This is a genomic window from Rheinheimera sp., assembly GCF_965283995.1.
Lineage (GTDB): Bacteria > Pseudomonadota > Gammaproteobacteria > Enterobacterales > Alteromonadaceae > Pararheinheimera.
In genome coordinates this window covers 1-922,746 of record NZ_CBDIQG010000001.1, presented here as the reverse complement: position 1 = coordinate 922,746, position 922,746 = coordinate 1, and the positions used below count along the sequence as shown (strand labels likewise).

Annotated in this window: 845 protein-coding genes, 9 tRNA genes, 1 other RNA gene and 2 riboswitches (1 of these 857 only partly in view); of the genes, 359 read left to right on the top strand and 496 right to left on the bottom strand. The window is 51.4% G+C overall.

Features of this window, described 5'->3' with window-relative positions; genetic code table 11:
* Positions 1–147 carry the 3' end of a DMT family transporter gene (locus tag ACQ66Q_RS04275; RefSeq protein ID WP_430455660.1) on the top strand. It extends 795 nt beyond the left edge of the window, so 147 of the gene's 942 nt are visible here — the last part of the coding sequence; its start codon lies off the left edge, out of view; the stop codon is at positions 145–147.
* A 99-nt stretch (positions 148–246) separates the two neighbouring features.
* Here the strand turns inward: ACQ66Q_RS04275 and pyk are convergent, their stop codons facing one another.
* Together pyk and ACQ66Q_RS04265 are read right to left on the bottom strand one after the other, a co-directional pair.
* A complete protein-coding gene (gene pyk, locus ACQ66Q_RS04270) occupies positions 247–1,683 on the bottom strand; it encodes a pyruvate kinase (RefSeq protein ID WP_430455659.1) in 1,437 nt (478 codons plus the stop codon).
* A gap of 136 nt (positions 1,684–1,819) precedes the next feature.
* Entirely contained in the window at positions 1,820–2,677 is an 858-nt protein-coding gene (locus ACQ66Q_RS04265) for a MurR/RpiR family transcriptional regulator (protein WP_208931402.1), read from the bottom strand.
* Between the two features lie 263 nt (positions 2,678–2,940).
* Here ACQ66Q_RS04265 and zwf point away from each other — a divergent pair, with 263 nt between their 5' ends.
* The 5 genes from zwf to ACQ66Q_RS04240 are packed head-to-tail and all read left to right on the top strand — an operon-like array spanning position 2,941 to position 8,562.
* On the top strand, positions 2,941–4,413 hold the full coding sequence (gene zwf / locus ACQ66Q_RS04260; protein ID WP_430455658.1) for a glucose-6-phosphate dehydrogenase: 1,473 nt from the start codon (positions 2,941–2,943) through the stop codon (positions 4,411–4,413).
* A complete protein-coding gene (gene pgl, locus ACQ66Q_RS04255) occupies positions 4,406–5,104 on the top strand; it encodes a 6-phosphogluconolactonase (protein ID WP_430455657.1) in 699 nt (232 codons plus the stop codon). The genes zwf and pgl overlap by 8 nt, the downstream gene beginning before the upstream one ends.
* 8 nt (positions 5,105–5,112) lie before the next feature.
* Positions 5,113–6,945: a phosphogluconate dehydratase gene (gene edd / locus ACQ66Q_RS04250; protein ID WP_430455656.1), complete on the top strand. Its 1,833-nt coding sequence runs from the start codon at positions 5,113–5,115 to the stop codon at positions 6,943–6,945.
* Entirely contained in the window at positions 6,938–7,912 is a 975-nt protein-coding gene (gene glk, locus ACQ66Q_RS04245; protein WP_430455655.1) for a glucokinase, read from the top strand. Before edd ends, glk begins: the two co-directional genes overlap by 8 nt.
* A gap of 2 nt (positions 7,913–7,914) precedes the next feature.
* A complete protein-coding gene (locus ACQ66Q_RS04240; protein ID WP_377242801.1) occupies positions 7,915–8,562 on the top strand; it encodes a bifunctional 4-hydroxy-2-oxoglutarate aldolase/2-dehydro-3-deoxy-phosphogluconate aldolase in 648 nt (215 codons plus the stop codon).
* 46 nt (positions 8,563–8,608) lie between these two features.
* Here the strand turns inward: ACQ66Q_RS04240 and ACQ66Q_RS04235 are convergent, their stop codons facing one another.
* Positions 8,609–10,039: a PLP-dependent aminotransferase family protein gene (locus tag ACQ66Q_RS04235; RefSeq protein WP_430455654.1), complete on the bottom strand. Its 1,431-nt coding sequence runs from the start codon at positions 10,037–10,039 to the stop codon at positions 8,609–8,611.
* Positions 10,040–10,182: 143 nt separating this feature from the next.
* Between ACQ66Q_RS04235 and ACQ66Q_RS04230 the strand changes: the two genes are divergently transcribed.
* From ACQ66Q_RS04230 to ACQ66Q_RS04215, 4 genes are all read left to right on the top strand, one after another.
* Positions 10,183–11,094, top strand: a complete 912-nt coding sequence (locus tag ACQ66Q_RS04230) for a DMT family transporter (RefSeq protein ID WP_430455653.1) — start codon at positions 10,183–10,185, stop codon at positions 11,092–11,094.
* A 155-nt stretch (positions 11,095–11,249) separates the two neighbouring features.
* Positions 11,250–12,854, top strand: coding sequence for an ABC-F family ATPase (locus ACQ66Q_RS04225; RefSeq protein WP_430455652.1), 1,605 nt, complete (start codon positions 11,250–11,252; stop codon positions 12,852–12,854).
* A 163-nt stretch (positions 12,855–13,017) separates the two neighbouring features.
* A complete protein-coding gene (locus ACQ66Q_RS04220) occupies positions 13,018–14,100 on the top strand; it encodes a methyl-accepting chemotaxis protein (RefSeq protein ID WP_430455651.1) in 1,083 nt (360 codons plus the stop codon).
* Positions 14,101–14,342: 242 nt separating this feature from the next.
* Positions 14,343–15,428, top strand: coding sequence for a methyl-accepting chemotaxis protein (locus ACQ66Q_RS04215; RefSeq protein WP_430455650.1), 1,086 nt, complete (start codon positions 14,343–14,345; stop codon positions 15,426–15,428).
* Positions 15,429–15,458: 30 nt separating this feature from the next.
* Here the strand turns inward: ACQ66Q_RS04215 and ACQ66Q_RS04210 are convergent, their stop codons facing one another.
* Positions 15,459–17,690 carry a methyl-accepting chemotaxis protein gene (locus ACQ66Q_RS04210; protein ID WP_430455649.1) on the bottom strand — a complete coding sequence of 744 codons (2,232 nt, stop codon included), beginning with the start codon at positions 17,688–17,690 and terminating at the stop codon, positions 15,459–15,461.
* Positions 17,691–17,934: 244 nt separating this feature from the next.
* Here ACQ66Q_RS04210 and ACQ66Q_RS04205 point away from each other — a divergent pair, with 244 nt between their 5' ends.
* The 3 genes from ACQ66Q_RS04205 (at position 17,935) to ACQ66Q_RS04195 (ending at position 19,917) form a co-directional block, all read left to right on the top strand.
* Positions 17,935–18,801: an MBL fold metallo-hydrolase gene (locus ACQ66Q_RS04205; protein ID WP_430455648.1), complete on the top strand. Its 867-nt coding sequence runs from the start codon at positions 17,935–17,937 to the stop codon at positions 18,799–18,801.
* A gap of 13 nt (positions 18,802–18,814) precedes the next feature.
* Positions 18,815–19,399: a hypothetical protein gene (locus ACQ66Q_RS04200; RefSeq protein ID WP_430455647.1), complete on the top strand. Its 585-nt coding sequence runs from the start codon at positions 18,815–18,817 to the stop codon at positions 19,397–19,399.
* Between the two features lie 62 nt (positions 19,400–19,461).
* Positions 19,462–19,917, top strand: coding sequence for a GNAT family N-acetyltransferase (locus ACQ66Q_RS04195; protein ID WP_430455646.1), 456 nt, complete (start codon positions 19,462–19,464; stop codon positions 19,915–19,917).
* A gap of 155 nt (positions 19,918–20,072) precedes the next feature.
* On the opposite strand, the gene ACQ66Q_RS04190 is transcribed toward ACQ66Q_RS04195, so the two are convergent.
* The 4 genes from ACQ66Q_RS04190 to ACQ66Q_RS04175 form a co-directional block, all read right to left on the bottom strand.
* Positions 20,073–20,876: a DUF1338 domain-containing protein gene (locus tag ACQ66Q_RS04190; RefSeq protein ID WP_430455645.1), complete on the bottom strand. Its 804-nt coding sequence runs from the start codon at positions 20,874–20,876 to the stop codon at positions 20,073–20,075.
* Between the two features lie 125 nt (positions 20,877–21,001).
* Positions 21,002–22,489 (bottom strand): succinylglutamate-semialdehyde dehydrogenase, encoded by a 1,488-nt coding sequence (astD, locus tag ACQ66Q_RS04185; RefSeq protein WP_430455644.1) that lies wholly within the window; start codon positions 22,487–22,489, stop codon positions 21,002–21,004.
* Positions 22,486–23,514, bottom strand: coding sequence for an arginine N-succinyltransferase (astA, locus tag ACQ66Q_RS04180; RefSeq protein WP_430455643.1), 1,029 nt, complete (start codon positions 23,512–23,514; stop codon positions 22,486–22,488). The genes astD and astA overlap by 4 nt, the downstream gene beginning before the upstream one ends.
* A gap of 53 nt (positions 23,515–23,567) precedes the next feature.
* The gene (locus tag ACQ66Q_RS04175) at positions 23,568–24,779 is read right to left on the bottom strand and encodes an aspartate aminotransferase family protein (RefSeq protein ID WP_430455642.1); all 1,212 of its coding nucleotides are present in this window, start codon (positions 24,777–24,779) and stop codon (positions 23,568–23,570) included.
* Between the two features lie 203 nt (positions 24,780–24,982).
* On the opposite strand from ACQ66Q_RS04175, the gene ACQ66Q_RS04170 reads away from it, so the two are divergent.
* The 7 genes from ACQ66Q_RS04170 (at position 24,983) to ACQ66Q_RS04140 (ending at position 32,095) form a co-directional block, all read left to right on the top strand.
* Entirely contained in the window at positions 24,983–25,411 is a 429-nt protein-coding gene (locus ACQ66Q_RS04170) for an Lrp/AsnC family transcriptional regulator (RefSeq protein ID WP_377242775.1), read from the top strand.
* A 159-nt stretch (positions 25,412–25,570) separates the two neighbouring features.
* Positions 25,571–27,262 (top strand): NAD-dependent malic enzyme, encoded by a 1,692-nt coding sequence (locus ACQ66Q_RS04165; protein WP_430455641.1) that lies wholly within the window; start codon positions 25,571–25,573, stop codon positions 27,260–27,262.
* Positions 27,263–27,418: 156 nt separating this feature from the next.
* Positions 27,419–28,021 carry a hypothetical protein gene (locus ACQ66Q_RS04160; protein ID WP_430455640.1) on the top strand — a complete coding sequence of 201 codons (603 nt, stop codon included), beginning with the start codon at positions 27,419–27,421 and terminating at the stop codon, positions 28,019–28,021.
* Positions 28,022–28,104: 83 nt separating this feature from the next.
* Positions 28,105–28,596 (top strand): DUF1543 domain-containing protein, encoded by a 492-nt coding sequence (locus tag ACQ66Q_RS04155; RefSeq protein ID WP_430455639.1) that lies wholly within the window; start codon positions 28,105–28,107, stop codon positions 28,594–28,596.
* Positions 28,597–28,721: 125 nt separating this feature from the next.
* Positions 28,722–30,806: a TonB-dependent copper receptor gene (locus ACQ66Q_RS04150; RefSeq protein ID WP_430455638.1), complete on the top strand. Its 2,085-nt coding sequence runs from the start codon at positions 28,722–28,724 to the stop codon at positions 30,804–30,806.
* Positions 30,806–31,273 (top strand): copper uptake system-associated protein, encoded by a 468-nt coding sequence (locus ACQ66Q_RS04145; protein WP_430455637.1) that lies wholly within the window; start codon positions 30,806–30,808, stop codon positions 31,271–31,273. The genes ACQ66Q_RS04150 and ACQ66Q_RS04145 overlap by 1 nt, the downstream gene beginning before the upstream one ends.
* 96 nt (positions 31,274–31,369) lie before the next feature.
* Positions 31,370–32,095, top strand: a complete 726-nt coding sequence (locus tag ACQ66Q_RS04140) for an SOS response-associated peptidase (RefSeq protein WP_430455636.1) — start codon at positions 31,370–31,372, stop codon at positions 32,093–32,095.
* Between the two features lie 1,339 nt (positions 32,096–33,434).
* Here the strand turns inward: ACQ66Q_RS04140 and ACQ66Q_RS04135 are convergent.
* The 10 genes from ACQ66Q_RS04135 to ACQ66Q_RS04090 form a co-directional block, all read right to left on the bottom strand.
* On the bottom strand, positions 33,435–33,890 hold the full coding sequence (locus tag ACQ66Q_RS04135) for a hypothetical protein (RefSeq protein WP_430455635.1): 456 nt from the start codon (positions 33,888–33,890) through the stop codon (positions 33,435–33,437).
* 292 nt (positions 33,891–34,182) lie between these two features.
* Positions 34,183–34,557: a hypothetical protein gene (locus ACQ66Q_RS04130; RefSeq protein WP_430455634.1), complete on the bottom strand. Its 375-nt coding sequence runs from the start codon at positions 34,555–34,557 to the stop codon at positions 34,183–34,185.
* A 179-nt stretch (positions 34,558–34,736) separates the two neighbouring features.
* Positions 34,737–35,852 carry a zonular occludens toxin family protein gene (locus tag ACQ66Q_RS04125; protein ID WP_430455633.1) on the bottom strand — a complete coding sequence of 372 codons (1,116 nt, stop codon included), beginning with the start codon at positions 35,850–35,852 and terminating at the stop codon, positions 34,737–34,739.
* Complete coding sequence (locus ACQ66Q_RS04120) at positions 35,853–36,167, bottom strand: DUF2523 family protein (RefSeq protein WP_430455632.1); 315 nt, start codon at positions 36,165–36,167, stop codon at positions 35,853–35,855.
* A 9-nt stretch (positions 36,168–36,176) separates the two neighbouring features.
* Entirely contained in the window at positions 36,177–37,811 is a 1,635-nt protein-coding gene (locus ACQ66Q_RS04115) for a hypothetical protein (RefSeq protein ID WP_430455631.1), read from the bottom strand.
* A gap of 102 nt (positions 37,812–37,913) precedes the next feature.
* A complete protein-coding gene (locus ACQ66Q_RS04110) occupies positions 37,914–38,108 on the bottom strand; it encodes a hypothetical protein (RefSeq protein ID WP_430455630.1) in 195 nt (64 codons plus the stop codon).
* The gene (locus ACQ66Q_RS04105) at positions 38,108–38,368 is read right to left on the bottom strand and encodes a hypothetical protein (RefSeq protein WP_430455629.1); all 261 of its coding nucleotides are present in this window, start codon (positions 38,366–38,368) and stop codon (positions 38,108–38,110) included. Before ACQ66Q_RS04105 ends, ACQ66Q_RS04110 begins: the two co-directional genes overlap by 1 nt.
* Positions 38,369–38,370: 2 nt before the next feature.
* Positions 38,371–38,718 carry a hypothetical protein gene (locus tag ACQ66Q_RS04100; RefSeq protein WP_430455628.1) on the bottom strand — a complete coding sequence of 116 codons (348 nt, stop codon included), beginning with the start codon at positions 38,716–38,718 and terminating at the stop codon, positions 38,371–38,373.
* Between the two features lie 9 nt (positions 38,719–38,727).
* Positions 38,728–39,900: a phage/plasmid replication domain-containing protein gene (locus tag ACQ66Q_RS04095; protein WP_430455627.1), complete on the bottom strand. Its 1,173-nt coding sequence runs from the start codon at positions 39,898–39,900 to the stop codon at positions 38,728–38,730.
* Positions 39,901–39,910: 10 nt separating this feature from the next.
* Complete coding sequence (locus ACQ66Q_RS04090; protein WP_430455626.1) at positions 39,911–40,276, bottom strand: hypothetical protein; 366 nt, start codon at positions 40,274–40,276, stop codon at positions 39,911–39,913.
* A gap of 134 nt (positions 40,277–40,410) precedes the next feature.
* On the opposite strand from ACQ66Q_RS04090, the gene ACQ66Q_RS04085 reads away from it, so the two are divergent.
* Complete coding sequence (locus ACQ66Q_RS04085; RefSeq protein ID WP_430455625.1) at positions 40,411–40,758, top strand: DUF3693 domain-containing protein; 348 nt, start codon at positions 40,411–40,413, stop codon at positions 40,756–40,758.
* Positions 40,759–40,833: 75 nt separating this feature from the next.
* Here ACQ66Q_RS04085 and ACQ66Q_RS04080 read toward each other — a convergent pair whose 3' ends face one another.
* Entirely contained in the window at positions 40,834–41,142 is a 309-nt protein-coding gene (locus ACQ66Q_RS04080; RefSeq protein WP_430455624.1) for a helix-turn-helix domain-containing protein, read from the bottom strand.
* A gap of 269 nt (positions 41,143–41,411) precedes the next feature.
* Between ACQ66Q_RS04080 and ACQ66Q_RS04075 the strand changes: the two genes are divergently transcribed.
* From ACQ66Q_RS04075 to ACQ66Q_RS03960, 24 genes are all read left to right on the top strand, one after another.
* Positions 41,412–41,672: a hypothetical protein gene (locus tag ACQ66Q_RS04075; RefSeq protein WP_430455623.1), complete on the top strand. Its 261-nt coding sequence runs from the start codon at positions 41,412–41,414 to the stop codon at positions 41,670–41,672.
* A complete protein-coding gene (locus tag ACQ66Q_RS04070; RefSeq protein WP_430455622.1) occupies positions 41,669–41,851 on the top strand; it encodes a hypothetical protein in 183 nt (60 codons plus the stop codon). Before ACQ66Q_RS04075 ends, ACQ66Q_RS04070 begins: the two co-directional genes overlap by 4 nt.
* Entirely contained in the window at positions 41,848–42,129 is a 282-nt protein-coding gene (locus tag ACQ66Q_RS04065) for a hypothetical protein (protein ID WP_430455621.1), read from the top strand. The genes ACQ66Q_RS04070 and ACQ66Q_RS04065 overlap by 4 nt, the downstream gene beginning before the upstream one ends.
* On the top strand, positions 42,126–42,407 hold the full coding sequence (locus ACQ66Q_RS04060; RefSeq protein WP_430455620.1) for a hypothetical protein: 282 nt from the start codon (positions 42,126–42,128) through the stop codon (positions 42,405–42,407). Before ACQ66Q_RS04065 ends, ACQ66Q_RS04060 begins: the two co-directional genes overlap by 4 nt.
* Complete coding sequence (locus ACQ66Q_RS04055) at positions 42,392–42,733, top strand: hypothetical protein (RefSeq protein ID WP_430455619.1); 342 nt, start codon at positions 42,392–42,394, stop codon at positions 42,731–42,733. Before ACQ66Q_RS04060 ends, ACQ66Q_RS04055 begins: the two co-directional genes overlap by 16 nt.
* A gap of 10 nt (positions 42,734–42,743) precedes the next feature.
* Complete coding sequence (locus ACQ66Q_RS04050) at positions 42,744–44,696, top strand: replication endonuclease (protein ID WP_430455618.1); 1,953 nt, start codon at positions 42,744–42,746, stop codon at positions 44,694–44,696.
* A complete protein-coding gene (locus ACQ66Q_RS04045; protein ID WP_430455617.1) occupies positions 44,687–44,950 on the top strand; it encodes a hypothetical protein in 264 nt (87 codons plus the stop codon). The genes ACQ66Q_RS04050 and ACQ66Q_RS04045 overlap by 10 nt, the downstream gene beginning before the upstream one ends.
* A gap of 100 nt (positions 44,951–45,050) precedes the next feature.
* Complete coding sequence (locus ACQ66Q_RS04040; RefSeq protein ID WP_430455616.1) at positions 45,051–45,449, top strand: hypothetical protein; 399 nt, start codon at positions 45,051–45,053, stop codon at positions 45,447–45,449.
* Positions 45,446–45,931: a hypothetical protein gene (locus tag ACQ66Q_RS04035; protein WP_430455615.1), complete on the top strand. Its 486-nt coding sequence runs from the start codon at positions 45,446–45,448 to the stop codon at positions 45,929–45,931. The genes ACQ66Q_RS04040 and ACQ66Q_RS04035 overlap by 4 nt, the downstream gene beginning before the upstream one ends.
* Positions 45,915–46,628 carry a hypothetical protein gene (locus ACQ66Q_RS04030; protein WP_430455614.1) on the top strand — a complete coding sequence of 238 codons (714 nt, stop codon included), beginning with the start codon at positions 45,915–45,917 and terminating at the stop codon, positions 46,626–46,628. Before ACQ66Q_RS04035 ends, ACQ66Q_RS04030 begins: the two co-directional genes overlap by 17 nt.
* Positions 46,629–46,737: 109 nt before the next feature.
* Positions 46,738–46,863, top strand: coding sequence for a hypothetical protein (locus ACQ66Q_RS04025; protein WP_430455613.1), 126 nt, complete (start codon positions 46,738–46,740; stop codon positions 46,861–46,863).
* A gap of 10 nt (positions 46,864–46,873) precedes the next feature.
* Complete coding sequence (locus ACQ66Q_RS04020; RefSeq protein WP_430455612.1) at positions 46,874–47,710, top strand: major capsid protein P2; 837 nt, start codon at positions 46,874–46,876, stop codon at positions 47,708–47,710.
* A gap of 81 nt (positions 47,711–47,791) precedes the next feature.
* Positions 47,792–48,178, top strand: a complete 387-nt coding sequence (locus ACQ66Q_RS04015; protein WP_430455611.1) for a hypothetical protein — start codon at positions 47,792–47,794, stop codon at positions 48,176–48,178.
* 11 nt (positions 48,179–48,189) lie between these two features.
* Positions 48,190–48,471 carry a hypothetical protein gene (locus ACQ66Q_RS04010; protein ID WP_430455610.1) on the top strand — a complete coding sequence of 94 codons (282 nt, stop codon included), beginning with the start codon at positions 48,190–48,192 and terminating at the stop codon, positions 48,469–48,471.
* Between the two features lie 2 nt (positions 48,472–48,473).
* Entirely contained in the window at positions 48,474–48,689 is a 216-nt protein-coding gene (locus ACQ66Q_RS04005) for an LPXTG cell wall anchor domain-containing protein (protein WP_430455609.1), read from the top strand.
* A 9-nt stretch (positions 48,690–48,698) separates the two neighbouring features.
* Positions 48,699–49,466, top strand: coding sequence for a hypothetical protein (locus ACQ66Q_RS04000; protein ID WP_430455608.1), 768 nt, complete (start codon positions 48,699–48,701; stop codon positions 49,464–49,466).
* Positions 49,466–50,113, top strand: a complete 648-nt coding sequence (locus ACQ66Q_RS03995; RefSeq protein WP_430455607.1) for a hypothetical protein — start codon at positions 49,466–49,468, stop codon at positions 50,111–50,113. Before ACQ66Q_RS04000 ends, ACQ66Q_RS03995 begins: the two co-directional genes overlap by 1 nt.
* Positions 50,114–50,133: 20 nt before the next feature.
* Positions 50,134–50,637 (top strand): hypothetical protein, encoded by a 504-nt coding sequence (locus tag ACQ66Q_RS03990; RefSeq protein WP_430455606.1) that lies wholly within the window; start codon positions 50,134–50,136, stop codon positions 50,635–50,637.
* Entirely contained in the window at positions 50,637–51,284 is a 648-nt protein-coding gene (locus ACQ66Q_RS03985; protein ID WP_430455605.1) for a hypothetical protein, read from the top strand. The genes ACQ66Q_RS03990 and ACQ66Q_RS03985 overlap by 1 nt, the downstream gene beginning before the upstream one ends.
* A complete protein-coding gene (locus ACQ66Q_RS03980; RefSeq protein WP_430455604.1) occupies positions 51,277–51,453 on the top strand; it encodes a hypothetical protein in 177 nt (58 codons plus the stop codon). The genes ACQ66Q_RS03985 and ACQ66Q_RS03980 overlap by 8 nt, the downstream gene beginning before the upstream one ends.
* 3 nt (positions 51,454–51,456) lie before the next feature.
* Positions 51,457–52,044 carry a hypothetical protein gene (locus tag ACQ66Q_RS03975; protein ID WP_430455603.1) on the top strand — a complete coding sequence of 196 codons (588 nt, stop codon included), beginning with the start codon at positions 51,457–51,459 and terminating at the stop codon, positions 52,042–52,044.
* A gap of 88 nt (positions 52,045–52,132) precedes the next feature.
* A complete protein-coding gene (locus tag ACQ66Q_RS03970; protein WP_430455602.1) occupies positions 52,133–52,711 on the top strand; it encodes a hypothetical protein in 579 nt (192 codons plus the stop codon).
* A complete protein-coding gene (locus ACQ66Q_RS03965; RefSeq protein ID WP_430455601.1) occupies positions 52,704–52,868 on the top strand; it encodes a hypothetical protein in 165 nt (54 codons plus the stop codon). The genes ACQ66Q_RS03970 and ACQ66Q_RS03965 overlap by 8 nt, the downstream gene beginning before the upstream one ends.
* Positions 52,868–53,014, top strand: coding sequence for a hypothetical protein (locus tag ACQ66Q_RS03960; RefSeq protein WP_430455600.1), 147 nt, complete (start codon positions 52,868–52,870; stop codon positions 53,012–53,014). The genes ACQ66Q_RS03965 and ACQ66Q_RS03960 overlap by 1 nt, the downstream gene beginning before the upstream one ends.
* Positions 53,015–53,024: 10 nt before the next feature.
* Here the strand turns inward: ACQ66Q_RS03960 and ACQ66Q_RS03955 are convergent, their stop codons facing one another.
* Together ACQ66Q_RS03955 and ACQ66Q_RS03950 are read right to left on the bottom strand one after the other, a co-directional pair.
* Positions 53,025–53,363 carry a hypothetical protein gene (locus tag ACQ66Q_RS03955; protein ID WP_430455599.1) on the bottom strand — a complete coding sequence of 113 codons (339 nt, stop codon included), beginning with the start codon at positions 53,361–53,363 and terminating at the stop codon, positions 53,025–53,027.
* A 9-nt stretch (positions 53,364–53,372) separates the two neighbouring features.
* The gene (locus tag ACQ66Q_RS03950; protein ID WP_430455598.1) at positions 53,373–53,759 is read right to left on the bottom strand and encodes a hypothetical protein; all 387 of its coding nucleotides are present in this window, start codon (positions 53,757–53,759) and stop codon (positions 53,373–53,375) included.
* A 486-nt stretch (positions 53,760–54,245) separates the two neighbouring features.
* On the opposite strand from ACQ66Q_RS03950, the gene ACQ66Q_RS03945 reads away from it, so the two are divergent.
* Positions 54,246–54,752 (top strand): DUF2726 domain-containing protein, encoded by a 507-nt coding sequence (locus tag ACQ66Q_RS03945; protein ID WP_430455597.1) that lies wholly within the window; start codon positions 54,246–54,248, stop codon positions 54,750–54,752.
* A 106-nt stretch (positions 54,753–54,858) separates the two neighbouring features.
* Positions 54,859–55,239, top strand: a complete 381-nt coding sequence (locus ACQ66Q_RS03940; protein WP_430455596.1) for a hypothetical protein — start codon at positions 54,859–54,861, stop codon at positions 55,237–55,239.
* A 135-nt stretch (positions 55,240–55,374) separates the two neighbouring features.
* Here ACQ66Q_RS03940 and ACQ66Q_RS03935 read toward each other — a convergent pair whose 3' ends face one another.
* From ACQ66Q_RS03935 to gyrA, 11 genes are all read right to left on the bottom strand, one after another.
* A complete protein-coding gene (locus ACQ66Q_RS03935; RefSeq protein WP_430455595.1) occupies positions 55,375–56,241 on the bottom strand; it encodes a hypothetical protein in 867 nt (288 codons plus the stop codon).
* A 299-nt stretch (positions 56,242–56,540) separates the two neighbouring features.
* Positions 56,541–58,259 carry a potassium/proton antiporter gene (locus ACQ66Q_RS03930; RefSeq protein WP_430455594.1) on the bottom strand — a complete coding sequence of 573 codons (1,719 nt, stop codon included), beginning with the start codon at positions 58,257–58,259 and terminating at the stop codon, positions 56,541–56,543.
* A gap of 23 nt (positions 58,260–58,282) precedes the next feature.
* Complete coding sequence (pyrF, locus tag ACQ66Q_RS03925; protein ID WP_430455593.1) at positions 58,283–58,984, bottom strand: orotidine-5'-phosphate decarboxylase; 702 nt, start codon at positions 58,982–58,984, stop codon at positions 58,283–58,285.
* Between the two features lie 33 nt (positions 58,985–59,017).
* Positions 59,018–60,148 carry an N-acetylglucosaminyl transferase gene (locus ACQ66Q_RS03920; protein WP_430455592.1) on the bottom strand — a complete coding sequence of 377 codons (1,131 nt, stop codon included), beginning with the start codon at positions 60,146–60,148 and terminating at the stop codon, positions 59,018–59,020.
* Between the two features lie 4 nt (positions 60,149–60,152).
* Positions 60,153–60,395, bottom strand: coding sequence for a lipopolysaccharide assembly protein LapA domain-containing protein (locus ACQ66Q_RS03915; RefSeq protein WP_031564423.1), 243 nt, complete (start codon positions 60,393–60,395; stop codon positions 60,153–60,155).
* Between the two features lie 44 nt (positions 60,396–60,439).
* Positions 60,440–60,724, bottom strand: a complete 285-nt coding sequence (gene ihfB, locus ACQ66Q_RS03910; RefSeq protein WP_208931368.1) for an integration host factor subunit beta — start codon at positions 60,722–60,724, stop codon at positions 60,440–60,442.
* 72 nt (positions 60,725–60,796) lie between these two features.
* A complete protein-coding gene (gene rpsA / locus ACQ66Q_RS03905; RefSeq protein ID WP_377242732.1) occupies positions 60,797–62,470 on the bottom strand; it encodes a 30S ribosomal protein S1 in 1,674 nt (557 codons plus the stop codon).
* Between the two features lie 100 nt (positions 62,471–62,570).
* Positions 62,571–63,254: a (d)CMP kinase gene (cmk, locus tag ACQ66Q_RS03900; protein WP_430455591.1), complete on the bottom strand. Its 684-nt coding sequence runs from the start codon at positions 63,252–63,254 to the stop codon at positions 62,571–62,573.
* A gap of 121 nt (positions 63,255–63,375) precedes the next feature.
* A complete protein-coding gene (aroA, locus tag ACQ66Q_RS03895) occupies positions 63,376–64,653 on the bottom strand; it encodes a 3-phosphoshikimate 1-carboxyvinyltransferase (RefSeq protein WP_430455590.1) in 1,278 nt (425 codons plus the stop codon).
* On the bottom strand, positions 64,653–65,735 hold the full coding sequence (serC, locus tag ACQ66Q_RS03890; RefSeq protein WP_430455589.1) for a 3-phosphoserine/phosphohydroxythreonine transaminase: 1,083 nt from the start codon (positions 65,733–65,735) through the stop codon (positions 64,653–64,655). Before serC ends, aroA begins: the two co-directional genes overlap by 1 nt.
* A gap of 287 nt (positions 65,736–66,022) precedes the next feature.
* Entirely contained in the window at positions 66,023–68,659 is a 2,637-nt protein-coding gene (gene gyrA, locus ACQ66Q_RS03885) for a DNA topoisomerase (ATP-hydrolyzing) subunit A (protein WP_430455587.1), read from the bottom strand.
* Positions 68,660–68,860: 201 nt separating this feature from the next.
* Between gyrA and ubiG the strand changes: the two genes are divergently transcribed.
* The 5 genes from ubiG to yfaE all read left to right on the top strand — a co-directional run bounded on the left by ubiG (position 68,861) and on the right by yfaE (position 74,539).
* Positions 68,861–69,601 carry a bifunctional 2-polyprenyl-6-hydroxyphenol methylase/3-demethylubiquinol 3-O-methyltransferase UbiG gene (gene ubiG / locus ACQ66Q_RS03880; RefSeq protein WP_430455586.1) on the top strand — a complete coding sequence of 247 codons (741 nt, stop codon included), beginning with the start codon at positions 68,861–68,863 and terminating at the stop codon, positions 69,599–69,601.
* Positions 69,595–70,287 carry an HAD family hydrolase gene (locus tag ACQ66Q_RS03875; RefSeq protein ID WP_430455585.1) on the top strand — a complete coding sequence of 231 codons (693 nt, stop codon included), beginning with the start codon at positions 69,595–69,597 and terminating at the stop codon, positions 70,285–70,287. Before ubiG ends, ACQ66Q_RS03875 begins: the two co-directional genes overlap by 7 nt.
* 477 nt (positions 70,288–70,764) lie before the next feature.
* Positions 70,765–73,053: a class 1a ribonucleoside-diphosphate reductase subunit alpha gene (gene nrdA / locus ACQ66Q_RS03870; protein WP_430455584.1), complete on the top strand. Its 2,289-nt coding sequence runs from the start codon at positions 70,765–70,767 to the stop codon at positions 73,051–73,053.
* Positions 73,054–73,154: 101 nt separating this feature from the next.
* Positions 73,155–74,285 (top strand): class Ia ribonucleoside-diphosphate reductase subunit beta, encoded by a 1,131-nt coding sequence (nrdB, locus tag ACQ66Q_RS03865; protein WP_430455583.1) that lies wholly within the window; start codon positions 73,155–73,157, stop codon positions 74,283–74,285.
* Positions 74,285–74,539, top strand: coding sequence for a class I ribonucleotide reductase maintenance protein YfaE (gene yfaE / locus ACQ66Q_RS03860; RefSeq protein WP_208931359.1), 255 nt, complete (start codon positions 74,285–74,287; stop codon positions 74,537–74,539). The genes nrdB and yfaE overlap by 1 nt, the downstream gene beginning before the upstream one ends.
* Positions 74,540–74,608: 69 nt before the next feature.
* On the opposite strand, the gene ACQ66Q_RS03855 is transcribed toward yfaE, so the two are convergent.
* Complete coding sequence (locus ACQ66Q_RS03855; protein ID WP_430455582.1) at positions 74,609–75,178, bottom strand: YceI family protein; 570 nt, start codon at positions 75,176–75,178, stop codon at positions 74,609–74,611.
* Complete coding sequence (locus ACQ66Q_RS03850; RefSeq protein WP_430455581.1) at positions 75,179–75,751, bottom strand: cytochrome b; 573 nt, start codon at positions 75,749–75,751, stop codon at positions 75,179–75,181.
* Between the two features lie 327 nt (positions 75,752–76,078).
* Between ACQ66Q_RS03850 and ACQ66Q_RS03845 the strand changes: the two genes are divergently transcribed.
* The 3 genes from ACQ66Q_RS03845 to ACQ66Q_RS03835 all read left to right on the top strand — a co-directional run bounded on the left by ACQ66Q_RS03845 (position 76,079) and on the right by ACQ66Q_RS03835 (position 79,395).
* Positions 76,079–76,516 carry a BlaI/MecI/CopY family transcriptional regulator gene (locus ACQ66Q_RS03845; RefSeq protein ID WP_430455580.1) on the top strand — a complete coding sequence of 146 codons (438 nt, stop codon included), beginning with the start codon at positions 76,079–76,081 and terminating at the stop codon, positions 76,514–76,516.
* A gap of 4 nt (positions 76,517–76,520) precedes the next feature.
* The gene (locus ACQ66Q_RS03840; protein ID WP_430455579.1) at positions 76,521–78,059 is read left to right on the top strand and encodes a M56 family metallopeptidase; all 1,539 of its coding nucleotides are present in this window, start codon (positions 76,521–76,523) and stop codon (positions 78,057–78,059) included.
* A 97-nt stretch (positions 78,060–78,156) separates the two neighbouring features.
* Complete coding sequence (locus ACQ66Q_RS03835; protein ID WP_430455578.1) at positions 78,157–79,395, top strand: serine hydrolase domain-containing protein; 1,239 nt, start codon at positions 78,157–78,159, stop codon at positions 79,393–79,395.
* A gap of 56 nt (positions 79,396–79,451) precedes the next feature.
* Here ACQ66Q_RS03835 and ACQ66Q_RS03830 read toward each other — a convergent pair whose 3' ends face one another.
* The gene (locus tag ACQ66Q_RS03830) at positions 79,452–80,369 is read right to left on the bottom strand and encodes a rhodanese-related sulfurtransferase (protein ID WP_430455577.1); all 918 of its coding nucleotides are present in this window, start codon (positions 80,367–80,369) and stop codon (positions 79,452–79,454) included.
* Positions 80,370–80,455: 86 nt separating this feature from the next.
* A complete protein-coding gene (locus tag ACQ66Q_RS03825) occupies positions 80,456–80,977 on the bottom strand; it encodes a YaeQ family protein (RefSeq protein ID WP_430455576.1) in 522 nt (173 codons plus the stop codon).
* Positions 80,978–81,201: 224 nt separating this feature from the next.
* On the opposite strand from ACQ66Q_RS03825, the gene ACQ66Q_RS03820 reads away from it, so the two are divergent.
* Positions 81,202–83,547, top strand: a complete 2,346-nt coding sequence (locus ACQ66Q_RS03820; RefSeq protein ID WP_430455575.1) for a TonB-dependent receptor domain-containing protein — start codon at positions 81,202–81,204, stop codon at positions 83,545–83,547.
* Between the two features lie 100 nt (positions 83,548–83,647).
* Here ACQ66Q_RS03820 and ACQ66Q_RS03815 read toward each other — a convergent pair whose 3' ends face one another.
* The 3 genes from ACQ66Q_RS03815 to ACQ66Q_RS03805 form a co-directional block, all read right to left on the bottom strand.
* Positions 83,648–84,025, bottom strand: a complete 378-nt coding sequence (locus tag ACQ66Q_RS03815; RefSeq protein ID WP_430455574.1) for a VOC family protein — start codon at positions 84,023–84,025, stop codon at positions 83,648–83,650.
* Between the two features lie 123 nt (positions 84,026–84,148).
* Positions 84,149–87,187 carry a D-2-hydroxyglutarate dehydrogenase YdiJ gene (gene ydiJ / locus ACQ66Q_RS03810; protein WP_430455573.1) on the bottom strand — a complete coding sequence of 1,013 codons (3,039 nt, stop codon included), beginning with the start codon at positions 87,185–87,187 and terminating at the stop codon, positions 84,149–84,151.
* Positions 87,188–87,272: 85 nt separating this feature from the next.
* Positions 87,273–87,629 (bottom strand): hypothetical protein, encoded by a 357-nt coding sequence (locus ACQ66Q_RS03805; RefSeq protein ID WP_430455572.1) that lies wholly within the window; start codon positions 87,627–87,629, stop codon positions 87,273–87,275.
* A 177-nt stretch (positions 87,630–87,806) separates the two neighbouring features.
* Here ACQ66Q_RS03805 and ACQ66Q_RS03800 point away from each other — a divergent pair, with 177 nt between their 5' ends.
* Positions 87,807–88,547 (top strand): substrate-binding periplasmic protein, encoded by a 741-nt coding sequence (locus ACQ66Q_RS03800; protein ID WP_430455571.1) that lies wholly within the window; start codon positions 87,807–87,809, stop codon positions 88,545–88,547.
* A 69-nt stretch (positions 88,548–88,616) separates the two neighbouring features.
* On the opposite strand, the gene ACQ66Q_RS03795 is transcribed toward ACQ66Q_RS03800, so the two are convergent.
* The 3 genes from ACQ66Q_RS03795 to seqA form a co-directional block, all read right to left on the bottom strand.
* Positions 88,617–91,115: a glycogen/starch/alpha-glucan phosphorylase gene (locus ACQ66Q_RS03795; protein ID WP_430455570.1), complete on the bottom strand. Its 2,499-nt coding sequence runs from the start codon at positions 91,113–91,115 to the stop codon at positions 88,617–88,619.
* Between the two features lie 197 nt (positions 91,116–91,312).
* Positions 91,313–92,956: a phosphoglucomutase (alpha-D-glucose-1,6-bisphosphate-dependent) gene (gene pgm, locus ACQ66Q_RS03790; RefSeq protein WP_430455569.1), complete on the bottom strand. Its 1,644-nt coding sequence runs from the start codon at positions 92,954–92,956 to the stop codon at positions 91,313–91,315.
* 99 nt (positions 92,957–93,055) lie between these two features.
* Complete coding sequence (seqA, locus tag ACQ66Q_RS03785; RefSeq protein WP_430455568.1) at positions 93,056–93,559, bottom strand: replication initiation negative regulator SeqA; 504 nt, start codon at positions 93,557–93,559, stop codon at positions 93,056–93,058.
* A 98-nt stretch (positions 93,560–93,657) separates the two neighbouring features.
* Between seqA and ACQ66Q_RS03780 the strand changes: the two genes are divergently transcribed.
* The 4 genes from ACQ66Q_RS03780 to fldA all read left to right on the top strand — a co-directional run bounded on the left by ACQ66Q_RS03780 (position 93,658) and on the right by fldA (position 95,532).
* Positions 93,658–94,419 carry an alpha/beta fold hydrolase gene (locus ACQ66Q_RS03780; RefSeq protein WP_430455567.1) on the top strand — a complete coding sequence of 254 codons (762 nt, stop codon included), beginning with the start codon at positions 93,658–93,660 and terminating at the stop codon, positions 94,417–94,419.
* 61 nt (positions 94,420–94,480) lie between these two features.
* Positions 94,481–94,702: a DUF2788 domain-containing protein gene (locus ACQ66Q_RS03775; RefSeq protein WP_244151320.1), complete on the top strand. Its 222-nt coding sequence runs from the start codon at positions 94,481–94,483 to the stop codon at positions 94,700–94,702.
* Positions 94,702–94,989 (top strand): LexA regulated protein, encoded by a 288-nt coding sequence (gene ybfE, locus ACQ66Q_RS03770; RefSeq protein WP_430455566.1) that lies wholly within the window; start codon positions 94,702–94,704, stop codon positions 94,987–94,989. Before ACQ66Q_RS03775 ends, ybfE begins: the two co-directional genes overlap by 1 nt.
* A gap of 12 nt (positions 94,990–95,001) precedes the next feature.
* Positions 95,002–95,532: a flavodoxin FldA gene (gene fldA / locus ACQ66Q_RS03765; protein WP_208931341.1), complete on the top strand. Its 531-nt coding sequence runs from the start codon at positions 95,002–95,004 to the stop codon at positions 95,530–95,532.
* A 74-nt stretch (positions 95,533–95,606) separates the two neighbouring features.
* Here the strand turns inward: fldA and ACQ66Q_RS03760 are convergent, their stop codons facing one another.
* Together ACQ66Q_RS03760 and ACQ66Q_RS03755 are read right to left on the bottom strand one after the other, a co-directional pair.
* Complete coding sequence (locus ACQ66Q_RS03760; RefSeq protein ID WP_430455565.1) at positions 95,607–95,969, bottom strand: VOC family protein; 363 nt, start codon at positions 95,967–95,969, stop codon at positions 95,607–95,609.
* Positions 95,970–95,984: 15 nt separating this feature from the next.
* Complete coding sequence (locus tag ACQ66Q_RS03755; RefSeq protein ID WP_430455564.1) at positions 95,985–96,452, bottom strand: DUF4442 domain-containing protein; 468 nt, start codon at positions 96,450–96,452, stop codon at positions 95,985–95,987.
* 149 nt (positions 96,453–96,601) lie between these two features.
* On the opposite strand from ACQ66Q_RS03755, the gene fur reads away from it, so the two are divergent.
* The gene (fur, locus tag ACQ66Q_RS03750) at positions 96,602–97,048 is read left to right on the top strand and encodes a ferric iron uptake transcriptional regulator (protein ID WP_430455563.1); all 447 of its coding nucleotides are present in this window, start codon (positions 96,602–96,604) and stop codon (positions 97,046–97,048) included.
* A 68-nt stretch (positions 97,049–97,116) separates the two neighbouring features.
* Here the strand turns inward: fur and ACQ66Q_RS03745 are convergent, their stop codons facing one another.
* From ACQ66Q_RS03745 to ACQ66Q_RS03715, 7 genes are all read right to left on the bottom strand, one after another.
* Positions 97,117–97,539 carry a hypothetical protein gene (locus ACQ66Q_RS03745; protein WP_430455562.1) on the bottom strand — a complete coding sequence of 141 codons (423 nt, stop codon included), beginning with the start codon at positions 97,537–97,539 and terminating at the stop codon, positions 97,117–97,119.
* A 184-nt stretch (positions 97,540–97,723) separates the two neighbouring features.
* Entirely contained in the window at positions 97,724–99,082 is a 1,359-nt protein-coding gene (locus tag ACQ66Q_RS03740) for a YjiH family protein (protein ID WP_430455561.1), read from the bottom strand.
* Positions 99,083–99,210: 128 nt separating this feature from the next.
* On the bottom strand, positions 99,211–99,510 hold the full coding sequence (locus ACQ66Q_RS03735) for a PilZ domain-containing protein (protein ID WP_377242668.1): 300 nt from the start codon (positions 99,508–99,510) through the stop codon (positions 99,211–99,213).
* Between the two features lie 68 nt (positions 99,511–99,578).
* Positions 99,579–99,974 carry a response regulator gene (locus ACQ66Q_RS03730; protein WP_430455560.1) on the bottom strand — a complete coding sequence of 132 codons (396 nt, stop codon included), beginning with the start codon at positions 99,972–99,974 and terminating at the stop codon, positions 99,579–99,581.
* A 67-nt stretch (positions 99,975–100,041) separates the two neighbouring features.
* A complete protein-coding gene (gene hrpA / locus ACQ66Q_RS03725) occupies positions 100,042–103,827 on the bottom strand; it encodes an ATP-dependent RNA helicase HrpA (protein ID WP_430458531.1) in 3,786 nt (1,261 codons plus the stop codon).
* Between the two features lie 196 nt (positions 103,828–104,023).
* Positions 104,024–104,443 carry a CBS domain-containing protein gene (locus tag ACQ66Q_RS03720; RefSeq protein WP_430455559.1) on the bottom strand — a complete coding sequence of 140 codons (420 nt, stop codon included), beginning with the start codon at positions 104,441–104,443 and terminating at the stop codon, positions 104,024–104,026.
* Between the two features lie 96 nt (positions 104,444–104,539).
* The gene (locus tag ACQ66Q_RS03715) at positions 104,540–105,556 is read right to left on the bottom strand and encodes an isoaspartyl peptidase/L-asparaginase family protein (RefSeq protein ID WP_430455558.1); all 1,017 of its coding nucleotides are present in this window, start codon (positions 105,554–105,556) and stop codon (positions 104,540–104,542) included.
* A 162-nt stretch (positions 105,557–105,718) separates the two neighbouring features.
* Here ACQ66Q_RS03715 and ACQ66Q_RS03710 point away from each other — a divergent pair, with 162 nt between their 5' ends.
* The gene (locus tag ACQ66Q_RS03710) at positions 105,719–105,958 is read left to right on the top strand and encodes a YdcH family protein (RefSeq protein ID WP_430455557.1); all 240 of its coding nucleotides are present in this window, start codon (positions 105,719–105,721) and stop codon (positions 105,956–105,958) included.
* 29 nt (positions 105,959–105,987) lie between these two features.
* On the opposite strand, the gene ACQ66Q_RS03705 is transcribed toward ACQ66Q_RS03710, so the two are convergent.
* On the bottom strand, positions 105,988–106,908 hold the full coding sequence (locus ACQ66Q_RS03705) for an endonuclease (RefSeq protein WP_430455556.1): 921 nt from the start codon (positions 106,906–106,908) through the stop codon (positions 105,988–105,990).
* A 165-nt stretch (positions 106,909–107,073) separates the two neighbouring features.
* On the opposite strand from ACQ66Q_RS03705, the gene sbcB reads away from it, so the two are divergent.
* The 5 genes from sbcB to ACQ66Q_RS03680 all read left to right on the top strand — a co-directional run bounded on the left by sbcB (position 107,074) and on the right by ACQ66Q_RS03680 (position 112,989).
* Complete coding sequence (gene sbcB / locus ACQ66Q_RS03700; RefSeq protein WP_430455555.1) at positions 107,074–108,507, top strand: exodeoxyribonuclease I; 1,434 nt, start codon at positions 107,074–107,076, stop codon at positions 108,505–108,507.
* A 212-nt stretch (positions 108,508–108,719) separates the two neighbouring features.
* Positions 108,720–109,571: a hypothetical protein gene (locus ACQ66Q_RS03695; RefSeq protein WP_430455554.1), complete on the top strand. Its 852-nt coding sequence runs from the start codon at positions 108,720–108,722 to the stop codon at positions 109,569–109,571.
* A 187-nt stretch (positions 109,572–109,758) separates the two neighbouring features.
* Positions 109,759–110,622 carry an HprK-related kinase A gene (locus tag ACQ66Q_RS03690; protein ID WP_430455553.1) on the top strand — a complete coding sequence of 288 codons (864 nt, stop codon included), beginning with the start codon at positions 109,759–109,761 and terminating at the stop codon, positions 110,620–110,622.
* Entirely contained in the window at positions 110,612–111,718 is a 1,107-nt protein-coding gene (locus ACQ66Q_RS03685) for a nucleotidyltransferase family protein (RefSeq protein ID WP_430455552.1), read from the top strand. Before ACQ66Q_RS03690 ends, ACQ66Q_RS03685 begins: the two co-directional genes overlap by 11 nt.
* Positions 111,715–112,989 (top strand): hypothetical protein, encoded by a 1,275-nt coding sequence (locus tag ACQ66Q_RS03680; RefSeq protein ID WP_430455551.1) that lies wholly within the window; start codon positions 111,715–111,717, stop codon positions 112,987–112,989. Before ACQ66Q_RS03685 ends, ACQ66Q_RS03680 begins: the two co-directional genes overlap by 4 nt.
* 10 nt (positions 112,990–112,999) lie before the next feature.
* Here the strand turns inward: ACQ66Q_RS03680 and ACQ66Q_RS03675 are convergent, their stop codons facing one another.
* Complete coding sequence (locus ACQ66Q_RS03675; protein WP_430455550.1) at positions 113,000–113,338, bottom strand: YebG family protein; 339 nt, start codon at positions 113,336–113,338, stop codon at positions 113,000–113,002.
* Between the two features lie 136 nt (positions 113,339–113,474).
* On the opposite strand from ACQ66Q_RS03675, the gene ACQ66Q_RS03670 reads away from it, so the two are divergent.
* The 3 genes from ACQ66Q_RS03670 to ACQ66Q_RS03660 all read left to right on the top strand — a co-directional run bounded on the left by ACQ66Q_RS03670 (position 113,475) and on the right by ACQ66Q_RS03660 (position 118,187).
* Positions 113,475–114,722, top strand: coding sequence for an anti-phage deoxyguanosine triphosphatase (locus tag ACQ66Q_RS03670; protein ID WP_430455549.1), 1,248 nt, complete (start codon positions 113,475–113,477; stop codon positions 114,720–114,722).
* Positions 114,719–115,765 (top strand): patatin-like phospholipase family protein, encoded by a 1,047-nt coding sequence (locus ACQ66Q_RS03665; protein WP_430455548.1) that lies wholly within the window; start codon positions 114,719–114,721, stop codon positions 115,763–115,765. The genes ACQ66Q_RS03670 and ACQ66Q_RS03665 overlap by 4 nt, the downstream gene beginning before the upstream one ends.
* Before the next feature lie 121 nt (positions 115,766–115,886).
* A complete protein-coding gene (locus tag ACQ66Q_RS03660; protein ID WP_430455547.1) occupies positions 115,887–118,187 on the top strand; it encodes a TonB-dependent receptor domain-containing protein in 2,301 nt (766 codons plus the stop codon).
* An 87-nt stretch (positions 118,188–118,274) separates the two neighbouring features.
* Here the strand turns inward: ACQ66Q_RS03660 and ACQ66Q_RS03655 are convergent, their stop codons facing one another.
* From ACQ66Q_RS03655 to yceD, 24 genes are all read right to left on the bottom strand, one after another.
* Positions 118,275–121,403 carry an efflux RND transporter permease subunit gene (locus ACQ66Q_RS03655; protein WP_430455546.1) on the bottom strand — a complete coding sequence of 1,043 codons (3,129 nt, stop codon included), beginning with the start codon at positions 121,401–121,403 and terminating at the stop codon, positions 118,275–118,277.
* A gap of 2 nt (positions 121,404–121,405) precedes the next feature.
* Positions 121,406–122,551, bottom strand: a complete 1,146-nt coding sequence (locus ACQ66Q_RS03650) for an efflux RND transporter periplasmic adaptor subunit (protein ID WP_430455545.1) — start codon at positions 122,549–122,551, stop codon at positions 121,406–121,408.
* A 94-nt stretch (positions 122,552–122,645) separates the two neighbouring features.
* Positions 122,646–123,812 (bottom strand): glycerophosphodiester phosphodiesterase family protein, encoded by a 1,167-nt coding sequence (locus ACQ66Q_RS03645; protein WP_430455544.1) that lies wholly within the window; start codon positions 123,810–123,812, stop codon positions 122,646–122,648.
* Between the two features lie 70 nt (positions 123,813–123,882).
* Positions 123,883–124,383 carry a GNAT family N-acetyltransferase gene (locus ACQ66Q_RS03640; protein ID WP_430455543.1) on the bottom strand — a complete coding sequence of 167 codons (501 nt, stop codon included), beginning with the start codon at positions 124,381–124,383 and terminating at the stop codon, positions 123,883–123,885.
* 46 nt (positions 124,384–124,429) lie between these two features.
* Positions 124,430–124,813, bottom strand: a complete 384-nt coding sequence (locus ACQ66Q_RS03635) for a hypothetical protein (RefSeq protein ID WP_430455542.1) — start codon at positions 124,811–124,813, stop codon at positions 124,430–124,432.
* Between the two features lie 117 nt (positions 124,814–124,930).
* Positions 124,931–126,124 carry a 2-methylaconitate cis-trans isomerase PrpF gene (prpF, locus tag ACQ66Q_RS03630; RefSeq protein ID WP_430455541.1) on the bottom strand — a complete coding sequence of 398 codons (1,194 nt, stop codon included), beginning with the start codon at positions 126,122–126,124 and terminating at the stop codon, positions 124,931–124,933.
* Positions 126,125–126,179: 55 nt separating this feature from the next.
* Complete coding sequence (gene acnD / locus ACQ66Q_RS03625) at positions 126,180–128,768, bottom strand: Fe/S-dependent 2-methylisocitrate dehydratase AcnD (protein WP_430455540.1); 2,589 nt, start codon at positions 128,766–128,768, stop codon at positions 126,180–126,182.
* Positions 128,769–128,845: 77 nt separating this feature from the next.
* Positions 128,846–129,976 (bottom strand): bifunctional 2-methylcitrate synthase/citrate synthase, encoded by a 1,131-nt coding sequence (gene prpC, locus ACQ66Q_RS03620; protein ID WP_430455539.1) that lies wholly within the window; start codon positions 129,974–129,976, stop codon positions 128,846–128,848.
* A 32-nt stretch (positions 129,977–130,008) separates the two neighbouring features.
* Positions 130,009–130,893 (bottom strand): methylisocitrate lyase, encoded by an 885-nt coding sequence (gene prpB, locus ACQ66Q_RS03615; RefSeq protein ID WP_430455538.1) that lies wholly within the window; start codon positions 130,891–130,893, stop codon positions 130,009–130,011.
* Positions 130,894–130,895: 2 nt separating this feature from the next.
* On the bottom strand, positions 130,896–131,558 hold the full coding sequence (locus tag ACQ66Q_RS03610; protein ID WP_430455537.1) for a GntR family transcriptional regulator: 663 nt from the start codon (positions 131,556–131,558) through the stop codon (positions 130,896–130,898).
* Between the two features lie 602 nt (positions 131,559–132,160).
* Complete coding sequence (locus tag ACQ66Q_RS03605; RefSeq protein ID WP_430455536.1) at positions 132,161–132,937, bottom strand: TatD family hydrolase; 777 nt, start codon at positions 132,935–132,937, stop codon at positions 132,161–132,163.
* 99 nt (positions 132,938–133,036) lie between these two features.
* Entirely contained in the window at positions 133,037–133,363 is a 327-nt protein-coding gene (locus tag ACQ66Q_RS03600; RefSeq protein ID WP_208931310.1) for a PilZ domain-containing protein, read from the bottom strand.
* A 7-nt stretch (positions 133,364–133,370) separates the two neighbouring features.
* A complete protein-coding gene (holB, locus tag ACQ66Q_RS03595) occupies positions 133,371–134,264 on the bottom strand; it encodes a DNA polymerase III subunit delta' (RefSeq protein ID WP_430455535.1) in 894 nt (297 codons plus the stop codon).
* A complete protein-coding gene (tmk, locus tag ACQ66Q_RS03590; RefSeq protein WP_430455534.1) occupies positions 134,261–134,881 on the bottom strand; it encodes a dTMP kinase in 621 nt (206 codons plus the stop codon). Before tmk ends, holB begins: the two co-directional genes overlap by 4 nt.
* Positions 134,878–135,888, bottom strand: coding sequence for an endolytic transglycosylase MltG (gene mltG, locus ACQ66Q_RS03585; protein WP_430455533.1), 1,011 nt, complete (start codon positions 135,886–135,888; stop codon positions 134,878–134,880). The genes tmk and mltG overlap by 4 nt, the downstream gene beginning before the upstream one ends.
* A complete protein-coding gene (gene pabC, locus ACQ66Q_RS03580) occupies positions 135,889–136,656 on the bottom strand; it encodes an aminodeoxychorismate lyase (RefSeq protein ID WP_430455532.1) in 768 nt (255 codons plus the stop codon). It abuts the gene before it with no gap.
* A 135-nt stretch (positions 136,657–136,791) separates the two neighbouring features.
* Complete coding sequence (fabF, locus tag ACQ66Q_RS03575; protein ID WP_377242604.1) at positions 136,792–138,030, bottom strand: beta-ketoacyl-ACP synthase II; 1,239 nt, start codon at positions 138,028–138,030, stop codon at positions 136,792–136,794.
* 116 nt (positions 138,031–138,146) lie between these two features.
* Positions 138,147–138,383 carry an acyl carrier protein gene (gene acpP, locus ACQ66Q_RS03570; RefSeq protein ID WP_031564929.1) on the bottom strand — a complete coding sequence of 79 codons (237 nt, stop codon included), beginning with the start codon at positions 138,381–138,383 and terminating at the stop codon, positions 138,147–138,149.
* Between the two features lie 126 nt (positions 138,384–138,509).
* The gene (fabG, locus tag ACQ66Q_RS03565; RefSeq protein WP_430455531.1) at positions 138,510–139,253 is read right to left on the bottom strand and encodes a 3-oxoacyl-ACP reductase FabG; all 744 of its coding nucleotides are present in this window, start codon (positions 139,251–139,253) and stop codon (positions 138,510–138,512) included.
* A gap of 8 nt (positions 139,254–139,261) precedes the next feature.
* The gene (gene fabD / locus ACQ66Q_RS03560) at positions 139,262–140,200 is read right to left on the bottom strand and encodes an ACP S-malonyltransferase (RefSeq protein ID WP_430455530.1); all 939 of its coding nucleotides are present in this window, start codon (positions 140,198–140,200) and stop codon (positions 139,262–139,264) included.
* 28 nt (positions 140,201–140,228) lie between these two features.
* Positions 140,229–141,188, bottom strand: a complete 960-nt coding sequence (locus ACQ66Q_RS03555; protein ID WP_430455529.1) for a beta-ketoacyl-ACP synthase III — start codon at positions 141,186–141,188, stop codon at positions 140,229–140,231.
* Between the two features lie 6 nt (positions 141,189–141,194).
* A complete protein-coding gene (gene plsX / locus ACQ66Q_RS03550) occupies positions 141,195–142,235 on the bottom strand; it encodes a phosphate acyltransferase PlsX (protein ID WP_430455528.1) in 1,041 nt (346 codons plus the stop codon).
* A 6-nt stretch (positions 142,236–142,241) separates the two neighbouring features.
* Complete coding sequence (gene rpmF, locus ACQ66Q_RS03545; protein WP_031564938.1) at positions 142,242–142,406, bottom strand: 50S ribosomal protein L32; 165 nt, start codon at positions 142,404–142,406, stop codon at positions 142,242–142,244.
* Positions 142,407–142,424: 18 nt separating this feature from the next.
* Positions 142,425–142,949, bottom strand: coding sequence for a 23S rRNA accumulation protein YceD (gene yceD, locus ACQ66Q_RS03540; RefSeq protein WP_430455527.1), 525 nt, complete (start codon positions 142,947–142,949; stop codon positions 142,425–142,427).
* A gap of 142 nt (positions 142,950–143,091) precedes the next feature.
* Between yceD and ACQ66Q_RS03535 the strand changes: the two genes are divergently transcribed.
* The gene (locus ACQ66Q_RS03535; protein ID WP_430455526.1) at positions 143,092–143,697 is read left to right on the top strand and encodes a Maf family protein; all 606 of its coding nucleotides are present in this window, start codon (positions 143,092–143,094) and stop codon (positions 143,695–143,697) included.
* 20 nt (positions 143,698–143,717) lie between these two features.
* On the opposite strand, the gene ACQ66Q_RS03530 is transcribed toward ACQ66Q_RS03535, so the two are convergent.
* Both ACQ66Q_RS03530 and rluC read right to left on the bottom strand, forming a co-directional pair.
* Entirely contained in the window at positions 143,718–144,365 is a 648-nt protein-coding gene (locus ACQ66Q_RS03530) for an HAD-IA family hydrolase (protein WP_430455525.1), read from the bottom strand.
* Positions 144,366–144,390: 25 nt separating this feature from the next.
* Entirely contained in the window at positions 144,391–145,344 is a 954-nt protein-coding gene (rluC, locus tag ACQ66Q_RS03525; protein ID WP_430455524.1) for a 23S rRNA pseudouridine(955/2504/2580) synthase RluC, read from the bottom strand.
* Positions 145,345–145,840: 496 nt separating this feature from the next.
* Here rluC and rne point away from each other — a divergent pair, with 496 nt between their 5' ends.
* The gene (rne, locus tag ACQ66Q_RS03520; protein ID WP_430455523.1) at positions 145,841–149,029 is read left to right on the top strand and encodes a ribonuclease E; all 3,189 of its coding nucleotides are present in this window, start codon (positions 145,841–145,843) and stop codon (positions 149,027–149,029) included.
* 92 nt (positions 149,030–149,121) lie between these two features.
* On the opposite strand, the gene ACQ66Q_RS03515 is transcribed toward rne, so the two are convergent.
* The 5 genes from ACQ66Q_RS03515 to ACQ66Q_RS03495 all read right to left on the bottom strand — a co-directional run bounded on the left by ACQ66Q_RS03515 (position 149,122) and on the right by ACQ66Q_RS03495 (position 152,779).
* Positions 149,122–150,144, bottom strand: coding sequence for an alpha/beta fold hydrolase (locus ACQ66Q_RS03515; RefSeq protein ID WP_430455522.1), 1,023 nt, complete (start codon positions 150,142–150,144; stop codon positions 149,122–149,124).
* A gap of 11 nt (positions 150,145–150,155) precedes the next feature.
* On the bottom strand, positions 150,156–150,704 hold the full coding sequence (locus ACQ66Q_RS03510; RefSeq protein ID WP_430455521.1) for an NADPH-dependent FMN reductase: 549 nt from the start codon (positions 150,702–150,704) through the stop codon (positions 150,156–150,158).
* Positions 150,701–151,147, bottom strand: a complete 447-nt coding sequence (locus tag ACQ66Q_RS03505; RefSeq protein WP_430455520.1) for a hypothetical protein — start codon at positions 151,145–151,147, stop codon at positions 150,701–150,703. The genes ACQ66Q_RS03510 and ACQ66Q_RS03505 overlap by 4 nt, the downstream gene beginning before the upstream one ends.
* A gap of 162 nt (positions 151,148–151,309) precedes the next feature.
* Positions 151,310–152,083 carry a kinase gene (locus ACQ66Q_RS03500; RefSeq protein ID WP_430455519.1) on the bottom strand — a complete coding sequence of 258 codons (774 nt, stop codon included), beginning with the start codon at positions 152,081–152,083 and terminating at the stop codon, positions 151,310–151,312.
* A gap of 9 nt (positions 152,084–152,092) precedes the next feature.
* Positions 152,093–152,779, bottom strand: a complete 687-nt coding sequence (locus tag ACQ66Q_RS03495) for a class I SAM-dependent methyltransferase (RefSeq protein WP_430455518.1) — start codon at positions 152,777–152,779, stop codon at positions 152,093–152,095.
* 137 nt (positions 152,780–152,916) lie between these two features.
* Here ACQ66Q_RS03495 and ACQ66Q_RS03490 point away from each other — a divergent pair, with 137 nt between their 5' ends.
* Positions 152,917–154,020, top strand: a complete 1,104-nt coding sequence (locus ACQ66Q_RS03490; RefSeq protein ID WP_430455517.1) for a phosphoribosylaminoimidazolesuccinocarboxamide synthase — start codon at positions 152,917–152,919, stop codon at positions 154,018–154,020.
* A 67-nt stretch (positions 154,021–154,087) separates the two neighbouring features.
* Here ACQ66Q_RS03490 and ACQ66Q_RS03485 read toward each other — a convergent pair whose 3' ends face one another.
* From ACQ66Q_RS03485 to ACQ66Q_RS03455, 7 genes are all read right to left on the bottom strand, one after another.
* Positions 154,088–154,849, bottom strand: a complete 762-nt coding sequence (locus tag ACQ66Q_RS03485) for an SDR family oxidoreductase (protein WP_430455516.1) — start codon at positions 154,847–154,849, stop codon at positions 154,088–154,090.
* 26 nt (positions 154,850–154,875) lie between these two features.
* The gene (gene mmsB, locus ACQ66Q_RS03480; RefSeq protein ID WP_430455515.1) at positions 154,876–155,754 is read right to left on the bottom strand and encodes a 3-hydroxyisobutyrate dehydrogenase; all 879 of its coding nucleotides are present in this window, start codon (positions 155,752–155,754) and stop codon (positions 154,876–154,878) included.
* A gap of 45 nt (positions 155,755–155,799) precedes the next feature.
* Complete coding sequence (locus ACQ66Q_RS03475; RefSeq protein WP_430455514.1) at positions 155,800–156,954, bottom strand: enoyl-CoA hydratase/isomerase family protein; 1,155 nt, start codon at positions 156,952–156,954, stop codon at positions 155,800–155,802.
* A gap of 10 nt (positions 156,955–156,964) precedes the next feature.
* Entirely contained in the window at positions 156,965–157,738 is a 774-nt protein-coding gene (locus tag ACQ66Q_RS03470; protein WP_430455513.1) for an enoyl-CoA hydratase, read from the bottom strand.
* 78 nt (positions 157,739–157,816) lie between these two features.
* Positions 157,817–158,974, bottom strand: a complete 1,158-nt coding sequence (locus tag ACQ66Q_RS03465) for an acyl-CoA dehydrogenase family protein (protein WP_430455512.1) — start codon at positions 158,972–158,974, stop codon at positions 157,817–157,819.
* A gap of 111 nt (positions 158,975–159,085) precedes the next feature.
* Positions 159,086–160,582, bottom strand: a complete 1,497-nt coding sequence (locus ACQ66Q_RS03460; protein ID WP_430455511.1) for a CoA-acylating methylmalonate-semialdehyde dehydrogenase — start codon at positions 160,580–160,582, stop codon at positions 159,086–159,088.
* 224 nt (positions 160,583–160,806) lie between these two features.
* On the bottom strand, positions 160,807–161,985 hold the full coding sequence (locus ACQ66Q_RS03455) for an acetyl-CoA C-acyltransferase (RefSeq protein ID WP_430455510.1): 1,179 nt from the start codon (positions 161,983–161,985) through the stop codon (positions 160,807–160,809).
* A 355-nt stretch (positions 161,986–162,340) separates the two neighbouring features.
* Between ACQ66Q_RS03455 and ACQ66Q_RS03450 the strand changes: the two genes are divergently transcribed.
* From ACQ66Q_RS03450 to ACQ66Q_RS03415, 8 genes are all read left to right on the top strand, one after another.
* Positions 162,341–162,772 carry a MerR family transcriptional regulator gene (locus ACQ66Q_RS03450; protein WP_430455509.1) on the top strand — a complete coding sequence of 144 codons (432 nt, stop codon included), beginning with the start codon at positions 162,341–162,343 and terminating at the stop codon, positions 162,770–162,772.
* 50 nt (positions 162,773–162,822) lie between these two features.
* Complete coding sequence (locus ACQ66Q_RS03445) at positions 162,823–163,992, top strand: isovaleryl-CoA dehydrogenase (protein WP_430455508.1); 1,170 nt, start codon at positions 162,823–162,825, stop codon at positions 163,990–163,992.
* A 73-nt stretch (positions 163,993–164,065) separates the two neighbouring features.
* Positions 164,066–165,673: a carboxyl transferase domain-containing protein gene (locus ACQ66Q_RS03440; protein ID WP_430455507.1), complete on the top strand. Its 1,608-nt coding sequence runs from the start codon at positions 164,066–164,068 to the stop codon at positions 165,671–165,673.
* Between the two features lie 11 nt (positions 165,674–165,684).
* Positions 165,685–166,524, top strand: coding sequence for an enoyl-CoA hydratase-related protein (locus ACQ66Q_RS03435; protein WP_430455506.1), 840 nt, complete (start codon positions 165,685–165,687; stop codon positions 166,522–166,524).
* A 14-nt stretch (positions 166,525–166,538) separates the two neighbouring features.
* Positions 166,539–168,551 (top strand): acetyl-CoA carboxylase biotin carboxylase subunit, encoded by a 2,013-nt coding sequence (locus ACQ66Q_RS03430; RefSeq protein WP_430455505.1) that lies wholly within the window; start codon positions 166,539–166,541, stop codon positions 168,549–168,551.
* Positions 168,548–169,498: a hydroxymethylglutaryl-CoA lyase gene (locus tag ACQ66Q_RS03425; RefSeq protein ID WP_430455504.1), complete on the top strand. Its 951-nt coding sequence runs from the start codon at positions 168,548–168,550 to the stop codon at positions 169,496–169,498. Before ACQ66Q_RS03430 ends, ACQ66Q_RS03425 begins: the two co-directional genes overlap by 4 nt.
* 122 nt (positions 169,499–169,620) lie before the next feature.
* On the top strand, positions 169,621–170,322 hold the full coding sequence (locus ACQ66Q_RS03420; protein WP_430455503.1) for a CoA transferase subunit A: 702 nt from the start codon (positions 169,621–169,623) through the stop codon (positions 170,320–170,322).
* A gap of 10 nt (positions 170,323–170,332) precedes the next feature.
* The gene (locus ACQ66Q_RS03415; RefSeq protein WP_430455502.1) at positions 170,333–170,992 is read left to right on the top strand and encodes a CoA transferase subunit B; all 660 of its coding nucleotides are present in this window, start codon (positions 170,333–170,335) and stop codon (positions 170,990–170,992) included.
* Positions 170,993–171,140: 148 nt separating this feature from the next.
* On the opposite strand, the gene ACQ66Q_RS03410 is transcribed toward ACQ66Q_RS03415, so the two are convergent.
* Entirely contained in the window at positions 171,141–171,644 is a 504-nt protein-coding gene (locus tag ACQ66Q_RS03410) for a hypothetical protein (RefSeq protein ID WP_430455501.1), read from the bottom strand.
* Positions 171,645–171,760: 116 nt separating this feature from the next.
* Positions 171,761–172,741 carry a GlxA family transcriptional regulator gene (locus ACQ66Q_RS03405; RefSeq protein WP_430455500.1) on the bottom strand — a complete coding sequence of 327 codons (981 nt, stop codon included), beginning with the start codon at positions 172,739–172,741 and terminating at the stop codon, positions 171,761–171,763.
* 92 nt (positions 172,742–172,833) lie between these two features.
* Here ACQ66Q_RS03405 and ACQ66Q_RS03400 point away from each other — a divergent pair, with 92 nt between their 5' ends.
* On the top strand, positions 172,834–173,004 hold the full coding sequence (locus tag ACQ66Q_RS03400; protein WP_430455499.1) for a hypothetical protein: 171 nt from the start codon (positions 172,834–172,836) through the stop codon (positions 173,002–173,004).
* Positions 173,005–173,007: 3 nt separating this feature from the next.
* Here the strand turns inward: ACQ66Q_RS03400 and ACQ66Q_RS03395 are convergent, their stop codons facing one another.
* On the bottom strand, positions 173,008–173,925 hold the full coding sequence (locus ACQ66Q_RS03395; protein WP_430455498.1) for an NAD(P)-dependent oxidoreductase: 918 nt from the start codon (positions 173,923–173,925) through the stop codon (positions 173,008–173,010).
* A 141-nt stretch (positions 173,926–174,066) separates the two neighbouring features.
* Between ACQ66Q_RS03395 and ACQ66Q_RS03390 the strand changes: the two genes are divergently transcribed.
* The gene (locus tag ACQ66Q_RS03390) at positions 174,067–174,564 is read left to right on the top strand and encodes a glutathione peroxidase (protein ID WP_430455497.1); all 498 of its coding nucleotides are present in this window, start codon (positions 174,067–174,069) and stop codon (positions 174,562–174,564) included.
* 34 nt (positions 174,565–174,598) lie between these two features.
* Positions 174,599–175,597 carry a 2-hydroxyacid dehydrogenase gene (locus ACQ66Q_RS03385; RefSeq protein WP_430455496.1) on the top strand — a complete coding sequence of 333 codons (999 nt, stop codon included), beginning with the start codon at positions 174,599–174,601 and terminating at the stop codon, positions 175,595–175,597.
* 76 nt (positions 175,598–175,673) lie between these two features.
* Here the strand turns inward: ACQ66Q_RS03385 and ACQ66Q_RS03380 are convergent, their stop codons facing one another.
* Positions 175,674–177,893 (bottom strand): S9 family peptidase, encoded by a 2,220-nt coding sequence (locus ACQ66Q_RS03380; RefSeq protein WP_430455495.1) that lies wholly within the window; start codon positions 177,891–177,893, stop codon positions 175,674–175,676.
* 295 nt (positions 177,894–178,188) lie between these two features.
* Here ACQ66Q_RS03380 and ACQ66Q_RS03375 point away from each other — a divergent pair, with 295 nt between their 5' ends.
* The 3 genes from ACQ66Q_RS03375 to ACQ66Q_RS03365 all read left to right on the top strand — a co-directional run bounded on the left by ACQ66Q_RS03375 (position 178,189) and on the right by ACQ66Q_RS03365 (position 182,966).
* A complete protein-coding gene (locus tag ACQ66Q_RS03375; RefSeq protein ID WP_430455494.1) occupies positions 178,189–180,765 on the top strand; it encodes a TonB-dependent receptor plug domain-containing protein in 2,577 nt (858 codons plus the stop codon).
* 120 nt (positions 180,766–180,885) lie between these two features.
* Positions 180,886–181,773, top strand: a complete 888-nt coding sequence (locus ACQ66Q_RS03370; RefSeq protein WP_430455493.1) for an alpha/beta hydrolase — start codon at positions 180,886–180,888, stop codon at positions 181,771–181,773.
* Between the two features lie 92 nt (positions 181,774–181,865).
* Complete coding sequence (locus ACQ66Q_RS03365) at positions 181,866–182,966, top strand: META domain-containing protein (protein ID WP_430455492.1); 1,101 nt, start codon at positions 181,866–181,868, stop codon at positions 182,964–182,966.
* Positions 182,967–183,102: 136 nt separating this feature from the next.
* Here ACQ66Q_RS03365 and rplT read toward each other — a convergent pair whose 3' ends face one another.
* The 4 genes from rplT to thrS all read right to left on the bottom strand — a co-directional run bounded on the left by rplT (position 183,103) and on the right by thrS (position 186,259).
* Complete coding sequence (gene rplT / locus ACQ66Q_RS03360; RefSeq protein WP_031565008.1) at positions 183,103–183,462, bottom strand: 50S ribosomal protein L20; 360 nt, start codon at positions 183,460–183,462, stop codon at positions 183,103–183,105.
* Positions 183,463–183,476: 14 nt separating this feature from the next.
* Entirely contained in the window at positions 183,477–183,674 is a 198-nt protein-coding gene (rpmI, locus tag ACQ66Q_RS03355; protein WP_208931265.1) for a 50S ribosomal protein L35, read from the bottom strand.
* Between the two features lie 103 nt (positions 183,675–183,777).
* On the bottom strand, positions 183,778–184,320 hold the full coding sequence (infC, locus tag ACQ66Q_RS03350; RefSeq protein WP_208933498.1) for a translation initiation factor IF-3: 543 nt from the start codon (positions 184,318–184,320) through the stop codon (positions 183,778–183,780).
* Between the two features lie 28 nt (positions 184,321–184,348).
* Positions 184,349–186,259 carry a threonine--tRNA ligase gene (gene thrS / locus ACQ66Q_RS03345; protein ID WP_430455491.1) on the bottom strand — a complete coding sequence of 637 codons (1,911 nt, stop codon included), beginning with the start codon at positions 186,257–186,259 and terminating at the stop codon, positions 184,349–184,351.
* 284 nt (positions 186,260–186,543) lie between these two features.
* On the opposite strand from thrS, the gene ACQ66Q_RS03340 reads away from it, so the two are divergent.
* The 3 genes from ACQ66Q_RS03340 (at position 186,544) to ACQ66Q_RS03330 (ending at position 188,406) form a co-directional block, all read left to right on the top strand.
* A complete protein-coding gene (locus ACQ66Q_RS03340; RefSeq protein ID WP_430455490.1) occupies positions 186,544–187,404 on the top strand; it encodes a fructosamine kinase family protein in 861 nt (286 codons plus the stop codon).
* Positions 187,405–187,419: 15 nt separating this feature from the next.
* On the top strand, positions 187,420–188,073 hold the full coding sequence (gene hxpB, locus ACQ66Q_RS03335) for a hexitol phosphatase HxpB (protein ID WP_430455489.1): 654 nt from the start codon (positions 187,420–187,422) through the stop codon (positions 188,071–188,073).
* A gap of 132 nt (positions 188,074–188,205) precedes the next feature.
* Positions 188,206–188,406 carry a CPXCG motif-containing cysteine-rich protein gene (locus ACQ66Q_RS03330; RefSeq protein ID WP_430455488.1) on the top strand — a complete coding sequence of 67 codons (201 nt, stop codon included), beginning with the start codon at positions 188,206–188,208 and terminating at the stop codon, positions 188,404–188,406.
* Between the two features lie 2 nt (positions 188,407–188,408).
* Here ACQ66Q_RS03330 and ACQ66Q_RS03325 read toward each other — a convergent pair whose 3' ends face one another.
* Positions 188,409–190,133 (bottom strand): riboflavin synthase subunit alpha, encoded by a 1,725-nt coding sequence (locus ACQ66Q_RS03325; RefSeq protein ID WP_430455487.1) that lies wholly within the window; start codon positions 190,131–190,133, stop codon positions 188,409–188,411.
* A 66-nt stretch (positions 190,134–190,199) separates the two neighbouring features.
* Between ACQ66Q_RS03325 and ACQ66Q_RS03320 the strand changes: the two genes are divergently transcribed.
* The 7 genes from ACQ66Q_RS03320 to ACQ66Q_RS03290 all read left to right on the top strand — a co-directional run bounded on the left by ACQ66Q_RS03320 (position 190,200) and on the right by ACQ66Q_RS03290 (position 196,887).
* Positions 190,200–191,594, top strand: a complete 1,395-nt coding sequence (locus tag ACQ66Q_RS03320) for an MATE family efflux transporter (RefSeq protein ID WP_430455486.1) — start codon at positions 190,200–190,202, stop codon at positions 191,592–191,594.
* A complete protein-coding gene (locus ACQ66Q_RS03315; protein WP_430455485.1) occupies positions 191,545–192,600 on the top strand; it encodes a DUF3080 family protein in 1,056 nt (351 codons plus the stop codon). Before ACQ66Q_RS03320 ends, ACQ66Q_RS03315 begins: the two co-directional genes overlap by 50 nt.
* Before the next feature lie 117 nt (positions 192,601–192,717).
* Positions 192,718–192,794: transfer RNA gene (locus ACQ66Q_RS03310), tRNA-Val, on the top strand.
* A gap of 24 nt (positions 192,795–192,818) precedes the next feature.
* Positions 192,819–192,895, top strand: a tRNA-Val gene (locus ACQ66Q_RS03305).
* A 220-nt stretch (positions 192,896–193,115) separates the two neighbouring features.
* On the top strand, positions 193,116–195,047 hold the full coding sequence (locus tag ACQ66Q_RS03300; protein ID WP_430455484.1) for a Cache 3/Cache 2 fusion domain-containing protein: 1,932 nt from the start codon (positions 193,116–193,118) through the stop codon (positions 195,045–195,047).
* Between the two features lie 85 nt (positions 195,048–195,132).
* On the top strand, positions 195,133–196,332 hold the full coding sequence (locus ACQ66Q_RS03295; protein ID WP_430455483.1) for an acetyl-CoA C-acyltransferase: 1,200 nt from the start codon (positions 195,133–195,135) through the stop codon (positions 196,330–196,332).
* A 195-nt stretch (positions 196,333–196,527) separates the two neighbouring features.
* Positions 196,528–196,887, top strand: a complete 360-nt coding sequence (locus tag ACQ66Q_RS03290; RefSeq protein ID WP_430455482.1) for a BON domain-containing protein — start codon at positions 196,528–196,530, stop codon at positions 196,885–196,887.
* A gap of 198 nt (positions 196,888–197,085) precedes the next feature.
* Here the strand turns inward: ACQ66Q_RS03290 and ACQ66Q_RS03285 are convergent, their stop codons facing one another.
* From ACQ66Q_RS03285 to manD, 3 genes are all read right to left on the bottom strand, one after another.
* Positions 197,086–199,785: a TonB-dependent receptor gene (locus ACQ66Q_RS03285; RefSeq protein ID WP_430455481.1), complete on the bottom strand. Its 2,700-nt coding sequence runs from the start codon at positions 199,783–199,785 to the stop codon at positions 197,086–197,088.
* 261 nt (positions 199,786–200,046) lie between these two features.
* Entirely contained in the window at positions 200,047–201,267 is a 1,221-nt protein-coding gene (locus ACQ66Q_RS03280) for an AGE family epimerase/isomerase (protein WP_430455480.1), read from the bottom strand.
* Positions 201,268–201,346: 79 nt separating this feature from the next.
* Entirely contained in the window at positions 201,347–202,555 is a 1,209-nt protein-coding gene (gene manD, locus ACQ66Q_RS03275; RefSeq protein WP_430455479.1) for a D-mannonate dehydratase ManD, read from the bottom strand.
* Between the two features lie 295 nt (positions 202,556–202,850).
* On the opposite strand from manD, the gene ACQ66Q_RS03270 reads away from it, so the two are divergent.
* The 3 genes from ACQ66Q_RS03270 to ACQ66Q_RS03260 all read left to right on the top strand — a co-directional run bounded on the left by ACQ66Q_RS03270 (position 202,851) and on the right by ACQ66Q_RS03260 (position 206,781).
* A complete protein-coding gene (locus ACQ66Q_RS03270; RefSeq protein WP_430455478.1) occupies positions 202,851–203,585 on the top strand; it encodes a FadR/GntR family transcriptional regulator in 735 nt (244 codons plus the stop codon).
* Between the two features lie 140 nt (positions 203,586–203,725).
* The gene (locus tag ACQ66Q_RS03265; RefSeq protein ID WP_430455477.1) at positions 203,726–206,134 is read left to right on the top strand and encodes a GH92 family glycosyl hydrolase; all 2,409 of its coding nucleotides are present in this window, start codon (positions 203,726–203,728) and stop codon (positions 206,132–206,134) included.
* A complete protein-coding gene (locus tag ACQ66Q_RS03260; RefSeq protein WP_430455476.1) occupies positions 206,131–206,781 on the top strand; it encodes an HAD-IA family hydrolase in 651 nt (216 codons plus the stop codon). The genes ACQ66Q_RS03265 and ACQ66Q_RS03260 overlap by 4 nt, the downstream gene beginning before the upstream one ends.
* A 42-nt stretch (positions 206,782–206,823) precedes the next feature.
* On the opposite strand, the gene ACQ66Q_RS03255 is transcribed toward ACQ66Q_RS03260, so the two are convergent.
* From ACQ66Q_RS03255 to ACQ66Q_RS03240, 4 genes are read right to left on the bottom strand one after another with little or no spacing between them, the layout of a single operon-like run.
* Positions 206,824–207,936 carry an ABC transporter ATP-binding protein gene (locus ACQ66Q_RS03255; RefSeq protein WP_430455475.1) on the bottom strand — a complete coding sequence of 371 codons (1,113 nt, stop codon included), beginning with the start codon at positions 207,934–207,936 and terminating at the stop codon, positions 206,824–206,826.
* Positions 207,937–207,945: 9 nt separating this feature from the next.
* Positions 207,946–208,848 carry a carbohydrate ABC transporter permease gene (locus ACQ66Q_RS03250; RefSeq protein WP_430455474.1) on the bottom strand — a complete coding sequence of 301 codons (903 nt, stop codon included), beginning with the start codon at positions 208,846–208,848 and terminating at the stop codon, positions 207,946–207,948.
* A 40-nt stretch (positions 208,849–208,888) separates the two neighbouring features.
* Positions 208,889–209,776 (bottom strand): carbohydrate ABC transporter permease, encoded by an 888-nt coding sequence (locus ACQ66Q_RS03245; RefSeq protein WP_430455473.1) that lies wholly within the window; start codon positions 209,774–209,776, stop codon positions 208,889–208,891.
* Entirely contained in the window at positions 209,769–211,196 is a 1,428-nt protein-coding gene (locus ACQ66Q_RS03240) for an ABC transporter substrate-binding protein (RefSeq protein ID WP_430455472.1), read from the bottom strand. The genes ACQ66Q_RS03245 and ACQ66Q_RS03240 overlap by 8 nt, the downstream gene beginning before the upstream one ends.
* A 395-nt stretch (positions 211,197–211,591) precedes the next feature.
* Here ACQ66Q_RS03240 and ACQ66Q_RS03235 point away from each other — a divergent pair, with 395 nt between their 5' ends.
* Positions 211,592–212,581: a Gfo/Idh/MocA family protein gene (locus ACQ66Q_RS03235; protein WP_430455471.1), complete on the top strand. Its 990-nt coding sequence runs from the start codon at positions 211,592–211,594 to the stop codon at positions 212,579–212,581.
* 91 nt (positions 212,582–212,672) lie between these two features.
* Here the strand turns inward: ACQ66Q_RS03235 and ACQ66Q_RS03230 are convergent, their stop codons facing one another.
* The 4 genes from ACQ66Q_RS03230 to ACQ66Q_RS03215 all read right to left on the bottom strand — a co-directional run bounded on the left by ACQ66Q_RS03230 (position 212,673) and on the right by ACQ66Q_RS03215 (position 216,850).
* Positions 212,673–213,410, bottom strand: a complete 738-nt coding sequence (locus ACQ66Q_RS03230; RefSeq protein WP_430455470.1) for a substrate-binding periplasmic protein — start codon at positions 213,408–213,410, stop codon at positions 212,673–212,675.
* 59 nt (positions 213,411–213,469) lie between these two features.
* Positions 213,470–214,159 (bottom strand): hypothetical protein, encoded by a 690-nt coding sequence (locus ACQ66Q_RS03225; protein ID WP_430455469.1) that lies wholly within the window; start codon positions 214,157–214,159, stop codon positions 213,470–213,472.
* 325 nt (positions 214,160–214,484) lie between these two features.
* Positions 214,485–215,285: a ThuA domain-containing protein gene (locus ACQ66Q_RS03220; protein WP_430455468.1), complete on the bottom strand. Its 801-nt coding sequence runs from the start codon at positions 215,283–215,285 to the stop codon at positions 214,485–214,487.
* Positions 215,282–216,850, bottom strand: a complete 1,569-nt coding sequence (locus ACQ66Q_RS03215; protein ID WP_430455467.1) for a mannitol dehydrogenase family protein — start codon at positions 216,848–216,850, stop codon at positions 215,282–215,284. The genes ACQ66Q_RS03220 and ACQ66Q_RS03215 overlap by 4 nt, the downstream gene beginning before the upstream one ends.
* Positions 216,851–217,368: 518 nt before the next feature.
* On the opposite strand from ACQ66Q_RS03215, the gene ACQ66Q_RS03210 reads away from it, so the two are divergent.
* The gene (locus ACQ66Q_RS03210) at positions 217,369–218,400 is read left to right on the top strand and encodes a LacI family DNA-binding transcriptional regulator (RefSeq protein WP_430455466.1); all 1,032 of its coding nucleotides are present in this window, start codon (positions 217,369–217,371) and stop codon (positions 218,398–218,400) included.
* A 44-nt stretch (positions 218,401–218,444) separates the two neighbouring features.
* On the opposite strand, the gene iolB is transcribed toward ACQ66Q_RS03210, so the two are convergent.
* Complete coding sequence (iolB, locus tag ACQ66Q_RS03205; protein ID WP_430455465.1) at positions 218,445–219,260, bottom strand: 5-deoxy-glucuronate isomerase; 816 nt, start codon at positions 219,258–219,260, stop codon at positions 218,445–218,447.
* A gap of 14 nt (positions 219,261–219,274) precedes the next feature.
* Positions 219,275–220,141: a MurR/RpiR family transcriptional regulator gene (locus tag ACQ66Q_RS03200; protein ID WP_430455464.1), complete on the bottom strand. Its 867-nt coding sequence runs from the start codon at positions 220,139–220,141 to the stop codon at positions 219,275–219,277.
* 185 nt (positions 220,142–220,326) lie between these two features.
* On the opposite strand from ACQ66Q_RS03200, the gene ACQ66Q_RS03195 reads away from it, so the two are divergent.
* The 4 genes from ACQ66Q_RS03195 to ACQ66Q_RS03180 all read left to right on the top strand — a co-directional run bounded on the left by ACQ66Q_RS03195 (position 220,327) and on the right by ACQ66Q_RS03180 (position 227,952).
* Positions 220,327–222,339 carry a bifunctional 5-dehydro-2-deoxygluconokinase/5-dehydro-2-deoxyphosphogluconate aldolase gene (locus tag ACQ66Q_RS03195; protein WP_430455463.1) on the top strand — a complete coding sequence of 671 codons (2,013 nt, stop codon included), beginning with the start codon at positions 220,327–220,329 and terminating at the stop codon, positions 222,337–222,339.
* A complete protein-coding gene (gene iolD / locus ACQ66Q_RS03190) occupies positions 222,336–224,279 on the top strand; it encodes a 3D-(3,5/4)-trihydroxycyclohexane-1,2-dione acylhydrolase (decyclizing) (RefSeq protein WP_430455462.1) in 1,944 nt (647 codons plus the stop codon). The genes ACQ66Q_RS03195 and iolD overlap by 4 nt, the downstream gene beginning before the upstream one ends.
* A 49-nt stretch (positions 224,280–224,328) precedes the next feature.
* Positions 224,329–225,828 (top strand): CoA-acylating methylmalonate-semialdehyde dehydrogenase, encoded by a 1,500-nt coding sequence (locus ACQ66Q_RS03185; RefSeq protein WP_430455461.1) that lies wholly within the window; start codon positions 224,329–224,331, stop codon positions 225,826–225,828.
* Positions 225,829–227,148: 1,320 nt separating this feature from the next.
* Positions 227,149–227,952 carry a DUF5677 domain-containing protein gene (locus ACQ66Q_RS03180; RefSeq protein WP_430455460.1) on the top strand — a complete coding sequence of 268 codons (804 nt, stop codon included), beginning with the start codon at positions 227,149–227,151 and terminating at the stop codon, positions 227,950–227,952.
* 478 nt (positions 227,953–228,430) lie between these two features.
* On the opposite strand, the gene ACQ66Q_RS03175 is transcribed toward ACQ66Q_RS03180, so the two are convergent.
* Complete coding sequence (locus ACQ66Q_RS03175) at positions 228,431–228,928, bottom strand: nuclear transport factor 2 family protein (protein ID WP_430455459.1); 498 nt, start codon at positions 228,926–228,928, stop codon at positions 228,431–228,433.
* 159 nt (positions 228,929–229,087) lie between these two features.
* Between ACQ66Q_RS03175 and ACQ66Q_RS03170 the strand changes: the two genes are divergently transcribed.
* The gene (locus tag ACQ66Q_RS03170; RefSeq protein ID WP_430455458.1) at positions 229,088–229,996 is read left to right on the top strand and encodes a LysR family transcriptional regulator; all 909 of its coding nucleotides are present in this window, start codon (positions 229,088–229,090) and stop codon (positions 229,994–229,996) included.
* On the opposite strand, the gene ACQ66Q_RS03165 is transcribed toward ACQ66Q_RS03170, so the two are convergent.
* Complete coding sequence (locus ACQ66Q_RS03165) at positions 229,974–230,915, bottom strand: CPBP family intramembrane glutamic endopeptidase (RefSeq protein WP_430455457.1); 942 nt, start codon at positions 230,913–230,915, stop codon at positions 229,974–229,976. The two genes, ACQ66Q_RS03170 and ACQ66Q_RS03165, sit on opposite strands and share 23 nt — an antisense overlap.
* 354 nt (positions 230,916–231,269) lie before the next feature.
* Between ACQ66Q_RS03165 and ACQ66Q_RS03160 the strand changes: the two genes are divergently transcribed.
* Positions 231,270–231,734, top strand: coding sequence for a glycine zipper 2TM domain-containing protein (locus ACQ66Q_RS03160; protein WP_430455456.1), 465 nt, complete (start codon positions 231,270–231,272; stop codon positions 231,732–231,734).
* On the opposite strand, the gene ACQ66Q_RS03155 is transcribed toward ACQ66Q_RS03160, so the two are convergent.
* The 6 genes from ACQ66Q_RS03155 to ACQ66Q_RS03130 form a co-directional block, all read right to left on the bottom strand.
* Entirely contained in the window at positions 231,731–233,251 is a 1,521-nt protein-coding gene (locus tag ACQ66Q_RS03155; protein ID WP_430455455.1) for a phosphoesterase, read from the bottom strand. The genes ACQ66Q_RS03160 and ACQ66Q_RS03155 overlap by 4 nt on opposite strands.
* On the bottom strand, positions 233,248–235,032 hold the full coding sequence (locus tag ACQ66Q_RS03150; RefSeq protein ID WP_430455454.1) for a glycoside hydrolase family 28 protein: 1,785 nt from the start codon (positions 235,030–235,032) through the stop codon (positions 233,248–233,250). The genes ACQ66Q_RS03155 and ACQ66Q_RS03150 overlap by 4 nt, the downstream gene beginning before the upstream one ends.
* Entirely contained in the window at positions 235,029–237,329 is a 2,301-nt protein-coding gene (locus ACQ66Q_RS03145; protein ID WP_430455453.1) for an alpha-N-acetylglucosaminidase TIM-barrel domain-containing protein, read from the bottom strand. Before ACQ66Q_RS03145 ends, ACQ66Q_RS03150 begins: the two co-directional genes overlap by 4 nt.
* A 12-nt stretch (positions 237,330–237,341) precedes the next feature.
* Positions 237,342–238,562, bottom strand: a complete 1,221-nt coding sequence (locus ACQ66Q_RS03140) for an acyltransferase family protein (RefSeq protein WP_430455452.1) — start codon at positions 238,560–238,562, stop codon at positions 237,342–237,344.
* Between the two features lie 212 nt (positions 238,563–238,774).
* On the bottom strand, positions 238,775–239,920 hold the full coding sequence (locus tag ACQ66Q_RS03135; RefSeq protein ID WP_430455451.1) for a Ca2+-dependent phosphoinositide-specific phospholipase C: 1,146 nt from the start codon (positions 239,918–239,920) through the stop codon (positions 238,775–238,777).
* The gene (locus ACQ66Q_RS03130) at positions 239,914–241,005 is read right to left on the bottom strand and encodes an alpha/beta hydrolase (RefSeq protein WP_430455450.1); all 1,092 of its coding nucleotides are present in this window, start codon (positions 241,003–241,005) and stop codon (positions 239,914–239,916) included. The genes ACQ66Q_RS03135 and ACQ66Q_RS03130 overlap by 7 nt, the downstream gene beginning before the upstream one ends.
* 334 nt (positions 241,006–241,339) lie before the next feature.
* On the opposite strand from ACQ66Q_RS03130, the gene ACQ66Q_RS03125 reads away from it, so the two are divergent.
* The 4 genes from ACQ66Q_RS03125 (at position 241,340) to yghU (ending at position 245,510) form a co-directional block, all read left to right on the top strand.
* Positions 241,340–242,029, top strand: a complete 690-nt coding sequence (locus tag ACQ66Q_RS03125) for a 3-keto-disaccharide hydrolase (protein ID WP_430458530.1) — start codon at positions 241,340–241,342, stop codon at positions 242,027–242,029.
* Positions 242,029–243,708, top strand: a complete 1,680-nt coding sequence (locus ACQ66Q_RS03120) for a GMC family oxidoreductase (RefSeq protein ID WP_430455449.1) — start codon at positions 242,029–242,031, stop codon at positions 243,706–243,708. The genes ACQ66Q_RS03125 and ACQ66Q_RS03120 overlap by 1 nt, the downstream gene beginning before the upstream one ends.
* Positions 243,709–244,509 (top strand): gluconate 2-dehydrogenase subunit 3 family protein, encoded by an 801-nt coding sequence (locus ACQ66Q_RS03115; protein WP_430455448.1) that lies wholly within the window; start codon positions 243,709–243,711, stop codon positions 244,507–244,509.
* A gap of 158 nt (positions 244,510–244,667) precedes the next feature.
* Entirely contained in the window at positions 244,668–245,510 is an 843-nt protein-coding gene (gene yghU, locus ACQ66Q_RS03110) for a glutathione-dependent disulfide-bond oxidoreductase (protein WP_430455447.1), read from the top strand.
* A gap of 142 nt (positions 245,511–245,652) precedes the next feature.
* Here yghU and ACQ66Q_RS03105 read toward each other — a convergent pair whose 3' ends face one another.
* The 4 genes from ACQ66Q_RS03105 to ACQ66Q_RS03090 form a co-directional block, all read right to left on the bottom strand.
* The gene (locus ACQ66Q_RS03105; RefSeq protein WP_430455446.1) at positions 245,653–246,876 is read right to left on the bottom strand and encodes a DUF5009 domain-containing protein; all 1,224 of its coding nucleotides are present in this window, start codon (positions 246,874–246,876) and stop codon (positions 245,653–245,655) included.
* A gap of 210 nt (positions 246,877–247,086) precedes the next feature.
* Positions 247,087–248,220: an HDOD domain-containing protein gene (locus tag ACQ66Q_RS03100; RefSeq protein ID WP_430455445.1), complete on the bottom strand. Its 1,134-nt coding sequence runs from the start codon at positions 248,218–248,220 to the stop codon at positions 247,087–247,089.
* 2 nt (positions 248,221–248,222) lie between these two features.
* On the bottom strand, positions 248,223–250,208 hold the full coding sequence (locus tag ACQ66Q_RS03095; RefSeq protein WP_430455444.1) for an EAL domain-containing response regulator: 1,986 nt from the start codon (positions 250,206–250,208) through the stop codon (positions 248,223–248,225).
* Complete coding sequence (locus ACQ66Q_RS03090; RefSeq protein WP_430455443.1) at positions 250,198–250,806, bottom strand: response regulator; 609 nt, start codon at positions 250,804–250,806, stop codon at positions 250,198–250,200. The genes ACQ66Q_RS03095 and ACQ66Q_RS03090 overlap by 11 nt, the downstream gene beginning before the upstream one ends.
* Before the next feature lie 86 nt (positions 250,807–250,892).
* On the opposite strand from ACQ66Q_RS03090, the gene ACQ66Q_RS03085 reads away from it, so the two are divergent.
* From ACQ66Q_RS03085 to ACQ66Q_RS03065, 5 genes are all read left to right on the top strand, one after another.
* Complete coding sequence (locus tag ACQ66Q_RS03085) at positions 250,893–251,231, top strand: response regulator (protein WP_430455442.1); 339 nt, start codon at positions 250,893–250,895, stop codon at positions 251,229–251,231.
* A gap of 84 nt (positions 251,232–251,315) precedes the next feature.
* Entirely contained in the window at positions 251,316–252,230 is a 915-nt protein-coding gene (locus ACQ66Q_RS03080; protein WP_430455441.1) for an HD-GYP domain-containing protein, read from the top strand.
* Between the two features lie 5 nt (positions 252,231–252,235).
* Positions 252,236–253,417, top strand: a complete 1,182-nt coding sequence (locus ACQ66Q_RS03075) for an FIST signal transduction protein (RefSeq protein ID WP_430455440.1) — start codon at positions 252,236–252,238, stop codon at positions 253,415–253,417.
* Positions 253,418–253,427: 10 nt separating this feature from the next.
* On the top strand, positions 253,428–254,783 hold the full coding sequence (locus tag ACQ66Q_RS03070) for a sensor histidine kinase (protein WP_430455439.1): 1,356 nt from the start codon (positions 253,428–253,430) through the stop codon (positions 254,781–254,783).
* Entirely contained in the window at positions 254,783–257,857 is a 3,075-nt protein-coding gene (locus ACQ66Q_RS03065; protein ID WP_430455438.1) for an ATP-binding protein, read from the top strand. The genes ACQ66Q_RS03070 and ACQ66Q_RS03065 overlap by 1 nt, the downstream gene beginning before the upstream one ends.
* A gap of 19 nt (positions 257,858–257,876) precedes the next feature.
* Here the strand turns inward: ACQ66Q_RS03065 and ACQ66Q_RS03060 are convergent, their stop codons facing one another.
* The 4 genes from ACQ66Q_RS03060 to ACQ66Q_RS03045 form a co-directional block, all read right to left on the bottom strand.
* Entirely contained in the window at positions 257,877–259,190 is a 1,314-nt protein-coding gene (locus ACQ66Q_RS03060) for an ATP-binding protein (RefSeq protein ID WP_430455437.1), read from the bottom strand.
* 3 nt (positions 259,191–259,193) lie between these two features.
* Positions 259,194–259,772 carry a chemotaxis protein CheC gene (locus ACQ66Q_RS03055; protein WP_430455436.1) on the bottom strand — a complete coding sequence of 193 codons (579 nt, stop codon included), beginning with the start codon at positions 259,770–259,772 and terminating at the stop codon, positions 259,194–259,196.
* Positions 259,769–260,137 (bottom strand): response regulator, encoded by a 369-nt coding sequence (locus tag ACQ66Q_RS03050; protein ID WP_430455435.1) that lies wholly within the window; start codon positions 260,135–260,137, stop codon positions 259,769–259,771. Before ACQ66Q_RS03050 ends, ACQ66Q_RS03055 begins: the two co-directional genes overlap by 4 nt.
* Positions 260,138–260,227: 90 nt before the next feature.
* On the bottom strand, positions 260,228–261,256 hold the full coding sequence (locus ACQ66Q_RS03045; RefSeq protein ID WP_430455434.1) for an acyltransferase family protein: 1,029 nt from the start codon (positions 261,254–261,256) through the stop codon (positions 260,228–260,230).
* Positions 261,257–261,492: 236 nt separating this feature from the next.
* Here ACQ66Q_RS03045 and ACQ66Q_RS03040 point away from each other — a divergent pair, with 236 nt between their 5' ends.
* Positions 261,493–262,500, top strand: coding sequence for an extracellular catalytic domain type 2 short-chain-length polyhydroxyalkanoate depolymerase (locus ACQ66Q_RS03040; protein ID WP_430455433.1), 1,008 nt, complete (start codon positions 261,493–261,495; stop codon positions 262,498–262,500).
* 107 nt (positions 262,501–262,607) lie between these two features.
* Here the strand turns inward: ACQ66Q_RS03040 and ACQ66Q_RS03035 are convergent, their stop codons facing one another.
* From ACQ66Q_RS03035 to ACQ66Q_RS03010, 6 genes are all read right to left on the bottom strand, one after another.
* Positions 262,608–263,114: an N-acetyltransferase family protein gene (locus tag ACQ66Q_RS03035; RefSeq protein ID WP_430455432.1), complete on the bottom strand. Its 507-nt coding sequence runs from the start codon at positions 263,112–263,114 to the stop codon at positions 262,608–262,610.
* An 11-nt stretch (positions 263,115–263,125) separates the two neighbouring features.
* Positions 263,126–264,193: a beta-N-acetylhexosaminidase gene (gene nagZ, locus ACQ66Q_RS03030; RefSeq protein WP_430455431.1), complete on the bottom strand. Its 1,068-nt coding sequence runs from the start codon at positions 264,191–264,193 to the stop codon at positions 263,126–263,128.
* Between the two features lie 152 nt (positions 264,194–264,345).
* Positions 264,346–266,649, bottom strand: coding sequence for an acyl-CoA dehydrogenase (locus ACQ66Q_RS03025; protein WP_430455430.1), 2,304 nt, complete (start codon positions 266,647–266,649; stop codon positions 264,346–264,348).
* Between the two features lie 62 nt (positions 266,650–266,711).
* Entirely contained in the window at positions 266,712–267,350 is a 639-nt protein-coding gene (locus tag ACQ66Q_RS03020; RefSeq protein ID WP_377242363.1) for a TetR/AcrR family transcriptional regulator, read from the bottom strand.
* A 228-nt stretch (positions 267,351–267,578) separates the two neighbouring features.
* Positions 267,579–270,677, bottom strand: coding sequence for a S8 family serine peptidase (locus ACQ66Q_RS03015; RefSeq protein ID WP_430455429.1), 3,099 nt, complete (start codon positions 270,675–270,677; stop codon positions 267,579–267,581).
* A 281-nt stretch (positions 270,678–270,958) separates the two neighbouring features.
* Positions 270,959–271,504, bottom strand: a complete 546-nt coding sequence (locus ACQ66Q_RS03010) for a hypothetical protein (protein ID WP_430455428.1) — start codon at positions 271,502–271,504, stop codon at positions 270,959–270,961.
* A gap of 253 nt (positions 271,505–271,757) precedes the next feature.
* Between ACQ66Q_RS03010 and rimO the strand changes: the two genes are divergently transcribed.
* Positions 271,758–273,071 carry a 30S ribosomal protein S12 methylthiotransferase RimO gene (gene rimO / locus ACQ66Q_RS03005; RefSeq protein ID WP_430455427.1) on the top strand — a complete coding sequence of 438 codons (1,314 nt, stop codon included), beginning with the start codon at positions 271,758–271,760 and terminating at the stop codon, positions 273,069–273,071.
* 97 nt (positions 273,072–273,168) lie between these two features.
* Here the strand turns inward: rimO and ACQ66Q_RS03000 are convergent, their stop codons facing one another.
* The 5 genes from ACQ66Q_RS03000 to ACQ66Q_RS02980 form a co-directional block, all read right to left on the bottom strand.
* On the bottom strand, positions 273,169–273,357 hold the full coding sequence (locus ACQ66Q_RS03000) for a hypothetical protein (protein WP_208931155.1): 189 nt from the start codon (positions 273,355–273,357) through the stop codon (positions 273,169–273,171).
* A gap of 111 nt (positions 273,358–273,468) precedes the next feature.
* Positions 273,469–274,218 carry an NUDIX domain-containing protein gene (locus ACQ66Q_RS02995; protein WP_430455426.1) on the bottom strand — a complete coding sequence of 250 codons (750 nt, stop codon included), beginning with the start codon at positions 274,216–274,218 and terminating at the stop codon, positions 273,469–273,471.
* An 8-nt stretch (positions 274,219–274,226) separates the two neighbouring features.
* Positions 274,227–275,429, bottom strand: coding sequence for an ABC transporter permease (locus ACQ66Q_RS02990; RefSeq protein WP_430455425.1), 1,203 nt, complete (start codon positions 275,427–275,429; stop codon positions 274,227–274,229).
* Complete coding sequence (locus tag ACQ66Q_RS02985; RefSeq protein WP_430455424.1) at positions 275,429–276,214, bottom strand: ATP-binding cassette domain-containing protein; 786 nt, start codon at positions 276,212–276,214, stop codon at positions 275,429–275,431. The genes ACQ66Q_RS02990 and ACQ66Q_RS02985 overlap by 1 nt, the downstream gene beginning before the upstream one ends.
* A gap of 31 nt (positions 276,215–276,245) precedes the next feature.
* Entirely contained in the window at positions 276,246–277,094 is an 849-nt protein-coding gene (locus tag ACQ66Q_RS02980; RefSeq protein ID WP_430455423.1) for a DUF3025 domain-containing protein, read from the bottom strand.
* A gap of 168 nt (positions 277,095–277,262) precedes the next feature.
* Between ACQ66Q_RS02980 and asnB the strand changes: the two genes are divergently transcribed.
* The 3 genes from asnB (at position 277,263) to ACQ66Q_RS02965 (ending at position 281,431) form a co-directional block, all read left to right on the top strand.
* Positions 277,263–278,927, top strand: a complete 1,665-nt coding sequence (gene asnB / locus ACQ66Q_RS02975; protein WP_430455422.1) for an asparagine synthase B — start codon at positions 277,263–277,265, stop codon at positions 278,925–278,927.
* Between the two features lie 195 nt (positions 278,928–279,122).
* Positions 279,123–281,189 carry a hypothetical protein gene (locus ACQ66Q_RS02970; protein ID WP_430455421.1) on the top strand — a complete coding sequence of 689 codons (2,067 nt, stop codon included), beginning with the start codon at positions 279,123–279,125 and terminating at the stop codon, positions 281,187–281,189.
* Positions 281,189–281,431: a VF530 family DNA-binding protein gene (locus ACQ66Q_RS02965; protein ID WP_430455420.1), complete on the top strand. Its 243-nt coding sequence runs from the start codon at positions 281,189–281,191 to the stop codon at positions 281,429–281,431. The genes ACQ66Q_RS02970 and ACQ66Q_RS02965 overlap by 1 nt, the downstream gene beginning before the upstream one ends.
* Here the strand turns inward: ACQ66Q_RS02965 and ACQ66Q_RS02960 are convergent, their stop codons facing one another.
* The 4 genes from ACQ66Q_RS02960 to ACQ66Q_RS02945 all read right to left on the bottom strand — a co-directional run bounded on the left by ACQ66Q_RS02960 (position 281,432) and on the right by ACQ66Q_RS02945 (position 287,590).
* A complete protein-coding gene (locus ACQ66Q_RS02960; RefSeq protein WP_430455419.1) occupies positions 281,432–281,827 on the bottom strand; it encodes an MmcQ/YjbR family DNA-binding protein in 396 nt (131 codons plus the stop codon). It lies immediately after the preceding gene.
* Positions 281,808–283,760, bottom strand: coding sequence for a methyl-accepting chemotaxis protein (locus ACQ66Q_RS02955; RefSeq protein WP_430455418.1), 1,953 nt, complete (start codon positions 283,758–283,760; stop codon positions 281,808–281,810). The genes ACQ66Q_RS02960 and ACQ66Q_RS02955 overlap by 20 nt, the downstream gene beginning before the upstream one ends.
* A gap of 188 nt (positions 283,761–283,948) precedes the next feature.
* The gene (locus ACQ66Q_RS02950) at positions 283,949–285,973 is read right to left on the bottom strand and encodes a prolyl oligopeptidase family serine peptidase (protein ID WP_430455417.1); all 2,025 of its coding nucleotides are present in this window, start codon (positions 285,971–285,973) and stop codon (positions 283,949–283,951) included.
* A 96-nt stretch (positions 285,974–286,069) separates the two neighbouring features.
* Positions 286,070–287,590 (bottom strand): fumarate hydratase, encoded by a 1,521-nt coding sequence (locus tag ACQ66Q_RS02945; RefSeq protein WP_430455416.1) that lies wholly within the window; start codon positions 287,588–287,590, stop codon positions 286,070–286,072.
* Positions 287,591–287,829: 239 nt separating this feature from the next.
* On the opposite strand from ACQ66Q_RS02945, the gene pabB reads away from it, so the two are divergent.
* The 4 genes from pabB (at position 287,830) to ACQ66Q_RS02925 (ending at position 291,967) form a co-directional block, all read left to right on the top strand.
* Positions 287,830–289,242, top strand: coding sequence for an aminodeoxychorismate synthase component I (gene pabB / locus ACQ66Q_RS02940; protein ID WP_430455415.1), 1,413 nt, complete (start codon positions 287,830–287,832; stop codon positions 289,240–289,242).
* On the top strand, positions 289,239–289,814 hold the full coding sequence (locus ACQ66Q_RS02935) for a CoA pyrophosphatase (protein WP_430455414.1): 576 nt from the start codon (positions 289,239–289,241) through the stop codon (positions 289,812–289,814). Before pabB ends, ACQ66Q_RS02935 begins: the two co-directional genes overlap by 4 nt.
* Positions 289,815–289,967: 153 nt before the next feature.
* Positions 289,968–291,350, top strand: a complete 1,383-nt coding sequence (locus ACQ66Q_RS02930) for an L-serine ammonia-lyase (RefSeq protein WP_430455413.1) — start codon at positions 289,968–289,970, stop codon at positions 291,348–291,350.
* Positions 291,351–291,664: 314 nt separating this feature from the next.
* Positions 291,665–291,967, top strand: coding sequence for an isoamylase early set domain-containing protein (locus ACQ66Q_RS02925; protein ID WP_430455412.1), 303 nt, complete (start codon positions 291,665–291,667; stop codon positions 291,965–291,967).
* Between the two features lie 91 nt (positions 291,968–292,058).
* Here ACQ66Q_RS02925 and ACQ66Q_RS02920 read toward each other — a convergent pair whose 3' ends face one another.
* From ACQ66Q_RS02920 to ACQ66Q_RS02905, 4 genes are all read right to left on the bottom strand, one after another.
* Positions 292,059–293,180: a beta-ketoacyl-ACP synthase III gene (locus ACQ66Q_RS02920; RefSeq protein WP_430455411.1), complete on the bottom strand. Its 1,122-nt coding sequence runs from the start codon at positions 293,178–293,180 to the stop codon at positions 292,059–292,061.
* A 124-nt stretch (positions 293,181–293,304) separates the two neighbouring features.
* Positions 293,305–294,342: an RDD family protein gene (locus ACQ66Q_RS02915; protein WP_430455410.1), complete on the bottom strand. Its 1,038-nt coding sequence runs from the start codon at positions 294,340–294,342 to the stop codon at positions 293,305–293,307.
* A 64-nt stretch (positions 294,343–294,406) separates the two neighbouring features.
* Entirely contained in the window at positions 294,407–295,585 is a 1,179-nt protein-coding gene (locus ACQ66Q_RS02910) for a vWA domain-containing protein (protein WP_430455409.1), read from the bottom strand.
* Complete coding sequence (locus ACQ66Q_RS02905) at positions 295,585–296,427, bottom strand: AAA family ATPase (protein WP_430455408.1); 843 nt, start codon at positions 296,425–296,427, stop codon at positions 295,585–295,587. The genes ACQ66Q_RS02910 and ACQ66Q_RS02905 overlap by 1 nt, the downstream gene beginning before the upstream one ends.
* A gap of 125 nt (positions 296,428–296,552) precedes the next feature.
* Between ACQ66Q_RS02905 and cysK the strand changes: the two genes are divergently transcribed.
* Positions 296,553–297,521, top strand: coding sequence for a cysteine synthase A (cysK, locus tag ACQ66Q_RS02900; RefSeq protein WP_430455407.1), 969 nt, complete (start codon positions 296,553–296,555; stop codon positions 297,519–297,521).
* A gap of 131 nt (positions 297,522–297,652) precedes the next feature.
* A complete protein-coding gene (locus ACQ66Q_RS02895) occupies positions 297,653–298,135 on the top strand; it encodes a hypothetical protein (protein ID WP_430455406.1) in 483 nt (160 codons plus the stop codon).
* A 54-nt stretch (positions 298,136–298,189) separates the two neighbouring features.
* Here ACQ66Q_RS02895 and ACQ66Q_RS02890 read toward each other — a convergent pair whose 3' ends face one another.
* Together ACQ66Q_RS02890 and ggt are read right to left on the bottom strand one after the other, a co-directional pair.
* On the bottom strand, positions 298,190–298,927 hold the full coding sequence (locus tag ACQ66Q_RS02890; RefSeq protein ID WP_430455405.1) for an enoyl-CoA hydratase-related protein: 738 nt from the start codon (positions 298,925–298,927) through the stop codon (positions 298,190–298,192).
* A gap of 44 nt (positions 298,928–298,971) precedes the next feature.
* Positions 298,972–300,672 carry a gamma-glutamyltransferase gene (gene ggt, locus ACQ66Q_RS02885; protein ID WP_430455404.1) on the bottom strand — a complete coding sequence of 567 codons (1,701 nt, stop codon included), beginning with the start codon at positions 300,670–300,672 and terminating at the stop codon, positions 298,972–298,974.
* 233 nt (positions 300,673–300,905) lie between these two features.
* On the opposite strand from ggt, the gene rrtA reads away from it, so the two are divergent.
* Positions 300,906–301,496 (top strand): rhombosortase, encoded by a 591-nt coding sequence (gene rrtA / locus ACQ66Q_RS02880; RefSeq protein WP_430455403.1) that lies wholly within the window; start codon positions 300,906–300,908, stop codon positions 301,494–301,496.
* Here rrtA and ACQ66Q_RS02875 read toward each other — a convergent pair.
* Positions 301,493–302,161: an RluA family pseudouridine synthase gene (locus tag ACQ66Q_RS02875; protein ID WP_430455402.1), complete on the bottom strand. Its 669-nt coding sequence runs from the start codon at positions 302,159–302,161 to the stop codon at positions 301,493–301,495. The two genes, rrtA and ACQ66Q_RS02875, sit on opposite strands and share 4 nt — an antisense overlap.
* A gap of 102 nt (positions 302,162–302,263) precedes the next feature.
* Between ACQ66Q_RS02875 and ACQ66Q_RS02870 the strand changes: the two genes are divergently transcribed.
* Positions 302,264–303,019, top strand: a complete 756-nt coding sequence (locus tag ACQ66Q_RS02870) for an RluA family pseudouridine synthase (protein WP_430455401.1) — start codon at positions 302,264–302,266, stop codon at positions 303,017–303,019.
* Positions 303,020–303,120: 101 nt separating this feature from the next.
* On the top strand, positions 303,121–304,062 hold the full coding sequence (locus tag ACQ66Q_RS02865) for a Gfo/Idh/MocA family protein (RefSeq protein WP_430455400.1): 942 nt from the start codon (positions 303,121–303,123) through the stop codon (positions 304,060–304,062).
* A gap of 57 nt (positions 304,063–304,119) precedes the next feature.
* Here ACQ66Q_RS02865 and ACQ66Q_RS02860 read toward each other — a convergent pair whose 3' ends face one another.
* Together ACQ66Q_RS02860 and ACQ66Q_RS02855 are read right to left on the bottom strand one after the other, a co-directional pair.
* Positions 304,120–306,576: a prolyl oligopeptidase family serine peptidase gene (locus tag ACQ66Q_RS02860; protein WP_430455399.1), complete on the bottom strand. Its 2,457-nt coding sequence runs from the start codon at positions 306,574–306,576 to the stop codon at positions 304,120–304,122.
* Between the two features lie 143 nt (positions 306,577–306,719).
* Complete coding sequence (locus ACQ66Q_RS02855; RefSeq protein WP_430455398.1) at positions 306,720–307,325, bottom strand: FMN-dependent NADH-azoreductase; 606 nt, start codon at positions 307,323–307,325, stop codon at positions 306,720–306,722.
* 197 nt (positions 307,326–307,522) lie between these two features.
* Here ACQ66Q_RS02855 and ACQ66Q_RS02850 point away from each other — a divergent pair, with 197 nt between their 5' ends.
* Complete coding sequence (locus ACQ66Q_RS02850) at positions 307,523–308,191, top strand: sigma-70 family RNA polymerase sigma factor (RefSeq protein ID WP_430455397.1); 669 nt, start codon at positions 307,523–307,525, stop codon at positions 308,189–308,191.
* A complete protein-coding gene (locus tag ACQ66Q_RS02845) occupies positions 308,175–308,861 on the top strand; it encodes a ChrR family anti-sigma-E factor (protein WP_430455396.1) in 687 nt (228 codons plus the stop codon). Before ACQ66Q_RS02850 ends, ACQ66Q_RS02845 begins: the two co-directional genes overlap by 17 nt.
* A gap of 67 nt (positions 308,862–308,928) precedes the next feature.
* On the opposite strand, the gene ACQ66Q_RS02840 is transcribed toward ACQ66Q_RS02845, so the two are convergent.
* Entirely contained in the window at positions 308,929–311,184 is a 2,256-nt protein-coding gene (locus ACQ66Q_RS02840) for an aminotransferase class V-fold PLP-dependent enzyme (RefSeq protein ID WP_430455395.1), read from the bottom strand.
* A 418-nt stretch (positions 311,185–311,602) separates the two neighbouring features.
* Positions 311,603–312,319: a fatty acid metabolism transcriptional regulator FadR gene (gene fadR, locus ACQ66Q_RS02835; RefSeq protein WP_208931122.1), complete on the bottom strand. Its 717-nt coding sequence runs from the start codon at positions 312,317–312,319 to the stop codon at positions 311,603–311,605.
* A 183-nt stretch (positions 312,320–312,502) separates the two neighbouring features.
* Between fadR and dsbB the strand changes: the two genes are divergently transcribed.
* A complete protein-coding gene (gene dsbB, locus ACQ66Q_RS02830; RefSeq protein WP_430455394.1) occupies positions 312,503–313,036 on the top strand; it encodes a disulfide bond formation protein DsbB in 534 nt (177 codons plus the stop codon).
* A gap of 60 nt (positions 313,037–313,096) precedes the next feature.
* On the opposite strand, the gene ACQ66Q_RS02825 is transcribed toward dsbB, so the two are convergent.
* The 3 genes from ACQ66Q_RS02825 to ACQ66Q_RS02815 all read right to left on the bottom strand — a co-directional run bounded on the left by ACQ66Q_RS02825 (position 313,097) and on the right by ACQ66Q_RS02815 (position 315,233).
* Positions 313,097–313,711 carry an FKBP-type peptidyl-prolyl cis-trans isomerase gene (locus ACQ66Q_RS02825; RefSeq protein ID WP_430455393.1) on the bottom strand — a complete coding sequence of 205 codons (615 nt, stop codon included), beginning with the start codon at positions 313,709–313,711 and terminating at the stop codon, positions 313,097–313,099.
* 119 nt (positions 313,712–313,830) lie between these two features.
* The gene (locus ACQ66Q_RS02820; RefSeq protein ID WP_430455392.1) at positions 313,831–314,103 is read right to left on the bottom strand and encodes a YfcL family protein; all 273 of its coding nucleotides are present in this window, start codon (positions 314,101–314,103) and stop codon (positions 313,831–313,833) included.
* The gene (locus tag ACQ66Q_RS02815) at positions 314,103–315,233 is read right to left on the bottom strand and encodes an ATP-NAD kinase family protein (protein WP_430455391.1); all 1,131 of its coding nucleotides are present in this window, start codon (positions 315,231–315,233) and stop codon (positions 314,103–314,105) included. The genes ACQ66Q_RS02820 and ACQ66Q_RS02815 overlap by 1 nt, the downstream gene beginning before the upstream one ends.
* Positions 315,234–315,366: 133 nt before the next feature.
* On the opposite strand from ACQ66Q_RS02815, the gene ACQ66Q_RS02810 reads away from it, so the two are divergent.
* Entirely contained in the window at positions 315,367–316,827 is a 1,461-nt protein-coding gene (locus ACQ66Q_RS02810) for a coniferyl aldehyde dehydrogenase (RefSeq protein WP_430455390.1), read from the top strand.
* Here the strand turns inward: ACQ66Q_RS02810 and ACQ66Q_RS02805 are convergent.
* The 3 genes from ACQ66Q_RS02805 to prmB all read right to left on the bottom strand — a co-directional run bounded on the left by ACQ66Q_RS02805 (position 316,753) and on the right by prmB (position 320,061).
* A complete protein-coding gene (locus tag ACQ66Q_RS02805) occupies positions 316,753–317,922 on the bottom strand; it encodes an MFS transporter (protein ID WP_430455389.1) in 1,170 nt (389 codons plus the stop codon). The genes ACQ66Q_RS02810 and ACQ66Q_RS02805 overlap by 75 nt on opposite strands.
* Before the next feature lie 72 nt (positions 317,923–317,994).
* On the bottom strand, positions 317,995–319,107 hold the full coding sequence (aroC, locus tag ACQ66Q_RS02800; RefSeq protein WP_430455388.1) for a chorismate synthase: 1,113 nt from the start codon (positions 319,105–319,107) through the stop codon (positions 317,995–317,997).
* Positions 319,108–319,110: 3 nt separating this feature from the next.
* Positions 319,111–320,061: a 50S ribosomal protein L3 N(5)-glutamine methyltransferase gene (gene prmB, locus ACQ66Q_RS02795; protein ID WP_430455387.1), complete on the bottom strand. Its 951-nt coding sequence runs from the start codon at positions 320,059–320,061 to the stop codon at positions 319,111–319,113.
* Between the two features lie 34 nt (positions 320,062–320,095).
* On the opposite strand from prmB, the gene smrB reads away from it, so the two are divergent.
* The gene (gene smrB / locus ACQ66Q_RS02790) at positions 320,096–320,626 is read left to right on the top strand and encodes an endonuclease SmrB (protein WP_430455386.1); all 531 of its coding nucleotides are present in this window, start codon (positions 320,096–320,098) and stop codon (positions 320,624–320,626) included.
* Between the two features lie 22 nt (positions 320,627–320,648).
* On the opposite strand, the gene sixA is transcribed toward smrB, so the two are convergent.
* Positions 320,649–321,137: a phosphohistidine phosphatase SixA gene (sixA, locus tag ACQ66Q_RS02785; RefSeq protein WP_430455385.1), complete on the bottom strand. Its 489-nt coding sequence runs from the start codon at positions 321,135–321,137 to the stop codon at positions 320,649–320,651.
* Positions 321,138–321,309: 172 nt separating this feature from the next.
* Between sixA and ACQ66Q_RS02780 the strand changes: the two genes are divergently transcribed.
* Both ACQ66Q_RS02780 and ACQ66Q_RS02775 read left to right on the top strand, forming a co-directional pair.
* Positions 321,310–324,084, top strand: a complete 2,775-nt coding sequence (locus ACQ66Q_RS02780; RefSeq protein ID WP_430455384.1) for an insulinase family protein — start codon at positions 321,310–321,312, stop codon at positions 324,082–324,084.
* 55 nt (positions 324,085–324,139) lie between these two features.
* Positions 324,140–326,383: a putative bifunctional diguanylate cyclase/phosphodiesterase gene (locus ACQ66Q_RS02775; RefSeq protein ID WP_430455383.1), complete on the top strand. Its 2,244-nt coding sequence runs from the start codon at positions 324,140–324,142 to the stop codon at positions 326,381–326,383.
* Between the two features lie 88 nt (positions 326,384–326,471).
* Here ACQ66Q_RS02775 and ACQ66Q_RS02770 read toward each other — a convergent pair whose 3' ends face one another.
* On the bottom strand, positions 326,472–326,630 hold the full coding sequence (locus ACQ66Q_RS02770) for a hypothetical protein (protein WP_430455382.1): 159 nt from the start codon (positions 326,628–326,630) through the stop codon (positions 326,472–326,474).
* Between the two features lie 39 nt (positions 326,631–326,669).
* Positions 326,670–327,017, bottom strand: a complete 348-nt coding sequence (gene maoP / locus ACQ66Q_RS02765) for a DUF413 domain-containing protein (RefSeq protein WP_208931109.1) — start codon at positions 327,015–327,017, stop codon at positions 326,670–326,672.
* A gap of 129 nt (positions 327,018–327,146) precedes the next feature.
* On the opposite strand from maoP, the gene ACQ66Q_RS02760 reads away from it, so the two are divergent.
* On the top strand, positions 327,147–328,226 hold the full coding sequence (locus tag ACQ66Q_RS02760) for a LysR family transcriptional regulator (RefSeq protein ID WP_430455381.1): 1,080 nt from the start codon (positions 327,147–327,149) through the stop codon (positions 328,224–328,226).
* Here ACQ66Q_RS02760 and fadJ read toward each other — a convergent pair.
* Positions 328,220–330,346, bottom strand: coding sequence for a fatty acid oxidation complex subunit alpha FadJ (gene fadJ / locus ACQ66Q_RS02755; protein ID WP_430455380.1), 2,127 nt, complete (start codon positions 330,344–330,346; stop codon positions 328,220–328,222). The two genes, ACQ66Q_RS02760 and fadJ, sit on opposite strands and share 7 nt — an antisense overlap.
* Positions 330,346–331,656 carry an acetyl-CoA C-acyltransferase FadI gene (gene fadI / locus ACQ66Q_RS02750; RefSeq protein WP_430455379.1) on the bottom strand — a complete coding sequence of 437 codons (1,311 nt, stop codon included), beginning with the start codon at positions 331,654–331,656 and terminating at the stop codon, positions 330,346–330,348. The genes fadJ and fadI overlap by 1 nt, the downstream gene beginning before the upstream one ends.
* Positions 331,657–331,865: 209 nt before the next feature.
* On the opposite strand from fadI, the gene ACQ66Q_RS02745 reads away from it, so the two are divergent.
* The 10 genes from ACQ66Q_RS02745 to ACQ66Q_RS02700 all read left to right on the top strand — a co-directional run bounded on the left by ACQ66Q_RS02745 (position 331,866) and on the right by ACQ66Q_RS02700 (position 343,065).
* Complete coding sequence (locus ACQ66Q_RS02745; RefSeq protein WP_430455378.1) at positions 331,866–332,822, top strand: AAA family ATPase; 957 nt, start codon at positions 331,866–331,868, stop codon at positions 332,820–332,822.
* Positions 332,823–332,833: 11 nt separating this feature from the next.
* Positions 332,834–333,835: a DUF58 domain-containing protein gene (locus ACQ66Q_RS02740; RefSeq protein ID WP_430455377.1), complete on the top strand. Its 1,002-nt coding sequence runs from the start codon at positions 332,834–332,836 to the stop codon at positions 333,833–333,835.
* Positions 333,825–334,304, top strand: coding sequence for a DUF4381 domain-containing protein (locus tag ACQ66Q_RS02735; RefSeq protein ID WP_430455376.1), 480 nt, complete (start codon positions 333,825–333,827; stop codon positions 334,302–334,304). The genes ACQ66Q_RS02740 and ACQ66Q_RS02735 overlap by 11 nt, the downstream gene beginning before the upstream one ends.
* Positions 334,297–335,271: a vWA domain-containing protein gene (locus ACQ66Q_RS02730; protein ID WP_430455375.1), complete on the top strand. Its 975-nt coding sequence runs from the start codon at positions 334,297–334,299 to the stop codon at positions 335,269–335,271. The genes ACQ66Q_RS02735 and ACQ66Q_RS02730 overlap by 8 nt, the downstream gene beginning before the upstream one ends.
* Positions 335,261–337,096, top strand: a complete 1,836-nt coding sequence (locus ACQ66Q_RS02725) for a vWA domain-containing protein (protein ID WP_430455374.1) — start codon at positions 335,261–335,263, stop codon at positions 337,094–337,096. The genes ACQ66Q_RS02730 and ACQ66Q_RS02725 overlap by 11 nt, the downstream gene beginning before the upstream one ends.
* 5 nt (positions 337,097–337,101) lie before the next feature.
* Positions 337,102–338,781 (top strand): BatD family protein, encoded by a 1,680-nt coding sequence (locus ACQ66Q_RS02720; protein WP_430455373.1) that lies wholly within the window; start codon positions 337,102–337,104, stop codon positions 338,779–338,781.
* 89 nt (positions 338,782–338,870) lie between these two features.
* Positions 338,871–339,386, top strand: coding sequence for a sigma-70 family RNA polymerase sigma factor (locus ACQ66Q_RS02715; RefSeq protein WP_430455372.1), 516 nt, complete (start codon positions 338,871–338,873; stop codon positions 339,384–339,386).
* Entirely contained in the window at positions 339,379–340,074 is a 696-nt protein-coding gene (locus tag ACQ66Q_RS02710) for a DUF3379 family protein (protein WP_430455371.1), read from the top strand. The genes ACQ66Q_RS02715 and ACQ66Q_RS02710 overlap by 8 nt, the downstream gene beginning before the upstream one ends.
* Positions 340,075–340,220: 146 nt before the next feature.
* Positions 340,221–341,711: a sodium/proline symporter PutP gene (gene putP, locus ACQ66Q_RS02705; RefSeq protein WP_430455370.1), complete on the top strand. Its 1,491-nt coding sequence runs from the start codon at positions 340,221–340,223 to the stop codon at positions 341,709–341,711.
* Between the two features lie 109 nt (positions 341,712–341,820).
* Positions 341,821–343,065: an EAL and HDOD domain-containing protein gene (locus ACQ66Q_RS02700; RefSeq protein ID WP_430455369.1), complete on the top strand. Its 1,245-nt coding sequence runs from the start codon at positions 341,821–341,823 to the stop codon at positions 343,063–343,065.
* A 125-nt stretch (positions 343,066–343,190) separates the two neighbouring features.
* Here ACQ66Q_RS02700 and ACQ66Q_RS02695 read toward each other — a convergent pair whose 3' ends face one another.
* The gene (locus tag ACQ66Q_RS02695) at positions 343,191–343,511 is read right to left on the bottom strand and encodes a ComEA family DNA-binding protein (RefSeq protein ID WP_377242232.1); all 321 of its coding nucleotides are present in this window, start codon (positions 343,509–343,511) and stop codon (positions 343,191–343,193) included.
* Between the two features lie 218 nt (positions 343,512–343,729).
* On the opposite strand from ACQ66Q_RS02695, the gene ACQ66Q_RS02690 reads away from it, so the two are divergent.
* The 4 genes from ACQ66Q_RS02690 (at position 343,730) to ACQ66Q_RS02675 (ending at position 347,355) form a co-directional block, all read left to right on the top strand.
* Positions 343,730–344,230: a glycine zipper 2TM domain-containing protein gene (locus ACQ66Q_RS02690; protein ID WP_430455368.1), complete on the top strand. Its 501-nt coding sequence runs from the start codon at positions 343,730–343,732 to the stop codon at positions 344,228–344,230.
* 78 nt (positions 344,231–344,308) lie between these two features.
* Positions 344,309–344,989, top strand: coding sequence for a response regulator transcription factor (locus ACQ66Q_RS02685; RefSeq protein WP_430455367.1), 681 nt, complete (start codon positions 344,309–344,311; stop codon positions 344,987–344,989).
* On the top strand, positions 344,986–346,305 hold the full coding sequence (locus ACQ66Q_RS02680; RefSeq protein ID WP_430455366.1) for an ATP-binding protein: 1,320 nt from the start codon (positions 344,986–344,988) through the stop codon (positions 346,303–346,305). The genes ACQ66Q_RS02685 and ACQ66Q_RS02680 overlap by 4 nt, the downstream gene beginning before the upstream one ends.
* Positions 346,306–346,461: 156 nt before the next feature.
* On the top strand, positions 346,462–347,355 hold the full coding sequence (locus tag ACQ66Q_RS02675) for a TIGR01777 family oxidoreductase (RefSeq protein WP_430455365.1): 894 nt from the start codon (positions 346,462–346,464) through the stop codon (positions 347,353–347,355).
* Between the two features lie 13 nt (positions 347,356–347,368).
* On the opposite strand, the gene ACQ66Q_RS02670 is transcribed toward ACQ66Q_RS02675, so the two are convergent.
* Together ACQ66Q_RS02670 and ACQ66Q_RS02665 are read right to left on the bottom strand one after the other, a co-directional pair.
* Positions 347,369–349,894 (bottom strand): ABC transporter permease, encoded by a 2,526-nt coding sequence (locus ACQ66Q_RS02670; protein ID WP_430455364.1) that lies wholly within the window; start codon positions 349,892–349,894, stop codon positions 347,369–347,371.
* The gene (locus ACQ66Q_RS02665) at positions 349,884–350,606 is read right to left on the bottom strand and encodes an ABC transporter ATP-binding protein (protein ID WP_430455363.1); all 723 of its coding nucleotides are present in this window, start codon (positions 350,604–350,606) and stop codon (positions 349,884–349,886) included. Before ACQ66Q_RS02665 ends, ACQ66Q_RS02670 begins: the two co-directional genes overlap by 11 nt.
* Here ACQ66Q_RS02665 and ACQ66Q_RS02660 point away from each other — a divergent pair.
* Positions 350,605–351,216 (top strand): arylesterase, encoded by a 612-nt coding sequence (locus tag ACQ66Q_RS02660; protein ID WP_430455362.1) that lies wholly within the window; start codon positions 350,605–350,607, stop codon positions 351,214–351,216. The genes ACQ66Q_RS02665 and ACQ66Q_RS02660 overlap by 2 nt on opposite strands.
* 129 nt (positions 351,217–351,345) lie before the next feature.
* Here ACQ66Q_RS02660 and ACQ66Q_RS02655 read toward each other — a convergent pair.
* The 6 genes from ACQ66Q_RS02655 to ACQ66Q_RS02630 all read right to left on the bottom strand — a co-directional run bounded on the left by ACQ66Q_RS02655 (position 351,346) and on the right by ACQ66Q_RS02630 (position 351,918).
* Positions 351,346–351,421: transfer RNA gene (locus ACQ66Q_RS02655), tRNA-Ala, on the bottom strand.
* Between the two features lie 25 nt (positions 351,422–351,446).
* Positions 351,447–351,522 (bottom strand) — tRNA-Glu (locus ACQ66Q_RS02650).
* A gap of 25 nt (positions 351,523–351,547) precedes the next feature.
* Positions 351,548–351,623 (bottom strand) — tRNA-Glu (locus ACQ66Q_RS02645).
* Between the two features lie 24 nt (positions 351,624–351,647).
* Positions 351,648–351,723, bottom strand: a tRNA-Glu gene (locus ACQ66Q_RS02640).
* 29 nt (positions 351,724–351,752) lie between these two features.
* Positions 351,753–351,828, bottom strand: a tRNA-Glu gene (locus ACQ66Q_RS02635).
* Positions 351,829–351,842: 14 nt separating this feature from the next.
* Positions 351,843–351,918 (bottom strand) — tRNA-Ala (locus ACQ66Q_RS02630).
* 291 nt (positions 351,919–352,209) lie between these two features.
* Here ACQ66Q_RS02630 and ACQ66Q_RS02625 point away from each other — a divergent pair.
* Entirely contained in the window at positions 352,210–353,274 is a 1,065-nt protein-coding gene (locus ACQ66Q_RS02625) for an XrtA/PEP-CTERM system-associated ATPase (RefSeq protein ID WP_430455361.1), read from the top strand.
* A 38-nt stretch (positions 353,275–353,312) separates the two neighbouring features.
* On the opposite strand, the gene ACQ66Q_RS02620 is transcribed toward ACQ66Q_RS02625, so the two are convergent.
* Genes ACQ66Q_RS02620 through ACQ66Q_RS02605 form a run of 4 tightly spaced genes read right to left on the bottom strand, consistent with a single transcriptional unit; the run spans position 353,313 to position 358,033 of the window.
* A complete protein-coding gene (locus ACQ66Q_RS02620) occupies positions 353,313–354,944 on the bottom strand; it encodes a hypothetical protein (protein WP_430455360.1) in 1,632 nt (543 codons plus the stop codon).
* Positions 354,934–355,797: an XrtA-associated tyrosine autokinase gene (locus ACQ66Q_RS02615; RefSeq protein WP_430455359.1), complete on the bottom strand. Its 864-nt coding sequence runs from the start codon at positions 355,795–355,797 to the stop codon at positions 354,934–354,936. Before ACQ66Q_RS02615 ends, ACQ66Q_RS02620 begins: the two co-directional genes overlap by 11 nt.
* Positions 355,794–357,380: an XrtA system polysaccharide chain length determinant gene (locus tag ACQ66Q_RS02610; protein WP_430455358.1), complete on the bottom strand. Its 1,587-nt coding sequence runs from the start codon at positions 357,378–357,380 to the stop codon at positions 355,794–355,796. Before ACQ66Q_RS02610 ends, ACQ66Q_RS02615 begins: the two co-directional genes overlap by 4 nt.
* Positions 357,381–357,403: 23 nt before the next feature.
* Entirely contained in the window at positions 357,404–358,033 is a 630-nt protein-coding gene (locus ACQ66Q_RS02605; RefSeq protein WP_208931076.1) for an XrtA/PEP-CTERM system exopolysaccharide export protein, read from the bottom strand.
* Between the two features lie 189 nt (positions 358,034–358,222).
* Here ACQ66Q_RS02605 and ACQ66Q_RS02600 point away from each other — a divergent pair, with 189 nt between their 5' ends.
* From ACQ66Q_RS02600 to ACQ66Q_RS02535, 14 genes are all read left to right on the top strand, one after another.
* Complete coding sequence (locus ACQ66Q_RS02600) at positions 358,223–359,629, top strand: TIGR03013 family XrtA/PEP-CTERM system glycosyltransferase (protein ID WP_430455357.1); 1,407 nt, start codon at positions 358,223–358,225, stop codon at positions 359,627–359,629.
* Between the two features lie 5 nt (positions 359,630–359,634).
* Positions 359,635–360,492: an XrtA system polysaccharide deacetylase gene (locus tag ACQ66Q_RS02595; protein WP_430455356.1), complete on the top strand. Its 858-nt coding sequence runs from the start codon at positions 359,635–359,637 to the stop codon at positions 360,490–360,492.
* Positions 360,493–360,646: 154 nt separating this feature from the next.
* Positions 360,647–361,858, top strand: coding sequence for a TIGR03087 family PEP-CTERM/XrtA system glycosyltransferase (locus ACQ66Q_RS02590; protein ID WP_430455355.1), 1,212 nt, complete (start codon positions 360,647–360,649; stop codon positions 361,856–361,858).
* The gene (gene xrtA, locus ACQ66Q_RS02585; RefSeq protein WP_430455354.1) at positions 361,845–363,269 is read left to right on the top strand and encodes an exosortase A; all 1,425 of its coding nucleotides are present in this window, start codon (positions 361,845–361,847) and stop codon (positions 363,267–363,269) included. The genes ACQ66Q_RS02590 and xrtA overlap by 14 nt, the downstream gene beginning before the upstream one ends.
* Entirely contained in the window at positions 363,269–364,363 is a 1,095-nt protein-coding gene (locus tag ACQ66Q_RS02580; protein ID WP_430455353.1) for a TIGR03088 family PEP-CTERM/XrtA system glycosyltransferase, read from the top strand. Before xrtA ends, ACQ66Q_RS02580 begins: the two co-directional genes overlap by 1 nt.
* 9 nt (positions 364,364–364,372) lie before the next feature.
* Positions 364,373–366,259 (top strand): XrtA/PEP-CTERM system amidotransferase, encoded by a 1,887-nt coding sequence (locus ACQ66Q_RS02575; protein WP_430455352.1) that lies wholly within the window; start codon positions 364,373–364,375, stop codon positions 366,257–366,259.
* Between the two features lie 12 nt (positions 366,260–366,271).
* A complete protein-coding gene (locus tag ACQ66Q_RS02570) occupies positions 366,272–367,474 on the top strand; it encodes a TIGR04063 family PEP-CTERM/XrtA system glycosyltransferase (protein WP_430455351.1) in 1,203 nt (400 codons plus the stop codon).
* Entirely contained in the window at positions 367,471–368,664 is a 1,194-nt protein-coding gene (locus tag ACQ66Q_RS02565; RefSeq protein WP_430455350.1) for a glycosyltransferase family 4 protein, read from the top strand. Before ACQ66Q_RS02570 ends, ACQ66Q_RS02565 begins: the two co-directional genes overlap by 4 nt.
* A 73-nt stretch (positions 368,665–368,737) precedes the next feature.
* Positions 368,738–370,075 (top strand): putative O-glycosylation ligase, exosortase A system-associated, encoded by a 1,338-nt coding sequence (locus ACQ66Q_RS02560; protein ID WP_430455349.1) that lies wholly within the window; start codon positions 368,738–368,740, stop codon positions 370,073–370,075.
* A gap of 6 nt (positions 370,076–370,081) precedes the next feature.
* On the top strand, positions 370,082–371,083 hold the full coding sequence (locus ACQ66Q_RS02555) for a polysaccharide deacetylase family protein (protein ID WP_430458529.1): 1,002 nt from the start codon (positions 370,082–370,084) through the stop codon (positions 371,081–371,083).
* Positions 371,073–372,323: a hypothetical protein gene (locus tag ACQ66Q_RS02550; protein ID WP_430455348.1), complete on the top strand. Its 1,251-nt coding sequence runs from the start codon at positions 371,073–371,075 to the stop codon at positions 372,321–372,323. Before ACQ66Q_RS02555 ends, ACQ66Q_RS02550 begins: the two co-directional genes overlap by 11 nt.
* On the top strand, positions 372,302–373,315 hold the full coding sequence (locus ACQ66Q_RS02545; protein ID WP_430455347.1) for a polysaccharide deacetylase family protein: 1,014 nt from the start codon (positions 372,302–372,304) through the stop codon (positions 373,313–373,315). Before ACQ66Q_RS02550 ends, ACQ66Q_RS02545 begins: the two co-directional genes overlap by 22 nt.
* Complete coding sequence (locus tag ACQ66Q_RS02540) at positions 373,315–374,532, top strand: glycosyltransferase (protein ID WP_430455346.1); 1,218 nt, start codon at positions 373,315–373,317, stop codon at positions 374,530–374,532. The genes ACQ66Q_RS02545 and ACQ66Q_RS02540 overlap by 1 nt, the downstream gene beginning before the upstream one ends.
* A gap of 1 nt (position 374,533) precedes the next feature.
* The gene (locus tag ACQ66Q_RS02535; protein WP_430455345.1) at positions 374,534–376,033 is read left to right on the top strand and encodes a lipopolysaccharide biosynthesis protein; all 1,500 of its coding nucleotides are present in this window, start codon (positions 374,534–374,536) and stop codon (positions 376,031–376,033) included.
* Between the two features lie 38 nt (positions 376,034–376,071).
* On the opposite strand, the gene ACQ66Q_RS02530 is transcribed toward ACQ66Q_RS02535, so the two are convergent.
* On the bottom strand, positions 376,072–377,157 hold the full coding sequence (locus ACQ66Q_RS02530) for a hypothetical protein (RefSeq protein ID WP_430455344.1): 1,086 nt from the start codon (positions 377,155–377,157) through the stop codon (positions 376,072–376,074).
* A gap of 23 nt (positions 377,158–377,180) precedes the next feature.
* Positions 377,181–378,194 carry a GNAT family N-acetyltransferase gene (locus ACQ66Q_RS02525; RefSeq protein WP_430455343.1) on the bottom strand — a complete coding sequence of 338 codons (1,014 nt, stop codon included), beginning with the start codon at positions 378,192–378,194 and terminating at the stop codon, positions 377,181–377,183.
* A gap of 166 nt (positions 378,195–378,360) precedes the next feature.
* Here ACQ66Q_RS02525 and ACQ66Q_RS02520 point away from each other — a divergent pair, with 166 nt between their 5' ends.
* Positions 378,361–379,284 carry an AAC(3) family N-acetyltransferase gene (locus ACQ66Q_RS02520; protein ID WP_430455342.1) on the top strand — a complete coding sequence of 308 codons (924 nt, stop codon included), beginning with the start codon at positions 378,361–378,363 and terminating at the stop codon, positions 379,282–379,284.
* A 90-nt stretch (positions 379,285–379,374) separates the two neighbouring features.
* Here the strand turns inward: ACQ66Q_RS02520 and phbB are convergent, their stop codons facing one another.
* Both phbB and ACQ66Q_RS02510 read right to left on the bottom strand, forming a co-directional pair.
* Positions 379,375–380,100, bottom strand: coding sequence for an acetoacetyl-CoA reductase (gene phbB / locus ACQ66Q_RS02515; RefSeq protein WP_430455341.1), 726 nt, complete (start codon positions 380,098–380,100; stop codon positions 379,375–379,377).
* A gap of 112 nt (positions 380,101–380,212) precedes the next feature.
* Entirely contained in the window at positions 380,213–383,176 is a 2,964-nt protein-coding gene (locus ACQ66Q_RS02510; protein WP_430455340.1) for an InlB B-repeat-containing protein, read from the bottom strand.
* Positions 383,177–383,397: 221 nt separating this feature from the next.
* On the opposite strand from ACQ66Q_RS02510, the gene ACQ66Q_RS02505 reads away from it, so the two are divergent.
* The 4 genes from ACQ66Q_RS02505 to ACQ66Q_RS02490 are packed head-to-tail and all read left to right on the top strand — an operon-like array spanning position 383,398 to position 387,294.
* On the top strand, positions 383,398–384,474 hold the full coding sequence (locus ACQ66Q_RS02505; protein ID WP_430455339.1) for a sugar-transfer associated ATP-grasp domain-containing protein: 1,077 nt from the start codon (positions 383,398–383,400) through the stop codon (positions 384,472–384,474).
* 1 nt (position 384,475) lies between these two features.
* Positions 384,476–385,543: a GNAT family N-acetyltransferase gene (locus tag ACQ66Q_RS02500; RefSeq protein WP_430455338.1), complete on the top strand. Its 1,068-nt coding sequence runs from the start codon at positions 384,476–384,478 to the stop codon at positions 385,541–385,543.
* 15 nt (positions 385,544–385,558) lie between these two features.
* The gene (locus ACQ66Q_RS02495) at positions 385,559–386,368 is read left to right on the top strand and encodes a serine aminopeptidase domain-containing protein (protein WP_430455337.1); all 810 of its coding nucleotides are present in this window, start codon (positions 385,559–385,561) and stop codon (positions 386,366–386,368) included.
* Positions 386,356–387,294 carry a hydrolase 1, exosortase A system-associated gene (locus ACQ66Q_RS02490; protein ID WP_430455336.1) on the top strand — a complete coding sequence of 313 codons (939 nt, stop codon included), beginning with the start codon at positions 386,356–386,358 and terminating at the stop codon, positions 387,292–387,294. Before ACQ66Q_RS02495 ends, ACQ66Q_RS02490 begins: the two co-directional genes overlap by 13 nt.
* On the opposite strand, the gene ACQ66Q_RS02485 is transcribed toward ACQ66Q_RS02490, so the two are convergent.
* Genes ACQ66Q_RS02485 through ACQ66Q_RS02475 form a run of 3 tightly spaced genes read right to left on the bottom strand, consistent with a single transcriptional unit; the run spans position 387,284 to position 391,547 of the window.
* Entirely contained in the window at positions 387,284–388,720 is a 1,437-nt protein-coding gene (locus tag ACQ66Q_RS02485) for a NosD domain-containing protein (protein WP_430455335.1), read from the bottom strand. The two genes, ACQ66Q_RS02490 and ACQ66Q_RS02485, sit on opposite strands and share 11 nt — an antisense overlap.
* A gap of 30 nt (positions 388,721–388,750) precedes the next feature.
* Complete coding sequence (locus ACQ66Q_RS02480; protein WP_430455334.1) at positions 388,751–390,016, bottom strand: pyridoxal-dependent decarboxylase, exosortase A system-associated; 1,266 nt, start codon at positions 390,014–390,016, stop codon at positions 388,751–388,753.
* A complete protein-coding gene (locus tag ACQ66Q_RS02475) occupies positions 389,994–391,547 on the bottom strand; it encodes an AMP-binding protein (RefSeq protein ID WP_430455333.1) in 1,554 nt (517 codons plus the stop codon). Before ACQ66Q_RS02475 ends, ACQ66Q_RS02480 begins: the two co-directional genes overlap by 23 nt.
* A 145-nt stretch (positions 391,548–391,692) precedes the next feature.
* On the opposite strand from ACQ66Q_RS02475, the gene ACQ66Q_RS02470 reads away from it, so the two are divergent.
* Both ACQ66Q_RS02470 and prsT read left to right on the top strand, forming a co-directional pair.
* Positions 391,693–391,956, top strand: coding sequence for a phosphopantetheine-binding protein (locus ACQ66Q_RS02470; protein WP_430455332.1), 264 nt, complete (start codon positions 391,693–391,695; stop codon positions 391,954–391,956).
* Positions 391,957–392,032: 76 nt separating this feature from the next.
* On the top strand, positions 392,033–394,789 hold the full coding sequence (gene prsT / locus ACQ66Q_RS02465; protein ID WP_430455331.1) for an XrtA/PEP-CTERM system TPR-repeat protein PrsT: 2,757 nt from the start codon (positions 392,033–392,035) through the stop codon (positions 394,787–394,789).
* Positions 394,790–395,172: 383 nt separating this feature from the next.
* Here prsT and ACQ66Q_RS02460 read toward each other — a convergent pair whose 3' ends face one another.
* The 4 genes from ACQ66Q_RS02460 to ACQ66Q_RS02445 form a co-directional block, all read right to left on the bottom strand.
* Positions 395,173–395,982 carry a THxN family PEP-CTERM protein gene (locus tag ACQ66Q_RS02460; protein ID WP_430455330.1) on the bottom strand — a complete coding sequence of 270 codons (810 nt, stop codon included), beginning with the start codon at positions 395,980–395,982 and terminating at the stop codon, positions 395,173–395,175.
* 132 nt (positions 395,983–396,114) lie between these two features.
* On the bottom strand, positions 396,115–397,785 hold the full coding sequence (locus tag ACQ66Q_RS02455) for an FAD-binding oxidoreductase (protein ID WP_430455329.1): 1,671 nt from the start codon (positions 397,783–397,785) through the stop codon (positions 396,115–396,117).
* Between the two features lie 69 nt (positions 397,786–397,854).
* Positions 397,855–398,733 (bottom strand): PEP-CTERM/exosortase system-associated acyltransferase, encoded by an 879-nt coding sequence (locus ACQ66Q_RS02450; protein ID WP_430455328.1) that lies wholly within the window; start codon positions 398,731–398,733, stop codon positions 397,855–397,857.
* Between the two features lie 157 nt (positions 398,734–398,890).
* Positions 398,891–399,772 carry a patatin-like phospholipase family protein gene (locus ACQ66Q_RS02445; RefSeq protein ID WP_430455327.1) on the bottom strand — a complete coding sequence of 294 codons (882 nt, stop codon included), beginning with the start codon at positions 399,770–399,772 and terminating at the stop codon, positions 398,891–398,893.
* Positions 399,773–399,968: 196 nt separating this feature from the next.
* Between ACQ66Q_RS02445 and ACQ66Q_RS02440 the strand changes: the two genes are divergently transcribed.
* The 3 genes from ACQ66Q_RS02440 to prsR are packed head-to-tail and all read left to right on the top strand — an operon-like array spanning position 399,969 to position 404,105.
* Positions 399,969–400,670 (top strand): S1 family peptidase, encoded by a 702-nt coding sequence (locus ACQ66Q_RS02440; protein WP_430455326.1) that lies wholly within the window; start codon positions 399,969–399,971, stop codon positions 400,668–400,670.
* Positions 400,667–402,691: an XrtA/PEP-CTERM system histidine kinase PrsK gene (gene prsK / locus ACQ66Q_RS02435; protein ID WP_430455325.1), complete on the top strand. Its 2,025-nt coding sequence runs from the start codon at positions 400,667–400,669 to the stop codon at positions 402,689–402,691. The genes ACQ66Q_RS02440 and prsK overlap by 4 nt, the downstream gene beginning before the upstream one ends.
* 28 nt (positions 402,692–402,719) lie before the next feature.
* Positions 402,720–404,105, top strand: coding sequence for a PEP-CTERM-box response regulator transcription factor (gene prsR, locus ACQ66Q_RS02430; RefSeq protein ID WP_430455324.1), 1,386 nt, complete (start codon positions 402,720–402,722; stop codon positions 404,103–404,105).
* A gap of 118 nt (positions 404,106–404,223) precedes the next feature.
* On the opposite strand, the gene ACQ66Q_RS02425 is transcribed toward prsR, so the two are convergent.
* The 10 genes from ACQ66Q_RS02425 to tkt form a co-directional block, all read right to left on the bottom strand.
* Entirely contained in the window at positions 404,224–405,480 is a 1,257-nt protein-coding gene (locus tag ACQ66Q_RS02425) for a tetratricopeptide repeat protein (protein ID WP_430455323.1), read from the bottom strand.
* Positions 405,481–405,482: 2 nt separating this feature from the next.
* Positions 405,483–406,103, bottom strand: coding sequence for an energy transducer TonB (locus ACQ66Q_RS02420; RefSeq protein ID WP_377242132.1), 621 nt, complete (start codon positions 406,101–406,103; stop codon positions 405,483–405,485).
* A 1-nt stretch (position 406,104) separates the two neighbouring features.
* The gene (locus ACQ66Q_RS02415; RefSeq protein WP_348732614.1) at positions 406,105–406,506 is read right to left on the bottom strand and encodes an ExbD/TolR family protein; all 402 of its coding nucleotides are present in this window, start codon (positions 406,504–406,506) and stop codon (positions 406,105–406,107) included.
* A 13-nt stretch (positions 406,507–406,519) separates the two neighbouring features.
* A complete protein-coding gene (locus ACQ66Q_RS02410) occupies positions 406,520–407,044 on the bottom strand; it encodes a MotA/TolQ/ExbB proton channel family protein (protein ID WP_430455322.1) in 525 nt (174 codons plus the stop codon).
* A complete protein-coding gene (locus tag ACQ66Q_RS02405; protein WP_430455321.1) occupies positions 407,044–408,408 on the bottom strand; it encodes a MotA/TolQ/ExbB proton channel family protein in 1,365 nt (454 codons plus the stop codon). The genes ACQ66Q_RS02410 and ACQ66Q_RS02405 overlap by 1 nt, the downstream gene beginning before the upstream one ends.
* Positions 408,409–408,414: 6 nt before the next feature.
* Positions 408,415–409,185 (bottom strand): DUF3450 domain-containing protein, encoded by a 771-nt coding sequence (locus ACQ66Q_RS02400; protein WP_430455320.1) that lies wholly within the window; start codon positions 409,183–409,185, stop codon positions 408,415–408,417.
* Between the two features lie 240 nt (positions 409,186–409,425).
* The gene (fba, locus tag ACQ66Q_RS02395) at positions 409,426–410,490 is read right to left on the bottom strand and encodes a class II fructose-bisphosphate aldolase (RefSeq protein ID WP_430455319.1); all 1,065 of its coding nucleotides are present in this window, start codon (positions 410,488–410,490) and stop codon (positions 409,426–409,428) included.
* A gap of 131 nt (positions 410,491–410,621) precedes the next feature.
* Positions 410,622–411,803 carry a phosphoglycerate kinase gene (locus ACQ66Q_RS02390; RefSeq protein ID WP_430455318.1) on the bottom strand — a complete coding sequence of 394 codons (1,182 nt, stop codon included), beginning with the start codon at positions 411,801–411,803 and terminating at the stop codon, positions 410,622–410,624.
* Positions 411,804–411,853: 50 nt separating this feature from the next.
* Positions 411,854–412,864, bottom strand: a complete 1,011-nt coding sequence (gene epd / locus ACQ66Q_RS02385; protein ID WP_430455317.1) for an erythrose-4-phosphate dehydrogenase — start codon at positions 412,862–412,864, stop codon at positions 411,854–411,856.
* A gap of 77 nt (positions 412,865–412,941) precedes the next feature.
* Complete coding sequence (gene tkt, locus ACQ66Q_RS02380; protein ID WP_430455316.1) at positions 412,942–414,939, bottom strand: transketolase; 1,998 nt, start codon at positions 414,937–414,939, stop codon at positions 412,942–412,944.
* Between the two features lie 352 nt (positions 414,940–415,291).
* Between tkt and metK the strand changes: the two genes are divergently transcribed.
* Both metK and ACQ66Q_RS02370 read left to right on the top strand, forming a co-directional pair.
* Positions 415,292–416,443: a methionine adenosyltransferase gene (metK, locus tag ACQ66Q_RS02375; RefSeq protein WP_208931033.1), complete on the top strand. Its 1,152-nt coding sequence runs from the start codon at positions 415,292–415,294 to the stop codon at positions 416,441–416,443.
* A 168-nt stretch (positions 416,444–416,611) separates the two neighbouring features.
* On the top strand, positions 416,612–418,168 hold the full coding sequence (locus ACQ66Q_RS02370; protein WP_430455315.1) for an AbgT family transporter: 1,557 nt from the start codon (positions 416,612–416,614) through the stop codon (positions 418,166–418,168).
* 65 nt (positions 418,169–418,233) lie between these two features.
* Here the strand turns inward: ACQ66Q_RS02370 and ACQ66Q_RS02365 are convergent, their stop codons facing one another.
* The gene (locus ACQ66Q_RS02365) at positions 418,234–419,259 is read right to left on the bottom strand and encodes an ABC transporter permease (protein WP_430455314.1); all 1,026 of its coding nucleotides are present in this window, start codon (positions 419,257–419,259) and stop codon (positions 418,234–418,236) included.
* Positions 419,256–420,182: an ABC transporter ATP-binding protein gene (locus ACQ66Q_RS02360; RefSeq protein WP_430455313.1), complete on the bottom strand. Its 927-nt coding sequence runs from the start codon at positions 420,180–420,182 to the stop codon at positions 419,256–419,258. The genes ACQ66Q_RS02365 and ACQ66Q_RS02360 overlap by 4 nt, the downstream gene beginning before the upstream one ends.
* 78 nt (positions 420,183–420,260) lie before the next feature.
* On the opposite strand from ACQ66Q_RS02360, the gene rsmE reads away from it, so the two are divergent.
* Genes rsmE through ACQ66Q_RS02335 form a run of 5 tightly spaced genes read left to right on the top strand, consistent with a single transcriptional unit; the run spans position 420,261 to position 423,256 of the window.
* A complete protein-coding gene (gene rsmE, locus ACQ66Q_RS02355) occupies positions 420,261–420,989 on the top strand; it encodes a 16S rRNA (uracil(1498)-N(3))-methyltransferase (protein WP_430455312.1) in 729 nt (242 codons plus the stop codon).
* 12 nt (positions 420,990–421,001) lie between these two features.
* Positions 421,002–421,961 (top strand): glutathione synthase, encoded by a 960-nt coding sequence (gshB, locus tag ACQ66Q_RS02350; RefSeq protein ID WP_430458528.1) that lies wholly within the window; start codon positions 421,002–421,004, stop codon positions 421,959–421,961.
* A gap of 10 nt (positions 421,962–421,971) precedes the next feature.
* Positions 421,972–422,529: a YqgE/AlgH family protein gene (locus tag ACQ66Q_RS02345; protein ID WP_430455311.1), complete on the top strand. Its 558-nt coding sequence runs from the start codon at positions 421,972–421,974 to the stop codon at positions 422,527–422,529.
* 27 nt (positions 422,530–422,556) lie between these two features.
* The gene (gene ruvX / locus ACQ66Q_RS02340) at positions 422,557–422,973 is read left to right on the top strand and encodes a Holliday junction resolvase RuvX (RefSeq protein WP_430455310.1); all 417 of its coding nucleotides are present in this window, start codon (positions 422,557–422,559) and stop codon (positions 422,971–422,973) included.
* A complete protein-coding gene (locus ACQ66Q_RS02335; protein ID WP_430455309.1) occupies positions 422,954–423,256 on the top strand; it encodes a DUF1653 domain-containing protein in 303 nt (100 codons plus the stop codon). Before ruvX ends, ACQ66Q_RS02335 begins: the two co-directional genes overlap by 20 nt.
* A 48-nt stretch (positions 423,257–423,304) precedes the next feature.
* On the opposite strand, the gene ACQ66Q_RS02330 is transcribed toward ACQ66Q_RS02335, so the two are convergent.
* Positions 423,305–424,429 carry a PilT/PilU family type 4a pilus ATPase gene (locus ACQ66Q_RS02330; RefSeq protein WP_430455308.1) on the bottom strand — a complete coding sequence of 375 codons (1,125 nt, stop codon included), beginning with the start codon at positions 424,427–424,429 and terminating at the stop codon, positions 423,305–423,307.
* Between the two features lie 11 nt (positions 424,430–424,440).
* Positions 424,441–425,493: a type IV pilus twitching motility protein PilT gene (locus ACQ66Q_RS02325; RefSeq protein WP_208931027.1), complete on the bottom strand. Its 1,053-nt coding sequence runs from the start codon at positions 425,491–425,493 to the stop codon at positions 424,441–424,443.
* A gap of 43 nt (positions 425,494–425,536) precedes the next feature.
* Here ACQ66Q_RS02325 and ACQ66Q_RS02320 point away from each other — a divergent pair, with 43 nt between their 5' ends.
* The 12 genes from ACQ66Q_RS02320 to ACQ66Q_RS02265 all read left to right on the top strand — a co-directional run bounded on the left by ACQ66Q_RS02320 (position 425,537) and on the right by ACQ66Q_RS02265 (position 436,839).
* Positions 425,537–426,214 (top strand): YggS family pyridoxal phosphate-dependent enzyme, encoded by a 678-nt coding sequence (locus ACQ66Q_RS02320; RefSeq protein WP_430455307.1) that lies wholly within the window; start codon positions 425,537–425,539, stop codon positions 426,212–426,214.
* A gap of 21 nt (positions 426,215–426,235) precedes the next feature.
* Positions 426,236–427,060, top strand: coding sequence for a pyrroline-5-carboxylate reductase (gene proC / locus ACQ66Q_RS02315; RefSeq protein ID WP_430458527.1), 825 nt, complete (start codon positions 426,236–426,238; stop codon positions 427,058–427,060).
* Positions 427,061–427,107: 47 nt separating this feature from the next.
* Positions 427,108–427,653: a YggT family protein gene (locus tag ACQ66Q_RS02310; RefSeq protein WP_430455306.1), complete on the top strand. Its 546-nt coding sequence runs from the start codon at positions 427,108–427,110 to the stop codon at positions 427,651–427,653.
* A 1-nt stretch (position 427,654) separates the two neighbouring features.
* Complete coding sequence (locus ACQ66Q_RS02305; protein ID WP_430455305.1) at positions 427,655–427,966, top strand: DUF167 family protein; 312 nt, start codon at positions 427,655–427,657, stop codon at positions 427,964–427,966.
* Positions 427,967–427,985: 19 nt separating this feature from the next.
* Positions 427,986–428,420 (top strand): DUF4426 domain-containing protein, encoded by a 435-nt coding sequence (locus tag ACQ66Q_RS02300; RefSeq protein ID WP_430455304.1) that lies wholly within the window; start codon positions 427,986–427,988, stop codon positions 428,418–428,420.
* A 12-nt stretch (positions 428,421–428,432) separates the two neighbouring features.
* Complete coding sequence (rdgB, locus tag ACQ66Q_RS02295) at positions 428,433–429,041, top strand: RdgB/HAM1 family non-canonical purine NTP pyrophosphatase (RefSeq protein ID WP_430455303.1); 609 nt, start codon at positions 428,433–428,435, stop codon at positions 429,039–429,041.
* Between the two features lie 2 nt (positions 429,042–429,043).
* Complete coding sequence (hemW, locus tag ACQ66Q_RS02290; RefSeq protein WP_430455302.1) at positions 429,044–430,207, top strand: radical SAM family heme chaperone HemW; 1,164 nt, start codon at positions 429,044–429,046, stop codon at positions 430,205–430,207.
* Between the two features lie 56 nt (positions 430,208–430,263).
* On the top strand, positions 430,264–432,120 hold the full coding sequence (locus ACQ66Q_RS02285) for a DUF885 domain-containing protein (RefSeq protein WP_430455301.1): 1,857 nt from the start codon (positions 430,264–430,266) through the stop codon (positions 432,118–432,120).
* 140 nt (positions 432,121–432,260) lie between these two features.
* The gene (locus ACQ66Q_RS02280) at positions 432,261–433,229 is read left to right on the top strand and encodes a magnesium transporter CorA family protein (RefSeq protein ID WP_377242084.1); all 969 of its coding nucleotides are present in this window, start codon (positions 432,261–432,263) and stop codon (positions 433,227–433,229) included.
* A 131-nt stretch (positions 433,230–433,360) separates the two neighbouring features.
* The gene (locus tag ACQ66Q_RS02275) at positions 433,361–434,710 is read left to right on the top strand and encodes a magnesium transporter (RefSeq protein ID WP_377242082.1); all 1,350 of its coding nucleotides are present in this window, start codon (positions 433,361–433,363) and stop codon (positions 434,708–434,710) included.
* 93 nt (positions 434,711–434,803) lie between these two features.
* Positions 434,804–435,694: a 30S ribosomal protein S6--L-glutamate ligase gene (rimK, locus tag ACQ66Q_RS02270; protein WP_430455300.1), complete on the top strand. Its 891-nt coding sequence runs from the start codon at positions 434,804–434,806 to the stop codon at positions 435,692–435,694.
* A 152-nt stretch (positions 435,695–435,846) separates the two neighbouring features.
* A complete protein-coding gene (locus ACQ66Q_RS02265; protein WP_430458526.1) occupies positions 435,847–436,839 on the top strand; it encodes a succinylglutamate desuccinylase/aspartoacylase family protein in 993 nt (330 codons plus the stop codon).
* A gap of 19 nt (positions 436,840–436,858) precedes the next feature.
* On the opposite strand, the gene ACQ66Q_RS02260 is transcribed toward ACQ66Q_RS02265, so the two are convergent.
* The 4 genes from ACQ66Q_RS02260 to ACQ66Q_RS02245 form a co-directional block, all read right to left on the bottom strand.
* The gene (locus ACQ66Q_RS02260) at positions 436,859–437,551 is read right to left on the bottom strand and encodes a DUF2884 family protein (RefSeq protein WP_430455299.1); all 693 of its coding nucleotides are present in this window, start codon (positions 437,549–437,551) and stop codon (positions 436,859–436,861) included.
* 187 nt (positions 437,552–437,738) lie between these two features.
* On the bottom strand, positions 437,739–439,418 hold the full coding sequence (locus ACQ66Q_RS02255) for a DUF342 domain-containing protein (protein WP_430455298.1): 1,680 nt from the start codon (positions 439,416–439,418) through the stop codon (positions 437,739–437,741).
* Between the two features lie 96 nt (positions 439,419–439,514).
* Positions 439,515–439,850, bottom strand: a complete 336-nt coding sequence (locus ACQ66Q_RS02250; RefSeq protein ID WP_377242074.1) for a hypothetical protein — start codon at positions 439,848–439,850, stop codon at positions 439,515–439,517.
* A 62-nt stretch (positions 439,851–439,912) separates the two neighbouring features.
* Positions 439,913–440,665, bottom strand: a complete 753-nt coding sequence (locus ACQ66Q_RS02245) for a DUF2982 domain-containing protein (protein ID WP_430455297.1) — start codon at positions 440,663–440,665, stop codon at positions 439,913–439,915.
* Positions 440,666–440,864: 199 nt separating this feature from the next.
* Here ACQ66Q_RS02245 and ACQ66Q_RS02240 point away from each other — a divergent pair, with 199 nt between their 5' ends.
* From ACQ66Q_RS02240 to ACQ66Q_RS02215, 6 genes are all read left to right on the top strand, one after another.
* Entirely contained in the window at positions 440,865–441,863 is a 999-nt protein-coding gene (locus ACQ66Q_RS02240) for an efflux RND transporter periplasmic adaptor subunit (RefSeq protein ID WP_430458525.1), read from the top strand.
* 3 nt (positions 441,864–441,866) lie between these two features.
* Positions 441,867–444,968 (top strand): efflux RND transporter permease subunit, encoded by a 3,102-nt coding sequence (locus tag ACQ66Q_RS02235; RefSeq protein ID WP_430455296.1) that lies wholly within the window; start codon positions 441,867–441,869, stop codon positions 444,966–444,968.
* 122 nt (positions 444,969–445,090) lie between these two features.
* The gene (locus ACQ66Q_RS02230) at positions 445,091–445,873 is read left to right on the top strand and encodes an ABC transporter ATP-binding protein (protein WP_430455295.1); all 783 of its coding nucleotides are present in this window, start codon (positions 445,091–445,093) and stop codon (positions 445,871–445,873) included.
* On the top strand, positions 445,870–446,865 hold the full coding sequence (locus ACQ66Q_RS02225) for a FecCD family ABC transporter permease (protein ID WP_430455294.1): 996 nt from the start codon (positions 445,870–445,872) through the stop codon (positions 446,863–446,865). The genes ACQ66Q_RS02230 and ACQ66Q_RS02225 overlap by 4 nt, the downstream gene beginning before the upstream one ends.
* Positions 446,858–447,472 (top strand): cob(I)yrinic acid a,c-diamide adenosyltransferase, encoded by a 615-nt coding sequence (cobO, locus tag ACQ66Q_RS02220; RefSeq protein ID WP_430455293.1) that lies wholly within the window; start codon positions 446,858–446,860, stop codon positions 447,470–447,472. The genes ACQ66Q_RS02225 and cobO overlap by 8 nt, the downstream gene beginning before the upstream one ends.
* On the top strand, positions 447,472–448,341 hold the full coding sequence (locus tag ACQ66Q_RS02215) for a cobalamin-binding protein (protein WP_430458524.1): 870 nt from the start codon (positions 447,472–447,474) through the stop codon (positions 448,339–448,341). Before cobO ends, ACQ66Q_RS02215 begins: the two co-directional genes overlap by 1 nt.
* A 12-nt stretch (positions 448,342–448,353) precedes the next feature.
* On the opposite strand, the gene ACQ66Q_RS02210 is transcribed toward ACQ66Q_RS02215, so the two are convergent.
* Together ACQ66Q_RS02210 and ACQ66Q_RS02205 are read right to left on the bottom strand one after the other, a co-directional pair.
* Positions 448,354–448,731 (bottom strand): PH domain-containing protein, encoded by a 378-nt coding sequence (locus ACQ66Q_RS02210; protein WP_430455292.1) that lies wholly within the window; start codon positions 448,729–448,731, stop codon positions 448,354–448,356.
* Between the two features lie 31 nt (positions 448,732–448,762).
* On the bottom strand, positions 448,763–449,836 hold the full coding sequence (locus ACQ66Q_RS02205; RefSeq protein WP_430455291.1) for an NAD(P)/FAD-dependent oxidoreductase: 1,074 nt from the start codon (positions 449,834–449,836) through the stop codon (positions 448,763–448,765).
* Positions 449,837–449,925: 89 nt separating this feature from the next.
* Between ACQ66Q_RS02205 and msrA the strand changes: the two genes are divergently transcribed.
* A complete protein-coding gene (gene msrA / locus ACQ66Q_RS02200) occupies positions 449,926–450,465 on the top strand; it encodes a peptide-methionine (S)-S-oxide reductase MsrA (RefSeq protein ID WP_430455290.1) in 540 nt (179 codons plus the stop codon).
* A gap of 74 nt (positions 450,466–450,539) precedes the next feature.
* On the opposite strand, the gene ACQ66Q_RS02195 is transcribed toward msrA, so the two are convergent.
* Together ACQ66Q_RS02195 and ACQ66Q_RS02190 are read right to left on the bottom strand one after the other, a co-directional pair.
* Positions 450,540–452,318 (bottom strand): TonB-dependent receptor domain-containing protein, encoded by a 1,779-nt coding sequence (locus ACQ66Q_RS02195; RefSeq protein ID WP_430455289.1) that lies wholly within the window; start codon positions 452,316–452,318, stop codon positions 450,540–450,542.
* A gap of 35 nt (positions 452,319–452,353) precedes the next feature.
* A riboswitch (cobalamin riboswitch) is annotated at positions 452,354–452,592 on the bottom strand.
* Between the two features lie 112 nt (positions 452,593–452,704).
* Positions 452,705–453,187 (bottom strand): YajQ family cyclic di-GMP-binding protein, encoded by a 483-nt coding sequence (locus ACQ66Q_RS02190; RefSeq protein ID WP_208931005.1) that lies wholly within the window; start codon positions 453,185–453,187, stop codon positions 452,705–452,707.
* A gap of 95 nt (positions 453,188–453,282) precedes the next feature.
* Between ACQ66Q_RS02190 and ACQ66Q_RS02185 the strand changes: the two genes are divergently transcribed.
* Together ACQ66Q_RS02185 and ACQ66Q_RS02180 are read left to right on the top strand one after the other, a co-directional pair.
* Positions 453,283–453,645 (top strand): VanZ family protein, encoded by a 363-nt coding sequence (locus ACQ66Q_RS02185; RefSeq protein ID WP_430455288.1) that lies wholly within the window; start codon positions 453,283–453,285, stop codon positions 453,643–453,645.
* 2 nt (positions 453,646–453,647) lie between these two features.
* Positions 453,648–454,550 (top strand): ketopantoate reductase family protein, encoded by a 903-nt coding sequence (locus tag ACQ66Q_RS02180; RefSeq protein ID WP_430455287.1) that lies wholly within the window; start codon positions 453,648–453,650, stop codon positions 454,548–454,550.
* Between the two features lie 19 nt (positions 454,551–454,569).
* Here the strand turns inward: ACQ66Q_RS02180 and thiI are convergent, their stop codons facing one another.
* The 3 genes from thiI to pomA all read right to left on the bottom strand — a co-directional run bounded on the left by thiI (position 454,570) and on the right by pomA (position 457,830).
* Positions 454,570–456,030 (bottom strand): tRNA uracil 4-sulfurtransferase ThiI, encoded by a 1,461-nt coding sequence (gene thiI / locus ACQ66Q_RS02175; protein WP_430455286.1) that lies wholly within the window; start codon positions 456,028–456,030, stop codon positions 454,570–454,572.
* Between the two features lie 67 nt (positions 456,031–456,097).
* Entirely contained in the window at positions 456,098–457,051 is a 954-nt protein-coding gene (locus tag ACQ66Q_RS02170) for a flagellar motor protein MotB (RefSeq protein ID WP_377242043.1), read from the bottom strand.
* Between the two features lie 8 nt (positions 457,052–457,059).
* On the bottom strand, positions 457,060–457,830 hold the full coding sequence (gene pomA / locus ACQ66Q_RS02165; RefSeq protein ID WP_430455285.1) for a flagellar motor protein PomA: 771 nt from the start codon (positions 457,828–457,830) through the stop codon (positions 457,060–457,062).
* A 190-nt stretch (positions 457,831–458,020) separates the two neighbouring features.
* Here pomA and ACQ66Q_RS02160 point away from each other — a divergent pair, with 190 nt between their 5' ends.
* Genes ACQ66Q_RS02160 through dxs form a run of 3 tightly spaced genes read left to right on the top strand, consistent with a single transcriptional unit; the run spans position 458,021 to position 461,032 of the window.
* A complete protein-coding gene (locus ACQ66Q_RS02160) occupies positions 458,021–458,266 on the top strand; it encodes an exodeoxyribonuclease VII small subunit (RefSeq protein WP_430455284.1) in 246 nt (81 codons plus the stop codon).
* A 4-nt stretch (positions 458,267–458,270) separates the two neighbouring features.
* Positions 458,271–459,155 (top strand): (2E,6E)-farnesyl diphosphate synthase, encoded by an 885-nt coding sequence (gene ispA, locus ACQ66Q_RS02155; protein ID WP_430455283.1) that lies wholly within the window; start codon positions 458,271–458,273, stop codon positions 459,153–459,155.
* Between the two features lie 14 nt (positions 459,156–459,169).
* The gene (dxs, locus tag ACQ66Q_RS02150; protein ID WP_430455282.1) at positions 459,170–461,032 is read left to right on the top strand and encodes a 1-deoxy-D-xylulose-5-phosphate synthase; all 1,863 of its coding nucleotides are present in this window, start codon (positions 459,170–459,172) and stop codon (positions 461,030–461,032) included.
* Between the two features lie 67 nt (positions 461,033–461,099).
* Here dxs and ACQ66Q_RS02145 read toward each other — a convergent pair whose 3' ends face one another.
* The 10 genes from ACQ66Q_RS02145 to glyA form a co-directional block, all read right to left on the bottom strand.
* The gene (locus tag ACQ66Q_RS02145; protein WP_430455281.1) at positions 461,100–464,168 is read right to left on the bottom strand and encodes a diguanylate cyclase; all 3,069 of its coding nucleotides are present in this window, start codon (positions 464,166–464,168) and stop codon (positions 461,100–461,102) included.
* Between the two features lie 28 nt (positions 464,169–464,196).
* A complete protein-coding gene (locus ACQ66Q_RS02140) occupies positions 464,197–464,667 on the bottom strand; it encodes a phosphatidylglycerophosphatase A family protein (RefSeq protein ID WP_430455280.1) in 471 nt (156 codons plus the stop codon).
* On the bottom strand, positions 464,667–465,626 hold the full coding sequence (gene thiL, locus ACQ66Q_RS02135; protein ID WP_430455279.1) for a thiamine-phosphate kinase: 960 nt from the start codon (positions 465,624–465,626) through the stop codon (positions 464,667–464,669). The genes ACQ66Q_RS02140 and thiL overlap by 1 nt, the downstream gene beginning before the upstream one ends.
* A gap of 28 nt (positions 465,627–465,654) precedes the next feature.
* Positions 465,655–466,068 carry a transcription antitermination factor NusB gene (gene nusB / locus ACQ66Q_RS02130; protein WP_031565515.1) on the bottom strand — a complete coding sequence of 138 codons (414 nt, stop codon included), beginning with the start codon at positions 466,066–466,068 and terminating at the stop codon, positions 465,655–465,657.
* Between the two features lie 9 nt (positions 466,069–466,077).
* Positions 466,078–466,542 carry a 6,7-dimethyl-8-ribityllumazine synthase gene (gene ribH, locus ACQ66Q_RS02125; RefSeq protein WP_031565517.1) on the bottom strand — a complete coding sequence of 155 codons (465 nt, stop codon included), beginning with the start codon at positions 466,540–466,542 and terminating at the stop codon, positions 466,078–466,080.
* Positions 466,543–466,629: 87 nt separating this feature from the next.
* Positions 466,630–467,739 (bottom strand): bifunctional 3,4-dihydroxy-2-butanone-4-phosphate synthase/GTP cyclohydrolase II, encoded by a 1,110-nt coding sequence (gene ribBA, locus ACQ66Q_RS02120; RefSeq protein ID WP_430455278.1) that lies wholly within the window; start codon positions 467,737–467,739, stop codon positions 466,630–466,632.
* A gap of 47 nt (positions 467,740–467,786) precedes the next feature.
* Positions 467,787–468,440, bottom strand: coding sequence for a riboflavin synthase (locus ACQ66Q_RS02115; RefSeq protein ID WP_430455277.1), 654 nt, complete (start codon positions 468,438–468,440; stop codon positions 467,787–467,789).
* Positions 468,441–468,449: 9 nt separating this feature from the next.
* The gene (ribD, locus tag ACQ66Q_RS02110; RefSeq protein ID WP_430455276.1) at positions 468,450–469,613 is read right to left on the bottom strand and encodes a bifunctional diaminohydroxyphosphoribosylaminopyrimidine deaminase/5-amino-6-(5-phosphoribosylamino)uracil reductase RibD; all 1,164 of its coding nucleotides are present in this window, start codon (positions 469,611–469,613) and stop codon (positions 468,450–468,452) included.
* Positions 469,610–470,068: a transcriptional regulator NrdR gene (gene nrdR, locus ACQ66Q_RS02105; RefSeq protein ID WP_430455275.1), complete on the bottom strand. Its 459-nt coding sequence runs from the start codon at positions 470,066–470,068 to the stop codon at positions 469,610–469,612. Before nrdR ends, ribD begins: the two co-directional genes overlap by 4 nt.
* Positions 470,069–470,155: 87 nt before the next feature.
* Positions 470,156–471,409, bottom strand: a complete 1,254-nt coding sequence (gene glyA / locus ACQ66Q_RS02100; protein ID WP_377242017.1) for a serine hydroxymethyltransferase — start codon at positions 471,407–471,409, stop codon at positions 470,156–470,158.
* A gap of 254 nt (positions 471,410–471,663) precedes the next feature.
* On the opposite strand from glyA, the gene dinB reads away from it, so the two are divergent.
* Entirely contained in the window at positions 471,664–472,722 is a 1,059-nt protein-coding gene (gene dinB / locus ACQ66Q_RS02095; protein WP_430455274.1) for a DNA polymerase IV, read from the top strand.
* Positions 472,723–473,018: 296 nt separating this feature from the next.
* Here dinB and ACQ66Q_RS02090 read toward each other — a convergent pair whose 3' ends face one another.
* Positions 473,019–473,231 carry a cold-shock protein gene (locus tag ACQ66Q_RS02090; protein ID WP_031565533.1) on the bottom strand — a complete coding sequence of 71 codons (213 nt, stop codon included), beginning with the start codon at positions 473,229–473,231 and terminating at the stop codon, positions 473,019–473,021.
* A gap of 286 nt (positions 473,232–473,517) precedes the next feature.
* Positions 473,518–474,846: a DEAD/DEAH box helicase gene (locus tag ACQ66Q_RS02085; protein WP_430455273.1), complete on the bottom strand. Its 1,329-nt coding sequence runs from the start codon at positions 474,844–474,846 to the stop codon at positions 473,518–473,520.
* Between the two features lie 131 nt (positions 474,847–474,977).
* On the opposite strand from ACQ66Q_RS02085, the gene ACQ66Q_RS02080 reads away from it, so the two are divergent.
* Genes ACQ66Q_RS02080 through ACQ66Q_RS02065 form a run of 4 tightly spaced genes read left to right on the top strand, consistent with a single transcriptional unit; the run spans position 474,978 to position 476,780 of the window.
* On the top strand, positions 474,978–475,511 hold the full coding sequence (locus ACQ66Q_RS02080) for a DUF2058 domain-containing protein (protein ID WP_430455272.1): 534 nt from the start codon (positions 474,978–474,980) through the stop codon (positions 475,509–475,511).
* A gap of 23 nt (positions 475,512–475,534) precedes the next feature.
* The gene (locus ACQ66Q_RS02075) at positions 475,535–475,804 is read left to right on the top strand and encodes a hypothetical protein (protein WP_430455271.1); all 270 of its coding nucleotides are present in this window, start codon (positions 475,535–475,537) and stop codon (positions 475,802–475,804) included.
* Entirely contained in the window at positions 475,804–476,322 is a 519-nt protein-coding gene (locus ACQ66Q_RS02070) for a GNAT family N-acetyltransferase (RefSeq protein WP_430455270.1), read from the top strand. Before ACQ66Q_RS02075 ends, ACQ66Q_RS02070 begins: the two co-directional genes overlap by 1 nt.
* The gene (locus ACQ66Q_RS02065; RefSeq protein ID WP_430455269.1) at positions 476,322–476,780 is read left to right on the top strand and encodes a YaiI/YqxD family protein; all 459 of its coding nucleotides are present in this window, start codon (positions 476,322–476,324) and stop codon (positions 476,778–476,780) included. The genes ACQ66Q_RS02070 and ACQ66Q_RS02065 overlap by 1 nt, the downstream gene beginning before the upstream one ends.
* A 20-nt stretch (positions 476,781–476,800) precedes the next feature.
* Here the strand turns inward: ACQ66Q_RS02065 and ACQ66Q_RS02060 are convergent, their stop codons facing one another.
* Positions 476,801–477,541, bottom strand: coding sequence for a class I SAM-dependent methyltransferase (locus ACQ66Q_RS02060; protein ID WP_430455268.1), 741 nt, complete (start codon positions 477,539–477,541; stop codon positions 476,801–476,803).
* Positions 477,542–477,642: 101 nt separating this feature from the next.
* Here ACQ66Q_RS02060 and gloB point away from each other — a divergent pair, with 101 nt between their 5' ends.
* The 3 genes from gloB (at position 477,643) to ACQ66Q_RS02045 (ending at position 480,566) form a co-directional block, all read left to right on the top strand.
* Positions 477,643–478,410, top strand: a complete 768-nt coding sequence (gene gloB, locus ACQ66Q_RS02055; RefSeq protein ID WP_430455267.1) for a hydroxyacylglutathione hydrolase — start codon at positions 477,643–477,645, stop codon at positions 478,408–478,410.
* Positions 478,411–478,488: 78 nt separating this feature from the next.
* Complete coding sequence (locus ACQ66Q_RS02050; RefSeq protein WP_430455266.1) at positions 478,489–480,060, top strand: LysM peptidoglycan-binding domain-containing protein; 1,572 nt, start codon at positions 478,489–478,491, stop codon at positions 480,058–480,060.
* A gap of 17 nt (positions 480,061–480,077) precedes the next feature.
* Positions 480,078–480,566 carry a hypothetical protein gene (locus ACQ66Q_RS02045; protein ID WP_430455265.1) on the top strand — a complete coding sequence of 163 codons (489 nt, stop codon included), beginning with the start codon at positions 480,078–480,080 and terminating at the stop codon, positions 480,564–480,566.
* A gap of 29 nt (positions 480,567–480,595) precedes the next feature.
* On the opposite strand, the gene ACQ66Q_RS02040 is transcribed toward ACQ66Q_RS02045, so the two are convergent.
* The 3 genes from ACQ66Q_RS02040 to ACQ66Q_RS02030 are packed head-to-tail and all read right to left on the bottom strand — an operon-like array spanning position 480,596 to position 484,006.
* Positions 480,596–480,835, bottom strand: coding sequence for a hypothetical protein (locus ACQ66Q_RS02040; RefSeq protein ID WP_430455264.1), 240 nt, complete (start codon positions 480,833–480,835; stop codon positions 480,596–480,598).
* Between the two features lie 11 nt (positions 480,836–480,846).
* A complete protein-coding gene (locus ACQ66Q_RS02035; protein WP_430455263.1) occupies positions 480,847–482,013 on the bottom strand; it encodes an HDOD domain-containing protein in 1,167 nt (388 codons plus the stop codon).
* Positions 482,006–484,006, bottom strand: a complete 2,001-nt coding sequence (locus ACQ66Q_RS02030) for a putative bifunctional diguanylate cyclase/phosphodiesterase (protein ID WP_430455262.1) — start codon at positions 484,004–484,006, stop codon at positions 482,006–482,008. The genes ACQ66Q_RS02035 and ACQ66Q_RS02030 overlap by 8 nt, the downstream gene beginning before the upstream one ends.
* 153 nt (positions 484,007–484,159) lie before the next feature.
* Here ACQ66Q_RS02030 and ACQ66Q_RS02025 point away from each other — a divergent pair, with 153 nt between their 5' ends.
* Positions 484,160–485,014 (top strand): sensor histidine kinase, encoded by an 855-nt coding sequence (locus ACQ66Q_RS02025; RefSeq protein WP_430455261.1) that lies wholly within the window; start codon positions 484,160–484,162, stop codon positions 485,012–485,014.
* Here ACQ66Q_RS02025 and maiA read toward each other — a convergent pair.
* The 13 genes from maiA to pspA all read right to left on the bottom strand — a co-directional run bounded on the left by maiA (position 485,011) and on the right by pspA (position 497,345).
* Positions 485,011–485,655, bottom strand: coding sequence for a maleylacetoacetate isomerase (gene maiA, locus ACQ66Q_RS02020; RefSeq protein ID WP_430455260.1), 645 nt, complete (start codon positions 485,653–485,655; stop codon positions 485,011–485,013). The genes ACQ66Q_RS02025 and maiA overlap by 4 nt on opposite strands.
* 81 nt (positions 485,656–485,736) lie before the next feature.
* Positions 485,737–486,756, bottom strand: coding sequence for a fumarylacetoacetate hydrolase family protein (locus ACQ66Q_RS02015; RefSeq protein WP_430455259.1), 1,020 nt, complete (start codon positions 486,754–486,756; stop codon positions 485,737–485,739).
* 21 nt (positions 486,757–486,777) lie between these two features.
* The gene (locus tag ACQ66Q_RS02010) at positions 486,778–487,923 is read right to left on the bottom strand and encodes a homogentisate 1,2-dioxygenase (RefSeq protein WP_430455258.1); all 1,146 of its coding nucleotides are present in this window, start codon (positions 487,921–487,923) and stop codon (positions 486,778–486,780) included.
* Positions 487,916–488,989: a 4-hydroxyphenylpyruvate dioxygenase gene (hppD, locus tag ACQ66Q_RS02005; RefSeq protein WP_430455257.1), complete on the bottom strand. Its 1,074-nt coding sequence runs from the start codon at positions 488,987–488,989 to the stop codon at positions 487,916–487,918. Before hppD ends, ACQ66Q_RS02010 begins: the two co-directional genes overlap by 8 nt.
* A 217-nt stretch (positions 488,990–489,206) precedes the next feature.
* Positions 489,207–490,769, bottom strand: coding sequence for a transcriptional regulator TyrR (tyrR, locus tag ACQ66Q_RS02000; protein ID WP_430455256.1), 1,563 nt, complete (start codon positions 490,767–490,769; stop codon positions 489,207–489,209).
* A gap of 165 nt (positions 490,770–490,934) precedes the next feature.
* A complete protein-coding gene (locus ACQ66Q_RS01995) occupies positions 490,935–491,279 on the bottom strand; it encodes a 4a-hydroxytetrahydrobiopterin dehydratase (protein WP_430455255.1) in 345 nt (114 codons plus the stop codon).
* Between the two features lie 23 nt (positions 491,280–491,302).
* Entirely contained in the window at positions 491,303–492,094 is a 792-nt protein-coding gene (phhA, locus tag ACQ66Q_RS01990; protein ID WP_430455254.1) for a phenylalanine 4-monooxygenase, read from the bottom strand.
* Between the two features lie 172 nt (positions 492,095–492,266).
* Positions 492,267–493,466 (bottom strand): trans-sulfuration enzyme family protein, encoded by a 1,200-nt coding sequence (locus ACQ66Q_RS01985; protein ID WP_430455253.1) that lies wholly within the window; start codon positions 493,464–493,466, stop codon positions 492,267–492,269.
* A gap of 132 nt (positions 493,467–493,598) precedes the next feature.
* Positions 493,599–494,603: a TIGR01620 family protein gene (locus ACQ66Q_RS01980; protein ID WP_430455252.1), complete on the bottom strand. Its 1,005-nt coding sequence runs from the start codon at positions 494,601–494,603 to the stop codon at positions 493,599–493,601.
* On the bottom strand, positions 494,600–495,967 hold the full coding sequence (locus tag ACQ66Q_RS01975; RefSeq protein ID WP_430455251.1) for a YcjX family protein: 1,368 nt from the start codon (positions 495,965–495,967) through the stop codon (positions 494,600–494,602). The genes ACQ66Q_RS01980 and ACQ66Q_RS01975 overlap by 4 nt, the downstream gene beginning before the upstream one ends.
* Positions 495,968–496,011: 44 nt before the next feature.
* Positions 496,012–496,422 carry an envelope stress response membrane protein PspC gene (pspC, locus tag ACQ66Q_RS01970; protein ID WP_208930965.1) on the bottom strand — a complete coding sequence of 137 codons (411 nt, stop codon included), beginning with the start codon at positions 496,420–496,422 and terminating at the stop codon, positions 496,012–496,014.
* A complete protein-coding gene (gene pspB / locus ACQ66Q_RS01965) occupies positions 496,415–496,651 on the bottom strand; it encodes an envelope stress response membrane protein PspB (RefSeq protein WP_377241965.1) in 237 nt (78 codons plus the stop codon). Before pspB ends, pspC begins: the two co-directional genes overlap by 8 nt.
* Before the next feature lie 25 nt (positions 496,652–496,676).
* Positions 496,677–497,345, bottom strand: coding sequence for a phage shock protein PspA (gene pspA / locus ACQ66Q_RS01960; RefSeq protein WP_377241963.1), 669 nt, complete (start codon positions 497,343–497,345; stop codon positions 496,677–496,679).
* A 183-nt stretch (positions 497,346–497,528) separates the two neighbouring features.
* Here pspA and pspF point away from each other — a divergent pair, with 183 nt between their 5' ends.
* The 6 genes from pspF to ACQ66Q_RS01930 are packed head-to-tail and all read left to right on the top strand — an operon-like array spanning position 497,529 to position 503,897.
* A complete protein-coding gene (gene pspF, locus ACQ66Q_RS01955; protein WP_430455250.1) occupies positions 497,529–498,620 on the top strand; it encodes a phage shock protein operon transcriptional activator in 1,092 nt (363 codons plus the stop codon).
* The gene (locus ACQ66Q_RS01950; RefSeq protein WP_430455249.1) at positions 498,617–500,227 is read left to right on the top strand and encodes an ABC transporter substrate-binding protein; all 1,611 of its coding nucleotides are present in this window, start codon (positions 498,617–498,619) and stop codon (positions 500,225–500,227) included. The genes pspF and ACQ66Q_RS01950 overlap by 4 nt, the downstream gene beginning before the upstream one ends.
* Positions 500,224–501,243: an ABC transporter permease gene (locus tag ACQ66Q_RS01945; protein ID WP_430455248.1), complete on the top strand. Its 1,020-nt coding sequence runs from the start codon at positions 500,224–500,226 to the stop codon at positions 501,241–501,243. The genes ACQ66Q_RS01950 and ACQ66Q_RS01945 overlap by 4 nt, the downstream gene beginning before the upstream one ends.
* Complete coding sequence (locus ACQ66Q_RS01940) at positions 501,243–502,136, top strand: ABC transporter permease subunit (RefSeq protein WP_430455247.1); 894 nt, start codon at positions 501,243–501,245, stop codon at positions 502,134–502,136. The genes ACQ66Q_RS01945 and ACQ66Q_RS01940 overlap by 1 nt, the downstream gene beginning before the upstream one ends.
* Positions 502,136–503,137, top strand: a complete 1,002-nt coding sequence (locus ACQ66Q_RS01935; protein ID WP_430455246.1) for an oligopeptide/dipeptide ABC transporter ATP-binding protein — start codon at positions 502,136–502,138, stop codon at positions 503,135–503,137. Before ACQ66Q_RS01940 ends, ACQ66Q_RS01935 begins: the two co-directional genes overlap by 1 nt.
* Positions 503,130–503,897, top strand: coding sequence for an ATP-binding cassette domain-containing protein (locus tag ACQ66Q_RS01930; protein WP_430455245.1), 768 nt, complete (start codon positions 503,130–503,132; stop codon positions 503,895–503,897). The genes ACQ66Q_RS01935 and ACQ66Q_RS01930 overlap by 8 nt, the downstream gene beginning before the upstream one ends.
* 129 nt (positions 503,898–504,026) lie before the next feature.
* Here the strand turns inward: ACQ66Q_RS01930 and ACQ66Q_RS01925 are convergent, their stop codons facing one another.
* From ACQ66Q_RS01925 to ACQ66Q_RS01895, 7 genes are all read right to left on the bottom strand, one after another.
* Positions 504,027–505,949: a SurA N-terminal domain-containing protein gene (locus tag ACQ66Q_RS01925; protein ID WP_430455244.1), complete on the bottom strand. Its 1,923-nt coding sequence runs from the start codon at positions 505,947–505,949 to the stop codon at positions 504,027–504,029.
* A 190-nt stretch (positions 505,950–506,139) separates the two neighbouring features.
* The gene (gene hupB / locus ACQ66Q_RS01920; protein ID WP_031565609.1) at positions 506,140–506,412 is read right to left on the bottom strand and encodes a nucleoid-associated protein HU-beta; all 273 of its coding nucleotides are present in this window, start codon (positions 506,410–506,412) and stop codon (positions 506,140–506,142) included.
* A gap of 210 nt (positions 506,413–506,622) precedes the next feature.
* Positions 506,623–509,019 (bottom strand): endopeptidase La, encoded by a 2,397-nt coding sequence (gene lon, locus ACQ66Q_RS01915; RefSeq protein WP_430455243.1) that lies wholly within the window; start codon positions 509,017–509,019, stop codon positions 506,623–506,625.
* Between the two features lie 226 nt (positions 509,020–509,245).
* Complete coding sequence (gene clpX, locus ACQ66Q_RS01910; RefSeq protein ID WP_430455242.1) at positions 509,246–510,526, bottom strand: ATP-dependent protease ATP-binding subunit ClpX; 1,281 nt, start codon at positions 510,524–510,526, stop codon at positions 509,246–509,248.
* A gap of 70 nt (positions 510,527–510,596) precedes the next feature.
* Positions 510,597–511,202: an ATP-dependent Clp endopeptidase proteolytic subunit ClpP gene (gene clpP, locus ACQ66Q_RS01905; RefSeq protein ID WP_037045517.1), complete on the bottom strand. Its 606-nt coding sequence runs from the start codon at positions 511,200–511,202 to the stop codon at positions 510,597–510,599.
* Positions 511,203–511,312: 110 nt separating this feature from the next.
* Complete coding sequence (gene tig / locus ACQ66Q_RS01900) at positions 511,313–512,623, bottom strand: trigger factor (RefSeq protein ID WP_430455241.1); 1,311 nt, start codon at positions 512,621–512,623, stop codon at positions 511,313–511,315.
* 207 nt (positions 512,624–512,830) lie between these two features.
* Complete coding sequence (locus tag ACQ66Q_RS01895) at positions 512,831–513,316, bottom strand: GNAT family N-acetyltransferase (RefSeq protein WP_430455240.1); 486 nt, start codon at positions 513,314–513,316, stop codon at positions 512,831–512,833.
* A gap of 147 nt (positions 513,317–513,463) precedes the next feature.
* On the opposite strand from ACQ66Q_RS01895, the gene pxpA reads away from it, so the two are divergent.
* From pxpA to pcp, 4 genes are read left to right on the top strand one after another with little or no spacing between them, the layout of a single operon-like run.
* Positions 513,464–514,216, top strand: coding sequence for a 5-oxoprolinase subunit PxpA (gene pxpA / locus ACQ66Q_RS01890; protein ID WP_430455239.1), 753 nt, complete (start codon positions 513,464–513,466; stop codon positions 514,214–514,216).
* Positions 514,213–514,926, top strand: coding sequence for a DUF969 domain-containing protein (locus ACQ66Q_RS01885; RefSeq protein ID WP_430455238.1), 714 nt, complete (start codon positions 514,213–514,215; stop codon positions 514,924–514,926). The genes pxpA and ACQ66Q_RS01885 overlap by 4 nt, the downstream gene beginning before the upstream one ends.
* The gene (locus tag ACQ66Q_RS01880) at positions 514,926–515,873 is read left to right on the top strand and encodes a DUF979 domain-containing protein (protein ID WP_430455237.1); all 948 of its coding nucleotides are present in this window, start codon (positions 514,926–514,928) and stop codon (positions 515,871–515,873) included. Before ACQ66Q_RS01885 ends, ACQ66Q_RS01880 begins: the two co-directional genes overlap by 1 nt.
* A gap of 13 nt (positions 515,874–515,886) precedes the next feature.
* Positions 515,887–516,531 (top strand): pyroglutamyl-peptidase I, encoded by a 645-nt coding sequence (gene pcp, locus ACQ66Q_RS01875; RefSeq protein ID WP_430455236.1) that lies wholly within the window; start codon positions 515,887–515,889, stop codon positions 516,529–516,531.
* A gap of 158 nt (positions 516,532–516,689) precedes the next feature.
* On the opposite strand, the gene ACQ66Q_RS01870 is transcribed toward pcp, so the two are convergent.
* The 3 genes from ACQ66Q_RS01870 to ACQ66Q_RS01860 form a co-directional block, all read right to left on the bottom strand.
* Positions 516,690–517,412, bottom strand: a complete 723-nt coding sequence (locus ACQ66Q_RS01870) for a polysaccharide deacetylase family protein (protein ID WP_430455235.1) — start codon at positions 517,410–517,412, stop codon at positions 516,690–516,692.
* Positions 517,413–517,631: 219 nt separating this feature from the next.
* Positions 517,632–519,179 (bottom strand): cation:proton antiporter, encoded by a 1,548-nt coding sequence (locus ACQ66Q_RS01865; RefSeq protein WP_430455234.1) that lies wholly within the window; start codon positions 519,177–519,179, stop codon positions 517,632–517,634.
* Positions 519,180–519,256: 77 nt separating this feature from the next.
* Positions 519,257–519,508 (bottom strand): DUF1289 domain-containing protein, encoded by a 252-nt coding sequence (locus tag ACQ66Q_RS01860; protein ID WP_430455233.1) that lies wholly within the window; start codon positions 519,506–519,508, stop codon positions 519,257–519,259.
* A gap of 250 nt (positions 519,509–519,758) precedes the next feature.
* Between ACQ66Q_RS01860 and ACQ66Q_RS01855 the strand changes: the two genes are divergently transcribed.
* Together ACQ66Q_RS01855 and ygiD are read left to right on the top strand one after the other, a co-directional pair.
* Positions 519,759–522,944: an amidohydrolase family protein gene (locus ACQ66Q_RS01855; RefSeq protein ID WP_430455232.1), complete on the top strand. Its 3,186-nt coding sequence runs from the start codon at positions 519,759–519,761 to the stop codon at positions 522,942–522,944.
* A 146-nt stretch (positions 522,945–523,090) separates the two neighbouring features.
* Complete coding sequence (gene ygiD / locus ACQ66Q_RS01850) at positions 523,091–523,873, top strand: 4,5-DOPA dioxygenase extradiol (protein ID WP_430455231.1); 783 nt, start codon at positions 523,091–523,093, stop codon at positions 523,871–523,873.
* Positions 523,874–523,876: 3 nt separating this feature from the next.
* Here the strand turns inward: ygiD and ACQ66Q_RS01845 are convergent, their stop codons facing one another.
* From ACQ66Q_RS01845 to ACQ66Q_RS01830, 4 genes are read right to left on the bottom strand one after another with little or no spacing between them, the layout of a single operon-like run.
* Complete coding sequence (locus ACQ66Q_RS01845) at positions 523,877–524,107, bottom strand: hypothetical protein (RefSeq protein WP_430455230.1); 231 nt, start codon at positions 524,105–524,107, stop codon at positions 523,877–523,879.
* The gene (locus tag ACQ66Q_RS01840; protein ID WP_430455229.1) at positions 524,074–524,727 is read right to left on the bottom strand and encodes a hypothetical protein; all 654 of its coding nucleotides are present in this window, start codon (positions 524,725–524,727) and stop codon (positions 524,074–524,076) included. The genes ACQ66Q_RS01845 and ACQ66Q_RS01840 overlap by 34 nt, the downstream gene beginning before the upstream one ends.
* Positions 524,728–525,309, bottom strand: coding sequence for a GNAT family N-acetyltransferase (locus ACQ66Q_RS01835; RefSeq protein WP_430455228.1), 582 nt, complete (start codon positions 525,307–525,309; stop codon positions 524,728–524,730).
* 23 nt (positions 525,310–525,332) lie between these two features.
* Positions 525,333–527,534, bottom strand: a complete 2,202-nt coding sequence (locus ACQ66Q_RS01830) for a YgiQ family radical SAM protein (RefSeq protein WP_430458523.1) — start codon at positions 527,532–527,534, stop codon at positions 525,333–525,335.
* Between the two features lie 282 nt (positions 527,535–527,816).
* Between ACQ66Q_RS01830 and ACQ66Q_RS01825 the strand changes: the two genes are divergently transcribed.
* The gene (locus tag ACQ66Q_RS01825) at positions 527,817–528,425 is read left to right on the top strand and encodes an outer membrane beta-barrel protein (protein WP_430455227.1); all 609 of its coding nucleotides are present in this window, start codon (positions 527,817–527,819) and stop codon (positions 528,423–528,425) included.
* Here ACQ66Q_RS01825 and ACQ66Q_RS01820 read toward each other — a convergent pair.
* From ACQ66Q_RS01820 to ACQ66Q_RS01805, 4 genes are all read right to left on the bottom strand, one after another.
* The gene (locus ACQ66Q_RS01820; RefSeq protein WP_430455226.1) at positions 528,422–528,991 is read right to left on the bottom strand and encodes a TMEM165/GDT1 family protein; all 570 of its coding nucleotides are present in this window, start codon (positions 528,989–528,991) and stop codon (positions 528,422–528,424) included. The two genes, ACQ66Q_RS01825 and ACQ66Q_RS01820, sit on opposite strands and share 4 nt — an antisense overlap.
* A 2-nt stretch (positions 528,992–528,993) precedes the next feature.
* Positions 528,994–529,178: riboswitch (yybP-ykoY riboswitch) on the bottom strand.
* Positions 529,179–529,275: 97 nt separating this feature from the next.
* The gene (locus ACQ66Q_RS01815; RefSeq protein ID WP_430455225.1) at positions 529,276–532,356 is read right to left on the bottom strand and encodes an efflux RND transporter permease subunit; all 3,081 of its coding nucleotides are present in this window, start codon (positions 532,354–532,356) and stop codon (positions 529,276–529,278) included.
* A 13-nt stretch (positions 532,357–532,369) separates the two neighbouring features.
* Positions 532,370–535,591 (bottom strand): efflux RND transporter permease subunit, encoded by a 3,222-nt coding sequence (locus tag ACQ66Q_RS01810; RefSeq protein WP_430455224.1) that lies wholly within the window; start codon positions 535,589–535,591, stop codon positions 532,370–532,372.
* A 68-nt stretch (positions 535,592–535,659) separates the two neighbouring features.
* A complete protein-coding gene (locus tag ACQ66Q_RS01805; protein ID WP_430455223.1) occupies positions 535,660–536,727 on the bottom strand; it encodes an efflux RND transporter periplasmic adaptor subunit in 1,068 nt (355 codons plus the stop codon).
* 323 nt (positions 536,728–537,050) lie between these two features.
* On the opposite strand from ACQ66Q_RS01805, the gene ACQ66Q_RS01800 reads away from it, so the two are divergent.
* Positions 537,051–538,514 carry an OmpP1/FadL family transporter gene (locus ACQ66Q_RS01800; protein WP_430455222.1) on the top strand — a complete coding sequence of 488 codons (1,464 nt, stop codon included), beginning with the start codon at positions 537,051–537,053 and terminating at the stop codon, positions 538,512–538,514.
* Between the two features lie 81 nt (positions 538,515–538,595).
* Here ACQ66Q_RS01800 and ACQ66Q_RS01795 read toward each other — a convergent pair whose 3' ends face one another.
* The 7 genes from ACQ66Q_RS01795 to rppH form a co-directional block, all read right to left on the bottom strand.
* Positions 538,596–539,567, bottom strand: coding sequence for a DUF4097 family beta strand repeat-containing protein (locus ACQ66Q_RS01795; protein ID WP_430455221.1), 972 nt, complete (start codon positions 539,565–539,567; stop codon positions 538,596–538,598).
* Between the two features lie 10 nt (positions 539,568–539,577).
* Positions 539,578–540,075, bottom strand: coding sequence for a hypothetical protein (locus tag ACQ66Q_RS01790; protein ID WP_430455220.1), 498 nt, complete (start codon positions 540,073–540,075; stop codon positions 539,578–539,580).
* Positions 540,065–540,577: an RNA polymerase sigma factor gene (locus ACQ66Q_RS01785; RefSeq protein WP_377241899.1), complete on the bottom strand. Its 513-nt coding sequence runs from the start codon at positions 540,575–540,577 to the stop codon at positions 540,065–540,067. Before ACQ66Q_RS01785 ends, ACQ66Q_RS01790 begins: the two co-directional genes overlap by 11 nt.
* A gap of 205 nt (positions 540,578–540,782) precedes the next feature.
* A complete protein-coding gene (locus ACQ66Q_RS01780) occupies positions 540,783–541,616 on the bottom strand; it encodes a thymidylate synthase (RefSeq protein WP_430455219.1) in 834 nt (277 codons plus the stop codon).
* Positions 541,613–542,413, bottom strand: coding sequence for a prolipoprotein diacylglyceryl transferase (gene lgt / locus ACQ66Q_RS01775; protein ID WP_430455218.1), 801 nt, complete (start codon positions 542,411–542,413; stop codon positions 541,613–541,615). The genes ACQ66Q_RS01780 and lgt overlap by 4 nt, the downstream gene beginning before the upstream one ends.
* A gap of 97 nt (positions 542,414–542,510) precedes the next feature.
* Positions 542,511–544,772, bottom strand: a complete 2,262-nt coding sequence (ptsP, locus tag ACQ66Q_RS01770) for a phosphoenolpyruvate--protein phosphotransferase (RefSeq protein WP_430455217.1) — start codon at positions 544,770–544,772, stop codon at positions 542,511–542,513.
* A 47-nt stretch (positions 544,773–544,819) separates the two neighbouring features.
* Positions 544,820–545,320 carry an RNA pyrophosphohydrolase gene (rppH, locus tag ACQ66Q_RS01765; protein ID WP_208930928.1) on the bottom strand — a complete coding sequence of 167 codons (501 nt, stop codon included), beginning with the start codon at positions 545,318–545,320 and terminating at the stop codon, positions 544,820–544,822.
* Positions 545,321–545,696: 376 nt separating this feature from the next.
* Here rppH and mutH point away from each other — a divergent pair, with 376 nt between their 5' ends.
* The gene (mutH, locus tag ACQ66Q_RS01760) at positions 545,697–546,371 is read left to right on the top strand and encodes a DNA mismatch repair endonuclease MutH (protein ID WP_430455216.1); all 675 of its coding nucleotides are present in this window, start codon (positions 545,697–545,699) and stop codon (positions 546,369–546,371) included.
* On the opposite strand, the gene ACQ66Q_RS01755 is transcribed toward mutH, so the two are convergent.
* The 7 genes from ACQ66Q_RS01755 to ACQ66Q_RS01725 form a co-directional block, all read right to left on the bottom strand.
* Entirely contained in the window at positions 546,368–547,168 is an 801-nt protein-coding gene (locus ACQ66Q_RS01755; protein WP_430455215.1) for a substrate-binding periplasmic protein, read from the bottom strand. The two genes, mutH and ACQ66Q_RS01755, sit on opposite strands and share 4 nt — an antisense overlap.
* 228 nt (positions 547,169–547,396) lie before the next feature.
* Positions 547,397–547,843, bottom strand: coding sequence for a hypothetical protein (locus ACQ66Q_RS01750; RefSeq protein ID WP_430455214.1), 447 nt, complete (start codon positions 547,841–547,843; stop codon positions 547,397–547,399).
* 98 nt (positions 547,844–547,941) lie between these two features.
* Positions 547,942–548,325, bottom strand: coding sequence for a VOC family protein (locus ACQ66Q_RS01745; RefSeq protein ID WP_430455213.1), 384 nt, complete (start codon positions 548,323–548,325; stop codon positions 547,942–547,944).
* 63 nt (positions 548,326–548,388) lie between these two features.
* Entirely contained in the window at positions 548,389–549,465 is a 1,077-nt protein-coding gene (locus ACQ66Q_RS01740; RefSeq protein WP_430455212.1) for a fatty acid desaturase family protein, read from the bottom strand.
* On the bottom strand, positions 549,465–550,550 hold the full coding sequence (locus tag ACQ66Q_RS01735) for a flavin reductase family protein (protein WP_430455211.1): 1,086 nt from the start codon (positions 550,548–550,550) through the stop codon (positions 549,465–549,467). The genes ACQ66Q_RS01740 and ACQ66Q_RS01735 overlap by 1 nt, the downstream gene beginning before the upstream one ends.
* Positions 550,551–550,785: 235 nt before the next feature.
* Positions 550,786–551,283: a thiol peroxidase gene (tpx, locus tag ACQ66Q_RS01730; protein ID WP_430455210.1), complete on the bottom strand. Its 498-nt coding sequence runs from the start codon at positions 551,281–551,283 to the stop codon at positions 550,786–550,788.
* 30 nt (positions 551,284–551,313) lie between these two features.
* The gene (locus ACQ66Q_RS01725; protein ID WP_430455209.1) at positions 551,314–551,946 is read right to left on the bottom strand and encodes a methylamine utilization protein; all 633 of its coding nucleotides are present in this window, start codon (positions 551,944–551,946) and stop codon (positions 551,314–551,316) included.
* A gap of 179 nt (positions 551,947–552,125) precedes the next feature.
* Here ACQ66Q_RS01725 and ACQ66Q_RS01720 point away from each other — a divergent pair, with 179 nt between their 5' ends.
* Positions 552,126–553,391, top strand: coding sequence for a hypothetical protein (locus ACQ66Q_RS01720; protein ID WP_430455208.1), 1,266 nt, complete (start codon positions 552,126–552,128; stop codon positions 553,389–553,391).
* A 33-nt stretch (positions 553,392–553,424) separates the two neighbouring features.
* Here ACQ66Q_RS01720 and ACQ66Q_RS01715 read toward each other — a convergent pair whose 3' ends face one another.
* Both ACQ66Q_RS01715 and ACQ66Q_RS01710 read right to left on the bottom strand, forming a co-directional pair.
* The gene (locus ACQ66Q_RS01715) at positions 553,425–554,045 is read right to left on the bottom strand and encodes a LysE family translocator (protein WP_430455207.1); all 621 of its coding nucleotides are present in this window, start codon (positions 554,043–554,045) and stop codon (positions 553,425–553,427) included.
* Complete coding sequence (locus ACQ66Q_RS01710) at positions 554,042–554,887, bottom strand: sterol desaturase family protein (RefSeq protein ID WP_430458522.1); 846 nt, start codon at positions 554,885–554,887, stop codon at positions 554,042–554,044. Before ACQ66Q_RS01710 ends, ACQ66Q_RS01715 begins: the two co-directional genes overlap by 4 nt.
* A 250-nt stretch (positions 554,888–555,137) precedes the next feature.
* Between ACQ66Q_RS01710 and ACQ66Q_RS01705 the strand changes: the two genes are divergently transcribed.
* On the top strand, positions 555,138–556,397 hold the full coding sequence (locus tag ACQ66Q_RS01705) for a DUF3422 family protein (protein ID WP_430455206.1): 1,260 nt from the start codon (positions 555,138–555,140) through the stop codon (positions 556,395–556,397).
* Positions 556,398–556,422: 25 nt separating this feature from the next.
* On the opposite strand, the gene upp is transcribed toward ACQ66Q_RS01705, so the two are convergent.
* Positions 556,423–557,076 (bottom strand): uracil phosphoribosyltransferase, encoded by a 654-nt coding sequence (upp, locus tag ACQ66Q_RS01700; protein WP_430455205.1) that lies wholly within the window; start codon positions 557,074–557,076, stop codon positions 556,423–556,425.
* Positions 557,077–557,188: 112 nt separating this feature from the next.
* Between upp and ACQ66Q_RS01695 the strand changes: the two genes are divergently transcribed.
* The 5 genes from ACQ66Q_RS01695 to ACQ66Q_RS01675 all read left to right on the top strand — a co-directional run bounded on the left by ACQ66Q_RS01695 (position 557,189) and on the right by ACQ66Q_RS01675 (position 563,285).
* Complete coding sequence (locus tag ACQ66Q_RS01695) at positions 557,189–558,085, top strand: zinc-dependent peptidase (protein ID WP_430455204.1); 897 nt, start codon at positions 557,189–557,191, stop codon at positions 558,083–558,085.
* Positions 558,086–558,177: 92 nt separating this feature from the next.
* Positions 558,178–558,525 carry a hypothetical protein gene (locus ACQ66Q_RS01690; protein WP_430455203.1) on the top strand — a complete coding sequence of 116 codons (348 nt, stop codon included), beginning with the start codon at positions 558,178–558,180 and terminating at the stop codon, positions 558,523–558,525.
* A 75-nt stretch (positions 558,526–558,600) separates the two neighbouring features.
* The gene (locus ACQ66Q_RS01685) at positions 558,601–559,083 is read left to right on the top strand and encodes an FKBP-type peptidyl-prolyl cis-trans isomerase (RefSeq protein WP_430455202.1); all 483 of its coding nucleotides are present in this window, start codon (positions 558,601–558,603) and stop codon (positions 559,081–559,083) included.
* Positions 559,084–559,161: 78 nt separating this feature from the next.
* A complete protein-coding gene (locus ACQ66Q_RS01680) occupies positions 559,162–560,115 on the top strand; it encodes a hypothetical protein (RefSeq protein WP_430455201.1) in 954 nt (317 codons plus the stop codon).
* A gap of 86 nt (positions 560,116–560,201) precedes the next feature.
* The gene (locus ACQ66Q_RS01675; protein ID WP_430455200.1) at positions 560,202–563,285 is read left to right on the top strand and encodes a transglycosylase domain-containing protein; all 3,084 of its coding nucleotides are present in this window, start codon (positions 560,202–560,204) and stop codon (positions 563,283–563,285) included.
* A gap of 9 nt (positions 563,286–563,294) precedes the next feature.
* Here the strand turns inward: ACQ66Q_RS01675 and ACQ66Q_RS01670 are convergent, their stop codons facing one another.
* Both ACQ66Q_RS01670 and ACQ66Q_RS01665 read right to left on the bottom strand, forming a co-directional pair.
* Positions 563,295–563,792, bottom strand: a complete 498-nt coding sequence (locus ACQ66Q_RS01670) for a GNAT family N-acetyltransferase (protein ID WP_430455199.1) — start codon at positions 563,790–563,792, stop codon at positions 563,295–563,297.
* Positions 563,792–564,577 carry an SAM-dependent methyltransferase gene (locus ACQ66Q_RS01665; protein ID WP_430455198.1) on the bottom strand — a complete coding sequence of 262 codons (786 nt, stop codon included), beginning with the start codon at positions 564,575–564,577 and terminating at the stop codon, positions 563,792–563,794. The genes ACQ66Q_RS01670 and ACQ66Q_RS01665 overlap by 1 nt, the downstream gene beginning before the upstream one ends.
* Positions 564,578–564,737: 160 nt before the next feature.
* Here ACQ66Q_RS01665 and ACQ66Q_RS01660 point away from each other — a divergent pair, with 160 nt between their 5' ends.
* The 3 genes from ACQ66Q_RS01660 to ACQ66Q_RS01650 all read left to right on the top strand — a co-directional run bounded on the left by ACQ66Q_RS01660 (position 564,738) and on the right by ACQ66Q_RS01650 (position 567,134).
* A complete protein-coding gene (locus ACQ66Q_RS01660) occupies positions 564,738–565,001 on the top strand; it encodes a hypothetical protein (protein ID WP_430455197.1) in 264 nt (87 codons plus the stop codon).
* Between the two features lie 69 nt (positions 565,002–565,070).
* On the top strand, positions 565,071–565,337 hold the full coding sequence (locus ACQ66Q_RS01655) for a hypothetical protein (protein WP_430455196.1): 267 nt from the start codon (positions 565,071–565,073) through the stop codon (positions 565,335–565,337).
* A 111-nt stretch (positions 565,338–565,448) separates the two neighbouring features.
* Complete coding sequence (locus ACQ66Q_RS01650) at positions 565,449–567,134, top strand: diguanylate cyclase domain-containing protein (protein ID WP_430455195.1); 1,686 nt, start codon at positions 565,449–565,451, stop codon at positions 567,132–567,134.
* 24 nt (positions 567,135–567,158) lie between these two features.
* On the opposite strand, the gene ACQ66Q_RS01645 is transcribed toward ACQ66Q_RS01650, so the two are convergent.
* The 4 genes from ACQ66Q_RS01645 to ACQ66Q_RS01630 form a co-directional block, all read right to left on the bottom strand.
* Positions 567,159–569,582, bottom strand: coding sequence for a putative bifunctional diguanylate cyclase/phosphodiesterase (locus tag ACQ66Q_RS01645; protein WP_430455194.1), 2,424 nt, complete (start codon positions 569,580–569,582; stop codon positions 567,159–567,161).
* A 4-nt stretch (positions 569,583–569,586) separates the two neighbouring features.
* Complete coding sequence (locus ACQ66Q_RS01640; protein WP_430455193.1) at positions 569,587–570,774, bottom strand: hypothetical protein; 1,188 nt, start codon at positions 570,772–570,774, stop codon at positions 569,587–569,589.
* Positions 570,746–571,177, bottom strand: coding sequence for a hypothetical protein (locus ACQ66Q_RS01635; protein ID WP_430455192.1), 432 nt, complete (start codon positions 571,175–571,177; stop codon positions 570,746–570,748). The genes ACQ66Q_RS01640 and ACQ66Q_RS01635 overlap by 29 nt, the downstream gene beginning before the upstream one ends.
* Before the next feature lie 208 nt (positions 571,178–571,385).
* Entirely contained in the window at positions 571,386–573,167 is a 1,782-nt protein-coding gene (locus ACQ66Q_RS01630; RefSeq protein WP_430455191.1) for a choice-of-anchor I family protein, read from the bottom strand.
* A 217-nt stretch (positions 573,168–573,384) separates the two neighbouring features.
* On the opposite strand from ACQ66Q_RS01630, the gene ACQ66Q_RS01625 reads away from it, so the two are divergent.
* The gene (locus ACQ66Q_RS01625) at positions 573,385–574,230 is read left to right on the top strand and encodes an HDOD domain-containing protein (RefSeq protein ID WP_430455190.1); all 846 of its coding nucleotides are present in this window, start codon (positions 573,385–573,387) and stop codon (positions 574,228–574,230) included.
* Positions 574,231–574,289: 59 nt separating this feature from the next.
* Here the strand turns inward: ACQ66Q_RS01625 and ACQ66Q_RS01620 are convergent, their stop codons facing one another.
* The 7 genes from ACQ66Q_RS01620 to ACQ66Q_RS01590 all read right to left on the bottom strand — a co-directional run bounded on the left by ACQ66Q_RS01620 (position 574,290) and on the right by ACQ66Q_RS01590 (position 584,184).
* Positions 574,290–576,476 (bottom strand): S46 family peptidase, encoded by a 2,187-nt coding sequence (locus ACQ66Q_RS01620; RefSeq protein WP_430455189.1) that lies wholly within the window; start codon positions 576,474–576,476, stop codon positions 574,290–574,292.
* Positions 576,477–576,596: 120 nt separating this feature from the next.
* A complete protein-coding gene (locus ACQ66Q_RS01615) occupies positions 576,597–578,606 on the bottom strand; it encodes a methyl-accepting chemotaxis protein (RefSeq protein ID WP_430455188.1) in 2,010 nt (669 codons plus the stop codon).
* Between the two features lie 12 nt (positions 578,607–578,618).
* Positions 578,619–579,617 carry a carbohydrate porin gene (locus tag ACQ66Q_RS01610; RefSeq protein ID WP_430455187.1) on the bottom strand — a complete coding sequence of 333 codons (999 nt, stop codon included), beginning with the start codon at positions 579,615–579,617 and terminating at the stop codon, positions 578,619–578,621.
* Between the two features lie 166 nt (positions 579,618–579,783).
* Positions 579,784–580,785, bottom strand: coding sequence for a hypothetical protein (locus tag ACQ66Q_RS01605; RefSeq protein ID WP_430455186.1), 1,002 nt, complete (start codon positions 580,783–580,785; stop codon positions 579,784–579,786).
* 4 nt (positions 580,786–580,789) lie between these two features.
* Positions 580,790–582,394 (bottom strand): peptide MFS transporter, encoded by a 1,605-nt coding sequence (locus ACQ66Q_RS01600; RefSeq protein ID WP_430455185.1) that lies wholly within the window; start codon positions 582,392–582,394, stop codon positions 580,790–580,792.
* A gap of 343 nt (positions 582,395–582,737) precedes the next feature.
* The gene (locus ACQ66Q_RS01595; RefSeq protein WP_430455184.1) at positions 582,738–583,925 is read right to left on the bottom strand and encodes a GGDEF domain-containing protein; all 1,188 of its coding nucleotides are present in this window, start codon (positions 583,923–583,925) and stop codon (positions 582,738–582,740) included.
* Between the two features lie 82 nt (positions 583,926–584,007).
* Positions 584,008–584,184: an oxidoreductase-like domain-containing protein gene (locus ACQ66Q_RS01590; protein WP_430455183.1), complete on the bottom strand. Its 177-nt coding sequence runs from the start codon at positions 584,182–584,184 to the stop codon at positions 584,008–584,010.
* A gap of 35 nt (positions 584,185–584,219) precedes the next feature.
* Here ACQ66Q_RS01590 and ACQ66Q_RS01585 point away from each other — a divergent pair, with 35 nt between their 5' ends.
* Entirely contained in the window at positions 584,220–584,549 is a 330-nt protein-coding gene (locus ACQ66Q_RS01585) for an MGMT family protein (protein ID WP_430455182.1), read from the top strand.
* A 2-nt stretch (positions 584,550–584,551) separates the two neighbouring features.
* Here the strand turns inward: ACQ66Q_RS01585 and ACQ66Q_RS01580 are convergent, their stop codons facing one another.
* The 4 genes from ACQ66Q_RS01580 to ACQ66Q_RS01565 form a co-directional block, all read right to left on the bottom strand.
* Positions 584,552–585,448, bottom strand: coding sequence for a DMT family transporter (locus ACQ66Q_RS01580; protein WP_430455181.1), 897 nt, complete (start codon positions 585,446–585,448; stop codon positions 584,552–584,554).
* A 111-nt stretch (positions 585,449–585,559) separates the two neighbouring features.
* Entirely contained in the window at positions 585,560–586,843 is a 1,284-nt protein-coding gene (locus ACQ66Q_RS01575; RefSeq protein ID WP_430455180.1) for an HD-GYP domain-containing protein, read from the bottom strand.
* A 135-nt stretch (positions 586,844–586,978) separates the two neighbouring features.
* On the bottom strand, positions 586,979–587,590 hold the full coding sequence (locus ACQ66Q_RS01570; RefSeq protein WP_430455179.1) for an HAD family hydrolase: 612 nt from the start codon (positions 587,588–587,590) through the stop codon (positions 586,979–586,981).
* Positions 587,577–588,527: a LysR family transcriptional regulator gene (locus ACQ66Q_RS01565; protein ID WP_430455178.1), complete on the bottom strand. Its 951-nt coding sequence runs from the start codon at positions 588,525–588,527 to the stop codon at positions 587,577–587,579. The genes ACQ66Q_RS01570 and ACQ66Q_RS01565 overlap by 14 nt, the downstream gene beginning before the upstream one ends.
* Positions 588,528–588,708: 181 nt before the next feature.
* On the opposite strand from ACQ66Q_RS01565, the gene ACQ66Q_RS01560 reads away from it, so the two are divergent.
* Together ACQ66Q_RS01560 and ACQ66Q_RS01555 are read left to right on the top strand one after the other, a co-directional pair.
* Positions 588,709–589,164, top strand: coding sequence for a DoxX family protein (locus ACQ66Q_RS01560; protein WP_377241807.1), 456 nt, complete (start codon positions 588,709–588,711; stop codon positions 589,162–589,164).
* 86 nt (positions 589,165–589,250) lie between these two features.
* Positions 589,251–589,955 (top strand): pirin family protein, encoded by a 705-nt coding sequence (locus tag ACQ66Q_RS01555; RefSeq protein ID WP_430455177.1) that lies wholly within the window; start codon positions 589,251–589,253, stop codon positions 589,953–589,955.
* 64 nt (positions 589,956–590,019) lie between these two features.
* On the opposite strand, the gene ACQ66Q_RS01550 is transcribed toward ACQ66Q_RS01555, so the two are convergent.
* Complete coding sequence (locus ACQ66Q_RS01550) at positions 590,020–590,364, bottom strand: DUF3718 domain-containing protein (protein WP_430455176.1); 345 nt, start codon at positions 590,362–590,364, stop codon at positions 590,020–590,022.
* A gap of 292 nt (positions 590,365–590,656) precedes the next feature.
* Between ACQ66Q_RS01550 and imuA the strand changes: the two genes are divergently transcribed.
* The 10 genes from imuA (at position 590,657) to ACQ66Q_RS01500 (ending at position 603,474) form a co-directional block, all read left to right on the top strand.
* Complete coding sequence (gene imuA / locus ACQ66Q_RS01545; protein ID WP_430455175.1) at positions 590,657–591,349, top strand: translesion DNA synthesis-associated protein ImuA; 693 nt, start codon at positions 590,657–590,659, stop codon at positions 591,347–591,349.
* Positions 591,350–591,430: 81 nt separating this feature from the next.
* Positions 591,431–592,987, top strand: a complete 1,557-nt coding sequence (locus tag ACQ66Q_RS01540) for a hypothetical protein (protein WP_430455174.1) — start codon at positions 591,431–591,433, stop codon at positions 592,985–592,987.
* Complete coding sequence (locus ACQ66Q_RS01535) at positions 592,987–596,157, top strand: error-prone DNA polymerase (RefSeq protein ID WP_430455173.1); 3,171 nt, start codon at positions 592,987–592,989, stop codon at positions 596,155–596,157. Before ACQ66Q_RS01540 ends, ACQ66Q_RS01535 begins: the two co-directional genes overlap by 1 nt.
* 65 nt (positions 596,158–596,222) lie before the next feature.
* Entirely contained in the window at positions 596,223–596,681 is a 459-nt protein-coding gene (locus ACQ66Q_RS01530) for a hypothetical protein (protein WP_430455172.1), read from the top strand.
* Between the two features lie 141 nt (positions 596,682–596,822).
* Positions 596,823–599,528 carry a hypothetical protein gene (locus ACQ66Q_RS01525; protein WP_430455171.1) on the top strand — a complete coding sequence of 902 codons (2,706 nt, stop codon included), beginning with the start codon at positions 596,823–596,825 and terminating at the stop codon, positions 599,526–599,528.
* Between the two features lie 69 nt (positions 599,529–599,597).
* Complete coding sequence (locus ACQ66Q_RS01520; RefSeq protein WP_430455170.1) at positions 599,598–600,488, top strand: DMT family transporter; 891 nt, start codon at positions 599,598–599,600, stop codon at positions 600,486–600,488.
* Positions 600,485–601,099, top strand: a complete 615-nt coding sequence (locus tag ACQ66Q_RS01515; RefSeq protein WP_430455169.1) for an ACP phosphodiesterase — start codon at positions 600,485–600,487, stop codon at positions 601,097–601,099. Before ACQ66Q_RS01520 ends, ACQ66Q_RS01515 begins: the two co-directional genes overlap by 4 nt.
* Positions 601,100–601,170: 71 nt before the next feature.
* Complete coding sequence (locus ACQ66Q_RS01510) at positions 601,171–601,569, top strand: ribonuclease E inhibitor RraB (protein WP_430455168.1); 399 nt, start codon at positions 601,171–601,173, stop codon at positions 601,567–601,569.
* Entirely contained in the window at positions 601,569–603,023 is a 1,455-nt protein-coding gene (locus ACQ66Q_RS01505; protein ID WP_430455167.1) for a protein adenylyltransferase SelO, read from the top strand. Before ACQ66Q_RS01510 ends, ACQ66Q_RS01505 begins: the two co-directional genes overlap by 1 nt.
* Before the next feature lie 148 nt (positions 603,024–603,171).
* The gene (locus ACQ66Q_RS01500; RefSeq protein ID WP_430455166.1) at positions 603,172–603,474 is read left to right on the top strand and encodes a hypothetical protein; all 303 of its coding nucleotides are present in this window, start codon (positions 603,172–603,174) and stop codon (positions 603,472–603,474) included.
* Between the two features lie 63 nt (positions 603,475–603,537).
* On the opposite strand, the gene ACQ66Q_RS01495 is transcribed toward ACQ66Q_RS01500, so the two are convergent.
* The 14 genes from ACQ66Q_RS01495 to ACQ66Q_RS01430 form a co-directional block, all read right to left on the bottom strand.
* Positions 603,538–604,707, bottom strand: a complete 1,170-nt coding sequence (locus ACQ66Q_RS01495) for a DUF547 domain-containing protein (RefSeq protein ID WP_430455165.1) — start codon at positions 604,705–604,707, stop codon at positions 603,538–603,540.
* 194 nt (positions 604,708–604,901) lie between these two features.
* Positions 604,902–605,759, bottom strand: coding sequence for an MBL fold metallo-hydrolase (locus ACQ66Q_RS01490; RefSeq protein WP_430455164.1), 858 nt, complete (start codon positions 605,757–605,759; stop codon positions 604,902–604,904).
* A gap of 123 nt (positions 605,760–605,882) precedes the next feature.
* The gene (locus tag ACQ66Q_RS01485; RefSeq protein ID WP_430455163.1) at positions 605,883–607,877 is read right to left on the bottom strand and encodes an LTA synthase family protein; all 1,995 of its coding nucleotides are present in this window, start codon (positions 607,875–607,877) and stop codon (positions 605,883–605,885) included.
* Between the two features lie 162 nt (positions 607,878–608,039).
* Entirely contained in the window at positions 608,040–608,762 is a 723-nt protein-coding gene (locus ACQ66Q_RS01480) for a hypothetical protein (protein ID WP_377241774.1), read from the bottom strand.
* Entirely contained in the window at positions 608,759–609,490 is a 732-nt protein-coding gene (locus ACQ66Q_RS01475) for a hypothetical protein (protein ID WP_430455162.1), read from the bottom strand. The genes ACQ66Q_RS01480 and ACQ66Q_RS01475 overlap by 4 nt, the downstream gene beginning before the upstream one ends.
* A complete protein-coding gene (locus ACQ66Q_RS01470; protein ID WP_430455161.1) occupies positions 609,487–609,876 on the bottom strand; it encodes a cupredoxin domain-containing protein in 390 nt (129 codons plus the stop codon). Before ACQ66Q_RS01470 ends, ACQ66Q_RS01475 begins: the two co-directional genes overlap by 4 nt.
* 20 nt (positions 609,877–609,896) lie before the next feature.
* Positions 609,897–611,225 carry a sensor histidine kinase gene (locus tag ACQ66Q_RS01465; RefSeq protein WP_430455160.1) on the bottom strand — a complete coding sequence of 443 codons (1,329 nt, stop codon included), beginning with the start codon at positions 611,223–611,225 and terminating at the stop codon, positions 609,897–609,899.
* On the bottom strand, positions 611,222–611,881 hold the full coding sequence (locus ACQ66Q_RS01460; RefSeq protein ID WP_430455159.1) for a response regulator: 660 nt from the start codon (positions 611,879–611,881) through the stop codon (positions 611,222–611,224). Before ACQ66Q_RS01460 ends, ACQ66Q_RS01465 begins: the two co-directional genes overlap by 4 nt.
* Before the next feature lie 54 nt (positions 611,882–611,935).
* Positions 611,936–612,583, bottom strand: a complete 648-nt coding sequence (locus tag ACQ66Q_RS01455; RefSeq protein ID WP_430455158.1) for a tetratricopeptide repeat protein — start codon at positions 612,581–612,583, stop codon at positions 611,936–611,938.
* Positions 612,584–612,594: 11 nt separating this feature from the next.
* On the bottom strand, positions 612,595–613,392 hold the full coding sequence (locus ACQ66Q_RS01450) for an SDR family oxidoreductase (RefSeq protein ID WP_430458521.1): 798 nt from the start codon (positions 613,390–613,392) through the stop codon (positions 612,595–612,597).
* Positions 613,392–614,096 carry a TenA family transcriptional regulator gene (locus ACQ66Q_RS01445; protein ID WP_430455157.1) on the bottom strand — a complete coding sequence of 235 codons (705 nt, stop codon included), beginning with the start codon at positions 614,094–614,096 and terminating at the stop codon, positions 613,392–613,394. The genes ACQ66Q_RS01450 and ACQ66Q_RS01445 overlap by 1 nt, the downstream gene beginning before the upstream one ends.
* A gap of 49 nt (positions 614,097–614,145) precedes the next feature.
* Positions 614,146–615,633 (bottom strand): AMP-binding protein, encoded by a 1,488-nt coding sequence (locus ACQ66Q_RS01440; RefSeq protein ID WP_430455156.1) that lies wholly within the window; start codon positions 615,631–615,633, stop codon positions 614,146–614,148.
* Between the two features lie 7 nt (positions 615,634–615,640).
* Positions 615,641–616,366, bottom strand: a complete 726-nt coding sequence (locus tag ACQ66Q_RS01435) for a thermostable hemolysin (protein ID WP_430455155.1) — start codon at positions 616,364–616,366, stop codon at positions 615,641–615,643.
* 160 nt (positions 616,367–616,526) lie between these two features.
* Entirely contained in the window at positions 616,527–616,967 is a 441-nt protein-coding gene (locus ACQ66Q_RS01430) for a cytochrome b562 (protein ID WP_430455154.1), read from the bottom strand.
* A gap of 121 nt (positions 616,968–617,088) precedes the next feature.
* Between ACQ66Q_RS01430 and ACQ66Q_RS01425 the strand changes: the two genes are divergently transcribed.
* The 6 genes from ACQ66Q_RS01425 (at position 617,089) to arsJ (ending at position 622,255) form a co-directional block, all read left to right on the top strand.
* Positions 617,089–617,799, top strand: coding sequence for a YebC/PmpR family DNA-binding transcriptional regulator (locus ACQ66Q_RS01425; RefSeq protein ID WP_430455153.1), 711 nt, complete (start codon positions 617,089–617,091; stop codon positions 617,797–617,799).
* A gap of 179 nt (positions 617,800–617,978) precedes the next feature.
* Positions 617,979–618,326: a metalloregulator ArsR/SmtB family transcription factor gene (locus ACQ66Q_RS01420; RefSeq protein WP_430455152.1), complete on the top strand. Its 348-nt coding sequence runs from the start codon at positions 617,979–617,981 to the stop codon at positions 618,324–618,326.
* Positions 618,327–618,440: 114 nt separating this feature from the next.
* Positions 618,441–619,457 carry an ACR3 family arsenite efflux transporter gene (gene arsB / locus ACQ66Q_RS01415; RefSeq protein ID WP_430455151.1) on the top strand — a complete coding sequence of 339 codons (1,017 nt, stop codon included), beginning with the start codon at positions 618,441–618,443 and terminating at the stop codon, positions 619,455–619,457.
* Positions 619,458–619,481: 24 nt separating this feature from the next.
* Positions 619,482–619,979 (top strand): tyrosine-protein phosphatase, encoded by a 498-nt coding sequence (locus ACQ66Q_RS01410; RefSeq protein WP_430455150.1) that lies wholly within the window; start codon positions 619,482–619,484, stop codon positions 619,977–619,979.
* A gap of 22 nt (positions 619,980–620,001) precedes the next feature.
* Positions 620,002–621,003 (top strand): ArsJ-associated glyceraldehyde-3-phosphate dehydrogenase, encoded by a 1,002-nt coding sequence (locus tag ACQ66Q_RS01405; RefSeq protein ID WP_430455149.1) that lies wholly within the window; start codon positions 620,002–620,004, stop codon positions 621,001–621,003.
* A 10-nt stretch (positions 621,004–621,013) separates the two neighbouring features.
* The gene (gene arsJ / locus ACQ66Q_RS01400) at positions 621,014–622,255 is read left to right on the top strand and encodes an organoarsenical effux MFS transporter ArsJ (protein ID WP_430455148.1); all 1,242 of its coding nucleotides are present in this window, start codon (positions 621,014–621,016) and stop codon (positions 622,253–622,255) included.
* Here the strand turns inward: arsJ and ACQ66Q_RS01395 are convergent.
* On the bottom strand, positions 622,252–622,671 hold the full coding sequence (locus tag ACQ66Q_RS01395; protein ID WP_430455147.1) for a DoxX family protein: 420 nt from the start codon (positions 622,669–622,671) through the stop codon (positions 622,252–622,254). The two genes, arsJ and ACQ66Q_RS01395, sit on opposite strands and share 4 nt — an antisense overlap.
* Before the next feature lie 66 nt (positions 622,672–622,737).
* The gene (locus tag ACQ66Q_RS01390) at positions 622,738–623,412 is read right to left on the bottom strand and encodes a nitroreductase family protein (protein WP_430455146.1); all 675 of its coding nucleotides are present in this window, start codon (positions 623,410–623,412) and stop codon (positions 622,738–622,740) included.
* A gap of 149 nt (positions 623,413–623,561) precedes the next feature.
* Here ACQ66Q_RS01390 and yjjX point away from each other — a divergent pair, with 149 nt between their 5' ends.
* The 5 genes from yjjX to ACQ66Q_RS01365 all read left to right on the top strand — a co-directional run bounded on the left by yjjX (position 623,562) and on the right by ACQ66Q_RS01365 (position 627,770).
* Positions 623,562–624,086 carry an inosine/xanthosine triphosphatase gene (gene yjjX, locus ACQ66Q_RS01385; RefSeq protein ID WP_430455145.1) on the top strand — a complete coding sequence of 175 codons (525 nt, stop codon included), beginning with the start codon at positions 623,562–623,564 and terminating at the stop codon, positions 624,084–624,086.
* Between the two features lie 155 nt (positions 624,087–624,241).
* On the top strand, positions 624,242–624,655 hold the full coding sequence (locus ACQ66Q_RS01380) for a VOC family protein (protein ID WP_430455144.1): 414 nt from the start codon (positions 624,242–624,244) through the stop codon (positions 624,653–624,655).
* 163 nt (positions 624,656–624,818) lie between these two features.
* On the top strand, positions 624,819–625,376 hold the full coding sequence (locus ACQ66Q_RS01375) for a phosphoribosyl-AMP cyclohydrolase (protein ID WP_430455143.1): 558 nt from the start codon (positions 624,819–624,821) through the stop codon (positions 625,374–625,376).
* A gap of 97 nt (positions 625,377–625,473) precedes the next feature.
* Complete coding sequence (locus ACQ66Q_RS01370) at positions 625,474–627,096, top strand: ATP-binding protein (protein WP_430455142.1); 1,623 nt, start codon at positions 625,474–625,476, stop codon at positions 627,094–627,096.
* Entirely contained in the window at positions 627,096–627,770 is a 675-nt protein-coding gene (locus ACQ66Q_RS01365; protein ID WP_377241730.1) for a response regulator transcription factor, read from the top strand. Before ACQ66Q_RS01370 ends, ACQ66Q_RS01365 begins: the two co-directional genes overlap by 1 nt.
* A gap of 73 nt (positions 627,771–627,843) precedes the next feature.
* Here the strand turns inward: ACQ66Q_RS01365 and ACQ66Q_RS01360 are convergent, their stop codons facing one another.
* The 7 genes from ACQ66Q_RS01360 to ACQ66Q_RS01330 form a co-directional block, all read right to left on the bottom strand.
* The gene (locus ACQ66Q_RS01360) at positions 627,844–628,629 is read right to left on the bottom strand and encodes a 3-keto-disaccharide hydrolase (protein ID WP_430455141.1); all 786 of its coding nucleotides are present in this window, start codon (positions 628,627–628,629) and stop codon (positions 627,844–627,846) included.
* An 89-nt stretch (positions 628,630–628,718) separates the two neighbouring features.
* Complete coding sequence (locus ACQ66Q_RS01355) at positions 628,719–629,342, bottom strand: gluconate 2-dehydrogenase subunit 3 family protein (protein ID WP_430455140.1); 624 nt, start codon at positions 629,340–629,342, stop codon at positions 628,719–628,721.
* 1 nt (position 629,343) lies between these two features.
* Positions 629,344–631,035: a GMC oxidoreductase gene (locus ACQ66Q_RS01350; RefSeq protein ID WP_430455139.1), complete on the bottom strand. Its 1,692-nt coding sequence runs from the start codon at positions 631,033–631,035 to the stop codon at positions 629,344–629,346.
* Between the two features lie 118 nt (positions 631,036–631,153).
* Entirely contained in the window at positions 631,154–632,131 is a 978-nt protein-coding gene (locus ACQ66Q_RS01345) for a hydroxypyruvate isomerase family protein (RefSeq protein WP_430455138.1), read from the bottom strand.
* Positions 632,124–633,368, bottom strand: a complete 1,245-nt coding sequence (locus ACQ66Q_RS01340) for a nucleoside permease (RefSeq protein ID WP_430455137.1) — start codon at positions 633,366–633,368, stop codon at positions 632,124–632,126. The genes ACQ66Q_RS01345 and ACQ66Q_RS01340 overlap by 8 nt, the downstream gene beginning before the upstream one ends.
* Positions 633,369–633,490: 122 nt before the next feature.
* Positions 633,491–634,546 (bottom strand): sugar phosphate isomerase/epimerase family protein, encoded by a 1,056-nt coding sequence (locus ACQ66Q_RS01335; RefSeq protein ID WP_377241717.1) that lies wholly within the window; start codon positions 634,544–634,546, stop codon positions 633,491–633,493.
* 60 nt (positions 634,547–634,606) lie between these two features.
* Positions 634,607–635,776 carry a Gfo/Idh/MocA family protein gene (locus ACQ66Q_RS01330; RefSeq protein ID WP_430455136.1) on the bottom strand — a complete coding sequence of 390 codons (1,170 nt, stop codon included), beginning with the start codon at positions 635,774–635,776 and terminating at the stop codon, positions 634,607–634,609.
* Between the two features lie 339 nt (positions 635,777–636,115).
* On the opposite strand from ACQ66Q_RS01330, the gene ACQ66Q_RS01325 reads away from it, so the two are divergent.
* A complete protein-coding gene (locus ACQ66Q_RS01325) occupies positions 636,116–637,138 on the top strand; it encodes a LacI family DNA-binding transcriptional regulator (protein WP_377241713.1) in 1,023 nt (340 codons plus the stop codon).
* A gap of 74 nt (positions 637,139–637,212) precedes the next feature.
* Positions 637,213–638,094 carry a sugar phosphate isomerase/epimerase family protein gene (locus tag ACQ66Q_RS01320; RefSeq protein ID WP_430455135.1) on the top strand — a complete coding sequence of 294 codons (882 nt, stop codon included), beginning with the start codon at positions 637,213–637,215 and terminating at the stop codon, positions 638,092–638,094.
* Between the two features lie 159 nt (positions 638,095–638,253).
* Here ACQ66Q_RS01320 and ACQ66Q_RS01315 read toward each other — a convergent pair whose 3' ends face one another.
* From ACQ66Q_RS01315 to ACQ66Q_RS01295, 5 genes are all read right to left on the bottom strand, one after another.
* Complete coding sequence (locus ACQ66Q_RS01315; protein ID WP_430455134.1) at positions 638,254–638,772, bottom strand: GNAT family N-acetyltransferase; 519 nt, start codon at positions 638,770–638,772, stop codon at positions 638,254–638,256.
* 167 nt (positions 638,773–638,939) lie between these two features.
* Positions 638,940–639,353, bottom strand: coding sequence for a VOC family protein (locus tag ACQ66Q_RS01310; RefSeq protein WP_430455133.1), 414 nt, complete (start codon positions 639,351–639,353; stop codon positions 638,940–638,942).
* A 281-nt stretch (positions 639,354–639,634) separates the two neighbouring features.
* Positions 639,635–640,318, bottom strand: coding sequence for an Ig-like domain-containing protein (locus ACQ66Q_RS01305; protein WP_430455132.1), 684 nt, complete (start codon positions 640,316–640,318; stop codon positions 639,635–639,637).
* 470 nt (positions 640,319–640,788) lie between these two features.
* Positions 640,789–641,178, bottom strand: a complete 390-nt coding sequence (locus ACQ66Q_RS01300) for a hypothetical protein (RefSeq protein ID WP_377241703.1) — start codon at positions 641,176–641,178, stop codon at positions 640,789–640,791.
* Positions 641,179–641,291: 113 nt separating this feature from the next.
* A complete protein-coding gene (locus tag ACQ66Q_RS01295; RefSeq protein ID WP_430455131.1) occupies positions 641,292–642,134 on the bottom strand; it encodes a hypothetical protein in 843 nt (280 codons plus the stop codon).
* 376 nt (positions 642,135–642,510) lie between these two features.
* On the opposite strand from ACQ66Q_RS01295, the gene ACQ66Q_RS01290 reads away from it, so the two are divergent.
* Together ACQ66Q_RS01290 and ACQ66Q_RS01285 are read left to right on the top strand one after the other, a co-directional pair.
* Positions 642,511–644,430: an alpha-amylase family glycosyl hydrolase gene (locus ACQ66Q_RS01290; RefSeq protein ID WP_430455130.1), complete on the top strand. Its 1,920-nt coding sequence runs from the start codon at positions 642,511–642,513 to the stop codon at positions 644,428–644,430.
* A gap of 138 nt (positions 644,431–644,568) precedes the next feature.
* Complete coding sequence (locus ACQ66Q_RS01285; protein WP_430455129.1) at positions 644,569–645,693, top strand: Gfo/Idh/MocA family oxidoreductase; 1,125 nt, start codon at positions 644,569–644,571, stop codon at positions 645,691–645,693.
* A gap of 8 nt (positions 645,694–645,701) precedes the next feature.
* On the opposite strand, the gene ACQ66Q_RS01280 is transcribed toward ACQ66Q_RS01285, so the two are convergent.
* The 8 genes from ACQ66Q_RS01280 to ACQ66Q_RS01245 all read right to left on the bottom strand — a co-directional run bounded on the left by ACQ66Q_RS01280 (position 645,702) and on the right by ACQ66Q_RS01245 (position 657,809).
* Positions 645,702–647,789 (bottom strand): glycoside hydrolase family 97 protein, encoded by a 2,088-nt coding sequence (locus ACQ66Q_RS01280; RefSeq protein WP_430455128.1) that lies wholly within the window; start codon positions 647,787–647,789, stop codon positions 645,702–645,704.
* Positions 647,790–647,807: 18 nt separating this feature from the next.
* On the bottom strand, positions 647,808–649,364 hold the full coding sequence (locus ACQ66Q_RS01275) for a tryptophan halogenase family protein (RefSeq protein ID WP_430455127.1): 1,557 nt from the start codon (positions 649,362–649,364) through the stop codon (positions 647,808–647,810).
* 3 nt (positions 649,365–649,367) lie between these two features.
* Entirely contained in the window at positions 649,368–650,885 is a 1,518-nt protein-coding gene (locus tag ACQ66Q_RS01270; protein ID WP_430455126.1) for a tryptophan halogenase family protein, read from the bottom strand.
* Positions 650,886–651,045: 160 nt separating this feature from the next.
* Positions 651,046–653,967 (bottom strand): TonB-dependent receptor, encoded by a 2,922-nt coding sequence (locus tag ACQ66Q_RS01265; protein ID WP_430455125.1) that lies wholly within the window; start codon positions 653,965–653,967, stop codon positions 651,046–651,048.
* A gap of 383 nt (positions 653,968–654,350) precedes the next feature.
* Entirely contained in the window at positions 654,351–655,133 is a 783-nt protein-coding gene (locus ACQ66Q_RS01260; protein ID WP_430455124.1) for a hypothetical protein, read from the bottom strand.
* A 12-nt stretch (positions 655,134–655,145) separates the two neighbouring features.
* A complete protein-coding gene (locus ACQ66Q_RS01255) occupies positions 655,146–655,550 on the bottom strand; it encodes an acyl-CoA thioesterase (protein WP_430455123.1) in 405 nt (134 codons plus the stop codon).
* Positions 655,551–655,601: 51 nt separating this feature from the next.
* Positions 655,602–656,816: a class I SAM-dependent methyltransferase gene (locus ACQ66Q_RS01250; RefSeq protein WP_430455122.1), complete on the bottom strand. Its 1,215-nt coding sequence runs from the start codon at positions 656,814–656,816 to the stop codon at positions 655,602–655,604.
* 93 nt (positions 656,817–656,909) lie between these two features.
* Complete coding sequence (locus ACQ66Q_RS01245; protein WP_430455121.1) at positions 656,910–657,809, bottom strand: hypothetical protein; 900 nt, start codon at positions 657,807–657,809, stop codon at positions 656,910–656,912.
* Between the two features lie 172 nt (positions 657,810–657,981).
* Here ACQ66Q_RS01245 and ACQ66Q_RS01240 point away from each other — a divergent pair, with 172 nt between their 5' ends.
* Complete coding sequence (locus ACQ66Q_RS01240) at positions 657,982–658,581, top strand: DUF2799 domain-containing protein (protein WP_430455120.1); 600 nt, start codon at positions 657,982–657,984, stop codon at positions 658,579–658,581.
* A 24-nt stretch (positions 658,582–658,605) separates the two neighbouring features.
* Here the strand turns inward: ACQ66Q_RS01240 and ACQ66Q_RS01235 are convergent, their stop codons facing one another.
* The 16 genes from ACQ66Q_RS01235 to ACQ66Q_RS01160 all read right to left on the bottom strand — a co-directional run bounded on the left by ACQ66Q_RS01235 (position 658,606) and on the right by ACQ66Q_RS01160 (position 675,074).
* The gene (locus ACQ66Q_RS01235; protein ID WP_430455119.1) at positions 658,606–660,582 is read right to left on the bottom strand and encodes a sulfatase-like hydrolase/transferase; all 1,977 of its coding nucleotides are present in this window, start codon (positions 660,580–660,582) and stop codon (positions 658,606–658,608) included.
* Between the two features lie 82 nt (positions 660,583–660,664).
* Positions 660,665–662,002, bottom strand: coding sequence for a hypothetical protein (locus ACQ66Q_RS01230; protein ID WP_430455118.1), 1,338 nt, complete (start codon positions 662,000–662,002; stop codon positions 660,665–660,667).
* 118 nt (positions 662,003–662,120) lie between these two features.
* Positions 662,121–662,729 carry a DUF2238 domain-containing protein gene (locus tag ACQ66Q_RS01225; protein ID WP_430455117.1) on the bottom strand — a complete coding sequence of 203 codons (609 nt, stop codon included), beginning with the start codon at positions 662,727–662,729 and terminating at the stop codon, positions 662,121–662,123.
* A gap of 201 nt (positions 662,730–662,930) precedes the next feature.
* On the bottom strand, positions 662,931–663,863 hold the full coding sequence (locus ACQ66Q_RS01220; RefSeq protein WP_430455116.1) for a pseudouridine synthase: 933 nt from the start codon (positions 663,861–663,863) through the stop codon (positions 662,931–662,933).
* A 65-nt stretch (positions 663,864–663,928) separates the two neighbouring features.
* On the bottom strand, positions 663,929–665,194 hold the full coding sequence (locus ACQ66Q_RS01215) for an MgtC/SapB family protein (RefSeq protein ID WP_430455115.1): 1,266 nt from the start codon (positions 665,192–665,194) through the stop codon (positions 663,929–663,931).
* A 141-nt stretch (positions 665,195–665,335) separates the two neighbouring features.
* Complete coding sequence (locus ACQ66Q_RS01210) at positions 665,336–667,435, bottom strand: S9 family peptidase (RefSeq protein WP_430455114.1); 2,100 nt, start codon at positions 667,433–667,435, stop codon at positions 665,336–665,338.
* A 124-nt stretch (positions 667,436–667,559) separates the two neighbouring features.
* Entirely contained in the window at positions 667,560–667,862 is a 303-nt protein-coding gene (locus tag ACQ66Q_RS01205; protein WP_430455113.1) for a hypothetical protein, read from the bottom strand.
* A gap of 256 nt (positions 667,863–668,118) precedes the next feature.
* Complete coding sequence (locus ACQ66Q_RS01200; RefSeq protein WP_208930820.1) at positions 668,119–668,328, bottom strand: cold-shock protein; 210 nt, start codon at positions 668,326–668,328, stop codon at positions 668,119–668,121.
* Positions 668,329–668,821: 493 nt separating this feature from the next.
* Positions 668,822–670,708 (bottom strand): DUF885 domain-containing protein, encoded by a 1,887-nt coding sequence (locus ACQ66Q_RS01195; RefSeq protein WP_430455112.1) that lies wholly within the window; start codon positions 670,706–670,708, stop codon positions 668,822–668,824.
* A gap of 80 nt (positions 670,709–670,788) precedes the next feature.
* Positions 670,789–671,316: a GNAT family N-acetyltransferase gene (locus ACQ66Q_RS01190; protein ID WP_430455111.1), complete on the bottom strand. Its 528-nt coding sequence runs from the start codon at positions 671,314–671,316 to the stop codon at positions 670,789–670,791.
* Positions 671,317–671,493: 177 nt separating this feature from the next.
* Positions 671,494–672,300 (bottom strand): lysozyme inhibitor LprI family protein, encoded by an 807-nt coding sequence (locus ACQ66Q_RS01185; RefSeq protein WP_430455110.1) that lies wholly within the window; start codon positions 672,298–672,300, stop codon positions 671,494–671,496.
* 18 nt (positions 672,301–672,318) lie between these two features.
* Positions 672,319–672,819, bottom strand: coding sequence for an LURP-one-related/scramblase family protein (locus ACQ66Q_RS01180; protein ID WP_430455109.1), 501 nt, complete (start codon positions 672,817–672,819; stop codon positions 672,319–672,321).
* A gap of 124 nt (positions 672,820–672,943) precedes the next feature.
* The gene (locus ACQ66Q_RS01175; RefSeq protein WP_430455108.1) at positions 672,944–673,534 is read right to left on the bottom strand and encodes an HD domain-containing protein; all 591 of its coding nucleotides are present in this window, start codon (positions 673,532–673,534) and stop codon (positions 672,944–672,946) included.
* A gap of 82 nt (positions 673,535–673,616) precedes the next feature.
* Positions 673,617–674,045 (bottom strand): hypothetical protein, encoded by a 429-nt coding sequence (locus ACQ66Q_RS01170; protein ID WP_430455107.1) that lies wholly within the window; start codon positions 674,043–674,045, stop codon positions 673,617–673,619.
* Between the two features lie 97 nt (positions 674,046–674,142).
* On the bottom strand, positions 674,143–674,634 hold the full coding sequence (locus tag ACQ66Q_RS01165; RefSeq protein ID WP_430455106.1) for a GNAT family N-acetyltransferase: 492 nt from the start codon (positions 674,632–674,634) through the stop codon (positions 674,143–674,145).
* Positions 674,635–674,705: 71 nt separating this feature from the next.
* On the bottom strand, positions 674,706–675,074 hold the full coding sequence (locus ACQ66Q_RS01160; RefSeq protein ID WP_430455105.1) for a GFA family protein: 369 nt from the start codon (positions 675,072–675,074) through the stop codon (positions 674,706–674,708).
* Between the two features lie 141 nt (positions 675,075–675,215).
* Here ACQ66Q_RS01160 and ACQ66Q_RS01155 point away from each other — a divergent pair, with 141 nt between their 5' ends.
* Positions 675,216–676,463, top strand: coding sequence for an MFS transporter (locus ACQ66Q_RS01155; protein ID WP_430455104.1), 1,248 nt, complete (start codon positions 675,216–675,218; stop codon positions 676,461–676,463).
* A 48-nt stretch (positions 676,464–676,511) separates the two neighbouring features.
* Here the strand turns inward: ACQ66Q_RS01155 and ACQ66Q_RS01150 are convergent, their stop codons facing one another.
* Positions 676,512–677,657, bottom strand: coding sequence for an alpha/beta fold hydrolase (locus ACQ66Q_RS01150; RefSeq protein WP_430455103.1), 1,146 nt, complete (start codon positions 677,655–677,657; stop codon positions 676,512–676,514).
* A gap of 197 nt (positions 677,658–677,854) precedes the next feature.
* Here ACQ66Q_RS01150 and ACQ66Q_RS01145 point away from each other — a divergent pair, with 197 nt between their 5' ends.
* The gene (locus tag ACQ66Q_RS01145) at positions 677,855–679,009 is read left to right on the top strand and encodes a helix-turn-helix domain-containing protein (RefSeq protein WP_430455102.1); all 1,155 of its coding nucleotides are present in this window, start codon (positions 677,855–677,857) and stop codon (positions 679,007–679,009) included.
* 13 nt (positions 679,010–679,022) lie between these two features.
* On the opposite strand, the gene ACQ66Q_RS01140 is transcribed toward ACQ66Q_RS01145, so the two are convergent.
* The 4 genes from ACQ66Q_RS01140 to ACQ66Q_RS01125 all read right to left on the bottom strand — a co-directional run bounded on the left by ACQ66Q_RS01140 (position 679,023) and on the right by ACQ66Q_RS01125 (position 681,509).
* Positions 679,023–679,463 (bottom strand): cupin domain-containing protein, encoded by a 441-nt coding sequence (locus ACQ66Q_RS01140; protein WP_430455101.1) that lies wholly within the window; start codon positions 679,461–679,463, stop codon positions 679,023–679,025.
* Positions 679,464–679,491: 28 nt separating this feature from the next.
* The gene (locus ACQ66Q_RS01135; RefSeq protein ID WP_430455100.1) at positions 679,492–680,244 is read right to left on the bottom strand and encodes an SDR family oxidoreductase; all 753 of its coding nucleotides are present in this window, start codon (positions 680,242–680,244) and stop codon (positions 679,492–679,494) included.
* A 107-nt stretch (positions 680,245–680,351) separates the two neighbouring features.
* Positions 680,352–681,242 (bottom strand): 3-keto-disaccharide hydrolase, encoded by an 891-nt coding sequence (locus tag ACQ66Q_RS01130; RefSeq protein WP_430455099.1) that lies wholly within the window; start codon positions 681,240–681,242, stop codon positions 680,352–680,354.
* 90 nt (positions 681,243–681,332) lie between these two features.
* On the bottom strand, positions 681,333–681,509 hold the full coding sequence (locus tag ACQ66Q_RS01125; protein ID WP_430455098.1) for a hypothetical protein: 177 nt from the start codon (positions 681,507–681,509) through the stop codon (positions 681,333–681,335).
* A 157-nt stretch (positions 681,510–681,666) separates the two neighbouring features.
* On the opposite strand from ACQ66Q_RS01125, the gene ACQ66Q_RS01120 reads away from it, so the two are divergent.
* The 4 genes from ACQ66Q_RS01120 to ACQ66Q_RS01105 all read left to right on the top strand — a co-directional run bounded on the left by ACQ66Q_RS01120 (position 681,667) and on the right by ACQ66Q_RS01105 (position 686,515).
* Complete coding sequence (locus ACQ66Q_RS01120) at positions 681,667–682,410, top strand: class I SAM-dependent DNA methyltransferase (RefSeq protein WP_430455097.1); 744 nt, start codon at positions 681,667–681,669, stop codon at positions 682,408–682,410.
* A 128-nt stretch (positions 682,411–682,538) separates the two neighbouring features.
* Positions 682,539–682,898, top strand: coding sequence for a hypothetical protein (locus ACQ66Q_RS01115; RefSeq protein ID WP_430455096.1), 360 nt, complete (start codon positions 682,539–682,541; stop codon positions 682,896–682,898).
* A gap of 20 nt (positions 682,899–682,918) precedes the next feature.
* Complete coding sequence (locus tag ACQ66Q_RS01110) at positions 682,919–684,694, top strand: DUF4105 domain-containing protein (RefSeq protein WP_430455095.1); 1,776 nt, start codon at positions 682,919–682,921, stop codon at positions 684,692–684,694.
* Positions 684,695–684,871: 177 nt separating this feature from the next.
* Positions 684,872–686,515, top strand: a complete 1,644-nt coding sequence (locus ACQ66Q_RS01105) for a M28 family metallopeptidase (protein WP_430455094.1) — start codon at positions 684,872–684,874, stop codon at positions 686,513–686,515.
* A gap of 38 nt (positions 686,516–686,553) precedes the next feature.
* Here ACQ66Q_RS01105 and ACQ66Q_RS01100 read toward each other — a convergent pair whose 3' ends face one another.
* A complete protein-coding gene (locus ACQ66Q_RS01100; RefSeq protein ID WP_430455093.1) occupies positions 686,554–686,847 on the bottom strand; it encodes a helix-hairpin-helix domain-containing protein in 294 nt (97 codons plus the stop codon).
* A 265-nt stretch (positions 686,848–687,112) separates the two neighbouring features.
* Between ACQ66Q_RS01100 and ACQ66Q_RS01095 the strand changes: the two genes are divergently transcribed.
* The 6 genes from ACQ66Q_RS01095 (at position 687,113) to ACQ66Q_RS01070 (ending at position 697,314) form a co-directional block, all read left to right on the top strand.
* The gene (locus ACQ66Q_RS01095) at positions 687,113–688,711 is read left to right on the top strand and encodes an amidohydrolase family protein (protein ID WP_430455092.1); all 1,599 of its coding nucleotides are present in this window, start codon (positions 687,113–687,115) and stop codon (positions 688,709–688,711) included.
* Between the two features lie 196 nt (positions 688,712–688,907).
* Entirely contained in the window at positions 688,908–690,071 is a 1,164-nt protein-coding gene (locus ACQ66Q_RS01090; protein WP_430455091.1) for a metallophosphoesterase, read from the top strand.
* A 177-nt stretch (positions 690,072–690,248) separates the two neighbouring features.
* Positions 690,249–692,966: a TonB-dependent receptor domain-containing protein gene (locus tag ACQ66Q_RS01085; protein WP_430455090.1), complete on the top strand. Its 2,718-nt coding sequence runs from the start codon at positions 690,249–690,251 to the stop codon at positions 692,964–692,966.
* Between the two features lie 120 nt (positions 692,967–693,086).
* The gene (locus ACQ66Q_RS01080) at positions 693,087–695,174 is read left to right on the top strand and encodes a winged helix-turn-helix domain-containing protein (protein WP_430455089.1); all 2,088 of its coding nucleotides are present in this window, start codon (positions 693,087–693,089) and stop codon (positions 695,172–695,174) included.
* A 138-nt stretch (positions 695,175–695,312) separates the two neighbouring features.
* Positions 695,313–696,248 (top strand): hypothetical protein, encoded by a 936-nt coding sequence (locus ACQ66Q_RS01075; RefSeq protein ID WP_430455088.1) that lies wholly within the window; start codon positions 695,313–695,315, stop codon positions 696,246–696,248.
* Positions 696,249–696,468: 220 nt separating this feature from the next.
* On the top strand, positions 696,469–697,314 hold the full coding sequence (locus ACQ66Q_RS01070) for an EamA family transporter (protein WP_430455087.1): 846 nt from the start codon (positions 696,469–696,471) through the stop codon (positions 697,312–697,314).
* Positions 697,315–697,623: 309 nt separating this feature from the next.
* Here the strand turns inward: ACQ66Q_RS01070 and katG are convergent, their stop codons facing one another.
* On the bottom strand, positions 697,624–699,810 hold the full coding sequence (gene katG, locus ACQ66Q_RS01065; RefSeq protein ID WP_430455086.1) for a catalase/peroxidase HPI: 2,187 nt from the start codon (positions 699,808–699,810) through the stop codon (positions 697,624–697,626).
* Positions 699,811–700,747: 937 nt separating this feature from the next.
* Here katG and ACQ66Q_RS01060 point away from each other — a divergent pair.
* Positions 700,748–701,665, top strand: a complete 918-nt coding sequence (locus tag ACQ66Q_RS01060; RefSeq protein WP_430455085.1) for an O-antigen ligase family protein — start codon at positions 700,748–700,750, stop codon at positions 701,663–701,665.
* A gap of 161 nt (positions 701,666–701,826) precedes the next feature.
* Here the strand turns inward: ACQ66Q_RS01060 and ACQ66Q_RS01055 are convergent, their stop codons facing one another.
* The 23 genes from ACQ66Q_RS01055 to ACQ66Q_RS00945 form a co-directional block, all read right to left on the bottom strand.
* On the bottom strand, positions 701,827–702,018 hold the full coding sequence (locus ACQ66Q_RS01055; RefSeq protein WP_430455084.1) for a hypothetical protein: 192 nt from the start codon (positions 702,016–702,018) through the stop codon (positions 701,827–701,829).
* Positions 702,019–702,141: 123 nt separating this feature from the next.
* On the bottom strand, positions 702,142–702,555 hold the full coding sequence (locus ACQ66Q_RS01050; protein WP_430455083.1) for a GFA family protein: 414 nt from the start codon (positions 702,553–702,555) through the stop codon (positions 702,142–702,144).
* A 90-nt stretch (positions 702,556–702,645) separates the two neighbouring features.
* Positions 702,646–703,089: a hypothetical protein gene (locus ACQ66Q_RS01045; RefSeq protein ID WP_430455082.1), complete on the bottom strand. Its 444-nt coding sequence runs from the start codon at positions 703,087–703,089 to the stop codon at positions 702,646–702,648.
* An 84-nt stretch (positions 703,090–703,173) separates the two neighbouring features.
* A complete protein-coding gene (locus ACQ66Q_RS01040) occupies positions 703,174–703,566 on the bottom strand; it encodes a hypothetical protein (protein WP_430455081.1) in 393 nt (130 codons plus the stop codon).
* Positions 703,567–703,592: 26 nt separating this feature from the next.
* Complete coding sequence (locus tag ACQ66Q_RS01035) at positions 703,593–705,158, bottom strand: M20/M25/M40 family metallo-hydrolase (protein ID WP_430455080.1); 1,566 nt, start codon at positions 705,156–705,158, stop codon at positions 703,593–703,595.
* A gap of 58 nt (positions 705,159–705,216) precedes the next feature.
* Entirely contained in the window at positions 705,217–705,519 is a 303-nt protein-coding gene (locus ACQ66Q_RS01030) for a YciI family protein (protein ID WP_430455079.1), read from the bottom strand.
* A gap of 91 nt (positions 705,520–705,610) precedes the next feature.
* On the bottom strand, positions 705,611–705,886 hold the full coding sequence (locus ACQ66Q_RS01025) for a hypothetical protein (RefSeq protein ID WP_430455078.1): 276 nt from the start codon (positions 705,884–705,886) through the stop codon (positions 705,611–705,613).
* 124 nt (positions 705,887–706,010) lie between these two features.
* Complete coding sequence (locus ACQ66Q_RS01020; RefSeq protein ID WP_430455077.1) at positions 706,011–706,391, bottom strand: hypothetical protein; 381 nt, start codon at positions 706,389–706,391, stop codon at positions 706,011–706,013.
* A 386-nt stretch (positions 706,392–706,777) separates the two neighbouring features.
* Positions 706,778–707,302, bottom strand: coding sequence for a GNAT family N-acetyltransferase (locus ACQ66Q_RS01015; RefSeq protein WP_430455076.1), 525 nt, complete (start codon positions 707,300–707,302; stop codon positions 706,778–706,780).
* 145 nt (positions 707,303–707,447) lie between these two features.
* Positions 707,448–708,617: a serine hydrolase domain-containing protein gene (locus tag ACQ66Q_RS01010; protein WP_430455075.1), complete on the bottom strand. Its 1,170-nt coding sequence runs from the start codon at positions 708,615–708,617 to the stop codon at positions 707,448–707,450.
* A gap of 116 nt (positions 708,618–708,733) precedes the next feature.
* Positions 708,734–709,876 (bottom strand): alpha/beta hydrolase, encoded by a 1,143-nt coding sequence (locus ACQ66Q_RS01005; RefSeq protein ID WP_430455074.1) that lies wholly within the window; start codon positions 709,874–709,876, stop codon positions 708,734–708,736.
* 729 nt (positions 709,877–710,605) lie between these two features.
* Positions 710,606–710,908: a hypothetical protein gene (locus tag ACQ66Q_RS01000; protein ID WP_430455073.1), complete on the bottom strand. Its 303-nt coding sequence runs from the start codon at positions 710,906–710,908 to the stop codon at positions 710,606–710,608.
* 100 nt (positions 710,909–711,008) lie between these two features.
* Positions 711,009–711,542, bottom strand: coding sequence for a hypothetical protein (locus tag ACQ66Q_RS00995; RefSeq protein ID WP_430455072.1), 534 nt, complete (start codon positions 711,540–711,542; stop codon positions 711,009–711,011).
* A 508-nt stretch (positions 711,543–712,050) separates the two neighbouring features.
* Positions 712,051–712,785, bottom strand: coding sequence for a DUF4386 family protein (locus tag ACQ66Q_RS00990; protein WP_430455071.1), 735 nt, complete (start codon positions 712,783–712,785; stop codon positions 712,051–712,053).
* 460 nt (positions 712,786–713,245) lie between these two features.
* Positions 713,246–713,530, bottom strand: a complete 285-nt coding sequence (locus tag ACQ66Q_RS00985; RefSeq protein ID WP_430455070.1) for a hypothetical protein — start codon at positions 713,528–713,530, stop codon at positions 713,246–713,248.
* 123 nt (positions 713,531–713,653) lie between these two features.
* Positions 713,654–714,181: a hypothetical protein gene (locus tag ACQ66Q_RS00980; RefSeq protein WP_430455069.1), complete on the bottom strand. Its 528-nt coding sequence runs from the start codon at positions 714,179–714,181 to the stop codon at positions 713,654–713,656.
* Between the two features lie 500 nt (positions 714,182–714,681).
* On the bottom strand, positions 714,682–715,275 hold the full coding sequence (locus tag ACQ66Q_RS00975) for a hypothetical protein (protein WP_430455068.1): 594 nt from the start codon (positions 715,273–715,275) through the stop codon (positions 714,682–714,684).
* 161 nt (positions 715,276–715,436) lie between these two features.
* Positions 715,437–715,721: a hypothetical protein gene (locus tag ACQ66Q_RS00970; protein ID WP_430455067.1), complete on the bottom strand. Its 285-nt coding sequence runs from the start codon at positions 715,719–715,721 to the stop codon at positions 715,437–715,439.
* Positions 715,722–715,852: 131 nt separating this feature from the next.
* Positions 715,853–716,173 (bottom strand): hypothetical protein, encoded by a 321-nt coding sequence (locus ACQ66Q_RS00965; RefSeq protein ID WP_430455066.1) that lies wholly within the window; start codon positions 716,171–716,173, stop codon positions 715,853–715,855.
* An 804-nt stretch (positions 716,174–716,977) separates the two neighbouring features.
* Positions 716,978–717,283, bottom strand: coding sequence for a hypothetical protein (locus ACQ66Q_RS00960; protein WP_430455065.1), 306 nt, complete (start codon positions 717,281–717,283; stop codon positions 716,978–716,980).
* 456 nt (positions 717,284–717,739) lie between these two features.
* Complete coding sequence (locus ACQ66Q_RS00955) at positions 717,740–717,985, bottom strand: DUF3144 domain-containing protein (RefSeq protein WP_430455064.1); 246 nt, start codon at positions 717,983–717,985, stop codon at positions 717,740–717,742.
* 334 nt (positions 717,986–718,319) lie between these two features.
* Positions 718,320–718,796 (bottom strand): RES family NAD+ phosphorylase, encoded by a 477-nt coding sequence (locus ACQ66Q_RS00950; RefSeq protein WP_430455063.1) that lies wholly within the window; start codon positions 718,794–718,796, stop codon positions 718,320–718,322.
* Positions 718,796–719,293: an antitoxin Xre/MbcA/ParS toxin-binding domain-containing protein gene (locus tag ACQ66Q_RS00945; RefSeq protein WP_430455062.1), complete on the bottom strand. Its 498-nt coding sequence runs from the start codon at positions 719,291–719,293 to the stop codon at positions 718,796–718,798. The genes ACQ66Q_RS00950 and ACQ66Q_RS00945 overlap by 1 nt, the downstream gene beginning before the upstream one ends.
* A gap of 295 nt (positions 719,294–719,588) precedes the next feature.
* Here ACQ66Q_RS00945 and ACQ66Q_RS00940 point away from each other — a divergent pair, with 295 nt between their 5' ends.
* Positions 719,589–720,416, top strand: coding sequence for a MipA/OmpV family protein (locus ACQ66Q_RS00940; RefSeq protein ID WP_430455061.1), 828 nt, complete (start codon positions 719,589–719,591; stop codon positions 720,414–720,416).
* A gap of 71 nt (positions 720,417–720,487) precedes the next feature.
* Here ACQ66Q_RS00940 and ACQ66Q_RS00935 read toward each other — a convergent pair whose 3' ends face one another.
* The 4 genes from ACQ66Q_RS00935 to ACQ66Q_RS00920 all read right to left on the bottom strand — a co-directional run bounded on the left by ACQ66Q_RS00935 (position 720,488) and on the right by ACQ66Q_RS00920 (position 726,506).
* Complete coding sequence (locus ACQ66Q_RS00935) at positions 720,488–721,762, bottom strand: sensor histidine kinase (protein WP_430455060.1); 1,275 nt, start codon at positions 721,760–721,762, stop codon at positions 720,488–720,490.
* A 2-nt stretch (positions 721,763–721,764) separates the two neighbouring features.
* Positions 721,765–722,466: a response regulator transcription factor gene (locus tag ACQ66Q_RS00930; protein ID WP_430455059.1), complete on the bottom strand. Its 702-nt coding sequence runs from the start codon at positions 722,464–722,466 to the stop codon at positions 721,765–721,767.
* Positions 722,467–722,493: 27 nt separating this feature from the next.
* Positions 722,494–724,881 (bottom strand): TonB-dependent receptor, encoded by a 2,388-nt coding sequence (locus ACQ66Q_RS00925; protein ID WP_430455058.1) that lies wholly within the window; start codon positions 724,879–724,881, stop codon positions 722,494–722,496.
* Between the two features lie 731 nt (positions 724,882–725,612).
* The gene (locus ACQ66Q_RS00920) at positions 725,613–726,506 is read right to left on the bottom strand and encodes a hypothetical protein (RefSeq protein WP_430455057.1); all 894 of its coding nucleotides are present in this window, start codon (positions 726,504–726,506) and stop codon (positions 725,613–725,615) included.
* Positions 726,507–726,890: 384 nt separating this feature from the next.
* On the opposite strand from ACQ66Q_RS00920, the gene ACQ66Q_RS00915 reads away from it, so the two are divergent.
* From ACQ66Q_RS00915 to ACQ66Q_RS00905, 3 genes are all read left to right on the top strand, one after another.
* A complete protein-coding gene (locus ACQ66Q_RS00915; protein WP_430455056.1) occupies positions 726,891–729,209 on the top strand; it encodes a winged helix-turn-helix domain-containing protein in 2,319 nt (772 codons plus the stop codon).
* 345 nt (positions 729,210–729,554) lie between these two features.
* The gene (locus ACQ66Q_RS00910) at positions 729,555–729,833 is read left to right on the top strand and encodes a hypothetical protein (protein ID WP_430455055.1); all 279 of its coding nucleotides are present in this window, start codon (positions 729,555–729,557) and stop codon (positions 729,831–729,833) included.
* Positions 729,820–730,428 (top strand): FRG domain-containing protein, encoded by a 609-nt coding sequence (locus tag ACQ66Q_RS00905; RefSeq protein WP_430455054.1) that lies wholly within the window; start codon positions 729,820–729,822, stop codon positions 730,426–730,428. The genes ACQ66Q_RS00910 and ACQ66Q_RS00905 overlap by 14 nt, the downstream gene beginning before the upstream one ends.
* An 873-nt stretch (positions 730,429–731,301) precedes the next feature.
* On the opposite strand, the gene ACQ66Q_RS00900 is transcribed toward ACQ66Q_RS00905, so the two are convergent.
* The 11 genes from ACQ66Q_RS00900 to ACQ66Q_RS00850 all read right to left on the bottom strand — a co-directional run bounded on the left by ACQ66Q_RS00900 (position 731,302) and on the right by ACQ66Q_RS00850 (position 742,199).
* Positions 731,302–732,048, bottom strand: a complete 747-nt coding sequence (locus ACQ66Q_RS00900; protein WP_430455053.1) for a hypothetical protein — start codon at positions 732,046–732,048, stop codon at positions 731,302–731,304.
* A gap of 105 nt (positions 732,049–732,153) precedes the next feature.
* Positions 732,154–732,801, bottom strand: coding sequence for a hypothetical protein (locus ACQ66Q_RS00895; RefSeq protein WP_430455052.1), 648 nt, complete (start codon positions 732,799–732,801; stop codon positions 732,154–732,156).
* 115 nt (positions 732,802–732,916) lie between these two features.
* Positions 732,917–734,035 carry a hypothetical protein gene (locus ACQ66Q_RS00890; RefSeq protein ID WP_430455051.1) on the bottom strand — a complete coding sequence of 373 codons (1,119 nt, stop codon included), beginning with the start codon at positions 734,033–734,035 and terminating at the stop codon, positions 732,917–732,919.
* Positions 734,036–734,050: 15 nt separating this feature from the next.
* Positions 734,051–735,121, bottom strand: a complete 1,071-nt coding sequence (locus ACQ66Q_RS00885) for a hypothetical protein (RefSeq protein ID WP_430455050.1) — start codon at positions 735,119–735,121, stop codon at positions 734,051–734,053.
* Between the two features lie 123 nt (positions 735,122–735,244).
* The gene (locus tag ACQ66Q_RS00880) at positions 735,245–735,895 is read right to left on the bottom strand and encodes a hypothetical protein (protein ID WP_430455049.1); all 651 of its coding nucleotides are present in this window, start codon (positions 735,893–735,895) and stop codon (positions 735,245–735,247) included.
* A gap of 5 nt (positions 735,896–735,900) precedes the next feature.
* Complete coding sequence (locus ACQ66Q_RS00875) at positions 735,901–736,698, bottom strand: DNA/RNA non-specific endonuclease (RefSeq protein ID WP_430455048.1); 798 nt, start codon at positions 736,696–736,698, stop codon at positions 735,901–735,903.
* A 221-nt stretch (positions 736,699–736,919) separates the two neighbouring features.
* Positions 736,920–737,786, bottom strand: coding sequence for a hypothetical protein (locus tag ACQ66Q_RS00870; RefSeq protein ID WP_430455047.1), 867 nt, complete (start codon positions 737,784–737,786; stop codon positions 736,920–736,922).
* A 68-nt stretch (positions 737,787–737,854) separates the two neighbouring features.
* Positions 737,855–738,388 carry a hypothetical protein gene (locus ACQ66Q_RS00865; protein WP_430455046.1) on the bottom strand — a complete coding sequence of 178 codons (534 nt, stop codon included), beginning with the start codon at positions 738,386–738,388 and terminating at the stop codon, positions 737,855–737,857.
* A 655-nt stretch (positions 738,389–739,043) separates the two neighbouring features.
* Entirely contained in the window at positions 739,044–739,901 is an 858-nt protein-coding gene (locus ACQ66Q_RS00860; protein ID WP_430455045.1) for a hypothetical protein, read from the bottom strand.
* A gap of 367 nt (positions 739,902–740,268) precedes the next feature.
* Positions 740,269–740,919: a TnsD family Tn7-like transposition protein gene (locus ACQ66Q_RS00855; protein ID WP_430455044.1), complete on the bottom strand. Its 651-nt coding sequence runs from the start codon at positions 740,917–740,919 to the stop codon at positions 740,269–740,271.
* Positions 740,920–741,096: 177 nt separating this feature from the next.
* A protein-coding gene (locus ACQ66Q_RS00850; RefSeq protein ID WP_430455043.1) for an IS3 family transposase occupies positions 741,097–742,199 on the bottom strand; the annotation gives its coding sequence in 2 pieces (ribosomal slippage) (positions 741,097–741,953 and positions 741,953–742,199; 1,104 coding nt in all).
* Between the two features lie 87 nt (positions 742,200–742,286).
* Between ACQ66Q_RS00850 and ACQ66Q_RS00845 the strand changes: the two genes are divergently transcribed.
* Positions 742,287–742,778 carry a hypothetical protein gene (locus tag ACQ66Q_RS00845; protein ID WP_430455042.1) on the top strand — a complete coding sequence of 164 codons (492 nt, stop codon included), beginning with the start codon at positions 742,287–742,289 and terminating at the stop codon, positions 742,776–742,778.
* Positions 742,779–742,965: 187 nt separating this feature from the next.
* Here the strand turns inward: ACQ66Q_RS00845 and gcvP are convergent, their stop codons facing one another.
* The 7 genes from gcvP to ACQ66Q_RS00810 all read right to left on the bottom strand — a co-directional run bounded on the left by gcvP (position 742,966) and on the right by ACQ66Q_RS00810 (position 752,400).
* Entirely contained in the window at positions 742,966–745,857 is a 2,892-nt protein-coding gene (gcvP, locus tag ACQ66Q_RS00840) for an aminomethyl-transferring glycine dehydrogenase (protein ID WP_430455041.1), read from the bottom strand.
* Between the two features lie 171 nt (positions 745,858–746,028).
* On the bottom strand, positions 746,029–746,418 hold the full coding sequence (gcvH, locus tag ACQ66Q_RS00835; protein WP_430455040.1) for a glycine cleavage system protein GcvH: 390 nt from the start codon (positions 746,416–746,418) through the stop codon (positions 746,029–746,031).
* Between the two features lie 71 nt (positions 746,419–746,489).
* A complete protein-coding gene (gene gcvT, locus ACQ66Q_RS00830) occupies positions 746,490–747,569 on the bottom strand; it encodes a glycine cleavage system aminomethyltransferase GcvT (RefSeq protein ID WP_430455039.1) in 1,080 nt (359 codons plus the stop codon).
* Positions 747,570–747,787: 218 nt separating this feature from the next.
* On the bottom strand, positions 747,788–749,032 hold the full coding sequence (locus ACQ66Q_RS00825; protein ID WP_430455038.1) for an FAD-dependent monooxygenase: 1,245 nt from the start codon (positions 749,030–749,032) through the stop codon (positions 747,788–747,790).
* On the bottom strand, positions 749,026–750,366 hold the full coding sequence (ubiH, locus tag ACQ66Q_RS00820; protein WP_430455037.1) for a 2-octaprenyl-6-methoxyphenyl hydroxylase: 1,341 nt from the start codon (positions 750,364–750,366) through the stop codon (positions 749,026–749,028). The genes ACQ66Q_RS00825 and ubiH overlap by 7 nt, the downstream gene beginning before the upstream one ends.
* Before the next feature lie 58 nt (positions 750,367–750,424).
* Positions 750,425–751,759, bottom strand: a complete 1,335-nt coding sequence (gene pepP / locus ACQ66Q_RS00815; protein WP_430455036.1) for a Xaa-Pro aminopeptidase — start codon at positions 751,757–751,759, stop codon at positions 750,425–750,427.
* Positions 751,760–751,818: 59 nt separating this feature from the next.
* Complete coding sequence (locus ACQ66Q_RS00810) at positions 751,819–752,400, bottom strand: UPF0149 family protein (protein WP_430455035.1); 582 nt, start codon at positions 752,398–752,400, stop codon at positions 751,819–751,821.
* 137 nt (positions 752,401–752,537) lie between these two features.
* Between ACQ66Q_RS00810 and ACQ66Q_RS00805 the strand changes: the two genes are divergently transcribed.
* The 5 genes from ACQ66Q_RS00805 to ACQ66Q_RS00785 all read left to right on the top strand — a co-directional run bounded on the left by ACQ66Q_RS00805 (position 752,538) and on the right by ACQ66Q_RS00785 (position 756,992).
* Positions 752,538–752,795, top strand: coding sequence for a cell division protein ZapA (locus tag ACQ66Q_RS00805; RefSeq protein WP_430455034.1), 258 nt, complete (start codon positions 752,538–752,540; stop codon positions 752,793–752,795).
* 36 nt (positions 752,796–752,831) lie between these two features.
* A non-coding RNA gene (gene ssrS, locus ACQ66Q_RS00800) (6S RNA) lies at positions 752,832–753,014 on the top strand.
* Between the two features lies 1 nt (position 753,015).
* Entirely contained in the window at positions 753,016–753,657 is a 642-nt protein-coding gene (locus tag ACQ66Q_RS00795) for a 5-formyltetrahydrofolate cyclo-ligase (protein WP_430455033.1), read from the top strand.
* A 118-nt stretch (positions 753,658–753,775) separates the two neighbouring features.
* Complete coding sequence (locus tag ACQ66Q_RS00790; RefSeq protein ID WP_430455032.1) at positions 753,776–755,101, top strand: hemolysin family protein; 1,326 nt, start codon at positions 753,776–753,778, stop codon at positions 755,099–755,101.
* A gap of 190 nt (positions 755,102–755,291) precedes the next feature.
* Positions 755,292–756,992 (top strand): M28 family metallopeptidase, encoded by a 1,701-nt coding sequence (locus ACQ66Q_RS00785; protein WP_430455031.1) that lies wholly within the window; start codon positions 755,292–755,294, stop codon positions 756,990–756,992.
* An 853-nt stretch (positions 756,993–757,845) separates the two neighbouring features.
* On the opposite strand, the gene ACQ66Q_RS00780 is transcribed toward ACQ66Q_RS00785, so the two are convergent.
* Positions 757,846–760,965, bottom strand: a complete 3,120-nt coding sequence (locus ACQ66Q_RS00780) for a methyl-accepting chemotaxis protein (RefSeq protein ID WP_430455030.1) — start codon at positions 760,963–760,965, stop codon at positions 757,846–757,848.
* Positions 760,966–761,449: 484 nt separating this feature from the next.
* Between ACQ66Q_RS00780 and ACQ66Q_RS00775 the strand changes: the two genes are divergently transcribed.
* Entirely contained in the window at positions 761,450–762,457 is a 1,008-nt protein-coding gene (locus ACQ66Q_RS00775; RefSeq protein ID WP_430455029.1) for a DUF481 domain-containing protein, read from the top strand.
* Positions 762,458–762,545: 88 nt separating this feature from the next.
* On the opposite strand, the gene ACQ66Q_RS00770 is transcribed toward ACQ66Q_RS00775, so the two are convergent.
* From ACQ66Q_RS00770 to mutY, 9 genes are all read right to left on the bottom strand, one after another.
* Positions 762,546–763,115 carry a hypothetical protein gene (locus ACQ66Q_RS00770; protein WP_430455028.1) on the bottom strand — a complete coding sequence of 190 codons (570 nt, stop codon included), beginning with the start codon at positions 763,113–763,115 and terminating at the stop codon, positions 762,546–762,548.
* Between the two features lie 23 nt (positions 763,116–763,138).
* On the bottom strand, positions 763,139–767,143 hold the full coding sequence (locus ACQ66Q_RS00765) for an RHS repeat domain-containing protein (protein WP_430455027.1): 4,005 nt from the start codon (positions 767,141–767,143) through the stop codon (positions 763,139–763,141).
* Positions 767,144–767,286: 143 nt separating this feature from the next.
* Complete coding sequence (locus ACQ66Q_RS00760) at positions 767,287–770,580, bottom strand: chitobiase/beta-hexosaminidase C-terminal domain-containing protein (protein WP_430455026.1); 3,294 nt, start codon at positions 770,578–770,580, stop codon at positions 767,287–767,289.
* 381 nt (positions 770,581–770,961) lie between these two features.
* Positions 770,962–772,032, bottom strand: coding sequence for a 23S rRNA (cytidine(2498)-2'-O)-methyltransferase RlmM (gene rlmM, locus ACQ66Q_RS00755; RefSeq protein ID WP_208930737.1), 1,071 nt, complete (start codon positions 772,030–772,032; stop codon positions 770,962–770,964).
* Positions 772,032–772,448, bottom strand: a complete 417-nt coding sequence (locus tag ACQ66Q_RS00750; protein WP_430455025.1) for a hypothetical protein — start codon at positions 772,446–772,448, stop codon at positions 772,032–772,034. The genes rlmM and ACQ66Q_RS00750 overlap by 1 nt, the downstream gene beginning before the upstream one ends.
* Before the next feature lie 28 nt (positions 772,449–772,476).
* On the bottom strand, positions 772,477–773,214 hold the full coding sequence (locus tag ACQ66Q_RS00745; RefSeq protein ID WP_430455024.1) for an alpha/beta family hydrolase: 738 nt from the start codon (positions 773,212–773,214) through the stop codon (positions 772,477–772,479).
* Positions 773,215–773,217: 3 nt separating this feature from the next.
* Positions 773,218–774,159 (bottom strand): transcriptional regulator GcvA, encoded by a 942-nt coding sequence (locus ACQ66Q_RS00740; RefSeq protein ID WP_208930734.1) that lies wholly within the window; start codon positions 774,157–774,159, stop codon positions 773,218–773,220.
* A 14-nt stretch (positions 774,160–774,173) separates the two neighbouring features.
* A complete protein-coding gene (locus ACQ66Q_RS00735) occupies positions 774,174–774,449 on the bottom strand; it encodes an oxidative damage protection protein (RefSeq protein ID WP_208930733.1) in 276 nt (91 codons plus the stop codon).
* A gap of 85 nt (positions 774,450–774,534) precedes the next feature.
* Positions 774,535–775,581: an A/G-specific adenine glycosylase gene (mutY, locus tag ACQ66Q_RS00730; RefSeq protein WP_430455023.1), complete on the bottom strand. Its 1,047-nt coding sequence runs from the start codon at positions 775,579–775,581 to the stop codon at positions 774,535–774,537.
* A 130-nt stretch (positions 775,582–775,711) separates the two neighbouring features.
* Between mutY and trmB the strand changes: the two genes are divergently transcribed.
* Positions 775,712–776,470 carry a tRNA (guanosine(46)-N7)-methyltransferase TrmB gene (trmB, locus tag ACQ66Q_RS00725; RefSeq protein WP_430455022.1) on the top strand — a complete coding sequence of 253 codons (759 nt, stop codon included), beginning with the start codon at positions 775,712–775,714 and terminating at the stop codon, positions 776,468–776,470.
* Positions 776,470–777,495: a methyltransferase gene (locus ACQ66Q_RS00720; RefSeq protein WP_430455021.1), complete on the top strand. Its 1,026-nt coding sequence runs from the start codon at positions 776,470–776,472 to the stop codon at positions 777,493–777,495. Before trmB ends, ACQ66Q_RS00720 begins: the two co-directional genes overlap by 1 nt.
* Positions 777,496–777,548: 53 nt before the next feature.
* On the opposite strand, the gene ACQ66Q_RS00715 is transcribed toward ACQ66Q_RS00720, so the two are convergent.
* On the bottom strand, positions 777,549–777,947 hold the full coding sequence (locus ACQ66Q_RS00715) for a DUF3293 domain-containing protein (protein WP_377241497.1): 399 nt from the start codon (positions 777,945–777,947) through the stop codon (positions 777,549–777,551).
* A gap of 195 nt (positions 777,948–778,142) precedes the next feature.
* On the opposite strand from ACQ66Q_RS00715, the gene ACQ66Q_RS00710 reads away from it, so the two are divergent.
* Positions 778,143–779,780, top strand: coding sequence for a HAMP domain-containing sensor histidine kinase (locus ACQ66Q_RS00710; RefSeq protein WP_430455020.1), 1,638 nt, complete (start codon positions 778,143–778,145; stop codon positions 779,778–779,780).
* Between the two features lie 196 nt (positions 779,781–779,976).
* Entirely contained in the window at positions 779,977–780,684 is a 708-nt protein-coding gene (gene arcA, locus ACQ66Q_RS00705; protein WP_208930728.1) for a two-component system response regulator ArcA, read from the top strand.
* 167 nt (positions 780,685–780,851) lie between these two features.
* Here arcA and ACQ66Q_RS00700 read toward each other — a convergent pair whose 3' ends face one another.
* The 3 genes from ACQ66Q_RS00700 to ACQ66Q_RS00690 form a co-directional block, all read right to left on the bottom strand.
* On the bottom strand, positions 780,852–782,042 hold the full coding sequence (locus ACQ66Q_RS00700) for an alpha/beta hydrolase-fold protein (protein ID WP_430455019.1): 1,191 nt from the start codon (positions 782,040–782,042) through the stop codon (positions 780,852–780,854).
* Positions 782,043–782,288: 246 nt separating this feature from the next.
* The gene (locus ACQ66Q_RS00695) at positions 782,289–784,589 is read right to left on the bottom strand and encodes an ATP-binding protein (RefSeq protein ID WP_430455018.1); all 2,301 of its coding nucleotides are present in this window, start codon (positions 784,587–784,589) and stop codon (positions 782,289–782,291) included.
* 93 nt (positions 784,590–784,682) lie between these two features.
* Positions 784,683–785,018, bottom strand: coding sequence for a hypothetical protein (locus ACQ66Q_RS00690; RefSeq protein WP_430455017.1), 336 nt, complete (start codon positions 785,016–785,018; stop codon positions 784,683–784,685).
* Positions 785,019–785,107: 89 nt separating this feature from the next.
* Here ACQ66Q_RS00690 and folE2 point away from each other — a divergent pair, with 89 nt between their 5' ends.
* The 3 genes from folE2 to ACQ66Q_RS00675 all read left to right on the top strand — a co-directional run bounded on the left by folE2 (position 785,108) and on the right by ACQ66Q_RS00675 (position 792,347).
* Entirely contained in the window at positions 785,108–786,034 is a 927-nt protein-coding gene (folE2, locus tag ACQ66Q_RS00685) for a GTP cyclohydrolase FolE2 (protein WP_430455016.1), read from the top strand.
* Between the two features lie 414 nt (positions 786,035–786,448).
* The gene (gltB, locus tag ACQ66Q_RS00680; RefSeq protein ID WP_430455015.1) at positions 786,449–790,924 is read left to right on the top strand and encodes a glutamate synthase large subunit; all 4,476 of its coding nucleotides are present in this window, start codon (positions 786,449–786,451) and stop codon (positions 790,922–790,924) included.
* Between the two features lie 10 nt (positions 790,925–790,934).
* Entirely contained in the window at positions 790,935–792,347 is a 1,413-nt protein-coding gene (locus ACQ66Q_RS00675) for an FAD-dependent oxidoreductase (RefSeq protein WP_430455014.1), read from the top strand.
* Positions 792,348–792,537: 190 nt separating this feature from the next.
* On the opposite strand, the gene ACQ66Q_RS00670 is transcribed toward ACQ66Q_RS00675, so the two are convergent.
* Positions 792,538–793,257 (bottom strand): hypothetical protein, encoded by a 720-nt coding sequence (locus tag ACQ66Q_RS00670; protein ID WP_430455013.1) that lies wholly within the window; start codon positions 793,255–793,257, stop codon positions 792,538–792,540.
* Between the two features lie 309 nt (positions 793,258–793,566).
* On the opposite strand from ACQ66Q_RS00670, the gene ACQ66Q_RS00665 reads away from it, so the two are divergent.
* Positions 793,567–795,096 carry an amidase gene (locus ACQ66Q_RS00665; protein ID WP_430455012.1) on the top strand — a complete coding sequence of 510 codons (1,530 nt, stop codon included), beginning with the start codon at positions 793,567–793,569 and terminating at the stop codon, positions 795,094–795,096.
* Positions 795,097–795,154: 58 nt separating this feature from the next.
* Here the strand turns inward: ACQ66Q_RS00665 and ACQ66Q_RS00660 are convergent, their stop codons facing one another.
* A complete protein-coding gene (locus ACQ66Q_RS00660; RefSeq protein ID WP_430455011.1) occupies positions 795,155–795,448 on the bottom strand; it encodes a DUF1840 domain-containing protein in 294 nt (97 codons plus the stop codon).
* A gap of 198 nt (positions 795,449–795,646) precedes the next feature.
* Here ACQ66Q_RS00660 and aceK point away from each other — a divergent pair, with 198 nt between their 5' ends.
* Together aceK and ACQ66Q_RS00650 are read left to right on the top strand one after the other, a co-directional pair.
* Positions 795,647–797,395: a bifunctional isocitrate dehydrogenase kinase/phosphatase gene (aceK, locus tag ACQ66Q_RS00655; protein ID WP_430455010.1), complete on the top strand. Its 1,749-nt coding sequence runs from the start codon at positions 795,647–795,649 to the stop codon at positions 797,393–797,395.
* 61 nt (positions 797,396–797,456) lie between these two features.
* Positions 797,457–798,143, top strand: coding sequence for a tRNA-uridine aminocarboxypropyltransferase (locus ACQ66Q_RS00650; protein ID WP_430455009.1), 687 nt, complete (start codon positions 797,457–797,459; stop codon positions 798,141–798,143).
* Here the strand turns inward: ACQ66Q_RS00650 and ACQ66Q_RS00645 are convergent.
* On the bottom strand, positions 798,140–798,877 hold the full coding sequence (locus ACQ66Q_RS00645) for an alpha/beta fold hydrolase (RefSeq protein WP_430455008.1): 738 nt from the start codon (positions 798,875–798,877) through the stop codon (positions 798,140–798,142). The genes ACQ66Q_RS00650 and ACQ66Q_RS00645 overlap by 4 nt on opposite strands.
* Positions 798,862–799,866 carry a M14 family zinc carboxypeptidase gene (locus ACQ66Q_RS00640; RefSeq protein ID WP_430455007.1) on the bottom strand — a complete coding sequence of 335 codons (1,005 nt, stop codon included), beginning with the start codon at positions 799,864–799,866 and terminating at the stop codon, positions 798,862–798,864. The genes ACQ66Q_RS00645 and ACQ66Q_RS00640 overlap by 16 nt, the downstream gene beginning before the upstream one ends.
* 156 nt (positions 799,867–800,022) lie before the next feature.
* Between ACQ66Q_RS00640 and ACQ66Q_RS00635 the strand changes: the two genes are divergently transcribed.
* Positions 800,023–800,271 carry a hypothetical protein gene (locus tag ACQ66Q_RS00635; RefSeq protein ID WP_430455006.1) on the top strand — a complete coding sequence of 83 codons (249 nt, stop codon included), beginning with the start codon at positions 800,023–800,025 and terminating at the stop codon, positions 800,269–800,271.
* On the opposite strand, the gene ACQ66Q_RS00630 is transcribed toward ACQ66Q_RS00635, so the two are convergent.
* The 5 genes from ACQ66Q_RS00630 to ACQ66Q_RS00610 all read right to left on the bottom strand — a co-directional run bounded on the left by ACQ66Q_RS00630 (position 800,253) and on the right by ACQ66Q_RS00610 (position 805,543).
* The gene (locus ACQ66Q_RS00630) at positions 800,253–800,768 is read right to left on the bottom strand and encodes a GNAT family N-acetyltransferase (protein ID WP_430455005.1); all 516 of its coding nucleotides are present in this window, start codon (positions 800,766–800,768) and stop codon (positions 800,253–800,255) included. The two genes, ACQ66Q_RS00635 and ACQ66Q_RS00630, sit on opposite strands and share 19 nt — an antisense overlap.
* Before the next feature lie 76 nt (positions 800,769–800,844).
* On the bottom strand, positions 800,845–802,335 hold the full coding sequence (locus tag ACQ66Q_RS00625) for an alanine/glycine:cation symporter family protein (protein WP_430455004.1): 1,491 nt from the start codon (positions 802,333–802,335) through the stop codon (positions 800,845–800,847).
* Positions 802,336–802,545: 210 nt separating this feature from the next.
* Positions 802,546–803,271, bottom strand: a complete 726-nt coding sequence (gene mtgA, locus ACQ66Q_RS00620) for a monofunctional biosynthetic peptidoglycan transglycosylase (RefSeq protein WP_430455003.1) — start codon at positions 803,269–803,271, stop codon at positions 802,546–802,548.
* Between the two features lie 56 nt (positions 803,272–803,327).
* A complete protein-coding gene (gene tyrA / locus ACQ66Q_RS00615) occupies positions 803,328–804,476 on the bottom strand; it encodes a bifunctional chorismate mutase/prephenate dehydrogenase (RefSeq protein ID WP_430455002.1) in 1,149 nt (382 codons plus the stop codon).
* An 8-nt stretch (positions 804,477–804,484) separates the two neighbouring features.
* Positions 804,485–805,543, bottom strand: coding sequence for a 3-deoxy-7-phosphoheptulonate synthase (locus ACQ66Q_RS00610; protein WP_377241457.1), 1,059 nt, complete (start codon positions 805,541–805,543; stop codon positions 804,485–804,487).
* Positions 805,544–805,907: 364 nt separating this feature from the next.
* Between ACQ66Q_RS00610 and ACQ66Q_RS00605 the strand changes: the two genes are divergently transcribed.
* Positions 805,908–806,666: a substrate-binding periplasmic protein gene (locus tag ACQ66Q_RS00605; RefSeq protein WP_430455001.1), complete on the top strand. Its 759-nt coding sequence runs from the start codon at positions 805,908–805,910 to the stop codon at positions 806,664–806,666.
* A gap of 34 nt (positions 806,667–806,700) precedes the next feature.
* On the opposite strand, the gene ACQ66Q_RS00600 is transcribed toward ACQ66Q_RS00605, so the two are convergent.
* The 6 genes from ACQ66Q_RS00600 to ffh all read right to left on the bottom strand — a co-directional run bounded on the left by ACQ66Q_RS00600 (position 806,701) and on the right by ffh (position 811,837).
* Positions 806,701–807,927: a threonine/serine ThrE exporter family protein gene (locus ACQ66Q_RS00600; protein ID WP_430455000.1), complete on the bottom strand. Its 1,227-nt coding sequence runs from the start codon at positions 807,925–807,927 to the stop codon at positions 806,701–806,703.
* A 248-nt stretch (positions 807,928–808,175) separates the two neighbouring features.
* Positions 808,176–808,535 (bottom strand): 50S ribosomal protein L19, encoded by a 360-nt coding sequence (gene rplS / locus ACQ66Q_RS00595; protein ID WP_208930711.1) that lies wholly within the window; start codon positions 808,533–808,535, stop codon positions 808,176–808,178.
* Between the two features lie 25 nt (positions 808,536–808,560).
* The gene (trmD, locus tag ACQ66Q_RS00590; RefSeq protein ID WP_430454999.1) at positions 808,561–809,313 is read right to left on the bottom strand and encodes a tRNA (guanosine(37)-N1)-methyltransferase TrmD; all 753 of its coding nucleotides are present in this window, start codon (positions 809,311–809,313) and stop codon (positions 808,561–808,563) included.
* 17 nt (positions 809,314–809,330) lie between these two features.
* The gene (gene rimM, locus ACQ66Q_RS00585) at positions 809,331–809,855 is read right to left on the bottom strand and encodes a ribosome maturation factor RimM (protein WP_430454998.1); all 525 of its coding nucleotides are present in this window, start codon (positions 809,853–809,855) and stop codon (positions 809,331–809,333) included.
* 28 nt (positions 809,856–809,883) lie between these two features.
* A complete protein-coding gene (gene rpsP / locus ACQ66Q_RS00580) occupies positions 809,884–810,135 on the bottom strand; it encodes a 30S ribosomal protein S16 (protein ID WP_208930708.1) in 252 nt (83 codons plus the stop codon).
* A 331-nt stretch (positions 810,136–810,466) separates the two neighbouring features.
* The gene (gene ffh, locus ACQ66Q_RS00575) at positions 810,467–811,837 is read right to left on the bottom strand and encodes a signal recognition particle protein (RefSeq protein WP_208930707.1); all 1,371 of its coding nucleotides are present in this window, start codon (positions 811,835–811,837) and stop codon (positions 810,467–810,469) included.
* Between the two features lie 135 nt (positions 811,838–811,972).
* Here ffh and ACQ66Q_RS00570 point away from each other — a divergent pair, with 135 nt between their 5' ends.
* Positions 811,973–812,770, top strand: coding sequence for a cytochrome C assembly family protein (locus ACQ66Q_RS00570; protein WP_430454997.1), 798 nt, complete (start codon positions 811,973–811,975; stop codon positions 812,768–812,770).
* A gap of 69 nt (positions 812,771–812,839) precedes the next feature.
* Positions 812,840–814,108 carry an HlyC/CorC family transporter gene (locus tag ACQ66Q_RS00565; protein ID WP_430454996.1) on the top strand — a complete coding sequence of 423 codons (1,269 nt, stop codon included), beginning with the start codon at positions 812,840–812,842 and terminating at the stop codon, positions 814,106–814,108.
* A gap of 276 nt (positions 814,109–814,384) precedes the next feature.
* Here ACQ66Q_RS00565 and gshA read toward each other — a convergent pair whose 3' ends face one another.
* Positions 814,385–815,980, bottom strand: coding sequence for a glutamate--cysteine ligase (gene gshA, locus ACQ66Q_RS00560; RefSeq protein ID WP_430454995.1), 1,596 nt, complete (start codon positions 815,978–815,980; stop codon positions 814,385–814,387).
* 114 nt (positions 815,981–816,094) lie between these two features.
* Positions 816,095–816,538 carry a CBS domain-containing protein gene (locus ACQ66Q_RS00555; RefSeq protein ID WP_430454994.1) on the bottom strand — a complete coding sequence of 148 codons (444 nt, stop codon included), beginning with the start codon at positions 816,536–816,538 and terminating at the stop codon, positions 816,095–816,097.
* A 156-nt stretch (positions 816,539–816,694) separates the two neighbouring features.
* On the opposite strand from ACQ66Q_RS00555, the gene ACQ66Q_RS00550 reads away from it, so the two are divergent.
* Positions 816,695–817,162 carry a DUF4124 domain-containing protein gene (locus ACQ66Q_RS00550; RefSeq protein ID WP_430454993.1) on the top strand — a complete coding sequence of 156 codons (468 nt, stop codon included), beginning with the start codon at positions 816,695–816,697 and terminating at the stop codon, positions 817,160–817,162.
* A gap of 54 nt (positions 817,163–817,216) precedes the next feature.
* Here the strand turns inward: ACQ66Q_RS00550 and clpB are convergent, their stop codons facing one another.
* The 3 genes from clpB to rluD form a co-directional block, all read right to left on the bottom strand.
* Entirely contained in the window at positions 817,217–819,802 is a 2,586-nt protein-coding gene (clpB, locus tag ACQ66Q_RS00545) for an ATP-dependent chaperone ClpB (protein WP_430454992.1), read from the bottom strand.
* A 114-nt stretch (positions 819,803–819,916) separates the two neighbouring features.
* The gene (gene pgeF / locus ACQ66Q_RS00540; RefSeq protein ID WP_430454991.1) at positions 819,917–820,693 is read right to left on the bottom strand and encodes a peptidoglycan editing factor PgeF; all 777 of its coding nucleotides are present in this window, start codon (positions 820,691–820,693) and stop codon (positions 819,917–819,919) included.
* The gene (gene rluD / locus ACQ66Q_RS00535) at positions 820,693–821,667 is read right to left on the bottom strand and encodes a 23S rRNA pseudouridine(1911/1915/1917) synthase RluD (protein WP_208930699.1); all 975 of its coding nucleotides are present in this window, start codon (positions 821,665–821,667) and stop codon (positions 820,693–820,695) included. Before rluD ends, pgeF begins: the two co-directional genes overlap by 1 nt.
* A 125-nt stretch (positions 821,668–821,792) precedes the next feature.
* On the opposite strand from rluD, the gene ACQ66Q_RS00530 reads away from it, so the two are divergent.
* Positions 821,793–822,542: an outer membrane protein assembly factor BamD gene (locus tag ACQ66Q_RS00530; RefSeq protein WP_430454990.1), complete on the top strand. Its 750-nt coding sequence runs from the start codon at positions 821,793–821,795 to the stop codon at positions 822,540–822,542.
* A gap of 66 nt (positions 822,543–822,608) precedes the next feature.
* Here the strand turns inward: ACQ66Q_RS00530 and radA are convergent, their stop codons facing one another.
* Entirely contained in the window at positions 822,609–823,973 is a 1,365-nt protein-coding gene (gene radA, locus ACQ66Q_RS00525) for a DNA repair protein RadA (protein ID WP_208930697.1), read from the bottom strand.
* Between the two features lie 94 nt (positions 823,974–824,067).
* On the opposite strand from radA, the gene ACQ66Q_RS00520 reads away from it, so the two are divergent.
* Positions 824,068–826,605: a PilZ domain-containing protein gene (locus ACQ66Q_RS00520; RefSeq protein ID WP_430454989.1), complete on the top strand. Its 2,538-nt coding sequence runs from the start codon at positions 824,068–824,070 to the stop codon at positions 826,603–826,605.
* Positions 826,606–826,633: 28 nt separating this feature from the next.
* Here ACQ66Q_RS00520 and ACQ66Q_RS00515 read toward each other — a convergent pair whose 3' ends face one another.
* Together ACQ66Q_RS00515 and serB are read right to left on the bottom strand one after the other, a co-directional pair.
* On the bottom strand, positions 826,634–827,530 hold the full coding sequence (locus tag ACQ66Q_RS00515; protein WP_430454988.1) for an alpha/beta fold hydrolase: 897 nt from the start codon (positions 827,528–827,530) through the stop codon (positions 826,634–826,636).
* On the bottom strand, positions 827,527–828,558 hold the full coding sequence (gene serB / locus ACQ66Q_RS00510) for a phosphoserine phosphatase SerB (RefSeq protein WP_430454987.1): 1,032 nt from the start codon (positions 828,556–828,558) through the stop codon (positions 827,527–827,529). Before serB ends, ACQ66Q_RS00515 begins: the two co-directional genes overlap by 4 nt.
* Before the next feature lie 28 nt (positions 828,559–828,586).
* Between serB and ACQ66Q_RS00505 the strand changes: the two genes are divergently transcribed.
* Complete coding sequence (locus ACQ66Q_RS00505; protein ID WP_430454986.1) at positions 828,587–829,276, top strand: AhpA/YtjB family protein; 690 nt, start codon at positions 828,587–828,589, stop codon at positions 829,274–829,276.
* Between the two features lie 2 nt (positions 829,277–829,278).
* Here ACQ66Q_RS00505 and ACQ66Q_RS00500 read toward each other — a convergent pair whose 3' ends face one another.
* From ACQ66Q_RS00500 to prfC, 6 genes are all read right to left on the bottom strand, one after another.
* Positions 829,279–830,118 carry a TatD family hydrolase gene (locus ACQ66Q_RS00500; RefSeq protein ID WP_430454985.1) on the bottom strand — a complete coding sequence of 280 codons (840 nt, stop codon included), beginning with the start codon at positions 830,116–830,118 and terminating at the stop codon, positions 829,279–829,281.
* A 107-nt stretch (positions 830,119–830,225) separates the two neighbouring features.
* On the bottom strand, positions 830,226–831,914 hold the full coding sequence (locus ACQ66Q_RS00495; protein WP_430454984.1) for a M20/M25/M40 family metallo-hydrolase: 1,689 nt from the start codon (positions 831,912–831,914) through the stop codon (positions 830,226–830,228).
* A gap of 275 nt (positions 831,915–832,189) precedes the next feature.
* Complete coding sequence (locus ACQ66Q_RS00490; protein WP_430454983.1) at positions 832,190–832,726, bottom strand: GNAT family N-acetyltransferase; 537 nt, start codon at positions 832,724–832,726, stop codon at positions 832,190–832,192.
* 116 nt (positions 832,727–832,842) lie between these two features.
* Positions 832,843–833,481 (bottom strand): pyridoxamine 5'-phosphate oxidase, encoded by a 639-nt coding sequence (pdxH, locus tag ACQ66Q_RS00485; RefSeq protein ID WP_430458520.1) that lies wholly within the window; start codon positions 833,479–833,481, stop codon positions 832,843–832,845.
* A 92-nt stretch (positions 833,482–833,573) separates the two neighbouring features.
* On the bottom strand, positions 833,574–835,313 hold the full coding sequence (gene argS / locus ACQ66Q_RS00480) for an arginine--tRNA ligase (protein WP_430454982.1): 1,740 nt from the start codon (positions 835,311–835,313) through the stop codon (positions 833,574–833,576).
* Positions 835,314–835,357: 44 nt separating this feature from the next.
* Entirely contained in the window at positions 835,358–836,956 is a 1,599-nt protein-coding gene (gene prfC / locus ACQ66Q_RS00475) for a peptide chain release factor 3 (protein ID WP_377241412.1), read from the bottom strand.
* Between the two features lie 196 nt (positions 836,957–837,152).
* Here prfC and ACQ66Q_RS00470 point away from each other — a divergent pair, with 196 nt between their 5' ends.
* On the top strand, positions 837,153–837,377 hold the full coding sequence (locus ACQ66Q_RS00470; RefSeq protein WP_430454981.1) for a hypothetical protein: 225 nt from the start codon (positions 837,153–837,155) through the stop codon (positions 837,375–837,377).
* On the opposite strand, the gene ACQ66Q_RS00465 is transcribed toward ACQ66Q_RS00470, so the two are convergent.
* From ACQ66Q_RS00465 to ACQ66Q_RS00335, 27 genes are all read right to left on the bottom strand, one after another.
* Positions 837,351–837,566 carry a hypothetical protein gene (locus tag ACQ66Q_RS00465; RefSeq protein ID WP_430454980.1) on the bottom strand — a complete coding sequence of 72 codons (216 nt, stop codon included), beginning with the start codon at positions 837,564–837,566 and terminating at the stop codon, positions 837,351–837,353. The genes ACQ66Q_RS00470 and ACQ66Q_RS00465 overlap by 27 nt on opposite strands.
* Before the next feature lie 170 nt (positions 837,567–837,736).
* Entirely contained in the window at positions 837,737–843,904 is a 6,168-nt protein-coding gene (locus ACQ66Q_RS00460; RefSeq protein ID WP_430454979.1) for an LPD38 domain-containing protein, read from the bottom strand.
* 87 nt (positions 843,905–843,991) lie between these two features.
* A complete protein-coding gene (locus tag ACQ66Q_RS00455) occupies positions 843,992–844,717 on the bottom strand; it encodes a hypothetical protein (protein WP_430454978.1) in 726 nt (241 codons plus the stop codon).
* Positions 844,717–844,977: a hypothetical protein gene (locus ACQ66Q_RS00450; protein ID WP_430454977.1), complete on the bottom strand. Its 261-nt coding sequence runs from the start codon at positions 844,975–844,977 to the stop codon at positions 844,717–844,719. The genes ACQ66Q_RS00455 and ACQ66Q_RS00450 overlap by 1 nt, the downstream gene beginning before the upstream one ends.
* A gap of 266 nt (positions 844,978–845,243) precedes the next feature.
* The gene (locus tag ACQ66Q_RS00445) at positions 845,244–846,221 is read right to left on the bottom strand and encodes a hypothetical protein (RefSeq protein WP_430454976.1); all 978 of its coding nucleotides are present in this window, start codon (positions 846,219–846,221) and stop codon (positions 845,244–845,246) included.
* A gap of 5 nt (positions 846,222–846,226) precedes the next feature.
* Complete coding sequence (locus ACQ66Q_RS00440; RefSeq protein ID WP_430454975.1) at positions 846,227–846,727, bottom strand: hypothetical protein; 501 nt, start codon at positions 846,725–846,727, stop codon at positions 846,227–846,229.
* Between the two features lie 3 nt (positions 846,728–846,730).
* The gene (locus tag ACQ66Q_RS00435) at positions 846,731–847,510 is read right to left on the bottom strand and encodes a hypothetical protein (RefSeq protein ID WP_430454974.1); all 780 of its coding nucleotides are present in this window, start codon (positions 847,508–847,510) and stop codon (positions 846,731–846,733) included.
* Positions 847,507–847,965 carry an N-acetyltransferase family protein gene (locus ACQ66Q_RS00430; protein ID WP_430454973.1) on the bottom strand — a complete coding sequence of 153 codons (459 nt, stop codon included), beginning with the start codon at positions 847,963–847,965 and terminating at the stop codon, positions 847,507–847,509. The genes ACQ66Q_RS00435 and ACQ66Q_RS00430 overlap by 4 nt, the downstream gene beginning before the upstream one ends.
* Positions 847,962–849,467, bottom strand: a complete 1,506-nt coding sequence (locus tag ACQ66Q_RS00425) for a hypothetical protein (RefSeq protein ID WP_430454972.1) — start codon at positions 849,465–849,467, stop codon at positions 847,962–847,964. Before ACQ66Q_RS00425 ends, ACQ66Q_RS00430 begins: the two co-directional genes overlap by 4 nt.
* Before the next feature lie 107 nt (positions 849,468–849,574).
* Positions 849,575–851,497, bottom strand: a complete 1,923-nt coding sequence (locus ACQ66Q_RS00420; RefSeq protein ID WP_430454971.1) for a sialate O-acetylesterase — start codon at positions 851,495–851,497, stop codon at positions 849,575–849,577.
* A 10-nt stretch (positions 851,498–851,507) separates the two neighbouring features.
* Positions 851,508–851,927 carry a hypothetical protein gene (locus ACQ66Q_RS00415; RefSeq protein WP_430454970.1) on the bottom strand — a complete coding sequence of 140 codons (420 nt, stop codon included), beginning with the start codon at positions 851,925–851,927 and terminating at the stop codon, positions 851,508–851,510.
* A gap of 11 nt (positions 851,928–851,938) precedes the next feature.
* Complete coding sequence (locus ACQ66Q_RS00410; protein WP_430454969.1) at positions 851,939–852,400, bottom strand: hypothetical protein; 462 nt, start codon at positions 852,398–852,400, stop codon at positions 851,939–851,941.
* The gene (locus ACQ66Q_RS00405; RefSeq protein ID WP_430454968.1) at positions 852,397–852,840 is read right to left on the bottom strand and encodes a hypothetical protein; all 444 of its coding nucleotides are present in this window, start codon (positions 852,838–852,840) and stop codon (positions 852,397–852,399) included. The genes ACQ66Q_RS00410 and ACQ66Q_RS00405 overlap by 4 nt, the downstream gene beginning before the upstream one ends.
* Positions 852,837–854,627 carry a hypothetical protein gene (locus tag ACQ66Q_RS00400; RefSeq protein WP_430454967.1) on the bottom strand — a complete coding sequence of 597 codons (1,791 nt, stop codon included), beginning with the start codon at positions 854,625–854,627 and terminating at the stop codon, positions 852,837–852,839. Before ACQ66Q_RS00400 ends, ACQ66Q_RS00405 begins: the two co-directional genes overlap by 4 nt.
* A gap of 155 nt (positions 854,628–854,782) precedes the next feature.
* Positions 854,783–855,472 (bottom strand): hypothetical protein, encoded by a 690-nt coding sequence (locus ACQ66Q_RS00395; RefSeq protein WP_430454966.1) that lies wholly within the window; start codon positions 855,470–855,472, stop codon positions 854,783–854,785.
* A 4-nt stretch (positions 855,473–855,476) separates the two neighbouring features.
* Positions 855,477–857,084: a hypothetical protein gene (locus ACQ66Q_RS00390; RefSeq protein WP_430454965.1), complete on the bottom strand. Its 1,608-nt coding sequence runs from the start codon at positions 857,082–857,084 to the stop codon at positions 855,477–855,479.
* Positions 857,084–857,725, bottom strand: a complete 642-nt coding sequence (locus tag ACQ66Q_RS00385; protein ID WP_430454964.1) for a hypothetical protein — start codon at positions 857,723–857,725, stop codon at positions 857,084–857,086. The genes ACQ66Q_RS00390 and ACQ66Q_RS00385 overlap by 1 nt, the downstream gene beginning before the upstream one ends.
* A gap of 15 nt (positions 857,726–857,740) precedes the next feature.
* Positions 857,741–858,244: a hypothetical protein gene (locus ACQ66Q_RS00380; protein WP_430454963.1), complete on the bottom strand. Its 504-nt coding sequence runs from the start codon at positions 858,242–858,244 to the stop codon at positions 857,741–857,743.
* A gap of 65 nt (positions 858,245–858,309) precedes the next feature.
* A complete protein-coding gene (locus tag ACQ66Q_RS00375) occupies positions 858,310–859,329 on the bottom strand; it encodes a N4-gp56 family major capsid protein (RefSeq protein ID WP_430454962.1) in 1,020 nt (339 codons plus the stop codon).
* A gap of 8 nt (positions 859,330–859,337) precedes the next feature.
* On the bottom strand, positions 859,338–860,231 hold the full coding sequence (locus ACQ66Q_RS00370) for a hypothetical protein (RefSeq protein ID WP_430454961.1): 894 nt from the start codon (positions 860,229–860,231) through the stop codon (positions 859,338–859,340).
* Positions 860,232–860,315: 84 nt separating this feature from the next.
* Positions 860,316–860,513 (bottom strand): hypothetical protein, encoded by a 198-nt coding sequence (locus ACQ66Q_RS00365; protein ID WP_377241373.1) that lies wholly within the window; start codon positions 860,511–860,513, stop codon positions 860,316–860,318.
* Complete coding sequence (locus ACQ66Q_RS00360; protein ID WP_430454960.1) at positions 860,510–862,711, bottom strand: portal protein; 2,202 nt, start codon at positions 862,709–862,711, stop codon at positions 860,510–860,512. Before ACQ66Q_RS00360 ends, ACQ66Q_RS00365 begins: the two co-directional genes overlap by 4 nt.
* Positions 862,712–864,202: a hypothetical protein gene (locus ACQ66Q_RS00355; protein WP_430454959.1), complete on the bottom strand. Its 1,491-nt coding sequence runs from the start codon at positions 864,200–864,202 to the stop codon at positions 862,712–862,714.
* A 1-nt stretch (position 864,203) separates the two neighbouring features.
* Entirely contained in the window at positions 864,204–864,773 is a 570-nt protein-coding gene (locus ACQ66Q_RS00350; RefSeq protein WP_430454958.1) for a terminase small subunit, read from the bottom strand.
* Positions 864,773–864,988 (bottom strand): HP1 family phage holin, encoded by a 216-nt coding sequence (locus ACQ66Q_RS00345; protein ID WP_430454957.1) that lies wholly within the window; start codon positions 864,986–864,988, stop codon positions 864,773–864,775. Before ACQ66Q_RS00345 ends, ACQ66Q_RS00350 begins: the two co-directional genes overlap by 1 nt.
* Positions 864,973–865,239, bottom strand: coding sequence for an Rz1-like lysis system protein LysC (lysC, locus tag ACQ66Q_RS00340; protein WP_430458519.1), 267 nt, complete (start codon positions 865,237–865,239; stop codon positions 864,973–864,975). Before lysC ends, ACQ66Q_RS00345 begins: the two co-directional genes overlap by 16 nt.
* 366 nt (positions 865,240–865,605) lie before the next feature.
* Entirely contained in the window at positions 865,606–866,079 is a 474-nt protein-coding gene (locus ACQ66Q_RS00335) for a lysozyme (protein ID WP_430454956.1), read from the bottom strand.
* Between the two features lie 47 nt (positions 866,080–866,126).
* Here ACQ66Q_RS00335 and ACQ66Q_RS00330 point away from each other — a divergent pair, with 47 nt between their 5' ends.
* Positions 866,127–866,504, top strand: a complete 378-nt coding sequence (locus ACQ66Q_RS00330) for a hypothetical protein (RefSeq protein WP_430454955.1) — start codon at positions 866,127–866,129, stop codon at positions 866,502–866,504.
* 137 nt (positions 866,505–866,641) lie between these two features.
* On the opposite strand, the gene ACQ66Q_RS00325 is transcribed toward ACQ66Q_RS00330, so the two are convergent.
* Both ACQ66Q_RS00325 and ACQ66Q_RS00320 read right to left on the bottom strand, forming a co-directional pair.
* Complete coding sequence (locus ACQ66Q_RS00325) at positions 866,642–867,706, bottom strand: hypothetical protein (protein ID WP_430454954.1); 1,065 nt, start codon at positions 867,704–867,706, stop codon at positions 866,642–866,644.
* A gap of 156 nt (positions 867,707–867,862) precedes the next feature.
* Positions 867,863–869,035, bottom strand: a complete 1,173-nt coding sequence (locus ACQ66Q_RS00320; RefSeq protein WP_430454953.1) for a hypothetical protein — start codon at positions 869,033–869,035, stop codon at positions 867,863–867,865.
* A 1,234-nt stretch (positions 869,036–870,269) separates the two neighbouring features.
* Here ACQ66Q_RS00320 and ACQ66Q_RS00315 point away from each other — a divergent pair.
* Positions 870,270–871,703, top strand: a complete 1,434-nt coding sequence (locus ACQ66Q_RS00315) for a hypothetical protein (RefSeq protein ID WP_430454952.1) — start codon at positions 870,270–870,272, stop codon at positions 871,701–871,703.
* A gap of 81 nt (positions 871,704–871,784) precedes the next feature.
* Here the strand turns inward: ACQ66Q_RS00315 and ACQ66Q_RS00310 are convergent, their stop codons facing one another.
* The 5 genes from ACQ66Q_RS00310 to ACQ66Q_RS00290 form a co-directional block, all read right to left on the bottom strand.
* A complete protein-coding gene (locus ACQ66Q_RS00310) occupies positions 871,785–872,363 on the bottom strand; it encodes a hypothetical protein (RefSeq protein ID WP_430454951.1) in 579 nt (192 codons plus the stop codon).
* The gene (locus tag ACQ66Q_RS00305; RefSeq protein WP_430454950.1) at positions 872,364–872,774 is read right to left on the bottom strand and encodes a RusA family crossover junction endodeoxyribonuclease; all 411 of its coding nucleotides are present in this window, start codon (positions 872,772–872,774) and stop codon (positions 872,364–872,366) included. It abuts the gene before it with no gap.
* Complete coding sequence (locus tag ACQ66Q_RS00300; RefSeq protein ID WP_430454949.1) at positions 872,771–872,944, bottom strand: hypothetical protein; 174 nt, start codon at positions 872,942–872,944, stop codon at positions 872,771–872,773. Before ACQ66Q_RS00300 ends, ACQ66Q_RS00305 begins: the two co-directional genes overlap by 4 nt.
* 172 nt (positions 872,945–873,116) lie before the next feature.
* Positions 873,117–873,728, bottom strand: coding sequence for a replication protein P (locus ACQ66Q_RS00295; RefSeq protein WP_430454948.1), 612 nt, complete (start codon positions 873,726–873,728; stop codon positions 873,117–873,119).
* A 7-nt stretch (positions 873,729–873,735) separates the two neighbouring features.
* Positions 873,736–874,659: a hypothetical protein gene (locus ACQ66Q_RS00290; protein WP_430454947.1), complete on the bottom strand. Its 924-nt coding sequence runs from the start codon at positions 874,657–874,659 to the stop codon at positions 873,736–873,738.
* 65 nt (positions 874,660–874,724) lie between these two features.
* Here ACQ66Q_RS00290 and ACQ66Q_RS00285 point away from each other — a divergent pair, with 65 nt between their 5' ends.
* Positions 874,725–875,078: a hypothetical protein gene (locus tag ACQ66Q_RS00285; protein WP_430454946.1), complete on the top strand. Its 354-nt coding sequence runs from the start codon at positions 874,725–874,727 to the stop codon at positions 875,076–875,078.
* Positions 875,079–875,084: 6 nt separating this feature from the next.
* On the opposite strand, the gene ACQ66Q_RS00280 is transcribed toward ACQ66Q_RS00285, so the two are convergent.
* The 3 genes from ACQ66Q_RS00280 to ACQ66Q_RS00270 all read right to left on the bottom strand — a co-directional run bounded on the left by ACQ66Q_RS00280 (position 875,085) and on the right by ACQ66Q_RS00270 (position 875,987).
* Entirely contained in the window at positions 875,085–875,285 is a 201-nt protein-coding gene (locus tag ACQ66Q_RS00280) for a hypothetical protein (protein ID WP_430454945.1), read from the bottom strand.
* Entirely contained in the window at positions 875,278–875,724 is a 447-nt protein-coding gene (locus tag ACQ66Q_RS00275; protein WP_430454944.1) for a phage regulatory CII family protein, read from the bottom strand. The genes ACQ66Q_RS00280 and ACQ66Q_RS00275 overlap by 8 nt, the downstream gene beginning before the upstream one ends.
* Positions 875,725–875,795: 71 nt before the next feature.
* Entirely contained in the window at positions 875,796–875,987 is a 192-nt protein-coding gene (locus ACQ66Q_RS00270) for a Cro/CI family transcriptional regulator (protein WP_430454943.1), read from the bottom strand.
* Between the two features lie 48 nt (positions 875,988–876,035).
* Here ACQ66Q_RS00270 and ACQ66Q_RS00265 point away from each other — a divergent pair, with 48 nt between their 5' ends.
* The 22 genes from ACQ66Q_RS00265 (at position 876,036) to ACQ66Q_RS00160 (ending at position 889,242) form a co-directional block, all read left to right on the top strand.
* Complete coding sequence (locus ACQ66Q_RS00265; protein ID WP_430454942.1) at positions 876,036–876,740, top strand: LexA family protein; 705 nt, start codon at positions 876,036–876,038, stop codon at positions 876,738–876,740.
* Between the two features lie 9 nt (positions 876,741–876,749).
* Complete coding sequence (locus ACQ66Q_RS00260; RefSeq protein WP_430454941.1) at positions 876,750–877,247, top strand: hypothetical protein; 498 nt, start codon at positions 876,750–876,752, stop codon at positions 877,245–877,247.
* A gap of 176 nt (positions 877,248–877,423) precedes the next feature.
* On the top strand, positions 877,424–877,759 hold the full coding sequence (locus ACQ66Q_RS00255) for a hypothetical protein (RefSeq protein ID WP_430454940.1): 336 nt from the start codon (positions 877,424–877,426) through the stop codon (positions 877,757–877,759).
* Positions 877,756–878,013, top strand: coding sequence for a hypothetical protein (locus ACQ66Q_RS00250; RefSeq protein ID WP_430454939.1), 258 nt, complete (start codon positions 877,756–877,758; stop codon positions 878,011–878,013). Before ACQ66Q_RS00255 ends, ACQ66Q_RS00250 begins: the two co-directional genes overlap by 4 nt.
* A 2-nt stretch (positions 878,014–878,015) precedes the next feature.
* Positions 878,016–878,936: a PD-(D/E)XK nuclease-like domain-containing protein gene (locus tag ACQ66Q_RS00245; protein ID WP_430454938.1), complete on the top strand. Its 921-nt coding sequence runs from the start codon at positions 878,016–878,018 to the stop codon at positions 878,934–878,936.
* A 25-nt stretch (positions 878,937–878,961) separates the two neighbouring features.
* A complete protein-coding gene (locus ACQ66Q_RS00240) occupies positions 878,962–879,891 on the top strand; it encodes a RecT family recombinase (protein WP_430454937.1) in 930 nt (309 codons plus the stop codon).
* Positions 879,892–879,902: 11 nt separating this feature from the next.
* Positions 879,903–881,018, top strand: a complete 1,116-nt coding sequence (locus tag ACQ66Q_RS00235) for a DUF1351 domain-containing protein (RefSeq protein WP_430454936.1) — start codon at positions 879,903–879,905, stop codon at positions 881,016–881,018.
* 2 nt (positions 881,019–881,020) lie between these two features.
* A complete protein-coding gene (locus tag ACQ66Q_RS00230) occupies positions 881,021–881,203 on the top strand; it encodes a hypothetical protein (RefSeq protein ID WP_430454935.1) in 183 nt (60 codons plus the stop codon).
* Positions 881,200–881,499 (top strand): hypothetical protein, encoded by a 300-nt coding sequence (locus tag ACQ66Q_RS00225; RefSeq protein ID WP_430454934.1) that lies wholly within the window; start codon positions 881,200–881,202, stop codon positions 881,497–881,499. Before ACQ66Q_RS00230 ends, ACQ66Q_RS00225 begins: the two co-directional genes overlap by 4 nt.
* Positions 881,496–882,413 carry a DNA cytosine methyltransferase gene (locus ACQ66Q_RS00220; RefSeq protein ID WP_430454933.1) on the top strand — a complete coding sequence of 306 codons (918 nt, stop codon included), beginning with the start codon at positions 881,496–881,498 and terminating at the stop codon, positions 882,411–882,413. The genes ACQ66Q_RS00225 and ACQ66Q_RS00220 overlap by 4 nt, the downstream gene beginning before the upstream one ends.
* A complete protein-coding gene (locus ACQ66Q_RS00215; RefSeq protein ID WP_430454932.1) occupies positions 882,410–882,556 on the top strand; it encodes a hypothetical protein in 147 nt (48 codons plus the stop codon). Before ACQ66Q_RS00220 ends, ACQ66Q_RS00215 begins: the two co-directional genes overlap by 4 nt.
* Positions 882,557–882,559: 3 nt before the next feature.
* Positions 882,560–882,745 carry a hypothetical protein gene (locus tag ACQ66Q_RS00210; RefSeq protein WP_430454931.1) on the top strand — a complete coding sequence of 62 codons (186 nt, stop codon included), beginning with the start codon at positions 882,560–882,562 and terminating at the stop codon, positions 882,743–882,745.
* The gene (locus tag ACQ66Q_RS00205) at positions 882,742–882,954 is read left to right on the top strand and encodes a hypothetical protein (protein ID WP_430454930.1); all 213 of its coding nucleotides are present in this window, start codon (positions 882,742–882,744) and stop codon (positions 882,952–882,954) included. The genes ACQ66Q_RS00210 and ACQ66Q_RS00205 overlap by 4 nt, the downstream gene beginning before the upstream one ends.
* Before the next feature lie 124 nt (positions 882,955–883,078).
* Positions 883,079–883,435 (top strand): helix-turn-helix domain-containing protein, encoded by a 357-nt coding sequence (locus ACQ66Q_RS00200; RefSeq protein WP_430454929.1) that lies wholly within the window; start codon positions 883,079–883,081, stop codon positions 883,433–883,435.
* 12 nt (positions 883,436–883,447) lie between these two features.
* Positions 883,448–884,008: an ImmA/IrrE family metallo-endopeptidase gene (locus ACQ66Q_RS00195; RefSeq protein WP_430454928.1), complete on the top strand. Its 561-nt coding sequence runs from the start codon at positions 883,448–883,450 to the stop codon at positions 884,006–884,008.
* Positions 884,009–884,495: 487 nt separating this feature from the next.
* Complete coding sequence (locus ACQ66Q_RS00190) at positions 884,496–884,861, top strand: hypothetical protein (protein ID WP_430454927.1); 366 nt, start codon at positions 884,496–884,498, stop codon at positions 884,859–884,861.
* Between the two features lie 146 nt (positions 884,862–885,007).
* The gene (locus tag ACQ66Q_RS00185; RefSeq protein ID WP_430454926.1) at positions 885,008–885,817 is read left to right on the top strand and encodes an endonuclease; all 810 of its coding nucleotides are present in this window, start codon (positions 885,008–885,010) and stop codon (positions 885,815–885,817) included.
* 89 nt (positions 885,818–885,906) lie between these two features.
* Positions 885,907–886,089, top strand: a complete 183-nt coding sequence (locus ACQ66Q_RS00180; RefSeq protein WP_430454925.1) for a hypothetical protein — start codon at positions 885,907–885,909, stop codon at positions 886,087–886,089.
* A 2-nt stretch (positions 886,090–886,091) separates the two neighbouring features.
* The gene (locus ACQ66Q_RS00175) at positions 886,092–887,012 is read left to right on the top strand and encodes a DUF1353 domain-containing protein (protein WP_430454924.1); all 921 of its coding nucleotides are present in this window, start codon (positions 886,092–886,094) and stop codon (positions 887,010–887,012) included.
* A gap of 636 nt (positions 887,013–887,648) precedes the next feature.
* The gene (locus tag ACQ66Q_RS00170; RefSeq protein WP_430454923.1) at positions 887,649–887,981 is read left to right on the top strand and encodes a hypothetical protein; all 333 of its coding nucleotides are present in this window, start codon (positions 887,649–887,651) and stop codon (positions 887,979–887,981) included.
* Between the two features lie 267 nt (positions 887,982–888,248).
* Positions 888,249–888,449, top strand: coding sequence for a single-stranded DNA-binding protein (gene ssb, locus ACQ66Q_RS00165; protein WP_430454922.1), 201 nt, complete (start codon positions 888,249–888,251; stop codon positions 888,447–888,449).
* A 508-nt stretch (positions 888,450–888,957) separates the two neighbouring features.
* Entirely contained in the window at positions 888,958–889,242 is a 285-nt protein-coding gene (locus ACQ66Q_RS00160; RefSeq protein WP_430454921.1) for a hypothetical protein, read from the top strand.
* 84 nt (positions 889,243–889,326) lie between these two features.
* Here ACQ66Q_RS00160 and ACQ66Q_RS00155 read toward each other — a convergent pair whose 3' ends face one another.
* The 7 genes from ACQ66Q_RS00155 to ACQ66Q_RS00125 form a co-directional block, all read right to left on the bottom strand.
* Entirely contained in the window at positions 889,327–890,274 is a 948-nt protein-coding gene (locus tag ACQ66Q_RS00155; RefSeq protein ID WP_430454920.1) for a DUF4760 domain-containing protein, read from the bottom strand.
* Positions 890,275–890,794: 520 nt separating this feature from the next.
* A complete protein-coding gene (locus tag ACQ66Q_RS00150) occupies positions 890,795–891,070 on the bottom strand; it encodes a hypothetical protein (protein WP_430454919.1) in 276 nt (91 codons plus the stop codon).
* A gap of 137 nt (positions 891,071–891,207) precedes the next feature.
* Positions 891,208–892,473, bottom strand: coding sequence for a tyrosine-type recombinase/integrase (locus ACQ66Q_RS00145; protein ID WP_430454918.1), 1,266 nt, complete (start codon positions 892,471–892,473; stop codon positions 891,208–891,210).
* Positions 892,474–892,912: 439 nt separating this feature from the next.
* Positions 892,913–894,091 carry a serine hydrolase domain-containing protein gene (locus ACQ66Q_RS00140; RefSeq protein WP_430454917.1) on the bottom strand — a complete coding sequence of 393 codons (1,179 nt, stop codon included), beginning with the start codon at positions 894,089–894,091 and terminating at the stop codon, positions 892,913–892,915.
* Between the two features lie 28 nt (positions 894,092–894,119).
* Positions 894,120–894,575 (bottom strand): ribosomal protein S18-alanine N-acetyltransferase, encoded by a 456-nt coding sequence (rimI, locus tag ACQ66Q_RS00135; RefSeq protein WP_430454916.1) that lies wholly within the window; start codon positions 894,573–894,575, stop codon positions 894,120–894,122.
* A complete protein-coding gene (locus ACQ66Q_RS00130; protein ID WP_430454915.1) occupies positions 894,572–895,048 on the bottom strand; it encodes a hypothetical protein in 477 nt (158 codons plus the stop codon). The genes rimI and ACQ66Q_RS00130 overlap by 4 nt, the downstream gene beginning before the upstream one ends.
* A 33-nt stretch (positions 895,049–895,081) precedes the next feature.
* Positions 895,082–895,158, bottom strand: a tRNA-Trp gene (locus ACQ66Q_RS00125).
* A 274-nt stretch (positions 895,159–895,432) separates the two neighbouring features.
* On the opposite strand from ACQ66Q_RS00125, the gene ACQ66Q_RS00120 reads away from it, so the two are divergent.
* Positions 895,433–895,819: a response regulator gene (locus tag ACQ66Q_RS00120; protein ID WP_430454914.1), complete on the top strand. Its 387-nt coding sequence runs from the start codon at positions 895,433–895,435 to the stop codon at positions 895,817–895,819.
* Positions 895,820–895,845: 26 nt separating this feature from the next.
* On the opposite strand, the gene ACQ66Q_RS00115 is transcribed toward ACQ66Q_RS00120, so the two are convergent.
* Entirely contained in the window at positions 895,846–896,190 is a 345-nt protein-coding gene (locus ACQ66Q_RS00115; protein ID WP_430454913.1) for a HopJ type III effector protein, read from the bottom strand.
* A 74-nt stretch (positions 896,191–896,264) separates the two neighbouring features.
* Here ACQ66Q_RS00115 and ACQ66Q_RS00110 point away from each other — a divergent pair, with 74 nt between their 5' ends.
* From ACQ66Q_RS00110 to ACQ66Q_RS00075, 8 genes are all read left to right on the top strand, one after another.
* Entirely contained in the window at positions 896,265–897,242 is a 978-nt protein-coding gene (locus ACQ66Q_RS00110; RefSeq protein ID WP_430454912.1) for a hypothetical protein, read from the top strand.
* A gap of 80 nt (positions 897,243–897,322) precedes the next feature.
* Positions 897,323–898,768, top strand: coding sequence for a DNA-3-methyladenine glycosylase 2 family protein (locus tag ACQ66Q_RS00105; protein WP_430454911.1), 1,446 nt, complete (start codon positions 897,323–897,325; stop codon positions 898,766–898,768).
* A gap of 1 nt (position 898,769) precedes the next feature.
* Complete coding sequence (locus ACQ66Q_RS00100) at positions 898,770–899,342, top strand: methylated-DNA--[protein]-cysteine S-methyltransferase (RefSeq protein ID WP_430454910.1); 573 nt, start codon at positions 898,770–898,772, stop codon at positions 899,340–899,342.
* 85 nt (positions 899,343–899,427) lie between these two features.
* Positions 899,428–900,315, top strand: a complete 888-nt coding sequence (locus ACQ66Q_RS00095; RefSeq protein ID WP_430454909.1) for a pirin family protein — start codon at positions 899,428–899,430, stop codon at positions 900,313–900,315.
* 121 nt (positions 900,316–900,436) lie between these two features.
* Entirely contained in the window at positions 900,437–901,144 is a 708-nt protein-coding gene (gene mtnN, locus ACQ66Q_RS00090) for a 5'-methylthioadenosine/S-adenosylhomocysteine nucleosidase (RefSeq protein ID WP_430454908.1), read from the top strand.
* A gap of 6 nt (positions 901,145–901,150) precedes the next feature.
* Entirely contained in the window at positions 901,151–902,143 is a 993-nt protein-coding gene (locus tag ACQ66Q_RS00085) for a cobalamin biosynthesis protein (protein ID WP_430454907.1), read from the top strand.
* Between the two features lie 20 nt (positions 902,144–902,163).
* Entirely contained in the window at positions 902,164–906,765 is a 4,602-nt protein-coding gene (locus ACQ66Q_RS00080) for an EAL domain-containing protein (protein WP_430454906.1), read from the top strand.
* 5 nt (positions 906,766–906,770) lie between these two features.
* The gene (locus ACQ66Q_RS00075) at positions 906,771–907,625 is read left to right on the top strand and encodes a DMT family transporter (protein WP_430458518.1); all 855 of its coding nucleotides are present in this window, start codon (positions 906,771–906,773) and stop codon (positions 907,623–907,625) included.
* A 16-nt stretch (positions 907,626–907,641) separates the two neighbouring features.
* Here ACQ66Q_RS00075 and ACQ66Q_RS00070 read toward each other — a convergent pair whose 3' ends face one another.
* Together ACQ66Q_RS00070 and ACQ66Q_RS00065 are read right to left on the bottom strand one after the other, a co-directional pair.
* Entirely contained in the window at positions 907,642–908,787 is a 1,146-nt protein-coding gene (locus ACQ66Q_RS00070) for a hypothetical protein (protein ID WP_430454905.1), read from the bottom strand.
* A 40-nt stretch (positions 908,788–908,827) separates the two neighbouring features.
* Positions 908,828–909,235, bottom strand: a complete 408-nt coding sequence (locus ACQ66Q_RS00065) for a phosphate ABC transporter substrate-binding protein (RefSeq protein WP_377241261.1) — start codon at positions 909,233–909,235, stop codon at positions 908,828–908,830.
* A gap of 204 nt (positions 909,236–909,439) precedes the next feature.
* Between ACQ66Q_RS00065 and miaB the strand changes: the two genes are divergently transcribed.
* The 6 genes from miaB (at position 909,440) to ACQ66Q_RS00035 (ending at position 915,811) form a co-directional block, all read left to right on the top strand.
* A complete protein-coding gene (gene miaB, locus ACQ66Q_RS00060; RefSeq protein WP_430454904.1) occupies positions 909,440–910,876 on the top strand; it encodes a tRNA (N6-isopentenyl adenosine(37)-C2)-methylthiotransferase MiaB in 1,437 nt (478 codons plus the stop codon).
* A gap of 93 nt (positions 910,877–910,969) precedes the next feature.
* Positions 910,970–912,082, top strand: a complete 1,113-nt coding sequence (locus tag ACQ66Q_RS00055) for a PhoH family protein (protein WP_430454903.1) — start codon at positions 910,970–910,972, stop codon at positions 912,080–912,082.
* On the top strand, positions 912,083–912,538 hold the full coding sequence (gene ybeY / locus ACQ66Q_RS00050) for an rRNA maturation RNase YbeY (protein WP_430454902.1): 456 nt from the start codon (positions 912,083–912,085) through the stop codon (positions 912,536–912,538).
* 21 nt (positions 912,539–912,559) lie between these two features.
* Positions 912,560–913,426, top strand: a complete 867-nt coding sequence (locus ACQ66Q_RS00045; protein WP_430454901.1) for an HlyC/CorC family transporter — start codon at positions 912,560–912,562, stop codon at positions 913,424–913,426.
* A 23-nt stretch (positions 913,427–913,449) separates the two neighbouring features.
* The gene (gene lnt / locus ACQ66Q_RS00040; protein WP_430454900.1) at positions 913,450–915,126 is read left to right on the top strand and encodes an apolipoprotein N-acyltransferase; all 1,677 of its coding nucleotides are present in this window, start codon (positions 913,450–913,452) and stop codon (positions 915,124–915,126) included.
* A gap of 136 nt (positions 915,127–915,262) precedes the next feature.
* Positions 915,263–915,811: a glycine zipper 2TM domain-containing protein gene (locus ACQ66Q_RS00035; RefSeq protein ID WP_430454899.1), complete on the top strand. Its 549-nt coding sequence runs from the start codon at positions 915,263–915,265 to the stop codon at positions 915,809–915,811.
* Positions 915,812–915,886: 75 nt separating this feature from the next.
* Here ACQ66Q_RS00035 and ACQ66Q_RS00030 read toward each other — a convergent pair whose 3' ends face one another.
* The 5 genes from ACQ66Q_RS00030 to ACQ66Q_RS00010 all read right to left on the bottom strand — a co-directional run bounded on the left by ACQ66Q_RS00030 (position 915,887) and on the right by ACQ66Q_RS00010 (position 920,499).
* Positions 915,887–916,417, bottom strand: coding sequence for a cytochrome b (locus ACQ66Q_RS00030; RefSeq protein ID WP_430454898.1), 531 nt, complete (start codon positions 916,415–916,417; stop codon positions 915,887–915,889).
* A 108-nt stretch (positions 916,418–916,525) separates the two neighbouring features.
* The gene (locus ACQ66Q_RS00025; protein WP_377241245.1) at positions 916,526–916,849 is read right to left on the bottom strand and encodes a hypothetical protein; all 324 of its coding nucleotides are present in this window, start codon (positions 916,847–916,849) and stop codon (positions 916,526–916,528) included.
* Between the two features lie 18 nt (positions 916,850–916,867).
* Positions 916,868–917,509 (bottom strand): DUF2959 domain-containing protein, encoded by a 642-nt coding sequence (locus ACQ66Q_RS00020; protein WP_430454897.1) that lies wholly within the window; start codon positions 917,507–917,509, stop codon positions 916,868–916,870.
* A complete protein-coding gene (locus ACQ66Q_RS00015) occupies positions 917,510–919,930 on the bottom strand; it encodes a Lon protease family protein (protein ID WP_430454896.1) in 2,421 nt (806 codons plus the stop codon).
* A 107-nt stretch (positions 919,931–920,037) separates the two neighbouring features.
* A complete protein-coding gene (locus tag ACQ66Q_RS00010) occupies positions 920,038–920,499 on the bottom strand; it encodes a zinc ribbon-containing protein (RefSeq protein WP_430454895.1) in 462 nt (153 codons plus the stop codon).
* 254 nt (positions 920,500–920,753) lie between these two features.
* Here ACQ66Q_RS00010 and leuS point away from each other — a divergent pair.
* Positions 920,754–922,746, top strand: a 1,993-nt coding sequence (gene leuS / locus ACQ66Q_RS00005) for a leucine--tRNA ligase (protein WP_430454894.1), incomplete at its 3' end; no start/stop codon positions are given.

Sequence of the window (922,746 nt, the reverse complement as noted above, 5' to 3'; positions counted from 1 at the left end):
AATATGGTGAGCTGGCTGTTTCCGGATGCAGCACCAGCCCAAGCGCTGAATATCTGGTCGGTCGCTGGTGCCTTATTGGTGGTCGCCGGTTCTGCGATCACTGCGTTATCGCCACTGTTAAAACAACATCTTGCTGACCGGGCTTAGTCGCAAATAACTTGCTACCCTTTGTCGCTGTGCTGTGACCATGCTGCTGAAGCATAAAAAAAACCGCCATCGGCGGTTTTTTTATGCAGTGCGACTGACTTATTTGACTGTCACAATCTTACAGGTGTTTGAAGCACCGACAGTTTCCATCACATCGCCGTGCGTCAGGATCACCAGATCACCGCTTTGCAGACCGGCTGCTTTTTTCACCGCAGCAACGGCTTCATCGGCAATATGGTCGTTGCTGATACCATGGCTGTCAAACGCCACTGGATACACACCGCGATATAACGCCATCTTGTTCAATGTTTTCACATGACGCGACAGGGCATAAATCGGGTGAGACGAGGTGATACGGGACATCAGTTTGGCGGTATAACCCGATTCGGTCAGGGCGATAATCGCTTTGATGCCGGCCAGGTGATTCGCTGCGTACATCGCAGACAATGCAATCGTTTCGCTGATCTCAGTGAAAGTCACATCCATCCGGTGTTTTGACGACAACACTTTTGGATGCTTTTCGGCGCCGTCACACACCCGGCCCATCGCTTTGACGGTTTCGGTCGGATATTTGCCGGCGGCCGTTTCTGCAGACAGCATCACGGCATCTGTGCCATCGAGCACTGCGTTCGCGACGTCCATCACTTCAGCGCGGGTTGGCATTGGGCTTTCGATCATGCTTTCCATCATTTGCGTCGCCGTGATCACCACACGGTTCAGCTGACGGGAGCGGGCGATAATACGTTTTTGCTGACCGACCAGCTCGGCGTCACCGATCTCAACACCTAAGTCACCACGGGCGACCATCACAGCATCTGAAGCCCGGATAATATCATCCAGCGTTTCATCATCAGCAACGGCTTCTGCGCGCTCAACTTTCGATACGATCAGCGCTTCAGAACCAGCAGCACGGGCCAGCTGACGCGCCAGACGCAGGTCATCACCGGTACGCGGGAAGGAGACCGCCAGATAATCCACGTCGATATCCGCCGCTAACGCGATATCGTTTTTATCTTTATCAGTCAGTGCCGGAGCAGACAAACCACCCCCCTGACGGTTGATGCCTTTATTGTTGCTGAGTTTGCCGCCGACAGTGACTTTGGTCACGATGCGGCTGCCTTCAACATGCGAGACCACTAGTTGGATCCGGCCATCATCTAACAGCAATAAATCGCCCGGGAAAACATCGCCCGGCAACTCTTTGTAATCAATACCAACTTGAGTCTCGTCGCCCATACCTTTACCAAGGGCAGCGTCGAGCACATAGTCCTGACCTTCGGACAGTTCTACGCTGGAATTTTTGAAAGTAGAAACCCGGATTTTCGGGCCTTGCAGATCACCTAAGATAGCGACATGTGCACCACATGCGGCTGCGGCAGCGCGGACCATCGCTGCACGTTGAATGTGGTCGTCGGCACTGCCGTGGGAAAAGTTAAAACGAAATACTGAAGCACCAGCCTGGATCAGTTTCTCAATGGCGGCTTGTGTATTCGTAGCGGGACCCAGAGTGGCGACTATTTTGGTTCTTCTTGGCATTGGCAACTCCTGCCTGTTGATTGGCAAAAACCGGGCGGATGCCCGGTTCGAACTGGATTAGTTTAATGTAATTAAATTACAGAATATAGCGAGCATCTGAAAAAAAACTACAATTTTAGCCGTTCAACTGCTCCGATCAGCTGTGAAAATCCTTTTTATCGAAGCGTGAGCCACGCAAACTGTCTTTTACTTTCTTCAGATTTTCACGGAATTTAGTGCCGCGACGCAGCGTAAAACCGGTGGCAAGAATATCAATCAGCACTAACTGCGCAACGCGTGACGCCATCGGCATATACATATCAGTATCTTCCGGCACATCCAGTGATAACACCAGCGTGCATTCTTTCGCCAATGGGCTGTCATAGGCGGTAATACCAATCACTGTTGCATCGTTTTCGCGGGCAATAGTGGCGATATCACAGAGGTTTTTTGTGCGGCCAGTGTGAGAAATACAGACCACTACATCGCCTTCAGCACTATTAATAGCGCTCATCCGTTGCATGACGATGTCATCAAAACAAACAACCGGCACGTTAAAGCGGAAAAACTTGTTTTGTGCATCATGCGCCACAGACGCCGAAGCGCCCAGGCCAAAAAACGAAATCTTTTTTGCCTGAGTCAGTACATCAACCGCGCGGTTAATCGTTGGAATATCAACATTTTGCCGAGCGGCATCCAATGCAGCCATCGTTGATTCGAATATCTTGGCGGTATAAGCTTCCGGGCCGTCGTCTTCTTCAACGTGGCGGTTTACATAAGGCGTGCCATTTGCCAGACTTTGCGCCAGGTGCAGCTTAAAATCCGGAAAGCCTTTAGTATCGAGGCGACGACAAAAGCGGTTCACAGTCGGTTCTGACACATCAGCCATTTTCGCCAGCGCAGCAATACTGCTGTGAATGGTCGTTTGCGGGTTGGCCAGGATCACATCTGCCACTTTTCGCTCTGACTTACTAAAGCTGTTGACACTGTTGACGATTTTTTCCAGCACATTCATCCGCGGTTACCTGCTTGTTATGAGACCTGCGGGGGCAGGTTTATGTAATATTATTTGTAGTCTGACAAGGACGGCTACATCAAAAGTGATAAATTTACCACACTATTGATGATAGTTGTCAAAGACTGCGTGCAGCCATCGGCTCGTCAATTTCTTTAGTTAATGTGTAATTTAATTACATCTTATTAGGTTTACAAGCGCTTTTCAGTCGGCTAGTATGCGGCTAAGTGTTGTAAAATTACATCTATTCAAGGGTCATTTGCATGACAGCAACAGCACAATCAAACAAAGCCTGTGATTTAATTCTGTTTGGCACCAAAGGCGATCTCGCGCGCCGCAAACTGCTCCCTGCCTTATACCAACTGGAACGTGCAGCCTTGCTGCATGCCGATTCGCGCATTATTGGCGTGGCACGGGACGCATTGACGCAGGCCGACTATGTCGAGCTTGTTGAAACCAACTTACACAAATTCATTAAAGAGCCAATCGATGCCGACGTCTGGCAACGACTGAAAGGCAAACTGTTATATGTACAGGTTGACCTGACCAAAGAAGCGGATTATCTGCAGTTAAAAGACGTGACCAATCCAGCGAAACGCATTCCGGTCAGTTATTTCGCCACAGCGCCGTCGTTGTTTGGCAATATCTGTAAAGGACTGGACGCGGCTGGTTTGTCAGCAGAACCATCACGTGTGGTGCTGGAAAAACCAATTGGTCATTGCCTGGAATCGTCCAAAGTCATCAACGACGAAGTCGCACGTTATTTTAAAGAATCGCAGATTTACCGCATTGACCACTATTTAGGTAAAGAAACAGTACTGAACCTATTAGCGCTGCGTTTTGCCAATGCGATTTTCGCTTCGAACTGGGATCACAACGCGATTGACCACGTGCAAATCTCCGTCGCCGAAGAAGTCGGTGTCGAAGGGCGCTGGGGTTATTACGATGATGCCGGTCAAATGCGCGACATGGTGCAAAACCACTTATTACAGGTGTTGTCGCTGATCGCGATGGAACCGCCGGCGCGCCTTGATGCAGACAGCATCCGTGACGAGAAGTTAAAAGTATTAAAGGCACTGCGGCCGATTAACCTGCAAAACGTGCAGGAAAAGACCGTGCGCGGTCAATACGCCAGCGGTTTTGTTGCTGGCAAAGCCGTACCAGGTTATCTGGAAGAAGAAGACGCCCGGCCGAACAGCAAAACCGAAACTTTTGTCGCGATCAAAATTGATATCGATAACTGGCGCTGGGCCGGCGTGCCGTTTTATTTGCGCACTGGTAAACGCATGCCAAATAAAGTCAGCGAAGTGGTGATTTGCTTTAAGCCACAACCACACAATATTTTCCACGAAACTTATAAACAGTTGCCTGCAAACAAGCTGATCATCCGCTTACAGCCAGACGAAGGCGTTGAGATCCAGATCATGAACAAGATCCCGGGACTTGGCGAAACGATGCAGTTGCAGCAAAGCAAACTGGATTTAAGTTTTGACGAAACCTTCCAATCCCAACGCATTGCGGATGCTTACGAACGTTTGTTGTTAGAAGCGATGTTAGGCAACCAATATTTGTTCGTTCGTCGCGACGAAGTCGAACAGGCCTGGACCTGGGTTGACGGTATTCTGGATGCATGGCGTATCAACAACGAGCCGCCAAAAGCTTATCAGGCTGGTACCTGGGGCCCAGTCGCCGCCATTTCACTGCTGGCGCGTGACGATCGGAACTGGGATGAATAACATGCAATTGCAGCAATTTCCGGATTCACAAACGCTTAATGCCGCTTTTGCCGAGCAAATTAGTGCTCAGTTACAAGATGCGATCACCGCGCGCGGTGAAGCTGTGCTCGTCGTCTCCGGCGGCCGCACACCGTTGCCATTGTTCCAAACTTTAGCCAACACCGATCTGGACTGGTCTAAAGTCACCATCACGCTGGCTGACGACCGGTATTTGCCAGATGATGCGCCCGACAGCAATGAGCGGCTGGTCAAGTCTGCGTTATTACAGCACAAAGCCGCAGCAGCGCGTTTTGTCAGTCTATATGCCAAAGCGGACAACGCCGAAGCTGCTGTACCTGAGCTGCTGAGCCGGATTCATGGTTTGCCACGTTTTGACGTCGTCATCCTCGGGATGGGCGAAGACGGACATACCGCATCATTGTTCCCATGTAGCAAAGAATTGGCAGCAGGCCTTGCTGACGATGCAGCTGACTTGTTGGCGACGAATCCAACAACAGCGCCTTATCAGCGCATCAGTTTCAGTAAAAAACGCCTCGCGGCAGGGCGGGCCATTTATCTGCATCTAGTTGGCAGTAAAAAATTGCAGGTGCTCGAGCAGGCGGCTGCCGGCACTGATGTGGCAGCGATGCCAATCCGAGCTTTTATTCAACTGACAACTCCTGAGTTATCAGTTATGTACGCAGATCAATAGAGGTTTATATGCACCCGGTCATACTACAGGTTACAGAACGGATTTTGGCTCGCAGCGAAAAAAGTCGCGCCATTTATCTGCAACGGATGGAAAAAGCCCGGCGCAAAGGCCCGCATCGCGGTGCTCTGGCATGTGGCAATCTGGCGCACGGTTTTGCTGCGTGCACGGCGCAGGAAAAAACTGACCTGCGTAGTCTGACCAAAGCCAACATCGGCATTATCTCCAGCTACAACGATATGTTGTCGGCGCATCAGCCGTACGAGACTTATCCGGCCATGATTAAACAGGCCTGTGCTGAAGTAGGCAGCGTGGCACAATTCGCTGGTGGTGTACCGGCGATGTGTGACGGTGTCACACAGGGCCAACCTGGTATGGAACTGAGTCTGCTCAGCCGCGATATTATCGCGATGTCTGCCGCAGTTGGTCTGTCTCACAACATGTTTGACGGCGCCATGATGCTCGGGATCTGTGACAAGATCGTGCCGGGTTTACTGATGGCAGCGTTGAGTTTCGGCCATCTGCCATTTGTTTTTGTTCCGGCAGGTCCAATGCCTTCCGGTATACCGAACAAAGAAAAAGCCCGCGTGCGTCAGCTGTATGCTGAAGGCAAAGTTGGCAAAGAAGAGCTACTCGATTCTGAAGCCAAGTCTTATCACGCGGCCGGCACCTGTACCTTTTATGGCACAGCGAATTCGAATCAGCTGGTAGTTGAAATGATGGGCCTGCATTTGCCTGGATCATCTTTTGTCAATCCGGGCACTGAATTACGCGACGCACTGACCAAAGCCGCCGCGCGGCAGGTTACCCGTCTGACCGATTTAGGTGCGAACTACACGCCAATCGGCCAAATCGTTGATGTCAAAGCGGTGGTGAACGGTATCGTTGGCTTGCTGGCAACCGGCGGTTCGACCAACCACACTATGCACTTAGTGGCAGTGGCACGCAGTGCTGGCTTTATCGTCAATTGGGACGATTTCGAAGATTTATCCAAAGCGACGCCATTGCTGGCCAAAATCTATCCGAACGGCGAAGCAGACGTGAACCACTTCCATCAGGCTGGTGGTATGTCGGTACTGATCCGTGAACTGTTAGATGCTGGTTTAGTGCATGAAGACGTTCACACTGTGGCGGGTTATGGCCTGCGTCGTTACACCCAGGTGCCAGCGCTGCAAGACGGTGAACTGGTGTGGGTCGATGGCCCGGCTAAATCACTGGATGACAAAGTGATTGCTTCAGTTGCTGCACCTTTCAAAACGAGCGGCGGTGTACACGTGTTATCCGGCAATATTGGCCGTGGCGTGATTAAAACGTCATCGCTGCGTGCTGGCACTGACATCGTTGAGGCTCCAGCAGTTGTATTTAGTGATCAGCATGAGCTCGATGCTGCGTTCCAGGCTGGCAAGTTAGATAAAGACTGTGTGGTTGTAGTGCGTTTCCAAGGCCCGAAAGCCTGTGGCATGCCGGAGCTGCATAAATTGACGCCGCCACTTGGCGTGTTACAAGACCGTGGTTTTAAAGTGGCATTAGTCACCGACGGACGGATGTCTGGCGCTTCAGGCAAAGTTCCGGCAGCTATCCATGTCACACCTGAAGCTTTCGAAGGCGGTGCGATTGCGCGTATTCAAGATGGCGATCTGGTGCGTGTAAACGCGCAAACGGGTGAATTGCAAGTGCTGGTTGATGCCGCTGAGTTTAACGCCCGCCCACTGGCAACTTATGATTTGTCGGAAAGCCACTATGGTATGGGCCGCGAAATGTTTGGTGGTTTGCGCACAGTGCTGACGGGTGCTGAACAAGGGGCCTGCAGTCTGTTTACCACTGAGGAGCACCTCAATGGCTAATGCACAGATCCGCTTCGCAATCGTCGCGGATATTGGCGGCACCAACGCCCGGTTCAGCCGGGTGGATTTGGACACGCTAGTGCTAGATAAAGTTGTGGTGTATCCGTGCGCGGATTTTGCCACGCTGGCACTGGCGTTGCAGTATTACAGAGAACAGCAGGAACTGACCGACATCGTGCACGTTGCTGTTGCCATTGCCTGTCCGGTGACTGGCGATTACGTCAAAATGACCAATTTCCATTGGGAATTTTCCATCGCGAAAATTAAAGCCGAGCTGAGCCTCGCTGAATTTGTTGTGCTGAATGATTTCACTGCGGTGGCGATGTCATTGCCAGCTATTCGCGATGCAGAATTGGTGAAAACCGGGGCTGGTGATCGCGATCTGTCCAAGCCAATGGCGGTGCTTGGTGCAGGGACCGGTCTCGGTGTTGCCCATTTAATTCCAACTGTACAGGGTTATATCCCATTGCCGGGCGAGGGCGGTCACACCGACTGGACGGCGCAGAATGAGCAGGAATGGTTCATTCAGCGTTATCTGGCAGCGCATTATGGCCATGTGTCGCCGGAACGCTTGTTGTCCGGCCCTGGTCTGGAAAGTCTGTATCTTGCCTTGGCTGCTTATCAGCAACTGGATGTACCGGCTAAAACCGCTGCAGAGATTGGCCAACAGGCTCTGGATGGCAGCTGCGCGTTGAGCCAGGCCGTTGTTGCGCAGTTTTTTGCCTCGCTGGGTAGTCTGGCCGGCGATTTAGCGCTGACCTTAAGCACTTTTGGTGGTGTTTATGTCGCAGGCGGCATCACGCCTAAATTGCTGCCGTTGCTGGAACAAAGTGAGTTTCGCAGCAGATTCGAAGCCAAAGGACGCTTTGCCGCGTTCAACCGGCAAATCGCAACTTATATCGTCACTGCAGAGCAACCGGGTTTACTCGGCTGTGCAGTTTATTTAAAACAAAAATTGGCGGGCTGATTATGTCGTTTTCAAACTGGCAGTTACAACCAGACACCTTATTTGCACAGGGCCCAGTGGTTCCCGTGATCGTGATTAAAGATCTGGCGACCGCGGTGCCGATGGCGAAAGCCTTATTGGCCGGTGGTATCAAGGTGTTGGAAGTGACTTTGCGCACTCCGGTTGCACTGGAAGCCATTGCGTTGTTATCCAAAGAAGTGCCGGATGCCATTGTTGGCGCAGGTACTGTCACTACGGCAGATCAGCTGCAAAAAGTGGTGGAAGCGGGTGCGAAGTTTGCCATCAGCCCGGGTCTGACCCGTGAACTGCTGGTTGCCGGTAAAGAAGCACCTATTCCATTAATTCCGGGCATCGCATCGATTTCGGAACTGATGGAAGGGACAGGCTTAGGCTACACCCACTTCAAATTTTTCCCGGCGGAAGCGGCGGGTGGCGTGAAAACGCTGAAGTCTATCCACGGTCCGTTCTCTGATATCCGCTTCTGTCCAACCGGCGGTATCAACGAGAAGAATTTCCTTGAGTACCTGGCGCTACCCAACGTGCGCTGTGTTGGTGGTAGCTGGATTGTACCGGATGATGCCATCGTCGCCGGTGACTGGGACCGCATCACGCAACTTTGCAAAGACGCAGTGGCAAAAGCAAAAGGCTAACGCTGTGACTTTGCAGAAAAAAACCGGCTAGCGCCGGTTTTTTTGTTTAGCCCCGCAATGTGTTGCCCAGCGACGCCAGAGCGTCATCCAGTACTTGCCAAAGCTTGGGATCGGCACATTGAGTGATGTTGACCCGCATAAACTGATCGGCATCCGGCCATTGGCTGAAGTTCGGGCCAGGTGCCAGCACGACTTGTTTAGCGGCCGCGTAAGCTGTCAACGCTCGGCTACTGATCCCCGCAGGCAGACGTAACCACAATGCAAAACCAGCTTCGGGCAGATACCATGGCTGGATACCGCGCATAGCAAACTGAGCCACGACGTCGCGACGCAAGCCATCAAGGCGCTGCTGGAGCTGTTTAAGATGGCGGCGGTAGCTACCGCTGGTCAATACCTGATACACCACACGCTCGACAGTCGCAGGCGTCGAGGTGCTTGTGATGAGCTTCAAATCAGTCAGCGATGCGACCAGTGCCGGCGACGCTGCTATATAGCCAACGCGTAGGTCAGCCGAAATAGTTTTCGACAAGCTGCCCAGATAGATACCTTCCTGCAGACCGGTCAGACTGGCATAACGTAGCGCCGGTTGCGCTTCAAAATCTGCGTAAATATCATCTTCAATCAGCAATACCTGATGTTGTTTCAGCAAAGACAGTATCTGCACTGCTTTGGGTGGACTGACGCAAGTTCCAACCGGATTCGACAACACCGAATTGGTCAGATAGGCCCGCACCTTATGGTTGTCCAGCAAGGCGTTTAATATCTGCAGATCCGGACCGTCAGCAGTGCGGGGCAGATACAGCAGTTCCAGCTGATGCAGCCGCAACATCGCTTGGAAATTATAGAAGCCCGGATCGTCGACAATAATTCTATCACCGGGTTTGAGCAGTAGACGTAGCACCAAATCCAGCGCATGAGTGGCGCTGTGCGTGAGCAACAATTGCTGCGGTGCCAACTGGATGCGCAATTCCGCCAGCCGATTTACCAGATATTGTCGCAGCGGCAGATAACCCTGTGCCGGGCCATAGTCTGTCAACGCCTGTTCCTGCCTCGCGACTTCTTTCAGTGCGGTGCGGATCTCCTGCTGAGGCAGATAGTCCGGGGTCAGCCAACCAGCGGCCGGCTTCAGCCAATGCGGCTCACGTTGCAAGGTCTGGCGCATTAAAGCAACTTCATCGGCCAGCTCACTCGGACTGTTGTTCTCCTGTAGCTGCAGTGCCGGATGGCGTCGAGCGACAAATACACCACTGCCGGGCCGGCTTAGCACCAAACCTTCGGCATTCAGCCGCTCATAAACATCCGCTACGGTAAATTTACTTATGCCCAGATGCGACGCCAGCGCACGGACCGAGGGCAGGCGGGCGCCCGCCGGCCAGCTACCTTGCTGCACTTGCTGGCGTGACTGCTGCAACAGTTGTGTGGTTAAGCCATCTGCAGATGCTAAATCCAGCTGAAAATCTTTTAATGCTACTTGCATTGGTCACTCCCGGTACCAGTGCGGCTGTACCGGTCAGATAACCTGTACAGTATGAAATTATGAATAGCCACTGTCCTGAGTGTACAGGTGTTTTTGCGCTACTGTCAGGCACTGCAACACATTTTTTAATCACAGGAGTTTTTATGTCGGAGCAGGTTTTGCCCAGGACCACAGTTGTCACTAAACCGTCTTCAGTGCTGACAGAGGCCTATGCTTACGGTCTGGCTGGTGTGTTGATGTTTTCCGGCGGCATCGTTGCAACCCGGATGGCAGTGTTGGAATTGCCACCCGTCTTTGTTGGCGCGGGGCGTGCGGCTGTGGCCGGTCTGTTGAGCCTGTTATTGTTGTGGGCCATGCAACAAAAAGTCCCAGCCAGACGTTTTTGGCCTGGTCTTTTTATTGTCGCTTTTGGTGCAGCATTTGCTTTTCCGGTATTCACGGCGTTGGCCCTGCAATGGACAGATGCCGGTTATGCCACACTGGTCACGACGCTGATGCCGTTATTTACCGCGATATTTGGCGCCTGGTTTAGCCGGCAAGTCCCGCGGATCGGATTTTGGCTGTTTGCTTGTTGCGGTGCGGCGCTCGTGCTTGGTTACAGCCTGACGCATCATCAGGTCAGTGCACTGGCATTAGGTGACGGCCTGCTATTGCTGGCGTGCCTGTTCTGCGGCCTCGCTTATGCCAAAGGCGCCATGCTGGCCAAAGATCTGGGTAGCTGGCAGGTGATTTGCTGGGCGCTGGTACTGGCACTGCCGGTGCTGCTGCCCTGGACTTTATGGCAAATCCCGGCCATCGAGATCGGCACAGTATCAGTATCGGCCTGGCTGGGTTTTGCCTACTTGTCAGTCTTTTCGATGTTTCTTGGTTTTTTCGCCTGGTATCGCGGCTTGTCATTGGGCGGCGTGGCGCAAATCAGTCAGCTCCAGCAACTCAGTCCATTTCTTGGATTAGGCTGGGCGGCTTTGTGTCTCGGTGAACACATCAGCGGTGTGCAGCTGATTATCGCCGCACTGGTGATGATCTGTATCGTACTGGGTCGTCGCTTTGGTTAATCTTTGATGAACTGCAAAGTTTAGCCGTACGCCGGCATAGCAAAAACATGGAGCTGTCGCTATAATAGCGCGCTTTTTGGCCCGGCAATGTGCCGGGTCTTTTTTGTGCTTCCACTTGTTAACTGTGCCTGATCGGCCAACAGGAACCCCTGACTGTGATCTCTACTGCCAATATTACGATGCAATTCGGTGCCAAGCCGCTGTTTGAAAACATTTCGGTCAAATTCGGTCAAGGTAACCGTTATGGTCTGATCGGTGCCAACGGCTGTGGTAAATCCACTTTTATGAAGATCCTGAGTCGTGAATTGGATCCGTCTGGCGGTATCGTGATGGTGGAGCCGAATATGCGCGTCGCCAAGCTGCATCAGGATCAGTTCGCGTTTGAACAATACAGCGTGATTGACACCGTGATCATGGGCCACGCCGAACTGTGGCAGGTCAAAGCCGAGCGTGATCGCATTTATGCTATCGCCGACATGTCAGAAGAAGACGGTATGAAAGTCGCTGATCTCGAAGTGGCTTTTGGCGAGATGGACGGTTATACCGCAGAATCTCGCGCCGGCGAATTGTTGTTAGGTGTCGGTATTCCGGTCGACCAGCATTATGGCCCAATGTCAGCAGTAGCGCCGGGCTGGAAGTTACGGGTGTTACTGGCACAAGTCCTGTTCGCTGATCCAGAAATCATGTTACTGGACGAACCAACCAACAACTTGGATATCAATACCATCCGTTGGTTAGAAGACACGCTGGCTGAACGTAACAGCACCATGATTATCATTTCGCACGACCGTCACTTCTTAAACAGCGTTTGTACCCACATGGCTGACCTTGATTACGGTGAATTGCGCTTGTATCCGGGCAATTACGACGAATATATGTTTGCGGCGACTCAGGCCCGTGAGCGTCTGATGTCAGATAACGCGAAGAAAAAAGCCCAAATTGATGATTTAAAAGCCTTCGTGGCGCGTTTCTCGGCGAATGCGTCTAAAGCCCGTCAGGCGACATCACGCGCTAAACAAATGGACAAGATAAAACTGGAAGAAGTGAAAGCGTCCAGCCGCGTCAATCCATTTATCCGCTTTGAACAGCAGAAACAACTGTACCGTTTAGCACTGGAAGTGGATGATTTGAAGAAAGGTTTTGACGGCGTTCCAGTGCTGAAAAAGGTCAATCTGATGATCGAAGTCGGCGAAAAAGTTGCGATCCTGGGCGCCAACGGTATCGGTAAAACCACCTTGTTAAAATGTCTGGTTGGCGAATATCCGGTCGACGGTGGCCTGCTGAAGTGGTCAGAAAACGTCAATATCGGCTATTACGCGCAGGATCACGAATATGAATTCGCCGGCGACATGAAAGAAATGACGTTGTTTGACTGGATGTCGTACTGGAAACAGCCATCCGATGATGAACAGGCGATCCGCGGCATTCTCGGACGTCTTTTGTTCAGCCAGGATGACATCAAGAAAAAAGTCAAAGTGCTGTCTGGTGGTGAAAAAGGCCGGATGTTATTCGGCAAGCTGATGCTGCAACGGCCAAATATCCTGATTATGGACGAACCAACCAACCACCTCGATATGGAATCCATTGAGTCGCTGAACATGGCGCTGGAACTGTATAAAGGTACTTTGTTGTTCGTCAGTCATGACCGCGAATTCGTTTCGTCGCTGGCCACACGCATCATTGAGATCACCGAAAATGACGTGCGTAATTTCGTCGGTAGCTATGACGATTACCTGGCGCAGCAACTCGCTCTGGCCTGATAGTCCGTATCATTTCGTGTTGAATCATAAAGCGCCTGTGGGCGCTTTATTTTTATCTGTCGCTTTTCTGTAGTTTTCTTAATCCTTTTACCTTTAAAAGGCTTTTCAGCGCCAATGCCATGACTTAGGATGGAAATTCAATAATAAGAATTCGGGGAACCTCATGTTTTTTAATAGTGCGCTCAAAGAAGAAAACCAAACACTCAGAGAACAACTGAAAGAAGCACAGCGTCAGGCCAGAGACAGCACTCAACAGTTAGAGCAACAATTAGCTCAGCTGGAACAACAGGTTCAGCAATATGCAGCGTTGCAAAATCAGAGTCATTGGCAGGAACAGCAACTACTGGGTGGCCCGGTACTGGACGCAGTGCGCGGCAGCATCAGCCGTCATGCTGATGATTTAATTGCTGAACGTACCGCATTGGCGAGGCTCGAAGATATTTTCGGACAAACACAAAGTGCCATTCGCACGCTGGAAGATCGGGCAATTCAAATTACCGAACATGCCAATCAAAGTGCTGCAACAGCCGCTGTTTTAGATGGCACCGCCAGCTCAATTAATCAGTTGATTTCCAGTATTCAGGAAATATCCGATCAAACAAATCTGCTGGCATTAAATGCCGCGATTGAAGCAGCCCGTGCCGGTGAAGCAGGCCGGGGTTTTGCGGTAGTGGCTGATGAAGTGCGCACGTTAGCTGGTAAAGCCAACGAGGCCAGTAAACAAATCGAAAGTTTAATCCGCAAGGTGATTGAGCAAACGACCAACATCAAAACCATGGTGTCGCAGAGTCAGCAAAGTGCGGCGGATGTATCTCAATCGTCGAAGCAAATTGACTCAGTCGTGACTGAAGTCATCAACCGCTCTGAAGCGATGAAAAAATTGATCCGCAGTACGACCACGCAAACCTATCTGGATGGGTTGAAAATGGATTACATCAGCTGGAAAGCTACTGTGTATCAGTCGATTGCCCAACAGCGCGATTTAACAGCGTCATTGGCCGAACAAAAGTATCAACAGTGGTGTGGTGCCGGCGGTTATGGTGCCAAACATTATGGCCAGCTCAGTAGTTTCCGTGCAATCGAAGCGCCACACCGTGGGCTGCACCAAGCTGCCAGAGAGGCAGTTCAAGCTGGCCGTAACGGTGATACCAGTGCATTGGCGCGGGCTTTGGGTCAGATGGAAGATGCGGCACAACAAGTCGTCGCAGCCCTTGAACGCTTGCAACAGGATGCGCGCGCTCAATAAATTGCACGTAGGTTTGACCTGAGACAATAGTCGAACTGTTGTCTTTGTTTATGTTATGTCAGGATAGACTTTTTTCCGGGTGCAGAAGCTGACAAGGTTCGTCAGCGCTGCGGCCGGCTAGTCTTAGTGGTGCGCCTTTGGATGTACCATGTTTAATCGCCTGCAAACACGCCATGGACAGTTGTGTTATGCCCTGGTATCCAGCGTTCAGAATCCCCCCTGACGACACCGGAGCTTCAATTATGTTTTTTAATTCAGCACTGAAACAACGAATTGCCGAACTCGAGCAACAACTTAAGCGACAGCAAGAGCTGCATCGAACCGAACTCGAGCAGCTGCAGCAGCAGTTCCGGCAGCAGACTGAACAAGCCGAAGAGGCACGTCGTCAGGATGCGCATCAACAATCAGTCTGTGCGACCATGTTATTAGGTGGTGCGATGCTGGGGCAAATTCGCGAGGAACTGGCGAAAAATGCCGGCCAGCTCGAGCAGGAGCATCAAGCGCTGAGCGCATTGGATGAAATCTTCGGGCAGACGCATCAGGCATTGGCCAATCTTGAACATCGGGCCGGTCAAATCAGTAAAGATGCCCAGCAAAGCGCCTCGGTGACAGCCGTATTGGACGGCACAGCCAACGCGATCAATCAGCTGATCTCCAGCATTCAGGAAATTTCCGACCAAACCAATTTGTTGGCATTAAACGCTGCGATTGAAGCGGCCAGGGCCGGCGAAGCTGGGCGGGGCTTTGCGGTGGTCGCCGACGAAGTGCGGCAATTAGCCGGCAAAGCGCATCAGGCCAGCAATCAGATTGAACAACTGGTGCGGCAAATCATCGACCAGACCGGACAGATCCGTGGCATGGTTGACCAAAGTCAACATAGTGCGTCCGATGTCGCTGCATCCAGTGGTCAGATTGAGGCCGTAGTGGCAAAAGTTATCACGACGTCCAGTCATATGCAGAAAGTGATTAGCCAAAGTTCAACCATGGCGTTTCTGAATACAGTCAAGCTCGATCATGCGGTATGGAAGCATCACGTCTACAAACTGATCCAGGAACAGCGCTTTGGCGACGTGGTGAATGCCCACACCGAATGCCGGCTGGGCAAATGGTATTTCGAAGGCGAGGGCAAAAAGCGTTACAGCGATAGACGCAGTTTTCAACAGCTAGATACACCGCACAAAGCTGTGCACCAGTCAGGCCGTGATGCTTTGAGCGCAGGTCAGCGTGGTGATTTTGCCGGTATGCAGCAGGCCTTATTGCAGATGGAGCAGGCCAGCCAGCAGGTGACAGACCTCATCAGTCATTTGCAAAACGAGATCTGGTCGTAACAATAACGCGGGGCCAGTTGGCCCCGTTTTTTATACCTTCAACTGAGTTGCTTGTGCCAACAATTCGCTGCTGACTTGTTGTTGCAGTGTGGCTTGGTCGGCGAGCACAGTCATGGCACTGTCTGTTTCGACCGCAGACTGGTGAATTTGCGCCAGTGCAGCGCTGATTTGCTGACTGCGGGCACATTCGTTACGGCTCAGCAGATTAATGTCAGCAGAGATCTGACGGATCCGGCCGGCAGCGTGGCGGATCTCCAGCAACACCTGTTCGGCGTGACCGGCGCTTTGCAAACAGTGCTCCGCAGTTTGTTGTTCCTGTTCTAATCCTTGCCGCGTTTGTGTGACAGATCCGGTCAGTCGGTTCAGCATATTTTGAATTTCAGCAGTGGCTTTGGCGGTATTGGCCGACAAGCGCCGCACTTCGTCGGCAACGACCGCGAAACCGCGACCATGCTCGCCGGCCCGGGCGGCTTCGATGGCTGCGTTTAACGCCAGCAAGTTGGTCTGCTCAGCCACACCCCGGATGGTCTCCAGCACCTGCATAATATCGGTTGCGGCCTGATCAAGCGTCAGCATGCTGTCGACCGAATGACCAACCTGTTCTGCCAGTTGGCGGATCTGCGAATTCAATGCGCTGACACTGTCCTCGCCGGATAAAGCTTGCTGGTGAGTCAGTTCTGCGTCGTTGTTGGCCTGCGTGATTTGCAGCTGCAATTGTTGCAATGCGGTCGCAGCTTCGGCAGCTTCCACGTCCAGCTGCGTCAAGGCGGCTTTTTGCTGATACACCGCAGTTTTGCTGCGCATACTGATTTGCAGGTTTTGCGCCGCCAGTTCCTGACTTTGCTGACCGGCATGCTGCACGCCACGCAGCAGTGTCGATAGCCGGCTGAACAGCTGCTGCAGCGCGGTCGTGGTCTGATCCAGTTCGGTGTCACGCTGCGGGACGAATTGTTGACGCAGATCTTTATGTTCGGCTGCATCAGCCAGCTGTGCCGACAATTGTTCCAGTGGACGCGCAATGCCAATCCCCAGCCGGCGGGTCAGCCAGAACACCGCAATGCCGAGCAGTAACGCGGTCAAAGCACTGCTGTACCACAGCTGTTGGTTCAGTTGCGTCAGTGCTTGATAAAGCTCCGCGCTGCGTTGTTGGGTGACCAGCAACATCGGATGACCGCCTAGATCAACCACTTCGCTGCGCTGCAACCAGTGTTCGCCATCTGCCGCCTGAATTTGGCGGGATTGTTGTTTACCTTGCAACAGCGTGGCAACTTCTGCGGTGTCCGGGATCGGCTGCGCCGAGTTGCGGCTGGTGGTCAGCTGCTGTCCGGTGGCATCGAGTAGGAAGCTGTCACCGGTGTCGCCAAGGCCAATCGCCGGCCAGTTCTTACCGTTTGACATCAGTTGACTGACCGTGGACAGCGGTAATTGCGCCACCAGCACGCCGCTGATTTTTTGGTCTTGCGGGCTGAAAACCGGTGCCGCCATAAACATCGTCAACTGATTAAACTGACCACTGAACGGAGCGGCCGCTGAGACCTGCCAGCCATTGGCCGGATTTTTGATGACCTGACGGACTAATTGCGCCAGTTGCGTACTGGCAAAGGCGCCATCTTGCAATGAGGTGGCAAACACCGGGCTTTTATTCACCGAATACAACACCGCTTTGGATTGGGCGTCGACCAGATACAGTTCGTCGTAGTGCAGCCGGCTGACGATTTCACGAAAACTCTGGTGGAATCGTTTGTGTTGCTGGCCGTAAACGGAGCCATCGGCCCGGTCTACCAATTTTGCCAGCGCTGCGGCGCCGTGTGGATTAGTGGCCAAATAATAACGCTGTAATAACAAGGTCTCGAGCGAAGCTTTGTTCAGCCAGCTGATTACATCAGGCTTCGCCTGCTGTTGAGCCGCGAGTGGCACATATTGTTGCTGATACCATTGCGTCACTTCTGCCCGCACGGCGTCAAGGCCGGGATTTTCTACTTCATACCGGTATGATTGGTACGGATTGCGCAGCGCCTGTAATGCTTCCTGCGTCATCCGGTTGTGCGCCAGACTCTGCAGCATATCGCGCTGCTGGTCCATGTACTGTGCCAATGCCTGACGCCGGCCGGTCGCCACTGCCAGAAAACGCTGGTCGATACTACTACTGAGCGCTGCTTCTGCAGAGCGGCCGGCCATCGAACTGCTGATCCCGACTGCCAGCAACATCGCGCTGATGGTGGTACCACCCATTACCCACATAAGTCTTTGTGCAATTTTCATCGTCAGTGTTCCGTCATTGCGCCGAAGTCCCGGCAAAAACTGCCAAGAGCTTAGGAGTCTTAGATGACAAAAATGTGACAATGAGGCCGTTTAGCCATCTGGATGATGTTAACTGCTTGTTTACTCGGCAAAGTCGTTGTTATATGCAATTTTAGAATAATCATAGTGATTAAAGTTATAGAAGACATTTGGTATAGTTTGCTCGTATCCGGTTTAATGCGCTGCTTCGCGCCAGGACGTCGACATGATCCCGCTGCAATTTTCAGTTTTTTTCGATAAAGACAGTAACACCTTCACCTACCTGGTGTGGGAGCCCAGCACTCAAGCGGCTGTGGTGATAGATCCGGTGCTGAATTTTGAACAGGCTTCAGGACGCACCGCAACCACAGGCGTAGAGCAGGTGGTGGCCGAGATCCAAAGTCGCCAGCTGAACTTAATGTATATTCTGGAAACTCACGTGCATGCTGATCATCTGAGCGCTGCGGCTGCGGTAAAAGCGCTGTGCGGCGGCGGGGCGCAGGTTGGCATTGGTGATCAGATCTGCCGGGTGCAGAAAGTGTTTTCCGCATTGTTTGCATTGCCTTCGCCAGCTGACGGCGCGCCTTTTGACCTTTTATTAGCGGATAACGCCACATTGCCGCTCGGCCGCGCCAGCATCAAGATTATCCATACGCCAGGCCACACGCCGGCCTGCGTGTCTTATTTGATCGAAGATTTATTGTTCGTCGGTGATACCTTATTCATGCCGGATTACGGCACCGCGCGCTGTGATTTCCCGGGCGGCGATGCCGCCACTCTATATCGCTCTATTCAAAAGCTGTTTGCGTTACCGGACGACACCCGTATGTTGATGTGCCATGACTACGGTGCGCCGGGTCGACCGGAAGTGGCCAATGAAACCAGCGTTGGTGCGCAAAAAGCGGCAAATATCCATGTCGGGCAAGGCCGGTCTGAAGCCGATTTTGTCGCACTGCGCACCGCTCGCGATGCAACGCTCAGTATGCCTAAGCTGCTGTTGCCCTCGGTGCAGGTCAACATTCATGCGGGCGAATTGCCTGCCGCAGAAGCCAACGGTATTCGCTATCTGAAACTACCCTTGGATCAATTTTAATACGGATCTATGGATGAACCAGCCACGCCGGTTATTGGTTGCAACGGACATTTTTGGTGCTACTACGGCGTTGCAGCAGGCATTGGCAGCGCTGCAGGCTGACAATCGAAAGTTAGAGATAGAGATCTGCCAGCCGGATAGCTGCCAATCCGTGCCGGTGTTTGCCGATGACCAGCTGGCTTATCAGGCGTTTGTGCAGCAGGGCGGGCTGGAACGCTATCAGTTACAGGTAAAGGCCAGGCTACAGGAACACTCTGCAGACCTACTGCTTGGCTTCAGCGCCGGTGCTGCAGCACTCTGGTGTGTGCTAAACACGGTAACCGCTGGCGCCGGCAAGGCGTTGTTATGTTACGGCGGCCAAATCCGCCAATATGCTGAGCTGGCGCCTCAATGGCCGGTCACTTGTTTGTGGTCGGACGAACCTCATTTTGATGTCCGGGCATTGCAATTAAGGTTACAGCAGCATCCACAGCTACAACAGCAACACTGGACGTGGCCGCATGGTTTTATTAATCCGCATTCGAAGGGTTATCAGCCAGATGCGTCTGCTGAATTCTGGCAACGTTGTCAGCAGTGGCTAACGGCGGAGAATTTTTGACTTGAAATCGGCCACGAGCAACCCAATTAACTTAGCATTCACAGTTAAATCAATTCCATTACATGGCAAATATTCAAGCCGCCGATGTCCATCTGGCGCCGGTAGATAAAGATAACTACGAGGCTGTCTGCGATTTAACGCTGCACCAAACACAGGAAAACTACCTGGCATCGAATTTGTGGTCGCTGGTTGAAGCTGCTTATGAGCCGGGTTGTTTTCCGCGGGCGATTCATCAGCAGGAGCAACTGGTGGGTTTTATCATGTGGGTGCAGGAAACGCCGCAGCGGGTGTCAATCTGGCGTCTGATGGTTGATCGGCAGTTCCAGCAGCAAGGTATTGGTCGTGCGGCGTTACAGCGGGCGATTAACGAAATCAGCCAGATGGCGGGAGTCGAGCAGATTGAGATTTGTTATGTCCCGACCAACCCGGTGGCGAAAGATTTTTACGCTAGTTTAGGGTTTGTCGAAACCGGCTGGGACGAGGCTGGCGAAGAAATGTTGGCGGTAATTAACCTGTGAAAAGCACAAACGGGCCAGAAGGCCCGTTTGCTTTTTCTACAACAACTTCACTTCAATTGACACACTCTTGAGGTGAATTCTGGGGTATTAGATCCGCAAGCGATCTGCCCCCCGGCAAATCAATCCTGCGGTCCGGATGCTCAGAGCCATCAGTCTCAGCGAGCGTTGGTGCTCTCAAAGATTTTGTCAGCAGAAGCTGCAACAAAACCGGTGTAGAGCGAGCCGTCTGCAGTTGGATAACGCAGCGCGAACTCATAGAAGCAGCTTGGTACCGACAACACGCCATCGGTGAAAGCCACTTCAGCTTCATCGGCGAGCGTTGAGGATTGCTCCAGCAACACGTCCGCTGAACCTTTGATCTCGCCGCCAGAAGTATTGAGCGGGAAACCGGCATCTTTTAATGTCTGATTGACACTTTCAAGGGTGGTAAAATTCTGTAGAGCATTGACTGACACGGTGAAATGGTTGGCGCGGAAGCCCCATACGGCCATCCAGGCGGCGTATTCACTTTCTTCCAGCAGCAGACGGTAAGTCGCCTGATCAATCTGCCAATGGCGGCCAGAGTAGATAAAGTTAGTGGCAGTCACGGCGTCAGCCGGGATTTGGTCGACTAACTTCTGCACCGCTTGTTGCAGCATTGGCGAGCATTTTTCTACCAGTAATTCGGAGATAAACACTTTTGGCGCCGTTGGATCCGGATGCTCAAAATGCTTGGCATACAGCTTTTTCGCTTCAAAATGATATTCGCCCGCTTCCTTGTAACCCACAGCAATAAAATGTGCGGCCAGTTTATCGAGGCCGACTTTGTCCAGATTAAAAGTACGCAGCGCGATATGGTCATTGATCACATCGTCTTGCTGGCCTGAACCGAGCAGGGCATGGATCTGCTCTGCAGAAGGAGTCAGTTGCACGTAGTCTTGCCACAGAGCGGCGAATAAATCTTTAAAATTGCTATGCATGGGTTTGCCTGTTATTTACTGCTAAGGCCACAGATTTTAGCGCCTGTGGCCGGAACTACTTTGATCTGAATAAAATTTGTCGTTGAACATTCGTCACTTTACTGTCTGCTCAGCGACTTAGCAGCTCAGAGACTCAGTCCTGGGCTTAAGGTCGCCGGTAGGCTGACTTTGTCGGCTTCAACCGACGCCACCGGGTAAGCACAATAATCTGCTGCGTAATAAGCGCTGGCACGATGGTTGCCACTGGCACCGATGCCGCCAAACGGCGCACTGCTGGATGCGCCAGTGATCGGCTTGTTCCAGTTGACGATGCCGGCACGAATACGGCTGAAAAACAGCTCGTAATCGGCGACATTGTCAGCCAGCAAACCGGCCGATAAACCAAAACTTGTGTTGTTAGCTTCATCAATGGCGCTTTGCAGCTCGCTGTAGCGGTACACCTTCAACAGCGGACCAAAATGTTCTTCATCCGGCAATGCCGCCGCGTGAGTTACATCGATGATGCCAGGCGTAACAAAACCCAGCGCCGGGTCGAGCTGCGTCAAGCGCACTAACGATACGCCACCGAGCGCTTCGATGTCCGCCTGCGCTTTGACCATGCCGGCCGCCGCTTTGCTGCTAATCATCGAGGCATAAAATGGCTGCAGTTCGGCAAAAGGTGCGCCAACCGCTAATTGTTTAGTTGCTGCGATCAAAGCCGCCAAAATGGCATCGCCATTGGCAGATTGTTCGATAAACAGCCGGCGGGCACAGGTACAGCGCTGGCCGCTGGTGATAAAAGCAGACTGAATAATGTCATGGACTGCGGCTTTCACGTCGGCCACATCTTTGACGATCAGCGGATTGTTGCCGCCCATTTCCAGCGCCAGAATTTTACCGGGATGACCGGCAAATTGTTTGTGCAGCAAATGTCCGGTGTTTGAACTACCGGTGAAAAACAAGCCATCGATGCCCGGTAAGTTCGCAATGGCTTTACCGGTAGCGACTTCGCCTTGCAGTAAATTCAGTACACCGGCTGGTAGACCAGCGGCCTGCCACAATTCCAACGTATGCTGCGCCACTAACGGTGTTAATTCTGAAGGCTTAAACAGCACCGTGTTACCGGCAATCAGCGCCGGTACAATGTGGCCATTAGGCAAATGACCCGGGAAGTTGTAAGGGCCAAACACCGCCACCACGCCATGCGGTTTATGCCGGATAAAAGCGCGCGCGCCCGGCATCGGGTTTTCCACAGTGCCGGTACGTTCCTGATGGGCTTTGACTGAAATAGCAATTTTGCCAATCATCGCAGCCACTTCCGTGCGGCTTTCCCACAATGATTTACCGGTATCCAGCGCAATAGTGCGCGCTAAGGCTTCAGTGTTGGCCTTGAGCTGTTCGGCAAAGGCTTCAGCAATCGCGATGCGCTCAGGCAACGGCCGGCTCGACCAGCTGTAAAAAGCACTCCGAGCCGCCTGATAGGCCTGCTGCACTTGCTGTTCATCCGCCGCCTGGCCTTGCCAAATCGGTTGGTTTGTTGCCGGATCAACCGATTGAAACAGCGCGCCAGCGCCTGGTTGCCACTGACCGTTTATAAGCTGTAAACCCTGAGTAATTGTCTGTGGCTGACTCATTTGGCACCTCGGTCCAGATTTAAATAACGAACTTCGTCACCAGCATTGATGTTTAATGCATCGGCAATCGCCTGTGTGATGATCAGCACATCGCCATCCAGCTGTGCCTGATTGCTGATGGTGGCACGAAACGCCGCAACTTGCGGATTAGAGATCGCGAGCGTCGGGCCTTCCACCGGCACGCCAATCGCAACTTTAATCCGGTGACTGCTACGCACCGATTTAATCTGTTTAAGCTGCGCTTCAACAGTCGGGCCTGCATCAAACAAATCGACATAACCGCGGTGGATAAAGCCTTCATTTTCCAGCAGTTTCAGTGCCGGTGCTGTGTTGACATGCACCTGACCGATGACGTCCTGCGCCGATTTTGGCAGCAACGAAACATAAATCGGGTGACGCGGCATCAGATCGGCAATAAACCCCTTGTTGCCGATGCCAATCATATGGTCGGCGGTCGGGAAATCGATGCTGAAGAAATAGGATTGTAGCCACTGCCAAAATGGCGGCAGTGAGTTTTCGTCGGCCATGCCGCGCATTTCGGCAATCACGATTTTAGAGAAGCGTTTTGGGTGGTCCGCCATAAACATAAAGCGGACTTTCGATAAGAAACGACCATACATGCCGCTGCGGTAAGGTTCACGCAGAAACAGCGTACAAATTTCTGATACACCGGTGTAGTCGTTGCACATTGTCAACACTTCAACCGGGTTATACACGTTCAGCTCGTTGCTGTGATGCACCACAGTGCTTTTATGAAAGTGGTACAACGGCGTGGTCAAACCGACCGACGCTTCGATACCAGACGTGCCCAGAATTTCGCCGGTTTCGGTGTCTTCCAGCACAAAGAGGTAACCCTGATTGCCGGGCTGCTCGGTATCGATACCAAAGCTGTGCTCAGAATGGGCGATTTTTTGTTTCAGCTTTTGCTCGTTGACCGGCAGCGACGTGAAACCGGCACCGGATTCGATGGCGATTTGCATCAGCGCCGGATAATCGGCTTGGGTAATAGGGCGGATCAATAACATGAAAAAGTCCTGGCAAAAGCCGGCCTTCATTGCCGGCTTGTTCTTGTTACAGATCAGCCGCGGGTCGCGACCAGTTTGGCAATCGCCGCTTCAAAACGCGCCATGCCGTCCAGAATATCCTGTTCCGGGATCACCAGCGACGGGGCAAAACGTACCACGTTGTAGCCTGCCATCAGCACCAGCAAGCCTTGTTCCGCGGCAGCCAGCATAAAATCACGTGATTTGCCGGCCCATTCGGTATTCAGTGCAGCACCAATCAACAGACCCTGACCGCGCACTTCACTGAATACATGATATTTGGCATTGATGGCATGCAAAGCGTCTTTAAACAGCTTCTCGCGCGCTTTTACGCCGTTCAGCACTTCTGGTGTGTTCACGGTGTCATAGGCCGCCAGCGCGACCGCACAGGCCAGCGGGTTACCGCCGTATGTGCTGCCGTGAGTACCGACGACTAAATGTTTAGCCAGTTCAGTGGTGGTCAGCATCGCGCCAATCGGGAAACCGCCGCCCAGTGCTTTGGCCGTGGTTAATACGTCAGGCGTCACGCCAAGGCCCATATAGGCATAGAGCTCGCCAGTCCGACCGACACCGCTTTGCACTTCATCAAACACCAGCAGTGCGTTGTGCTGGTCACATAGCTCACGCACACCCTGAATAAATTCTTTACTTGGGCTGATGATGCCGCCTTCGCCTTGCAGTGGTTCTAACACCACGGCGCAGGTGCGGTCGGAGATCAGTGCATTTAAGCTATCCAGGTTGTTGTATTCGGCGTGGTCGATATCAGCCGGTTTTGGCCCGAAGCCGTCAGAATAAGCCGGTTGACCACCAACGGTCACAGTAAATAAAGTCCGGCCGTGGAAGCCCATTTTAAAAGCGATGATTTGCGATTTTTCTGCACCGAATTTATTCAGTGCGACGCGGCGGACCAGCTTCAGTGCAGCTTCATTGGCTTCGGCGCCTGAGTTGGCGAAATAAACTTTCTCCGCAAAAGTGGTGTCGACCAGACGTTGTGCCAGCGCTAAGGCCGGTTCGTTGGTCATAGTATTGGATAAATGCCATAACTTATTGGCTTGTTCGGTCAGGGCGTTCACCAGCACCGGATGGCAGTGGCCCAGACAGTTGACGGCGATGCCGCCGGCAAAATCGATAAACTCGCGATCCTGCTGATCCCACAAGCGGGAGCCAAGGCCACGCACCGGAATGATCGGTGACGGGGCGTAGTTGGGGACCATAACTTCATCAAACAGGGCGCGGGTTAATTGCATTGCGAATTCCTCGTCAGTGGTGTCGCCGTCTGTAGCGGCTTTTTGAAGTCCCGACATGACGCGACACGCTGCAGTCATTGTGCAGGCATAGGGCAGTACGGGACGGAATGTCCTTATTATATTGGGCAGGGTCGTCAAACTGCAGTATCATTATCGACAAATGTAGGTTTTGTTTTGACATATTGACGGAGTGATTTAGCAAAATGCTAAGCAAAGAAGATGAAAGACTGTTAGCGCTGCTAAGAACTAACGCCAGATCGAGCGTATCAGACTTGGCGCGACTGCTCGATTTATCCCGCTCTACTGTGCAAACGCGCATCGCCAGGCTCGAGCAAACCGGCGTGATCCGCGGTTACGTACTGGACTATGGGGATAGTTATACTAAATCTTTAGTGTCAGCCCATGTCTCAATTAAGGTAAAACAGAAGCTAACGGTCAAAACCAATAATGAACTGAAGCAAATTCCGCAAATTGCTGAATTGTATGCCATCAGCGGGGAATATGACCTGATTGCCGTGGTTCAGGCACAAAGCACTGAGCAACTTAGTCATTTACTCGATCAAATTGGTGATCTGGATGGCGTAGAACGGACTAATTCCTCGGTGATCCTCGAAACCAAATTTAAACGTTAAGGTCAGAACGCGGCGATTGCTGGTAAGGCAACAACAAATAACGGGTAGCCACCGGTAGCCGCAAATGTCCGACCAGTTGTCTGAAATTTTACTACAGGGTCAGAACAGCGGTAGAATCCGCCCACTTTTCGCCAGATGGCCGCTATTTCCGGGAATATTATGAGTCAAGCAGATAACACCCCTTTATACACCCATTATGCCGGCCCAGCGCTGCTGGAAACCCCTTTGCTGAACAAGGGCAGCGCATTTAGCCGTGAAGAGCGTGCTGCATTTAACCTGACCGGCTTGCTGCCACCACGTTATGAAAGTATTGAAGAGCAAGCGGCACGTGCATATATGCAGTATTCATCGTTTGAAGAGCCGATCAACAAACACATTTATCTGCGCGTCGTACAGGACAATAATGAAACTTTGTTTCACCGTCTACTGCAGAACCACCTCGAAGAAATGCTGCCAATCATCTATACGCCCACGGTCGGCGACGCCTGTGAGCGCTTTTCTGACATTTATCGCAGCGCCCGTGGCCTGTTTATTTCTTACAGCGACCGCGATCAATTAGACGACGTACTGCGTAGCGCCACCAAGAAAAAAGTCAAAGTGATTGTGGTCACCGACGGCGAGCGCGTATTGGGCCTTGGCGATCAGGGCATCGGCGGCATGGGCATCTCGATTGGGAAATTGTCACTGTATACCGCCTGTGGCGGCATCAGCCCGGCCTATACTTTGCCAGTTTGCCTCGATGTCGGTACCAACAACGAAAAGCTGCTGAATGACCCGTTTTATATGGGCAATCGTCACCGTCGTATCAGCGGCGACGAATACTATGAGTTCGTCGACAAATTTATCAAAGCGGTGAAACGGCGCTGGCCGGAAGCGATGGTGCAATTTGAAGACTTCGCGCAGCCCAACGCGATGCCTTTGTTAAAGCGCTACCGTGATCAGATCTGTTGTTTTAATGACGACATTCAGGGCACTGCAGCAGTAACTGTCGGCACCTTGTTGGCCGCCTGTCGTTCAAAAGGGACTAAGTTATCTGATCAAAAAGTGGTGTTTGTCGGCGCAGGTTCTGCCGGCTGCGGTATTGCTGAGCAAGTGATCAGCCAAATGGTCAGCGAAGGTATCGATGACGCGACTGCGCGCGGTCAGGTCTTTATGGTCGACCGTCATGGCCTGTTAACTGAAGGTATGGAAGATTTACGTGACTTCCAACAGGCGCTGGTGCAAACCAAAGCGGCGATCAGTCATTGGTCTTTCAGTGGCGATTACGCGTCGCTGCGTGATGTGATGAACTGCGCCAAACCCGATATTTTAATCGGTGTTTCCGGCGTTGCCGGGCTGTTCACCGAAGCTGTTGTCAAAGCGATGAAGAAAAACTGTGCGCTGCCTATCATTATGCCGCTCAGTAACCCAATCAAACAGATTGAAGCGCGGCCGGAAAAAATCATTGAATGGACCGAAGGTGAAGTCATTATCGCGACCGGCAGCCCGTTTAAACCGGTTGAATACAATGGCAAAACCTATCCGATTGCCCAGTGTAACAACAGCTACATTTTCCCGGGGATCGGGCTGGGTGTGTTGGCCTGTAAAGCCCGGCATATCAGCGATGACATGCTGCGGGTGGCCAGTGAAAAATTGGCGGCGGCGTCACCGCTGGCGAATACAGGCGAGGGCGGCATTCTGCCTCCGTTAACGCAATTATCTGAGTTATCAAAAGAAATTGCGTTTGCAGTCGCCAAAATGGCGATGGCGCAAGGCCATGCGCTGGAAATGGATGACGAGCGTCTGCTACGCAAAATCAACAGCAATTTCTGGAAACCAGAATACCGGTTGTATAAGCGCGTCAGCAGCTAAAGCACAAACCGACCTGTAAAAAGAATAAAAAAACCGGCGAAACACATTCTTGTGCTTTGCCGGTTTTTTTTCTGTGTTTTTTATCTACTGACCAACTTTTTTAAATCAGGCTGCGACCAACCAGCATCATTATTTCATTGATAGCCCGAGGTCCTTATGCCATCCACCAAGCAGCGTTACATTCCAACCTATCATTTTCATCGTTTCACCGTGGCTATGGTGCTGCTGAGCAGCTGCGGACTCGCACTTGCCGCACAACAATCGACTCCAACTGACTACAAACTGCAGGTGCTGAAAGACTGCAAGTTACTGTCTGAACGGCCTTTGACCACGGCAGAGCTCAGCGCCTGGCAAAACCTGAAAAAGGCCGAGCTGAAAATGGACCAGCTGCAGATCCCGTTGGATCAGATGAGTAAAGCGCTGGAACCGCATCAGGACAAGATGGAGCAGCTCAGCGCCGAACTGGAACAACAGACTAAACGTGACCGGATCCCGGATGAAACGCTGCTCGAACAAACCCGCATGACAGCAGAGCGCATCGAAGACATCACGGACAGTTATCAGGGCGATATCGACGCTATCAGCAGCTATGGCGATGAAATCAGCAAAGTGGCCAAAACCTTTGAACAGCAAATTACCGCACAATTGCCGCAAGGCAGTTATGACCAGCTGCGTGTGCTGACGCCTGGAGAGATCCCAGATAAAAACTGTCAGAGCGGGATGTTTTTCAGCAAATCGCTGCGTTTTAACAAAAGTTAATCCTTCAAGGTCTGAGTTGACCTGCGGCCAGTTTTCATTAAGCTTGGCCGCAGATTTAACCGAGACGCTGAAGGATACAAAAGATGTTATTTGTGGTGATGTTGGGTGGCAAACACCCTGCGGCGAAAATCGAAGTGCATGACGTCGTGTTCGCCTTTGGTCAACAGCTCAGCGATTGCTATGCGCAGCTCAAACAGCAATGGTTTGGCGCAGCTAAAGGTCTGCATATTGATTCCTGGTGGCAAGTGCAAGGCGTTGATGGTTATCAGCTGCACTTTAGCGATGTGGCACCGAAAGCCGGCGACCCACGGCTCTATTTCATTAATCTCGGTGGTTATTTGCCTGGCAGTTTTGGCGAGGACCATCAGTATTTGCTGGTCGTGGCGCAAAACCCGGTCGAGGCGAAACAGCTCGGCAAACAGCGCATGCCGCGGCAGTGGGACAAACCGCATACAGATAATCTCTATGACGTCGACGATTGCATCGCGATAGATGCTGTGGCCGGTCGTTATGTCCAGCTGGTGCCCGGTGATTATGCCCCGGCGCTGCAGGGAAATGATTATATCCTGCTCTGAAACGCTACGTTGTTTCAGGCGTAGCACCAACCTGATGTGACAGCTGCTGCGACAATTTGCCACATAGGGGTAGTCGGAACTTTTCCGTAAAATCAGGCACATGCATTTTTGTAAAGGTATGTGCCGTGACTATTCTTCATCCATTTCTCTCTCCATATAAGTTATCCCGCCTGACGCTTGCGCTTTGCCTGAGCTGTCTACCGGCAATCGTTCTGGCGGATACCGCGGTTCTTGCAGATGCAACTAACGCGGAAAAAGATATTGAACGTGTCCAGGTCACTGGAGTAGTTCTGAACGGACCGGGCCAGCTGGTGATGGACCCGAAAGCGCCACGTCAGCCATTGCCGGCGCACGATGGGGCCGATTATCTGAAAACGATTCCAGGGTTCTCCGTCACCCGTAAAGGCGGTGCTGACGGCGACGCCGTATTCCGTGGCATGGCTGGGTCGCGCCTTGGTATTCTGGTTGATGGCGAAAACATTCTTGGCGGCTGTAACTTCCGGATGGACGCACCAACGGCTTATATTTACCCGGAATTACATGATTCAATGACCGTGATCAAAGGCCCGCAATCGGTGATGCATGGTGCCGGCCATTCCGCGGCGGTGATCCTGTTTGACCGTAACGTCGCGCCTTTTGAACAAGCGGGTTTTCGCACACACAGCAGCCTGACCACCGCAAGCTTTGGTCGCCACGACGAACTGGCCGATCTGCAATTCGGTCAGCAAAATGGTTATGTACTGCTAAGTGGTAGTAACTCAGCTTCCGATGATTATCAGGACGGCGACGGTAACGACGTGCATTCGCGTTATCAGCGTTACAGCGGCAATATCGCAGTCGGCTGGACACCGGATGTGGATACCAAAGTTGAACTGTCCGGCGCGCGCAGTGACGGCGAAGCCGCTTATGCCGACCGCGGCATGGATGGCACGCGCTTCCTGCGTGATAGCCTGAATCTGCGTGTTGAGAAAACCAATATCACGCCATGGCTGGAGCAGGTCAAATTTCATTGGTTCGACAACGAGGTCGACCACCTGATGGACGACCAGCAATTACGCATGCCAGGCATGATGGGTTATGCCAATTTACTGCGCGATACCAAAGGCGGGCGCCTCAGTGCGGTCTTTACGCCGTCAATGAATTACAAAGTGACGCTGGGCGCAGATCAGCAGGACAGTGGTCACAGCTCTCGGTCGGCACCGGCTTCGGGTGTTTTCAGCGCACTACTCGATGATGCGGAAATTTCTCAGGTCGGTGTTTTCGCTGAATGGCGCTTTCAGCTAGCCCAATTTGACGCAGTCGCCGCCGGCTACAGGCTGGACCAATGGCAAGCCACAGACGAGCGGCTGAAAATCGCCGGCATGATGAGTTCAATGCCAAATCCAACCGCAGGACAGCGGCGCGATGATGACCTGCACAGCGGTTTTGCCCGTTATGAACATCGATTCAGCTCAATTCCGGCCAGCTGGTATATCGGCGTCGGCAGCACAGCACGATTCCCGGATTATTGGGAATTGATCGCCAAAGAGGGCATCAAATCTAAAAGTGCGTTTTTGGACATAGCGCCGGAACAAACGACGCAGCTCGATACCGGCTATTTGTTTAAAGATGCAGACACTGAATGGTCAATCTCAGCGTTTTACAATGAAATTAGTGACTATATTCTGGTTGACTATAGCAACATGATGAAATCAAACGGTTTTGTCAGAAACATCGACGCCAGCAGTTATGGTGCTGAACTGGGTGTTCAGCAGAAATTTTCCCATCATTGGCAATCCGACGTGACAGTGGCTTATACCCGTGGTGACAACGACACTGATGGCACTGCGCTGCCGCAGATCTCCCCATTGGAAATCAAATTGGGCCTGAGTTACGCACAGGACAACTGGTCGGTGGGTTCGCTGCTGCGCATTGTTGGTGCGCAAAGTTATTTCGACCGCGACAAAGGCAATATCGTGGGTAAAGATCTGGGCTCAACGCCAGGGTTTGCTGTGGTGTCATTCAACGGCAGCTGGCGTCCGGTAGCAAGCTTGCTGCTTACCGCCGGCGTCGACAACCTGCTCGATCGCACTTATGCCGAGTTTGTCAGCCGTGCCGCCGGTAATGGCATGGGTGGCGGCATCCCGGGCTACGTGCAAACGTTACGCGTCAACGAACCTGGCCGGACCGCCTGGTTAAAAGCGCAGTGGAATTGGGATGGCCAGTTCTGATGCGCGCGCTGCAAAGAGTGGTATTGATTTGCGGTTTAGCGCTGTTGATAACGGATGTTGCTGCACAGCAGCATCCGGCAGTCACTCAGGAAAACGCAGGTACAGATCTTGAACAAATTCATGGCTATATGAAAAGAACCTGGCACAGTCATGAGCATCCGTTAACGCTGGGGCCAACCCAAATCGCCGGTGATTTTGCGGTGGCCGACTGGTGGCATCAAGGGAAGGGTGGACGTGCGGTGTTTAAGCGCCACAATCAGCATTGGCAACTGATCCTCTGCGGTGGCGCCGGTATTTTACAAAGCGCGTTGTGGCAACAATTAGGCATGACACCGGCAGCGGCTGCTGATTTTGTCAGGGCATTGCAACACGCCGAGCAAGCTGTCAGCGCAACAGACAAGGCGTTGCTGGATGCGTTTGGTGCAACCGTCAACATGCATGCCGGGGATGCGCCGCAACAGCACTAACATCTGCTTCGGTCTTAACAGCTGCGGATAAGTGTTGTACGCAGACTGAGACCTTTGGTTATAGTGTGTTGATGCTGTTAAAACACGGGAATAGCCATGTGCGGGCGTTTGAATGTCACGGATAATCCGCTACTGATTGAGCTACTTGAGCAGCTCGGCATCCACTTGTATCCGGCGGCTAGCACTCAGACGGAAGAAGCACCGGCACAATTAGCGCTGGATCTGCCAATCAGAACCGGGCGTTTTATCCGAGCGACCAATTTGGTCACGATGGTACTGCAACAAGATGGCCAGCGCCGGCTGCAGGACGCCATTTGGTGGCTGTTGCTGGAACCCACAGAGCAAGGTTTTAAACCAGGCCCATACACCAGTTTTAACACCAGATCGGACAAACTCGATGTATCTGGCAGCGCGGGTTTTCAGGCGTATCGCCAACAACGTTGTATTATTCCAGCCAGCGGTTTTGGCGAAACGGAAATAGTGCAGGGTATCAGTCGCTACACCGATTTCATCGGACAACGCGCCTTGGCATTTGCCGGTCTTTACCGCACCTGGCTGAATAAAAACACCGGCGAACTCACTTATTCCTGTTCAATCATCACGTTAGCGCCACACCCAAAGCTGATGCCATTTCACAGCAAAGCGATGCCGATGATGTTACCGCCAAGCGCTTTTGATCTATGGCTCGCCGAAGACAGTAATATCAATCAGTTCAAACCTTTACTGCAACCAAAGATCTATACAGGGCTACAGGCCATTCCAATCAATAAACCGAGCCTGCATCAGACAATTGCAGAAGTAATTGATATAGAGCCGGATTAGGAGCGCAGTTTGGCGAGTATGGCGCTAAGTGCGGCCTGGTGGCGTAGTGACTGGAATTTACTAGAGTATGGGCCTGTGTTTAGACACTTCCGCATAATCCAATTTAACATAATGGATGTTATAGAAATCAGGGGCTTACGCCCCTTTTCTTTGAACAAACAGATAGCACAAAAAATCAATGAGCTGAGTGTTAAATAAAAAAGACGCAGAAATTTCTGTAACCTGTAGATATGCGGGAAAAGCTGAGTATAATTGGAGCCAAGCAGGAATAGCAAAAAGTGACATCCAACTAGTAGATGCCACATCTTGTGATACCGATAGCAATTTGGCGATTGCTATCTTTTGTATTAACAACGTCGCTTTATCGAACAAGTATGGTGGATAAATAACGTTATGTGTCTGGGTAAGACATTTGCTCAAAACTAGTAGTAGCTTTTAGCAACTGCTAAATAATAAACAGTAGTTGACGTACTTGTCAATCTTTAATGGTTATTAATGGAGTAAGAGCCGATAAACTGATTAGTTAACAGCTTAAAAAGCAAAAAACATGACTAACGCCAGATTTGTGAAGTAAGCGACACATTAAGAGAATTAAACAATGTTTTTCATAAAATCATTGCTTTGCCTCAAGATGGTCGTCATTTCCATGACTAAATTCGTTATCGAGTTCAGAAAATTAATTTCAGAACTTAGGAAGATTATCAGGGACATCGCTATCGTTACCGTCTGGATTTTTCCAGGGGTAATCGACACGCAGGGTTTGTACGAACATCAGAACATTGAACCTCTGTACATTAGTACTAAGCACCTTTCGTAAATTCAAAATAAGTTGCATCTAACCATACCCGGCAATTGTTACTGTCGGGTATTCTTTAGATTCTTGATTAATTTTGCGTAATCGATGTTAAAGAAATCAGGGGCTAAAGTCACTTTTTTGCGTTAATGGGGGTTTTCAATTAGCAAAATTTTGATGTAGACTCTGGGGTGGTTTTTTGCGGAAACGCAAAGAGCCGCAGAACGGCTCTTTAATTGCTGGAATCCTTTAGCTGCCACTTCTGGATTCTTGTGTGACTAGTTAAACCTAAACACACGTCAACTACTGTTATGCGGAATACTACACCACAATAAATATAATTCAAGATGTTTTGCTTTATTTTATGAGTGGATTTCTGCAATAGATGACGCAATACGGGGCCTCATAAGGTTGTTCTTTTAACAAACATGAGGTTATAAAATGCGAGATAAGAAACGTGTGTTCAAGCGGTTAGTGGTTGTAATGCTTTGTGGAGTACTGGTTACTTGCTCAGTTGACATAAAGTTCGAGTTAAGTGGCCAGGGGCTAATCAGTAGTAAGAAGCTCCTTCATTAAACGATTGAGATAGTCAAGGGTATGCAAAGCCATTGTGGCTTTGCTGCCCGTCTGCAAATCAGCAAGTTGCTGCCTATATTTAACTAATTGCAATCGAGTTTGCTCTGCAGACCATTTTCGCCGATGAAGTAAAGCCATATCAGACGGCATGCAGTTACCAAATGGCGTGATCACCATGCCGTCAGCTCTAATACGACAATCTTTCCAGTTGGTGTTATAAGGCAAATAGCCTTTGCAATGAACCTGCAAATAGCGGTGAGCTGTAGGGTGAGGGCGATCATCATGCCAGCGCTGACACTCGGCCACCGGAACACCAAAGAATTCTGATGCCAGTTCATGCTTGCCGTCACCATAGCCGAATGCGTCGTAATAAAGCTCTCTAAAATCGACGAGTTTTTCAGGCCTAATTTTCCGATTTTTTTCCATTTTTAAGTGCGTCCTGTACTGCTTTGGAGATGGAATCCCGTACCGGAACTGGGTAACTGTGTAATTTTTAGAGAATTATTGGAATATTTTATATAAAACAGACATTTAGAGCGAGTTTGGTGCTTCGTAGATGTCCGGAGTAGTCCGGAAGTCCGGACTCAGTTCGAGTGTAACAGAACTCGAACTTCGCGCCTCCCTCAAAACCACCATTGAACAGCAGGGGCTATTCCATCTAATCCCCGGCATTCGCTGGCGCGAATGGCGGGGATTAGATGGTTCAGACTATAGCCCCTTATTGACGACCATAAGCGCGCTTACAAGATGTCTCCATGTGCATTTTATAAATGTCTGAAGGGTCTTCTGCGTAAATCTTCCGCCATGACTTACACAGACGAATATCGTTTTCCTGCGCGCGCCGCTTTTCAATAAGCCGTCTGGTTTCTTCTGGATCTGCCTGTTCTGGCTGATGTGCTGGTGTGATGGCCGGAACAGAGATGGCAGGGCGCGGCATTCCAGCACCGGTTTGTAATGGCGAAAGTGTAGGGCCAAAGGCTTCTAATATGCTGCTCATGCCCATTAAAGCCAGAAACAGCATAAAAAAGTGTGACGTAATGATGGCCAGAAAGACGGCAAAAAAGATGGTCGTGAATAACTTCAATGTCGACATAAATCGTCCTTGTTCAAAGATATAGCGCCTATACCTTATTCGGACGTTTTAATTCTGGCAACGTTTTTACAACAAAGCCCCTAGCGGGGCTGGTTTGGCAGAGGGAAGGCCAAGGCCTTCAGCGGCCGATACATCGGCCTTGAGTTACCGCTTCGCTGCAATAGGGGCCATGCCCCTATTTACCCCTTACTGTCATCAGTCAGCTGCTGCTGCGTCTGCTGCGGCACCGCAGCATATGAATCGTGCACTGGTGCCCAGCGAAACAGCGCAGACCATTTTCCTTTAACAACTTTCAGGCCATAGCTATGGCCTGAAACCTGATAACCCAAATCAACCAGATCTGCTTTGTACAGCTGGTCAACAACCCGGTTATCTGAATCAACCCATACCACCAGTGCATCATAGACAAAACCATTGTATTGACTGAGGTACGTAATTTTTGTCGCATACCGCTGACTGTTCTCCATCACAAAATCCCAGTCTTTAGGCTTCGGCGGTGGCTGGTTTGGTGTTGCTGGCGTTGCGCCTGGCACTTGTTGTTGTGCCACCGGCGCGGGCTTTGTTTGATCCACCGGTACCACCTGAACATCACCGCCAAAAAACTGCAGCAGATACCAAACAGCCAGACAGGCGACAGCAACAACACCGGGCAATCCAAATTTAAATAGACTGCTGTTAAACACATTTAAGCGGCCATCGGCCAGATTGCCTTTGTTTTCGGTATCGGCCTGATGACTGGCATACGCGCCAAAATAGGCCGGATCATAGTTCTTGGTGCCTGAATTAATCTTGGTGAAATCTATTTCGCCGTTTGGCTTCATGGCCCCCTGATATGCAGTCCACTTATAGCGATTTTCCCGACCTAGCATATCGAGCTTTAAAAACTGAATTTTGCGCTGAACGCGACGACGCCAAATGTTATGGCAGTCGGCTAATGACTGACCCATGCAAATGATGTCTAAACCGCGGTGGCCGTGTTCGGTGACAAACTTAGTCATATCGTCGGATAACTTACTGCGACCTGACGGGAAAAAATTTTGCAGTTCATCAATGACAACCAGCGAATCGTTTTCAACCACCTGATAGATGGTATGAACCTGTTCTTCAGTAATTGGAATTAATAATGCTTGGCACTCGTCGAGCGTCAGCTCTGCCAGTTCGGCAAACTTTTGATGGTCGATGCCATTAATCCGGGCAAACACCTTCCGGCGCTTTTTCAGCGCCGGGACAATGTGCTCTTTGGTGGCCTCATAGGACTTGCCAGAGCGGGGCAGTCCTTCATGGAAAATAATCATTTACCACTGGCCCAAAGTGTAGATTTTACGGGCGAGGCGAAACATGATGCCGCTGCCATAAATTGCTAGCCCTTCGGATAAACCGGACTGGCCGAGGAAATAGATGACGCTGGAAGGAATGGCAGAAACCAATGTATTTACGCCGTTCGCCAGAAATTCCGGAGGCGTTATCAGGCCGATGGCAAAAACAACGCCCGTTACCATCAATTCAAAAAGATCTAACGACATATCCTTAATGAGTAACAGCGCTTCTTTCAGCACCTCCAAACACCAGTCCAGATAGTCATTCCATAAATTAACAAACCACTGTTTCATGGTGCCCCCTTAGTCTAAAAACGCCACGCGAAACGCGAGGAACGAAAAAACCAAAATGATAATGGCTCGGATCCCCGGCCAAACCTGATTCATAGTCTCGGAACAAAGCTGGTCAATCGTTATGGTGTAGACATCAACGTCAACAGACCAAGTCGGACAGGAACCACCGAAAGAGGCGTTAAAGTAGCTTTTGATGGACATAAAAATTGGTTTGCCTAATAGCGCTTTGGCTGCGGTATCAATGACGGTGCCGAAGTTCCTTGTCTCAAAGTCGTTATGTTCGAAATCGAGTTCCTTTGGATTAAGCGGAACGTCTTCTTCGTCTTCACCGGGGCCATCCAGCTTTTTGTTTATCTCAGCAACGTTTTTGTCTATCGATGACAAATACATGTTGCTGCGATCCTGACCTGATTTTGTCGGGCCATCGGCTTTTTGGTCTGAAAGCTGTTTGCCTAGATTTTCGATGCTGGTGACGACGTTATCTAAACGGCCCTCAGCGCCTTTCATCACGTCTTTGTAATCCGACTTTTCCATCTCCGGGGTTTTCTTAGTTGGATTGGTTATGGTGTCATCGATTGGCTTCAATGGTGCAAGTGGCGTATTGGTTGGCTGTCCCTCGACACACATAAAAACGTTGTTCACGTAACCGCATGACGCTTCGCAAGTTTGCTTACCGTCTTTGCTGGTGCATTTTTGATTCGGATCCGCACGACAAGCGCGCTGGCCGCTTTGCATTTCCTTGCATTCAACCGGCGGGATAGGGTCTGACACTGGCAGGCCACCAGAGCCGCATTCGTTAGGACTGGTTGTATCAGGCTCAAAAACTCCAGTGGAAACCTTTTTAAATGGGCACAAGTCGCCCTTGTCGTTTTTTACACATACCTTATCGGACGTCGTTACGGTGTCAAAATGACGAATTGGCGCGACCTGAATGTCGCCGACCTTCGGGCAAGACGTCGGTTTTTCCTTTGGCTTAAAGCAATAGGGCGTCGAATCTATCGTTTCTTTCACAGTGAAATGACGGCGTTTTTCGTCTTCATCAGGATTATTGAAAGTGGGCTTTGCGGGACAAGTAACGCTGTTTTCATAGCGTATAACTGAACTGCTGACACTTGCAGCAACTTCGCCACCATCATTGGCACAAAACGCTTGTTTAGTTGAATTATTCACGTGCCAATAGCGTTTCTGGTACATCCATCCACTAGCAATCTGCTTAGTGATGATATGCGGGCATTTGGCGCCTTCATTTAACTTTGCCATCCAAGCGCTTTGATAGCGCTGTGTTGCTTCTTTTGTACAATCAGTGGACGTCTTACGACCAGGAAGTGTGAAGCTCGGATAGGCTGGGTCTGTTGTCGGCAAAGAAGGGTGCCAACCGCGACACACAGTTATTTCATCCTGAGTTGGAAAACGCCAACCGGCGGCATAATCCAAATCAGGGTTAGTGCCAGTAGGGCCAGTCTGAGCGATAGCGCCAAAGCTCATCAAGATGCAGAACATCAGCATCATCAGTGCTATGTACATTTTGAACGCCCACCAGATAAACCCCAATGGATTCTTAATGATGCGTTTTAACAATGCCCAGATATGGGTAAACACCCACAGCGAAAACCTTTTAGCTTTTGAAACCAGCAACAGTTGCATATCCCACCACCATTCCCAACGCGAAAATTAATAAGGCCCAGAACATAAACACCTCCAAATATGAAAAAAGGGGCCGCAGCCCCTTCTTTGTGAACAGCTGGATTAACGGAACCAGCCGATCACCTTGCTGTAACCCCACTTGGCAACACCCGGCAGGATTTTGATGGCAGCAATAGCACCGATTGCGGTAACAATAGTGCCCGCATCAACCGCAGCAGTTAACGCAGACATATCTGGACCAGCAGCCAGAGCAGAACCACTGGCAACAGCCAGCGCAACAACACCTAATTTTTTCATCAGAGATCATCCTTCTCTAAAAAGTTAATGACGGTTTGGAACGCCCAAGCGACCAAATAGGCCAAAACAGGCGTTACAAAACCAAGTTGAAACATCGTTTCGTACTGTTCAGGAGTTACAAACGACGGGTCGAAAATGCGCTCTAGAAACGCAATACTGTCGGTCGGAGTGACCAGCACATAACCCGGGCACTCAGCCATGGAGGGGACTTCAACGGTGTGCAAAGCACCGGCGCTGTCGGGTTGTGCGCAAATAGGCATGATTAAGACGCCTTTTTATTCAGTTCAAGGTGCGGAAACTGGGCGTCTAAAATGGTGAACGTCATCTGTTCAACACCTTTAACTTTGCCAACTTCCCAGACACCTTCGAAATTGACGGTCTGAAGGTACGCGCCGGCTTGTTCAATTTTGCGGGCAAGCTCTACGTTCGGCTTGCCGGTGCTGCGGTCAACGAGTTTCAGTTTTACCGCTGGAGATCCGTATTGAATATTGCCTTTCATGCCGGTGCTTTTTGGATATGGGTTAATGACTTCAACGCCAGCGTATGGCGTGCCGTCTTCCATAAAGCCCGCTGATATGTGCAGCACGATAAATTGGGTTTGCTGGGACATGGTGTTTCCTTAAGCGGCTTTGCCGCAGTTAATCAACTCAAAGGTTGGTCGGGTGGTTGCGTGCCTGTACCAAGGCGGCGTCACGAAGTCGCTTCGCTCAATGGTGCGGCGGTTGTGGATAGTCGGAATGACGTTACGGGTCGGGCAGAACGGCACGGAAATATCAATGCCAAGCGCCAGAAGCCTTGCTTTGTGGACGTAATACTGGCTGGTGTTAGTGCGCTTTTTGTCGGTGTCATGGAATGACATACCGTGCTGCCACTGGTGACAGTATTGGGCGGTCGCATTAGCGGCCTGACGGCTTTTAACGATATTTCGCTGCATGAGCTGGTCTGCAATAGTGATGTAGTCCACTGTGGCGACCTCCAAAGTTTTGATTAACGATTCAAGGGTTGTCATGGTGTGGTGATTAACCAGTTGTTCTAACGTCACGTAGCCGTAATAACAGAGGTCATACCGAGCCAGTTTTTTTGCTTTCCAAGAATGTTCCTCGCGCACGATGCCGCTAAAAGCGCAATGTTCCACCAGTTCCCGGTAGTACTTTTCATCTTCAGGCGTCGCGTTTTTCAGGTTCTTCTTTTCGTGTTCAATCAGCTCGGCGGCTTTGACGTAAATCTTTGTGTAGTCCCAAGAACTACCCCCAGTGCTGCGCGTGGTACTGAAATCGACCGTGCAGCCATTGGGATATAAAAAGGGGTGTTTGCCGTTCGGCAGTGACAGGGTGGCTACGGCGCGTAAAAACGGGCGCTCGTTTTTGTAGCCTACGCAGTGATTTTTGGTGACATCAACGTGTTTGATGATGGCGCCAGAGTAGAATTTCCGTTGTTTTTCGCCGTCTTTACCCTGTAAAAACTCAAAATTGCCAGTGGTAAACGGCGGCAGGCCAAGGCGCAAAAGCACTTGGTTATAGACCGCTACGCAGTCTTCAACAGTGGTCAGGCCGACCAGATTTTCAATACGGCCAAAGCGGCTTGGGTTGCCTTCGACTATTACGGTATGACCGTCACAGCTGACGCGCAGTGATGTTGAATGGCTGGCCTGAACGGTTGTTTTTGATGTACGGACCTCGTTGGAGGTTTCCCCGGTGTGTAAATCGACCGTCATATAGCCTTTGTCACCAATCAGCGGTAAACGCTGATGGTGCGTCTGGCATATGGTGAGGCGGTCGATAAACCAAGTCACAGGCTGTTACTCAGTTATCCACTGAATCTGTGGATAAAACAGGCTTGGCGATCGCGGCAAATTCAGTAATGTGAAGTTCTGACGCGCTGTAATCGCAGGCTAAGTCAAATGCGCCTTGCGGTTCTGCGAATACTCCGTGACAAATGACGATATCGTCATCGCCAGCAGAGAACAGCACGACAGCGCCGGTTTCGGTGTCGCGCAACAAGAACCCAAACGGGTCGGCGTTGATTTCGTTTTCATCGCCTGGCACATCGAGCCAGTCATACAGAAACGCGATTTCGGATGGAGATACAGCAAGGGAGAAATGCGGGAAGAATATTTCTAATTTCTTCAGGGCTTCGGTTTTTTCGTAGTGCGTGACAAGGGAGTTCATAGCAGATCCTTTTACTCCAAAACTGGAGTGATTGTGATCGCCGATTTTTAATTAGTCAACTTCATTTTTGGAGTAATTTTGAAACGGACAGCTAAGCAGGTAGAATTAGCAGAGCTTTTGCAGGGGACAACCTAATGAATTACAGCGGTTATCTAATCGACGAATACAAAAAACTGGATGGCGGAAAATCAGATAAGGTTATCGCTTCTGAGCTGCCAGCAATGACAGTTGGCAACGTTAGCCAAATCCGGACAGGCTTACGCCACCTGACACCAGAACAAGCCATGACGATCGCAGAACGCTGCCAAATGGACATCGGCGAAGTGCTGGTACGTTTAGATATGGAAAAAGCCAAATCACCTGCAGTCAGGGCAGAGTTTGAAAAAGTGCTAAAGAGATTAGCGGGAGTATTTGCGGCCGTCGTGTTGACGATGAGCCTAGCTCTGACACCAAGTCCGAGTGAAGCATCTGCTTCCGCATAATCCAATTTAACATAATATACAGAGTCGGTGCTATCGCAAAGATTATGTACCGTAAATCAATAGGATAGCGCGAAATCATGCCGCAGAGGTGGCGAAAATGGCAGGGTCCAATCCGCCCTGTGTTGCGCAGCCAATCCAAAACTTTACCATCATATCGTTTCCCGCTTTTTGTTCCCGTTCAATATTGACGCAGGCCACAACATACAAGGCGTCGAGGTCTAAAAGCTCGGAGACTTTCACAGCCAAATCATTGTCCATTGCCGTGCGGCCTTTACGGTAGTTGGTAATTGAACACTGAGAAATAGAAAGTTTCTTTGCCAGCTGATAATCAGAAGTCAATAAATATGAGGCTTTGACGGCATCCAGAAAATCACAAGTTTTCATTTTAAAGCTCCGATTGATCAAAAAATCCGCATCAAGTTTAGTCCGATAAGTCAAGGGATTCAATTACTTACAGGGCTTGTGGCATTTAAGCGATTACATTAGTTTCCACTCCGACAGCCTCGGCTGTTCAAAAAATCCCTATGCGGGCGTGTCGGTAGCTCCGGTTCCGACACTAACCCGCGCCGCTGTAGGGGCGGTTTGTAGGGCGGCAATCAAAAGGAGTTTAAGCAATGTATGCATATACAGTAGTTGAATCACCTGAATCATTAATGAACATGAAGCCAGCCTATAACACTGCAAAAGTGTTAAGGGAAAACTGCACCAAAGACCAGACGGCGGCGAAATCGCTGGATCTGTATCTCGAATATCTGGAAGGCATTGAACACGGCGCAAAAAAGCCGGGCCAGCCGCGCAGCGCGGAACAAATGGCGCTCAATGATTCCTACCTAACCAAAATTAAAGCCCGGCTGGCAGAAACAGCACCAAAGCGCACACTGCGCGGCAGCAAATTAAACGGGGTGGCGCAATGATGGCCCCGGTTCTCGCATTACTCGCAACGCTGGGTTTTCTGGCTGCAATGGTGAACCTGTTTCTGGCAAAGCCAAGCAAACAACGCCAAGCGCAAAAGCTGGTGCTGTTCTTTGGTTATACCTCGTTAGCATTTTTGTTTGTGTTGCCGTCTGTGGTCCCGGTAGGCGGTGGCTTATGAACCGGTGCGAGTTTGACGCAAAGCAAGAGGCCGAAAGAATACAAAACGCAATGAAGCAGTGCGCCGTTATTCAGTTTGAAAGCGGCGCATATCTTCGAATCGTTAAAGGCAGTTATGGTAGAGCAATTAGAGATGATTTTATCAAGGTAAACATATTGGCTGATGCCAGCATGTTTGTTATTGGTGGGCCATCTTTGGCAGAGGCGCAAAAGCGGCTGACTATCCGGGGTGAGTATTATCAAGTGGTGATACTGGGCCGCGTGGGGGCGCTGCCATGATTGAAAATTTCCATCAAAAAGCCGGTTTTGTGATTGTCATAGATGGGCGGTTTTTCCGTAGCATCAAAAATGACCGGGTTTGTACTGCATGGTGCATTGCTGGCGCGAAGGTTTATAGCCCGTTCGATCGCAGGGAAGCAGAATCAGACGTTGCAGAGCTAATGCGCAGAAAGAAAAAAGCCGTATTAAGTGAGCTGATGTTTTGTGAAGTCAAAGAGTCAGAGCAGCCAAAAATATCAGAATCATTAGAAGGCGGTGACACATGGTTGCCGTTCTAACAAATTTCCATGTTAACGCAGGTCATGCAGCGGCGCGGCTGCGCCAGAAACTGGAAGGGCTGCAAATTATGGCAGTCGTGGGATATACGCCAGCGGCGGAATTTATCAGCCTTGGTTTAGACAAGGCACCGGAACCGGTGATGATTCCACATTGGCGCACGGGCACTGTTTCGCAATTTCAACCGGACGAAATGTGCCGGGAGATTGTTTTACAGTTCCAGTGGACCGACGAAACAGGCGAGGCTGATACGGGCGTTTTCGAAGACGAAGACATAACGCTGTTATTGGCGCCGGATCAGCTGCACCTGTTAGACCGTTTCAAGTAAGGCCGCGCCAATGCTTCAAAACTGGGCCTTTCAGCACGACCAAGGCAAATTCATTGCCGGGCTAAAAACCACGATTAACCGGATACCGCGCACACTGCGCGGTAATGCCGTTGAACTGATTTACAACGCAGACCGGGAACAGGACTACAACAGCAACATTTCAGCGCTGCGGGCCGTGTCTGGCGCAGCCGTCAAGGCAGCAAAGAAGGGCCAGTATTTAGCCGATTTTAAAATCCCGCAAAAGGTGATCGCCAGCAAGGACCAGACAAAGAAACTTGCCGGGGAACTGGCGCAACAGTGCTTTGCGGATATGTTGGAAATTGCAGATAGCTTGCCACCCGGTACGCCTTATCTGGACAGCTTGACCGCGACTTATGACGGGGTTTGCCGGTTGTCGCTGCAACGAATCCCGCAGGTAACGCCGCCGCTTTACGGTGAGGACCAAGAGCCGGAAGTGATGGAGTGCGCCTTGCTGCGTTTGCAGTGCGCTAAATGGTGGAACCGCAAGCTGCAAAAGCTGCGAAAGCAGCACCTTGAAACACTGGAAATCATGGCCGGGGCCGTGGGCCGCAACGCCAGTCCGTATGCATCGCACCGGGCTATAGCGGAGTTTATCCGGGATAAAGCCGCGCAACGGCGCTGGGCTGAAAGTCTGATTTTAACCAACGAAAACGGCGAACAGCTGGATTTAATCAAGGCTATCGACGCCAGCATAGCGAACCCGGAAAACGCCCGCGCTGAGCTAATGAAGCGGATCAGGGGCTTAGAAGAGTACGCAGAGGAAATAGATTTTAAGGCCGTGTTTATCACGGTGTCCGCGCCTTCGAAATATCATGCAAATTCGAAGAAATGGACCGGGGCAACGCCAACTGAGACCAATGACTATATGGTCAAAACGTGGGGACTAGCCCGCGCCAAACTGAACCGGGCCGATTCAACCTATTTTGGTATCCGGGTAGCTGAACCGCACAAAGACGCAACGCCGCATTGGCATATGCTGTTTTTTGTTCCAGCGGATGAAATCAAATTCCTTTGCCGGGTGATCCGTTACTACTTTTGCCGGGCTGATATTGGCGAACTGATGGCCCGGTTTAAAAACCGCAAGCAGCTGCGCAAAAAATGGCGGCAAGCCCGAAAAATGTGGGGCTTTCAGAAAATGCAGGGGCGCAAAGTTGCAGAGCCGCGCCGGTTCTATATGCCGTTTCAGCCGCGTTTTGATGTAGAAATCATTGACCCGAAAAAGGGCAGCGCCGCTGCGTATATCGCTAAATACGTATCCAAAAACATTAACGGCTTTGAAGTCGCTGACCTGATAGACAAAGAGACCGGTAAAACGCTGGGCGAAGGCGTTATGAACGTTAAAACGTGGGCCAGTACTTGGAATATCCGGCAGTTCCAATTCCAAGGCTGCGATCCGATTACCGCATATCGTGAAATTCGCCGGGTGCGTGAAGCCTTTACAGGTGAGCATCAGCAGGAACTAGAGCAGCTGCGACAGGCGGCTGACAGCAAAGACTTTGTAAACTTTATCCGGGCAATGAAGCAGATAGACACCGCGATCGAATATGAAACTATCCCTTATGGCAACGAATACGGCGAAGCGGTCAGAAAAATCAAAGGCGTGACCGCAGGCAATCAAACCGCTTTTACCCGGCTGCACCAATGGCAGATGCAGCGCCGGGACGCTCTTAAAGTTGGCGCCAGCCAACAATCTTGGACTTGTGGCACTAACTGTACGCAGTCAGGAAAGGGCCAGGTTACAGACCCAAAATTAGAAAAATTGGGCATTGACGCTGAAGCGCTGGCGCTATTGCACCGGGGCTGTACGGTCAATATCGAAGGGGCGCGCTACAAAATCCGGCACGGCGGGCTTGAATTGCTCGGCTATGCAGAAAAACCACCGGCGCAAATCGCGCCAGAACCACCAAAACCACAAAAGAAGGTAGAAATACTATGGCACTGACTGAGCAAGTGTTAGGAATCGTCGCGCAAGCAGACTTGATTGGGGAAATGAATATGTTTCAGCGCCCGGCAGCGTATGAGCAGCTAGTGAAAAATGACATTGTCCCGGTATTGCTGGCTGTTGCAAAGCATATCGACGGCGCAAGCCAGAGCGATGAAACCGCCGCGCAGATTGCAGAGTTAAAACAGGAAATCGCCACGTTAAAAGGCCGCGTAACCAAACTGCAAAAATCTGGCTCAGGGGTGGCGGCATGATAGCGCCGCCATCTGTTAACCGGGCCTTTTACTGGTCCTATCTGGCGCAGTCTATCCGGGCTGCGCTCAAATCTGAAAAACTTTGGCTGGAGCAATAAAAATGGCCGGTGATGCACTCGCAACAATGAATTGCACGGTTTGCGATAAACCGGGCGCAGCTGTAAAGAAAACCAAAAATTCGCCCGCGTTATACCTGCACTGTTCTTGCGGTTGTCACCGGTCGAGCGCCCCGGTTTTTCAGCAAAAACTCAGAAATGCAGTTTCAGGAATTTCTGAACCAGTTACAGAAAACGTTTCTGAAATTTCAGACGGTGATCCGGGACATTGGAAGCCAACAATTCAGACGCAGACCGCAAAAACACTGGAAATTCCAGAAATCAATCAACCACAGCCACAAAGCGCAGTAGCAGCGCCAACCAGCAAAAGCCTTAAGAAAGTCGCGGGCTTTACCTTGTTTGCACTGGGCGCGTTAGGCTTTGCATTAAAGGCTTTACGATGACAGATCAAATTCAGACCGCGCCAGAGCTGGCGCAGGATACCGGGCCAGAGTTAAGCCCGGAATTGTTAGAGATGGGCCAGACCGAAGCGGCAGCGCAGCCAGCACCGCAGGCCGAACTGGCACCACTGGAAAAGCAAGCCACACTGGACCCGGCGCGGATTGCCGCGACTGAACAAGTCGTGAAATCAGCGGCGGGGTTGTTTTTCTATCAGGCGCAAGTGATGACCGGGCGCCAGCTCGGACTGAATGACCGATTGGCCGGGGACTTAGCCAAGGGCGTTGCGCCGTGCCTGGTGAAATACGGCATTGGTGAACCATCCGAACTGTTCGCCCGGTGGGAAGTGGAACTAAAAGCCGCTATGGCTATTGGTTCCGTGGTCTATGCCGTGTGGAAAGCAGAGCGGGAATATAAAATCGAACAGGACAAAGCGCAAAAAATCCAAACAGCGCAGCCGGTGGCCGGGCATGGCAATCAATCCTAACAACGCGCACACCGTCGAACATGCCTGCTATTGCGGGACCAGCGGCGGCGGCAAAACCGTTGCCGTGAAGTTACTGGGGCTTATCCAGGATGGCGATCCGGTGGCGATACTGGATATATACGGCGATTATCTGCCAAACCGGCGGCGCAAGCTGTCCGGACTTGGCGGGCGCAAGGTTTACCACTATACAACGCGGATGACGTTTTACCGGGCCTTTGTCGAGGCGTGGAGCAGCGGCAAGCCGTTTGCCGTGGCGTACCAGCCACAATGCGACAGCAGCGACGATTACAAGGCAGAATCCGCGTGGTTTGCGGACCTAATCTGGAAAGCAGCAGACGGCAAGCGCCGGTTACATGTCGTGTTCGAAGAAATGGCTAAATACATGGATGGCACCGGCAAAGCGTCCAACCGCATCGGGGAAATTGCGACCGGGGGCCGCAAGTTTGGCTTGGTCTGTCACTTTGTTTTTCAGCGTCCGACTGAAGTACCAAAAACGCTGATCACACAAGCCGCCGTATTGGTAGTGGGTGCGCAACAGGCCATGATTGACGCGAAACGCTGGGCGGAGGAACTGGATTGCAAGCTCGATGAAATAAAGGAATTGGGCGACTTAAACCGCAAGCGAAAAGACACAAAATATTACCTTGTAAAGCGCGCCGGTATTGGGAATTACGAGCAAAAAAGCCTGAGTTTCTAAAACGGGTAATTTCAGAAAAGTTTCTGGAATCCGTTTTAACTGGTTCAAAAAATCGGCATAGGCTGCAAACCGCTTATGTCGATTTTTCTTTTAACCAGTGGGGGCAAAAATGCCAGATTTACAAACCAAACAAACTTACAGCCTGATGACACTGATTTTAGTGGCCGCAGGCACCGCCGCAGCCGTTGTTTATGCATCAAACAACATCCGCGCTGCCCGTCAGATCATCGGTTAAGGGGTATCTGATGGATTTACTACAAATCGCAATCAACGGCTTTAAGCCGACACCGGTCGAGCTGAACGCATTTCAGGGCGTTGCACCGGGCGTCCGCGCCAGTTTGCAAATCACGCCGGGCGCAACGTTTTGCTCGATTGAGCTGATCTCAAACATTACCAACATTGCACACATTGAAAAAATCGAAGTCGAGTTGAACGGCCAGACTATCGTCAACGTGACCGGATACGATGTAAAAACGTTGCTCGAAGGCTACACCAAGCGCAGCCGCAGCGCGGGCCGCTATGTGATCAACTTCTTTAACCCGGAAGCAAAAACGCTCAACAGCATGCGCGTTGGTGAGCTGGTAACGCTGCCATCCGATACGCTGACCGTTTATGTCAGTTTTGCCGCCGCAGCGGTATCGCCAACACTGCGCGCCCGTGCTTTGGTAACGCCAGCGCAGCCGGTTCGCCGTTTCCTGCCAAAGATTTATACAATCAACGTAGACCCGGCAGTCATTGGTGAAAACCTGTTTAATTACCCGGTACGCCGTGGTGATCACTTTATCCGCCGTCTGCACTTCAAATCTGTCAACGTGTCAAAACTGCAAGTGTTCCGAGATGACCTGAAAGTGTTTAACGCGAACGCGACCGATAACCGGGAAGACTTAAACGAGGGCGGCGACAACGCAGCAGTTGCCAACGTGTTCCACTTTGATCCGGGCCATATTGGTTTCCAGCTGGAAGGTGCATTTCCAACGATTGCACAAAAGGCGCTCGAGTTCCGCTATGACGTCACAGCACTGGGCGCGGTCCCAATTCTGTGCGAAACGCTGGACCAAGTGTATTTTGACAATCAAGCGTAATCGCCAGGCGGGTAACGCGTAACCAATAAAACAAAAGCCGCGCCCAAAAAACGCGGCTTTTTTAATCGGAGTAAAGAAATTATGAATGCAGTGATGGCAGCGACCACCGCAGCAACGACCACCGCGAATACAGACTGGTGGGGCGGCTTGGTCAATAACTTTGGTCAGATGGGCGGGAAAATATTCGAATCCATCGGCGAAGGTTCAAACCTGTATGTACAGGGCAAGATTGCTGAAAAGCTCGGCTATAACCCGGCGCAGCAGCAAGCCTATCTGGATGCGACCAGCTCGGCAGCGTACCAGCGCCAGCAAGTAACCGGCGTTGGCCGGGACTGGGACGGCGCAACGCTCAATGATGACGTTGTGACCATTGGCGGCATGACCATTGAAAACGGCAGCATCAAAACGGGCGCACTGTTAATCGGCGGTGCAATTCTGGCAGTGCTGGCTTTTAAAGTCCTGAAATAATGGAGGTGATCATGCGTTTACTGCAAAAAGCAAAAAGCCTGTTTTTAACGACCGCGCAAAGTGTGACACCGCAAAGTCAGACCGCTGTACTGTCGCGAACGGATGCGGCAACAGGCGTTAAACAACCAATGTTTGCCCGCGCTGAAGTGGCCCCGGATAACGTGTTGCCGTCTGAGCGATTCGACCCGCGCCAGATGTTCCGGGCGCTCGGCCAATCGGGCCAGACGTCACAAAGCAAGCGGATTTACGAAACACCGCCAACACGGCCCGGCTATAAGTTCGAGGACCGTTAACGATGGGACCACTGATGGCAGCAAGCATTCCGGGGATGCCGGGCGCAGGCGGCGGCGCTAGTTTGAGCGACTCCGGTAGTGCTGTTTCTGGGGATGTGAACGGCAAGAACAACAACGGCGGGGCGATCCACTTCGCCCCGACTTGGCAGGGCCAATTGGTTTGGCTTGGCGTGGCGGCGTTAGGCGTTGGCGCGTTTTACCTGTGGAAAAAGAAATAAGGGGGTTTTGTGGGCTTATTTAGCGGCAGCAAATCCAGCAGTACCAGCAGCACCACCACGAACAACAGCACGACGCTCGGCGTACAGGGTGATTTATCCGGCATTCTGGGCGATGGAAACCTAATCAGTTCGGACAATTCAGACCGTCGAGTCGATAACAGCAATAACAGCCGGTCTGACTGGTGGCAGGACGCAAGCAACAATTCAGATAACCGGGTGGATAATTCCGACAACAGCAGCCGGAATTTTGACGGGCAATTGGCCGGGGCCAATGTGGGTGGCAATGTCACGATGACGGCAGACGGCGCATTTGATTTTGGCCGGGACGTTGCCAACGTTTTAGGCGCAACCATGCAAACCGCGCTCAAAAACGCCACCGAACAAACCTATTTAGCCACCAAAGCAAATGAAGCGGTAACGCGTGACGCGCTGGCGTTTGGCTCGGATAGTTTGCGCAGTGTGGAAAATGCCAGCCGTTATGCGTTGGATACAAACCGGGCGACCAGCAAAGAGGCGATCGAGGGCGTTTTATATGCCACAGAATCCGCCAATAAGGCGAGCGCAGAAGCCGCAAAGCGTCTGGCTGAAACCACTGAAAACAGCACCAAGGCAGCAATTGACGCCAGCAACGCGGCCATGCAGCGTAACGCGGCATTAATCCAAACGACAGCGCTCGGCGGTCAGGATTTAATGATTGAAGGGATGCAGAAATCGCTGATGTACTTGGGCGGTTTTCTGGCACTGGGTTTTGTGTTTATGGCATGGGGGCGTAAATAATGGCCGTAATTAATTTAACACCGGGCCAGAGCGCCAACATTGCGTTATCAGGCCGATTTCTGGTGGCGCGGCGCGTATCCGGGACCGTGTTTTGTGATGATCCGGCAACACAATTGCCGGAGTTCAGTCTGCGCCAGGGCGATAACATCGATTTTTCCGGCATGTCGGTTCGCTCAGTGCGAGTTACTAACAAAGGGACCATTGCAGCGCAAATTGATGTTGAATCAAGCCCGGTTCGGATCATCAGCAGCGACGGCGGAGCCGTAACAGTGACCGGGGGCGAACTACAGCGCATTGTCGAGCCAATCAACGTTACCGCAACGGCGACCGTTGAGGATGGCAATATGACCAGCCTGTCACAAAGCGCGGTGGATGACGCGTTAGATGTGGATATTCCAGCCGGGCAAAAAGTACAGGTGATTGGCGCAAGCGTCGATAAGCGCCGAACCGTGATTTTGCAAAACATCAGCGCGACAGAAACAGAATGTCGAGTCGGCGGGCCTAACGTTGCGGCAGGCCGGGGCGCACTGTTCACCGGTTCCAAAGCGGCCCCGGCCTCACTGGAATTCGACACGGTGGGCGCAGTGCATGTGTTCAACAACAGCGCGCAGGCTGCAAAAATTTCTGTCATGTGGGGTAAGCGCTAATGCCCATTATAGTCAGTAACATGGCTGCAATTCAGGCCATGCTGAACAGCCAAAAGGCCGCGATTGACGTCACTGTCAACGCGGCGCGGGATAACGTAAATGCCAATGTGGATGCAGACGCTGCAGCGCTTGCAGGTGTGGTCAATGCGGCGCGGGATAACGTCAAGGCGGACACAACCGCGCAGCTTGCAACACAAACAACAGCCATCAACAGCAACACGGATACGAAAACCGGCGCAGTAACTACCGCAGTCAATGCTAAGGGCGTTGTGAAGTCAATCCAGCGGGGCATAGCATCGCCAAATGGCGCATCCGGTACGCAAAATACGCTCAATATTGCTATTTCAGCCGTGGACTTTAGCAAGTCACAAGTCATTGTTAGCGGGGTTGTTCTGGGGGCAGGCAATAACCCGGCGCAGCATTCCGCAAGGCTGACCAGCGCAACAAACTTGGAAGTAACAGGGTTTATGACCAGCACCAGCTATACGACCGCTGTTTACTGGCAGGTCATCGAGTTTTTCTGATGATTACCCTAACAGCGCCAATGGTCAAAAAGCTGGACCAACTATTAGCGGGCGGCGGTGGCGGTGGCGGCGGTACTACGGATTTAACGCCGGTCCTTGATGCCATTGCAGCCATTCCGGGCGGTAGCGGTTCAACGGATTTAACGCCGGTCCTCAATGCAATAGCGGCAATCCCAGCGCCAACCGGGGGCAATGTCGATTTAACGCCGGTATTAAATGCCGTGGCGGCAGTGGATAGCAAAGCGGTGGCGCTGCAAAGTAGCGTTGCAGCCATTCCGGGCGGTGGCGGCGGTACAACGGATTTAACGCCGGTATTAAATGCCGTGGCGGCAGTGGATAGCAAAGCGGTGGCGCTGCAAAGTAGCGTTGCAGCTATTCCGACCACCGGGGGCGGCGGTAGTGCTGGCAGTCCTATCAAGTCAATTCAGCGGATGAATATATCAACGTCAGTTGCCGCCAATGCCACAAACCAGTTTGCAATTGCAGCGGTAGACCCGGCAAAAAGCAGCATCAACACGATAGCATCAGCAACGTTTGCTACCGCATCGCTAAACATTGCACTAGATGCAGATAAAGTGCGCATCATCAACACCGGCGCATCATCGGCAAACCCAATAATTAAACTGGAGATTATCGAATATGTATAAATTCGCACAAATTGAAGGGGGGCAGGTTGTTTGCCTGTCCGAACTATCAGCACAGCTCAATTTACCCAATCTGGTGGCGCTGGACGCAGCCGGGCAATTTAACGGGCGGGCGGTGCAATTGGGCGACCTGTGGGACGGCAGCAATTTTGCGCCAGCGCCAGAGGTTTAAGCCATGAATAAAACCAGTCTTTTAATCGGCGGTGGCGTAGGTCTGGCAGCAGTGGCCGGGCTGATGTTCGCCAGCCGCGCCAATGCGTCAGAAACAGGAGCAGTACCAGTGACAACACCAACAGCGGGCGGCAATACCGCGCCAACAACAACGCCAACAACGCAAGAAAAGCCACCGGTAACGGTAGCCGGGCCGGTCCCGCGGGGTATCCGGAATAACAATCCGGGCAACATCAAAAAATCAGCATCGCCGTGGGTGGGTAAAGTCGGTAACGATGGCACGTTCGAGATTTTCGACACCGCGCAAAACGGTATCCGGGCCATGGGCCGGTTGCTGCGCACGTACCGCAACAGCTACGGCCTGAATACTATCCGGGGCATTATCCAGCGCTGGACAGCGGGCGACAGCTCAACCATCCAAAACAACTATGTGAAGCATCTGGTTAATAAAACCGGCATTGGTGAGGGCGATCAGCTGATTAGTGTTAGCCAATATGCCGCCGTGGTGGAAAACATGATTTTCTTCGAAAACGGCCAGCAGCCTTACAGTAAAGCGCTGATTGTGGAGGCGGTACAAAATGGCATGGCATAAACAACTGATTATGAGCGTTGCCGCCTCACTGGTGGCCGCGTACCTGTGGGAACAATTCAAAGCCAGCGATAAGCAGCCGGGGGCGTAAATGGCCGATATGACCGTTAAAGATTACGTAGACGTCACAAAGGCCGGTGTAATCGCTGTATCGGTAGCTGGCTTTGCGTGGTGGGTCTACCGCTCCGGGGTTCTAAATACACTGCTTAAAGCGGCAGGGGTTGCTGAAAATGCTTTTGACGTTGCAGACGTAGTACTGAATACGCAGAAAAAGACGACTGTAGATGCCGCTTTGGCAGTTACGGATAAGTTTTGGAATTCAGAAACAGGCGGCTATATGGGGGCGTGGTCATCGTTTTGGGACCAAGTTTCACAAGGCAAATATCAAGATACAAAGGGGGTTCAGGCAACTACAGCATATGTTGTTATCCGGGCCAGAGACTTTGATTCAAGCTGGAAAATGAAAGATACAGCGTACAAGGCAGCGATCGGGATGCATCCGGGAAACAAGGCGATACTTGAAAAGTACGTTATGGATAAGGCGTCAACGTCTGTTGCTGGCTGGTCTGTGCTGTTACCTAACCCGACATTAAAGCCAGCGCTGCAAAAGCTGGTTAAGACTACGGATTTTGTTGTTGTTTATTCAGACGGGAGTTTTAAAAGTGCGTGAAAAAATTGAATCGGTAAAGGCGTTTTGGCGCAGCTACAAAAAGGCAATTGTTTTGGTGATCGGCTTTACCGGGGCCGCGCCGTTTATCCCGGCCATTGTGCCGGTGCTGGATGCAATCGCAGAAGCGCCAGCAATGGAAGCGGAACAGGTGAAATAATGGAACTGGAGCAGCTGCAACAGGCGTTATCAATGGGTGGGGATAGTGCAACGATCTGTCTGGCTTATTTTCTCTGGAGGCTGGACAGACGGTTGCATAACGTGGAAATTTTCACCGGCATAAAAAAACTGACCGGCCAGGCATAAAAAACGCGGCTCAATTGGGCCGCGTGTTCTTTTCAATTTGCACAAAGCAAAGCGCTTTTTGAGCTTCAATACGGTACTGAATAGAGCGACTAATGCCAATCTGCTTGCCGATATAGACGCCAAGGATAGCGCCAGCAATCGACATTATGACAGTAACGTCAGCTGTGCCACGGCTTGCGCCAAAACTAGCAAACAGAGCCAAGCCGACAACCAAGCCGATTATTGCATAGAGCGCCTCAATGCTATCTGCCTTGCTGTAGAGCTTCTGAGCAAACACTTGAATAATGTCCGGGTTGTAATCGACGCGAGCTTCTTTAACCTCAATGTCCATTTTGTAATCTTTACTCATTGGTTTTCCTTATGTTTCATTTTGCGGAAATGATACATCCGGGGCGGGCCTGTGGACAACAGCAGGCACTTTGGACCAATCGACATGCCGAAGGATAAACGGCAGTAGCCGCAGGTTGTTCAGCGGCAGAAAGTGCCCGTTAAAATGAATGCCATCATGGCAAATTTGAATGCCTTTCCAAGCGGGCGGCAGCATGCGGCCATCCATGACCATAATCAGCTGATTCCGGGCGTAAGCCGGTAATCCGCGCTGGATCCAACGGCGCGCAGTCCGGTCGGTTATATTGAAAAACTTGGCGATTTTGTCAGGCATGGGTTTTGTCTGTTCTGGGGTGCAAAACCCGGTGAGCCATAAAATAGTGCGGTCTGGTAGTAGATTATTTTGATATATAGACATTGAATATAATTCCGTTTAATTCTAAAAAGGTCATTTTTCACTAAATTAGGTAATAGTGAAAAACACTGGTCAGATTGGATTTTTTGAACGGAACGGGCAATACTCGGACTTTTACAATTACAGTTTAAATACACTTCATTTAACATAATATACATTATGGGATATATAGTGTTTGGGCAAACACATACATCTATATAGATATCAATGAATTATCTATTTGCCTAATTTACAAAAAGCTATGGGATTATCCACTGATCTTCTTAGTTACCTGCATTTTTTTTAACTCAAACGAATACCGCTCTGATTTAGCGCTGTGGCATGTCCGCTAATGTATTAGTTATGTGAAATGATTACGCAGCTGTAGCTACGTAACCCAATAAAAGTTAAAGACTATTCTGTGTTTGTCATTTGTGGCAAATTGACTTTGACGCTGTGCTGGATTGCACGCGTGTGTATCTTAAAAATTTCACTGCTATGGAGAGCTTTATGTCAGATTCTATGTTGTTTCTTTTCGGCGCTATTTTGCTGTTTGTCGTGCTGAAACTGTTATTTGGTAAAAACAACGCTGCTGGCCAGCCGTATAGATATGTTCTGAACAAGACGTTGTTTACACCCGCAGAGCGTTCTTTTCTTGGTGTGCTGGATTTAGCGGTTGCAGATCAATACCGGATCTTTGGCAAAGTCCGCATCGCCGTTATTTTGTTACCAGCCAAAGGCCTGAACAAAAGTGACTGGCAAACTGCTTTTAACCAGGTTTCATCCAAACATTTTGATTTTGTGCTGTGTAATAAACAAACGCTTGAAGTCATTGCCGTGATTGAACTAGATGACAAAAGCCATCAAAAAGCCAAAACACAAAACCGCGACTCGTTGATTGTTTCTGCATGCGCTACCGCAGGCTTATCATTGGTCCGTTTTGCCGCACATTCCAGCTACCAAGTGACGGAAATTCAACAGAAAATCAAGGCAGAACTTACAGCAGTAACCGATTGAACACAGTCATTTCTGTGTTGATTCCGGTAAGTATTCTTCTAAAGATAACAGCGCCCTGCTCGTCTTTTTACCTGGTTTTTGGCTACATGAGGCGCAAATAAGAACAATGATTTCGTTGTGCAACGATGCTTACAAGCAGCTATTTGGCAGCTGCGATGCTAAGCCAGTTGCACAGTATGAGTATCATTATCCAAAACCCGAAAATGTCCCCCCTGGGCAAACGGGTGACGGCCCCAAGCCGGAACCCGAAGCCCAGCAGAACCAGATTTATATCGCCGGATATGAGAAGACATCTCGGGGTGTGAACATGGCATTTGTGACCGCAGACGGAGAGCCGTTCTATCCGAAAAGCTATGCGGTTAAAAAGCTCGGGGATTGTACCGCTCTTGTGAGGATTGATAAAAAGATTCTGGACCTGACCTGTATGCCCGATTCGATGGCTTATGCTCAGCCAGACGATTTAAATCCAAGCCCGATTACTGAATAACCGGCAACGACAGAAAGCTAAAAGCCTCGCGCTTTTAGCTTTTGGCGTAATTTAGAAGATAATGATACGTCCTCTTAAGCACGAAATCCGACCAGCAAATTTGAAATGCCCACGCAATTTACTATATTGCAACACTTAAAACTGCAACCCTGTCAGGTCAAACGAGTCGTTGTCTCCAGCACTAAACGTTGATTCTTTTCCGTGCTCATCTTTTACTACTATTGTTGGTATGCCCCGTAGTCCAGCATGATAGATAGCAACAAGGGTGCCCACGGAACTAAAATCGGATTTCCTAAAAACATCGTCACCAAGCTTAGATTTCGTCGTATCACTGAAAAGTACTTCGTTCTGTGCTGTGCTGAAGGCTAAGTGGCTCCGTTTTTGTCGTGAATATTCAAGATTATTCAATCTGTTAGCTATATTTGATACAGCATTAAGAATAACTTGTGTCTCTGCGCTAACTTCCGTCTTCGTAGGGATGCTAGGTGCGTGAACCTGAGCAAGAGCCACTATTGAATTAATACTAGTTCCTGTCGCAGAAAAGGTCTCTTCTAAAGAGTTTGCGATCTTTTCAATGTCATGTTCTACTGAATCTATACGTAGACTTCCATCGTAATCAAAGCACCTAAGTCCTTGAATATCAAAAACTCTTTCTGTCAATTTATCCTTTATCAAAACAACGGGTTTATCAAATGCATGGCGAATTCCAAGTTCATACATAACATTTGGGTTTCGCCCGCTCAAGTCACACAAAACTAAATCCGATTCAATTATTTTTTGGACAATTCCGATTACTATATAGTCAGACTCCAAATGGTCATCAGCTCGTTCAACTTCAAAGCCGCGTGATACCAGAGCAGGTTTTATTAGGTGTTTGTATACCCGTGTGAAATGGTTGGGTTCATAACCATGCATGTCAGCGATAGGCATAATTACAAAACATTTTTTTGGCTTCGTGACATCCTCTGAAGTCTGTTCTTTTACTACTTTTTTTACTGCCATGCCATCTATGTCCTTATTCACATCAGAGCCGAGTATTTATTCTAGTTTTCTACAAGCCAACAGATAAGAGCTATCAGTGGCAGGTCCGGCACAGTAATAGCCGGAGCTTGTTCCATTTTGGAACGATTGTTAACAGAATCCTATAAAAACAGAAAGGCCCGATTTTGTAAACGGGCCTTTTTTAAGTGTATGATATTTAGATTAATGTTTTCATTATGGGACATTTCTGGTGCGTTGTTTTTCGATGAGCAAATGTTACAAACAAGCTTTAAAATGCAGCTTTAAACCTGAAAATACCATCAAGCCGGTTTGATACCAACCTGTAGAATACGGTCTTGTTCGTCGATTTGGCGGACAGTCAGGATTAATTGGTCGAGCTGGACGTCGTCGCCAACCACGACGCGGCGGAAAAACCGGTTACTAATGTAATCTGAAATGGTTTGCGACGGATCTAATTCACCGAATTCTATCGTGTAGAAAGCCCCCAAATCGGCCAAAGTGATTTGACCATTGAGCACGAATTCACCGAAGAAATCTTGTTTGCTTTGGCTGGCTGCTGCAGCGTAACTGGATAACACTTCGCTGATCACAGCGCTGTCTGCCGCTTTGGCCATGACCATCAAGGTGTCGTTGGCTTTAAAGCGTGTACAGTTGAGACATTGGATCCACTCGCCATTGCGCACCAGGCCCAAAAACTGTGCGGATGAAGGTACTGGTAACATCGTCCAGTCGGTATCGAGCACCGGCGAATCGGCGTTGACCTGATACGCCAGCACCTGCAACACGTCGTTACTTTGCACCACCTCTAGTGGCATCACATAATCAGGTCCTGGCTCTTTTGGTACTTCCAGCCGCAACAAGCGCGCAACCGGTGCGATCGACCAGCCCTGAATTAACAGCGAAACAATGACGACGAAAAACGCGACGTTAAAGTACAAATCTTTATTGGGGACACCGGCAAGCCAGGGGATCAAGGCCAGAATAATCGGCACAGCACCACGCAGCCCGACCCAGCTAATAAAAATCTGGTCACGTTTGGGAAAACGAAACGGCAGCAGGCTCAACACCACAGCCAGTGGTCGCGCGACAAAAATCATCACGACGGCTAACAGGAGTGCCGGCACCAGATATTCCAGCAATTTACTTGGCGTAACAAGTAGACCAAGCATCAGGAACATGACGATTTGGCTGAGCCAGGCCAAACCATCCTGTAACCGCAGGATGTGTTGTACTGGCGCCAGCCTGGCATTGCCGACCAGGAAACCCGCCAGATAGACCGCAAGAAAACCGCTGCCACCAACCTGGTTAGTTAGTCCATACACCAGTAACGCGTACGAGATAGCAAACAACGGGAAAAATGCCGGGCTTAATGGTAACTTGCGGCAAAACCAAATAAGCCCCCTGCCGCCCAGCCAGCCAAATATGGCGCCAACGGAGGCCTGTTGGATAAATACCAGCAATGTGCTCCAGCCAAGCTGCGATTCGCCAGCGACCACACTGACCAGTGTGAACGTCAGCATCACCGCCATCGGGTCGTTACTGCCCGACTCTATTTCCAGCGTCGATGCCACCCGTTCTTTGATATTGAGCCCGGCTGACTGAAAAATTGAAAATACTGCTGCGGCATCGGTTGAACTTAAAATAGCGCCAAGCAGCAAGCCTTCAAGCAAAGTCAGCTTGAACAACCACATCGCAGTTAAACCGAGGATCAGACAGGTAATTAACACGCCGACAGTCGCCAGCACCGCTGACGGTGCTAGCACTACTTTGACCCGGTCCGGATGCGTGCGCATCCCGCCGTCGAATAAGATAATGACCAGCGCAACCGAACCAATCAGCAGCGCTAAGTCAGGGTCCGCAAACTGGATACCCAACACCCCGTCTTCACCAGCCAGCATGCCCATTACAAGAAAGATCAGCAACAAAGGCGCCCCGAAGCGCGCCGAGATTAATGTTGCAATGATACTGACCGTGAACAGCGCACCGGCGATCAGAATGTTGAGGTTGACTGCATCCAATAAAACGTCCTTTTGCGGGCGGTTTAAACCGCGTTTAATTCCTGATAAATCGCCTGTAAGGCGGCCAGTGGATCTGCTGCTTTGGTGATTGGGCGACCAATCACCATGTAATCCACGCCAGCTGCAACGGCTTGCGCCGGCGTCATCACACGTTTTTGATCATCAGCTCCAGCAAATGCTGGCCGGATCCCAGGGGTGACTAACTGAAACGCCTGACCAAACTGCTGTTTCAGCGCGCGGGCTTCATGGGCCGAACACACCACACCATCGAGACCGGATTGATGTGTCAGCGCTGCTAGTTTCAACACTTGCTGTTCGGGCGTCAGTGTAATGCCCAGTTCGAGTAAATCAGCCTGCTCCATCGACGTCAACACGGTCACAGCAATCAGCAGTGGCTTTTCAGCGCCAAAGCTTTGCAGTGCTTCGCGAGCGGCTATCATCATCCGGCTACCGCCACTGGCGTGCACATTCACCATCCAAACGCCCAGATCAGCGGCGGCTTTGACGGCTTTGGCGACTGTGTTTGGAATATCATGGAATTTTAAATCGAGGAATACATCAAAATGGCGTTGTTGCAGCTCACGCACAAAATCGGGGCCGAAATGGCTGAACATTTCTTTGCCGACTTTTAATCGGCATAACGCCGGATCCAGCTGGCTGACCAGATTCAATGCTGCGCGCTGATCTTCATAATCCAGCGCAACCACGACAGGGCTTAATTGCATAACGACATTTCCAAAAAACTTAAAGGGACAGGATCAGCGGCCGTCAATGCCGCTTAAGGGTTCAACCGTCTCCCACTGCTGGCAGGACGGACATAACCAGTATTGTTGCCGGGTTTTAAAACCGCAATTCCGGCAGCTATACAGGATTTTGGTATCAAGGTAGGCGCGCACCAGGCCGTCGATGGCCTGCAGTGCTTCCATCTGCGCCGGCTGGTTCAGCTGCCGGATTTGCAGCAAACGCTGGAATAAGCGGATGTTTGGTTGCTGCTGCAGTTTTTCCAGCAGCAGTTGCTCGCCGGCTGCCGGTGAGCCGGTTTGCACCAGCCAGTCACACAGAAACATCGTTGCGGTGATGTTTTTGTTTTTATGCACTAACTGGCTCAGCAGCGGATACCATTCGTCTTCCGGCAGCTGGCAGCGTTGCAATTCCGGCAGAATATCAGCGGCCCATTGCGGTTTTTGTGTCAACACTGATTTAAAAGCGACGGCGGCGTCGGCCAGTGACTGTTCAGCCAGTAGCATTCGTGCCAACTGCAGCCGTGGTCGGATCGCCTGTGGATATTTTTGCGACAGGATCCGCAGTGCCATCACATCCATCGGCTTTTTCTGATCTTCACAGCGCATATTGGCCAACGCGATGCGCAGCGAGCGTGAATCAGTCTTGTCGACCTGTGGCGCGAATTCTACAGCTTTATGCCAATCGTGCGTCACAACAAAAATGGCAAACAATTGTTTTAAGGCGGTTTCCTGCAGCGGATCGCTATCGACCAGTTTACGCAACAGACTCTCGGCACGGTCATACAAACCGGCAGAGAAATAGTCTTTTGCCAGTTCCAGTTGGATCTGCTGCGCCTGTACTTTGGGTAGCTTCAGCTGGTGCAGTTTTTCATGAATACGGATGGCTTTGTCCCAGTCCCCTTTGCGCCGGAATAAATTGGCAAGGGCCAGGTAGGTATCAATAGTCGCGGCTTCAATATCAAGCAGCTGCAACAGCTGTTCGATGGCTTTGTCTTCTTGATCGGTCAGCAGGAAATTTAACCCGGAGGACAGGTTTTTCGCGACGTTGGCTTTGTTCTTCAGCTCTTCCTGCCGCAGACTGTTGCGGCCAAAAAACCAGCCATAAGCGGCGGCAACAGGCAACAACAGAAATAGCAGTTCAAGCATAGGTTCAGGTCTTGCTCATGGCCCGGTTAATCCAGCGTTTGGTACGCAATTTCACCAGAATAGTCAGTGACAGACTCAAACCAATGGCAAAGCCGAGCAGCAAAAATAACAGGGCAATATCGACAACCCGCAGCTCAGCTTTGGCAATAAAATAATTTAATTCAGCGACTTGCTGGTTGATTGAACCGAAAAACAGTCCAATCAGGATGAGCACAGAAAAACACAGGAAAAAAATCAGCTTTCTCAAACTCTGCTCCGTTAGCACCGTCGCTGTATCAGCGCGGACATGACTCAGGTATTTTCTTTCACGCGGTCGCGTAATTCTTTACCTGGTTTAAAATGCGGGACGTATTTACCGTCAAGTTCTACTTTGTCGCCAGTTTTAGGATTGCGACCTACCCGTGGAGCTCTGTAGTGCAGCGAGAAACTACCGAAACCTCTGATTTCAATCCGTTCGTTGACAGCTAGCGAACCTGCCATCTGTTCCAGGATTTCTTTCACAGCAGACTCAACGTCTTTTACCTGGATGTGAGGAAAATCAGTGGCCAACTTTTCGATCAACTCAGATTTGGTCATAAGGACTCCGCTTACACAGTTGCTGGAAAATGCCGGCTGAGGCTAATGCCCCAGCCGACCGACTGGCATCAATTACTCAGATTTCTGAGCTGCTTTGAATGCTTCAGCCATTGCGTTACCACCAAAAGCAGTATCATCCTGCTTGATAGATTCTAACGCTTCTTTCTCTTCAGCTTCGAACTTGGCTTTGATTGACAGGCTGATCACGCGGTTTTTGCGGTCAACACCCATCAGGCGAGCTTCAACTTCTTCACCGACTTTCAGCGCAGTAGTTGCATCTTCGATACGCTCACGAGCGATATCAGAAACGCGAACATAACCTTCTACGCCGCCTTCCAGTAATACTGTTGCGCCTTTCGCGTCAACTGCAGTTACTGCGCCTTTAACGATAGCACCTTTTTTGTTATCAGCAAGATAGCCGTTGAACGGGTCTTCGTCTAATTGCTTGATGCCTAAAGAGATACGCTCGCGCTCTGGGTCAACTTGCAGAACAACGGCAGACACTTCGTCGCCTTTCTTGAATTCACGTACGGCGTCTTCGCCAGTTGAATTCCAGCTGATGTCTGACAGGTGAACCAGGCCGTCGATGCCGCCGTCCAGACCGATGAAGATACCGAAGTCAGTGATTGACTTGATCTTACCGGAAACGCGGTCACCTTTGTTGAAGCCTTTAGCAAACTCTTCCCATGGGTTAGCTTTGCACTGTTTCAGGCCTAAAGAAATACGACGACGTTCTTCGTCGATTTCCAGAACCATAACTTCCACTGAATCACCTAAGTTAACAACTTTAGATGGGTGGATGTTTTTGTTGGTCCAGTCCATTTCTGAAACGTGTACCAGACCTTCAACGCCTTCTTCGATTTCAACGAAGCAGCCGTAATCTGTCAGGTTGGTTACGCGACCAGTGATGCGAGCACCTTCTGGGTAACGAGAAGCGATAGCTGCCCATGGATCTTCGCCCATCTGTTTCAGACCCAGAGAAACACGTTGCTTCTCGCGGTCGAACTTCAGAACTTTTACAGGGATCTCGTCGCCAACATTGACGATTTCGCTTGGGTGCTTAACGCGTTTCCAAGCCATGTCAGTGATGTGCAGTAAGCCGTCTACGCCACCCAGGTCAACGAATGCACCGTAGTCAGTCAGGTTCTTAACGATACCTTTGACTTCCATGCCTTCTTCCAGGTTTTGCAGCAGAGTATCGCGCTCAGCTGAGCTCTCAGATTCGATAACAGCGCGGCGAGAAACCACTACGTTGTTACGCTTCTGATCTAATTTGATAACTTTGAACTCAAGTTCTTTGTGTTCTAAGTGCAGCGTGTCACGTACTGGACGGACATCGACTAATGAACCAGGCAGGAATGCACGGATACCGTCAACTTCGACAGTGAAACCGCCTTTAACTTTGCCAGTGATAACACCGATAACGGTAACTTTATCTTCGCAAGCTTTTTCCAGGCGTACCCAAGATTCGTGGCGTTTGGCTTTTTCGCGAGACAGTAATGTCTCACCGAAACCATCTTCAACTGCATCCAGAGCTACGTCGATGATGTCACCAACGTTCACTTCAATCTCGCCAGCCAGGTTTTTGAATTGTTCAACCGGGATCGCAGCTTCAGATTTCAGACCGGCGTCAACCAGTACTACGTCTTTATGGATTGCTACGATGGTGCCCTTAACGATTGAACCTGGGCGAGTTTCGATAGTCTTGAGGCTTTCCTCAAATAATTGTGCAAAATTTTCAGTCATTTTTCACTGTTTCGGTTAGTTGCTCCACCTTAGATCCGTATTGGGTGGGGTTGCTTAATTTACCGCGAGGCATCCATGTCTGCGGCTGTCCAAAGTACTGTCAGGCCTGGTTCAGTTGCTTCTTCGTGAAGCTCAGGACTTCTGTCAACACTTGTTCAATGGTTTTATTGGTCGAATCAAGCAGGTATGCATCAGCGGCCGGTTTCAGCGGCGCCACAGCACGATTCATATCGCGCTCATCCCTTGCCTGAATTTCGCTCAAAAGGTCGCCGATGTTAACATCATGGCCCTTTTGTTTCAACTCTAAATAACGCCGTCTGGCGCGCTCTTCGGCGGCGGCCGTCAGGAAGATTTTTACTTCAGCACCAGGGAAAACCACAGTGCCCATATCGCGGCCATCAGCGACCAGGCCCGGAGCTTCACGGAAGGCCCGCTGACGGCGTAACAACGCCTCACGTACTCGTGGTAACGAGGCAATTTTCGAAGCGACAGAGCCAACTTCTTCAGTGCGGATAGTATGAGAAACGTTTTCACCTTCGAGCATGATCCGGACATTACCCTGGTCATCGGAAGTGAATTGAACATCGAGATGTGCTGCCAGTGGTTGCAGGGCTTCTTCGTCATCCTCGGCGATATCGTGGTGAATAGCTGCCAAGGCCAATACGCGATATATCGCGCCGCTGTCGAGCAGATGCCAGCCCAGTTTTTGCGCGACCAGACGGCAAATAGTTCCTTTACCGGAACCGCCAGGGCCGTCAATCGTAATGACCGGGATATTCTGCATACTGCCTCCAGTTAACTGGTTAAACCACTAAAGGCCGGCATTATACAGACAAATGTTAAAAAAAGCGCGGTTTCTCTAAGAAAAACCGCGCCTTAGCGTCACTGTAAATTGGTTACGCGTTTTAGGTAGCTAAGCTGCTAAACACTTCAAAATACTGTGGAAATGTTTTGCGCGTGCAATCTGGATCTTCAATAGTCACCCCGCAATCAGCAAAGGCTAACATGGAGAAACACATCGCCATCCGGTGGTCGTTATAGGTGGCGATACTGGCGTGTTTGATCACTGCCGGCGGCGTCACTTTGATGTAATCGTCGCCTTCTTCGACCTCAGCTCCCACTTTGCGTAATTCGGTCGCCATCGCGTGCAGACGGTCTGTTTCTTTCACCCGCCAGTTGTAGACATTGCGGATCAGCGTCGGGCCTTGAGCAAACAAAGCTGTCGTCGCAATGGTCATCGCGGCGTCCGGGATCGCATTGTAGTCACGGTCAATACCATTTAACTGGTTCCGCGTAACCGAAATGTAGTCATCGCCCCATTCGACTGTCGCGCCCATCGCCTCGAGCGCATCAGCAAAACGAATATCGCCCTGGACTGCATGTTTGCCAATGCCTGTCACTTTAATGCTGCCACCGATCGCCGCGGCAGCAAGGAAATAACTGGCGGACGACGCATCACCTTCAACCAGCCAATGGCCAGGTGACTGATATTGTTGCTGACCGCGGATAATAAATTTCTGATATTGCTGGTTGTCGACTGATACGCCAAAACGGCTCATCAGCGCCAACGTGATATCAATGTATGGTTTGGAGACCAAATCACCGACAATATCGATTTCGCTGTCCGCCGGTAATAAAGGTGCAATCATCAGCACTGCCGTCAAAAACTGACTGGAGATGCTGCCGTCGATGCTGATCCGTCCGGCTTGCAGCGCCTTGCCGCGGATATGCAGCGGCGGAAAACCATCCTGTTGCAGATAATCAATATCGGCGCCGAGCTGGCGCAGCGCATCAACTAAATGACCAATTGGCCGCTCGTACATCCGTGGTTCGCCGGTAAGCGTTACATCAACATTGGACGCCGCGAGCGCAGCAGTTAACGGCCGCATTGCCGTGCCGGCATTACCAAGAAACAGCTCAAGCGGTTCAGGGTGTTGAAACAGGCCACCGAGGCCTTGCACCACGCACTGGCTTTTACAGTCCGACAGTTGATATGAAACGCCAAGCGCAGTCAGTGCATTGAGCATGTGCTCGATGTCATCGCTGTGCAGCAGATTACTGATGCGGGTTTCGCCTTGCGCCAGCGCAGCCAGCAACAACACCCGGTTCGAAATGCTTTTTGACCCAGGCAAGTGCACGGTGCCTTGAACACCGTTGATTTTATTCAGCGTTAACGTCTTCATTAGCCGTGTACCCGCTCAAATTCACGCATGAACGTGACCAGTGTCTGTACACCCTCCAGCGGCATGGCATTGTACAGGCTGGCGCGCATGCCACCGACCATACGGTGGCCTTTTAATGCCAATAAGCCATGGGCTTCGGCGTCAGCGACAAACTTGTCATTTAAGCGCTCATCGGCCAATAAAAATGGCACATTCATCCAGGAGCGGTAACGCGTATCCACGTCATTGCGGTAAAAATCGCTTTGGTCGACGTAGTTGTAAAGTGTCTGGGCCTTTAACTGATTCAGTTTCCCCATCGCCTCGACGCCACCCTGACGTTTCAGCCATTGGAATACGAGGCCAGCCAGATACCAGGCATAAGTCGGTGGTGTGTTAAACATCGAGTCGTTTTCAGCGGCCAGACGGTAATCCAGAATCGCTGGAATAGTCGCGCCAGCTGCGGGCAACAGATCTTCGCGCACCAGCACCAGCGTTAAGCCTGACGGACCGATATTCTTCTGCGCTCCAGCGTAAATCAAACCGTAACGGCTGACATCAATTGGACGGGATAAAATAGTTGAGGACAGATCCGCCACTAACGGCGCTGGTGTGTTTGGCAGATCGGTAAATTCAAGGCCATCGACTGTTTCATTCGGGCAAAAATGGACGAAAGCTGATTTCGGATCAAGATGCCAGTCAGCCGCGGCTTTGAGACTGCGCAAGCCATCGTCAGTTTTTTGGGTAATACCCTGTACTGCAATGGTGCCGAATTTATGTGCTTCTTCGGCCGCAGCTTTGGACCAGGCGCCAGAGACGATATAGTCTGCACTGTGACCAGCTTTGAGCAGGTTCAGTGGCACTGCCGAAAACTGGCCGCGCCCGCCACCATGCATAAACAGTACTTTATAATTGGCCGGCACTTGCAATAAATCGCGCAGGTCCTGCTCCGCTTGCGCTGCAACTTTGATAAAGTCTTTGCCACGATGGCTCATTTCCATAATGGAACAACCCCGGCCATGCCAGTTGATCAGCTCTTCCTGTGCTTGCAGCATCACTTCCACCGGTAACATCGCCGGGCCAGCACAAAAGTTATAGGTCGTCATTTTTACCTCATTGCGTCAAAAATAAAATTCGCGGATTAAAGCGGCTTGGGACCTTGCGGCAGAATATGGCGGTTTTATTGTTATCAAAGTACCGGTACTGACGCTATTTTCGCCATCTGGATGGCTCAATTTTCAGATCCACTGTACCGTATTTTTTGCCCCGCATAAACCCGAACTTGCCGCTAAAGTGCTGGAAAATTGCAGTTCAGTCGGAACAGGACAACGGCACGAAGTAGATTTCATCAATGCAGATAAATAAAAAGGCACCCGAAGGTGCCTTGTTCATCTTACTCTTCCGAGTCGTCGGCTTCGTCTGCCTCAACCTCAATGTCCACCCGGTTCTGGGCGTCCAGTTGCTGCACTTCCGCTTCTGCTGCAGCGATTTCCTCGGCGTCCTGGATCTCGTCGATGCGTTGAACACCAACGACCTTCTCGTTTTCCTGAGTCCGGATCAGGATAACACCGGCGGTATTCCGACCGACTTGTGATACTTCTTTGACCCGGGTACGAACCAGTGTGCCTTTGTTCGAAATCAGCATGATTTCGTCCAGCGCATTAACCTGCACTGCGCCGACGACCAGACCGTTACGCTCTGATACTTTGATTGACACGACGCCCTGCGTTGCGCGGCTCTTCGCCGGGTACTCAGCAAGGCCAGTCCGTTTGCCGTAGCCATTTTCAGTGACGGTCAGGATAGCGCCATCTGACTTCGGTACGATCAAGGACACAACAGAACCGTTTTCGCGCAGTTTGATACCGCGTACGCCGGTGGCGCCACGGCCCATCGGGCGGACTTGATCTTCAGTGAAGCGTACTACTTTACCGTCATCCGAGAACAACATGATTTCGCTGCTGCCGTCGGTGATATCGACGCCAATCAGCTGATCGCCTTCGTTCAGGTTAACCGCGATGATGCCGTTGGAACGAGGACGCGAGTATTCGGTCAGCGCAGTTTTCTTCACGGTACCGTTGGCGGTCGCCATAAAGACAAACTTGCCTTCTTCATATTCACGTACTGGCAGAATGGCAGTGATGCGCTCGTTTTCTTCCAGTGGTAACAGGTTCACAATAGGTTTGCCGCGGGCCTGACGCGACGCCAGTGGCAGCTGGTAAACCTTGAGCCAATACAAGCGGCCGCGATCAGAGAAGCACAAAATGGTATCGTGCGTACTGGCCACCAGTAACTGATCGACAAAGTCTTCATCTTTGACTGTGGTAGCCGCTTTACCACGGCCACCACGACGTTGTGCTTCATAGTCGGTCAATGCCTGATATTTGGCATAACCGAGGTGTGACAAGGTCACCACAACGTCTTCTTCGGCGATCAAATCTTCCATATTGATATCCAGTGCATTGTCCTGGATCTCAGTACGCCGCGCGTCGCCATATTGCGCTTTCGCCGCTTCTAATTCTTCACAAATAACTTCCATCAACCGGGTCGAACTCGCGAGGATATGCAGTAATTCAGCGATTAAATCCAACAGCTCTTTGTATTCACCGAGGATCTTTTCATGTTCAAGACCGGTCAGTTTGTGCAGACGCAGGTCGAGGATCGCCTGAGCCTGCTGCTCAGTCAGGTAGTAATAACCTTCGCGGATGCCAAAATGCGCTTCCAGCCATTCCGGCCGTGCGGCACTTTCACCGGCCCGCTCCAGCATTTCTTGCACATTGCCGAGTTTCCAGCCGCGCGCAACCAAGCCGGATTTGGCTTCTGACGGGCTGGCAGAAGTTTTAATCAGCTCGATAATTTCATCGATATTGGTCAGTGCAATCGCCAGACCTTCTAAAATATGCGCACGGTCGCGGGCTTTTTTCAGGTCGTATACGGTGCGGCGTGTAACGACTTCGCGACGGTGCAGGACAAAACATTCCAGAATTTGCTTCAGGCCCAACAACTTCGGCTGGCCCTGATCCAATGCCACCATGTTGATACCAAACACAGTTTGCATCTGCGTTTGCGTGTACAAATGGTTCAGCATGACGTCGGAAGATTCACCGCGCTTGAGTTCAATGACGATACGCATGCCGTCTTTGTCAGACTCATCGCGCAGCGCTGAAATGCCTTCGATGCGTTTTTCTTTGACTAACTCGGCGATTTTTTCGATCAGACGTGCTTTGTTAACCTGGTAAGGAATTTCATCAACGATAATGGTTTCGCGACCGGTCTTATCGTCAGTTTCGATATGGGTTTTGGCGCGGATATACACTTTGCCACGGCCGGTGCGATAGGCTTCTTCAATGCCACGGCGACCGTTGATAATAGCGGCAGTCGGGAAATCCGGGCCCGGAATATATTCCATCAGCTCTGGAATGGTAATGTCCGGATTGGCAATAATGGCCAAGCAAGCATTGATGACTTCACTGATATTGTGTGGCGGAATATTGGTCGCCATACCGACTGCGATACCGCTGGAGCCGTTGATCAGTAAATTTGGAATTTTGGTCGGTAACACCGCCGGGATCATTTCGGTACCGTCATAGTTCGGTACAAAATCAACGGTTTCTTTGTCTAAATCAGCCAGCAATTCGGTGGTGATTTTTGCCATCCGCACTTCGGTGTAACGCATGGCTGCTGCGGAGTCGCCGTCGACGGAGCCGAAGTTGCCCTGACCATCCACGAGCATATAGCGCAGTGAAAATGGCTGTGCCATCCGGACTATGGTGTCGTAAACCGCGGTATCACCGTGTGGGTGATACTTACCGATCACGTCACCGACCACACGGGCTGACTTCTTATAGGCGCGGTTCCATTCGTTGCCGAGTTCTTTCATCGCGAACAAAACACGGCGGTGCACTGGCTTTAAACCATCGCGCACATCCGGCAACGCCCGGCCGACGATCACGCTCATCGCGTAATCCAGATAAGAGTTCTTTAATTCTTCTTCGATATTGATGGGAACAATTTCTTTGGCCAGATTTGTCATAAAAAGCGTTATATCCCTTAAAATCAGTGAGTTGGCTTGCGTGTAGTTGTTATCTCGGCAAACCACGAACCGAGGATTCTAACACAACGGCGCCATGATGCCATGATCAACTGTGGCTACTTTTAACAGTCTCACCCGCCATCGCATTGCGTGTTCAGACTAAGCCTTTATAATGGCCGCAAATTTTTTCCGGACATCACTATGACTGAGTTCATCAGCACCATGCCAGCAACCAATCCGCCGGTAAATGTCGACCAGGCAGAAATCAATAAATTCAACGAACTGGCGTCGCGCTGGTGGGACCCGGCCGGCGAGTTTAAGCCATTACACCAACTGAATCCGACCCGGCTCAGCTATATCAGCGATCTGGTCCAGGGGCTGCACGGCAAAGTGGCCGTTGACGTCGGCTGTGGCGGCGGCATTCTGGCTGAGAGTATGGCCAAGGCCGGCGCTGTGGTGACGGGCATTGATATGGCGCCGGAATCTTTGGCGGTGGCGAAGCTGCATGCGCTGGAATCCGCGGTGAACGTGACTTATCAGCAAAGCACAGCCGAACAATTTGCCGCTGCCCACCCGGCCCGGTTTGAATTGGTCACTTGTATGGAAATGCTCGAGCACGTGCCGCAACCTGCGTCTGTGGTGCAGGCCTGCGCCGATTTAGCCGCGCCTGGCGCTACATTGGTGTTCTCCACTTTGAATAAAACGGCTAAAAGTTATTTGTTTGCCATTGTCGGCGCAGAACATCTGTTAAAGCTGGTACCTAAAGGCACGCACGACTTTACCAAATTCATTCGTCCGTCACAGTTAATGCGTTTTATCGAAGACGCAGGTTTGGAACTGGTCGACTGCATCGGTTTGCATTACAACCCGTTGAACGAGAGTTTCCGCCTCGGTGCTGGCGTCGATGTAAATTATTTTGTGGTAGCCAAAAAGCCATGCTGATCTCGACGACAACCGGTGCACCTCTGTGCCCGCCCAAAGCAGTGCTGTTTGATCTTGACGGTACCTTGGTCGACACCGCTGATGACTTAGGCGCTGCGCTGAATTTTGTCTTGGTCAAGCATGGCCTGCCGGCGATTGCCGCAGATTTGTATCGGCCGATGGCTTCGCATGGCGCCAAAGGATTATTGGAACTCGGCTTTGGCGCTGCACTGAAAGAGTACCCTTTTACGCTGCTGCGAAATGAATTGCTGGATTATTATCAGCAACATCTGACGGTGCACAGTCAGTTATTTGGTGGCGCTGCAGAATTCCTGCCGCTATTAAAAGCGCAAAATATCCGCTGGGGCATCGTGACAAACAAACCCTACAAGCTGGCGGCTGCAATGCTCAGACAGATGAGTGGCATGGAAGATTGCCAGATTCTGCTTGGCGGTGACAGCCTGCATCAGCGTAAACCAAGTCCGGTGCCGTTATGGGTCGCTGCGCATAAGATGGGCGTTGCCGCTGCAGATTGTTGGTACATTGGCGATGCAGAACGCGATATTGAGGCTGCAAACCGGGCCGGCATGACGTCAATCATTGCTGACTATGGTTTTATCTCCGAGTCCGATACACCTGAATTGTGGGGCGCTGATTGTCGGGTCCAACATTTAATGATGCTTGAGGCCTTTCTGGCAGCGCGCTGATGCGATGTGTCAAACCAGCAGACAAACCGTCAATCTGACGGTTTTTTTCTGCCTGTAGCTTGCTGATGCCTGCCTGACTTCGCTGAAAAATAACCATGCTGTACAACTTTCCGGCGGACGTCCAGCCGAGTTTTGTGTGTTTTTAAAACAGTGCATTTTACTTTTTAACCAATCAATTTAATTCTATTTTTTTCGCTGCTATCGCTTGCTTCCTGCGATCCGTTCAAAGGCTCGAAGCTGACAAGTTAGTGACTCCTTACATAGCGAAAATCAAGCCTGTTTTTGCAAAATTTTTAGGGTTGCATTCGAATTTGATCCACCTTATCTTGTGATTCGTTATGCTTTTAGCCCTATATCTAGTGCTTCCGGTTTATTCGTCATCTATTGACCCGGACAGCCCTTATCTTGCGGGCAGGCAGTCTGACAACAGTCAGCGACAACCCTAAAAAACTACAACTAAGACGGAACTCTTTCGCAATGAATCAGCCATTATACGTAACCAAAAGAGACGGTACCCGCGAGCCTCTGGACCTGGATAAAATTCACCGCGTAATAGATTGGGCGGCAGAAGGTCTGCAAAACGTGTCGGTTTCTCAGGTTGAACTGAAATCTCACATTCAGTTTTATGATGGCATCAAAACGGCGGACATCCACGAGACCATTATCAAAGCCGCTGCCGATCTGATCTCGAAGGAAACGCCGGATTATCAATATATGGCTGCCCGTCTTGCGGTATTCCATTTACGGAAAAAAGCCTACGGTCAGTTTGAACCACCAAAACTGTATGATCATGTCGTGCAGATGGTAGAAAGCCATCGCTATGACGCGCACATCCTGTCGGATTATACCAAAGAAGAAATCGATCAGATCGACAGCTTCATTGACCACAATCGCGATATGCATTTCAGCTACGCCGCAGTGAAACAGCTGGAAGGTAAATATCTGGTGCAAAACCGCGTCACCGGCCAGATTTATGAAAGTGCGCAGTTCCTGTACATCCTGGTCGCAGCTTGTCTGTTCGCCAATTATCCTAAGGCGACCCGGTTGGATTATCTGCGCCGCTTTTACGATGCGGTATCTTTATTCAAGATTTCATTACCTACGCCCATCATGTCCGGCGTACGTACCCCAACCCGCCAATTTAGCTCTTGCGTACTGATTGAGTGTGGTGACAGCCTGGATTCAATTAACGCGACTTCAAGCGCTATCGTGAAGTATGTCAGCCAGCGTGCCGGCATCGGTATCAATGCCGGCCGGATCCGTGCGTTAGGCAGCCCAATCCGTAATGGAGAAGCTTTCCACACGGGCTGTATTCCGTTTTATAAACACTTCCAGACGGCGGTAAAAAGCTGCTCACAAGGCGGTGTCCGTGGTGGCGCAGCGACGCTGTTCTACCCACTGTGGCATTTGGAAGTGGAAAGTTTGCTGGTACTGAAAAACAACCGCGGTGTCGAAGAAAACCGTGTGCGCCATCTAGATTACGGTGTGCAGTTTAACCGGCTGATGTACCACCGTCTGATTAAAGACGAAATGATCACGCTGTTTAGCCCGTCTGATGTGCCAGGCTTGTATGATGCATTCTTTGAAGATCAGGATGTATTTGAACAGCTGTACGTGAAGTATGAAAACGACAGTTCTATCCGCAAAAAACGGATGAAAGCACTGGAATTGTTCACGCTGTTTATGCAGGAACGCGCCTCTACCGGCCGGATTTACCTGCAAAACGTTGACCACTGTAATACGCACAGCCCGTTTAATCCGAAGTTCGCGCCGGTACGTCAGAGCAACCTCTGTCTGGAAATCGCCCTGCCAACGAAGCCATTAAACGATGTCAACGATCCAAACGGCGAAATCGCACTCTGCACGCTGTCGGCGTTTAACCTTGGCGCCATCGAAGATTTAAGCGAGCTGGAAGAATTAGCGGAACTGGCGGTACGCGCGCTGGATAGCCTGCTTGGCTATCAGGATTACCCTATCCCAGCTGCATTCCAGGCGTCGATGAATCGCCGCACCTTGGGTGTTGGTGTGATCAACTATGCCTATTATCTGGCGAAAAACGGCGTGAAGTACTCGGACGGTTCGGCCAACGCGCTGACACACCGCACTTTCGAAGCCATTCAGTATTACCTGATGAAAGCATCGAACAAACTGGCACAGGAATTTGGTCCTTGCCCGCTGTTCAATGAAACTACCTATTCCGAAGGTATCATGCCAATTGATACCTACAAAAAAGACCTGGACAAAATCTGCAACGAACCATTGCAACTGGACTGGGAACAACTGCGCAAAGACGTGGTAAAACATGGCCTGCGGAACTCAACCTTGTCAGCGCTGATGCCGTCAGAAACGTCTTCGCAGATCAGTAATGCGACCAATGGTATTGAACCACCTCGCGGCCATATCAGTATTAAAGCCAGTAAAGACGGCATCCTGAAACAGGTAGTGCCGGAATACGACCGACTGAAAAACCAATATGAGTTGTTGTGGGATATGCCAAACAACGACGGTTACATCAGCCTGGTGGCGATTATGCAGAAATTCGTCGATCAGACCATTTCTGCCAACACGAACTACGACCCGGCCAAATTCGATGGTGGCAAGGTGCCAATGAAGGTGTTGCTGAAAGACTTACTGACCGCATACAAACTCGGTGTCAAGACGATGTACTACCATAACACCCGTGACGGTGCATCTGACGTGCAGGAAGATATCAAACCTGCTGCCGCGGAAGATGACGGTTGCGCCGGCGGCGCCTGTAAGATCTGATGTGACATCGACCATGAAAGCGGAGCCAGGTGCTCCGCCTTTTTGTGTCCGGACCTGAAAAACCAAATTTGTATTTTTGTACCATAACAACGAGATAATCCATGACCTATACCACCTTTAACCGGATCAACAACGATCAGCTGAAAGAGCCGATGTTTTTTGGTAATTCGGTAAACGTGTCACGCTATGACCAACAGAAATATGGCATTTTCGAAAAACTGATCGAAAAGCAGCTGAGTTTCTTCTGGCGGCCGGAGGAAGTGGATGTCAGTAAAGATCGGATCGATTTCCAGCACTTGCCGGACCATGAAAAACACATTTTTATCAGCAACCTGAAATATCAGACCCTGCTGGATTCAGTGCAAGGCCGCTCGCCAAACGTCGCGTTGCTGCCAATTGTGTCATTGCCGGAACTGGAAACCTGGATTGAAACCTGGGCGTTCAGCGAAACTATCCACAGCCGCAGTTACACCCACATTGTGCGCAATATCACCACTGAACCGCACAAAGTATTCGACGATATTCTGCTGAATGAAAAAATCATCGAGCGCGCTGACGAAGTCACCCGCTATTACGACGATCTGATTAACTCGATTAATCTGTATCACTTGTGTGGTGAAGGCACGCATCAAATCAATGGTGAAAGCCGTACTATCACGCGCCGCGAACTGAAGCGTAAGCTGTACCTGTGCATTATGTCGGTCAACGTGTTAGAGGCTATCCGCTTCTACGTCAGTTTTGCCTGTAGTTTCGCTTTTGCCGAGCGCGAATTGATGGAAGGTAATGCCAAAATTATCAAACTGATCGCCCGCGACGAAGCGCTGCATCTAACCGGCACCCAGCATATGCTGAACATCATGGCCGCCGGTGAAGACGATCCGGAGATGGGTGAAATCGCCCGTGAATGTGAAGAGCAGGCTTATGCGATTTTCCGCCGCGCTGCTGAGCAGGAAAAAGAATGGGCCGAGTTTTTATTCAAAGATGGCTCGATGATCGGTTTGAACAAAGACATTTTGTGCCAGTACGTCGAATACATCACTAACATCCGGATGGTGGCAATCGGCCTCAAAGCCATTTTCAGCACCACGCAAAACCCAATCCCGTGGATTAACGCCTGGCTGGTGTCTGACAACGTCCAGGTTGCCCCGCAGGAATCGGAGATCAGCTCTTATTTGGTCGGACAGATTGATAACGAGGTCGATGGCGCCGACTTTGGCGACTTTGATCTCTGATGCATCGGATCCGGCTGCAGGATGGCAGCAGTTTTGATTTTGACCCACAAAGTCCGAATTTGCTGACCAGCCTGGAGCAACAGAAATATCAGGTGAATTTTCACTGCCGCGCCGGCTTTTGCGGCGCCTGCCGCTGTAAGTTAGTGTCTGGCCAAATCAGTTATCTGGAAGAACCCTTGGCCTTTGTCCGCAAAGGCGAGTTTTTACCATGTTGTAGCGTGCCAGCTTCAGATCTGGACATCGAAATCCCCTAAGTGGTTGCAGTGACAGTTTTTCTCAATAAAAAAGCCTGCTATTGCAGGCTTTTTTCGCTAGGCAAAAACTTACTTACGCACACCTTCAACGACCAGATCCAGATAGACAGTCTCTGATGCCGGGCCGAGGATATTTTTGATCGCGAAGTCAGTCAGCTTGATGCTGGTCGTGCCGTGGAAACCAGCACGGTAGCCGCCCCATGGATCTTTGCCTTCGCCGGTTTTTGTCGCAGCAATCGTGATTTCTTTGGTAACGCCGTTTAACGTGAAGTTACCCACCAATTCAAACTTACCATCGGCGCCTGGCACTACTTTAGTGCTGACAAAGCTGGCTTTCGGGTGTTTATCAACATTCAGGAAATCACCACTGCGTAAGTGCTTGTCACGCTCAGCGTGGTTTGAATCGACCGATTTGGTGTCGATATCCAGTTTGATTTTTGCTGCTGCCAGATTGGCGCTGTCATAGCTGAAATCGCCGCTAAAAGTGTTAAAACGACCATGTAACCAGCTGTAGCCTAAGTGGCTGACTTTAAACTGGACAAAAGCGTGAGCGCCTTGCGTATCAACTACGTAGTCTGCTGCCTGAGCAACAGAAGTAAAAGATGCAGCAAAAGCAGCAGCAAGCAGTAATTTTTTCATTTAAATCTCCGTTTTATCAAGGGAAGACGCTGCGGCGTTACGACGGCCAAGCATCCGCGTCAGGGTGTTATCTTTGTCTACAAAATGATGTTTCAGTGCTGCTCCAGCGTGCAACACCACCAATACAATTAATGCCCAGGCCAGATAGAAATGTGCGGTGCCGGCAATATCTGCCTGTTCCGGGAAAAATTCACCAAACCCAGGCACTTCAAACAATCCGAACACCGGAATGCCCCGATTGTCGGCGGTTGAAATCAGATAGCCGGACACAATAATTGCCAGCAGTAGCGCGTACAGCAGCGCATGCGCAAGCACTGCGGCCTTTTGCTGCCAGCCGCTACCGAGCGTGGCAGGCTTGCCAAACAGGCGAATCGCAACGAGGCGCGACACCAACAATAAAGCCAGCAAAATGCCAAAACTTTTATGCAGATTCGGCGCGGTTTTATACCAGCTGCTGTAATAGTCGAGCCCGGTCATCCAGAGCCCAACCCCAAACAGCGCAGGGATCATCAGCGCCATCAGCCAATGTAGTGCAATATGCAGCGGATGAAAATGTTGCGTTTGTGTAGTCATAATCCCTCCTGATTGCATTCTGTCCTAATAGCCTATCGAATAAAAGTGGCAAAATTAGGCTTAATTATTCTAATTTATAAAAAGATTATTGCTGTACCCCGGTTCTGGCCGCAATTAAAAAACACATAGTAGCCTGATGTCCGATCCCCACTATCTACTGGCAACCCCGTGACAGCAACACGATGACGAGAATCAGGTGTAGCCATCATGACGCCCGCTCCCGCAGCTTTTATGACGACTGCATTAAAACTAAATAATTAGTTGATCAAAAATATAGCTTTCGGTAGAGTTGAAACTAACAAATTAGTTTTAAATGGAGTCACTGGCATGGCGCGGCCAAAATCGAATGAACTGACGGCAGCAGAACAGAAAATTATGCAGGTGTTGTGGCTGCGTGGCGCTTTAACCGTACGTGATATCGCCGCCGAGCTCAATCAACAGCAACAGGTCGCTTACACCACAGTACAAACGCTGTGCCGCATTTTGTTGGATAAAGGCCATGTCAGCTGTGAAAAACAAGGCAAAGCCTTTTTGTATCAGGCGACGACAGTCCAACAAGAAGCGCGCAGTCAGGCCTTGTTGGCACTGGTAAAGAAGTTTTTTGGTGGCTCAACGGATTTGTTGGCGCAACATCTGATTGCAGATACCGCGTTGTCGGCAGACGTTGCGACACAACTGCAACATAAGATTGATCAGGCTGCGGCGACAACGCAACCGGTGAAGGCAGAGCCGGCATCGTCCCGACCAGCATCCGGTAAAGAGTAAATTCATGATCGAAATCAGCTGGCTGGCATTTTATCTGATCCTGCATTTGTTGCTGGCAATGTTGTTACTGCCGGCTTTATTGCTGGCGGGGCGTAGCCGACTTAAGCATCAACCGGCAACGATGCTGAAACTTTGGCAAATCGCCGCTGCGTTGTTGGTTTTGTTCCCCATTCTACTGCTGCAACCCTGGGCGCTGGATCAACAATTGATGCCATGGTTTCAGTCGAGTGTCAGTCCAGTCCTCGAACAAAGCTCTGCGATACAAGGGTCCGCCAATCTGCCTGTCACCGGTCACGCAGTGCAGCAAGTGCATTGGCCGCTGATGTCGCAGCTTATCTATTTACTGGCACCGGCTTTTTGGCTTTGGCTGATTCTGCCGGCAGGCGTCCTGGTTCGTGCAACCAAATTACTCGCTGGCTATTACCAGGCGCGGCGTTTGCGCCAAGAAGCCAGCTTGGTCTCATCGGGCCACCTAACATCACCAGTGCCGGTGTTACAGCACCCCGCCATCCATAGCGCGATGCTGGTTGGTCTGCGTAAGCCACAGATCTTGCTACCAGCGCGCTATCTGCAGAATTTGTCATCTGAACAGCTCGGCTGTGTGATCGGCCATGAATTGTGTCATCTGCAGCATCAGGATCTGCGTGCTTTTTTACTCCAGCAAGTTGTTGGTTGCCTGTTTTGGTGGAGCCCGGCCTGGCGCTTAATCGCCAACCAATTGGATCTGTGGCGCGAACTACGCTGTGATGCAGAAGCTTCGATTCATCAGGGTGATCCGGTACTCTATGCTCAGACTCTGCTGGACTGCGCAGTCTCTGCAACCCAACAAAGAAGCCCCGTGGCTTTTTTCGCCCAGCATTTTCTGCGTCAGGCCGTTCTCACCACCCGCATAGATGCAGTATTACAACCACGATTGCCGAGCCCGGTTTGGCTTTTCGCAGCGATCAGTGCCGCGTTCCTGTTGTGGTGCATCGCATCATTGATGTTGGTGCAGCAATGGCAACTAGCCGAGTTACCAGCCAAACATGCACAAGTCCGCCTGAGTCAGTTAAAACCTTTGGCCGAACTGCTCGAGGCGGTGCAGGCGAATAATCCGGCTCAAGTTGTTGCGTTGTTGCAGCAAGGTGCACCATTGGATTTGCCGATGCCGGGCGACGGCAATGCATTGATGGTCGCCGTCCGCCGGCAACTGCCGGAGATGGTCCATTTGTTATTAAGTCGCGGCGCAGATCCGAATGTCAGCAGTCGCGGTGACGGTAACGCACTGATTATTGCCAGTCAGCTTGGCAATCTGTCACTCGCCCGGCAGTTGATTGCTGCCGGCGCTGATGTCAACGCCGTGGTGCTCGCTGATGAAACCGCACTGATAAATGCCAGTGCCCGCGGCGACCTTGTCATGCTGCAATTACTATTGTCCCACGGGGCGCTGATTAATTTGCAGGTTGAAACACCGCTGTCGGACGGACCGGAAATACGTTCGGCACTGAATCGCGCTGCGAACGACCAAACCCGCCAATTCTTGCTGACGCGGGGTGCCCGCTGATGTCGCCCTGATTTAACTGCCAACCCTCCACACATCTCATGGTCTGTCAGCCCTTTTTTGGCGCTGCCAGGTTGTTATTGCCAAAAGGAAGAGCCACATGTCGAAATTAAAAATGAAAGGATGGAAATTTTTGCTGCTGTTACCCGTGCTGGTTATTGCCATCCCGGTGCTATGGTACCTGACCATTGGCTGGCAACAGGTCGCCGAAGATGCGCCAGCGACCCAGCACATTTATCAGGCTGAATTCACGAGCGCCGCAGGTGCTGCTTTTGCGGCACTGCAGCAATCCAGAAAACAGCAGCAGATGCCGGCACTCACTGCTGCTGTTGCCTGGCAGGGCAAACTGCTGTGGGCGGGCGCTGCCGGCTACGCCGATATCAGTACCAACCAGGCCGCCAGCACACAAAGTCAGTTTCGCATTGGTAGCACGTCAAAAGCCGTCACTGCCACCGCGATAGCCCGTGCTGTTGCAGCCGGTATTCTTCAGCTCGATGTGCCTATTGGGCAATACAAAACCAACTTACCGAATCCGGCGTGGCAAAACCTGACTTTGCGTCAGCTGTTGTCGCATACCGCGGGGTTGCCTGGCTATGAGCAAAATGACGATTGGCGCGGTGTGGTACAAAGCCTGCTGAAACAGCGCCATTTTCCCAATGTTGACGACGGTCTGCAGATTTTTGATGAAGCGACGTTACAGTACAAGCCTGGCCACGGTTTCTTATACAGCTCTTTTGATGTCAATCTGGCCAGTAGCGTGCTGCAAAGCGCCAGCCGTACGCCCTTTTTGGACTATCTGAAGCAGAGTCTCGGTACGCCACTAAACCTGCAAAGTCTTGGCGCTGCGCATCGTCCTCATCAGCAGCAGGTGACCTTTTATCAATCAAAAAGCGGCGAAGTGAAACCGCACTGGCCGGTCGATCTGAGTCAAAAACTGGCTGGTGGTGGTCTGGCGGCGAGCTCCATCGATTTGGTCACCATTGGATCAGCCTGGTTTGACCCGACGTTTATCCCGCCGCAATTACAACAAGAATTCTGGACGCCGCAGCGACTGGCCGATGGCAGCATCAATCCACAAAATTATGCACTGGGCTTTCGTCACACTGAGCACGGCAACTTGTATTGCGATAAGGACCACCCGTTGAAAAGAAAGATCCGCTATGTGCATCATGGCGGTGTCTCTGATGGCGCGCAGAGCTGGCTGGTCATTTATCCGGATTATCAGTTGGTACTGGCAATGAACACAAACATAGTCAAAGAGGATTATTGTGATTTTGCGCTGCAAGCCGCTGAGATCCTGCGACCATTTTTACAACAAATTGACCCAACTTTGTTCTAGTGATCACAAAACAATAAGGGCACCCGCAGGTGCCCTTTACTAGATCAATTGACTACTTAAAAATCGACTTTGCCGTCACGGATATGCTGTTCACCGCGTTGTTTTGCCAGTTCAATTTGTTTTTGCCGTTCAGCAAACGAGGCTTTTTGCTCTTCGGATAACTGGTCATGGCAATGCGGGCAGCTCATGCCTTGCAGGTATTTGTCAGATTGCATATCAGCTTGCGATAACGGCATCCGGCAAGCATAACATTGGTCATAACTGCCCTGCTCCAGCCCGTGTTTGACCGCGACGCGCTGATCAAATACAAAACACTCACCTTGCCACAAACTGTTGTCTTCCGGCATTTCTTCGAGGTATTTCAGAATGCCGCCATCGAGGTGATAAACCTCTTCGAAGCCCTGCTCTTTTAGATAAGCCGTAGACTTTTCGCAGCGAATACCGCCGGTGCAAAACATCGCTACTTTTTTGTGCTTGGTTTTATCGAGGTTATCAGCCGCCCACTGCGGGAATTCGCGGAAGCTGGTGGTGTTTGGATTTACCGCGTTTTTAAAAGTACCGATAGCTACTTCGTAGTCGTTACGGGTATCAATCAAAATGGTGTCTGGATCTTCAATCAGCCGGTTCCAGTCGTCGCCTTTGACATAAGTGCCGACGATATGTTGTGGATTGACACCCGGCACGCCCATAGTCACGATTTCGGTTTTCAGTTTTACTTTGGTGCGGTAAAACGCCGGTTCATCGGCAAAAGATTCTTTATAAGACAGGCCAGAAAAACGGCCATCCGCGTCTAACCACTGCCTTACTGCGTCGATGCCTTCGCGGGTTCCACAGATAGTGCCGTTGATGCCTTCTTCAGCTAATAACAAAGTACCTTTCACTTTGTTCAGCACCAGGTGCTGGTACAAAGCGTCGCGCAGCGCGACATAATCCGGTAAAGCGACAAATTTATACAACGCAGCAACAACGTACATGATTCACCTTTTTTGCAAGAAACCGGACCGCAAATCCGGAGCAGAAAAACAGCGGCGAATTATACCGGCACCAGCCGAAAGTGCAATCAATGAAGCCCTGTAGCTAGCTTTGGCGTATTAAGTTCCAGCATTTGCTCGCCATCAGTGATCTGCAGTTGCTGCTCGTCCCGCCAGACACTCCATTGCATGCCGGCCTTGAGCATGCTCAGGCACTGCGCAACAGTATCATCCGGGATCTCGCATACCTGCACATTGCTCTGATTGCGGTGATTGTTGAGAAACCGTATAAGGCTTTGCGTATCCAACATCAGCAGTACCTGGTCGCTCTGATGCGTAGCTTTTTGCAGCAGTTTGTCATTGGGGGCATCAACCTGACACCAAAGTTGATAATGTTGATGCTGATCCAGTAGATACAAATCAGGCCCTTTTGCCTGCTGTACCGCCAGTGCCGGCTGTAATTCGTATAAACAAAGCCAGGCTAATAAACGCCGGCTGAAGTGCTCGGCAGTTTCCGCCGGGAATGGAGACAAATAGTACTTATCGTGTTGAAACATCCGCGTGGCGGCACTGTTATAAAACAGCTCAAGTTTGAGGACCTTCAGTTGCATCTGCATCGCGCACCTCTTGCTGACTCTGCCCGTTGCTTCTTTAGTGTAGAAGCTATCTGCAATTGATGCATAACCCATGCACAATCCACAATTCATAGGTTCGTTTTCTTGCCATACCCCCTCGCTGCTGTGAAATGACAAGAACCGCGGTTTAAATAGATTGAGACTTCAAAGGATAAACCGTAAAATGTTATATCATCACAGTCATTCCAGAGAATATGCCTATGTCATTTCGTCTCTCTCCACTGCAACTGGCAATCGCCATCACTTTCCTTTCTGCGTCAGCGCAAGCTGCCGATCTGATGGTTACCGGTAAAATCACTGCTGACAACGGCCAACCGGTCAAAAATGCCAAAGTGCATGTCCATGGCCGCCAACAATATGTCTACACCAATGCTGCCGGTGAATTTCAGTTAAATGCTGCCAATGGGGCTGAGCTGCACATTGCAGCCAAAGGTTTTAACGATCAATTCGTCAAAGTAGAAGCGGCGGATCTGAACGTATCGCTAACCAAAGGTACGATCGAACATTTACGTGTATCCGCTGCAGGCCTGCATCACTACGACTTAGAGATGGCACAACCCGCCTCAGTCCTCAGTGGCGAAGCTCTGACGCGTCGTCAGGAGCCAACCATCGGCGAAACGCTGAAATTCACCCCGGGTGTGCACAGTAATTATTATGGCCCGGTCGCTGCTGCGCCGGTGATCAGGGGCTTAGATGGCCCGCGGGTAAAAGTCCTCAGCAATGGACTCGACAGCGCCGACGTGTCGCGCGTTGGCCCAGACCATGCAATTTCCGCCGACGCCATTACCACAGAACAAATCGAAGTCCTACGTGGCCCCGCCACGCTGTTATACGGTAGCGGCGCTATTGGTGGCGTGGTGAATCTTGTCGACAACCGGATCCCGCGTCAGATGCGCAGCCCACAAACAGTGATTGACACTAAATACAACAGTGTCGCCAATGAAAGAACCGCGGCGCTGGCGCATGATGGCAGTCAGGACGAATATGCCTGGCATTTGGATGGTTACGATCGCCAAACAGATAACTTCGATACGCCGACCTTTACCAACGATGAAGGTGAAACGCTGGACCAAATTGCCAATAGCCAACTCGATAATCAGGGCTTTAACCTTGGCGGCAGCTGGGTGACCAAAGATGGTCTCATCGGTGTGTCTTATGGCCGGATCAACAGCCAGTATGGTATTCCGGGCCACCACCACCACGGTGGAGAGGAAGAATCTGCAGAAGATCATGCTGACGAAGGCGTCTACGCCGACCTGACGCAAAATCGTTACGGCCTGGCCGCTGAATGGTATGCGCCGATCAAAGGCATTGAAACCGTTGCGCTGCAGAGCGCTTACACTGATTATCAACACGCTGAAGTTGAAGGTGGTGTGCCGGGCACCCGCTTTGAAAACGACAGCCTGGAAAACCGCTTGAGCATCGAACATAGCGACTTCCTCGGTTGGCATGGTCTGGTGGGTTTCCATCAGCAACAAAGTGATTTTACCGCGACCGGCGAAGAAGCCTTTACACCAGCCACAGATACCAACAGTAACGCGCTGTTTATCCTCGAAGAAAAATCCTTTGGCGATCTGCAGTGGCAACTTGGCGCACGGCTGGAGCGTGTCAGCCATACCCCGCTTAACAGCGACCTCATTACGCCTCACGATGAAGAAGAGGAAGAACATGAGGAACTGTTGCTGACCAAATACGCAGCGAACGCTGCTAGTGTTTCTTCCGGACTGGTCTGGCAGTTTGTACCAGGCTATCAGTGGTCATTGCAGCTCAGCCATTCAGCGCGGGCACCGGGCGCCAGCGAACTCTTTGCCAACGGCCTGCATATCGCCACTCAGGGCTATGAGCTCGGCTTAGGTTATGAACTTAGTGCAGATGGCGACATTCACTTCCACCCGGATGCTGTTGCCAAAGAAGTCGCCAACAACATAGACCTTGGTTTTGCTAAGACCAAAGGCGACCTGACGTTTAGCTATAACTTCTTCCTGAACCAGGTTGATGATTTTATTTATCAGGCCAATACCGGCCTGACCATGGCGCAACTGCATGCACACGAAGAACACGAAGGTGAAGCTGAAGATGATCATGCGCACGATGACTTCACGGTCTACCAGTACCGCCAGGCCGATGCCAGGCTCTATGGCGCTGAATTTGCTCTGACCTGGCGCTTCGCGCCGGCGCAGCAGCTGGAATTTTTTGCCGACAGCGTACAGGCTGAGCTCAAATCCGGCGGCGACCTGCCGCGCACGCCGCCGATGAAAGCCGGTGTCGGCTATCAGTATCAGGGTGAAAACTGGTCCGGGCAATTTGGCCTGACGCATTACGCCAAACAAGACAAAATTGCGGTCGATGAAACAGTTACCGCTGGTTATACCTTGGTCGATGCAAATGTCAGCTACGACTTTGATTTATCAGCGCTGGATTTAACTGCTTATCTGAAAGCAACCAACCTGACGGATAAACTGGGCTTTGTGCATAGTTCTTTTGTCAAAGAAGACGTGCCATTACCAGGCCGCTCCGTCGCTTTGGGCCTGACCGCCCGCTTCTGATTGGCTTTCAGACAGAAAAACGGCAGCTTTCGCTGCCGTTTTTCTGTCTGAATCTAAGCCCCAAATTCTGGTCCAAATCTTTGGCCAGAAATCTCTGGGCCTAACTCATGCTGTGCAAGCCCAGCTTATTCCCAGCGACGTCGAGGAACATGCCGATAAAGCCGTGTTCGCCAATCGACATTTTCTCCACCAGCACAGTGCCACCAGCGGCAGCGATTTTCTCCAGCTGCGCACTCACTTCAGCGCAGCCAAAATAGATGGTCACGCCGACAGTGGCCGGTTCTGCGTCCGGTCCCTGCACTAAAGCGCCGGCCGAACCTGGTTTACTGTGGTCTGCAGCAAACATCGCCATTTTGTATGGCGGCATATCCAAGGCTTCAAACTCAAAGCCAAAGGCTTGCTGGAAAAACTGCTGATTCTTTTCAAGATCTGGTGATGGGATCTCAAACCAGCCAACCGGATTGTATTCAATACTCATGTCTTGCACTCCTGGCAGAAAAATAGCACCGCTGCTAACACTAGCAGCCGCCATCATTTCTGCCAGCGCGTTCGTCACATCTGGCTAAAGCATTGAATAAAATCAATAAACACAAGGCTTTTACTACATCAGTTGCAACAATGCCTGCAGCGGATGCTTCGGTTTAAAGCCTTCATAACGCTTGACCTGACTGCGGCAAGAAAAGCCGGTGACGAGCAGTAAGTCTGGCGCGGTTTTCCGAACCGGCGCAGCCCAGCTTAAATCAAACAAGGCCCGGCTATTAGCCTGATTTTGCGCTTCGTGGCCGTATGTGCCCGCCATACCGCAACAACCGGTCGCCACCACCTGAATGGACAAACCGGCCTGCTGGAAGATCTGCTGCCAGCTCTTTTCTGTTGCCGGCAACGCGGTTTTTTCGGTGCAGTGTGCCAGCAGCTTAAAGACACCGGAACTGTGCAGCTGAGGCATTGGCCGGCCAACCAGCCATTCATGCAACAACTTCACCTGATAGTCACCACGCTGCTCGCCTAACGCTTTGACATACTCGTCGCGATACACCAATACCAGTGAAGCATCCAGGCCCAGCAGTGGCGCGCCGAGTGTGCTGACCTGCTGCAGGAATTCGCTGGCAGTTTGTGCTGTCGCGGCAAATTCACGTAAGAAGCCTTTGACGTGTTGCGGTTTGCCGTTGGGCAAAAATGGCAGCAGTACCGGGTCAAAACCGAGTTTACGCAACAGCGCCATGGCATCAGCGACCAAATCTGCTTCATAAAAGCTGGTAAATGGGTCTTGTACTAACAGTACTAGCTTGGCTTTGTCTGCAGCTGATAAGCCTTGTAAGGTGGCTAAATCAAAGGCGCGATACTGTTGCACCCGTTGTGTCAGTACCGGTGTGGACAGCAATGGCGTGTCGACATACCCCACAACCTTTTTCAGCAACCAGGCGACTGGGGCCAGTTTCACTACACCATTGACCAGACCCGGTGCTTTGGCCAAGACAGGAGCTGAGCGCTCGATGTTGCCGACAATATAGTCTTTCAGTGGACGCAAATAGCGACTGTGATAGAGCTGAATAAAACGGGCACGGAAAGATGGCACATCAACTTTGATTGGGCACTGACCAGCACAGGCTTTACAGGCCAGACAACCTTCCATCGCTTCCATCACTTCATGCGAGAAATCGGCTTCGCCACGCCATTTACCCACAGTATTTTGTACTTTTTGCAGCAAACCGGCCGGGCCGCTGCTGGCTTGCAACAACTGTTGTTCCTGCGCGAGCACATCGACACCTTGTTTTTGCATCAGCCGTAACCATTCGCGCATCAGACCGGCCCGACCTTTGGGGCTATGGCGCCGGTCTTTGGTGACCTTACTGGACGGACACATTGGCGAGTTTTCTTCATAGTTAAAGCACAGCCCATTGCCGTTACAGCTGGTGGCCGCTTCAAAACTTTGTCGCACGACTGTCGGGATTTGACGGTCGAAATAGGCCCGTTTCTGGCCGTCGACACTGACCAGTTGGTCCTGACTTTGCCACGGCGTACAGATTTTGCCCGGGTTCATCCGGTTCAGCGGGTCAAACACGCCTTTGATTTTACGCAGTTCAGCAAACAGTTCTTCACCAAAAAACGCCGGGCCGTACTCGCTGCGATATCCCTTGCCGTGCTCACCCCACATCAGACCGCCATATTTGGCGGTTAGTGCAACCACCTGATCGGAGATAGTCCGCATCAGCGCTTCCTGACCCGGCTCGCATAAATCCAGCGCCGGGCGCACGTGCAAAACGCCGGCATCGACATGACCGAACATGCCGTAACTCAAGCCATGGCTATCAAGTAAAGCGCGGAATTCCATAATAAAATCGGCCAGATTTTCTGGCGGCACTGCAGTATCTTCGGTGAAAGGCACTGGTTTTTGCGACCCTTTGGCATTCCCCAATAAGCCAACGGCTTTTTTGCGCATGGCATAAATCTGCAGGATCGCCTGCGGGTCATAGGTCAGCTGATAGCCAATGATGCCACTTTCACCACTGTCGAGCGCGGCTTGCAGCCGCTCTTCAAGATGCGCGACTTTTTCTGCCATACCGGCATCGTCTTCATCGTTAAATTCCACCATGTTCAGGCCCAGCATGTCCTGGCCCGGCACGTCTTCAATATAAGTTTTAACCTGATGCCAGATGATGTCCTGACGTGCAAGATTCAGAACCTTACTGTCGACCGTTTCTACCGATGTGGCATTGGCGGCGACTAAAAATGGCGCATTACGCAGTGCACTCTCAAAGCTGTTGTATTTCACGTTGACCAGGCATTTGTGCCGGGCAATAGGCGTGACGTTCAACAATGCTTCAGTGACAAAACCCAGCGAGCCTTCAGAGCCGGTGATCACCCGGCCAAGGTCAAACTCAGTCAGATCGGGGTTAAACACATGCTCGAGGTCGTAGCCAGTCAGAAAGCGATTTAAGCGCGGAAATTTCGCCAGAATTTGGGGCCGGAATTGACGACAGCTGGCTAACACCTGACGGTAAATATGGCCTTCTGCAGTGTCGAGCGCAGCTTTAGCTTCGGCTTCGGCAATCGGCTGCGAAGCAGTTTTTAGCACAGTGCCGTCGGCTAACACAGTGGTCAGTGCTAATACGTGATCACTGGTCTTGCCATACACCAGCGAGCCCTGTCCTGATGCATCGGTATTGATCATACCGCCGATAGTCGCCCGGTTTGATGTCGATAAATCCGGCGCAAAGAAGTAACCAAACGGCGCTAAATAGGCGTTAAGCTGATCTTTAATGACGCCAGCCTGCACCCGGACCTGACGTTTTACCGGGTCAAAATCAAGGATAGTCCGCAGATGGCGCGATAAATCCACCACCAGATGCTCGGTTAAGGCCTGACCATTGGTGCCGGTACCGCCGCCTCTGGGCGCGAATTTCAGTTGCATAAAACGAGGTTCAGTCGCCAACCGGGTGATTAACTCGACATCCTGCTGATGTTTTGGCAGCAAGACCGCTTGCGGTAAAGCCTGATATACACTGTTGTCAGTAGCTACCGCCAACCGGGAAGCATAACTGGTTTCAATCTCACCCTGAAAACCGGCTTGTTGCAGGCTGGCACAATACTGTGCAACCACCGGGGCCAACATCTGTTCTGGATTTAACTTCGGGATCATAACACTGAAAACTGAAGGCAATGGGAGCCTGAGTATATCACCCGGCTCCGGCGGGATTAAGGCTTAATCTGGTTTTTCACCGGCTTTAATCTTCCTGACGTTTTTGCAGCACCTCGCCTTCAATCACCAGTCCCGATGGCGCTGGATGATCAGGCCGGTTTGCTGTGCTTGCACCCGCAGCCCCCATGTCGTTTTGGCTATTTGCCTGACTTTGGCGGAATTGGTCCATTTGCGCTTGCATCTTTTGTACTAGTTTGCGTTTCTTCCACCATAAATATGGCAACAACAAAATCAGTAAAGTGGCCACTATTAATAATAACCAGACCCCAAACACTAATAAGAACAAACCACCTGCTAACAGCAGGATAAGACTAAACCAATTGGCCGGTCGGCCACTTTTCAGCTGAATAAATACCGGACCTTTTTGGCCAAAACCAGACATAACTACCTCGGATCTGCTGCAGATTAATTGTCGTACTCTATACAGGATATGGGGACTCGCCGGACAATCACCAGTGTAAAACTGTAAAAGTTTATCTTTGTACGGCTAACCCCTCTGGCTGACAGTAGAGTCGCCTTCTGCTTTACTGTAGTGATATCCCGGTTGCCGGAGCTGCTGATGCGCTGGATCTTACTGTGTTGTTGTGTGTTGTACGCTTGGCCACGCTTGGCTTTCGCCTGTGAATTACGGGTGCAGGTCAGTGATTTTCCGCCGTATTCCTATCAAAAAGATGGGGAATGGCGTGGTAGCCGGGTAGTGTTGTCGCAGCGGCTGGCGCAGAAACTCAATTGTGGTGTGCGATTTTATGACGTGCCTTGGGCGCGGGCGCTGATTTTACTGCAACAAGGTGATCTGGATCTGATGTTTAACCTGACGCCGACTCCGGCCCGTGAGAGTTTTTTGTGGTTTAGCCGGCCGCATCATCTGGAACGATTGGCATTTGCCACGACGCTGACCGAGCCGCAATGGCAACAATTGCAAGACATGCAAAAACTCGCTGAATTCCCCGGCATTATTGCATTAACCCAAGGTAGCTATATGGGGGAACCAATGATGCAACTATTACAACAGAGCAAATTCCGGCAAAAAACGCTGGAAGTCGCTGAACGCCGTGTTAAAAACGAACTGGTGTTAAAAGACCGGGCGCAAGGGCTGGTGGAAGATTTGGATTACCTGAAGTTTGCCATTGCCAATTTCCCTGAGTACCAGCAGTTGACCATCACGCCGTTACGACTGGCCCAAACCAAAGTTTCGGCCGGTTTCAGTAAACAATCCGTGTTGTTTGCACAAAAACGTCAACTGGAGCAGGCCATTGCTGAGCTGGACGCAGAAGGTCTGTGGTTTTCTGAACTGCCTTGAGCATGCATCTGTAACGTAAAAGCCCCGCAAGCGGGGCTTTTACGTTTAACGAGTGGCTTTCATCTGTGGTTAGGGCTTTACCGCCACAGCACAGCGCTTCAGCTGCCAGACTTTTTCAACATAATCTTCAATTGAGCGGTCGGAGTTAAACTTAGCCACGCTGGCGGTATTGAGCATCGCTTTACGCGCCCAACCATTGCGATCACGATACCATTCATCAATTTTTTGTTGCGCGTCACAGTATGATGCGAAATCAGCCATGACCAGATAGTGATCACCACCCTCCAGTAAACTGCGTTTGATTGCCGCCAGTTCACCCGGTTTGCCTGGCGTGAAATAGTCAGTTTCTAACCAGTCCAGAATCGCCTTCAGCTCCGGATTATTCAGGTAATAATCGCGGCTATTATAGCCGTTTTTGTAAAGTGCTTTCACTTCATCCACGGTCAGACCAAAGATGGCGATGTTGTCGAGTCCGACTTCTTCCGCAATTTCGATATTCGCACCATCCAGCGTACCAACGGTCACAGCGCCGTTTAACGCCAGCTTCATATTGCCGGTCCCTGAGGCTTCTTTGCCTGCAGTCGAAATTTGTTCAGACACGTCGGCTGCCGGGATCATCTTTTCTGCCAGACTAACGCGATAGTTCGGCATAAACACCACTTTGATGCGATTTTTCACCCGTTTGTCGTGGTTGATCTTGTCGGCAATTTTATTAATCGCATAGATAATTTCTTTGGCGAGCTTGTAGCCTGGTGCAGCCTTCGCGCCAAACAGGAATACCCGTGGCACCATGTCGTAATCCGGGTTCTGCAAAATTCGACGGTATAACGCCAGAATATGTAACAGATTCAGGTGCTGGCGCTTATATTCGTGCAGGCGTTTAATCTGCACATCAAACAGAGCGTGCGGGTCGATATCGACCCCCGTCAGTCTTTTCACTTCAGTGGCAAGCTCTGCTTTGTTTTGTTGTTTGATCGCCATAAAGGCATCTTGCATCGCCGGATCATCCGCATATGCTTTTAACTTGGCAAGCTCAGTTAACTGGGTTGGCCAGGTTGTGCCAATGGTATTATCCAATAACTTTGCCAGTCGCGGGTTACAGGCTTTTAACCAGCGACGAGGCGTCACACCGTTGGTAATGTTGGTAAATTTGTCTGGCCACAATGCAACCATTTCCGGGAACAGATCGGATTTCACCAGCTGCGAGTGGATTTCAGCAACACCGTTAACCCGGAACGAACCGACCACGCATAAATGCCCCATCCGGACCATCGGCTCGTGACCTTCTTCAATGATCGACAGTTTGCGTTTTTTCTCAACATCGCCCGGCCAACGCACATCCACCTGTTCAACCAGAAACCGGCGGTTAATTTCGTAGATAATTTCCAAATGCCGTGGCAGTACTTTTTCAAATAACCGCACCGGCCAGCGCTCCAGCGCTTCGGGCAATAAAGTGTGGTTGGTGTAAGCGAACACATGCTGACAGATGTTCCAGGCGTCGTCCCAGGTCATCTCGGCGCGGTCTACTAAAATCCGCATCAATTCCGGAATAGCGACTGTTGGATGCGTGTCGTTTAACTGGATCACAACTTGTTTGGCAAACTGCGACCAGTCATCACCATGCGCACGCTTGTACCGGCGGATAATGTCTTTCAGTGAACTAGAGCAGAAGAAATATTGCTGGATCAGGCGCAGCTCTTTACCCGCTTCGGTTTCATCGTTTGGATACAGTACTTTGGAAATAGTTTCCGCTTCGATGTTCTCGCGGGCCGCGTCGATATAACCACCAGAGTTAAACACGTCCCAGTTAAAGAAATCACTGGCGCGGCTTTCCCATAAGCGCAGCACGTTGACCGAGCTGCCGTTGTAACCAACCACCGGGATATCCCAAGGCACTGCCTTGATGATGCGGCCCGGGTGCCAGACTTTTTTCATCCGGCCTTGCAGGTCGTACACGGTCTCAACGTAACCGTAAACCGAGATTTCCTGCGCCGATTCCGGCCGACAAATTTCCCACGGGTTGCCGTATTCACGCCAGGAATCCGGCCGTTCGATTTGTATGCCGTGCTGGAACTCCTGCTTAAACAGGCCATGTTCGTAGTGGATACCATAGCCAATTGCCGGGTAGTTCAGCGTTGCCAGCGAATCGATAAAACATGCAGCAAGGCGGCCTAAACCACCATTACCAAGCGCCATGTCTTCTTCCTGCTCTTCCAGATCGGCGATATTGATACCGAGTTCCAGCAGTGCCTGTTTTGCTTCTTCATAAAAACCAAGATTGTGCAGGTTGTTACTGAACAACCGCCCCATTAGATACTCCAGGCTGAAATAATGCACAGCGCGGGTATTCTGCTGATAGTGGGTGCGCTGTGTGTTGCGCAGACCATCAAACACATATTCATTGATCGAAGCGCAAGTCGCACGCCACCAGGCTTGTGGACTGGCCTTATTGACGTCTGTACCGAGTGTGCTGTGTAAGTGACGGACAATACGTTCTTTTAATTCAATGGCATTTGGCCGTTGACCAACAGCGGTTGTTTCAGGAGCAGTCGCAACTTTGGCGTTCATAATTTAGTTCCAGCTGATGAGAGTCTGTTGACTCTGTAAAAATTTGCATTCTCTGGATCTTAATCGATTAACCCCGAAAGTCCAGATGAAAATAAACGTGTAACAAAATTACAGAATAGACCGTGATAAAGCAAGAATCTAACGATGTAGCTTTGCATTCTGTAACCTAATTACATACGAATGCAAAGCCTTGACAATCAGTCTGCGCGGCGAAATACCGCAGCAACGAAGTTTTTCGCGTCCTGTTCGAGTAAATCCAGATGTGCCGCATCAACAAAGCTTTCCAGATAAATCTTATAGCTGTTTTCGGTGCCTGAAGGGCGCGCGGCAAACCAACCGTTGGCTGTCACGACTTTTACGCCGCCAATATCTGCCTGATTTCCTGGTGATTTAGTCATTACCGCGAGAATATCATCGCCAGCAAGCGTGGTTTGCGTGACGCTGGACACATCAAGTTTTTTCAGCGCGGCTTTTTGAGCCAGTGAGGCTGGTGCATCCAGTCGACGATAGAGTGGCGCACCGTAAGTGTTGGTCAGACTGATATAGCGTTGGTATGGATCTTGTGCAGTTTTGGCAACAATTTCAGCCGCCAACAGCCCGAGGATAAAACCGTCTTTGTCGGTCGACCACACCGTGCCGTCAAAACGTAAAAAACTGGCACCGGCGCTTTCTTCCCCACCAAAACCCAGGCTGCCGTCAAACAAACCGGGTACAAACCATTTAAATCCGACCGGTACTTCATACAGCTCGCGCTTTTGACCAGCCACGACACGATCGATTAACGCGCTGGAAACCAGCGTCTTACCAATTTTCACGTCAGCAGACCAACCTGGACGATGCGCAAGCAAGTAATCGATGGCGACTGCAAGATAGTGATTCGGATTCATCAGCCCCCCGCTGCGGGTGACGATGCCATGCCGGTCAAAATCGGCGTCGTTGCCGATGCCGATGTCAAAATCATCTTTTAGTTTAATCAGGTTGGCCATCGACCAGGGCGAGCTGCAATCCATGCGGATCTTGCCGTCTTTATCTAATGGCATAAAGGCGAAACTCGGGTCAATCTGGTCATTCACTACGGTAAGATTCAGGCCATAGCGTCTGGCAATCACCGGCCAATATTCCAGACCAGAACCACCGAGTGGATCAACACCAATACTGACGCCGGCAGCCCGAATGGCATCCATATCCACGACGTGCTGCAAATCCTCAACATAAGCACTGATGTAATCATGTGTCTGACACAACACACTGGCCAGCGCGTCACTCAGACTGACACGTTTGACGGCACTGAGGCCCTGCTCTATCAGCAAATTGGCGCGTTGTTCAATCCAGCTGGTCGCATCCGTATCTGCTGGTCCGCCATTCGGCGGATTATATTTAATACCACCATCAGACGGCGGATTGTGTGACGGTGTGATAATCAGGCCATCGGCCAGCGCCTGTGGCTTTTCGCGGTTAAAGGTCAGAATTGCATGTGAGATCACAGGGGTGGGTGTGTACCCCTGCTGTATTTTCACAGTCACGCCATTGGCGATTAGAACTTGCAAAGCAGTCTGAAAGGCTGGTTCGGACAGCGCATGGGTATCTTTGCCGACGAACATTGGCCCATTGATGCCTTGCGCGGCACGGTACTCAGCGACTGCCTGGCACACAGCCAGAATATGTGACTCATTAAAAGAGCCCTGACTTGCCACGCCGCGGTGGCCGGATGTACCAAACAACACTCGCTGCGCTGCATCAGTCAGATCCGGGCTTAGCGTGTAGTAATAACTGCAAAGACGGGGAATATTTTCCAGCATAGAACGCGGCACTTGCTGACCCGCTAATGGATGTAAAGACATGATGCTTCCTTTTAAAATTCACATTCCTGCACATCAACCGGTATTGTGTCCCGGTGCGATTTCGTTACCCGCGGCGTTTCTGTTTTAAATAGCGGCCAATCAAAGAAAATCGCGGATAGTCTCCGCTTCTTCAGCACTGTAGCCTAATTTGAGCGCCGCTTCAGTGAGCATCATTTTTTTACGGGTCGTATTCGAATTTGTGATCACCCAAAACTCGCTGTTCGGAATTTGTTTTGGATTGGTGCTACTGCCCGCTTCCAGTAAATCTGCTTCATTGCGGCCAAAATACACCCGATTACGGCCTTTTATTTCCAGTACCTGGGCGAAATCCTGTTTGTGTGCACGTGATAATGCCGACAGGATAATCAAAAATCGCCCGACGACAGATAATTCAGCCTGCAGGTCCTGTTTGCTCAGGATATCAAAGACTTTCTGTGAGGATTTTGAATTTTCTGCGACAACAGCAGCAGCTGCAGGTTGCTGGGCAACAGATTGCTTATTGAGTAGAATGCGCCGCAAGATGTCATTGGCACTTTCGCCAATGCGTTGGGTCTGACCGGCAATAAAGTGGTAGAGCTCATCATCAATTTCTATTGTGTTCATGTAATTACCTTTATTAGACCCAAAATGACAGTGCCCGCGTGTCCGGTACGGATAATACCCTCATCTGATGGGAGCGCGGCAGAATCAAGAGGAAATCCATGATATTACATACCGACATCACAGGCCAAGGGACTCCGTTGTTATTAATTCATGGACTGTTCGGCAGCTATGAAAATCTTGGCATGATCGCGCGGTTATTGGCCGACCAATTTCGCATCATTAATGTCGATCTGCGTAACCATGGACGTTCCGGCCACAGCAATGAGATGAGCTACGCGCTGATGGCGCAAGATTTAATTGAAACTATGGACGCATTACAGATCCCAACAGCTGCAGTGCTGGGGCATTCGATGGGCGGCAAAGCGGCAATGCAGCTTGCATTGAGTCAACCAGACCGGGTCAGCAAACTGGTGTTGGCCGATATTTCTCCTGTGATTAGTCAGCCGCGTCATCTGGGTATTTTGCAGGCGTTAAACCAAATCAATCTCAGCACACTACAAGACCGCAAACAGGCCGATATCCAATTACAAACCGCTATCGCTGATGCCGGCACCCGTGCTTTTCTGTTAAAAAGCCTGATCAAAGGTGATCATGGGTTTCAGTGGCGTTTTAATTTGGCTGCTTTGACTGCGCAATATGCGCAGGTGTTAGCCGCTCCGGATGCAACCGGCCCTTACACCGGACCAACCTTGTTTATCAAAGGCGGTAACTCTGACTATCTGCTACCGGAACATCAGGCCCATATTCGTCAGTTGTTTCCTGCAGCTAAAGCCAAAATCATCGAAGGCACCGGCCATTGGTTACACGCCGAAAAACCGGCAGCTTTTGCCAAAATTACCGCTGACTTTTTATTAAGTTGACGCAATATTTTCCGCGTACCTTTGTGGTATATTGCGCGGGTTTTTTTTGAAGGTTTCCGTCATGTTAAATCAGTACATGGAACAAATTGAAACGTTTGGCACCTGGTTTGCGCTTGCCGTATTATTTTTTCTCATCGGGATGGCGATCCAGGACGTATTAAAAAAAGGTGATGTGCCGAAATTCGGACGGATTTTTGTCTGGCTGGTATTATTCCTGGGATGTTTTGGTTTTATCGCCAAAGGCATTATCCAGGTGATATATGAGTCACAGGGCATGGGCTGATGGCAAAAATTTCCAGCGACAGAACCACCATCGACCTGTTCGCTCACGAAAAGCGGCCAGGTCGACCTAAGACCAACCCGCTGCCGCGCGACGAGCAACTGAAACTGAATAAACGGAATCAGGTTCGCCGGGATCGCAGTAAAGGGTTAAAACGCATTGAGACCAAGATACCGGAAGACCTGTATCAAAAACTCGACGCAAGAGCACAAGCACTGCAAACTACCCGCAGTGCATTGATCGAACAACTGTTAACTCAGGCGTTAGCAAAGCCAGTGGTAACAAAGTAAGAAGGCTTAATTATGGCTACCGTAGGTATTTTCTTTGGCAGCGACACCGGTAACACCGAGCATGTTGCAAAACAAATCCAAAAAGAACTGGGTAAAAATCTGCTCGAAGTGCATGACATTGCCAAGAGTTCAAAAGAAGACATCGCCGCTTATGATTTGCTGATGTTCGGCATCCCGACCTGGTACTACGGCGAAGCGCAGTGTGACTGGGATGATTTTTTCCCTGAGCTGGAAAACATCGACTTCAATAACAAGCTGGTGGCAATTTTTGGCTGTGGCGATCAGGAAGATTATGCCGAGTACTTCCTCGATGCGATGGGCACTTTACGCGACATTATTGAACCAAAAGGCGCCATTATCGTTGGTCATTGGCCTACCAAAGGCTACAACTTTGTTGCATCTAAAGCGCTGGTTGATAACGACCATTTTGTCGGTTTGGGCATTGACGAAGATCGCCAGCCTGAACTCAGCGACACCCGGATCAAACAGTGGTGTAAACAGATTTATGACGAATTGAGTCTGAAAGACCTCGAAGGTCTTTAATCACAAATCTCTAGCCCATAAAATAACAAAGCCACCTGCAGGTGGCTTTGTCGTTTTTACCATACTGAAACCACTTAGCGAACTTGGGCCGTATCAAACAGCGGATTTTCGATAAAACCGAGAACATTGCCAAATGGGTCAGCCAGACTTGCCACACGGATGCCATCGCCAACATCGGTTACCGGCGCGACAATGTGTGCACCTAGTGTCCGGACCCGTTCCACTTCAGACTCAATATCGCTGGTCCCCCAATACACAACCTGGCCATCACGACTTGGTTGTCCGTCCGGCACCAATCCCAATTCAAAACCACCGATACTAAATCCGACATAAAACGGCTGTTCAAAATAAGGGGCGGTCTGAAAAACCTGCTGGTACCAGGCTGACGCGGCGCTGAGATCTGGCACCGGGTAAATTACTGTACGAAGTCCGAGCATCAATATCCTGCCTGTTTATTCTCTGTGTTGTGGTTTCTTACGAATATAGACGGTACGGTTCACTTCACAAACCACTTCACCAGCTTTGTCTTTCACCAGTACCAGGAACTGTGGGAAATATTTCTGTCCGTCGTCTGTGGCCGCTTTGATTTCGTCGATAGTCGCGTCATGCAGCCAAAACTCGGCAGTTAAAGTGCCGCGTCCAGGCCGGATAAAATCAATATCGGCTTTTTTGTCCCACACCATGTAAGTCTTTCCCATCGCGCCCATCAGCAATAACGGGTAAATCGGATCCGTCATTGCGAACATGGTCCCACCAAACTGGGTTCCATTAATATTGCGCCGCCAGGGTCGGTCGCTCAATTCGACTTTGGCATAACGATAGTCAGTTGCCAGCACTACGACTTTGATACCGTTAAACCAGAATGGCGGCCAAAAATTCAGCAAATGCCGCATCACACCGGGTTTGAACGCCCATTTCATAACTTGTATTTCCTAACTGGTCTGTCCTGTGATTATGCCGCTTTTAATCCCGTCTGACCAGCGAAGCGGTAAGCAAGCCAATTTTCGCTTTTCCTCAAGCGAATAATAGTCTTATAATCGCTTAACCCTTATTTTTTAGTGATGCCCCCATGCCAGACCATAATAGCGAGCTACGCAAAGCAGGTTTAAAAGTCACGCTGCCACGCGTAAAAATCCTTGAGATCCTGCAGGATCCAGCGCACCAACACATCAGCGCTGAAGACGTCTACAAAATCCTGCTGGAGATTGGCGAAGATATCGGGCTCGCCACTGTGTACCGGGTGCTAAACCAATTTGACGATGCTGGTATTGTCACCCGTCATCATTTTGAAGGCGGAAAATCAGTGTTTGAATTGAGCCGGATTGACCACCATGATCATCTGGTTTGTCTGAATTGCGGTAAAGTGATTGAATTTGAAGATGATGAAATCGAACGCAAACAGCTTGAGATCTCAGAAAAAAATGGCATTAAACTAACGCACCACAGTCTGTATCTGTACGGCGAGTGTGTTGATAAAGCTGCCTGTGATCAGTACAAAACTTCTCAACATAAATAGATAATCATCAGATCTAAAAAGGCCGCTGATTTGCGGCCTTTTTTGTTTTTTCAATGCGCACAGCAGTTTCAGCGGTCGGTATTGAGCAGCACGCATTGTTGTTGACGACATGCCGGCAGCGGCGCCACTAATTGCTGGCAAGTACTGCGTTGGCCAAGCCGTTGTTGTTGTTCCTGACGGATTCGGGTGTAACGGTCGTTGGTGATTGTCAGCATTTTTTGGTCAGTCTGTTGGGTGGAAAACAACAGGAACTGTTCAGGCCCGCCGCAAGACCGTGAACCGATACCAAGCACCTGACATTGCTGATCAGTGGTACAGCTTTTGTCCAGCGTCAATTTTTGCATGCGCTGGTATAGCTGGCGGCCATCGACCTGCATTTGTGCGAGCGGTCCATCGAGTTCTGTCAGTAAATTTTGGTTTGATGGAGGTGTCTGACTGCAGGCTGTTAACACCATCGCAGGCAACAACATGAGAACGCGTAACATCGACATCGGAACTTCCCTGGACTCAGGCTAAAAGCCTTGAATGTTAAATCTGTGTAAGATGACCAGATTAACAAGCTGCGCGTGACAGTCAAGCAATGCAAGTGTTTCAAATGTACAAAAATTGTCAGCAAGCATGAATTGCAGCACTAAAGCGCTGCAATTCATCTGCTTACAAACTCATTTCTTGACTTCAGAACATTAGGTGCGCCATGCCGGCGATGACCGGCAAAGTGATCAGAGTGCGCAGAATGAACAACACAAACAAATCTAACAAGGTCACGGGTATTTTACTGCCAAGCAATAAAGCACCAACTTCCGACATGTAAATAAGCTGAGTGACTGATAATGCTGCTATAACAAAACGGGTAAGCTCACTGGGAACTTCGCTGACAAGAATCGAAGGGACAAACATATCGGCAAAACCGACCATTACCGACTTCGCCGCTTGGTCCGGATATGGTATTTGCAACAGCTCTAACAAAGGCACAAATGGCGCGCCAAGGATACTAAACACCGATGTATGCTCGGCAATGATCAGTGCCATGGTACCGACCGCCATAATCACCGGTAAAATGCCGAAAAGCATATCCAGCACCGCTTCCACCCCTTCTCTCAGGGTCGCACGAAACCCACTGGCCTGACTGGCACGATGCAGTCCATGCGCGACGGCACGGCTAAACACAGAAGTTTGACTAAATTGACCTCCTTCTGCACGCATATGATCAACCCCGTCAATGTAAGTGTCGGGTTTGCCGCGCAGCGGTGGCAGATATGGCAGGACAATCGCGGCAACCAGGCCAGCAGAACAAATAGTGGCATAAAACGGCAGGAACATGTGTTCTAGCCGGACTTGGCCCAGCACGACAATACAGAATGTCACCGATACAGCCGAGAACGTGGTCCCTATCACAGCGGCCTCGCGCGCCGTGTAAAACCCTGCTTCATATTGTTTACTTGTGAGTAAAATCCCAACGCTGCCATCGCCTATCCAGGAGGCGATGCAATCGACCGCGGAGCGACCAGGTAAACGAAACACCGGACGCATAATTTTGGTCATTAAAGTGCCGACAAACTCCAGCAAGCCGAAATTTAGCAACAATGGCAGCAACAATCCGGCAAAGACAAAGACGCTTAACAATACTGGCAGCAGGTCATTTAACACTAATGCACCTGTCGCCTGGCTGGTGATAAATGCCGGCCCCTGGCCAGATAACACCATTAGTAATAAAACCGAACCGAGCACACGAACCACAACCCAGCCCCAACCCGGGCTAAACAATTTACCGGCAAAACTACCGGGCGGGATCTTTGCTGGTTTCAGCAGCTTCACGCCCAACGTCAGCACTGCCGACACTGTAACAATAAATGCCAACAAATATGGCATCCAGCTACCCAGCGTCATTTTGAGCTGATTTGCCATCACTGCGACCGGAATTGTCAGGCCTTTTTCGGCAGGGATCGGCGTCATAAACAGAAAAACACCGAGTAACGATGGCAATAGCAAAATGAGCCAGTTGCGTAAGGTTGAATAGTTTTCAGATGCGGGCATGATGGGACATCGGTGTTGATCAGTTCAAGGCGGCACAGCCTAATCAAAACGACCGTTGCTGTCACGCGGCTTTGGTTAGTTCGCCGAAAAATCAGCCATGGCTCAGCATAAATGCTGAGCGGGGACCTTTAGTTCAGCTCAATAAAGGTTAAACCTATTTGATACAAATCCTCTGATTCCTGCGTGCATCGCACTACTTTCGCGTGCGCATCGAGCGGGACAACAGAACTGTTATTGGATTCGAGTCGCAGATGGATCATCGTGCCCATTTCCAGAGGCTCATCAATCTCAACGGCCATGCCGGTGGCGCTTAAATCCCGACAGATACCACTGAGCATCCGGCCTGATTCCGGATCATTGATCATCATCTGGACTTCAGTATTCACCATCATTCGAAAATAGTTACGTTTATCGTTTCTGCTCAGCATGGGTTGTCTCGTCTAAGGCCGACCGCATTTGTTATAAAGCTTTCTGGCAATACTGTAAAGCGCTGCCATCAGCACCAACCTGTCAATTGCTCAATCTGCGATAAAATCCTTTCTGCGGTAAACGGTTTCGGAATAAGGCCTAACGCACCGGCCGCACTGGCTGCCCGTTCCTCTGCGGGCGAATCAAGACCCGAGACCATGATCACCGGGATATCTGCAGTCAGTGGATTATGTTTCAACAAAGTACACAAATCGATGCCCGTGAGTCCTGGCATCAAAATATCCAGCAAAATTAAATCGGGTTTATCCTCGTGGATCAATGTCAATGCTGCCTGGCCCTGGGCTGCATAGCTCAGCGCATATCGTGATGTCGGTAACGCCAACTGTAATAGCGCCAGATTAAACGGCTCGTCATCCACCAGCAGCACTTTCTTTGCCTCAACTCTGTAATCAGCACTTGTCATGGCCATATCCTTATCGTTGCTGCCTGAAAGGTTGTAGCTGAAAATTCTGTCAGCGACAAGCTTACAGCTACTTAAGCTCCTGAACCGCCAATAAAATACGTTTCGACGATATCGGATATGGCGTCCCAAGCTGTTGTGCGAACAATGACACTTTGAGCTCTTCAAGCATCCAGCGAATGTCCCTCACCGGCTCTGGCAGTGGTTTCCCGGCGAACTTGCCCAGTAATTGCTGATAAGCGTCAGCGGCTTTTTCATATTCATGCATCTGTAGCCGATCGCGTTGCGGATCAACCGGCAATTTTTCCAATCGTTTTTGTAGCGCCAACAAATAGCGTTTGACGTCATCAAGCCGAGTTGCACCAAATTCGCTGACAAAACCTTTAAATACCAAGGCATCCAGTTGTTGTTTGATGTCGGCGTTTGCATACGCGAGCGCCAGATCCATCCGCCCGCGCAGTTTTTTACTGATCTCGTGTCCCACGGTCAGGATTTGCTCCACCTGCATGGCTACCGCAAGCACGGTATCCCCGAGTTCGGCCCGCACCTCGTCACGTAGTTGTAAGTACTCCTGCTGATTGTGTGGCCAGGACTGTTGGCCGACCAAATGGTCAATGCCGGCAGCGATACAATCGTCAATCAGTTCCAGCACCTTGCCAAAGGGGTTGAAATAGAGCCCCAACTTGGCTTTGTTCGGCAGATTTTCCTGCAAATATTTTACCGGCGATGGCAGATTCAGTAGCATTAGGCGGCGTAGCCCGAGCCGTGAATGTGCCGCCGCCTGCTCCGGACTATCCAGCAGCTGGATCGCGACACTGTGTTTTTGATCAACTAATGCCGGGAAGGCTTTGATTTCGTACCCTGCCTGCAACCGGACATACTCGCGTGGTAGCTCACCAAAAGACCAGTCTGTCAGCTGTTGTTGTTCAATGCCCTGCTCTGCCACCAGACTTAGGGTTTCCTGTACTTGTCCCTGCAGTTGTTGTTTTAATAAAGCCAGCGAACGGTGCTGCGCAATCACCCCACCTTTGTCATCAGTCACCTTGAAATTCATTTTTAAATGCACAGGCAATTCGCTGAGTTCCCAGGCATCATCAGCGATGGTAATACCACTCATCCGTTTTAAACGTTGCGTAACAGTTGCCAATAAAGGTCCGTCTTCTGGTTTTACTGACTGCAACAAGGCATCGGCATAATTCGGGGCTGGTACAAAATTGCGCCGGTACATTTTCGGCAGACACTTAATCAGCGCCACCAGTAATTCATGGCGCAAACCAGGGATCAACCAGTCAAATCCCTGCTCCTGCACCTGATTGAGTAAGGCAAGTGGAATACATAGACTAACGCCATCATCGGGCGCGCCCGGTGAGAAGTGATATTCAAGCGGCAACCGCAGATTGCCCTGGCGCCAGAACTCCGGATAACTGTCGTCAGTAATGTGCTCGGCGTCATGGCGTTTGAGCATGTCCGGATCAAAGTTCAGAAACTTTGCATCTTGTTGCTTCTGTATTTTCCACCAGTGCTGGAACTCGATGCGATTGTTGGCGTGAACCGGTACTTTTTCCGCATAAAACGCGACCAGCGTTTCTTCGTCGACCAGAATGTCACGCCGACGTGATTTGTCCTCGAGATCAGTTACTTCGTCAATCAGACGGGCATTGTGCGCCAAAAATGGCTCATTCAGCCCCAGCTCCTGGTTGACCAACGCTTCACGGACAAAAATCTTATGACAAAGCTCTGGTTCGATTTTACTGTACTGCACCGCTCGTTTGCCGACGATGATCAGGCCATAGAGGGTCACTTGCTCAAACGCAATCACGGCACCGCGTTTTTTCTCCCAGTGCGGCTCACTATAACTGCGGCTGACCAGATGCTGAGCCAGCGGTTCGACCCATTCAGGTTCAATCTTTGCCACCGTTCTGGCATACAATTTACTGGTTTCAACTAACTCAGCGGTCATCACCCACTTCGGCTTGCGTTTAAACAAATGGCTGCCGGGGAAAACAAAAAACCGGCTTTGCCGCGCACCGATATAATCCGCCTCACTGTCTTTAGACCCGATTTGTCCTAATAAACCCGTCAGGATCGCGGTATGAATGCTTTGGTAGTCTGCATCGCTGCCGTTTTTCTTCAGTGTGAGTTCTTCACAAACCTGTGACAGCTGTGCATACAGATCCTGCCACTCGCGGACACGTAAATAGTTCAGCAGTTCCTGTTTACATAACCGACGGAATTGATTGTTGGTCTGGCTGTCCTGCTGTTCCTGCAAATAACGCCATAGTTTCAACCAGCTGGCAAAATCTGAATCAGGATCAGCAAAACGACCATGTAATTCATCCGCTTTTTGTTTTTTATCCAGTGGCCGCTCGCGTGGGTCCTGAATCGATAACGCGGCTGTGATCACCAACAATTCATCCAGACAGTTGCGCTCGGCACCGGCTAACACCATCCGCGCCAATCTCGGATCTATTGGCAATCGGCTTAGTTGTTTGCCAAGCGGCGTCAGTTGCAGCCCTTGCTTGCGTTCAGACTTCAGCGCGCCGAGTTCATCAAGCAACCGCACGCCGTCGTTGATAAACCGGCTGTCTGGTTTTTGCAGAAACGGGAAATGCTGAATATCACCAAGGCCTAATGCCAACATCTGCATGATCACAGATGCGAGATTGGTGCGCAGGATCTCCGGATCAGTGAATTCGTCCCGGTTATTAAAATCATCTTCGCTGTAGAGGCGGATACAAATACCGGCAGCAACCCGGCCACAACGGCCTTTCCGTTGATTGGCACTGGCCTGACTGATGGCCTCAATCGGCAACTGTTGCACTTTCGAGCGATAGCTATAACGGGAGATGCGCGCAGTACCCGGATCTATCACATAACGGATCCCGGGGACAGTTAACGAGGTTTCGGCCACGTTGGTCGACAGCACGATGCGCCGGCCAGCATGGCTTTGAAAAATTCGGTTTTGCTCGGCAGCGCTTAACCTCGCATACAGCGGCAATACTTCGGTGTGAGGCAGCTTTAGTTTTTCCAGCGCATCGGCGGTATCACGGATCTCGCGCTCACCATTTAAGAAAATCAGGATATCGCCCGGTGGCTCCCGATACAGTTCGTCAACGGCATCAAAGATGGCCTGCAACTGGTCGGCGTCTTTGTCATCCAGCTCAGTCGCGGGCCGGTAACGCACTTCGACCGGATAAGTCCGGCCTGAGACTTCCAGTACCGGCGCATTGGAGAAATGGCGGGAGAAACGCTGTGGATCAATGGTCGCGGAGGTAATAATCAGCTTCAAATCCGGCCGTTTTGGCAGCAACTGTTTAAAGTATCCGAGCAAAAAATCGATGTTCAGACTGCGCTCGTGCGCTTCATCGATGATGATAGTGTCGTATTGATTGAGGAATTTATCCTGCTGAATTTCCGCCAGTAAAATACCGTCGGTCATTAGCTTCACCAGCGTATTGCTGCCGGTGTGGTCGCCAAAGCGCACTTTGTAGCCAACCTGCTGGCCGAGTGGTACTGCAAGCTCGTCCGCCAGACGTTGGCCGACACTGCGTGCAGCGAGGCGTCTTGGCTGCGTATGGCCGATTAAACCGGAAACACCGCGTCCTAACTCCAGGCAGATTTTCGGAATTTGTGTGGTTTTACCGGAGCCTGTCTCGCCGGCAATAATCACTACCTGATGTTTGGCGATGGCGGCTTTAATATCTTCTTTACGGCTACTAACCGGTAACTCAGGCGGATAACTGACCGCGGGCATCGCCTGTGCTCTGCTCTGGCGTGCCTGTTGCGATGACATAATGTCTGCTTGTAATTGCGTATGACGTTTCGGATCTGCAGTCTTCGCCAGATCCCGGCACATCCGCCGCAAACGGAATTGATCTTTGAGCAGACAAAATGCTACAGCATCCGACAAGGCACTGACAGGTAATAGTTCAACAACCGGCGATAACTCAGACAAAACACAGCCCCCGCAAAAATAAGGCGGCTATGCTAGCACAAACTGGCACAAGCCGGCAGCGCCGGCTCACGTGTCAATCGGTAGTAAAGTCAGGGATTCAGCTGACTTTACGGTAGTGAGAGTGCAATTCCTGATCGATAGCACGCAGCACGTCAGTGCGGCTGATCACCCCTTGCAACACGCCATTGTCATCTACAACCGGGTAAATTTTAGGTTTTAATCCGAGCATTAATTGCGCTAATTCGATAATGCCGCTGTTCATATGCACCGTCAGTACATCTTTACGCATTAACTCACGCACATAAGCCAAACCTTCATCGTGGTAAGAGCTCAGTAACATGCGCGCCAGACAATCCTGTTCAGACAAAAAACCAACAACTTTGTGAGCCGCATCGACCACAGGCCCGCCGAGCTGAGCCGCATCAGTCAGACGGTCGACGGCAGCTTCGAGCGTCATATCCTGATTAAACGTCACCGGATGGCGGTTCATGTGATCAGACACTTTTAATAAGTTCATGCATCCCTCCAAATCAAACTGCGGTTGAAACCAAGGGCTTTTGCTCTCCCTTCAGCCCAAGCTTAGTGCAAATTCAGCAGGATGCGGTGATCCAGATCAATCTTTGAAAATGGCAATCTCAGCTTCTTTTCCTTGTTCACGCTTTGCCCGGTACATGCCTTCGGTGTTTAAGTGCCAGCTTAACGCCCCTTGCTGGTCAACAACAATAACGCCACCCAGGCCGCCAACACCTTTTAGTTCCTGCATGACTTCGTCTGCTGCAACTGATGCTTTTTTACCTTGATAGCGCACCCGGGCGCAAATATCTCCCGCCACCTGATAACGGATAAAAAATTCGCCGTGACCGGTAGCGGATACCGCACAGCTGTGATTATCGGCAAAAGTACCAGCGCCAATCAGCGGCGCATCGCCAACCCGGCCAAAACGTTTGGCTGTCATGCCGCCCGTGGATGTTGCGGCAGACAGCAGTCCATCTTTATCGATAGCAACAGCGCCGACAGTGCCAAAGTTCCATTCCAGCGGAAACAATGGACTTAGACGCAGATTTGCCTGATGCGGCGTTTTAGTCAGCGCTTTGAGCGCTTTTTGCAGCGCTTGATAACGAAACTCGGTGTCGAAATAGCGATTGTCGACCAATTCCAGCTGCTGCATTTTGGCGAACTGTTCAGCGCCCGAGCCAGTCAGTAAAACGTGTTCCGAATGCTCCATCACAGCGCGGGCAAGCTTGATTGGATTTTTTACTGTTTTCACCCCAGCGACAGCGCCTGCAGCCCTGTTATCTCCGCGCATAATGGCCGCGTCCAGTTCGTGTGTACCCTCATAGGTATACACGGCTCCCTTTCCGGCATTAAATAACGGTGAATCTTCTAGGATCACCACTGCGGCACTGACAGCATCCAGACTACTGCCGCCCTGCGCTAAAATCTGGAACCCTTGATCAACGGCGTGTTTTAGCGTCGATTCATAGGCTTTTTGCTGAGCTGGCGTCATGCTTTCCCGTGAAATGGTGCCGGCGCCGCCGTGGATCACAATGCCAACAGGTGCCGGCGCCGCCTGCGCCAGCGATAACAACAATAGATTGCCTGCGATAAAGACTGACGCTTGATATTTCATAAATACGTTTCTCCGCTATTAGTTGTCATTACCATACGCCTGCCTGCTCAGACTGTGACCAGGTCTTCGGACCAAATCACCGAAGGTTGCGCCAGATCAAGAGTTTAGAACTTGCCCTAGCCTACACTGCCTGTAGTCTATTAGTTGCAAAAGGAATATGAAATGAGCCTGGAAAAACATGATTTAGTGCACGAATTTCCTGAATATCGGGAAAAGATTCATCAACTGAAAATGACAGATCATCACTTCGCCCGTTTGTTTGCCGAATATCATGATGTCGACCACGAAGTGTTCCGGCTGGAACAAGGTGCCGAAACAGCATCCGGAGAATATCTTGAACTGCGCAAAAAGGTCCGGCTTCAGTTAAAAGACCAGTTATTCAGAAGCCTGCAACAGGCCTGAAGATAAAAACAGCAGCCTGACGGCTGCTGTTATTGTTTACAGTTACCGGCGAGCTGAAAGCCTGCTGCAATCGCCTGAGCTTCAGTTGCAAATGGTTGTTGGTTTTCACGTTTTATTTGCGAATAACCACTGCAATGAGGCAAGTGATATTTCTTACTGTTTTTGTTGCCGACCACTGCTGTTGACTGCGATGTTTGCGGAGCAGCGTCTATCCGGTGAGTGCTCGCCACCGGTTCAGCATCCGACACTTCAGGCTGTGCAGATAAATATCCGGGATACCAACGTTTTTCACCGGTGACAAAATCATTGGAGTGCCCCATCAGTTGTGCGGTTCGCCGCATCAGCGCCATTTCACGCGCACTGACCGGGTCCTCCGTGTGCCAGCGCAAAAATAGTTTTTCTTCAGCTGCGCTTAACGCGAGTTGATATCGATCTGCCATGTAAAAATAAATCCGCGCAATGTCACCACGCACTTCGGCTCTTGGCTCTGCCAGTTGGCGGCTAAAATCTATTCGAATCGGACAGGCACCGTGCTGGGGCTGCACATTGGGTAATTCGGCGAACCTGAAATGAGCACGATCGCCATTGACTTCCCCAAGCGCCGGACGCAGATTAAACAAGTCGGCTTCTATCTGGCGGAATTTCTGGTCCGTGTCGCCGCAATGCTCGCGTCCACCTTTTTTCCAACAGGCACGGGATGCGCCAAATTGTTGTGCCGGCACGACGTGTTCCCACTCAACACGCTGAGCACGCGGACCGCTCTTGCGGATCTGATACCCACAAGATTTCAGGTCAATACGCCCTTTGCCACTATTCCATTGGATCGGACAGTCGCAATAAAAATCAGTGTTTTCATCAGCGTAAATCCGCGCAGCCATGCGTTTTGCTGAATCAAAGTCAGCAGGTGCGGCATGCACCAACCCCGCAGCAAAAAAAGTAACAACCAACATCAAAACAATTCGGAACAACACAAACAACCTCTTTACTTCTGTTTGCAAGGCAACAACTCGCCATGGCGCGCAGCATAACAGAAAGTTACGCCTTTTTAAGCCAGAGCCTTTGACTTATACTGCGGCGTTTTTTGTTGTCGCATATCGGGTGCGAAGGAAGCTGGATTGAGCGCTGAAACGTTTTATTTTTATGATCTGGAAACCTGGGGAGCAGATCCGAAAAAGGACCGCATTTCCCAATTCGCGGGTCTTCGTACTAATCTGGACCTTGAGCCGGTTGGTGCGCCACAAATGGCCTATTGCCAGCTATCGCCGGATTATTTGCCATCGCCGACCGCGACGCTGATCACTGGGATCGCGCCACAAAAATGTCAGCGTGATGGTTTGCCAGAAGTTGAATTTATCCGGCAATTACATGAACAACTGGCAACACCTGGTAGTTGTGTCATCGGCTACAACAACATTCGTTTTGACGATGAAATGGTACGGCATACGCTGTTTCGTAACTTCATCGACCCGTATAGCCGCGAGTGGCAGCACGGCAATAGCCGTTGGGATTTAATCGATGTGGTTCGCGCATGCTTTGCCCTGCGGCCGGATGGCATCCAGTGGCCACTAAAAGAAGACGGGAGCCCGAGCTTTCGTCTTGAAGATCTGACAAAAGCCAATGGCATCAGCCACCAAAATGCGCACGACGCCAGCAGTGACGTTTATGCCACAGTGGCATTGGCTGCTTTAATCAAGCGGACACAACCCAGATTATTCGATTACTTATGGCAGCACCGGCAAAAACAGAAGTTAACCGCACTGATAGACGTCGCTGGCCACACCCCACTGGTCCACGTTTCCTCAAAGTTTCCTGCGCTACAAGGTTGCTGTAGTTGGATAGTGCCGCTGGCATTTCACCCGACCAATAAAAATGCAGTGATTTGTTTTAATTTGCAGCAGGATCCAGCGCTGCTGTTTAGTCTTTCCGCAGATGAAGCCCGGCGACGGCTATATGCCAAATCCAGTGAGCTGGCGGGCAACGAAAGCAGGCCAGCATTAAAACTGGTGCATCTGAACAAATGCCCGATATTGGCTCCAGCCAAAACGTTATCCGCTGAACGGGCCGAACAACTTGGCATAGACCGAACACAATGTCTGCAGCATCTTGAACAATTGCGTCAACAGCGTGAATTGATGTTACGCCTCGTGCACGACATTTATCAGGCAGAGTCAACGTCTGAACCTAGCCAATGTCCGGACTATAGCCTTTATCAGGGATTCATCTCTGATCAAGACCGTCGGTTACTGCCTCAAATCCATCAGTTATCACCTCAGCAGCTGGCTGTGGCACCGCCGGTATTTCAGGATGACAGGCTCAATCACTTGTTGTTTCGCTTTCGTGCCCGTAATTATCCGCATTCACTGGACCATATAGAACTGGCGCAGTGGCAGCGATTCTGTAAAGACCGTCTGCAGTTTGGCGCGGAACAACCTGCCCGAACCTTGGACGATTTCATGCTGGAATTGGAACAATGTGCAGAACAAAAACAAGATGATCCGACGGCTGTAGCACTGTTGAAACAATTATTCAGTTATATTAACAGCATCTGACGCTGATGCTCAGTCGCAAACAACAGTAGCGAGGCAAAATATTGCCGTGTAGAATACATCTTATAACAGATGTAAAAACATCAGTGTCAAATTGCTTTACAATGACAGTTATTTACCGCACACAGTTAGGGTAAATTCGTTTAAAAACAGTGATATATATTTGTGGCAGGCTTTTTGCTTAATGCAATGTAATCGGACAATGAGGTACCAAGATGAATCAGCAAAATGAAGCGCAACAAGGTCAAATGGAACAGCAGCCTGAGCGCAGCGCGCAAAAAGCGTTCTCCCGCCGCAAATTTTTATTACAAGCCAGTGCTGTCAGTGTACCTGTAGTACTGTCACTGAAAAGTGGTAAAGCTTGGGGTTGTGTCGAACTGAACTGTACACCGGGCGAGACCAGCCTCAGTAATTCAGGTTCAGCCGTTGCATCAGCAACCTCCGAGAAAAACCCAAATGCTTACGAACGCCCGCAGTGGTCAAGCATTTCTCAAATTATTTCCGCGTTTAATGTTGATTTCGACGATTGGTTATTGCCGACTTTTAAAGCTGTCTTGTGCACATATGAGACAAAAAGACAATCTGGCAGAAATTATTACCGCTACACGCAACTGTCCTGCGATATGTACAGCTTTAATGCGTGGTGGAATCAGGTTAAAAAAGGTTCAAGTGCCTTAATCGTCACAAACGCACCGACTTCAAAACTTGCCAGCAATAGACAGTGGGTTACTTCAGCTCCGGTTAGTTATAATAAAAACAACTCACGGATGCCTGCTAACTGCAACAATGTGTTAGTAAAAGGTAATACCGACGCGTCAAAATTGTGCCCTGGCATGATTGGCCAGGTTGGCGCAATCCTGAAAGGTGGCGATAGCCCTGAGAAATATGCAATCGCGGCAATTATCGGATCTATTTGGGAACGCCATCCTGAATACACGTTACGGTATGGTTCTGACAAATGCTTCCCTGAGCCACAGGCATTAATTAATGCTTACTGGAATGCAAAAGCAGAAGGCAGGTTAAAAGACCTGCATAGTTTGTTCAAACTGTATATGTCACCACTCTGATCTTGAAATCGTTACCCAACTACTTAGAAGCACTGCTTGGATTCGTTCCTGAATCCGACAGTGCTTTAGTTGTTTTAGATTGTCTGGACAATTCAGATAAAATCATTTTTAATCGCTGGACACATGCCACGGATGTCAACACAGCGTCAGAGGCAATTCAGTCAGGAGAGACAGAGTCCCCGCCTTTATGACCACTTCATTTGCGCTCGACCTTGCTCCATTTAAGTTTCTCATTCAAACCAGCTCCCGAACCCTGTATTCGCAGTTAAGCGAACTCTATGACCCGGATGTTCTAAAAAGCGTTTCTTCGGATTGCATTTACGACTTCGGGGTCAATTATAAACGCCGCTTTTGGCAACCTGGCGGAAGTTTGGCATTTAAACTCGGTAAACAACATTTTCGTTATGCGGAACCTTTCCAAGCAGTACCGATGTTCGAATGGGGATTAAACTGGTGCGTGGCGACTTACCAAAGCCGTTATCTGTGTATTCATGCTGCGGTGTTGGAAAAAAATGGCCTTGCGGTGATCCTGCCGGCACCACCAGGCTCTGGAAAGAGCACCTTGTGCGCGATGATGATGTTGCAAGGCTGGCGACTGTTATCAGATGAACATTGCATGTTGGACCCCGAAACCGGTCAAATCCTGCCTTGCGTGAGACCACTAAGTCTTAAAAACAACTCACTCGCTGTAATTAGTCGCCTGTTTCCTGTAGCAAATCTATACCAGCGCACGGAAGGAACTCATAAAGGCACTATGGCTTACCTTCAGCCCACTCCAGTCAGCTGGACTCAGCGTCATACGCCGGCTACCCCACGTTTGGTCATTTTTCCTAAATATAACGCCAAAGCAGAGGGTCTTTCCGGGTATGCGCTGTCACAGTCTGCACTGTTTATGCAATTAGCGCTCAATAGCTTTAACTACAGTGTGATGGGCGAAAGCGGGTTTCATGCGTTGTATCAAATGAGTGCATCGGTTGAAGGATTTTGCTTTGAATACAATGATGGGCAGCTTGCGATAGATCAGATAGAGGCGCTGCTAGATGAAGAGTGAATGTTTAGCTTTTGTCCACGCACCCGCTGATTATTGTCAGACTGCGACGTTAAAACAGTGGACTGCATTTATCGAGGAAGCTCGCCAGTATGCGCTTTTGGGCAGCTGTTATTTTTTGGCAAAAGACGCCAGCATTTGGCATTTGATCCCAGAGCAGGTAAAGAACCATTTGGTATCTGGTTTTCATTATGCGGAAAAACAAAAAATCACGCTATTAAATGAAATGCTGGAACTCGAGAAGATCTTTGAGGGATCAAATGTACCAGCTGTATTGGTAAAAGGTGTCGCTTATCGCTTAGACGGCTATGCGTTTGCCAGAGGCCGGGTGTTTTCTGACATTGACCTGTTAGTGCCCGACAGTCACTATGCTTTGGCATTGCAGATGCTAAAAGATGCAGGTTATCTTGAATTCACTATGTCCGCGTACGACAGACGTTATTATTTGCGTTGGACGCATCAACATCCGCCGTTAACTCACTTCCTGCGCGGCGCCAATATTGATTTGCACCACCATTTGTTTCCGGTTTCTTCGAATGAAGATATCTTAATTGAACCGCTCGTTCGTCATGCTTCTGCATTACCGGGCAGTGCGTTTTTAACGCCTTCTCCGGCGTACCTTTTTATGCATGCCGCAGTACATCTGTTTTACCAGGATGAAACGCACAAACTGGTTAAAGATTTGGTCGACCTGAATCTGCTTTATCATGAGGTGATGGCAAGACAAAGCTTTACCGATATTTTGCAGGCTGCAGAAAACTCTAATGCTCAAGCAGCTGTTTTTTATGCACTGAACACATTAAATCATCTGTTTGCGATTGAACTTCCAACTGAGATAAAACAACTCGCTCCTGCAGCTAGCCGCTACCGGCTATGGCAAATGCAGTTTTTATTAACGCACCTATTAGATCATGCGAGTTTCTGGCACAGACCTGCTCATTTTTTCTGGTTTGTCCGGGGCCATTTGTTAAAAATGGGCCCTTTGACGCTGATATATCACTCTGTCGCCAAATCGATAGAACAATTTAAAGAACGCAAAATATTAGGCAAAAAACAACGGGAATTAGACGAACAAACCCGCCCCGGAGATGCACATTGACCTACTTATCTATTCGCAGACTTCGCCATTTAAGTTGTGTATTGCTGTGTGTCACTTTATTGACCCAGTGTGTCGCCCCCGCTCTGTTATTAGCGCCCCAAGGCCAGCTGATGTGGGCACTGCTAAAACCAATGGTTGGCCTGGATCCTAAAGAAGCGAATTTATTTAAGCAGCCATTAATACAATCAAGGCTTGAACCGCTATTAGGTAGCCACTATGCGGGCGCAGTACAACTACTTGAAACTGCAGATAAAATCCAACAGGAAGGTCCGCTATTTTACGTGGTGTCTAAGTATACACCGGTGCCTGAATTGGCAGAAAAGGCAGGTTTTGTCTGGAACTCAGAAACAAACCAAATGGCAGTACTATTGGTGAGCGGCGGCGCTCCTCAGGTGTTTGCTGAAAAATTAAATAGCGAAGTCGCAGCGCAGATCCCGGTTTGGCCCAAAGAGCTCAGTGACTACACCGATCCGGCCAAACTCCAGCAACAAGCGATAAGCAAAGCAAAACAACAACTGTCGGATAAAATCCCTGTACCTGCAGCAGTAGCGCCATTAGTTGATAACGCAACAAATCTGAAAGACATAAAAGGCCAGACTAAAAATCTGATAGAAGAGAAAAAGCAATCCTTAGTGGATAAAGCCATATCTCCTTTAATTGATGCGAAACAGCAAGCCGAGCAACAAGTCCAGCAGGCAAAAGAGCAATCGACACAAGCTGTACTGACCCCGATCAACGATGCGAAACATCAAGCCCAGCAACAAGTCGAGCACGTACAAGCTCAAGCGACACAAGCAGTACTGACCCCGATCAACGATGCGAAACATCAAGCCCAGCAACAAGTCGAGCAGGTAAAAGGTCAAGCGGCGCAAGAAGTGTCGACCCCGATCGATGATGCCAAGCAGCAAGTGCAGCAACAAGTCGAGCAAGCGAAACAACAATCGTCATCAGCCTTGGTCGCACCGGCTATAGAGCAGAAGCATCAAGCGCAGCGATCTATTGAACAACTCAAAACAAACATTGCAATACCGCAGACACAAACGGCGCCAGGTTCAGAGCTCGTCGTAGAAGACGATCTCGCTGCTGAGCTGGCAACGGAACAAGAATCCCTAAAAACTGAACAATCGCAGCGCATCAATGCGCTGCAACAACAGATCAAAGCGGCAGAACAACAGTTGAAACAAGCCGCAACGGCCGATGACCGTAAAAAAATCGAGTTGCAGCTTCAACAGCTCAAGACAACGCTAAATCTGCTGAAAGCTACTCACTAATTGGCAAAGGTCAGGCTGCACTGGCAAACGCAGTGACCACTGAGTCTTCCGCTGTCTCATGCGGCTCTGGCGTGCCTGTTTCAGTCAATGCGCCCTCTTCATCTTTATGTTTTTTCACAGCCTTGGCTTTGCCTTGCAAGGCTGCTAACAATTCATCTTTGTTTTGCGCCAGATATAATGACAATAATTCGGTTTGATTGTCATTTAGCATCTGACTGCGCCCTAATAAATCACCCATTAATTCAGCAAGGTCTAACATTTTGTCATAGGCGTCGGCCTGCTGTTTACTGGCAAAAGTCATTTTGGCTTCCCCGTCACGTTCCACGACATATTGAATGATAACTGGCATGATTAGCTCCCTGATTGAGTACTGTGTATTTATACAGTTAAACTGTTTTTATGTCCAGTAGTTGTGAGTGTTTTTTTCATAGTCGCCTGATCTTAATAAATTCAGTAAGATAGCTTGGTACTACAAGGAGCAGGTTATGGATGTCTGGACTGAACGTCACTTATCGCAGCAGGATAATCGCCCCGGCGATCACCGTTCATGCTATCAACGCGACAAAGCAAGAATTTTACACAGTGCAGCTTTTCGCCGGTTGCAGGCTAAAACGCAGATCATGAGTGTTGGCCAAAATGATTTTTACCGCACCCGACTGACCCACTCACTCGAAGCTGCACAAATTGGCACCGCGTTGGTTGCCCAGCTGCGCAATAAAACAGCCGATGCTCAATTGCAACAAATCCTGCCGGATGACGCGCTAATGGAATCTCTGTGTCTGGCGCATGACCTCGGGCATCCACCATTTGGCCATGGCGGCGAAACCGCATTGAATCATAAAATGCTGAACTATGGCGGCTTTGAGGGCAATGGCCAGACTTTTCGGATTGTCGGTAAACTAGAACCCTACACCGAATCAGGCGGGATGGATCTATGTCGGCGTACGTTATTAGGCTTGCTAAAGTACCCAGTATTGCAGCCTATATCTGCGTTACCAGGACAGCATAAACCCACTAAAGCAATTTATCTTGAAGACAGCGCCTTGCTTGATTGGGTGTTAGCGCCGCTGCAGCCCGATGATCGTAAAGAATTTCAGCAAGTTCAGATCGAACACAATAGTCGCAAGTCCCGCTACAAATCGCTCGACGCTTCTATTATGGAACTGGCCGATGATATCGCGTATGGCGTACATGATTTAGAAGACGCCGTAGTCACCGGCACTGTGACAGCCGCGCAGTGGCAGCAAATGTTAGCTGAAGCTAGCCTTGAAGCCACAGAGCGGAAATTTCTTGAACTGGCAGGTCAACATTTATTCCGCCCGGAACACTATATCCGCAAAACAGCTATTGGCACTTTGGTCAACCGGCTGATCACCGCCATCGAATGGTCAGAACCGTTGCCGCAAGCGCACGAGCCATTGATCCACTATAACGCTGGGCTGCCGGAGCCTGAGCAGCGGATCCTACAGTTGCTCAAAGGTTTTATTTACCAACATGTGATTTTGCATCCGGAACTGCAACAAAATGAATTTCGCGGCCAGCGCATCGTGCAGTCCTTATTTGACGCTTTTGCCGCAGAACCAACCCGACTATTGCCTGCAAATACCCAGCAACGCTGGCGGCAGTTGTCAGAGCAAGGCAGTGGCCAGCGCGCGGTCTGTGATTATATTGCCGGCATGACCGATGAATATGCCAGCCGCATGATGCAGCGGCTGTATGGAGTGATGTTGTGAACCAATCGCCTCGTCTGCAATTGTTCGCCGGCCCTGCGGCCTATGCACGTATTCAACGGAATGGCTTGTTAGCCGAAGACGTCAAGATGCTGGTCGGTGCCAGCGGCGGTCCCAAATGGTTTTGCTTGTTTGGCCTTGACCAATATTTGCTGACGACCTTTTTTAAAAACCGCCAGACACCATTAGAATTACTCGGCAGTTCCGCCGGTGCCTGGCGCTTTGCCTGTTTTGCCCAAACCGACGGCGCTGCGGCATCACGCCGGTTTTGTGATGCCTACCGGACTTTGTGTTATCCGGCAAAAGCGCCGATCGGTGAAGTCACTGCGATCTCCAAAACTGTACTGGACGCTGTATTCCCTAATCCTGCGCATATCTCGCAGGTTGTCAGTAATGAAACCTTTCGTCTTAATTTTATTGTGGCACAAAAAAAAGGCCGGCCACTCGCCAGCAGCCGCATCGGCCAATTGGGTCAAATCAGTTCTGCTGCGGCCATTAATTTGCTGCACCGGCCCTGGCTTGGCCGCTATTATCAGCGCCTGCTGTTTTCACAAAAATACAGCCGGCTTGAGGCTCCGGCAGACTTACCGACAACCCGCCACGAACTGACCGCTGCCAATCTGCAGGCTGCATTGCTTGCATCCGGTTCTATCCCGCTGGTACTCGATCCGGTGACGGAAATTGCCGGTATGCAACAAGGACAATTTATCGACGGCGGCCTGACCGATTATCATTTTGCCTGGCCATTTCAGACTGACGGCCTTGTCCTGTTTCCCCATTTTTATTCACACGCTAGTCCCGGCTGGTTTGATAAATCATTGCCATGGCGCCGGGCAAAATCAAAGTTGTTCTCACAGGTCGCGATGTTATGCCCGACACCGCAATGGGTAGCCAGCCTGCCTTTTGGCAAAATTCCGGATCGGACCGACTTTAACAAGATGCCAGACGCGGTGCGCATCGCCTATTGGCAAGAAGTCACCGAACGCGGCTTTGAATTGGCTGAAGATTTGGCAAACAGTCGGTTTCAGTTGGTACCATTCAAATAAATCTCAGCTGATTGTCGTATATCTGTCACCGGAAAGTCGCAGTTTTGTCACTGTGACTTCACACCAACGTCACTGAAACTGCAGAGAATGTCCGCGATTTTATAACAATACGGAGAATATCGTGCAGTTTCGCAAATCACTGATCAGTCTGGCATTGGCCAGCACTTTTGTTGCTTCAAACGGTCTGAGCGCTGCGGTTGAACCAAACGCAGAAGCGAGCATTGAAAAAATCGCGGTGACCGGGCAACGCATTGCTTATGCCAATAACACCACCGATGATGCCATGCTGGATACAGTCTCACCTGCCGGGAACGTGCTTGACGCCATCAAATATCTGCCGGGTGTCAGTGTCGGTCAGGGCGATGCATTTGGCTCTGATGATTGGTCAACGACCATCTCCATGCGTGGTTTCAACGTTAACCTGAACGAACAGCAGCTTGGCATTACCATAGATGGCCTGCCAAATGGCGGATCGGCTTATGGTGGTGGTAGTAAAGCCAACCGCTATATGGATACCGAAAATACCGCGATGGTCGAAGTTGCTCAGGGCACTGCTGACATTGCTTCAGCATCACTGGATGCACTTGGCGGTACATTGAACTTTATCTCCGCTACGCCAGAAGCTGAAGCAGCTGTGCGTGCTGGCATTACCGGCGGTGATCATAACGCCCGTAAATATTTTACCCGTTACGACACAGGCCAGCTGTTTGGCAATACTACCGCCTACATCAGCTTGTCAGATAGTTTCAATAACCGCTGGATTGGTAGCGGCAGTAACGGTTTTTCTGAGCGCACTCACTTTGAAGCCAAGTCCGTCACCGAACTTGAGCACAGCAAAATCACTGCGCGTTTTTCTTATGACGACACCGCGGAAGACAACTACAACACAGTATCTTTAGCCGAGTTTGAACAAAATCCGGCCTGGGATCGTCTGACTAGTCAGTGGACCGGCGACCCGGAAATTGACCAGAATTTTGCTGAAGCCTGGTCAACGTTACGCGAAAACAGTTTCAGTTATGTCAAATGGGAACAGGAACTGGCTGACGACACTGATCTGACCGTCACGCCATATCTGCATTTACAAAGCGGCCGCGGCGACTGGTTACCACCTTACCAGGTCTATGTAACTGATAAAGATGGTAAACGCGTCAACAAAGGTACTGGGAACGGTCAGTTGCAACGTTATACCCACGTCGATGCGCAAGGTCGGCCAATTCTCGACCCGAAAGCAGATTTATCCAAGGCCACCCGCGTATCATCGTTCCGCCATACCCATTATGAAAAAGACCGTGCCGGTCTGACATCAGAACTGAAAGTCCAGTTGGATAACCATCAGCTGCGCGCCGGTGTCTGGTATGAGCAGCAAGACCGCAACGAAACACGTGACTGGCATCAGGTGCTGAATGCCAAGGTTTATCACTATTTTAATGAAACGCCGTACTGGGTCCATTACGACCGTGATTACAGCACTGATACATTAAAACTGTTTGCGCAAGATACGATTGAACTGGGTGATCTGACGCTGACCGCCGGCGTGAAGCAATTCTACGTTGACGTTGAACGTCAGGATAATATCAACACCAACAATGCCGGTGATTTATCCAGTGATTCTGATCCACTGTTTTCAGTCGGTGCTGTGTACCGTATGACCGACAGCGTGGAAGCCTTCGCCGGTTTTAGCCAGAATTTCAAAGCCATTGGCGATGCAATTCTGGAAACCAGTCAGGATTTCAGCAAATTAGAAGCTGAGACCGCTGACAACATCGACTTTGGTCTGCGCTACAACGCCGACAAGCTGTCGTTAAACCTGACGCTGTACAGCACGACGTTTGATAACCGCATCACCTTCTTACAACCTGGTGCCAACCAAGGCGCGCCAGATTATCTGAATGAACTGGATGGCACTTACATCAACGTCGGTGGTATCGATGCCAAAGGCGTAGAAACCAGTCTGAACTGGCAACTTGACGAAATTTGGTCTGTATACGGCGCACTGACTCTCAATGATGCTGTGTACAACCAGACCATCAACGGCACCATCAAAGAAGGCAATCAGATCGTGAAGAATCCACGTGGCATCTTCGAAGATGACCAGGTGGCAGGTTCTCCGGAAACAATTGTCACTTTGTCTGCCCGTTTCACGACCGACAAATACAATGGTGCCCTGACTGCGCGTCATACTGCTGAGTACTACGGTGCTGCGCTGGGTGGAAACAAAGACCAACTGCCGGCATCAACGGTGCTGGACCTGTCTTTGGGCTACCAAAAGACGCTGAGTCAAGATGCGATGTTCCAGTATGTTGATTTGTCTTTCCTGGTGAATAACCTGACAGATGAAGAGTATCTGTCCGGTGGTCAGGAAGGTGCTTATTACATTGGTGCCGGTCGCACTGCCAGTTTTACGGTCAGTCTGGGTTTCTGATGCTATAGCCATCAATTGAAGTGTTTGATAAATAATAAGGGCGCCAACGGCGCCCTTAGTTCATTCTGTATCTGGTCACGATGGATATCAGGACGCCGGCGTTTCAACCGTTGCATGCGACGCTACAGTTTGTTTGCGTTTAAAGCGTGCTTTGATCCGGCGTTTCATTGTTTCCAGACTGTCGTAGAACGTTGGAACTACTAATAAGGTCAGGATTGTCGACGTGATAGTGCCACCGATAACCGCGATGCCGAGTGGCCGATAGAAACCTGAGCCTTCACCAACACCGATTGCGACAGGCAACATACCGGCAACGAGGGCGAAAGTCGTCATCAGAATTGGCCGTAAACGCTCGCGACCTGCCGCTATCAACGATTCTTCCAGTGACATGCCTTCAAGCTGTTCTTTTTTCCGCGCGCAATCGACTAACAAAATGGCATTTTTCGCCACAATGCCCATCAGCATCACGACCCCGATCAGACTCATCAAATTAAGCGTCGAGTTGCCAATCAACAAGGCCAACACAACACCAATTAATGACAAAGGTAATGACATCATGATCGCCACTGGCGCCATAAAACTATGGAACTGCACGACCAGAATCAAATACATCAGCACCACGGCCAAGCCAAGCGCACCGAAGATTTTACCAAACACTTCCTGCTGATCACGGCCTTCACCGCCAACCACCAGATCGTATCCAGGCGGGAAGTCGATTTGTTTCGCCAGCTTCATCGCATCCGCGAATACTTCGCCAAAACTGCGGCCCTGCACGTTGGCTGTCACTGCCATCATGGTTTCGCGGTCTAAATGTTCGATTAGCGCCGGGCCTTTGCCTAAAGTGACTGTGGCGACTTGTTCCAACGGCACCAAAGCACCGGTTTTGCTAGATAGAAGCGGCAATTGTTCCAAATCAGCGACAGTGGCGCGCTCCTCTAGCCGCACCCGCACAAACACGTTGCGGGTTTCACCGGTCGGGTCGACCCAGTCGCCAATTTCAGCACCGGCAAAAGCCAGCCGCATTGCGTTCGCAGCATCGCTCATCGATAAACCGACACTGGCCGCCAGACCACGGTCAAACTCAACCTGCAGCTCTGGTTTTGGATCCTGCGCAGACAAGCCGACGTCCACAGCTCCCGGGACTTTTTTCAGCTTTTCGACGTAGTCCATCACGATACCTTCGAGCACGCGGGTTTCCGGACCGCGGAACTGGATCTGTAATGGTTTCCCATCACCACCGCCGCCGCCACCTAAATCCGCAGACACCGTGAACTCAGCGCCTACCAGCGATTTAATTTTGCCACGTACCTCTTCTGCCACTTCTTTCGCACTGCGATTGCGGTCTTTCTCCGGCACTAGCCGCACAAAAACCTGCGCCCGAGTGATATTGCCCTGCACGCCAATAGTGGTCTGCGTATAGCGATGCTCTGGCAACAGCTGGGTAATTTCCGCAACCTGCGCGGCTTTGACTCTGGTGTAATCAATACTGGCTTCACTTGGCGCACGGATTGAGACAATTAACGCGCCATTGTCGGTGTCCGGCATAAACCCAGAACCACCAAACTTAGCTTGCAGCACCAATGCCCCAAAGAAACTCAAAAACGCCAGCGACCACATTGATTTACGGTGTTTTAAAGCCCAGCTGATCAGGCGTGAGTAACGCTCAGCCTGATGATCAAACCAGATATTAAAGTTCTGAAATACTTTACCAAGACCACGCCGTTTGATGTTTTTGTCATGATCCGGGTCGTGCCAATACGCAGACATCATCGGATCTATGGTGAAAGAGATAAACAAAGACACCAGAACAGAGCACGCGACCGTCAGACCAAATGGCTTAAACCATTGACCGGTGATCCCATCTAAAAAGGCGATCGGAATAAATACCGCAACAATCGACATGGTGGTGGCAATAACGGCCATGCCGATTTCGCGGGTACCATCTCGGGCGGCGGTCATATTGTCCTTGCCCATTTCCATGTGCCGAACAATATTTTCCCGCACCACGATCGCATCATCAATCAACACACCGATTGCCAGCGACAGGCCAAGCAACGACATAAAGTTCAGCGTAAAACCACAGGCCCAAACGGCAATAAAAGAAGCCAGCACCGACGTTGGCAGCGCCAGCGACGTGATCAGCGTTGACCGCCACGAGTTTAAGAACACAAACACCACGACAATAGTCAACAATGCACCCAGACCTAAGGCTTCAGTAACATTACGCATACTGGCCGCAACGTCTTCGCCCTGATCCGACACAATGACCAGCTCGACTTCTTTTGGCAGGGTTTTATTAATTTCTTCGAGTTTGTCTTTGATTTCGTCTGTTACAGAAATAGTTGAAGCTTCGCGCGCTTTGGTAATATCGATCCCAAGCGCTTTTTTGCCATTAAAAAACGATAGGCGCCGCTGTTCTGCGCCACCATCGACAATGTCAGCGACCTGGCCGAGCCGGATCGCCTGATCACCATTTTGTTTAACGACCATCTGTTCGAATTCAGTAACATCTTTCAGACGGCCCTGTAACCTGATGCTTTGCTCTTCCAGACCATTCACAACCCTGCCAACAGGTGCTGCCAGATTCTGCGACCGTAAAGCTGCAACCACTTCCTGCGCCGAGACTTTTGCTTCGCGCATCGCATGGCTGTTCAGGAACACTGTCATTTCGCGTTCCAGTTCACCTTCCAGCTCAACCAACGCGACACCAGGGACTGAACGCAACTGCCGGCCAATCTGGATCTCCGCTAAACGGGATAATTCCAGCGGCGAGAGTACATCGGAAGACAAAGCGAGCGACATGACCGGCTGGGCGTTAGGATCTGCTCTGTTGATAAAAGGTTCTTTCATCTCGGTCGGCAGTTTGTCACGGACCGTCGAAATACTGTCACGTAACTCTTGCGCCGCTGCGGTTAAATCTTTATCAAAATCAAAGAACACCACGATAGTCGCGCTGGATTCCCGCGCATAAGAACGAATGTCGCGGATGCCCTGAATGGTCGACATCGAGTCTTCCACCCGGTTTAGTATTTCCCGCTCTACCGTTTCAGGTGAGGCGCCCGGGTAAGGCACATTCACTACGAGGACTGGCGGCTGGACATCAGGAAACTGGTTAGTTTTTAAATTGGTCAGCGCAAAGTAGCCAAACAGCATCAATGCTATCGTCACCACGACCACGACCAGTGGTCGTTTAATACTGAAATCCGATAAGATCATAATTATTTCCCGATCGCTGGCTGACTGGCGTCAGTGGCTTTACCTGCCACTTCAGTTTTGGTATCAATGGTCACGCTGATGCCATCTTTTAGTGCACCTTGTGGATGGCGCAGGATCTGTTGTCCTACACTCAGACCACTTAACACCTGTACCGTGCCAAAACGCGGATCTTTAGCACCGGTTTCTACTGCAGTCTTCACCAGCTTGTTGTCTTTGAGCACCCAAACAAATTGCAAATCGCCTTCATTAACAAGACTTGACGGTGCCAGCATCATGCTTTGCTGCTGTGCTACGGAAATAAAACCTTCGGCGTATAGGCCCGCAACGAAGGAGGCTTGTTCAGCCAGTTTGACAAACACTTGGACCTGACGGGTTAACTCATTGGCTTGCGGATTAATCCGTTCAATCTCGCCATCAAAACGCTGGCCCGGATAGCCATTCACTTTAAAACTGACTGCAGAGCCGACTTTGACTGCGCCAACCTGATCGGCGGCAATATATCCTTCAAATCGCATACTGCCCGGATTAATCAGCACTAACAAAGATTTGCCAATTTGCGCCGTATCGCCGGATGACACTTTTCGTACTGCGACGACCCCGTCAAATGGCGCACGGACTTCGGTGCGTTCAAGTTGCTGGCGGGCTTCTACAGTCCGGGCCTTGGCCGAAGCGAGATCAGACTGCGTCTGGTTAGCTTTGATCTCAGCAGTTTCCAGCACCTCAGCGGTGACCAGATTCTGCCGGTTTAATTTCTGCATACGCTTTAACTGACGTGTAGCCTGATCTGCGGCAACATGGGCAGAGCGTTCGGCTTCTTGTGCCGACAATAACTTATCTCGAAAGGTGGTTTGGTCCAGTTGTACCAATACTTCGCCGGTTTTCACAACGTCACCGTTGTCCTTTAACACCCGGGTCACAATGCCACCGACTTCCGCGTTCAGTTCCGCTTTGATCACAGGCTGTAAAGTCCCGGAAATCATCGGTCCCTGCGATAACTCACTGGTCGCAATGGTCAGAATGTCCTGCGAGACCAGTTGCAGATTTGAGACGGTTTCTTCTGTAGCATTAGTCTCAGTGGGCTTTGAGCATGCACTTAACGTCAATGTCAGGGCAAGTGCCAATATCGTGAGTTGAGGTAAACCTTTCATAAACCAGCTTCCAGATAAATTAAAGATAATATTCCGAAGCTTAGTCTATAGAAAGACGACGCAAAACCAACCGCTAAAACAGTAACAAGTTATGTCAATCAGGAAGATGATTGGCCTTTGATTTTAAAGCACAAGTTTCAGTCCGCGTTTTTACCGCAATCGCTGTGAAATCTGTAAACACACCGTCAACACCCTGCTGATAGCGCTGCTGCAATTCATCCTTTAATGTTGCAAAAGTCGTGGGTAAAAATTCAGTCTCAGCGCGAAAGGTGTAAGGATGCAGTTGTAACCCATAACTTTTTAACTGTTGCGGCGATGCGGGCGTTTTATCCTTAGCAAACCACTGCTCTTTCCAGGGACCAATGCCATCAACGTATTGACTGAGAAAGGTCAGGCCCGCAGGAGTTATTAAAGCACCATAATGAAAACCCGCCTTGCCGATAAAATCTTGCTGTTGATGCAGCAATGCTTGTGTTGACGCCGGACGGCTCACCAAGTCCCAAGGTTCGGCGAAATTTGATTTGGGATACAAAGCGGTACCACTGATATCCCCAATCAATTGCACCAGCTTCGCATTCACCTGATATTTCTGCAGCCCCTGCTGACGCATCCACCATAAATTGCTGATCTCAAATGACTGGATATACACCGGGTTGTGCTGCGTTTGCTGCCAGACACTCAGTTGCTGCAATAACTGTTCAGAGATATTACGATTGATCTGGTGGCCGTCCAGCAGTCGGCCCTCAGCCAAAAAAAACGTAGGATGTTTGGTTTCCAGATACAAACCGACTTTTCGGCCATGTTGCTGTTCAAAGCGCTGCACCAGTTGCATCACTTCAGCCAGCGTCAAAATACCGTATTGATCATTGTATAGCCGATTTGCTGGCCGAATAAGTGGCTTTGATTCACGCAGCTTAATCTGGCGCAGCTCGGCCAGCGTGAAATCTTCGCTGAACCAGCCTTCAACCATCACACCATCAACCTTTTTACGCGTTTTGCGTTCAGCAAATTGTGGCAACTCAGCGATATTGGTACTTTGGCTTAACTCATTTTCATGCCGGCTGATTAACACGCCGTCTTTCGTCGGCACTAAATCGGCTTCAATAAAATCTGCGCCTTGTAACATCGCTTGCCAATAAGCAATTTCACTATGCTCCGGATAATCGCCACTGGCGCCCCGGTGAGCTATAACGAGCGGCCATGCCGGACATGCTGCTTGTGAACTCAGACTGAAAAGAAGAAAAACGCAGGAAAAACGCATAGATAACACTCCGAAACAGCAAAGTTCCAGAGTGTATGTGGCAAAAATGACGGCTGAATGACAACTAAAACTAGTTCAGAGGACGCGCCAGATAGATGGCATCTTTACCATAACTAGTCAGTGCTATGCTTGCAGGTTCTGACAAGCGATCAACAGCACTAAATTGTTGTTGCTGCCAAAAAGCGGCAGAATTCTGTACGGCAACCAGCGCGGCATAAGGCAAACCAAGAGTACCGGCATACGTCAGCGCTTGTTGCAATAACGCTGTCGCTACGCCTTGACCACGCGCATCCGGACTAACCGCCATATCATGTAAGTACAGGCAATTAGCCTGTTCATACTGGCCAAATTCAGCGCCAAGAGGATTAATCTGGCCTAATCGTGACGGATAACTAAACAGGTAGCCCCATACTTTGTCTTGATAACAAGCCAACCAGCAGGACTGTGGATATAACATAAGTCGTTTAGCAACGACTTGCGGGGATTCGTAAAATTCGTCTGCATAACAGTGGTCCTGTAACCGGACCACTGCACTCAGATCAGCAATTTGCATTAAACGGATGTGAAACATAACTCTTAGGCCTGCGACAGCTGCAACAGGCTTCCACTGCGTGAGATTATTCGATCGCTTTAAGTAGCGTCTTGTCCAGACCGTCTGCAGTTAACAACTTAATGACTGCATGACAATGGTCAATGGTGAAGTCGCCTTCTTTGATCTGCGCATTTAACGCATCGCGGCGTTTTTGTACCACGTTGTTCAACATTCCTGAATCAATACTGCCTTTAGTCTTTGCATCCAGTTTATCCAGCCATGGATACAATGTACTTTCAGCTGCATAGGCATCTTTCCGCACTGACGGATGGAAATCCTGACATGCATTCAGATTGAGCAGATAGAAATTCAGGTAACCTGCGACAGTGACTAACTTGTAATCTTGATCTGCAGCCTGAACCGGCAGCATGCTGCTCAGAAGTAAGCCCGCTAAACACCATTTTTTCATCAGTAGCATCCCGCTTAAGTTGCGTTATCTAATCAATCTAATCAGAAAAATCTTAATTTGCAATCAAGTGTAGAAAAATCAATAAAGAAGGCATCCGAGATCACGGACACCTTCGGATTATTCCAGCGTACTCGCCGGTACCCGCACTTTGCCTTCCATGATGATGCGTGCACTTCGGCTCATAATCGCTTTGGTGACTTGCCACTGACCATCCACCAGACTGGCTGCAGCACCAACCCGCAAAGTACCACTCGGATGACCAAACCGGACTGCAGTGCGCTCACCACCACCGGCAGCGAGATTCACTAAAGTCCCCGGAATAGCGGCAGCCGTACCAATAGCGACAGCGCAGGTGCCCATCATGGCGTGATGGAGTTTGCCCATCGACAACGCGCGCACTGACAGGTCAATCGCATCAGCCGCAACCGTTTTTCCGCTTGATGACAGGTAAGTCGCGGGACCGCTGACAAAAGCGATTTTTGGCGTGTGCTGACGGGCAGCAGCTTCGCTGATATCGCTGATGAGCCCCATTTGCTGTGCGCCATAAGCGCGAATGGTTTCAAACCGGCTTAACGCTTGCACGTCATTGTTGATTGCATCCTGCAGCTCAGTGCCCTGATAACCTAATTCTGCGGCATCGAGGAAAATGGTCGGGATACCGGCATTAATAAAGGTCGCTCGGAAACTGCCAATGCCGGGAACATCCAGTGTATCAACCAGATTGCCGGTCGGAAACATCGCGCCACCGCCCTCGCCCTCGTCGGCGGCCGGATCAAGGAACTCAAGTTCAACTTCGGCGGCCGGAAAAGTCACACCGTCGAGTTCAAAATCGCCATCTTCCTGCACTTGTCCGTTGAGCATTGGCACATGCGCGATAATCGTTTTCTGAATATTGACCTGCCAAATCCGCACTGTCGCCAGGCCGTTTTGCGGCAGCGTGCCTGCATCAATTAAACCCGACTGAATGGCAAAAGAGCCAACTGCCGCAGACAAATTGCCGCAGTTGCCGCTCCAATCAACAAAAGCCTTATCGATCGCCACTTGGCCAAACAAATAATCCACATCATGGCCAGGCTTGCTGGCCGGGCTTAAAATCACTGTTTTACTGGTACTGGACGTTGCGCCGCCCATGCCATCAATTTGTTTGCCATATGGGTCTGGGCTGCCAATCACGCGCAATAACAACGCATCACGTGCCGGACCAGCAACCTGTGCAGTGGGTGGTAAATCACAAAGACGAAAAAATACGCCTTTGCTGGTGCCGCCGCGCATATAGGTTGCGGGCACTTTTATTTGTGGAGCATAAGACATGACTTCACCCTGATATTTATCAAAAGAAGCCGGTGCAAAGGCCGGCTTATATCAATTACAGATTGCCGCCCAGAAAATCTTTGGCGAACCGCTGCAGCACACCGCCGGCATCATAAATCGATACCTCTTCGGCGGTATCAAGGCGACAGGTAACCGGTACCTGCACCACCTCGCCGTTTTGGCGGTGGACGACTAACGTCAGAGTGGCGCGGGGTAAGCGCTCACCGATCACGTCAAAACTTTCTGTGCCATCTAAGCCTAAAGTCAGACGGTTGGTTCCTGCTTTAAACTCGAGCGGTAATACGCCCATACCAACCAGGTTAGTGCGATGGATCCGTTCAAACCCTTCAGCCACAATGGCTTCAACACCAGCCAGACGCACGCCTTTAGCTGCCCAGTCGCGACTGGAGCCTTGGCCATAATCGGCGCCGGCAATGATAATCAGCGGCTGTTTGCGCGCCATGTAAGTTTCAATGGTTTCCCACATCCGCATCACCTTGCCTTCCGGCTCCAGCCGTGCGAGAGACCCCTGCTTCACTTTGCCATCGACCACCGCCATCTCATTGATGAGTTTCGGGTTGGCGAAAGTCGCGCGCTGCGCCGTCAGATGGTCACCGCGGTGCGTGGCGTAGGAGTTAAAATCTTCCTCCGGCAAGCCCATTTTGTGCAGGTATTCACCGGCTGCGCTGTCCATCATGATGGCATTCGACGGCGATAAATGGTCGGTCGTGATGTTGTCGCCGAGCAGCGCCAGTGGCAGCATGCCGGTTAAACTGCGCTCACCGGCCAAAGCACCTTCCCAATAAGGCGGCCGGCGAATGTAAGTGCTTTGTGGGCGCCAGTCATACAGCGGACTGATTTTTTCGCCATAATCGACATCAACAGCAAACATCGGCTCATAGACCTTGCGGTATTGCTCTGGTTTGACGCTGGCTGCAACGACCGCATCAATCTCCGCATCGGTCGGCCAAATATCTTTTAACCGGATTGGATTGCCATCAGCCGTGGTGCCCAGTACGTCTTTTTCGATATCAAACCGAATGGTACCGGCAATCGCGTAAGCTACCACTAAGGCCGGAGAGGCCAAAAATGCCTGTTTCGCGTACGGATGGATGCGACCATCGAAGTTCCGGTTGCCGGATAGCACGGCCGTCGCATACAAATCGCGGTCGATGACTTCTTGCTGGATGGTCAGATCTAAGGCACCGCTCATGCCATTACAGGTGGTACAGGCAAAACCAACAATGCCAAACCCTAAAGTCTCCAGATCCGTCAGCAGATTAGCTTCTTTTAAGTACAGCTCCACCGCTTTCGAGCCTGGCGCCAGTGAACTCTTCACCCAAGGTTTGCGGGTCAGACCGAGCTTATTGGCATTACGCGCCAGAATACCAGCCGCAATCACGTTGCGCGGGTTGCTGGTGTTGGTACAGCTGGTAATGGCAGCGATAATCACAGCGCCATCCGGCATCAATCCAGGTTCATTTTCAACGACACCGCTGATGCCTTTGGCGGCCAAATCTGCGGTGGCCACGCGCGCATGCGGATTTGACGGCCCGGCGATATTGCGCACCACTGTCGACAAATCAAACGATAGAACGCGTGGATATTCGGCAGTTTTTAAGCTGTCTGCCCATAAACCGGCTGTTTTAGCATAGGTTTCAACCAGTTTGACTTGCGCTGCGTCACGACCGGTCAACGTCAGATAGTCTATAGTTTGCTGGTCGATATAAAACATCGCGGCCGTGGCGCCATATTCCGGAGTCATATTGGAAATGGTGGCGCGATCGCCCAAACTCAGACTGTTTGCGCCTTCGCCAAAGAATTCCAGATAACTCGACACCACTTTTTGTTTGCGCAAAAATTCAGTCAATGCCAGCACGATATCCGTCGCCTGAATGCCCGGCTGTGCTTTGCCGGTCAATTCAACGCCGATGATATCGGGTAAACGCATCCAGGACGCGCGGCCCAGCATCACGCTTTCCGCCTCTAAGCCACCAACGCCAATGGCAATGACACCAAGCGCATCGACGTGCGGCGTATGGCTGTCAGTGCCGACCAGAGTATCCGGATAAGCCACGCCGTCTTTGGCATGGATCACCGGAGACATCCGCTCCAGGTTAATCTGGTGCATGATGCCGTTACCCGGCGGGATCACATCGACGTTTTTAAAAGCTTTTTTCGTCCAGTTGATAAAATGGAACCGGTCGTCATTGCGCCGATCTTCTATCGCGCGGTTTTTCTCAAAAGCATCTTTTTCAAAGCCGCCGTGTTCCACGGCCAGGGAATGGTCGACAATCAACTGTGTCGGCACCACCGGATTCACTTTGGCCGGGTCGCCGCCCTGCGCGGCAATCGCATCTCGAAGGCCGGCTAAGTCAACCAGCGCGGTTTGACCAAGGATATCGTGACAGACGACGCGGGCCGGAAACCAAGGAAAATCCAGCTCTTGCTTACGCTCTATCAGTTGCAGTAAGTAAGCGTTTAATTGCGCCGGATCGGCGCGGCGCACCAGGTTTTCGGCATGCACGCGTGAGGTGTAAGGTAAGGTTGCCCAAGCTCCCGGCTGCAAGGCGTCGACTGCAGCGGCGGCATCAAAATAGTCCAGCCCGGTTGCGGCCAGCGGTTTACGAAATAAAGTATTCATTGCCATCTCTTTGAAAATAAATGCCCAGCGTCACGCTGTGATAGCCGGAGACTACAGCGCAGCTCCGGCTGGATTTATCAGCCACGGTTGGCGATTGGCTGCACTTCGCGCGGTTCAACCCCAACATAATCAGCACTTGGCCGGATAATGCGGTTGTCGGCGCGTTGTTCCATCACATGCGCTGCCCAGCCAGTCAGGCGGGAACAGACAAAAATCGGTGTGAATAGCTTGGTCGCAATGCCCATGTAGTTATAGGCCGAGGCATGGAAGAAATCGGCATTACAGAACAGTTTCTTTTCACGCCACATCACGGCTTCGCAGCGCACTGACACGTCGTACAAGCGGGTATCGCCGTTGGCTTTGGCCAGTTGCTCAGACCAGGCTTTGATCACCGCGTTCCGTGGGTCGGATTCAGAGTAAATAGCATGACCAAACCCCATAATTTTGTCTTTACGCGCCAGCATGCCAAGCAAAGTTTCTTCAGCATGTTCCGGGTTTTGCATATGTTCAATCAGTTCCATCGCCGCTTCATTGGCGCCACCGTGTAGTGGACCGCGTAATGAACCAATAGCGCCGGTGATGCAGGAATGCATGTCTGATAACGTTGACGCGCAGACCCTTGCGGTAAAAGTTGAGGCATTAAACTCATGTTCTGCGTACAGGATCAGCGATGCGTGCATGACGGTGACGTGCAATGGCTCTGGTTTTTTGTCATGCAAAGTCCAGAGGAACTGTTCAGCAATCGAATCTGCCGGCGTTTCAACGTCAATGCGCTTGCCGTGGTGGCTGTAGTTGTACCAGTAGTTAATCAGACCAGGGAAAACCGCTAACATACGGTCAGTCGCGTCTTGTTGCTCGGCAAAACTCTGTTCAGTTTCAAGGTTACCCAGCATTGAACAGCCGGTGCGCATCACATCCATCGGGTGCGCGCTGGCCGGAATACGTTCCAGCACTTCTTTTAACGCTTGCGGCAGGCTGCGCAGGGCTTTGAGTTTGGCTTTATAGGCTGCAAGTTCAGCGACTGTTGGTAATTCACCTTTTAAAATCAGGTGGGCAACTTCTTCAAATTCACACTTGGCGGCTAAATCTTTGACGTCATAACCACGGTACGTCAGGCCTGAACCGGTTTTACCGACTGTGGATAATGCGGTTTTACCGGCGATTTGGCCGCGAAGGCCTGCGCCGGTTAATTGTTTAGTTGTCGACATAAGCTGTTCTCCAGGTACAGAGTTAATTCGGGTTATTTGTTTTTGCCTTGGGCAAATAAGGAATCCAGTTTTTCTTCGTAACTGTGATAATTCAGGAAATCGTAAAGCTCCATCCGCGTTTGCATGCTGTCCACCACCGCTTTCTGGTCACCATTGGCCAGTATGGACTGGTAAACATTCAGCGCCGCTTTGTTCATGGCGCGAAACGCAGATAACGGATACAGCACCATTTTGACGCCAACGCCGGCCAGCTCTGCGGTGTTAAACAACGGAGTTTGCCCAAATTCAGTGATATTGGCCAAAACCGGCACCGACAAGGCTTGCGTGAACGCCTGGTACTGCTCGAGCGTGTATACAGCTTCAGCAAAAATAGCATCAGCACCCGCCTCAACACAGGCCTGCGCCCGCTCGATGGCGGCGGCTAAGCCTTGTTGTTGCAGCGCATCAGTCCGGGCCATAATGAAAAAGTTGGCATCAGTCCGGGCATCCACCGCAGCTTTGACGCGATCGACCATCTCTTCCTGTGACACAATTTCTTTGTTCGGTCTGTGGCCACAGCGTTTTTGCATAACCTGATCTTCAATATGAAAACCGGCAGCACCGGCGCGAGTCATCTCACGGACAGTACGGGCAATGTTAAAAGCGCCGCCCCAGCCAGTATCGGCATCGACCAGCAATGGCAGGTCTGTCGCACCGGTGATCCGGCGAATGTCTTCGCAAACATCGTTCAGTGAGGTCATACCTAAATCCGGCAAACCAAAAGATGCGTTGGCGACACCGGCGCCTGACAAATACAACGCTTTATGTCCAACCCGCTCCGCCATCATTGCGGTGTAAGCATTAATAGTACCGACCAGCTGTAATGGTTGATTCGCTGCAATAGCCTGACGAAATTTTAAGCCTGCGCTTTGCGTCATGTTCAGTTCCCCTGTTGTAAATAAAGTTCGATGTTGCGACGGGACGCACTGATGTGCCGACGCATTAATAGTTCAGCCAGTTCACCGTCACGACTGGCAATTGCATTGAGAATAGCTTTATGTTCATCAAACGCCCGCGACACCCGTGGCCCGGCCATGCCCATTTGTACCCGGTACATCCGCACTAAATAATAAAGTTCGTCACATAAAATATTGATCAGATATGGATTTTTACTGGCTTGGATAATGCGGTAGTGAAAATCGACATCACCGGCCTCCTGGTAATAACTCTCACCCTCACGCACGCGCTGCGTCGACAAATGTTGATCCAACAAACTTTGCATCTGCGCGATTTCATCGTCCGACATTTGTTCAGCCGCCAACCGGCAAGCCATGCCCTCGAGATTCTCACGGATTTGATACAAAGAAATTAAGCCTTGTGGGGTCAGCTTTACGACGCGGGCGCCGGCATTCGGGATCCGCTCAATCAGATGGCATCGTTCCAGGCGCGCCAACGCTTCACGTAGCGGCGCCCGGCTTAAATCAAATTGTCGTGCCAGTTCTGGTTCTGAAATTTTACTGCCGGCCGGGATCTCGCCTGCAACAATGGCGCGTTGGATCTCAAGCAGTACACGGTCGGCTGCGGTAATGGGGTCTTTTTGCACAAAAACCTGCAATATGTCGACATAAATACATTAACTGGCATTTTTATGGCCTTTTAAGGCAATGTCAAGTTGGATATTAGTATTATTGTCGACAATCCATGATCTGCTGTGCATTAGCTTGTACTGAATGGTTGTCTTTCTGTTGTAACAAATTTCTTCCATTTCTGCCGAACTGAGGCTGGATATATATTTTTATAGATTATTTAGGAATTATTAAATTTCTTATAGAAACCAAATGAAATGAAAATTTTGTGTGGCAGAGATCGGGAATCAGCTCGCTAACCCTTATATCACGCTTTGCTTGTTGAATAAGACTGGGGATAACTTCTGGATAAGCTGGGTGTAACATGCGGACAATAAACAATTTATTTACTAATTCAACGTATTAATCCCTGACGTCCTTTTGCGCAAAAAAAATGCAGTTGGCTACACTGGAACCATCTGTCGGATGCAGCTTGACGCATCCTTCCCTCTAGCGCACGGCTCAATCTTGAGCCATTCCCCTAAGCCCGGAACAATGCGGATTGGTTCTGGGCTTCTTTTCTTTTAATGACAACAAATGGCGGGATAAAGGCCGGTGCATCGGTCGGGGTTGAGTTTGTTCAGACTTTTGCCAGCGGAAATAGCCGACAAAAATTTTGACTGGTCGCGGCGCCTAGAGCAGGTAAATCGATCCCTTTAAGCTCAGCTATCGCTTTCGCCACTGCCGCGACATAAGCAGGTTGATTAGTTTTGCCACGGTACGGGACCGGTGCCAAATATGGTGAATCCGTTTCTATCAACAGCCGATCCAGCGGCACTTGCCGCACGACGTCGCGCAGCGAGTCAGCATTGCGAAACGTCATAATGCCTGAGAAGGAAATATAAAAACCGAGATCCAATGCCGCTTTTGCCGTGTCCCAGTCCTCGGTAAAACAATGCAACACACCACCACAATCCTGCGCCATCTCACCACGCAGCAGAGCTAAAGTGTCAACACGGGCATCCCGAGTGTGCACAATCAAAGGTTTATTCAGCTGTCGGGCCACCGCGATATGCGCTGCAAAAGCGGCTTGTTGCGTTTGCTTGTTATCCGGACTGTAAAAATAGTCGAGGCCGGTTTCACCGACCGCCACCACCTGCTCCGACTGACACAGTGCCAGTAATTGGTCGGCACTGAATTCGAGTTGTTGATGCAGCGGATGCTCGCCGCAAGACACTGAGATTTGCGGGTATGCACTGACCAGAGCAGCCATGGCCGGATACTCTTGCAAGCTGACACTGACACACAACATGTGATCAACCTGCGCTTGCGCTGCAGCAGTCAACACAGCGGGCAAATCCATACCCAGTTTATCCAGTTCCAGACGGTCAAGATGGCAATGCGAATCAATAAACAAAAGAAGCTCCGGCAGACAGATAGACAAACAAAAACGCCGGCAGTGTACCTGAAGTGACTGCTGCGGTGAAGCCGTTACGATCGCTGCACCACACCCTCTTTAAAGCGTAAAGGTTAGTTCGGCCGACTCCTGCGTACCGCTGAGTAATTTTTCAATTTTGTCGCGCAGATTCAGTTTGTCGTCAATAAATGCCACGCCAATGCCAGCCGGGCTGGTATTTTGCGCCCCTTGTGGCGTCAGCCAGGCAACTTTACCGGAGACCGGGATCGATTCAAGTGCATCGGGCAAGGTGACCTGTAAGGCCAGTGATTGACCCATTTTATAATGTCGGCTGGTGCGGACAAATAGTCCACCTTGCTTAAAAAACGGCATATAAGAACGGTAAAGCTCTTTCAAATCGGCAAAATCTAACGTGAGTTCTTCCATGCCGGCCTCAGCGTAGCTGTTGATGTAAATCTAACAACAAAGTTGTCAGTGCTAATGATTTATTCTGCCCCAAAATCCGTTGTTCGTCACGACACCAACGGGCAACGCGTGCAAATAGCTGCGGCGGCGGTAATTGCTGTTGTTGTAAGGTCCAGTGTCGTACCGTGTAATACAACAACGCAGCAAGTTCGGGTTGGGATTCCAGCTGCTTTTGCAGTGGTGCTAAGCCAGAGCCGCTGTGTAAATAAGCCTGTAAGGCTTTTAATTGCGCTGCCAGCGTCAATGCTTCACCACTCTGTTGCAATGTCAGGGCTTTTAATGGCGCGCCACCGCAAAGTTCGAGCAAAAAATCAGGCACCGGATCAGGACTTTGCTGCGCCAGCCATTGCCGGCTGTTTTCGCCATATTGCGCCGGTAAGTCCCAGCGCTGGCAACGCGATAATATAGTCGGCATCAATTGCTCGGCGAACGCCGTGTACAGGATGAGAAAGCTTCGTTGGCCAGGTTCTTCCAGAGTTTTTAATAAGGCGTTGGCGGCAGACTCTGTCATTTTTTCTGCCTGTGGCACCACTACCACACGGGCACCGCCTTGCTGTGGTGAGTTTTGCATCAATAGGCTGATTTCACGGATTTGCTCGACTGAAATGCTACTGGTCACTTCAAGTTGCAATAAATCGGGATGATGCCCGGCCTTTCCCAGCAAACAACTTTTACACAGTCCGCAAGCGCCATCGGGGAGCGGATCCAGACAGAGCAGTAAATGCGCCAATTGCTTCGCCAGGATATGTTTGCCAATTCCGGCGGGACCGGTCAGCAGAATGGCATGATGCAATTGTTCCTGGCACGCCAGTTTAAATAAACGCTGTTCCGTTTGTTGCAGCCATGGCAATGAAGTTGTCACGCGAGATGTTGCTCCAGTGCGTCCGTTAATCGCTGCTGTACTATGGCCAGAGGCTGGGCTGCGTCAATCACGACAATCTGGGGCTCGGTGGCGGCCACCGCCAGATATTTGGCCCGTGCACGCTGAAAAAAGGCCTGCTGTTCCTGTTCAATCCGATCCAGCGCACCACGGGCACGGGCGCGCTCCAACCCTATTGCCGGATCAATGTCCAGATACAAGGTCAGATCAGGCCGCAGGTCACCGAGCACTAAATTGCGAATTGGGTCCAATACAGCATCCGGAATTTGGCGACCGCCGCCCTGATATGCGCGGGAAGATAAATCATGCCGATCCGCTAACACCCAGTCACCTCTCTGTAACGCAGGATTAATCACATTGTGCAGTAACTGCGAGCGCGCGGCGTACATCAGCAGCAGCTCAGTGACTGGCGACACCTGCTCCTGCTGCACTGACTTCACTAAGGTACGGATCTGTTCAGCCAGCGGAGTGCCGCCAGGCTCACGCGTTTGTACCACATGATGGCCCTGTTGGCTTAACCACTGGAATACAGTTTTGATAGCTGTGGTTTTCCCGGCGCCTTCGAGGCCTTCTATCACGACAAAACGGCCTTTATTCATGATTTTTTCCCAAAAATATACTGTTGTACTGCCTGATTATGCTCTTTCAGACTGGACGAAAACTGATGGGTACCATCACCCCGGGCAACAAAATACAATTTATCTGAAGTGGCTGGTTGTGCCGCAGCCTGCAACGACCCCCAACTGACCAGCGCGATAGGACCGGGCGGTAATCCGGCATACACATAGGTATTATAGGGATGAGGGTCTTTTAAGTGTTCGCGTTTGATATCGCCCTGATAACGTGCGCCTAAACCATAAATCACTGTTGGATCGGTTTGCAGCCGCATCTTCATCTGCAACCGGTTAACGAACACGGACGAAATTAATGGCTTTTCAGGTAAGTGCCCCGTCTCTTTTTCGATGATCGACGCCAATGTCAGCAACTCATAGCGATTCTGCAAGGGCAGCCCGCTTTGCTTTTCACGCCAGGCTGCATCAAGTTTTGCCAGCAACGCCTGATTTGCTCTTTTTAACAGCACAGATAACTTGGTGTTGGCGGTATAAAAATAGGTTTCCGGAAACACCAGCGCTTCGGCGGATACCGGCTGCGGTCCCCAATCTGCTGGCCAGGATAACAATGCCTGCACAGAAGCGAGTTCGGTTACGTCCACTTCAAGGTAAGGCAATGCAGTGAAAGCCTGTAGATTTTGTGCCAAAGTCCAGCCTTCGCGTAGCGTCAGACTGAATTGCGCCACTTTGCCACTGCGGGCCAACTGTAAAAACTGCTGCAATGACATCGGCTGCACAGCATAAACCCCTGCCTTCAGCTGACGAAGTTGGGGCTGCAGCAAGGATTGTAGTTTCAGCAGCTGACAGTCAAGTGCCGACATCTGCTGTGTTTGTTGCCATTGCCGGCACAGTGCCGATAGATTGCTGCCCGCTTTGACTTCATAATAGGCCGCCGGGAATTGCAGCGGAGTTTGCAGCACTTGCTGCAATTCGTTGCGAAGTCCGAAGGCCGCAACGGCCATCACCACCAGACTTTGCAGCAAAAACTTTTTCATTCAACGATCCTGTAATAAAACATCAACTTGTTGTTGTAGTTGTAAGGCCGGCGCCATATTCAGCGGTCGGCCGGCAATAGAATGCGCTGGCACTATACCAGTCAGGGCGTTGCATAAAGCCATCGCCTGCGCTTGTGCCGCATCTGCCAACGGCAGCAGCGTTGTAGTGACTAATCCTGCCTCCAGCAATAACTGACGCATCACGCCCGCAACACCGGCATTGTGCAACTCCGGTGTCCACCATTGTCCGTCCCGCCACAGCAACAGATTGGCTGCAGTCGCTTCAATGAGAAAATCTTGTTGGTCACAGACCAGCAAATCGTCAAACCCGCTTTGTTCCGCTTCCCGTTTTAACAACACTGTTTCGAGGCGGCTGCAATGTTTGATGCCGGCGAGCAGTGGCTGCTGTGCCAGCCGCATCTGCGCCAGCCCTAAACGGACACCGCGTTCGCGGACCTGCTGATAATCCGGCATTGGTGCGGTCCAGCAATACAGCTGCGGTGCGGAAATGCCTAGCGTGCCATAACCGCGTGCGCCCTCACCTCTGCTGATCAATACTTTCAGTACTTGCTCCGGCGCACTGATACTCGCCAGCACTTGCTGCAACACAGTGGTTTCACCAAGCGCAGCAAAGCCGAGCCGTTGCATGGAGTGGCAAAGTCGCTGCCAGTGTAGCGACCAGAGTAGCGGTTGTCCGGCGCGAATACGGACAGTGGAGAATATTGCATCTCCGTACTGAAAACTGCGGTCGGATGATTGGATCTGCATCGGGTCTGAATTTAAAGCGTCAATGGCGCGAGTATGCCTGAAAAATTGCGGCGGATAAATCGTAGGCTGTTACAGAATCAGTTAAAACAAAAGGCTGCAGAGCAGCCTTTTCTGATATCAATGCGCCAAAAGAGGTTAAATCTTTCGAAACAGGATCGAGCCGTTCGTGCCACCAAAGCCAAATGAATTGCACAGCGCATATTCCATTTTTGCTTGACGGGCTTGATGCGGTACATAGTCCAGATCGCAGCCTTCATCCGGGTTGTCGAGGTTAATCGTTGGTGTCACCACCTGATCCTGCAATGACAACACGGTGATAATAGACTCAACTGAGCCTGCTGCACCTAGCAGGTGGCCAAGCATAGACTTGCTCGAACTGACCATCAGGCCTTCTGGCTTAGCACCGAACACGGATTTGATCGCCATCGTTTCTGCGATATCACCGGCGGGAGTCGAAGTACCATGCGCATTGATATATTGCACCTGCGAAGGGTCTACCCCTGCATCGCGCAATGCATTCACCATGGAAGACGCGGCACCGCGACCATTTTCTGGTGGTGAAGTCATATGATATGCATCACCACTCATACCAAAACCAACTAATTCAGCGTATATCTTCGCGCCGCGGGCTTTAGCATGTTCATATTCTTCCAGCATCACCACACCAGCCCCATCACCGAGGACAAAACCATCGCGGTCTTTATCCCAAGGACGGCTAGCTTGTTGTGGCGCATCGTTGCGGGTTGATAATGCACGTGCCGCGCCAAAACCGCCCATACCAAGTGTGGTTGAGGCTTTTTCAGCACCGCCTGCCAGCATCGCGTCGGCATCACCATACGCAATCATCCGGGCGGCATGGCCAATATTGTGCACGCCCGTGGTACAGGCAGTCACAATACTGATATTTGGTCCCTGCAATCCCAGCATGATCGACAGATGACCGGAGATCATATTGATGATGGTCGAAGGCACAAAAAACGGTGACAACTTGCGTGGACCGCTGGCCAACAGTTTCTCGTGATTTTCTTCAATCAGACCAAGACCACCAATACCAGAGCCGATGGCAGCGCCAATCCGGCCGGCATTCTGTTCAGTGATCTCAATGCCGGAGTCGCGGAAGGCCTGAATGCCTGCGGCCACGCCGTACTGAATAAACAAATCCATTTTCCGTGCTTCTTTCGCCGGAAAAAAGTCTTCGACTGCAAAGTTTTTAATTAAACCGGCGAATTTGGTGCTGTACGCTTCAGTGTCAAAATGCGTGATAAAATCAACGCCGCTTTTGCCTTGTTGTAACGCTTGCCAGCTCGATGCCACATCATTGCCAAGCGGCGTCAGCATCCCCATTCCAGTAACAACGACCCGACGTTTAGTCACGTTATCCTCCACAACAACCTTCGGTTGTTTGCAATCCTACGGTTTTTCACCGCCACAAATAAAAACGGGTAGCCTGCGCTACCCGTCTGCATCGCGCCAGGCGATGACCTCACGCCTTATTCAGCGTGGGCTTTGATGTAATCGATAGCAGATTGCACTGTCGTGATTTTTTCTGCTTCTTCATCAGGAATTTCGGTATCGAATTCTTCTTCCAGCGCCATGACCAGTTCAACTGTGTCTAATGAATCAGCGCCCAGATCGTCAACGAAAGAAGCTTCGTGTTTCACGTCTTCTTCTTTAACGCCTAACTGTTCGATGATAATTTTCTTAACGCGTTCTTCGATGTTGCTCATCTTTTCTTCCTTTTTCTCATATAAATCGCAACAGTTCGTGCAATTTTGTGTGGCGGCTAGTTTAGTGGTTCAGTCAGATCGATGCAAGTCATGCGTTTGGCATTTCCTGCTGGTCAAACCTGATATTTAAACCATGTACATGCCGCCGTTTACGTGAATCGTTTCACCGGTAATATACGCGGCCTGGTTCGAAGCCAGGAACGCGACAGTGGCCGCAATTTCTTCAGGTTGTCCCAGACGATTCGCCGGTACCTGACCAAAGATCGCTTGTTTTTGCTCTTCCGTCAGCTCCTTAGTCATATCGGTGTCGATAAAACCAGGCGCAACAGCGTTGACAGTTATACCACGAGACGCCACTTCTTTCGCAAGAGATTTTGTAAAACCAAGTACACCTGCTTTTGCCGCCGCGTAGTTTGTTTGCCCTGCATTGCCCATAGAGCCAACGACTGATCCAATGGTGATAATGCGGCCAAAACGTTTTTTCATCATGGTCCGCATCACTGCTTTGCTCATGCGGAACACCGACGTCAGGTTCGTTTGCATGATATCGAACCATTCTTCATCTTTCATCCGCATTAACAGATTATCGCGGGTGATACCGGCATTATTGACGAGAATATCGATATCACCAAACTGCGCTTTGATGGTTTCAAGGCATTGTTCAATCGATTCAGGACTGGCAACGTCCAGTACCAGCCCTTGCCCGGCGCCAAGATAATCGCTGATTGCCTGCGCACCTTTTTCGCTGGTGGCGGTGCCTATCACTTTGGCGCCCAAGGCCGCCAGTTGTTCAGCAATTGCACGGCCGATACCACGACTGGCACCAGTCACTAACGCAACTTTGCCGTCCAGAGAGATAAAAGCAGTCATAAAATTCCTTATTCTTGGGCTGCAAGCGCAGCCTGAAACGAAGCAACGTCATGGACCGACGTTGTCAGCAACTCTTTGTTGATGCGCTTGATTAAGCCGCTTAATACTTTTCCAGCGCCTAACTCAATCACCTCAGTAACACCTTGAGCGGCCAGAAATTCGATGGTTTCAGTCCAGCGTACCGGACTGAACAGCTGACGGATTAGTGCATCCTGAATGGCCGTAGCCTCAGAGGCAACCGCAACATCGACATTGTTCACGACGGAAATGACAGGGGTATGAAAATGTAGAGCCTGCAGATCTACCGACAATTGCTCTGCAGCGGGACGCATAAGTGCGCAGTGGCTTGGCACACTGACCGGCAAAGGCAAGGCTCGTTTGGCACCAGCCGCTTTACATAATTCATTGGCGCGTTCAACAGCTGCTTTGTGGCCGGCGATGACGACCTGACCCGGCGAGTTATAATTCACCGGAGAGACGATTTCACCTTGCGCGGCTTCCGTACAGGCTTTTGCAATCAGTGCATCGTCCAGGCCAATGATGGCTGACATAGCACCAGTACCTGCCGGCACTGCTGTTTGCATATACTGACCACGTTTTTCGACCAGCTTTACGGCATCCGTAAGGCTCAGCACGCCGGCACAGACCAGTGCTGAGTATTCACCAAGCGAATGACCCGCTAGGTAAGCCGGCGTCGTGCCGTTTTGTTGTTGCCATAACCGCCAGACTGCCACAGAAGCAGTCAGCAACGCAGGTTGGGTGCGGTGCGTTTCGTTCAAATCAGCTTCTGGGCCATTGGCCACTAAAGTCCATAAATCGTAGCCAAGCGCTGTGGATGCTTCAGCGAAAGTCTCACGAACTATCGCATACTCGGCATACAGATCTGCCAGCATACCAACAGACTGTGAACCTTGTCCCGGAAACACTAATGCAATTTTTTTAGTCATTGTTGTTCTCTGAAAATTCTGTCGTTAATTAATAACGAACCAGTGCTGACGCCCAGGCAAAACCGCCGCCAAAAGCTTCCAGTAATAAGGTTTGACCGCGTTGGATCCGGCCATCACGTACCGCTTCGTCTAACGCTGTCGGTACCGTTGCCGCCGAAGTATTGCCATAACGGTCCAGGTTAATCACCACCTGATCCATCGACATATCAAGCTTGCGGGCTACTGCAGAAATGATGCGAAGATTGGCCTGATGCGGCACCAGCCAGTCAATCTGTGATTTATCCAGATTATTTGCAGCCAGTGTTTGCTCTACGACTTCTGACAGTTTAGTCACTGCAACTTTAAACACATCGTTACCTTTCATCGCGCCCCAGCTGTCGTGCACGGATGATTCGACGCCCCGACGCGGGTTATCGACGTAAAGCAATTCAGAATATTTACCATCGGCATGGATATGCGTCGACAGAATGCCAGGTTGTTCAGAAGCTTCTAACACCACTGCACCAGCAGCGTCGCCGAACAAAATGACCATTGAGCGGTCTTCAGGACTGACTAATTGTGACAAACAGTCGGCGCCAATGACTAACACCCGTTTTGCCATTCCGCCTTTGATGTATTGGTCGGCGATGCTGAGCGCATAACAAAAACCGGCACAAGCGGCGGCAATATCAAAAGCCGGGATCCCTGGGATTTCCAGCTCGCGCTGAACCTCACAGGCGGCACTTGGCAGCGCACGTGATGCGCTGGTCGTCGCCAGAATAATCATATCAAGGGAGTTTTTATCAATGCCGGCTGCTTCAATCGCTTTTAATGCAGCTTGGGTACTCATGGTGGCGACAGTTTCGTCTTCACCAATGATCCGGCGTTCACGAATACCGGTGCGTTCGATGATCCATTCGTCGGTGGTTTCCACCATATCTTCCAGATCCGCATTGGTGCGGACTTGCGCCGGAAAATAACTTCCGGTGCCTATAATGCGAGAATACATGCAGACCTACGCTTTATCGATTAATACGTGTTCCAACCGGTCTTTTATTTTTGCGGGCACCTGGCGTTCAACCTCGCGCACCGCCTGCCGGATGGCACTGAGAAATGCTTCTTTTGTCGCATTTCCATGACTTTTCACTACAATTCCACGCAATCCTATCAGACTTGCGCCGTTATAGTGGTCGGGGTTCACGCCGGTGCCGATACTTTTTAGTAACGGTTTAATCATCCAGCCGAATAATTGGGCAGACATGCTGTTTTTCAGTGCCTGTTCGAAGCGTTTGATGATGAGTTTCGCCACACCTTCACAGGTTTTCAGTGCAACATTGCCGACAAAACCATCGCAAACTATGACGTCAGCTTTACCGGAAAAAATGTCGTTGCCCTCGATATAACCGATGTAGTTGATGTCAGAACATTCTGACAACAATAAGGAGGTGCGTTTGATTTGGTCCGAGCCTTTGATTTCTTCTTCACCCATGTTGAGTAAAGCGACTTTTGGCTGGTGAATAGATTCAACTTCTTCTGCCATCACAGCGCCCATCACGGCAAACTGAAACAGCGTATCGGAATCACAGTTCACCGTTGCACCGAGATCCAGCATAAAAACCGGGGTGCCGACCGTTGTTGGCAATGCACTGATTAACGCCGGCCTTTCGATACCGTTGAGCATTTTCAACACGTAATGCGCCATCGCAATCAGCGCACCGGTGTTGCCGGCACTGACACAGGCCTGAACTTTCTGTTGATCTACTAAATCGAGCGCCACCCGCATCGAAGAATCGCGTTTTGTGCGCAAAGCGACAGAGGGCTTATCAGTCATCAGCACTTGCTGAGAAGCGTGTTGGATTTGCAGTTGTGGATGTTCAGAGATGCCAGCATCTGCGAGTGCGTGCTGAATTGCGGCTGAGTCGCCGACAAGGATAAGGTCAAGTTGGGGGTTTTCGCTGACAGCGGTTATTGCTGCAGGAATAGTAGATAGGGGGCCATGATCGCCCCCCATCATATCTAACGCAATTTTAAGTCTGGATGGTTGCACTTGGTGCACCGGGACTTATTTTACTTTGCGGCCTTTGTAAAAACCGTCAGCAGTAATGTGGTGACGACGATGCGTTTCACCAGTTGTTGCGTCTACTGACAGCGTTGGGCCAGTCAGCGCGTCGTGTGAACGACGCATGTCGCGGCGGGCGCGAGATTTTTTGTTCTGTTGTACAGCCATGGTCTTTCTCCTAAAAAATCACTTTTTCTTCAATTCTTGCAGAATTGCAAATGGGTTCGGTTTCTCTGGTTCCGGCTCTATTTCACCCCAGCTCATCTGCAACTTATTCGGGTCGCATTGACCTTCATCGTGCATCGGAAACAGTGGTAAAGCCAGAATTAATTCGTCCTCAACCAATTGCCGCAGGTTCACTTCGCCGTGTTCGTCTGTTTCGATCACGTCGTAGCGTTGTGGAATCTCTTCTTGAGCCGAATCATCCCCTTTCACCGGGGTATATGCAAAACTACTGTTTATGTTCAGCGTCATGTCATCGCCGCAACGCTCGCATCTGACCTGAACAGTACATTGGGCTTCGCCCTCAATATAGACCAGACCTTGTTCATCGTTGCCGCAGTGAACAATCACCGCTACATCACCATCGTTATTAGACAACTGTTCTGACAAACGGGTCAGATTTTGCAGCTGCAGGATCCCGTCAAAGCTACTGCGCTTTTGGGCAGTGCGGTACGGATCGATGGTGACAGGTATTTTTACTTTTTGCATAAGGCGCGCATCATATAGATTGATCCTATTGCTGTCAAAGGGTTGATCAGACTTTTGTTAACTTTTCTGACGCGAAATTTCGTGAAAAATATTATAGTGCCGACCTTATTATAAAACGACATCAAATGCATAAAGGTAGCTCATGACCAAATCATTATGGTTAGCATCAACGTCAGTGTACCGTCAGGCACTGTTACAAAAACTGACCACTAACTTTCAATGCGCGAAACCTGAAGTTGATGAAACTGCGCTAAGCGGAGAAACACCGGAACAGCTGGTACTTAGGCTCTCAGCTGCCAAAGCGCAAGCTGTAGCGAACCGCCTGCAGTCTGACGGGCGCACAGCTCTGGTTATTGGCTCAGATCAGGTTGCCGTATTCAACGGTCAGATCTTGGGTAAGCCTCATACCGAAGAACGCGCTTTTGCCCAATTACGTAGTTTCAGTGGCCAGTCTGTATTGTTTTTAACCGGTTTATCAGTCGCAGATAACGAAAGCGGCCGGACAGAAACAATCCTTGACCGCTTTATTGTAGAGTTTCGGCAACTATCGGACGCAGAAATCAACTGTTATATAAGACGCGAACAACCGCTGAATTGTGCCGGCAGTTTTAAATCTGAAGGGCTCGGCATTACATTGTTCGAGAAGATGACCGGCGATGACCCTAATAGCCTGATCGGCCTGCCATTGATCCGCCTGCATCAGATGCTGAAAAATTTCGGTGTCGATTTGTTACTACAGGGACAGTAAAACTAATTTTAGCTGCCGCCTTAAGCCAAGATATCTAACAATGCTTTCAAATTGTTGACCACTGCATGCGGGTTGAACGGAGCAAACTCGGCGTGACCATGCACACCATGTGTCACGCCAATACGGGGCATCTCAATACTGTGCGCCATCATCAGGTCATAACGGGAATCACCAATCATCACCGCCTGCGCCGGAACAAGCTGCAATTCGCTCAGAATATGTTGCAGCATTTGCGGATGTGGCTTGCTTTGCGCTTCATCAGAACAGCGGCTGGTAACAAAATGATGACCGGTCTTCGTTTCTACAAACATCCGATCTAAACCACGTCTGGCTTTACCCGTTGCGACAGCCAATTGATAGCCGCGCTGGCGTAAGGTAGTGAACACCAGCTCGGCTCCATCAAACAATGGGGTCGGTGTTTTGTCGACGTTGCTGTAGACATCTTTATAGTGTTCAGACAGTAGTTCCCGTTCAGCTGCTGTACTGTCAGGAAACAACGTTTTAAATGCAGGATCCAGCGACAAACCAATAATCTGTTTAGCAGCATGCTCAGTTGGCACCGGTAAGGACAGACGCTCGGCAGCAATCCGCACTGAATTGACGATTTTGCCCACTGAATCCATCACAGTACCATCCCAGTCAAAGATCACGACTTTTACATCTAACATCACTACACCTGTTACTGCTGCGTTGTTATTTCTTGACCAGCTTGGTCAGAATTTGTGCCAGTGCTTTGTCCAGTGGCGCTTCAAATGTCATTCGTTCTGCCGACACTGGATGCTGGAAACTTATCAGCTTGGCATGCAGGAACAGCCGGTTCAGACCGAGTGCATTCATCTGACCGGTGAACTCGTTGTCGCCGTATTTATCGTCACATGCAATCGGATGACCATTGCACGCTGTATGAACACGGATTTGGTGTGTCCGTCCGGTAACAGGAAAAGCTTCCAGCAGCGTACCTTCAACAAAGCGTTGTAATATTTTAAACCGAGTCTCAGATGGTTTCCCGTCACGCTCATCGACCCGGACTATCCGTTCCCCGCTTTGCAAAGTGTTCTTCTTCAGCGGCTCTGTCACTTTCTTAATTTTGCCGTCCCACTGTCCGGCAACTAAAGCCCAATATTTTTTCTCAACGACTTTTAATCGTAACTGCTCATGCAGTGCAGTGAGTATCGAACGCTTTTTTGCAATCAACAGACAACCCGAGGTGTCCCGGTCCAGGCGATGCACCAGTTCCAAAAACTTAGCCTGCGGCCGCAACGCACGTAATGCTTCAATTGCACCAAATTGCAAACCACTACCACCGTGCACGGCCATGCCAGTCGGTTTGTTCAGCACAATTAATTCATTGTCTTCATATAAAATATGACTTTCCAGCGTTTTGACTGCAGTCAGTTTGACTGACACCGGGTCAGATTCCGCCGCCACCGTCATTGGCGGCACCCGGACCTGGTCACCTGCCTGTAGCTTATACTCTGGTTTGATCCGGCCTTTGTTGACCCTCACTTCACCCTTTCGCACGACCCGGTAGATCACACTTTTGGGCACGCCTTTGAGGCGGGCCAACAGAAAATTGTCGATACGTTGACCGGCGAATTCTGCATCTACATCAATAAATTGCACTGGGGTTTTTCTTTCATCAGTCATGCGTTTTTGCTGCTACATTTAGGTTGCTAATGGACTTTAATTAATGGGATAATCGACCCGCTAATTGAGCCAAAATGGCCATTAGGGCGCTCAGAAAGACGTAAGAGAAGCTGTGAGGCACCGGTCGGGACGCAGATCATACCGAATCCGTGGTGAAAACCAACGATTTTATCTTCCCCGCCGACGAATAATGCTATGCGCATCCAGTAATGTGAGTAATTTATTGCTGTTAGACGCGCAACACAGCTGCCAGTTAACTGAGCAACAATTAAAAAAAGTAAAGCTATAACGCAACGCTGACGCGATGTGTGCAGATTCTCAATGAAGATCAGCACGGTCTGACAAACCTGGTGGTGTTCTGTTTTAAAAACAATTGATAATTAAATCGATTTTCAAGCATTCCAGTCGGGAGACTGCATATATATATGTTTGACGTTATCTGACACGCATAGATTGTGCGCGCTGTTGTTGTGGCTGAATGCAAGAGTCAGACACAATGAAAAGAATGCTCATTAATGCGACGCAGGAAGAAGAAATCCGCGTTGCGCTGGTCGATGGCCAGAAACTTTACGATCTGGATATTGAGAGTCCAGGTCACGAACAGAAAAAAGCCAATATTTACAAAGGTAAAATCACCCGGGTTGAGCCTAGCTTGGAAGCAGCTTTCGTCGATTACGGCGCAGAGCGGCATGGTTTTCTGCCATTAAAAGAAATTTCCCGCGAATATTTCCCTGCCAATTACGCCTTTGACGGTCGCCCGAATATTAAAGAAGTCGTGCGCGAAGGTCAGGAAGTTATTATCCAGATTGATAAAGAAGAGCGCGGCCAAAAGGGCGCTGCGCTGACGACTTTTATCAGCCTGGCCGGTTCTTACCTGGTACTGATGCCAAATAATCCTCGTGCAGGTGGAATTTCACGCCGCATTGAAGGTGATGAACGGCAAGAACTGAAAGACTCATTAGGTCAGCTCGAGATGCCGGATGGCATGGGTTTGATTGTCCGCACCGCAGGTGTTGGCAAGTCATATGAAGAGCTGGATTACGATTTAAAAGCGCTGATGAAACACTGGTCAGCCATTACGTCAGAAGCACAAAACCGCCCTGCTCCGTTCCTGATCCATCAGGAAAGTAATGTGGTTTTCCGCGCGATCCGCGACTACCTACGTCGTGATGTTGGTGAGATCCTGATCGACAACCCGCGTATTTTCGAAGAAGCAAAACTGTATATCCAGCAGTTCCGCCCAGACTTCGCCCACCGCGTGAAAATGTATCAGGGCGAAACGCCACTGTTTATGCATTATCAAATCGAAACGCAGATTGAATCAGCGTTCCGTCGTGAAGTTCGTCTGCCGAGCGGTGGCTCGATCGTGATCGATTCTACCGAAGCATTGACCGCTATCGATATCAACTCGTCTAAAGCGACTAAAGGCGGCGATATTGAAGAAACCGCGTTTAACACCAATTTAGAAGCTGCCGACGAAATCGCCCGTCAGCTACGTTTACGCGACTTAGGTGGCCTGATTGTCATCGACTTCATCGATATGACGCCAGTACGTCACCAACGTGAAGTAGAAAACCGTTTAAAAGATGCAGTCAAACAAGACCGTGCTCGGGTTCAAATCGGCCGCATCTCGCGCTTCGGTTTATTAGAAATGTCGCGTCAGCGTCTGCGTCCATCACTGGGTGAATCTGCAACACACGTCTGTCCACGCTGTCATGGTCGCGGCACCATCCGCAGTACTGAATCTTCAGCGTTATCAATCCTGCGATTGATCGAAGAAGAAGCGATCAAAGATAACACCAGCCAAATCCATGCGCAGGTGCCAATCTCTGTTGCGACTTATCTGATGAACGAAAAACGCGAATCCATCCGCCGCATCGAAACGCGCCATGGCATCCGCATTTTTATCATCCCGAATGAGCATTACGAGACGCCACATTACGAAGTGTCGCGGATCCGTCTGGATGAAGAAATTGAAGAGTCCAGCTACAACCTGGTGAAAGCGCCTGCTGTAACTAACACTCTGTACCACCCGGTATCAGACGCAGTGAAAGAAAAGCCAGCTATTGCATCAATTTCGATGGCTGATGCGCCAACGCCTGTTGCGGCACCAGCGCCAAAGGCTGAAGTCGCAGTCGTTGCACCGGCGAGCACTGAAGAAGGTCTGTTCGGTAAAATCAGCGGTTTCTTCAAGTCGCTGTTTGCTGCTCCGGCCCCTGCCGCTGCACCTGAAGTGAAAGCTGAAGCACCACAACGCCGGCAAAACAATCGCGACAGTCGCAATCGTCGTGGCGGTCGTGATGGCGCCCGTGACAACAGAGACGGTCGTACCGATAATCGCAATGAAGCTCGTGACGGACAAAAGCGCCGGCCAGATCAGGACGAGAACACCCGAACTGACAACAGACCACCGCGCCAGGAACGTTCGGATAAACCACGCAATACGCGACCAGAAGTAAAAACTGAGCGCACAGATCGTGCCGAGCGGACCGAGCGTGCTGAGCGCCCAGAACGCACTGAACGTCCGGAACGCACTGAACGCCTCGACAAAAAGCCGCAAGCTGACAAAGCACCACGGCCGGCTCCAGTCGTTGATGCTGATGATGAAATTCCATCATCAAGCAAAGTGGCTGAGCGTCGTCAGCGTCGCAATATGCGCAAGTCGGTCCGTCTGGATAAACAACAACAGGCCGGTCAGTCCACTGATACTGAACTGCTGGCTGTAACAGAACCTGTTGCGGTTGTTATTGCGCCGGTAGAACAAGCAGTCGTTACAGTAACCACTGACGCACCGGCCGCATCGCTGCCAGCAGATATGCCTGCTGAACAACAGATCGACGGCACCGTTGAATCAGCCGATCCTACAACCAGTGAAAACCGCAGTCGCAGTCGCCGATCACCACGTCATTTACGTGCTGCCGGTCAGAAACGGAAAAAAGAGCAACAAAATGGTGAGCAAGATGACGCCGTTGACGCCCGTTATCCGGAAGAAGATCTGGTTGTTGCAGAGCAGCAACTGGACCTGCCGATTGTTGCAGAAGCAACCGACACAGTTGTTGTGGAAGCTGTAACCGCTGAAGTGGTATCTGAGGCAGAAATCGTTGCAGCAGTTGAAGACCAGACACCAGCAGCAGAAACTGCAGCTGAGGAAACTGTACCGGCTAAACCGCGTCGCCAACGTCAGCGTGAACCCAAAGCTGTAGAAGCAAATGCGGTTGCTGACACTGTAGCTGCTGAGCCTGCCGCTGCTGAGGCTGAATCTGCGGCGCCTGTCGCTGTGGTCCCTGCGGTTGAAACTGCTAGCGCACCAGTCGTCGCTGAAACAGTTACTGCAGTCCAGGCACCGGTAGAGGTTGTAGTTGCCGAAGCCGCCGTTGTTACGGCACCGGCAGACATTGCGGTGGTAGCAGCCCCTGTAGAAACGGCACCTGTTGTTACTGCACCTGTTGTTACTGCGCCTGTTGTTACTGCGCCTGTGACAGCCCCTAAAGCCAAAGCGAACCGTTATGGCAATATGGTTGTTGCGACTATGACCAAACCGGTCGCTGTGGTGGAAGACAGCCCAGCTGTCGTGCCACAGGGTGTACAGTACGAAGTCAAAGCTACGGTCGAAGGCACTGCAGGTTCTGCATCTGCCCGTCAGTTGGTTATTGCTCCCATGACTAAACCACCATCAGTGGAATAATTTGCACTGAAAGTAAAAGAGCCAGCAAATGCTGGCTCTTTTTTTTGCTCAATTTATTCGAAGCACACGAATGAATTTTTAGTGCCCTACAGTTACATCTGGTTTAAAAATTTCAGAATTTTCTGTAGCGCCTGGTCGCGATGCTTATCCGATTCAAACAATAATTCATGCTTGGCACCGGGGAAATGTTGTACTTGCCCTTCTGCACAATGTGGCCCCAGTTCCTGGCAGAATTGTTCTTGCGCACTATTGCTGACGGCCTGCTCCGCACCTGATTGCAGCATCAACACCGGTGTTTTAACCTGACGCGCGAAGTCAGGCATTTGCTCGGCGACCTCACAGGCTTGCGACAACCAGGACCAGGTCGGCCCGCCTAACTGCAATTGTGGCTGCTTCTTATACAATTCCCGAAATAATTGATAGCGGGTATTTGAGCTGGTCAGAATATTTTCCGCAAACGCCTGATCATGCGGATACGGCTGTGAAACAAACCCAGCGTAACAATCCGGGCAAGTCCAATCAAAAGCGGCCGCCAGATAACAGCCATCCTGCTCAGAAAACGCCACCTTGGCATTGGGCGCAATCATCGGTGAAGTCAGTACCGCGCGCCGAAACAGTGTTGGTTGCTGTGTCAGTAGCTGCACAGCGATGGCCCCGCCCATTGAATGCGCCAGCAGATCTAATGGCAAATTGGTCTGTGTTTTGACCACTTCCGCGATAAATTGCCGCTGATCCTGGCTATACAGAGTAAAGTCTGTGATATGGCCTTTGTGCGGGTCTTCCAGCTCACGCGGCGACAAGCCCTGACCTCGATGGTCCAGGCTAAACACCGCAACCCCCTGCGCAGCCAAATCATAAAAAAGTTCATGATACTTTTGATAGGCTTCGGTACGGCCCTGAATCAGTAAAAGCGCATACTTAGGCTGCGCCGGCACCACATAAGCGTATGCTAAGGCTGCACCATCCGGTGTTTTCATCAATCCGGTTTTGACCTGTTGCTGCCAAAAGGTCTGGATCTCAGTGGAATACAAAGTCGTTAGCGAGCTTTCCGGCACCGCTGCGGCTTGAATAGCCGCAACGGATAACGCGAATGCAACTAAGGTTTTTCTAAACATACCAGCCCTGACTACTTTTTGCATTGCGTGACTAAGGCCTGCAGTGCAATCAATTGTGCCTGAATGTTGGCGCGGATTTTATCGTCCAGCAGCGCACCATCAGCGGCAAAGACGCCGCTAAATGCGTTGACGAAAACCTCTGGTTTATTAACAAAATGCAGGTCCAGATACACACCGACCTGCCGTAAATGATATTGCGCCCGCGAGGTGCCCATGCCACCACCTGCGCCCATGATCGCCGCTGCTTTGCCGGCTAACAAATGATTATCCGGTTCGCGTGATGCCCAATCCAGTGCATTTTTCAGCGCAGGGGCTATCGAATAGTTGTATTCCGGACAAGCGAACAACAATCCATCGGCCTGGCGGAACGCATCCAACAGCACAACGACTGCGGCCGGTTTACTGGTTAAGTCGGCATTAAAAAATGGCACTTCGGTTAAATCAGCAATTTGCAGAGTCACGCCTTGCGGCAACAGCTGCTGAGCCGTTTTTAACAAGGTCATATTGTGGGAAGCTTTGCGCAGACTGCCACAAATGCCCAATAAGCGGATCTCCGTCATACATTCTCTCCTTCAATAGCCACTGCAGGGTGACCAAAACGTTTTTTAAGAGCCCACCAACAAAACACAGATACCAGCGGGATCATGATTAAACTCAGCACCATCAGCCATAACGGATGTGGCAGCAGGTAAAAATTAGATACAGCGCCTAAAAACACCAAGCTGCCAATCGCCAGCGCAAAGCGGCCACGACAGCGCCCTGCCAGCATAGTGGCAGCGGTCAGGCCGGTAAAAATGCCGAGCAACCAGCCGGCCAGCACCAGTAATAAAGCGCCGGCTGGCAATTGCTTCAGATAGGCCGACACAGCAGAGCTATCCTGCCAATCTAAGCCGGCAGGCGCGCGGTACAAGATGTGCCCGAGTTGTTCTACTGCCGAGATGGTAAAGAAGGTCACTACCACTCCGGCAAGCAGAGCCAAAGTAGTCCGTAACAATGCTGGCATCGCAGGTCTCCTGGTCTGGGGTTGCGCTTGCAACAATAGATTTGTTATCTGGCAACGGCTGATAAATATGCCATTGCAGTATGACGATACTGTGCAGAAATTAGCAAATTTTTGCAGGAAGTTCTGTTACTTAGCTAACCAAGATCGCTGCGTGATCTGTTTTCAATAAAAAACTTGTCGGCTTTCATTCAATTGGACTCGCTGAACTCCGTGGAAAATCTGCCCGCTCAGCATGGCTTCAGTCCAGCGTTGAAATGGCAGCATAAACAGCTGCAAGCTTACCGCATCCATGCCTGTACCGCGTGCTCGCCAAAGCGCCTCTTCTTGTTGCTTACGCCAACGGCAGACCGTCGGCCAATCTGGTGCTTGTAGATACAGCATCTGCTGCATTAACGGCCACAGGGGCTGATACCACTGCGCTAGTTGTTGGTTTTGATAGCCCTGCCAGGTTGCTGCAGCTGGCGTCAAGTCTAACGCATTCACAGGTAGCGCCAGTTGCTCAGCGCTTTGCGCCAAAGCTCCCAGACACCAGCCTTCGACGATTAGCACGTCATAACAGGCAGTAGGCAAATCCTCGATCACATCGTCACTGGCTTTATCGAACCTGGGTAAAGACAAAGCTTTTCCCTCGAGCTGCAACTGAAGATCCTGATATAAGCGCTGGATTTGATGGGTTCCCGGCACACCGCGCATGGCAAATAACGGATGGATTTTACGGGCAAGTATCTGACGGTCACGCTGGCTTAAATAATAATCATCCAGTGATACCACGCCGCAGCGCATGCCACCTTGCTGTAAGATGTGTTGCAAGTTAGCAGCTAAGGTCGTTTTGCCGCTACCCTGCGCACCACTAATGGCGAAGATTTTCAGGCCATTCTGCCTGATCTGTTGCGCACAAACACTGAGCAAAGACGCGTAACTTGCTGCATCATCCATCGTTATGACTTACCCCGGATCCGATGTCGCCATTCGTTGTAAAATCACCACGTCAGGCCCAATGATTTCCACGCTAAATCCATCGCGCTGCGCGAGCCAGTGAAAAGTATCGGCATGGAAAAAACTGACGTGCGTCGGATCATTTTTATAGTGCCATTTGGCAAAGTCAGCCGTGTGCTCAGGTCTTAATCGGGTCATCAGTCCCAGCCAGCCTTCAACTTTTAATAACTTCAGCCAGAGTTGCCATTCAGTCGCTGGGTGATAGAAGTGTTCAATGGCTTCGGTCGAACAAATGAAATCATAAGCTCGCTGCAACAACTGAGCGTGCGGAGCAAAATAAGGGTCGTAGTTACTGACCTGATGTCCGCCTTGCTCCAGCAACAAATACAAAGTCGGCCCGGGACCAGCGCCAAAATCGAGCCCCATCAGTGGCGCTTTGCCAAGACGTTCCAATAGAGGCAGCGCGAGCTTGTTCAGGAACTGGCGATATCCAGCATCCGCCGGATCATTTTGATGTTGTTGGTAAATAGCCAGTTCTGCGTCGTTCGCCAATAAACTCTGACGGCTGGCAAACACCAGCTGACACACCGGACAATGCCAGTACTGGCGTATTTTATCGGTATGATAATGCGTGGTCGCTGTGTTGAGACACAAAGGGCAAGGGTCTGGCAAGACCGGCAAAGTACAGTCTGACATGGAAAACTCCGACATCATGTCATCATTCATGCCGGCTATCATATCAGAGCACAGATAAACTGCCGCCACCGATTCAGTTAAAGCGCCCTTTCTGCTACACTCAGGCCCGCCTTTTTTCAGCGACAGAAGAAGTGATCATGACTCTTGCAACTCAGGTCCTGGCGGTCAACGATGATCTGCCGATCCGCACGAATTTACCTGTACATTCCGGCAAAGTCCGCAGTGTCTATTGGCTGACCGAGCAGGACAGCGCCCGTTTAATCCGCGAAAAAAATTACCCGGTGCCGGCCGATACACCGCTGGCTATTATGGTCATTAGCGACCGCATCTCTGCATTCGATTGTATCTGGCAAGGTGAAAACGGCCTGAACGGCGTGCCAGGTAAAGGCGCGGCGTTAAATGCAATTTCAAATCACTGGTTCTCGCTGTTTAAACAACATGGCCTGGCCGATAGTCACATTCTGGACATCCCGCACCCATTGGTCTGGATTGTACAAAAAGCCCGTCCGGTAAAAATCGAAGCCATTGCCCGGCAATACATCACCGGCTCGATGTGGCGCGCTTACAGCAAAGGTGAGCGCGAATTCTGTGGCATCACCTTGCCGGAAGGCTTGCAAAAAGAGCAGAAACTGCCTGAAATTCTCATTACACCATCAACCAAAGGCATTCTGACCGGCCTTGATGGTGTGCCGGAAGCCGATGACGTCAACATTTCCCGCGCTGACATTGAACGCCATTATCAGGCGTTTGGCTTTGAGCAGCTGTCCGATATCGCTTTATACGAAACACTGCTGAAACAGGGCTTTGCGGTGATCAGCGATGCATTGGCTGCGCTTGATCAGATGTTTGTCGACACCAAGTTTGAGTTTGGTTACGTCAAAGACAGACAAGGCAATAGCAAACTGATTTATATGGATGAAGTTGGCACACCAGACAGTTCACGGATTTGGGACGGCGCGTCATGGCGTGAAGGCCAGATAGTTGAACAATCAAAAGAAGGTTTCCGTCAGTGGTTGCTCAATCATTTCCCGGATCCGGATATTCTGCTGAACAAAGACCGCATGCCAGAGCGGGTTGCATTAGCGCGTGACAACCAGTTACCGACTGAAGTGATGATGGATATTTCCCGCACTTATCTGGGCATTGCCGAAAAAGTCATTGGCCGGCGGATTGAACTCTCTGCCAATCCAAAAGCGGAGATCATCGACGTGTTAAAGCAGCAATATGGTTTAGTCGACTAAGTTTGCTGCTGGAAAAAAGCCCGCTTCCGCGGGCTTTTTTATTGGCGCCAGATCACATGGTGTCAGGTTACATCGAGATGCCGCCATCGATCTCAACAACACGCCCAGTGAAGAAATCATTCTCAAAGATATATTTAGCAGTATGGGCAATTTCTGCCGCTTCGCCCAAACGGCCAACAGGTTTCATTGCCACCAAACGATCGCGGGCTTCCGGTTTCATCGCATCGGTCATTGCGGTCCGGATCACACCTGGCGCAATAGCACCAACCCGAATGCCGTAACGGCCTAGCTCACGGGCCCAAGTTACGGTCATCGCCACGACACCGGCTTTTGATGCCGCATAGTTGGTCTGGCCCATATTGCCGCCACGCGCGACGCTCGACATATTGATGATGACGCCTTTACGGCCGGTCTGCACCATCAATGCCGCAGCTTCGCGACCGCATAAAAACACGCCCGTTAGATTCACGTCGATCACCGACTGGAACTGCTGTAATGGCATTTTGCCGGTCAGCACGCCGTCTTTGTATTTCAGCAGCAAACCATCGCGCAAAATGCCGGCATTGTTAATCAGGCCGTCAATACCACCAAAATCGGCCGCTATAGCCGCAAAGGTTTGTTCCACACTGGCTTCGTCTGACACATTGGCCGCGTAAGTTTCAACCCGCACACCCAAGCCGCGCAGTTCAGCCGCAGCAGCGTCTAGTTGTTCCGCATTCATATCAATCAGCGCCAGCGCTGCGCCATTATCAGCACACATCCGCGCCATTTCCAGGCCAAGACCTTGCGCACCACCTGTGATCACAATTACTTTATCTTTTAAATTCATCGAACAAACCTTTGTGCCACAGGCACTTATTTTTTACTGAAAAAACGGAAAATACTGGAGAAATCCAGTTTGCCATGGCCCTGACGCTGATGCTGCACATATAGATTACGTGCCAGCGCGCCCATCGGCGTCGTCGACTGACTTTGCTGTGCGCATTCGCTGGCAAGGCCCAAGTCTTTCGCCATCAGGTCAACCATAAACCCACCCTGATAGCTGTTGCTGGATGGCACGTTTGGCAGCACATCCGGGCAAGGATTATACAATTCCAAGGTCCAGTTGCGGCCTGAGCTCTTCAGCATAATCTCAGACAGCACTTTTGGATCCAGCCCATTGTCGACGCCCAGTTGCAACGCTTCGCTGGTGCCGACCATCAACACCGACAACAGCATGTTGTTACAGATTTTGGCGATTTGACCGGCACCAACGTCACCAGCGTGAAACAGGTTTTTCCCCATCGCGGACAACACAGTATGTGCGCGCTGGAAATTTTCCGCAGAGCCACCAACGATAAAGGTCAGAGTGCCGGCTTTAGCCCCACCAACACCACCTGAAACCGGCGCGTCAATAAAGGCGATACCGGCATCCGCCAACAAGCTACCCACCTGACGGGCGCTTTGTGCGTCGATCGTCGAACAATCCAAGACTAAAGCACCAGCTTTGATGTCACTGCGCACATCCTGATAAAGACCAATGACATGTTTGCCAGCTGGTAACATCGAAATGACGAAATCAGCGCCTTGCACTGCCGCTTTGGCGGACTCGGCGGCAATAGCTCCGGCCTCTGCCACAATAGCCAGTGCTTCCTTATTCAGGTCAAATGCCTGCACCTGAAAGCCGGCTTTTTGCAGGTTCAGCGCCATTGGGCCGCCCATATTGCCAAGGCCGATAAATGCGACAACTTGCATAGAATTCTCCCCTGTTACCGAAGGCAGTGCCACCGGTGGTTCTTATTATTGTGGATAGATCCGGCCGAGCGTCGCGAGCGGATGCTCCGCAGCCGGCCACGGCGAACTAAACAATTGATCAATCACTGCGACAGGTACGGACGCTACATCCGCGTACAGCCACTGCGGTTGCTGGTCTTTATCAATCAACAGTGCACGGACGCCTTCAGTAAATTCGCCGAGCTTGCCGCACTGCACGCTTAAGCCAAGTTCTAAGCGGAAGCTGTCAGCCAGGATTTTCGACTGACCAAGCTGCAATAAGCGATACACAATATGCGCGGTGATTGGGCTGCCGTACCGCAGCGACGCTTTGGCTTTACTGAGCCAGCTATCTTCATTCGGCATCGCCAGAATAGCCGTCAGCGCAGCTGGTAAATCGGCGGTATCAGCAAGTGCCGCAATAGGCGCCTGATGTAAACGGATCTGGCTGGCCGGTTGCTGATTTAACGTCTGGGTTTCGATACTCATCAGCAAGTCAGATAGTTTCTGATGGTTCAGCACCACGGTATTGCCCCAGCGGATGCTTAACAGCGCATCAAGCACCTGCTGGCGCTTGTCGTGCGGAATATAAAAATCAGCCAGATCGATAAACTTGGCGTCAGCCGCGTTGATCGAAGCGCCGGTCAGGCCCAAAAACAAACCACAACCCGCCGGCATCCGGTTTAAGAACCAGCTGCCGCCGACATCCGGATACAATCCAATCGCCATTTCCGGCATCGCAATGCGACTGGTTGCCGTCACGACACGGTGCGAAGCGCCAGCCATAAGGCCTAAACCACCGCCCATCACGATGCCATTGCCCCACACCAGCACCGGTTTATCAAAAGTGTGAATGAGGTAGTCCAGCGTGTATTCTTTGGTAAAAAACTCAGTCACATAAGGCTGAAAAGTACCGGGATTGGCTTTCATCGTGTGATACAAATCACGGATATCACCACCGGCGCAAAAGGCTTTATCGCCAGCGCCCTGCAGTAACACCATGGCGATATCCGGGTTCTCTTTCCACAACTGCATCTGCGGTAACAGCAGTTCCACCATCGGCAAGCTCAGCGCATTCAGTGATTTTTCACTGTTGAGCGTAGCCACGCCAATCTTTTTGCCGTTTTCTGCCGCCAGTTCGCTAAACAGCACCACGGCGGCGTTTTGTGTTGTTTCTGTCATGCCGGCATCCTTAACCGTTCACCCAATGTGGCGCACGTTTTTGTAAAAAAGCGCTGACCCCTTCGACCTGGTCTTTGGTATCAAACAGGCCAACAAATAGTTCGCGCTCCAGCGGCAGTGCGGCGTGAATGGTGCCACTGCGGCCCTGTTGGATCAGTTTTTTACAGGCGGTAACTGCCGACGGGCTTTGCTCGGCTACTTTTTCAGCGAGCGCCAGAGCAGCTTCTAACGCAGTACCGCTCGCGACCACTTCTTCGACTAAACCTATTTGCAGTGCTTTCTCAGCGGTCAGACGTTCACCACACAGGATCATCCGTTTCGCCCAGCCTTCACCGACCAGCCAGGCCAGATTTTGTGTGCCACCGGCGCAAGGCAATAAACCGACTTTGGCTTCCGGCAGCGCCATCTGTGCCTGCGTTTCGGCAATGCGGATATCACAGGCCAGAGCCACTTCCAGCCCACCGCCCATGGCATAGCCATTAATCGCCGCAATCGACGCACCACGGAACTGGCTCAGCGTTTCAAACGCCTCACCAAAAATCCGCGCCATATCACTGGCCACGGCTTTATCGCCGTCAGCGAACAAATTTAAATCAGCACCGGCAGAAAAAAACTTCTGACCTTCACCAGTGATCACCAGCGCATAGACCGATTTGTTTTGATTTAACTCGCGCACCATATCGCGCAGTGCGGTCAGTGTTTCGCGCGTCCAGGTATTGGCCGGCGGGTTGGACATCGTCACTAACGCGGTGTGACCACGGAATTCAAGTTTTAACTGGGCCATAGGGGTCCCTTTTTCTCATTTGCCATCAGCGGACGGCATCCGGCAGCCCGCCTCTTTGTTCTTATTTTGAAAACAGCGTTACCGAATATCAGAGGCTGCACTGTCGAGTAAGCGCCGGCCAATGATCAGACGCATGATTTCATTGGTGCCTTCCAAAATCTGGTGTACCCGCACATCACGGAAATGCCGCTCCAGCGGATACTCTTTGATGTAGCCGTAACCACCGTGAATTTGTAGTGCCTGATCACAGACCTGAAAGCCGATATCCGTGGCAAAACGTTTTGCCATGGCGCAATAAGCGGTCGCTTCCGGATCTTGCTGATCAAGTTTGAAGGCGGCCAGACGCACCAGCTGACGAGCGGCAACCAATTCAGTTGCCATATCGGCCAATTTAAACTGCAACGCCTGAAACGCCGCCAGTGGTTTGCCGAATTGCTCGCGCTCCAGCATGTAGTTGCGGGCGGTATTCAAAGCCTGTTGAGCTGTACCGATTGAACAGGTCGCAATATTGATCCGGCCGCCATCTAAGCCTTTCATCGCAAAAGTAAAACCCTGACCTTCAGCGCCCAATAAGTTTTCCGCTGGCACGCGGACATTGTCAAAAGTAACCAGGCGGGTCGGCTGCGCGTTCCAGCCCATTTTCTCTTCGGCTTTGCCATAAATCACGCCTTCAGCGTTGGCAGGTACAACAAAAGCTGAAATGCCTTTAGGACCGGCTTCGCCAGTGCGCGCCATCACTACTAAGACTTCAGTGCTGCCAGCACCGGAGATAAACATTTTAGAGCCGTTGATGACATAACTATCGCCGTCTTTTTTCGCGCTGGTACGCAGCGACGCCGCGTCAGAACCTGACCCTGGTTCAGTTAAGCAGTAGGATGCCAGTTGCTCACCGGTCACCAGCGTCGGACACCAGGCCGCTTTAATTGCTGCGGTGCCCCAGGTGGCAATCATCCAGGTCGCCATATTGTGGATGGTCAGCATCGCAGTGGTCGCGGTACAGCCCATCGCAAGTTGTTCAAAAATAATCGACGAATCAAGCCGGGACAAACCTAATCCGCCGGCGTCTTCCGGTGTATACAGGCTGCAAAATCCCAGTTCACCGGCTTTTTGCAGCACGTCTTTTGGAAAATGATGGTCGCGGTCCCACTGGGCGGCAAAAGGTGCCAGCTCAGTATCAGCAAATTGACGCGCGGTATCGGCAAAGGCTTTTTGATCGTCGGTTAAATTAAAATTCATCGTTTGACCTCGGTGTTGATCAGACCAGCCGCTGTTGTTTGAAGTGATGACCGGACTTAATAAAACATATTGGCGAAGCCACCGGTATAGCACCGATGGCTTCGCTGGGTATTAACGCAGATTGATCGACATGTTCGGGCCAGAAACCTGAACTTCGTCATCAAACCAACGCGCTGTAATGGTCTTGGTTTCGGTGTAAAAACGCACAGCTTGTTTGCCATAGGCGTGCTGGTCGCCGTAGAACGACCCTTTCCAACCGGTAAATGAGAAGAATGGCAGTGGTACCGGGATTGGAATATTGATACCGACCTGACCTACTTCAATCTCATGCTGGTATTTACGCGCAGCGTGGCCACTGGCGGTAAAAATTGATGTGCCGTTACCGTATGGACTGGCGTTGACCACACCGATAGCCGCATCCAACGAGTCTACAGTCATCGTGGTCAATACCGGGCCGAAGATCTCTTCTTTATAAATGGTCATATCAGTCGTGACATTGCTGAACACGGTAGGACCGACCCAGTTGCCGTTCGGGTAACCGTCGACCACAATACCGGAGCCGTCCAGTAAACAAGTCGCGCCCTCTTCTTTGCCTTTGGCAATCAGCGACAGCACGCGTGCTCTGGCTTGCGGGCTGATTTGCGGACCATAGGCCGCGTTTGGATCTGTGTACACGCCAGGACGGACTTTACCAATCGCTGCCGCCACTTCCGGGATCCATTCCGCCGCAGCACCAACAAACACCGCAACAGAAATCGCCATACAACGCTGACCGGCCGCGCCGACTGAGGCACCCACCAGCGCGTTTACAACTTGTTGTTTATTGGCATCCGGCATGATCACCATGTGGTTTTTCGCGCCAGCAAAGGCCTGGACGCGTTTCAGATTATCAGTACCGGTTTTGTAGATGTATTGGCCGACGTTGACCGAGCCGACAAATGAAATCGCTTTGATGTCCGGGTGATGCAGTAAGACGTCAACCTGCTCTTTACCGCCGTGCACCACTTGCAACACACCTTTTGGCGCGCCGGCTTCGGCAAAGAGTTCAGCAATACGGTTGACCGTCATCGGGTCTTGCTCAGACGGCTTTAACACAAAAGTATTGCCGCACGCGATAGCCATCGGGAACATCCACAGCGGGATCATCGCCGGGAAGTTAAATGGCGTGATCCCCGCACAAACACCCAGTGGCTGAATGTAGCTGTAGGTATCAATCGAACGTGCGACGTTTTCAACCGTTTCACCCATCATCAACGATGGAATATTGGCCGCTTGCTCAACCACTTCAATACCGCGCCAAACATCGCCTTTGGCATCTTCAACGGTTTTGCCCAGTTCACGGCAAATAATATCGGCGATTTCGGCCTGATGTTCTTTTAACAACACAGCAAAGCGCATCATCAGACGGGCGCGCTCAGACACCGGCGTTTCTTTCCAGCTTTGGAATGCGGTCTTCGCCGAGGCAATGGCCTGCGCCATTTCATCTGCGGTTGCACATGGCACCTGCGCAATCACTTCTTGCGTGGCCGGATTGGTCACCGGGATCAGTTTTTCACTTTTTGAGTGAACAAATTCGCCGTCGATAAACAGCTGAACCTGAGTCGTCATAGCATTTTCCCCGTTGCACGACCTGCCTTCTGAGCGGTCGCTGCGATAGTCTTAAACCGGTGTTCCGGTCGCCTGAATTTTTTGAAATCGCCGCAGCGATCCCGCTGTGCACCCGAAGTCTGTGCTTCTTATCGGCGCGGTTTTACCCTGTTTTTTTTCGTGGTTGCGCCAGTTGTAAAACAACTGGCGCATCGGCTGTTTGCCGGCTTTTTTATTGAGATTTCTTAAGCAACTTCAACGGCCAACGCCACTGCTTCACCGCCACCAATACAGAGGGATGCAATGCCGCGTTTTAAGCCGCGCGCTTTTAACGCATGGATCAGCGTCACCAGAATACGAGCTCCGGAAGCGCCAATCGGATGGCCTAACGCACAAGCGCCACCATTGACGTTCACTTTGGCCTCATCAAGTCCAAGTTCTTTCACTGCGAGCATCGTCACCATGGCAAAAGCTTCGTTGATTTCCCACAGGTCGACGTCATTGACGCCCCAACCCAGTTTGCTCAGCAGTTTTTGCATAGCGCCAACCGGTGCCACTGTGAAAAGTGCCGGTTCCATCGAATGGGTCGTATGACCGACTACCGTCGCCAGCACTTCACAGTTGTGCGCTTTGGCATTGCTTTCACGCATCAGTACCAGAGCGGCGGCGCCGTCAGAAATAGAAGACGAGTTGGCAGCTGTGATAGTGCCGTCTTTAGCAAAGGCTGGTCGCAGGCCTGGGATTTTGTCGATTTTGGCGTTGCCTGGCTGCTCGTCAGTGGCAAAGACAGTCTCGCCTTTACGGCTTTGAATAGTAACTGGTGCAATTTCGGCGATAAATGCGCCTTGCGCAATCGCTTGCTGGGCACGAGTGGTGGATTGAATGGCAAAGCGGTCCATATCTTCGCGGCTAAAACCCTGCTCATTGGCAGTACCCTGGGCAAAACAGCCCATAGCTTTACCGTCATAAGCGTTTTCGAGGCCGTCGAGCATCATGTGGTCTTTCACTTCGCCATGGCCCATCCGCATGCCGGCACGGGCTTTTGGCAGCAGATACGGCGCGTTGGTCATTGATTCCATGCCGCCGGCGATCACAACGTCAGCGCTGCCGGCTTTTAACAAATCATGGGCCAGCATCACAGTCTTTAAGCCAGAGCCACAAACTTTGTTTAATGTGGTCGCGCCTGCTGACAGCGGTAAACCCGCTTTTAATACGGCCTGACGTGCCGGCGCCTGACCCAGACCTGCCGGTAACACACAACCCATCAGCACTTCACTGATTTGTTCGCCAGCAATGCCTGCCTGTTCAACCGCCGCCTTGATCGCAACAGCTCCTAAATCCGGCGCTGTGACTTCGCTCAGGCCACCCATAAAACCACCCATTGCTGTGCGCTTGGCACCGACAATCACGATTTGCTCAGACATGCTTTTCCTCATCCCAATCAGCTTTAACCGAATTGTCGCTGAGCCTACACCAAATTTACGTTTACGCCAACGTCAACCATGCTGCACTTTGGTCTTATCAGTTGATCAGAGTTGTCTGTTTTAGCTGCCAGACCGCGTCTAATTTGGCAGCCAGACTTTACGGATCCGCAGCACGAATCGAACAATATGAAGTTGGAGCCCGCGATCAAACTTTATAAGAATCAAAGGTAAGCTACTGTATTTCATCTTTTTTTAAACATTTGCCAGGCGTTTCTTTCCATACGCCTGCCTGGCCCTAGCTTTACCTTTACGTAAACTTCACTTATAGTGACCAGCGATTCCGATGGTGGCTTTTATGACAGATAAAGATCAGACAACTTACAGCATCAGCGAACTGGCGAAAGAGTTCGATATTACGACGCGCAGCATCCGCTTCTATGAAGATCAGGGCTTGCTGACGCCACAACGCCAGGGCCAGACGCGGATTTACAGCAAACGCGACCGCGTGCGGCTGAAACTGATCTTACGCGGTAAACGCCTCGGCTTTAGCCTGGCTGAAACCGGTCAGTTGTTCGAACTCTACGACGCCGACAAATCCAGCGTGACGCAGCTGACCACCATGCTGAAACTGATTGAACTGAAAAAAACCGAACTCCACCAGCAACTAGACGACATTAAAGTCGTATTGATGGAACTCATTACCGTCGAAAAGCGTTGCCGTGACACGCTGACAGACGCGCGTCATATCGAAATGAAAAGCAGCGAACATAACGCTGCCAAAGAATAACAACTGCCAATTAACAGCCAGCCGCGATACCGGCAAACGGGGATAAACCAATGATTAGCCATTACAAAACACTGAACTTTGACTTAGGCGAAACCGTGGACATGATCCGCGAACAGGTGAACGCCTTTGCCCGCGAAGAGATCGCGCCCCGCGCTGCACAAATCGACCATGACAACGCATTTCCAAACGACCTGTGGCGTAAATTCGGCGATTTAGGCTTGCTCGGCATCACCGTCGACGAGCAATACGGCGGTTCAGGTTTGGGTTACCTTGAGCATGTGGTCGCGATGGAAGAGATCAGCCGCGCGTCTGCATCAGTGGCCCTGTCTTACGGCGCGCATTCGAACCTGTGTGTTAACCAAATTTTCCGTAACGGCACCGAAGCGCAAAAACAAAAGTATCTGCCAAAACTCTGTTCTGGTGAACACATCGGCGCCTTAGCGATGTCAGAGCCGAATGCTGGTTCTGACGTCGTGTCGATGAAACTGCGCGCCGACAAAAAAGGCGACGTCTATGTGCTGAACGGCAACAAGATGTGGATCACCAATGGTCCAGATGCGCACACTTATGTGATTTATGCCAAGACCGACGTGAACGCCGGCAGCAAAGGTATTACGGCCTTTATCGTCGAACGTGGTTTTAAAGGTTTTAGTCAGGCGCAGAAACTCGACAAGCTTGGCATGCGCGGTTCTAACACTTGTGAGCTGGTGTTTGAAGACTGTGAAGTGCCGGCTGAAAACGTGCTGGGTGACATTGGCAGCGGCGTAAAAGTGCTGATGTCCGGCCTCGATTACGAACGTCTGGTACTGGCCGGCGGCCCGCTTGGCATTATGCAGGCTTGTATGGACATCGTCGTACCTTACCTGCACGACCGCAAACAGTTTGGCCAGTCGATTGGCGAATTCCAGCTGGTACAGGGCAAACTGGCCGACATGTACACGCAGATGAACGCAGCAAAAGCTTATGTCTACACCGTCGCCAAAGCTTGTGACCGCCGCGAAACCACCCGCAAAGATGCAGCAGCCGTCATTCTGTACAGTGCGGAGCTTGCCACCAAAATGGCGCTGGATGCGATCCAACTTTTAGGCGGTAACGGTTATATCAATGAATACCCGACAGGCCGTTTACTCCGCGACGCCAAACTGTATGAAATCGGCGCCGGTACTTCGGAAATTCGCCGCATGTTAATTGGCCGCGAGCTGTTTAACGAGACTAAATAAACACTGGAGCGGCAGCCTGGAGCTGCCGTTTTTTTATCCCGTGGCGCGGGATCTGACTGGACAGGTGGATGCTGTGAGCAAAATTACCAGTAAAATCAACACACGAAGCGCTGAATTTCAGCAAAACGCTGCGGCCATGCAGGTGCTGGTCGACGATTTGGCGAGTAAGGTTCAACAAATTAAACTGGGCGGCGGCGAAAGCCTGATCGCCCGTCACACCGCACGCGGCAAGTTGTTCGCACGCGATCGCATTCAGAAATTACTCGACCCGGGCTCCCCTTTTCTTGAAGTCGCACAGTTCGCCGGTTGGGAATGTTATGACGACTATGTGCCGGCAGCCGGTGTAGTCGCCGGCATTGGCCGGGTCAACGGCGTCGAATGTATGGTCGTTGCCAACGATGCCACAGTCAAAGGCGGGACCTATTATCCGTTGACCGTGAAAAAGCATCTGCGCGCACAGGAAATTGCTGAGCGTTGCCACCTGCCTTGTATCTATCTGGTGGACTCCGGTGGTGCCAACCTGCCACGCCAGGACGACGTATTCCCAGACAAACTGCATTTCGGCCGGATATTCTTTAATCAGGCGAATATGTCCGCCAAAGGTATTCCGCAAATCGCCGTGGTGATGGGTCTTTGTACCGCCGGTGGCGCTTATGTGCCGGCGATGGCCGATGAGTCGATTATCGTCAAAGAACAAGGCACGATTTTCCTCGCCGGCCCGCCGCTGGTGAAAGCTGCCACTGGGGAAGAAGTCAGCGCGGAAGATTTAGGGGGGGCTGATGTGCACTGCCGGATCTCCGGCGTGGCGGACCACTATGCCCAAAACGACGACCATGCGCTGCAGCTGGCCCGCAATTCCATTTCGCGCTTAAATCGTGAAGCACCGGTGCTACGCGATGTAAAACCTGCTGAAGAGCCTTTATATGACGCGCAGGAGCTGTACGGCATCGTCGGAACGGACTTGAAAAAGCCGTTTGATGTACGCGAAGTTATTGCTCGAATTGTCGATGGTTCAGATTTTGACGAGTTTAAACAGCTCTATGGCCCGACACTAGTCTGTGGTTTTGCGCGCATTTTCGGCAATCCGATTGGCATCGTTGCCAATAATGGCATCCTCTTTTCCGAGTCGGCGCAAAAAGGCGCGCACTTCATCGAGCTGTGTTGCCAGCGCAAAATCCCGCTGCTGTTCCTGCAGAACATCACGGGTTTTATGGTCGGCCAGAAGTATGAAGCCGAAGGCATCGCCAAACATGGCGCTAAGATGGTCACCGCGGTGTCCTGCGCCAAAGTGCCGAAATTTACCATGTTGATCGGCGGCTCTTATGGCGCCGGCAACTATGGCATGTGTGGCCGCGCGTATGACCCGACGATGATGTGGATGTGGCCAAATGCGCGTATTTCAGTGATGGGTGGCGAACAGGCTGCCGGCGTGATGGCACAGGTCACCAAAGATGGTCTGGCACGTAAAGGCGAAACCTTGACCGCGGAAGCCGAAGCCGCCCTGAAGAAGCCTATTATCACGCAGTACGAACAACAGGGGCATCCATATTACGCCTCTGCCCGCTTGTGGGATGACGGCATTATCGACCCGGCACAAAGCCGGATGGTCGTTGGCCTGGCGTTAGCCGCTGCACTAAACGCACCGATCGAAGAGACACGCTTTGGCGTGTTCCGCATGTAAGGAAAACGATCATGCCACTGACCCAAACCGAATTCCTCGCCTATGGCGCTGAAAGTGATTACGTCGGCGTGCTGCGCCTGAACCGGCCAGAACTGCACAATGCCTTTGGCGATCTGATGATCGCTGAATTAATCAAAGCACTCGACGAGTTAGCCGCCCTGCCCGGTTTACGCGTATTGCTGCTGGAGTCGACCGGCAAAAACTTTTCAGCCGGCGCTGATTTAAACTGGATGCGCGCGATGGCGCAAAAGGATTATCAGCAAAATTTGACCGATGCCGGCGCGCTGGCGCTGTTGATGGAGAAGCTCAACAGCTTTCCTTTACCGGTGATCGCATTGGTGCAAGGTGCGGCCTTTGGTGGCGCTGTTGGCCTGGTGGCCTGCTGCGACATGGCTGTAGCCACGCCAAAAGCCAGTTTTTGTTTAAGTGAAGTCAAAATCGGCCTGATCCCGGCTGTGATCAGCCCCTATGTCGTGCGCGCTATCGGCGAGCGCGCCAGCCGGCGCTATTTCACCACAGCCGAACGCTTTGATGCGGCTACCGCGTTGCAGTTGGGCCTGATTAGTGAAATAGCGGTCAGCGAGATAGCCAGCAACGAAGAGCCCTCTGACCTACGCGCCAAAGCGCAGCCATTGATTGACGCCATTATCGCTAACAGCCCGCAGGCTGTGGTTGCTGCTAAAGCCTTAGTAGCTTATGTCGCCGACCAACCGCTCAGTGCAGATACTATCGCAGAAACGTCACGCCGTATCGCAGCCATTCGGGTGTCTGCCGAAGGACAAGAAGGCTTAACTGCCTTTTTAGATAAACGCACGCCGGCATGGCAACCTTCACTTAGCGAAGGCCAATAACAGGAAAAGCCCAGATGTTTAGCAAAATTCTGATTGCCAATCGCGGTGAAATTGCCTGCCGCGTGATCAAAACCGCCCAAAAACTGGGTATTCGCTGTGTCGCTGTCTATTCCGAAGCCGACGCCAACGCCCGCCATGTGCAAATGGCGGACGAAGCCTTTTTGTTAGGTCCAGCCCCGTCAAAAGACAGTTACTTGCGCGCCGATAAAATTCTGCAAATTGCCATACAAAGCGGCGCCCAGGCCATTCACCCGGGTTATGGCTTTTTAAGCGAAAACGAAGGCTTTGCCGAAACCTGCGCCAAAGCAGGCGTAGTCTTTATTGGTCCGCCAGTGCCAGCGATTGCGGCGATGGGGTCTAAAAGCGCCGCCAAAGAAATTATGAGTAAAGCCAGCGTCCCGCTGGTGCCTGGTTATCACGGTGATAACCAGGATGAGCAGTTCCTGGCTCAAGAAGCCGACCGTATCGGCTATCCGCTGTTGCTCAAAGCCGCATATGGCGGCGGCGGCAAAGGCATGAAAGTGGTCTGGCAAACCTCGGAGTTTCTCGAGCAGCTGCAAAGCGCTAAACGCGAAGCGCTGAATGGTTTTGGCAATGACAAAATCCTGATGGAGCGCTACCTGACCAAGCCACGTCACGTGGAAATTCAGGTGTTTGCTGATAATTTTGGCAATGCGGTCTATTTACACGAGCGCGATTGTTCTATCCAGCGCCGCCATCAGAAAGTGATAGAAGAAGCGCCAGCACCAAATTTCAGCGCAGAGCAGCGTAAAGCGATGGGCGAAGCCGCCGTCACCGCTGCCAAAGCCATCGGCTATGCCGGTGCCGGCACCGTTGAATTCCTGTTTGACGAAGACGGTTCTTTCTATTTTATGGAAATGAACACGCGGTTGCAGGTCGAGCATCCGGTCACCGAGATGATCACCGGCCAGGACTTGGTGAAATGGCAGTTACTGGTCGCAAGCAATCAGCCGTTGCCGCTGACGCAAGCTGAAATTCCGCTGGATGGCCACGCCATTGAAGTGCGGGTTTATGCCGAAGATCCAGACAACAACTTCCTGCCGGCGACCGGTAAACTGACGTACCTGCGCCAGCCGGATGAGCATCGCCATGTTCGGGTCGATACCGGCGTGGTCGAATATGACGAAGTATCGCCATTTTATGACCCAATGATCGCCAAGCTCATCGTCTGGGACGAAAGCCGCGACCTTGCCATCGCGCGGATGCGCCGTGCGCTCGATGACTATCGTATCGCCGGTGTCAAAACCAATTTAGCTTTCCTGAGCCGTCTGGTATCGCACCCGGCTTTTGCCGCTGCCGAACTCGATACGCATTTTATTGAACATCATCAGGCCGAACTGTTCGCGCCGGAGCAATCCGAACCACTGCAAGCCTTATTGCTGGCAGCGCTGTACTTATTGCTGTTGCAACAACCGAAAACCTCCGGCAATTCGCCATGGAGTTGCGGCTACGGTTGGCGCTTAAACGAAGCAGCACAAGTGCGCTTTACGCTGCAACATGGCGAGGTAGCACAACAGGTCCAGATCCAAAGCACGGCAACGGGCCATCAACTCTGTGTTGGTGATTATTGTATCGAAGCCAAAGCCGAACTGAATGCTGACGTGCTGACCGCCACCTTGTCCGGCGCCCAAGGCAGCCAGCACCAGTTCCAGGTGCGCGTCAGCCAGTACCAACAAAATGGCCAGCAAAAGATGGTATCAGTGTTTATCCGCCACCAACGCTTTGATTTTGTTTATCAAACCCAGGTTGAAGTGGCTGCTGCAGATGAGTCCGCCGGTAGCTTAAAAGCGCCGATGAACGGTACTGTGGTTGCTGTGATGGTCAGCGCCGGTCAGCGCGTGCAAAGCGGTGACACCTTGTTGGTGATGGAAGCGATGAAAATGGAATATGCCATCAAAGCGCCAGCCGATGGCGTCGTCAACAGCGTGTTCTATCAAGCCGGCGATCTGGTCAAAGACGGTGCTGAGCTGGTCGACTTTAGCGCAGACGCCGGAGACAAAGTATGAACATGATGCTTTCGGACTCTTGTCAGTTCCCGTCGAGCGTGCGCATTGTCGAAGTTGGCCCGCGGGATGGTTTACAAAACGAAGTCGCGGTGCCACTAGCGGCTAAAATTGCGTTGGTCGAAGCATTGGCAGACGCCGGCCTCACGACCATCGAAACTGGCGCTTTTGTCAGCCCGAAGTGGGTACCGCAAATGGCTGATTCAGGCCAAGTGTTTAGTGGTATCAGCCGTAAAACCGGTGTCACCTACGCGGCACTGACACCCAATCTGCAAGGCTATCAGGCGGCGCGCGCCGCGGGTGCTGATGAAGTCGCGATTTTTGGCGCCGCATCGGAAGCCTTTTCGCAAAAGAATATCAATTGCTCAATTGATGAGAGTCTGGCCCGATTTGCCCCGGTTCTGGCTGCCGCAAAAGCGGACGGTGTGCGGGTGCGGGGTTATGTATCTTGTGTCGTCGGTTGTCCTTATCAGGGCGCAGTCGCGCCAGCCGATGTTGCGCGCGTTGCCAAAGCACTGCTGGACATGGGCTGCTATGAAATATCGCTCGGCGACACCATCGGTGTCGGTACGCCGGCGAATGTGTCTGCGATGCTGGATGCGGTGCTTGCAGTAGTGCCACTGGACAAAATTGCGATACATTTTCATGACACTTACGGTCAGGCGTTAACAAACATTTACGTCGCGCTAAGCCGCGGTATCGCAGTGATTGACAGCGCTGTAGCCGGTCTCGGTGGTTGTCCTTACGCTGCCGGCGCGTCAGGCAATGTTGCCACTGAAGATGTGGTGTATTTGCTGAATGGTCTTGGCATTGGCCATGGCGTTGAGTTACAAAGCCTCGCCCGCGCTGGCTGGGCCATCACAGCGGCGCTCGGCAAGAAACCTAGTTCTAAAGTAGGATTGGCGCTGCAGGCAAAGTGTCAGCAAAATGCGGCGTTATCCGCGGAGTAAACCGGATCAGCACGTCAGCTTCGGCGCCTTATAAATTTCTGACAACGAATTACAAACAACGCATTACAAACAACAACGCCGGTCGCCCCGCTGCGGCCGCCCTACACAACAGAGGAAGAGCAATGGCAGGGTTTAACAAAGTCGTGCACAGCTACGACGAAGCCTTAGCAGGTCTGACCGACGGTATGACGGTGATCGCTGGAGGTTTCGGTTTATGCGGTATCCCGGAAGGCCTGATTAGCCAAATCAAAAAAATGGGCACCCGTGATTTAACCGTGGTCTCCAATAACTGCGGCGTTGACGGTTTTGGCCTCGGCATTTTACTGGAAGACCGCCAGATCAAAAAAATGGTGGCGTCTTATGTTGGCGAAAACGCGCTGTTTGAAAAACAACTGTTATCCGGCGAATTAGAAGTTGAACTGACGCCACAAGGCACACTGGCCGAAAAAATTCGTGCTGGTGGCGCTGGGATCCCAGCCTTCTTCACCGCAACCGGCTACGGCACGCCCGTCGCTGAAGGCAAAGAAACCCGTGAAATCAATGGCCGTAACTATGTGCTGGAGCCATCCATCACCGGTGATTTCGCCATTGTCCGCGCTTGGAAAGCAGACCGGTACGGTAACTTGGTATTTCGCCACACCGCGATGAACTTCAACCCGATGGTCGCCACTGCCGGCAAAATTACCGTGGCTGAAGTGGAAGAAATCGTCGAGCCAGGTGAATTGTCACCGACAGAAATTCATACCCCGGGCATTTATGTACAGCGCGTGATCAAAGGTAACTTTGAAAAACGCATCGAACGTCGCATGGTTCGCAAGGATTAAGGAGAACGTCATGGCTTTATCACGTGAACAAGTGGCGATGCGTGTCGCACAAGAATTAAAAGATGGCTATTACGTCAACCTTGGCATTGGTATTCCAACTCTGGTCGCCAACTACGTGCCGGGCGGTATCGAAGTGATGCTGCAGTCGGAAAACGGTTTACTTGGTATGGGGCCCTATCCGACCGATGCAGAAGTCGACGCTGATATGATTAACGCCGGCAAAGAAACCGTCACAGCAATCAAAGGAGCGGCGATTTTCTCCTCTGCGGAAAGTTTTGCCATGATCCGCGGCGGTCATGTTGATTTGACGGTATTAGGCGCCTTTGAGGTCGACCAGAACGGCAATATCGCCAGCTGGATGATCCCGGGCAAACTGGTCAAAGGCATGGGCGGCGCGATGGACTTAGTTGCAGGTGCACAGAATATTGTTGTCACCATGACCCACGCTGACAAATACGGCAGCTCGAAGCTCCTCGACAACTGCACACTGCCGTTGACCGGTGTCGGCTGTGTGAAAAAGATTGTTACGGATTTAGCCGTGCTGGAAGTGCGCGATGGTGCTTTCTATCTGCTCGAGCGCGCGCCTGGTGTGTCAGTCGAAGAGATCCAGCAGAAAACTGCCGGTCGCTTAATTATTGACGGTGATGTGCCGGAAATGCATTTTGCCTGATGTGATGAAGCAGTGTTGAAAAGGTCGCAAATGCGACCTTTTTTATTCGCTACCATCCCTGGCGCTCACCCTTTGGGCCCATGCCGTGCATTGTTAAAAAGCCTTCCCAACGCTTTTTTATAGCAGGCGGATCCGGTGACCTGCAGACTCATTTAGCAGGCACCATACGACCACCACCACTGAACAAGTTGCCGCCGACAACCGCCGTCATATCACCGGAGCGGACCAGACTTACTTCATCGAGGGAACCGATCAGCATCACAAACGCAAGTTTCCGATTGTGCAACAGATACCAGCCGACCTGATAACCCGGCAGGCGTATACCGTTGACTGCGATCTCCGGCGTATATTCACCGAGTTGATCAAGCGGCATGATGTGGACTGCGCTGCTGGCGAGAGAAATATTGTCGATATGTGCCTGATAAAAACCGGCTTTTAGTGCCAGGTGATTCTCTTCTATCGTAACGCTGTTACTGCTGATAGCCCAGGTCAGACCCATAAACACCGCAGTTGAACCGACTAAAGACCATAAGGCCGGCTTTAACGGCCGCTTTGTCCAATGACACCAGGCCCAGATACTGATGACCGGCACAGCAACGACACAACAGAACAGCAGTAGATACAACTGCCAGCTAATTTCAAACACAGACATATGGATGCAATTAATAGCGAATAATTAACAAAATAGTATCACGTCAGCATTTTTACGCGAGACAATTTAGTTAAATTTACCTTTTCATTGCAGAAAGAATCGCCCCTCGGTAATTTTTATTGAAAAAAGTGGTTGCGATAGGCCTTTGGTGTCATTTGGGTATATTGCTGGAACAATTTTCGAAACGAAGACACATCTTCATAGCCAACCTGTTGCGTCAGTTGTTCCAACGGCATCATCGTGGTCTCCAGCAGGTTTTTCGCTTTATCGATGCGTAATTTTTGTAACCACGCCATCGGGGTATCGCCGGTGGCAGATTTAAAACGCCGGATCAAGGTCCGGCCACTCATGGCAAAACGTTGCGCCAGTTGTTGCAAGTCGAGGGGCTCTGCCAGATGTTTACGCAGATAACTCTGCACCGCTGCAATGCGTTCGTCCTGATGGCTGACCAACTGTTGCACCGACAAAAATGGCGCCTGACTGTGCAACGACGGCTCCACCAGCAGCACTTTGGCCAGCTGGCTGCTAAAGCGCACGCCGTCGAATTCGGTGATCAATTGCAAACAAAGCTGAAGATAAGCCGTCGTCGCACCGGCGGTCAGACAACTGCCGCTGCGGCTGACACTTGCTTCGGCCTTCAACTGAACCTGAGGAAACCGCTGCTGAAAGTACTCAGCCAGAAACCAACACGTCGTCGCTTCACCACCATCTAATAATCCTGTCGCCGCCAGCGCGAAGCTGCCATTACAACCCGCAGCCAGCAAGGTACCTTGTTGCTGCAGATCGGCGAACCACTCCTTGTGGGCGCGGAACAGCGTCATCACCTGCTCCAGTTCAGGTGCCTGATGTGCGTAATTACCAGGGATTAATAAGGCGTCTATCTGCGCCGGCGGCTGCTCAATGCAGGCGATCTGCAACCCATCGGCCTGATAGCTGCTGGCTCCGGACAAATGGTAAAACTGCACCTGATAGCGCGGCTGTAATTTGAGTGGTTCCAAGTATTGCGCCAGTTGATTAGCAAAGCGGAATACTTCAGCCATGCCGGTTAAATGTCCAAGCGCCACTCCGGGATATACCAGTACCAGCAATGTTTTCATTTGTCACTTTCTGCACTTTAAATGTCAATATTGCCACTATAGCGCAAATATCCAGCAAGTTAAACTGAGGCTCAGTCAACAGGAGGTGGATAATGAAAATGACCGTCAAACAACTGAGTTGGGCAATGCTGGTTTTGCAGGGATTGGTGATTCTATGGCTGAACCAGCGCAGTACCTTGGATCCCTTCAGTCAGCTGGTGCTGGTGCCGTTATTGCTGCTGGCAGGTTTCGCGCTACTGACCATTCAGCAACGCGATGAATAGAGCTTAGTCGCGAGCAGGCTTCTTCAGGCGGCGGATCAGGCTGGACGTATCCTGCCGGTTGCCGCCAAGCGCCTGTACCTCACTGTAAAACTGATCGACCAGTGCAGTGACCGGTAATTGTGCACCATTGCGCCGAGCTTCATTGAGAGTAATGCTGAGATCTTTGCGCATCCAGTCGACCGCAAAGCCAAAATCAAACTGCCCATCGACCATGGTATAGCCGCGATTTTCCATCTGCCACGACTGCGCTGCGCCTTTAGAGATCACATCCAGCACGGCTTTCGCATCCAGCCCGGCACAATCTGCAAAATGCAAAGCTTCAGCCAGTCCTTGTACCACACCGGCAATACAAATCTGATTGACCATTTTCGCCAGCTGACCACTACCGGCTGGGCCCAGTAATCGCGCACTTTTGGCATAGTGCTTTAACACTGGTTCTGCCCGCGCAAAATCGGCGGACTCGCCGCCAAGCATAATGGTCAGCGCTCCGTTTTGTGCGCCAGCCTGTCCACCGGATACCGGTGCATCGAGGAAGCCAACTCCTTTTGCTACGCAGGCAGCAGCCAGCTCACGCGCTAAATCCGCTGATGCAGTGGTGTGGTCAATCAGCAAACTGCCGGGCGCCATGCTGTGTAAAACACCAGACTCACCGAAAACCACAGCTCTGACATCGTCGTCATTGCCTACGCACAACATCACCAATTGTGCACCGCTGGCGGCAGCGGCAGGCGTTGAACCACTACAGCCACCATACTGCGTCACCCATTGCTCAGCCTTGGCTGCAGTCCGGTTATACACTGTGACGTTGTGGCCTGCGGCCCGCAGGTGGCCCGCCATTGGAAAACCCATCACGCCCAAACCGATAAAAGCAATGGAGACAGGCACTGAAGATGTTAAAGATGTTGAAGTTATTTCTGACATACAATTGACTTAATTCTGTGACAGGCTAGCCGCCACTGTACAAATTTATGTTACAAATAGCAAAATCATTGGTAGCTAGATCTGTTGTCTGCAAATTTAGTCACGGACCGGCTGCGTCAACGCAGGCTTCAAGAGGAATTTATGGCCAACGTCCATCATTTTAAAGTACGAACGCCGCAAGGTAACCTGCTGGAACTGAGCAAGTATCGCGACAAAGTATTGCTAATCGTCAATACAGCCAGTCGCTGTGGCTTTACACCGCAATATCAGGATTTGGAAAAGCTGCATCAGCAATATCATCACCGGGGTCTGGAGATCCTGGCATTTCCATGCAACCAATTTGGTGGGCAGGAACCAGGCTCTGACAGTGATATTCAGCAGTTTTGTCAGCTTAATTATGGTGTTAGCTTTAGTGTGCTGGCCAAGATTAATGTCAATGGCCCTGAAGCAGATCCATTATTTGAATACCTGAAAGATCAAGCTCGTGGGCTCATGAAAACTCGCGCCATCAAATGGAATTTCACCAAATTTCTGGTGAACAAAGACGGTGTTGTAGTAAAACGTTATGCACCACGGACCAAACCCGGCCAGTTTATCGATGCGATTGAAGCTGAACTGGCATTATTACCAGCGTTATAGCCTTAATCTTTTGTGCAGCGAACAGGACGAAGCAATGGACTCTCAGTTTCAGATCACGGTATTTAGTAATCAGACCTACGATGAGTCGTTCCTGCGGGCGGCCGGACCTGATCTGCAGTGGCGATTTTTGCCGCAGCCGTTGACCATCGATACCGTGCAACTTGCTGCGGGCAGCTGTGCCGTCTGCGTGTTCGTCAACGACACCTTGAGTGCAGCTGTCCTGCAGCAGCTGCACCAGCTCGGTGTGTCAATTGTGGCACTGCGCTGTGCCGGTTTTAACAATGTCGACCTCGCCACAGCAAATCAGCTCGGCATCCGAGTCGCGCGGGTGCCCGCCTACTCGCCTGAAGCTGTCGCCGAACATTGTGTTGCTATGATGTTGTGTCTGAACCGCAAGCTACACAAAGCTTATAACCGGGTGCGGGACGATAATTTCAGTCTGCAGGGGTTATTGGGTTTTAACCTGCATGGTAAAACCGTCGGGCTGATTGGTACCGGCCGCATTGGCCAGGCGACTGCACGTATTCTGCACGGCTTTGGTATGCAATTGCTGTGCTTTGACCCGCAGCCACACCCTGACGCTTTGCCATCCTCTGCGCGCTACGTGGATTTGGCCACACTGTACCGGGACAGCGACGTGATCAGCCTGCATTGCCCGCTCACCCCAGACAGCCATCATCTGATTAATCAGGCAGCGCTCGCGCAAATGAAAAATGGCGTCATGCTGATTAACACAAGTCGTGGCGGGCTGATTGATACCAAAGCGGTGATCGATGCGCTAAAAAGTAAAAAAATCGGCTTGCTGGGCCTGGATGTGTACGAACAGGAAGCCGATCTGTTTTTTAAAGATCTGTCCGAAGAAATGATTGCTGATGAAGTATTCCAGCGCCTATTGACCTTTCCAAATGTGCTGATCACTGGCCATCAGGCTTTTTTCACCCAAGAGGCACTCAGTCAGATCAGTCAGATCACTGTGGCCAACTTACGGGCTTTATTCGCTGGCGATGTTTGTGCTAACGAACTGAAAGTATAAACAAAACGGCGCACGCATTGAGATTTATCAGATCAAAAAAGGTCGCCGCAGCGACCTTTTTAATTTGATTTTTCGCTTATTTCGGCGCTTTTAACGTCCGGTCAAAGAACTCAGTGATCGTCTGGTGCAGATGTGTTTGTACTGGCTGACCAAACATGGCGTGTTTACTGCCCGGGTAGGTCATCATTTCAAACGATTTCCCTTTGCTCTGCAGCACGGAGAACAACTTGGTGCTATGCGTGAATAGCACGTTGTCATCAGCCATACCGTGATATATCAACAACTTGCCTTTCAGACCATCAACATAGGGAAACACAGAACTCGCTTCATAGCCAGCCGCATTTTTCGCCGGATGACCTAAATAGCGTTCGGTATAGTGGCTGTCATACAAAGCCCAATCGGTGACTGGCGCGCCAGATACACCGGCGGCAAAGTAATCGCCTGCCCGCAGCATTGCCATGATCGACATATAACCACCATAGCTGTGGCCATAGATCCCAATCCGGCTTGCATCGACATAGGGCAAAGTTCTCAGATATTCGACGCCGGTTTTTTGATCTTCCAGTTCAACTTCAGCCAGTTTGCCAAAAATTGGATCTTCAAATGCTTTGCCGCGATTTTCCGAACCACGGTTATCGAGCTGAAACACCAGATAGCCCTGCTGTACCAGATATTGGAAATACAGGTCTTTACCACTCCAGCTATTGGTGACACGTTGTGCGCCGGGCCCGCCGTATACACCAACCACAACCGGATATTTCTTCCCGGCAGCCAGTTGTTTTGGCGCGAACAAACGGTAATGCAAAGTCTGACCGTCACTGGCTTTGAGCGTACCAAATACCGGTGTCACCAGTTCCGGTGCGTAGGCTGTTAGCGGATGTTGTGCATCCAACTCGTTCGCTGCCAGCACAGTCACCGCTTTGCCTTGCTGGTCGCGCAGTGTGACGCTGGGTAGCTTGACCACAGCTGAAGCTGTGTCGATAAACCCACTGCCATTTTTTGCTACCACGACCTGGTGATTGCTGCCAGCTTCGGTCAAGCGGACAATCTCGCCGCCCTGCACCGGTACCCGATACAAATGACTTTCCAGTGGCGTATCTTTACGACCGCTGAAATAAATCTGGCCTGCTTTTTCATCAATACTTTCAATGTGATTGACTATCCAGGCTCCGCTCGTCAACTGCTTTGCCGTACCATCTTGCAGCGAATACAGATACAAGTGTTTGTAACCATCGCGCTCCGAGGCCCAGACAAAAGATTTTTTATCTTTGAGGAAATGCAAATCATCATGCAAATTGACCCAGGTTTTGCTGGTTTCAGTCAGCAGGGTCTTTTGTTGACCGGCGGCCAGATCAGCCAGGCGTAATTCCAGACGCTGCTGATCCCGGCTTTGCCATTGATAGCTCAATAAATTCGGATTTTCACTCCACTGCACCCGTGGCAGGTAAATGTCCTGATCTTTGCCAAGATCAACCCAGCTGACCTGTGGGTTGGTAATGCCGACTACACCAAGTTTAATCTGCACGTTGCTTTTGCCGGCGAACGGATACCGCTGGCTGTACAGCTTTATTTCGTCGGCATAAATTTCATTGCGTACCGCTTCAGGCACTATGGCTTCATCAAACTGAGTAAAAGCAATTTTGCTGTCGTCCGGCGCCCACCAGTAACCGGTCATCCGGCCCATTTCTTCCTGGGCAACAAACTCGGCCATGCCATTTCGGACCGTACCTTTGCCATCGGAGGTTAACTGAGTTTCTTTACCTGACTTTAAATCAATCACAAAGATATTTTGATCACGGACGAAAGATACAAAACGACCGGTTGGCGATATTTGAGCGTCAGTTTCAAAGGCTTCGGTTTCCGTCAACTTGCGGGCTTTTTTGCTGCTGAGCTGATAATGATATAAATCCCCGTTCAGTGGGAACAGCAGCGCTTTCCCATCCTTCGACCACTGATAACTGACAATACCGCTGGCAAACAATCGTAAGCGTTCACGCCGGGCCTTTTCTTCATCAGACAGTGTTTCGGTGCCACTGAACAAAGTATCGGAATCGACCAGCACACTGTGTTTCGCTGTGGCCAGTTCGTATTGCCACAGGTCAAGCCGGTTCGCATCTTTCGTCTTGCCCTTGAGATAAGTAATACGCGCCCCATCCGGTGCATACGCCAAAGATTTTGGTGTGGTGCCACTGAGTGCCGGCTCGGCAAATAGCCGCGGTAAGGTCAGATTTTGCGCCTGAACTTGTGGGCTGAGACTGGCGCACAGGATGACGCCGGACAGAATAGTTTTTTTCATCAAAGGTCCGTCTGCTAGATTAATCAGTGTGCATCTAACTGCACCCGCCAGATTTTTTCAAGCCACAAAGCGTTTAGTGACCTTAGCGTCAGACGAGTGCCGAACCATTGCGCCGCCTGTAAACACCCCGTTTCAGGCACAGCTGAACGACGCTCAGCGCAAACATTTTGAGACAGATCAACAATTTCTGCAGTTGGACAAATGAACTTATTTGCAATAAGTTAATCAGGCGTGCCAAAAAATACATAAAGAGCACGCTGATTTATCCAGGATAAACATAATAAAAGGCAACTCCATGAAAATGACTACCTCAATCCAACCACTGGCAGCGTGCATTAAAGCCGCAGTGACCGGTGGTACGCTGATGCTGTTGGCCACCAGCCCATTGGCCCATGCGCAAGACGCCGCTGCTGAGAAAAAAGCGGAACAGGACGTAGAAAAAATTGTCGTTGTAGGTTCACGCGGTGCGCCACGCTCGGTTGGCGATTCGGCAGTGCCGGTCGATGTGATCTCAGCGGACGAATTTAGCAAGAATGGTCCAAGTGACATGATGACGTTGATGAGTGCAGTAGTGCCTTCGTTTAACGTAAACACCCAACCTATCAATGACGCCTCCACTCTGGTGCGTCCGGCTAACTTACGTGGCCTGCCACCAGACAGCACGCTGGTGCTGGTTAACGGCAAACGCCGTCACCGCTCTGCGGTCATCACCTTCCTCGGTGGTGGTTTATCAGACGGCTCACAAGGCCCGGATATTTCCACTATTCCATCAATTGCACTGAAACAAGTTGAGATTCTGCGCGACGGCGCTGCAGCTCAATATGGCTCTGACGCTATCGCTGGTGTGATTAACTTCCGCCTGAAAGACAATAACGAAGGCGGCGCCATCGAAATTAAAACTGGCCAGCATTACGATGGTGACGGTGATTTACGTCAAATCAGCGCAAATATTGGGATGCCTTTTACTGACAACGGCTTCGCCAACTTCAGTACAGAATTCAAACAATCAGACCCTACCAGCCGCAGCGTACAACGCGGCGATGCAGCAGGTTTGGTTGCTGCCGGCAATACCAACATTGCTAATCCGGCACAGGTTTGGGGTTCACCAGAAGTAAAACGTGACTTTAAACTGTTCGGTAATATTGGCCTTGAAGTTGCCAAAGAAAAAGAATTCTACGCCTTTGGTAACTTTGCCCAACGTGACGTAGAAGGTGGATTCTATTTCCGTAACCCACAAAGCCGTGGCGGTGTTTATTCCAACGACAGTGGTAGCACCCTGTTGGTTGGCAATTTAGATACCACCAAAGGCGCTTGTCCGACCGTTGGACTGACCGGTCAGTCTTTTAGCCAAATCTCCAGTAAAGTGAACGCACTCCCTGCACATTGCTTTACGTTCTTTAAATCGCTGCCAGGTGGTTTTACACCGAAGTTTGGCGGTATCGTCACCGATGCATCGCTGGCCGGTGGCCTGAAAGGTACTCTGGCTAACGGCTGGAACTTTGACCTGAGCTCTACCTATGGTCGCAGTGAAGCAGAGTTTTATATTAAAAACACTATTAACGCTTCAATGGGTTCAGCCACACCACGCGATTTCGATGCCGGTAAATATGTGCAGCAAGAACAAGCGGTTAACTACGATATGAATAAGCTCATCGAAGTTGATGCGCTGCCATATCCGTTGGCGGTCGCTGCAGGTCTTGAATACCGTATTGATACCTTCGAAATCTACGCAGGTGATAAAAACTCGTTTGAAGTAGGCCCTCTGGCTTCTCAGGGTTTTGGTATCGGTTCAAACGGTTTCCCAGGCTTCAAGCCTGATGACGCAGGCTCTTTCAACCGTTACAACTATGCGGCTTACACAGAATTTGGTGCTGAGTTTAACGACCACTTCCGTTCTGACTTCGCTCTACGCTTTGAAGACTATGAAGATTTTGGTTCTACTACCAATGCCAAATTGACAGGTCGTTATCAACTGAACGACGAAGTTGCTTTCCGCGCGGCCGCCAGTACTGGCTTCCGTGCACCGACCATTGGTCAATCAACAGTTCGCAACGTAACAACATCATTTACCGCGGGTAAAGGTCTGGTCGATAACGCCACGTTACCACCGACTCACCCAATCTCTGTACTCAAAGGCGGTAAAGCACTAACGCCGGAAGAGTCAGTCAACCTGTCATTCGGTACCGTGGTCGAAATCGATGATTTATATGTCACTTTAGATTTCTTCCAGATCAAAGTGGATGACCGTATCAGCCAATCATCCTCACAGGAACTGACTGCTTCGGACATTCAGAAGTTACTTGCGCTGGGTGTACGGGATGCGAGCAGCTTCACAGGGGTTAAATACTTCACCAACGATTTTGACACTACCACCAAAGGCGCTGACTTTGTTGCTAACTATGGTATTGATCAATTTGGTGGCCGTACAACCTTTGCTTTAGCGGCAAACTGGACTGAAACCACTGTAGATCGCCATTCAGATTACATCTGGGAAGCAAAAATCAAGCAGATTGAAGAGGGTTTACCGAGTGTGCGCGGCAGCTTCACTGTCAGCCATAACCAGGGCTCCTGGAACGGTTATGTCCGTCTGAACCAGTACGGTAGTTACTATGAAGACCATGCTGATTCGGGCGTTGTCTCGGCCGCTGATGGCGGTTTACCGCTGTATTTAGGCGCAGAACTGACCGTAGATGCTGAAGTCACCTACAACTTCAGCGATAGTTACAGCGTCTCTTTAGGCGCATCAAACCTGTTTGATACACTGCCAGATGAAAACGAATGGGCTGACGTGTTAGGTGCAAAATACCCAACTACGGCTGTCATGGGCTTCAACGGCGGCTTCTATTACGCGCGTCTGACCTACAACTTCTAAGTTGCTCGTGTGATAAAAGCCACCTTCGGGTGGCTTTTTTGTTTTGAACCGGGTGTATCCAGCTTGATCAACAACATCAGATTGTGGCAGTTTGATTAGAGTAATTACTTGAGAATCATCATGGATTTGATCCCCTGGCAATATCGCACACCGGCTGGTTTCATGCTGCAAGGCATGCGCAGCCCACCCAGTGGCAGGCCACTCCTGCATATGCTGCATGGCAATGGGTATTGCAGCCAGATGTATGCACCGATGCTGACGCCTTTACTCCAGCACGTAGACCTCTTTTTATCCGATGCGCAAGGTCATGGCCGCAGTGAACACGGCGGACGTTTTATTGGTTGGAACCAAAGTGCAGACTTTGCCAGGCAGGCCCTGGAAGCGCATCAACAGGATTATGGCGCTGTACCTGTCTATGGCGTCGGACACAGTTTTGGCGGTGTGCTGACAGCCCTATTGCACAGCGGACCGCACAGCCCGTTTGACGCAGCCTTGCTACTCGATCCGGTATTATTCACACCAACCATGCTGCGCAGCATGCAGTTGTTAGAATGGACGGGCCTGTACCGACACAATCCACTTGCCCGCCGCGCGGTAAAACGTCGGCGACATTTCACCGATACCGCCACAGCATGGCAATATTTTCACCAACGCGGCATGTTTAAAAACTGGCATCCAGATGCGTTAAGAGCTTATATCGATCATGCACTTATCAATACGACCGATGGCCTGACACTGCGCTGTGCACCGGAACGGGAAGCTGAGATCTTTGCCAGTTTCCCCCGCCGTCTGTGGTCATCGCTGCAACAAACCAGTAAACCCATTCAATTAGTCTATGGCAGCAGCAGCTATCCATTTGTCGCCAAATCCGCAGCATTGTTTCAGCAAAAATGCCCTCAATTACAAGTCGTGAAGGTGGATGGCGGCCATTGCTTTATGCAGGAAGATCCGCAACACAGTGCCAGACTTGTGTTGCAATGGTTGCGGCAACAGCAGCGTTCCAACTGACAAAACGCCTGTATCAAAATCAGATTTTCATTATAATGTCGCAAGTTTCCGATTTCTGATGTCAGAAGTCAGCGTTGTAATGGGTAAAATGAATGAAACGTAGTCTAGTTCTTGCCGCAGTCTTGTTATCAGCCTGTACCAGTTTGCCGCAAAAAGCGGTGAAACCTGACCCGGTGCAACCTGTCCAACCAGCGGCACCTGAGCCGGATCTGGTACCCGGTGAAGTTGTCAGCTCTGATAACACCGAGGCAATGCCGACCGATTTCGGCCTGATTTTTATCGATCGAGATATGTCTTTTCATGGCACTTTGCCATGCAAAAAATGCCCGGGCATCCAATATCAGCTGAATGTGTTACAGGATGGCCGCTTTGAACTGCGCCGTGATTATATCGACCGTAATACGGTCGAGCTATTAACAGGGAACTGGCAACTGGATGACCGCATCCTGCATTTATCCAGTAAACAAGGCAAAGTCCCGTCGTTTCAGTTTGGCAGCAATCAACATCTTATTTTGCTAAATGCTGCAGGCAAGCCAATGGTTTCGAAAGACAATCAGACGCTGACCCGCACCCAGCAGTTCGCCCGCATCGATACCAGAATGCCATTATTAGGGCTGTATCAGCTGAAGAATAATGAAGCCAGTTTTATCGATTGTATGACCGGTGAAAATCACAGTATTGCGATGACACAGCATCACATGCCGATGCTGCGTTCTTATCAGACCGATCCGAAGCTGAGCGGTAAAGCCGTAGTGGCAACGATGACGGCACGCAAGAGTAACGAGCAACAGCAGGCATTGTTAGTTGATAAGTTTGACCAATTCTGGCCTGGTGCAACATGCCCGGACAAAGCGGCGACTGCAAAAGTACAAAATCTGGTCTGGCGCCTGCAAACCGTGTCACAGATCAGCGTGCCGCAAAAATTAAATATTCGGGTGATGTTTGACCAAAATAACCGGATCTTTGGTTTTTCCGGCTGCAATAACTTTAATGCTGGCTACGCGCAAAAAGACAACCAACTCAAAGTGTTACCTATCGTCAGCACCCGCAAGTTCTGCAATGACGCAAATTTCTATGAACAACAGTTTACGAAGCAGCTGCAGGCAGCTGACCGGATCGAAGTCAATCAGCAGAAACTGCAATTGTTCAAAGAGAATAAGGTGATTATGGAGTTTCTGCCCGCGGTCAATTAAAGACAGGACCGAACAGAAAAGGCGCTGCGGCGCCTTTTTTATTGCCTGTTTATCTGGTGTGGTGAAGCAATGAGGCTGGTTATACTTCAGAAACAAAAAAGGCAGCCGAGGCTGCCTTTTCAACTACTTAATCAAATTAAGCAGACAGTGCTTGTTTCGCTTTCGCAACTAAGGCAGCAAATGCGCCTTTGTCGAATACAGCGATGTCAGCCAGAATTTTACGGTCGATTTCAACCGATGCTCTTTTCAGACCATCGATGAAACGGCTGTAAGATAAACCGTTTTGACGTGAAGCAGCGTTGATACGCGCGATCCACAGTTGACGGAATTGACGTTTACGTTGACGACGGTCGCGGTAGGCGTATTGGCCGGCTTTGATAACTGCTTGGAACGCTACACGATAAACACGGCTGCGGGCACCGTAGTAGCCTTTTGCCTGGTTTAATACCTTCTTGTGACGCGCACGTGCGGTCACACCACGTTTTACTCTTGGCATGTCAGTCTCCTAAATTATGCGTATGGCAGGCAACGAGCTACTGAAGCGACGTCAACTTTAGCAACTAAAGTTTTCGGGCCCAGATGGCGCTTACGCTTAGAAGACTTCTTCGTCAGGATGTGGCGAAGATGTGATTGCTTACGTTTAAAACCACCAGAAGCGGTCTTTTTAAAGCGCTTGGCAGCGCCTTTATTGGTCTTCATCTTTGGCATAGTGAGCTCACTCGCAATTGTGATATTACAACGAATAATAAGGCGGAAAACCACGCGCCACTTCGTTACCGCAGTGGCGTATGGATTCACTTGTATGCACTTATTACTTCTTAGTCGGGGCCAGCATCATGATCATCTGACGACCTTCAACCCGGCTTGGGAACGACTCACAAACAGCGATGTCTGCCATGTCGTCTTTAATCCGGTTGAGGACTTCAATACCGATGTCCAAATGCGCCATTTCACGACCACGATACCGCAGCGTTACTTTGGCTTTGTCACCCTCTTCAATGAAGCGACGCAGGTTGCGTAGTTTTACCTGGTAATCGCCTTCATCAGTTCCAGGCCGGAATTTGATTTCCTTGATCTGGATCTGTTTTTGCTTCTTCTTCTGCTCTTTCAGAGCCTTACCTTTCTCAAACAGGAACTTACCGTAGTCCATTAACTTACAAACAGGCGGCTCAGCTGTTGGACTGATTTCGACCAGATCACAACCACCTTCTTCGGCCATACGGATGGCTTCAGCGGTACCTACAACACCTAATTGTTCACCTTCCAGACCCAGCAAGCGCACTTCGCGTACGTTGATTTCTTCGTTAATACGATTCGGTCTGTTCGTTGGTAAAGGTTTCTTTCCTACTTTAATGGTACGTTCCTCCAGAGATTGAAATCGGTCAGACCCGGTTGTTGATTTCTGTTGTTAGTTTTTCAACAAATGCTGCAACAGTCATTTTACCAAGGTCTTCGCCTTTGCGCGTCCGCAGTGCCAAATCGCCGCTTTCGACTTCTTTGTCACCGACCACGACCAGATATGGGACGCGGGCAAGCGTGTGCTCGCGGATTTTAAAGCCTATCTTCTCATTTCTCAAGTCAGAAGTTGCTCTAATACCGTGAGATTTGAAAGTTTTTACCAATTCTTTGGCATAATCGGCCTGATTGTCAGTGATATTCATCACGACGACCTGTGTTGGTGCTAACCAAGCAGGGAAGAAACCGGCATATTCTTCGATCAAAATCCCGATAAAACGTTCCAGCGAGCCTAAGACCGCACGGTGGATCATCACAGGAACCTGACGATCGTTCCCTTCAGCCACATAACTGGCGCCTAAACGGCCCGGTAATGCAAAATCAAGCTGCACAGTACCACACTGCCAGGCCCGGCCTAAGCAGTCATGTAAAGTGAATTCGATTTTTGGACCGTAGAACGCGCCCTCGCCCGGTTGCAGATCAAAGGCAATGCCATTGGCTTCCAGCGCTTCGGCCAGCGCCTGTTCGGCCTTGTGCCACATTTCGTCGGTACCAATCCGTTTTTCCGGCCGTGTCGACAGTTTGACCTGCACTTCTTTAAAGCCAAAAGTGCTGTAGACATCAAAAATCATTTTGATACAGCTCGACACTTCCGTCTGAATTTGTTCTTCAGTACAGAAAATATGCGCATCATCCTGAGTGAAACCACGCACGCGCATCAGACCATGTAAACCACCAGATGGCTCATTGCGGTGGCAGCAACCAAACTCAGCCATCCGCAGCGGTAAATCACGGTAGGACTTCAGGCCCTGATTGAATATTTGCACATGGCCAGGGCAGTTCATCGGCTTGATGGCGTAATCACGGTTTTCTGAACTGGTAACAAACATGTTCTCAGCATATTTTTCCCAGTGACCAGAACGCTCCCACAGCACCTTGTCCATCATGAATGGACCTTTGACTTCCTGGTAATCGTATTCGGCCAGTTTTTCGCGGACAAAAGCTTCCAGCTCACGGAATATGGTCCAGCCGTCGTTGTGCCAGAACACCATGCCCGGTGCTTCTTCCTGCCAATGGAACAGGCCAAGCGCTTTACCGATTTTGCGGTGGTCACGTTTTTCCGCTTCTTCTAATTGCAGTAAATAAGCGGCTAATTGCTTTTTATCTGCCCAGGCCGTGCCGTAAATGCGTTGCAGCATTTTGTTTTTTGCGTCGCCGCGCCAGTAAGCGCCGGCCACTTTCATGATTTTGAAATGCTGGCAGAAACGCATATTCGGCACGTGCGGGCCGCGACACATATCGATGTATTCTTCGTGATGGTACAGACCTGGCTGGTCGTCTTTGGCGACGTTGTCGGTCAGAATTTCCATCTTGTAACTTTCACCACGGGCAGCGAAGGTGTCGTATGCTTCCTGCCAGCTGACTTTTTTCTTCACGACGTCGTATTCAGTCTTCGCCAGTTGCAGCATGCGCTCTTCTAACTGCGCTAAATCGTCGCTGCTGATTGGGCGGTCCAAATCCACGTCGTAGTAAAAACCGTTATCGATCACCGGGCCAATCGCCATTTTGACGTGGGGCCATAATTGCTTGATGGCATGACCGAGCAAATGCGCACAAGAGTGGCGCAGGATCTCTAAACCTTGCTGATCTTTGCTGGTAACAATGCTTAAGCTGCTGTCTTCGGTGATGAGTTCGCACGCATCCACGAGCTGTCCGTTGATTTTGCCAGCGATAGTCGCTTTGGCTAAACCCGGGCCGATGTCTTTAGCAACATCCATCACAGATAATGGGGCTTCGAATACGCGCTGACTGCCGTCAGGCAGAGTAATGACTGGCATGATAAATCCTCACAGTGGTGGCCCGTACCAAGGGTCACATGTTGAATAAGAATAAGTAGTGGGCTTTTTGGTTTTGCCGTACGAGTGGCGAAACAACACAGCGACCGAACGTATCAGCGGCTGGGCACTAAAAAGCGCAGCCATATTACTGGCTGTGCTTGGCCGGAGCAAGTCTGCTGTCTGACTTGTGTTTGTTCCTGATCAATACGCTGGCCAGCGGAACTGGCAAAGTCGACCATAATTCTGAAGCTAGATTTACTTTACTTTCACTGCGGAGCAGCGACATGTGGCAAGCCATTGCGGACCAAATCAGTACTGAACTACAACAAGATTTCCGGATCTCTCATAAACAACAACTCGCCACGCATTCTGACAATCTGCTGTTTCACATCAGTGGTGCCGAACAGCAATACCTGGTCAAACTGAATCGTCGTGACGTGCTCGACAGCTTTGAAGCTGAAGCACTATCGCTGAGGTTTATCCAAAACCGGCATTGTGTCCGGGTCCCGCAAGTGATCTGTGCTGGCCAGACTATCGAAAAATCCTTTCTGGTACTGGAATATCTGCCACTGGCAACCGACCATCCGTATGGCTGGCAAGCGCTTGGCCATCAGTTAGCCTTTTTACATCAGGCCGATGATCAGGCGATGTACGGCTTTGACTGGGATAACTACTTAAGCTCCACGCTGCAGCCTAATCAGTGGGGTAGCAACTGGTCGGTGTTTTTTTCCGAACAACGAATTGGCTGGTTATTGCAGTTACTAGCTGAGCAGCAACAGAGTTATGGCGATATCGACAAAATAGTCGAGCGCGTGCGTCAACGGCTGCATCATCATCAACCCAAGCCCGCATTGGTGCACGGCGAATGCTGGCGCGGCAATGTCGGCTTTTTAGGCGAGGCGCCAGTGCTGTTTGACCCGGCCTGCTATTTTGGTGACCGCGAAGTCGATCTTGCCTTCGCCGGTTTGTTTGACCCGCTGCCCAGTGCATTTTTTTCTGCTTATCAACAGGTGCACGCGTTACCAGAGGGATTTACCGAACGCAAAGACCTCTATAACCTGTACCACTTATTGCATCTGGCATATTTACGCGGCGGCCGCTATAGCTGGCAGGCACAGGAGCTGATCCAGCAGTTATTGAGCTGACGCACAGGAGACATTGTGGTTCAGGCAGTTATTTTTGATATGGATGGCTTGTTGCTCGATTCCGAAGACTTCTGGCAACAGGCTGAATTTGACACCTTCTCCGCCCTCGGCGTACCGCTTACGCTTGCCGATACCGCAAAAACTGTCGGTTGGCGCTGCGATTATGTTGTCGATTACTGGTACCGGCAATCGCCATGGAGTGGACCGACACAAGGCGAAGTGGCTGACCAAATCATTACTCAGGTGATCGAATTAATCCGCCAGCGCGGCGTGTTGTTACCGGGTGCACGACAGGCATTGCAACTCTGTCAGCAGCTCCGGTTACCCGTAGCGCTCGCTACCTCATCCAATCACCACATGATGCTGGCTGCGTTGGAACATTTTGAATTGATGCCCTACTTTCATGCGACCTGCTCCGCGCAATATCTGCCCTACGCCAAGCCACATCCACAAGTTTATCTGAATGCAGCCGCAGCCCTTGGCATTGCGCCTGAACAGTGCCTGGCACTGGAAGATAGTGTCACCGGCGTCATTGCCGCGAAAGCCGCACGGATGCGCTGTTTCGCGGTACCGGAACCGCAGCACCGGCACGACCCCAGATACAGCATTGCCGACAAAGTGTTGGACTCATTGCTGCAGCTTGAGCAAAAAGATTTGTTAAACATCTGAACTGACGCTGCTTTATGACAGCAACTTTACAGCTGTCGTGATCTGCAGCTGAGTTGCGTCTGATGTCCTGCTCGCCGCTTGTGGTGAGCAGTTCTACACTGCACAGAACACTGCAAATCTAAGGAGCTACCGATGCAACTCCTTCATAAAACCATTCTCTGCCCATTTTGTGGCCACCCAACCCACATCACACTGGACATCAGCGGAGACGATCAGGACGACATTGAGGATTGCAGCAATTGCTGCAACCCTATCCACATCGTGATGCACAAAGATGAAGCCAGACATAGTGTGCAGGTGTTTATTGACGCCGAAGACGAGCAGTTTTACTAGGCTCATTGCCTGGCGTTTTGTTGCTCAGGTAAAAACAACGCCAGCAGTTTTCTGCGCAAATATGACCGCAACTTTTCGCAAGGCGCGGTCATTAGCCAGCTAAAGCCTAACGCCAGAATACCAATCAGGACGCCAACTTTTTGCTCGAACAGCCCAACACTCAACGCAGTAAAACAATACAACGCCGGATAATGGAACACATACAACGGAAACGTGGCACCAGATAAGCGGCTAATCATCGCCTGCAGAGTCTGGCGCACCTGGATCTGGCGTAATAGTCCGGCCATACCAACCAGATGCACGGCAAAACCAAGCGCAATGATGTAATCAGTGACAAATGCGCTGGAATGACCGAAGAACTCATGCATTTGCGGTCCAATCCAGTGGGCCACACGCCAGTTGATGTACAAATTCCCGACCTTGCCGATCACCATCAACAGCACAAATGCCGCCCCACCAAGCGCCATCAGCATATTCACCGGACGGCTACGGTCAGTGGCGGCATAGCGGTATACCCAAACCCCGGCGAGCCATGCTGGTAACAGCAACAGGATCTTCGGACCAATCACCAGCGCAGCCAGCGAACACCATAACCAACGATGACGACTAAACATAAACACAGCAAACAACAGGTAATAGGCCGCCTCAAATGACAATGACCATAGCGGGATATTAGAACCGACATGCATGCCACCGACCCAAAACTCGTTGGTAAACAATAAGGAACTATGCAAACTTCCATGCAGAGGTGATGCCGGTTCATATAGTTCAGGGAGCATCAGCCGCCCCACGCTATCGAGCAGGATGGTCGCCAGCACCGCTGGCCACGCCACGGATACCAGCCGGCTCACCCGGCTGATACTGTAAGACATAGCTGTACGTTCTTTGGTCTGCTGGACAAAAGCAATGACAAAACCTGACAAGACAAAAAAGATCACCACTGCATCATGGCCATAACCAGCGAGTGGCGCTATCCAGCTGCCATCAAAACGCTCATAGGCAGCATGGTGGGCGAACACTAACAAAGCCGCGAACAACCGCAGCACGTCGAGATAAACCGACAAAGCCGGCGACAGCACTTTAGACTGGGCCGGCGTCACCACCGGCGCTGCTGCCACTTGCTGCCATGCTGCAGCTGGCATGCTGGGTACACCCACCGGCTGCGCCGTGGCGGGTTCCAAATTGAGCCGATCGCCGACTTGCTTTTGGCCCAACGTGGTGATCGCCAGTGTTTCCGGGATCAGATGCAACCAGAAACTATGGCCTTCGACCGCACCGATTGTGAGGCTGGCACCATCAATCGCTATAAACCCCTTAGGCTGGATATAAGGCGCAAGTTCTGCCGGAAAACTTAGTTGCATGGCGCAATTGTCGTCGCTGCGTTTGATCGTCAGGATCTCCGCAGTCGCGCTGATATGGCCGGAGACAATGTGACCACCAATTTCATCACCAAACTTCAGTGACCGCTCGAAATTGACTTTGGAACCTGGCTGCAACGTACCTAAATTGGTTTTTATCAGCGTTTCGTCGATGACATCAAAAGTGACCCAGCCGGCGGCGCTATCGAATTCTGTGGCCGTCAAACAGGTGCCATTGACCGCAATACTAGCCCCCCTCTGGAGCTGCTGCAGATGCGCCTCGCCAGCATCCAAAGTCAGCCGCAGAAAGCCGTCACGCTTGGTCAGATCCCGCACTTGTACTTGTGCCTGCACTATTCCGGTAAACATGCATTTCCCCGTTGTGTTAACATTTAGGCCTTTGAGCAAGACCGATTGCAGCCTGAAGAGCGCCCAATGTTACCCTTTTCCCGTTTTGAAGCAAAAACCATTCTGAAACTGTCAGGCCCTATTATGGTCGCGCAGCTGACGCAAACCATGATGTATGTCATCGATACGCTGATGGCCGGCAAGGTTGGCGTGACCGATATGGCTGCCGTCGCGATCGGTTCGGCATTGTGGTTACCGATTTTATTGACCTTTCAGGGCCTGTTATTGGCGTTAACGCCAATTATTGCTCAGCATTTTGGCGCCGGCCGCCACAAAGAAATCCTGCCTGCAACTTATCAGGGCGGTTTACTGGCGCTGTTATTGTCTTTTTTGATTTTTGCTGGCATGCAGTTTATCGACATCCCACTGAGCCTGATGCAGATGGATGATGAACTGCGGCAAAAAGCGCTGGCTTATCTCGGCTACATCGCCTGGGGCATTTTTCCCGCCGCCGGCTATATGATCCTGCGCAACTTGTATGAGGGGATTGGATACACCAAAGCGGCGATGTGGATCAGTTTTGTCGGCATTCTGGTGAATATTCCCGCCAACTATGTGTTTATCTACGGCAAATTCGGCATGCCTGCCTTAGGCGGCGCTGGTTGTGGCCTGGCAACCAGTCTGGTGTTTGTCGCGATGTTCCTGACTTTACTCGGTTATGCCGCATTTGGTCGTCGCACCGCTTTTGTCCGTGCCCGCCTGCATTCTTACCGGCCAGACTGGGCGCAAATATGGCAAATCGTCGCTTTAGGCACACCGGTCGCTTTTGCTTTTTTCTTTGAAGTGTCCCTGTTTACCTGTATTCCGCTGATGATCGCGCACTTAGGTCCAACTGTGGTGGCGGCGCACCAAATCGCCAATAATTTCTGTTCAATGGTGTTTATGTTGCCACTGAGTATTGGCCTTGCAACGACTATTCGCGTCGGTCACCTGGCCGGTGCCAGTGACGTCAAAGAGCTGCGCAAAGCCATCGCGACCGCAATCCAGATTGGTCTGCTACTGGCGATAGGGATCGCCTTATTGACGCTGCTGGCAAGGCATTGGGTTGCTGCGCAATACAGCACAGACCCTGCAGTATTAGAACTGGCCGCAGCAATTCTGATTCTGGCCTGTTTTTACCAGCTGTCAGATGCCGTGCAGGTGATTTGTAGTTGCACGTTGCGGGGCCTGAAATACACCAAACCTATTTTTTATATTACTTTAATCGCGTATTGGCCCATCGGTTTTGGCCTTGGCTGCGTATTGGGTTTAACCGACTGGCTGGTGGCGCCGATGGGTGCACAGGGCTTCTGGGTTGGGATCATTATTGGCCTGACTGTCGCAGCAGTCTTACTTGGCCAGTTATTAGTCTGGCAACTGAAACGGATGGAAGATGGCAGCTGGCAACCGGCAGAGCCGCATCAAAGCACTATGCTTCATTAAACGATTGAGCCGGCACCTTGGCACTGTCCTGACGGCGGTCGTGCTGAGTGCCTGCCAGCCACATCCGGAAACGATGCTCAGTGATTATCAGGCGAGACTACAACGGGTAGTGGCAGTGCCGCTGGAACCGGACGCCAGCCAACTCAGTAAAACTGCAGTCACACCGCTGCCAGACATCCGCACGCTCAGTCTTGCCATCCCTGCCGCCACAATCGATTTAACCGATATGCTGGCCCTCGATATCTGTGATTTAGAAACCCTGATTGCAGAGCGCAATAACAGCCTTGGCAAAGTTCAAACCGACGCATCAGTGCTGCAATATGAATTAAAGCTGCTGCTAAAGCTCGGCAACTGTCTGAAATCCCCTGCACTGGTGAACCAGCTAGCGCCTGAATTGCAAACGACACTGCAGCAGATTTACCTGCAAAAACAACAGCAACTGCCAGCGGTGTTTGCCAATCTGCTTAGCCGTGACCAGACCCTGCGCCAGCAACTCGGCGGCAGTCAACGCGGGATCGCCGCAGATCAGAGTGGCCTCGCTGAGAGTCTACAGGCGTTAAAACAACTCAACCTGCTACGACAACATATTGAGAAACAGGATTATTTGGCTGCCAGCCACAGCCAGATCAACAACGCTTTGGGTGCCTTGTACCAAAGCCAGTTAATTGCCGATTTGCAGCATAGTCTGCGGTTGTCTGAACAATTTTTTGCCACATTGAATGCGCTTTTAGTGCAGGTCCCGCAGAAAGACCTGTGCCAGGCCGATAGCTCAGTGCGGGAAAATCTGCTGAGCCAAATCTTTATTGGGCGGGTGCAAGCTGATTTAGCACGCGTGGACGGCATCGCAACTGAGCTCATCGCTGAATTGCTACAACTCTATCAGCAGCATCCTCTGCAACCGGCAATACAACAACGTTTGCAAATACCACAACAACAGCTGCAACAGCAGCTGCGTGAACACGTGGCATTCTGGCAGCGCTGGCGTCAATGTGATGCGCCCCATTAAGTCTGGACAACGCGCAAAATTGCAGCGGTTAAGCCAAGTTACCGAAAAAACGCTTGCAATCACCTGAGGCAAAAAATACTATAGCCGCCGTTGTCAGCACAGCTGATGACACAGGTTGCGTCCTTAGCTCAGTTGGTTAGAGCACCACCTTGACATGGTGGGGGTCGGTGGTTCGAGTCCACTAGGACGCACCAAATTCTCAAACAGCACATCCAAATGCGTCCTTAGCTCAGTTGGTTAGAGCACCACCTTGACATGGTGGGGGTCGGTGGTTCGAGTCCACTAGGACGCACCAATATCTGAAAATTCACAGACATTACATTTTCGTATTCCGGTTACGCGGCGTTTTAGCTTTTGCGGTTTGTCTGCACGTGCAAAATTTTTACTTTTCAGTGAACAACGAGACCCGCCCCCGCGTAGTGACCTTCGGGTAACTTAATCATTCAAGATTTCCCCATAAATGCAACTATTCTCCTATAGTTAGCACTGCTCAAATATCCCGGCCAGGAGCCGCAATGACCATTCAACGTAAATTTACAGTGATGTTATGTACGCTAAGCGCCGTGCTGCTTTTGCTGGCTTTTGCTTATATCTGGAACCGCTCACACGATGAACTACACCAAAGCCTGACAACTCAGGAACAAAATCTGCAACGTGAGTTACTGAATTCATTGCAGTTAACCGATACCTTGTTGTCTCAACAGGTTAAATCAAGCATGCGGGTGTTTCAAAAACAACTGGCAGCTTCGGGTCCTATCACAGCGGGTAGCGTCACAACTGTCGGAGCCGTTCAAGCGCCGGATTTACTGATTGGTGGCAAACCGCAAGCGAATAACTTTGAGTTAGTCGATTCGCACACCACGATGATGGCTGGCACCGCCACTTTGTTCAGCAAATCAGCTGACCAGTTTATCCGGGTGTCCACCAACGTTCAGACCGCTACCGGCCGAGCTATCGGCACCCCACTCGCTCCGGGCGGCATTGCCTATACAACCGTCAGCCAGATCAAAGCCTTTTACGGGCACGTTGATATTTTAGGTAATCCTTTTGTCACGGCTTATGAACCGCTGCTAGACAACAATGGCGAATTGGTTGGTATCGCTTACGTTGGCTACAAAGCCGATTTGGCAGAGCTGACTGAACTGGTCAACAACAGTAAATTATTGGACCAGGGATTTGTCGCTCTCATCGATAAGACCGGTGTGGTCCGGGCGTCTTCGTCCCATATCAAACCTGAAGCACTGAAAAAAGCCCTGGCAGACAGTGACGAATGGACGGTGAAAACACAGCAATTCACGCCCTGGAACTACAGCATTGTTACCGGCGTCAATAATGCCGAAGTCGATACCGTGGTTCGCGGGGAAATTGTCCGTGCCTTCGCCTGGCTTAGTATCGCGGTGTTGTGTTTTATCGCTGCGGTATACGTGCTATTGCAGAGACTGGTGATCAGCCGGATTGAAGCGACCCACGCAGCGATCTCAGCGATCACCAGCGGTGATGGCGATCTGACCAAACGTTTTGCGGTCTACAGTGATGACGAATTCGGGCAGATGGCGCGTCAGTTTGATTTGTTACTCGAGCAACTCCAGCAAATGATGCATCAAATCAGCCAAATCACCGGTGAACTGCAATCCTCGTCGAATCAACTGTCCGGATTTGCCCAGCAAAGTTACCACGCCACGCAGGATGCCGGCGATCGACTGGCACAGGTTACTGATGCGGCAACATTGCTGTCAGATAAAACAGCTGCCGTCACAGACAATGCGATCGTTGCCAGTGACAGCAGTGCCCATATCGCCAGCATTACTCAGGATGCGAGCGTTGCCTTGCAAAGAGCAATTACGCAGTCAAACCGTCAGGTTGACGCCGTTGAGAAATCTGCGCAGGCGATGTCAGGCCTGAACAATGCCAGTGGGCAAATCGGCAGCATTTTAGAAGTGATTAGTGCTATTGCTGAACAAACCAACCTGCTGGCGCTGAATGCAGCGATTGAAGCAGCACGCGCCGGTGAGCAAGGCCGCGGTTTTGCTGTGGTTGCGGATGAGGTCCGGTCACTCGCTAGCCGCACTCAGGCCAGTACCAGTGAGATCAGGCAGAAGATTGATTTGCTGCAACAAGGCGTGATCTTAGTTGAGAATATCAACAACGAATATCGTCAGACCGTGCTGGAATCACAACAACACACCGCTGAAGCTAATCAAGCCCTTGGAAAAGTACTACAAGCCAGTGCAACCATTACGCAGCTGAATCAGCAAATTAGTCGGTTAGCATCAGATCAGGCGACCTTGGCAAGTACCATGCAAAAACAAACGTCAGCTCTGATGCAGACGACAGACCATAGCAGTGTCCAGGCGAAGAATACCGATCAGGCGAGTCAGGCGGTGAAAAAGCTCGCTGAACGTTACCAGCAAGCGTTGGCGAAATATCAGATTAATCACCGTGGCTAGGCTTGTTGCGCGAGGCGGCAGGACTAGCCGCCTCCGCTGAGTTGTGTAACGATGATGGCCTTGTGATTTGTGAGGCACTCTGGCTATGCAATTGTCCGATATTGTTATTCTCAGCGCTGCGCGCACGCCGATTGGTAGTTTTGCCGGCAGCTTGTCGGGTCAAACACCGGCGCAGCTTGGCACTGTTGCTGCGCAGGCGGCGATTGCCCGCGCCGCTGTTCCGGCCAGCGATATCGCCAGCTCAGTGTTTGGTCATATTATTACCACCAGCGCTGCCGATGTTTATCTGGCGCGGCATATTGCTCTCAATTGCGGGATGCCAGTGCACAGTGATGCGTTTCAGGTGAACCGGTTATGCGGCTCTGGCTTGCAGGCGGTGCTCAGTGCCGCGCAACAGCTGATGCTCTCCGGCGATCAGGCGCCGCAACAACTCGCCTTGTGTGGTGGTGCCGAATCGATGTCACAGGGCGCATTTTTACTGCCCGGGGTGCGCAAAGGTCTGCGACTTGGCCACAGCGCTGTGACCGATTTGACGCTGGGCATTCTGACCGACCCTTTTGGCAGCGGCCATATGGGTGTCACCGCTGAGAATATCGCGAAGCACTATCAGTTCAGCCGGACTGAACTTGATCAATTTGCCCTGCAGAGCCAGCAACGGGCGGTCCGGGCACAGCAACAAGGCTACTTTTCCGCGCAAATCGCCCCAGTTACACTCGCCGGCAAACAAGGCGAATTTCTGTTTACCGAAGATGAACATCCACGTGCCGATACAACGCTGGTAAGCCTGGCGCAATTAAAACCAGCTTTTCTGCGCGACGGCATCGTCACCGCCGGCAATGCATCCGGCCTGAATGACGGCGCGGCAGCTCTGGTGCTCGCGACTAAAACATACGCCCGTGCGCATGGACTGCAAAGCAGAGCCCGCTTACATAGCTGTGCTTTTGCCGGCGTAGAACCATCGATGATGGGTTTAGGCCCGATCCCGGCGGTGCAGCGGCTACTGCAACAATCTGGAGTTGGTCTGGCCGATATCGCCGTGATTGAATCGAATGAAGCTTTTGCTGCGCAAGCACTGGCCGTCAGTCGTACTCTTGGACTGGACCCGGCGCGGGTCAATCCGAATGGCGGCGCTATAGCATTGGGACATCCAGTTGGTGCGACCGGTGCGCTGCTGGTGGTGAAAGCTCTGTATGAACTGGAACGTCTTGATGCGCAGTTTGCGCTCATCACCTTGTGTATCGGCGGCGGTCAGGGCATTGCATTGTTACTAGAACGCTGTGGCTGATGCAGAGAAAAATCAGCTGGAAGATAGTGTAACGATCCAACTGTATCAATCTGGCTACTGCTGACAACTCAGCCATCTCCACACCGCAGCAGGATAACAACCACTCATTTCGCTTTGCGTACGTTGGCGAACGGAGATCCTGCATGGTCTCTGTAAAATAAAGGCTTCGACTACCCAGCCAACCCGGAGCATCAGATGAACTTTCAACCGCACATCAGTCACATTTTGCGTCGTAGCTTAATCCCAGTACTGGCAGTTCTGCTGTGTACTGTCCCGCCGGTGTCGGCGCAAACCAAAGACAAAACCAGTGTTGATATCACCCGAGAAGTCGGCGGCACGCCGGCGGTCGATACCGATATAACCAACCGGGTCAAATCTGCCATCGCCATGGACAATGCACTGAGTGGATTTGACATCGGTGTCGTCACCACTAAAGGCGATGTCCATCTGACTGGCACTGTCGATACACAGCTGCAAATTAGTCAGTTAGTTGCCATCACCCGCGATGTGGAAGGCGTAAAAAGTGTCAAAGACGAACTGAAACTAAAACCATAACCTGGCCAGCGCCACAAAGCTCTGGATACCACGTACTGGGTACCACGTACTGGGTACCACGTACTGGGTACCACGTACTGGGTACCACGTACTGGGTACCACGTGCCTGCATTTGCTACTCACAGAGCGAATGGCGTCCATCCCTGGACATAAAAAAGCCCTGCAGTCACCTGCAGGGCTTTTGTTTAATATCAGGCATCAGAACTTGTAGCTGAAACCCGCACTGTAAGTCCGGCCACTGGTGGTAGTGTTGTACGGACGGTCATTCGAGTCACTATATTGTTCTTCGCGCTGGTTCGTCAGGTTAATCCCTTCCACAGTGAATTTCAGGTTTTCTGAGAACTGATAAAACGCGGAGAAATCGACAAAAGTAGTGGCATGGAAACCACGTTCATCCTCGTCGCGTAACCCGCCTTCCACCACGCTGATATAGTCAGCACGGTGCGCCGCTGCGATGCGAGCGCCAAATTTGTCAGTTTCATAATAAAACGTCAGGTTGTAGCTGTTTTTTGACAGCCCTGGGAAACTCTTTTCCTGCGTTTTGCCAGTGCCCTGCACGTTACGATACAACGCTGTACCGTCCACCCAGGTATAGTTGGCGATCACACCCAATTGATTAAATGGCTCCGGCAGGAAATCCAGATCGCGCTGGAAAGCAAGCTCCGCACCTTTAATCGCTGATTTATCTGAGTTTTGCGGTGACGTCACATCAAACAACGAATCAATAGTGGCACCGTTTGGCAGCAACGCTGCTGGTAAACCGGTGTCGCTGTATTTCATCGTAGTGACTTCAGTGACGATAAAGTTTTCGATGTCCTTTTTAAACACCGCAGCAGATAACGAACCGACACCTTCGTAGTACTTCTCTAACGCCAAATCGAAGTTCACCGATTCAAACGGTTGCAGATTAGGGTTACCGACGGTGATTTTACCGACTTCACCGGGTGAGCCGGTCATTTGTGCCACGTTGGCAGACACTGAAATCGCACTTAAAGACGGTCGGGTTAAGTTTTTGCTGGCGCCAAAACGAACCAGTAAATCGTCTTCCAGTTCGTAGACCAGATTTAACGTGGGCAGTACACCGGAATAGTCCCGGCTGATTTCCACTGGCAGACCTTTTGATACACCAATCGAAGTCAGGTCAGTTTTGTAGTAGCGCGCACCGATCATCGCGCGCAGTGGTTTACCGGCGAGCATGCCATCCCAGGCATATTGGCTGTACAAACTGCTGCTTTCTTCTTCGACAGTATAAGAGTTGGTCTGAATAATTTTATCAGTGCCAAGCGCCAGATCATGGATGCCATAGAACTTCTGCAACGCGTCCACATCAGCCTGTAACCAGGCCATATTCGGGTGATTAAACACATTGACGACATCGGCGTTAATGGTTTTCACACCGCTATTCAGTGGTGTTGCCCGGCTTTGCACATAACCGGCATCTTCGCGGTTTTCCCCAACGTTCGAGAACTTTTTATAGTTTGCACCGAAGGTTAACGTGCTGGTGTCGGTCAACGCATAATCAAAGTCGACTTTGGCATTGTCAAAATCGTTGCTGATATAGTCTTCGCGGAAATACAGGTCATTGACAGTCCAGCCAGCGGTCGCTGCCGGGTCAAAGTCATAAGTGTTGATGCCGTAGAAACGGTCCTGAGTAAAATCTGTGGTTAAAGTACCACCGGTCCGCGTCAGGTTGACTTTGTCGACACGTGGTTGTTCATAATCCGATGAGCTGGTGCCTAACTGGAAAACGACGCCGAGTTTATCGGTCGCTTGCCAGTTTGTGCTGAACGTCACCTGGTCAAAGGTGGTGCTATTCAAATCAGAGCGGTTTTCAGTACGGGTCACCACGTTGCTGAAGCGGGCATAAACAGCCTCAATATCACCATTATTATCAATGGTTTTAATCTCTTCCAGTCTACCAAATGCCGTACTGCTGGCGCCACCAGTCGAGATGTGGTGCTCATCACCTTCATTTTCCAGTTTGCCATGCATGATATCGAGCGCAAATTTTAAATCATCACTTGGCCGGTATTGAAAAGCGGCCGTCAGACCCAGCCGTTCCTGCTCGTTATTCCACATTGAGTAGCGGTTGCCGCGGGCAAACCAGACCTGACCAGCTTTTATTTTAGCGGCAGTATCTGCATCAACACCGCTGCCGATGTTACTGTTTGCCACCTGACGCCAGCGGATAGTGTTGTAACCAACTTCCGAGGATTCTTTCTGGCTATACGCGACTGAGGCTAAAGCACCAAATTTGCCCCAGGTGTTTGACACCATGGCCGCCAGACGGGGTTTGGTCGAATCAGAATTGGAATTGCTGCCGACCTGACCTGCTACTGCGCCCTGAAATCCGTCATAGTCAAATGGTTTTGCTGTGCGTAAATTGACGATACCACCGATGCCACCTTCTTCCTGATCGGCCGAGTAGGATTTCTTCACGTCGATCTGATTAAACAGTTCAGACGCAAAGATATTAAAATCAAAAGCTCGCGAACGGCCGACCGCACCGCGGCTGTCCATTGGTGACGATGAAGTCCCCAGCGCTTCCATGCCATTGACCTGGACCCGGGTGAAATCGGGGCCTAAACCACGCAGAGAAATTTGCCGGCCTTCCCCGCCTTCCCGCGTGATGGCAATACCTGGCACCCGCTGCAGCGAGTCTGCCAGGTTCTGATCCGGGAAATCAGCAATGTCTTCAGCCACGATGGAATCTTGTGCCACCATGGCTTCACGTTTTAAATCTTTGGCTTTAATCACTGAATCGCGGAAGCCTTTGACTTCAATCACTTCAGTTTCATCAGCCTTGGTCTGGTTGCTTTGCTGGGCACCTGCGCTGAACGCGGCGCCCAGTGCAGTGATCACGGCAAGCGCGACCGCTGTTTTCTGCTGTTTGTACATATCTACCCCTGTTTGTGTTGTGTTTTTTCTTTCGTCTGTTCAGACCAGTGTCAATTCAGCAGATGAAAAGCTGATGACACCGGTGTCAGAAATGACGTTTTTTTTACCACAGTTTCGACCGGTGACGAATTCCTGCCAAAGACAGCGTCAAACCAGCCTGATTTCATTCCGGTATTTCACCCGTTTCATCGTCAAACTGAGGACCACTAGCTCTCAGCCACACAGGTTGATACCTTGCCGGATCTGTTAACCTTGCGGTCGTCAGAACCCAGTCAGCACATCCAGACAGGCACACAAGGTGTGATAGTCACACTTGGCGCCGGCACTGCTTTTTTCATTCGATAATTTCTGATTCTGTCTGCCCAGCACGCGAAACCAGGCTCCGTGCTGATGGTCGACAAAATGCGCCCAGCAGTAAGCCCACAGCTGGTTATATTGTGCGAGATACTTCGGCTCGGCCGTCGTTTGAAACAACAAAGCGGCGGCGGCCATACTCTCGGCTTGTACCCAGAAGTACTTGTCGTCGTCACACCATTGACCGTTCAGGTCGTAGCCATACACCAAACCACCATGTTCGTGATCCCAGGCCAGCGCAAATGCACGGTCAAATAATTCAGCGGCGCGGCTGACCAGCGCTGGGTCCGGCGCTAACCGGTGTAGTTGCAACAACAACTTCGCCCATTCAGTCTGATGCCCCGGTTGGAAGCCCCAGGGCCGGTATAAATTTTTCGGGTCGTTTTTGTTGTATTCAAGATCCAGCTGAAACTGCGGCGTGTAATGTTCCCACACCTGGCCGCCACTGAGTGCCGCCTGGCGGCCGGTAATATTATGGGCCAGCAACTGCGCACGTTGCAGATAGCGGGATTGACGAGTTGCCTGATAGGCAGCCAGCATCGCTTCACATAAATGCATATTGGCGTTTTGACCGCGGTAGCTACTTAATACGCCGTCGCTACTGAGCTCATCAGCGTAAAGGCCATACTCAGGCTGCCAGAAGCGTTGTTCCAGCAAATCCCAGGTTTGTTGCAACTGACTACTGACATCAGCCACCGCAGCGAGCTGAACATGGGCGTAGGCCAACAGCACAAAAGCATAACCATAAGCCTGCTGCGTATTGGACTGGACCTGATGGCCCTGCAAAGTCCAGGCGTAAGTTTGGCTGTCGCGCTGAAAATGACAGTGTTCAAGGTACTGCAGGCCATGCCTGGCGTAAGCGCGGTATTTTTCTGCAAGCAATGGTTCGGCAAGCAAAGGATCGTCATGGCCGGCCAGTTCACGGCTGGCTCTGGCGTAATTGACAATCAAACGGGTACTGCTGACTAACTGACGAAAGCCCGGCGCAAACAAACTGCCGTCATCATAATAATTCTGGAAATAGCCACCGGCCGGATCTATCACCCGCGGGTCATAAAACCCGAGGATATCGCGGCAATGCTGGCGGATAAATCCAGCTTGATAGAATTCAGTGGTTTGACTTTGCATCAGCAGTCACTTCCCGTTTTTTGTCACCAATCTTGTGTTGTTGCAGCGCCGGCCTGAACCGCCGGCTCTGGCCGCGTCTTTACCAGTTATACATGGTGCCATCTTCTAACCGGTTGACCGGCAGATAAGCGCGTTTGTACGGATATTTGGCCGCCAGTTTTTCGTCGATATCCACGCCATGGCCCGGTTTTTCACCTGCATACAAGTAGCCGTTGGCGAAGTGATAGTCATGCGGGAACACTTCGTCGGTGGCCTCGGTGTGGCGCATATACTCCTGGATACCGAAATTTGGCACCCAGGTATCAAAATGTAGCGCCGCGCCCATCGTGATTGGGCTTAAGTCGGTGGCGCCATGGAAGCCGGTGCGGACGTGATACAGCTCAGCCAGATGCGCAATGCGGCGCAGATGCGTAATACCGCCGCCATGGACAATAGTGGTACGGATATAGTCAATCAGCTGCTCGCTGATTAATTGCTGGCAATCATGGATTGATGCGAAAACTTCCCCCACAGCGATTGGCGTAGTGGTGTGATGACGGAACAAACGGAAACCTTCCTGCAATTCGGCTGGCACCGCATCTTCTAACCAGAATAATTTATACGGTTCCAGCGACTTACCAAGCTGCGCCGCTTCAATCGGTGTCAGGCGGTGGTGCGTATCGTGCAGCAGATGGTGGTCATAACCATAAGTTTCACGCAGTACTTTAAACAGTTCCGGCACACTATTGAGATACTTGCTGGTGGACCAGACGTTTTCAGACGGCAAGTCATTGTCGGCCGGCTCGTAATACATTTTGTCTTTCGACACCCCATAAGTGCTGGCAAGACCCGGCACGCCGGTCTGGGCGCGGATAGCCTTGTAGCCCATGTCAATATAACGGCCCACTTCCGCCACCGTTTCCGCGATAGTGCTGCCGTTGGCGTGGCCATATACCATAATGCCGTCACGGCTACGTCCACCCAGCAACTGATACAGCGGCATATTGGCGGCTTTGGCTTTGATATCCCACAGCGCCACGTCTATAGCGGCAATCGCGGTCATGCCAACCGGACCACGGCGCCAGTAAGCGCCACGATAGAAAAATTGCCAGATATCTTCAATACGGCTGGCGTCACGGCCAATCAGACAAGGGATCAGGTGGTCCTGCAGGTAACTGGCGACCGCCAGCTCGCGGCCGTTTAATGTCGCATCACCGATGCCATACAGCCCCTGATCCGTGGTGATTTTCACCGTGACAAAGTTACGGTCTGGACAGGTAATAATGACTTTCGCATCAATGATTTTCATCTGGATCCTCTGAAATTCCGCCATTGGAACTGCTTTTTACTGCTGGTCTTCGCCCCGCTGCGACATCCGGTGACGCTGCCACCGCTGGCATTCTGTTACCGCTGCCTGCAAAAAAGCCGTACAGCAGCCGGGCACTAAAATTCTATCTGGTCTGACCGCTATCGATGTTTATGCACAGAAGTTGCGTCAACGTCGTCTCACAGCTAAATTGGTCAAGCCTGTTGGATTTAACTTACATCTGGACAGGCCAATTTGCAACAATAAATTTTTGGTCAAACCACTTCTACGGAAACTCATGAACGACAACACCCATCTTTCACTGGCTGGCAGTCGCCAGGCCCAAACATCCAACTCCAGACTTTATCTGCAAATCGCCGATAAACTGGCGCAGCAAATCAATGCCAGCGAGCTTAAACCCGGTATGCGTTTGCCGGCGGAGCGTGATTTAGCCCAGCAATATGATGTCAGCCGTCAGACGGTGCGCGAGGCGCTGATCGCATTGGAAGTGTCAGGTCTGGTCGATATCCGGCCGGGTTCAGGTGTTTATGTGTTGCAGGAAGCCAGCCTGAAAAGTTCGCTGTTAGCAGAAAACGCGCCGGGTCCGCTGGAGATTATGGAAGCGCGTTTATTGTTAGAAGGCGACGCCGCCGCCCTCGCTGCAGAGCGCATCAGCAATGAAGAACTTTTGAAACTCAAAGCTTATCTGACGCAAATGATTAGTTTGGTGGCGCAACAAAGATCGGCCGAGGCTGAGACTTTTGACGGCAAATTCCACCAGCTGATCGCCAGTGCCACCCGCAACAGTGCCTTGCAGTCGATGATCGAATGGCTGTGGGCGCTGCGTGAAAGCTCGGAGCTCAGTCAGTTATTTGCCGAGAAGATCCGCCGCCAGGTTGCAGGCCCCAACATCGAAGCCCATGAAAAAATCTATTTGTGTTTAAGCCGGCGCGATGCCGCAGGTGCCAAGGCAGCGATGCAATCGCATATCGCGCAGGTTACCGAAGCTTATGTGTTGTTGATTGGTGAATAAGGCTGCGGCTCAGCTTTCACTACAACTCAGTGGTCAATGCGGCTACAAGCGGACTTACCTCGCTCCAATTGGACAGACCATATTGCAATTGGACAGGCCAATTGCTATAACCAGCGGATATTCTTTTATGGAGCTGGCACATGCCTGTCCCGAATTATCAAACTGCCCGACTGGTTGTTGGCCGGATCTTCTGCTCGTTACTGTGGTTACAAGCTGCCGCCGTACCCGCAGCGCAAACTGATACAGCGCAAGCTCATACTACGCAAACCGAGCCAACGCTGGCGCCTGCAGTTGCTGAACCGGCAGCGTTGGTCTATCCGTTTTTAGATACGGCGAATAGTCGCTGGTTTTACTTCTCTTCGGCGGCGCGGCCTTTTGGCATGGTCAGTTTATTTCCCGATACGGCGCTGAACGGCGAATGGGGCAGCGGCTATCGTTATGATGAAAGCACCGTCAAAGGTTTTAACCATATTCACGAATGGCAATTGGCAGGTCTGTCGCTGATGCCGGTGTCAGATCGCAGGCCTTTATCCGCACAGCAAGTCGATTATGCCTCGGCTTTTTCCCATGACAATGAAATCGTTCGGCCCGGTTACCATCAACTTCACCTTAAGCGTTACGGCATTGGCGTTGAACTGACAGCCACATCTCGGGTTGGTTTTTCCCGCTACCAATATCAGCCCGGCCAGCCACAACAATTACTGCTGCAGCTCGGCGGCGTGCAAGGACCGTCCAGACTCGGACATGCCGAAGTCTGGCAAATTGACCAGCATCACCTGGCCGGTTTTATTACCAATCAGGGCACTGAACGGCGCGTGAAGCCGGTCAAAGTGTATTTCCATCTGGCCTTTTCGACACCGGTGCAACAGCTCGACGCCTGGCGTGCCGACCAGCAGTTTGCCAACGTCAATGGCATCAGCGGTGATGATGCTGGTTTGCGGGTCAGCTTTAATAGTAGTGACCGCCAGGTATCAGTGAAAGCAGGCTTTTCTTATGTCTCGGCCGACAACGCCAAGCTGAATCTGCAAAGCGAATTAGCCGGTTGGGATTTTGCTAAAACCAGTGCCGACGCTTATGCACAGTGGAACCAGGCGCTGGCGCGCGTTCGCATCACAGGTGGCAGCCTGACCCAGCAACGCCGTTTTTACACCGATCTCTGGCACGCACTGCAAGGCCGGCGTCTGGTCTCAGACGTCAACGGCCAATATATGGATTTATCCGGCCAAAGCGCCAAAGTTCGTCAGCTACCGCTTAACGCACAAGGACAACCGCGCTTTGCCATGCACAACTCCGATTCATTCTGGGGCGCGCAGTGGACTATCGCGACTTTGTGGCCTCTGGTGTACCCGCAAGCCGCGACTGCTCTTGGCGAAAGCCTGATCCAGTACGGCCGCGATTTTGGCTTAATCCCACGCGGCCCGTCCGGCGGTCAGGATACGCTCGTGATGCCAGGCGTACCGATGACGCCGTTTTTAGTCTCGCTGGCACAAAAAGGCTTGCTGCAAACGCCGGCCAGCGAACTGCTACCGATGCTGCAGAAAAATCACAGTGCAGCCGGTCTGATGGCTAAAGCCGGTTACGAACACTATAGCGCCAACGGCGGAGGCTTAGGTTATTACCTTGAACGCGGTTATGTGCCCTACCCGTTGCCGGAAACAGAAAGCAATTACGGCAGCCACCGGCGCGGCGGCGGTCAAACCCTCGAATATGCCTATCAGGATTTTGCCCTCGCGCAGCTGGCGAAAAAGGCTGGTGATCAAAATGTCGCGACCAAGTTCCTACAGCGCAGCCAGAACTGGCGAAATCTGTATGACACCAAAACTGGTTTTATCCGGCCAAAGGAAATCAATGGCAACTGGCGCACGCCGTTTGATCCGCTGGAATACGAAGCCGGTTTTATCGAATCGAACGCCGCACAGGCGACCTGGTTTGTGCCGCATGATATCGATGGGCTGGCTGATGTCATGGGCGGTAAAACGGCGTTGGTAAATCGCCTCGAGCAAGCATTTCAGCAAGCCGCCAAACAGGATTTTACCGCCGGTACCGCGCATGCGCAGGAAGGGCATCCTGAGTATCGCCGCACGCCGATTAACTATGGCAATCAGCCCAGTATCCAGACGGCTTTTATTTTCGCCGCAGCGGGCGCTCCTGAAAAAACCCAATTCTGGTCACGCCGTATCAGCGATACGGTCTACAGCCATTTGACGCCACAACGTGGTTACAATGGTGATGAGGATCAGGGCCTGATGGGCAGCCTCGCTGTGTTATTGAAGCTTGGGTTGTTTCAGCTGAGCGGTGGTCTGGAAGCAGACCCTGTTTATCAGCTGGGTAGCCCATTATTCGATGAAGCTTGCCTGCAACTATCCGCTGAGCGGCGCTTCTGTATTAAAACACTGAATAATGGCGCTGACCGGCCTTACATCAGTCAGATCAAGCTCAATGGCCAGTTGCTCAATCGCACGCATCTGCTGCATAGCGAGATCATGGCCGGTGGCGTGCTCGAGCTACAAATGTCAGCTGAACCCGCCGCACAGCAGCCGTCACAATGACCACGCTGCTGTTTGACAATGACGGCACTCTGGTTGACAGCGAATGGCTGTGCAATCAGGCGCTCGCCACTATGCTGGCGCAGGCTGGCGTTGAGGTGGATGTCGGCTTGTTGGTGCGCGATTATCGCGGCGGCAAGCTGGCAGAGATTTTTGCTCAGCTTTCCAGCCGCTTTGCGGTACAGCTGCCTTTAGACAGTGAAGCGCAATACCGGCGTTTGGTCAGTGATTTATTTGCCGCGCAATTACGCCCGATCGCCGGCGTGGTGGCCGCACTGGACTGGGCTACTGCGGCCGGAATGCAGCTGGCCGTAGTCAGTAACGGGCCACAGGCAAAAATCCGTCAGGCGCTGCAAATCTGCGGCCTGAGCCACTATTTTGCCGACCGGGTGTTCAGCGGTTATGACATCAATTGTTTTAAGCCGGATGGCGGCCTGTACCAATATGCCGCTGCTGCACTGGGTACAGCGCCGCAGCATTGTATTGTGATTGAAGACAGCGTACCCGGCATCAAAGCGGGCCTGGCGGCAGGTTGTCGTACGGTGTTTTTGAACCGTTATCAGGAAGCTAAACCTGACCCCGCGGTGATCGAAGTTACGACGATGGCACAGTTGCCGGCGATACTGCAGGCGCTGGTAACCCGGGGCTAAATTCAAACCCCGGGATTAATCTTCACGACTGACCGGCGCGTTTCAGGCACACAGGCCCGTCGCGCCTGTCGCCGTCTTCGCGCATAACCGCACGCCGTCGGCATCAAACAAATAACACTGCGCTGGGTCAACGCTGATCGCCAACTGGTCATCACGGACCCAGTTACAATCGCCTTCCATCCGGGCAACCAGCACGTCACGCGCCGCGTTATGCAGATGGATAAAACTCTCAACGCCAAGCCGCTCCACCATGTCGACAGTCCAGGCACTTTGCTCCGGTTGTACCGCGCTGAGCTTCAGATGTTCAGGCCGCACGCCAAACTGTAGCCCGTCACGCTCACTGCTGCCGACACTGCTAAGTAAAGTCGGACAGACCGGTAAGCTTTGACCGGATTGCAGCACAAATTGGCCTTTATTCAGCGCACCGCGCAACAGATTCATTTTTGGCACCCCAATAAACTGTGCGACAAAGGTATTATCCGGTTCGCGGTATAAATCCATCGGTTTGCCCATCTGCGCCACATGGCCGTTATGCAACACAATGATCTTTTGCGCCATCGTCATCGCTTCAACCTGATCATGGGTGACATACACAATGGTTGAGCCAAATTCGCGATGCAGCCGCATCAGCTCTGTGCGCATCTGCACCCGCAATTTTGCATCCAGATTCGACAGCGGTTCATCAAACAAAATCACTTTGGGTCTTTTTACGATTGCGCGGCCAATCGCCACACGCTGACGTTGCCCACCAGACAACGCCGCTGGCTTGCGGTCTAATAAATGCTCCAGTTCGAGCATTTTGGCGGCTTCCAGCACGCGTTGCTGAATTTCGGCCTTGTCGACTTTTTTCAGCGCCAGGGCAAAACCGATATTCTCGGCTACCGTCATATGCGGATACAGCGCATAGGACTGAAACACCATGGCAATTTCTCGTTGGTCCGGCGACACATGGTTCATCGTTTTGCCGCCAATCTTCAGCTCACCGCTGCTGATATCCTCGAGTCCGGCGATCATCCGCAGTAACGTCGATTTACCACAACCCGACGGCCCGACGATCACGGCAAACTCGCCTTCGTTAATCGTCACGTCGATACCTTTGACGATCTCAGTACCTAAGTAATTCTTTTTAATGTTGATCAGTTCAATCTGCGACATAACAGGTCCTTATCCTTTGACGCCACCGGAGAAAGTCTGGGTTAAAAACTTTCGGGCAAAGGCAAATGCGATGACCGCTGGCAAGGTGTAAATCACCGCCAGCGCCGTTAAAAATCCATAATCGATAGCATCGACGCGCAGGAAAGCGCGGAACATGCCAAGCGGCAGCGTCTGTAACTCCGGTGATGAGGTGAACATCAGCGGCATCAGGAAATCGCCCCAGGCGTTGATAAACGCAAACAGGCCGGCTGCGGCAAAACCCGGTAACGCCAGTGGAATTAGCACATGGCGCACCGTCTGCCACTGACTGGCACCGTCCAGTGCGGCGGCTTCTTCATAATCTTTCGGGATAGCGTCAAAAAAGGTTTTCATGATCCAAATCGCCAGCGGCAACTGCATCGCACATTGGATCAGAATGAGGCCGAGATAACCGTCGACGAACGAGAACATCCGGCTCAGCATCATTTGCTGCTCGACGTCTGACGTCAGACTGTTAATCAGACCATTGACCCATTCGTTTAAAAACAGCATCACTTTGTACACCGGCACAATCAGCGCCGGCGGTGGCACAATACGCACCAGAATAATGGCGTACAGCAACGGCCGTTTCCACCAGGCCTGAGTCCGTGACAAGGCATAACCGCCAAAACCGGCCAACACCAGACACAACAAGGTGGCAGTGCCAACAATACCGACCGAATTCAGTACCCAGCGCACACCACTTTCATTGGCCAGCAGGTTCCAGAAATGGTCGACGGTGACGCCGGCCGGAATTTGCAAAAACTGACTGGCTTTGGGGTCAAACGCTGCCAGCACCACCCAGAAAAACGGCATCAGGCAAAACAATGAAATCAGGATCAGCGTCAGGTAGGCCCGACGCTGCGCTACAAAAGAAGCCGAATTTTCGGACATGGACATTCCCTCAGAGGTCGGGCGGACTATTGTTAACATGTCAGACCTCAACCTTCAGCGCCTTGACATACACCATGCCAAGCAGCATCGACACCACCAGACTGACCACGGCGACGGACGCACCATATCCCAGCTGAAACGCAGTAAATGACTGATTATAAATATAAATACCCAATATCTCGGTGCTGTTGGCAGGACCGCCACGGCTTAAGGTGTACACCAGGCCAAAGATGGCAAAAGTGGTGACCGTTGAAATAAACATGTAGAGAAAAATGGTTGGCATCATCATCGGCACAGTAATACGCCAGAAGATTTGATTGTCAGTGGCACCATCCACCCGCGCCGCTTCATAAATGTCCTTTGGGATTGAAGCCAGTCCGGACGTTAACAAAATCATCGAAAACGCAATGCCACGCCAGGTATTCACAATGATGATCGACAACAACGGAAAAGTGTACAGCCACTGCTGTGGTTCCACGCCAAACCAGGCCACCAGCCGGTTCAGCGTGCCATATTCACCGCTGGCAAACATCGAGATCCATAAAAAGCCAACCACCATTTCCGGCACTGCATTTGGCAGACAAATAATGGCGTTAAAAATACCTTTGTATTTGACCGGCCGCTGCAACATCAGCGCCGAGGCAAACCCCAGTAAAAACTGGCCAATCACCGCCGAGCCAATGACAAAAATCAGCGTGACTTTTAACGAGTTCCAGAACAGCGGATCACCAAACAGCCGTTCAAAATTTCGCAAGCCAACAAAGGACGACTCCTGTGCAGCAAAGCCAAGTAAGGCGTCGTCGGTCAGACTCAGCGAGAATGCATAAAATGCCGGGAATACAATAAAAGCCGCCATCAGCAACAGCGCCGGCGCCATCATCAGCCGGTAGCCCAGCTGGCGGCGCGCCTCAAACGTCAGTTTAATCATCACTCTCTCCTTTGCTGTTGCGCTCAGCAGCAGCCAGATCCGGCGTTTCGACTTGCGCCGCACCCAGTACATTCACCACATAGTCGTACAGCATTTGCTGGGCTCGCTCGCCATCCGCCCGGCCGGTCAGCACTGCTTCTGACGCCTGCGCCACCCCTGCCATCATCGCGTTAGAACCGACCGTCGTGCGCAGCGCCCGCGCGTCTTTTAATAAAGCATGGTCGGCCATTAAATTACCAAGTGCAGCAAACCCCGGATGCTGTGGTGCATCGAGCCGGGCCGGCACATTCCCCAGTTGTTTGGCGTACGCCAAAGCCACGTCGTTTTCACCGAGCGCCAGCACCAACTGGCGCGCCAGTGGTTGTTGGCGCGATTTGGCATTGACGCCCCAGGCATACACCACGGACGCCAACGCAAAAGGTTGACCGCCATCAGCCGAGGGGAATTTCCAGGTCCGCACTGCATTGGCCACGTCCGCAATGGGATTGCGGCTACCCGGTCCCCAGTCAAACACCGGACACCAGCTGCCACAGGTGGTGATCAACAACTGACCTTTGGGGAACATTTCATATTTGGGGATAACCCAGGGCTCCGGGTTCAGCAGCGGTTGTACCGGCATCAGTTGCTCTGCAACCAGCGTCTGGTAAAAACCAAAGGACTGGCGCACGGCATTGTCATCCAGCACATACTGGTTCTGGCTGTTCAGCAGCTGATAATGCTGAAAACTGGCCAGCAGGTAACGCAGTCCTTCAGTATAAGAACCCATACCCCAGGTCAGGCCGGCCGGGATCAGCAGCGGATATTGCTGCATTTTTTGTTTGATCTCACGGCTGCGCCCGAGCAATTCCTGCCAATTTTGCGGCTGTGCGGTACTGATGCCGGCCGCAGTGAGCAAATCATGCCGATAGTACAGTTGCTCGACGGCGACAATCGACGGGATCACATAGACATGCTCGTTGAAGCTGGCGCGGGTCAGCGTTTTGACCAACTCGGGTAACTGGGCATAACCCGACCATTGCTCTGCGTCTGCGGTCAGATCGGCCAGATAGCCCGCAGCGGCAAGGTCGTCGACCTGCAGATCGCGCGGCACGGTAAACACATCCGGCGCATTGCCGGCACGTAATTCTGTCACCAGTTTGGTGAAGTAATCCTGCGGCGGTGCCGGATACTCAACGATTTTTAGTCGGATCCCTAACCGCGCTTCCAGCTGCGGCTGCAACTGATACAACGCCTGCAAACGGGCAGTGCGATGCTCGGCGATCACCAATAACGGTCGCTTTTCCGCTTCCGTCGCTGCCAGTCGTTGTGCTGCGGTCGGCTCCCCCCGCCCCCAGTACATCGCTGCTATCAAACCAACCGCCAGCGTTACCGCCACCGGTAGCAGCAGATTTGCTCTGCCGCGCTGTTTCGTCCAGATCATCTGTCCAGTCCGTATTTTATTTTCTGTTGCGCACTAGTTGTGCATCTGCCGGTTCTGCCTGATCAAGCTTGCACCCTGTTGGTTCAGTGCCGGCGATTTTTTATGCTTTGTACCCTGTCCTTTCTGATAATACGCATATTGACACCGGTGTCAATATGCGTATTAATGGTGCATACCAATGAAAACACCTGCAAGCAGCGACCGCTGGTGCCGGACCGGATCCACAGGTAACCCGACCGGCAGCAGGCTAGTCTATCTATCTGTATTTTATAGATAAAATAATGACTGCATGGCAAACATAACCGCGGAAAGACCGCAATAAACCACAGAGCAAAAACCTGGTTTTGTGCCGGTGTGCGCTAAAAAATCTGGTCAAGCGGCCAGTGGAGGAAGATGTGCAACTAAAACTCGCCATTATTGGCTGCGGGACCAAAGCAACTCAGTATATCCAGACCTGGATCAGCCGGGACGATATCTCGATCACCGCCATTATGGATCCGAACGGCAAAGCGATGGACAACGTATGTCAAATAGCAGCTGGCGCGAACAGAACCGCCCCGCTTTGCTTTGCCAGCTGGGAGACCTTATTACGCGAACAATGTGGTGCGCTCGATGCAGTGTATATCTGTACCCCGCACGCCAGTCATGCCGCACAAGCCTTATTGGCACTGGAGCTTGGCCTTGATGTACTGCTGGAAAAACCCATGGTGACCACAGTCGCTGAAGCCGAAGCCTTAGTGGCGGCGCAGGAAAAATCCGGCAAGACGCTGGTCGTCGCTTATCAAGGCGGATTATCGCCGTTGGTCAACGAGTTAAAAGCCGCCATCGCCAATCAAACCTACGGCCCGCTGGTCAGCATCAATGCGGCGATTTGGGAAGACTGGGCCGACAAATATCAGGGGCACTGGAAACAAGTGCCGGCGATCTCCGGCGGTGGTTTTATGTTCGACACCGGCGCGCACATGATGAATACCGTGTCTAAGATCACCAGTCAGCCGTTTTCGCGGATCAGTGCCATGATGCAGAATCTGGGGTTTCCGGTCGACGTGGTGACAACAGTCTCTGGCGAATTATCAGACGGTACACTGTTTAACCTGCATGCTTGTGGCCGCGCCATCCGCTGCGTGTCACGCATTGAATGTTATTTCCCGACCGCTATCGTGCGGATCTGCGCCTGGGGCCGCTGGATGGAAATTGAAGATGCGCAAGGCAATGTGGTGCGCAAAGAACAGGAAGCCGCCAACAACCTGATGAACGTGTTTATGCAAACCCGTAACGGAGAAACGGAAAACCCATCCGATGTGCGCCAAGGCCTGCGGATGGCACAGCTGTGGGATGCAGTGAAGTTATCCGCCAGTCAGCACGGCCTGCCGGTGACGTTGTAAAATCTGACAGCCAGCGCTGACAAAACAACAGCAACCCCGGTTGCTGTTGTTTTTTGTCTGGTCGTCGCGCGGTATTCGAGTCAACGTCTGTTCAACGCTCCACCGGATTAACCGGCACGCTGAGCACCGCTTGTTGCTGTATCGCGGTTTTTAACCGCTGGATCAGCGCCGGATCGGTTTGTGGATGCGCCGCCAGATACAACTGGATTTGCCGGACGACCTGACGGGAGGCATAAAACTGGGTTTGCCCCACTTTCGGATCAGCCAGCGCCTTGAAATCCGGTTCAAACGCCAACGTCAGCTGCGCCCGGTTAATCTGCAGCATTTTCCACTGCGCATTGATGTCCTTCACCTGGATGAGATTTTGGTCTGGCACAAAGCCAATTTGTTGCAAGGTACTGTCAATCATACTGCCAGCCACCGCCACGGCGACAAAATCCTGCGGCGATTTGCCCTGCTGGATTTGCTCAATCACGCTACTGTCGGCGGAATAATAGCGATACTCGGCATTGATCAGCGGCGCCAGCCAGATAAACAGATTTTCGCGGGCCGGCAACCGCGCCATTGAATAAATCAACGTATTCGGCTCAGTCCGCGCCAACTCAAACGCTCTGGCCCATGCCAGCACTTCAGTGCGACATGGCAAGCCGGCACTGCGCAGGATCGCTTCAACCTGTAAATACGCCAAGCCGGCTACCACTTGCTGCTGACGCACTACCTGATAAGGCGGTAAATCTTCGGTCAGCACCTGCAAACCACAAGCCTGGGCCGGCAGCAGCGGCCATAACAGCTGCAATACCCACAGCTTTAACCAACGGGTCCCTTTCATCGCAATACCTCCTTGTGCGCCAATGCATCGTTACCAAGCCTCAGTGCCGCCAGACACCGTCACTTCGCTTTCTTCTGTGCCAATGTTGCTGTCAGCGCTGCACTGATCTCAGGCGCCATAAATGCGTATTTTTTATGCAAGACATGATACAGGTCGGATTGAAACAACTTTACATACAGCAAGCCGGTTAGGTCCATTTGAGCCAGCTCCTTCTCAGTCGTTGGGTAGATTGCATAGTCAAATCGCCCATTACGGATAAATTTCGGGATCAGCGCCAGGTCATTGACAATATAAAACTGACTATGGATTTCTCCGGGAAACCCCGCGTCCAAGCCGTTTTTTGAAACCGAGGTACTGACTATCGTCTGCTGCGCATCCGCCAGCACTGCAGGCGTGCACTTCAGCCCCGGCTTACACAGCAGTGTGAAAATGCCGGACACTAACGCCGGTTCCACCGTAATAATGTTCTGATAGCCGGCCAATACAATCCGCATGTAGCCCACATCTCCGTCCACCAGATTTTTATCTACCAATAATAAATTCCGATTCGACGGCTGGGCGACAAATTCGGTTTTGATACCCAGTTGCAGATAAGCGTCGCGGATCAGCGGAACAATGAAGTTAACCATCGCGGGGTGGTCGACATAAGAAAATGTCATGGTCTGCGGTCGTTGTGGTTGTTGTGCTGTGGTTGCCGCTGATAACCATAGGCAGCCTAAAGCTATCAGGAACTTCAAAGAGTTGAACATGGTTATCCCTGCATCAGATGAACTCACTGAGGACAGCAACCCGATCCAGCCGGTAGCGCCCATCCAAGTATTGACGTTGAGTATAGCCATAACTATTGGTCAAGATACCGGTCTACAGTTTTGCAGCGTATAAGATACGGCAGGATGCGCGAGGTCAGCTGATCCAACCCGACACAGCCTGAATTTCGATAGAGTACTGACACAGCTGGCCTGTGACCATGTTCTGTCTTAGCCTGCAGCCACAGTTCAGGTGTTCACACTGAATAATTGGCGAGACACTGATGCAAAGCAGCTTCCGCCGGCACATCACCGGCGGTTCTTGCCGCTATTTCTGCTTTTTTGCCGCCTTTTCAGCCAGCATTAACTTACGTGGTTTTTTGAAGTAAGTCTGTTTCGGCGCGCCTGCTTCCAGCGGCACTGGCCGGCCCCAGTTGCCCATCATCCAGCCGGTGGTATGCGGTTGATGCGCCCACTGGATGGCGTTGGCCAGAATTTGCGTGATATGTGGATTGCGGTAAATCGGGAAGGTCTCATGGCCCGGGGCAAAAAAGAAAATGCGGCCACGACCCCGCGTGAAAGTGCAGCCACTTCTCAGCACTTCTCCGCCCTGATACCAGGAGTTAAAAATCAGCTCATCCGGATCCGGGATATCAAAAGGTTCGCCATACATTTCTGACTGCGGCAGCTCGATTTGCGGCGGAATATTATAAGCAATCGGATGCGCAGGCTTCAGACACCAGACCCGCTCACGTTCACCACCTTCAGCCTCGCGCCAGCTCAGATTACAGCTGGTGCCCATCAGGCGTTTAAACAATTTGGCATGATGACCACTGTGCAGCACAATCAGCCCCATGCCCGCCAGCACCCGTGCCTGGAGCTTGTCGATCAGCGCATCGCTGAGTTCATCGTGATAACGGTGGCCCCACCAAATGGCCACCTCCGTCTCGTCAATCCGCGACTGTGGCCAGCCTTGGTTGGTATCGTCCAGCGTTGCCAGCGTCAGGTCAAAGCCATAAGGCTGCAGCTGATTGACGATACAACCGCCAATCGTCTCCGGATACACTTCCTGCACATCCGCATCTTCTTTTTCGTGCCGGCATTCATTCCACACGGTGACTTTAATCATTTTGCACTCCCGCCCAGCGTGGCCAGTCGCGGCGCTGCGGCATAATCCTGTACTTCAAGTAATAGTGATTGCAAAGCAGTCGGCACGCCGTTGGCGAGAATATAGCTAAGCCAATAAGTCAGCCGCTGCGCAAACTGTGGATACGCCACTAACGCTGGAGCAAACACCTGACTCAGCTTTAAATACTCACCGACCAACTCATCGATGTGATCCCAGTGCACCAGACGGATCTCCAGCAGGCGCGCGGCCAGGGGATCTGCCACTTCCAGCGCATCGCCCTTGGCATCAAAGCCCATGCTAAAGCGCAGCCAGCCCGCCACGGCAAAACAAATCGCATCGACCGACTTTCCGGCTTGCAGGCGCTGCTCGGCCGCGGCCAGCAACCGCTGTGGCAATTTCTGTGAGCCGTCCATCGCGATTTGCATGGTGCGATGCGCCAGCGCCGGATTGGCAAAACGTTGCAGCAGCGCGTCGATATACGCCGGCAGATCCAGCCCGGCCGGCGCCTGGCCGTCCACCAACAGCGTTGGCATTAATTCCTGCGTCATTAAATGCCGCAGGTAGCGCCCAAACAACGGATCGGCCACGACCTGATGCACATAGCTGTAGCCGGCCAAAGTACCAAGGTAAGCGAGTGCGGAGTGCGCACCATTTAGCAGGCGCAGTTTGGCATGTTCAAACGGCGTCACATCTTGTACCAACAAAGCGCCAACCTGTTCCCAGGCCGGTCTTACGCCGGCAAATTTATCTTCAATGACCCACTGCGAAAACTGCTCGGTTTTGACCATCGCCAGATCCATATAACCGGTCTCAGCAGCCAGCACCTCAATATCGGCCTGCGTCGTCGCCGGCACGATACGGTCGACCATACTGGATGGAAACGCCACTTGTGCGCTTATCCACGCGGCCAGTTCGGGGTTGAGCTTTTCGGCAAACTGCGTGACCAGCCGTGACAGCGTCACGCCGTTTTGCGGCAGATTGTCGCAACACAGAATGGTCGGCGCCGGGTAGCCTTTGGCAAACCGCTCTGCCAGACCTGCCACCAGATAACCGATGGCACTGCGCGGTGTCGAAGGATGCGCCAAATCAAACACGATATCCGGGTGCGCGAAATCCAGCTGCCGGCTGACCAAATCAAGGCAATAACCTTTTTCGGTGACCGTCAGCGAAATAATGTCTGTGGTTCGTGCGCCCAGCAGCGCGATCACGGCTGCCGGATCCTGCGGCGCAACCAACACGCCCAGCACCGACTGGATCAGCTGTTGTGACGTGCTGCTGGCGGAACTTTGTTGCAGCGTATACAGACCCTGCTGCGGATTTAACTGCGCCGCAACCTCAGGCGAGCGTAACGACACGCCCATAATGGCCCAGGGCCATGGATCATCACCACCGGCGTGCATCAACGCATCGGTATACCAGGCCAGGTGAGCGCGGTGAAATGCACCGATGCCCAGATGCGCAATACGCGGCGATACCGCATGTTGGCGCTGGCGCCATGGCAACAAAGGCCCGATGCTTAAGTTGGTTTCACTAAAAAGGGCAGCAGATAAACGCGGTAAAGTCACAACCAGATACCTCAGTAGTTAGCGCCCTGTCATCCGCCGGCGGCAGTAACCAAGGCCAGTCAAAACTGTTTTTAAATTTGTCAGCGCGTTTTACCCGTCGATCAGTCAGAGCATCAGCCGGCCCGAACGCGCTTGTTGTCGCGACTTGCTGATCGTGCTGGCGGTGCATCATCCGTTCAGCCAGATAGACCGCAACCCATGGTCGGTCTGCACTAAGGGCTGCATGTGTTCCCCATGTGTTCGCCCTGCCGTTGGCACACTGCCACCGCTAGCACAAAATAAAACTATGGCTAAATATATATCGTCAATTGACACCGGTGTCAATTATGGTTATAGCTAACCTTATCTGTGACTTATTACCACAGACAGCGGCTGACTTTTCTGCCGTTGCCTGATAATGCTAATCTGTCCATGCGCAGCTTCAATCACAAGTTCCGGCACAAAAACCTGTGTGTTGTGAACAAGTTAATCCATCCGTTCTAGCGGAATCTTTCTGCAGCAAAGAGGGAACTCAGTCGATGTCTTCTGTCACCATTAATGATGTCGCCCGACAGGCCGGCGTGTCGAAAAAGACCGTGTCGCGGGTGATTAATAACGAAGCCAATGTCTCGGTGGACACCCGCGATAAAGTGATGGCAGTCATTAATGAACTGGGCTTTAAGCGCAATCCGCTCGGGATGGCACTGGCAAAAAACCGCTCGTTGTTTATTGCTCTGCTGGCGGATAACCCCAGTCCCGGCTATTTGCAAAAGCTGCAAAAAGGCATTTTGCAGTGTTGCAGCGAAGAACATATGGGGCTGTTTTTGTATGACTGCAGCTACCGCTCGCCGACCCTGGTGCATGAAATTGAAGAGTTTATCGATAACACGCTGGCCGATGGCCTGATTTTGGTGCCGCCGCTCAGTGATAAACAAGATTTGCTCGACATGCTGGATCGGAAAAATGTTTGTTATATCCGCATCGGCCCGAAAGATCAGGGCAGCGGCGACAGCGTCGGCTTTAACGGCAGCAAAGCGGCTTTCGAGATGACCAACTATTTGCTGCAGCTGCGCCATACCGACATCGCTTTTGTGCTCGGTCATCCGGACCAACAGTCGAGCCACCGCGTCGAGAAAGGTTTTCGCCAAGCGCTGCAGGACGCCGGTTTGCCGGTGAACGAAGCGCTGGTGGTGCAAGGGTTTTATACCTATGAGTCCGGCGTTGACGCTGCTCGCGTGCTGCTCAGCCGCACGCCACGCCCCACTGCTATTCTGGCGGCCAATGATGAAATGGCCGTTGGCGTGTTGTACGCCGCGCACAGTCTTGGCATCAAAGTGCCGGACGAGTTGTCGATCTGCGGTATTGACGATATCTCGCTCACCACCAAAGTCTGGCCCAATCTGACCTCGATGCGCCAGCCCATTGCCACCATTGGTTATCGCGCGGCCTTGCTGTTGATTAACAAACTGCAGGGTAAAGCCATGCCCGAGCCGCTGACGCCAGAAGACCAAAGCAATATTTACGACTGTGAACTGATCGTACGCGATTCGACCTGCCCGCCGGCCCGTTAAGCCCGCTTGTTCTATCGCCTGCCACAGCGCCCGCATCGCCTGAATCATTTTTGTAAAATCCAGGCATGTTGCGGGTCGTTGTGAAACACCCAGTTGCGGCTTGGTCCGGCCATCACATTGAGGTAATACAAGGTGTAGCCGTGTGGCGCGCCGACCGGATGATAACCTTCCGGCACCAGTACCACGCTGTTGTGTTCTACGCTGATGGTCTCATCGATCCGCCGGTCATCGGTGTAGACGCGCTGGAAAGCAAAACCCTGTGATGGGTCCAGTTTGTGATAATAAGTTTCTTCCAGCGCACTTTCCGCTGGCAACGCATCGGTATCATGTTTATGTGGCGGGTAACTGGACCAATGGCCCGGCGGTGTGATGACTTCGGTGATCAACAGGCGCTGTGCTGGTAAATTACCAAATAGAATATTGCAGACCTGACGAGTATTAGTACCCTGCCCGCGGCTTTCACGCGCACAATCGGCCGGTATGATCAGTCTGGCCGGTAACGGCGTCGCTAGCGCGTCCACCGGCGCGCGGCATAACGCCAGTTCAACGTCGGTCAGTGCCGTGACTGTCAAAGTGTCGCCGGCCGGCAGATACACCGCGTAAGGCGCGATGCCGGCAAACACCGACATGCGCTCACCGATATTGTCGGCCTGTAACGTGGCGGATTTAAAATCTACCCGGCCGGATAACAATACGGCGCAAAGTTCCTGACCGGTACCACTATCAAACTGCCGGCTGTCACCGGCTTTTAACAGCACCACGTCAAAACCGACATAGCGCCAGCCGGCGTTATCAGGCGTGATGTGCTGAATGCGGCCTGAGGCGTCAGGCTGTTGTGGTTTTCGGTGTAAATAGGACATCAGCAACTCCAGCTTTAAGTAGAAGATTCGCAGGCAGCATCGGCATCCGCAGGCTCAGACGCTTGCCCTTCGTCGTGCAGCAGCGCCAACACCAGCGCCTGCACTAAATTCATACTGGCGTTTAAAGAGCGAAACGCATGTAATTCCGCTTCACGCACCAACAGCGCCACGTTGGCTTGCGCCACCAGCGGGCTTAATCTGCTGTCGGTGATGGCAATAATTTTGGCGCCACATTGCCGTGCGCGCTCCAGCACGGCCTGCGTTTCGCTGGCATAAGGCGCATAGCTGATGGCGAGTACCACATCATCGCCAGTCATCAGATTCAGCGCACTGTGCTGCATATAACCGACACCATCCAATACCTGCACGGCGCGACCTGAGTTCCCGAGTAAATAACCGGCGTAGCTGGCAACCGGAAAAGCCCGGCGTGCGCCCTGAATGTGGATGACCCGCGCTTGTTGTAACAGCCGGGTGGCGCTGGCTAATGTCACATTGTCCATCTCAGCACACAGCTGCTGCATCGCCTGCTGATTGGCCTGACTGATTTGCTGCAGATAACTGAAACCGGCCGCATCCGGCGCCACACTGTGGTCTTCACGCACGGCCGCGATGCGGCTTGGATAATCGACGCCACTTTGCACCAGTCGTTGCTGAAACAACTGCTGCATCTGAGAAAACCCACTAAAACCAAAGGCATTGGCAAAGCGCACTAACGCCGATGCATGCACCCCAGCGCCCTGCGCAATGGACGCTGTAGTGCCAAAAGCGACCTGATCCGGTTGGTCGAGCAAATAGCGGCCTATCAGCTGCAAACGATTACTCAGCGTGGCAAAGCGCTGTTCAATCAACTGTTCAAGTTGTTGCTGCGAGTGACAGTTCATGCCGTGCTCCGCCCGGTTGCGATTTGATGTTTGTCAGCCTATCAAAATAAAACATACATTCCAACTATTGATTGCGCAGAATTTATATTCTATTTTAGCGGGGTTCGTCGCCAATTGACACCGGTGTCAAATCTATTGTAAACAGATCTAAGGACCTCAGTCCGCTACCCAGGAGCTTTGCCGCAATGTCAGTCAAACCTTTGGATTTAATTTGCTTAGGCCGCGCCTCGGTCGATCTGTATGGTCAGCAGATCGGCGACCGGTTACAGGATGTGGCATCTTTTGCCAAGTCACTCGGCGGCTCCAGCTGCAATATCGCCTTCGGCGCGGCGCGGCTCGGCCTCAAGTCATCGATGCTGACCCGGGTTGGTGATGAGCAATTTGGCCAGTTTATCCGCGAAGAACTGCAACGCGGCGGCTGTGATGTCAGTCATGTCAAAACCGATCCACAGCGACTGACCGCGCTGGCGATTTTGTCGATTAAAACCAAAGATCAGTTTCCGCTGCTGTTTTACCGCACTGACTGCGCTGATATGGCCGTGGATACCACTGATTTTGATGAAGCTTATATCGCGTCGGCCAAAGCACTGCTGATCACCGGCACGCACTTCTCGACCGCCCACGTTGATGCTTTGGCACGGCACGCCATCAACTTTGCGCGTAACAACAACACCAAAGTGATCCTCGATATCGACTACCGGCCTGTGCTGTGGGGCTTAACCCGCCCTGGTGATGGCGATAATCGTTTTGTCTCTAATCAAAGTGTCACGGAACATTTGCAATCGATTGTGCCGCTGTGTGATTTGATTGTTGGCACCGAAGAAGAATTCCATATTGCCGGTGGCAGCACCGACACCCTCGCTTGTCTTAGAAAAGTGCGCGAACTGTCTGACGCCGTGTTGGTGCTCAAACGCGGCGCCGAAGGTTGTAGTGTGTTTGACGGCGACATCCCGGCTGATTTAAACGCAGCGTTTTTTAGTCAGGGCGTGCGGGTCGAAGTGCTGAACGTGCTGGGCGCCGGCGATGCCTTTATGGCCGGTTTCCTGCGTGGCTGGCTGCGCGACGAGCCTTATAGCCGCTGCTGCGCCTATGCCAATGCCAGCGGTGCGCTGGTGGTATCTCGCCATGGCTGCGCGCCAGCGGTGCCGACGCCGGAAGAGCTGGATTATTACCTGGCGCATCAGCAACAGATCGCAAGACCCGATCTCGACGACGAACTGAATTATCTGCATCGCGTGACGACGCGGTTTCCAACCCTGTGGAGCGAGCTGTGCATTCTGGCGTTTGACCACCGCAAACAGTTTGCCGACATGGCGCAACAAGCCAACGCGCCATTGTCACGTTTGCCGCAACTAAAACAGCTGATATTAGCCGCAGTGCAAGCCGAAGCTGCTGAGCTGCAGAGCGTGCTCAGCTTTCAGCCAGGTGTGCTGATTGACGACACCTATGGTCAGGATGCGCTGAATACGCTGACTGGCAACACAAGCGGCGCAAACACTGCCAGCCAGCACCCCTGGTGGATTGGCCGGCCGGTCGAAGTGCCGGCCTCGCGCCCGCTGGAACTGGAAGGTGGCCGCTCTATTGGCTCGCGTCTTGTTAGCTGGCCACGCCAACATATCGTGAAATGTCTGGTGTTTATGCACCCATCTGACGCCGCGGACTTGTGGCAACAGCAACTACGCCAGCTAAACGAGTTGTATCGCGCTTGTGCGGTCTCGGGCCATGAACTGCTGATTGAAGTGATCCCGCCGGCAGGCTCAGTCGCCAACCAGGCCGAACTCGGTGTCGCGCTGACTGCCTGCCTGAGCCGGATTTATGATCAGCAGATCAGACCCGACTGGTGGAAATTACCAGCACCGGATAAAGCCGGCTGGGCTGCGCTCACTGCGCTGATTAATCAGCGCGCGCCACATTGTCGGGGCGTGATTTTACTCGGCCTCGACGCACCGGCAGAACAACTGATGCAGGCGTTTCGCGACGCCAGTGGCTTTGCGTTGTGTCGTGGTTTTGCCATTGGCCGCACCATTTTTGGTGCGCCGAGCCAGCAGTGGCTGGCAGGTAAGCTGGACGATGACTCGTTTATGCAGCAGATCCGCAGCAACTACTGCGCCTTAGTGTTGGCCTGGCTCAGCCGGCACGACGCTGCCGCCACTCAGCCAGCGCGTAATGACAGATCAGCACAAGGAGTTATCGTATGAACCAGGCAACACCACAAAGCGGCCAACAAAACACTGTTGCAGCAAGCACCATCCGCCTGACCATGTCCCAGGCACTGGTGAAATTTCTCTGCGCCCAGTTTATCAGCCACGATTCAGTTGCTGACAGCAACGCTGGCTCGGCACAGACTGAACCGCTGTTTGCCGGCGTGTTTGCCATTTTTGGCCACGGCAATGTCGCCGGCATTGGTGAAGCGCTGTTTGCGGCACAATCAAAGCTGCCGACTTATCGCGCCCACAATGAACAAGGCATGGCCCATGCCGCTATTGCTTACGCCAAAGCGCAGCAGCGCCGCCGCATCATGGTCTGCACCAGCTCAGTAGGCCCGGGCGCCACCAATATGGTCACCGCCGCCGCACTGGCGCATGCCAACCGCTTACCGCTGTTGTTGTTACCAGGCGACCATTTTGCCAATCGCACACCAGATCCGGTGTTGCAGCAAATTGAACACTTCGGTAATCCAATGATCGCTGCGACCGATTGTTTCCAGCCAGTCAGCCGCTATTTTGACCGCATCAACCGCCCCGAGCAGCTGATCCATTCGTTGCCGGTCGCAGTTCAAACGTTATTGGATCCGGTTAATTGCGGCCCGGTCACACTGGCATTGCCGCAGGACGTACAGGCCGAAGCCTTTGATTATCCGGTGTCGCTGTTTGAACCGCGCATTCATTATATTCGCCGCCCCGCCGCCGAGCCGCGTGAACTGGCCGCCGCGGTTGCACTGCTAAAACAGGCAAAAAAACCATTAATTATTGCCGGCGGTGGCGTCCACTACAGTCAGGCCTGTGCTGCACTCAGCCAGTTTGCCAGCAGCCAGGGCATTCCGGTTGCAGAAACGCAGGCGGGTAAAGGTGCGTTGGCCTGGACTCATCCGTTTGCCGTCGGTGGCATTGGCGTGACCGGCTCAGCCGCTGCCAACTTACTGGCGCAGGAAGCCGATGTGATTTTAGCCATCGGCACCCGGTTGCAGGATTTCACCACGCAGTCGCGCACCGCTTTTGCCGGCGCGCATCAACGGCTGATCCAGCTCAATATCGGTAGCTTCGACGCCGGAAAACATCATGCGCTGCCACTGGTCGGCGACGCCGCCACTGTACTGGCCCAGCTGCAGGATGCATTAGCCGATCGCCAAAGCGATCCGGCATGGTCGGCGCGCGCCGCGTTGCTGGACCATCAGTGGCAACAACAATATGAACGCCTGACCGCGGATCCACTCAGCAGTCTGGCCGAAGCCACCCCAAGCAGCAGCCGCCAGCAACTGCCGAGTGACGCGCAGGTGCTAGGTGCAGTCAAACGCCAATCAGCGGCGACCGATGTGGTGGTTTGTGCCGCCGGCGGCTTACCAGGCGAGCTACATAAACTCTGGCGTGCCGAAGGTCCGGGGACTTACCACGTTGAATACGGTTTCTCTTGCATGGGTTATGAAATTGCCGGTGCGCTCGGTGTAAAAATGGCTAGCCCTTCGCGCGAAGTCTTTGTGGTGGTCGGTGATGGCTCTTATCTGATGCTGAACTCAGAGTTGGCCACCAGCGTGATGCTGGGGCAAAAAATCACTGTAGTACTGCTGGATAACCGTGGGTTTGGCTGTATCAACCGCTTACAACGCGGCACTGGCAATGCCGGCTTTAACAATCTGCTGGAGGATTGCCACGGTGATGCGCCCGATATCGATTTTGCCGCCCACGCTAAAGCGCTTGGCGCTCAAAGTGAACGGGTTGGCAGCATTGCCGCTCTTGAAGCAGCACTGCAACGGGCACGGCAATCCAAACGCAGCTATCTGATTGAAATTAAAACTGACCCGTTAACCAGCACCGACAACGGCAGCTGGTGGGATGTGGCGATCCCGCAGGTTTCCGCTTTGCCTGGCGTACAGGCGGCGCATGCCAGTTATAGCGAGCAGAAAAAACAACAGCCGTATTAATCGCAGTTCACCCGCCGGTGTGCAAACCGGCGTGATAAGGATCTCTTTCATGCAAAAAATCGCGAACTATATCAATGGTCAGGCTGTCGTCAGCCACAGTGGTCGCAGCCAGCCAGTGTTTGACCCTGCCACCGGCGTTGCCCATACCGAAGTGAGTCTGGCCACTGCCGACGAAACCCGCGCGGCCATTAGCGCAGCCGCAACAGCCTTTGCCAGCTGGTCGCAGGTCACGCCATTAAACCGCGCCCGGGTGATGTTTAAATTTAAAGCCCTGCTGGAGCAGCATCGCGATGAACTGGCGGTCCTCATCAGCAAAGAACACGGCAAAGTGTTTTCTGACGCGCAAGGCGAGTTGACGCGCGGTTTGGAAGTGGTCGAGTTTGCCTGTGGTATTCCGCATTTATTAAAAGGCGAGCATTCGATGAATGTCGGCCGCGGTGTCGACAGTTTCAGCCTGATGCAGCCACTGGGTGTTTGTGCCGGTATTACGCCGTTTAACTTCCCGGCGATGGTGCCGTTGTGGATGTTTCCGATCGCCATCGCCTGCGGCAATACTTTTGTGTTAAAGCCGTCGGAAAAAGACCCGACGGTGCCGATGCGCCTCGCGCAGTTACTGACCGAAGCCGGCCTGCCGCCAGGCGTATTTAACGTGATCAATGGCGACAAAACCGCCGTGGATGTATTGCTGACCGACCCCGCGGTGCAGGCTGTCAGCTTTGTTGGCTCAACGCCTATCGCCGAATATGTCTACGCCACAGGCTCAGCGCACGGTAAACGGGTGCAGGCGCTTGGCGGTGCAAAAAACCATATGCTGGTGATGCCGGACGCCGACTTAGATCAGGTCAGCGGCGCGTTAATGGGCGCAGCTTATGGCTCGGCCGGTGAACGTTGTATGGCGATTTCGGTCGTGCTTTGTGTCGGTGATGCCGTCGCCGATGCGTTAGTGGCGAAGTTGCAGAGTGAGATTGCCGTGCTGCAGGTAGGCCCGGGCACCGGCGTCACGCCAGAGCCACAAATGGGCCCGTTGGTAAGCCAACAGCATGCCGCTAAAGTGCGCAGTTATATCGACGCCGGCGTGGCCGAAGGTGCGGTATTAGTCGCTGATGGTCGGCAGGTAGCAGCTGATTCTGCGGGCTTTTTCGTCGGCCCGACCTTGTTTGACCATGTCAGCAGTGCGATGAAAATCTATCGCGAAGAAATTTTTGGCCCGGTGCTGTGTGTGGTGCGGGTACCGTCTTTTGCCGAAGGTCTGGCGCTGATTAACCAACATGAATTCGGTAACGGCACCGCCATTTTTACCGCCAGCGGCGAAGCCGCCCGTGAGTTCGCCGCGCAAGTGCAAGTCGGTATGGTTGGTGTCAACGTACCAATCCCGGTACCAATGGCATTTCACAGCTTCGGCGGTTGGAAACGCAGTGTGTTCGGCCCACTCAATATGCACGGCCCGGATGGTGTGCGGTTTTACACCCGGATGAAAACCATCACCGCCCGCTGGCCCAGCGGCTCAATGCCAACGGGCAATCAGTTCTCGATGCCGACGATGAAATAAGCTCCGCAAAACGTAGGGGCACCCCTAGCGGGTGCCCGCTTGCCGCACAAATATCGCAGTGATATGTCTGTCCATCCCACGCACGCCGTGAATACAATCCCTGTAGGCTCCTCTGCGGCGGTCCGAGGTTTTGACGGTTCATTTGAAAAGTCAACACGTGGCGATTACAGGTAAATTTAAACCTCATGTCCAGCGTGTCACGCCCCGCGGGCTTCGCTTGTGCTCACCCAGTTACAGATTTTGATCTGTAGGTATCGGCTAGTGAAGCCCGCTGGGCGTCACACGCCGTACATCGTTGAATTCCAACCCAAACAGCACGGTAGCCGACAATAAAACTGGGGGTCACAAGCCTGCCGGCAGAGCTCCGAAAATAACAAGCCTTGAGGGCGAACCCGTGGCAAACGGTCGGGGCAACAACAACAACAGACTGGGCGTCACACGCACGCCGTGAATACTTCCATGTAGGCTCCTCTGCGGCGTCCCTGCCGCAGAGGGTCTGCTCAGGTTGTGGCCCGACCGTTTTGCGAGTTCATTTGCATCATCACGGATACCAATAGCGGTCTTTTACGACTGCAGGTCCTCAGAAAAACCCAACCGCCAATGTAAATTTAATGTTTTGAATTAGATCAAAGGCGCTGCGCACGCTTTCGCTTTTTACAAAGCGTGCAGCAATGGCAAAAAGATTGAGATCTGTATCTGTTTTCGGTAGTGTTAACTAATGTTAAAAGCATCAAAGGCACAGCGCAGGGTTTAAAGCGTGCGTTTTGCATTTGATTAATATGTTATACAAACTGAGGTTTTTCGGAATTGTCCACGCAGAAAGTCAAAATAGATATCATGTTGGCAATTTGTTTTGTGATATTTGCAATGGTATACATTTTGTCCATGAGGGTTGATCAGAACGTTGAATCAATCGAATTGACTCACAGTGAACTTGCTTGCGAGAAAGCATATAAGCCCGACAGATTTAGAGGGGTTTATAGGCTTGATGGAAAAGAGTATTTCGCCCATGGAACATATGCTACTTGCAAAGAGTTTTTTAACCTTATGCAAGGTAAGGCCATTACCGGAAAACATGTTAAATCAGAAAATTTGTTAATTGAGCTCCGTGTGGGTGATCGTTTGTATACGGATAACTCTGTAGGGATGAGAATTTTAACTTCTATATTCTTCGGGTTAGTGCTTTTTGCTGTTTTACGTAGTCCGATACATTGGATCTTAAATAGGTTTGTATAACAAACGCCAGCACACCGCGCCTGCGGCGCTGGACTCGCAACAAGTTGCTCGCCTGTGTGGCGGGCGTTAGGTGTCTTTTGAGAGATGAGTAGCCTCCAAGAATTAATTGAAGATTTTGATTTTATAACTGAGATAGCGTATGACCTTTCTCAGCAATTTGATGGTGTGCAAACGGAAGATAGAAAGAAGAAGGTATCAACCTACTATTTAGCGAAAGTTGTTCCAGAATGCATATCACTACTAAGGATGCTCCCTGGTTCGAGGTTTACTGACGCTGAAGATTTATTCGATTTTCCGTCATTTTGTTCTATTTCTAGGAGTCTAATTGAAGCAGCAAACCTGCATTGGTATTACTGCATTGACGGAGTTGATGCGGAAGCATCGAGCTTTAGATTTTATCTTTATGACTTCCATGATAAGAAATCAACGTTGCAGATATCGAAGTTCATCGGCGGCGACGAAGAAGGATTGGATTTTCTGCAAAAACGGTGCGATGAGCTAAAAAATGCAATACAAAGTAATTCCAAATTCAAATCGCTTCTTCCTGAAGTGCAAAGGCAGATTCTGAAAGGACGCAAGTGCTCGGATATGGATCAAACCGAGATATCAAAAAGTCGAGGACTGGAAGTAAGTACGTTTAATGGTATTTATAAAATACTATCTACCAATACTCACTCCACACCATCAGCGATTAGCTCAATAGTACATTCAAGAATTCATGGAAATGAGTTGCACAAGGCATTTGCAGGCCTAGTTCTATTATATGTGGCTTCTTTTGTTGCAGATATGGTCAGAACGATAGGTATTATATGGTGCTTGGAATTTGCTAAAGAGGAATCTCGAGAAATAATAGAGTTGTACTCTGCGGCTTTGACAGACAGCATCTAACAATTTGCTTTACTCGGACCTAACTACACATTGCAAGCTTGTGGTTTGTTGCGCAATCTTTACCACAAGCTTGCTCTGCTCCGTTGGGCCGGTAAGTATGGCGCTAGCATATCCCTCATAGCTGTTGTCCCCAAACTCCGACAACGCCAGCATCGGCAGCCGCGGAGTGAGCGATCAAGAGTGAGCGCGGGAGGCGCGAACGGGCGAACGCAGTGGTGGCGATGTTGGCTTTGCCGCGATAACCCGCCCCCAACCTACACCCCCAATTCAATAAACACCGGATTGCTGCAAAAACACCAATCTCTCCAGGAGTTTTCGCCTTTGGTATCCGGTTTGGGGGAAAGGTCAATCTGCAGTAGGCCCCAAAATAAGCCCAACAATCAGATCCAGTCATGCCACTTGCAGCCGCTGATGCCCGCCGTTCAAGCGGCCGGTCCGCACGGCGAAATCCCAATCTTTTCGCCGCGCCAACTGCCATTTAGCCTTTGCGCATACTGTCCCAATGCTCGGCAATTTTGCCGTCGGCGATGCGGAATAGATCAAAGGCGGTGGTGGTATAAGTCTTACCGGGGTTAGTTTTATCCGGCAACGTCTGCACAAACACCAGCGTCACATAAGGCCCTTCCGCGATGATGTTCACCAGCGGCAGGCTGATCTGACTTTGCACCGGGCTTGGCTTGCTGAACTGGGCAAAATACGCAACAAATGCAGCGCGGCCGTCGGCGATATTTGGATTGTGCTGAATGTAGCCTTCTGTCAGATACGTCGCGGCTTTATCAAGCTGACCCGCGTCTATCACTTCGCGCCAGAAATCAAACACCAGCTTTTTATTCGCCGCCAGCTGCGGATCTGGGCTTTGCAGTAATTGTGACTGCGACGCTGGGGCTATTGCCGTGACCGGCGTACCAGCCAGCACCGGTAGCGCGAATGCACAAAGCAGACCTGACATCGTTAAAATCAACGTTAAATTTTTCATTGGTATTGTCCTTCTTCTAGATGATGAATATTAAATTCACTTAACACTGCCGCCCGGCACGCCGCTGGGCTACCCGACAGTGACAAAGTTCGCTTGACCCGGCGCTAAGTGCCTCTTATTGTCGCTATACACAAATCATCAATAAAATGCCGCATAGCTATGCAAAATCATCGACTCGATGCCAGCCAGTTTAACTGGGTACTGCTACGCAGTTTTCTGGCGATCTATCGGGCTGGCAGCACCGCTGCTGCAGCGCGCGAGCTTGGTATGCAACAGCCTACCCTGAGCCGGCAACTGGCCGAGCTGGAATCACAGCTGGCGGTCACGCTGTTCGAACGCACACCCCGAGGCCTGCACCCGACCGCGGCGGCGGCGCAAATTTATGCTCACGCCAAAGATCTGGAAACTGCTGCGAACCGGCTTTGCCTGTCGCTGCAGGATTTGGGCGCGGAGCTGACCGGCACTGTGCGGATCTACGCCAGTCAGTTGATTGCCATTACCTTAATGCCCGCCCTGCTCGCCACGTTGCTGCGTGAACAACCCGGCCTGCAGCTGGAACTGGTCGCAACGGACGAACTGCCGGATCTACTCAGCCGCGATGCCGACATTGGCTTCTGGCTGGTGGAGCCGACGCAGACTGATACGGTGTGCCGTAAACTTGGCACTGTGCGCATTCAGGCGATGGCGAGTCGCAGTTATCTCGACCATTTTGGCATGCCCTCGTCAGTTGACGATCTGGCAGCCCACCGGCTGATAGGCCATGACCAATTGCCGGTGATGTTGCAGTGGTTTCGCCAGTTTGGCCTGCTGCAGGAAAAATCAGCATTTGCGCTTCGTACCGACGACAAAGCCAGTTATCTGACCGCGCTGCGCGCCGGAGCCGGTATCGGTTTTGCGTCGCATTATGTGCTGGCGCAGGAAACCGAGCTGGTCCAGGTTCTGCCGGATTTACCACTGCCGGAATTTGGTGTTTGGCTCAGCTGTCATCGCGATATTGCCAACAACAAGCTGATCCGTACCGTCTATGACCGGCTCAGCCGCGAGATCAGTCAGTTGTTGCAGTCTTAGTTTCTGCTGATGCGACCGGCTTTGCGTCCGCAGCACGTTGCCAAAACGGTAATACCCAATGTTGCTGGCGTGCCGCCTTCAGCAGCAACACTGTGCAGATCAAGGCACCGCCGGATGCCAGCACCGACGCTTCGATCCCAAAGTCACCGCCGGTCAGCCAGGCCGGGCCTGTCATCGTCGACTGGAAAAAACCTTCCGCTTTAGTGCCGGATACCGGACTGGAGAACAGGCCGCCCTGTGCATAATTCCAGCCCCAGTGCAAACCAATACAGAGCCACAAGCGGCGCGTATATAAAAACGCGGCGATAAACAGCAGGCCAAGCACCAGCAGCTGGAAAGTACTGAGTAAATCGGCATGTGGGTTTAACAAATGTACCGCGCTGAATAACGCCGACGACACCAGGATGGCCAGCAAGGTGCCTAACGATCGTTCCAGCAAGCGGAATAAAATGGCGCGAAAAATCAGTTCTTCCAGCACCGCGACACTGAAAAAACCCACCAACAGATGCAACAGCGAAAAATTCAGCGCGATGCCCTGGACGGTAAAATATCCACCAACCCACAGCAATACCACCGGCACTGCAATTAACAGCGTGGCGAGGCCAAAGCCCTGCAACGTTTCCTTCACTGCACCGGGCAACGCCAGTTCAGTGACGCGGCGCTGCTCAATTTTTTTCACGTAATAACAATAGGCTAAGGTCAGCACCGCCACTTTGAAGGCGTTGCGAAGGTGCAGCCACTGCTCGCCATCGAGCGTCAGTTTGGCCAGCGCATTGGCGATAATAAATGGCACCAGAATGACCACAAATGCCAGCACAAACTGGCCAAGCCCATGATTGGCCATGCGCTGCACCGTCCTTGGCAAAAAGCCTGGCAAAGCAGATGCTGGAGTCGTCGTAGAATGAAGATGATCAGGCATAAAGCCTCCTGTACTGCAAAAAGGTCTGAATTGACTTCCCTGCAGCCTAATGAGGCTATGGTTATACAACAATCCCGCTTTAAGTATGCCCCGCAATGCATTCTTGCATATCTAATAAAAACAACTACTTTGGCAGTGCATCGACAAACCTGCTTACAAAGCTATTAGGTTTGGGCAGGCCGGTTCAATCTGCAATTCAGCGCGTTTATTCAGCGATTCACCGGCAGGTCTGTTTGAGCTTTTTGTCATTCTTTCGGCAGGCAGATAACGGACTCAGGGTGCCCGGCCGCACAGAGCCGCGGCCAAAAAGCGCATAGGCTGGTATTACTCAGTCACCCGTTTAGGAATTTCCTGATGCACCCTGTTCAATTATCTGGTGCTCAAAGCCCGTCACCACGCTATCTGGTTCTGGGTTGTGTGCTGCTTTGTCTTAGCAGCTGTAGCAGCAATCCCGGTTATGGCGTGCAGCAGTCCGTGCATGCGCAACAACAAATTGGCACTGTCGCCAGTATCCAGATCGTGCCGCAATCCTCGATGAATGGTACCGGCGGTGCCTTGCTCGGTGCCGTGCTTGGTGGCGTGGTGGGCAATCAGTTTGGTGGCGGCTCCGGTCGTGCGCTGGCCACAGGTGCCGGCGTGATCGGTGGTGCCATGGCCGGCAACCAGATCGCCAACCAGCAACAAGGCAACCAGATTTATCGGGTGCTGGTGCGCTTAGATAACAGCCGCACCCAGCAGTTTGATTATCAGCAGATTGGCGATTTACGTGTCGGCGATCGGGTCAGTATCGAAGGCAACCAGATTATGCAGCTGCGCTAGTCCGGGCTTAACTGCAGATACACCGGATTGCTGTAAAACCACAAATCATGCCACGGGTTTTCGCCTGGTTGGTCTGGCAGTGGTTCCAGCTCGTCACGCTGATTAGTACCGCGCAGACGCAAATATTGGCTCTGGCTGATGCGACCGAGCGGCCATTCTAACGTGGCAGTGCCGTCCGGCTGGATTTGCCAGTCGCCAGCGTACCAGCGCTGGCTGACCTTGGTGGCCGGCGCTTCGTCGTTGTTGCGATCTGCTGCGCTACCGCGGTCTGCGTTGGTGGCTGTGCTAGTTATCAGGCCACGGATTAGGTCAATCCGCGCCACTTGCGGGTTAAAACCGCCACCATTGGGCGCATCCGGATCGCGAAACGACAGCCGCAGCACCAGTTCATCAGTGGCTTTCACAATCAGGGTTTCGCCAGCACCAACGCCCTGTGCGGCGCCTTTGACTGCCACAGTGACATCCAGCGTCGCAATCAGATCGCCGGTCGTGACAAATACTTTGCCGGCTTTGAGCGCGGCAAAAATGCTGGCGTAGTCCTGCTGTGCCAGCACATAGGTTTTCGCATATTGTCCCGGCCAGAAATCAGTCCAGCCATCGGTATAATGGCCGTGACTGTCCGATACGCCGGTCACCCACCAGCGCCGGCCTTCCGCCAATAAACTATCCCAGACACCGCCAAGCCGCGCCGTCATCTGGTCGTAACCACCGTAAGTCGGATGGTCCGGATATTCCCCACGAATACCGCCGGCTTTGCTGCTGCCATCAGGATTGAGCGTCGCCGCCTGATGGCCCTCGGCACCGCTCATGCCAATCACCACGCCGGGTGCGGTGTCCTGCCAATCTCGGAGTTGCTTTGGCGTGACTTTAAAATACTGCCGTAGCCCCTTAGCCAGGCGGGCCGGATGATTGACCAGCAGCAACGGGGTATCAGGTAATGCCGCCATCGCCTGCAACGCCTTGAGCATAAAACTGTCTTCAGCTTTTTCCGGCCCCGGCGGTACGCCCTGGCGGCCATTAAACCGGCTTTCAATCTGAAAGAGCTGCTGCGCTTCAGTCGGTGTTTTTGGCATGATCAAACTGGCATGCCGGCCGCCCGGACTGTTGCCCGGCACGTCAAACTCCATACCATAGAACTGCAAAATCTGTGGCAGTGCGGCCCGTGAAGCCAACAGCTCCGGATAGGCCTGTTCGAGCGCAAGACGGGCACGATTCGGCCCGCCGTGATCGGTTATCACCATCCAGCGCAGGCCAAAAGCAGCTGCCATGCGGGCATTGTGTTCAATTGAATATTTGGCATCGCCACCCAAAATCGGTTTGGGCGGAAACACCGAGTTATCCCATTTCACACTGTAATGCGTATGCACATGGTGATCGCCGGCCAGCCACTGCGGTTTGACCGCAAGCTCTGCAGCCGGCAACGTTTTTGCGCTCTGCTGCTGACAGCCCGCCAGCGACAGCAGCATCACTACTGCGCGAAATGCCGCAAGCCTTGTGATGCCGGGAGTCGTCATCATGGCTGTCCCTTGACGGCTGTCGCTGTCGCTTTGTCCGGGGCTGCTGTCTTTGCCTCAGCCTTTGATTTAAACGCCACACTGGCATTCGCGCCCGGGCTGCTGCTGATCTCCAGGTAAGGCCGGTCTGTGCTGACGATGGCAATATCGCTGCTCCCCAGCGCCAAGGGATTACCGGCATTGTCCTGCCCGCTGAGGCCCTTGCTGGCTGTCACTTTGACTTTTTGCATCACCAGCTGCGGCCGCTGCGCGCCACCCAAATGTACCTGATCAAGCGTCAGCCCAATGACATCATCGAGCACCAGCGCCGGACGAAAATCAGCTTCGAGGCTCGACAACCGCACGTTTTTCAGGACTAGTCCTCTGACATGGCGGACAAATAATCCGTAGGCTGGCAGTTCGCCAAACATCGAATACTCCGGATAAGCCGCTCGTTCCTGCGGCACCAGAAACAGCTGATGATAAGGCCGGTAGGCCTGGCCCCGGTTCGCGCGGCCCGGATACACCATATCGATATTTTCCAGCACGATGTCACTGGCGCAGGCGTCCGACAGCCCGCTGATCGATGCCGGGATCGGATTATAAAAAGCATTGAGCCCTGGCCCGCGCATTTCATAGCCTTGATCGGCGCGGCCAAAGGCAATTTCCGCACGCAGATTGCGAATGCGCACCTGCTGGAGCCGCCCCGGTGGTGTGTCAGCAGCGACCTGCATGTTGCGCTGACCGAGCCGGATAAACAGCCCGCAACCGACGTTATTAGCCGTAACGCCGTCGACTTCGACGTCCTCTAAAAACGCACCGTCGACCGTTTCCAACGCGATCGCAGCGCGGTAAGTATCAAATACCGTGATGTTACGAATGCGCACGTGGCGAAAACCACCTTGTGATTCGGTACCAAACTTAACGCCATTGGCGCTGGAGCGCAGCACACAGTCGCTGATCTCAATGTCATCATTAAAGTGGCCGGGGCCTGTGGTGGACTTCAGGCAAATCGCATCATCGGCGCTATTGATAAAACAGCCACGTACCCGGACTTTTTTGCAGTCGTTAATATCAATGCCATCGTTATTCCAATAACAGTCACTGTGTACTTTGATATTTTCAATCCGCAGGTCATCACAACCGGCATAATGCTGCACCCAGGACGCGCCATTTTTCACGGTGATATCAACGATTTCTAACTGCTGGCAGTGATGAAACGCGATCACACTGGGTCGACGATTCGAGCGGTTGCGCCAATAGTTAAAATCCGGCTCCACCCGAGCGCCACTATGATGTAAATCGTTGATATTGAGCGACAGTTCGCGGCCGCGGCCATCAATGGTGCCACTGCCACAGAGCCGGATCGCTTTAGCATGCTCGGCATAGAGCAATGCCTGTAAGCTGAGGCTGCCATCCGCGCCTGGGATATAATAATCAGCGATATCGACACTGCCTAATAGCGTCGCGCCGGCAGCCAGTTCCAGCGTGACCGCTGTTTTCAGCTGCACCGCGCCAATCAGGTAAGTGCCGGCCGGAATTAAAATCCGGGCTCCGCCCTTGGCTGCGGCGGCGTCCACTGCGGCCTGTAACGCGGCAGTGTCTTTGCGTACGCCGTCGCCGTGCGGTTGAAAACTACTAAAATCGAGCACAGGTTCAGCGCGTTGCGTCAGCCGCGCCGCTTTGCGCTGTTGGTCATAGCGCTGTTCATAAGCTGCAAGCTGGTGCACAAATGCATCTGCCAGCAGCGGCGTTGCCGCCAGTGCCGCGACAGATCCCTGCATAAACTGACGACGACTAATCATGGTCTGGCTCCCTGATGGGTCGCCAGCGCTTTTTTCGGCAACAGTGCCACGCCAGCGGCTTTGTTTAACTGATCAACGCGTTGCAACAGCGCCGGCAACTGAGTCAGCGGTGCTGCCGGCGCTGCGGCTGGAAATAGATCGGCGGACTGGGTCCATTGCAGTTCGAAATCACGTAAACGCCGGTCCAGTTCAACATCGCTGATCTGAGGTTGTTGTTGCAGGGTCTGGAAAAACAGCTGCCAGCGCGGCAGATAAAACCCGGCATACATGCCCTGCCAGCCTCGTGAGGCATAGTCTTTTAACTGGGTGCCGCCCCAGACGGTCAGCAGCATTTTGGCATTATGCAGGTACTGGCCGGACTCTGCCGGCGTGTCGCCATAAGCCACCGCACTTTGCAGCCACTGACTTAACGACTGCGGCTGCGCGCCCAACAAACTGTCGAGCTGTTGCACCACAGCACTAAATTCCTTCAGCCAGTCATCGGCCTTGGCATATTGCTGTTTTTGATAAGCTCGTACACTTTGTTGCAGTAACAGGTCCAGCTCAATGCTGAGATAATGCCGACTAAATTCCAGTACATCATGTTGAAACAGCGGCGAATCGGCGTACTGCGGCGCCTGCAATAACAAACTGTTTAGCGCCCGGCGCAGTTTGACCTGATCGCCGGCATGAGCGCCAAATTCAGTGAAATTACGCTGCGGCCGCTTGAATAGCAGATAAGCACCGGCCGAGCCTTCCCACCAGCGTGAACCCCAATAACGCGTCTGATATAACGCCTGCTCAAGCAGCTGCCAGCTGTGCAACAGCTCTGGCGTCACTTTGCCGTAGCGGGCCTGCAGGTAGTCTTTAATCCAGTGCTGTACCGCAACCGGCTTGTCGCCGACTTGCCAGGCCTGGTCGTAGATAAAGTCATACACCAGGCTGTTATTTTCGATCCCTTCCGGGAAAGCGCCATAACCGGTCAGTGCACCACGGGCCGGATCGGTGGTCAGCTGCTGGACCTGCTGTTGGTAAAAACTTAAGTCGCCATACAGCGGATTACTGCCGCCATAATTATGGATAAAACCATACACCCACTGCGCGCCGGCATAAGCACTGGTGCTGCGCCAGACATCAAAACGGTCGTTGCCGATGTCATGCACCAGCGTTTTCGCTTTGGGCACTTTGCTTAAAAATGCTTTCACTGCTGACGGCTGCCAGAATTTGGCATGATCACCAAACATCCAGCCCTGTAATACCCAGGTGGCATCGGGTTGCACCTGCGCAATCGACTGGTACAGCGCCTGACCATAATCGGCTAACTGCCGGTCACGGTTGGCGGCGTCAGTGGCATCGCCGCTTAATGGCGGCAACATTTCGTTAAAGGCATCGGCGAGATAATACTGGCCGGCGGTTTTAACCGGATATGTCGCCTGATACAACTCGAGAAAGCGTTTGGCGACAGTGGCAAACAATGGATCCGCCGGGTCGAGCCAATAACTCTCCCGGTCAAAGCCGGACCAAGGCTCCATCCGGTTAATTTTGGCATTCGGGAAACGTTGCTTAAAGGCTTTCGGCACATAACCCGAAAACGCCGGCAACACCGGTTTCATGCCAAGCGCCAGCATCCGCTGCAGGATTTGCAGCTGTAAGTCTTTTTTCTTATTGATCCAGCTTTGTGGCAATGGGCCTAAGTGGTTTTCAATATTGCCCATGCGCTGCCAGGGCGCGACCGTCGGCGCGGAGAAGAATCCGGCCAGCTCAGGGTCGGTTAAACCAAATTCACGCCACAACTGCTGCCAGACATATTCCTGACCTTCCATCGCCAGCGGCTGGTTGATGCCATGCAGCGCCATCCAGTCAATTTCCTGCTGCCAGCGCGACCAGTCCCAAAACGGCGTGCTGTAGCCAAAGGTACAGACATTCATATATGCGCGCAGTGCAAACAACGCATTGCCGCTGAGGCCCTGCTGCCCGGCGCTCTGCTCAAATCGCGCCGGGATATTCACCCGATTGCCTTCCCAGCTGACATGCAGCTGGCCTTGCTGACGCAAATACTGGTAAGCACCATAAGTGGCGGCTACGGCACTGCCGGCGCGGACCTGTAATTTACCGCCACTGGCCTGTACCTGAAAAGATTCAGCAGCGGTCGGCTCAATCGCCAGCTCCAGCTGTGGCAGCGCTTGGCCGGTGACGCGCTGTAACACGGCTTTGGCTTCCTGCGCCGGATCAGCATTGGCAACCTGCTGCCACAGTGCGGCCAATAGCAGCACCGGCATCAGCGCTAAATTTCGGGTTGTCGGATGGTTGCAACGCATACCAGGCGCTCCTTATAACTTAATGAAAATGCGGCGCTGATAAAGCCAGAAGTTTGGCAATATACTCAACGTGATAAAAATCAGCAGATACCAGGCGGTCACGGTGCCGGCAGGCCCGGCGCTCGTTTGCTTCAGCCAGCCGTAAAACGACAAAGCGCGATCCGGCGCCGTACCATTTAAATGCCACCACCAGTTTTGCGTCAGTAAATAATGTAAAACCACGTGCCACAGATACAACACTGTCGCATTCATGCCGAGCACTTTAAGCAAATACACCACCGGCTCTGCCCACAGGCGGCTGCCGGCTTGCTGGTAAAAAACCTGCAACAACACAAAGCCAATAAAACCAAGGCCCGAGGTATACAGCACAAATGAGGAGGTCCAGATTTGTTTAATCAACGGCAACGCGTAACTGCCAAGCCAGCTATCCTGGCTCCAACCGTAGCCGAGCAGCGATAACAGAACACCAGCGGCAAACAGCTGGACCCAGCGCCTGAACGCCTGCGACTGAGTCTGAGCCTGCGCTGGCGGCAATGCCGTGACGCCTTGCAATAGCCAACCGGCCCACAGCCCGGTGATGCCGGTGACAATCGATGGCAAGGTACTGAGCAGCCCTTCCGGATCCCAATGGCCGCGCCACAGTTTGCCCGGCAGGAAATGCTGGTCAAACAAATTCACCACGGTATTGCCCCGGCTCAGATCGCCCACTACTGCGCCCGGAAACTGCACAAAGCTCAGCAGCGCCCAATAGCCAAGCAGCAACACCACACCAAGTGTCAGAATTGCTTGGCGTGACAGGTACATCAGCAACACAGCGCAGCAGAAATAGACGATGGCGATCCGCTGCAGTACACCCAGTACCCGCACCGCACTGAAATCGGTATAAAACAGATTGACCAACAGACCCAACGCAAACAGCTGTAGTGTGCGTTTGGCAATGCCCCACAGCAGCGCACCGTCGCCGAGTAACTGGCGTTGCTGGCGCATTTTCGGCTCATTGACCGCAAGCGACACGCCAACAATCAACAAGAACCACGGAAACACCCAGTCGGCGATAGTCGCGCCGTCCCAATAGGCGTGGTGCCACTGCCCGGTCAGATCAGGACTGTTGACAATCACCATCAGCAAAATGGTCAGGCCGCGAAATAAATCCAGTGCCAACAAACGCCCGCCGCCTGCCGGTAAAGTCGCCTGCTGATGGGCCTGTTGATGGGCCTGTGATGCTGCAGTCATACCCGCTCCCAACTCCGGCGCCGTCTGGGTAAAGACGCCGCTTCTGTAAAAAAATGACTGGTTGTCAGTGACAACCGCTTCTGCTGAATCTAGATATATCAAGCATTGACACCGGTGTCAATCTAGCAAGAACGTTAAACTGCAACCGGTGGCAATCGAGCAGAAAAACACATCCACCACGTGGCGAATCTAAACTATCTATTTGCTTTTAATCAATTTTTTGGAAAATTAGCTTTGTTTGCGCAAACTGAAGTTGCCGTGACTTGCGCCGGTCGATATTGCAATGCGGTAACCCCTTGCGGCGCGCCCTGATAAAAGTCGGTGGAAATGATTTGGGCGCTACTTTGCAGCGCACTGTTAAAGCGTGCTGCGTCGGCGTTTTCTGGCTCATCACTGCGGGTGCGGACAATAAAACCAGCCGCAACGGCAGATTTGATCAGTGCCTGCTGCGCTACTGGCTGGTTCAGCACGAGGATCGCGGCCTGCGGGTCGTCGATGCCGGTGCTGGCAAACAACACCTGTTCGCTTGTCGCCGTTGCTGCCTGATACCTGCGCAGCTGCGTCGCGTCGCCATCAAAGATAAAAATAAACTGCCCTAAAGTACGACTGACAGGAGGCCAGCCATGCTGGCGCACGGACTCACGTAGCGACAAACCAGGCTTTTGCACAGCCGCAGGTCGCAATAGTTTATCTGCGCCCAGCACTTGCAGGATTTGCTGGTCCAACACGCGATAAAGCTCTGCATCCCACTGCGCCGGCTGAAATCCGCCGCCATTTGCACCAAAAGCACCGCGTTCTTTAACATTCATCAGCACAAACACCGGCGAATGCGCCGGGTGTGTGTCGGACCAATGCCGGAGCGCCAACAGACAATCGGCAAACAACGGGCAATGCGAGGCAAAATCGATATCCGGTAAATGCAGCGTTTTTAAGCCTGGTTGTTGGTACTTACTGCGGTCGGCGCGACTGAGCAGCGCTTGGCCAAGCCACTTTTCGGCCAATGGTTCAGCCAATTGTTCAGCCAATGGTTCGGCCAGCCGGTGCTGCTGCCCCGACACACTGTCTGACAGTACATCCAGTTCCAGCTGGCGCAAACCCAGTTCAAGTTGTGTCGCCAACGCCGGATGGCCGTACCGCAGAGCTTTGCTGTCAATGCCCCGCGCTGCCGCAGCCTGATAAACCGCATCCGGCAGACGTTGTTTGTAACTGTTGTGCGAGCCCAGCACTTTGAGTTGATTCAGCCGCAAGCTGCTGCAATCTGGCGCTGCAGTTGCCGGCTCGCCGGCCTGCAAAGCATCTGCTGGGCAAGCCAGTAGCCAGCACAAACCACAAACCAGCGCCGGTAGTCGCCTTAACATGCCGGTTTCGCGTCGCTAGCAGGTACCACCAGCGTCTCGGTCAAAAAACGGATAATGTCATCGAGCGGTGTTTTGGCATCGCGGTCAAAGCAATTACCGAGATATTCGTTACAGTCATTATCAAGAAAGGCGTGGTTCAGCCCCGGATAGATATGTAACTCGCTATGATGCCCGGCCTGATTAACCGCATCGACATATTGCCGCGCCGACTCCGGTGTCGTCAGCGTATCGCGGCTGCCGACATGGACAAACTGTGGTGGCAGTCGCCGCTGATGTGCTTTTGGAATTAAATACAACGGCGATAACGCCCGGTACAACTCCGGATGGCTGTGCACATTAATACCCGCACCAAAAAAGCCCCGCGCACTGGCCTTGCCCATCGCCCAAAAACCATTTTTGGCTGTTTCAAAATCAGCAAAGGCCCGCGCCTGCAAATCAAACACCGCATAACTCAATACCGCGGCTTGCACCTGAATGCCACCGGCGGCGCGGATACTTTCGGCGCTTTCACCATCCGGTAAATAACTGGGCTTAAAGCCCGGCGTGCGACTGGCAAATCCTTGTGACGATAAATTCTGCCCGGCCAATGTCACCATCGCCGCCAAATGGCCGCCGGCGCTATCGCCAGTGACAGCAACACGCGCCGGATCGCCCTGATATTGCTGAATATTGCGCTGCACCCAAAGCGTTGCGCCCAGTGCATCTTCGACTATCTGATTCAGTTTGGTGGTGTTATGGTTACTGCTGAGTAGCCGGTAATCAGCATTGACCACCACGATATCGGCCTTCGCCGCGACATAACCGGCCATCTGCTGCATGATGCTTTTGTCATTAATCAGCCAGCCACCGCCATGAAAAATCAGCAGAACCGGCATCGGCGCCCGAATCCCCGGCCGCACCGGCTGATAGATATCCAGTGCCAGCGGCTGCCCAGCCGGTCTTGCATAAATCAGGTCGCGGTGTAGCTTGACGCCGTCAGCCCCGCCAAGTACCGGCTCTGCTGCAAACAGCAGACTGCTCCAGCTGCTGCTAAGCAAGACCAGCCACAGGCTGAGCCCCGGTAAAAAACGTCTGTAGCCCACCATACATTCTCCTTACTTGTTGCATCTTTAGCCTGCCTGCAGCGCGCTAAATTTTCCAGCATTTTATGTAATCGGTTTCATTTTGCTGTGCCGAACACTGAAGCTTTTTCTCACTTTGTCGGCTACCCGACGGTTTTTGCCTCAAAAAAGTAATTTTTTACTTGCATCAACCTGCCTCCCATTGCTTTTATAGAGCACAAAATAACAGCGGGACCACTGTTACTGTTTCGGACGGATCTGGCAGTAGCGGTTGCGATCACTGCGGTATAGCTGTGTTTTATGCTGCCTGACACCCCGGCAGCAGGCAGCATCAACAGGAGGACAGACTTTGACACCAATGATAAAACTCACGGCATTACTGCTTTGCAGTGGACTTTCACTGAATGCCGTCGCCGCCGACAATCAACTCACAGCGCAAGAACAGACCGATGGCTGGCAATTGCTGTTTGACGGCAAAGATCGCTCGCAGTGGCGAAATTTCAAACAAACCGAAATAAGCGCGCTGTGGCAAATTGAAGATGGCGCCCTGAAGCTGGCCGGCAAAGGCGGCGGTGATATTTTAACCAAAGCGACTTTTGAAAACTTTGAGCTGAAGCTGGACTGGAAAATCGCCGAAAGCGGTAACAGCGGTGTTTTTGTGCGGGTAAATGAAACCGGTAACACTATCTACGCTCAGGCGCCTGAGATCCAAATTCTCGATAACGAACGCCATCCTGACAATAAACTGCCGAGCCACCGCTCCGGTTCGTTATACGACATGATTGCCTCTCCGCCGGCCTCACATAAAATTGCCGGCCAATGGAATCAGCTGACCATCCGCCTGCACCAGGACCAACTGACGGTCTGGCAAAATGGCGTGCAGACCGCAGCCATCAAAATCGGCGACAGCCGCTGGCAACAATTACTGTCGACCAGCAAATTTGCCAGTTGGCCTGGCTTCGCTGCGACGAAAAAAGGCCACATTGGTCTGCAGGATCATGGCGATACCGTCTGGTTTAAAAACATCAAAATTAAAGAGCTGAAATAATGGCGAGCGCAGACATTGAAATTTTAGTCGTCGGCTCTGGTGCCGGTGGCGCCATGGCGGCGTATGAACTGACCCGGCTTGGCCATAAAGTGGTGTTACTGGAAGCAGGCCGTGATTACGACCCGAAAAAAGAAACACCGATGTTTAAGCGCAACGGTGATGCGCCGCTGATGGGCGCAGCCACGCCGGACAAAGACTTTGGTTTTTATGACGCCACCATCGACGGCGGCTGGCAAGTGCCGGATGAGCCCTACACCGCTGCGGAAAATTCTGAATTTATGTGGTGGCGCGCGCGGATGCTCGGTGGCCGCACTAATCACTGGGGACGTTATGCGCTGCGCTTTAGCGAACACGATTTTAAAGGCAAAAGCCGGGATGGCCTCGGTGCCGACTGGCCGTTTGAATATGCCGATATCGCGCCCTGGTACGACAAAACCGAAGCCTTAGTTGGCGTTTGTGGCACCAACACTGGCCTCGATGATATGCCACCGTCACCGGAAGGCGTTTTGCAACCACCGCCGCAGCCACGCGTACCAGAGTTACTGATCGCCGCTGCAGCGAAAAAACTCGGCATCCCGGCGGTGCCGATGCACCGTGCGGTGTTGACCCGGCCGCTGGATAACCGCGCCGCCTGTTTTTATGCCACGCCTTGTGGGCATGGCTGCTCGATTGGTGCCGCTTTCCAGACCACAACCTCGTTGTTGCCGATGGCCAAAGCCACCGGTTTACTTGACCTGCGCACCGATGCAATGGTGAAAATGGTCACCACTGATGACAGCGGCAAAGTCACCGGCGTCAGTTACATCGACAAAAAAACCGGTACTGAACATCAGCTCAAGGCGCGTGTGGTGATCCTCGCCGCCAGTGCCTGTGAGTCAGCCCGGTTATTACTGAATTCAAAATCGGCCAAACATCCGCAGGGCCTCGCCAATTCCAGCGGTCAGGTTGGCAAAAACCTGATGGATTCGACTGGCGCCAATATCGGTGCAATGGTGCCGGCGCTGCAAGGCCGTCCGATCTACAACGAAGATGGTCACACCGCCAACCATCTGTTTATTCCGTGGTGGGGACATAAAGCCCAGGCCGCCAAACAACTGGATTTCCCGCGTGGTTATCATTTTGAACTGGGTGGCCGGTTTGGCGAACCGGGCGCTTATGTGGATACCGCTTTACAAGGCTACGGCAGTCAGCTCAAACAACAGGTTAAGCAAAAATACGGCGCTTATGTGTCCTTTGCACTGCGCGGTGAGATGCTGCCAAATCCGGATTGTTATATGGATATTGACCCAACAGTCACCGACAAATGGGGCATTCCGGTAGCGCGGTTTCACTGGAAATGGTCTGAACATGAGTTAAAACAGGTGGCCCACGGTTTAAACACGGCAAAAGAGATCCTGACTTTGCTCGGTGCCGACGTTGGCGAGTTGCCAAAGCCGGAGCAAGCCATTTTAAAAGGCGGCCAAATCATTCATGAAGTCGGCACTACCCGGATGGGCGCCAGCAAAACCGATTCGGTCACCAATCAATGGGGTCAGAGCTGGGATTGTCCGAATTTATTTGTGATGGACGGCGGTGTGTTTGCCTCCAACCCACATAAAAACTGCACGCTGACCATCATGACGCTGGCGATGCGCAATTCGTCCTGGTTGGCGACGCAGTTAGACAAGGGAGCGTTATAAATGACCAATGACATCAAGCAGCCAGATTTGAGTGCTGACAACGAAACGCCTTACCAGTATCAATCTGGCCTGAGCCGGCGTAAGTCACTGAAACTGCTGGCCGCCCTCGCCGCCAGCACCATGCTGCCGACGCTTAGTGGTTGCGACAGTCCGCCGCCAGCTGCAACGGCGGATACCGCGGGCAAAGCGGCGTCAACCACTGAGCACTGGCCGGAGTTAAACCTCAAACCGATCACCGCCAAAGGCTATGGCACAGATCCAAATATGATCCTGCCGCCAGAATCACCGTGGCCACTGACGATGTCCGCGCCACAGCTGACGCTGCTGGCACTGCTGTCCGACATTTTGATCCCGCGTGAGGGCGACGTGCCGTCGGCGTCTGAAGTCGACGCTCCGGCGATTATCGATGAATGGATCAGTGCGCCTTATCCGCGTCAGCAACAGGACAGACCGGTGATTTTAGCCGCGCTGGCCTGGATTGATGATGAAGCAACGTTAAGGTTTGGCAGCAACTTTGCCAGTTTGAAGCGGCCGCAGCGGTTGGCGATTATCGATGATATTGCCTTTGACAATGCGCAAACCAAACCGCAGTTCCAGCGTATCGCCAAAGCTTTTGCGCTGCTGCGTGGCCTGGTGGTTGCGGCGTTTTTCAGTACGCCACAAGGCACCAAAGATATCGGCTATCTCGGCAATACCGCAATTGGCGGTGATTATCCGGGGCCAACGCCAGAGGCCAAAGCGCATCTGGACAAAACGCTGGCCAATTTAGGCTTAAAAGAGTTCGCCTGGCAGCCGGTATAAGCGAAATCGAATTTGGCCAGCCGTGCGCTGGCCTTTTTTATGGTTTGCCGCACCGTTTCTGTCTGCATGCTGGCATTTTTATCACGGCAGAGCATTGCGTTCCGGCGTGGCGCCCATATGCTGATCTGACCGCTTACCATCGCATCAGGAACCGATCTATGACCCAGCATCAATACACCCCACCTGCCGTCTGGCGCTGGGATACCGACAATGGCGGTGCCTTTGCCGCGATTAACCGGCCAACCGCCGGCGCGCGCAGCGAAACCACCTTGCCTCGCGGGAAACATGCATTACAGCTCTATTCGCTCGCCACTCCCAATGGCATCAAAGTCACAGTGCTATTGGAAGAGTTGCTGGAACTTGGGATCACTGAGGCAGACTATGACGCCTGGTTGATTGATATCCGCAGTGGCGCGCAGTTTGGCTCTGATTTTGTTGCAATCAATCCAAACAGCAAAATTCCGGCGATGTTCGATCACAGCACCACGCCGCCAACCCGCTTGTTTGAATCCGGCGCGATTTTGTTATATCTGGCAGAGAAATTCGGGGTGATGCTTGGCGATAGCGTAGCGGCACGCACTGAGATCCTGAACTGGTTGTTCTGGCAAATGGGCAGTGCGCCTTTTGTCGGCGGCGGCTTTGGTCATTTCTACGTCTACGCGCCGGAAAAATTTGAGTACCCGATCAATCGTTATGCGATGGAGACCAAACGGCAACTGGATGTACTGGAACGCCAATTAAGCCAGCAGCCTTATGTTGCCGGCGAGAGCTACAGTATTGCCGATATCGCCATTTGGCCCTGGTATGGTCAGCTGGTGCTGGGCCGGTTATACAACGCCGCTGAGTTTTTAGCAGTGCATGAGTACCCGCATCTGATAGCCTGGGCAAAGCGCATAAACGAGCGACCAGCAGTTCAGCGCGGCGTGCGGGTCAATCGTAATTGGGGGCCTGAAGAAGAACAGGTTCCTGAGCGGCACAGCAGCGCTGATTTTATTCGTTGATACTGGTGCTGATGTTATTTGCGGATACAGCTGCTAATGCTATTTGCTGCTGTTATCCGCCGATTGTGTTCGTAGCTAGCCCCCGGCAGCATCACCGGGGCGCCACCTCCTCGCCCGGCAACCGCCGGACGAGGCAAAGCTTTCATAGTTTTACTTTCAGCCCCAGCCGGGTCAGCAACGCGGTCAACAGCAGAATAACGGCGGCAAAAGCCAGGCTCCAGATAACCCCGGCGACACCACTGTCAAAAGCTGCGGGACGCAACGTCGCGCCGGCAATAGCGGCGGCGGCTGCCAGCATATAGGGCAAAATGTAAGCCAGTAACGGATTGACCGCAGCAGGTGCAAACAACATGCACCAGCGCTGATAACCTTTCAGATCAACCAGCACAAACACGGCAACAAAAAGCAAGGTGCAGAACCATGCGCTGAACAGTCCCCAGCTCGGCGTCGCCCAGATCTTGGAGATCGGAAACCACTGCCAGCTCAGAAAAGCCAGCGCGCCCAACAGACCTGCAAACACCAGCAGATTGCGTGGTCGTTTAGCCTGAAGCGCCGGGTGATAACACAAAATCGATAACATCACGCCGGCCAGCACAATGGCAGTGTGAGTGTGACTGTTGTTTTCCACCGCCCAGCGCTGGATAAATCCAATCGCCGGCTGGCCGGCACCGGGTGTCTGCCCGTCCAGCAGCGCAAACAAGACTAAAAAGCAACATGCCGCCGCGCCAAGCACCAACAGCTGCAACCGCACATGACTGACGCGGCGGCTGACTAAAAATACCGAACCAGCGAGCAAATAAGCCCAGCCAATCAAACCAAGGATCCCCCACCACTGTGGGCTAATATAACTACCTTCAGGGCCACGGAAACTAACGGCCAGCGCTAGCAGCGTCAGCACGCCGAAGCCTTGCGCCAACTGGCGGAGCAACGCAGAGCCGTGCCGGGGGTATTGCGCCCAGACCAATAACACGGCCAGGTACATCAATAAAGTCCAGACCGGCATCGACAACGCCATCTGCGTTTCAGCAAAACCACCGATAGTACTGACCATCAGTACGCCAATAATCACCAGCCCAAGGCTGCGCAGCAGCAAATGCTTAAATTGCTGTAACGGATTTTCGCCTTTTTTTGCGCGGGCCTGCACGGCAAAAGGCACCGACATCCCGACGATAAACAAAAAGGCCGGGAATACTAAATCGACAAAGGTCATACCGTCGGTGCTGGCCGGGAGATGTTTCATCCACCAGGGAATGTCACTGATACCAGAAAGCTCGTTGACAAACACCATGACAAAAATGGTGATACCGCGGAAAACGTCAATCGACAACACCCGTCCCGCGCTTAAATCCAGATCAGAAATACGCATCAGCACCTCGGACAACTGATTTCATATATATGTTTTGTATCAACATGTTACCCCCCACTTTTTCTGCTGCACCGCAGTCATCCGAAAAATGACAGCGATGTCATTTTTCTCAATAGTGCATGAGAAATGGACATGCCGACAAGTGTTTTTTCGGCAGACCCGGTGGCGTTAATCTAGGAGGAGCAATGACACAAGCTGCACCAGCAGCGATCAGGCTGGCACCGGCAATTGCAACACAGCTTGTTGTAAACCGATATGCTGCAGCAAACGGGCACTGTTCTGCAGGTATTCCTTACTGCAACCGCGTTGATATTCGCTGGCAATAAACAGGATATAAGGCTTTAAATCCGCTGGATCCGGCGTTGCACCATACAAACATTTGTCTTGTTCCAGCTGGCACAGAGCCGCCGGATAACCCCACAGTGTCAGCAGATAAATGGTGATCACACTATCGCTGTTTATGCCGTTGATCGACGCCGGAATAATACTGTTATCTTGCTGCCATTTTAGCTTACTCAATGGCCCCAGCGCGCTGAGTAAGGCACAGACAAACAGCTGGTCCTGCTGCTCCGGGGACAATTGTGCGGCATGTGCCAGCTGACGGGCGATACCGGCCTGCTTAAAAGCCTGCTCGCTGATAGCACGATGACTGCTATCTGTGGCCGTTGCTGATATCGACTGATCGACGGCCATCAGCGTGACAATGGCTTCAACCAGACGCAAGCCCAAGCGCAGCAATGACTCCGCCAATGAATGGGTTGGCCGGCTATATCCGAGAAATGCCGAGTTGGCCAGCTGCAACAATCGAGCGGCGATCACCGGTTCATGCGCCACTAAATCAACCGCCTGAATCAGATCTGCATTTTCAGCCGCCAGCACTTGGCGTAACTGACGGATAATGGCAGGCAACACAGGTAAATTGTCGGCCTGGCCTAATAACTGACGCATATGTAATGGGATTTGCAGGCTACGCAGTCGTTCCACACAACCAAAAAGCTGTTGCAGGTCTTGCTCGCTGAACGGTTTACCCAGCACAAAATGCGCCTGTAAACTGACACTACTAACCACCTCCTCCGTCGTATCCCCGGTCATCAGTACCCGCACAGTTTGCGGATACAAGGCCATCGCCTGAGCCAACACCATATCGCCATTCAGATCCGGCATCAGAAAATCACTGACGATCAGGTCTGGTAACACGCCATCGGGCAGCGCAGAAGGCCAGTGCTGTGGATCATCACACAAGTAGTAAGTCCAGCCCTGCTGCAGCCGCAATGACGCCCGCAGCAGCGCTTTGAGCATAAAACTATCGTCGTCGATAAACAGCACTACAGGCTTGGCTGACATGGTCATACTCCTGATCTGTCTGTTGCGGCCGGACTGGCCTGCAGTTGACGCAAAAATTCATGTTCCGGGACCGGCCTTGCGATCAGAAAGCCTTGTGCCAGATCACATCCCATGCCGCGCAGGATCTGCAGCTGTTCGACATTTTCCACGCCTTCAACCACCACTTCCACGTGCATCGCGTGCGCCATCCGGCAAATATTGCTGACCAAACTTTGTGTATTAATGTTCGATTTCAGATCGACAATCAAAGATCGGTCGATTTTTAACACATCCACAGGTAAACGCGACAAATAAGCCAATGACGAGTAGCCAGTGCCAAAATCATCGATAGCAATCCGTACCCCAAGCGCTTTTAACGACTGCAAAGCCGCGGCACTTTGCGCCAGATCCTGCATCATCCACGACTCGGTTAATTCCAGTTCGATGGTCGCAGCATCAACGCCGGTTTCCTGAAATATCCGCTGAACCTGCTGGATAAAATCGTGTTGCAACAACTGGACGCCGGAAATATTCACCGCGATCCGAGTCAGTGGCACCTGGTCCTGTTGCCAGCGGGTTGCGAGCATACACGCCTTTCGCAATACCCAAAGGCCAATCTCAATGATCTGTCCATCATGTTCGGCAATCGGAATAAACAATGCCGGTGAGACAAACCCCAGTTCCGGGTGGCGCCAACGTAACAATGCTTCACAACTTTGAATACGGTCCTGTTGCAAATCCAGTTTGGCCTGAAAGTACAATTCAAACTGATCGTGCTCTACAGCGCGAAACAAGGCATCACTAATCCGCAATTGCTGACGCTTTTTGTCGGCGTCACCGGCACTGAACCGCATAAAAAACGCATGCGGGCTGTGCAAATGCATCCGGTTGCTGGTCAGTACGTTATTCAGCAGCTGCTTCCCGCTGTCGCCGTCCTCGGGGGCCATACAATAAGTCACGGTAAACAATGGGCGTAAGACCTGAGACTGCTGCATAAACGGTTGCCGCACTTTTTGCAGGATCTCCGTCAGTTGCTGATGCACTTCGACTTCAGTCAGTGCAGCCGGCATGGTCAGAATAAACAATTCGTTCGCCAGATATGCCAAAGCACCATAAGGCCGGCTGACCTGCATCAGGCTCTGACTGATATTTTCAAACAGCTGACCGGCTTCACCAAATCCAAGCATGTCCGCCCAGTCACTAAAATTCTTCAGCCGGATCGCCGCCACGGAAAAAGTGCGTTGTTGTTGCAACAAACTATCCAATTGCTGCAACACCGCATGCTGGTCTAATAATGCCGAGGTATAGATCCCAGCAGGCCCTTCTTGTTGCAAAATGCGTTTGAACCCAACCAGCGTGCATTCTGCATCTTTGTATTGCACATGCAGCTCACAGGCCTCATCCCCCAGGTCACTGACTTCCAGCGACCCATGAATATCCTGCAAAAAGACCTGTTGTTGATTATCACTGAGCTGAAACCACTGACTAAACAGGCTGCGGTACAGGCCTGCTTCGGTTTGCCCTAATAAGTGCTGGGCAGCGCCATTACTGCGCAGGATCACACCTTCCGGCGATAATTCCAGCAAAGCGCCGTTACTGTTGATCATCAACTGGCTGCGGATCCGTACGCTACGGTTATGGCGATACAACCGAAACGCCGCTTCAATTTCCTGCAGCAGTTGTTCGTCTTCCCACGGTTTTTGCAGAAAACGAAATGCGGTGCCGGAGTTCAGCAGCTGCAATACAGACTGAAAGTCGGAATAGCCGCTTAACACCATACAGACAGCTTCAGGGTAGAGTCGCTTCACGTTTGCCAGCAACTCACCGCCTGACATTTCCGGCATGCGAAAATCGGAAATAATCACCTGACACTTATCCTGCTGCAGGCGTAACAGCGCATCGGCACCACTGGTTGCAGTGAACACGCGATAGCCTGAGCGGACCAATAATCGCTCCAGCGAGCGCAGGATAGAAATCTCGTCATCGACCAACAGCACTTTATTCAGCATTGGGAGCTCCCTGCAGCAGTTGCTGTACCAATTCTAATAACTGGTTATTTTCAAACGGCTTGCTTAATGTTGCGTCGGCGCCAAGCGCTTTGGCTAATTCCTGGCTGCCTAATCCGGAGATCACCAGAATACGAACTGACGCGAGTTCCGGCTGCTGGCGGATATATCGGATCACGTCAAAGCCATCCAACCCCGGCATCGACAGATCTAATGTAATCAAATCCGGTTGACGGCCGGCAATTTTGACGCCGGCCTGAAAGCCATCTGCAGCGAAATCCAGCTGGTATCCACTGGAAAATAATACCCGCTTAATCGCTTGCCGATAGGCAGCTTCGTCGTCAATCACCAGGATCCGTCGATCTTGTGCTGCGGTCGGGGCCATTTCCGGCTCAGTTTCGCGCAAGCTGTCGGCCAGCTCTGGTGGCATCGGCATTTTCTGCAATTGCAGGAAACTGATAAAGTCAGTCAGCAGCACCCGATAGTTGCCGCGTCCCGGCAGCTTGTGCCCTTTGAGCTGACCTTGCGAGATCCAGCGACTGACTGTTCGGTGATGCACATCACAATATGCTGCGATCTCACCGGGTTTTAGTGTTTTCATCAATCAAACCTACTTCACTGACTTGACTTCTGCATGGTATAGCATACATTTCAGCTTAAAGATAAATGCGACATACAGGACAGTATATGGTGACAACTCCCGCTCCGTCGATCCCAGTGCTGCTTTGTGTCGATGACGAAGCCGGTATACTCAAATCACTGCAACGGTTGTTTGTCGGCCAACCGGTACGGGTGTTACTGGCGGGTAGTGGCCAACAAGCGTTGCAGCTGATGCAAACCGAAAAAGTCCAGTTGATCATCAGTGATATGCGAATGCCACAAATGAACGGCGCCGAATTTCTCGCTCAGGCCGCACAGTTACAACCTGATTGCTATCGCATTTTGATGACCGGCTACGCCGATTTGGCGTCTACAGTGCAGGCCATTAACATCGGCAAGATCCATCGGTACGTGCAAAAGCCATAGCAAAATCAGGAACTACTGACCCTGGTCGAAGAAGGTCTGCAGCTGTTTCGCCTCGTCAGCGCCAATAAACAACTGACGGCACAAGTGGCCCGGCAAAATGTCGAGTTAAAGGCGTTGAATCACAATCTCGAAGAGATGGTGCAACACCGCACCGGACAGTTGAAGAAAACTTTACATCAACTGAAAGCCTTGGTAGCACAACAGGAACAAAACCATAAAGCGACACTGGAGGTGTTGTACAACATCATCAGCAGCACCCCATCACTATCCGGTGAGTTTGCGCTGAATGTCAGTCAGACCTGTGTCGCTCTGGCCCGCCAACTGAACCTGCCGCGTGAACAGCGGCAACAATTGCGTCAGGCAGGTTTATTTTCTGAGCTCGGCAAGCTTGGCCTGCCCACCCATTTACAATCGCAACCGCTGCATAAACTAAGCCCGGTAGAACGCACTCAGTATTTACAACATCCGCAATATGCCGAAGAAATTCTGGCGCCAGCGCTGCACCTGCAAGCAGTTCGTGACACCATCGCTCAGCAATATGAGCGATTTAACGGCAGTGGCGAACCGCAGCACAAAGTCGGCACCGACATTAGTTTGACAGCCCGGGTGTTAGCTGTTGCGCGTGACTTCTGGCTTTATGTTTTTCAGCGCCTGCATCCGCAACCCCACACGCATGAACAGGCTTTAGAACAAGTTCGCCGGCACCTTGGCACCTGGTATGACCCGGAAGTCGTCATTGCGCTCAGTACCTTGGTACGCAGCGGCTTACGCACCGGCAATGACCATTTTTCTGATGGGATCAGCGTGGCTGAACTGCAGCCAGGCATGCGACTCAAACACAATCTGTACAACAAAAAGCACTTGTTGCTGCTGCCGAAGGGACAACAACTGACCAGTCCGACCATAGACAGTTTGCAGCGTTACGAGATCAAGCACAAAGAAGTGCTGGTGGTACCGGTGGAGATGGTCTCACCACTGGATAACAGCGAAGAGGAGTAAAACCGATGTTCAGGCTGTTGCAAGTCAATGCGACCGACCCACAGACTTTACACCGCGAGCTACAGCAACAGCTGCCAGCTCCTGCCAGCCTGCTGATTGCCACCGGTAATGTTGCCAGTTTACAAGCGCTGGGCGGATTGGACCTGCCACAGCAATTTTCAGCCAATTGGATTGCCTGCAGTTCCTGTATTGGCGCGGCCTCATCGTTCGGCGTAGACACTGCAACAGATCGGCGTTTAACGTTGTTAGCGCTGACAGATCCGGCCGGCAGTTATGGCGTGGCCAGTGTCAAACAAATCAGTGGGCAAATCAGCCAACAGGCAGCTGACACTGTATTGGCCGCAATTGCGATGGCGCAGCGGCCAGCGGAGTTGCCGGGCTTGATTTGGTGTATGCAGGCACCGGGATTTGAAGAGCAAATTATCAGTGGTATCCAACAGGTGGTTGGCGATCAGGTGCCAATCCTTGGCGGCAGCGCTGCTGACGATGATGTCAGTGGGCAATGGTGCCAATATGATGGCAAGACGCTAGGCAGTGATTTGCTAGTCATTGCCGTACTCTATCCAACGGTCCCGGTCAGCAGTTATTTCAGCAGCGGTTACAGCACGGGAAAATTTAGCGGCGTTGTGACGGCCGTCAATGACCGGCAGATCATGCAAATCGACGGTAAACCGGCCTTACAAGTTTACAATCGCTGGCTGCAGCAAGCCGGAGAAGCGCCGCTACAACCTGGCGTCGTCATGAGTCAGAGCACTTTTCATCCGATTGGCCGCCAGCTGTCGGCGCGCGACGTACCATTCTCGTTGCTGAGTTTGCCGACCAATGCCGGTGATGATGGCAGCATCAGGTTGCTGGCAGAGTTACAGTGCGGTGATCAGATATCACTGATGCATGGGTCCAAACAACAGTTGGTGCGTCGGGCCGCGCACGTGGTCCAGGTTGCAGCCAATAACCTGCGGTTACAGCACGATACGGCGCCAGCCGCCGCGCTGATTGTGTATTGTGCCGGTTGTATGCTGGCCGTGCGCGACGAAATACATCAGGTCCAGCAATCGCTGACAGACAGCCTGCCGGATCTGCCCTACCTGGTCGCTTTTACGTACGGCGAACAAGGCTGTTTTGCTGATGGTTTCAACCGTCACGGTAATCTGATGATTTCCGCAGTACTGTTCGGCCAAACCAAATGAGGGATGGGGTATGAAAAATCAGGAACAATTACAGGAAAAAATACTCCAGCTGACGTACGAAAAGCAGCAGCTTGAACAATTCAGACATCTGAACGAACTGCTGAGCCATGGTCTCGATGCTATTTTATCGTCCGAACACCATGAAGAGCTATTTAGTAAACTGTTTGAAGGCATCATTAAAGTGATTGATTATGATGCCATTTGTATTTTGCAGCGGGTAAAAGACAGCGCGCAGTTACAACTGCTAGCCTCACAACCGACATTAAATGCACAACTATTACCTGATGCTGACGCCCTCACCCAGTTATTTCAGCGTGATCTAAATTTGTTTAATTTGCCGATGCTGGACTGGTGGCAACAAGCACTGGCTGGCTTTAGTAACGGTTATTTATCTGCGCTGACTTACCCGTTGCAGACGACGCAGTCTTCATTTGTCTTATTACTGTTGTCGAAAAAGACCGGCGCGTTTTCCGCAAACAGCGCGGGCATGCTGCGTTCATTCAGCAGTTATATCGCCAGTACTTTGTCGCAAATCGAAAAGCGCAAGCTGTTACAGGAACGCGATAACTTGCGCGCGCAACAACATCGGATCGAACAGAGCCTGTTGCGTCAGGAAAAAATGGCAGCCATTGGCCAGCTCGCAGCGGGTGTGGCTCATGAGCTGAACAACCCGCTTGGATTTATCTACTGTAATCTCAATACCTTACGTCATTATCTGCAGCAGTATGATCAGTTTATCGCTCAAAGCACGCAGCTGCACCCAGAGCTGAAAACACTTTATGACAGCCTGCAACTTGGTTATCTGCAGCAGGAAAGCCAGGATCTGATCGATGAATCACTTGAGGGAGCACGACGCTCCCGCGACATCATCAATAATCTGCGCACCTTTTCACATCCGGATGAAAAAACTCAGCATGATCTCGACTTTTGCAGCCTGCTCAAGGACAGCATCCGGATCGCGCAAACGCAGGTCAAACACAATGCGCGGATCCTGTTGCACCTGCCGGCAGAACCAGCCTTATTACGCGGCAATGCCACGCAACTCGGTCAGGTGCTGCTCAATCTGCTGATCAACGCCAATCAGGCAGTCACCGCCGGCAAGGGGCAGATTGATTTGAGCCTGCATGCCGCCAATGGTCAGTGGATACTGGATATACAGGACAATGGCTGTGGCATCGAAGTGAGTGCGCAAGCACATATTTTTGAACCCTTTTTTACCACAAAGCCGGTAGGACAAGGCACCGGACTTGGATTGTCGCTTTCGCGCGCTATTGCCGAACAACATGGTGGTACGCTGGTACTGACTGATACCAGTGCCGCGGGAAGTTGTTTTCAATTGCGCCTGCCGGTGTTGGAGACGCGCTGATGGTTTGGCAACACAAAGCACTGAGCTTAAGACGGATCCGTTACTGGCTGTTGCTGGTCCTGCTCGGCACGCTGGCCAACATGACCATCATCGATTTACCTTTTGTTGTCCCTTTTAGTATTGGCAATGTCGCTTTATTTTTAATCTGGCGTCGTCTCGGACTGTTGTGGCTGGTCCCCGCCGCTGGCTTGATTCTGTTGCCACTGTGGCAAAATATGGCGTTAACCGCCAGTCTGCTGCAATTGCTGGTCCTGCTCTGTTTTAACGACCGCATCCGGCAATACAGCGCTGCGGCTATTGCACTGTATGCCGTGACTTGTACCGGTTTATTCAGTCTGATCGCGCCATTTAAAATCACCAGCGAACCGTTGTACTTGCTGCTGTATGCTGGCCTCAGCACTGCCGTGTTTGCCTTTTGCCTGCGTGCGATGTTAATTCTTGATACGCTGACACCATCAGCCAGCCACGAACAGCAACAGTCACTGACGCAACAATTGTCGCATCGGGTCGCGATGTACAGCAGCATTCCGTCAACATTGTTGATTGCGCTGGTATTGCATGGCGCGACGGCATTAGATGTGTCGCGCTATTTGCAGCGCTACAGCGACGAACAATCGCAGCTTGCCGAACAAATCAGCCGCCAGCTGACCGGCTACCTGACCCAGGTCGTACTGGCAGGCAAGATGTTGGACATTATCGGCCCATCTTCGTTATTGCCGGCATTGACCGCACAACGGCCTGAATTTAGCTCTGCGCTGATCACCGATGCCGAGGGCAGAGTGCAGCATTTTTATAAAGCGGACCTGCCTGAGACAGCAAAACCCGGCAGTAGTGTGGCGGACCGCCGCTATTTCACCGAGCCACGCCGCACCGGTTTACCTTATATCAGCGATACATTTCTTGGCCGTAATCTGGGGCAGGATCAGTTGTTTGCGGTCAGTACGCCGCTGTTTGATACCAACGCTGCATTTAATGGCGTGCTGGAGGTATCGGTGAATTTGTCAGAACTGACGAAAGCAATCTCACCGACCGACTTCGATATTTCACACCGCGTGTTGTTAGATCATCAGCAAAAGAAAATTTGGGGCACGTCGGATGAACGTCCGCTGGGCCAAATCTGGAAGGTGAGTTCCGAGTCAGATCCGGACCAACGCAAGTATCTGCGTTACAACTGGTTCAACAGCTATGGCCCCATCACGTTGACAGAAAATGCTGCGCATTTCCTCCTGTACGATTATGTCACGCCCGGGCAATGGCAGTTAAAGTACTTTATTGACACCGACAGCTTTATCCAGCGCTATCATGTATTTCTGGCCTTAGCGATGGTGGTAGCAATGCTGTTACTTGAAGCCATTACCGCGTTGTCACGGGCATTTGTCAGCCGTTATACCACAGCGCTCGAACAGCTAGCCCACAACGCCTCTGGTTGGCAGCCGGACGACCCGCCACAACCACGGCCATTATTTCAGCAGTCAGCGATTGAAATTGACACACTGGCGGTCACCATCAGTGATATGCAACATCGTGTCAGAGCTTCACGTCGCGGCTTGTATCAGTCAATGCAGCAAATCGTCACACTGAATAACGAGCTGGAACAACGCGTCAGTCACCGTACCGAAGAACTGCGACATGAACGCGACCGGGCAACGCAGCTTGCCGCGATTAAAACCCGTTTTCTTGCCAACATGAGCCATGAAATACGCACGCCGATCACCGTGATTAAAGGATTCTCTGAGCAACTGATGGCGAAAACCAGCGGCGCAGAGGCTGCACTGGTCAGTCGGATCCAGCAAAACACTGAACATCTGCAGCGGCTGGTCGACGACATCCTTGATACGGCAAAAATTGACGAAGGCAAGATGAGCCTGGAGTTACACTCGGTACCCCTCGCGTCATTTATTCAGACGGTGATCGACAATGTCGACACTTTAGCCAGTCAAAAAGGCCTTAGTCTGACCGTACTGAATCAGACGCCGGCTGGATTGCATCTGACGGCGGATCCGTTCCGGCTGCGGCAAATTTTACTGAATCTGCTCAGCAATGCGATTAAGTTCACGGCACAAGGACAAATCCGGCTGGAACTGGTACAACAACCCGGCGGCCAATTAAAGATGTCAGTGCTTGATCAGGGCATTGGCATCAGCCCGACACAATTGCCTCAGCTATTTAAAGCCTTCGCCCAGGCGGACAGCAGTACCAGCCGGCATTTTGGTGGCACCGGGCTTGGCCTGTATATCAGTCAACAATTGGCTGAAGCCATGCAAATGACCATTGAAGTCCACAGCGTCATCGGCGAGGGCTCTGAGTTTTCCCTGTTGATCCCGGCGCATCTGCTCAGTGATGCCCCTACAACCTCTCAGGCTGAACCGGCAGTCAGTGCACCGTCGATTTGCTTACAGCCAGCCCATGTTTTAGTTGTTGATGATGTCGCTGATATCCGTGCCCTGATCGCCTCCTATCTGGAGCAACAACCATTGCAAATCAGTTTCGCTGCGGACGGTCTGGCGGCGGTCACCCAATGTCAGCAACAGGAGTTTGATTTGATCATCATGGACCAACAAATGCCTGAACTGGATGGATTTTCGGCGGCCAAAAAAATCCGCGAGCAAGGCTGTATTTGTCCGATCATATCGCTCAGTGCAGATGTGTTTGAAGATGCGGACAAACAGCTGGCTGCATTGTTTAATCTGACCATGACCAAACCCTTCAGTAAGCAGCAACTGCTGCAGGCGATTGCCAAACTGCAGGCCGGTGCCGGCAATGACGCTGCTGAGACGCAGGCAGATACTGTGCCATCGCCGGAACAGACTGCACCGGCTGAAGATGAATTACTACAGGAATATCGCCAATCCCTGCCCGATTATGTCCCGCGCATCCAGCAGCTGGATGCCGCTAAAGAACATCAGGCCCTGCGGCGGCTGCTGCATCAAATCAAAGGCACAAGCGCCTGTTTTGGCCTGGTGGAGATCAGTGCTTTGGCGCAGCAGGCGGAACAACTGCTGAAAAACAACGACGATGCCAACGACAGCCTCAGTCGTTTGACCGCGGCGTTACAGCAAGCTGGTTTAAATTGAAGCGAGCGGGAACTGTCAGTTAAACAGCGCGGCTTGAGTCTGCTGGGCTTGCGACAGCGGGGCCTGCGATAGGCAGACAAACGACAAAACTCGCGCCCTCGCCTGGTTGCGAATACACCAGAATATCGCCCTGATGTTTTTTCACAATGCTGTAGGACAACGACAAACCGAGCCCGGTGCCGCTCCCCACTGGTTTGGTGGTGAAGAAAGGTTCAAACAAACGACTCATATGTTCAGGCGCAATGCCGGGGCCCGAGTCACGGACTTCTATACGGACTGACTGGTCCTGCTGCCAGGCACGCAGGTACAAATGACCTTTGTGGTCCATAGCCTGCGCAGCATTGACCAACAGGTTCAGTAACACCTGATTGATTTGATTCGGCTGGCAGTAGACTTCAGGTAAATCAGCGGCATAATCCCGATGGATTTCGACGTGATATTTCAACTGGTTGGCGGCGATTTTCAGGGTATTTTCCAAGCCATCGACTAAATTAGCCGGCTGCCACTGGGCATTGTCGACATGAGAGAACGCTTTGAGATTTTTGACAATTTCTGCCACCCGATCGATCCCGTCGATGGATTCAGTTAATAGTTCCGGCAAATCGGTGCGGACAAAATCAAACTGCAGGCGTTGGTATGTATCGCGTTGCAACGCCAGAAATGTTTCATTGCCGGTTTTACTGACAATCTTTTCATAAAACGCCGTCAGTTTCAGCAGCCGCGCCGCATAGTCCTGTAAGGTCTGCAAATTGGAACTGATAAATCCAATCGGATTATTGATTTCATGCGCCACGCCGGCCGCGAGTTGGCCAATTGCAGCCATTTTCTCCGATTGCAGTAACTGACTTTGTGCCATCGACAGCTTTTCGTTCAGCACCTTCAGTTCAGCACTTTCTTGTTCAAGTCGTGCCGATAGCTGTTGCTCTGCCTGAAAATAGCTCGCCAGCTCTGTGACGTCCTGCACGACCAGGCAAACGGTTCGGACCGCGCTGTCGTCGCATTCACCCGGCAGGAATTCGATATTCTGATACATCAGAGTTTCTTCACCGGTAATAGGCCGGCTGGATGAGAATGGAAACACATGCGGCTGATGTTCCCAATATGAAAAACTGGCGTTATTTAATACCAACACGCTATCGATTTTTTTCTTCAGATAACGCGCCTGTTGCGGGAACAATTCCAGCAGGTTTTTGCCTTGCACTTCGGCAAACGGCAAGCCGGTTCGGTCGCTGAAAAAATCATTCCAGTACACCACCTGATAAGCCGCATCCAGCACACAAATTCCCAGCGGCAGCCGGTTGTTTAATTGTAAATGCAGATGCGGCTGGTCCATATCTCAGTCCTCCAGCAGTGTGTTGAGCTTGTTAATCAACACATCGATGGACAGTTGTTCCAGACAAATCACAATCCGTGAATCAAAAGCGGTGCCTTCCAGCTGAAATTCCACTTCCAGCAACAAGGTACTGGACCAACGAAAACTGTCGGCCTGCCGCAGCTCAGCATTAAACATCGTCGGCATACTGAGTTTGGTATGCAGCGCCAGCTGCGTGGAAAAGCCATTGAGGCAGGCTCCTGCCAAAATGTTGGCAAGCTCCAGTAACAACTCTTCTTTACTGCGGTCGTCCAGCGGCAATGGATAATCCATCAGCCCGCCGATGGTTTCCGTGCCGGCGCGGGCTAACAGTGTTAATGCTTCGCCTTTGACACTGCCAAGAAAAGATTGTCGGGTGAACCAATACTGGTCGGTTAAAAACATCTGCTGAAATTCGCTGGCATCGACCACAACAATTTTCGGGATCGATAAGGTGATTTTTGCATCAATTAACCGGGCCAACGCATTCGCGGCCTGGCCCATCGAGATATTCATCAGTTCCTGCAACGCGTCACGTTGCAACTCACTCAGCAGCATGCTCATAACAACCCCAGATCGGCCAAGGTTTGGCGCAGTTGATCCGGTTGCAACGGTTTATGTAAAAAGCGAAAAGCTCCCAAAGATTCGACCAGCTTGCGGGCTTCGGGCTGAATGTCGGCACTGATCACAATGACCACTGTTTTGGCGTGATGGTCATGCAGTTGTCGCAGCACACCAAAGCCATCCAGTTCCGGCATTGTCAGATCAAGAAATAGCACCTCAGCTTTGCCGGCTGCGACAGCAGCCAGCGCTTCTTTGCCATTGCACGCTTCGGTCAGTTCAATATCCCATTCTGGCGGTAAGGCTTTACGTACTGTCTTGCGTGACAACAACGAGTCATCCGCGATAGTTACTGGAATGGCCATCATACACCTCAGTCAAATGTCTCATTTGTCCTCAGTATTGGTGGCAACTGCAGGCCTGTCAATGTTCTCGCGCCAGAAATATTGTGCCGGTGACTAGCCGGTCAGCAATGCTCTGATGTTACGTTTAGTTGCCGGATTCTCGACGTGTGGCAACCAAAAGCGCTGGATCAAACTCACCTGGATCCAAGTGACAACAGCCGAACAGGCAAACACCAGCAGATACTTCTGACCCCAGCCCAGCTCGATGATTTGCAAAAAGAAAATATGCCATAGATAAATCCAGATGCTGTTGCTGCCAGCAAACAGCACGAAACCAATCAACTTGCTGCGGCGTAGCCCTTGTAACACCGGCTCAGCCAGTAGCCAGAGTAAAAAGGCGCACATCAGGGCATAGGCAAGATAATAATGTTGCGGCGGATACTTAAAGGTTTGGGTACGCAGGAAACTGCCTTGTTGCCAAAAAAACCAGCCGGCGAGCAGCACAAATATCGCGCTAAACAAGCTGAAAAACCGCAGTTGTTCCCCCTTTGTCATCGCCGGGATCCGCAAGCCCAAAGCAAACAACAAAGCAAAAGGCACCGCGTCGAACAGCGTATTGCGCAACAGAGTCCTGCTGATGCCGCTAATTTCCGGCAGCACCATATTAACGGCCACTTCATAAGCCAGATACCACAATAGCAGCACACGGAAATACTGGCTGTTTTGCGGCGTGCGCTGATGGAAGCGGTAAATAAAGGGCGCCAATAACGCCACCAGCAAGAACACCCGGATCACCCAGACGTAACCAATACCATCAATCATCGTGTAAGAGCGCAGAATTTTATTGGCATCTGGTAAGGCATGCGGATAGGCAAAGGCCCATTGCACAGCAAAATAAAGCGTCAGGAATAACCAGACCGGAAATACCAAGCGTTTGACCCGGGCCCAGACATACTGACCATAACTTTCTTGTTTGACCGAAGCGCTAAAGGATAATGCCGACACTAATACCATCAGCGGCACATCAAAATTCCGTAGCTGCGCCACCCACATCGGCGGATAGACATGCGCCAGGATCACCATAGCGAGGCCTATAAAGCGCAACAAGTCGATGCGTTCGTCACGTTGCTGTGTTTGTCCCATGCACTACTCCACTCTATTGGCGTGACCCGCAAGGGGAATTGCTGTCAGGCGCGTTGTTCTTTGCAGATAGTCCCACAGTTTTATTTGTGCTGACAAGCAGATAGCAGCATTCGGTGCCGCAACAACCAGACTGTACCAAAGCACTATTGACGAGACCACTGTGGCAAGACAAGCTCCGATCGAGCCCATATGATGTCAACATCATTCACCCTTTTTCACCGAACAGGATTGCCTTTATGCTGACCAGAACCGCAGTTGCCCCGACTCTTTTCACTGCCAGTTGTCTGATGTTGTTTCACACGCTGCCGGCCAACGCCAGCGACCTGCCAGCGCTGCAACTGCAACCCAAACTGTCCGTGTCGGGTCTGTCGTCTGGTGGCTACATGGCCAATCAGTTCCATCTGGCTTTTAGCGATAAAGTCACAGGCGCCGGCATTATCGCGGCGGGCCCATATGGCTGTGCGCAAAACGCCTTACAGGTTGCGCTCGAGCATTGTTTTAATAAAGACAGCAGTGCGCCAGACTTAACCAAAGCGGCGACATTGCTACAACAACAAGCCAGCGCCAGCACTATCGCGCCGTTGAGCAACATTAAAGACAGTCCGGTGTTTTTACTGCACGGTACCGCAGATAAAACTGTGCATAGCAAAGTCAGTGATGCTCTGGCAACGCAGTATCAGCAATTGGGTGCGAAAGTGCAGTATGTCAATGACAAGGCGTTTGGCCACAACTTCCCAACTGCCAACACAGGCGCCGGCTGCGAGCTGTCTGAGGCGCCTTATCTCGGAGCCTGTGGCTATGATGCCGCCGGCGCACTGCTCAAACATCTGTACCCTGAGTTAAAAGCCAAAACAGCTAAAACCACGGGTCAGCTGTTCGCACTGCAACAACAGGATCTGGCGGGTAATACGGCATCGTCTTTGGGCGAGACCGGCTATCTCTATGTGCCGCAAAGCTGCGCCAAAGGCAGTAGCTGTACCTTACACATCAGCTTTCATGGCTGCAAACAATACGCCGGAGCTGTCGGTGATGCTTATGCCAAAGGCACAGGATTGAATGAATGGGCCGATACCAACGACATCGTCGTGTTGTATCCACAGACTGAAAAAAGCGCCATGGTGCCGTTCAACCCCAATGGCTGCTGGGATTGGTGGGGTTATACCGACAGCAACTATGGCAATCAGCAAGGCCCGCAAATCAAAGCCGTGATGGCACTGGCAACATCGATTGGCTTTAAAGGTTAAGTAAGAGGTGGTGTTTTGCATTGCAGGTGGAGTGCTTTGGCACCCACCTGCAATTAGCCAGTCAGGTCCCGCTATCTGAACCTGACATCACAGCGGTTTGACGGGATTTAACCCGGAAACATGTCAGCCATCGCCTGTAACGTCTCGCCGGTCACCCGGTTAACCCGCCAGTCATGCAGCATCTGGGCACCCAATGACTGATAGAAATCAATGGCGGGCTGATTCCAGTCCAGCACTGACCATTCCAGCCGGCCACAATCACGCTCCACCGCTAACGTTGCCAGATAAGTGATCAGCGCCTTGCCTATCCCTAAGCCGCGCAAAGTCGGATCGACAAACAAATCTTCCAGATAGATGCCCGGCTTAGCCAGAAAGGTCGAGTAATTATGGAAAAACAACGCAAAGCCGGCAGGTTTTCCCTGATAATCGGCAATCACGACTTCAGCGTACGCTTTGTCACCAAACAAAGTAGCAGCGAGTTTCGCTTCGTCCGCCACCACCATATCGAGTAACTTTTCATAGTCCGCCAGCTGGCGGATAAAACTTAAAATCTGCGGCACATCATTGGCTGTGGCGAGCCGTAAACTTAAGCCGGCGATCCGGGTTTCAATCATCAAAAGCGTCCTTAAGTTCGTTCGACAATACCAGCAGAGCTGACGCCGCCGGTGAGTTCAACCGCCCGCAGGCGCACCGCCAGTTCCACCGCTTCGCGATACCGCGGGCTTTGCGTCAGCTGTGCTTCTGTGGTGGTGTTGTGATGTTTGAGCCGGCCAAGACGCGCACTGCTGTGCTGCCAGAACGCCTGCGGCAAGGTATCCAGTACTTCAATGGCCCCTTTACGGTCATTGCAGACCAGGATCATGTCACAGCCTGCGGCTAAAGCAGCTTCCGCCCGTTGCTGATAATTTCCGGCCTGATGCGCACCGGCCATGCCCAAATCATCGCTAAAAATCACGCCATCAAACTGCATCTGACCGCGTAACACGGTTTGCAGCCAATAATCAGAGAAACCAGCGGCTTTATCACAAAAGGCCGGATAGACCACATGCGCCGGCATCACGGCATCCAGTGCACCAGCTTTGGCAAGCTCACGGAAAATAAACAGATCCAGCCCTTCAATCGCTTCGCGGCTGCGGTTATCTACCGGCAGTTGCAGATGCGAATCTTCTTTAACAGAACCATGACCCGGGAAATGTTTGCCAGTGGTTTTCATGCCGGCGCCATGCATACCTTTGGCAAAGGCTTGCACCATCGCAATAACTTGTTTGGCATCTGGCGAAAACGCCCGGTTGCGGATCACATCACAAACACCCCAGACATCAGCGACTGGTGCAAATGAAATATCAATGTCCTGCGTTAGCACTTCCATTGCCATCAGCCATGCCATCTCAGTGGCATACTGCTGCGCTTTGGTTAAATCGCCACCAGCGCCTGGTAAAATCTGCCCCATCGCCGGGATCAACGTGAATTCCGGCCGGAACCGCTGCACGCGGCCACCTTCGTGGTCGACCGCCAATAACAATGGGTTGCGGCTGGCGGCGCGGGTGCGGCGCACTAACTCGCGCAGCTGGGCTTTATCCTGATAATTACGGGTAAAATAAATCACCCCGCCGACGGCCGGATGGTCTAACAATTCAATTTCTTCAGCAGTGATTTCCGGACCCTGCAGGTCCAGCATGACAGATCCAAACATGCGGCGTTTTATCTCTTGATGTTATATGCAGAAATGGGCATTTACTTTACCCGATAGGCCGACAGAAGGCTATGGCCTGCGTTTGCTCCTGCATAAACAAAAACCCCAGCATGCTCACGCACACTGGGGTTTTTCTATGGTTTACAGTGGGTTCAGGCTTGCAGTGCGCGACTTTCCAAATCGCCGGGCTTAAAGCTGTCAACACTGATCGCAGCAAAACGTAGTTTGTTCATTTGCTCCAGTTGCATCACTTCTTCAGCACTCAACACACCAGCTTCAGCGGCTTTGTTGATGGTCACGTCCAGAGGCAATTTACGCGCAATCTTGCCGTCTTTTTGCGCCTGGAAGATTTTCTTCATCAGTGGCTGTGCTGCGTGCACGGCCAGGAAGGCTTGTTCCATCGAGCCGGTCGGATCGTTTTCGCCTTCACCTAAATAGCACAGGTGCGTCAGACGGTCACGGATCACGCTTGGTTTTAACAGCGCATCAGAGATCTGCATCGCCATTTCATCATCCGGCAGCTGGTAGTTGATACCAAATGGGAATACCAGACCTTTTAACAGCTTGCCAACCAGGCGGTTCGGGAAGTTGCTGAAGAAACCGGCAAAAGCGCGACCGATTTCGTACAAATTGCGCTGCACGCTGTAATGCACGAACGGCAGATCGGCAACCTGACGGCCATTGTCTTCATAGAATTTCAGCACAGCAGATGCGATATATAAGTGACTCAGCACATCACCTAAACGAGCTGACAGCATCTCTTTGCGTTTTAAATCACCGCCCAGCATCAGCATTGAGAAGTCGGCGCACAGCGCCAGGCCATTACTCATCCGCGTCAGTTGTTTGTAGTACTGTGCAGTTTCACCAGCAACCGGTGACTTGTTAAATGCACCTGCAGTCAGGCCCTGGAATAAGGCACCAAAAGTGTTGCCCAGTGCAAAGCCAACGTGTTTTAACAGCAGCTCGTCAAATTGCTTCAGACCGGCTTCGCTGTCTGGATTGGCCGCAGCTTCCAGCTCTTTTAACACGTACGGATGGCAGCGGGTTGCACCCTGACCGAAGATCATCAGGTTACGGGTCAGAATGTTGGCGCCTTCAACGGTAATAGAGATTGGCACACCCATGTAACCGTGTGCCAGGTAGTTCTTCGGACCACACTGAATGGCACGACCGGCATGGATATCAAATGAATCGTTCAGCAGGGTGCGTGACATTTCTGTCATGTGATACTTAGCAATGGCTGTGACTACTGACGGGCTTAATTTCAGATCGATAGCACCAGCCGTCATCACCCGCATCGCTTCTAAGCTATACGTCAAGCCACCGATGCGGCCCAATGATTCCTGTACGCCCTCAAACTTACCAATCGACAAACCAAACTGCTGACGCACATAGGCATAAGCACCGGTCATCCGTGTGGCCAGATGGCCTGTTGCCGTGCCCAGCGCCGGCAGTGAAATACCACGGCCCGCAGACAGACATTCCACCAGCATGCGCCAGCCGCGACCGACATAAGCCGGACCACCGATCACCCAATCGAGCGGAATAAACACGTCTTTGCCGTATGTAGTCCCGTTCATAAACGCCATGTTCATCGGGAAGTGACGATCACCAATCTGCACGCCTTCATGCGAGGTTGGGATCAGCGCACAAGTGATACCGATGTCTTCTTTATCACCGAGCAGATTCTCCGGGTCATACAGCTTAAACGCCAGACCCAGCACACTGGCAACCGGTGCCAGCGTGATGTAACGCTTATCCCAGTTCAGCCGGATGCCGATGACTTCCTTGCCTTCAAACTGGCCTTTACAGATGACGCCATTGTCCGGAATACCACCAGCATCTGAACCCGCTTCCGGGCCAGTTAAAGCAAAACATGGCACTTCTTTACCGGCAGCCAGACCTGGTAACCAACGGTCTTTTTGTTCCTGCGTACCGTAGTGCATCAGCAGCTCGCCCGGGCCTAACGAGTTTGGCACCATCACGGTCACTGCGGCAGTTAAACTGCGGGTTGCAATACGCGATACGATCGTTGAGTTGGCAATCGCCGAGAACTCACGGCCACCGTAGGCTTTTGGGATAATCATCGCAAAGAAACCGTTGGCTTTGATGTAGTTCCACACGTCTGTCGGCAGGTCACGTTGTTCCTGCACGATTTTGTAGTCGTCCAGCATTTTCAGCAGCGTTTCGACTTCGTTATCAAGGAACGATTGCTCTTCGGCACTTAACTGTGGTTTTGGGATCTGATGCAGTTTCTGCCAGTCTGGTTTGCCTTTAAACAGTTCACCATCCCACCAGACGTCCCCTGCTTCCATCGCTTCGCGCTCTGTGTCCGACAGCGGCGGCAGTATTTTTTTGAAAATGGCGAAAATAGGCTTGGTGATCAGGTTGCGCCGGATATCGGTCACACCCAACACCACTGCCAGGGCAACGATGAGCACAAATAAAATAAACATAACGTGTTCCTCAGATCTGCAGGGTTAAACGGTTATTACTTATCAATCAGGGTCTTAAAAAACTATGCCGCTGACGGCGCGGCTATACCGGCCGCCAGATACGGAATTAAGCGTTGGATCACGCCGTCGATTTCGACGGTTTCATTAAAATCGGCCGCAGCGATATCTTTCAGTGCGACGTTCGATGCCATAGTGAATACGATGGTGCCGAGCGAAAAGTGCAATCGCCAGAAGATTTCACTGGCGGGTAATGCCGGGCAGCTTTGTTGCACCAGCAGTACAAATTTGTCGAGGGTACGGCCATAATGATGGTTAAAGAACCAGCGTAAATGGCCCTGTACGTCGGTATAACCACGGCCTAGCAACTGTAGAAAAGTACTGGTGCCCTGTGGTTGCACCTGGCCAAGTTCAAGCAAAGGTTCGACAAACACCGACAGAACTGTCGTCAGCTGATTGGGCTGCTGTGCTGACAACAGGCGATTAAACTCCTGATCTAAACGCGGCATCAGCACTGCGAGATAACGCTGTAACACCGCCTGAATTAATTCTTTTTTTGAGCCAAAATGGTAATTAACCGATGCGAGGTTCACTTCAGCCAGACTGGTGATCTGACGCAATGAAGTCGCACTGAAGCCGGTTTCAGCAAATAGCTGTTCAGCGGCTTCCAGAATTTTCAGTTGTGTGCTTTGTTTATTGCTCATAAGCAGGCTTCAGATCTCAGCAAAACCATTAACTGGTCTTATCAGTAACGAATTTAAACATCTGTTTGAAATGTACGTTTGAAATAATTTGAAGTCAAGCGACAACCGCGAAATAGCGCTATTTCGCTGAGAATACGGACGATTTCTGCACAAAAAAAATCCCCCGGTTAAGCCGGGGGATTTGCTGTCAGCGTCTGTTGAAAAACGCCGGGTATTTGTTACTCAGTGTTATTTCGCAAACACTTCCAATAAGGTTGAAGTCCGGGCAGTACCTTTTGCGTCATGCAGTGTCACGACACCCATGTAAGGTAATGCGCCAGCCACCAGATTTTTGGTAGAGACTGTGATCACGTTTGGACGACCTTTCACTGCACGGGTGCTGGCAGTTAAAGTACTGGTGGCTGTATTTGCTTTGTCAACAATCCAGTACGCCAGTGTGTAGTTCACTTTGGCTGCGCCTTTTAAGTCACGGGCATGTGCCCAAACGATGTAGACGTCGCCGTTCGCTGCGTTATTTGCAGGCGCCGGATTACGTAACACGATGTCTTCATTAGCTTCTGCATTTTGCGATACCGCAACGCTTGAACAGCTCCACGCTACACAGCGATAGACATACAAGTCCATATCTGGTGCAGGCAGATTGGTCAAACCATTGCGCAGGGTGAAACGAGCAACCTGAGTACCTGCTGGTACTGTCAGAATATGCGTGCCCAGCGTCGCTTCGTTAAAGCCGAAGGTTTTGTCCGGATCCTGCGTTGCCGTTGCTGCTGAACCGAAGGCCTGTGACAGACCAAACAGTTTGCCAGACGTTACACCTGAATAAGCCATGTCAGCGGTGAAAGATACACGGCCTGATGCGGCAGCGACCTGAGTCGTCAACGAACCTGGTGCAATGATCGCATCTGGTTCCATTGGTTTGACGACCAGCGGACTACGGACGTTGTGCACGCCGTCAGTCAGCGTCAGGCTACCAAATGCCCACTTATTCAATACAGCACTGCTGTTCGGCGTTAACGTCAGAGCGTATACCGCCTTGCCATTTGCCGGTACGTCAAGACTGCTGGCTTCAACCAGCTGACCTGCTGCATTTAACGTTTTAAATACCACGTCAACACCGGCTGGCGCTTGGATCACCGGGCGATAGTTAGCATTGCTGCCACCCACGTTGGTGACGACACGGACCACTGTTTTCGCGGCTTTCAGCTGAGATACAGAAATCGACGGGTAGTTCAGCTGAGTCGCATCGGTCGGATAACCAGCAGCAACATAGGCCGCACAGTCATAACCTGAGGCACTTTTTACGAATGCAGTGTTACCGATCCCACACAGGAAGGCGTAGTAATCCAGTGCGCTGGCGTCATACACCAGACCTGGATCCATTGCTTTCACCGGTGCAGCATGGCCGGCACCGAAATCAAACGGGTCAGCCAGTACTGAAGAGCTGGCTTTGGTCACGCTTTGGTGTGCAGTCGTCATTAACGCTGATTTCACCATAGCCGGCGTCCAGTCCGGATGCTGTTCAATCAACAATGCAGCCATACCTGCAATGTGCGGGCTCGACATTGAAGTCCCGGACATAAAGGTAAAGTCATTGCCTTTTGGTTTGGTGAAAGTTGTTGGCGTTGCAGCAGCCAGCACATTGACACCTGGCGCCGTGATATCCGGCTTCAGAATGTCATAAGAGGCTTTGTTTGGACCTTTTGACGAGAAGTCTGCCATCGCGTTAGACAACAGGTTTGGATCCAGCGTGACATTAACCGTTGCGCCGCCGTTTACCGCAGCTGCAATCGAGGCGCCATCGCTCAGGCTCACCATCACACCCGGGATTTTCGGGCCTGACGCTAATGTACCGCCCATCGCGATTGGGTTACCGGCCACACTGTTGTAGGCCAAAATTGCAGATGCGCCCGCATTTTGTGCGTTCAACACTTTGTCTGCGAAACCACAGGTACCACGTTGGATCAATACGACTTTACCAGCAACATCAGCAGCATTGGTCAATGGAGTACAGCCCAGTGCTGGCTGAGCAACCACAACATTACCAGTGACAGCGCCGGTCACACTCAGTGGTTTTGTCACAGTGCCTTCAATGGCGGTCATTTTATTTACGCCAAGGCCACTGTTAACGCCGATAGCATTGACAGAGAAACCTGAAGCAGCAACGCTGACTACCCATGGAGCTGGCGTGCCAACAGTTTCAATTGCGTTGTTACCGCCATCGTTACCGGCAGAAACTGACACTAAAACACCAGCCTGAGTTGCCCGCAGTTTTGCCGCCACGGAAATGGTGGTTAAATCTGTGCGGCTACCACCGATGGAGTAGTTGATGACGTCAACGCCATCTGCCACTGCAGCATCAATTGCTGCCATGGTATCGCCGTAGAAACATCCGCGCTCCTGTGCACCGGCTGGTGACACATAGTCGCTGTTCCAACAGGCTTTATACACAGCAATACGAGCGCGTGGCGCGATACCGGTGATATTGCCATAGCTTTGCCCACCGATACTGGCGGCTACGTTGGCATTACCGGCCGCTGTACTGGCTGTGTGACTGCCGTGACTGTCGGCATCGCGTGGAGAAATAAATTCACCAGGTTGGATCGCGTACACAGACTGGAACGAATCTTTGAAGTAACGCGCACCGATCATTTTATTGTTACAGGCAAAATCTGCATCCTGGCCTTTATCACAGGTACCTTTAAACCGGGCCAGTGGCGCATAGGAACCATCGTCGGCAAAACTTGGATTGGCTGGAGAAATACCAGTATCCACGATACCAACGATAATGTTTTCACCTTTGATACCCAGCGTATGCTGGCCATCAGGACCGGTCAGACCGAGCAACGCAGGTGTGCGTGATGTGGTGACTTGTTCTGGTTTATCTTCCCAAACCCCAACTACGTCTGGGTGCATCCGCAGTTGTGATGCCTGTTCTGCCGTCATGCGCGCAGAAAAACCGTTAAATGTATGGGTGTAAGAATAAATTAAACCGGTGTTGCTGTACTGGCTGGCCAGTTTTTGTTGCAGCTGTTTTAAGCCAGCGTTGTAAGCAACAATTTGCGGATTAGTACTGTCGTACAAGTTCAGCGCTGTGCCTACAGGTGCATTGTTAGGTGTCAGCTGACCTAAATCAGCCGCTTTCTCTACGCCGGATTTACCAACCAGTTGCACGATATAAGTGGCGATTGCCTGAGATTCAGCAGGCGTTGTCAGTTTGTTGGTATCGATTTTTACTTCATAACCAGCAGCTTGAACTGTGGCAGTCTGACAGACGGCAGCGATTGCCAGTGCCAGCACACTGAAACGTGAGCATTGCAGATATTTCATTAACGTTCTCCGGATTTTCCGTCATCAACTGATTTTTTGTCCCACTAGTTGTAATTGTCATTCGGTTGTCATGCGGCGCCTGTATCTTTTCGGCGGCTCTGACGACGTCATTTGACAGTCGCTGTCAATTTTTTCGACACTATTACGCGGCGACTAAATTTCACAATTAATTACATTTGTAGTGTTGACGTAGCTTTGCAGCTTTTTTGTTTACAATTGACTTCGGTTTTATTTTAATTATTTTGTAAATTTTTTTGACAATCAATATAACCAGCGTTGGCTTATGCGGCCTGACGACGACGTAACATCAGTCCAGCAAAACCCAGCATTAACAGGGCGGCGGAAGCAGGTGCGCTGACTGCTGTTGAACCAGGAGTGACGAGTGTATCGTCTGTAAAGATCACAGAAGCTGGATCATCGAATGCTTTGCTCGCATCGCGTAAGTCGAAAAAGCTCAGATCCAATGCAACATCGTTGACGCCGAAGAAATTGTATTGGTTGTTGCTATCGCTAACGTCAAAAGACAGGAAGCTGAAACCTGCGTATAAATTGTCCATATCAAATTCAGCTTCAAACAGCGGGGCTGGTTTCGCAACGTCGGTACCAAACAGTTTGAAACTGCTCCAGCCGTAGGCTTTATAGATGCTGCCAGACCATTGCACGGCCTGAGTTGGGTCAACCACTAACTGACCAAACAGCACCAGGCTATTGTCAGCGTTTTTACCCCAAAAATCCTGTTTGATCACCAGACCTGCATGTGCTGGGGTCAGTGCTGTAGCCGCGGCAATGGCCAGACCAAACATAGTTACTAACATTTTCTTAAACATGGTTACCTCTGAATTTAAGTAAGGATTTTATTTTTTATGCTAGTCATTTTTGACTGTAAAACTTTAAGCATATACGGTGCCATTAATTAACGATTTTCTTGCATTCTGTCTATTCGATTAATTTTTCAACGACCTGCAGGCACTTCCTGCACTTTATTTGGTGGCAATATCGCAACGTTGCTAAATGCAGCTGGTGAGGCGGGGTTAAATTGGTTTAAAATACCGCCCCATTTTCGCCAAGGTATAAAGAAATATGTCGCAACCAAAAGTTGGTTTTGTCAGTCTGGGCTGTCCCAAGAACCTGGTAGATTCTGAGCGGATCCTGACGCAGCTCAAAATCGAAGGCTACAACATAGTCCCAAGCTACGACGACGCAGAACTTGTGATCGTCAATACCTGTGGTTTTATCGACAGTGCCGTGCAGGAGTCTCTGGACACTATCGGCGAAGCGTTGGCAGAAAATGGCAAAGTTATTGTGACCGGCTGTCTCGGTGCCCGTGAAGACGAAATTCGTCAGGTTCATCCGAATGTACTGGGGATCACCGGACCACACGCCTATGAAAATGTGCTGAGCCAGGTACATCAGTTTGTGCCTAAGCCTAAATATGACCCGTTCTTGCAGTTGGTGCCTGATACCGGCGTCAAACTGACGCCAAAACATTACGCTTATTTAAAGATCTCCGAAGGCTGCAACCATCGTTGTACGTTCTGCATTATTCCATCAATGCGCGGTGACTTGGTCAGCCGTCCAATCGGTGAAGTGCTCGATGAAGCGCAGCGTCTGAAAAATGCCGGCGTCAAAGAGTTATTAGTGATCTCTCAGGACACCAGCGCTTATGGCGTCGACGTCAAGCACCGCACCGGTTTCTGGAATGGCGCGCCGGTCAAAACCTCCATGCAGTCGTTGTGTGAAGCGCTGTCTGCGATGGGAATTTGGGTACGGCTGCATTATGTCTATCCATATCCACACGTCGACGATGTGATCCCACTGATGGCCGAAGGTAAACTACTGCCCTACCTCGACATTCCGTTTCAACACGCCAGCCCGCGTATTCTGAAACTGATGAAGCGGCCGGGTCAGGCTGAGCGCACATTAGAGCGCATCAAAAAATGGCGTGAGATCTGCCCTGAGCTGACCATCCGCTCGACGTTCATCGTCGGCTTTCCGGGCGAAACAGAAGAAGAATTCCAGGAATTACTCGATTTCCTCGAACAAGCGCAGCTGGACCGCGTTGGCTGTTTTAAATACAGCCCGGTTGAAGGCGCTAAAGCCAATGAATTGCCAGATCCGGTGCCGGAAGAAATCAAAGAAGAGCGTTATCATCGGTTTATGGCAACCCAGCAAAAGATCAGCGCTGCGCGTCTGCAAGCAAAAATTGGCCGCACTATCGACGTGCTGATTGATGAAGTGGACGACGAAGGCGCGATTGGCCGTAGTTTCGCCGACGCACCGGAAATTGACGGCGCGGTCTATTTAAATGGTGAAACGTCGCTCAAACCCGGTGACGTGGTAAAAGCAGTGGTTGAAGCTGCAGACGAATATGATTTGTGGGCAAACCGGCTGTAAGCTGCTTTGACTGACATAAATTAGAAAACCGCCAGACGGCGGTTTTTTTATTTGGTATCCATGGCGCCAGCTGTGACTGGCCAGCACGGAGTGATGTTTATCTGCGGGCCCGAAATGGTTGTTCTGCCCAGGGTTGCTGTTCTAATGCGTCTAACAGCTCATTGATTTCATCGGCGTCCAGTGCCACTTTGCGAAAATGCGAGATTAACGCGTCCCGGTTATAGCCTTGCGCCTGATAGCGCTGTGCAGTTTCCAAATGGATTTTCTTGACGAACTCAGAGGTCATGGGCCCGCTCCTGTTGGCTGTAGGGGTATCAAATCCTGCCTAAGCGCTGGTCATTTTTCAAGCATAAATCTGCAGAAGTTTATAAGCCTCTGGATCGTAACAGGATCTATTTTAAAAACCCTGAAACAGCTCAAAACCCAAAGGACCAGCCTGATAGGACGGCAATTCCCGCGCGGTCCAGATCGGACTTTCAAGTGCGCCCTGCACTAACAGCTTGTTATAAGGATGCGCCAGCGGATCGGCCAAAAATGCCTGTGGATCAAACCAGGCCGCTTCGGCAATTTCGCGCAGATCTGCACAAACGTCGGTTTGCTGGCTGCTAAGTTTGGCCACCAGATATAGATTTGATGCACCAAACTGGCCTTGATGATGATGTCGCATCGCAAACCAGCCCTGAAAAACTGCGGCGACCCCGGTTTCTTCCAATACTTCCCGCTGTAGCGCCTCGACAAAATGTTCCTGTGTTTCCACCATACCGCCGGGCAATTTAAAATATGCTGGCTTGTTGCCTGGTAATGGCCATTCACGTACCAATAAAATCTGGCCTAGCTGATTAAACACTGCGGCGCCAACGCCAATACTATGCGTGGCTGCCAGTGGCAGATAAGCGTCAGGTTGCAGACGCTTTACCAGTGTGATGTTGGTGCCCTGCACATGGTGATAGCCGAAACCATGTTGCAGCGCCGGTGCTATAAAGGCCGTTTCTGCAGCGTTAAACGTCAGCCAACACAGCTTATAGCTGTCTGCTAGTGCCGGCAATTCGCTCTGTAGCCAGCGCGCAAAAGCGTCGACGCCGATGTCTGCAGCATCGAGACTGCCGCCAGCCAAAACTGCAGCACCATAAGGATTTATTGTCAGCATTGCATTTATCACCGGAATAACACCTTCTCGCGCTGGAACCAACTGACACAAAACGCAATCAATACACCTGCCAGTACCACAGTAGAAGCGATCACCAGCGTTAAAATCCCCATATCGATAGTGCCTTTCACCAGCTCTTTAATACACAAGGAGATATTGGTCATTGGGATCAATGCCGTTTTCCAGTTCAGTTCAACCCCCGGTAACAGTGCCAGCGCCAGCGGTACAAACACCAGAATACTCATCGGACCGATATAATTTTGCGCTTCTTTAAAACTGCGGGCATAAATCGACAGCGACAATAATGCACTGGCGAAAATCATCGTCAGCGGGATCAGCATCGCGAGGATCAGCATCAAATCAGCAAAACCGAGCGCTGACATCGCCTTCGCGACCACATCAACACCCGCCAGCGAGCCAATCAGATAACCCCAGCCACCAAAACTCAACACGGTAATCAATGCCGTGGCCAACCCTGTGGTCAACACCGTCAAAAATTTACCCAGTACCAGGCTGCTGCGGCTGATCGGACAAATCAATAAAGTCTCCAGCGTGCCGCGTTCTTTTTCGCCGGCACCGATATCAATTGCCGGGTACGAGCAGCCCATAAAACATAACGGTACCAACAGATATGCAATCCAGCCGCCCAGTTTTTCACCTAAATTTTCGCGATTTTCCGCGCTGGATACTTTATTGATCTGCACCGGTTCTAATATTGCATCGACCTGTTTACCGGTAACACCTACTGACTCCAGCCGCGCTAACTGCAGCTGCCGGCTATAGTCTTTGACTAAATCTTTCAAATAGTTGCCAATTAAATCCAGCACCGGCGCCGTGTTATAAATCACAGTCCATTGGCTCTGAGATAACTCGGTTGAGTCACCAACAAAATCGGCCGGAATAATGACAGCAAGGTCAAACTGACCGTCACGAATGGCCTGACGCAGCGCTTCTGGCTCAGTCAACTCTGTCGAAACCTGTTTAAAATTCTTGTGATAAAACAGCTGGCCGGCAAATGCCGGCGCTTTGTCGGCATTGATAATGACGTATTTGTGCTCTTCAGCCTGCGCGCTGGCCGTGACGTTGGCCGCCACCAAACCAAGCAAGCCGAAAATCACCGGGAAAATCAGCACCGGTAACAAAATCACAAACATTAAGGTTTTACGATCCCGACTCAGCTCTAATAATTCTTTTAGATACACTTGCCACATCAGACTGACTCCTGCTTGATCACCGACATAAACGCCTGACGTAAATCGCCTTCTGCGCTTAACTGGCGAAATGCCGCCAGACTACCGTTAAAGGCACTGATCCCCTGGTTAATCACCACCACACGGTCACACAGACTGCTGACTTCATCTAAGTGGTGGGTCGAGAAAATCACCGGAGTGCCGGCCATTTTTAACGCCCGGATAAAATCCAGCACCGTTTGTGTGGTCATAATATCGAGACCCGTGGTTGGTTCATCCAGCACCACCAATGCAGGCGAATGCACGACCGCGCGGGCAATGGCAGTTTTTTGCTTCATACCGGAAGACATCAGTTCCGCGCGGCGGCTGGCAAAGCTATGCATATCCAGCAGCGTGAACAACTCGTCGATACGCCGGCGCAAAGCCGCTTCCGTCATGCCATGCAAGCGGGCAAAATATGCGACGTTTTCAAAAGCCGTCAGCCGGCCATACAGCCCGGTACTACTGGATAAAAATCCGATGCGACGGCGCGCCAATAACGGGTCTCGCAGCACATCTTTACCATCCATCAGGATCGCGCCGGCATCTGGTTTTAAAGCAGTGGATAACATCCGCAGCGTGGTGGTCTTGCCGGCGCCATTGGGTCCGAGCAGGCCAATCACCTCCCCGTTCTCGCAATTAAAACTAACATCACGGACTGAACAAAAACTGCGACCGGTATAACGCACATCCTGTAATTCGGCTTCACTGAGCTTCTGGCCTTTCTCGAGCGCAAAAGCTTTTGCCAGTTGACGGATTTCAATCATATTTTTTTAGTTTCCCTGTGCGAGTGCAGCTTTACAAACCATTGGCAGTCGCTTGCCGTTTTGGCCGGAAATAACTGACATCCTGATAAAAAACCGCAGTCTGTAACTCCTGATACCAACCGGGAATGCCCAATAATGGCAAAGGACTCATCTGCTGCCGAAAATCAGTTAACGTGAATTCTGCAATTTGTTTACTTAATGCAGTATCAACGAATTCAAGCTGTTGCTGCAATGACCAAAAACAAAATTCTGCCGGCACCGATAGTGGCCATAATTTCGCAGTCAGACCGATAAAGGGCCGCGTCAGCATTTCATAATTGGCATGACCAAAAATCAACGGCGTCACCCCGTTGCCGTGATGCCAACGATCCCGTTCTGACCAGAAAGCCTGCTGCCATAGATGCGCGCGCAATGCCTGCACCAGATCCTGTTGATCTGGCGGGCATAACAACAAAACACCACATTCATCAAATAACGTCAGCTGGTGGCGTAGCGCTGAACGGTTTTTACTGCCATGCAAAGCGATTTCACTCAGGTGGCGCTGATTCAACGCTTGTTTGCTGTTGGGAAACAACGTCCAGATGCAGGCACCAAATAAATCATGCCAGTTGTCGGTACGGGTTGGCACTTGTTGGGTGTCGGCGATAAACACCTCGTAATAACGCGGATCGTGCTGACAGGTTAGCGCATCGACAAAGCCCACCACACTGTTTAGGTGCAATTGCTGTAGCCAGTCAGTTAGTACTGCCGGTGTTGGAAAACTTGATTGCTCGGACAGCGGCAATGCCGCGCAAAGCCACCGGTAAGCCGGATGATCACAGAGGATTTGAGCATCCCATTGCTCTGGCGCAACAAAACGTTGATTTTTGACAACTATCATTAGATTGACCGCACCACTGAAAGGCTCCAGGCCTGGTTACTTTGCAAAAAGCGGTAAAAAGCGCTTGCAATTTCTGCCCATGCTGGCAGAGTCAGGGAGGTACGTCTAAACGTACATACTGCCAAATGAAATGATTTTTTTCGGATTAACCAATACGGAGTTTTTACCATGTGTTCGATATTTGGGGTGCTTGACATCAAAACGGATGTTAAAGCGTTGCGTCAGCAGGCGCTACAGTTATCTAAGTTATTACGCCACCGCGGTCCTGACTGGTCTGGGGTCTGGAATGATAATAATGCCATCCTCGTACATGAACGTCTGGCGATTGTAGATACTGAGAACGGTGCACAACCGCTGATTAACCCAAATCGAAATCACATTCTGGCAGTGAATGGTGAGATTTATAATCACAAGAATTTAGAGAAGAATTTAACCGTCGACTACAGCTTCCAAACCAAATCGGACTGTGAAGTGATCCTACCGCTTTACTTGGAGCATGGTGCGGAATTTATTGACCAGTTACAGGGTATGTTTGCCTTTATCCTGTATGACGCCGAACAGCAGCGTTATCTGATCGCCCGCGACCATATTGGCATTATTCCGCTGTATTACGGTTATGACGAGCATGGCCAGCTGTATGTCGCGTCGGAATTAAAGGCTTTAGTGCCAGTCTGCAAACAAATGCAGGAATTCCCGCCTGGACATTATTTCGATTCGAAGATCGGTAAGCTGGTGAAATACTATCAGCGCAGCTGGATGAGCTATGACGCCGTCAAAGATAATCCGGCAAACCTCGGCGAACTCAAAGCGGCATTGGAACAGTCAGTGAAAAGTCACCTGATGTCTGACGTGCCATATGGTGTGTTGTTATCAGGTGGTTTGGATTCAAGCCTGATCTCAGCCATTACACAGCAATTTGCCCGTAACCGCGTCGAAGACGATGGTGCTTCTGAAGCCTGGTGGCCACGTTTGCACTCTTTTGCAGTTGGTTTGCCTGGATCGCCGGATTTAAAAGCTGCCCGTACTGTCGCTGACGCTATCGGCACCGTACACCATGAAGTGAACTTCACGGTGCAGGAAGGTATCGATGCACTGCGCGATGTGGTGTATTTCCTCGAAACTTATGACGTCACCACCATCCGCGCCTCGACACCGATGTATCTGATGGCGCGCAAAATTAAGGCGATGGGCATCAAAATGGTGCTGTCTGGTGAAGGTTCAGACGAGATCTTCGGTGGTTATCTGTATTTCCATAAAGCGCCGAATGCCAAAGAGTTCCACGAAGAAACATTACGCAAACTGGACCGGCTGCATATGTTCGACTGCAACCGTGCCAACAAAGCGATGTCGGCCTGGGGTATTGAAGCCCGGGTGCCATTCCTTGACAAACATTTTATGGATGTGGCGATGCAGTTGAACCCACAAGCCAAAATGTGTGGCAACGGCAAAATGGAAAAACACATTCTGCGTGAAGCTTTTGAAGGGCTGCTGCCAAAAGAAATTTTATGGCGGCAAAAAGAGCAGTTCTCCGATGGGGTTGGTTACAGCTGGATTGACAGCTTAAAAGCCTTCGCCGAAAAAGAGGTGTCGGACCAACAAATGGCCACCGCCAGCTTCCGCTTCCCGATTAATACGCCGGATACCAAAGAAGGTTATTTATACCGGACCATCTTTGAGGAACATTTCCCCCATCCGGCTGCGATTGCCTGCGTGCCTGGCGGTAAATCAGTCGCCTGTTCGACTCCAGAAGCCTTAGCCTGGGATGCAAAAATGGCGCAACTGACCGACCCATCGGGCCGCGCAGTGCGTGATGTGCACGAACAAGGTTATTAAATCGATAAAACAGCCCCGGCCCAGTGCCGGGGTTGTTTTTTCTGGCCTTGATCAGTCCGCAAGGGCTGATTTCGTCGCAGTCCTCCATGCACTTCTCTCACTGCTGTATTCCGGCTGGCGAATTTCTGCTAAATTAGCCGCTTTGTTGTCAGAGCCGCCTGCAGTTATTCCAACTGACGCACTGTTGAGAGCACCATGAATCTGTTAGTCAAATCGCTGTATTGTATTGTTTTTATTGCTTTTTATACTCCAGCAGTCAACGCCAGTCAGGCCCTAACCGGGTTATGGATCACGGATTTGCAGGGCCAGAGTCTGACCGATCCGCAAACATCAGGGCTGACCTGGTGGAACGGTGAGCTGCTCAGTCTCGGCGACCAAAGCGCTGCCCCGGATCTGCGGATGAAAATTTTCCGCATTGCCCCTGAAACCGGCCGTTTTATCACGGCACCGATCCCAATTACGTTGTCAGATGAGGTACGCAAAAGCTGTTTTGGCGACTATCTGGCAAATTCTCCCGATTTGGAAGCACTGACCTGGGACCGGATCGATCAGCAGACGTTAATTACCGTGACAGAAGATGCGAGTCGCGCCCAACTGAGCCCGGCTTGTGCGCGCAAGTTTTCGCAAACCAATTCAACCTCCTACCCGACTTTGTTGTTGAAGATCAGTATTGATACTGCGTTAACACGCGCCCAAATCACTGCCGTGCGGCCAGTGCAGTTTCCGGCGGATGCGAATGTTGGCAACTTACCCAATGATGGCATTGAAGGCCTGGCGATAGATGACCATCAGAACTTGTACCTGGGCCTTGAAAAAAACATGGCGGGACTGCCTGCCATTTTTAAAACCCGGCTGACGCCGGATTTCTGGACCCGTGATAATTTTATCAAAGTCATTGATGCCAATTTAACCTTGCCAGATCTGGACGACCGCGGCCATCCGATTAATGACCTCGATTTTATGCCAAGTCCGGTGCCGGGCCATCCGGGTTATTTGATCGCTGCAGCGCGCAATGATGATGAATTGTGGGTATTTGACCTGACCAATCGCGTGCGGCCTTTTGTGCAGCCATTGCAGTTTTTTGTTGGCACCGACAACTCAGGGCTGTGTCCGGTCTACGAACGCGTCGTGCAAACGGCTCTCGAAGGCGTGGCCGTGCATGGTCGGACTTTATATCTGGCCAACGACCCCTGGAAACAACATTACCCGGACAATGTACAATGTGAAGTCAACACGCCGCATTTTCTGAAAATGGCCCCGCTGTTGTTTCAAATGCCACTGGACCCACGCTGGTTCACGCTGAGCCGCTCACAGGCCACACCTTCGCTGCCAGGCATCAGTGGCATGGCGCAAATTGACACGGACCGCTATCTGGTGGTGCAGGATAAGAAAATCTCCAATCCAGGCGAGCGTTTAGGCGTATTGCAGGTTTTTGCTGACCAGGCACCACGTTATCAGCCAATCCCGATCAGCAACTGGCCTGAAGACCAGATGTCGAATGATCTGGAAAGCGCCTGCGCCCTGCCCGGTCGACCAAATGAGTTTTTAATCGCAGAATCAGGTAGTTGGCAAGGCGAGTTTGGCCGGCTGTTCCATATCCAGCTGCTACAGACCAGCTATGCCCGCGTTCTGGCCAGTTATCCGTTGCCGGTATTGTCAGACAATAGTCCGCAACAACAAGGCGACCAGTTTGAAGGGTTGGTCTGCGCACAAAAAGCAGCAAACCGCTATTTGCTGGTGTTAGGTGAGCGCGGCGGCGAACAACGTCGTGGAACCTTAGTGCACGGTGATTTTGATATCGCGGCCGGGCAAATTTTATGGTCGCCACAACGTCTAGCGGTGTTACCGCCACAACCGGATCATAATGAGCCGTTTCAGCGTGATATCGCCGATCTATATCTGGAATCAAATGTACTTTGGGCCAGCTCGGTGCGCGAAGCCGGACCGGCCGGTCCGTTCAGTTCCTTTATCTATCAGGTCGCACTGGTTGACCCGCAGGCCAGCGAGCCAGTGCGGCTGTTAGCTGCCAGCCGGATCTTCTGGCAGTTAGATGGTCTGAAAGTTGAAGGATTAGCTGCACCGAGCCCGTTACTGCCAGGCTCCAGTCTGTCGATTGGCAGCGAAGATGAAAAACTTGGCGGCGTCTGGCGCTCGTTATTTGCACCGGCCGGCCAGCGGCCCCAGATCCCGGTAGTGCCCGCCCATCCGGTCGCTGAGCCGGTCAAACCGATTGAAGCTGCCAAAACCGGAGTGAAACCCTGATGTCTGCACCACAACCAAAAAATCCTTTACATGGTTTTACGCTGCAACAGATCCTTGAATTACTGCTTGAACAGAATGGTGGCTTCGCTGGCCTAGCAAAACAGGTCAAATTGAACTGTTTCAGCAAGGATCCGAGCATCAATTCCAGTCTGAAATTTCTGCGCAAAACACCTTGGGCCCGGACTGAAGTCGAACAACTGTTTATCCGCCAGCGCCTCTATCAAAAGGCCGACCAGGCCTAATCACTCCAGCGTTGGGCCCACGGCGACTTTTCGCCGCCGTTTCGGCTGGATCAGCGCCCACGAATTATCAATTTGCCGCTTGATTTCGTTCACCGGCACTGTCCCGTCCAGCAATACCGTATTCCAGTGTGTTTTGTTCATATGATATCCGGGCGTCACCGCTGCAAACAGCTGGCGTAACATCACCGCTTCGGTCGGATCCGCTTTGAGATTGATCCGCGCCAGCGTGTCTTTTTCTGTCAGGATCGCAAAAATCTTGCTCTGTGATTTGTACACATAGATATCCGGTCCAAACGGAAAATCTTCACAGCTGCCGGGCTGTTCCAGACAATATTCCCGTGCCGCAGTAAAATCAAAACTCATCGGATAACCACCATCATACTTTAAATTGGCCAACGGTCAGACCCAGCTCATTGGCAAGGCCAAGCAGACTCTGAGTGTTGTGCGCCACTTCACTGATCGCCGTGCTATTTTCTTCGGCGGCCGCACTGAGACTGGAAACACTGCGGGCTAAAGTCGCACTGACACTGGTTTGCTCTTCAGCAGCTGTGGCGGTTTGCGCCATTAAGCCCTTCAGCGACTGCAACCGTTCATTAATCTGGCTGACCTGCCCCAACATCTGTTCAGCTTCAGTTTTGGCGCTATGGGCAATGTCGGCACATGCATCACTGCTGCCCGATAAATGGGCGGAGATCTGCAAAATGCCCTGGATCACCTGTGCAATATCGCGCGTTGCTAACTGCACTTTACCGGCGAGCTGTCGAACTTCATCGGCTACAACGGCAAAGCCGCGCCCTTGTTCACCGGCGCGCGCCGCTTCAATCGCCGCATTCAGCGCCAATAAGTTGGTCTGATCTGCGATCGCAGTGATCACCGCAACCACAGATGCAATCTTCTGACTGTCCTGATCAAGCTGACTCACCTGTACACGCATCTGATCAAAGGCACCGATAGTGCGCTCCAGCCCAGAACTAACGTGGCCAATCGTCTGGTTCAGTGCCGTTGCATTGTGCTGGCAACCATTAACCTCGTCAGCCGCTTTCACCGTGTTACTGCCGATTTCGGCGGCGGCATAACTCATCTCTTCCACCGCTGTCGCCAGCATTTCGGTCTCGCGGGCCTGCAGCTGCATACTGCCATCGGCCTGAGTCATCGCTGCAGAGTTCGCCGCGGCCGCCATTTCCAGTGCCTGGCCGACCCCCACCAGTTGACTGACAATTTGCCTCAGCTGCTGCTGCATCCGGCCTAACCAACCCATCAAACTGGACGACGTTTTCGCTTGCAGCGCCATCGTCAAATCCCCATTGGCAATGACACTGGTCAGATGAACCATTTCGGCCGGTTCGCCACCCAACGGATTTAACACAAAACCAGTCACCAGTTTCGCCACTAAGACAGCTGCCACCATGGCTACCACAATCACTAACAAACCAATCCACAACATGCGCTGCGCCGGTGCGGCGATCTCCGCCACATCAACTTCTGCCAGTAAGGCCCACTGCAACCCAAATGCGTCCACAGGAGCAAAAGCCGACACCACCGGATTGCCATTGTAATCATTAATATACAGGAGACCGGCCTGGCCTTGTAATGCGGCGTTGGCGGCTTCGGTGTCAACACCATGTGTACTTACACTGCCTGCAAATGACGCCCGCACCGTGCGATTGCGGCTATCTAAATAGGAATCCGACCGCATGCGTTGATCGGGCCCCACCAGATAGCTCTCGCCAGTCTGGCCCATCCCTTCGCGCACCTGCATCACCGCGTTAATTTTATCGATAGAGAGTTGTACTGCGATGACGTATTGCTGCCTACCAATCTCCAGGCTTTTTGCCATAAATGCGGCAGGCTCCCCTTTAGAGGGCGCATACGGCTGGAAATCTTCCAGTGCGATTTGGTTTGACTGTGCACGAGAGCGCTGAAACACTTTCGCTAAATTGGAGTTGGCATAAGGGCCGTTAATCAAATTGCTCTGAAAATCAGCCTCGCGCGCGGCGCTATATACCACCTGACCATCCGGCGCGATAACGAACACATCATAAAAACCAAGTTCAGTGCCAATCGCCTGTAATGAACCGTGCAGCGCCAACGGCTGTTCCGGCTGAAAACCGGCGGCAACGACTGCTCCGACCGTATTTAAGCCTGCGGCAAAATCCTGAAACATCGCTTCGATCTGACGCTGTTTGATTTCACGTACAGCGGTCAGTTTGGCTTCAGCCTGACTGAACAATTCAGCGCGGGCCAATAGTGTGACAATGAAAGTAGCAATAATTAATGGAAGTAAAGCGGTGACCAGACTAATCAGTCTGATTTTCGTGGTGAAGCGCATATCCACACATCCTTATGGCTGAAGCAAAACCGGTACGCGAAACGCGTTGTTCTTCAAAGATATACAAGGGTTTTGTATTTGCAACCTTTAAGTAGCAGATAGCAACTTTTCACTGATAAACGCACCACCATGGCGCGTGAATAACAAAAAGCCCGCTGATAGCGGGCTTCTTCTGTAAAATAACTTGACTACTTTGCTGTGTGTTGTTTCATCCAGCTGAAGATTTCGTTATACCAACGCTCTGCATTGGCAGGTTTCATGATCCAGTGGTTTTCATCCGGAAAAATCACCAAACGGGACGGGATCGCTTTACGCTGCAGCGTGGTAAATGCGCCAAGACCTTGTGCATAAGGCACCCGGTAGTCTTTCAGGCCATGAATAACCAGCATCGGCGTCTTCCAGTTGTCAACAAAAGCTGCCGGATTAAATTTCTGATAATCCGCCGCTTTATCCCAAACCGGGCCACCCATGTCATGCTCCGGGAACCAGAGTTCTTCAGTGCTGCCATAGAAACTTGGCATATCAAATAAGCCGGCATGGTTTACCAGACATTTAAAGCCATCAGTCCAGTTGCCGGCGATCCAGTTCATCATAAAACCGCCATAAGACGCGCCTAAAGCACAGGCATTGTCTTTATCCAGCCATGGCTGTTGTTCGGTGACAAACGCCAACCCTTTTTTCAGATCTTCCAGCGGTTTACCGCCCCAATCCCGTGCAATCGAATCAGTGAAAGCCTGGCCATAACCGGTCGAGCCATGGAAATCGATCATCACGACACCATAGCCCTGCGCGGCCCACAACTGCGCATTCCAGCGGGTATTAAACATATTGCCAAAACTGCCTTGCGGGCCGCCATGGACAATAAAGGCGATCGGATATTTTTTGCCGGCTTCAAAGTTCCACGGCTTCATCCAGTAGCCATAAACCGTTTCATCGTTGGCGCCCGGGAAACTGAATTGTTCAAATTCGGCGAGCTGAATGTCTTTCAGGGTCAATGCGTTAACCTGCGTCAGCGGGTAAGCTTCGCCACCGCTGTTTTTCAGCTGATAAATGTCAGCCGGCGCATTGAGCTGGTGATTGGTGAAAAACACATTAGTGCCGCGCACTGCGACATCGCCTGCACTGCCGTTGCTATAGACTTTACTAACTTCACCAAAAGCATGGTCGATAGCAAAAATGCCTTTTTGTCCTAAGTCCTGCGCCGTCACATAAACGGTGCGGTTATCCGGCGCAAACACATAGTCGTCAACCGAACGGTCCCATTGCGGCGCCAGTTCTTTGCGCTCGCCAGTCACCAAATCCAGCAGGATCAAGCCAAAACGGTCGGCTTCATACACTGGCTTTTTCATCGCCAGGTAAGCCATATAACGCCCATCGCCGGAGAATTTTGGTTTGGCATCCCAGGCCGGATTGTCTTTGGTCAGATTGATTTTCTGGCCGCCGTTCAACGACACCTGAAAAATATCAAAATTGGTATGCCAGCTTTGATCAACAGCCGGGATTTTGGCACTGAACACCAGGTTCTTACCATCCGGGGTAAACGCAGCTTCGCTGGTACCAGCAACATCAGTGTCCCACTCCGGCATTAAGTCTTTCGCATCTTTGACGGCGGTTTCAGTGATGTCAGCTACGAAGAAATGATTCTTCAGACCATCTTCCCAGGTATCCCAATGTCTAACCATCAAGGAATCATAAGCTGTAGCGCTATCTTTTTTCTCGGTTGTGGTTTTGTTGTGGGCGACGGTGCAGGCCAAGTCTTTACAGCCTGGTTTCACGTCCAGCGTCAGCACTAACTTTTTGTCATCTGCCGACACCATGTAACCCTGCACATCAATTGGCAAATCAGTCACCTGACGGGCTTCGCCGCCGGTCAGTGGCAAGCGCCACAGCTGGCTGGAGCCGGAACGGTCGGCCAGGAAATATAAAGCGGTGCCGTCGGCGTTAAACCGCACATCGTGCTCACGACCGGCGCTTTCGGTCAGACGACGCACTTTGTTGCCATCCTGTACATCGAGTAAATACAGGTCAGCTGTGGTGTCGGCTGGCGCCAGGCCGCCATTTTTCTGGCCATAAACGACATAACGGCCATCCGGAGAGACCTGGACGTCGTAAATTTTATTCAGTTTGTTTAAGTGCTCAATCGTCAGATTGGTTTTCGCCTGTGCCCCTGCTGCCACCAGCAAGGCACTGACCAGAATTCCCCAAGCTTTCATCTGGATACTCCGTTGTCGCAAATTTGGTTGTTTATATAGTTCTTATTGTAAAAACGCGCCTGAAGTTTCCTGCAGACGCGCTGTTTATCGAGCTTATCAGGCTTTTGCGGCCTCGGCGATTTTGACTTTCCAAATCGCCGGCCCCTGGTCGTGCACGTTATTGCCCTGGCTATCGACAGCAACAGTCACCGGCATATCTTCGACATCAAATTCGTAAATCGCTTCCATGCCTAAGTCGGCAAAAGCCACCACACGAGATTTTTTGATTGCTTTGGATACCAGATAGGCAGCGCCACCGACGGCCATCAGATACACCGCTTTGTGCTCTTTAATGCTGGCGACGGTTTTATCACCGCGTTCAGACTTGCCGATCATGCCAAGTAAGCCGGTTTGACCCAGCATCATGTCGGTAAATTTATCCATCCGCGTCGCAGTGGTTGGGCCTGCCGGGCCCACGACTTCATCACCGACTGCATCGACCGGGCCAACGTAATAGATAAAGCGGTTTTTGAAGTCGACGCCATCCGGCAGTGCTTCACCTTTGGCCAGCATATCGGCAATACGTTTATGTGCCGCATCACGGCCAGTTAGCATCTTGCCGGACAACAACACCGTTTCACCGGCTTTCCATTCCAGTACGTCCGCAGGTGTAACTGTATCGAGATTGACCCGACGCACGTTCTGGCCTAATTCCCAGGTCACTTCTGGCCAGTCTTCCAGTTTTGGTACTGGTAAGTGTGCCGGGCCTGAACCATCTAAATGGAAATGCACGTGACGGGTTGCCGCGCAGTTCGGGATCATCACCACAGGTTTTGACGCAGCATGCGTCGGCGCTGATTTGATTTTGACGTCGACCACGGTGGTCAAGCCGCCCAAACCCTGCGCGCCGATCCCGAGTTTATTGACCTTTTCGTACAGCTCAACACGCAGTTTCTCTTCGCCGGTTTGCGCACCTTTTTCCAGCAGGTCCTGCATATCGACGCTTTCCATCAGCGCTTCTTTGGCCAGAACCGCTGCTTTTTCCGCGGTACCACCGATACCGATGCCGAGCATGCCTGGCGGACACCAGCCAGCGCCCATTTTTGGTAAAGTTTCCAGCACCCAATCAACCACAGAATCAGACGGGTTCAACATCACCATTTTGGTTTTGTTTTCGCTGCCACCGCCCTTGGCGGCGATGGCCACTTCGATATGATGGCCGGCGACCAGATTGATATGCACCACAGCAGGCGTGTTGTCTTTGGTGTTTTTACGCGTACCGGCCGGGTCCATCACAATCGAGGCCCGCAGCGGATTTAACGGGTTCATGTAAGCACGACGGGTGCCCTCATCGACCATTTCCTGCACTGTCATGTCGGTTTTGTCCCACTTCACGTCCATACCGATATTGACGAAACAGGTGACGATACCGGTGTCCTGGCAAATAGGCCGGTGGCCCTGAGCGGACATCCGTGAGTTAATCAGAATTTGTGCGATGGCGTCTTTGGCGGCCGGATTTTGTTCTTTGTGGTACGCCTTTTCTAAGGCCTGAATAAAATCCAACGGGTGGTAATAAGAAATGTATTGCAATGCATCTTCGATGCTATCGATAAAATCTTGCTGGCGAATAACCGTCATAGGGTGCCCTTCTGCGTGGTTAGGGGCAGTCAGCGCACCGGCTGCCCTGATCTTTTTTTAATGCTATATGCACATGGTGTTTTTACAGCACCCGACCCTTGCCTGGTCCGGCACTGCTTCTCATTTTAAGCAGGGCTGCTATCATAACGCGCATCCTGTAGAGGCGGCTAGTCAGTTCATGCTGAATTCATCGGTTCTGACCTTCCTGCTGCCGCCGAAAATTGATTGAGTCTGTCGTTATGTCTGTGCAGTTTCTTGTGTCGTCGGCAGTGTCCGATTTAACCGGCTGTTTTCGTAAGGTCGCAGCCGAGCCATTTGCGATGTCGCTCGATTCGGCTGCCCCCGACCACCCCAACAGCCGTTATGACATTCTGGTGTGCCGGCCATTGGCATGCCTGACGGCGACGGGCCGGCATTGTCAGGTGCACTACTTCGACTCGGCGAAGCCGCGTCAACAAGTCAGCGACGCGGACCCTTTTGAACTGCTGAAACAACTGCAACTTGAGCTCTTGCCGCAATTACCGGCGGACGCAACCGGGCTGCCTTTTGTTGGCGGCGCTGTTGGTTTTTTTGGCTATGACCTCGGCCGCGTCACCGAAAAACTGCCAGAGCTGGCGCTGGCTGATATCAAGGTGCCTGACTTGGCTATCGGCATCTACCGCCACGCACTGGTGCTGGACAAACAGCTGAAGCAGCTGTGGTTTGTTGATGCGAAAGGTCAGGCGGAACAGCATTTCCCAGCGTTTCAGACGCTGTTTGCCGACGCGCTGCAGCCTCCCGGCCAACCGTCATCTGCAGCGGGGTTTGCGCTGACATCGCCGTGGCAAGCCAATATGAGCCAGGCGGACTATCTGCAAAAATTCGAGCGTATTCAGCAATATCTGCAAAGCGGCGACTGTTATCAGATTAATCTGGCGCAGCGTTTTACTGCAGGCTTTGAAGGCGACGCCTATAGTGCTTATCTGCAGCTGCGGCACACTAATCAGGCGCCCTTTTCGGCCTTTATCCGTTTGGCTGATGCGGCGGTGCTGTCGATTTCGCCGGAGCGGTTTATCGAGGTGAAAGCAAGGCAGGTGGAGACCAAGCCAATTAAGGGCACGAAACCACGGTTTTCTGATCCCGAGCTGGATGCACAAAGCGCAGAAGCGCTGCGTCAATCGACAAAAGATCGCGCCGAAAATGTGATGATTGTGGATCTGCTACGCAATGACCTTGGTAAGGTTTGCACACCAGGCACAGTTCGCGTTCCCGCGCTGTTTGCTATCGAGTCTTTTCCGGCGGTGCATCATCTGGTCAGCACAGTGACCGGACAACTGGACGCGTTGTATCAGCCTATAGACGCATTGCGCGCAGCTTTTCCCGGCGGCTCTATTACCGGCGCCCCCAAAGTGCGGGCAATGCAAATTATTGAAGAGCTGGAGCCACACCGGCGTAATGTCTATTGTGGCGCCATTGGCTACATCAGTCAGCATGGTCACATGGACACCAATATCGCGATCCGCACGCTGGTGGTAGCGGATCAGCAGATCCATTGCTGGGCCGGCGGCGGCATTGTCGCAGATTCACAAGGCACGGCGGAATATCAGGAAACCTATGACAAAGTCGGCAAAATCCTACCTGTGCTGATGCAAGGTCATGGGCAACAGCAATGAATGTAACCGAGACTGAACTCTGGATCAGCCGGTTTCTGCTACAGCCGTCACCACAGCACAAGGTCGAGCAAACGGAGCCAAACGCCGCAGTATTGCTACCAATATTCCGCCATCATGGCGTCTGGACCCTGTTGATGACGCGACGCGCTTTGCATCTACGCCACCATCCGGGCCAAATCAGTTTTCCCGGTGGCCGGATCGAAGCCGGTGAAACATCGAGTGCCGCAGCGCTGCGCGAGACCTATGAAGAAACCGGTATTGCCACCACGCAGATCCGCTTACTCGGCAAGTTACCGGCCATCAATACGTCAACCGGTTTTATCGTTGAGCCCTGGCTTGGCGTCCTCGACCAACTGCCGGATTTAACGCTGCAACAAACCGAGGTGGATTCGGTACTTTTGCTGCCACTGCATGAAGCGCTGTCGGCAGAGCGCCGGCAAACGGAAATATGGCCACTGCGTGGTCGCCGGCAACAGTTGCATTTTATCCCCTGGCAGCAACAGCTGATTTGGGGTGCCAGTGCCGAAATGTTGTATAAGCTGGCACAGCAAATTGCGCCGCCAGCGCGCTGAATACAGCTTTTCTGCAACCAACAGTAACGTTCACTTGCCGCGAAATGCTCAGAATTGTTGTAAGCAGCACTGACCAGTGACAGCATCAGTTACAGAACCGCAAGACATCCGGTACAATCGTCGTATTCTTATAAGGCAATAAAAGACAACCCTATGATTATCAGTGCTTTTGACATGTTCAGTATCGGCATCGGTCCGTCCAGCTCTCATACCGTCGGCCCAATGCGCGCCGCCAAGTTATTTACCGAGAATCTCGCCGCCAGCGGCCGGTTGGCAGACGTTACCAGTATCAAAACCGAATTGTATGGCTCTTTAGGCCAGACCGGCATTGGTCATGGCACCGGTAAAGCGGTGATCCTCGGCCTGTGTGGTTTTTTGCCGGAAAACTGTGATCCGGATCAGGTGCCAGGCATCCTGAAACAAGTGGATGAGTTGCAACAAATCACTTTAGCATCCGGCCATGTGGTGAATTTCCCGCGCGACGGCGCTATTGTGTTCCACCGCCGTAAAACCCTCAAAGAACACAGCAACGGCATGGAGCTAATTGCTTTTGATGCCAACAAAGAAATTGTGTTCAGTGAAATCTATTTCTCGATCGGTGGCGGTTTTATTGTCAAAGCCGAAGATTTTGCCAATGAAAAAAAGGCCGCCAGTCAGTTTGCTGCCAGCAATCCACCGCCATTTCCGTTTAACAGCGGCGCTGAACTGCTGAAACTGTGTAAAGAAAATGGCCTGTCGATAGCCGCACTGATGATGGAAAACGAAAAAGTGCTGCGCACTGAACAACAGATCCAGGACGAACTGGGCCTCATTTGGCAAACCATGTACAACTGCGTACAACGCGGCATGCGCACTGAAGGCATTCTGCCAGGTGGCCTGAAAGTTAAACGTCGCGCGCCGGCTTTGTATAACCGTTTGTGCGCAGAAAAAAGCTCAGATCCGCTGCAGGTGATGGACTGGGTCAATTTATTTGCGCTGGCAGTCAATGAAGAAAATGCCGCAGGTGGCCGCGTGGTGACAGCGCCAACCAACGGCGCTGCCGGCATTATTCCGTCAGTACTGATGTATTACGACAAATTTATCCAGCCGGTCACACCAGCGATCTACACCCGTTACTTGCTGACCGCCGCTGCGATAGGCATTTTGTATAAGAAAAACGCCTCAATCTCTGGTGCCGAAGTCGGTTGCCAGGGTGAAGTTGGTGTCGCTTGTTCGATGGCCGCTGGTGCGCTGACCGAAATTCTTGGTGGCTCAGTCGACAATGTCGAAAACGCTGCCGAGATTGGTATGGAGCACAACCTTGGCCTGACTTGTGATCCGGTCGGTGGTCTGGTACAGGTGCCTTGCATTGAACGTAATGCGATGGGGGCGGTAAAAGCCATCAACGCGTCGCGTCTGGCCCTGCGTGGCACCGGTGAGCACAAAGTCTCGCTGGATAAAGTGATTAAAACCATGTGGGATACTGGCCGCGACATGCAGAGCAAGTACAAAGAAACTTCCCGCGGCGGTTTGGCTGTCAATATTATCGAGTGTTGATCAACAAGCCGGGAGCAAGCGGTTGCTCCCGGTGTTCATCTACCGTTGGCGCATAGCTGACGGCTGATACTGCCAAATATTTCAGCCACCCTGCTTCAGTCTGCATTTAAAGCTGTTTATGACTGCAAACGCACGAACAACAGGCGTGTCTGCATATATTGTTCACCAATGAGTCCGGAACCGCATACGTTTTCAGTGCGGATCGCCGTGGCGTGTCATGTTGTTGTCAAACAGACTATGCTAGTTTTGCCACATCGCCCAAATCTTAAGGTATGGCCGGGCACTTGGATCTTTTCAGCATAACGGAGTAAATCATGGCAATCAGCAAGCAATACCTGAAAACAAAACCAGCCTGTAAGGTGACATTTGTCGTACCGGCCGAGCAAGCGGCAGCTGCCGAATCTGTGGTTCTGGTCGGTGAGTTTAACGACTGGCAGGACAATGAAATGAAAAAGCAGAAGAATGGCGATTTCAGCCTGACGCTGACCTTGCCGAACGACAGCAGCTTTCAGTTTCGTTACCGCTTAGGCCACAACGACTGGCGCAATGATGAGCAGGCGGACGACTTTGTGCCTTCACCACTGTCCTATGAGCAGAATTCGCTGATCCGGCTATAAACAGCCTGCATCACGCAAAGCAAGACAACATCAGCAACAGGCGGCCTGCAGATCTGCACGAGGCCGCCTTTTTAGCTGATATTAGTGGTATTTAGCGCGCCCGTTTTAGCATCAGGCAGCCAATCGAATAACCGGCACCAAACGAACACAATACACCGTGGTCGCCAATGGCCAGGCCTTGTTTGTTTTGATGGAAAGCAATAATTGAACCGGCCGATGCGGTATTGGCATAAGTGTCGAGCACCAGCGGTGCTTCTCCCGCTTCTGGTTCACGACCCAGAATTTTGCGCACGGCAAAAATATTCATATTGATATTGGCCTGATGCAACCACAGCCGTTTTAAGTCCTGCGCCGTCAAACCACAAGATGCCATTTCACCTTCGATGACATCTGCAACCAACGGCAATAACTCTTTAAATACTTTGCGGCCTTGTTGGCGGAAAAATGGCGTCAACGGATCAGCATCCGGATAACAATGTTCAACATAACTGACGTCACAACGGATATTGTTGGAAAATTCCGTTTTTAACCGCATGCCGATAATTTCATAACTGTTATCAGCAGTTGCCGTTTCGGCCGCTTCGATAATAGTCGCGCTGCAGACATCACCAAAAATAAAATGACTATCACGGCTGGTATAGTTAACCTGCGGCGAGGCAAATTCAGGGTTCACCACCAGGACGACCGAAGCAGTGCCACCGCGAATAGCATTGACCGCATTACTGATGGCAAAAGTGGCGCTGGAACAAGCAACATTCATATCAAAGGCATAACCCTTGGCGCCAAGCTGTTGCTGCAGTTCAATCGATAGTGCCGGATATGGCCTTTGAATATTTGATGCGGCACAGATGATTAAATCAATTTGGTCCGGCGTTTTGCCGGCCTGCGCAATGGCTTCCTTTGCAGCTGCCAAAGCCATTTCAACCATTTCCGGCATTTCATCTTCATTACGGCGACGAAACACCGGCTGCATGACCTGCGGGTCGAGAATGCCGTCTTTATACAGCACGTGGCGCGATTTAATACCCGAGGCTTTTTCGATAAATTCACAGCTGGAATATTCCAGTGCTGCCACTTCGCCCGCTGCAATTGCCGGTGCATTCTCGGTATTAAATAAATCGACATATTGATTAAAGCTGGCGACCAGCTCTTCGTTGCTGACAGTTTCAGTGGGTGTAAAGACACCTGAACCTGTGATCAGAATTGGCTTCATGCGTTCTCCGCTACTCCGCACCATAAACGTTGGATCTGGTCGGATGGGTGATAAAAGTTGCAGTATAACTCAGCAGGAAAGACAAAGGCAGTAGCGTTCTGCGACTGCCGCTGTCGGCAATATCTTAATGCGTCAGGGGGCGTTTGGCTTTGCCAAGCCGGATCACGACGGTTGAAGCGACTTTATCCTGAATGGCCTGCCGGTTCGGATCCCATAAAACTTGCAAAAAGCCTAATAGACCAGTCGCAATACCTGCACCATAACCACCCTGACGGCTGAAAGCACCAAACAGACTCAACTCTTTGCCATCCAGTTGAATCACTTTAATCAGCATCAATTTCTTACCAATGGTCTGGCCATGACACCAGGCAATAGTGGCAGTGAAATAAAACACCGCCCAGCCGACGCCAATGCCTAAATCCGCGAAGATCCCTTTGACCCAAGCCACCACACTATGGGTGTTTTCATCAGGTAAATACCAAGGCAAAGGTGCTGGTGCCGCCTGTGCAGGTTTGGCTTCAGCCTTTACGACCGGCGCGGCTTCGGGCAGGTCTTTTAACAAAGCCTCTCGATAGGTTGGCCATTGCGCAGCCGGAAAATCTGACCCCTGCACTAAACCGTCCAGCATTTCATTGGCGGCCACTTTGTCCACGCCGGCTCTTCGCAACATTTTCGCCACCTTTGCCAGCTCTTTTTCCATGCATTCGAGCTTGCAGCTCTCAGCCTGGATTTTCAGCGCGCTGGTGGCCAGTACCATTGCCTGTTCTGCGCTTAATTCAGTTTCTCCGACGGTTTGCTGTGAATCTTCTTCGACGATAAGTTCAGGCATCCAGGTCGCCGAGGCACACATAAACGCGGTTGCGAACAGCAGCACAAAAACATGATTAAATTTTTTTGCCTGTAGCCGGAACCAGATGAGATAGGTCATCACCGGTAAAATCAGCAGCAAACTGGCTTTGGCGAGGCCTGAGATGATCAGGCCATCAATCCCCATCGCAATAGCTCTGCGCAACGGGTGCGCAGTTGGCATCCCAAGCAGATTCGGACAGACTTCAAAGGCATAGGGTGTGACAATTTCCCGTGTTTCGCGACGGGTTAACGGTGTACCGGTTTCGCCCTGTGGCACCGGCGTGGCCGGTAAATCGTATTTATTCTCAGGCATCAAAGCGACTCCCACTCACGGTTATTACCCGATAGTAACAACCGGTTCACGTTGCGGCAAGGCCTTAGTTTCTATGCTTTAACTGATTGATCGCGCTGGCTAAACCATCGAGAGTGAGACTAAACATCCGGCCCTGACACAACTTATTGATCTGTGCAATCGAGGCATAATGTGGCCACCAGCTTTCCGGTTGCGGATTGAGCCAAACCGCTTGCGGAAATTGCGTCAGTAACCGTTGTAACCAGACTTCACCGGCTTCAGTGTTATAGTGCTCAACACTGCCACCCGGATAGCTGATTTCATAGGGGCCCATCGTCGCATCGCCAACAAAAATCAGTTTGTAATCATGACCATAAGTGTGCAGAAGTTGTGTCGTAGTCACAGCATCCTGCGGCCGGCGTTTTTCATCGCGCCACAGCGTTTCATAAACACAATTGTGGAAATAGAAAAATTCGAGATGTTTAAATTCAGCACGCACGGCACTGAATAACTGTCTGCATTCATGAATGTAATCATCCATCGAGCCGCCGATATCAAACAATAACAACAGTTTAACCGCGTTGTGCCGCTCACGCTGGTAACGTAAATCGAGCAAGCCACCTTGTTTGGACGTGGCGCTGATGGTGTCATTTAAGTCCAGCTCATTTTCTGCGCCACTACGGGCAAAACGCCGTAGCTGGCGTAGCGCCAGTTGCAAACTGCGGTTGTTCAGTACTTCATCACTGCTCAGACTCTGGAACTGGCGCTTGTCCCAGACTTTGACCGCTCGCCTCGCGCCACTGCCTTGCTGGCCAATCCGCATCCCTTCCGGGTGAAACCCGTAAGCGCCAAACGGTGAACTACCACCGGTGCCAATCCATTTATTGCCACCGGCATGCCGGCCTTGCTGCTCTTCCAATCGTTCGCGGAAGGCTTTGAGCAAGGCATCCAGACCACCAAGGCTTTGCAGTGCGGCTTTGTCTTCGTCGGATAACTGCCGGATAAAACCCGGCGTCAGCCAGTCATCGGGAATGGCGCTGAGTAAATCCAGCTGCTCCACCCCATCGAAATACTCACCACAGGCGCGGTCGAACTTGTCATAGTCGGTTTCATTCTTGACCCAACACAGCCGGGCCAACTGATAAAACTGCTCCAAATCGGCAAACACCAGTTGTTGCTGCAGCGCGCGCAACAAATCTAGATATTCAGTGATACTGACTTTGACACCATGACGGCGCACCGTCAGAAAGAAACCGCTCAGCATCAGCGCGCCCGTTTTGCCATAAACAACAGTTTTTCCACCAGTGCAACATCTTGTTCGTTCTTTAACAAAGCACCAAACAATGGCATCAATCCGCCCGTCTCGCGGCTTTGTTTCAGCTGCTCTGGCGTGACCTGCTCGGCCAGCAGTAGTCGCAACCAGTCGATTAATTCGGATGTCGAAGGCTTTTTCTTTAACGCTGGTAGTTCACGCAGGCCAAAGAAACTCTGTAACGCTTCTGTCAGTAGAATTTTTGATAAACCCGGCAAGTGCACGTCAACAATTCGCTCTAAAGCCTCTGCATCCGGGAAACGGATGTAATGGAAGAAGCAGCGGCGTAAAAACGCATCGGGCAACTCCTTTTCATTGTTAGAAGTAATGATCACCACCGGCCGCTGCACCGCGCGAACAGTTTCACCGGTTTCGTAGACATCAAACGCCATCTGATCTAATTCATGCAGTAAGTCATTCGGGAATTCAATGTCCGCTTTGTCGATTTCGTCGATCAGCAACACCGGCCGTTTGGCCGCGGTGAAGGCTTGCCACAATTTGCCGGGTTTAATGTAGTTGGCAATATCATGGACCCGGGCATCGCCGAGTTGGCTGTCACGCAGCCGCGACACAGCATCGTATTCATACAGGCCCTGCTGCGCTTTGGTCGTCGATTTGATATGCCATTGCAGTAAATCAGTGTCGAGCGCAGCAGCTAAGGCTTTGGCCAGTTCAGTTTTACCGGTGCCGGGCTCACCTTTGATTAATAGAGGCTTTTGCAACGTCACTGCTGCATTCACTGCGAGCGCGAGCTCCGCCGTCACTATATATTGTGCATTGCTGTCGAAACGCATCTGAACCTCGGATTTGTTTGAATTGCTTATAACAGTAAGTTGTATAACTTATATCAAAACGCTACTTTCGTTTTTAATACCAGCGGGTATGCTGGGGCAAATTCTCTATATGTCTGGAGCTCTGTATGGCAAACATTTATGAAGACAACTCATTGTCAATCGGCCGCACGCCACTGGTCAAATTAAAACGTGTCACCACCGGTAACGTTTACGCGAAAATCGAAGCCCGTAACCCAAGTTTCAGCGTCAAATGCCGTTTAGGCGCCGCCCTGATTTGGGATGCGGAGAAAAAAGGCTTGTTAGGCCCTGGCAAAGAGCTGATCGAACCCACTTCAGGCAATACCGGTATTGCATTAGCTTTTGTCGCTGCAAGCCGTGGATACCCATTGACGTTGACCATGCCTGCGACGATGAGCTTAGAGCGCCGCAAACTGCTCAAAGCCTTAGGCGCCAATCTGGTGCTGACCGAAGGGCCAAAAGGCATGAAAGGTGCTATTGAAAAAGCCAAAGAAATTCAGGCGTCAGATCCAGACAAATATCTGTTGTTACAGCAGTTTGAAAACCCGGCCAACCCGCAAATTCATTTTGATACTACAGGCCCTGAGATTTGGAATGACACCGACGGTAATGTTGATGTTTTTGTCGCAGGCGTAGGTACCGGCGGGACTATCACAGGTGTGAGTCGTTATATCAAGCTGGAGAAAAAGCATCCACTGATTAGCGTTGCGGTAGAACCAGCCGATTCACCGGTCATTAGCCAAAAGCTGGCTGGTGAAGAAATCAAACCAGGCCCGCACAAAATTCAGGGCATCGGTGCAGGCTTTATCCCGGGCAACCTGGATCTGGAACTGATCGACCGCGTTGAAACTGTCAGCAACGACGACGCGATTGCAATGGCACACCGACTGATGAAAGAAGAAGGCATTTTAGCCGGTATTTCTTCTGGAGCTGCCGTAGTCGCCGCTAAACGTCTGGCCGAATCGCCAGAGTTCGCCGGAAAAAATATCGTGGTGATCCTGCCTTCATCGGCAGAGCGTTATCTGTCCAGCGCCTTGTTTGCCGACGTGTTTACTGAAGCTGAGCTGCAAGCCTGACCTTAATTGGTTAAGTCGCAAAAGGCTGCCTTGTGCAGCCTTTTTTGCTTTACAGCAAGCGTACGGAATCGCACACTGCTGGAAATTTCAGATTTAGTCATGGCGTTCTTTAAATGATAAATTGGCGTTCTATGGGCAGCATCGCTGCTGTTGTCCTGCTCACTGCTTGCGGTGATTCAACTCCGGCAAGTACAACCGCTCAAAGCGAGCCTGCTGTGCAGGCAGCTGCAGGCTCTGCTGCAACTGCTACAGATTCACCTGAACTAACCGCGGTCGACTTTTTTAAAGCCTTGTTGGTAAACAATGATATTAAAGAAGCAAAACGCCATGCGGTCCCATCCCTTAAGCGGGTACTGGATGGGTATGCCTCTGCCAAAGCTGTTGGCCGGACATTACTAAATATGAGTTTTGATCAGGTTGAAATTACCATCGAAGACACGAACAAGAATGTGCGCGAGTTTTATACCGATAAGGCTGATGTGATGCTGATTTTTACCGGCAAAAAGAACGACGAAAAAGTCGTCAATATGCGGATGGTGAAAATGGAGAAACATAACGGCAAGTGGCTGGTCGCCGTGATTAAAGACGACCCGTTTGCCCGCACCAAAATTTAACTGGCCAGATTTCTACACAGCCCGCTCTCCAGCGGGCTTTTTGTTTCACGCCGGTTAACGGCTGAAAAAACGGTTCAGCGCTGCCTTACAATCATCACTATGCAGAAGTTGTTCGAATTCAGCCAATTCTTGATGCAATACATGCTGTACCTGTTGCTGCATCGGTTGTTTCAGCAAACGTTTGGACTGCTGGACCGCCTGCGCCGGCAATGCCGCCAACTGCTGTGCTTTTTGCTGCGCCAGTGCCAGCAAAGTATCCGCAGTCGCCAACTGATTAACCAACCCCATCTGCAGCGCCTGTTCACCGTTAAACGCTTCACCGAGCAATAAATACTGCGCAGCACGCTGGTAACCGATTAGCCTAGGTAATAACAGACTGGATGCTGCTTCGGGACAAAGCCCCAGAGCCGTAAAAGGCAGCTGAAAGCGGGCATCTGCTGTCGCGTAGACCAAATCACAATGCAACAGTGCAGTGGTCCCAATGCCGATCGCCAGTCCCGCCACCGCCGCAACCAGCGGCTTATCAAACTGCGATAGTATGTGCAGAAACTGCACAGTCGGGTGCTCGTGATTAAGACTGCCACCGGCCAGAAAATCAGCCAGATCATTGCCGGCACAAAAACAATTATCACTGCCGGTCAACAACACCACACGAATATTGTCATCGCTGCTCGCCTGCTGCAAAGCTGAACTGAGTTGCTGATACATCGTTGCTGACAATGCATTTTTTTTCTCTGGCCGCGCCAGCGTCAGTGTCAGAACGCCTTGTTCTGCGACCGCAATAACACTCATGTTGGTTGTCCTTTATTTAACGCTCTTTATTTAATGCTGCTTGCTTATTGGCCTTTTGCCACACCTTCACGACGCGGATCCGCGCCCCCCAGCCAGCCAGCTTTATCCCGTTTAATCAGATGCAAACCACTGTTGAGTTCGGTGACGCGCACCTGATAGCCCATTTCCTGCAACGGCAAATGCACCAATGGCGTGCCTTCTTCTACAGCCAGTACATCATTGCGGTGAGTGAACTTTGCCAGATCTGCGGCTTGTTGTGGTCCCATTTGCCAGTCGATCATTGCCACCAGCGATTGCGCCACGTAGTTAATGATCCGACTGCCGCCTGGCGAGCCCGCGATCATTTGCAACTGATTATGTTTGTCAAACACTAACATCGGCGCCATTGATGACCTTGGCCTTTTGCCGGCTTCAACCCGGTTTGCAACCCATAAACCGTTGTCACGCGCCTGCAGAGAGAAATCGGTCAGCTGGTTATTCAGTAAATAGCCATTGACCATCAGGCCAGAGCCAAAGGCATTTTCAATACTGGTTGTCATACTGACAGCATTGCCGTCTTTATCGACTACTGACAAATGACTGGTATTAGCGTATTCCGGCGCTTTGGCCTCACCAAGCGGCACTGCACCTTCCGGCACACCGGCGGTAATTTGCGGGTTATCCGCTTTTGGGTTGATTTGGGCCGCGCGCTGCTTTAAGTAGGCCGGCGCCAATAAACCAGCGACCGGTACCGGGCTGAATGCCGGGTCCGCGGCGTAACGTTCGCGGTCGGCAAATGCCAGTCGGCTGGCCTGACTGATTAAATGCACAGCAGCGATGGACTCAGGCTTCAAGGTTTTTAGTTCAAAATGATTCAGAATACCAAGCATTTGCAGCACCGCGATGCTGCCAGAGCTTGGTGGCGCCATTCCACAGACTTTTACCTCACGGTACGGCGCACATACCGGCTCACGCCACAATGGCTGATAATTCTGCACATCTGCAGCCGTCATTTGACCTGGATTGATTGTTGCCTGATTCACTGCGTTGACAATCGCATTGGCATTGTCGCCCTGATAAAAAGCCCGGGGACCGTCTTTGGCAATATTGCGCAGTAATGCAGCATAAGCCGGGTTTTTACGGACGAAACCGACCGGCAGTGGTTTTCCATCCGGATAAAAATAGTCGCGGCTGTTGGTAAAACGCTGCAGACCCGGATGCCGGCTGCCTGACAGCAACATATGCAGGCGGGGTGACACTTTAAAGCCTTGCTCAGCCAACGCGATCGCCGGTGCGAACAGCTGCTCCCAGCGTAACTTACCAAATTTTTGCTGTGCTTGTGCCAGTGCCGCTATCACGCCCGGCGTACCGACGGCTTTACCGCCAACAAATGCCTGCGGCCAGTCCAGTAGTTTCCCATCCTGCACAAACCAGTCCGGTGTCGCCGCAGCAGGTGCGGTCTCGCGACCGTCCAGCGTATGCAATTGTTTCGTTTTGTCCTGCCACGCCAGCATAAACAAACCACCGCCAATGCCGGAGCTTTGCGGCTCCACCAATCCCAGCACTAATTGCATCGCGACAGCAGCGTCAACCGCACTTCCGCCTAGCTGCAACATCTGATAACCGGCATCGGACGCATAAGGATTTGCGGATACCACCATAAACTGACGCGCACTAACCTGCTGTTTTTGCAAAATGCCGGTTGCCGCCTCCGGATCCTGCTGACCTGCAGCCTGTGCCACAGTAATCAGCCCGAACGACTGCATCAATAAAGCGGATCCCCACAACAGGCGACAACAAAGACGACGATGAAACATAAGCAGACACAACTCTTTCAACTGCAAAAATCCACCATAACGCAGAACCGGCGCGCTCTGCAATGACATCAGCCGGTATAGGCCGGGGTTCTGCCGCACGCTTGGAAAATCAGTGTAAATCAGGTAAAACTAAAGCCACAATTGCGTTACACTGCATGCTGTTACCCAGTTGAGGTTCTGCTTTGAAGTTTTCTGCGTTATTTACCACTTGTTGTGCACCTTTAGCCTTGTTAGGGCTGACCCTGGTACTGGCAGTGTTCAGTACTGAATTGACCCCATTGTTACAGTTTGACCGGCAAGCCGTGTTCGCCGGCGAGTGGTGGCGGTTGTGGACTGGTCATCTGCTGCACACCAACAGCTGGCATCTGGCGATGAATCTGGCTGGACTGATGGTGATCACGATGCTACACGGCAATTATTATCAGCGTTGGCAGTTTTTGTTTTTACTACTCAGTGGTTTTTTACTGATCAGTCTTGGTTTATTGTTCTGGAGCCCGGCGATTGGTTTATATGTCGGTTTATCAGGTTGGTTACATACTTTATTGGTGTATGGCGCCTGTGAAGATGTACGGCGGCACTGGTCCAGTGGCTGGCTGATCTTAGCCGGTGTTGCAGCGAAGGTCGGTTGGGAACAGTGGCATGGCGCCAGTGGTGATTTGGTGTTGTTGATTGAAGCCGACGTCGCCACTGACGCGCATTTGTATGGCGCCATCTGCGGCGTATTACTGTTTGGTGTGTTACACAGCTTCCAGCAGATCCGTCGCCACGGTTAAAATGCCGGCGGCTGACTGAATTCGAGCCACTGACCACTTGTTGGATGATGAAATCCGATAAAACAGGCGTGCAAACAAAGGCGATCCGCCAGCTGCTGTAACGCCGGCGGTGCATAAAATTCATCACCCAAGATCGGGTGACCAAGACTGGCCATATGCAGCCGTAGCTGGTGCGAGCGGCCCGTCAGCGGTTCCAGCGACACCCGACTGATCTGATTGTCCGGCATGAAACTTAATCGCTGGTAATGGGTGACAGACGCTTTGCCCTGTTCGGCACAAATTTTATATAGAGGCCGGCGTGCCATATCTGCCGCGATTGGCAAATCGATTTCGCCTTCGAAGGGTATTTCTCCGGCCACTAGCGCCTGATATTGCTTGTTGACTGTGCGGGCCTGAAACTGCTTACTGAGTTCAGACAGCGCCTTTTTATGCAACGGTAACAACACAATACCCGACGTATCATAATCCAGCCGATGGACGACCTGCGCGGTGGGAAACTCGCACTGGACACGGCTTACCAGACAATCGCGGTTAGCCGGATGCCGGCCTGGCACAGTCAATAGCCGCGTGGGTTTATTGACGATCACTAAATCTTCGTCCTGATACAGTAATTGCCAGCGTTCAGTGGTGGCGGGCAATACCGCAAGGTCAGTCAGATCAGTCATACCAGGGCTCAAACAGGCTGCAAAGGCCGGCATTATAAAAGCAGCTGTTGCCGATCGCCAGAAATTCGCTAGAATCCGTGTTTTTGCTATCGAGCTGCCATTTTGTCTGACGCCTTTGTTTATCAGCCGCCCGGCGCGCCCTGGCCAAAAATCCTTTTTCAGGACAAAGATCTGCTGGTCGTAGAAAAACCATCCGGCCTGTTAAGTAATCCAGGCCGGGCTGACCACTTACAGGATTCAGTGCAACAGCGGCTGGCACAGCAATTTGACCCACTGTATCTGATCCACCGGCTGGACATGGCAACTTCAGGTCTAATGGTGTTTGCGCTGCGCAAAAAAGCTGAAGCTGCGTTAAAACAACAATTCGCCAGCCGACTCGTGGCAAAAACCTATCTGGCCCGTGTCGCCGGCATCCCGCGGGTACCGGACGGTTTCATTGATTTACCGCTGGCAGCGGCCCCGCAGCTCGCCACCGGACTGCCACCACGTCATCAGGTTTGTCTGGAGCATGGCAAGGCAGCGCAAACTTTTTACCGGTTATTGTGGCAGGATCGTTGTTCGGCGTTAGTGCAGTTAAAACCGATCACCGGTCGTTCACATCAGTTGCGAGTGCATCTGGCAAGCCTCGGCCACCCGATCCTTGGCGATACTATTTATGCCACACCTGAACAGCAACAAGCCGCACCACGCTTGTTGCTGCACGCCACTGAACTGAGCTTTAACCAGCCTTATAGCGGTGAGCGGCTGCACTTTGTTTGCCCGCCGCAGCTGCCGTTATTTGGCCCGGCTGAGTTACCAGCGCTGTTTTCCAGCGAGCAGATGTTGTGCCCAACTGACGATATACGGACGAGCGACTGACGGGCTGAACAGCGCCGCCTGCCCGGTCACGGCGCTTGTCACAAAGCTAGCGCTGCTGCACAATCCATATGGTATATCTCACGGATTTTTCGGGAAATTTTATGTTTCGGATCGCATTGGCCGGGCTTGGCGATATCGCGCAAAAAGCCTATTTACCACTGGTCTGCCAACATCCGCAGATCTCGCCGGTGTTATGCAGCCGCAATATCAGCGTGCTGCGTAGTTTAGCTCAGCAATACCGCATCGATGATTGTTACACCGATTTTTCGACCATGCTGGCAAGCCGCCCTGATGCGGTGATGATCCATAGCAGCACCAACAGTCATTTTCAGTTGGCGACGGCGGTGCTCGAAGCAGGCATCCCACTGTTTATCGACAAACCAGTCTGTGACTCACTGGCGCAAACCGAGCAGTTACTGACACTTGCTGCGAAACAAAACCTGCCGTTTGTGGTGGGTTTTAACCGTCGTTTTGCGCCACTTTATCAGGCGCCATTATGCGCCAAACCAGTGGAAGCAGCCTTACAAGCCCTGCATTATCAAAAACACCGGCATTTACACAGTGCACCACCCCGTCAGCTGATTTTTGACGATTTTATTCATCTGATTGATATCTTGGTGGTAGCGGCTGAGCTGACCGATATCACTGACCTCAGCATCCAGCAGCATTTTCTGCGCGATCAGCAACTGCTGCAAAAAGTACGGCTGCAATTTACTCATAGTGGCCGGGATTTTTGCGCTGTGATGGACCGGCGTGCCGGCGCCAGTTTTGAACGGCTCGAGGTTTTCGCCAAAGACCGGTACTGGCAGATTGATAATCTGCGTGGTGGTCAGCACAGTGTCGCCGGCACTTTACAACCACTCGGCTTTGGTGATTGGGTGCCCACCCTGACCCAACGCGGCTTCAACGCCATGCTGGACGACTGGCTGAGCGAACTTGCCGCCGGCAAGACCAATCTGCAGCGCCTGCAACAATACCGGATAAGTCACCAGATCGCAGAACAGCTGACCTTGGCTGCCGAAGCTTTTTTACAGCAGGCTTAAACAGCAAAAAGCCCCGGTTTGCGGGGCTATTGCTGGTGACAAAGCGTAGCCTGCCTGTTACAGCGTGCGGTCAAACAATTTTTCAATCCGGCGATATTCATCCAGCCAACTGCTCGGTTGACGGAAACCATGCGGTTCCACCGGGAAAATAGCCGTTTCAAAACTATTGATTTCATGTTCAATCAGCCGCTGAACTATGCGCACTGAATCCTGGAAAAACACATTGTCATCAACCATCGGCGAGTTAATCAACAGCTGGCCTTTTAAGCCTTCGGTGAAATAAATCGGCGAACTGCGCTCATAGGCAATAGGGTCAACATCGGGTGTATTGAGGATATTTGCCGTATACGGGTGATTGTAATATGCCCAGTCGCCAACCGGCCGCAGCGCCGAACCAGCTTTAAACAGCTCAGGTTGCTTAAACATCGCCATAAAGGTCATAAAGCCGCCGTAGGAGCCGCCATAAGTGCCAATCCGCGCCCGATCAACATGCGCATTATCGACCAGCCAGTTCACACCATCCGCCAGATCTTCAATTTCCGGAGTGCCCATCTGGCGATAAATCGCGGTACGCCAGTCACGGCCATAACCTTTTGATGCCCGGTAATCCATATCCAGCACCACATAACCTTTTTGTGTCAGCAGGTTATGAAAGAAAAACTCGCGGAAATAGCTGGACCAGCCTAAATCACTGTTTTGCAGATAACCGGCACCATGGTTGAAAATGACGGCGCGACGTTTTTCGCCTTGTTTGTAGTCTTTAGGCAAGTACAGCTTGGCATAAACCGGCGCTTTGCCGTGGCTTGAAGGCACTGCGACGACTTGCGGTGCCTGTAGCGCCATATTCTGCAGTTCTTTTGAAACGGTATAAGTCAGGCGTTTTAATGGCGCGCTGGGTTGGTTCTCCATCACATAAAGCTCTTCCGGCAGCAGTGACGTGGAATAACGCACCAGCAGCTTTTGCTCATCTGGCGACAGTTTAAACGTCAGATTGCCGCTGAGCTGGGTCAACGCAGTAGTTTTGCCACTGTCCAGCGCAACTTTATACACATTGTAGATGCCGGGATGCTGCACATTGGCGCGATAATAAACGCTGCGGCGGTCTTTACTCAGTACCGGCTGGCTCACTTCAAAGCTGCCGCTGGTCAGCTTTTTGGCCTCACCTTTGAGCGGTTTCAAATACAAATGCGAGTAGCCACTTTGTTCCGACAGGAAATACAGCTGGTTGTCATAGGCCCAGCCGAAGTTGTTAAAGTCGTAGTTAATCCAGGCTTCGTCATGTAAGCGGTGTTGTTCAACAAAACCGGCTTTTTTAAAATCGACAGTGGTTAGCCAGCGGTCTTTGTTGTCCCAGGCTTTTAGCATCAACGCCACCTGGCTGCCGTCGGCGTTCCAGCGAATCGCAGACTGATCCCAGCTCCAGTCGTTAATCAGCGTGATCGCGCGCGGCTTTTTCTCGGACTTATAGGTTTTGCCATCGCGTTTGGCGTTTTCCGCTTTGACACTGGCTAGCACATCTTCGTCAAAACCGGACAACACGTCTTGCTTCAGTTCTTTCGCTTCTGCTGTTACCAGGTCGACCAGGAAAAATTGCTCTGGTTCTGGTTTTTGATCGTTAACACGCCGGCGTACCGGCTGTGCGGCGATATCACCATTACCGGTGATGTAATTTGGCATGATATCGCGCTCGTCATTCCAGCGGGTTTTAGCACCTAACGCCAACACCAGCTTGCTGCCATCCGGTGACAACGCTGCGTCGGAAATTTGTTTATCTTTGCCAAGATAAACCGGTGCCACTGCCACAGTATTATTGGCTTTGCGCAGTGCTTCCTGCTGCTGGTACAAATCCACTGAGTTTTTATGCTCAAGCGCGACGAATTTAATCAGCTTATGCTGTTCTTCTGCCAGATAGCCTTGCGGGGCTGCCGGTGCAGTTGGCGCGTCTTCCAGTTTCAGACTGGCCAGTTGCACCTGCAAACCGCTATTTAAATCAACCGCATAAAAATCCCAGCCCTGGCGCCAGGCGACACGGCCGTCGTTCAAAAACTGCAGTGCCATTCGATTATCATTGCTACGCGTCAGCTGGCTGATCTTGCCGTCACTGAGGCTTTTGACAAACACATTGCCTTCGAAGATCCAGCCGGCAAATTTACGATCAGCGGAAAATACCTGCTCGGCAGCGCCGACATCGTCCAGATCATTTAACGCCACCTGTGTGCTCTGGCCGTTCTCAATGCGAACCTGATGCCAGTCGCGCAGCTCATTGCCGGCTTGTTTACGCTGATAAATCAGCGACTGGCTATCAGCAGACCAATAGGCCAGCTCCGGTTGGCGGCCGAGCCAATCCTGATGGGCCATCGCCTGTTCGATGGTCATAGCCACAGTGCCGCTCTGGCCCTGAATTTGTTGTGTTTGCAGGTTAAAGCGATCGGCTTCGCGTTCGGCGAATACCGGGGGCGTAGATAAAATGGCAGTTAAGGCGAGTGCAATGGCGCTGTACTGGAGTTTTTTCATGTTGTGTAGCCAGACCTGAGCTGAGATTGTGGACAGAGCCTGTTGTTATACAAAGCAAGTCCGCCAAATTCAATCTTCTGCGCCACAATTGCCAAAGACCGGGACCAAATGCCCGGCCTTAATGGCTGTTTAACTGGTCAGACTCAGGCTGCAAGGTCTGCCGTTAATGACTGGATTTGTGCACTGGCTGCAGACAACGCCTGCGCCGCGCTGTCAGGTCCCATGTTCAGGCCTTCTGCGTAGACGAAATGCAGATCCTTCAGACCAATAAAGTTGAAGAAGCTCTTGAGGAATGGAGTTTGTGAATCGGCGGGCAGGTCTTTGTAGATACCGCCACGAGTGGCAAATATCACCACCGGCTTGTCAGCCAGTAATCCGACCGGACCTTGCTCAGTATATTTAAAGGTAATACCAGCACGGGCCAAACGGTCAAACCAGGCTTTTAACTGGCTCGGCACGCCGAAGTTGTACATCGGTACGCCTAATAAAATGACATCCGCTGCCTGCACTTGGGCAATAGCGTTATCGGACAATGCTGCAAGCGCCGCTTGTTCCGGGCTGCGATTGTCGGCCGGCGTCATCCAGGCGCCGATTTCACCCATCGCCAGATGCGGAAAACTATCACTGACCAAGTCGAGGTCGTCACGACTAAAACCGGCCGGTAAGGCGTTGATAAACTGTTCGATCAGTTGGTTTGACTTGCCTTGCTCACCACTGACAGAACTTTGAACAACCAATACTTTTTTCATTTGCATATTCCTCGATGAATGTTGAAGCGGGTCTCAACGAATAAAACCAGCTTAAATTACATCTAATCGAAGGTATATCGCATTTAACCACACGTATCATTCTATATTTTAGAATGATATTTCTATGATACCGACTGAACCGGCACAACACACCGTGCGTATAAGCTGTACAACTCAGCGACCCGGAAGATTAAATAATGGATTTGATGATGACAGCAAGGCATCATGGCCCCGAACCTTCCACACCAGCACTGGTAACCGACAGGACATTGAATTTGGCGACGACTGAATCGGTAAGCCGTGACTTGGGCCAATGGGAACAAGCACTGGCACTGGTCGCACTGACCCGCGACAAACAGGCCTATCAGGAGCTGTTTGGTTACTTCGCGCCGCGGCTGCGGGCTTTTGGTATTAAAATGTTCGGCAACGAGCAGCAGGCTCTTGAAATGGTACAGGACACACTGCTGAATGTCTGGCAGAAAGCCGCTTTGTTCGACCCGACCCGTGGCTGCGCCTCAACCTGGATTTTTACTATCGCCCGAAATGTACGCTTTGACATGCTGAGAAAAAAGCAAAGTCGCAAGGACGATATTTCGGCTGATGATTTATGGGCGGACGGCGATTATCCGGAAGCAGAAGATCATCAGACGCAAAAGTGGGAACTGTGGCTGATCACAGAAAAGCTCGCGCCACATTTTGCTGCACTGCCGCCTGCGCAGCGAACCGTGATGGAAAAAGTGTATCTCGAAGAGATGTCACATCAGGAAGTATCCGATTTGTTAGGCATTCCGCTGGGTACCGTGAAATCCCGTATCCGTTTGGCATTAGACCGATTAAGAGAGGCGCTGGATGACTCAGAGCGTTAATCATCACCCGAGCATCAGCCTGCTTGAATTGTATTGTGATGGCAGTCTGAACGCAGAAGTAGCCCTGCTGGTGGCAACCCATTTGGACTATTGTCCACATTGTCAGCAGCTGCGGCACGATATTGAAACCGATTTAGGCGCTCAGCTCGCTGCATCTGCACCCGCGTCGCAAGATTTGCATAGCGCAGACTGGCTGGAGATGCTGAACAGTATTGTGGCTACACCGCAATTGCCGGTTGCAGCTGCAGCTCCAGCGCAATCTGTTGAGCAACTGATTCAAATTGGTGGGTACCAGTTTGAGTTGCCGCGTAGTTTGCGCAGAGTTGCATCAAAACGCAGCAAGTGGCTCAGCATGGGCGGTATTGCGACAGCGCGCCTGCCCTCCGGCGAGCCACATCATGCGTCTTTACTCTTTATCGACAAACACACTGATGTGCCGTTGCATACGCATCAGGGTCTGGAGATGACCTTGGTACTGTCCGGGGAAATGGTTGATGAAAACGGCCATTATGTGCCGGGTGATTTAATTATCAACTCACCGGATGACACGCACAAACCGCGCAATATCAGCGATGAACCTTGCTTGTGTTTGTCGGTGCTGAGCGCCCCACTGCAGTTTAAAGAAGGCCTGACCCGCTGGCTGAATCCACTGCAACGCTTTTTTTATTGAGCGCCAGCCAAAGGCCGACAAAAAACCCGCTCAATGCGGGTTTTTTATTGTTCCGGTATTGGTCAGCTTAACTTAACAACGCCACGCCACCCTTAAGATTATAAACCTGCTCAAAGCCAAGCCGGTTCAGGATCTTTGCCGCCAACAAACTCCGGTTCCCTGAGCGGCAAACCAACAACAGCTGCTGCGACGGATGTAGCGCGCCACTCATCAATGCCCATGCCAGTTGCGACAACGGCCAATGTTGTACTGCTGCGCTCGAAGGCAACAATGGCGCCAGTTCACCGGCATTCTGTTCATGTGGCTCGCGCACATCAACAATCTGCAACGTCGGATTACGTAACAACAATGATGCAATTTCGGCCGGTCCAATCAATGCTTTGGCATCAGAATAACTGACTTCGACGATGCCACATTGGTACTGGCTTTGTTGTTGTAACGACAAGGCTTGCTGCTGCAAAGTCTGCTGCCAGGCGTCGGTCAGTGTGCCGCTGTTGACCAAATCAACCAGTCCAGGTACTTCCTGACATACCAGCTGCCAGGTGGTGAAAAACCGCTGCGCGTAATCGTGACTGGATAACAACAGGGTTTCGCCGTGCAGCACGGCTTTTAAACGCTGTAAGCTATGCACAAACTCTTGGCTGTCCGCACCAGCCAGGTCAAGCCGGCCAAAACCGCCGGGTAACAACAGATCACCAACAAAAGCGCCGAGGATCTGCTGCTGCTGATACAACAGATAGCTCTGACCATCCGGACTATGGCCGGGCGTGGCCAGGCGCTGTAAGTGATAGTCACCGATCTGCAGACTGTTCATGGCCAGTGGCCAGCCCAGCAGATCTGAATCTGCTTGCATGTTGGAGTGTCCTAAGGCGTTTAACAGGTCCAGCCGCACCGACGGGTGATCCTGATGCTGATGCGTCTCCAGTACGGCCTTTAAATGCAAACCCTGCCCCTGCACCAAATTTACCAGCCGATTTACCAGCGGTTCAACCGGATCTATGATGACAGCGTCCCGACTTTGCGGGCATACCAACAGATAGCTGCATAAATCTTCGTACTTAAACTGACTTAAACCCGGCAATGGCGCAGAGACAGTCGTTTGCGCATCGCTAAGCACCAGGCAACAGTTGCGTACCACTGGAACCAGCCGGCGAATGGCGGCACAGGCAGCGGCCAGCTCAGCCGAACTCATCGCCGGTCCAAAGGATAGCCGCACCGCCCCTTCACTGCGCCAGGACGCCAGTCCCATCGCATCAAGTACAAAACTGCCGGTGGCTTTAGAACTACAGGCTGATCCGGCACTGACGCGAATACTGCCGGCATCGAACAAGTCCAGAATGTCTTTACTCAAAAACCCAGGCACTGAAAAATTGATCGTCGTCGGCACGATATATGGAACATCACTATTCAACACCAGTTGCGGAAATAATTCCGTCAGTGCGGCAAGCAATTGCTGGCGATACTGCCACAGAAGCGCTTCGCTTTGAAAAACCGAACCCGTTGGCTTTAACAATTCAGTGAAGATGGCATGTAGCGCCGCGATACCGGGCAGGTTTTCAGTACCGGAACGTGCGCCACTTTCCTGACCGCCGCCGGCGATAAATGGCTGGTACGGGGTGTTCTGCCGGACATACAAAAAACCGATTCCTTTAGGTGCATACAACTTGTGACCGCTGAACGGCGCATAGTCAATGCTGGTATTGGCAATATCCAGGCTCATTTTGCCCAGTGCCTGCACACAATCGACCATCCAGCGCACTTGTGGATTCACAGTGCGGATCAGCTGTTCCAGTTTTAACAAGTCTTGCTTGACACCGGTTTCATTGTTGGCCGCCATGGTGCAGACCATCGCTGCTTTGGGCAGCAACAATGCCAAGGCCTGCTCGTCGATGATGCCGTGGCAGTCAACAGGGATCGCTTGCACCGTCGCGCCAAGCTGCAACACCTGATTCCAGTGCTTCAGACTTTCGGGTACGGCTTTGTGTTCGGTCGCACCATATAGTAACAAGGTGTCAGGACCGCTTAGACCACGGCTACGCGCATCCAGCAGCGCCGACACAATGGATGTCTGAATCCCCTCGGTCGCACCAGAGGTAAACACAATCTGCCCGCTACTGGCGCCAATCACCTGACGTGCCAGGTGCCGGGTCAGTTCCAGCTCCACTTTGGCCTTAATACCGGTACTGTGACTACTGCTTGGGTTGCCAAAACAGGTCTGCATATGATGCAACACCGCTTGGGCGGCGCAAGGTAGCACGGCCGTTGTCGCATTGTTATCCAGATAAACTTCCGCCTGACAGCGGCTATCGCGATGTTGCAACATGATGTGACCTATATAACCAGATGGAATATCTTATATTCGATAATGATATGGAGTTCAGCCATGCCTGACAAGACATTATTGGCCCGACAAGTGCGGATTGCTATGCATCGCGCGAAATCATGACAACAGCGACGGTGAAGCGGTGGCAAGCGCTGGATGCGCGGGCTGTGCATCAGCGAAAAACTCTGAGTACCACCTACCAGCATGTTCCTCAGTCATTTGTGGAGCAAATCACATTAAACCATGGATATCAGCGACAAACTCCGGGTACCGCATACCGGCATTTTCCCCAGTCCTTTGCGGAGCAAATGACGTACAACCAGCGATAGGCCAAATTGTTGGCCTATCGAATTCCCGGATTCACTACACCATCCATCACTGGAGATAAAAAAAACGCCGCATTACGCGGCGTTTGGTATTATTCGACCAGATCTTTTGGAATGTCCGGACGCAATGCGGACCAGACTTTGCCGGATTCTTTACCATATTTGCGCACAGCAAATACCACTTCATCATGTTTGCCGGCTTCTGCATACAGTTTCAGCTGATGATAATAGCGCCGCGCCAGTTCACGTGATTCCGGCTGAGAAAAGTAAAAGGTGGCGATACGACGATACAGGCCACGGAAACCATTAAGGATAAGCACATAAATCCGGTTCGCAGAGTGCAGAGCCAGTTCGTGATTGAGGTTGTAATCAAAATCGGCAAATGCTTCCGGCGTATCTTCCAGCTGTTCAGCACCAGCAAAAGCAGCTGCGGCTTCCGCTTGGTGGTTTTTGATCGCGCCACGGATATAAATGGCGCTGATATTGGTGCGGGCAGATAACAATTCATCAACCAGTTCCGGCATCCGATCCTGATCAAGCCGGGCCAGCGTCTCAAGAATATTCAGACCTGAGGTTTCCCAGAAGTTATTCACCCGGGTTGGTTTGCCATGCTGAATCGTCAGCCAGCCATCCCGCGCCAGACGCTGCAACACTTCCCGTAACGTCGTCCGGGTGACGCCGATCAGCTCAGACAGCTCGCGTTCAGCTGGCAAAATGGAACCAGGCGCAAACTTGCCGTTCCAGATCGATTCAACGATATACTCTTCAGCGAAGCCTGCAGGGCTCTGGGCTTTGATCAGATTTGTCATCCGGATTTGTCCGTTATTGTTGTAATGAATGGAAAATTGGCACTGATTGTACCAGAGGCGGTTCAGTTAACAAGCCATGGGCAGAAAATTGCAATCACGGCAAAGGATGCAGAGGTTGTGTTCAAAAGCGATTTGCCTTAGATTGTGCGCTGGAAATAAGTCCTTCTGGATAAAGGAAATCAGATGTTTGCCGCTGTTTCACGCTTGCCTTTTAAAGCCTGGCCCTGGCTACTGATGTCGGCATTAGCCGGCGCCTTGTTGATTACTGCATTGTATTTTCAATACGTGATGGGGCTGGCTCCCTGCATGATGTGTGTTTATCAGCGTTTTGCGATAGTCGGCATTTTACTCAGCGGACTGGTTGGTGCCTTTGGATGCCAATATTCGTTAGTGCGCTGGCTGGCTTACGCCGGTTGGTTGTTCAGTAGTGGTTGGGGTTTAAAAATAGCCCACGATCAGGTGTTGGAAGAGCAATTGGTGTTAAGTGGCGGCTTTTCCAGTTGTGGTATTTTCCCGGATTTTCCAACCTGGTTACCGCTGCATGAGTGGATCCCTGAAGTATTTAAACCAACGGGTATGTGCGGAGAAATCCTCTGGACCTTATTTGGTTATTCGATGCCTTTTTGGATGCGTATCACATTTGCGTTGTTTTTTATCTCCGGCTTAGTCGTGATCGCCAGTCAGTTGAAGAAACACAAATACAACCCATACGACTAGATCATTCAGTATTCGACATAAAAAAACCGCCTGCTGGCGGTTTTTTTATTGCGACAGAACTTACAGAATTTCCAGCAGTTCCACGTCAAAAATCAGCGCGCTGTATGGCTTGATCGCACCACCGGCACCACGTTCACCGTAGGCCAGATTGTGTGGGATATACAGACGGTACTTCGCGCCAACCGGCATCAGTTGCAGCGCTTCGGTCCAACCGGCAATGACGCCTGATACCGGGAACTCTGCTGGCTGACCGCGATTGTAAGAACTGTCAAATACAGTGCCATCGATCAGTGTGCCGTGGTAATGCGTACGGACTTTGTCTGCACGAGTTGGTTTTGCGCCTGAACCGGCGGTCAGCACTTCGTATTGTAAACCTGATTCGGTCACGACGATGCCGGCTTTGGTTGCGTTTTCGGCGAGGAATGCTTCGCCTACTGCGGCGGCAACCTGCGCTTTGGCAGATTCAGCTTCCTGCATCCGGCCACTGATCACCTGGAATGCAGCACGGATCTGATCTTCACTGACTTCCGGCTCATCACCGTAAAATGCCGCAGCAAGACCTGCAGCAACTGCTGCGATATCGAGGCCATCAAACGGATTGTCGGCCAGTTGTTGGCCCATTTGCAGGCCGATGCCATAACTGGCATGTTGTTCTAAAGTGGTCAGATCTGACATAAGGTTCACTTATTGTTAAGGCGGAAGGCCAGTTTGCTGGCGCTTTCCGCAGGGTTCAAGGCAGCTGCTGCCGCCAGAAAAAACGGTATGCTAACGCAATCAATTGCCGTTGTCTTGCCTCAGGCTGACAATTGCCGCCAGATCTTTTGCACCAGTGCAGTATCAGCGTCATTGAGCTCACCTGCGGCAATCGCATTGTGCAGACTTTCCGCGACGGCCAATACAATCTGACTAACGCTAAACGGCTGTTCATCAAGCTGGAGGCGGCCTACAGCTAAATCAAGGTGGCCACGTAAATAGCCTTGGGCAAATAATTCGTCGTCGCTGGCTGTCGCCACGGCGTCATCAAAAAATGCCGCACAGCGGCTGATAAAATCGAGAGTCTGTTGCATTAATCTTCGGCCCCCAGCCGGTACATCACATAATCGTTATATCCACATAACACGCGAACCATGCCACTGAGCTGCTGATCCAGAGCCGCATCGCCGGAGTCACTGATTAGCGGCCGGCCATCGAGCTGCTGAAGTTTATTTTTGGTGGCCAGGAGGCGGATATTATTGCGGCCAACTGCCCGGATCACGGCCGGTGAAAGCTGTTGATTGCCCCGGCCAAATATATGGCCCTGCCCGCCAATCAGCGTGATCACCAGCTGCGCCGGTACATCGCTCACCAGTTCGAGCAGCTGAGCAGCCGTTACATCTGCTGCGATCACAGCACCGTTCTCTACCACATCCACGCCAAGCAAAGTATTAGGTAAACCCAGCTCCTGCATCACTGCCGCAACAGTGGAGCCGGATCCCATCACGTAACGGATGTCCGGTTCCATTTGTGCGACAAAAAATGCGGCCAAATCATCCAGCACCAGCTCTTCGGATTCTTTGCCTGCCATTTTGACACTTTGTACATAACGCAGCGCGGTCGGAATTTGCATTTCGCCGTAACGTTTTGCCCGCACTGTGCCCTGGCGAAACGCGACTTCGTCGATATCCATCACCAATGCATCCTGCACCGACAACAGCTCACCGCGTACCATTTGCGCGACCACTTTACCGGCCGCAGCAGGCGTGATGGCATATACACCAGAGTGAATTTTACAGCCGGCCGGAATGCCAAGTACCGTTGTACTATCGCCAATGGCGTGGCAGATATTCCGTGCCGTGCCATCGCCACCGGCAAACAGCAGCAGATCCACGCCAGATTGTGCTAACAACTGAGCCGCCCGTTCGCTGTCCTGTGCCGTCGAAGGCTCCTGTGCGGCCTGACACAACACTTCAGTGTCAAAACCAAGTGCAAGCGCCACATCTTCGCCCATAGCGCCGGCTACCGTTTTAATTCGGATCTGCGCCTGCCACGGCAATAATTCCTCGAGCGCCAATCTGGCACGTTGCTGTGCCATTGGCACTGCGCCACGCGCTAAAGCTTCAGCAGCCACATCATCACTGCCTTTTAGCGCGACTGCACCGCCCAAACCGGCGTAAGGATTGACGATTAAACCGAGTCGAAAAATCGGTAACCTCTCCATCAGGCTCCCCTCTTCAGCCAGAAAAAATGCGGCATTGTAACTGTGGCTTGTAAGCTTGCCCAGCATCTGATTGAGTTTGTCGCCGCGCTCCAGTAGATTAGACTCTATTCGTTAATTGGCCGGACCAGTCCTGATGTTACTTGAAACCCAATTCGCACAGCTGCGTAAAAATTTTTATCACAATCCAAGCCCTGCTTTTGCCGCACGAAAACTGAGTCTCAAAGCATTACGCACTCAGCTGCTCGCCGCTCAGGCTGAGCTGTATCAGGCAGCGGCAACCGACTTCGGTCAACGTAGCGCATCGGAAACACGCCTGCTCGAAGTAGTGCCCAGCATCAATAGTATCGATTACAGTCTGCGCCGCCTCAAAGGCTGGATGAAACCACAACGCCGGCATGTCAGCATGTTGTTTTGGCCGGCCAGCAACCGCGTGGAATATCAACCTCTGGGCGTCGTTGGCATCATAGTGCCGTGGAATTATCCGGTGTTTCTGGCACTCGGTCCTTTAGTGGCGGCAATCAGTGCCGGCAATAAAGTGATGTTGAAATTGTCTGAGTACACGCCACAGATCAATAAAGTTCTACGGCACATCTGTGAAACGGCATTGGCTGACCAGGTGGTGGTGATTGAAGGTGATGCTGCGGTTGCAGCCGAATTCAGCCAGCTGCCATTTGACCATTTACTCTTTACCGGCTCCACTGCGATTGGCCATCATGTAATGCAGGCTGCCGCCAAACACCTGACGCCGGTCACGCTGGAACTGGGCGGGAAGTCGCCGGTGTTGATCGGGCCGGACATCCATTTTAATGATTATGCCGATCGGGTAATTTTTGGTAAATGTGCCAATGGGGGTCAAACTTGCGTGGCACCGGATTACCTGTTGGTGCCCGCCGGCAAAGAACAACGTGCCGCAGAAAAGTTACGCGCCCATTACCAGCAGATGTATCCACAAGGCTGCCAAAGCACCGACTGGACTTCCGTCATTAATGCGCGTCAATGGCAACGCCTGCAACAAGGTTTGCAAGATGCAGCTGCCGCCGGAGCCCAAATCATTTCCTGTGGGCAGCCGCTCAATCCCAACGACCCGCTGCGCCGGATGGATTTGCACCTGGTGCTCAATGCACCGCTCGACACGCCACTATGGCAGCAAGAGATCTTTGGGCCTGTGCTGCCGATTTACGGCTATCGCAGTACCAAAGAAGCGATCGAATTTATCCGGGCACGGCCACGCCCGCTGGCGTTTTACCTGTTTAGTCAGGACAAAGAACTGCAACAACGTTGCCGCGAACAAATTCATGCCGGTGGGGTTTGTATCAACGATACGCTGGTGCATGTTGGTCAGGACGATTTGCCATTTGGCGGCGTGGGCCCGTCCGGCATTGGACATTATCACGGTAAAGAAGGTTTTCTGACCTTCAGCCATGCTAAAGCCGTGCATCAGAAAGGCCGCTTATCCAGTGGTATTTTTGCTTATCCATCGCTTCGGGCCAAATGGCTCGATAAAGTGCTGGATCTGTGGTTAGGATACCGCATCAGTGGTGCCGAGCGGCCGGATGATACGCGGCAGACCGAGCACCAGCAAAAAAGCCAATAAACAAGCGCCGGCAGCCCAGCCAAAACTGAGCTGACTGCCGGCACCGTCCTGCCACGACCAGCCGGCGATATAAGCGCCAACCGCCCCGCCACCGCCATAAATCAACCCGGCATATAGGGCCTGGCCGCGGCCACGTTGCGCCGGCGGAAAAAATTGCTGAATAAATTGCATAGCGCAGCTGTGCGCCACCGCAAAGCTGAAGGCATGCAACAACATCGAGGCCGCCAGCACATAAGGCAAATGACCAAACCATCCGACCACTGCCCAGCGCAGCGCGGTCAGCAGATAACAAGCGCCGAGCAACAGTGTATAACTGCGCTGTCCTAAAATTTTACCGGCATAAAAAAACGCGACCACTTCAGCCGCTACCGCCAGTGCAATCAGCAAGCCTGAGGCGGTACCGCTATAACCTAAGTCCCGGCAATACAAAGTAAAAAAGCCATAAAACGGCGCAAAGCTGAGCTGTAGCAAAAAGGCCGCTAACATAAACAACACAAAGGGCCGGTGCAGCCACAAGGTGCGGAATTTTATCGCCACCTCGGTGCTGGCTGCCTGCAGCGAAAATGCCGGTAATTGCCACAGCGCCAATAACATCAGCACTAAAAACAACAAGGCGCCGCCAGGTAAAAAGCCTGGGCCCAGTTGTTCCAGTGCCATACCACTGCCAACCACCAGCAAAATGTAGCCGACACTGCCGCTGGAGCGCACTTTGCTATAGCGGCCGGTATCGTTATTCAGGTAGTGAAAAGCAGCGGATTCCAGTTGTGGCAAAATCGCCGTCCAGCACAGACTGTAAAGCGCCAGCCCTAATAGCAGCATGTTATAACCGGCATCGACAAAAGTACTGCACCAACCAAACGCCGCCAGTACCGCGCCAAGGCGCATCACGCCGATCGGATCGCCGCGTTTGGCTGCCAGCAGACTCCACAGATTGGGACCGACAATCCGCATCGCTGTCACAATCGCCAGCAATGTACCGATTTGTTGTGAATTGAGGCCACGATGGTCAAGAAAAATGCCGATGTAAGGCACAAACACGCCCAGCACAGCAAAATATGCTAAGTAGGCCAGACTGAGACTGTGAGTCGGTTGCATACAGATCCTGAAGAGCATCAACAACAACGGCTGACAGAGCAGCCGTTGTATTGACTAAAATACAAGCGGATCTTATTCCGCCTGTTGCCGCGCAATGGCCGCAATGTCCGGCGTACTGACCTGCACCTGATGATTCTGCGCATGATGGCGCAGGAAATGATCCATCAACACAATCGCCAGCATCGCTTCGGCGATAGGCACCGCACGAATACCGACACAAGGGTCATGCCGGCCTTTCGTCACCAGCTCCACCGGCTCACCACTGGTGTTGATACTCTGCCCCGGAATGCTGATGCTCGACGTCGGTTTTAACGCCATACTGACGCGAATATCTTGCCCGGAAGAGATGCCGCCCAGCACACCACCGGCGTGATTAGCAGTAAAGCCTTGTGGCGTCAGCGCATCACGATGCGTCGAGCCTTGTTGTTCCACCACAGCAAAACCGTCACCGATCTCCACGGCTTTCACCGCGTTAATACTCATCATCGCATGGGCGATATCAGCATCGAGCCGGTCAAAAACCGGTTCACCCCAGCCAACCGGCACATTGCTGGCCACAACATTGACCCGGGCACCCACTGAATCGCCGGACTTTTTCAGGTCACGCATAAAGCTGTCGAGTGCTTCGATTTTGTCCGGATCCGGACAGAAAAAATCGTTTTGTTCAACCTGTGCCCAATCGAGTTTTTCCGCTTTGACCGGTCCGAGCTGCGCCAGATAACCACGCACTTCAATACCAAATCGTTGTTTCAGATATTGTTTAGCAATAGCACCTGCTGCGACACGCACTGCAGTTTCCCGCGCTGACGAGCGGCCACCGCCACGGTAGTCACGGATACCGAACTTGTGGTGATACGTGTAATCGGCGTGACCAGGCCGGAATAAGTCTTTGATATTCGAATAGTCCTGCGAGCGCTGGTCGGTGTTTTCAATCAACAGGCCAATCGAGGCTCCAGTCGTTACGCCTTCAAATACACCCGACAGGAACTTCACCACATCATCTTCACGCCGCTGCGTGGTATAACGCGAAGTCCCGGGCTTGCGCCGGTCTAAATCGTGCTGGATAGCATCAAGATCCAGTACCAGCCCTGGCGGACAACCATCGACGATGCCGCCGATCGCCGGACCATGGCTTTCACCAAATGTAGTTAATCGAAACAACTCACCGATACTGTTGCCGGCCATGGCTTACTCCTTAAAAAAAGCCTGATATTGCTGTAACTGTGCTTTGGTCAGCGCAAACACGCCATGCCCGCCGTTGGCAAATTCAATCCAGTCAAACGGCACCTGCGGAAAACGCTCCGCCAGCGCCACCATGCTGTTACCGACTTCACAGATCAGCACGCCATCATCGTTCAGATGCGCAGCGGCATCAGCCAGGATCCGCCGCGTTAACTCCAGACCATCGTCACCAGATGCAAGCCCCAGTTCTGGTTCATGGCGGAACTCATCCGGCAGATCAGCCATATCTTCGGCATCTACATAAGGCGGATTAGTGACAATTAAATCGTAAGTCTGGCCTGGGATGGCATCATAACCATCAGACAGAATTGGATAGACGCGCTGATACAGGCCATGTTGGTCAATATTGATGTCAGCGACTGTTAAAGCGTCTTCGCTGATATCAATCGCATCAACTTCAGCATCCGGCAAATAGTGCGCACAGGCGATGGCGATACAACCGGAGCCGGTACATAAATCAAGGATGCGACTCGGTGGATTGTGCGGGAACCAACGCGAAAATTGCTGCTTGATCAGCTCAGCAATCGGTGAGCGTGGCACCAGGACCCGCTCGTCGACAAAAAATGGCAAGTCGGCAAAATAAGCATGCTGGGTCAGATAAGCCGCCGGCACGCGGCGTTCAATCCGCTGTTGCACTAACAACGCAAACTGACGTTTTTCGGTGCGGGTCAGCCGTGTTGTTAACAACACAGGGTCGGCAATATGGGTCAGATGCAGCGTGAATGCCATCAGCATACCGGCTTCATCCCACGGATTGTCGGTGCCATGACCAAAATACAGATCCGCGGCATTAAACTGGCTGACAGCAAAACGCAGCCAGTCGTGAATACTGTGTAAATCATTGATCGCTTCGTCGATTAATTCCGCGGTCAGTGGTGAAGTTTGTAGTTCAGTCATTTCTTTACGTGTGCTCTTTGGATAGACTTGCGCAATGCGAAAAACACCCTCTTTAACCGATCAGGATATTCAGCTGTTCCGTGATGCGATCTCGGGTGCCCGCCCTATGGCGCAGGACAAGATAACGCTGACCCCGCCACGCAGCAAGAAAAAATCCGCCATCAAGACGTCTGAAAGTCAGCCGGCCGCCAGTTTATTCTATTTTTCTGATGAATACGAAGGTTATCAGTTTGATGGCGGCACCGTCAGTTATGTCCAGCCCGGTGAAGATTTGCATTTGGCAAAGAATTTAAAACGCGGCGAATTTCAGCCCGGCGTGGTGTTAGACCTGCATGGTCTTAGCCAGCATGATGCCAAGCACGAGCTGGCTGGTCTGTTGGACTATTGTCAGCAAGAACATCTGAACTGTGCTTGTGTTGTGCATGGTAAAGGCAGTGGTTTATTAGCTCGGCGCGTGCCGAACTGGCTGATCCAGCATCCAAATGTGCGGGCCTTTCACACCGCGCCGACCCATTGGGGCCGGGACGGCGCTTTACTGGTGTTGCTAAAAACGCCGGATAAATAGCCAAAATGAATGCAGGCGCAGATTATGGCCGCAGCAGACTCAAATCAGCCGGAGCCATTTTCTCCAACAGGGAACCTTGGCCGCCAGCGCTGTATTCGATACAAGCCAACGACGCGGTGTCAAAAATCGGTGTGTTGCCGGATTTAGTGAAGGTTTCAACCAGGAAACTCACCAGTGGCATGTGCGATACCAGTAAGATCCGCGCTTCTGGTTTCTGGCTGAGCAATGCATCAACATACAATTGCACCTGATGACAGTCGCCATCGGGTACCAGCTCGGGTAAAGTCTGCAATTGCGTTGTGTTCCCTTGCTGTGCCAACATCAACTCTGCAGTTTGTTGGGTTCGCACATACGGGCTTGCCAGCACGTAATCAAACTGTGGATAGACTTGAGTCAACCACTGTGCCATCTGACCGACTTCGGCTTCGCCTCTGGCATTGAGTTGCCGTTGACTATCCTGACTGCTTTGCGACACCGCTTCACCGTGTCGCATGATAACCAGATTGACCATTGTATACACCATCAACAACTTCGCGCCCAACGCGAAAAGAGTGCGCTATGATAATGAAAGTTCATTGCGACAGTAACTGATAATAAAGCATAGATTTAAGTCTTTATATTCCTTAATAGTATGATGAGCTGCCGTATGACTCGTCGCATTTAGCCTGACAATGAGGCCTGATTTGAAAAAAACGCAACTCGTACAAAGCCCAGCCGACCATCGCCGTTATCATGCTTTAACTCTGAATAATGGTTTGCGGGTGCTTCTCGTCGAACAGGCGGACGCAGAAAAAAGTGCGGCCGCTATGTCGGTGAATGTGGGCCATTTCGACGATCCAACGGATCGGGAAGGTTTGGCGCATTTCCTCGAGCATCTGGTCTTTCTTGGTTCCCGGCAATTTCCGGAGCCCGGTGACTATGCCCAGTTTATCAGTGCACATGGCGGCAGCCATAACGCCTGGACGGGCACCGAACACAGCTGTTTTTATTTTGATATCGAAGATGATGCTTTTGCCACCGGCCTTGAACGCTTTGCCGATATGCTGGGCGCGCCATTGTTTGCCGAAGCGTCCGTGCACAAGGAACGCCAGGCCATCGAGGCTGAGTTTTCGATGAAGCTGAAGGACGATGGCCGGCGCATCTATCAGGCGCACAAAGAAACGATTAATCCCGACCATCCTTTTGCCAAGTTTTCAGTGGGGAATCTGCAAACGCTGGACGACCGCCCCCACCAAAGCGCGCAGCAAGCTGTGCAACAGTTTTATCAGCAGCAATATAGCGCCAGCCGTATGTGTCTGGTGCTGGTGTCGGCGTTTCCGATCGAGCATCAACAGGCGCTGGCAGAACAGTATTTTCAGCAACTGCCTGCCCATTTACCGGCAAAGGCCGCCTTAACAGCGCCACTCTATCAACGCGAACATTTGGGTATACAACTCAATATCCAGCCACATAAACCGACACAGCGGCTGGTTTTAAGTTTTGCCCTGCCCGACATTCAACCTTGGTACCCATATAAAGTCGTCAGTTTTCTCGCACATCTGATTGGCGATGAAGGCCCTGGTTCGCTGTTAAGCGGCCTGAAACAACAAGGGCTGGTCAATGCGCTCAGCGCTGGTGGCGGTATTGATGGCAGTAATTACAAAGACTTTACGCTGGCGTTTGAACTGACCCATGCCGGCATGGCGCAACGCGACCTGATCTTGCAAACTTGTTTCGCTTTTTTTGCCCTGTTACGTCAGCAACCGTTCCCGCTGCAATTATTTCAGGAACGGCAACGCTTGATCCAATGGAGCTTTACCTATCAGGAACCTCGCGCCAGTCTGCAACTGGCCAGTGATCTGGCAGTGAATCTGCAGCATTATCCGCAACATGATTATATTTTTGGTGATTACCGGATGGAAACGCCATCGGAATCACTATACCGGCAGCTGCTCAGTTATTTCCGTGCCGACAACTTGCGTGTGATGCTGATCGCGCCGGAAGTCAGCGTCAGTCAGCAGGCCCGTTGGTACCATACACCCTATAGTGTTGAGCCGCTGGCAACCGAATTGCTGGCAAATCTGGCTGAGCAACAGCCAATACCGGGTTACCATTTGCCCACCCCCAACCCATATCTGGTCGGACAGCTGCAACTGATTGCGCTAAATGCACATCAGGCGCAACCGGTGCAATTGGTCAATTCGGCCGATTTATCGTTGTGGTTTAAAGCAGATACTGATTTTCATTCGCCAAAAGGCCATATTTTTGTGCAGTTAACCCTGCCAAATACCGTGCAGGATTTAACGCAACTGGCGTTAACTAAACTGTGGTTAGAGCTGTTCCTCGACCGGATCAACGAGCAATTTTATCCGGCGACGACCGCAGGACTCAGTTACAACTTGTATGTGCAGCAACATGGTCTGACATTACACAGTAGCGGCTTATCCGCCAATCAAATTGCTTTATTGCAGGACTTGCTGACCGAGCTTGGCGATCTGAGCTTTGCCGAAGATCGCTTTGTGGAACTGCAATTTCAGTTGGTCCGGCATTGGCGTGGCCAAATCAGTGGCAAGCCAATCAGTCAGCTGTTCAGTCAATTGTCGTCGTTATTACAGCCTTTAAACCCCGAAACGCAACAGCTGGCGCAATTACTGGAACAAAGTAGTTTTGCTCAATTCAATGCTTTTTGTCAGCAGATCATGCAACAGGTGCATGTTGAGGCGTTAATGCTGGGGAATTGGCATGCCGCAGATGCCAGCCTGCTGGAAAAAATGTTGCGCAAGTGGCAACAACAAATTAATTCGCCGGGCGGCCGCTTGCCACGGCAAAGTTACAGTACACAAAATAGTGGTCCGGTCTGGCTGGAACAGCAGCTGCAACATGATGATCAGGCACTGGTGATCTATCTGCCGGCAAAAGATCGCAGTGCGGCATCGATGGCTAAATTTATGCTGGCGAATCACCTGATCTCACCCGAGTACTTTCATGCCCTGCGCACTGAACAGCAGTTGGGTTATCTGGTCGGTACCGGTTATGTACCGATGAACCAAAAACCGGGCATGGCGTTTTATGTGCAATCCCCCAAAACAGCTGCTGCTGATTTGTATTACGCGACGGTGATTTTCTACCGCAAGTTTCTCGAAGAGCTGCCGGAGATCCCGTTATCGGAGTTCGACCAGATTAAAACCAGCCTGATCGCACAAATCCGCGAGCGCGATACCAGTCTGGCGAGCCGGGCAAAGCGGCTATGGCTGGCGATTGGTCAGGGCGATTATCAATGTACGTTGTCACAACGGATCCAGGATGAACTGGCTGCACTGAGTCTCAGCGATTTCTGCGATTTTTGTTACACATTATTAGCGCCGGAATATGATGCCGTCTTTCTGGCGACCGGGCCGGCGCCAGCGCACAGCCTGATGCGCAGCAAGACAGCAGCCGAACTGGCGGGCGAGCTGGAGCTGCGGACAGATTGGCTTTGACAGTACCGGAGATTTTCTATAAGTTACCCAAAATGCCCGAAAGCTGCGTAGATGTGTGAAAAATAATAATAAAAAACTATCTCTGTTGTGTTTGCCGGCCTTTATTGCCATGCCGGCTTGTGCGGTCGATCTGGACCATGCAATGCCTTATGTATTGTCATCGATCCTGTTATTTTCCTTTGGTGCGCTGTTATTAGCGCACTTATCCATTCTGAAAATGCGCCGTTACCAAAGCCGTCTTGAACAAAGTGAAGAACGGCTGCGGTTGTCTTTGTGGGGCAGTGGCGATGAACTGTGGGACTGGAATATTGCTTCCGGTAGTTTGTATCGCTCCAGTTCGTGGCAGCATCCGGTTGAACTAAAACCAGAAACCAACCAGTTTCCACCTAATCGCGAACAAATTCATCCGCGCGATATCGAACGCGTCACTGAACAGCTGTATCAGCATCTTGCCGGCGAAACACCTTATTTTGAAGCCGCGTACCGGCTCAGAGCATCCGACGGTGGCTGGGTGTGGGTGTTAGACCGCGGTAAAGTTGTATCAACTGACGCTGAAGGCGTCGCGACACGGATGACAGGGACGCTGAAGAATATTCAGTTGCTGAAGCAGACTGAAGAACGGCTGGAACTGTTCGCCCGTTGTCTGGAAAATATCTCAGATGCAGTGGTGATTTGTGACACCAATTTTATCGTGTTGGAAGTCAACCATTCTTTTAGCAATATCACCGGCAAAAGCCGCGAACAGGTGATTAAAAAGCCGTTTGATCTGGCGATGTATCCAAGCCGGTTTATTCAGGATATCGGCCACACGCTGCAGACGACCGGTAGCTGGCAGGGCGAAGTACAAGACCAGCGTATCAACGGCGAGGTGTATCAGGCTGAGCTCAATTTTGACATCGTGCGCGACGATCATGGCGTGCTGACCCAGTTTGTTGCGGTGTTCTCTGACATTTCTGAGCGCAAAAAACGCGAAGCCGAGTTAAGCCGGCTGGCGAATTCTGACACCCTGACCGGCCTGCCAAACCGGGCAATGTTTTCGGCCGAACTAGGCCGGCTGGTTGAACGGGAAGTCAAACACGCCCTGCTGGTATTTGACCTTGATAACTTTAAGAAAATCAACGATTCACTCGGTCACCAACTGGGCGACTCGCTATTAATCAAACTGGCAGAACGTCTCAGCCAGATGACGCGGCAAAAAGAACGGCTTTATCGGCTTGGTGGCGATGAATTTGCCATTTTGCTGGAAAATACCAACGACATTCATACCATCACGACGATGGCAAAAGAGCTGATTAAACAAATTAATCAGCCGTTTTTTATCAGTCAGCATGAACTGGCGGTTACCAGCAGTATTGGCATTGTGTTGTATCCCGAAGATGGCCGTGATCCGGAAGCATTGCTGCGAAACGCCGACACAGCGATGTATCATGCCAAAAATGACGGCGCCAACCGCTACCTGTTTTTTAATGACAGCATGAACAAACTGGCTGTTAAACGGTTGCAGCTGGAAAACCTTATCCGCCATGGTCTGAAAGAAGATTTCTTTACCGTCTACTATCAGCCAAAAATGGATATTCTCAGTGGCCAGTTAGTTGGCATGGAAGCGCTGGTGCGGTTTATCACGCCGAAACGCGGTCTGATTAGCCCGGCTTCGTTTATTCCGGTGTCAGAAGAAACCGGCCAAATCGTCGAAATCGGGGAAGTCGTCTTACGCAAAGCCTGCCTGGATGTGAAACGCTGGATTGATCAGGGGCTGTTCCATGGCCGCGTCGCGGTCAACCTGTCAGTCAAACAGTTTATGTTGCCTTATTTGTGTGAACAGATAGACGATGTGCTGCAGCAGACCGAACTGCCCTCTTATCATCTGGAACTGGAAATCACCGAAGGGACTGTCATGCAATCGCCCAAGATGGCGATAGATACGATGAAAAAGCTGCGCGCCCGCGGCATTCACCTGGCGATGGATGACTTTGGTACCGGTTATTCTTCGCTGGCGTATTTAAAGCAGTTCCCGCTCAATACGCTGAAAATAGACAAAGCTTTTATTGACGATATGAATACAGCGCGCGGCCGTAATATGGTGGACACCATCGTCACTATCGCGCACAACCTGAGCCTGACCGTGGTCGCCGAAGGCGTGGAACAAGCCGAACAATTAGCGCAATTGAAGCAGCTACGCTGCGAAATCATTCAAGGCTATTTTTACAGTAAGCCGTTATCCGCCGCCGATTTCACCCAGTTCCTGCTGGACCAGAAACAGAATAAACCGCGCCTTGCGGCGGTACCGGTCTCGATCTGAATCCATTGACCTGGCCATGCCGATTACAAAAACAAAAAAAGAGCCGGAAGGCTCTTTTTTTACGCGATACACAGGTTTCGATGCGACTTCAGTCACGACGTGCGTCGGGATCTATGCCCTGCCGGATTTTCTCCATTCGCTCCTGGTGATTCAGCCACACTTTGAGGCCACCAATCGCGATAGCCGCCAGCGGGATTAAAAACACCAGCACCGCTGGGTTTAATAAACTCTTTAAAAATCCGTCCACACAAAAATCCCTCTGCTGCGACCGGTCACTCCGGCTCTGTTAATCGTTGTCTGTTTCGACGTAAGAAAAATCGTCACTGCCATCAGCAATGCGTTTCTTACCAAACACGGTATGAAACTTACGTTTTTCCTGAATACGTTGCTTGTATTTCAGCCAAGCCTTTTCATAGACAGTTTCTGCTTCGGCTTCACCGCGCATGACCTGTAGAAAGCGTTGCTCTTCTTCGTTCACCGGCTGGCGCTGACCTTCTTCCAGCTCCTGCATCGATGCACCGTGCTTCTCGAGCAGATTGCCCTCTGCTAACGTGAAGCGTCCTGACCGGGTAAACCCTTTCGGGAAGTTGCGGTCATCAAAAAAGCGACGTTTAGCCACAAAACTTTGCTGCATCACTTTTTTCCCCTGATCTCGTTGAATCTAAAGCTATCCCAATTAAACTGTGCGGAGTATGGTAAACAAAATTCCGCACGTAAAACAAATGTTTTTCATCGTGACCATAAAAAATAATAAGGTTAATACTTGGACACCGAACTACTGAAAACCTTCCTGGAAGTACAAAAAACCCGTCATTTTGGCAAAGCCGCTGACAATCTCTATTTAACCCAATCCGCAGTCAGCTTTCGCATCCGGCAGCTGGAACAAAGTCTGGGTGTGGCGTTGTTCAGCCGCCACCGTAATAACATTCAGTTGACCGAAGCCGGCGAGCTGCTGCTACCCCATGCCGAAGCCGTGATCAGCGCACTACAGGCCGCCAGGACGCAATTACAGCAACAAAGTAGCTTGCCGCAACGGTTAACCGTGGCGGTAGAACCAGGTTTGCAATATCTCGCAGCAGAATTATTGGAAGCTTTAGTTGTGAACATTGAGACCGCAGTGCATCTGCAGGTACTTGATGCCGCGACCGCCTGTAATCGGCAGGCCGACGTAGTGCTCTGTGCCAGTCCGGACAGCATCGCCGATCCCGCTTATAAAACAGTGCTGTGGCGCACTATTGTTTTAGCGGCTGTGGGGCCCGCTGGCAGCACAGCGCAGGCTGAAGGCCGGCTGGACTGGGCCGGCTGGACTGGGCCGGCAAATTGCCGCAGCTCAGTAAAGCACCGCTGGCTTTTTGTTGCAGCGATCCGAGGTTATTGCGCCAGTGGCTGGCCCGCAGCAATGGCACGGCGTTTTTGCCACAGATGTTGGCTCAGGATCTGTGTCACACCGGTGTATATCAGCTACTGGCAATGCCAGAGCAACAGATCAGTGTCCAGTTATGGCTGCGTGATGGCGCACCGATCCGCTGGCAGGATTAAACGGAGTTGGGAAAACAAGATTATGGCCGGAACCAAATCAGCTCTGGCCCCATCACACGCCGGCGCGCCATACGCCGGTGATTCAGAAATAACGGCACTGACACAGGTCCGGTCAAAAGCGCCAGCAAGACCCAGGGCCAACTGCGCAACCCTGCTTTTTTTGCTTGCAGGTAACACCACACACTCACCAGTGGATGAAGAAATAACCACAGCACAACGATACTCCGGCAGCAAAAAAAGCGGCATTATACAAAAAACCGCAGCAAGCTGCGGTTTTTTTCAGCACTCGAGCAAGACTCAATAAAAGGTCTTTTCCTGCTCTGCCAGCTCCAATAATAGTTTTGCCGGGGTAAACCGACTGCCAAACTGCGTTTCATAGCGACGCAAATCTGCCACCAGATTGCCAGCACCCAGACTATCGATATAGCGGAACGGGCCACCGAGGAAAGGTGGAAAACCAATACCGAAAATTGCCCCAATATCGCCATCGCGGGCCGAAGCAATAATTCCTTCTTCGAGGCAGCGCACTGCTTCGTTCAGCATTTGAACCATACAACGTTTGCTGATTTGCTCTGTACTCAGGCGACCATTGGGCTGAATACCCAGCAAGCTGTAGACACTGGTGTCGACTTCTTTACGGCCTTTTTTCGCGTTCTTACCATACAGGTAAAAGCCTTTTTCGACTTTTTTCCCTTTGCGGCCATCGGCAATCAACTTGTCAAAAGCGGCCGGCGCTTCGAAACGCTCGCCCAGTTCTTTTTGCAAAATAGGCGAAATTTTCGCACCGACATCGATACCGACTTCATCCAACAATGTGATAGGCCCGACCGGAAAACCAAAACGGGTCAGGGCTTTATCAAGCTTCTCGACCGACTCGCCTTCAAGCAGCAGATTCGCCGCTTCGTTCATGTACAGCGCCAAGATCCGGTTGACGTAAAAACCCGCACCGTCCTTCACTACAATCGGCGTTTTACCTTGTTTGCGGGCAAAAGCGACTGTGGTTGCAATGGTCTCAGCAGAAGTTTTGTCATGGGCAATGACTTCGACCAGCGGCATTTTGTCGACCGGAGAGAAATAGTGCAGACCGATGACGTTTTCCGGCCGCGCCGCTTTCGCTGCGATCTGACCAATCGGCAAAGAACTGGTGTTGGAAGCAAAAACCGTATGTTCAGCACAATGTTGCTCGATATCTGCAACCATCTGCTGTTTTAATGCCAGGTCTTCAAACACCGCTTCAACGACCAGGTCCACATCATGAAAGCCTGAGTAATCGGTGGTGCCGGTCAGCAGTGCCATTTGTTTTTGCAGCTCGGTTTTGCTGATAAAACGTTTTTTATACTTTTTGTTCAGCAAGCTGAAGCTGTATTTCAGCGCATTGCCGATGCCGGTCTGATTGATGTCTTTGATCCGCACCGGAACACCCGCTTTACCGGCCGTGACGTTGGCAATACCACCGCCCATCAGACCGCCACCCAATACGGCAGCTTTTTTCACTTTGCGTGGTTTGGCATCGCCCGCCCCGCTTTCTTTTTTCATCTGCGTGGTCGCGAAAAACAAATTACGCAGATTGGCCGACACCGGCGTCATGCACAGCTCGCCAAAATGTTTTGCTTCGACTTCGAGGCCTTTTTGCATACCGGAATGAACACCGGCTTTGATCGCATCAATAATTTTCAGCGGTGCCGGGTAATGGCCCTGCGTTTTTGCCAGCGTCTGTTTTTCAGCCTGACTGAACAAAATGCCACGCCCAATCGAAGTAAATTCCAGTAACTGGCCAACCAGCGGTAGCTTCACTGGTTTAGAGCGGTCCGGCTTACCAGCCAGCGCCATTTTCACCGCTGCCTCTAATAAAATGCTGCGCGGTACAACCACATCGACCAAACCGGCTTTTTTCGCCTGTACAGCCCGTAACTGTTTGCCAGTCAGCATCATATCCAGTGCTTTTTGCAGGCCGACCAGTCTTGGCAAGCGTTGAGTGCCACCGCTGCCCGGTAACAGACCCAGCTGCACTTCCGGCAGCCCCAATACGGTTTTGTTGTCATCAGTCGCAACGCGGCCATGACAGGCCATCGCCAGTTCCAGCCCCCCTCCTAAACAAGGACCGTGAATGGCTGCGATCAGCGGGATATGTAATTTTTCCAGCTCGTTAAACATGCGCTGGCCCATGCTGGCGATCGCAGTGGCTTCCGCGGCCGTTTTGCATTTATCCAGCATGCTGATATCCGCGCCGGCGATAAACGAATCCGGTTTGCCGCTGATAATGACCAGACCCTTGATGTTTTTATTGGTCCGCACTTCGTCCAGCACCGCCGCGATCTCGTCAGCAAACTCGGCTTTGAGCACATTCATGCTCTCGCCAAGGATATCCATCGTGATCACACCTACGCCGTCATCACGCAGGCTTAAGCTAAAAGTTGGCTGCATTATTCAGTCTCCACAATCATCGCGGCGCCAAGGCCACCAGCCGCGCAGGCTGTCGTCAGGCCGATACCGCCGCCGCGGCGTTTTAATTCGTTTAAGGTTTGAGTGATCAGACGAGTACCTGTCGCAGCAAATGGGTGGCCATAGGCCAGCGATCCGCCGTTGACGTTAAATTTCGCCATATCAATGTCACCAATGGCTTCTGTACGACCCAGTTTTTCTTCGGCAAACTTTTTCGAGCCAAACATTTTCATGTTGGCCAATGCTTGGGCGGCAAAAGCTTCGTGCATCTCAATCAGAGTCAAATCAGACAGTTTCATTCCGGCGCGGTCTAAGGCCAGTGGTGTGGCATACGACGGCCCCATCAACATATCTTCCCAGACGTCGATGGCGGCAAAAGCATAACTACGCACATAACCGAGGATTTCATAGCCCATCGCTTTGGCGCGGCTTTCGGTCATCATCAGCACCGCCGATGCCCCATCGGTTAGTGGCGTTGAAGTTGCAGCCGTCACAGTGCCATAAGTGCGGTCAAAGACGGGTTTTAATTTGGCATAGGATTCCAGCTTGGAATCAAGCCGGACGTTGTTATCGATCTCGAGGAATTTGTTGTAAGGCTCGACGTGCGCTGCCATCACTTCATCTTTCATCAGGCCATTTTGCCAGGCCTGCGCTGCCAATGTGTGTGACCGGTGCGCCATCGCATCTTGATCAGCGCGGCTGATACCGTGGCTTTTCGCCATTTGTTCTGCCGTGTCACCCATTGACAAACCTGTGGTGTACTCAGCAACCGCTGGCGGCACCGGCAATAAATCTTTGAAACCCAAGCGGCGGAAAATCGCCAGTTTCTGGCCAAAAGTTCTGGCTTTGTTAACATCAACCAAAGCCCGCGCCAGATTTTTGCTGACGCCAATTGGCAGCACTGAACTGGAATCGGCACCGCCGGCAATGGCGATCTCGCTGATTCCAGCCATCATACTTTCGGTGACGCTGACCACGGACTGGAAGCTGGTCGCACAGGCGCGGGTCACACTAAATGCATCGGTGTGTACGTTCATACCGGTACCCAATACGATTTCACGGGCGATATTCGGCGCTTCAGGCATCTGCACAACTTGACCATAAACAACCTGATCAATTAACTTGGGGTCCAGCTCACTGCGGATCAGCAGTTCGTTGACGACCAGCTTGCCAAGCTCCAGTGCCGAAACACCGTGAAATTCGGTCGCCTGTTTGGCAAATGGTGTACGTAAACCACGGACAATGGCGATACGGTCGCCCTGCCGGGTTCTGAGTTGAATAGGGTTGGCCATAGAAGTCCTCTTTTGCTGGTCGTTACAGGTCTGACCTGTGATTTTCCCGATTGTAGCGAGACTCCGACAAAATTAAAACACTTGTTTTAATTGTCGCCGCCCCCAGATCCGCGGAGTTGGTCTTAGCCTAGCCGCTTTTCATCGGATACGCATATGAAATCCCCCGTGATTTCATATAAATAACGCACTTAAACCGAAGCCAGAGAGTATTGTTTGTGAACGCATTTAACCGGTTAAAATCCTATCTCGACAGCCAGGTGATCGGGCAGCCGGCCCTGACTGAAGGTATCCTGCTGGCGTTGCTGGCCAATGGTCATTTACTGGTGGAAGGCCCGCCGGGTCTGGCAAAAACCCGGGCAGTCAATGCCCTGGCGCATGGTGTCGAAGGCAGTTTTCATCGCATTCAGTTTACGCCGGATTTATTACCTGCCGATTTAACCGGTACTGATATTTACCGGCCGGAAACCGGTAAATTTGAGTTCCAGAGCGGTCCGTTATTCCACCATATCATTCTGGCCGATGAGATTAACCGCGCGCCGGCTAAAGTGCAGTCTGCGTTGCTGGAAGCGATGGCGGAAAAACAAATCACTGTAGGTCGCCACAGCTATAAATTACCTGAACTGTTTTTAGTCATGGCAACGCAAAACCCGTTGGAGCAGGAAGGCACCTACCCGCTGCCAGAAGCCCAGCTCGACCGCTTCCTGTTGCATTTGAAAGTGGATTACCCAGACGCTGACACTGAACTGAAAATTCTGCGTTTAACCCGCGGCGAAGCGTTAGCCCAGCAGGCGGAAACCCCGGTGCGGATGAGCCAGGCCGATATTTTTGCCGCCCGTCAGACCATTCTGCAGCTGCATATGGCTGAAAGTCTTGAGCAATATATAGTCCAGCTGGTGATGGCGACCCGGCATGCCGGCGAGTATGGCGCCGAGCTTGGCCGTTATATTGCTTATGGTGCCAGCCCGCGCGCGACTATTGCGCTGGAGCGTTGTGCCCGCGCTAAGGCTTGGCTCAGTGGCCGCGATTTCGTCACGCCGGACGATGTGCAGGCCGTGTTCCATAACGTGCTGCGCCACCGGCTGATTTTAAGTTATGAAGCTGAAGCCGAAGGGGTCAGTACCGATCAAGTCCTCAGCGAATTATTAAAACGTGTGCCGATCGCCTGATGAACCCAGCTTTGCAAGTACAAACAGTCGCACAACAACTGGCCGCACTGGGCGCCGACGGTGTCCAGCTGGACTTACCGCAATTGCTGAAATATCAACATCATACTTATGTGTTGGATTTAGCACCGCAGCAAGTGATCCAAAGTAAACTGGCCGGCAGTTATCTGGCGCGTAGTAAAGGCCGTGGCATGGAATTTGACGAAGTCCGGCATTATCAGCTCGGCGATGATGTCCGCACCATCGACTGGCGGGTTACCGCGCGTACCGGCAAGGTGCATACCAAGTTATTTCGTGAAGAAAAAGAACGGCCGGTGTTTGTGTTGACTGACTTAAGTCCGTCAATGCATTTTGGCTCCGTCCTGCTGACCAAAGCGGTTCAGGCGGCACATTTGGCGGCGCTGGTTGGCTGGCACGCGCGTGAACGCGGTGACAAATTTGGCGGCATTTTATTTAATGGTCAGCAGATCAGGGAATTAAAGCCGGCCAGTCGCAGTGTCTCGGTGTTGCGGTATTTGCAGCAACTTATAGAGCTCAACAATAAACCAGTAGCGCCAGAGCAACAGCCAATCAGCTTGGCTGACGCCGTTGGCCAATTGCGCCGACTGGTGCGGCCCGGCAGTCTGGTGTATCTCATTTCTGACTTCAGCGCACTGGACGCCAATGTGCTGCGTCACCTGCAATCGATGCGGATGCACAATGAAATCAGGCTCTGCCAGATTTTTGATCCGTTGGAACTGCAGATCCCGGCCGCCGTGTCAGGTCAGCTGGCGCTGCAGTCGGACGCTGTAGTATTGCAGCTGGATTTAACACCGGCCGCTTTGAAGCAACGTTATGCGCTCCAGCAGCAGCTGCAGCAGACAGAACGCATGCAGTACTGGCGTAGCATGGGCCTGCGCCACATGCAGATCAGCAATGCATCGTCCCTGCGCAGCCAGCTTGCCGCGCAACAACACAACCCGGCTCAAAGCCATTCGACGCCGTTTAATACTCCCGGAACTGTCCATGGCGAATGAACCCACCATCACTGACACGTTAAAAACGGCCCTGGCCGATATTCAGCAGCCCGCGCTGCCGGATGAGTTTTATCTGGCACCTGGCATGCTGTTCATAGCATTGTCCATGCTGCTTACATTGGCCTGGCTGGCGAGAAAATGGTACCGGCGCTATCAACGTGACAGTGCCAGACGCATTGCCTTGCAAGCGCTGAGTCAAATTCAACTGGCACAGCCTGAAGCCGCCAATGCCATTCTGCAATTGCTGAAACAGTACCTGCAGACCAAACGGCCGGGTCATCCGGCTCTGGCAGAAAAAAGCACGGCATTTGTCGCGTTTTTACAGCGCAGTGGCAATTTGTCGGAGCAGCTGCCTGATTTAGATTTGTTGCTGTATAGCCCGACGAAGGATGCGACGCAATTAAAGTCCTGGCAGCAATTTGCCACCCTTTGGCTGCAACAGCATCAGGAGCGCCGTTTAGATGTTTGAATTTGCGTTGCCTTGGCTTTTTGTCCTATTGCCTGTGCCGTGGCTATTGCGTGCCCGTCAGTCCGTCGCCGGACAGCCGCTGTTTTTTCCGCCATTGGCGCGGCTGGCTGCAACAGAGCAAAACAGCGCGCAGCATCAACGCTGGCGCATGCCGGCATTACTGCCCTTGTTATTCTGGGCGTGCCTGGTAACAGCAGCTGCCGGCCCGCGCTGGCTCGGTGAACCTGTGACGCTGCCGCAGCAAGGTCGCGACATGATGCTGGCAGTCGATTTGTCCGGCTCGATGAATATCAATGACATGGTCATTGAAGGCCAGTCCTACAACCGGCTGGACGCAGTCAAACACGTGCTGAGTCAGTTTATCGACAAACGCCAGGGCGATCGGCTGGGGCTCATTTTGTTCGCTGACGCCGCATACCAACAAACGCCGCTCACATTCGACCGCACTACAGTGCAGAAAATGCTCGATGACGCCGTCCTTGGCCTGGTTGGTCAACGCACGGCTATTGGCGAGGCGATTGGCTTGACCGTCAAACGCTTTAATACCTATCAGAGTTCAAACAAAGTCCTGATCCTACTCAGTGACGGCGCCAACACTGCGGGCAACATTCAGCCGCGCGAAGCGCTGGCTTTGGCCACAGCGGCCGGCGTTAAAATTTACGCGGTCGGGGTTGGCGCGGAGCAAATGGTTCAGCAGGGTATTTTTGGCCCGCAAGTCGTAAATCCTTCAGCCGATCTGGATGAAAAATTGCTGACCGAACTTGCCAGTGAAACCGGTGGCCGTTATTTCCGTGCCCGCAACCTGCAGGAACTTAGCGAGATTTATCAGTTACTGGACCAGCTGGAGCCGATTGAACGGGATCAGCTGAATTATCGCCCGCAGCAAAGCCTGCTGCATTGGCCCTTAGCTGGCGCACTGGTGCTGCTTGGGCTCGCATTTTGGCGCCGGAGTCGTTATGCCCGTTGATATCCACTTTTTACGACCTTGGGTATTCGTATTGTTGCCGCTCGTTGCGCTCTGTTGGCTGCTGTTGCGGCGCTTGCCTTCGACTGATGCCTGGCAGCAATTACTGGCCCCGCATTTATACCGCCAGCTGCTGGCACAACAGCCAGCTGTGCGCAAACAACCCTGGTTGTTACCGCTGATTTTATTCATTGGCATTCTGGCCGGTGCCGGTCCAAGCTGGCAAAAGTTGCCACAACCGGCATTCCAGTTAAAACGCGCCACCGTGCTGGTGCTGGATATGTCGATGTCGATGCGCGCGACTGACATCAAACCGAACCGGGTGACACAAGCGCGTTTTAAAGCGCTGGATTTTGCCCGCGAGCAGCTGGAAGGAGAAATGGCCTTATTGGCTTTTGCCGGTGATGCTTATGTGATTTCGCCGCTGACGCCTGATCACAATAATATCAGTTTGTTGTTACCTGATTTAAAACCGGAAATTATGCCGGTGCAGGGATCTGATTTTGCAAGCGCGCTGAAAATGGCTGATCAGCTGTTGACACAGGCCGGTTATGTCAAAGGTGACATCGTATTTTTCACCGACGGTTTTGACAGCCAGCAGTTTATGCAGATCAGGGATCAGCTGAATGGTTTTGCCCATCGCGTGTCAGTACTGGCTTTTGGTAATACCGACGGTGCGCCGGTGCAGCTGGAAAATGGCGAACTACTCAAAGACGCCCGCGGCAGCATTGTGTTGCCGAAAGTGCCGCTGACACAATTAAAAGAGATCAGCAGCCTGACTGGCGGTGTCTTTGCTACCAGCACATTTGACGACAGCGATGTGCAAAAGCTACTGGCGCTGCCTGAATTAAAACTCAACGATGCTGCCGAGCAAACACAGATGCAAGGCGATCAATGGCAAGACGCCGGCATATACCTGTGTTATCTGCTATTGGCACTTGGGCTTTGGTATTTACGCCATCCGCAACTGTTTGTGTTGCCGTTATTGCTGCTGGTGTGGCCACAACCTGTCCCCGCTCTTCAAGCAACTGAGCCGGCAACGTCGGAAGCAGCAGCACCAGCATTTAGCTGGCAGGATCTATGGCAGAGTAAAACGGAACAGGCAAAGCAGGCTTATGACAACGGCGATTATGCCCGGGCGCGCCAACAATTCGCGGATCCGCTGTGGCAAGGCAATGCCGCTTACCGGGCCGGCGATTATGCCGCTGCTGCCGAGCTGTTCAGCAAAGACAGTTCTGCGGCCGGTCAGTTTAACCTCGGCAATAGCCTGGCCCTGCAACAACAATATGAGCAGGCACTCGCCGCCTACCAACAAGCAGAACAGCAACAGCCCGGTTTACCGGGTCTGAAAGAAAATATCGACCTGATGAAAAAAATGCTCGAACAGCAGCAACAGCAATCTGAACAGGATCAGCAGCAGAATGGCGAACCTGATCAGCAAAACAATTCGAAAGACGGCAAAGAGCAGCAGCAGGAGCAACAAAACCAGCAATCGCAGCAGGACTCTCAGCAACAAAACGAACAATCACAAAATGAGCAACAGTCCGCTGACGACGCATCGGCCGATCCGGAACAACAACAGCAGCAACAGGCTCAGCAGCAAGCAAAGCAGGCTGAACTGCAGGACAAAAAATCAGCAGAGGCTGAACAACAAAAAGCGATAGAACAGGCTTGGCCCAACGCCAGCGCTGAGGAAAGCCAGCAATTGGAAAACCTGCTCCGCAAAGTGCAGGATGAGCCCAGTTTATTATTAAAAAACAAAATGTTGCTTGAGTATCAAAAACGTCAGCAACAAGCAATACCACGCGGTGTTCAACAAGAATGGTAAATCAGATGGTTAATCAGATGGTCAAACTAGCCGGCCGCCTGCTGTTGTTAACGCTATGCCTGAGCAGTCAGGTTCAGGCGGCGACCCAGCTCAAGGCCAGTGTCGATAAAAACCCCGCGATGTACGGCGAAGCCATCATGCTGCAATTGCAGCTGGATGAAAAAGTCGATGCCGGTGCCATCGATTTTGCCAGCCTCGAAGCCGATTTTCGGGTAACCGGCCCTTCCGTCAGCCAAAGCATGCAAATTGTTAATGGCCAGTCGAGTCAAAGTACCAGTTGGCAGCTGAGTCTGTATCCGCGTCGCACCGGCACGTTGACCATTCCGGCCTTTCAGATAGGCGCGCTCAGCAGCGACCCGATCAGCCTCGAAGTGCAACCGGCCAGCCAAGCCTCTGGTAAAGGTGCCGAGTTATTTTTACAAAACACGTTTAGCAGCGAGAGCGTGCACGTCCAGCAAATGCTGTACTACGAAATCAAAATTTATTTTAAAGGGGAGCTGCAACGCGGCAATCTGAGTCAGCCGGAACTGGCCGGAGCAGACGTCGAACAAGTCGGCAAAGACATCGAGAACAGCGAAATTGTCAACGGCGAACGCTACCAGACCATCACACGCCGCTATAGCGTGATCCCGCAAAAAAGTGGCACGCTGACTCTCAATCCACCGTTTTTTAATGGTGAAATGATTGACCGTGACAACTCACGGTACGACTATTTTGCCCGCACCAAAGCCGTATCCGCAGAAGGGCAACCTTTGACTCTGCAGGTGAAGCCGATCCCAGACGGCCAGCAACAAAACTGGTTGGCGTCCGAGCTGGTCGCGCTGAGTGAAGAATGGACCCCGGCCGGAGATCAGCTGGTACAAGGCGAACCGGTTACCCGGACTATTACCCTGACAGCGCTGGATCTAGCCGACAATCAGCTGCCAGATCTACAGCTTGGCAGCGTTGCTGGCGCCAAAATCTATCCGGAGCAACCACAAAGCCGCAAGGCTGAACGCAAGGGGCGGATCGTTGCACAGAAAGTGTTCAGCTACGCCATTATCGCCGACAAAGCCGGCAGCCTGACGCTGCCCGAGGTTCGCGTACGCTGGTGGAATACCAAGACTAATCAGCCGGACGAAGCAGTGCTGAGTGCCGTTACACTGCAGGTCGCGGTGAATCCGCAGCAAGTAGAACAAGCCGAGCCGGTAGCGCTCACCACAACGACCTCTGACAGTATCCAAGCGGAGTCAGTCTCCAACTGGCACTTCAGCTATAGCAGCTGGTTGATGCTGGGTTTATGGCTGTTGACACTGGCCGCATGGGGATTGTGGGCCATTGCGGCGCCGCGAACTGCTTCGAATGACAACGCCAGCCTGCCCCACAAGAAAGGCGGTAGCGAACTTCGGTTTAATTCGCGCAAGCTGAAACAAGCCTGCCAGCAAAACGATGCCACGTTGGCCCGGGAGCAATTATTACGCTGGGCGCAGCAACTGATTCATGCAAACATTGAATCACTGGCCGACCTAGTGCAACAGCTGCCGGATGGTGCGTTAAAAACGCAAATTCAGCTGCTGAGTTATCAGGGTTATCAACCCGCCGGCGTGCAATGGCAAGGCCATGCCTTGCTGGAAGCTTGGGCGCATTTTCATCATCAGCCGGCAGCAAACGCCGAAGGCCTTACACCTCTATACCCACGCGGCTAATTTTTTTCGCTTCGCCTGCACATAAAGTGCAGGCTTGCCGGTCTGTACTGATATGTCGACTATTTACAGACAAGGATGGCGGAGTTCAGATGAACAGCGCACAACAACGTTATGAGGCTTTGGTCCGTGCTTACACACCAGACCTCTACCGCTACGCCTATTGGCTGTGCCGGTCAAAAAGTATTGCCGAAGACTTAGTGCAGGACACCTTGCTGCGCGCCTGGAAAAACCTGTCACAGCTACAGGAGGCCGGCGCCGCCAAAGCTTGGTTACTGACAATCCTGCGTCATGAAAATGCGCGGCGTTTTGAACGCAAGCAGTTTGATTACAGTGACGTGGAACAAGACAGTCTGGAAGATACTGCACATGCCTCACCAGAACACTGGGTCGCCACAGACCGGTTACACCGGTTGATGCTGGAATTGCCGCAAGAATACCGCGAGCCATTAGTGATGCAGCTGTTACTTGGCATGACCGGCGATGAAATTGCCACTGTGCTGCAATTAAATCTAAACACTGTGAATACCCGCTTATTTCGCGGCCGGGCACAATTACGTGCACGGCTACAGCCTGACCACTCAGATGGAGTCTCCCAGCATGGATAATCTTTTATTACGCCGGGCACTGTATGAGGATCCGGCCAGCATTTCACCGCAGCAGCTCGAAGATGATGCGCAGTTAATGCAACTGCAGCAAGAGTTATTGCAATTGGATCATCAATTGAAACAACAGCTTGAAATTGATGTACCTCCTCAACTGGCCGAACAGATTTTGTTACGTCAGCAGATGTTGCCAGTTACTCGCCACTGGTGGCAGCGGCCACTGCCCTATGCGACTGCCGCCGCGCTGCTGTTGTCGGTTTGGTTTTATCAGGACTCGGCACCGCAAGTCCACGCTGACTTGGGTCAACATGCCTTGAGTCACGTCTATCATGAACTGGCAGCATTAGGCGCGATCAGTACACTGGACCAACCAAGCCTGCAACCGCTGTTTGCTGAACTTGGCCTCAGCGCCGAGCTGCCCGTGCCGGTCCGTTATGCCCGCTTCTGTGACTTTGAAGGTGTGCGTTCGTTGCATCTGGTACTCGAAGTCGATGGCCAACCGCTGACGGTCTTTGTGGTACCGGATCAGAGCGATTTTCCGCAGGCGAAAACAAACCAGTTTGCCGATACACGATTTTTTGGTCAGAGTCTGAAAACTGCAAGGCATTTGCTGGTCCTAGTGGCGCAACAGCCGCAATTGCTCGCAAAAGCCGGACCACTGCTGGCAAAGTCACTTAAATTTAACATTTAGCTGCGGCTGGTAGCAGCCAGGCCGCAGTTCGTGGAAAACTGCTGGTCCTTGCCAGTGAGTATTGTTAGCATTGCCCCGTCATAGTGGCTGGTCTTCCTGGACCAGCCCCGGCAACATAACTATAACCAACAGGTCGAGGGATCCCAGTGGAAACAGGCACTATTCTGGCGCTTGCGATTTATTTCATCGCAATGCTGGCCATCGGACTTTACGCATACCGACAGTCCAGCAGTAACTTATCTGAATATATGTTAGGTGGGCGCAAACTTGGCCCTGGAATCACCGCACTGTCGGCCGGCGCGTCGGACATGAGTGGCTGGTTACTGATGGGCTTGCCGGGCGCATTGTATACCGCTGGCATTTCGCAAATTTGGCTTGCCGTTGGTTTAATCCTCGGCGCATGGGCCAATTATTTATTTTTAGCCCCCCGCTTTCGCATCTACACCGAAATCGCTAACGATTCGATCACACTGCCCGACTATTTTGAACACCGTTTCGCCGATCGCACCCGTTTACTGCGACTGATTTCGGCTGTGGTAATTGTGGTATTTTTTACCTTATACACGGCCTCAGGTGTTGTTGCAGGTGGCAAACTGTTTGAAAGCGTATTCCAGCTTGATTATATCTACGGCTTGGCGTTAACCGTCTCAGTCGTAATTGCTTATACGTTATTAGGCGGCTTTCTGGCTGTCAGCATGACTGATTTTGTCCAGGGCATTATTATGTTTCTGGCTCTGATCATAGTGCCTTTGGTCGCACTGAATGTCGTCGGAGACCTCGGCACCACGATCAGTATTGTTGAAACATTAAACCCGAATCACCTCGACCTGTTCACCGGAACCAGCGTGCTTGGTATTATTTCCTTGTTGGCCTGGGGTTTAGGCTATTTTGGTCAGCCACATATAATCGTGCGTTTTATGGCGATCCGTTCGGTAAAAGATTTCCCGGTCGCTCGCCGTGTCGGCATGTCCTGGATGATTATTTCTTTGGGTGGCGCTGTAGCGACCGGCTTTATCGGGATCGCTTACGTCCATCAGACTCAACAACCCCTCGCTGATCCCGAAACTATTTTTATCATGTTGTCACAGGTGCTGTTCCATCCGTTTATTACCGGTTTCCTGTTGGCGGCACTGCTAGCGGCAGTCATGAGCACTATTTCCAGCCAATTGCTGGTAACCTCCAGCGCGCTGACCCAGGATTTCTACAAAACTTTTCTGAACCAGAATGCATCGGATAAAACCCAGGTGTTGGTCGGTCGTTTGTCGGTATTGCTGGTAGCGATTATCGCCATCTGGATTGCATTGGATCGGAGCAGCTCTATTCTGGATTTAGTCGGTAACGCTTGGGCTGGCTTCGGTGCGGCTTTTGGGCCGGTGATTCTGATCAGTCTCTACTGGCGCAAAATGACGATGCCGGGTGCACTGGCTGGTATGGTGGTGGGTGCGCTTACTGTGTTGTTCTGGGTATTCACTCCGCTGCAGATCGAGGGCCAGCAATTGAATGACTTCCTCTACGCCATGGTGCCTGGTGTGGCATTAGCTACGCTGGCAATAGTGTTAGTCAGTCTGGTAACCCAAGCGCCGGTAAACGTTGTAAATCAACATTTCGACTTAATGGAAAAACAGCTCAATCCTTAGTTGTACTGGCGCTCGGTCAAGCCTGACTGAGCGCCTATCTCCCTGACAAAAAGCGACAAATTTTATTAGCCACTGCCTGATGTTCTTTGCTACATTGCTGGAAGAGCAAATGCCGAGGACCCTAGCTGTTATGTATTTCTACGCCGCCCGCCAACCTATTTTAGATCGGGAAAAAAACCTGTACGCCTATGAGCTATTGTTCAGAGACGGGCTGGATAACGTCTTCCCTGATATTGACGGCGATGAAGCGACGTCAAAAATGATTGCAGGCAGTCAGTTTAATTTTGGTCTCGATGATTTCCTTGGCGATAAACCGGGCTTTATCAATTTCACCCTCGATACGCTGTTAAAAAAATTTCCCAGTATGCTGCCTAAAGAACAGGTTGTAGTTGAGATCTTAGAAACAGTGCAACCAGGCAAAAAATTGCTGGCTGAGGTACAACAGTTAAAAGATGACGGATATGTCATCGCGTTAGATGACTATATTCATCAGCCGGTCTGGCGACATTTTTATCCCTTTATCGACATTATTAAGATTGATTTTCGCAGCACTGACGCTGCAACAATTGACCAAATCCTATTGGCGGTTGCACCGTTTCCGCATATCAAATTATTGGCCGAAAAAGTAGAAACCAATGCAGAGTTTCAGAACGCACTGGATATGGGTTTTAGTTATTTTCAAGGCTACTTTTTCTCTAAACCGGAAATGCTGCAAAGTAAGGCTTTGTCGCCAGCCCAGATGACACTGGCAGAGTTGTTGTACGAGACTTCAAAGTCTGAAATGGATCTGGCTCAAATCACCAGTATTTTCGAGCGTGACGTTAACTTATCTTATAAATTACTGCGCTATTCAAACAGTGCGGTTTTTAAGCGACGTTCTGAAATCGAAACGATCAAACAAGCGTTGGTTGTGTTAGGTCAGGTCGAACTGAAAAAATTCCTGTCAGTGTTGTTCACAGCCCAAGTGTCCAGCGAAAAACCTGCCGAATTGATGCGTTTAGCGATGACGCGGGCAAAATTTGCCGAAGGGATTGCTTCATTGCATCGTCAAACGGATACAGCCAAAGCATTTTTGACCGGCATGATGTCGCTGATGGATGCGATTTTAGATGAACCTATGTCGTCGGTGCTGACCAAATTGCCGCTGGCTAAAGATATTAAAGATGCGTTGGTGGGTGAACCTGGTTTATTAAGTGAGTATCTGGCACTGGTAAAATATTATGAACGCGCCGAATGGCAAGAGGCTAACTTAGCAATTGCCAAGCTAAAGCTGGATCCAAAAGTATTGCCGGACAAATATCACGAAGCTGTGCAGTGGGCCAACGAGCAGATGCGTGCCCTGGGTGATGCTTAAGCACCAGCCACCTGCCGTCAAAGATGGAACAGCCGCCGCAATTCAGGTGTTGCGGCGCACTGTTTGACAGCAGATACTGCACCGACAGCCCCCCGACTAGTCAGTGCAGTCATACGCCGAAAGCTTTAACCGAAGCTGACGAAACCGGCGATACGATCCGCCATTTTCTCGCCAATACCTTTGACTTCCATCAGTTGCTTTTTGTCCTTGATCGGACCGTTTAATTTGATGTATTCGAGGATCGCCTGCGCCTTTTTTGCGCCAATTCCAGGGATCGCTTCAAGCTGTTGCTGATCTGCTTTATTCAACGACAGTTTGGACTGAGATACCGCGCCGACAGTTTTATTGTCTGCATTACTTGGATTGTTTAAGGCGGCGCTGGCGCTTTGTGCCCCCATACAGGCGATTGTTGCACAGAGCGCAAACCATAGTGCTTTCATGTTCATCGGACTTTCCTTGCTATTCAGAGCATGTTAAAAGGTGCCAACCATCCAGCGGCTGGCGCTTGCTACCTGACTAGTACATTTTTTCATCAGGTTTATTCAAATTAGTTAAAAATTACATTTGTGCAACTTTTTATATATATTTTTGCATTATTTTAATTCAGCCAAAGTTAAGCTCGTAGTTGCTAATGTCGGCTTGAATCAGTTTCGGAGGATCAAAGATGCGTTACATGTTGTTGTTGCTACCATTATTAACCGCCTGTTCCAGCCACTACGGCAAGAAACATTATGTGATGGCCAACGTGACAAAATCCGAACCCGTCTACAAAACCATTGAAATCCATAAACCCAAACGAGTCTGCGAAGAACGGCAGGTCGTCCAACGTGAATCTGATTCAGCCACCCCCACTATCGTTGGCGCTATTATCGGTGGCGCGCTGGGCAATGCCATTGGTCACAACAGCTCGAACAAAAAAGTTGGGATGGCCGCAGGTGCGGTATTAGGTGGTTCCATTGGTCATGATGTCGGCAAACAGAATGGTTCTGACGTCGTGCATCTGCAAACCGTCTGTTATCAGGCTGGCACTGAAGTCGAATACCAAAGTGTGGTGGACGGCTACCGCGTGACCTACCAACTGAATGGCCGCGAATATACCACGATGCTCGATCGTGACCCGGGCTCACAAATGCCGGTCGTCGTTGAACCACCGAGAAATCAATAAGCTAAATGGTCAGGCTTCCCGCCTGACCCCGACTGTTTTACACTCCCCATTGAATGTCGCCACTGAAAAGGAAATACCATGCGCGTGCTGGTTGTTGAAGATGAAACCTTACTCGCCGAACAAGTGAAAAACCACCTGATGCAGCAACAATTCTCAGTGGATTTGTCTCATGATGGCTCCGATGGTTTTTTTAAGATCAGCGAATACCCTTATGATCTCGCCATCGTTGATATTGGTTTGCCAAAGCTGGATGGTTTGTCTCTGATCAGAAAAGCCCGTCAGCAAGATATTAAAACGCCTATTATTCTGCTGACTGCCCGCGGCAGCTGGCAGGAAAAAGTCCAAGGCCTTGATGCCGGTGCCGACGACTACCTGACCAAACCTTTTCATATGGAAGAATTGTTAGCCCGATGCAATGCCCTGATCCGCCGCGCCGCCGGCCAACCGGACCCAACCCTCAGCGCTGGCCCGGTCAGCCTGAACAGCCGCACCCAGCAAGTCTGGTGTCATGGTGCCGAGGTTCCATTGACCGCCTATGAATATAAAGTGCTGGAGTACTTTATGCTCAATCCGACCAAGGTGATCTCCAAAACCGAATTAACCGAACATATTTATGACCAGGATTTTGACCTCGACAGTAACGTTATCGAAGTCTTTGTACTGCGGTTGCGCAAAAAACTCGACCCGGACGGTGAACTCAAACCAATAGAGACATTACGCGGCCGGGGCTACCGCTTTAATCTGGCGGTTGGCGCATGACATTGTCGTTAAAGCTGCGCCAGGCCATTGTTTGCCTGGTGTTGCTGATTTTTATTTTGCCCGCCTCGTTCCTCGCCATTGAACGGGCGTTTTTTGCTCAGTTACTGACCAGTACCGAGCAAAAACTCGAAGTGCATCTGTATTCGTTTTTATCTGAACTCTCCAGCAAAAATGATGTGGTGGAGATTAATAACAGTATTTTACCCGCCGACTTTTTGCGGACTGACTCAGGCACCAGCGCGTATATCGTGTCGGAAGACAAGTTGATCTGGCAATCAGATTCCTCGCTTAATCAGATATTTACGCCACCAGTACATGAAATGCTGCCGGGCAAACATGAGTTCGTGGCACTGGAGCAAGACGGTAAGACCTATTGGGTTTTATCTTTTGCCCTGCTGTTTGACATGGGTGAGCGCAGCATGCCGCTGACTATCCATATTCTGCAGGACGATCGGCTGCTCGAAGCACCGATGCAGAGCTTTCGGCAAACGCTGCTGCGCTGGTTTATCGGCATAGGTCTGGTGCTGGCACTCATCATGCTGTTAGCCTATTACTGGACCACACAGCCGTTGTCAGCACTTGACCATGAGATCCGCGAAGTAGAGAGCGGCCAACAGCAACAACTGACGCAACGCTATCCTGCCGAGCTGCAAACCATCAAAGAAGACCTGAACCTGCTGCTCGACAATCAAAACCGGCAAAAACAACGCTACCGGCATCATCTGAGTGACCTCGCCCACGCATTGAAAACACCGGTTGCAGTCCTGAAAACTTCGGCACTGGCAGAGCAACCCGAACTGCGCGATCAGATTGACCGGATCACCGCGATGATCGAACATCAGCTCAAACGCGCCAGCAGTTCAGGCCAGGATATCTGGCTGAAACAGATCCCAATCAGCCCGGTAGCAGAGCAGTTAAAGAATGCCTTGCAAAAAATCTATCGCGACAAACAAATCCGCTTTGAACTGAACTGCCCGCCTCAGATGATGTTTCGCGGCGATGAAACAGATTTGATGGAAATGCTGGGTAATTTACTCGATAACGCCTGTAAAGCCTGTCAACAACGGGTCAAACTGTCGGTACAGGGTAAACCACTGCAATTGACGGTCGAAGATGATGGCCCGGGTGTACCGATGGATAAAAAAGCGCAGTTGTTGAGCCGTGGTACCCGTCTGGATACCTATACCGATGGCCATGGTGTCGGTTTATCCATCGTCGATGAACTGTGTCAGTCGTATCAGGGACAACTCGAGATTAGCCAAAGCGCCCTGGGCGGCGCCAGCTTTAGTTTAATTTTCACCCAGCATCAGTATTAATGTCCATTTCAGGTAAAACGGCTTGGCAGTGTGGCATGCACCGCACGTTGCCGCATCCGAGGGTTGTACCCGGCCGTTTTACTATTAAGCGCTTGATCTGACAGCAGGCTTACCAACGTACTACACTGTCTAAGCCTTCATTTCAGGAGATCTTCTATGCGGATCCTGCTCACCGGCGCGACCGGTCTTATCGGTCAGGCATTGTGTCAGCGCTGGCAACATCAGCATCAGCTGATCTGTCTAAGCCGTGACATAACAAAAGCACAACGTAAGTCAAACCTGGCCGTACACTGGACTGACAACCTGACCAGTGTTGATTTTAATCAGCTTGACGCTGTGGTGAATTTGGCCGGCGAACCTATCGCAGCCAAACGCTGGACTGAACAACAAAAAAACCGCATCTGCCAGAGTCGGTGGCAACTGACCGAACAAATCGCCGGCGCCATTTTGCAGGCAAACACCCCACCCCAAGTTCTTATCAATGGTTCAGCCATTGGCTTTTATGGTCGCCAGGACAGCGGCAGTATTGACGAGAACTTTCAGACTTTTTATCCGGACTTTAGCCATGATATCTGCGCCCGTTGGGAGAACCTGGCAATGCGGGCTCAGACCGCGAAAACCAGAGTCTGTATTCTGCGCACTGGTGTGGTGTTGTCCGAACAAGGTGGCGCGCTGAGCCGGATGGTGCCAGCTTACCGCCTTGGACTCGGAGGCAAATTGGCTGACGGCCAGCAATATATGTCCTGGATCCACCTGGATGACATGGTCAATATCATTGAATACATGCTGTTACACAGTGAGTGTCACGGGATCTATAACGCGACCGCGCCAATGGCTGTCACCAACCAGCAATTCAGTAAGTTATTGGCAGAACGGCTGAATAAACCTGAACTATTGCCTCTGCCTGCGTTTGCCTTACGCTTGATGTTTGGCGAAATGGCAGACTTGCTGCTGTTTGGTCAGCAAGTCTATCCGAAGCGCCTGTTAGACGCTGGTTTTCAGTTCCAATACAGTCAGTTGCGACCAGCTCTGGCGTCGCTGGCGCTGTAATAGCAGCGCCATGTCAGTTATGTAAGGCCCGGCGGATCAGGCTGGCCGGCGTCGGTTTTAAAATGCCACGCAACAATATAGCGCCGAGTCCGGTCAGTAGCAGTAAGCCGGCAACAGGCCCTAGGCCCCACAAACTATAGTGGGGTGTAAATGGCAGTTGGAACATCCGTAGTTGTACCACCGACAACAGAATTTCAGCCAGTAAGGTAGCAAACACGCCGGCTAACAGCCCAAGCGCGGCAAACTCAAACAATACGGCCTGTTGCAGAAAACGTCCCCGCGCGCCCAGCGTCCGTAATATGGCTAACTCCTGTTCACGTTGTTCGACCGTCGCCTGCACCTGCGCAACCAATACCAACACCGCAGCGGTAAAGACCAGGATCAGGATCAACGTCAGTGCCAGAGATACCTGATCTATAATCTGGCTTACCTGCAGCAATATCGCATCGACCGAAATCACGGAAACCGTTGGATACTGTTTTAACAATGTGCTGAGCACCTGCTGTTTACTGACGGGTAAATGGAACGCCGTCAGATAGGTCGCCGGAAACGCGGCCATCAGATCAGGGCTTAACAACATAAAAAAGTTTGGTTGCAAACTGTTCCAGTCGACTTTGCGAAAACTGGTCACTGTCGCATCAAACTGCTGGCCACCAATGGCAAAGCTCAGTGTATCGCCCAGCTTTAGTTGCAACCGCTGTGCTTGTTGCTGCTCCACCGACACTTCTGCTTTGCCAGAGAACCAGCGTCCTTCCGTCAGTTGGTTATTGGCCGGCAGTTCGTGCAGCCAACTGAGATTCAGTTCACGGCCAAAACCCTCACGCCGCGGTTTTTCTTCGGGCTTTTTGCTGTTGTTCTGCTTTGAATCCTGTGCATTGCTGCTGTCCTGCCCTCCCGCATCCTGTTCAGGTTCCTCCAGCGTTTCACCATTAACTGCCAGCACTCTGCCGGACACCATTGGATAGAATAAACCGGTACTCAAGCCGGACGCTTGTAACTGCGCTGCGATCTGACCTTTTTCTACCGCAGTCATGTTCACCAAGAATTGATTCGGCGCATTTTCCGGAACTTGCTGTTTCCACTGCTCCAACAATTCGGCTCGCAAAAAGTACAGCACCAGCGTCAAAAACAACGCCAGACTAAAGGTCATCAGCTGAAAGCTATTTTGCCACAAACGGCGGCGCAAATTAGCCAGCGCCAGTTTTAACGCGCTGCTTTGCCCTGCCGCCATAGGTTTGGCAAAACGAACCAATAGCGCTGCAAAGCCAAGTAAACACAGACCAAATCCGGCGCAGGCCAAAAACAGCATACCGGATAACCACAGATCACCACTAAACAACCACATCAACAGTAAAACGGCCGCAGAACCACTGGCCAGCTGCCAATAATCCATCTGCCATGAAGCGTTTTGCTGACGCAGTACCTGAATGGCCGGCACAGCCGTCAGGCGCCAGACCGGACGTAACGAAAACAACAACGAACAAATTAATGCTGTGGCTACGCCAAGCCAAAGCGCTTTAGCGCTGAACATCGCCTGATAACCATCAATCCATTGGCTCAGGAATCCTTGCACCGCAAAGTTGGCGGCCAACCCCAATAACAACCCAAGCACGCTGGCAAAACAAGTCACCAGCAACAGATGGCTGAAGTAAATCCGCCTCGCCTGCGCAGAAGTCATGCCGAGCGCTTTAATGACTGCAACCGCCATTTGGTGGCGCTGGCTGTAGCGATTTGCTGCAACTGCTGCTGCGGCGGCCGCCAACACAATCCCTAGTAAGCCTGCCAACAGTAAAAATCGCTCAGCACGGTCCAGGGCACTGCCCACTGCACTTTGCCGATCCAATTGCTGCCAGCGGTCATTAGCAGTCAACAAAGCAGCCGTGTCGTCTACAAGTTGTGTCAGTGCCGAAGCGTTACCAGCAAACATATACCGATACGAAATACGGCTGCCAGGTTGTACCACCTGAGTGGCAGGCACATCAGCCAGGTGCATCAGCACCCGCGGTTGACCGCCAAATAAATTCAGCGGTGCGTCTGGTTCCTCCACAATGAAGCCACCGACCGTTAATGTCGCAGCGCCGACATCCAGCTTAGCGCCGAACTGGATATTGAGTATCTGCGCCAGCCGGGGTTCCAGATACAGCATGCCTTGTTGTAGCTGTGATACTTGCCCGTTGGCAGTATCAAGCAATAACTGGCCGCGTAATGGGTACTCATCTGATACCGCTTTGACATTGACCAGCTGCATATTGTCGCCGGCAAACACCATGGTATTAAACTGGATTTGCTCGGCAGTTTTTAAGCCCAGCGCTTGTGCTTGGCTAAAGATCTCGTTTTGAAAAGGCGCGCTGGAACGTAGCACTTTGTCTGCTGCGGTGAAGTTGCTGCTACGCTGCATCAGCGCACTACGGACGCTGTCAGTAATACCACTGAGGCTGACCACGGTCAGCACTGCCAGCATCAGCGCAAAGGCGACGACCCAAAGTTCGCCGTTTTTCAGCTCGCGCCAGAACAGGCGCCAGGCGATCTTAACCAGCATAACTACGCTCCTGTGTGCGGGCTGCAGTATGCGCTTCGACCAAGCGGCCGGCATCCATATTAAATTGACGTTGGCAACGTGCTGCCAGTTGCGAGTTGTGCGTGACCAGTACCAAGGTGGTTCCCTGGCTCTGATTGAGCTCAAACAGCAAATCCTCGACCTTGCGGCCAGTTGCACTGTCCAGATTTGCTGAAGGCTCGTCCGCAAATAAGATTGCGGGCTGGGTGATAAAAGCCCGTGCGATAGCGACACGTTGCTGCTCGCCGCCGGAGAGCTGGGCCGGGAAAAAATGCATCCGCGCGCTGAGGCCAACCAGTTCCAGCAACTGTTTGCCCCGCTCCACTGCCTGCGGTTGCCCGGCAAGTTCTGCCGGCAAGGTCACATTCTCCAGCGCCGTTAACGCTGGCAGCAGCAAAAATGACTGGAACACAAAACCGACAGATTTGGCGCGTAGTTCTGCCCGCGCATCATCGCTGAGCTGATCAATCCGTTTACCGGCCAGCATAATTTCGCCGCTGCTCGGCACATCCAGTCCAGCCAATAATCCCAGCAACGTTGATTTACCAGAACCTGATGCGCCAACAATAGCTACGCTGTCGCCCTTATTGATTGTCAGATTGATATCCGTCAGGATGTTCAGCGTATTACCCGGCAGCGTGACTTGTTTGCAAAGCGCGCGGGTCTGAATAAACAACTCTGGTGTAACTGACATGCGATTCTACTTCCTTATTTGTGCTCTGTGGATCTCTGCCTATTTGCCGGTATCGGCGAATGCAGCAACAAAAACATTGATGATTGTCGGCGACAGCTTAAGCGCCGGTTATGGCCTGCAACAGCCTCAAAGCTGGCCCGTACTGCTGCAACGCAGCCTCGAACAAAACAACTCAGCCTGGCGAATTCAAAACGCCAGTATCAGCGGAGAAACCAGTGGCGGCGCGCTGGCACGGCTGCCGGCTCTGCTCCAACAACATAAACCCACAGCTGTGTTAATCGAAATCGGCGGCAATGACGGTCTGCGTGGTTTTCCGATCAATCGATTACGGCAGAACCTGCAACAGTTGATTGCACTGAGTAAAGCTGCTGGCGCCACACCTGTGCTGATGCAAATACGTATCCCACCAAATTACGGACCACGCTACACCGAGCAGTTTGTTGCTGTCTATGCCGAACTTGCTGAACAGCATCAGTTAAAACTCTGGCCGTTTTTTATGGACAACATTGCCGTACGGCCGGAATTGATGCAAGCGGATGGGATTCATCCGAACGCGAAAGCACAGCCCATTATCCGGGATTTTATGCTGCCATTCATCGAAGAAATGTAATCAGATATGATGCGCGTTGACAGGAAACTGACAATACAACGCGCTGCACAACGACAGTGAGGATCAATGCAGGTAAAAATCAACACCCAGAGGTCAAAGCGATATTATTAAACAGATGAGGGATAAATTTGGTGGAGCTAAGCGGGATCGAACCGCTGACCTCTTGCATGCCATGCAAGCGCTCTCCCAGCTGAGCTATAGCCCCATCTGCTGAACGGATGTTCAAAGGATGGCGTCCCTTAGGGGATTCGAACCCCTGTTACCGCCGTGAAAGGGCGGTGTCCTAGGCCTCTAGACGAAAGGGACATCTGGAAAAACTGCTGACAATCTGTGGCGTCCCTTAGGGGATTCGAACCCCTGTTACCGCCGTGAAAGGGCGGTGTCCTAGGCCTCTAGACGAAAGGGACACAGTAGACTGTCTTGCATATCATTGGCGTCCCTTAGGGGATTCGAACCCCTGTTACCGCCGTGAAAGGGCGGTGTCCTAGGCCTCTAGACGAAAGGGACGGACTGATATGCATGTTCTGTTTCTGAAGTGGCGTCCCTTAGGGGATTCGAACCCCTGTTACCGCCGTGAAAGGGCGGTGTCCTAGGCCTCTAGACGAAAGGGACACATACAGAAATTTTGGTGGAGCTAAGCGGGATCGAACCGCTGACCTCTTGCATGCCATGCAAGCGCTCTCCCAGCTGAGCTATAGCCCCACATCAACAACGCTGGCTATATAAGCTTTGCGTTACAGAACGAGGCGCATTCTATGGGCCTGCCCTAGGAGTGTCAACAATTTTTTCGGTGCGGAGATCTGATCGGGTAAAAATTAATCTGACCGGGTGAAAACAATACAGATATGCACTAAATATCGAAAAAACAATGTGCTAGCGCGGTGTTTCCGAAGCAGCAGAAATAGTGTTGATATACCCTGAGAGGCCTGGCTGTGCTACCCTAACGGTCCCGGACGGCTGCTGGTTGTCCATTTGCATTCAGGATCAGATGTTATGTACGAAGCATATTATGGATTAAAGGACAGACCCTTTCAGCTTACGCCAAATCCACAATGGTTTTTCGCCAGCAAACTGCATAAACGCGCATTGGCTTACCTGCAATATGGTCTGAGTCAAGGCGAAGGATTTATTGTGATCACCGGCGATGTCGGCACTGGCAAAACAACCATTGCCAATCAGCTACTTGCCAAACTGGACCCGCACCAGATCATCGCCAGACAAATCGTCACGTCAAAACTCAACCCTGATGATTTATTGCGGATGATTTGCTCAGTGTTTCAGCTACAGGTGAAAGAACACAATAAAGCGACTTATCTGGAAGCCATCTCGGCTTATCTACAGGCATTAGCGCAGCAAAAAAAACGCGCCTTATTATTGGTCGATGAAGCGCAGAATCTGCCGTTAGAATCGATTGAAGAATTACGCATGTTGTCTAATTTCCAATTGGCCGGTAAACCGCTGCTGCAAAGCTTCTTACTTGGTCAGAATGAGCTCAATGCGGTGATCCAATCCCCGCACATGGAGCAGTTCCGGCAACGTATTATTGCTTCGTCTAATTTATCGGCTTTGAGTGTAGAAGATTGTCAGGCCTATATTGAGTATCGGATCCAGGCCGCCGGCGGCCCGGCCGCTCTGCTGGACAACGCTTGTTTTGCCATGATCCATCAGTTCAGCTCAGGTATTCCGCGTAAAATTAACAATCTGATGGACCGGGTTTTGTTATACGGCTTTCTGGAAGAAATCAAAACTTTCACTCCGCACGATGTACAACAGGTGATTCAGGAGATCAGTGGTGAAGTTGCTAACCATACTCCGGTGAACAATCAGGTTCCCGTTCCTGCGGCGCAACACGTCGAAGCAAGTGCTATAGCGGAACAGCCTGCAGCAAATCCTTACCATGCCATGCTAACTGAACTGTCTGGTTTGCTCGATAATTCGTTACAACATAAGATTCGGATGGCACAGCAACTGGATGAGTTGCTCACGCAGCAGCAGCAACAAGTCTTGAAACAAAATCAGCATTTGAATCAGGACGACACTGATAACAAAAGCAGCTGAAGCCAATAAAAAAAACCGCGGAATTCGCGGTTTTTTTATCAGAATTTATATTCGATCCCAACCCAGGCCCGATTTTCCTGATAATCCCGGCTGTCAGAGCGATAATCGACATTAATCCGTTTCAGGTTAGCGTTGGCAGACAGGTCTTTGTTAATTTCACGATTAAGGCTTAGACTGACTGACTTGACGAGCCCCGTCATTTCGCCAAAGCTGTCTTTGCCATCGACCTGATAAATCAAATCAGAATAATCCGCTGACAATGTCAGACTGTTGCGCGCATTTAACTGCCAATTCGCTGACGCATTGATAAATTTGTCTTCGCGCACCGCATTCCGCTCGATTAACTGGTCTTTGCGTTGGCCAATTCTGCTGCTTAGTTTTAATCGGTTAAAGTCATAACCAAGCAAATACGAGACATTACGACGGACAACCAGGAATTCGCTGAGATCAGATGCAGGATTCGTCATGTTGTACAAACGCTCACCCTGACCCGGAATGTAAGAGGCTGTTGGTGGCTGGAAGCAACTATCCAGACCCGGCGTCACTCCTGGTGGACAGACAAATAATGAGCTTTCCATATCGCCATCATTAAATCCCAGCAACGAACCGACCGTATCGCTGACACTCAGCTCCATCCGCAAGTGCTTCAGGCTATAACTACCCTTGGCCTGCGCTGTCCGACCGAAAAAACGTTTATCCAGTGAACCGCTGAGTTTTGTCCGACGCGATGGCGCCAGTTCAAACGACGTGCCGATATATTCCTTGGCTTCTTTAGCGTTATTCACCTTGTTATAGGTGATGTTCCACCAGGACCTATCAGTAATTTTCCACTCCAATCCACCACCAACGGAATGGTGATTGCGATATTGGCTGAAAACCGAAGTTGCGCCTTCCACATTACTGTTGCTTTCCACAGACCCGGTGGCAATCATCGAAACCCGCCAGAAAAACGGTACTCCGATAACGCCTTGTGCGCGACGGTTGTATTGCGATTCACGCACATCACGCTCGGTTTTGGTCGCATTCCCTTCAAAACCCCAGAAAAACTTCCGGTTGCGATCCCGTGTTTTCAGGCCAAAATTCCCCGCCAGACTAGTGTTTTCTAAACTAACCTGCTCACCAGATTGTTCATCAAATACTGAAATCGATTGATCTGATTTTGTGCGCACAGCATTCAGGCCAAAGTCCATCATGGCCCAATCAAAGCGGTCATGAGAAAATGACAATGAAGCAAACTGTGATTCAACTTTCGCCAAATCACCGGTGGCACTGATCTCATCCTGATAACGGGCGGTTGAGTCTGAAGCCGTTCTGTTGCTTTGACGGGCACCGAGCTGCAAATCCAGCGCTTCGTTCAGGAAACTGCCGCTCCCAGACCAACGATAACTGAATAGATTTTCGTTATCACGCTGGGCATCATCAAATACTAGGTTCTGGCTTTGCAAATTCAGACTGGTCGTCAACCAACTACCGCGGAATGACAAATCCAACTCTGGTATGACCTCGTACGCCATCCCTTTATCTGCGTCAACTGTTTGATTTTTAATACCATATGCGTAGATAGTACTGGAAAGAGACGGCTTAATATCAATGTCAGCCTGCGCCAGGGCTGGCAGCATCGCCAGCAACAAGGAGGCGAAACGCAGTGTCGGGACTCTATTACTCTGCATAATATCCATATCCGTAACCATAACCCTTGTCTCTGCTGTAATGCGCTTTGTTGATCACAAAACCTGTAGCTAAATCAGGCGGCAACATGCTGATGGCCTTTTCCAGCTCATTCAGTTTGGTTTTGTTCTCTTCAAGCACAATCACAGCCTGACCACACATACCGGCCAAAACCGAAGTTTCGTTGACGCCCAATAATGGCGGCGCGTCAAAAATAACAATCCGGTCCGGGTAGCGTGACGCAAACTCATTTACCAATGCAGCCATCTTGTCACTGGCGAGTAGTTCCGTAGATAAATGATGCGGCTTACCCGCTGCAATAAGTTTGAGCCGTTCGACATTAGTACTGTACATGATGTCTGAAACATCAACGGTATCAGAGCTCAGATAGTCAGTCAGGCCACGCGGCACACTGATCTCCAGGGTACGCGATACGTTTGGCCGTAACACATCGGCATCGACCAATAACACGGTTTTGTCTTGTTCAAGCGCAATACTCAACGCCAGATTAACCGACGTGAAAGTCTTGCCTTCGCCGGGTCTGCTACTAGAAACAAGAATAAGGTTCGGGTTGCGCAAAGTGCTACTCAATGGACCAAAAGCGTTATTGATTAGCTTGCGTTTTATTACCCGGTACTCTTCATATATCAGCTTCCGTTCCGTCGCTTTGGCTACAAAGTTACGTTTGGATAAGCTCTCCAAATCGATATCGATAAACTGGTTGCTAGCTTTTTGGTCAACTGGCTCAGTAATAGATCTGGCAATGGTCGGTACCGGTAGGTCCGCACTTGCAGTCTCCGTGGGCGTTGAATTTGCTTGCCCCAGTTTATCCAGTGCTTTTTCTATCGTGCTCATATCAACCATCCTAAAATCTGTTTCGCTGTAATACCAAATACCAGCTCATTGGTGACCAGCAAGGTATAACAGAGCATCAGTACTCCGGAGAGTGCAAGGAAATACAACAGATGTTTTTTGCTTTGACGCAACAACACATCCTTGGCTGTATGAGAAACCAGACCAAAAACCGGAAAATCCGAGATTGTCTTTAATTGCAGTGCAGACGTAACCACTGGTTGCAACTGACTACGCACTAATGCCATCGCGAGACCGCCTATTACACCTACCAGTAGTACCAAAGTGTAAAACACAATGCGTGGTGGGCCTGACGGTTTCATCGGTACCCGTGGCGGTTCAATTTCGCGGAATTGTACGTCTTGCTGCGACTCGTCGGCTTTCTGACTCAGACTTAAAGCATCACGACGACTTAACAGCTCTTCGTATTTCGATTTTGTCAGCTCATAATCACGATTTAAACCGGCAAACTTCGCTTCAATATCAGGGATGACATTGCGCTGCCGTTCCAGAGTTTCCAGCTTTTCTTCAAAGCTCTTAACCCGGACTTTGGCCGACTCGACATCATTTTCCAGATTTGAAGTAATGATCTTCAGATTCTGGTAAACCTCGTTTTGCGTACCACTGCTGGCGCTTGGATTGCCACGTGCAGCTTGTTGTAATGCTTCAATTTCTTGCTTACGCATGACCTGCAGCGAATCCAGCAGCCGTTTTGTTTCGGCGACATCCGGATGCTGATCAGTGTACCGAATTAATAAAGCATCTAATTGATTTTGAAGAGCTTTGATTCGATCGTCATATTGGGTTGTCAGGCTTGAACTACTCCCCGACTGATCTAAAGCCAAGGGGTCCTCGCCACGTAACTGCCGGCGGGAAGAATCGAGCTTGCTCTGCAATTCCCGCAGCGTTAAACGCGCTTCTTCCAGTCGCTCTTTTTCCCCTTCGATCCGACCATAAAAATTGCTGTCAGACAAAGGCCCCAGTGCGATCTGCTCTTTTTTGAACTCGGATAACCGACGCTCCGCTTCAACTAAGCGGTTTTCATAATCGGTAATTTGCGTATCGAGAAATTCAGAAGCTTTTTTCGAACTCGCGACGGAATCCCCTACCCGGTTTTCAATAAAGGTATTTAAGGTTTCCTGCACGACCTTTAAGGCCATTTTCGGCGAGGCATTTGAATAAGAAATGACGTAGATATTTTCGCGGCCAGAAGACCCGAGTTTGATGTCATTTTTCAGCGCATCAATCAGTCTTTCATAGGCAGCACTATCCGACGCATAAATATCCATGTCGGTCGCTTTGGCGATTTTTTCCAGATTAGGCCGACTTAATAAAGTCCGCGCCATTAACTCGATTTCTTGCTGAGGATTATCCCGTATCGTCAGCCCCTGCAGGACCGGAGCCAGAACAGAACGGGTTTCGACAAATAACTTTGCCTCGGCCTGATAGGTCGGTGGCATGTTAAAAACAAATAACCACCCCAGAGGACAAATCAACCACGCCGTTAAAATAATATAACGGCGTCGAAGCCAGATCCCTTGCAGATAAACCAGCAACATCTCTAGCGCAAGGTTTAATTCCTTCATCTAACTACTCCGCAGACGCGATTTTAAAACCAAGCTTCAGGGATAATGACGATGTCACCAGGTAAAATATCAACGTTTGCAGATATGTCGCCGTCGCGCACCAAGTCGTCAAGGCGAACGTCGTAGGTCATTTGCTTGCCATTTTTAACCCGCACCAGCTTAGCACCGTTGCCGCTGGCAAATTCAGTCAGCCCACCTGAAGCAATCATCAGATCCAGAACTGTCATATATTGGCGATAAGGATAAGACTGTGGTTTTGCTGCTGCGCCGATGACGCGGACTTGTTCGCTGAAAGGACCGACAAAGCCTGAAACGGAAACGGTCACGACAGGGTCACGGATATATTTAGCGAGGATTTTTTCCATATCGCGGGCAAACTGCGTCGGCGTTCTGCCAGCAACCGGAACATCTTCAACCAGCGAAGTGCTGATTTTGCCATCCGGGCGGACAATAAATGAACCTGATAATTCAGGATTCCGCCAGACGAAAATTGTCACTGAATCATTTGGACCGATCAGGTAGCTGTATTGATCAACCGCAGTGGTACGTGCTGGTTGAACGGTAGCGCCAGGTAATTCGTTGGTGCTGCATGCCTGCAACCCAAGCAACATCACAGATCCAACGACCACGGCAATAGCAGAACTTGCTTTCATTTCTTATACGTCCTTTGTTACTGATGCGATTTTAATATAACTGAATTTTACATAGCTGTGACGGCTATCATAAAAATTTAATTCCAGTTTCCAGACCATCGGCGTATACTTCTGCCTCTGCTTAACTATGTCAAGATCACTGTGCGGAAATTTGCACTTAATTCAGAATGTTCCGGGAAGAAGTAATTAATGAATAAGGCTGTTCGTTACGGGGGAAACACGCTTGCAGAGAAACTCTTTCTGCTGGGCGAAATGCTATTACTACTAGCGTCAAGTTTTGCAGCTTCCTTTATTCTATCTTTTTACCAACCGATAGATCAGGAATTGGCTGCTATTAACGCGGTGTTATATACCGGCTGCGTGATGTTATGTGCGCTGTCAGTAGGTCTTTACGACCAGAAACTGCGTGAAGATACAGGTGGTGTACTTAAACGGGTACTCATTACCTTGTTTCTGGCAGGTATCCTGCTCGAAGTATTTATCTTCAGCCTGATCCCCTCGTTACATCTCGGCTTTATCTTTAATCTGGTCTCGTCGCTGATTTCGTTAATCACACTGACGTCATTCCGGATGTTATTCCACTATCACGATATTACTAAAATCAGCCGCCGGCGCGTGTTGGTGCTTGGCTCGGGTGAACGGGCGTCCATCATCGAGCGCCGTATGCGTCGTAATGTTGACCGGAAGAATTTCGAAATCCATGGTTTCGTTAAAATCGACGGCGACCAGGAAGGCCATATCCCGGATTCGAAAGTCATCCAGTTCGATTATAAAACCAGCCTCTATGAATACGCGGTTGAGCACGAAATCGAGCAATTAGTCATCGCCTGTGATGAGCGGCGCAACATGTTGCCGGTTGAGCATCTGTTTAAGTGCAAGACACGCGGTGTTGATGTTATCGAGATCCTCGATTTTATCGAGCAGGAAACCGGACAGATCGCAGTCAATCTGATTTACCCAAGCTGGGTTATCTACTCGAATGGTTTTGAAATGAACCATCGATTTAAAACCAGTCTGGATCACCGCTTAAACGCTGTGTTAGCACTGTTTGTATTAGCCGCAGTGTGGCCACTGATGCTTATCACTGCCCTCGTGATTTATTTTGACGATGGTCGTCGTACAGGCGCCTCGGTCTTTTACCGTCAGATCCGCATTGGCATTGATGGTAAACCGTTTCAAATCCTGAAATTCCGCAGTATGCGGCCTGACGCTGAAGCTGGTGGTGCGCAATGGGCAACATTGAACGATTCACGGGTTACTAAAATTGGTGGATTTATCCGCAAATACCGCATCGACGAACTGCCACAATTGTTTAATATCATCAAAGGCGATATGGGTTTCGTTGGTCCAAGACCAGAACGTCCAGAATTCGTGGAGAAACTGGTCAAAGAAATTCCTTACTACAATCAACGCCATAATGTAAAACCTGGCTTGACCGGCTGGGCTCAACTGAAGTATCCATATGGCTCAACGACTGAAGATGCGCAAGAAAAACTGAAGTTTGACCTGTATTACATCAAACATCGTACCTTGCTGCTGGATTTGGTCATTTTGATCAGAACAGTTGAAATAGTAATCTTTGGCAAGGGCCGTTAATTCTGATGTCAGCTGCTTTAACAAAACTCAATGCGATGACCGTCGATGTGGAAGATTACTTCCACGTTGCGGCGTTTGAAAAACAAATTCAGCCCGCAGACTGGAACGGTCTGGTGCCGCGCGTTGATATCAACACCCGTCGCCTGCTCGATTTATTTGACCAGCATAACGCCAAATCTACTTTTTTCTTTTTGGGTTGGGTGGCAGAGAAATTTCCAGATTTAGTTAAAGAAGTGCAGCGCCGTGGCCACGAAGTTGCCAGTCATGGTTACGCCCACACCAAGGTTCACCAGCAAACACCGGCTGAATTTAAAGCGGATGCATTGCGTGCAAAGGACATGCTGGAACAACTGACCGGACAGGAAGTCGTCGGTTATCGGGCACCAAGTTTCTCTATTAATAAACAAAGTGAGTGGGCTTTTGAGATCCTGAAGGAAATCGGCCACGGTTACAGTTCCAGCACCTACCCGGTCAAGCACGACCTTTATGGCGTTCCTGACTGGCCACAGCAACCTTATCTGCGTCCGGAAGGCTTATTAGAGATCCCGATGCCGACGTTGGTGATGCACGGCAAGCAACTGCCCATTGCTGGTGGTGGCTACTTCCGGTTGATGCCATATTGGTTGAGCAGCCGGCTGATTTCCCGCTTTCTGCAAGAAGACAAAATGCCGTACATGTTTTATTTCCATCCGTGGGAAATAGACCCGGAGCAACCACGGGTGCAAGGTGCACCGTTAAAATCGCGCTTCCGTCACTACGTCAATCTAAACCGGATGGAAAATAAGCTGGCGCAATTGCTGACCCAGTTCAACTGGGGTAGTCTGGATCAGGTCTATCAGAGCGAACTGCAACGATTTAAATAAAAAAATAACAACTAAGGGATTTAGATGTACCACCCATTGCCTGCAACTCATCCGTGCGCTTTTCTGGGTCTATCCGCTGGACCCTCCGATAGCTGTGCGTTAGTACACAATTCAGATTCTTCAACCGGCTTTGCAGGTCAGGCAGGTGCTCAGCATGGCTAAGCCCAAACTGTTATATCTTTGCCATCGAATTCCATACCCGCCGAATAAAGGCGATAAAATTCGCTCTTTCAATTTATTAAAAGATCTATCTGAACACTATGAAGTCTATCTCGGCTGTTTTATTGATGACGAATACGATTTCCAATATATCGATAAGCTTGCTGACTGGTGTGTCGAGTTCAAATGCCGTCGTCAACGCAAACTGGTGTCAAAGATCAAAGGCCTCAGTGCGTTTCTGACCAATAAGCCCATTACACTGCCCTACTTCTATGACGCAGAATTGCAGTACTGGGTTAAACAAACCATTTCGAAACATAAGATTGAAAACGTTTTTGTGTTTTCATCGTCCATGGCGCAATACGTTGACCATCCGGAATTCGCCCACTTGCATCGGGTCATTGATTATATTGATATCGATTCTGAGAAATGGCGTCAGTACGCGGAGCACCAAAGCGGTCTGATGCGATGGATCTATCGTCGTGAACATTCACAGTTGCAGCGATATGAACAGCAGTATTGTGAACGCTTTAATTACAGCTTGTTTGTATCGCCTGATGAAGCAGCCTTGTTCCGTCAATTGATGCCGGCTGCTCTTGGCGACAAAATCCACGCCGTACTCAATGGTGTCGACACCAAGTTTTTTGACCCGGAACAATCGTTTTCAGCTGCAGAATATCCTTTGCATGGTCGCTATATGGTGTTTACCGGCGCCATGGATTATTGGGCGAATGTCGATGCCGTCGCCTGGTTTTGCCGTCATGTCTGGCCGCAGATCAGAGCAACGCAGCCAGATTTACATTTTTATATTGTCGGTGGTAATCCGTCCTCGCAAGTCTTAGCGTTACACGGCAAAGACCAGGTATGGGTAACCGGCAGGGTTGATGATGTCCGACCTTATCTGGCCAATGCAGATGTGGTTGTTGCCCCACTGCGTATCGCCCGTGGGATCCAAAATAAGGTGCTTGAAGCAATGGCGATGAACAAAAAAGTTGTCGCCAGCTGTATGGCAATGGAAGGGATTAACGCGCCATCGTCCAACTGGCTTGCTGCCAGCGATGACGCAAACGAGTTTGCCAGTCTGTGTTTGCAGATGGTGAAACAACCACAGGATGGTTGTACAAACCGCAGTTGGGTCGAGCAGAACTTTACATGGCCCGCCACTTTAGCACCGCTGTCTGGTTATCTTGGCAATGTCGCAGTTTAAGCCGGTCCAATTCTATTTGTTACTGTGTGCTGTGCTGCTCGGCTGGAGTTTTGTGTTCTGGCCGACGCTGCAGAGTATGGAAAAAATCTGGCAGGACTCAGATACCTATACGCATTGTTATTTGATCCCGTTAATCTCAGCCTGGTTATTGTACGACCGAAGGGAGCTGATCACAGCAACGCCCCGGCCGACCTTATTACCATTACTTGCTGTGCTGGCGTTCTGCAGCATCTGGCTCGTTGGTTATATTGCGGATATCAACACCCTGACTCATTTCAGCGCAGTACTTAGCCTGCAGTTACTGCTGCTGTCGTTACTCGGCTGGAAGTTGGGATATCAGGTTGCTTTCCCATTGTTTTATTTAATTTTTATGGTGCCATTTGGCGATGCGCTGAACCCACCGTTGCAGGATATTACCGCCGATGCCAGTGTCATGATGCTGCAGTGGGCGGGTATCCCGGTATTGCGGGAAGGTTTGTATCTGACAACACCAGTGGGTCAGTTTGAAGTAGCAGAAGCCTGTTCAGGCTTGCGTTTTCTGATTGCGTCGCTGGCGATTGGTGCGGTTTATTCATATTTAACCTACCAACGCTGGTGGAAACATCTGCTGTTTATGGTCTCCATAGTGCTTTTTTCCATCATTGCAAATTGCTTCCGTGCCTTTTTCCTGATTTGGATTGGCGAAACCAGCCAGATGCAATATGGCTTTGGCGTTGATCATTTTATCTATGGTTGGTTTTTCTTCGCCTTAGTGATGTTTTTAATGTTCTGGCTCGGTGGTAAATGTGCTGATCCGCAGCCGTCACCTGAGCCTTCCGTTCACTCAGTCCGCCCGGCACCAACACTATTGGTGTTTAGTGCTGGCATGGCCATTTTAATCTTGTCTTTTGGTATGCGTTTCCAAATCAATGTCACGACAACGCCGGATCAACCTGCTGTTGCGCAAGTACCCGCAGGTCTCGTCGTGCAAAGCGGAACTTCGTGGCAGCCAGGCTTCTTCGACGGCTTGCAACGCCTGCAAGCGGTTGACGACTTCGGTGTGCAGTATCTGTTTGCACAATTTGGCCATAAACAGGACAAAGGCGAACTGATCGGCTGGAAAAACAACCTGTACCAGCGCCGGCAATGGCGTGTGATGCAGCAGCAACTCTTGTCGGTACAAGGTAAACCGGTTGCGGTACTGGAGCTGCGCAATAGTAGCGGTGATTTTCAAACGCTGGCATTCTATTATCGTGTCGGTACCAGACAAACGACCTCAGAACCGACCGCAAAATGGTATCAGGTTCAGGCTTTGTTATTGAATGAAAGCAGCTTTTCCGAAGTTCGCGCCGTGCTGTTTACCAGCACACTTGCCGACCTGCCGTCAGCAGATTTGCAACGGGCGCTGGCGCAACTGGAAGTTATTCATTGATGCAAACCGCTCCTATGTTAATCGCGCATCTGATTTATAGTCTGGATACCGGTGGGCTTGAGCGAGTGATGTTGAACTGCATCCGCCAGTTACCCGCAACTCAGTGCCGGCACGTGGTGATCAGCCTGACCGGAGCCACTGAGTTTGCCAAGCAGTTACCTACAGATGTTGCCGTGTATTGCCTGCACAAAAAGCCCGGCAAAGACTTGGGCATTCATTTGAAATTATGGCGTTTGTTACGCGACATCAAGCCCGACATTCTGCATAGTTATAATCTGGCGACACTCGAATATCATCCAATTGCCTGGCTGGCCGGTGTCACCGGGCATTTGCATGCTGAACACGGTCGCGATATCTCCGACCCCAATGGCGAAAATAAGAAGTATCAATGGCTACGCCGGCTGGTCAGTCCGTTTTTACATACCTATGTCGTGGTCAGTGCCGATTTACATCGCTGGATGGATCAGGTCGTCCGGATCCCTGCGCGTAAGAATCAGTTGATTTACAACGGGGTCAATACGGAAAAATTTTGTCCGTCGCCAAACAAAGTCAGTCCCTTTACCTTTATCCATGTAGCCCGGCTCTCCGCTGTCAAAGATCAACAGTCTTTGTTAGAGGCTATGGCGCTGGTGCTGGCGCAAAGCGGGCAGCCATGTCAGCTGTGGCTGGTCGGTGATGGCCCTGAACGCGAACGGTTGCAACAACAGTATCAAAGACTTGGCTTCACACCGCAGCAGGTAAAATTACTGGGCGAGCGTCAAGACATCGCTGAGTTGATGGCACAAAGTCAGGTGTTCGTGTTGTCATCGGTTGCTGAAGGGATCCCGATGACGGTGCTAGAGGCGATGGCAGGCGGACTGCCGGTCATTGCCACGGCTGTGGGTGGCTTGCCTGAGCTACTGGCCGCCGATCGTGGCAGTTTGGTGCCGGTTGCTGATCCAACGGCGCTGGCTCAGATGATGCTGGCCTACCTGCATGACCCGGAGCGGGTGCAGCGTGAAAGTATTAAATGCAGGGAAACCGTTTGCCGGCAGTTCAGTGAACAGGCTATGGTATCGCAATATCTGGCGCTTTATCAGCAAATTAACCGATAGGAAGTTGTTATGTGTGGCATCGTTGGCATGTTTCGGTTACAGGCCGGACGTCCGGTAGACGCAGCCTTAGTGGCTGCGATGAACCAGGCACAATATCATCGCGGCCCTGATGAGGGCGATCAGTACGTAGATGAACAGGTTGGCCTGGGACACCGCCGGCTGTCGATTATCGACCTTGCCAGTGGCCAGCAGCCAATGATCGACGAATCCGGCCGTTATGTACTGATTTTTAATGGCGAAATTTATAACTTCATGGCGCTGCGTGCTGAGCTGGAAACACTGGGCCATGTGTTTAAAACCCATTGTGATACCGAAGTGATCCTGCGTGGCCATATGCAATGGGGCGACGCTTGTGTCGAGCGCTTGCAAGGCATGTTTGCGTATGCGGTCTGGGATAAAACCAAGCAACGACTGCTGCTTGCGCGTGATCGCCTCGGCATTAAGCCGCTGTTTTACACCCTGTTTGACCAGACTTTATATTTTGCATCAGAGCTGAAAAGTCTGAAGTTGATCCCCGGGCTCGATAAGACCATCAATCCCGTCGCCATTGAACAGTATTTTACCCTGGGTTATGTAGCAGAACCTGCGACGATTTATCAGTCGGTCCATAAACTGTGCCCGGCGCAGACGCTCACGCTGTCAGTCACGGCGACGACGCCACAGCTGCAGACTTATTGGCATCTGAGTTACAAAACCCAAATCGAGTTGTCAGATGCGGACTATCAGCAACAGTTGGTCACTGAGCTGAATCAGGCGATCGCCAGCCACCTGGTAACTGAAGTACCGCTTGGATCGTTTTTATCCGGCGGTGTTGATTCCAGCGCCGTCGTGGCATTGATCGCCGGCATGTCGGACCAACCGGTTAAAACCTGTTCTATTGGTTTTGATGTGGCGGCCTACGATGAAACCAGTTATGCCCAGCATATCGCTGATCGCTACCATACGCAGCACGACAGCAAAATCGTCAAATCCGACGACTTTAGCCTGATCCCGCAACTGGCCCATTTTTACGACGAGCCTTATGCCGATTCTTCGGCGCTTGCCACCTACCGGGTCTGTGAACTGGCTCGCAGCAAAGTGACCGTTTGTATGTCCGGCGATGGCGCAGACGAACTGCTGGCCGGTTACCGGCGATACAAGATGTTGATGGCGGAACAGCAGGTCCGCAATAAACTGCCGGAAGCAGTGCGGAAAGCCATCTTTAAACCGCTGGGTAAACTCTATCCGAAGCTGGACTGGGCGCCGCGTTTTCTGCGTGCCAAAACGACCTTTCAGGCATTGGCGATGGATCAGGTCGAAGGGTATCTGCATGCCGTGTCTTTGTTAAAGCAAGAGCAACGCGACCAACTATTCTCAGCCCAGCTGAAGCAACAACTGGCGGGTTACAACACGTTGCAGCTGTTTCGCGAAGTAGCGGCAGATTTTGATGGTCACGATGAGCTGGCGCTGCTGCAGTACATTGACATCCGTACCTATCTGGTTGGAGACATTCTGACCAAAGTCGACCGCGCCAGTATGGCCAACAGCCTCGAAGTACGGGTGCCTTTCCTTGACCATAAGTTCGTTGAATGGACGGCAAAGATCCCGGCACAGCAGAAACTACGTGCAGGCGAAGGGAAATATGTGCTGAAAAAAGCCATGGAACCCTATTTGCCGGCCGACATCCTGTACCGGCCCAAAATGGGCTTTCGGGTACCACTGGCAGAATGGTTTCGTGGCGCATTGCAGCAGCCATTGCGTCAGGCATTACTCAGTGACCTGATGCGCGACTGCGGCTGGTTCCAGATGGATACCATCGAACGCTGGCTGGATCAGCATCAGTCAGGTCAGCGCGACCACAGCACAGCGCTTTGGACCCTGTTAATGTTTGAAAATTTTTTGCGCCAATCGCAATAAAGGAACTGTGACGTGAAGGTTTTGCATATATTTGACCATTCAATCCCGCTGCACAGCGGCTATACATTTCGCAGCCGCTCGATCCTGAATCAGCAACGGGCTTTGGGTATTCAAACCTGCCATGTCACCAGTCCAAAACACGGTAATGCCGTTGCCGGTACTGAAACGGCAGACGATCTGTTGTTTTATCGCTCTGCGCAGCCAACCGGCATCATGACCAGATTGCCAGGATTTAACCAGCTAGCGCTGGTCGGCCCCATGACGGAGCGCATTCTCGAAGTCGTTGCGCTGGAAAAGCCTGACATCCTGCATGCCCATTCGCCAGCATTAAATGGCCTGGCGGCACTGCAAGCCAGTAAAAAATGCGGCTTGCCTGTGGTCTATGAGATCCGGGCTTTTTGGGAAGATGCGGCGGTAGACCACGGTACCTGTAAGGAAGGCGATTTACGCTACACATTGACCCGCCAGCTGGAAAATTACGTGGTCAAACGCGCCGACGCGGTGACGACTATCTGTGAAGGCCTGCGCAAAGATCTGGTCGGACGCGGTTTCGCGGCAAATAAACTGACCGTGATCCCAAACGCGGTCAATGTCGAACACTTTCAGTTATGCGGGCCTAAAAATACCCAACTTGAAGCAGAGCTCGGTCTGACTGGCTGTCAGGTGCTTGGCTTCCTCGGCTCATTTTATGCGTATGAAGGCCTGGATTTAGCCATTGCCGCGCTGGCCAGTATCACGCAGCAAGCACCGGATCTGCGCTTGTTGCTGGTTGGTGGTGGCCCGCAGGAACAACAACTGCGCCAGTTAGCACAAACACTGGGTGTCGCTGACAAGGTGATCTTTACTGGCCGGGTGCCTCACCAGCAAATTGATCACTACTACAGTCTGGTCGATCTATTGGTATATCCACGTAAATCGATGCGCTTAACTGATCTGGTGACGCCACTGAAGCCACTGGAAGCGATGGCGCAAGGCAAACTGGTGCTGGCGTCTGATGTGGGCGGACACCACGAATTGATCACTGATGGTGTCAACGGCTATCTGTTTCAGGCGGATAATGTCAGTGCGATGGCTAATAAGATCGTCAGTTTATTAGCCAATCGCGCGCAGTGGCCTGAAGTGTTGCAACGCGGCCGGCATTATGTCGAATCCGAACGCAATTGGCACAACAGCGTCAGCAACTATCTGCCGTTGTATCAGAGCCTGCTGAAATGAACATTTTGGTGATCACCACGCTGTATCCGAATGACGAACAGTTTCGCCATGGCATCTTTATCGAGACCCGGCTGCGCGAACTGCAACGTTATTACCCGGACTATCAGCTGACCGTGGTGGCACCTATCCCCCGCTATCCATGCATTAATTGGTGGCGGGGTCGTTATCACAACATCCAGGTGCCGGCGCAAAGCCAACGGCATGGTATCACCGTGTACCACCCGACTTATCTGGCGATCCCTTACCTCGGTATGTATCTGAATCCGTTCACTCTGCTGAGTGGACTCAAACGCTTTTTTCGGGCTGGCCCGCTGCAGCTGCAGAATTTCGATTTAATTGATTGCCATTATTTTTATCCGGATGGCTATGCGGTCAGTAAAATTGCCAAAGCCGCAGGACGCCCGCTGGTGATCACGGCGCGGGGCAGCGATATTGAAGTGCTGCCGCAACATCGTCTGCCACGGCTGCTGATCAAGCAGGCGATCCGCCTCAGCAGTTATTGTGGTGCGGTCAGTCAGAAATTAAAGACCGGTCTGATCCGACTCGGTTGTCCTGCAACAAAGGCCGTTGTGCTGCCCAATGGCGTCGACCAACAGCAATTTAAACCGGAGCCACAGTCTCAGCAGGCATTAAAAACCGAGTTGGGGCTTGGCAGCTCCTATACCTTGCTGATGGTCGGTAATCTGGTGCCATTAAAAGGCCATGCGCTCGTGCTGTCGGCATTAGCTGAGATACCCGACGTGAAATTATTAATTGTTGGCAGCGGCCCGGAGCTATCTGCGTTGCAGCAACAAAGCGCAGCGCTTGGATTGACCGATCGGGTGCAGTTTTTTGGCAACAGGCCGCAACATGAATTATGTCGATTTTATTCCACTGCCGATGCCCTGGTGCTGATGTCCAGCAGCGAAGGCTGGCCCAATGTGATCCTCGAAGCGATGTCCTGCGGTGCTGCAGTGATCTCGACACGGGTTGGCTCTGCGCCAGAAATGCTGCACAGTGATGATGTCGGGATGTTGTTACCAGAGCGCAGCAGCGCAGCACTGACCGACGCGGTGAAGCAATGCCAGCAACGTCATTTCGACCGGTTACAGATCCGGGCCCACGCCAGCGGATTTAGCTGGCAACACACGGCAGACCAACTTAATCTGCTTTATCAGCAAACGATGGCGGGAGACCCGGTCCGTGGATAGTCTGTTTTTTCTGATTTCGCTGGTATCGGTGTTGCTCCTTTGCCTGTATGCCCTGAAGCAGGACCAATAAGCCATGCGTGACTTGTTCCTGCTATGTTTTCTGCCGGTCGCTATCTATTTCATTTTCCGCCGCCCTTTTATTGGCGTGGCTTTATCTGCCTGGACCTCTATTTTTGCGCCGCACACCTGGGTATGGGGTTTTGGTACCAGTCTGCGCGTCAATCTGGTGATCACGGCGGTGACTGTATTGTCGTTTATTATCAATAAACGTGAAGGTAAAGGCGCCTTTACCAGTGCCAGTATCTGGATGTTGGTGTTATTTGTCTGGGGCACCCTCGCCACCATGTTTACCGAAGGCATTTCTACGGTGGCCTGGTTCGAATGGGACGTGTTCTGGAAAATCATCTTTTTGTTTTTTATGGTCACTATGGTCATTAACACGCGGCACAGAGTCGAAGTCGTGCTGTGGGCGGTGGCGATTGCCGGCAGTCTGATCGGCTGTAACGAAGGGCTGAAGTACATTATTTCCGGCGCCGGTCATATTATTGTTGGGCCGCCGGGAACCCGAATCGGCGATCGCAATGACTTAGCACTGGCGCTGAATATGCTGTTGCCGGTCTGTTTCTTCCTTTATAACAGCACCAAACATCAGCTACTGAAAAAGATCATGCTCGGCGTTATTATCGCCAACATCGTCTGTATTATCGGGTCATTCTCACGGGGGGGCTTTATCGGGCTTTGTATCGTGGCGTTCTTCTACTTCCTCAAAGGCAAGAACAAAATCCTAATCCTGACCGGAAGTCTTGTTGTGGCAGCTGCCCTGCCATCATTGATGCCGCAAAGCTGGTTTGATCGGATGAACACCATAGAAACGGCCACCGAGGATATGTCGTTTATTGGCCGCGTGCAGGCGTGGAAACAAGCGGTATTGATGGCCAATGATCATCCGGTGTTTGGCGGGGGTTTTAAAGCCGGTCAGAACACCTATTTGTGGCGGTTGTATGAACCCGAATTTGAGAAGTTCGACCACATAGTACAAACATCCCACGTCAGCTTTCCTTTTGCGAAAGCTGCGCACAGTATCTATTTTCAGGTATTGGGCGATTTGGGTTACTGTGGTCTGTTCATCTACCTGATGCTCCTGCTGGCGGCTTATCGTCATCTGGGTTATGCGGCCAGCCATGCCGGCACTGACGAGTGGTTGCGTAACGTCGCCAATAGCCTGAAGGTGTCGATGATCGTCTTTGCGGTCAGCGGCGCGTTACTCAGTCAGCCCTACTTCGATCTAACTTTTGTGATCATTGGTTTGTCAGTAGTGCTGTGCACTATGGCACGACAAAAAGGTTCAGCACCTGCCAACGCCGGCGCTTCTGTTGCGCCGGCATTGCAAACATTGCCAAGGAAGTCATAGGCTGTGATGTTAAATCTCAATAGAGCGCAGCAAGCATGCAATAAACCCGCTGACAGCGGTTGCAGCTTCGCAGTGCTGAATTATCACCGGGTCATGCCGATCCATACCTTCTGGAATGAACAGGTACTGGATGTCGGTGTGTTTGAACAACAATTGCTGCAGTTAAAACGTTTTTTCCGCGTATTGTCGCTGGAACAGGCGTTACAACTGGCATCACAAGGCAAAGTGCCAGCCAATGCTGTCGTCATTACTATCGATGATGGATTTGCCGATTGTTATGACCACATCTTTCCGTTGCTGCAGCGCTATCAGTTACCGGCCACGTTTTTTATCAGCACACAAGGTCTACAACAGGGTTACTTGTGGGAGAACCAAATTGCCAACGCTATTTTGCAGGCCCCCGCTGAAATCAGCACACTTCAGCTGCAGAACCTGACGTTTGCGACCGCCGATAAAACTGAGCGCCATCGCAGTATTGTTGCCATTACTGATCTGATTAAATATCACCCGATGGCACAACGAAACCAACTGATCGCCGATCTCATTGCTCAAACCGGTGTTCCACAAATGCACCACGAATTTGTCACCGCAGAGCAACTCAAGCAAATGGCAGCTGCGGGTATGACAATTGGGGCGCATACCGTGCATCACCCAATCCTGGCGCTCGAATCGGCAGAGACTGCGCGCGCGGAAATTACCCAGAGTAAAGCGATCCTGGAGCAGATATTGGCGCAGCCGGTGCACTATTTTGCGTACCCGAATGGTAAATTTGCCATCGATTTTTCTGACGAGCATGTTGCTCAGGTGCGGGACAGTGGTTTTGCTGCGGCGTTTTGCACGGATTGGGGTCAGGCCCGGCCGACACAGGAGTGTCGTTTCCGGCTGCGGCGTTTTACCCCCTGGGATCGCAATCCATGGTTTTTCAGTTTACGCCTGGCATTACATATAGTGGCTGAGCGCTACAGCATCAGATTTTTAAAGGAATGGGTAGGTACACATGGCAACTAATGCAGACAACAGACAACAGGTCAGCGCTGCAGAGCGGCAGACCTGTGCGATTTTAGTGCCGCAGGCAGATTCATTAGGCGCCGTCGCAGTAGTTCGGTCACTAGGACAACACGGTTATCAGGTGCATGCCGCATCTGCCAAACCCGGTGCATTGGGCTGCTTGTCGGCCTTTGCCAGCTTTCATTATCAATGTCCGGCTTATGAAGATCCGGCCTACCTCAGCTGGCTACGGGCACTGATCAACAGTGCAGATATCCGCGCCATTATTCCCAGTGAAGGATTTCTGCTGGCGGTGCGCGATTGTTTTGCCGAGTTCAGCCCACTGATGGCCATTCCGCAGGATGCAGAGCTGGTGTACGGTTGTTTATCAAAAGTGTTTGTCTTTAATCAGTTTTTACAATCATCTGATGCACAGTTGCATGCGCATATCTCCCGAACTGCCGTACTCGATAATAATACTGACTTTGACGCTGTTGATTTTACCGGTTGGCGTCTGCCTTACTTTGTTAAAGGCGACGGTTATTACGCCCGCAGCGGTGATCAGGCGCTGGTGCGTAAAGTCGGCCAGGCGCAGGACGCTCGCCAGGCGGTCAATGACGCATTTGCTCATTACCACAAAGTATTGCTGCAAGATTGCAGTCAGGGCGTCAAAGCCACTGTCAATCTGCTGATGCAGGATGGCCAAATCCTCGCGGAATCCATGGCAGTGGCCAGCCACGAAAATCCGCACACCGGCGGCCTGACGTCATTACGGGAAAGCTGGTGGTTTGAGCCTATGTATCAGGATGCGGTGCATCGCTTAAAAGCACTGCAATGGAACGGTCCGGCGATGGTCGAATACAAATGGCATCAGCAAAGTCAGACCTTTGATTTTATTGAACTGAACTCACGTTACTGGGCGGCGTTGAATCTGGATATTCATGCCGGTATTCATTTTCCGGCGGTCCAAATGGATTATTTCCTGTTTGGCGTCAAACCTGCGCAGCCGCTGCGGTTAACAACAAAGATCCGGGTTCGCCACGCGTTCCCGGCAGACTTTGGTTATTTACTGTCCAAACTAAAAGACCCGCAAGTGGCTGCGTACCGCAAGCTCAAAAGCCTGCTGGGCTTTTTCCTGTATTTTCTGCACCCGGCGATCAAATCAGATTTAAATTATCCGGGTGACCGACGACTGGCGTTGCTGAACACCAAGTCTTTTCTGATGGAACTGGCACAATCATGTCTAAAAAAATTAAGCTGATATTCTTATGGCTGGCACGGACTTTAGGTGTTTTTGCCCTTTGCCATTACCTATATCGTTTTCACGTACGGGTGTTGTGTTATCACGGTTTTGCCTATCTGGATGAACACCAGTTTCGGCCAAAACTGTTTATGCGACCGGACACTTTTGCCGCGCGGCTGAATTATCTGGCGCGCAGCCAGTACCGGATCGTGTCGCTGTCTGAGGCACTGACCAATCCGCAGCGTGAGCGCCAACTGGTACTGACGATGGACGATGGCTGGTCTGGCACTGCGGAGTTGGTTGGACAGACGTTGCAACAACACCAGTTCCCGCTGATGTTGTATGTCACCAGCTATTATGCCGACAAGCAGATCCCGGTCCTGAATGTCGCAGTGTCGTATTTATTATGGAAAACCCGGCAGAATAGTCTGAGTCTCGCGCTACCGGAGCAACCGGTACTTAACGCGGAATTGCCGGCTGCCCGGCCTGCTGAATTAGTCCGGCAAATCTGTCAGCAACTTGATGCATTGCCCGATGTTGCACAACGCAGCGCCGCTTTATATCAACTGGCCGAACAGCTCGGTGTCAGCCTGGTGCATGATGGCAAAGCGTTGTTCCGACTGCTGAACAACGATGAACTGACGACGTTACAGCGCGCCAACGTTGAACTGCAATTACACACCCATCGCCACTGCAGTCCACTCGACAGCACGGCTTTTGCCGATGAAATCAGCCAGAACCGCAGCTGGTTAGCACAATTCACGCCGCCACAGCAGCTGGTGCATTTCTGTTATCCCAGTGGTGAGTATCAGGCCGAACATTTACCACTGTTGCAAAAAAATGGCCTGCAAACCGCTACCACAACCCACATTGGCTTACATCAGCCGGGCTCAGATCCGCTGCAAATCCGCCGCGTGCTGGATGGCGAAGATGTGCATTGGTTAGAACTGGAAGCGGAGTTGTCCGGTTTTAGTGCTTTATTACGACGTTTGCTCGGAGTCAGTGCCTGATGGCTGCCAATTCTGTCCTGCTGATTGCTTTTGAAATGCCGCCGGCCCGCAGTGCCGGTGTTCAGCGACCCTATCGCTTTGCTGAGTATCTGCTGGAACTGGGCTGGGATCCGTATATTCTGACCGCAACATCAGATGTATATCAGCGCTTTGACCATGATTTGCAGGTGCCGGCCGCGCTGGCTGACCGCATTTACCGGGCAAAGGCCAGCGATATCAGTAAAAAAATTGCCATTGCCGGGCGCTCGCCCGACATCCTCGCGGTACCGGATCGGTTCTGGCCCTGGTATTTTCCGGCCGTCCAGCTTGGCAATCGCCTGATCCGAGAAAAAAATATCCAACTGTTGTGGTCCACTTATCCGGTGATGACCTCGCATCTGATTGGCCGCAAACTCAGCCTGCAGCATCAGCTGCCTTGGGTCGCGGATTTTCGCGATCCGCTGCAATGTCATTACAATCCGGCCTATCAGCACTTTAATGCCATCCAGCGCTATCTGGAACGTAAAGTCATGCTGCAGGCCAGTAAAGTGGTGACGACCTGCGAAGCTGCGGCGCAATTATATCGCCGGATTTACCCACAGCTTTCGGCAGATAAATTCAACGTGATTGAAAACGGCTATGTACCAACGCAATTGCCAGAGTCCACCAGGCCAGATAAGTTTACGCTGCTGTACAGTGGCGCATTATATGGCAATGGCCGTGATGTCAGTCCGCTGTTTCAGGCGATCAGCGATCTGAAGCAACAAAGCGTGATTGGTGGCCATAACTTTGTACTGAAGTTTCGTGGCAGTGCCAAGGCAGAGAAGTTTGCCAGCGAACTGCAACGTTTTGGCATCAGCGAGCTGGTGGAATTTTTACCGGCAGTCCCTTTCGCTGACGCGCAGGCGGAAATGATGAGCTCATCAGCCAACCTGTTGATCCAGGACGAAATCTTTAACTATCAAGTGCCGGGTAAATTATACGACTACGTGCAGTCGGCAAAACCACTGCTGGCGATTTGCCCGCCGGACAGCGCCACTGCGGACGTCTGCCGCCGCGTACCGGATTGTCTGCGGGTTTGGCAAAGCACTGAAATCAAAAGCGCTTTGCAACAATTAATCAGCCGGCCGCCAGCAGACACAACAGCAGTACCTGATAGCTTCAGCCGGTTTCAGGGGGCGGTGCAACTCGCTGCATTACTGACGCAACTGTCATCTCAAACAGCACAACGGAACTGACGTGGACCAGCTAAAAAATAAAACACTGAAAGGCCTGATGTACCTTGGCATGGGCAAAGGTGCGGCAAAGCTGATTTCCTTTGTCAATACGCTGATCCTGGCCCGTTTACTGACCCCGGAAGATTACGGTCTGATGGCTATCGTCATGGTGATCGTCGGCTTTATTGGCTTTTTTAACGAAATTGGCCTAGGGGCTGCGATTAAACACCGCGCCGAGATCAGCGCGCAGGAACTCAATGGTGCTTTTTGTCTGGCAGTATTGATTAGCTCTGCCTTATATGGTGCACTCTATCTGGCCAGTCCCTGGCTTGCTGATTATTTTGGTTATGCTGAACTGGCCGGTATGCTGGCGGTGGTCAGTCTGACCTTCATCATCGGTGCATTGTCGACAGTGCCGGATGCATTGCTGGCACGCGAAATGCGATTTAAAGTCTATGCCGGTATTGAGTTTGCGATGATCCTGCTGCAATGCGTGGTGACGCTGGTGCTGGCCTGGCTTGGATTTAAAGCCTGGTCTCTGGTCTGGGGCTTTATAGCAGCGCAGAGCTTTCGTTCCATTTGTCTGTTTCTCAGCAGTAGCTGGTTACCGAGCCGGATCGGTGACATGCGTGCAGCCATGGGTTTGATGAAATTTGGCGCCGCGGTGACCTATTCCCGCATTACCTGGTATCTGTACAACAGCGCCAAAACACCGATCATTACCAAAGTGCTGGGAGCCAGCGCGATGGGTGTTTATTCGATGGCATCCACCCTGGCAACTTTGCCGACACAATACATCACCAGCCTGGTGATCCAGACATCTGTGCCTTTATTCGCCCGCATGCAAAAAGAGCCGGAACGCTTAGACAATGCCCTGCGCCGGTTAACGTCAGGCATCGCCTTGCTGTCCTTTCCGATTTTTCTCGGCATGGGCCTGTCGGCGGCAGAATTGGTGCCGGTCGTGCTTGGCGACAACTGGCTCGAAGTGGTGCCGATTTTACAGGTACTTTGTGTGATAGGTTTAGTGAAGTCAGTCGACCCGTTGATCACGCAGGCATTTTTCTCGATTGGCAAACCGAGTATTACCGCCAGCTACACCACTCTATGCGCGGTCACTATCCCACTGAGTGTTTACATTGGTGTGGTCAATGGCGGTCTGATGGGTGCTGCCTACGCGCTGCTGATCTCATATCCGCTGTCATCGGTGTATTTGTTTGTACAAGCACGCCGCCATCTGCATTTCTCGTTACGTCGCTACTTTAAAGCGCTGCAAACACCGCTGGAAGCGGCGTTGTTTATGTGTGCGGCGGTCTGGCTGACGGCATGGTTTTGTTACCAGCAGTTGCAACTGACAGCGGTCGCAGTGTTACTGGTCAAAGTCGTCACCGGCGTGTTGAGTTATGGTGTTTACCTGATTTATGTACGCAAGGACGGACTGCGCGATTGCCACGAAGTGTTGCTGGAACTGGGGATTAAAGCGGAAAAACTCAAACGGTGGCCATTCAGCCGGCTCGCTGATTAAACGAGCCGCTGTCGCGAAACGGGCGTCGCCTGTTGTCGTCAAAGTGGCGGCAGGCGGAAGATACCGAACTGGCCACTGTGGCAATTCACTGGCGAAAACAGCAACTGCCCCGCCGGGCTGGTGCCTTGCGCAATATACAACATGCCATATTTGCTGACGCCCGGCATTGCTCTGTACTGATAATCCTGTGCATAGATTTGCTGCCATTCACCTGCCGGGCTGCGATACCATAATGCGCTCTGCTCGGGCGTGTCCTGCAGGCGACCCGGTTCATAGGTCGTGGTCAGCACAGCGCCGCCATTATCCAGTGAACTGACTGCATAGGCCGGATTGCCGATGGTACAGCATTGTGTCCTGCTGGCCGTGGCAAAATCCCAGCGCCAGATATAGTTGACTGCATCCGCCGGCGCATCTTTGCCGGCATCCATACCCCATTCCATGCCGGTTTCATCAAACAATAATCCGGTGGCCCGCCAGGTCTGATCGCCGCCGGCAAATTTGTGGACGCTGGCAAAGCCGTCATCGGTGTAATAAAACGCAGATTCTGCGTCATTATCACCAGTAGTGATCCACAGACGTTGACGAAATGGGTCATACACGATGGCGTGGATATGCTTGATTTGCTGACGGTTGAACTGCCAGCAGACCCGGGCGGTGTTGTGCACAGGGTCAATGCATATAACCCGCACATCACGGCTGTGGTTATTCAGATATTCGCCGAAATACACCAGTCCCGTACTCGGCTCTACGGTCATGCCATTACGCAGCGGCGGCGCAAAACGCCCCAGCTCACTAACCAAAGGCATTGCAGATATGGCCTTCTCAGCCGGCTTGCACAGATAGATCCGGTCATAGACTATAACAATAGTGCCATCCGGCGTCTGCGTCAGATGACTAAGTCCAGGTGCAGGCCGCAAGCGCCGGTACAGGCTACTGCGCGCTATTTTATCTTTCAGCAAGCCAATGAAGCCGGCCTTCGCCGGTGGTAACTGACAGATTTTACGCCAGCGACTGCTGTTATAGTCAAACTGAAACACCGTATGATCACGTGAGCACAAGCAATAATTCGCTGTACTGAAGTGCACCACCATGTCGGATAGAAGTAACTGAGCCTGCAGCGCCATAGTCATTCCTTTGTGAAATGCTGTTACAGATGAATGCGTTTACGCAAAACCGGGCCCAGCTGGTTGACCAACGGCAATGGTAAACGCTGCCAGATTTGGATCACCAACTGCTTCAGCCGGCTATCGGCGATAGTACCCGCGTCAGCTTCGCTGCTGTACCAATGCAGAGGTTCTGGTTCAGCGCCCCACTGTGCCTTGAAGTTATATGTGCCTTCGCCTGGTGTGGAGCGACCAAAGTCAAATTGTTGATAGCCATTGCTAATGGCATATTGCAGCATCTGCCAATACAGCAGCATATTGGGCGCGTGTTTCTGAAAGCGTCGGTCTGAAGAGGCCCATGGATTAACCAGCATACCGCCATAACCAAGGACAAAACCACAAGCAACCGGCTGATGCTCCGGGCTGTACACCACAAACATCTGGCTGCGTAAATCCGGTTGTTGCAACAGTGCGACAAACAACGCTTTGCTGTGTACCGGCGAGCCCAGCTCACGCATGTTATAGGTAAAGACCTGCCAGAAATCGGCCAGCAGTTCGATACCACCTTGTTTGCAGTAGAATTGCTCTTTTTCAGGTTTACGGATCTGCGATCTGAGTTTGGCTTTAAACGCTTGCATCTGCGCTTCGGCATCACTTTGTAAAGCCAATACCATCCGTACTTTTTGTTGCTGCAAATGCAGTCCGTCTGGCTGCGGCGACAACTGTTGCATCTGGCGCAGGATCAGCGGCTGCCCATTCAGATGTTGTCTCAGCGCATCCAACAGCTGCGCTGCAGCAGCTGCATCAACAGCCGCAATACCACCACAGTCGCAAAATGGCAGCGATACCCAGCTCTGACCGAAGCGAAACAGCGTGACCACAGCACTGTAGCGGCTGGCATTGGTCTGATGCAGGGCAAAGCGCTGGGGCTGATAACCATAAGCCGCAGCAATCGCTTCACTAAAACCCCATTGCTGATAAACGCTGACCTGACTGAGTTCAGGTAACGAGGCCTGCCAAAGTTCGGCCGAGATCGACGCAGACTGCAAAAATTCCATTTGTCATTGTTTCTTAAGCTGAAGTCGGTGTAGTTTAACCTTGTATTCGCAGAGTTCAAACAGAATAGCTGCGGATAAAGATGTGCTGGTGGGCGCCATGATGGCCCGACCGCACTATTCTGACCGATGTATATGACTTATTGATGAGCAGGGATCTACCACCATTATGCTGAGTTATCTGAAAAAACAGCTGAAACAGTTGCTGAAGCACTACCAACGTGAACAATCGGCGAAAGAGCTGAAGAGCCAGGCCCCACATGTCAGTCAACAGCAACTGACCCAACAACTGCGGGCACTTGGCGTCCAACCGGGTGATTCGATTTTTCTGCACTCATCATTAAAAAGCTTGGGTTATGTCGAGGGCGGTCCGGCGGCGGTGATTGCAGCCTTGCAAACTGCGGTAGGTCCCGACGGTAATATCCTGTTGCCGACTTATTATTTGCCTGGTGGCACTATCGACAACACCTGCAAGCTGACGGACTATTGTTTTGACCTGAGGATCCACGGCACCCATATGGGCCGTTTACCCGAAGCATTTCTGGCAACAAGCGGCGTGCAGCGCAGTCTGCACCCAACGCATTCGGTCTCGGTCTGGGGTAAAGATGCCCGCTTTCTGACGGAAGCACATCATAAAGCTCCATCGGTGTTTGGCGAAGGCTCACCCTGGCAACGCTTTGCCACGCTGCCACAGGCTAAAGTTCTGGGCTTGGGGATCAGTATGGGGCCGGTTACATTTTATCATCTGTTGGAAGATACAATGGGCGAGCAATTTCCGTTGCCGGTCTGGCAACCTGAATGTCTGCTGCGCTGCATCGATGATCAGGATAAAGTCTGGCAAGTACCGGTACGGCCCTACGACAAGACGTTGGCTACGATGCGGATTGACCACCCTTCCCGCGGCGATTTGCAGCAATATATGAAAGACGAACTGATAGCCTGTGGTTTGTTACAACAAGGTCAGGTCGGCGCCGCATCGTGCTGGCTGATTGGTGCGCAGGATTTTTACCGACAACTGGAAAAACTGGCTGCTGATGGCATCACCATATACGCCACACCGGAGCAACTGCAACAAAGGCCGATCGGACGTTAATTCGACTGGCTTTTCGCTATGTGATGTTGTTGTGCCGGGCAATCGAAACACACGGCACAACAACAGCACTGGCTGTCAGATCAGATCGCGTTAAGCCAGATACTGGCCGCCGTTAACCGACAGCGTAGAGCCTGTGATATAGCCGGCATCTGCTGATGCCAGAAATGCCACACAGCGGGCGATCTCTTCGGGCTGGGCCAGCCGACCCGCCGGAATATTTGGCAGAATTTTCGCACTGACGACGTCCGGTGACATCGCTTTCACCATATCGGTTTCAACATAACCCGGACACACTGCATTGACCGTAATGCCTTTACTGGCATTTTCCAGCGCCAGCGCTTTGGTAAAACCAATATCACCGGCTTTGGCGGCGCTGTAGTTGGTCTGCCCCAACTGACCTTTCTGACCGTTGATTGACGAAATATTGATAATGCGGCCAAAACCGCGTTCACGCATGCCTTCAATCACCGGCCGACACATATTAAACAGTGAGTTCAGATTGGTATTAATCACCGCGTGCCACTGTTCAGGCGTCATTTTATGAAACATGGTGTCGCGGGTAATGCCGGCGTTATTCACCACCACAGCGACAGGCCCGAGATCTGCCGTTACTTGTGCCAGGCCATTGCTGCAGGCCGTAAAATCACTGACATCCCATTTATAGACATGGATGCCGGTTTCATTGCTGAATTGCTCTGCAGCAGCATCATTACTGGCGTAGACAGCTGCCACGGTATATCCCTGTTGTTGCAGCGCAATTGACACTGCCTTTCCAATACCCCGGGTTCCACCCGTTACCACTGCAACATTTTTCATCGATCCCTTCCCCATCGTTCTCAGTAATGCTGATACTGTCCATCTAGAAACATCAGCCGATTGAATTAGTTACTATTAACCCACTGCGCACTTCGCCTGTCAACCAGTCTGGTTAACGTGGTTTCAGTGCCCATTTCGGTGATCTGTCGAGTTCAACCAGATTGCCCCAGCGCTCGGAATAAAACTTATATACATCGGTGCCGCCCGGCAAATCGGTCAGATAGGCTGAGGTTGCAAGCACAATGGCGTTGTAACCAAACTCAGCATCGATAGTGGCCCCAGTCGCATAGCGGGCGATCTCTTCCGCGCGATAAGTCGCCAGATAGGCATCCTGAACCTGCAACCAGTTGCTAAACCAAAGCCCATCCGGTTGGCGGATCGATGGCTGGCGATACGCCGACAATAGTTCCAGTGGAAATCCTTGTGTCGTCGCAGGCCCCGTCAGCATGCGACCAACAAAACCTTTCATCGGTCCTGCCGGATAACCCAGCTCTTCTGCCCGGCCGAGCGCCAGAATGACCAGATGCGCCATCCACGGTGAAGCACCGCCGGCTGCCTTGCTATAGTCATAATAGCCGTCACTGAATGTTGTCGCTTTCTGGTCGCTGTGTCCCCACTGTCCAAGTGGTGACGGCGCCCCCGCTGCATAAGGGAATTCTTTCGGGCCAATTTTACTGCGGGCAAAAGTGCGCAGTTCCGGATACTTAGCGGCAGGGTTCGCCACATCGTACAAGCCTTCCCAGATCTCCAGCGCTTTGACTGTCAACAATTCCAGATATGCCCGTTCCGGCGAATTGTCGGGGGATATCGAGGCCGCATGCACCCGGCTGCGTAAGGCCCAGCCTTGCGCGCGCGCTTCACCGGAATACAATGCCCCTTCACTGCCAGTCGGACCACGACCAAGCGTAGAGCCAGCAGCACCGGCATTGTTGTTCATCGTGGTATAAGCCGCGGAAAACCAGCTTTGCTCGAGGAAATAATAATCACCGCTGAGTAAATATTGCGCCGATGCCAAATCTGGATGGTGTGCGACATCCGGCACCCAGCTGTTTGATGCCAGCGGGGATACCGCTTGAATGCGATCACCGGCAGCCGATTCAGGCCAGGTCAACCGATCAGATCTGAACCATAGCGTCGGCCGGCCCCCTTGGTTAATCGACAGCATCCGGCCAAGCCCTGATACCTGACGCGCTTCATCAAAGGTGCGCCCGCTGCCCCCTTCGCGCAAATGAATGGGCCAGGCACCGCTCAGCTCTGCCTGACGCAGTGCGATTTCTGCCATCCGCCAGTCGCCGGTGTACAGCCAGCGCACTGTCCAGCTTGGATACAAGCCCAAATCCTGGCGGCCGCCTGCTGCCGGCATCGCTTTCTGCCAGAAGCCAATGCTATACAAATCCTTCGCCGCTTTTTGCCAGTTACTGAACTGCGTCGCCATCGTGGTTTCCGGCACTTTGCGTTTTAAGTCAAAATTCGGCAACAAACGGGTCTTACTCAAATAACCTAGCTGGTGATTCAGCGACACGACCGGTACTTGCTGGCCGAGCCAGAACTGGCGCGTCCAGCGCGTCATCGCCAGATGTGGTAACTCAGCTTGCTGATACAGCACTTGCGGTGCTTTGGCGCCACCAAGCAGCGTCAGATCATAGCGCTGATCCTGCAGCGCCTGCGTATTGCTGACTTCACCGACAAAACGCACCTGCACTTTATTCAGCGTTGGCCAAAACGTGGCGTAAAACAACGGCCTGACCGATCTGTGCGTGTCCGCACCAAAATCACCGCTGCGCTCTTCGCTATGATCGGCAATCAACACGGTAGTCGCAATTGGTCCCTGTACCCAGTAACTGAATTTTCCTTTGCTAAGCAACTCCCGTGCGGATCGTTGTTGGGTCTGACTATCAGCAAAGACGGCTTTGATTTGGGCATCAAAATCAAATGACTCAGCCAACATTTGCGTCTGGCTCAGGCCCTTTTGATTCGTGCTTTCCGGCTGATTTACCAATTGCAGTCTGAGGGTGGAATTTGCTGCGATCTCAGGCACCAGCACCGAAATGATGGCATGGCGTACACTGCCATCAGGATGGCGTTGCTTGATGTCGGCCTGAGTTGGCAACAGTTGCTCGGCCAGTTTTAATTGTGGTGCCTGGGTGATTTCCCCAGCGACAAAAGGCCGGGCAAACTGCAGCGGGTAATTGATTAACTTTTGGTCGGTCGGATTCGTCAGCGTGATGAAATTGCCATCTGCCGGCGGTTCGTCGGCGACAAAACCTGCAGTCACAGTGCGCTTAGTATCCATCGTCACAGTGCAGGGAGTGGTCGTGACACAAGGTTCACTAAAACCACTGAAACGCTGACCTGCATCCGCAGAAGCATTCAGTTCAACCTGAGAGCCGGCATTTACTTTATAGGTACAGTCGGTGCGACACGGCGTACTGAGCGCCGGACTGCTGACCTCGCCGGGACCACTGACCAGAATTCTCAGCTCAACCTGCTGCGTGGCAAATTTTGCCACAACATTCGTCTCTTCCCTCGCGACAAATTCACAACGTGGTAATGTTGCCGTCGTGCTACAGATATTCTGCCAGCCAGTAAAATCGCTGTAGGTGCTGGCTTTAGCCTGCAGCACCACAGTAGTGCCGTACGGGGCGGTAATGCTGCAGGCGTTCGTGCAACTGCCGGCCAGAGTGCCGGCGGTATAATCGATGCTACCGCCAGACTGTGACGTCAGACGCAACGACACGTGCCGCGGCACAAAACTGGCGACCACTTTGGCGGTACTCAGTGTCGTCAAATCGAGCCGGCAAGTCCCTGTGCCCGAGCAGTCCTGTTGCCAGCTGTCGAACTGGGTGGCCTCTGCCGCAACCGGTGTCAATTCAATATTGCTGTTACTGACCGTCAGGTTGCAGCTTTGCTGGCACACCTGACCATCGCTGAGTTTGACCTGCCCGGAGCCATTTACCGTTACCTGGACCACTTTACTGGTCACCACCGGCGTGGGCGCAGGCGCTGAACTGTCACCACCACCACTGCCACAACCGATTAACCCGGTGACAAGCAGCAATAACCATAAATTTTTCATCAGAAGCCCCGTTATTGTCAGCAACCGCACAGAATATCCGCCGATCCGTCTCTTTGTGCACTAGTATGCCACAGCGTGGCGTCGGGCGGACAGCACAGCCGCCTGTTCAGACCACAGCTTTACAGGCTTTGGAAAACGCATTAATCTCGTGCGCTGTATCACCTCACGTACTATGGCTGCAAAAGCTGGCATACGTATTAAATCTGCTCTCTGGATCCTTTATGCAAGCATGGAAAGATATTCGACGCTGTTGGCAACAGTTGGACAATCTGCAGATTGTCCAACTGCCAAAATGGCGACAACTCGCGGAAATGACAGCATTGTTTTTGTTGCGGCGCATTGGCCCCGGTTATTATATCCAAGGCAAGTTCTGGCGGCCGGATCTGCCGTTCAGCGACAAATGGCTGCATGTTAACAACACAGAATATAACGCTTTTATTGACCGCTGGAACGCCCGGCCCTATCAGAAGTCGTCGCAACACAAAGTGGTCGAAAAAGCGGTGTTGCAGCTCTTGGCCGTACCAACACCAGAATTTATTGCTTATTTGCATCCACAAGCCGGTGTCAGTGCCGATGGCGCCCCGCTGCGAACATTGGCGCAATTGAAACAACTGTGTGCAGGTCTGGTGGGTCAAAAAATTTGTTTAAAGCTGGTGGAGGGTTTTGGGGGGGCCGGATTCTCTGCGTTTGCCGTGGTACAGCAAGCGGATGACGTGGTGTTTGAACACCCGTTTACCGGTGTACGGGTCAGCATTGACAGCTGGTGGCAACAAGCACAACAAAATCCGGACGGCTACATCATTGAGCGTTATTTACAACAGCATCCGGTTGTCGAAGCGTTGCATCCCAATTCAGTGAACACTCTGCGTATTTGGGTTTATCAACTACCGGGCAAAACTGAAATCGCCGGCGCTTTTTTACGCGTCGGTCAAAAAGGCAGTCTGGTCGATAACACCAGCAGCGGCGGTCTGTATTGCCCGATTGATATTCAGACTGGCAAATTAAAACACGCCTCTTTCTCCCGTGAACCCTGGAGCCAACTGGCGCAGCATCCGGACACCGGGGCTCAGGTCAGCGGTGTGCAATTACCATTTTGGGACGAATGTCAGGCGATTGCCGGCAAAGCGCTGCAAGCATTTCCTCATGTACGGGTCGCTGGTGTTGACGTCGCCATAGCACCCGAAGGCCCGCAAATGATTGAATTGAATGTGCGGCCGGATCAAATTGGTTGTACAAGGATGGATGTACCGTTAAAGCGCATCGATCAAAAACTGAAACAGGCTTATGCCGGACAATGATGTGACGCTGCGGTCAACAGTTGAAGAGTCTGCGCCGCGCCGGATTAAATCGCTGGATGGCCTGTCGCTTCCTGCGGCATTACAGGCTAACCAATCTGCCATGCCTTGGTTTCAGCAGGCCCCCTGGTATCAGCATCTCGCCAGTTTTATGGCGCTGACCGATACACAATGGATGATGTTGCAGCCCGGACAAACGGCAGAAAACTCAGCGCCATGGCAACTGGCGCTGTACTGCAGTGCTAATGGGCAACAGATCAATAGCTTAACTAACTATTACTCTCCGGCGCTGGGGCCGCTTGCCCCTGCTCATCCCGCTGACTGGCAACAGTTTTTTGCGGCGTTGACCCAGACACAACCCGCAGTTCAGCGGCTACAACTACAACCGCTGACGGCAGGGCAACAGCAACAATTACAACAACTGACAGTACCCGGTTGGGGCTTTTATTTCAGTCAATGCAGTGACAATTGGACAGCCCGGGCGGAAAACTACTGGCAACAACGTCCGTCACAACTGCGCAATACCATCCGGCGTAAACGGCAAAAACTCGCAGCAGAAGGCGCCCGGATCGACATCAGTCCACTGGCGACGCCGGAGCTGGTGGCTGCTTATTGGCAAGTTTATCAACACAGCTGGAAACCGGCAGAGCCGAAAACCGACTTTATCGATGCGTTGCTGCACCATGCGTCGCAACAGCAGAGCCTGCGGCTGGGCGTGCTGTGGCTGCAGGGGCGCCCGGTCGCAGCCCAGTGCTGGCTGGTCGCCGCTGGTGTCGCGGCCATCTATAAACTGGCGCAAGACCAGAACTTTGACCACTATTCGCCAGGGACAGTATTAACTGCGGCTCTGCTAGATCATGTGATCGAGGTGGACCAGGTCCAGACGATTGACTTTCTGACCGGCAACGATCAATACAAAGCCCAGTGGATGGATACAAAAACACCGTTATATCAGTTACAGGCCTTTCGGCTTTACCAGCCGGCGGCATTGCTGCAATTTGCGCTGCTCCGGCTGAAGGCCGGCATCCGGCAATTGTGGCAACGTGGTGTCACTCAACGTGGAAACCGCTAGGATGGAAACTCACTGATGCAGCGGCCTGAAATGCCAGAAAAGCCAAATGCCGCAGCGCCACAAGCCACGCTAACCGGCCGTTATATCGATGGCCGCTGGTTACTGACGCAATGGCTGACGCAGTCTGCCCCCGGCCACACCGCACTGCTGATCGTGCCGCCTTTTGCCGAAGAAATGAACTGTTGCCGGCGTTTATTTGCCAAGCTGGCCCGCCAGCTGGCGGGCTTTGGCATCGACAGTTATTTACCTGATTTTGCCGGCACCGGTGACAGTGCTGGGCAGTTCAGTCAGATTTCTTTACAGCAATGGCGAGCAGATCTACTGCAGTTTTTACCTGAGCTGCAACAGTATTCGCAGGTCCAGCTGCTCGGTTGCCGATTTGGCGCGGCACTGCTGCTGGATTGGCTGCCGGCATTACAGGCGCAACTGAACATTAGTCAGATCCTGTTATGGCAACCGCAACTACAAACCGACCGCTTCTGGCAGCAATTGCAGCGCCAACAACTGCTCAGCACAGCTGCCGTGGCAGCATCGGAGCATACCCTTGACGTCGCTGGCTATGCCGTCCCACTGCAGCTGCGCACTGAAATTCAGGCGTTGCAGCCACAGTTACCAGCCAGTTCCACGGCTTTGTTGTGGCTGGAAAGCTCATTAACCGGTGAGATTGGTGCTGCGGCAAAAAAAATACAACAAGCGCATCCTGGCTTGCAGCTGCAAACCATTCAGGCGTCCCCTTACTGGCTAAGCCAGGAGCCGACAGATAGCGGCGATTTATTAGCAATCAGTCTGAAATTTTTAACCGGAGCTGTTGAATGCACCCGCTAAGCGCTGCCTCAGCCGGCGCGGCTGAATTAGTGCCGCTAAACTTTGGCGGCCAGCAAAGTCTCGGTATTTATCAGCCGGCCGCTTCAGAATTTTTGGTGCTGATGGTCAATGGTGGCGCCCAGACCCGCGCAGGCAGCCACCGGATGCAACAACAATTGGCGCTGCACTGGCAACAGGCCGGTTTCGCCAGTTTACGCTTTGATTTTCCGGGATTTGGCGATGCAGATGGCGAGCCGGGCACTTTTGTCGATCACGCCGCTTATCTGACCGAACTCCCCCCCCAACTTGCTCGTTACTTTGGCAAGGTAAGACCCATTGTATTATTTGGTTTATGTGATGGAGCGACAGCTGCCCTGTTGGCGAGCCCATGGTTGCAGCCACAAGCCCTGATCCTGCTGAATCCCTGGTGCCGTACCGCAGAAAACCATGCACGCACTATGTTGAAGTTTTATTATCTGCGCCGTATCGTGTCTGCAGAATTCTGGCGAAAACTGCTCAGCGGTCAATGGCAGGCCAGCAAAAGTATGGCCAGTATCCTGCGCCTGATCCGACCGGCCGCGGCAAAGGGCAATAGTGGCGAGATGCATGCGCCTACCACGCAGCAGCCGGCAGCGGCAGCCACAAACCTCTTAAGCGTCCTTACTACCGACACGGCGATACCGCAGGCATTGCGGCACTGGCAGCAGATTAAAGTACCGGTGCAACTGCTGCTCAGCGGTGCAGATCTGACAGCAGCGGAGTGCCGGCAATTGCTGCAACAACCAGCTTACCGGCAACTGTGGCAACGAGCCGGCGTTATCGATATTCCTGCAGCCAACCACACACTCACCGACGCGAATCACCTAGAACAGCTGATGGCAGCATCCGAGCAGTTTTTACAAAACTGCGCCGCGACAATAGCCAAGCCTTCCGACATCAAGGCTTAGCTTTGATACAGAATTGGTCGCCGGCAAAAGCGCCGAGATAAGGCTGTTGGACCAATCCGCCACAAAAATCAGTGATGGCACCATCTGCCGATTTTTGCGGCGCTGCTGATACCGGATAAGGTTGCTGCCAGCTGAAATTCAGCACATCCGGTGCCACAAATAAATCTTTCAGCCGATCCCGTCCGGTGAAAAAATTCCGCGCCTCCACCCAGTTTGCTTCCAGCTGATGTTGCCCACCGTCACGATTATTAACCCGGCCACTGATCACGTTATTACGCAGTAGCGCTGAACTTTGTGCATAACGCACGTCAACGCCAACCGTGTTATAGACAATATTGTTTTCCAACAAGCTGTCTGTGGCTTTGTTCAGATAGATGCCGGCATCATTCGGGCAATGCATAATGATGTTGTTGCGCATGACCCCGTTACGATGCTCAGTTCCGGCCACGCCATCACGGTTATAAACCAGCCCGGTGCCGCCGCCGCCGAACGACAGACCAATGGCCGTGTGACGGCCGTCTTTTAAATTGGCTTCACACATCACCAAATTGCGCTCAAACACCCCACCACTGGCATTGCCTTTGATAAAAGCGGCATAACTGATTTGATCGCCGGCAGCTTTCTGAATATCGAAAATAAAATTGCCAGCCACCCGCCAGTCGTTAGCAGCAACAATATCTACCGGTGTGGCCGAGCCTTTGGTTTTACGCGCACTGCTGTTATAGATGGTGTTATTTTCCAGCAATCCGCGATCCGGATAATTCCCTTTCAGGCCATTAACCTTTATCGCTGAATTGAAGTCCGCAAAGCTGTTATTGCGGATCACCACATCGCTGGCCTTGCCCGCGATGTGGATCGCATGTTCACAGTGGTCATGCATAGCACAGTTGCCGGCAAAGCTGATATTTTCAAACTGCCAGTGTGGCGCCAGCAACATCAGCCCCTCACCTTTGAGTTCAAACCTGACCTGATGCATCGACCGGCCGGTCAGGCGGATAGGAGCGCCGGCGCTGCCTGCTTGTCGCAATTCAAAAGTCCGGTCAAAGGTATAAGTCCCTGGTTCAACCATGATCTGCTGACCAGGTTTTACTTTAGTTAATGCCTGTTTCAGGCTGTCAATATCCACCACCGTGATCTGATCGGCCGCAGATGCCGGCTGATAGTCCGGGTGTGCGCCTGCTCCATTCCAGTGTGTTGGGTCGACGGTGCGGAAATAATAATTTCTCTGTTCGAAACGGGCGAAAAAATCAAACATTGGCGCGACAAACGCGACACTCGGAAAATTGACGCGTAAATCGGCCGCGACTTTCTGGCTATACAGTGGCAACGGCAAACCATACCAATAAATACTGCGTGCCCAAATCAACAAAATGGCCAGAAAAACAATATTGGCGAGCACACCGCTCCAAAAAAAATACTTACGCATCACGCAATCCTTGTCTGTTGAATATCGGGCTCATAACAGCACCTCAGCGACAGCGCCATGACTTAAAAATCCTTGCGGACTGGCACTGGCACCATAAGCGCCGGACTGCAATACCGCAAACCAGTCGCCAGGCTCCGCTTCAGGTAACGCTACTTTGTCAGCCAGAATATCGAGCGGCGTGCACAAAGGCCCAACAACCTGCACCGGCCCCACCGGTGCCAATGTCAGTTTATTCGCCAACACCACCGGATAATTGCGCCGCACCACCTGACCGAAATTGCCAGAATTAGCCAGATGATGATGCAAGCCACCGTTGGTCACGACAAACTGCTGACCGTGTGAGCTTTTCACATCGATGACCCGACTGAAATAAACCCCGGCATGGGCGACCAGATAACGGCCCAGTTCAAGGATGATTTCCAGCCCTGCCACAGCCGCGGCAAATTCAGCGAATAACTGCTGCATGCCAGCCCCGACCGCTGCTAAGTCCAGTGCTTTGTCGGCAGGAAAATATGGCACACCAAAGCCGCCGCCAAGATTAAAAAACTCCAGTTGCGGACAATGCGGCCGCAACTGTGCCAATAACTGCAGACTCTGCCGCTGACTTTGTAAAATGGCGTCGGCCTGCAAGTTCTGCGAACCACAATACAGATGAAAACCAACCAGCCGCAGCGGACCGGTTTGCAATTCGGCTAACAAATCCCAGATCTGTGCCTGATCGATCCCAAACGCTTTCGCACCACCGGCCATTTTCATACCGGATGCGCGCAGTTCAAATTCAGGATTAATGCGCAGCGCGACGCGGGCCGAAGTCTTAGCCTGTAAACACAATGCCTGCAGCCGGCGCATTTCACCAGCCGATTCCAGATGCACAACACAGCCTGCCGCGATCGCCGCTTTGAGTTCAGCATCGGTTTTACCAGGCCCGGCAAAACTGATCTGCGATGCGTCGACGCCACTTTGTAACGCCAGCACCAATTCACGACGTGATGCTACATCCATCCCATCCACCCTGGATGCTAACCAATGCACCACCGGAAAATATGGATTGGCCTTAACGGCATAATGTAGTTTGACGCGAACAGGCAGTGCGGCGCGCAAGGCCTGAACCCGCGCCGTAATGGCTGCACGGTCATAAGCATAAAAAACATCAACATCCAGCAAAGCCGCGATCTGCGCCGGCGTTTTGCCGCCCACTAACAAATCATTCTGCTGCTGGGCAAACGGCGTCAGCGCAGCAGCAAGTTGAGGCTGCGCAGTGAATAATGCGGGATTAAGCGGAATCAGAGGGTGCACAAAAATAATCCTTATAAGTCACGGACAACTGCTTACGGTCGAGTTTACCATTGGCCGTCTTGGGCAGCAGCGGCAATTGTATCAGGGCTTTGGGACACATATAGGCGGGCAATTGCTGTTTCAGAACCGTCATCAATGCGCTGGTATCCAGCGCTTGCGGTGCACTGAACAGCAATAACACGGCATTATCTGCGGCAACAGTCGGCACCGCGATCGCGGCAACATCGGTCACACCGGCCACCAGTGCATAAAACTGCTGTTCAATTTCAGTCGGACTGATGCGGATGCCGGAACATTTGAGCATTTCATCCAGCCGGCCGAGATAAAACAGATCGCCGTCGGCATCCCGCCATACCTGATCGCCGGACCAAACCGCCGGCGGTCGGTGCACAACGGCCTGCGCTAGTAACGGATCAGGCCGGAATCGCTCCGCGGTTAACTCTGGTTTGCCCCAATAGCCAAGGCTTACCAGCGGTCCGCGATGGACCAGTTCACCGGGCTCCCCGACCGCACATTCAGTGCCATCGGGACGTAACACCCGCACATCAGCAAAAGGGATCGCCTGACCAATCGACTGCGGTTTTTCTGTCAGTTTGTCCGGTGCCAAATAGGTGGACCGAAAGGCTTCGGTCAGACCATACATCAGATAAGGTTTGGCGTTTGGAAAACACTGCTGTAACCGTTTGAGTAATACCGGCGGCATCGCGCCACCTGAGTTAGTCCAAAGTCGCAGCGAAGAAGTACTGTCATCTGGCCAGCGCGCATCGGCCAACGCCGCCCACAGCGGTGGTACCGCAGCCAGTACGGTGACCTGATGCTGCTGAATCTGGCGCACCACATCCTGCGTCAGCAAGTAGTCCAGCAACACGACGCTGGCGCCGGCGCTGAACGCGCTTAACAGCTGATTCAGACCATAGTCAAAACTAAAGGGTAACAGCGCCAGCACCACATCAGCGCTTTGCAAACCGAGATATTGACTGACACTGGCTGCGCCTAACAGCAGGTTCAGCTGTGACAACACCACCCCTTTGGGTAAACCTGTGCTGCCAGAGGTATACAAAATCGCTGCTGGCTGCGCCGACATTCCGACGGTTTGCGCATGGCTTTTATCCTGCTGCGCATCAGCAGGGTAATCGGCACCGTCGAACCACTTGCAACCTGCGGGTAAATTCAACTCGGCAGCCAGTTGCTGACGTCTGGTCGCAGTCATTGACACCAGCCTCGGCGAGCAATCCTGCACAATATATTGTAATTGCTGCGGTTTCAGCGCCTGGTGCACCGGTACCACTAAAGCGCCGAGACTCCAGGCAGCGAATAACTCGATCACCAGTTCGCGTTGCTTCGGTAGCTGCAACATCAAGCGATCGCCAGCCTGTAATCCCGCGGCACGTAACTGCCATTGGCGTTGCCTGACCTGTGTAAACAGCTCAGCATAAGTCAAAGTACCATACGGGTCTTTCAACGCAATTTGCACCGGCCAGCGCGTTGCGCCGAGGTGCAATAATCCTTCCAGTGAGTCGGTCAGCAGCATGCAATTTCCCGTGAGCCAGCTTTCCCGGATATGGCGCCAATTCACTGAAAACAGGCAGCATTTTTCCGGCGGCAAAATGGTTTGCCTGTGATTAATCTGTGTTAGAGTACATTGTGCAAATATCTGATGTCCATTGGAGTTGACTATGAGGGACCAACAACCTCAGACCGGACAGGTGCTCGACCAGATCCTGTTATCGGTATTAGGCCCCCACCACCACCTGACTGATCAAACACCGTTGTTAGGTGCCATCCCCGAATTTGATTCCAGCAGTATTATGACCATTCTGACATTGCTGGAAGACCAATATGATGTCGTATTCGACGACGCAGAACTCAGCGCAGATCTGTTCAGTACAGTCGGCTCTCTACGCCATTTTATGACAGAAAAGCTGGGCAAAACGGCTTAACTATATCAATCAAACCGACGTGATGCTGCGAAACACCGATGGCAGAACGCAAGTGAATGTATAAAGGATTACACAGATGAAAAAAACACTCCTGGTCAGCTGCATTCTGGCCGCATTGGTTACTCAGGGTTGCGGTAAAAAAGATGCCACGCAACACCTGCAGGACGCCCAGACTTTTATCGGTAAGCAAGAATATTCTGCGGCCGTGATCGAACTGAAATCAGCTTTACAGCAAGAACCGGAAAACGCCAAAGTTCGCCTGACGCTGGGCCAGATTTATCTGCAGGTTGGCGACGGATTGTCAGCGACCAAAGAGCTGGAGCGCGCCAGAGAATACGGCGCCGACATCAATGACCTGTCATTACCGTTAGCCCAGGCTTATTTCCTGGCGGGCCAATTCCCAAATCTGGCCGAACTCGCTAAACAAAGCGGGATCTCGGCAACGAATCTTGATTTTGTTCAGCTGTATCAGGCTCTCGCTGCTATCGAAGCGTCAGAAGCTGCAGATGCAAAAGCGGAATTGCAGCGTCTGGCACAAAATAGTGATGCAGGCATCAAAGCGATGGCATCGGCGCAGCTGCAGATTATGGATAAAAAGCACGAAGAAGCTTTAGCTGCACTTGGCGGGATCCAGGCAGATAATCCACTTTACCGTGAAGCGCTGTTGTTACGCGCCAAGTTACAGAACGTACTGGCGCAGTTTGACGCGTCCGTCGCCAGCTTCAATGAATATCTGAAAATTAATCCGTCCGGCCATCAGGCGCGCTTATTACTGGCCCAGACCTATGTCGCTCAGGATAAATTTAAAGAAGCCGGTGTTGAACTTGATAAATTGCTCAAACTGTTTCCGAAACAACCGTTGGCGAACTATCTGAAGGCAGTGATCGCTTTCGAAGCGAAAGATTTCCAAAAAGCCAAAGAACACAGCGAAGTGGCAATCAATTCAGGATTAAGCTCCGTCAGTACCCGCGTACTGGCAGCACTTGCGGCGTCTCAACTGGGGCTTGGTAACCAGGCATTAAACCACCTGCAAGCTGTTCGCGGCGAACTGGACAGTTACCCGCCGGCGCAAAAACTTTATATCGCCCTGCAGTTGCAAAGCGGCAACACGGATGCAGCGCAAGAACAACTGATGAAAAACCAGGCCGCCGCCAGTGATGTCCAACTGGTCAGTGCCACCGCCTTTCAACTGCTGAAACAACGAGCCAACGGCGCCGCAGAAGAACTGATCAATAAATATGAGCAAGGGACTGAAACAAAATCGGAGCAGGACCTGCTGGCGATCGGTGCATTGAAGCTGGGTATCCCAGGTCAGGAAGCGCAAGGCCTGTCGTTGTTGGAACAAGCTGCCAAAATGGCACCAAAAGAACAACAGCCGCAGCTGCTATTAGCTTCTGCATATTTGCAGCAAGGGAAATACAAAGAAGTTGAAGCACTGGCCAAAGAATGGCTAAAAGACGAAAAAATGAAGGTGCAAGGCCTCAACATGCTGGCTTTCTCGGCGTTGCAACAAGGTAATGATGCGGTTGCTTTGCAATACATTCAGGACGCATTAGCCGCTAAAAGCGAATTACCTTTCACCTATCTGTTAAAAGCAGTGTCTGAACAAGCAAAACAAGACAATGCGGCGGCAAAAACCACTTTAGAAACGTTGTTGGATAAACATCCACAATATATGCCTGCGCTAGAGCAACTTTATGCGATGACGCGTACCGAGGCTGGCGGCTCAGCGTTAAAACGCACCGAGGCCCTCTATAACCAAGACGCAGCCAACTACAACGTAGCGGTATTGTATGCCCGGATGCTGGTTGACCAAAAGCAACAGGATAAAGCATTGACAGTGCTGGAAGACAGCAAGCAACCCTTAGCTGAGCGTCATGCCTTACACTGGGCCTTGTTGGTTGAACATGAGCGGACTGTGAAAAAAGATATCAAAGCGTCACTTGCTGTAGCCGCGCAGTGGTATCAGATAAATTCGGCTGATCGTGAGTCGGTCTACACCTATATTCGCGCCCTCATTCTGGATAAACAGATTGAGAAAGCTCTGGCCGTTTCTACCGAAGAATTAAAAAAATCACCGAAAGACAAGGTGTTGTTTGGTACTCAGGTGCAATTGCTGGCAGAAAATGGCAAGAATGACGAAGCACTGAAACTGTTAGCAACTTTGCCAGCCGAAGAAGCCGGCAAAGCTGATGTGCAGTTTATCAAAGGCCGGATCTTGTTGGCTGCAGCCAAACCAAAAGAAGCACTGATTGCACTGACAGAAAGTTATCAGCAAAGCCAGTCAACAATGGCGGCATTAATGATTGCCGATACCTATGAACGTGCCGGCGATCTCGCCAAAGCTCAGCAGTTTGTCGAGCAACATTTCACAACTAAACCCAATGACGGGCCGCTGCAGCTGTTTTACGCAAACCTGATGCTGAAAAGTGATAAGAACAAGTCGATTGAGATGTTTAACCAGCTATTGGCGAAAGAGCCTGACAATGTTGCAGTATTAAACAATCTGGCATGGACTCTGTTAGATTCCAACAAGCTGGCTGAAGCCACTCAGCATATTGAACGTGCAATTAAATTAGCGCCGCGCAATCCGGATGTACTCGATACTTATGGTGCTGTGTTGCTTGCATCGGGTAAAGTCGACGCCGCGATTATGAAGTTCGAAGAGTCGTTAAAAATTAGGCCAGACAATGCAGCGGTGTTATTGAACTACGCAGACGGACTCATCAAAAAGGGCGAGAAAGATAAAGCGAAAGCGATTCTGGATAAAATAGCCGGTGATAAGTCGATATCAGCAGCTCAGGTGAATGCGCTGAAGGCGAAGCTGAACTAAACGTCGGGTACCCTGCTCAGTCAAAATTAAAACGGATGCATAATGCATCCGTTTTTTATTGGCGCTCATTTGCACCGGCTGGTGTCATATTGAATCCGATTTACCGGTTTAACTACCCGCCTGAAAATGCTACTTGTTCAAGACAGCTGTCATACACTGAGCCGCGACATCAATTGCAGTTCAACAACTAGATATGGCGCTGAGTAAGTTGCGGTGTCCACAGTCCAGATTGTTGATGGCTGATGGCTGATGGCTGATGGCATCGATCAACCACGCCTGATGTGCTTCAGTATCGGCAAGAAGTATCAGCCAATAAAAAACCCGGATGTTTCCATCCGGGTTTTTTATTTATGTTGCAACACCAGGTGTTGCAACTCTCACAATTATTTTGCGCGGCGACGCAGGCCCAGCAGAACCAGTGACAGACCTAACATACCTACTGTAGCAGGAGCAGGAACAGACATAGTCAGTTGAGCTAACAGTTCCAGCTGGTTGTTAGTACCTTCACGCGTAACCAGTAAAATAGAACCGTCTGGATTTACTACAGACTGAGTAACACCTGACAATGGGTTCAGCTTGAAAGAAATCTTGTAGTGTTCAGCGCCAACCCAGAAGTTGATCGCTGGCAGGTTCAGTTTGATCAGGAAAGTGTCATCACAACCTGTCGTAGATAACTGTGGACCTGCACATTTTGACAAGTCGCCAAGGTTTGGAGTTTCGTTGAACTGAATACCAACAGTTGCTGAATTCGCGCCCAGTGGTGGGTTAACGATTGCAAACAGAGTTTCCAGGTCCATTTTGTACAATGAACGTGAACCTGTTGGAATTGTTTTGTTTGAGTGAGTGATTAAACCAGTTTGAACCCAAGCACCGTTGGTAACCAGAACGTCAGTTTTAGAAGCGATATTCAGGCTGCTTTTTGCAGTTGTAGAACCCCAAGAAACTGTATCGTAAGCATTTGGCAGACCAGCTGCGCCAGTGAAAGTCAAACCACAACCGTTTGTTGCGTCTGTTGTACCAGCAGCGCAGTCGTAAACTGTGCCATTTGCTTGTTTGCTAGAAGAGTTCACACCGTCAGCTAACCAGCCAGATTGAGTGGCGAATTGCAGAGCTGGGATTACAGCAGCTTGGGCTGAACCAGCGAACATTGCTACTGACAGAGCGCTTACTGATAAAAGAGTTTTAAATTTCATTTTACTACCACCTTGTATTTTTGACTCGCCTACCAGTTACTGCCAGGCTAAAACTATTACTGATAGATATAAAGCAACCGCCGTGCCAACTTTTAATTTCATTTAAATACAACAGCTTATGCAACACATCATTTAATTACTTACTGATGCTGTAAACTTTTCTGACGCTGATGCAATGTATCGTCCCGGAGCAAAAATACCTTGTGGATCTAAGGCATGTTTTAGATCTGCTAAAACCTGCAGATACTGCGGATCTCCGCAGTGCACCATTTCAGCCATTTTGCCGACATCAGTACGATATGGGTAGAATCCATGGGAGAACATTGCTTGGTATAACTTGTCGCGACATTGCAGTGCGAGTTCGTCCCAACTCTTTCCGTCTGGCGCACTGGCTGTGCGGTCAAATGAAATACTGACGACCGCATCGATGCAACGCTCGTTTAACAGTGTCAGGGTCACCGCTGGTTCAAAACCAAATTGTGGCAATACCGTGTCGACAATATCCATCAGCTGTCGTGCATTTTTCGCATCTGCCGGCGCGACAAATGCGCTCCAGATGAGCCCGACGTTGTCCTTGTCCATATCAAAACGACCATCAGGCGCAGTTTTCATTCGCCAATATGAACTAGTCAAAAATTGTGCGCTGGGCTGACCTTTCATCATGTTATGGACCGGTCGCAAAACTTTCAGCATACCCGGAATATCCATCCGGGTGATGAACGCGATGGGCTTCTGAAAAATCTCGATAAAACGTAACAAACTGTCGCTGATAAAATTCAGCCTGGCGCCTTTCACTGTGCGTAAAGCACGCCGGACCTGTTTTCGCGCATTAGCAACCTGTTCTTTAGTGCCATACAAAGCACCGGACACGTTCCAGGTGCCAACCTGCCACTGTCTTTTTAATTGAGACAAAACATCGCCCTGCAGTGGAAATTGCGCGGGATGGTTTGAGAACATTGGCCAAGGATACTGTTGCATCCCACCTAATACACGGTATGCGTTGGCAATATGTGGCAGGCTGGTGATCACGCCACTGCGTTTTAATGGTACTAAGGCCGCTACAATTTGCTCCAGCGCAGATTCATTCGGCGCCGACAAATAAAAGGCGACAAATTGCTCTGGTTTCGGCATCAGCCACAAGGTGATACTCAACACAATACCCAAGTTCGACTGCAAAAATAGCTGGTCAAGCGCGGGACCCAATCCCCATTTGTACATACCGCTGGCTTTTGCCCCATCAAACCGACCAAAACCAGTTTTTATGATCCGACCATCAGCGAGTAACACTTCCATAGCGCCAATGAAATTTGCATGTTCACCATATGGAGTATGGCCAAATCCCCTTTCAACTGTATTACCGACAATGCTGCAATCAGGATGAGAGCCGGTACAATCCATCCAATCCATGCCACCTTGCGCCACCAGAAACTCAGCCAACTGCCGTTGCGTGACTCCGGCCCCAACTGTTACCAAATGGTGCTCCGGATCGTAACCCGAGATTTCGTTTAAACGCCCCAAGTCAAGCAGCACTGAGTCCTTCGTACTTGGCACGCGGGAGCCATAGCCCCAGTTTTTACCTGAGCTAATGGTATACAGCGGAATATTAAATTCCGCCGCGACAGCAACCGCAGCCGCAACCAGATCACGTTCGGGTTTCAAGATTGCTATGACAGTTGCACTTGTGGCGAAAGTTGCGGTCGATGCCAGTTTCAACGGTTCATGGTCAGTGACGACATACTCATCGCCAAGTAACTGACGCCATTTTACAATTGCCAGGGTGGCGGATTGCGGATCTTTGTTCATCCTGAGGTCCTTATCGCAATAAAAACGGCAGCCTGATGTGACTGCCGATGATTATATTTTCCTGTCTACTCAGCGCTGCGGGAGCATACTTTTCGTTGAGTCTCTTTTTGGCTCCAGCGGGCCATCGGTAAAACCGTGCTCTCTGACTGAGTTTGCCAAAGACTTTTCAATTTCGTTTAATAACTTCTTGAAACCCGGAGACAATCCGTCAAACAACATCGGCTTATTAATGTAAAATGGCGCCCGGCGACCATGATAGTCAATCACCGGGCCTATCTGATGGAATTTAATCCCGACAAACGCCAGACTGCGTGCCAGACGAGGCTCCATCATGACAAAAGCGTGTTCTTTCTTGGCATGAAATGCCGTGGATGCAGCGGCAAAATACAAACAAATAGCGATATAAGGAAAACAACGCAACTCTGTTTCGGAATAGGCTTCGACATTGATCGCACCGGTCGCGGCGCCTTTAAACTTATCCACTTCCCGTCGACGAAACTGTTCAAGTACGGCGAGTCGTGAGATTTCACAGATCTTGTTGCGTGGAAAAGCCGCCGGGCTGAATTCATGGTCCGTAATCGAGTGCAGACAATATTTTTCGATCGGTAGCAACTCAGAGTCGTCAGCAGATGTGATTAAGCGAACCGTGCCTGCCATATTGCCACTGGACATGTGGCGAACGAAGCAATGGATCGAATGTGCATCAAAATCATCAAGTTCAATGCGGTCAGGCCGTTCCGGTTCAAATTTTAACTCTTCGCAATAAACCTGATGCCTGACGTTGTAGACCTTTTGTTTTAACTCTTCAGTGAGCGCCAACTGAGGTTGCAGGAACTGTGAAAAATGCTTTGAGATGCTGCTGGCGTTGTTACTGACCATCACACCGATAGCTTTTTTCACCAGAGTTCCAACTATCGGTAGCTCTTGTAGTTTCTTTAAATGCTTCATAAAAACCTGACAGATTCCTCAATGTTCACCGGCAAGCACGACATGACTCAACCGTGGTGCTATCCATCCCTTCGACTCAACTGCAAAATGCCAACATACAAATCGCCTTTAGCAGCTGATATCAGGTCCTGATCCTTTAGTATAGAAAATCGATGTACTATGACAATCCAACTTGACGTTCCCGCGGATTCGCCGTCACTTCAGTACGGATCCAACCAAGCTTATGCGGGATCACTGCCATGGTTGTATCATAGCCCTGACGTAACAGTTCCTCTTTTTTTGCCACTGGCAAGGCAAAATCCACCGACGATACGTCGCCGGTATTAATCAATACCGTGTTGTGCCAATACTGGGCATGCACGTACTCTCTCGACATCGCATTCATAAATGTTTGAATTAACATGAGAATATATGACACCAACGGGAAAAGTCTACGTCGGATGATCGGTTTATCCTCACCTTCGCTTTTTAAGCGGAAGCAGACCACAGGCACGTCACGACCAGACCAGTCCTGATGCAAAGCATCTTCAGCCAGAATCACCCCATCCGCCATCACGTGATTTTCAAAAGTCTTGAATGAAAACAACAACGGAATCGACATCGAATACCGCACCGCTTCTGATACTTTCATTTGTGGAGTTCGTGCTTTGTTAAATACCACTGGACCACCACCATTGATGTCAGTCGCCAGTACATGCAGATCTAACTTCAAATCACAAAAACGAGCCCCGGCAAGTTGATTATCCATCCAGCGCTCAAACGTATCACCACTGGAAAGCCCGCCAGTGCGGATTAGATTCATCAGAGAAAATCCGCGAAACTGTTTAAAATCAGTATGAAGCGCGAGATCACGCATCTGGTCAAAGGTTTTGCCGGCAGCAACCATCGCAGCCACAATGCTGCCGCCAGACACGCCGACCAGACTATGGAAATTTAGCTCAAGGTCTTTTAGCGCTATCAAAATTCCTACATAACAAGGCAATCGGGTACCGCCACCAGAAAAAATTGGTACTATTTCATGCGATTGCAGTTGTGTCATACTGGCCACCAATACATCATGCACCTGCCACTGAACTGAGAGTTTCAGTATGTACCAATTTGCTCAAGATGCGAATTCGATTTTAGTCCAGCCCCGATCGAGCCTGATTACGATGGAACGCCTTATTTACCGACACTTACGGACAATTCTCTGCGTGCTGTGTCTGACAGGGCTGATAAGACCAGTACAGGCAGCGTTGCCCGAACTAATCACTCAGCTGAAACCCTCAGTCGTTGCGTTAGCCATTTATAACCCTGGTGCTTCGCCACGCCTGAAACTGCTGGGGTCTGGTTTTGTCGTCGCTCCCGGTAATCTGATTGTCACCAATCACCATGTGATCGCAACACCGGTCAACAAAGACAAAAACGAAACTTATGTCGTACTGTCAGGACACGGCCAACAACCGCAAGTGCATCAGATCAAAAAGACACGTTTAGATCGGTCACACGACCTTGCCGTGCTGGAAATCGCCGAAACTTTGCCAGCAGTGAAGCTTGCATCATCAGATTACGTTGCCGAAGGCACCCAATTAGCATTTACCGGTTATCCGATCACCGGTGTGCTGGGTCTGTACCCTGCGACTCATGGCGCGCTACTCAGCGCCCTGACGCCAATCGCGATCCCTGCTGACAACAGTCAGGTTATTTCTGCCGCCACTCTGCGCCAGTTGCGTGATCCTTTTATGATTTATCAATTAGATGGCACCGCTTATCCTGGTAACAGTGGCAGCATGTTATACCGTCAGGATACCGGTGAAGTCGTAGGAGTGATTAATATGGTACTGGTAAAAAGCAGTCGCGAGGCAATTTTAAGTGACCCGAGCGGTATTTCTTATGCAATACCGATCAAACACTTGCATCAGTTGTTATCTCAGGATCCAGACAGGAACCAGCCATGAATATTGAAGTCACGCCAGGGCAATTTGGTTTTCTGTTGGCTGCGATCGGCTATTTGTTATTTTGGGCACTTCAACTGACCGTCAGAGTGCACACTGCACAAAAATCATTGTTATCGGCGTATACCCTATGTTCAGTGATATGGGCTGTGCACAACGGCGTGTCACTTCAGCTGGCATTTATTACTGATTTCTCATTTATCATTGAAACAATACAAAAATCACTGCTGTTGCTGTTTTTGTTATCAGCGCTGAGTAAAACAGACATCTCGCTCAGACAATGGCTAGCATTAAAAAAAGTACAACTGACCCTGCTGGTCTTATGCAGTTGGCTAATCGTTGGCTGGTTTATTTTGCACACGGCCGGTTTGCGTCTGATGGGGACACTATTGCTGGTCATTGTGATGCTGGCGATGGTAGAGACTTTATACCGACAATCCGGTGGACAGAAATGGCAATTTAAGCCGCTAATTATTGCTGTTGGTATTTGCTTGTTGCTTGATTTTTATCTGCTTGCAGAAGCCGCGTTATTGAGCAAAATCAATCAACAAACGTGGCAGGCACGAGGGTTTGTGAACCTGTTTATGTTGCCGTTCCTGGTTGTTGCAGTGAAACGGATTAAATCTTGGGGCATCAATGTCTACGTATCGCGGGACATCGTATTACAAAGTTCACTGGTGCTGGCAGCTGGTATTTATCTATGCTTATTAGCCGTTGTTGGTTACTACCTGAGTTACATCGGCGGCAACTGGACCACGCTGCTGCAAGTTGTGTTTGTAGTCGCTGGCACCGCAGTCCTTGGAACTTTGGTTTTTTCCGATGGCCTGCGGCGCAAAGGCCGTGTTTTTATTGAAAAACATTTTTTTGCCAATACTTTTGATTATCGAGAGAAATGGGTCGAACTGACTCGTGAACTGAAGAAAATCGAATTCGCCAACGAGAATACGGCACAGGTATGTCTAAGTGCCTGGTGCCAAGCCATAGGCTACAGCCACGGCGCATTAATTAAACTGCAACAGGAACAATTGCTGTTGCTAGCAACGCAAGGCCAGTTGTTATTCGGCGAAAATGAAGAGCAGGCATTACAACTTGTCATCAAAGAGCAAAAAAACAAACAGTGGCTATTAGATTTTAGTGACAAAAAAGACAGTATGATCAGCCAGTTACGCAGTAAAATGACGCATTCCGGGCCTGCATTCAGTATTTTGATCCCAATCCTGAAAAACAATCAGTTATGGGGCTTTTGCCTGTTGGATAGTCATGTTAATGAAAAACTCAGGCTGAACTGGGAACTGCGGGATTATCTGAATGCAGTCACCGAGCAAATAGCCAGCTATTTGTTTATGGATGAAGCGAGTAAAGCCTTGTCAGAAAATGCGCAGTTTGTTGCTTTCAGCCGAATGTCCGCCTTTGTGGTGCATGATTTGAAAAATGTGAAAGCGCAAATTGATATGTTGCTGAAAAATGCGCAAAAACACCGGCATAACCCTGAATTCGTCGACGACGCTTTTACCACAATTGAAGCAATGCAAAGCCGGTTGCAAAATATGCTGGCGCAGCTCACGAATAAACAATCTGGTCAGGAACAATTGAAAAAAACCGCTGTAGGCACATTACTGCAAACACTGGTTGCAGAGCGCTGCAGTGCCAATCTTCCCCTACCATCGCTGACCTTGTACCATGACTGCCAACTGACTATCGATGCTGAACGCTTTGCCAATGTCCTGTTCCATCTGATCGATAATGCGCAACATGCGACTCCAGATGATGGAGAGGTACAGGTTGTTGTACAACACTGTGAAGGCCAGCTCCGACTGGAGATTATTGATACCGGTTGTGGCATGTCGCAGGAATTTATTCAAACCCGACTTTTTAAGCCCTTTGATACCACAAAAGGCAATGCGGGGATGGGTATTGGCGCGTATGATGCTTTAACGTTTGTCCAGCAACAGCAAGGACAGTTGCTGGTAAGCAGTGAGGTGGGACATGGGACTACCTTTACCATTTTGCTTCCTTTAAACTAACTACCATAACTGATACACGGAATGTTGTATGAAAACATTACTCGCGATTGATGACGATCTTGGCATCCAGAAGCAACTGAAGTGGAGCCTGACAGATTACGAAGTGGTATTTGCTGAGGACCGTCCATCGGCACTGCAGCAACTAAGACGTTTTGAACCTGCTGTCGTGACTTTAGATCTTGGATTGCCGCCAGACCCAACCAATGCGTCTGAAGGTTTGGCATGTCTTACCGAGATCCTGCAACACAATCCCAACACCAAGGTCATTGTGATCACTGGTAGCACCGACACAGAACATGCATTGCAGGCAATATCGCTTGGCGCATATGACTATTATCAAAAACCAATTGATGTCGATGTGCTCAATGTCATAGTCGCAAGGGCTTTCAAACTCAGTGAGATTGAAAATGAAAACCGGGTTCTGAAAGCAACCGCGTATAAACAGCAAGATATTATCGGCAACAGCGAATCCATTCAGAAAGCGTGTCGTATGGTTGAGAAAATAGCGCCGACTGAAATCACCACATTATTGTTAGGTGAATCAGGCACCGGCAAAGAAGTATTTGCCCGCGCTATCCACAAACAAAGCCCACGCGCCGACCGGCCGTTTGTTGCGATTAACTGTGCTTCTATCCCAGATAATCTGCTGGAAAGTGAATTATTTGGCTACGAGAAAGGCGCATTTACCGGCGCGCACAAAACCACGTTAGGTAAAATCGAAACCGCCAATGGCGGCACGCTGATGCTCGACGAGATTGGCGACATGCCACTGGCATTACAGGCTAAAATGCTACGTTTCTTGCAGGAGCGGGTCATTGAGCGCGTCGGCGGCCGTGCTGAGATTGAGGTCGATGTCAGAGTCGTTTGCGCGACGCACCGTAACTTGGCAGAAATGGTCGCTGAGCAAAGCTTCCGTGAAGACTTGTTCTACCGAGTCAGCGAGATAACGCTCAATATCCCACCATTACGCAATCGTGGGCACGATATTGTGATTATCGCTAAGTCTCTTTTACACCGGTTCAATGCCGAGTTTAATACGAATATTCAAGGATTTACCGAGGACGCGATTAACGCGATGCTTGGTCATCGCTGGCCAGGCAATATCCGTGAATTACAGAATAAACTGAAGTCAGCCGTCATTCTGGCCGACACTAAATTCATCAGCGCTGAAGACCTCGGGTTACTGCCATCAAGTCAACCGAACACTTTGCCTACTCTGCGTAAAGTACGGGAACAGGCAGAAACACAAGCAATTCGCCACGCCTATAACGTCGCCAATGGCAATCTGTCCAAGACCGCTGACTTATTAGGTGTGACCCGCCCTACTTTATACTCGTTGATTGACAAGTATAAAATGCTGGATTTGCGGACTCAGGATGCAGAACAGCCAGGATCAGTGACAGAAGATAGTTGAACTAACGCACATAATTACAAAATCAAGCCAGCTTAAAAGCTGGCTTTTTTTTAGATAATTCTGTTATCGATTGAACATAAAAAAACCCGCCATTTGGCGGGTTTTTTACAGCTGGAGTTTAAAGCTTAATGCCTTTTTTCTCAGCACGCTCTTTCACGTAAGGACCCCACGAGTTTGCCATCTTCTCTTGTCCATGCTGGCGTGCCAGCAGAACTTGTTGATAGGCTTCACGCATTTTGCCTTGGTAAAAGTAAGCGCCGATCAAAGATACATGCACTTTACCCTTGTCTTTGGTACCTGCTTCTAACGCTTTTTGTAATGCAGAGGCTGCTTCGGCGTTTTTGTTCGCCATTGCCAGTGCATCACCCTGACGACGATATGCATCGCCGTCATTTTCTTTCGCGCCTAACATACCGTAGAACTTCGCAGCCTTCTCAAATTCACGTGCAGAAGAGTACGAACTTGCGATACTCATCAGGATTGCACGATCATTCTTTAACAGACCTGCGGTCAGGTGTTTTTCCAGTAATGCAGCGGCCTTAAATGGCACGTTGTTATTGTTATACAGGTTAGCGAGTAATTTAATCTCGTTTTCTGTTTTCAATAAACCCTGCTTATAAGCCATATCGATAATCGCTAACGCTTTATCGTACTGCTCATCAACAGAGTAGAACTGTCCTAACATGACCCATGATTGCTTCTCATTCGGGAACAATGGCAGCATCGTCTCCAGAACTTCAATCGCTTTCTTAGTCTGCTTCAGCTCGTAATATGAAGCGAACTTCATTTGGTACGGCTCTTTTTTCGGCGTTTTTGAGTGTTCAATAGCACGGTCCGCTGGAGCGATTACCTTGGCATACTGCTTCATTTCGTAGTATGCGTTGGCAATACGCAGGTCAACGTTCGCGTCCATCTCGCCAGTGAAATCTGCCCACTTGTTATAGTAGGTGATCGCCTGTTCATACTTTTTCGCCATCAGGCTTAAGTCGCCGATATTTCGCAGCAAAGTAGCCTGATCGCTAAAACCAAGAACATCTGGTTGAACCGCTTTAATCATATAACTCATCGATTTAGCTGGATCTTTTTCGATATACAGCTGACCGATGAATTTGTCTAAATAAGCTTTATCAAAAGTGTTTGACGCTTCGATAGGCTCCAACAACGCCAGTGCTTCACCGACTTTGTTCTGGCCATAAAGTTCATAAGCTTTACCGATAGCTTTACCAACTTTTTCGCCTACTGCCTGGGATTTGCGAGCTTTACGCTCAGCAATCTTGGCAGCATCCGGAGCTGCAAAAGCAGAGCTTACTGGCAGCGCGGCAATGCCGACAGCAGCAAACACCATTAATGCAGATGTAAGTTTGTTAAATTTCATACTTAACCTCCGGCATTATCAAGGTTGAAGTCTAACTGCACCATGATCCCGGTCTGCTTTAATGCCTGACCGTTTTCAATCTTAGGTGAGTACTTCCAACGTTTTAATGCACGAATTGCTTCACGGTCAAACACCCGCTTCGGCTCAGCATCAACCACTTCAATTTCGTCTACAGAGCCATCTGGCATAATAGAGAAACGCATTTTTACCCAGCCGTTGATACCGTCGCGAGCAGCCTGTACAGGATACTTCGGTTCGATACGAACGATTGGTGTTGCGTCACCATCACGCATCATGGCGCTAGCCGGGTCACCAATACCGCCGCTTACTCCACCAACATCAACAGTTGGCGCATTGAAACCGATAGTACCTGCATCAGTACTAGAAGCTTCCTGCACAACCTGCTGCTTTGGCGGCTCTGGCGGTGGTGGTGGTGGCGGTGGCGGTACCCGAGTCCGGGTCTGAGCTTTAGACTCAGGCGGCGTCGAGTTAATCTCAATAACGATAGATTCCTTCTTCGCACTGCTGAACGTATCATCTGCATCAACCAGGTACGCCATCAGTACATACAGGAAAAACGTTATTACCGCACCGACTAAGAGTGAAAGTAATAACCTTACCATATTACTTGTTCTCCGCCGCGATTGAGATTTTCTCAATGCCTGCCAGCTTGATTTGGTCCATCACAGAAACGACCACACCGTGCTTCGCTTCTTTGTCGGCCTGAACAATTACAGTATCGGTTGGTGATTCAGCTAACAATTTTTCAATTGTCGCGCCTACACGCTCTACGTCTACTGCACGCTTGTCCAACCAGATTTCACCGTTTGCACGAACAGCAACGAAAATAGTCGCTGAAGGCTTAGACTGAGCTTTGGCCGCTTTTGGACGGTTAACATCAATACCAGCTTCTTTAACGAAAGAAGTGGTTACGATGAAGAAGATCAGCATGATGAATACAACGTCCAGCATTGGCGTCAAGTCAATTGCAGCTTCTTCGGCTTCACGTTTATTTCTACGTGCCATAAATTACTCTCTATCAATGATGCGGTAAGCTATCAGCTAATTCATGGACTGCTGACTTGATCTTACCTTCCAATTTGGACGCAACGAAAACGCCAGATAAACATGCAACCATACCGGCCATCGTCGGGATTGTCGCCATCGAAATACCTGCCGCCATCAGTCTTGGGTTACCAGTGCCTTGCAGAGCCATAATTTCAAACACTGCAATCATCCCGGTTACTGTGCCTAACAAACCTACCATCGGACAAACTGCGATCAATGTATTGATCACGTTCATCCGCTGAGTCAGTTTTGCTGAGGCTTCAGATACCCACGCATCACGGATTTTATGTGCATACCAAGAGGTAGTGTCAGTCCGGGCATTCCACTCAGACACGATTTTGTCGCGTAAGACTGGATAATCCCGGGTCACAAACCAAAAGCGCTCAATGATCAACACCCACATTGCAAAGAGCACGAAGGCGACAATATATAAAACGCTGCCGCCGGTAGCGATAAAATCCCTGACAGATTCCCAAAGCTCTATCAGGCTATGCATTATGCGTTCTCCTTCTCCGCATGAGCAGCAATCAGACCAGTGCTTTGCTCATCGAGGATATGCAGGATTGAATTTGATTTAGACTGTAACAGCGCGTGTACGAACAGCATTGGCAGTGCACATAACAGACCTTGTACCGTAGTAACCAGAGCCATCGCGATTTGGTCAGCCATGATTTTCGGGTCACCAGTACCGTGCAGAGTAATCATCTGGAACGCACCGATCATACCAACTACCGTACCTAACAGACCCAGCAGAGGACCTACTGCAGCGATCAGTTTCAGTAAACCGATACCAGTTTCAATAGCCGGCGTTTCACGCATGATAGCTTCGTCCAGCTTCAGTTCCAGGTTTTCCACGTCAGCTTTTTTGTTGTCATGGTAAACTTTCAGGATACGGCCCAGAGCGTTCTTCTCTGAAGGAGAACCCAGGTTTTTCAGCTGAGAATTGATACCAGCTTGAGCGCTAGACAGGGCGATGTAACGAATCACACCGATGATCAGACCTAAGAACAGTAAGGCAGTGATTACATAACCTACTGAACCACCTTGGTGGAACTGATCTTCCAGAGATGCTTCCTGAGTTTTCAGACGCAGCAGGTTACCACCTGTTGGGTCGATGAACACAGGTTTCACTTCACCGGCAGCAGCGCCTTTAAAAGAAGCAGCATCTGACAGGATATGCGATTCTGGTTGTTTACCCAGAGGTTGCATTTCTTTGGTATCTGCGTTGTAGACCAGGTAACCATTATCAGAAATCAGTACAAAAGAACCAACGCGAACAACGTTTGCCTGAGCAGAAGTACCATCCAGGTTAACAACGTTACCGTCGAACTTAGATACTTTGGCAGACTCAGTCATTTCAGTTTGCAGTGCAATCCACAGTTCTTCCAGCTCAGTGATAGTTGGCAGTTCTTTTGCTACTGATAATTTTTTCAGTAACTCTTCACGGCCTTTGAACTGTGCGCTGATGTTTGAAGTGGCGATAGAACCGATAGTTTCAGTGGCGTTACCACGAACGATACCGAACATTTCACCTAAAGTACCCTGAGCAGTTTGCAGCTCTTGTTCTTTCGCAGCCAGTTTGCCTTCGTTATCAGCGAACTGTTGTGTCAGAGACTTACCACGGGCTTCTTCAGCAGCGAAAGCAGCTTTAGCTTTGCTCAGCAGAGCTTGTTTGTCAGCGCGATCAGACAGGAATTCCTGTTCACGAGCGGCATCCAGTTTGGCATCAGCAGAACGGTTTTTCTTCACTTGTTCCAACAGCTGGTCCAGTTTGGCAGTGTCAGCAGCAGCGTTTAAGCAAACGCCGGCAGACATCGTCACCGCAGCTGCAATCATTAAACCTTTAAACACTTTCTTCATTTATTCTTACTCCGCTGCTAACACTGGAAGTTTTAATAATTCTGGGGCAGCTTGTTTACCCGCAACACGAATCGCTAACTTGGTTGACTCCAGGTACTCAGGACCCAGCTCATCCCATTTTGCGGTGGATTTGTTCCACATCCAGGCGCGTTTGTCATCCAGTGTCTGAGCTAACAGAGCAACACGACCAACGTACACGTAGTTCACAGAAATATCTGTGCCATCAACGGCCAGTTTGTCAGTGTAAGTCACCATTGCTGTACCTAAATCTTTTTCGATTTGGTAGGCTTCGATCACCAGGCGGTACATTTCAGACGTGTTCACGTTTGAATTGCCCAGTACGTCTCGCAGGCGTTGGATACGCTCTAAACGTTTGGTGATATCGATTGGCATGTCGGCTTTGATAAAAGCTTCCAGCGTATCAACCATTTTGTACATTAATGGCACGATACCTTGCTTGGTACCTTCGATAGTACCAATTTGCTTGTCCAGAGATGCCAGCGACGCATTTTGGTCGTTAACCAGAGTGTTTACGTGATCGTTGTAAACTTTCAGGTTTTCAGTCTGCTCTACTAATGACCGGTATTCAGCCAGTAATTCCTGAGACTGATCATAAATGTTGTTGATCTTTTCCTGAGAAGCCGCAGATGCTTTAGCAGCTTGCACACCAGTATTGGTGACTTCTGCGAGAGTCGTTGCGGTTGCAACGCCACCGAACATGAAAGCACCAACGATGGCTGATGCGATCAGGTTTTTACGAATGTTATTGTTAGACATAGTTCCCAACCAATAATTGCTGATTAACGTAACCTGTATTTTGAAAGGTCAAACTTGTAAAAAAGAATGACCTGGTTAGAGGGTAAACCGCCCGCATCATTGCAGCAAAAACAATGGTTGTCAATATAACTACGACAGCCAGCCAGACCTGTTTTACTGCAATATCCGCTTACAGAATTACCCGGAATGCGACTATCAAATTCTTATCTTAAAAATTTAATAGAACATTCATTTTTCTGCTTATTTAATGTTCGGAGTCAGTTTGCCCGAATCATACAGCTTCACCATTTGCTCAAGAGAAATGGCTTTGATTTTCGACCCTTGCCCGGCACAACCGAATGCCTGGTAACGGTCTTTACAGATCTCCATCATGGCTTTGACAGATTCCTGTAAATACTTGCGTGGATCAAACTCTGCCGGATGCTGTGCCATAAAGCGGCGGATGGCACCGGTAGAGGCTAAACGTAAATCAGTATCAATATTGATTTTACGTACGCCGAATTTGATCCCTTGCTGAATTTGTTCCACCGGCACACCGTAAGTCTCCGGAATTTCACCACCATACTGGTTAATGACCGCCAGCCAGTCTTGTGGGACCGAGCTTGAACCGTGCATCACCAGATGAGTATCCGGGATACGGGCATGAATGGCTTTAATCCGATCAATGGCCAGAATATCGTCTGTTGGTGGACGACTGAATTTGTAAGCACCGTGGGATGTGCCACAGGCGATAGCTAATGCATCAACTCCGGTGGCTTTGACAAACTGCGCCGCTTCTTCCGGATCTGTCAGCATCTGGTCATGACTCAGTACACAATCGGCACCGACGCCGTCTTCTTCACCAGCTGCGCCGGTTTCCAATGAACCCAGACAACCTAACTCACCTTCAACCGAAACACCGCAGGCATGCGCCATTTCAACAACACGGCGGGTTACATCGACGTTGTAGTCATAGTCAGCTGGCGTTTTGCCATCGGCGCGTAACGAGCCGTCCATCATGACGGATGAAAACCCGAGCTGGATAGACTGCTGACAAATCGCCGGAGACGTTCCGTGGTCCTGATGCATTACCACCGGAATATGCGGAAACTCTTCGACAGCCGCCAGGATCAGATGACGCAGGAATGGCGCACCGGCATATTTCCGTGCACCTGCAGACGCTTGCACAATAACGGGGCTGTCCGTTGCATCGGCTGCCAGCATAATCGCGCGCATCTGTTCAAGATTGTTGACGTTGAACGCTGGTACGCCGTAACCAAATTCTGCGGCATGATCCAACATCTGACGTAACGAGATAAGAGCCATGAAATCCTCACTTTTTGTAGGGTAAGTTTCAGAGCTGTCACCGAACCCGGCGCTTTTGCGCCGGATGTGCCGGTCAGGATCTGCCGGCTTGGAATAGGTTTCGGCGAACAGACTGTTTTATAACATCATTTTTACGCGCTTTTGCCGCGTTGTTCAAGAATTTCAACTGCTGGCAAGGTTTTTCCCTCTAAGAACTCAAGGAATGCACCGCCACCGGTAGAAATATAGGAGATTTGTTCAGCCACACCATACTTGTCAATGGCGGCCAGCGTGTCACCACCACCGGCAATACTGAACGCATCACTTTGCGCAATCGCTTCAGCAATCGCTTTAGTTCCTGCCTCAAACTGCGCAAATTCAAACACGCCAACCGGTCCGTTCCAAACAATAGTTCCGGCAGTTTTTAAGATTTCAACTAAAGCCGCGGTGCTGTCCGGGCCGATATCAAAAATCATATCGTCGTTGGCAATATCCGCAATTGGTTTGAGACTAGCGGGTGTGTCTTCAGCAAAGGCTTTGCCGGTCACCACGTCTGTTGGTACCGGAATGTTGCCACCATTGGCTTTTGCTGCCGCCATTAAGCGCTGCGCTTCCGGAATTAAATCGGCTTCATACAGCGATTTGCCGACAGTGGCGCCCGAAGCAGCTATAAAAGTATTGGCAATGCCGCCACCAACAACCAGCTGGTCAACAATACTGGACAAAGATTCCAGCACTGTCAGTTTGGTCGAAACTTTAGAGCCACCAACAATTGCCACTAATGGCCGTTTTGGATTTTTCAGTGCAGCAGCTAAGGCTTCCAGTTCAGCGGCCAGCAAAGGGCCAGCACAAGCTACAGGAGCAAATTTAGCCACGCCATGGGTGGTCGCTTGTGCGCGGTGGGCAGTACCAAAGGCATCCATGACAAACACATCGCACAAGGCTGCCAGCTGCTTTGACAAGGTTTCGTCGTTTTTGCCTTCACCTCTATTAAAGCGAACGTTTTCAAACACCACAACTTCACCGGCGGCAACGTCAACGCCTTGCAAATATTCTTTTGCCAGACGTACCGGCGCTTGCAGCGCGTTTTTGAGATAGTCCACGACCGGCTGCATCGAAAATTCTTCGGCATAGACGCCCTCTTCCGGGCGGCCCAGGTGTGAACACACCATGACTTTTGCGCCTTTGCTGAGCGCAAGTTCAATTGTCGGCAGCGCGGCACGTAAGCGCGCATCTGAAGTGACTACGCCATTTTTCACTGGAACATTTAAATCTTCGCGGATTAATACGCGTTTACCCGCTAAATCTAAATCAGCCATCTTAATCACGGACATGACCATCTCCTTTTGTTGATTTGAATACTGTTATTCTGTTTAAGCTGCCGTTACTGACTTCTCATCATGGCACGCGCGGTATCGATCATTCTGTTGGCAAAGCCCCATTCGTTGTCACACCAGACCAGGCATTTCACCAGTCGTTTATGACTGACCCGGGTTTGTGAACCATCAACGATGCACGAATGCGGATCGTGATTAAAATCGACGGAGACCAATGGTTCTTCGGTGTAATCCAGAATTCCCGGTAAAGACAAGCGGGCTTGTTGCAGCGCGGCATTCACTGCTTCAACGGTGACATCCTGATGCAGGGCAACGGACAAATCCATCGCCGTGACATTGATCGTGGGAACCCGCACTGCAATAGCTTCAAAGCGGCCGGCTAAATGCGGCATGATGCGTTCAATCCCCCGCGCCAGCTTAGTATCCACCGGAATAATCGATTGGCTGGCGGCACGGGTACGGCGTAGATCCGGATGATAAGCATCAATGACCTGCTGATCATGCATCGAAGCGTGAATTGTCGTGATAGTGCCGCTTTCAACGCCAAAGGTTTTATCCAGTACGCTGAGCACCGGTACTATACAGTTGGTGGTGCAGGAACCGGCCGAAACCACCCGCATCGTCGCGTTGAGCTGTTGTTCATTGACACCATAAATCACCGTCGCATCAATATCAGCGCCGGCCGGATGGGAAAACAACACTTTACCGGCACCGGCTTCCAGATGCTTCATCGCATCAGCGCGGCTGCCAAATACGCCGGTACATTCTAAAACTAAATCGACGTTCAGTGCTTTCCACGGCAACAAGGCCGGATCTGCCTGATGCAACAACTGAATTTGTTGGGTTCCAACCACTAACATTTCGCCATTAAGCGTCACGGCGGTACCAAAACGGCCATGGCTAGAATCATATTTCAGTAAATGCGCGATGCCACGAGCTTCCGCCAGCTCGTTGATGGCAACGACTTGCACTTCGTCTTGTAACTGTTGTTCAAAAATGGCGCGTACAATGCTGCGGCCAATTCGGCCAAACCCATTGATCGCGATCCGGATTGTCATCAGCGCTGTTACCTGTCTGGACTGTCACGAAGTTAAACAAAAGGGGCACCAAGCCCCTTTTGCATTAAAAGTACCGATTACGCCAGTAGCTGTTCTGCCGCTTCAACAACAGCTGCCGTGGTGATACCGAAGTATTCGAACAGCTGCTCAGCCGGCGCGGACTCACCAAAACCAGTCATCCCGATGATTTTGCCGTTCAGACCGACATATTTATACCAGCTGTCGACAATACAGGCTTCCACGGCAATGCGTTTTGTTACAGCTGCCGGTAACACGGCTTCGCGGTAAGCGGCATCCTGCGCGTCAAACACATCAGTGGATGGCATCGATACAACACGGACCTTGTGACCCGCATCAGTCAGTTTTGCCGCAGCCTGTACCGCCAGCTCTACTTCTGACCCTGTCGCGATAATAATCAAGTCAGGTGTACTTGTGCTGTCTTTCAGCACATAACCACCGCGACGGATCGCAGCAACCTGCTCGTCGGTACGAGCTTGTTGTGCCAGATTCTGCCGGGTGAAAATCAGCGTGGTCGGACCTTCGGTGCGTTCAATCGCCGCCTGCCAGGCCACCGCAGACTCAACCTGGTCACAAGGACGCCAGTTCATCAGATTTGGCGTGACACGCAGCGAGGCCAGTTGCTCAACCGGCTGGTGCGTCGGGCCGTCTTCACCTAAACCGATAGAATCGTGGGTATAAACAAAAATCACCCGTTGTTTCATCAATGCAGCCATACGGACCGCATTACGGGCATATTCCATAAACATCAGGAAGGTCGCACCATAAGGCACGAAACCGCCATGTAAAGCGATACCGTTCATGATGGCCGACATGCCGAATTCACGCACACCGTAATATAAGTAGTTACCGCTAGCGTCGTCTGCACTGATGCCTTTCGAGCCAGACCAAATGGTCAGGTTTGAACCAGCCAAATCGGCCGAACCACCCAGCAGTTCCGGCAATAGCGGACCGTAGGCATTTAAAGCATTTTGCGAAGCTTTGCGGCTGGCGATCGCAGCAGGGGTTGCCTGTAACTTGGCGATATAAGCATCGGAATCTGCTTTCCAGTTGGCAGGTAATTCACCACTTAACCGGCGTTTTAACTCGGCAGCCAGTGCCGGGTGCGCTGCAGCATAAGCCGCGAACTGTTCGTTCCAGCTTTGTTGCTGGACGCCGCCTTTTGGTTTGCCATCCCACGCCGCATAGATATCTGCCGGCACTTCAAATGGCGCATAAGGCCATTGCAGGAATTCACGGGATGCGGCAATTTCAGCATCCCCCAGTGGCGCGCCGTGACAATCATGGCTGCCGGATTTATTCGGTGAACCATAACCGATGATCGTTTTACAGCAAATCAGTGTTGGTTTGGAGGTTTCTGCCTGAGCCGCCTGAATCGCCGCAGCAATGGCTTGCGCGTCGTGACCGTCAACACCGGCAATCACATGCCAGCCGTAGGCTTCAAAACGCGCCGGTGTATTGTCAGTGAACCAGCCTTCGACATGACCGTCGATCGAAATTCCATTGTCATCCCAGAACGCGATCAGTTTGCCAAGACCTAAAGTCCCGGCCAAAGAGCAGGCTTCGTGCGAAATACCTTCCATCAGGCAACCGTCGCCGAGGAATGCATAAGTGTGATGGTCGATGATGGCATGACCTGGCTGGTTAAACTGTGCCGCCAGTGCTTTTTCAGCAATCGCCATACCCACTGCGTTGGTAATACCCTGCCCTAACGGACCTGTGGTGGTTTCCACGCCTGGCGCATAGCCATATTCCGGGTGGCCCGGTGTGCGTGAATGTAATTGACGGAATTGTTTTAAATCGTCGATGGACAGGTCATAACGGGATAAATGCAACAGCGAATACAACAACATTGAACCGTGGCCATTCGACAGAACAAAACGGTCACGGTTAGCCCACTGCGGATCCTGTGGATTGTGCTTTAAAAAATCGCGCCATAATACTTCGGCGATATCGGCCATCCCCATTGGGGCGCCCGGGTGGCCAGATTTGGCCTTTTGCACTGCATCCATACTTAACGCGCGGATGGCGTTGGCGAGTTGTTTGCGGGACAGCATTGTCACTCCTGCTACTAATTATCGGAATCTTATCCAAGTGGTTTTTTATGTTGCCTGTATCGCTTCGGATGGCGTGATACTGTTTTTTGATAAACAGGCAAATTTATTTTACGCGTCGCATCGGTTCCGGGTTATTTTCCCAGACCATGCCCACCTTGGCAACGAATAAAACCGGATCCATGCTGATTGGCTTAAGTTTTGATCCGTTCGTCCGATATCCCGTACTGTTGCAGATAGAAAGACGTCCGGGCGGCAAAAAAATATGGCAAACTACTATTTGTTTCTCTAGAATACGCAGCCCAATTTTCCGGCGCTTGGCGCTTAAACAACCAACCCATTGGAATAAGTTAGAATGGCACAACACATTTTTACCTCTGAGTCAGTTTCCGAAGGACATCCGGATAAAATCGCCGACCAAATCTCTGATGCGGTGTTGGATGCCATCCTGGAACAGGACCCAAAAGCCCGTGTCGCCTGTGAAACCTTCGTCAAAACCGGTATGGTGCTGGTCGGTGGCGAAATCACCACTTCTGCCTGGGTCGATATCGAAGAACTGACCCGCAGCACTATCCGTGAAATCGGTTATGTGCATTCTGATATGGGCTTTGATGCCAATTCTTGCGCGGTGTTAAGTGCCATCGGTAAACAATCACCGGATATCAATCAGGGCGTTGATAAAAAAGACCCGAAAGATCAAGGCGCCGGCGACCAGGGCCTGATGTTCGGTTATGCCAGCAACGAAACTGACGTGCTGATGCCAGCGCCAATCACTTATTCTCACCGCCTGGTACAACAACAGGCGAAAGTGCGCAAAGACGGTACACTGCCATGGTTACGCCCTGATGCGAAATCTCAGCTGTCTTTCATTTACGAGAACGGCAAACCAGTCGGCATCGACGCTGTAGTGTTATCAACGCAGCATTGCGACACCATTTCTACTGAAGACCTGCGCGAAGCGGTGATGGAACACATCATCAAGCCGGTGCTGCCAGCTGAATGGCTGCGTCAAAGCACCAAGTTCTTCATCAACCCAACAGGTCGTTTTGTCATCGGCGGCCCAATGGGCGATTGCGGTCTGACCGGCCGTAAAATCATCGTAGATAGCTACGGCGGCATGGCCCGTCACGGCGGTGGCGCTTTCTCTGGTAAAGACCCATCAAAAGTTGACCGTTCAGCCGCCTACGCTGCGCGTTATGTCGCGAAAAACATTGTCGCGGCAGGCTTAGCTGAGCGCTGCGAGATCCAGGTGTCTTACGCTATCGGCGTGGCAGAACCAACCTCGATCAGCGTTGAGACTTTTGGCACCAGCAAACTGTCAGAAGACCAACTGATTAAACTGATCCGGGCGCACTTCGACCTGCGCCCAGCCGGCCTGATTGCAATGCTTGACCTTGAGCGCCCAATCTACAAAGCGACTGCTGCTTACGGTCACTTTGGCCGCAATGAGTTCCCGTGGGAACAGACAAATAAAGCCGACGCGCTACGTGCTGAAGCCGGTCTGTGATTTCAGACTGAACTAAACAGGGAGCTTCGGCTCCCTTTTTGTTGCGCAGCGTTTCACAACCTGCGACATCAGCACAGCCTTAACCTGATTTGTTCACAGTTTTTTCCTGTTTGCCAGCACAGCCTGATAACTTTTATAACGGCTGACCGACAATAATAAGGAAACTCTATGTCTACCCAAACGACCACGCCCTGGTTGCAGCGCAGTCTCGATGCGATAGAACGCGCGGGCAATAAACTTCCCGATCCCGCCGTGTTATTCGCCCTATTTATGCTGGCAGTCTGGCTCATCTCCTGGGCTCTGTCCGGGGTGCAGTTCAATGAAATTGACCCGCGCACCGGGAAACCTATCGTCATCGTCAATTTGCTGGATGGCGCTGCGCTCACCACTTTTATGAGCAAGATGGTCACGACTTTTGTCAATTTCCCGCCACTGGGTGTAGTTCTGGTCGCCATGCTGGGGTTAGGCGTTGCGGAACATACTGGGTTTATTAATGCCGGCCTGCGCTCGATTTTAAATGTCACGCCGAAAATGCTACTGACACCAGTGCTGATTGCCGTGGGTATCTTAAGTCATGTCGCAGTCGATGCCGGTTATGTGCTGGTGATCCCGCTCGGCGCGGTGATTTTTTACGCAGCGGGCCGTCACCCGCTGGCAGGTATTGCCGCGGCATTTGCTGGTGTATCAGGTGGCTTTTCTGCCAGCCTGTTTGTGCCGTCCAGCTTGGATCCGATGTTAGCAGGTCTAACGCAGGCCGCCGCGCGTCTATCCGCGCACCCTGGCGCTGCAGAAATGACGATTAACCCGCTGAATAATTTCTTTTTCACCACAGCTTCTGCGGGCCTGATTATTCTGGTCGGCTGGTTTCTGACTGATAAAGTGATTGAACCAAGGCTTAAAAATACCCAAGTCGATGGTGACCCGGCCAGTCTGCCAAAACTGGATGCTCTAACAGATGCCGAGCGCAAAGGTCTGCGTTACGCCACCTTGTCGATGTTAGTCTCTGGCTTGTTGCTGATGTGGTCGGCTTCAGGTGCTGATTCAGCATGGCGCGGTACAGACGGCCTGCTGACCAGTGCAACCGCACCGCTGATGCAGTCGATTGTCGGCATTATTTTTGTGTTTTTCTTAATTCCGGGTGTGGTGTATGGCTATACCTCCGGTTCGGCAAAAAATCATCGCGCTATTGTACAAGGCATGAGTAAAGCGATGTCTGGCATGGGGTATTACGTCGTGATGGCGTTTTTCTGTGCGCAGTTTATTTATGCTTTTGGCCAGTCGAATCTGGGCGCCCTATTGGCTATTAAAGGCGCTCTGGCGTTAAAAGAACTGGCGCTACCACTTGGCGTGACCTTAGTTGGCATCGTGTTCCTCACTGCCACAGTCAATCTGTTAGTGGGTTCCGCTTCCGCGAAGTGGGCATTGATTGGTGCCATCATGGTGCCGATGTTGATGGAGCTTGGTGTATCGCCGGATTTAACTCAAGCCGCTTATCGGGTGGGTGACTCTTCTACCAACATCATTACGCCGCTGATGCCGTACTTCCCGCTGATCGTCGTGTTCTGTCAGAAGTACGTGAAATCGACCGGTATTGGTACTTTGATCGCGTTGATGCTGCCATTCTCAGTATGTTTCCTGGTGCTGTGGAGCGCCTTCCTGTTGCTCTATTGGGCGCTGGGCATTCCGCTGGGAATTGGTGCGCATTACACCTTCCCTGCACTTTAAATGAAAAAAACGCCTGAAAAGCAGTCTGAGCTTTTCAGGCGTTTCATTCACCTGGTCGCTGCGGATTAACGGCCGTCACCAGCCCAGCGGAACAACGCAGCTGCTGAGGCTAAAAACACCAGGCTCATCGCTGCCATCACACCAAGTTGCACACTGACATCGGCAAAACCGGCACCATCCAACATCACCGCACGCGCTGCGCTGACCAAATGCGTCAGCGGGAACAACTGCGCAAACCATTGCACCGCTTGCGGAGCGCCTTCCAGGCTGAACCAGACACCGGACAAAATCATCATTGGCCAGCTGGTCATATTGAGCAGTCCGCCGGTCAGTTCTTCACTTTGTAAACGACTGGCAATCAACAAAGCCAGTGCAATCATCGATAATGCCCCCAACGCGGCCACCAACAACAGCAGTGCATAACTACCGAGCATCATCAAACCAAACAGCTGCTGACAACTGACAAACACCACGCCAGCAATCGCCAGCACTATGGCAAGACGCGAGACCACCTGTGCGCCGACAAACTCCAGCGCAGTCAAAGGCGTGGCCTGCAGGCGTTTGAGCACCGAATTTTTCCGGTAGCGCACCAGCACATAACCGACACCGAACAAGCAGGAAAACATCATGTTCATGCCCAAAATGCCGGGCAGTACAAAATCGACGTAACGGATCGCCTGCCCTGTCACTTCCTCTCTGGTTGCCCCCGGCCATTGCTGCAACAGGATTTTTTCCACCAGATAGCCTTTCGCTGAATCCGGATTCACTACATAGCGATTTGTTGTTAAATCAAGCACCAGATCAATCTGATGATGGGCCAGCCGTTGTCTCGCCAAATCTTCTGCCTGATAAGGCACAAATTCGACAAAACGCGTGGTTAATAGCGGATGTTGCGTCGTATCCAGCACAGTACTTTGCTGTAATACGCCCACTTTGTATTCGGCTTTCGGTTCACCAGAAAATACAAAAGCAAAACCAGCGACCAGTAAAAACGGGAACAGTAAATTCCAGCCAAGCGCCGCCCGGTCGCGCCAGAACTCGAGATTGCGCGCTTTAAGCACCGCGATAAAACGTCTGAAACTAAACATCATTCAGCCTCCGTGGTGGCACCGCTTAACGCATGGCCGGTCAGTTTGAGGAACAAATCGTCCAGCGTCGCCGATTTCACCAATAATCCTTGCAGTGGCACTTGCTGCTGCAGCAACGCCTGAATACTCTGCTGCACGTCCGGCGTCTGAATGCAAAGTTGACCGCCCTGAATGGAGGCATGATGACGCTCTGGCAATGGCGGAATAAACCCTGGGTCCGGCAGTTGCAATAATGCACCTTCAAAATGCTGACGCAGCAACGCCTGCGGCGAGCCTTGCGCGATGATTTGGCCTTTGTCGACGATGATCAGGTCATCACAGAGTTGCTCAGCTTCATCCATGTAATGGGTGGTCAAAATAATGGTCCGGCCTTGCTGCTTGATTTGCTGGATCAGCGCCCAGAAGTTGCGTCGGGCATGCGGGTCCAGCCCGGTGGTTGGTTCATCCAGAAACAAAATCTGCGGCTGATTCACCAGCGCCAATGCCAGCAACAACCGCTGACGCTGCCCGCCGGATAACTTTTTATGGTCTTGCGTTAAAAAGTCAGTCAGATCACAGAGCCTGATAAGCTCCTGAATATCCGCCGGCTCTGGATAAAATGCGGCGAACATCCGCAATGTTTCTTCGACAGTGAGAAAATCCTGTAACGCGGTTTGCTGGAACTGCACACCAAGCTGCTGAAAATGCTGCCGTCCGGCCACTTCGCCGTGGTAAAAAATCTGGCCACTATCTGGTTTGATAATGCCTTCGAGCATTTCCATCGTCGTGGTTTTGCCGGCACCGTTGGGGCCAAGTAAACCAAAGCACTGGCCGGCCCGCACGCTGAAACTGAGGTTATTTACCGCCTTCAGCGCGCCATAACTTTTACACAGTTGCGACACGGCCAATACTGCCGGCGCCGTCGATGAGACGTTTTCTACGTCCATACTAGGACTCCTTTGGAGGTACCCTTAGCGTCAAGGGACTGCTACCATAACAGTTTTTCTGCTGCTGAATCAGGCCTCATGCGAACAATACGTTTATATCAGCCCGGCCCATTAAAACCGGGACAATCTGTGGCGCTCTGTGAAGATGCCGCCAATCACGCCGGTAAAGTCTTGCGGATGCAAGCCGGCGAAGCGCTCGAGCTGTTTAATGGTGATGGCAATAATTACGCCGCCGTCATTGTTGAAGTTGGCAAAAAACAGCTGGTTGTCGATATCCAGAGCTCAAACGAGAATCCGGTCGAATCACCGCTGCAACTGCACTTGGGTCAGGGCATCTCCCGCGGTGACCGGATGGATTTTGCCATCCAGAAAGCGGTGGAGCTTGGCGTCAGTGAAATTACGCCGCTGTTTACCGAACGCTGTGGTGTCAAACTTGACGCCGAACGTTTGGAGAAAAAACGTGAACAGTGGCAAAAAATTGTCATCAGTGCCTGTGAACAAAGTGGTCGCTCTGTGGTGCCGCCGGTGCATACGCCCGTCACACTGGAAAAATGGCTCGGTCAGGCGGACAATTGTCTGAAACTGACCTTGGATCCCTGGACCAACGCCACCATTAAGCAATTAGCACCAACGGACCGCCTCAGATTAGTGATAGGTCCGGAAGGCGGCTTCAGTGACCGCGAAATGGCGGCCACAACTTTAGCCGGTTTTCAGCCGGTACGGCTCGGTCCACGGGTGCTGCGCACCGAAACTGCTGCACTGACCGCCATTGCTGCATTGCAATTACAACTGGGCGATCTCGCCTGATTAAGGAGTAAGCTGTTGATCAAACTCGGCATCGTGATGGACCCTATCAGCGCCATCAATATCAAAAAAGATTCCAGTTTCGCCATGTTACTGCAGGCACAGAGCCGCGGTTATCAATTGCATTATATGGAAATGGCCGACTTATACCTGTTAGAAGGCCAGGCCCGCGCCCGCACTCGCTTACTGAGCGTCGAACAAAATCCGGCACGCTGGTATGAATTTCAGGGTGAACAGGATATTGCTTTGGGCGATCTCGACGTGATCCTGATGCGCAAAGATCCGCCGTTTGATACCGAGTTTATCTACGCGACTTATATTCTGGAACGGGCAGAAGATGCCGGTACGCTGATTGTGAACAAACCGCAGAGTCTGCGCGATGCCAATGAAAAGTTGTACACCAGCTGGTTTGCGCAGCATACGCCGAAAACACTGGTCAGCCGCGATGCCGCACGGTTAAAAGCCTTTTATCAGGCCGAAGGCGATGTGATCTTAAAACCGCTGGATGGCATGGGCGGCGCATCTATTTTTCGTTTAAAACCGCAAGATCCAAATGTCAGTGTCATACTGGAGACATTAACCGCGCACGGCACTATGTACGCCATGGCGCAGCGTTTTATCCCAGAAATTGTTGACGGCGATAAACGCGTGTTAGTGGTAAACGGCGAACCGGTGCCTTATTGTCTGGCCCGGATCCCGGCCAGCGGCGAAACCCGTGGCAATCTTGCCGCCGGCGGCCGCGGCGAAGCGCGTCCTCTGACCGAAAGTGACTGGGCCATTGCCCGTGCTGTAGGCCCAACACTGAAAGCCAAAGGGTTGATTTTTGTCGGTCTTGATATCATCGGTGACAAACTGACCGAAATTAATGTCACAAGCCCAACCTGCATCCGCGAAATTGAGGCTGCGTTTCCGGTCTCAGTTACCGGCATGTTGTTTGATCAGATTGAACTGTTATTACAGGCTAAAAAAGCCTGAGGAGTTCGCCGTGGAAAGTTTACAAAACCACTTACTGATTGCAATGCCCAGTTTGGATGACCCTTTATTTGGTCGAAGCGTGACCTATATCTGCGAACATAATGCCGACGGCGCCATGGGAATCGTCATCAATCATCCCCTGTCGGTCGATGTCGCCAATCTATTGGAACAACTGGAAATCGAGTTTGACGGCGGTTCTGACGCGGCCAAAATGAAGATCTGTGCCGGTGGACCGGTGCAAAATGACCGCGGTTTTGTGCTGCATACGCCAAAAGCTGGCTTTAATAGCAGCATGCAACTGAACCAGGATTTGATGATCACCACCTCAAAAGACATTCTGGAACAACTGACCACCGAAGCGGCGCCAGACAAATTTATTCTGGCATTGGGTTATGCCGGCTGGAGTCCGGGTCAGCTGGAGCAGGAATTAGCCGACAACAGCTGGTTGGTGATCCCGGCCGATAACCGGATTATTTTTGATTTGCCACATGGCGAAAAATGGCAAGGCGCGACCGCCAAACTGGGGATCCAGAGCTGGCAGTTAAGCCCACAAGCCGGACACGCCTGACCTCAGGCCAGACAAACAGGAACACAGATGAGTTGTATTCTGGCCTTTGACTATGGCCTTAAAAGCATTGGCGTGGCGGTTGGACAACGTCTGACCGGCACTGCCAGCACCCTAAAAGCATTGAAAGCAGTCGATGGCACACCGGACTGGAGCCAGATTGAAGCGCTGTTAAAAGAATGGCAGCCAGAGTTGGTTGTGGTCGGCCTGCCGCTGAATATGGATGGCACCGAGCAACCTTTTACTGCGCGGGTGCATAAGTTTATCAATCGCTTACATGGCCGTTTTGGCGTCAAAGTGCAGGCGCACGATGAACGGCTAACCACTGTCGAATCACGGGCTGAGTTGTTTTCGCAAGGCGGATTTAAGAAGCTCAGCAAAGATGCAGTCGATTGTTTCTCGGCCAAGTTAATTCTGGAGAGCTGGTTTGAGCAACAACATGGCTGAGTTGCCCTGCCCCGGTTTTTACCGGCATTACAAAGGCCGGTATTACCAGCTTCTGGCTGTGGTTCATCACAGTGAGGAAGACGCGCCTTATGCTTTGTATCGCGCCTTGTATGGCGATTTTGGCCTGTGGGTGCGACCGCTGCCGATGTTCTGCGAGAATGTCAGTATTGACGGCGAACCGGTCGCCCGGTTTAGTTTTGTCGGCACTGAGCCGCCAGCAGGACTTGCACTGCCAGCAGCACTGGACAGTGAACATCTCTGGCCGGGTTTGGCAGTCACCTGAGTAAAAAACGCGGCTAAAGCCGCGTTTTTTCTATTGATTACCGATGACTCAGTGATCGGGTTTTTCCAGACCATCCACTGTGACATTGGCCAAAAAGCCAGCCCCTGCCGTTTCGTTATTACGCAGTTTAATCATCAGGCGTAAGTCATTCGGTGAATCCGCGTGGTGCAGTGCATCGGCATAACTGATTTGATTGCGCTGGTATAGGTCATACAACGCCTGATCAAAGGTCTGCATGCCGAGTTCACGCGATTTCGCCATCACTGCTTTAATCTCGTCAATCTGACCTTTTTTGATCAGGTCTGCCACCAGTGGCGAGTTGGTCAGTACTTCAATCGCCGCCATCCGTTTCGAGCCATCCGCCGTCGCGATCAATTGCTGCGCGACAATGCCCCGTAAATTCAGCGCCAAATCAAACATCAGCTTGGCGTGTTTTTCTTTGGGTACTAAATGCAGGATACGGTCAATCGCCTGGTTGGCATTGTTGGCGTGCAGTGTCGCAATACACAAATGGCCGGTTTCGGCAAAACTCAGCGCATACTCCATTGTATCCTGGCTACGGATCTCACCAATCAGGATCACGTCCGGCGCCTGGCGCAATGAACTTTTCAGCGCGGCTTCAAAGGATTCAGTGTCGATACCAACCTCACGCTGGGTGATCAGACTCTTTGCATGGTCGTGCACGAATTCAATCGGATCTTCGATGGTCAGGATATGTCCACGGGCATTTTTATTACGATAGCCAATTAAAGCTGCCAGCGAGGTGGATTTACCGGTACCGGTACCACCAACAAACAGCAGCAGGCCACGTTTGGACATGATCAATTCTTTCAGAATCGGCGGCAAACCGAGCTCATCAACATCCGGAATTTTGGTGACGATACGGCGCACCACCATGCCGGCCTGATCGCGCTGGAAAAATGCAGAAACCCGAAACCGGCCTGCATCATTGGCAATGGCGAAGTTACATTCTTTATGCGCCAGATATTCGTTTTTCTGCTTGTCGTTCATACAGGCCAGCACAATCGCCAGCGCGTCGTCCGCACTGAGCGGGACTTCTTCAATCGGCAGCAACTCGCCATTGATTTTGGCCGCCACCGGCATACCGGCGGTGACAAACATGTCCGATGCTTTGGCATCGACCATTTTTTGCAGCAGTCTGATTAATTCCATCACTGTCTCCGTTAAATCCGGCCCATCGCACCAAAGGCATTTTTATCCTGCGCTTTGGCTAAGGCGTCCTGCTTGGTGATAAGGCCGCGGTTCACCAGATTGAGCAGGCACTGGTCCATCGTCTGCATGCCATGGGAGGCTCCGGTCTGGATCACCGAATACATCTGGGCAATTTTATCTTCGCGGATCAGGTTTCTGATGGCCGGCACCCCGATCATGATCTCGTGCGCCGCAATACGACCGCCACCGATTTTTTTCAGTAGCGTCTGCGAAATCACTGCACGCAGCGATTCGGATAACATTGACCGCACCATGGCTTTTTCCTCGCCAGGGAACACGTCGATGATCCGGTCAATCGTTTTCGGCGCGGAGGTGGTGTGTAAAGTGCCAAACACCAGGTGACCGGTTTCAGCTGCGGTCATCGCCAGGCGAATAGTTTCCAGATCGCGTAATTCACCGACCAGGATCACGTCCGGATCTTCCCGCAGCGCTGAGCGCAAAGCGTTAGAGAAACTCAAAGTATCGCGGTGCACTTCCCGTTGGTTGACCAGACAAAGTTTATTGTGGTGGACAAATTCGATTGGATCTTCAATGGTCAGAATGTGCTCATGCCGTCCGGTATTGATGTAGTCCACCATCGCCGCCAGTGTGGTCGATTTACCGGAACCTGTTGGTCCGGTCACCAGCACCAGTCCACGCGGGTTTTCGGCGATGGTGCGGAACACATCCGGTGCGCCGAGATCATCCAACGACAAGACTTCACTCGGAATAGTGCGGAACACGGCGGCAGCACCACGGTTTTGCACAAAGGCATTGACCCGGAACCGCGCCAAACCCGGCACTTCAAAGGAAAAATCTGACTCCAGCCGCTCTTCGTATTCTTTGCGCTGCTTATCCGTCATAATGTCGTAGACCAGCGCATGGACGTCTTTGTGCGTCAGCGGTGGAATATTCAAACGACGTACATCGCCATCCACGCGGATCAGCGGCGGCACACCGGCCGACAGGTGCAAGTCTGACGCTTTGTGCTGTACGCTGAACGCCAGTAATTCGGTAATATCCATGACGACATACTCCTGTGTCAGTGAAGAGGCAAATCAGGTTTTGATGCATAACACCATAGCAGAACGCTTACAGACAGCCTACAGGGCTCTTGCAGAAATTCAGCCAGCAGATGGTACGACTGCTCAGTTAATCGCCGTCAGTAAAACTAAGCCAGTCAATGACATACGAGAAGCTTATCTGGCTGGACAACGTCAGTTCGGCGAAAACTATGTGCAGGAACTTGCGACTAAAGCACAGGAACTGACCGATTTAACACAGATCCGCTGGCATTTTATTGGCCCAATCCAGTCCAATAAAACCCGTGATATCGCGGTTTACGCCGATGTGGTGCATAGCATTGACCGGTTGAAAATTGCTGAACGTTTGTCGGCCCAGCGCCCGGTCGGTAAAGCAGCGCTGCAGGTGCTGCTGCAAGTGAATATCAGCCGCGAGGACAGCAAGTCCGGCATTTTGCCGGAAGACCTGTTGCCGCTGGCCCGACAAATAGACAGTCTGCCGAATATGCGGCTGATAGGACTGATGGCGATCCCGGCACCGGCAGTGAGTGGCGACAATCAGCAGGCATTTGCGGCGATGCAGCAGCTTTCAGCAACGCTGCAGGCAGAATTTCCACAAGCAGATCAGTTGTCTATGGGCATGTCAGATGACTGGCAACAAGCCGTTCTTTTTGGGGCAACTATGATAAGATTAGGCTCCGCCATTTTCGGCGCGCGCAGTTAACGCGATAAACTCAGACAACGAATCAAAAGCATGAATGACAACACAGTAGCCTTTATCGGCGCCGGCAATATGGCACGCTGCATCATCGGGGGCATGGTGAATACCGGCTACCCGGCCGCTAATATCATCGCCGCCAATCCAACCCGACCAAAACTCGATGCACTTGCCGCCGATTTTGCCATTGAAGTGACTCAGGATAATCTGCTGGCGGTGCAAAAAGCCGATGTCATTGTGTTGTCAGTCAAGCCACAGCTGATGGGCGAAGTCTGCCATCAACTGATCACCGGCGTACCCGATATCAGTGAAAAACTCTTTGTCACAGTCGCTGCGGGTTTACCGGTCAGCCGCTATGAGGAATGGCTCGGTCCGATCCGGCTGATGCGGACTATGCCCAATACGCCATCTTTAGTTGGACTGGGTGTCACCGGTATTTTTGCCAGCCGCTGTTCCAACTATGAGAAGTCTTTTGTTGATAGCATGTTCAGTGCCATTGGTAAAACCGTCTGGCTCGATCAGGAAAGTCAAATCAACGACATCATTGCGGTGACCGGCAGCGCACCCGCCTACTTTTTCTACTTTATGCAGGCGATGGCGCAAAAAGCGGAGCTGCTCGGTTTTAGCCCGGAAGAGGCCCATCAGATGGTGGTCCAGACCGCGTTAGGTGCTGCGACGATGGCAACGCAATCGTCTCTGAGCTTTGCCGATTTGCGGGCGCAGGTCACTAGCAAAGGCGGTACGACGCATGAAGCGATTGAAACCATGCGCAACGGCGGTCTCGAATTGCTGGTGGCTGATGCAATGCAGGCCGCGATCCGCCGGGCTGAAGAGATGGCCAAAACACTGTAAACTATTCATTGAAATGCCGATTTAACCTGCTCTGACAAGGAAACCGCATGAACAACGCATTTTATTTTCTGCTCGATACTGTTTTTAATCTGTTCCTGATGGTGGTGCTGCTCCGGATCTGGTTGCAGGTCAGCCGCGCTGATTTTTATAATCCACTCAGCCAGTTTGTCGTGAAAGCGACTAATCCGTTGCTGATCCCACTGCGCCGGCTGATCCCAAGCATTGGCAAACTCGATACTGCAGCTGTGGTTTTGGCGTTGTTGGTCAGTGCCGGCAAAATGCTGTTAATTCAGCTGCTGCTGGTCGGCCAGCTGGATATCATCGCGTTATTGTCCGGCGCCGTACTGACGACGGTTAAAGAAGCGTGCAGTCTGCTGTTCTGGGTATTGATTATCCGCGCGATCCTGAGCTGGTTCTCACAAGGCCGCAACCCGATGGAATTAGTGCTGGTGCAACTGACTGAACCTTTGCTAGCGCCGGTGCGTAAAGTGATCCCACCGATGGGGGGCCTCGATTTGTCAGTGCTGATTGTGTTGGTCGCCCTGCAATTTCTGCAGATCCTGTTACAGAGCTTTTTTGTCGGCATGTTCTGACATGTCAGCTGCTGCCAGCGCCTGGCGCTGGGTCGACGGCGATTTAATCCTGCAGATCTATGTGCAGCCAAAAGCCAGCCGCGATCAGGTGGTTGGCTTACATTGTGATGCGATAAAACTAGCGATCACCGCCCCGCCTGTCGACGGCAAAGCCAATGCCCATGTGATTAAATTACTGGCGCAGTGGTTTGACGTGGCTAAAAGCCAGATTGAATTACAACGTGGCGAATTGAACCGGCATAAACAATTGCGGATCCGCCAACCCAACATGATCCCGGCGGCGTTGACGGCGCTGGGATTGCCACCTGCCTAGTTTGTTCAAGGAGCCTGTGATGAAACTTGTAACTGCGCTGATTTACCCACTGTTCGTGCTGTTTTTGCTTGGTAGTTTTCCAAGCCTAGCCGAACAAAAACAACAACTTGGTAAATGGGATGTGCATTACATGCTGATGCCGACCACGATGCTGGACGCAGATGTCGCCAAAAACTACCAGTTAAGCCGCAGCCGCAATTACCAACTGCTGAATATCTCGGTGTTAAATACCGCAGATCAACAGGCGCAAGCGGTTGAACTGAGCGGGAGCGCAACCAATCTGGCCGGGCAACGCCAGCAATTGAGCTTTAAACCGGTCAAGGAAGGCGCAGCTCTGTATTATCTGGCTGGTGTTGAAGCGCGATCTGAGCAAAAAATCACCATTGAACTCTCCATTCGCCAGGGTAACGAACTACAGGTACTAAAGTTCACCCAGGATGTTTACCCGGAATAACAGGAAGCGGTTATGTTTAAACAACTGGTACTGGCGAGCAGTAACGCCGGCAAAGTGGCTGAATTGCAAAGTTTATTGGCCGATTATGGCGTCGAGGTGCTGCCACAAAGCCAGTTTGGCGTGCCAGATGCCGATGAAACCGGCCTTAGTTTTATCGAGAATGCCATTCTAAAAGCGCGGCATGCCTCACGACTGACCGGTCTACCGGCGATCGCTGACGACTCAGGCCTTGCGGTACACGCCCTGGGCGGTGCTCCGGGCATCTATTCTGCGCGTTACGCCGCGATGCATGGCATGGACAATGCGCAAGAAAGCAAAGACGCCGCGAATATCCGCTTGCTACTGCAAAACATGCAACATCATACTGACCGCAGTGCTGAATTTCATTGCGTGCTGGCTTTAGTTCAGCACGCGGACGACCCGGTGCCGCTGATCGCGCATGGCCGTTGGTCTGGCCAAATCAGTCAGCAACAACTCGGCGAAGGCGGTTTTGGTTACGACCCAATCTTCTGGTTACCAGAACTCGGCAAGACGTCAGCACAGCTGGCGAAAGCCGATAAAGCTGCGCTCAGTCATCGCGGACAGGCGCTGCGGTTATTACTGACGCAATTGCGGGGTTAACGGTGTTACAACTGCCCCCGCTGTCGCTGTACATCCATATTCCCTGGTGTGTACAGAAATGCCCATATTGTGACTTTAATTCCCATGCCGTGAAACAAGGCATACCGGAAGCCGAGTATATCGCGCATCTGCTGGCCGATTTAGACCAGGATCTGGCACTGGTCCCCAATCGTGCGCTGCATAGTATTTTTATCGGTGGTGGTACGCCCAGCACGTTTAGCGCGGAAGGCATCGCTGCCATCCTCACAGGTGTGCGCGGCAGAATTGCTTGCGAGCCTAATCTTGAAGTGACGATGGAAGCCAACCCTGGCACCGTCGAAGCCAGCCGCTTTGCCGGTTATGTGGCTGCCGGCGTGACCCGTTTTTCGATTGGTGTACAGAGTTTTCAGGCCGCGCAGTTGCAGGCGCTTGGTCGTATCCATAATCCGGCACAGGCCCGACGTGCCGCCGAACTCGCCACTCAACTGCGCCAGCAAGGCCTGAACAGTTTCAATCTGGATTTAATGCATGGTCTGCCCGGCCAGAACTTAGCGGACGCTTTGGCTGACTTGCAACAAGCCATTGATTTAAACCCGCCGCATTTATCTTGGTATCAGCTGACCATTGAACCCAATACTGCTTTTGCCTCACGACCGCCAGTGCTACCGGAAGATGAAGCGTTGTGGGATATTCAGGAGCAGGGGCATGCGCTGTTGACTGCCGCCGGCTATCAACAATATGAAACGTCGGCCTACAGTAAAACCGGCTATCAATGCGCGCATAATCTGAATTATTGGCGTTTTGGCGATTACCTAGGCATCGGCTGCGGCGCCCATGGCAAGATCACTCGGCCTGGTAACGAAGTGGATGCAGCTGCCACTATTTCCCGTACTGTCAAAATCAAACACCCCAAAGGCTATATGGATTTAAGCCGCGGTTATCTCGACAGCACCACTGTGGTAGAACCCGACGAACTGCCGTTCGAATTTTTTATGAACCGCTTCCGCTTACTGGAACCCTGCCCCAAGGCTGACTTTACCGCATATACCGGGTTGTCTGTCGAAACGGTGGCGCCGGCGCTTGCCCGCGCCGTGCAGTTAGGATTAGTTAGCGACACACCACTGCACTGGCAAATCACGCCGCATGGCGTGCGTTTCCTGAACGAGCTGCTGCAGCTGTTTTTATAACACCAGCGACAAGCTGGTGTTACCCAGCAAAATATCAACAATAACCCGGGGACATCATGACTCTAAAACTCCAACTGCTGACCATTGCAGTCTCAGCGGCCCTACTGGCGGGCTGCAATAAAGCGCCTGAGCAAACAGCGAACCCGACAGCACCGGTTGCGGCGACACAAGCAGCACCGGCAGCAGCACAAACCGAATCCGCCAAAGCCAATGCGTTTTTTGACCAGTATTTCATGGATGCAGCCGCGTTAAGCCCGATGGCATTGACCCAGCTTGGTATCAAACAGGATTACGACAAATGGGACCAATTAACCGACGAGCAAAGTGATAAAGAGCTGGCGCTGACGAAAAAAGCCTTAGCGGACCTTGCGCAGTTTGACGTCGCGAAACTCGATACCCAGACCACACTGAGTTATCAGCTGTTTAAACAGCAACTGGAGCAGGATATCGCCAACGATAAATGGCGTTATTACAACTATCCGGTTAACCAAATGTTTGGCATGCATTCCGGTGTGCCCTCACTGTTGATTAACCAACATCTGATTGACAATGAAGCCGATGCCAAAGCGTATATCGCACGTTTAAACGGCATTCCGCAGCTGTTTAAACAGTTAGAACAGCAACTGAGCAAACGTGCCGAGCTGGGGATTATTCCACCAAAATTTGTGTTTCCACTGGCTATTGCTGCCAGTCAGAACATCATCAAAGGTGCACCATTCAGCGCTGGCGCAGACAGTACTTTACTGGAAGATTTCCGCAATAAAGTCAATAAGCTGACATTGGATGATGCTGCTAAACAATTGCTGATTAAAGAAGCCGAAGTCGCACTGACCAGCAGTGTCAAACCGGCCTATGAAAGCCTGATCGCCTATTTAACTGCTCAGGAAAAACAAGCCGGGACCGATGACGGCGTTTGGCGTTTTAAAGACGGTGAAGCTTTTTACAATATGGCGCTGGAACGCACCACCACGACAAAAATGACCGCTGAAGAAATTCACCAGTTGGGTGTGGCCGAAGTGGCGCGCATTCATGATGAAATGAAAGCCATCATGCAAAAAGTCGGCTTTAAAGGCGATCTGCAGGCGTTTTTTGCCTTTATGCGCGATGATGCCCAGTTCTATTATCCGGATACAGCTGAAGGCAAAGCCGCTTATTTAGCCGAAGCGACGCGTCTGATTGACCATATGAAGTCACAGCTGGACAGCCTGTTTCTGGTCAAGCCCAAAGCAGACCTGATCGTCAAAGCCGTTGAACCATTTCGCGAAGAATCTGCCGGTAAAGCCTTTTACCAGCAGCCATCAATGGATGGCAAAAGACCGGGCACTTACTACGCCAATCTGCATAACATGAAAGATATGCCGAAATATCAAATGGAAGCACTGGCTTACCATGAAGGCATTCCGGGCCACCATATGCAGATTGCCATTGCACAAGAATTAGGTGACATGCCGAAATTCCGTAAGTTTGGCCGTTACACCGCCTATATCGAAGGTTGGGGCCTGTATACCGAATTGCTGCCAAAAGATATTGGCCTGTATCAGGACCCGTACTCAGACTTCGGCCGCTTAGCGATGGAACTGTGGCGTGCCTGTCGACTGGTGGTTGATACCGGTATTCATGCGAAAAAATGGACACGCGAACAGGCTATCCAGTACCTGGCGGACAATACGCCCAACGCACGTACCGAAGCTGAAAACTCCATCGAACGGTATATCGTGATGCCATCCCAGGCCACTGCGTACAAGATTGGTATGATCAAAATTGTTCAGCTGCGTGACAAAGCTAAAACTGCCTTGGGTGACAAATTTGATATCCGCGAATTCCACGATGTAGTGCTGAAAAACGGCGCTGTCCCGCTGGATGTGCTGGAATCACTGGTTGACGCTTATATCAAAGGTAAACAAAGCGTTTAAATTCAACGGTTTTATCCGCTGCTGCTCAGACCCCGGCCTTGTGCCGGGGTTTGTTTTTACTGCAGACCAAACAAAGTTGTACTGGTCCAACGGCGGCGAACTGCTTATGCTGGGGGCAGAACAAGTAAAAAGGATGATGCATGCTAATCTTGCATTTATACAATCCGGAAACCAACGACTGGCAATCCGGTGATCTGAATTTATTACAACTACCGCTGCATGGCGATCAGAAAGCCTGGATCGACATGTCGAGTGCCAGTTATGCCGAGCAACAACAAGTGTTGAATCGGTTTCAAATCCATCCGGTGATTGCCGAAGATTATTTACGCGAACGTCACCCACCAAAACTTGAAGCGTACGATGGTTTTACATTATTGATTTTGCGGGCTTTTGCCGGCGAAAGCTTCCACGAATATCCAGGCCATGCCCAGCTGTCATTGCTGTTTTCCAATCAGGTACTGCTTTATAAATGTCAGCTGCCAGAGGAAGCGGGTCATTACAAAGTCCAGGCATTTGATGTGAACCGACCCGTGACACCGATCAAAGAATGGGTCAAAAGCTACATTCACACCGTGTCAGCCAGCTACCTAGAAAAATTGATCAATTTTGAAGATGAACTGGGCGAATTTGAAGACGCGATGCTCTCGCACGGTGACGACCATAAGATGAGCCGGATCATGCGATTCAGGTCCGTATTCCGCAAACTTGATCGCAACCTCGCTTACCAGAAAGACATGTTTGCCGACTTGCTGACACCGGATGATGGCGGCGCTGGCGTGATGTCTCAGTTTGAACCGGTCGAACTCAGAGATTTTTATGAAAAGTTCGAGCGATTACATTCCATGACTCAGATGTATTACGACCAACTTGGCGATCTGGTCAGCAGTTACATGTCGACTTCTTCTCATCAAATTAACGAACGGATGAAAGTGCTGACAATGATTTCTGCGGTGTTTATTCCGCTCACTTTTATTGTCGGTGTCTATGGGATGAACTTCGATCATATGCCGGAATTGCATATGCCACTTGGATATTACTGGACTTTGGCGGGTATGGCCGTCGTGGCGCTCGGCATGTTACTTGGTTTTAAGATCAAACGTTGGTGGTAAAATATACAGATAGTCGCGACCACCTCGAAAAATGCTGTTGAATTGACTATAAAAATGTTACTCAGCTGCGGTATCATCCGCAGCAAATTACTACCCAAGGACAACACCGTCCTGCCGACAGGGCCCGGATTATGGCTGAAAACCAGCTGCTGGATATCGAAGAGATAGTCCGCGACAGTTTTGACGAGCAGGAATCTGAGCTGCTTGGGGAAAAACTCAGTCAGCTGGAACCGGAAGAAATTGCAGTGGCACTCGAAGCGATGCCACTGGAGCAACGTCTCAGCACCTGGCTGGCGCTGCACCCGGACGAACAGGTCCATGCCTTGGGCTACATGCGGGAAGACGCCCGCGAAAATATCTTTAAACAACTCCCCGATGCTGCGCTGACTGAATTAGTTGCGCGGATGGACGTTGATGATCTGATTGAGCTGCTGGACGAATTACCGGACGCAGTGTATCAAGCCGCTTGCTCTAAGCTCGACGCCAGCGAAAAACTATGGCTGGCAACAGCCCTCGCCTATACCGATGAACAATGTGGCCGCTACGCCGACCATGACGTACTCACTATCCGCAATAACGCCAAGGTGCGCGATGCAGTGCGCATGTTCAAAAAACTCAATGAAGATGCCGAGTATCAGGACTCCCTGATGGTGGTCGACCGCACCGGCCGTTATGTTGGCCAGCTGCATGGCACCCGGTTATTGGGGGCACCATCGCATTTACCGGTCGTTGAATATATCGATGAAGAAGCGCCCGTCGTTGAAGGTGAAATGGATCTCGACACTGGTTCCGATATTGTCGCGCGCTCCGGTTACAGCGCGTTGGCGGTAGTTGATGATGAGAGTAAGTTACTCGGCCGGATCTCGATTGGCGAAGCGCTGGAAAACGTCAGACGCAGCCTCGAAGGTCAGTTTATGCATACCGCAGGCCTCGATGAAAATGAAGACTTATTCGCGCCAGTGATTGCCAGCGCCAAAAGCCGCGCGGTCTGGCTTGGTATCAATTTACTGACCGCTTTCCTCGCGGCCTGGACCATTGGCTTATTTGAAGCCACGCTACAACAGCAAGTGGCCCTGGCGGTGTTAATGCCGATAGTTGCCAGTATGGGCGGTATTGCCGGTAGTCAGACCTTAACGCTGATTATCCGCGGTCTGGCATTAGGCCAAATTACGCCGCAAACCTATTGGACATTGATGCGTAAAGAACTCGGTGTAGGTCTTATCAACGGTGTACTTTGGGCGGTGGTGATTTGCGGCGTCACCTATTTATGGTTTGGGGACTGGATCATTGGTATCGTTATTGCCCTCGCCATTGTCATCAATATTTTTGTCGCCGCCTTCTCTGGGGTCGTGATCCCGGTTTGGTTGGAAAAGGCCCGGATTGATCCGGCATTATCCGGATCCGTGATCCTGACGACAGTGACCGATGTCATTGGTTTTTTTGTCTTCCTGGGCCTTGGTTCTTTGTTGTTGCTGCCATAGATCTGCAAAAAGGCAGGCAACTTTCCCGCTTTTAAAAAAATCCGTCTAGAATCAGGCAATTCCTGATCAGTCTTTGCGAGTGCCGGAGTCCGCATGAAAATTGCTGTGTTATCCCGAAATGCCGAGTTGTATTCCACCCGCCGTCTGGTCGACACTGCGGTGGCACGCGGTCATCAGGTCGAAGTCATAGACCCTACTTTGTGCTATATGAACATCAACCACAATGCGTTATCCATCCACTATCGTGGCGCCGCATTGGAAGGCATTGATGCCGTGATCCCTCGCATTGGCGCATCCATCACGTTTTACGGCAATGCCGTGCTGCGCCAATTTGAAATGATGGGCGTTTATTGCCTGAATACCGCTGATGCGATCAGCCGGGCCCGCGACAAACTGAATTCAATGCAACTGATGGCGCGTGAAGGTATTGGTTTACCAGTCACTGGTTTTGCTGATAAGCCCGGTGACATTCCGGACCTGATTGAAATGGTCGGCGGAGCCCCGCTGGTGATTAAACTGCTCGAAGGAACCCAAGGCATTGGTGTGGTGCTGGCCGAGACCCGCACTGCAGCAGAAAGCGTGATTGAGGCTTTTATGGGCCTCAACGCCAATATTCTGGTGCAGCAATACATCAGTGAAGCCAAAGGCGCAGATATCCGCTGCTTTGTCGTTGGCAATAAAGTTATCGCGGCAATGAAACGCCAGGCCAAAGCTGGCGAATTTCGCTCTAACCTGCATCGCGGCGGCACTGCAACTGCGGTAAAACTCAGCAGTGCGGAGCGAAAAACTGCACTGCAGGCGGCAAAATGTATGGGTCTTGCTGTCGCTGGCGTCGACATCCTGCAATCCAAAGAAGGCCCTGTGGTAATGGAAGTGAATAGTTCACCGGGCCTCGAAGGCATCGAAGCGGCCACAACTGTTGACGTAGCCGGTGCGATTCTGGATTATCTGGAAAGCCAATACCAAAAACATCAGGATCGTTGATGAGTGCACCTGCTGATCTGCCGGATATCGCACCAGAGCTGGGAGCGACCCTAAGCGCTGAACCATCGCCGGAACAGGAATCGCCCTCGCCAGTGACACCGGTACAGGCTGACTTTGTCCTTGGCAACAGCCAGATCGCCCCAGGCCAGCGGATGGTCGTTGACATCCCGTTTGGCAAACTTTATACCCACACCGAGCTCAATATCGGAGCGCATGTCATTCATGGTAAACGACCGGGCCCGGTTTTATTAATTACCGCGGCTTTGCATGGTGACGAAATTAATGGCGTGGAGATCTGCCGCCGTTTGTTGCGCCTGCCGCGGCTGAATAATATTAAAGGCACTTTGATTGTCGTGCCGATCGTCAATACCTATGGATTTGTCCAACAAAGCCGTTACCTGCCCGATCGGCGGGATTTAAACCGCAGCTTTCCGGGTAGCGAAAAAGGTTCGCTTGGCAGCAGGATGGCCTGGCAATTTACCGACCGAATTTTAAAAAAATCGACGCACGTCATTGATTTACACACAGGCGCCATTCACCGCAGTAACTATCCGCAAGTACGCGCTACGTCAAAAGACAAAGTTTCGCTGCGAATGGCTGAGAGTTTTAATGCGCCCATCATCATTAAAGCCGCCAGCCGTGATGGCACGATGCGAGGTACAGCCAATGGGATGGGCATTCCGATTATTTTGTATGAAGCCGGCGAAGCGTTGCGGTTTGACGAACAGGCGATCAACATCGGTGTGCGCGGTATCGTCAATGTGATGCACAGTCTGGGTATGCTGAGAACGCTAAAACGTCAGCAGAAAACCGGCTCGTTGTTTTCGAAGAAAAGTAGTTGGATCCGCGCGGAACATGACGGTATTGCCCGTTATTATCAAGGTTTAGGCCAGATCGTTAACGCCGGCGATACGCTGGCACATATCTATTCACCATACTCTGATTTTGAAGTGGCGGTGCTTGCGCCTTTTAGTGGCATCATTATCGGCCGCAACAACTTACCCCTGGTCAACGAGGGGGAAGCGCTATTTCATATCGCTGAAGTCAGCGAATTGGCTGAAGCAGAAAAGACGCTGGATGCCATTAGTGATGAAGTGGATAACGCGATGCCGGCGTCCCTGGGTGGCGATTATGGGGTGGTTTAAACCACCCGCTGCTGCTTAGCTATTTAGCGATCACAACATCATATGCCGCAAGGCCCGGCACCCGCTGTTGCAGCTCGGTTTCGATTAGATCCAGTTCAACCAGGCGGTTACAGAACAAAGCTGATTTTGCTTCCAGTTCTTCCGCTTTGGCATCCAGACCTAAGTTGATTTTATCTACCAGCTGCTCGACTGGTTGCCAGTCACGGCTGTCATTCAGTTCAAAGTTGTCATCGGTCTGCTGCAATGCATCACGCAGCGCCTGCCAAACGGCGCCTACCGTGTTTTTCGCCAGAGTATTCAGATTTTCTTTCAGTTCACCGTGCAAAAAAGCATCCATTTCGTTCAGGCTTTGCGGCGCCAGATAAAAGTGCTCACCACTGCGCACAAACCGCGACATGATCTGATACGTGGTTTCCCGTACCAGTGCCTGCCACTCTTCCTGCTGAGCTTTGTTGCCAACGCCAACGAGCATACTCTCGATCGCCTGCAAACCAAGCTCCATACTATCTACCGCGATACCAACCACTTGAGGCACAAATTTGCGCATGCCGTGGCTATATTTTTGCAACACGCGAATATCTTCAGCTGATAACTGCTGCAGTTCGCCTTGGATAAACAACTGTTGGTCATTATTAATTTGGTATTGGGTGCGGTCGGCCGTCTGAACGCGGATTTGGTCGGGGGAAATCAGGATACCGTGGCGAAATGCCATCTTGCATTCGCTGGCCTGTGTCCAGAGTGGCAGAAACATCAGGCTTGTTATGCATAACCGCTTTAAATTCACTTCAGATCACAATTCAGCCGGGGTATCAATATATTCACAGCATATCATACCCAGCTGGATCAGGGCGTTTGTCTGGGCAGTGAAGGTCGCAGCCTGCCGGCTATTGGTCGGTTTTTCAGCTGACCCAGGGCTCAATACTCAACCGGGCATCCACTTGATGGATTTTACTGGGACCATATTCCCGCTTCACCGGTAATATCTCGGTACCCAGTTTAAACTCGATACCGGCGAACATCTGTTGCTTCACCAGCACCAGGACTTCAGTCATCTTACTGATGCGATCAACTTCCAGCTGCTTTACATCTTCAATCAGCGCCAAAGCGATGGCTTTTTGCGCTTCAAAATCATCCACCAGATATTTCATCTGCTCCAGAGCGGCTTCCGATCTTTCCTGTTGCTTCATTTGTTCCAGGCTTTGACGGATTTGCTCCATCTCGTGTTTGACCATTGCGATGTTCTGCTTCAACGCCTGCTGCTTTTCCAATACCGGGTCAATACGACGGTTCAGATTAATCTGTAACGCGCTTTCGGAAGGAGCGCCCAGAATACCAGCCTTCAGGCCAAAATCGAGATAAAACCGGCCGCCAACAATTTTGCCATTGAGCTTGTCTTCAGTACCTGAGATCACGCTGCGCGCGTTCACATCACAATGATTAATTTGCTTCGTCGCTTGAAAATCACCATTGCATTCAATTCGGGCATATTGCGCTAATGTACATTGGATATTGCCTGCAGCACGAACGACGGTACTGAAATTTTCCAGACTATTGTCCTGTGCAGAAAACTGATGACCAATAATGGCTCCGCCGATATGCACATCCCCGCCAGATTCAATGAGTGAACCTTCGGCCATGCCTTTGATAAAAATATTGCCACCGGCAATCACTTTCATACTTTCTGTCACATCACCGTTAATAATGACTGAACCTTTAAACTGGACGTGGCCGGTCGACAAATCTACTTTTTGTACCGCATATACTTCATCTACTGCCGCGCCGGCTTCCATCACCCGTGGCATACCATCGCGATTGGCTATCAGCATATCTGGATCCGTTGGGCTGACTTCAGTACCCTCTCCCGGCTGCCATTCGACCTGCTGCCCGGGAGAAGCCAGTGTGATATCACCACGAACCGAAACACCGTCTATGCCTTTTGTGGGTGGCCGGCGCATGATCACCGGGTCTCCGCTACGCACGGAAGGGATCACACCAAAATCCCTTAAGTCGACTTTTGACTCGTTGACCTGAAGCGGTCTATTAGGACGCACAGTCAGGCCTTCCACTAAGGCTTCAAAACTGGCGTTTTGTCCCGGCTGCATCACCCGGCCAACTGCAATAATCTGCTGGAGTTTACTGCCAGGCTCAGCCCGGCTAGCGGTGCCAACCAGCTGTACAATTGCATCCTTTTGAAAACCAAAACTAACGCCTGCTTCCTGCGCCGCTTTCACCAGATCATTTGCCGAAACTGGTGCGCCGCCCCAGGCTGCAACAATTTCCGCGACGGCTGACATCGAATCTGCTGCTATTTGAATCGCCAATACAGCGTTTCGGCGCTCAGCGATTTTTCGCCGGACCACGACACCTTCTTTGAGCTTGTTTAGTTTGATATCGTTTTGCAGTGCCAGATAATCAGCCAATAACTGGTTGATTTGTTCGGTGAGGATAAAACAACGCGCATAACCTGCTTCTTGCAAAGCGTCGCGTATAGCCTGCCCGGTCAGATCATCTAATCCGACGGCGACCTGGACTTCGATGAAGTCTGCATCTTTGCTGAATTGCATTGCGACTTTATTCACGACAACATCACATGAAATAGACTAACTGTGATGTTACTGAAACAAAAAACGGACCTGAAAGCAAGCGATTGTGCATTCAGGTCCTGAGACATGCGTTTAGATATAATTTTCCTGGTGAACACGGATAAATAAATCAGTACCAATTTTGGTGTAGTCGATTTTATATTCTTTGTTGTTCAGCGCCTGCACAAACAATAAAGTTTTGCTTTCACCAAACACATCTGAACTACCGATATCGACCAGTTCCATATAACGTTCTTTTGCTTCCACCCGATTCGCCGGCACTTCTTCTTCAAATTTTTTCACGCCGGTGCGGGACACGATGACGACTGGGTCGGAGTCACCGTTAATAATCACTAAATCGAGTTTTTTCTGTTTGTGGATGATGGTATTGCGGCCACTGACCAGAAAAGGTCTTTCATATGTACTCATCTGTGCATTCACCAAATCTGCAAGGAAGTTTTTTGCATTATGAACCAGCGGTTGGGGTGTGTCTAGCCGTTGTTTTCCTGAGTAAAATTCAACCGTTGCCGATTGATAAAAAGGCAAAATTCACTGACGCTGCAGTTGGCCAGATCGGCAGGGATCAACAAGTCAGCCTGCACAAACTGACGCAGATGCACCATGCGCTGAGCAAACATCGCCTGCACGCCTTTATACAACCGCGTTTTACTGCGAAAGGCAGTCACGTCAGTCAGGTAGTCGCTGGCACAGCGCCCATCCGGACAACCGCTACCGGCGGCCGCTATCAACAGACCCCGTTGCTCTATCAATAACCGCACGGCCAAGCGCAATGATATGGTCGTTAAGATTTGATCGTAGTCCAGCACACGCACGCCGATCCAAGCCATTTCACGGCCCTGCAGCGTCACTTGCTGTACCTGCCCCAACGAACTCCAGGGGATTAGCCAACTGCCGCGCGGGTGGAAATACCGCAGGCCCTCGGTCGTTGTCTCTGCAAGCAATACCGGTGCTCTGAGCTTCATGATGCCGACATAAGCCGCGACCAGAGTCAACAAGAACCAAAGTACCCAGCCTTGAGCCGCCATTAAATCAGCGCGCACTGCCAGCAATAAAATACCGGCCAATAACATTGCTGAAGCCGTCAGAAATAACGTGGCGCCACCTTTTGCCGAAGCGGCGTAAAACTGGCGACTGGTCATAGCGATTGCAGATACCAGTACATTAACAGGCTCATCAGGATGGTCCAGACCAGGTAAAACCGAAACATCCTGCAACGTTCGCATTTTTTATCCACCATTTATTCTCCTGAATATTTCCCACTGATACGACCAATCGACCACCTACTGCGATAACGCCGACATCTAATACAGAACAGATTCCCTACAATACATCAGTTTTTGATGAAATATATGGACCGGAGTTCTGACATTGATTAACCATTCACGCCTGATTTGGATCATTTTTTTATTGCTGGCTGGCTTTATGTTGTATTTATTCTTTCAAACAACAACGCCGCAAGACCAAAACCGACGGGTTGAAAGCAAAATTTATGTCAGCACCAGCAAAGTTCAAAGCGCTGTTTTGACCCGAAAAGTTGACGCTTTGGGTACTGCGTTGGCCTATGATTCTGCCCGAATTGTCAATGCCAGCAGTGATTATCTGATTGAACTGAATATAGAGGAAGGCCAGCCGGTTAAAAAAGGTGATTTGATTGCTCGCTTTAACGACACCGAAGAACGTGCCCGTATTGCCGAACTGAAGGCACTAATGACTGAACAAAATCGTCAGTTAGCCCGGCTGAAAAACTTAACCCGTACTCAGGCCAGCGCACAGTCATTGCTGGACGAACAACAGGCCAAAGTGAATGCCACCCGCGCGCAGCTCGACGCACTTGAAGCCCGCCTCAGTGAACTGGTGATCCACGCGCCGTTTGACGGTGTGCTGGGGTTACGTCAGGTCAGTAATGGCGCCTACCTCGCAACAGGGACTGAGCTGACCACATTGGATGACATCAGTACAATCCGCGTTGAATTTAATATTGCCGAACGTTATCTGGCCGCGCTGCAAAATGACATGGTCATCTCCGCCGACAACATCGCCTATCCAGGTTTTACTTTTCAGGGCAAAGTTAAAGCAATTGACCCACGGATTGATCCGGTGACCCGCTCGGTGAAAGTCCACGCCGTGATCGACAATGCCGATCTGAAACTGCGCCCGGGCATGTTACTGAATGTGCATGTTGAACTGGCCAAAGCGGAAGTGGTGCAAATTGCTGAAAAAGCCGTGATGCCGCTGCAAAGCAAACATTATGTCTTTGTGGTGGAGGCGGAAGATAAAGTCCGTCAGGTTGAAATCATTCCCGGCCAGCGTTTACCCGGACTGGTTGAAGTCATCTCAGGCCTCAAAGCCGGTGATGAAATTGTCACTGAAGGCAGCCAGAAGCTGCGTACCGGCGTGGTGATCACGCGGTCGGAGCCATAAGCCATGTTGCTGTCTGATCTATCTGTTAAACGTCCGGTTTTCGCGACCGTCATTAACCTGGTGCTGGTGATCTTCGGCATCGTCTGTTTCAGTATGCTGCCGCTGCGTGAATATCCGGATATTGATTCGCCGGTGGTCACTATCAGCACAGATTATCCCGGTGCCTCAGCCGAAATTGTTGAATCGAAAATTACTCAGCCGCTGGAAGATTTGATCAGTGGCGTCGAAGGCATCATCAATATCAGTTCCAGCAGCCGTGTCGGCCGCTCGAACGTCATTATCGAGTTTAATGTTAACCGGGACATCGACGCCGCCGCCAACGATGTGCGCGAGCGCGTGTCACGGATGATGGAACGCTTGCCGGATCAGGCCAGACCGCCACAAGTGGTTAAAGCCAATGGTGACGATGACACCATCGCCTGGTTTTTGCTTAACAGCGACACCATGACCAACCTCGAACTCACCGATTACGCTAACCGCTATATCGTCGAACGGTTTTCTGTGGTCGATGGCGTGGCCCGGCTGCAAATCGGTGGCGAGCGCAAATACGCGATGCGCATCTGGCTGAATAAAGACGCGATGGCGTCACGTAATGTCACAGTCGCCGATATTGAAAACGTGCTGCGCAATGAAAACGTCGAATTACCGGCCGGCAATGTCAAGTCCGCCGACCGTGACTTTATCGTCCGGGTGATCCGCACCTATAAAACTCAGGATGATTATCGCCGCCTGGTAGTGAAAAAAGGCGACAACAACTATTTAGTTCGGCTTGGTGAAATTGCTGATGTGACACTGGCTTCAGAAAATGAAGAAAGTGAATTCAGAAGCGACGGCAAGAACGTGCTCGGCATCGGTATTATTAAGCAGTCCAAAGCCAATACGCTGGATGTGGTGCGCAACGTCCGCGCCGAGGTCGACCGAATTGCCGCCAGTCTGCCACAAGGCACCACGATAGTGCCGGGTTATGATTCGTCATTGTTTATTGCCGAATCTATCCATGAAGTCTATGTCACGCTGGGTATTGCGATGGTACTGGTGGTGCTGGTGATTTTTGCCTTTTTAGGCAGCGTCCGCGCGACCTTTATTCCCGCTATTACCGTCCCCGTTGCCCTGATTGCGGCAGTGACGGTGCTGTATGCGCTCGATTTTTCCATTAACCTGCTGACGTTATTGGCGATGGTGCTGGCGATTGGTCTGGTGGTCGACGATTCGATTGTCGTGCTGGAAAATATCTACCGGCGAATTGAACAAGGCCAGCCGCCCCTGCAAGCGGCCTATCATGGCAGCCGCGAAGTCGGTTTTGCGGTGGTCGCAACCACATTGGTGCTGATCGCGGTGTTTGTCCCGCTGGTCTTTATGCAAGGAGATTTGGGCAAGCTATTTACTGAATTTGCGCTGGCGGTTGCTGCTGCAGTGGCATTCTCAGCGATTGCCGCACTGACGCTTTCACCAATGCTATGCAGCAAGATGCTCAAAGTACAAAAGGAGAAACGAGGCTTTAGCCTGTTTATCCACCATGCAATGGAAAAAGTCGAAGCCGCTTATCTGCGTCAGCTGCAAGTCGTCACGCGCGTACGCTGGCCGAGCTGGTTGGTACTCGGCAGCTGTGTGGTGATTAGTGTGTTGCTGCTGAAATTGTTGCCATCCGAGTTGTCGCCGCAGGAAGACCGCGGAACATTTTTTGTCATGATGAGCCCGGCTGAAGGTGCCAGTTACCAGTCCAACCAACAGAATATGCGACTTATTGAAGATATTCTGCTGCCGTACTACGAAAAAGGTGAATTGAACCGTTTGCTGATCCGTGTACCTGGTTTTGGTAACAGCGGCGGCATGGCGATTGTTGGTAGTGAAAACTGGCATAACGGCCAGCGCCGCACACCGGAACTGATGCAGGAGATAGGTCAGAAGCTCAATAACCTGACCGACGTGCGCGCCTTTACCAATATGCGCAGCGGCCTGACCGCCGGACGTGGCGGCGGTGGTGGTGGCCGGCCGGTGCAGTTTGTTATTCAGGGCAATACCTATGAAGAGCTCGCGAAGTGGCGCGATATTGTGCTGGCCAAAGCGCGGGAAAATCCCAATCTGCAGATGCTCGACCATGATTACAAAGAAACAGTGCCGCAAATTTTGGTAGAAATTAACACCGAACGAGCCGCAGACCTGGGCATCTCGGTTGGCGTGGTCGGCCGCGCGCTCGAAGCAATGCTTGGCGGCCGCCGTGTCACCACCTTTCTTGACCGTGGTAAAGAATACGACCTTATTCTGGAAGGCGCCGATTCCGATTTCAGCGACCCAACCAGCATCACCGGGGTTTATGTGCGTTCCACCGGTTCAAACCAGCTGATCCCGCTGGACAATCTGGTGACGTTAAAAGAAGAAGCGACGTCATCGACACTGAATCGCTATAACCGGATGCGCGCTATCACTATCATGGCCAATCTGGCGCCTGGATATAGCCTCGGTGAAGCACTGGAATACCTCGAAGGTGTGGTGCGGACAGAAATCAAAGACGTCGGCGGCATTGACTATAAAGGCGAATCACTGATGTTTAAAAACAGCGGTGAATCAACCATCCTGATTTTTGCCCTGGCGCTTATCATCACTTATCTGGTGATGGCTGCGCAGTTTGAGAGTTTTATTCATCCGTTTGTCATTATGCTGACAGTGCCGCTGGGCATGGCCGGTGCGCTCGGCGGTCTGTATTTAGCTGATATGACGTTGAATATCTATAGCCAAATCGGGCTGGTGATGATCATCGGGCTGGTGGCGAAAAACGGTATTCTGATAGTTGAGTTTGCCAACCAGCTGCGGGATGCCGGTGTCGAATTCACTGCGGCCATTCATCAGGCTGCAGTCCAGCGTCTGCGACCTATCACGATGACGGCCTTTACCACCGTGATGAGCAGTATTCCGCTGATTATCACGTCTGGCCCGGGTTCGGAAAGCCGGATGGTGATTGGGATGGTAATTTGCGCCGGGGTTGGTTTTGCCACACTGCTGACCATCTATATAGTGCCGGTCGCTTATGTCGCGCTGGCTCGTAACACCGGTTCACCACAGGATATCGCCAAAGCGCTGGACGCGCTGGACACACCTAAAGACTGATCCTGTGCATTGCCCTGCACCGCCGCACGCACGGCGGGCTGGGCCTTGCGTTGAATATTTGTTACTATCAGCGCATTATTTTTCCGGCTTTGCCATAGCCCTTCTTTTCGGTGCAGCATTCAATGACTGACACGTCGGTGTTACTGCAATGCCAACAGGTCCAACTGCAACTCCCCGGCGGATTCGTGCTTGGGCCACTGAGTTTTGCTCTGGAAGCCGGCAAAATTTATGGATTACTCGGCGCCAACGGTGCCGGCAAATCGACGTTATTACAAGTGTTGGCCGCACTGAAATCACCCGATCAGGGTCAGGTACTGCTACAGCAACAGCCACTGCAACAACTCGAGCCACGCGCCCGCGCCCGCCAGTTAGCCTATTTAAGTCAGCAGCAACCACCCACAGAGATGTCAGTGCAGCAATTGCTGCAATTGGGCTTAATGCCGCATAAAGCCTTGTGGCAAACAGATAGCCGTGCAGACAAAGCCGCGATGGACGCAGCCCTCAGTCAGGTTGGCCTTGCCGACAAAGCATCGGCATTGCTGCGCCACTTATCCGGTGGTGAACAACAACGTGCCCACCTGGCCCGGGTTCTGGTGCAGCAGGCCAGCGTCTTGTTACTTGATGAGCCGGTCAATCATCTGGACATCCACTATCAACATCAACTGCTGGCGATATTACGCCGCAGTGGTCTGACCGTTCTTGCCAGTTTTCACGACATTAATCTGGCGGCAGCTTATTGTGATGAGTTGCTGGTGTTACAGCACGGACAGCTGCTGGCGGCTGGCACTCCGGCACAGGTGCTGCAACCTCAACTGCTGGAACAGGTATATGGCCGGCCTTGTCTGGTTGATAACAGCCCGTTTGATCAGCACTGCAGAGTAACCTTTGCCCCGGAGCGCCGATGACCCGCCGTCTCTTATTGCAGATGCTACTTTTAGCCGGGGCATTGGCTGTCAGTGTAATGACGGCTCTAAAGATTGGCGTAGTAGATTTGCCGCTCTGGTCTTTGTTAACCGGTCAGGCGACTGACCCGCTGCCGCAGCAAATATTCTGGCAATTGCGCCTGCCCCGCGTATTGCTGGCAGGACTGGCCGGCGCAGCACTGGCGCTTTGTGGCGCTTTACTACAGCTACTTAGCCGCAACGAGCTGGCCGATCCGTATTTATTTGGCGTGGTGTCCGGAGCTGCACTCGGCGCCACCATCAGCAGTTTGTTGTTCCCGGCGCTGGCACTGGCGTTGCCGGCAGCCGCATTTGCCGGTGCGCTGATCGCGATCCTGCTGGTGCTGACACTGGCGCAACGGGCCGCCACTCAGGGCATGCAATCCCTCAGCACTTTGTTGCTGACTGGCCTTGCCGTGTCATTTTGTGCCAGCGCACTGGCCAGTTTATTGCTGTATCAGGCCGACAGTTTCGCCGCCAACCGGATTATGTTCTGGTTAATGGGCAGTCTCAGCCACGCTGACTGGCTGGCCGTACAGTTACTGGCGGTTTCACTGGCCGTGACCTTCGTTGTGTGTAGTCTTGGCCGCCGCCAACTGCTGGCGCTGGCCTGGTCGGACGATATGGCAAAAAGTCTTGGTGTTGCTGTTTCGCGCTGGCGCCTGCTGTTGCTGTTACTTTGTGCCCTATTGACCGCTGTGGTGGTCGCCTATTGTGGCGGCATTGGCTTTGTCGGGCTGATGATCCCACACCTGATCCGGCTTATGTTCGGTGGCCAGATCCTGACATTGTTATTCGGCAGTGCGCTTGGTGGCGCGATTTTTCTGATCTGGGTTGATACCATCGCCCGTAGTGCGCTGGCACCACAAGAATTGCCCATTGGCATTCTGACCGCCTTATGCGGCAGTGCGTTTTTTCTGTTGTTAATTAGCCGACGCCGGAGTCCAAATGAGTAATGAAGTGCCTGTACCGGAAGAGAAAACCGGTCACCAGAAACGCCAGCAAAAGCTGAAAGAACAGGTCGATGCTCGTATCGCCAGTGCAACTATCGATAAAGGCTTGTTGCTGGTGATCACCGGCAATGGCAAGGGCAAGTCGACTGCCGGGTTTGGCGTGGTGGCGCGCGCCACCGGTCATGGTCAGAAGGCCGCCGTCGTGCAGTTTATTAAAGGTGGCTGGGACTGCGGTGAACGTAACCTGCTGCAGCAACATGGCGTGCCGTTTGCGGTAATGGCCACCGGTTTTACCTGGGATACACAAAACCGCGAAACCGACAGCGCTGCGGCGCAACAGGTCTGGCAACAGGCTAAACAGTTTTTGCAGGATCCGGCGCTCAATCTGGTATTGCTCGATGAGCTGACCTATATGGTCGCCTATGACTATATTGCGCTCGATGACGTCTTAGCCGCGTTGCAGAACCGGCCAGCTACCCAACACGTGGTGATCACCGGTCGGGGCTGCCACCGCGCCTTGCTGGAACTGGCCGATACCGTCAGTGAAGTGCAGAATATCAAACATGCATTTGATTCCGGAGTCCGGGCGCAACAGGGAGTGGATTGGTGATGCGCCGCGCGGTCAGCGCACTATTGTTGCTGCTTTGGACATCGCCGTTATTGGCCGCCCAAAGCCCGCGACTCGTGGTGTTGGCGCCTCACCTGGTCGAACAGCTGTACAGTATTGGTGCTGGTGGCATGATTGTCGGCACCGTCGAACATGCTGATTATCCACTTGCGGCCGCTGCGATCCCCCGGGTCGGCAATTATGCCGGCTTGCAACTGGAAAGCATTCTGGCACTAAAACCTGATTTGGTGCTGTTTTGGCAAAGCGGCAGCCCGGCGGCTGAGATCAGTCAGTTACAACGGCTCGGCATCCGCACGGCAGGCTTTGAGCCTAAAACGCTGGATGATATTGCCACAGATCTGGAGCGGCTCGGTAGCCTGACCGGACATCAAGCGCAAGCCAGCCAACAGGCCCGCGCGGTACGGGATCGCCTGGCCGCACTGCGCCAGCAATATCAGCAGAAAAAAACCGTGCGGGTGTTTTACGAATTATGGGACGAGCCGCTGTCGACGATTGGTCCGGCAGCATGGCCTGCACAGGCCTTGCAGCTGTGTGGTGCGGCAAATATCTTTGCTGACGCCACCGCAGCTTATCCGCAGGTCAGTGCTGAAGCGCTATTGCAACGCCAGCCGGATTTGATTGTGCAGCCGGTATCAACGACTGAACCACGCCGCCTGACGGACTACTCCACACGTTTTGCCAGCCTCAAAGCCGTACAGCTGCAACAACGGGCGCAACCGAACGCCGACTTATTGCACCGTGCCACCATCCGCACCCTGGATGGCGTGGCTGAACTTTGCCAGCTGATAGACCACAGCCGGCAGTTTTATGCGACTAAGTCTGGCGCCTCGCCGCAGCCTATGCCGCGATAAAACGCCAACACTTTAGCGACAGGCGTAAGTCGCCAGCGCTTTTTGCACAGCGATAATATTGCCGTCTTTGCTAAAGGTTTTCCGCAGTGGCTCCGTTGTGCTGCTGAGCCAAATCACCAGTTCTGATTCCAGATCAAAGTGGCCTTTGGTTTCAGCACTGAAGCGCACAATCGAGCGGTAAGGTACTGACATATATTCTTTCTTTGAACCGGTAATGCCTTGTTTATCAATCAGGATCAACCGTTTATTGGTAAACACTATCATATCGCGCAGCAGCTTAAATGCTTGCTCTGGCTGTTCGCCGTCAGCCAGCAAGCTGGCCAGCTCGGCTTCAACTTCGGCTACATCAATTGCACCGGCATTCCCCAACAATCCACTGAACAATCCCATCTTAACTCCTTTATCGTCAATGCCTTGCCATTCAGGCGTTGTCCAGCATAGAGTCAATGCCCACGGCTGACAAGTCAGTCACATTTAATGGCGCCGGCAGCAGAAATGCTGCGGCCTGTCGCCCGGCCAAATAAGCATTTTCGACCCGCCCTCCAAGACTCCAGTCACCGGCCAGCACCAACTGTTGGGTTTTGTCCGTTAGCAACCCGGGAGCCGGCTGCGCCGGATTAAAACTGGCATAGAGCCAGCGATGGCAAAGTGACTCGCTAACGCTGACTTTTTGGCCGATGATGCGGCTGAATTCCAGCTGGGCCAACGCCACCAGTTCTTCCGGACTAGCCTCCAGTAATTGCAGACTGGTGGCGGCATTAAAATGCAACAACCATTGTTCGGTGATGCCGGCTCTGCCAGGTTTGGCACTTTGCCGGGCACACCAGCTGAGCGGTCCTTCTTTGACAAAAATGCCATCCGCCGGATGCTCGACCGCGCTCTTCAGCTGCAGTGAAACCGCCCAACACGGCAATAGCAGCGCTGAAGGGATCTGCAAGGCCAGCGGATGTTCCGCCAGCAACTGGCGGCTTTGCTCTGGCGGACAGGTTAGGATCACAGCGTCAAATCCCGGATAGCTGGCCCCTTCCGCCGAGCTTAACGTCCATTCGCCGCCGTGCTGACTGCTAAAGCTGCTTTGACTGAAGCTCAGTTCCGTGATGCGGCAGTTCAGATACAGCGTTGTGTCATCCAGCAGATTCTTCACTAGCTGATGCATTGTTGGCGTGCTGACATAACGGCTCTGGCCGTCAGTAGAAGGCAACAACAAACCATGCTGCCAGACATAAGGATCAAAATCCCAGCGCTGAACCACCCCTTGTGCCAACCAGCCCTGCAATGCCTTTACAAACTGGGGATGGCGGGCGGTAAAATACTGCGCACCAAAATCTAAGGGGTAAAACGGCAGGGCCACATCCATCGACTCCACCCGTTTCGACGTCATGCGCCCACCTGGGCCCCGGGCTTTGTCAAACACCACTACCTCAGCATCATTCTGGCGAAGCTGTTGGGCCGCACTGGCACCGGTCATCCCTGCGCCGATAATCGCAACTCGCATTTTTTTCTCCATCTCTGTCATCTGTTGGCCTGCGGGTACGTATTAGACTACGCTATCGGGCATTCAACAGATTGGTTCGGGGATTAAACATGGCACAACTGGCAACTTTTGCAGGCGGATGTTTCTGGTGTATCGAAGCCGCGCTGGCGCAAGTTCGTGGCGTTTCACAAGTGGTCAGTGGTTATATGGGTGGTACCAGTGCAAACGCCAACTATCGCGCGGTCTGCACCGGCACCACCGGTCATGCCGAAGTGGTTCAGCTGAGCTACGATCCGGCGCAGGTCAGTTTTGAATTGCTGCTCGAGATGTTTTTCCAATTACATGACCCGACTACGTTAAACCGGCAAGGCAATGACGTCGGCACGCAGTACCGCTCCGAGATTTTCGCCCATGATGAAGCGCAGCTTGAGACAGCCCGGCAATTTATCAGCTCAGCACAAGCTGATTTCAACGCGCCTATTGTCACCGCGATCAGCCGTGCCAGCACTTTTTATCCGGCGGAGGCTTACCATCAGGATTATTTCAATCAGAACCCACAACAGTCTTATTGTGCTTATCTGATTGCGCCAAAGCTGGCTAAATTCAGCGAATCATATGCACCCTATCTGAAAACTGCTGCGCGCATTTGACAGCTTTACTCAAACCACTGAAATAAAAAAGCCACCTGACTAAAGGTGGCTTTTGCTGAATAAGCGACTCATCCTCAGAACTGCGCTACCTGAATACCAAACATCAACTCGAGGCCAGCCTGCCGATAGCCATAATCGGTCTGATAGCTGCGATTGAGCAGATTATCTACTTTCAGTTGTAAGCGGATTTGCGAGTCCCACTGATAAGTCGTGCCAACACCAAACAACACGACAGATGCCAAATCCGGGACTTTGGTACCAAAGTTATCACCGGAGAAGGTGCGGGAACGGAAATGCGTATTCAAACCTATCGTCCACCGCTCTATTTGGCGATCGAGCTGTAAATTGGCCTGATGCCGCGGTCGCTTGCTCAGCTGCTGCTTTTTCACAACGTCCCGGCTATTCAGCCAGCTATAGTTAAACGACAGGTCCACGTCAGACAGACGCAAGGTTTGGCTGAATTCTAGGCCTTCAAACTGAGCCAACTCGACATTTTCCAGTACTTGGTTTTTACGCTGGATCAGGTTGGTCAGGTCACGCTTAAACAACACCAGGCTGCTTTGCGCGCTTCCGTCGATATAGTCCAGCCCGATTTCACGCGACAGCGACTCTTCCGGCTTCAGTGCCGGATTACTAAAGCCTGGCCAATACAACTCATTAAATGAAGGGACTTTAAAACCGGTGCCCTGACTGGCACGCAGCTGCAGTGCCTTGGTCAGCTGATAACCGGCACCCAGCTCATAACTGTTTTCGCCGCCATAGCCGCTGACCTGATCGCGCCGGCCGGTGCCGTCCAATAACCAATCGCCAAATTGTGCACTGAGTCCGGCAAAACCACTGCGGTTGGTGCGGCTGTCGCTGACGTATTGGCTACCGCTTTTGCGCACTTCTTCCTGATACCAGTTTCCGCCGACTAAGGCACTGATGTTGTTGGTCAGAGCAAACTGGCTCTGAGCGTCCACTTCGTCACGTTGGGTGCGGAACAAACTTTCCGCCGCTTTGTTGCCGTAGTTCAGGTCATCGTCCAGGTTATGCGCCAGTTTCAGTTGGTGCGTCCCACCAAGACCGCTGCCTTGCCATTGCAGTTGGTGCAGGTCCTGACGCATTTCTGCTTCATCGCCGCCCCAGCTATTGTCATATTCATACACACCATCATTGACCTGTGACTGCCATTGCCATAAACCAAACTGGTTATCCAGTTCAGCACCAGCTTTGACATAAGTTTGTTCGAAACCGTCGCGGTCCGGGTCGCCATTGACTGTGGCATTAAAACCTTCGGCCATCGCAGTGCCGACAGCGCCAAACACTTTAACGTTATCAATCTGTTGGCTACCAGCGAGGTTGGCTTCGGTATGTTTATGACTACCCGCTTTGGCATTGAAGGTCAGATTGTCGCTGCGACGGCTGGAAATGGCGATCACGCCGCCGAGGGCATCTGAACCATAAAGAGCCGCTTTGGGTCCGCGGATAATTTCAATCTTTTCAATTTGCTCCAATGGCAGCATTGCTAAAGACTGGTAACCCAATGTCGCAGCACCGATCCGTACGCCATCCAATAACACCAGCGTATGACCACTTTTACCACCGCGGATAAAAATACTACTGGTTTGACCGCGACCGCCCTGACGTAACACCGTCACGCCTGGCACTTGTTGCAATAAAGCAGGCAAATCGCGCACCTGTGCCGCCTCAATTGCTGCCCGGTCCAATACTGTCACGCTGGTTAATGTCTCACTGACCGGCTTGGCCTGCCGGCTGGCGTAGACAGAGATATGTTCAAGATTAGATTCTGCAGGTTGCGCCAAAGCGCCGGTGCTGGCCACAGCAAGGGCCAGTAAAGAAAATTTCGACATGTTGACTCCACTGCACATGCCCGCCGCATGTGGTTGGTTGATGAAATTTTCAGGCCGGTCTCCGGGCTGATCCTGTTGTCGGGGCCGACAGCGACATGTCCCTTCCCATCCGAAGACAGTGGTGGCGTGACACGGTGTTGCCATTCGCGTATGCACGAAGGCGTTACCACAAAATTTACCGTTGCGGGGGCAGCGCTGGATTGGGTCAGAATGACGGACACCAGCTTCCCGTTTCACTGCGAACTAACGCAGCACCTGAAAATGCGCGCTCAGTTTAGCGATGAGGCGGAGAATGTCAATGAATTCAGCAATCCAGACGGCTGCTGATATTTGGCTGAGGGTAAGCCTGCTTTGCCACGCAAAGCAGGCTGTGACTGCAAAGCGGATTAGTCGCGGAAATTCTGATATTGCAGCGGCTGACCTAAATCAGTTGCGCGCAATAAGGCTATGGCTTCCTGCAGATCGTCGCGTTTTTTACCGGTGATCCGCACTTCGTCGCCTTGAATTGACGCTTGTACTTTCAGTTTGCTGTCTTTAATCAGGTTGACGATTTTTTTCGCCAGCTCTTTTTCAACACCTTGTTTCACGGTGAGCTGTTGGCTACAAGTCTTGCCGGAAAACTCGACCTTTGCCGATTCAAAGGACCGGATGTCCAAACCACGTTTGATGGCTTTATTAAAAAACAGATCTTTCATCTGGGTCAGCTGCGGTTCGGCTTCCGCTTTCATCGTCACTGTTGTTTCTTTGACGCTGAATTCAGCCTGGACACCGCGAAAATCAAAACGGGTAGCCAGTTCCCGGTTGGCGTTGTCCACGGCGTTCAGCACTTCCTGCTGATCCGCTTTAGAAACGATGTCAAATGTTGGCATGTGGCGCTCCTGATAATCCAAATTTTACGGCTGGCGATTATAACGCTGCGCGCCGTATAATCCGAGTATCTTGGTGTCATTTCAGGTGTTTTTCCGTGCTTCCACTGCAAAAACCGCTTGCCGTCTCATTGTTTTTCGCCCTGCTGTCACTGGCCACTTATGGTTTTCTTAAAGATGTCAGTGGTATTCCATCTGGCTGGATGCCGAATGATAAAGTGATGCATGTGTTGGTATTTTTCGCACTGACCCTGAGTTTTAAACAAGCTTTTACCCGATCTTTTCTATACGCCTTTGTGCTGCTCGCAGTTTACGGCGCGTTGATTGAAGTGGCACAGGCGACTTTCACCAGCCGGATGGGTGATCCGCTGGACTGGTTGGCAGACGTCGCCGGTATCCTGCTCGCTGCTGCATTGGTACGATATTTACCGGCACATTGGTTCGTCCGTCAGGCAGCATGAAAATGTCAGAGCAACACCCTGCCATTGGCATTGTCGGCCAAGGTGCTATCGGTCTGTTAGCGGCCAGTCAGCTGGCACTGCGGCACTTACCATGTCACCTGCTGACGCGGGACTCACAGCTGGCAACATTGGTGCTGAATTTCCGTCAACAACAACAGGACCATTCGTTACTGCTGAATTGCCGACAGCCGCTGCAGCCTTTGCCATTGTTGCTGGTGCCTGTAAAAGCATTTTCCGTAGCACAGGCGTTGCAACAATGGTTGCCGAGCTGTGCGCCCGATGCCGATATTGTGCTGTGTCACAATGGTATGGGCACGCTGGAGCTGGCGCAGTCGCAGCTAAAAAGCAGCCAAAAGCTCTGGTTTGCCAGTACCACCCATGGCGCATTAAAATCCGGACCGCATCGGCTGCAGCATACCGGGGTCGGTCGCACCATGCTGGGCCCCATCAATGCATTAGCCTGTCATTCATCACCACCCGAAGCCGTGCTTGCTGCCGCGTTAGGTCCTCTGCAGGTTGTGACCGATATCCTGCCGGCGCTGTGGCAAAAACTGGCGGTTAACGCGGTGATTAATCCGCTGACCGCACTGCTGATGGTCAAAAATGGCGAGCTGACTAAACCGCAATATCGGCGCCAAATCGACTTGTTGATACACGAATTCTGCCTGGTGGCACAGGCCAAAGGCCAGATGTTTGACCCGCAGACGCTGAGTCAGATGGTACTGGACGTCGCGGCAAATACGGCCGGTAATTTTTCGTCCATGCAGCAAGACCGGGCACTACAGCGCCCGGATGAACTGGAATTTATTACGGGTTTTTTATTAAAAACCGCTACAGAAGCTGGAGTCGCGATACCGGCGCATCAGCAGCTCTATCAGCAACTGCGCGCGGTAAAACCGGCCTGATGTTTCAGGCAAGTTTCATTCAGGCTTTTTTATACACACCGACATTCTGGTAGCCCTGCTCTTTGAGCAGCAATGCCTGCAGCCGGCTCATTACACCGCGGTCACAATACAGATAATATTGTTTCGATTGATCCAGCGCGGCAAATTGACTGGCGATACGGAAAAACGGCAGTTCCTGCACGGCATGACTGTCGAGTTGTAACGGATGCAAATCCGTTTCATCCGGCGCGCGCACATCCAAGACAATGGCGTCAGCCGGCAATACAGATTCGGTTGCCACAGTTGTTAGTTGCTGATCAGCCTGGTACTCGACAGTGCGGATATCCAGTACTTTTGCCTCAACACTGACTTTTTCCAGAATGCTGAAATCAAAGTGGTGCTCAGCTGCATGGACATCTGCCAAGACGGCATTGATGGTTGGACTACGCGAGATCACGCCACAGTATTCCGGCATCGTTTTCGCCATATCTTCGACACCAATAGCGCGAGCGATATCAATAATTTCCTGTTTATCCTGATAAATCAGCGGCCGCAGGATCAGTGTCTCAGTGACCCGGTCGATGACATTGAGGTTCACGATAGTCTGGCTGGCAACCTGGCCGATACTTTCGCCAGTGACAACCGCTTTGACGTTGAGGCTTTCAGCCACAGTTGCCGCGGCACGCATCATCATGCGTTTTAACACGACGCCCATCAGGCCTGACGGGATCCGGGCTAATATTTCGTCGACGACAGGGGCAAAATCTACTGATACGAACTTGACCTTGTGCGACAAACTATATTTTTGCCAAATATAAAATGCCATCTGGCGCACACCGGTTTCATGGGCTGCACCACCCAGATTAAAAAAGAGGAAATGGGTACGCAGGCCCTTACGGATCATCAGATAACTAGCCACTGCGGAATCAAAACCACCCGAAATCAATGACAACACATCGCCCTGGCTTGGCAGTGGAAAGCCACCCATGCCCTGATAAATGCGTTTTTTCATTAACAGCTTGTCGCGGCGGATCTCAAGCTGTACTGATACATCCGGGTTCTTCAGCTGGACACGCGCCGTAGGAATATGTTGATTCAGACCGCCGCCTATGTAGCGCTCCGCGTCCAGTGAACTGAATTCATGATCGCCGTTGCGCCGCACCCGCACGACAAAACTTTTACCGGCAAGCTCGTCACGGTATAACGCCAGTACTTGTTCAAAAATATGGTGAAGAGATTCAAATCCTGCCGACTGCATTTCGGCAAATTGCACGATGCCCGGGATACACTGCAGATGCTCCGCCATTTGCTGACGTAAAGTGTCGTCATCTTTGTCCAGCCTCACCGTCAGATGATCATACAAATTCTGCACTTCGACCGCGGGATCAAGCCGCAACAAAATCGTTTTGATGTTTTGTTCCAGCAACATGGTCTGGCGTTTGCGCACCGACTTACTCTTGATGGAGATCTCTGGATGCAGTTTGACAATAAATTCAATCATGGGACTACCGGACAAAAAAACGGGCGCTGATTATACAGCGCCCTTGTCTGAAGTGCGACAGCCGAATTTATGGCTGTTTGACCGGTGTTGGCTGTGCCGGTGGTTGTTTTAACTGGATCGGATCCGATTCTTTCGCCTTCCCTTGCAGAATCGAAATCTCTACCCGACGATTGCGTTTGCGGTTTTGCTCAGTGTCGTTGTCGACCAATGGCCTCGTATCAGCGTGTCCGACCACGACCAAACGGTTTTTATCCATCCCGGTGCCATTCAGCAGTTCAACAGCGACAGATACTGCCCGCTTCGACGATAACTCCCAGTTATTACTATTCAGTTCATCCGATACTTGATCGTTATCGGTATGACCAGATACTGTCACTTCGCCTGGAATATCGCGCAATATAGCGCCAATCTGCTGAATAATTGGTTTAAATCGTGGCTGCAGGAAGGTAGAGCCAGACGGAAATGAACCGTTTTCTTTGATGCGGATAATGATTTGTTGACCTAAAGACTCCAGTTCGATAGCACCATCCTGGATCTGTTCATGCATCATCTCAGCAACTTTTTTTGCCAACTCATTAGTTTGTTGCTGGTCCTGAGCACTGTTTTCACTGGCAGCCGATGACTGGGCATCGGTATTGTCTGATGCGCCACCAGTCTGTTCGCCGCGTTGTTCTTGCACACCACCGGATGAATCTTCCTGGCCCGCCTGAAATTCGATGGTTTGCAACGTCATATCAATGGTTTGTTGTTGAATAGTATCAATAGGCGTCGGCTCAGGCCGGCCTGGTCGAAACTCCATTGCAATCACGCTGGTGCCTTTGGGAATATCTTTTACTTCAATTTTATTCTGCACACCAAAAGCAAAAGCCATCGAACCGGCAATTTGCTTGAATTTCTGCACGTCCATTTCGGAGAACGACAACAGCAAAACGAAAAAGCACATTAGTAGTGACATCAAGTCGGCAAAGGTTCCCATGTACGCGGGTAAACCTGGGGGTGGGCACTTCGGACATTCAGCCATAATCTGTCTCAGGCCTCATCTGTTTTAACGGCGCGTTTTTTCTCTTTGATATAATTGCGAAGCACGCCTTCAATGACTTTCGGGTTCTGACCATCCTGAATCCCCATAATGGCATCCAGAATCAGCTGATTATTGGTTTTTTCCTCGTTGTTACGAACAATCATTTTGTCCGCAATTGGCATACATAAACAGTTAGCCTGCAACGCACCATACAAAGTAGTTAACAAAGCAACGGCCATCGCCGGGCCAATCGATTTTGGATCAGACATATTTGCCAGCATCGCGACCAAACCCACCAGCGTGCCGATCATGCCCATTGCTGGGCCCAGGTCACCCAATTGCTTCCAGACACCGACATACACCTCGTGTCGGGCGTAAGTCTGTTCAATATCTTTTTCAAGGGTATTACGGACCACATCCGCGTCATGGCCGTCCACCAGCATGTTGATGCCTTTTTGCATAAAAGGATTGGTGATTTCAGCTTCTTCTAACGCCAAAAAGCCGCCTTTACGGGCGGTATCAGCAAGTTGAACCGATCTTTCGATCAATTCTTCCGGCGACTGAGATTTAAACATAAAGGCTTTACCGGCTGCGGAAAAACAGGATGCCAGTTGTCCCATGGTGAACTTCATCATTACAACCGTGATACTTCCACCAAACACGATGACGATGGAGATAAAATCGTAATACATCATCAGGTTGCCGGAGGCGCTTAAATACATCGCCCAAATCATCATTCCTGTTGTCGCCAGTAAACCTATGTCGGTTGCTAAATCCACTTCTTATCTCCTGCTGAAACAGAACAAACTGATGTACTCATGCTAGCTTACCGCTATCTATCGACCAAGCCAGTGACAATGTTAAATTTTTTTCTGTCAGCCGGCAAAAATAGCATCCAGAGTGGCCTTTCTGATTGACCAGTTCAGGTGGCTGAGGTAACTTTGCGCACAAATCAAGGTGGGGACCGCTATGAGCAAAAAGCAGGCAGAAACTGCTCAGTTCGAAGACAATGTGCGCGAACTGAGTGAAATCGTCCAGCAATTAGAACAAGGTGAACTGACACTTGAGCAGGCATTGGCCCGCTTCGAGCGCGGCATTACCTTGTCCCGCCTGAGTCAACAACAGTTACAGACGGCAGAGCAAAAAGTTCAGCTGTTATTACAACAGGCACAGGGCGAAGCTTTGGTGCCGTTCCAGACTGACTCCGGAGTCTGAACTGATGTTGCAAAACCTTGCCGCTGACCAGCAACGTGTTGGTCAGCAGATGTCAGCGTTGTTGGCCAATTTGACCGTTACTGATCCACGGCTACTGGATGCGATGCAATATAGCCTGTTATTGGGCGGTAAGCGATTGCGGCCATTTCTGGTTTATAGCGTAGGCCGGATGCTCGGTGCCGAGCTGACGGATCTGGACGGCCCGGCAGCAGCCATCGAGTGTTTGCACACTTACTCGCTGATCCACGATGATTTACCGGCGATGGACGACGATGACCTGCGCCGCGGCAAGCCAACCTGTCACAAAGCGTTTGATGAAGCTACCGCTATACTGGCGGGTGATGCACTACAGACATTGGCGTTTGATATTCTGGCCCACCACCCGTATCAACATGTCGATGCAGCCAGCCAACTACAGCTGCTGCGTGAATTAGCGCGACAGTCTGGTTATCATGGGATGTGTGGCGGTCAGGCGATTGACCTGGCGCATACCAATAAAACCATGACACTGTTGGCGCTGGAACATATGCATCAGCTAAAGACCGGTGCATTAATTCAATGTGCAGTGAAGTTCGGCTGGTTATGCAGTAAAGACCAACAGCCCCAGCATTTAAAAGCCCTGCAAAGTTATGCATCAGCGATCGGGCTGGCGTTTCAGGTGCAGGATGATATTCTGGACATCGAAGGCGATACGGCCACGCTTGGCAAACCACAAGGCTCTGATCTGGAAGCCAACAAAGTGACGTATCCGGCTTTGATGGGGCTGGAACCGGCGCGAAAAAAAGCCGAAGAATTGGTCGCGCAGGCACACCAGGCTCTGCACACCTTACCTTATGACACCACTGAACTGGCTGCATTGGCCAGCTATGTGATTGCCCGCAAATTCTGAGCAAGGTTACATTGATGGCGCCTGACATTTCGAACTATCCTCTGCTGGCTAAAGCCAATTTGCCGGCTGAACTGCGGCAGATCCCGCAGGACCAGCTGCCACGTTTGAGTCACGAACTGCGCGACTATTTGCTGCATTGCGTTAGTCAAAGCAGTGGCCATTTCGCTTCTGGCCTTGGCGCTATTGAACTGACCGTTGCCCTGCACTATGTCTACAATACGCCTTTTGATCGGGTGATTTGGGATGTTGGTCACCAAGCCTATCCACATAAAATCCTGACCGGCCGGCGCGAACGGATGCCAACTATCCGCCAACTGAACGGTTTGCACCCGTTTCCATGTCGGGAAGAAAGCGAATATGACACGCTGACCGTTGGCCACTCGTCGACGTCAATCAGCGCCGCATTGGGTATGGCGATTGCTGCCCGTGCCGAGCAAAAGAACCGCAAAGTCGTTGCAGTCATTGGTGATGGCGCTATTACAGCGGGGATGGCATTTGAAGCATTGAATCACGCCGGCGAAGTGCGTCCGGATATGCTGGTGATTTTAAATGACAACGAAATGTCGATCTCTGAGAATGTCGGTGCGTTAAACCGCTACTTTGCCAGGATCTTGTCGGGTAACTTTTATACCAGCCTGCGGGAAGGCGGTAAAAAGATTTTAAGTGGCGTTCCACCGCTACATGAATTAGCCAGCCGCGCCGAGGAGCATTTTAAAGGCATGGTCACGCCGGGTACTTTTTTTGAAGAGCTCGGCTTTAATTACATTGGCCCTATCGATGGCCATGATGTGCTGAATCTGGTCGACACTATCCGCAATATGCGCCAGCTCAAAGGCCCGCAATTGCTGCATATTGTGACGAAAAAAGGTAAAGGCTACGCACCAGCCGAAAAGGATCCAATTGGCTGGCATGCGGTCAGCAAGTTTGACCCAGCCAGTCAAATGCAGCCGAAAAAAGCCGCCAGCCCAAGTTTTTCTAACATTTTCGGTAGCTGGTTATGTGATATGGCCGCGCAAGACCCACAACTGCACGCCATCACACCCGCAATGCGGGAAGGCTCAGATCTGGTACAGTTTTCCAAGACATATCCGGAACGCTATTACGACGTCGCCATCGCTGAACAACACGCGGTGACGCTGGCTGCGGGGCTCGCTATCGAGGGGTTAAAACCAGTCGTCGCAATTTATTCCAGCTTTCTGCAGCGCGGGTATGACCAGTTAATTCATGACGTTGCCCTGCAAAATCTCGATGTAACTTTTGCTATCGACCGCGCAGGTCTTGTCGGCGCCGACGGTGCAACTCATCAGGGCGCCTTTGATTTAAGTTACCTGCGCTGTGTGCCTAATATGCTGATCATGGCACCATCCGATGAAAATGAATGCCGGCAAATGTTGTACACCGCCTATCAGCACAAAGGCCCGGCAGCTGTGCGTTATCCGCGCGGAGCTGCGACCGGCATTGTCCCTGAGCAAACGATGACTGAATTGGCGCTGGGGAAAGGCCGTATCATCACACAGGGTAAAGATATTGCCATTCTGGCATTCGGCACCCTGCTGCACGCTGCAACCAGTGTGGCTGATAAGCTCGGTGCAACACTGGTGGATATGCGGTTTGTCAAACCACTGGATTTGGCACTGCTGCAACAACTGAGTGCCTCACACAGTCAATTTGTTACGCTGGAAGACAATGCGATTGCCGGTGGTGCCGGTTCCGGTGTCAACGAAGCCGTTGCAGCGTTACAGCTACCGGTACAGCTGCTAAATCTGGGGCTGCCGGATCAGTTCATCCGTCATGGCAGTCAGGAGCAGCTTTATGCAGAACTCGGTCTTGACAGTGCCGGTATAGAACAGTCGATCCGACGGCACTTCGCGCTTTAATTCCGGAATAAAAAAACAAAGCCCGGCGCAATTAACCGGGCTTTTTTACTGCTGAAGCTCCGCGGATTCAGTTAATAATACTGTCTTGTTGGCGACCGCTGTTCAGTTCAAACCAGGCCACACCATCAGCCAGTAGTTTCTCAATCTGCGCTTCGATATGGTCGGAATCTTCAAACTCAAAAGCATCAACCTGTCGGTCAAACTGAATACTGGCGACACCATTACGGCCGTTATGCTTCACGTGATACAGCGCCAATTCCGCCAGTTGCAATGAAATTTCCCAACCGATGAGCTGCCCGCCGAGTAACTCCAGCGGGTAAATCGCATAGCCGACTGAACATTGCACCGACACAGTCCTGCCGTCAGGCAATACAAAGGCTTCACTACTAATCAGTTCATTCAGCCGGCAGGCAAATTCACGCACCATATCCAGTGGAATATCCCGCATGACCAGCATAAATTCTTCACCGGCATAGCGCACAACATAGTCAGATCCGCGGGTTTCCCGGATCAACAATCCACTGACCTGTTGCAAAATACTGTCGCCGGCACTGTTACCGAATTTATCGTTGATTACTTTAAAGTTATCTAAATCCAGCTGCATCAGCGCAATACACTTATTCTGCGCCAACATCGATTCCCGGTTTCGTTGGTAATGCTCAATGTCCTTTGGTAGTTGTTCGAACAAAAACCGCCGATTACGCAGGCCTGTTAAAGCGTCTTTATGTGTTAGTTGCGATAACTGCTCATTCAGCTCATTCAGGCGAATATTCGAGGTTTCAAGTTCCTGAGTACGCAGTTTCACCAGCTTGGTCAGCTCAGCTTCACGCAATTGCACGTTCCGCCGCGCCAACCAAAATAAACCATATAACAGAAATAATCCCAACAGTAACCATAAACCCCGATACAGCACGGTTTCATCAAACCGGCGCGGTATCACCAGTTCCAGCTGGGTCTGGCCGGCTAAATCCCAACTCTGGTTCAGGTTTCTGGCCTGCAGGCGGAACAGATAACGACCCGCTGGTAAGTTGGTATAAATCGCTTCGCGCCGGCTGCCGACCTGATGCCAATCCTCGTCAAACCCAACCAATTGATAACGGAACTCCAGCGCCATCGGTTTTAGAAAATCTATCGCGGTATAGCGCAGCGACACATTGCGTTCGTCAGTTTCCAATACCAACCGATTCTGCTCCGGCAACAGGCTATAGAGTTTCTGCGCTTGTATTTGCTGTACGAGTGGCTGATAGGTCTGGCTACTGCTGGCTTTTAATTTCACCGGCACCGCCACCAACCCTTTGAGCGTTGGATACCAAAGCTGATCTTGCCAAAACACTACCTTGCTGGCACCAGAGCCATTGCAACACCGGCCAGGCGCGGTTCCCAGCTGACGTTCATATGGTGTCAAGACTTCTTCAAACAGATTCTGACCCGGTGGCGAATCGCCGAGTAAATGTGGTTGAAAACGAAAAATTCCTTTGAGGGTGCTAACCCAGACATAATCACTGGCGGCATCGTGAAACAGGCTGACCACAGGTTCAAATGGCAAGCCGTTTGATGTATCAAACTGCAGCCACTTCCCATCAAACAACCGGACAAACAAGCCGTCATCAACGGTACCTACCACCAGGGGGCCTTGCGGTAATTGCAGCATCGTCGTAACAAAAGCATTGTAAAGCGGTGTCCCCAAACCAACCCGCAACAGTTTTTCCTGCTGATACTGATAAGCACCACGCGTAGTACCGACCAGCAGCTTTTCCGGGTTGTCCTGGACAAAGGTAATCACACTGGATTCAAACTCGTGATTCAGTGCAAAAGGTATCAGTTCTTGTTGCCATTGGAACAAACCATCATTGGTACCGAGCCAAAAGCCACCGGCCTGACGTTTTTTGATCGTTTTCGTTTTGATGCCGCGTAATGCGTCTGTTAGTGGAGTCAGCTTCCCATCTTCCAACGTCAGTCGCTTGGGACCATTATCGGTCGCCAGTAACCAAGTGGCGCCATCCGGTTCAAGGTCTTGCACCACATTGAGCGGCGTATCACCGGACAGTTGGATCTCGGTATAGTGCTGTGTTTTATCGAGCAGCCCCAGCCGCTGACTGGATGCAATCAACAAAGCATCGTCGGCGGTACGTACGACACTACGCACCATCACATCACGCTGTGCCTGGCCAATGACCCGCTTGATTTTGCCGCGGCTGACCCGATACAAACCGTCGCCAAAACTGCCCAACCAGACGTTTTGCTGTCGATCTTCAAAGATGTCATTAAACTGAGTGGCACTGCCAAGCTCGTCCCTGCTGATCACTTGCCATTGTTGCTGTTGATGGCGGTAAAACAGTTTGTCATAACTGGATACCCAGTCGCCGCCCTGGCTGTCACTATGTAACTGATAAACCGGAACTCCACGATCCATCGGTAGGTTGGCTGGTTGCACCTGCCCTTGTGAGTCGACCAGATAATAACCTTGCTCACTGGCCAGATACATGACGCCGTTTTGCCATAACAAGTCGTAGACCGGATGTTGCGCCAAATCGGCAGGTAAACTGATTTTGTCGAGCTGACCGTTGCGAGCCAGCTTATATAGATAGCGGCTACTACTGACCCAGACGTGTTCAGGAGTGACTGCAATCTGACTCACTGACTCTTTGATCTCTTCGACACGACTGACCTGCCCGTCCCGGATCCGAAACAGATTGTCTGCAGCAACCCATATTTCGCGCTCGCCGACTTCAGCAATGGCGGTCACTTCGCCCAGCACGTTATACCGATCGAATTTCAGCGTGCGGCTGTTCAGGCCTGACAGGCCGGTCATAGTACCGACCCAGATGTAACCCTGACTGTCGGTATATAACCGGGTGATCACGTTACCAATCAGCTGACGACGGGTATTGTTACTGCTGAAACTTTCAAAATGAGTGCCATCAAAGCGGTTCAACCCTTCCAAAGTACCGACCCACAGATAGCCTTGCTGATCCTGGGTGACGGCACGCACGGAATTGTTCGACAGACCGTCAACTGCGGTCCATTGCTTGATGTCGTAGTCGTAGATAGATTGCATTGCCTGGGCGGATGTCAGACATGACCACAACCCAAGCAAAGAGAAATTCAATAAAAAGCAGAAGTGCTTCAGAGACATAGCAACCTGTATACCGGTGGAACGGACCTTACAGAACTAACGATACACCATGCAGTAAGCAACACGCCAGCAATCCGGCGACTAAGTCATCTGCCATCACCCCTAGCCCGCCGGTGACATGCTGGTCAAAAAACCGTACCGGCCAGGGTTTTACGATATCAAGAAACCGAAACAAGACAAAACCGGCACAGAGCCAGGGCCAGCTCAATGGCAACGCCCACATCGTGATAGCAAAACCGACTACCTCGTCAATAACAATACCACCGTGATCTTCGACACCGATATCGCGGCTGGTACGTTCGCTGACGTAAACGCCCAGAACCATCAACGCGATGATCAAGACTGCCGACCAGGCCAACGGCAGCAGCGCCAGACCAAACACTAACGGTATGGCAAACGCAGTACCGACAGTGCCTGGCGCTTTGGGTGACAAACCGGCACCTAGGCCTATAGCCAGCCAATGTTGCCAACTTTTAAGATTAAATGGCTGTTTTTTCATCAGAAATGCTGATATCCGCTATGGTGATAAACAAAAGGCTGATCCAGATGACGTAGTTCCAGCTTGCCGGCAGCGCCCGTGATACGACCAATACAGGTCACCGGTACTCCGTAAGGTGACAGCAGCACTTCAAGTGAACCACGCTTGTCTTCCGGTACTGTGAACAGTAATTCGTAATCTTCGCCACCGGATAACGCACACTGTAGTGCCTGTTGCCAGTCGCAACTATCCTTTAATGCCTGTGACATCGGGATTTTGGCGACGTCGATGATCGCACCAACACCTGAACGTTTCAGGATATGTGGTAAATCGCCACACAAACCATCCGAGATATCCATACAACTGCTGGCAATTGTCCGTAACGCCTGGCCAATGGCGACGCGAGCTGTCGGATAGTGAAAACGCTGCAGAATATGACCACGATGTTTTTTGCTGATCTCGTTTTGACCTTGTTCAACTTTCAGCCCCAGCGCTGCGTCACCCAAAGTACCTGTGACGTAAACATAATCACCGACTTTAGCACCGGCCCGGCTTAACGCCTTACCACGCGGCACTATACCTTTGGCACACAAAGTCAGTGTCAGAGGGCCGCGTGTCGTATCACCGCCGACTAGCTGGCAATTGTAATAATCTGCCGTTTCACTGAGCCCTTCAGCAAAGGCTCTTAACCAATCATTGTCGACTGCAGGTAATGTTAAACCAAGGGATAACCAACATGGCTCTGCGCCCATTGCCGCCAAATCGCTGACATTCACTGCCACCAGTTTATGGCCGAGCGACCGTGGATCAACATTGGGGAAAAAGTGCACACCCTGCACCATGGTATCTGTGGTGACAACTAAATCAAAACCATCGCGGACCTGGATCACGGCACCATCATCACCCACGCCAATACTGACGTCATTACGGCGATAACCTGAGCGGGCGAAACATTGTTCTATCAGTTCAAACTCGTGCATAAAAAAGCCGACTTTCGCCGGCTCTCCATCAGTTTGGTCGCAGTAGCCTGACTGCTTTATCGAGGATGCCGTTGACAAACTTGTGACTGTCGTCGGCGGCGAAGGCTTTGGCCAGTTCAATCGCTTCATTGATCACCACTTTATATGGTACATCAGGACGGAACTTCAGCTCATAAGCGGAAACGCGCAAAATAGCTTTCTCTACCAGATCGATTTCTTCAAACGGACGTTCGACAAATGGCTTCAGCGCATCATCAAGCACGTTCAGATTAACTACCACGCCGCGCAATAAATCCTGAAAAAATCCGACATCCAGATGTTTGGTGTTTTGTTCCAGCAACAGTTGTTGCTCAATATCACCAATCGGATTTTTGCTGACCTGCCAGCTGTAAATTCCTTGAACAGCCAGTGAACGGGACTGACGACGTACATTCGGTTTCATGCAAAAATCCTAGAGTTGAGCCAGAACGTTGACCATTTCCAGTGCAGAAGACGCCGCTTCTCCACCTTTATTGCCCATTTTGGTACCGGCTCGTTCAATGGCCTGCTCGATACTTTCCACCGTCAGCACGCCAAAAGAAACCGGTAAACCGTATTGCATCATGACCTGAGCAATACCTTTGGTGCATTCACCGGCGACATATTCAAAATGTGGTGTACCACCACGGATCACTGCGCCCAGCGCAATGATGGCGTCATATTGTTTGCTGGCAGCAACTTTTTGCACCGCCAAAGGCAACTCAAAAGCACCTGGGATCCGTACGACCGTGATATCAGCGTCGTCGACATTGCCAACCCGCTTTAAAGTATCTACGGCACCGTCGAGCAGACTTTCGACGATAAAGCTGTTAAAACGCGCCACAACGATGGCAAACTTTTTTCCTTTGGCGGACAAGCCAGCTTCAATCACCTGCATCGGAGATCCTCTTTTATGAAGTACTTTGTGAAAAAGGCCGCATATGATAGCACAAGTCCGGCCTTTTCCATCCTGCTTTTGTTTCGCTTATTCTGAAACGTAATCGACGACTTCCAAACCAAAACCGGACAGCGCATGGTAGCGTTTTGGTTGACTGAGTAAGCGCATTTTTTTCACGCCCAGGCTGGCCAAAATCTGTGAGCCGACGCCGACATTGCGGCTGGTGCCTTTCCATGCCGGAGCTCTGAGTTTCTCTCCACGGTCTTCCGCAGCGAAATACTCAACAGTTTGGATTAAATCTTCGGTGGATTCCTGCTTGCCTAACAGCACCAGCACCCCGCCTTCTTTCTGGATCCGCTCCATGGCGCATTGCAGCGAAAAGCTACGATTCGCGCCGCGGTTTGATAACAACAGATCGCTGAACGTGTCATGCAGATGGACCCGCACCAGCGTCGGTTTATCAGCTTCAATCTGACCTTTCACCAAGGCAAAATGCAATTGATTGTCGATGGTATCGCGGAACGTTACCAGGTCAAAATCACCGGCAGCTGTTGGTAAATGACAACGGGCCACCTGCTCAATGGTGGTTTCATTTAAGTTCCGGTATTCAATTAAATCGGCAATTGTGCCGATTTTGATGCCATGTTTGGCAGAGAATTTTTCTAAATCAGGCCGGCGCGACATGGTGCCGTCTTCATTGAGGATTTCGACAATCATCGCGGCCGGTTCCAGCCCTGCTAACCGGGCCAGATCGCATCCGGCTTCAGTGTGACCGGCACGAACCAATACGCCACCATCTTGTGCCATCAACGGGAATATATGACCTGGCTGCACGATGTCCGCAGGTTTCGCATCACGCGCAACAGCAGCTTTAACCGTGCGCGCGCGGTCCGCCGCTGAAATACCGGTCGTGACGCCTTCTGCCGCTTCAATTGACACGGTAAAAGCAGTAGAAAATGGTGATTTATTTTTATCGACCATTAACTGCAAATCCAATTGCTTACAACGCTGACGTGTCAATGTCAGGCAAATCAGGCCACGACCATGTGTCGCCATGAAGTTGACAGCATCCGGAGTAACATACTCTGCCGCCATCACCAGATCACCTTCGTTCTCACGGTCCTCGTCATCCATCAGAATGACCATTTTGCCGTTGCGGATATCGTCAATAATCTCGGCTGGGGTATTTAATTGCATCTCAAATCCTCGGGTACAGGGTTCAGCATCACCAATCAAGGCCATACTCAGAGAAAACCGCTTTGTTGTAATAAATTCATCGTGACATGAGATGCAGGCGCTACAACCTGTTTCCCTTGCAATAATCGTTCGATGTATCGCGCCAGTAAATCCACTTCTAAATGCACTTTACTGCCGGCCTGCAATGCCTGGATGGTGGTTTCGCGGGCGGTATGCGGCACTATGGTCAGACGAAACCCGTTCGTCGTTAATTCATTGACCGTCAGGCTGATGCCATCAATAGTGACTGAGCCTTTTTCAGCAATATAGCGACTGAGTTCGTCCGGTGATTGCAAATAGATTTGCCAGCTCTGTCCGGTTTTTTCGACTTTACTAACGATAGCAATGCCGTCGACGTGACCGCTGACCAAATGACCACCTAACCGGGTGGTCGGTAACAAAGCTTTTTCCAGATTAATACGCTGACCAGTCTGGTAACTGCCAAACAAGGTACGACTCAAGGTTTCGCCTGAGACATCCGCGGTGAAACTGTGTGCGGCGAGCGAGGTCACTGTCAGACAGACACCATTACTGGCGATACTGTCGCCTAATTTCACGTCAGAAAAATCCAGCGTGTCACTTTGGATTGTTAATTGTGCATCCTGGCCGCTGCGTTTAATCGCCGCAATATGGCCAGTTGCTTCAATAATGCCGGTAAACATGGTAAATCCTCACAACTCTGGTGTGGTGCCTGTTTTCAGTAAAGCGGTCAGGCGCAGGTCCGCCCCAACCTGCCGTACATCTTGCCACTGCCAGCGTGGCGCCTGTGACAGTTGACGCAGTCCGCCGGACTTAAGAAGTGGCATGGCATCGGCTCCGAGCAAAAGTGGCGCCTGATATAACACCATTTCATCAATCAATTGTTGCTGCCAAAATGAAGTGGCAAGCGTGCTGCCCGCTTCAACCCAAAGCAAATTGACCTGCCGGCGCCCTAACAGGGTAAGCAATTCTTTCAGGTCGAGCTGACCCACATCATCAAGCCCGAGCCGCAGTCGCGTCACTTGACGGGATACATTCAGCGGACCAACTACCAGCTCAGGCCATTCATCCTGAGGGCCGGCGTGACATAACAGAATATCGCCGCCCTGCTGAAACAACGGCTCATCACCAGTCAGGCGGCAACGTCTGTCCAGAATCACCCGAAGTGGCTGACGCAGAGCGCCGTTTTCTAAACAAGTGACCGCTGCAGAGCGCACGTTCAGTACTGCTTTGTCTGCTTTTACCGTTTCTGCCGTAGATAATATGGCACAGCTTTGCGCACGTAATAATTGCACGTCTTCCCGGGCTGCGGCACCGGTCAACCATTGACTTTGACCATTGGAAAGCGCGACTTTGCCATCAGTACTACAGGCGAGTTTCAACCGGACATAAGGCAGTTGACTGCGCATTTTGTGCAAAAACCCAGGATTGAGAGCTTCAGCATCCGATGCTAATAATCCAACATCAACCTGGATCCCAGCGGCTCTGAGCCTCTCAACGCCGGTCCCAGCCACACTCGGATTCGGGTCCTGCATCGCCACCACCACCCGACTAAGCCCCGCCGCAACTAATGCATCGGCACAAGGGGGTGTACGGCCAAAATGGCTGCACGGCTCAAGTGTGACGTAGGCAGTTGCGCCGGCAGCAGCGGTGCCAGCCTGGCGTAAGGCAAAAACCTCAGCATGAGGACCACCAGCCTGGCGATGATACCCTTCACCAATAACCTGGTTGTCTTTTACAACAACGCAACCCACATTTGGGTTGGGTGGCGTGGTGTAGCGTCCCAGAGCAGCCAACTCAATTGCTCGCTGCATAAATTGATGATCGGTCGCCGAAAAGTCTGTAACCATGTTCATGACCGATCGTCTCCGAGCCGGGCAATTTCTTCGCCGAATTCACGGATATCTTTAAAGGAACGATAAACAGAGGCAAACCGGACGTAGGCGACTTTATCCAGCAATAACAGTTGTTCCATAATGAGATGACCAATCATTTCACTTTGCACCTCGCGCTCGCCGGTCGCACGCAACTGTGACTCAACTTTCGTGATCAGCGACTCGACATCTTCGGTTGGTACCGGACGTTTTTCCAGTGAGCGTTGTAAGCCGCTGCGCAGTTTGTCTTCATTATAGGGTTCACGCGAACCATCGCGCTTGATGATGCGCGGCATCACCAGTTCAGCGGCTTCAAAAGTAGTAAAGCGTTCGTGGCACGCAGTACATTCACGCCGCCGTCTGACCTGATAACCATCGGCAACCAAACGCGAATCGATGACTTTGGTATCGTCCGCCCGGCAAAAAGGACAAAACACAGGACTTCTCCTGAAAAAACAATGGCCGCGAAAGGCGGCCATCATATCACTTCAGCCTGACAACTGTCAGGCACAGGCACGGTAAACTTATGCGTAGACCGGGAAACCAGCACACAAGGTCGAAACCTGTGCACGAACTTTTTCAATCACTGCGGCATCACCACGGCTATCCAGAACATCACAAATCAGATTGGCAACTGTCTGTGCTTCCGCTTCTTTAAAGCCACGGCGTGTGATCGCAGGTGTGCCGATACGCAGACCTGAAGTCACAAATGGTGAACGCGGGTCATTTGGTACAGAGTTTTTGTTCACAGTGATGTGCGACTGACCTAACCAAGCATCAGCTTCTTTGCCGGTGATTTCTTTGTCGATTAAATCCATCAGGAATAAATGGTTTTGTGTACCGCCAGAAACGATTTTGTAGCCACGAGCTTTCATTGCATCACACATAGCTACCGCGTTTTTCAACACTTGCTGTTGGTAAGTTTTGAATTCAGGCTGTAATGCTTCCAGGAATGCAACCGCTTTGGCAGCGATGACGTGCATCAGAGGACCACCCTGACCGCCTGGGAAAACCGCAGAATTCAGTTTCTTTTCAATCTCTTCGTTTTTACGCGCCAGGATCAGACCACCGCGAGGGCCCGCCAGTGTTTTATGCGTGGTCGTCGTCACCACATCGGCGACTGGAACCGGATTCGGATACAGGCCAGCAGCAACTAAACCAGCAACGTGAGCCATATCAACCATCAGATAGGCACCAACTTTGTCGGCGATATCACGGAAACGTTGCCAGTCGACAATACCAGAATATGCAGAAAAACCCGCGATAATCAGTTTTGGTTTGTGCTCCAATGCCAATGCTTCAGCCTGATCATAATCAATCACACCAGTTTCAGGGTGCAGGCCGTACTGTACAGCTTTGTACAGCTTACCTGATGAACTGACCGTTGCGCCGTGCGTCAGGTGACCACCATGGGCCAGGCTCATGCCCAGGATAGTGTCACCAGCATTTAACAGCGCAAGAAATACTGCTGAGTTTGCCTGTGAGCCTGAATGTGGCTGCACGTTAGCGTAGTCGGCACCAAAAAGCTCTTTTGCGCGTGCGATTGCCAAATCTTCAGCAATATCAACGAATTCGCAACCACCGTAGTAGCGTTTATGCGGGTAACCTTCGGCATATTTGTTGGTCAGCTGTGAACCTTGCGCCTGCAACACGCGTGGGCTGCAGTAGTTCTCAGAAGCGATCAACTCGATGTGATCTTCCTGACGCTGAGTTTCGTCAACAATAGCTTGCCATAATTGTGGATCAAAATCGGCAATCGACATTTCACGCTTTAACATGGTTTCTCCTGCTTTGGCACAGTCGCAAATTAAGATACAAAAACTGCGCGGTATGATACACCGGTTCAAACTGGTGTGCACTGCAAATTTAGACGTCTGAACTTCCAAACAAAGAATTCTATTGCATGCCCGAGCAGTAAAAATGGAGCCCTATACTTTATATCTTTAATTAAATCATAAGGATAGCAATCTATCCTTTACAGCTTAACAATTTCGAATATGATAACTGTATATTTAAACAGTTAGTCTAAATCATGCGCAAAATTATTCATATCGACATGGATTGTTTTTTCGCTGCAGTAGAAATGCGGGACAATCCTGCCTGGCAACATATCCCGTTGGCGATCGGTGGTAGCAGAACTGAACGCGGCGTAATTAGTACCTGCAATTATCCAGCTCGTGCATACGGCGTGCGCTCAGCCATGCCAACTGGCCAAGCATTTAAACTCTGCCCTCAACTGGTGCTGGTACCAGGCAATATGGATAAGTATAAAGCGGTCAGTACCTGCATTCAGGCCATCTTCCACCGCTATACAGATAAAGTTGAACCACTGTCTTTGGACGAAGCTTACCTCGACGTGTCCACCTGTGATTTATTTCAGGGTAGCGCTACACGTATTGCAGAACACATTCGCCAAACCATCTTTCTGGAAACTGGCCTGACCGCATCCGCGGGTGTCGCGCCAAATAAATTTCTGGCAAAAATAGCCAGCGATGAAAATAAGCCAGATGGTCTTTTTGTCATCCCTCCGGATCAGGTTAGCGCTTTTGTTGCGACATTATCTTTGCGAAAAATTCCAGGCGTTGGACAAAAGACCGCAGAAAAACTAGCGAAACTAGGGCTACACCGCTGCAGTGACGTTCTCAAAGCAGATCTGCAGATGCTGGTACGAGAATTTGGTAGTTTTGCAGAAATATTGCTTGAGCGAAGTCAGGGTCTGGATAGTCGTGAAGTGCATAACGAACGGGAGCGCAAATCTGTGGCCGTCGAGCAAACATTCAGTCAGGACCTGATGACGCCCGAGCAAAGCATGCAACCTCTGGCTGAAATGTATCAGAAGCTGGTCAGACGTATTGAACGCTGTGAGGCACAGGAACAAATCCAAAAAATCGGAATCAAGTTAAAATTTCAGGATTTCCGACAAACAACGATTGAACGACAGCACCCCGAATTGTGCTTCCATTTGCTGCAGCAGTTATTGAATCAGGCGTGGTTGCGTGGTCATGGAAAAGCGGTCAGGCTGGTAGGAATCCACGTTGGATTAAAAAGTAACGCAGCACAAGCACAGCTGGATCTAGACTGGATTCATTAGTAACGAACTTAGAGTCAAGCTCCCCCGCAGTTCCCGAATGGTAAAATGCCGTGTTCCAAATATCCGACTGGTACTAAATAGATCCCCGTTTCGTTGATTAGAATTGAGCGTGGATTTTACATTTCAAAAATTTAAGCTTGGCCAGAATGAGGTACATTTTGTGTTTGAACAACTGATGCCCCTTCAAACGGAAGAATTGACGGATTATCTAATGAGGAAAAACTAATACATTTGAGATCTGTAAAAACAAAAAACCGGCATAAGCCGGTTTTTCAAGAAACTTTCTGAGTTTGCTATTAAGCAACTACAGTTACGTTCTCTGCCTGAGGACCTTTTTGGCCTTCAGTTACTTCGAAAGTCACTTTCTGACCTTCTACCAGCGTACGACGGCCAGTACCGTTAATAGCGCGGAAGTGTACGAATACATCTTTGCCGCCTTCGCGCTCAATGAAACCAAAACCTTTATCTTCGTTGAACCACTTAACGGTGCCGGAAATTAATTGTGACATAACATTCTCTTACTTTAACTATATTTGCCTTTATAGGCGACTTAAATATTACCGGCCACGTTCGTGCTAGTACATATTACGATCCCATTATGTGTGAACCACATGGTGGGGTCAATAGGTATTACTGAACAAACGGAAAATAAAATTAACCGTGTATTGACCGTTCCTATTGTTTGTGGATTTTTACCTTTACAAACAACACATTGCCAGTAAAAGTGTTTATTTTACATTCAACTGACTTTCGGAGTTTAGCACTGATTTCTGGATAAAATGTGACCAAAAGCAATTATTTCTGCTTTTTTTTCGGTGGTGCTGCGCCATCATCACCAGATTCAAAAAACTTCGGTTTTTTCTTTGGCAAGGGACTGTCTGCAGAACGAATTTTTGCTTTTGCAGTAGCTGATCGTTGTCCCGTAGCCTTTGACGTTTTTGCAGCAATTCCGACAGGCTTTTTCTTAACTGTGCCATCAAATTTGGCTAGTAACCCTTCCACTTGTGCCATTTCAAGCGGCCGACGTAAAAATTGCTCGATTGCCGAGAATGCTACGATATCTTTTGGACCAACCAGTGAAAATGCGCAGCCCTGCTGTCCGGCACGACCCGTTCGGCCGATCCGATGAACATATTCTTCCGGATGTTTTGGTAGGTCAAAGTTGATTACATGCGATACCTGCAACAAATCCAGGCCCCGTGATGCCACATCTGTCGTGACTAGAACCTGATACTTATTAGCTGCAAACGCCTGCATGACCGCATTTCGCTGCGCTTGCGTCAGTTTCCCATTCAACCCCACTGCAGCAAATCCGGCTTTTTGTACTAATTCCGCCAGCCGGTCCGTATCTTCTCGGGTCGCGGTAAACAGAATCAACTGTCTGACAACTTCTGATTTGAGAAAATGTAATAGCAATGCTTCTTTATGCGTCAGGTTATCGGCAAAAAAACACTTCTGTGTGATGTCTTTATGCGGGTCATAGCCAGCCCCAAGCGCAACGCGATAGGGATCTCTTAAAAGAGATAACGCCAGTTCATTGACTTCGGCATGGTCAAGTGTTGCAGAAAACATCAGCGTCTGGCGTAACCGGTGTGAGGCCTGCTTGTGTATCGCATTGAGTTGCGGCATAAAACCGAGATCTAACATCCGGTCAGCTTCGTCCAGTATCAGCACTTCAAGGCCTTGCAGGAAGAAACTTTTATGTTCCAGATGATCTGCCAATCGACCGGGTGTTGCCACAATGATGTGTGGCTGACGTTTTAGCAGTTTTTCCTGATCATTAAAATTCTCGCCACCAACAATAAACGCCGGCGTGAGACGGGTATTGGCAACAAACAAACGTAGTTGCGCATATATTTGCTGTGCCAGCTCGCGGGTAGGCGCAAGGATCAGTGCGCGTGGATCTTGTGCAGACAAAGGTTTACTTCGCAACAACCGCTGCATCATTGGCAACAAATACGCCAGAGTTTTGCCGGAACCAGTTTTCGACGAAACAATCAGATCCTTGCCCTGCATCACTGCAGGTATTGCCTCTTGTTGGATTTCAGTAGGTTGAGTAAAACCTAAATGTTGAATTGAACGCAACAAACGGGGATCTAACGCGAGTTCCTGAAAAGCAGCCATATATACTCTGAATCAAAAGATAATCACGTAGTGTACTGTAAAACGTCAGCGCCGTCAGCCATGACGCTTGGCAAGTACCTGATAGCCGTGGAACAATATGTAAATTCGATTCAGGCAAACAGGAACTGACCATGAGTAAATCTCTGGCTGAACAATTGTTAAAAGCTGGTCTTGGCGATGCCAAAAAACTGAAAAATATCAAAAAAGAGCAACACAAAGAACGCGTACAGGCAGGAAAGCACGGCGTGGTCGTTAACGAAGCCACTGTTTTAGCAGAACAGGCTCGCCAAGCCCAAATTGCCCGCGATAAAGAACTCAATCAGCAGAAAAAAGCCGAAGCCGACAAAAAAGCGCTTGCGGCACAAGTAAAACAAATCATTGAAATGAATATCATCCGCGATAAAGGCGAACTTGGTTTTAATTTCACCGATGGCAATAAGATCAAAAAGATTTATGTCAGCGAAAAAGTACAGCAACAACTAGTCAAAGGTCTGATTGCGATCGCCCGTTTAGATGAGCATTATCACTTAGTACCGATCCAAATCGCCGAGAAGCTGCTGTTGCGCCAGCCTGACGCCGTCGTTTTGTTAAATCAGCAAGACGAGCAGATGCCTGCCGATGATCCGTACGCCGATTTTAAAATACCTGATGACCTGATGTGGTAATGCCACTAAAAGCTGGAGCTTAGATGTCTGTAAATCAGAGTAAGACTATGGTTGTGAGCTGGTTGCTATTGTCAGTGACCGGCGTTGTCGCCTGTTGGGCAAGTTTACTTAATGGCCAGTTTGAGACCATTTATGGTCTGCCAAGTGTGATCGGCGCAGCAATGCTGATGTGGATCCGCCAGCAACCTGACTTTTATGCGCAACCTTTTTACCGGCTAGCCTGGCAAACCAGCATGATCTTGCTGTGGTTATTGCTGGTCCCCGGTTGTTTCTATCTGGCACAGCAGCTTTGATGCAACTTTTGCGTGCGACTACAGAGCAACAATGGTCACTGGCTGAGCAGTTCAACGATGTGGCGGCATTAACGCAATGGGGCGGTGAAGGCTTTCGTTTTCCACAGCGCCACACTGAATTTTTGCAGCAACTTCAGCTGCCAGATACGCAGAGTTACGTTTTACTCGATGAACGTAAAAATCTGATGGCTTTTGGTCAGATCTGCGATCGCTTCGGCCGGTTACATCTGGCGCGTTTGTTGGTGCTGCCGGACTATCGCGGCCAACGTTTGTCCGGACAACTGATCTGCGCCCTGCTTGCGGCTGGCCTGCAATTGTGGCCCGAACGACAAGCATCACTATACGTATTTCGTAACAATCAGCCAGCGCTACGCAGCTACCTGCGACTTGGTTTTACTGAAACCCGGCAACCCGGCGCCTACCGTGCAGATCTGATGTTTATGACCCTGAGTAATTCAGCCTGTCTTTTGCTCGCAGCGAAGGCGGCATCAGCGGTTACACTTGCAGGAGTGATTTAATGGCCATCTGGATTGATGCTGACGCCTGTCCAAAGGTATGTCGCGATATGTTACTAAGGGCTGGAGAGCGGCTCAAAATAGAACTGAACTTTGTTGCTAACCACGCGCTGCCTCTGCCGCGAGCGGCATGGTGTCGACAGTTCCGCGTCGAAGCCGGATTTGATGTGGCGGATAACCTGATTGCGACTTCGGTGCGTCCCGGTGATTTGGTGATGACGCAGGATATTCCTCTGGCTGCACTCTGTGTCGAGCAAGGGGCCACAGTGCTCACGCCACGTGGCGACAAACTGGACAAAGATAACGTAAAAGCCCGTCTGGCAGTGCGCAATTTTCAGGAAGAACTGCGTGGCGCCGGTATGATCAGCGGTGGTCCACCAGCCATCGACCAACGGGATCGACAAAAATTTGGCAATGCACTAGACCAATACCTGCAGCAGTGGCAACGCACGCAGCAATAGATAACGGATTATTCGCAAAGTTAGACCCCACCTTGTTGGCGCACACTGACGCCTTTAACCGCCGGTTTAAAGCTGTTGGTCAGTTGCCATTTCGGTTTTATCGGCGTTAACGGTAGCGTGCGCTTGCGGGCAACTAACACATAGGCTGCAGCAAAATAGTTCAGATGCTGCTCTGCCCATAACCGGAATGCTGAATTCGCCTGCGATTGTGCCAACATACTGGTACAAAACAAACGTTGTTCGTATAACACTTCAAAACCAAGCAATTGCAGCCAGTCTTTGACCCGCGCCTGTGAAAAAAATCGACCAGACCAAGGCAAACGCCGATGCAGACCTGGCCAGAGTTTTAACAGTCCCATCAGGCTGTAAGGATTAAAGCCGCTCATTAGCAAATAACCATCCGGCATCAACACGCGATGCGCCTCGCGGATCACGTGATGCGGATCTTGCGTGTACTCCAGACAATGGGCTAACAAGACCGCGTCAACGGCATGCTCGATAAAAGGCAGGTCATCCGGATCCGCAATGACCGAAACCTGGTCGCCACTGCCAGCCAGATGTATTTGATGGCGAATACCACAGGCACTGGTGTCAAGCTGACAGCTCAAAGTACCGACTTTTAACAGGTGGTAACCAAAAATACGGGGCCACCACAAATTGAACTGATTTTCTAGCTGATGTGCCAGCACCTCCCCCTGCGCAAAGGCCTGCCAAGACTGTGGTACTTGGCTTAATGCATAACGGCTTAAGGCTGGTTTCATGGTCGGACTCCCTTGTATACTGCGATTGGACTGGCCGCCGGTTATTACTGAAACCGGTTTGCGACAAACTGAAGACTCACTCTGACAACGAGCACCTGCCTATGGATTTTATCCCTGAACCGATCCCGATACTGCAGGATAACTATATCTGGCTGTTGCGCCAAGGACAGCAGGCGATCATTGTTGATCCGGGTCAATGTGACGCGGTCCATCAGTATCTGCTCGCGCACCAGCTAACGCTATGTGCAATTCTGATCACGCATCAGCATTCGGACCATATCGGCGGTTTGGCGCAATTGCGCAATTATTGGCCTGATGCAGCGGTATATGTGCCAGCCCCATCGATACAAGGCGTGCAGCTGGATGGCATTCAGGTGCAGGACGGCCAATATCTACTGCCCGATGGATGGCAAACGCCGATCCAGGTAATGGCCGTACCGGGTCATACATTGAATCACCTCGCATATTTGCAGACAGGCAACCCGCCAGTACTGTTGTGTGGGGATACCTTATTTAGTGCAGGCTGCGGTCGCCTGTTTGAAGGCACCCCGTTGCAGATGTTGGCTTCACTGCAGCGCTTTGCCGCTCTACCTGCAGATACGCTGGTATGCTGTGCGCACGAATATACGCTGGCTAACCTCAAATTTGCGCTTGCTGTGGAACCAGAAAATCAGGCTCTGGTCGAATATCAGCGGTCAGCTGAAAACTTACGCGGCAACGATTTTCCAACACTGCCATCGAATATCGGTCTGGAGTTACAAATCAATCCGTTTCTGCGCTGCACGTTGCCAGAATTGCAGCAACGCTGGCAACAACCTGATCCACTAGCTTTGTTTACTTTTTTACGGCAGTGGAAAAACAATTTTTAGTCTGCTTTGCATTTGGCGCAACGGCCGTTAACATACGGCCCCTTTTGTGCCTGTTGTGGCTGAATGAGAGAAGAGTGCATGTTCAAACCCTGTTATTTGCTGCTGGGATTCTTTGTGTTAGCTGGTTGCGCCCGTCTGGACCAACATCAGGCAGCCCCGCCCAATCCTGAGCCATCCACAGCGGGTGGTCCCGAATCAACAGCAAAAGCCACAACGTCTGCGTTACCGATGTCGCCGTTAGATCCGGTGCTGCAGCATAATGAACTCGAGGCGCTGCCGGACTTGTGGCAACGCATACGCCAGCAAATGCACATCCCAGTACCGGCGCGTGCTGACGTGCAACGCGAACTCGCCTTCTATGCCAGTAAACAGAAGTTTTTTAATGAAGTTTCGGCACGCGCCGAACCCTACTTGTATTTTATTGTCAGCGAACTTGAAAAACGCCGAATGCCACTTGAACTGGCACTGCTACCCATTGTGGAAAGTGCTTATAACCCAGCAGCGCAAGGCAACGGTCCGGCCGGACTTTGGCAAATGGTGCCACAAACAGCGCGAAATTTTGGCCTGACAGTCCAAAGTGGCTATGACGGCCGCAAAGATGCGTTTAGTTCTACCCTGGCGGTTCTTGATTATCTGCAACATTTGCATGACGCCCTTGGCAACGACTGGCTCAATGCTGTAGCCGCTTACAATACCGGTGAGGGGCGAATAATGGCCGCTGTGGAGCGAAATAAAGCCCGCGGTAAGCCAACAGACTACTGGAGCCTGCAAATTCCTGGGCGATTTGTCCAAACCATGCCGAAATGGTTGGCGATGATTCAATTGATTAAAACACCTGAGACATACCAACTGGAACTTCCGGTTATTGCAAATAAACCTGCTGTCGGCATGACGCGGATTGCAGGTGCAGTGCAACTACAACAAGCCGCCGACTTAGCCGGGGTCTCATTAGGCAAACTAAAGTCTCTGAATCCCGGTTTCCGGCTGACAATGACGCCTCAGGGTAAAGACTTCCCTTTGCTATTGCCGCTTTCAGCCGTTGATGACTTTGAACGACAACGACATCTGTTGAAAAAAGTCACTGTAGTGCAAGCGGCTGAGGCTCCGAAAGCAGGGAAACGCAGTTATAAGGTAAAAAGTGGCGACAGCCTGGGTAGCATCGCAGCGAAGGCCAACACTAGCGTGAAGACTTTACGCCAACTCAATCGGCTGAAATCAGATCAACTGAAAGTTGGCCAGAGCTTGCAACTACCGGCAGGTAAATCGCCGGAGCAAACCGTGGCGCGCACTAACCGTAAAGCGCAAACTTATCAGGTCAAAGCGGGTGAAAGTTTGTGGACCATCGCACAAAAGCTTCGGATCGACAGTGAGGAGTTACGGCTATTTAACCAACTGAAATCGGGGGTTCATTTACAGCCAGGCCAATCACTGAAGGTTCCTGCATCCAGTGCCGCCCCCGTGAAGCGCAAAACAGCGGACAGCCAACGAACGCCACAGCACACGGTAAAAAAAGGCGACTCTTTAGATCGGATCGCCCGCAAATACAAAATAAAACTGACTGACTTGCTGCAATGGAATCAACTGCAGGCCGATAGTAAACTTACACCAGGTCAACAGTTGTTGTTGGCACCCAAACGCCGGCAATCCTGACACTACATGAGGTTGATATGACAAAGTTTCTAGTTATTCTGCACCTGTGCGCGCTGTTGCTTAGCCCGTTCAGTCATGCACAATTTGAACTTACCGGCCCAGTCGCACTGACGTTTGCTGATGATAGTAAAAAAAATACCGAATTCGGTTTTGCATTTCTGCAAAATGAAGGTGCCTACCAGTTCAGTGTTGGCCCGCATAAAATGGCGGTCGAAGAAGTGCCTAAACGCTATACATTGGCACTGATGCTGAACAAAGACCAACTGATCTGGGCGCGTGATTTCACCAAAAAGCCATTAAAAGGCTTTGACTGGAAAGTCGGCAAACACTCGTTGCAGTTATTTAAGCAAAAGTTACAACCAGCACGCCCCGGTGATTTCGTATTGATGATCGATGGCATGCGATACCATTTTATTGAAGGTAAACCTGCACAGATCCATTTTCATTTCGATGAGAAGGGTATTACTGAAGTTGAAGTCGAATCAATGGTACAACCCAAACGCTGAGCACAGGCAAAAGATATGACCCCAGTCATTTAACTGATAAATGACGACCTGCGCTGGGCCGGTAACTCGCGCTGTAATTGCAGCGCAGGCACCCCGCCCCACAATATCGATAATCCCGGAGCAACCGCTGTAAACCACCAGCTCATCTGATAGGGGATCTGTTGCCACCAGCAGTAAAGCATCAGTAGCAGGTGACAGCACAGGCCTAACCATCCCGTATAGAACAGCAGTGAGTTAAACCAACGTTTAGGTTGACGTAATTGCCACATGGTATCGCGCCTCAAGAGTCATTCGATGAAGTCAGAAAACTGTCTGTTAGCGCAAAACGCTCCAATGCAGCCAGATCCGGAGTAATTTTTACCCCGGTCGGATCTTGTTGTTGCAACGACAACACGTAACTAGCCAAATGTAAGATCGCCTGCAACCGATCGACCCTTGCCGACCCTTGCAAATTCAGCCGGTACATCGCCGCCGCACAAATATCTGCGGAGAATCCCCATAACGTCATCAGATAGCCGGTCAATATGCAATGATCGGCAACACCATCCTGAAACATATCCTCCTGCGTGAGCTGCTGCGTCGCCATTGGCTGAGTCGCCAGCAACGCCAGAGGACCCAATGCTTGCATCAGTCCGGCAACATAAGCTTTTTCAGCCAGTGTTGCGTCATCGCGGCATTGGCTGCGTGCCAATTGAAAAGCAACTGATGCCAGCGCGACTGCATAGTCCTGTAATTTCTGGTGCAGCTCAGGCCGGATCTTCCCCTGGTACTGTTGGTTCAGTAAAAATGCCTGCATGATGGCTTTGATCATTTCCCGCCCCAACCGGCTGACCACTTCCTGTAGATCCAGCGTTTGGCGCCGAAACCCCAGGTAGGCGGAGTTGGCCATCTGGATTAACCGCCCTGCCAATGGCGCTTCACGCTCCAATGCCCGAGCCAGCTCGCGTTGCGAACTGTCATTATCGTCCAGCAGTGCCAGAATTTGTTGGTACTGTCGCTGCTGGATGGGTAGTGCCTGCAAGGTTCCCAACTGATATCGTGCATGTTCTGAAAAAGGGCCTTCAATAATTTGCTCAGCGCGCTGAAACACGGCCAGCAAATCATGTTCAGTAAAAGGCTTGCCCAACAACATCTGCGCTGATTGCACAGCGGCCAGCATAACCGCATCATCGTTCTCAGCACTCATCAGCACTCTGATGGTTGCCGGCGAATGTGAAGCACAGAACTCCAGCAACTCTTCGCCCCGTAACGATGCATCAAGTCGGTCTGTCAGCATCAATTGCGGAGCCACTGGCTGCTGCAGTAAATATTGTGTCGCACTCACAGCATCAGCGCAGAGCTCTAACTGCCAATGCGGACAAAGCCGTTGTAACAAACGTTTAGTCGCAGCCCGGGCGGCAGTGTCAGGCTCGACAATCAGTGCCAACCAGCGATCAGCTTCAAACATCGAGATACTCCTCCCACTGCTGGCGGACCGGCTGGGCTGTTAAAAAGCGACCAAATTCAAGGGCGTTCAGCGGCTTGCTGAACACGTAGCCCTGAATGTAGTCACATTGCATCTCACGCAGTAACAGCACCTGATTCACCGATTCAATCCCTTCGGCCACGACTTGCATGCCAAGCTCATGCGCCATCCGGATCATATGTCTGATCATACTGGCACATTGCGGCGAGTCCTCAAGGTCCAGCAACAAAGAGCGGTCTAATTTCAGTTTATTCACCGGCAATTTCGCGAGGTATGCCAACGACGAATAACCAGTACCAAAATCATCCATGGCCAGTTGACAGCCCAGCTGATGCAAACTGCTTAATAACCGGCTGCTGGCGTCGATATCGGCCATCAGAAAGGTCTCGGTAACCTCTAATTCCAGCGTGTCTGGTTGTAAACCCAAACTGCTCAGGCAACTGGCGATGCGTTCAGCCAGCCGGTCATCGGTCAATTGCCGGCCTGACAGATTGATCGCAAGATTTGACAACGACAGTCCCTGCGCGCGCCAGCTATGGAGTTGCCGCAAAGCGTGTTGCATGACCCAATCACCGATGGCCTGGATCTGGCCGTCTTGCTCGGCGATTGGAATAAAAACAGCTGGCGAGATCGCGCCGTACGTCGGGTGATGCCAGCGGATCAACGCTTCAGCACTATCACAAAAACCATCGGACAAGCGGATTTTGGGTTGATAACATAACGTGAATTCCTGGCCTTCCAACGCGGCATACAGCGAATTGCTAATTTCAAAATGCTGCCGTTTTTGTGTCACCATCTCTGATTCGAATCGCAGATAAAAACCGGCCGGGTTTGCCAGATTGTGGCGGCAAGCGACATCAGCATGTTGCAGCAGTTGGCGCGCCGTAGTGCCATCTGATGGTGACACCGCATAGCCGACACAAAATGCCAATTGCACGCGGTTAAAGCTCAGGAGCAACGGTTGCCTGAATGGTTGCAGACATTGCTCTATCAACAGTTGTAGTTGGCTTTCCTGCGCTGCGCCGCGCAATACCAACAAGAATTTATCTGCCGCGACGTAGCCCAATAAAGCTTTTGGCGGCATCCGGGTTTTCAGCGCAAGCCCCGTCTGCTCGATCAATTCATCTAATTGTTGTTGGGGCAAAGAATCGCTGTATAACGCAAAATCCGGCAGCATCAGCGCAACAACAGCAAAATCGTTCTGGCCGGATGACAACAGATCTTCAATCTGTGACCGCACATCGTCCGCATTCAACAATTCGTTGACGCCACAAAACACCTGGTCGCTCAGCGGCTGTACCAAGGTGACTTTGAGCAAATAGTGGTGCAAATCCGAGATCCGGTGGCTGAAACTGAAATAGTCACCGTGGATGCCGTGCAATTGAATATCATGATCTTTTTTATGGAAAAAGCCGGCAAGCTCAATCGGATTGATGTCAACAAACAGTGCCGACAACACCTGACCGCGCAGCTCCGACGGTTGCAATCCCAGCACCTGACTGGCTGCGTTGTTAAACCGCAATACCTGACCGGTCGCGGACAACTCCAGTAGCGCCTCATTGCTCGATAGCAACAGATTGGTGCGTTGTTGCTCAGCCTGTCGCCTGTCGCGCTCGTTGAGCGCTGCAGTGATGTCTTTTAATAATTGATTATCTTCCCATGGCTTTTCCATAAAACGCCAGGCGGCGCCGCTGTTCAGGCAGGCCAATAGTGCTTCACGGTCGGCATAAGCGCTGAGAATGAGCCCAATAGTCGAAGGAAACTGCAACCTGACTTGTTGCAGTAATTCGGCGCCATTCATGTCAGGCATGCGAAAATCTGAGATCACCAACGCCACCTGCTCAGTACTCAGCAGACTCAGCGCCTGCACGCCATGTTCGGCGAGCAGGACGCGGTACCCGGCGCGTTGCAACGTGCGTTGCAAGGCTCTGAGGATAGCCGGCTCATCGTCAACCAACAGAATAGTTTTTGCCACGAACACTCCAGCCAAAATAAAAGTAAACAGCAATATATGAACATAAACAGGTGCACGCCGCTGCCGCAAGTTTTTTCCATGCCTCTTGCTCTGCGTCGTGTTGGCCCCCATGATGACATCACTGGTCACACTTCTCAAAACTGGAGTTCATGCATGTCGCAGGATCCGCAATCTCCCCAAACGCCCGCGCATTGGCAACAGACTGACCGTCTGGCGACCATGGGTATTCTGACTGCCGGCGTTGCACATGAGTTGAATAATCCAATTGGCTACATTCTCAGCAACCTGACCAGTTTTCAATTATATCTGCCGGTATTCCAGCAGTATTTTTCGCTATTGCAGCAGATTGCTGACTGTGACGACGCCACTGCTCGGCAGGAACTGCGGCAGCAGTTGGCCGTCCTCCAACAGCAGGAAAATCTGCAACTGCTACTCGAGGACACCCAAAGTTTGCTGGCTGATTCAGTGCAAGGCGCGCTGCGGGTGCGGGATTTAGTGCTGGACCTGCGGCGATTTTCCCATCCGGACCATGCTGAATTTCAGCTGCTGGAATTTAAGCCGTTGCTCAATATGGCGTTGAGATTGACCCGAAATGAACTGAAAACGCATATGACGGTATCGCAAGACACTGGGCCTGACCCACTTTGGCTGCAGGGACAACCGGCAGCGTTAACGCAGTTGCTGGTCAACTTATTGCTCAATGCATCACAAGCGATAGGCCCGACCGCTGGACAGTTGCGGATTAGCACAACCCAACTGGATAACTGGCTGCAGGTTTGTATTGAAGACAGCGGCCCCGGCATCGCCGATGAGGTACTGCCACATATTTTCACACCATTTTTTACCACCAAAGCCGCGGGTACCGGTACGGGCCTGGGTTTATCGATCTGCCAGGCCATAGTACAAAAACATCAGGGCGACATCAGTGTGAGCCGATCCGAGCTCGGTGGTGCCGCTTTTACACTGCGGTTTCCGGCCAGCAATGCACCGCAATGTGAGCGGTGCTAGTTTTGTGCATCCGGCTGTTGCTCCGGCGCTGCTGTGTTAAAAGCCGGTAGCAGCAGACACTGCTGATACACCTTTTGGATCTGCGGATACGGTGTTAAATCAACGGCAAAGCGCAACGCATTGTAGACTTGTGGCACCAGACAGAGGTCTGCCAGCGTGACCTGATCACCAACGCAGTAAAGTCCGGCCGTCAACACCAGCCGTTGTTCAAGCGCAGCAAAGCCCTGCCGCAGCCAATGCTGGATCCAATCGGTTTTTTGCTGTTCCGAGACCCCCAGAGTACCAGTTAAATATTGCAGCACCCGCAGGTTATTCAGCGGGTGAATGTCACAAGCAATATCCAGCGCCAGTGCACGCACCACTGCCGCTGTGGCAGGATCTTCCGGCAGCAGTGGCTGCTGTGGATAGACAGCATCAAGATATTCAATGATCGCCAGCGACTGATTCAGCGTCAGTGAGTCATGCTGCAGCGTCGGTACCAGCTGAGCAGGATTCAAAGCTTTATAAGGTTCAGCACGCTGCTGACCACCATCTTTTAATAAATGCACCGGGATTTGGGTTGCATCCAGCCCTTTCAAAGCCAGCGCAATACGCACCCGATAAGCGGCCGACGACCGCCAGTAGGTATACAAAGTCAACATCAGAAACTCCGTTTAAAAAAGGCCGGCAAATGCCGGCCTTTGATTTTGATTTCACTGCTATTTGATTGAACGGCCAGACGCTCAGCGTGGCTGATACTGTACAACCTGCTGGTCAATAGCACCAAAAATGCTCTGGCCTTGCCCATCCAGTACTTCCAGCCGGATCCGATCACCAAACTTCATGAATGAGGTTTTTGGCGCGCCGTCACGGATAGTTTCAATCATCCGGACTTCAGCGATACAGGAATAACCCAGTCCGCCTTCGTCAATTGAGGTGCCGTAGTCAGTACCTTGTTTGTTTGACACAGTGCCAGAGCCGATGATGGCACCCGCGCCGAGATTGCGGGTCTTGGCGGCATGCGCCACCAACTGACCGAAGTCAAAGGTCATGTCAACGCCAGCATTTGGCTTGCCAAACAGCTTACCGTTCAAGTGCGATACCAGCGGCAGGTGTAATTTCGCGTCCTGCCAATCAGTGCCGAGTTCTTCTGGTGTGACAGCCACCGGGCTGAACGCAGAAGCTGGTTTGGACTGGAAAAAACCGAAACCTTTGGCCAACTCATTTGGGATCAAACCACGTAACGACACGTCGTTGACCAACATCACTAACCGAATCTGCTGACGCGCCTGCTCCGGTGTGGATGCCATCGCGACATCACCGGTGATCACGGCAACTTCGCCTTCAAAATCAATACCGTAGTCTTCGCTGACCACATCGATTTGATCACGAGGACCAATAAAGTCATCCGAGCCGCCCTGGTACATGAGCGGATCAGTCCAGAAACTCGGTGGCATCTCTGAATTGCGCGCACGGCGCACTAATTCAACATGGTTAACATAGGCACTGCCGTCGGCCCACTGGTAAGCGCGCGGCAATGGCGATTCACAGGCCGTTTGGTCAAAGGCAAATTCGCCCTGAACAGTACCGTGATTGAGGCCCTGGTAGACCTCAGCAAGCTGTGGCGCAACCACGGACCAATGATCTAACGCATATTGCATAGTGCCGGCGATATGCGCCACCGCCACTGCTTTGGTTAAATCGCGGCTGACGACGACTAACTGGCCGTCGCGGCTGCTATTTTTCAGACTGGCTAATTTCATTTTATCTTTCCTGTCAGACTGTTACTTCGTTTCAGCTGGTTTAGTTTTCCAGCTGTTGACGTAATCCGGATTCTCAGTGGCCATGGCCGCTGCGCCCATTTCCAGCGCATCACGGGTATCCAGCATCACCGCGACTTCGTCGGTGAACTTTTTGCGATACTCGCGGCCAGCCTGGAAGGCTTTTGGATGTGGTCCATGGGTAAAACCAGCCGGATGGAAGGTCACCATGCCGCGCTCGATGTTGTCACGACTGAAGAAATCACCGGCGTGGTAAAACAGCACTTCATCGTAATCGTCGTTATTGTGGTAAAACGGCACTTTTAATGCACCCGGGTCGCTTTCAATTGGCCGCGGCACAAAGGTACAAACCACAAAACGACTGGCGACAAAAGTGGTATGGGCTGATGGCGGTAAATGATAGCGATGGCTCATCAGTGGCCGGATATCCCGCCAGTTGATCCGCATCACGGCTAAGTCGCCGTGCCAGCCGATGGCATCCAGTGGATTAAATGGATAAGTGATCACCGAGACCTGACCATGACGTTTTACATGGACCTGGGTTTGTTGCTCGCTGTACTGCGCTTTAAAGGCATCATCAATTTTTGGCGTATCCAGCATCGCCGGGTCAAAAATGGCGTGATTGCCAACCAGACCTTTTTCCGGCAGTTGATAAGAATCATTGGTCGCTTCAATCAGCAGCACAAACAGTGGTGCAGAAGTCTCCAGCCGCCAGCAGGTAGAACGTGGGATCACCACATAGTCACCATCGCGCAGGCTCAGATGGCCGTAATCGCAGAACAGTTCAGCGCTGCCTTCGTGGATAAACAGCAGCTCGTCGCCATCGGCGTTGCGGACCAGGAAATCCATCGATTGTTCAAGGCGCCATGTGCGCATTTTACAATGCGCATTGTGCAGCAAATTCGGCACTTGCCACGGCGAATTAGTTTTATCTTCGCCGATATCATTGAAGTTAAATAAGCGCGGTTTTAACGGCCCTTCCCAGTTGCTCCAGCCCGTCGGCGCATGGGTATGATGAAAATGACTGGCCGGGCCAAAAAAACCACTGCGACCGGTTTCACGTTCATAAATCGCCTGTTCCGGGAAATCGGCATGCGCCTGGCGCGAAATATCGCCTTCTTTTAACGGAAATTGCGCCCATTTACGCATCTGCTAATACCCCACGGCGGATTTGATCTTCTTCAATCGATTCGAACAAGGCTTTGAAATTCCCCTCGCCAAAGCCTTCGTTGCCTTTACGCTGGATAATTTCGAAAAACACCGGACCAATCACAGTTTTGGTGAAGATCTGCAGCAGGATCCCGTCTTTTTCCGGCGCGCCATCAATCAGAATACGTAGTTCACGCAGCGCATCCAGATCTTCGGTATGGCCTTCGACCCGTGCATTCACTTTGTTGTAATAAGTATCCGGCGTTGGCATGAAATCCATCCCACGGCTACGTAATGTCCGTACTGTTTCATAAATATCTTCCGTGGTCAGTGCGATATGCTGGATACCCTCGCCTTTGTATTCACGGATAAATTCTTCGATTTGAGATTTGTCGTCTGACGATTCGTTGATTGGAATGCGGATCTTGCCACAAGGCGCGGTCATCGCGCGGGATACCAGACCGGTCAGTTTGCCTTCGATATCAAAATAACGGATCTCGCGGAAGTTACCGATCCGCTCATAAAAACCAGCCCAGACATTCATATTGCCGCGTTTGACGTTGTGCGTCAGGTGGTCCAGCACTTCCAGACCGACGCCATGCGCCGCCATAGTCGTCTGCCAGTTGTCATAAAATTTAAAGTCGATGTCATAGACAGAGCTCTGGCCATAACGGTCGACGAAATACAGCAGGCTTGAACCAATGCCATAGACGCCCGGGATATTCAGTTCCATCGGGCCAATTTGATTTTTGTATTCCTTCGCACCGTTCGCAACTGCATGTTTCAGTGCTGCAGCGGCGTCTTTCACCCGAAAAGCCATGGCACAGACACTCGGACCATGCAGGCGGGCAAATTCTTCGGCCTGTGAATTCGGCTCGGCATTGACGATAAAGTTGATGTCGCCCTGTTTGTATAACCAGGCTTGTTTTGAGCGGTGCTGGGCAACTTCTGAAAAACCAAGTGACTGAAACAGTTCCTTTAACTGACGGATACCATCCGCGTCAGCAGCTGTGTACTCAACAAACTCAAAACCATCAGTACCAAGCGGATTGATTGGGTCAAACATGACAAACTCCGGAAAATAAATACAGGGGGATTCCTGCTATCTTGCCGTTCGCCACAGAAAAAGAAAGCTTGGCTGCTTACATACTGCTAACAGCGCAAAACAGCCGTTTTGTATCGTTTGGCATACGAAAACTGCATTTTGTCGTTTAATCGACAAAAAAGGCCGTTTTGCGGGCAAAACGGCCTTTTTCCAGTAGCGAATGCAGGACAAAGCGTAATTAAATTTTTACACTCTTGCGGTTGATACCATATTCACGCAATTTATTTGCCACTGCGGTATGACTTAAACCGAGTTTTTTCGCCAGTTGACGCGAACTTGGGTAAGCCGGGAATAGTTTTCGCAATAAACTGGCTTCAAAGCGTTTTACTGCTTCATCCAGCGTGCCGTCAAAATCTTTCTCCAGATAACCAAAATCGTTGGTGTAACTTGGCAACTGCAACTGTTCTTTGTCGAGCTCTGCGCCTTCTAGCAGCGTCACCGCGCGATACAATGCGTTCTCCAATTGCCGCACGTTACCTGGCCAGGGATATTGCTGAATGAAACTGGCACAATTTTCGGTAAGTTTTGGCGGTTTACGACCCAAGCGTGCCGCCAGACGAGCCATAAAATGCTCTGCCAGTGGCACTATATCCTGCTTGCGGTCCCTCAGCGGCGGCAGCACTAACGTCAGTACGTTCAGGCGGTAATACAAATCTTCGCGAAAACGCCCTTCCTGCACCATGCCGGGTAAATCTTTTTGTGTGGTACAAATTACCCGCACATCAACCCGCACTTCGTTTTCATCTGCCACACGGCGAAAACTGCCGTCCTGTAAAAAGCGCAACAGTTTGGTTTGGATCTCGCGTGACATTTCGCCAATCTCATCCAAAAACACGGTCCCGCGGTTGGCCTGCTCAAAAATGCCTTTTTTACCTTCGGTTGTGCCCGGAAAGGCGTTCGGGCCATAACCAAACAATTCAGACTCAGCAACATTATCCGGCAATGCAGCACAATTGACGGCAAGAAATGGTTTGCCCGCGCGGCTGCTGGCGCCGTGACATGCCCGCGCCAGCAATTCTTTACCGGTGCCGGTTTCACCGGTAATTAAAATCGGCGCGTCGAGCTGGGCCATTTTTTTCGCTTCCCGCACCACTTTACGCATCAGGTTGCTGCTGGCCTGAATCGAATTGAAGCTTTCCTGGTCGCCTTTTTTAAATGCCACCATTTGCTCACCGAGCCGGCTCTCTGATTTTAATGTGATCACGGCTCCGGCCAGAATTTCATGACCCGCCTCGGCAGGCACCATCACCGGCAGAATATCCGCGATAAATTTCTTACCATGAATTTCAATTTTGCGGGTTTGCGCCAGCACATCATCGCTTTCCAGCCAGCGCTGAAAATTAAATCCTTTGACCAAAGGCGACAGAGGTAAACCGGCAACTTCGTCGCGCTGCAGCGTCAGCGCGTCGAGGGCGGCTTCATTGATCACGGTCACATTGGCTTTGGTGTCGATCGCTATCACACCATCCGGCAGAGTTTTTAGCAGCGTGAACAGCTCATTGTGTTCACGTTCTGATGGCATAAAAGCAGTGGTTTTGACGTCCTCGACGCCTGGAATACGGCGAATTTTCGCCATGAGGTCCTGGAACTTTTCGAAATCGACCGTTGGAAAGGCAACAAACATCCGGCCTAATTCGGGATCAACTTCAATACCGCGCAGATCAATCTGAAATGACACCAGGATGTTTAATACTTCCTGAGCGATACCAACACGGTCCTGACAATGAATTTCTAAGCGCATCTGTATGACAACCTTGCGAGATGACAGGTAGTTTTATCATACGGCAAAGCACAAGCTTCGGACCAGCCCTTTTGTAAACTTTTGTGAACGTGAGCAGGATCTCAAGCTAAATTCAACGCGAAAAAAAAGCTGCCGGGGCAGCTTTTCTCAACGGTACATGCTGGTTTACTCAGTCGCTAGCAGCGCATCCGTTTTGGCAGCACAAATAAAGTCATTTTTATGCAAGCCTTTGATGGAATGTGACCACCAGGTCACGGTCAGTTTGCCCCATTCCAGTAGCAATGCCGGGTGATGGCCTTCTGCTTCGGCCAGTTCCGCCACTTTGTGATGGAAAGCCCAAGCCAGCTTAAAGTTTTTAAACTTGTATTCGCGTTCCAGTTGCAAAATGCCATCCCGGACCACCGGAGTCCAATCCGGAATTTGCCGCATTAGTTGCGGTAATTCTTCATCCGATACTCGTGGTGCATCGGCACGGCACGCTTCACATTTTTGTCTGGCAAGTTCAGTCATTGTTGTACTCATTTTCATTAAAATTAACTGGCTTTTTTCTCTTTCGGCGCAAACATAGGCGCGTGTAGACCCAAGGCCTTGGCTTGTTGCACCAACGTCATCAGGTCCATTTGTGCGATGTCAAACAGCTGACGAATACTCTGAATGCGGAAGTAAATAGGTTGCATAATGTCGATGCGATATGGCGTGCGAAATACGTCCACCACATCCAAAACCTTACGCTGTGGGATGTCAGAATGGATCGCATATTGGGTTTCACCGGGAGACGACAGAATGCCACCACCATAAATGCGCAACCCATCCGGGGTATCAATCAGACCAAATTCAATAGTGAACCAGTACAACCGGGCCAAATACACCCGATCCTGCTTACTGGCCGCCAAGCCAAGCTTGCCGTACATATGAGTGAATTCGGCAAAATCAGGATGAGTCAGCATGGCGCAGTGGCCAAAAATTTCGTGGAACACATCCGGTTCCTGCAGGTAATCAAACTCTTCGCGACTGCGGATAAAAGTGGCGACCGGGAACTGTTTATTCGCCAACAATTCAAAAAAGCGATCGAAACTGATGAGGGCCGGCACTTCGGCACATTGCCAACCAGTGGTAGCCTGTAGAACAGCATTCACTTCATGCAGCTGAGGGATGCGATCTTGTTGCAGATTGAGTCGTTGCAAGCCGGCCATGTATTCATTGCAGGCCTTGCCTTGAATGCAACTGAGCTGGCGCTTGATCAGATCTGACCAAATCTGGTTCTCTTCGTCGGACCAGGCAATAATGCCGTCGGCATCCGATTCACGGGATACGTAAGATGTCATGTTACAACCTGTTAATTCTGCTTGCCTGCCTCGGTTGGGCTGGCTGAATGGCTGGCATCCTAGTGGATTGCATCTGAGCTGTTAACCCAGCGCCACAAACTGACGTCTGCACAACTGTGCAAAAAAATGTACAAGGCATCACACCAGCAACGCAACCAACTGTTTTAAATAATTATTTTTGCTGTAACTGCATCTTTACCAAGGCTTGCTGCAAGTCGGCAATAATATCCTCAACATGCTCGAGTCCCACGGAAATGCGGATGAGCCCATCGCTGATACCAGCCAACCGGCGTTCTTCTGCAGTGTATGGACTATGGGTCATGGATGCCGGATGTTGGATCAGAGACTCAGCATCGCCAAGACTGACTGCCAGACTTAATAACTCACATTGGTTGATAAAATACCGGCCATCTTCCAGACTGCCTTTTAATTCAAACGCCAGCACGCCGCCGGCGGCTTTCATCTGACTCCCGATAAATCGGTGGCCAGGATGACCGGGCAAACCTGGATAATACACAGTGGCAACTGCAGGATGTGCCTGCAAAAATTCAGCTACGCGCTGCGCGTTCTGACAATGACGCTCCATCCGCACTGATAAAGTCTTTAAGCCGCGGATAATCAGCCAGGCATCATGGGGGCTGATAGTCGCGCCCATATCTTTCAGGGTCGTCAGCTTGATGGTCTGGATAGTGTCAGCATCCGACAGAATAATACCGGCGACGACATCGCCGTGACCGTTCAGATATTTGGTCGCGCTATGGATGATGATATCGATACCATACCGCGCCGGCTGCTGCAGCAATGGGGTCAGGAATGTGTTATCGATCACTGATTTGATCTGATGTTGGCGACAAAACTGACCAAGGAATTCCAGATCTAACACCACCAGATTGGGATTAATCGGCGTTTCGGCAAACAGCATGCGGGTATTGGGCCGGCGAGCAGCTTCGACGGCAGCGTGGTCAGTCATGTCGACAAAACTGACTTCGATGCCATAGCGGGCAAACTGGTGATTAAACAGAGCAAAACTACAACCATAAATCGCATGACTGGCGATCAGATGGTCACCTTGCTGCAGGAAAGCCAAAGTCGCAGCAGCCACAGCGCCCATACCGGTAGCAGTTGCTGCGCCGTCCGCCATTCCTTCCAGCGCCGCCACTTTCAGCTCGAGCTCGCGGGTGGTCGGATTGCCAAGCCGGGTATAAATATAACCTTCGGTTTCACCGGCAAAGCGCGCAGCGCCCTGCTCGGCACTATCAAACACAAAAGTGGAAGTTTGGTACAGAGGTGTGGCGAGACTGCCAAACTGCCGGTCATAGGTCTTACCGGCATGGATGCACATCGTTTCTGCGTGTTTACTGCTACTGCTCATAACAACCTGACTGCTTAGATAAAATTATCAAACAATTAAGCAAACAAGTTATAACCACGACAAGGCATGCAGACATCTGTCTGTCTGTTTGCGGCGCAGCCGCCGCAGGTCTGAACTGTAGATTTGTAAATATTATTGTGCAGGCGGTCGTTGCAGCAACCGTTGTAACAGCGACTGTAACAACGGTTGCACCGTTGCTTGTTGCGTCACTAACGGTAAGGGCCGCAATTCCTGTTGGATAAATCGGCCCAGCCGCGCCAACATAAGACCAGCCAGCACGCCCTGACCGGCACGCGCCGACAATTTACTGCTTAGCTCTACCCCAAGAAAATCGCCGCCAATATCAATCGCCAGTTCAGTCGCACCAGTCCAAAACAACAAATTTGCGAATTTTTTAATCAGCGCCAGCCGCTGCAAAGCACCGATTTGCACGCCATACAAAGCTGAAAGTTCGGCCAGCAAACGCCAGGCACGCCAGCTCACTAATGCCATGTCGGCCAGCGCGAATGGACTTAATGCCACCGCCATGCCGGCTTGTTTTGCCGCTGCACTGATGTAGACCGCAGCCTGCTGATCCAACGGTTGTAACACCAGCAAATCAAACAGCTGCAACGTTTCTGCATCGGATAGTTGTGGATTTTGCTGCGCATAAAACGCCTCGGCCGACGCCGGCGTTTGTTTTAACATGCGCTGACATAACGCAGTTGCCTGCCCGTACTGCAGACTATTTTGCATGGCTGCACCTTGCTGCCGCCAGGACTGGCGTTCTGCATGCTGACGCCGGCCGCGCCAGCTACTCCAGCATATTTTAGTCAGCGCCGCCACACCAAAACCGGTCAGAGCCAGTGCCGCAGCGCCTTGTACAACACTGCTATTCAGGCTGTCCTGGACAAATTCGGCCCATTGCAGCAACGCCACCAGCAGCACAAGGCTGAGACCTACCCCAAGCCAGCGCGAGATCCCGGCTTTGTTGATAGCCTTGGGCATATCATTCGCTCTGTCTGATACTTCATTCACGGATACAAATGCATCGGCAGAAAATTGTTGAGGCTGTGCCAGCGGGATCTCAACAGTGGCCGGCTTTACGCTGACAAACTCATCAACATTAAATTGTTCTGCCGATTTTAAGGGTTTCATTGCAAGTGATCTCCAAGCAAAAATTGCAGCGCTTGATCCATTCGCAGTTGCTCAGGAAACAACGAATCAGGACCAATCAGCGGCAGAAACTCAGGAAAAGCGAACTGGTGGTGCTGAAACAATAAGGACGATGGCATGGATAACGGTACTTCGCCCGGGTACAACAGCTGCAATTCGCCGGTCGTGGCCAACCGACCGCGCAGGCATGACTTATTCCCTTCCGGCGTTTTTACCTGGCCCAGTTCTGAACTAACCACTGCCGCGACAGCCAGCGCTTCAGTCTCACAGCGTTGATAACGTCGCTGGTACAGTGGCTGTTGCAGCATCTGCTGTAACAATAACAGCAGGTTACGGTGCTGGTCCGGCGTCAACAAATCAGCCTTGGACGCGACAAATAACACTTTATCAATGCGCGGCTGCCAGATCCGGCGCCACCAGCTGTCGGGGCCGTAAGAAAAATGCTGCATGATTAACATCAACGCCTGTTGCAATTGCTGCATCGCATGATGTCCCCGATTCAGCGCGCCAAGGCAGTCCGCCATAATCACCTGGCGATCCAGCCCGGCGAAATAGTCCCGATAAAATGGCTCAACCACTTTGTGCTTATAATCGTCGAAATTCTGTTTAAGCTGGCGTGTTAAGGTGTTGTCCTGCTTCAACTGAGCAGGCAACAATGGAAATAGTTGTAATAAAGGCGCACCAGCCAGTTCGGCCGGACGTAATAACCGGCCAGGCTGCAGGATCAGACTGAGTTGTTGTTGTTTCAGGGTCTGCAGCAGTTGCTGATACAGATCGGTTAACTGCTGCAGAACCAAAGGCCCACCGGCCGCATCGGCCAGCTGCAGTTGCCGACGGAATGGTTCCGCGAGCGTAGACACACTTTCTGTGTCTAACATCGCCCAGACGTTGTCACACCAGGTGGCGTAGTCCAGGGATAGCATTGGCAAATCGAGCAACCATTCACCAGGATAATCAGTGATCTCCAGCGTCAGTGTTTGCCATTCCAGCAGTTTTTGTTTTAACGGACTCTGCGGTTTATAACGCAGCTGTAGAGTAATTTGACTCAGCGCCGTTGTAGAAGCAGGCCACTGACCTTGTTGTAATTGCTGCAAATTCAACTCAAATGGAAAACGCGCGCGTTGTGCCATCAGGTTCGGCACACACTGCCCGCCCAAATAACGTTGTTGTTGCATGACCTGAAAAAACGGCAGCTGAGGCTGTTGCGTCTTTGTGAGCTGATGGATGAAACTGGTGAGAAATGCAGTTTTACCTGCACCACTGACACCAGTTATCCCCAAACGCAGATGCTGATTCGCCAGACGTTGCCCAAGTTCTCTGGCGCGGCCTGGCAGGTGAAATTCCATCAGTTACGCACTTCCTGCGGTTGTTGAGCGGCTATTGCCGGCTATCAGAGTTTATTAAACTCGCGATGTAACTGAAACTTACTGGACGTGACATAAGATTCCATATCACGCAACCGGTATTCGATGCTGTCAAACTGTTGTTTCAGATGATTCAGGGCACGGGGTGGTGCTTCACCGCGTTGCCAGACCCGGGTTTTTACTTCCACCGGACGCTCTGCAGCAGCCCGAACCGGCTCGCCACTGCGTTGTTCAGCGACCGATTTTTTCTCCAGTACTATCCAGCCAACCAGATACAGGACCGGTAAAATACCGCCGAACCCCAGCAATACTGATGCCAGAACGACCACACGCACCAGCCACAATTCCCAACCGAAGTAATCGGCAATACCGGCACAGACTCCGGCGATTTTGCCGTTGCGGTCATCCCGCAACAGCTCGCGACGTTTGCTACTCATGTTTACGCCTCCAATTTGGTGCGTCTGCATCCAGGATGGCCTCCAGCGTCTTGATCCGGTCCGCCATTCGCTCAGCTTTCACTGATAAATCATTCAGTTGCGCCAGTTCATGCTCGGACAGGCCCTCTGAAATTTTGCGTTTGCTGCGATAGTGCATAATGATCCAGATTGGTGCCACACAAATCATAAAGATGATCATCGGTATCGCAAAAGCTTCGGTAATATCCATGTTCGGCTCCAGAAACGCCTGATAATCAGGCGTTATTCTCTTGGTTCATTTTTGCTTTCAGCGCGGCCAGTTCAGAATCAATTTTGTCCTGAGAAGCCAGCTCTGCGAATTCATCGCGCAGAGTCTTTTTACCTAAGTCGTAAGATTCGACCTGAGCTTCCAGATTGTCGATCTTTTGCTCGTAACGTTCAAACTTATACATCGCATCGTTCAACCGGGTGCTGTCCAGTGATTTTTTCACTTCCAACCGCGATGCTACTGTTTGCTGACGCATCAGCATAGTTTTCTGCCGCGCTTTGGCATCCGCCAGCTTTTCCTGCAACTGCGAAACTTCATCCTGTAACTTACTGATATGTAAATCTAAATTTGCAATGTCAGCATTTACTGATGCGGCCTGATCTGCGGCTTTCTGTTTTTCGATTAATGCTGAGCGGGCTAAATCGTCACGATCTTTGCTCAGCGCCAGTTCGGCTTTACCTTGCCAGTCGGCCACATCTTCTTCCAGTCGGCTGACTACACGCTGCAATTCTTTTTTCTCTGCGATGGTTTTGGCAGAGGTTGAACGCACTTCGACTAATGTATCTTCCATTTCCTGAATGATCAGGCGGACCATTTTTTCCGGATCTTCAGCTTTATCCAACAGTGCGTTGATATTTGAATTCACGATGTCTGAGAAGCGAGAGAAAATACCCATGATGTTTACCTCGTTTGGTGTCTGATTGAGTCAGATAATCTTATTCAGGATCCTTGCCAACTCTACAAACAATTATAAGTCATTGTATTTTATCGACTTATTTATTTTCACTAAATGCTGTTGCCAAAGCTCACTTTCAAATAGACTACTAATTAGCAAATTTAACCACTAAATGGCAGTCTCATGGCACGCGCATTTCAACAAGACAATCTGATAGGCCAATCTAACAGTTTTCTCAACGTATTGGATCAGGTCTCCCAGATTGCCCCATTGAATAAACCAGTACTCATTATCGGCGAACGCGGTACTGGTAAAGAGTTAATCGCAGCGCGGCTGCATTACTTATCGCAACGCTGGGACCAAAATTATCTAACGCTGAACTGTGCTGCATTAAATGAAAATTTGCTGGAAAGTGAGTTATTTGGCCATGAGGCCGGCGCTTTTACCGGTGCCAGCAAACGTCATGAAGGCCGCTTTGAACGCGCTAATTTCGGCACTTTGTTTCTCGACGAGCTGGCCAATACTCCGGGATTGGTGCAGGAAAAATTACTGCGGGTGATTGAATACGGCGAATTTGAACGGGTTGGCGGCAGCAGACCTATCAAAGTAGATGTGCGCTTAGTCTGCGCGACCAATGAAGATTTACCTGGCATGGCCGAACGCGGTGAGTTTCGTGCAGACCTGTTAGACCGATTGGCATTTGATGTGATCACGTTACCGCCGATGCGCGAGCGACAGGAAGATATCATGCAACTGGCTGAGCACTTCGCGATCAATATGGCGCGGGAACTGAACTTCGAGCTGTTCAGTGGTTTTAGCGACAGAGCCAAGCGCCAACTAATGGACTATGACTGGCCGGGCAACGTGCGGGAACTGAAAAATGTGGTCGAGCGCAGTGTGTATCGCACCAACAATCCGTACGTGCCGGTCCACGATATCCTGTTTGACCCATTTGCCTCACCATTTCGCCCGCAGGCTCGGGTCCGGACTGTTGACCGCCAAATCAATGCGCCGATCGCGACACCGGGCGCTAGCCCTGCCCCGCAAGTGGTATCCATGCCAGCACCGACACACGCGACATCGGCATTACAGTTTGATTTTTCCCAAATGCAGGATTTTAAACTGCTGTCTGAAAACTACGAAGTAACCTTGATTAAACAAGCACTGGCTGCCTGCCAGTACAACCAGAAAAAGACTGCGGATGCATTAAATCTCACGTATCATCAACTTCGTGGATATATGAAAAAATACAAACTGTTAGACAGCCAACAATGAATTCAATCCCATGCCGTTTAGGCAGCCTCAGTCTGGTATTGTGGTTAGCTGCCTGCCAGCCGGCCACCTCTACTGATAGCATCAATGGACTGGTCTATTGTGCCGAAGGCTCACCAGAAACATTTAACCCGCAACTGGTCACTTCAGGCACTACCATTGATGCGATTAGCCAACATTTGTATGACCGCTTGCTGGATATTGATCCGGCAAGCGGTGCGTTAAAACCTGCTTTGGCGCACAGCTGGCAAGTCAGTGCTGATGGTTTGTCTTATCGGTTTAAACTTCGTCACGATGTGCAATTCCACCATACTGCATATTTTTCACCGACGCGTACATTGAGCGCTGAGGATGTCACTTTTACCTTCAACCGAATGTTGTTGGTTGACCATCCGTTTTTTCAAACGGCGACTGAGTACCCATACTTTGACAGCATCGAGTGGCGTCAACGCATTCAAAGCGTCACCGCACTTAGCAGTGATGAGGTCGAATTCCGGCTGAATCAGCCAGACAGCTCATTTTTATCAGTACTCGCAACCGACTTTGCTGCGATTCTTTCGGCGGAGTACGGGCATACGCTGGTACAGAGCAACCAAAAAGCCCAACTCGACCTAATGCCGGTCGGTACCGGGCCTTTTATGTTCCGCGAATATCAAAAAGACGTCCTGATACGGTACTACCGGCATCCGGCGTATTGGCGCGAACATGGCTCACTGGCGCAACTGGTGATCGATATTGTGCCGGATAATACCAAACGCCTGGCCAAGTTGTTGACGCAGGAGTGCGATGTTGCACCTATCCCGCGCCTGGCAGAATTACAAATGCTGTCAAATCGCGCCGATTTTCGCGTCGATCAACAAACCAGCATGAACGTTGGCTTCTGGGCCTTTAATACACAAAAAGCACCTTTTAATCAGGTCAAAGTGCGACAGGCGTTAGGCCTGGCAATCAATAAACCCAACATTTTACAGGCGGTTTATTTCGGCCAGGCGGAAGAAGCAACCTCTGTACTGCCGCCCAACTCATGGGCATACCGCAAAGACACTGCCACCGATAGTTTTAACCCGGAAAAAGCCCGCCAGTTATTAAAGGAAGCAGGTTATCCCAATGGCTTTAGCCTCGATATCTGGGCCATGCCTGTGCAGCGTATGTATAATCCGAATGCGCAAAAAATGGCGGAACTGATCCAAGCGGATTTGCGGGTCATTGGCGTACGGGCCCGCATTGTGTCCTACGAATGGAATACTTTTCGCCGTAAACTGGGTCAGGGAGAACATGATTCGGTGCTGATTGGCTGGTCAGCTGATAACGCAGATCCGGACAATTTCCTGCGGCCACTGTTAAGCTGTGCTGCAGCAGTATCCGGTAGCAACCGCGCCAACTGGTGTGATGAACATTTTGACCAGTTTATTGCCAGTGCACTGCAAACGACTGATGTACCGCAGCGTCGCAGTTATTATCTGGCAGCCCAGCAGTATCTGCAGGAACAAATGCCACTGGTGCCAATCGCACACTCAAAACGCTTTCAGGTTAAAAACAGCAGGGTCCAGGGGGTTAGTATCAACCCTTATGGCGGTATCAGTTTTGTTCATGCCGGGAAAACACCATGATCCTGCGCTATCTCGCCCGCCGGTTGTTTTTACTTGGCTTTGTTTTTGTAGCATTGACCATCTTTGTATTTAGCCTGAACTATCTGTTTCCCGGCGATCTGGTCAGTAACCTGACTGGGTTGCGGGATATCACGCCCGAGCAACACCAGCAATTGCAGCACAGCCTTGGGCTGGACCAAAGTCTGTGGCAACAGTATATCGAATACAACCGCAGATTACTGGACGGTAACTGGGGGCTATCGTTTGCCAGTCAGCAAAGTGTGTTACACGAGATTGGCCGTGTGTTGCCGGCAACACTGGAGCTGGCATCTTATGCCCTTTGCCTGAGTCTGCTGGTTGGTATTCCATTAGGACTGTTGGCGGCAGTAAAAAAAGGCAGTGTGCTGGACAAGCTCATATCCGGGCTGGCACTGATTGGCTATTCCATGCCGGTGTTCTGGCTGGCGCTAATCTGTATTATGTTGTTTTCACTTCAACTCGGCTGGTTGCCTACATCAGGCCGGCTCGGCGTTCTGTTTGAGGTGCCTGCCCAGACTGGGTTTGTGTTTATCGATATCCTTCTGACGCCGGCAATTGACCGCAGCGCTGCAGCCTACGATGCGATGTTACATCTGACGTTACCGACCTTGATTCTGGCCAGTTACCCGACCAACGTGATGATCCGCTTTGTGCGTCAGTCCATGCTCGAAGTGCTGGAACAAAATTATATTAAAACCGCCAGAGCTAAAGGGTTGTCGCGCGCGCAGGTGCTGTACCGGCATGGCCTGCGTAATGCCCTGCTGCCGGTCACCCGGCAGGTTGGTCTGCAATTCAGTACGCTGATCACACTCGCGATGCTGACCGAAGTTATTTTCTCCTGGCCGGGGATTGGACAATGGCTGATCGACAGCATTTACCAGCGCAATTATCCGGCGATCCAAGCAGGATTATTGGTTGTTTCGAGTCTGGTGATTTGCGTCAACATGTTGACCGAGATCTTGCATACGCTGTTTAACCCACTGGCGCGGAAGCTCTGATGAAAAAGTTGCGCTTGTATTACGAAGAGTACAATAAAAAGCCTTACCAGCTGCTGTGGCGGCATTTTGTGCCACAGCACTTCGCTTTATTTGGTCTGATTATTTTGTTTGTTCTGGTGCTGTTGGCGGTCATCAGTCCTTTTGCCACTCCACACGACCCCTATTTACAAAATTCTGAGTTATTACTGCTGCCGCCGTCCTGGCAAGGCAATGGCTTGGTTTCTTATCCTTTTGGCACCGACGATTTGGGGCGGGATCTAATGTCCCGCCTGATGTTGGGTGCCAGTTACAGCTTTGGTCTTGCCATACTGGCTGTATTGGGTTCGATGTTGATCGGCCTGTTACTGGGGGTATTGGCCGGTATGACACGTGGCGTCCAATCCAGTATTTTTAACCACCTGCTTGATCTGGCTCTGACCATTCCCAGCCTGCTGTTGGCCATTGTGATCGTCGCAGTGCTCGGCCCCGGTCTGATGAACACAATCTGGGCCATTATGCTGGCGTTATTGCCGCAATTTGTTCATGGCGTTGGCAACGCCATTCAACAACAACTGAAGCAGGATTATGTGGTCGCTTATCGTCTGGATGGTGCCAACAACTGGCAAATCCTCTGGTCGGTGGTATTGCCCAATCTTTGGGAACCTGTCTCATTGTTGTTTACGATGGCGTTATCCACCGCCATTCTGGATATTGCTGCACTGGGGTTTCTTGGGTTAGGTGCACAGGCGCCAACACCAGAATGGGGCAGTATGGTCGCCGATGCACTCGATTCGATTTATCTGGCCCCCTGGACTGTTGCCCTGCCCGGTTTATTGATTTTTATCACTGTGTTGTCGATCAATTTGGTCGGCGACGGCCTGCGCAAAGCGATGAAAAAACGGCGGGAAAGCTGATGCAGTTATTGGATATCCGCAATCTGACTCTGGAACTGGAAACACCTGATGGTATTGTCCGAGCCGTTGACCGCGTCAACTTATCGCTCAAAGAGGGTGAAGTTCGCGGTCTGGTTGGTGAGTCAGGTTCAGGTAAAAGCTTGATTGCCAAAGCTATTATGGGCGTATTACATGAGCGCTGGCATATCTCTGCCGACAGATTCAGTTGGTGTGGCGAAGACTTGTTACGCCTGCCTTATCGACGGCAACGTGAGATCATCAGCCGTGACATCGCGATGATCTATCAGGAACCCAGTCGTAGCATGGATCCAACAGCGCCAATCGGCGAGCAACTGGCTGAATCCGTGCCCGATCACTTGGTCGAAGGTGTCTCCTGGTGGCAGCGAGGTTATTTTCGCCGCAAACGCGCGGTGAATCTGCTGCATAAAGTCGGGATCCGTGATCATCAGGCCGTACTGAACAGTTATCCCTATCAGCTGTCGGAAGGGGTGTGTCAAAAAATATCTATTGCGATGGCTATCGCCAAAGATCCGAAACTACTGATTGCCGACGAACCGACGACCGCGCTGGAAAGTACGACGCAGGCACAACTATTCCGCCTGCTTGCAAGCTTTAATCAACTCAAAGGCACGTCTATTCTGCTGATCAGTCACGAGCTGGAGACTGTCGCCAAAAATACCGATACGCTGAGCGTGTTGTATTGTGGCCAACTGGTTGAAGCTGGTGATACGGCGGGCTTGCTGCAAAACCCACGACACCCTTATACCGATGCGCTGATCCGCAGTGTGCCGGAGTTCCAGCCAGATCTGGGTTTCAAACAACAACTTTATGCATTGCACGGCAGCATCCCTACGCTACAACACTTGCCGATTGGCTGCAGACTGGGACCACGTTGCCCTAATGCGCGTAAAGAGTGTGTGAAAACACCACAACTTGAACGCCAGCAAAACCATTTTTTCAGCTGCCATTTCCCCATTCAGCGGAGCAGTGCCGATGAGTGATTTGATCGAAGTACGCAACCTGGGCAAAACCTATCGTAAAGCTACCGGCCTGTTTAACCATAAAGAAATCATAGCGTTGGCTGGTGTCAGCTTTACCCTGCAAGCGGGAGAAACACTGGCTGTTGTTGGCGAAACAGGGTCTGGTAAAAGCACGCTGGCAAAACTGTTGGTCGGGATTGAACAACCGGATCAAGGCGAAATTTGGTATGCCGGCAATCAGATCAATTGCAGTGAGTATCGCAAAACAAATCAGTTTATCCGCTATATCTTTCAGGACCCAGCACGCTCGCTGAATCCAAATCAGAAAATTGCCGAGATCCTGCATGCCGTGTTGCGCTACAGTACGGTGCTGAGTTTTGAACAGCGTGAGCAGAAAATCAGCCAAACGCTGAGGCTGTTAGGTTTATTAAATGAACATGCCAATTATTATCCGCATATGTTTTCTGGTGGTCAGCTGCAACGTGTTGCACTGGCGCGCGCCTTGATCCTGGATCCCAAAGTGCTAATACTGGACGAAGCGTTGACAGCATTGGACCCGTCGTTACGGGCACAAATCGTCAACCTGTTGCTGGAGCTACAGCAAAACACTGGTATTGCCTATCTGCTGATCACAAACCAGCTGCGGCTGGTTCGACACTTTGCCGATCATACGATGGTGTTACATCGTGGCGAATGCCTGGATTATGGTCCGACGGCTGAGATTTTCGCCAACCCGGTTCACGAATTCAGCCGCAAGCTGATTAATAGCGCGCAATACTGAGCCATCGATCATTAGCTGTGGCCAACGCTGTCCGACCTTAAAATCGGTTCAAAATAACCAAGTGTCGGGCATCGCCGCTCCGACCAAAAAAAAAGCCCGCTGCGCGGGCTTTTTTTATATTATTCAACGTTACTGTTGTTCAGTAGCTGCAGTTAACACAGCCAGATTGCGGCTGATTTCTGAACGTTCCCGCAGTGCTTTTTGCACAATCGCAAAGTGAGACTGACTCAGTTGGTTTGCCAGATTATCCAGCTCTGCCTGCGCCGGCTCGCCTTGTGCCGGAACATCAGTCACTTTACTGACCAATACCAGCGCGGCATCACCACTTTGCAGTTTGGTGCTACCGAAGCTTACTGCTTTGTCTTTGGTTGGTTTTGCCAACTCAAACGCCTTGGTACGGATCTCTGCATCAAGCGCACCGCCAAACCGCGCGGTAGCAACTGATTTCTCCAAGGTCAGACCATTGGCTGCAACCAGTTCGCTGATCGCTTTACCGGACTGTAACTCAGCCAGTAATACAGCAGCTTTTTGCTGCGCCAACTCTGCGGATTGCTCAGCAATGTAAGCCGACTGTACTTCAGCTTTCACTTCATCAAATGTCTTGTTCTTCGCAGGCTGATGCTCAACCAGACGCGCGACCACTACATGTTGAGGTGCCAGTTCAACCACATCACTGTTCGTGCCGGCGCTGATGAAATCAGCGTTGAACACCGTATCAAGGAATTTAGGTGAATTCAGGGCGCCAGGAGCTGTCGCACGGCTGAACATGGCGGCAGTCTGCACTTTAGCGCCAACGGCAGTGGCAGCGTCTTCCAGATTATCCGCCACTTCAAAACTGACTTCAGCCAGCTTTTGTTGTAACTCGGCGAATTTCTCCGCAGACTTCTCAGATTTAACTGCAGCAACAATAGTGTCTTTCACTTCATCGATGCTTTTCACTTTGGCCGCTTCAACTTCGGTCAGTTTGATGATGTGGTAACCGAACGATGTTTTGACCACCGCTGATAAATCACCGGCTTTGTTTAATGCATAGGCTGCCGTTTCAAACTCTGGCTCCATAACACCTTTAGTGATGAAATCTAAATCACCACCGTTTTCAGCAGACACGGTGTCTGCAGAGTGCTGCTTCGCCAGCGCCGCAAAATCAGCCCCGCCCTGCAGTTCTTTCAGAATAGCTTCAGCTTTGGTTTTAACATCGGCATTGTCTTCTGCAGATTCCAGCAGAATGTGCGACACGCGGCGGCGCTCTTCACCCTGATAGCGGCTCAGGTTGGCATTGTAATATGCACTGATGTCGCCATCATTGACCTGAATGTCTTTAGCCAAATCAGCAGCGTTCAACTCAACGTACTGCAATGAAAGCTGTTCTGGCGTCGCGTAGCGGGCTTGATTCTGCTGATACCAGGTGTTGAGCTGAGCATCATCAAACTTGACGTCTTTTGCCAGTTCTGTGGCTTTCACCGTGGCATATTCAATATCACGGGTTTGCTGTTGTAAGGTCATCAGCGACTTCATTTCGCCCGGTAAGGCAAAATCAGAGCCAGCCAGACCGACTAACAACTGATTGCGGCTATATTGCTCACGCAACAAATCACGCAGCTGATTGGCAGTCAGATTACTCTGACGTAGTACAGCCAGGTAGCGGTCGTTGTTAAAAACGCCATCAACCTGAAATTCCGGCATTTTCACCACGGCGTCTTTTAAAAATTGATCGCTGATCGCGATGCCAAACACCGTGCTTTGTTGCTTCAACAGTGTTTCATCGATCAAACGCTCTAATACCTGATTACGGAAATTGTTCATGTAATTGGTATCAGCAGCCAGACTGGCGAACATCTCGCCAAACTGCTGTTCCATCCGTGCCCGCTCATTCTGATAGCTTTGTTCAAACTTCGTCCGGCTGATTTCTTCGCCGTTGACCACGGCAACCGGTTGGTCGGCATTGTTACCGAAGTAGCTGCTGACGCCTGAAACCGCAAACGTCAGGATAACGAGGCCCAGCACGACCTGAGCAATAATGCCCTGCGAACCATCTCTGATCTTTTCTAACATGCTTGATTTATCTCTTTTCGCTGCAATAGCTGGCTTAAAAAAAAAGCGCATCTTATCAGATGCGCCTTTTTTATAGAAGCTGTGAAGGAACTGTAACGACCTTAGTTGATTGTCATCTGAGCGACAGTGGCAACAGGCACGGGTTCCTTTGAGCCCGAATCACTTACCCGGCGCGCCGGATCAGCGTTTCTTAGTTCACGCTGTCTTTTAACGCTTTGCCTGGCTTGAAAGAAGGGATCTTCGCAGAAGCGATTTGGATCGTTTCGCCAGTTTGTGGGTTACGACCAGTACGGGCTGCACGCTCGCGTACTGCGAAAGTACCGAAACCAACCAGCGCAACTGAGTCACCTTCCTTTAAAGCTTCAGTAACGGCTTCGATGAACGCGTCAAGAGAACGACCCGCTGCCGCTTTAGAAATGTCTGCACCAGCAGCAATTTTGTCGATAAGTTGAGACTTGTTCACAATATCATCCCCTTCAATTGTTATTATTTTCTACAACCAGATTCAAAGTACATTCTTGTGTTCGGCTTTTGTTATATCAAGCCATAAACAGGCTTGCAAGCACAAATCCAAGGGTCCTGAAAAATTCTTGGTGTCTCGCCAGCCCTTGTCCTACAAGGGCTGCACCGAAACTGCCCCTAAATTAGCACAGCCTGAGCTTTTGAAAAGCCCCTAAACCGGATTTTTTTGGGTTTTTTTGGCTCTTGTGCTCTTTTTTTCTTCAGTGATCACAGACATACCGGTTGGCGGCTCCTGTAAAGCCAGTTCCAGCACCTCATCTATCCATTTTACCGGGCAGATTTCGATGTCGCCTTTGACGTTATCCGGAATGTCTTTTAAGTCGCGCACGTTGTCATGTGGGATCAATACCCGTTTGATGCCGCCCCGATGCGCTGCCAACAACTTCTCTTTCAGGCCGCCAATCGGCAGTACTTCGCCGCGCAAGGTGATTTCTCCGGTCATGGCAACATCAGCCCGTACCGGATTGCCAGTCAAGCTGGATACCAATGCAGTCACCATGGCGATACCTGCACTTGGACCATCTTTTGGTGTGGCACCTTCCGGCACGTGGATATGGATATCGCGTTTCTCATAGAAGTCTTCGTTGATACGCAACGTTTCCGCCCGGCTTCTGACTACTGTCATTGCCGCCTGGATGGATTCTTTCATCACATCGCCCAGTGAGCCGGTGTGCGTCAGTTTGTCTTTACCCACCACAGCAGCTGCTTCAATCGTCAACAAATCACCGCCGACAGAGGTCCAGGCGAGTCCTGTGACCTGACCAATCCGGTTACTGTCCTCAGCTTTACCGTAATCGAAACGTTGTACGCCCAGGAACTCTTCCAGATTGTCCTGACCAATCCGTACTGTCTTAACAGCTTTGTTTAGCAGTATTTGCTTCACGGCTTTGCGGCAAAGTTTGGAGATCTCACGCTCGAGACTGCGCACACCAGCTTCCCGCGTGTAGTAGCGGATAATACCAATGATGGCGCTGTCTTCAACTTCCAGTTCGCCTTTTTTCAGACCATTGCGCTCGATTTGTTTGCTGACTAAATGTTGCTTGGCAATATTGAGCTTTTCATCTTCGGTATACCCAGACAAGCGAATCACTTCCATCCGATCCAGCAAGGCTTCAGGGATATTCAGGCTGTTACTGGTAGCAAAAAACATCACGTCCGACAGGTCATAATCCACTTCCAGATAATGATCACTGAATGCAGAGTTCTGTTCCGGATCCAGCACTTCTAATAGCGCAGCTGCCGGGTCTCCGCGGAAATCTGATGCCATCTTGTCGATTTCATCCAGCAGGAACAGCGGGTTGCGTACGCCCACTTTGGCCATTTTCTGGATGATCTTGCCTGGCATTGAACCAATGTAGGTACGGCGATGTCCACGGATTTCCGCTTCATCCCGCACGCCACCCAGCGCCATCCGCACGTATTTGCGGCCAGTAGCCTTAGCAACCGACTGACCTAAAGAGGTTTTACCGACCCCTGGTGGACCAACCAGACACAAAATTGGCCCTTTTAATTTATTCACACGCTGTTGTACTGCCAGATATTCCAGAATGCGTTCTTTGACCTTGTCGAGACCATAATGGTCAGCGTTGAGGATTTCCTCTGCCAGAGCCAGATTCTTTTTCACCTTAGAACGGGACTTCCACGGTACCTGTGTCAGCCAGTCAATGTACGAACGAACGACTGTGGCTTCTGCGGACATTGGGGACATCATTTTCAGCTTCGACAGCTCAGCACTGGCTTTGTCTTTTGCTTCCGTTGGCATCTGTGCCGCTTCGATTTTACGACTGATCGCTTCGAATTCGTCCGGGGCATCATCCAACTCACCAAGCTCACGCTGGATCGCCTTCATTTGCTCATTCAGGTAATACTCACGCTGGCTTTTTTCCATCTGCTTTTTGACACGGCTACGGATCCGCCGCTCGACTTGCAGGATGTCAATCTCCGATTCCATCATCGCCATCAGATATTCGAGGCGTTCAGTGACGTCGATGATCTCGAGGACTTTTTGCTTATCCTCGACTTTCAGCGGCATATGCGCAGCCATCGTATCGGCGAGGCGCGCGGCGTCGTCGATGCCCGACAGTGCAGTTAACACTTCCGGTGGGATTTTTTTGTTGAGTTTGATGTAGCCTTCGAACTGATTCACCGCTGACCGCAGGAAAACTTCCTGCTCGCGGCTGTCGAGTTCAGGTGATGCAATTACATCCACATAGGCCATAAAGGTTTTATCGGTTTCGGTAAAGCCCGCCAGTTTGGCACGACGCCCCCCTTCCACCAGCACTTTCACGGTGCCATCTGGCAATTTCAGCAATTGCAGGATCGTGGCGACAGTGCCGACTGTAAACAAATCAGCCTCAGCCGGGTCGTCTAGTGTCGCGTCTTTCTGCGCCACCAGAAAAATTTGTTTGTCTTTGTCCATGGCCGCATCCAGGCACTTGATGGACTTTGCCCGCCCGACGAATAATGGGATCACCATATGCGGATAGACGACTACGTCGCGTAATGCCAGCACGGGCATGTGCAAACGTTCGACTGTTGCTTCTGTCATTAGAATTACTCTCGAATTAGTTACTGCAGGCGTGAGATAAGGAGTATATGGGGTTCAAAAGCTTCAGTTCAACGCCACAGCAAAAAAAATGCCTGTGGTGGCATACCATTGATTAAATGTACGGCAAGATATTGAATCAGGGGAAAAAAAAAGGAGCCAAAGCTCCTTTTATAATTCACGAAAAATGTGTGGATAACGATGCAGCAAGCATCGCATCAAGTGCAGCTTAATGTGATTCAGCTGCGACTTTTTCCGGGTTCTGATACATCAGGATCGGCTGCGACTCGCCGCGGATCACCGTCTCATCAACCACGACTTTAGCCACGTCCTGCATGGATGGCAGTTCGTACATGGTATCCAGCAATACACCTTCAACGATTGAACGCAGGCCACGGGCGCCGGTTTTACGCTCCATCGCTTTTTGTGCAATCGCTTTAAGCGCATCTTCACGGAACTCGAGCTCAACACCTTCCATCTGGAACAGCGCACCAAACTGTTTGATCAGCGCATTTTTCGGTTGACTCAGAATTTGCATCAGTGCGGCCAGATCCAGCTCAGTTAACGTGGCAACGACTGGCAGACGACCGATAAACTCCGGGATCAGACCAAACTTCACCAAATCTTCCGGCTCTACATCACGGAAACTTTCCGTCAGACTGCGCGTGGATTCTTTGCTTTTCACTTGCGCGCCAAAGCCAATACTGGAGCCTTTGGCACTGCGCTGCTCGATGATTTTATCGAGACCGGCAAAAGCGCCGCCACAGATAAACAGGATCTTTGACGTATCAACCTGCAGGAATTCCTGCTGCGGATGTTTGCGGCCACCTTGCGGCGGTACAGATGCCACTGTGCCTTCAATCAGTTTTAACAGGGCCTGCTGCACGCCTTCACCAGACACATCGCGTGTGATTGACGGATTCTCGGATTTGCGCGAAATTTTGTCGATTTCATCGATATAAACAATACCACGCTGGGCTTTTTCTACATCGTAATCGCATTTTTGCAGCAATTTCTGAATGATGTTTTCGACGTCTTCACCGACATAACCCGCTTCGGTTAAAGTCGTCGCATCCGCCATGGTAAATGGCACATCAAGCAGACGGGCTAAAGTCTCAGCCAGCAGCGTTTTACCACTACCGGTTGGGCCGATTAACAGAATATTACTTTTGCCAAGCTCAACATCTTGTTTTTGGCCAACAGTGCGTAAGCGTTTGTAGTGGTTATAGACAGCAACCGCCAGCACTTTTTTCGCATGTTCCTGACCGATGACATAATCATCGAGGTGGTTGCGGATCTCTTTCGGCGTTGGCAGTTTATTACCATCCCGTTTTGGCGAAATGTCTTTGATTTCTTCACGAATAATGTCGTTGCACAGGTCAACGCATTCATCACAGATATACACCTGCGGACCTGCGATCAACTTGCGCACTTCATGTTGCGATTTGCCACAGAAAGAGCAATACAGCAACTTGTTGCTCTTCTCGCCGTCAGTGCGGTGATCAGACATGGAACTACCTCATTCTTCCCAAAGCGACGCTTTCACGCCGCTTTTATTCAATCTGTGCTTAAAACTAAGCTTATTTGGCTTCGCGTTTGGTCAGGATCTGGTCGACCAGGCCATAATCCACCGCTTGTTGCGCGCTTAAGAAATTATCACGCTCGGTATCACGCACCACTTCTTCCAGCGTTTTGCCACAATGCTCGGCCATCAGACGATTCAGTTTTTCTTTGATCGTCAGAATCTCGCGGGCATGGATCTCAAAATCGGTTGCCTGGCCCTGGAAACCACCTAACGGCTGATGGATCATCACACGCGCATTCGGCAGGACATAGCGTTTGCCTTTGGTACCACCTGATAACAGGAACGCGCCCATACTGGCAGCCTGGCCAACACACACAGTCGCGATATCACATTTGATATACCGCATTGTGTCGTAAATGGCGAGGCCCGCGGTGACGGAGCCACCTGGCGAATTGATATAGATGTAGATGTCTTTTTCCGGATTTTCTGATTCGAGGAACAGCAACTGCGCCACGATCAAATTGGCCATGTGGTCTTCGACCTGGCCGGTCAGAAAAATAACCCGTTCTTTAAGCAGACGGGAGTAAATGTCAAAAGAACGCTCACCTTTGGCGGTTTGCTCGATGACGATGGGGACTAACGCGTTAACTAATTCATTCATATGAGGTGTTGACACCATAACTGATTCCCTGAAATGCGGCAGCACAAATGAAAATGGCCTGAACACTGCTGCTCAGGCCATTAAAGCTGTCGCCCTGACTAAAGTCAATCTTAGTTCGCAGCAGCCGGATTCATAATTTCGTCGAACTTCGCCGCTTGTTCAGTGACTTTGGCTTTTGCCAGCACCAGATCAATGGCTTGTTCTTCCAGTGCGACGTTGCGCATACCTTGCAGCAGCTCTTTGTTGCTGTTGTAGTATTGCACCACTTCTTTTGGATCTTCATAAGCTGAAGCAACAGTTTCAATCAGTGCCTGCACGCGGCTGTCATCAACCTGCAGGTTGTTGGTTTTGATCACTTCACCCAGTAACAGACCTACTTTGACGCGGTCACGGGCTTGTTCAGTGAACAGTGCAGCTGGCAGCTCTGGCAGGTTTTTCGCGTTCATGTTCTGGCCGAAACGTTGCAGAGCCTGACGACGCAGTACTTCCACTTCGCTGTCGATCAGAGCTTGTGGCACGTCCAGTTCATGGTTTGCCAATAAACCTTTGATCACTTGCTCTTTCACTTTGCCTTTGATGGCTTGGTTCAGCTCGCGCTCCATGTTCTTGCGAACTTCGGTGTGCAGCGCGTCAACAGTGTTTTCACCCAGGCCAAACAGCTTGACGAATTCTTCGTTTACTTCTGGCAGCACTTGCGTTTCAACGCTGTTCAGCGTGATCGCGAACTGTGCCGCTTTGCCTTTCAGGTTTTCTGCGTGGTATTCAGCCGGGAAATTCACGTCGATAGTGAATTGCTCGCCGGCTTTTTTGCCGATGATGCCATCTTCAAAACCTGGGATCATGCGACCCTGGCCCAGTTCCAGACTGAAACCAGCAGCTTTACCGCCTTCGAACTCTTCGCCGTCGATTGAACCAGTGAAGTCCATATTGACGCGGTCACCTGCAGCAGCTGCATCGGCTTTCGCAGCCCATGTTGCATGTTGCTTGCGCAGTGTTTCGATCATTTTGCTCATATCATCAGCAGCGATCTCAACCACTGGCTTAGTCACTTCGACTTTATCCAGACCGTTTAATGCAACTTCAGGATACACTTCGAAAGTCGCAGTGAATGCCAGATCCTGACCTTCAGCCAGTTGGCCTGGAGCGAAAGTCGGGTTGCCAGCCAGGTTCAGCTTGTTGCTGACGATAGCCTGATAGAAATGGTTTTGCATCTGACGTGATGCCACGTCTTGCAGTACAGACAAACCGAACATTTTTTTGATGATTGCGACTGGCGCTTTGCCTGGACGGAAACCATCTACGCGACGGTTTTTGGCAATTTGGCGTAATTCTTTCTCGACTTCAGCACTGATAGCAGCGGCCGGAACTGTAATATTGACGCGGCGCTCTAAACCCTGAGTGGTTTCAACAGAAACTTGCATTTTGTTACCTCAAAATCAAAATCGGGCGTAGCGATACGCCTGCTTACCAGAGCCTGGCACTGTTGCATTAGAAGCTATGGCCGCCAAGCTGAACGTTTAATAGGACGCGGCATTATAGCGGGGGTTTTTCTAGGCGTCGAGCTTTTGATTAAAACCCAGCAGTGACGCGGCCTGCCGCCGAATTTCAGCGTAGAATCCATGCATTTTTCAGCAGTTTTTTGCCGCAATTTCTGCAGTCAGAACCAGACGCCGGTAACCTGCACCATAATAATCTGACTCTTCACCACTGATCACAAATCCATGCTGTTGATAGAGCCGCAGCGCGGGTAAATTGTCCGGATCAGCAGTCAGCCAGATCTGGCGTACCTGCGGAGCAATGGTTGGTAATCGTTGTAGAAACGCGCGCAACAAGCCTTTCCCTAGCCCCTGGCCCTGCGCTTGCGGTGCCACAGCAAAAGACATCAGACTGAGACGGGATGATGCGATAAACTCTGGCCCACAAACGAGATAGGCCAGGATCTGACCATCCTGACGGGCAACCCAGAATAAATCCGACCATAAATCAAAGGCCTGACGAAAAAAAAATACCGGATAGACCGGCGGTGGAAATGCAGTAACCTCCAGTTCTGCCACTGCAGCAAGTTCATCTTTTGTAATGGGTCCAAAGGACACGCCAGCTGACAATTGCGTCATATACTCTCCTATTTACGCCGCAGCCCTGAATCTTCATCTGCGGACCTGTGACCGAGCCAGTGTACCGGTACGACCTGACGGCAGCCAGCTTTACAGCAAAAAGCGCAGCCTGTTAAGGTGCAGTCTGCTCCCGCGGATGGTGACCCGATGAAATACATTGATTTAAATGCCGACCTTGGTGAAGGTTGCGGTGATGATTTGGCGATTATTCCGCTGTTATCATCAGCCAATATCAGCTGTGGCGCCCATGCTGGCAGCGAAGCCGATATTCTCAAAGCGCTACAGGCCTGTAAACAACACCTGGTTTGTGTCGGTGCCCATCCCTCATATCCGGATCGGGCCAACTTTGGCCGCCAGAGCATGGTGATGCCTGCTGCCGATCTGACCACCAGCCTGCAACAGCAACTGCGCTATTTCCAGCAGTTGGCTGACGATACAGGTGTTGTAATGGCTTACGTCAAACCGCATGGCGCCCTGTACAACCAAGCTGCAGTCGATAGTGAGTTAGCGAGCCTGCTGGCGGATGTCATTAAAACTCATCGCGCTGATCTGGCCGTACTGACATTGCCCGGCAGCGCATTATTTCACGCGGCCAAAGCACTGGATTTACCGGTCTATCAGGAGGCTTTTGCCGACCGGGCTTATCTGGCAACAGGTCAGCTGGTGCCACGCAATCAGGCGGGTGCTGTGCTCGGTCATCAGGCAGCTCTGCAGCAAAGCCTGCGGTTGGTGCAAACCGGCTCAATCTACAGCGTCGACCAACAGGAAATAAGGTTAGACGCCGATAGTTTGTGTCTGCATGGCGACAGTCCGGAAGCGCTGCAACTCGCCTCTGACTTATCTTCGGCTTTGCAGCTTGCTGGTATTCGCATTCAGTCTTTTATCAGGGAATTCAGATGAACTACTGGCCCTTACTCGGCATCGCTGTTGTGATGATTGGTTTTGTCCTGCGTTACAATGCAGTTTTAGTGGTGATCAGCGCTGCGCTTGTCACGGGCTTGTGCGCCCTGATGCCGCCGGTACAGCTTCTCAGTGCCATCGGAGAGAGTTTTCTTAAAACCCGCTCGTTGCCAGTGATTTTACTGTTACCACTTGCCATTATTGGTTTACTGGAACGGCATGGTCTGAAACAACAGGCGCAACGTTTTATTGCCGGCGTCAAAGGTGCCACCGTAGGGCGATTACTCAGTATTTATCTGTTGGCGCGTGAAGGCAGTGCCGCGTTGGGCTTAACCAGTCTCGGCGGTCATCCGCAAATGGTCAGGCCGCTGGTCGCGCCGATGGCTGAAGCACTGGCGGAGCGCCAGCATCCTGGATTGACGCAACAAGTCAGGGATAAAGTGAAGGCAATGGCTGCCGCTACTGACAACATCGGTTTGTTTTTTGGTGAAGATATTTTCGTCGCCTTTGGCGCTATCGTGCTGATGCATACCTTTTTGCGCGAATCCGGTATCGAAACCGACCCGATGCACATCGCATTGTGGGGCATCCCAACCGCAATTGCGGCCTTTCTGATCCATGCGATCCGCTTACGCCGGCTTGACCACTACCTGGCAACAGAACAAGCAAGACTGGCAAAAGCTACCCAGCCAGAAACGGAGCGCAATTGATGCTGACGTTAACTCATCTGTACTGGCTGGTTGGCGCCATCATGGCACTGGTTGCAGTGCTGACTTTACTGGATGCGCAGCATCCCCGCCGGTTTCGCAGCGGTTTGTTCTGGTTAAGCTACGGCGCAATTTTTATTGTCGGTGATTATTTACCGACTGCGGTAGTTGGTGCATTGGTGCTCGGGATGGCGTTACTGGCCGGCCTTGGCGGACTCGCGGCCGGTCCTTATCAGGCGCTACCGGACCAGCTGCAACGGGTATCGTTAGAACGACTTGGTAAAAAACTGTTTATTCCGGCGTTGGCGATCCCGGGTTTTACCTTATTGCTGGTGTTAATCATGGGTCAGTTTCCGGCCCTGCACTGGTTTGATCCGAAGAACCTGACCTTGCTGAGTCTGGGCGTTGCCTGTGTGCTGGCTTTTGCCATCGCCTGTTACCTGACGCGTGAATCTCCGCGTCAGGGCGGTCTCGAAGCGAAACGCTTGTTGGAAGCTATCGGCTGGGCGTTTTTGTTACCGCATTTACTGGCGACCTTAGGGTTGGTGTTCAATCAGGCCGGCGTTGGCCAAATTATCGCGGCGCTTAGCCATGAATACCTGCAGCTGGACAGTCGGCTCGCCGCAGTCGCCGCTTACGCCCTGGCGATGGCCGGTTTTACTGTGATAATGGGTAATGCCTTTGCGGCGTTCCCAGTGATCACTGCAGGCCTCGGTATTCCGCTGTTAATTCAACAACATGATGCAAATCCGGCAGTGATGGCGGCGATTGGTATGTTTTGTGGCTATTGCGGTACGCTATTGACGCCGATGGCCGCGAATTTCAACATAGTGCCAGTGGCATTGTTAGGGCTGAAAGACCAGCATGCCGTGATCAAGGCCCAGGCGCCAACGGCGCTGGTGCTGCTGGCCGTCAATATTGTGTTGCTGGACCAACTGGCATTCTTATAACAGGCACCCTCTGATGAAAGTTCTGTTTACCGGTTTTGAACCTTTTGGTGGCGAAAACACCAATCCAAGCGCTGTCGCAGTGGAGCAGATTTGCTTGTTACCGCCACCAAATGGTGTGCACTGGCAGGCATTGATCCTGCCGGTCGAATTCAACCGCAGCGCCACATTGCTTAAATCCTGCATCAACAGCTGGCAACCCGATCTGGTGCTTTGCATTGGTCAGGCCGGTGGCCGGCCACAGATCAGTCTCGAACAAGTTGCGATTAATCTACTGGAAGCACGCATTCCGGACAACAGTGGCTGGCAACCCAGTGGCGAACCAATCATCCCGACAGGCCCTGCGGCTTATTTCAGTACGCTGCCGCTGAAAGCTATTCGGCAGCAGCTGCAACACCAGGGGATCCCGGCGAATATTTCATACACAGCAGGCACTTATGTCTGTAACGCGCTGATGTACCAGTTGCTACACCAGTTGACATCAATAGACGGTTGTCGCGGTGGATTTATTCACATTCCGTATACGCCAGAACAAGCAGCCGAAAAGCCAGACGCCCCCAGTATGGCAGTGGCTACAGTTGTTCGTGCGTTAATGGAAATCGTCCGGTGTTGCCAGCAATATTCACAGGACATCGCGGCTGCCGGCGGGACTCTGGATTAGAGCACCGATCAGTTTAAGAAGCGAACAGCAGAGCAGTCTGCAATAGCCTCAGGCAAGGCGACATGGCGATGGAATAGTGTACTCTTTCGAGCTGTGGCAACGCCGCATGAGGCCATTTTGCTGATCGCTGCTACCGATTTTCTAAACTAATCGGTGCTCTAGTGCTGCGCCTGCTCTAATTTGAGCAGTTCATGCACAGTCACAAACCGGTACCCTTGCGCTTTCAGTTGACGGATAATTTGTGGCACCGCCTGCATCGTCACCTGCCTGCTGTCATACATGACGTGCAGCAATATAATTGAGCCAGGCTTGGTCTGCTGAACGGTATAGTCGACTAACGCCTGCGGATCTTTGGCAATTTTCGGGAAGTTTTCCGGCGCCACATCCCAGGTCACGCTGACGCGATGGTGCTTCATCAGATACCAGGGCAATACCAATAACTTTTTGCCGTAAGGCGGCCGAAAATAAATCACCCCGTCTACACCGCTGTCACGCAACAGCTTATCGGTTTGTTCAATTTCACCGGCAATAAAAGCCGGCGATTTAAAGATCATCCGCTGATGACTAAAACTATGATTGCCGACCTGATGACCAGCGGCCAAAATCTGCCGCACTAGCTGCGGATGTTGCTGTACTTCCCGACCAATCAGGAAAAAAGTTGCGGGGATTTGTTCCGCTGCAAGAATTTGCAGAATTTGGTTGGTTTTGTCTGGTGTCGGGCCATCGTCGAACGTCAAAGCGACCACTTTTTCTGTAACCGACGCCTGACTTTTGATCTCACCAAACACCTGCAGGTCTGGCAGACTGCTTAAGCGCCAAACGCCAGCAACACTGAATAACACCAGGACAAGCAAAAACATAAAATGGCTTTGTACACGCATGCCAGAGTTCCTTAGCAGCCCTGTGCCGGACTTGTTGTTCTGTACTTTCAGTCAGACTGAAATGAAGGACGTGGAACTAAGCATAAGTTGTGCCAGCACTCGCAGTGTCCCTGTAAAATCCACAGAAAGGCGACAGGGCAACTGCTGAGGCGCAGTTGCTACTTAGAGTTGTTTTTTTACATTACACCATGTGTAAAATAAATCGACAATCTATCGGATTTAACCCGGCAGGCTGATATGTTGGCGCACCCGCTCAGCCAGACCAAGCCCTGCTTCGGACATGGTCAAATAGGTATGGTCAGCACCTGCCGCCATAATTTTGCTCGCTTCATCCTGTTGCATCGAATGCGACACAATCAGGCCGGCAAACCCGGCAGCACGCAATTTTTGTGTCGCGATGAGCTTGGCTTCACTGTCACTCAGACATAAAATCACCGCTTTGATACGCGCTAAATCAAGCCCCTGCCAGAACACCTGGTCTTCCGCATCCGCGAATAAGACATTATCACCGCGTTCCTGAAATTGCCGGACCCGGGCCGGGTCAGAATCAAGGCCGACCAAATGCGTCTTGTGCTTCAGATAGTCATAAGCAGCACCGCCGGTGCGTCCCATCCCCATAATCATCACTTCTGCATCACCGAGCGTCACTGGTTGTTCATCCGGGTGATGGATATTTCGCTCCAGTGGGATCAGGCGGCTGGCCAAACGTTCATACAGCGGGTGCGCGTAGCGGTTCAGTGGTGCCGAGATAACAAAAGACAAAGCGACCGTCAGCGCCAGCGGGATCAAGAATTGCGGAAAGGCCACACTGGCGACAATTAACGCAAACTCGCTGTAATTACTAAGGGTCAACCCGGATAAAAATGCACTGCGGGCGCGCAGTTTAAACAACACCAGTAAGGCAAAGAACAACGCAGCTTTAATCGGCAACAATACTGACATTAGTATCGCAAACAGCCATGCAGTCTGATCCGGCAGTCCACCGAGACCAATCTGCAGGAAAAATCCAACCAGGAAAAACTCTTTTAATCCCCAAAGCGTCTTAGATAATTCACCAGCCCTTGGATGCTTCGCCAATACCGCGCCAAATACCAAGGCGCCAAGTTCCGAGCTTAGACCTACCGCATGAAAACCCATACCGCCAGCGACGACAGCGAGTAATACGCCAAACAGAATTTGTAAATCATCATGACCGGTTAAATCTAACAATTTATACAGCAACGGACGCAGCAGTGGTACTGCCAGAACCAGCAACGCCCAATAGGAAGGCGTGACACCGCTGGAGAAACTGAGCATCGCCATGGCGACCAAATCCTGGACAACGAGAATGCCGATAGCAACCCGACCATGGAATGCACGGATCTCCCGCTTGCCTTCCAACACTTTCGCGGCCAAAACCGTCGAGGAAAACGCCAGTGCCGCACCAAGCATCAAGGCGTGATACCAGCTCTTGTCAAACGCCAGCCAAATCACCGGCGCATAAAGCAGCGCCGACAAAGCAAAATGTAAAACACTACCACCTAAAACTTCTGGCTTGAGTAGACTGCGGACATTCAGTTTAAGCCCCACTGTAAACAGTAGTAACAGCACACCAAGATGAGCCACATGCTCAATAATGCCATGCCCTTGCGGCAACTGCAGGGTTTCAGTACTGGCGGTAATGGCAAAACCAGCGGCAAGATAACCAATTAACGGTGGCAAACTACACAACCGCGCAGCCATGCCGAGGCTAAAGGCAAAACCAATCCAGACTGCTTCTAAAATCAAGGCTATCTCCCTGTATATCTTATTGTTTTAGTCTGGCAAGTTATGCGGCTGCAGACAAGTTTTCCCATTGCGCCAGATCAACTGAGCTGGCTTTGTTTTCTCAATGCCAGCGCCTGTTTCGCATTTTGCCACTCGACCGACGTAATGGCCGAGGTCGGGCTATTTTGTGCATCAATATGCTGCCGGCGTGTGGCGCAAAGCTGCAGGATCTGCAGGTGCTCGGCGTCCGTTCTTTTATTCCAGTCGACAATCTCTTCGATATGACGATAGCAGCCGGTACAGATTTTATCGTGATTCAGTTTACAACAGGCGACACAAGGTGAATCCATTGGGGCCTCCGGCCGATCAGGTGGCGAGTTTGCCGCAAGTATGCCAAAAATTTGTCGGATTGGCGCGGGCAATCCGCAATGCTCTGACTTCATTTGTTCCTGAACCGGCAAAAACCTGACGTTTGTCGCTGCGCAGCGCCTGACAGGCGCAGGCCTCTGCGTAACCTCTTACATTCCCATGCAGGCTGTGGCAGTTTGGTGCTTTGACCAACCAGATCTGCAACAGCAGACATCAATCCCAGGGACATCTATGAACAAATGGCAACCAGCATTACTGGCACTGTGTGTCAGCTCTGCGCTTTTTCCGGCATTGGCCGCAGACAAAAAGGCGCAATGGGACGTCAACGCCCCGCAAGGTAAATTCGAAACCGTAGACATTAACACCGACAGCGGGACCTGGATGAACGTGGATGTCAGTCCCGATGGTAAAACCGTGGTGTTTGATGTGCTGGGTGATATTTACAGCATGCCAATCAGTGGCGGTAACGCCAAGCGCCTGACCTCCGATATCGGCTGGCAAATGCAGCCAAGCTTCAGCCCTGATGGCAAATATATTACTTATACCTCCGATGAAGGTGGCGGCGACAATATCTGGTTGATGAACGCCGACGGCAGTAATGCCCATGCCGTGACCGATGAAACTTTCCGGTTGCTCAATAGCCCGGCCTGGAGCCCGGATGGTGAATTTATTGTCGCCCGTAAACATTTCACCAATACCCGCTCGCTCGGCGCCGGTGAAGTCTGGCAATACCATAAATCGGGTGGCAGCGGCGTGATGCTGACGGAAAAGGCCAATGATGAGAAAGACTTAGGCGAACCGGCTTTTTCACCGGATGGCAAATATGTTTATTTCTCTCAAGACGATACGCCAGGTAAAACCTTCCACTACAGCAAAGATTCTGAGCAAGGCATTTACGTCATTAAGCGCTTTGAGCGGGAAACCGGCAAAATCGAGGTGTTATTAGAAGGCGCCGGCGGCGCTATTCGCCCAACCCCATCGCCAGACGGGAAATTCCTCGCCTACATCCGCCGGGTTGATTTTCAGACCACGCTGATGCTGTACAACCTCGAATCCGGTGAAACCACTGAGTTGTATGGCAAGCTTGATCGAGATATGCAGGAAACCTGGGCCATTCACGGTGTATACCCGCAGATGAGCTGGACGCCGGATAACAAAGCCATTGTGTTCTGGGCCGGCGGCAAAATTCAGCAACTGGATGTCGCCAGCAAACAAGTGGCGCCAATTCCATTTAAAGTCGACGTCGAGAAAAAAATCCAACAAGTCGTTCGGGTCAAACAGGATTTGGACCAGGACCAGCTTGACGTGAAGATGCTGCGGTTTGTGCAGGCATCACCCGATGGCAACACCATTGTGTATTCCGCGCTCGGCCACTTGTATAAAGTTGCCGCCAAAGGCGGTAAACCACAGCGTCTGACCGCGCAAAACGAGCATTTTGAGCTGTACCCGCAATTCTCGCGTGACGGCAAAAAACTGGTGTATGTCAGCTGGCAAGATCAGCAACAAGGCCAAATCAAAGTCATTGATTTGACCAGTAATCAGGTTAAAACTGTGGTCAGCGCGCCTGGTAAATACCTCGAACCGTCGTTCAGTCCGGATGGCAACACGCTGGTGTTTCGTAAAGGCGGCGCCGGTAGCTTGCTCGACAAACGTTGGTCGCTCAATACCGGTATTTACACAGTACCAGCCGCTGGCGGTGAGATGAAACTGGTTAGCCGCAATGGCTTTGCGCCGCATTTTGCAGAGCGCAACGACCGGATCTTTGCGATGGATTATGGCCAGTCACCAACCTTATTGGCGATCGACCTCGCGACACAGACCCAGCGCACACTGTACAGCGCCAAATATGGCACTGAGTTTAAAGTATCGCCGGATGGCAAATATGTCGCTTTTGCTGACCGCTTCAAAGTGTACGTCACGCCTTTTGCCGAGCGTGGCGCCTCGATCGATATCAGCGGCAGCGATACTCAGTTCCCGGTGCGGCAGCTCTCGGTGCGCGCGGGTGAAAACATCAGTTGGAGCGCGAACAGTCAGCAGCTGTATTGGAACCTCGGGCCAGAACTGTATCACGCCAACCTCAGCAGCGTTTTTGCAGTCGGCAGCGATAAACTGACGGACAGCTTTAAAGTCGCCAACGGTCAGAACATCAGTTTTGCCACCCCAGCTTATCAGGCTACAGGGCTGGTCGCCTTTGTTGGTGGTCAGGTCATTACCATGGCCGGCGATCAAGTGATTTCCGACGGTGTCGTACTGGTTGAGGGCAATAAAATCAAAGCTGTTGGTTCTGCTGCAGATGTGAAAATCCCGGCAGGCGCCAAAGTCATCGATATTAAAGGCAAAACCCTAATGCCAGGCCTGTTTGATGCTCACGCCCACGGCAGTCAGGGCGTGAATCAAATCATCCCGCAGCAAAACTACGCCAACTATGCATCGCTGGCGCTCGGGGTCACCAGTATCCACGACCCGTCAAACGACACGCAGGAAATTTTCACCGCCAGTGAACTGCAGAAAACCGGGCAAATTGTCGGCCCGCGCATTTTCTCCACCGGCACGATTTTATACGGTGCTTATGGCGCCGGTTATACCTCGCATGTTGATAGCGTGGACGATGCCAAGTTCCATCTGGAGCGGTTAAAGAAAGTCGGCGCTTTCTCGGTAAAGAGCTACAACCAGCCACGGCGCAATCAGCGTCAACAGGTGATCCAGGCCGCACGCGAACTCGACATGATGGTGGTGCCGGAAGGTGGTTCGCTGCTGCAGCATAACCTCAGCATGGCCGTTGATGGCCATACCACGCTGGAGCACTCTCTGCCCGCCGCGAAACTTTACGACGATGTGAAACAACTGTGGCGCGCTACCAAAACCGCTTATACCCCAACCTTAGTGGTCGCCTATGGTGGTATTTGGGGCGAAAACTACTGGTATGACAAAACCGAAGTGTGGAAGCACCCACGGTTATCGAAATATGTGCCAATGGATGAATTAAGGCCGCGTAGTATGCGCCGCCCCACTGCACCGGACTCGCATTACAACCATTTCAGCATCGCTAAAATGGCGAAGGAACTCAGCGATGAAGGCGTGATCACCAATATCGGGGCGCATGGCCAGCGCGAAAGTTTAGGCGCGCACTGGGAGATCTGGATGTTTGCCCAAGGCGGCATGAGCCCGTTACAGGCACTGAAAACGGCCACCATCAATCCGGCCAAAACCTTTGGCATGGACCATCAGTTAGGCTCGGTTGAAGTCGGTAAACTGGCTGATTTGATTGTCATCGATGGCAACCCGCTGGCAGATATCCGTCAAAGCGACCGGGTGCAGTACACCATGGTGAACGGCCGTTTGTTTGATGCCGAAACCATGCATGAACTGAACGGTCAGCAACAACAACGCAAACCGTTTTATTTCGAAAAACACTAAATTTAGTCTGCTGCTGTAAAAACAAAACGCCGGTGCAAACCGGCGTTTTTCTTTCTATTTTCTGCACCTGTTACATAGGTTTAATGCACTTTTCACTCACCGATTACGCCTTTATGCTGTTACAAATTTGTATTTTGGAGTGTGATGTGTCTGTGAAAGCCCCGATGCCGATGTTGTTCCTCGGTCATGGTAGTCCAATGAATGCGCTGGAATCGAACCGCTGGACAGCGCAGTGGCGTCTCGCTACGGCGGATCTGAAGCCAAAGGCAATACTGCTGATTTCGGCGCATTGGGATAAACCAGGCTTGCGTGTACTCACCGACCCCCACCCACGCACCATTCATGATTTTGGCGGCTTTCCGCCAGCGTTGTATCAACAACAATATCCGGCGCCTGGATCTACAGCGCTCGCTGGGTTAGTGTTGGAATTATTAGCCGACATGGACGCACAGCCAGATAGTGACTGGGGCTTTGATCACGGCGCCTGGTCAGTCCTTTGCCATGCCTTTCCGGCGGCTGATGTGCCTGTGGTGCAATTATCCATCGACAGCCGGGCGTCAGTCAGCTGGCATCTGCAAGTCGGTGCTTTACTGGCGCCATTGCGCGAAGAAGGCGTGCTCATCATCGGCTCAGGCAATATAGTGCATAATCTGCGTTTACTGGATTGGCAAGATGGTGCGCCGCCCGCATGGGCTCAGCAGTTTATGCATCAAGTTGAAGACACTATCACCCGCCGCGATTGGCAGGCGCTATGCGATTATCAAAGCTGGGGCCAAGCTGCAGCGCTGGCGGTACCTCACCCGGACCACCTGCTGCCGTTGTTTTATTTACTCGGAGCCAGCGAAACAGACGAACTATTCCAGTGGTTTAATCAGGATTTTACGCTGGGCAATCTGGCGATGCACAGCCTGCGGATTGGTGATCTCTAGGATTTAAAGCCGGGACAGCTTACGTTTTTCTTCCAGCCGCTCGGCGGCCTGACTCCACTGTTGCAGGCTGACATCCTGCTTCGACATCGTTTTGCTCAACGCCGGATGCGGTGCCAGAATCGCTGGTTTTGGCAGCAGCAAGCGCACTAAACCATCCAGCGCGGCAACTATGAGGAAACCCGCCAGGCAATAAACGGCTGCTACTTTTTGTTGTTTTGTTGGGTGCCAAGCCATGCTTTTACCTCTGCTAACCATTGTTCACGTTCGGCCGGTTTCAACGCGCGTTCGGCAAAATAACCATATTGCAGCCGTTTGTCAGATTTAAGCTCCAGCATGATGCGATCTTTGCCTTCCTGCAAATCGTGGAACTCTAAATCGCCGGCTTTTAATGTCGCCGCATATTTGAGCACCAGCGCGCGAAATTCCGGGTTTAAGCCTGTTGGCGCAGCAAGCTCAATCCGGCATAAATTGTTACGGCATTCGCTGTCGTAAATGCGCAGTTCATTGGCGCCAACTGTCTGTGCCACGTGCGCAATCATAAACTCGGTGGCTTCCGCCCAGCTGTCATCGCGGCTCTGCGCTGAGAATTCAGCATTGTCGGCAATCAGCGCAAGCTCCATGTCGCGCAATTTATTCAATTCCAGCTGCGCCTGTAACGCTGGCAGGGCCTGTTCACCATATTTGGTATAAAAGGATAACAACGGCGCTAAGGCTGTTGCCGTTTCAGCTTCAGACTGCCAAAGCGCTTGCCATTGCCACTGTGGGGCATGGGCGACAGGCCATAGCAGATACAGGCAAACGCCTGCGGCCGCCGCCCGGAATCTCAGCGGGATTTGTTCTAGGGACCAGCGCATCTATGTACCTGAATCTGTTGAAAAACCGGCGCTTATGCTAGCACAGTCCAGCGCCAGGCCGTACTGCCGCACCGCGATATCCGGCAGCAAACTAAAGAAAATATCTTGCTGGTAGGCAAACCCGAGTTTTTCCAGCACGCGAATTGATCCCTGATTGTCTGGATGAACCAAACCATAGATTTGATTTTGCTGTTGACCTGCTGGACAACGAAGTCCTCGCCTGCGGGCATCAGCAAGCACCGCAAGGCCCGCTTCAACCGCTAACCCCTGCCGCCAAAACGCTGGTAGCAGACGATAGCCTAGATCGAAGCCGTTGATTTCATCGACCCATTTCAGCCCGCAAAAACCAATGATGTCGCCACTTTGGGGCAAGACAATCGCCAGTCGGCCAAAACCGGTGCGCTGATAGTCCGTAAGCGGATGACTTATCAAATAAGCCAATGCTTCATTTTCATTCTGCATCGGCGCCGAACCGATATAGCGCATTACTGCCGGATCTGCGCCAAGTCGGAACATCGCCGGCCCATCTAATTCAGTAAAAGGCCGCAGCTGCAGCCTTGGCGTCGTTAAAACATTCACCATCACACTGCATCCTGCGTGTTCGCTTAGCCTTTACCTTTTTTAAAAGAAGCCTGACCAGAAGATTTAGAGATCTGCTGTTGTTTGCGGATCAGCGCCTCTTTCACCGGATTCATGCCGGTATGTTTGGTCACAGCGATCTTACCACCGGCTTTAGGCTTGAGGTTTTTCTCGTCCCGAGTTTCTTCCGGCACCAGGCATTGTTTACCTTTACCAATGAGTTTACTCAAACCCATTTTCTGCAACGCTTCACGGATCATCGGCCAGCCGGCCGGGTCATGGTAACGCAGCAAGGCTTTGTGCAGACGACGTTGACGCTCGCCTTTGGGCACCGGCACCGATTCGGTATTCCCTTTTAAATTCTTCAGCGAATTCAATTCGGTATGATAAATGGTCGTCGCGTTGGCCATCGGGCTTGGATAGAAGTTCTGCACCTGATCAAGGCGGAAATCCCGCTCTTTTAACCACAGTGCCAGATTGATCATGTCCAGATCGGTGGTGCCCGGGTGCGCCGAGATAAAATACGGGATCAGGTACTGTTCTTTCCCCGCTTCGCGGCTGTATTTGTCGAACATTGCCTTAAACTTGTCGTAAGCGCCCATGCCCGGCTTCATCATCTTCGACAATGGGCCATCTTCAGTGTGCTCCGGCGCTATTTTTAAGTAGCCACCAACATGGTGCTGCACCAGCTCGCGGACGTAATTCGGATCTTCTACTGCGAGGTCATAACGCACACCGGAAGCAACCAGCACTTTCTTCACGCCAGGCAGTTTGCGCGCCGCACGGTACAAATCCACCGTTGGGCTTTGGTCGGTGTCCATGTGCTCACAAATGGTTGGATAGACACAAGAAGGCCGGCGGCAGGTTTGTTCAGCTTTTGGATTTTTACAGCGCAGCCGGTACATGTTCGCGGTTGGGCCACCTAAATCGGAGATAACGCCAGTAAAACCCGGCACTTTGTCACGAATTTCTTCGATTTCACGCAAAATAGATTCTTGTGAACGGCTTTGAATGATGCGGCCTTCGTGTTCGGTGATTGAACAGAACGAACAACCGCCAAAACAACCACGCATGATATTGACCGAGGTTTTAATCATGTCATACGCCGGGATCTTGGCTTTGCCGTACACTGGATGCGGCACGCGTTGATATGGCAGGCCAAATACGCCGTCCATTTCTTCAGTCGTCAGCGGAAAGGCCGGCGGATTGAGCCAGACTGAGCGGTCACCATGACGCTGCATAATTGCGCGGGCACAACCCGGATTGGTTTCTTGGTGCAAAATACGCGACGCATGTGCATACAGCGGTTTGTTGACGCTGACCTGCTCAAACGCCGGCAGTTTTACATAGGTTTTTTCCCACGGCTTTTGCCGTGGTGGCTGCACCAGAATAGGCTTGGCTTCGACTTCGGCCGGCTTTGATAAATCGATACCGGCTTGGGCAAATTCAGAATAACTACTGCAACCGACATCGTCTGCGCCATATGGATTTGGCACCGGATCAATTTTGCCGACTTTATCAATCGCAGTGGAATCCACGCCACGCCAATCAGGCAATGGCTCTTTGCGGATCACCGCAGTACCGCGGATATCCTGCAAAGTACTGATGGCTTCACCGGCAGCAAGCCGGTGCGCCACTTCGACCAATGGCCGCTCGGCATTGCCATAGATCAGCAATTCGGCTTTGGCATCAAAAATAATGGAGCGGCGGACTTTTTCCTGCCAGTAGTCATAATGCGCGATACGGCGCAGGCTGGCTTCAATCCCGCCAATGACTACAGGTACATCTTTAAAGGCTTCTTTACAACGCTGTGAATACACAATCACCGCTCGATCCGGCCGCTTACCGCCTTCATTATTTGGCGTATAGGCATCGTCGTGCCGCAGTTTTTTGTCCGCGGTGTAACGGTTAATCATCGAGTCCATGTTGCCGGCTGACACGCCGAAAAACAGCTTGGGCTTACCGAGGCGCATAAAATCATCTTTGCTGTTCCAGTCCGGCTGCGCAATGATGCCGACGCGAAAGCCCTGACTTTCCAGCATCCGGCCCACCACCGCCATACCAAAACTCGGGTGATCAACGTAGGCATCGCCAACGACCAGAATAATGTCACATTGGTCCCAGCCCAGTTTGGCCATTTCGGCCTTACTCATCGGTAAAAATGGCGCTGATTTAAAATTGTCGCCACGGTATTTCGGATAAGAAAATAAACCGCGTTCGGCGGACATACGCTCGACCGGAGCGGATTTGCGGGATGGTACGAAGGTGCTGGTCATGGCGTTGTCTCTTGGGCCTCGAAAAAAGGTTGAGTATTATACTCAAGTATTCGGCTGATTGCGAATTGTCTGCGTCGCTTTCAACCACGCTTTCACCCACCGCAGCTTTTCAGGTTGCAGCCGCTGCTGATTTTTGATTTTCTGCGTTTACTGTTCCCTGACTGCGTGTTAAGCAGCTGTTAATTTTCAGCCGCTTAGATTGACTCTATCACTCGTATTTTCCAGGAACCCATCATGCGCCAGTCACGCTGTATTGCCCTGTTGACCAGTCTTTCTGTTCTATCTCTTCCAGCCGTGCTGCAGGCACAAACGGTGATTTATCTGGATGAACCCGATGTCGGCTGGGTGTCGCCTTATGTGAGCTACGAAGCCAACGACAAAGGTCAAATCACCACGTTAGGCGCAGTGTTTCAAACCGACGCACATTTTCAGCTGGCGGTCGGCCTTGCTTCTTATTACAGCGCTGACCATCCTCAACACGGCTTGTATCAACCGGAAATTCAGTTCCTGAATCTGGACACCTCTGTCCGCGTTGGTACTTTTGACAAATTCAGTTTGTATGGCGAAGTGGGTATCGCATTGGATGAACTGATTTTTGATGAAGAAGAGGAAGATTATTATGACCGCTGGGGCGGTCATTATGAAAAGATGGGCCCGATTGACTGGTTCGCCGGTGTTGGTGCCGGCATCGAACTCAACAACCTGTCACTGCGTGCGTTTGGCCGCTACCGCTATTTGCGCAGTTATGAGCAGGAATATCTGGCGGCGCTGGACCCCTGGGTCCATGGCCAGCCAGATGACGGTCAATGGTTTGCCGGCGTGGAACTGAGCTTACGGTTTTAAAGCCAGGCCATGCCTTTGGCAATCGTCAGCACACCTAACAACATAAACACGCCGCACGCCACGCGGCGTGCCCAGTCCAGAGGCACCACTTCGAGAATATACTTGCCGAAATACACGACAGGGACATTCGCCGCCAGCATACCTAAGGTGGTGCCAATGATAACCAGCGTGGTGGCATCATAAGTTGCAGCCAGGATCACTGTCGCGATTTGCGTTTTATCACCGATTTCCGCGAGGAAAAACAACACGGTACTAGCAGCAAAAGCCCCATATTTCAGCATCGCGTTTTCTTCGCTGTCATCTTTATCCGGGATCAGTAACCACAGTGCAACCGCGATAAAAGAGCCGCCTAATAACCAGGCATGCCAACCGGCCGGGATAAACTGTGCAACCCAGGCACCAAACCAGGCTGAAGCCGCATGGTTAAGTAAAGTTGCGACTAAAATGCCTGCCACTATCGCGCCACGAGCACGAAACCGGGCGGCAAGGAATAACGAAAGTAGCTGGGTTTTGTCACCGATCTCCGCAATAGCGACACCGGTAAAAGAGGAAATAAAAGCGTCCATATGGGTACTCAGCGGGATTAAGCCAAAGACAACGCTGTGGCTCCCGCATTGGGCCACGACGCTGTCTCAGGTCTCATCAGAACATTGCGTTTGCAAGTTCCGCTGCCGCCATGTGCACTGGCACAAGTATGTTGACGACAGCCCATAAGCAAGGTGCTTATGGCGATTACTCCCCCAAGTCAGGAAGTGCGCATTCTAAGCAGAGGCAAATCGTCAGGCAAGTAAAATATGCAAAAATAGAAACCGCGGCAGCGCAGGACCATGCGCTACCGCAGCTTGCATGATCAGCTTTCTGACTTCGCCGCTTTTGGTAACCAACGATCCGCGCGGCTTCGCGCACGAATATTAAAGCGGCTCCAGCTCACTCCCAGCCGGACCAGTCCCCAGTATGTTAATGGCACCAGCAACAAACTGGTCAGCGTCGAGAACACCAAACCGCCGATGATAGCGATAGCCATCGGCGCGTAACCGGGACCGCCACCACCGATAGTGGCATCACCAAATGCCAGTGGGATCAAGCCTAATACCGTGGTCGATACTGTCATCAGGATGGGGCGCAACCGCGCTTCACAGGCCTCGACAATCAATGGTACCAAGGGCGCATCAGGCAATTCTTCCCGCATTTGGTTGATGCGGTCGACCAAGACAATGCCGTTGTTGACCACAATCCCCATCAGCACCAGCATCCCTATCATCCCCATGATGCCCATCGTTGTCCCGGTAATTAAAAATGCCCAGAACACGCCGACCATCGAGAATAACAGCGAGCCAATCACTGCCGTCGGCAACAACAGACTTTCAAACAATGCGGCCATCACCAGATAAATCATCGCAACAGCCAGTAGCATGTTGATTTGCATAATGCCCTGCGCTTCGTCCTGATACTGAAAACTGCCTTCAAACGACCAGCTATAGCCCGGTGGTAGCTGCAGTTGGTCCATGACTTTTTTAATTTGGTCACGGGCATCATCCATTTTCAGATCTTTATTCAGGTTCATGCCTACAGCCAACCCGGTTTGCCGGTTAAAGCGTCGGATCTCGCCCAAACGGTCACTGACCGTTAAAGTTGCGACCTGAGCCAAACGCACCACTTCGGTACCTTGTTGTTTCACCGGAATAGATTCCAATTCCTGTTGCGAATGACTCACCTTCTCGTCGTATAACACCCGCAACTGAACTTCGCCTTGATCCAGGGTGCGGAACGTCCGTAAGTTATTGCCACGTAAAGCCAGACTAATCGCTTGTGCCACATTCTGCGCGGTCAGGCCCTGACGCTGTAACTCGTCATGTTTCAGTCGGATCTGCAGCTCTTTCTGCCCGCCCTGCACTTCAGAACGCACATCTTCTAATCCTTTAATCTGACTCAGTACCGGCACTAAATCCTGTGACAGCTTGGTCAGTTGGTCAGTCGACGGCCCCAGTAAATGCAATTGCATACCGCCACCGGCATCCCCCCAGCCAAACTGTGGTTTGCCACGCACCAATACCGGCCAGTCTTTGCGGATCGCGTCTTTGACTTGCTGTAATGGCACCGGTAGTTTGTCGATAAACATAATGGTCGACACGGCAAAACCTGGTGTGTAGTAGCTATATACCGAATCGATATAGAATTTCTCTTTGTTGGCATACAAATAGGATTCCATCCGACTGACTTCCTGCTCGACTTCCGCCAGCGCATAATTCGACTGAATGTTGTAATTCAGGAACAAACGATTGGTATCACCTTCATTGTCGTCGCCTCCGGAAATAAACTGCATTGGGATCGCGATACTAAACAACAGCAAGAATGCGATGAACGTTGACGAGCGTGGATGCGACATCGTCCAACGTAACGTGCGGCCATATAACTTATCCAATTTCGACGGCGCTGCATGCTCGGTACCGGTTATGCTTTTAATCCGCGTCGACAACAGTGGAATCAAGGTCAAAGCTACTAACAAAGACACCGTTAGGGCGATAGTAATGGCAATCGCAACGTGTTCAAGGAACACGGTCACATCAACTTTTTGACCAATGATATTAGGCAAAAACACAATCGCAGTTGTTGCTGTACCTGCAACCACGGCCAGACTGACACGATAGACACCACGCTCTGTCGCGCGACGGACATCACCATCGAGCGCGCGTTCACGGAAAATACTTTCCACCACCACCACCGAGTTATCCACCAGCATGCCGACGGCCAGCATTAACCCCATCATGCTCAGCACATTGAGGCTGTAGTCGAGGAAATACATCATGCCCAATGTAATGCTGATCGACACCGGCACCGACAACACGACAAGAATAGTGGTCGGGACATGGCGTAAAAAAATAAACAACACACCAAATGCCAGCAGCGCACCAGTGAGCCCGGAACTCAGTACGTTTGACAGACTGTCCGTCACCCCTTTGGCGGTATCGTCCATCACGTAGATATTGATGCCACTAAAAGCCGGATCTTTGCCGGCCTGATCTATTACTTTCATCGCGGCACGTGATACGTCAACTAAGTTGGCATTCGATTCTTTGTACACGTTCATGCCGACGGCATAGCGTTGATCAAGCCGGCGCCCTTCCACGCGTTTAGGCAGTTCCAGTTTGATCTCAGCCACATCACCTAACTGCAAGCCCCGGCCGATCGCCAGCTGTTTAATTTGGTCTAATGACTCAAATTCGCCAACGGGTTTCACCAGGATGCTTTCGTCTTTGCTTCTGATCTCGCCGGCCGTCATGGCAAAGTTTTGTTGGCTTAGTGTCTGTAAAAGCTGGCCGGCATCCAATTGCAATGCCCGCAGCCGTTCGGGTAATAAGCGGATTGTGACCTGACGTTTATCCACACCATAGAGTTCAACCTTCGACACGCCCTGTACCCGTTCCAGCGGCCGTTTCACCAGACGCTCGAGCAGGTCATACGCCATCGATAAATCGCGCTCACTGGAGATACGCACCTGGAAAATCGGCATATCGTTAGTATTAAACTGAAAGACCAATACCCGTTCGACATCTTTGGGTAACAAATGCCGGATGCCATCCAGTCGCTCGCGCACTTCAATACTCTTGGTATTGATGTTCTCTTCCCAGTTAAATTCGAGACCAATTTCAGCCGAATCTTCTTTGGAGAACGAGCGCATTTTTTTGATGCCGGTGACGGTCGACAAGGCTTCTTCAACCGGTCTGGTGATCAAGCGTTCTATCTCTGCTGGTGTGGCATTTGGATAAGGCACATTGATATAAATCTCCGGTATATCGATGCCGGGAAAATTCTCCAGTGGCAACATCCGGCTAGCCAGCAAACCAAACACCAGAAAGGATAAAAACATCATGCACAAGGTGACCGGACGGTTTAACGCAAATCGGGTCAGTGCTAAAGGTTTATGTTCCATCACGAGTTACTCCTCAGGCCGTTTTACGGGCGGTCAGGTGATAAATCACCGGGATGAAAAACAGCGTCAGCAACGTTGACAGAGACAAACCAAAAATCACTGTGATTGCCATGGGTGCACGTAATTCAGCGCCTTCGCCGCCAAACACCATTGGCAATAAACCCAGCACAGTGGTCAGTGTGGTCATCAACACCGGACGTAAACGGGTGCCGCCGGATTCAATAATGGCGTCCGCTAATGCCCAGCCTTCTGCACGTAACTGGTTGATCCGATCGATTAACACGATAGCGTTGTTCACCACGATACCAGCCAGCATAATAAAACCGATAAACACAATCACCGAGATCCGCGTATCTGTCAGCCATAAGCCAAGCACCGCACCCGCACCAGCCAAAGGCACTGTGAACAAAATCAGCATCGGCTGCAGCAGATTTTCAAATTGAGACGCCATCACCAGGTACACCAGAAATACGGCGAGTGCTAAGGCAATCATCAACGAATTGTACGAACGTTCCATTTCTTCACTCTGACCGACCAAACTCGCCGTCACGCCATAGGGCCACTGCTGGCTGTTCAAGACCTGCCGTGCGTTCTGCGTAGCTTGTTCAAGGTCACCGTACGCTAGGTTGGCACTGATCACCGCAACCCGCTGCTGGCCAATGCGGGTGATTTCGCTCGGACCAATCTCTCGACTGATGTTTGCGACGGCCGACAAAGGCAATGGTGATGCGCTGCCCGGATTGATAATAATTTGCGCCAGTTCTTGCTCAGAATTACGGTATTGCTCGGCCAGACGCACCCGGATATCTACTTTGCGGTCCTGAATGCTGTATTGACCAGCCACTTCGCCTCCGACGTAGTTCGCCACCCGTTTCGCCACGTCAGACGCAGTCATACCAAGCTGAGACAGACGCGCGTGGTCAAAATGTAAGGTGATTTCCGGCTGACCAGCCCGCAGACTGGATTTGATGTCAGTAAAGCGGTCCTGAGCTTCCAGCGCCCGCACCACTTGCTCTGACGCCGCTTTTAAATTACCAAGGTCATGGCCGGCCAGCTCAATTTCCAGTGGCGTCGAGAAGCTGAATAATTCTGGTGTATCAATTTTCGCTGTCACTTCCGGCATACCGGCTACTGCATCACGCATTGATTGCATAACCTGTTGCTCGTCGGTCGCGCTGGTACCGGCTTTTAACACGATATTCAAGCGGCCCCAATGACTGCCACCAATGCTCGGGTCAACCGTCATTTGCTGACCGGTGCCGGCCTGAGCGTAAGTACGTTCGACTTGTGGTTGTTTCGCCGCAACCCCAGCCAACTGTTTCAGTGCCTTGTCGGTATGCTCGATGGCGGTTCCGACCGGCAAATGCAGCTCAACATAGAATTCGCCCTGACTCATGGTTGGGATCACGTCAAAGCCAAGACGCGGGATCAATGCATAACAAGCCAGTGTCACGACCAAAGTGACAGTCATCGCCATACCCCGAGCCTGTAGCACCCACTTTAACGAGCGACGATAACCCCGTTCCAGCGCGACAATAAAACGCTGCACCAGATTGACCAAAGGGCCAAACAGCAGGCTGCAAATCTTACAAATCAATCGCCAGATCAAAGTCCACAGTGTAATGACACCAGAGATGAGCGCACCGATTAACTTGCCGACCAACCGCAAAGGTAAAGTCAGCCAGTATTTCCAGTTTTTAACTGGAACCACTTTTTCCACGGCGGCCAGTACCATCGGTTCTGCTACGCCGACGCGCTCACGCGCCGCCATCGCTGGGATCAACGTCAATGCAACCAATAAAGATGCCAGCAACGCGTACGTGACGGTCAGCGCCTGATCTTTGAACAGTTGGCCAGCAACTCCTTCGACAAATACCAGCGGGAAAAACACGGCAACTGTGGTTAATGTCGATGCGGTGATCGCCATTGAAACTTCGCTGGCACCTTTTTTCGCAGCTTCCAGCGGCGCCATACCCTGCTCGCGATACCGGGAGATGTTTTCCAGCACAACAATGGCATTATCTACCAACATACCAATCGCCAGCGCAATACCACCGAGACTCATGATGTTCAGACTGATGCCTTGACTGTGCATCAGATTGAAAGTGGCTATCACCGACAACGGGATTGAAATTGAGATAACCAGCGTGGTCCAAACATTACGCAGGAACAGGTAAATCACCAGCATTGCCAGTAAACCACCTTGCCAGGCCGACGATTTCACTTCATTAATCGCATCGCTGATAAAAGTGGACTGGTCATACACCAGCGTCAGTTCGTAGCCGGTTGGCAAATTCTTTTTCAGATCGTCGAGGCGGCCCAGCAATGTTTTCGCCACTTGTACTGTGTTGGCATCACCTTCTTTATAAATCGCAATTTCAATGGCTTCTTTACCGTTTACATAGGTAATACTGTTGCGGTCAACAAAAGCATCGCGGACTTCGGCGATATCAGACAAACGGACATGGCTGCCATTGACGGTGGCAATGTACAAATTACGCATTTCATCCAGCGTGGCAAACTGGTTAATAGTTCTGACCAGATAATCATGTGCCGCAGTTTCGAGACGACCGCCAGACTGGTTGATGTTCTGCTCTGTCAGGCGGGCATTGACGGTTTTAATATCCAGTTTCAGCTGCGCCAGCTTTTCATTGTCGATCAGCACCTGAATTTCTTGGGTCAGGCCACCATCCGGCCGCACCGCAGCGACACCGGTCAGCGACTCCAGGCGACGGCGCAAATCTTCTTCAGCAAAGGTACGCAGCGCAACTTGCTGCGCATTGCTCAGGCCTTGCGGTGCATCACTGCGGGTCAATGCCAGCCGTAAAATCGGATCCAGATTCGGATTAAAGCGCAGCAACAGTGGTTTTTTAATGTCCAGTGGCAACAACAGGACGTCGAGTTTCTCCCGCACTTCAAGACCGGCCAGGTCCATGTCGGTACCCCAGTCGAATTCCATAATGACGTCGGAGCGACCGGCACGACTTACCGATTCGACTTTGCGGATGCCTTTGACGATGCCAACGGTTTCTTCAATTGGTTTACTAACCAGCTGCTCGACTTCCGCTGGCGCTGCGCCGGCGTATTCGGTGCGGATAGTTAAAGTCGGATAAGACAAGTCCGGCAGCAGATTGACCGCTAAACGCGACATTGCCACCAGACCAAACAACATGATCCCCAGGGTAAACATCCAGATCGTGACCGGACGGGCCACCGCGACATTGACCAGTTTCATAAGCACATTCCTGTTGTATTTTTTTATTGGAAGGACGGGAAGCACAGTCGCTTCCCGTGTGGTCTGAATTAGCTGTTGCTGGAGATCACAGTGACAGTGCTGGCATCTTTCAGGCTAGCCTGACCTGCCGTTACCACTTCTTCACCTTCAGTGATCCCGTCGGTAATTTCGATCATGGCGTCGTTTTCGTAGCCGGTTTTTACTGCTTTACGCAGCACTTTGCCATCTTTCACCACAAACACTGAGCTGCTGTTATCCATCGCAAGTACCGCACGTTTTGGCACTAACAAAGCGGCAGCTTTGGTGTCGTATTGCAGTTCAATTTGGGCAAACATACCGGCTTTGAGGCTCAGGTCGTCATTTTGCACACCGATAGTGACCCGGGCGGTACCTGTGGTCGCGTCAACCACCGGCGAAATGCGGATAATCTTGGCCTGTAATTGTGGGATGCCGGCAAAGTTCAGATATGCAGTCTGCCCCACTTTAGCGCGGGTTAACTGATGTTCCGGCAGATTAATTACTGCTTCGAGATATTGCTGTGACACGACATGGAACAGAGCTTTTGAAGAGAACTCGGTGATGAGCTGCCCTACTTTGGCGTAACGGCGGGCAATTACACCGCTAATTGGCGCGATGATTTTGGTATCCCGCAGCGCCAACTCCTGCATCCGCACCGATGCATCTAACGATTCCACCTGCCATTTCAATTTGTCGTAAACATCTGTACTGACCAATTTGCGCTGGTGCATTTTCTCTACACGTTCTAATTCACTTTTCAGCTGGCCTAAATCTGCTTTGCCCTTCGCCAGCGCTAACTGTTGGCGCTCTGTATCCAAGGTAGCCAGCACTTGACCAGCCTGCACATGATCACCTTCTTCCACCAACAGGGTTTGCACGATGCCGGTCGCTTTACTGTTCACTTCAGCGTCGGCTTTAGCTTCTAACGTAGAGGTGGTGCGGTAAGTGCTGCTGATTTCGCCACGGCTGACTTTAGCCGCTTCAACCGGGATACTGACCACGATGTCCTTTTTCTCGGTATCCGGGCTGCTGTTGGCAGATTCGCAGCCGCTGAGCAGCAACGTCGAGGTCAATAATACCAGCGAGACTGCTTTGGAAAGTTGAGAGATATTGTTCATGTTGAATTCCTTGCCTGGTGGTCAATTTTTTAAACTGTGATGCTGGCAGTTTGCAGCTGTCGTGCCATGTCCGATATCATGAATTTTATGCTTTAAAATCATTAAGATATACAGCCTTCAACTGACGCAGTTGCAACAAAATGTTTCGATTCGATAGTAAATTTCGCTACTAATTAGTTGTTTAGCTCAAATGTCATTTGCGACTAATCACACTTTTCTGCGATACGTTCCGCTATGCCACTTTTGTGAATCGCCTTATACTGCGGCGCTTTCAAAACTGGTCCGTCCAGAAATCCCTTTCATGCACAGAGTTTGATGTCCTGATGAAAAAATCCAGTCTCGCCCTTTTAATCTCCGCAGTTTGTTACAGTCAGCTTGTCCAGGCCGAAGGCTATAAACTTTTTGAGCAGTCCGTCAGTGCCATGGGCAATGCCTATGCCGGCCGTGGCGCCCAAATCACCGATGCCAGTCTGGTGTACTCTAACCCAGCGGCTATTACAGAATTGTCAGCAGCACAATGGGCGGGCGGTTTGAATTTGATCCATGCCGAAACCAAATACAATCAGGTCAGTGCGCAAAGTGCCGCTGGTTCTGCCGTGGTTGGTCGTGCCGATGGCAAAAATAGTTTGAATGAAGCCGTGCCTTTTGTGTTTTACAGCACACCGGTGGATGACCGGTTATCGCTTGGCGCTGGTTTTTATGTGCCTTTTGGCTTGTCGGCCGATTATCAGGATGATTGGGCTGGCCGTTATTTCGCCGATGAAACAGCGATTGAAGTGTTGGCATTGACAGCGGTTGCCGGTTACAAGCTGACCGAACAATGGTCGCTTGGCTTAGGGCTCAGCCTGAATCATGCCGAAGGCACCTTGTCTAAATTTAAAGATCACAATGGCTTATGTGAACTTGGCGCCGGTATCAATCAACTGTATAAGGCTGATGTCTATAACCCATTGGTATGCCAGAGCCACTATTCGGTCACTGGCGATGACCTTGCTGTTGGTTACAGTATTGGCCTGCATGGTGAGTTAAACCCTGATCTTCGCATCGCGCTGGCGTATCACAGCGCTATTCGGTTCAACCTGCAAGGCGATTCTGTGATCAGCAACACGCCCGTGACAGGTGCACAAGTTGCCGGTAACAGTAATTTTATCGTGGTAGGCCCTACATTACCCGCCATCAGCAAGCAAACCGGAAAACTCGCCGTGAATCCGTTGGCGATCGAAGCCAGTGAACTGGCTTTGACCACACCTGCCAGCCTTGCTCTGAGTCTTGACCATCAGCTCAATGCTACCTGGTCCTGGCAGGCCAGTCTGAGCTGGACACTGTGGAGTGACTTTCGGTCGATTGATATCATCAGCCGTGACGCCACCCCGTCTATTTCGTTGTCGACACAACAGCCACAGAATCTGAATCAAGCCGGTTATATTGGTTATATTCCTGAACACTGGCGCGACAGCTTCTCCGCCGCGCTGGGCCTGAGCTGGAAAGTCCAAAGCGACCGCACGCTGAAAACCGGTCTGGCATTTGACGAAAATCCGATCGAACAATCACATCGCACCGCACGGGTGCCAACCACTGATCGCATCTGGTGGACCATCGGTATGAACCAGCAAATGTCAGCACACTGGACGCTGGATCTGGCCGCCGGCTGGATGTGGATGGACGCTTTAAACGTTCGGGAACGTGAATACAATGTGCAGGAAGTGGCGTTGTATAAATCCGGTCTGAACGCGCATTTTGACAACGATGCCTGGTTATTAGGCATGCAGCTGAATTATCGCTATTAAATCTGCAGAGAGCACCAGACCCACCGGAGTGGGTCTGGTTGAACAGGCCTGCAGCAACACTGCGGGCCTCACCAAGACGGTTTAGTTTTTCTTCAGTTCAATTTCACCAGACACTGTTGAGATCTCGATATTACCTTCGCCACTGCCGGTACTGAACTCCAGATGACGGCGTGGGCCATATTTAGCGCGAGTCGGTTTGTCGTCAGTCAGGCCATTGTCGATATCCCCGCCGGCACTGGCTTCGAGGTCAAAGCGGGCACTGACATCAGCATCCAGAGTCAAGCGGCTGGCACCGCTGACGCTGCTGGCCGATACTTTCGGTTTTTTACTGTTTTTCAGTACCGCACGGATCTCGCCATTGACGCTGCTGAATTCCAGCCGCTCAGTGCCGTTCAGGTCTAGTTTGCCTTCGCCGTTAACGACTTCCAGTTCAACTTCACGGGCGCTGCTTTGCGCAGAGATCTCACCATTCACCGATTCCACTTCCAGCGAACCACTTGAGCCTTTATCGTTGATTTCACCGTTGACGGTAGTCAGATGCAAACGGCCGGCGTTGTCGACGCTGTTGATCTGACCGTTGACAGTTTCCAGTACGATATCGCCTTTGAGTTTCTCGCCACTGACCGCACCGTTGACCGTGGTCAGTTTGGCGCCGCCTTCGACGCCGACGGCGCTGACATTGGCATTGACGCCACTAAATTTCAGCTCACTGCCAACCGGCACTTCAATCGTCAGATCTGAGCCTTCTTGTTTCTCCGAATTCCAGCCGCCGTAAATAGTGCGTGGCATTTTGACCTGAAAACGGGTGACGCCTTTCTCCGAAGTCAGCTCATAGCCTTCAGCTTTTTCGTCCAGCGTGCCTTTGACACTGAATTTGGTTCCTTTGACGGCGACGATCCGAACTTCACCGCGCATATTTTCAATTTCGATTTTTTCGGTGGCACTGACAGTGCGGCTTTGGTCAATCGCCTCGCCGGCAGCCCAGGCTGGTGCCTGCAATAAGGCCAACGCCAGCACTGTCAGTTTCAATTGTTGTTTCGTTGATAGATCCATGGTTGTACTCCTAAGTCAGTTCGCTGGTTTTTACCAGTTTGGCAATGTAGCTAAGTTGTTGTTGCTGAATACGTTGTAATTGTTGAATTAATTTTTGGTCATCCGGCTGGAACTGTAATGCCAGCTCAATCTGCCCCTGAGCTTTGTCCCAGATTAACAGTTGCCGTGACCAGTCCGTAAATCCTTCCGGTACTTGCTTTAACCCTTTAAGCTGACGGGTTTGTTCAGCGTTCAGTTGCTGTTGTAGCTGCTGACTGACCGCTAATAGCAATCCGCTGTCATCGGTTGATTCGGCGGTTTCAAAGCTCAGCTGCGGTTCGATTGCCGGCTGCTGTGGCCAGAACCAGAATGTCAGTACTGCGGCTGCAGCTACCCCCAGCCAGTTGCGGTAAACCGGTTGCCGGCGCGGCGCCAGCCGTGCGGACAGTTCTGGCCATAAGTCGCGTTGAGGTTCAACCTCTGGTGCTAACTGTGAAATCAGTGCATCTAACTGCTGCTCAGTTTTCATCTAACCAACTCCGTAATAACTGTCTTGCCCGGTGATATTGGGCTTTACTGCTGCCTTCGGCGATGCCGAGCAACTCAGCAATTTCATTGTGCTGATAGCCTTCCAGCGCGAATAACACAAAAACGGCGCGGGCCTGAGCTGGCAGGCGCAAAATCGCCTGTTCCAGCTGCGGCATTTCCGGCACATCGAGATAACCTTGTTCTTCCGGTTCCTCATCAACAACCAACCGCATGACTTTGTTTTTCCGCCATAAATCGACGGCCGTGCGGCTGCTGATACTGTGTAACCAGGTTGAAAAGCTGCTATCGCCGCGAAATCCAGGTAGTTGTTGCCAAGCGCGCACGAAGGCTTCCTGAGTGGCGTCTTCGGCCTGGCCGCGATCGGCCAGCAAGCGCAGGCAGATTGCATAAACCCGTCCTTTAAATTGATGATACAACTGATAAAAAGCTTGTTGATCACCTTTTTTTGCCTGATTAACCCAGGTTTCCACCTGTTGCTGCATCGGGATGCAATTTCCATCTTAAATTGTTGTTGTCAGTGTAGTCGCAAGGCTGTTGCCAATGGTTTAAAGCAGCGGTAAAAAATGCTGAAATAAAACCATGGTGCAGTTTTTCAGCCGTTTAAAGCGGCTTATAGCTGTAAAAAAGCCGGCTTAACACCGGCTCTACTGGGAAATAATGTGCCATCGTACGAAGGCTTTGACTGCGCTAGATCGCGACTGGCGCTTTGATATGCGGATGGGCCTGATAGCCCTGCAGTTCAAAATCAGCAAAGGAAAAAGCAAAAATATCTTTCACTGCCGGATTCAACTTCATCTGAGGTAACGGGTAAGGTGTGCGGCTCAGTTGCAGTTCCACCTGTTCCAGATGGTTCAGATACAAATGCGCATCACCAAAGGTATGGATAAAATCACCGGGCGCTAAATCACAGACTTGCGCCACCATCAGTGTCAACAACGCGTAGCTGGCGATGTTAAACGGCACGCCGAGGAAAATATCTGCGCTGCGCTGATACAGCTGGCAAGATAACTTGCCGTCATTGACATAAAACTGGAACAACGTATGGCAAGGTGGCAACGCCTGTTTACCCTGTGCTGCGTTTTCGCGCGGCGAAAACTGCGTATCAGGTAACAAGGCCGGGTTCCAGGCGCTGACTATCAGCCGGCGCGAATCGGGTGTGCGTTTGATGTCTGTAATCAACTGGCTGATTTGATCAATGACCTGTCCATCAGCGCCCTGCCAACTGCGCCACTGCGCACCATAAACCGGGCCCAATTCACCGTCGTCAGTGGCCCAGCCATCCCAAATCGACACGCCATTGGCTTTCAGATAACCGATATTGGTATCGCCCTGTAAAAACCACAGTAGCTCATGAATGATCGATTTCAAATGGCATTTTTTGGTGGTGACCAAAGGAAAGCCTTCGGCCAGATTAAAGCGCATCTGATAACCAAACACGCTAATGGTACCTGTGCCGGTGCGGTCGGTTTTCCGATGGCCCTGCTCCAGCACATGACGCATCAAATCCAGATACTGTTTCATGCTTTGCTCCCTTCGCGGCGATAACCCCAGACAATCAAGGCAATACCACTGAGGATCATCGGCATACAGAGCCACTGTCCCATCGACATGCCAAGACTGAGGATGCCAAGATGCGCATCCGGCTCGCGGAAAAACTCAATGCCAAAGCGGAAAACGCCATAGCCCAGCAGAAACAGACCACCGATATTGCCCGCCGGCGGATTACGCTTTTTGTACCAAACCAGCATCAAAAACAGCACTATACCTTCGAAGAAGAATTCATACAGCTGACTTGGGTGACGCGGCAACGGGCCGGCGCCCGGAAATAGCATGGCCCAGGGCACCTCTGCAGTGCGTCCCCACAATTCACCGTTAATAAAGTTACCAATCCGGCCTGCACCAAGGCCTAGTGGCAGCAGCATGACAACAAAATCACCAAGCTGCAGATAGCTTTTATTAAATTTCCGGCTGAGCAGCCACATAGCAGTCAACACACCCAGTACACCGCCGTGAAATGACATGCCGCCTTCCCAGGTACGGAACAGATACAGCGGATCGGCCAGAAACTCACCGAAGTTGTAAAACAGTACGTAGCCAACCCGGCCACCCAGCACCACACCGAGGAAACCGTAAAACATCAAATCACTGACCTGATCGCGCGTCCAGCCTGAGTTCGGCTTATCGGCCGCGCGATTCGCCAGATAATTGGCCATAACAAAAGCAATCAGATACATCAGCCCGTACCAACGGATACTGAGCGGACCCAGGCTGAAAATCACCGGGTCAATTTGTGGGAATACCAGATAAGATGGCGACATTAGACAACTCGTCAGCAGATGAAAAATTAAAGGCCACATGATACGAGAACCGGCGCGAAAGCCAAGGGCTTTGTGCCGGATCTACCATCGAAGCCGATCAGGCGCGCAACTGATTCAACAATTGTTTCTGATCAAGAAAACGCTGGACCAGCACTCTGACCTGTTTTGGCGATTGACAGGCCAACACGTCCGGCAACAGCAGCCGCAGTTCGGCTAAATCAATCCGGCGCAATAACCATTTAATTTTGGCCAGATTACTATGGTTCATACTAAAACTATTGAAGCCCATCGCTGCCAGTGTTAACACGCCGAGCGGTTCACCGCCAAGTTCGCCGCAGATACTGATCGGAAACTGCAAACCATGGGCTTGTTGGCCTAACTGATTTAGCGCCCGTAATACCGCCGGATGCATCGCATCGTATAAATTACCGACCCGTGGGTTGTTCCGATCGACCGCCAGCAGGTACTGGGTTAAATCGTTGGTTCCGACCGAACAAAAGTCAACTTTCCGCGCCAATTCAGGCAGCTGAAACATGATGGAAGGCACTTCAATCATCACGCCGACTTTTGGTTTGGCGACGATATTCTCACCGTTAAACTCATCGTCGACCTCAAACCAGGCCTGCCGGATTAACCGTAGCGATTCGTCCACTTCGGCCAGATCAGAAATCATTGGCAACAAAATGTGCAAGCTGTTGTAACCGATATTTGCTTTAAGCATGGCGCGGATTTGCACCAAAAAAATTTCCGGGTGGTCGAGCGTCAGCCGGATCCCGCGCCAGCCTAAAAACGGATTTTCTTCTGAGATTGGAAAATACGGCAATGGCTTATCGCCACCGACGTCCAATGTCCGCATCACCACGGATTTTCCCGGATAGCCCTGAAACACCTTGCGATACAGCTCGACCTGTTCCAGCTCTGTCGGAAAACGGCTACGCATAATAAAGGGAAATTCAGTCCGATACAGGCCGACACCGTTGGTGAATTCAGACTGCGTTGTTTCTATCTCAATCGCAAGACCGGAGTTCACCATCAGACTGAATTGTTGGCCACAACTGCTTTGCGCCGGCAGATGCAATTCTGACTGATAACGGGCACTGAGCTCAGCATCTTTGGTAATGAGCTGACGGTATTCCTGACAAATCGCGTCGGCTGGCGACACCAGAATGTGGCCCTGATAACCATCAACAATCAGACGCTGGCCTTGCCATTGCATTAAAGGCAATTCGTCAACGCCCATCACGGCAGGAATACCCAAAGCGCGCGCCATAATCGCGGCGTGTGAGTTAACCGAGCCTTTTAATGACACGATCGCGACTAACTGCGCGCGCGGAATTTCGGCCAACATGGATGCGGTGACATTTTCTGCAACCAGCACGACTTGCGCCGGCAGACGGTGTTGACGTTGTTCAGTTTCCAGCAAGTGATTTAACACCCGCTGTCCCAAATCACGAATATCGGTGCCACGCTCACGCAGATAGGGGTCATCCATGTCATCAAACTGGCGGGCAAACCGCTCAACAACCAGCTTCAGAGCGCTTTTGGCACACCAGCCGAGTTTGATTTGCGCTTCAATTTCATTGCCGAGGCTGGCGGCGTCCAACAACTGATGGTAGACATCAAAAATTGCCAGTGCATCAGCAGGCAAATGCCCGCTCATCCGCTCGGCGAGACGATTAAATTCGGCTTTGGTGACTTTGACTGCCCGGTAAAACCGATTCAGTTCTTTTTCCGGATCATCACTGTGTTTGAGCGAAATGGCATCAAAATCACTAGCTGGTTGCAGAATGTACCCTTCGCCAATCGCAATACCCGGCGCACCGATTAAACCTTGCATCTGGCTGTTTTGCTGCGTCGATGACGTGCCGGCTGACACTTTGCGCATTTCCGCGTTGACCAGCACAGACGCCAGCTGCACGCCTAATGTGACGAGAAACGACTCTTCATCTTCATTAAAAATGCGCGAATCGGATTGCTGAATGGTCAATACACCAAGGACTTTACGGTGGTGAATGATTGGGCAACCCAGAAATGCGGAGAAACAGTCTTCAGAAACTTCAGGGGTAACTTTAAAGCGTGGATGCAGATGGGCCTGCGCCAGATTAATTGGTTCTTCACGCTGACCAACCCAGCCGATCAGTCCTTCAGAAAAACCGATAGAAACTTTGCCGATCGCATCCGGATTTAGTCCGTCAGTGGCCATCAGCATAAATTGTTGTTGTTCGTAATCAGCGAGGTAAACCGAGCAGCACTCTGTACGCAGCGCGTGTTTCACGTTGCGGACCAATCCGGCCAAAGCGCTGTCCAGCGAAGGCTCCTGGGCTACGTCCTGCACGATCCGTCGCAACTGGCTGAGCATGGTTGACCTCACATAACAACAAATGCCAGCCACAGGCTGGCATTTGTTTATTTCTTTTTAACTTCCCGTCGAACAAAAGGTAAAGCGATTGGGGCAAACTCTTTCATGACTTTCCGGTAAACTTCCCGCTTAAAAGCCACAACTTGCCGCACCGGGTACCAATAACTGACCCAACGCCAGTCATCGAATTCAGGATGCGTGGTTTTCAGCAGATTGACATCTTCATCCCGGCAGGTTAACCGCAGCAAAAACCATTTTTGTTTTTGCCCGATGCACACCGGATTTGAATCCCGTCGGATCAAACGCTTCGGCAGTTTGTAGCGTAACCAGTGTTTCGTGGTTGCCACTATTTCAACATCTGCCGCGGTTAAACCAACTTCTTCATGTAGTTCCCGGTACATCGCTTGCTCTGGCGTTTCGCCATCATCAATGCCACCTTGTGGGTACTGCCAAGAATGCTGTCCGTATCTGCGAGCCCAAAACACCTGTCCCTGGTGATTACAAATCACTATACCGACGTTGGCCCGAAAGCCTTCGGCATCGATCACACAAACCTCTGGCTTGTTTACAACAGCGTTGTCCTGATTCTTTCACAAAGTGGCAGGGACAGCAAACTGAATTTCTCTCTGCTTGCCCTCAAGTTATCCACAACTTGGCATTTATACAGTATGCCTCTGTGCACTTTTACACAGAGACTGTGCATATAACTGTGCATATCCATGTTCTTATCCCTGAATAACTCATCAGAACGCGACAAAACCAAACAACTACAATATTAAAAAACATTATTTTTCATGCATTTAGGTTGCATTTTCTCACATTGAAAGCCGCCCAGCGCTGTGCATAAGTTGGATTGCTGATAAAATCGCCAGAAAAATCCGGCTGAAAATGTTAGTGTGTTCAGAGTGATACTCGGACTCTGATATGCGCCCTTCTCCCCCTGATTCCACTGCTGAATTATTGCACCGCGCCCATGCACTGGCGGGCATGACCCTGACTGAATTAGCTGCCGAACTCCGGCAGAACTTGCCTGCAGATCTGCGTCGTGACAAAGGGACAGTCGGTCAGTTGATTGAACTGGCCCTCGGCGCCAGTGCCGGTTCCAAGGCAGAACCTGACTTCCCGCATCTGGCGGTTGAACTGAAGACTCTGCCAGTCGACCGGACTGGCAAGCCGCTGGAAAGTACTTATGTGTGTGTGGCGCCAATGACCGGCGCAACTCTGCAGCGTTGGCAAGATTCCTGGGTATGCCGAAAACTGCAACATGTCTTGTGGGTCCCCGTGCTGGCCTCGCGGGATATTCCGTTAGGCGAGCGGATGATCGGCCGGGCGTTTTTATGGCAGCCCGACCCACAGCAACAGCAGCTGTTGCAACAGGACTGGGAAGAACTAATGGATTTATTGGCGCTGGGAGGTCTGGACCAAATCCGCGGTGCGCATGGCAAAGTTCTTCAGTTACGGCCGAAAGGAGCCAACAGTAAAGCGCTGACGCTGGCGATTGGTCCCGGCGGCGAGCCAGTCCAAGCTCTGCCGCGCGGGTTTTATCTGAAAACAAGCTTTACCAGTCAAATCCTGCAGCAAGCGACTTCTCGCCTTTAATGGATATAACGCTGGATAATGCCGTTGTAGCGGCCATCGGCTTTTATCGCGGCTAACGCCTGATTAAAAGCACTGACCTGCTCTGCTTTCACTGTGGCTTTGCTAAACATCACAAACACATCGGTATTGCCCATTGAAATAGAATGCGCACCAATTTGTTTATCCAGACCTTTGCGTCTGAGCATCGCATGGCCGACAAAACTGTCTTCCAGCATGCCATCGATATCCTCATCCAGCAGCCGTGCCAGATTCAGTTCGCTTAAAGATGCTTCGACAAATTGTTGTTTTAGCGGCGCCTGGTTATATAAATCCGCAAACTCAGTCCCATAGTAGTATTCACTGATGATGCCTACTTTTTTACCGGCACCAATAAATTCTGCCAAGGTATTTTGTGGATAACCGGCTACGTCCGCCGAACGGACAAACAACACAAATTGCTCCTGCCGGTACGGCTCGGAAAAATGCGCATATTCCTGACGGGCCGGCGTAATCGAAGCGCCAAGCAACAAGTCGACATTTCCGGCTTTCAGCGAACTGATTAAATCTGTCCAGCTGCCTTGTTGGGCAATGATTTCACAGCCCATCTGCTGGGCAATCGCCTGGACTAACTCGATATCAAGACCTGAAGGTTTGTTATCCAGCGCTGTATATTGGTAGGGTTCCCAGGCTTCAAAGCCAAGCTTAAGCTGACACTGTGCCGCCACTGGCGTGACTGCATTTGTTACGGCAACTGCTGCGGGTGTTTTGGGTTCTGGTGTGGCACTGCTGGCTGATGTTGATTCTGGCTGGGCAGGCATTGGCGCCTGAGGGCCACATGCTGCAAGGACGAAAAGTACGGATATTAAGCAAACAAAACCTGAAGATTTCATAACTTGCCCCGTCGATTTGACTCGTTCTGAGCAAGCTTAGTGCATTTCCGTCGCCTTGCATTCAATCTACAGAAACTGCAGAGAAATATTTACGAAGTCGCAGAAATATATCGGAATGTAACCGGTTTGAAGCGGAAAACTACAGCGAACTGACGCTCACTCCACCAGTTGCCAGACCTCTTCAATCACCTGATCTTTATCGGTTCGCCGTTGTGTCAGCCGGCCTTCCTCAAGTTGCCATTGATAGGCAAGACTGCTGCGGGCATCCGGTTTAAAGCCGGTGTACTCCCGATACAAATCAGTACTGAGTTCAATTAAACCTGCAGTGGTGCTGATCACTTTGCCATCGTCCGCTGTCGTAACACGGCTGAAGTGGCGGTTTGCGACAATCTTCAATGATTGCAGTGCCTGCACCGACGCAGACTCTGGCAGAGCGTTACCGGACGCATCAAATTGGCGCACCGACACTAAGCGCCAGGTGCCGTCCAACACCGACGCCTGTTGCTGAAATTTTTTATCGGAATTGGTCAGGGCCAGTCCGTAAAACAGACTGGAGCAAATCAGCAGCAATCCCAGCAGGAACCCCGAGTATAGATTTCTCAAGCTAAGCCTCAGATTTATAATATTATTGTTATTTTCAATCCGAGTGTACCCAGACTTGCGCGCGAATAGCAATCAGTAGACGCTATTGCCAGAAAATATCAGATTTTCGTCAGTTTTTCTTCGAGTAAAGCCAACAAATTACCATCCGGATCGCGGAAAAACGCCAACCACAAATCATAGTCCCCCATTGGCGCCGCACAGTGTGGCGCTTTTTCACCGGCAACACCCGCCGCCTGTAAGCGCTGATACTCAGCTTCAATCTGCTGACACTGTAAATACAACACCGAGTTTTGCCCAACGATGCCAGCCCCCTGTGGTTGCGTCAGCATCAACCGCACAGGCCCGATAGCCATAAAAGCCAACTGCGCAGATGGCTGAAATAACAACGGCAAGCCCAATTGCTGAAAAAAAGCCACTGCCCGCGGCACATCAGAGACGACATAAGCCAATTGTTTTAAAGCACTAATCGTTGATGCTGTCATGTTTGCACCTGTCTGTCAGAACAAAGCATCAGCCTGAACATTTCTGCCAGACAGGTCAAGCCGTTAAGGACGGGAATAACGCAATATCCGCTGCAGTACACTCAGATATTGCCGGCCGAAACTACCGCTGTTGTATGGGATGCCGTGTCGCTCTGCGATCGCCCGCACCTCGTTACACAAGGCCGGATAACGCCAGGCTGGCAAGTCCGGGAACAGGTGATGTTCAATCTGACAGCTGAGGTGCCCGGTCAAAATATGCAACCAACGCGGTCCGGTAAAATTGGATGAGCCGAGAATTTGCCGGTAGTACCAGTGGCCACGGCTTTCATCAATGCAGTCAGCCGGCTGAAACACCTGCGCCTGTCCGGTGAAATGGCCACAAAAGATCACCGTGGCAGTCCACCAGTTTCGCAACAGATTAGCGGCAAGATTGCCAAGCAGCACCGGCAGCGCGACCGGCCAGCACAGCAACGGATAAATCAGATAGTCCTTCAGCAACTGGCGTCGTGCTTTGGTCAGAAAAGCAGATTTTAGTTGTTGATCTGAGACCTGACTGTGACGCTCCGCTTTTTTCCGGCCGAAAAACACCCGTTGCGCGGCCAATTCGTGATAAGCGATCCCCCACTGAAAAAACGTGCTTAAGGTCAGATAGGTCAGGAACTGCCAACTGTTTTGCAAGCGCCAGCGCAGATCTGCCGAGAGTCGCAGCAGACCATAACCGTAGTCACGGTCCAGACCAATAATGTTGGTATAAGTATGGTGCTCAAAATTATGGGTGCGCTGCCATGATTTGGCATCACAAGCTATATCCCATTCATATTGTTGAGAATTAAGCCGAGGATGGCGCAGGAAATCATACTGCCCATGTAACACGTTATGGCCGATTTCCATATTGTCGAGTATCTTTGCCAGCGCCAGTAACAGCACGGCTGGCACTAACCACCACCAGCTAAACCAACACAGCAGCATGCCTAGCCGGCCACAGAGCGCTGCACAGCGTTGCCAGAAGATGAGCTGTTGTAAATAGCGGGCGTCGGCCTGGCCAAGACGGGCTTTTTCCTTAAGTAACAACTGATCAAGTTCCAACGCCAGAGAGTCCAGTTGCATGGCTTCCGGCTGCGGATTTTGTAAATTATTCATCAAACGACTAACCCTTCACTACTTAATTCCACCGGACTTACCGCCTCACTGATACACAGCTGAATACGGCCAGCGCCGGCATCCGATAACTCTCCGGTCAACAGATTGCGCACGACGCCGCTGCTTTTGTCACATAGACATTGCATACAAACACCGCGGCGGCAGCCATAGCGCAACACCAGGCCACTTTGTTCAGCCCGCTGTAAAATGGAGCCTTGCCCACCCAAGTCATGTTGCTGTCGCCCCAACGCTAACCGCACTGGCTGACTGTTTGCCGCTGTAGGCTGCAGCAAGCCAAAACTTTCGGTCGATATCTGGGTCGGACTGACGCCCTGTGCCAAACATGCGGCGCGAAAATCCTGGGTAAACTCGGTCGGACCACATAACAGAAACTTACCGCGAAGCTCAGGCTGCAACTTCGCAAATAAGCGTTCAGGTGTCAGCCGCCCACTCGCCGCAGAGTCCCACAGCACTAACTGCAACAAAGGAAACTTTGCCTGTAACTCTGCCCAGTGCTCGGCAAACAGTAATTGCGCCGCACCGCGATAGCTGTAGACAAACAGCAGCGGAACAGTGAGCCGGCTCAGCGAATTCAGCATCGAGAACAACGGTGTGACGCCACTACCGGCCGCGATCAGACAAGCAGCATGGTCCTGAGACAAGGAAAAATCGCCGGTCGGCGCCCCCAAATGGACATAGCTACCTGGGATTAATTCGCCGCTCAGGGCGCTGGTAAAACGACCTTGCGGCTGTATTTTTACCGCCAGTTCTATTTCGCGCTGTGCATGCAGTTGTTGCACGCTACTGCATATGCTGAAGGTCCGTTCCATCGGTACGCCTTGAATACTGACCCGCAATTGCAGATGTTGGCCTGGCGTAAACAATGGAAAAAACCGACTGACTTTCAGTTTCAATCGCAGACAACCGGCCTGAGGTTTAATTTGCAGCACTCTTGCCGCATAAAAATCGGCACGGAACCACGGGAAAACGCGCTGGATCAACGGCTCTGCCGCGTCCACGATATTGGGTTGACGAAACAACGTCTGACACACCTCGGTGTAGAACCGTCGGTAAATACTACTCATGTACGAACTGCCAATTACATATTTTCAGCGCACATTTGTACTCTTAAAATAAAATATATTCCAGAAATTTAATCACGTAAAATCGCATGGTATTGTTTTGTATGATTTTAATTAATATACCACAGCTGAGCAGGCTCATGAAAAACAGGATGTTTCAGTGTACATACGTACCCTCATTGGATTTTTGACAAAAAAAAGCAGCCCGAAGGCTGCTCTTGGATCAGACGGATATCGCTCAGGCCAGCACAGCAAGTGCCGCGTCGTAGGATGGCTCATCTGCCGTTTCTGCAACCTGCTCGGTATGCAGCACTTTACCGTCAGTGTCGATCACCACAACTGCACGGGACAACAGGCCGCGTAACGGACCATCAGCAAATGTCACACCATAGTCCTGACCAAAGCTGCTGCGGAAGCTTGAACCGTTTTGTACCGATTCCAATCCTTCAGCGCCACAAAAACGCGCCTGAGCAAATGGCAGATCGGCCGAGATACACAACACTTTGGTGTTTTGCAGGCTGCTCAGCGCCTGGTTAAATTTGCGCACTGATGTGGCGCAAGTCGGCGTATCAACACTTGGGAAAATGTTTAATACCAGACGACTGCCTGCGAAATCAGCCAGAGACACGTCGGCCAAACCTGCGCCTGTCAGCACAAAATCAGCCGCTTGGCTGCCCACCGCTGGCAGATTGCCAACGGTCTGAAATGGATTTCCTTTTAATGTTACGGTCGCCATATCGGTTCCTTATAATTTGCCGAGTCACACTCAGTTATATGAATTGCCAAAACCTTTTTTCGGTTTTTGCGGTTTTTGTTGCCGGGTCACCGGCAGTTTAATTTCAATAGCGCCAGTGGCCGGCAATGTCAGCGCTTGCAGCGCGACATCACTGTCCTGCCATGGATGCCAGACTTTCAGCTGATAGTTACCTGCTGGGACATCAGCAAACTGAGCAGAACCATCAGAGCGGCTGACCGCCAGATATGGGCTGTCGCCCACATAGACATACGCCTGCATGTAATCATGAATATTACAGCCGATGGCAATAATACCGGATTTATCAAATAAGACCGGTGCTTCCGGCTTGCCGGCGTATAGCTTCAGTTCAAATACTTTCGCCGGCGAAAATGAGTAGACATGGTGGCGGGTTTTGTCCTGATTTGGAAACTCAACGGCAGTCCCTTTTTGCACTGCCGAGACAAAGGGCACAAAAGTCAGATCTTTTTGTGCCAGTTCGGCCGGCGTTTTTAATAGCGGCGGATTCGGTAACTGCAGTTCAGCCACCGCGTCTTCGAGTGGCACGCCCTGTTGATCGGTAATGCGGATTTGCAGCGGATCAGCCACAGTAACAGTGGCCTGCAGCAGACAGGCACAACACAGCAATTTGTTCAGAAAGGTCATCTGGTTGCTCCGGGAATACGCCAACAGGGTGCTGTTACGCAGTTGATGGCCAGCTGGTTCAGCCGGCAGTATAACAGTCTGGAATCTATCAGACTGCGGAAATTTTACCGACATTGTTCTAGTCTGCCCGCAACAAAGGGTATATTTTACAATTATTTGGTGTCTTCCCGGAATTCAGCATGAGCACATTACAGCATCGCGCCTTCTCTCGGCTTTGTCTGATCACAACCACTATGCTGCTGGCCGCGCCGGGTAAGACCGCTGAGTTAACATCCTGGCTGGAACTGCAAGCCAAAGCAGAATTTGGCTGGGTACAACATAGCGAACAAAACAACAATCTGGGCCCCTGGTGGCAACATGGTACCGGACAATTAGCGACCAGCGATGATCGGCTGACCACAGGCCCAATCCTCGCTGCCGTGCAAATCAACAGCGACAGCCCGTTTTCTGCCCGGCTGCATCTGAGTCATCAAGCGGCACTGGACGCGGCCAGCGGTATCACTGAAGCCTGGCTGCAATATCAGCCGCTGCCCATCGACGGTTATCGTCTCAAAGCCCGCGCGGGCTGGTTTTATCCGGCATTGTCGCTGGAAAATACTGACGTCGTCTGGAGTTCGCCTTACACCAGCACTTTTTCGGCGATCAACAGCTGGTACGCCGAAGAGTTGCGCGCCAAAACACTGGAGCTGAGCCTGAGCCGGCCGGGCCGCAGTTTTGCCTCCAACCACAGCTGGCAAGGTGTGCTTGGTGCGTTTCGTGATAACGACCCGCTCGGTACGTTGATTTCCTGGCGTGGATTTGCCGTGCATAACCTGCAAACCCGCATCGGTGGTCGGATTGATTTTGCCCATTACCCGAGCTTGCGGCGTTTTCCACTGGAACGCCAGCCTGATTGGGTGGAACCATTTGAGGAACTCGACGGACACACCGGCTGGTATGGTGGACTGCATTATCTGTATCAGCAGGAGACTGAAATTCGGCTTTACCACTATGACAATCAGGCCGATCCGACGGTACTGGCCAAAGGGCAATATGCCTGGTTAAACCGATTTGATCAGTTGGCCCTGCAGCAACAATTGAGTGAAAGATGGCGTCTGGTCAGCCAGTGGCTCGATGGTCATACCGAAATGGGCTATGACACCGTCTTGGTGGATTATCGTGCGGCCTTTGTGTTGCTGAATTATCAACAAGATCTGTGGCAGGCCAGTGTGCGTTATGATCACTGGCAGCAATGGGACCGCGATCAGACCGTGGGTGATGATAACAGCGGCCGCGGTCACACCTGGACTGTTGCGCTGCAATATCCGCTTTCGCCACAGTGGACTCTGCTTGGCGAATTCAGCCGGTTGAACAGTCATCAGGCGTCGCGCGGACAGTGGGCCAACTGGCCGCTACAGCGCAATTTTTATCAGAGTCAACTGACGCTGATTTGGCGTTTTGACTAAAGCGTGTTGTGAAGACCAGTGCCGCTGCGCACGTTAAGACAACACCAGCCAGACACCAACACCAAACATCAGCGCTGCGGCGATGCGATTCATCAGCCGGGCGTTGCCTTCCTGCATAAACAGCACCCGCAGCGCTTTGCCGCCACTGGCGTATAACAGCAGCGACGCGAACTCCAGCAGTAAAATAATAGCGAGCAGCACAGTCAGCTGCGGCCAAAACGGCAGACTGGCGTCGATAAATGGCGGCAACAGCGCCATATGAAAAGCCCAGCCTTTGGGGTTAGACACTGCGGTGATAAAACCCTGCATAAACAGTTCACGGCGCGAACTTTGTTGCGCTTGCCCCGGCTCCGGGATCGCCAGTTTGCCTTTGCTCTGCCACATCTGCAGCGCCAGATAACCGAGGTAAGCGCCGCCCAGCCATTTGAATGCGGTCAATAAGCCCGGCATCCCGAGTAACAATGCCGAGACGCCAAGCACCGCCGCCATTGCCACCAACGCAACCCCAAGCAGTTCCCCCCCCATCATCCACAGTGCCCGGCGCACGCCCTGGCTGATCCCTACGGTCAGAGCCAGCGTCATACACAGGCCCGGTGTGATGGAAACAAATAAAAAAGTCGGAATAAACAAGCCCATCAGGCTTAGATTGATCAAGATACAGACTCCTGCTGTGGGTCTGGCCGCGGTGGACCAAACAACACCTGAATTTTAGCGCGTACGCCACTTGCGTCGCGGGCAGCGCTCAGCATGCAGCGCCATTCATGAAAAGTAATAGTCAGCGGATTAACCGACTCAAAATCTTCGGTGATGCCATAACGACACGGGATCGCGTCGTGTTCCGGCTCGAAGCTGCCAAATAAACGGTCCCAAATCACCAGGACGCCAGCGAAGTTCTTGTCGATATAAACATCGTTGCAGGCATGATGGACGCGGTGCCAGGCCGGCGTGTTCAGCACATAACCGAGCCAGCCCCAGTGTTTGCCCCAGCGCGTATGCACAAAAAACTGAAAACCCAGATTAATGGCAACCACCGCCAGTACCAGCTTCGGATCAAAACCCAGTAACACCAAAGGCAGCCAGAATAGCCACATGCCGGATAACGGATACGTCAGGCTTTGACGAAAAGCCGTGCTGAAATTCATCAGCCGCGAGCTGTGGTGCGCGACATGCGACGCCCAGAGCCAGCGCACCCGGTGTGAGGCACGGTGAAACCAATAATACAGAAAATCCTGCAGCACAAATAACAGCAGCAAATTCATTGCCGTAAAGGGTAAATCCAACCAGGCATATTGATGTAGCCAATAAAACAGCGGTAACAACAGCAGTAAAGACAGTGCATCACCGGCCTGATGCATTGCTGCCAGGACCATATTCGCTAATGAATCTCGCCACTGATAAATCGCCAGCTTGCGGCGGACACTTTGATACCACTCGAAGCCGATAAACAGGAAAAACACCGGGCTTAACAAAATCAGGATCACTTCTACCGGAACCATGTACACCACACTACCGCTAAAAACCGAAGTTTTTACTCTAACATGCCGCTTTTACCTGCTGCACCTTTTTTGGCTATTGCTGCACCAGACTGGTACCGGCGGCGGATGACTATTCAGGCAGATAATTTTTTAATGTTAAAAATCAATACGATAAAAAATTATCTTTCTGGAACGGCACTTGCTGCAGCACAGGATGTCGTCAGGCTGACACATAAGCAGGTCAGGCTGAAGCATCCGCTGAGGAGGACTTATGCTGGATCTGAAAAATCATCCGCAACGCGATTTACTGGAAAAAGAATTACAACAACGCTTTTTCCCTGCGCTACAGGCGCCCTGCCGGATCTGCCACTGGATGCTGACGTTGTCGCCGGCATCTCGCAGCCATGAATTCCAACATCTGCAACAGCTGGCCCATCAGTATGGTGTGGCACTGCTCGATGGCGATGTCGATTTAAATCTGGATTTAGGCAACGTGATGCTGCGCTGGGAGCGGCATTCCGAATTCTCCACTTACAGTTTTATTAAACCCGGTCAATCCAGCGGATTTGAAGATCCGCTTAGTTTCCTGCCAAGCCTGGATTGGTTTAATCCGCTGCCCGGTCAGTTATTTCGGGTGGTCCAGCTACAAATTCTGACCGGGACCGAACAACAGACTGCCAGTACTTTGTTTGCAGCCGAACATTGTATGTCGAGCCTGCTGGCCGATGGCAAAGCACGGGTCTGGACTGATTTTCGTAAACATCCGGAAGGCGCCGGCCGCATGTTGCTGCTCGATCACGGGCTGTCGCCTTCTGCACTGGCGCGGCTGGTGCAGCAATTATTTGACCTCGGTAATTACCGCAAACTAAGTCTGCTCGGCTGGCCAATCAGCCGCCAGACGCTGAGTCAGCTGCATTTACTGGAGCAACAGCTGTCTGATATCACTCAGCGCATCGAACAACAACAAGGCTCAGACGAACAATTACTGCGCGAGATCAGTCAGTTATCCGCGCAGACTGAACACCTGATCGCCAATAACAGCGCCCGGCTCGACGCCAGTGCGGCTTATTATCAACTGACGCTGGATCGCTTAAAGGCACTTAGAGAACAACAAGTTGACGGCATGATGACGTTACAGGATTTCTCTGAGCGACGGCTGACGCCGGCTTTTCGCACCGCGCAGTCAGTACAGAGCCGACAACGCAGTTTGTCCAACCGCTTGGGCCGTTCAACCGAGCTGCTGCGCACGCGGATCAACCTGCAACTGGAGCGGCAGAACACCGATTTGCTGGCGTCGATGGACAAAAGAGTCAGGCTGCAGCTGAGTCTGCAACGCGCCGTAGAACGGGTGTCGGTGGTGGCGATCAGCTATTACGCGATAGCGCTGGTCGATAAAGCGCTGGAGTCACTGCATTATTGGTGGCCGGCGTTGCCGCTGGAGAGCTGTCGTAGCCTGAGTCTGCCGCTGGTGGTGCTTGGTGTCAGCTTTTTATTGTACCGGTTACACCGCCATCATCAGCTCAGTAACTGAGCCGGTGATGGCGTCGATCAACAGCTCAGCCTTTATCGCCAAAACATAAGTCGCCGGCATCACCCAGTCCCGGCACTATGTAAGCCTGTTCGTTCAGGCGTTCGTCAACGGCGCCAATCCAGAAATAGGCTGCGCTGCCGAGTTCTCGCTGCAGCAGTGCCAGTCCTTCCGGAGCCGCGATGGCAGCGGCGATATGCAGGCTGCGTGGTGTGCCGCTTTGTTGCAGCAAATGCCAGACTTTGAGCAGCGACGAACCGGTGGCCAGCATCGGGTCAATTAACACGAGATCCCGACCGTCAATGGCCGGATTGGCGCTATATCCGAGGAAAATATCCTGATCCATACCGGCCTGTTCGGCCTGACGGTAAGCACCGATAAAACCACTGTCGGCCTGATCAAAAATATCGGAAAAGCCCTGATAAAACGGCAGGCCGGCGCGCATCACACAGATCAGTAACGGTTGCTGGGCCAGATCGGCAGCTTTAGCGACGCCCAGCGACGTATGCAGCGGAAAACTTTGATATTGCAGCGTTTTTGACAGTTCATACGCCAACAACATGCCAAGGCGCTGCAAATTATGGCGAAAGCGCCAGCGATCTTGCTGGATATCCGGGTCACGCAATTGCGCGAGCAGGCTTTGCGCTACGGAAAGCTGCTGATTTAACTCAAAAAGATGCATATGAAGTACTCCAAAAGAACGGCGCTGTCTGACGGGATTATCGCCACTGAACTTGAAAAAGTTGTTCGGCACGCCCATCTGTAAGAAAAGCCCCCGGAACTGTTAACTCCCTATGCTAGCGGAATTTTTACAAAACAACAGTCAGTTGCTGTCACTGCTGTTGATCACTTTACTGGCGATTGCTGCGATCCTGTATCCGGCCTGGCGCCGCAAGCACAGGCGACAATTACTGCGACAGCAGCCTTTTCCGCGGGCATGGCGTAAATTATTGCAACAGCGCTGGCCGTTGTATCGCGCCTTACCGGCCGATTTGCAGCAGGAACTACGCCGGCAAATTCAGCGTTTTATCGCCGAAGTCGAGTTTGTTGGTTGCGATGGCCTGACTGTGACCGAGCCGATGCGGGTGTTGATTGCGGCTCAAGCCTGCCTGCTGACGTTAAAACTACCAGTCAATGATTATCCGGGCCTGCGTCAGGTGCTGGTCTATCCGGACGCATTTGCTGTCAAGCAAGATAGGCCCGATGTTGCCGGCGTCGTGCACAACAACATGCAGTGGCGCGAAGGCGAATCCTGGCAACAAGGCCAGGTGATTTTATCCTGGCGTCATACGCTGGCCGGTGCCTCTATCGCTGACGATGGCCGCAATCTGGTCGTGCATGAGTTTGCCCATCAGTTGGACCAGCAAACCGGCAGTGTGAACGGCTTCCCGCCGTTACCAACAGCGCAGCTGCAGCAAGACTGGAGTACACAGATGCAAGCCGCGTATACCCGCTTGCAACATGATCTGCAGCAAGGGTTCGCGCCGTGGATTGACCCATATGCAGCAACCAATCCAGCCGAGTTTTTTGCCGTGCTCAGTGAGCTGTTTTTTGAAATGCCGGCCTATCTGGCCTCATGCCAGCCCCGGCTGTACCAGCTGATGCAGCAATTTTTTCAGCTCGACCCACAAAGCTGGCCGCTGCAACAAGCGGAACTGCCCGCCAGAGCGGCACATCGTTTAAACTACTGACAACACGCAGCAACCCGGCTATTCAGAATCAATTCAGATGAACCCGCCATATTGGTTATATCAGCAACTGCTGATGTCACTTTGGAGGCGTTATGTTCAAATCAATAGGTTTGCTGGTAGGTCTGTTCAGCGCGATTGGCCTGATGACTCCTGCCCATGCAACGAATGTTGAAGTTAATTTGTATGGTCAGGTGCTGCCAGGAGTACATGGTCATGTCAGGGTCGCAGATCCTTATCCACACTATGATCGCATTGTAGTGATCGAAGCGCCTTATGCGCATCAGCGCGATTGGGGCCGCTACTGCCACCATTATGGCGCCTGTCACCAGTCGGTGCGGTTTGTTGAAGTGCGGGAATACCAGGAACAACGGCACTGGCACAAACCCAAACGCCATAAAAGACGCCATGGCCATGTCCATCACCATGACTGTGATCATTAAGCGGGTTTCGCCGGGCGGCGAACTTGGTATAATCGCCGCCTTTCATTCGCGAAACAGACAAGCAGGAAATTACCGATGATCATTACCCAGGACAGCGTCGTCCAGTTGCATTACCGTGTGTCAGAAGCTCAGGATCTGATTGAAGACTCCGCCAAAGGCGAACCGATGTTATATCTGCACGGCCACCAAAATATGCTACCAGCGATTGAACAGGCACTTGCCGGTAAAACCGCTGGTGACGAGGTAACGCTGGTGGTGGCACCAAAAGATGCTTATGGCGAGCGTGACGAAAACGCGATTCAGAGCGTTCAGGTCAAACATTTAAAAGGCGCAAAAAAATGGGCGCCTGGCATGACTGCAGTGATCGAAACAGAACAGGGTCCGCGTCAGGTCAAGATTGTGAAGATGGGCATGTTTAAAGCGGACGTTGATGTGAATCATCCGCTGGCAGGCAAAACACTGACTTTCGAATTAAAAGTTGTCTCGGTCCGCGCCGCTTCCGCCGAAGAAGTCGCACACGGACATGCGCATGGCGTTGGTGGCCATCACCATCACTAAGCTTTAAAAACTGGCAAGTGGCTGATAATGCAGCCACTATGCTAGGCTTGTAAAACGCTTAGCTAGCCTGTCTGCTTTATGAAAATTCTGTTTAGTTTGATTGTGGCGACGCTCGTGCTGTTCGGCCTGAATTTATATCGGCTGAGCGCCGCAGATGCAGACGCGACCACGCAACCGCCCGTCGAGCAAACGACACCACAGCTGCCGGCATTACAACCAGAACAGCAATTATCACTGCTCCAACAAAGCAGCGCTCGCCAGTTCCGCTTGCAATGGGGCATGACTCCGGAAGCACCATTTCATATTCTGGAAGGGCCGGATCAGGGGCAAGGTTTTTGTGACTTATTAGTACAGCGATTACAGGTTTATCTGCCGGATGTTCGTCATCAACCGCTGACCGAACCACAATCCCGCATTCGGCAGCGCATCGAGGCCAAAGAACAGCTGTGTTACCCCTGTGCCTTGTATGTGCCGGCCTCACAAGACCGTAAAGGCCGCTTGTTCAGCAAGCCAACCCATTACTACCGGCCTCACGGCATCATCACCCGGCCAGATCTGGTCGAGACCATTCGCCAACGTTTTGGCCTCCCGGTTGATCTGCAAAAATTACTGGCCAGTGAGCTGCGGTTTGGTTTTCCGGCGCAGCGTGGTTATGGCAAATTGCAACCGTTACTTGATAAACACCGGCTCACCAGCCCGAATCACATCAGTGTCGATACAGGTAAAGACGCCACCATGCTGCATTTACAAATGCTTGGCCAGCATCAACTCGATGCGACGCTGGATTACGTCAGCAGCTTACAGTACTACGATCGGCACTCGGCTGAACCATTGGTTTTTCTGCCTATCGCCGGATTTGAAGAGTTGCTGGCAGGCGCCGTCAGCTGTCCGGACAGTAACTGGGGGCAGCTCGCCGTGCTACGGGTTAACGCTATCATCAACAATATCAGGCAAGACAAGGCGTTACGGCAAAATCTGCAATTTTGGTTTGGCGACGACTTGCCACCTTATCCACCAGAACAAACCCGCTGAGGAAAGGATAAATATAAGCTGCAATCAAACGCGCTTCAGGCTAAAATCTGCGGCTGTTTTTTCAGTTCAGCACATGGATCCAGCCGTTGTCACCGCAACTTCCTTTAGAAAACATTCAGTTTGATAATTACCGGGAACAACCAGCTGTGGTGTCAACTGCCGAACCAGAAGTGACGGTACAGCGCCGCTCGTTAATTCCGGTGTTGTTGTTGTTATTACTGGCCGCGCTCGCCGTATTGGCCGCATTTGAAATGCGCACGGCCTGGTATAGCGCCAAACCAATCAGCGAATATGCCAAAACACTGACCTGGCAATTGCAGAATGGGCCGACGACTCAGGTCATCTACCCCACTGCCGGCCCATTTGATGAACGCCATGGTTACACCAAACTACCTGCACTGCTGCCCCGCCTGACCGAACGCGGTTTTGTCGTCCGAGCCCAGGCTGAATTTTCGCCGGCGATGCAGGGTTTTGCCGCCCAGGGCTTTTTCCCGCCTTACCGGGAGAAAGTTCAAAGTGGTCTGTTTCTGGCCGATTGCCGCAACGAAACTATTTTTGATTTTAATTACCCACAACGGGTATATCGCCAGCCACAGCAGATCCCATTGTTGGTGGCGCACAGCCTGTTGTTTATTGAGAACCGCAATCTGCTGACTATCCCGCCGCACGCCAACCCGGTGATGGATTGGCCGCGCTTTGTCATGGCCGCTGTCAGTCAGGTGGGTAAAGTTCTGGCGATTGGCGGGCAGTCCGCTGGTGGCTCGACGCTTGCAACGCAAATCGAAAAATTCCGTCACTCGCCAATGGGGCTGACGCAGAATTTCGAAGATAAAGCCATTCAGATTATTTCCGGCACGATCCGCGCTTATCAACATGGCCCGAATACCCAGGCCGTGCGTACGCGCATTGTGCAGGATTACCTCAACACAGTGCCGCTGTCTTCCGCGCCAGGTCATGGTGAAGTACATGGTGTCGGTGATGCGTTGTATGCCTGGTTTGGGACTGATTTTGAACGCGCTAACCTGCTGCTGAGCCAACCGGAACAAGCAGAAAACGCCGCTGAGCGGGCGCGTTATTTCCGCCAGATGCTGTCACTGATGATTGCACAGCGCCGGCCATCTTATTATCTGTTGCAAGGCCATGCCGATCTGGAAGAGCTGACCGACAGCCATATCCGCTTACTGGCACGCGCCGGCATTATCGATGCTGCTTTACGCGACAAAGCACTGAACGAGCGGCTGACATTTGTCCGGCTGCAACCAAATAAAGCCAAAGACGAAGCCGACAGCCGTAAAGGCATTAATGCGGCCAGACTGCGGTTGGGCAACCTGCTGAACCAGTCGATGTACGATTTAGACCGGCTCGATTTAAACGCGCACAGTACTTTGCATGGCGATGTACAGCAAAAAGTCAGTGCTTACCTGAAGAGTCTGGCCAATCCGAATACCGCTGCACAACACGGTCTGATTGGTGAACGCTTGCTGGCGCCAACGCGCACCGGCGATGTGCTGTACAGCTTTACGCTGTTTGAAAAGACCGCCGACGCTAACAGGGTTCGGGTACAGACCGACAGTACCGATCAGCCGTTTGATTTAAATGAGCACAGCAAACTGGAACTCGGCTCCACCGCCAAGCTGCGGGTATTAGCCAGCTATCTGGAAATTATTGCCGAGCTGCATCAGGCGTTTGTTGATGAGCTGCCAGACAGTCTGCTGACGATGGACATTGCACCGAACGACCATATTACGCGTTGGGCCGCCAATTATATGGCAACCACCGCCGATCGCAGTTTACCGGCCATGTTAGAAGCGTCGCTGGAGCGCACCTATTCGGCGTCACCGGCGGAGCGCTTCTTTACCGGCGGTGGTCTGCAGGTGTTTAACAACTTTAATAAAGACGAAGACGGCAAAGTACCTACTATCCGCCAGTCACTGCAGCAGTCGCATAACCTGCCATTTGTCCGTTTACTGCGTGACATCGTCAGTTTTGCCAGCAGTTACCAGACCCAAGGCAGCACATCGTTATTATTACGGGCCGACAACGACCCGAAACGGGAAGAATACCTGCGGAAGTTCGTCGACAAAGAAGGTAGCGAATTCTTACGCCGCTTCTTCCGCAAGTACCAGCAAAAACCGATGGAACAGCGGTTGGAGACCTTTTTTGATGGTCTGAAGCAAACGCCGGATCGGCTGGCCGCGGTGCATCGCTATTTGCTGCCGGATGCCAGTTTTACCGACTTCGCGGCGTTTTTACGCACCAAACTGCCGGATGCAGCCACCCTGACCAATAAAAAACTGCAGGATATGTACGCCCAATACGGTCCTGGTAAATTTAGTCTGCCGGATCAGGGTTATATCGCCGGTGCGCACCCGCTGGAGCTGTGGGTACTGAATTACCTGAACACCCATCCGCAAGCCACGATGAAAGAAGTGATAGACGCCAGCGCCGAGCAGCGCCAACAGGTTTATCGCTGGTTGTTCAAAACGCCGAACCGCAAAGCGCGTGATGCGCGGATCCGCATCATGCTGGAAGTAGAAGCCTTTACCGACATCCATCAGCGTTGGGCCAAACTTGGTTATCCGTTTGACCATCTGGTGCCAAGTCTGGGCACTGCACTCGGCAGTTCCGGTGATCGCCCGGCGGCATTGGCAGAACTGATGGGGATCATTCAGAACGATGGTATGCGCTTACCGACCATCCGCATCGACAGTCTGCATTTTGCCGCCCATACGCCGTATGAAGTGCAGCTTGGTTTTAATGCCAGCGCCGGCGAGCGCGTGATGCGCCCAGAAGTGGCACGCGCACTGAAAAAAGCGCTGGGTCAGGTAGTCGCTGACGGCACTGCCCGACGGTTAAACGGCAGTTTTGTTAACACTGATGGCTCGCTATTCCAGGTTGGCGGCAAAACCGGCACCGGCGACAACCGGGTCGCGACGCAAGTGATCCGCGGTAAAACAGTGGCGTCGACGGCAACCAGCCGCACTGCGACTTTTGTGTTTTATCTCGGTGACAGATATTTCGGCACCCTGACAGCCTTTGTGCCTGGTAAAGGTGCTGACGATTTCAGCTTTACCTCTGCCCTGCCGCTGCAGGTACTCAAAGGCATGGCACCAATTTTACGGCCCTATGTGGTGAAAACCAGCCCGATGTGTCAATCGCCGTCGCGTTAAAGATTCAAATCAGCCACAGTAGCGATAACGCAGCGCTGTGGCTGTGCTCTGCAGCAGCTGCATACCGCATTGACGAGCCAAGCGTATTGCAGCCAGATTCTCTGGATGGATACTTACCTGCACTTCGAAACCAAGTATCAGCGCGCGTTGCATCAGCGCGCTGTATGCGATTTTGGCCAGACCAGACTGCTGCCGATCTGGTAACAGCATAATCCCCAGCTCCAGGGTGCCGGTGGCGGGTGTTATATCAAACACGGCCAGCATTCCAGCCAGTTGCTGCTGAGGGTTTTCCAGTGCCAGATAGAACTTTTGTCGCTGTGGTTGTTGATTTGCCCTGACGCAGGCTTCAATACGGGCTACAGCTTCAGTTTGCGACAGTAGCTGCCCGACAAACTGCTGAGTGCGGGTGTCAGTGTAAATCACAGCCAGTTCCAGAGTATCGGCTGCACAGACCGGCCGAAGTCGGCAACCAGCCTGTTGCAAAGCAAAATCAACAACCGACAGCATCAGCGCTCCTGCAACGCTTGCAGCCGCGCCAACATTTGGGAGTTTTTCTGTAGTGACCGGGACGGCGGCAATACCAGTGTTGATTTCAGCGTCAGGCGCGCTGCCGGTAAATCGCCAAGAGCAATCCATTCCATCCGCGGCTGTTCAAACGGCATACTGGCGGCTTCATAAATCACCACCTGATGCTCCGCCGGATAATGCCCGGACAATAGTTCAACCAGTAATTGCAGTTCAGCCGCGCCGGTATCAAATCGGGCAATACTGCGATCGCCGGCCAAGGTTATTTGCCATAACACCAGATAAGCACTGGGGTCCACCACGCGCTGATAGAACATAAACTGGCTGGCTTCATAATACTGACAACCGACCCGGCCCGGATCAATCCCCAAATCGGCGTGCAGACAATCTGCCGCACTGATGCCCGCCAGCATCTGCGCTTCGTAGCCTTCCAGCCGCGCCAGTTCAATCACTTTATGCGGCGCATAGGCAAACACGCCGGGATGTCCATAAAAAGCGCCGACCACAAACTTGCCGGCCCGTACTTCGGTCAGCATCAGGTCAATCATTTGTTGATAAGTTTCATGGCGGGACTTGCCCAATTCGTACAGTGGCGCAAAGCTGCGGACCTCAGCATGCATCGTCTGCAACCATTGCTCTGTGATCCCGTCGGTCACCGCAGCAAATACCACATCAGCCGCCTGCAGATGGCTTTTTGCCACTGGGGTGATGTGGGCACCAAGCATAATCCCGGTGCCCAAAATCACTATACGTCCTTCTTTTTGCATATTATGTCCATTGCGATATTCTGGTATCGTTTTTATCAGAGATAATCTGATGCTACGACAGCAGCCTTTGATTTACAAAACAAAAGGTTTGCTCTAGGCTGAACTGCCGGTTGTCGTAAAAATACCGGAGATGAAAACTAATTTCAGCAGGGAGTTTTTTATGTCTGCACTACATCAGGTATTAAATGAGCTAGCCATCAACGTGCTGCCAGCTCAGCAACGTGCCGGACTCATTGCCAGCCTGGCCCGCCAGCATGGACTGGATGACGCGCTCACTGCAGCAATGCAAAACGGTAACAGCGAGCAGCTATCCAGATTAACGAATCAGCAGTTATCAGCATGCATGGTCATTGTGGCCCCTGATACTCCGGCGTTCAGTTCCGGTTGTCATTTTATCGTTGCATCTGAAGTACCCAATCACTGATAGCAAGCGACTACATATCAGAAGTGTTGTCTCAGCTTTTTAATTTTATTGATAAAAGAAGGACTTATCATGTTGCATCTGGTTCAAATGTTAGAGAAACTCGCGGTCAGCACGCAGACAATGTCAGAACGCGATACCCAAATTGACCAACTTGCTCAGAGTTTTGCGCTGAATGAAGAGTTGATTGAGGCGATCCAACAATCCAACCTGACTGGTTTGATCCAACTCGCTGGCCTGCCAGGACGCGGTTGTTTCGCCATCGTAGCGCCTGACGCACCGGAAGAACCTGATGATGAAGATAAACAAGATGACGACAAGAAAATCCGTAAGCACTAAGGATCAGTTTTTGTGCTGAAAATTCGGCAACAATGGAGTTGTTTATTGCTGCTGTCAGGGTCAGTGTGCATAAACGCTGCCCCTGCCCCCCCGTCAGACCGAATTGATGTAATGCTGAACAATGCGGACGAACAACGGAGCTCAGCACCAGCACACTATGCGGAACTGCTTAGCCAGTTAACTCTGGCACGGGCAGAAATGAAGCCTGCCCAAAGCAGTTACCTCGATTTTCTGATTGCCTACCAACTGGCTTACTCGGGACGCCATCAAGAGGCCGAAACCCTGTTAAATCAGTTAATGAGCCCGAGTCATTCAGCATTAATGCGATTTCGCGCTTCCTATACACTGGCGAACGTGCAGATGGTCAGGCGCCAGTTTGTCGATGCTTTTTCCAATCTGAGCCAGGCCATTTTATTATTGGCTGATATCGAAGACCCGAAATGGCGCAATCAGGGACTGCTCAGTGCTGCCAATATCTATTCAGAGGCTGGGCTGTACCGAGAAAGTATTGAATTTATCGAGCAGATGGCACCGCAAGCGATGAGTGACCGGGATATCTGCCTGAGCCAGCAGATCAATTATCAAAATCAGCTGAATCTGCGACAAAAAGTGTCTGTCAGCGACATTGAAAAAACCATTGATATCTGTCAGCGCGCCAATGAAAAGATGCTCTCGCATTTAGTCAGGCTGCAAATCGGCTGGTATTACCTGCAACAAAAGCAACCGGCACAAGCATTACAAAGCCTAAAACTGCAACGTGCTGAAGTCGAAAGTACCGGCTACAACCGGTTATTAATCAGTCTGTATCAGTTGATGGCGGAGGCGCAGGCGGAACTCGGTGAGGCAGAAACGGCCCTGCAATTGATCGCGGAGCTGGAACAGGCAGCCAAAGATCTGCCGTACAGCACTCCACTGGTGGCAGGGCTGCAATTAAAAGCCGAACTGGCTGCACAGCTCGGCGATTTCCAACACGCTTATCAGGCAGCTAAACAATTTTCAGAAGCCGAACGCGCGATGCGGGACGACCGTTCTGCACAGCTGCTGGCTTTTCAGCTGGCCAAAGGTGAATTGTTGAAAAAAAATCAGCAGTTACAGCTGATCAAAGAAGAATTCCGTGTGGTAGAGCTGGAAAATCAGCTGAAAAACCAGCAGGCACAACGTGACAGTTTGTATATTGGTCTGCTGAGCCTCGCCAGTATCGTGTTGGTTTACGTCACCTACCAGCTGATCCGCCGCCATCGTTATTACAAACTTGCAGCGGAAAATGACGGACTGACCGGCATCAGCAACCGACACTTTTTTGATTTGCAGCTGCAAAAGCAGGTTAAGCGCTGTAAACAACTGCAGAAATCGATGGGCGTTATTGTATTTGACCTCGATTTTTTCAAACTGATTAATGACAACCATGGTCATGATATTGGCGATAAAGCGTTGCAGGCGACAGTGCAGATCTGCAATCACTTTATCCGCAGTGGCGATATTTTTGGCCGCATCGGCGGAGAAGAATTTGCCATTGTGTTGCCTGACTGTCAGCCGGATAAAGTGTTAATGCTGGCTGAGATTTGTCGCGATGCGATTGAACAGCTCGATTGCAGTCATATTCAGAGTGGGCTGAAACTGACCGCCAGTTTTGGCGTGTCGTACAGCCAGATCAGTGGTTATCAGCCCAGCGAGCTGATGCGCCATGCCGATCAGGCGCTTTATCTGGCCAAATACAATGGCCGTAACCGGGTCGAAAGTTACGACCAGATGCAGACCAACCCTGGACGTCCTTTAATCCACAGCCCGCTGCGCTAAGCAGCCGGGCCTGTCGCGCTACGATTAAGCCAGCCGCAAAAAGCCATCCGGCACCTGTTCAGTCAGGAATTGCTGCAACTGCTCATCATTCAGCGGTCGGGCAAAATAATAGCCCTGCCCGACATCACATTTGTGTTTTTTCAGCAATTGCAACTGAGCACGGTTTTCCACGCCTTCAGCTACCACAGTCAATTCCAGCTTCTGCACCATCGCAATGGTAGACACGATGATTTGATAGTCAGCATCGTTTTCCAGCATGCCAAACACAAAGGACTTATCGATTTTGATAATGTCGACCGGCATTTGTTTTAAATAACTTAAGCTGGAATAACCGGTGCCAAAGTCATCGATGGCAAAACAAAAGCCCATACCTTTGAGCTGGCGCATCATTTGTAAGGTAGTGTCGATGTTTTTAACCAGCGTGCGTTCCGTCAGCTCCAGCTCAAAATGATTGGCCGGTAAACCAAATTCATCCAATAAGCCCTGCAGCACTTGTGGCAACAGCGGATCAAGAAACTGACCGGCGGATAAGTTAATCGACATCCGGATATGGCGGTAGCCCTGATTGATCAACTGCAACACCAGTTCAAAACTGCGGCGGAACACCCAGTAACCCAGTTCAACCATTTGTGGTGAGTTTTCCAATACGCCGATAAATTCATCGGGCGTCACAATACCCCGTTGTGGATGTAACCAGCGTAATAAAGCTTCAAAACCGACCAGCCGGCCGGTCGACAGCTCAATTTGCGGCTGCAGCACCAGATAAAACTGCTGCAGGCGGATCGCTTCTTTGATATCACTTTCCAGTTGAATACGGCTGGATAAGCGCTGATACATTTGCTGATCATATCCGGTAAAGGCGGCACCGCCCTGTTCTTTGGCGTTGTACATGGCAATATCCGCCTGGCGGATCAGGTCATCTGGAATGGACTGCGGATCTGAGGACAGCGCAATACCAATACTGCCAGACACATAAAACAGCTGACCATTGAGCTCGACCGGCTGTTCAAACGCCTGCAGAATGCGGTTCGCCACTTCGGCCGGATGTTCATCAGAACTGACATCGGTCAGCACCAGCACGAATTCATCGCCGCCAAAGCGCGATGCCAGATCAGAGGGCCGGATACAAGCACGCAGCCGGCTTGCCGCTTCCACCAGTAACAGATCGCCGGCGGCGTGGCCCTGCGTGTCATTGACCAACTTAAAATTATCCAAGTCGAGGAACAACACCGCGATACGGCCCGGGTGGCGTTCCAGTGCTGCCAGATATTTTTTCAGTTGAAACAATAACATGTTGCGGTTTGGCAGCCCGGTCAGCAGATCGTACATCGCGATATTTTCCAGCTCACGGGTGTTTTGCTCAATTTGCTGATGTAGCTGTTCCAGTTCCAGACTGAGCTGATTGGCCGCAGTATCCAGCACATCCAATTCGTCCTGAAATAACAACGGCGTATTGCGGCCACGTTCGCGGAATTCGCGGAATTGGCGCTGGGCCAACAACGGTAAATGTTGCGCCATTTTCAACAGACGCAGACTCAGACGTTGCGTACTGAAATAAATCAGTACCGCCAGAACAGCGAAACAGGCGCCGGCGAAAATCACTATCTGAAATTGATATTCCGCTTTGGTGCGGGCAAATTTATTGGTGTCATCCACCAATGCCAGGTAATAGCCCTGACCGTTACCGACTAACGGCAGAAAACTAATCAGATAATGCTCAGCGCCGATTTGTATCGGCAGACCGTTCTCAATCGCCTGTTGTACAGTCGCTTCGGCCGGCAAAGCAGAGAATACCGACGCCATCCGGCTGGCGTTGGATAGGCTTAATAACTGCAGCTCACGCGCTGGTCGTTCCAGATCACCTTCAATCCGCACAATAGCGACTTCAGAGCCAACGCCTTGTTTCAACGACGCCAGGACATCCAATAAAGTGGTCGATAACGCCGCGACCGCCACATCACCACGTTGGTTCTGCACCGGCACCAGTACCAGCTTCGAGCAGTGCTCTGCACAAACAATCTCGCTAAATGGTTGCAGCTCCATCAACACCTGCTGCACTGCCTGCCGCACCCGGGCCGGCACTTCAGGAGTCGAGGCATATAGCAGTACTCCTTCCTGATTAAACAGCCACTGATGTTCCACGTTCAGGTGCAGTGCAATAGTGTCGTAGTGATGCGCTAAGGCTTTGGCAAATTCGCTGAAATCAGCCTGCTCCCGGATATTGGCCATGTCGGTGAAGGATTCCAGCCAGCTGCGCAGTTGGTTTTCCAGCAACATGTTCAAATGTTCAAACTGTTGTTGGCGTAGTTGCAGTTGTTTTTGCTGCTGCAAACGGAAATCCTGTTCCATTTTCACAATGGCAAAACTGGTCAGTACCACGGTCATCAACAACAGGGCGCTTAACGTCAGCGCGAGAATTTTCCACGGTAAACTTAAAAATGGCCGCATAAGATCAGAACCAATACATCAATTGGACCGCCCACAAATCGTGGTTCCGGCTCCGGTTAATCTCAATAGCCGGTACCACGTTAGGTCCAAGCCGCCCGGTGCCGGTGATCCAGTGATATTCCAGTTTCAGCCTTAACTGTTTGGCCAGATCCTGCGTAACCCCAAGCCCCCAGTCGCGCTGATAGCCAAAATAACGCGGAATAAGCCCACCTGATTGCAACGAAAGCAAGGCGCCGCCGCGGTCGTCTTTATTGGCGGTATACCAGTCGTAGCTGGCATACAGGCGGGTACTATCCGACCAGTTGTAGCTGCCGAGTAAAAAGGCGCCTTGGGCAAACTGATTGCGCTCAAACACTGGCAGATAGAAACCTCTGGCGTGCACGCGTTCCTGTACCAACTCACTGGACAATTCCCACAATTCGGCACTATAACGCCAATTCGCCATCACCCTTTGTACGGTAAAATCACCATCAAAAAACATATCAACCGGCGCCCGGCGATAGCTGAAATCAGAATCCAGCAACGAGATCCCCCATTGCGTCTGACTGTCGGCCGGACGGAAAAACACGGTGGCCTGATGGACAAATTTTTGTTTGGTATCTCCCTGAATTTGCGTGGCGATCACGCGCTGGCTGATTTCGCGGTTAATCGGCGTGGCACCATAACTCCAGATAAATTCGAGCTCGCCAAGCGTGGTGCTGTTGGTCGATTGCAACGCCAGACCGTCCGAGCCAACGGCGATATCGCGAAATGCATCAAAATATACCGATTGCGGTAACACGATCATCGGCCGCGTCAGCGCGACGTCGCGGGTACTGGAATACAGCCAGTGCATGTTTTTAAACCGACCGGCGTATAGATTCAGCTGCCAGTCGAGGCTATTCACTGCGGTCCAGTTCAGAAACAGATAATCGATGCGCCAGCCTGTGGCATAGCGATTACCGCCATCGAGGTACATCACCTGACCCGACAAGCGCCAGTCCGGACTGAGTTTATAACTGCCGTTCAGACCCAATTCGGTCAGATCGGTGCTGATGTCGCCGTCGTCATTAACGAAGTTGCTTTGGTCCGCCTGTATCAGTCCCTGTGCGACAAAACCATGCCAGTGCCAGCTGTCCGCAGCAGATGCAGAGAAAACGCCACACAGTGCCAGCAGGCCGCTGCTAAGGCTTAATTGGAATGACTTTAACACCCTGAGTTTCATCCTGTTTCCCGATATAACCTATGGCGCCCGGAGTCGCGGCAATCGCCTGCAGCATCGCCTGTTGATCCTGTAATTCGGTTGGGGGAGTTCCTGTCCCGGAATACGTCAGTTTTTGCCATACCCGTTCCAGCTGATAAGGAAACAGCTGGAGCTGGTCACGGCAGAATTGCAGATTAGCCGCAGAACGCGGCGCTAATGTAAATACACGGATGGCGACACCATCAGGCCAAACCACCTGACGCATCAGATAAATACTGCGCAATTGCGCCTGAGACAATGCGTCCACCTGCACTGAAGGATGGGCGATGACTTGAACTTGTGGCGTCAGCGGGTCGGCAGACGCCCCAGGCAGACACAACAACATGAATAAAACAAGAAATAACCTGTTCACAATGTCCTTCTGTGCTGAACGGATCGACAGTTCAGGATGGGTCCGCTAACGAAAGGCAATACAGCCGAGTATAGCCGACCTGTTTAAAAAGCAAAAAAGAATGCTAGAAAAACAATAGTTTACACAAAATTATCATTTACGGAAGTTACAGGCTACTGAAAATAATTCAGGCCGGCAATGCCGGCCTGAATTCAAGCAACGATCAAGGTCAGACTTTAGGTGTCAGTTCAAACACCGTTAACGTACCACTGACTTCATTGGCCATCAGCAGCAATGGTTTGCCTGTCGGGCTATTGGCTGCCGGCACAAAAGCCAACGATTCCGGGCCTAAATCACCGGCCTGTGCCACATTGCCGGTTACTACGGCCGGGACTTTGTCATCATTGATGTTATAGATCGCATTCAAATCACGGTTATAGCTGTAATCAACAAACTGCGGCGCATACGGATTAGAAATGTCATACACATAGATGCCGCTCATCCGCTCAGTGCCGACAAACGCATATGTGCGGCCATTGATCTGACCCAGTGCCAACGCTTCTGGTTCAGGCCCTTTGTCGTCGGAACGGTTGTCACCTTCGACCGTCAGATGGTTCGAGTTAAATTTGTCGCCATGCACACCGGCAGCAATGCGTTCTAAATCGTTGCCACTGTCAAATACCTGCTGGCCATTTTGGTCCCAGATACTAAAAGAACGGGCGCCATAGGCATATAAGGCATCATATTCACCAGCGGCGTTAAGCCCAAGCGCGGTCGTCACGTTCAGCCGGCCTAACACATCGGCATTGTATGGCTGACGTGCACTCAGCGCCGCAGAACGTTTTAACGCCGACACGCGTTTTTGCTCAGAAAAACCGGCCCAATCACGCGCATCCCCTTCGTTAGCGCTGACGTAAAACGCGCCGCCCTGCCAGCCATAGCTTTGTAAAGTATCAGGCTGATACATGCCAAATAATCCAGGAACAGTCTGCATGTTCACGCCATCTTTATTGCTGACGTCGAGGCTGTTTTTTGCCAGGCTATAGTCTTTAAACCCCAGCGGCAGAATCTTATCGAGCTTGGCAGCAGCCAGATCAATCACCGCTACCGCGTTGTTTTCCTGCAATACCACCCAGGCTTTTTTCAGGTCAGGGCTAAAAGCGATATATTCCGGTTCCAAATCCTGCGCCACAGTGGTGCTGGCCGGACCGGCAAATTTCACGCCTTTTGCTGCCAGACTGGCTTTGTCGCCATTCAGTGCACTGAAGCTGACCGTTCTAGCTTGTGTTGCGGCAACGGCATTCGTGAGGCTGATCAGTGAGACTGACCCTTCAGGATCCGCGCTGTAGTCACTGGCAGGTTCACCTTCATTGGCTACCAATAACCATTTACCGTCGCTGCTGAACGTCAGCATATCAGGCTGGGCACCGACCCGGATCGCCTGTTTTAACAACGGAGCGCCTTGGCTCAGATCATAAATCAGCGCAACACCGGCTTCAGTGCGGTTTTTATTTTCAACTGCCACGGCCAGCAACTGGCCCTGAATACTGATGGAATTAGCAAAACCCAGCGTTACCGTTTCATCCTGATCCGCACTGTTACGCACAGTGGCGGTCGCTGGCAAGGTCAGTGGTTGACTGGTCAGATTGCTCGCGGTCAGTGGATCTGATAACGCCTGGCTTTTTATATTGGCGCCATCCAGCACTTCGATGCGGTTGGCGGCACCGTTCACAACAAATATCCGCTTGGAAGGTGCATGAAACGCGGTAATTTCCGCAGCGCCGGCGCCATAACTGCCAGTGACATAACGGGCAACAGGTAGCAATTGCATGCCGATCGGTGCATTCTGACCGTTACTGCCATTCGCGCCAGATGGGCCTGTCGCGCCGGTTTGGCCAGTTTGGCCGGCAGCGCCAGCGGCCCCATCCACACCATTTTTACCGTCCAGATCACAGCCGCTCAGCGCCACTGATACCAGCAACGCCGCTACAGAAACTTTTAACGCCTTCATGTTTTTACTCCAGAGACTTAAAAAAACAAGACGTTAGCGATTTGGGATGACAGCGGTGTGAAAATGGCATGGCAATCTGATGACAGCAGTATCAGCAAGCGGCTACTTTGTCCGCCGGCGAAAAAAAAAACGGGAAATACGTTTTTCCCCCTTGTAAATCAGCGCCAGAAGGCAACACTAGTCAATGGTCATTGTCAATAAAAAAACGGAGTGGAACTTGAACGCTGCCGAATGTGCTCTTCAGGTCGGTGACATCTTTGCATTGCCTGATACCTGCCTGAAAATTAAAGAAATCATCGATGACGAGATCAGCGATATCGATGAAATTGCCGAGTTAGTGTCCTACGATCCGGTGTTGTCTTCCAAGTTACTGCGTCTGGCGAACAGCGCACTGTATAATTTTCCAAAACAAGTCGATTCGGTACAAAAAGCAGTGCAGGTGCTGGGAGAAACGCAGGTATATAACCTGGTCGTTGCCAGTGGTGCTGCCGAAGCATTTGCGACCTTAAAACCCAATGTGATCGCACTGGACAAGTTCTGGGAGCACAGCATCAATACGGCTTTAATTGCCAAACATCTGGCGTTTCATCTGGGCGTGAAAAAAGATGAACCCATCTATCTGTCCGGCCTGCTACACAATCTCGGCGAGCTGGTTGTCGTACAGGTGAAACCGGAGATCGCCCAAATCTGCAGCCAGTATAAAAAAGGTGTTAAACCCTGGACCAAACAACAGGCATTGTTGGGGTTCAGCTACGTAGACTGTACTGTTGAGCTACTGAAACACTGGCAGTTACCGGAACGGATCATTCAGCCACTAAAGCAACTGAATCAGCCCGAGTACTCTGCAGCGAATAAAGTCAGCCTGATTTTACATCTGGCCAGCTGTTTGGCACTGAGTGAAGCCAATGCCGATGTGTTTCAGCTGCATGATCTGGTCGATAAGCAAATCATGGAAGTGTTGGGACTCAGCAAAGACGATTTACATGACGCCAGCAGTTTTGCCTTCTTAGAAGGCATGTCCATCCTGAGCCTGCTCAATCCGGCTCTATTCAGTATTTTTTAATCAAACAACGCGGGCAGCTGTGATGCTGCCCGCTGTTTTACGCTGATGGCAAAGCGACATCAGTCGCGGACGATGGTCATCTCATCCAGCAGATTTTGCGCACCGTCAACATACTGCATCATCCACAGCACAAAACGGATATCGACATGGATTGCCCGGGTGATCGCCGGATTAAAGTACCAGTCTTTACTGATGGATTCGTAGGTCGAATCAAAATTCAATCCTATCAATTCGCCCTTGCCATTCATCACGGCTGAACCTGAATTGCCACCGGTCGTATCGGCGCTCGACAGGAAATTCAGCGGGACTGAGTTAAACGGCAGCGCCGGCGCTGCGCCTAAATCAGCATAAAAATAACCGTCATACTGTTTGGCCTGATAAGCCTGCACCAGCTTCGCAGGTAGCTGAAACACACCTGTTGGCTGCTGCTTGGCGATCATGCCACGCACCGAGGTAAATGGCGTTTTATAGACACCATCTGCCGCCGGATAACCGTCGACATGACCATAAGTGATGCGCAGTGTGCTGTTCGCATCCGGGTATACCGGTTTACCTTTACTCTGGTTAAAGGCAATCACGGCCTGCATATAAGCCGGACGGGTATTGAGCAGTGCACCCTGAATGGCTTTTTGTTGCTGCTCCAGCGCAATTTGCTGCTGGTAGACCGCCACCGCCGCTTTGATAAATGGATCTTGGCTTGAGGCAAATTCAGCCGGAGTTTTGTCGAGCCAGGCCAGACGCCCGGCACTGGTGCCCAATGTTGTACTGTCATACCAAGGTTGCCGCGTGGCACTAATTTGTGCTGCGGTCATGCCCGGAACTAAGCCTAATGCATCATCCAGAGCTTTGACCCGCAGCACAGGTTTTTGCTGCAGATACACAGCCAACTGCTCGCTCCATAGGGCGAGATCGACGGTCGGGGCAAAACTGGTATCCAACCGTTTTAGCCGGCCCTGCCACATTTTCAGATCGCGTTGCTGATAACCCAGTTCGCGTTCAGCGTCCGGTTTCTGTCGCTCTTGCGCCAGACGGTATAAATCCTGTGCAGCTTTGAGTAAATCGCTGCGTTTGGCATTGTCGAAATACCAGGTTTGCTGCTGATATTGCTGCTCAGCACTGACCACTTCTTTCAGTGCTGCCAGCGCTTTTTGATGCACTTTACGGCTGCTGTCTGCCGCGATCCAGGCTGCCAGTTCTTGCTGCTGTTGTTGCTTAATGGCATGTATATCGGTGACTTTAAAGCCATCGAGCAGGCCCTGCATTTTTTTCATCCGGTTGTTATAGCCTTTGACAACAGAGGCATACCGCACCTGCAGCGCCGAATCTTTGGCGCCGAACGCATCGATGGTCTGGATCATCTGTGAGAAGGTGGTTACGCTCGCCGGGTATTGCCAATCGCGGGCGAAGGCAATCTCCTCCGCCAGACGGTAACGGCTGGTCTGGCCCGGATATCCGGCCAGTAAAATCCCATCGCCGGCTTTAACCCCAGAGGCATTGATTTTTAAGTGAAACTTCGGCTGATATGGCACATTGTCTTTGGCAAAAGGCGCTGGTTTGCCATCTTTGCCGACATAACCACGCAGAAACGAATAATCACCGGTGTGGCGCGGATATTCATAGTTGTCGATGTCACCACCAAAGTTACCGACGGCTTCAGACGGTGCATAAACCAGGCGCACATCCTGGATCATCAGCTGTTTAATCAGGAAAAATTGCAGGCCATGATGAAAGCTGACCACGTTACAGCGATAGTTGGCGTCGCTTTCACAGGCCTGGATCAGCTGCTTTCGGTTATTCTCAATCGCTTCAAAACGGGCCAGATCGGTCAGTTTGGCCGGTAAAGCACCGCTGACTTTCGCCGTGACATCCTCGACAAGCTCTGTCACATACAAACGTTCAGACGGACCGGCCGGTAGCTCTTCCGCCTGAGTTTTCGCCAGAAAGCCATTCGCGATCAGGTTGTTTTCCGCTGTGGAGTTCTGCTGGATGGCACCATAAGCACAATGGTGGTTGGTGACGACCAGGCCTTGTGGCGAGACAAAGGACGCAGAACAATAGCCGAGACTGACAATCGCATTCATTGGATATTTGCTTAAATCGGCTAAATCGGCGGCCGGCACTGCGATACCGCGGGCGCTGAGTTGTTGTTGTAATTGCGGCAGTTGATAAGGTTGCCATTGCCCTTCGTCAGCAATAGCAGCGACACTGCAAAGCAGTGCCGCCGGAAACAGCGTGTACTTATACATCAGACATATCCGTGACTGGAAAACGCTTAGACTATAACTCTGGCGAAACGGCTGCAAGCAGCGACTAAAGCTGGCGCGCTGAAGCAACCGGTAGAAGCGTTCTGTCGCAACTACGACGTTTCAGAACCGGAACTGCGCCACCAGCCGGTTTAAATCCTGGGCACGGCCTTGCATCCCATCAATCAGCATTAACGCACTGCCCGCCTCATGACTGGAGTTCGATGCCAGAGACGCTACTTCACGGATTTGACCGAGCATCTGACTGAGCGTTTGCGCTTGCTCAGTCGTGGCGTTAAACATTTTGTTGATTTGTTCAACGACGGATTTAATCTGATCCTGCACTGAAGCCAAGGCGCTGCCGGATTCTTCACAAGCCTGCATGCTCTGATCTGCCAGCACGACCGATTGTTGCATTTGTTGATGTGACAAGCGGGTTTCCTGCTGAATTTCCGCGATGACCGCCGAAATTTCGCGGGACGATGATTCAGCCCGTTGTGCCAGATTACGCACTTCTTCGGCCACCACGGCAAAACCTCTTCCCTGCTCACCCGCGCGAGCCGCTTCAATCGCGGCATTCAGTGCCAGCAAGTTGGTTTGCTCGGCGATCCCGCGGATCACACCAACGATTTGGTCAATTTTCTCCGCTTTGGCGGTCAGTTGCTGCAGCGCATTAGCAGACTGGTGCACGGTGTCACTCATTTGCTGCATCTGACTGATAGTGCCGTGAATGGCGGCATTGCCCTGCAATACTGCACTTGAGGTTTGTTCTGATTGTTTCACCACGATGCCACAACTGTTGGCAATATCCTGCGCCGAATGATCGAGTTGCTGCATCGCACTGGCAAGACCGGCACTATGGTGCTCCGTATCTTCAGCCTCCTGCTTCAGGTGCTGCGACAGATGTTGGCTTTGCGCGCTGGCATCGATTAGCACCTGCGCACTCTGGTGAATATCTTGCACTATGTGCTGGATCTTGCCGGCGAACACATTAAAGTTCTGCGCGATGCGGCCCAGCTCGTCATCACTTTTGACGTCCAGTCGCCGGGTCAGGTCGCCATCCCCACTGGCGACATCGTGCAGATTTTTCGCCACCTGATGAAGCTGTGCGAGCATGCCCCGACGCACATAGGTACCAATCAGGATCAACAGGATTAAAGTTACAGTCCCTGTTGTCAGCAAGAGTTTGGCGACATAGCCGGCAGTTTCAGGACCTTGCGCCACAATGTTTGACGTACTGACGTCCAGTGACTGTTGCATTTGGTGTAAGGCTTCGACTAACGCAGCGCTGTGTTGCCGGTACTCAGCCTGCTGTTTCTGCATCTGGATCAAGGCATCCAGGGTGAATTTAATCTGCAGCTTGTGTTGTTCAAATAATTGCAGGTAAGTATCGCCCAAACTGCCGTTACCAAAATGTTGCGGTGCCGGGATGGCAAATAAGCCGGTCGCGACCAGGCCATCCACCGCTTCTTGTTGGAAGGCAATGGAGTCGTTCAGCTCTTTGACCAGTTCGGCTTTTGGCCCCTGCCGTTTGATCTGTTCCAGAAAATACAACTGCCGGAAAAAGCCGATATTAGCTTCCATCCCACCATCGGCAGCGTCCCATTTGCGTTGCAGCCCCCCCTCCCAGGTGATGGGCTGGCGCGGTGCCTGGATCAGCGTTTCGACCTGGCTATCGCCGACTTCTTCGACGATTTCGCCGATCTCCACAATTTGTGCCACCGTTTTATCCAGACCATTCGATTGCTGCAAATAACTGGCAAAGCGCTGACTCAGTTGCTGCTGCGCCGCAATAAATTGCGCGAGCGTCGTTTGCAGCGTTTTTAACCGTTCAGGATCCGGCAGCGGATTGGCGGCCAACTGATCAATGACCCCGGACAGGTCTTTCTCTCTTTGTCCCACAGCCGCGTGATCAATCGGCAGGCCCTGTAACATTTGCTCCATAGCAAAGAGTTGTTCGTCAACCAAAGTGACTGCGTTGCCTGATTGTTCCATCGCCGGCCAGGCTTGCTGAACTGTGCGTGTCAGCACTTGTCCTTGTTGCTGGTTGCCCCACCAGCCAACACCGGCGACGGCGACAAATAAGGCAAAAATCAGCCAAAGACCCCAATTCGCTTTTTCCCGCAACGTCATGTCTATCTCCCTTCAAAATTGCGCCATCAGTCGCAGCGTCGCAACCAGACTATGGTCAAGCGCCGGATCGATATGATGTATCCATTGCAGCACCGGCTGCAGTTGTATTTGTGGCGTCACAGCCCACTGCCAGTAGCCTTCAATCAACTGCTCAGACTGACGGTCCTGCGCGGTGACTGTGCTGTGCATCAGGCCTAGCTGATGACCAGCCAGCGGTAATTCCCAGACCAAACCCAACATGCGGTGTTGATGTAGTACATCGACATCGTCATTGAGCCCGGACCAGACCGCAAAAAGAGTGAGCTGGTCGCTGACCTGCTGCTGGTGATTCAGATACCAGCCGGAAATGGCACGTAACTGCGTTTCATTGAGGGTGGTCCAGTCACCGTGGTGGTGCCAATAACCATAAGAAGTACGGCTTTTTGCCGTCACATAACGACCTTCCGCCACCATAAACTGCGAAGAAAAATTGGTATGGTCTTGCCCGGCAAACAAACCTGTCATCCATTGAAAGCCGTGCTCAGGTTCATAAAATACACTGCAGGATGCGGCCGGATCGTAATAAGTTGGCAGTGCGATCGCCGTTGGGGTAATGCCCAAAGGCGGTGAAATAAAACCGCCGGCGACGGGGACAAAAGCAAACTCCAGATTGGCATCTACTTGTCCACACTTCAGTCGGGTTTCGTCGTTAAATTTGTATTGCAGATACAGTTCGTAAATCTTGCTGAACTGCTCGGCATCGATATTGGAGATGCCCTGCACATTGCCGGTCAGCAGTTCACCATTGCGGCCACGAAATGCTTTGAGGTTGCCTGCGAACAACCACTGTGGCCCAGCTTCCAGCTGCCAGTCCCAGCTGAATAGCGCGCGGGAAGCCTGCGATTGTTGATCCTGATAACCGGATAACCAGGAATTGTCGTTAATGATGCTGAATTGCTGATTAAAGTCAGCCGCGGCAGTGGTGCAGGATACCAATAAACAGCTCCATGCCAGATAGGATTTGCCTGTCAATTTGCGCCCTCCATGTCCCGCTTTTCACAAAGGTATAGGAAGGTGAATGCACTCTGTCAAAGCACTGATAGAAAAAACAAAAACCGGCTTTCACCGGTTTTTCTCTGGACTTATCTGGATTCAGGGTCTATCGGATTGGCTCGTGGTGCGACCGTTCATACTGCGATTACTTGTCAGCAGGCAGTTGTTTGCGGGTGAAATCAGGCAATGAAGGCGAACCACAAGCCCGCACCTGATAACGGTAACCATAGGGTTGTTTGCTGTCCGGGGTGATGACCAGGACTTCATAGTCATTCAGATGTACCAAATGTTCGGCGCCCTGCAACAAGCACTGCGATTTACCAAGGCTTTCCACCTGATACAAGAACCAGGCGACGGTTTTATTAATCCACGGCACTTCCGGATTAAAACCCCGGATCCCCGAAGATTCAGGACCAAACAGATTAATATTCATATCTTCTGGTTCAGCAACATCCGGCGTACTGGTAGTCCCGGCAATCACCACTGACTGCGGTGCAGCATCCTCTGCCTGAAACATCTGCAACGCAGCTGTATTACCAGTCAGATAACCGGTCATCGCCGCGGCCATATACATAAAAACCACCGGTAAAAAGCACAGCCGCGCCATCAGAGACAGCTTTGGATAGCTGCCATTTAAAATATGATGGCTACGCACGCCGAGCGGTCTTAACATCAGCAACAGCATCACTTTAAAAGTGTGCAACAGCAGGTACAGCGTCAGTAACGCAAAAGCCAGTAAAAAACTCCAGAACGGCGCCAGCAACATCAGGGTCAGGTTGACGCTAAAAGGCACCACTTCGGGGCGCACACCAATCAGGTTGTTGATGGAACTGTCCGCCAGCGCAAAACAAAAATTAGCTAACACGGCATAACATACCAGGATAAATGCTTTGCCTGGCAGGCTGTGCCAAATGCGCACAAAACCTTGCCAGATATCACTGATCACGGCGCCAAACAGTGTCACACCGAGCAGGCCGAGCAGCCAGGGTTGTGTACTGAATGTGCCAAGCCAGCCAAGGACCAATAAAGCAGACACCAAATAGCAACGCTGTGCCAGATCCAGCTGCTGCCAGATCTGGCCACATCGGCTACGCCAGTCCGATAACTGCTGCACGGCTTTTTCCTGCCAGATGATCAGCTGCTGCATCGGTTTAGCCCTGCGTTTGCTGAGCGCGGCGGATCAAGCCGGTCAGCACTGGTGACAGCACAAACATCAGCAGCGCTGAACCGAGACCAACCCAGCCTAAAGTGGCAAACACATCAGCGTAGATATTCAATGCATCCGGCACCGCGGTTCCTGCCGGCATCGACGCCAGGGCGCCAAAACGGCCGGCAATCATTTCACCAAAGGCTGATGCGAGGAACCAGACACCCATCATCAGACTCACCACCCGTGCCACCGATAACGCCGTCACTGCTGATAAGCCAATCGGCGATAACGCCATCTCGCCAATCACCAGGACAAAATACGCCAGAATAAACCACCAGAAGCCAGCCAGGCCGCTCTCCAGCGGATTCAGCGCCGCATACTGCAGAATAAAATGGGCCAGACCGGCGCATAACAGCGCAACGCCAAACTTGTTCGGCGCGGACGGATTCCAGCCTTTACGGTCCAGCCACGGCCATAACCAGGCAAATGGGAACGCCAACAGCACGATAAAAAAGGACGCGACAAAAGTCAGCTGTGACGAGTTAAAAGCAAAACTGAACAGGCCTAAATCGAAGGTCGGGCTTTCCATCACCCGGTCTGAATATGCCAGCCAGCTGCCATAAGTCTGTTCGTACAAGCCCCAGAACACCGCAGAAATGGCGGTTAACACCATCAGCATGATCATATTGGCGCGCTCCAGTGCGTTACACTGGATGAAAATAAATTTAAACCACCAGACCATCAGTACCAGCGTCAATGCCACCGCAACTACTTCAGTTGCGGTGATTTCAGCACCCGGCGCCAAGCCGAGCAAAGCACCTAAAGCACCAAAGTCGATACTGATCTGCAGGATCTGCTGTACTGCAGCAACACCGACTAAGGCCAGCAGATAAATCAGCGTTTCGCGGCGTATACCGCCGACTTTTTCCGTCAGCAGTGCCGGGTTGGCTGGCTCCGCCTGGCCGTGGAAATGTTTAGCTCCCTTTAAAAACACCAACAAGCCAAGCAATAAACCGATACCGGCAGAACCAAAGCCATATTCCCAGCCATAGGCAATGCCAATCCAACCAACAAACAAACTGGAGAAAATCGCGCCGAGGTTGATGCCCATGTAAAACAGCGTAAAAGCCGAATCACGGCGTGGGTCGCTGTCGATATAAAGCCGGCCGACGATTGTCGAGATATTCGGTTTGAGGAAGCCAACACCCACCGCCACCAATGCCAGCGATGCGTACATCACCTGCAGCGCAACTAAATCGGCGCCACTGTCGGCGCTGGCCTGCGTACCTTTGTACGCCATCCCTAACATGCCGACAGCCATCAGTGCGCCACCAAAGGTGACCGCTTTACGCATGCCGAGGTATTTGTCGGCCAGCAAGCCACCGACGACCGGCAGCGCATAGGCAAGACCGGCGTAAGTCCCGAGCAGCAGATAACCATCTTTATCGTTGAATAAATGATGTTGTGTCAGATAGAGAAACAGCAGCGCTTTTAAGCCATAAAAGGCAAAACGCTCCCACATTTCAGTAAAAAAACAGACAAAGAGTCCGACCGGATGGCCCAGCCATTGTTTTTGGCCAGCCAGCACGTCATGGGTTGAGGTCATAGGGATCCCGGAATTGATTGTTATCGTTATATAGGGCGTGTTGATGTTTGGTGTTTGTTTTTGCAGCAGTTTGGCAGCTTTTTATGCAAGGCAGTGCGAGAGCCGTGTAGTTATTCTACACAAACGAGCACTAACGCAGCAGAAAGAGCAGCCAAACGCTGCCCTGCGGGTTCGTTTGGTGGCGCTTTGGGCTTTGTCACTCGTTGCTCACATAGAATAACTATGCCACGCGCCTCGTTTCGCGCCCAAAACGCCACCAACTAGAACAAAACCAAACAACCAAACGTCAACACGCCCTAGCGCCGGATGCGGCAAGCGCTGTACTATACCATGCTGAAATGATTTAGGAAGTGGCGCCCAGGCTGTCTAAAACGACCGTGTCGCGGCCATTCGCTTTGGCTTGATACAGCGCTAAATCAGCCCGGTGTACACAATGATCAATGTCCTGACCGGCATGTAATGCCGCCACGCCATAGCTTGCGCGTACGGCCAGGTCTTCACCTTCATACAGCAGCGACGATTGGCGTAACAGCGCCTGAAACTGCTGCAACAGCGGCAGTGTCTGCGCCGGTGTATATCCCGGCAACACCAGCAAAAACTCTTCACCGCCATAACGCACAATCAGATCTGTGTTACTCAGCAGTTGGCGTAACAAGGCAGCGAAATGGCGTAACACTGCATCGCCGGCCTGATGGCCATAGCGGTCATTCAGTTGTTTAAAATGATCGATATCCAGCAGCACCAGACTGATATTTTCCCCGGCGGCGACCCGCTGTTGATACAGTGGCGCGACTTTAAAAAAGTAACGGCGGTTGCTGCTTTGGGTCAGTTTATCGGTATTGGCATCATTCCGAAGTTTATCAATCAAATCATAGATATAAGAAATTGCTAAGCCGCCAATACACAAGGTTTCCAGCGTCAGGGTCACCAGTGTCATCACCATCAGCTGGCCTTGCTGGTCGGGTTTGAGCAAATAACCGAAGATTGGATACAACAGCGGGAGTAACAATAATGCGACCACTGTGCACAACAATAAAACGCGGTCGCCAAGATTACCAGGCCTTTGCTGCTGCCGGATCAGTGAAAATGTAATCAATACCGGAATACAAAAGGAGCCCAATGCCAGTGGTAAACGAATAAAAATGTCGTTATGCACCGCCGTAAACCAGAACAGCGCTGCAGATAACCCCAGCACATGTGCCGCGATCCAGCCGATGATCCGGGGGGTTATTTCGAGTTGATAGCGCAGCCGTATGCCGCAATAAAAAAGATAAACTCCGCATAAATACAACATGTTATTGAAAACAACAGAGAATAAATACAGGTCGATAAAACGCAGACAATACACCAGATACGCCAGAAACTCAGTCAGGAAAAACCAGCTGAACAGCTGGAGAGCGCGGCGTTGATGTGCATTCGGCTGGCCAGGCAGCGAACGGATAAACAGCAGATAGGCGGTTGTGGCGATAAACAGCACCAGCACACTGAACAATATGCTGCTTTGCAAAGATCCGATTTCAGTGACAGCCATGCGACAACATCCTCAAGACCGGCAACCAGCCGGCACTTGATGAACACTAATCAGGAAACCCGGTTTGAGCAAGTAAAGCGGCTTATTCTGTTACTGTTTTTGATCCAGCGTAATCTTTTTGCTGCTGTTGCCACAACGCCAGTTGCTCGCGGTAATAATCCCAGACACAAGGACAACAGCTGCCGCTGCCACAACATTCGTTACTGCCGGGCGGTTCCGGCTTCTCAAGCAATTTGACAGGGATAGAGGCTGCAGGCATAAAGACTCCGAAAACTTTACTGGTATCAGGTGCAGATGAACCCATATTACAGCCGGATCTGGCAAACAGTGCAACAAATCCCTGCCGGAAAGGTGGCCAGTTATGGCCAAATCGCTGATTTAGCAGGCCTGCCCGGCCGCGCCCGTCTGGTAGGTAAAGCACTGGGTTATAGCCCGTTGCCACTGCCTTGGTATCGGGTCGTGCGCAGTAATCTGAGTTTGGCTTTTGCGCCAGGCAGTGCAGAAGCTGCCGAACAAAGCGCGTTATTAAGAGCTGAAGGCGTGTTACTGCGGGGTATCAAAGTGCCCACGCAGTATCACTGGCAACCGGATTTGGCCGAGCTGTTATTTAACTTGCAGTTCTGAACTCAGCCGTTTTTTCCGGGCAGGCGCCAGGCGCGGGCTAACCAGCGCAGCGGTAGTTGTGACAGTAGCATGCCGATTAACATCAGCGCACAACCGAGCAAAGCACGGGATGTCAGGGTTTCACCCAATAACCAAACCCCGCCCATAGCGGCAAACACGGTTTCCAGACTGAGAATTATGGCGGCATGGGCCGGATGCGCCCGGCGCTGTCCGATAATTTGCAGCGTATAAGCCACACCGGTTGCGATAACACCTGCGTATAACAAAGGCACGGCACAAGCAACGATAGCGGCCAGGCTGATTGGCTCGAGCCAAAACCCCAGTAACAGGCTTAAAATGCCGCAGACCATAAACTGCAACATCGCCAGCAACACTGGCGTCATTTTGCCAGCGAAATGGTCAATCGCCAGCAAATGTGCGGCCCAGAAAAAGGCGCCGATAAACAGCAGCAAGTCACCCGGATTCACCACAAAATCACTGGTTACCGACAAAAAATACAAGCCAGATAACGCAATCAGGCAACCAACCCAGGTATTGGCGCTGGTTTTATGCCGCAGCCACAAACCAAGGAGTGGCACCAACACCAGATACAAACCGGTGATAAAACCCGCCTTCGCCGCAGTGGTAAACTGCAGCGCAGCTTGTTGCAGACTGGCGCCAATAAATAACAACAGCCCAACCGGCAACCCGGCGCGGCACATGGTTTTGATGTCAGCGCCCTGCAAACCATCACGGCGTATTTGCCACAGCAACAATGGCAATAAACTCAGCGCACCAATCAGAAAGCGCACGCCGTTAAAGCCAAATGGGCCTAAATTCTCCAAGCCAAGCCGCTGTGCGACAAAACCAAAGCCCCAGATCGCCGCAGCGCACATTAATAACAGATTAGATTGCAACATTGACGGACTCCGCAGTCCAAACCGCCCGGCTGGTGCACAGCAGAGGGAGCAAATCTGGATGATATCAGCCTGGAGAAAGGCGCGAGACGATGGTACCGGTCTGATCAGCCGTTATTGACGTTCGTTGCCCTGAATAAAATAACTGACCTGTGCTCGCGGATTCAGATATTCGTATACGGCCTGAGGTAACGCGGAAGGCTTTAATACTTTACTAATACTGAGTTTGCCTTCCTGCAGCGAAATAACCGGCGCTTCCAGCCTTGGGATTTGCGAGTCATACACCAACACATTCGGATACAGCAACTGGTCGCTGTTGACGGACATCACCAGCCCCACTCTGTCATCACTGAGCTGAACTATGGTGCCTGGCGGGTACACGCCCATCATTTTGATCAGCTGGCCCATTTCACTGGCACCCAGCTTGCCTTTCATCGTTTTAAACAAATAGGACATGGCATGATGTGGCGAGCGCGCTTTGGTCACGTCAACCGGGTGGCAGAGATTATCAAACTCGTTGACCACAGCGACCACTTTGGCCATTGCATCGATCTCGGCTTCTTTCAGACCCATTGGGTAGCCGGTACCGTCCAGATATTCGTGATGTTGTTCCACCACAGGCCAGGCCGTTTTTGGAAAAGATTCGGTCAGTTTCAGCAGTTCGATACCATAGCGGGTGTGCATTTTCAGCAGGTTCGCTTCCGGCGCGGTCAAAGCTTCGGTTTTGCGCAGAATTTGCGTCGGGATCTTCAGTTTACCGATATCATGGAATAACGCGCCGAGGCCGGTCAGTTTGACTTGCTCTGCGTTCATGCCCAAATTCTTCGCCAGCATCATCGATAAGACCGAGACGTTCAGCACATGAAAATAGATGCTTTCCTGTTCTTTGCTGGCTTGTGAAATCAAATGCAGCACTAACGAATCGGCATTGATAATGGTGTCGGCGATCTGATGCACCAGCTCTGTGGCTTCATCGACCGCCTGCAAGGGCCGGCTGCCGATTTTCGACATCACATTGCGCACCTGCACCATCGACTTTTCAAACGCCTTTTCGGTGCGCTGCAACTGCCGGCGCTGTTCTTTCGCCTGCTCTATCCGCTCGTTTTTTTCCCGCTCCAGTTGATAGCGCAATTCACTGGCGTGCTGTGCCAACTCTGCGGCAGGCGTGGCGTCGTCATTATTTTCCACGCTGCTTTTATCGGGGAAAAAGTAGACAAACTCCAAATCCAACGTCTGGATAATGGCGATCTGTTCGTGATTTTCTACTTTGAATTTATTGGTTAAAAAGGGGTGCTTCATCCAGTTCACCGGTAACTGAATGAAATAACCAATTTTGACCTGAGACGGACTTATTTTCGCAACTGACACGCCACACCCTTGATTCGGCACAAAATTCATCGATGCCGGGTAGAAATGACTACTGGAACTGCTCTGAGTCTAGCAATCTATCACATAAATGTCTTTGATCTGACTGATGTTCTGCGGTTTTTAGCAGGTATCATCGGCAAATGTAATCTAAATGAAAATGGTTGTCTAACTTAATGTAACCGATTTCATTTTCTGCTGATAATGCTGCGCTAATTCAGCAAAATGCTGCAGTACAAAGTCGGCCTGCTGACGATAATGGCCATTGTCCGGATTCAGATATAAACAACTCGGCATCCCCGCCGCGCGCGCAGTACTGAGATCAAAATGAAAATCACCAATAAACAATAAGTCTGCCGGGGCTTTTTGCCAATGGTCGGCAATGATCAATAAACCGGTCGGGTCCGGCTTGGCCGGTGCATCTTCGCGCGTCAGTACCAGATCTACTTCAATACCGAGCCGTTGCAGACAATGCTGGGTAGCACTGCGCATATTGCGGGTGAGGATCGCCGTCGGAATTTGATATTGTTGCAGCAGCGCCAGCAACTCGGCTGCACCGGGCATCCAGTCTGCAGACTGTGCCCCAGCCAGTTCAAATTGTTCAATGATCGTCACAGCACGCTGGTATTCGTTGCTGTCTGTGATGGTCGCCAGATGTTCCAGAATAGGCGTGCCGGCCGGCCAGCCAAGCTGTTGACATAACAGACTAAAATCAAGCTTTGAATCGACCAGCGTGCCGTCTAAATCAAAGATCACGCCCTGATGTTCACCCAATTGCATCAATATTTTCCTCTTTCGTCAGGTCGCTCTGGAATACGGCGGCCCAGTCATATTGGCTCAGTTGCTGGGTGAACCACAACAGTGCCTGACCCGGTTGTGCCTGCCGGCGCCAGCCCAGATACATCATGGTTCCGGCGCGCGGCACCTCGCAGGCTTTATCAATCAGCGACCCCGCCTGGATCGCATGGCTAATCAGATGTTTGGGCAGGAAACCAACACCAAGCCCGGCCTGTTGCGCGGCAATTTTTGCCTGCATGCTGCTGACGAGCACGCGGCGGCGGCTGTCGTATAAACCCGAATCGCGCGCCGGTAAATCCAGCGCAGAATCACTGACGACAATCGCGGTTTGTTGCTGCAAATCTTGCTGCGTCACCACCCGGTTCAGCTGGGCCAATTCATGATGCGGCGCCACAGCAAAGACAAAATCCATTTGCGCCATCGGTTGCAGCTGAAACTGACCGGAGACGCCTTCACCGGATAAACCAACGGCTAAATCGGCACGGCCACTTTGTAACGCTTCCCAGCCGCCAGCCATCACTTGCTCGGTCAGCATGATTTGCGTCAGCCGGCCGAGCTGATGAAACTGGTCAATCAGGCTGAACAACGGCTGCAGTGGCACTACTGAATCCACCGCTATCACCAGCTGGCGCTCCCAGCCGGTATCGAGCTGGCGCACCGCTTCTTCTAACTGCCGGCTGGCCAGCAACAAATGCCGGCCTTGTTGTAATAACAGCGTCCCGGCTTGTGTTAGCTGGGCTTTTTGCCGGCTTCGGTCAAATAATTGCACGCCAAGGTCACTTTCCAGCCGGGCGATGGTGTAACTCAGCGCCGAAGGCACCTTGTATAAGGATTCAGCTGCAGCAGCAAAACTTCCTTTACGATCAATAGCATCCAGCGCTCTGAGCGCTTCAAGAGTGAGCACAGGCTGTAGGGCCATCTGGTCGCTTCCGTTAATTCAAATATTTTGAACATGAGAGTCAATTTATTCCGCTTTTTTCAACATAGCAAGCCGGTTACATTTATCTCAACGCAGCAGAACGCACGCAGTAACTTACGTGGTAGCTCGGGTAGTCAAGGCGAATGCAGCGAAACCTCAACAGCATATTGGAGCAATACAAATGAAAAACTTAATCAAAACTTTTGTACAAAACACTCAAGATTCAAACAACAGCATCGCCAGCCTGGCGCTGCGAGTCCCGGCCGGCATCATCTTCGCTGCGCATGGTGCACAAAAACTGTTTGGCTGGTTTGGCGGTTATGGTCTGCAGGGCACTGCCGGCTGGATGGAAAGCATCGGTCTGACCCCGGGCATTCCACTGACATTAATGGCCGGCGGTGCTGAGTTCTTTGGTGGTCTGGCGTTAATCCTGGGTCTGCTGACCCGCCCGGCAGCCTTTGTCCTGGCCATCACCATGCTGGTCGCTATTTTCAGCGTGCACTTTGCCAACGGTCTGTTTATGAGCAACAACGGTTATGAATTTGCCCTGTCGCTGCTGGCTATCAGCGTGGCTTTGACCTTCAGCGGCGCTGGTCGCTTTGCCATCGATAACTGGCTGGCGAAAAAACTGGCGTAACCCGGTTGGCGTAACCCGGCCACTCACACGACGGCAACCCCCGGGTTGCCGTACTTCCCGTTAAACAGCTATTCAGGAGTCACCTCATGATCGAATTAAGAAAATCCAGCCAGCGCGGCAGTGCGAATTTTGGCTGGTTACAAAGCCGCCACAGTTTTTCCTTTGGTCGTTATTACGATCCGGCGCAAATGGGCTTCTCTGCCCTGCGCGTCATTAATGACGATCAGGTTGCACCCGGCGCCGGTTTTGATACCCATGGCCATCGCGATATGGAAATTATCAGCCTGGTATTGGATGGTGTCATCGCCCACCGCGATTCGACCGGTGAAGTGGCAGAACTGCCGGCCGGTGAATTTCAGCTGATGAGCGCAGGCCGTGGCATTATGCACAGTGAATTTAACGCCAATCCGGACAAAAACCTGCATTTCCTGCAGATCTGGATTGAACCGGACAGCGTCGGCGGTGAACCGGGTTATCAGCAAAAGCCGTTTGCCCAAATGCCGGGCCTGACGCTGGTGGCGTCAAAAACCGGCGAAGCCGGCAGTCTGCATTTGAAACAGGATGCGAAGCTGTATCAGCTCAGACTGGATGCCCAGAGTCAGTTGCAGTATCAGGCGGCACCGGGCCGTAAACTCTACGTGCATCTGGTGTCCGGGCCACTCAGCCTGAAAAGTGCAGAGACTGAGATCACGCTGCAAGATGGTGATGGCGTGAAAATCGCCGATCTGACTGACTGGCAGTTTGTCAGCGATGCGCAACCGGTCTTTGCCTTGTTGTTTGATTTACCCTGAGCCTGAAACACTGGTCAGCAAAAGGCCCGCAAGCGTTGCGGGCCTTTTTTACCGCCGGCAAGTGTCAGCGACCACGCACTACCACAGTACTTTGCCCGGGCACTGCAGCGATATCCTGAATATCCACATGGCCTTTAACATATTTTTTCAGATGCTGGTACACCGCGGTATTACCGGCCTGCAAAGCAAAACTGGCGACTGGCAGGTCGTTACACTGCAGTTTATTCGCTGCCACCACCGGACGCATGCGGTTGTGTTGCAGGTCCTGCTTAAAATCCAGCCGATCTGAGGTGGCGGCACTGATACATAATGCTGTTTCCATTGACGAGTCTGCTGCCACATACTGCGGTTCGGCGGCAACGCTTGCACTAGTGACGATACAACAAACGATAAAGGTGAAAATACGCATGATGGCTCTCCTGTTTGCAACATCATCTACAGAGTCGCAGATCAGACGAAATTAGTTGTGAATGGCAGGCTACAGACTGTAACAAACACTGCAGGCTTCGGCCTGTGAGCAATACTTATCTGCCTCATTTTTATCAGATTTCCTGCCAGTGGTAGCAGAAATGGGACAGCTCTGGTTACAGAGCAGCAGCTATTTTCCAGCCAATACGACCCGCCAGCTTTTTTCCACAGACCTCTTGCGACAAAAAACAGAACACATATACTGTATATATAAACAGTATATTGGTGTTGATATGCAACTGTCCGATCTGAAACAACAGGGCCACATCTGGTGCCTGAATGATGCCCCTTCCCCGCAACAAGCTTTGGCTTCGACTGGTTTTGCCGAGCTGGATCTGTTACTCGGCGGTGGCTGGCCCACACAGCAGGTGATTGAACTGCGCACGGCCTTTGGCATTGGTGAATTCCGGCTGTTATTACCTTATCTGCAGCAACAAGTCAGTCGTGGCAAGTTACAGGTGTATATCAACACTCCGGCTCAGCTGCATGCGCCTTTCCTGAGCAGTCAGGGCCTGCCGTTATGGCAATTGCTCGACGTGCGGGCACAGGATCGTGATGCGTTGTGGGCGGCGGAACAATGTCTGAAAAGTGGCTGTTGCAGCACCGTCTTGTTGTGGCAACACACGCTGGATATTGCCCGGCTGAAGCGCCTGCAACTGGCCGCAGCAGAAGGTCAGGCTGAATTATTTTTGCTCCGTCCCGCCGGTCAGGCACAGCTCAGTTTACCGGTAGGCCTCAGTCTGGCGCTGAGCCCCGCCGCCCAGGGCATTGAAGTGCGGGTATTAAAACGTCGGGGCGGCTGGCCGGGTGCCCGGCAACTGGTCAATTTCTCCGGGCGCTGGCCAAGACTGATAAAGCAGCATGTCCAACGGCCGGCACAGTATGGGCCAGCGCCCGTTCATGATACTGCCGCTGTCGCGATCTGAGGCAAACGACCAAAAGCGCAACGGCCTGATGCTACAGCGGCAAAGGTTCACCACAACGCAACCGGACAACGGAGGGCTCTGATGCAAACATTATGGTTATATCTGCTGTTCCCACAGTTGCAGCTGGATCTTTACAGCGATGGTATCAGCCCTGAACAAACAGCAACGCTGGACCCGGCCGTGTTATTACACCCGCAGGATCTGCGCGTGCATCAAGCCAATGCACCGGCGCGGTCGCTTGGTATCAAACCCGGCCAGACACTGGCACAAGCCTGTGCCATGTGCGCGACGTTACAGGTCATGCCGTGGCAACCGGCACTTGAGCAACAGCTGCTGGACATGCTCGCGCTGGATTGTTATCAGCTGTGCGCCGATATTGCAGAGGCGCCACCGAACGCGCTGTGGTTACGGCTCGACCCGATGCTGCAGCTGTATGGCGGCCTGCCGGCATTTTTACAACAGCTGATCCAACAGCTGCAACAACGGCCGTTGCAGTATCAATACGGTGTTGCGCTAAGTGCCGAAGCTGCGCGCCTGTTATGTCTGAGTCAGCCCGGGCAAACGGCCTTAACCCAAGTGCAACAACAGTTGCTGTTAAGCGGCTGTCCGGTGTCGTTTCTACATGTGACGCCGGCAACCATTCACCAGCTGGAGCGCCTCGGCATCAGTCAGCTCGGCCAGCTACTGCAGTTGCCAGCAAAAGAGTTGAGCCGGCGCTTTGGTGCCGACTTATACCTCTATCTACAACGACTGCAGGGCAAACTGCCGCCATTATTACAGTATTATCAGCCACCGGAGCAGTTCAGTGCCCGCCTCGAACTGCTGTACCAGCTAGAGCAATATCCCCAGCTACATAAACCGCTGCAGCATCTGCTGCTACAACTGCAACATTATCTGCAACGCCGTGATCAGCTCTGTTATCAGCTGCAGTTGGAACTGACTCTACGGGATCAACCGCCCCTGACGCTGAAACTGCAGTCGCCGCAGGCCGAAGCATTGGCCTGCCGCTGGCTGAACTTGTGGCAGCTGAAACTTGAAGCCTTACGACTGCCCGCACCGGTACTGGCACTGGCACTCAGTGCCAGTCAATACTGTGGCCGCGATACCGACAGCGACGACCTGTATGCCGGCCGGCGTGGCCAATATACGCCGCTGCAACTGGTTGGCTTGCTGCAAGCCAAACTCGGCAGCGCCCAGGTCTGCCGGCCAGCGCAGGTCGCCGCTTATCTGCCGGAAATGGCCGGAGTGAGCATCCCGCTGCAAAGCGCTACACCCGCAGGCGTGAAGCCGCAGGCACGGCAACAGCCGGCGCAAGTGCCAGCGCCAAGCATGGCGCAACCCTTGGCGCAAAGCGTCGCGCAACCGCCGGCGGCATATAAAATCGGGGCCGAGCCCTCCCCGACAGACACTTTCACCGTTCTGCCGGCCCCACTCCGTCCGGCGTTTTTGCTTGCGAAACCAGAGCTGCTGCAGCATCAAGTGCAATTGCAGCCGGGTCTGGAGCGGATCCAGAGCCAATGGTGGCAAGGGCCGTCAGAAGCCCGTGATTACCTGACCGCGCAAAGTGCCGACGGCCGCTGGTTGTGGATTTATCGCACAGAACAACAGCAGTGGTTTGTACACGGAGTGTTTGCCTGATGGACTACGCCGAACTGTTTTGTCAGAGCCATTTTTCCTTTCTGAGTGCCGCCGCCAGCCCGGAGCAACTGGTTTGTACCGCCGACAGTCTGGGCTATCAGGCGCTGGCACTGACCGATGAATGTTCAGTAGCCGGCGTGGTGCGGGCGCATCGCCAGATCAAACAACAGCAACTCAAGATCCGGTTGATCGTCGGCTCGTATTTTCGCTACGGCGCAGATCTGCGTCTGCTGTTGCTGTGTCCGGATCGGAAAGCTTACGCCGAGCTGTGCCGCATCATCAGCAACAGCAGGCGCAGAGCAGATAAAGGCCAGTACCGACTGGAAGAATGGGATTTAAAAAGCTGCCGGGACTGCCTGGTGCTATGGCTTCCCAGTGCCATCCCCGCCAGCGACCAACATTGGGGCGCTTGGCTGAAACGTCAGTTTGGCTCCCGCTTATATCTGGCCCAGCAGCGTGTGCTGGATGCAGGCGATTATGATTATCAGCAGCATTGCCAGCAGCTCAGTCTCAAGTTTGAGCTTCCGGCCTGCGCCGTCGGTGCAGTGTTGATGCATGAAGCCGCGCAGCAACCGCTGCTTGATGTGATGACCGCGATCCGGCTGGTTCAACCCGTCGCAGATGTCGGCCTCGATCTGTCCGCCAACCGTGAACGTAGCTTAAGACCTATCACCAAGCTGGCACATTTATTCAGCGCGGATTTATTGGCGCAAAGCTGCCAGGTCGCCGCGCTCTGCCAGTTTAATCTCGATAGCCTGCGTTATGAATATCCGGCCGAACTGGTACCGCCCGGTCAGACGGCGATGCAATATCTGCGTCAGCTGGTGGCGCAAGGCAGCGCTGTACGTTTTGGCGACACCGTGCCTGCGGCGATTGCCGCGCAAATAGAACACGAGTTACAGCTGATCGCCGAGCTCGATTACCCCTATTATTTTCTGACCATCGCCGATATCGCCCGTTTTGCCCGCGAACAGCAGATTTTGTATCAGGGCCGCGGCTCGGCAGCCAATTCAGTGGTTTGCTATTGCCTGCAAATCACCGCCGTCGATCCGCGGAAAATCTCAGTACTGTTTGAACGATTTATTTCCCGCGAGCGGGATGAGCCGCCGGATATTGACGTCGATTTTGAGCATGAACGCCGCGAAGAAGTGATCCAGTACATCTATCAGAAATACGGCCGGCAACGCGCCGCTTTGACGGCCACGGTGATTTGTTACCGGCTACGCAGCGCCGTCCGTGACGTCGGTAAAGCACTGGGGTTTGCCATCACCCAGCTCGAATATTGGCTGAAACAACTGAACCGGCGACACCCTGATCTGAGCTGGTGGCAACAACTGGCACAACATGGTCTGGATATTCACAGCCTGCCGGCGCAGCAGCTGATCAGTCTGGTGGAGCAAATCCGCGGCAAACCTAGGCATTTATCCCAGCATGTCGGTGGTTTTGTTATTTCCGCCGGGCCGCTGCATGAAATGGTGCCGGTAGAAAACGCCAGCATGGCCGATCGCACCGTGATCCAATGGGACAAAGACGACTTAGAAACACTGGGCCTGATGAAAGTGGATATTCTGGCGCTCGGCATGTTGTCGGCGCTGCGTAAAGCTTTAGCGATGATCAACCTGCAGCGGGAAGTGCCGTTGACGCTGGCGGAGATCAGTCAGACCGGCGATGACCCCGCCGTGTACCGGCAAATCCAACAGGCCGACACTATCGGCGTGTTTCAGATTGAATCGCGCGCCCAGATGAGTATGTTACCGCGGCTAAAACCAGCTTGTTTTTATGATCTGGTTATTGAAATCGCTATAGTCCGGCCCGGACCAATTCAAGGCGATATGGTGCACCCGTTTTTGCGCCGCCGCGATGGTCTGGAGCCGGTCAGTTATCCATCGCCTGAAGTCGAGGCGGTACTAAGCCGCACTATGGGCGTGCCAATTTTTCAGGAACAAGTAATTAAACTGGCAATGGTCGCGGCCGGTTTTTCCGGCGGCGAAGCCGATCAGCTGCGCCGGGCCATGGCCAGCTGGAAAAAAAACGGCGAACTGCTGCAATTCGAAGCCAAGCTCATTAATGGCATGCAGCAACGCGGTTATGCCGAAACTTACGCCAAACAGATCTTTGCGCAGATCTGTGGTTTTGGTGAATATGGTTTTCCTGAATCGCACTCCGCCAGTTTTGCCTTACTGGCTTATGCCTCGGCCTGGCTGAAATGTTATTACCCACTCGAATTTTTGACCGCCTTACTTAACAGCCTGCCGATGGGGTTTTATTCCGCGTCCCAGCTGGTGCAGGACGGCAAACGCCATGGCTTGCAGGTATTGCCGGTCTGTATCCAGCGCTCCGACTGGGATCACAAGATAGAGCAGAGCCCAACAGGCCCGGCGCTGCGGCTGGGACTGCGCCAGGTTAAAGGGCTGCAACAGGATTTATTAGCGCCGGTATTACAGCAACGCCCCGCCGAAGGTTTTCATAGCCTCAGCAGCCTAAAACAAAGCGGCTTAAGACAAGATCAGCTGACGGCACTGGCCAGCAGTGATGCGCTGCAAGCGTTATCCGGCCATCGTTTTGCCAGTCGCTGGCAATTGCTGGATCGGCTGGATGAGCTGCCGTTGTTTCGCCAGACAGTTCGCCAGCCAGTACGACAGCCAGGCCAACAGCCGTCAAGCGCTGGGCCTGTATTGTTACAGCAGCTGGGACTGGATTTGCACACAGAGCCGGCAGCACCGCCTTGCCCATTAGCGGCGCCGGACGCCTGGCAACAGCTTGGCGAGGATTATCAGAGTCTGGGCCTGAGCCTGACGCAGCATCCGGTGGCGTTGTTACGCCAGCATCCGACACTGGCGAAACAGTCGCTGCAGCGCGCCTGTGATTTGGCCAACTGCCGCTGTGGCCAAGTGCTGCGGGTGATTGGTCTGGTCACTGTGCGGCAAAGCCCCGGTACGGCCGGTGGGGTCACTTTTGTCACACTGGAAGATGAAACCGGTCAAATCAACCTGATTGTCTGGCAAGCCACAGCACTGGCGCAGCAACAAACTTTTATCAGCAGTCGGCTCTGGCTGGTGCATGGAGTGCTGCAACGTGAAGGTCTGGTCAGCCATCTGGTTGTTGGCAGAATAGAAAGCCTGGACCCACTATTACCGGTGTTTCAGAGCCCAAGCCGGGATTTCCACTGATCCGCCGGCACGTGTTCGAGGTAGAATCTGAGTGAATCAATCAGCAGCAATCATCCTGACCAGCCATGACAGCAGCAGACAAGTACCAACGTTTTGACCAGTTCCTGCAAAAACGCCGCAGCGGCGCGCTGCGTGACAGCAATAGCAGTGCACAGCGCCAGTCACGCGACGACAGCCCAAAAGGTCGGCAGGAAAAAAACGTCGACGCCACCATTTTGCAACTGCACAGTGCCATGGTTGATAAAATCCTCGCCAATCCGGCGCTACTTCCACCGGTCGTGGCACAGCTTGAACAAGAGCAGCAACAAGGTTTATTACGCCACAGCGCTTATTTATTCTGGAGCTGCGCTTTTGCGGTGATCGATCAGCCGCAGCTTTTCAAAGCCGCGCTGTTAAGTCCGGAACCGCGGGCCTGCAAACATCGCCGGCGTACCCGCTTACGCGGCATTCTGACTGAAACCGAGCGCGAACAAGTGTTATCAGGCCAATGGCAGGCACCGTCGGCGCAAACTGTCCACGATTAACTGCTGCCGCGCTGGCATCAGTCAGTAGCGCCAAAGCCTGCCAACGCTATTCGCGCTAAAAAGCTTGTGCCAGATGTACCCTAAGCCGTCCCCTTTGAGTACACTCAAGCATCTTCTTGTTGGTTTTTATTGGGTTTCTCCATGTTGCTGAATTCTGTTACCCGTAGCCTGTGTCGTTTCAGTGCCGGCGCTGTGCTGCCGGCCTCTTTATTGCTCTCTCCACTATTTTTCTACTCTGCACAGACGCAGGCGCAGCAGGTCATGGCGCAGCCGGCGACAGCGCAGTCTGCGATCGAACCACAAACCGAAACCGCGGGCGTGCAAACCGCACAGCCCGCTTCACCGCGCCTCGCCGGTGAACTGCAAAGCCGCCAGTTACACAGTAAATTTGGCAGTGTCAGTGTCGAAGCCCTGACGCAAAAAAATGATGACGGCAGCGTCAACAGCCACCAGTTCGTGCTCAAAGCCGGCCCTGCAACAGCACCTACCGAAAAAACCATCAGCCCGGCCGCTGGCGACGCGATGCTGATCAGTAAAAACCCGTTGTTCGATGCCGCTTTTGCGTTAAGCCAGCAGGAACGCCAACAGAACAGTGTCAGCGAAATCACCGACTGGGGCTTTAATGACCAACAGGCGCTGCCTTGCCCTTGTTTTGAAACCGGCGCCAAATGGCATTATGTCTGGACCCGCGATTTATCCTATGCGCTGGATTTAGGCCTCGGCGCGCTGGATCCGGTGCGGGCGCAAACGTCTTTGTTGTTCAAGACCTCAGTGGTACGGCCTGAACTGATTGCCCGTGGCGTCGACAACACAGAAGTCGCGCTACAGGACACTGGCTCCGGTGGCAGCTGGCCGGTCAGCTCCGACCGCGTGGTCTGGGTGCTGGCCGCCAGCGGCCTGACCGCACAAGACCCAACAGGCGCGTCAAATCAGGCCGCCGGCGAGGCGTGGCAACAGCGTTGGTACGCCATTGCCCGCAATACTATTTTGCAGGACCGGGATTATATTTTTGATGCCCGCCTGGGTTTATACCGCGGTGAAACCTCTTTCCTCGACTGGCGCGAGCAGAGCTATCCAAGCTGGACCGCCAAAGATACTTTGTTCCTGGCCGAATCTTTTTCGCTGTCGACCAACGTGCTGCATTATGTTGCGTTAAGCCGCGCCGCAGAGGCTGCCAAAACGCTGGAACCCGCGCGGGCAACCGAACTGGCACAAATGGCGCAGGCGCTGAAACAAGCAATCAACAGCTGGTTCTGGTTGCCAGAGCGTGGACTGTACGCCCGCTATATCGGTGCTGCGCATAACCCAATGCCAGTGGAACAATATGATTTACTTGGCCTGTCACTGGCCATCACCCATGGTGTGGCCTCACCGCTGCAAGCCGAGCAGATTTTGCAGAACTACCCGCTGACGCAGGCCGGTCCGCCGGTGATTTTCCCGGCCTTGCCGGACGTGCCGATTTATCATAACCGTGCGATCTGGCCTTTTGTCAGCGCTTATCAGCTGCGCGCAGCACGCCAGCAAAATCAGCCGCAACTGTTCCACAAAATCGCTGTGTCGCTCTATCAGGGCGCCGTGCTCAATCAGTCGAATATGGAAAATCTGGAATGGCTCAGTCAAAAAGCTCATGTTGAAGATGGCGCTTTATCTGGTCCGGTGATTAATTCTGAACGGCAGCTCTGGTCCGTTGCCGCTTATGGTGATTTGGTGATCGGTCAGCTATTTGGCGCGCAGCTTAATGCCGGCACGCTGACCATCAATCCGTATATTCCGGCGGATCTGGCGCGTGAACTGGATCTTGGCAGCAGTCTTCACCTGCAGAACCTGAACCTGGCCGGCACCACACTGGACTTGCAGCTGGAGTTACCAACGCAGGCCCGCCGTGGCCAGGTGTACCGGCTGGCGCAAATCAGTCTGAACGGTCAGCCGCAAGTACTGACCGGCAACCAGCAATTCAGTATCAAACTGAATGATTTCAGCCAGCAGCGCAACGAGCTGGTGTTGAAACTGCAGGCGCTGGATGCACCGGTGTCGCGCCTGACAGAACTGCGTACCGCCAATAACAACGGCCCGCTTGGCAGCCTCAGCAGCAGTGAAAAACGCAAGTTGCTGGCACCGAAAGAGCCACAGCTGAGCTTAAACCTCAGTGACAAAGGCATTCCGACGCTGCAGTTTGATGCCGCCGGTGAAACTGACACCCGGTTTACCTTGTATAAAAATGGCGTACCGGTAAAACTCAAACCCCGTCAGCAAGACTGGACTGACAGCAAAGCGAAAGCCGAATACAGCCAATGTTATGCGCTGACGCAAAGTTACAAAGATACCGGCTTAAGCTCACAACCGAGCCGCACCTTGTGTACGCCGGGCGCCAGTGTCGAACTGGTGGCGGGTCAGGGCCTGACCAGCACAGATCACGACATCAGCGACTATCTGCAGCAACCGGTGTTTAAAAACTGGGGCGCGCCGGAGCAACAGCTAAGCCTGAGTTTCACCGCCCGCCACGATGGCCGTCATGCGCTGCGTCTGCAATATTTTATCGACAACGGCCCAATCAATACCGGCATCACCGCAGTGGTCAAACGCCTGCGCGCAGACTGCCCGCAGTCAGGCAAACAGCAGGCCACGCTGGTGATGCCGCATTTGGCAACAGCCCTGGAAGCCGGCTGGTCCAGTCATGCCAATTTTAATGCCAAAGCCGGCGAAGTTTGCCAGCTAACCATTGCCGACGGTTTTAACATGAGCTATCTGCAGCATTTTAATTTGTATACCGGCGGCAAAGGCGGTCGCACCGGCCCGCTGAATCAAGCGGTGATCCACAAAGCACTGATCCAGCCGCTGGCCGATTAGCGCGTTGACCTGCCGTTGTCGCAAGCCCGGTACACAGCTACCGGGCTTTAAAGTCTGTTTGGAGTTGTCGTGAACCTGTACCTGATCCTTGCATTAATCTCCGCCGTGTCGATGGCCAGCAGCGGCGTCATTGCCCGTTTGTCGGGCCTGGCGGCGGCTGAACTGACTTTTTACCGGCTTTTTGTTGGCGCCCTTTGTTTGGGTGCTCTGGTCCTGTTGCTAGGTAAACAGGCAGAACTGAAACAAAAGCCGGACCGGCGCATCGTGCTAAATGGCGTCTTGCTCGCAAGCTTTATGTTGTGTTTTCTCAAGGCTATTAGTTTTATCAGCCTTGCCAACGCCATCATGCTGGTTTATCTGGCGCCGGCGCTGGCGGCGATTGCCGCGCATTTCCTGTTTCATGAAAAACTGGATCTGGCTTCAGGGCTGCTGATTGCCCTGTCGTTTTTGGGCTTTGCCATGCTGCAGCAATTTAAACTCGACCTGGTGCTGACCGAAGCGCAGTGGCCCGGTTTTGTCTATGGCATGCTGTCGCTTGTCACCTACACCGGCTTTTTGTTGGCAAACCGTCACAGCGGCAAATCGGAATCGCCGTTACAACGGGCGTTTTATCAGCTGATTATCGGCGCTTTCTGTGTATTGCCGTTTCTCAATGCTGCCCCGCTGCCGAACACAAACGAGCTGCTGTGGGTATTTTTGGCCGGATTTTTCCCCGGTTTTCTGGCGATTTATCTGGCGATTGTCGCGCTGGAGCATTTACCAACGCGGGTATTTGGTACCTTGGCTTATATCGAACCTGTCGCGGTGATCCTGGCCGGCTGGTGGTTGTTTAGCGAAACGCTGAGCCCACTGCAGCTCGGTGGCGTGGCGATGATATTACTGGCGGGTCTGGTGCAATCGTTGTTACATCAGCAACAGAAACCGGTACGGACTGATCTGCAGCACAGGCCGCAAGCTTGAACTTCCTCGCTCATTTGGTGCTGGCAGAAGATAACGCCGAAGCCCGTGTTGGTAACTTGCTCGGTGATTTTTGTCATGGCGTTGATGTCAGCGCCCTGCCGCCGGCGGTTTATGCCGGCCTGCTGCGCCATCGCGCTATCGACCGCTTTACCGATGCGGCCAGCGAGGTGCGCGCGGCCAAAGCCTTGTTCAGTGCACAGCGGCGGCGCTTTGCCCCGGTGATGGTCGATGTGCTGTTTGATCATTTTTTATTGCTGCATTGGCAGCGTTTTGAACAACGGCCCTATGCTCCCTTGTGCCAGCAGATTTATCAGGACCTGTGGCAGCAACGCGCCATGATGCCACCAGCGATGGCTGCCACCGTCACGTCCATCGTGCAACACGACTGGTTTGCCAGTTATCGCAGTCTTGCAGACATAGGTCTGGCACTGGATCGTATCGCCGGCCGCATCCGTTTTGCCAACCAGTTTTCCGGCAGCATTGAAGAAATACGCTTACATTACAGCGAATTAAACCAGCTGTTTTTACAGTTTTACCCACAACTGCAGGCCTATGTCCAGCAACTGGGGCCGGAACAAACTGCCCTGGCGACCAGCACAGCGTCCGGCTAAAGCGCCTGCACAGCCGAAAAAAAATGTTACACTAGCTGCAATTTACTTCCCTCTCTTTCTTCGGAGCTGATATGAGCCAATTTCCTGACGACGGCAACGGCGATATGCTGCAAGCCATGCACGATTCCGGCATGGATTTAACTAAACCGCTGGATCTGGACTTTTACCTGGTATTCCCCAATCGCGACAAAGCCGAAAAGGCGCTGGAAGCGATGAGCAAACTGGAGCAACCTGGTGAAGTCGAACTGAATTTAAATGACCTGGACCAGTGGGAACTGATTGTTTCACTGAACATGGTCCCTGACCATGGCGTCATCACCGCTAAAGAAGCTGAACTGGATAAATTCGCCAAAAAATTCAGTGGCCATAACGATGGCTGGGGCGTGATGCAACATCAAGACGGCGACGACGAATTCGCTGACGATCACGACCATGAATGTGACGCTGACTGCGATCATCAGCACCACTGATGCCTTTCACCGCTGAACTGACTTACCGTACGCTGGGCCCACTGTTTTATCAGACAGTGGCGCCTACGCCTGTAGCCGCACCGGACTGGTTGCTGTTTAACGCTGCGTTAGCGACAGAGTTGCAGTGGCCAGAAGACGCCAGACAAACGCCGCTCGGTCTGCAGTATTTTTGCGGCAATCAGCTGGCGCCGTGGATGCAACCGACAGCGTTGGCCTACACCGGCCATCAGTTTGGTTCGCTGGCGCCGCGTTTAGGCGATGGCCGGGCTTTGTTACTGACCGAAGTGCTGAGCCTCAGCGGCAAACGCTTTGATGTGCAGTTAAAAGGCGCAGGCCCGACGCCATTTTCCCGCCGCGGCGATGGCCGCGCTGCGCTTGGCCCGGTGCTGCGGGAATACCTGATCAGCGAATGGATGGCGGCCGTTGGCGTGCGCACCAGCCGCGCGCTGGCTGCGGTCACCACCGGCGAAACCATCTACCGGGATACGCGGGTTCCAGGCGCAGTGCTGACGCGGGTGGCGGCGTCGCATATCCGTATCGGGACTTTTCAGTATGCTTCGATCCATGGCAACAGCGCGGATGTCAAAGCGCTGGCCGATTATGTCATCACCCGGCATTACCCTGAATTACACGATGAAGCACAGCCTTATCTGGCGTTGTTGCGTGCAGTCGCGACGGCACAGGCCGACCTGATTGCCCATTGGATGAGCCTTGGTTTTGTCCATGGCGTGATGAATACCGATAATATGACTGTCAGCGGCGAAACCATCGACTATGGCCCCTGCGCTTTTATCGATGCTTTTAATCCCAGCGCCAGTTTCAGCTCGATTGATAGCCAGGGCCGCTACGCCTATCGCAATCAGCCGCCGATCGCACAGTGGAATCTGGCCCGGCTGGCTGAATCATTACTGGTATTGCTGCATGAGGACGAGCAACAAGCCATCGCCGCCGCGATGACTGTGCTGAACGACTTCCCGGCACTGTATCAGGCCGCACGTCTGCAGCGGTTTGCCGCCAAGTTAGGCATACCATCACCGCTAGACACAGATTTACCGCTGATAGATGACCTGTTGACGTTACTTTCGCAGCAACACATTGATTTCACGTTGTTTTTCCGGGAGCTTTCGCGACCTGGCAACCTGCCGGGCGCTCTGGCTGGCCAGCTATTTGCAGAACCTGTGACTTTTAGTGCCTGGCAACAACGCTGGCTGCAGCGCCTGGCTGAGGTCAGTGTGGACCCAACAGCGCTAAGCCAACAGCTGTTAAGAGCAAATCCGGCTTTTATTCCGCGCAACTTCCGCATTGAACAAATTATCGACAGTGCGCTACATGGTGATTTCGGTCCGGCCCAGGCGTTTGCCAAAGCCAGCCTGACGCCATTTGACGATGATGCGCATTGGGCTGAGTTGCCGCCGGCGAGTTTTTGCAACTACCAGACTTTTTGCGGCACATAAATTCAGGCCAGTGCGCCAGGGTTTGGGGTTGGGCGGATAAACAATCCGCTGGCATGTTTTTCAGCGACTGGCGGTTGATCCACCAGGCTCAGGTCGCACTATAAAGGCTTCATTATCCACGGTTATCAATACTGGCCGGAGCACACTGATGGGACTGGATTGCCGGGAAATCCTCGACGTTAAAGAATACGAGTTTTTATTGAACTGGTTTATCCGGATGCAGCAACAACATGAACTGGCGGCTCTGCAGGAACCGTTCAGCTACGACGGTTATTCGGCCTACGACCAGCTGTGTAACCAGTTACTCGAGCAAGCCCGCATTGCATTTATCGAACAATTCGGCCATCCGGCCCCACCACTGGTGTTCACCAATCTGTTCCATCTGGCAGAACTGGAACTGGCCGGTAAACGCAATGCCCGTGGCATCAAAACACCGCCACAACTGATGTAGTCCTGATACGCCACAAAGCAAAAAGCCCGCACTGCGGGCTTTTTCGTTTTGCAAAAGACAACTTTAGATCGCCGCCGCCGGTTGTTTTTCCGGTGTAGCGACCGATGGTTGGCTGGCTTGCATAGTCTGACCGCGTTGTTTCAGTAAGTGATAGCGTTCTCGCTGCTCAAAAGTCAGCTTACGGGCAACCACCGGCCCTAACGGTAATGCCGCCACTTGAACGGCGGTTTTATGGCCCTTGGTGTTGGGTAAAGTACCGTAGACATCGGTGACTGAATAATTCGACAAATTGGTCAGGATAGTTTTACTGCCCTGTAGATAAGGTTGTTCATCCAGGCGCAGATAGGTGGCTAAGTGTTTGCGCAGGTCTGCCTGGAAATCCGGGAAATAAGCCGCGCTGCGTTGGTAAAAACTGGAGACCCGGAAACCTAAGGTCCCTTTTGGTAAAGTCCCGCGGTTGGAGTTAATAAACTCAGCGGCATTTTTCACCAATTGCTGCTGCACATTGCTGCCGGTGTAGGCAAAAGCCGGAAGATTCGGGCTGCCGATAATGCCCTGATACAGGCCATAAATCACTTCCGGCTGCTGCGGAAATTGTTTCGGCAGAATCGCAAACTGAATGTCATCCAGACTTAACCGGACACCGGCAACAGTCAGGATCTTCTGACTCAGCAAGCCAGGTTGTTCTGTGGTCCCGAGTAAAAACGCTGCTAAATCTTTGCGTGGATACACTTTGATCACTTCATCCAGCACGGTGACGTTATACAGGTTCAGCCAATAAGCCAGTTGTTCATTTTTAGTCAGCTGATTGAGTGGAGTCTGTTCAGGCACTGCAGATAACTGCCGACGCAGCTGACTAATCACATCACGCATTTCCGGATTATGCTGGTACTCTTCAAAATGAAAACGATTGGCACTGAGCGCAGTAAAATGGTCGCCAAGCGGATAGCTGCGGTAAATATCGTAACGTTGTTCACGTTCCAGTACCGTACTGCGTTGTGGGATCCCTTCGCTGAGGACCGACGTGCGAAGCACAAAATCCAACACTTTATAATCGATTTTTTTGCCCTGCTCTACACCGCCAAAAAAACTGGCGGGCAATGTCTGATTTTGCAATTCAGACTGGGTCTGTGCTGGCTGCGCCGTTACAGCAGGCGTTGCAAAGGCGGCGGACGTCAATACCGGACATAACAGCAGAGCGGCGATAACAGAGACAGAAGTGCGAAGTTTCATCAGCGGCAGTCCTTGTTGATTTACATTACAACATTCACACTAGCTAATGAAAAACAAAGCTGCAACTATTAATTACAATTATTTCACTTACAATTATTTCACTCACAATAACCAGCCTGCCGGCATTCCCTGCAGGCTGATTATTCAGGTCAATTGTTCAGGTCGATTGTTCAGGTCGATTGTTCAGTGTACCCTCACGCCTGATATAAGGTCCGGATCCACTTCTCTTCAGTGATAAAATTCCAGCTCCATTTTTTCCACTGCGCGGACAAGCCTTTGGCCACCGCCTGATCAGCGCTTAACCCCTGTGCCTTCATCGCCTGCACTTCACTGAGCGTCTGCTCCATCATCGTCAGAAAACGCTGCAGACCGGCTTTATCCATCAGATCGCCATGGCCCGGAATAATTTTGGTGGTGTCGTTTACCTGACTGAGAATGGTCTTGGTATTGGCGATATAACCGGCGACCGAGCCACCGCTGTTCAGGTCGATAAACGGAAAACGGTCAGCAAAAAACAAATCGCCCATATGCAACACATTCTGCGCCTTAAACCACACCACTAAATCACCATCGGTATGGCTGATCGGCATCGTCTTGAGCATTACCTGCTGGCCATTCAGACTCAGTGTTTTTTCACCGCTAAAAGTCTCGGTTGGTAAACCGGCCTGGTTAAATTTGGCATCGCTTTGCAACCGGGTCAGCACCGCTTGGTGCGCAATAATGCGGGCACCGCCAGCCAAAGCAGCATTGCCGTCGGTATGGTCTTTGTGAAAATGCGTGTTGACCAGCGTATTGACGCTGATGCCGCTTTGCAGCCGATCCAGCTCGGCTTTGACCAGTGGTGCTGTTGCGGCAAACTGCGCATCAACGATTAAAGCGCCGTCTGTGCCAAGCATTGCCGCAATATTGCCGCCACTGCCTTTGACCAGATAAAGCTGTGGTGCCAGTTGCTGGCTGGTAACTTTTGGCGCATCGGCGGCCAAAACAGAACTGACAAACAAAGCGCTGCCAAGCAGCGCGAAAGCAGGGATTAAACGAACAGAGATAGTCATTGGCAAAGGTTCCTGTGCTGGGGGCAATGGTGTTTGGTACTTAAGTTTTGTCTTCAATACCTTACGATACTGACGCTAAAACTGATCAGTCCCCTGACACAAGCCTTTGCCTATAGAATCACCTTAAGGTGCGACCACTGGCGTGTCGCAGCGATGATCACTCTTGTACTTGGTTTCCCGATACAAATAGGACGGCAACTGAACTTGTGCCAAGGCTTGCTCATATTGCAGGCGGCTAGCCGGTAAATCGCTCAAATGCAGTGTTTTCTTTGCTTCGTCGTAGGTGGCGCGCACCACAGTTCCGTCCGGTTTTAAGATGGTCAGGCCGTCTGGCTGTTTCAGCGCAAAATACTGCTCAAACTGGATCAGCGCTCGCCCCGGTGACGTGCTGTCGAGCGTCAGATCCCGGCCAATCATCGGATGGCAACTGCTGACCCCCAGCATCGACAACAAGGTCGGCGCCAGATCGATCTGACTTGCCAGCGTATCAATGGTACCAGCTTTGGTGTCGGCACCTAAAATGAGGCCCGGAATGCGGAATTTCTCCACCGGAATGAGGTTTGAGCCATAAACGCGATTGTCATGGTCGGCGACCACCAGAAACAGCGTGTCCTGCCAATAGCTGCTCTGCCGGGCTTTTTTAAAGAACTGTCCCATCGCCCAGTCGGCGTACTTCACCGCGTTATTGACGGTATTTTTTGGCTCTTCATGTAAGTCGATACGGCCATCGGGAAATTCAAAAGGTTCGTGGTTACTGGACGTGAAAACCAGACTAAAAAATGGCTGGCCGCTTTGCTGACGCTGCTGCTGCAGTCGGGTCAACTCTGCATCGGCTTTATCAAACAAATCCTCGTCACTGGCGCCCCAGCTGGCGACAAAGTTAGGTTGTTTAATCTGATTGATATCGACAATTTGACTAAAACCGTTGCCGGTGAAATAGCTGCGCATATTGTCAAAATGCGCTTCACCGCCATAAATAAACTGCGTATGAAAGCCAGCCGCTTTTAACACGGACGCCAGCGTGGTGAAATTCTGCTGACTATTAGAAAGCTTCACCGTGCTTTGCGCAGGTGTGGGAGCAAAGCCTGCCACGACGGCTTCGATGCCACGCACTGAACGGGTACCGGTGGCATACAGCTGTTCAAACCACAAACCTTGTTGCTTTAGGGACTCCAGCTCAGGCGTCACCGGCACACCACCGAGCGACTCCACAAAAGTCGCGCCCATGCTTTCCTGCAGCACAATCACCAGATTCAATGGCTTGTCGCGTTGGATAGTCGCTTGCTGCTGATGCCAGGTCGGCTGCGCTGGATTATTAAACTGATAGTGTTTCAGCCAGGGCCAGTCCAGTGCTTGTTTCAGCATCGTTGCTTCGTCGAGCTTGCCATACATTTCAGTAGAGCGCGCTTCATGGCGCAGACTGTAAATCGCATACAGCACCGAATAACCTGAGCTGATGATCAGCGAATTGACCATCGCATCCGGCGTGATAGCAAATAATGCCGGATTGGCCGGTCTGTGTTGTGTGGTTGAACGGATACAGATGAATACCAACACCACCACCAGCGGCCAGGTCAGCCAGAGTTTTGTATTCGAGGTGCAGCCTTGTTGCGCTGCGACTGCGCGTAAACGCCGCATCGCTAAAAACACCAGCAGCCCGGTCAATGCAGTCCCCAAAATCAGCGGCACGCGAAAGCCATGCCATAAGGTACTGAATACTTCTTTTGGATACTTCAGATATTCGATATATAACCGATTGGGCCGTACGTCATATTGCAGCAGGAATGATGGCGTCGATAATTCGATAAAAATCAATAAAGTCAGTGCAATCAAGCACCAGACATAACTAAAACGCCGCCATAGGCGTTGCCAGCGGGAGATCGCCAGCAGCGGTGCCAGCAGGACGGGGATGACCAATAATAGCCCCAGCAAAATGAGATCGGCACGCACGCCCTGCACTAACATCCAAGCCGGATTGCCGGCCGCCTGCACCCGTTCCCATTGCCATAACATCAAGGCCACGCGGCTTAGCGTTAAGCCAACCAGGGCCAGAATAATAAAATGCGTGAATACCAGATAGGGACCGCTGAGGCGACCCAGAAAAGATTGCTGTGACATCTAAACCCTGCAACTTGTTATATTTATACATTGGGCATTGTGTGGGCAGAAACTTAAATAAACCTTAAGGTCGCGCCATGCACATCGAGTCACAAAACTTACATAAATTAACCTTGAACAGCAAGTGCTGGCTGCGCCGACCAGCGCTGACAAGGTTATCCATCAGAACTCATACTCCAGCGCAAACCGCAGCGTGTTATTGACCGTCGCTGCATCAATGGCAAAGATCACCGCCAGTTCCCATTTCAGCATTTTCATTTGCTCAAATTTTTGTACGCCCATCAGGCTCGGGCCGGCACCTTTGTAATTCTCGCCGGCATAAAACTCAAAGGCCGGTTGCAGCTGCGGCAGATAACGATAACGATATTGCAGCCGGAACTCGCCTTCCAGCTCGTTTTCGATGGTGTTACCCCACTCGTACACCGCCAGCGCGTTTAACGTCAGGCTGGTTGGGCCAAATTCCTTTTCCATCAACAGACCGGTGGTAAATTCGTAATTACCAAGATGATTCACTCGTTCCAGCTCAAACAACATGCCCCAGTCGGCACTGTATTGACCTTGTTCGGTTAACATCCAGCGCATTTCCAGTTCATAGCCGCTGATGTGGTAATCTTCTGGCGAGCGGCGCTCGGCCATCACATAGAGTTCCAGCGCCAGCCGATCGGCAATAGCCCGGCCGTAGCCCAACTTTTGCACCATATCGTTATCGTTCTGATGCTCGTTTTGCTTTTGATAGACGTAGCGGTACTCAAATTCCTGCTCATATGGCTGGACATAAGGGTGATACACCTTATCAACGACACGGCCATCGGCCAACGCCGCACCACAAAAGCCGGTCAGTAGCAGGCCGCAGGCCAGTGCTGTCACCCCGGTTTTTCTGTTCATGACTTCAACTCCCGCCGGCGTAATACCAGCAACAAAATCAGTGTCAGGCTCCACGCCAGCAACTGGCCCTGACTCGGGTTGGACTTATAGCCGAGCAGTGCATTCAGAAAATAACCCAATTCAGAACTCTCATCGATCCACAGGTGCTGACTCAGCATCGGTGCCGCACCTCCGAGCAAATCCATCTGGTGCAAAATAAACACCGCTGCACTGATTTGCCGGGCGGCGCTAAAACACAGCAATACCGCAGCGACTTGACGCCAATACAGCCGCAATTCCTGCACCAGATGATAAATCAATACGGCAATACTCAGACTAATGCCGCTGCCAAGCGCCACGCCAAGCCACAGGCTTTGACTGTCATCAAGCTGGCGGGGGTACAAAAACAAATACAACACCAGATTGCTGCCATTAATCAGTAACAACGCCACCACTGCGGCCGCCGCCAACCAGATATGCTGGTTTTTTTGCAGTAACAAAGCGGCAATCAACAGTGCGCAGAGGCCATAACAACAGGCATACCAGAACTCAAGGCCCTGTCCGTCCCACAGCTCAGCCAGATGGCGGTATTGGCTACTTTGCAGCAACAGCAAAGGAGCGCCTAAAACTAAGACCCGCAGCAAAATAGCGCGCATCGCCGCCGGATTTGCGGCCAGTAACAAGCTCAATAGCAGCACCACCGGTAATAATTCGCGCAGCAGCAGCACGACCGTATTAATCAGCATCATCGCCCCCCGGCTTGCAAGGCTTGCCACTGCTCTTCTGGCAGCGCAATCAGCTGGCCTTTGGCACTGTCGGGGTTATATTCCCCGCTAAACGGATAAGTACCGGGCTGCAGCGGGCCAACAAACACCACACCGGAACTGCCACCCAAAATCACTTTTTCCCGGTTCATCGAAAAGCTCTCAAACTCTTCCGGGTTTGGGTCCTGGTTGTGAATAATGATTTTGACTTTTTGCCCGGCCGGCACCTGCAGGGTGCTTGGGCTAAACAGATGATCTTTCAGCGTCAGGCGAAATACCGGCGTCTCGTCAGCACCGAGCCAGGCGGACCAGCAGCTGCCAAGCAACAGGCTAAACCGTAGCCACAGCGCAAGGCGCCGGCTCTGTTTCACAGGTCTTGCGAACAACGGACTTATAAATGGCTTTGATGGCACAATGGCAACTCCAATGTCACTGCTAACCCACCCAGCACTGAACGGCCAAGCGTCAGACTCCCCTGATGCAACAGCGTGATATCCTGCACTATCGCCAGGCCCAAACCACTGCCGGGCTGGCCGGACTGATGCCGGTCCCCACCGACCCGATAAAAACGTTCAAACACCCGCGAATACTCCTCCGGCGCAATACCTGGGCCTGAATCCTCCACCAACAGCCTTACTTTTTGCCCTTCTTGCTGTAATGTCAGCTGGATCTGGCCTTGTTCTGGCGTGTATTTGCTGGCATTGCCCACCAGATTGATCAATAACAGTTTGAGCGCAAAGGCGTCCCCATCGAGTAAAACCTGCTCGTCGCCTTCCAGCGCGATTTGCTGCTGCCGCCGTTCAATTTGCGGATACAACTCGGCCACCACGTCGCGGCATAACACCGCTAAATCCAGTTTCTGCAGTTTGGCAGAAAAATGCGCCGGATTGGTCCGGTTTAACAACATGATTTGTTCAATCAGCGCGCTCATCCGGCTGACACCATCCTGCAAAGCCGGCATGATCTGGTCCGGATCGGCCAGACCCGCCTCACGCCAGCGTTGCTGCGCATTGTGCAGGTTTACCTGTAATACGGCCAGCGGCGTTCTGAGTTCATGCGCCACATCGGCAGCAAATCGTTTTTCGCGGGCAAAAGCGTCATCCAGCCGCGCCAGTAACTGATTGGTACTCGACAGCATCTGGTCCAGTTCCTGCGGGGTTTGCGCCAGTTTTAACGGCGATAAATCGTCGGCTTTTTTTTGTGTCAGTTGCCGCGCCAGTTCCAGCAAGGGCTTCAAGCCACGGCCAACCAGCAGCCAAATCAGCAACGCCTGCAGCGGCAGACTGAGCACCACCGGATAAATCGATGCCAGCACCACCTGATCCGACAATGCCAGCCGGTCCTGTAGTGGCTGCGCGACAATCACCGTCAAATCGTCCACGGTCTGGCGAAACGTCTGCCAGCGTTTACCGGCAAAGTTTTGCTCGCTGTAACCATCCTGCGGGCTGACTAAGGTGTTTGGTGTTTGCGCGCTGTGGTAGAGCAGACGGTCGCCCTGCCACAACTGGATGGCGTTGGCCTGGGCCATATTCGCCGCAGTCTGTGAATTGGTATGTTGATAAGGTGCCAGCACGCTGGCGGCCAGCGCTTTGAGATCTTCATCAAATAGTTTCTGCGCCTGGGCGCTACTTTGACGGTAACTTTGCAGCGCAGCTAAAAAACTGGTCAGCGTCAGCAAGGCGATTAACAAAGTCACCAGATAACGCCGGATTGAAGTCATGCCGCACTCACGCTGTAACCCACGCCACGCACGGTTTTGATAAAGTCTTTTGGCAGTTTTTTGCGCAAATTAGAGATATGCACTTCGAGTGCATTACTGGCGACTTCTTCGCCCCAGGCGTATAGACTGGCTTCAATTTGTTCGCGGGTTTTGATGCGGCCAGCTGATTCCAGCAGCAGTTTCAGCAGCACATATTCGCGCCGCGACAGCGTCAATGCTTCACCATCAACCTGCACCTGATGCGCGCTGCTGTCGAGCACCACCGGACCTACGGTGATCAAATGACTGGTCGCAGTGCCAAGCCGGCGTTCAATGACGCGCAGCCGGGCGAACAGTTCGGGCAATGCAAAAGGCTTGACCAGATAATCGTCGGCACCTAAATCTAAACCGCGGATGCGGTCATCAACACCGTCGCGGGCGGTCAAAACCAGCACCGGCAAGCGCGGGAATTTATGGCGGGTTTGCTTTAATACATCGAGGCCATCCATATCCGGCAAGCCCAAATCCAGTACCACAGCGTCACAATCGCCGCTGCGGATACTGGACAGCGCCGCCGCGCCGGTATTGACATGGTTTACCGCAAAGCCTTGATCGCTCAGGGCTAACTGCACCCCTTGCGCCAACGCCTGATCATCTTCTACCAACAATACCCGCATCTGTTCTCCGTATGCAGACCCGTCATCCTTGAAGGTTCGGGGTCTATATGACTGTTATTTTTTCAGTTTTTTCTGCACTTTGGCCAGTAATGCAGCAATTTCCTGCTGCCGGCCAGCATCAGCACTTTCACGGCCCGGACGAGGCTGTGCCGCTTTGGCAATTTCAAGATAACGCAAAGCTTCTGCCCAGTCGCGTTTTCCTGCTAAATAATCGGCGTAAAAGTAATTTGGATCAATCCCTTGTGGGTTTTGCTCCAGCGCTTTTAACAGCAATTCTTTGGCTTTTTTGTTATCGCCAAAACCAATTGGCCAACCCGGCACTTTTGCATACAACACGCCAAGGCTGGTATAGGCTGAACCTTGTAAAGCGGTTGGATCCAGTTTAAGCGCCTGCTCTAAGTCGGCTTTGGAGCCTTCAGCGACTGACAATGCGCCTAAACCGCCTTTGGCATTGGCGTAACTTGATTTGATGATGCCCCGCCAAATCAGCGCTTCGGCTTTATCCGGATTACTGCCAACCACTTTGTCCGCATTGGCCAGCAGTTCGGCAAAGGCTTTTTCACGGTCATCTTCCGGCAGTGCATAGTTCACTTCCGCCCAGCGGTCCTGTAGCGGTTTAATGTCAGCCAACACGTCAGCCAGCACGGTAGAACTGGCCAACAAGGTCACAGCAGCGAATAAGTGTTTGATGGATACTTTCATGGTGATAAGCCTTAATGTTGGGAAAGTTGCGCGTAACGACGGATCACGGCCAGTTTGGCGGCCAGTGCTTTGTCGACGATACCGGGCAGGACTGCATTGACCCGCACGAATAATTGTTCTGGCCAGCCAATAAAGCGCCGCGCCTGATTCTGTTGAATTTGCTGTACCAAAGCTGCAGCCACTAAAGCCGGGCTATCACTTTGATTCCCCAGTTCACGGTTCATCGCGACCACCGCATCACTGTTAATCGCCGTGTCAGTGGCGCGTGGTGCGAAATACAGTACTTGCACCGCACTGTCCGACAACTCGCGTTTCAGCGCTTCAGTAAAGCCACGCAAACCAAATTTACTGGCGCTATAGCCGGTAAAACCCGGGTAACCGATGCTGCCAAAAGCGGAGCCGACATTGACTATCATCGCAGCGGATTTGCGCTGTAATTCGGGTAACAAAGTCTGGGTTAATAACATTGGCATCAGCAGGTTGGTGCTGAGCTGCGTGGCATAATCCTGCTGCGCCACCAGACCAAACTGGCTGATGCCGGCGTTGTTAATCAGCAGATCTATCCCTTGCAGGTCGCGGACAAAGGCCAGCAAATCTTGTCGCTCTTGCGCATTGGTCAAATCAGCGCTGAAAATCTGATGGTCGGCCGGATGTTTGGCTACAAGCTCAGCCTGCAACGTAGCCAAACGCGCCGTATTGCGCGCAACCAGCACTAAACGGGCGCCGGCAGCAGCCAGCTGCAGCGCGATCGCCTGACCAATACCACCGCTGGCACCGGTCAGTAATACCGTTTTGCCATGAAGTTCCATCAAATCGCCTCCTCTGAGGCGGCATCTGCTTTGGCAGCCAGCTTGGTGATGCCATGCTCTGGCGTCAGCGTGCGGAAAATATCGCCGTATAAACGGTAGAAACGTTTCGCCGCGTGCACAATCAGCGCCTGATCAGCCGGGTCGTCGATTTTATTCATCAGGTTTTCATAGAATTTGATGTGGTCCTGATCCAGTGCACCGTGGGATGTCAGGTAGCTAAACGCTGATTTTGGCAACTGCAGTTTGGTCGCGATGGTTTCGGCGGCATTCTCGGCCAGGGCGGTTGACGTGCCTTCCAGCACCAGCACCATGCCAAAAAAACCAACCGGATTGATCCGGCGCACCATGTCATAGGCGTAAGACACCATCATTTCAGTGGCAAAAGACGGCGTGCTGTGTCTTGCCACTTCTTTGTCATAACCACTGCGCTTGATATCGTTCAGGATCCATTCCTGGTGACCCAGTTCCTCTTCGATATATTCCGCCACTGCTTCACGTAACCATTCTTTTGATTCCGGTAACAAGGCGCCAACGCTCATCAGCAATGGCACTGTGTGTTTGACATGGTGATAGGCCTGCGTCAGGAAAGCAACATAGTCATCGCGGCTGATATCGCCATGGAAGCAACGGGCAATAATAGGCGCGCCCAGCAGGTATTGACGGTCTTGTTCAGTTGCTTGCAATAAAGTCTGGTAAAAGCTCATAAGTCACTCCGGAAACAGCGGTGGTCCGCTAAAAATTAGGTTCAGTCTTTCAGTCAGCCGGATACAACGCGGCGATCTGTTGCAGATATGTTTGTTGAATGCTGGCCCGGCGTGGCCGGCCGTTGGTTGTTAAGGTGCCTTCCGCTTGTGACAAAGGCGTGTTCAGGCGATAAAAACGCGCGACCCGGGCATAGTCCGGCAGCTGCTGATTCAGCCAGTCGAGATAATCCGCCAGCTGGGCATCGCTGACCGTTGGCGCGGCATACAACAGCGCAACACAATAAGGTTTCGCATCGCCACACAGCACAGCCTGCTGGATCAAACCGGTTTTAGTCAGTTCACTTTCGACCCATTCCGGCGAAATATTGCGGCCAAAGCTTGAAATCAATAAGTTGTTGCGCCGGCCCAGAATTTGTAAATCGCCATCCGCACTCCACTGGCCTAAATCGCCAGTGGCAACCCATGCGTCGGCTTGCGCCTCGCTTTGTCCCATGTAACCAAGAAATGGCGTTTTAACCTGAATTTCGCCTTGTTCAATACGCACTTCCAGATGCGCCAGTGGTTTGCCGGCGCTTTGTAATGCTTCATCGCTGGCGTGCGCAGCGTCGACACTGCAAAGTGCGACGACCGAGCCACATTCACTTAAGCCATAACCCTGAAACACTGGCAGTTTGAGCGCTGCAGCCTGGCGTAAGGTGTCGACCGCCACTTTGGCGCCACCGACCGCGATAAACTGCAGGCTGGCAGGCACTGGCCAGCCTTTTAGCGCCGCCTGTACCAGCAGTTGCAGCAATTCCGGTACTAAGATCAGGCTATGTGGTTGGGTCTGACTAATCAGGCCCAGTAATTGTTGCGGATTGGCCAGACTGCTGCCGGCAAAACCACGGCCGGCATCCGGCATCAGCAGCACTTCACCGCCGGCTAATAACGGTGCATAAACGCCGGCGATATTTTCCAGCAATAACGACAGCGGCAGCAGGCACAAATGCCGCGGGCGGGTCACGTTTTCTAGCCGTGGTGCAATGCGTTCAACCAGGCTTTGCGCTGTATTCAGCTGGGTTTGCACCGACAGACAGACGCCTTTAGGCTGGCCGGTTGAGCCAGAGGTAAAAGTGATTTTTTGCGTGCCAGCCGGAACCGGTAAGGCTTTTTGCTGTAGCTCAGTCGACGTCTGGTACAGATAAAAGCTCCGGCAGCGACCGCGTAAAGTCAGGCCAAGCTGGCGCGTAGCTTCAGTTGGTAGTTCACGGTCACTGAATAAAAACTCCGGGCCGACGCTGGCCAACACATGGGCCAACTGGCCCTGACTGGCAAACAGCGGCATTGGCACGAATAACTGTTGGCTGTGCAGACAGGCGATATCTAACAACACCCAATCCAGACTGGTATCAGCCCATAACACTAAACGCCGGGCCGACAGGTCTTGCAGCAGTTGCTGCCACTCCAGCACTGCAGCCGCAATGGCGGTTTGATCCAGAGATTGCCCGCTGACTAAATCAGTAAGGCGGGCGCCGGCAGGAATATTCAACTTCATCATACTGCTCCTAATGACCGGCTTGTTCAGACAGGCTGGCGCCTGCGCTTTGCAGCAGTGGCAGAAAACCACTCAGCATTTGCTGTAACTGCGGTTTTGCCATGATCAGTTGGTAAGCCGCAGTTAAGTCCAGCTGGCAAACCTGCGGATGACGCTGGTAATAACTGCCCCAATCGGCCGCGGCATCGCCTAACCGGCTTGGGTCGCCTTCCGCCAGCACATTTAACTGCAGGCCATGACGGCTTAACATTGACATCACTGTCGGCGTGGCGCAGCACACCAGATGACGGTAACCCTGTTGATACAGTGCAACAGCCATTGCGATAAACAGTAATAAGGTTTGTTGACGGCCACTGGCGTACAGATTGCCAATCTCGGCAACCTGCGCACGCTGGGTCTGAATGCCGGCGCCGGCCAGCACAGTGCAGATATCCGCATCAAGATATTGTTCAACAAACAGGCGTGGCGCCAGACCGCTGCGAATACCCAGTACAGCCTGCCACTGACCATGCAGCGTGACAGCCAGCAAATGCGGCATAAATTGACTGATATGAGCGTCATAGGCGGCAGCAAAGCCACCAGCGATAAATTGTTCCAGACTGTGGCGCTCGGTGTGATTACTGTCACACCACAGCAGTTGTGCAGATTGCTTGTCGGTCGCAACGCCAGACTGACAATCTTTGAAAGCCAGTGGCGGCAGGTATTCAACCGGGGATAGAGTTACAGCAGCAGTCATTTCAACCTCTCCACAGGTTTTCTCTGATGTTGCTGATTCTGGCGGGGGAAACTTAAAGCAACCTTAAGGCAAATTAAGGTTGCAAATTTTATAGCTGAATTAAATTAATCTATTGAAATATATATGATTATTTTTATAACTATTTTGGCGTAGTGGTAGATTAGCCACCAAAAATTAACTGCCAGAATGATGGAGACCGTTCTTTGTGATATTGCTTTTTCAGACTGTCGACTTCGCCCAGCAGTTGTTTGGCGGTTGCCAAATCTTGTTTGGCTAACGCGCCCTGTACCAGCGTCAGCTGCGCGGCCACTTTGTCGAGCCCCTGCTGAAATACCACCTGCTTCTCAGGGGTAAACTGATATGCCTGCACCGATGCAACCAGTTCAGCCATCACCAGTACTTTTTCCTGCATCACCGGCACTTCAGTCGCCTGCATCGCCTGCTTAAAATTGAAGCCAATTTTTTTCATCGTCGCTTCAACATCGGTGGTCGCTGCCACAGCGGCCGCAACCGGTTCTTCTGCCCGTACCAACGTTGGTTGCAACGTAAGCCCAACCAACAACACCGAGGCTACAGAAATTAAAGACACCAGTTTCATCATCACTACTCCAGAAAAAGACCGCAGCAGTCTACCACAGCCGGTCAGTAATGTTGCCTCAGACTGTTGGATTGGCTAGACTACGGCGGTTTTTTCCGAAGTTAAAATAAGTGAGAGAGCAGCCATGGGCGCGCAATGGAAATCCAAACACAAAGCTGATGCCTCCGCGGCAAAAGGCAAACTTTTTACCAAACTGGCAAAAGAAGTCATGGTTGCAGCGCGCAACGGCGCTGATCCGGCAATGAATTCCAAACTGCGCATGGCGATTGAAGCCTCACGCAAAGCGTCAATGCCAAAAGAAACACTGGAACGCGCCATCAAAAAAGGCGCCGGTCTGCTCGACGGCCCAGTGAACTACGAACATATCGTCTATGAAGGTTTTGCACCGCATCAGGTGCCGGTGATTGTCGAATGTCTGACTGACAACAAAAACCGCTCAGCACAAAGTATCCGTGTGTTATTCCGCAAAGGTCAGTTGGGCTCTTCTGGCTCAGTATCCTGGGATTTCAAACGCTTAGGTCAGATTGATGCTTCTCCTGCCAATGCAGACGCTGATATCGAAATGGCTGCGATAGAAGCCGGTGCACAAGATTTTGAAGCCGGTGAAGAAGGCGATGCGGTGTTTTACACCGAGCCGACCGATTTGGATTTAGTTGCCAAAGCGCTGCCAGAATTTGGGTTTACTGTGTCTGCCGCCAAGCTAATTTATAAACCGAATAATCCGGTTAGCATGGCGTCGCTGTCGGCGGAAGCCTTGGCTGAAGTCGAACACTTCCTTGAAGCGATTGAAGATGACGATGACGTCCAACACGTTTACGTCGGTCTGGCTGAATAATTCAGTTTGGATCTCTGCAATAAAAAAGCCGGCGCAAGCCGGCTTTTTTATTGCGCTGTCGCACAGATAGCGTCGGCGATTTGTGAAACTATTGACATATCGCTGGTAAAACATATGATAAAACACATATATTATTATCCAGATATATAAAGCAAAGGGTCTAGTTGCTGAGGGAGTCTATGCAACCTGTTGAATTTTTTAAATTACTTGCTGATGAAACCCGACTGCATACGATTTTGCTGATTGCCCGTGAAGGTGAACTTTGTGTCTGTGAGCTGACCACGGCGTTAAATCTATCGCAGCCAAAAATCTCCCGCCATCTGGCGATGTTACGAAAATCACAACTTTTACTGGACCGCCGCCAGGGTCAGTGGGTGTTTTACCGGCTCAATCCCGCTTTACCGGGCTGGGCCGCTGACAGCATCAGCCGGACCCTGCAGCAGAATCAGCCGTTGATCACACCGCTGCTGACCAATCTGTGCAGCATGGGGGAAAGACCGGAGCGGACGCGGTCATGTTGCCCCTGAACCCTGTCGCCAGCCAAGTCGTGAGCACAGGCAGCAACAAGCAGACAACAGTAAAATTGCGGCCATGGCACAGGCTTATCCGCTTACCTCACCCCGCTAGCAGCTGGAGCAATCATGGGATTATTTGAACGCTATTTATCGGTCTGGGTAGCACTTGCTATGGTAGTCGGAGTTGTGGCCGGTGAGATGCTGCCCAGCTGGTTCCAGACGGTCGCGGCACTGGAATTTGCACAGGTCAATCTGGTGATTGCATTGTTTATCTGGGTAATGATTTATCCAATGATGGTGCAAATTGACTTCAGCGCGCTGAAAAATGTCGGCAAAAAACCCAAAGGCATTGTGCTGACGCTGGTCGTGAACTGGCTAATTAAGCCATTTACCATGGCGCTGCTCGGTTGGTTATTTTTCCGCGTATTGTTCGTCGACTGGGTCGATCCGAACACTGCAACAGAATATATCGCCGGCATGATTTTATTAGGTGTTGCACCGTGCACAGCGATGGTGTTTGTCTGGAGTCAGCTGACCAAAGGCGACGCCAATTACACGCTGGTTCAGGTGTCCGTCAATGACATCATTATGATCTTTGCCTTTGCGCCAATCAGTGCCTTGTTACTGGGCGTCGCTGACATCAAAGTACCTTGGTCCACGTTGATGTTGTCCGTGCTGCTTTATGTTGTTTTACCCCTTTGCGCCGGCGTGCTGACCCGTAAAGTCTTTGCGAAACGGCCACCGCAGCAGCTGAACCTGTTGTTGTCGCAGATTAAGCCCTGGTCGGTCTTTGGTTTACTCGCGACCGTCGTGTTGTTGTTTGGTTTTCAGGCCCATACCATTCTGACGCAGCCATTGGCCATCGTGCTCATTGCCATCCCGCTGTTGCTGCAAACCTATGGCATTTTTGCCCTGACATACTTTGCTGGTTATAAATTGCAGCTGCCGCACAATATTGCGGCGCCGGCCGGCATGGTTGGCGCCAGCAACTTTTTTGAGCTGGCGGTAGCGGTGGCTATTTCGTTGTTTGGTCTGCACTCCGGTGCCGCGCTTGCCACCGTCGTTGGCGTGCTGGTGGAAGTTCCGGTGATGTTGTCACTGGTGGCCGTGGCCAATAGAACCCGCCACTGGTTTGTCAGTTAAAAATACAGTTGATGGAGAATGATGATGCACCACCCTTTTGACGAACTGCTGATTAATCCCGGCACCAGCGCGACAGCAGCCTTGCTGTTTACGCCCTGCCCCGGCACCAAAGGTGTCGCGCTGGCCGTGGCACTGGCTGAGCTGAAAGCCGCCGGCGCCAAAGCGGTAATAACACTGACACCGGATCACGAGCTGCAGCAGCTGCAGGTTGCCGACTTACCGGCGCAATGCCGCGCTTTGGACCTCGCCTGGTTTCATTGCCCGATTGAAGACGATCAGGCGCCAGGGCTGGCTTTTGCACAAAACTGGCAACAGGCCAGCGCCTATGTGCACGCATTATTGCGTCAGGGCGAGAACGTTGCCATCCACTGTAAAGGCGGTTCAGGCCGCACCGGACTTGTTGCCGCGCAAATTTTGCTGGAACTCGGGCTGGATAAAATTGAAGCCAAACAACGGGTTCAGGCGCTGCGGCCTTATGCGTTAACGCTGGCACCGCATCTGGCCTATTTCAACGCACTCTGAGACTGTTTCTGGAGCAACAACAATGACGATTAAAGTAGGAATTAACGGCTTTGGCCGGATCGGCCGGCTGGCACTGCGGGCCGCATTTGACTGGCCGGAACTGGAATTTGTCCAGATCAACGACCCGGCGGCAGACGCCGCCACTTTCGCCCATTTGCTGAATTTTGATTCGGTGCATGGTCGTTGGTCCCATTTAGCCAGCGCCGAAGGTGAAAGCATCCGGATCAATGGCAAAACCATTCAGGTCAGTGCCAATAAATCCATCGCCGACACCGACTGGTCTGGCTGTGATCTGGTAATTGAAGCCTCCGGCAAGATGAAAACGACGGCATTGTTGCAAGCTTATCTGGACCAGGGCGTCAAGCGCGTGGTAGTCAGTGCGCCGGTGAAAGAACCCGGCGTGCTGAACGTGGTGATGGGCGTTAATCAGCAGCTGTTTGACCCGGCTATCCATCGCATCGTCACTGCAGCCAGTTGCACCACCAACTGTCTGGCGCCTGTGGTCAAAGTGATCCACCAGCACTTAGGCATTAAACACGGCTCTATCACGACTATTCATGATTTAACCAATACCCAGTCAATTCTGGACACGCCGCACAAAGACTTACGCCGCGCCCGCGCTTGTGGCAGCAGCCTGATCCCGACCACCACCGGCTCTGCCACCGCCATCACCGAGATTTTTCCGGAGCTCAAAGGCCGGCTCAATGGCCACGCCGTGCGAGTTCCGCTTGCCAATGCGTCCTTAACCGATTGTGTATTTGAATTGGATCGTGCCACCAGCGCCGAAGAAGTCAATGGCCTGTTCAAAGCCGCCGCAGACGCAGAACTGAAAGGCATTCTGGGTTATGAAGAGCGGCCGCTGGTGTCTGTCGATTATAAAACCGACCCGCGTTCCTGCATTATTGATGCCCTGTCGACGATGGTCGTCAACGGCACCCAGCTGAAGATTTATGCCTGGTACGACAATGAATGGGGTTATGCCAACCGCACCGTTGAACTGGCCAGGTTGGTCGGTCAGGCTTAAACGGAAGGACATGCCTTTGACAACCCCAACCAGTACAACCGCCAACGCGGCACTGCGTCAGTACGGCGTGGTCACCGCCAATTATTGGGCTTTTACGCTGACCGACGGTGCACTGCGCATGTTGATTGTGCTGCATTTTTATCAGCTTGGGTTTACACCACTGGCCATCGCTTCGTTGTTTCTGTTTTACGAGTTGTTTGGTGTTATCACCAATCTGGTCGGCGGCTGGTTGGGTGCGCGCGTTGGCCTGAACAAAACGATGAATATCGGGTTATTGTTGCAGGTCGTGGCGCTTTCGATGTTGCTGGTGCCGGCACCGCTGCTGACCGTTGTTTGGGTGATGGCGGCGCAGGCATTGTCTGGCATCGCCAAAGATCTGAATAAAATGAGCGCCAAAAGTTCGCTGAAGTTGCTGCTGCCAGACGATGCACAAGGTGCGTTATATCGATGGGTTGCATTGTTGACCGGCTCCAAAAATGCGCTCAAAGGTGTTGGTTTTTTCCTCGGTGGTCTGTTGTTAACCCTATTTGGGTTTCAGGGCGCGATCGCCGCGATGGCAGCAGCGCTGGCGTTGATCTGGGGCCTGAGCTTGTTTTTGCTGCAACGCGATTTAGGCAAAAGTAAATTCAAACCCAAATTCAAAGAAATATTTTCCAAAAGCCCGGCGATAAACAAGCTCGCTGCGGCACGACTGTTTTTATTCGGCGCCCGCGATGTCTGGTTTGTGATTGCGCTGCCGTTGTATCTGGCAACGACTGCCGGCTGGTCGCAAACGGCGATTGGCAGCTTTCTCGCTGTATGGGTCATCGGCTATGGCATGGTGCAGGCGCTGGCTCCGGTATTCACCGGTCGTGCTGTCGCTGATCCGACTGATCAGCGCGCCGGTATTTTCGCCGCAGTACGCTGGGCGGCCATCTTATGCGGCACCCCGTTATTCATCAGTATTGGCATGGTTTCTAGCGGCGAGCCGCTGTGGATATTGATTGGCGGACTGATGTTGTTTGGCGCGGTGTTTGCGGTTAATTCAGCCCTACACAGTTACCTGATTGTGCGGCTGGCCGGCCGGGATGGCGTATCGCTGGATGTCGGTTTTTATTATATGGCCAACGCGATGGGCCGGTTAGTTGGCACGCTATTGTCTGGCGCTGTATATCAGGCTGCCGGACTCCCCGCCTGTTTGTGGGTGTCCAGCGGCTTTTTAGTGCTGACGTTGCTGATCAGTGTCTCGCTGGCCCGCAGCAACAGCCATTAAAACTGGCCGTCACGTTGTTTGCCGGCAACATATGCCCGATAACCGACACAACACAAAGTCACAATCAATAGCACACTGTATTCCATGCCGTTGCGGCCGGCACCAACGACAAACCAGCCAAATGGCGCATGCACCATTAACAGACCAGTACTGTAGATGCCAACAAAACCAAGGGTCAGCGGCCAGACCCATTTCCCCAACGCATACAGTACCGTGGCAACAATTTCATAAGCGGTAACTGCAGCGGCCAGATAAAACCCGGCCGGCAGGCCCTGTGTTTGCAACCATTCACCAAAAGGCACCACGCCACCACCGAGCAACCTGGCCCAGCCATGCGCGGCCAATAAACCAGCCAGCGTCAGCCGCAATAATAACCATAAATGCTGATCCAGTCGGCTTAGTCCATCATTGCGCATCGTGTTCTCCTGCCGCAGGCGGCTTTTTTGGCGATTAAGTTATGGCTGGTGTGGCTGTCTGAGGTTTTATTCAACCACAGTGCAGATTTGGTCAAACGGCTTTTTCTTCAATGCGTGCGCCGGCACTGTTGCGTCGGCTGCCGGATAACCCAATACCAGCAACATATATGGCCGGTCGTTATCGTTGTCGCGGCCACAGATTTTGCTTAAAAAACTCATTGGTTTTGGCGTATGAGTTAACGACACTAAACCAACCTGATGCGCCGCCTGGATCAAAAAGCCGGTGGCAATGCCCACAGATTCATGCACATAGTAATTGGTGTCGCTGTCGTTATTGTCGATGCCACCGCGTTTTTGCGAAAAAATCACAATCAGCCATGGTGCGGTCTCAAGGTACGGCTTATGCGCGTCGGTGCCAAGTGGTTTTAATGCATTGAGCCATTCATCGCCGGCGCGGCCATTGTAAAAACCAGCTTCCTGTAACTCTGCTTCGTGGCGAATTTGTTGTTTTACCGCCGGATCGCTAATTGCGACAAAATGCCAGGGCTGATGATTGGCGCCACTCGGCGCGCTTGCTGCCACCTGTATTAGCTGTTCAATCACCTGCCGTGGCACCGGTTTGTCAGAAAAACTGCGGATAGTATGGCGACGCTGCATCAGCGCCAGATGAGCGCTTGCGCGTTGTTGCAGCTCAGCAGGACTATATTCAACAAAATCGGTCAGCGGGTATTGCGTTTCCATCAACGGACTCCGGCAAGTGGCGGGTTCAGGGTAAAATCTATGTAAACACAAAGTAGCCTGAAACAGAAATCCGACCAACCACAGCGGGACAGATGCAAGCCGGATAACAGGCCGGTATACTCTGCGTTTTAGTGTGAAGGAACCTCAGTATGTCATGCCAGATCGCAGTTGCATCGACCAATCCCGCCAAAATCAACGCCGTACGCGAGGCCTTTGCGCTGGCGTTTCCAGATGTGCAATGCCAGATCAGCGGCTATAAAACCGAATCGGGAGTCGCCGCACAGCCGATGAGCTCCGCCGAAACCCTGCTCGGCGCCGACAACCGCCTGTATAATTTACTACACCAGTTGCAACAACAGCCGGCGGATTTTTATGTCGCCATTGAAGCCGGACTAGACGATGGCATGACGTTCGCCTGGATGCGCATCACTGATGGCAAACGCGACGGACGCGCCCGCTCCGCATCGCTGCAATTGCCGGCACTGGCGGTGCAACGGCTGGAGCAAGGTGACGAGCTCGGTGATGTGATGGATGAGCTGTTCGGCACACAAAATATCAAACAAGCCGGCGGCGCTATTGGCCTGCTGACCCAGCATAAACTGAGTCGCAGCAGCGTCTATCAGCAGGCATTGATCCTGGCATTAATCCCGTTTTTAACGCCGGACTGGTTTTAACTGCATCAGCATTTTTTATTAAACATCTGCAATATTAAACACCGTCTTGTCGAAAATCAGCGCTGCTCATCGACAACTGTTTGCACAAGCAGTTGATAAGCTCTGTGCAGCGAATTTGAATTTTATTGACGGGCAATCACAAACAGGAGTGTTTTATGTCGCGGATGATTTTTGTCAATTTACCGGTTTTGGATTTAACCGCCAGCATCAGTTTTTATCAGGCTTTGGGCTTTAGCCAGAACATGCAGTTCAGTGATACTACGGCGGCCTGCATGGTGTGGAGCGACAGCATCTTTGTCATGCTATTGACCCATGCTAAATGGCAAACCTTCACAACCAGGCCCATCCCTGCTCAGGGCTGCAGCGAAGTGATGCTGGCACTGAATGCCGACAGCATTGATGCGGTCAATCAATTTGTTGCCACAGCGGGCGCACAGGGCGGCAAAGTCGATGTAAATCCACCACAAGATCACGGTTTTATGTTCAGCCGCAGCGTACTGGATTTAGACGGTCATATCTGGGAAATATTCTGGATGGATCCGGCGGCGTTGGCCGGTGACAGTCAATAATCTCCTAGGGCGCTGTTATTTATCCAGTATCAGCGTCAGCTCTTGCCTTTTGGATTGTCAGAAATAATTCATGTTGGTGACAGCCGCTTTTCACTTGACTGACGGCGGCCTGACTGTAGCGTTGCCCTAACATGGCTGCAGTTTCCACTACCGGAGTTAAGTTATGAACAGGTCTTTGTTTTCTGCCCGCCATCTCGTGATCGCCAGCACACTTTTTAGCAGCAGCCTGCTAGCCGCAGAGCTGAACCACAACATCACCGCTGCCGATGTGAAAGCCGCGCAAGATGCCTGGGGGAAGGCGTTAATTCAAATCAGCAGTGATCATCGCAGCGGTGGTATTGAAAAAGCCAAAGCGACAGCCCGGCAAGTGTTAGACCAGGCCTATGGTTACAATCTGGGCCCGGTATTGTTTAAACCAACACTGGCCAGTGGCGATACAACGTTTCGCACAACCTATGCCGGCGCACTGGCCTACTTTGTTGGCGGGAACCCACAGTTCCCTGACAAAGGCTTCGCCTTAAAAGGCTGGACCAAGTACGAATATAAAAATGCCGGTGTGCAAATTAATGGCGACCTGGCGCTGACCATGGGACATGTGATGCTGACCGACCAGGACGGAAAAGTCACCAAAGTCGACAAAACCTGGGGATTTCGCAAAGGCGACGACGGTAAAGTCCGGATTGTGCTGCACCACTCATCGTTACCTTATAGCGCAAACTAATCGCTAAAACGGATCCGCAGCTTCGCCCTTTAGGTTTGGCTGTCGCTGCGGTTTTTCATTACACTGCTCAGTCTGTTGCTGCGGATCCGGAGTCTGGATGTTTCGTAATAAGCTGTATCTGGCGTTTGCATTATTGGTCGTGCTGACATTGATTCAGGCGGCGACCGCCGTCTGGGCTAATCAGGTGGCGGCACACCATGTTGAACGCAGCCGGATCGCCAATCAGATGCTGGCCGGATTTATCTCGTTGGGCGCCGACAAACAGCGGCTGAAGGTCTGGCTGGCGCAAGCCTTGTTGACCAATGACGATGCCCCAGGCGTACGTGAGCGCTATCTGCAAAAAATGCAGTCACACCTTCGAACCATCAATCAGCTACTGCAGCAAGACCAGCAACTGGCACAATCTGCTGACGACTTCAGTGCTATCACCACCCAACTGAAAACAGTGTCCATTTTAGAGACAAATGTCACGGTACTGGAACGCGGCCTGGCGCGCAAAGCATCGGCTCCCAGTGCACCACTCAATGCGGCGGATACCTGGACCTTGCTTATTGAGATTTTCGATAATCTGGAAGGCTTGGATCTGAAAACACTGATAGCTCAGGCCATTGATTTACAACAACAGCGCTCAGCAGCGGCCGAAGCACAAGCCGCTGCAGCACTGACGCAGGCGAGGCTATTGCTGTTCAGCACCTGTGGTTTTGCTGTCGTTCTGGCCTTGCTGATGGCGGTGGTATTGGCGCGGGCCATGTACCGGCCGATGCAACAGCTGCTGGCGGGCACCAGTGCGCTGGCGCAGGGGGTGTTAAGTACCCGCCTGCCCGAGCAGGGACAACAGGAATTTGTCGTACTGGCGCGCAGTTTTAACCAACTGGCAGTTAGCCTGGATCGCGCCCGCGCACAGGAAGAAGCCCATACCCGTCAGATTGAAAAAGTGGTCGCGGAGCGCACCGCGCAGCTGCAGGACGCCGTCAGTAAGCTGCAACAGGCAGAACGGATGCAACAACGCTTTTTAGGTGATGTCAGCCATGAACTGCGAACGCCGGCGACAACGATACGGGGCGAGGCCGAGGTAGCACTGCGCGGCGCGGACAAATCCGCAGTGGAATACAAAGAAAGCCTGCTACGCATTGTCGAAAGCAGTCAATTGTTGTCCAGCCGTATTGATGATTTGTTGTTACTGGTGCGTAGCGACCATCCGCTGCAACTAAGATTTCGCGATGTGGCTGTCGCAGAAGTCTGGCCGCTCTGGTGCGAGCAGGCGCAGCGGCAATGTGCTGCGGCGCAACAAGCTTTAGTGATAGCGCCGGTCACTGCAACAATGCTGCAGCAGCACTTGTTTATCGATTTGGATAAGACCATGCAGGCACTGCAGATTGTGCTGGATAATGCCATTCGTTATGGCCTGCAGCGACCGCTGCACGTCGGCTTGCAGCTAACGCACGAACAGTTGCTGCTCAATATCACCGATCAGGGCATTGGCATTCCACCAGCTGCGCAAAACCAGCTGTTTCAGCGTTATTTTCGCGCCGAAAATGCCCGCAACCTGCGGCCTGACGGCCTCGGTATCGGACTGGCACTGTGCCGCACGCTAATGCAGGCTCAGCATGGCGCCGTGCAGATCCAAAGCCCGGCACAGCTGCAGCAAGGCAGCAATGCGGGCACTGCCGTTATTTTAAGCTTTCCGTTAGTCGGCGAAGAACCAGAGGATTTAACCTGATGCAGGTGCTGATTATTGAAGATGAGCAGCGGGTCGCGGATTTTTTAGCCCGCGGCCTTAAAGCCGAAGGCTATTTCCCCAGCGTGGTCAATGATGGTGCCGAAGCCCTGCATGCGATCAGAACGCAGCAACCAGCCCTGGTGATCCTGGACCGCATGCTGCCGAATCTGGATGGTCTCACCATCTGTCAGCTCATTCGAGCACAGCAATTGCCGGTGCGGATCCTGATGTTATCGGCACTGGGCGATACTGCCGAGCGGGTACGCGGCCTGACCAGCGGTGCCGATGACTATCTGGTAAAACCTTTTGCCTTTGAAGAACTGCTCGCGCGATTAAACAATCTGGCCAATCGCCAGAGTGGCGCGGCCCAGCGCAACTGCCTGCGTTTTGCAGAGATCGAACTGGATTTGGACTTGCGTCAGGTGCGTCGTGCCGGCGAACTGGTGAATCTGACCGCGCGCGAACTGAACTTATTGGAACTGTTGATGCGTAACCCGCAAAAAGTACTAAGCCGTGAACGGATCCTGGCTAATGTCTGGAGCATGAACGAAGATCCACTGACCAATGTGGTGGACGTCTATATCCGCCGGCTGCGGAATAAGCTGGATAAAGGCCACGCCGTCGGTTATGTCCGCACGTTGCGTGGCACTGGCTATTACCTGAGCAGCGACTAGCGCTGCACCAGCTATGCCTTCAACAACGACTAGCGCTGCACCAGCTATGCCTTCAACAACGACTGGCGCTGCCTTAAAGCTTGCGTACCCAGATATTGCGAAAACTGACTTTATCGCCATGGTCCTGCAATTTCAGCGGCGCGCAGCCATGCGCGGGCTGCTGCGGCGGACCAATCCACTCAGTGGTGCCGGCAATTTCGGTATGATTTTGCAATAACACCCCATTGTGCAGCACTGTGACATAACCCGGGCTCAGCCGTTTATTACCATCAAATCGTGGCGCTTTGTAGATGATGTCATACACCTGCCACTGCCCGGTCGGTTTTGTTGCGTTGACCAGCGGAATAGTCTGCTTATAGACAGCACCGGCCTGACCATTTGGATAAGTACTGTTCTGGTATGAATCCAGGATCTGCACTTCATATTTATCCTGAAAAAAGATCCCGCTGTTATTGCGCAGCTGGCCGGTTTTGGCCGGATCAGCCGGCGGCGATTGCCATTCCAGATGCAGCTGGATATCACAGAAGTTTTCGGCAGTGCGGATATCACCACTACCCGGCAGCACAGTCATCACGCCGTCTTTCAGTTGCCACTGTGCAGCGCCACCATCTTTCACCGCACGCCAGGCCGATAAACTATTGCCAAGTAAAGGGATAGCGTCCGAAGGAACGTTATTTTGGTTAAAACTGACCACCTTTGGTACCGGCGTCCAGACTTCAGTGCGGGCGGCCTGGGCGTGGCGCTCGGCGTCCGTCATCTTGGCCAGATCTGCCGCCGTTGGAAAAGCCTTGTCTTGAGCCAAAGCCAAAGGGCTCGTCATCAACGCCAAAGCAACGAGAAAAAACGGAAATTTTTGCATCGATTCACTCCACTATTTGGGCATCTGCGGTCTGGTTCCAGCGCGACAGCCGGGCTCCAAACCACCATTTCAACAACAACGCCAGCAACTCAGGTCGCCCAGGCTTTATCGCCTTTTTTATACGGCAGCGCGCCGTCATAGCGCCCTGGTACCGCGACATAGCGCAGCACTTCAGTTGCGCCCACTTTGGAGGTAAAAAACACAAAAATACTCAGCTGTTTCAGCAGCGTAAAATAGTGCGGCTCTAATGAGGCATCGCCTTTGCGATTCGACACATTGGTGCTGTCATTGCTGGCGATCGCCGCATTACGCGCGCTGGCGTCTTTATCGAGCTGCGTCAGTAACGCCGTGCGTTCGGCCGCGCTCAGCTGCAGGAAATCACGCTGATGTTGTTGTTTACAAGCTGCCTGCAACGCAGCGAGGCCAGCAACAAACAGCGCCTGTTGCTTCGCGTCATAACAGTCCTGCACCATCACCGCCATCTGCGCACCACAGCCAGCATCCTTCGCGCCTGGCGTGTTAGTGCGCGGTAAGATGGTTTCGGCGATTTCGTCCATCAGCATAATGTCGCCGGCGCCAAACAATGGTTTGGTCGCGGCGGTTTTAACCCCAGAAGCATCTTTCGCCAGTGGGCCTGCGGCCCAGACTTCCCCACCAACAAAAGCCAGGCCGGTGGCAGCGGCAATCATTTTTAACAGGTCACGTCTTTCCATCTCAGAGCTCCCCTTTTTTCAGTGCTTCGACCGCGAAATTGGCGGCCCGTGCAGTCAGTGCCATATAGGTCAGCGACGGATTGACACAAGACGCCGACGTCATACAGGCGCCATCGGTGACAAACACATTCGGGGCATCCCACACCTGATTATTGGCATTTAATACCGACGTTTTCGGGTCACGGCCCATTCGCGCCGTGCCCATTTCGTGAATGCCCATCCCCGGCGCATAGTCGCCGTTATAGCCATGGACGTTTTTCACGCCGGCGGCTTCAAAGAACTCGACCGCATCCTGCATCATGTCTTTGCGCATGCGCAGTTCGTTGTCTTTCATTTCCACGTCCATCGCCAGCACCGGTAAGCCCCACTTGTCTTTGACTGTGGGGTCGAGGTAAATCCGGTTGTCATGATGCGGCAGCATTTCACCAAAACCGCCCATGCCGATGGTCCAATGTCCGGGTTCAGTCAGTGCAGCTTTTAAGTCTGCGCCAATCGACAGTTCTGCCACGTCACGGCGCCAGTTCTCGCGGCTTGCCGCGCCCTGATAACCAAAACCACGCAAATAATCGCGTTTATCACCGCCCCAGTTGCGAAACCGTGGCACATAAAAACCAGTCGGCCGGCGGCCAAAGTGGTATTTGTCGAGATAACCCTCGATTTCGCCGTAAGCGCCAACACCTAAGTGGTGGTCCATCACATTGCGGCCGAGTGCATTACTGCTGGAGCCCAAACCACCTGCCCATACATCGGTGGCTGAATTCATCAAAATCCAGGTGGAGTTAAAAGCTGACGCATTTAAGAAAATGATTTTGCTGGTAAATTCGACCGTTTGATTGGTTTCACTGTCGAGCACTTCCACACCACGCGCGCGTTTTTTGTCTTTGTCATACAGCACCTGCGTCACAATCGAAAACGGCCGTACGGTCAAATTGCCGGTTTTCATCGCGACCGGCAGCGTCGACGACTGCGTGCTGAAATAAGCACCAAACGGACAGCCCAGCCAGCATTTAGCGCGGTATTGGCAATTGACGCGGTTTTGCTCCGGCTTTGGCTGGGTAATATTGGCGGTGCGGCCACAAATCAGGTGACGGTTGCCACCAAAAGCTTTTTTGATCCGCGCGGCTACGTCTTTTTCGACGATATTGAGCTCAAACGCCGGTAAATATTGCCCGTCGGGCAACACGTCCAGACCGTCGCGATTGCCGGAGATCCCAGCGAAACGCTCGACATAATCGTACCAGGGCGCTAAATCGGCATAGCGAATTGGCCAATCCACCGCGACACCTTCTTTGGCATTGGCTTCAAAATCCGCTTCGTTTAACCGGTAGCTCTGCCGACCCCACAACAAGGAACGGCCACCCATGTGATAACCGCGGTACCAGTCAAAGCGTTTTTTTTCGGTATATGGCGAGTCTTTTTCATTGGCCCACATGCCAAAAGTGCTTTCATTCAGTGGGTAATCGCGTTTGAGTACCGGGTAGTCCTGCTTCATCTGCTCGGTTGGCCGGTCGCGGTGCGGGTAGTCCCACGCCTCTTTCATCGCGTTGGTGTAATCTTTGATATGTTCAATGTTACGGCCGCGTTCGAGCAGCAACACTTTTAAGCCTTTTTCGGTCAGCTCTTTGGCGGCCCAGCCGCCACTAATGCCGGAGCCAACGACGATGGCGTCGTAATGATTTTGCGCAGTTGTCATCTCTTGCTACCTGTGATTTTGTTGTCTGTTTTGTGCTGTGCGCGCTCTGCTGACGCGCTCTTTTTGTGCACTTTCTTTGTACTGAGTCTCAGCGTTTAAGGTTAGATCTGACCCCGGTTCAGACATCACAAATGCGGATAGCGTCCGCCAGTGATTGCACCTTGCCCTCTGGTGTTGCCGGCGTTGGAATAAACTCCTGCGCCAAATAACCTTTGAAGCCGGTCACGACTATCGCCTTGGCGATCGCCGGGTAATACAACTCCTGCGTCTCATCAATTTCATGCCGCCCCGGCACCCCGGCCGTGTGGTAATGGCCAAAATATTGATGGTTGTCCTGGATAGTGCGAATGATATCCCCTTCCATAATTTGCATATGGTAGATGTCATACAGCAGCTTAAAGTGATTCGATTTCAATCGCTTACATAGCTCAATACCAAAGCCTGAGCTATCAGCCAGATAATCCGGATGGTCAACTTTGCTGTTAAACAGCTCCATCTGCAGCACCACACCACGCTGTTCCGCCTGCGGCAGAATTTGCGACAAACCTGCTACGGCATGCTGCAGCGCGGTCTCGCGGTCCATGCCGCGCGCATTGCCGGAAAAACAAATCAGATTGGTGTAACCAGCGTCGGCGACCAAATCAATGTGCGCCCGATAGCGCTTGATAAGCTCAGCGTGGAACTGTGGATTGCACCAGCCATCGACTAAATTGATCTCTGCGCCGTTACACATCGAGCAGTCGATGCCGTATTTTTTTAACGTCGGCCAGTCTTTCGGCCCGACCAAATCAATCGCACTGAAACCTAAGGATTTCACCAGCTGACACAGCTCTTCGATCGACAGATGGGCATAAGTCCAACTGGCGACCGAATGACGGACCCGGCCATTGAGCGCAGGCACTGCGCCGCTCGGTTCATCAGTGGCAGCACTTGCTGCTGTGGTTGCAGTGGCCTGACTTGCAGTCGCGGCACAGCCTGTCAGCAATAATGACGGGCCGGCGACACCAAGCGCCACACTGCCGGCGGCCAGTTGCTTTAACATGTGCCGGCGAGTCAGGCCGAGGTCAGCGGTTTGGGGATGATGCAGCTCAGACATGGCGCTCCCCTTGTTTTTCCGCTGATACCGCCAGCGTTTCGTTTTTGAAAATCAGCGCAAACAGCACCAGCACCACCGCAGCAAAACCAGCCGGGAATAACCAGATGTGTGTCCAGTCGGCGCCTGCAGCCGTGGTATAGGCCTGCGTCACTTGCCCTGCGACACTAAAGCCAATCAGCATGCCGATACCGTAAGTCGCAAGTGTAATAAGCCCCTGCGCCGCACTCTTGTAAGCCGGACCGGCTTTGCTGTTGGTGTAAATCTGACCGGAGACAAAAAAGAAGTCATAACAAATACCGTGCAAGGCAATGCCGACAAGTAACAACGCCATACCACTGCCGGCATCGCCATAGGCAAACAGCACATAACGCAGCACCCAGGCCGCCATGCCTAAAATCAGTGTCCAGCGGATACCAAAACGGTTTAAAAACAGCGGCAGCGCCAGCATAAAGGCGACTTCGGACACCTGACCCAGCGTCATTTTGCCGGTGGCATTTTCCACCCCAACGGCGGTCAGGAACGGGTTGGCATTTTGGTAATAGAATGCCAGTGGGATACAAATCAGGATCGATGAAACAAAAAACAGCGCGAAATTGCGATCTTTCAACAGTTTCAGCGCATCAAGCCCAAGCAGTTCACCGAGCTTGACCTGACTGCCGCGTGCCGCTGGTGGCGTCGCCGGTAACGTAAAGCTATACAAACCAAGCGCTAAAGACGCGGCCGCACACATCAGGAAAGTGTTTTGCAGTGCACCGGCCGCAATCGCCTCAGCCGCATCCCAGCCAAACAAGTAACTGATGACAAGGCCTGCGGCTATCCAACCGATAGTGCCCCAGACGCGAATTTGACCAAACTCACGCTCCGGCTGTTGCATCTGACCAAAAGACACCGAGTTGACCAGCGCCAGCGTGGGCATGTAGGCCAGCATATAACCGAGCACCAGCGGATAGAAAGCTGCGAAATCAGTAGCCTGCGCCATCAGATACATCAGCACCGCGCCAATCAGGTGCAACACCGCCAAAATGCGCTCGGCATTAAAAAAGCGGTCTGCGATTAAACCGATAAAAAATGGCGCGATAATGGCGCCCCAGCTTTGGGTGGAAAATGCCATACCGGTTTGCGGGCCGTCGGCGCCCAGGTTCTGGCTTAAAAAAGTGCCCAGGGTGACAAACCAGCCGCCCCAGATAAAAAACTGCAGAAACATCATAGTGCCGAGACGTATTTTTATTGTACTCATCGTCATCCCCGTGATTTTTTGTTGTTGTATGTTCTGTGCTACTTTTTGTTATTCGTGTTGGCAGGCCTGCAAGTGCTGGCCTGCTGTGCCAAAGCGCTATTCCTTAGCGCTATTCAAGGCCGCTATTCCAAACCAAGAATGCGCCGGTTGCGCGCGGTATCCGAACTGCCGCCGGCGAAATCATCAAAGGCGCGAGTTGCGCGGTTAATGAGGTGCGCAGCAATAAAAGGTGCGCCCTCTTTCGCGCCTTGTGCCGAATCTTTTAAACAACATTCCCATTCCAGTACTGCCCAGCCGCGATAGCCGTACTGAGTTAACTTGCTGAAAATGCTTTTGAAATCGACCTGGCCATCGCCCAATGAGCGGAACCGGCCCGGTCTGTCCACCCAGTCCTGATAACCACCATACACGCCGGCACGACCATCCGGCCGAAACTCCGCATCTTTGACATGGAACATTTTGATCCGGTCATGGTAGCGATCAATAAAGGCCAGATAGTCCAGTTGCTGCAGCACAAAGTGGCTCGGATCAAACAGGATATTGGCGCGCGGGTGGTGGTTGGTGGCTTTCAGGAAACGCTCAAAACTGGCGCCATCGTGCAAATCTTCACCGGGGTGAATTTCATAACAGACATCGACACCAGCGACATCAAAGGCGTCCAAAATCGGCAGCCAGCGGGCGGCCAGCTCGGCAAAGCCCTGCTCGACCAGACCTGCTGGTCTTTGAGGCCACGGATATACCAGATGCCACAACAAGGCGCCGGAGAAAGTCGCATGCGCTTTAAGGCCCAGATTCTGACTGGCCTTAGCCGCCAGTTTCAGCTGTGCGATCGCCCACTCAGTCCGTTCTTTTGGCTTGCCACGTAAATGTGCTGGGGCAAAGTTATCAAACAGTTCGTCATAAGCCGGATGCACCGCCACCAACTGGCCCTGCAGATGTGTCGATAACTCGGTGATGCTGATGCCAACGGCGGCACATTGTGCCTTGATGTCGTCACAATACGCCTGACTAGTCGCAGCCTTCTCCAAATCAAACAGCGCCGGATCGTTGGTCGGCACCTGAATACCTTTGTAGCCTAAATCTGCCGCCCATTTCGCCATCGTGATGAGATTATTAAAAGGCGCGGTATCGCCCATAAACTGCGCCAGGAAAATCGCCGGGCCTTGAATACTATTCATTGTGTTTCCTCGCTAAAACTCTGTCGCAACAAGAAGGTTTAAACACCAGCGCTTACCTGGTCAGCCCACATCCGGCACAGCCTGCCATTTTTCGCTGCTGGCGGTGCTGACGGTGTCAATAAAAGCCATCCCGCGTAAGCCGGCGCTGATGCCTGGCACGCCGCTTGGCGTGCCGCGCTCACCGGCGCGAATAGCGTTGGCGAAATCACGGTACAGATTGGCCATTGCTTCTAAATATCCTTCCGGATGCCCGGCTGGTAAGCGGCAACGTTTCAGTGCTTCTGCGCCTAACCCAGCCTGACCTGCACCAGCACGCAGCACATAAAATGGCGCGCCATGTGGCCGTACTATGATGCTGTTTGGCTCCATTTGCTGCCATTCCAGCCCGCCTTTGTCGCCATACAAACGAATTTTCAGTGCGTTTTCTTCGCCGGCACAGATTTGACTGGCGATCAGCACACCACTGGCGCCGCCGCTGGTTTTAAACAACGCCGCGCCGTCATCGTCGAGTCGGCGGCCCGGCACATGACTGGCCAGTTCCGCACAGAGCTGGTTGATGCGCTGACCACTGATAAATTCAGCGAGGCCAAACGCATGCGTGCCGATATCCGCCATACAGCCGCTGTTGCCGGCCTGCGCCGGATCGGTGCGCCAGCTCGCCTGCTTCTGGGCGCTAGCTTCTAAGTTGTCGGTCAGCCAGCCTTGTGGGTATTCGACATAAATTTTACGTAAAGTGCCAAGCACACCATCAGCCACCAGCTGTTTAGCCTGCCATACCATTGGGTAACCAAGATAAGTGTGCGCCAGACCATACAAGCGGTCGCTTTGTGCGAGTTCGGCCGCCAGCAATGCTGTTTCAGACAGCGTGACACCTGCCGGTTTTTCGCAGAACACATGAAAGCCGGCGGCTATCGCGGCGCGGCTAACCGGCACGTGCAGTTGATTCGGGGTGACGATGACCAACAGCTGCATCCGCTCATGTTCCGGCAATGCCGCTTCTGCGTCTAACATCTGCTGCCAGCTGTCGTATAAGCGCTGTGGCTCGATATCAAGCGCTGCGCCGGTGCGCTGATTGTTGCCGGCGTCGCGGCTAAAGGCGCCGCAGACCAATTCGGTTTGCCCATCGAGCGCCGCAGCGTGGCGATGCACGGCGCCGATAAAGGCACCTTCGCCTCCACCGAGCATACCTAAACGAATTTTCTGCGAACGGGGTCGGACCGGCTGATTCATGCGTGTATCCCTGACAAAAGCGATGTGGAAAAGCCAAGGCAGGTTGTTTTTGCAACTCGACCCTCGCCTGATTTAAAAAATGTAACGGATTACATTTTGCCGCGTCAATCGAAATTCCGACCAAATGCAAAAAATTTGCGTCATTTTTGCGCAAAAACAAAATATGCGCCGCACCAGAAACGAGCATTTGCACTAATTTATTGCTCGAAAAAGCCACAGAACCCCTTCACAGCGTGACAAATATCACTTATAAATGATACCGGTTACATTGAAAGCTATTGCATCATCAGTCACGGAACTGAGTAGAATGCCGGTTTGGATCCAACAAAAAGAACGCCTATGTCCAATATCCGCGAAGTGGCCCGTTTGGCCGAAGTGTCCGTGGCAACAGTCTCCCGGACTTTACAGCAACCCGATTTGGTGTCGCTGAAAACCCGTAACAAAGTGCTGGCCGCTGTCAAAGCTGCTGGCTACAAACCCAATTTAATGGCCGTAAGGTTCCGCTCCGGCAAAACCCACAATTTGGTGGTGCTGGTTCCGACCGTCGCCAACGTATTTTTCGCCCGCGTCATCAGTGGCATGCAAGAAGCTGCACACGAAAACCAATATGCCCTGCTACTTGGCAACACACTCGGTGATGACGAGATGGAAGCGGCCTATGCCAAAATGGTACAGACCTCGCAGGCGGATGGCCTCATTCAACTGCGCGCACACAACCCTTTTAGCGCCGCTGAACCGGCAGAATCCAATGACGAAGCGCCGGCTTTATTGCCTATGGTCAATGCCTGTGAAGTGCTCGACAAAGCGCCTTGCCCGACTGTCGTGCTGGATAACCGCGCAGCGGCCAGCGCGATGACTGAACATTTATTAGCATTGGGACACCGGCGTATCGCGATGATAAAAGGTCCAGCCCGCAGCCCACTGACCCGCGACCGGGTCGCTGGTTATCGCGATGCCCTGCAGGAAGCCGGCGTACCATTTGCTGAAGAATTACTGTCGCCGGGGAATTTCTCGCTGCAATCCGGCTATCAGGCTGCCGGTGATTTGCTGGCCCTGCCGGATCCGCCCACGGCTATTTTCTGTGAAAACGATGAGATGGCGATTGGTGCTATTCAGCGCATTAAACAACAGGGATTGCGCGTGCCAGCTGATATCTCAGTCGCTGGCTTTGACGACATTTCATTTGCTGCTTTTACCGATCCGCCGCTAACAACCATAGCGCAGCCTGCCGAAGAGTTCGGCCGCACTGCGGTGCGTTTGCTGATTGATGTGTTGGAAGGAAAACTCAGTAAGGCGCCAAAAGTGATTCTGCCTTTTGATTTGGTGATTAGAGGCAGTACCGGCCCGGCGCCAGGCCAGTAAAAGACCAGTAAAAAATTAGTAGCGCAGATAGTAAAACCGCTATCTGAACCAAGACAACAACAGGGAGCTTCATCATGATCACGACCCCAAATCTGCTATCGCTAGGCCGTCGCCAGTTTTTGCAGCAAAGCTGCGTAGGCATTGCCGCTTTGACTGTGCTCGGTAACCCTTTGCAGGCGCTGGCTGCCAGCCAAAGCAGCAGTGGCTCAGTCAAAAAAACCGGTCTGCAGCTTTATACCTTGCGTGACATGATGGAGAAAAGTGTCGCCGACACGCTGAAACTGGTGGCGGGCGTCGGCTACGGCGATGTCGAATTTGCCGGCTATTTTGGCCACAGTGCCGCGGATATCCGCAAACTGCTTGATGCCAATGGTCTTGCTGCACCTTCTGTGCATGTGCCACTGGAAGTACTCAGAAGCGCCCTGCCACAAGTGATTAAAGATGCCAAAGCGATTGGCCATCACTATATTGTGCTGCCGTGGTTATCTGAAGAGCAGCGCGGCGATTCAGTCGACAACTATAAAAAGCTGGCAGTCGAACTGAATGGCTTTGCCAAACCAATCAAAGACGCTGGCCTGCAGCTGGCTTATCACAACCATGATTTTGAGCTGACGCAGGTTAAGGGCGGTTTGCCTTATGACGTGTTACTGGGCGAAACCGACCCAGATTTAGTCAAGATGGAGCTGGACCTGTTCTGGGCTGTGAAAGCCGGTGTGGACCCACTGAAACTGTTTGCCGCCAATCCGGGCCGCTTCCCGCTGGTGCACGTCAAAGATATGGCGAAAGACGGCGCTATGGTCGACGTGGGCACCGGCACTATTGATTTTAAAGCCATTTTCGCTAAGGCTGAGCAAGCTGGCATCCGCCACCAGTTTATCGAACACGACAACTCTAACAATCGGATCACGACTATCCGTCAGGGCTATCAGGCGCTGTCGCAAGTACTGAAGGGCTGAGTTGGTATTAGCTTTGATGGGCTAGATTGCGGTTGAACACCTGTCCCCGGTCAGCGCAGCGGCACCGGGGTTTTGTGGTGGGTGCGGCTATTTCGACAGCACCGGCGACCAGCGTACCAGGCCGCTTGTCTGAATGAACCCAACATCAAAGCAGCCAGGCTAACAAGTCTGCGGATTAACCAATGCCGTTAATATATGATCTTCCCAGCGACCGTTAATCTTCAGGTATTTTTTTGCATAACCTTCTTCGGTAAAACCCAACTTTTGCAGTAAAAAGCCAGAGCGTTGGTTAGCCGGCATGTAGTTCGCCATCACTCTGTTCAGTTCAAGCACCTTAAAAGCATGCGCTATCACTACCTCGCAGAGCTGACGCATGCAGCCCGTTCCTTCTAGTGCTTTGCTGACGCCATAACCGATAAAACCTGCCCGGAACGGGCCATAAATAATGTTGGTCAAAGAACAATGTGCAATGACATGGCCATCGCGTACACCGATAAAATATGCGGAAGTGCCGTGCAACTGTTGTTGTTCATAGGCAACGTATCTCTGCCGGATAGTCGCTTCGTCATAATAATCCTGTGGCCGGATTGGATCCCAACGTCCAAAATGCCCGGCGTTGGCGCGGTAATAATCCGCCAACAGGCCTGCATCATCTGCGCTGGACAAACGTATAATCATCGATTCCCTGCTCTTTCAGCCCGGCTGGAGAAAACACAGGCAGCTGTTTATTCAATATTGATAAAAAAATGGCCATTCAACCATTGGCTCCTTGTGCATCAGAAGCGGATTTCGCACTACAGCGGCAAAGGCTTGGTGCTGTCTTCGTCAAAAAACAGCAGGCTCAGTTAAGCTCCGCTTGCACTACAGTTTAATTTCCACGGCACACCAAAGCGGTCGATCACGATGGCGTAACAGCTGGACCAAAAGGTTTGTTGGGGGGGTAAAATCACGGTGCCGCCAGCAGACAGCTGGTGAAACGCGCAGATGACCGCAGCTTCGTTACCAAACCCCAGCAACAAATAAAACCCGCTGGGTCTTTGATAGTGTTCTGGTTTGACATCAGCGCCACAGATCACCACATCTTGAATGGAGATGCTGGCATGGACAATTTTCTGCTGCCAGTCGGCAGAAAAACTTTCTGAGATCGGTGCGTCTTTGACCTGCAGCATGCTGTCGATCTCGCCCTGCAACACGGTTACATAAAACTCAAACGCCTGCTGGCATTGGCCATTAAAATTGAGATGAATGGACAGGCTCATTTTTTATTCCCTCGACGGCAGATTCGAAGCCGCTCCACATTCAAGTAAAACGCGCGATTGCTCCAGCGTAGAGCAAGCAGCTATCGTGCATTTGAGCTTACCGGTAAGTTTTCAGCATCTTAAGACAAAGCCACCTGAACTGCAGGTGGATTTTTTCTGTCAGGATCTGAGATAAAACCGGCTTGCATCACAGCATCGCATTCATCTCAGATTTGGCAACATTACGTTTTCAGCGATGCTGGCGGCAAACCAAGTGCTGGGAACGCAAGCGTCTTCCACGCTTACCTCTTGCTGTTCAGTCGATGGAACAGAAACAACATCGCAATCAGTAATAAGCCGCCGCCTGCCCCACCAGACTTCTTCGTCTGCACTGGCTCAGGTTGCGGCGTGACAACTTGTTTCACTGTCAAAGTCACTTTACCGGCAGCCGTGCCACCTTTTGTGTCTTGCACACTGAATTCAATGAAGTCAGTGCCGCTGAAACCAGCCTTACCAACATACTGTAGTTGTGTGCTGTTGAGGATTGACACCTGGCCCTGTTGCGCTTGAGCTGACACGATTTTAAGCTCGTCACCATCCGGATCGCTAAGGAAGCTCTTCAATTCAATAGTGCTTGTTGTGCCACTATCGACCGATGCGGTACTGTCCTGCACTTGAGGCAGGCGATTCGCCGCCTTGATGGTCACTGATACTTTGGATCTTGCCGCATTGCCAGCCGAGTCCTGAATTTCATATTCAATAGTATCGGTCCCGACGAAACTTTTATCTGCCTGATAAATGAGCTGTTTACCATTTTCAATTTTGACTGAACCGCGACCAGCAGTGGCGGTTTTTACCAGCAAAGCATCCCCGTCCGGGTCTGCATCATTTTTCAGCACATCAATAACAATACTGTCGCCGGTCTGTGTACTTGCCACATCTGGCAGCGCGACGGGGGCGAGATTGTCTGCTTTTGCCACCAACATCCGCTCACCATTTAAACGTTGCCATTCACCTCAATCAGGGAACCGTAGCTGGTCAATTTATCCTGAAAGCCGTTAACCGGTGGCTCAAGCAGTTCTTGCGCCGCTGCCGCGCCTGTAACGAACACACTGCACAGTAAAATATGTCGAAACCAATCCATATCAACATCTATCCATTAAATAATTGTTAACCACTGGTATTAAATCACATTCTGTACAGATGGTGTATAGAAAAACACTACAGATTTATCCGGCACTGTTTTGCCGCGACCTCTCTATTGCCGCGCTAAACGCGCTATTCGCTGACCTAACCGTAACGGAGTTCCTGTTGAAACTGATGGTTATGCGCAAGGAACATGGATGGCAAGATGCAAGTGGTCGAAGTGGTTAATTCAACTGGCTTTTTTCAAATGCTTTTTTAAAGAGATTTTTGCGGCAAAGCGCCAATGACAAGCGCGTGGAGTGTCAGAGCCTCATGGCATCGCTGCTGCTAACCAGGTCAGAGCGGCCACCGCCAGCAGCGCTATCCACCCGGGATGGCGGCCACGGGTAGCGATCAACACCAGCATGGCAGCACCTGCATACGCAGCGACTGTGGTATGCAGCACCAATGGCAGCAGCGGTCTGTTCGGATCCAGGGCCAGCTGAGCTAATAACACCGCAAATGCCCAACCAAATACAGTCGCCAAATGCCAGGTCGCCCAGATAATCCGGATATTGCGTTGACGCAGCGGCGGCGCATGTAGTGCAGGCACTACAGTACCTTGACGCAGGTGACGAAAAATAAGCAGCTCACCAAGCAAGGAATGGACAATACCTGTGACCACAGCAAGACCGGCGGCAATCGCGAGTGTCGTTTGCATAGATACTCCCTGGGCGATCTGGCATCGCTTCTAACCGGCTGAAAGTAGTGCAGCCACTGTATAACCGCCGCAACCTGGGACTATGCAGTGATGACAAGCCCCGGGGCGCACACCTACTCGAATCGGCAGTCCTTCAATACTAATTTGCTTGGTATGCCTGGCTGATAATGTGACACAGTGCCGGTTAATTTGGCGTACTCACCTGACTGCAGCTTTAAAGCGCGGGCATGATGTTCGTCTGCCATCCGACACACAATCGGGGGCCAGAAAGCAGACTGATCGGCAGCTTTAGTTTGCAGGATCCCATTACTATCGATGGTGACTTTGTACCAAAGCTCCACGGTTCCATCGGTTTCCAGCGGCTCGCCAATCGTACCATCTAACAAGTAGCGTTTGCCTTTATAGTGCGCAGTGATCATCTCTGCCGTTTTACGCTTTGATAATAAGTAAATATCCTGCGCTAACCAGCGCGGCTGGATCTCTTCAATGCCCTCCGGCACTATCGCCGCGCGCGCAGCAGCGGCTATCTTCTCACCTGCTGCGCCGGGTTTTATTCTGGCGATCATGCCACACATACCGGCCCGGATATCTTCGGGCTTCGCCACTGTACGCCGGTTCAGTTTGGTGCGGATACTCACATCCGCCGCTGTGTTGTTATTTTTAGCCGTCAGGTAAATCAGAAAAGGATGATGACCATTTTTTTGTTCAATGGTCAGTGTCCCCTCAGCCGCCGTTGCTTCTTCGCCTAAAACGGTGAACCCATCCGCCAGCGCAATTGCCCGCAATTGGCCAAGCGCACTGGCTGAATTCAGCTCAGCGATCGTCGTATTGGTGGAGAATTCAGCGCCGTTACGCGGATCGCCTTCGGCCAGAAAATTATTTTCACAGGTATTTGCACTTGCATGCGCAGTGATGGCCAGCAACAGGATTGTGCTGAGGCCGGAGAAAAGGTTCATGGGCTTGTCCTTTATCAACTAAACCATAGGGATCACGGGCGTGATAAATCGACTTTAATCAGGACTATTCAAACAATCTGTTAAAAAATGTATCAAATTTTTATCTAAAAAGACCATGCCACAGCATTGGCTGTCAGGCTTCTGCGTTCGTCATGCTTGGCGCGGTCGGCCGGATATTTTCTGGTAACAATGGTTCCCGGTCATCAAGTGTCAGCCCAGATCTTGCGCTTTTTTCTAAATCGATTAAGATTCTGCTATACGCCAGTTTCAAACTGGTGTAAAACTAAACGATAACGATTCGCTGTGCCTGACACAGCGAGTTCGCCACAAAATAAATAGAAAGCGTGCCGACAAGGCCAGATCCGGACCAGACGATATGCCAAACACTATTGCCCAGTTGCTGGCTGAGCCGGCATTGCTGCAGCGTGAAGCAGAGACCCTGCTCAAACGCCACAGCGCCAGTTTAAAAACCGCCGCCAAATCCAGCTGGCCGGCTTTACAACCGCGTTTGGCGCAAGTGCTGCCGGAACTGCTGGGTCTGTATCTGCAACTCTATGGTGATTTGTTTGACTGCTATTACCAGCTCGAGCAACTGCTGAAACTGCTGGCGAAAAGCGCGGCGCAGCGGCCGGATTATCTGCAAGCGGAAGATGCCGCGCCGCAGCACTGGCACAAAAGCAATCAGGCGCTGGGTTCGGCCTGCTACGTTGATTTATTTGCCGGCGATTTTGACGGCTTAAAACAGCGGATCCCGTATTTAAAACAAACCGGCATCAATTATCTGCACCTGATGCCGCTGTTTAAAGCGCCAGAGCCGAACAGTGACGGCGGTTATGCCGTGTCGGACTACCGCAGCACGATGCCGAGCCTTGGCACCATGGCGCAACTATCCAGTCTGATGCAGGAATTGCATCAGCAAGGCATCCGACCGGTGCTGGATTTTGTTTTCAACCACACTTCCGATGAACACCGCTGGGCGGAAAAAGCCAAAGCCGGCGATCCGGCTTATCGCGACTACTATTTTTTCCTGACCGAAGCCGAACGTGACCGCTATGCGCCAACGCTACGGGAAATTTTCCCGGAGATCCGCCGCGGTTGTTTTACTCAGGATAAAACTTCAGGCCTTTGGGTCTGGACCACCTTTAACAGTTTTCAGTGGGACCTGAATTACGCCAATCCGGCGGTGTTCTGTGCCATGGCTGAAGAAATGTTGTTCCTCGCCAATCAGGGGGCTGCGGTTCTGCGCCTCGACGCGCTGGCCTTTGTCTGGAAAGAAGCCGGCACCAACTGTGAAAATCTGCCCAAAGCCCATTTACTGATCAAAGCGTTTAATGCCGTGGCGCGGATTGCGGCGCCAGCGCTGCAGTTCAAATCCGAAGCCATCGTCCACCCGGACGAAGTGGTGAAATACATTGCGCCCAACGAGTGCCAGCTGTCGTATAACCCGCTGCTGATGGCGCTGCTGTGGAATTCGTTAGCAACGCGGAAAACCCGGCTTTTGACCGAATCGCTGCAACGGCGTTTTGCCATAGATCCGCAGTGCAGCTGGGTCAATTACATTCGCTGCCACGACGACATTGGCTGGACCTTTGACGACAATATCGCATGGCAGCTCGGCATCAACCCGGACCATCACCGTCAGTTCCTCAACCACTTTTATACCGGCCAGTTCCCCGGCAGTTTTGCCAGCGGTGTGCCGTTTCAGCAAAACCCGGTTACCGGCGACTGTCGTGTAGCCGGCATGCTGGCATCACTTGCTGGTGTCGACAAAGCCGAAGCTGAGCAAAATCAGCAACATCTGCAGCATGCGTTGGCGCGCATTTACCTGCTGAACAGTATCATCCTCAGTATCGGCGGTTTACCGCTGCTGTATATGGGCGACGAGCTGGGCCTGCGCAACGACTACAGCTATGTCAAAGATCCGGCGAAAAAAGACGACAGCCGCTGGGTTAACCGCGTTGCGGTGACCGAATCACAGCTGGCCGAAGCGACGCAGGCAAAAACGTTGTCTGGCCGGATTTACCAGCAATTGCAGCATTTGGTCAAAACCCGCGCATCGCTGCCGGTGCTCGGTGACGGCGCGACCCGGATACTCACTACCGACAATCCGCACCTGTTTAGTTTTGAGCGGGAACTGCAGGGCCAACGGCTGCGTGTCGTCGCCAACTTCAGCGAACATCCACAATATTGGCACGGCGAAAATGGTCAGACATTCACCGATACGCTCACCGGCGCAAAATTGAGCTCAGGCGCTGTACCGCTGGCTGCTTATCAGGTGCTGTGGTTGATAAGCTAAGGGCCCCCCCGTCAAACAAACCAACAGCGCCGGCTTATCTTTAGCCGGCGCTGTTGTTTAAAGGTATGAAACAACAGACAAATCACCCCAGGGACAGTATGATCCTGCACAATTGTCACTTAGCTGCCGGAGCGCCTGATGATAAAAACTGCTGTGATTGGTTTTGGCCTGTCGGCCCGTGTCTTCCATCTGCCTTTTATCGCCAGCTCCACGCAGTTTGAGCTGACCGGCATCAGCACATCACAATCAGACGCTGCACAGTGCTGGCCTGACGTGCGGATTTTCCCGGATGCCGAAAGCATGATCCAAAACACCGACGCCAGCCTGATTGTGATCACCGCGCCAAACCGTGCGCACTTTAGCCTGGCGAAAACGGCGCTGCTTGCCGGCAAAGATGTATTGGTGGAAAAACCACTGGCCGTGACGGCAAGCGAGGCCATCGAGTTGCAAAAGCTGGCGCAGCAGCAAAAGCGTAAGCTTGCGGTGTTTCATAACCGGCGCTTTGACGATGATTTCTTAGCGATGCGCCAGCTGGTGCAGTCTGGCGTCTTGGGTGAGGTGCAGCTGATGTACTCCCGATTCGACCGCTTCAGGCCAACCGTTCAGCCGCGCTGGAAAGAATCAACAGAGCCTGGTAACGGTGTGTTGTATGACTTAGCGCCGCACCTGCTGGATCAGACCATAACGCTGTTTGGCGCGCCTGATGCCATCACGGCCAGCTGCCAAAGCCTGCGCAATCACGACGGTGCAGCTTGCGGTATCGATACTTTTCAGCTGCGGCTCGATTATGCCGCGAAACCGGCAGTCCCGGCCGATACCACTGCCGGCAGCGCCAGACCAGCCACGCCGGCACGACAAGTGCTATTAAGTTCATCACCTTATTGCGCCCATCCGGCCCCCCGGTTTGAACTGCACGGCAATGGTGGCAGTTTTGTCAGCTACCGGCTGGACCCGCAGGAACAAATCCTGCGCGACGCGCTGCAGCAATACCCTGCCACCCCGACCGCGGTATTTCAGTCCGCCGCCTGGCAGCAGCGGGCGCACGGGCGTCAAGGTGAGTTCTGGCGCGCAACCGGCGCTGAACCTATCCCTTTTGTCGCCAGTGATTACGCGGGCTTTTATCAGCAACTGGCGCTTTTTTTAGGCGACAAAGGCCCGGCCCCGGTACCACTAGCGGAAGCGATTTTAGGGCTTGAACTGATCGAGCTGGCGCTGCAAAGTAGCCGCGAACAACGCACTATCGCGCTGCCGGCGCCGACCTGACGCCAACGTCAGCGCGGGATCAGTTCCAGCGCAGCGCCGCCGCCCGGTGCCAACTGCAATGTTAGGACATCCATGCTGCTGACTTTTCGGCGCTGAATTTGATACGCCATCGGATTGGTCTGCCAATCGGCATCTGCGGCATCCTGATACATCACCAAGTCGTAACTGCGGTTTTTGTCTAAAAACTGCAGCGGCAACTGCAGCGTGCGTGCCTGCTCGTTAGTCGTTGCCCCGACAAACCAGCGTTCAGAATGTTTTTCCTGTCGCGCTATCACCAGGTATTGGCCGATTTTACCGTCAAGCGCCATGCTCTGCTGCCAGTCGGTCGGCACCGCATCGATAAAGGCAAAGGCCGGATGCAGCTTGCCGCCAGGGGCATAATTTTCCGGTAAATCCGCCACCATCTGCAACGGGCTATACAGCGTGACATAAAGCGCCAGCTGATTGACCAGCGTGCTGGGCACGCGGTTGTTCGGCCGGTGTTTCTGGTAATTAAAGTTAAAAATGCCGGGTGTGAAGTCAATGGGCCCCGACAATCCGCGGGTAAAAGGAATGATCACGGTGTGATTGGGTAAATTTCCACTATCCGGGCTACCACCGTTGTATTCCATGCCGCGCACCGACTCCCGTGTCATCAGATTTGGGTAAGTCCGGCTTAAGCCAGTGTCTTTGACCGTTTCATGCGCATTGACCATCACCTGATGCGCCGCGGCGGTATCGACCACTTTTTTAAAGTGCCGCACCATGTACTGGCCGTCATGCCACTCCCGACCGTCCAGCCGTTTGCCGACATACCCCATCTTGACGCTATGCACACCAAGACGCTGGTAATACTTAAACGCATCGGCCATTTGCTGCTCGTAATAGCTGATGCCGGCTGCTGTTTCATGATGGCCAATCAATTCCACACCTTTGGCTTTGGCATAAGCGGCAACTTTATCGATATCAAAGCCTTTCACTGGTTTGGTGAAGCTAAACGTCGGCGGACGCTGCCACCATTGCCCTTCCCAGCCCTGATTCCAGCCCTCAACTAACAAACCATCAATGTCGTGTTTGCTGGCAAAATCAATATATTGCATAGCGCGCGCTGTGGTTGCGCCTTGCAGAGGGCCCGGTGACCAGTCTTTTTCGCCGATGTGCATCTCCCACCAAATCCCCATGTATTTGCCGGGTTTGATGTAACTGGTGTCAGTACCGGCAGCCATCGGCTCGTTCAGGTTTAAGATCAGGCTGGAATTTAACAAGGCCGCTTCGGTCGGCGCGATTTGGATAGTGCGCCACGGGCTTTGAAACGGCGCTTTGGTATAAACCCGATCCACCGTGGCAGAACTGTCCATGCCCGCATTGGCACCGCCCCAAGGCATCAGGTCGGCTTTGAGCGTGATATGGTTGTCGGTGATGTTGCGCAGCGTCATCGAGCTGTAATCGACGAGCGAGGCTTCGTGCACAGCGACGGCAATCCCATCATCGGTCAGCGTCAGCGGTGTATGCGCCACCGACACGCTCGACAGTGCCGAATTCATATACTGATATTCAAAACTTAAGTTGCGGTAGGCCTCCACCCACCAGGCGGAAAAGTTGCGGGCAAAAGCAAATTCGGTCAGCTCGTCGCTGATCACCAGCTCACCGGCCAGCGCCGCTTGTGCCGGCACCTGATACCGAAACGCTACGCCATCATCAAAACTACGAAATACCAGCGTGAATTGCCGACCCGGCGCTGCACTTTCACGCAACTGAAGCGTGATTTCGTTATAGTGGTCACGGATCTGCGCACGCTGGCCCCAGACCGGTTGCCACTGGGCATCATGGCTGCGAGTGCTGACTTTGTCAGCCAGCAAGCCAGTTTTTAGTAGCGGCTGACCTTTAAAAGCAAGGCCCAGCACGGATGGCTTTAACACCGCTTTGCCACGATAACTGACTTGATAGGTCAGAGCATCTTGCGACAGCACTAACTCCAGCGCTATTTGTTTATCCGGTGACAGCAACTGCCAGCGCTGTTCCTCTGCCGCCACCGCAGCAGCGGCCATCAGCCAGCACAGCAGCACAACTGGCACACAGAGCCAGCCCCGAAGTTTGTTAGTCCGATCAAAAGCCATCCCCGACTCCACTCGTATTTAATCGCGCCACAGCAGATGCTGCGGCTGAAAATTCAGGCTGCAGCCGTTGAAAAAAGCTGCCAGCTCCAGCTCAGTAAAAGCATCACTAACGTTTACCGGCTGGGGTTGTCGCAGCGGCGGGAACACGCCATACCCGGCCAACAAACAATGCCAGGACGTGGCGCCAAAGTGGCTGCCCGATTGCTGACGGCCCTGCTCTTGGCGGGATAGCTCCTGCGCCAAATCGCCCTGACGAAACCACACATCCAATATTTGCCGCAGTGATTCCGATAACTGCATATTGCTGCTGTTAGCGCGCCAGTAATGGCTGTCGCTGCGGCTGCTGAGCTTGTAATGCGCGACGATATAATCCCGCACCGCCTCAAAGCGCTGATGTACCAGCCGGTTGAATTCGACTTGTCCTTCGGCAGAAAAATCAGCAAAAGTATCGATAAACTGCTCAATCGAACTTTGCACCAGATGCAACGCCGTGGCTTCGAGCGGTTCGATAAACCCCTGCGACAAGCCAAGCGCCAGACAGTTTTTCTCCCAGCTGCGCATCACCTGCCCAACTTTCATCTGCAGATGGCGGGCATTGACCTCACTATCTACCAGCCCCAGGTGCTGACGCAGCTCCAGCTCGGCGGCGTCTTTAGATAAAAACGCCGAGCTGTAGACATAACCATTGCCGGTGCGATGGCGCAGTGGGATTTGCCAGGCCCAGCCATTTGACAGCGCGGTCGCTTTGGTTTCCACCGGCGGTATGACAAAAGCCTCTGTTGGCAGCACCACCGCCGCATCGTTAAACAAGTTGTTGGCAAAGGACTCAAAAGGCACCTGCAGCGTCTGCTGCAATAAGTTGGCGCGAAAACCGGTGCAATCGATAAAGAAATCGGCGCTCAGCGTCTGCATAGCTTTACTGTCGCCGTCGGTGATCTCGCCGGTCAGACTGGCAATACGGCCATCCGGCGATTGATTGACCTGCGTCACTGTCATCGCCTGATACTGCACGCCCATCGCCAGGGCCTTTTGTTTTAAAAACTGACCTAACAAGCCGGAGTCAAAGTGATAGCCATATTCGATGCGAAATGGGAAGTTCGCCGGCGTCAGCGGCGCCAGCTGCTGCGCGGCTAAATAGCCATTAAGCAGAAATTTCTCCGGCGCGGTTTCTACCGCAAGCCCCAGCCGGCGTTTAAAGCAGTTGCTGTAAAACGCCGTTTCGCTGTGCAGGTCCGGCTGGGAAATAAACGGGTGACTGTAATCGGAACCTAGTCCCATCGCCGCTGCCGCCGGGCTCCAGTTCACAAAGCGGATATTGGTCTTGTAAGTCGCCTGACACGCCGGCATCCATTCGCTGTCGGCAATGCCCAGCTGCTGGAAAAAACGCTTCAGCGATGGCGTCGAGCCTTCGCCCACGCCAATGATGCCGATGTCGGGGGCTTCAATCAGCGTGATTTGCACCGGTCTTGCCGCTTCTGGCTTTAACCATTTGTGCGCAAACAACAACGCGGCCATCCAGCCCGCAGTACCGCCACCGACGATGGCAAAATGAAACGGAGATAGGTTGCCGCTCATGACTCAGACTCCGCTGTAGCGCTTGAGAAATTCGTCGTGCGACAGCATCTGGGTCAGCGGTTGCTGCTTGGCTTCCTGCACTTTGCCAAGCGTTGCCAGCAGTTCGCTGCGAGTGGGCACTTTAGCGGCCGGGTGATAATCACGCGGCATAATACCCTGCCCCAGCATGACCTGGATCCAGCTGGCGTCGCGGAAAATATCGTTGTGATCGTTAAACACCTGCGCCGACTCGCGAAACAGCGCCATTTTTTCCTGCAGCCGCGCTGGCACAGCCATATTGCGCATATCGCGCCAGAACTCGGAATCATCGCGTTCATTGGCATGGTAGTGCAGGATGATGAAATCACGGATGGTTTCAAATTCCTGTTTGGAATCGGCGTTGTAGTAGTCAACCACCGCATCGCTGATGCCCTGATTCGGAAATACTTTGAGCAAGCGCACGATACCGGACTGGATCAAGTGAATACTGGTCGATTCCAACGGCTCGAGGAAACCACTGGAAAGGCCAATCGCGACGACATTTTTCGCCCACTGGCTGCTCGTTCGGCCGGTTTCAAACGAAATTTTGCGCGGCTCGGCCAGCGCTTTACTGTCGAGATTGCCCATCAAAGTGCTGTAGGCTTCGTCATCACTCAGATACGCTGAGCTATAAACAATGCCATTACCATTGCGATGCGTCAGCGGGATGCGCCATTGCCAACCGGCTTTGTGCGCAATACTGCGGGTGTAAGGCAAAGTTTTTTCAAAACGCTCGCTAGGCACTGCGAGTGCGCTATTGGCCGGCAGGTATTTGGCCCAGGATTCATATTGCACACCGAGCGTCTGGCGAATTAACAACCCACGCAGGCCGGTGCAATCAACAAACAAATCGCCATGGATTTTGCGGCCATCTTTCAGTTGTAGCGCTTCGATATCACCGGATATGCCATGCTGCTGCACCGCTTCAATCATGCCTTCGGTGCGTTTGACGCCAGTCGCTTCTGCCATTTTTCGCAGAAATTGACCGTATAGCGCCGAATCAAAGTGATAGGCATACGGCATTTCGTACACCGGATTCGGCGTTTTGATGATGTTAAATTTACCGGCTTCGCAGCACAGATAATTTAAATCGTAGTCCCACAAGGATTGGGGCAAGCCAGCTTCGCGGGCTCGCAACCAATAATGTTGGAAGTTACAAAAACCGAGGCTGGCACCGGGTGCGCCGAAAGTGTGGTAATAGCTCTCGCCCGGTTTGCGCCAGTTTTCAAATTTAATCGCCAGCTTCATCGTGGCATGGGTGTCGCGCAAAAAGGCTTTTTCATCAAGGCCAAGGTACTGGTTAAAAATCTGGATAGGCGGAATAGTTGCTTCGCCGACGCCGACGATGCCGATTTCTTCGGATTCAACCAATTCAATCTCGACGCTGTCTGCCAGCACTTTTTTCAGCAGTGCTGCGGTCATCCAGCCGGCCGTACCACCGCCGGCAATCACCACTTTACGGATTGGTTTACCGGCAGAACCGGTCGCAGGTGCCTGATGCATAACAACTCCGTTGCAAAATAAGGTATGGGTCTAGGTTCTATGCTAAAGCCTACACCAATAGCCTAAAAAAAGGCCTCAATACCAATAACTTATTGAGGCCTGCTACACAAGTCAGTTCACGAAGGGCATCGCCTGACCTGTGCCTCTACCGGGACAATTATCAATAAAACGCGTAGTTCACGTTCAGCATGTAGGTCGGACCAAACTGACGACGGGTGGTGACAATGCCGTCATCGTTGACTGTTTCTTCGTCGACATCAGTCAGGTTGGTGCCCTGCAGTGAAACGCGCAGACCGTGGAGTGAGGTGAAGTTGCTTTCAGAGAAGTCGTAGCTAATCTGTGCATCCACCAGCGTCACGCCATTACGGCTCGCAGTAGAAATTTTGTTCGAACCACCGCGCTCGTAGGTCAGGAAGTCAGAACGGTCAGTCCCGGCTACCCGCACTTCGAAGCCATTTTTCTCATAGTACGCCGTTAACGAGAACATCTTGTCAGACTGGCCAGGGATCCGGCTGCCGTCATTCAGTTTCGCGTCAATTAACGTGCCTGACGTGGCCACACCAAAACCTTCCAGCACGTCCGAGAACTTGCTGAATGGCACGTTGGCAGTGACTTCTACCCCATGCACACGGCCGGTCAGACCATCTTCAAAGTATGAGAAGTAGCCGTAGTTCGGTGGTGTCGCTTTCGCGCCGGCGGCGAAGAAAATATCAGCCGGACCATAAGTACCTGCCTGGTCAATGATGCGGTCATGGAAGCCAGGAATAAAATAGTTGGCGCCACTATTGGTTTCATCATTGGTGAAGTTAATCAGTTTGTTGCCGTCACGGGTCCAGTTCACTAAGTCTTTGTAGAACACAGTGGCAGACAGGTAACCTTCTTCTTCGAAGTAGCTTTCAAACGCCAGGTCGAAGTTGTTGGCTTCCAGTGGTTTCAATAGCGGGTTACCGGCGAATTTAGACCATGGCGAACCATAAGTTTCGACTGCAGCGGTGCTGTTCGGGATGGTGATCAGGTCAATGTTTTGGTCGAACTTGACGAAACCGGATGCTTTCATCTGGTCGATGCGGGCACGGCTGATGGTTTTGTTGGCGGCGAAGCGAACAAAGTTATTATCCGACACTTCCATACTCAGGTTCAGACTTGGCAGCACGTGGCTGTAGCTGTCGCCTTGTTCAGTGATACAGTCGGCATCCACTTGTTTGTCACTGTTATCGTCACAGACCGCAAAATTGGCACCCACTACACCAATAAAGCCGCTGGAAGACTGATCGGTTTTGACATATTGCATGCCGACGTTACCAGTCACCGGCAAGCCGGCAAATTGCGTTTCAAAATCAGACTTGAAGTAAACAGTCGTGACTTCTTCGTTGACCTCATAAGTGTCACCCAGACGATCCGGCTCTAACAAACCGGCATCATTCAGTTTGTAGGTGCCGTCGTTGTATGGCGCGAAACCATCATAGGCAACGACCTGGCCCAGACCTGCCCAGCTTAAATCTGCCAGACCGTTGTACAGGTACTTGGCTGGAATAGCAGTAGAGAACGGATATGACGTGGCTGTCGCAAAGAAACCTTTGTTGTCTTTGTCTTTGAAGCGATCGGAGTAATTCACGCCGACCGTTAACTTGTTAAAGATACTGAGTTCAATATTACCGACCGCTTCTAAACGATAGGTTTTTAGCTCTTCACTGAAATCGGCGTAGTTCAGGAAGCCGTCCTGCGCATTGAAGTAGCTGTACGGGTCGCCGTTCGCTTGTTTCACATTCGTGGCGAACTGGCTGGCGATATTCGCCATACCACCGCCCCAGACCTGTGGACCGGTCAGTTGCAATGCTTTGGCATCCGAGAAAGCGCTAAGACCGGTCAGTTTGGTGAAGAACACACCGTCCGGGCTCATCGTGAATTCACGTGAACCTAACTGCGATGAGTTCAGTGCGCCGGAACGGGCTAAACCGGCATAAGACTCACCCCGTAAATCGCGTTTGCTCGATTCGCTGCTGGCGAGGTCTAATTCAACCTGCCAGTCATCATTCAGCTGATATTCGACGTTCAGACCAAAGGTCTGCAAATCGCCGTCTTTTTTCAGCGGATCGGTACGCAGCACCGGATTCGCACCGACTTGCGTGCCTTTAGTGCTAGTGCCACTTCCGGTCACATTGGCGGATGAAAACGGCTCAATAAAACCGCGCAATACGCCTGAATCCGAATAGTCGATATCCAGCACGTCAAACACAATGTTCAGTTTGTCGTTCGGCTGATACTGCAGCACGGTTGAAATAGTATCGCGTTCCAGCTTGGTGCTGATCGACGCAATATCCAGACCTGTTGGCAATACCTGACCGGCCGCATTGGCGCTGTAACCCCAAACGCCATATTTGCGCTGGTTGTTGGGTGATTCAGTCGATGCCAGCGCGACTGCAAGGCCTAAAGTGTCATCAGCAAACTTCTCGACAAAAGACAGCGCGTAGCGTTTGCCTTTGTTATCAAATTCCGGGTTGTCAGAATCGCGGCTATTCGATTCATAGTTGCCGTTCACCGTCAGCGTCTCTTTGGCCTGCAGCGGACGGACGGTGCGTAAATCGACAGTGCCGCCAATGCCCTGCACCATCAGCGTGGCGTCTGTGGTTTTGTAAATAGTGGCGCCTGTCATTATTTCTGATGGATACAGGTCGTATTCAACACCGCGGTTGTCGCCGATCCCGATCAGTTCACGGCCGTTTAATGAGGTGCCGGTGAAGTCTTCTTTAAAACCACGCACCGAGATGCCGGAGGTGCGGCCGCCAACGCGCTCACCGGCAAGGCCAGGCAACCGCGATAAAGATTCAGCAATCGATGAATCCGGTAACTTACCGATATCTTCTGCCGAGATGGCTTCGACAATGGATGAATTATCCATTTTTTCCGCCTGAGAACGGATCAGCGAGCCGCGGATCCCGCGCACTGCGATCACTTCAACGGCTTCGCCTGATTTTGCTTCTGCCGCTGCAGTCTGCTGCTCTGCCGCTGTTGCAGACACCGACCAGATGGCGGACGAGACTGCGAGTGACAATAACGCGGGTTTAAATAGTTGTGTTCTCATTTGGTTATCCCTTGTCGATTTGTGTTGCTTATAAGTGTGTTGTGTTTACTAAACTCTATATCTGCCTACGCGGCATGGCTCTGACCAGTTCTGCCCAGCTGCCGATGCTGCTGACTTTGTGTAGCGGATTTTGCTGTCAGCAACATTGTTTTATTAATCTTAATCGTTTAAGTCTCTTCTGCAAAAAAACAACATACTCAGTGTGGCTGGATGTTGCTTTTATGCGTCAGTAATTTTGCATCGTATGCGTCAAATACTTTCAACTTAATCGTTTTAGATCATCTAAAAAAAACAGTCAAGTCTGTTCGTAAAATAATCAGGCAAAAATTTGAACTTTTTAAGTTTGGCTGCTTTGAACCATGGTCTTTGCACAGCAATGGCTATCACTGGTCTGAAGGCGCGGGAGATTGCGGTTCAACAATGTTGATTTTAAGCTGCTCAACAGTTTGCAGTTGATAACGAGCTTTCAACTGGGTGATTTCACTTTGGTATTGCCGCAGAAACAGATCAAAACGCCGCAACAGTTCGCCATGATCCCGGCTGGATAAATGAAAGCCGACACTAGCGAGTGGCAGCAGTCGGCCAATTTCCACCGAATCCGGCTGTCCAAGCTTGTTGATCAAATGCTTGGCGACATGCCATTCAACATCAGCCGCATCCACGCGCTTTTTCAACAGCATTTGCAAAGCCGCAGTAGCATCACTAACTTCAACCAGATTAAAACTATAGTTCTGCTGCACCGCGAGCAGGTGGTCCGGGGTAAACCCGCGTGGAATGGCGATAGCCCGGATAGCCGATAACTCTAAGTGCCCTTCGCCGCGGCGAACCACCGTAGAGCCAATAATACCGGTGATTGACTGACTAAAATACAGCGGCTGCGACTCACCTTTAGCACTGTGCCACTGCGGATTGTCCGGATACACCAACTGACAATCCGGATTGTCCTGCAAGCGTTTGACCGGCAGTGGCAACAAGGTGATTTTCACGCCGGTTTTTGCGGTAAAAAGCGCAAACAAATCGGCAGCATAACCACGACCGGGCAGCTTGCTGAAATCATAGTGCGGGTAATAATCGATATTCTGCACGCAGATGCGCACTGTTGCAGCGCGGGCTGGCAGCACGGCCCCCAGTAACAAAAACCAGAAAAGCAGTCTGAATATCGTCATCAGCTAACCTACCTAACCGGCGACCGCAGCCAACTGACTGATAAAGCCCGGCACAAATGGTTTGCCTTGTGCGTTTAAGGCTGTGCCGGTGATCAGCGCATCCAGCATCAGTTTGCCATCTTGGCGGCGCAGTACTTGCTGCCGAAAGCCAAAACGTAATTTCGAGACGGTCTGATATTGCACTGTGACTAAAAACTGATCGCCGCTTTGCAGCGATGCTTTGTAATCCATCTCGGAGCGGACCACCACCAGGTTAATTTTTTCCCGAGCAAGGGCGGCAAAATCAACACCGCGCGATAACAAATACTCGTGACGGGCATGCTCCAGATAATGAAAATACACGGCATTGTTGACGATGCCCTGCATATCACACTCATAATCCCGCACTTTAAAATCCAGCGTAAACAAGTCGCTCATCAAGACTATTTCCCTATCTTTGCAAAACTCTAGTGTACTGCATTCGCCAGGTTAGCTGGTCGAAGCAGCCACCGCAGGCTCTAACAGACTTTCCAGACAATGCTCACTGACACCATAAAACTGCTTCAGGGCACTCACCTGCGCCAGCACCGCCTGCTGGCTGGCTGCCGACAACGGGGTTTGACGTTTAATCGCCAGTATCATCTTGTTTTTACTGGTATGTTCCAGCGCAATGAACTCAAAAACCTGAGTGTCGTAACCGTGCGCTTCGAGCAAAAGTGCGCGGATGCCGTCCGTCAGCATTTCAGCTTCCTGTCCGAGGTGAATGCCGTGTTGCAACAGCGGAGACAACACTGCCGGGCTGTGCATCTGCGGCCGGATCTGTTTATGGCAACAAGGTGAACACATGATCACCGCGGCACCGGCGCGGATCCCCATATGGATAGCATGGTCGGTTGCCGTATCGCAGGCATGCAACGCAATCATCACATCAAGGCCAGTACTCTGATAATGTTGCACATCGCCCTGCTCAAAGCGAATGCCGCTCTGATTCAGCCGCGCCGCGGTCGTGTTGCATAAATCCACCAGGCTCTGGCGCAGTTCAACGCCAATCACGGCCCCCTGAATACCGACCTGCTGCAGATAATGGGCAATGGCAAACGTCAGATAAGCTTTGCCTGAACCAAAATCGGCCACCTGCAGTTCCGGCCGCTGTACCAGACCACTCTCTTTCAGCGCTCTGGCGAAAATCTCGATAAACTTATTGATTTGTTTCCATTTTTTCTGCATGGTCGGCGCGATTTGGCCATCACTGCCATTGATGCCAAGCTCGCGTAGAAATGGCGCTTGCGGGTCAATCCAGCGTTGTTTTTCGCGGTTGTGCTGCTGTGGCTGCAGGTCTTGCTGCGGATTCGTCTTGCGCTTATTGATCAGCACTTTGCCTTTTTTTGATATCGTCAACTGGATCTCGACCCCATTTGATTCCAGCAACGCGGCTTTAAATTGAGGGCCGATCCATTCGCTCAGTAACGGTTGCAGCGCTGACAACGACAGGTTTTTCGTCTGGTCAAAAGTTTTGTTTTCAAACAAAACACTGAGCTGAGTACCGGTTTTTAATAAAATCGGCCGGATCTGCAGTCGTTGCAGTTCGGTCTGAGGCCCTTCATAGCGGGATAACACCAGTCGCAGCAGCTGGTTTTGTTCAAACGCTTTACAAAACTGCTGAATGAATTCAGACAGCTCGGTAGAAGTATCGGCTTGGGTCATCGGTTTATTCCTGAAAATTGACAGCGGCTGAGCAGCAGATATCCGCACTCAGCTGTCGCACGAAGCCGCGCAGTATATCAGAAGGCATCACTGTCAGCGCGGCGGCACAATGCTGATTTCCCGCTGCACCGCCGGCATTGTGAACCAATAGGCCGCCTGTTGCAGCGGCGTGTTGGCCGGCAATAACGGATTGTCCAGATGAAACACTAGTGACTCTGTGAATCGACTCAAAGGAAACACCTGGCGGCCGATTTGATGTTGCTGTAAAAAACGCAACAACTCACCGCTTTGCGCCAGTTGGTCCAAGCCTTTTTCCAGCCGGGTTGCCAGCGCGATGTTGTCCTTTTTGACAAAAAAATACATGGCAAAGGGGTAATGCAGCAGAACACTGCTGCTGAACTCCAGATCCGGGTATTGCAACTGAAAAGATTTTTGCTCAACCGGGCCTTCAAAAATACTGCGTGGGAAATAATCACATCGCTCCCGGCGCAACATTTCCAGCATTTGGTCATGCCGCTCCGCAGTGATCACATGCAAACCGGCAGCCCGCATAATGACGGTGTCAGGCCATAATTCGCCCTGACAGGCTATCAGCCGCTTTAACTCGGCAAACTCGCTGATTTGAGCAAAAGCCAGCCGATCAGCTTTGCGGATCACAAATCCCCGCCAGCCAAGGCCACCGGCCAGCAAAGGCACTCGGACCGGTAGCAGATCACGCTCTAACTCCGGCGATGTGCCGAAGTGATGCACATCAATAAAATTCTGTTTCATCAACAAATAACGGTAATCACCGAGCGGCGGTGGCGGCACCAGTTCCAGACGGGCTGCACCATATTCTGTGGCGGTGCGATCGAGCACCAGCTGCAATAAATCGCGGTAATACACCACGCTGGCTTCGGAACTGGACTGCAGTCCGAGAATGCGGATCGTTGTTACCGAAGCTGCGACCAGCATCGGGCAGCACAGCAAGATCAGGACGCAAAGAAGTCGCATCAAAGGCTCCGGTTCATTCCAGCTTTTTACTATAGTGGAGACCAATGATGGCCGGCAAGCGACCAGCCTTGAGTGCGCAGCAGTGCAGACCCTTTACAAAGCCGGATACCCTCGCTAGCATGCGGCGGGACCTGCGTCGTTCTGTTGCCCAAGCAGGCTTATAAGGATCAATATGTTACGTCAATTTATTCTGATCATGCTGACCAGTCAGCTACTGGCCTGCGCCAGCATCAGCAAAAACGAATGTTTGTTGGGCGACTGGTATAGTCTTGGCGTCAACGATGGCAAAGCCGGCGAACTGAGCAGTAAATTCCGCGAGTACCAGAAAGATTGCGCCGACCATGGCGTCACGCCCGATTTTAAGACCTATCAGCAAGGCCATAGTCAGGGCCTGGTTTTCTTCTGTGATTTCCCGCATGGCGAAGCCTGGGGTCGCGCCGGGAAGGATTACAACACTGCCTGCACCGGCCCGATGGAACCAGCATTTCGCAGTGGCTTTCAGCAAGGACAGCGCTGGTATAAAGCGAAAAAAGTGGTCGACGATATTGCTATGGCCATCAACGATCTACAAAACCGAAATCTGACGTTGCGTGAAGATATCTATGCCATCAACCAGCGTATCGCCGTTGAACAAAACGCATCAGCCCGCGCTGCGCTGTTAAATCAGGCCGACCGGCTACGCTATCAGATGGAAGGGTACAATCAGGAAATTGGCCGACTGCAGATCCGTATGGCGCAGGCAGAAGCCAATTTCGCCCCGCTCAATCGCTGACCGGGGCTATCGCATCAGGCACCATCAGCGTTTGTGTTGCTGATACAGCTCAGATTGCTGATATCGCAACCAGCCCCACTGGTTAATCAGCTGTTGGGCGCGCAGCTGATCTGCCGCAGCTAACTGCGCAAAATCCTGCCACGGCGAATCGTCACTACGACGGAAATGTTGCTGGCGAAAGTCATATAACATCCGCCCTTTTGCGTCCACTCTGGCAATTTGCTGTGGCGAGCGTACCAGCCCGACCACTTGCAATACCGCGTCGTCTGTCGCCGGTGGCGTCACATTTTGTGCCGTAGCCAGAATGATTGGCGCCAGATCAGCATGACCCAATACGCTGGGATAAGTGACCTTGCGGTTGCTGACCAGCACCACGCGGGTTTGGGTATCATTCAGCTGATGGCCGTGACCGAGAAAACCGTCGTCAAATAAGGATTCGCCGTGGTCTGACGTATAAAACTGCGTACTTTGTCCGGCGATCCCTTGCTGCTGCATCAGCTGTTGCAGCTGTCCAATCAACCAGTCGGCATTGGCGACTGCATTGTAATAACTCAACTGCAACAATGCCTTGTTCGCCGGTTGCATTTGTTGGCGGTTGATCGCCCGCTTGGTCAGTAACGGCAACATCTCCTGATGATGATACGGATAATGTGCAGCCTGAACATTCAGATAAAAAAACTGCGGTTGTTGCCAGTTCACCTCACCAAACCGCTGTTGCAGCTGGCGCAATAAGCGTTGTTCACTCAGCCGCAGTGCTCCGGCATTCAGTGATGAGTCCAGCCGATCTGCCAGTGCCGAGTCGGCATCAAAATAATACTGACCACTGCGTTTTAACCGGGCGCTGGCCAGCACGTCGCCAAAGCGTTCTGCCTGCGCTGATACCACATTGATCTGATAACCGCGTGCTTGCAGTGCGTCCAATAAATTCTGCTGGGGCGGATGATAACTGAGGCTGCGGTTAAATATCGCTTTGAGGGAACTGGTGGTAAAACCGGTATGGCTGTATGCATGCTCGCTATAACTGCCTTGTCTGGCCAAAGCCGCCAGATGTGGCATCACCGCCTGGCCATTGCTGTTGGCAAATAACGCATCGGCCCGCACACTCTCCAGCACCACTAAAAAGATATGTTGGCCGGCCCGCAGTGGCAGTTGCAGCAAAACATCAGGTGCGTCGGGCTGAAACGCCGGCAAATCACCGCCAAGGCCATCTTCATCAATGCCATTGCCCGGCACATCCATCGCGCCCGGATACAAGCTGGCATTCAGCGGATGGGAGTCGGCTTTAATACCAAAAGCACCGTAACCATCAAAATCGAGATCGGTCAGCCGGTTGATCAGCTGCGCCAATACCTGCTGCGATAGTTTCTTTTCCAGACCAAAACGATATGGTTGCGCCGTCGCCACCCATTGCAGTTGTAACGGAAACAGCAGTAACACCAGCAGAGCTGTATAAACCCACCAGTGCTGTGCATCACAGATCGGTGTCCGATAGCGACGAAATGCCAGATGGACGCAATATAACAACGCGATGCCAAGCAGCAGACCGAACAGCACCGGCAACATATGTTGACTGAGCTCCGTCAGCACCATGCTGATCGCGGCAAGTACACTGCCACCGCCAAGATTCGCCAATACCTGCCAGTCCAGGTTGTCACCAAAATACTGAAATAACTCAGTGCCTACCCAGCTATAACAGCTGTAGCTGAGCAGCACAAACAGCGCGAACCACAAATGGCTGCGGCTGCTGGTTTGAAAGCGGCACAGCAGGTTGTACAACATAAAAGCGCAGATTAATGCACTGAGATCGGCCAGCCAGCCGGCAAAGACATAGATCACCCGTTCGGCAGCCGACACAAAGCTGTGTGGCTGTAAAAAACCTCCGCCAGTGAACAACTGATACTTATGCTGCAGCAGTGCCAATTCCAGCACAGAACACAACAGGCTTAAGCCCAGTAATAACCAGACAGAACGACGATCAGGACGCGGTAACAACCAGGACAACAGAAAAACCTTGTGAAAAGAATAGCCTTCGGCAGAATTGCCAGTATGCCCGCTGCATCAGCGCACTGCAACGCCAGACCGTTCAGTGCGGATAATGATAAATGATCTCCAACAACTCAATCGGTGCATGCTCCTCATCAGAGGCAAACTCGATCAGGATATCAAAATCGTCACGATACAACTGAAAGCGGTCGCCATAATCCTGCATGTCCGGAAATGCCAGCCGCAGTCCGGCTTTACTGATCGGAATTTGCAGCGCTTTTAACAGTTGCGGGAATTGGTCAGGTTGTTGCGGATTTCGCACAATCGGTGCCGTCACTTTCAGCCGGCTGATTTTGTCTTTTTGTAGCAACACATGCAGCTGTGTCGTTGGCAGCCACCAGATTAAATTGCGCCGCTGTGCCATCTGATGCACCCGTAATTGCGCCGGCAGTTGGCTGGCCAGCGGCTGCTGCCGAAGATTGCGCACATTGACGGCTTCAACAAACGTCAGCACGTCGGTCATCGCGGCTTGTTGTAACGGACTTTTCACAACCTGATCTGGTTGGCCACTGAGGCGAAACCCGGTCAGCAGCGCGGTATTTTGGTCCACAGATTCCGGATTAAATTCTTCAAACTGCACACTCAGCTGCTGCGTACCCAGCTGACGCCGCCATAATAACGCTGAGCTTTTTTGCCAGGAACCAAGCTGCAAGCCGGCTTGGACCATGTCTTTTTTATAAGGCACTTTACCATCAATCAGCCAGGGTTTTTCGTCAAACTCCGGGTGAAATTCCAGCAAGTTCCGGCCGACACCGCTGAGGAGTTCGCTGTCGGTAAAGACCACCTTGACCAGCGGATCCAATAAAACCCAAAGCCGCCGACCATAACCCAGCAATCTGGCGCCATCCTGTGTTACCAAATCCGCAGAGGGCGTCCCCCACAGCGCCTGCACTTGTGTGGCCGTCATTTTTGGTTTGACGCCCATCGCCCCTTCGGTCAGGGACACATGCATATGTGGCGGTGTGACCACTTTATATTCCGACTCAGCCCGGGCAAAAGCCACCACGGTATTAATCGATGTCTTTATTTCCAGCGTGCCCAAATTCTGCCGGATCTGCCGGTTGCCGCCGGGATCTGCGCTGGTATCTGACAACGCATCGTTGCCATCACAAAACCGAAACAGTTCTAACTGCACATGCACTTCAGAATAGTTACCCGGTGCTTTATATTCCGACTGTTTCAGCTGCTGCAATAACACCGCATCAAAACGGCGGGCACTGGCATTTTCACGCATTTGTTGTAAATAACGGGCAACTTCAGGCACGTCGCGCAATTGCGTGAATCTGAGCAAGTTGCTGTTACGGACTTTCAGGGTGGTCTTGACCGGGAGTACGTCGTGCTGCTTGCACTCTGGCAGAAATTCGACAATTGGCGCCATGCTTTCTGCCTGAAGCGGCAAGCTGCTCAGTAACAATAGTGTTAGCAGTGTCCAACAGCAATGCATTCTGGCATCCTTTCCAAAGGCAACTTTAAAGGAACATTGTTTTAACATATCCCTAAACATCAGCAGATGCAAGCTGACAAAGCTGCCGGTCATGCCAGCGACTAAGCAGCAATAACGCCAGAACCGCACCGAGCAACGCAAAGGCCATATCGGCCTGCGTATCCCATGCATAGCCCTGTGTACCGAGAAATTCATCGGCGCCCTGCCCTAACATCACTGCAGCCGCCCATTCGATCAGTTCATATGCCGCGCTGATCGCCAGGACAATACACAGCAACAGAAACTGCAACATCTTTTTGCCTTGCACATAACCCCCCCGCAGCAAGATCTCGCGGGCAGCCAGAACTGGCACAAAGCCTTGCATCAGGTGGCCAATTTTGTCATAGGGATTCCGGTCCAGCGCAAACCATTCCATCAACCAGAAGCCAAGCGGCACTCGGGCGTAGCTGTAAGCACCGCCCAGGATCAATACGGCGGCATGACACAGGATCAGGCTATATAACAACCGGGTCAGCGGATAGGACTGCCGGCAACGCCACAACAATGGCCACACCAGCAACACCGGGAAAATCTCCAGCAGCCAGGTCGTGCGATCAAAGGGAGCCCAGCCGGACCACAACAGCAGGATCGCCAACAAGGCAGAACCGGCGGAAAATTGCATCGAAGAAATCATCAATCACCAATATCAGTCATTACTGAATCAATGTAAGCAGTTACAAGACTGAGGTAAAGCCTTCACAGAGGTAAAAATTGTTAAATAATGGATAAATATTGAATTTTTTTGCAGCGAAGGTTACCTCTTAACCACAAGCTGCAACGACTGTTGGCACTGTGTGCTGTGACCTGTTAAAAGGTGGCGCCGCTATGCCGTTAATGCCGTTGCTGGCGCTGCATCGTATGGCCAGGCACTCAGTTGTCTCGGCGAACGAAATGACTGTGGTTGGCCAGAAACCGGGTCAACGAACTGCAACTGCTGCGCCAGCAACTGTAACGGCCCAGCCAATATTGCGGATTTGGCCAGCAGTGTCGGGTAATAAGGGTCAAATAAAATCGGACAGCCAATAGCCTGCATATGCAGCCGTAGCTGATGGGTTTTGCCGGTATGCGGTGTCAGCTCAAATAGCCCTAGTTGCTCTTTGCGGGCAACTAAACGCAGAGTGGAATGTGCATTGGGCTCCCCTGCAACGGCCTGCATCAAAAATCGCGGCTGACTTTTCTCCAACCGGTTTTGTAGCTCGAACTGTTGCGGCAGTGCGGTCTGCTGTAGCGTCTGAGGTAGGGTCGCAACTGCCTGATAGGTTTTCTCAATCTGGCCTTGGGCAAACAGTTGATAATAAGCAGCCCGACTATGCGGATTGATGGAAAACAGCACCAGCCCGGCGGTATCGCGATCTAACCGGTGCACCGGCGCTATGTCTTCCAGCCCGGTATCGCGGCGCAGCCGCTCCAACAGGCATTCATTAACAAATTCCCCGCCTGGGATCACCGGCAAGCCATGCGGTTTGCAGGCCAGCAAGATATGATTGTCCTGATAAACAATCTGATGAGCCGCTGCAATCACCGGTTCAGACACCACTTCGCGGTAATAACACAAACGGCGGCTGGGTAAAAACGCCGCATCCATCGAGACCGGATCGCCGTTGTGCCAGTGAATTTTACCGTCACGAAATCGCGCGGCCCAAATGTCCGGAGCGATGCGCGGAAACTGACTGCACAAAAACTGATACAGATTTTCCCAGCCCTGATTGACCGGTGGTAAGGTAATTTCGGAAGGCCGCGCCGCTTTGGACATCATCACTCCTGCAAACAGCACCGGGCGACTTCGCCGTGCTTTGGGGGGCGCATCTTAGCAAAGAACGGCTACAGCGCCCACAACACCAGAATCGCTGTCAACAAAACTAATCCACAGGCACGCAGCAGACGTTGGCGCAAGCCGGCACTGCCAAGTGTCGAAACCAGCGCCGTTTTCACCAGTGTGTTGCTGAGCACCGCAATCACCAGGGCTGTTGCAGCCAGTTGCTCACGCCCGGCCTGCTGGGCATATTGCGCCATCGACAAGGTGATAGCGTCAACATCGGTTGTCCCGGCAATAGCCGACACCAGGTACAGCCCTTCTGCCGGTGCAAAATGCTCGGTGAGCTTGACCACCAGCAACACCGCCGCAAACATTAAACCAAATTGGCTGGCTGCCCATAAACTGAACGGATTGCTCACGGTGGTGGCTGAATTCGCCTGCAGTTGCGGCGCTTTGCGGTAAAAGTAAGCAGCCAGAGCCAGCGTAGTCAAAGTCATAGCGCCGACGGTAGGCCATAACGGCGCCAATAGTGGCAGATAGACAATACCCACCATCAACAACACTCGTAGCGACATCACCGACCAGGCCAGTAAAATGCCACAAGCCAGTGCATCATCCTGATTGTCGCTGCCCTGCGGCTGCTGACTGAGCCTGGCAAAACTCAGACTCACGGCCGTCGATGACACCAAGCCACCGGCCAGTCCCGCCACCGCAGTGCCGCGCGCTGGCCCGAGCAACCGGGTCGCGATATAACCGACCAGCGACAACAACGAGATCAGAATCACCAATAGCCAGATTTTATAAGGATTGAAGGCCTGCCAGGGGTCAAGGGCATGATCAGGCAATAAAGGTAACACGATGAAAGTAGCGATTAATAACTTCAGGCCGGCGTACAAATCGTCATTGCCGATTTTGTCGACCAAGCCGTGCAGCGGCTGTTTAAACGCCAGGATCGCCGAGGTGATAATCGCCAGCGCGACGGCGATACCGGCATGACCATGCATCACAGTACCACCGAGCAGAAAGACCAGTACCGCGCTGAGCTCAGTCGTCAGGCCCGGCACCTGCGGCTCTTCACGTTGCTTGCGGTTGTAGGCAGCCAGTACCAGCACCGCAACCACCGCCAGTACGGCCATTTCCGGCCAGGGTTGCTGCAGCTGCAAACCGAGCCAGGCGCCCACAGCGCCAAGCAGCGCTAACAACATAAAAGTTCGCACGCCACCAAAACTGCTCAAGTTACTGACTTTATGTTTTTCGCGCTCAATACCGACCAATGCGCCGATCGCCAGCGCATAAGCGAAGTTCTGTAACAGGATCAGTTCGTTTTGCATCAAAACCTGCGGCGGTTTAAAGCTGTATGGATTGATTTCAGCACTATTCTCGCGCTAAAGCTATGAGCTGGCGCAACTTTTTGCCAGAAAGCAGAAAGGCGCCAAAGCGCCTTTCTGTTGGGTTCAAACCGCCGCACAGCTTTATTGTTTTTTGTGCAGTTCGAACCAGGCCAAGGTATGTTCGATTTTGGCAATCATCCGGCTCGGCCGGCCTGCAATACCATGTGGCGCACCCGGCACCCGCACCAGTGCTGTTGGTACGTGCTGCAGTTTCAGTGCCTGATACAGCTGTTCTGACTCACTGATTGGCGTACGGCGATCGGCTTCGCCGGTCATAATCAGCGTCGGTGTTTTGATTTTGCCGACATTGGCGATCGGTGAACGCTGCCAGTAATGTTCCAGATGATCCCAGGGCACACCAGGGAACTGATGGTAGGTCTGATACAAATAACTATCCCCGGTCAGCACTTTACTGACCCAGTTGATAATAGGTTTGATCACCGCCGCCGCACGATAGCGGTCGGTCAGACCAATCGCATAAGCGGTTGCGATGCCACCGGCTGAGCCGCCGGCGATATAGACGTTGTCGGCATCAACAAAGCCTTTCGCGATCATCGCATTCACGCCCGAATCATGATCGGCATAGTCTTCCGGTGAACTGTATTTGTTGTGCAATAACAGTGCAAAGCGTTCGCCATATCCGGTACTGCCACGGTGGTTGTCATAAAACACCACATAACCTTCGCGGGCAAAACGTTGCATCTCAGCACTAAAATGCGGGCCATAGGCCAGATGCGGGCCACCGTGGATCTCCAGCATCATCGGGTATTTTTTCTTCGGGTCAAAATCCGGTGGTGTGATATACCAACCCTGCATCGGCTCGCCATCAAAGGATGATTTGTAATTGATTTCATGCACCTGACCGAGTTTTTTATGGCCGAGCAAATCTTCATTGAGCTGAGTCAGCTGACGCACTTTGCCATCCTGCCACAGTGCGACATCGGCCGGACGCGACGCGTCCCCTTTGGTAAACACCAGCTTTTCCGCACTTTGCTGATACTCACCACTTAAATACGGCTGCGGCAAGCCGGTACCGGACAGCTGGTCCGTCAGAACGTTTAGCTCACCGCCTAAATCCAGCAGCGCCACTTTGCGCAGGCCTTTTTCATCATATTGCACCGTCAGCTCATCATTGCTCCACCAGTCCGGCGCGGTCAGATCTAAATCCAGCGCGGCGCCGATATCACGGCTTTTGCCGGACGTGACATCCAGTACTTTAAGCTTGCCGTTGGTGAACGGTAATTTGGCATTGCTGCCCCACAAATACGCCAGCTTTTTACCATCCGGTGAAAACACCGGGCTGGTTTCCTGCCCCGGTAATGAGGTCAGCTGTTTCAGGCTACCGCTTTGCAGATCCAGCTGATACAAGTCGCTGTCGCGTGGCTGATATTCCCAATCTGGCGCCAGGTTGGCAGAAAACACCAGCGCTTTGCCATCCGGGCTGAACGTCAGATCGTCGCCATAACTGCGATCACCGCTGGTCAGCTGGCGCGCAGTGCCACCGTCGCTACTGAGCAAGAACAGCTGCCGGTATTCCGATTTAAGGAAACCCTGACCGTCAGCCTGATATTGCGCGCGGTCGATCACCACCACCGGTTCCGACCAGTTGGCATCTTTAGGCTTTTTCGGCATTTTGACCAAGGTGGTCAGTGCGGACGGTGCCGCCGGCATATTCATCGTAAAAGCCAGCTGTTTGCCATCCGGCGACCAGGTCAGGTTGGACGGACTTTTGTCTAAGCGGCTTAGCTGAGTATTTTGGCCGGTTTTGACCCAGTGCAGGTGGACTTGCGCTTTGCCGCTTTGATCAGAAATAAACGCCAGCCGTGTGCCATCCGGTGCCCAACGCGGCTGACTGTAGTTAAATTTGTCGGCGTACAGCGGCGTATGTTGGCCGCTCGCCACATCAATTTGCCACAACGCCGTGCGGGCGCGGTCCGTCATAATGTCGTTACTGTTGCGCACATAAACAATAGTGCGGCCATCCGGGGACAGCTGCGGATCACTGGCCCATTCCAGGCCAAAAATATCTTCGGATTCAAAATAAGATGGTTGTACCAGCGGAGCAGCCGCGGTCGGCACTCCGGTTGCTGCCGACACATGAAAACAACCCACAACACTGGCTACGACGCTCAGACCTGCGGCCTGGAAAAAACCGGATACACGAGATTTAGCTGAAAACACGATAACACTCCCTGAGTTGATAAAATCAACACTAAAAGAGCAAACCCGGTGTGACAAGCGAATTGTGGCAAAGCAGGTCCAGCAGCGTTTTTTACCGGTTAAATGGTTAGAGTTAGGGCTAGACCTATATCTTATCCTGCAGCGGGCGACACCGACCGACATAGCGGACAAACATCATCAATGGCAACAGCAACAGGCCAAGGACTACGGCACACAACACACAAAACAAGCCAAAACTGAACCAGCCCTGGGCTGGGGTCACGCCAAGCGCAAACACCAGGAACAGTGTGCATAACTGATGCAGCGGCACCGATAGTGACAGTGGATAACAATGCCGTGGCGGCAAGAGCCGGCTCAGCCAATACCAATACACAGTGCCGGTCACCAATAAAACACAGCCCAGCAAAAAACCATAAACTAAATCCACTGCAGCTCCTGACCCGCTTGTTACCAGATATACCATAGCGCTGGCGCGAACTCAGACGCAATGGGTTGATGATTTTGTCCCGGACCATGATGGTAAAATTGCAGCGTCGGCAACAGTGAGAACTGTTCCATCCAGGGTTTCACGACGTGCCAAAATACAAGCATAAAAAAAGGCAGCTGCGGTGCAGTTGCCTTTTTTTGTGTTGTGACCAGAACTTCAGATTCGCTCTGTTAGCCCCGGTTACTGTAATGACGAATTACAGAACAACGATTTTCTCAGCTTGTGGGCCTTTTTGACCTTGTGTCACAGTGAACTGTACACGTTGGCCTTCTTGCAGAGTTTTGAAACCCGTGCTGGCGATTTCGCTGAAGTGAGCGAAAACGTCTGGACCTGAAGCCTGTTCGATGAAACCAAAACCTTTAGTTTCGTTGAACCATTTTACGGTGCCGGTAGTTGTATTAGACATGGTATTTACCTGTATTAATTAAATTTATTGTGCCTGGTGTCAGGCGATGGTGCTGAAAGAGATGTTTAAACTTATGGATACAGGAGGTACTAAAACAACAGTAACATTCGTTGTGGTGCATAAATATTGAACAGACTAACAAAGCAAAGCCATTGTATAGCCTTTGGCGATCCTGTCAAACTTATTTCGCTAAGTTATTAAAATAAATTTTTTTATAACGTTCAATTTGAAGCGTTAATTTGAACAGTTGCCTCAACCAATCCACCGCTTTAGCGCAAAAAACCGACCTTTCAGCAACTGCATTAGGCGTTCAACATTGGTAAGACAGTCAGGTAAATAAAGTCACTAGTGCCATAAATAACAGAGGGCCACATGTTGTGGCCCTCTGGTTAGTGTGCAGATCATCATGTTGTAGACAAAACCGACCGCAAAACATTCTGTTTTTGCTGCCGGCTGTTCAACCAGATGGTACTGGGCTCACTCGGGGGCTCACTCAGCCTTTGGCTTTGACGCTGTCGACCCAGTTCTGTACGCGCTGTTCCAGCACTTTTAGAGGCAGCGCACCGCCGCTAAGCACTGTGTCATGGAAACCACGAATATCGAACTTATCGCCTAAATCCGCTTTGGCTTTGGCGCGCAGTTCAAGGATCTTCAGCATGCCGATTTTGTAAGATGTGGCCTGACCCGGCCACACCAGATAACGGCGTATTTCAGATTTCACAGCACCTTCGGCGACCGGCGAGTTGGCCATCATGTACTCAACACCTTGCTGTTCGGTCCAGCCTTTGGCGTGCATCCCCGTGTCTACGACCAACCGGATCGCCCGCCACATTTCAGTGATCAGCCGGCCAAAATCATTGTACGGGTTCTTATACTGGCCCATTTCTTTGGCCAGCGTTTCGGTGTACAGCGCCCAGCCTTCCTGATAGGCAGTGAAACCCGCCTGAGTGCGGAATTTCGGTACGCCAGTCAATTCCTGTGCAATCGAGATCTGCATATGGTGACCCGGGCTACCTTCGTGATAAGCAATCGCTTCCATTTCATTTTTCGGCATCGCTTTCATGTCAGATAAATGCGCGTAATAAATGCCCGGACGCTTGCCGTCGGCAGTACCTGGGAAATAATGCTGCGCCGCACCAGGTTGTTCACGGAACGGTTCGACCCGTTTGATGATCAAAGGCGCCTTCGGCAAAATACCGAAGTACTGAGGTAACTTGGCTTCAATCTCACGGATAAAGGCTTCAGAATCTTTTAAATATGCCTGACGACCTTCATCAGTATCTTCATAAAAGAACTGTTTGTCGGTTTTGATAAACTTAAAGAACTCCTGCAAAGAGCCTTTAAAACCAACCTGATCTTTGATGGTATTCATCTCTTTGGTCAGACGCGCTACTTCGTCCAGACCAATCTGATGGATTTGGTCGGCGGTTAAATCTGTGGTGGTCGACTGCTTCAGCCGCAGATTGTAATACGCCACGCCATTTGGCTGCGTCGATACACCTGTTGGATTGACGACAGTTTTATCCAGTTCACTGCTCAGGAAAGTCGCCAGATTCTGATACGCCGGCAGGAATTGGCTGGTCAGGGCGGTTTTTGCATCATCCGTCAGCTTTTGTGCGGCGGCATCATCGAGCTTGTCGGCTTTTTTCAGCGCTTCAATTTTGGCCTTGGCGTCACTCCACAGCGGAGATTCTTTATCTGATTCGGTAAATGGTGCACCAGTGATCAGGTTATTGACCTGCTCGATGACGCCTTCATAAGCAAAACGCGGCGGTCGCACGCCAGCTTCGGCATATTTTTTCGCCCGTTGCTGCAACTCAGCAATGGCTTTAGCAATACCACCAATCCGCGTGATATAGGCTTCCATGTCTTTAACTTCTTCGACTTTGTGGAAGTTGATCATCACCTGTGGCAGTAAAGCATGGATGCCCTGCATTTGATTAAACACATACTGATTGACGCGGTATGGTGCTGCGTCACGGACTTCTTCGTATTGATAAATCCATAAATCGTATGAAGTTTTCGCTTCAGTATCGAGCTTGCTGTAGTCAAATTTCGCTTTCAGCTCTTCGACGGTGCCGGCGTACCAGGCCAACATTTTGTCTTCACCGGCTTCGGTCACATCGTCAATTTGATCGTTTTTGTCTTTCCGGCCCTGGAACGTCATCTGCAGCGGGCTCATCTGCAATTGTTCTTCGTATTTCTGTTCAAACCATTGATTGATCCGCTCAGACTCCGATTGCTGTACCGCTGCGGTCTCCGCTGGTTTGGCCGCTTCGGCCTGCGCGGTCGTTGTGGTGGTGCTGTCTTTGCTGTCTGGCGCCGGATTACAGCCGGTCAGTACCGCAGCAATGGAAAAAGCTAATAAAGTATGTCGCACTGGAGTGTTCCTCTGTGTTGGGTCCGGATAGGCCGGTTCTCGTTTTAACTGCGCGTTGTCAGCAGCATGCTCGCGCTAAATTACGCTGAAATATTTGCAGCGTCGAAATGTAAATTGTAAACAGTGCTTTCAACGAGCGATAAGGTCATGAAAACACTGTTTGGATCTTCGATATAGTCGGCAAAGGGCGGGCATTCGACAAAACCAAAGGCCTGATACAAAGCGCGCGCCGGCTGAAAAAATGCCATGGAGCCGGTTTCCAGACTCACCCTCTGTAAACCACTTTGCTGTGCGGCAGCGAGCAGATGCGTCACTAACAAGCGGCCACACCCCTTGCCGCGGAACGCCTCGGCCACCCGGGTGGATTTGATTTCGCCATAGCAGGCATCCAGCTGCTTTAACGCAATACAACCAGCCAGCACTGCAGGCGCAGTGCTGTCGGGCTGATGCCATAAGGTCCAGAAACGAATATCGGGTTGGCGTAAGGCAGTCAAATCCAGCGCATGGACACTTTCCGCTGGTGAAGTGGCTCGCATATCCGCCAGATGCGCGGTCAGTAAGGCAGCGATTTCCGGGCCTTGTAAATCGTCCAGACGAATAAAAAACATGACAGGTCCTGCGAAAAAACGGTTTAGCAGAGGATGGGATCTTTATATCAGCCGCTAAGCCCGACGCTGCGCCTGACAGCGACCAATAACGCCATGGTTGCGACGAAATGCAGGAAAACGGCTGCAAAAGGCCAGACGTGGTGGCCGGTCGTTTAGGTTATTGCAGCGAGCGACAGGTTATTGCACCGGGCGGCAGGTTAAAACGGGTGCTTCATAGCCCCACTGCAGCCGGACGCCGTCCTGCTGCGGCCACAATGTCTCATTGCGTCCAAGATAGTCAGTACCATTTGGCTGCAGAAACATCAGGCTGACGCCATCGCCCCGTTCAGCAATGAGGGTCGCAGGTTCAGTCGCAAAATAACTCAGCACCAGATCATCCGCTGCCGCAGCACCGCATTGATAACGCAACGGACCGCGCATCGACACTAACCGATAGCGCGCCTGTAATTCAGCAATGCGCCGCTGATAAGCATCTTGCATACAAGCGACTTCATTCGCGTCTTTCCAACATTCATTGCGCCCTTTGATCCAGCCGCGTTGTTCAGCTTTTAATAGCGGAGGATGTTCATTGACAGCGAGCGCAGCGGCTTTGGTAAAAACCTGCTGCAGTTGCTGGTCGAGTTGACTTAACCTGGGGTTTTGACAAATCAGCGCTTCGGCACTGTTGGCCGGCACCTGTTTACAATCAAACCCCGGCCCGCTGTCTTTGCCGCTCGGTTTGACCTGCAATTGCTGAGTGACCCAGTCACACCAGGCCTGAGTGCCGGGTTTCTCATGGCCGCCAAGACGCCGGGTCAGCGCTTCAGCCCACTCTGTCGACCCCAGATCCGGGCCGTGACCAGCGCCATCGGTGACAGCAAGCTTCGCTTCCGTCGCCTTGACCCAACCAGGCCCGCAGAGTTCGGTGCCAAAGCTCGTATCTGCATCAACCGCAAAGGCCACAACAGATACAACGAGTAGCAGCAAAGTTCGAGCGTCGGCCATCGTATTCTCCCGGGTAAATCAGTCGTCGCTTAACACCGAGTTGGTCCCGGCATGCTGGATACGGTCGATCACGATGACAGTCCCCAGCAGCTGGATGGCGACATCAGAGCGATAGATCTCCACGCCATAACTATCCGACCAGCTGAACCAGGCTTTAGATACCCGCGCCAGCAATTGATCGCCTTGCGTAATGCGGTATTCGCGTTGCCACAGATTACCATCAATGTCTAAAGTGCCTTGGGGCGTTTGCACCGAAAACGCCGCGCGCCAGAACGGCCAGAATTTTTTGCGCACCAGCCATTCGTCGCCCGAAGGGGCGACCAGGCGGCAAGCCGGCAGGATGGTCAGATATTTTCGTTTGATTTTCAGTACTTCGCGGTCCGCCAAATCGTACATGGTCTGGCTGCTGGAGAAACTGAAGAATTTGCCTTTGACGGAAAAAGCGAGTCTGCCGTCCTCATCATCGATGTCAAAACTGTCAGTGAGGCTGAGGATTTTCTGTTCAATACGATATTTCATGGCATGTCCTTATGTCCTGCGACGCTTCAGCTCTGGCAGAGATAAAAATATTTCATCTACCAGAAGCTTTATGCGCTTCCACAAAACGACTATAGGTAAAATGACCGCTAAAGAAAAGGTCTGTTTACACGGTGTTTTCATCACCAAACCAACCGGCCTGCTCTGCCTCGGCCAGTTTGCCACTCAGATAGTGCCATAATGCCGGACAGCCGTTCTCAATAGGTTCTGCAATGCGCTCGACAACCCGCTGATAGCTGATGCCGTTTTCGCGCCAGCTCTGGCCGTGATTAGCCAGATTTAATAAAACCGGCATAGCACGGTCACAAGCATGGGCAAATTGCGCTTCGATGCTCGCGCCAGCTTCAAATTCCTGCCATAACGCCAACAATTCTGCGGCTTGGTTGGCCGGTAACAAGCCAAAGATCCGCTGCACCGCGACTAATTCTTCGGCTTTTAGTGCGGTCCAGTCGGCATTGGCGTAGACAATGGTATCGCCGGTATCGATTTCACCGATGTCATGCACCAGCAGTAGTTTGATCACCTGATGAATATCGGTACCGGCAGGTGCGTAAGGTGCTAGCGACCACGCCAGCAGAGCAATTTGCCAGCTGTGCTCGGCTGAATTTTCATAGCGATCACTGTGCAGGGTTTTGGTTTTGCGGGTCACGGTTTTGAGCTTATCCAATTCGAGGATAAAATCGATCACAGACTGCATAAAGGCTCCGGTTGCAGCAAAAACCGGAGCATAGCAAAATCGACGATGGTCGTCCGCCCACCCGCCGCAGCCGGTTAGCCGCTCAGCCGGTTTTCAGCCAGCCGCGTTGACCGGCCATTCGCGCCAGATAGCATAAGCCGAACGCAATCAACAGCACTAAACCTTGCAGAATGATCACGGTCTGATCTACCAAAGCGCGGGCGGCTGGATCCAGCGCAAAACTGATGTCCTGCAGCACGACCCCGAGCAGGGACACCACCAATAGTGGGGTTGCCAGCGGCAAGCGCAATAACAACAAGACTGTGCCAAACGTACCGCCCAGCACGGCCGCCGCAGTTGCCAGCACCGACCACAAAGGCCGGCTTTGATAAGCCTCCTGCATCGCCGCCGGCAAAGCGGCGATCTGTTCCGGTGTCATCGTGACATCCGTCCAGAACGCAAACAGCCCCATCAAATTCCACAACAACGCCAGTACCACCACCGGATAAAACCACTTTGCGATTGCTGTCATCGCGCCAACTCCGTTTTTTGTAACAGGATCAACAGTGTGGACTGCAGATCCGTCAGTGACAACTCTGCCGGGGCCAGCGGTGCAATACCGGATGTCGTCAGGGCTGGACGTCCCCTTTAAAGCGAGACCGTAATATCAGCCGCATCGGTACATCAATAATCCCCATCCGTTCACGCGGGCCTTGTTCAGCGGCAAAACCCAAATGTTGGTACATCGGCTCGGCATACAATGACGCATTGACAGTAAATTCATCCGGCTCGTCACGCTCTGCACATTGCGCCAGCGCATGTTGCCAGAGTTGTCGTGCCAGCCCCTGTCCTTGTGCGCGCTCAGCGACAAACAGGTGATACAGGTGATTACTTCCTTTGATGGCCACAACCCCAAGCACCCCCTGTGCATCCTCCGCCAGCCAATACCGGTAATCGCCATGCAGATAACCGAGGATCGCCTGCGGTTGCATCGAACCCAGCAACAACGCCGTCCCCTCGGCCGAACAATCTGGTGCAATAAATTTCTCAATCAGCGGCAATAACAAAGCGCTGATGGCTTGATGGTCTGAAGCAGTAGCGACACGAATTTGATACGGCAATGGTGCTTCCCTGAATTTGATTGAGCTTATTTCTACAACACATCATCAATACCACAAAGTTTGACCGGCAACTATTCGCAAGGACACCAATTGCTGCGGCTTTCAGTACAGATATGCGGGATATCAGTGATTTCAAACGCAGTGTCGAGCGTTGCTACGGTCAGCGCCACATAACCATCAGGTTCTGTGCAATCCCGCCATTCCAGCGTCGAGCCGCAATGACGGCAGAAACCACGCGTCACTGTGGCCGAAGATTGATAACGTGTGACTGCACCGCTGCCTTGTATGTATTGCAATTCAGTCGCTGGCAGACTCAGATAAGTGGCAAAGGCAGCACCATGTTGTTTCTGGCACATTCGGCAATGACAATGTGAGACCCGCCGCGGTTCGCCATGCAGCTGATACACCACAGCGCCGCATAGACAACTGCCCTGATACATGTGGCCTCCTTTGATTGTCGCCCCGCTGCAAACCAGTGATGTCACGTTTGGAAACAAAGCTTTTCTGAAACAGCAGCTTTGTGTGCTGGTCGTCCAGCTGATTTTTCGGCATGCTGAGTACTCGAATATGCAGGAGGCACAATGTCAGCGCAAGTGTTGTCGTGGCAGCGGGTAAAACAATTGCCAGCGCCGGTCTGGCTATTGTTGTGGGGCAACTTTTTTGTCCGCGGCAGCTATTTTATGGTCTGGCCTTTTCTGGCGGTGATTTTGTATCAGCGTTATGACCTGAGCGCGACCGAAACCGGTTTCTGGCTGACCACCGCTGCACTGACCGCCGTCGTTGCCGGCTTTTATGCCGGCCATTTATCCGACCGCTTTGGCCGAAAACCGCTGATGCTGGCCGGAGCCGTCACCGGCGTGCTGGCGTTTTCTGCGCTGGCTTTGGCCGACACTTTACCACTGATGCTGTGCTGTATTTTCCTCGCCACCTTGCCGCGTGCCTTGTGGGATGCCCCCAGCAAAGCATGGCTCGGCGATTTATTACCCGACAGTAAAGACCGTGAGCTGGCGCTGCAGGGCCTGTATTTTATGGTCAATGCCGGCGCAGCATGTGGGCCGGTGCTGGGGTTGTGGGCGGGCCTCAGCGGCAATCCGCATGGCTTTTTTATCACTGCAGCGTCTTATGGCGCTTTGGGGTTGGGGCTGTTGTGGTTATATCGTCCGGGCAAACTTGCCAGCAGCACAGCGAACAGCCGGCCAACGCATACGCTGAACTTCGCCGCTATCCTGCAACTGCTGCGGCAAGACCAGCTGTTTGCCGTGATTATCCTCGCCAATATTCTGATTAACTTTATCTACGCCCATGCCGATTCGAGCCTGATCCAATACCTGACGCGGGCTGATTTTCCGGATTTGGTTACGCTGATCTCCAGTCTGGTGATGGTCAATTCGCTGATTATTGTCACCTGCCAGTTTCCGTTATTACGTTTGCTGGGTCATTGGCCTGTGATCAAACGCATTCATCTGGGTGTGGTGTTATTAGGCCTGTCGCAGATTTGGTTTGCGCTCAATCCGGTCGACTGGTTCTGGGGCTGGTTAGCTGCGATGGCCGTGCTTAGCATTGGTGAGGCGGTGCTATTTGCCAATATGAATGTGCATCTGGACCAGTTGGCGCATCCGGCGCTGCGTGGCAGCTATTTCGGTGCCGCCAGCCTGTATGCCATTGGCTATAGCTTGTCGCCGCTGATTGGTGGCCTTATCCTCGACGCACTCGGCGGACCGGCACTGTTTGCGATCAGTGCCGGCCTCTGTGCGCTGGTGCTGGGTTGTTACGCCACAGCCCCCCGGCTGCGCCGGCCGGATTTCTCTGCGCTGAAGCTGCCGGGCTGAAGTTGCTGGGCTAAGCCAGACTTGGCCGGCAACTCGCGGCAACAAGCGCTATTTATCGACCAGCTGCGCACGGATGCGCTGCAGTACTTCCCACTCGGCAGCAATACTGGCGGCGTTCGGACCGTGACCGGCTTTGGCGACCCTGATCAGTTCCTTATGCGGCGCCTTGATGGCGTTGACATAAGCAGCAGTGACTGCCGGCACTGTGACGAGGTCGGCCTCGCCCTGAATAAAATACACCGGCAGTTTCAACTCTGTGGCATCACGCTGCAGCTCGATATCATGGTACATCCCCTTGGTGGTCTGGCCGGTTTCTGGGTCAAAGCCCATAAACTGTAAAAATGAGTACTCTTCCGCCGCTTCATAAGCTGGTGCATGTTGTTCGAGTTCAAAAGCAGGCGCAGCTTGCCACCAGTGGGCCGGCGCCGGCGTGGCCATTTTCGCTTCATACTGGCGGCTCAAACGACGCAGAATACCGTTTGGTTTGGCATAAGGTGGTGGCCCCAGTTTGCTAAGCTGCGCTAATGCGGTTTGATCCTGAGCCGCGGTGGCTAATTTCAGCACTGCCTGAAAGCTAGCCAGACTATTTTGCGGCCCGCTGACCAGTTGCGAGCTGCCAACATAAGCGGCGAACCAGTCTGGTTGTTGCTGCACCATTTTAATGCCCAGCGCTGCCCCCCAGGAACTGCCCATCAGGATCAGCGGTCGGTTGCCGAGGATTTGTTGCAGATATTGCACCAGTGCCAGACCATCCTGCGTCATTTGGGCCAGTGTCTGCCGCTCACCCGGTGCGGGTTGACTGCGCAGCCAGGTTTTACCGCTGGCACGCTGGTCCCATTGCACCAACGTAAACTGCTGTTCCCAACCGGCGTAGATCGCGTCGGTAAAAGGACTGATCGGGTTCGCTGGCCCACCGTGTAAAAACAGGATCACCGGCAATGTACAGTCAGTGCTGTTGAGGCTAATCCACTGGTCAATCCCGCCGATCCGGACATAACCTTGCTGGCGCAACGGCGCCGCCTTTACACATTGCGTGGAGCGCGCACCGCCAAATAGCAGCTGAGTTTCTGTGGTCATGGTTTTGGCTGTCGGAGTGCTGGCTGCAACCGCTGGCGCGACCAGCCAGCTCAGCAGCAGAGCCGGTATCGCCAGCAGCCAGCTGCGAGCATGATGTTGTTGTTTTATGTTGTCCATGCGAAATCCTCATTTGCTTAACTGCGCTCAGACTAAGGGGTTGCCGTGTTTCCGGCGTCCTGAAACACGTTTGAGGACGTTAAATTCGCCTGTTGTCGCACACACAAGCGCGTTACACTGCGATTTGAGCGCAGGTTCCACTGTGCTCCGGGCGTAACACTGGTTTTTGCGGATTTGATGCTGCCGATGGTTTTCTGATGAATGAATTAGTCATGCTGCACAGCGCTATCGCGTTATTGTGTCTGCTGCTCGGGCTGCATTTTCTGCTCAGTCCTCAAGGCCGGCCCTGGCCGCTACGTGTAACCGGCGCCACTTATTTGCTATATGGCAGCCAAAGCCTGTTGTTCGTATTATCCCTGCAACAGCTGCAATTATTCAGTGCACAAGCAGTGTTGCGGCCGGTCGGCGCTATGCTGCTTGCGCCGTTATTCTGGTGTTTTTTTCAGGTGCTGCAACGACCCGATGCCAGGCTGCGTCGCCGCGATCTTTGGCATTTTCTCCCGGCTGCACTGACGTTATATCTGCTGCTTAGCGGCTCCGTCTGGCTGGATTATCTCGACCTGTTGTTGCTGCTGAGTTATGCCGGTTATCTATTGGCGGTGGTGGTGACAGTCTCGCGAGATCCCGCACGGCTGGCGCCGCTTGGTGAAGCGGCGCCGGTCGCGCGGCGCTATTTGCAGTTGCAGGGCGCCCTGCTTGGCACCAACCTGCTGGTGGAAGCTGCGCTTTATCTCGAGCTACAACAAGGCGGTACTGTGACGGCGTCAAACTTGTTGCTGCCGGCGGCAGCGCTGTTTCTGCTGCTCCATCTGCTGACATTATTGTTCGCGCTGCAGCGCAGCCCTTTGCTGGAATGGCTGTATCAACGCAGTCAGCAACAACCGCAGATCCAACTTCAAGAGACGCCAAGCCTGAGCACGCGCCCTCCTGTCGATACCGTGGTACCACTTCCTGACGAAGCCTTGGCACCACATCCTGACGGAAGTGCGGCCGCCGATGAAAAATTGCAGGTGGTGTATCAACGCTGGCTAGAGCTGCTGGAGCAACAACAGCTCTATCAACTTGAATTCGGTATCACGCTGGCGCAGGCCGCGCGCAAACTGCAGGTGCCGGCGCGGCAACTGTCGCAGGCTGTCAACCAATGCTACGGCGCCAGTTTTTCCGTGTTGTTAAACGACAAACGCATCAGCAAGGCCAAACAACTATTGCTGCAGACCCCGCCACTCCCGGTCACTGAAGTGATGTATCAGGCCGGCTTTGCCACCAAATCAAATTTCCATAAAGAGTTTGTCCGTGTCACCGGCATGGCACCGGGCGCTTATCGGGCTAGCGCCCCCACGCAGTCAGACTAATTTTGGATTTAGCTCAGGGCTTTGCTGCAGCAGGTTCGGCCGGCATTTTCTGCGAGAGCGGCTGGTCTTTGCTGCCGGCGTAAAACACCACCAATTTCACCGGTTCAGTGCCGACATTGCGGCCATTGTGTGCCGTGTTGATCACCTCGGCCAGCGCGTCGCCGGTTTTCATGCGTTTTTTCCTGCCGTCTTTCAAGGACACTTCCAGTATTCCTTGCTGCACCATGCCAAATGAAGGCACCGGATGCAGATGCCAGCCGGTTTCTCCGCCTGGCGCTATCTCAATCACCATGCCGGTCACTTCGGCATCCCCCGCCGGATATTGCAGCGGCTGCCCATCCCAGCTGGTTTGGGTTTTCAGCACAGTGCTGACTTGCACCGCCTTGGTTTGCTCAATCGCGTGAGCCGGCAACAGCAGCGCTAAACCCACCAGCAAGACTAGGGTGTGTTGCATGTTTTTGCTCCTGAAAAAGTTCTGCACGTCAAACCCCACCACAGACATCAATAAAGCTGCCGGTGGTAAAACTGGCGGCGCCTGATGCCAGCCAGACAATCGCCTGCGCGACCTCTATGGCTTCGCCACCCCGTCCCAGTGGAATGCGGCTTTTCAGCCGATCAACCCGACCCGGTTCGCCGCCGGCGGCGTGCATATCGGTATAGATAAAGCCGGGGCGGACTGCATTCACCCGGATCCCCTGCGCCGCAACTTCCAGTGCCAGACCACGGGTCAGCGTATCGACCGCGCCTTTGGATGCAGCATAATCAATATATTCATGCGGCGATCCGCTTTTGGCTGCACCCGACGACACATTGACTATCGCGCCGCCCTGCCCGCCCAAATCAGTACGCATACGTTGCACGGCTTGCTGGCAGCACAAAAAAGTGCCAATCACATTGGTTTGTAAAATGGCGGCAAAGCGGGCTGCGCTGATCCCGCTGATTGGGCTTTGTGGTTGTAAAATACCGGCGTTATTGACCAACACCGACAAGGGCCCGAGTTCAGCATCCAGCCGCTGAAACATCGCCAGCACTTGTGCTTCGTCGCCAATATCGGCCTGGAGCAGGATACAGCGGGTGCCGCCGGCGCGAAGCTCGCTGGCAAGCGCCTCGGCCGCGGCGTGGTCCCGCTGATAATTGAGCCCGAGCGCATAACCTTGCTGCGCAAAAAGCCGGGCGGTCGCAGCACCGATGCCCCGACTGGCACCGGTAATAAGCGCGATAGCAGATGATGACATGCAGACTCCAGAGTCAACAACACAGAGCTTTATACTCAGCGTGCCAGCCGGATTGTGCAACCTTTATCTGGTCTGAGATCTTGCTGCCAACGAAGCGAGACTACGGCTCAGAAATAGCCGGCGTACTGCGCCGGTAGCTGGTCGAGCGGCTGCAGCCGGATATTTTTGTAAAACACTTCTGCCGCCTCACTTTGTAGCTGAATTTTGCCTTCCCACATTGGAACATCACGGCCATCCTGCTGATAACGCGAGTTTTTCAGAACCATCACCACCTGCCCATTGACGATGTGCAGGCTCTGGCCTTCAAAACAAATCAGTTCCACCGTGTTCCATTGGTTGTCAGGCTTCTCCGCATTAAATTGGCGCATCACAAACCCCGGGCCGCCAGTGCTACGCCCCGCCGGCAAAAACGGTTGCGTGCTGTCTGCCACCGCGTTCATCTCGCCCTCAGGCTGAAAAGCGCGGATATCAATCGCCGAATTGGCCTGCTGCCAATAATCGCCGCTATGGCCCTGCATGATTTGAAATTCCTGCGACAACATCCAGGAGCGGAAATACTCGCGGCCATGTTCGCCATTGGCATGATACAAAATGCCGCTGTCTTTGAGTTTCTGCAGCCGTGGCGGCCATTTTTTCTCGCCCCAGCGGTATTGCAGCGTCAGATGATAATTACGAAAGCGCTGTTTACTGGTTAAAGCGCCATAAATCTCGCCGCTGACACGCAGCACCGTTTCGCCGCCCTGTTGCTGCAGCATGAATACGCCATGCGGGTCCAGCCCGGGAAACAGCCCAAGCGGTGCCAGCGGTTTCCCCGCGGCATCGGTCGGTTGACTGCCATTGTATTGCTCCTGATGCCGGTAACTGAGGTAGGTTTCCCACTGACTCAATGTCGGGTCCAGCAAAGATAACTGCGGGCTCGCAGCGAGCGGCAGTGCGGCAAAGCCCGTGACAAGGCTGCTAACAAACAGCAGGCCGCTAAGGCGAAGCTTCAATTTCATCTGACATTCCTTTTTTGTCGGTTTGCCAGATAGTGACCCGCCGGCCGCGCTTTTGTAAAGCGCTTACATTTATGGAATTCATAGCGGCAGTTATGAATTACAGCAGTCCTTTTTCGGCGCTGTGGCCCGCCACAAGGCGGCAATGGCGATCACACCAATCACCGGCAACAGCAGCAGCGCATAAAAATCCGGCGCACCGGTCAGCACAGCCGCGCCGACCGCCAGAGCCCATAACAGCAGTTGCGTCAGGATTAATTTGATTCTCATTCGGATGTTCTCCATAGGTTGTATTCAGCGATGATGGCAACGGCGACCTGCAGTTTTTCATAAAACCGTTCAGCGCCGCCCTGAATGCGACAGGTCGCCGCAGGCTTCAATTTATGCTATCTTTCGCGCCGTTTTTCCTGTGCCAACCGGACCTGCCATGACTGCCACCGCCCTCTACACTGATTTGTCCGGTTATTATGATTTGATGTGCGCCGGCATCAATTATCAGGCGCAAAGTGACACTGTGCATCGCATCGATCAGTTTTTTGGCAATGGTGGCAAACGTCACTTGGATTTAGCCTGTGGCACCGGCCCGCATATCCGTTTTTTACTGGATTTAGGCTATCAAAGCGCTGGCCTCGACCTCAATCAACCGATGCTGGAGCTGGCGCAGCAACGTTGTCCTGAAGCCGACTTTTCCTGCCAGAATATGTGCGAATTTCAGCTCAATGCGCCGGTCGACCTCATCACCTGCTTTTTATACTCGCTACATTACAGCCAGACCATTGCCGGCCTCACCGCTTGTATCCGTCAAGCTCATCTGGCGCTCAATCCCGGCGGCGTGTTTTGTTTTAACGCTGTGGATAAGAGCCAAATCGACAACCATTCCGTGGTATCGCATCAGGCTCAACACGCCAATAGCAAGTTTGTATTCACGTCCGGCTGGTTTTATCCGGGCCAGGGCGAGCAACAACAGCTGCGCCTTCGCATCGAAAAAACTGAAAACGACCAGACCGAAATTTGGCAAGACGCCCATCCGATGGTGGCGGTCACTTTTGCGGAATTACAGCAACTACTGGCGCCGTATTTCGACGTACAGGTCCTGCAACACGACTACGACAAGCTGATAGCCTGGGACGGCGTTTCCGGCAATGCGTTGTTTGTCTGCGTTAAACAATGAGCGGTTAAGCAGCTCAAAAAACAACCATTTAAGTCACCGAAAGTATACAAAACATTGATATTGATTTTCCTCAAGTATACATTTGGGTCGCTTTTAGGAAGCGCTCTTAAAAATACTAAGGACTAGAAATGAAAAAATTGTGTATTGCAGCTGTGGTTTTCACTCTGACTGGCTGTGCCAGTATCATGACGGCAGAAGAACAGAGCATCAAAGTAACTGCATCTAACAATCAACCAATCGAAGTTACTGTCGATGACAAAAAGACCACAACGCCAGGCACTGTTGTGGTGTTGCGCGATGGTAAAGACAAGGTAGTGACCAGCTCAACGCCAGGTTGTCACACTGCAACGCCAATCAAGAAAAATGTTGCACCGGTATTCTGGGGCAACATCATCATTGGTGGTGTATTAGGTTCAACCACTGACAGCTCCACAGGTAAAATGTGGAATTATGCAGACTCTGTCGAAGTTACTTGCGCCGCTCAGTAATTTCAGTGCCATTTGTTTACATGTTAAAGAGCTGGTTGATACCAGCTCTGTTTGTTTTAGCCACTTCTTTTTGTGCCACTGCAAACCCAGCTTTAAAACCAGCACACATGCCGCAATGGCAACTGCTGCTGCATAGCTATCAAGGTCAGGCTCAAATCACCGATCCAAATTTTTTGCTTTCCGCCGGCAACTTTTCACCCGAGGCAGAGTTAGCAAAAACTCTTGAACTGTTTCATCGAGATCCGCATCTCGCCTTTTGTCGATTCCCGGCTCGCATCACTTTCCTGGCTGAGAAACTAAATTTGACAGTGGCTGAAGATAAGTTCGAACGCTGTCCGCATCTCGAGAACTTCATCAAACACGTACCTTTCGAAACAATTGAATTGGTCTATGCGTCAGAAGTAACCTCGTCCGCTACGAGTATGCTCGGTCATATCTTTATGAAAGTTAGCGGCACTAATTCAAAAGGAAATTCTGTTGCCCACTCACTGGCCTACTTTACAGAAATCACCACGCTCAATCCGGCAAAACTGATTGTTGAAAGCACCATGACGGGCATGCCAGGTTTTTTTAGTGTCAGACCATTTGCCGCAGACCTGAAACAGTATCGAGACATTGAACAGCGGAATCTCTGGCAATTTAAATTGTCAGCGGAGGCACAGAATAAGCGATTGCTCCAACTGCACATCTGGGAACTACATCAGGTAGAACTCACCTACTATTTCCAATCATTTAACTGCGCCACCTTGACGCTGGAAATGCTTGCGTTGCTCAACCCCGAGCTCCTGCAAGAACGCAGCTCTATCGTCAGCCCAATCGATGTCGTTAAAGCCGCCACTAACCAACAAATAGTTCAGTCCACCGAAATTATTGCAGCTAAACCCTGGTTGTTTTATGCGATCGCAGACACGCTCCCGCCGAAAATAAAATCGCAGCTTGACGAGATCTCCAAAATCGATGAGCTCAGCCAGGCAGAGAATGCCTTGGCAAACCCACTGGCAAAACGATATCTCGATATGCGACTGGAACAATCGGTCCGTCAGTCAAAGATGTCCCCGCAGCAAGCAGAGAATATCCGGTCTCGATTGATCGTCGACACGAACCAAACTCTGGATCTGAGTCATTACAAACACCCGGCAAAGACTCCGCAGGATACCGCGTTACGTACCAGCCTGCTACAGGATGCCAATGGGAGCGCGCTGGTGGTCGATTTCTTACCCGCCGGGCATCTGTTACAGGGCGATAATCGCCAATATCTGACAGAATCTGAACTGCAAATTGCCAAAGTCAGTGTGGCTTTCAACGACAAAGGCACTGCGCTGCAGTTACGTGAATTCACCTTGTACTCAGCCATCTCGCTTGCACCAGATTCAGCCGTATTTCCGGTTTGGTCCGGTGAGTTTTATTTAGGATTCAGGCCAGGCTGGAGACAAGATCTGACCAGGTGGTCGACCGGTGAGTTGTCTGGTGGCTTAGGAAAAAGCTATCGATTGCACAAAGATGTAACGGTGTATGGTCTTGCCGGTGCTGGTATGGCTACGGATTTGACAGACAGTCTCGGTTTTGTTTACGTCAAATCCGGTATGCTGTTTACCCTTGCCGCAGACACTAAATTACAACTGCAATACATAGCACATTCCGGGAAAGCCAGTGAACCGAGTCGCTTTCAAGAGCTATCGGCTGCTTTAAGTTGGTTCCCTGATCAGGATCAGGCATTGGGTCTGCATTTCAATCATGTTCAAATCCAAGACCGTAAAACCAACTCTGTTGGTTTGGAATACTCTAACTTTTTTTAGCAGCGGGAACTGTGCAACAGCAGCAGCTTCCAAAGTACAAACAAATCTGAGAGCCGTCGAATCCATCTGTCGGGCGGCGAAAAAGCACAGCAACCCGCGACCTGTCGTGGCAGAATGCAGACTTCCTGATATTCATGGTCGCTGAGAACAACAGCGACCCTTGCCGTGAGTGTTGTCATGTTCAAATCCATTTCCGTGCTACGCCTTGGCGTCGGCCTGTTGCTGAGTCACAGTGCGCTGGCTGACAGCAAAGCGCCTCTGCCACAAACTGAATTCAATCCGGCTTTTGGCCGCTATTTTGCCGAAGTAGCCTCCGACGAACTGCAAGGCCGGGCACCGGCTACCGTCGGTGAAGAGCGCACTGTGGCGTATATCGAACAGCAGTTTCAGCGTCTTGGCCTGAAACCCTTCGGCAAAGATAGCTACCGTCAGGCGGTGCCCGTGGTGCAAATCGATCCGGTGGCGGTCTCTGCATTAACCTTGCAAGGCGACAAGTTACCAGCCAGTTTTGCCTATAAAACACAGATGATGGCCTGGTCGACCCGGATGCAACCGCAGGTTGAGGTGAAAAACAGCGAACTGGTGTTTGTCGGCTACGGCATCGTCGCGCCGGAATATGGCTGGAACGACTATAAAAATGTCGACGTCAAAGGCAAAACCGTGGTGATGTTTGTCAATGATCCGGGCTTTGCCACCGGCGATGCCAAGCTCTTCACCGGCAAAGCCATGACCTATTACGGCCGCTGGACTTACAAGTTTGAAGAGGCGGCGCGTCAGGGCGCTGCGATGGCGCTGATTGTGCACGAAACCGATGCCGCCGCTTATGGCTGGAATGTGGTATCCGGCACCAGCCCGATCCGTTTTGAACTGGCCGACAAAAACAAAAACCAGCATAAAGCGGCCGTTGAAGGCTGGCTGACCACAGACAGCGCCGAGCAGCTGTTCGCTGCCTCAGGCCAGAGTATCCAGAGCCTGCGTAAAAAAGCGCTGGCGAAAGATTTTCAGGCGATAGCACTGAGCGGCACCGCCTCCATCAGCATCAAAAACCAACTGCGTGAAATCGACTCCAGTAACGTCATTGGTTACATTCCCGGTAAGACAAAACCCGATGAGGCCGTGCTCTACATGGCGCACTGGGACCACTTTGGCCTCGATTTCAGCCGCAAAGACGACAAAATTTTTAATGGCGCACAAGATAACGCCGGTGGCATCGCCGGTTTAATTGCGCTGGCCGAGCATTATCAAAAACAGCCACAGCCGGAACGCTCTGTGGTGTTTATCGCGGTAACAGCCGAAGAGCGCGGCATGTTAGGTTCACGCTGGTACGCCGCTAACCCGTTATTTCCACTAAATAAAACGGTTGCCGGCATCAATATGGACGTGATGAACGTGTATGGACCGATGCGTGACGTGCAGGTGTTTGGTTACGGTGCGTCAGAACTGGAGCCGCTGCTCGACAAATATGCCAAGGCTCAAGGTCGTTATATCGCGCCGGAACCAACACCGGAAGATGGATTTTATTACCGTTCAGACCATTTCCAGCTAGCGCGTTATGGTGTGCCGATGTTGTATGCCCGTGGTGGTGTCGACAGCGTGGCGCATGGCAAAGATTGGGGCCTGGCACAACGGCGCGATTACACGGCGAATTATTATCACAAGGTCAATGACGAATTCAGTCCGGCCTGGGATTTACGCGGTTCGCAGCAGGATCTATGGCTGTTTTATTTAGTCGGGCAAGAATTAGCTAATTCAGCGCTGTGGCCAAACTGGTATGAAGGTAAGGAATTTAAAGCTGCACGGGATCTATCGTTGCAGCAATAACTGCACAAGCAAGCCCGGCGGTTGGCCGCTGGGCTCAATTAATCCGCTGCAGCCAGCAAAGTCTTGCGCTGCGCTGTATAAGCCCACCAGACTTGCGGTGCATCGCCGGCCAAAAAATGCTCGACCGATAACAGCACGTCCAGCACACAGGGGTCATGTTGCACGCCAGTGGTGGCGCATAACTGCTGATACAAATGTAAAGCAGAAACGCCAACCAACTGCTGCGGATCTTGATAGCCAAGCAACTGATAATCCTTAGCGCCAGCCGGGCCGATATTCGGCAGATCAGTCAGCTTTTTCAGTTGGTTACGGTCGACTTTATCTGGATGCATCTCATTAACCTGCGGTGCTGTGTTCCTGCGATTATAGACACAAGCCTAAGCGGCTGACTGCTCCCTGTTATCGCAGCAAACAGCCTGTTGATCGGATCTGCTTGCATGGACAGATCCCAGTTGCCACACTGACCTGAACGCAGATTTTATGTACAGGATGTACTGTATGCTGCAAATGCATGGAGCAATTTGTGGCTATGCGATAAAAACAAAGAAAAACAACAAGGATTAGCAAAAGCTGATCCACACAATCCCGGGAACCGCCATGCAGATCCAATCACCGCTGCAACGTTTGTTGCGCACCGCAGTTATTTGCTCACTGAGTATCGTCGCTGTTGCGGCCAGTGCCGCCAGCACTGAACGCACGCCATCCGCCCCTGCCGCCGATCAAGGAGAAGGCCCCTATACCCGGCTGATTTTACGCGGCGGTACTTTTATCAGTGGTGAAGGCGCACCGCCGGTTGGCCCCGTCGATATCGTTATTGAAAATGACCGCATCAGCGAAATCACCGCCGTTGGCAATCCGGGCGTACCGGTGCTGCCGGAAGGCCGGCCAAAAGCCAAAGCCGGTGATAAAGAAATGGACGTCAGCGGCATGTATATTCTGCCCGGTTTTATCGATATGCACGGTCATATCGGTGGCTCAGCCAAAGGCACGCCGGCCGAATACGTGTTTAAGTTATGGCTGGCGCACGGCATCACCACAGTGCGCGAACCGGGCAGCTTTAATGGCCTTGACTGGACGCTGAAACACGCCAAAGCATCGAATGAACATAAAATTGTTGCCCCACGCATTGTGCCTTATGTCGGTTTTGGTCAGGGCTTAAGTAAACCGGTGTTCAGCCCGCAACAAGCGCGGGAATGGGTGCAAAACATTAAAAAAGCCGGGGCGGCCGGCATTAAATTTTTTGGTGCCACGCCAGCGATTATGGCCGCTGCGCTGGATGAAGCGAAAAAGCAGCAACTTGGCACCATGATGCATCATGCCCAGCTGAACGTGATGCGGATGAATGCGCTCGACAGCGCCCGGCTTGGCCTGACGTCGATGGAGCATTGGTACGGTTTACCCGAAGCGCTGTTCACTAACCAAGTGGTGCAGAACTACAAAGCCGATTACAACTACCAGAACGAACAGGACCGCTTTGGCGAAGCCGGTAAACTCTGGCAACAAGCCGCAGCGCCGGGCTCAGACAAGTGGAACGCGGTTCGGGACGAACTGATTAGCCTCAATTTCACCATCAACCCGACGCTGACCATTTATGAAGCCACCCGCAATGCCGAAGCTCAGCGTAATGCGCCCTGGCACGCCGATTACACCATGCCGGTGCTGAGCGAGTTTTTTAAGCCCAACCGCTACGCACATGGCTCTTTCTGGTTTAACTGGACCACAGATCAGGAGATCGCCTGGCGTGAAAACTACCGCATCTGGATGCAGTTTTTAAACGACTACAAAAACCATGGCGGTCGTGTCACTGCGGGTTCTGACGCCGGTTACATCTACAAAATCTACGGTTTTGCTTACATTCAGGAACTGGAATTGCTGCGCGAAGCCGGTTTTAACCCGCTGGAAGTCATTCAGGCCGCGACGCTGAACGGCGCGATGGCGCTGGGTTTGGAAAGAGACCTCGGTAGTCTGGTGCCGGGTAAAAAAGCCGACATGGTGATCGTTGCGGAAAACCCGTTAGCCAACTTCAAAGTGTTGTACGGTAACGGTCATTATCAACTCAATGATCAGAACCAACCTGAGCGCACCAAAGGCGTGCGTTACACCATTAAAGACGGTGTGGTGTACGACGCTCAGCAGCTGCTCAGCGATGTGCGTAAAATGGTCAGCAGTGCAAAATCAAGCCCGACGGCTCAGTAAAGACTGTCGCGAAAACCTATCTGTAATGGCCTTCGGCTGCACACCGAAGGCCAGCCCCGCCCCGAAAAAACCGTAGTTTCGCCTGAAAAGCCGCACAACAGAGATTAAAAGAGACAAAACCGAGCTGAAGCAGAGTCCGGCGCGTTGGCGCTTTGGCCAGGCTTTGGCATGCTGAGTTTTTCTTCAGGAGCTTCAGATGCATAGCTATTTATCCTCTTATTGGTTATCCGGTGTTTTGTTGTCGGCAGGCCTTACCAACGCTTGTTTGGCCAGCGAAACTACAGCAGCGCCAGCGGACGGCAATTTGCAGACTTTGCAGACAGCTGTGTCAGACGGGCCTTATCTCAGCCACCAAGATGCCAAAACCCTCAAGGCACAGTGGGTCTGCGCGGGCAAAGTGATCGAGCAACAACAGGATGTAACCAAAGCGGTCGAGCCGCACTGTGGGTACGACAAAGCAATCCGGGTACACAATGCTGTTGCCAGCGGCTGGCAATTTCAGACGAAGCGCTGGGCCGCCATCAGTGACATCCATGGCCAATACGATCTGATGATCCGTTTGCTGCAAGCTGCCAACATCATCGACGCTGAACGGCAGTGGCAGTTTGGTGCCAATCAGCTGGTGATTGTCGGCGATGTGATGGACCGCGGCAATAAAGTGACGGCAGCACTGTGGTTTTTGTACGACCTGCAGCAACAGGCAGCCAGGGCCGGCGGCGCCGTGCATCTGTTGCCCGGTAATCACGAAACTATGGTGCTCAGAGGCGATTTACGTTATGTGCATCCGGACTACGAACAAGTGGCTGACAAGCTACACACCACCCTACCAGCACTGTATGGCGAGCAAAGTGTGTTAGGCGCCTGGTTACGCCAGTTGCCGTTGTTTGTGCGGATCAATGACACATTGTTTGTCCATGGCGGCATTTCTGCCGAACTCGCCGCGCTGCTGGCTGACCAGCAAACTGACAATCATGCCGACAAGCTGGCATTGCAACAAGCGTTTCAGCACAGCTGGGGCCGCAGCAAAACTGAACTGGCGTTGCAACCGCAGCAGCAACTGTTACAAGGCTCCGCTGGCCCGCTGTGGTATCGCGGCTATTTTTCCAAAGACAATCCGGTGGACCGGTCAGTGCTGCAACAACAGTTAAAACGCTTTGGCGCGGAGCAGATAGTCGTCGGTCACACCAGCATGCAGGATGTTTATAGTCACCACGGCGGCCTGGTGTATTCGGTCGACAGCAGTATCAAAAAAGGTAAAAACGGGGCTGTGCTGCATTATATCGACGGTCGCTATCTGAGATCGGGTCTGGATGGTCAGTTAACCCCGGTCGAGCCAGCCCCGGCGAAAGAGAACGACTAAAATATAAGCCACTGTTTTTAAATGAATAGATATTAATAGAGATAAAACGGGCACAGAAAAGAGCTGTGATCCATTGTGTTGAAACCGGTAGCGCTGAAGATGAGATCGCAGTCTCCCTGCAGCGAACAATAACAAAGAATGGGCTTGAACCACCCTTCACATTCCGGGAACAACAAGATGAAACATCACACAAGTTATCTGGCGCTGGCAATCACCAGCGCGCTCGCTCTCCCCGCTCAGGCCCAGGTCGCCGCAACCAAAAGCGCAGCGGCGACGACCGAGCGAATTGAAGTCACCGGCTCCCGCATCAAGCGCACCGATTTAGCCGGCGCGTCACCGGTGACAGTGATTAGCGCAGAAGATATCGCCTTATCCGGTTTTGCCAACGTCGAAGAGATTTTACAAGCCGGCATCGGCAATGCCGGTCGCTCAGTCGAAGGCAATGAATCGAGCTGGACTCAGGGCGCCAATACCATCAACTTGCGCGGCATGGGTGAAAACCGCACGCTGGTGCTGGTCAATGGCAAACGTGTGCCGCAATTTCCGACCGCCACCGGCGGTACCACCAACTTTGTTGATACTTCCACCTTCCCAAGCAGCGCCGTCGAGCGCATTGAGATCCTGACCGGCGGCGCCTCGGCTATTTATGGCTCAGACGCGGTCGGTGGCGTGGTCAACATTATTCTGAAAAAAGACTACCAGGGCACCCGGCTGAACCTGCGCCATGAAAACCCGCAACACGGCGGCCGCGATAAAAGCAAACTGGCGCTGACCACCGGTTTTGACAGCAAATTCGGCCAGACGGTGTTGGTAGTCGATTACAGCAAAGATGAAATGTTGCGCGGCGGTGACCGGGAGCTTACCGCAGGCCTTGGCCCGGATAACACCGACACCTACAGCACCACCACCGCCTATATCCGCGATCGCTCTAAAGTGTTCCATAAAGACGAATATGTGATGGCGAATCAACAGCAGTGTCAGCAGCTATTTGGTGACTATGGCGTCTGGCTGGAAAACGAAAGCCGCTATAAATGCCGCTACAACACCAACCGCGATGAAGGTATGCAAACGGCAAAGGACGACTGGAACCTGATCCTGAACCAACATGGTGAATTAAACGACCAATGGGCCTTTAATGCGTTGCTGCAATATGGCGATAAAACCACCGACCGCGGCAACGCGCAAAAAAGCATCAGCCCGACCATTTTTATGGACCGCAATAACCCGGGCCGCTACAGCTACAACGCGGCCGATTTTGCCAGCAGCCGGGAATTCCGGGTCTATCGTCGGCTGGATGACTATGGCCAGCAACGCGATTATACCGGCAAGCAAAAAAATCTGACCTCGAGCCTGGGGGTGACCGGACAGCTTGGCGACTATGAGCTGGAACTGAGCTGGGCTTATGGCAAAAGCGATTATACCCGCCAGGGCCGCAATCAGATGAAAGCCGATCAACTACTGAAACTGATTAGCTTCAATCCGGCGGATGCCACCAATCCGGCCAAGTGGTACCCGATGAACCCGCTGACCGCAGCTCAACGAGACCAGCTGTATGGCGAAACACTGACGGACGCAGGCTCTGGGCTAAACCAATACAGCGCGGTACTGACCGGCGACTGGTTTGATTTACCAGCCGGTCCGGTGCAATTTGCCGCGTCGGCCGAATGGGCAAAAGAGTGGTACTTTGATTTAAAAGACGCCGATACGTTAAGTGGTAATTTACTGGGTCAGGGCGGCACCCAAGGCGAAGGCGGCCGTAAACGCTACGCTGCGGCCGGCGAACTGGCACTGCCTATCTTCGGCGCTGATGCGGCCACGGGTCAGCTCGATGCCAGTCTGGCCCTACGCTACGACCGTTACGACGACAAATCCGATGTCGGTGGCGCTACGACGCCACAACTGGGCCTGACCTGGCGGCCCCACAGCGATATTTTGTTGCGCTTAAGCGGCGGCCATAGTTTCCGCGCACCGGACTTGCACCGGATGTATGCCGGCCTTAGCCGTGCTTTTGCTGAAACCACGTTAAAACTGGACCCAAATCATCCGGTTGGTTTGTCTGACAGTTATGAATCAATCAGTGCCGGCAATATTGCCCTGACCGAAGAAAAAGGTCGTTTTGTCAATTTAGGTCTGGTCGCCAATCTGACGGACGATACCAGCCTGACGCTGGATGTGTGGCGCATCAGTTTAGATGGTGCCGTGTACAGTGAAAGCGCCAGCCGGATCCTGGCGAACCCCAGTTACAACCAAACGGCCGGGTTTAAGAGTTGTAATGACCTGCCGGGTATTGGCTACATCATGCAGCAGCCGTCAGGCCAGACTTATCAGGACTTACTGTGCGTGCGCCGCGGCACGATCAATAGCGCCTATGAGGCATCGCAGGGCATTGATGCTGAGCTGAGTTTCCAACAGGACCTCGCTGATTTTGGCAAATTGAAACTGACGCCCAAAGCCAGTTACCTGCTGAAAAAGGAATATCAGGCCTATGCCGGTGGCGAGCGTGTAGAGGAAACCCGCGATAACTACCTGCCAGCCTGGAAAGCCGAAATGTCGGCACGCTGGTCGCTGCAGGATCTTAGCGTCAATCTGAGCTGGTACTACCTCGGCAGTGCAGAGGGCTGGAATAACTGGGTACAAAAAGACGCAGCCGGCAAAGATGTACAGACGCAGGTCTGGAGCAAGCTCGCCGCTTTCCAGCGCGTCAATCTCAATGCCAGTTATGACTTTGACAATTACGGCGAAGTGACACTTGGCATCAATAACCTGGCTGACCAGATGCCGCCGCTGTATCCGGTCGGCCATCCTAACCGCAATGTATATCCGTATTTTGAAGAAGATGCCGGCTATAACACGGTAGGTCGGGTGTTTTATCTGGGGTATGAATACAAGTTGTAATCGCCACCGGCGGGACATAGCGATGTCCCGCCTTTTCCGTTAGCATAGTTATCCCTGATTAATCTGAAGCCCGTGCTTGTGTCTGCTGAAACGCCATTTTGTCTTGCTGATCTCCATGTTGTGCCTTTGACACTGACGCTGTCACAAGGGACGGCAAGCCAGCAGATCCAGCAAAAACCGATGGAAGTACTGTGTTATCTGGCCAGCCAGTACCCGGCGCTGGTGACACGGGAACAGTTAATCGATGCCGTCTGGGACGGCAATGTTTATGTCGGCGAAAAAGCGCTGACCAACACGATTTGGCAATTGCGTCAGGCACTGACGCCTTTTGGTCAGGCCGAACTTATCGCTACTGTGCGGAAAAAAGGCTACCGGCTGCAACAAGCGCCGCTCATGACGCCTGCATCGGTCTCTAACCGTCATACTGCCAGTCCACCAGCCGCTCCTGTTGTTGCTCCCCACCCGGCCTCCCCGGGTAAAGTTCGCTGGTTACACTGGCGTTGGTCTGGCTGGATCGCGGCACTCAGCATTCTGTGCTGTGCCATGTTGTACTGGGGCTGGCCGGCTGCCGCGCCAAGCCTGAGTCAGATCACCCGCCAGCAAGGCTGGTCGATGTTTCCTACGGTGACACCGGATGGACGTTATCTGGTCTACAGCTGGCAGCAATTTGGTCAGCCCGCCGATTTGTTCTTACGGGATTTGCAGCAACCGGACAGCGCGGCGCGACAACTGACATTTACGCCACTGGACGAACTGAGGCCGGTGATTAGCAGCGATGGCCAGACCCTGTATTATTCCAGTAAATCCCCACTGGACGGTCGTTGTCAGATCCACCAGTTAGCGCTGCAAACCCTGCAGGAGCAAACCCTGCAGACCTGTGGCCGCCATGGTGATGTCTATCTCGACCTGTCCCCAGACAACAAGTATCTGTATTTTAATGGCAGCCGCGATGCGCAGGGCCGCAGCTGGTACCGGCTGGATTTACAGCAAAAAAATCCGCAGGCAGAAGCCATGCCTTGCCACGACAATTGCGAGCAGCGGGTGCGTGATATTGCCGTGCAACCGAACGGGCCTTTTATCGCGCTGACCCGCCGCGCGAACCGCTTGTCGGAAGAAGTGTTTTTATATGACCCGCAAACCGGTCGCGAACGGCAGTTAACCTCCGGGCAGTCCGATATTCGCGGCATGGCCTGGTCACCGGATGGCCGTCAGCTGATTTATAGCACTGAGAGTAATGGCCGCAGCCTGGGTTTTGTGCTGGATATCCACAGCGGCAAACAAAGCGCGATACCGGTCGATGACGTGAGTTTTGTCAGCCGGGTGACTGCTGACCGCCAGCTGTATTTCCATCGTGACAGCTCAGTGCCGCAGTTAGGTTATGTGCCGCTGCACACCGCCAGCGCGGTGTTCCCGCTCAGCGCCGGCGACTTAAGTTATCAGGCACCGGACTTTCATCAGGGCCGGCAGCAGCTGATTTATATCAGTAACGAAAATTCCGCCAACGAAAACGGCAGCAGCGAATTATGGCTGGCAGACCGGCAATTACTGCAAAAACAGCAGCTGACCCGGCTCAACGGCGTGATTAAATATCCGCGCTGGTCGCATCGGGGCGATCGGGTGTTGTTTGTGTCGCGCAGCGCCAATTCATTGCATGACCGGCTGACCATCCTCGATGTCGCAACCGGTAAACTGAGCTTTCCGGATACCAGAATTCAGGTGCATGGCCGGCCGGGCTGGACGGCCGATGATCAGGCGGTATTGTTGCCGGTGCAGGGCAAACTGATCCGGTTTGATTTGCAAAATGGTCAAAAAGCAACCATGAGTCAAGGCAGTGGCAATTACGCCCAAATGCCGGATGAACGGGGCTTTTATTATACCAAAGGCCGGGGTCAGGGCATCTGGTGGCAGGCGCTGCAACAAGGCAAACCAGCCGGTGCGCCGGTCCAAATCATCAGTGGTGATGCCTTCAGTGAAAGCTATAGCTGGCTGGCGACCCCGACGCAGATTTTCTATCTGCAGGCGGTCAAAGACGGCGTGGAAGTCTGGGTCAAACAACTGGCTGATCAACAACCACGGCGTCTGGTGGTGTTACCCGCCGGCCAAACCGATTTAGCGGCTAATCTGGCTTATGATGAGGCCGGTCAACGCCTGTTACTGCAATACAGTCCGGTACCGCGCATCGACATCTGGCGCTGGCAATTACCGTAAACCCATACAGCGGCATCAGTTAAGAATTGCTAAGCAAAACCAAGACGAGGGTAAAGTAAGGTATGGTTTGAAACCTCTGCATTTTCCTGCGCTCAGAACCGACAGTTTGTCCTTTTCAGTAGCCGCAGGAACCGCACTATGACCAAACCAATCTTCCCGCTAAATCTTTCACAAAAAGCACCGTCGCAAAAAACATCGGCACAAATAGCCCCGGCGCAAAGTCGCCGCAGTTTTATCAAGCAGGTGGGCTTTGCGCTGGCCGCGGCCCCACTGGTGGGTATTGTCGCTTGCGGCGGTGGCAGCTCTGAGAGCGCCACCACCTCGACGGATACGACCACCGGCAGTGGTAGTACGGGCGGCAGTACCGGCGGTAGCACCGGAACATCCGGGACTTGGGCGACCGGCGGCACCGCCGCGCTGACGGCGAACTTCCCGGCCGACAGTCTGTTTGATCTGGGCACCAGCTGCAGTCTGGCACTGACTAAAGCGCTGACCGAAGGTCCCTGCTATTTCACTGTGGACAATCGCGATGATATTTCCGAGAGTCAGGTCGGCTTACCGATGCAGTTGTGTCTGCGTGTGGTCGACAGCAACTGTAAGCCGCTATCTGGCCTTGAAGTTGAAGTCTGGCATTGTGATATTGCCGGGATCTATTCCGGTGATACCAGCGGTAGTAGTGACAGCGCGGGTTTTAGTTCATCTTTCTGTACCGGGAATAATGCCAATGCCTTGAAAGCCAAGTGGTATCGCGGCACTCAGGTCACCGACAGCAACGGCCGGGTGAATTTTAAAACTTGTTTCCCGGGTTGGTATTCCAGCCGCACTATTCACATTCACTTTCGGGTGCGCAATAACAACAATGATCAGGTGGTATCACAATTCTGCTTTACCGACGCACTGACGCAGGACATTTGTACCACCCATGCCAATTACAGTGGCCGCGGCATTCAGGACACCACGCTGGCCAGCGGTCGTGACACTGTATTTGGTAGCAGCGCGACCGACTTTATCTTTAGTACCCAGCAAAACAGCGACGGTTCGCTGTTGGCATGGAAAACCATCCGGCTGAGTTAACGTTGTAGTCTCGTGCGCTCGGCAACGCTCCGCTTGCCGTGCCTGCGCGTTGCTCAAGCATGCAGGTCCATGTTGGTCGTCACACGATGGACGTCACATGTTGCTCGTCACACGTTGGTCGTCACACGATGGACGTCACACGATGGACTTTTCCCCGATTTGCACCGCTGCAGCACAACCGCTATGCTGCGCCGGTTTTGCCAATCTGCGGAGAGACGGGATGTACTTACTCTGGCTGGTCACTTTGATCTGGGCCTTTAGCTTTTCCTTAATCGGTGAGTTTCTTGCCGCCACAGTCGACCCGTATTTAGCCGTCAGCAGCCGGATGTTGTTGGCACTGCTGTTATTCAGCCCGTTTTTATTCACCTACCGCACCGCCAGCACTCAGGCGCTGCAGCTCGCTGGCATCGGCGCGGTGCAGCTGGGTTTGATGTATCTGCTGCTCTATCACAGCTTTTTGTATTTAAGCGTGGCGGAAGTGCTGTTGTTCACCATTCTGACGCCGGTGTATATCTCAGTCCTGGATTATTACTGGCGCTACAAAAAACTGCATTGGCGCTGGTTGGGCCCGGCGCTACTGGCGGTCGCCGGCGCGTTGGTGATGCGTTATCAGCAGCTCAGTGACGATTTTTGGCTCGGGCTATTACTGATTCAGGGCGCTAATTTGTGTTTTGCCTTTGGTCAGGTTGCTTACCGGCGCTTGGCGTTAGGCTCGGTCGGGACGCAAAAACAACAGTTCGGCTGGTTTTTTGTCGGCGCGACTGTTGTCAGTCTGGTTGCCACCGCACTGTTCGCCAACTGGCAACGCCTGCCGGATACCAATCTGGAATACGGCATTTTGCTCTGGCTCGGGCTGGTCGCTTCCGGCCTGGGTTATTGGCTGTGGAACGCCGGCGCCAGGCAAGTCAGCGCCAATCAACTCGCCGTGATGAATAACGTGCTGATCCCGGCCGGTCTGCTGGTGAATTTTGCCTTCTGGCAACATGCAGTCAACTGGTGGACTTTGGCCGCAGGCTCGGTGCTGATTTTGCTGAGTTTGGTCTGGGCCATGCGCCAACGTGACTGAGCAACGGCTTGCGTTACAGCAAAACCACAGGCGTTGTGACCAAGGTGGCTTGTAAAAAACGCAGCGCTTGAAGCAAAACCCTGTCATGTACGGTGGCGCTTCGCTTGCCGGTACCTACGATCTCAACTAGCGAGTAGGTACGCGCAAGCAACGCCCGCTGGGCGTCACACGCCGTCCAATTAACACCCTGTTTTGTGCCCGCTTCTGCCCCAAAAGTCGCCTTCAACAACGCTGTGAATATCTAATCTGCCCATCATAAACAACAAAACGCCGGCATTTGCCGGCGTTTTTTATAGATAGAACAGCGAATTACTTCAGATCATAACGGTCAGCATTCATCACTTTGACCCAGGCGTTGACGAAGTCGTGTACGAACTTAGTCTTACCATCGTCTTGCGCATACACTTCGGCGTAAGCACGCAACACTGAGTTCGAACCAAAGACCAGGTCGACCCGCGTCGCGGTCCATTTCACCTGACCATCTTTTCTTGCGACGATTTCATATTTGTTTTTCCCCACCGGCTTCCAGCTGTATGCCATGTCGGTCAAATTGACAAAGAAATCGTTGCTGAGCACCCCTACTCTGTCGGTGAACACTCCATGTGCGCAGCCGCCAAAGTTAGTACCCAAGACCCGCATGCCACCGACCAAAGCGGTCATTTCATGGGCGCTTAAACCCATCAGCTGTGCGCGGTCCAGCATCATTTCCTCTGGTGCGACGCTGTAGTCTTTTTTCAGATAATTTCTGAAGGCATCGTGCAACGGTTCCAGCACCGCAAAGGATTCGACATCGGTATGCTCAGCTAATGCGTCACCGCGACCCGGAGCAAAAGGCACAGTTATATCCACGCCAGCTGCTTTGGCTGCTTGCTCTACCGCGGCGCTGCCGGCCAGTACAATCAAATCGGCCAGGCTGACTTTTTTACTGAGGCTTTGCTGTAAGGCTTCCAGCGCGGCCAGCACTTTGGCTAAACGGGCCGGTTCGTTGCCTTCCCAGTCTTTTTGCGGCGCTAACCGGATGCGGGCACCATTGGCCCCGCCGCGATAATCAGAGCCACGGAAAGTGCGGGCGCTGTCCCAAGCTGTCGCAATCAGGTCTTGCGCTGAAATGCCCAGCGCCAGTGTTTTGGCTTTTAATTCAGCGATTTCCGCGTCGGTCAGGCAATAGTCCACCGCCGGAATTGGATCTTGCCAAATCAAGTCTTCTGCTGGCACATCCGGCCCTAAATAGCGGCTTTTTGGCCCCAGATCGCGGTGCGTTAACTTAAACCAGGCGCGGGCAAACACGTCAGCAAAATAGTCCGGGTTGGCATAAAACTTCTCAGCAATTTTGCGATAAACCGGGTCCACTTTCAGCGCCATGTCGGCGTCAGTCATGATCGGATTACGCCGAATGGTCGGGTCTTCCACATCGACCGGTTTGTCTTCTTCTTTGATATTGACCGGCTCCCACTGCCAGGCGCCAGCCGGGCTCTTAGTCAGTGCCCAGTCATAGGTAAACAGCAGATAAAAATAACCGTTATCCCACTGCGTTGGGTTGGTGGTCCAGGCGCCTTCAATACCGCTGGTGACGGTGTCGCGACCAATGCCACGGCCGGTTTTGTTCAGCCAGCCAAAGCCCTGCGCCTCCAGATCTTCACCTTCCGGCGCTGCACCTAAATGCTCGGCTTTACCGTTGCCGTGCGCTTTGCCGACGGTGTGGCCACCGGCCGTTAAGGCGGCGGTTTCTTCATCGTCCATCGCCATCCGGGCAAAAGTCACGCGCATATCCTGCGCCGTTTTCAGCGGGTCCGGATTGCCGTCAACCCCTTCCGGATTGACATAAATCAACCCCATCATCACCGCAGCCAGCGGATTTTCTAAATCACGCTCACCGCTGTAGCGACTGCCCTCGCCACCGGACGCCTGCAGCCACTGTTTTTCTGAACCCCAATAAATATCTTTTTCCGGATGCCAGATATCTTCACGGCCACCGGCAAAGCCGAAAGTTTTCAGGCCCATCGATTCATAAGCCATATTACCGGCCAGGATCATCAAATCGGCCCAGGATAATTTATTGCCGTATTTGCGTTTAATCGGCCACAACAAGCGCCGCGCTTTGTCGAGGTTGCCGTTATCCGGCCAGCTATTTAATGGCGCAAACCGCTGACTGCCAGTGCCACCACCACCCCGGCCGTCGGCGATGCGGTAAGTCCCGGCGGAGTGCCAGGCCATGCGGATCATCAGGCCACCATAATGGCCCCAGTCGGCCGGCCACCAGTCCTGTGAGTCGGTCATCAATGCTTTTAAATCGGTTTTAACCGCTTCAAGATCGAGTGTTTTAAAGGCTTCGGCGTAGTTAAAGCCGGGGTCCATCGGATTGGTTTTGCTGTCGTGCTGGTGCAGGATGTCGAGGTTCAGTGCGTTTGGCCACCAGTTCATCGTCGCGTTGGCCGCGGTAGTATTGGCGCCGTGCATGACCGGGCATTTGCCGCCTGTTGATTTATTGCTATCCATCTGAGGGTTCCTTCTGTTGGGTTCAATTCGTCGGTTGAATTCTGCAGCAGTGGGCTGCGCCATTTCAGTTGGATTAAAGGTAGTCGCGAAATGCGATTTAGGAAACTGACTTAAATTGGTCATCTTCATCATATTTTTAGATTAGAAACCAGTCGCAGATAACTTTTAGCGATTTCGGGGTCAATGCCAGCAAAGCTGCAGCAAGAGTAGTGGCACATTTGAGCTAATTTTGGGAACGACATTTGGTTTTCGGCAACTGTAACCATGGCATAGCTACCGACGCTCAGGCATCCGCTAACTAAAAAACACTGTAGTTACTGCCTGCAGAGACACTTTAATCACACATTTTTTTTACATAACGAAAAAAGGTCCGTAGAATCCACGCGCCTTAAAATGTCTATGCCCACAGCCTGCTGAACCCTAGCAGCAATGCCGATGCATTGGCTTAAAGTGATACCGCAAGATTATTCCATGGAGCCCGTGCTTGTTTTCGAAGTCATCTGCCAGTTTGTTATTAGCGCTCTACGCGGCCGTGTTTTTAGCCGGAACTCTGTTTGCATCCAGCATTGCCCGGCTGGTCAATATCGGGAGTCTGTTTGACTTTAAACGTTTCCTCGTAATTACCGTGATCGCATGCTCGGCATTTATTCTCAGCTCTGCCCGCCATTTGCGCGGCCCGCAATTAGCGCCCAGCTCGGTTGCTGCACTCCTAGTATTTTTTATCGTTGGTTGTGCGTCCGCAGTAAGCTGTGCCCATCCGTATTGGGGCTTCGTAGAGCTCGCGAATATTGGTTTGCTTGTGGTGGCATTTTTTATCTGCAGCATTTGTTGCAACACGCTGTCGAAGCAAGCTGTTTTTCGTGCGCTCTATTGGTTTACCGTACTCTTTTCACTGTTATTTTTATGCCAGTTTTCCCTCAAGCTGCTCCAGCATTTAATGACCGCAACCAAACCTGGCATCTTTAGCCTGATTTCCGGTTTTGATAATCCGCGCATCTTAAATCAGTTACAGGTGATGCTGCTGCCGTTGCTTTTTCTGCCGTTTTTACTGCTCTCCCTGCGGCCATTTCAGCGGATGTCACTGCTTTTAATGGCAGGACATTGGATGGTGATGATGCAGACGGAAGCCCGAGGAGCCTGGCTATCGTTGATGATTGCAGTTGGGCTGGTCAGTTGGTTCAGTTTGCCGGCGGTTCGATCTGTTTTGCTGCGCGCTTTTTTCCAGTCAATGCTGCTGGGGCTTATTTTATGGGCTCTTTTTATTATCGCATTGCCTTATTGGGTGATTGGCGAAACAAATTTAAGAATAAGAACCGGCAGTTCAGGACGCACAGAACTTTGGCTTTACGTGCTAAACCGTATTCCCGAACAGTTCTGGCTGGGTTACGGCCCGATGAGTTTTGCCTGGGCCGACGGAAAACCGCTGTCAAACGCTCATCCGCACAATGCCGCTTTACAAATTCTATATGAATACGGCTTTGTGGCGTTTCTGACTATGCTGATTTGGATCTGCAGTTTGCTGGTCGCCGCACTGAAAAAACTACGCAGTGTTGCGCATCAGAGCACTGACACTGCAGTATTGCTATCGATAATGTCGGCATTGTTTTATGCGCAATTGTCGGGAGTCATCGTGATGCCGCTGACCCAACTGATGTTGGTTTGTCTAATCGCGTTTTATCACTCATCCTCCAGTGGTAGCCCATTAACTCAACGCCGGAAGTGGATTATCGCACTGGTCACATTAGGAGCCAGTGCTATGGTGCTTTCCTCTTATGACAGCCGGCAGTTAAAAAGCAGCAAAGTCCCCCGGATGTGGCAACAGGGCCTGGTCAGTCCGATCGCACAGACGCGATGACAGCGCTATTTCAGCAAGTCCCCGGCCGCAACAACCTCAACCCCTCGCAGCTGAGCTAACCACTGATCAAACCAGGGTTTGTGTGACACGCCAACTACAGACAGCACCTGCAAATGCGCTGGCTGATTGATGTAACGATAAAGCGGCAACAGACCGGACTGCTACTGTAATTCGGCGAGCTGCACTTCACGCGCATCCAATGCCGCTTTGCCAGCGCCCCGGGCGGCCATCACCTCGCGACCAAAAGCATCGCGATCGTTGTAGGTTATGTTGTCGCCGGTATGATTGTCGGTGGCATACACGCGCTGATGGCAGAGCCTGGTCGCCAGGCTGCCGTGTCGGCACAAGGGCATTTGGCGTTAGCATTGTCGAGCAAGAATACGACAGCTGCCGCCGAACAGCGCGCTGATACAGTGTGGCTCATCCCACCAGCGTTTATCGCACGCTTGCCGCACTAGCGCCGGGCTGGCGCTTAATTAGCGGACAATGCGGCCCGGTTCATAGCTATCATAGCGTGGCAGTGCGGCATCCAAATCGTCCCAGCAGGCTTTTGACGAGACAAAGTTGTGCGAGATTGGCCGTTCCGTGATGTCGGAATCGAGGATGCCAAGCCGCAAACGCAATTTATCCGGCACTTTGGCATTGCTGCTAAACACCGGGCTGGCGCAGATCTGACAAAAATGCCGGTGCTTACCTGGCGCAGATTCATAAGCCGAAAGCAGTTGCTGCCCTGTGACGATCCGCAGCGCTGAAGTCGCGATAAAGCCATTGGTCGCATAGGCAGTGCCACTGCTTTTGCGGCATTTCGAGCAGTGACAATGAATGATCGAATCAATTGAACCATGCACTTCAATCGTCACAGCGCCACACAAACAACTACCCTGATACATAAAATTTCTCGCCTGATAAATGCAGAATAATGGCCTGACACCCCGCCGGATCTTATCGTGATCGCGGTCAATGCAGCAAATCGGTGCGGATCAGGCGCTACTACTCAGTACCTGCCAACGCTGCACAGTGCCAATGGCAAACAAAGTACCGATGGTCAGACAAATCAAAGAACTAACCCACCAGAACGTCAGTGAATTTTCCGGAAACCTGGGCATCAGCCAAGCAAATGCCAATCCACGCAATAAAAACACGGCGCTAATCAAAACCAAGGCAATTCTGGTCAATGGCAATCCGGCCAAGACGCCAGCGCCGGCCAGCGCATAAGCCGCCCAGATCAGTAGCACCGCGGTGATGCCGGCCGTGACCACCGTCGGATACCACAGCTTTTTTTCCGCCATCTGCGCCATCGCCTCACCGGCGCCAAAAAACCGGTACCAGTCAGCGCCAAACAGGATACAGCCGACATGTGCGAGTGCTGCCAACACACAACAAACTGCTGCAGCAATCAGGTATTTATTATGTTCCAGTTCCATTCGCTGTCCTTTGATGCGGCACTTTGCTATTGATTTTTGCTGGGGTCCTGACATCTGGCGATAATCTAACGGCGCGCTGAAGTGCTAGTCACCAACCGTCATTGCCGCCGGTGATGGTTGAGCAAGAGCTGAAGAAGTCTGACGATCAGCGCCATTTTGCTGTCTGGCTGCCAGCTGATGCTGCATGATCCGAAACAGCAAATCTATCCGCCGGTTGGTTCTTCTTCGCTCCGCCATGGCAATACCACACACCACGAAATAGGCACTCGAAGCCCACTGCACTATTAACAGCGTTTGCGCATCGACCAGAGCGAACTGATGGCATAGCAGCAACGCCAGCACCACCAGTACGAACGGCACCAAGTCACTGACCTGCGGATACGGTGAACCAAGCCGTTGATATTCATCCAATAACTTTTGCTGATGCAGCATTTCTTCATATTCAAGACTGGCTTTGACCTGACTTGCAGTATCCATGTTGTTCTCCCTGAACAAGTGTTGTTTTAATAAGGTGTACGCAGCAACCGCAGCAAGGTTTGTATGCCGTCAACATAATGCCCAATACGCAGATTTTCATCAAAACTGTGCTGATTGTTGTCGGCATTAACCAGTGGCAGGATGACAAAAGGCATCTGCAGCGCACTAACCAGCTGTTCAGTTGGCAAGCTGCCGCCCATCATCCGCACTCGCACCACTGAGTTACTGTCTTGGAGCAGCACAGCATAAACCCAGTTACCAAGCTGAGAATCCAGCGGCGTGCGTGCCGCATCGCCACCGGCCCCTGGGGTCAATGATGCGATTTTATCGTATTTGGCGCGCTCGGCGTCAGTTGGCTCGCCTTTGGTTAAATACCAGCCCTGCGCTTTGATATGACGCTCCAGTAAGCCCGTGAGATAAGCAGAATCAGCCTCTGGCGTGGTGCGAAGGTCCAGCTCAGCCACCGCCAGATGCGGGATAATATTGGCGGCTTTGTCTCCCACCGCCGCCGCTTGCATACCGCGGATGTTCAACGACGGATATTGCAGCGCTTCCTGATAATTTGCGCCCACCGCATCAGGCCGGGCGATACCGGTACGCTTTAACAGCGCCGCAGCATCATCCGGCACAGTGGCTAACGCCTCACGTTCTGTCGCCGACAGTTGCACTGTGTCGTAATAGCCTGGCACCGTCACGCGGCCATCATCGTCTTTCATACTGGCCAGCAGCCTGGCCAGACGCTGCGCCGGATTTGGCACATAGTTACCATAATGGCCGCTGTGCAGCGGAGCTTTGGGCCCATAGACCGTCAGCGTCAGGCTGGTAGCACCTCGGTTAAACACCAGCGTGGGCTTGTTGCTGGCGTGCTGCGGGCCGTCCAAAATCAACAAACCATCGGCCTTTAGCAAAGTGGCGTTGGCTTTGGCGATGGCTTTAATCGTTGGTGAGCCTTTTTCTTCCTCGCTGTCGAGCAACACTTTGACGTTGAACGCCGGCGTCTGCCCTGCAGCTTTCAGCGCATCAAAGGCCGCCAGCAACATCATGATCGGGCCTTTGTCATCTGCCGCTGCGCGGGCAAACACACGAAGTTCAGGGTCCAGCGGTTTGTGCTGTAGCAGTTGAGGGTCAACCGCCTGCCACTCGCCTTGCTGATTACGCTGTTTCACCACCGCCAACCAGGGGCTTGGCTGCGACCACTGCTGTGGCAATACCGGCTGACCATCGAGGTGCAGATAAAACAGCAATGTTTTTGCGTCCGGCGACTGGCTGCGATATTCGGCGTACAACAGCGGTTTGCCGTTATTTGCCAGTTGCTGCGTGACAAAACCACGCCGGTTAAACGACTGTTGCAGGAAATCAGTATTTTTCTGAATATCGGCCGCGGCTACGGCGTCATTCGGCAGCGCCAGTAACTGAAAATACTCGGCAAAACTGGCTTGTGCCGCCGCCAGCACTTGCGCCTGTGAAGGAACAGGCGCAGTGAAAACCTGCGCCTTGGCCGCGGGCGCTGTTGTCGCCAGTACCGGCGCACTGAGCCAAACCGATAAAACGGCAAAGGCGAACTTATTGATGTTGAAGCGGCTTTTAGTCATTTTTATCCAGCTCTGTTGGGGCTTGTTACAAGGGCTCACTGTGAGCTTTTTTAGCAGCTCAGTCCCTCGGTAACTCACGAATTTCAACGCTCCCGCCCGCCTCGTAGATCGGGTTGCCAGCGAGAAACCGCTGCGCCGCCGGCAAGTTTTCGGCGCGAACACGGATAAAACCGGACAGTTGGTCTGTACTGCCTGCCGCGAGGCCGTTTTTACGAAACGACTGCCCCGCCCCTATTGAACTGCCGCCATCAAAGCAGCCGCTTTGCTGTAAAAAGGCAAAATATTGCTGCCAGGCGGCATCATCTGCGGCCGCAGCTTGGTCGGTCGCATCGTTATACATCAATAACAGATAGTCCTGCATGGCTTCATTCTCCTTGGTGGGTCAGCGTGGCCCCGGCACAGGGTCAGTTTATCGAACCAAACTAACTGAAACATTCTGCAGGCATCCAGTCTTAAACGATCGGCTCGTCCGGCGGTGGTTCACCCGCTTCCTGCTCATGTTTGACCTGTTCCTGTTTGATTTGCTGTAGCTTTTTGATTTCCGCCGGCGGGATCGGAAACAACGACAAAAGCGGCAGCAATGCCAGAAAAAAATAGGCGCCGGCCGGCCTGCGCTTCGCCCAGCGGATTAACTTTGCCATTAGGCAGCACAACAACACAATCCCTGCGACCACTGCAGCATAAAGAAATAACGCCGCCGGGGACGCGAAATTTTGTAACAAATCCATCTGATTGCTTCATCAGGCATCGGTTACAAAGGTATTGGGCGTGATGAAACGGAACTCAAGGCAGAGGCTGCTGCAAATCTCAAACTCTGTGCCGGGCAAATGAAATGGTGAAGGATCGCGACCGTTACTGTTTGGCGGCGCTCCAGTAGGATAAAAAGCCCCGGCCGGTCGAGTTGGTCAGGCCTTGCAGCGTGCTGCCCTGCAACACGGCCGAATGGTTATAAGGACCAGACTGATCAGCCGTGACAAAAGCGATTCGGATCGCTCCCCAGTCTTTGTTAATTCTGGCCTGCGAGATAGGTGCGCCATAAAAAGTGCCTTCAAAGCTGTTATCAGGATTGACCTTGGTCACCACAAATGGCTGAAAGTACGGTTTGGCATCAGGCGTGGGCCTGAGGTCTACTTGCCAGGTGCCGAGCAGTTGGGTCGGTTGTAAGGCAGCTGTCGTTTCAGCCTGAGCTATAGCGGCAAAAATGACGAAAATCAGAATAATCAGATAACGCATAGGCCTCCAGTGGCGGGTTAAATCAAACAAAAACCGGTGAAAGCACCGGCAACCACCAACAGTGTAGTTGGCTGCTTAGCACCAGTGGCACTTTCAAATAACCGCCCGTTTCAGCAATCACCTGTTAATTGATCATTAGCTTTGAGCGAGTTGCAGTCATCGAGTATTGGGTAATGTACGGCGACGCTGCGCTTGCCGGTACCTACGATCTCAATTAGCGAGTAGGTACCGGCAAGCAACGCGCCGCCGTACATGACGATTAAAAATGCCTGCAATTGGCACAAAGCCACTATCCGACAAAGTGGTTCTTTCCGTGAAAGCGGTGGTGCGATTCATTTGCAACGCGCGGTAACAACGATTGCAATCAGGTGGTAAATTCAATGCGATTAACCACCAGGCTTTGCCTCCTGACGCTCAATCTCATTGATCATAAAGGTATAAAATGGCGACGTTTCTTCCTCTTCCACCGCACGCACAGAATCTAGCTGGATCCGTTTTGACACTGCGTTAAAAAAGCGCAGCGCCAGTTTATTTTCTTTAAATGTTGATGCCGCCATCGGTTGGGCAACTTGCGCAATGACCTGCCGGACCGCTTCTAATGCAATCCAGCCGCCGCGATATTTCGGCAGGATAAAAAAGTCCGCCAGCTCCCACACCGAGCGCTGTTCCAGTTCAATCCAGTCCAGCAGCACAAAACCGACCAGCACTTCGTTCAGCCAAACCAGGTAGGCTTTGGCCGTGGCCGAGTCGACATAAAGGACTAAATCTGCCGCAGTGCAGCCGTCATACAGCCCGTCAACGCAAATATCTTCTTTGCTCCAGTGGGTTGATTCAAAATAATAAAGCTGGAGTAAACGTTGTAAAACTTCTGTCTCGGACAGTTTCAACTTGGTCAGATTCACTGTTGCCATAATACATCTTGATTGGCCGACGCCCTACGTGGGCGAGAACGCTGTGTTTTTCAGCTGAATTGCATTGCTTTGCCTGCAGCGGCAAACACAATGCACCCGGAGCCACCGCTAAACCGGACTGCGCGCCCGGCCCGCTGCAAACGCTTTACTTCGAGGACTCAGCATTCCAGCCATAGGCATTGGTAATACGGTCAGCCAGCTGATTCATCAGGGCCATGCCATTGTCACTGTTGGTCATGATGATCATGCCATAGCCTTTACTCAGATGCCCCGTCATCCAGGCCCGGTAACCCCAATTGGCGCCGCTGTGCGAAAAATACTGTTCCTGGCCGCGTTGCTCAATTTTTAAGCCGACCGCAAACGGCCCTACCCGTACCGGCGTCGTCATCTCAGTGGCCGACTGCCGGCTCAGCAACTGGCCTTTTTCAGCACGCAGTGCGGTCTGCAGTTCAATGATAAATTTGGCCAAATCAGTAGGCGTGGTCCACAGTGCCGCAGCGGCCTGTTCAGGATAAAGATGCCATGGCGCCGGCATACGTTTACCTTGTTCATCATGTGCCAACGCCGCAGACTGCGCTGCGGGCATGTACTCAAAGGCGCTGTTGGCCATCTGCAACGGCGTCAGTACTGTGGTTTGCATCAGCTGCGCAAAGGCGCAACGACACAAATCCATCATCGCCTGTTGCATGATCATCGTACCGCCGCCGGAGTATTTGTATTCAGCATAAGGCGCCCGCGCGAACAACACTTTGCCGACATTGGACGGCGCCTGGCCATTAAGGATCTGCACCACAGTCGGCAGCGCTGCCTGCGGGGCGTAACCGGGAAAACCGAAACCGTCATCGGCGCCGGATGTGTGGCTGAATAAAGCGCGGGCCGTCACACTTTGCTGCCGCGTCAGCTCAGACACCGGAACTTGCCATGAGGTAAGAAACGAATTGATGTCCTTGTCCAGGTCGAGCTGCCCCGCCTCGACCATCCGCATCGCCGCCATTGCTGTGACCGGCTTAGAGATGGAGGCCGCCTGAAAGCGCGTATTGGTATCCAGCAGACGCCCGCTGCTGACATCAGCAAGCCCATAAGCTTTGGCCCAGTGGATTTTGAAATCCTGCACCACCGCAATACTCAGGCCGGGCACCTGCAACTGCTGCATCAAAGCCGGTAATGTCAGTTTATCGAACTCCCCTCTACCGGCAGTTTGCACGGCTTCGATCCGCGCGATGAAAGGGGCTGCATCACCTGGCGGCAGCGTTGTGGGTGCCGCGGTAACAAGAAATGCGCTGAATAATGGCAACAGCAAACCAGCTTTAGTCATCACTGAAGATGTCCTTATAAAGGTGAAGATTAGCGATAAAAACAGGCAGAAAACCTGCTGGCAAAAGGCTGGCAGAGCAAGTCAGCACTGAGTCTGCCGGTTGTTGCTGAACTTGGTTAACCTGCTGGAACTTTAAACAAGGCTTCCAGCTCAGCTTGCTGTGCCGCAGTGATACCTTTGAACGACTGCAAGGTCTCACCATAAGCCGCTTTTGCTTTATCTGTTAACTTAAAATGCAAATAAGCCTTGATGACACTGATGTGCGCGTGAAAAGACTGCGGATAGTTTTTTCTGTTCCATAGCAGCAATTCTAATGTCTCATCCTGGCGGTTTAAGTACTGCAGCCATTGGCTATAACCATTGGCTTTGTCCTCCGGGATCTGAATCTTTTGGCCCAGCAACTGCGATCTGGCATTAAAAACGGCCTGCAGATCCGCTAAGTTTTGCGGCGCATTGGGGATCGCCCAATTGGCAAACAGGTGCTTTAAGCCATGGTATTGCCCAATCAAAGTTGTCGAGTCGTGACCTTCGTCGCTAAAGGTTTTTGCCAATACCTGAAGTTTTGCCGTCGGATATTGATTGGTTAAATCCACCAGCTGTTGAAAAGCGTTGGTCATCAAAGGCTCTTCGTTTGCGATCGACAGAAACAACCGCCCTGTAATGCCCTGTGTTTTTAAAGCGGCAGCAGCCAAATCAATAACTTGATTATTACTCCAATACAATGAGGGGCTTATTGCAATGATGCCATTGAATAATCCCGGCCGCTTTATTGCGGCATTGACGGCAAACTGACCGCCGTGTGACGTGCCTGCCAACGCCTGATAATCTGACGTCCGATACCGGCTTTTAATAAATGGCATGATTTCTTTTTCAAGATGGGCCAGCATCAGGTCGGCACCGGCCAGCTTCTGAGGCTTTGAGGTGGTTTGCGCTAAGGTCAGTTCTTCAACGCGTTGATTAGGCGGCGTGACCATCCCAACCACTATCATCGCAGGGATCAGATCAAACTTTGATAGATAATCAACAGTGCCAGCGGTATGCCCGCCCTGAATATCGCCATCCGTGATATACAACACTGGATAGCGCTGGTTTGACTGCGCATAGTCTGCAGGCAAATAGACAATCAACTCGCGTGACTGGGCCAATAGTTGGCTTTTTATACTGAGTTGTTCGGTTTGCATTAACGGCAGCGCAGCGAACACCTGCATATGCACAAAACACATCACTGCCAGCATCAATTTCAATATTGTATTTGTCATCCTTTCCCTGCTTTTGCTTGTTGTTTAGTGAAGTTATCAAAATCGAAAACCGCCTGGCGCCGCAACTGTCTGTAAACAGCAAGGTCACTGTGGTCATCTTCAGTCCAGGAATTTCGCTGTGCGCAAATAAGCCGATTTGCGCAGCGCAGACAAATACAGTTAGCTGTCCACCAGCGTAAAGAAGATTCTGTAAAAAAATAGTGAAAAATACACTACCAGAACGGGAACGAAGGACGCAATTGCTATGTGTAGTTTACTGCTGCAACGCACTGCGCCAACAAAACCTCAGCACTTGGTGTTGGCTATAGAACCTAGCGAAAACTCTAAAATCGATGAATGCCGCCGGCACGCGCGGTGCGTAGTGAAAGCGAAGCCGCAACGGAAAAGACCTCGCAGTGTCTGGCCTTATTAAATGCAACTACTCCCAGCCTAGCTCGGAATAAGTTTTTTTAGCTTGTTCCAGGTAATCGCTCTTGTAATCCCCCCCAGCCCATATACTCATAGTACTTTGTCATGGCCTCAAAGTGAGATGAGGCTTCACATCTCCAGATAAGCTTTGCTCCTGGATCCAGCAAGGAACGCGCACTGTCGCCAAGAGGGCCCGCCAGACAAAATGTCTGTCCATTTTCACTCTCGAACCAAAGCTCGTGTTTCATAATCTTAAAAAAATTTTACGTCACATAACCGGCAACTTTAGGCGAGTCCGCATTTATGTACTTGTTGGCTAAGTCATTTAATTTTATTTCGATCTTCAATATAAATAAGCAACGGAATAAAATATGTTGCTCTTCCATTTATAGAATTACCTGTATTATTTAAGAAAAATTCAGGCTCTCTCCGACCATCTTTAAAGAATATGTCAACATATCTTCTGAATTTTTCAAAACTTAAAGATTTTGAGACGCCACCTACTGGCTGGAATTCAATGCTCTGTTCATTTATATGAAAGGTAAATGAACATTCTCTTCGTGACGTCAAAAATACCTCTCCTTCGAGAGATTTTGCTATTTCAATAACTTTATCAAAATCCATATTGACCTCAATATTAAGCAAGTTTTTGGAAGGCTATCAGTTGAATTAACCAGCATGTGCGGCTGTGTTACATCAGGCGGTGTCGAATGATGAGTTAGTCTCAGTACAATCTTGGCGGATTCCCTTTGTGTTCGATAACTTGGCTGACATAGCCCTCCCATTTATGGATGATCTGCTCCCACTCTTTTGATGCTAAGTAGTTTGATGTAGGCATGTCCAAATCAAACTCTGGCAAGTAGGTGCCAATAACTCCCTTTTCCAATACACCATCGGCTATTACTCCCTTTTCGCGAATAAGCAAAACTGGAAGGCCAACTTGAAATGCCATTGCTGGCTCAATGTGCGAATAGGGACTTGTTAGCCATACGTTATTCAGTTTGTTTTCATTTGCTGAATCAGGCTTGCTCGTACCATTTTTGATATGAGTCCGACGAAATGCAACCGTAATTAATCCGTTCGACTCCAGCATGAGGCGACGAATAGCCTTCAGTGGTGCATCCATGTCGTAATCAGTTACGCCTAATGTACGTGGTTCAAACCCTCGATTGATCAAGTAGTCTGAAATCTCCTTGATGAAGTTAGCTTGTTTGATATTGAAAGGTTGTGGATAGCTAAGAAATACAGAACGTTTCATGTCAAAGTCTCGTTGATGGTCACTGGAACCCTAACTTTAAGCGCTGGCGCGCGAAGCTTACTTTACGTCGCTGCAGCCACAGGCCGCAAGTGGTATGGCTTGACAGCCGAAAGCCCGCACAATGACAACGCCACACATGCAAAATAAAACGAACCCCGCAAACAGCTGGTTTTCCCAGCTTGCTGTCAAAAAGCACTAAACGGAGCCTGTAAACAAATAGTGAAAAACACACTACCAGAACGGGAACGAAGGACGCAATTGCTATATGCAGTTTACTGCTGCAACGAAATGCCGACTAAAGCGGCGCACCTTCCATCCAAAGCTCCAGCCTGGCGATGCGATTGGGCGTGTTGAAACCCCGGCAAGCAACCGGTTAAAAGCAGGGAGATCTGATCTCGATGTTGGGATGAACAGCGTGAAAGGTCAGCACGGGCAGCATTGCCACCAGCGACGCCAAAGCCCGCAGACGAGATCGTCGCGGGCCAGATATGTGGACAATTGCGGGGGTTCAGCGCATCAGCGACGCGCTTTCTTTCACAGCAAAGCCTTTGATCAGCAGCCAGAAACCTGTTGCCGGGTAGATCAGCGCAAGCGGCGCCAGTAGCGCATAAATGATGTCGTAGCCGAACAACTCACGCAGGATTGTGCACATCTGACAGGCAGCTGCGACCATGCCCGCGAAGGCCAGCGGTGCCGGGATCACCCGGGCATGCTTTAGCAGGAAGAAAAGCAGGAAAACGCTGAGGCCGCCGACCAGTTTGTCAGGGAAGTGGATACCGTTGCGCAAGCCGCCCAGCAGCTCCCGCACCAGTTCAAAGCTTGCAGCCGCCTGCGGTCCGACCGCCAGAAAGGCCTCGCTGACCGGGCGCATGGCCAGCAGCACTGTGTGCTCCACCTGGCTCATGGCGAATCCAGCCGTCACCAGCAACAGATAACAGCGGCTTAACACCGGCATCTGCGGGCCCATCCGTTGCCGGACGGACGCGGCTATCGCCAGAGAGATCAGGCCGGTGATCAGCCCAAGCACAACGATGATCCCAACCAACGCAGGCTGCTGCCCGGCCTGAACCATAAAGCCACCGTTGGAGAACAAATCGCTTTGCAACTGGAAGTTGGAGTACATGCCAAGGGCGAAGCTGACCAACATGCCAAACCCCACCAGGCGACCTTGGGTAAGGGCCGATGTAGCCGGCATGGCAGGCGTTACAGAGATGACCTCGTTGGCCGCAGAGTTCTGAATCATGATATTTCCTTTGAATAAATGCCTGGCGATAGTGCCCGGCGGTGGTGCCTAGCTATGGTGCCGATTTGGTTTACAGACTGGCGTGGATGAAACAAAGGAGCAATGTCTATGTGACAGGCAACGACCCAGGGGGTGTAAACGACGGCTAGGCGGGGCGAACGGCGCTGCGGATCAGCACCTACGCCATGCGGCTCAACCGGGTCAGGATGTTCTGCGGGCTGATGTTGCGATGAAGGCCGCTGCACAATCGACATAAGCAATGTTGGTTCGGCATGCCGGAGTATCCAAACAGCGGGACTATTTTTGATGGGGCTATTTTTGATGGGGTTAGTCTGGATGGGGCTATGCTGGACACGCAGCTAGGAAGCCATAATTTGTGGCTGTCGAAGTCGTAGCGCCCTACTGCCCCGATTCGACTGCGCTCAGTTGCCTATAGTGGTGTAACAAATTACGCCGGGTGTCATTTGAGAGGAAACGCCCAAATTGAGCGCGGAAAGCCGCGCAATAGGTTGACGTCGCAGCCCATACACAGCATGGGCGAATAAGATTTGCTTGTTATGTATTGTTCTCTGGCAGCTCTTTGATCACAACGAAGTAATAAACTAAATAACCAATCCACGATATAAAAAACGACATTAGAAACCAAATTATCTTGTGCATTCCATTTGCTTTTTTTGATATTAAAGCAAGCACCCAAGGTAACACCCAGATTAATAACATTACGAATAGCAAAAGAATCTGCCAAATACTTACACCACCCAAAATAAACTCCTTTTTATGAGGTTACGGAACAACACAACGCCACGCTCTGTGGCAAATTTGGAACGCAGCGGAAAATTTGTCCGACAGCAGGGCCTTGTTAGGCAATTTACCACCTACCTAAAGTGACATGCCAAGCAAAGCAGTTGGCCAACTCAAGCGGTATGCCTTTCGCCTCGCTTACAACCCACTCCGAAATTTCAGCGGTTTCAAAAAATGTCGCGGCACCACTCCACACGGTAACCGGATGAACAGCCTTAGTTGGGTCACCTAAATAGAACAAAAACGGAGTGTCGCCAATACCTGCACTGGCATAGATGATTGACCAACCACCATTTTTGAATGATTCGTAAATCTCTACTTTCTCTGGCCCCATTTGTCTCGCAATGGCCTCAGATAACTTAGATTTCTCGGTATTGCTCAGTGTACGGTCGACACCAACACAAGGCACGTAATCAAGCCATTTGACGGTCTGGCTTTGCTGCAATTTTGTGATGGTCCCGTCACTAACCCCGTTCTTAAGCAATGACATGATCTCGGACTTTGATTTCTCAGACAAAGGAGCATCCACTGAGATCTGGTCAGCATGTGATAGCGAAGCGCTTAAACTGATGAAAAACAAAATAGCTCGATTCATGTTTTGCCTAACGACGCCATAAAAGGCGAGCAACTTGTTGCGAGTCCAGCGCTGAAAGCGCGATTTTTAATGGCCTTGTTAGTGTTTTAGCACGGACCATAAACAATACCCACCCAAAAAGATTTGAAAAAAGAGGCAAGGGAATCCGGTGCCGATGGATAAAAGGCTGATGCTGAAGCCCTGACAAGATGAAACAGAACCAAAGAAAAAATAGGAATCAGACCTCTTTTGTAGCTAGCCTGGAGCGCTAGCGGTGGTTTAAGCATACAAAGAACCACAAACAGCGCAATTAGTAAATAAATCACCTGCCTATGCCAGATATAACCGCCACAGGAAAACAATCCTAAAAAGATAGCGCCCGCCACCAATAGTAGAGCGAGTAAAACTATGAATATGATTGGTAACCTAATCTTCATAAAGAACACTAACTATTTGCTTTGGGGTGGACAACGCGTAGCGTTGGACGTCCCAGCCCCGCAGGGGCGACCAACAGCAACTTGTTAGGCGCCTAGCAACTTAAATAGTTTACTCAACCACGTTGTATTAGGCTTGTGAGTATTGTGAATAGCTAAATTGCTATCATTAGCAGACATAAACAATTTCCACTCTTTAAAATCAATCACTTTATGATTTACTGGTTCAGAACCTGCTGTGGCGAAATACGCTCCAACCAGTGCGGGATATGTAAAATAATTTTCGGAGAGGGGGACTAGCTTATGCTTAAATGCTTCCATCCTCCACTCATGAGATGAATAAATCCAAGTCCGCCCACATTTTTTACAATTCAATTGAGTACCCGAATTATTGGGACTAGAACTTCGCTCAAAACATTCCAGCTGGATTGCAGCTTGAACTAACTCGTTTTGATAATAGTCGTGCCAGCCGGGTCCTTGCTCTTTGCTAACCCAAAACTCAAACTGCGGCCATTTGCATGGACAACTATTGTCATCCACATAGGCTTTCAATGTTTCTCTAACTCCTTGTAAATCACGCGCAAAGTTACTACGAGCTTCTTCAATTAACTTATTGTCATTTGATGGCCCACTGTCTGTAGACTTTCTCGCAGGCTTGGAGTATTTCAGCGAACTATTCAATTTATTTTCTTCCCTGCAAACACCGTAAGAACAAAAATTTTTCAAACTACGTATCAATTAAAAGTTTATTGGCTACGTAATTCTGCGCCTAACTATCGCCTAAACGGCGAGCAACTTGTTGCGAGTCCAGCGGCCAAAGGCCGCGATGTTTAAGGCGCTTGTTAGGTGCCATAGCAATTTAAGTAACCCAGCGAAGCAGGAAAGTATGTTTTTGCCCAGTCTTCAAATTCGAAAATTTTATTTGTGGAAAGCGGCTCACGATCTGGGACAAAAAGAACTAAATTACCGCCACCAACCAAGTACGACTTTAGTTCTCCTAGTTTGGCTGCACACGCACTTATAGATGAAACTTGGTCAAATCCTTCAGCATCTGACAATGCTTTAAACCCGAGTTCCGAAACTAGGCCATTTCTATAGTCGTTTGAATTTGATGCAAGGGTGTTCATAACCACCTAACACAAAGTTAACCGGCAGAACGGAGCCGGCATGCCGGCGGAGTGATTTGCGGCGGGGCATAAAATTTTGCGGAGCAAAATGCCCCGCCGTAAACTGTCCGCGTTGAACGCCTTGTTAGGCATCATTTATGCCACCCAATGTGATTAGCAACCCCAGTCATTGAATCGATAACAAACTCATTTCCAAAGAATCGGTCAGCACAAATCTCACCTTTTTTGTTTACGCAGATAAAAGCAAAGGAGTCTCTTTCAACATCGGGCTCAATTGCTTGGACTTGCCAGAAGATTTCCCCGTCTCTGCCAATGCAATAGATATTTCTGTTGTGTTCATCAAGGGCAATATCCCGCCTCCCACCGACGTCAAGGAGAACGATCCTTCTACCCTGAGGAAGATCTAATTCTTGGCAAATCAAAGCGAGTTGGTTTTTCGTTAAGTACGCCATGTCAAATGCCTAACGCCCGCAGCACAGGCCGAAACCAGCGCAGCGGTTGAGGTCCAGGCCACGCAGTGGCCGATTGTGACTGCGTTTGTTAAGTTGCATTATTCGACCTATAAGATAATTTACGCATTGCCCAAGCAAAAATTATTGATGCAGGAACAACTATCAGAGTGGATAGGCTTGAGAATATAAACCAACCAATTAACATTTCAGGCTCGTATTCATTATGTAAGTATATTCCGGCAGCCCAATAAACTAACAAGATTATGTAATTAGTCAGAATCGCTACAACAGCAACTATAAACCTGCTTCTTTTGTATGAAAAAAGTGCACTCACTAGAATGATAGCCAGTAAAATTAGCAATTCTTGCACAGTAACTCCATACAACTTAACGATTAGCGCACGTGCGGCAAAGCGCGCAGCGATTTGGCGTCACTGTGGCGCGCCTTGTTAGCCTGAGATGAGAAACAACAAGGCAAAGCCGACACCCAAACCACAACAACGCCACACACGTGCAAGTAAAAACCAAACCAACAAACAACTGACCCGCGCAGCTTTGCTGCCCACGAGTGTTTATTGGCACCTGTAAAATTTACGTTAAAGACAAACTATCAGAAGGGATGCAGCGAGCACAACTAGCAGTTTAAACCTGGCGCAAACGAAGAACTACCAAACAGCGCCACCATCCCTGATGATTTGCCTTACCGGCGAAAACTATAAAACCCGAAAACAGGCTAACGTTTAGCGCACGCGCGCGAACCTTGGTGAGCGTCGCTGCGGCCGCAGGCCGCAAGTGCCGCGCCTTGTTATAAGCCAACTTGAGTTGTCCAACCAACCCTGATGATTTCTAAAATAATCGGATAATATATGACAGAGATAAGAATAGCCTTGGGCTTTGATAGGCGTTCTTGCAGTTTTTTCATTCCATGCACAGAGTTGTAAGCGAGCAAGCCAAACGATCCAAGAATAGACGTAAACCCTAAAATCATGTGATACACACTGCTAGAATCAACTCCATTTTTTGTTAGCAGAACAGCAAGAGCTAAAAATGTACTGCCAATAAGCATATTTCTTAAATGGTCAAATATATCTTTTATTGTTGAATCAGACACCAATACTTCTCCTTGGCTTATAACGCTGAGCGCACGCGCGGCAACTGCATCGCAGTTGACGTCGCTGCGGCCAAAGGCCGCAAGTGCCGCGATTTGTTAGCCGAGAGCCCGGGTAAGGGCCACGCTAAAACCCAAACAACGCCGCACGCGCAAATTTAAAATTAAGCCCGCGCACAGCTGACTTTTGCAGCTTGGCTGCCATAAAGCGCTGAGCGGAGCCTGTAAACAATTGGTGAACAACAAACTACCAGAAGGGAAACGAAGAACGCAATTTCCGTTTGCACTTTACCCAAGCAACGCACTGCCTGAACAAAGCCACCTACCCTGGTGTTGGCTGTACAACCTGCCAAAAACTATAAAACCCGATTAACGGCTAACTACCAAATTTAGCGCGGAAAACCGCGCAGCGGGTTGACGTCGCAGCCCACGAGCAGCGTGGGCGATAACATTTGCTTGTTATGTGCGTTTTTGACCATTGAGATGATTGAAAGAATTCCGTAAAAACTCTTCATAGATTTCAATATGCTCTTTTATTTGATGTTCGCAATCGACTTCTGGATAATTCATAATGATATTCAAAGCGTTGTACCTTGCTGCTGCATAGAGCATTGACGAACTTGCTTGTGGCATTGAAGTCTCGTCTTTTATCTCATTAGCTTTATCAATGTATCTATTTACGACTTCCCAGAATTTATCATCCATAACCGAATTTTCTCTTGAGCACATAACATATTAATCAACTACAAAACGCACGCTTTTAAGCCTGCGCTGTGCCTTTGATGTTTTTTAACATCAGTTAACACTAACGAAAAAAGATACAGATCTCAAGCCTTTGCCACTGTTGCACGCTTTGTAAAATGCGAAAGCGGGCGTGGCGCCGTTGATCTGGCGCCAAACATTTAATTTACATTTCACAGATCAGAATTGCTGCCCGAGGGCACTGCTTTGGCTGCGTTTTTCAATCACAACTGGCGGTCGGTAACCTTAGTCGGCGTGATGCCAGCGCCCTATTGAAACTGACGGGTTTCCAACCTGGCTATATCCCCATGCCGGCAAACAGCCGCGGGTTATAGATATCGTGGAATACTTGCTGCAGGCGCAGCTGTGCGGCGTCCGGGTGACTGGCGTTAAATAGCAGGATGCTGCCAAGGCCTGGCGGTACTGTTACGCTGGGTAGTTCCAGCAGCACGTTTTGTTGGCTGTGCAGCCAATCGCTGCCGAGTTGTTGCGTGCTGACCGGATACGGAAAGTTGTCCCAGTCAGTGGGAATTGCGCCCTGAAACCGACTCACCAGCGCATCGGGTAACTGATATTGGCCAAGTCGGTAGCTTTTCGGCACAAAGCGCGGTGACGGCAGATAATTGGCCACTTCCAGCATCGCCACGGCCGCCGAACTGGCGAAATACAGTACGCGCTGACCGGGTTGATTCCAGCGGCCGCCACTTTTGAAACTGGCGCCCTCGCCGCTGTAATTCTCCAGAAAGGCTTCCGGACAAATTCGGTACAGCTGCATCAGCTGAAGTCACCAAATTCAATAGCTTGCAGCACATCGGCGACCATTTTGCGGCCCACGAAACTGTCAAATAACGCGATAGGTTTGTCGCCGGATAACGCCGGCATCGGGCTATTGAGCCACTGCCGCGCCATCTCTGTGCCAAACAGCTGTTCGGCGCGGCAAATCAATTGCAGGATATCCAGCACCGGCTCGGCCTGATGACTGGGTAAAGTGCCTTTATACAGGCGACTGATATTGGCGGCGCTGATCGACAACGCAATGACCAATACGGGTTTTAATTCGGGCAGCCATTGCAGTAGGGTTTTGACTTTGTCGCCTGAAACGCCGTCGCGTACCAGCTGCAGATAACTGCGTTTGTTCTCAAAAACTGCGGTGGATACAGCACAGGCGTCGGACACTGTTTGATTGGTCTTTGCCTGACCGGGCGTGGTTTGACTAGACGTGGTTTGACTCAGTGCAGTTTGACTAGGTGTAGTTTGGTAGGACGCGGCCATGGTTCACCTCCGGTTTGCATCCCTTGAAGGTACATCAATTTGATTTGCACAGCAAATCAAATTGATGTTCGTAACGTTCACTTACGCAGGTTCTCTGCAAGCAACACTTCGCGCGGGCTTCCCCCAAGGCCATTAAAGAAAAATCGATGGTGCCCTGCCGCAGGTTATGTTCGACCCGGGCCGCACGGCGCGTTAGCCAAAAAAAGGAGCGGCATCTGATCTGTACATTGGCGGATCAAGTAATAACCTTGTATTGAAGCCCCGAACCTTTCCATCACCGCCAGGAAAAATCCAGATGAAAAAACTTACCACTTTACTGTTTGCACTGCTGATCCCGGCGCTTTGCAGTCAAGCCGCCTTGGCACAGGACAGCAACGCTGCATTGGTGCCCTTACCGTCCGTCGACGACTTCTCCAAAGGCAAGGATGGCTGGAGCCTGGGACTTGGCTTTGGTGTTGAATATGAAACAGCCTACGAAGGTTCTGACGAATTCGGCCTGGAAATCGAGCCTGCAGGCGGACTGCAATGGCGTCAGGGCGACGATGTGTACTTTTTTGCCGGTGAAGCGCTCGGCTGGCGTGGTGTGCGCGCCAATACCTGGTTATTCGAGGCCCTGATCGGCTTCGATGAAGGGCGCAAAGAAAGTGACTCCGACGATGGGCATTTGCTCGGGCTTGGTGAGCAAAAAGAAGGCGCTGAGCTGGTGCTGCAGGCGCGTCGCGCCTTCGATGCCGATTGGCGTTATTGGCTGGTTGGTCGGGTCGTCACCGGTGCTGACGGTAATCTTGGCCTGTTTGGCGTCGGTCGCCGTTTCGGCAGCCAGACCGACGGTTCCGGTTCTGAAGTGAATGTGGTCGTAGTTGCTCACGACAGCGAATACGCCAACAAAGGTTTTGGCATCACCGCAGCCCAGGCGATGGCATCCGGCCTCAAAGAAACCGACCTCAGTGGTGGCTTACGCTCCGTAGGCATCAATTACAATTTCCGCCATTTTGTCGATGACCATTGGCAGATTTATGGCGAAGCACTGTATGAGTATTTCGGCAGTGAAGTTCGCGATAGTCCAATCGCCCGCAGCGCCTATGAAGCCGAAATCGGCGTCGGGTTTATTTACTTGTTCTAACTAGGGTGCAGTAACGGCGTGGATCAGATGCGCCGTTACCTGAAAAACCAGTGCGGTTGAAGTTAGTGGATTCACCACGACAAACAGGCAACGACGCGCTGCTCAGAAACGAGCAGCGAAAACCGCCAACCGTTGCGCTCACACAACCTTTGCACTATGCCTAGCCCCAAACCATAACCCTGAGACGGCGCCCCGGTTGGCGCAAACTGGCCATCAACGTCATGATGCTGTTGATTGGTGCTCACTTGATTGGTCATCAGTTGATTGGTGATCAAGAGCTCCTGTGCTTTGATCAGGATTGAGATCGGCCCTTGTCCTGCATACGTGTGCTCGAACGCATTGCGCACCAGATTATTCACCGCGATAAGAAACGCCTGTTGATGGCCGCAGATGCAGGGGTTGTCCAGATGTTCAATTTCAACATCAACAGATTTGCCGCTCAGTAAGTGGCGCTGCAGATCTATTGCTCTTCTCACCAGCGGCGTCACCAGGAACTGCTCTTCATATAATCCATCGTCGGTTTCGCGGGCAAGGCATAAGAACATTTCAATAGTCGTGGTCATATCGAGCGTCGCACGCCGCACGCGATCAAGGGTCTGCACATCGCGCTCTGCCAAATCACTTTGCTCCAACAGCTCCAGCGCACCGGTGATAACCGTGATCGGTGTACGTAACTCATGACTGGCGGCACTGGTAAAGTCGCGCTCCCTCGTGACAAATGCATTGATCCGCTCCAGCGTTTTCTCAATCGCGCCGGCAAGCACACCAACTTCATCATCGCCAAAGCGGCCAGAATCGATGCGTTTATGATCGTCAGTCGACAGGTGCTCCAGATCCAGCTCTGCAACTGCTTTGGCCAGTTCTGCCACAGGTGCCACTGCTCTTCGCATCACCAGCACGCCAAGGCCGAACCCCAGCACACCAAGCGTTCCGACTACAGTGCTGATCAGCAGCAGCAACCACCAATCCTCTGCTGATTCCGCCTCAATTCCGGCGACGTCGAACACCACATAAGCATTCGGCATTGCATTACTGCTTGCCCTATCACCAGCCGGGATCACCGCAACATGCAACTGTTCAGCTTCGAATTCGTATAATCCCTCCGCCGGGTTGGTCTGTGCCCATTCCCGCAATGACGGCGGCAAGCTGGCCACATCGTTGTAGCCACGCAGGTTCGTTGTCAGCAGCGGATAGTTTTTGGCAGCAACCTGCAGTTGTTGCGTCAGCACCCGGTCTTCGCTAAGCCGGATCGCGCCAAAAAAAGCCAAACCCCACACCACACTGAGCACTGCAACACAGATCGCAAAGGCAAAAGCGACACGCTTGCGCAAACTGTACTTATACACGCTTAATTTTCCTCAGCAATGCGGTAGCCGATGCGATGCACCGTATGGAGCAGCGGGCTGTCGAACGGCCGGTCGATGGCCTGTCGCAGCTTGTACATATGCGATCGCAGCGCATCACCATCGGGCACTTCGTCCGCCCATAACAAGGTTTCCAGCGCATCGCGATCCACCACTGCCGGCGCCTCTTCCATCAGGCGTTGCAGTAATTTCATGCCGGCAGGATGCAAGTCGACTCGTCGTCCCGCCCGATACACTTGCAGCGTCGATTTATTAAAACTCAGCTCACCGACCGTCAGCAGGTTATCGGTTTTACCATGACTGCGTTTGTACAGCGCCTGCAGTCGTGCATGTAGTTCCTGCAATGCAAACGGCTTGACCAAATAGTCATCGGCGCCAGCGGCAAACCCCTTCAGCTTATCGTCCAGCGTGTCGCGCGCTGTCAGCATCAGCACCGGCTTATCGATGTTGGCCTCCGCGCGCAGTTTTTTGCAGAAACTCAGGCCATCCATCCCCGGCAGCATCAGGTCCAGCACAATCACGTCAAACGGGTTCGTCAACGCCAGGTGCATCGCGCTGATACCGTCATAGGCAAAATCCAGAATATACCGATGATTTTCCAGATATGCGGCGATGTTCGCACAAATGTCGCGATTGTCTTCGACAATCAACACTCTTACCGGCGCTTCACTCAATGTGCGAACCATGTACACCTCTCCTGTTGCGACGCTCTTTTACCAGGCGTAATCCATCCGAAGGCCGATCAGCGGCTCGGCTTCGCTATCGTCTATCACGGCCACGCCACGGCGGTAGTCAAACTCGCTGCCATCGCCTGACGACGCTGCTGTAACGTTGATCACATCCAAAAAGGCGGTCACATCGATCGGGCCCAACGTGCGCCGATAATCCACCCGTAGATTCAACAAGCCGTAACCGCTTTGGCGGCCGACGTTACGCGCGGTAATTTCTTTAGAGAAGCGTAGCGGCTGTCCTGGTCCCAGCACATCGGCGTGGATAATATAGGTTTGGTCTGGCTTGCCGGACAGATATTTATAGCGCCCGGCAACCTTCCAGCGGTCGTTGATTTCCCAGGTTAGCCCCAAAGTCGCAACGTGCTTGCGGCTGAAGTCGGCCGCAACCTCACCACGCCCGTCTTTCTGATCGATGACGATATCGTTATAAGAATAAGTGGCGCTGGTGTAAAGACCTTCACGGATCGTCCCGGTCAGCACGATATCAACGCCGTTTGATGTGCCGTCCCCGCTGTTAGCAAAGGTCCCTTTTGCCCGGTCAAGATCGACGATCAGGTCATCAAGGTTTTGATAATAGGCCTCAGTAAGCACCGACCAATTGTCGCTGAGGAAATATTTAAAACCGACACTACTATGGGTCATTTTTTCGGTCTTCAGCTTATTTGACGCGTTCGCCGCCAGCTCTAAAAACCGTGGCGACTGATGAAAGCGGCCTGCGGTGGCAAAATATCGTACTGTTTTGCCGGGCTGCCAGTTGACGCTAAACCTGGGCGACGCAAAGCTTTCGTCAGCAAAACCGTCGCGCTCGAACCGCAGGCCAGTACCAAAATCCCAATCTCCATGTTCAAACACCTGGTCGACGTAGCCAGCATAGTTTGTTTCTTTCTGTCGGACTGCCGAATTGATGTTGTTCGGCGTCAGCACGATAAAACGCTGCTGCGGGTTTGGCCTGAAATCATCTTTGTCGTAGACAAATCGGTTCCAGTCACCAGCTAGCCGCGTCTTGTAGTCCAGTTCAATTTGCGTCAGATGAATGCCTGCACTCAACATACCCCATTGATTTGCTGTCTTAAAATCACTACGCCAGCCCGTTTCAGTTTCAGCTTCACCGATGGTGATAATGTTCTCCCGCACCGGAAAACTCGAAGCAGGTGATCCCGGCGGCACCAAATCAGGAAAGGCTTCCCCTTCTGAGCTGATTTTATCGCTGTTGCGGTAATACAGTTTATTGGTCAAAACCGCGTCTGCGCCGAGCAAAGATCGCAATGTCAGACCATACAAATCGCTATCTTGCTTAAAATCTAACAGCGCAGCATCTTCGAAATTCGGCGAGGCAAAAACATGCGTGACACCGCGAACATAGTCTTCATAGGTATCCATCAGCAGAATTTCAAAGGTATGGTCCGGATGGATCGGCACGACCGACTTCACAATGACATCTCTCAACACCGGCTCACCGATATCCAGCTCTTCGATAGTCTCAAACAACGCGCCGAAGTCGAGTCGCCGCGCAGAAACCAGCATCGTCGAGTCATCGCTGAGCCCGGTTGGACCGTCATAACCGACTTCAAAACCTGCCAGATCGTAGCGGAAACTGGCGGAAGGGCTTGGATTGCCATCGGCGACTTCCAGCTTCAGCAGTGATGCCGACCGGCCGCCATAGGCTGGCCCCCAGCCGCCGGGTGAAAACTCTGCACCACTGATCACGTTCGGCGCAAAAATTGAAAAACGCCCGCCGCCACCGACATCTTCATCCTCACCCAGCGTGGCATCAAAGTGCACCGCTTTATCAAAGGGAAAGTCATCGACGAACAACAGATTGTCTCTGGGGCCGCGACCACGCACGCTGAAGTTGGCGAATTCACCGGTGGCAGCCAGGCCGGGTAAGCCATCCAGCGATAACAGCGGATCTGCACCACCGCCGACCGCACTTAACAAGGCTTCGCGGTCGAGATAACTGCTTGATGCTGATGCCGAGACATCCGCCTGTCGAGCCCGCACTTCTACTATCTCAATCTCCTCTTCTTTTAGGAGCTTAAATTCAATCTGGATATTTTTGCGTGTCACCACCCGCACACTGGGCTCAAACGAAGACGCAAAGCCGTTTTTACCCGCGTTCACGGCATAAAGGCCAGGCTCGAGCGCCGCAACGACGATACGGCCCTGTTCGTCAGTAGCTACAGTTTGGCCGGTTGAGGCTTCCCTTTTTTTGATAGTGATTTGCACACTGGATAGTGGCCGGTCTGTTTGCTGATCTTTGACGACAATAGTCAGCGCGCCGGGCGCCTCTGCGCCGAACGTGACCAGCGGACAGCCCATCAGCAACGCACACAGCGTCAACCAGCCTATTTGTCTGAATGTCCTGCTCATAAAATTGTCCCTATCAAAGTTAACCACGGTACTTGCTTTAAGTCCTTACGCATCTCGCGAACCTCCCAAAATCAACCAAATGAATTTGCCAACACCGGGAGGCTAACAGAGGCAATGTGACCAAAAAGTCGCCGAAACATGACAGTTACTGTTGAGCAAGGCTGCAGGCAGCCGCGTCAAGCGCAGGCAATGCCGGTGAGTATTAGAGAAAATATGGAAAGACGGTTAGCGCCTGGCCAAAACCGGTTTGATACGGGCAGAGTTTTTGGATAAAGGAATCGGGTGTTTACTGTGGTTTGCTGGCGTGGCTAGCGGAAACGCAGATGAGTCGGCGAACATCCTGAAAGTTGACTAAGACCGAAAAGCTGAATTCTGAAAGTCCGTAGGGGCACCCCTTGTGGGTGCCCGTCTTCCGCGGATTTCGGGCACGTAACAAAACCTGCAGGCAGGCCGCCAATTTCAATGTGCGACTACAATTGCGGAAGCATTGGCTTCAGTTACGACGAATAATAGATAGGTACAAAGTAACAACAGTGTTGTCATATTTCGCATGGGATCCCTCGTATCGTTTCGGGTTTAGACGCTTATTAACTGGACGTTCCGCCTTCCATACGACAGATCCACAGTGACATTCAGCATTTGTTTAATATTCCGTGTTATCTCTTAGAAGCCTCACGCCGCAGAGGGTGCGCCATCTTTTTGCGGCGCACTTTCTACGATTGTTATATGGACTAATTTTGGGGCCTTAGCTCTTCGATTATCTGCGCATCGATCCAAAACAAATCTGATTGAGAGCCCGCCTTGCCGTTGGCAGTTGGCACCATTCTGTTGAAGAAAAGATATTTTCCGTCAGGAGTGACCTGTGGCCCTCCTTCTCCAGCGTTGGTGTTTACCTTGTCCCCCAGATTAATCGCTTCTCCCCAAGAGCCATCTTTCTGCCGGAAACTAATATAGAGGTCAGCGTCGCCATAGCCGCTCGCTCTTTCACCATCCCACATTAGGTAGCTCTCGTCAGGCGCGATGTATGGGTGGGCATTCCATTTGCCTGTGTTGATTTCTTTGGGAAGCGGCTTCGGGTCTTGCCATTTGCCACTCACGAGCCTTGAGTACCGAAGAATTCCATCAAGGGCTGAATTAGCTCTTTCGTCCAGAACTAAAGTACCTTTGGCAGACGCTGAAAGGCTCATAATGCGTATTGCTTCAAAAGCAGGGCCAAGGCTTTTCAGCTCTGACCAACCGTCAGCTTTGCGTTCTTTATACTTGGCACCATAATGCAGAGTTTTCCCGTCTGGAGCGTAAAAGGGTCTGTTTTCTCCAGCCGGCACCGCTATCTTTTGCCACTTATCGTCCACGTTTCTAAAAATGACAAGTTCAGGTTCCCGGGCGTCACGAGAGTGTTTCCATCTGGTGACAAAAAACTCTTTCATGTCAGAGGAGAAACTACCAGCATCCCCCCATTCTGCTGTATTCACAATGCCGGGAGCAAAGGGCTTGGCGGTTAAACCTGGCGGTGTTTGCCCCAGGTAAGGGCCTTCGAGCGCAAGAAATTCATCTTTGCTAAAACTTTTGCTACTCATAGTGAGTATAGAAAACAGCACAATAACGAACATACACACACGATCCATAGCTTATTTTTCCTTTAAATTCGGTTTGATATCAAGCGTTCATCTGGTAGCGCAACCTTAGACTTTACTGAGGGCGTAAAGTGTTGATAAAGGTCTGGGTTTACCGTCGGCGATTTCCTGAGCCGAAGGACAATCTCTCACTGGTAAAATGCAAAAAAGCGTCAAGAGCTTGTTTGAGACTCAGCGAGAATGTGAATTTATCGGAATAAAATACAAAAAGCCTGACGTCCGGCTGACTTCTACATGACGTTGTGCTGACGTCATATATTTCATTAATTATCATTGAGTTATAAGAATTGACTAGTCGTTCATGGCTTATGCTAGGATGTGTCCTCTTGTTCTGGCTCACTTTTCACAACAACTTTCATTTTGGAAAGCGCAACCATGGCGGCACAATATTGGGTCGGTGATTTTTTTATCGATTTAACCCGCAATCAAATCACCAAAAAAAAGCAAGCTCAGACTATTCCGCCGAAAGCCTTGGCGGTATTGACCTATCTTGCTAAAAACGCCAATAGCGTCGTGAGTCACCATCAGCTATTAGCAGAAGTATGGCCAGACACTATTGTCACCCCCAATACCCTGCAACGAAGCATCGCCCAATTAAGAAAAGTTCTGGAAGAAGACCGTGAACATCAGTCTTATATTAAAACCCATGCCAAACAGGGATATAGCCTGGAGGTTGAGGTTCGGTGGCAGGATAAAACCGAGTCTGGACCGCTCATAGGCGAGGTGACCTTCGCAAAAACAGCAAATAACCTGTCGCTAACCAATGACTCAGTAAGTGGTGAGTATCAAGCAGCTGTAGTCACCCGGACCGCTCCTGACAACAGCGTTCCTGATCATATCGTTTTTCATAATACCAAGCCTGATAACTTCAATATTGATAACACCAATATCAAGCACACCTGGAACACAATATCGGCGAGTGCCACTTTAAGGTTCATCGGTATTTTTGCTGGCGTTATTATTCTCGGTATTCTTGGCATGATCGGTGTTACCTACATGTCACCGATACAACCGTATCAATTGTCCTTTGGCGAGTTACGCTCATTAACTGCCACTGACAATAAAGAACATAGCGCTATCTATTCGCCTGACGGTGAATACATTGTTTTCCAGCGCTATTCAGAGGACGTTTGTACCATTGGCCATCTCTTTGCAAAAAACACCAAAACCCAGCAAGAAATCCAACTCACTGCAAACCGGGGTTCCTTCGGCAGCCATAGTTTTTCTAAAGATGGTAAAAAACTAGTCTTTATTGAAACTGCCAATTGCAACAAACCAATCACTCAGAAAGATTGCTATACACTAATGAGCCTGGATTTTGAAAAAGCACTTGCAGCGCCCCAAGCTCCGAGCATTTTAATGGAGTGTAAAAATTCAAAAATTGCCAGTGCGGTGTGGCTTAACAATAATAACGTATTGATGTTTCAGCAATTTTCTGACGGTAGAAAATTAGCCAGCTATTCGATAGCGGACAATAAAAGCACGGTTATTTACTCGCTGGAAAAGGGTAGCTTGGTTAGCCTTGCCTATTCAGACAGAGACGATCTTATCGCCTTGACCAGTATCCACCAGGATGGTCAGAGTTATATTGAACTACTCAGACCTGATGGCCAGGTTATATCCAGCCATCGCATCAAATATCCACCAGAGATATCGAATTTAAGGTTTATCTATCCAAAGTTTACGGCACCAAGTGGACAACTTATTTTTAGCACCGGCAGACAACTCTTCACGCTTTTTTATGAGGGGGAAATAACCAATATTAGTTTTCCGCTAGTGCAACCAATCCACGAGCCGACATTTCATCCTGAAGGTAAACGAATGCTGGTGACACAAGGAAACTGGGATAGTGATATCGTGACTATCTCGTTGTCACCAATAAAAAGCTCTTCATTAGCGCAGTCTCAAACAGAGCAAACACAAACAACAGGCAATAATACCGACCCAACTCTGGAGTTCAGCGTAAAAGAACGCTCAACACTGAAAGAAGACGATGCCATTTTTCAGCCACATGGTGATTTAATCGCTTTTAGATCGGGACGTTCCGGCAACGACCAAATTTGGCTCACCGATAGCAATGGCGCCCGGCAACTCTCCCATTTTCCGATAGATACCTACATTCATGGTATGAATTGGGCTGCGGATGGCCGCAGCATATTGGCCAATGTTAATAATGTACTCACCAGGATAGACCTGAATTCAAGCCAGACAACCTTTCCATTCGCCCACCGTGTCGAGCAACTTCTCCAGTGGAATAGTGAAGATAATTCGGCCCTATTGCTTGCTCTTATTAACGGCACGATAAAGTTTGTTGATTTCAACCTCAATAACTCAACGTTTAAAGTAATATCGGACAAACCAATAAACTGGGCGATTAAAAGTGCAGACGGGCAATTGATTTACACTGATCACATGGACCGCTTTTGGCGCCCTGGCCCTGCCGAAGACCAGCTGATTGAATCACTAGACAGCCAGGGAAGTAACAAACGATTCATCACAAAGGACAATCTCATTTATGGGATCAATGAAAAGTTTCAGCTATGGTCTTATGATCTGAAGAAAGATACATTTCAAATCCTCGGCAAGACACCAAAGACCCTTGATTATTTAACCGATATTCATCAAACCGACATTCTGGCGACCATGCGTATAAGTGCTAAAAAGGAAGTGGCTGAACTTATTTTGGCTGAATAGTAGAAACACCGTATTCAGGCGGCCTAACAATCTCCTTAATTACTGTTAACGAGATAGCGCTTATCAAATTTATTTCATCTAACAAGGCTTTTCAGTTTTTTCTCGAAAAGGTGACTGAATAACGCGACTTCATTTGAAAACTTAAAAATGGGGGAAAGGTCAAAGTTAGTCAATGCTCTTCGATATTAGTATGTGGCTATCTTTCCCAGCACAACTCAAGCTTGAAATTGAAACAGCGGCAGCTATGATATGTACTAAATTACATTGGTGCATTAGTCCAAATAAGAATAATGCTTAGATTTCATAGACAATTCGTACGAAACTATTTGTAGAAGGATTCACCATTTGAACGTTCAAATGTTGCCAACATACAAAACAACCCACTTTGAAAATGCAAAAGATTTTATTCTCTATTTGTCTCCTCTACACAACGAATTCCAAAGCAGCAATATCGTTTATCGCGGACAAGCAGATGCAAGCTGGAGTTTAACTCCTACCATCTTTCGGAGGGGAGAACCTAATAGCTATCCTCACCACCCAGTAGGGTACAATTTTCCCGAAGGCCCAGATCAAGAATGGGATTGGGTAATATCAGAGGTAGAGCTAGTTTTTGTCTTACTGTAACGAGGCTGGTGTTGATGTCCCTGCTAACACTTCAGCACTGTATAAAAAACTTCATGATTTGAAGCAAGGTGATAGAAACATCAATTACCAAAAGCTTTTAAACTGGCCAGATAATGATGTGTTAGACGTTTTAGGATTTGCTCAGCACTATAGCTTGCCCACAAGAATGCTAGATTGGACAAAGCATTCTCTAAAGGCCGAATATTTCGCATTAGATGGTATGAATAGCCCTTCGAGAATCTTTGGCGATGAGCGGTTAGCTGTATGGGTTTTAGATTGTGATCCGTTAAATGATATAAGCTACGAATCTCATACGGTAAGAGTCGTTGATGTTCCTTCAACATTAAACAGAAATATTGTTGCCCAATCAGGTCGTTTTACAGTGGTATCAGGAACCGATATTGCCAAAGACTTAGATTACATACTTACTTCTTCAGGCAATTCTGCGGCACTTGAAAAAGTAACCTTACCTTGGTCTCAGAATTACTCACTTGTGCGTTACCTGAACAGCTTTGGGATCAATGAATCAACTATTTATCCTAATGCATATGGAGCAGCAAGGGCGGCGAAAAGAAGCTTTAACATAGAGCAATAGGCGAACCTAAGCTCGCCTAGATTCACCTGTGTTTCACCCAAGTTTCCAACCAAATTTGTCGTGATTAGCAAATGTGGGCGGGTGCAAGACCCGCCCCTACAGTTAAATATCAACCAATAATAAAAAACCCGCCAAACGGCGGGTTTTTTAACTATTTCAGAGTCTTACCTAATGATCAGCACTAAACTAGTTGGTAACTTGAGTTCTATATTTTTCAGTAGCTTACAAACACACCATGTGCAAACCTAGTTGGAAACTTTTCTGATTTTCTCAAAGAAAATTTGAGCAGAAAAAGACAAACTAGTCGTAAACACCCTTGGAAGCCTTACTGCAAAAGGCTTCCAGTTGTGAACTGTGCACGCAATTCTGCTCCAAATTTCTTATAGTATTGAAAATACCAGTTATCGAAGATTTCCTGACATTCGCAATCTGATTCGTGGTTTTCGATATTTTGGCAAAATTCTCTGGATTCGATTTTTGACCATTGATCATTTTCTACTTAGAAAATCCTAGCTTCCGACTCAAACTTACCTTTTTTGATCATCGCGTGGATAATTTGTTCTACATTATTCTTGCCACCGAGCCCTGACTTAAACCTTGCGGGCGGACTTAATGACAATACTCGGTAGAATCTGTTATCTGGCTTACGCATCACTTTTGCACAAAGCAGATCAAATTCTCTGTCGTTCGGACAACATGCAATGATTGGCCTAAATCCATTTTCCAAGAATCGCTCAATCTCCTCATCGCGTAGACTAAAAGTCTTGAAAGGGAATCGCAGGGGAACATCCAAGTCAATGACGAGGTCTACATACAATCGAAACGAGGTATTATTCGTCATTGTGTCTGGCATTTTTATGCATGATGAAAAATCTATTTCTTTGAACCAAATATCATGATAGAAATTGCCTCTCCAAAAATGGGTATACTTTCAATTAACGCTCTCGACGATTTATAAATACGCTCTTTCAATGAATCAACCCGATTTTTCTCGTCGTCAAATTTAGCTAAATATTTTAGGTCATACATAACGGCCATATCAATAGAGTAGGTCCATTTATTAAGTTCTTTACGATCTTGATATGGTAACAATTTTTCATTAATAAACTTTTCAAAATCATCAGGCGACCATCCTAAACCTTCGAAGCCGATTATTAACTGATTGAGCTTTATTTTTGTAATATACTCTCTTGTAAAACCAGTATTCATATGCATCAAGTTAAAAAGATCATCATTTTCACCTAGGCAAACTGTGCAATCGAAGATGAAACGACCGATTCTAAACCATGAAACATGGCTTTCACTATAAGAATAGATAATCTCTTCTATGAAATTTGTTCTTTTAACATCATCAATGATGCCAACAACACTCGCCCTTGAGCTTCCAGCTTTGCTTAAAAAATAATCAAATAAACTATTATTTTCTATAAAAATTGTTCTGCTAACAATTTTAGTATCGATTGCATTAAATGGATATATTTCAGATTCAAATGGGTGAAGTCTAAACCTTAACCAATATGCGTACCTGAAACCATTCTCCAGACATTCTTTAAAACTAATATTACTATCAATGATTCCTCCTCTACCTAGAAACTTACTCAATTTCTCGAATATCTTCATAAAATTATTCCAATTCATAACGCTTTGTTAATAGGCTGTCATAGCATAGGCAGTAAAGAACAATACAACCATGAATAACTGGACTTCCCCCAATCTCATAGACACTTATTTACATTTAGAATCTAATTCAGGATCTGAATCGTCTTCGCCAAGAGCATGTAAACACATGGGATATTTTTTAAGCTCACGTAAATAGGAATCTATAGATGTATATCCAAGTGAGATAGGATCCCACTCGATAAGAAATCTTATTTCTTTTTCTGTTTTTTCTACATATTCAGACTTCATTGTAGGTTTTGTTATGCCATGCAATTCATATGTTAAAGACAAAATGCCTCTGGACTGGAACTCAGGGAAAACTGGCTGGACGTTTGAAGAAATCCCATTCGCTCGAACAGGCGGTGCCAATAATTCAGACCAGTGCTTCCTGAAATGTACCGGTTCTATATAATCACTTTGTTTTCTCAGATGCATCGTTAGCGCTTTCCACTGCGAAATCCGAGCATTTATTTCAAGAGACAGCATATCTTCTTGAGCCATTTGAAACTGGGACTGCTTAATATTGTTGTTCACCAAAGAATACACCCCTGTAACAACGCTGACAGAAACTGTACTAAGCAACCAAAGTCCTAACCCTGAGTTGAAAAAACCTAATATCGTATTGTATTTAGAGCGCGGTAACTCGAGATTTTTCCTTATCTCATGTCGAAAAATCTCTTCTTCTCGAACTCTATTTTGTTCGACCAAATCCATACACCCACCTTTTAAGGTTGCGATATAAAAATAAAAAAACAACTTCCAAAAAATTCAAGAATGAGTTTGATATTCAGATTGTGCACATAGGGCAGTATTAGAAAATACAAAAGAATTACTTGTATGCCTTAAACATGTCCATTTTCTCGCCAAACCAGTCCATCAGTTCAATGTTTAAATAAAAACTGTTATCTCCACCGCCCCGGTTGGCAAAACCAAAACTAAAGGAATTGTTTACATGAAAAGTTAGGCCGTGCCCCACAGATTTTCCAGTTGCTCGGTCTGCATAAACACTAGTCACCGAAATACCAAATGGTACTTTTAGATCCCACGCATTAAATCCTACCCATTCTAGCGCCAAAGCGGGTTCATCTTTGTCCCCTTTATTTGCATCCGAAAGGTGTTCCATAACCAGCGATGGTCTTAATGCGAATAACTGCAATGGAGGAGGTGTTATCAAATCGTCAGCACGGGAAAAGTGCTCCCGGTAAACCCATGAAGTAAAAGCAACATCAATAAAAGTTTGAAAGCGGGAACTATCAGAAAACTTGTCCCATTTCGCCTCTTGAAATGCTACATACGCATTGTGCTTTTGGGCACCATTTAGACGTTGGAATACAGACAATTTTCTATTAATCTTATTGAATGCGTTGAAAACCTCCACACAGTCCTCAGCCCCAGCAAAACGATTAACACATTCTGCGTTTTGTTCAGCACTAAGTATGAATCGTTCTTCTTTCTTTCTTGGAAGGCCAGTGGGAGTCGAAATAAAATAAGCTCTATTAAAATCACTCCACACTGAATCAAAGTGAGCTGGCTGTGGGACACCTCTGACTATTGGTAAGGTAGATTCGGATAGCCAAGCAATGTAACTCGCTTGTAAAACTCCGAAATGACCTTGATCCTTTTCTAGAAAAGCAGTATTCAACTGACTTAGATTTTTTTGTAAAATCTCAGTTAGTACGTCAGCTGGCCAATAATCATCAACATTAGGTGTCTCAGTTTTTTCATCGTAGATAGCACGACATGCAACTAGTGCCTTCTGAGTGATAAATTCGTCATACTCACTAAACCACTTATCAAAATTAAGCCCATTTGAAATCAACCTGTCAAAATCACATTTATTTGCAATATATGACGTGGCAAAGTCAAAATCAGTAGGTTCGTCTTGCTGAGCAAAAGCTACTTGAGATAAAAAAAATAACGAGAATATTACTAGTAATTTATTTTTCATGGCTAAGACTTCCTTTTATATTTTCAATTCATCCCTTAAATCGTCAATAAGTTTATAAATCTCTGTTAACGTATCAAGTCTTGCTTTCATCCCGCCTACGCCATTTGACGTACTTTCTAGGCCTTCCAATTTCGCTCTTATAGTTTTGAAACTTCCTGAGATTGCCCCTGTAAACGTAGTTTTACGATAATTAGCATGCGCAAGCTTGAAATCATTGAGATTGATATTAATAACACCATTGCTTGCCAAAAACCGTCCTCCAACTTCAGGGTCTGCAAAATACTCCCGAAGATCATGCGGATTAAACCTCATGGTTTCATTTACTGAGTAAATTTTTCTAAGGTCTCGAAAGTGTTTGGTGTTAATCAAGGAGCCTTCATTGGGAGTTCTAGCGTACCGTTTAAACCAACAGAAAGGATCAAATTCATTGTATACAGGATAGAATTCTTTACAGACGCCCGGCTTACTGACGCTATGGTCCGTCACAATAGAAGTTGTCGGATCGTCCATTCCCGTAACCATTTGTGTAAGTCTTGAGACTGTAGCTACTGACCACAATTGATCCAGACCAAAACTAATCGGATCAAGTCGTTTCGTATATAGCTGTGTCAAGCAATCATGAATAAATGCCGTACCCAGCGAATGGGCAACAATTACCAAGCGAGGTCCATTGAGGTCATTTATCGTAGCTTCAATTTCATCACCAATTGCTTTATGCAGCTTGATTAGTTGATGGCTTCGCAAAGCTCCAGTCAGGTAGAAGAGGACATCGAGGACATGAGTGTATAAAAATTCATCGCCGTCAAATTCAGCGGTCAGATTTAAAATTTTTTGAATAAGGTTTGGTGTTAGCGAAAGAGATTCTTTAATATCTCCTTGCAGGTACTTAGCAAACTCCCCGCGTTTATTGTCCCAATATTCTGAGTAATTGAATGTTTTCAGTGTAAAAGCGTCATTTACATCAAAATTTTTATGCCCAAAGAACTCCATGCATTGCTTGAGACCTACTGTGAAGTCCTCTTTGACAGAAGTGTCGGTATGCGTTCCCATACCATGAATAAGCAAGACCACTGGTTTGTTTGCCATAATTAGATTTTCCTTTGTTATGTGCAATCAAAGGAAACAACATCATATCCATATGAACACCAGCACAATTGTCATGCATGAAGTTATTTTTGCTCACGAGTTACCGCGCAACCTAATTTGGTTTTAAGAATTAATATTTGCCTGTGTGGGAGGTTGCTGTGGCAACGTACCTGTCTTCTTCGTATCGTCCAACGAACCCAATCTGTCTAAATCCTTCTTGAACTTGAATGAGTTCGAAATTAAATCAATCAACTTGTAGTACCCTTGAGACCCGCCTGCGATTATCCAACCTGTAACCACAATATCCGTAGCATCAAAAAATGCCCGATGATATTCACTGCTAATAAGCTCATCAACGCTTAACCCTTCCAGCAGCCTAAAGAAACCTGTACAGGCCAACAGACAACCAAACACCAACGAAAGAGTTAGAACTAATCGACCTGTTTCAGCTTTGTAGCCTAGATACAACTCCTCCCAAGCCTGCTTCTTGTCAGGCTGACTTAAGGACATCCGTAATTCGATAACAGCGCCAGTGTTACGCCTATAAGTTTGCGTAACCAACTCCATAATTCGTTCATTGAATGCAACCACAACACCGAGTGCGATTAAAACCCCGGCAAAACCTTCTCCGCCAAAAACTTCGAAATCAATATGCAGAGATGTGAAGCCATAGTAACTAGCCAACAATCCAACAACAAAGAATATAGCTGTAGCGAACGCTGCGGTGTTCCGATAGCCTAAATAGTTAATGTTTAGGAGTTTCTCATCATTCATTGTCGCTATCCTTTTCGCAGGTGGCATTTGCTGTGATATGAAAATCTTTCCCATTTAAGATTGGTTGATTCAAGCTCTTTTAACTTATCAATAACTGGTTCATATATGGATTCTTTTTGTAGTTCAAGCGTTTGTATGAGTTGCGCAATACTTCTGCGCGAGCTCTCTAAACTTGCAACGTCAGATTCATCTGTATTACGCATTATCCACGCATCGTAACTACTATTACCTAGAATCAATTTCCACATATAGTCTGGTGTTCTAGTGATGCCATGACTAGCAACAAAATAGTCATCATCAGTTTTTGAACCTAAAATTACACCAGATAGAATCGTAAGAGGAGCGTGACTTTCCCGGTAACACTCGACGAGAGTTTCCGTCATTTTCCATGCGCCAGTTTGGTTAAATTTACTTGCTTGAGGAACCATATTGGTCATAGCATTAGTTTTCAGGGCTATGCTCAAATCATCGTCAAAATGGTCAATAGCGCTCAAATGCCCAACGTCGTAACCTTTGTGCTTAGTTGCATACGTCTTGCTTGAGGTTTGCTGACACCCTGTCGGAATTGCCTTTTCGTCCAGAAAGTAAGCACGTCTGCTGGTATTTAGCTTCCCAGTATCGACTCCTAAAGAAGGAATCAGAGACAAAACAGCAAGACGGTCTCGGCACGATAGCCACACTTGAAATGCACCATAGTCGCATTTTGCAACGTTTTGTGTGCTAGGTAAAAATTGACAGGCATGTACTGGGTCATATCGAATGCAAAGCATCAAAAGAACTAAGTTAGCGAAATTCCTTTTCATCAGCTCGTACTTGAGTGATTTTATTTTAGATTAAGGATGACTATGAACAACAATTTGTCAAATTCATAGCACCTTTTTTTATTTCACTCGGTCTCATTCTGCTGGACAGTGACCAACAGCCGACTCGCTGGTTTGGATAATTGTCGCTTTGAGCGAGAAGCAGACATTAACATCTCATGATGTAGCACTTAAAGTATATTGGCATGCTCAGGATCTGATGATTAAGTAGCTCCCCTTTGACATACTCCATTTTCTAGTATTTCGATCCAGATCCGAAGCGTATTGTTTGTGTGCTCGTCTGCTTCCGGTAGTGAGCCTCCAAACAGAGTTCTCATGCCTTCAATCGTTTTTGCCAAGAACACCATAGCATAACGCGCCGGCAGCGATAACAGGACAAGACTAGACGAATCGCCAGTACAGAAATTCATTGACTGGTGAATTGAAAAAGGATGAGTATGGACATGGGAAGATAAAAACATCTTTGCATTAATATAGTACTCATAGCTGATTTTTGACGCTTTACATCGGGCTTCTAAGGGGATGATAAAATCAGGCGTTTCACATGAACGAATTTTCCCAACCACACTAGTATGTAACATCGCCACAAGGGGCTCACTCAGTAATTCTAAACGCAACTGGGCCTCCTCCGCTTCAATCTGCTGAACGTGTGGAGAAGTTGAGCCAATTAGATGAAGCATTTTCACTCTACGCTCCGTATCATGGAGCTCCCAAAGCTTAATACGTAAGCTCACAATTTCTATATTATCTGGATGCAAAGCTATATAAGCCAAAGCATCGTAGGCTTCAATTACAGCTCTTGCAATACAACACGCTGAAGCCAAGTCCCATAGGACTGAATCATTATTGGCAGTAACTGCAAGACCAGATGGCAACAATCTATGGAGAGTGATACATTGCGAAAGTATTTTTGAGAAGATTGCAGCCGCATACCACTCTCGTTCACTCGAAACTGCTTTACTGCCTACAAAATTTGAAATTGCATGCGCGTAATGTATGAGAGCACTCAAATCTTCAATTGTTTCACGATAGTCTTTATCAATTCTATCTGGATTTTTCACGATACGCATTTAGCCTGTTACAGAGGGAGTTAAGCCGCCGCACTTAGCTCGGTCGGCTTGAATGATTGGTTAGATCTCTAGAATTTATATTCTTTTGTACCCAAGCCCCAAAGACTATCAATTGTCTTAAGGTAATTTAATACTTTAGGCTCGTTATCTTGAATAATACTAATATTAAAACACTGATGTGTCGAACCCAAAGAGCGATCAAAACAACCTATCTCAGAACCCCATGGATCAGCTAATGATTGAGCAATATCCTCAATTGCCTTGGCATATGAATTAATATTTGATTCAGATCCATGAAAGTAGAACTTTGCAGCGACTACAACAGAAAGAAAACCCTTTCGTTCGCCAATAAACTGAACAGGAGATAGAAGTCCTGCCATATAGATTTTTTCGACAGCCTCCAAGACTCTAGTGTCATGATCTTCATCCCAAATAATAGCAAAATCATGAACTTGGGGTAACTCAAGGGGGGTTCTGGTGACATCCATCCATTCAACAGAGCGTAGTACGGAATAGTGTGAACCCCGACCAATATTGCCGACAGGTCGTTGCTCATCATGGATTGTGGTAAATAGAGTGGAATATAAAGTACCATTGGACATAAATTTCTCCAGTTTCTGTGGTGAATCGTAGTTTCATCTACTGCGGATATGCTTTCGGCAAATCCGCAATTCACTTTCTATGGTATTTTAAACGCTGACTTATTACAAGAAATCAAATGACCCGTTTTTAAAGGTAGTCTAAGCACGAGTCGAACATCTTTACGCCTTCTCTCGCGAACTAAGCCCATATGAAACTAACGCTTATGAACCTCCATTTCAAAAATATTTTCTGAAATCTAAAATTTTAGAGATGGTTATCGCAGTGTGCTAAGCAATTGATTTTAATTGTACTAAACCAATAATGCGTTTGACGGAAAATTCCTTTTCTAAGTTTGAAGTGACTCCTGTCACCGGCAACCTCGACATTACAAGATTCGGCAAGGCTATGTTTCACAGATATTAAGTTGTTCTTAAATTTGCTCAGGCTTGACACATGAGGATTCATGAGATTTTAAAGGAAGTAACAACTAGACAATCACAACAACTTGTATGTCTGCTGCTAGTGCACACCTGCTCTTAGGTAGAAATGGTAATTTGGCTGCAACGTGCTTTCAGCAGGATTGCAACCAGTGGTAAGAATCCGCAGCAATTGTGTAATAAATTAAATGCAATTAATAGGAATGCCCCCTATCTCTATGTTACTAAAGTAAGTTTTTTAAATAACAGTGAGTGTTGGTTTTTGACTTTCGCCGTCTTGAATAACTTGCTGAAGTTCAAGCTTTTCAGCAAGATCCTCTAGCAAAAATTTATAGTGTTTAACAAGCTTGAATTCTGCATAGCCATTTCCTTGCTTCCACCACTGATAACCAATACTACAGCCTGCGCATGATTCAACCTGTCCGTTAACAGGTTTGGCCAGTAAATAAACTTTTGTTTTGCTATTTGGGGTTTCTCTCCATGCCCAAATATAAAGGCGAGAGGAAAAACTTGTTGTGACAGTTTGATTAGAGTAAGAAGTTGAATTCCCATAAACGGATTTCGTGCCTGAAATGGCAAAAAATGATTCGACATTTGGCACAGAGATTGTTGTATTGAAATTACCTTGGGGTATTTCAACACGCAAGAACCAAGATTCAGCAGCGTTTGATGTAACACTTTTCATAAAAGTGCAGCTTAATTTCACACCGTACTTGTCGTATATCCCCTGACGATCAAGTTTGTTATAAGTGGAAAAATTGTTTTGTTGATAGCTCAGGAACTCTGAAGCAAACACTTCTTGCTGAGCTTGCCAACACTCTTTGTAGTTTTCTGATTTTTCGAAGAAAAAGTCCAGTTTCTGGCGATCCAGCATCAGGTTGTTTTGAGCTTTAAATGAGTCACCGAGAGCGTAGATTAGGGATTTAGGGGTAATATCAAGCTCAACAATTGCCTCATCAACGGACATATGACTTAGGTTATCGTACTTAAAGTCAACTTTTACAAAATTATTACTTTGGCAACCACTCAGAGTGGACATGATGGTAATCAATGCGACAGACATGACACCAACATTGATTAAATTTCTAATTTCCAACTTTAAACTCCCTTTTTTTCATTAGGTTACCAAATATTTTTCTGAAAACCAGCAGGTTTCAGCTCTACTGCACACATCCCGCCGTTTTTGCTGCCGATGAGTCCCAGCGCAGCCTGCTTCTGACGGTACTTTTTAAGCCGTCTTGGTTCATTCGACTCTGTCGGCGAAGACGCCTTTGATGACTTTGCTGGCCACGTAATTTTGATTCACTTATCGATGCAAAAGTAACACTACTTATCACAACAGCTGTTGGCCGTTGATGAATGCATGCAATTCGTTTGAATCTTGCAGAGAGTAGCTTCTTATTCCTTGTGATCAGTTGTCGTTTCATCAACGCCTTCCCGTAGATATTTTGAGAACAATATATTTACTCACTGCCGATATTCCCGGATTGCCTTATTTTTTCTTGAGCCAATGCCATGGTCTTGGGCAGTTTATCTGCGTATTTAAGAAGCCAGCCATGCGCACCAAGCTGACGGTCGAGAGCTGATAATGAAGCCGCAGGTGGGATCATATTGCGCATTTTGATGGCTAGGATGCTGTCTCTTGCAGCCCAGTCCAGTGACGGATGGTACAAAAAGCTCTGAGCTGGTGGCAGGTGTTCATAGAGCCAGTCTTTGTCATTTTTGTACAGCCACATGTAGCTACTACATGTATTTTTAAGCTCGCCACGGGTAAGCTCAGGCTGTGATTGCATACGCTCTAACAACAGTTTCCTGTTTTCGGCTTTTCGCTGGCACATCAGTAAATGATGCCGCCACTCTGATAGTCCTTTGTGGCTCTGGATAATCTGTTCGACAGCGCCAAGGCTTACGTTGTGAAGCTTTGCGATGTCAGCCCGGTGCATGCCCAAAAAAGCTTTCCTCCAAATATCACGCTCGATGTCTTTAGTTATTTTCTTTCGACGCCGCCCAATACTGACGTTGTTTCGCAGGGCAATAGTCTTAACTGTACCAACTGCATACCCGGTTTCATTACTCACTTGCCTCATAGATAAGCCTGCATCCAGCAGAGCCAAAACCTTGCCCTCGTTAGTTTCCTGATTTGGTAAGCCACGACCACAGCCTGAGAAGCCAGAGATTGTTCAAACTCAAAAAAAGCCTTTGGTGATGGGCAGAGTGGACTTCCCCTAATCTCATAGACACTCATTAACCTCGTTGAGATTAGCTTTTTCCTCATAATCTGCCGGTGATAACTATCCTAAATGACTGTGTCTGCGCCGACGGTTATAAAATACCTCGATGTACTCAAAAATGTCACTACGCGCTTCTTCACGGTTGTTATAAATCCTTCGTTTAATCTGTTCTTTTTTCAGTGAACTGAAGAAGGATTCGGCAACCGCATTATCCCAACAGTTACCGCGCCGACTCATGCTGGCTGAGAGTTTGTGTGTATCCAGAAATCGTTTCCATTCATCGCTACTGAACTGGGAGCCTTGGTCAGAATGTATGATGACTGGTTGTTTCAGTTTCCTGCGCCAGACAGCCATTAAAAGCGCATCAAGCACAATTTCTTTCGCCAGCGTGGCTTTCATTGACCACCCAATGACACGGCGGGAGTACAGGTCTATCACTACGGCAAGGTATAAAAAACCCTCGTAGGTCCTGATATAGGTGATATCAGTTACCCAGGCTTTATTTGGCTCGTTATAAGTAAATTCACGCTGTAACTGGTTCTTTGCCGGTACAGCGGGTTTACCCGCACGGTAACGTGGCGTTTTATATCCACGAATAGCTTTGAGGCCAGCCAGATTCATCAAACGAGCTACGCGGTTCTCCGAGCAGGTTTCACCGGCTTCACGTAAATCGACATGGATACGAGGGCTGCCATAAATGCCGCCGCTTTCAAGCCATGACTCTTTAATCAGTGCCGTTAAACGGTGGTTCTCACGTGCTCTGTTTGATTCAGGCTGCTTCAGCCACTGATAATAGCCGCTGTGATGGACCCGCAGCATGGTACACATCAACCGCACAGGATGGCAGTTCTGGTTGTCGCGGACAAAGGCATACCTTAACTGAACTGCTTGGCAAAGTATGCGGCGGCCTTTTTTAGGATGTCCCGCTCTTCTTCAGCCCGTTTTAAAGCGGCTTTTAGTCTGGCATTTTCAGCTGCTAAATCCTGCTGCTGCGTTACTGCTGGATCTGGATTAGTGGCCTGATTGTGTTCCTTGAGCCACTTATAAAGGCTGTTGTCCGATACGCCTAAGGGCTCAGATACATCTTTAACAGAATACCCACGCTCTGTGATTTGTTTGATGGCTTCTGCTTTGAATTCTGGTGTAAAACGTTGCTTGGACATGGTGCCCTCCTAAAGTTGTATTTTAACCTAAGGAGTGTCTAGTGTTTTAGGGGAAGTCCACTACTTGAGCTGCTATCGGAGCACAAAATGCACCTCGATTTGAGTAACATGTTGCCATCTCAAGCAACCACTGATATTGAGAACATAGCTTCGACCTACCAAAATTGCTGCCGAGGCTTGCTCTGGTTTATGTGGATACGTGAATTGGATACCAACAGAACCTCGGTCAACATACTTCAGGCCGGAGCACAGATGCTCGCCAGTTATGATTGTGTTACTGCATCTTTAAGATTCGGTCTCTACTGCTCACGCTATTTCTCGAAGCATGGCAGCGTGTTGAGTGATGATGCCGCTCTTTATTACTTGAGACTAAGCTTTTCGACCTTGGAGCACAGCTCTGACGCTGTAATAGAGTGGGTGCGTAAAGCAGAGGGCTTTGATTTTCCGGATGGCTTAAAGGAAGAGTTCTGGATTCAGGCATGTACGGCATATGCACAACATGAGTACGACAACGACCCAGACCACTTTGACTCAACCATAGAATTTGCGATGAGCTTTTTACTAAACGACCGGGCGTGAATTAGACCAAAAAAAGCAGAGGCGAACCTAAGCTCGCCTCGTTTTAAAGAAAATTAGCCAAATATCCGGCTTAAAATGAAAAAGACGAGCTCTAGGCTCGTCTTTTGTATCTAATTAACCATCTTAATTAAGATAACCAACTTAATTAAAACGTTAACCAACTTAATTACACGATCCCAAAAAACTTTTACTCGCGGTAATCTTCCGGGCTCGGACAGGCACACATCAGATTCCGGTCGCCGTAGACGTCGTCGATGCGCGTTACTGTTGGCCAGAACTTGTTGTCGGCAACGTACTGCGTTGGGAACGCGGCGTATTGACGGTCGTAAGCGCGGTCCCAGCCGGCGTCGAAAATGTCGGCCATGGTGTGTGGCGCGAAGTGCAGCGGGCTGTTGTCCGCGGTCCATTCGCCGGCTTCTACTTTGGCAATTTCAGCGCGGATAGAAGTCATGGCTTCGATGAACTTGTCCAGCTCAGCTTTTGATTCTGATTCGGTTGGTTCAATCATCAGCGTACCAGCAACCGGGAATGACATCGTTGGTGCGTGGAAACCGTAGTCCATCAGACGCTTGGCGATATCCATTTCGGTGACGCCAGTGGCTTCTTTCAGTGGACGCATGTCGATAATACATTCGTGCGCGACGCGGCCGTTGGTGCCTTTGTACAGCACCGGGAACATCGGGTCGAGCTTGGCTGCCATGTAGTTCGCGTTCAGGATCGCCATTTCGGTTGCCTGACGTAAGCCATCGCCGCCCATCATTTTGATGTACATCCAGCTGATTGGCAGAATGCCGGCGCTACCAAATGGTGCGGCAGACACTGCGCCATTGTTCGCGCCGGTGTCTTCGATTTTCACCACAGCGTGGTTTGGCAGGAATGCCGCCAGCTGTTTCTTCACACCGATTGGACCCATGCCTGGGCCGCCACCGCCGTGTGGAATACAGAAGGTTTTGTGCAGGTTTAAGTGCGATACGTCGGCACCGATAAAGCCTGGTGATGTCACACCGACCTGCGCGTTCATGTTGGCGCCGTCCATGTAAACCTGGCCACCATGGGCGTGGATGATGTCACACAGCTCACGGATCGATTCTTCAAATACACCGTGTGTGGACGGGTACGTCACCATGATTGCGGCTAAGCGGTCTGATACGGCTTCGGCTTTGGCTTTTAAATCGGCCATATCGATGTTGCCTGACTTGTCACAGTCAACCAGCACCACTTCGAAGCTCGCCATCGCAGCTGTTGCCGGGTTGGTACCGTGTGCAGACACTGGGATCAAACAGATGTTGCGGTGACCTTCACCACGGCTTTCGTGGTATTTACGGATCGCAATCATACCGGCGTATTCGCCTTGCGCGCCTGAGTTAGGCTGCATCGACATTTGATCATAACCAGTGATGTTGACCAGCCAGTCGGCCAGTTCACCGATCATCTGGTAATAACCTTCCGCCTGATTTTTTGGCACGAACGGGTGCAGTGCACCAAATTCTGGCCAGGTTACCGGGATCATCTCGGCAGTGGCGTTTAACTTCATCGTGCACGAACCTAATGAAATCATTGAGTGGTTCAGTGCTAAGTCTTTGTTTTCCAGCTTTTTGATATAACGCAGCATCTCAGTTTCGCTGTGATACTGGTTAAATACCGGGTGCGTTAAGTACTTAGAAGTACGTACTAAATCAGCCGGAATTGAGTTGGAACCATTGGCAACGATAGCCGCGTCCAGCGCAGCTACATCCAGGCCGTGGCCCGAACCAAAGACGATATCAAACAGCTCAGCGATATCAGCAGCAGTGGTTGCTTCGCTGAAGCTGGTGCCCAAAGTGTCGGCCAGATCAGTACGGAAGTTCACGCCGGCCGCTTCGGCACGGGCGATAACTTCAGCACGGTTTGCCACGCTGAACGTCACTGTATCGAACCAGCTGTTGTGTTTCAGCGCAACGCCTTTAGCCGTTAATCCTGCGGCGAACACGTCGGCAGAGCGGTGAATACGCTCAGCGATGTTTTTCAGGCCAACCGGGCCGTGGTACACGCAGTAGAACGATGCCATGTTGGCCAGTAACACCTGAGCAGTACAGATGTTCGAGTTGGCTTTTTCACGGCGGATGTGTTGTTCCCGCGTTTGCATTGCCATGCGCAGCGCTTGATTGCCACGGCGGTCTTTCGACACACCGATGATGCGGCCTGGCATAGAACGTTTGTAATCATCGCGCGTGGCGAAGAATGCTGAGTGTGGGCCACCAAAAGCCATTGGCACACCAAAACGCTGGGCAGAGCCTAAAACGACGTCTGCGCCTAATTCGCCCGGTGCTTTTAACAGCAGCAGCGCCATTGGGTCAGTAGCTACTGCAACAACGGCTTTTTTCGCTTTTAAATCAGCAATTAACTGCGCGTCGTTACGAACTTCACCTGTGGTAGACGGGTATTGGATTAACGCGCCGAATACGTCGTGGTTCACTGCGTCTGCTGCAGGGCCTACTACAGTGTCAAAACCAAACATCTCGGCACGGGTGCGTACCACGTCGATCGTTTGCGGGTGCACGTCGTCGGCGATGAAATAGGTATTCGATTTGTTTTTGGTGACGCGTTTAGCCAGTGCCATCGCTTCAGCTGCGGCTGTGGCTTCGTCCAGCAGTGACGCTGAAGCCAGTTCCATACCGGTTAAATCTAATGAAACCTGCTGGAAATTCAGTAGTGATTCTAAACGGCCCTGGGCAATTTCTGGCTGGTATGGCGTGTAAGCGGTGTACCAGCCCGGGTTTTCCAGTACGTTACGCAGGATCACGTTTGGCGTGTGCGTCGGGTGGTAACCCATACCGATGTATGATTTGAAGATTTTGTTTTTGCTGGCGACTGCTTTTAAGTAGGACAGCGCTTCCACTTCGTTAACTGCTTCGCCTGTCGCCAGTGGCGTGGTCAGACGGATGCCGGCCGGCACTGTCTGAGCGATCAGCTCTTCAACACTGCTCAGACCTAATTCGGCCAGCATGGCCTGAGTCTGTTCAGCGTCCGGACCAATGTGGCGGGCGATAAATTCTTGGTGATTCGCAAGTTGCGACAGGGTTTTGACTGAAGTGGTCATGCCTGAGATTCCTGATAGTGAACTTAAAAACTGTTTGTACGCTGCCGGCGGCGATTGGGCTACCGGTTGCCGAAATTCAGTATTGGCCAGCACGCTGGCTACAAGGCTGTGCCCGCCGCTAAATCAAAGCCCCGTAAAACGGGGCTTTGCGGCGCTGGCTCTTAGCCTTGCTTATTCTTCGTCGATGGCGTTTTTGTAACCAGCGGCGTCTAACAGACCAGCCACTTCGGCTTCGTCGGACGCTTTGATTTTGAACATCCAGCCATCGGTGTATGGCGCGCTGTTGACCAGCTCTGGTGAATCGGTCAGTGCTTCGTTCACTTCGAGAATTTCACCGGCGATTGGTGCGTAGATGTCAGAGGCGGCTTTGACAGATTCAGCGACTGCAACGTCGTCGCCCTGAGCGACAGAGTCACCCACTTCTGGCAGCTCAACAAATACCATGTCACCCAGCAGGTCCTGAGCGTGCTCAGTAATACCTACGGTGTACACACCGTTGCCTTCACTGCGCAGCCACTCGTGAGAAGATGCATACTTTAATTCGGTAGGGATATTGCTCATTTATTTATTCCTCGGACCTAACTCGACGTTTTTTATTGAGTGTTTGTATAAAAAATTCTGCAAAAGCCAGTTTAGACGACTTTTTTGCCCATGCGGACAAAAGACGGCTTGACGACTTTAACCGGTACTAATTTACCACGGATGTCCACTTCAGCGCTGTCGCCGGTCGAAGCCGGTACACGGGCCATCGCAATAGAATAACCTAAGGTTGGCGAGAAAGTCCCTGAAGTAATTTCACCTTCACCACCTGCTACAACCACGCGTTGACCATGACGTAACACGCCTTTTTGTTCCATCACCAGACCAACCAGCTTGTCGGTACCCGCTGCTTTTTGTTGTTCCAGCACAGCACGGCCGATGAAGTTACGGTCGCTTGGTTCCCAGGCGATAGTCCAGCCCATGTTGGCAGCTAATGGTGATACAGTTTCGTCCATATCTTGGCCATACAGGTTCATGCCCGCTTCTAAACGCAGCGTGTCGCGTGCGCCTAAACCGGCAGGTTTCACGCCCGCATCTAACAGTTTTTGCCAGAAATCAGCCGCTTGCGCTTCTGGTACAGAAATCTCATAACCGTCTTCACCGGTGTAGCCTGTGGTGGCGATAAACAAATCACCGGCTTGCACGCCAAAGAATGGTTTCATGCCAGCTACAGCAGCTTGTTGTTCAGCGGAGAGAATAGTAGCGACTTTTGCTTTAGCGTTCGGGCCTTGTACCGCGATCATCGCGAATTCAGGACGCTCAGTGACGCTAACGTCAAAAGCTTTGGCTTGTGCGTTGATCCAGGCTAAGTCTTTTTCGCGGGTGGCGGAGTTCACCACTAAGCGGAAGAAATCTTCAGTCAGGAAGTAGACGATTAAGTCGTCGATAACGCCACCGGCTTCATTCAGCATGCCGCTGTATAAGGCTTTGCCAGGGACGGTGAGTTTGGCCACGTCATTGGCCAATAAGAAACGCAGGAATTCGCGGGTGCGGGTGCCTTTGAGGTCAACGATGGTCATGTGTGACACGTCGAACATGCCGGCGTCCTGACGCACAGCGTGGTGCTCTTCAATCTGTGAACCGTAGTGCAGTGGCATGTCCCAGCCGTGGAAATCAACCACTTTTGCGCCAGCTTCCAGATGTTTTGCGTATAACACAGTTTGTTGAGCCATCAGTACTTTCCTCTGGTGCCGGTGCATAGCCGGCTGTCTAGGTATCAAACCTGTAAGGGCAGAAAGTGACACAGTAGGTCGGGCGGATGCCGTTATAACCGACTGGCCACCAAAAGATGGCCCGGATTATAACTGATGGGCTCAGCGTCAAATAGCCCCTTTTCGATTAGATTTAATAATCCGAAAACAGGCTTTATCACCGCACTAACCGATCAACGTTACAGCGAGATGACGCCAGGCCGCGCCACGGCTGGCAAATCGCCCTGATTGCCCAGCGCTGCAGCCAGCAGCTGTCGCTTCACCGGCGCCAGTTGATTGGTCGCCGCCATGCCAACAGCTCGTACCAGCTTGGCCAACGGATGCTGCAGCATAAAGCCGCGTTTGAAGGCTTCCATCAACGCAATCATCTGTTGCGCCTCGGCTTTACGCCAGCGCTCATACTGCCGTAACATGCGTTGCTCATTACAGGTTCGACCAGTGGAGATATTTTGTACTATTAGTTCTGCTAATGCACAAACATCCATCAGACCAAGGTTCATGCCCTGCCCGGCCAGCGGATGAATGGTATGCGCCGCATCTGCGACCAGCACAGCGTTATGCTTCACCCATTGGCTGGCATAACGCATTTTCAGCGGATAACTGCGCCGCTCAGTCTGCACGCTGAGCACACCGAGCACCGACTGACTGGCCGCCGTCAGCGCCTGATTAAATTGTTCGGCAGGCAGAGCAATTAGCTCGGCGGCGCGCTCCGGCGCCACACTCCAGACGATCGAAACTAAGTGAGGATCTGCCAAGGGTAACAAGGCCAAAGGCCCGGTCGGCAAAAACACCTGGCGGGCGGTCGCCTGATGCGGCGCTGTGGTGCGCACTACGGCGACTAAACCATGATGATCGTAATCCCAGAACGCGAGCGGCATTTTTAACTGCTCGCGCACCTGTGAATTCGCCCCATCCGCCCCGACCAGCAACTTGCTGATATAGGCGCTGCCGTCAGCAAGCGTCAGTAGATTCTGCCGCTCGCTGGCACTGATTTGCTGGATACGGGCATCAAACTTCCATTGGATATTCGGATACTGTTGGGCACGTTGATATAAACAACCACGTAGTTCTTCGTTATCGACAATCCAACCCAGCGCCGCATCGCCCGTCATGGCAGACATATCGAGCGCGCCTAAATCGCTGGTGGCAAATTCGATGCGGGCAAAGCTATCTGCTTCCCACACCTGCATCTGCTGATAAGCCGGCTTGGCGTTTAATAATTGCCAAACGCCGAGACTGTCCAGCACGCGCTGCGACGCCAGATTCAGTGCACTGACGCGGCTTAAGCTGACCGCACCGGCTTGCGGTGCCGGCCCTTGTTCCAGCACAGTGATTTGTAAATCTGGGCTATTTTTCGCCAGCAATAATGCCAGCGTCAGGCCTGCACTGCCGGCGCCGGTGATCAGAATATCGGTATCTAACATGATGAATGTCCGGTGGCGGCGCCTTTTGCTTCAGAAGAGGCCGCATGAGTGTCCGCTTGAGAGAATGTCTGCTGATACAGCGCGATCTGTTGCTGCTGGCTGGCGAGCGGCGATAGCCCCATCGTCAGCGCAGCAAAGGGCTGTTTTAATACGTTGCACTGGTTTAACAGGCTCAGGCCAATGCTGCGGCCAAGCGCCAGCAGTTTGCTGTCGTTGGAAAATAACCGCACCAGACTGTCAGTAAAACCCACCACCTGCGCCATGTCGGCGCTTCGAAGTAGCTGATATTGCCGGGTTAGCGCATAAGCGCCAGCGTCGGTGTGAATAGCCAGCAGCTGCAACAGCGCATCTAAATCCCGCAGCGCCAGGTTAAAACCTTGTCCGGCAATCGGATGTAAGTTGTGCAGGCTATTGCCACAGAGCACCAGCCGGTGGTCGGCCGCTTTTGCTGCGGTTTTTAACTTGAGCGGGTAAACCACGCGGTTACCTACACCGGTAAAAGTCCCGGCGCTGTAACCAAACGCCTGCTGCAACGCCTGAACAAATTCGGCTTCCGGCAATGCCTTGAGTGCTACGGCCTGCTCTGGCTGACAAGTCCAGACCAGCGAATAACGCTGCTGCGTTAATGGCAATAACGCCAGCGGGCCATCAACGGTAAAACGTTCAAAAGCTTTGCCCTGATGCGATGCTGCCACTGCTACATTCGCAATCAGCGCACTTTGCTGATAGTCGTGTTGCACACCATCGATGCCAGCAAGCGCGCGGCTTGGCGAATCACCGCCTTCGCACAGCACTAATAAGCGACACGAAAGCTCAGTACCACTTTTTAGCTGTAAATGCCGCAAGTCGCGCTCGGTACGGATGACACTGATTTGGTCCGGTCTAAACCACTGCAGCTGACTCGTTGGCACTTGCTGTAACTGTTGATACAACAGCCGGCCAATCCATTCGATTTCAATAACATAACCTAAAGCGCTGCGGCCAAACTCAGTGGCGGTTAACCGGCTTTTACCAAAATGGCCGCGATCCGACACCTGAATATGTTCAATAGCACAGGCATGCGGTTTTAACTGCGGCCACAGGCCCCAGCTGGCTAACAACGCCACACTGCCGGCGGACAAGGCAATGCTGCGGCTGTCGAAACTAGTGGTGTGTTGGGCTGCCGGCTCGGTGCCCTGTTGTTCAACACTTTGTTGCTCAACAATAGCAATCCGCAAGGCCGGCAACAGCCGGGTGATTTGCAGCGCCAGCATGGCGCCGGTCATACCGCCGCCAGCGATCACCAGATCAATTGGGGTGTTACTGTTATTTGCCGTGCTTTGGGCTGAACTCACATCTGCTCCTGTGCTTTGGCTGCTACCAATGCCGCTAACAACAACTGTCGTAAAACAATCAACGGCTCGCCATCAAAGCTTCAATATCAGCAATCTCTTTGGGCGCAGTATCGGTTAGATTCAGATGGCCGTCTTTGATCACCAACAAATCATCTTCAATTCGTACCGCCATGCCCCACCAGCGCGGGTCGCAATCCGAACCGGACGGAATATAGAGACCAGGCTCAATCGTCAGCACCATACCGGGTTCAAACGGCCGCTCAACATCAGCGATTTTATAAGCACCGACATCATGCACATCGAGGCCAAGCCAATGACCAAGGCCATGAATAAAATACTTTTTACAGGCTTGTTCGGCGATCAACGTTGGCAATTCGCCACGTAAAATACCCAAATCACACAAACCCCGGGTCAGTTCAGCAATGGCCGCAGCTAGCGTATCGCGACTGCTATTGCCGGGTTTTACCGCCGCGCAGGCGGCATATTGTGCGTCTAACACCACCTGATACAAAGCGGCCTGGTCTGGGCTGAATTTGCCATTAACCGGAAAAGTGCGGGTGATATCGGCGGCATAACCAAAGAGTTCGCCGCCGGCGTCAATCAGCACTAAATCGCCGTCTGTCAGCGCATCGTTGTTATCGGTGTAATGCAGGATACAGCCATTTTCGCCGCCACCAACAATAGTGTTGTAGGCTTGCTGGCGCGCACCGTGCATCGCGCAATAGTGGCGGATCTCGGCTTCGAGCTGATATTCAAACACACCAGGTGCGGCAATTTGCATGGCGCGGCGATGTGCAGCGGCGCTGATACGGCCGACTTCACGCATCAGCGCTATTTCGTGTTCATCTTTAAATAGCCGTAGCTCTGCCGTCAGTGGACGCAAATCCTGTATCTGCACCGGCGCGCTGTAACCGCGTTTGGGATAAGTGCGCAGCGTGCTGAGCGTTTGGAAAAGTTTGTCATCAAGCTGAGAATAAGCGCCCTGTGCAAATACCAGCGTCTGTTTGCCATTAAGCGCCTGCAGCAGCTCCTGCTCCAGCACATCATGGCATAACGCCGGCAGACCAAACTGCTGCGCGGCAGCCGCCGGGCCAAAACGCCGGCCTTGCCAGACTTCGGCCAGCTCGTCTTTTGGCCGGCAGAGCAGCAACTCACGGCAGCTGCCGTCGGTTTCTTTACTTAAAATCAACCAGGCTTCTGGCTCGGGAAAACCAGTCAGATACAGCAGGTCGCTGTCCTGACGGTAGGTATAATCGGTGTCGCGGCTGCGGATCACTTCCGGCGCTGCGCAGTGCACCAGCACGGAGCCCGGCGTTAAAGTCGCCAGCAACGCGGCGCGGCGTTTGGCATATACAGCAACAGGGAACACAGGAATAGTTTGTTGGGGCGTCATCAATGCCTCTTGTTTATTTCAGAGCAGGCTCAATTCAAAGCAGGCTCGTTTGAAGCGTATTAGTGCAACGTTTGGCTGGACACTTCAGCTGCAGCAAACTTCTGGCCGACTTCACTGAAGCAGGTCATTACCATAATGCGCACGTGCTCCAGTACCAGGAAATACGACTCTTCGTTGTCGGCTTCGCTGGTATCGTCCGGCGTGTAGATATCAATACGCGTCACTTCGGTTAACTGTTCAACCGCGTCGCGCACTTCTTCGGCGACAATGGATAAATCAGTTTGCTGAATGGCAAAACCAACCAAAAACGCCTGTGACCATTCGACTAAGGCTTCCAGCCGCTCGGGCAGTGCATCATCGTCGCCCGGCAGCAAAGGACTGAACCCCAGTTCTTCGTCGGCCAGTTGCCGCGCCGTTTCCGTGATCAGTTCGCTGATCTGGCTTTTTAAAGCTGCATTGACCGCTTGCCCGTCGTTTAAGAAGTCGTGTAAAACTGGTAGAATCTGACTTGCATCTGCGGGGACGCCGGCACTTAACATGCCAGCAACCAGACCGTGCAGCTCAGCTGCCGAGGCCATCAGTGCATTTTGATCTAAAGCTGTGGTCCAAAGGTCGTAATTCATTAAAGGATGTGCAGGCATCGGTAGAGCACCTAAAGCTTGAGCTGAATGCCGCTATGCTAACACCGGGCTTCCTGAGCGCCAAGGGCGCACCACCCCGAACCTATTAACCAGACAGCGGCAATTGCCACTGTAGTTACAACAAAAGCAGACAATTTATGTATCCAAAAGCGCAAAAACCAGCAGTCAATCCAAACAAACCAAAACAGCTGACCATCGCAGTATTAGGCCGGCATATGAAAATCTCCTGCCCGGCTGGCCAGGAAGAAAAACTGCAGGCGGCACTCAGTGAATTAGAAAGCCGGGTCAGCAATACCAAGTATCAACCGGGTGTGCATGGCGCCGAAGACGTGTTGCTGATGATTGCGTTAAATTTGTGCAATGAGTTACTGGAAGCGAAAAAGAGCGACGAATAAGGCTTATTTCGCTGAATTCCGGTGGTATACTTCAGCCGTTCTCTGAGTTGTTTGTGACTGGCTGATGTCCCTGAGCCGATAATTCTTTACATCAGGGTTTCTTCTCCAGCGCTATTGTGCAAGCCCGGCCCGTACCGGGAAGCCTGCGGCGTTGATTAGCTTCCCGCCTTGAACCTCTGGTTCAAGGGCTTACGCCGGTCACGGCAATTCGGAGAACACTTTGCCCGCTGTTAATCACGATTTCATCGCTGCGGATAAGGACAAACAAGCACTGCGCCAAGCATTGCGTGGCACGATCCGCCGGCAAGTGCGTCAGGCCCGGCAAGCCCTTTCTCCTCTGCAGCAACAACAAAACGCCGCCTCGCTGGTTGAACAAAGTAATCTCATCACCGAACTGATTACCGCACAGCACATTGCCCTCTACCTGAACAATGATGGCGAACTGGATACCGCACCTTTATTAGCGCACTTACAAAAGCTGGGTAAAACCCTGTATCTGCCGGTGTTACATCCATTTTGCGCCGGTTACCTGCTATTTCAGCGTTATGACGCAAACACCGTCATGACGGTAAATAAATTCGGTATCGCCGAACCCAAACCAGACGTCAGCGCCATTATATTGCCCGGGCAGCTCGACATTATTTTTATGCCGCTGGTGGCTTTTGATGACCAAGGCCAGCGCCTTGGCATGGGCGGCGGTTTTTATGACCGCACGCTGGCATCGTTACCACAGGGTTGCAATAAGCCGCTGCTAGTTGGCCTCGCCCATCAGTGTCAGCAGGTCGACATGGTGCCAGCCGAACCCTGGGATGTGCCGCTGCCGCGAGTGCTGACCCCCTACAAACTGTGGTCTTTTCGCTGATTTTCAGCCTATTGATGCCTCTGTTTAACGGCGAAAACTGACATCCCGCTGAATAGCCCCCTATACCTGACAAAAGTTTTTGATATACTCGGCTTTCCTCAGTCACCTTATGGTTTATATGGAAATCCTCATACTTGTTAGTCTGATTTTGTTAAACGGCTTATTCGCCATGTCCGAAATAGCCATAGTCACAGCACGCAAATCACGTCTGACAGCACTTGCCCACAACGGCCGTTCTTCTGCAGCCATCGCGCTGAAACTGGCCGAAGATCCTACGCAATTTTTATCAACAGTGCAGATTGGCATTACCTCGATTGGTATCTTAAACGGTATCTTCGGTGAAGCCGTGCTCGCTGGCCCATTCTCGATGTGGTTACAAAGTTATGGTTTCTCTGAAGGCTTCAGCTCGATTTTCGCCACAGTGCTGGTGGTTGTAGTCGTCACTTATGTGTCGATTGTCGTCGGCGAACTGGTGCCAAAACGCATTGGCCAAATCAGCGCCGAGACCATCGCCTGTATCATGGCCAAGCCGATGCTGCTGCTGGCAATGTTGACCAAGCCGTTTGTCTGGTTGTTAACTGGTTCCACCCACGCGATGATGCGGCTGTTTGGTTTTGCCCATAGCCAGGAATCCAACGTCACGCACGAAGACATTCAGGCCATGCTGCAAGAAGGTTCCAGCAGCGGCGTCATTGAACATACCGAACACACCATGGTGAAAAACGTGTTTCGCCTGGATGAGCGCAGCATTTCTTCGTTGATGGTGCCACGCTCTGACATCGTATTTCTTGATGTTGAATTGACACTCAGTGAAAACATGCAACGCGTGATGCAATCGCCGCATTCGCGTTTCCCGATTTGCAAAGGCCACGCCGACGAGCTGATTGGCATTATTTCCGCCAAACAATTACTGGCACAGTCGGTTGCCGGCACACTGAATGACCTGCAACAACTGGCGCAGCCTTGTAATTTTGTGCCGGACAGCTTAACCGGTATGGAGCTGTTAGAGCACTTCCGCAGTTCCGGTAGCCAGATGGTGTTTGTGGTCGACGAATATGGTGACCTCAAAGGCCTGGTGACGTTGCAGGATCTGATGGATGCACTGACCGGTGAGTTTAATCAGGCCGATTCTGCCGAACAGGATTTGATGATCGTTCAGCGCGAAGACGGCTCTTATTTACTGGACGGCCTGCTGCCGGTGATCGACCTCAAAGATTGCTTAGGCATCAGCAAGTTGCCGGAAGAAGACAGCAAACGCTACCAGACCTTAAATGGCCTGATCATGATGTTGCTCGGTAAAATTCCGCAAACGGCGGACAAAGTAGAACTGGACGACTGGTTGCTGGAAATTGTCGATATGGACGGTAAACGCATCGACAAAGTGTTGGCCCAACGGATGGAACCGCCGGTCGAAGAAGAGATGCCGGGCGCGCTGGCGGATTAAATTCAGCGCCAGTTGCCGCCAACCAGCTTTGATTCTGCGCTGTTCGTCGCAGCCGCAACATTTCGCAACAACCGCCCGCTTGGGCGGTTGTTTGCTTTTGTGCTAGCCTCGGCAAGATCTGTTAAAAAACAGCTGATTCAATAACAAGATGGCAACGCGGACCGTCAGTCATCATTTCACAGGAACGTAAATGAAAACAATTCACTGGCTGACTCTCGGGTCAGCACTGGCGCTTAGCGCATGTCAGCAAACCAGCCAGCCACCAACGGCTGCTGCCGCCCCTGAAGTAGCCAACAAAGAAAACAGCCAGCGCGCTGTGGCTGAACGGGTTGAAGCCCATATGCTGTTTTTAGCTGACGACGCCCTCGCCGGTCGTGATACCGGAAGCAACGGCCATCAGATCGCCAGCCACTATATTGCCAGCAATTTCAAGCAGCTTGGCTTGCAGCCAGCAGGCACCGAAGGCTACCTGCAACCGGTGCCAATGAAACAAAGCAAGCTGGTGCAATCGAGCCCGAAACTGAGCCTGACCGTGGACGGCAAAGCGACAGATTTCGCCTTCCCGAAACAATTTATGACAGGCCCAAGCAGCCATGAAGGCAAAGTCGACGTCAGCGCCGGCCTGGTGTTTGTTGGTTATGGTCTGGTGTCGAAAGAATTTGGTATCGACGATTACGCTGGTTTGGATGTTAAAGGCAAAGTGGTCGTGATCCTGCCAGGCCGCCCGGAATCACTGCCAAGCGAAGAAGCCGCCCATATCGCTTCATTAAAAGCCCGCACCGCTGCTGAGAAAGGCGCTGTCGGCATGATCACCATCAATACGCCGAAAGACGAAAAAATGCGTCCATTCGCGCAAGGCGCGTTATTCCTGCATATGCCACGCATCCGCTGGTTGCATGCTGACGGCGTGGCTGAGGGCGATTACCCGCAGCTGAAAATTTCTGCCTCGCTGGATATGAAACCAGCCGAAGCGCTGTTTGCCAAAGCACCACAGTCGTTAAAAGACATCTACGCTCAGCTGGAGAAAAAGCAAACGCCAAAAGGCTTTGCGCTGCCAGGTGAAGTGAATTTCAGCCGTCAGTCTGAACATCAGCAAATCAGCAGCCCGAACGTAGCAGCTGTGCTGGAAGGCTCAGATCCGGTGCTGAAAAACGAATATGTGGTCGTCACCGCGCACTCGGATCACATTGGTGTGGGCGTAGATATGCGCAGCAAAGACCGCATCAACAATGGTCTGATGGATAACGCTGCCGGTGTGGCCATTATGCTGGAAACCGCACGCCTGTTTGTGAACGCGCCGGTAAAACCAAAACGCTCGATTTTATTTGTTGCGGTAACAGGTGAAGAAAAAGGCCTGCTGGGTGCCGACTACTTCGCACACAACCCAACCCGCCCGGGCGACAAGCTGGTCGCAAACGTCAACCTCGACATGCCAGTGCTGTTATACCCGTTTGCCGACATCGTGGCCTTTGGTGCCAACCACTCAAGCCTTGGCCCGGTAGTGGCTAAAGCCGCTGGTTTGTATGACGTGAAACTGGCCGCAGACCCAATGCCAGACCAGGCAATTTTCACCCGCTCAGACCACTACACGCTGGTCAAACAAGGTGTGCCTTCAGTATTCCTGATGACAGGTTTCACCTCACGCGACCCGAAACAAAAAGGCGGTGAAGTGTGGGGCAAATTCTTTGCCAAGCACTACCACAAACCAACAGATGACGTAGCCGGCCTCACCAAAGACTTCGGCGCCATCCGTTACGACTACGGCGCCTTATTCGCCGACATCAACTACGCCATCGGCACCGAAATCGCCAACGCCCCAGCGCGCCCAACCTGGAACAAAGAATCTTTCTTCGGCAAGATTTTTGGCAAAGACTACAACACTGTGAAGTAAGTTGTGGTTTGGGATTTTTGATTGAAGAAAGCGCCGCAAGGCGCTTTTTTGTTGGGGAAAATCTCATCTCGGGATTGGTATTAATTCTGGGAAAAGGTCATGGTCAACTAATTTTGGCCACATCGTTATAGTCTGAACATTGGTAACCAGCAAAATCGAGAAATGGATAATGCACGTTTTTGTAACGTTTTGGCAATGCGTGAATATCCCGAAAATCTCGAGAAACTCGGTTCATTCGGTTGCCGCAATGTCTGATTTCAGTGAAAAGCAGTGATTCGACAGCAACTAGAGCCTTCCGCAGCTTCTCGCACAAAGCGACGATTCAATTAAATTTCAAAACGGTCGGGCGACAACGTTAGCAGACCCTCTGCGGCATGGATGCCGCAGAGGAGCCTACAAGGATGTATTTACGGCGAGTCTGCGGTGTTGTTGCCCGTGCCGTTTGGCAAAGTTTTCAGATTGAGAAAAGTGCGGCGTGTGACGCCCAGTCAGTTGTTGTCGCCCGCGCCGGTTGAATCGTTCTTGGTGCACCAGTTCACATTCGTACAATTCGCTTCGCTCCTCGCCCCCTTACCTCAGCACCAATATGGTTCCAACAGCAAAACTCATTGAGTTTCAATGCCACTTCAAGCCATGATGCGGTATATCGCAAACGAATTTGGTGAAGCGACTGATGAGATTTATTGGAATAAAAACTGCGTTAACGGTACTGAGTTTGCAGCCCGCTCCCGCAGCCGTTAATGGCCGAACTCTACGAAGCTTTTATTTTCAGGCATAGTCAGCAAGTCCTAAAACTCATTCCCCGCCAGTCAGACCTACGGGGAACAACAGGATTTAATGCTGATCCAGACCGTCAGAACGCTTCCCACTCATCATCATCACTTTTCGCCAGCCGCCCTTTTGCTGCAACCCGCGCACCGCTCTTTGCCTTCGAAGCCGGACGCGGCAGCGCCGGTCGTGACACAGGGTTTGGCTGCGACTGGCTCTGTTCGAACTTGAACACCGCGACGGCCTGACTCATCACCGAAGCCTGATCCAGCAGCGATTCCGCCGAGGCAGCCGCTTCTTCTACCAAGGCTGCGTTTTGCTGGGTCATCTGTTCCATCTGACTGACCGCTGTGTTGATTTCGGCGATACCGGTGCTCTGTTCTGCAGATGCTGCGGCAATATCGGTCATGATGTCAGTAACACGCTTGATCGATGTGACGATTTCACGCATGGTCTTGCCCGCTTCAGCGACCAGCACATTGCCTTTATCGACTTTTTCCACCGAATCGGAAATCAGCGATTTAATTTCCTTCGCAGCTGCCGTCGAGCGTTGGGCCAGGCTGCGTACCTCAGCTGCGACTACAGCAAAACCACGTCCCTGCTCACCGGCCCGGGCTGCTTCCACCGCCGCATTCAGTGCGAGGATATTGGTTTGAAAGGCGATGCCATCAATCAAACTAATGATGTCGGAAATCTTGCGCGAGGATTGGCTGATTGAGGACATGGTGCTAACCACCTGCTCAACCAGGACTCCACCATCGGTCGCCACAGCTGAAGCATTAGCCGACACAGCGTTGGCTTGACGCACGTTTTCCGCATTTAGTTTCACTGTGGCGGTCATCTCCTCCATGCTAGAGGCGGTTTCTTCTAGGCTGGAAGCCTGTTGTTCAGTGCGCGAAGACAGGTCTGAGTTACCAGCAGAGATTTCGCCGGCAGCGGTGTAAATGGCGTCGGCCGCTTGACGGATCTGAGCAAGCATCCGTGACAGGCTGGACGTGGTTTCGTTGGAGAAATCCTTCAGCTGACCGAAGGTGCCTTCATAGTCATCTTCGATCTGCTGCGTCAGGTCACCCTTGGCCAGCGCGCCTAAAACCCGCACTACATCATTGAGCCCCTTGTCGGCTGTGGTGACCAGCTGATTGAGGCCTGATGCCAGCTTCAGTAAGAACCCGGATTTTCCGGCTTCATTGATACGCAGACTGAAATTGCCAGCACTCGCGGCGTCAACCAGTGTCGCCACTTCTCGCTCAACTTCCACTTCAGCGGTGCGGTCGTTCCACTCCACTACTGAGCCCAGACGTTCACCGTTTCCGCCCATGACCGGGTTGGCGACCAGCGAGAAGGTGCGTCCACCGACTTCAATTTGCGTCTGGTAAGCGCTGGTAAAGGTTGCGAGCAGGCGTTTCTGGTGCTCTGGGTTTTTGTGGAAACCATCGATTGAAGCCCCCATCAGCCTGCTGGCATTAAAGTTGGGCAGCGCTTTACGCAGGTCAGCCTCGGCATTTTGCAACATTGCGGAGACGCTCTTGTTCATGTAGATGATGGTCCGATCGTTGTCGGCAATCATCACGTTAGTGCTGCAGTTATCCAGCGCATTACGAATGCGGGCGTTATCGGCGGCCAGACGTTCGGCTTTCTCCTGCGCGATCAACTCCTCGGTGGTGTCTCGCCATTCGACAACAGAACCAATGCGTTGTCCGCTCTGGTCGACGACCGGGTTGGCGGTCAGCGAGAAGGTACGGCCGCCGACTTTGATATTGGCCTTGTGGGTGCTGGTAAAAGTAGCTAAGAGCTGCTTCTGGTGTTCAGGGTTCTTATGGAAGGCATCGATGGAAGCACCAAGCAGCTGGCTGGCATTAAAACCTGGCAGCGCTTTGCGCAGGTCCGCCTCGGCATTCTGCAGCATGGCTGTGATGCTGTTGTTCATGTAGATGATGTTCCGATCGTTGTCGGCAATCATTACGTTGGTACTGCAGTTATCCAGCGCGTTGCGGATACGGGCGTTGTCGGCAGCCAGACGTTCTGCTTTCTCCTGGGCGATCAACTCCTCGGTGGTGTCTCGCCATTCAACGACTGAGCCAAGGCGTTGTCCGCTCTGGTCGATGACCGGGTTGGCCGTCAGTGAGAAGGTTCTGCCGCCGACTTTGATATTGGCTTTATAGGTGCTGGTGAAAGTGCCCAGCAGCTGGGCCTGATGCTCAGGGTGCTTGTGGAAGCCGTCAATCGGCGTGCCCAGCAGTTTACTCGCATTGAAGCCTGGCAATTCTTTGCGCAGATCCGCTTCGGCGTTTTGCAGCATGGCCTTGACGGTTTGGTTCATATAGATGATGGTCCGATCGTTGTCGGCAATCATTACGTTGGTACTGCAGTTATCGAGCGCGATGCGCACCCGTGAGCTTTCGATGGTCAGGTCGATCACCTGTGCTATGGCAGCCATCAGGCTGCTGTTATCGCCTTCTGCCAGTTTCAGCTCAATACCGGTGTCACCGGCCAGTGCACGGTACAGCGCTTCCCGCGCATGCGCTGGCTCGCCACCAACTTGCTGGCGAATCGAATGCAACACCAGGAAGAAAATCAGAATAAACACCAAAGCCGACACAGCGATGATCATCAGGGTATTGCGGATTTCGTTACTGACCATTTGCTTGGCATCAGCCATTGAGCTTTGGTAAACATCGCTGACTACTTTAACCAGTTCGACCACGGCAGCTTGCTGTGCCACGGCTTCTTGCTGAAGTGCTGCAAATTCATTTTCGATGAGCTGTGGATCTGCGCTACGCAGCGCATTGAGGTAACTGCCCAGCGCACGCTTGAAATAGGCCTCGCCATGCTTGGTAATTTCCCCATTTATCAGCGCCATTTGTGGCGGTTCATGGGGATTGTCGTTCCAGTACTGAATGCGTTCGCGAAAACTCGCTTGCAGTGCGAGCAAACGCTCGCTCTCTCGGTGCAGTGAGGTATGATCTTTTGCCTGACGCATCAATGCCACGGTTTCACGCGCTTCGATGATAAACATCGGCGGCGGCATGATGTCAGCCAGTAAGACGTTATCGTTTTCCAGCCCTCGTGCAGTTTCGCCACCGATGCGGACTTCGTTAATGGTGGTGAACGCACTAAAGGTGATTGCTGCAACACACACCGCAAATGCGGCCAGCAGCAGCGCCAATTTTTGCAGCAGGCTAAAGCGGTCTAGAATCTTACTCATGTTGTCTCCAGATTGTCGGAGTAGCGAGGCCCTACAACGAGCCTGAGCCTCGGATAGGGACTCCACAGCTGTAGCTCAGGCTAAACAGATAAAACCAACGTGATGTCGTTTCCATATTTGGTAAATAATTTCCCAATTGCAAGTCTTCATCACTGACAAGTTCCTGCGGATTTCAGACGAAGCTTCGATAGTATAGGACGTAAAAAGCAGCTTTTTTCCAATCAGTTCCATTATATTAGTGAAAGTTTATCAATGCCTTTTGTGCTTGAATCTCTATTTTCAGATGCGCACAACTGTTGCTCTGTGGCTGCGAATACCAGACGCTTGTCCACGAGTGAAGGGTGGACGTCCAAGGAAAAAAACGGACGGTCGCATGAAAAAACCGTGGTTGATTGACGAATAATATCGTTGATTTGTCATTGAGTTTCACTGTAATTTCAAGCGATGATGCCTGCATGTCACAGACGAAATGGTAAAGCGCCGAATGACGTGTATCGGTATAAAAACTGCACTAACACTACTTAGCTTTCTGCCCGTTCTGGCCGCGGCAGCAAACAGCGACCTTTATCAGGTGCAGCTGAAAAATGGTGATTTACTCAGTGGTGAGCTGAAAAGCAGTTCGGCGACGGAGCTGGTGATCCATACCGCTTATGCCGGTGATGTGACGATTAAACGCAGTGAAGTGCAGGCCTTTAGTCCGCTACGCCAAAGGAACGAACAATCATCAACAGCAACCATAGTAGCAGCCACGCCACCAGCAGCCGCAGCGCCGGCCAAACCATGGTCTTTGCAACTGGATTTAAGTGCTGCGACTCGTGCCGGTAAAGAGCAGGCGCAAAACTACAGTCTGACCGAACGTTTTGAATATCGTATTGGTGACTGGCGCAGTAAGTTTGATGCCAATTACGACTACGAAACCAAAGAAGCAGCGCGTAAAACCCACAAATATCAGTTAAATCCGGGGCTCGATTATTTCTACAGCCCGCAGCTGTTCTGGCGCGTCAATGCCGACTACAGCTACAACTACCTGGCCAGTGATTACAAAAATATTGATGCCAGTACCGGCCCCGGTTATGCGGTGTGGCAACAAGGCCCAACCCGGCTGGATTTGATTTTGCTGGTGGGTCACAAACTGGCTTATTTTCGCGAAGACGAAACCTTCCGGGTGCTGCCAGACTTTCATTCGCCGCTTGGCTATAATACAGCGTCTTTAGCCTGGGATTTCAGCCACAAATGGCCGGGGACTTTGCTGGAAGTTTATAGCGAAGGCAATTTGCTGGAGCTGCTAAGCCAGCCTTTCAGCATTTTTGATTTTGAGCGCGAACTGAATATAGAAACCGGCCTGCGTTATGCGCTGACCGACAAGATCCGCATCAGCTGGTCCTGGCATTACGACAGAACCGAACTGACGCTGTTACTACCGAAAATGCCACGCACCTCACTGGATTTGTTTGATTCCAAACAAAAAATCAGCATAGGTGCGGCGTTTTGAGATGTAGCCAAAGCAAACAAGTTCAGAGAATAACTTCGTTTTTAACTGAAGCTTTGCTCAGTTATAGGTCATGTATTTTGAGTATGTTTCATTCCCAAGGCAGTTCATCAACAAATTGGATATCTAAATTTTCGTTTATAAATTTGGGAAATTCATATAAGTGAAAGTAAATACCAGCATCGCTACAACTCCAAACTGAGAAAAAACGACACATCGCGCTGACTATATCAAGTTCACCTAAATGAATAAAACCAGGATCCTTTTTCACCATACGCCAAAGAACCCCTTGATCTACCTCTGAGCAACCGCCTTTAAGGTTTTCTTTTAATTTTTTGAGACCTGCATCTCTGTAAATTTTCAATTCTCTAGTGAAATTATCATTAGTTTCATGAAAAACAACACCTCTACCATTAGTACCGAAGGACATTTTTTCCTTGAAATCACCTAAAAATTCAGTCGGCTCTTTATTTCGATCAGACCATGAAAAAGATTTTGGAACTATTATTTTATTTAATATTTCCGTACTCTCCTTACATTTGAAAAAACCTAGCTCACCACATGTACTTTCATAAGCGACCGTATAAGTATCGAGTATGTGAGCAGGAAGGTTAGTTACGCACTCATTAGCTCTGATATCGTTTTTAGATATATATATCATGAGTCCCCCTAAATTTTAACTATTCAACAAGATGTTTTCCTAATCCTGCTCCCTAAACATTGTTGCTTATCACCATACTTTATAATTATTTTGTTTCCTTTGGAATTTTGTGCATGTACGTGGGGAGATTTATGATGTTCGGCAGTATCATCATTATGCCCATCAGGGTGATCCATTACCTCTGCACCGGTTGTTATGTCTCGCCGCCCGAGTGACGTTGCCCCTTGTGCTTGTAAATTAGACCAATTATCACCACGACTACTATCTCTTAAATCGCTAAAGGGAATACTTACACTACCATTTTTAGTCCCATTATAACGAGACAAACGAGGTACTTGAGCGTGTTTCTGGCCAAGTCGTAAGGCTTGTGTACGGGTTTTAACTTGAACTTCTTTTACTTTTTGTTTTTGATGCTCGGGTAGCCGTCCGTCTTGCCCAGCTCTAATAGATTCCGCCGTCTCAGGACTTATAACTCCGGTGATTTCACCTATTACCGAACCTAATGCACCAAGTCTGTCACCATCTCTAAATCTCCCTGCTAAGCCCTCAGGATCCACTTTATTCATCGGATCATTACCGACATAGGCGTACCAGTTCATGCCGTCTTTGTAGCCGAGCGGATCGGTTTGCAGAAAGCGACCTAACTTTGGATGGTACACCCGCGCTTTGTAGTGATAAAGCTCGGTGCCGGGTAATAAGATTTGGCCGGTGTATCTGAAGCGTGACGCGCTGGCATTCATCGGCTCGCCGTAGGGGCCATATTGGTGTTTGGCGGTGACAGTGCCGGAGCTATTGGTCTCGGCAATGATGCTGCCACGTTCGTCTGCCAACAGGTATGTCGGATTGGTCGTCGCACTACCATCATAACTAACCAGCGGGTCGTCACTGCCCACACCGTGCACGTAGCGTTTAAGCAAAGTGCCGCTGGTATTGTATTCCGCGACTAACTCGTTGCCGTCGTACAGAAAGGTCGTTTTGCTACCATTTAGAGTGCTGCTGTTTAACCGACCGGTAGCGTCGTACTCCAGACTTAAACTTTGACCGGATTTACTGGCAGAGATCAACCGGTTATGGGCGTTGTAGTTGTAAGTCCAGCCATCAAAGCTTCTTAAATTGCCATTGGGGTCATAACTGAAGCTCTGGCCCGCATGGGTAACGTATTGATTTAAATTGTTGGGCAGATAGTCCTGCCGACCCGGTTGCGGGATCTTGATTTGAAAATCGACACTGGAGGTAAGCCGGTTGATCAGTTGGCCTGACGGATTGTATTGAAAACTGCTCCGGTTGATATTCAGGTGATCAAAGTTTTGCAGTTGATTCAGCGCAGTGTGACCGAGCTCAGAGTTGATGTTATTGCGACGGATGATTTTGTTCAACCGACTCAGACGATCATAGTTGTAGCTCACCAGCGGAAATATGTCGTTGTTCACATAAATGGCGGTAAGACTGCCGTCACTTTCGTAACTATAAGTTAAATAAAACCCATCCGGATACGTTAACTGGTTACGCCGTCCGGCGTTGTCATAGCCATAAGTTAAAGTTCTGCCATTGGTACTGCTGGTTTCCAGCCGGCCTAAATCTTCATAAGTTGAGGTGACCGTCTGGGCGCCACGGGTCACCGAGGTTTCCCGGCCAAGACTATCGTACCCAAAAACAATACTATTCTCGGCTGGCACCGCGGTATTGGTGAGCCGGTTGGCGTTGTCAAAACTATGTATCAACGTGACGCCATCACGTTTACGTAAGCTCGAAAGGTTATTGTTGGCATCAAAACCGTTTTCTTCGAAGCTACCGTCTGGGAAAGTCGTGCGTTTTAGCCGGTCAAAACCGTCATAACTATAAACTGTGGTGTTGCCATTGCCGTCTTTGCGCGTGTCAACCTGACCGTTGGCCGTGTAGGTCATCTCGATATCAATGCCTTCGGCTGCGGTGCCAAGGCCTGAGATGGTTTTCAGCAAACGTGAATTGGTGTCGTAGCTATGCTGACTGATACGATCATCGCCATAATTGCCTTTACTGCCAAGCACACAGGCGTCGGCCGGGGCGGCAGCAAACTGATTCGGTTCCATCCGCTGTGTAATACAGAGTTGACGGTTGCCGCTGTCGTAGCTGAATTGTGTAAGTGACTCGATTTGCTGAGCAGATCTGACTTCAGTTTTCTGCTTCAGACCTTTGGCATCAAATTGATGTGAGGTGGTTAATTCGAGCTGCAAATTCACATCGGTTGGGGAATTGATGACCCCTTGCTCAGTCATCCACACCTGGCCATCCTGGTTACGGTAACTAAAGCGGGTGGCGGGACGTTTTCCTTGTTGATTAACCGGCCCAATCTCCCAGGTTTTACGACCTATGGCATCGTATCGGTAATATTTCGCATCGGCAGTCCCTGTTAATGGACCATCCTCCATCGTCAACCGGCCAGCAGCATCATAATCAAAAACGGTAGTTTCGATTTTGCTGCGGCTGCCATTAGTCTTGCTTACGGTTCTCGGCAGGCTGGTGTTATTCCAATAGGCGTACTCAGTGATTTGTTCGAGTTTGCCACTGCATTGACCTGCGCCACACACCGAAGATTTAGTCAGCCGGTAAAAGCCATTGAGACGCTCATAGGTATGTGTGGTCAGACGCCTGATGCCATTGGCATCCGCGGGCTCAAGTTTAGTCAACAGGCCACCGTGGTCGGGGTCAAAACTATAGTCTGTGCGGTTGCCTTTTGCGTCGAGGGTATAAGTCGGCCGGTAACACAACAGGGTCAGATGGACATCACAGTTTATGATGTCGTACCCAGCCTCAGTGATGAGATCATTCAGACCGGATCCAGGTTTGGCCAATTGTTGTTTTTTAATCAGATTACCAAGCGCGTCGTAACTATAGATTTCTTTATTGCCCTCAGGAAAGGTCACAGACTCCATCAGTTTGTTGCTGGTATAGGTATAGCGAGTCAGACGTCCAAGGCTATCGGTGTCGGACGTGATCAGTTGACGCTGTTCTGGTGCCGGGAACACACTGAGCTGAATAGTTCTTTGATAGCCGGCAGGACCGGTAATTTGAATTTTTGAGAATTGTTTCGTAGGGTCAAAACCCGTGCCTGTCGCCGCGGTATAGTTGTATTTATAAACGAGTCCCTGATTCACAACATCAGTAACAAACAAGTTGTGATTGATCCCGCCATAATTCAGCGTGGCACTGCTGACCTGCATTGTGTTCACGCTGTTGTCCGGTAATTTCAGCGAAAACGCCGAGGTAAAATCACTTGCACCCAGCGCATTTTCAGCGCCGCTGTAACTCCATGTATTACCAAGCAAATCGCTTTGAGTGTAAGCTCCTTGTCCGCTATAAGTGAAACGAGCCAAATCAGTCGCCGGAGTGTCAGTTTTGACAATACGGGCACTGGCTACCGAGCTCCAGGCAAAAGTCCCTGTCGTAATGTCATTCGATTTGTAAGTCAGTATTAACTGATAACCCAGATTGGTTGAAACCGTTTTGGGCCTGTGATGTTTTACTAAGCCTGATATAGCAGTGTCGTACTGATAACTGAGTTTTTCCCCATCCGGGAAATAGACCTCACTGGCGAACCAAGTACCTTCATAGGTTTTTTTCCTCAGTGGATCGCTGCTGTAATCCTGAAATGAAGACAACAATGTGTACCGCACTAGCAACCCGGTTTTGCCTTGTTTATAGGTAAACTGTCGGGACGAAGCATCCATCGTGCCCAGCAACTTCGAGCCCGTGCCATCAGCCGCAACACATTCCGGATTGCAGTTAAAAAACTCCGACGTTTTACCGCCAAACGTCAGGGTATAACTTTCATTGCGTGGGCCAATGGCAAATCCTTGTGGGGTAGCGGCGCTGTATAACACTCCTGTGATTTTCGAATCGAATTGCTGCATGCTTTGCAACGACAAATTCGGCGCCGCAGCGATCTGCAGTACCGGCAATTGTGGGTAATATTTACCGGAGTTCAGGTCGACTGAATTCAGATCTGCTGCTAGTTGCAGCGGTTTTATTGGCTGCAGATCATTAGCCACAACAAGCTGGATACTTGTTAAAAAAACGCAGAGGCCGATTAAAGTTTTTTCTATGAGTTTCATTTTTTGCCGCTTCTCTAGTCAGGTTCGTCCTTGTCCAACTGCGAAGCTAATGCTTCATGAACGCTGATTTCATCAAGCTGTTAATTGCCAATTCTGATTATTTTCCCTTCAACATCAGTTGATTGTCCGTTGCTGCATTGCAGCATCAATGCTGTCGCTTGCTGTACCTGAATATTGGTACTGCCAGATACCGGCAAATTCAGTTGCTGGCTGTAGCTGCCGAGCAACTGCAGTGAGCATTTACTGGTATTTTGCGAGGCCCACTGCACCTGCACTGTGGCGCCAGCAGTACTGACTTTTTCCGGTGCGGAAAAAAGCGTGATGCGCGGAAAACCAGCCGGGATATTGTTGACTTCAACCGTCGTGCGGTTATGACCATCATCGAGTAGCTGCTGCATGGCGAGGCTGGTATTGTCAGTAGCGCCAACAAGGCGTCCTCTGGCGTCATAACTAAAGCTGTTGGTTTTATCTGTCGTGGTGAAATTGAAGTTTGCTGCAGTTTGTCCGCTATCAATCATGCCAGTTTTAAAAGCCTTGGCTTTGACGGTCGTATTGGCAGTCAGGGTAAAAGGTGCGGAATAGATAGGTGAGCTGGCGTTGATATCGGCGCCATTTGTGCTGTAACGGATGGTCGCACCAGCTGTTGCTGCGCTCAGACTCACTGAAACTTGACCACTATGGGTACCGCCATTTGGCGATATCGAAGGGCTGCTGACCTGAGGCAAAGGATTTACCACAAAACTTGCTGATGTCTGCGCGCTATCCGTCATGCCAGTTTTAAAAGCCCTGGCTTTGACTGTCGTATTGGCAGTCAGGGTAAAAGGTGCGGAATACACCGGTGAACTCGCGCTGATATCCGCGCCATTTGTGCTGTAACGGATGGTCGCACCGGCTGTTGCTGCGCCCAGACTCACCGACACTTCCCCACTATGGGTACCGCCATTTGGCGATATCGAAGGGCTGCTGACCTGAGGCAAAGGATTTACCACAAAACTTGCTGATGTCTGCGCGCTATCTGTCATGCCAGTTTTAAAAGCCCTGGCTTTGACTGTCGTATTGGCAGTCAGGGTAAAAGGTGCGGAATACACCGGTGAACTCGCGCTGATATCCGCACCATTTGTGCTGTAACGAATGGTCGCTCCAGCTGTTGCAGAGCTGAGACTTATCGATACAGATCCAGTATATGTACCGCCATTTGGAGACATCTGTGGACTACTGACTTGCGGCAACGAATTCACCACAAAACTTGCTGACGTCTGCGCGCTATCCGCCATGCCAGTTTTAAAAGCCTTGGCTTTGACTGTCGTATTGGCAGTAAGGGTAAAAGGTGCGGAATACACCGGCGAACTCGCGCTAATATCCGCGCCATTTGTGCTGTAACGAATGGTAGCACCAGCTGTTGCTGCGCTCAGACTCACCGACACTTCCCCAGTGTGGGTACCGCCATTTGGAGATATCGAAGGACTGCTGACCTGAGGCAGCGGATTCACCACAAAACTTGCTGACGTCTGCGCGCTATCCGCCATGCCAGTTTTAAAAGCCCTGGCTTTAACTGTAGTGTTGGCAGATAAGGTGAAAGGTACTGAGTAAACCGGCGAGCTGCCGTTGATATCGGCACCATTTGTGCTGTAGCGAATGGTTGCACCAGCTGTTGCTGACGACAGGCTGACCGACACAGAACCAGAATAGGTTCCGCCGACGGGAGATATCACCGGATTGCTGACCTGTGGCAGTGGGATCGCAGTAAAACTGGCACTAACATTACAAGGAGCCAATATCTGCCCTGTCGTGTATGTCGTGCCGACCAGTTGGCCATTGCAACCTGAGGCAGCTGCGGTGTATCCGGCGTTTGGCGTGACGGTAAATGTCGTCGTCTGACCATGCAGAACATCGCGAATTGCCGGACTAATACTGCCGTTTGCTCCGGCGGCGGCTGTCACGCGGTGAATAACCGGAGGTGTTTGGACCTGGATGCTGGTTGAAGCTGGACTAAATCCGGAACAGCCATTCCAATTACAGACCCGATACAATACGTTAAATGTTCCAGCCCGCGAGATCCGCGCGTTAGTGGTCACAGACTCTACACCGCCGCCATGTGGTAGAGCCGCGACTCCACCAATATGTTCGTAACCGTCGGACTGATCTTTTGCCCAGACATTGTATTCGACCGCAATAACATCATTGGTATTGGCAACAGTCACACTAAAAATACTGCCGGTAGTCACACTGCCAACACTCACTTGCGGCGCCACCCACGGCGTGCGCGGTAGCCCTGCTCCCGGATCGCAATCCTGTAACAGTGAGCTACGACCAGGCACTACTTGTTCTATCGGGCATTCTTCCATCACTTCGTTTGTCAGTAGCACTTCCTTTCCCGCTACGTTGACCTTCCCGGGCACATTACAAAGCTCTTGAGTCTGGTCGGTTTCGGTATCGTACAGCCACCCCAGACAGTGAGAATTAGCGTTGGACTTTTCACTAGCGTTGTAGGCCCGGAACAGCAAGGGCTGGCGGGTAGATTTGCGCAGTACAGGTCTGATCCCTGCTTTATTGTCGGCCCAGCTCAGATTGGCATGCAGCGCATGGATCGCCTTACCCGCAGCCTGCCTAAAGCCATTTTGTTTATCGCCGTACACCAGATAATTGGACGCGTGACCATCTTTTGTTAAAGCGAATACATCGTCTGTGCCATCCTGATTGAAGTCACGAATAATAATGCGCTCGGTCTTGCCCCACGGCGAATTCCGCGCGACCAGCCGCGCTGTTTTGAATTGATTATTTTTATCAAAAGGCAGAACTTGATGAGCACCGGTCTCGGTGTGCAGTAATAGCAAATCTTGCTGACCGTCGCCGTCAAAGTCACCGGCAAAAAACCGAGCCTTATCAGCATCAAGTAACCATGGATGCTGCTTCGCCTGATATTGCCGGCTGGGCTTGACCAAATCTGCAGCCTTGCTCAAAGTTTCAAATAAAAAAGCGCTGGCGTTTTTGCTGCTGATTAGCAGCAATTTTGCGCCGTGTTGTTGTTGATTTTTTATCGCGACCAGCGCTGTTTCACCAGCGTACCAGGTACGTCCCTGGATAGTTGCCGGCAGTTCAACGCGCTGACGCGAGTCAAAGGGTTGAGTTTCTCGCCCCGTACCAGCCAGTAAAAAATGCGGATGCCCGGCATTTTTTGCCTGCAACAACAAGTCGATGACACCGTCATGGGTCAAATCAGCATAAAGAACCTGATGAGAAGCCGGTGACCAGCTGAACTCTGCCGCCCCTGCGGCGCCGGTGTTAAAAGCAATGGCTGCGGCTGAAGTGATAAGCAGACGCTTAAGCCATCGGCAAGAGGGACGGCGACAGCGCCACCCGACAAGATGTTGCATAACTGTAACTTCCTTGTGTTGAAAACTAGAAAGTAGTCAGCATCCACAAGGAAATCAGCCCGACAATTAAATATCACAAATATATAACCATTTTATAACTACGCTAAAAATAGAACATCACCACAAAAGCCCGCGTTTTGGAGTCACCTTAAAACATAATATTTATAAATCAGATGCTTACATTTATAAAACGCCAGATGTTACGACCAGCGGTTTCACATGAAAATGTAGGAGAGCACGGAGGAAGAACAACTGACGATGATGCTGGCAAGATACTGCGGTGTAAATTTGCCAGAGCCACTCACTTCGTGACTCTGGCAGATAACTAAAATTTCAGGCTATCTGCAGCGGTTGCAGACTACGTGCAGCCGGAACTACGACTCAGGCCTTACACAGATGCACTGTCACTTCTTCGCGGTCGTGAAACAGATGACGGACCTGGAATTTCACTTTTAAGCCGGCTTCGTCAAAACGTTGCTGCATTTCTGCCAGTACTTCCTGCACTGTTTCATAACGTTTTTTCATCGGCAGTTTCAGGTTAAAGATACTTTCCTGACACCAGCCGTTGATCAGCCAGTCGCAGATAAGCTGGCCGACCCGCTGCGGTTTTTCAATCATGTCGCAGACCAGCCAGTACACGTTGAATTTCTCCGGTTTGTACTTAAAGCCGTCAACCATAAAATGTTTAACCTGGCCGGTATTCATCAGGCTTTCAGCCATTGCGCCGTTGTCGATCGCCACGACCATCATCGAGCGTTTGACCAGCTGATAGGTCCAGCCGCCGGGGCAAGCGCCTAAGTCGACCGCGCGCATCCCAGACGCAAGCCTGGTATCCCACTCATCACGCGGGATAAATTCGAGGAAAGCTTCTTCCAGTTTCAGCGTGCTGCGGCTTGGTGCTTCTGACGGGAACTTCAGCCGGCGGATGCCGTTTTCCAGCGAGTTGTTGTTCTCCGGGTATGACATCGCCAGCAAGGCTTTTTGCCCGCTTTGCATAAACAGGTGCAACACCGGTGCGCGTAAATTTTCTTTTTTCAGCATCACGCCGGCCTGGCGCAGGCTTTGGCGCAGCGGCACTGTTAATTTACGTGCCAGCGTCGACAGCTCTTTGCCGTCGTTGGTGTCCGGATATTCAATCCGCAGCTCACCAATACCGCTGACTTCGGCACCGAGCAGCGTTTCCAGCACTGGCGCGATACGATCCGTAGACGGCAACTCCAGCCAGTCGCCAATCACTAAGGCCCACTGGCGGATAAAAATCAGTTTAGAAAATGGGAAATCAATTAAAAACCGGTCCAGCGCGTCGCCGTCATAGGCTTCAAAAATGACAAAAGCATCATTGGCTTTGAGCTTGCAAAAGCCAAACACACCATGTTGGCCGGCTTTGTCCTGAATTTCTGCCGCACATTCTTTTTCAAATCCTGAGCGGCAATACATCAACAATTGTTTCATTAGTTCTTCCGAAGCCAGGGCAGCAACATTAAGCCTACCCAGCAAAAAATCAGCATCTGACCGCCAATGGGTGCCAACTGGCGCCAATATAGCGGTAACTCAAATAATCCGGCCCAAACAGTGTAGACAAAACACCAAAGGCCCAGATGAAAACCCAACATCACCAAACCAAGCAGCGCTTGCTGTGGCCGGTTGAATTCGTCACGCCAACCGCCATCACGCGGCAGGCAATACAGCGACAGCACTAACAGCGCAATCGCCTGAAACGCCAGCACGCCGGTACTGGAGACCAGCCGGCTAAATTCTTCTGTGACCATCACAAACTGAAAATGATGCGAAATCGCAGCGCTCATGCCAACAACTGCAGCACCGTACAAACCGCACAGACTCAAACTCAGTTTCCAGATCCATTGCATGTGGTTACTCCTTGGTTGTTAGAGGCGCCTAAACAGCCTGCTGACTGCGGATAAATGCCGCTGCCGCTGTTGCCGCCTGCACAAATGCCGCATCCGGCGCTGTAGCAGTTTGCCCCGCCCGGCTTTTCGGCAACGCAAAATCGTGATCTGCCAGCGCCAGTTCCAGCACTGTTGCCGGCACAAAATCCAGTGACGAATCAGCCGCAGCTTGGCCGACACCGGCCTTTTGTAAATCTGCTGCACTGCCAAAGGCATCCCGGCTGCCCTGACAAATCAGCAGCGGTCGTTGTAACTGCTGCAGAAAACTGCTGCGTAATAAAGTCACTTGCGCAGCTTTGACCGGATCTTTCGTCTTGGCCGGTGGACACAGCGGATAACCAAATACCAGCCCGCCTGCGACCTGCGGTGCTACTTCAGAACCTGCCAGATACAGGCTGATGACGCGGCCGCCTAAACTTTTACCCGCAAGCCACAACGGCACTTGTCCTGCAGCCAGTGCAGCGCCGTTTTCGGTCTGGTTTAAGGCCTCAATCATCGTAGCTAGCTCTGGCAGCAGTTTTTCCGCTTTAGGCGCTACTTGCCGCTGGCCAGCCATAGTTTTTGCCATATAAGCAAAATTTGCAGCGTGCACTTCAATGCCGGCTGCGGTTAACAGTGGGATCAACTGCTGAAAAAAAGCCGACTGTACTGAAGCCCCGGCGCCATGCAGCAACAATAACCGCGCCAGCGTTGGCTGGGTCGCCGCCGGATAAACCGATATAGTCATGGTTTAATCCTGCTCAGAGACCAGCGCAATATTAAATTGCTGCTCGTTAAACGCTTCCTGCTCCTGCGCCACCAGTTTATTCATCCAGTCGCGAAACGCGGCAATTTTGCCAAGTTCAATCTGATTGTCGCGACACACCAGATAATAAGCATCTTTACTTTGCAACACGTGATTAAACGGCACTATTAAGCGGCCCGAGGTAATGTCCGGACGCGCCAGAATATTGTGCGCCAGCGCAACGCCCTGCCCATGAATAGCGGCCTGTAACACCATCGCGGTATGGCTGAAAATCGGCCCCTGATTAACATTAAAATGCTTAAAACCCTGGCTGGTAAACCACGCTTTCCAGGCTTCACGGGTACCATCGTGCAACAGCGTATGAAAACGTAGATCCGCCGGTTCGTTTAACGGTTTGGCGCGGTTTAACAACATCGGCGAACACACCGGCACCAGATATTCGGTATGCAGCTTGTCCGCGTGCAAATTCCGCCAGCTGCCGCGGCCATAATAAATCGCCACGTCGACGTCGTCGGTCAGCGAACCTTCTTCGTAGTCGACAGCGCGAATGCGCACATCAATGTCCGGATTCAATTCACTGAACAGGCTTAACCGTGGCACCAGCCACTGGATGGCAAAACTGGGCGGCAGACTGACCGTTAACGAGCCTTTGGCGCCGCGTGCCAGCAGTTTTTCAGTGGCTTCGTGTAATTGCAGGAAAATTTCTTTGATATCGAGGAAATAACCCTGGCCTTCTTCCGTCAGCAATAAAGAGCGGTTTTTCCGCATAAACAACTTGAGGCCAAGATGGTCTTCCAGCGCTTTGATCTGATGGCTGATCGCCGCCTGAGTGACGAACATTTCCTCTGCCGCTTTGGTAAAGCTTAAATGGCGGGCGGCCGTTTCAAAGGCTTTTAATGCGTTCAGCGGCGGCAGGCGACGGGCCATAGGTCAGTTCCGGCTTAAGATTTAGCTTGCGGCACATAGCCTTCAATATCAACAGCTTCGCCTTCAAACAAAAACTTCTGCATCTGCTCTTCCAGCAGTTTGCGATGTTCGAGGTTCATCATATTGAGTTTTTTCTCATTGATCAGCATGGTCTGTTTGCTTTGCCACTGCGAAAACGCTTCTTTGCTGATGTTGTCGAAGATTTTTTTGCCAAGCTCGCCCGGATACAGCTGGAAATCCAGACCAGGGGCGGTTTTTTTCAGGAATACACAATATACATCGCGGGCCATTTAATATCTCCGAATAGCACAAGTGGCGCTATTGTAATGCATTTTAGTTTGGCTGCAGGCGTTTTTCGTAAATGCCGTTACCGGGCTAGCCAGCTTTTAAGATTGATTGCAGGTAAAGCCGCACCGGCGCCGGTAAGCCAAAATCATCCAGACAGCTCAGATCAACCCAGGCTTGTTCGGCGTTTTGCAACGTCAATTCCGCCGCCCAGACTTTTGCCTGCAATTTGTAATGGGTGAACTGGTGACTGAATTCACCGATAAGTTCAGCATCTGCCGGTGCCAACTCAGGTTGTGGCAAACACCAGAGCGCTGGCCAGATGCCGGCGCCGGGTCTTTTTACCAGCAAGACTTTTTGCTGTTGGCGGATCAACAAAAAATGGCCGTCTTTGACCGGTACGGTCTTTTTCGGTTTGGCATTAGGCAGCGATGCAATCCGATTCTGCGCTAACGCCTGGCAATGCGCGGCCAGCGGACACAATTCACACAAGGGCTGGCGTGGTTTACAGACCGTCGCGCCCAGATCCAGCAAACCCTGGGCAAAAGCGCGGCAATCGGCGTGTCCTTGTTGATGATTCGGTGTCAACAGCTCAGCTTTCGCCCAGAGTTGTTTTTCCAGCGCCGGCGTATTCGGGATGCCGTCGAGGGCAAATAACCGGCAATACAGGCGCCGGACGTTACCGTCGACGATAGGCCCATATTGCTGATAGGCAAACGACATGATGGCGCCGGCGGTATAACGGCCTACTCCCGGCACCTGCAATAAAGCGTCCAGCGTTGCCGGAAACTCCCCGAGCTCTGCGATATAGCGGGCAGCTTTTTGTAAATTACGTGCCCGGGCATAATAACCAAGGCCCTGCCACAATCGCATCACTTCATCTTCGGCGGCAGCTGCCAGCGCTTCGGCGTTGGGAAAGACCTGCATCCAGCGATTGAAATACGGGATCACCGTCGCAACCTGCGTCTGTTGCAGCATTAATTCAGACACCAGCACTTTGTATGGCGTGACGTCCTGTTGCCACGGCAACTGATGACGACCATGGCTGCGCTGCCACTCAATGACCTTGGCGCTAATCACCGCAAGTTCAGCTCTGCCCGCATCTGGCGCTATGTCGTTATTTCGCGTACTGCTCAAAATCATATTCCGGCCACCGACTACTCAGGCCCGCAGTCTAAACGTCCCGGCGCCAACTGCCAACAGATGCAGGTTGAGCATTGTGGCCACAGGCGGCATAATATGCGGCCTTTTTTAAGCGGAGTTCCCGATGAGTCAGCAAGCCAATCCCGACCAGTCAGTTTTAGCGCAACCGGATCTGCCGGATGCAGCAACATCGGCTGAAGAGCCGAAATATCTGCGTCGGATCCGCAGTTTTGTCCTGCGTGAAGGCCGCTTGACCAAAGGTCAGCAACGCAGCCTTGAACTGTTCTGGCCAACGATGGGGCTGGAATATCAGGCAGAGCTCTATGATTTAGAACAGGTTTTTGGTCGTAAAGCACCATTGGTGCTGGAGATCGGTTTTGGTATGGGTAAATCGCTGGTGGCGATGGCCAAAGCGGCGCCACAGATGGATTTCATCGGTATCGAAGTGCACAAACCAGGCGTCGGCGCCTGTTTGGGCGAAGCCGAAACTGAAGCGGTGCAAAACCTGCGTTTATTCGAACATGATGCAGTAGAAGTGCTGCGTGACTGCATTCCGGACGCATCATTAGACACAATTCAATTATTCTTCCCGGACCCGTGGCATAAAAAACGTCACCATAAGCGCCGTATTGTGCAGCCGGATTTTGTCCAGATGCTACGGCAAAAACTGAAGATCGGCGGTGTGTTCCATCTGGCGACCGATTGGGAAAACTACGCTGAACATATGCTTGACGTGATGATGGCCGCCGAAGGTTACCGCAATCAGGCAGAAGATCAGCAATACGTACCAAGACCTGATCACCGGCCTTTAACTAAATTCGAAAACCGTGGTGTGAAACTTGGCCATGGCGTGTGGGATCTGATGTTTGAGCGGCAATCCTGATGTTGTTCCCACAAAGCCAGCTGGTGCTGCGCAACCGCAATGATTTACAGGGCAAAGTACTGCTGGTCGAGCCGATGGCTGATGATCTGGCGCAGGAACTTCAAGCCGCTGCCGTCGATTTCAGTGTTTATTGCACCGATGCTGCAGTCGCTAAAGCCTTTGGCCGTGCCCGTACATGTTTCTTCTCGGCCCGGCTGGACTGCCAAGAGCAGTTCGACACTGTCGTGTTGTTTTATCCAAAAAGCAAAGAGCAGCTGGCGTTTACGCTGGCCGAACTGGCGCCTGTGATTCATGCCGACACACTGGTATACCTGGTTGGTGACAACAAAGGCGGTATAAAGAGCCTGGTCGCCCATGCCGAAAAGCTCGGGTTACATGCCCACAAGCTTGATAACGCAAAACATTGTCTGTGGTTTGTGCTAAACGGGCTGTTTGATAAGCCGTTGCCAAAACAGGATTTTGGTCGGTTCAGCCTGACAGCGCAGGTTGGCAGCAACAACCAACAACTGCAGTTTTGCTCGCTACCCGGCGTGTTTAATCACGGTAAACTCGATGCTGGCACCGCTTTGTTGTTAAAACATCTTGGTCATGTGCAGGCTGGCAAGGTACTGGATTTTGCCTGTGGCGCCGGCATTATCGGCGCCTTGCTGAAGCAGCAACAGCCGTCGATAGAACTATATGCCACTGACATCTGTGCTCTCGCTGTCGCATCGGCACAAGCCACGCTGCAGCTGAATCAATTGCAGGGCAACACTTTGTGTCAGGATGGCCTTTCTGCAGGCTTGCCGAAGTTTCAACACATTGTCAGTAACCCGCCGTTTCATACCGGCTTAAAAACCGATTTGTCTGTCGCGGAGTTGTTTATCAGCCAATGTAAGCAACATTTAGCCACTGGCGGCACGCTGACACTGGTTGCTAACGCCCACTTGCCTTATGCCCAGTGGCTGCAAACAGCTTTTGGCAATGTTAAAGAACTGGCGCGCCAGCAGGGTTTTGTCGTGTATTACAGTAAGTTTGCCGGCTAAGTAGCGGTTTAACAGAAAAAGGCGCCTCGAGCGCCTTTTTTTACAGCTTAAAATCAGTCCGCCAGATAGATCTGCCGGCTTTGGTAAGTACCAAGATATTCTTCGTGATTTTTAAACAACGCCGGTACCAGATACAACTCACCGGCTTCGACCCAATAAATGGCGTTCTGACAAAATTTCCGCGCCAATTCAACTGCTGTGGCTTTGTCGCACAACACGGCCCAGCTATGTTCCTGAAATGATAAATCCGGTGAAGCGCCAATCAGTCGGCGATGGGGTAAATGTGCAGCATTTAAACGGGTTTCAAACTGACAATCTAAAGTCAGATTCAGCTGATGATGTTTTACATCACCATGTGGATTTTGCGCGCTGATGATGGCGAAATTGATTTGGTCGCCCAAAGGCTGGTGACACAAAAACACGCTGGTTTTATAGCTTTCCCACAGATCCATCAAAGGCTCCTGTCAGCAATTGCATGTCGGCGCTGACTATAACCCAGCCAAAGAATTTTGTCAGGTCGTTTGCTTAATTACCTGAAAGTGCATAACATCAGTCAGCGCTATCTCAAACGCGAAAGTCTCCGCCAAATCAATCAGATGTCGGAGCGATGCCTGGTGAGAATGTTGTAAGGGGCTGTGAACGGATACATGAATTCCTTATTACGCACGACATCTATCAAAGCAGCGCTGAGCTGGGTTGTGATGCTGATTTGCAGTGTCACCTTGCTGGCATCGCTGACTATTTCCACGCTGCAGGATATTAGTTTTCAAAAGAAAAAACTGATAGATCAGCTGCACGCCTACGCCAATATCATCGCATTTAACTCCGTCGCCGGCATTTTGTATGACGACCCGGAGATCGAAGAAAACCGGCTGAAATCTTTTGCCGCTGTTGATATTTTGCACAACATTCATATCTACAAATTAACAGCTGAAACCGGCGAGCTTAGTTTTTTTTCCAGTTATAACAGACGTGACGTTGGCCCCCACCCCACACAATTCAGCAAAGTCGAAAAACTACAGCAGCCTCAGTTTGAAGGTGACATTGTCGAAATCAGTAAAGTTGTTGAGTTTGAAGGGAAAAAGCTCGGGTATATCTATATTCGCGCCAGTATGGCCGAGCTTGGCAAGTATGTGCAAAGCCGGATCCTGTTTGATCTGTGGATCGCAGTGATTGCTTTACTGTGCGCTTATTTCATCAGCCGCATGTTGCAGCGCCGGTTTACCGCGCCGATTGAAACATTGCTAACAACTGTGCAAAAAGTAACCAAAGAGAAGAATTACTCGGTCAGAATGCCGGTTACCGACATTGAAGAGCTGCAAATGCTCGGTCGCGCCGTCAATAACATGCTCGAGCGCATTGAACAGCAAATCAATAAACTGCAACAGGCTGAGCAAGAAATTCGCCAGTTAAACCAAGGGCTTGAAGCAAAAATTAATGAGCGGACTGTTGCACTGAAAAGTTCGAACCAGGATCTGTTAAACACACTCGAGACACTGCATCAGTACCAGAATCAGATTGTTGAAACTGAAAAAATGGCCAGCCTTGGCCAGATGGTGGCCGGTGTTGCCCATGAGGTAAATACGCCGATTGGCCTTGGTGTGACAGCGTCGACGCTGATGCAGGACAAACTGACCGATATTCAGAAAGCCTTCGATGATAAAAAGTTGACGTCAAATCAGCTGTCAAAATTTTTAAGTGAAAGCAAAGAAAACCTCGGCATTATCTATCGCAATCTGGAGCGCGCAGCCAGTTTGATCCGCAGCTTTAAGCAGGTGGCAGTGGATCAGTCGAACGAAAACCGCAGGCAATTTAATATGTTGCAGCTGATGAATGAAGTTTTGTTGTCATTGCGGCCCAATCTGAAAAAGACCCAGCACCAAGTGTTGGTCGAATGTGATCCACAGCTGGAAATTGACAGCAAACCCGGCCCTATCAATCAGATCCTGATCAATCTGATAATGAACAGCCTGATCCATGCCTTTGAACATACCGATCACGGCACCATCAACATCACGGTAAAAGTAGAGCAAAACCGCTGTCAAATCCGATACAAAGACAACGGCTCTGGCGTGCCTGAACATATCAAAAAACGGATCTTTGATCCCTTCGTCACAACAAAGCGTGGTGAAGGCGGCAGTGGTCTGGGGATGCATCTGGTGTACAACCTGGTTACCCAGGCATTAAACGGCAAAATAAGCCTGGAAAGTTCGTTAGGTGAAGGTGTCGATATCCTGTTTGATTTTCCGGTTATCGTAAAAAGCAGCGCTGCATCAACGCTCTAATGATTATAAGCAACTGTTTTTAAATGAATATTTTCAGTAAAACTCCATATATTTAAGCAAAATCTAATTGTTAACAAAATCACTTGTTAACAATTGGACCCAAAGCTATAATTGCAAAAAAAATGACAACCGCTTGTCATTTGACCAGTTTCGACTCGCGCGAAAATCCAACATAGTTAACATAAGGTTTATCTCCATGCAGACGCCGGTGATTTTGATCGTTGAAGACGAGGAAGTAACCCGTTTAAATCTGGTCCAGTTGTTCGAAGGCGAAGGCTATGATGTTCTCGAAGCCATCAATGGTGAAGAGATGCATCAGCAACTGACCGACAATGCTGTCAATCTGATCGTTATGGACATTAATCTGCCAGGGAAAAATGGCTTAATTCTGGCGCGTGAATTACGCCAGAAAGAAAATATCGGTTTAATTTTCCTGACCGGCCGCGATAGCGAAGTTGATCGCATTCTGGGTCTGGAAATTGGCGCCGATGACTACCTGACCAAACCATTTAACCCACGTGAACTGACCATCCGCGCCCGCAATCTGTTAAGCCGCACTGTGGCTCAGCCTGTGGTCGAAGAACATAAGAGCGTCGTGAAGTTTAATGGCTGGACGCTGGATGAAAACAGCCGCAACCTGACCTCACCAAAAGGTGTGTCGCGTCGTCTGCCAAAAGGCGAATACCGCGCACTGCGTCTGATGCTTGATACACCGGGCAAAATCTTTACCCGTGAACAGTTAATCCGTCACATGACCGGCCGTGATCTGCGTCCAAACGACCGGACCGTTGACGTTACCATCCGTCGTATCCGTAAGCACTTCGAATCGGACATCGACAGCCCGGAACTGATCAGCACTATCCACGGCGAAGGCTACCGCTTCGTCGGCAAGATTGAAAAATAATTCAGTCTGCAAAAAACAACAACGGCGACTTTGGTCGCCGTTTTTTATGCATGCAATACAGACAACCCGTCGCGCGCTGTTTTTAGCTCCCTCAAAGCTCAAATGCCTGCAGCAAATCCGGGGCAGCGCGCCAAAAGGCGCCAACCTGAAGGCTTGTTTTCAAAAAACTACTGAGCCAACAACTGCTGCAGTCGTTCTTTACGGGCCAGGAACACCTGATAGCCGTCGCCACTTTGTTTGGATAAAGCAATAGCTTTGTTCACCTGCTCCAGTGACTCTTTATACATCTTGTTTTGCTCAAAACCATACGCCAGACCGTTGTAGGCTTCGGCTTTATCAGGATGCAGCTCTACAGCATATCTGAATAGCTTCAGTGCTTCATTCAGCTTGCCGCTATTGACGAATTGATAGCCAAGTTCCCGAATAACCGCTTCCGGTGCAATCGTCTGCTCGCCGTATTGATTTGACAGATTCTGGTAATAATCAGCAATTGAACTGGTTTCACCGCTATAAGCCCGCAGTGGCATCTGTAGCGGCAAGAACAGATTCTGATACGCATTAAATATCCCTGCGACCGAGGTCAGTTCATGCGGTACATGTTCAAATTCATCACTGACAAACTTTAAACCCTTTGGCTGATTGGCCAAAATGAAGTTGTGCATATCATCATATCGTTGCCGCATAAATCCTCCCTCTTCACCGATATTCAGATACAAATAATTGTTTAAGCTTTTTGTATTGGCGATAAAAGCTTTGGTACTTTTTGCCGTAGCGCCAAAGTCCCACCATACCGCCGGGCTATATGCCAAATGCGCCTGAAACAAGTCCGGATAGGTTTGCAAAGCATGTAGCACGAACACGCCGCCAGCGGATGCACCGGCGATCACTTTAAAATTATGCGTGCGATAGTTGTCATCAATAAAGGGGATAAGTTCGTCTTTTATAAAATTTAAGAACTTTGGCGCCCCGCCGCCGATGCCCACCGGGCCCTGCGGCTCCTGGTTGACGGTTGGGTACAGATCCCGTAGCCGGTCGGTATTTTCAATGGCCACTATGATGACTTCAGGTGCAGCATTTGCTTCTTGCAGGCGCTCTAAGACACTGCTGATCAAAGGCAGGTTGCCAGCACCATCCAGCCGGTAAATGACCGGATACTTCTTGTTGGGTTTGGCTGAATAGCTCTTCGGAAGTTGTACTGTGATAGCACGTTTTTCTTTAAGCGCTTTGGAATAGACAGTTTTTGTCTGAAATTTGTACTTATCGTCAATGCTTTGCGTTTGTCGTGCCGTGACCGAAGTTGCAACAACGGCAAGCAATAATGAGGCAAAAAGCTTGCTGATATTAACCATTCCCTTCATTGCATTTCCATTTACATTCATAATTTTTAACCAAACTAACACATAGCTCCGGCATAGCACATGTTTCAATTTTGCCAATGCAACAGAAGGTGAGCAGGCGGTGACGAGTGGTGGTGGCAGAAAATCAAAGGCTATTTTCGCGGTAGCGGGCAGCGCGATTCAGGCTGTCGCAGCGCCATCAAAAAGAACAGACGGAGCAGTAACCCACGGCAGAACTAAACACATCAGGCCCAGCCGACGCGTCGCCTAGCCTTCATAGGCTGAGAGATACTCATCAAGCAACTGCAAGTGCGCATCAATGGTCAGGTGGAACTCAATTAACTGACGTTGTACGGCAGTCCAGTTCGGTTGTTCGAGCTGTTCTAATTGCTTCGCCTGTTGCTGTACCCACAATAAACCAACCGATGCTGCGGCGCCTTTAAGCTTGTGCGCTGCATCCTGAAATTCCTGCAATTGCTGCATAGTGGCTGCTTCAACCATCTTATTGACGTAACCAGGTACTAATTGCTGAAACAGTTGCATACTGCGCTGCATCGGGCCTTTACCCAGCGATTGCAGATAATCCTGCAAGGTATTGGTATCAAGCACAGTATCCTGTGGCTCTTTGTCGTCCTGCTCCTGAATTTGCTGCTGCCGCGAGGCGCTCGGCGAGAATAATCTGGCCAGCACCTGGTCCAGCTTATTGGTATTGATTGGTTTCGCTAAAGCGCCGGCGATACTGATGCCTTCAAGCTGTTGCTCGGCCTTACGCACATTGGCGCTTAACACGACAATTGGAATTTGTGCCAGATGCGGTTCTTGCTGCATAAAACGGGCGATTTGATCGCCATTCATATCCGGCAATTGCATATCAAGCAGCACCAAATCGATATCATCTTCTGTTTCCAGCAATGCCAGCGCATCTTCACCGGTTTCAGCATGCACCACAGTGTGGCCACGTTGTTCCAGCAGATTAGTGGCGATTTCAGCATTGAGTGGCACGTCTTCGACCAGTAAAACAGTCAGTTCCGGGCAAACCAGCGGTTGGTTCAATTCAGGCGCCTGCTGCACTTCGGTTGGTAACCGGACTGTGAAATGGCTGCCCTGGTTGATCTGGCTTTGCACCGTCACATGCCCCCCCATGGCCTCCACCAGCGCTTTGGACACCGATAATCCAATGCCGGAGCCAACAATACTAAGACGCCGGCCGTCACTGGATTTGTAATACATATCAAAGATACGCTGCTGTTCGTGCAGTGAAATACCAATACCGGTATCACTGACGACAAAAATCAGCTCTTGCCCGCACAATTCAGCATACAAACTGATTTCACCACGCGCAGTGAACTTCACCGCATTACTGAGCAAATTCCACAACACCTGCCGTACCCGTGTCGGGTCCATCTTCAGATAACCATGCAGCTCGCCAACCTGCTGCAATTTAAATGACAAGCCTTTTTGCTGACAAATCAGCTCAGCAAAATTGGCGATATCGAGAATAAACTGAGCTATATCGGTGCTTTGATACAGGATATCCAAATCCTGCCGGTCGATTTTGTCTAAGTCGATGATGTCATTAAAGATATTGCCGAGTGTTTCGGCACTGCTGAAAATGGTATTGGCCCAGCTACGCTGCTCGTTCGTTAAGCGGGTTTCGAGTAAGCGCCGGGTCAGACCCACAATACCATTCAGCGGCGTGCGCAATTCATGACTTAATGTCGCGATAAACTTGCCTTTATCCTGATAGGCCCGTTCCAGCGCTTGTTCAGCCATTTTCCGCGACGTGATATCCCGACCAAAGCCGAGTAACCCGATGTATCTGCCCTGCCGGTCAAAAAACGGCACCTTGCGCATTTCAAACCACATTAACTGGCCATCCGGTGTGTTGTATTCCACGTCCAGTGTCAGCTCGGCCTGATTCACCGACACTTCGTGGTCGGTCAGGATCGCCGCCGGCGCCATGTCCGGCGCGTAAATTTCTGACGGATAATGACCAATCAACTCGCTCGAGCTTTTGCCAATCATCCGTTCGAACATTTTATTGCAGCTGGCGAATCGGCCGGTTTCGTCGCGGTAATAAAACAAATCGGGCGAGCTGTCGACAATCGACTTCATCAATAAGCTTTGTTCTTCGACTAATAGCTGGGTCTTTTTCCGCTCGGTAATTTCTTTGCGTAGTTCATCTACAGCCTGGCGTTTGGCTTGAAAAGCTTTTTTTCGCTCTTCAATTTCGAAGTTCAGCTGGCGGATATTCTCCTGCAGGTTTTCGTTCAGGCGTTTTTCCTGACGGGCAGAGTCCTGCAGGTAAAATAAAGTCGCATCGAGGTGTTTAATCAGATAAAGGCAGGCAGACACTAAGGGCGGCGCGGCCACTACAGCAAACAAAACAGCGCCACTGATAAATTCCCAGTCAACCCGGTTATGCAGCGTCAGACTAAACGCTAATGCAATCAGGCCTGAAGCGACAATGATGAGCAGAGTCGTCAGACTGAACAACTGCAACCAGCCCCACTGCTTCAGCACCAGCGCCAGCTGACTGACCCAGGGATGGATCCGGTATTGACTCATGCAGTTTGTACCTCTCCCTGCAACTGCAGGACTAAATCGCAACAGATTCAGTCAAAGCGGATAGCTTCTGACCGATAAAAAAGCGGTATAAATTCAACCTGAACCAGCATCAATTCGGGCCTGATTTGTACCGGTTAGATTATCTTGTCCTGACATCTTTGCCAATTGCAGATCAAGGACCAGACCGATAATTGCGCGGTAAATACCGCCAGCAATATGCCGTTTAAACCATCTAAGGCATAGAACCGGCTGATCCGGCTTGCTTGTCAGTGCGTAAAGGAAAGGGGTAAAATACCCGACTAATTTTATCAGGTATTTATTCTTGTTTCTGCCAAAGCCGCCCCCACATAGCAGCTTATGACAGAGTAAAGCCAAATCCGGTACGCCGATCGAACGAAAAAATGGATGGCACCTTTGCAAATTTTTCATAAGACAAATGTGTGAAGCTTGATAGAATGCCGGCCTTTTTACAGACAAAGCGTGCTGAAGTAGTCGCAACAGACAGTCCCGGAGATTTCATGCCGATAGCGATGCCAGATGTAGCCAACCAATCATGTGCCACCACTGAGGGCACTTTAGACTGGGTTGGCATGAGCCATATTGAAGTGCCGTTGATGCTGGCGTTACACGGTGAAGCCCCGCGTCAGGTCAGTGCCAAAGTCGAAGCATTCGTCAATCTGGCCGACCCGAAAGCCAAAGGCATTCATATGTCACGGTTGTACTTGGCGCTGGACGAATTGTCCCGTGAGTCCAGCCTGAGCCATGCCACCTTGTGTAACCTGCTCGACACTTTTATTACCACCCATGAAGATTTAAGCGATCAGGCTTTTGTGAAGTTTGATTTTGATCTGCATTTACGCCGCAAGGCACTCATCACCGAAAAACAAGGCTGGAAAGCTTACCCGGTGACTATTACCGGTCAGGTAGTGGAAAAGCAATTACAAGTAGAACTCAAGATTAATGTACCTTATTCATCGACTTGTCCTTGTTCTGCCGCATTGGCGCGCCAGTTGATCCAGGAAGCTTTTGTCAGCCGTTTTGCTGGTCAGCAGCAAATCAGCAGTGAGCTAGTAGTGGATTGGCTTGGCACGACGCAAGGTATTGTTGCGACCCCGCACAGCCAGCGCTCAGTGGCCGAAGTTAAAGTGAAACTGCAGCACAACGTGACTGAGTTTCCGATTGTAGCGCTGATTGATGCGATTGAAGACGCACTGAAAACACCAGTGCAGGCAGCGGTAAAACGAGCCGACGAACAGGAATTTGCCCGCTTAAACGGTCAAAACCTGATGTTCTGCGAAGACGCCGCCCGCCGGCTGAAACATACCTTAAACGGCCTGACAGAGTTTGAAGACTTCTGGCTGCGGGTGAATCATTATGAATCCCTGCATGCGCATGACGCAGTCGCTGTGACAGTCAAAGGTTTACAAGGCGGCTACCGCGCCTGAACAGGTGTGTTATCACTGAGCTGAATAGCGCGCATATTTACCGCATATATCCGAGACTAAAAACCAACAAAAAGCTGCCAGTGGCAGCTTTTTTTTCATCTATCCTCAGGCATTAACCGGCTAAAAACGTCTATTTCTGTAATTTTATTACATTTAAACGACCAAACCAGATGCGATGAAGTACCGGCGTTCCGCCAAAAGTCATCTTGCAATTTCCAGCAAAAATCGGTATACCTGATAGCAGGTCTTTACGTTCAGACGTCCAGACCACACTAGAATAAAAACTCTAACAGCCATTGACCCTTGAAAGTACGACCGTTATTTTCTTTCACACGTAAAAACCAAAATTAAAAGAATATAAATTCACTATTTTTACATTTTTATTTATGCAGGACAGGTTGGAGGGAGTGTGTCATGGCGTTGTATCACCACAGCCAGGCCAGAGAAAACTGTGGCTTTGGTCTGATCACCCATCTTGAAGGGGTGGCAAGTCACCGGATCGTCAGAACTGCAATCAGCGGTCTGGCCCGGATGCAGCATCGCGGTGGCATTTCAGCAGACGGCAAAACCGGTGACGGTTGCGGTCTGCTTATGCAGAAACCTGATAGTTTTTTCCGCGCTATTGCCGCGGAGAATAACTGGGTGCTGGGCAAAAAATATGGCGTCGGGATGATTTTTTTAAGTCAGGACCCGATTAAAGCAGAGCTGGCCAAATCAATTATTGAAGCTGAAATTACCCGTGAGACTTTAACACTGGTCGGCTGGCGTGAAGTGCCTACCGATGCTTCAGTGCTGGGGCCTATTGCGGTCAGTTCAATGCCGAAAATTATGCAGGTGTTTGTCAGTGCCCAGCCAGGCTGGGGTGACCACGACCTGGAACGCCGCCTATATATGCTGCGTCGTCGCGCCGAAAAGCTGGTCGCCGAGCAAATGCCGGATGACAGCGATTTTTATATCCCGAGTTTTTCCAGTCTGGTCACCGTATTTAAAGGTCTGATGATGCCGGCTGACTTACCGGGATTCTATCTGGATCTGGCGGATATCCGCATGGAAACCGCGATTTGCGTATTCCACCAGCGTTTCTCTACCAACACGATGCCACGTTGGGCTTTGGCGCAGCCATTCCGTTTCCTGGCGCACAACGGTGAAATCAATACCATCACCGGCAACCGGCAGTGGGCGCGGGCCCGGCAATACAAGTTTGCCTCGCCGCTCATTCCGGATATGTCACAAGCGGCACCTTATGTTGGCACTAAAGGCTCAGACTCCAGCTCGCTGGATAATATGCTGGAGCTGTTTTTAGCCGGTGGCATGGACTTGTTCCGCGCCATGCGCTTGCTGGTTCCGCCAGCATGGCAAGGCAATAAGGTGATGGACGACGACTTAAAAGCCTTTTACGAATTCAACTCGATGCATATGGAGCCGTGGGATGGTCCGGCCGGTATCGTACTGACTAATGGTCAGCACGTGGCCTGTAATCTGGACCGCAACGGCTTGCGCCCTGCCCGTTTTGTTATCACCAAAGACAAGTTAATTACGCTGGCTTCTGAAGTCGGGATCTGGGATTACACTGCAGATGAAGTGTTGGAAAAAGGCCGCGTGGGCCCGGGCGAGATGCTGGCGATCGATACTCAAACCGGAACCATCTGGCGCTCCGACGAAATCGACGCCGACTTAAAAGCGCGTCACCCGTACCGGCACTGGCTGAACCAGAACGTGCAGCGTCTGGTGCCATATGAGAAGTTTGAAACTGACCTCATCGGCAAACGCGTATTCTCTGATGACGAGATGCTGGTGCTGCATAAGCTGTTTAATTACAGCTATGAAGAAATCGATCAGGTCATCACGGTATTGGCCAAAGATGGTCAAGAAGCGGTTGGCTCTATGGGCGACGATACGCCGATGGCGGTGCTGTCGCGTAAACCACGCACTTTCTACGATTATTTCCGCCAGCAGTTTGCTCAGGTCACCAACCCGCCAATTGACCCATTGCGTGAAGCGCATGTGATGTCACTGGCGACCAGTATTGGCCGCGAACACAACGTGTTCAGTGAAACCGCTGGTTATGCCCGCCGTATTCAATTTGAATCGCCGGTGATGATGTATTCTGACCTGAAACAGCTGAAAACCGCTGATCAGAATTTCTACAAACATCACATTATTTCGCTGAACTATGCACCGGAAGAAGGCCTGGAAAATGCGCTGCGCCGCATTGCTGCTGAAGCTGTGTCCGTCGTGCGTGAAGACAATGTGGTACTGGTGATCCTGACCGATCGCAAGATCCAACAGGGTTTTGTGCCGGTACCGGCCGCCATGGGTGTTGGCGCCGTGCATCATGCTTTGGTTGATAACCAGCTGCGCTGTGATTCGAACATCATTATCGAAACCGCCGGCGCGCGCGACCCGCACCACTTTGCGGTGCTGGTTGGTTTAGGTGCCACCGGTATTTATCCGTTCCTGGCTTATGAGACCATCGAACAGCTGGTGGAAAAAGGCAATATCAACCTGACCGCCCGTCAGGCCGTGTTGAATTACCGCAAAGGTATCAACAAAGGTCTGTACAAAATCATGTCGAAAATGGGTATCTCCACAGTGGCCAGTTACCGCTGTTCGAACCTGTTTGAAGCGGTCGGGATCAATAAAAACGTGATGCAGCTGTGCTTCCCGGACGTACCTTCGCGTTTAGGTGGTGCTGATTTCACTGATTTTGAAGCCGATGTGCTGGTTCGTGCCAATACGGCATGGCTGAAGCGTAAACCGCTGACGCACGGTGGCCTGCTGAAATATGTACACGATGGCGAATACCACGCCTATAACCCGGATGTGGTACAGACCTTACAAAAAGCCGTGCGTAGCGGCGATTACGAGGACTACAAAGCCTATCGTGATGTGGTCAACACTCGTCCGGTCGCGCATATCCGCGATTTGTTTGCGCTGGATAAGTCGAAGGCGACGCCAATTGCGCTTGATAAAGTATCGCCAGCCGAACAACTGTATCCGCGCTTTGACAGTGCCGCCATGTCGATTGGCGCTTTAAGCCCGGAAGCGCATGAAGCGTTAGCGATTGCGATGAACCGACTCGGTGGTCGTTCCAACTCGGGTGAAGGTGGTGAAGATCCACGCAGGTTTGGCACGGAAAAGAACAGTAAAATCAAACAAGTGGCTTCTGGCCGCTTCGGTGTGACGCCGCATTATCTGGTTAATGCTGAAGTGATCCAGATTAAAGTGGCGCAAGGAGCCAAACCTGGTGAAGGTGGTCAGCTGCCTGGCGAAAAAGTCACGGCTGAAATTGCCCGCCTGCGCTATTCAGTGCCGGGCGTCACGCTGATTTCGCCGCCGCCGCATCACGATATTTATTCGATTGAAGATTTATCGCAGCTGATTTTCGACTTAAAACAAGTCAATCCACAGGCGCTGATCTCGGTCAAGCTGGTGTCAGAGCCTGGCGTCGGGACTATCGCCACTGGCGTTGCTAAAGCATACGCGGACCTTATCACTGTGTCCGGTTATGACGGCGGCACAGGTGCCAGCCCGCTGACGTCAGTGAAATATGCCGGTAGTCCGTGGGAGCTGGGCCTTGCCGAAGTGCATCAGGCGTTGGTCGAAAACGGCTTGCGTGACCGTGTGCGGTTGCAGGTGGACGGTGGTCTGAAAACTGGCCTCGACGTGGTCAAAGCGGCGATTTTAGGCGCCGAAAGCTTCGGTTTTGGTACCGGTCCGATGGTGGCGCTTGGCTGTAAATTCCTGCGGATCTGCCACCTAAATAACTGTGCCACCGGCGTGGCAACACAAGACGCGACACTGCGCCGTGACCATTTCAACGGTTTACCGGAAATGGTGATGAACTACTTTAAGTTCATTTCAACTGAAGTGCGTGAATTGATGGCAGAGCTTGGTGTTAGCCAACTTACCGATCTGATTGGTCGTACCGATTTACTCAGTGTTAAACCGGGTGAAACCACCCGTCAGGCCAAGCTGGATTTAACGCCAATCCTGCTGGCCAGTGGCGTCAGTTCGGATAAATCTCTGCATTGTGTGCAGAACAACGACCCGTTCGACAATGGCCCGCTGAACCAGCTGTTGGTAGAACGCTGTGCTGACATGGTCAAGTACAAGACCGGTGGCCGGCTCAATCTGGCTATTCGCAACACCGACCGCTCAGTCGGTGCCAAGTTGTCCGGCCTGATTGCCCGCACGCACGGCAATCAGGGCATGGCGACAGAGCCAATCGAAGTGCAGTTTAACGGCACCGCAGGCCAGAGCTTTGGCGTCTGGAACGCCGGTGGTCTGCACCTGTCGCTGCAAGGCGATGCCAACGACTATGTCGGTAAAGGCATGACCGGCGGCCAACTGGCAGTGTATCCGCCGAAAGGCTGCAGCTTCGCCAAAGACAACGCCACTATCGTCGGCAACACTTGCCTGTACGGTGCTACCGGCGGCCGTTTATATGCGGCGGGCCGCGCCGGCGAACGTTTTGCCGTGCGTAACTCCGGCGCTATAGCGGTGATTGAAGGGACCGGCGATAACTGCTGTGAATACATGACCGGCGGTGTGGTGGTGGTACTTGGGCAGACTGGTGTCAACTTTGGCGCCGGCATGACCGGTGGCTTCGCTTACCTGTATGACGAGCAAAACGACCTCGATTTGCGCGTTAACGGCGAACTGGTGGAAACACTCGACATCAGTACACCAATTCTGCAGGAACATTTGCGCAGTCTGATCCATCAACATTTTGAAGCCACAGGCTCCGAACGCGCACATCAGATCCTGTCGTCGTTCCAGAGCTGTTTAAGTAAATTTAAGCTGGTGAAACCAAAAACCAGCGACGTTAATACCCTGCTGGGCCACCGTGCCCGCTCGTCCGCCGAGCTGCGGGTTCAGGCGATGTAAGGAGGAACCTATGGCTCAGAACGTTTATCAGTTTATCGATGTAAAGCGGGTGGACCCACCGAAAAAATCGCTGGATGCCCGCACTATTGAGTTTGTTGAAATTTATCAGCCGATGACCGACACCCAGGCGGCAGGTCAGGCCGACCGTTGTCTGGACTGCGGCAATCCTTATTGTGAATGGAAATGCCCGGTGCATAACTACATTCCACAGTGGCTGAAGCTCGCCAACGACGGTCGTATTGTGGAAGCGGCTGAGCTGGCACACAAAACCAACTCGCTGCCAGAAGTCTGTGGCCGGGTTTGTCCGCAGGACCGGCTTTGTGAAGGTGCCTGTACGCTCAACGAAGGGTTTGGCGCTGTCACTATCGGCTCTATTGAAAAGTACATCACCGACAAAGCCTTCCAGATGGGCTGGCGGCCGGATTTATCCGCAGTAGTGAAAACCGATAAAAAAGTCGCGGTGATTGGCGCAGGCCCGGCCGGTTTGGCTTGTGCCGACGTACTGGTCCGTAACGGCGTGACTCCAGTGGTATTTGATAAATATCCGGAAATCGGCGGCCTGCTGACCTTTGGTATTCCGCCATTTAAACTGGAAAAAGACGTACTGAAACTGCGCCGCGAGATCTTCACTGAAATGGGCATTGAGTTCCGCCTCAATACCACAGTCGGAGTCGACGTCAGCTTCGACAGCTTATTGGAACAGTACGATGCAGTCTTCCTGGCGCTGGGTACTTACACGCCGATGCAAGGCGGCCTTGCTAATGAAAACGCGCCGGGCGTGTATGAAGCTCTGCCTTATTTAATCGGCAACGTGAACAATCTGCACAACTGGACCACTGAACATCCGTTTGTCGACTTAAAAGGCAAAAAAGTCGTGGTACTCGGTGGTGGTGATACTGCGATGGACTGCGTGCGCACGGCGATTCGCCAGGGCGCCAGCAAAGTGATTTGTGCTTATCGTCGTGATGAAGCCAACATGCCGGGTTCGCGCCGTGAAGTACAAAATGCGCGCGAAGAAGGTGTGGAGTTCATGTTTAACCTGCAGCCACTGGGCATCGAAGTGAATGCCCAAGGCGAAGCTGTTGGCGTCAAAGTAGTCACCACTGCTTTAGGTGCACCAGATGCTAAAGGCCGCCGCTCGCCAGAGCCGGTAGCAGGTTCAGAGCAAGTACTGGATGCTGACGCGGTGATTGTCGCCTTTGGTTTCCAGCCAAGCCCACCAAAATGGCTGGCCGACCAAGGTGTTGCGCTCGATAGCAAAGGCCGGGTTGTGGCAGCAGAAGATAGTCTGTTTCCGCTGCAAACCAGCCAACAGAAGATTTTCGCCGGTGGTGATATGGTGCGGGGTTCTGACTTAGTAGTCACCGCTATCGCACAAGGCCGCAAAGCCGCGGAAGGTATTCTGGATTATCTGGCAGTGTAAAAGACTCTAGGCTCGACATCGCCGAAAAGCTCTGGGCACCACGAGCCTGCATTTTCCATTCGCAGAGCGAATGGCGTTCATCAGGCGAAACGCCAAACTGTTGGCGTTTCGAAATCCCTGACTCACCGTACCGTCCTTCCATGGACATAAAAAAAACCCGGCAAGCCGGGTTTTTTCTTATCAATGCAAATTAAGCACGTTTGCGTAAACGCAGAGCCAGTAAACCTAAGCCCAGCAGCACAGCAGAAGCTGGTGCCGGAACACCTGGAGTTGGTGGCAGGCTGCCTTCGTCGATCAGTGCGTATTTCACCTGACCACCTGCAACCAGGTATTCACCGTAACCGTTACCCCAGAATTGCACTTTTGAGAAAGTACCGCTGTCGTCAAAAGCAGCAACAAAGATCTCATGGACTAAATCGCCGAATCTATTCTTAAACAGACCTTCGCCATATTGAGAAGCTGAAGCAACCAGGATTGGGGCGCCGTTATCAAAGGAGATAAACAGATCAGTGGTTGGGTTATGACAGCAAGTCGCCCAGTCACCCACTTCAAAACCAAAAGAGTTAATTGGGTTGTCAAAAGTAAAAGTGATACCACTTATTTTTGAACCTAAAGTATCACGTGATGGATCGTTTGGGCTGATATCAATAGTGTTACCAGACATAGTGCCGTAACCACCAACTGACATCCAGTTGCCATTTGTGCGGGAGATTGAATAATCACCACGGTCGATAACTGTACCACTCATCAGGTCAGTCCAAATGTCAGTTTTAACAGTGCCACCGGCATTGATAACTGTGGTGTTGAATTTGGCTGAACCTGTTGGGATCCCTTCGAACACAGTTGCGATAGTTGCTTGTGCAGAAGAAGCGGCTAACAGCAATGCAGCTGCGAATAACTTAATTTTCACGATTATAGTTCCTTGTCATTTGATGTTAAAACAACGGTAGATTAGCAGGAAGCATGCCAAACCACATTCTTCATGTAATTCATATACTTAATCGTTAAGTAGATGTGCTATTTTAGGAACTTGTAAAGTAGATAGACAATAGAAATGAATTTGTGAAAAAAGTAGAGCAAATACTCTTTCTCGCAACCAGTGAGCTGCAATTGTTACCTTTCGATAGATGGATATAATTTTGCGGCGGCTAAAACCTGTAAGTAATTTGTTAAATACCATCCCTCATGCTAGGGTAGATATACTGAAAAGGAGCATGATATGTCTTTGTTTCGTTTGTCGTATTTACTGTTAGTTATTTCCCCTGCAGCAGCTTTGGCGAAAGCTCCGACCGTCGCAGACCTGTCCCGCTTATCTCTTAATCAAGCGCAAAATCTACAGCAACAAGGCAAGCTCAGTTCACAGGAACTCACCGACTATTATCTGGCACGTATAACACAGCTGGACGACCAGGGCCCTACCCTGCATGCAGTCACGGATATCAACAGCGACGCGCTGACTCAAGCCAAGCAACTGGATGCCGAACGGCGGGCCGGCAACATCCGTGGCCCGTTACATGGTATGCCAGTGCTGCTCAAAGCCAATATTGCAACGGCTGACCAATTGCCAACAACAGCGGGCGCCCTGGTATTGAGAGATTTTAAAACCAGTGTCGATGCAGCGCTGGTCGCCCAATTACGTAAAGCTGGTGCCGTGATCCTCGGTAAAACCAATTTATCGGAATGGGCAAACTTTCGTGGTGAAGGCTCCGCCAGCGGTTGGTCAGCGCTCGGCGGTCAAACCAAAAACCCTTATGTATTGAGCCAAAGCCCATGTGGTTCCAGCTCCGGCTCCGGTGCGGCAGTAGCCGCCGATTTAACTTTATTGGCTGTGGGCACTGAAACTGACGGCTCTATTACCTGCCCTGCCGCGATCAATAATATTGTTGGTATTAAGCCAACGCATGGGGCTGTTTCTGGCCACGGCATTATTCCAATCGCCAGCTCGCAGGATACTGCCGGACCAATGACACGTAACGTCGCCGATGCTGCGGCCTTGTTGCAGGTTATCGCCACACCACAGGCACAGCAAAAATATGGCGACCTCAATGCCGCAATCACGCAGCAGCCGGTAAAACAAGTAGTGTTAATCCGGCATTATGACAAGGACTATCCAGCGGTGGGTAAGATGCTGGACGAGCTGAAAAAACAGCTGACCGCTTTAGGGGTTACCGTGAAAGAGCGTCAGACGTGGCAGTTGGCAGACTCAGTCTACCAGGATGAATTGACCGTCTTAGTCTATGAATACAAACGCGATTTAAACCAGTGGCTACAGGATTTCAAAGCACCGGCAACTGCCAGGGATATCAAGAGCATCATTGCCTTTAACCAACAACAAGGCAAAACCGCTTTGGCGTTTTTTGGTCAGCAATATTTGGAACAGGCGGCAGCCATTGACCTGGAGAAACAAAAAGCTGCCTATCAACAGGCCCGTCAACGTTCTCAGCAAATGGCCGCTGCTTTGCTGGATGAAGATTTAGTCAATGGGACTTTGGTGATAGTGCCGGCAACGGGTCCTGCCTGGGCTATTGACCACGTCAAAGGCGATCAATACAACTTTGGTTCCGCCAGTGCTGCGGCCATTTCCGGCTATCCATCGTTGACCCTGCCGGCCGGCTTTGATGGTCATCTGCCGCTCGGCGTCAGTCTCATCGGTAAACCCTGGCAGGAAGCTGACATGATAGGTTTGGCGCATGCGCTGGAGCGACAACGGGGGCCTGCTGCGGCGCCGACCTACCAAACCAATCTGTAAGTCACTTCTGCTACAGAAGCCAGCTCGAAGGTATGGCTGGCTTCTGTTCCCGTCTCAATCAGTCCCAATGGATACTATGCTGTGCTTTTACTGCAGCTTTGAGCATATCCAGCAACGGCACAGCCCTCTGTTTTAAGCCGACGGCCGGCTCTTCGCCCGGTTGTTGGGGCATTGGTGTATCAGTCACATCAGCCAGCGCTTCCTGCAGCTGCCACAACGCCTGCGGTACATCATCAGCATAAAATGCACCCGGAACTTTCGGTTGTGCCCCCATCAGCTGAATCAGCTGCAATGCCGGATCACCAAACATAGTAATAGGGTAATGATCTTTGCTATGGAAAGTAACTAACATTTGTTTGCACTCCTCTGACACTGACAGTTCAAACAACGGAACGAGCGGGACAACCACTATACTCCGCTCCCGCTGCGCAGCTCAAGCATCTCTGCCGCCCTGTTAAAACACAGTTCCGGACAACGGACTAAAGTTCGATTTACAGCTCGTATCGAACAAGGTATAACCAATAAATTGAGCATTAACTCTAAATATCTTATGCCACAAGCTCAGCATATCGCCGACATCGTCATGCGGGGTTTTCGCCGCCATTTCCGGCTGTTTCAACAAATCACCGCTAATGCCCAGCAAAGATTCGCCTCGGCCGACTGGAGCGGTTTTTTAACCGACAATGCCGAACGCATTTCTTATTACGATACCAGGGTCAGCGAAACTATCGCCGTGCTGCAGCAGGAATTACCGGTCCATTGCCTCGATGAGGCCTTGTGGCAGCAAGTAAAACAGCATTATCTGGTTTATCTGCAATTCCACCCGCAGGCTGAACTGGCTGAAACCTTCTACAACTCGGTGTTTTGCCAGTTGTTTGACCGGCAATATTTCCATAATCAGAATATTTTTGTCGAATCGACCTTAAGCAAACAGCAATTGCCCGCCCCGGTGGCATCGGTCTATGACAGCTATTTTCCGGCACAGGACGGCCTGCGCCAATGCTTACGTCGTATTCTCAGCGGTTTTAGCCTGGGAGTGCCTTTTGAAAATCTGGACCGCGACATCCGGCTGATTGTGAAGACCTTTGTCGCGCAGTCCAGTCACGGCCGCCACCCGGTGCATCAAATCCGCTTTGATATTCTGAAATCGGTGTTTTACCGCAACAAAGCCGCCTACGTGGTCGGTCGCGTGGTCAGCCCGGATGGCCAGCAGCCTTTTATCATGCCGCTGTTACATCAGCGCAGCCGCGGGCTTTATGTCGATAGCCTGATCACCGACACCCAGCAAATGACCATCATCTTCGGCTTTTCCCGGGCCTACTTTATGGTCGATGTCCCGGTGCCTTCGGCCTTAGTGCATTTTTTAAAAGAACTGTTGCCGCATAAAACCCTTGCTGAACTCTATGCCTCGGTTGGCCTGCACAAACAGGGTAAAACCGAGTTTTACCGCGAGCTACTGCAGCATTTGGCCCAGAGCCGCGACACTTTTGTTGCAGCACCCGGTATCCGCGGCATGGTGATGATGGTGTTTACGCTGCCTTCTTTTCCTTATGTTTTCAAAGTGATCCGTGACCGTTTCGCCGATACCAAGCCGTTTGGTCGCGATACCGTCAAACGCCGTTATCATCTGGTCAAAACTCATGACCGGGTCGGCCGGATGGCCGATACGCTGGAGTATTCCGATGTCGCTTTGCCGAGAAACCGCTTTTCAGTCGAACTCTTAGCGGAGCTGCAACAGAGCATCGCCAGCTCGCTGGTGATCGAAGATGAGCTGGTCGTGATCAAACATCTGTATATTGAAAGACGCATGTTGCCGCTGAATCTGGCGCTGGAGCAAGCCGGGCCGGCCGAAAAACGCCGGCTGATGCAGGACTATGGTCAGGCGCTGAAAGATATGATTGCTGCCAATATCTTTCCGGGCGACATGTTGCTGAAGAATTTCGGCGTCACCCGTCATGGCCGTGTGGTGTTTTACGACTACGACGAAGTGCAGTATTTACTCGATATGAACTTCCGCGCCATACCACCAGCGGAGAACTGGGACGATATGCTCAGTGCAGAGCCGTGGTATCCCATCCACCCGGGTGACGTCTTTCCGGAACAGATCGCCACTTTTGTCACAGCGCAACCGGAACTTCGCCAGTTGTTGCAGGAGCTGCATCCGGAGTTGCTCGAAGCCAGCTATTGGCAACAAAAACAGCAACGGATCCGTAGTGGCATGGTAGAAGATGTGTTTGCCTATCCACAGCAACAACGGTTTGTGAGTTTATACCCGCCGGAATTCGCGAAAAAAAGTTAGTGAACCGTTCAGCCGAGAACTGCGCTAAAATGCCGGCCTTTTCAGTTGCCGGGATTTTACTTTGGCTAATGTAGTGCTGGAGCTGCGCCTGCGCGAGCTTGCAAAAACCACCAAACCTTTTAATGCCCGTGGCAGTAAAGTGATCCGCTGTGACGGTTGTTTGCTGCCAAAGGCTGATTGTATCTGTGCGGCAATCCCTGCGCCTTCAGCCCGCAGTGCGTTTTTGTTTCTGATGTATACCGGTGAATGCTACAAACCAAGCAATACAGGCCGGCTCATTGCGGATGTAGCCGCCGACAGCCATGCCTATGTCTGGGACCGCACCAGTCCGGACCCGGCATTATTACAACTACTGCAACAGCCGGATTACGCTCCTATTGTAGTATTCCCTCATGAATACGCCGCCGCTGAGCGCTGTATCAGCGCAATTCCGCACGAATTGCAGACCGGCACAAAAAAACCACTGTTTATCATGCTGGATGGCACCTGGCGCGAAGCGAAAAAGATGTTCAGTAAAAGCCCCTACCTTGATACCTTTCCGGTTTTAGGCATCAATCCGACCGTGGCATCCGGTTATGTCCTGCGCGAGGCGGCGCATTTGCATCAGCTTTGCACTGCAGAAGTAGGGATCGAAGTATTACAGCTAGCTGCAGATCATCAGGCATCCGCCGATTTGACCAGCTATTTCCAACATTTCCGCCGACAGTACATGGCCGGTAAACCCCATCTGCATTTTGACGAAAGCTAATCTGCACTCGCATAAAACTGCAAGAGCTGACCGAGTAACCAGTCCGGAGCATCCAGCACCACATCGTGCCCGGCATGCGGGTGCTGCCGATGCTGGACTTGCCAGTATTCAGCCAGTCGTTGGCTACAGATTGGATCAACCAGCTGATCGGCTCCCCCACTGAGTAACAACATCGGGCATTGCGGTTTTGCCGGCAAACTAAACCGGCTGGCCGCCATCAGTTGTCGCAGCACGTTCAGCCGCTGGACCGGCCTATGCCGTGCGATATCGACGGCCTGAAGCAGTTGCTGTGGCTGCCAACGATGACTGGTCAATTGCAGGATCAGCCGTTCGCGCTGTGATACGGGGGCGAAAAAAGCACTCAGCACCTTTGGATACTGCTGCCAGCGTAAACGCTGATAAAAAGGCGTGAGCGTTCCGGCACTGGTATTAATCAATACCAAGGAAGCAACCTGTTGCGGCGCTAAGGCGGCCAGTTGTACTGCCAGCATGGCACCGAGTGACATCGCAACCAAATGCCAGGGCCCCGGATGCTGGCGGCGTAGCCTTGGCAACATTAATTCAGCCAGACGCGTCATATCAGCCGGACTCTGCTCCTGATGAAACTGCCCCATCCCCGGCAGATCCTGACACCAGACCGGCCTTGCGCTTTGTTGCGCCAGCCTTGCCGGAAAATCGCCCCAATGCGCCTGCTCGCGGGCTAAGCCACGCAACAGTACTACTGGCTGTACCATAAGTCATTCGCCTCCACTGCATTCCGACTATCCACTGTGGGCAGCCAATGTGCCGACGCCGCTGTCGCCTGTAGCAAAAATTCAAACAAAATCAGGTGACTGCGTAGCACCCGTTTCACCCGGTGTGGTTTCACCGGATGGAACAACCCATGACTTTTAAATAGCTGAAACGGATTTTTCCGCACCCAATTCCACGAACCCATTTCCAGGGTCAGTGGCAGCATTAAATGATTATGTTGCAACGACTGATCAAATAAATGGTCCCATAAGTCACCATGGCAGAGGTAATGCCGGCATTGCGGTTCAAAAATGTAATTCTGATGCGGATAGGTTTGAAACAATAACTCCCGGAGACGGTGCATTTGCGCCAAATGGGCAATCGGCTGCGTACTGGATTTCGCATACGGAAACCACAACCGATCGGTCTGGCCAAAACCGGAATGGCAATCAAGGACCAGTGAAAAAGGCGCGCTGAATAGGCGTTGCTGCACGAAATCGCACAACACCCGGCTTTCCGTTTCCAGTTGATCGGCGGCGCCACGAAACCAGGGGATAAATTTACTGTAACGCTGGCCGCCAACTAAAAACGCCGCACCTTCCACACAGTCTTGTGGGGCGTTGCGCATTAAATCAACATGCCGGGCATTAGAGCGCCAACCGCGAGCCATGCCTCCCGGATTCAACAAAGGCAATATATACAGCTGTACCCTATCGAACAGCGCAGCAAATTGCTGGTCCCAACGTAACCGGCTACACAAACTTTCCAGATAAGCCAACAATACCTGAGTACCGATCCGTTCGAGGCCATGAATGCCACCGGTGAGTAACAATACCGGCTTGCCCGGCGCTGCATTGCCGACAGAAATAGCGTAAAGCGGATATTGTTGGTCAGCAGCACTGACCATCGCCAAGACCTGTGCACTTACCGGTGCAGGCGCATGGCGTAGCAGCAATTCCAGCTGATGCAGCTCTGGCAGAGAATCTTGCAAAGCCGCTCCGGTAATGGTGGATAAAAACTCAGCATAAGGCACCACAGCCGCAGTTTTATGGCAGTTTAGTGAAATTTCACTACAAGCCACTGCAGGTCTTATCGTCAGTAGCGGACAATAGTCCGGCTGTGGCATAGTACCCAAAGGAATTATGGAATGGACCACACCATGTCGTGCAAAACGCTGCTATTGCTAAGCCTGTTACTGCCAGCGCTGGTTGCCTGTCAGAACCCGCAACGCGGCAGTGAAGAATATTGGTTCAATAAGATGCGTGACGAACAGCGGGCGCAATGCCGGTTGTTACCGGCACCATTATCTGAAAGCTGCCTGAAAGATGTTGCCGGCAAAAAATATCAGGATTTTTTACGTCAACGCGATGACAGCAGTCAGACCAAATCCAGTTGATAATAATCAACCAGTTTGTCTGAACCAGGCACTATTTTTTGCCCCACTTGTAGCATACCTACCTTTTCCAGAATGCGTTTTGACGCCAGATTGTGTGGCGAAACAATGCCACAAAGCTGCCGTATACCAAGTTGTTCCCGGGCAAATTGCACTACGGCTAATGCAGCTTCAGAGGTATATCCAGCACCACTGAATTGCTCAAACAGCGCGTAACCCACATCTGGCCGGTCCAGATAATCACGTTGTACTAAGCCACACAAACCGAGTACAGCATCATCTGACAAGCGCTCAATTAAATACAAACCAAAGCCATGTTGCAGATAACTGGCGATGGGACCATTTTGCAGATACTGCTCTGCACCAGCGAGATCCCGCACTTGCTTGTCGCCGATGTTCTGCAAGAATCCAGCTTCGTTTAGTAGCAATAACATTGCCGGAGCGTCGCGACACTCGGCATGACGCAAGCGCAAACGGTCAGTCGTTAAAATAATCGCCATAATGTCCCTCTTCGATACCCGCGCAGACTTGGACAAAAAAAGGCCAGTCTCAGACTGGCCTTTTTTTTCGATGCTGTTAAACGCGTTTTTGGTCTTGTTCTGCCAGCTTCGTCAGACTGGAGCTTAACAGTTCCTCGTCCGTTTTTCCTTCCCAGTAATGCGCATTTTTAATGCCGAGTTTTTCTGGATGGAACACTGGATCTTTGCCTTCGGCTTTTTGGGCTTCATAGTCGCGCAGACACTTAAAAGCGGTCTTGTGCAGCAGAATGATCGCAATGATGTTCAGCCAGGCCATAAGACCCACCCCGATGTCACCCAAGGCCCATGCCATATCCGCAGTTTTTACCGTGCCATAGACAACAGCGGCCATGATGCCGATTTTCAGCAGGAAGCCCAGCCAAGGCCGCGATACCGCGCGGTTGATGTAAGCAATATTAGTTTCAGCGATGTAGTAGTACGCAACAATTGTAGTAAAAGCGAAAAACAACAACGCCACAGCAACAAAAATTGAGCCAAAACCCGGCATGACGTTCTCAAGCGCGGTCTGCACATAGCCTGGGCCGGCAGCGACACCGGCCACACCAGTATAAATAGCCTGTCCATCGGCAGCCTGGACATTATACTGGCCAGTAATTAACAGCATAAATGCGGTAGCGGAACAGACAAACAAAGTATCTACATAGACAGAGAAGCCCTGTACCAGGCCTTGTTTGGCCGGATGGGAAACAGCTGCTGCTGAAGACGCATGCGGGCCTGTACCTTGACCCGCCTCATTTGAATAGACGCCACGTTTAACGCCCCACTCGATGGCCAAACCAAGAATCGCGCCATAAGCGGCTTCAGTACCAAAAGCACTGTTGATGATCAATTTCAGTACCACGGGCAACTGTTCGATGTTCAATGCAATGACCACACAAGCCACAATGATGTAGCCCAGCGCCATAAATGGTACGACGATTTCAGCGAAAGTTGCGATGCGCTTTACACCACCAAAAATAATAAAGCCTAAAACAACAGCCAATACACCCGCAGTAACATTCGGCGAAATACCGACTGCAGTTTCCAGACTGGACGCGATCGAATTTGCCTGTACGCCGGGTAACAACAACCCTGTAGCAAAAATAGTCGCAATGGCAAAAATCCAGGCATACCATTTCATGCCGAGGCCTTTTTCAATATAAAAAGCCGGGCCACCACGGTACTGGCCATTGATTTTCTCTTTATAAACCTGGCCTAAAGTCGATTCAACAAATGCAGAACTGGCGCCTAAAAACGCTACCATCCACATCCAGAACACCGCACCTGGGCCACCAAAAGTGATAGCGGTGGCGACACCGGCGATATTGCCTGTCCCGACCCGGCCTGCCAGCGTCATTGTCAGCGCCTGAAAAGATGAAACCCCGCTGTCAGAGCTTTTGCCGTCAAACATCAGCCGGATCATTTCGCGCACATGACGTAATTGCAGGAAACGTGAGCGTATGGAGAAATACAGGCCCACCCCGAGACAAAGTGCGATTAACGCCTTGCTCCAGATGATGCCGTTCACCACAGCAACAAATTCATTCATTAGTAGATTCCTCGGAGATTGTTATAGTGCGGTGCTATTGCTGCACCGTTGTCTGACAAGAGTCTGGCAAGGTCAGTAAGATGTCCAAAAGCCCACGGCAGATCAGCGTCATAAGATAACGACTAAAGTCGGATGCGCCCAGTATTATTTCGCTAAAGTACGGTGGTTCTGCTGGGAAAAGCGGCAAAATGACCAGAGGTAGGAGTAGTTTCAGCGCAGTTGCCGGTGCACTGGCGCGAGCTGCTGCATTTGTTTCTGGATCCACTGCTGGCGTTTACGTACATAAGGCGATGGCGCCTGTACCAAAAAACGATGCGGGTTTGGTAGTACTGCCGCCAATAATGCAGCTTGTTGACGGGACAACTTTGCCGCCGAAATGCCAAAGTAACGCTGTGCCGCAGCTTCGGCACCAAATATACCAGGGCCAAATTCTATGCTGTTTAAATAGACTTCCAGAATGCGTTGTTTGCCCCAGGCACCTTCAATCAGCAGTGTCAAACCACTCTCCAGACCTTTGCGCACCCAGCTGCGGCCTGTCCATAAAAATACGTTTTTTGCCGTTTGCTGACTGATGGTCGACGCACCACGCACTTTACGGCCTTTGCTGTTGTAGACCAGTGCTTTCTCTATCGCCTGCAAATCAAAACCACGATGCTGCAAAAATTTTTGATCTTCTGCTGCGACCACCGCCTGTAGCAGATTTGGCGATATCTGCGCTAACGCACGCCACTGGTGACGTGCCTGATACTGCGGTTTACCATCCAGCCAGGCGCTGAGCTGGCGCTCAAGCATCACACCAGTATAAGGCACAGGCAAGTACGCGAACAGCAACACCAGCGTCAATACGCCCAGAATGCAGTAGCGCAGCACTGACAGCAGCAGTTGAAAAAAACGGTGAACGGAGAGTTTCAGCAAGTGATTGCAGACTTTTGACAAAACCGGAGACCAGTCTAACTTGGTACTCCGGCTTTTAATAGTCAGAAAAATTCGGTTTAACTGCGCTCATCGGCAGCCTTTTGCAGCAAACGCCGGCTTTCCTGCAGGAACTGGCTGGCAAGCGGTCCAAAAAACTCCTGACCTTTGGCAAATTCCGCCATCAACCCGGCTTTGTCGCGCGCTGCCAGCAAATGCGATAATTGATTAAATCTGTGCTGATAACGCTGCAATAGACCGGTAACAGCAACAGAGCTCAGCATAATATCGGCATAGAGTTCGGCATTTTGGGCAAACAGCCGCCCCACCATCGCTAATTCCAAGCGGTAAATTGGCGAACTCAGTTCCAACAGTTGCGGCAAATCAGCATGTTCTTCTGCCAGATGCACACCATAAACCAGCGAACTAAAGTGGCGCATGGCCTGAATTAACTGCATCAGTTCATCATGTTGCCGGGCATCTTTCTCAGTGAGTACTGCCCCCCAAACTCTAAACTGTTGTAGCAACCATTGATATTGCTCTGCGGCGCGACCATGACACACCACTACCACTTGTTTAACGATATTACTGATATCCGGACCAAACATTGGGTGCAAGCCAAGCACAGGGCCTGAATGCTGCTGCAACATAGCCTGCAGCGGCGCAGCTTTGATACTGGTAATATCTGCCAGAACGCAGTCTGCTGGTAGCTGTGGCAGCATCGCAATGACTTGATCCGTTACGGCGATTGGCACCGCCAGTAAAACCAGCGTGGCGTCGGCGCAAATCTGTGCCGCTTGCGGCCAATCTGTGTGTTCCAGCACAGAAACCGTAAAACCCGAACGCTGAAACAAGCTGACAAAGCGTTGACCCAGTGCACCGCGACCACCGACAACAACGACCTTGCCACCGCCTTCGCGACAGCAGACAAAGCCAGTTTCCTGCGTGGAATAGGACTCGCGCATCACCCGGCGCAGCACATCTTCCACCAGTTCGGGGGATACCCCTAAGGTTTCGGCCTGCGCACGACGCGCTTCCAGCAGCGCTTTTTCCCGCTCCGGCACATACAGAGGTAAGGCATATTGCTGCTTGACCTGACCGACTTGCGCTGTGACTTTGGCCCGTGCAGCCAAAAGCTGTACCAGCTGTGTGTCAATCGCATCAATTTGTTGCCGCAGCGGCGCCAGTTCTGCCGCTGAAGCTGCTTGGGCTGAAGTTGAAATGGTCATAAGTATCCTCAGGCAGCCTGACAAACACCTAACATTTGATGATGCAGACCCGCTAATAGCTGTGCCGTTGTAGCCCAGTCGATACAGGCATCAGTGACAGACACACCATACAGTTCTGCTTTGCCATTTTCGATATTCTGCTTACCACCACAAATGTTACTTTCCAGCATCAGACCAATAATGGCGTCGTTCCCCATTACCCGCTGCGCCACCACAGCTTCAGCGACCAGTGGCTGTCGGTTATGGTCTTTGTTTGAATTGCCGTGACTGCAGTCAACCACAATGCCACGCGGCAACTGATGCTTATCAAGCACCGCCACCGCGGCATTAATGCTGTCCGCATCATAGTTTGGTTTACTGCCGCCACGCAGAATGATGTGTCCATCCGGATTACCAGCGGTTTGTACCAACGCTACTTCGCCGCGCTGATTGATACCGATAAAACTGTGCGGACTGGCAGCAGACTGCAGCGCGTTTAAAGCGATATTCAAATTACCGTCAGTACCGTTTTTGAAACCGACGGGCATCGAAAGACCACTGGCCATTTCACGGTGAGTTTGACTTTCCACAGTCCGGGCGCCGATTGCGGCCCAGGAAACTAAATCCGACAGGTATTGCGGGCTGATCGGATCCAATGCTTCGGTCGCTGTTGGCAACTGCATGTCGACCAACTTCAGCAATAACTCACGGCCGCGGGTCAGTCCGGTTTCCAGATCAAATGAGTCATTTAAATGCGGGTCATTGATATAACCTTTCCAGCCCACAGTCGTGCGTGGTTTTTCAAAATAGACCCGCATCACGATGTACAGACTGTCGGCGTATTGTAACTGCAACGCCTTCAGTCTCTCGGCGTAATCAATAGCCGCAACCGGATCATGGATCGAACAAGGACCGGTGATCACTAACAAACGTTTATCCCGACCGTGCACAATATCGGCAATCTCCCGGCGCGATTGCTGCACAAACAATGCCCCTTGTTCTGATAATGGCAGTGCTTTTTTCAGCACCAGCGGCGGACTCAACGGTTTCTCCGCCAGAATACGTAGATCGTCAACTATTTTGCTCATCGTGTTCGCTCCTTTATTCAGTGGAAGTTCGAGTACAATCGGCTGAACCGCTCCGAACTCCGCTCGTACACCTTTGTGTACATTCCGTATTTTAATAATTACAAATTGCCGACATATTAAAAAGCGCATGAATCAATGTCAATGATAAAAGTCAATAAATATGGTACCTACAACAATCATTGCAGTGCAGCAACTTTTGTACATTTTAAATTACACCCTCTCGCATTGAGATGACCATCTGACAAAAAACACTGCCATTCGCCCGTTCTGACCAACCAAGCGAACATTTTCCAGCCAATGCTTGCCTGACCAGCTTCAGCTGTTTAAAGTTAGGGTCTCGGAACTTCAAAGGTGTAGCAGCCGCGTGCGTAAAATACGAATCTGCAGCAATATTACTTTGCTACTGATGCTGGCCCCGGTGTCTGGCGCAGAAGTCCGGGTATTCACAGAACATCTGCCGCCTTTTCAGATTGATACAGCTGGCGCTGCGACGGGCTTTGCAACGGACGTCGTGCGGCAAACATTTCAGGATGCCGGAATTTCCTATCAGATTGAATTTCAATCCTGGAGCCGCGCGTACCAATTGGCTTTACGTGACCCCAATACCTGTATTTACTCTATTTCTAAAAGCAAAGAACGGCAGGCGCTGTTTCAGTGGATTGGAGAGCTGTCGTATAACACCACCGCAATTTACGGCCTGGCAAGTCGCAAGGACATCAAGCTGCATTCGCTGGAGCAGGCTAAAAACTACGTTATTGCGGTAACTCGGGACGATGTTACGCATCACTATTTATTGCAGCATGGGTTTGAAGAAGGGAAAAATCTGTACGTGCTGGAGAATGTCTCGAGCATGTTGAATGTACTGGCCAACCGGCGTCAGGGCATCGATCTTGTCATCATTAATGACACCATTCTGAAGTATCGTGCGGTCGAGTCGGGCCTGGCACCGGCTGAATTTCACAAACAGCTGGTGTTACCTGATTTACCGCTGGATTTTCACCTGGCCTGCAGCCTGAAAACTCCGGAAGCAGTCGTGGCGCCATTGCGCCGCAGTCTGCAGGCCATCAAAGCAGATGGCCGATTTGACAAAATCGTGTCTGGCTGGTCAGAACGTCTGAACTAAACCAGCACGTCTATAAAAGCTTGATCCATTACCACTACAAACTTTTCTTCGGCGGCAAGGCCACGTTTGCAAAGATAAAACCTGCAACTAAAGACATGAAAATCAAAAATGTTTGTTGGCCCAGATGGTCGGTAGAGACGATCTGCTCGCCGGAAATAAAAGCGTTCAAACCGATATAGGTCTTGCTACCCGGTACCAATACGATCATGCCTTGTAATGAGACGATACTGGCTGGCGCATCCATAAAGCGGGTAAACAGATTGCCATAAATGCCAACAGCAAAGGCGCCGACAAATGCCCCCAACGCCAGCCCGAGATACAGACCGCCAACCTGGCTGGCCGCATAGGCAATAAAACCTGATAACAGTCCCCAGAATGCATGCTTTTTGCGCGCGCGAAACACAATCACCAATGATCCGCACAGTGCGGCCACCGCCAGCCAGCTGGTCCAGGCCGGTACGGCCAGTCCTGGCTGAAAAGGCACATCGCCGAACAATTTGGCGCCCAATGCCATACCTAAAAAAGCGCCAAAATACAGTTTAAACAATAACATCACTGCATCCATGATGCGGGCAGTGCCCGACACCAAATGCCGGGCCGCCAGCTCTGCCAATCCAAGCGTCAGCGCCAGGCCCGGTATAAACACAATGATGGCCGAAAGTACAACAATTGGAACATTGATGGAGGGATCAAAATATGCGGCTATCGCGGTTGCTGCCAGTGCCGACACCAGTGCCACCAGCGGTTCCAGCATATTAGTCACTCGCCGGCTTTTCTCCGCCCACAACACAAACAGATAGACTAGCAGGCTCAACGCGGTGGCATAAGCTACATCAGTCCAACTTGCCTGCATCAGCATGGCAAAAGCGCCACCGGCAGCACCGTATGCAAGAAATGTCGCTTTACGCGAATACGGATTAGGCATTGCAGCAATTTCATTTAATCGTGCCGTCGCGTCCTGCAAGGTCATCAGATTATTTGCAACAGCATCGACGATTTCATCGGTTCGGGACAACGAGCCCAAATCCAACTCGCCGGGCATGACTCTGGCAACATGGGTGTATTCGCTGTCTTCACCGGGTTGCCAGATGACAAAAGTCAGCACTGTAGGTGTGATAGCAAAAGCGGCGCCAATGCCAAGAAATTCCGCAACATTTAACAGATGCACTTCAAGCCGGTAGGCCGGCGTGCCAAATTTGTGCAGCATTTTTCCCAGTTTGACGATAAACCGACGTTTTTCGATAAATTCAGCCGAATGCACTGTAAATTCCTTGGCGTTACCTGTGAATGAAAGACGTTAACCTTTCAGCGATGATCTCAGCATAGCGGTGACTGAACGCAGAAAAAAGCTGAATAATCAGAGATAGAATTATTTGCTGAAACTTTGTGCGCAGGACGAGATTTAAACTTGATGTTGCATGCATGCCACAGACGAATAACTGCAATACAAAAAAATGGGGAATAAATTTAAGCATAAAAAAAGGCTGCCCGGGGGCAGCCTTCAAGTGCTTAGTTAAGCTTTTCGCGGATACGCGCTGATTTACCTGAACGATCGCGTAAGAAGTAAAGCTTGGCACGGCGTACTGCACCACGACGTTTCAGCGTGATGCTGTCAATCATTGGGCTGTGCGTTTGGAATACACGCTCAACACCTTCACCGTTCGAAATTTTACGAACTGTGAATGCTGAGTGTAAACCACGGTTACGTTTGGCAATAACAACGCCTTCGTAAGCCTGCAGACGAGTTTTATCGCCTTCTTTAACTTTAACTTGAACAATCACAGTGTCACCTGGACCGAAAGCTGGAACGTCTGTTTTCAGCTGTTCGTTTTCAAGTTCTTTGATGATGTTTTGGCTAACTTTGCTCATAACAATCTCACTTTACCTGGATAAACTATCGTTGCTGCAACGCCTGGTGTTCCGATTGGAACTCTTCCAGAAGTTTGCGTTGCTCCTTAGTCAGAGCCAGGACATTTAACAATTCCGGACGCCGAAGCCATGTTCTCCCGAGAGACTGCTTCAAACGCCAGCGTCTGATGTTTTCATGGTGTCCGCTGAGTAGTACAGCGGGAACCTGTTTGCCGTCTAACACTTCTGGTCTGGTATAGTGCGGACAATCCAGCAATCCGGAGGCAAACGAATCCTCAACTGCTGACATGTCATGCCCCAGTACGCCTGGTACTAGTCGCGATACCGCATCAATCAGCGTCATCGCAGGCAATTCGCCCCCACTCAGCACGTAATCGCCGATTGACCATTCTTCGTCAATTTCCGACTCTATTACGCGTTCATCAATCCCTTCGTAGCGACCTGCTACCAGCAACAGCTTTGGACGTTTCGCCAGTTCAGCGACCCCTGCCTGATCTAACTTACGGCCTTGCGGCGATAAGTAGATGGTATGGACCCCTTCCCCTGCGGCAGCTTTCGCGGCGCGGATTGCGTCGGTCAACGGCTGCACCATCATCAACATACCTGGACCGCCACCAAATGGTCTGTCGTCTACAGTGTTATGTCTGTCCGAGGTAAAATCCCGCGGATTCCAGCACTGTAAATCAATCAGCCCGTTTTTGACTGCCCGGCTGGTCACACCATATTTTGTGATTGCCTCGAACATCTGCGGAAACAGGGTAATGACCCCAAACCACATGTTGTACTGTCCGGACATTAAAAATCTGGGTCCCAGTCGACGATAATTCGTCCTTGCGTTTTATCCACATTTTTGATGACAGAGTCAGTCAAAAATGGAATCAAGCGCTCTTTTTTACCAAATGCATCGGTTCGGTTTGCCTTCACAACGAGAACGTCGTTCGAGCCAGTTTCCATGATGTCGTCCACGACGCCTAAATCATAACCGGCTTCATTTACCACGGTCAGACCCATCAGGTCTTTCCAGTAAAAGTCGCCGTCATCAAGCGCGGGCAGACTGGTCTGAGTCACAGCGATTTCCGCATTCACGAAAACTTGTGCCTGGTCCCGGTCACTAACACCTTCCAGTTTGACGATTAAGCCATTGCTATGGCGTTTCCAACTGGAGATTTGCACTGGTTGCCATTTGCCCTGAGATTGGATCTGCCAGGGTGTGTAATCAAAAATCCCTTCCGGGATATCTGTGTAGGAAATTACTTTTAGCCACCCGTTGATGCCGTAAACAGCGCCAAACTTACCTAAGACAACTAAATCTTTACCCATCAAGGTCAATTCCTACCCAGTTTGCTAATTAAGCAGCAGCTTTTTTAGCAGCTTTTACCAGTGACGCAACGCGATCGCTCAGAGATGCACCTTGTGCAACCCAGTGATCAACGCGGTCCAGGTCGATGCGCGCTTTCTCTTCAGAACCGCCAGCGATTGGGTTGAAGAAACCCACGCGCTCAATGAAGCGGCCATCACGAGCAAAACGGCTGTCAGCGACCACAACTTGGTAAAATGGACGCTTTTTCGCGCCACCACGTTGTAAACGAATAGTTACCATACCGTCCTCTATTTCAATCGTTCAGGTTTTTGTAAATCAAAATCCCCGCGGTCAGGCCGCAGGGACGCCGAATTGTACGCGTTTTTCATTGTAATGCAAGGGATTTCAGGCTTTGCAGCCGGTTATCAGGCCAGTAATACCGGTGGATGACTCTGTGGATAAGCTCTTGACAAGCTGTTGGGACAAGCGCTGCGGATAGTCAACAGATCCTTCGGATCCAGCCTTAAAATTGCCATTCAGTTCACTTCACACTGAGCGGTGATAACGAAGAGCTTCCGATACAAAAAGGCCACTGCGATGCAATGGCCAGTTGGACAAGTATGTCTATGGGTTAACGTCCACCACCCGGCAAACCAGGCGGTAATTTACCACCCATCGCCCGCATCATTTTCATCATGCCGCCTTTACCACTCATTTGTTTCATCATTTTCTGCATTTGAGTGAATTGTTTCAGCAACTGATTGACGTCCTGTACCAAAGTGCCAGATCCGGCCGCGATACGCTTTTTACGCGAGCCTTTGATCAAATCCGGGAACTGGCGCTCCTTTGGTGTCATCGAATTGATGATGGCTTCCATTTTATTGAAGCTTTTATTGTTGATCTGATCTTTGGCGCCAGCCGGCAGATTTTTCATGCCCGGCAATTTGTCCAACATCGACATCATGCCGCCCATGCTGCGCATTTGGACCAGTTGATCGCGGAAATCTTCCAGACTGAAGCCCTGACCCTTCATCATCTTCGCGGCCACTTTAGCGGCCTGATCACGGTCAACTTTTTGCTCGAGCTCTTCGATCAGACTCAGTACATCGCCCATACCGAGAATTCGCGAGGCGATCCGATCCGGGTGGAATGGCTCCAGCGCATCGGTTTTTTCACCCATACCGATAAACTTAATCGGCTTGCCAGTGATGTGGCGGATAGATAATGCAGCACCACCGCGCGCATCACCGTCGGCTTTAGTCAGGATCACACCGGTCAGTGGCAACGCTTCATTAAAGGCTTTGGCCGTATTGGCAGCATCCTGACCTGTCATCGCATCGACGACAAACAGGGTTTCAATTGGTTTGATCGCCGCGTGTAACGCTTTGATCTCATCCATCATTTCACTGTCAACATGCAGACGGCCGGCGGTGTCGACCAACAGGATATCGTAGAATCCTAACTTAGCCGCGCTGATGGCCGCATTGGCGATATCCACCGGTTTTTGCGAAATATCACTAGGGAAAAACTCAACGCCGACATCTTTTGCCAGCGTTTCCAGCTGTTTGATGGCGGCCGGCCGATACACGTCCGCCGATACCACCATCACTTTTTTCTTTTTACGCTCTTTTAAGAACTTGGCCAGTTTCGCCACTGAAGTAGTTTTACCGGCACCTTGCAGACCTGCCATTAACACGACTGCTGGCGGCTGGGTGTTCAGGGTTAGCTCTTCATTAGCTTCCCCCATCGCCTCTTCCAGCGCTTTTTTGACGATTTTGAGAAATTCCTGACCTGGGGTCAGACTTTTACTGACTTCAAGACCTACCGAGCGCTCTTTTACCTGATTGACGAAATCCCGCACGACTGGCAACGCCACGTCCGCTTCAAGCAACGCCATGCGCACTTCACGCAAGGTCTCTTTGATGTTGTCTTCGGTCAGGCGGCCACGGCCACTGATATTTTTCAGCGTTCGGGTCAGGCGATCCGACAAATTCTCAAACATGGTCAAATCCGGTTCTGTCAAAAATGACGGCGATTATACCAAAGCAGTGGCAAGGCGTCAGCCTCAGGCTCTGTCAATCTGTCGTCTCTTCCCATACAATGACCAAAAATATGCATTCAAATTGGAATTATTTGCATGTCGGCCGCATTCTTGCCTGTACTCGCCCTGCTTTGTTATCTGGTTGCCGCTGTGATTGTGTCGCAGCGGTTGTACCATGCCGATGGGCCCCGCCTGAAATTGCTGTTTACAGTCGCCATTGCCGGTGTAGTCCTGCATATGCTGGGGCTGAGCCAAAGCCTGTTTACCGCCGAAGGGCAAAATTTCAGTTTGCTGAATGTCAGTTCGCTGGTGTGCTGGCTGATTACTGCAGCTTTTACGGTCACCGCGCTGCGCACCCCGATTCTTTTACTGTTACCTATAGTGTATGGCTTTGCCGCCATGGTGCAGCTGGCTGTCATTTTGCTGCCCGACGCTGTCCAACTGCAGCATTTTGAGCATAGCCCCTGGTTGCTGACCCATATCATGGTGGCGTTTATTGCTTACGTGATTCTGATTATGGCAACCTTATATTCATTTCAGGTCAGCCTGATCAGTCAGCGGCTGAAACAGAGAACTCCACTCCCAAGCGGCACCGTACTGCCGCCTTTGATGCAGGCCGAACAACTTCTGTTCCGGCTGATTTTATTAGGCACTATTCTGCTGGGTATTACAGTATTCAGTGGCGCTGTATTTGGTCAGGACTGGTTTGCCCGCCATAACCTGCACAAGAACGTACTCAGCACCCTTGGGTTTGTCGTTTTTGTCGTGCTGTTAGCGGGTCATCGGTTAGCCGGCTGGCGTGGACGTATCGCCAATGGCCTGACCATGACCGGCAGCTTGTTACTGACTTTGGCCTACTTTGGCAGTCGCTTTGTCCGCGAAGTGCTGCTGTAGTCTGACTTGACGCTGTGTCTGATTTCGCATATTAATTGAAGCTGAACGGCAACACAGGCATACTCCGACTTGGACGCAATCTCTACCGGCACGCTGCTTCTGATACTGGCGTTTCTGGTGCTCTGCTCTGCTTATTTCTCCGCAACTGAAACTGCGATGATGTCGGTGAACCCCTACCGGCTGAAGCATTTATTAAACGAAAACCACCCTGGTGCACAGCGTACCCATGCGTTATTGCAACGGCGTGATCGCTTAATTGGCCTGATTCTGGTGGGTAACAATCTGGTGAATATCGCCGCATCCGCAATAGGTACGGTGATTGGCATGCGACTCTATGGCGATTATGGCATTGCCATTGCCACTGCGGCACTCACTCTCATCATTCTGATTTTTGGTGAAGTCACCCCAAAAACACTCGGTGCATTACATCCGGAACGCGTCGCTTTTCCGAGTAGTTTAATCCTCAAGCCGCTAATGAAAGTGCTGTATCCGGTAGTCTGGTTAATGAACCGGATCTGTAACGGAATATTGAGTTGGTTTGGCGTCAGCGCGGAACAACATCAGGGCCATAGTCTGAGTAGTGAAGAACTGCGGACTGTCGTGCATGAAGCCAGTGCTATATTGCCGGGGCAGCACCAGAGCATGCTGGTCGGTGTATTGGATCTGGAAAAAGCCACCGTAGAAGACATCATGGTACCGCGCAACGAACTGGTTGGCATCGATATCAACGACGAGTGGAAAGATATTCTGCATCAGCTGTCCATCACCCAGCACAGTCGTATTTTGCTGTATAGGGACAGTGTTGACGATGCCCTCGGTTTTTTACATACCCGCGACATCATGCGGCTGGTGCTGAAAGAGCAATTGAATAAAGCCAGCCTGTTACGTGCGGTGCATGATATCTACTTCATTCCGGAAGGCACCAGTCTGAACACCCAGCTGGTGAAGTTTCAGCACTCAAAAGAACGCATTGGCCTGGTGGTGGATGAGTTTGGTGATATTCAGGGTTTGGTTACACTGGAAGATATTCTGGAAGAAGTTGTCGGCGAATTCACCACAGATACCGCAGAAGCTAATAGTGAAGAGATCCGACCGCAACCTGATGGCTCGTTTCTGGTCGAGGGCAGTATCAACTTACGCGATCTGAACCGCGAGTTACATCTGAACTTCCCTACCGACGGCCCGAAGACTTTTAATGGGTTGGTGCTGGAATATCTCGAAGACATCCCGCAATCAAACCTCAGTCTGAAATTACTCGGCTATCCGTTGGAGATCGTCGAAGTGCAGGACAATATGATTAAACTGGTTCGGCTTTACCCGCACCTGAAGCAAGACTAAATAATAAAAAACCATTAAAAGCAAAGACTTGTAAAATAACTAAAAAAATCACAAATTTTTCTGAACTTTCTTTAGCAGACCTCGTCTGACTATTTGAAAGGATTCTGCCAAGTTTTTGTTTTCATCCCTGGATTCTCCCTATCCTTAGTTTTACGGCCACTGATGTGGCCGTTTTTTTGCCCGGAGCATGCGCGGCGCAAGTGTACGCCGACAACCAGACGATAAAAAGCCCGCATGTCTGCAGGCTTCGGGCAATTCAATGAAATATGATACCGGCTAACAAGGTTTTTCGGCGAAATACTGTTGCAGGTATTGATCAAAACCCACGGTGTCGGCAGCTTCAATCTGTTGCTGCTCCGCTAGTGAATCCGCCGCCATCTGCATGAACTCGGCGTGCTGATAATGTTGATACTCGCCGGCTAATAGCTGCTGACGATACAGATCTGCCAGTTGCAGATTGACCTGACCATTATCCTGCTGGTTGGCCTGTAACATCGCCAGCATCTTGCCCGATGGCGTTCGCGCCGGGTCCAGTAAACTCAGATAATACTGCTTCAGAATACTTTGATAGGATCGGGCTGGGTCATCGGCACTTTGATAAGCATCATCGAGCCATGCCGCCAATGGTGACAATTCAGCAAAAATCTCTTCTGCCCAATCTTGCATCAACCGCGGCTGCCCATCCTGATCTAACTCCAGATTCAACCGGCGGCCATCGGTGACGACTTTTTTCAGATTCCGCTCCGTGACGGCCTGCGCCTCGGCATCTTGTTCCGGACTCTCCTCGAGTAAACAGTACAACAAAAATAAATCGAGAAAGCGCATCTGCTCGGCGGTGATCCCGACGGCACTAAACGGGTTCACATCCAGTGCACGTACTTCGATATATTCGACACCGCGTTTGGCTAATGCGCAAGTTGGCCGTTCACCGCTTTTGATTGTCCGCTTAGGCCGGATGGTCGAATAAAACTCGTTTTCAATTTGCAGGATATTGCTATTCAGTTGCTGATGTTCGCCCGCATTGCCCTGTCCTATTGCCTGATATTCGGCCGATGGCGTCGTGATCGCCTGATGCAGCCCGCGGATATATTCCGGCAGATTGTTATAGGTAATGGCCAAACTGGACTGCGCACTGTTGGTATAACCCAAATCACTCATCCGCAGCGAGGTGGCGTATGGCAGATACAAAGTGCCACTGCCCAAGGTCTGGAAACTGTATTTGCTTTGCCGGCCCTGCAGAAATGATTTACACATCGCAGGTGAAGCACCAAACAGGTACACAATCAGCCAGACATAGCGCTTATAGTTGCGGATCAGGTGCAGGTACTGTGCAGAGATAAACTCCTGCAGCGGCTGCGTATCACCCAGCATTGTCTGATATTGCTGCCAGAACGCTTCGGGGATGGAGAAATTAAAATGTACGCCGCTGATGGCTTGCATCATGCTGCCGTAGCGGTTCTTCAAGCCCTGGCGGTACAGTGTTTTCATTTTGCCGACATTCGACTTGCCATAGTAGGCCAACCGGATCTCGTCCTGATGTGCAATATAACAAGGCATACTGCCGGCACCGAGACGCTCGTCGCCTAACTGCCGCATGGCGAATCGGTGAATATCGGTCAGCTGGGCCACTGTCGTTTCAATGCTGGTGGTTGCCGGCGTAATAAACTCGAGCAAAGATTCGGAAAAGTCTGTCGTGATCAGCGGATGCGTTAATGCCGAACCCAGCGCCAGCGGATGATCCTGCTGCGATAAGGTTCCATCGGGTTTGATCCGTAAAGTTTCGCGTTCAATACCGCGACGAATACCGGTGATGTCGTTGCGCCAAGGCGCAGTGCGCAATGCGGCGATACGGGAGGTAAACAGCTGACTCAATTGCAGTCCTTATCGGGTGATCAAAGCACCCTCTAGTGTGAAAACGCAGCAGCAAGGTGCGGTCCGGATCCCTATCATTGGGGAGCTGAGCACAAAAAACAAGGGAAGTTCTGTCTATTCCTCTTCTTCCTGCTGTCGTCGTCTGGACTGCTGGCGTTGCACAATTAACCGCATAATATCTTTCCAGGACACAATACCCAGCAGCTTATGCTGTTGATTTGTCACCAGTAAACAACTGATGTTGCGTTCTATTAATAAAGTTGCGGCTTGGATCACCGAAGTATCCGGCCCGATGCACACTACCGGGCTGGTCATGATCGAACGCACTTTCCGACCTTGCGCAAAAAGTTCTGCCGTGTGTTCAGAGGCGGAATCGACGACCGGGCTCATCGCTTTATAAAAATCTTTGACCGACACAATACCTACGACCCGTTGCATACTATCCACCACAGGAACATGTTGGTAGTGCGCTTCGGAAAATATGCTGCGCAGGCTGGCCAGGGTTGCTTCCGTATGTGTCACAACCACTTTTTTCGACATAATGGCGTCTATGGACATTCAGCGCCTCCGGTCAATTTCATTTATGAATCATTACTCTACCATTTGCAGCTGTCGAATCGCAAAGTACATCAGGTCAACAACAATTGCCCGTTAGCAGCAGCCGGGAATTCAGGTACACTGGGAGAAAGAACAGATTTTGGCTAGGAGTTCCCGATGAATGTTGCTTTGGGTTGTCACTTGCTGTGTGCTGCGCTGCTGACGTTCACCGTTAATGCACAGGAATATTACCGCTGGCAAGACAATAAAGGCCAGTTACATGTCAGTCAGACACCTCCGTCTGCCGGTATTGACTACGAAATTGTCGATACTCAGGCAAAATCAACAGTGACAAAAGTGAAAGCCACTGCCGCTACCACACCGGTCAAACCGCTGGACGCGAAACAAATTGCAGCGTTAAACCAACAGGTTGAGCAGGTCAATCAGCAACTGAAGCAACAAAACTGCCAGCAAGCGCGGATGAATAAACAACGGCTGACCGCGGAAGCGCCCGTGGCCATCACCAACGCCGACGGCGCTGCGGTCGCACTGACCATGGAAATGCGCGCAGAGCAACTGGTTGTCACCGAACAACATATTCGTGAATTTTGCCAGCCAGACAGTCCGGCCCCCAGCAAAAAATAATCACACCGCAGCATTTGTTCCTTCGCTACGGTGTGATTTTGCCTGATGCGATGCTCAGTTCATTGGCTGACTACTGATGATGAATTTATCAGCGACTACATCGATGTGGATCAGGCTGTTTGGCGGGATGTTCCCGCGCAACAGACTTTGCGCCAGTGCGTTTTCGACATATTGCTGCACGGCCCGTTTGAGTGGTCTTGCACCAAACACCGGGTCAAAACCGACTGCTGCAATATGCTCAAGTGCGGCTTCAGACACCTCCAGACCATATTGCCGTTCCGCCAGCCGCTGCCGTAACCGGTTCAGTTGAATACCCGCGATGTTTTTGATCTGTGCATGATCCAGCGGATGAAACACGACGGTCTCATCGACCCGGTTCAAAAATTCCGGCCTGAACTGCTGCGTCAGCACCTGCATCAGCATGCTTTTCATCTGATCATAACTTTGTTCGGCATAGTGCTCCTGAATAAGGTCGGAGCCTAAGTTCGACGTCATGATGATCACGGTATTCTTAAAGTCGACCGTGCGGCCCTGCCCATCGGTCAAACGGCCATCATCCAGCACCTGCAACAGGATGTTAAATACATCCGGATGGGCCTTTTCCACTTCATCCAACAACACGACTGAATATGGCCGGCGGCGTACCGCTTCTGTCAGATAACCGCCTTCTTCATAGCCGACATAACCCGGTGGTGCACCAACCAGGCGCGACACCGCGTGTTTTTCCATAAATTCAGACATATCAATGCGGATCAGCGCATCTTCACTGTCGAACAGGAAATTGGCCAGCGCTTTGGTCAGCTCGGTTTTGCCGACACCAGTTGGCCCCAAAAACAAAAATGACCCAATTGGTTTATTCGGATCAGACAAGCCGGCACGCGAACGGCGAATAGCATTCGATACTGCCGCCACCGCTTCAACCTGGCCGATGACCCGGCGTGCTAAGGCCTCTTCCATCCGCAACAACTTGTCGCGCTCCCCTTCGAGCATTTTGCTAACCGGGATCCCGGTGGCTTTGGACAGCACTTCAGCAATTTCCTGCTCCGTCACTTTGTTACGCAGCAGTTTCATTTCATGCATTTCAGCCTGGGCGGCCAAATCCAGCCGTTTTTCCAGTGCCGGAATGCGTTCATATTTCAGTTGCGACATGCGGTTTAAATCGCCGGCACGCCGCGCTACTTCCATATCGAGCCGCGCCTGTTCCAGATCCGCTTTGATACTTTGTGTGCCTTGTAATGCAGCTTTTTCTGAACTCCAGACTTCGTCCAGCTCATTGTATTTCTGATCCAGCTCGCGAATTTGCTCCAGAATAAAATCACGGCGTTTTTTACTGGCATCATCTGTTTCTTTTGACAGCGCATTATCTTCCAGTTTCAACTGGATAATACGCCGCTCCAGCCGGTCCAGCTCTTCAGGTTTGGAATCCATCTGCATCCGGATACTGGAGGCTGCTTCGTCAATTAAATCAATGGCTTTGTCTGGTAATTGCCGGTCCGCCACATAACGGTGTGACAACATCGCCGCAGCAACTATCGCCGGATCTGTGATATCCACACCGTGATGCAACTCATATCGCTCTTTCAGGCCACGTAAAATGGCGATGGTGTCCTCAACCGAAGGCTCTTCCACCAGCACTTTTTGGAAACGCCGCTCCAGCGCCGCGTCTTTCTCGATGTATTTACGGTACTCATCCAGTGTGGTCGCACCTAAACAATGTAGCTCACCGCGCGCTAACGCCGGCTTTAACATATTGCCGGCATCCATCGCGCCATCGGCTTTGCCAGCACCGACCATCGTATGAATTTCGTCGATAAACAGAATGACGCGGCCTTCTTCTTTGGCCAGCTCACTCAGGACCGCTTTGAGTCGCTCTTCGAACTCGCCGCGGTATTTGGCGCCAGCCAGCAGCGCGCCTAAGTCCAGCGACAGCACCCGTTTGTCTTTGAGGCCTTCCGGCACTTCTTTGTTGATAATGCGCAGCGCCAGCCCTTCGACAATGGCAGTTTTGCCAACGCCGGGCTCGCCGATCAGCACCGGATTGTTTTTGGTACGACGTTGTAACACCTGAATACAACGGCGGATCTCTTCGTCGCGGCCAATCACCGGATCCAGCTTGCCGGCTTCGGCGCGGGCTGTCAGGTCAATGGTGTATTTATTCAGCGCCTGGCGCGTATCTTCAGCGTTCGGATCATCGACTTTCTGGCCGGCGCGCATTTGCTCGATGGCTTTTTCCATCGCATCTTTACTGACGCCGAGACTTTTTAATAACGCACCGAGTTCAGCTTTGTCATCACAGGCTGCCAGTACAAACAATTCGCTGGAGATAAACTGATCTTTACGCTTTTGTGCCAGTTTATCGCACAAATTCAACAGGTTAATCATACTGGTCGACAGCTGCAGATTACCTTCGGTACCTTCGACTTTCGGCAGCCGTTCAATCGCCTGCGAAATTTTCGAGCGCAGGTCATGCAGATTGATACCAATTTTGCTCAGCAGATCACGGACGGTACCGCCTTCCTGATTCAGCAAAGCATGCATCAGATGCACGGGCTCAATAAACTGATGGTCGCGGCCAAGCGCCAGCGACTGAGCTGTTGCGATGGCCTCCTGAAACTTGCTGGTAAAGCGATCTAAACGCATTGGTAGACTCCCATCTGAAAACCTTGTTATGACATAGATGGGGAACGGCTGCTGTTTTTTCAAGCGCTAGCCGTCAAAAAATTGACTTACGTCAAAAAACTGCGGGAAATGAGGTCAAATAGCGGTAGTTAACCAAATCAAACTGGCCTGCCGACCGGTCTGGCCGTCGCGCCGATAAGAGAAAAAACGCTGCGGATCAGCCACTGTACAATAGTCACCGCCATAAATAGCGCTGACCCCCGCAGCCTGCAGCCGCTGCCTGGCCAGCAGATAAATGTCTGCCAGATATTTACCGGCGTTAAGCGAGGGTACAAAAGCGGCTGCGGCTTGTGGATCTTTGGCCATAAAAGCAGCACGCACTTCGCTGCCAACTTCAAAATGAACAGGGCCTATTGCAGGTCCGAGCCAGGCCAGCACGTCGGCACGTTCGGGAAAATGCTGTAGCGTCGCTTCCAGCACGCCGTCACACAGGCCTCGCCAGCCGGCATGCGCTGCCGCAACTTTGCGCCCCTGCCGGTCACAAAACAACACCGGCAGACAATCCGCGGTCATCACAACCGCAGCAAGCCCCGGGGTCGACGTAACGCTGGCATCCGCGTCCGTCAGTTGACCTTGCCACTGATCTAAATCCAGCACGGCAATACCATGTACTTGATTGAGCCAGGCAGGTTGGTGCGGCAAATCACAGTATTGCTGCAGTAACTGACGATTTGCCAACACCGTATCCGGTGCATCGCCGACATGAGTTCCGAGGTTCAGCCCGGCAAAAATGCCTGCAGAGCCACCGCACTGTGACTGCGCCGCCAAGCCACGACTGGTTGACAGCGCGCGGACATGCGCTGGCGCCGGCCAGTCTGGCAACAGAAAATCCGGCGCAGCCACCCGGTACATCAGCTGTTGTCCATGCCGTGCTGCAGCGTGTCGTTACGCAGTGCAACCGTCAATGTCACCATATCCTCTGGTACCGGCGCATGCCATTCCAGCAATTCAAGCGTAATAGGATGTGCAAAACGTAGCATCGCGGCATGCAGCGCCTGGCGGCGGAAAGCGCGCAGCACCACTAACAAAGACTCATCCGCTTTACGTGGCGGGCGCGGCCGGCCGGCGTAAACCGGATCACCAACCAACGGATAGTTGATGTAAGTCATGTGGACACGGATTTGGTGGGTACGCCCTGTTTCCAGACGCAGACGCAACCGGGTGTGATTACGGAACTTTTCCATGACGCGGTAATGGGTCACAGCAGGTTTGCCGCTGGAAGTCACCGCCATGTGGGTACGTTTGGTCGGGTGACGGCCAATCGGCTCATCCACCATACCGCCTGCTGTCATCGAACCATGCACGATCGCTTCATATTCGCGGGTGATCTCGCGGTTTTGCATCATCTCCACTAAATGCGTCTGTGCCGGGATCGTTTTCGCCACCACCATCAATCCTGTGGTGTCTTTGTCGAGGCGGTGGATGATGCCGGCGCGCGGCACTTCGCCGATGCCAGGGCAATGGTGTAATAACGCGTTCAGCAACGTGCCATCGTGATTACCGGCGCCCGGGTGGACCACCAGTCCCGCCGGTTTGTTGATCACCAGAATATGTTCATCTTCATAAACGATATTCAGGTCAATCGGTTCGGCTTCAAACCGCTCGTCTTCTTCAATCTCGGCATTGATCACGATATGTTCGCCGCCAAGCAATTTTTCCCGCGGTGTGTCACACAGGCGGTTGTTGACGTTGACCCAGCCGGCCAGGATCCACTCTTTTATCCGCGAACGCGAATAATCAGGGAACATTTCGGCCAGAACCTGATCCAAGCGTTTGCCGTAAAGATGATCAGGTACTGTTTCTGTAAGTTTTATCTGTTTTGTCATGTCGGAACCGGTTATCCTCTGTGCATCACTGCACGCTCTGGGGTAGAATCGAAAATATTCTGCCTATTTTAACGATTTTATGCAGGACTAGACAGCCAAAGGCTGCAGTCTGAGTGGGTTTTTTAATGAAAGTGAAATTTTTCGCAGTTTTTGCAGTCGCCGCACTGCTGACCGGTTGTGCCGGCAACAAGCCAGCTGATGAGCTGGTGAACACCAATCAAACCGCCCAACAATCTTATAATGAAGCAAAAGCTGTATTAGATTCAGGCCTTTACAGTCGCGCCATCGAATTACTTAAAGGGATGGAAAGTCGCTATCCGTTCGGTCCGATGGCCCGCCAGGTACAATTGGACCTGATTTTCGCCTACAACCAGTCTGGCGATATAAAACAGTCACTGGCCAGCATTGACCGCTTTATTCGCCTCAATCCTAACCATCCGGACCTTGATTACGTGTATTACATGCGCGGTGTCAGCAATTTACAGTCCGATCAGAACTCGTTTCAGGAATTTTTTGGCATTGACCGGGCTGACCGTGACATCGCCAGTACGAAACAGGCGTTTGACGATTTTAAAATCCTGACCAGTACTTATCCGAACAGTAAATATGCTGCGGCTGCCAAAACGCAGATGATTGTGATCAAAGAAAAACTGGTCCGCCATGAATTACTGATCGCTGATTATTACAGCCGCCGGGGCGCACATTTAGCCGCGGCGAACCGTGCACGTTTTGTGCTGGAAACTTATCGCGATTCTCCGCTGGTGCCGCAGGCGTTAGCACTGATGGTAAAAAGTTATGATGAGTTGGGTCTGACTAAACTGCGTGACGACGCCAAAGCCGTGTTGCAGCTGAACTTTCCAAACCAGCAAAGCTAAACGGATATTTTGTTGAAAAAGGCCACTTATGTGGCCTTTTTGCTATTCAGTGAATACCAAAATTCCTCAGAGCGCTTCCAGCGCGTCACTGAGTTTGTTGACGCCAATCACTTGCATGCCTTCCAACGGTTCTTTTGGTACATTGCTGTGTGGAACTATGGCACGGCGAAAACCATGTTTGGCGGCCTCACGCAGGCGTTCCTGGCCACTAGGCACCGGCCGGATCTCTCCGGATAAGCCCACTTCACCAAACACCACCAAATCCATTGGCAGTGGCTTATTGCGAAAACTCGATACCAGGGCCAGCAATGTGGCGAGATCGGCACCGGTTTCGCCCACACGGACCCCACCGACCACGTTGACAAAAACATCCTGATCAGCCATCTGAATACCAGCATGGCGGTGCATTACTGCCAGTAGCATCGACAGCCGGTTTTGCTCCATCCCTACCGCCACCCGGCGCGGATTATTCAGCGGGGAATAGTCTACGAGGCCCTGAATTTCGACCAACAGCGGTCTGGTGCCTTCCCACAACACCATCACCAGCGAACCCGGCGCTTCTTCTTTGCCACGGCTTAAAAAAATCGCCGACGGATTTTTCACTTCTTTCATGCCCTGACCGGTCATCGCGAACACGCCTAACTCGTTTACCGCACCAAACCGGTTTTTGTTGCCGCGCAGCGTGCGATAGCGACTGTCACTATCCCCATCAAACATCACGGAGCAATCGATACAATGCTCCAGCACTTTCGGACCTGCTAAAGAACCATCTTTGGTGACATGCCCCACCATAATGACGGCGATTTGATGCTGTTTGGCAAAACGCGTCAGATACGCGGCACTTTCACGCACCTGCGACACACTGCCAGGCGCCGACTGAATATCAGCCATTTGCATCACCTGAATCGAATCGATGACGATAATGCGCGGTTTTTCCTGCAATGCCAGCTCACAAATGGTCTCGACCTGCGTTTCAGCCAGCATTTTTAATTGGTTGGTCGGTAGTCCCAACCGGTTGGCCCGCATCGCAACCTGCTGCAGTGATTCTTCCCCGGTGACGTAGAGCGCGGGCCCAGTTGATGCCAGATGACACATGATCTGTAGCAATAAAGTACTTTTACCGGCACCAGGGTGACCGCCAATCAAAATAGCCGACCCCGGCACGATACCGCCGCCTAGCACCCGATCAAACTCGGCAAAACCAGAGCTGAAGCGCGGCACTTCCTGCAAATCGACCTGATCAAGCCGGATCACTTTAGCGACCGTTGCACCGGCATAACCACCACTGCCGCCACGACTGCCTTTGGCAGGTGCGGTCATTCTTACTTCACTGATGGTGTTCCAGGCCCCACACTCTGTACACTGGCCTTGCCAGCGTACAAAATCGGCACCACATTCGTTACAGACATAAGCAGTCTTTGTTTTTGCCATCTTTGGCCTCAAAGTGATTGATAGGCATAATAATTGCTTTTATTGTATCGATATTAACACAGACCGTCGCAGTCAGACGGCACCACAGGGCAGAATGACAACACAGGATCTCCTCCCTTATCAGGGCATCATTGAACGGTTAAAACCCTTGCTGAACTCCAATGAGTTCAGCGAGGTGTTCACCATTTTGACGCAGGAGATCCCCAAACCGAAACAATTCCTGTTAAAAATGGAGCTGAAACGGCTTGGTCAACCTTGTAGTTACTACATAGATTTACGCGGTCGGGTCGATGGCGAAGTGCGACCGTACGACCATGCCGGCAAAACCCATTATATGGACGACACTGCCGTCAAAGCCTTTGAACGCGGCATCAAACGCTATGGACAGTACACGCTGGGGCTGTACGAAGAGGTAATGAACACCGATAACAATTACCGGGTTCGTCATAAACAGGAAACAGAACAACGGTTGCAGGCGGTAATAGCCGGCGATCCGTTGATCAATAAAGAATCCGCCCCGGAGACTGAACAGGAACAGGACAAAACTGGCCCCCGCATCGTGCAGTTCGCCAGTTATTGCAGCCGCGGTGAAGAACGGATGAACTTCACTATCGATATCGAAGTGGAACTCGATAACAGCGAAAAGTTTCAGGCCAGTACGGTTGACCTGTCGGTCTCAGGCAGTAAACTGAAAGTTCCCGGCAGTCGCCGCTTGCAAAGTGGGCAGAAAATTGCCATCCATTTCACAGGTTTAGAGCAAGAATTTGCCTTAGGCCTGTCGCACGGCATCCCATATCAGGTCATTGACAGCGAAGTTATCGAGCGAACGCAATATGTGCGGGTAAAACGGCTACCGCTCGGTGATGAACGCGGATTTACCGATTTCCTCAAGCAGTTTATTCATGGCAATAAACGCCGCTACAAGGTCAATTTGGACAACACTTTCGATGCGGTGATCGTCAAAGGCTATGAGCAGTTTTATCTACCGCGTATCGCTTCTCTACCGGTGTTCCTAGCGGTCAGGGACGGCCTACCAGTGCCCGTGTGTGCACTGACCACAGAAAATAACCGACAACACGTGCAGTATTTTCAGGACGAACGGCAACAATCGGTTCTGATGCAAATTCTGGCCGGTAAACGGCTGAAATCCTGCTTACAAAAAGCGCCGGCTGAACGTTCAACTGTGTTGTATTGCTTCACCCATGCGGCTAAAGGCAAGCTCTATTTTTACTCAGCCACCGCTGACGAGCTTGCCCAGCAACCACATTTGCAAAACGTATTTTTTGGCTTTGGGGCGCAGAAACCGAGCTGGCGGGTCTTTCATCTGGTCGTGCACCGCACCCACCCGCAAGATGCACATATCCTACTGTCTTTGCCGGATACAGCCGACCAGGACATTCAGAAACTCAATCAGCCGCCGTCACCGCAAGTGCTGCAACTGATCCAGGAGTTTCGTTATGTCGCGGCACTGACTGAAATTAACCACAACGAAAGTAACCTGTTATATCAACAGATTAGTTTTGATGAAAACTTACTCAGTCAACTGAAAGTTTTTGGCCATCCGAAATTGGATGACCTGCCACCGCTGGAATCAGTAGCGGTGCAATATGTCAATTTGCGCGCGGAAGGACGTTTTTTATATAAAACCCGCGTATTGCTAAAAATAAATAAAGAACAGTTTATTGACGCCCACACCCGCGATTTCTCATCACGTGGCTTACAAATTGAGTCACATGAACCAGTGGCTTATCAAAAAGGCGACAAAATACAGCTGTCGTTGCCAGACATGCAGAAGATCTCCAGTAAATATGGCCTGCAGGAGCTCGACTATGAAGTCATGGCTGTCAGTAAAAACCAGCTGATTATGAATCTGCGGATTATTGAACAGGATTTACCGCACCAGGGTCGATTGTTTTTTGAACAACTGATCAAAAACAACAGAGCCAAACTGACAATGGCGGAAGAGATGCCAAAATTTGCCGGTCTCGGACAGGCACTGCGCAATATGTATGTGAAGGCACTGAACAGCTTTCCGTTTTTTATGCACCGGCATGGTATTCGTTATGACTTAAATGTGCTTGGCCAAGGTGCAGAGCCAAATAACTTACATCGTCTGCTCGGTGTATTTGCTGATGATAAGACCAAGCCTAACCTGCAACCACTGCTGAAAAACAGCGCGACGAATCTGCATTTTGCTAATCAGCTCAAAGGCATGAAACGGCAGGACCCACCGCGCACCTACGAAGTGTTTATCCGCTACCGGCAGAATCAACAAAAGTTTGAACAGAGTTTTGTCACCGAATTCGATTTTGATCTGAAAACCACGCAGGCCAAACATTATTTTATTCAGGATGCACTCGCCAACGATTTATTGTTTTGTTTCCGCATCCATTTATCACGTACCGGCCGGCCAGACACCGAGCATATCAATAAAGAGCTGAGCTACATCAGCGTGTATGCCATTCACAAGGCCAAGGTACTGGAAGAAGAATTATGGAGTGTAGTCGGCGTTGGTGATGTGATTGATATCAGCGACGAGATCCTACTGCGTTACAGCATCGCTCCGGAACAAATCCAGCAACAACAGCAAAAACGCCGGGCTTTCGTGCAACAACAGGACCAGCAAAGCTGATCCGATCGTTTTGCACGGCCTGAACAGATCACTCCGGCATTTTTAGCCAATCCGCCAGATCCTGAAAATGTCCGGTTCTGGCCTGTGCCGCTGTTAACATTGATATATGGTCATAGTCCAGCGCATCGCCGTGCTTTTTTCCCAATAACCGATATCGCGCTTGCTGCAGGCCAGACTCCTGCATCAGCAGTTTGACGTCTGTCGCATGACCGAGCACCTGATCATTCACTGCAGCGAAAAACCAGGTTGGCGGCCATTGCAGTTGCTGCGCTGCGGCGCTGTAGTCAAAGGAATCGGTCGGGTCGATAAAATGCGGATGATTAATCCAATGAATGGTGTCGCGTAAAAACTGCACCGGTTCGTCGTCCGCACCCAATTTCCATTGTTTAGCGGGCAGATAGCCATGCCTGCCGGCTAACCAGGGACAGAGCTTGTTCCAGACCAGATCGACTTGCAGGCTTTTACGCCAGGAACGGATGCTGATGCGTCTTTTGCTGCCAAAACAAACAATTGCCCGCACTTTATCTAACAACACAGGGTGACGTGCCAACGCCGCCAAGGCGACAACACCGCCCCAGCTATGGCACACCAGACTGACTTTTTGTTGGTGACGTTGGTAGATGTCTTCAATCAGCGCCGGAATATCCTGACAAATCAGCTGATGCTGGTTTTGATCAAAACCGCTACTGACATGTGGCCTGGATAACCCCCGGCCGGCAAAATCAGCACAATATACGGGAAACCCCTGATCGGCGAGAAAACAGCCCAGACCTTTGCCGGACTGGCTATAAAAAATCCGACCGTTTTCAATAGCACCGTGCAACATCAGCACCGGGGTCGCGCTAGCGTGATGCGGCACCAGTGCTTTAACATGCAATTGGTAGCCACCTTGATCCAAATAAATGGAATGTTGCTGATGCTTCATGCGGTCATATCTGAAGTATCAAACAAATATAACAACTGCAGCAAAGAGCCTTGGCGGATGGCATATTGTGCTTTCGCCTGCACCAATGGTTTGGCGTGAAACGCTACACCAAGCCCGGCTACAGCCAGCATCGGCAGGTCATTGGCACCATCGCCGATAGCGACTGTCTGCGCATGCGGCATATCCCGCTGGGCAGCAAGTTGCTGAACAACCTGCGCTTTTACTTGGGCGTCTACGATGTCACCCAATACTTGCCCGGTCAATTTACCGTCCCGGATCTCCAATACATTGGCAAATGTCGCACTGAGCGCCAAACGCTGTTTCAAAGCTTCAGTAAAATAAGTAAAACCACCGGACGCAATCGCCACAGTCCAGTTGTGTCGCAGCAAAGTTGCAACCAGCACTTCGAGCCCTGGCATCAAAGGCAACTGTTCAAGCACAGTAGCAAGCACCTGTTCAGGCGCATCTTTGAGCGTCGCGACGCGCTGACGCAGGCTTTGGGCGAAATCCAGCTCGCCACGCATCGCAGCCGCAGTCACAGCCGCGACTTGCGGCCCAACACCGGCTAATAGCGCAATTTCGTCAATACATTCAATCTGAATGGCCGTGCTGTCCATATCCATCACCAGCACACCTGGGGCTGCCAGTTTCGGCTGTGCGGTCAGATAATTCAGCTCCAGCGCCAGAGCTGCGGCCTGTTCCCGCAGTTGGCTGACGGTTTCAGCGGTCAGCTCTGATTGCAGACGCAGTTCAAGTGCAGGCGCTAAATCCGGATGTGGCTGGCATGGCAGTGCCAATACCGGCTGCGCCATGGTCTGCAAGATTTGCCGTAATGTGGTCAGGTTAAGCGCCTCTGAAACACCACTCCAGAGCCGTACGGTCGCTGCGGCAGGTGCACTGATTTGCGCCGGAATAAGATCTAAGCCTTGCGCGGTTTCTTGCACAAGCACAATCGGATGCTGTTGAAATAATTCAGGAAAAAACTGCTCAGCTGGCTGAACTGCAATGTCGGACGAAAGACGACTCACGGGCGTACCTGTACTTTAAGTGGGCTGCATGGCATTCTACCGGCATTTTTCCGGCCTTGTCAGCGGATCATCAGGTCAAATGTCAGTAAAAAAGCCAAAAAAATCAGCAAAAATCTGGCGGAGCGTACAATTTGTACTGGCCGTCAGCGGATTCTTGTTGTTACTGCAATGGTGGCAGCAAAGTAACAAACATGGCGAGCAGCTGTTTGCCGAACAAAGCGCTGTGCTGATGCGTGAAACTTTAAAAGCGCTGGCGCAAACCTGTGCCTATCTGATTGAAAACGACCAACTCGAGGGACTGAAGGCGTTAACCCAGCAAATGGCATCCAATCCTTACCTGCACGACGTGGTGGTTTATGATGCCAACGGCGTGCGTCTTAGCGAATCTGTTGGCAGTGAACCGGCGCGATTATTATATGCGCCGCAAACACCAGATCATTTATTGCCGATGGTGCAGGAAATTTATCAGGGGAACCAGCTGCTGGGTTACATCAAAATTAGTTTGAAACAATACAGCAGCTTTGACGCGGTAAGTTCCAGCTGGCATCAGCTGATGGAACAAGTGTTGTGGATGCTTGGTTTTACCGCGTTATTGTCACTGATGTTACGCGGTTCATTACAGGCACTGTCACACCGGCTGGCCTCAAATAAAGAATTGCATCACGCAGCACTCGACAGTCCGGAACATCAGACCCATTCAATCACACCAAAGACCTGAACTCACGACGACAACTGCAAGGCGGTCAGACTGTTTTGCCATAACGTCTGCGCCAGTAGGTCAGCGGATTCACTTCTTAGTGTACAAAGCTGGCTAAACACCAAAGCCAGTTGGGCTGGTGTGTTAATCTGCCCCTGAAAACCGGCCAGCGGCATCGCCGGCGCATCGGTTTCTAAAACGAGTGCCGACAATGGCAACTTTCTGACCGTGTCGCGGGTTTTCTGTGCCCGTTCATAACTGATCGTGCCGCCAATGCCTAGTTTAAAACCCAAATCCAAAAAGGCGTGCGCCTGCGCTGTACTACCGGAAAATGCATGCAAAATGCCGCCCTGACTGAACTGTTGGCGTTTTAATTCGGCCAGCAGCGCCGGTTGTGATTTGCGATGGTGTAAAACGACAGGTTTGCCTGCTTTCGCGGCTAAGGCTAGTTGCGCGCTAAACAATGTTTGTTGCCATTGGTGCAGTTTGCGTGTCGCCTCTTCGTCCTCTTGTACCAGCGCAAAATCCAGCCCGATTTCACCGACGGCACAGACGCTTGTTTCTGCCTGCACCAGGTTAGCCAATTCAACGAGCTGCGCTTCTGTTGCACTGTGCGCCCACCAGGGATGAATGCCAAGCGCCAGCTCAATGGTCAGGGCAGACGTTTGTTGTTGCAACTGCAATAAGCCCGGCCAGCGCGCGGCTTCCACCGCTGGTACTAAAATACGTCTGACACCGGCGTTTATTGCACCCTCGAGAAACGCCGGTAAATCAACGGCAAGTTCCGGCAAATCCAGATGGCAATGTGTATCAAACAATTGATCGAACGGTTTATCAGAACTTGGCGGGACAGACAGTTGCATGGAGCATCTTCAGCAGGCAGCGATTGCAGGCATTGCAGCAGAAGCAAAAGCCAGAGGCAAGAGACCCGCAAAGAAAACCCGGCAGGCGCCGGGTTTGTTATTTCGTCTCAGAGCTGACCGCTTTCCAGCGTGCTCTTTGCCTCAAGCTCAGCTTTACGCCGTTCTTTCTGGCTTTCTAGATCCTGACGTTGTTGCTGTACACTGGAAGCCGGCGTTGGCATCGGTTTGCGTGGCAGTTTTTTCTCGGCCATCGCCGCTTCATACAGGAAACCTGCCATGATCACTGACGCCTGTTTCAAATCATCTTCAATCACATGGTCAATAGAATCGATATGCGTGTGATGCAGGCGGGTGCTGTAATCGAGCGGGTCCTGAATAAACTGAAAGCCCGGTAAACCCACGTCATCAAAGGACTCATGATCAGTCCCGCCGGTTGAACGCGGTGATACGGTACCGCTGCTGATGTCCATGTAAGGACCAAACCAGTCGGTAAACACCGGTTTCACCGCAACATTCCCCTCGGTATAGATACCGCGGAATCGTCCACTGCCGTTATCCATGTTTAAGTAAACCGACAGTTTGTCGTAACCAGCTTTCGGGGCAATCGGCCAGCCCGGGCTTGACCACAAATACCGCGGCAGCGCTTTTTCTGCTGGATCTGCCGGCGACGGGCGGCTGGCCAGGAAGTCGTTGACATAAGCACGCGAACCATACAGCCCCTGCTCTTCACCCGACCACAGCGCGATGCGAATGGTGCGTTTTGGCTTCACTTTCAGTTTAGACAGAATGCGTACCGCTTCCATCGCGACGGCAACGCCGGCACCGTTATCGACAGCACCATCACTGGCATGCCAGGAATCAAGATGCGCACCGACCATCACCACTTCGCCGTTTTTATCGCTGCCCGGAATTTCAGCAATAGTGTTGTAGGCGTTTTTATCGTCATCATGGAACTGCGCTTTGATATCGAGTGTCAGCTGCGGTTGTTCTTTGCGGTCTAGCATCCGTAACAACTGGCCGTAGTCTTCCTGTTCGATAATGATGGCCGGCACCCCAAAGGTTTCACCGATTTTGTGTGATTTACCAAAGACCCGGACCAGACCACCCTGTCGGCTGGAACGGTAAATGACACCGGCCGCCTGCTCTTTGACTAAAAAAGCACTCAGTGCTTTGTTAAATTGATAGGCCTGTTTCCGGCTGGCGCGCAGCGCTTTGGTCATCGCCGATTCATAACTCGGTCGGGCACCGACGTCTGCGTCTTTTAAGCTGTTGAGTTTGTCGCTACCGAGCCGCTCAAAAATGATGGTATTTGGCGGCTCAATCTTCAGATCTTCGCCCATCATCAGAAATTTACCGCGTAACTTGCCGGCGTATTGCACTAACTCAGCTTCAGTGTTGACATCAAACATCATCACTTCGCCAGCGACGGGCCCGTTAGTGCCTGGTGTCCAGGCCACCGGAATCCCATGTAAAGATACTGTTCTTGGCGCCGTCAGCGCGATGCTCGATGCGGACGAACTCCAGCCCCGGCCAAATTCAAAGGGATGCAATTCGGCATTTTTCAGACCCCAGCCTTGCAACTGCTTGAGGGTCCACTGGTTCGCTGCCGTCATTTGCGGTGACGCCGTCAGACGCGGACCAATTTGATCAGTCAGATACTCGAGCGTATGCAGTACTTCGCTTTGATAGAGGCCTTCGTGACGGATTTTATTGGCCATCTCTAAGTCGGCGGCCAATGCCTGTGACACCGCAAGCGCCAGCACTGACGCCGTCGCTGCTGTTAAAAATTGTTTCATAACCATGTTCCCGCTTGTTTTAATTATTGCTCTACTGTCTTGCTTTTACTGTTCCTTTGCGATGTCAGGAACAAGCAAAGATCAGACTCAGACAGCATCGGGCACAAGGCAATTGCTTTGCGGTCAACACAGTATTTACAACGACAATCGGCCTATATTGAGTACATTGCTATGCATCATCCGGCGGTTTGCGAAAAAAACCGCTGTGATGGTGCTTAGAGGGGATGAGTTCTCCGCCAGCGCGGGTTTTGGCTAGCAGCCAACAACGTCAACCGCTATACCTGCTGTTGCGCCAGCCAGTTCGTTTTGTCGAGGCGGTAAAAAACAGTCGCCCGCGCGACACCGGTCGGTGACGTGATGTCGGTATGGGTATAAAGCGCCCCCAGTTTTTCCACCGCACGGCGCGAGCGCAGATTCTGCTCGCCGACGTGAAACCAGACCACTTTGACAAATCCAAACGCATGCGTGAGCATCAGATGTTTTAATTCGGTATTGGTCGCGCCACCCCAGCGGGAACGCACCAAAAAGGTATAACCAATCGCTACTTCCTGCCGAGCGGCGTCAAAGTCATAATAGCGACTGGTCCCCAACACTTCGCCGCTCTGTTTGTCGCAAATCAGATAGGCGCCGCCACTGGCGAGACCGCTGTCAAACACCGGCCGGAACACGTCTGGCTGATAACGTTCTGGTTCCGGATGCAAAACCCAGATCAACGGGTCGCTGGCTGCCCGCATCAGCTCAGGCCAATGTGCTGCTTGCAAAGGTATTAAGCGCAGCGTCTGACTTTCCAGCGTTGTTTGTAACTGACTCATTTTTCTCATCCAACTGCAACAAGTGCCGCCAGCTTAGAAGAAACACCAACAAGAAAACAAGTCAGGTCCTGACAACGCTGTGTTGCCGGATTTAACCGGCGTCAGCCAGCTGCTGGCTATGGACAGAGCCGCTCAATGGCCCAACTGGCATCTGCTTGCCGGCTGTACATAAAGCGGTCGTGCAAGCGGTGTTCACCGCCCTGCCAGAATTCGATTTTATGCGGTTTAACTAAAAACCCGCCCCAAAAACTCGGGACCGGAATTTCTCCGTGTTCGAATTTATGTTTGATCTCAGCGAATTTTTGCATCAGCGCCAGACGGGTAGACACTGGACGGCTTTGTTCCGATGCCCAGGCAGCTAACTGACTTTCTTTCGGTCTGGAGGTGAAATAATGCAACACCTGAGAGGTAGGTACCCGCTCGGCCGCACCATAAACGATGACCTGCCGCTCCAGCGGATGCCAGGGAAAATGCAGACAAACTTTCGGATTACCCGCCAGCTCCTGCGCTTTGCGACTGCCGAGGTTGGTGTAAAACACAAAACCGGCGCTGCTGACGTCTTTGAGTAACACCAGACGCTGCGACGGCTGGCCGTCGGCATCAACACTGGCGACACACATCGCCGTCGGGTCCGGCAGTTCGGCCGAGATGGCGTCTTTCAGCCAGCCTTCAAACTGCACAAAAGGATCTGGATTTAACTTATCCAGATCCAGCTTATCCTTAACATAACTACGGCGGATATCCGCGACATTCACACTCATCAAAGCTTCCTATTTGCCGGCAATTGATTGAACAATGGCAGACCATTGGCAGAAAAAAGGCCGGTAATCACCAGCCTTTTCAGAACTTACATCCGCTCCATCACATCGATGCCGAGCAGATCTAAACCTTTGGCCAGCAGTTTTGCCACCAGAATACTGAGCATTAAACGGCTGTCGCGCAGCGCTGGTTCAATGCCGTCTTTTAAAATCGGGCAAGCTTCGTAGAAACTCATGTACTGGCTCGCCAGTTCATACAGGTAATTACACAGCAGGTTTGGCTGCGCATCTTTCATCACCTGTTGCAGCGTTTCTTCAAACTGCAGCACTTTGAGCGCCAGTAATTTTTCCTGCTGCTCAGCCAGCTGCAATGTCGCGGTAAATTCATCTGTGATGCCGGCGCGGCGCAAAATACTGCTGACGCGGGTGTAGGCATATTGCAGGTAAGGAGCGGTCGCGCCTTCAAAACTCAGCATCGCGTCCCAACTGAAGATGTAGTCTGAAGTGCGGTTTTTCGACAGATCAGCGAATTTCACTGCGCCAATACCGACCTTGCGCGCCACTTCGGCGATTTCTTCTGCAGTTAATTCTGTCGATTTGCCCTTCACCACCGCTTCGGCGCGCACGACTGCTTCTTCCAGCAGTTCCGCCAGTTTGACGGTGCCACCGGTCCGGGTTTTAAACGGCTTGCCGTCTTCGCCCATCATAGTGCCAAACGGGCAATGCTCGTAGGCGGTTTCCGCGCGCAGCAAGCCGGCTTTACGCGCCACCAGTTCGACTTGTTTAAAGTGCAGCGCCTGGCGGGCGTCGGTGAAAATAATGATGCGGTCAACATTCAATTCATGGCTGCGATATTGGCAAGCGGCCAAATCGGTGGTGGCATACAAAAAGCCGCCGCCGGTTTTTTGGATGATAAAAGGCGACGGATTGCCTTCTTTGTCAGCGAGTTCATGCAGGAACACCACTAAAGCACCCTGATCTTCCACCGCAATGCCACGAGCGGTTAAATCATCAACAATCGGCTGCAACATCGGGTTATAGGCCGATTCCGGCTTGATATGCTCATGGCCCAAAGTGACATTTAAGGTCCGATACACTTCTTCACTGTGCTTCACCGACGTATCGATAAACAGCTGCCACAACTTTTGACAGTGCGCGTCGCCACCTTGCAGTTTCACCACATAATCGCGCGATTTGTCAGCATAACCGGCTTCGTCATCAAAGCGTTTTTTCGCTTCGCGGTAGAAATCTTCTAAGTCCGCCAGCGCCACAGTTTCCAAATCAACGCCTGCAGCCAGCTTGTCTTCCAGATGCGCGATCAGCATGCCAAATTGCGTGCCCCAATCGCCCATGTGGTTCTGCCGGATGACGGTATCGCCCCAGAACTCCAGTGCGCGGACCACAGCATCGCCGATAATAGTGGAACGTAAATGACCGACGTGCATCTCTTTGGCCAGGTTTGGCGCGGAATAATCGACCACGACCGTCTGCGGCGCTGTGTTGGCGCTGACACCCAGGCGTGGGTCTGTCACCGCGTGCTGCAACTGTGCGGCCAGCCAGTCTGGTTTTAACGTCACGTTGATAAAACCCGGGCCAGCGATTTCGACTTTGTCAGCGATGTCTGCTAATTCCAGCACGTCTACTAGTTGCTGCGCTAAAGCGCGCGGATTGGTTTTTAACAACTTCGCGGCCGCCATTGCGCCGTTAATCTGGTAATCACCAAATTCGACTTTGGTGCTTTGCGTCACTGCGGTATTGGTATCTGCCGGCAAACCGACTTTGACCATGGCGGCCTGCGTTTTAGCGGCCAATAACTGTTTGATATTCATTTTGTATCCTGTGTCACTATGAACCTGCCTGCCAACACCGGAGCTTAACCGGCGTGGGCGTGTTCACGGGTTTTATGGAAACGGATCTTCGGATGCCGTTCCATCGCCAGGTTCAGGTTCACCATCGTCGGGGCCAGATAACTTAAATTGTCACCGCCATCCAGTGCCAGATTGGTGCTGGCCTTGTTTTTAAATTCTTCCAGCGCTTTGCCATCTTCTGAATAGACCCAACGCGCCGTGCTGACGTTGACGCTTTCGTAAATCGCATCAACGTTGTATTCAGATTTCAAGCGGTGCACGACGACGTCAAACTGCAGCACACCAACGGCGCCGACGATCAAATCGTTGTTATCCAGCGGCCGGAAGACCTGCACCGCGCCCTCTTCGGCCAGTTGCACCAGACCTTTTAATAATTGCTTTTGTTTCAGCGGATCACGTAAACGGATCCGGCGGAACAGTTCAGGCGCGAAGTTTGGAATACCAGTAAAAGTAAACTTCTCGCCAGAGCTGAAAGTGTCACCGATTTGAATGGTGCCATGGTTGTGTAAGCCAATGATGTCGCCCGGAAATGCTTCTTCGACATGTTCACGGTCGCCGGCGAGGAATGTCAGCGCATGCGGCACCAGTACATCTTTACCGATGCGGACATGGTGCATTTTCATGCCTTTTTCATACTTGCCGGAGCAGATGCGTAAAAACGCTACGCGGTCGCGGTGTTTCGGGTCCATATTGGCTTGAATTTTAAACACAAAACCAGAGAAGCCTTCTTCCGTTGGTTCTACAGTACGGCCAGTAGTCGCGCGGTGTTGCGGTGCCGGCGCCCATTCAGTCAGGCCATCGAGCATATGGTCCACACCGAAGTTACCGAGTGCAGTACCAAAGAACACTGGTGTTAATTCACCTTTTAAGAAGGCTTCACGGTCAAATTCATGGCTGGCGCCCTGCACCAGTTCCATTTGCTCGCGCAGGTCAGCAGCAAAATAACCAATACGGGCATCTAATTCAGGGTTGTTGATGCCTTTGATGATGTCGACATCCTGAATGGTGTGGCCCATACCGGATTTGTAGAAAATCACTTCATCGCGCAGGATGTGATAAATGCCTTTGAATTCTTTGCCTGAGCCAATAGGCCAGGTAATGGGCGCGCAGGCAATTTTCAGTACGCTTTCCACTTCATCAAGCAAATCAATCGGATCGCGGATATCGCGGTCCATTTTGTTCATAAATGTGATGATTGGCGTGTCGCGCAGCCGGGTGACTTCCATCAGCTTAATGGTGCGCTCTTCAACACCTTTGGCGCCGTCGATCACCATCAGACAGCTATCGACTGCGGTCAGTGTACGGTAGGTATCTTCCGAGAAGTCTTCGTGGCCCGGTGTATCCAGCAGGTTGACCAGACAATCGGCATACGGAAATTGCATCACAGATGTGGTGACCGAGATCCCGCGCTCTTTTTCCATTTCCATCCAGTCAGACGTGGCGTACTGACCGGATTTTTTACCTTTGACGGTACCAGCTTTCTGGATCAGCTGTCCGAATAACAGCACTTTTTCTGTTATCGTGGTTTTACCGGCGTCCGGGTGAGAGATGATCGCAAAGGTGCGACGACTATTGATTTCATTCAGAAAATCTTGGTTTGCCATATCAAATTCTTAATTTATGTACACCGCTATGTAGTCAGCAGTCAAAGTACCTATGAAACATGGCGCGCATTTTACCAGACCAGCACCCTTGATTGAAATTTATCTCCGGGTATCTCAATTCGATTACTCGAGATCTTGAACTTGGATAAACCATAGGCATAGTTAAACACCTTCGTTATGCAAATGAGCGTCTGCAATGCACATCATCATCATGCTTGCTTTAGTGATCGTCGGTTTTGCGGCCGGCCAGAATCTGACCTGGTTGATTGGTATGCCGATTATAGGCATTGGCCTTTACATCGGGTTCGGGGATTGGGGCGGGAAGAAAGGGGCGAGGCAAAGAGAAAAGGCCGAAGGGATTTTTTTTCTCGTCGGCCTATTGGGTATGGTAGTGCTACTTGCTTCCAACATTTTCGACTGAACGGTCGATCAGTTCTCTGGCATTAATAATTGTTTCCAATGCCTTCCCGGTAAGAAAACTCGACATAGACATGGCTTCAGTCTGAAGTTCTTCTCGTTCCATCAACAGCTTCAGATAAGTTTCGGTGTCGAAAATTCGATTTGCTAATTCTAAATAAACATCCAGATCAAGTTGGACTGTTGGGGTCATATTTGGAGTCTCCTAAAATTAAGGGACTCCTATTCTTTCGCAGTTTTTTTTTCTCGCTACAAATCGTTCTTCCATGATTTATAAGGCTTTCAGGGGTGCTCTCGATTTGTTGCGAGATAAAATTGATATGATATGAGGTGTAACAATATTGGTAACTGGTTCAGACTTGATCACCACTCACCCAGCTTATGCCGCACATAGGCATTCTGATACAGCGTGTTTTTCCGCTTCGCAATATCGTCCAGCTTCTGCCGCTTATCTGCACCGCTCAGGCTCTGATTGTTGTTCACCAGCTCAGCCTGTTTATTCAGCTCACTCAGCTCACGCTGGATCCGGTTCAGTTGAACCCGGGCACCGAGCGCTTGTGACTCTGATTCCTTAAGCTCTTGCTGGCGAACCACATCACCTTCCTCTACTGCACGCTTATAGCTGCCGTATGCTTCACCGGCGCTTTGCAGTGCATCGTAGAATTCATCCTGAAACTTGGTGGCAGTCTTAGGCGCATCGCCTTGGTAGAACGCTTTAATCACCGGGTACCGGCTGATTGGTGTATCTGCCGCTTCAACGCCCAAAGCCAGCCGCGCCGCAATGTCGGCCATGCCGAGAACATAACCACCCAGGGTGCCGGTGTAGCCTAGGATCAAGTGTTCAACCATTTTTGGGCTTACACCGAATGCCGCACCGATTTGCTTGGCCGTTTCACTAGTGTAGGCGTTATACCGGTCCTCGCGCTGGCGTTGCAAATCGCCCATACCTTCAATCTGAGTATTTTTAAAGAATGACTGGTTCGTCATCACTTCAACGAATGGCAGCACCAGTTGTGGGATTGGGTTCAAAGCCAGCGTATTCCAGACAGCGTGCGCCGCGGCCTTGCCTAAATCACTGCCAGGCTGTGAGCCGGCCGCATAGTGGAACATGCGCTCAGGCATGGTGCCGAATAGGATGCCCAGCTCAAACGGTTTCGGGATCCGGAAGTGTTCATCACCGATGAAGAAGTGCCAGTTCGCATCCTTATCCCAGTCAGGCAATTCCTGATACCGCTCGTCGTCATCATTCATGGCAGCAAGTGCCAGGCTGAACGCAGCGACCTTCAAGCCCTTCATTGCAAGGTTAGCGCTCAGCACTTTCAGCACGCGGTCACCATCACCAGCTTTCATAGCGCGCACTAGTTTGCTCATACCCTGCAACCGGGCATTGAAGAACGGCAGCATATCAATCATGGTGCCGATCAATGCAGAGTTGCCTTTGAGCGAATAGTCCATTAAATCCTTGGCCTCATAAGCAGCCTGTCGTCGTGACTTACCAGCAGCCAGCGCGGCTTCATAAGTGCTTAGCCGGTTGGCATTCTCCACCTTATCTGATGCCGTGCGGTACGCTTCCAGCAGTTCGCCGCCTTTGGTGATCAAGCTGTCCATGTAAGACTGGATATCCTTCTCGCCAAGTCCCTTGCTGCGCAGTGCGCGCCGGATCTGCTGTGCTGCAGCTTCCGGATCCGCTCCATGCACATAGCCACCTTGGAACGCAGCTCCGGAGAAAATCAGATCCCGATATGCCTCATCTTCAGCAAACGCTTTGCGCAAACCTTTCACCGAGTCAGCACCAAACCTGAAACCGTCTTTGTTGATCATCCAGGCATGAGCCGCATCGCGCACAAAGTTCTTGATGATGAAATCAGGAGACAGTGTGATGCCTGCAGTCAGGAACCTCTTTGCACTGCGGGCCATGCGGTTGAACAGTGACTGATTGCCAATGGTGTGGATTTGCAGCAAGCCACGCAGCAGCGCTGGATCCGTGACTGTATAAGCCTCAGCTTTACCGTTACGCATCACCTTTACTTTCTGCAGCAGGTTTAACTCGGTCTGGCTCAGCGCCGCAATGTCCGTACTATCAACCGCCTGCATAAACGGCGTACCTTCCAGATTGCTCACCACCTCAGCCATAGCTTTGTTTTTGATGGCCGCATCAATCATGGTCGACTGGCGCTGAATGATATTTTCAAGCAGGTCTTTGGTGGACTGGCGCCCGCCTTTCAGCTCTTTGATTTGTGCTGACTGGCCAGCGATACCTTTGCGGCTGCTCGGGCCGTGGACCATAGCGGCAATGCCGGACATTTCCGGATCCACTTCTTCTTCCATGTTGCGGAAAAACGGCACGTACCATTCTTCATCAAGGCCGCCGCGCAGCTCGGCACTTAAAAGCCCAGCCTCTTCAGCCAAGTCAATGATGGCGCTGTTGATTTTGTTGTATTCCTGCCGCACCTCTTCGAACAAGGCTTCTTTGCCTGCGGCCATGGCTTTGAGTTCATCGATATCGGCTTTACTCAGGTTGTTCTCGCGACCTTCAGCCATCAGGCGCTCTGCGCGATTTGCGCCCATCCATGCAAGCCAATCGTTCAGATCATCGCCCAGCATGCCGAATACTTCCAACAAGCCTTTGGTATCAGCCTTACGCTGCACAACGCCATCGCGCCACTCAGGTGCGCCGTAATGGAACACACCATGGAGAATGTCGGACAGGCCAGACGCCAAACGTGCTGACACATAGCCTTGCTTGTTCGGATCCGTAATGCCGGCCGCTTCCTCAGCCTGCTTAATACCGGCCAAGCCATCGAAGATACCTTCGTTCAGCCGCTGCCAGAATGAACTGCTTTTCAGTGTATCGACGGTTTCATTTGCCCGGCGTTTGGCCCGCTCAGCTACAGTTTCTGCAGCCTCTTCACCAAGGCCCAGTTTATCCAGTGCATCAGCTTGTTCAGTGGTGCGGGTTTTGCTGAACTTGTAGCCGGTCTGTTCATCATTTACACTTTCTCCCGAAGGTGCTTTTGCATCGTCGGATCCGGACGCTTGGTTCCCTGCATTTGACGGCAAGGTAGATTGAGCGTCCGTTTTTCTTTGATTTGTGGAAGCTGTTTCGTTATCCCTTGTCAGGCTGAATCCAGCCCGAATTGACTCCAGCATTTCCTGCATAGCTTCAACATCCGGATCACCCGCTTTCGCTAGTCCCACTGATACCAATGCTTTGTGAAGCCAACGCTTTAGTGCGTTCCACCAGAACTTCACTGGGCCGGTGACTGGCTTGTTCTGCACGAAGTAGGCGAACAGTTCCTCAGCTTTATCGTTCTCGCTAAACCCCTCGTAGTCGTTATCAATCTGGGCCCATTGCTCAGTAAAGGAACGGTTGTTCCGGGTCTGCTTCAGGCGTTCGATGAATGTTTTGTAATCGGCTTTGCTGATTACATTCTGCAGGCCACCGTGTCCGATGACTTCATGCGCCACTACTTCGCGCAGTTCATCCATCGACTTGATGTTTTCAGCAATCACATAAGCGGTGTTATTTGTGCGGTCGTAGGCTCCACGAACCAAGTCACCAGCCAACGACATCTGCCACAACTTTTCAGCTTCAGCCTGACTCTCCAACACCACAACCTTAATGCCAGCTGCACCATTCAGGCGCTGCATGATGCCAGCAATAAACTGCTTGGCCAGCTTCGCGTTCACTCCCCGGGCCGGCTTTGCTTTAATAGTATTCTGTTGGGTGAACTGAATGTCTGGGTTGCCAGTCTCTGCATCTGACTGTACAGTTTCACTTGAAACCTGAGACGGTGAACCACTTAAGGGCGATTGTGACCCGATGAGTCGTACCTGCTCAGGTTTTTTACTATCTGGCCCATCGATTTGAGTGGAACCATCAGGCTCATTCATACCAGCCGAAGATGGCTCTGTTGTTGTGGCTGACTCATCGTTTCGCCGCTTGCTAAACTGCATATCAATTGGCAAACCAAACTCTTCACGCAGTGCTTTGTATGCCTGTCGGTTCACAGACTCCGGCGAATCATCATTGAGCACATTAAACTGCTCAAATGTCAGGCCGGCCTGCGCGCGATCGAGGTTCGCTTCGTACTGAGCTTCCAGTCGAGCAACCGCCTGCGCATAGCCCGGTGATGACTCTTTGAGCTTTTGCTGCTTCACCTGCTGAGCGATATACTTTTTCTTCGTCGTGCGGAGGATGGTCGGCAGCTCCGTCGCTGCATTGCCGGTTGGCGCGCCATCAATTACACTTGCTTCTGCATCCACCGCTGGCTGAGTCACATTGACGGTAGTACCCAGATCGGTGTCGATACTCTCGCTCGGGGATGCACCAACTGTCGCTGCAAGCGAGACATTTGATTTCTCGGCCTGGGCAGCGCCGGTCGGTGCAGTAGTATTGGGTGCCTCTGCTCCATCACCGAGACGGGTAGGTGTAGGCTCGGATGATGTAGGTTGAGTTGAGTCATGTCCCTCGCTCAATCCACCAGAGGCAACTTCTGCTTCCATAGGAGCAGCTTTTACCCGAAACCCAAAGCCACCATCGACCGGTACCGTTTCCAACTCTGCGCCTGTGGCGGCTGCAGCTTTATAGCTGGAGCTGATCTTCATTTCCTTTTCAGATTTGAACGGGTCGCCGGATTTTTTAAACTGCACCGGCGCCGGCTGATTGATTTGGTCAACTTCCCCCGCTAACATTGGCCCGGTCTGCTGCAAATTCAGACCGAGCGTTTCGGACGTTTGCGGGCCGCCATCTTCGGATGTAGCACCTGGCGCGGTACTGGTTTGCAGCAGCGAATCACCTTCTTTTACACGCCAACCCCAACCATCACCAAACTGAACAGCTTCAACCGGAGTACCGCTGCGCTTCATCGCCCGGGCCTGCTTGCTAGTCATGGCTTCGCGCGGTGATTTGTAAACTTCGCCATTGCCTTTAACGCGCACGCCGGATTGGTCGCCGGCAAAGATAATGTCTTTCTGTGGTAACTGCGGCACTGATGCAGCCTGGTTGGCTTGACGCTGCAGGTTATCGGTGAAGTCCTGCGCCGCTTGCTGTGGCCGACCGTCACCGGCAAATATTACGTATTTATCTGTGATTTGGCGCGGCTCGTTTCGCATCCGCTCCATATCAGCTTTGGCCTGCTTGACCTGCTCTGATTCCAAATCAATCGGTGCATTTTCAATAAAGCCTGCTGTATTCGCCGCGCGTTGCTCCGGGCTTAACCACTCACCTTCCATTGCCGGATTGCGCTCAGCTTCGGTGCGGCCGTCAGCGGCAAAGATGACATCTTTCTGATTGATGCGCGGGATTGTCGGGCCACCGATACGGGCCTGCATACCGATTTGGTTTGGATTGAAGTTCGCGCCGGCAAGCTGTTCCGGATCCAATAGTTCGCCTTCCAACGCTGGCTGGCTGATGGCTGGCATGCCACCGATGATACTTTGCAGATCCGCTTCGCGCTGAGCGGCTGATTGCGCCATTCCATCAAAAGCGCTGGCCAAGTCTGGGTTCTTATCGCGGATAGCATCGGCTTCCCGATCTTTAACCGGCTCTGCTTGTTTGCGGTTCAGCAGACCACCGACACCACCAGCTGCAGCACCGAGCATGCCACCGGCAATACCTTCGTTTAAAGCAGGAATAGCAACGCCATCCATTGGATCACGGCCATCAACCTGAGACAGTGCCTGATTTATGCCGTATTCCTGTACCGCAGCCTGACCGGCTTCAGTGCCACCTTCAATCGCAAAGCCTTTGGCTGCGGAGCGGAATGCGCCTGACTTCGCCAGACGCGCACCGGTCAATGCCCGACCAATGATTGGATCCGCAATTGTTGAACCTGCAAAGTTAGCCATCAGCACTTTTGGGTCCGTCTGCACTTCAGAGGCTAAACGTTCAGCCACGGTGTCTTCTGCAGCAGTCCACAGCGCTTCGCCATCCAGATCCGGCTGCTTCTGCTTCATTTCGCGGATTGTGTTTTTAAACAGATCAGACTGCAGCTTGAGTTCATCCGGCATCTGTTTCCATTCCTGCCGCGCTTGCTCCATGCCCTGACCGGTCGCTGATGCACCGCCAGTTGCACCCATGCCAACAGCAGTGGCAATTTTGGCGCCGGTTTCACCGAGCTTGAGTGCTTTAGTGGCTGTATTGGCTAGACCAGCGCCGGGAATAGCAGTTGGCGCAAATTGGCCGGCCACGTTCGCCATGGTTAGCAACCAGGTATCTAAATCGGTGAGCCCCTCACCCAGCTGGATTTCGCCCTGGTCATTCTCGCTGAAAAACGGTTTTGCGATATCCGTCTGAGCTTCAGCCGACATGCTTTGCAGAGCATCATCAGACCATGCATAGAATTGTTTTGCTATGCCATCAGCGCCAGCAAAGTCAAAGATACCACCGACACCGGACAAAGCGCCTGAAGCCGCGCTGCGGCCCATATTGCTGAGTAATCCAGGTTCTGATGCCTTAACCGGTTCAGGTGTAGCAATCGAGCCGTACTTATCCGCTGATTTTGTATACTGGTAAAAATTCAAAGCCATGGATACTCCAGAAATGAAAAAACCCGCCGAAGCGGGTTTGATGGTGAATTTGAGGTATAAAAAACCCGCCGGAGCGGATTGGAAATCTTAAGTGGATATTGCCCGAACAAAATAAGCGACTACGGCAGAGACTAATATAGAAACCGCAATCATTACTCCAGCAAACTTCCATCTGAAACGTCTTAGCTCATCAACAAACTTATCTAATTTTTCTACTTTTTCTTTTTCAAGTTTGTCAATTTTCTGGATTACATCCGCTTTCTCTTTTTCAATTAGAGTCTTTTGGTCGGAAAACTTCGAAGTCACGTCAGACTTAAATTCCTTGAGCAGATCTTTGATTTCCGAGTGTTGCAGCTGCTGTTGTGATTTAATATCTGCAATAGCTTTGCTTAGAGTACTCTCCGCCCTTTCACTAATTCTTTCGATTGTATTTAGCTTGGCTTCTAACTTAGTAGTAGTCTCGCGCAGGTCTGAAGGTAGCTTAATTGTTGATTCGCGGAGCTCTGCTGTCAGTCTATTCGTCGACTCACGCCCCTCTGTGACAGCTAATTCACAATTCTTAAGCTCTCGCCTAAGCTCTACCGCATCGTCTTTGAGTGAGTTGATGCTTGACTGTAATGCAGCTTGTTCTGATTTAGAATTGGTGTCATTCCGCTCAAACCGTTCAAAAATGCTAGTAATTTTATACTGTAAATGCCCAACAGCCTCAGCAAGTTCGTCAATCCGAGGCTGAACACCTACACTTCCTTTACTAGAAGTTTTTGCACTTACATTTTTCGAGCTTTTTCCTTCAGAATGCACTTGGCTTTGCATTACTTGCTCTCCTTGGACTCCAACCACTCCCAAACTGAAGCCTCTTGAAACCCAGCGTAATGTTTCACCGGAAATAAAAGAAAATCTCCATTTTCACCGTCTTCACCAATGTGAGCAAAAACTTCATTAGTTGTTTGCTGTGTCGACAGTAACCATTGGCCATTCGAAATACTAAGAACTTCGCTACTTCCGAACTTGTTTATTAGATGTTCCCCTAATTTTTCAGGGTCATCGCTACCGATAACTGCATAAATTGCCATACCGTATCTCCATGAACTCGCTGCTACATACTCACAAGCCACTAAATCGGTGGACTAATGCTTAATATGGTCGCTGTGCTAGTAAATACAACCTTGCAACAGGTGATTGTGACCGGCGCGAGAGTATACAGGCTCCATAACTGTTGCTCAACATATACGAGTTAGGTTGTAGTACGCAACTATAGGTAAGTTAAAGACATTGCAGCTCGTCGCAACTTACTACCGAATCAACGACTACTGTCAATTCTTACGCCAGCCTTGGCCACTTATTTGCGGCCTTGATTGTTTGGAGTGTTTGCCCACGCCCATGCTGGTTGGATCGCGTTATTGTTCAGATACTCAAGCCCATCCATGAGTAGTCCTGTCTTGGTTCCAACGACTGCCCTACCCGCAGCGGTAGTAAGTTGCTGAAGCGGAGTGATACTTGAATCATCAATCATTGCAGGGCTGTTATACCCAGACATTCCTGATTGGATCCCTGAACTAAATCCAGGCTTTAAAAGGCCCGGCGTTGGCATTGGATTGCCTGGAGCTGTTGGCGCTGGCTGTGCACCGGGCTGCATCAGTAACCCTTTCACTGCAGCATTGCGGTCAAAGCCTGCAGGAACTGTGGTTCCGGATTGAGTCGGTTGAGCTTCTTGCTTTGGCTTGTTCATTTCAGCAAGAACATCGATGTATGACGCGAATGAAGTGCCTTTCAGGCCATCACCGAATGACTTCAGTGCGGGCAGCATTTCGCCGCTCAGCTTTGTTGATAAGGCTTCATGCTCACGGTCACGCTGCTCATACAGCGCCGCTTTATCTTCGGGCTCTGCCTTATCCAGCAATCGATCGTATTTCCGGTCAATCTGCTCGCCTTCGCGGCTGTATTTGGATTGGATCCGACTCAGCGTTTCCTCAATGCGTTGTACTCGCCGCGCCTCCTCCTGCGCGCTCAACTGCCGCTCTTGCAGATTGAAGGACCGTTCAGCATTTGTCTGCGCTTGCTTGGCTGCAGCGGACTGCGCTGCGTCCTGCTTGTTGAACCGGTCATCTGCGGCCTTATCCCTGCCTTGGCGATACTCCTGCTCCGATTTATACCGGGCATTCTCTCGTTCTTCCTGCTTTGCCCAGCGCGCTGCGGCTGATGCTTCACGCAATCTCTGCCGCTCGACTTCGCGATCTTCCGCCATGCCTTGCTGCATCATGGCTGCGCCCTGACTGATGCCACGGCCAGCACCTTGCAATAATCCCCACTTCGCCATAATGCTTAACCCCGCGCGCGCTGCAGCAGGCCACCAGATTTAGCTGGTGCCGCTGGTTTCTGTTGTTGGCCCATGAACGACTGAGCTTCCTGCACGTTGGCTGAAAGCTCGTCCTGGTTCAACTCGCCAAGAGATTCCTTCATGCTGATGTAAGCGCTCATAGCATGGCTTGCGATGGCATCTGTCATCTGGTCATTGAGTTCATCTTTGGCAACTGCCCCAGCCTGGATGGCAAGTGCCGCCAGTTCATCGGTGATTTTTTCTGCCAGCGCCAGCTTTACATCGTCGGTCAGCTGCATTTTCTTTTCGACAGTGATAAGCACAGTGGCCACGGCCTGCCCAATACCCTGCTGAACCTGCTTGGCATCCAACACCATACCGGCAATGTTGTCGCCGGCTTTACCGGGGGCGTGGATCACTTTGATGGCAATATCAAAAGCCTGTTCCAGTTGCGCCTCTTCTTCAGGCGTTGCCTGCAATTCATTTTGCTGCATCGTTTCATCCACGGCTTATGCTCCCCATTTTTTGTATGTGCTGACGGTCTGCTGCTGTCTTGCAATCAGGTCATCGAGTGACTTCAGAGGTTGCAGCTGTGGTACCGGATTGTTCGGCATGATGTTGGATGGATTGAGCAGGCCCGGTGCTGCCAGACTGGATTTTTCACCTTTGCCGTTGACGCCAAACATATCGCGGTTTGCCGCTTGCTCTTCGGCTTGTTTCTGTTGGGCATAGCCTTGGATCATCTGGCCTGCCAGATTCACACCGCTGGTAACCATGGCGGCTTTGGTGGCATCACCGGCAGCTGCCAGCAAACCCGGTGAACTGGTTGCAGCTGTTGCTGCTTGTGCAGCGACTGGCGTTGCAGCCTGAACTGCGCCACCACCATTAGCCACGAATGTTTCCATGGCTTTGCCGGTATAAGCACCTGATGTAGCACCAATCGCAGCAGTCTGGCCGGTGATGGCCGCTTGGGTAGCCGCCTGACCTGCGGCAAATGTTCCTGTTGCACCCGCGGCTGCGCCGCCTGTGAATCCGGTACTGAGTGCAGAGAATGCGCCACTGACGTTACCAGACATAAGTGCACTACCGGCCCCCTGCAAACCTCCCCAGGCTGAGCCAATGCCGGCCGATGCCGTGCCGCCTCCCGCCATCGACATAATTGCCGCGCCACCAAAGTAGGCCAATGCAGCGACGGCCACTACTTTAAAGACTTTGGATTTTACGACCTTTTTCACTACGTTCGTGACTGACTTGAAGGCTTTCTTGACGCCTTTGACCAGACCGCTCATGTGGCCTCCGAATCGAATGTTGTTGAATAGATACCGCCTGCCAGCTTGAGTCCGTGCGCCTCATAGAGCTGGCCGGTGCGGCCTTCGGTGTCCAGACCGGTACTGAGGCCGAGCTGGATGTGAGAAATGCGGTGCTCCTGACACCAGCGGATAAACCGGCGCAATAGCCACACAGCTTGGTCTCGATGTTCTGGTGAGACACAAAACGCCAAGTCGGTTGCGTAGTGGGTTTTGGAAAACCAGAACTGGTCCTGCATCGCAATAAAAAAGCCGACAACGTGGCCGGCTTTCTCCGCGACAAATACCGCGTGCTTTCGGTGATTCAGTGCCTGTCGGATGGTTCTGGCAGCAAGGTCCGGATCCATTTCGCAGTTCAGGCTTTTAGCCTGTGCAATCACCTGTTTGCCAATCGCCAGCATTGCAGGAATGTCGGCATGCGTACCAAAGCGGATCATGGCTCTTGGGTTCCGTTTTTCCAGCCGCCATTGCTGCCGCCACCATTGACCGGGTTCGTGGTGATAGGTGGATTGTTCGGATTGCTGGTCCCAGTTGGAGGCGCAGTGGACGTTCCGCCTGTACCGCCAGTGCCTGCTCCTGTGTCTGCAGTGCCAGTGACCAGGTACAGCGTTTCCAGTGATTTGCGGTGAGCATCCAGCTGCTGCTGTAGGTAAGCAGCTCCGGCCGCTTTCTGCTCTGCAGTCATATTTGGATCCGCCCAAACTGAACCAACTTGCTGTAGATAATTGTTGTAAGCAGTCGATACGGCATTGCGGTATTCGGCCTGCTTGCCCGCTTCTAGTTGCGCCATGAACGTCTTATCAGCTTGGTCATACTGAACCCGCGTCAACTCCAGCTGCTGCAGATACTGCTTATCCATGGTCTGATTCGACATATCCTGTAGCATCTTGTCGCGCTCGGTTTGGAGCTGCGCTGAGCGGGTCTGCTGGTAATCGTTTGCTTTAGTCTGGTAGTTCAACTCCTGCATACGCTGCAAGCCCTGAGCATCGAGCAGGCCCGCTTGTTGCGCGTATTGCAGCTTTTGCAACTCAGCCTGCATCTGGCGATTTGCAGCATTCTCCGCAGCGCTCGCTGCAATCTGAGTGTTCTGCAGCGTGGTCTGGTACTGACCTTGTTTATCCGTCATCGACGCATCATGCGTGCGGCCCAGATTGTTTTCGCCAGATTGCCAGGACTGCTGCCAGCCAAGCTGTTGTGCCTGGTTGTAGGTATTCGCGTCTTGCGTGGCGATTGGCATCGCCTTATCGACCATCGATGACAGCGCCATTTCGCCGCCAATGCTCGATGATTGCAAGCCACGACTGGCCGCGTACTGGTCAGCCTCCGCTTTGGCTTTTCGCATCAAGGCGCTGTTTGGATCCAGCAACCCAACAATGCGATTTTCAACCAGCGATTCCGCGCTGGGCTTATAGTTGAAATTCGTATTCCCCTGAACGCCGGTGTAACCGTCCTTGGTAAAGGTACCTTGCACGGTTGCAGCAGTGGGTACTGTCATCGTTGGAGCGTTTTTCAGTAAATCGGCACCGACTGGCTTGTATTCAAATGCCGGTGGCGTGGTTGGTGAAGTTGTCGCACCCGCTGTGGTTGCTTGCGTGGCGCTCGCCTGTGTCGGCGTTGTAGCCTGCTGGATGGGCGGTACGGCCTGATTAACAGCTTGATTCGTTGCTGTAGCCATGGCGCTGCCTGGTGATTGCTGCGCAGCTCGTTGCAGCAAGCCACCATTAAAACCGAATCCTGGCTTGTCCGGATATTCATCACCGGGCAGCACCGAAGCCGATGCGCCTTGTGAGTATTCTGGTGCGGTGTTTGAAGGCTTCGCCTCAACTGTCTGGCCGGATTGCGCCGGCACAGGGAAGATCCGTTTGTTGCCCGCCTTTTCTGGCGGCAAATAGGCGATATCAACCGCGGCTTTCACCGGGCTGGTGGTTGTGTTTTGCATGAATTGTCACCTCAGCAGATTGCTGAAAAATGGATTAGGCAGGGAAACGCGCAGTATGGGTGAATAATAAGCTATCTGTTTGGTTGTTCAAGCATCACAACACCAAACTATACCCATGAAGACCCGTTCCAGTATTTGATTGGTTTTGAGATCCAGCTTGAACCGCCCCAGATCTTGACCTGCTTTCCTACCCAAGCAGAGCCGCTCCACAAATTGATGTTGTTCGTAGATTCAGCGGGAGGCTCCACGCTTGCATAAAAGCCAGCGATCAATCCATCAAACACAGCATCGGCAGCCAGCGCGGTTTCGGTGTCGGTTTCGTAGTGGATTTTTTGATAAAGCGGCCAGATCTCCGGCACTACATCCGACACGTTAGAGCTTGTGGCTGCAATGTCTTTAATCCACTGACGGACGTTGGCATAAGGAGTAGTGTTTTCGCCTGAAATTGCAACCAGCATGCTATTGGCGCCGGTCAGCGCTTTTAGCTGGTCGATCACCACGTTGTAACGGGATTTAAAATCAGCCTCTGCTGTTTCCAGCACTGAGTCGCCTTCGCCGATCCAGGTCGCAACAGCCTCGACGTGGCCGGTTGGCGACTCTGCATTGTAGAACGTCAACATGCGGTTATTCAGTGATTGGCCTGGTTGCCACTGTGACAGCGATGTTCCGCCTGCAGCAACGCCGATAAACAGCACAGGGCATTCCAGCGCGGCGGTCAGCTGTGTTGCCAGTAGCGGGAAGATTGAGCCGTTGACCGTGTATGTGTCGAATGGGTCTGCTGTTGCGACAACCTGCGTATTGCTTTCAACTGCGCGTTTACGCCACCACCCGGCTGGCCCGGTGTAAGTCTGGGCGTTGTTGGCTCGACCTGAGAAATTCGACTGACCCCAGAATAAGAATTTAGCACCGACCGCGATACCGGCGTGGCTATCGGTTGCCGTCACAAAGTTTGATACTCGGACCTCAACGGCCCCCACGCCGACAGCAGCTCCTGTCAGAGTGCCGGAAAATGTACCGGTTGGCTCATCATCGATAACCTGCCACGCGCCGCCATTGAATCGCGCCTCAATAGTTGCGCCAGCAGTCAAATCAGTGCATGTGCCGTTAATTGCGATGTTGCCTGTATTGGTTGCCTTATCCCGAGCAAGGAACACGTTTGCAGCTGGGTTAATCAGCAGAATGGTCGGGTTTGACGATGTGACGATGCCGCGGTCGTTACCCGATGGGCCTGTGCCGTCCAGTACGTCGCCGGTTGCCGCAGTAAATACGTCACCGGCGTAATTCGTGAACGCTGCAGCTGTTACACCGGTCAGCGCCCCTGTGCCTGATGCGGTTGCATCACCTGACGCCATGAAACTAACTGTGGCAGTAGTTGTTGCGCCGAAAAAGTCAGTGCCGTTGTTATACGCGACGACGTTTTCAATGACCGTACCTGCAACATCCTTGCGCATACCGCAATAAGACGCAGTTGTGCCCGCTTCTTTATTACAGTTGGCGATTACCACATTTCTAGCGGTAACACCTGCAAATGTGTTCTGTATGCCTGCGCGGTAAGCGTCTTCGACAACGCTGTTTTCAATCAGTAAAGTGCCACCAGATACAGCATTTTGTGCGCCGTGGCGACCACCACGCAGCCAACAGTTTCTGATCGTCAGGTTTGCTACCGCGCCGCCTGTATTGATTAATGATGTTGTTGGAGATGTGCTTGTTCCTTGCACCTCAATATTTTCGAGTGTCAGCTTTGCGGTGCCGGTGCTTGGGATGCTGATACCACCACCAGCGCTTATTTTGGCGTGCGGGGCAGTTGGGTTTTCAGGGTCGAATTCCAGCCCTGCTGCGGCTCGGATCACAATCTCCATGGGGTAGTTGCCAGATGTAGCTAAACCCGTGCTAAGCCCGCCACTGGTGGTGATAATTTCGCCGATATACCTGTCGCCAACACCACCAACGCGAGCTGCAAAGAATGTCTGATAGTTTGGATAATCCGCACCGGATCCAGCATCACCGATTGTCTTTATTACTTCAGCCATTGTTAATTACCTAATTTGTATCAACCCAGAGCATGGTTGTGTCTGCTGGAGCAGATGCGCCTACATGGATCCGTTGCACGCCAGTAATTAGCTCCCACGTGTTGTCGGATTTTCGTTGCAGTACGCCAGCACCTGTTAATGCAGCAATCAAAGTAAGATCCGGATCAGAGGCTTGCTTCCCGCTTAGCGCTGATGCAAGCCCAGCAATTGATGAAATTGGATGTTGATCAGCAGATTCTCGCCCATTGAGTTGTGAATGGTCTGAAACTCCGCCGCCAGAAACGACCAAGGAATCAAGCTCTAATGCTATGGATTTAATGGCGAGGTTACTTTGGTTTATGGCTGCAGCAATGTCACTTTCCCTGTGCCGATTATTTGAAAGGTTTTTCAGTCGGTACAATATTTCCTGCAAGGCTGAAGACAAGGCCATATCGGCAGCTCCTATGATGTCGTGAAAATCGTATGACGCAGCGCATCACGGACGCGATACCGGTGCCAGTATTTTGGGTTTGGGGTTTGTGAGCAGGTGGCGATGAGTTCGGTGCAAATGAGCTTGGACGGCTCCAGATCAACCTCAGTCTCATTGCCGACCGCCATACGGAAGATTTGCTGCTCGTCGTAGTCGCAGCCCTTCAGACTTCGTGCATGCGCGATGCAATCCTCCGGATGCACAGCCGTAGGATAAAGGCCACGCTTTACCCAGCCATAGCGCAGCAAGAAGTCCTCAATTGAAGTTTCTACAACGCCATGCCCGCCACGCGCCTCGATGACATGACTGCCAAGGTCAAAGGCTACATGGCTGTACCAAACGCGGTCAGCAGCCATGATGGCCAGTGAGATTGGTTTTAATGAGCCGGCATAAATCACCGGCACGTACTGCTGGATGATTCGGCTCTGGCTCATGCTGGGGTGCTCACGAAGAAAGTGATTGGTGACAGCGACACTTCGAAAGGCGCGTTGATTTCTTTCAGAGACTGATTGATGCGATCTGGCAGTAACTTCCAGTCGCCGGACGGTAGCCGGCCCTGCATCACCACATGGCCTGCCGTGATTTCAGTCCGGAAATACCGGTCATTACCAAACGGCTTGCCTCCCGCGTGCGGAACAACCGGCGCTGCAATTTCATGCGACGTACTGAATGGCGTGACAAACAGATTGCCCTGGCCGTCCTTATCCATCAGATCAGCTTCAATGCGGATCAGGTCATTCTCATGAATGAAAAAAGCCGGCGAAAATAACCGGCTCTGTCCGTTGATGCTTACCGCCTGGTTGGCGTAAGTAAAAGACGGGGGACGTACCTGAGGTGCTGGCAGCTGCCCTGGTGGAACGACAATACCAATCATAAAGTCTCCTGAGCTTGAAGTGATGGGGATGTTCCTGTGCGAACAGCGCAAACAGTTCTGGCCGCAATCGGGACGTACTTCAGTGCCGCAGCAGCAAAGTCGTACTTCGAAAATGGAGTGAGCAGTGCAATGTCACCGCCTGCGCTAAACAGTGTTCTGGTATCTGCTGGCAATACCAGATATGCCTGAGTCAATGGCACAGATTGTTCTTTGCGATGGAATAGCGCCTGGTCGACTGGCCCCATTTCTGAATAGGAGTAGACGCCCGCATTGATCCGCGGCGCGCGAACCGGCAGCGTTGTGAGCAACCCCTGATGCAGCTTGCCAAAATATGAAGCCACACCGGCGGAGCCAACGACTTCTGTATTTGCAGCCAGCTCAACTTCGGCAAGCTGTCCGGATGCCGCAGCGGTTAAGCATGTCGCGAAAACTGACGTTTCATGCGGCATGTACTCAGCTAAATCAATACGCAGGATCATCAGGCGAGACTGATTTACGTCATCCTCAGACTTTGCAGTACAGACAATCTTCTGTGATGGCGCGATCACATGACTCATTGAATGATTACTGCTTGAGCCCGGCCACACAAAGTTTGCTCGGTCTGTAACACGGAAACCTGCATCAGACCGGTAGTTGGTCGGTGCGCTGTTGCCGTCCCAAGTAAAGGCGATTACCTGTGCGAGTGTCGCTGGGCCAAATCCGATGCCGATGGTGTAGTTATTGCCATCAACGACAATGGTTGCGATGTTCAGTGAGGAAGGTGCTTGGAATGCCGTGTCCAGTGAGTAAATTGCCGCCGTGGTGTAAGCAGCATTGAATTTCACCAGCTTGATCGCAGTAGAGCTCACACACAACCAGCGACCAGCCCCAATGTGCCGGACTGACCAAGATGAGCCAAAGCAGCCATCCGCCAGAAGGTTGCTGGGTAGTGCCTGCGTTGCAATGGTATCTGCCCGATACAACATGGCAATCCCTGCATTGATCACTCGGCCCCAGACGTTTGTGCCATTCGCCTGGTCGAACTGTGTTTCACCAGTTCCAGCGGTGCCGATGGTGGCATAGTTGGTGAGCGTGCCGGCCTGCAGGTCAAGCGCATAGATGCGGTTACTGCTATCCGTTAGCGACACATACCGGTCACCCTGTGCCAGATAAATGCGCTTCTGCACCCACTGCGCGCCACCGCTAAGGCTGTGAACGATGGCGCCTGACGCGCCGGTTACCGCGTGGCTGGTGGTGTTGTATGCCAGGCTGAAGTATGCAAGGTGAATGTAGTTACCAGTAGATGGCTCGGTGGCTTGGATATAGACACGGAAAGTGTTGGCTGACACTTCACGCACACCGACCAGATCATTGGCTGTTTCCGTCAAGCTCATGCCGGCAGTGAAGCTGTACGCCGTTTCAGTAATGATTTGCGTAAATGTGCTGTTCACCACCACCAAGCGGATCGTGCTGCCACTGGAATTGGACTCGCGGTAAAAACGTCCAATCAGCCAATTCCCAGTACTGAGCTGGACCACAAAACCAGAAGCATGACTGTCACCACCGCCAACACTGGCGCGCTCTGGGATTGGGATGTGCTTTAATTGGCCGAATTCATTTGTAAATGCATTGGCTGATATCAGGGCGTTGCCCGCTGATTTCTGTTGCTTCACAGTGCCGAACGCATCGATATACAGCTTGTCACCTTTGGCTACCGAAAACGGCACCTGATAGTACGCACGCCCCTTCCCGCCCTGCGCCAGCAATGCGCCTAGAGTTAAGTCGTTAATCGGCGTTGCACCATTCATGGCCGTGAGCCGTGACTGGATCTGCGCATCGAGCAGCGAAGTATCGCAGCCAAGGCCGCTGGACTGAGTTTGCAGCTGCAGCAGTTCATTAAGAGCAGTCGCGCCGGTGATGGCGTTGATCCGCGCCTGAACCTGCGTTTTTAAGTTGGAGTTCATCATGCTTTGTTACCTGCCAGTGCGATTGCTTCCAGATAGTTGATGCGGTCATTCAGAGTGGTGTTGAGGGTGTTTACCTGCGATTCGAGTGCAATCACCCGGGCTGCACCGGCAAAGTGCCGGTAAGTACTGGCAATGATGTCCCAAATAATCAGATCACCAGCCTTGATAGCTGCGGTTGCACCGGTGCCGTTGCTACTGGCCTGCCACATGCTCGAGCCGCCTGAGCCTGGTGGAGCCGGAAAAGCCCCAGTCCCTGCATTCCAGACGCTGGCAAAAAATGCCGAACCAGCAACCGTAACGGCTGCACCTTGAGCAAGCTCTGCAGATGCGGCAGCTGAAAGTTCTGATTGCCGGGCATTAGCCTCGCTGATAGCCGCCTTGTTCTTGCTGTCGAGCGCTGATGCTGTATTGCTGGCCGTGTCAGTGACGTTCTGATGAAAAACCGTCATCGAATACACATCAATGTCGCCGGCAGGATTGAACCAAACAATGGCATCAGCGAGCGTCTTGTTTGGGATGTAAGCATTGCCGGTAAATGATGGCGGAAGGTTGAACACTCGCTTATCGAGATACTCTTCGATGCCTCTGAAACTGACCGCAATACCATCAAACTTAAAATTAACTTGGTCAGCCCGAGCCGTAGTTCCGGACTCAAGAGGGTTTGTGTGTTCCCACAGATTAAGCATGCTGTTATCTCCGAAGACCCAGCGGGCTGTAGTGATACAAAAATGAATTCAGGATGTGTGGCGGTGCGGATTTAGAGCGGCAGTTCACGACCAGGCACATATTGCGCGCCACTCCATCGATATAAATATCCGCAGTAAACGTGCTCGCAGCTGACCAGCTGAAGCTATCCCAAGCCGCAGCATCCCAGTAGCCGCCGCCACCGGTCGCCGTGATGAACTGAGTCCGGTCTGATGGCGTGTCTGGTGATGAATAATCAAAGTCAGGCGTGACAGATAGCGTTGTGGTGCTTGGCGTGTCGACTTCCATTACCGCTTTTTTCCAGCGCTTTTTCGTGTCCGGACTGCCTACATGGTTAAATGCCGGCCGCATGGTCGATTGGTATGCATCGCCGTCATAGCTGTAGCCGCGCTCAGCCTGGTACAAATAACCGTCATCGCCGCCGAAAAACACGACTTCGCGACCTGAGTCATCCTCTGCGCTGAATGCACAGCGGATCACATGACCAAAGCTGAAGGTACTGAACCCAGCGACTTCGGCGCCAAAGAAGGTCACCACAATGCCGGTGCTGTCATCAAAGCAAAGCCGGTACTGGTTTTTCTGTTTAATTACGAAGCTGGCTGTAATGCGACCTGCATAGCGTTTTAACAGGGGCTCAATCTTTTGACTGATTGTCGCCATGTCGAAGTTGCCGAACTGCTGTACGCGATTGAGGCGTGTCATGCCGCGGTCATCCAGATACACGCTGTCATTGATGTTCTGAATGGATCCGGGAATAGCGCCTGTGCTACTGCTGAGCGTTGTCAGGTTAAAGTCGGCTTTGGTTTTGCCGTACAGCACGTAAGTCCGGTTGCGACAGAACACTGCACAGGTGTTGTCTGGCTGCACCGCAAGCCCGGTGATTTCATCGGACACAGCAATTTCACCGCCACCGTCAACGCTGCTCCATTTCGTTGGATCGCCAACACCGCTGAATACTAACGAGCCTTTTCGATAGCCCATCAGCAATACCTGACTCGGCAGCACCTCAACATGTGTCGGTGCGTCCGGCGTAATAGGCCCCGTCAGCTGCGTAAAAGTCGTGCCGTTGAAGCGGAATGCCTTATTCACCCCGTCCACGCCAATGATTTCTTTAGTACCGGCAGAGCCGGTGAAGTTGGTCAGGATGCTCTGGTAACGCCCGTTCGGTAGCAGTGCCGGCGTAGTCACCGGTTGCCAGCCTCCAGCGCTTGAGCGCCACAAATTGGCTGTAGTGCCGTCCGCGTTATTGCGAAATGCATAGGTCGTGCCGTTAAACACAAAGCCGCCCAAGATGCGGCCAGAGCCTGGCACCGGCAGAATGAGGCTTCGCAATACCTCCTGCTGTGATGTGATGGCCAAGGCTTCACTTTCATCATCAGCAAACGGATAGCCCGGCAAACTGGCTGCAATCACCGATGATGGTGCGGTTTTACCATCGAAGCACTCAAAACCAAGGCAGCGCTGATAGCGGCCCAGCGTATTCACTTCGTAATTGTTTAACTGCGTGCATTCGCCCGGATCCAGTTCCAGCACGGATGCCGCCAGGTTCAGGCCACCTTTTAAAATGACCTGGCCAACGCGGGTTCGGCTCATCAGCCACCCCAGCCCGGAATAACCAGATTAGGCAGCTGTTTGTTGCTCAGGCTTTTCAGGTGAGCATCAAACGCTACCTGTGAGTCACGCAGCAGCTGATCATCCTGCTCATGCCGCGCATAGCTCATGAGTGCAGCTTGCACGATCAGTTCCTCGTGCTCTGTCGGGATAGGCGAAACCGAAGTATTCACACTGAGGCGAGTAGCTGATTTGTAATACCGGATATCAAACGCCACCGCCTGTGTCGGCTTGTGGTTAAACAGAATGGTTCCGTCCGGAGTTTCGGCAAACCCAGTTGGCGTGCCATCCGGTGCCGCGCCATTTTTCAGATGCCAATCATCCAGATATTCAAAGTCCAGTTTATCCAGCGGTTGCCGGTCCACATAGACTTTGCTCAGCATTGAAAAAGGCAGCATCCCCAGTTCGCCCGGCAGGTATTCAACCTTGCCCACAACCAGCGAACCAGATGCCTTGCCGCGCATAAAATTCCAGTCCTTGCGGCTGGTCACAATGTCGTATTCAGCCTGCTGCACCCATGTCACCAGCTTGAGCAAAATGCCTTGCTGGTTCACCACAGATGCAATATCGCCGGAAATACCGGAGTCCTGCCGGACTCGCCGGCACAGTTCGAGGAAATTCATGCGCGGTACCGGGGATTATTCAGGCTTAATCAAGCGAACCAGTTGGAATGGATAGCGCAAAGATTCGCGTGAGCTGGTGCGCTGCTGGCCGGTTTGAGGGTCTTTGTCGCTGAAATATTTGGTTTGGCGCATGTTGTTCAGGATGTCGTAGACACCGTATGGCACTTCCAGTTCTACGCCTGTTTTCAACTGATAGAAGGTGCCGTTGCAGCCGACTTCGATATGAGTATCTGGTGGAGTCTCGCCGCCATCATGTGATGGTAAATCAGCAATCACAATCACTGCGCGGATTTTTGTGTAATCATCTACCTGCACTGGTGCTGCTTTTGGCTCGCTAGCACCTGCTGCTGCCGAGTCTTCAGGAGCGCCTGCGATACCTTGCGCTTTTTCTTCTTCGCGGACCGCGGCGATCATATCGTCACGCTGCATTGCGTCCTTATCCAAGGTGATACCCAGCTCTTCCTGTGCATACTTCGCCAGATCACCTTTGGTGGTCGAGGTTGTGATTTTTAAAGCCATGTCTTTCTCCAGTTCAAAAAGAAAAGCCCGGCACTTGGCCGGGCTCGGATTTGCTCAATCAGGGATTAAGCTGGGGTTTTTGGAGCAGCTACTTCGTAACGCAGCATCCACAGGTCGTTCAGGATTGCGCAGGTGTAGTAGGTTTTCCACGAGACAGAACCTTGTTGGCCCAGCTCATCACCAAATGTCGGTGTACCAGGGTTGCGCAGCATTGGTTTGATCGCGCCACCGGCTTCTTTGCTGCCTTTCAGAGCAATGTGACCGAATGCGTTTTGGCCAAGGAAGATCACCGGGTAAACGTCAGCAGCAGTGCCACCAGTAGAGATACATTCGGCAGCGCCCGCGCCCTTCGCACCACCCGCATTCACCCAGCTGTTGAACAGCGGAGAAGCGATGAAGCGGACATCTTCAACCGAGCCAACTTCTTCATCACACAGCAACTTGCGCTGACCGTATTCAGCCACAGGCACAAAGCCTGGGATGCTGCGAACAGATGCAATGATGTCGGTGTGGCAGATCGCAACGTAAGCCGCTTCAACCGGCGTGGTATTGATCAGCGTAGAGCCAGACAGGATCGAGGTAATTTTCTTGGCGCGAGCCGACATCAGCGTCCGGACAGCTTGACGGATGTGTGAAAGCGTCAGAAACGTGTTGACCGCAGCACGGGCGCCGCCGTTTGCCCACAGGACATTAGATCCAGCAATCAAGGTGCCGTAAGCCACTTTCTCGATAGTTTCTGCAGCCTGCTCACCCATCATTTTCGACAAATCAGCGCCAACTGGATCTTCGTGCAGGTCGGCAACGATATCCGTGATTGGTGCCCATGAGCCGTATTGTTGCAAAGTGATGTTGAAGCGGGTGTAACGGAAGTCGACGCCGTTCGGGCGCACGCCCTCAGTCATCGCGGTGGTTGCCAGTGGCAGCACGTTCGGACGTTTGAAGCGGATCACTTGTGATGCGTTCTTCGGCATCGGTTTGTGATCGCCCAGTTTGTTCAGAACCAGGATTGGAGCGGCGTGCTCCAGCATTTTGGATTCGGCATAAACGCCGTTAGCGACACCTAAGTCGCCATAATTGTTAGCCATGTGGCCTCCTAAGATTTGTTAGCGTTGAGCCGCATAAACAGCTCGACTGGATCAAGGCTTTCAGGGTCCATGGCAGCGCGACCGGCACCTTTGCGCGGGATCTCGGCGTGGTCTGAAAGTGGTTTGGATTGGCGCGGTTTCGGTGCTGCCTGAGCTGCGCCGGCGGCGCCTTTGTAGAGGTTCAGCAGGACAATGTTGTCGTCTGCAGATGTGCTGCCGTACATGGCCTGCACTGAGCGTGGCTGTGTGGCTACCCAATTCTCAAAAGCCGGGTTAGAGGCAATCTGGGCATAATCCGGATGTGCCTGGCTAAGCCGGGTAAGTTCGTTTTGAATAGCAGCCTGCTCTTGTTGCTGGCGCCGTTCGGCTTCCATCTGCTGCAGTGGTGTCAGGCGTTGTTCAAATTCCTGCCGCTGCGCTTCCAACAATGTCTGCATGGCGACAGCAACGTCAGGCCACTCTTCGTGCAACTGCTGCATGGATTTCCCTGCAATGTCGCTGGCAGTGGGCACTGCATCGCTGTCGCCCTTTACGCCTTTCTGCTTTTCGATTTCAGCCAGTTGTTTGCGGGCCGCTTCCAATTCCCTTTGAGTTGGAGCTAGGCGACCTGTCACAGCGTGGTACTGAGATTCGTATTGCTCGGCGCGTTGTTTGGCAGTCAGGAACTCGTTGCGCAGCTGTTCAGGTACTGCAGCCCAAGGGTCATCTTCAGCCTGGCCATGGCCGTTGTTGTCTTGTGGATGCTGTTCCTCTGTCTCAGCTGGCGTGGCGCCGCCGCCTTGATCCAATCCGCTATCAGAGATCTCAGGCTTGGAGTCTTTCGAGTCGTCGCCGTTGTTCATCTTCCAGAACAGATTGACCGCTTCGTCATCGCTGACGATCGGGGTATTGCTATCGCTCATGGGTTTTCCCTTGGTTGAGTGCGACCTAAATCGCAGTCATAAAAAAACCCACGACGATGCGTGGGTTTGTTGGGCAGTCAGTGGTTACTGAGTGCCGGATTCTGTTTTGGCTTTTTGCGCCTTGTATTCGGAAAGTAGTTCATCAAGCATTTGGATCCGGCCTCGCAGCAATGCGGTATCAATCGGATCCATGTTGTGAACTAACTGCTCTAGCAAGCTGGCGCGAGTCTCTTCGATGGTTTTGAAAATGCGGCCTGCAACATGATTATCGATGTGTGTCATGCAACACCACCAAGGCCAAAGTTAGCTGTGAGGCCGGCTTGTTTTTTGATTTGCACTTCAGCCATGAACTGCTGCCAGTTGGCTGCGTGATCTGTCTGCACTTTCTTCAGCTCGGTCATCAGTTTTTCAGTGTTGTGTTTATCTTCCTGAGCCAGTTTTGCCAATTCAATGCGCTCTTGCGAGGATGCCAGTTGTAGCTTCAGCCCGGCCTCGAACTGCATTTCCTGCTGGCGTTGCTGCGCTTTGAATTGCTCAATCTGGGTTTCATGCTGGAACTTGACTTGCTGCTGTTGCACGCGCAGCTGTTCGACAGCCATTGCTGGGTCTTGCGGCTGGCTCTGCGCCTGTTCTTCAGCCCGTTTCAGGTAGTCTTTCCACTCATCATCAGAAGGCACGACATTAGCGGGCAGGCTCTGCGTGCGGGCCCACTGGCGAAGGATTTCCAGCGATTTGATTTTCAGTGCAGGGGCAAATATCTCTGAGTTCCCAGCCATATTGATGAAGTTGGCAATGGCTTGTGACTGCGTTTCTTTAACCAGCAATGCACTGGTGCCGCGCGCATCCACTTGGAAATCGCCTTTGATATCAGGCTTCGTCGAGTTTTCCATGTTGTAGTGGTAGAAGTCTTTAATCAGCGGTGATGTGATGTCGTCATCAAATGACTTCACCTGACGCCGGCGCACTGTGTTGGCGGCATTCATCAACATGGACATGCCCCCAAGCGTTTGCGTGCTCTGGCCTTGCTCACCTTGACCCAACATTGGAATACCAACCACTTCATCGAACAGCACGCGGGCCGTTTGATAAATGGCTGAAAGGTCGTTCAGGTTTGATTTGAATTCGAATGAGCTAAATACCTGGCGAATATCCTGATACTGCTTTTTCATCTTCCAGACTTTGAACGGCTTCAGCGCCCAGCTGCCGTCTGCGGGTTCCATTGCTTCTGGATTTATGCCGATTTGCGGGCCTGCAGTGATGGCGCCATTGTCCAAAATCATGCGCCAAACAGAGTTGATGATCGCCTGCTCATCTTTTGCCATGCGCGGAATGCCGATTCCGAAAATACAGCTGTCGTCTTTTTCCCAATTGAACACGCGGTATGGCAGGTAGTTCTCATACTCCATCAGGTGAGTTCTGGCGCCAAGCACGATGCCACCGCAATAGAACACCGTGGCAATCACTTCCGTTTGGCTATTGTCGCCCTCAGATGGCTCTACAGCGCCCAGCTGCTCCAGCACCTGATAAGAGATAGGGCCGTGGTATTCCCACGTTTCATAACGGGTATCGTTCAGTGTGTCAGACAAGCCCGCCAATTGGCGCACATCATCCTGATAGGTGCTGTTGTGCTGCGTTTGGTTCGCATTCATTTGTAGCACGCGGTCAATCTGAGCTTTCGGGAAACCTTTGCGGCGAGTCAAATCACGCAGCTGTTGCCGGCTCATGTAGCGGCGTTCAAATACAAATTCCGCTTCATCAATGCTGCTGGCCGACATATCCGGGAAGAAGTCCCAAGGCCGCACCACTTCAACCGCTGGCCGGAATGACTCTTTCATTTCCAGCGTAAATTCACCCGGTGCGGTTTCTAAATAAACCTTGTCGAGTTTACCGACCACCACCGGGCCTTTGAGGATGCCGGTACCTATCACGCACGAATCATGTATAGCCTGGCGCGCCTTCGAGTTGTAAGAGCATTCGACCAGCTGATCGTTAATCTCTTCTTCCATAGCTTGGCACCGCTCGTCGAGCAGCTCCTGCTTACGCTTGGCCACCATGCCCTTGGTGATCACATTGCCTTGCTCGTCGGCGTACTGTTCGCCGTCTACTATTTCAGGTTCGTCGTTTTTCAGCAGCTTCGAAATCTCTGGTACCGGCGTTGGCCGGATGCCCCAGTTTTTGTCGTCATTCGGAAACAGCAAATCAACCAGCTGTGCTTCACCAGCGTTTGTTTTCGCTCTGGTCAGCTTCACATTGGTATTGGCGCGGCCAGCGTTTTCTCGGTCCTCAGATTCCTTTTTGGGATAGACACCGTGATACGCCTGCAAATCTTCAACCATGCGATGGTCAATGGTTGCGCGCTCGAAAATGGTGTCAGACAGCTTGCGCTCTAAATCCTGCGCCAACACATCCAGCTTGCTCTCTGGGTTGTATTCGTGGCCATAGACTTTCGGGCCCGGCTTCATTACCTGCTTATCTGACATTTAGTAACCCGTTTTCCTGTCGCGTCCGGAGGTTTGATTCATTTGCATTAGCTCGTCGTGCTTATCGCGCCATGCGTAATCAACCATGCCTTGTGCGCCTTGGGCCAAGTACTGGCAGGCGTCATGCGGATGGCTGTAACTGTTTTTGTCTGCCGTGTCGGTGTATCGCTCACCGCTGGAGTTGATCCGGCGAAATTGGTACCCACCGTTAAAGCCTTTGCGCAGCACCTTGCATTCAGGGCTGAGTTCAAAAGCAGGCTGACCGTCGATGTCGTTGGTTAGGAAGTAATTCACCGCTTCCCAGCGCCGCTCTGGTGAGTTGCTGGCTGTCGGGTAAGCATTGAGTTTGTATTCATCAACCAGAATGCCGATGGGGCTGTTCTCGTCGTTGCCGCTCTTGGCAATGCCTGCGGGATCGCCAAACGCCTGAATGCGTGACAGTGGAAACCGAGCATATCTGGTTTTCAGTGCCGGCATCACCATTTCATCCATGAACTTGCGGATCCCCATGCCGGTAGCAATGAGTTCTTCAATCACGCGCAGCTTGCCGTTTGGCATCAGCTGACCGACGATGCAAGCCGGCGTGCGTCCAAAGTCAAAGCCCAGCATCAGGGTTTGATGCCGTGGTATTGGAGCTAATGGGTGCTTGGCAATGTGCCTGATGTCATTCCAGGTACCGCCGTAAATCGGCTTACCGGTACTCACGTTGCCGTAAAGGTTCCCGAGGTTGACGCGGATCCAGTCGTCTTTTTTACCCTGTACCTGCCGGATGTAATAACCTTCGGGCAAGTTGTTCAGGTTCTCGGCATTCGGGTTTGGTTGCCATACCGATTTGCGGTTGTGGCCGGTGCCGATCACAGTCTCAAACACACCACCAGGCTGACGCAGGAATAGCCAGCCCTCGGGCTTCACATCCTCTGCGAGTTCGTAATACCAGTGGTCAGTGTCTGGGGCGTTGGTGTCCCCTATCATGCCGTGCCAGCTGCAGTTGTCCGGGTAACGGCCATGCCGGCCATCACACATATCGACAACTGCTTTGCTTAGCTCTTTGACTTCGTTGAGCCAAAAGCCTGTGACTTGCAGGCCGCGCAGCTTGCGCACTGAGTCGGGCCGATCCAGTGCCAGAAACACGACTTCAGCAACGACTCGGGTGCCATCTTCTAAATCAAAGTCGAGGCTATGTGTCGGCGGAAAGTCCATATTGAACTTGCCGAGCTTCACCTCTTCATTGTCGTAGAGTTCGCGCCAGTCCTTGATGGTGGTCCCTTTCAGGTCCGGATAGGTGTTTCGCACTGCTATCCAGCGGGACTTTCGCACGCCTGATTTGTTCGGTGCCTGCTCGCAGATTTGGTCAAATACGCGCTGGCAGCTTTCGATTGTTTTACCGGAGCCGATCGGCCCCATGATGAAACTTACACGGGCGCGAGATTGCCTGTACTGAGCAAGTGTTTCACCCTGCGCAGAGCTAACGAACTCATAGGTGGTCTGCACACTATTCGCTACCTGCTGGTTTCTTTTTGCCTGTTAAATCGCGGCGGACCACTTTGGGCCTATCGTCTGTGACTTCGACCTTATCGGTCCACATCTTCAGGTGTTTGCCGAGCAGCTCGATTGCTTTGGTCTTTTCCCATGTGCGGATCTTTTTGGTGAACCCCACATGCTCTTTGTCTTCGCCGCGCCCCTCAAAAAGCATGTCGACATCGATCCCAGACAGAGCTCGCCGGATGCTTTCTGGCATATCGTGGATTGGCAGCAAATCGCCATTAGCATTGAATGCTTCACCGATATCAGAGAAGGCTATGAGCGCCAGTTCTTCGAGGATCCGTTCTTTAGTAACTTCCAGCTTTTTGAACGTAGGCCCAACAAGTGCATCAATCGCCGCTTTAATCCGTGGCTTATCCAGCATCTTGCTTGCCTGAATGTGGGCGTAGGCAGGCGCGTAGCCGGCAGACTTGGCGGCAGCTCCGCCGTTTCGCCCATTGATCACGTAGTGATGAACGAACAGCACCTCTTTGGCGCTTAACTCTTCGTTAGCACCATGCATCTTGCGTTCGCGTGGCATCAGTCAGCCTCAGACTCGTACTGCTTCATTCGTGCTTCGTGCTCGCGCTCATCCATTTTCAGCTTCCGGACCTGCACCACGTAATTCAGAACAAAGGTTGCGATGGTTGCCAGAATGCCGATCAACACAGCCCACTCAGACAAACTGAGCAGGCCGACACCGGTTGTTGCTCCGGCAGCAATGTAAGAGCCTCCAGCCGTTACTTTTTCTGACATGAGTCTGGTTCCGTCATGCATACCTGAATGCTCCGCCACTGCTGATACTGCTCGGATTCCAGATTGCATATTTTGATGTCCGTAATGAGCTGAAGGGTGTACCGGTGCAGGTCCAGATTTGTGGTGCCGTTAAATGGCCGTAGCGGGCAACCAGTAGCCATCATGTTTGAAGGTGGCAGGACGTAAACTGGTTTGCTTACTGTGACCGTTTTGACCACTGGCGCTGGCGTTGACGAGCAACCGGCGAGCATCATCAGGCAAAGGCACAGCAGTCCAGGTGCGAGTTGGTTCATGTTCTGATACCTGCAGTTTGTTGGAGTTGGTCAGCCAGTCGTTGCCTGTGTCGGCGATCGCCTGCTTATTGCGCTCATGGTCAGCGTTGAGTGCGGCCACCAGTTCGGCCTGAGTGACGAGGCCATCAACCTGGTCAGAGATTTCAGTAACAGCAGCAGACAGTTCAGTCAGCGAGTCGGATTGGGTTTTAATCGTGGCGTCTTTGAGTTCCAGCGATGCCTGAGCTTGTGTCAGCTCAATTGACTGATGTACGGAAAAGCCACCAAGGGCCAGAACGGATAAACAGATTGCGGCCAGCAGACCGGTCTTAAAGTATGAACGCATTACAAATCCCTCATGCAAAGTTTGGCCTCAGCTCTGCGCCGATTCGTTAGGCCATTGGATTGTTGCCCCTTGATGTAAACCCAGCGCATGAGTTGGTGGCACGCCTCTTTGCGCTTGCCCTGATTGAGCAGCTGCAGCATCGTGGATGTTTGCCACCGGCCAGCGCCGGCGTTGTACACAAAGGACAGGTAAGCCGCGTGCTCACCTTCGGAGAGCGGCACTTGCACCACCGCCAACATTTGCCGGTTGTGTTTGCTCAGGTCAGCTGCGATTTGATCAAGGCATTGTTCGTCGGTGAACTTCATGCCCGGCTTCAGCTCCGGCCCGGTGTGGCCGTAGCAGCTGGTTAGGATGTTTGCTGGGTCCAGATAAACTTCGTTCTCTTTCCCTTCCCACGGCATGATTAATACCGCAGCAGAAAGAGCCACGGCACCGATGATGCCGCGGGATGCGAGTTTGGTCTGGGTGGACATTTGGCGCTCTGATATACTGTATTTATATACAGTCATTAGTTAATCACATGCCAGCCATCAGACGCAGATTTAACCGCGGCGTTATCACGCTCGCCCCGCACGTTGTTGCAGGTAAAAGCCTCGCATGCGGCCAGACCGTTGATGTCAGGCTGCGCGATGACTTCAGACCCACTCACTTCGGCGGGTTCGTGGATATCTCGATGGTTGGCGACAGCTTCCAGCGCGTGAAAATCGAGGGCATCTCTGCGTTCTGCCCTGGTGATGATTTTCTGGGATCTGGTTTTGTCTCTTACTGCAAGCAAACGCTGATGCTCGGCGCTTACTTCAGCAACTTAAGTTCTGTGTTCCTTGTCCTCGATTCCGGCTGGCCAATCGCCTGGTGCGAATTACCAGCGGCCCAGAATGAAAAAACCCCGGCTGAGTAAACAGACCGGGGTGAAGAAGTTCTGGGTGTAGAAAACAGGACGGTAAAAAGCAAAAACCCCAGCGATTGCCGGGGTTGTTTTCACATCGGGCATAAAACTCCGATGATTGCGAAATAATAAGCTAGTTTTTTGAGGTGTCAAGGCTGTAAAGAAGTAAAATGACCATCTTTGGTATGTCGAAGATGTAAAACTTTACATAGCATTTGGTATCGATTCACTAAAATTGGATAACCTTCAAAAAAATCTGGTTTAGGGGGATCCCCCTTTGAAAAGCACAAATTCGACAAAAGACAATGACGCACCATTTCAGCGCCATAGCACTCAACATAGGCTTCAAACCCATCGATTTTATGAGATAAATCTATAAGTTTCTTAAAAACATGTAACGCTCGGTTGGTAACATACCAATAATCAGCCGAAGTGATAACTAACTCCGGATTTTTTGACACTTCCCCACTTACTGCATCACTTAAATATTGAGTATAGATACCCAAGCCTGTTAAGTTTAGATTCTGCTCGCACTCAACTCTTTTTGCATCGAAATCATAATAGACATTCATAAAAACTCTGGCTAATGATTTGGAAAAATCTCCATTTCCAGAATGGTACTTTTGAATGTCGACCAGATACCCACTGAATAGTCTGTCCAAGCCAGAATGCAACTCAACACTTCTCTGCTGTTCAATATTTTCCAAAGCCAGCTTAGTAGATTGTTCTTGTAATTTTCGACTCAGTTGTGCTTCCAGCCGGGTTGATTCCATCTCCGTCGTCTGCAATTTTATTGTATATAATAAAGCGATAAATGAAGCAAATGCGAGAATTGGGTTCAGCATTCCACCGAAGAAATCTCCTACCACTCCCCACTCCATTGGGTCGGGACTAATAGACCAGCTTCGAGTGCCATCCAGGAATAACCCTATTGGCACCAGGACGATACTTCCAATAAATACGCAAAAAAGGTAGATATCTAATTTTGTGGAAGTCTTTTCGTAATTACGACCTGTAGTGGCTCGCTTAAAATAGCGCAAATAGAAATCGAACTTCTTAGAGATTGATCTCTTTTTGTTAGGATTAAATCTTGGCTTGAGTGTCGCTCTATTCAGCAGATAATGCGCCCAACGTAACAATGCCCATCCTAATAAAAATAGACAGACAAATACCCAACTGTAATTGCCCAAGCCAGCAACTATAAATTCACCCATAACCCCTCCCTAAAAACCTCACCCTACCAGCGTCCCGATTGTGAGTGCAATTGAATTTAACCTTAACAAGCTCTAAAAAGTAAAACCCAGCGGGAAGCCGGGTTAATTTTGTCTTCGGGTGGGATAATCCGATCCTTGGTAAATAATAAGCTTTATTTACAGAGAGTTAAGCGCTTCCGAAGGCAAACGCAAGTTGACCAAAGCATTTTTGAAAAGCAGCCGACGCCCTTCGTCTTTAAAAGTGAAATGATTGTAATTGAACTGCTTACTAAATCGAGTAAATGTCCGAGCCAAAATATACGCACACGCGACTAAATAGATTGCGCTACTAGAATCAGCAAGCCTGATTTTTTGCTGAACCTCCTCTAACTTCACATGCTTGCCAATGTCAGAATGCGCATCAATTATATCAACAAGCTCCAATGCCATACTTAAATAGGGAAATAGAAGCCCATCAATTTGCGCAACATAATACTTAAGGTCTATTGGGTTTTGGGGTTCGCATTTGTTACGGTGGGCAACTCTAGCCCTCTCAAAACATGACTCTATATCTTCAGGCTCATCTTTTTGTGTCGCGTAGAATGCGTAACCTAGCGCTGTCACTAGTTCGCCGATACTCCCCGGCGGCGTCGAGCCTATTGGAAATCCATTGTGCGGAATGTTTTTCACAAGCAGCTCTTTAGCTGCAGCCACATGTGTTCTCAATTTATTAGAGATATAGCGGTAATCTTCAAGAAGAACCTGCTGACTTAATTGCTTCTCTGACTCTTCAGCGATACGTTGCTGAGCTTTCACCGACTTTTCAAACTCCCTTCTGGTCAATCTCAGTTCTTCAGACTGAATCCGGATGGTGTAAAGCAGTGCAATGAAAGAAGCAAATGCCAGTATTGGGTTAAGCATGCCGCCGAAGAAATCGCCCATCTGGCCCCATTCAGCTGGCGATGAGCTAACTGGTAGCCGCAATGAAAAAAAAGCGATGTAAATGCCACCTAAAGCAACAACTAAAGCGATGAGTGAGTATTTGATGTTGGTAAAAAACCTAATCTCTTCCGACCGTCTGGTCACTTCATCTGCTATATCCGATACTCTCTCGAAAGGATTGTCGTTGTGTTCTTTGAACACTTGCGAATTAATTTCACTGATTTTCCTATCCAAGTATTTACGCCTGAGCCAAAACAGCACCCCACACATAATTAAAGCAATAACTAGCCAGCCTCCAAATCGCCATTCACCGAAACTAGTTAAAAACTCACTCATAACCCATCCCTGAAAAAAACAAACCAACCCCGAATTTACCCCAAATAAAGCCAAGCCACCAGATTGCTGCACCTTTCCAACTCCGCTCGCCCAACATACCGATACGGATCCATCATATGACCACTGACCACGGCGACCGCATGGCGCAGTTCGGTTGATTTAGTTGGGCATGATTCAAGCCGGCTGAGCATGTCAGCTGCGGTGAGTGTTGCGGCAAGACTGCCGCGAGGGATGGATTCGAAGAGCATTCAATTGCTCCGGCGAGTGGTCAGGCTTTAGGTGTAGCAGAATTGTGAATTTATTCCATTCGCGCGTTGCCGCGGTGGGCTGCAACGATAATCGAATACCACCAGAAGCGTCTAATAAATAGTATTGGCAACCGGAAAAGCTTGTGGTGCTGTTGCAAGGGCAACGGAAATAAGTTGGCCGGACTGTTGTCGTGATGCCACCATTCGTTCGTCAGAAACGGCAATCAGGATTTATTTTTACCACTCAAATTTTGGAGTTTTGTCTCAAGTAAAATTGGGTAGAAAAATATTTTCACTGACGTGTTCTGAAAAATAGCGCTGGCCTTATCCTTTTGCAGGTGGCTCAGCCATAAAGATTTTTTCCAGAGAAATTTCGACGTTTTTAAGCGAGGTAAAATGATTTTCATAGGAACAGAAAAATTGCGACAACAGAAAATAGCGCCAGGGTTATGCTGGCAAAGTCGGGTCACAGGCGCGCGAACGCCTGTAACCCATAAACATCAATCCCAGTCGGAGAGATATTCATGAAGAAGAGTAAACCAAAACATCGGAAACGGCTATCGCCACCAGTCATCAAGCCTCAAAAGGGCAAAATTGACAAAGGCATTCTGGAGCTGATTCTTAAATACCTGCCTCAAATACTACTGGCACTCGGGGTGTTGTACTACGGCCATCCAATAGGATAAATGTTCTACATGTAGAAGAAGCCCGGTTCGCCGGGCTTCTTTGTTGCCGGAACACCATGACATTCTACATGTTGAACAACCTCGGTTTGCCAAGCCTCATATCCATCCAGAGCTATCAATCTGCTTACTCGCCAGCAACGGTATCTTTCCAAACTCATAAATTGCCACATATGTCACCAAACTCTGAAAACTGGCCTTCTTTGCCCGCTGAAATGCTTTAGAAGTGAGCTACGAATCCATTCCGCACACCTAAGAAGTGGATGAGAATCAAGTCAAATATTTGTTGCAATAAAAGCAGTTTAAGATAAATATAAGCCGTTAGCATTGCTAACATTTAACCAATTAAATTAACAGCAAAGAAGGATGTTTTGAATGAAAAGGCTTTTATCTTCAGCATTATTTTTGTTATGCAGCAACGCCTACGCTGCATTGCAGTGCCCAAGTGATTCCATGATTATCTATAGCGACGACTGGCACAAGTATTTAACATCTGGGCAGTATACGGTGCGACAAACAGACATAACTGATTCTGAGGTGTGTATTTCACCTCGAAAAAACCCCAATAATCAAGCTGCAAACAGCAATAACCCACTAGTTGACGGTAATGTGATGAAATTCAATTACCCGGTAGTTTTTGATGGTTTAATGAATGTTTCAATTTTTGGCGAAGAATACGATGGAGGTAGCCTCAAGTCTGACTCCTATGAACCGGATTTTCTACGCATACCTTACTTTAAAGCAGGTGATGGATACTCTAGCAAAAGCGCAGTCTTAACGATAAACTCCTCAAAATATAGCTCAATTTATTATATACGCGCTGAAAACACAGGCAGCCCAATAGAGACTGGCCGAACAGCGTTAAGGATTGCTGGCAGTGAATTTATTACGTTGAAACACCTTGAAATAGTAAGCCCAAACATTTCACTAAACGTGGATTCTTCATTCGATACAACCATCAAAAGAACAGGCTTCAGATGCGACTACTTCTGCATACAAAACCATGGCTCCCCAAAAACAAAGGTTGTACAATCTCACATTCATCAAATATTCACAAACAATCTAAATGACACACACCCAACAATATCCATCAACCCGAACCAACCCGTAACAAAGGACGGTACTACGCATCCAGCAGCACAATCTACCATTGAATTTGAAAAATCAGTTTTTTTAATTAAAACTGGAACTGCGTTTGCTGCTAACAGCCTCTTAGGCATAAACAACAGAGGGAGTAATTTACTTCTCCCTGCGAAGGTGACGGTTAAAGATTCAACGTTTCAAATTCATAAATTTAAAGATAAAGACTATGGTTTTGGTTATCATCATGCGAACTATGGTTTGGTGGATATAGATATACAGAGCGACAATAAATTTACCCACGGCAAAGACAATGGAACGCCGTTAAATCCAAACGTTGTTGATATTAAAGACATAACGACCTCAGACATTCAACTAGCTGAAAACCTTATCAGTTGGAAAGGGAAAGGTGGGATTCAACTTTTCTATAATGATTCCGATTACGCCCCTTCACACCATATACTTCAAAAAATTGCAAATGATTCACACGATCGCTATATCAGAGTCTGCGTGTCCAGCGTTTGTAAATATTCAACCAACCACAGCGTCTATCAAGCACAAAGAGAAACAATTAACCTTGACACAGTAAAAACATATAGCTCAACTGAAATTTCTTTGTGTAGCAAAGCATTGAACCAATATGGCTCGCACGCCGCCAGAATCCACATAGAATTCGTTTGCAGGCAAACTAAATTTCAAACGCGTAAAGACGCGGACATATATCAATAAAAAGTAAGCTCGCTCGACGGCCAACCTGAAGGGCAGGCCGTCGAGATTTTAGTATGGTGGAGCTAATGTTATATTAAACTTTCACCATCCTATTCCATCCAGCAAAGTCCGAGCGCAATGGCCAGCATTACTCGCATGCCGATGCAGCGTAGCGACGGCATCCATGTAGTCGTCATAGTGCCGCTTCAACCAATCCTGCTTCGTCAGTGGCTGAGCCAGATGCAAGGTGATTGACCTCAGTAGCGCAGCCTCAGTGAGGATGATCCGGCCCACACCTTCGCACTTGTTGCACTGGTTAATCTGGTTGAACTTCTTGCTGTAGACCTGACCGGTGCCGTGGCATTTGTGGCAGATATTGGTATCACAGACTTCATGCACCGCGGCTTCAGCCATGGCATAGGCCAAGTCATCCCCCTTGCCCATTGCTGCCAGCGTGGCTTGTAAAGCACCAACCAGCTTCGCCCGGGCTGTTTTGTCCTGAGCAATCTGCGCATCGAGTATCAGCGCCCCGATTGGCTCCCGGTGCTGGATTTGCCCGAGCAGGCCCAGCACATCTTCGCCGGTCATTGGATTGGCTGACTTCTTAAACATCAGTTCGCTGCCGGTGATGCTCTTTGGCACCTGGCGTGTGTAGACTCGTTCAACTGTCATCACCATCAATCAGCCCTCCAATTCCGTGATTAATACCTGGCACTGACCGCCTTTGATGATGTCACCGCGGCAAACTATCAGCCGGTCAATCTGTGAATCATCGGCATAGACGCCAGCGTGTGTCAGCGCATCGAGCGTTGCTTTGATGCGGTTATCGATGTCCTGCACGCGCTTATCAGCCGGGTGAATCACCAAATCAACCTGAAGCCGGCCGGTTAGTTTCTTGTTTGCCCGAGCCTGCAACACTGCAGCAATAACGTCAGTGCGGAACTGCTGGCCCTTCACACTGATGTAGACCGTGATTGGCGACCTGACAGTTTGCATCAGGCGACCGAACTGTGCCGGCCGTTTTACTTTTGTCGTCGCGCTGCGCCAGTAGCTGTTCAGGCTTGGTGGCAAAGGAAGAATGAGTTCGATCATTCCACCTCCCGAATCGCACCCACGGCACCAGCCAGCGCAGCCAACTGAGTTTTACGCGGGTCAGAATCCGGCAACAGTCGGGCACCTGCCTGCAGTTCGTTGAATGCGTTGCTGAGATGAAAGCTCAGTTCCGGCTCGGCTTGTTCGTTTTGCTGCTGTTCTAAATTCATCTGCTCTCTCCAAATCGCTCTGTAATCGTTTCTAATCGCTCACCCGCAACAGGTGAGTTACTGAGTGCCTGTTCGCTTGCTGTGGCTTGCGCTGGCCTCGTTATTTTTGATTTCCATCCTGTTGCGTCGGATGATGTTATTAGTCATTCTTTGCGGCCTGCCCTTGGTTCTATTACGGAATCTGCGGTTGATTTTGTTGCTTGCTCTGCGCTGCCTCTGCAGCCATCGCCTGAACTCGTTTTGCCAGTGGTGATACCGGAGCAAGTCTCAGCTCTGCCGGCATTTCTGGGCGCTGGTCATGGCCGATAGCCAGTTGCGGTTCTGGCAGTTGTTCGCCGGCTTGAAGGCGTTTGGTCCAGTGGTCGTATTCGGCGCGGATGGCATCTTCAAACTCGATGCTGGTCAGCGTGTAAATCAAATCGCCTTTGCGGCTGCAGATAACCCGGGCCAGTGGGTGAGCGAACACATAGCCCTCACCAAAGCGCTGTGCTTGCTTGCCGGCGATGATGTCGGCCAGTAACGACCGAAAATCCGGTATGCCAAGGTCAGCGGGTGTCGGTTTGCACATCGCCGCGAATTCACTCGGGTTCGGTGCAAAGCGCTCAGTGGCCGCACGCTTCTCCAGCGCCCCGATGCCGCGTTCAAATCCTGCAGCGTCGATACACTCGTCCAGCATCCGTTTGGCGTACTGCGCAATCACGCCGTGAGCCTGCTCATCGGTCTGGCAGAACTGGCTGGCAAAGACCGGGTGATACGTGGTCAGAACGGGAAGCAACGTCGCCATGAGTTTTTCAGTGCCCTTCGCCAGTCTGGTTGCTTGCAAGTCGCTCGGAGGCTTCCTGTGCAAGTCGCATTGCTCGCTGTGTGCCGGATTCGTTGCGAGGTTGTGCAGAGCTTCGGCCGTTACCAGCTGAACGGTTTGGTTGTTTCGCATGGTTGACTTTCTCCCGCTGGCACCAGGTGCGCCAGTTGCTGAGCCATTCGGATTGAGTTTTCAGGGTGTTCGCGTTGGCCTTGTAGCAACGAAACAAATCAAATCGGGTTTGAATGTCCGAGTCGGAGTATTCGCTTCCAAGGCCTGTGGTCCGAGCAAGCAGCAGGTGCTGTTCGGTAAATCGGAGTTGCTCGCCAGTGCAGGAGTCAGCTGCAACGGATTGGCTGGATTGGTGCTCGGAGTTATCGGGCTGGTCGTGCTCGTCGAAGTCGAGCGGATCTGGAAAATCTGTCTGCGCGTTTAGAGAGAGATTATTACTGTTACTGTTATAGCTATTGGTTAAGGAAGGGTTCGCTAACGGTTCCGCAAGGGTTCCGATTTCCTCAGCTTTAATTTCAAGGAATTCCGCCCAAGCCTGCATAAATAAAGGCTTCCAGCAGCAAGAGTCTGGGATCGACATAGCGATTTTCTTCGCACTCTTCCGCTGGTTCGGGTTTTCAGGCTTATTCCACTCAAAATGCTTGCAGATATAGACCCATTTTGTGGTTTCGCAACGGTTAGCGAAACCCTTCTCTAACAGTTCCAAAAGGGTTATGCGAACCCTTTCAGAAGTCCATTGCAGGTCTTCGCAAACGTAGCCATCAGGCAGTCGAAAAACCCCTGAAATAGTCCCATGCGGGCTGGTCAGCAGATACAAAGCAAGGTATCTGGCATCTTCAGACATATCCCGGATGGTATCGCTCGTCCAAAACGACGAATGCACTTTGCCGTAATCACGCATGACCGGCCTCCGTATGGAACGGTTGTTTAACCGTTAAAGCACCGCTATTCTCCGGATTTAGTCGTTTGCATAACAGTGAGATATTTGAAATGGAGTTCTTTAAAACAGTCATAACCTTCTCCGGATTCGATGAAGGCTTTTTGCAGCGTTGCGATACCATTTGGTACAAAGATGCGTGGTGGCTCGTTGCCACAGCTTTTGAAGACCCAGCCACAGGACATAAGATCCCAGACCGATTAGTTCGACTGACCGGACTTCGTTATCAAGAAGTAAATGAGCGGGAATATCGGTTTTTGCTTGGCACCGCAATTCCCATATCCGTGTTCGAAGGACAAATGAGCGAAGGCTACGTAATTGAATACTATCCGGCGCTCGCTGATATCCAGGAACCGACGCCTGGCGCTGTAAGCAGACATTAGGCTTCATCAAAATCCCCCGTTCGTTTTGCGGCGGTATTGGTCGAAATCATCCCTGCAATCGGAGTCGCAACAGTGAGCACCAGGCTGCACCAGCTCATCGCACCAATGGCAATGCCCGGTATCTTTCAGGGTTGGTTTTCGGTGAGTCAGCGCGACTTCCAGCGTGTGCTGCTCGAGGGCTGATGCTTGGTCGAATAAATCAGACATCCGTATCACTCCCCCACGCACGAACCTGAGCTTTCAGCTCGGCGTCCAGCTGCAGCAATTTCTCAATCGCTGTTACCGTGGAACGGTGAATGTTGGCATAGTCCTTTTCGCTGATAATGCCGTCTGCGCGCGCCCTTCTGACGGTTGATGCAAGCTGGCCGGATGCCTCCTGAACAGTCAGCAGCACATCAGCAAACTCGTCATCTGTAAGGCTAGTTTGTGGGATCTGGAACAAAACTTTGCCGAGACTGAGCGCCCAGGCCTTTACTATCCGCTCATCACCGGTTAACTCGGTGATCGCAACGGCTTCAGCCAGATTAAGGTGATGCGTATCGACATCGTTTGATAACTTCGCCGCCAGAGTCTTTTCACTTTTCCCCATCAGCCGCGACAACTCACTAACGTTAAAGTCATCAGTGATGGATGCGGCCGCCGCCAATGGGCAGCGAGTAACAAGGCTTGGTCTTCGCAGGTTAGTTCGACTGAACCGCATTAAAGTAGAATTCATACCTACGCAGCCCTTTGTTTAGAGTAAAGTGATAAATCAACCCTCAACTTGCCCTTGGTCAGCTTTTCAAGTTCAAAAGCGCGACCTCTTGGGACCAGCTCCCCCCAATTGCTCACTGCACTTTTGTGCACCTGAAGCGCATCAGCCACAGCAGTTTTACTGCCATAAAAGGCGACGACATCGCTCGTTTTCATAACGTCCTCCGGATTTTGCTCTCAAAGTTTAGTCTTGTGAACTTAGGGATGTCAATAAAACAAAACCAATTGGCGATTATCATGTACACAAATCTAAACTCCGAGACCGAACGGATGTCATTCTCAACCAGATTGAAAGAGCGTATGCTCGCTCAAGGAATTAAAGCGGTGGACATTGCAACAAGACTTGGAATATCCAAGGGTACTGTGTCCCAATGGGTGAACGGAATTGCCATGCCATCAGGGAAAAACGCCTCATTGCTTGCACAACATCTCCGGTGCAACCACACATGGTTGATGCAAGGAAAAGGCGATCCAGATAAAGCAGTTGAGCTGCAACTCGGTCCAGATATTAGAGGCCGTGTGCCGCTCATATCATGGATCCAGGCAGGAAACTGGTTAGAGATGGACTTGTCACAGTTAGCAGAACCAACACAATATTACTCTCACACCGCCAATGTTGGCGAACGCGCCTTCGCTCTTCGCGTATTGGGCGACAGCATGACGAGTTACACGGGCGGCAAATCAATCCCAGAAGGCTCTGTGGTTATTGTTGATCCTGACCTAGCCGCAGAGCATGGCAAGGTGGTTGTAGCTCGACTGGACGACAATGCTGAAGCTACGCTAAAGCAGCTTGTAATTGACGGCGGCCAGAAGTATTTAAAGCCTTTTAACCACAACTACCCAATGATGCCAATCAACGGGAACTGCACAATCGTTGGTGTTGTTAAACAAGTAATATTGGATTTTTAAGGATTATCTATGAAAGGGATTTTCGCGCTTTTAATGTTAGCTCCGTTTGCCAGTAACGCTGATTGGTTCGGCGCAAAGACCTATGAAGACTGTGTTATAAGTGGTTTAACGGGAACTACCAGTGATGTTGCTGCACAAGAAATAAAACGCGCTTGTAGAGCTAAGTTCCCAGCAGTCAAACCAAAGTACGACGTTATCAATGCAGATGATTTGAAACAAATCGTTATCGACGAAACTCTCTTTAAAAATCCCGATCGATTAATGCCAGGATCTGGAAGCTTTAGAAAAGACCATACAATTAAATTCCACAACCTCTCTCAACGAAAGATTGCCTACATGACTTTAGCTGTCCTGATTAACGACGCAACCACTCCAAGACTGTATAGAGCTTATGTTGGTGCTGAACCTCGCTCAACCGATCAAGGTTTTTTTGAGTTCAATTTGTCAGATGAGGAAAAAATCACATCATGGTGGATTCACGAAATAGAACTAACTCCGGACAACTGAGAGCAATCTACCACTCGCCTCTGGTTATTTACCCTTTATCGCAACAACCATCGGCAGCTAACAAGCCCTAAACTCAAATAAACAAATAAAGTTCATTTATTTGAACATTTTCTATTGACTGCAAAGTTCATTTGTCTAAACTTCAGCTAAACACAAATGAACTGGAGTGAAAGGAAATGTTGCACACCAAAACCCCAACAAGGACAAAGCACGTTTCGGAACTGACGCTGCTGGCCAACCTCCGCATGGCTGCATTAGTTGCCGGCGAGAAGGTTAGTCAGTCCCAGCGCGTGCAAGTGCGTGCTGCGGAGTTACTGAAACACCTCTGCACTGCCCTGCCATCGCCTGAGTTTCAGGCGGCTTATATGAACCGAGCTGGCGAGCTGGGGAATGGTCTGGTGCTTCGTGTTGACCACAACATGAGCAGTGTAACTATCCGCCGGGTGACTGCGGACAACGTCATCAGCCTCCACAAAATCAGCGTCAGCACCATCAAAGGCGGTGCGCAATGAGCGATTTAGAACGCCAGGCGCTACTCGCCCACTACGAAAATCTGCTGTTCGCCATTGAGGACAAGCAGACGGAAAACCGCATGCATTACAACCCAGAGCGTAACGCTGAAGTCTCTGCGCTTACCGCTGATGCACTGCATTTCCGTGCCCAACACGACATCACTATTGCTGAACTCAACAGCTGGAAAAAGCGCAACGTGCAGCGCGCCAGCTCTGTTCAGCATGCGGTTCAACTGTTAAGCCGGAGCGCATAACCATGACACCACCACTTGATCTGTTTGGTGACATCCAATTCGTCGACGAAGAAGAACTGGTCTTTGTAGATGATGCACTGGACCTGGCACCGCAAGCTGATGGCGAAGAATTTGCCGGAACCGGCATTTATTACGCCATGAGCAACGAGGCTTACCACTCAGGCCCAGGTGTCAGCAAATCAGGTTTAGATCTGATTGCGGTTAATCCATCAGCTTACATCTGGCACAAACAAGCACCGGTGGATTACCTGGCACTGCAGGCGCTGGATTTAGGCAGCGCCCTGCACTGTGCACTGCTGGAACCAACTGAGTTCGAAAAGCGCTTTGTTGTAGCGCCGGAGTTCAACCGGCGCACCACAGCAGGCCGTGAAGCTGAAAGCGAATTTCTTGCAAAAGCCTATGCCGATGGCATGACGCCACTGACGCATGAAGATGCGGCCAAGCTGCGGATCATGAAAGACAGCGTGATGGCTCACCCGGTGGCACGCCTGATTTTCGAAGCTCAAGGCCACAACGAAGCCAGCATTTACTGGAACGACGCTGAGACTAATGAGCTGTGCCGGATCCGGCCTGACCGCATGCCAATCATCACTGAGCTGGGCCCGCTGGTTGTCGATGTGAAAAAGGTCGATGGCTTAGATCGCTTTGACCGTCATGTGTCTGATTTCCGGTACCACGTGCAGGACGCCATGTACACCGATGGCTACCGCAACCACTTCGGCGAACCCCCTGATTTCCTCTTCTTGATTGTCAGCAGCTCAATCAGCGCTGGTCGCTATGGCGTCGACGTTGTTCGCCTGCCTGCGGATTGGAAACAGGAAGGCCACGACCTGTATCGCCGCGACTTACAAGCATACGCAGCATGCCGCCAGGCTGATGACTGGCTGCACGTTCGCACCCTGACCCGCCCTCGCTGGGCCTGATTTTTTTAATTACTGGAGAAGCACCATGAATGCAGCAACACAACTGGCAACGCAGCCAGAAAACGTAGTAAGTGCAGTGAATACCATCAGTATTCTGACCAACCCAACCGCTATGAACGCCATGATGCACTTTGCTGAAGTTATGTCGTCTGGCGTCAGTACAGTACCAAAGCACCTGCAGGGCAAACCTTCAGATTGCTTGGCAATCGTCATGCAGGCTGCTCGCTGGGGTATGGATCCATTCGCAGTAGGCCAAAAGACTCACCTGGTGAACGGCACGCTGGGTTATGAAGCCCAGCTGGTGAATGCGGTTCTGATGTCATCTGGCGCCATCCGTGGCCGCTTTCACTACGAATACTCTGGCGATGGCAACAAGCTGTCATGCCGGGCCGGTGCTATTCCTTCCGGCGAAGCTGAAATCGCATGGACCGAATGGCTGTGCATCGACCAGATCACAACCAAAAACAGCCCACTGTGGAAAACCAACCCAAAGCAGCAGATGGCCTATCTGCAGGTGAAAAACTGGGGCCGTTTATACGCGCCAGGCGCAATCATGGGCATCTACTCAGTAGAAGAGTTGTATGAGCGCGATGCTGAACCGCGCGACATCAACCCATCACCAGAATCTGCAGCTACTGCAGCCCAACCACAGCACCGCACCAGCGGTTTAGCCAGCTCGCTGAAAGCCCGCAGCGCTGCAAATCAATCAGTGACCGTTGAACCCGTTGCAGAACTGGTCGCCGGTGATGATGACGCCTTGATCATCGATGACGAACCAGCCCTGTCACCAGAAGCGCAGAAGTATGAAGCCATGCTTTTGGACTGCACCGAAGCTGAGCACTTTGCCGACTGGCAAGGTCAGGTGAAAGCCAAGTTCGCCGCCAACTCACACGACTACATTGCGCTGGTTAAAAGCTACAAAGCTCGCCGCGCCCAATTCTCTAACGCTAACTAAGGAGACTCACCATGTCTGCAGTTGAAAACATTCAATATGAAGAAAGCCCAGTACCAGCCACTGAACTGATGTGTGTGCAGTCTACGCCGGCAGTGATCAGCGTTAACTTTGTTGAAATCAAAGAAGCGCTGACCGAAGCGCTGAAAAAGTATGACGTTGTAGTCACAGCCGAAACACTGGCTGATGCGAAAAAGCTGAAGATTGAGCTGAACAAAAACGCCACTGAATTCGATAAACGCCGCAAGGTCGCTGTCGAGTCAGTGAGTGCACCAATCAAAGAATTTGACGCTCAGATGAAAGAGCTGATCGCCATGTGCAAAGGCGGTGTCGAAAAGCTGGGCTCGCAAATCACAGTATTTGAAACCGAAACGCTGAACAACATCCGCAACATGCTGGGCGAAGCTCTGGGCCGCGAATGGGATGCACTGAATGTATCCGCCGAGTTCCGCAAAGCCAACATCAATGATCTGGTACTGCTTGGCAGCATCACTTCAACCGGCAAGCTGACCGGCAAAGTGAGCAACGATATCAAATCACGCGCACTGGATGATAAAGGCGCTGAAAACACCATCAAGCTGCGTCTGTCTGAGCTTGAAAACCGCTCATACCGTGCCGGCCTGAAAGCGCCACTGACTCGGGCGCATGTCGAAGTGTTCCTGTTTGCACCCGAAGCTGATTACAGCCAGCGACTGGAAACCATGCTGCAGTCTGAAGTCCAGCGCCAAGAGCAGGCTGAAGCGCAAATGCGTTTGCAGATGGCTCAGGAGCAAGAACGCATGCGCTTGGCTCAGGAAGTCGCAGAGCAGCGGATCCGCGAAGCCAATGAGCGCGCACGACTGGCTGAAGAAAAGGCCGAGCAGGCAGCACAACAACAGGCTGCGCCAGTAGCTCAGGAGCAAACACCGGCACCAGTTAAGCAAGCTGCAGCGCCACAAGGCCAAGCGCTGAAGGTGTACTACGCACCAATGAGCGAGCGCATGGTGAAGCTAAACGAACCGAGCTTTGATTCAGCCGCTCAGGCCGCTATCAAAGCCCAGCAGGCTGATGGCCAGCAGTATGGGATCCGCACTAAATCAGATGGCTTAATCGGCATCGTTCACGCCGGCCACGTGTTCTGGAGAGCTTAACCATGGCACTAATCCTCAATCAGAAGAAGGCGGCGGCAATGCTTGGCGTGTCCAGCATCACGCTGTGGCGGTGGCGGAACGAAGGCCGGGTGCATGCCCTACCTCAGTTCAAAACCCCGAAATATTCAGTCGAAGAATTGCAGCGGCTGACTAATTCAAGCTCAACCACTCAGGAGGCCGCATGAGCAGTTCAAAAGCCAGCTGGCACCTTAACAAGAAGCCGGAGAAAACAGAGTTCGAGCTGAGCAAAGAAGAACGGCGCCAACTGGCGCTGCGATTCAGAAGCCCGATCAAGGTCGGTCTGGCCATCATTCCCTTTTGTGAAGTTGAAGGTGCCTGGCTACTGCCAGATGGCCCGAGTCAAAAAAACCGTTACGTGCGCCACTACGACATCGCTTTTGCGTTCGCAGTACGCATGAACGACATCCTTCAACACTATCCGCTCCTGGCTGTGCGGTTAGAGCCGAAGGAGGCAGCATGACAACAGCCATCGATTTATTTGCCGGTCTTGGCGGCTGGTCCACTGGCGCAGCACAAGCTGGGGTTCAAGTTCTGTGGGCAGCTAACCATTGGCCAGATGCTGTGCAGTGGCATGCGGCCAATCACCCAGAGACAGAGCACGCTTGTCAGGACTTACTCCAAGCTGATTGGACTAAGGTGCCAAGCCACGACCTGCTGCTGGCCAGTCCATGCTGTCAGGGGCACAGCAAAGCCCGCGGTAAAGCATCTGGCAATCCACAGCATGACGCTAGCCGCTCGACTGCTTGGGCTGTGGTGTCAGCAGCTGAGTTCCACAAGCCGCAAGCCGCCATCATTGAAAACGTGCCTGAGTTCATGGATTGGGCGCTCTATCTGGCTTGGGCGGCGGCGATGAACGCGCTGGGCTACCAGCTGACGCCACACGCCGTTGATTGTGCAGATCTCGGCGTACCACAGAACCGCGAACGTCTGTTTATCGTCGCGACCCGCAGCAAAGCGCCACTGTATTTGGAACTGCCAAAGTTTGAGCATGTGCCGGCGACCAGCTTCATAGATTTCAATGCCGGCCGTTGGTCAGCCGTCGATAAACCCGGACGCGCCGCTGCGACTTTGGAACGTGTAGCTAATGGCCGAACAGCTCACGGCGAGCGCTTGGTTATGAGCTACTACGGCAACACCAAAATTGGCCGGTCACTGCAGCGCCCTATAGGAACCATCACCACCCGCGACCGCTGGGCCGTGGTTGATGGTAACCGGATGCGCATGCTGACAGCTGAAGAAAACCTACTGGCCATGTCTTTCCCGCGCGATATCAAGCGCCCGAATAACCACAGGCTGACAGTTCACATGGCTGGCAATGCAGTTCCGCCATTGGCAGGCCAGCGAATCATTGAAGCGTTGCTGAAGGCCGCATGACAACCGTCGAGGCTCTGGCACTGGCTCTCGCCTGGGACCGGTGCCGCGACGAGCCAAACGAACAGGATATGGCCGACGCCGATCTGATGGTGGCGCGCTGGAACAAAAGACGAACTGAATTGGGCTTGATGCCCTGGGAGTGAGTGATGTCAAAGCAAGAAGGCTTTCACCTGGTGGACCATGGGCCGTTCCCTATCATGGAATTCAAGCTGGGCGACACCCGTCTTTCACCGAAGGAGTTGGTTCAGGTTGCAGAGCAAATGCGCATTGAGCTGCTGAAGCATGGCGTGGTTGTTCAGGTTCAGAGTAAAGCAAAACAGGAGGATGCATGACCACCCTATTCGAACGCGACGGCGCATTCCGCTGGCTGGTGTGGCTCGGCATCGGTGCCGCGCTGCACCTGTGCGCCATCCTGCTGAACTGGCTACTATGCCGCGGTATCGACCTGAGTCTGCTCAATCAGCGGACTTACAGCGGCTTCGGCTGGTTCCTGACCATCGCGTGTTACTGGGGCTGGCTTTGGTTGTGGTTGAATGAGTAGTAAAAGCACCGTAGAAATGAAATCAATAATGAAAAATAGGTATTGAAATATTGACTAAAACAGTCAATAATATTTTCGCCAAGTAGGTAGCAATATCAGGGCATCAAGAAATTGGAGAAAGGAAATGTTAAGCGAATTTGGTCAAATGGTCAGAAAGTACCGGATTGATTTGCATATGAAACTTGGAGAAATGGCTCAAGGATTGGGCGTTACTCCTGCTTATCTATCCGCAGTCGAGAACAACAAAAAGAAGCTGACAAATGATCTTGTGAATTCAGTAGTGTGTTTTCTGAAACTCACAAGCACGGAAGCGGATAAGTTAAAGGATGCAGCAGCCAGATCGAAGTCAGAGCATGTTTTAAATTCAAAAACGCAAAGTGATGTAACTCAGGAAGCTGTTGCCATGTTTGCTAGGAAACTAGAAACATCACAGATCTCCGATGAAAAAGCTAAAAAAATATTAGAAATATTATCGAAATAGGAGCAACTCGGGATGATAAGGAAAAAAGGTAGAAAAGTTCCGCCTCTAAGTATCGCCAAGATCCGAGCCTTGACGACAAAACTTCGGGACGCGTTCGAACAGTTGGATGTGCCGAAGGGGGGACAGTTGGACGTGCTCTACCTGCTTGATGTAGCGCTTCCACAAGCCATCCCGGAGTTCTCCATGTTAATAGTCGAAGACTGCGAGCTTGGAGACGACCTGGCACAAACGTTCCCAGACCGGCTTCAGATTAAAGTGCGAAACTCGGTTTATGAAGGTGCCGAAAGCGGCAATGGCATGGACCGTTTTACATTGGCGCACGAGCTTGGCCATCTATTCATGCATCGAAATCTGAGCTCCTATGCCAGAAGCGGTAAGACCGATGAGCGTTTAGATGAGCATAAAGTATATGAAGACTCAGAATGGCAAGCCGACTGTTTTGCAGCTGAGTTGTTGATGCCATTTGACGAAGTAGCCAAATGCAAAAATGCTGATGAAGTTTGCAAAAAATTTGGTGTTTCGATGAAGTCGGCAGAAGTACGGTTTGACAAAGTTAACAAAGAAAAAAAGTAGCAAACTGAAAAGCTTGCTACTTTTTGGTTGAATTAAGTTTCATAGGTGGTGGGATGTCCCTGTGAACACCAGAGAAGACTTTATCCTTTATGTTTGGCGACGAAAGTATAAACGTTTTCTTTGGTAATGGCTACTCATCCCTCAATAAGATGAGGATTTGCTTATGCGCAAAATCTATTCTCACAAAACGGTATTTGTTCATCGCTACAAGCGTCGCCGTTTTGGTCGTGTAGAAGACGTTTGTCAGCACTTTAGAAGCATGCCAAGCTAATTGGAATGGTTCCAAGTGGAAAATGTACAGGGCGGCTTAGCCGCCCTTATCGCACCATCTGCTAGTCTGTTAGCAAGAGTTTATACATATCATTCAACTGCGCTAACGATCCCATCGGCATTAGGTTTAGTGACCGCACTTCTCTACTACTAAATTACTGGCGCACTCACTCAACACAGTGTAACTTGAAACAAACAATCATTTTTAGGTACAGCAATGCTAATTTATCCACTACAGTCCAATGAAGAAGTAGGCGAGCATTTGTGTCAAAAACTCGTCAAATTTTTAAATTCAAACAAGTCAGAATTTCAAGCTAACTTGATAGGTGATTTGAGTTATATCGACAATCGGGCAGCTTGCCACACCGGAATCAAAATCGAAGATGTGCAGTACCATTACGGAACGTTTATGCTGTATTACAGCTTTGAGTGGACTATCTACAATGGCTGCGCGGATATGGAAGAATCAGGTGAAGAAGAGGAATCACTCGAATTTACAGTAGACGAAGAATCAGGCGAAATTGAGTTCTCTTTCTCAGATCCATCAGAATTTATCCCTAGAAACAGAGAGTTTGATCTGTAAATTTAACTTTTTTAGTGGGATTTGGCGGGTATTTTCTTCTGAACAGAGTGCTCACAAATATAACGCATCTATCCCAAGCTCTGATAAATACTTGCTAACCACGACAAAGCTGATATTTTAATTTGGTTATATTTTAACCGGTTGAGATGATCATGAAATGGACTTCATTGACAGTAGCTATGCTCATAGCTATCAGTAGTTATGGGCTGGCATTAGAATCTCGATTCCCTACCTCATGGGCCAATACCAAAAAAGTTCTCGCCGCAGAAGTCTATACAGACCGGCTCCGTACGTTCTATTGCGGGTGCCAGTACACAGTAGACCCATCATCGAGAGGAGAAACTCTCAAACCCGAGTCATGCCAGCTCCCGAGCAATTTGAAGTGGGCAAGCAAACATAATGACGTTGAGTGGGAACATATTGTTCCGGCGCAATTGATGCCCGCGTCGACTTTTACCTGTTGGCAAAAACCAAATTCATTCCCTCGGTGTGTCTCTAAAAGCGGAGAAGTATCGTCCGGTAGAGCCTGTTGCGAAAAAGTCGATAGCGCCGCGCGAAACATGATATTCGACATGTTTAATGCTGTGCCTGCTGCAGCACAACTTAACCAATATCGTTCCAACGACCCTTACGGCGAGATTAGCGACTCCCAACCACACGAGGGCTTTGGGCCTCAATGTGAAGCCCAAGACCTAAACTCACCAGGCAAACTCTTCGAGCCACCAGACTGCAAAAAAGGCGATGTAGCCCGGGTTTGGTTTTACATGCGCGACACTCACAAGGTAGTTATCCCCAATGAAATGAGTGCGATGTTTCTAAGATGGAGTAATTCAGACCCGGTAAGCCCGAGCGAGCAGCTCTATGCAGAAAGAATTTCGAAAATCCAAGGAACTGTGAACTCATACGTTATTGGTAAGGAAGCTTCTGCCCAAGGCAGTTGCTCATGGGAGCGGTAAACGAGAAAACACAGACGTTTTAGACTGTATAAAATGCAGTTTCAGTCCAGCATCTGCTTCTAATTTTGAGACAAATCAGGAGATTATAAATGAGTGATATTGAAAAAGAAGCTATAGCCAAAGCCTACCAAGCAAACATCGCAAAGATGTTCGATACGCTTATGACTAGCTATAGATTAAATTCAACACCGGACGAAAAAAAAGCTGCCTTGGCCCGTTTCACAGATGGCAAAAACTTACTTAACGAAGCGTTGAAAGATCTTGGGATGTAACCATGATGAGTCCAACAAAATCTCGAACTTCACGATTTCTTTTTGCGATACCAATTGCACCTTTCTTTCTAATGCTCTGCAGCCATGCTTATGGGAGTGAATTTGGTTCGTACAATGGACCGGTAGAAGCAAGGTGGTCAGATATTGATAAGACCATGGAACTACTCAAACCGCTCATATACAAAGCCCCTGATGGACAAGAGTGGATTGCTCCTAAAGGCTCAGTTATTGACGGCGCCTCAATTCCACAGGTCGCAATGAGCTTCATTGGCGGAGGTTTCGATGGCCCCTATAGAAATGCTTCAGTGATACATGATGTTGCATGCAATGAACGAATCCGTCCGTGGGAAGATGTTCACAGAACCTTTTACTATGGCATGCGAGCTTCAGGAGTTCCCGAGTTTAAGGCTAAAGTCATGTATGCCGCGGTCTATCATTTTGGTCCAAGGTGGGCATATCGGCATGTGACCCTCGCAAACGTGCCGTTCGATGTATTGCCATCAAAAATCGATGCTCTTCGAAAAAGCGTTAAGAACCAGGAGCAATTCTCTGCATCGGTATTCCCATATAGCCTACCTAAGGCTTTCACTGACGGTGGGGCAAAAAATATTACGGTACCCTTACCAGCTAAGCAAACTGAAACAGGTTCTTCTCAAGATGAATGGTCAGGAAAAGTAGTAGCAGCAGGGGTAAGATCAACTGAATTAGAGCCGACAACGCTTTACACTCGCTCAGGATTTGAAGAGCTTCCAAGAACTGTTGAACCAGGTTCAGTAAACCTTCTAGGGTCGTACATTACTGATACAACACCAGAAGTGAGACTAACAGAAGAAACCCTGAAAGAGCTTGAATCAGTCATCGAACAGAAAAGTTTATCTCTAGAGGGCATTGAGGCTTTGGATCAAAACCAAATATTGAAATGAAGCAAAAAAACTTCTAAGGCTGACGCTCCTCAGAGATCAGACCTCTGATCTCTGAGGGGGTTGGCATGCAAAGCATCATTTTTTTTATAACCATTTATGGCTAATTAATTCCTTTATGGAATATAGATAAACCACCCTTTTGAATTAAGTGGGTTATAAAGTGATTTTTCTATCTAAATTGATAGGAGAAGTGGATCAGCATATTTAGATCCAATTAATTTTTCGACGCCAAGTGGGTTGCTTTCATTTAAAAAACATTGTTTAACATTTAAATATCATTTAAATGTTAACAAAATCAACTGCCTCAAAAATTCATCATCTAAAATTATAATCTATTACAATCAATAGCTTATATTTAAACAACAACATCACATCTGCATTAGTCCCAATTTGCTGATATCGAAAAGCTCCGCTATGTTTTTTTTGCATTGCAAATTTCTGACATTAATCAACTGTTTGAGTTGCTATGCAATCACTCGACAAACCAGCAGGTGAGATACTCCAGCTATCTGGTTACCTATTAATAACAATTCAAAGACTAAGGGATAACAATGATGTTTACTAAATTCAAGTCCGTTCGAAAAGGCTGTTGGAAATACGTTGCCGATACTCCCCCACCGCAGCAGGAGCCTGATTATGCAAAAACACGAGAATAGTCCTAATGATGGCAATCAGAATGAAGATGAACCTAAGAAAACAAAGATCTCACGTATCGAGAATGTCTTCGGTGGGTTTTCGTCAATCTTCGAATCCATTTTTAGGGTTCTAGAAAAGCTAATACACTCGGTTAGTGAGTGTGTGAAGTTGCTGATCGAGTACAAGCCGGAAGAGGGAGCATCAGTCCTTAGATGGCTAATTACGCTGAGTGCGTTAGTGATTATGTGTGTAACGGCAGCCGTAACAGTTATGGTCATCTACCACAAAACTAATGACATCCAGGTGATAGAACAACACAGCAATGATCGATAGCCAGGGTTCGGAAAATTTTGGCTGGGCATATCAACTACAAAAGGGGCCTCTGGCCCCTTTTTGCATCTACTAAGAGTGGTCCCAGAAATTGCTGCCGACAGCAGCTCATCTCTGAGACCATAATCCACAATGAGCTATCAGTTTTGCCAGGGTTCGGAATGTAGTTAGGCGCAATCGAGCATACCACTATGGATGAAGATACTTTAGTCAAGAACTGATCGAGCGTCAAACGACTGCCACATCTTAGTTACGATGTGGTTTCTCCTGATGTCCTACTTAAACAAAGCTGAAATCGCCAGCGAATACCTGCGCAAAAGCAGCAAGGTGTATATCGAAGGCCGACTCCGCCCCTGTAAGTGGCAGGATAATCAGGGCGTGGAGCGTTTTACCACTGAGATCATCGCCAACGACCTGCAGATGTTGGATGTCGTCAGTAACAACAGCGTACAACAGCCACAAGCAGGCTAGAACCTACAGGCACCAGCTCAGCCAGCAGCACGGCCACAGCAAGGCGGCTACAATCAGCGTCCGGCAGCGCCAGCTCAAGACCAAATGGCCGGTGCGCCGATGGCTCCGCCAATCGATTTTGACGACGATATTCCGTTCGCTCCGATCGGCCTGCAATGTAAGCGCATTTTGCACTGCATGTGATATTGAACTTAGAAAAAACACAGGCAAATAAACGACACCCCGCAGCCGAAACTTTAAACACGTTGTACGTTTTAGGGTTTGCCCAGGCTGAAAGCATAACGAACTTCAAATCGGTGGCTGCGGGGCCAGTTTATTGGCAAGGTGATTAGCGTCAGTGAGCGGCTTAGCTGCAATACCGAAACGGTGTTACCTAAATCGCCACCAATGAGCTGAACACTAGCCTCTATCTCATTACTTAAATAAATCCTTGCCCCCCCTTCCATACTCAGTAATACGTCGTTTAAATTTACACCATAACATGTGGCTACTTTGAGGAACTGGAATTATGGCTGAACTTGTTTATTGCCCTACCTGCGAAGGCAAAATCTCAATAAATTGTAGTACTTGCATTCACTGCGGAGAAACTGAGTTTTTTGGTTGGAGGGAAACAGGTGTAGTTTTGCAAGATAAAAAACCATATACAAGCTGCCGTAGTTGTAAAGGTAGAAAATTCTTCGGAACAGATGCGAGAGAATGCAGTCGCTGTGATGGTACGGGTAAAGAAAGAAACCCTGGTTACCTCACAACCAGTAGAGAAACTGTTCGTGTGGATTTAAGGAAAAAAGTATAAACGATTGCTCTTGTTATGTTTTGGACAAGAAAGCTGAAAGATCTGCATAAAAAAGCCCGCATTAAGCGGGCTGATTTTTAAAAACTATTTACCGTTGCCATCTTCCATCCGATGACGAGGCTGCCATCGTTCTTCTAACTCGATCAAGTGTTCAAGCGACTTTTTACTTGACTCTCTAAAATGATCAATAACAGCTCTCATTTGGTTGTTTTGGCGCAAAAGCATGCCCCCAACTGTTTGGTAAAGTAATTCTTCATCTAACAGTCCTGAGTTGACTCCGCTCGCGAGAAATTCATAATAGTTTAACATGTAACAGCAAGAAACTAGCGCTTTATGCTTTTTGTCTTTAATCGTCAAAAGCTTATCTTTTTTCGTGCAATTACCAATTTCACAAGCAGTATCATCATGAACTTTTACAGGATTTTCAATCCAGTCTTTTACGTCTTCTTTTGAGATAACGTCTCTACTGGAATACACACTTCGAATAGCTGTTTCGTGCTCTTGGTATACTGAAGATATTCTCGTTTGAAGAATTAAATTTAACGTCTGATTAACCCTGTTGTTGGCTGCTGCAATTTGGTGATTGACTACCCACCCGGTTATAGCGGCTATAGCGGCTATAACACCGAGAGTCCCTGACAATGCCGTTTGCAAATCGTTAAATGTTGTTCTCAGTAAAACCATAATGACGCTGAAAACCGAAATAATTACCAATAACCCAGCTATCGTATTTGATACAAAGCGACCATGAGGATATTTTCTGATCTTTATCAGAGGGTAAAATAGCGCATATACCAATGAGCACATCGCGGTAGCGTAGACTACTTCAGAGATGCTCATAAAATAGCTAGCAGCGGCTTTATCAGTCGGTGTTAACGCGGTTGCTGAAGACGCTATGGTTTCGAATTCTTTGATGCCGCAATAAAAATATAAGAAAACAGATACAAAAAAAGCAATCACATTGGATTTGTTAGCAATTGTATAAAGTGACTTGATCGTATCCGAACGTTGATAGGTTTGTGTTGGTGGCATGGCATTCCTTGGCTAAAAAAAAATCTCCCTTAGGAGATTTTAGAAGTTGGGCTGTAATTAATAGTAAATGCCTTCGTCAACAGCTTGACGTTTTTGCAATACGGTATTTTTCATAAGTTCCCATCCTCTGTTTGTCTAAAACGAGCCTTAACGTTAAGGCGCGCGCATTATACACAACTACTGAATTTGTTCAAGCTACATGAGGTTTTTGGCCTCTGTTGGATAGACAATAGAACGCAACGACAGTTCATTGCAACAAGTAAATGGCCTTTGATAATTAAATTTTTAAATATTTCTTTAAGCGAAAATTTAACCACACTTATGCTCACAATTACCTAGATCCATGGAGGCTTATAGTGGATTTCCCTGTGGATAAGTATAGTACCGTCACGAGTCAACACCCCAAACGTGCTTGAACACCGATTACGCTTTTAGTCACGGTTATTACAAATTCCGTCTATCGATGACACCCGGCATGCCGTGACTAGATATCGGCGCGCCGGCTGAAAGGTCGGCTTACTTATTTGCAGTACAAAATCCCAGACCTTGATTTATACATATACCGCTCGCCGCATTCTGTTTCCAGAATAAATGGCTGATATCCGTTTGATGGGGCCAGACCATTTTTATGCCAATACAACTCCATGCCATGAGTCGCGCTTAATAAGCTCGATGGCAATCGTTGCGCATTGATTTCAACGATAATTACTTCATATGGCTGATGATGATTTTTCTTTTTGAAAAACCGGTCAAACAACTGTACGGAACTAGCAATAGCAGAAATTAGATCAAGCATGTGATCACCTCTAAAAGTTTGGAAGGATTGATTGAATGCTGGATACCCAGCTGAAGTCTTTAGAGGGACTGGAATGTCTTTGGGGATAGGTCTTTTGCCCTAACCCCGATTATATGGACCGCATGAGCAAAAAACAATCACCCCCGCTTCATCTCAACCACATTCTGATACAGCTCTGGATTCCTGATGCGCTGGATCCGATTCCACCAAGCCGTGTAAGCCTCAGCCTGCTCTGGCAGATAGTGGTAATGGTCATAAGTGCCCCAGTCACCGGGCAGCTTGTGGCCAAGGATGATTTCAGCAATGTGCGGTGCGCAAAGAGTCGACATATTAGAGCGACAGGTTTTCCGCAGCGCATAGATGGACCAGTGTTCCATCTCGATGTTCTTGTTCTTGCGCACCCACTGGATGATATTGACCGGCAGCGCGATGATGGCTGAACGACTCAGGCACTTATCGCTATCGCGATTCGTAACCAGGTATTCGCTGTCAGATAACGCCATCAACTGATTCAGTAGTGGCACTATCGCAGGAATGATTGGCCGCAATAACGGCTTGCCGGTGCTGGCACCCATTTTGTGACGCTCAGCGGGAACTGTCCAAACCATTGCATCAAAGTCGAAGTCGGACCGCTTTGCTTCGCGTAGCTCCATCGGCCGGCATCCATAAAACAGCAACAGCTCGACGAACATCGCATTCTTTGGCTCCATCCGGCTTTGCTCGCAAGCCTCCAGCATCAGGCGGATCTCGTCATCATTCAAATGCCTGGTATTAATCCGGTCCTTCACCTGCAAGTCCTGCGATGCAGAGATATCAGCAAGCACATTGTTTTCGCACAAATGCCGCTTCTTCGCCCACTTATAAAACTGCTTTGAGTTGACCAGGATGCGGTCAGCAATTTGCGGTTTACCCGGCACTTTCGCAGTGCCCTTTGCCAATGGCTCCAGAATGTTCAGCCAGTGGTGAACAGTCAGTTCACTGAACGGCAGTCTGCCCAGCTTAGGGAATACATGAAGTTGGAATGAGCGGAGGATACCGTGGTGGCCTTTTTTGGCATTGATAGCGAATGCCTGATACCAGTCGTTGAATAACTTCTCCAGCGTCTGATTCAGTTCACCATCTTGCTGCGACCGCTCCAGCACCTTAACGATGCGCGGATCTTTGCCCTGCTCTAACTCCGCACGGAACCGCTGTGCTTCACGCCGGGCATCAGCAAGGCCCATGAGCGGATAAGTGCCGATATCACAGCGCTGATTTTTGCCGGCAAACCGGAAGCGGATCTGAAACTTGATTTTGCCCTTCGCGCTGATGCGTACAGACAGACCATCCTGATCTGCTTTCTCCAGAACGCCCTCACGGTCACGGCCATTGTTGGCCCGAAGCCAACTGTCTGATAAGGCCATAGTTACCACCCAGATATATTTTTATGTACACAGTAGCCTAAAAACTGAAATTCTGTACACAGCTATGTAGTCAGTGGTGGTGAATGCAGATGAAATGTTTTGAGGCTTTTTGAAAAAAATGAGCGGAGGATTTTTCTTTATCTATCTGGGCTTTGCGGGGTGTGCTGAAATCGAATGAATGGGTTTGAAATGTTTTGAATTAAAGGCAATCGTTCGGGTGAGAGATGATCGCAAAGGTTCTGCGGATACTGACTTCTTGAAGAAATTCTGCGCTGGCCATGCCTGAGTGAGTTCCGAATATAAGCTTAATGGGCGGCCGGCTCTGATGCAGTGTTGTACAGCAGCTGGAGTCCGGCGAAAAATGGCGCAGATTATAGCAGTAACAGCGGCTTTGGCGAAGTACGAAAACCAGGATTACCAGCCGGATTTATCCCTGTTTTTATTGCACTGCCGGCAAAAACCATTGCGTCGCCAACTGCATCACAGCATTTTCCTGTGGCCCCACATCAGTTGTCTGATTATTGGCCATCAGCAGCAAAGTCAATTCCTGCTCCGGGATTGTCATGACAAACTGGCCACCATAGCCCCAGGCTAACTGCCCCGCCGGTTGACCACTCTGTTTGAATAACCACCAGCCATAACCATATCCGCTAATGCTGAGCCCGGCAAAAGTGCGGCTACGTGGCTGCTGCACGCTCGCGGAAGTCATCACGTAGGCCTGATTCAACACCTGCTGACTGCCCCAACGCCCCTGTTGCTGCCACAAAACACCCAGTTTAGCCAGATCACGCGCGGTGAGTTCCAGACCGGCTCCGCCATTATCATAACCATCTTTTAGTTTTTCCCAGCGAAAGTTACTAATGCCAAGCGGCATGAATAACACTTGCCGGGCGTAATCGCGGGTGGCCATCCCGGTTTGCTCGCTCAGGATCGCCGATAACAAATGAAAATTGGCTGAGTTATAGCGAAATTCTGTACCCGGTAGCTGCGTCTGCGCTTGCTCCAGCACGTAGCGGGTCGGATCTGCCGACATCACCCACTGTTCAAAACCAGCCAGTGTACTTTCGTCCCAGGCAAATCCACTGCGCATACTGAGCAAATCCGCGACTGTGACCGGTGCTTTGCCATTCAACAGATTGCGATAGCGCTGTGGTAATAATTCACTAATCGGCTGTTGCAAGCTCTGAATTTTGCCCTGACTGATCGCTGCACCAATCAAATGACTGATCACAGTCTTGGTCACAGAGCGCAAATGCAATAAATCAGTCGATTTGCGGCCGCTGAAATAAGCCTCGCCGACTAACCGGCCACGGCGTAACACCAATACTGCATACAAACCTGGTGTGGAGCGTGCTGCACTGTAACCTTGTTCCAGCATCGACTCATTGAAGCCTTCCGCTGCTGCGGTACTAACCGGAAAAGCCGGATTGTCGCTGGCGCGCCATAAAATAGTGCTACTGACCGGACTGCTACCGGCGCTGTCTGTCTGATCACTACCACCACAGGCACTGAGACAACAAAGCATCAGACACCACCAGCCGTAGCGTAAAAACAAAGCACCATTAGCTAAAGAGAGTTTACAATATCGACCAAAAAAGCTATTGCAGATCAATTGCATAGGGCCTCCGTGAATCAGGCCCACCGTTTCAGAGTGACGGCATCGCCAAAGACATGGCCATCAGAATAGCATCTTCTTTTCCACCGGGAGCTGGGTAGTATGCTGGTCTGACCCCAACTTGATGAAAGCCTTGCTGATGATATAGCGCTATCGCTTTGTGATTGGATGCACGAACTTCTAACCAGCAATCGGTCGCTTGCCGGCGCTCGGCTTCATCCAGAAAATGACTTAACAGTGCTTTGCCAATCGCCTTGCCCTGCTGCTGCGGCTGCACGGCAATATCAAACAAACTGGCTTCGCCAGCGACCAGCTCGCCGATATAGAACCCAACCACCTGGTCATCTAACAGCGCAACCGCATTAAAATAGCGTTCAGAAAAACTGCTCGAAAACGAAGATTCAGCCCAAGGATAAGCCGTGGCGGCTTGTTCTGTGGCCAGCATCGCCGGAATATCTGCCGGGGTGGCGCTGCGGATTTGGATCATGTTGGGTCCATGTCGGTAGATATTTCAGTCGGTAACAACTGAATCAGATTGCGCCAGAGTTGCTTTTTGCTCTGCGCAGTAAAAAACTGCTGTGGAGGCGCGCTGAACAAACCAGCTTCGCTCAGAAAAACGTCTGTGGTACCAGCCTGATAAAACCATTGCGCCTGAACACCGGCTTGCTGCAAAACAACCCACATATCCTGCACCAGCGGCAAACTGGACTCAGCTGCGATCCACTGCGGAAGCACAGGTACTGGCGACATGATTGCTGCTGGTGCGGATTGCACAGCCGTCTGTTGCGAGGGCGCGGAGCCTTGCGCTGCAGGCGCTTTGATCTCAGGAGCGTGTTGAGGTGCCTGATAATCCGGCGCAGCCAAATTGCTTTGTAAAGGTTGGATTTTTAAATGCTGTAAGAACTGCAGTTGCAGATCTGACATGGAAGAGGTGATGTTTTCTGTCACGTCTGGATTCATCTCAGTACCTTTTTGGGTCTTGCCTGAGAGAATTGGCAGGGGCAGAGGGATTCGAACCCCCAACCATCGGTTTTGGAGACCGCTGTTCTACCAATTGGAACTATGCCCCTGTGATTGAGGCGCCATTATACAAAAGGAGTTTCAAAGGTAAAGCAAAAATCTCAGACAAAGCAATCAATTGCACATTATTCAGTCAAGATGCCGATTATTACTGCAGCTTTCGCCGTTGTGTTGCGCTATATGCAAAGTTGCTTGAGTAAAAAAGATGCAAGGAGACCACGACTTTGTTAGCATCACGCGCCGCGAAACAACGTAAGTTGCAGTTCAGCAAAACAGCGACTACAACTTAACGCAGCAGGATGGAACACAACAAAGGATGTTTGCATGAAATTGACCGATTATTCAGTACTAATCATCGACGATGTACCTTCAGTCCGCGAATATCTGCGTCAGACGCTGATGTTACTTGGCATCACTCATGTCAGTGAGGCTGCAAATGGCAGCGTTGGTATCAGTAGCTATACCAAACAACATCAGGATGTTGTGTTTCTGGATATAGAATTGCCAGATTGCGATGGCAAAACTTTATTACGCCAGCTCAAAGAAATAAACCCGAATGCGAACGTCGTGATCATGACCGCCCACAGCACCGTCGAGAATGTGCAGCAAAGTATTCTGGCGGGTGCTTGCGGATTTATTGCCAAACCTTTTTCAGCAAAAAAAATAGAATCCGTATTGGTGAAATGTCAGAAAAAAAGCCTGACCGCCTAAATTTCGACCGGGCTGCAGAACGACTTTCAGGCCTTTCCGCTTAAAGGCGTGCCGTGAAATTCAACACCGTCCCAGCCCGTGCGCATAAAATTGCGGATGTTGGCGTGATTGGTACCTTTGACATCAGGCAGCACTTCCAGCCGGTAAAAATCTCCAAACAACTGCAATGTTTGCGGTTCTGATAACTGGTGCAGCAGGGCAAACGCCAGGATCTTGCAAGAACCATTGTTCTCCCCCGCCGCATTGCTGTGTTCGCCATTCTGAAACGCAGTAGGCGTGAAATCGTACAAAGCATCAATTAACGCAATGGTTTGCTGGAAGCTGATGCTGTCCGGCTCGGTACTTAACTGTCGAAAAAAAGTTTCCAGCATAAAATTGCCTAAAGTTTGATCAAATCCTGCCGATTACGCGATCAGCAATCCATCACTTCCGATGGGAGGATCCAATGAACATCATCAGCGCCACACAGGCCTTTAGTGCCCGCGAACAGCAGTTATTTCAACACAGCCGGATCGAAGTGCAAACTTCAGCAGTCGCCCCCGCAGCTTCCGTAGCAACGCCATCAGCACAAGCAGTTGATCCACAGAAAGAAACCGAGTCTAAGTCATCCGAAGAACAAAATGAAGATGGTCAGCAATTCAGCGCCAAAGAAAGTATTGGGACCGTCAAACGCATTCTTGAGCAACTGACCAGTGGCAAACTGCTGAGTTGGCTCGATGGCAGTGCCTATGAAAAAATTCAGGCGCAGCAACAGCAACTGCATGACGAAGTTGCGCCGCCCGAAGGCCCCACAGAACGTACCATCATGGAATTCAATTATCGCTATCAGTCTGTCGAAGCCAGTTTTGCCGGTGCTGTGCAGCTCGAAGACGGCAGTAGCCAGAGTTTTGACTTCAGTTTCAGTATGCAGGAAAGTTATGCCAGCTTCAGTATCCGGCAAGAAGCGGTACTGAAAGACCCGCTAGTACTGAGCACCACAGGACAGAGTTTTCAGTGGACCGGTGCCAGTCAGTCCTTTGATTTTTACAGTAATGGCAGCAGCGCAGAATTACCCACGCTTGCTGACGGCCAGTATTACCTGAGTTACGACCGCAACCAAGATGGTCACATCACCCAAGGTAAAGAACTGTTTGGCCCTAGCACCGGCAGCGGTTTTGCCGAACTAGCTGTACTGGATGAGGATCAGGACGGCTTTGTAGATAGCAGTGACAGCGCGTGGCAACAACTGAGCATCTGGCGGCCAGGTGAAGCGCTGCAGAGCCTGACTGACGCCGGCATCGGTGCCATTTCCGCACAATCGGTCGCCACCTCGTTCGGACTATACGACGGCGATGCGCTGATGGCCCGTATTGCACGCAGCGGCATCTTTTTGACTGAACAAGGCAATGTCGGCTTGATGCAACAGGTCGATTTGAATATCTGATATTCAGTACCGGATCTGGCTGATCCGGCATGATACTTCGCTGTACACTGCTCGCATTCATCTGCATTGGAACGCCGACTGTGTACAGTGAAGTATTACCCGCTGTCGAAATTTGCCAACAAGCCCGGCTAAGCCGCGACGCCCGTTTTGATGGACTGTTTTACGTGGCAGTCCTTAGCACCGGAATCTACTGCCGACCGGTTTGCCCGGCACGGGCACCGGCAGAACATCAGGTGCAGTATTTTGCTTCCGCAGCCTCAGCTGCTGCGGCTGGTTTTCGGCCCTGTCTGCGCTGTCGACCTGACAGTGCCCCCGGTTCTCCTGCCTGGCAAGGCAACCAGACCAGTCTGCGCCGCGCGATGAAACTAATAGATCAAGCCGCTCTGCAGGACGGCAACCAAGCCAGTCTGTGCGAACGCCTCGGCATCAGCGAGCGCTATTTACGCAAACTCTTTGCGCAACATCTGGGTGTTTCGCCGAAACAATACGCCTTGTATCAACAAATCCTGTTTGCAAAACAGCTGCTGCATCAAACCAGGATGCCGGTGACCGATATTGCGGCAATGGCCGGATTTCATAGCCTGCGCCGCTTCCACGATGCATTTAAACAACAACTAAAACTGACACCGACACAAATACGGGGACAACGCATGTCGCAGAATTCTGCTGTCATCGGGCTGGAACTCAGTTATCGCCCGCCACTGGCGTGGCATTTATTGCTGGAGTTCTGGCAACAACGCACTTTAAGTGGCCTGGAATGGCTCGATGGCACTCGTTATGGCCGGTTGATTGACTGGCCACCTGGCCAGGGGCAGCATCATGGTTGGTTTGAGGTGCAGCCAATCCCGGATAAACATGCGCTGCAGCTCACTCTGCATTGGCATCATCACGACACGCTGTTACCGGTGGTAAAACACATTCGTCGTTTGCTGGATCTGGATGCCGATTTGCACGTCATCGAACAACATCTGCGCGGGCAGCTTGGTAACAAAGTAAAAACCGGCCTACGCATTCCGGGTGTCTGGTCGGCCTGGGAAGCTGGCATCCGCGCTATCTTAGGACAGCAAGTCAGTATTGCCGGCGCACGTGCCCAGCTCAATCGCCTGTTGGTGTTGGGCAGTGAACAGGCGGCGCCAAGCTGCGCCGCCGCGAAGGTAAGCGAGGTGCAAGGGCGACAATTTCCGACCCCGGCACAAGTCTGCGCCGATGAGTTGTTAATGCTGAAAATTCCCGGCGCCCGGCGCCAAACCCTGTTGGCCCTTGCTGCCAGCATGAGCAGTGCGCCAGAGCAACACCCAACGCAGTGGTTACCGATCAAAGGCATAGGCCCCTGGACTGTGTCATACGCCTGTATGCGCGGTCTGTCAGAAACGGATGTTTGGCTCGGTGGCGATTTAGGTATTCAAAAAGCGCTGGCCCACCAACACGCGGGCTTTGATGCCACAGCGCTGGCGCCATGGCGCAGCTATGCCACATTACAACTTTGGTTTGGTTTGGCGGACAGCCCTACCGGACAAGGAGAATAAGATGTCTTTGAATACACATATTGCTTATTGCCTATCGCCACTCGGCGCGCTGGAGATCCACGCCAGTCCGGCCGGCTTGCATGCAGTGCATTTCCCCTCAGTGCAGCAAGATCGCAGTCTGGCCGGCGCCCGGCATGCTGATTTGCCAGCAGTTAGCGCCGCGGTTGAGCCATTTGAGCTGCTGAACCTGCGAAGTGATAATGCCACCGAGCCGCTATTAAAAGAGGCCGCAAACCAGCTCCGGCAATATTTCGCCGGTGAGCGCCAAACTTTCGAGCTGCCCCTCGCCGCTGCCGGAACTCCATTCCAACAGCAGGTCTGGCAGCAACTGTGTCAGATCCCATTTGGCCATACCCAAAGTTACGGTGAACTGGCGCAGCGGCTTGGCAATAAAAATGCGATGCGCGCCGTTGGCGCGGCCAACGGTCGCAATCCAATCGCGATTATTGTGCCTTGTCACCGAGTGATTGGCGCCGATGGCAAACTAACTGGTTACGCTGGCGGGCTGAACCGGAAAATCTGGTTGTTGCAGCATGAGCAGCGGATTGCCAGCCGCATTCATTCGATTATTTAGAACAAAAATATGGATTCATTGCAATTTTACTTCGATTAGTTTTAGGGTTTACTAAGCCCACTGATGATTGCAGGATTTGTTACTGATGAAAGTACGTCAACTCGCTCAACTCTGGCCCGCCAAACAAGTCTCTGACGGTGCCGGTGTGAAAATCCGCCGCAGCATTGGGCTGCAACCGCAGTGGCGGTTAGACCCATTTCTGATGCTGGATTGTTTTGGCTCTGATGAAGCCGCCGACTATATTGCCGGCTTCCCACCGCACCCGCACCGTGGCTTTGAGACCGTCACTTATATGCTGGACGGGCATATGCTGCATGAAGACCATCTGGGGAATCGTGGCCATCTGAAAAGTGGCGGTGTGCAATGGATGACTGCCGGCCGAGGCATTATTCACTCGGAAATGCCGCAGCAGGAATCCGGTCTGATGCGCGGTTTTCAGCTCTGGCTGAACTTGCCGGCCGTTGAAAAAATGCAGGAGCCGGCTTATCTGGATTTAGATCCGGCACAAATTCCGTTGGCAGAGATCACACAAGGCCTGATTAAAGTCATCGCCGGCACTTTGCAAAGCCCGACAAATGCCGAAGGGCCGCAGCTCCCCGTCACCACTGGCCCGATCCGCGCAGCATCGACACAACCGCTCTATCTGGACCTGCAACTGCACAGTGCGGCTGATTTAACACTGGCAATACCAGCCGGCCACAATGCGCTGGTGTACCCCTATGAAGGTGAAGTCTGGCTCGGCAAGCATCGGGTGCCGCTGCACCATGCCGGGGTGCTCAGTGATGGCGACAGTTTGCAGCTGCGTACAGAGGGTCCGGCGCGGATCATCGTGCTGGCCGGTAAACCGCTGCAGGAACCTGTGGTGCAATATGGGCCATTCGTGATGAACTCAGTGGCTGAAATTGAACAGGCTATTCAGGATTATCAGCAAGGTAGACTGACGGAAGGCGCTGCCAAAGTCCTGCAGATTTAAGCGGCAACGAACGGTACTGATCGAACCAAAGCGCCCGGCGTGAAATCGCGCTGGGCCATTATCCTTCGGGCTTGTATAATGTCATTTTTTGTCACAGGACTCAGGTCACAGGACTATCCCTATGCAATTAATCGGCATTATCGGCGCGATGGAACAGGAAGTTGCGATCCTCAAAGCGCTGCTCAGCAATATTGAAACCACCCGCGTTGCCAGTTTTGAATTTCACCGTGGCCAACTGCAGGGCCATGACGTCGTGCTGGTTCAGTCCGGTATCGGTAAAGTCACCGCAGCCATTGCGACCACCTTATTAATCCAGTTGTTTCAGCCGACTGCAGTGATTAACACCGGCTCTGCCGGTGGTTTTGACCCGGAACTTAATGTCGGCGATATCGTCGTCTCCACCGAATTACGCCATCACGATGTCGATGTGACAGCTTTTGGCTATGAACCAGGCCAGCTACCACGTTTGCCTGCCGCGTTTGCCGCAGATCCGGCTTTAGTTGCCGCCGCAGTGCGCAGTATCAATACGCTGGGATTTTGCAAAACCAAAACTGGCCTGATCACCACCGGTGATGTGTTTATGTGTGAACCGGAACGCATCAATAAAACCCGCGCGACTTTCCCACAGATGCTGGCAGTCGAAATGGAAGGCGCCGCCATCGCACAGGTTTGTTTTCAGCTCAACACGGCATTTGTCGTGATCCGCAGTTTAAGTGATATTGCCGGCAAAGAATCACCAACCTCTTTTGACGCCTATCTGGAAATTGCCTCGAAAAACAGTAGCGCAATGGTGCTGGAGTTGTTGCGCGAATTGCACGCGACAGCCTAAGCAACGATGCAACAACTCGCTGCCCAATACTGGCAACTACTGACGCAGATCCCGGCTTTCGAGCCGGGACTGTTGTTTTTGCTGGTGGTTTTGCTGGCGCAATACGCCGCATTACCGCAGCAATATCAGATCTGGCCGCTGCTACGCCTGCTGGCGCAACGTATTGAACAGAAAGTGAATAAAAGCACTGACAGTCAGTCACAACAGCGACTCGCCGGAGCATTGGCTTTGGCTGTCGTGCTGTTGCCAGTGCTGCTGTTGAGCTGGACCTTGCGGCAGTTGTCAGAATGGCCGGTTGGCTTTGATGCTGTCCTGCTGTATTTGTGTCTGGATTTTCGCAATTACCAATTGCAGGTTCAAACTGCGGCCAGCAGTCTGCAACGCCAGCAGTACCAATTGGCCAAAGATCAGCTGCAAGCTATGCTTCGACGGGAATGCGCACAACTGTCTGCCACCGGTCTGGCCAAAGCCGGCATTGAAGTGCTGGCGCAGCGTCAGGTCCGGCATGCAGTAGCGGTGCTGTTGTGGTATTTGCTCGGCGGCGCGATGTTTGCGCTAAGCTACCGCTTATTGTTGGAGCTACAACAGGCTTGGTCCGGAAAAATACCCAGCCAGCGCGCTTTTAGTGGCGCCGTCAGTGCCTGTGGGCGGCTTTTCACTTTGCCAGCTTTGTGGTTGCATGGCGCACTGGTCGGCATGTTGTACCGATTTCAGCCAACCTTGCGTTATTTTAATTCCAGCCAGAATGCCGGCTTGCCCACTGCGGATCGTTGGTATCTGGCGGCCTGGAGCGCTGCGCTGCAACGCAATCTGGCTGGCCCTGTGATGTATCAGGGCACCAAACTGCGGCGCGAGCGAATTGGTCCACCAGAAAACCCGCAGCTGGCGGATTTACAGCTTGCGCTGCAACTGAGCAGGCAAATTCAGCGCACGATTTTTTTGCTGCTCTGCTGCGGTTTTGCCCTGACCCTACTCTATCAATGGCCACGGCCCTTCTGATGGATCCCACTGGACTTTTGATGAGTTTCTGCGTTATGTTCGCCGCCATACTTCAACAGCTGGTCAAAATATTGGCAACAAAAATGTCTGTGCTGCGCCACAATTTATGCCATTTCCTGCTGTTGTTGCTTATCGGCATGTCTACGCTGCAATCTGTGACAGCGCATACTGAACAGGCAAATCCACCGCTTCTTGCGCCCCTCACCACTGAGCAGGGTCTGATCAGCGGTACCGTCAATCGTCTGCATATCGATAACACCGGCTTTTTGTGGCTGGCTACAGATCGGGGACTGAACCGGTACGATGCCTATAAAGTTCAGCAATTACCTTTGGTCGGTGATACACAGGTTGAACTGGATATATCTCAGGTACTGGAGGACAGTCAGCAACGCTTTTTTGTCGCGGCAAAGAATCAGGGCCTGTATCAGGTTGATCTACAGACGTCAGCAGCAGAACTGCTGACGCCGCTGCAGCAACTGGAGAGCGACACTATCCCGCAACTGTTTGATGTGATTGAACAACAACCCGATTTACTGCTGTTGGCGATTAATAAAGCAGTCTACCAACTGCAATTACCCGGCAAACAGTTGACACAGATTTTTGAATTTGATGGCGGTAATAGCCTGATGTCGCGGGTCCGTTTGCTGAAAAAGTTTAATCAGCTACTGCTCATCGGTACCACCCGTGGTCTCTATGTCTATGATTTAAAAACGCAGCAGCACTGGATGGTTGCGCTGACAGCACAAAGTAGCGAACGTGGCGGACAGATAGTCCGATCGGTGGAAGTCGGCCATGATCTGCTGTACCTCGCGATTGGCAATCAATTTTATCAACTGACCGAAGACCAGTTGCGCCAAAGTGCAGCGGCGCCAATCGCTACAGCGCCGTTTTTAACTGATTTGCAGATTAATAAAATTCTGCCGTACTTCGACAAACTTTTACTTGGCACCAATAAAGGCCTGTATCTGGCCACACCCGGCGTCGCGCAGGCGGAATTACTCTGGCGTTTTACCGATAGCGTGCATGAAGTCGATCAAGACAGCATTACCGATCTGGTCCGCACACCAGATGGCGGCTTTTGGGTGGCCAGTCGATTGCAAGGCGCCTATTACTGGCACCCCCGCAGTACGCATTTTTATCACGTCCGATTGCCCATGCCACCAGCTGAACAGGTGATGTCTGCCCAGCCGGCCGGATACAGCCCCAGAGCGGTTTTGGCGTTGGCCGAAAGCCCGGCAAATCAGCTGGTGCTCGGCACCCTCAATGGTTTAAAACGGCTGGATTTGCCGTCCGGCGCAGTGCAGGATCTGGCCTACCCGGAGCCGTTACCCGCCCTGTTTTCGCGGATTGTGGCGCGTATTTATCCGGACAACGCCGACAAACTCTGGCTGCGTAGTGGCAACTCATTGCATCTGTTCTCTGCCAACAGTGCTGAATTTTTACCGCTACCGCTGCAAGACAGCCAGCAGCAACCGCTGATCCAGCTCCAGGCTGCTGGTCACTGGCGCGACCCTGATGGCGCCTTCTGGTACTACAACGCCGAAGATTATTATCGTTATCAACCCGCAGACGGCTCATTGACGCCTTTCCCTGAGTTAAAACAAGCCGAGCCGCCCCATCGCGCAGGTCGATTCCTCGGTCAGCGTCCGCAGCATCCGGAACAAATTTTTTTCAGCGCATCCGATCGGATTTGGTTGTTTAATCAGCGCGATCGCAGCGTGCAGAAAATCTATGAAGCGATGCCCTATCAACCGGGTCTTGCCCGCCAGGCTGATAAAATGTGTGTCGATGGTCGCGGCGATCTGTGGTTTACCATCAGTGGCCTTGGTTTGCTGGGTTTTGATGGGCAACAGTTAAAACTGAAACATCATCTGCATAAGCAAAACGGTTTACCTAATAACTCCATCTATTCCTGTGAAACTGATTTGAACGGCCAGTTGTGGTTTGCCAGCCAACAAGGTCTGACCCGGCTCGATCCGGCCACGCTTCGACTGGAACCATTCGACAAAAATGATGGTCTGTCCGGCAGCGAGTTCACTTATGCTGCCAGTCTGAAATTGTCTAACGGTAATCTGGCATATGGCACCAATGCCGGCGTCACCTGGTTTAATCCGGCCGAGCTGGTAGAAACACCGCAGAAACCGGCGATTGCTATTACCCATATCGGCGCAATGAATCAGGCCAGGTCCACGTCGCTGAGCAATCTCAACGGCGCGTCGTTCCGGTTTGCTTATGACAGCCTCGGCATTGAGGTCAGTTTCTCCGCGTTGAATTTCCGTGATAATGACAAAATTCAGTATAAATTCTGGCTCGAAGGCAACCGGGACATTCGCTTTCCACAACAACACAACGCCAGTGTCACTTTTCCGCAGCTAGAACCTGGCCTTTATACCTTTCATGTCAAAGCGGTTTCCCCCCACAACGGGCTGGAAAGTGACACTGCCGTGTTAACTCTGCGTATCGATCCGGCGCCCTGGTATTCGCCGGCAGCACTGGCCAGCTATGCCGTGCTGGCACTGATCCTGCTATTTCTATGGCAGCACAATCGTTTGGCACAAAAGCGCTTGCTGGCGCAGGCGCATTACAAAGTGAAGGCCAGTGAGCAGCGGCTGAAACAGGCACTGGAAGCTGTCAACAGCGGCGTGTGGGATTATCTGGTGCCTAAAAACAGCATGTATGCCCAGCGTGTGCACGCGATGCTCGGTTACAGCGAAGAGTTAAACCCACTGTCGATGCAACAACATCTGGCCCTGATCCATCCGGACGATCGCGACAGCTATCAACAGGCCTGGAGTAAGTTTGTCAGTGCACCTGATCGCAGTTTTGATTTTACTTATCGCATGCAGCATAAAAATGGCAGCTGGTTGTGGTTCCGCGATATCGGCAAAGTGACAGAGACCAACAGTAGTCAGGCCTTACGGGTCATCGGCACCTACAGCAATATCACCGAAACACGGGCCACTAAAGAAAAAGCGCGGTTATTTGGCGAAGCATTCCAGCAAACCCGCGACTGGGTGGTATTGCTTGATCCGGAGCAACGGGTTCTCGCCGCCAACCAGTCGTTTGCCGATGTGTTTGGCAACATGGATGATTATCTCAGCAATCCGCGTGTGCATGAACTAGGCATCAGTCTGAGCCGACGGCGCTTTTACACGCGACTGCTCAGTGGGATGCAGGCCAATCAGCACTGGCAGGGTGAAGAGCTGGTCTTAAGCCCGGACGGCACCGAGCGCCCCACTTTATTAAACATCAGTGCGGTGGGTGACGACGAGCGGGTCGATTTTTATGTATTAGTGTTCACCGATATCACAGCACAGAAACAAGCCGAAGATGATCTGCGCTATCTGGCGAATTACGATGCACTGACCGGCTTGCCAAACCGCGCGCTGCTGATGGACCGCATTCTGCACGGTATTGAAACAGCGAAACGGGAAAAACGCTCGCTGGCACTTTGTTTTATCGATTTGGATCGGTTTAAACAGATCAATGACAGTCTGGGTCATGACATCGGTGACTTATTGCTAAAACAAGTCGCGAAGCGTCTGAGCAGCATTTTACGGCTGACTGATACTGTGGCCCGGTTAGGCGGCGACGAGTTTGTCGTGCTGCTGGAAAGCTATAAAAACGACGACAATATCAGCCATGTTGCGCGCAAAATGTTGAAATCAATCGGCGAACCGATGCAGCTTGGTGTGCATTCGGTCAGTGTGTCCCCCAGTATTGGGATCGCTGTGTATCCGGAAGACGCGGCTGACGCCGGCGAGCTACTGAAACACGCAGACGTTGCGATGTACCATGCGAAAGATCTCGGTCGCAATAACTTCCAGTTTTTTATTCAGGAAATGAATGATAAAGCGCACATGCAACTGGCGCGGGAAACCCGGCTGCGCAGCGCCTGGCAACACAATGAATTCCTGAATTATTACCAGCCTATCTACGACAGCGTGCAACAGAAAATTGTCGGAGTCGAAGTGCTGATGCGCTGGCAGGACAGCGACCGTTTAGTGCCACCAAATGATTTTATTCCGCTGGCGGAAGATTTAAGGCTGATCGTGCCAATGACACAGGCGTTGCTGGTCCGGGCGCTGGCGGATCTGCAGCGCTGGCATCAGGCTGGTTTTCCGCTTTATGTGTCAGTGAATCTGTCGCCCAGCCACCTGGAACAGGAAAATCTGGCTTTGGAAACCGCGGCGCTATTGGCGCAATATCAGTTACCGGCCAGTTGCCTGCGTTTTGAAGTGACCGAAAGTGCGCTGATGCAGGCTCATGAAAGTGCCATCGCGACGATGCTGGCGCTGAGTGAACTGGGTGTTCAGCTGGCGTTGGACGATTTTGGTACCGGTTATTCCTCGCTGAAATATCTGAAAGAACTGCCAATAGACGGCATCAAAATTGACCGCAGTTTTGTCAAAGATATTGGTATCGATCGCAATGATGAAACCATTATCGACGCCATGTTGAGTATGGCCAGCAGCCTTGGGATGTATTGTGTGGCCGAAGGCGTTGAAACGGAGCAACAACTGGCATTTTTCAGTCAGCGTGGTTGTCACTTAATTCAAGGGTATCTGTTTGGTAAACCGATGGCGGCAGATCAACTGATCCACAAGCTGCAGCAAAATTGAACGCAGTGAAGCCTTCCCAACTCTACCTGGCCGCGGCTTTATTGTTATTGGCTGAAGCCTGTTTTGCCGGTATCGGCGCATTGGTTAAACTGACCAGTGAATCGGCCAGCCAGGTGCAGGTGGTGTTTTTTCGCAATTTTTTTGCGCTGCTGGTCATGCTGCCCTGGATCTACCTGCAAGGCATGCAAATACTGAAAACCGACCGCTGGTATTTACATCTGAGCCGTGCCACGACCGGCATCATTTCAATGTACTGTTTTTTCTATGTGATCAGCCAGTTACCGTTAGCACAGGCGATGCTGGTGTTACTGCTCTCGCCTTTTGTCGTGCCCATTATTGCCCGCTTCTGGTTAAATGAACGGCCGAGTCGTTTAACGTTGTTTGCCATTGGTTTAGGTTTTATCGGCGTCTTTATTGCGATCCCGGTCAGTGGCGCTCCGGGTAATTGGTTGATGTTGGCGATTGGGCTCCTGTCAGCAGTGCTGGTCGCAGTGACGAAAACCACCATCCGTTACATGTCAGATACCGAACCTGCTGCCCGCATCGTGTTTTATTTCTCACTGTTGACGGCCATTATTTCCTTTATTCCGGTGCCATTTGACTGGCATCCGTTGCCGGCAGTCGCCTGGTGGGCTTTTGCCGGGATGGGCGTATTGGCCGCAGCCGGACAAATGGCCATGACCCGCGCCTATGCCTTAGCCCCCGCCAGCGATATCGGCATGTGGACGTACAGCAGCGTCGTCTTTGCCGGATTGTTTGGTTATTTGTTTTGGCAGGAACCGGTCTCTATGGCCTGGTTTGCTGGTGTATTGATTATCTTTTATGCCGGTTATGTCACGAGCCGGCAGCGCTTGATTTGAGCACTGCCGGTCTTACTCAGAACACGCGGTCGTAACTGATGCTTAGCGCATTGGCGTCGCCGTAAGTTTGTTTAAACCACTGACCACCACCATCCTGCCAGTGATCCAGCTGTATTTTGACAGCAGCCGCAGTGCTGACGTCAAACCGCACAACGGCAGAGGATAACCGGTGTTTCTCCTGATCCGCTTCTGTGCTCAGTTCCAGCGGATTGACGGCATTGATTTTTTGCTGATACAAACCGTGCGTCAAATACCAGGCCCAGCCATCGAGCCTTTTGCCGGTCGTCAGGGTATAAGCCAAATCACGGCCATATGACTCGGTTCGGTCAGAGAAAAACAACTCAGCACTGAAAATCCAGTCCTGATAATCCACCAGCCCCGATGCGCCAAACAACATTTGCTCGGCAGGCGCGGACCAGTCTTCATTGTCACTGACCAGACGACTTTGTGTCTCGGATTTCATCAGCATCAGACGGGCTTCAAACCAGTCGCGGTTCATCAGCACTTCTGCGCCAATGATTTTGCGCCAGCGCGTATCGGTTTCACTGTCGATGCCGTTATAAATTTTCATGTAATCATTGTCTTTACGAGTTTCGCTGCCGGCAAATGTATTGACCAAACCACTCCAGTCACCGGCCTGGAAGCTATGATTCCAGTTGATCCCGTTGTAATTAACCGCTTCCCAGCCATAGGTTTGCGGTGGCAGATGCACCCAAGGATAAGTGAAGCTGACATCCTGTTGTTCTGAATAGTAAAACAGAGGTAAGCGTTTGCGGCCAACCTGCAATAAATCATTGTCGCCGAGTTGCCAGCCGGCGTAGACCCACTCCAGATTGGGATCCCAGTCACGGGCGCCGCGACTGACCACCTGCGCGGTCAAACTGAGCTGTTCAGACAGCTGTATATTGCCTTGCAGACCCAATTTCGAGTCGGCAGCAAAATCCCAGCTGCTATCAATGACACCCGACTGCGAAAAATCGGAAATCATACAAGGGCAATTAATCCCGACTTCATTTTGTCCCTGCACCGAGCCGCTCAGCGTTTTGCCGGCAGCCAGCGTCAGAAACCCGCTCCAGTTAAATTCCGCCGCCTGCCCACTTGAGGCAAAAAGCGCACACGCAAGCAAAGGCAAGGCGTGCTGCTTAGGATTCAGCCAATTCATGTTGTTTACTCCGGCAATAGTAAAAGACTAGCCGCGCAACTCAGAACGTTGCCAGCACTTTAACTTTATCGGTGACCGATGCTTTGTCGACATAACCAATAACGCTGGGATTCTGACTGACCAGTTCCAGCATTTCTGCATCGGTACTGATCTCTTTTGGTGGTGTGCCTTTACCGGTAAACACCAGCTTGGACCAATAGGCTTTAATCTGACTGCCGGATTTATTCAGCACCTTCTGATTAAATTGTTCTGTCGTTTTACTGCCTTCTGCCTGACCTAAGGGCAATGCAGCTTTGCCATCCGGAAAGCTTTTACTGCGTCCAAGGTAGATTTGCGCTATGGCTTCAGGATTTAATGCTGCAGCATTGGACGGATGAACAACAACTGCAACTTCGGCGAAAACAGATGCACTGAACAGTGCCAAAGGCACCCAAAGAATTTTCTTCATTTTAAGCTCCACGCTGGCCTTACAACTTTTTTGAAGTGTAGACCAGTATTCTGAACATACTGAACTGAAAGCAAAATTTTACCCAAACGCAAAATTGGCGCGCGGCAGCCACCGAATAAGCTGCACAAGGCTGGTACTTGAGCGGGGTGTCAGTTAAAATACGCGCCTTTTTTCCGTCCGACTTTTTACAGGCATATTCTGACCATGAGCAAAAAGCTGCACATTAAAACCTGGGGCTGCCAGATGAACGAATACGATTCATCCAAAATGGCTGACTTACTGGATGCCACTCATGGCTATACCCTGACTGAAGAAGCAGAAGACGCGGATGTTATTTTATTAAACACCTGCTCTATCCGCGAAAAAGCCCAGGAAAAAGTGTTTCATCAGCTGGGCCGCTGGCGCCCGCTGAAAAAGAAAAACCCGAATTTAATCATTGGTGTCGGTGGCTGTGTCGCCTCGCAGGAAGGCGCTGCCATCCGCGAACGCGCGCCATATGTCGATATCGTGTTTGGTCCGCAAACGCTGCACCGCCTGCCGGAAATGATCAATGCAGTCCGCGGTGACCGCTCCCCGGTAGTCGATGTATCTTTCCCTGAAATTGAGAAATTCGACCGTTTGCCGGAGCCAAAAGCCGAAGGCCCGACGGCCTTTGTATCGATCATGGAAGGCTGCTCCAAATATTGTACTTTCTGCGTGGTGCCTTATACCCGCGGTGAAGAAGTCAGTCGTCCGCTGGATGATGTATTGCTGGAGATTGCGCAGCTGGCCGAGCAAGGCGTGCGGGAAGTCAATCTGCTGGGGCAGAACGTCAACGCCTATCGCGGTGCCACGCACGACGATCAGATCTGTCATTTTTCTGAATTATTGCGACTGGTTGCTGCCATCGACGGTATTGACCGCATTCGTTATACCACATCGCATCCTGTTGAATTCACTGATGATATTATCGAAGTGTATCGCGATATCCCTGAATTGGTTGATCATCTGCACTTACCGGTGCAAAGCGGTTCGGACCGGATCCTGACGCTGATGAAACGCAATCACACGGCACTCGAATACAAAGCCCAGATCCGCAAGCTGAAAAAGATCCGGCCAAATCTGTCGATGTCGTCTGATTTTATCATCGGCTTCCCCGGCGAAACGGCGGAAGATTTTGCCCAGACCATGGACCTTATCAGCACCATTGGTTTTGATATGAGCTTCAGCTTTATTTACAGCGCGCGGCCTGGTACACCGGCAGCAGACCTGCCGGATGATGTGTCGGAAGACGAGAAAAAACAGCGTCTTTACATACTGCAGGACCGCATCAACCAGCAATCGCTGCAGATCGCCCGTAGCATGCTAGGCACTGAACAGCGTATTCTGGTCGAAGGCCCGTCGAAAAAAGATTTGATGGAACTGACCGGCCGCACTGAAAATAATCGGGTGGTGAATTTCGAAGGCACGCCTGATATGATTGGCCAGTTCGTTGATGTCCGGATCACTGATGTGTTTACCAATTCACTGAAAGGTGTGGTGATCAGAACTGAAGCAGAGATGGACCTGCGCCGGGAAATTTCCCCGCAACAAATTATGGCCCGGCAAAACCGGCCAGAAGGCAGCGCCGATACACTCGGTGTCGCTACATACCAACCCTGAACACTGGCTGCAGTCGCTGCAGGCCTGAAGTGTTGATAAGTAAGTCCGGTCACCATACCGGACTTTGTTTATCCAGCGATGAGAGAAGGACTTTTGGACAACCCGATCAGCAGCCTAGAATTTAGTTTTACCCCGGCTGACCACCAGCGTCTTGCGATGTTATGTGGCCCATTTGACGATCACCTGCACCAGATTGAACGGCGTTTTCGCGTTCAGATCCAAAACCGCGAAGAAAAATTCCGCCTGCTGGGCCTGACCGAGCAGCTCCCGCTGGTACGCCAGTTGCTGGAGTCCCTGTATCAGGAAACTGTCTCCGCCAACGGTAAAGTACAACCGTTGAGCCCGGAACAGGTTCATCTGAGCCTCAGCAGTGTGGAAAACCCAAGCAGTTTGGTTAGTGTGGATGCGGCGCAGAACGAAGTCAGCATCAAAACCAAAAAAGGGTTGATTAAAGGCCGTAACGCCAATCAAAGCCGTTATGTTGCCAATGTGCTGACCCACGACGTGACTTTTGGTATCGGTCCCGCTGGCACCGGTAAAACCTATCTTGCAGTCGCCTGTGCCGTCGATGCGCTTGAAAAACAGCAGGTCCGCCGAATTGTGCTGACCCGCCCTGCCGTTGAAGCAGGCGAAAAACTGGGTTTTTTACCCGGTGATCTGGCGCAAAAAGTCGACCCGTATTTACGCCCTCTGTACGACGCGCTGTTTGATATGCTGGGTTTTGAAAAGGTGGAAAAGTACCTGGAACGGGGCACGATCGAAATCGCACCGCTGGCTTACATGCGCGGCCGTACTTTAAGTGATGCCTTCATCATTCTCGACGAAAGCCAAAACACCACAGTCGAACAGATGAAAATGTTTTTAACCCGGATTGGCTTTAATTCCAAGGCCGTGATCACCGGCGATGTCACGCAGGTCGACTTGCCCCGCGGTCAGTATTCAGGTCTGAAGCATGCCATCGACGTGTTGTCTGAGGTCGACGCCTTGAGTTTCAACTATTTCCAGGCCAAAGACGTGGTGCGCCACCCGGTGGTACAGAAAATTGTTATCGCTTATGAGGCGCATGAAAAAGCGCTGGCCGATGCCAAAGCTGCAGCCCGCGCCGCTGAACAAGCGGCAGTCGTGGAAAAAGCCGCCCAGCAGGTCCTTCCTGCAGTGACAGATCCTGTGACCAAACCGGCCCGCCGGCGCAGCAAAGAGGTTTAAATGGCGATTATTCTTGATCTGCAACAGGCCAGCAGCGCGAACGACTTACCCACTGAAGCTGAGTTGCTGCGTTATCTCGACGCCGCGGTCAGTCCGTTTCAGGCCGATGCGGAGGTCACCATCCGGATTGTTGACGAAACCGAAAGCCAGCAGCTTAATTTTGATTATCGTGAAAAAGACAAACCAACCAATGTGCTGAGTTTCCCATTTCAGTGCCCGCCGGGCATTGAGTTACCCTTGCTGGGCGATTTGGTGATCTGTGCTCAGGTCGTCGCGCGCGAAGCGCAGGAACAACAAAAAACCCTGCAAGCGCATTGGGCGCATATGGTGGTGCATGGCAGCTTGCATTTGCTCGGCTTTGACCATATAAATGACGCTGACGCCGAAGAAATGGAAGCGGAAGAGATCCAAATATTACAGGAACTTGGCTTTGCCAATCCCTATTTGATTGACTGAACATGGAGCTGATTTGAAGTCATGAGTGACGACAATCCACACTCGGGACGCGGTTCTGCCGTAAAATCCTGGCTAGAGCGCATTGCCGCGATTTTTACTGCAGAACCACAAGACCTGTCTGATTTACAAGCCATTATCGCCGAGGCCAATGCCCGCGCGTTGATCGACACTGATACCAAAGGCATGCTGCAAGGCGTGTTGGCCATTTCTAAAATGCGGGCGCGCGATATCATGGTGCCACGCTCACAGATGGCGACTATTGATATCGACCAGCCACTGGAAGAATATCTGCCTATTTTATTGGAAAATAATCACAGCCGTTACCCGGTGGTCAATGAAGATAAAGACCACATCGAAGGCATTCTGATTGTCAAAGATATCCTGCAATATGCGTTAAAGCCGCAGACTGAATGGCAACTTCGCGACATCTTAAGACCTGCGGTCATTATTCCGGAAAGTAAAAGAGTTGATGCACTGCTGAAAGACTTCCGCCAGCAACGATACCATATGGCCATTGTGGTTGATGAATATGGCGGCGTGTCCGGCCTCATCACTATCGAAGATATTCTGGAACAAATCGTCGGCGAAATTGAAGACGAGCACGATGAAATCGAAGGCTCTGACATCCGCAAGCTCGGTAGTCATGTCTTTTTGGTTAGCGCTTTAACGCCCCTCGATGAATTTAATGAAGCTTTTGCCACTAGTTTTGATGAAGACGAAGCCAGTACCATCGGTGGTATTGTGCTGCATGCCTTTGGTCATATGCCGGTGAAAGGTGAAAGTATCAGCCTCGGCGGCCTGACCTTTAAAGTGAACAAAGCGAACAATCGGCGTTTAGTGCAGTTACAGGTGATTAAGCCAAAAACCGATACAACCACCGACGAATAACGCCAAGCCGCAGGATGAAACCAGTGCGATTAAACATTTCGGCCAAAACCGGCCTTTGGAGCCTGCTATTATGCGCAGCGGGCCTGTTGAATACTTTTGCTTTTGCGCCTTACCATTGGCATGCCCTGCCGCTGTTCACTCTCACCTTATTGGCGCTGGCCTTACGCCAAACTGAGTCGCCCCGGCAAGCCGCCTGGTTCGGCTGGTGCTATGGCATTGGCTGGTTTGGTCTGGGTGTCAGTTGGGTGCATGTCAGTATCGCTACTTTTGGCGGCATGCCGCTGCTTGCCAGCCTTAGTATTATGGCGGCGCTGGTCGCTTATTTGTCATTGTTTCCGGCACTTGCGGCCTATAGCGCGGCCCGTCTGGCCAAGAGCAGGCCACACCATTGGCCGTTGCTGCTCGCCGTCTGCTGGACGCTGAGCGAAAACCTGCGCTCCTGGCTTTTTACCGGATTCCCGTGGTTATCACTCGGTTACAGTCAAACTGATGGCTGGCTTGCCAGTTATGCGCCGCTGGTAGGTGAAACCGGCATTAACTTTATTCTGTTGTTGGCCGCAGGCAGCTTTGCGTTGTTATGGCGCTATCAGCCAAGCCGTGTGGCGCACGGGCAGCTAGCAGCTGCAGTGGTGTTGCTGGCGCTGCCACCTGTGCTTGGTCACTTCAAAGGCTGGCAGACGAATGGCGTGCAAGTGCCAGTCGCGCTGGTACAGGGCAATATCCGTCAGGAGTTGCGCTGGGCGCCAGAGCAGGAACTGCCAACGATGAAAAAATATATGCAGCTGACGCGGCCACAACTGGCCGAGCGGCTGGTGATTTGGCCGGAAGCGGCGATCCCGCAGGTAGAACCCGATGCGCAAGCTTACTTGTTTAACCTCGATATGCTGGCCGCTGAAAATAAAGCTGCGGTGATCACCGGGATCCTCGATTGGAAACGCAATGGCGATGCCTACAATGGCATGATTGTGGTCGGTGATACCGGCGTGAAAGGCCAGATCTATCACTACGAGACCCGCAACCGCTACCAGAAACACCATCTGCTACCCATTGGGGAATTTGTGCCGTTTGAACGCTTTCTGCGCGACGTGGCACCGTTTTTTGACTTGCCAAACAGCTCGTTCGCCCGCGGCGAATGGCTGCAGCCGAATCTGCAGGCCAAAGGCTATCAGCTGCTGGCAGCGCTGTGTTTTGAAATCGCTTTTCCACGGCAAATCCGCGCCAATTTCACTGATGACACCGATTTTTTGTTAACCGTTAGCAACGACGCCTGGTTTGGCGATTCACATGGTCCGTGGCAACATCTGGAAATTGCCCGGATGCGGGCGCTCGAATTTGGCCGGCCTTTGCTGCGTGCCACTAACACCGGCGTGACCGCAGCCATTGGCGCCGATGGCCAGGTGCTGGCACAGCTGCCGCAATTTCAGGATGGCGTGCTGACGCTGGATGTCCCGTTGACGCAAGGCCGTACGCTGTATAGCCGGCTCGGTGACTGGCCGCTGTACCTGTTCTGCCTGCTCACCGGCGTCATGCTGTGGTGGCGGCAACACCAGCGTAAAGCACCCGCTACTGCCGCGATGAGCACGCCAGCGAACGCCAACGAGACTGCAAGTCAGACACCCGCAGTGGCGAGCTCTGAGCATGCAGCAACGACAGAGACGGCAGAATCACCAGCGAAAGAACGGATTGAGCCTCATTTCTGATCCGCGACCTAGTCTTCGTTTATCTTTGCACACAAAGGGACTGCTAATTTAGCAGTCCCTTTTTTCATTCAGCCGCAATACAGTTCCAGCCGGTTAGTCTGCCCAACAAGTCAGTCGGACTTTTCGGAGTATACCTATGAGTAAAATGATGATCGTTGGTTCCATGTTAGGCGCAGCTGCTATTACCGCCTTAGGCGCCGTCGCTACCAACTACAACAGTAATAAAAGTAACCAACCGCAGTGGGTTGAAATCGTCAGCAGCAAAGCGCTGACAGAAACCTCTTCCGAACCACAACAACAATGTACCACCAAGAAAATCGCTAAAACTGCGCCGGTTCAGGACCAGCACGAAATCGCTGGCACTGTGATCGGTGCAGTAGTTGGCGGTGTGCTGGGTAATCAGGTCGGTGGTGGTTCTGGCAAAAAACTGGCAACGGTCGCCGGCGCTGCTGCCGGTGGTTACGCCGGCAAACAAGTCCAGGAAGACATGCAGCAAAAAGATGTGAGCTATCAAGAGCAACAAGTGTGTAAAACGGTGCAAAAAACTGTCGAGAAAACTATCGGATACGAAGTGCGTTATCTGCATGATGGCGAGCTGAAGACCACGCAGGTTAGTCAGAAACCATCAGGCCGGATGTTATTGCAGGACGGTAAACTCATGACGGTAGAACCCGTCAGTTCATAACCTTTATCCGGGTTCCCGGCAGCGCTCTGGCCATCAACAGCTCGTTAATCCTAAAGGCCAAAGCGCTGCTTTTTCTTACTTCAGTTTCATCCGTACCAAGGTGTTGTCTTTGACAATATGGTGATGATAAATCGCCGCCAGCGCGTGGATACCGATCAGCGCGTAACCAGCCTCTGCTAACAGCTCATGTAAGTCTTCAAAGCTCACGGCCAATTCTTCATTTGGCGCCAGCAACGCCGGCAATTCGATTCCCCAGAACGGGATCACTTTGCCCTCGGCCGATAGAATCAGCCAGCCCAACAATGGTAAACCGATCAACAACGCATACAGTGCCAGATGCACCAACGCTGCCAGTTTGTGCTGCCAGACCGGCGGTACCGGTTCAATCGCCGGGTACGGTTGACGACTGCGAAACCAGAGCCGGGCCACGGTCAGCAGCAATACACTGAGTCCCAGCATATAGTGCACGGTCTTCATCAAGTCACGCTCAGGACTGCCGCGCTCAAAACTGCTGCGAAACTCCATGGTGCAATACACGGCAATAATCAGCAGAACAGTGATCCAATGCAACGCAATGGTCGGAAACGAATATCGGGATGTGCTCATCAGGTGGCTCCGTAACACAATGAAAATCTATGGTCAGCATGCAGCATGCGACCGCAACAAATATTGCGGTACCGCAAAGATACCAGCGAATGCTGAAGAAATTCTTAGTTACCAGCGGCCAAAATACTGGTCAATTAATAACATCAGATGATGATTCAGTTCTTCTACCAGCGTGTCGGCGTCCGTCTGGTAACTGCTACACAGCCGCTCGGCCTGACTGTCAGTCAGTACTCGACCTGCCAGCGAAAACTCTAATTCAGGCAACGATTTATCAAAACGTGGCGTCAACACCCATTGCATAAATGCCGGCGTATGACTGCTTACCAGCGGCTGGGCAAACTGACAAAACTCGGTAATATATTGCGCACCGTCTGGCCCCAGACATCCTGGCTCCAACCGGTAAGTCGCTTCCACCACAGGTTTATTCGGCATGCCCATTCCTTCGTTCTGTTATGACTGTTTGATCGCAGCGATAAACTGGTTCGAGTCGGCAATAGCCCGGTTCATGTCCTGCACCAGTTGCTCGACATCCTGTTGCAACACAGAAAATTCACCAGAAATTGCACCTACCGCTTTCGCGTTCAGATTATGTTTTAAATACAATACATTATCCTGCAATACCCGCAATACCGGCGGCATTTTGCTTTCCGCGCGGCGCATCACTTTGACCAGTGCATCAAACTGGCGTTTGGTATCAAGCAGCTTTTGTTTGCTCTCGGCCCGCAGTTTTTTATTCTGGTATTGTTTTAACTCATCATCCCATTCGTTAAACAGGTCAAACGCGACCAGCTCCACTTTATTGATGCGTGCACTGACGTCCGCGGCGGCTTTTTTACTGTCTTCATACTGGCTGTTCAGCGCTTCATAGCGGCCTTGCAGATCACCGCCATGAAAACCAATCAGCTGCGACAGCTGATCCAACGCATCTTTAAATTCCTGCTGTCCTTCAATCTGCGCATCACGGGCTTCTTCGACCCGATCGATCAGAATGTCACGTTTATGAATGCCAACTTTTTCCATCGCCGCATAATAAGCCGTCGAACAACTACTCAGTGCCAGCATCGATGCCAGCAGTACCGCTTGTTTTAGCATTTAATCTTCCTCAGCGCCGCCATTGACTAACTCGGCAATGGCAGCCAGTTTTTGCATCGTCAGTGCATTTAAGGTTTTTTTCGGATACTGACCTTTAGCATTGCGCTCGCCGGCGGCCAGACCGGTCAACAGCTCCAGCGCTTCATCGACAGTCCGCACCGTGTAGATATGAAACAAGCCGGCTTCGACCGCATTGATCACATCCTGATGCAACACCAGATGCAGCAGATTGCTGGCCGGGATCACCACCCCTTGCCGCCCGGTCAGCCCACGCGACTGACACAGTTTAAAGAAACCTTCAATTTTCTCATTGACGCCACCAATGGCCTGGACCTGGCCATGTTGGTTGATTGAACCGGTGATCGCCAGGTCCTGCCGCAGTGGCATGCCGGAGATCGCCGAAATCAGCGCCAGCACTTCCGCCAGCGAGGCACTGTCGCCGTCAATCAGACCGTAAGACTGTTCCATCGCAATATTGGCGGACAACGTCAGCGGGAATTGCTGCGCATATTTGGCGCCAAGATAACCAGTCAGCAACATCACCCCTTTGGAGTGGATGGCTTTGCCCAGTTCAACTTCACGCTCAATATCGATCACGCCATTGGAGCCCGGATACACGGTGGCACTGATGCGCGCCGGCGTACCAAAAGCGGTGTCGCCAATTTCCAGCACCGTCAGGCCGTTGATTTTGCCAACGGCCCAGCCGTCGGAATCAATGAGGATCTGTCCTTCCTGAATATCTTCCAGGAATGACTCGCTGATGCGGCCGGTGCGGTATTGTTTGCCGGCTAACGCCTGCTGCACATGAGCGCCACTCAGCTCGGCATCGCCTTGCTGATTGGCGTAATAGCAGGCTTCGCGCACCAGTTCCAGCACATCGGCAAAACGGGCCGACAGTTTGCGCTGATGTTCGGCCTGGCGGAAACTGAATAATAACAACTGCTTCAGGCCGCAGACCGTCAACGGGCCAGCTTCCAGCTGCTGGATCTGATCCTGCAGCTGCAACGACATATATTTAATGGTTTGATCATTAAGTGGCAGATAACTTTCAAAATCGGCCAGTACGCGGAACAGTTCGTTAAACTCATCGTCAACGTCCTGCACCAGATAATACAAATCGCGCGAGCCGAGCAGTACCACTTTGACGCTAAGCGGAATGGCTTTGGGCGTGATAATGGTCGAATTAGTGACGGCGTGTTCACTCAGCGTGTCGATGACAATCTCACCGGATTTCAGCGCCAGTTTCAACGCGTCCCACACCGCAGGTTGCGTCAGCAGCCGGTCAGCATCAAGGATCAGGTAACCGCCGTTGGCTTTATGCAAAGCGCCGGCGCGGATCATGCGATAATTGGTATACAACGACCCCTGCGCCGAGCTGTATTCGACCCGGCCAAACAAATTGCCGTAACTGGGATTGGCTTCAAACACAATAGGCGCGCCGGACATCGATTCGTGATGCACCAGCACGTTGGGCACAAAGTCGTTGATAAAAAAGCTGCGGATATCCAGCTCTTCGGCTTTATCGCTCTCGAGCTCTTCGGGCAACAATTCCAGTACCGCTTTCACCAGTTCCGGCCGCATTTCACGTAAGTACCGCAAAATACCCAGCTCAGTGACGTAATCATGTTCCAGCTGCTTTAACAGTGGTTTGATCGCCTGTTCGATCGTTTCGCGGCGCAGCGTACGCAGATTTTCCGATAGCTCGCGTTTCCACTGTGGCAGTTCCAGCAGCTGTTCATTCAGGATGGTTTCCAGCTCACTGACCAGTTCATAAAAAAACTGCCGCTTGTCGTCGGCAAGACTGGCAAATTCAGTATCGTCCAGCGGTTTGCCGTCGATCATCGGCGAAAAGCTAACCGCACCGTTTTCTTCGTACAGCACCACTTGTTTTTCCAGTGCTTTACGTTCCACCAGCGCGATGGCGGCTTCGTACTTATTGTCAAAAGCGGCGTGAATGGCTTTTTTCCGTCTTTGATAACCCGGGTTATCGAAGGCGGCCGGGAAGGTATCCAGCAGTTCGTCGATCAGCGCTTCGAGTTTTTTGACCAGTACCCGGCCTTCACCCGGTAACAGGCGCAGCGTTTGCGGCGTGCGTTCGTCGTCAAAGTTATTCAGATAACACCAGTCATCCGGCGTTTCTTTCTCACTGGCAGCCTGCTGCAGAATATCCTGAACCAATGTAAAACGACCTAACGCCGGTTCCCCCATCACATACAGGTTATAGCCAGGCATATCCATACCGATGGCAAAACCCAGCGCGGCTTTGGCGCGGTCCTGACCGATAAAGGTGCTGCTATATCCCGCCACGTCCAACGCATCTTTGATCTGGGCGTCGTCCAATTGTGGGGACAGCTGTGCCGCAGTGAGGGCGAGCAGTTGAAGTTTAGTGTCGGCAGCTTTGGTTACTGCAATTTGCGTCATGCCGTAGATTCCTTACTGGGATATGCAGGCATACTAACAAAATCAGTAGCATGCCGAAAACATATCTGTGATCGAACATCAGATCTGTTGGGCGGCAAACAACAAACTCAGACCGGCAGGCCGCGGCGCAAGAAATGCCCGCCCCCACAACCCGGACAAGTGATCAGAGTTGCCGGGTGGTTATAATGCATCGTCTCACCGCAATGACGGCACAGATACAATCCCATACCAACAGGTTCGCCTTGCATATATAACCCCTGGTGCGACAGATCCTGCTCCAGTTCCTGCCATTCCACCTGAGTTTTGTCGGTGACCTGCGCCAGCAGCTGCCACAAGGTTTCCGGCCAGATGGACGGCGGCTGCGGCTGTTGTTGCTGATGGAAAAACGTTTCAATAAAAAGCTGGGTTTCGTAGGCCGTCAGGTCTCTGCCGGCTTTGATATAGGCGCTGAAGGTGTCGGCGACATGATGGGCCGGCCTCAGCAGCGGATCGGATTCGGCCTGAGCACTGTGCAGCAGTTGGTCCAGCTGTTGCAGCCAGTGCCGGTATTTTTGCATTAAATCAGTCATGTTTACCTCGTGAATAAGCGGCCTACTCATTGTTGAGTATAGTCACGACAACCCCTTCCAGCGCAGCTGAACACCGGCAGAAATCTGCAATGTCCGTGCAGACCGTCCCATCTCACTCAGCATCCACCACATCATGCGTGTTTCAGGTCATCGTGGCAGTTGTTGCCACTAGCCTGAATGCGTTATCCTAACGGCAATTAGTTTTTATTTTTTGCCCATATCCCCCGTGATATTTATCTGTTGAGATCCTTTGCATGCAAGCACCAGACAACACCGCTCAGGCCCCTGTTTCCGCTTATGAACCGCGCCTGATTGAAACCGCGTTACAACAGCACTGGGCGAGCTCAAACGCCTTTAAAGTGACCGAAGATCCAAGCAAAGAAAAATACTACTGCCTGTCGATGTTCCCGTATCCAAGCGGCCGTCTGCACATGGGGCACGTGCGTAATTACACCATTGGTGACGTGATCAGCCGCTTCCAGCGCATGCAGGGCAAAAACGTGATGCAGCCGATGGGCTGGGATGCGTTTGGCCTGCCGGCAGAAAACGCCGCCATTGCCAACAAAACTGCGCCAGCCAAGTGGACCTACGCCAACATCGAATACATGAAAAACCAGCTGAAACGCTTAGGTTTTGGTTACGACTGGGACCGCGAAATCGCCACCTGCAAACCAGAATATTACAAATGGGAACAATGGTTCTTCACTCAGCTGTTTGAAAAAGGCTTGGTCTACAAAAAAATGGCCACCGTTAACTGGGACCCGGTTGATCAGTGTGTGCTGGCCAACGAGCAGGTCATCGACGGCCGTGGCTGGCGCTCAGGCGCGTTAGTGGAACAACGCGAACTGGCGCAGTGGTTTATCAAAATCACCGACTACGCCGAAGAATTACTGAATGATTTAGACCAGCTGGACGAGTGGCCAGAACAGGTTAAAACCATGCAGCGCAACTGGATCGGCCGCTCTGAAGGCGTTGAAATCAAATTCAGCCTCGGTGGTTCCAGTTACGATTTCAGCGTGTACACCACCCGCCCGGATACCTTGTTTGGCGTGACTTACGTGGCGATTGCACCACAGCACCCACTGGCGCAAAAAGCGGCCAAACTTGACGACAAGCTGGCGGCCTTCATTGAAGACTGTAAAGGCAACAAAGTTGCTGAAGCGGACATGGCAACAATGGAGAAAAAAGGTCACCCGACCGGTTTCTTCGCGGTCCACCCGCTGACCGGCGAACAAGTGCCGATTTTTGTCGCCAACTTCGTGCTGATGGATTACGGCTCAGGCGCTGTGATGGCGGTACCGGGCCATGACCAGCGTGATTTTGAATTCGCGACCAAATACGGTCTGCGGATCAAACAAGTGGTCGCTCCGGCAGCAGGCTCTGATGCAGTGGTCGATTTAAGCAAAGCTGCCTTTACTGAAAAAGGCGTGTTAATCAACTCTGGTGAGTTTGACGGGCTGGAATTCAGCGCTGCTTTTAAAGCGATCTCAGACAAACTGGTGGCCAAAGGCGTTGGTCAGGTCAAGGTCAATTACCGGCTGCGCGACTGGGGCGTATCCCGTCAGCGCTATTGGGGCGCCCCTATTCCGGTGCTGACGCTGGAAGATGGCACCCAAGTGCCGGTCCCTGCCGACCAACTGCCAGTGCGTTTACCGGAAGATGTGGTGATGGATGGCGTCAAATCGCCAATCAAAGCCGATGCGGAATGGGCTAAAACCAGCTACAACGGCAAAGCGGCCTTCCACGAAACGGACACCTTCGACACCTTTATGGAATCGAGCTGGTACTACGCCCGTTATTGTAGCCCGGACAATACCGATATGATGCTGGACCCGACTAAGGCCAATTACTGGCTGCCGGTTGACCAGTATATCGGTGGTATCGAACACGCCATTTTACACCTGCTGTACTCGCGTTTTTTCCACAAGCTGATGCGTGACGTCGGGCTGGTGCAATCGGATGAACCATTCAAACGCCTGCTGTGTCAAGGCATGGTGCTGGCTGAAACCTTCTATCGCGACAACGAAGGCGGCAGCAAAACCTGGTTCTCACCGCAAGATGTCGCGGTTGAACGTGACGACAAAGGCCGTATCACCGGTGCTGTGCTCAAATCCGACGGTCAGAAAGTCGAATCGGCTGGCATGAGCAAAATGTCGAAATCAAAAAACAATGGTATCGATCCGCAAACCGTGATCGACCAGTACGGTGCCGACACCGTGCGGCTGTTTATGATGTTCACGTCACCAC

Coding starts and splice junctions, on each gene's coding strand:
- ACQ66Q_RS00215 (WP_430454932.1), top strand. CDS start 882,410: ATGACAACCGTCGAGGCTCTGGCACTGGCTCTCGCCTGGGACCGGTGC.
- tkt (WP_430455316.1), bottom strand. CDS start 414,939: ATGCTGTCCCGCAAACAACTCGCCAACGCCATCCGCGCGTTAAGTATG.
- ACQ66Q_RS00350 (WP_430454958.1), bottom strand. CDS start 864,773: ATGCCACGCGAACGCAAGATGCATGGTGCTAACGAAGAGTTAAGCGCC.
- ACQ66Q_RS02230 (WP_430455295.1), top strand. CDS start 445,091: ATGACTGACACGTCGGTGTTACTGCAATGCCAACAGGTCCAACTGCAA.
- ACQ66Q_RS03070 (WP_430455439.1), top strand. CDS start 253,428: ATGAAAAATCAGGAACAATTACAGGAAAAAATACTCCAGCTGACGTAC.
- ACQ66Q_RS04045 (WP_430455617.1), top strand. CDS start 44,687: ATGGCACTGACTGAGCAAGTGTTAGGAATCGTCGCGCAAGCAGACTTG.
- ACQ66Q_RS03135 (WP_430455451.1), bottom strand. CDS start 239,920: ATGTTAAGGCGACTACCGGCGCTGGTTTGTGGTTTGTGCTGGCTACTG.
- ACQ66Q_RS00070 (WP_430454905.1), bottom strand. CDS start 908,787: ATGAATTGGCTGAATCCTAAGCAGCACGCCTTGCCTTTGCTTGCGTGT.
- ACQ66Q_RS01490 (WP_430455164.1), bottom strand. CDS start 605,759: ATGACTATCTCTGTTCGTTTAATCCCTGCTTTCGCGCTGCTTGGCAGC.
- ACQ66Q_RS01215 (WP_430455115.1), bottom strand. CDS start 665,194: ATGCAAAACGAACTGATCCTGTTACAGAACTTCGCTTATGCGCTGGCG.
- ACQ66Q_RS00750 (WP_430455025.1), bottom strand. CDS start 772,448: ATGCAATGGATCTGGAAACTGAGTTTGAGTCTGTGCGGTTTGTACGGT.
- ACQ66Q_RS03245 (WP_430455473.1), bottom strand. CDS start 209,776: ATGATTAAACTGACGTTTGAGGCGCGCCGCCAGCTGGGCTACCGGCTG.
- ACQ66Q_RS01460 (WP_430455159.1), bottom strand. CDS start 611,881: ATGCGGGTATTGTTGGTAGAAGATGATCAGGCGTTGGCGCAAGGGGTG.
- ACQ66Q_RS02080 (WP_430455272.1), top strand. CDS start 474,978: ATGAGTAAATCTCTGGCTGAACAATTGTTAAAAGCTGGTCTTGGCGAT.
- ACQ66Q_RS02605 (WP_208931076.1), bottom strand. CDS start 358,033: ATGAAAGCAAGTTCTGCTATTGCCGTGGTCGTTGGATCTGTGATGTTG.
- ACQ66Q_RS02660 (WP_430455362.1), top strand. CDS start 350,605: ATGCGATTCTACTTCCTTATTTGTGCTCTGTGGATCTCTGCCTATTTG.
- ACQ66Q_RS00885 (WP_430455050.1), bottom strand. CDS start 735,121: ATGGCAAACAAACCAGTGGTCTTGCTTATTCATGGTATGGGAACGCAT.
- ACQ66Q_RS00065 (WP_377241261.1), bottom strand. CDS start 909,235: ATGAAGAAAATTCTTTGGGTGCCTTTGGCACTGTTCAGTGCATCTGTT.
- ACQ66Q_RS00635 (WP_430455006.1), top strand. CDS start 800,023: ATGGACCACACCATGTCGTGCAAAACGCTGCTATTGCTAAGCCTGTTA.
- ACQ66Q_RS03530 (WP_430455525.1), bottom strand. CDS start 144,365: ATGTTAGATGTAAAAGTCGTGATCTTTGACTGGGATGGTACTGTGATG.
- ACQ66Q_RS01005 (WP_430455074.1), bottom strand. CDS start 709,876: ATGACAAATACAATATTGAAATTGATGCTGGCAGTGATGTGTTTTGTG.
- ACQ66Q_RS00745 (WP_430455024.1), bottom strand. CDS start 773,214: ATGACTATATCGGTTTATCCGGCGGCGACCCAGCCAACGCTGGCGCGG.
- ACQ66Q_RS02275 (WP_377242082.1), top strand. CDS start 433,361: ATGGCTGAAAACCAGCTGCTGGATATCGAAGAGATAGTCCGCGACAGT.
- trmB (WP_430455022.1), top strand. CDS start 775,712: ATGAGTCAGCAAGCCAATCCCGACCAGTCAGTTTTAGCGCAACCGGAT.
- ACQ66Q_RS00230 (WP_430454935.1), top strand. CDS start 881,021: ATGGCACTAATCCTCAATCAGAAGAAGGCGGCGGCAATGCTTGGCGTG.
- ACQ66Q_RS00810 (WP_430455035.1), bottom strand. CDS start 752,400: ATGCCTGCACATCCTTTAATGAATTACGACCTTTGGACCACAGCTTTA.
- ACQ66Q_RS03650 (WP_430455545.1), bottom strand. CDS start 122,551: ATGAAAGGTTTACCTCAACTCACGATATTGGCACTTGCCCTGACATTG.
- ACQ66Q_RS03175 (WP_430455459.1), bottom strand. CDS start 228,928: ATGAAAAATTTAACGTTGATTTTAACGATGTCAGGTCTGCTTTGTGCA.
- ACQ66Q_RS00225 (WP_430454934.1), top strand. CDS start 881,200: ATGAGCAGTTCAAAAGCCAGCTGGCACCTTAACAAGAAGCCGGAGAAA.
- ACQ66Q_RS02360 (WP_430455313.1), bottom strand. CDS start 420,182: ATGGACGTAGAAAACGTCTCATCGACGGCGCCGGCAGTATTGGCCGTG.
- ACQ66Q_RS01230 (WP_430455118.1), bottom strand. CDS start 662,002: ATGGCGCCAATTGTCGAATTTCTGCCAGAGTGCAAGCAGCACGACGTA.
- ACQ66Q_RS00460 (WP_430454979.1), bottom strand. CDS start 843,904: ATGGCTTTGAATTTTTACCAGTATACAAAATCAGCGGATAAGTACGGC.
- ACQ66Q_RS02180 (WP_430455287.1), top strand. CDS start 453,648: ATGTCAGAGCAACACCCTGCCATTGGCATTGTCGGCCAAGGTGCTATC.
- folE2 (WP_430455016.1), top strand. CDS start 785,108: ATGCCGATAGCGATGCCAGATGTAGCCAACCAATCATGTGCCACCACT.
- ACQ66Q_RS02945 (WP_430455416.1), bottom strand. CDS start 287,590: ATGACGGTTATTCGCCAGCAAGATTTTATCGATAGCATCGAAGATGCA.
- ACQ66Q_RS04100 (WP_430455628.1), bottom strand. CDS start 38,718: ATGTCCCAGCAAACCCAATTTATCGTGCTGCACATATCAGCGGGCTTT.
- ACQ66Q_RS02525 (WP_430455343.1), bottom strand. CDS start 378,194: ATGGAATTTTTGCAGTCTGCGTCGATCTCGGCCGAACTTTGGCAGGCC.
- ACQ66Q_RS02820 (WP_430455392.1), bottom strand. CDS start 314,103: ATGCAACAGACTCTCGATTTTATCAGCCGCTGTGCGGCATTTTTTGAT.
- rsmE (WP_430455312.1), top strand. CDS start 420,261: ATGCGAACAATACGTTTATATCAGCCCGGCCCATTAAAACCGGGACAA.
- ACQ66Q_RS01395 (WP_430455147.1), bottom strand. CDS start 622,671: ATGCGCAATGATGGACTAAGCCGACTGGATCAGCATTTATGGTTATTA.
- ACQ66Q_RS00990 (WP_430455071.1), bottom strand. CDS start 712,785: ATGATTCAGAACTCTGCGGCCAACGAGGTCATCTCTGTAACGCCTGCC.
- ACQ66Q_RS02810 (WP_430455390.1), top strand. CDS start 315,367: ATGTTACTTGAAACCCAATTCGCACAGCTGCGTAAAAATTTTTATCAC.
- pgeF (WP_430454991.1), bottom strand. CDS start 820,693: ATGTACCGGGTGGCTGCGCCGGATTTTCTGTTGCCAGACTGGCCGGCG.
- ACQ66Q_RS03170 (WP_430455458.1), top strand. CDS start 229,088: ATGCAAAATCATCGACTCGATGCCAGCCAGTTTAACTGGGTACTGCTA.
- ACQ66Q_RS01535 (WP_430455173.1), top strand. CDS start 592,987: ATGGACTACGCCGAACTGTTTTGTCAGAGCCATTTTTCCTTTCTGAGT.
- ACQ66Q_RS04140 (WP_430455636.1), top strand. CDS start 31,370: ATGTGCGGGCGTTTGAATGTCACGGATAATCCGCTACTGATTGAGCTA.
- ACQ66Q_RS03945 (WP_430455597.1), top strand. CDS start 54,246: ATGTCAGATTCTATGTTGTTTCTTTTCGGCGCTATTTTGCTGTTTGTC.
- ACQ66Q_RS04160 (WP_430455640.1), top strand. CDS start 27,419: ATGCCATCCACCAAGCAGCGTTACATTCCAACCTATCATTTTCATCGT.
- ACQ66Q_RS02955 (WP_430455418.1), bottom strand. CDS start 283,760: ATGCGCTTCACCACGAAAATCAGACTGATTAGTCTGGTCACCGCTTTA.
- ACQ66Q_RS03920 (WP_430455592.1), bottom strand. CDS start 60,148: ATGCTTGAACTGCTATTTCTGTTGTTGCCTGTTGCCGCCGCTTATGGC.
- edd (WP_430455656.1), top strand. CDS start 5,113: ATGCACCCGGTCATACTACAGGTTACAGAACGGATTTTGGCTCGCAGC.
- ACQ66Q_RS02615 (WP_430455359.1), bottom strand. CDS start 355,797: ATGAGCACGATAGAAAAAGCACTGGATAAACTGGGGCAAGCAAATTCA.
- ACQ66Q_RS01090 (WP_430455091.1), top strand. CDS start 688,908: ATGCATAGCTATTTATCCTCTTATTGGTTATCCGGTGTTTTGTTGTCG.
- rimM (WP_430454998.1), bottom strand. CDS start 809,855: ATGGGTAAAGATTTAGTTGTCTTAGGTAAGTTTGGCGCTGTTTACGGC.
- ACQ66Q_RS00630 (WP_430455005.1), bottom strand. CDS start 800,768: ATGGCGATTATTTTAACGACTGACCGTTTGCGCTTGCGTCATGCCGAG.
- ACQ66Q_RS01265 (WP_430455125.1), bottom strand. CDS start 653,967: ATGAGAACACAACTATTTAAACCCGCGTTATTGTCACTCGCAGTCTCG.
- ACQ66Q_RS02735 (WP_430455376.1), top strand. CDS start 333,825: ATGGCGAATGAACCCACCATCACTGACACGTTAAAAACGGCCCTGGCC.
- ACQ66Q_RS02905 (WP_430455408.1), bottom strand. CDS start 296,427: ATGCGTTTCGACAGCAATGCACAATATATAGTGACGGCGGAGCTCGCG.
- ACQ66Q_RS00675 (WP_430455014.1), top strand. CDS start 790,935: ATGGCTCAGAACGTTTATCAGTTTATCGATGTAAAGCGGGTGGACCCA.
- ACQ66Q_RS03155 (WP_430455455.1), bottom strand. CDS start 233,251: ATGATGACGACTCCCGGCATCACAAGGCTTGCGGCATTTCGCGCAGTA.
- ACQ66Q_RS01075 (WP_430455088.1), top strand. CDS start 695,313: ATGACCAAACCAATCTTCCCGCTAAATCTTTCACAAAAAGCACCGTCG.
- ACQ66Q_RS02625 (WP_430455361.1), top strand. CDS start 352,210: ATGTACGAAGCATATTATGGATTAAAGGACAGACCCTTTCAGCTTACG.
- ACQ66Q_RS03670 (WP_430455549.1), top strand. CDS start 113,475: ATGGATGTCTGGACTGAACGTCACTTATCGCAGCAGGATAATCGCCCC.
- ACQ66Q_RS01785 (WP_377241899.1), bottom strand. CDS start 540,577: ATGCAGCAACAGGTGGAAACCTGGGTTAATCAGGCAAAAAAAGGTGAT.
- phhA (WP_430455254.1), bottom strand. CDS start 492,094: ATGACATCTTACGTATCCCGTGAATCGGATGCCGACGGCATTATTGCC.
- gyrA (WP_430455587.1), bottom strand. CDS start 68,659: ATGACAAATCTGGCCAAAGAAATTGTTCCCATCAATATCGAAGAAGAA.
- ACQ66Q_RS04130 (WP_430455634.1), bottom strand. CDS start 34,557: ATGTCGACATTGAAGTTATTCACGACCATCTTTTTTGCCGTCTTTCTG.
- ACQ66Q_RS00555 (WP_430454994.1), bottom strand. CDS start 816,538: ATGTCCATAGACGCCATTATGTCGAAAAAAGTGGTTGTGACACATACG.
- ACQ66Q_RS00690 (WP_430455017.1), bottom strand. CDS start 785,018: ATGAAAAATTTGCAAAGGTGCCATCCATTTTTTCGTTCGATCGGCGTA.
- ACQ66Q_RS03315 (WP_430455485.1), top strand. CDS start 191,545: ATGGCAGCTGGCAACCGGCAGAGCCGCATCAAAGCACTATGCTTCATT.
- ACQ66Q_RS00025 (WP_377241245.1), bottom strand. CDS start 916,849: ATGCCGAATAAACCTGTGGTGGAAGCGACTTACCGGTTGGAGCCAGGA.
- ACQ66Q_RS02580 (WP_430455353.1), top strand. CDS start 363,269: ATGCAAACCGCTCCTATGTTAATCGCGCATCTGATTTATAGTCTGGAT.
- ACQ66Q_RS02145 (WP_430455281.1), bottom strand. CDS start 464,168: ATGTCTCTGAAGCACTTCTGCTTTTTATTGAATTTCTCTTTGCTTGGG.
- ACQ66Q_RS01980 (WP_430455252.1), bottom strand. CDS start 494,603: ATGAAACCCTTAAAATCGGCAGAACAATTTAATGTTGATGAGTTTGTC.
- trmD (WP_430454999.1), bottom strand. CDS start 809,313: ATGTGGTTTGGGGTCATTACCCTGTTTCCGCAGATGTTCGAGGCAATC.
- astA (WP_430455643.1), bottom strand. CDS start 23,514: ATGTTATTGATCCGCCCTATTACCCAAGCCGATTATCCGGCGCTGATG.
- fadR (WP_208931122.1), bottom strand. CDS start 312,319: ATGACAAATCTGATCAAAGCCCAGAGCCCTGCAGGCTTCGCTGAAGAG.
- ACQ66Q_RS03160 (WP_430455456.1), top strand. CDS start 231,270: ATGCACCCTGTTCAATTATCTGGTGCTCAAAGCCCGTCACCACGCTAT.
- ACQ66Q_RS00155 (WP_430454920.1), bottom strand. CDS start 890,274: ATGCCACCAACACAAACCTATCAACGTTCGGATACGATCAAGTCACTT.
- ACQ66Q_RS04065 (WP_430455621.1), top strand. CDS start 41,848: ATGAACCGGTGCGAGTTTGACGCAAAGCAAGAGGCCGAAAGAATACAA.
- ACQ66Q_RS03465 (WP_430455512.1), bottom strand. CDS start 158,974: ATGAATTTTAATTTAACCGACGATCAAAAAGCCTTTGCCGATACCGCG.
- pspB (WP_377241965.1), bottom strand. CDS start 496,651: ATGGATATTACCGAAGCTTTTGCGATACCGATGATCATCTTTATGATT.
- ACQ66Q_RS03055 (WP_430455436.1), bottom strand. CDS start 259,772: ATGAGCATGCTGCTGAGTGAGTTGCAACGTGACGCGTTGCAGGAACTG.
- ACQ66Q_RS03095 (WP_430455444.1), bottom strand. CDS start 250,208: ATGCTGAATAAAGTGCTGTTGGTCGATGACGAGATTTCTATCCTGCGC.
- fldA (WP_208931341.1), top strand. CDS start 95,002: ATGGCTACCGTAGGTATTTTCTTTGGCAGCGACACCGGTAACACCGAG.
- ACQ66Q_RS03225 (WP_430455469.1), bottom strand. CDS start 214,159: ATGTTCAACTCTTTGAAGTTCCTGATAGCTTTAGGCTGCCTATGGTTA.
- ACQ66Q_RS03705 (WP_430455556.1), bottom strand. CDS start 106,908: ATGTTGGTTGTTACTTTTTTTGCTGCGGGGTTGGTGCATGCCGCACCT.
- ACQ66Q_RS03745 (WP_430455562.1), bottom strand. CDS start 97,539: ATGTCGATGTTACGCGTTCTCATGTTGTTGCCTGCGATGGTGTTAACA.
- pspA (WP_377241963.1), bottom strand. CDS start 497,345: ATGGGTATTTTCTCTCGCTTCTCAGACATCGTGAATTCAAATATCAAC.
- ACQ66Q_RS01170 (WP_430455107.1), bottom strand. CDS start 674,045: ATGACAGCAATCGCAAAGTGGTTTTATCCGGTGGTGGTACTGGCGTTG.
- ACQ66Q_RS04110 (WP_430455630.1), bottom strand. CDS start 38,108: ATGAAAAAATTAGGTGTTGTTGCGCTGGCTGTTGCCAGTGGTTCTGCT.
- ACQ66Q_RS01045 (WP_430455082.1), bottom strand. CDS start 703,089: ATGGAACTGGAACATAATAAATACCTGATTGCTGCAGCAGTTTGTTGT.
- ACQ66Q_RS01275 (WP_430455127.1), bottom strand. CDS start 649,364: ATGAGCGGCAACCTATCTCCGTTTCATTTTGCCATCGTCGGTGGCGGT.
- ACQ66Q_RS02305 (WP_430455305.1), top strand. CDS start 427,655: ATGTCAGCTGCTGCCAGCGCCTGGCGCTGGGTCGACGGCGATTTAATC.
- thiI (WP_430455286.1), bottom strand. CDS start 456,030: ATGATTGAATTTATTGTCAAACTGCATCCAGAGATCTCCATCAAGAGT.
- ACQ66Q_RS04020 (WP_430455612.1), top strand. CDS start 46,874: ATGGATTTACTACAAATCGCAATCAACGGCTTTAAGCCGACACCGGTC.
- ACQ66Q_RS01285 (WP_430455129.1), top strand. CDS start 644,569: ATGATAAAAACTGCTGTGATTGGTTTTGGCCTGTCGGCCCGTGTCTTC.
- prfC (WP_377241412.1), bottom strand. CDS start 836,956: ATGGCAAACCAAGATTTTCTGAATGAAATCAATAGTCGTCGCACCTTT.
- ACQ66Q_RS02470 (WP_430455332.1), top strand. CDS start 391,693: ATGAGGGACCAACAACCTCAGACCGGACAGGTGCTCGACCAGATCCTG.
- ACQ66Q_RS02695 (WP_377242232.1), bottom strand. CDS start 343,511: ATGAACATGAAAGCACTATGGTTTGCGCTCTGTGCAACAATCGCCTGT.
- prsT (WP_430455331.1), top strand. CDS start 392,033: ATGAAAAAAACACTCCTGGTCAGCTGCATTCTGGCCGCATTGGTTACT.
- pgm (WP_430455569.1), bottom strand. CDS start 92,956: ATGTCTTTACATCCATTAGCGGGTCAGCAAGTGCCGCGTTCTATGCTG.
- ACQ66Q_RS03780 (WP_430455567.1), top strand. CDS start 93,658: ATGATATTACATACCGACATCACAGGCCAAGGGACTCCGTTGTTATTA.
- lgt (WP_430455218.1), bottom strand. CDS start 542,413: ATGTCGCCATCTTATCTGGTATTCCCACAAATTGACCCGGTGATTTTC.
- ACQ66Q_RS03340 (WP_430455490.1), top strand. CDS start 186,544: ATGTGGCAAGCCATTGCGGACCAAATCAGTACTGAACTACAACAAGAT.
- ACQ66Q_RS01950 (WP_430455249.1), top strand. CDS start 498,617: ATGAATTCAATCCCATGCCGTTTAGGCAGCCTCAGTCTGGTATTGTGG.
- ACQ66Q_RS00395 (WP_430454966.1), bottom strand. CDS start 855,472: ATGCTTAATCTGTGGGAACACACAAACCCTCTTGAGTCCGGAACTACG.
- ACQ66Q_RS00865 (WP_430455046.1), bottom strand. CDS start 738,388: ATGTCCAATGGTACTTTATATTCCACTCTATTTACCACAATCCATGAT.
- ACQ66Q_RS02260 (WP_430455299.1), bottom strand. CDS start 437,551: ATGGCATTTCGCCACGGTATCCTGATTTCCCCCGACCAAATCCGCGTT.
- lon (WP_430455243.1), bottom strand. CDS start 509,019: ATGACAGAAGCAACAGTCGAACGTTTGCACATGCCCGTGCTGGCATTA.
- ACQ66Q_RS00205 (WP_430454930.1), top strand. CDS start 882,742: ATGACCACCCTATTCGAACGCGACGGCGCATTCCGCTGGCTGGTGTGG.
- ACQ66Q_RS00265 (WP_430454942.1), top strand. CDS start 876,036: ATGTCAATAAAACAAAACCAATTGGCGATTATCATGTACACAAATCTA.
- ACQ66Q_RS02085 (WP_430455273.1), bottom strand. CDS start 474,846: ATGGCTGCTTTTCAGGAACTCGCGTTAGATCCCCGTTTGTTGCGTTCA.
- ACQ66Q_RS01930 (WP_430455245.1), top strand. CDS start 503,130: ATGAGTGATTTGATCGAAGTACGCAACCTGGGCAAAACCTATCGTAAA.
- pabB (WP_430455415.1), top strand. CDS start 287,830: ATGTCTGTGCAGTTTCTTGTGTCGTCGGCAGTGTCCGATTTAACCGGC.
- ACQ66Q_RS01590 (WP_430455183.1), bottom strand. CDS start 584,184: ATGCCTGCAGCCTCTATCCCTGTCAAATTGCTTGAGAAGCCGGAACCG.
- rne (WP_430455523.1), top strand. CDS start 145,841: ATGAAAAGAATGCTCATTAATGCGACGCAGGAAGAAGAAATCCGCGTT.
- ribD (WP_430455276.1), bottom strand. CDS start 469,613: ATGAACATGGTTACAGACTTTTCGGCGACCGATCATCAATTTATGCAG.
- ACQ66Q_RS01155 (WP_430455104.1), top strand. CDS start 675,216: ATGTCAGCGCAAGTGTTGTCGTGGCAGCGGGTAAAACAATTGCCAGCG.
- katG (WP_430455086.1), bottom strand. CDS start 699,810: ATGGATAGCAATAAATCAACAGGCGGCAAATGCCCGGTCATGCACGGC.
- ACQ66Q_RS03935 (WP_430455595.1), bottom strand. CDS start 56,241: ATGGCAGTAAAAAAAGTAGTAAAAGAACAGACTTCAGAGGATGTCACG.
- cmk (WP_430455591.1), bottom strand. CDS start 63,254: ATGCAGAATATCCCGGTCATTACGATTGACGGCCCTGGCGGTTCCGGT.
- ACQ66Q_RS02425 (WP_430455323.1), bottom strand. CDS start 405,480: ATGAAATTTAACAAACTTACATCTGCATTAATGGTGTTTGCTGCTGTC.
- ribBA (WP_430455278.1), bottom strand. CDS start 467,739: ATGCAATTAAATACCCCAGCCGAGATTATTGACGATATCCGCAACGGC.
- aroA (WP_430455590.1), bottom strand. CDS start 64,653: ATGAAGACGTTAACGCTGAATAAAATCAACGGTGTTCAAGGCACCGTG.
- ACQ66Q_RS01315 (WP_430455134.1), bottom strand. CDS start 638,772: ATGATTATACGTTTGTCCAGCGCAGATGATGCAGGCCTGTTGGCGGAT.
- ACQ66Q_RS03090 (WP_430455443.1), bottom strand. CDS start 250,806: ATGAAAACACTAAAACCCGGTGAGATCGCAGCATATTGTGATGTGCAT.
- ACQ66Q_RS00570 (WP_430454997.1), top strand. CDS start 811,973: ATGTCGGCCGCATTCTTGCCTGTACTCGCCCTGCTTTGTTATCTGGTT.
- ACQ66Q_RS02530 (WP_430455344.1), bottom strand. CDS start 377,157: ATGGCGCTGCAGGCTCAGTTACTTCTATCCGACATGGTGGTGCACTTC.
- ybfE (WP_430455566.1), top strand. CDS start 94,702: ATGGCAAAAATTTCCAGCGACAGAACCACCATCGACCTGTTCGCTCAC.
- ACQ66Q_RS01480 (WP_377241774.1), bottom strand. CDS start 608,762: ATGAACAGAAAAACCGGGGTGACAGCACTGGCCTGCGGCCTGCTACTG.
- ACQ66Q_RS01200 (WP_208930820.1), bottom strand. CDS start 668,328: ATGTCTAATACAACTACCGGCACCGTAAAATGGTTCAACGAAACTAAA.
- ACQ66Q_RS03960 (WP_430455600.1), top strand. CDS start 52,868: ATGGAACTGGAGCAGCTGCAACAGGCGTTATCAATGGGTGGGGATAGT.
- gcvH (WP_430455040.1), bottom strand. CDS start 746,418: ATGAGCAATATCCCTACCGAATTAAAGTATGCATCTTCTCACGAGTGG.
- manD (WP_430455479.1), bottom strand. CDS start 202,555: ATGAAAATCATTGATGCGAAAGTCATTATTACCTGTCCAGACCGTAAC.
- ACQ66Q_RS01420 (WP_430455152.1), top strand. CDS start 617,979: ATGCAACCTGTTGAATTTTTTAAATTACTTGCTGATGAAACCCGACTG.
- rpsA (WP_377242732.1), bottom strand. CDS start 62,470: ATGACTGAAAATTTTGCACAATTATTTGAGGAAAGCCTCAAGACTATC.
- ACQ66Q_RS03255 (WP_430455475.1), bottom strand. CDS start 207,936: ATGTCGCAGATTGAACTGATCAACATTAAAAAGAATTACTTAGGTACT.
- ACQ66Q_RS03855 (WP_430455582.1), bottom strand. CDS start 75,178: ATGAAAAAATTACTGCTTGCTGCTGCTTTTGCTGCATCTTTTACTTCT.
- ACQ66Q_RS03455 (WP_430455510.1), bottom strand. CDS start 161,985: ATGTCTGAGCAAATCGTGATTGTCGGTGCCAAGCGCACAGCAATGGGT.
- yceD (WP_430455527.1), bottom strand. CDS start 142,949: ATGCAAAAAGTAAAAATACCTGTCACCATCGATCCGTACCGCACTGCC.
- rimI (WP_430454916.1), bottom strand. CDS start 894,575: ATGATCCAAATCCGCAGCGCCACCCCGGCAGATATTCCGGCGATGCTG.
- ACQ66Q_RS02320 (WP_430455307.1), top strand. CDS start 425,537: ATGCATAACACCATAGCAGAACGCTTACAGACAGCCTACAGGGCTCTT.
- ACQ66Q_RS00115 (WP_430454913.1), bottom strand. CDS start 896,190: ATGCTGGAAACTTTTTTTCGACAGTTAAGTACCGAGCCGGACAGCATC.
- ACQ66Q_RS02115 (WP_430455277.1), bottom strand. CDS start 468,440: ATGTTTACCGGCATTATTGAAGCAACTGGCCATATTGCGGCGATTAAA.
- ACQ66Q_RS01860 (WP_430455233.1), bottom strand. CDS start 519,508: ATGGATTCACCTTGTGTCGCCTGTTGTAAACTGAATCACGATAAAATC.
- ACQ66Q_RS03645 (WP_430455544.1), bottom strand. CDS start 123,812: ATGCGTTTTTCCTGCGTTTTTCTTCTTTTCAGTCTGAGTTCACAAGCA.
- ACQ66Q_RS00270 (WP_430454943.1), bottom strand. CDS start 875,987: ATGAAAACGAGCGATGTCGTCGCCTTTTATGGCAGTAAAACTGCTGTG.
- ACQ66Q_RS00625 (WP_430455004.1), bottom strand. CDS start 802,335: ATGAATGAATTTGTTGCTGTGGTGAACGGCATCATCTGGAGCAAGGCG.
- ACQ66Q_RS00895 (WP_430455052.1), bottom strand. CDS start 732,801: ATGGATTTGGTCGAACAAAATAGAGTTCGAGAAGAAGAGATTTTTCGA.
- ACQ66Q_RS02995 (WP_430455426.1), bottom strand. CDS start 274,218: ATGCTGACAATAAATCCTTATGGTGCTGCAGTTTTGGCTGGCGGCAGT.
- ACQ66Q_RS01820 (WP_430455226.1), bottom strand. CDS start 528,991: ATGGACGCTTTTATTTCCTCTTTTACCGGTGTCGCTATTGCGGAGATC.
- ACQ66Q_RS01745 (WP_430455213.1), bottom strand. CDS start 548,325: ATGACAGCATCAACGATTAGTGCTTTAAAACAATTGGCTTATGTCGTC.
- acnD (WP_430455540.1), bottom strand. CDS start 128,768: ATGAATACTTTATTTCGTAAACCGCTGGCCGCAACCGGGCTGGACTAT.
- ACQ66Q_RS03415 (WP_430455502.1), top strand. CDS start 170,333: ATGGCTTTATCACGTGAACAAGTGGCGATGCGTGTCGCACAAGAATTA.
- ACQ66Q_RS03390 (WP_430455497.1), top strand. CDS start 174,067: ATGGCCAACGTCCATCATTTTAAAGTACGAACGCCGCAAGGTAACCTG.
- ACQ66Q_RS03515 (WP_430455522.1), bottom strand. CDS start 150,144: ATGTTTAGAAAAACCTTAGTTGCATTCGCGTTATCCGTTGCGGCTATT.
- ACQ66Q_RS00995 (WP_430455072.1), bottom strand. CDS start 711,542: ATGAAACGTTCTGTATTTCTTAGCTATCCACAACCTTTCAATATCAAA.
- ACQ66Q_RS03060 (WP_430455437.1), bottom strand. CDS start 259,190: ATGGACCAGCCGCATCTGCATTTACAATTAAACAACCGGCTGCCGCTG.
- ACQ66Q_RS00315 (WP_430454952.1), top strand. CDS start 870,270: ATGAAAAGGCTTTTATCTTCAGCATTATTTTTGTTATGCAGCAACGCC.
- ACQ66Q_RS00160 (WP_430454921.1), top strand. CDS start 888,958: ATGGCTGAACTTGTTTATTGCCCTACCTGCGAAGGCAAAATCTCAATA.
- ACQ66Q_RS03695 (WP_430455554.1), top strand. CDS start 108,720: ATGAATCAGCAAAATGAAGCGCAACAAGGTCAAATGGAACAGCAGCCT.
- ACQ66Q_RS01335 (WP_377241717.1), bottom strand. CDS start 634,546: ATGAATAGTATTCAAGGCCCGGCGATTTTCCTGGCGCAGTTTATGGGC.
- ACQ66Q_RS03420 (WP_430455503.1), top strand. CDS start 169,621: ATGGCAGGGTTTAACAAAGTCGTGCACAGCTACGACGAAGCCTTAGCA.
- nrdB (WP_430455583.1), top strand. CDS start 73,155: ATGACCTATACCACCTTTAACCGGATCAACAACGATCAGCTGAAAGAG.
- ACQ66Q_RS03220 (WP_430455468.1), bottom strand. CDS start 215,285: ATGATTAAAGTCACCGTGTGGAATGAATGCCGGCACGAAAAAGAAGAT.
- ACQ66Q_RS03400 (WP_430455499.1), top strand. CDS start 172,834: ATGAAAATGACCGTCAAACAACTGAGTTGGGCAATGCTGGTTTTGCAG.
- ACQ66Q_RS00940 (WP_430455061.1), top strand. CDS start 719,589: ATGAAAAAACTTACCACTTTACTGTTTGCACTGCTGATCCCGGCGCTT.
- prsK (WP_430455325.1), top strand. CDS start 400,667: ATGAATATTGAAGTCACGCCAGGGCAATTTGGTTTTCTGTTGGCTGCG.
- ACQ66Q_RS00770 (WP_430455028.1), bottom strand. CDS start 763,115: ATGATATATATATCTAAAAACGATATCAGAGCTAATGAGTGCGTAACT.
- ACQ66Q_RS02690 (WP_430455368.1), top strand. CDS start 343,730: ATGCGTTACATGTTGTTGTTGCTACCATTATTAACCGCCTGTTCCAGC.
- pabC (WP_430455532.1), bottom strand. CDS start 136,656: ATGCAGATCCAATCATCCGACCGCAGTTTTCAGTACGGAGATGCAATA.
- ACQ66Q_RS03840 (WP_430455579.1), top strand. CDS start 76,521: ATGATCGAAATCAGCTGGCTGGCATTTTATCTGATCCTGCATTTGTTG.
- ACQ66Q_RS01800 (WP_430455222.1), top strand. CDS start 537,051: ATGAAAAAATCCAGTCTCGCCCTTTTAATCTCCGCAGTTTGTTACAGT.
- ACQ66Q_RS02450 (WP_430455328.1), bottom strand. CDS start 398,733: ATGAAGCATTTAAAGAAACTACAAGAGCTACCGATAGTTGGAACTCTG.
- ACQ66Q_RS00805 (WP_430455034.1), top strand. CDS start 752,538: ATGTATCCAAAAGCGCAAAAACCAGCAGTCAATCCAAACAAACCAAAA.
- ACQ66Q_RS01040 (WP_430455081.1), bottom strand. CDS start 703,566: ATGGATACTGCAAGTCAGGTCAAAGCCAGTCTTGAATATGAAGAAATG.
- ACQ66Q_RS01705 (WP_430455206.1), top strand. CDS start 555,138: ATGCTGGATCTGAAAAATCATCCGCAACGCGATTTACTGGAAAAAGAA.
- ACQ66Q_RS02920 (WP_430455411.1), bottom strand. CDS start 293,180: ATGAAGCCAATTCTGATCACAGGTTCAGGTGTCTTTACACCCACTGAA.
- sixA (WP_430455385.1), bottom strand. CDS start 321,137: ATGGTCAATCTGGTTATCATGCGACACGGTGAAGCGGTGTCGCAAAGC.
- ACQ66Q_RS02575 (WP_430455352.1), top strand. CDS start 364,373: ATGTGTGGCATCGTTGGCATGTTTCGGTTACAGGCCGGACGTCCGGTA.
- ACQ66Q_RS00375 (WP_430454962.1), bottom strand. CDS start 859,329: ATGGCTAACAATTATGGCGACTTAGGTGTCGCTAACGGCGTTTATGCC.
- ACQ66Q_RS02930 (WP_430455413.1), top strand. CDS start 289,968: ATGATTATCAGTGCTTTTGACATGTTCAGTATCGGCATCGGTCCGTCC.
- rlmM (WP_208930737.1), bottom strand. CDS start 772,032: ATGAAACAATTGTTGATGTATTGCCGCTCAGGATTTGAAAAAGAATGT.
- mltG (WP_430455533.1), bottom strand. CDS start 135,888: ATGAAAAAGTTTTTGCTGCAAAGTCTGGTGGTGATGGCCGTTGCGGCC.
- tig (WP_430455241.1), bottom strand. CDS start 512,623: ATGCAAGTTTCTGTTGAAACCACTCAGGGTTTAGAGCGCCGCGTCAAT.
- pspF (WP_430455250.1), top strand. CDS start 497,529: ATGGCACGCGCATTTCAACAAGACAATCTGATAGGCCAATCTAACAGT.
- ACQ66Q_RS01320 (WP_430455135.1), top strand. CDS start 637,213: ATGATCACGACCCCAAATCTGCTATCGCTAGGCCGTCGCCAGTTTTTG.
- ACQ66Q_RS01175 (WP_430455108.1), bottom strand. CDS start 673,534: ATGCAGTCTGTGATCGATTTTATCCTCGAATTGGATAAGCTCAAAACC.
- ACQ66Q_RS03150 (WP_430455454.1), bottom strand. CDS start 235,032: ATGATTAGTCGTCGTCAGTTTATGCAGGGATCTGTCGCGGCACTGGCG.
- ACQ66Q_RS03020 (WP_377242363.1), bottom strand. CDS start 267,350: ATGAGCAATAAACAAAGCACACAACTGAAAATTCTGGAAGCCGCTGAA.
- ACQ66Q_RS03760 (WP_430455565.1), bottom strand. CDS start 95,969: ATGCTCGGACTTCGTACAGTAATTTACCCGGTGCCAGATCTCAGCGCC.
- ACQ66Q_RS04055 (WP_430455619.1), top strand. CDS start 42,392: ATGGTTGCCGTTCTAACAAATTTCCATGTTAACGCAGGTCATGCAGCG.
- ACQ66Q_RS01795 (WP_430455221.1), bottom strand. CDS start 539,567: ATGGATCTATCAACGAAACAACAATTGAAACTGACAGTGCTGGCGTTG.
- ACQ66Q_RS01035 (WP_430455080.1), bottom strand. CDS start 705,158: ATGACTAAAAGCCGCTTCAACATCAATAAGTTCGCCTTTGCCGTTTTA.
- ACQ66Q_RS00505 (WP_430454986.1), top strand. CDS start 828,587: ATGGCATTCTACCGGCATTTTTCCGGCCTTGTCAGCGGATCATCAGGT.
- ACQ66Q_RS00775 (WP_430455029.1), top strand. CDS start 761,450: ATGACGTGTATCGGTATAAAAACTGCACTAACACTACTTAGCTTTCTG.
- ACQ66Q_RS02235 (WP_430455296.1), top strand. CDS start 441,867: ATGTTGCTGTCTGATCTATCTGTTAAACGTCCGGTTTTCGCGACCGTC.
- xrtA (WP_430455354.1), top strand. CDS start 361,845: ATGTCGCAGTTTAAGCCGGTCCAATTCTATTTGTTACTGTGTGCTGTG.
- ACQ66Q_RS02420 (WP_377242132.1), bottom strand. CDS start 406,103: ATGGTAAGGTTATTACTTTCACTCTTAGTCGGTGCGGTAATAACGTTT.
- glyA (WP_377242017.1), bottom strand. CDS start 471,409: ATGTTAAAGCGTGAAATGTCGATTGCCGATTTTGATCCACAATTATGG.
- ACQ66Q_RS04165 (WP_430455641.1), top strand. CDS start 25,571: ATGAGTCAAGCAGATAACACCCCTTTATACACCCATTATGCCGGCCCA.
- ACQ66Q_RS00950 (WP_430455063.1), bottom strand. CDS start 718,796: ATGCAGCTGTACCGAATTTGTCCGGAAGCCTTTCTGGAGAATTACAGC.
- tmk (WP_430455534.1), bottom strand. CDS start 134,881: ATGAATAAAGGCCGTTTTGTCGTGATAGAAGGCCTCGAAGGCGCCGGG.
- ACQ66Q_RS01835 (WP_430455228.1), bottom strand. CDS start 525,309: ATGGTGAATGTTTTAACGACGCCAAGGCTGCAGCTGCGGCCTTTTACT.
- ACQ66Q_RS03410 (WP_430455501.1), bottom strand. CDS start 171,644: ATGTCTGTGTTTGAAATTAGCTGGCAGTTGTATCTACTGCTGTTCTGT.
- gltB (WP_430455015.1), top strand. CDS start 786,449: ATGGCGTTGTATCACCACAGCCAGGCCAGAGAAAACTGTGGCTTTGGT.
- ACQ66Q_RS04205 (WP_430455648.1), top strand. CDS start 17,935: ATGATCCCGCTGCAATTTTCAGTTTTTTTCGATAAAGACAGTAACACC.
- ACQ66Q_RS03830 (WP_430455577.1), bottom strand. CDS start 80,369: ATGTACGTTGTTGCTGCGTTGTATAAATTTGTCGCTTTACCGGATTAT.
- ACQ66Q_RS01140 (WP_430455101.1), bottom strand. CDS start 679,463: ATGCAACACACCCTAGTCTTGCTGGTGGGTTTAGCGCTGCTGTTGCCG.
- ACQ66Q_RS02010 (WP_430455258.1), bottom strand. CDS start 487,923: ATGCGTAAATGGGCGCAATTTCCGTTAAAAGAAGGCGATATTTCGCGC.
- ACQ66Q_RS03260 (WP_430455476.1), top strand. CDS start 206,131: ATGACCACGCTGCTGTTTGACAATGACGGCACTCTGGTTGACAGCGAA.
- ACQ66Q_RS03495 (WP_430455518.1), bottom strand. CDS start 152,779: ATGTCAGACTGTACTTTGCCGGTCTTGCCAGACCCTTGCCCTTTGTGT.
- ACQ66Q_RS00780 (WP_430455030.1), bottom strand. CDS start 760,965: ATGAGTAAGATTCTAGACCGCTTTAGCCTGCTGCAAAAATTGGCGCTG.
- thiL (WP_430455279.1), bottom strand. CDS start 465,626: ATGCACGAGTTTGAACTGATAGAACAATGTTTCGCCCGCTCAGGTTAT.
- ACQ66Q_RS02390 (WP_430455318.1), bottom strand. CDS start 411,803: ATGTCCGTGATTAAGATGGCTGATTTAGATTTAGCGGGTAAACGCGTA.
- ACQ66Q_RS03710 (WP_430455557.1), top strand. CDS start 105,719: ATGAGCCTGGAAAAACATGATTTAGTGCACGAATTTCCTGAATATCGG.
- ACQ66Q_RS02970 (WP_430455421.1), top strand. CDS start 279,123: ATGAATCTGTTAGTCAAATCGCTGTATTGTATTGTTTTTATTGCTTTT.
- ACQ66Q_RS03445 (WP_430455508.1), top strand. CDS start 162,823: ATGATTAGCCATTACAAAACACTGAACTTTGACTTAGGCGAAACCGTG.
- ACQ66Q_RS01945 (WP_430455248.1), top strand. CDS start 500,224: ATGATCCTGCGCTATCTCGCCCGCCGGTTGTTTTTACTTGGCTTTGTT.
- ACQ66Q_RS01495 (WP_430455165.1), bottom strand. CDS start 604,707: ATGAAACTTCGCACTTCTGTCTCTGTTATCGCCGCTCTGCTGTTATGT.
- ACQ66Q_RS00915 (WP_430455056.1), top strand. CDS start 726,891: ATGGCGGCACAATATTGGGTCGGTGATTTTTTTATCGATTTAACCCGC.
- serC (WP_430455589.1), bottom strand. CDS start 65,735: ATGACGACCTATAACTTTTGTGCTGGCCCGGCGATGTTACCGGTGGAA.
- ACQ66Q_RS02670 (WP_430455364.1), bottom strand. CDS start 349,894: ATGCTGGTTAAGATCGCCTGGCGCCTGTTCTGGCGCGAGCTGAAAAAC.
- ACQ66Q_RS03815 (WP_430455574.1), bottom strand. CDS start 84,025: ATGAGTATTGAATACAATCCGGTTGGCTGGTTTGAGATCCCATCACCA.
- ACQ66Q_RS03130 (WP_430455450.1), bottom strand. CDS start 241,005: ATGGTGGGCTACAGACGTTTTTTACCGGGGCTCAGCCTGTGGCTGGTC.
- ACQ66Q_RS00980 (WP_430455069.1), bottom strand. CDS start 714,181: ATGAATCGAGCTATTTTGTTTTTCATCAGTTTAAGCGCTTCGCTATCA.
- ACQ66Q_RS01250 (WP_430455122.1), bottom strand. CDS start 656,816: ATGACCCAAGCCGATACTTCTACCGAGCTGTCTGAATTCATTCAGCAG.
- ACQ66Q_RS01845 (WP_430455230.1), bottom strand. CDS start 524,107: ATGGCTTGGCACCCAACAAAACAACAAAAAGTAGCAGCCGTTTATTGC.
- ACQ66Q_RS03185 (WP_430455461.1), top strand. CDS start 224,329: ATGCAAAAAATCGCGAACTATATCAATGGTCAGGCTGTCGTCAGCCAC.
- ACQ66Q_RS02725 (WP_430455374.1), top strand. CDS start 335,261: ATGCCCGTTGATATCCACTTTTTACGACCTTGGGTATTCGTATTGTTG.
- ACQ66Q_RS03140 (WP_430455452.1), bottom strand. CDS start 238,562: ATGACTGCAGCATCACAGGCCCATCAACAGGCCCATCAGCAGGCGACT.
- hrpA (WP_430458531.1), bottom strand. CDS start 103,827: ATGTGCCGGGATCTGGCGAAGACTGCAGATCCGAAACGTCATACGCAA.
- ACQ66Q_RS02225 (WP_430455294.1), top strand. CDS start 445,870: ATGACCCGCCGTCTCTTATTGCAGATGCTACTTTTAGCCGGGGCATTG.
- ACQ66Q_RS03685 (WP_430455552.1), top strand. CDS start 110,612: ATGAAGAGTGAATGTTTAGCTTTTGTCCACGCACCCGCTGATTATTGT.
- ACQ66Q_RS00515 (WP_430454988.1), bottom strand. CDS start 827,530: ATGAAGCATCAGCAACATTCCATTTATTTGGATCAAGGTGGCTACCAA.
- ACQ66Q_RS03675 (WP_430455550.1), bottom strand. CDS start 113,338: ATGCCAGTTATCATTCAATATGTCGTGGAACGTGACGGGGAAGCCAAA.
- ACQ66Q_RS00085 (WP_430454907.1), top strand. CDS start 901,151: ATGCAACAACTCGCTGCCCAATACTGGCAACTACTGACGCAGATCCCG.
- ACQ66Q_RS01350 (WP_430455139.1), bottom strand. CDS start 631,035: ATGACAACTGCGCAAAATCATTACGACGCCATCGTCGTTGGCTCCGGC.
- rluC (WP_430455524.1), bottom strand. CDS start 145,344: ATGACTGATGAAAGAAAAACCCCAGTGCAATTTATTGATGTAGATGCA.
- nrdA (WP_430455584.1), top strand. CDS start 70,765: ATGAATCAGCCATTATACGTAACCAAAAGAGACGGTACCCGCGAGCCT.
- ACQ66Q_RS03500 (WP_430455519.1), bottom strand. CDS start 152,083: ATGGATGATGCAGCAAGTTACGCGTCTTTGCTCAGTGTTTGTGCGCAA.
- ACQ66Q_RS01435 (WP_430455155.1), bottom strand. CDS start 616,366: ATGACTGCTGCTGTAACTCTATCCCCGGTTGAATACCTGCCGCCACTG.
- ACQ66Q_RS02840 (WP_430455395.1), bottom strand. CDS start 311,184: ATGTTGCAACATCGCGATAGCCGCTGTCAGGCGGAAGTTTATCTGGAT.
- cysK (WP_430455407.1), top strand. CDS start 296,553: ATGGCAAACATTTATGAAGACAACTCATTGTCAATCGGCCGCACGCCA.
- ispA (WP_430455283.1), top strand. CDS start 458,271: ATGTTGCAAAACCTTGCCGCTGACCAGCAACGTGTTGGTCAGCAGATG.
- ACQ66Q_RS00490 (WP_430454983.1), bottom strand. CDS start 832,726: ATGAGTCAGTTACAAACAACGCTGGAAAGTCAGACGCTGCGCTTAATA.
- ACQ66Q_RS03000 (WP_208931155.1), bottom strand. CDS start 273,357: ATGACCTCTGAGTTCGTCAAGAAAATCCATTTGGAAACTGCACAGCGC.
- prpC (WP_430455539.1), bottom strand. CDS start 129,976: ATGTCGACAACTAAACAATTAACCGGCGCAGGCCTTCGCGGCCAAATC.
- ACQ66Q_RS01220 (WP_430455116.1), bottom strand. CDS start 663,863: ATGATGTCCAAAGCGGCGCGGCCTTCCGAAATTACCTTACCACCGGTC.
- ACQ66Q_RS03285 (WP_430455481.1), bottom strand. CDS start 199,785: ATGTACAAACAGCAGAAAACAGCGGTCGCGCTTGCCGTGATCACTGCA.
- ACQ66Q_RS02015 (WP_430455259.1), bottom strand. CDS start 486,756: ATGAAATTAGCCAGTCTGAAAAATAGCAGCCGCGACGGCCAGTTAGTC.
- ACQ66Q_RS00500 (WP_430454985.1), bottom strand. CDS start 830,118: ATGCAACTGTCTGTCCCGCCAAGTTCTGATAAACCGTTCGATCAATTG.
- ACQ66Q_RS00455 (WP_430454978.1), bottom strand. CDS start 844,717: ATGCAAAGCCAAGTGCATTCTGAAGGAAAAAGCTCGAAAAATGTAAGT.
- ggt (WP_430455404.1), bottom strand. CDS start 300,672: ATGCAGTCGTTCGGGCTGATTACTGTGGCACAGGCTGCAGGTCAGCAG.
- ACQ66Q_RS02460 (WP_430455330.1), bottom strand. CDS start 395,982: ATGAAATTTAAAACTCTTTTATCAGTAAGCGCTCTGTCAGTAGCAATG.
- ruvX (WP_430455310.1), top strand. CDS start 422,557: ATGAGTTGTATTCTGGCCTTTGACTATGGCCTTAAAAGCATTGGCGTG.
- ACQ66Q_RS02195 (WP_430455289.1), bottom strand. CDS start 452,318: ATGTCGAAATTTTCTTTACTGGCCCTTGCTGTGGCCAGCACCGGCGCT.
- thrS (WP_430455491.1), bottom strand. CDS start 186,259: ATGCCAGTCATTACTCTGCCTGACGGCAGTCAGCGCGTATTCGAAGCC.
- astD (WP_430455644.1), bottom strand. CDS start 22,489: ATGAGTCAGCCACAGACAATTACTCAGGGTTTACAGCTTATAAACGGT.
- ACQ66Q_RS03290 (WP_430455482.1), top strand. CDS start 196,528: ATGAACTTTCAACCGCACATCAGTCACATTTTGCGTCGTAGCTTAATC.
- ACQ66Q_RS03120 (WP_430455449.1), top strand. CDS start 242,029: ATGGCGAGCGCAGACATTGAAATTTTAGTCGTCGGCTCTGGTGCCGGT.
- ACQ66Q_RS02035 (WP_430455263.1), bottom strand. CDS start 482,013: ATGTTTGAAGCTGATCGCTGGTTGGCACTGATTGTCGAGCCTGACACT.
- rluD (WP_208930699.1), bottom strand. CDS start 821,667: ATGACAAAACAGATAAAACTTACAGAAACAGTACCTGATCATCTTTAC.
- ACQ66Q_RS01135 (WP_430455100.1), bottom strand. CDS start 680,244: ATGTCATCATCTGCTATCGCGCTTATTACCGGTGCCAGTCGGGGCATC.
- ACQ66Q_RS00290 (WP_430454947.1), bottom strand. CDS start 874,659: ATGCGTGATTACGGCAAAGTGCATTCGTCGTTTTGGACGAGCGATACC.
- ACQ66Q_RS02720 (WP_430455373.1), top strand. CDS start 337,102: ATGGTTAATCAGATGGTCAAACTAGCCGGCCGCCTGCTGTTGTTAACG.
- ihfB (WP_208931368.1), bottom strand. CDS start 60,724: ATGACCAAATCTGAGTTGATCGAAAAGTTGGCCACTGATTTTCCTCAC.
- ACQ66Q_RS04125 (WP_430455633.1), bottom strand. CDS start 35,852: ATGATTATTTTCCATGAAGGACTGCCCCGCTCTGGCAAGTCCTATGAG.
- maoP (WP_208931109.1), bottom strand. CDS start 327,017: ATGCAGCAAAGTTTTGTGGCTAAACGTCGCTTTTTTGATGACCGCAAC.
- ACQ66Q_RS00785 (WP_430455031.1), top strand. CDS start 755,292: ATGAAAACAATTCACTGGCTGACTCTCGGGTCAGCACTGGCGCTTAGC.
- ACQ66Q_RS04145 (WP_430455637.1), top strand. CDS start 30,806: ATGCGCGCGCTGCAAAGAGTGGTATTGATTTGCGGTTTAGCGCTGTTG.
- iolD (WP_430455462.1), top strand. CDS start 222,336: ATGAACCAGGCAACACCACAAAGCGGCCAACAAAACACTGTTGCAGCA.
- ACQ66Q_RS03505 (WP_430455520.1), bottom strand. CDS start 151,147: ATGCCAGCATTGTTACGGACTACTTTGGCTCTGCTTGCCGGAGTGGTA.
- tyrA (WP_430455002.1), bottom strand. CDS start 804,476: ATGACCATTTCAACTTCAGCCCAAGCAGCTTCAGCGGCAGAACTGGCG.
- ACQ66Q_RS03100 (WP_430455445.1), bottom strand. CDS start 248,220: ATGTCAGCCAAGCCTGTAGTGCTGTTTATCGACGACGATAGTTTTATG.
- ACQ66Q_RS01840 (WP_430455229.1), bottom strand. CDS start 524,727: ATGCGCTGGTCCCTAGAACAAATCCCGCTGAGATTCCGGGCGGCGGCC.
- ACQ66Q_RS01720 (WP_430455208.1), top strand. CDS start 552,126: ATGAGCACATTACAGCATCGCGCCTTCTCTCGGCTTTGTCTGATCACA.
- ACQ66Q_RS00945 (WP_430455062.1), bottom strand. CDS start 719,293: ATGGCCGCGTCCTACCAAACTACACCTAGTCAAACTGCACTGAGTCAA.
- ACQ66Q_RS03600 (WP_208931310.1), bottom strand. CDS start 133,363: ATGGAAGAACTCACGTTAGATTTTGCCGATTTGAAAGAGCTTTACCGT.
- ACQ66Q_RS03740 (WP_430455561.1), bottom strand. CDS start 99,082: ATGCCCGCATCTGAAAACTATTCAACCTTACGCAACTGGCTCATTTTG.
- ACQ66Q_RS02595 (WP_430455356.1), top strand. CDS start 359,635: ATGTCAGCTGCTTTAACAAAACTCAATGCGATGACCGTCGATGTGGAA.
- ACQ66Q_RS02490 (WP_430455336.1), top strand. CDS start 386,356: ATGCACCCGCTAAGCGCTGCCTCAGCCGGCGCGGCTGAATTAGTGCCG.
- zwf (WP_430455658.1), top strand. CDS start 2,941: ATGACAGCAACAGCACAATCAAACAAAGCCTGTGATTTAATTCTGTTT.
- rpmF (WP_031564938.1), bottom strand. CDS start 142,406: ATGGCTGTACAACAGAACAAAAAATCTCGCGCCCGCCGCGACATGCGT.
- ACQ66Q_RS01190 (WP_430455111.1), bottom strand. CDS start 671,316: ATGTTTTTTATTCGTCTGGACGATTTACAAGGCCCGGAAATCGCTGCC.
- ACQ66Q_RS03995 (WP_430455607.1), top strand. CDS start 49,466: ATGGCCGTAATTAATTTAACACCGGGCCAGAGCGCCAACATTGCGTTA.
- ACQ66Q_RS03460 (WP_430455511.1), bottom strand. CDS start 160,582: ATGACGACTCAGGTTCAGCTGTTTATCGACGGCGAATTTGTTCACTCA.
- ACQ66Q_RS00665 (WP_430455012.1), top strand. CDS start 793,567: ATGTCTTTGTTTCGTTTGTCGTATTTACTGTTAGTTATTTCCCCTGCA.
- ACQ66Q_RS02495 (WP_430455337.1), top strand. CDS start 385,559: ATGCAGCGGCCTGAAATGCCAGAAAAGCCAAATGCCGCAGCGCCACAA.
- ACQ66Q_RS04075 (WP_430455623.1), top strand. CDS start 41,412: ATGAACATGAAGCCAGCCTATAACACTGCAAAAGTGTTAAGGGAAAAC.
- ACQ66Q_RS00200 (WP_430454929.1), top strand. CDS start 883,079: ATGTTAAGCGAATTTGGTCAAATGGTCAGAAAGTACCGGATTGATTTG.
- gcvP (WP_430455041.1), bottom strand. CDS start 745,857: ATGACCACTTCAGTCAAAACCCTGTCGCAACTTGCGAATCACCAAGAA.
- ACQ66Q_RS01255 (WP_430455123.1), bottom strand. CDS start 655,550: ATGAGCGACTTGTTTACGCTGGATTTTAAAGTGCGGGATTATGAGTGT.
- ACQ66Q_RS00255 (WP_430454940.1), top strand. CDS start 877,424: ATGTTGCACACCAAAACCCCAACAAGGACAAAGCACGTTTCGGAACTG.
- ACQ66Q_RS01115 (WP_430455096.1), top strand. CDS start 682,539: ATGAAAAAATTGTGTATTGCAGCTGTGGTTTTCACTCTGACTGGCTGT.
- ACQ66Q_RS01450 (WP_430458521.1), bottom strand. CDS start 613,392: ATGGAACTTCATGGCAAAACGGTATTACTGACCGGTGCCAGCGGTGGT.
- ACQ66Q_RS01600 (WP_430455185.1), bottom strand. CDS start 582,394: ATGACCTCAACCCATGACGTGCTGGCTGGCCAAAAACAATGGCTGGGC.
- ACQ66Q_RS01505 (WP_430455167.1), top strand. CDS start 601,569: ATGCCTTTCACCGCTGAACTGACTTACCGTACGCTGGGCCCACTGTTT.
- ACQ66Q_RS03450 (WP_430455509.1), top strand. CDS start 162,341: ATGACAGATAAAGATCAGACAACTTACAGCATCAGCGAACTGGCGAAA.
- ACQ66Q_RS02555 (WP_430458529.1), top strand. CDS start 370,082: ATGTTAAATCTCAATAGAGCGCAGCAAGCATGCAATAAACCCGCTGAC.
- ssb (WP_430454922.1), top strand. CDS start 888,249: ATGTCCTACTTAAACAAAGCTGAAATCGCCAGCGAATACCTGCGCAAA.
- ubiG (WP_430455586.1), top strand. CDS start 68,861: ATGACTGAGTTCATCAGCACCATGCCAGCAACCAATCCGCCGGTAAAT.
- ACQ66Q_RS01430 (WP_430455154.1), bottom strand. CDS start 616,967: ATGATGAAACTGGTGTCTTTAATTTCTGTAGCCTCGGTGTTGTTGGTT.
- ACQ66Q_RS04010 (WP_430455610.1), top strand. CDS start 48,190: ATGCGTTTACTGCAAAAAGCAAAAAGCCTGTTTTTAACGACCGCGCAA.
- argS (WP_430454982.1), bottom strand. CDS start 835,313: ATGAATATCAAACAGTTATTGGCCGCTAAAACGCAGGCCGCCATGGTC.
- maiA (WP_430455260.1), bottom strand. CDS start 485,655: ATGTTGACTTTGTATACCTACTGGCGGTCGTCGGCCGCTTATCGGGTG.
- ACQ66Q_RS02510 (WP_430455340.1), bottom strand. CDS start 383,176: ATGAAAAATTTATGGTTATTGCTGCTTGTCACCGGGTTAATCGGTTGT.
- ACQ66Q_RS02410 (WP_430455322.1), bottom strand. CDS start 407,044: ATGCATAGCCTGATAGAGCTTTGGGAATCTGTCAGGGATTTTATCGCT.
- ACQ66Q_RS03775 (WP_244151320.1), top strand. CDS start 94,481: ATGTTAAATCAGTACATGGAACAAATTGAAACGTTTGGCACCTGGTTT.
- ACQ66Q_RS02680 (WP_430455366.1), top strand. CDS start 344,986: ATGACATTGTCGTTAAAGCTGCGCCAGGCCATTGTTTGCCTGGTGTTG.
- ACQ66Q_RS00470 (WP_430454981.1), top strand. CDS start 837,153: ATGCACATCATCATCATGCTTGCTTTAGTGATCGTCGGTTTTGCGGCC.
- ACQ66Q_RS01055 (WP_430455084.1), bottom strand. CDS start 702,018: ATGCCCTTGTGCCGACACGGCAGCCTGGCGACCAGGCTCTGCCATCAG.
- ACQ66Q_RS00400 (WP_430454967.1), bottom strand. CDS start 854,627: ATGAATGGTGCAACGCCGATTAACGACTTAACTCTAGGCGCATTGCTG.
- ACQ66Q_RS04040 (WP_430455616.1), top strand. CDS start 45,051: ATGGCCGGTGATGCACTCGCAACAATGAATTGCACGGTTTGCGATAAA.
- ACQ66Q_RS00465 (WP_430454980.1), bottom strand. CDS start 837,566: ATGACCCCAACAGTCCAACTTGATCTGGATGTTTATTTAGAATTAGCA.
- ACQ66Q_RS01000 (WP_430455073.1), bottom strand. CDS start 710,908: ATGGATTTTGATAAAGTTATTGAAATAGCAAAATCTCTCGAAGGAGAG.
- ACQ66Q_RS00035 (WP_430454899.1), top strand. CDS start 915,263: ATGAGTAAAATGATGATCGTTGGTTCCATGTTAGGCGCAGCTGCTATT.
- msrA (WP_430455290.1), top strand. CDS start 449,926: ATGGCACAACTGGCAACTTTTGCAGGCGGATGTTTCTGGTGTATCGAA.
- rplS (WP_208930711.1), bottom strand. CDS start 808,535: ATGAGCAAAGTTAGCCAAAACATCATCAAAGAACTTGAAAACGAACAG.
- ACQ66Q_RS01240 (WP_430455120.1), top strand. CDS start 657,982: ATGTTACGTCAATTTATTCTGATCATGCTGACCAGTCAGCTACTGGCC.
- ydiJ (WP_430455573.1), bottom strand. CDS start 87,187: ATGATCCCGAAGTTAAATCCAGAACAGATGTTGGCCCCGGTGGTTGCA.
- ACQ66Q_RS03295 (WP_430455483.1), top strand. CDS start 195,133: ATGCAATTGTCCGATATTGTTATTCTCAGCGCTGCGCGCACGCCGATT.
- ACQ66Q_RS01645 (WP_430455194.1), bottom strand. CDS start 569,582: ATGCGGCCATTTTTAAGTTTACCGTGGAAAATTCTCGCGCTGACGTTA.
- ACQ66Q_RS03405 (WP_430455500.1), bottom strand. CDS start 172,741: ATGAAAACATTGCTGGTACTGGTATATCCCGGAGTGGCGCTTGGACAT.
- ACQ66Q_RS00020 (WP_430454897.1), bottom strand. CDS start 917,509: ATGCTAAAACAAGCGGTACTGCTGGCATCGATGCTGGCACTGAGTAGT.
- ACQ66Q_RS00700 (WP_430455019.1), bottom strand. CDS start 782,042: ATGAAGGGAATGGTTAATATCAGCAAGCTTTTTGCCTCATTATTGCTT.
- ACQ66Q_RS01310 (WP_430455133.1), bottom strand. CDS start 639,353: ATGAGCCTGTCCATTCATCTCAATTTTAATGGCCAATGCCAGCAGGCG.
- ACQ66Q_RS03045 (WP_430455434.1), bottom strand. CDS start 261,256: ATGGGACAAACACAGCAACGTGACGAACGCATCGACTTGTTGCGCTTT.
- ACQ66Q_RS03720 (WP_430455559.1), bottom strand. CDS start 104,443: ATGAACTTATTAAAAGTGTCTGATCACATGAACCGCCATCCGGTGACG.
- ACQ66Q_RS02560 (WP_430455349.1), top strand. CDS start 368,738: ATGCGTGACTTGTTCCTGCTATGTTTTCTGCCGGTCGCTATCTATTTC.
- ACQ66Q_RS02205 (WP_430455291.1), bottom strand. CDS start 449,836: ATGCGAGTTGCGATTATCGGCGCAGGGATGACCGGTGCCAGTGCGGCC.
- ACQ66Q_RS00920 (WP_430455057.1), bottom strand. CDS start 726,506: ATGGATCGTGTGTGTATGTTCGTTATTGTGCTGTTTTCTATACTCACT.
- pepP (WP_430455036.1), bottom strand. CDS start 751,759: ATGACGCCCCAACAAACTATTCCTGTGTTCCCTGTTGCTGTATATGCC.
- ACQ66Q_RS01810 (WP_430455224.1), bottom strand. CDS start 535,591: ATGAAACTGGTCAATGTCGCGGTGGCCCGTCCGGTCACGATCTGGATG.
- cobO (WP_430455293.1), top strand. CDS start 446,858: ATGAGTAATGAAGTGCCTGTACCGGAAGAGAAAACCGGTCACCAGAAA.
- ACQ66Q_RS00845 (WP_430455042.1), top strand. CDS start 742,287: ATGCACCTCGATTTGAGTAACATGTTGCCATCTCAAGCAACCACTGAT.
- ACQ66Q_RS02365 (WP_430455314.1), bottom strand. CDS start 419,259: ATGATGTTTAGTTTCAGACGTTTTATCGCGGTGCTTAAAGCGCGCAAT.
- ACQ66Q_RS00420 (WP_430454971.1), bottom strand. CDS start 851,497: ATGGCTGAAGTAATAAAGACAATCGGTGATGCTGGATCCGGTGCGGAT.
- ACQ66Q_RS01855 (WP_430455232.1), top strand. CDS start 519,759: ATGAACAAATGGCAACCAGCATTACTGGCACTGTGTGTCAGCTCTGCG.
- ACQ66Q_RS01355 (WP_430455140.1), bottom strand. CDS start 629,342: ATGGAAAGACGTGACCTGTTAAAAATGATTGCCGCTGCCACCGGCCTG.
- ACQ66Q_RS03210 (WP_430455466.1), top strand. CDS start 217,369: ATGTCTTCTGTCACCATTAATGATGTCGCCCGACAGGCCGGCGTGTCG.
- ACQ66Q_RS02075 (WP_430455271.1), top strand. CDS start 475,535: ATGTCTGTAAATCAGAGTAAGACTATGGTTGTGAGCTGGTTGCTATTG.
- ACQ66Q_RS01690 (WP_430455203.1), top strand. CDS start 558,178: ATGTTCAAATCAATAGGTTTGCTGGTAGGTCTGTTCAGCGCGATTGGC.
- ACQ66Q_RS01885 (WP_430455238.1), top strand. CDS start 514,213: ATGAACTACTGGCCCTTACTCGGCATCGCTGTTGTGATGATTGGTTTT.
- ACQ66Q_RS02330 (WP_430455308.1), bottom strand. CDS start 424,429: ATGGAATTAATCAGACTGCTGCAAAAAATGGTCGATGCCAAAGCATCG.
- pspC (WP_208930965.1), bottom strand. CDS start 496,422: ATGAGTAGCAAACGTCGCGAGCTGTTGCGGGATGACCGCAACGGCAAA.
- ACQ66Q_RS00195 (WP_430454928.1), top strand. CDS start 883,448: ATGATAAGGAAAAAAGGTAGAAAAGTTCCGCCTCTAAGTATCGCCAAG.
- ACQ66Q_RS04220 (WP_430455651.1), top strand. CDS start 13,018: ATGTTTTTTAATAGTGCGCTCAAAGAAGAAAACCAAACACTCAGAGAA.
- ACQ66Q_RS01565 (WP_430455178.1), bottom strand. CDS start 588,527: ATGGCCCTACAGCCTGTGCTCACTCTTGAAGCGCTCAGAGCGCTGGAT.
- ACQ66Q_RS00095 (WP_430454909.1), top strand. CDS start 899,428: ATGAAAGTACGTCAACTCGCTCAACTCTGGCCCGCCAAACAAGTCTCT.
- ACQ66Q_RS02245 (WP_430455297.1), bottom strand. CDS start 440,665: ATGCGAACGTTGCAGGATGTTTCGGTTTTACCTGGTCTGGACCATCCT.
- ACQ66Q_RS03485 (WP_430455516.1), bottom strand. CDS start 154,849: ATGAATTTAAAAGATAAAGTAATTGTGATCACAGGTGGTGCGCAAGGT.
- ACQ66Q_RS04200 (WP_430455647.1), top strand. CDS start 18,815: ATGAACCAGCCACGCCGGTTATTGGTTGCAACGGACATTTTTGGTGCT.
- ACQ66Q_RS01145 (WP_430455102.1), top strand. CDS start 677,855: ATGAATGAATTAGTCATGCTGCACAGCGCTATCGCGTTATTGTGTCTG.
- ACQ66Q_RS03970 (WP_430455602.1), top strand. CDS start 52,133: ATGGCCGATATGACCGTTAAAGATTACGTAGACGTCACAAAGGCCGGT.
- ACQ66Q_RS02040 (WP_430455264.1), bottom strand. CDS start 480,835: ATGTGGCAATTACGTCAACCTAAACGTTGGTTTAACTCACTGCTGTTC.
- ACQ66Q_RS03990 (WP_430455606.1), top strand. CDS start 50,134: ATGGCTGCAATTCAGGCCATGCTGAACAGCCAAAAGGCCGCGATTGAC.
- ACQ66Q_RS00345 (WP_430454957.1), bottom strand. CDS start 864,988: ATGTCAGAAAAAGTAACGGCTGGAGGCTCTTACATTGCTGCCGGAGCA.
- ACQ66Q_RS00930 (WP_430455059.1), bottom strand. CDS start 722,466: ATGGTTCGCACATTGAGTGAAGCGCCGGTAAGAGTGTTGATTGTCGAA.
- ACQ66Q_RS02310 (WP_430455306.1), top strand. CDS start 427,108: ATGAACAACGCATTTTATTTTCTGCTCGATACTGTTTTTAATCTGTTC.
- ACQ66Q_RS00190 (WP_430454927.1), top strand. CDS start 884,496: ATGCTAATTTATCCACTACAGTCCAATGAAGAAGTAGGCGAGCATTTG.
- ACQ66Q_RS02475 (WP_430455333.1), bottom strand. CDS start 391,547: ATGCTGCTGACCGACTCACTGGAAGGATTATTGCACCTCGGCGCAACG.
- arcA (WP_208930728.1), top strand. CDS start 779,977: ATGCAGACGCCGGTGATTTTGATCGTTGAAGACGAGGAAGTAACCCGT.
- aceK (WP_430455010.1), top strand. CDS start 795,647: ATGCCACAAGCTCAGCATATCGCCGACATCGTCATGCGGGGTTTTCGC.
- ACQ66Q_RS00365 (WP_377241373.1), bottom strand. CDS start 860,513: ATGACACACATCGATAATCATGTTGCAGGCCGCATTTTCAAAACCATC.
- pxpA (WP_430455239.1), top strand. CDS start 513,464: ATGAAATACATTGATTTAAATGCCGACCTTGGTGAAGGTTGCGGTGAT.
- ACQ66Q_RS00880 (WP_430455049.1), bottom strand. CDS start 735,895: ATGAATGATGAGAAACTCCTAAACATTAACTATTTAGGCTATCGGAAC.
- ACQ66Q_RS03425 (WP_430455504.1), top strand. CDS start 168,548: ATGAACATGATGCTTTCGGACTCTTGTCAGTTCCCGTCGAGCGTGCGC.
- ACQ66Q_RS00080 (WP_430454906.1), top strand. CDS start 902,164: ATGAGTTTCTGCGTTATGTTCGCCGCCATACTTCAACAGCTGGTCAAA.
- ACQ66Q_RS00045 (WP_430454901.1), top strand. CDS start 912,560: ATGAGTGACGACAATCCACACTCGGGACGCGGTTCTGCCGTAAAATCC.
- ACQ66Q_RS00250 (WP_430454939.1), top strand. CDS start 877,756: ATGAGCGATTTAGAACGCCAGGCGCTACTCGCCCACTACGAAAATCTG.
- ACQ66Q_RS03165 (WP_430455457.1), bottom strand. CDS start 230,915: ATGCCTGATCATCTTCATTCTACGACGACTCCAGCATCTGCTTTGCCA.
- ACQ66Q_RS04240 (WP_377242801.1), top strand. CDS start 7,915: ATGTCGTTTTCAAACTGGCAGTTACAACCAGACACCTTATTTGCACAG.
- ACQ66Q_RS01300 (WP_377241703.1), bottom strand. CDS start 641,178: ATGCAAACGACACTCGCGATTGCCGCCGGTCTTGCTGTGGTCACAGGT.
- ACQ66Q_RS01695 (WP_430455204.1), top strand. CDS start 557,189: ATGCTAGCGGAATTTTTACAAAACAACAGTCAGTTGCTGTCACTGCTG.
- ACQ66Q_RS03035 (WP_430455432.1), bottom strand. CDS start 263,114: ATGATTGAAACCCGGATCGCCGGCTTAAGTTTACGGCTCGCCACAGCC.
- ACQ66Q_RS02210 (WP_430455292.1), bottom strand. CDS start 448,731: ATGGGATTGTTCAGTGGATTGTTGGGGAATGCCGGTGCAATTGATGTA.
- fadJ (WP_430455380.1), bottom strand. CDS start 330,346: ATGCAGCCAACTTTTAGCTTAAGCCTGCGTGATGACGGCGTAGGTGTG.
- ACQ66Q_RS03370 (WP_430455493.1), top strand. CDS start 180,886: ATGGATTTGATCCCCTGGCAATATCGCACACCGGCTGGTTTCATGCTG.
- ACQ66Q_RS02950 (WP_430455417.1), bottom strand. CDS start 285,973: ATGAAAGCTTGGGGAATTCTGGTCAGTGCCTTGCTGGTGGCAGCAGGG.
- ACQ66Q_RS03535 (WP_430455526.1), top strand. CDS start 143,092: ATGACCAAATCATTATGGTTAGCATCAACGTCAGTGTACCGTCAGGCA.
- ACQ66Q_RS00760 (WP_430455026.1), bottom strand. CDS start 770,580: ATGCAACATCTTGTCGGGTGGCGCTGTCGCCGTCCCTCTTGCCGATGG.
- ACQ66Q_RS01500 (WP_430455166.1), top strand. CDS start 603,172: ATGGGACTGGATTGCCGGGAAATCCTCGACGTTAAAGAATACGAGTTT.
- ACQ66Q_RS00740 (WP_208930734.1), bottom strand. CDS start 774,159: ATGGCCCGTCGCCTGCCGCCGCTGAACGCATTAAAAGCCTTTGAAACG.
- ACQ66Q_RS03735 (WP_377242668.1), bottom strand. CDS start 99,510: ATGCTGAGCAGAAACGATAAACGTAACTATTTTCGAATGATGGTGAAT.
- ACQ66Q_RS02025 (WP_430455261.1), top strand. CDS start 484,160: ATGTCGCAGGATCCGCAATCTCCCCAAACGCCCGCGCATTGGCAACAG.
- ACQ66Q_RS03835 (WP_430455578.1), top strand. CDS start 78,157: ATGTCGAAATTAAAAATGAAAGGATGGAAATTTTTGCTGCTGTTACCC.
- ACQ66Q_RS01560 (WP_377241807.1), top strand. CDS start 588,709: ATGAAAAACTTAATCAAAACTTTTGTACAAAACACTCAAGATTCAAAC.
- ACQ66Q_RS03330 (WP_430455488.1), top strand. CDS start 188,206: ATGCAACTCCTTCATAAAACCATTCTCTGCCCATTTTGTGGCCACCCA.
- ACQ66Q_RS00385 (WP_430454964.1), bottom strand. CDS start 857,725: ATGAATTTCCTCGAACTGTGCCGGCGAGTCCGGCAGGACTCCGGTATT.
- ACQ66Q_RS02160 (WP_430455284.1), top strand. CDS start 458,021: ATGAGCAAAAAGCAGGCAGAAACTGCTCAGTTCGAAGACAATGTGCGC.
- ACQ66Q_RS00645 (WP_430455008.1), bottom strand. CDS start 798,877: ATGGTACAGCCAGTAGTACTGTTGCGTGGCTTAGCCCGCGAGCAGGCG.
- ptsP (WP_430455217.1), bottom strand. CDS start 544,772: ATGCTCAGCCAGTTGCGACGGATCGTGCAGGACGTAGCCCAGGAGCCT.
- ACQ66Q_RS01020 (WP_430455077.1), bottom strand. CDS start 706,391: ATGCGTTATCTGATTATTCTGATTTTCGTCATTTTTGCCGCTATAGCT.
- ACQ66Q_RS02090 (WP_031565533.1), bottom strand. CDS start 473,231: ATGTCACAATTAATTTCCGGCACCGTTAAGTGGTTCAACGAAGATAAA.
- ACQ66Q_RS00240 (WP_430454937.1), top strand. CDS start 878,962: ATGAATGCAGCAACACAACTGGCAACGCAGCCAGAAAACGTAGTAAGT.
- ACQ66Q_RS02520 (WP_430455342.1), top strand. CDS start 378,361: ATGCTGAGTTATCTGAAAAAACAGCTGAAACAGTTGCTGAAGCACTAC.
- ACQ66Q_RS01390 (WP_430455146.1), bottom strand. CDS start 623,412: ATGGAAACGCAATACCCGCTGACCGATTTTGTTGAATATAGTCCTGCT.
- ACQ66Q_RS01440 (WP_430455156.1), bottom strand. CDS start 615,633: ATGATGAAGTTGAATATTCCTGCCGGCGCCCGCCTTACTGATTTAGTC.
- ACQ66Q_RS02620 (WP_430455360.1), bottom strand. CDS start 354,944: ATGCAGAGTAATAGAGTCCCGACACTGCGTTTCGCCTCCTTGTTGCTG.
- ACQ66Q_RS01925 (WP_430455244.1), bottom strand. CDS start 505,949: ATGTTAGAAAAGATCAGAGATGGTTCGCAGGGCATTATTGCTCAGGTC.
- ACQ66Q_RS03435 (WP_430455506.1), top strand. CDS start 165,685: ATGCCACTGACCCAAACCGAATTCCTCGCCTATGGCGCTGAAAGTGAT.
- ACQ66Q_RS01280 (WP_430455128.1), bottom strand. CDS start 647,789: ATGGCTTTTGATCGGACTAACAAACTTCGGGGCTGGCTCTGTGTGCCA.
- ACQ66Q_RS03380 (WP_430455495.1), bottom strand. CDS start 177,893: ATGAAAAAAACTATTCTGTCCGGCGTCATCCTGTGCGCCAGTCTCAGC.
- ACQ66Q_RS02965 (WP_430455420.1), top strand. CDS start 281,189: ATGTCTGCACCACAACCAAAAAATCCTTTACATGGTTTTACGCTGCAA.
- ACQ66Q_RS01130 (WP_430455099.1), bottom strand. CDS start 681,242: ATGAAATTGAAGCTTCGCCTTAGCGGCCTGCTGTTTGTTAGCAGCCTT.
- ACQ66Q_RS00970 (WP_430455067.1), bottom strand. CDS start 715,721: ATGAACACCCTTGCATCAAATTCAAACGACTATAGAAATGGCCTAGTT.
- pyk (WP_430455659.1), bottom strand. CDS start 1,683: ATGCCAAGAAGAACCAAAATAGTCGCCACTCTGGGTCCCGCTACGAAT.
- ACQ66Q_RS01245 (WP_430455121.1), bottom strand. CDS start 657,809: ATGCGACTTCTTTGCGTCCTGATCTTGCTGTGCTGCCCGATGCTGGTC.
- ACQ66Q_RS01735 (WP_430455211.1), bottom strand. CDS start 550,550: ATGAGTAGTATTTACCGACGGTTCTACACCGAGGTGTGTCAGACGTTG.
- ACQ66Q_RS02890 (WP_430455405.1), bottom strand. CDS start 298,927: ATGAGTGTTATTGCGGTCGCAGAACAAGGCGTTCTGACACTGACGCTG.
- dinB (WP_430455274.1), top strand. CDS start 471,664: ATGCGCAAAATTATTCATATCGACATGGATTGTTTTTTCGCTGCAGTA.
- ACQ66Q_RS01805 (WP_430455223.1), bottom strand. CDS start 536,727: ATGAACAATATCTCTCAACTTTCCAAAGCAGTCTCGCTGGTATTATTG.
- mmsB (WP_430455515.1), bottom strand. CDS start 155,754: ATGCAAGTTGTCGCATTTATCGGCCTTGGCAATATGGGCGGCCCAATG.
- ACQ66Q_RS00610 (WP_377241457.1), bottom strand. CDS start 805,543: ATGAGCAAAATAGTTGACGATCTACGTATTCTGGCGGAGAAACCGTTG.
- ACQ66Q_RS03195 (WP_430455463.1), top strand. CDS start 220,327: ATGTCAGTCAAACCTTTGGATTTAATTTGCTTAGGCCGCGCCTCGGTC.
- ACQ66Q_RS03715 (WP_430455558.1), bottom strand. CDS start 105,556: ATGAAATATCAAGCGTCAGTCTTTATCGCAGGCAATCTATTGTTGTTA.
- ACQ66Q_RS00495 (WP_430454984.1), bottom strand. CDS start 831,914: ATGAAACAATTTTTAACAGCAGCGACGGCGTCAGTGCTGGCGCTTGCG.
- ACQ66Q_RS02665 (WP_430455363.1), bottom strand. CDS start 350,606: ATGTCAGTTACACCAGAGTTGTTTATTCAGACCCGCGCGCTTTGCAAA.
- ACQ66Q_RS00300 (WP_430454949.1), bottom strand. CDS start 872,944: ATGAATTTAGAACAGCAGCAAAACGAACAAGCCGAGCCGGAACTGAGC.
- ACQ66Q_RS03010 (WP_430455428.1), bottom strand. CDS start 271,504: ATGTTTAAGAAAATGTTAGTAACTATGTTTGGTCTGGCCATTGCCGCG.
- ACQ66Q_RS03125 (WP_430458530.1), top strand. CDS start 241,340: ATGATAAAACTCACGGCATTACTGCTTTGCAGTGGACTTTCACTGAAT.
- mtnN (WP_430454908.1), top strand. CDS start 900,437: ATGCAATTAATCGGCATTATCGGCGCGATGGAACAGGAAGTTGCGATC.
- ACQ66Q_RS01975 (WP_430455251.1), bottom strand. CDS start 495,967: ATGGAATTTCACCTGCCAGGCCGCGCCAGAGAACTTGGGCAACGTCTG.
- ACQ66Q_RS03320 (WP_430455486.1), top strand. CDS start 190,200: ATGTTACCCTTTTCCCGTTTTGAAGCAAAAACCATTCTGAAACTGTCA.
- ACQ66Q_RS04175 (WP_430455642.1), bottom strand. CDS start 24,779: ATGCAATTAACCCGCGCCCTGTTTGATGAAGTTATGGTCCCCAACTAC.
- ACQ66Q_RS02285 (WP_430455301.1), top strand. CDS start 430,264: ATGACTCTAAAACTCCAACTGCTGACCATTGCAGTCTCAGCGGCCCTA.
- ACQ66Q_RS02170 (WP_377242043.1), bottom strand. CDS start 457,051: ATGGCTGAATGTCCGAAGTGCCCACCCCCAGGTTTACCCGCGTACATG.
- ACQ66Q_RS04105 (WP_430455629.1), bottom strand. CDS start 38,368: ATGCCTATTTGCGCACAACCCGACAGCGCCGGTGCTTTGCACACCGTT.
- ACQ66Q_RS02875 (WP_430455402.1), bottom strand. CDS start 302,161: ATGACTGATCTGACTGACCTTGCGGTATTGCCCGCCACCACTGAACGC.
- ACQ66Q_RS02415 (WP_348732614.1), bottom strand. CDS start 406,506: ATGGCACGTAGAAATAAACGTGAAGCCGAAGAAGCTGCAATTGACTTG.
- ACQ66Q_RS01755 (WP_430455215.1), bottom strand. CDS start 547,168: ATGCCTGCCCAGCCAGAATCAACATCAGCCAGCAGTGCCACACCAGAA.
- ACQ66Q_RS03025 (WP_430455430.1), bottom strand. CDS start 266,649: ATGTTTATTTTATTTGTGCTCATCGTTGCCCTGGCAGTGGTGTTGGGT.
- ACQ66Q_RS01325 (WP_377241713.1), top strand. CDS start 636,116: ATGTCCAATATCCGCGAAGTGGCCCGTTTGGCCGAAGTGTCCGTGGCA.
- nusB (WP_031565515.1), bottom strand. CDS start 466,068: ATGAAACCGAATGTACGTCGTCAGTCCCGTTCACTGGCTGTTCAAGGA.
- ACQ66Q_RS00150 (WP_430454919.1), bottom strand. CDS start 891,070: ATGCTTGATCTAATTTCTGCTATTGCTAGTTCCGTACAGTTGTTTGAC.
- ACQ66Q_RS01425 (WP_430455153.1), top strand. CDS start 617,089: ATGGGCGCGCAATGGAAATCCAAACACAAAGCTGATGCCTCCGCGGCA.
- ACQ66Q_RS00695 (WP_430455018.1), bottom strand. CDS start 784,589: ATGAGTCAATACCGGATCCATCCCTGGGTCAGTCAGCTGGCGCTGGTG.
- ACQ66Q_RS00180 (WP_430454925.1), top strand. CDS start 885,907: ATGAGTGATATTGAAAAAGAAGCTATAGCCAAAGCCTACCAAGCAAAC.
- ACQ66Q_RS01010 (WP_430455075.1), bottom strand. CDS start 708,617: ATGACTAAAGCTGGTTTGCTGTTGCCATTATTCAGCGCATTTCTTGTT.
- pyrF (WP_430455593.1), bottom strand. CDS start 58,984: ATGCAATTAAGCCCTGTCGTGGTTGCGCTGGATTATGAAGATCAGCGC.
- ACQ66Q_RS01340 (WP_430455137.1), bottom strand. CDS start 633,368: ATGAGTACAATAAAAATACGTCTCGGCACTATGATGTTTCTGCAGTTT.
- fba (WP_430455319.1), bottom strand. CDS start 410,490: ATGGCTCTTATCTCGTTACGTCAGATGTTGGATCATGCCGCAGAATTT.
- ACQ66Q_RS01630 (WP_430455191.1), bottom strand. CDS start 573,167: ATGAAGGCGTTAAAAGTTTCTGTAGCGGCGTTGCTGGTATCAGTGGCG.
- ACQ66Q_RS01180 (WP_430455109.1), bottom strand. CDS start 672,819: ATGAAATATCGTATTGAACAGAAAATCCTCAGCCTCACTGACAGTTTT.
- smrB (WP_430455386.1), top strand. CDS start 320,096: ATGCGAAAAACACCCTCTTTAACCGATCAGGATATTCAGCTGTTCCGT.
- ACQ66Q_RS01030 (WP_430455079.1), bottom strand. CDS start 705,519: ATGCAGGACTATCTGTTATTGATGTATAACGATGCGACCGACCAAGCT.
- ACQ66Q_RS01595 (WP_430455184.1), bottom strand. CDS start 583,925: ATGGCTGTCACTGAAATCGGATCTTTGCAAAGCAGCATATTGTTCAGT.
- ACQ66Q_RS01260 (WP_430455124.1), bottom strand. CDS start 655,133: ATGACGATATTCAGACTGCTTTTCTGGTTTTTGTTACTGGGGGCCGTG.
- ACQ66Q_RS02445 (WP_430455327.1), bottom strand. CDS start 399,772: ATGACACAACTGCAATCGCATGAAATAGTACCAATTTTTTCTGGTGGC.
- ACQ66Q_RS00550 (WP_430454993.1), top strand. CDS start 816,695: ATGAATGTTGCTTTGGGTTGTCACTTGCTGTGTGCTGCGCTGCTGACG.
- ACQ66Q_RS03985 (WP_430455605.1), top strand. CDS start 50,637: ATGATTACCCTAACAGCGCCAATGGTCAAAAAGCTGGACCAACTATTA.
- iolB (WP_430455465.1), bottom strand. CDS start 219,260: ATGTCCTATTTACACCGAAAACCACAACAGCCTGACGCCTCAGGCCGC.
- ACQ66Q_RS01185 (WP_430455110.1), bottom strand. CDS start 672,300: ATGGCCGACGCTCGAACTTTGCTGCTACTCGTTGTATCTGTTGTGGCC.
- ACQ66Q_RS01345 (WP_430455138.1), bottom strand. CDS start 632,131: ATGTCTGAGCTGCATCATCCCCAAACCGCTGACCTCGGCCTGACTCGC.
- ACQ66Q_RS02045 (WP_430455265.1), top strand. CDS start 480,078: ATGACAAAGTTTCTAGTTATTCTGCACCTGTGCGCGCTGTTGCTTAGC.
- ACQ66Q_RS00965 (WP_430455066.1), bottom strand. CDS start 716,173: ATGGCGTACTTAACGAAAAACCAACTCGCTTTGATTTGCCAAGAATTA.
- ACQ66Q_RS01015 (WP_430455076.1), bottom strand. CDS start 707,302: ATGGCAACAGTGAATCTGACCAAGTTGAAACTGTCCGAGACAGAAGTT.
- ACQ66Q_RS03265 (WP_430455477.1), top strand. CDS start 203,726: ATGCCTGTCCCGAATTATCAAACTGCCCGACTGGTTGTTGGCCGGATC.
- ACQ66Q_RS03385 (WP_430455496.1), top strand. CDS start 174,599: ATGGACTCTCAGTTTCAGATCACGGTATTTAGTAATCAGACCTACGAT.
- ACQ66Q_RS01095 (WP_430455092.1), top strand. CDS start 687,113: ATGCAGATCCAATCACCGCTGCAACGTTTGTTGCGCACCGCAGTTATT.
- imuA (WP_430455175.1), top strand. CDS start 590,657: ATGCAACTGTCCGATCTGAAACAACAGGGCCACATCTGGTGCCTGAAT.
- ACQ66Q_RS02935 (WP_430455414.1), top strand. CDS start 289,239: ATGAATGTAACCGAGACTGAACTCTGGATCAGCCGGTTTCTGCTACAG.
- ACQ66Q_RS02600 (WP_430455357.1), top strand. CDS start 358,223: ATGAATAAGGCTGTTCGTTACGGGGGAAACACGCTTGCAGAGAAACTC.
- ACQ66Q_RS04090 (WP_430455626.1), bottom strand. CDS start 40,276: ATGAACTCCCTTGTCACGCACTACGAAAAAACCGAAGCCCTGAAGAAA.
- ACQ66Q_RS04015 (WP_430455611.1), top strand. CDS start 47,792: ATGAATGCAGTGATGGCAGCGACCACCGCAGCAACGACCACCGCGAAT.
- ACQ66Q_RS02850 (WP_430455397.1), top strand. CDS start 307,523: ATGGATTTGATGATGACAGCAAGGCATCATGGCCCCGAACCTTCCACA.
- ACQ66Q_RS03115 (WP_430455448.1), top strand. CDS start 243,709: ATGACCAATGACATCAAGCAGCCAGATTTGAGTGCTGACAACGAAACG.
- ACQ66Q_RS01790 (WP_430455220.1), bottom strand. CDS start 540,075: ATGAAAACTGAGCAGCAGTTAGATGCACTGATTTCACAGTTAGCACCA.
- ACQ66Q_RS02685 (WP_430455367.1), top strand. CDS start 344,309: ATGCGCGTGCTGGTTGTTGAAGATGAAACCTTACTCGCCGAACAAGTG.
- ACQ66Q_RS03085 (WP_430455442.1), top strand. CDS start 250,893: ATGGTGACAACTCCCGCTCCGTCGATCCCAGTGCTGCTTTGTGTCGAT.
- arsB (WP_430455151.1), top strand. CDS start 618,441: ATGGGATTATTTGAACGCTATTTATCGGTCTGGGTAGCACTTGCTATG.
- ACQ66Q_RS03015 (WP_430455429.1), bottom strand. CDS start 270,677: ATGAAATATCTGCAATGCTCACGTTTCAGTGTGCTGGCACTGGCAATC.
- ACQ66Q_RS02825 (WP_430455393.1), bottom strand. CDS start 313,711: ATGTCAGATCTGACCACTTTAGAACAACATGCCAGTTATGGCATCGGC.
- ACQ66Q_RS03640 (WP_430455543.1), bottom strand. CDS start 124,383: ATGTTTCACATCCGTTTAATGCAAATTGCTGATCTGAGTGCAGTGGTC.
- acpP (WP_031564929.1), bottom strand. CDS start 138,383: ATGAGCAACATCGAAGAACGCGTTAAGAAAATTATCATCGAACAGTTA.
- ACQ66Q_RS01160 (WP_430455105.1), bottom strand. CDS start 675,074: ATGTATCAGGGCAGTTGTCTATGCGGCGCTGTGGTGTATCAGCTGCAT.
- ACQ66Q_RS04155 (WP_430455639.1), top strand. CDS start 28,105: ATGTTATTTGTGGTGATGTTGGGTGGCAAACACCCTGCGGCGAAAATC.
- ACQ66Q_RS04190 (WP_430455645.1), bottom strand. CDS start 20,876: ATGCATAGCAATTTTAAAGATTTATTCGCCGCTCTGTGGCAAGACTAC.
- ACQ66Q_RS01665 (WP_430455198.1), bottom strand. CDS start 564,577: ATGCAAAAAGAAGGACGTATAGTGATTTTGGGCACCGGGATTATGCTT.
- ACQ66Q_RS01580 (WP_430455181.1), bottom strand. CDS start 585,448: ATGTTGCAATCTAATCTGTTATTAATGTGCGCTGCGGCGATCTGGGGC.
- phbB (WP_430455341.1), bottom strand. CDS start 380,100: ATGAAAAATGTTGCAGTGGTAACGGGTGGAACCCGGGGTATTGGAAAG.
- ACQ66Q_RS01685 (WP_430455202.1), top strand. CDS start 558,601: ATGATCATTACCCAGGACAGCGTCGTCCAGTTGCATTACCGTGTGTCA.
- ACQ66Q_RS04170 (WP_377242775.1), top strand. CDS start 24,983: ATGCTAAGCAAAGAAGATGAAAGACTGTTAGCGCTGCTAAGAACTAAC.
- ACQ66Q_RS01455 (WP_430455158.1), bottom strand. CDS start 612,583: ATGAAAGTATCCATCAAACACTTATTCGCTGCTGTGACCTTGTTGGCC.
- rpsP (WP_208930708.1), bottom strand. CDS start 810,135: ATGGTAACTATTCGTTTACAACGTGGTGGCGCGAAAAAGCGTCCATTT.
- ribH (WP_031565517.1), bottom strand. CDS start 466,542: ATGCAGGTGATTGAAGCTGGCTTGTCCGCCAAAGGAAAAAAGTTTGCC.
- ACQ66Q_RS00445 (WP_430454976.1), bottom strand. CDS start 846,221: ATGGCGAAGTGGGGATTATTGCAAGGTGCTGGCCGTGGCATCAGTCAG.
- ACQ66Q_RS03395 (WP_430455498.1), bottom strand. CDS start 173,925: ATGTCAGAAATAACTTCAACATCTTTAACATCTTCAGTGCCTGTCTCC.
- ACQ66Q_RS00520 (WP_430454989.1), top strand. CDS start 824,068: ATGACAACACAGGATCTCCTCCCTTATCAGGGCATCATTGAACGGTTA.
- ACQ66Q_RS04080 (WP_430455624.1), bottom strand. CDS start 41,142: ATGAAAACTTGTGATTTTCTGGATGCCGTCAAAGCCTCATATTTATTG.
- ACQ66Q_RS00870 (WP_430455047.1), bottom strand. CDS start 737,786: ATGCGTATCGTGAAAAATCCAGATAGAATTGATAAAGACTATCGTGAA.
- ACQ66Q_RS03845 (WP_430455580.1), top strand. CDS start 76,079: ATGGCGCGGCCAAAATCGAATGAACTGACGGCAGCAGAACAGAAAATT.
- fabD (WP_430455530.1), bottom strand. CDS start 140,200: ATGACTAAAAAAATTGCATTAGTGTTTCCGGGACAAGGTTCACAGTCT.
- ACQ66Q_RS01570 (WP_430455179.1), bottom strand. CDS start 587,590: ATGCAATTGGGTGAACATCAGGGCGTGATCTTTGATTTAGACGGCACG.
- ACQ66Q_RS03635 (WP_430455542.1), bottom strand. CDS start 124,813: ATGAAAAAATGGTGTTTAGCGGGCTTACTTCTGAGCAGCATGCTGCCG.
- ACQ66Q_RS01270 (WP_430455126.1), bottom strand. CDS start 650,885: ATGCATCAGGCACCTGCGACCGGTTCTGCCGGTAAACCAATCCGTAAA.
- ACQ66Q_RS03655 (WP_430455546.1), bottom strand. CDS start 121,403: ATGATCTTATCGGATTTCAGTATTAAACGACCACTGGTCGTGGTCGTG.
- ACQ66Q_RS01465 (WP_430455160.1), bottom strand. CDS start 611,225: ATGACTTCAATCCGGCGTTATCTGGTGACTTTGTTAATCGCCTTGCTG.
- ACQ66Q_RS03075 (WP_430455440.1), top strand. CDS start 252,236: ATGTTCAGGCTGTTGCAAGTCAATGCGACCGACCCACAGACTTTACAC.
- ACQ66Q_RS00120 (WP_430454914.1), top strand. CDS start 895,433: ATGAAATTGACCGATTATTCAGTACTAATCATCGACGATGTACCTTCA.
- ACQ66Q_RS00210 (WP_430454931.1), top strand. CDS start 882,560: ATGTCAAAGCAAGAAGGCTTTCACCTGGTGGACCATGGGCCGTTCCCT.
- ACQ66Q_RS00305 (WP_430454950.1), bottom strand. CDS start 872,774: ATGATCGAACTCATTCTTCCTTTGCCACCAAGCCTGAACAGCTACTGG.
- ACQ66Q_RS01555 (WP_430455177.1), top strand. CDS start 589,251: ATGATCGAATTAAGAAAATCCAGCCAGCGCGGCAGTGCGAATTTTGGC.
- ACQ66Q_RS00220 (WP_430454933.1), top strand. CDS start 881,496: ATGACAACAGCCATCGATTTATTTGCCGGTCTTGGCGGCTGGTCCACT.
- ACQ66Q_RS03325 (WP_430455487.1), bottom strand. CDS start 190,133: ATGTTTACCGGAATAGTGCAGGCACAAGTACAAGTGCGGGATCTGACC.
- rplT (WP_031565008.1), bottom strand. CDS start 183,462: ATGCCAAGAGTAAAACGTGGTGTGACCGCACGTGCGCGTCACAAGAAG.
- ACQ66Q_RS01880 (WP_430455237.1), top strand. CDS start 514,926: ATGCTGACGTTAACTCATCTGTACTGGCTGGTTGGCGCCATCATGGCA.
- ACQ66Q_RS01670 (WP_430455199.1), bottom strand. CDS start 563,792: ATGCTGTCGGTTGTTGATTTTGCTTTGCAACAGGCTGGTTGCCGACTT.
- ACQ66Q_RS04235 (WP_430455654.1), bottom strand. CDS start 10,039: ATGCAAGTAGCATTAAAAGATTTTCAGCTGGATTTAGCATCTGCAGAT.
- rimK (WP_430455300.1), top strand. CDS start 434,804: ATGAAAATTGCTGTGTTATCCCGAAATGCCGAGTTGTATTCCACCCGC.
- ACQ66Q_RS03105 (WP_430455446.1), bottom strand. CDS start 246,876: ATGCGTATTTCTGATCTGGATTTAAGCGCGGGACGGGTGTTGTCGATT.
- ACQ66Q_RS01510 (WP_430455168.1), top strand. CDS start 601,171: ATGAGCCAATTTCCTGACGACGGCAACGGCGATATGCTGCAAGCCATG.
- ACQ66Q_RS00280 (WP_430454945.1), bottom strand. CDS start 875,285: ATGTCTGATTTATTCGACCAAGCATCAGCCCTCGAGCAGCACACGCTG.
- ACQ66Q_RS02140 (WP_430455280.1), bottom strand. CDS start 464,667: ATGAAAAAACAGCCATTTAATCTTAAAAGTTGGCAACATTGGCTGGCT.
- ACQ66Q_RS03270 (WP_430455478.1), top strand. CDS start 202,851: ATGAACGACAACACCCATCTTTCACTGGCTGGCAGTCGCCAGGCCCAA.
- miaB (WP_430454904.1), top strand. CDS start 909,440: ATGAGCAAAAAGCTGCACATTAAAACCTGGGGCTGCCAGATGAACGAA.
- ACQ66Q_RS04135 (WP_430455635.1), bottom strand. CDS start 33,890: ATGGAAAAAAATCGGAAAATTAGGCCTGAAAAACTCGTCGATTTTAGA.
- ACQ66Q_RS01225 (WP_430455117.1), bottom strand. CDS start 662,729: ATGCAATTTTCCGCCGGTTCTGCCTTGTTGGCGATCCTGCTGTTGTGG.
- ACQ66Q_RS03475 (WP_430455514.1), bottom strand. CDS start 156,954: ATGACAGAAACAACACAAAACGCCGCCGTGGTGCTGTTTAGCGAACTG.
- ACQ66Q_RS02325 (WP_208931027.1), bottom strand. CDS start 425,493: ATGGATATTACCGAATTACTGGCGTTCAGCGTACAGCACAAAGCGTCA.
- ACQ66Q_RS00170 (WP_430454923.1), top strand. CDS start 887,649: ATGCAAAAACACGAGAATAGTCCTAATGATGGCAATCAGAATGAAGAT.
- ACQ66Q_RS01870 (WP_430455235.1), bottom strand. CDS start 517,412: ATGCGTGTACAAAGCCATTTTATGTTTTTGCTTGTCCTGGTGTTATTC.
- ACQ66Q_RS02545 (WP_430455347.1), top strand. CDS start 372,302: ATGTCTAAAAAAATTAAGCTGATATTCTTATGGCTGGCACGGACTTTA.
- ACQ66Q_RS01360 (WP_430455141.1), bottom strand. CDS start 628,629: ATGCAAAAATTTCCGTTTTTTCTCGTTGCTTTGGCGTTGATGACGAGC.
- ACQ66Q_RS02895 (WP_430455406.1), top strand. CDS start 297,653: ATGGGCAGCATCGCTGCTGTTGTCCTGCTCACTGCTTGCGGTGATTCA.
- ACQ66Q_RS00715 (WP_377241497.1), bottom strand. CDS start 777,947: ATGGATCTGTGGGAAAGCTATAAAACCAGCGTGTTTTTGTGTCACCAG.
- ACQ66Q_RS02065 (WP_430455269.1), top strand. CDS start 476,322: ATGGCCATCTGGATTGATGCTGACGCCTGTCCAAAGGTATGTCGCGAT.
- ACQ66Q_RS03950 (WP_430455598.1), bottom strand. CDS start 53,759: ATGTCTATATATCAAAATAATCTACTACCAGACCGCACTATTTTATGG.
- ACQ66Q_RS02550 (WP_430455348.1), top strand. CDS start 371,073: ATGGCAACTAATGCAGACAACAGACAACAGGTCAGCGCTGCAGAGCGG.
- ACQ66Q_RS00425 (WP_430454972.1), bottom strand. CDS start 849,467: ATGCAAAACACAACCACCAGCCCGGTGAAAGCCGCGGTTGATATCGCC.
- ACQ66Q_RS03820 (WP_430455575.1), top strand. CDS start 81,202: ATGTCATTTCGTCTCTCTCCACTGCAACTGGCAATCGCCATCACTTTC.
- ACQ66Q_RS00660 (WP_430455011.1), bottom strand. CDS start 795,448: ATGTTAGTTACTTTCCATAGCAAAGATCATTACCCTATTACTATGTTT.
- ACQ66Q_RS00235 (WP_430454936.1), top strand. CDS start 879,903: ATGTCTGCAGTTGAAAACATTCAATATGAAGAAAGCCCAGTACCAGCC.
- ACQ66Q_RS00530 (WP_430454990.1), top strand. CDS start 821,793: ATGAAAGTGAAATTTTTCGCAGTTTTTGCAGTCGCCGCACTGCTGACC.
- dsbB (WP_430455394.1), top strand. CDS start 312,503: ATGTTTGCCGCTGTTTCACGCTTGCCTTTTAAAGCCTGGCCCTGGCTA.
- ACQ66Q_RS00030 (WP_430454898.1), bottom strand. CDS start 916,417: ATGAGCACATCCCGATATTCGTTTCCGACCATTGCGTTGCATTGGATC.
- fadI (WP_430455379.1), bottom strand. CDS start 331,656: ATGGCCAACCCTATTCAACTCAGAACCCGGCAGGGCGACCGTATCGCC.
- ACQ66Q_RS02730 (WP_430455375.1), top strand. CDS start 334,297: ATGTTTGAATTTGCGTTGCCTTGGCTTTTTGTCCTATTGCCTGTGCCG.
- ACQ66Q_RS00720 (WP_430455021.1), top strand. CDS start 776,470: ATGTTGTTCCCACAAAGCCAGCTGGTGCTGCGCAACCGCAATGATTTA.
- ACQ66Q_RS02700 (WP_430455369.1), top strand. CDS start 341,821: ATGCCGAGGACCCTAGCTGTTATGTATTTCTACGCCGCCCGCCAACCT.
- ACQ66Q_RS01605 (WP_430455186.1), bottom strand. CDS start 580,785: ATGCAGCAGCTGATCATCTGGCAGGAAAAAGCCGTGCAGCAGTTATCG.
- upp (WP_430455205.1), bottom strand. CDS start 557,076: ATGCATCTTTTTGAGTTAAATCAGCAGCTTTCCGTAGCGCAAAGCCTG.
- ACQ66Q_RS03050 (WP_430455435.1), bottom strand. CDS start 260,137: ATGATGGCCATTCCAGTAACTATCGCGGATGACTCGTTGTTGTCACGC.
- ACQ66Q_RS04195 (WP_430455646.1), top strand. CDS start 19,462: ATGGCAAATATTCAAGCCGCCGATGTCCATCTGGCGCCGGTAGATAAA.
- ACQ66Q_RS02710 (WP_430455371.1), top strand. CDS start 339,379: ATGGATAATCTTTTATTACGCCGGGCACTGTATGAGGATCCGGCCAGC.
- ACQ66Q_RS00360 (WP_430454960.1), bottom strand. CDS start 862,711: ATGTCAGATAAGCAGGTAATGAAGCCGGGCCCGAAAGTCTATGGCCAC.
- ACQ66Q_RS01725 (WP_430455209.1), bottom strand. CDS start 551,946: ATGACCTTTCTGAACAAATTGCTGTGTTGTGCCTGTCTGCTGCAGGCC.
- ACQ66Q_RS02070 (WP_430455270.1), top strand. CDS start 475,804: ATGCAACTTTTGCGTGCGACTACAGAGCAACAATGGTCACTGGCTGAG.
- dxs (WP_430455282.1), top strand. CDS start 459,170: ATGGCGCCTGACATTTCGAACTATCCTCTGCTGGCTAAAGCCAATTTG.
- nagZ (WP_430455431.1), bottom strand. CDS start 264,193: ATGTTTGGATCTGTCATGCTGGACCTGCAGGGTCCGGAAATCACTGCT.
- ACQ66Q_RS00900 (WP_430455053.1), bottom strand. CDS start 732,048: ATGAAGATATTCGAGAAATTGAGTAAGTTTCTAGGTAGAGGAGGAATC.
- ACQ66Q_RS00335 (WP_430454956.1), bottom strand. CDS start 866,079: ATGTCCACCCAGACCAAACTCGCATCCCGCGGCATCATCGGTGCCGTG.
- ACQ66Q_RS02610 (WP_430455358.1), bottom strand. CDS start 357,380: ATGAAGGAATTAAACCTTGCGCTAGAGATGTTGCTGGTTTATCTGCAA.
- ACQ66Q_RS03375 (WP_430455494.1), top strand. CDS start 178,189: ATGAAAATGACTACCTCAATCCAACCACTGGCAGCGTGCATTAAAGCC.
- ACQ66Q_RS02925 (WP_430455412.1), top strand. CDS start 291,665: ATGGCAATCAGCAAGCAATACCTGAAAACAAAACCAGCCTGTAAGGTG.
- ACQ66Q_RS01295 (WP_430455131.1), bottom strand. CDS start 642,134: ATGAACCTTTTCTCCGGCCTCAGCACAATCCTGTTGCTGGCCATCACT.
- ACQ66Q_RS04030 (WP_430455614.1), top strand. CDS start 45,915: ATGGCAATCAATCCTAACAACGCGCACACCGTCGAACATGCCTGCTAT.
- ACQ66Q_RS02980 (WP_430455423.1), bottom strand. CDS start 277,094: ATGATAGTTGTCAAAAATCAACGTTTTGTTGCGCCAGAGCAATGGGAT.
- ACQ66Q_RS01370 (WP_430455142.1), top strand. CDS start 625,474: ATGTTTCGTAATAAGCTGTATCTGGCGTTTGCATTATTGGTCGTGCTG.
- ACQ66Q_RS00410 (WP_430454969.1), bottom strand. CDS start 852,400: ATGAGCCAGAGCCGAATCATCCAGCAGTACGTGCCGGTGATTTATGCC.
- ACQ66Q_RS02455 (WP_430455329.1), bottom strand. CDS start 397,785: ATGAACAAAGATCCGCAATCCGCCACCCTGGCAATTGTAAAATGGCGT.
- ACQ66Q_RS03805 (WP_430455572.1), bottom strand. CDS start 87,629: ATGTCTGGTTTTGGCCAAAAAGGTCCGGTATTTATTCAGCTGAAAAGT.
- ACQ66Q_RS04215 (WP_430455650.1), top strand. CDS start 14,343: ATGTTTTTTAATTCAGCACTGAAACAACGAATTGCCGAACTCGAGCAA.
- ACQ66Q_RS01895 (WP_430455240.1), bottom strand. CDS start 513,316: ATGACGCAATTGTCAGCTGGCGTGTCCTTTGGACCCATTACAAAAGAT.
- ACQ66Q_RS00010 (WP_430454895.1), bottom strand. CDS start 920,499: ATGACTGATTTAATGCAAAAATACCGGCACTGGCTGCAACAGCTGGAC.
- clpB (WP_430454992.1), bottom strand. CDS start 819,802: ATGCGTTTAGATCGCTTTACCAGCAAGTTTCAGGAGGCCATCGCAACA.
- ACQ66Q_RS00100 (WP_430454910.1), top strand. CDS start 898,770: ATGTCTTTGAATACACATATTGCTTATTGCCTATCGCCACTCGGCGCG.
- ACQ66Q_RS03795 (WP_430455570.1), bottom strand. CDS start 91,115: ATGAACGCCAAAGTTGCGACTGCTCCTGAAACAACCGCTGTTGGTCAA.
- ACQ66Q_RS00450 (WP_430454977.1), bottom strand. CDS start 844,977: ATGGCAATTTATGCAGTTATCGGTAGCGATGACCCTGAAAAATTAGGG.
- ACQ66Q_RS03980 (WP_430455604.1), top strand. CDS start 51,277: ATGTATAAATTCGCACAAATTGAAGGGGGGCAGGTTGTTTGCCTGTCC.
- ACQ66Q_RS04120 (WP_430455632.1), bottom strand. CDS start 36,167: ATGAAACAGTGGTTTGTTAATTTATGGAATGACTATCTGGACTGGTGT.
- yfaE (WP_208931359.1), top strand. CDS start 74,285: ATGCATCGGATCCGGCTGCAGGATGGCAGCAGTTTTGATTTTGACCCA.
- ACQ66Q_RS03065 (WP_430455438.1), top strand. CDS start 254,783: ATGGTTTGGCAACACAAAGCACTGAGCTTAAGACGGATCCGTTACTGG.
- ACQ66Q_RS04085 (WP_430455625.1), top strand. CDS start 40,411: ATGAATTACAGCGGTTATCTAATCGACGAATACAAAAAACTGGATGGC.
- ACQ66Q_RS02505 (WP_430455339.1), top strand. CDS start 383,398: ATGCAAGCATGGAAAGATATTCGACGCTGTTGGCAACAGTTGGACAAT.
- ACQ66Q_RS00370 (WP_430454961.1), bottom strand. CDS start 860,231: ATGAGCGATAGCAATACCCCGATCGTCAGCGATGACGAAGCGGTCAAT.
- yjjX (WP_430455145.1), top strand. CDS start 623,562: ATGTCATGCCAGATCGCAGTTGCATCGACCAATCCCGCCAAAATCAAC.
- ACQ66Q_RS01375 (WP_430455143.1), top strand. CDS start 624,819: ATGAACAGGTCTTTGTTTTCTGCCCGCCATCTCGTGATCGCCAGCACA.
- ACQ66Q_RS00175 (WP_430454924.1), top strand. CDS start 886,092: ATGATGAGTCCAACAAAATCTCGAACTTCACGATTTCTTTTTGCGATA.
- ACQ66Q_RS02400 (WP_430455320.1), bottom strand. CDS start 409,185: ATGTCTAACAATAACATTCGTAAAAACCTGATCGCATCAGCCATCGTT.
- ACQ66Q_RS01815 (WP_430455225.1), bottom strand. CDS start 532,356: ATGGAACATAAACCTTTAGCACTGACCCGATTTGCGTTAAACCGTCCG.
- ACQ66Q_RS02280 (WP_377242084.1), top strand. CDS start 432,261: ATGCTAATCTTGCATTTATACAATCCGGAAACCAACGACTGGCAATCC.
- ACQ66Q_RS04005 (WP_430455609.1), top strand. CDS start 48,474: ATGGGACCACTGATGGCAGCAAGCATTCCGGGGATGCCGGGCGCAGGC.
- ACQ66Q_RS03365 (WP_430455492.1), top strand. CDS start 181,866: ATGAAACGTAGTCTAGTTCTTGCCGCAGTCTTGTTATCAGCCTGTACC.
- ACQ66Q_RS02865 (WP_430455400.1), top strand. CDS start 303,121: ATGTTTCGGATCGCATTGGCCGGGCTTGGCGATATCGCGCAAAAAGCC.
- ACQ66Q_RS02985 (WP_430455424.1), bottom strand. CDS start 276,214: ATGATTGAAATCCGTCAACTGGCAAAAGCTTTTGCGCTCGAGAAAGGC.
- ACQ66Q_RS02405 (WP_430455321.1), bottom strand. CDS start 408,408: ATGAAGAAAGTGTTTAAAGGTTTAATGATTGCAGCTGCGGTGACGATG.
- ACQ66Q_RS01150 (WP_430455103.1), bottom strand. CDS start 677,657: ATGGACAACATAAAACAACAACATCATGCTCGCAGCTGGCTGCTGGCG.
- ACQ66Q_RS01025 (WP_430455078.1), bottom strand. CDS start 705,886: ATGGATTTGTTACAAAATTTCGCGTCCCCGGCGGCGTTATTTCTTTAT.
- ACQ66Q_RS01085 (WP_430455090.1), top strand. CDS start 690,249: ATGAAACATCACACAAGTTATCTGGCGCTGGCAATCACCAGCGCGCTC.
- ACQ66Q_RS00875 (WP_430455048.1), bottom strand. CDS start 736,698: ATGAAAAGGAATTTCGCTAACTTAGTTCTTTTGATGCTTTGCATTCGA.
- ACQ66Q_RS03690 (WP_430455553.1), top strand. CDS start 109,759: ATGACCACTTCATTTGCGCTCGACCTTGCTCCATTTAAGTTTCTCATT.
- ACQ66Q_RS01305 (WP_430455132.1), bottom strand. CDS start 640,318: ATGTTGGTGGCAAAAGCAGACAATCTCGCCCCCGTCGCGCTGCCAGAT.
- ACQ66Q_RS04060 (WP_430455620.1), top strand. CDS start 42,126: ATGATTGAAAATTTCCATCAAAAAGCCGGTTTTGTGATTGTCATAGAT.
- ACQ66Q_RS00145 (WP_430454918.1), bottom strand. CDS start 892,473: ATGGCCTTATCAGACAGTTGGCTTCGGGCCAACAATGGCCGTGACCGT.
- pgl (WP_430455657.1), top strand. CDS start 4,406: ATGAATAACATGCAATTGCAGCAATTTCCGGATTCACAAACGCTTAAT.
- ACQ66Q_RS01100 (WP_430455093.1), bottom strand. CDS start 686,847: ATGCATCCAGATAAAGTCGACCGTAACCAACTGAAAAAGCTGACTGAT.
- ACQ66Q_RS01405 (WP_430455149.1), top strand. CDS start 620,002: ATGACGATTAAAGTAGGAATTAACGGCTTTGGCCGGATCGGCCGGCTG.
- ACQ66Q_RS02485 (WP_430455335.1), bottom strand. CDS start 388,720: ATGCGTAAGTATTTTTTTTGGAGCGGTGTGCTCGCCAATATTGTTTTT.
- ACQ66Q_RS02845 (WP_430455396.1), top strand. CDS start 308,175: ATGACTCAGAGCGTTAATCATCACCCGAGCATCAGCCTGCTTGAATTG.
- ACQ66Q_RS00330 (WP_430454955.1), top strand. CDS start 866,127: ATGCCAGCCATCAGACGCAGATTTAACCGCGGCGTTATCACGCTCGCC.
- ACQ66Q_RS01680 (WP_430455201.1), top strand. CDS start 559,162: ATGAAAATTCTGTTTAGTTTGATTGTGGCGACGCTCGTGCTGTTCGGC.
- ACQ66Q_RS04230 (WP_430455653.1), top strand. CDS start 10,183: ATGTCGGAGCAGGTTTTGCCCAGGACCACAGTTGTCACTAAACCGTCT.
- ACQ66Q_RS04070 (WP_430455622.1), top strand. CDS start 41,669: ATGATGGCCCCGGTTCTCGCATTACTCGCAACGCTGGGTTTTCTGGCT.
- ACQ66Q_RS03145 (WP_430455453.1), bottom strand. CDS start 237,329: ATGCGTTGCAACCATCCGACAACCCGAAATTTAGCGCTGATGCCGGTG.
- ACQ66Q_RS02565 (WP_430455350.1), top strand. CDS start 367,471: ATGAACATTTTGGTGATCACCACGCTGTATCCGAATGACGAACAGTTT.
- ACQ66Q_RS01290 (WP_430455130.1), top strand. CDS start 642,511: ATGCCAAACACTATTGCCCAGTTGCTGGCTGAGCCGGCATTGCTGCAG.
- ACQ66Q_RS00015 (WP_430454896.1), bottom strand. CDS start 919,930: ATGACGCAAATTGCAGTAACCAAAGCTGCCGACACTAAACTTCAACTG.
- ACQ66Q_RS02675 (WP_430455365.1), top strand. CDS start 346,462: ATGCGGATCCTGCTCACCGGCGCGACCGGTCTTATCGGTCAGGCATTG.
- ACQ66Q_RS04210 (WP_430455649.1), bottom strand. CDS start 17,690: ATGAAAATTGCACAAAGACTTATGTGGGTAATGGGTGGTACCACCATC.
- ACQ66Q_RS03300 (WP_430455484.1), top strand. CDS start 193,116: ATGACCATTCAACGTAAATTTACAGTGATGTTATGTACGCTAAGCGCC.
- ACQ66Q_RS01125 (WP_430455098.1), bottom strand. CDS start 681,509: ATGAGAATCAAATTAATCCTGACGCAACTGCTGTTATGGGCTCTGGCG.
- ACQ66Q_RS00790 (WP_430455032.1), top strand. CDS start 753,776: ATGGAAATCCTCATACTTGTTAGTCTGATTTTGTTAAACGGCTTATTC.
- prsR (WP_430455324.1), top strand. CDS start 402,720: ATGAAAACATTACTCGCGATTGATGACGATCTTGGCATCCAGAAGCAA.
- tpx (WP_430455210.1), bottom strand. CDS start 551,283: ATGGCGACCGTAACATTAAAAGGAAATCCATTTCAGACCGTTGGCAAT.
- ACQ66Q_RS03470 (WP_430455513.1), bottom strand. CDS start 157,738: ATGGCCCAGTTAAAACTTGAATTCCGTGGTCACACCGCGTTAGTGACG.
- ACQ66Q_RS03555 (WP_430455529.1), bottom strand. CDS start 141,188: ATGTATTCTCGCATTATAGGCACCGGAAGTTATTTTCCGGCGCAAGTC.
- hppD (WP_430455257.1), bottom strand. CDS start 488,989: ATGTTTGACCCAATCAATCCGCTTGGTACTGATGGTTTTGAGTTTGTT.
- ACQ66Q_RS02370 (WP_430455315.1), top strand. CDS start 416,612: ATGTCTACCCAAACGACCACGCCCTGGTTGCAGCGCAGTCTCGATGCG.
- ACQ66Q_RS01615 (WP_430455188.1), bottom strand. CDS start 578,606: ATGACGTTGCGGGAAAAAGCGAATTGGGGTCTTTGGCTGATTTTTGCC.
- ACQ66Q_RS00325 (WP_430454954.1), bottom strand. CDS start 867,706: ATGGGTGAATTTATAGTTGCTGGCTTGGGCAATTACAGTTGGGTATTT.
- gcvT (WP_430455039.1), bottom strand. CDS start 747,569: ATGGCTCAACAAACTGTGTTATACGCAAAACATCTGGAAGCTGGCGCA.
- ACQ66Q_RS02915 (WP_430455410.1), bottom strand. CDS start 294,342: ATGCCTGAGAATAAATACGATTTACCGGCCACGCCGGTGCCACAGGGC.
- ACQ66Q_RS01620 (WP_430455189.1), bottom strand. CDS start 576,476: ATGTATAAGTACACGCTGTTTCCGGCGGCACTGCTTTGCAGTGTCGCT.
- glk (WP_430455655.1), top strand. CDS start 6,938: ATGGCTAATGCACAGATCCGCTTCGCAATCGTCGCGGATATTGGCGGC.
- ACQ66Q_RS00260 (WP_430454941.1), top strand. CDS start 876,750: ATGAAAGGGATTTTCGCGCTTTTAATGTTAGCTCCGTTTGCCAGTAAC.
- ACQ66Q_RS02540 (WP_430455346.1), top strand. CDS start 373,315: ATGGCTGCCAATTCTGTCCTGCTGATTGCTTTTGAAATGCCGCCGGCC.
- ACQ66Q_RS01655 (WP_430455196.1), top strand. CDS start 565,071: ATGTTGCATCTGGTTCAAATGTTAGAGAAACTCGCGGTCAGCACGCAG.
- ACQ66Q_RS01530 (WP_430455172.1), top strand. CDS start 596,223: ATGACAGCAGCAGACAAGTACCAACGTTTTGACCAGTTCCTGCAAAAA.
- ACQ66Q_RS00380 (WP_430454963.1), bottom strand. CDS start 858,244: ATGGCTTTAAAAATCACAACCTCGACCACCAAAGGTGATCTGGCGAAG.
- rdgB (WP_430455303.1), top strand. CDS start 428,433: ATGTTTAAACAACTGGTACTGGCGAGCAGTAACGCCGGCAAAGTGGCT.
- ACQ66Q_RS03850 (WP_430455581.1), bottom strand. CDS start 75,751: ATGACTACACAAACGCAACATTTTCATCCGCTGCATATTGCACTACAT.
- ACQ66Q_RS04265 (WP_208931402.1), bottom strand. CDS start 2,677: ATGAATGTGCTGGAAAAAATCGTCAACAGTGTCAACAGCTTTAGTAAG.
- ACQ66Q_RS03510 (WP_430455521.1), bottom strand. CDS start 150,704: ATGACGGAGATCCGCTTATTGGGCATTTGTGGCAGTCTGCGCAAAGCT.
- radA (WP_208930697.1), bottom strand. CDS start 823,973: ATGGCAAAAACAAAGACTGCTTATGTCTGTAACGAATGTGGTGCCGAT.
- epd (WP_430455317.1), bottom strand. CDS start 412,864: ATGACAATCCGGATCGCGATCAATGGGTTTGGCCGAATTGGCCGCAGC.
- ACQ66Q_RS01650 (WP_430455195.1), top strand. CDS start 565,449: ATGCTGAACAATGCGGACGAACAACGGAGCTCAGCACCAGCACACTAT.
- tyrR (WP_430455256.1), bottom strand. CDS start 490,769: ATGCGCTTAGAAATTCATTGTCAGGACCGTGTTGGTATCGCTCAGGAA.
- ACQ66Q_RS02050 (WP_430455266.1), top strand. CDS start 478,489: ATGTTCAAACCCTGTTATTTGCTGCTGGGATTCTTTGTGTTAGCTGGT.
- ACQ66Q_RS03040 (WP_430455433.1), top strand. CDS start 261,493: ATGCTGACCAGAACCGCAGTTGCCCCGACTCTTTTCACTGCCAGTTGT.
- fabG (WP_430455531.1), bottom strand. CDS start 139,253: ATGACTGCTTTTATCTCTCTGGACGGCAAAGTTGCGTTAGTGACTGGT.
- ACQ66Q_RS03240 (WP_430455472.1), bottom strand. CDS start 211,196: ATGATCTGGACGAAACAGCGCGGCAGAGCAAATCTGCTGCTACCGGTG.
- ACQ66Q_RS00405 (WP_430454968.1), bottom strand. CDS start 852,840: ATGATTGGTATTGTCGTTCCACCAGGGCAGCTGCCAGCACCTCAGGTA.
- ACQ66Q_RS00185 (WP_430454926.1), top strand. CDS start 885,008: ATGATCATGAAATGGACTTCATTGACAGTAGCTATGCTCATAGCTATC.
- ACQ66Q_RS01330 (WP_430455136.1), bottom strand. CDS start 635,776: ATGAATCAGCCGGTCCGACCCCGTTCGCAGAAAATTCGTTTAGGTATG.
- rimO (WP_430455427.1), top strand. CDS start 271,758: ATGTCGCAACCAAAAGTTGGTTTTGTCAGTCTGGGCTGTCCCAAGAAC.
- lysC (WP_430458519.1), bottom strand. CDS start 865,239: ATGCTCGCCGGTTGCTCGTCAACGCCAGCGCCAGTGGTCAAAACGGTC.
- ACQ66Q_RS04050 (WP_430455618.1), top strand. CDS start 42,744: ATGCTTCAAAACTGGGCCTTTCAGCACGACCAAGGCAAATTCATTGCC.
- ACQ66Q_RS00415 (WP_430454970.1), bottom strand. CDS start 851,927: ATGGCCTTGTCTTCAGCCTTGCAGGAAATATTGTACCGACTGAAAAAC.
- ACQ66Q_RS01780 (WP_430455219.1), bottom strand. CDS start 541,616: ATGAAACAGTATCTGGATTTGATGCGTCATGTGCTGGAGCAGGGCCAT.
- ACQ66Q_RS02805 (WP_430455389.1), bottom strand. CDS start 317,922: ATGCAACCGACTCACAGTCTCAGTCTGGCCTACTTAGCATATTTTGCT.
- ACQ66Q_RS03200 (WP_430455464.1), bottom strand. CDS start 220,141: ATGAACTGTCACTCGCAGCAACAACTTGAACAGTTGATTGAACAGCGC.
- ACQ66Q_RS04035 (WP_430455615.1), top strand. CDS start 45,446: ATGACAGATCAAATTCAGACCGCGCCAGAGCTGGCGCAGGATACCGGG.
- ACQ66Q_RS02860 (WP_430455399.1), bottom strand. CDS start 306,576: ATGAAAAAACTCCAGTACAGCGCCATTGCACTCGCCTTAACTGCCATT.
- ACQ66Q_RS00710 (WP_430455020.1), top strand. CDS start 778,143: ATGAATTCCTTATTACGCACGACATCTATCAAAGCAGCGCTGAGCTGG.
- ACQ66Q_RS01940 (WP_430455247.1), top strand. CDS start 501,243: ATGAAAAAGTTGCGCTTGTATTACGAAGAGTACAATAAAAAGCCTTAC.
- ACQ66Q_RS03180 (WP_430455460.1), top strand. CDS start 227,149: ATGAGTAGCCTCCAAGAATTAATTGAAGATTTTGATTTTATAACTGAG.
- ACQ66Q_RS03940 (WP_430455596.1), top strand. CDS start 54,859: ATGATTTCGTTGTGCAACGATGCTTACAAGCAGCTATTTGGCAGCTGC.
- clpX (WP_430455242.1), bottom strand. CDS start 510,526: ATGTCTGATCACCGCACTGACGGCGAGAAGAGCAACAAGTTGCTGTAT.
- ACQ66Q_RS01710 (WP_430458522.1), bottom strand. CDS start 554,887: ATGGTTCCGGTAGAAGTGATCCTGATTTTGTTAAGCCCGGTGTTTTTC.
- ACQ66Q_RS01105 (WP_430455094.1), top strand. CDS start 684,872: ATGTTCAAATCCATTTCCGTGCTACGCCTTGGCGTCGGCCTGTTGCTG.
- ACQ66Q_RS01825 (WP_430455227.1), top strand. CDS start 527,817: ATGCGCCAGTCACGCTGTATTGCCCTGTTGACCAGTCTTTCTGTTCTA.
- ACQ66Q_RS00110 (WP_430454912.1), top strand. CDS start 896,265: ATGAACATCATCAGCGCCACACAGGCCTTTAGTGCCCGCGAACAGCAG.
- ACQ66Q_RS00295 (WP_430454948.1), bottom strand. CDS start 873,728: ATGGCGACGTTGCTTCCCGTTCTGACCACGTATCACCCGGTCTTTGCC.
- ACQ66Q_RS02910 (WP_430455409.1), bottom strand. CDS start 295,585: ATGCTGAGCGGTTTCTTTCTGACGGTGCGCCGTCATGGTGTCAAAGTC.
- ACQ66Q_RS01380 (WP_430455144.1), top strand. CDS start 624,242: ATGTCGCGGATGATTTTTGTCAATTTACCGGTTTTGGATTTAACCGCC.
- ACQ66Q_RS03250 (WP_430455474.1), bottom strand. CDS start 208,848: ATGTCCGAAAATTCGGCTTCTTTTGTAGCGCAGCGTCGGGCCTACCTG.
- ACQ66Q_RS00435 (WP_430454974.1), bottom strand. CDS start 847,510: ATGAGCGGTCTGGTCAAAGGCGTCAAGAAAGCCTTCAAGTCAGTCACG.
- seqA (WP_430455568.1), bottom strand. CDS start 93,559: ATGAACACAATAGAAATTGATGATGAGCTCTACCACTTTATTGCCGGT.
- ACQ66Q_RS01985 (WP_430455253.1), bottom strand. CDS start 493,466: ATGAGCAGTAGCAGTAAACACGCAGAAACGATGTGCATCCATGCCGGT.
- ACQ66Q_RS02240 (WP_430458525.1), top strand. CDS start 440,865: ATGTTGTATTTATTCTTTCAAACAACAACGCCGCAAGACCAAAACCGA.
- ACQ66Q_RS02715 (WP_430455372.1), top strand. CDS start 338,871: ATGAACAGCGCACAACAACGTTATGAGGCTTTGGTCCGTGCTTACACA.
- aroC (WP_430455388.1), bottom strand. CDS start 319,107: ATGGCCGGCAACAGTATCGGTGAGTTGTTTCGATTAACTACATTTGGT.
- ACQ66Q_RS02060 (WP_430455268.1), bottom strand. CDS start 477,541: ATGAAACCAGCCTTAAGCCGTTATGCATTAAGCCAAGTACCACAGTCT.
- ACQ66Q_RS00390 (WP_430454965.1), bottom strand. CDS start 857,084: ATGAGCCGAACCCGCGTTGGCCAGGTCATTTTAAAAGGTGGCCTGAAC.
- ACQ66Q_RS01935 (WP_430455246.1), top strand. CDS start 502,136: ATGCAGTTATTGGATATCCGCAATCTGACTCTGGAACTGGAAACACCT.
- ACQ66Q_RS01525 (WP_430455171.1), top strand. CDS start 596,823: ATGTTGCTGAATTCTGTTACCCGTAGCCTGTGTCGTTTCAGTGCCGGC.
- ACQ66Q_RS01110 (WP_430455095.1), top strand. CDS start 682,919: ATGTTAAAGAGCTGGTTGATACCAGCTCTGTTTGTTTTAGCCACTTCT.
- prmB (WP_430455387.1), bottom strand. CDS start 320,061: ATGACTGAACTACAAACTTCACCACTGACCGCGGAATTAATCGACGAA.
- ACQ66Q_RS02300 (WP_430455304.1), top strand. CDS start 427,986: ATGAAACTTGTAACTGCGCTGATTTACCCACTGTTCGTGCTGTTTTTG.
- ACQ66Q_RS00130 (WP_430454915.1), bottom strand. CDS start 895,048: ATGAATCCAGACGTGACAGAAAACATCACCTCTTCCATGTCAGATCTG.
- ACQ66Q_RS03975 (WP_430455603.1), top strand. CDS start 51,457: ATGAATAAAACCAGTCTTTTAATCGGCGGTGGCGTAGGTCTGGCAGCA.
- ACQ66Q_RS04115 (WP_430455631.1), bottom strand. CDS start 37,811: ATGCAACTGTTGCTGGTTTCAAAAGCTAAAAGGTTTTCGCTGTGGGTG.
- ACQ66Q_RS03490 (WP_430455517.1), top strand. CDS start 152,917: ATGACTCTTGCAACTCAGGTCCTGGCGGTCAACGATGATCTGCCGATC.
- ACQ66Q_RS00430 (WP_430454973.1), bottom strand. CDS start 847,965: ATGATCCGCTTTGGTACGCATGCCGACATTCCTGCAATGCTGGCGATT.
- ACQ66Q_RS03755 (WP_430455564.1), bottom strand. CDS start 96,452: ATGAAATGGGCGTTCAAACCCGGTGTGATGCGGCATTTGCTGAATTTT.
- ACQ66Q_RS01445 (WP_430455157.1), bottom strand. CDS start 614,096: ATGAGCTTTTACCAGACTTTATTGCAAGCAACTGAACAAGACCGTCAA.
- ACQ66Q_RS03230 (WP_430455470.1), bottom strand. CDS start 213,410: ATGAAAGGGACCCGTTGGTTAAAGCTGTGGGTATTGCAGCTGTTATGG.
- ACQ66Q_RS00735 (WP_208930733.1), bottom strand. CDS start 774,449: ATGGCCCGCGATGTATATTGTGTATTCCTGAAAAAAACCGCCCCTGGT.
- ACQ66Q_RS01475 (WP_430455162.1), bottom strand. CDS start 609,490: ATGATGCTGATTAATACGGTCGTGCTGCTGCTGCGCGAATTATTACCG.
- ACQ66Q_RS03875 (WP_430455585.1), top strand. CDS start 69,595: ATGCTGATCTCGACGACAACCGGTGCACCTCTGTGCCCGCCCAAAGCA.
- ACQ66Q_RS02215 (WP_430458524.1), top strand. CDS start 447,472: ATGCGCCGCGCGGTCAGCGCACTATTGTTGCTGCTTTGGACATCGCCG.
- ACQ66Q_RS03280 (WP_430455480.1), bottom strand. CDS start 201,267: ATGCAAAGTCAAACCACTGAATTCTATCAAGCTGGATTTATCCGCCAG.
- ACQ66Q_RS01540 (WP_430455174.1), top strand. CDS start 591,431: ATGCAAACATTATGGTTATATCTGCTGTTCCCACAGTTGCAGCTGGAT.
- ACQ66Q_RS02190 (WP_208931005.1), bottom strand. CDS start 453,187: ATGCCAACATTTGACATCGTTTCTAAAGCGGATCAGCAGGAAGTGCTG.
- ACQ66Q_RS01060 (WP_430455085.1), top strand. CDS start 700,748: ATGACCGCAACCAAACCTGGCATCTTTAGCCTGATTTCCGGTTTTGAT.
- fur (WP_430455563.1), top strand. CDS start 96,602: ATGCCAGACCATAATAGCGAGCTACGCAAAGCAGGTTTAAAAGTCACG.
- ACQ66Q_RS03730 (WP_430455560.1), bottom strand. CDS start 99,974: ATGACAAGTGCTGATTACAGAGTTGAGGCAAAGAAAGTGCTGCTGGTG.
- ACQ66Q_RS01550 (WP_430455176.1), bottom strand. CDS start 590,364: ATGCGTATTTTCACCTTTATCGTTTGTTGTATCGTCACTAGTGCAAGC.
- metK (WP_208931033.1), top strand. CDS start 415,292: ATGGCACAACACATTTTTACCTCTGAGTCAGTTTCCGAAGGACATCCG.
- ACQ66Q_RS02815 (WP_430455391.1), bottom strand. CDS start 315,233: ATGGAGAGGTTACCGATTTTTCGACTCGGTTTAATCGTCAATCCTTAC.
- arsJ (WP_430455148.1), top strand. CDS start 621,014: ATGCCTTTGACAACCCCAACCAGTACAACCGCCAACGCGGCACTGCGT.
- ACQ66Q_RS01575 (WP_430455180.1), bottom strand. CDS start 586,843: ATGAATTTTGTGCCGAATCAAGGGTGTGGCGTGTCAGTTGCGAAAATA.
- ACQ66Q_RS02250 (WP_377242074.1), bottom strand. CDS start 439,850: ATGAGTACATATGAAAGACCTTTTCTGGTCAGTGGCCGCAATACCATC.
- ACQ66Q_RS01070 (WP_430455087.1), top strand. CDS start 696,469: ATGTACTTACTCTGGCTGGTCACTTTGATCTGGGCCTTTAGCTTTTCC.
- ACQ66Q_RS03800 (WP_430455571.1), top strand. CDS start 87,807: ATGCGCTGGATCTTACTGTGTTGTTGTGTGTTGTACGCTTGGCCACGC.
- ACQ66Q_RS01120 (WP_430455097.1), top strand. CDS start 681,667: ATGACTGCCACCGCCCTCTACACTGATTTGTCCGGTTATTATGATTTG.
- ACQ66Q_RS01740 (WP_430455212.1), bottom strand. CDS start 549,465: ATGAATAATTTACAAAATCCGCAGCCGGAAGCCATGCAACTGGACTCT.
- ACQ66Q_RS01365 (WP_377241730.1), top strand. CDS start 627,096: ATGCAGGTGCTGATTATTGAAGATGAGCAGCGGGTCGCGGATTTTTTA.
- ACQ66Q_RS02590 (WP_430455355.1), top strand. CDS start 360,647: ATGGCTAAGCCCAAACTGTTATATCTTTGCCATCGAATTCCATACCCG.
- ACQ66Q_RS01995 (WP_430455255.1), bottom strand. CDS start 491,279: ATGACTGAACTTGCCAGACAAAAATGTGAAGCGTGCCGTGCCGATGCA.
- ACQ66Q_RS02855 (WP_430455398.1), bottom strand. CDS start 307,325: ATGAAAAAAGTATTGGTTGTTCAAAGTTCTGTCAGTGGTGAGCAAGGC.
- ACQ66Q_RS00140 (WP_430454917.1), bottom strand. CDS start 894,091: ATGCAATTGATCTGCAATAGCTTTTTTGGTCGATATTGTAAACTCTCT.
- ACQ66Q_RS00890 (WP_430455051.1), bottom strand. CDS start 734,035: ATGAAAAATAAATTACTAGTAATATTCTCGTTATTTTTTTTATCTCAA.
- rpmI (WP_208931265.1), bottom strand. CDS start 183,674: ATGCCAAAGATGAAGACCAATAAAGGCGCTGCCAAGCGCTTTAAAAAG.
- ACQ66Q_RS01050 (WP_430455083.1), bottom strand. CDS start 702,555: ATGTATCAGGGTAGTTGTTTGTGTGGCGCTGTGACGATTGAAGTGCAT.
- ACQ66Q_RS00955 (WP_430455064.1), bottom strand. CDS start 717,985: ATGGATGATAAATTCTGGGAAGTCGTAAATAGATACATTGATAAAGCT.
- ACQ66Q_RS02990 (WP_430455425.1), bottom strand. CDS start 275,429: ATGTGGCAAGTGTATCTAAAAGAATTATTAGAGCTGAGTCGGGATCGT.
- ACQ66Q_RS00245 (WP_430454938.1), top strand. CDS start 878,016: ATGACACCACCACTTGATCTGTTTGGTGACATCCAATTCGTCGACGAA.
- ACQ66Q_RS00825 (WP_430455038.1), bottom strand. CDS start 749,032: ATGTTAGATACCGATATTCTGATCACCGGCGCCGGCAGTGCAGGCCTG.
- ACQ66Q_RS03955 (WP_430455599.1), bottom strand. CDS start 53,363: ATGAGTAAAGATTACAAAATGGACATTGAGGTTAAAGAAGCTCGCGTC.
- pcp (WP_430455236.1), top strand. CDS start 515,887: ATGAAAGTTCTGTTTACCGGTTTTGAACCTTTTGGTGGCGAAAACACC.
- ACQ66Q_RS02265 (WP_430458526.1), top strand. CDS start 435,847: ATGGTCGTTGACATCCCGTTTGGCAAACTTTATACCCACACCGAGCTC.
- ACQ66Q_RS03430 (WP_430455505.1), top strand. CDS start 166,539: ATGTTTAGCAAAATTCTGATTGCCAATCGCGGTGAAATTGCCTGCCGC.
- gloB (WP_430455267.1), top strand. CDS start 477,643: ATGGATTTTATCCCTGAACCGATCCCGATACTGCAGGATAACTATATC.
- ACQ66Q_RS01410 (WP_430455150.1), top strand. CDS start 619,482: ATGCACCACCCTTTTGACGAACTGCTGATTAATCCCGGCACCAGCGCG.
- ACQ66Q_RS01660 (WP_430455197.1), top strand. CDS start 564,738: ATGTCTGCACTACATCAGGTATTAAATGAGCTAGCCATCAACGTGCTG.
- prpB (WP_430455538.1), bottom strand. CDS start 130,893: ATGACGCAAAGCGCAGGCTTAAAATTTCGTCAGGCTATTGCAGCGAAT.
- ybeY (WP_430454902.1), top strand. CDS start 912,083: ATGGCGATTATTCTTGATCTGCAACAGGCCAGCAGCGCGAACGACTTA.
- ffh (WP_208930707.1), bottom strand. CDS start 811,837: ATGTTTGAGAATTTGTCGGATCGCCTGACCCGAACGCTGAAAAATATC.
- ACQ66Q_RS04025 (WP_430455613.1), top strand. CDS start 46,738: ATGCCAGATTTACAAACCAAACAAACTTACAGCCTGATGACACTGATT.
- asnB (WP_430455422.1), top strand. CDS start 277,263: ATGTGTTCGATATTTGGGGTGCTTGACATCAAAACGGATGTTAAAGCG.
- yghU (WP_430455447.1), top strand. CDS start 244,668: ATGACCCAGCATCAATACACCCCACCTGCCGTCTGGCGCTGGGATACC.
- ACQ66Q_RS01830 (WP_430458523.1), bottom strand. CDS start 527,534: ATGTCCGCCGAACGCGGTTTATTTTCTTATCCGAAATACCGTGGCGAC.
- ACQ66Q_RS03825 (WP_430455576.1), bottom strand. CDS start 80,977: ATGCAACTGAAGGTCCTCAAACTTGAGCTGTTTTATAACAGTGCCGCC.
- prpF (WP_430455541.1), bottom strand. CDS start 126,124: ATGTCTTATGCTCCACAAATAAAAGTGCCCGCAACCTATATGCGCGGC.
- mutH (WP_430455216.1), top strand. CDS start 545,697: ATGCGCCCTTCTCCCCCTGATTCCACTGCTGAATTATTGCACCGCGCC.
- clpP (WP_037045517.1), bottom strand. CDS start 511,202: ATGAATGAATTAGTTAACGCGTTAGTCCCCATCGTCATCGAGCAAACC.
- ACQ66Q_RS01485 (WP_430455163.1), bottom strand. CDS start 607,877: ATGTCACAGCAATCTTTTCTGGGTCGCCTCAGCGGTCCCTATCTGGTA.
- ACQ66Q_RS00925 (WP_430455058.1), bottom strand. CDS start 724,881: ATGAGCAGGACATTCAGACAAATAGGCTGGTTGACGCTGTGTGCGTTG.
- ACQ66Q_RS01585 (WP_430455182.1), top strand. CDS start 584,220: ATGAACCCATATTACAGCCGGATCTGGCAAACAGTGCAACAAATCCCT.